The following is an 895,771-nucleotide window of genomic DNA, read 5'->3' as shown; positions in this document are numbered from 1 at the left end:
TCGACGCCCCTGGCGCGGATCGCGTCGGCCTTGTCGACATAGCCGGGCAGGTGCTTGGCCGAGCAGGTCGGCGTGAACGCCCCGGGCACCGAGAAGAGCGCGACCTTGCGGCCCGCGAACAGGTCGGCGCTCGCGACCGGCCTCGGGCCCTCGCTCGTCATCGTCATGAAGCCGGTCTCGGGCACCCGCTCTCCCACCGCGATCGTCATCGTCCTTCTCCCTTGCCGTCGATGCTCGACGGGCCCAGCGCCGCGTCGATGAAATTCCCGGTCACCCATGACCAGCCATGCGCGCGGGCATGGGCGAGCCCGCCCTCGGCCAGCCGCGTCCGATAGGCTTCGTCGCCCAGCAGCCGGCGGATCGCGCCGGCGATGTCCGCGACGTCGTAGCCGTCGACCAGCAGCCCGGTCTCGCCGTCGATCACCGCGTCGGTGACGCCGCCGGCCCGCCCGCCGATCACGGCCTTGCCGCAGGCATTGGCCTCGAGGAAGACCAGCCCGAAGCCCTCGGTGTCGCCATCGGCCAATGTCCGGTTCGGCATGATGAAGAAGGTGCAGCGCCGATAGAGGTCGGTCAGCGCGTCGTCGTCGACCCCGCCGAGGAAATCGATCCGGTCGGCCGCCCCGCTCGCCGCCGCACGCGCCTTGAGCGCGGCCTCGTCGCCGCCATGGCCGGCGATCTTGAGCCGATAGGCGGGGAATTCGGGAGCGACGACCGCGAAGGCGTCGATCAGCCGGTCGAAGCCCTTGCGCTCGACCAGCCGGCCGACGCTGAGGATGAACGGCTCGCTGACGGTGCCGGGGGTGAAGCGTTCGAGGTCGACGCCGTTGACGACGAGGCGGATGCGATCGGGCGAGACGCCGAAGTCGCTGATGAGCCTGTCGCGGGTGAAGCTCGACACCGTCACCACCACGTCGGCGGCGCGCAGCGCCAGCCCGCGCAGCCGCGCCAGCCGGTTGTAGCTCGCCTGCACCACCTCCTCGCCATGGGTGTAGATGACGACGCGCCACGGCGTCAGCAGCGACAGCAGGATGGCGAGCCAGCCGAGCCCGTGCAGCTCGCAGACGACGATCGCCTTCGCGCGGCACCGGATCGCCTCGACCACCACCGCCCAGAACACGAACAGCATCACCGGCAGGTCGATCGCGACCAGGTCGAGCAGGCCGATCCGCCGCCGGATATGCTCGATCCGCGGGGGGCGCAGCCAGGGGATGCGCCGGATCGGATAGGATCGGCCGGCGTCGCTCTCGCGCCAGCCCGGAATCGGCTTGGCGAGATCGGGGTCGCGCCAGGCGCTCAGCACCTGAATGCGCGGCGCGGCATAGCGGGCGAGGCGGTCGTAGAGCGTCGGCGTCCCGCCGACCAGCGGCGGCATGACGTTGGTGACCAGCAGGATGCGGCCGTCGCGGCCCGATGTCCCGGCGTCGTCCATGCCCGCCGTCCCGGATGACCCGGCCTGCTGACGGATATGGCTCACCAATTGCCCCACGGGTGTCCGACTAGCACCCCGCCACGGGGAATTCCATGCGCGCCGACCGGACCGGCCCCCATCGTCATTCCCGCGAAAGCGGGAATCCATGGACGGCGGCCCGCAAGAGGCTGAAAGTCCCGTGACCGTGGCTTCCCGCTTTCGCGGGAATGACGAAAAGATGGGCGGAATCGACATGCGCTAGACATGCTTGCGCAGCCTGAGCAGCAGCGGCGCGAGGAAGGGCGCGACCCGGATGACCCGCAGCGCCCGGCGCCAGCGCGGGCCGAGCAGGTCGGGGCCGGCCCGGTCGAAGCCCGCCAGCGCCGCCTTCACCCGCCCCTGCTCGAGGTCGGTGAAGGCGTCGTCGATCATGATCTGCCGCGCGATGCGGTCGCACATCTCCTCGGCGGCCTTCGCCTCGGGGCGGCCGGCGAGCCGCTCGCGCGCCCGGCCGGTGACAGTCAGCGCGGTGCGCAGCATCCCGCCCGAATTGCGCGACGCCTGGTTCGCCCGGCGGCGATAGCGCACGATCGGCCGGGGCACATAGGCCAGCTCCCAGCCCGCCTCGAGCAGCCGGAGCCAGCCGTCGAAATCCTCCGACGAGATGATGCTCGTGTCGAAGCCGCCGATCCCCATGATCGCCTCGCGGCGCATCACGGTCAGGCCGAAGATGTTGAACTCGCGCCGCAGCACCCGGTCGAGCGTCGCGGGAAGCTGCTGCGGGCAATAGGCGGAGAACAGCTCGCCCTCGCGGTCGGCGCCGAAGAAGGTCGCGTCGCTGGTGACGAAGCCGATCCGCGGCGACGCCTCGAGCGCGGCGATCATCGAGGAGAGGAAGTCGGGCTCATAGACGTCGTCGCCGTCGAGCAGCGCGACATAGGGCGTCGTCACCGTCGCCATCGCCCGGTTGCGCGCCGTCGAGGGACCGCCATTGTCGGTTTCGAGGAAGCGGATGCGCGGATCGGCCAGATAGGGCGCGACATGCGCCGCCGCGTCCCGGTCGCCGTCGTCGATGACGACGATCTCCCAGTCGGTGCGATCCTGCGCCAGCACCGAATCGATCGCGTCGTGCAGCATCGCGCCGACGCGATAGGCGGGAATCACCACGGTGACGGCCGCCGGGCGGCGCTCGCTGCTTTGCGTCGTCATGGCGTCAAGCTATATGCATAAGCGATGGATGCGCCAGCCTCTCTCCGCGGGCAGTTGCTGCTCGCCATGCCCGGCATCGGCGACCCGCGCTTCGAAAAGGCGGTGATCGCGATGTGCGCGCATGACGAGAATGGCGCGCTCGGCGTCGGGGTCGACCGGGTCATGCCCGGCATCACCCTGCACGGGCTGCTCGAACAGCTCGACGTCGATCCCGGCATCGCCCCCGACTGCGACATCCTGCTCGGCGGGCCGGTCGAGCAGCGGCGCGGCTTCGTCCTGCACAGCACCGACTGGCTGGGCGAGGACAGCCTGCTGGTCGAGGACCGCTGGTGCCTGACCTCGACGCTCGACGTGCTGCGCGCCATCGCCGAGGGCAAGGGCCCGGCGCGCTGGCTGGTCGCATTGGGCTATGCCGGCTGGGGCGAAGGCCAGCTCGACGGCGAGATGCGCCGCCACGGCTGGCTCGCGACTCGGGCCGAGGACGGGCTGATCTTCGACCATCGCCCGCCGCGCCGCTGGGAGGCGGCGATGCGCTCCGCCGGGATCGATCCCCGCCTGCTCGCGGCCACCAGCGGCCAGGCCTGAGCGCGGCTGCGCCCGAAGCGGCGGACATATAAAGAAACCTTTATATTTGCATCGGACGGCTCGCCGGGCTATTGCGCCGGGCATTGCCGCCGGCTCGGCCGGCTGCCCCATCCCCGAAGGAGAAGCCCGTGGCCACCGCCGTTGCGAGCGAAACGAAGGACTATGTTGTTGCCGATCTGGGCCTGGCGGATTTCGGCCGCGCCGAGATCAACATCGCCGAGACCGAGATGCCGGGCCTGATGGCGCTGCGCTCCGAGTTCGGCGCGTCGCAGCCGCTGAAGGGTGCGCGGATCACCGGATCGCTGCACATGACGATCCAGACCGCGGTGCTGATCGAGACGCTGACCGCGCTCGGCGCCCAGGTCCGCTGGGCGACCTGCAACATCTTCTCGACCCAGGATCACGCCGCCGCCGCGATCGCCGCGACCGGCGTGCCGGTGTTCGCGGTCAAGGGCGAGAGCCTGGCCGACTACTGGGATTATGTCGGCTCGATCTTCGACTGGGGCGACGAGACCGCCAACATCATCCTCGACGACGGCGGCGATGCCACCATGTTCGCGCTGTGGGGCGCGAAGCTGGAGGCCGGCGCGACGCTGGGCGAGCCGCAGAATGACGAGGAAGTCGAGTTCCAGCGCGCGCTCAAGGCGTTCATCGCCAAGCGCCCCGGCTATCTGACCGAGACCGTCCGCAACCTGAAGGGCGTGTCGGAAGAAACCACCACCGGCGTCCACCGCCTCTACGAGATCGCCAAGAAGGGCGAGCTTCCCTTCCCGGCGATCAACGTCAACGACAGCGTCACCAAGTCGAAGTTCGACAATCTCTACGGCTGCAAGGAATCGCTGGTCGACGCGATCCGCCGCGCCACCGACGTGATGCTGGCCGGCAAGATCGCCTGCGTCGCGGGCTTCGGCGACGTCGGCAAGGGATCGGCCCAGTCGCTGCGCAACGGCGGCGCCCGCGTGATGGTGACCGAGGTCGATCCGATCTGCGCGCTCCAGGCCGCGATGGAGGGCTTCGAGGTCGTGACGATGGAAGAGGCCGTCACCCGCGCCGACATCTTCGTCACCGCGACCGGCAATGCCGACGTCATCACCGCCGAGCATATGGCGGCGATGAAGCCGATGTCGATCGTCTGCAACATCGGCCATTTCGACAGCGAGATCCAGATCGCCGCGCTCAGCAACTATAGCTGGACCGAGGTCAAGCCGGGCACCGACCTGGTGAAGTTCCCCGACGGCAAGCAGATCATCGTCCTCGCCAAGGGGCGGCTGGTGAACCTCGGCTGCGCCACCGGCCATCCGAGCTTCGTGATGTCGGCGAGCTTCACCAACCAGACCCTCGCCCAGATCGAGCTGTGGACGCGCGGCGACCAGTATAAGAACGAGGTCTATGTCCTGCCCAAGCATCTCGACGAGAAGGTGGCCGCGCTCCACCTCGAGAAGCTCGGCGTCAAGCTGACGAAGCTCAGCCAGAAGCAGGCCGACTATATCGGCGTCTCCACCGAGGGCCCGTTCAAGCCCGACCATTACCGCTACTGATCGATCGGTCGAGGTGGGCGGACACCGCTCGCCTCCGCCGCCTCTCTTCCCGTCATCCCGGCGAAAGCCGGGATCTCCCTGCCTTTGCTCGCCGCCGAAAGGACGCGACGAAGAGAAGTGAGATCCCGGCTTTCGCCGGGATGACGTTGTGAGAGAGGCATTTCCCCGCTCGCGCCTTCCATGATCCCGCTCTAGAAGCGTGCCCATGTCGCAGATGATCCAGCTCGATCCGGTCGCCGCCCTCATGCTCGCGATCATCGTCGCGCTGTGGGTCGCCGCCGCGGTCGCGTCGATCATCATGGGGCTGCGGCGCGACGTGATCGCCAAGACCCGCGCGCGCGACATCGAGCGCCAGGGCGCGCTCCTCGCCAGCGCGCCAGCGGTTCCCTTCCGCGTCGGGCTCGACGGCCGGATCGGCGCCGATCCCCGGCTCGCCCACTGGCTCGGCCTGCCCGCGCCGCCCACGACGATCGACGAGATGGCGGGCCAGGGCATGGCAGGCCAGGACGGGGGCGGCATCTCGGTCGTCGACGCCGAGGGGCTGGCCGCCGACATCGCCGCCGCCAACCAGGCCGGCCGGGCGTTCGCGCGGGTGCTGCGCCTCGCCGGGACCGACCGGGTGCTGCTCGCGCGCGGCCGGCCGTCGCCGCCCGCGATCGGCGACGGCGTGATCGTCTGGCTGTTCGACAACAGCGAGGCCGAGCGCGCCATCACCCGCCTGTCGGCCGAGGGCCAGGCGGTCAGCGACGCGCTCGACAGCTGCCTCGCGCTGATCGAGGCGGCGCCCTTCCCGATGTGGCATCGCGGCCCCGACCTGAAGCTGGCGCTGGTCAACTCCGCCTATGTCGCCGCGGTCGAGGGCGAGAGCGCCGAGGAGGTCGTGACCGGCGGCGTCGAGCTGGTCGATTCGGCCGACGGCCGCACCCCGCGCGCGACCGCGCTGGCGGCGCGCGACAGCGGCCGGATCAAGACCCATGTCGTCCCCGTCACGCTGGGCGGCCAGCGGCGGACGATGCGGATCGTCGACGTGCCGATGGGCGAGCACGGCGTCGCCGGCTACGCCTTCGACATCCAGGACCTAGAGCAGACGCGCGGCGAGCTCGGCCGCTTCCAGGAGGCGCAGCGCGAGCTGTTCGACCGGCTGTCGGCCGGCGTCGCCCAGTTCGGGCCCGACCGCAGCCTGATCTTCTGCAACCAGCCCTTCCTGCAATTCTTCTCGCTGCTGCCCGAATGGATGTCCGACCATCCCGAGTTCGACCGCGTGCTCGAACGGATGCGCGAGACCCAGCGCCTGCCCGAGGCGCGCGACTTCCCCGGCTGGAAGGCCGATCGCCGCGCCTGGTTCAACGCGGTCGACGCGGTCGAGGAGAATTGGACGATCCCCGGCGGCCAGCATCTGCGCGTCGTCGCCCAGCCGCTGCCCAATGGCGGGCTGCTGCTGTTCTTCGAGGACCGCACCGAGCAGGTCCAGCTGTCCAGCGCGCGCGACACGCTGCTGCGCGTCCGCGCCGCGACCTTCGAGAATCTGTTCGAGGCGATCGGCGTGTTCGCGTCCGACGGCCGGCTCCACATCTGGAACCAGAGCTTCCGCGACATATGGGGCCTGTCCGACGCCGACCTCGCCCAGAACCTCCGCGTCGACGCGATGGTCGAGCTGGTCGCGGCCAAGCTCGCCGATCCGTCGCGCGCGCAGCTGCTGCGCGACCTGGTCCGCATCGCGACGGTCGACCGGCAGGCGCGCACCGGCCGCATGGCGCTGGCCGACGGCCGCTATTTCGACTTCGCGGTGGTGCCGCTGCCCGACGGCAACGCGCTGTTCACCCTGCTCGACATCACCGCCTCGCGCGGGATCGAGGAGGCGTTGCGCGGCCGCGCCGACGCGCTGGAGGAGGCCGACAAGCTCAAGACCGCCTTCGTCGCCAATATGAGCTATGAGCTGCGCGTGCCGCTGACCTCGATCGCCGGCTTCGCCGAGCTGCTCGACGGCGGCTATGCGGGCGAGATGCCGCCGATCGCGCAGGAATATGTCAAGGCGATCCTCGCCTCGGTCGGCCGGCTCGGCTCGCTGGTCGAGGACGTGCTCGACCTCACCCAGGGCGCCGCCGGCAACCTGCCGCTGTCCGAGGAGCAGGTCGACATGGGCGCGCTGCTCACCGGCGCGGTCGCCGCCGCCCGCTCCGCCGCCGAGGGCAAGCCGCTCCAGCTCCTCGTCGACGTCGAGCCGGGGCTGGGCGAGATTCGCGGCGATCCGCGCCGGCTGCGCCAGATCGCCGACCATCTGCTCAACAACGCGATCACCTACACCCCGCCGCAGGGGCGGGTGACGATCCGCGTCCATGGCGACGACGACATGATCGTCTGGGTGGTGTCCGACACCGGCCCCGGCATGGACGCCGCCCAGCGCGCCGGCATCTTCGACGCCTATCCGCGCATCGACGCGAGCAACGACGAGGGCAAGCAGCTGATCGGCATCGGCCTGCCGCTGACCCGCCAGCTCGTCGAGGCGCATGGCGGCTCGATCGCGCTGGAGAGCGAGCCCGGCCGCGGCACCACCGTGACGATCCACCTGCCCCGCCGCCACGGCGAGCATGGCCATGCGTGAGGACACCGTCACCGTCATGCTGAACTTGTTTCAGCATCCACCGGGAGCCTTGGTCGTGGCTTGCCGGCTCTGTTGCCCACATCCGTGTCATCGCCCGGCCAGCCTGAGCGGCGGGGTGGATGCTGAAACGAGTTCAGCATGACGGAGCATTCGCTGTACCTCGACGGCCCCGAGGCCACCGCCGCCGCCGGCGCCGCGCTCGCGGCGGTGCTGCGTCCCGGCGACGTGGTCGCGCTGGGCGGCGATCTCGGCGCGGGCAAGACCACCTTCGCGCGCGGGCTGCTCCACGCGCTCGGCTTCGCGGGGGAGGTGCCGAGCCCCAGCTTCCCGATCGTCATCCCCTATGCGCCGCCCGAGCTGCGCCTGCCGCTCTGGCATGTCGACCTCTACCGGATCGACGATCCCGAGGAGATCGAGGAGCTGGGGCTCGACGAGGCGCGCGCCGACAGCGCGCTGCTGATCGAATGGCCCGAGCGGATGGGCGCCCGGCTGTGGCCCGACGCGCTGCGCCTGGCCATCGAACCGGCCCAAAGGCCTGGGGGCCCCGATGCGCGCCGCTTGACTTGGGCGGCGCCCGCGCCATGGGAGGGCCGATGGCCGCCGCGAACATGACTCCCCCGCCCCACGCCCCCGCCTTCCTCGACCGTGCCGGCTGGGGCGGCGGCGAGATTCGGCCGCTGGCGGGCGACGCCAGCTTCCGCCGCTATTTCCGGGTCCATCGCGACGGCGCCAGCGCCGTGCTGATGGACGCCCCGCCCGAACATGAGGACAGCCGCCCCTTCCTGGCGGTCGCCGAGCATCTCGCCGCGATCGGCTTCCGCGCGCCGCGCGTGCTGGCGCGCGACCTGGAGGCGGGGCTGATCCTGCTCGAGGATTTCGGCGACGCCCGGATGAAGGAGGCGATCGAGGCCGATCCCGCCGCCGAGACGTCGATCTACGCGCAGGCGATCGACCTGCTCGCCGATCTCCACGGCCATGCCGCCGGACCGCTGCCGCCCTATGACATGGCGGTCTACCAGCGCGAGGCCGGGCTGTTTCCCGAGTGGTACATGCCGGCGGTCGGGCTCGACGCCGACGCGGATGGCTGTGCCGCGACTTGGGCGGCCGCCTGGGACGCGGCGCTGGCGCCGGTCGCCGGGGACCGCTCGGTCAGCGTGCTGCGCGACTATCATGCCGAGAACATCATGCTGCTCGGCGACGGCAGCCTCGGCCTGCTCGATTTCCAGGACGCGCTGGCCGGCCACCCCGCCTATGACCTCGTCTCGCTGCTGCAGGACGCGCGGCGCGACGTGCCCCCTGGCGTCGAAGCGGCGATGATCGCGCGCTACGCCGCCCGCCGCCCGTTCGACGAGGCCGCCTATGCGCTGCTCGGCGCGCAGCGCAACGCCAAGATCCTGGGCATCTTCACCCGCTTGTGGAAGCGCGACGGCAAGCCCCGCTACCTCGCCTTCCAGCCGCGCGTCTGGGGCTATCTCGAACGCGACCTCGCCCATCCGGCGCTGGCCCCGGTCAGGGCCTGGTTCGACGCGCATGTCCCCGCGGCCCAGCGCGCCGCCCATTGGACGGACCACATCGCATGAGCTTCGCCAAGCCCCTGTCGCTGCGCCCCAATCCGGCGCCCGCCCCGATCGGCACGGCGATGGTGCTCGCCGCCGGGCTCGGCAAGCGGATGCGCCCGCTGACCGCGACCCGGCCCAAGCCGCTGGTCGAGGTGGCGGGCAAGGCGCTGCTCGACCATGTGCTCGACCGGCTGCGCGACGCCGGCATCGGCCGCGTCGTCGTCAACGTCCATTATCTGGCCGACGCGCTGGAGGCGCATCTCCGGCGCAAGGCCGCCGATCTCGACGTCCGCATCTCCGACGAGCGCGGGCTGCTGCTGGAGACGGGCGGCGGGGTCGCCCGGGCGCTGCCGCTGATCCCCGACGATCCCTTCCTGATCGTCAACAGCGACAATCTGTGGGTCGACGGGCCGGTCGACGCGATCAGCCTGCTGGCCGACCGCTGGGACGACGCGGCGATGGACGCGCTGCTGCTGCTCGTCCCGCTCGCGCGCGCCAATTGCCACAGCGGGATGGGCGACTTCCACATGGACGGCGACGGCCACATCGCGCGCCGCCGCACCGCCAAGGTCGCGCCGTTCGTCTATACCGGGATACAGCTCGTGTCGAAGCGGCTGTTCGCCGACCTGCCCGAGGGCCCGTTCGGCTTCATGCTGCTCTGGGAAAGGGCGATCGCCGCCGGGCGCGCCTTCGGCCTGGTCCACCAGGGCCTCTGGTTCGACGTCGGCACGCCCCCCGCGATCGGCAAGACCGAGGCGCTGCTGGGGCGGAACTGATCCGCCCCCGGCGCCCGGTCCTCCCGGCCGACCTCAGCTATTGTCGACGGTCTCCGCGCCCGGGCCGTTCTTCTTGATCGAGTCGATCGCGTTCTGGGCGCTCGCCTTGCTGCTGTAGCCTTCGGTCGAGAAGATCGTCTCGCTGTTATATTTGAAGCGGACCCGGAATTCGCCGGCCTTGTCCTTATAGATCTCGAATTTGTGCGCCATGATACTCTCCCAACAAACCGGCGGCAGGTTAACATGGGTTAGCCCCGGATCAACAGCGCGGTGAGCCGCGGCTTCCGCTGACGCGACGAACCGTTACAGTGGCCGCGATGTCCCGCCCCGCCGTCTTCACCATCCCCGCCCACCGCGCCTTCGCCGACGCCCTCGCGGCCGGGCTGATCGCGCGCCACGGCCCCGATCCGCTGGGGCTCGCGCGGACGGTGGTGCTGGTGCCGAACAACCGCGCGGCGCGCGCGATCAGCGACGCCTTCGTCCGCCGCGCCGAGGGCGGGCTGCTGCTGCCCCGCCTCGTCGCGATCGGCGATCCCGAGCTCGACGAGCGGCTCGGCGGGCTGCTCGACCCGATCGACGCCGATGCGGAGGAGGAGCCGATCCCGCCGGCGATCGACCCGCTCGAACGGCAGATGATCCTCGCCCGGCTGACCGCCGAGGCGCGCCAGGCGGCGGGCGACCCGATCGACGGCGGCGAGGCGATCCGGCTGGCGGGCGAGCTCGGCCGCACGCTCGACCAGATGCTGATCGAGCAGATTCCGGCAGCGCGGCTGCGCGACCTCGTCGCGCTGCCCGAACTGTCCGAGCATTGGCAGCGATCGCTGGCGATGCTCGACACGATCCTGACGCGCTGGCCCGCCGAGCTGGCGGCGCGCGGGCGGATCGACCTGGCCGAACGGCGCAACCGGCTGCTCGACCGGGTGGCGCGGCGCTGGCGCCACCGGCCGCCGCCGGGCGCGGTGATCGCGGCCGGCATCAGCAGCACGACCCCGGCGGTCGCCCGCCTGCTCGGCGTCGTCGCCCGGCTGCCGGAGGGGATGGTCGTGCTGCCCGGCCTCGACACCGTCTCCGACGAGGCGGAGTGGCGGGCGCTCGGCCCGCACGAGACGGGCGAGGACGGCGCCCGCCCGCCGCGCCCGGTCGAAAGCCATCCGCAATATGCGCTCAAGCGGCTGCTCGACCGGATGGACGTCGGCCGCGGCGAGGTCGCGACCTGGCGCTGGGGCGGGGGCCGCGACGCCCGCTCGGTGCGCGCCCGGGCGATCGCCAATGCGATGGCGCCGGCCGCCTTCACCGACAAATGGCACCGCCTGCCCCCGGCCGAGCGGCGGCTGAGCGGCGTCCGCGCGATCGAGCTCGCCAACCCGGCCGAGGAGGCGCAGGTGATCGCGCTGGCGCTGCGCGAGGCGATCGAGACGCCGGGCCGCACCGCCGCGCTCGTCACCCCCGATCGCGTGCTCGCGCGCCGCGTCACCGCGCATCTCGCCCGCTGGGGGATCGTCGCCGACGATTCGGCGGGCACGCCGCTGTCGCTGACCCCCGCCGGCACGCTGCTGCTCGCCGTCGCCGAGGCCGCGGCCGAGGGCTTCGCGCCGGTGCCGCTGCTCGCCCTGCTCAAGCATCCGCTGGTGCGGCGGGGTGCTGCGCGCGGCGCCTGGCTCGATGGTGCGCGCAAGCTCGACATCGCGCTGCGCGGGCCGCGCCCGCCCGCCGGGCTCGACGGCATCGCCCGCTATCTGCGCGACGGCGACGGCCACGCCAGACGCGCCCGCGCGCCCGCGATCGACTGGTGGGACGAGGTCCGCCCGCTGCTGGAGCCGCTGGAGAAAGCCTTCTCCGCCCGCACATTGGCGGAACTGCTCGCCGCCCTCCGCGAAACCATAAGCACGCTCGCGGACGATGCCGGCTGGTCGGGGCCGGACGGCCGCGCCGCCGCCGACCTGGTCGCCGAGCTGGAGGCCTGGGCGCCGATCGGCCCGGCCGCCTTCGATCCGGCGGGGCTCGCGCCGACGCTGCGGCTGCTGATGGACGCGGTCGCGGTCCGCCCGCCGCAGGGCGGCCATCCGCGCCTGTCGATCTGGGGCCTGCTCGAGGCGCGGCTCCAGCATGCCGACCTGATGGTGCTGGGCGGGCTCAACGAGGGGGTGTGGCCGGCGCTGCCCAGCCCCGATCCCTGGCTGGCCCCGCGCATCCGCGCCGAGCTCGGCCTGCCCGGCCTCGAAACCCGCATCGGCCTGTCGGCGCACGACTTCGCGATGGCGCTGGGCGCGCCCGAGCTGATCGTCACCCGCGCCCGCCGCGACGCCCGCGCGCCGACCATCGCCTCGCGCTTCTGGCTGCGGCTGGAGGCGATGACCGGCGGCATCACCCGCGAGCATCGCCTGCCCAACTGGGCCGCCGCGATCGACCGGCCCGCCGACCGCCGCTTCATCGCCCGCCCCGAGCCGCGCCCCCCGTCGCCGACCGGCCGAACGTCATCGCCGTCACCCGGCTCGACCGGCTCCAGGCCGACCCCTTCGCCTTCTACGCCGACGCGATGCTCAGGCTGCGCCCGCTCGACGCGGTCGACGCCGATCCGACCCCGGCCTGGCGCGGCACAGCCGTCCATGCCGTGTTCGAGGCGTGGATGAAGCAGGACGATTGCGACCCCGACCGGCTGCTGCCGCGCGCCGAGGCGATGCTGCGCGATATGGCCGCGCACCCGGTGATGCAGGCGCTGTGGGAGCCGCGGCTGATCGAGGCGCTGCGCTGGGTCGCCGACCGGATGCGCGAGGAACGGGCGCAGGGCCGCCGGCCGATCGCCGCCGAGCTGGACGGCCGGGTCGAGGTCGCCGGCATCACCCTGACCGGCAAGGTCGACCGCATCGACCGGCTCGCCGACGGCACGCTCGCGATCGTCGACTACAAGACCGGCAAGCCGCCCAGCGCCGCGCAGGTCGAGGCGGGCTATGCGATGCAGCTCGGCCTGCTCGGCCTAATCGCGGACCGGGGCGGCTTCGACGGGATCGAGGGGACGCCGCTCGCCTTCGAATATTGGTCGCTGGCGAAGGATCGCGACGCCTTCGGCCAGGTCCGCTCGCCGGTCGGCGGCAAGAGCCATGTCGCGCCGCAGGACTTCGTCGCCCATGCCGCCGCGATCCTGGCCAGCGCGGTCGAGCGCTGGCTGACCGGGACCGAGCCCTTCACCGCCAAGCTCGCCCCCGAATATTCGCCCTATGCCGATTATGACCAGCTGATGCGGCTCGACGAATGGTATGGCCGGGGCAGCGGCGAGGCGGAGGGCGGGCGATGAGCGGGCGCCTCAAGCCGCTCGATCCGCTGCAGCCGCAGCAGCGCGCCGCCTCCGACCCGCGCGAGCTGGTCTGGCTGTCGGCCTCGGCCGGCACCGGCAAGACCCACGTCCTCACCGCGCGGGTGCTGCGCCTGCTGCTCGGCGGCGCCGCGCCCGAGGCGATCCTCTGCCTGACCTTCACCAAGGCGGGCGCGGCCGAGATGGCCGAGCGCATCCACCGCCGCCTCGCCCACTGGGCGGGCCAGAAGGACGATCTGAAGCTGACCCAGGACCTCACCCGGCTGGGCGAGGATGCCGGGCCCGAGGCTCTGAAGCGGGCGCGGCAATTGTTCGCGCGGGTGCTGGAGGCGCCGGGCGGCGGGCTGCGCATCCAGACGATCCACGCCTTCTGCCAGACACTGCTCGCCGGCTTCCCGGCCGAGGCGGGGCTGACCCCCGGCTTCCGCCCGATCGAGGGGCGCGAGGAGGCGGCGCTCGCCCGCCGTACCCTCGCCGACCTGCTCGACGGCGCGGCCCGCGGCGGCGACCATGGGCTGATCCGCGACGTCCAGACGCTCAGCCTGCGGCTCGGCGAGGGCGGGGCAGAAGCCTATCTGCTCGACTGCGCCCGCGCGCCCGACGCGCTGGCCGCGCTCGGCGCGCGCGGGGCGATCGAGCCCCGGCTGCGCCACGCCTTCGACGTGCCGCTCGGCGATGTCGAGGAGGCGATCGAGGCGGCCTGCGCCGGTCTCGACCTCGCCGCTTTCGAGGCCGTCGCCCGCGCCAACGCGACCTGGGGCACCGCGACCGGGCTGCGCGACGCCGACACCTTGGCCGCTTTCCTCGCCGCCGGTCCGGCCGCGCGCGCGGCGATGCTGGAGGAGGTGCTGTTCGTCGTCCTGACGAAGAGCTTCGAGCCGCGCAAATATGCCGCCGGGCTGCTCAAGGCCGATGCCGGCTATCCCGACCAGTGCGTCCGGCTCGCCGACCAGATCGGCCGGCTGCTCGGCTGGCGCCGCCGCGCCGCGCTCGCCGCCGCGATCGGCGCGGGCCTGCGCGCCGGCCAGGCCTATGCGCAGGCCTATGCCGAGGCGAAGCGCGCCGCCGGGCTGGTCGATTTCGACGACCTGATCCGCGCCACCGTCCGCCTGCTCGACGAGCCCGGCATGGGCGACTGGGTGCGCTACAAGCTCGACCAGCAGACCGACCATATCCTGGTCGACGAGGCGCAGGACACCAACGCCGCGCAATGGGCGATCGTCGGCCGGCTCGCCGAGGAATTCTTCGTCGGCGCCGGCGCGCGCGGCGGGGCGCCGCGCACCATCTTCACGGTCGGCGACTTCAAGCAGGCGATCTTCGGCTTCCAGGGCACCGACCCGGTCGAGTTCGAGCGCGCCCGGCTGGGCTTCGCGATCAAGGCGCTCCAGGTCGACCGCGAGTTCCTCGACCTGTCGCTCGACCGCAGCTTCCGCTCGGCGCCCGCCGTGCTCGAACTGGTCGACCGGCTGATCGCCGATCTCGGCCATGAGGAGATGGGCCTGTTCACGCCGGCCGAGCGCCACGCCGCGCACCATGCGATGCCGGGCCGGGTGACGCTGTGGAAGCCGCTGTCGATCGAGGAGGCGGTGGACGACGACGGCGAGGAGGGCTTCATCGACGACGCCACCCGCGCCTATGCTGGCCGGCTGGCGAAGCAGGTGCGACGCTGGATCGACGAGCGGCTGTGGCTGGCGAGCAAGAAGCGCCCGATCCGGCCCGAGGACATATTGATCCTCGTCCGCCGCCGCGCCGACCTCGCCTCGCTGATCGTCGCCCGGCTCCATGCCGAGAAGGTGCCGGTGGCGGGCGTCGACCGGCTGCGGCTGACCGCGCCGCTGGTCGTCAAGGACCTGCTCGCCGCCGTCCGCTTCGCCGTCCAGCGCGAGGACGACCTCAGCCTCGCCGCGCTGCTCGTCTCGCCGCTGTTCGGCTGGAGCCAGGAGGCGCTCTACCGGGTCGGCTTCGGCCGGCGCGGGCCGCTGGTCGACGCGGTGCGGGCCAAGGGCGACGCCGACACCAACGCCGCGCTCGACGCGATCCTCGCCCGCGCCGACTTCACCACCCCCTATCGCTTTCTCGAACATCTGCTGACCGGCCCGCTCGATGGGCGCCGCAAGCTGCTGCGCCGGCTCGGCGACGAGGCGCGCGACCCGATCGACGAGCTGCTCGGCGCCGCGCTCCAGTTCGAGGGGACGGCGACCGCGACCTTGCAGCGCTTCCTCGACTGGTTCGATCGCGGCGACGTCGAGATCACCCGCGACCCTTCCGCGCCGCTCGACGCGGTGCGGGTGATGACCGTCCACGGATCGAAGGGGCTGGAGGCGCCGCTCGTCATCCTCGCCGACGCGACCGCCGATCCCGACCTCAGCCCCGACCGGCGGCTCGACTGGGCGATCGAGGAAGGCGCCGAGCCGGTGCCGGTGCTGCGCCCGCGCAAGGCCGAGATGGTCGAGGCGCTGCGCAAGGACGCCGAGGCGCTCGCCAAGCGCGAGCGGCAGGAGCATTGGCGGCTGCTCTACGTCGCGCTGACCCGCGCGCAGGAGCATCTGGTGATCGGCGGCACGCTCGGCGTCCGCGCGCGCGGCGTTCCCCCGGCGTCGAGCTGGTACCAGGCGATCGACCAGGCGATGGCCGGCCTGGGCTGTCCGCCGGTCGAGGACCCGCTGTGGGTCGAGGCGCGGCATTATCACGGCTCGGTGGCGGCGACCGGGACGACCGCGCCCGCGCGGCCGAGGCGCGCCGCGCCGGTGCTGGCCGAACCCGGCTGGCTGCGCCGCCCCGCCCCGCCCGAGGCGCGCCCGCCGCGTCCGCTCGCGCCCTCGTCGCTCGGGCTCGACGACGTGCCCGATCCGCCGCCCTCGGCCGCGCTGCGCGCCGCCGCCCGGCGCGGCACCCTGCTCCATGCGCTGTTCGAGCGGCTCCCCGCCATCGATCCCGATCGCCGCCGCGACGCCGCGCTGCGCTGGCTGCTCGGCTCGGCCGGGGTCGAGGAGGCGGGCATCGCCGGCGCGTTGGCCGACGACGCCTGCCGCGTCATCGCCGACCCGCGCTTCGCCGCGATCTTCGGCGCCGACGCGCTCGCCGAGGCGCCGGTCGCGGCGGTGGTCGCGGGGGAGGTGGTGTCGGGCACGGTCGACCGGTTGCTGGTCGCCGCCGACCGCATCCTCGTCGTCGACTTCAAGACCGGCCGCCGCGCGCCCGCCGACCTCGCCACCGTGCCCGACCATCATCTGCGCCAGATGAGCGCCTATGCCGCCGCGCTCGGCGTGATCTTCCCCGGCCGGCCGGTCGCGGCGGCGCTGCTCTACACCGCCGGCCCGACCCTGATCGAGCTGCCCGCCGCCGTGCTGGACGCGCACAAGCCCGGCTTTAGGGGGCAGGAGCAAAAGCAGGGCCAAGGCCGTTGAGACTGCCGAAAGGCCCGCTTACATCTGATCCCGTAACCAAGGAGCGTATTCATGCCCACCAAAGCGATCACCGACTCGTCCTTCCATGACGACGTCATCAGTGCCGACAAGCCCGTCCTCGTCGATTTCTGGGCCGAGTGGTGCGGCCCGTGCAAGATGATCGGCCCGGCCCTGGAGGAGATCGCCGACGAGCTCGGCGAGAAGGTGACGATCGCCAAGATCAACATCGACGACAATCCCGACGCCCCCGGCAAATATGGCGTGCGCGGCATCCCGACGATGATCCTGTTCAAGAACGGCCAGCCGACCGCGACCAAGGTCGGCGCCGCGCCGAAGAGCCAGCTCAAGGGCTGGCTGGAAGGCGAGCTGTAAGAACACGCCTGAAACCCCCTCTCCCGCTCGCGGGAGAGGGTTAGGGGAGAGGGAGTGACGTGGAGGGCATCGAGTCCCTCCCGCTCTGCCCCTCTCCCAACCCTCTCCCCGGAGGGGAGAGGGCTTATCCTCAATCGAACAGCACCGCCTTGGCCAGCGCCCATGTCTCGGGCGAATTGGCGGCGATCGCGCCCTTGCCCGGCACGTCGAGCCGATAGGGCGCGCCGTCGTTGCGCGCGATCGTGCCGCCGGCTTCCTCCAGCATCAGCGCCCCCGCCGCATGATCCCAGACATGGGTGCGCTCGAACAGCGCGATGTCGTTGGCGCCGAGGATCAGCCGCGGATATTGCTCGCCCGCGCAGCGCGGGATGTCGACGATCTCCAGCCTGCCCTCGGCGCGGCGGCGGACGTCGGCCTGGCGGTCCGCCGGCATGAAATAGGTGGCGATCGCCGCCTTGGGCAGCCCGTCCGCCGACCGGCGCGCGCGCACCCGCTCGCCGTCGATGAAGCAGCCGCGTCCCCGCGCCGCATGGACGATGCGGTCGATCACCGGATCGTAGATCCAGCCCGCCTCGCGCGCGCCGTCGACCGCGAGGCCGATCATGATCGCGAAGGGGCTGTGCCCCTCGGTGAAATTGTTGGTGCCGTCGAGCGGATCGATGATCCAGGCGACGCCGTCGCCGACATGGTCGACGATCGCCGGGTCGGCGGCGGCGGCCTCCTCGCCGATGATCCGCGCGCCGGGCAGCAGCCGGCCGAGCGCCTCGCTCAGCCGCGCCTCCGATTCGCGATCGACGATGGTGACGAAGTCGCCGGGGCTCTTCTCGGCGAACTGGTCGGCGGCGAGCTTGCGGAAGCGCGGCATCATGATGTCGCGGGCGACGCCGCGCATCAGGTCGAGCACCGGCCGGTAAAGATCGTGCACCGGCATCAGCTCAGCGGGATCGCCACGCAGCCGGCATAGCCGGGCCGCTGCCGCAGCCGGGCGTACCAGTCGGCGACGTGCGGCCGATCGGGCCGATCGATGTCGAGCGCGTACCAGCTATGGACATAGACGCCCATCGGGATGTCGCCGATCCCGAAGCCGTCGCCCGACAGCCAGGGCCGTTCGGCCAGCGCCGCGTCGAGGATCGCCATCATCTCGCCCGCGCGCCGGGCCGAGGCCGCGACCTTCGCCGCGTCGCGATCGGCGGGCGCGGTGCGGACGAGCTGGATGAAGGCGTCGCGCTGCGCCTCGGCATAGCCGAACTGCCAGTCCATCCAACGATCGGCGAGCGCCCGCGCCCGCAGGTCGGCGGGCCACAGCGCGGGCGCATAGGCCGCCGCGAGGTAGCGCAGGATCGCGTTCGATTCCCACAGCACGAAGCCGTCGTCGTCGATCGTCGGAACCAGCCGGTTGGGGTTCATCGCCAGATAGGCGTCGGTGAAGCCGAAGCTCCCGCCGATGTCGCGCCGCTCATGCGCGATCCCCGCCTCGACCGCGAGCCAGGCGACCTTCTTGACGTTGTGCGAGTTGAGGCGGCCCCAGATGATCAGCGACATTGGTCTTCCCTCCCAGCGGCCGAGAAACCGCGCCGCTCTCTCCCTATCGTCATTCTCGCTTTCGCGGGAATGACGTGAGAAGAGGCACGATAGCCTCAGCTCCGATAATCGGCGTTGATCGAGATATAGCCATGGGTCAGGTCGCAGGTCCAAACCGTCGCGCGGCCGTTGCCAAGGCCGATGTCGACGCCGATCTCGATCTCGCGGCCCTGGAGGTGGGCGGCGACCGGCGCCTCGTCATAGCCCTCGACCGCGAGGCCGCCGGTCGCGACCTGGGTCGCGCCGAAGCGGATCGACAGCCTGTCCCGCTCGGCCGGCTCGCCCGCCTTGCCGACCGCCATCACCACCCGGCCCCAATTGGCGTCCTCGCCCGCGATCGCGGTCTTGACCAGCGGCGAGTTGGCGATCGACAGCGCGATGCGGTGCGCGCTGGCGTCGCTCTCGGCGCCCTCGACGGTGACGGCGATGAACTTCGACGCGCCCTCGCCGTCGCGGACGACGAGCTGGGCGAGCTCGAGGCAGACCGCGTTCAGCGCCGCCTCCAGCGCGTCGGCGCCGGGATCGTCCATCGTCTCCAGCCGCGCATGGCCGGCCTTGCCGGTGGCGAAGGCGAGCACGGTATCGCTGGTCGAGGTGTCGCCGTCGACGGTGATGCAGGAGAAGCTGCGGGCATTGGCGCGGTTGAGCATCGCCTGGAGCAGCTCCGGCGCGATCGCGGCGTCGGTGAAGACGAAGCCGAGCATCGTCGCCATGTCGGGGGCGATCATCCCCGATCCCTTGACGATTCCGACCAGCTCGACCCGGGCGCCGCCGACCATCGCCGAGGCGCGCGCCGCCTTGGCGAAGGTGTCGGTGGTCATGATCGTCGCGGCGGCCTCCTCCCAGCTCGCCTCCGGCGCGCGCAGCACCGCGTCGATCCCGGCCTCGGCCTTGTCGATCGGCAGCGGCACGCCGATCACCCCGGTCGAGGCGACGAAGACGTCCGACGGGCGGCAGCCGATCGCGCCCGCCACCCGCGCGGTGATCGCCTCGACCGCGGCGCGGCCACGATTGCCGGTGAAGGCGTTGCTGTTGCCGGCATTGACGACCAGCGCGCGCGCCTGGCCGAGCGGCAGCGCGGCGCGGCACCATTCGACCTCGGGCGAGGGGCATTTGCTGGTGGTCGTCACCCCGGCGACGACGGTGCCCTCGTCGAACGCGGCATAGGTCAGGTCGGCCCGGTCCCAGCGCTTGTAGCCCGCGCGCGCCACCGCGACGCGCGCGCCGGCGATCGGCGGCAGATCGGGAAAGGCGGCGGGGGCGAGCGGCGAACGGTCCATGGCACAACTCCGGAAAGGCTTGGCGGCGCTATAGAAGCTGGGGGAAGGGATGGAAATATCGCAGATGATCGTCCGATATTTCCTGCATTTCCATTCAGATCGGATGATGAAGCGGCTGGAAATGCCGCCATCGGCACGGCAGGCTGCGCGCTTCAAACGAGGGTTCACATGATCCGTCAATCTTTGTGCCTCCTGGCGCTACCCCTGCTGGTCTGCGCCGCCAAACCTCTTCCTACCAAGCTCAGAACCATCGGAAGTCCAGGCGACTGGATCCGGCCGGAAGATTATCCCAAGCGCGCCTTGCACGACCGGCGAGTCGGCATCGTGGCGTTCGAACTCGAGGTCGACGCACAAGGCCGGGCGGAGCACTGCATGGTGCTGGAATCGAGCGGCACGCCCGAATTGGACGAGGCCGCCTGCACGCTGGTGAAGGAACGGTCGCGCTTCGAGCCTGGCCGTGACGCACGCGGAAAGCCCATCGGCGGACGGTATCGCAACAGGGTTCGCTGGCAACTTCCCGATATCGGACCTTTCGCGCCGATCGACTTCATGATCGAGTTTGACGTCGACACGAACGGGACGGTGAGCAACTGTCATATCACGAGCAAGCCGACGGCACCGGACCTCGACTCCGGCTGCGCAATGGTGGCGGAGGACATGAAGACGAGAGCGCCCCCCAGCCAACCGTCCCATGTGAGGATGCGAACTTCGATCGAGGTGGAGGAACTCCCGTCCGATCCGAAGGCCCCGAATTGACGTAGTCGGCGGCGACACCTATCTGCACCGGGTTCATTTGCGCGGCGGCCGCGAGGCCGCCCGCGCGCCCTTGTCTCAAGGCCCATGTCTTAAGGAATGCCCATGCTCGGCGGCCTCGCCAAAGCCATCTTCGGATCGTCGAACGATCGTTATGTGAAGTCGCTGCGCCCGATCCTGCAGAAGATCGCAGGATTCGAGCCGACGCTCGAGGCGATGAACGACGAGGAGCTGGCCGCCCAGACGGTCAAATTCCGCCAGCGGCTCGACGCCGGCAAGACGCTCGATTCGCTGCTGCCCGAGGCGTTCGCGACGGTGCGCGAGGCGGCCCGCCGCGTGCTGGGCCAGCGCCATTACGACGTGCAGATGATCGGCGGCATCGTCCTCCATCGCGGCGAGATCGCCGAGATGCGGACCGGCGAGGGCAAGACGCTGGTCGCGACGCTGGCGGTCTACCTCAACGCCCTGCCGGGCGAGGGCGTCCACGTCGTCACCGTCAACGACTATCTCGCCACCCGCGACGCGGAGTGGATGGGCCGCGTCTACCGCTTCCTCGGCCTGACCGTCGGCGTGATCGTGCCCAACCTGTCCGACCAGGAACGGCGCGACGCCTATGGCGCCGACATCACCTACGGCACGAACAACGAGTTCGGCTTCGACTATCTGCGCGACAACATGAAATATGACCGCGCGCTGATGGTCCACCGGCCGTTCAACTTCGCGGTGGTCGACGAGGTCGATTCGGTGCTGATCGACGAGGCGCGCACCCCGCTGATCATCTCCGGCCCGACCGACGACAAGTCCGAACTGTACATGCAGGTCGACGCGATCGTGAAGCAGGTCACCAAGGACGATTACGAGTTCGACGAGAAGCAGCGGTCGGTGGTGCTGACCGAGGACGGCACCGAGCGGATCGAGCGGCTGCTGGAGGCGGCGGGCCTGCTCGAAGGCGGCAATCTCTACGCCTATGAGAACACCCAGGTCGTCCATCACCTGAACCAGGCGCTGCGCGCCAACGTCGCCTTCAAGCGCGATACCGACTATATCGTCAAGGACGAGAAGATCATCATCATCGACGAGTTCACCGGTCGCATGATGGACGGTCGGCGCTGGTCGGACGGCCTGCACCAGGCGGTCGAGGCCAAGGAAGGCGTCAAGATCGAGCCCGAGAACCAGACGCTCGCCTCGATCACCTTCCAGAATTATTTCCGCATGTACCCCAAGCTGGGCGGCATGACGGGCACGGCCGCGACCGAGGCCCATGAATTCTACCAGATCTACAAGATGAACGTCGTCACGATCCCGACGAACCTGCCGGTCAAGCGGATCGACCAGGACGACGAATTCTACAAGAACATGCTCGATAAATTCGCCGCGATCACCCAGGCGATCCGCGAGGCGAAGGAGCGCGGCCAGCCGGTGCTGGTCGGCACCGTGTCGATCGAGAAGTCGGAACTGCTGTCCGAGTTCCTGACCAAGGAGAAGGTCGAGCACAAGGTGCTCAACGCCCGCTACCACGAGCAGGAGGCGCACATCGTGGCGCAGGCCGGCCGGCTCGGCGCGGTGACGATCGCCACCAACATGGCGGGCCGCGGCACCGACATCCAGCTCGGCGGCAACCTCGAATTCCGCATGCTCGACGAGCATCCCGCGCTCGAGATCGGCACCCCCGAATTCGACGCGGCGGCCGAGCGCATCCGCGGCGAGATCATCGCCGAGAAGGAAGCGGTGCTCGCCGCCGGCGGCCTGTTCGTGCTCGGCACCGAGCGGCACGAGAGCCGCCGCATCGACAACCAGCTGCGCGGCCGGTCGGGCCGCCAGGGCGATCCGGGCCTCAGCCGCTTCTACCTGTCGCTCGACGACGACCTGCTGCGCATCTTCGGCCCGCAGACGATGTTCGCGCGGATGATGAACAAGAACCTCGCCGACGGCGAGGCGATCGTCAGCCCGTGGATATCCAAGGCGATCGAGACCGCGCAGAAGAAGGTCGAGGCGCGCAACTACGACATCCGCAAGCAGGTCGTCGAATATGACGACGTGATGAACGACCAGCGCAAGGTGATCTACGAGCAGCGCGCCGACATCATGGATGCCGAGACGGTCGACGACGTCGTCACCGACATGCGCGCCGACACCGCCAATGCGATCGTCGGCGGCTGCTGCCCGCCGCACAGCTATCCCGAGCAGTGGGACGTCGACACGCTCAAGCTGCGCTCGGCCGAGACGCTGGGCATCACGCCGCCGTTCGACGAGTGGATCGAGCAGGACGGCATCGATCCCGAGATCCTGGCCGAGAAGGTGCTGGCCGAGGCCGACGCGGTGATCGCCGCCAAGCGCGCGACGATCGACGACCAGAGCTGGCACGGCATCGAGAAGAGCGTGCTGCTCCAGACGCTCGACCATCACTGGAAGGAGCATCTGGCGACGCTCGACGCGCTGCGCCAGGTGATCCACCTGCGCGCCTATGCGCAGAAGACGCCGATCAACGAATATAAGCACGAGGCCTTCGCGCTGTTCGAGCGGATGCTCGTCGCGATCCGCGAGGAGGTGACCCGCGTCCTCGCCCATGTCCGCTTCGAGATGGCGCCGCAGGACTATGCCGAGCTGCCGCCGATGCCCGACTTCGTCACCGAGCATGTCAACGCGCTGACCGGCGAGGATAATTCGGGCGACCGCGACGGCGGCACGCTGGGGATCATCGGCAGCCGGGTGCCGCAGGCGATCGCCGCCCCGGCCGGCGACGGGTTCGAGATCACCCCGGAGATCGCGGCGACGCTCGGCCGCAACTCGCTCTGCCCCTGCGGCTCGGGCCGCAAGTACAAGCATTGCCACGGCGCGCTCTAAGGCCCTTCCGGATGCGAGGGAATCTCATCGCTTCCCTCGACCTTCCGTCATTCCCGCGAAAGCGGGAATCCACGGTCACGGACCATCCGGCCCCCTGCCCGCCGCCGTCCATGGATTCCCGCTTTCGCGGGAATGACGACGGAGGCTGGATCGGATCGTACGATCATCATCCCCTGAAAGAGGGGCATGACCAAGCTCGACCGGAACATCTCTAGCATGGCGCTGGCGCACGGCGGCCGCCATGCATAATCCCATCAAGCGCTGGGGCTGGTTCGCGCTGGGATGGGTGATGGTCGCGCTCGGCTTCATCGGGGCGCTGCTGCCGGTGATGCCGACGACGATCTTCCTGATCCTCGCCGCCGCCTGCTTCAGCCATTCGAGCCCGCGCTTCGAACGCTGGCTGCTCGACCATCGCTGGTTCGGCCCGCCGATCCGGCGCTGGCGCGAAAACGGCGCGATCCCGCGCAAGGCGAAGATCGTCGCGATCGTCAGCATGGCCGGCGGCTATGGCGTGCTGCTGGCGACCGCCGCGCCCGCCTTGTGGATTTGTCTGGCCATCGCGGCGGGGCTGATCGCCTGCGCCGCCTATGTCGCGACCCGGCCCGACGGCTGACGGCCGGGGCGGCGTATCGGCCGCCCGGCGGGCGGTTCCGCAATTAACGAAAGTTTACATCAATCGCTTTCCCTTAACCTCTTTCTGTAACTAAAAGGCCGCAGGGCAGGCGCCTGGGGCCAGATTCTTTCGGGCGGACCCGCCCGCAAGATCGCGTTCCAGCCGAGGGGAGCAGGTCGATTTCGCTTGAGAGGACAGCCGAGGCCAACCGCCTGCTGACGATTGCCGAATCGCTCGCGGGAATGGGCCATTGGCGTTCCGATCGCGGCCGGAACAGCTATGTCTGGTCGCCCGAGATGTACCGCATCCTCGGCTTCGCGCCCGACACGGCGCCGACCAGCGAGATGATCCGCGCCCATTACCATCCCGACGACGTCGACAAGGCCGACCTCGCGGTGGCCGAGACCTTCCGCACCGGATCGCTGCCGATGACGCGGCTGCGCTGGATGCGGCCCGACGGGCGGACGATCCACATCCAGATCGCCGGGCAGCTCGAAGGGCCCGAGACGATCATCGGCATCCTGCGCGACGTGACCGAGGAGGTCGAGACCGAACGCGCGCTGATCGCCGCGCGCGACCAGGCCCGCGCCGCCGAACGGACCCGCGCCGAGATGCTCGAGGTGGTGAGCCACGAGATCCGGACGCCGATGCACGGCCTGCTCGCCGCGATCGACGCGCTGCGCCGCGAGCCGCTCGACGGCGCGCGCCAGGCCCAGCTCGCCAGCCTGAACCAGGCGGCGACGACGGTGATGGGCGTGATCGACGACATGCTCGACTATAGCCGCATCGAATCGGGCCGGGTGGTCATCGAGAGCATCAATTTCGACCTGGTGTCGGTGGTCCGCACCACCATCGACCTGCACAACGGCGCGGCCGGAGCCAAGGGCCTCGGGCTCGACGCGTTCGGCCTCGACGGCGATCCCCGGCCGGTGCGCGGCGATCCGGCCCGGCTGCAGCAGCTTCTGTCGAACCTGATCAGCAACGCGATCAAGTTCACCGAGACGGGCAGCGTCTCGATCAGCCTGTCGCCGACCCGGTCCGACGGCGACACCGACTGGTGGATGATCATCGTCCGCGACAGCGGGCGCGGCATCGGGCAGGAGGCGCTCGGCCGCATCTTCTCGCGCGGGGAGCAGGTCGACGCGGCGCGGATGCGGCTCCAGGGCCGCACCGGCCTCGGCCTCGCGATCAGCCAGCAGCTCGCCGAGGCGATGGGCGGATCGATCGCCGCGTCGAGCGATCCGGGCAAGGGCACGACCTTCTCGGTCGAGCTGCCGTTCAAGCGCGCCGACGCCGCGGCGGCCGAGGCGATGGCCGGCAAGGCGACCGGGCCGATGCGCATCCTGCTGGCCGAGGACAACCCGATCAACCGCCGGCTGATGGCGGGCCTGCTCGCGCGCGAGGGGCACGACGTCGTCGCGGTCGAGGACGGCCGCAAGGCGCTGGGGGCGGTCGCCACCCAGCCGTTCGACCTGGTGCTGATGGACATGCAGATGCCCGAACTCGACGGGATCGAGGCGACCCGCGCGATCCGCGCGCTCGATCCGCCCGCGTCGGACACGCCGATCCTGGCGATCAGCGCCGATTCGATGCCCGAGCGGCGGCGCGTCTATTTCGAGGCGGGGATCGACAGCTTCCTGCCCAAGCCGATCGTCTCGGGCCAGCTGCTCGACATGATCGGCACGATGCGCCGCAACCGGCCGGCCACGAGCGCGGCGGGCGACAGCTTCGACCGGGAGCGGCTCAACCTGCTCGTCGAGACGGCGGGCTATGCCGATGCCGCGGTGCTGATGAAGATGCTGATGTTCGACGTCAGCGACCGGCCCCGCCGCATCGCCGCCGCGGTGCGCGCGCAGGCCTGGGACCTGGCGATGGCCGAGACCGAGGCGCTGCGCACCCTGCTCGACAGCTTCGGCACCTTCAGCCTGTCGCGCCTGCTCGCCGCGATCGCCCGGCAATGCGCCCGGCAGACCTGCCCCCCGGCGGTGCTCGACGAGCTGTTCGACCAGGCGAGCAAGCTCGGCATATTGCTCCAGCACGAGGTCGGATCGGTCCCCACCCAGATCGCCCAGGCGATCGATAATGTGGTGGAAACCGATTTCTCCCGAAATCGGTAGTTTGTTTGTTGGGCCCTCAAGCGCCGGGCGCCGGGCATCCGCCCGGCTTGGCTATCCTCGCATAAGCTCGGGCGGCCATTCGGCCTTGCGGGACGCTGCGCATCCCGTTCCACCGCAAGAGATCGGCATCGGAGCCCGACAGGGGCTCCGCAAGCGCGAACGCGCGCCCGAGCTTATGCGAGGATAGCCAAGTGCGCGGATGCGCACGCCGGCGCCTGAGGCCAAACAAACAAAAGCTCGGGCTTACAGCCCGAGCGCCGCGTCGCTCGCCAGCTTGTCGGCGCGTTCGTTGTCGGGGTGGCCGGCATGGCCCTTCACCCAGATCCATTCGATCCGGTGCGGCGCGGCGGCGTCGAGCAGGCGTTGCCACAGCTCGGCATTCTTGACCGGCTTCTTGTCGGCGGTCTTCCAGCCATTCTTGCGCCAGCCGTGGATCCACTTGGTGAGCCCGTCCATGACGTAGCGGCTGTCGGTCGACAGCTTGACCCGGCACGGCTTCTTGAGCGCCTCGAGCGCGCGGATCGCCGCCATCAGCTCCATGCGGTTGTTGGTGCTGGGGTTCTCGGCGCCCGACATCTCCTTCTCGGTCGCGCCGAAGCGGAGCAATGCGCCCCAGCCGCCGCGCCCGGGATTGCCCTTGCACGCGCCATCAGTCGCGATCTCGACGAGGGGAAGTTCGGTCATGGCGAAAGGGTCAGGCCGGGACGAGCGTTTCGGGATCGGCCTCGGCATAGAAGTCGAGCCGGCGCAGGAAGGCGATCGGGTCCTTGCGGGTGACCATCGCGTCGGCCGGCGTGTTGAGCCAGTCCCAGGCGCGGGTCAGCAGGAAGCGCAGGCAGGCGCCGCGCGCGAGGATCGGGAAGGCCAGCCGCTCGTCGGTCGACAGGCCGAACTGGCGGTCGTAGCCGGCGACCAGCGCGCGGCCGAGATCGGCATGATAGCCGGTGCCGTCATTCTCGAAGCACCAGGCGGCGTGGGTCACCGCGACGTCCCAGGCGCGGATGTCGGTGCAGGCGAAGTAGAAGTCGATGACGCCGCTCACCTCGTCGCCCAGCATCAGGACATTGTCGGGGAAGAGATCGGCGTGGATCACCGCGGTCGGCAGGTGGCGCGGCCAGTTCGCCTCCAGCCATTCGACCTCCGCCATCACCCGGCCGCGCAGGCCGGGCTGGATATGGTCGAGGTCGGCGCCGCACCGCGCCGCGAGCGCCCCCCAGCCGGCGAGGTCGAGGCTGTTGGGCCGGCCGAGCCGGAAGTCGCCCAGCGCCTTGTGCATGTCGCCGAGCGCCCCGCCCGCCGCACGCGCCTGCGCCGGAGTCGGGTGAGTCACCGACACGCCCGACAGGAACTCGATCAGGCAGGCGGGCCGCCCCGCCAGCGTCTGGAGCTGCTCGCCGCGCCGGTCGCGCAGCATGCGCGGAATGTTGAGGCCCTTGGCGGCGAGATGATCGGTCAGCGCGCAGAAGAAGGGCAGGTCGTCGACGTTCACCCGCTTCTCGTAGAGCGTCAGGATGAAGCGGCCGGCGGTCGTCTCGATCAGGTAGTTGCTGTTCTCGACGCCCTCGGCGATCCCCTTCGCCGACAGCAGCGTGCCGACGTCGTAGCGGTGGAGGAAGGCGGTCATCTCCTCCGTCGAGACCTGGGTGTAGACGGCCATCAGGCGACCAGCGCCCGCGGAAGCTTGAACAACATGTCCTCCGTCACCGATTCGACCTCGCATTCGCGCACGGCGAATCGGGTCGCGAGCGTGTCGACCAGCTCGCGCACCAATATCTCGGGCGCCGAGGCGCCGGCGGTGATGCCGAGCGTGCGGACGCCGTCGAGCCAGCCGAAGTCGATCTCCGCCGCGCGCTGGATCAGCCGCGCCTTGACGCCCTGCCGCTCGGCCACCTCGACGAGGCGCAGCGAGTTGGAGCTGTTGGGCGCGCCGATCACCAGCATCGCCTCGCATTTCGGCGCGATCGCCTTGACCGCCGCCTGGCGGTTCGAGGTGGCGTAGCAGATGTCCTCGCTGCGCGGCGCCTCGATCTGCGGGAAGCGGCGGCGCAGCACGCCGATGATCTCGACGGTGTCGTCGACCGACAGGGTGGTCTGGCTGAGGAAGGCGAGCGGGGCGCCGTCGGGCACCGCCACCGCCTCGGCGTCGGCGGCGGTCTCGACCAGCGTCATCACGCCCTCGGGCACCTGGCCGAAGGTGCCGATCACCTCGGGATGGCCCTTATGGCCGATGAACAGGATATGGTGGCCGTTCTTGACCAGCCGCTCGGCCTGGCGGTGGACCTTCGACACCAGCGGGCAGGTCGCGTCCAGATAGTTGAGCCCGCGCTCGGCCGCCTTGGCGGGCACCGCCTTCGGCACGCCGTGCGCCGAGAAGACGACGGGGACGTCGTCGGGCACCTCGTCGAGCTCCTCGACGAAGATCGCGCCCTTCGCCTTCAGGTCGTCGACGACATATTTGTTGTGGACGATCTCGTGCCGGACATAGACCGGCGGGCCGTATTTCTCGATCGTCAGCTCGACGATGCGGATCGCCCGGTCGACGCCCGCGCAGAAGCCGCGCGGCGCCGCGATCAGCAGGTCGAGCGGGGGAAGAGCGGTATCGGCCATGGCTGGGCCTTAGAGCCTGATCACCGAAGGGGAAAGCGCTTTGCGCTTCCACCTCAAACGATCACACACTATGCATTGCGCCGACCGACGGCCGGGCGGATGTGCATCGCCCGGTGATGAAGTGAAGGATGCCGACCCCGTGCAGTTTCCCAAGACCTCCGCGATCCTCCTTGCCATGCTCGTGCTCGCGGCCTGCAAGACGGATACCGAGTTCGACGAGCGCGGCGGCTTCCGGATCGCGCGCTCGGCCTGCCCGGCGGCGGCGATCCCGACCTATACGGGCGACATCACCCTGTTCAATCCGCCGGCCGAGCGCCGCGCCGAGGCGATCGACGTCACCGCCAGCATCGCCAACCTCCGCGCGACCTGCAACGAGGCCGGCAACGGCCCGCAGATCCAGGTGACCGCCGAGTTCGACGTGCAGGCGCGCCGCGCCACCGCCGGCCCGGCCCGCACCGTCACCCTGCCCTGGTTCGCGACGGTGCTGCGCGCCGGCACCAAGATCGAATCGAAGCAGCTCGGCCAGGTGTCGATCGTCTTCCCCGAGGGCCAGCTTCGCGGCGCGGTCCACACCTCCGCCACCGCGATGGTCTCGCGCGCGGCGGCGACCCTGCCCGAGGACGTCGTCAAGCGGATCAACCGCAAGCGCAAGGCCGGCGACGCCGACGCCGCGCTCGACCCGATGAACGAGCCGACCGTGCGCGATGCGGTCAACAACGCCAATTTCGAGCTGCTGATCGGCTTCCAGCTCACCGAGAGCCAGCTCGCCTACAACGCGGCGCGCTGATTTTTTAGACCCTCAAGCGCCGGGCGCCGGGCATCCGCCCGGCTTGGCTTTCCTCGCATAAGCTCGGGCGGCCGTTCGGCCTTGCGGGCCCTTTCGGGCCCGTGGCCTGCTTCGATCGCCCCTCCCTCGAATCTGTGGATCGTTTCGGGGCACCGCGACATCGGTCGTTGACTTGGCAGCGGCGCCACGCCAAGGCTGGCCGCGTCGTCGCCGGGACACCGGCGCTGGCCATGCGGGAGAGCGTCGGGGAGACCCGGCCGCCGAAGGAGCAACCGCCCCGGAATCTCTCAGGTCAAAGGACCGCGTGGTTAGGATCGACACTCTGGAAAGCGGATGGGCGGCCTATCGGCCGGTCATCCCACCGAAGGGGTAAGCCGGACCGTCTCAGGTGCGGCGAAAGCTCTCAGGTTCCGTGACAGAGGGGGCCATGACCGACGGGCGAACCGCGCCCGGCGTCACTGGCCGTCACGGAGAGCATTGTGAGCGACGAAAACCTGACCCCCGAAGAGCCGGGCGATATCATCCAGACCCTGCCGCTCGACCGGTGGCACCGCGACCAGGGCGCGCGCATGGTGCCCTTCGCCGGCTACTCCATGCCGATCCAATATGAGGGCATCCTCGCCGAGCATCTGTGGACCCGCGAATCGGCGGGGCTGTTCGACGTGTCGCACATGGGCCAGCTGCTGGTCAGCGGCGACGGCGTCGATACGGCGCTGGAGGCGCTGATGCCGGGCGACTTCGTCCAGCTCGGCGTCGACCGGATGCGCTATTCGCTGCTGCTCGACGACCAGGGCGGCATCCTCGACGACCTGATGGTGACGCGCCGCGCGGGCGACTTCTACCTGGTCGTCAACGGCGCGACCAAGGCCGACGACATCGCCCATCTCCACGAGCATCTGCCCGAGGAGCTGACCCTCAACCATCTCGACGAACATGCGCTGCTGGCGCTGCAGGGGCCCAAGGCGGTCGACGCGCTCGCCCGCATCTGCCCCGGGGTCGAGATGCTGACCTTCATGACCGCCGGCGCGTTCGAGCTGGCCGGGGCGCCGGTGTGGATCAGCCGCTCGGGCTATACCGGCGAGGACGGGTTCGAGATCTCGCTTCCCGCCGACGCGGCCGAGGCGGCGGCGACGCTGCTGCTCGCCCAGCCCGAGGTGAAGCCGATCGGTCTCGGCGCGCGCGATTCGCTGCGGCTCGAAGCCGGGCTGCCGCTCTACGGCCACGATCTCGACACCGATACCGACCCGGCGACCGCCGGCCTCGGCTTCGCGGTGCCCAAGCGCCGCCGCGCCGAGGGTGGCTTCCCGGGCGCGACCCGGATCGTCCGCGACCTGCGCGAGGGCGCCCCGCGCAAGCGGATCGGCCTGATCCTCGCCGGCCGCCTGCCGGCGCGCGAGGGCGCGGCGATCTTCGACGGCGACACGCCGGTCGGCGCCGTCAGCTCGGGCGGCTTCTCGCCCTCGCTGCAGGTGCCGATCGCGATGGGCTATGTCCTGGCGGCCAGCGCCGAGCTCAACCGCCCGCTCCAGATCGAGGTGCGGGGCAAGCGGCTCGATGCCGTCGTCGCCCCCATGCCTTTCGTCCCCCACCGTTATGTCCGCCAAGGGAACTGACCGATGACGACCTATTTCACCGAAGACCATGAGTGGATCACCGTCAACGGCGGCACCGCCACCGTCGGCATCACCGATTATGCGCAGGCCCAGCTCGGCGACATCGTGTTCGTCGAGCTGCCGGCCGCCGGCGCCAACGTCGCCAAGGGCGGCGAGGCCGCGGTGGTCGAATCGGTCAAGGCGGCGTCGGACGTGTTCGCCCCCGTCACCGGCACGGTGAGCGAGATCAACGCCGCGCTGGAGGAGGACCCCGCCCTGGTCAACAGCGCGCCCGAGGGCGACGGCTGGTTCTTCAAGCTCGCGCTCGCCGACCCGGCCGAGCTCGAGGGCCTGATGGACGCCGCCGCATACAAGGCGTTCTGCGAGAGTCTCTAATTCCTTCTTCCCCCTCCCTTTCAAGGGAGGGGTGAGGAGTGGGTGGCGAGCGACAGCGAGCCTCCAAGCTCACCTCCAAAGCTACGCCGAGGGCATCGAGCCCCGGCTCCGCCACCCACCCTTCCCCTCCCTTGAAAGGGAGGGGTGAAAGAGCTGGACGATGCGCTACCTGCCCCTCACCGATGCCGATCGTTCGGCGATGCTCGCCCGGATCGGCGCCGCCTCGATCGACGACCTGTTCGTCGACGTGCCCGAGGCCGCCCGCCTCGCCGGGCCGATCGCGGGCCTGCCCGCCCATGCCTCCGAACTGGCGGTCGAGCGGCATATGAGCCGGCTCGCCAGGCGCAACCTGTCGGCGGGGGAGGCGCCCTTCTTCCTCGGCTGCGGCGCCTATCGCCACCATGTCCCGGCCAGCGTCGATCACCTGATCCAGCGCGGCGAGTTCCTGACCAGCTACACCCCCTATCAGCCCGAGATCGCGCAGGGCACGCTGCAGGCGCTGTTCGAGTTCCAGACGCAGGTCGCGCGGCTGTTCGGCTGCGACGTCGCCAACGCCTCGATGTATGACGGGTCGACCGCCTGCTGGGAGGCGATCACCATGGCCCGCCGGGTGACGAAGCGCGACAAGGCGATCCTGTCGGCCGGCCTCCACCCGCATTATGTCTCGCTCGCGAAGACGATGGCGCGCTTCACCGGCGACCGGCTCGACGCCGCGATCCCCGATCTGACCCCCGGCGCGCCCGGCGACGACATGGCGCGCCTGCTCGCCGCGATCGACGGCGAGACGAGCTGCGTCGTCGTCCAGAATCCCAACATCCTCGGCCATGTCGCCGACCTCTCCGAACTGGCGGCGCGGTGCCATGAGAAGGGCGCGCTGCTGGTCGCCGTCGTCACCGAGCCGGTGGCGCTCGGCGCGATCCGCTCGCCCGGCGAGATGGGCGCCGACATCGTCGTCGGCGAGGGCCAGTCGATCGGCGTCGGCCTCAACTTCGGCGGCCCCTATGTCGGCCTGTTCGCCTGCGCCGAGAAGCATGTCCGCCAGATGCCCGGCCGTCTCGCCGGCGTCACCGCCGACGCCGACGGCCAGCGCGGCTTCGTGCTGACCCTGTCGACCCGTGAGCAGCATATCCGCCGCGAGAAGGCGACCTCGAACATCTGCACCAATGCCGGGCTCTGCGCGCTCGCCTTCTCGGTCCACCTCACCCTGCTCGGCGAGACCGGGCTGCGCCGCCTGGCCGAGCTCAACCATGCCGGCGCGGTCGCTGCGGCCGAGCGGCTCGCGCAAGTTCCCGGCGTCGAGCTGGTCAACGGCGCCTTCTTCAACGAGTTCACCCTGAAGCTGCCCCGCGAGGCGCGGCCGGTGGTCCGCTCGCTGGCCGACAAGGGCATCCTCGGCGGCGTCTCGCTCGGCCGGCTCTATCCGGGCGAGGCGGCCCTCGCGGGCGGCCTGGTCGTCGCGGTGACCGAGACGGCGAGCGCGGAGGACGTCGAAACCCTGGCCCAGGCCCTCGAAGCGGAGATCGCGGCATGAGCATGAACAGCGAAGGCCGGGTGACGCGCCCGGAAACCGCCGCCGCGGCGTCGCAGGCCCCGGCGACCTTCACCGGCAACCGCGCGCTGATGCTCGAGGAAGGGCTGATCTTCGAGCGCGACGACTATGCCCGCACCGGCGTCGACCTGCCCGAGCCGCCGCGTGTCGCGGGCCGCCTCGGCGGGCTCGAGCGCAGCCGCCCGATCGGCCTGCCCGGCCTGACCGAGCCCGAGGCGGTGCGCCATTACACCCGCCTCAGCCGACAGAATTACGCGATCGACCTGGGCCTGTTCCCGCTCGGTTCGTGCACGATGAAGCATAATCCGCGCCTCAACGAGAAGATGGCGCGCCTGCCCGGCTTCGCCGACATCCACCCGCTCGCGCCGGTCGACACGGTGCAGGGCGCGCTGGCGGTGATCGACGAACTCGCGCACTGGCTGGTCACCCTGACCGGCATGCACGCCGTCGCGATGAGCCCCAAGGCCGGCGCGCATGGCGAACTGTGCGGCCTGCTCGCGATCCGCGCCGCGCACGACGCGGCGGGCAGCGACCGGTCGGTGATCCTCGTCCCCGAATCGGCGCACGGCACCAACCCGGCGACCGCCGCCTTCTGCGGCTACAAGGTCGAGAACATCCCGGCGACCGCCGACGGCCGGGTCGACCTCGCCGCGCTGACCGCCCGGCTCGGCCCCGACGTCGCCGGGGTGATGATCACCAACCCCAACACCTGCGGCCTGTTCGAGCGCGACATGAAGCGCATCTCCGACGCGGTCCACGAAGCAGGCGGCTATGTCTATTGCGACGGCGCCAACTTCAACGCGATCGTCGGCCGGGTGCGCCCCGGCGACCTCGGCGTCGACGCGATGCACATCAACCTGCACAAGACCTTCTCCACCCCGCACGGCGGCGGCGGCCCCGGTTCGGGTCCGGTGGTGCTGTCGCAGGCGCTGGCGCCCTACGCGCCCCTGCCCTTCGTCGCCAGACAGGCCGACGGCGGCTTCAAGCTGGTCGAGGAGGAGACGGCGGGCGAGGATCATCCGGGCAGCTTCGGCCGCATGACCGCCTTCCACGGCCAGATGGGCATGTTCACCCGCGCGCTTACCTATATCCTCAGCCATGGCGCCGACGGCCTGCGCCAGGTGTCCGAGGATGCGGTGCTCAATGCCAACTATGTCCTGCGCAGCCTCGACGACCTGCTCGAAGCGCCGTTCGGCGACAGCGGCCCGTGCATGCACGAGGCGCTGTTCAGCGACGAGGGGCTGGCACAGGGCTTCACCACGCTCGACATCGCCAAGGGGCTGATCGACGAGGGCTTCCACCCGATGACGATGTACTTCCCGCTCGTCGTCCACGGCGCGATGCTGATCGAGCCGACCGAGACCGAGAGCAAGGCGGCGCTCGACCAGTTCATCGGCGCGCTGCGTTCGGTGGCGGGCCGCGCCAGGGCCGGCGACGAGGCGCTCAAGGCCGCTCCCGCCCTCGCCCCGCGCCGCCGCCTCGACGAGACCGCCGCCGCGCGCAAGCCGGTGCTGGTGTGGAAGGACGAGGCGCTTCCGCAAGCGGCGGAGTAGTCGGTAAATCCTCCCCGGAACGGGGAGGAGGACCGCGTAGCGGTGGAGGCGCGGCGCGCCAGCGCCGTTCCACGGCGCCCCCTCCACCACCCTGCGGGTGGTCCCCCTCCCCGTTCCGGGGAGGATCGCAGAAGGACATGGCCATGACCGACGCCCGCCGCTTTGCCCCCGCCACCGCGCGCAACCGCGAGCCGATCGCCGCGATCCTGCGCGACGTTCTCCCGCCCGAGGGCACCGTCCTCGAAGTCGCCAGCGGCACCGGCGAGCATGCGATCTTCCTCGCGCAGGCCTTCCCGGACCTCGCCTGGCAGCCGAGCGACCCCGACCCGTCGGCGATCGCCTCGATCCGCGCCTGGGCCGAGGCGGCGCGCCTGCCCAACCTGCGCCCGCCGCTGACGATCGACGCGGCCGCCGCCGACTGGCCGGTCGAGCGCGCCGACGCGATGCTGTGCGTCAACATGATCCATATCAGCCCGTGGGAGGCGACGGTCGGCCTGATGCGCGCGGCGGGCAGGCTGCTGCCGGCCGGCGCGCCGCTGGTGCTCTATGGTCCCTATGTCCAGCAGGGGGTCGAGACGGCGCCGAGCAACCTCGCCTTCGACGCCGACCTGCGCCGCCGCGACGAGCGCTGGGGCCTGCGCCGGCTGGAGGATGTCGTCGCGCTGGCCGAAGGCGAAGGGCTGCGGCTGGAGGCGATCCACGCGATGCCGGCCAACAACCTGACGGTCGTGCTCCGCCGCGAAGGCTGATCGATCAGGCCGCCGCCGCGCGCGGCGGGTGCAGCCAGGCGGCCATCGCCGCGACGGCCCGGGCGACCGGCATCGGATGGCCATGATCGTCGGCCAGGTCGAGCACCGCCTGGGCGATCGCCGCGAGTTCGAGCGGGCGGCCCGCGATCGCGTCCTGCGCCATCGAGGTGAGGAAAGGCCCGGCGCGGCGGGTGATCGCGACCAGATCGTCGACGCCCTCGCGCGGCGCCTGGCCGTCGAGCGCGGCGAGCGCCAGCGTCTCGGCCAGGATCGCGCGGACGATGCCGAGCAGGCGATCGTCGTCGCACATCTGCGCCAGCGTCGCGCGGCTGACCGCCGACAACGGGTTGGTCGCCAGGTTGAGCGCGATCTTGCTCCACAGCACCTGCCGGATCGACGGCGCCACCGGGCAGGCGATGCCCGCGCCTTCCAGCGCGGCGGCGATCCGCGTCGCGGCGTCGCCGCCGCCGGCCACCGCGCCGATCGCCATCCGCTCGCCGCCCTGCGATTCGACCATGCCGTCGGCGTCGAGCGCGGCGCGCAGGAACAGGACCGCGCCGACGACATGTGTGGGGTCGATCGCCGCCGCCAGCCGTCCGCCCGGATCGACCGCCTCGATCGCGCCGCCCGGCGCGTCGCCGGCCTGCCGATACCACCAGGGCAGGCCGTTGCAGAGCGGCACGATGCTGGTGCCGGCGTGGCTCGCGGCCGCGATCGCAGGGAGCAACGCGGGCAGCGCGTCGGCCTTGACCGCGAGGAACAGCGTGTCGCAGGCGATCGCCGCCCCGCTCTCCGCGACCAGCGGCCGCGCCGCCTGCACCGTGTCGCCGATGCGGACGCGCAGCCCGTCGCGCTCGACAGCCGTGCGGCGCGATCCCCGCGCGAACAGCACGACCTCCTCGCCCGCGGCGGCGAGGCGGCAGACGATGGTGCTGCCGATCGCGCCGGCGCCGATCACGCCGAACCGCGCCATGATCAGGCGGCCGAGCGCATCTGCGCCGCGCGCAGCGCCGCGACGAAGCCGTCGACCCGGTCAGCGGCGAGCCCGGCGACGTTGATCCGGCCCGAATCGGGAATGTAGACCGCATGGTCGCTGCGCAGCCGCGCGGCGAGCTCGGCGCCGAACGGCAGCAGGCTGAACATGCCCGACTGCCCCGCGACCGGGCCGAGGTCGATCGCGCCGACGACGCCATGGCCGGCAAGCGCCTGCCGCACCGCGCGGACGCGGGCGACCATCGCCGCCAGCTCCTGCCGCCAGTCGGCCGCGAGCGCCGCGTCGCCGAGGATGGTCGCGACCACCGCCGCGCCATGGTCGGGCGGCATCGACCAGCTCGTCCGCGCCAGCGCCTGGAGGTTGCCGGTGATCAGGTCGCGCAGCGCGCCGCCCCGGTTGACGCTGAACAGCGCGCCGGCCCGTTCGCGGTAGAGCCCGAAATTCTTGCTGCACGAATAGGTCAGCAGCGCATGGGGCAGCCGGTCGAGCAGCGCGGCCAGCCGTTCGCTGTCCTCCTCCAGCGAGCGGCCGAAGCCGTGATAGGCGACGTCGATCAGCGGCACGACGCCGCGCGCGGCCAGCGCGTCGGCGATCGCGGCGAGGGCCTCGGGCGTCAGGTCGACGCCGGTCGGATTGTGGCACAGCGGCTGGAGCAGGAAGGCATCGCCGGGCGCGGCGGCGGCGATGACGTCGAGCATGCGGTCGACCAGCGGCGCCTGCGCGGCGATGTCGAAGGCGGGGAAACAGCGCACATCGAGCCGCGCGCCGCCGAGCAGCGGCAGGTGGTTCGACCAGGTCGGGGTGCCGACCCAGATGGTGCGATCGGGCTTGCCCGCCGCCAGCAGCTCGGCGGCGAGCCGCAGCGCCGCGGTGCCGCCCGGCGTCTGGATCGCGGCGACGTCCCGCGCGTCCACCCCCGGCATCACCAGCGCGCGGACATGGTCGAGGAAAACGGCGTTGCCGAGGATGCCGAGATAGGCCTTGGTCGGCTGCGTTTCCGCGAGGAGGTGCTCGGCCGCCTTCACCGCGCGCATCACCGGGGTCTGCCCGGCCTCGTCGCGATAGACGCCGACGCTGAGGTCGAGGCGCGACGGCCGCCGGTCGGCGCCCGCGAGCTGCGCGAGCGACAGCAGGGGATCGGCGGGCTGGGGCTGGAGGCAGGGGAAGGGCACGGATCGTCTCGCTGCTGGCCCGCGACCTGTGCGAGCCCGGCGATCCTAGCGAAGGCGGCGCGAACGCGGCTTGCGTTGTTGCAGCCCTTTGCCCATGATTGCGACATCACGTGCACGAATTGGCTTTATGATGCACATCGCTTTCATCGGCTTTCAAAGAGGGGGAGACGCGTCATGTCGTCCAACGGCAAGCTCGACGGGTTCGACCGCAAGATCCTCGCCTGCGTGCAGGAGAATGGCGGCATCGGCCCCAGCGAGCTCAGCACCCTGATCCACCTGTCGCCGGCGCAATGCTCGCGCCGGCTGCAGCGGCTGAAGGACGAGGGCTATGTCGAGAAGATCGCCGGCATCCTCGCCCGGCCACGGCTCAACCTCAACGTCTCCTCCTACATCATCGTCAAGATCAAGGACCATGGCGCCGATACCGAGGCGCGCTTCAAGCAGCTCGTCGACGCGCTGCCCGAGGTCACCTCGTGCGAATATATCGCCGGCGACGCCGACTATATCCTGCGCGTCGTCACCCGCGACCTGGAAAGCTATTCGGAGTTCATCTCGAACAAGCTGATGGTCGGCGGCGACATCGTCTCGATCCGGTCGAACATCATCCTCAAGGGAATGAAGCAGACCACGGCGCTGCCGCTCGACTATTGCTGACCGGCCTGAGCCGATGCAACGGCTTTGCATTGTGCCGGGCGGAACCCAGATCGACAGATTGGATTTGCGCAATATTGTTCATGCATGGAGATATTTTGCGCATATCTCCATAATTCTCCGCCTTTATTGCGCAAAATCGGCTTATGGCGACGGGCTTCCTTGACACCCTGTGGCGGCGGCCGATAGCCTTTCCCGATCGGCAGCGCCGCCCCGGCGCGCGCGCCGGACAGCAGAGGAACATGCCATGGCCAGCACCCCGTCGGACGAAGCGCGGCTTCGCCAGCAGCTCACCGACTTCTACCATCTGGTCGATTATTTCGGCTGGTCCGAACTGATCTTCAACCATATCTCGGCCCGGCTGCCGGGGCCCGACCATCATTATCTCGTCAACCCGTTCGGGCTCGACTATCGCGAGGTCCGGCCCGACAACCTGCTGGTCGTCGACGTCGCCGGGAACAAGCTCTGCTCATCCAACCATGACGCCAACCCGGCCGGCTTCGCGCTGCACGGCGTGATCCACCAGAACCGGCCCGACGCGATGTGCGTCGCGCACACCCACAGCAACGCGCTGTCGGCGGTGGCGATGAAGCGCGACGGCTTCGACCACAATAATTTCTACGGCGCGCAGCTCTTCGGCCGGGTCGGCTATCATGATTTCGAGGGCATCACCCTCTATGACGACGAGCGGCCGCGCATGCTCGAAAGCCTCGGCGACCGGCATGTGCTCGTCCTGCGCAACCATGGCGTCGCGGTGTGCGAGCGCGACATCCCGACCACCTTCATGCTGCTCTGGACCGCCCAGCGCGCCGCCGAGATCCAGTGCATGGCGGGCCAGGCCGGCGGCCCCGACGTCCCCCTGCCCGACGAGGTCAAGCAGCGCTGCGCCGCCGACGCGCTGCGCCTCGTCGAGCATGCCCAGTTCGCCGAGCTGGTGTTCGACGCGCAGGTGCGCCGGATGAAGCAGCAGCGCGGCTGGTAGGGCGGTTTCGAGGCAGAGGGACTCATCTGCCCGCGCGGAAATCCGCGATTCCCGCCGTGCGTGTACCTGTCGCCTATGCTACATGGCGCCGGGAATCGGGGGATTCGCATTATGGGGAATACCAGTGCCCGGGGGGCCAGGCGCCTCCTGCTGACCGAGGCCTTGGCCGATATCGTCCTGCAGGAGGGGCTCGACGCGCTGTCGCTGCGCCCGGCGGCGGCGCGGCTCGGCACCAGCGACCGCATGCTGCTCTATTATTTCGGCGCCAAGGCCGCGTTGATGGACGACGTCCTCGGCTGCGTGTCGGATCGCTTCACCGACTATCTGGCGCGCAGCTCGCGCGGGATACGCATCGCGCCGCACAACATGGTCGGCCACACCACTGCGCTGATGGCGACGCCGGAGGCCAAGCCCTTCGTCGAGCTGTGGTTCGAGATCGCGGCGCGCGCGGCGCGCGGCGACACCGTCTACGCCGCTGCCGCGACGCGCATCGCCGAGACGTGGAACGACTGGATCGTCAGCACCGTGCGCTTCCCGGCCGGGGTTTCCTCGCGCAACGCGGCGGCGATGATGCTGGCGATCGTCAACGGCATCGCGCTGCTCGATTCGACCGCGCCGTCGGTGGCCGCCGCCGCCCGCTCTAGGGTGCAGACCGTAGCAGCGTGATCCGTGCCTTGCCGTGGACCCTCTCGGCCTCCACGGTGAAGCCGGGCACCGCCACCGCCTCGTCGCGCGCGGTCTCGATGCTCGCCCAGCCGCCCGGCGCCAGCCCGATCGCGGGCAGCACTTTCTGGCCGAGGCCGGTGCCGTAGGGCGGGTCGATCAGCACCAGGTCATAGGCGCCGCCCGCGAAGCTTTCCGCCGCGATCGCCCGGACCTCCGCCTCGGCGCCGAGCTTCGCGATGTTCGCCCGCAGCGCCTCGACCGCCGCCCGGTCGCGCTCGACGAAGGTGCAGCGCGCCGCGCCGCGCGACAGCGCCTCCAGCCCCAGCGCGCCGGTGCCGGCGCAGACATCGGCGACCGCCAGCCCCTCGAAGCTGCCGATCCGGCTGGCGAGCATCGAGAACAGCGCCTCGCGGGTGCGGTCGGAGGTCGGCCGGGTCGCCTGTCCCTGCGGCGCGATCAGCGGCCGGCCGCGCCACCGGCCGGCGATGATCCTCATTCGCGGCCGCCCTTGAGCGTCTTGCGGAAGGCGACGAGCTGGTGCTGGGCGATCTCGCCGACCTCGCCCGGCTGGAGATCGCCGAGCTCGAACGCGCCATAGGCGATGCGGATCAGCCGCGACACTTCGAGGCCGAGATGCTCGAGCACGCGGCGCACCTCGCGATTCTTGCCCTCGCGCAGCTTCATCTCGATCCAGACATTGGCGCCGGTGCGGCGCTCCATGTTCGCGTCGATCGATCCGTAGCGGACGCCGTCGATCTCGATCCCTTCGATCAGCGCCTCGAGCTGCTCCTGGTGGACGGTGCCATAGCAGCGCGCGCGATAGATCCGCTCGACCCCGGTCGAGGGCAGTTCGAGCTGGCGCTTGAACTCGCCGTCGGTGGTCAGCAGCAGCAGCCCCTCGGTGTTGAGGTCGAGCCGGCCGACCGGCATCACCCGCGGCAGCCCGGCGGGCAGCCGGTCATAGATGGTCGGCCGCCCCTTGGGGTCGCGCTCGGTGGTGAGCAGCCCCTTGGGCTTGTGGAACAGGAACAGGCGGGTCGCCTCCGGCGCGGCCACCGGCTTGCCGTCGACGGTCACGCCCTTGAGCGAGGTGAGCAGCGTCGCGGGGGTGTCGATCGCGGCGCCGTCGATCGCGACGCGGCCCTCGGCGATCATCCGCTCGATCTCGCGGCGCGAGGCGATGCCGGCGCGGGCGAGCAGCTTGGCGATGCGCTGCGGCTCGCGTCCGCCCTTGGCGGCGGCGCGGGCGGGATGCGGGTTGGCCGGGGCGGCGGGCGCGGTGCGCGCCTGGCGGCGGCCGCGCTTGGGCGGCGGCAGGGTCTTGCCCGGCGAAGTCTTCTGGGGGGGACGCATCGCCGCGATGTAGCGCCGCCGGGCGTCGCGTGCCAGTTCTACGTGAAATCGAGGCCCATCATCGTCATCCCGGCGAAGGCCGGGATCTCACTTCCTTTTTTTCCTGCCCTGCCGGCGACGGGAAAGGCAGGGAGATCCCGGCTTTCGCCGGGATGACGGGAGATGGTCCTACTCCGCCGCCTCGGCGATCTGGGTGAGGTAATCGGGATCGACGATCCGGATCTTGCCCTGGGTCAGCTCGATCACCCCCTCGCTCGCCCAGGCGGCGAGCTGGCGGTTGATGTTCTCGCGGCTGATGCCGACGAAGCTGCCGAGCTCCGACTGGCTGAGGTCGCGGGTCAGCTTGGCGCCGTGCATCTTCTGGTCGGTCAGCCGCTTGAGATAGCGGGCGAGGCGCGGCGCGGTGGTGAAGGCGCGGTCGCTCTCGATCGTGCTGTCGGTCTCGCGCAGCCGGCGCGCCATCTCCCGCAGCAGCCGTACCGCCACCTTGGGATGGCGTTCGAGGAAGGCGAAGAAGCTGGCGCGCGGGATGCGGAGCAGCCGCCCCGGCCACATCGCCGTCGCCGAGGCGGTGCGCGGCTGGCCGTCGAGCACCGCGATCTCGCCCAGCACCGCGCCCGCCTCGGCATAGTCGAGGATGATCTCGCGCCCGTTCGGCGTCACCAGCGAGATGCGCACCACACCGTCGAGGACCAGCAGCAGCGAGGTGCCCTCGTCGCCCTGGCGCAATATCTCCTCGTTCGAGCGGGTCGGCTGGAGCGAGCCGACCGACAGCAGGTCGGCAAGCTCGGCATCGTCGCAATCCGCGAAGACGCTGCCCTTGGGCAGGTGCGCTGCGAGTTCGGCTGGTGTCATCAGGGCCCCCGGCACATGGCGATGCCCGAATCGCCCGGACGGACGAGAGTGACGCCTGCCCGCCGATTCGGCAAGCAATCCCGCGCCCTGGAACGGTTTCAGCGAGTCGTGAAACGGGGTCCGGCCGGGCCGCCGGTCAGAACAGGCCGCCGCCGATGATCAGCCGGACGATGCCGACCACCAGCACGAAGCTGTTGAGCCGCCGCCCGCTGTCGCGGTGGGAGAGGATGCCGAACGCCGCGCCCATCAGCGCGAGCGGCACGATCGCCCAGTTCATCCAGCCCAGGAAAGGGAAGAAGCCGAGCATCGCGCCGAGCAGGGCGACGATGCCGATCGCGAGCGAGATGATGTTGAACATGGGCCGCAACTTCGTCCAAGCTGCGCGGGATTGCAACTGGTGTCATATGAATATAACACACTTGTCGGATCAGGACAGCTTCCCGGGAGATGGGTGATGCGCAAGGCCGTGCTGGGATTGTCGGTGCCGCTGCTGCTGCTCGGCGCCTGCGAGATGAAGGTCGGCAAGGACGAGGCGGCGAACGACACCGCTTCGGTCAGTATCAGCGCCGACGGCAATGTCGCGATCGCGGCGAAGGACGGGGCCGAGGGGGTCTCGGTCTCGGTGCCGGGCTTCGAGGGCAAGGTGAAGATCCCCGGCATGGAGCTGGGCGGCGATCACATGGATATCGACGGGATGAAGCTCTATCCCGGCACCAGGCTGTCGGGGATCGACGTCACCGACCAGAGCGGCAAGGGCGACGGCGTGGTCGAGATGCGCTTCACCAGCCCGGCCGATCCCGGCAAGGTCGCGACCTATTATGCCGCCGCCGCGCCCGGCGCGGATTTCCGCGACGTCGCAGTCAAGCAGGCCGGCGCCGCCTCGATCGTGACCGCGACCAAGGGCGACGGCGACCATCTGACCATCACGATCAACCCGGCCGCGGACGGATCGGCGGGGACCATCCTGATCCGCGACGCCGACGCGCGATAACCAAGGCGGCGGCCGCACTGGCGCCCGGTCGCGGCAGCGGCTAAAGGGCGGGCATGCCCCCGCTTCTCCTCGTCATGGTCGGCGGCGCCATCGGCGCCGGCTTCCGCTACCATATCGGCTCGGTCGCGCTCCGCCAGCTCGGCCCGTCCTTCCCGTTCGGCACCTGGATCGTCAACCTGCTCGGCGGGCTGCTGATGGGGGTGCTCGCCGCGGTGGTCGCCCGCGCGCCGATCGAGGGCGAGCCGCTGCGCCTGTTCCTCGGCGTCGGCGTGCTCGGCGGCTTCACCACCTTCTCCGCCTTCACGCTGGAGAGCTTCAACATGCTGACGCGCGGCGACTATGCGATGGCCTGCGCCTATGCGGTGTCGTCGGTCGCGGGGTCGCTGCTGATGCTGTTCGCGGGCCTCGCGCTCGGCCGGGTGCTGGCATGAGCGGCGCGGACGACAGCCGCCAGTTCACCGTCGGCGAGGACGACCACGGCATCCGGCTCGACCGCTGGTTCAAGCGGCACATGCCCGACACCAGCTTCAACATCGTCTCGCGCTGGGCGCGCACCGGCCAGCTCCGGGTCGACGGCAAGCGCGCCGCCCCCGGCGACCGGATCGAGGCGGGCCAGGTCATCCGCCTGCCCCCGGCCGAGATCGCGGCGGCGGCGACCGCCGCCAAGGCACAACGCCCCGCCCGGCCCCGCGCGCCGCTGACCGAGGAGGAGATCGCCTTCGCCCGCAGCCTGGTGATCCACCAGGACCGGCAGGCGATCGTGATCAACAAGCCCCCCGGCCTCGCCACCCAGGGCGGCACCAAGACCGACGTCCATGTCGACCGGCTGCTCGACGCGCTCCAGTTCGACGCGGAGAGCCGGCCCAAGCTGGTCCACCGCCTCGACAAGGACACGTCGGGGGTGCTGCTGCTCGCGCGCACCTCGCGCGCCGCCGCGCATTTCGCCAAGGCGTTCAGCAGCCGCACCGCGCGCAAGGTCTATTGGGCGATCGCGACCGGCGTGCCGTCGATCGACGACGGCATGATCGAGCTGCCGATCGCCAAGCAGCCGGGCACCGGCGGCGAGAAGATGCACGTCGACGAGAAGGAGGGCAGCCCGGCGCGGACCCGCTACCGCGTGATCGAGCGCGCCGGCAACCGCGCCTGCTGGATCGAGCTGCAGCCCCATACCGGCCGCACCCACCAGCTCCGCGTCCACCTCGCCGCGATCGGCCACCCGATCGTCGGCGACGGCAAATATGGCGGGGCCGAGGCGTTCCTGTCGGGCACGATCAGCCGCAAGATGCACCTCCACGCCCGCCGCCTGCGGGTCGACCATCCCGATGGCGGCACGCTCGACGTGATCGCCGAGCCGCCCGAGCATATCACCGATTCGCTGCGCAACCTGGGCTTCGACGAGGCCGAGGGCGACCTGCCGATCGACGAGGTGAAATTCTCCGAGACCGCCGAGGGCAAGCGCCGCGCGCTGGCCGCCCGGGCGAAGGACGCGCGCAAGGCGCGGCGCGGCGAACGGCGCGGACGCAGCCGGGGATGAGCGCCCTCGCCTCGGGGCCCAATCGCCTCGCCATCTTCGACTGCGACGGCACGCTGGTCGACAGCCAGGCCAATATCTGCCGCGCCATGGCCGAGGCGTTCGCGATCGAGAAGCTGCCGGAGCCGGCCGCCCCGGCGGTCCGTCGCGTCGTCGGCCTCAACCTGACCCAGGCGGTCGCGGTGCTGCTGCCCGACGCCGACCATGACCTGCACGTCCGGGTCGGCGAGACCTACAAGCGCGCCTTCCAGGCGATGCGCGGCGCGGGCGAGGTCGACGAGCCGCTGTTCCCCGGCGTCGCCGAGACGCTGCGCGCGCTGGACGCGGACGGCTGGCTGCTCGCGGTGGCGACCGGCAAGTCCGACCGCGGGCTCCACCATTGCCTGGAGGCGCACGGCATCCACGGCCTGTTCGTCTCGCTCCAGACCGCCGACCGCCACCCGTCCAAGCCGCATCCGTCGATGATCGTCCAGGCGATGGCCGACGCCGGCGCGATCCCGGCGACCAGTGTGATGATCGGCGACACGAGCTTCGACATCGGCATGGGGGTCAATGCCGGCTGCGCGACGATCGGCGTCGCCTGGGGCTATCATACCCCCCGCGAGCTGTTCGACGAGGGCGCCGATTTCGTCGCCGACCGGCCCGACCAGCTTCCCGATATCCTCCGACTCGCGCTATCGGCACGGCCATGAAGCGATTCTACAAGCAGGTGTCGGTCGAGCCCGTCGCGGGCGGCCATGCGATCCGGCTCGACGGGCGCCCGGTGAAGACCCCGGCGCGCGCCGACCTCACCCTCCCCACCTCGGCGCTGGCGCACGCCGTCGCCGCCGAATGGGACGCGCAGGCCGAGGAGATCGACCCGCGCCGCATGCCGCTGACCGGGCTCGCCAACGCCGCGATCGACCGGATCGCGCCCGATCCCGCCGCCTTCGCCCGGGGCCTCGCCGCCTATGCCGAGACCGACCTGCTCTGCTACCGCGCCGACAGCCCGGCCAAACTGGTCGACCGCCAGGCCGCGAGCTGGGACCCGCTGCTCGACTGGGCGCGGGACCGCTACGACGTCCATTTCGAGACGGTCGCCGGAATCATCCACCGCCCGCAGCCCGACGAGACGGTGCAGCGGCTGGCGGCGGCGGTCGCGGCGCACGACGCCTTCCACCTCGCCGCGCTCCAGCCGCTCGTCACCATCACCGGTTCGCTGGTGATCGCGCTGGCGCTGGCCGAGGGGCGGATCGACGCCGAGCAGGCCTTCGCCGCCGCGCATCTCGACGAGCTGTGGCAGGCCGAGCAATGGGGCGAGGACGCGCTCGCCACCGAGGCCCGCGAGAATCGCCGCGCCGATTTCAAGGCGGCGGCGCGGTTGTTGGGGTTGTTGGTTTAGATTGGTTTAGCCCTCAGGCGCCGGGCGGCGGACATCCGTCCGCCTTGGCTACCTCGCATAAGCTCGGGCGCGCGTTCGCGCTTGCGGAGCCCTTACGGGCTCCGATGCACGGCTTCGGCAGCAGGGCGCTTCAACTCAATATCCCGCCGCGGGGGAGGAACCAGCGGGCGATGATCAGGCCGGCGGCGGCGAGGCCGACGAAGTCGCTGACGAACAGGTAGATCCAGTAGCCGAAACCGAAATGGTTGAAGATCGGCTGGCCGATGTCGAGGTAGAGCGTCGCCGCCAGCGCGAACAGGACGGCGACCTGGGCGCGGCCGGCGAAGTCGGCGATCCGCGATCCGACCACGCCCATCGCCGCGGCGATGATCAGGCCGGTGATGATCGCGAGGATGAAGCCGCTGCCGAGCGACCCGCTGTCGACCACCGGGAAGCCGCCCGTGTTGAAATGGACCACCGCGACCGGCCCGCGCGCGAAGGCGATGTCGCCCACCGCCGTCCCCGTCGCCGGGATCGAGTAGGTGCCGGTGCCGCTCGCCGTCAGCGTCTCGGCGAGCGCCTGCTGGATCGCCGCCGACTGCGGCTGTTCGAGCCGGTTGAAGGCAAGCTGGCTGAGCGGCGTCCCCCAGAAGACGAAGCCGATCAGATAGAGCACGACACCGGCGGCGACGCCGCCGATCAAGGTCCTGGCCATGCGGGCCCTCCCGTCAATCCAAACCCGGGAGGCTAGGCCAAAGATCGTTCCGTGCAAGCAATACTGCGATGGGATGTGTCGTTTAGTCCTTGGACGCCGGAGATTTTCCTGGGATCGTCCCCGAAATCGTCATGCCGGCGGAGGCCGGCATCTCCGGAGATTCTGGGATGAGGTCGTCGCAAGAACCCGCTGAGATGCCGGCCTCCGCCGGCATGACGGGGAGACGGGATGACGGGACAACTACCCCGCAGGGGTGGTCAGCTTCCGGATGAACCCGATCAGGCCGGTCTGGCGGCTGCGCTTGAGGCGTTCGGCCTCGAGGATGTGCCGGACCTCGGCGAAGCAGCGGTCGACGTCGTCGTTGATCAGCACATAGTCGTAGCCGTCCCAGTGGCTCACCTCGGCGGCGGCGCGCTGCATCCGGCCGACGATCACCTCCTCGCTGTCGGTGGCGCGCTTGCGCAGCCGGTCCTCCAGCTCGACCATCGACGGCGGCAGGATGAAGACGCGCACCACGTCGCCGCCGCAGGTCTGGTAGAGCTGCTGCGCGCCCTGCCAGTCGATGTCGAACAGCACGTCGCTGCCGTCGCTCAGCATCGCGTCGATCGGCTGGGCGGGGGAGCCGTAGCGATGGTTGAAGACGTGCGCCCATTCGAGGAATTCGTGGTTCGACACCATCTCGCGGAATTTCTCGAGATCGACGAAATGATAGTCGACGCCGTCGACCTCGCCGGGGCGCATCGGCCGGGTGGTGGCCGACACCGACATCTTCAGATTGTCGTCGGAGGCGAGCAGGCGGCGCGCGATGGTGGACTTGCCGGCGCCCGAGGGCGAGGAGAGGACGAACAGGACGCCGCGGCGCTTGAGCGTGATATGGGCCATGGCGGCACTTGCCCCGGACAGGGGCGCCGCGTCAATCCTGCGCTGGCGGCAAAATCAGATGTCGGCGGCCCCTTTCGCCGCGCCGCGATCGGCCTTGCGCCGGTCGAGCGCCTTCTTGGCGACATAGGCGCCGCCGAGCAGCAGGCCGATCGGCCCGGCCCGGCGGACGACGCTCGCGGCGGCGGCGCCCAGCACCGCCCCCTTCACCCCGCCCTCGCCGTCGCGGCGGTCGATCCTGTGGCCGATGAAGGCGCCGATGAGCTTGCCGATCATGCAGATAAGTCCCTGATCACTGGTTCACCGGAAGAAGCGCGCGGGATGCGGGGAAGTTCCCCTCCCCAACCGTCATCCCGGCGAAAGCCGGGATCTCCCTGCCTTTCCATCGATCGCAGCAAGGAAGGCAATGAGATTCCAGCTTTCGCTGGAATGACGGGCGGAAACTTACCGCCCCACCATCGTCTCCGGGCGCACCACCCGGTCGAAGGTCGCCTCGTCGATCAGGCCGAGGGCGAGGCCCGCCTGCTTGAGGGTCAGGCCCTCATGATGGGCGTGCTTGGCGATCTTCGCGGCATTGTCGTAGCCGATCTCGGGCGCGAGCGCGGTGACGAGCATCAGCGAGCGGCCGACCAGGTCGGCGATGCGGGCGCGGTCGGGCTCCATGCCCGCGAGCGCGCGTTCGGTGAAGCTCTCCATGCCGGTGGCGAGCAGCGCGATCGAGCGCAGGACGCCCGCGCCGATCAGCGGCTTGAACACGTTGAGCTCGAGATGGCCCTGCAACCCGCCGATCGTCACCGCCTGGTGGTTGCCGATCACCTGCGCCGACACCATCGTCAGCATCTCGCACTGGGTCGGGTTGACCTTGCCCGGCATGATCGAGCTGCCGGGCTCGTTCTCGGGCAGGATCAGCTCGCCCAGCCCCGATCGCGGGCCCGAGCCGAGCAGGCGGATGTCGTTGGCGATCTTGGTGAGCGCGACCGCGAGCGTGCCGAGCGTGCCCGACAGGTGGACGAGCGGATCGTTCGAGGCCAGCGCCTCGAACTTGTTGGGCGCGGTGACGAAGGGCAGGCCGGCGAGCCCGGCGATCTCGGCCGCGACGTCCTCGGCGAAGCCGGGCGCGGCGTTGAGCCCGGTGCCGACCGCGGTGCCGCCCTGCGCCAGCTTCAGCATGCCCCCATTGACCGCGCCCTCCAGCCGCTTGCGGCAGGCGATGAGCTGCGCGGCATAGCCGGAGAATTCCTGGCCCAGCGTCAGCGGGGTCGCGTCCTGCAGATGGGTGCGGCCGATCTTGACGATGTCGTCCCACGCCAGCGCCTTGGCGACCAGCTCCTCCTTCATCGCCTCCAGCGCCGGATAGAGGCGGCGATGGACCGCGAGCGCGGCGGCGATGTGGAGCGCGGTCGGGAAGCTGTCGTTCGACGACTGGCCCATGTTGACATGGTCGTTGGGGTGGACCGGGCTCTTGCCGCCGCGCTCGCCCGTCAGCAGCTCGTTGGCGCGGCCGGCGATCACCTCGTTGACGTTCATGTTCGACTGGGTGCCCGACCCCGTCTGCCAGATGACCAGCGGAAACTGGTCGTCGAGCCGGCCCTCGATCACCTCGGCCGCCGCCGCCTCGATCGCGTCGGCGAGCCTGGGGTCGAGCCCATGCCTGCGATTCACCCGCGCCGCCGCCTGCTTCACCAGCGCGAGCGCATGGACGATGCCGATCGGCATCCGCTCCTCGGGCCCGAACGGGAAATTCTCGATCGAGCGCTGCGTCTGCGCGCCCCAATAGGCCGTAGCGGGGACCTCGATCGGGCCGAAGCTGTCGGTTTCGGTGCGGGTGTCGGTGGGCATGGCGTTTCCCTCGGCCATCCCGGCGAACGCCGGGATCTCCCCTTTTCTTCCCCGCCGGGCACCGAAGGCAATGGGATTCCAGCTTTCGCTGGAATGACGGCCAAAGGAGGCGCCGCCGCCCCTACTTCTTGCGCGTGAAGTCGACCGAGACGACGTTCGACCCGTCCTCGACCGGCGCGGGCGGGGGCGAGGGGGCGTCGTTGCCGGCGAAGCTGTGGCCGGTGTCCTCGATCGCGTCGTCGGCCTGCGCCTGGAACTGGAGCGCGAAGTTGACCGCCGGATCGACGAAGCCGGTGACCGCCGCGAACGGGATCACCAGCCGGGCCGGAACCTGGTTGAACGACAGGCCGACCTCGAAGCCGTCGGGGCGCACCTTCAGGTCCCAGAAGCGGTTCTGGATGACGATCGTCATCTCGTCGGGGAAGCGCTCCGCCAGATGCTTCGGGATGTCGACGCCCTGGCCCTGGGTCTTGAAGGTGATGTAGAAATGATGGTCGCCGGGCAGTCCGCCCGCCTTCTCGACCTCGCCGAGCACCCGGCCGACCACGGCGCGAAGCGCCTCCTGGACGATCTCGTCATAGGGAATCAGGCTGTCGGGCGCTTGGTCGCTCATGGCGCTTTGGTGAACGCTCGACCCCGCCGGGTCAAGTCGTGCGTTGCAGCGCGGCGCAACCTCGCTATAGCGGCGCCGACCCGTGTGTGGGTTTTGCCACAGGTGCACGGGACAGGCCATAGGGAATCAGGGGGCCGCCATGCGGACCGCATCGATCACGCGCAACACCAGCGAGACCGCGATCGCGGTCGAACTCAACCTCGACGGCACCGGCGCCTACAGCGTCGCGACCGGCATCGGCTTCCTCGACCATATGCTCGAGCAGCTGTCGCGCCATTCGCTGATCGACCTGACCGTGAAGATCGACGGCGATCTCCATATCGACCAGCACCACACCACCGAGGACAGCGGCATCGCGATCGGCGAGGCGCTGGCCAAGGCGCTCGGCGACAAGAAGGGGATCACCCGCTACGGCCATGCCTATGCGCCGATGGACGAGACGCTGACCCGCGTCGCGCTCGACATATCGGGGCGGCCCTGGACGGTGTGGAAGGTCGACCTGAAGGGCCCGCGCCTCGGCGAATGGGACACCGAGCTGATCGAGCACTGGTTCCAGAGCTTCGCGCAGGCGGCCGGGATCACCCTGCATGTCGAGAATCTCTACGGCACCAACCAGCATCACATCGTCGAGAGCTGCTACAAGGGCCTCGCCCGCGCGCTGCGCACGGCGGTGGAGATCGATCCGCGCAAGGCCGATTCGATCCCGTCGACCAAGGGGATGCTCTGAGGTGCCAGCGGAAGCGGCGGCGACCATCGCGCTGATCGACTATGGCGCGGGCAATCTGCGCTCGGTCGAGAATGCGCTGAAGGCGGCCGGCGGCGCGCCGACCGTCACCGCCGATCCCGATATCGTCGCCCGCGCCGACCGGATCGTGCTGCCCGGCGTCGGCGCCTTCGCCGCCTGCATGGGCGGGCTGACCGCGATCCCCGGCATGGTCGCGGCGATGGAGACGGCGGTGATGGAGCGCGGCGCGCCCTTCCTCGGCGTCTGCGTCGGCATGCAGCTCCTCGCCGATGCGGGGCACGAGCATGGCCGTACCCCCGGGCTCGGCTGGATCGGCGGCGACGTGCGGCTGATGACGCCCGCGCCCGGCTGCAAGGTGCCGCACATGGGCTGGAACGACGTGGTGCCGGCCGGCGATCACCCGCTGATCGTGCCCGGCGAGGCCTATTATCTGCACAGCTACGTCTTCGACGTCGCCGACCCGGCCGAGCGGCTCGCCACCACCGACCATGGCGGCCCGATCACCGCCGCCGTCGGCCGCGACAATATCGTCGGCGTCCAGTTCCATCCCGAGAAGAGCCAGGCCTATGGGCTGGCGCTGCTGGCACGGTTCCTGGAGTGGAAGCCGTGAGGGCTTTCCTCGTCATGCCGGCCCCTCGGCTGCCTGCAAGGCAGGCGCTCGGGATAAACTTCAGCCAAGGGCTGAAGGCCGGCATCTCGGGAGACTCCAGCCGCGACCTCGTCTCCCCATCTCCTGAGATCCCGGCCTCCGCCGGGATGACGCAATAGGGTTCCACGCGTGAGCATCATCGTCTTTCCCGCGATCGACCTGAAGGGCGGCCAGGTCGTCCGCCTCGCCGAGGGCGACATGGACCGCGCCACCGTCTATGGCGACGACCCCGCCGACCAGGCGCGCCGCTTCGCCGAGGCGGGGGCCGAATGGCTCCACGTCGTCGACCTCGACGGCGCCTTCGCCGGCCGCGCGGTCAATGCCGAGGCGGTCGAGGCGATCATCAGGGCCTTCCCCGGCAAGGTCGAGCTGGGCGGCGGCATCCGCGACCGCGCCGGGATCGACCGCTGGCTGGCGCTCGGCGTCGAGCGGGTGATCATCGGCACCGCCGCGCTGCAGAATCCCGATCTCGTCAGGGAAGCCGCGAAGGAGCTGCCGGGCCGGATCGTCGTCGGCGTCGACGCGCGCGACGGCTTTGTCGCGACGCATGGCTGGGCCGAGGTGTCGACCGTCGGCATCACCGACCTCGCCGACCGCTTCGCCGACGCCGGGGTCGCCTCGCTGCTGTTCACCGACGTCGGCCGCGACGGGCTGCTCAAGGGCTGCAACGTCGAGGCGACCGTCGCCCTCGCCCGCCACGCCAGCATCCCGGTGATCGCCAGCGGCGGCGTCGCGAGCATCGCCGACATCGCGGCGCTGGTCCCGCATGCCGGGGATGGCATCGAGGGCGTGATCACCGGCCGCGCGCTCTACGACGGCCGGCTCGACCTTGCCGAGGCGCTCCGGGTGGCGCGCGGATGACCGTCCGGGTCCGCGTCATCCCCTGCCTCGACGTCGCCGGCGGGCGGGTCGTCAAGGGCGTCAACTTCGTCGACCTCGCCGATGCCGGCGATCCGGTCGAGCAGGCGCGGGTCTATGACGCGGCGGGGGCGGACGAGCTCTGCTTCCTCGACATCACCGCCAGCCATGAGGGGCGCGGCACCATCCTCGACGTCGTCGCGCGGACGGCGGCGGTCTGCTTCATGCCGCTGACCGTCGGCGGCGGGGTGCGCAGCGCCGACGACGCTCGCGCGCTGTTGCTCGCCGGCGCGGACAAGGTCGCGGTCAACTCCGCGGCGGTGGCGCGGCCGGAGCTTTGCGCCGAAATGGCCGAGCGCTTCGGCGCGCAATGCGTCGTCGGCGCGGTCGACGCGCGCGCTGTCGGCCCCGGCAAATGGGAAATCTACACCCATGGCGGCCGCAAGCCGACCGGCATCGACGCGGTCGAGCATGCCAAGCGGCTCGCGTCGCTCGGCGCCGGGGAAATCCTGCTGACCTCGATGGACCGGGACGGCACCCGCGACGGCTACGACCTGGCGCTCACCCGCGCGATTTCCGACGCGGTGCCGGTGCCGGTGATCGCCAGCGGCGGAGTCGGCAATCTCGGCCATCTCGTCGAAGGGGTGACCAGGGGCGGCGCCAGCGCGGTGCTCGCCGCGTCGATCTTCCACTTCGGCCAGCACAGCGTCGCCGAGGCGCATGCCGCGCTCCGGGCGGCGGGGCTGCCGGTCCGAAACGGATAATTCCTCCCCGGCAAAGCCGGGGAGGGGGACCGCCGAAGGCGGTGGAGGGGTTTCTCACCTCTTAGCCGGCGCGATCCCCAAGGGCGGAAACCCCTCCACCAGCTTCGCTGGTCCCCCTCCCCATCGCGATGCGATGGGGAGGAATGAAAATCGCTCAGTCGACGAGCCCGCCCGGCGCCATCGCCCGCAATCGCTGCTGGAGGGTCGCGACCTCAAGGGTCAGCATCTCGCGCTCGACATGGCCTTTCCGGACGTGCCAGGCGAGCATCCGTTCCTGGGGGATGAACGCGGTCTCGATCAGGCGGCGGCGCTTCTCGGCATTGTCCACCAGCGGCGGATCGAGCAGCCGGTCGAGATAGGGCGGCTGGCGGAAGCGATCGAGCCAGGCCTGGCGCGGTTCTCGGGCGAAGGCGACGCCCTTGGCATAGGAACCGACGATCTCGGCCGCGATCTCCGCCCCCGACAGCCTGCGTCCGCAGCAGCGGCCGGAGAAATTGTAGCGGGCCGCCGCGTCGAGATTGTCCGCGTCGAGATAGCCGGGCCCGCCGAAATGGTCGTAGACATAGACGGGGACGTGGCTCGCCAGCGCATAGGGCACGGTCTTGCCGATCGACACGACGAGGTCGGCCCCGGCGATCATCGCGGGCGTGACCAGCGTGACCCGGCCGCCGCCTTCGCCGACATGGTCGACCGCGATGCCGGGCCGCAGCCGTGCGATCGCGTCGGCCAGCGCCGGATCGAGATGGTTGCTGACCACGAGTATGCGGCGCGGGGTCGCCGGCTTCGCGGCGAACGGCCGGAAGAAGCCGTCGGGCGCGGCATTGTGGAAGACGGTGGTCGGGGCATCATGGCCGATCCGGGCGAGATGCTCCGCGGTCAGCGCCGAATTGGCGAGGACATGATCGACCAGGATCCGGTCGTGCAGCCAGCCGCCGCTTTCCAGATAGGACCGGCGCGACAGCCGGCCGGCGACGATCCGGGTCGCCGCCCGTTCGTCGGCGGCATGACGATAATCGAACAGGCCCAGCACCTGATGCTGGACATAGGCCATGTCGTAGGCGAACGGCCGGACCCGGTTCGGATCGGTGACCACCGGGGCGCCGGTCGCCGCCATGATCAGCTCGGCCATCGGCGCCGCCGCCCAGTTGGCGAAGACGGTGATGGCGCATCCCCTGGCGGCGAAGTGCCGCGCGGTTTCGAGGACCACGACCTCGGACCCGGCGAGCTGCCGCAGATGGTTGGTCGCGATCAGCAGGCGACGCGGCTCGCCCGGCGAAAGTCCTTCGCTCATCCCGACAGTGCCCCCCCTTGTCGGCGTTTATTTCATCAGCACCAGTTCCTCGGCCATCGAGGGATGCAGCGCCACCGTCTGGTCGAACTGCGCCTTGGTCAGCCCGGCCTTCACCGCGATCGCGGCGGCCTGGAGAATCTCGGGCGCATCGGGGCTGATCATGTGGATGCCGAGCACCACGTCGGTCTCGGGATGGACCACCAGCTTGTAGAGCGAGCGTTCGGTGCGGCCGGCCAGCACGTTGCGCATCGCCCGGAAGTCCGAGGTGAAGACCTTGACCGTGCCGAACTGCTCGCGCGCCTGGCGCTCGGTCAGGCCGACGCCGGCCATCGGCGGGTTGCTGAACACCGCGCTCGGGATCGCGCCATAGTCGACACGGTGCGGCTTCTCGCCGAACACGGTGTCGGCGAAGGCCTGCCCCTCGCGGATCGCGACCGGCGTGAGCTGGACCCGGTCGGTGACGTCGCCGACCGCATAGATCGACGGCACCGACGACCGGTTGTCCTCGTCGACGACGATCGCGCCCTTGTCGTTCAGCTCGACGCCGACCGCCTCCAGGCCGAGGCCGCCGGCCTTCGGGCTGCGGCCGATCGCGAACAGCAGCAGGTCGGTGTCGCACCGCTCATGGTCCTTGAAATGGACGCAGAGCGAGCCGTCCTCACGCTTCTCGATCCTCTCGAAACTGGCGTTGAAGATGAACTCGATCCCCTTCTGGGTCGAGATCTGGAACAGCCGGTCGCGAATCTGCTCGTCATAGCCGCGCAATATCTGGTCCGAGCGGTTGACCACCGTCACCTTGCTGCCGAGCGCATGGAAGATGCCGGCGAACTCGTTGGCGATATAGCCCGCCCCGGCGATCACCACCCGCCTGGGCAGCTCGTCGATGTAGAAGACCTCGTTCGAGGTGATGCCATGCTCGGCGCCCGGCACGTCGGGCACCACCGGCCAGGCGCCGGTCGCGATCAGGATGAACCTGGCGCTGACCGTCCGGCCGCCCGCCAGCGTCACGGCGTTGGGGCCGGAGACCGTCGCGCGCTCGTGGAAGAGCTCGACCTTGTTGTTGTCGAGCGTGTTCGTATAGAGCCCCTCGAGCCGGTCGACGTCGGCATTGACGTTGTCGCGCAGCGTCTTCCAGTCGAACCTGATATCGCCCAGCTCCCAGCCGTAGCGCGCCGCGTCGTGCAGATCCTCGGCGAAGTGCGATCCATAGACGAGCATCTTCTTCGGCACGCAGCCGCGGATCACGCAGGTCCCGCCGACCCGATGCTCCTCCGCCACCGCCACCCGCGCGCCATAGGCGGCGGCGACGCGCGCCGCGCGCACCCCGCCCGAACCGGCGCCGATCACGAACAGGTCATAGTCGAACTCGGCCATCGGCCCGTATTCCTCCGCTTGAGATGCGGCCGATATGGCGGTTGCCGCGCGCGGGCGCAAACCGATCCTGCCGATGACAGTGATCGATCCGGCCCCCGTCATCCCAGCGAAAGCCGGGATCTCACTGTCTTTCCGCACGACGAAGGAAGAAGGAAGGGAGATCCGGGCTTTCGCCGGGATGACGAAGCTCGTCTCTGCTACCCCAGCGCGCGGGCGATCAGGGCGCGGGTCGAGGGGTCGAAGCGGTCGGTGCCCTCGCTCTCGATCGACCTGGCGATCTCCTTGCCCAGTTCGACGCCGAACTGGTCGAACGGGTTGATCCCCAGCAGCACCGCATTGGCGAAGGTGCGATGCTCGTAGAAGGCGATCAGCGCGCCGAGCCGGCCGGGGTCGAGCCGGTCGAGCAGGATCGTCGTCGACGGCCGGTCGCCGGGATAGGCGCGCGCCGGATCGCCATTGTCGCGGCCCGCCATCAGCGCCGCCCCCTGCGCGAAGCAGTTGACCAGCAGGGTGCGGTGGTGCGCGTCGTCGAGGACATGGTCGGGCTCGATCGCCGCGACGAACTCGACCGGCACCAGCCGCGTCCCCTGGTGGAGGAGCTGGAACACCGCATGCTGCGCATCGGTGCCGACCCCGCCCCAGGTGATCGCCGCGGTCGGGCCGTCGACCGGCGATCCGTCGGCCTTCACCCCCTTGCCGTTCGATTCCATCTCGAGCTGCTGGAGATAGGAAGGCAGCAGCCGCAGCCGTTCGTCATAGGCGAAGACGGCGCGCGTCTCGGCGCCGCGCAGCACCGAATAATATTGGTCGACGAAGGCGGCGAGCAGCGGGATGTTGGCGCTGGGCGGCGCCAGCCGGAAATGGCGGTCCATCGCCGCAGCCCCCTCCAGCAGCTCCTCGAACGCGTCCCAGCCGAGCGCGAGCGCAACCGGGAAGCCGATCGACGACCACAGCGAATAGCGCCCGCCGACGCTTTCGGAGAAGGGCAGGATACGGGTCTCGTCGATTCCCCATTCGACCGCCTTCTCGGGCGCGGCGGTCAGCGCGATCACGCGCGAATAGGGGTCCTCGACATTGTCCTCCTCCATCCAGGCGAGCACCGAGCGGGCGTTGAGCATCGTCTCGGTGGTGGTGAAGGTCTTCGACGCGACGACGAGCAGCGTCGCCTGCGGATCGAAGCGGCGGAACACCGCGTCGAGCGCGGCGCCGTCGACGTTCGAGACGACCGCGACCTCGTAGCGGCCGGCGTCGCGGCCGAGCGCGTCGACCAGCAGGTCCGGGCCGAGCGCCGATCCGCCGATGCCGACATGGAGGATGTGGCGGATCGGGCCGAACACCTCGGCCTCGATCGCGTCGATCATGCCGCGCATCCGGGCATGGAAGCCGCGCGCGCGGGCGACGCTGTCGGGCGCGCCCTGGCCGCGTTCGGCGGGATGCTCGGCGGCGCGGTCCTCGGTGACGTTGACGGCCGCCCCCGCGAACAGCGCGTCGCGCCGCGCCGCGAAGCCGCTCGCCTCGGCCAGCGCGGCGAAGCGGTCGATCAGCGCCGCCGACAGGTGCGTCTTGGAGAAGTCGAACAGGATGCCGGCCTCTTCCATCGACAGCCGCGACAGCCGGTCGGGCTCGTTGGTGAACAGCTCGGTCAGGCTGGTCGCCGGGGTGTCGCGAAGGGCGTTCCAGGCGGCTTTGGCCTCCGTCATCGATCGATTCTCCATATTGCAGCGCGGCGAACGGCGGATTCCAGCCGGAATCTCCGCTCCCACTTACCGATTATTCACCATTTCCACCCACATGTTCCACCGAAAGAGCAGCCAATTGCCATCAGCATGATGCGGAGGGTGCCGCAAACGAGGTCGAATCGGGGGGACCCCGCATGCAGGACGATATATTGCGCCTGGCCTATGAGGTCTCGCGCGTCACGGAAGAAAAGGTCGATCGCATCGACCGGGTGATGAAGCAGACCGGAATGCTGGCGATCAACGCCCGGCTGGAGGCCGCTCGCGCCGGCGAGGCGGGCCGCGCCTTCTCGGTGGTGGCGCAGGAGCTCGGCGCGCTCGCCAGCGCGATCTCGGGGATCGGCGGGGAGCTGCGCTCGGCGATCGCCTCCAACATCGCCTCGCTGCGCACCGCGGGCAGCCAGATGCTGATCGACTTCAAGGGCACCCGCCACACCGACCTCGCCCGCTCGGCGGTCGAGATCATCGACCGCAACCTCTACGAACGCTCGTGCGACGTGCGCTGGTGGGCGACCGACAGCTCGGTGACGCAGGTGCTGGAGGACCCGACCCGCGCCACCGTCGCCCACGCCACCGAGAGGCTGGCGACGATCCTGCGCTCCTACACCGTCTATCTCGACCTGTGGATCGCCGACCGGAGCGGCCGGGTGATCGCGACCGGACGCCCCGACCGCTATCCCGACGCGATCGGCCAGGACGTCTCGCACGAGGACTGGTTCCGCGCCGCGATGACCACCCGGACCGGCGACGAATTCCGGGTCTGCGACATCGCCACCAACCCGACCCTCGGCGACGCCCAGGTCGCGACCTATTCGACCGCGGTCCGCGCCGGCGGCCACAGCCGTGGCACCGCGATCGGCGCGCTCGGCATCTTCTTCGACTGGGCGCCGCAGGCGGCGGCGGTGCTCGACGGCATCGGCCTGTCGCCGGCCGAGCGCGCGACCGCGCGGCTGATGCTGCTCGACGCCGGCCATCGCATCATCGCCGCGTCGGACGGACAGGGCATCTGCACCGGCCATTATCCGCTCCAGACCGACCGGCGCGAGAGCGGCTATTACAGCCAGGGCGGCAAGCTGGTCGCCTTCGCGCTGACCCCCGGCTACGAGACCTATCGCGGCCTCGGCTGGCTCGGCTGCATCGAGAGCGACCTGGTCGAGGAGTGACCCCGCTCCCCGTCATCCCGACGATTCTGGGGACAGGCGCCGTCGACGAAGGTTGACGCGGCGCCCCGAGGGGCCGACATGCGCGCCATGCAGCGCGTGACCGCCAAGATCTGCGGGCTTTCGACACCGGACGCGGTGGATGCCGCCGTGCGCCACGGCGCCAGCCATGCCGGCTTCGTCTTCTTCCCGAAAAGCCCGCGCCACGTCACCTTCGAACAGGCGGCGTCGCTGACCATGCGGCTGCCGCGCCATGTCGGCCGGGTCGGCGTGTTCGTCGATCCCGAAGAGGCGGTGGTCGACCAGGCGATCCGCATCGGCGGGATCGACACGGTCCAGCTCCACGGCCACGAGCCGCCCGAGCGGCTCGCCGCGCTCGCCGCGCGCCATCCCGGCGTCGCGGTCTGGAAGGCCGTGCCGGTCCGCACCCGCGCCGATCTCGACGCCGCCGCGCGCTACCGCCCGGTCGCCGACCTGATCCTCTACGACGCCAAGACGCCCGAGGGCACCCTGCCCGGCGGCATGGGACTGCGCTTCGACTGGGCGCTGCTCGACGGCTTCCGCCACCCGCAGCGCTGGGCGCTGTCGGGCGGGATCGACGCCGACAACGTCGCCGACGCGGCGGGCCGCACCGGCGCCCGGCTGATCGACATCTCCTCGGGCGTCGAAAGCGCGCCGGGCATCAAGGCGGTGGACAAGATCGCCGCCTTCCTCCAACGGGTCGCGACATTATGAACGCCCCAAATACCAGCCCGCGTCCCAACACGCTGAGGAACGGTCCCGACGAGCAGGGCCAGTTCGGCCAGTTCGGCGGCCGCTACGTCAGCGAGACGCTGATGCCGCTGATCCTCGACCTCGAACGCGAATATCGCGCGGCGCAGGCCGACCCCGCCTTCCGGGCCGAGCTCGACGACCTGATGCGCCATTATGTCGGCCGGCCGAGCCCGCTCTATTATGCCGAGCGGCTGACCGAGCATCTCGGCGGCGCGAAGATCTACCTGAAGCGCGAGGAGCTGAACCACACCGGCGCGCACAAGATCAACAACTGCATCGGCCAGATCCTGCTCGCCCGCCGCATGGGCAAGACCCGGATCATCGCCGAGACCGGCGCCGGCCAGCACGGCGTCGCCACCGCCACCGTCGCGGCGCGCTTCGGCCTGCCCTGCACCATCTTCATGGGCGCGGTCGACGTCGCGCGGCAGCAGCCCAACGTGTTCCGCATGAAGCTGCTCGGCGCCGAGGTGAACGCCGTCACCTCGGGCGCGCAGACCCTCAAGGACGCGATGAACGAGGCGCTGCGCGACTGGGTCGCGAACGTCCACGACACCTTCTACATCATCGGCACCGCCGCCGGCCCCCATCCCTATCCCGAGCTGGTCCGCGACTTCCAGTCGGTGATCGGCCACGAGGCGCGCGCGCAGATCCTGGAGGCCGAGGGGCGCCTGCCCGACATGCTGATCGCGGCGGTCGGCGGCGGCTCCAACGCGATCGGCCTGTTCCACCCCTTCCTCGACGACGCCGGAGTGCGGATGATCGGGGTCGAGGCGGCGGGCGAAGGGCTCGACACCGACAAGCATGCCGCCAGCCTCGCCGGCGGGTCGCCCGGCGTGCTCCACGGCAACCGCACCTATCTGCTCCAGGACGATGACGGCCAGATCACCGAGGCGCACTCGATCTCGGCCGGGCTCGACTATCCGGGGATCGGCCCCGAGCATAGCTGGCTGCACGAGATCGGCCGCGCCGAATATCACCCCGTCACCGACGCCGAGGCGCTCGCCAGCTTCCAGCGGCTCGCCCGGCTGGAAGGGATCATCCCCGCGCTCGAATCGGCGCACGCGCTGGCGGCGGTCGAGAAGCTCGCGCCGACGATGGGCAAGGACCAGCTGATCGTCCTCAACCTGTCGGGCCGCGGCGACAAGGACATCTTCACCGTCGCCGCCGCGCTGGGGGTCGAGATATGAGGCATCTTCTTCTTTCCCCCCTCCCTTTCAAGGGAGGGCCGGGGTGGTCGCGAGCGAAGCGAGCGTCCTCGGCATTGACCGCACGACTCCCCCACTCCCGGCCCCTCCCTGAAGGGGAGTGGGAGCTGTGACCCGCCTCGCCGAGACCTTCGCCCGCACCCGCGCCGAGGGGCGGGCCGCGCTCGTCACCTTCGTCACCGGCGGCGATCCGACCCCCGGCGACATGGGACCGATCCTCGACGCGCTGGTCGCGGGCGGCGCCGACGTGATCGAGCTGGGCATGCCCTTCACCGATCCGATGGCCGACGGCCCGGCGATCCAGCGCGCCAACCTCCGCGCGCTCGGCGCGGGGACGACCACCGCCGATCTGCTGGCGATCGCCGCCGCCTTCCGCCAGCGCCACCCCTCGGTGCCGCTGGTGCTGATGGGCTATGCCAATCCGATGGTCCGGCGCGGCCCCGAATGGTTCGCCGCCGAGGCCGCCAGGGCCGGGGTCGACGGGGTGATCTGCGTCGACATCCCGCCCGAGCAGGACGGCGCGCTCGGCCCGGCGCTGCGCGCGGCCGGGGTCGCCCCGATCCGCCTCGCCACCCCGACCACCGACGCCGCGCGGCTGCCGGCGGTGCTGGAGGGCGCGTCGGGCTTCCTCTATTATGTCTCGGTGGCGGGGATCACCGGCATGCAGCAGGCCGGACAGGCCAGCATCGAGGCGGCGGTCGCGCGCTTCAAGGCGGCGACCGACCTGCCGGTCGCGGTCGGCTTCGGCGTGCGCGGGCCCGAGCAGGCCGAGGCGATCGGCCGCGTCGCCGACGGCGTCGTCGTCGGTTCGGCGATCGTCGACCTGATCGGCGAACATGCCGCCGCCGCCGCGGGCCCGGTCCGCGATTTCACCGCCACCCTCAGCGCGGCGCTGCGCCGCGCCGCCCAGGAGAAGGCCGCATGAGCTGGCTCGACAGCGTCCGCAAGAAGATCCCGTTCATCGCCAAGCGCGAGAGCCCGGACAATCTCTGGCACAAATGCCCGTCGTGCCAGCAGATGATCTTCGCCAAGGAATATGAGGAGAATCTGTCGGTCTGCCCGAAATGCGGCCATCACGGCCGGATCGGCCCCGACGCGCGCTTCGACCAGCTGTTCGACGGCGGCGTCTACACGCTGCTGCCCGCCCCGCAGGTGCGCGAGGACCCGCTCAAGTTCCGCGATTCGAAGCGCTACACCGACCGCATGAAGGAAGCGCGCGCCAAGACCGGCGAGCAGGACGCGCTGATCAACGCGCGCGGCACGATCGAGGGTTTCAAGGCGGTCGTCGGCGTGCAGGACTTCGCCTTCATGGGCGGGTCGATGGGCCTCGCGGTGGGCGCCGCCTTCGTCGCGGGCGTCCAGGCGGCGATCGCCGACCAGTGCCCTTACGTCATCTTCACCGCGGCGGGCGGCGCGCGCATGCAGGAGGGCATCCTCTCGCTGATGCAGATGCCCCGGACCACCGTCGCGATCGCCCAGCTCCGCGAGGCCGGCCTGCCCTATATCGTCGTGATGACCGATCCGACGACGGGCGGCGTCACCGCCTCCTACGCGATGCTCGGCGACATCCAGATCGCCGAGCCGGGCGCGCTGATCGGCTTCGCCGGCCAGCGCGTGATCGAGCAGACGATCCGCGAGAAGCTGCCCGAGGGCTTCCAGCGCGCCGAATATCTGCTCGAGCACGGCATGCTCGACATGGTCGTCAAGCGCCACGACCTGCGCGCCGAGCTGGCGCGGCTGATCGACTATCTCTGCCCGGGGAAGAAGGCGGCGTGAAGCTCCTTTCCCCCCTCCCTCTCAAGGGGAGGGGCAGGGGTGGTGCGAGCGACGAAGTCGCGAGCCTGCAGCCTCCCCACTCGGCCTCCCTGAAGGGGAGTGGGAGTAATGCCCGACCACGCCGTCTCCACCGATCCCGCCGTCCAGGCGCAGCTCGACCGGCTGTGGCGGCTGTCGCCGGGCGCCGACATCCTCGGGCTCGACCGGATCGCGCGGCTGTGCGATCGGCTCGGCAATCCCGAACGCGCGCTGCCGCCGGTGTTCCACGTCGCCGGCACCAACGGCAAGGGATCGACCTGCGCCTATCTGCGCGCCGCGATCGAGGCGGCGGGGATGAGCGCGCACGTCTTCACCAGCCCGCACCTGATCCGCTTCAACGAGCGCATCCGCATCGCGGGATCGCTGATCGAGGACGCCGCGCTCGCCGCGCTGCTCGCCGAGGTGCTCGACATCTCCGAAGGGATCGGCGCGAGCTTCTTCGAGGTGACGACCGCCGCCGCCTTCCTCGCCTTCAGCCGCACCCCCGCCGACGCCTGCATCGTCGAGGTCGGGCTGGGCGGCCGGCTCGACGCGACCAACGTCATCGCCGATCCGCTGGTCTGCGGCATCGCCCAGCTCGGCCTCGACCATCAGAGCTTCCTCGGCGACACGATCGAGGCGATCGCGGCGGAGAAGGCCGGCATCGCCAAGCCGGGCGTGCCGATCCTGACGCTCCATTATCCCGCCACCGTCGCCAACGAGATCGGCCGCGCGATCCGCGAGGCGGGCGCCGAGTGGCACGTCAAGGGCGGCTCGTGGGACGCCGCCGCCTATCAGGGCCGGCTCCATTATCGCGACGCGCAGGGCAAGCTCGACCTGCCGCTGCCCGGGCTCGCCGGCCAGCACCAGGCGATGAACGCCGCTCTGGCGGTGGCGATGCTGCGCCACCAGGACGCGATCGCGATCCCCGCCTCGGCGCTGCGCGCGGCGATGGGCTGGGCCGACTGGCCGGCGCGGCTCCAGCACCTGCGCGGCGGCGCGCTGCTCGACCGGCTGCCGCCCGGATCGGACCTGTGGATCGACGGCGGCCACAACCCCTCGGCGGGGCGGGTGATCGGCGATTTCCTGCGCGGCCATGTCGCGCCCGAGCGGCCGCTCCACATCGTCCTCGGCCTGCTCGCCAACAAGGACGCCGGCGGCTTCCTGGCCGCGATGGGCCGGGTGCCGGCGCATTTCCACATGGTGCCGGTGCCGGGCCACGAGCACCACGCCCCCGCGACCCTCGCCGACACCGCCCGCCTCGCCGGCTTCGCCGCCGACGCCGCGACCGGCTTCGAGGAAGCCCTCGCGACGATCACGGCCGACGCCGGCGACGTCCCGCCGATGGTGCTGATCGGCGGCTCGCTCTACCTCGCGGGCAAGGCGCTGGAAGCGAACGGGACGGTGATCGACTGAGGCCCCCCATCGTCATGCCGGCGGAGGCCGGCATCTCGGGCGGCTCCAGCCTCGATCTCGTCTCCTCTCCTCCCGTCAGTCGCAGCGCAGCATTTTATTGCGATTGACTCGCAATATCAGACATGCTCTTTTCCCCTTGCCGAGAGGGAGAGAAGTGCATGTCCGAAGGAACCGCCGCATCGACCGCCAGCCTGCTGCCCCATGGCGCGCCCGACGACAGCGGCGCGCTGCTGTTCCTGCAGACGGTGCGCCGGATGGGCGTGGGCGGGCTGGGCGACGCCTATGCGGTCAGCCTGCTGATCGGCGCGTTCGGCCTGTCCTTCCGCCGGCCGCTGGTGCTGTCGCGCGCGCTGATGGCGGAACTGGCGCGCGCCTCGCAGCGCTCGATCATGATCGCGCCGTCCTGCTGCTGCCGCATGACGCTGGCGGAATCGGTCCTGCTCGGCGCGGTCGCGACGGCGCGCGAGCAGCCGGTGGCGGCGCACCAGCGGCTCTGCCAGCTCTGCGGGGTCGACCGGGCGCTGGGCATATTGTCGAGCGCGCAGGCGGTGGCGCAGGCCTTCGCCGATCTCGGCCGGCCGATCGAGGCCGCCTGACCCTTCACCGACCCGGAAGCGGCTCGCCCGGACAGGGTCGCGGCCTCCCTTCGCCCCCATAGGGGGACGGCGATATCGGATGCGATAGCGCCGCCGGGACGGCGCGCGTGCGCATGACCGACCGCCGGGACACTTTTACTGCCAGCCCCCCGTCGCTATACCCCGGCTCGACTCTCGCAATCGCAGCATAGGGGCTCAGCCATGACGGCCGTCGGTCAGGACACTCTCAAGACTCGTTCCACCCTCAACGTCGACGGCAAGCATTATGCCTATTATTCGCTCGCCAAGGCGGCCGGGCAGCTCGGCGACATCTCCCGCCTGCCCTTCTCGATGAAGGTGCTGCTGGAGAACCTGCTCCGCTTCGAGGACGGCACCACCGTCACCACCGAGGACGTCCAGGCGATCGTCGACTGGCAGAAGGAGCGCACGTCCGAGCGGGAGATCCAGTATCGCCCGGCCCGCGTGCTGATGCAGGACTTCACCGGCGTTCCCTGCGTCGTCGACCTGGCGGCGATGCGCGACGCGATGAACACGCTCGGCGGCGACGCGCAGAAGATCAACCCGCTCGTCCCCGTCCACCTGGTCATCGACCATTCGGTGATGGTCGACAGCTTCGGCAGCCCCAAGGCGTTCGACGAGAATGTCGCGCTCGAATATGCCCGCAACGGCGAGCGCTACGAATTCCTCCGCTGGGGGTCGAAGGCGCTCAACAACTTCAAGGTCGTTCCCCCGGGCACCGGCATCTGCCACCAGGTCAACCTCGAGAATCTCGCCCAGGCGGTGTGGAGCTCGGCCGACGGCTCGGGCGTCGAGGTCGCCTATCCCGACACCTGCGTCGGCACCGACAGCCACACCACGATGATCAACGGCCTGGGCGTGCTCGGCTGGGGCGTCGGCGGCATCGAGGCCGAGGCGGCGATGCTCGGCCAGCCGGTGTCGATGCTGATCCCCGAGGTGGTCGGCTTCAAGCTGTCGGGCACCCTCACCGAGGGCATCACCGCGACCGACCTGGTGCTGACCGTCACCCAGATGCTGCGCGCCAAGGGCGTGGTCGGCCGCTTCGTCGAATTCTACGGCCCCGGCCTCGACGCGCTGTCGCTCGCCGACCGCGCGACCATCGCCAACATGGCGCCCGAATATGGCGCGACCTGCGGCTTCTTCCCGATCGACGACGCGACCCTCGTCTACATGCGCCTCACCGGCCGCTCGGCCGAGACCGTCGCGCTGGTCGAGGCCTATGCCAAGGAACAGGGCTTCTGGCGCGACGCGACCGCCGCCGATCCGGTGTTCACCGACACGCTGCACCTCGACATGTCGACCGTCCAGCCGTCGCTCGCCGGCCCGAAGCGCCCGCAGGACCGCGTCCTGCTCGCCTCGGTCGACGAAGGCTTCAACAGCGAGCTGGCGACCGGCTACAAGAAGGGCGACGAAGCCGACAAGCGCGTCGCCGTCGAGGGCACCGGCTTCGACATCGGCCATGGCGACGTCGTGATCGCCGCGATCACCAGCTGCACCAACACCTCCAACCCGTCGGTGCTGGTCGCCGCCGGCCTGGTCGCCCGCAAGGCGAACGCGCTCGGCCTCAAGGCGAAGCCCTGGGTCAAGACCTCGCTCGCCCCGGGGTCGCAGGTCGTCACCGACTATCTCGAAAAGGCCGGGCTCCAGAAGGACCTCGACGCGATCGGCTTCAACCTGGTCGGCTATGGCTGCACCACCTGCATCGGCAATTCGGGCCCGCTGCCCGATCCGATCTCGAAGGCGATCAACGGCAACGACCTCGTCGCCTCGGCCGTCCTCTCCGGCAACCGCAACTTCGAGGGCCGCGTCTCGCCCGACGTCCGCGCCAACTATCTGGCGTCGCCGCCGCTGGTCGTCGCCTATGCGCTGTTCGGCACCACCGCCAAGGACATCACGCAGGAGCCGATCGGCACCTCGTCCGACGACAAGCCGGTCTATCTGAAGGACATCTGGCCGACCACGGCGGAGGTCGCCAACACCGTCGCCGCCGCGATCGACAGCGAGATGTTCTCCAGCCGCTACGCCAACGTCTTCCAGGGCGACAGGAACTGGCAGGCGATCGACGTCGAGGGGTCGGACACCTACGCCTGGCGCGCGGGTTCGACCTATGTCGCCAACCCGCCCTATTTCGAGGGCATGTCGATGACCCCGGCCCCGGTGCGGGACATCGTCGAGGCGCGTCCGCTCGCCATCTTCGCCGACTCGATCACCACCGACCACATCAGCCCGGCCGGATCGATCAAGGTCGACAGCCCGGCGGGCCGCTACCTGACCGAGCACCAGGTCACCAAGGCCGACTTCAACAGCTACGGCGCGCGCCGCGGCAACCATGAGGTCATGATGCGCGGCACCTTCGCCAACATCCGCATCAAGAACCAGATGATCCCCGGCATCGAGGGCGGCCTGACCAAGCACATCCCCTCGGGCGAGGTGATGGCGATCTACGACGCGGCGATGAAGTACAAGGCCGAGGGCACCCCGCTGGTCGTCGTCGCGGGCAAGGAATATGGCACCGGATCGTCGCGCGACTGGGCGGCGAAGGGCACCAACCTGCTCGGCGTCCGCGCCGTCATCGCCGAGAGCTTCGAGCGCATCCACCGCTCGAACCTGGTCGGCATGGGCGTGCTGCCGCTGCAGTTCGCGGAAGGGATCGACCGCAACACGCTCAAGCTCGACGGCACCGAGACCTTCTCGATCGACGATGTCGCCGGCCTGCGCCCGCGCCAGACCGTCAGCGTCAAGCTCACCCGCGCCGACGGCTCGACCGAGAGCTTCGAGACCCGCTGCCGGATCGATACCGTCAACGAGCTCGAATATTTCCTCAACGGCGGCATCCTCCAGTACGTGCTGCGCAAGCTGACGGCGTAAGAAGGAATAATCCCCCTCCCGCTTGCGGGAGGGGTCAGGGGTGGGCGCGCGACCCGGAGGGTCGCGCTTCTACCTTTGGCTTCGGAGGCCCACCCCCGGCCCCTCCCGCAAGCGGGAGGGGAGAAGGAAGCAGGCCCGCTCTGCCTACGCCGCCTTGGGCGGAGCGAACTTGGTCAGGTCGATCCCGTCGACGGCCGCCTTATACTCGTCGGCGCTCGGCGTGCGGCCGAGGATCGTCGACAGCACCACGACCGGGGTCGACGCCAGCAGCGACTCACCCTTCTTGTTGGCGCTGTCCTCGACGACGCGGCCCTGGAACAGGCGGGTCGAGGTGGCGAGGACGGTGTCGCCCTTGGCGGCCTTCTCCTGGTTGCCCATGCACAGGTTGCAGCCCGGACGCTCGAGATAGAGGATATTCTCATATTCGGTCCGGCTGGCCGCCTTCGGATTCTCGTCGTCGAACTCGAAGCCCGAATATTTCTGCAGGATCTCCCAGTCGCCTTCGGCCTTGAGCTCGTCGACGATGTTGTAGGTCGGCGGAGCGACGACGAGCGGCGCCTTGAACTCGACCTTGCCTTCCGCCGCCTCGATGTTCTTCAGCATCTGCGCGAGGATCTTCATGTCGCCCTTGTGCACCATGCACGAGCCGATGAAGCCCAGGTCGACCTTCTTGGTGCCGCCATAATAGGACACCGGACGGATCGTGTCGTGGGTGTAGCGCTTCGAGACGTCGGGGTTGTTGACGTCCGGATCGGCGATCATCGGCTCGTCGATCACGTCGAGATCGACGACGATCTCGGCGAAATATTTCGCATTGTCGTCGGGCGACAGCGCGGGCTTCTCGCCCAGGCGGATCTCGGCGATGCGGGTGTCGGCCTTGGCGATCAGGTTCGCCAGCGTGCCGGCCGCATTGTCCATGCCCTTGTCGATCATGATCTGGATGCGCGCCTTGGCGATCTCCAGCGAGCCGATCAGCGTCTCGTCGTCCGAGATGCAGATCGAGGCCTTCGCCTTCATCTCGGCCGTCCAGTCGGTGAAGGTGAAGGCCTGGTCGGCCAGCAGCGTCCCGATATGGACTTCGATGATGCGGCCCTGGAAGACATTCTCGCCGCCGCACTGCTGGAGCATCTGCGCCTGGGTGGCATGCACCACGTCGCGGAAGTCCATATGCGGCTGCATCTTGCCCTTGAACGTCACCTTCACCGATTGCGGGATCGGCATGGTCGCCTCGCCGGTGGCGAGCGCCAGCGCGACGGTGCCCGAGTCCGCGCCGAAGGCCACGCCCTTGGACATGCGGGTGTGGCTGTCGCCGCCGATGATGATCGCCCAGTCGTCCACGGTGATGTCGTTCAGCACCTTGTGGATCACGTCCGTCATCGGATGATAGGCGCCCTTCGGGTCGCGCGCGGTGATCAGGCCGAAATTGTTCATGAAGGACATCAGCTTCGGGATGTTCGCCTGCGCCTTCTTGTCCCACACCGATGCCGTGTGGCAGCCCGACTGATAGGCGCCGTCGACGAGCGGCGAGATGACGGTCGCCGCCATCGCCTCCAGCTCCTGCGCGGTCATCAGCCCGGTGGTGTCCTGCGAACCGACGATGTTGACCTTGACGCGCACGTCCGAACCCGCGTGCAGCACCTTGCCCGGCGTCACGCCGACGGCGTTGCGGTTGAAGATCTTCTCGACCGCGGTCAGGCCCTGGCCCTCGACGGTGATCTCCTTGTTCGCCGCGAACACCGGAACCGGCTCGATCCCGAGGGTGCGGGCCGCGAAGGTCTGGAGCTTCTTGCCGAAGACGATGGCATAGGAGCTGCCGGCCTTCATGAACTCCATCTTCTGCGGCGTGAACGAAGAAGCGATGTCGACCAGCTCCGCGCCGTCCTCGCCGCGCAGCTTCTTGTTCCTGACGTCGATCTTGAGGACGGTGCCGGTCTCGACCGAGAATTTCTCCTCCAGGACCGGATTGCCGTCGTTGTTCAGGATCGGATTGCCGTCCGGGCCGGTCTGCTTGACCCAGTTCTTCAGGTTGATGCCGATGCCGCCGGTCACGTCGACGGTGGTCGCGAAGATCGGCGAGATGCCGTTGGTGCCCGCGACGACCGGCGCGTAATTGACGAAGGGCACATAGGGGCTCTGCTGCTTGCCGGTCCACAGCGCCACGTTGTTCACGCCCGACATGCGCGACGAGCCCACGCCCATCGTGCCCTTCTCGGCGATCAGCATCACGCGCTTGTCGGGGTGCTGCGCCTTCAGTGCGACGATCGCCCGCTGCGCCTCGGGCGAGATCATGCACTGGCCGTGCAGCTCGCGGTCCGAGCGCGAATGCGCCTGGTTGCCGGGGGACAGGAGATCGGTCGAGATATCGCCTTCGCCGGCGATGAAGGTGACGACCTCGATCTCGTCCTCGACCTCGGGCAGCTTGGTGAAGAACTCCGCCTTGGCGTAGCTCTCGAGGATGTCCCTGGCGATGGCGTTGCCGGCGCCGAAGGCTTCGCTCAGCCGGTGCATGTCGGCGTCGTAGAGGAAGACCTGGGTCTTCAGCACCTCGCCCGCCAGCGCGGCGATCGCGGGGGCATCGCCGAGGGCGATGTCGAGCAGCACTTCGACCGACGGACCGCCCTTCATGTGCGACAACAGCTCGAGCGCGAAGGCGGGCGTGATCTCTGGCACGACCGCGTCGCCCAGGATGATCTGCTTCAGGAAACCGGCCTTGACCGCCGCGGCGCTCGTCGTGCCGGGCAGCGTGTTGTAGATGAAGAATTTGAGCGCATCGGCCCGGTGCTCGCTGCCGGCATCCCTGATGATGGCGATGATCTCGAAGACGAGGCCGCCGTCGTCGATCGGCTTGGGCGCAAGCCCCTGAATTTTCCTGCTTTCGATTTCGGCGAGATAATCCAGGTAGATGCTCATAATGTTCCCAACCCCATGAAGTGCGCGGAGCATGGCGCAAACGGCGCCAACCGGCGGTAATTCGGCCTTGGACTGACGGGCGCTCCGGTACGCCAACCGGGCTGGACTGGCAAGGTATCGGAGGGCGTTTCCCAGGATGCCGGCGGGCCGGAGCGAAGACGCGATCGCTGCTCGGCCGATTCACATCGCGGCCGGCTTCGCGCCCCCGGCATAGCCGCTGCGTTCCAGCATCGTCGCGGCATCGTCGAAACCGAGCATGTCGCGGATCGCCTGCCGCTTGTCGGCGGCGGCGTCGTAATAGCTCTGCCAGATGCGCATGCCGACCCAGTAGCCCAACTCGTAGGGCCAGCCCGGCGGGGCGTTCTTGTAATTGCCGAGCCAGCGCCGGAAAGCGGCGATCGCCGCGGCCGGCGCGGGATCGGCGTCCAGGTCGACGCCGTGCGTCGCCGCCATGTCCTTGCGGAACTCGGCCCATAGCTCGGCCTCGCGCGGGGCGGCCCAGGCGGCGCGCTCGGGGTCGGGCACCTGGCCGGTGACGATCGCCGCGACGAAATCGGCGGCGCCCTCCTCCAGCGCGCCGGTCAGCAGCGGGTCGGGGCCCTGGCTCGCGCGGTCGCGCTGCAGGGTGTGGACCGTCTCATGCGCGAAGAAGCGGCGCAGCAGCGCGCGGAAGCCGTCGGCGTCCTGCTCCTGCGCGCACAGCACCTCGAGCCCCAGCACCTGCGCGCCGGGGCCCGCCGTGCCGCCCGAATTGCCCGCCCCGAAGACGAGGTAGATCTGCGGCAGGGCACGGTCGGGGAGCAGCCCGTGCAGCGCCAGGTAGATCGCCCGCAGGTCGCCCACCGCCGCCCTGGCGGCGGGCAGGCAGACGCGGATCGCCCGCTCATAGGCGGCGGGGTCGCGCGCGATCGCCCCGGCCAGCCGGTCGGCATCGACGATCCGCCCCGGCGTGAACACCGACACGCCGTAGCTGGCGCCGTCGAGATAGTCCTTGCGGAGCTGCGCGGCGGTCGGCTTGCCGCCGGTCGCCGCGAACAGCCGCGCGAAGCGATCGGCATCCTCGGTGTGGATCGCGACCGTCAGCGGATCGGCGGGCGGCGGGGGCGTCACCTCCAGAGGCGCCGCCGCCGCCCGCGCGGCAAGGAGAAGCCAGCCGGCCGCCCCGATCCACGCCCGGACCGCCGCCTTCGCCTTCCTCGCCCGCATCGGCCGCCTCCGCTCAATCCCGCGTCGCATCTGCTTAAAGCGATTTCCGGGGAGAGGGAAACATCCGCCGATTCGGAGATCGCGGGTAGACGACGATCCGGGCGCGAGGCGAGCGATCCTTCGCGAACGGGCGAACGGGCCGGCGGGCGCATGGGCGCAACGGAGGGCGGGGCGGGCGGCATGCGCTTGGCTCTTGCCCCGGCGCGGCGCTTGGCACAAAAAACGCCGATGGAGCTGGACGACCTCCTCAAGCGCCCCGAACGCTGGGCGAGCGTGCTCGGATGGGCGACGCTGGCCGGGCTCGAATTCGGCCTGATCGGGCCGTTCGGCAGCTATGCCTCGCACCTGTTCACCCGGATCGCCTATTGGACGCTGCTGTTCTGGTTCGGCAGCCTGCTGCTCTGGCCCTGCGTCGTCGCGGCGCTGGCGCTGGGGCCGCGCCGGGGACTTCCGCCGCTCTTCTCGGGCGTCGCGGTGATCCTGGTCGCCTGCGTGCCGCTGGCCATGCTCGGCGCGATCGGCACCCATTTGTTCTGGCCGGTGCGGGCGGCGGGGATGCGCACGCTCGAATGGTATGGGCTGACGATCGTCGTCGCGCTGCCGGCGATGGCCGGGCTGCTCTGGGTCGAGCTCGGCCGGACGCGCCTGCTCGCGGCGTGGCGCGGCCGGATGGTCCCCGGCGGAGCGCCGGCCGACGCGGCCGATCCGGTGGAGGCGCGCGGCCCCGCCCCGGAACTGCCCGATCACCTCCTCGCCAACGCGCTGTGCCTGCAGATGGAGGACCATCATGTCCGCATCCACCTGCACGGCCGGTCGGTCCTCCACCATGGGGTGCTGCGCGACATCGTCGAGGCGCTCGACGAGCGGCGCGGGCTGCAGGTCCACCGGTCCTGGTGGGTGGCGCGCGACGCGGTGCGCGGCTGGCAGCGCGACGGCCGCTCGGTCGGCCTGATCCTGGTCAACGGGCTGCGGGTGCCGGTGGCGCGCAACCGGGTGGCGCTGCTGCGCGAGCGCGGCTGGCTCGACGAGGCGTCGCAGGCCGCCTGACGCGGCGCTGGTCCAACGCGCATCGACGCCCTACAGATCGTTCGACGCGAGGGGAGAGCCGATCGAGATGCAGCACGAGCAAAGCGCCGACCTTCCCTATCTCCGCAAGATCGTCGGCGCGTCGATGGCCGGCACCGTCGTCGAATGGTACGAGTTCTTCCTCTACGGCACCGCCGCGACGCTGGTGTTCGGCAAGCTGTTCTTCCCGCCGACCGGCAACGAGCTGGACGGCATCATCGCCGCCTTCGGCACCTATGCGGTGGGCTTCATCGCCCGGCCGCTGGGCGGGATCGTGTTCGGCCATGTCGGCGACCGCATCGGCCGCAAGTCGCTGCTCCAGTTCAGCCTCGTCCTGATCGGCGCGTCGACCTTCCTGATGGGGTGCCTGCCGACCTTCGCGACGATCGGCTATTGGGCGCCGCTGCTGCTGGTGCTGCTGCGCTTCGTCCAGGGCTTCGCGCTGGGCGGCGAATGGGGCGGCGCGGTTCTGCTCGTCACCGAACACAGCCCCAATCGCAGCCGCGGCTTCTGGGGCAGCTTCCCGCAGGCAGGCATCCCGATGGGCAACCTGCTCGCGACGATCGTCCTGCTGCTGCTGTCCGCGACGCTCAGCGAGGGCGAATTCCTCGCCTGGGGCTGGCGGGTCGGCTTCTGGCTGTCGGTGATCATCGTCGGGGTCGGCTATTATATCCGCACCAAGGTCAGCGATTCGCCGATCTTCGAGGCGGCGAAGGCCGAGGCCGAGCAGCGCGCCGACGCCGGCTATGGCGTGGCCGAGGTGTTCCGCCACTATCCGCGCGGCGTGTTCACCGCGATGGGGCTGCGGGTGGCGGAGAACATCCTCTATTATATGGTGGTCACCTTCTCGATCACCTATCTCGCCCATATCGGCGTCGACACGACCGAGATCCTGGCGCTGCTGTTCTGCGCGCACCTGCTGCACATCGTGCTGATCCCGTCGATCGGCCGGCTCGCCGACCGGATCGGGCGCAAGCCGGTCTACATCGCCGGCGCGGGCCTTACCATTGCCTGGCCGTTCGTCGCCTTCCCGCTGTTCGACACCGGCCAGGCGCCGATCATCCTCGCCGGGATCATGATCGGCATGGCGGTCCACGCGCTGATGTACGCGCCGCAGCCCGCGATCCTGACCGAGATGTTCCCGACCCGGATGCGCTATTCGGGGGTGTCGCTCGGCTATCAGGTGACGGCGATCTTCGCCGGGTCCTGGGCGCCGCTGATCGGTACCGCGCTGCTGCGCGCCTATGACAGCTGGCACCCGATCGCGCTCTACGTCGCGGGCGCGGGAGTGATCAGCCTCGTGTCCGCGCTGGTCATGACCGAGACGCGCGGCGTCTCGCTGCTCGCGATCGACCGCGCCGACCGCGAGCGAACGGCCTGAACGCAGCCGGCTAGGCTTTCTCCGCCAGCCCGTCCCTCATCCAGCCGGACATCAGCGCCGGATCGAGGCCGTCGACCTGCCGCCGCTCGACCGTGCCGTCGGGCAGCATCACCAGCCGCCGGTTGACCTTGGCGCGCCAGTTCATCCGCGCGGTGTTCTCCTGCCCGACATAGCAGCCCTTGGCGAAGCTGACGCCGTTCAGCAGGTCGGCATTGCATTCGAGCCAGAGATTCCTGTCCGAGCCGATCTCGGCGACGCCCTCGGGCACGCCGAGCGCGCGGCGATGCGCGTGCCAGCCCTCGGCCGCGCCGTCGGCAGGCGCGATCCAGCGGCGGCCGAGCGCGGCCAGGCGCGGGTCGGGCGCGCCCCGTTCGCCATCGGGCGCCCAGTGGACGGCGAGACCCTCGTCGCGCGCGATCGCGATCGGCTTGCGCAGCCGGTAGAGCATCAGCCGCTTCGCCAGCGCGTCGGCCTGCTCCGCCTCGCAATCGATCAGGAGGTCGTCCCCGTCCGCCCAGACGATGAAGTCGAACAGCGCCTTGCCCTGCGGCGTCAGCAGCCCCGCCCAGACGGGCAGCGGGCCCGCCACGTCGCTGGTGACGAGGCCTTGCAGGAAGTCGCGCGCGCCCTGTCCCGAGAGACGGATCAGCGCGCGGTCGGAAAGGGTGGTGCCGGACATGGAGCGAAGGTAGGAAGCGGGCGACGAAAAGGAAAGCGCCATGCCCAGCTACGACATGATCCTCAGGAACGGCACCGTGTGGACCGTCGGCGGCCCCGTCCGGGCCGACGTCGGCGTCAAGGACGGCAAGATCGCCGGGATCGGCGTCGCGGGCGACGCCGGCGAGACGATCGACTGCACCGGGCTCGACGTGCTGCCGGGCGTGATCGACAGCCAGGTCCATTTCCGCGAGCCGGGGCTGGAGGCGAAGGAGGACCTCGAATCGGGCAGCCGGTCGGCGGTGCTCGGCGGCGTCACCGCCGTGTTCGAGATGCCGAACACCAAGCCCAACACCGATTCGGCCGAGGCGATCGCCGACAAGCTGGCCCGCGCCAGGAACCGGATGTGGTGCGACCATGCCTTCTATGTCGGCGCCACCGCCGACAATGCCGAGGCGCTGGCCGAGCTCGAGATGCTGCCCGGCACCGCCGGCGTGAAGATCTTCATGGGGTCGTCGACCGGCAGCCTGCTGGTCGCCGAGGACGAGCATCTCGCCCGCGTGCTGCGGTCGGGCCGCCGCCGCGTCGCGATCCATGCCGAGGACGAGGAACGGATGATCGCGCGCCAGGGCGAGCGGGTCGAGGGCGATCCGTCGAGCCATCCGGTGTGGCGCGACGACGAAAGCGCGCTGCTCGCCACCCGCCGCATCCTGCGTCTCGCGCGCGAGACGGGGCGCAAGATCCACATCCTCCACATCACCACCCCCGACGAGCTGGCGCTGATCGCCGCGAACAAGGACATCGCCACCTGCGAGGTGACGCCGCAGCACCTGACGCTGGCCGGCGAGGAGGCCTATCCCCGGCTCGGCACCCATGCGCAGATGAACCCGCCAATCCGGTCGGGCGCGCACCGCGACGGGCTGTGGCGCTATCTGCGCCAGGGCGTGCCCGACGTGCTCGGCTCCGACCATGCGCCGCACACGATCGAGGAGAAGGCCAGGACCTATCCGGCGTCGCCGAGCGGCATGCCCGGCGTCCAGACCCTGCTGCCGCTGATGCTCGACCATGTCGCCCGGGGGCGGCTGACGCTCCAGCACCTGATCGAGCTGACCTCGGCGGGACCGCAGCGCGTGTTCGGGCTGCGCACCAAGGGCCGGATCGCGCTCGGCTACGACGCCGACTTCACCGTCGTCGACCTCAAGGCGCGCTGGACGATCGAGCAGGACTGGCTCGCCTCGCGCTGCGGCTGGTCGCCGTTCACCGGTATGGACATCACCGGCAAGCCGGTCGGCACGATCATCCGCGGCCACCGCGTGATGTGGGAAGGCACCCTCGCCAACGCCGCGATCGGCGCGCCGGTGCAATATGACAGCGTGCCGCTGAGCTGAGCTGAGCCGAACCGCCCCTCCCCACGCCGTCATGCTGAACTCGTTTCAGTATCCACCGGGAGGCGGGGTTCGAACCATCGGCTTCTTGCGGGAGCCGCTCCTCTCCTGACCGCGATTCGCGGAAGAGTGGATGCTGAAACGAGTTCAGCATGACGGCCCGAAGATTCGGTCGATTCGCGAATCGCCTGTGCAAGGCACTGCACAACTGGCGCTCCACCAGCTCGGTCCTGCGACTTTCGCCGCAACCCACCTGTGGATAAGTCGCAGGTCACCGTGCGACGAAAACGACTCGCCGCTTGTTAGGATTTCATCAACCGTGCCGGGGTTCCCTGCGCGCGTCTGTGATGCCAGTCACAGGCTCACGGGACGGGTGGGGAACTACCAGATGACCAAAACGATGCGCGCGATTGTCGGTTCCATGCTGCTTGCATGCATGACTCTCGCGCCCACCGCGGCCAATGCGCAGATGCTCCAGTGCGCGCCCTTCGCCCGCATGTTCTCCGGCATCCAGCTGTTCGGCGCCGCCGCTTCCTGGTGGAATCAGTCGGTCGGCAAATATCTGCGCGGCGATACGCCGGCGGTCGGCGCGGTGCTGGTGTTCAAGGCGATCGGCTCGATGCGCTCGGGCCATGTCGCCACCGTCACCCAGGTCGTCAGCGACCGGGTCATCAAGATCACCCACGCCAACTGGTCGATCATCAACGGCCGCCGTGGCCAGGTCGAGCGCGACGTCACCGTCGTCGACGCCTCGCCGAACAACGACTGGAGCAAGGTGAAGGTCTGGTTCGCGCCGATCGGCAAGGTCGGCAACACCGCCTATCCGGTCAACGGCTTCATCTACAAGGACGGCTCCAAGTCGACCGCCGCCGCCGTCCAGGCCGTCCAGGGCTGAGTTTTTGAGTTTTTTCGTTCGGCCTCAGGCGCCGGCGGCGACATTCGTCACCTTGGCTATCCTCGCATAAGCTCGGGCGGCCGTTCGGCCTTGCGGAGCCTGACGGCTCCGTTCTCACCATCTCCCCCCGTCACTCCTGCGAAGGCAGGAGTCCATGTCTCTCGTCAGCCAGATGGCCATCGGGAAGAGAACAGGCATGGATGCCAGCCTTCGGCCTTTGGCCGAAGTTCATCCCGAGCGCCGGCCTTGCAGGCAGTCGAGGAACTGGCTTGGCAAGAATCAAGCGCCCAGCAACCGTTCTTCGAGCAGGATTCGAAAATCGCGCCGCGCATCGGCGACGATCATGACCGTGACGACCGGCCCCTCGCCATCCTCCTCGGGCAGGTAGATCAATCGGAATGGCGGCAGGGAAAGCTGCCGATAGGCATGAATCCCGAGGCTTTCCAGTTCCGGCGGAACGGGCCCGCACGCCGGCCATTCGGCCAGCCCCTCGATCGCAGCAACGATCCGGTCGAGCAACGCGTCGGCGCCGTCCTCGCCATCCGCACCGCGCTGCGCCAGCCGCCGGCGATAGAGGCCCGAAAGATCATGCTCCGCACCGACGGTCAGCCGGACCCTGACGCGTTTCCCGGCCATCGGTCAGCGCGAACGGATGCGCTCGGCCAGGCCCTCCGCCGGGACCATGTCGCCCCGCGCCATCTCCTCGCGGCCAAGTGCGAGCAGCTTGAGCAGCGCCAGCGCTTCCTGCGTCGCCTCCCACGACCCCACGTCCTGCAGCACCGCGCGGGCTTCACCATTTTGGGTTATGATCAGCGGCGGCGCTCCTTCCCCGAGCTCGCGGATCAGGTCGGCGCTGTGCGCCTTGAGATAGCTGATCGGCTTGATGCGGTCGTGGCGTCCCATCGGCGGCCTTTCGGTACGAATTTAGTCCGAATATAGTCCGAACCACGCCACCCCTCAATCCCAGTCGACGATCGTCCAGCCGCGCTTGCGGGCTTCCTCGCGCAGGCCGGCATGGGGGTTGGCGGCGATCGCCTCGTCGGCCCAGGCGAGCACCGGCACGTCGGAGATATGGTCGGAATAGAAGCGGATGCGGCACCGGGCGCGGTCGAGTCCCTCCAGCCCCATCCACGCCTCGATCATGCGCAGCTTGGCGGGGCCGTAGCAATTCTCGCCGTCGACCTTGTGGCTGACATAGTCGTCGATGCCGCGGATCGCGCCGGTCGCGACAACGTCGTCCATGCCCAGCCGGGCGGCGATCGGCTCGACCCAGATGCGCGACGAGGCGGTGGCGAGGACGAGGCGGCGGCCGGCGGCGCGATTCTCCGCCAGGCTCTCGATCGCCCCGGCGCGGACGTTGCGGCGCATCACCGCGTCGGCGAAGCTCTCGGCGATCGGTGCCAGCCGGTCGGCATGGATGCGCCGGCCGATCAGCATCGCCTGGTTGAGCTCCTTGACCCGCTTGCGCTCGATCAGCTTCGCCACATAGGCGAGCATCACCAGCGCCGCGAAGGGCACGAAGACCAGCCGCCACGGCGCCAGCCGCAACGCGGCGTGGATCATGAACGGGGTGAAGGTCCCGGTCCGCGTGATCGTGCGGTCCATGTCGTAGATGGCGAGTTCGGTCATCGCCGCGCTCTATAGGGAAGAATCGCGGCCAAGGAACTATCTGCCGAGGCGCTCATTCATTTCGGATGCTTGCCGATCCCGCGCTTTTCGATCACTTCTGGGCGCCATGACCGCCCCGGCCGACTTCCGCTACGATCAGCAGGTGCTGCATTTCACCGGCGCGCTCACGCTCGCCCGCATCGGCGACCTGTCGCGGCGGCTGGAAGCGCTGGACGAGGTGCCGCGCACGATCGACCTGGGCGAGGTCGACCGGATCGACACGGTGGGCGCCTGGCTGGTCCATCGCATCGCCCGCGAGCACGACGTCGAGATCGTCGGCGCCGATGCCGACGTCTGCCAGCTGATCGAGCAGATCGCCGAAGCCGACAAGCCGCTCAAGATCCGCCCCGATTCGAGCCCGCCCTTCTTCCGCGTGCTGCGCGAGATCGGCGATGCGACCTCGGCCGCCGCCCATTCGCTCGCCGGGCTGATCGGCTTCTTCGGCGCGACGCTGATCGGGCTGTGGGGGCTCGTCACCCATCCGCGCCGCTTCCGCTACAATGCGATGGCGCGCCAGTTCGAGGTGGTCGGCGTCAAGGCGCTGGCGATCATCGGGCTGATGAGCTTCCTGATCGGCATCGTCATCGCCCAGCAGGGCGCGGTCCAGCTCCGCCAGTTCGGCGCGGAGGTGTTCGCGGTCAACCTGATCGGCCGCATCACCCTGCGCGAGCTGGGCGTGCTGATGACCGCGATCATGGTCGCCGGCCGGTCGGGCAGCGCCTTCGCCGCCCAGCTCGGCTCGATGAAGCTGGCCGAGGAGGTCGACGCGATGCGCACGATCGGCGTGTCGCCGATGGAGGCGCTGATCCTGCCGCGCGTACTGTCGACGGTGGTGCTGATGCCGCTGCTCGGCTTCTACGCGGCGGTGATCGCGATCATCGGCGGCGGCATCTTCTGCTGGATCGACCTCGACATCCCGCCGATCACCTATGTCCAGCGCATCCGCGAGGTGGTGCCGATGACCGACCTGTGGGTCGGCCTGATCAAGGCGCCGGTGTTCGGCATGCTGATCGCGCTGTGCGGCTGCTACCAGGGGATGCAGGTCGAGGGGAATGCCGAGGAGGTCGGCCTGCGCACCACCGCCTCGGTCGTCCAGGCGATCTTCCTGGTCATCGTCCTCGACGCGGTGTTCGCGGTGTTCTTCAGCTCGATCGGGTGGATCTGATGGCCCGGCTCAACACCGCCGACGGCGAGACCGTCATCCATGTCGAGGGGCTGCGCAACGCCTTCGGCGAGCAGGTCGTCCATGACGGGCTCGACCTCGATGTCCGGCGCGGCGAGATATTGGGCGTGGTCGGCGGATCGGGCACCGGCAAGTCGGTGCTGATGCGCTCGATCATCGGGCTGCAGCCGCCCCAGGCGGGCATCGTCGAGGTGTTCGGCGAGCCGATGATCGGCCGCGACGACTATGAGGCGCAGCAGGTCCGCCGCCGCTGGGGCGTGCTGTTCCAGGGCGGCGCGCTGTTCTCGACCCTGACCGTGGCCGAGAACGTCCAGGTGCCGATCCGCGAATATTATCCGCAGCTCGACGACCAGCTGCTCGACGAGATCGCCGCCTACAAGGTCGCCATGTCGGGCCTGCCGGCGGAGGCGGGGCCCAAATATCCGTCCGAGCTGTCGGGCGGCATGCGCAAGCGCGCCGGCCTCGCCCGCGCGCTGGCGCTCGACCCGCAGCTCCTGTTCCTCGACGAGCCGACCGCCGGGCTCGACCCGATCAGCGCCGCCGCCTTCGACGCGCTGATCCGGTCGCTGCAACGCACCCTCGGCCTCACCGTCTTCCTGATCACCCACGACCTCGACACGCTGTACGCGATCTGCGACCGCGTCGCGGTGCTGGCGGACAGGCGCGTGATCGCGGTTGGAACGATCCCGGAACTATTGGCGTTGGACCATCCGTGGATTCAGGAATATTTCAACGGCCCGCGGGGCCGGGTGGCGGCGGAGGCCGCCGAGCGCGTGGCAGCGGGAGAAGCCGGGAAGTGAGATACTGATGGAAACCCGGTCGAACCATGTGCTGGTGGGCGGCGTCGTCCTCGCCCTGCTGGTCGCGCTGCTCGTCTTCATCGTCTGGCTGGCGGGGTTCAACACCGCGAGCAACCAGCGCTACGACATCTTCTTCAAGACCTCGGTCGACGGGCTCGCCAAGGGATCGCCGGTCAATTTCTCGGGCGTGCCGGTCGGCAAGATCGAGGAGATCAAGCTGCTGCCCGACAGCCCGGAGTTCGTCCGCGTCCGCATCGCGATTGACCAGGACACGCCGATCCTGCAGGGCACCACCGCGACGATCGCCGGCATCGGCTTCACCGGGGTCAGCCAGATCAACCTCGACGGCGCGGTCAAGGGCGCGCCGCCGATCACCGAGCCGGGGCCCTATGGCGAGCCGGTGATCCCGACCAAGCCCGGCGCGCTGGGCGAACTGCTCAACTCGGCGCCCGAGCTGCTCAATCGCATCTCGACCCTGACCGAGCGGCTGACCGAGCTGCTCAATGACAAGAACCAGAAGTCGATCAGCGGCATCCTCGCCCATGTCGACAAGCTGTCGGGCGACCTCGCCGATCGCGGGCCCGAGATCGCCGCCGCGGTCGTCCAGCTCAAGACGACGATGGAGCAGGCGGGCAACGCCGCCGAGCGGGTCGGCCAGCTCGCCGAGACGACCAACGGGGTGATGGCCGACGACGTCAAGCCGGCGATGGCGAACCTCAACAAGGCCACCGTCGCCGCCCAGCACACGCTGGAGACGCTCGACGCGACGATCACCGACGCGCGGCCCGGCATCAAGGCCTTCTCGACCCAGACGGTGCCGCAGATCAACCAGCTCGCGCGCAACCTGGCCGAGATGTCGGAGGCGCTCGGCGCCATCTCGAACAAGCTCGACCGGGGCGGGGCGGGCGCCGTGCTCGGCGGCTCCAAGCTGCCCGACTACAAGCCAAGGAACTGACCGCATGTTGCGCCGCACGATCCTCGCGCTCACCGCCGCCGGCCTGCTGGCGGGCTGCATCAGCTTCGGCGAGGACCCGCCCGAACGGCTGATGAGCCTGACCTCGACCGCCCGGGTCGCCGCCGACCAGGGCAAGGTCACCCGCGACGTCCAGGCGGTCGGCGTGTCCGCGCCCGCGCTGCCGGCGGCGCTGCGCAACCAGCGGATCGCGGTGCAGACCGGCGCCGCCTTCGCCTATCTGCCCAAGGCGGCCTGGGTCGACACGCCGTCGCAACTGTTCCGCTCGGTCCTCGCCGAGACGATCGAGGCCCGCACCGGCCGCTTCGTCCCCGACACCCGCAACGGCGCGATCACCCCCGACACCCGCCTGTCGGGCACGCTGCTGGCGTTCCAGCTATTGGGCGGCCAGGGCAAGGTGCTGGTGATCTACGACGCGACGCTGGCGAAGAGCGGCTCCGACGAGATCCGCGCCCGCCGCTTCGAGCGGTCCGTCCCCGTCGCCGGCGAGGACGCCCGCTCGGTGGCCGCCGCGCTCAACGAGGCGACGAACGCCATCGCCGCCGACGTCGCCGACTGGATCGGGGCGGGCTGACGCTCCCCCATCCACTCGCTCATCGTCATGCCTGCGGAGGCAGGCATCCATGTCTGTATTCTTCTCAGATGCCATCTGGCCGATGAGAGACATGGGCCCCTGCCTGCGCAGGGGCGACGCTGATATGGGCCCACCGCAGCCGGCGCTTGCCCCGCAGGCCCGTTCGCGGGCATAAGCCGCGCTCCGCGACCCTCAAGGATAGTCTTTCTCCCATGTCCGATCTTCTGACCATCACGCTTCCCGACGGCTCGGCGCGCGAGGTGAAGACCGGCACTACCCCCGCCGAGATCGCCGCCGCGATCGGCCCCGGCCTCGCCAAGGCGGCGCTCGCCGCGCGGGTCGACGGCGAGCTGCGCGACCTCGACCGGCCGCTGGAGAAGGATTCGGCGCTGGCGCTGGTGACGGCGCGCGACGAGGCCGACGCGCTCGACCTCACCCGCCACGACTATGCCCATGTCCTCGCCGAGGCGGTGCAGAGCCTGTTCCCCGGCACCCAGATCACCTTCGGCCCGTCGACCGACGACGGCTTCTACTATGATTTCGCGCCGGCCCCCGGCCGCGGGCCCTTCACCGACGAGGAGCTGCCCGCGATCGAGGCCGAGATGCGCCGCATCATCGCCGCGAACAAGCCGCTGCGCCGCGAGGTGTGGAGCCGCGAGCAGCTCATCTCGCGCTGGAAGCAGCAGGGCGAGACCTTCAAGGCCGAATGGGCCGCCGAACTGCCCGGCGACGAGCCGCTGACCGTCTACTGGTCGGGCGACGACTGGCTCGACATGTGCCGCGGGCCGCATCTGCCCTCGACCGGCAAGCTCGACCCGCAGGCGTTCAAGCTGACCCGCGTGTCGGGCGCCTATTGGCGCGGCGACCAGAAGAATGCGATGCTCAGCCGCATCTACGGCACCGGCTGGCTCAACAAGAAGCAGCTCGACGCGCACCTGACCCGGCTGGAAGAGGCCGCCAAGCGCGACCATCGCCGCATCGGCCAGGAGATGGATCTGTTCCACCTCCAGTCGGAGGCGCAGGGGTCGGTGTTCTGGCATCCCAAGGGCTTCCGCCTGTGGCGGGTGCTCGAGGCCTATATGCGCCGCAAGCTCGACGCCGCCGGCTATGTCGAGGTCAAGACCCCGCAGCTGATGGACGCGCGCCAGTGGGAGCAGTCGGGCCATTGGGGCAAATATCGCGAGAACATGTTCGTCGTCCCCGACGAGATCCCCAACGCCGAGGAGGAGGGGCCGGTCCTGTCGGGCGAGAGCGAGCTGATGGCGCTCAAGCCGATGAACTGCCCGGCGCATGTCCTGATCTTCCGCCAGGGGATCAAGAGCTATCGCGACCTGCCGATCCGCATGGCCGAGTTCGGCTGCTGCCACCGCAACGAGCCGCACGGCGCGCTGCACGGCATCATGCGCGTGCGCCAGTTCACCCAGGACGACGCCCATATCTTCGTCCGCGAGGACCAGCTGATCGCCGAGATCAAGGATTTCTGCGACCTGCTCGACGCGGTCTATCGCGACCTCGGCTTCGAGCAATATGCGATCAAGCTGGCGCTGCGCCCCGAGAAGCGCTTCGGCAGCGAAGAGATGTGGGACAAGGCCGAGCAGACGCTGCGCGACGCCGTCGCCGCCTCGGGCCGCGCGACCGAGGCGTTCGGCTGGGAGGAGCTGGAGGGCGAGGGCGCCTTCTACGCGCCGAAGCTGGAGTTCCACCTGACCGACGCGATCGGCCGCACCTGGCAGGTCGGCACGATCCAGGCCGACACCGTCCTGCCCGAGCGGCTCGACGCTTCCTATGTCGGCGAGGACGGCGAGCGGCACCGGCCGGTGATGCTCCACCGCGCCATCCTGGGCACCTTCGAGCGCTTCATCGGCATATTGATCGAGCATCATGCCGGCCGCTTCCCGCTCTGGCTCGCGCCGGTGCAGGCGGTGGTGGCGACGATCGTCTCCGACGCCGACGATTATGCGCGCGAGGTCGAGGCGAAGCTGGCGGCGGCCGGGCTGCGCGTCGAGAGCGACCTGCGCAACGAGAAGATCAACTACAAGGTGCGCGAGCACAGCCTCGCCAAGGTGCCGGCGCTGCTGGTGGTCGGCAAGCGCGAGGCGGAGGAGGGCACCGTCGCGATCCGCCGCCTGGGCGAGCAGGCGCAGACCGTGCTGCCGCTCGACGAGGCGATCGCCGCGCTGCTGGCGGAGGCGACCCCGCCCGACCTGCGCCACCCCTGACGCAAGCCGGACACAGGCCGCGACAAAGCGTCGCGGCCTCGCGCGCGGCCATCTTTCCAAGTGACGCGTTAAGGCTTATATCGCGCCCGTCAGACCGCCATAGGAGATATTGCTATACGTCCCCCGATGATGCGCCGCCCCCTGGGGCAGCCGCCGATGCCGCTCAATGGCCCGCGCTATAATGAGTTCATCCAGTCGCCCAAGGTCCGGGTGATCGATGAAGAGGGCGAGAATCTGGGCGTGATGTATACGCGCGAGGCGATCGAGCAGGCCCAGGAGGCCGGGCTCGACCTGGTCGAGGTGTCCCCGAACGCCGATCCGCCCGTGTGCAAGTTCCTCGATGTCGGCAAGTTCAAGTACGAGGCCCAGAAAAAGGCCAATCTTGCCCGGAAGTCGCAGAAGACGCAGGAGATCAAGGAGATCAAGATGCGTCCGAACATCGACGACCACGACTATGAAACCAAGATGAAGAAGATCCACGAGTTCATCGACGAGGGCGACAAGGTGAAGGTCACCCTGCGCTTCCGCGGTCGCGAGCTCGCGCACGGCCAGCTCGGCATGCAGGTCCTCCAGCGCGTCCAGGCCGACATGGCCGAAACCGCCAAGGTCGAGCAGTTCCCGCGCATGGAAGGCCGCCAGATGCTGATGGTGATCGCGCCGAAGTAAGCTGGCGCCATCTCCCGACCTTCTGCATTTGTTTCGTCACCCCAGCGCAGGCTGGGGTCCATGTCTCTCATCGGCCAGATGGCATCTGAGAAGACAACAGACATGGATGCCAGCCTTCGCTGGCATGACGTGGAGGGGTGTCAGCCGGTCCTCGACTCCAACCGCCCGTCGACCCAGCGCAGCCCATAGCCCAGGCCGAGGAACAGCGCCCCGATCCCCAGCATGTTGGCGAGCGCGGTCGGATAGCCAAGCCGGCCGGCGTCCATGAACGGATAGGGATACCAGCCGCCGACCGCGCCGTGGAGCAGCGTCCAGAGCGCGAAGCCGAGCGGGTAGAGCAGCCAGCGCCACGGCGCCGCCCGGTCGATCGCGCCGTGCGGCGGGAAGGCGAACCAGCAGGCCGTCCAGGCGGCGGGGACGAGCTGGTGGACCAGGGCGTTGGCGGTCCAGCCGATCGCGCCGGGCAGGGTCACGTCGCGCAGCAGCAGATGATAGACCAGCGCGACGACGAGGATGTCGAGCGTCACCCCCGTCCGCCAGGAGGGCCGCCCGGCCAGCGCCGCGAGCCGGCCCTGCCCCATGGCGATCCCGAAGGCGGTGACCGCGACCAGCATGTTGGTCAGGATGGTGAAATAGCTGAGGAAGCGGATCGATCGCACCGCCACCTCGCCGTCATGGCCGAGCACCACCAGATAGTGGAGCACGACCCCGGCCGTGGCGCACGCCGCCACCAGCGCATGCGCCGCGCGGCTGGCCCGGCCGGCGGTCATGCGGCCGCCGGGGGCTCCCACAGCTCGATCGCATGGCCTTCGGGATCATGGATGCGGGCGAATCGGCCGACCTCGGGCGTGTCCCATTCGGCGCGCGTCTCGACCGCGACGCCGGCATTCCGAAGCTTCGCGATCAGCGCGTCGAGCCCCGCCACGCGCAGGTTGAGCATGAACTGCTTGTCCGCCGGGAAATAGTCGCTCGCCGCCTGGAAGGGCTGGAACACCACCGGCCCCGCGGTGACCGACCAGGACCAGGGCTGCGGATCGCCGGCTCCCTCGGCCGCGCAGCCATTGCCGACGCCGAGATGGTCGCGATACCAGGCGGCGAGCCCGTCCGGGTCCGCCGCGCGGAAGAAGAAGCCGCCGAAGCCGAGCACGCCCATCATCCGTCCTCCTTGCCCCGCCAGCATGAACCTTTGGCGACGGCTTGGCGAGGTGGGGAATCGCCGGGGACCTGCCCCCAGAACGTCATGCCGGCGGAGGCCGGCATCTCAGGCGGCCCCTGCCTCGACCTCGTCTTCTCTCTCCCGAGATCCCGGCCTCCGCCGGGATGACGCTCCCTAGACCGGCGCCTTGCGGCGGATCAGGTAGCGGTAGACGCCGATCAGGTTGATCACGAGCAGGATGACGTTCTGGGTGCCGATCCCCGCGGCATCGGGCTTGAGGAAGCCCCAGCCGATCAGCGCGATCGAGGAGGTCACGAAGATGACGAAGCCGATGCCGGTCCAGCGGCGCCCGAGGTCGAGCGAGACGATCAACGCCGCGAGCGCCCCCGCCGCCGCGCCATACCATTGAAGCGCGGTAGTCAGCATATTGAAAGCTTCCTCTTGCCAGAGCCCGGGCCTTCGGGTTGAACCCTCCTGTTGCGGGTGCGTTCCGGAAATCTTCCCGCAACTTAGGGTGCACGGGTGCCGCATGGATAGCCGGCCGATCTTCTACGATGCCTCGGGCCGCCGCCGGCGCCGCTTCGCGCTGGCGATCGCGGCGTTCGCGCTGCTGCTGCTGCTGTCGGCCGTCGCCTTCTTCGGGTCGATCATCCGCGTCACGCCGCAGCCGCCGCTGCCGTTCGAGGTCGAGCGGCCCGCCATCGCCCCGCTCAAGGCCGCCGACCATTCGCTGGTCGGCGCCAGCGCGCGCAAGGTCCGCCACATGTGGCGCGATTTCCGCCGGCTGCTGGCGCACGGCACGGCCGGCGCCGGCATGCCGCCGACCGCCTATGCCTTCCACGCGCCATGGGACGACGCCTCGGCCGCGTCGCTGGCGCGCCATGTCGACGACATCGACTGGCTGATCCCGGGCTGGATCTCGATCACCGGCCCGGACCACAAGGTGACGAGCTTCCCCGACGCGCGCGGCAAGGCGATCATCAGCCATGCCCATCGCCGGCCGAAGCTGATGCCGATGATCCAGAACGCGCTCGGCGGGGCGTGGGACGGGCCCGGCATCGCCGCGCTGCTGCGCGATCCGAAGGCGCGGGCGGCGACGCTCGACCGGGTCGCGGCGCTGCTCGCCGCGAACCAGGCAAGCGGGGTCTTCTTCGATTTCGAGGAGCTGCCCGCCGACGCCCATCCCGCCTATCGCGCCTTCCTGACCGAGGCGCGCCGCCGCCTGCCCGGCATGCAGATCGCCATCGCGGTGCCCGTCGCCGACGCGACCTGGGACCTGAAGGCCTATGCGCGGGTCGCCGACAAGCTGTTCCTGATGGCCTATGACGAGCATTCGGAACCCGGCGACCCGGGGCCGATCGCCTCGCGCCCCTGGTTCGCCGATTCGGTCGCGCGCGCGGTGCGCGGCCTGCCGCCCGACCGGGTGGTGGTGGCGCTCGGTTCCTACGCCTATGACTGGGAGAAGGGCGGCGACACCATCGCCCATTCGGTCGAGGACGTCTGGCTCGCCGCGCATGACAGCGGCGTGGTGCCACGCTTCGACCCGGCCAGCGGCAACAGCAGCTTCGCCTATCTCGAGGGCGGCGTCCGCCACGACATCTGGCTGCTCGACGCCGCCGCGATGCACGGCCAGATCGCGACGCTGCGCACGCTCGGCCTCCACCAGGTCGCGCTGTGGCGGCTGGGGACCGAGGACCCGTCGGTCTGGACGATGTTCGGGCGCGGGGCGGGGGGCGGACGCCGCCTGCCCTCGGCGCAGGCGATCGAGGACATCCCCGCCGGCAACAACGTCGATATCGAGGGGTCGGGCGAGATATTGCGGATCGGCGCGGTGCCGGTGCCCGGCCATCGCAGCGTCACCACCGATCGCGCCGGGATGATCACCGCCGTCCGCTTCGACCGGTTGCCGACCCCCTATCAGATCGAGCGCACCGGCTATCGGCCGAAGCTCGTCGCGCTGACCTTCGACGACGGGCCCGATCCGGTCTGGACCCCGAAGATCCTCGACATCCTCAAGGCCGAGAAGGTCTCCGCCACCTTCTTCATCGTCGGCGAGAACGCGCTGACCCAGCGGTCGCTGCTCGAACGGCTGGTGGCCGAGGGGCACGAGGTCGGCAGCCACACCTATACCCATCCCAATCTCGCCCAGGCGACCGCCGCGCAGACCGCGCTCGAGCTCAACGCCAACCAGCGGCTGTTCCAGGCCTATACCGGCCGATCGCTGCGGCTGTTCCGCGCGCCCTATTTCGGCGACGCCGAGCCGACCACCGCCGACGAGATCGTGCCGGTCGAGGAGGCGCAGCGGCGCGGCTATCTGTCGGTCGGCCTGCACGTCGACCCCGACGACTGGAAGCGGCCCGGCGTCGCCGAGATCGTCCAGCGGACGATCGACGGGGTCGAGAGCGGCAGCCCCGACTTCTCCGCCAATGTCGTCCTGCTCCACGATTCGGGCGGGGACCGGGCGCAGACCGTCGCCGCGCTGCCGCTGGTGATCAACGCGTTGCGCGCGCGCGGCTACCAGCTCGTGCCCGTCTCGGTGCTCGCCGGGCTGTCGCCGGCCACGGTCAACCCGCCGATCTCGGAGGGCGACCGGCTGGCGGCGCAGACCGACCTGGCGCTGTTCAGCACGCTCGGCTGGATCACGATCGCGATCAAATGGCTGTTCATCGTCGCGATCAGCCTGGGCATCGCCCGCGCCGTGCTGCTCTCCGGCCTCGCGCTGGTCCAGGCGCGGCGCGAGGCGCGCACCGTCTTCCCGCCGGTCGATCCCGATCGCTTCGTCACCGTGCTGATCCCCGCCTATAACGAGGAGCGGGTGATCGAGCGGTCGGTGCGGCGCGTGCTCGACAGCCGCGACGTGCGGGTCGAGGTGATCGTCATCGACGACGGGTCGAAGGACCGGACCAGCGCGGTCGTCGCCGAGGCCTTCGCCGACGAGCCGCGCGTCCGGCTGCTGACCGTCGAGAATGGCGGCAAGGCGCGCGCGCTCAACCGCGGGCTCGAACTGGTCCAGGGCGAGATCGTCATCGCGCTCGACGCCGATACCCAGTTCGAGCCGGCGACGATCGCCCGGCTGGCGCGCTGGTTCGACGATCCGGCGCTCGGCGCGGTCGCCGGCAACGCCAAGGTCGGCAACCGCATCAACCTCGTCACCCGCTGGCAGGCGCTCGAATATATCACCGCGCAGAATCTGGAGCGGCGCGCGCTCGCCCGGCTGAACGCGATGACGGTGGTGCCCGGCGCGGTCGGCGCGTGGCGGCTCGCCGCGATCCGCGCGGTCGGCGGCTATCCGCCCGACACGCTGGCCGAGGACCAGGACCTGACGATCGCGATCCAGCGCGCCGGCTGGGGCGTCCATTACGACCAATATGCCGTCGCCTGGACCGAGGCGCCCGAAAGCGTGCGCGCGCTCGCCAAGCAGCGCTTCCGCTGGGCCTATGGCACGCTGCAATGCCTGTGGAAGCATCGCCGGGTGATGGCGAGCGGCGAGCCGCGCGGCCTCGCCCGCATCGGCCTGCCGCAGGCGGTGCTGTTCCAGATCCTGCTCGCCGCGATCTCGCCGGTGATCGACCTCGCGCTGATCGTCAGCCTGGTCGCGACCTGGTTCGAAGTGCAGGCGCATGGCTGGGCGCAGAGCAGCACCGACATCGACCGGATGCTCGCCTATTGGCTGATCTTCACGGCGATCGACCTGCTCGCCGCCTTCATCGCCTTCGCGCTCGAACGGCGGGAGAAGTGGCGGCTGCTGTGGCTGCTGATCCCGCAACGCATCGGCTATCGCCAGATCATGTACTATGTCGTTCTCAAGGCGCTGGCGCAGGCGCTGCGCGGGCCCCGGGTGGGCTGGGGCAAGCTCGAACGATCGGGCCGGGTGGCGACGGGCTGAACCGGTTCGCGGCGCCGGCGTTGGGGAAGTGGGAGAGGAGAAAGACCATGGATACGTCCGACACGCGCAAGCTCCGCGAAACGCTCGACCTGCTCGGCATCCGGGCGCAGGCGACCGCCGCCGGGATGGTGCAGATGATGCTCGAGCTGCATCGCGCCGGGGTGCTCGACGACGCAGCGGTCGACCGGGTCAAGGGCGCGATCTGCGGCGACCTGATGCTGTCCTGCCCGCAGGCGATCGATCGCCGCGAATATGAAGCCTCGCTGCGCCGCCGGCTCGATGCGCTGTTCGCCGGCCAGGAACCGATCGGCCGCCGGATGCCTGCCTTCGGAGAGAGGCCGGAATAAGCGACGGCCGAGGTCGATGATCGAGCGCCGCCCCGGATCGTTCATCGCGGCGCTGTGCTTCCTGCTCGCCGTCGTCCAGCTCGCGGCGTTCCGCTGGGGGGTGATCACCCCCGACAGCGTCGTCCAGTACGGCCAGGCGATCAGCGGCAGCTACGACGACTGGCACCCGCCGATCACCGCCTGGCTCTGGCGCCAGCTCCTCCACGTCGCGCCGGGCGGCGCAGCCTTCCTGCTGCTCGACGTCGCGCTCTACTGGGGCGCGGCCGGGCTGCTCGCCGAGCTGTTGCGGCGGCGGCACGGCTGGGGCGCGGCGGCGCTGCCGATCCTGTTCGCGCTGGCGCCGATCCCGTTCGGGCAGGTCGGCGCGGTGCTCAAGGACCCGCTGATGGCCTGCCTGCTGCTGATGGCGGCGGTGCTGCTCGCCTGGCGCGAGGAGGGCGCGGCGCGGCGGGCGGGATGGATCGCGCTGCCGCTGGTCCTGCTGGCCGGCGCGATCCGCATCAACGGGCTGTTCGCGGCGCTGCCGCTGCTGATGCTGGCCGCGCCGCGGCGCTGGCTGCGGCGGCCGATGATTTTTGTAGCGACCGCTACAGGCGCGCTGGCGCTGCTGCTGACCGCGAGCTGGACGCTCAACGAGGCGATGCTGCGCCCGCATCATTCGCAGCCGATCCTGTCGCTGGTCAATTTCGACCTCGCCGGGATCGTCGCGCAGGGCGGGCCGAGCGGCTACCCCGGCCTCGACCCCGGCCGCGTCCGCGCGCTGGTCCGTCATTGCTACGACCCGCGCCTCTACGGCGCGCATGACGAGCCCGTCTGCGCCGCCGCCGGCGACGCGCTGTCGGCGCATGTCGCGCGCACCGGCGACAGCCCGGTCGGCATCTGGCTCAACGCGGTCATCCCCGCGCCCGGCGCCTATCTCCGCCACCGTCTCGCCCATCTCGACTGGAACTGGCGGCTGGCGGTGCCCGTCGTCCCCGACGACGCGGTCTACATGATGAGCGCGCCGAACCGCTTCGGGCTCGAATTCATTCCCGACACCGGCACCCATATCGTCGTCGACGCGGCGCGGGCGATGGCCGCCTCGCCGCTCGGCCGCCCGGCGAGCTGGCTCGCGGTCGCGCTCGGCCTGCTCGTCGTCGCGCCCGGGCTGCAGCGGCGGCGGATCGTCGTCGCGCTCGCCGCCTCGGCGCTGCTCTACGGCGGCGCCTATGCCGCGATCAGCGTCGCGCCCGACCTGCGCTACAATCTCTGGACGATGCTGGCCGGGATGGCGGGGCTCTGCTTCCTGCTCGCCGAGCGTCCCGCCTTGCCCTGGTGGCGCTGGGCGCTGGCGGGGGCGTCGCTGGTCGTCGTGACGGCGATCGAGATCGCGGCGATGGCCTGATCAGTGCGTCGCCCCGGCGACGGCTATTTCTCACCCCAGCAACGCCCGCAACCCCGCGCGATAGTCGGGATGGCGCGGGGTCCAGCCGAGCAGCCGCTTCGCCTTGCCGTTCGCCACGCGCCGGTTCTCGGCATAGAAGGCGCGCGCGGCGGGAGAGAGCCCGGCCCGGTCGAGCGGCAGCAGCGGCGGCGGCGCCATGCCGAGCAGGTCGCACGCCGCCTCGATCACCGCGTTCTGGCTCGCCGGCCGGTCGTCGGCGAGGTTGAACACGCCCGCCGGGCCGCGATCGATGCTCGCCAGCACCCCGCCGACGATGTCGTCGACATGGACGCGGCTGAACACCTGTCCGGGCAGGTCGACGCGATGCGCCTGTCCGCCGCGCACCCGGTCGAGCGGCGAGCGGCCGGGGCCGTAGATGCCGGGCAGGCGGAAGACGCGGACCTGCGGATGGAGCGCCTGCCAGGCCAGGTCGGCGGCGGCGCGGGCGGTGCGGCGGCCGGCGCCGACCGGCGCGGCCTCGTCGACCCAGGCGCCGCCGGTGTCGCCATAGACCCCCGACGAGGACAGATAGCCGATCCAGCGCACGCCCGATCGCGCGATCGCCGGGCCATGGCGGGCGAGCACCGGGTCCGCATCGCCGTCCGGCGGCACCGACGACAATATGTGCGTCGCGCGGTCGATCGCGGCGGCGACGCGCGCCTCGTCGGCGATCGTTGCACGGTCGATCGTTTCGACCGCGAATTCCCGCTCTTGCACCGCGTTCACGATATGCGATGCTGTGTAGCCGGGACCGAAGACCAGAAGGTGCGCCATGCGGCCGGTTTAGCCGCGACGGTCGCGACCGCCAGCATTGTTTGTGCTCATAAAAGGACTAGATCGAGGCCATGCTCGACGCCCAATCCGCCGCCGCCGCTCCGCCCGTCATCCGCCGCGAGGACTATCGCAAGCCCGACTGGCTGATGCCCGACGTGCATCTCGAATTCCGGCTCGATCCGGCGCGGACGCAGGTCGCCGGCCGGCTGGAGGTCACCCGCAACGGCGCGCACAACCGGCCGCTGCGGCTCAACGGCGACGGGCTGACCCCGCTCGCGGTGCTGATCGACGGGGAGCCGCAGGCCGATGCCTGGCGGATGGACGGGCCGGACCTGCTGGTCGACCTGCCCGGCGACGCGCATGTCGTCGAGACCCGGGTGGAGATCTCGCCCGAGGCCAATTCGCAGCTCATGGGCCTCTATGCCTCGGGCGGCAACCTGTGCACCCAATGCGAGCCCGAGGGCTTCCGCCGGATGGTCTTCTTCATCGACCGGCCCGACGTGCTGAGCCGCTACACGGTTCGGATGGAGGCCGACAAGGCGCGCTTCCCGGTGCTGCTGTCGAACGGCGACAGGACCGCGAGCGGCGATCTCGACGGCGGCCGCCACTTCGCCGAGTGGACCGATCCCTTCCCCAAGCCGAGCTATCTGTTCGCGCTGGTCGCGGCCGATCTCGCCGCCAATGTCGACAGCTTCACCACCAAGAGCGGCCGGCCGGTCAAGCTGGCGATCTGGGTGGTCGAGAAGGACCTGCCCAAGACCGAGCATGCGATGGCCGCGCTCAAGGCGTCGATGGCGTGGGACGAGAAGGTCTATGGCCGCGAATATGACCTGGGCGAGTTCAACATCGTCGCGGTCGCCGACTTCAATTTCGGCGCGATGGAGAACAAGAGCCTCAACATCTTCAACTCGCGCTACATCCTCGCCGATCCCGAGACGGCGACCGACATCGACTATGACGGCGTGTCCGGGGTGGTGGCGCACGAATATTTCCACAACTGGTCGGGCAACCGCGTCACCTGCCGCGACTGGTTCCAGCTCTCGCTGAAGGAGGGCTTCACCGTCTTCCGCGACCAGAGCTTCACCGCCGACCAGGGATCGGCCGCGGTCAAGCGGATCGAGGACGTCCGCCTGCTCCGCGCCGCGCAATTCCCCGAGGACGCCGGCCCGCTCGCCCATCCGATCCGGCCCGAAAGCTACATGGAGGTGTCGAATTTCTACACCGCCACCGTCTACAACAAGGGCGCGGAGATCATCCGCATGCTCCACACCATGCTGGGGCCGCAGAAATTCCGGGCCGGCTGCGACCTCTATTTCGCGCGCCACGACGGCACCGCCGCGACCTGCGAGGACTTCGTCGTCGCGATGGAGGATGCCTCCGACGTCGACCTGACACGCTTCCGCCTGTGGTATGCGCAGGCGGGCACGCCGCGCATCCGTGCCGCGCTGAGCCACGAACCGGCCGGCGCCCGCGCGCTGCTGACGCTCGAGCAGACGGTGCCACCGACTCCGGGCCAGCCCGAGAAGCAGCCGATGCCGGTGCCGCTGCGCATCGCCCTGTTCGGCGAGCGGTCGGGCCGCGCCTTCGAGGAGGAACGGCTCGTCGTCCTCGACGGCGAGCGCTGCGAGATATTGTTCGAGGGCATCGCCGAGCGGCCGGTGCTGTCGATCAACCGCGGCTTCTCCGCCCCCGTCATCATCGACGCGGCCCGATCGGCGGCCGACCTCGCCTTCCTGTCGGCGCACGACGACGATCCCTTCGCCCGCTACGAGGCGATGCAGCAGCTGATGGTCGACACGCTGGTCGGCGCGGTGTCGACCGGCCAGGCCGACCATGGCCCGGTGATCGAAGCGGTGCGCACCACGCTGACCGATCCCGCGCTCGATTCGGCCTTCATCGGCGAGACGATGCTGCTCCCGTCCGAGGCGTTCATCGGCGACCAGATGGCGGTGGTCGATCCGGTCGCGATCCACCGCGCCCGCGAGGCGCTGCGCCGCGATCTCGGCGGCCAGCTCGAAGGCGAGTGGCGCGACGCCTATGAGCGCAGCCGCGCCAACCGCTTCGAGCTGTCGCCGCAGGCGAAGGGGGCGCGGCGGCTGCGCACGATCGCGCTCGGCTTCATCATGGCGAGCGGGGCCGAGGACGCCGCCGGCATCGCGCTGCGCCAGTTCCACGAGGCCGACAACATGACCGACCGGCAGGGCGCGTTCGGGGTGCTGGCGAACAGCCTGGCGCCCGAGCGCGACGTGGCGATCGCGGCCTTCTACGATCGCTTCCGCGACAATGGGCTGGTGCTCGACAAATGGTTCTCGACCCAGGCCTTCTCGATCCGCCCCGACACGCTCGACCGGGTCGAGGAGCTGTCGCGCCATCCCGACTTCACCCTGGCCAATCCGAACCGGCTGCGCTCGCTGGTCGGCGCGATGTCGGGCAACCAGCTCGTCTTCCACGAGGCGGGCGGGCGCGGCTACCGCTTCCTCACGGACATGCTGCTCGAGGTCGACGGCCTCAACCCGCAGACCGCCGCCAAGCTCGTCCCCCCGCTCGGCCGCTGGCGCCGCTTCGACGAGGGCCGCGCCGCGCTGATGAAGGCGGAGCTGCAGCGCATGCTCGACACGCCGGGCCTGTCGAAGGACGTGTTCGAGCAGGTGTCGAAGAGCCTGGCCTGAGGTCCAGGACCTCCTCGTCATTCCCGCGAAAGCGGGAATGACGCTGGGAAGGGAAGGAAGAGACGGCACTCCCCCGTCCGCATCGGACCAATAAGCGCTTGACGCGGGCGGCCCGCCATAGTCCGATCGGCCTGGGTTCATTGGGGGAACGGCATGTCGGACGATCAGGCGGGCAGCGCATTCCGGTTCAACGGCAACTGGCGCGAATTCGCGCCGATCGCCTTCACCAACCTGCTGCTGATGATCGTCACCCTCGGCATCTACCGCTTCTGGGCGAAGACGCGCGAGCGCCGCTATCTGTGGAGCCGCAGCGACTTCATAGGCGATCCGCTCGAATGGACCGGCACCGGGCTCGAGCTGTTCATCGGCTTCCTGCTCGTCGCGCTGCTGCTGTTCGTGCCGATCATCGTCCTCCAGTTCGTCGTGCAGGGCCTCGCGATGCGCGGCCAGGTCGGGCTCGCCGGGCTGCTGATGCTGATCGCCTATGCGGGCCTGATCTATCTCTACGGGCTCGCCCGCTACCGCGCGACGCGCTACCGGCTGAGCCGCACCTTCTGGCGCGGCATCCGCGGCGGCAGCGACGACCGGGGCTGGGGCTATGCGCTCACCGCGATGTGGAAGACGGCGGTCGGCGCCTTCGTCTTCGGCTTCATGATCCCCTGGTCGATGACCAGCCTGTGGAACGACCGCTGGAACCGGCTGAGCTTCGGCAACCAGGACTTCACCGCCACCGCCGACTGGCGCCCGATCATCGGCCGCTTCCTGCTGTTCTACCTGCTGCCGATCGCCGGCTGCATCGGCGGGGCCAGCCTGCTGCTCGGCAGCTTCGACCCGTCCAGGCCGCCCAACCCGGCGATCTTCGGCGCGGTCCTGATCGGCGCCTTCGCCGTCTATTTCGCGATCGGGATCGTCGCGATCGTCTATTACGCCGCCTTCCTGCGCGAGGCGATCGGCGCGCTCGCGCTCAACCGGCTCCAGTTCGCCTTCACCGCGCGGACGATGGACTGGATCAAGCTGATCCTCGGCCATATCGGCCTGGTCGTCGTCACCCTCGGCATCGGGTTGATCTTCATCGGCTATCGCAACTGGTCCTTCTTCATCCGCCATATGGAGGCGAGCGGCGAGATCGACCTCGCCGGGCTGACCCAGTCGACCACCGAGGAACCACGCCAGGGCGAGGGGCTGCTGGACGCGTTCGATGTCGGAGCCTTCTGAACCGCAATCGGATCGCGCTCCGGCCTGGCTCCATGACGGCCAGTCCGCCATCCGCCATGACGTGCTCGTCGCGCTGTCGGGCGACCGGCTGCTGATCGACGGCTTCGATCCGGTGCCGCTCGACGCGCTGCGGCGGATCGACGCGCGCGGGCTCCAGTTCGGCCGCAGCGACATGACCGGCTGGCGGCTCGGCTTCGACATCGCGCCGCCCGAAGCGCTGCTGCGCCGGCTTCCCGCCGCCGGCCGCTATGGCGGGCCGATCGACCGGATCGGCCTGTGGGGCGCGGCGGCGATCGCGCTGTGCCTGTCGGCGCTCGTCATCCTCGGCACGATCCAGGGGCTCGACCTGCTCGCGCGCATGATCCCCTATCGCTGGGAACAGCGGCTCGGCGACGCGATCAGCGGCGATTTCGGCGCCCGCGCCTGCCGCGCGCCCGCGGGACAGGCGGCGCTCGACGACCTGGCGCGGCGGCTGTCGTCCGCCGACCGGCCGGTCCGCGTCGGCGTGGTCGACATCCCCGTCGTCAACGCGGTCGCGTTGCCCGGCGGCCGCATCCTGATCTTCCGCGGGCTGATCGATGCGGCGCGGTCGCCCGACGAGGTGGCGGGGGTGCTGGCGCACGAGATCGGGCATGTCGAGCATCGCCACGTGCTGGTCGCACTGCTCCGCCGCTTCGGCATCGGCCTGCTGGTCGGATCGGGCGGGACCGCCGCCGACTATGGCCAGGCACTGCTCGAATCGCGCTACAGCCGGGCGGCCGAGAGCGAGGCCGACGCCAGCTCGATCGAGCATCTCGTCCATGCCGGGATCAGCCCGACGCCGACCGCCCGGCTGTTCGACCGGCTCGGCCGCGACGAGGCGGCGATGCCGAAGCTGTTCGTCTACATGGCCAGCCACCCGCCCTCGGCCGAGCGCCGCGCGCGGTTCGACGCGGCGGCGAAGCGGGTGCCGCACCCCCGGCCGTCGCTCGACCCGGCCAGCTGGGCGGCAGTGCGCGCGATGTGCGGCAAGACGAAGCCCGGCGGCGAGTTCGAGCTTCGATTCTGACGCCCGCCGGGCTAGACCTTGAAGAGAGCCTGATCCACGTCATCGGCGGAAGCGCAAAGCGCTTCCACCTCAAACGATCAGGCTCTAAGCCCGGGCCCATGACCGCCTATCTCACCCGGCCCGACCAGCCCGCGCTCGCCTATCGCTATCGCCCCGGACGCGGGCCGACGATCGTCTTCCTGCCCGGCTACCGTTCCGACATGGAGGGCGAGAAGGCGACCGCGCTCGACGCCTGGGCGGGGCGCGAGGGGCGGGCGATGCTGCGGCTCGACTATTCGGGCTGCGGCGCGAGCGAGGGCGCGTTCGAGGATTTCACCCTGGCCGACTGGCGCGACGACGTGCTGGCGATGATCGGCGCCTTCGCGCCCGCCGGGCCGCTGATCCTGGTCGGATCGTCGATGGGCGGCTGGCTGGCGCTGCTCGTCGCGCTGGCGCTGCCGGGGCGGGTGCAGGCGATCGTCGGCATCGCCGCCGCGCCCGACTTCACCGACTGGGGCTTCTCCGCCGACGTCGTCGAGCTGCTCCGCCGCGAGGGACGGATCGCAGAGCCGAACGACTATTCGGACGAGCCCTATGTCACCACGCTCGGCTTCTGGGAATCCGGGCAGGCGAACCTGCTGCTCGACGGCGCGATCGGCTTCGACGGGCCGGTGCGGCTGCTTCATGGCGAGCGCGACGACACGGTGCCAGTGTCGATCGCGCTGCGGCTGGGCAGGGCGCTCCGTTCAGGCGACGTGCAGACGATCCTGATCAAGGAAGGCGACCACCGCCTGTCGCGGCCGGGCGACATCGCCCTGCTGATCGCGACGGTGGCCCGCCTGATGGAGCCCTGATGCTGTCGCTGCTCATTGCCGCTGCCGTCGCCGCGGCGCCCCCCGCCGCCCCGCCGAACCAGGAAGCGCACAGCGTGCGCGGCCGCAAATGCACGGCGCTGGCCGACAGCAACCCGACCGCCGCGATCGACGAGGCGCAGGCCTGGGCCGCGGCCGGCGGCGGCATGGCCGCGCGCCAGTGCCTTGGCATCGCCCAGTCGACGCTGGAACAATGGCCGGCGGCGGCCGCGACCTTCGAAGGCGCCGCCAAGGACGCCCAGATCGCGACGGACCCGATGGCGGTGGTGCTGTGGATGCAGGCGGGCAACGCCGCGCTGGCCGGCGACGACCCGGCCCGCGCCCGCGCCGCCTTCGATCGCGCGCTGGCGCTGCCCGGCCTATCCGACGAGATGAAGGGCGAGGTCCATCTCGACCGCGCCCGCGCCGGCGTCGCCGTCAACGACCTGCCCGGCGCCAAGGGCGACCTGGCCGAGGCGACCCGGCTGGTGCCGCGCGACGCGCTCGGCTGGCTGCTCAGCGCCAACCTCGCGCGGCGGATGAAGGACCTGCCGCTCGCCTTCAGCGCGATCCGCCAGGCGGCGGCGCTGTCGCCCGACGATCCCTCGATCGCCTATGAGGCCGGCAACATCGCGGCCGCCTCGGGCAACATGGCCGATGCCAAGGCCGCCTGGACCCGCGCCGCGACCGCCGCGCCCGACAGCAATGCCGGCAAGGCGGCGGCGCTGGCGCTGAAGGGCGGGGAGGCGGCGTCTCCGCAATAGCTTCCGCCGCGCCCGATCAGGCTCTAAGCAGGGCGCAGGCAGACAGGGAGTGGCGGATGCGGCGGATAGTGGCAGCGGCGATCGGGACGGCGATGCTGTTCGGCGCGGGGGCGGCGCAGGCCGGGCTGCGCGCCGTCTATATCGACGTGCGCGAGGCCAAGCAGCTCCAGATCGACGTCCATGACAATGGCGACGCCCGCATCGCCGAGGTCGGCAGCGAGGATTACGGCCTGCTGATCGGCGGCGAATTCTACATCGTCGACATCGAGGGCAAGAAGGCGACGGTGGCCCGGCTCAAGGACGTCGCGACCGCGATCGACCGGGTGCTGCCGCCGATCTTCAAGGGCCTGTTCGACCAGGCCGCCGAGGCGCGGCCCAAGGTCGCGCTGACGATCGAGCCCGGCGAGCCGGGCAGCGCGGGCGGGCGCGAGGGGCGCGTCTATCATGTGAAGGGGTTGGACAGCAGCAAGCCCGACAAGCCCGCCGATTACCTGATCAGCAGCGATCCCGACCTCAAGCCGGTCGGCGCCGCGCTCGAGCAGTTCATGAACGCCGCGATCGTCCCCTCCGCGCCGCTGATCGGATCGATGGCGACCGAGATGATCGGCGAGACGCGGACGATCTTCGCGCTCGGCACGCCGATCGACGTCGACGGCCGCTTCCGCCTCAACCTCGCCAGCAAGGCCGCCTTCCCGTCCGCCTATTTCCGCCTCCCCGCCCAGCCGCAGAGCGTCGACGCGCTGGTGCTGTCGATGAAGGCGTCGATGGAGAAGGGGGAATAGCTCCCCCTCCCTTTCAAGGGAGGGGGCAGGGGGTGGGTGCGAGCGCAGCGAGCATCCTCGCCCGTCGCGCGGAACTCCGTAGAGGGGCATCGAGCCCCTCTACTCCGTACCCCACCCTTTAATCCCTCCCCTGGAGGGGAGGGAGAGTTCTACTTAATGCGCAATCCCCGCGGCGGCGAGGAGGGCGAGGGTCATGATCTCGGCGGCGTTCGAGGACATCGTCGCGATCTGGACCGGCTTCTCCATGCCGACCAGCATCGGCCCGATCATCGATCCGCGGCCCAGCTCGCGCAGCAGCTTGGCCGAGATGTTGGCCGACTGCAGCCCCGGCATGACCAGGACGTTGGCCGGCGCCGACAGCCGGTTGAACGGATAGAGCTTCATGATCGACGGATTGAGCGCCGCGTCGGGCGCCATCTCGCCCTCATATTCGAAGCTGACGCCGCGCGCGTCGAGCTCGCTCACCGCGCCGCGCACCGTCTCCAGCCAGTTGCCCGACGGGTTGCCGAAGGTCGAATAGCTGAGGAAGGCGACGCGCGGCTCATGGCCCATGCGGCGGGCGACCGCGGCGGTCGCCTCGGCGATGTCGGCCAGCTCGGTCGCCGAGGGGCGCTCGGTGACGGTCGTGTCGGCGATGAACGTGGTGTTGTTCTGGCCGACGAACAGGTGGATGCCGAGCGGCTTCTTGCCCTCGACCGGGTCGAGCACGCGGCGGATCGGGCGGAAGGTCTGGCTGTAGGTGCGGGTGGTGCCGGTCACCATCGCGTCGGCCTCGCCCAGCGCGAGCAGCAGCGCGCCGAAGATGTTGCGATCCTGGTTGACCATCGCCTGCACCTCGCGGCGCAGCGTGCCGCGGCGCTTGAGCCGGTCGTAGAGATAGTCGACCATCCGCTCGATCAGCGGCGAGTTGCGGCTGTTGTGCAGCTCATAGGTCTCGGGGTCCTCGACCCCCAGCTCGCGCAGCTTGTCGGGCACGTCGTCGCGGCCGACCAGCACCGGCGTGCCATAGCCGAGATTCTTGAACTGGATCGCGGCGCGCAGCACCACCTCCTCCTCGGCCTCGGCGAAGACGACGCGCTTGGGGTGGGCGCGCGCGGTCTCGGACGCGAGGGTCAGGACCGAGGTGGTCGGGTTGAGTCGCGCCTTCAGGCTGTCCTTGTAGGCGGCCATGTCGAGGATCGGCTTGCGGGCGACGCCGGTGTCCATCGCCGCCTGGGCGACGGCGGCGGGCACCACCTCCATCAGCCGCGGATCGAACGGCGCCGGGATGATATAGTCGCGGCCGAAGCGCGGCGCGGCGCCGCCATAGGCGGCGGCGACCTCCTCGGGCACCTGTTCGCGCGCCAGTTCGGCCAGCGCCTGGGCGGCGGCGATCTTCATCTCCTGGTTGATCCCCGTCGCGCGCACGTCGAGCGCGCCGCGGAAGATGAAGGGGAAGCCGAGCACGTTGTTGACCTGGTTCGGATAGTCCGACCGGCCGGTCGCGACGATCGCGTCGGCGCGCACCGCCTTGGCGTCGGGCGGCAGGATCTCCGGATCGGGATTGGCCATCGCGAAGATGATCGGGTGCGGCGCCATCGTCTTGACCATGTCGGGGGTCAGCGCGCCCTTGACCGACAGGCCCAGGAACACGTCGGCGCCCTCGACCGCCTCGGCCAGGGTGCGCTTGGTCGTGGGGGTGGCGTGGGCCGACTTCCACTGGTTCATGCCCTCGGTGCGGCCCTGGTAGACGACGCCCTTGGAATCGCACAGCAGCACCTTGTCGGGCGACACGCCGACCGACTTGATCAGCTCGGTGCAGGCGATCGCCGCCGCGCCGGCGCCGTTGACGACGACGGTCATGTCCTTGAGCGCGCGTTTCGTCAGGTGCGCGGCGTTGATCAGGCCGGCGGCGGCGATGATCGCGGTGCCGTGCTGGTCGTCATGCATCACCGGGATGTTCATGCGCTCCTTGAGCGCCTGTTCGATGATGAAGCACTCCGGGGCCTTGATGTCCTCGAGGTTGATGCCGCCGAACGAGGGTTCGAGCAGCGCCACCGCGTTGATGAACGCCTCCGGGTCCTCGGTGGCGAGCTCGAGGTCGATCGAGTCGACGTCGGCGAAGCGCTTGAACAGCACCGCCTTGCCCTCCATCACCGGCTTCGACGCGAGCGCGCCGAGATTGCCGAGCCCGAGGATGGCGGTGCCGTTCGAGATGACCGCGACGAGATTGCCCTTGGCGGTATAGTCGTAGGCGGTGTCGGGATCGGCGGCGATCGCCTTCACCGGAACCGCGACGCCGGGCGAATAGGCAAGGCTCAGGTCGCGCTGCGTCGCCATCGGCTTCGACGCGACGATCTCGATCTTCCCCGGCCGGCCGGTCGAATGGAAGAACAGCGCCTCCCGGTCGGAAAATTGCACCTTGCTGTCGCTCATGGAACGGCCCCCCTCGACGCCTTGTCAGATGTTTGCCCGCCTCGCTTTTGGGGCATGGCCCGGGAGTCCACAAGTCGCTATCAGCGTCCGGATGGCGCAAACCGCAAAAAAGGATATGGCCCCGCCGGCCTCGGCTCCCACCCCGATGATGGCGCAATATCTGGCGCTGAAGGCGGCGGCCGAGGACTGCCTGCTCTTCTATCGGATGGGCGACTTCTTCGAGCTGTTCTTCGACGATGCGAAGACGGCCTCCGCCTGCCTCGACATCGCCCTGACCGCGCGCGGCGAGCATGACGGGCAGCCGATCCCGATGTGCGGCGTCCCCGCCCATTCGGCGGAGGGCTATCTCGCCCGGCTGATCAAGGCCGGCCACCGCGTCGCGATCGCCGACCAGACCGAGAGCCCGGCCGAGGCGAAGAAGCGCGCCGGCTCCAAGGCGCTGGTCGGCCGCGCGATCGTCCGCGTCGTCACCGCGGGGACGCTGACCGAGGAGGCGCTGCTCGATTCGCGCGCCGCCAACTGGCTGGTCGCGGTGGCGGGCGCGGGGCAGGGCTCGGACCGCCGGATCGGCATCGCCGCCGCCGACATCTCGACCGGCCGGTTCGAGATCGCCGGGCTGATCCCCTCCGCGCTCGACGCCGAACTGGCCCGGCTCGACGCCGCCGAGATCGTCGTCCCCGAGGATTTCGAGGAGCCGCCCGCCGACGCGGTCGCCTGGCCGCGCGAGCATTTCGAGTCGGTGCGCGGCGAGGAGCGGCTCAAGCGGCTGCTCGGCGTCGCGACGCTCGACGGCTTCGGCGCCTTCACCCGCGCCGAGCTGGCCGCGGCGGGCGCGCTGATCGCCTATCTGGAGCGCGCCGGCCAGGGCAGCCTGCCCTTCCTGCAGCCGCCCCGCCGCCGCGTCGTCGCCGATCACATGATGATCGACGCGGCGACCCGCGAGAGCCTGGAGATCACGCTGAGCCAGGCCGGCGTCCGCAAGGGCAGCCTGCTCGACGCGGTCGACCGCACCGTGACCGGCGCGGGCGCGCGGTTGCTCGGCGCCGACCTGTCGGCCCCGCTGACCGACGTCGGCGCGATCGAGGCGCGGCTCGACCTCGTCGCGCTGTTCGAGGGCGACGGCGCGCTGCGCGAGCGGCTGCGCGGCGCGCTCCGGGCGCTGCCCGACGTCGGCCGCGCGCTCGGCCGGCTCGTCGCCCGGCGCGGCAGCCCGCGCGACCTCGGCCAGCTCCGCGACGGGCTCGACCAGGCGCGGCTGCTCCACGAACTGCTCGGCCGCGCCGCGCCGATGCCGGCGCTGCTCGCCGGGCTGCTGCCGCAGCTCGTCGGCCATGACGAGCTCGTCGACCTGCTCCGCCGCGCGCTGGTCGCCACGCCGCCGATCGACGCGGCGCAAGGCGGCTATATCGCCGAGGGCTACGACCCGGCGCTCGACGCGCTGCGCGGCCAGGGCGGCGAGGGGCGCAAGGCGATCGCCGCATTGGAGGCGCGCTACCGCGCCGAAACCAGCATCCCGTCGCTCAAGATCAAGCATAATGGCGTGCTCGGCTATCATATCGAGGTGCAGGCCAAGCATGCCGACCCGCTGATGACGGCGGATTCGGGCTTCACCCATCGCCAGACGCTGGCCGGGGTGGTGCGCTTCAACGCGCCCGACCTGCACGAGCAGGCGATGCGGGTCGGCCAGTCGGGCGAGCATGCGCTGGCCGCCGAGGCCGCGCACCTAGAGGAGCTGATGGCCGCCGCGCTCGGCCGCACCGCCGAGATCGCCGCGACCGCCGACGCGCTCGCCCGGCTCGACGTCGCGGCGGCGCTCGCCGAGCGCGCCGCCGAGGGTGGCTGGACCCGCCCGCATTTCGAGCCGCACAGCTGCTTCGACGTGATCGGCGGCCGCCATCCGGTGGTCGAGGCGGCGGTGGCAGCGCAGGGCGCGCGCTTCGTCGCCAATGACTGCCGGCTGTCGGATCAGGAGCGGCTGTGGCTCGTCACCGGTCCGAACATGGGCGGCAAGTCGACCTTCCTGCGCCAGAACGCGGCGATCGCGATCCTCGCCCAGGCGGGCAGCCCGGTGCCGGCGGCGAGCGCGCGGCTCGGCATCGTCGACCGGCTGTTCAGCCGGGTCGGCGCGTCGGACAACCTGGCGCGCGGGCGATCGACCTTCATGGTCGAGATGGTCGAGACCGCGGCGATCCTGGCGCAGGCGACCGAGCGCAGCTTCGTCATCCTCGACGAGGTCGGGCGCGGCACCTCGACCTATGACGGCCTCGCCATCGCCTGGGCGGTGGTCGAGGCGGTGCACGACATCAACCGCTGCCGCTGCCTGTTCGCGACCCATTATCACGAGCTGACCCGGCTGGCCGAGCGGCTCGACGCGCTATCGCTCCACCATGTCCGCGCGCGCGAGTGGAAGGGCGAACTGGTGCTGCTGCACGAGCTGGCCGACGGCCCGGCCGACCGCAGCTACGGCATCGCCGTCGCCAAGCTGGCGGGGTTGTCGCCGCCGGTGCTGGCCCGCGCCCGCGACGTGCTCAAGAAGCTCGAGGCCGGACGCGCCGCGACCGGCGGGCTCGCCGCCGGGCTCGACGACCTGCCGCTGTTCGCCGCCGCCGCGCAGGTCGAGGAGGCCGCGCCCGATCCGCTGCGCCACGAGATCGAGACGATCGACGTCGACTCGCTTTCCCCGCGCGAGGCGCTCGACATCCTCTACCGGCTCAAGACGCTGGCGCGGGAAGCGGCGGAATAGCCATCATGCCCTCATCGATTCGACGGGACGACGGAACGGGTAAGGCACGGCCATGACGGATGAGAAGCTGGCCAAAGCGGCCGAATTCTGGTCGAACGTCAAGCCGGCCGCACCTCGGACCCATTGGTGGCAACACCCGGAGATCGTCCGCCATATCAACCGGCTCGTCTGCGGACAGGCGCTCGATGGGCAGGCTGCAGGGTTCCAGCAGCTACTCAAGGACAGGATGCCGCAAGGCGGATTCCGACGCGCCGTTTCGGTCGGAAGCGGGGTCGCGGCGAAGGAGATCGCGTTGCTCGTCGACGGCGTCGTCCAGGCCTTCGACTTGTTCGAGATCAGCGAAGAGCGTCTGCGCGCCAGCAAGCGGCTGGCCCGCCGGAACGGCGTGTTCGAACGCATCCGTTTCCATTGCGCCAACGCCTTCGAGACTCCCTTGGCCGAAAGATACGACCTGGTCCATTGGAACAGCTCGCTGCACCACATGTTCGACGCGCACGAAGCGGTTTCCTGGAGCTATCGCAACCTGAAGCCCGGCGGCTGCTTCGCCATGGAAGATTTCGTCGGCCCGGCCCGTTTCCAGTGGACCGATGAGGAATTGGAAATCGCGACCAGGATCAGGAGCCTTCTTCCCGATCGCCTGATGCGGACACCCGGCGATCCCTCGCAATCGCTCGATCGCACGGCCCGGCGGCCGGATCGCGAGATGATGATCCAGGCGGATCCGTCCGAAGCCGCCGACAGCGCGAACATCCTCGGCGCGATCGAAGAGGTCTTCCCCAACGCCGGGATCATTCTGACCGGCGGGATCGTCTACAGCCTCGCGCTGGACGGCCTCCTCGCCAATTTCGACGACGGGGAGGATGCCGCGCTGATGCAGTCGTTGCTGCTGCTCGACGAGACCCTGGCGAAGCTCGGCCACACCCATCACGCCGTCGCGATCGCGGTGAAGGAGTCTTCGCGCCGGCCCTGCTCCCTGGCCTCGCTCTGGAAACGGCTGCGGGGCTGACGCCGGAAGGCCGCCCGCCGACCGTTCGTCAAACGGAGTCGCCGCTCCGTCGAAAGCCGATTGAGCCTCGCGCCGCCTCCGCCGAACCTCCCGCCCACGTCATAAGGAGGAAGAGATGGACCAGCGGATATCGGGGAAGAAAGGATTCATGCTGGGAGCGACGCTCGGCGCGCTTCTCGTCGGCGGCACCGTCGCGGCGATCGCGGCGGCGCCGACCGCGCCCTATACCGCCCCGGTTCCGGGAGCGCCCGAGGTTCCGCCGCCGCCGGCCGTCCCGCCGGTTCCGCCCGTGCCGCCGGCCCCGGCGATGGCGGCGATTCCGCCGGTGCCCCCGGTCCCGCCCGGCGAGAGCGTCGTCATCCGCCACGGCCGGCTGAGCGAGGCCGACCGCGCCGAGATCCGCGCCGCCGCCGAGGAGGCGCGCGCCGAGGCGCGCGAGGCCCGTCGCGAGGCGCTGGCCGAGGCCGAGGAAGCGCGGCGCGAAGCCGCCGAGGCCCGCCGCGAAGCGCTGGCCGACGCGGCCGAGGCCCGGCGCGCCGCGTTCGAGGCGACGGCGCCGATCCGCAGCGGCGAGGTCCGCGCCGCGCTGGTCAGCGCCCGTGCGTCGGTCGCCGGCGCGCGGGGCATGCACGAGGCCGACCGCCGGACGGCGCTCGACAGCATCGACCGGGCGCTGTCGAACCTCGACCGCGACGGCGGCCGGGGACCGACCCTGCAATAAGACCGAGGATCACCGCCGCCGGGCGACCAGCGTGTTCCCGGCGGCATAGGTTTCCCGGACGGCGGGTGGCGTCGCGGCGTTGACCCGCTTCCAGAAGGGCGATCGCGGCTCCAGCGCCAGCAGCTCGTCGACCGTCCTGCCGCGCAGCTCGTCACGTACCGCGTCGTCGGTGAGCCCGTCGACCCAGCCGCGCAGCATCCAGCGCAGCGTGCGCTCGGGTGTCTGATTGGGCCGCGTATCGAGATCGAGGATCTCGAACCCCTCGTCGAACATGCGGCGCACGCCTTCGCGGGTCGCGTTGTAATAATGGGACGGGTAGCCGTGGACCGGCTGAAGGAAAGGCCAGTCGACGAACAGCAACCCGCCGGGCTTGAGCATGCGCCGGAATTCGGCTGCGGCGATCCAGGGTTCGGTGACATGTTCGAGCACCGCGAAGCAGCCGATGCCGTCGACCGAAGCATCGGCGATCGGATAGGTGCAGGAGGGCGCCATCACCAGATCGGCCGAGCGCGACGGATAGACTTCGACATAGAGGCAGTTGCCGAACATGTCGGGGCGCAACCCGCAGCCGATGTCGAGATAGAGCCGGTCGGGATGCGCGGCGATCTCCGCGTCATAATCGCTCAAGCCGCCATGCGCCGATTCCCCGTCATAATCGGACAGGCTGTGCGCGGGCCCGCCATAGCCGATCGGGAAGGCATCCTCCCCATCCAGAAAGGAGAAACCGCCACCTGCGCCACGCGCGGCATCGAAGATCGTGGCGAAGCGCGCATATTTGGCGCGGCGGCGATCCCGCAGCGTCGCGTGGAAGCCGGCCGAGAGCTGGCGGCGGCCTTCACCCATTCCATGCGCTTCGAGGTGAAAGCGGGGATCGCCGCCCTGCCGCACCCAGGCGGCTATGTCGGGATTGGCGAGCAGGTAGCGGTCCGCATCGAAATTGGTGGTGGTCGCGATTTCCAGTTCGAGCGCGGGGTCGTCGAGCGGCGACAACGGATGGCGCATCGCCACGCTCACGGCAGCGTATAGCCCACGGTCGCCTGCGCGATCAGCCGCTCCTCGCTGTCCTGCCACAGCCGCACGTCGATCGTGGCCAGCCGCCGGCCGAGCTTGAGCAGCCGCGCATCGGCGATCACCTCCGCCACCGGACAGCCGCGCAGGAAGGAGATGGTCAGGTTGTGCGTCACCGCCATCGCGACCGGCCCGACATGGGCGAGCACCACCGCCCAGGCGGCGACATCGACCAGTCCCATCAATGTCGGGCCAGAAACGATATTGCCCGGCCGGACCATGTCCTCGTCGGGATCGAGCCGCAGCCGGGCATGGCCGGGCGCGATCGACACGAGATCACCCAGTGCGGGACGGGCCCTGGCCGGGAAGGAGCGGTCGATGAAGGCCGCGAGATCGTCGCGGTCGAACCGGAGCGGGGGGAAGGGGGAGGTCATGGTCCGCTCCTAGCGGGCCGGCGCCGCGCCGACCAGCGCGCGCAATCCCTCGAATGCCCGCGCCAGGCGTTCATGGCCGATCGCCCCGCCGATCGAGATGCGCACCGCGCGCTCGGCCGCCGCCGGATCGACCGCGAAGCGCTCGCCGGGGACGATCGACAGGCCGAGCGGGCTCAGCCGCGACGCCAGCTCGGCGGGCGCGGGGGCGGTCTCGGCCAGCCGCAGCCAGATATGATAGCCCTCGGGATGGGCGGCATGGTCGAGCCCGGCGAGCAGCGGGGCGACCAGCCGCTGGCGCACCACCCCCTCGGCGCGGACCCGCGCGACGAGATCGGCGAACACCCCTTCGCGCAGCCAATGGGTGACGAGCGCGGCGTTGAGCGGCGGCGCCATCACCGAGGTCTCGCTGATGTCGCCGACCAGCCGCCGCGCCGCCGCCGCCGAAGGCGCACGGACATGCGCGACGCGGAGCACCGGCGAGACGATCTTGGCGACGCTCGCGACATGCCAGCTCCGTTCCGGCGCGAAGGCGGCGAGCGGCGGCAGCGGCCGGGCGGGAAGCTGGCCATAGGCGTCGTCCTCGACCAGGGTCAGGCCGTGGCGGCGGATGATCGCCGCCAGCCACAGTCGCCGTTCGAGGTCGAGCGTCGCCGTGGTCGGATTGTCGTTGGTCGGCACGACATAGACCGCCTTGGCGCCCGCCAGCGCCGCCGCCTGGACCGCGTCGGGATCGAGCCCCTCGCCGTCGCCGGGGATCGCGCGCACCGTCAGGCCGAAGCGGCGGGCGAGCGCGAGCAACCCCGGATAGGTCGATCGACCGGCGCAGATCACATCGCCAGGCGCGAACATCGTGCCGATGATCGCGTGGAGCGCGTTCTGCCCGCCCGCGGTGACGATCGCCTGGTCCTCGGCGGTCGCCATGCCGCGCGCGGCGAGCGCCTGCGCCGCCTCCTGCCGGTCGCGCAGCGCGCCGCCGCTCGGCTGGTACTGGAGCAGCGGCGACTGCCCCCCGGCGCGGAGCAGCTTCGCCATGCCGTCGCGCATCGCCTGGCCGAGCAGCGCGAAGCCCGGCTGGGGCGGCATGATCATCCCCGAATCGGCGGTCAGGTCGGCGAGCGGCAGCCCGGCGGCGTTGCGGACATAGGAGCCGAGCCGCCCCGCGCCCTCGATCAGCCCGGCGTCGCGGGCGAGGCCATAGGCGCGGGTCACGGTGGTCAGGTCGACGCCCAGTTCGGCCGCCAGTTCGCGCTGCGGCGGCAACCGCTCGCCGGGGCGCAGCGCGCCGGTCCGCACCGCATGGTCGATCGCGTCGGCGATGGCGAGATATTTGGGACCGCTACGGTCGGCGAGATGGTCGAGCCAGCTTTGCATGGAGGGGGCCGGGCATTATGTATGGTTGTATCAGCCATACAAACTTCTATCTCGCAGACAAGACATTCGCAGGAGTTCGACATGGTCGATCAAGCCGCCGAAAAGGAATGGCCGAAGCTGGAGCCGATCCGCACCGGCCTGCGCGGCCGCTGCCCGCGCTGCGGCGAGGGGCGGCTGTTCCAGGGTTTCCTCAAGCTCGCCGACGGCTGCGACCAGTGCGGGCTCAGCTACGACTTCGCCGATCCCGCCGACGGCCCCGCCTTCTTCGTGATCTGCTTCGGCTGCGTCCCCGCCGTCACCTTCGCGCTGATGCTGGAGATCTGGACCAGCGCCTCGCTGCTGACCCAGCTCCTCGTCACCGGGCCGATGCTGATCGCCACCTGCGTGCTGCCGCTGCGCCCGCTCAAGGGCTGGCTGGTGTGCAGCCAGTTCTTCTTCAAGGCGGGCGAGGGCCGGATCAGCCGCCCATGGAGCCCCTATGGGGCGGGCGGGCCGCAGGTGCAGCCGCCCAAGCGGCGCTGGTAAGCGCGCTTCTCCACGCGGGGACGCTTCCACCCCGGCCCGTCACGCCTTATGTGGCGGATATGGCCACCAAGTTCGACCTGCTGCCGCAGCGGCGCGCGATCATCGACCGGCGCGAGGTCGCCGATACGCTGGCCGAGCTGCTGCCCGGCAGCAGCGACACCGCGGCACTGCGCGCGGGCGCGACCGCGACCCTCAAGGCGGTGCTCGACGCGGGCCGCTGCGAGATCGCCCGCCGCCTCGCCGAGCAGCCGACCCGCGGGTCCGAGACGGCGGCGGCCTATGCCTTCCTGACCGACCAGATATTGCGGCTGATCTTCGACTTCACGGTCGAGCGGCTCTACCCGATCAACAATCCGTCCGCCGCCGAGCGGCTGAGCCTGGTCGCGGTCGGCGGCTATGGACGCGGCGAGATGGCGCTCCATTCGGACGTCGACATCGCCTTCCTCACCCCGTGGAAGCAGACGAGCTGGTCCGAGCAGGTCATCGAATCGATGCTCTATTCGATGTGGGACCTGGGGCTGAAGGTCGGCCATTCGAGCCGCTCGCTCGACGACATGATCCGCATGGCGAAGGGCGACCTCACCATCCGCACCGCCCTGCTCGAGGGCCGCTTCGTGTGGGGCGACGCGGCGCTGTACGACGAGGCGAGCGCGCTGTTCCGCCGCGACGTGCTGACCGGCACCGCGCGCACCTTCGTCACCGAGAAGCTGGCCGAGCGCAACGAGCGCCACAAGCGGATGGGCGACAGCCGCTATGTCGTCGAGCCCAACCTGAAGGAGGGCAAGGGCGGCCTGCGCGACCTGCACACGCTGTTCTGGATCGGCAAATATGTCTACCAGGTGCTGTCGGTGCCCGAACTGGTCGACAAGGGGCTGCTGACCCGGGCCGAGCTGCGCCAGTTCCAGAAGGCCGAGAATTTCCTGTGGGCGGTGCGCTGCCACCTGCACATCGTCGCAGGCCGGCCCGAGGACCGGCTGACCTTCGACGTCCAGCCCGAGATCGCCCGGCGGATGCGCTATGCCGAGCGGCCCGGCAAGTCGGCGGTCGAGCGCTTCATGCAGCATTATTTCCTGATGGCGAAGCGGGTCGGCGACCTGACCGCGATCTTCCTGGCGCATATCGACGAGACCTTCGCCGCGCGCGGCCGCCGCTTCGGCCTGCCCAGCCTGCGCCGCCGGCCGTCGAAGCTCGACGGCTTCGTGCTCGATCGCGGCCGGCTCGCCATCCCGTCGGACGATTTCTTCGCGCAGGACCCGGTGCGGCTGGTCCAGATGTTCGCGATCGCCGACCGCCACGGGCTGGAGATCCATCCGCTGGCGATGCGCGCGGCCGGGCGCGACGCGAAGCTGATCGACAATGGCGTGCGCCGCGATCCGCGCGCCAACGCCTTGTTCATGGACGTGCTGACATCGCACAACACCCCCGACAAGGTGCTGCGCTGGATGAACGAGGCGGGGGTGTTCGGCCGCTTCGTTCCCGATTTCGGCCGGGTCGTCGCGCAGATGCAGTTCGACATGTACCATCACTATACAGTCGACGAGCATTCGATCCGGGCGATCGGCCTGCTCAGCCAGATCGAGAAGGGCGAGCTGCGCGAGGACCATCCGCTCGCCTCGAAGATCCTGCCCGGGCTGGTGCAGCGGCGCGTCCTCTATGTCGCAGTGCTGCTCCACGACATCGCCAAGGGGCGCGGCGGCGACCATAGCGTGCTGGGCGCCGAGGTGGCCGAGCGGCTGTGCCCGCGCTTCGGCCTGAGCCCGGCCGAGACCGAGACGGTCGCCTGGCTGGTCCGCTACCACCTCGTCATGTCGGACACCGCGTTCAAGCGCGACCTGTCCGACTTCAAGACGATCCTCGACTTCGCCGAGCGGGTGCAGAGCCCCGAGCGGCTCCGCCTGCTGCTGTGCCTGACGATCGTCGACATCCGCGCGGTCGGCCCCGCCGTGTGGAACGGCTGGAAGCGCCAGCTGCTCGGCGACATCTACGAGGCGGCGGAGGAGGTGCTGCGGCTCGGCCACAAGCAGACCGGCCGGCGCGAGCGGATCGGCGCCAAGCAGGCCCAGCTCCGCGACCGGCTCGGCTGGGACGAGGATCGCTTCGCCCGCTACGCCGCCCGCCTGCCCGAAGCCTATTGGGTCGCAGAGAGCGTCGCCATCCTCGAACGCAACGCCCAGCTGATCGAGGCGGCCGACGCCGACGGCAAGCCGCTGTCGATCTCCGCCTCGCCCGATCCCGATCGCGGCGCGACGCTGGTCAGCATCTATGCGGGCGACCATCCCGGCCTGTTCTATCGCATCGCCGGGGCGATCCACCTGGCCGGCGCCAGCGTGATCGACGCGCGCATCCACACCACGCGCGACGGCATGGCGATCGACAACCTGCTGGTGCAGGACCCGTTCGGCCAGCCGTTCGAGGGCGACGACCGGATGCGGCGGCTGAGCGTCGCGATCGAGGACGCGCTCGCCAACCGCAGCCGGATGGCCGACAAGCTGCTCGCCAAGCCGCTCGCCCGCCCTCGCGCCGACGCCTTCTCGATCGAGCCCGCCGCGCTGATCGATAACCGCGCGTCGAACCGCTACACGGTGATCGAGGTCAACGCCCGCGACCGGCCGGCGCTGCTCTACGCGCTGGCGCACGCGCTGTTCCAGGCGAAGGTGATGATCCATTCGGCGCATATCGCCACCTATGGCGAGCGCGCGGTCGACGTCTTCTACGTGGCCGACCTGACCGGCGACAAGATCACCAGCGCCGCCCGGCTCAAGACGCTCGAACGGCTGGTCCTCGACGCGGCGGCGGGCGCCCCGGCGCGCAAGGCGGCCTGACGCTCCGCGAAGAGGATCAGGCCCGCATCGCCGCGACGATCCGGTCGGCGGCCTCGCCGGCCGGGGTCGCGCCGCTGTCGATCCGCAGGTCGGGCGCCGGCATCGCCGCGAGGCAGGCGGCGAGGCCGGGGCGCAAGCCGCGCAGCAGCTCGACCGAGCGGAGCTTGCCGAAGGCGGCCCGGTCCGCGGCGACGAGACGCCGCTCCTGCTCCGCGTCGGACAGGGTCAGCGCGACCTGGAGCACCCGTCCGCCCGCCGCGGCGACGATCGCCGACAGCCGTTCGGGGAAGTCGGCGGCGACGCTGGGTTCGGGCGCGAAGGTGAAGATCAGCGAGCGGCCCTCGCGCGCCGCCGCGGCGATCGTCTCGATCCAGAAATGCTCGCGCAGCCGGACGAATTCGGGCGAGCCGAACGGGAAGACCGCCGCCACCGCATCGACCACCAGATGGTTGTGGAACAGCGCGATGCCGGTCCGCTCGGCGACCAGCCGGGCGATGGTGAGCTTGCCGGCGGCGACCGGGCCGTGGAGGAAGACGAGCTGCATCGCCCCGGTCTACCGGCCGCCGCCGCGCATTACCACATCGCCGCCGTCCGCCGCATGAGATGGGTGCCGGGACCATAGGGCGAGGCCCCGTCGCGATCGGCATAGACGAAGCCCTGCGCCGCCCAGAAGCCGTCGGCGCCGCCGACCGCCGTCAGGGTGATGTCGTCGAAGCCCGCCGCCATGGCCTGGCGCAGGACCAGCGCCAGCGCGGCGCGGCCCGCCCCGGCGCCGCGGGTCGACGGCAGCAGCGCGAGATCGTGGAGATAATAGCCGTCGGCATCGGCCGGAATCGCGCCGAGCGGCCGGTCGAGCGTCGGCGGATCGTCGCGCCGCCAGGGATGGCTGATCAGATAGCCCTCGACCGCGCCGCCGTCGTCGCGCGCGAACACATGGCACCCGGCAGGATAGAGCGCGAGCCGCTCGGCATAGATGGCGGGGCGCTCGGTATAGGCCATGCCATGGACGGCGTCGGAGATCGCCGCCACCGCCGCCAGGTCGTCCGCGCGCATCGGCCGCCAGCGGCCCGCCATCGCGTTGCCGGTCATAGGCCGAACCTCACCCGTCCCTCGTCGTCGATCGTGAAGCCGGGGTTCCAGGCAATTTCCCAGGCATGCTCGTCCGGATCGGCGACATAGCCGCGAAAGCCGCCATGCGACGGCGCATCGGCCGGACGCAGCAGCGCGCCGCCGGCCGCGACCAGCCGCTCCATCAGCGGCGCGACCATCGCGCGCGCGGCGACGTTGTGCGCCAGCGCGAAGGCGCCGCGCTGCTCGAGGCCGGCGCGGTTCATGTCCTGCTCCAGCGCGGCCTTGAGGAAGGTGCCGAGCACCAGCCCGTTCATCTGGTAGAAGATGATCTCCTCATTCTCGAACACCGGCGTCCAGCCGAAGCCGTCGCCGTAGAATCGCCGCGACCGGGCGAGGTCGGTCGTGCCGAGGGTGATCACCGAAACCTGCTGCATCATGTCCACAACCTTTCGTCGGCCGGCGCGGGATGCGCCGGCGTGCAAGGCCATGGGGCTCGCGGCCGGAACGCTGCTCCGGCGACGGCCAGGACCCGCGAGCGGCGGGGGCCGGGCCAACCGCACCGGCCTTTCCTTTTCTGACCGCTCCAGGATAGCGCCATCGGCGAAAGAAAAAAGGGCCCACCCGGATCGCTCCGGACGGGCCCAGTCGCTTCTGGATGAACGTCCTACATCGCGGCGTGGGCCAGCGCGGCCAGCAGCAGCAGCGCGACGATGTTGGTGATCTTGATCATCGGGTTCACGGCGGGGCCGGCGGTGTCCTTGTAGGGATCGCCGACGGTGTCGCCGGTCACGGCCGCCTTGTGCGCCTCCGATCCCTTGCCGCCATGGTTGCCGTCCTCGATATATTTCTTGGCATTGTCCCAGGCGCCGCCGCCCGAAGTCATCGAGATGGCGACGAACAGGCCCGACACGATCACGCCGAGCAGCAGCGCGCCGAGCGCGGCGAAGCCGTTGGCCCGGCCCGCGACCTGCGCGATGACGAAATAGACGACGATCGGCGCCAGCACCGGCAGCAGCGAGGGGACGATCATCTCCTTGATCGCCGCCTTGGTGACCAGGTCGACGGTGCGGGCATAGTTGGGACGGCTGGTGCCTTCCATGATCCCCGGATTGTCGCGGAACTGCGCGCGCACCTCCTCGACCACCGCACCCGCCGCGCGGCCCACCGCGGTCATCCCGAAGGCGCCGAAGATATAGGGCAGCAGCGCGCCGAGCAGCAGCCCGACGATGACATAGGGGTTGCTCAGCGAGAAATCGACGTGGAGATCGGGGAAGTAGATGCCCAGATCGGTGGTGTAGGCGCCGAACAGCACCAGCGCGGCGAGGCCGGCCGAGCCGATCGCATAGCCCTTGGTCACCGCCTTGGTGGTATTGCCGACCGCGTCGAGCGCGTCGGTCTTGACGCGGACGCTGTCGTCGAGGCCCGCCATTTCGGCGATGCCGCCGGCATTGTCGGTGACCGGGCCATAGGCGTCGAGCGCCACCACCATGCCGGCGAGCGCCAGCATCGCGGTCGCCGCGAAGGCGATGCCGATCAGGCCGGCGAGCTGATAGGCGACGACGATGCCGACGCAGATCACGATCGTCGGCAGCGCGGTCGATTCGAGGCTGATCGCGAGGCCCTGGATGACGTTGGTGCCATGGCCGGTCTCGGACGACTTGGCGATCGAGCGGACCGGGCGATAGCCGGTGCCGGTATAATATTCGGTGATCCAGACCAGCAGGCCGGTGACGGCCAGGCCGACGAGCGCCGAATAGAAGAGGTGCATCGCCGGGAAGCTGGCGGCGCCGACCGTGATCGGCGCGGAAAGATCGCCGAGCACCTGCTGCGTGGCGAAGTAGATCGCCGGGATCGACAGGATCGCGGTGGTCCAGAAGCCCTTGTACAGCGCGCCCATGATCGACTGGCTGGAGCCCAGGCGGACCATGTAGGTGCCGATGATCGAGGTGACGATGCAGACGCCGCCGATCAGCAGCGGCAGCGCCATCAGCTTGCCGATCCACGCCGCGTCGCCCGCGACGAGCAGCGCGGTCAGCACCATGGTGGCGCCGACGGTGACGACATAGGTCTCGAACAGGTCGGCCGCCATGCCGGCGCAGTCGCCGACATTGTCGCCGACATTGTCCGCGATGGTGGCGGGGTTGCGGGGATCGTCCTCGGGAATGCCGGCCTCGACCTTGCCGACCAGGTCGGCGCCGACGTCGGCGGCCTTGGTGAAGATGCCGCCGCCGAGACGCGCGAAGATCGAGATCAGCGAGGCGCCGAAGGCGAGCGCGACGAGCGCGTCGATGACGATCCGCTCATTGGGCGCATGGCCGCCCGGGCCGGTCAGATACCAGTAGAACACCGCGATCGCGAGCAGCGCGAGGCCGGCGACGAGCACGCCGGTCACCGCGCCCGCGCGGAAGGCGACGGTCAGGCCGCTCTGCAGGCTGGCGCGCGCGGCTTCGGCGGTGCGGACATTGGCGCGAACCGAGATGTTCATGCCGACATAGCCCGCGACGCCCGACAGCAGCGCGCCGATCACGAAGCCGACCGCCGAGGTCTTGCCCAGGAAATAGAGCACCAGCGCGGCGACGATGACGCCGACGATCGCAATGGTGCGATACTGGCGGCCCAGATAAGCTTGGGCGCCTTCCTGAATCGCCGCGGCGATGTCCTGCATCTTTTCATTGCCGGCCGATGCGGCCAGTACCTGGCGGCTGGTAAACAGCCCGTATAATATGGCGAGCAGCCCACAGCCGATCGCGACCTGTATGATGAGCATCCTGACTCCCTTCGCTCTGTAAGCGCGGGGATCGAGCTTTTCCGCCCTTTTTTGTCCCCCGACACGTGGCGGCCTTGTATGTCTGTGTTAATCGCCCGCCGCAAGGGTTCGAATTTCCGGCAGGCCGGAACCTGAGAAAGGGGCAGCAATACTTCCCGAACAGGGTGCTGGACTTGGCGGATTACCGCCGATGTTCATAGCCGAGCGTTCCCGGCAGCGGCACCGGCCCGTCGCGATCATGGAGATGGAGGCCCGAACCGGCTTCGAACCGTCCGATGACGGTGGCGTGGCGCGCTGCAGCGGCGGCCGCGTGGGGCGGCACCGCAGCGATGAGCTGGTAATCGTCGCCCGCCGTCGCCGCGGCGAGCCGCGCGGCGCGATCCTCCCCAAAGACGCGCGCCTCGTCCGACAGCGGCACCGCGTCGAGGTCGATCGCGACGGCGAGGCCCGAGGCGGCGGCGATCCGTGCGGCATCGATCAGCAGCCCGTCCGAGACGTCGGCCATCGCATCGGCGAGCGGGGCGAGCGCCCGGCCCTCGGCGAGGCGCGGCATCGGCAGGCGATAGGCCTTGAGCAGCCGGCGCGGCCCCTCGACCTCGCCCCGCGCGATGCGGAGGCCGAGCCCGGCGTCGCCGACCGGCCCGGTCAGCACCAGCAGGTCGCCCGCCTTCGCGCCGCGCCGGTCGGGCACGCCGCCGGCGGGCGCCTGGCCGATCGCGGTCAGGCCCAGCACCCGCGCCGCGCCGGCCGGCTGGGCGACCGTGTCGCCGCCGAGCAGCGGCACACCGAAATGGTCGAGCGCGCGGCCGAGCCCGTCGACGAACGCCGCGTCCCAGTCCGCCGCGTCGGTCAGCCCGAAGCCCATCAGCACGCCGAGCGGCTCTGCCCCCTTGGCGGCGAGATCGGACAGGTTGACCGCGAGCAGCTTCCACGCGACGTCGCCCGCCGGATCGCCGGGGAGATAATGGACGCCCTCGACCAGCATGTCGTGGGTGAGCACTAGGTCGCGGCCGACCGGCGCGGGCAGCACCGCCGCATCGTCGGCCAGCCCCCGCGCGCCCGGATGCCGGGCAAGGCCGCGCAGGCGGTCGATCAGGCGTTGCTCGTCGCTCATCGGGTCACCTTGGGATCAAATCGTTTCGAGAGGAACCGCCCCTCACCGTCATTCCCGCGAAAGCGGGAATCCATGGACGGCGGCACCTTGCGTCAAAAAACGTCCCGTGTCCGTGGATTCCCGCTTTCGCGGGAATGACGGAGAAAAGCACGGGCGTTCACCCCGCCAGCCGGCTCACCGCGTCCCAGCTCAGCTTGACCCCGACCAGCATGGTCAGCCCGTAGACCATCACGTAGAAGCGCTCGGGATCGATCCGCCGCACCAGCCGCACCCCCGCGAAGGTCGCCAGGGTCGCGATCGGCAGCAGCGCCGCCGAGGCGAGCAGGTTGACCGGGGTGAACTGGCCGAGAGCGACATAGGCGGGCACCTTGATCCAGTTCATCAGCGCGAAGAAGATCGCGGTGGTGCCGACCAGCACGTCGCGCGGCAGCTTCTGCGGAAAGACCCAGAGCTGGTAGGGCGGGGCGCCGGCATGGGCGATCTGGCTGGTCAGCCCGGAGGCGGTCGCGCACAGGAAACCCACCGAGTCGGGCAGCACCCGGGCGGGGGCGGGGGTGCCGCCGCGCTCGACCCACAGCCGCTGCCCGCCGAACAGGATCGAGATCAGCCCGAGCGCCAGCAATATCCAGGCCTCGGGCAGGCTGGCGGCGAAGACATAGCCGAGCAGGATGCCGAGCACCGCGCCGGGCAGCATCACCACCATGACGTGCCGGTCCCAGCTGCGGCGGAAGGCCCAGACGCCGACCGCGTCCTGCGCGATCATCAGCGGCAGCAGGATCGCCGCCGCCTGCACCGGCGGCACCGCCATCGCGACCAGCGGCATCGCCAGCGTGCTGAAGCCGATGAAGCCTCCCTTGCCGAGGCCGAGCAGGACGACCGCCGGGATGCCCAGCAGCCAGAACAGCGGATCGTGGAGGATCGTGGTGTCGACCGTCACCCGCGGCGGGCCTAGACGCGCACGGCCTTCGCGATGCCGTCGAGCACGCCGTTGACGAAGCCCTTTTCCTTCTTGTCGTAGAAGGCGTCGGCGACGTCGACATATTCGCTGATCACGGTCGCGGTCGGCACGTCGGGGCGGGCGATCAGCTCATAGGCGCCGACCCGCAGGATCTGCCGCATCGGCCGGTCGAGCCGCTCGAGCGTCCAGCCGCTCGCCAGCCGCGCGCCGATCGCGGCGTCGATCTCGGCCCGGCGGGCGTCGACGCCCTTCACCAGATCGTCGAAGAAGGCGACCTCGGCCGCCGCATATTCGACGTCCTCGATCGTCGCGCCCAGCCGATGCTGGTGGAATTCGTCGAGCAGCGCGGCGAGCGGGGTGCCCTCCATCTCCTGCTGGTAGAGCGCCTGCGCGGCGGCGAGGCGGGCGGCGCTGCGCGAGCGAGCGCGTTCATTGATCTTGGCCATTGTCCTAAGCTTCCAGTCTGGCGGCGACCGACGCCGCGTGCGCGGGCAGCCCTTCCGCCGTGGCGAGCGCGACCGCCGCCGGCCCGATCGCGGCGATCGCCGCCGCATCGAGCGCGATGAAGCTGGTCCGCTTCATGAAGTCGAGCACCGACAGGCCCGAGGCGAAACGCGCCCGGCGGCCGGTCGGCAGCACATGGTTGGGGCCCGCGACATAGTCGCCGACCGCCTCGGGCGCGTGACGGCCGAGGAAGACCGAGCCGGCATGGCGGACCCGGTCGAACAGCGCCTGCGGATCGGCGACCGCCAGCTCGAGATGCTCGGGCGCCAGCCGGTCGCTGAGCGCGGGCACCTCGTCGAGGCCGGCGACGGTGACGATCGCGCCGTTCGCGTCCCAGCTCGCCCGCGCGGTCGCCCCGGTCGCGAGCCGGCCGAGCTGCGCCTCGACCTCCGCCGCGACCGCGTCGGCGAAGCCGGCATCGTCGGTGAACAGGATCGACTGGCTGGTCGGATCGTGCTCGGCCTGGCTGAGCAGGTCGGCGGCGATCCAGGCGGGATCGTTGTCCTTGTCGGCGACGACGACGATCTCGGACGGGCCCGCCACCATGTCGATGCCGACCACGCCGTAGAGCTGGCGCTTCGCCTCGGCGACCCAGGCGTTGCCGGGGCCGACCACGACGTCGACCGGGCGAATCCGTTCGGTGCCATAGGCGAGCGCGGCGATCGCCTGCGCGCCGCCGATCCGCCACACCTCGTCCACGCCCGCGAGCGCGGCGGCAGCGAGCACCAGCGGGTTGACGACGCCGTCGGGGGTCGGCGTCACCATGACGATCCGGTCGACCCCGGCGACCTTCGCGGGAATCGCGTTCATCAGCACCGAGGAGGGATAGGCCGCGCGGCCGCCCGGCACATAGAGCCCGGCCGCCTCGACCGCGCCCCAGCGCGCGCCCATGCGGACGCCGGCCTCGTCGGTGCGGCTGCTGTCGGCGGGGCGCTGGGCGGCGTGATAGGCGGCGATGCGCGTCGCGGCCAGTTCGAGCGCCTGGCGCAGCGCGGGATCGAGCCCGGCCAGCGCCGTGTCGCAGGTGCTACGGTCGATCCGCCAGCCCGACGAATCGAGGTCGTGCCGGTCGAAGCGGCGCGTATGGTCGGCGAGCGCGGCGTCGCCCCGCTCGCGCACCGCCGCGACGATCGCCGCCACGTCGCGCGAGACGTCGGCATCGGCCTCGCGCCGGCCGTCGACCAGCGCGGTGAAGGCGGCGGCGAAGCCCGCGTCGCGGCTGTCCAGCCTAAGCGGCATTCTTGTCCTCCACCGCGCGGCGGAAACCCTCGACCAGCGGGCCGATCTCGCCCGCCCGCGTCTTGAAGGCGGCGCGGTTGACGATCAGCCGCGACGAGACCTCGGCGATCGTCTCGACCTCGGCGAGGCCGTTGTCCTTGAGCGTCCGGCCGGTCGAGACGAGGTCGACGATCCGGCTCGACAGGCCGAGCACCGGCGCGATCTCCATCGCGCCGTTGAGCTTGACGCATTCGGCCTGGACGCCGCGCGCCTCGAAATGGCGGCGGGTGATGTTGGGATATTTGGTCGCGACGCGGACATGGCTCCACTCGCGCGGATCGTCGCCGGCCGCCATCGCGACGGGCTCGGCGACCGAGATGCGGCAATGGCCGATGGCGAGGTCGACGGGCGCGTAGAGTTCCGAATAGTCGAACTCCATCAGCACGTCCGAACCGACGATGCCGAGCTGCGCCGCGCCATGCGCGACGAAGGTGGCGACGTCGAAGGCGCGAACGCGGATCAGGCCGATGTCGGGCCGGTTGGTGGCGAAGCGCAGCAACCGGCTGTCCTCGTCGCCGAAGGCCGGCTCGGGCACGATGCCGAGCGCGGCGAACAGCGGCAGCACCTCCTTGAGGATGCGGCCCTTGGGCACGGCGATGATGATCTGCGCGGTCATGACGCGCCGCGCCTTAAAGCAGCGCGGCGCGGCTGACAACGGACCCGGCCGATTCGGCTCCGCTTCCCCCCAATCGTCATGCCGGCGGAGACCGGCATCTCCGGGGAGGCGCGATGCGCTCAACCGCCCGAGACCCCGGCCTCCGCCGGGGCGACGGGCGAGAAGGGAATCACATCAGGTCGCGCAGCGCCAATATGCCGAGGATCGCGAAGATCGTCGCGGCGGCGATGCGCATCGCCTTGAGCGGCACGATCCGGGTGATCCGGTCGCCCAGGAAGACGGCGGGGACGTTGGCGATCATCATGCCGAGCGTGGTGCCGGCCGCGACCAGCCCGACCGCATGGTAGCGCGCGCCGAGCGCGACGGTGGCGATCTGGGTCTTGTCGCCCATCTCGGCCATGAAGAAGGCGACGACGGTGGTCAGGAAGACGCCGTAGCGGGCGGGCTTCACCGCTGCCTCGTCCTCGTCGAGCTTATCGGGGACCAGCGTCCACGCCGCCATGGCGAGGAAGCCGAGCGCGACCGCGAGGCGGAACCAGGTGCCGTCGAGCAGCCCCGACACCGCCGAGCCCGCCCAGGCGGCGAGCGCATGGTTGACGATGGTGGCGGCGAAGATGCCGAGGATGATCGGCACCGGCGCGCGGAAGCGGCAGGCGAGGATGATGGCGAGCAGCATCGTCTTGTCGCCGATTTCGGCGAAGGCGACGAGCAGGGTCGAGGCGAGGATCACATCCATGCGACAATTCCGGGCCGGGCGGACTATGGACGGACGACACCAGACCCCCCGCCCGGCAGGCGGAGGTCGGGTGTCATCGGTCTTGCCAAGCTCGAAAGCTCGACCGCGCCATGAGGTCTCCCCCAAGCATGTTGACGCGATCCCCGCCCGATGGGCGGCCGGCTACTCCCCGGATGACGCGGTCGCGGTAAGGGAATCGGGGGAGAAGGTCAATCCTGGCAGGGCGTCATCCCGGCGGAGGCCGGGATCTCAGGAGGTTCCAAGCGCACCGCGACTCTCCCGAGATCCCGGCCTCCGCCGGGATGACGTGGTCTGGAGATCAGGCGTTCCGCGCCGTCTCGAACAGGAACCAGGCGCGTTCCTCGGCCTGGTCGGTCCATTCGTCGAGGATGCCGCTGGTGGCGTTGTCCTTGGCGGCGTCGACGATGTCCTTGGCCTCGCGCAGCTTGGCGACGAGCGCGAGATTGTCGTCGCGCAGCTCCTTGAGCATGTCCTGCGCGCTGACGAAGTCGGCGTCATTGTCCTTGATCGACTGGCGACGGGCGATGTCGCCGACCGAGCGCAGCGTGGTGTTGCCGGTCTTGCGGACCCGTTCGGCGATGACGTCGGTGGTCGCCAGGATCTGCGCCGCCTGGTCGTCCATCAGCAGGTGATAGTCGCGGAAATGAGGGCCCGACACATGCCAGTGGAAATTCTTGGTCTTGAAATAGAGCGCGAAGCTGTCGGCCAGGATGCCGTTCAGCGCATCGGCGACGCTCATCGCGCTGTTGCTCGACAGGTCGGTGGGGGTCGCCAGGGCGGATTTCGCTTTCTTGGCCATGATCTCGGGTGCTCCCTTCTCGATTCGGCTCGTCAACGATCATCGTGGCAAAAGGTGTCGCCACCGTCGCCTGAAAATCATCGGTTGCAGAAATCGACCGATTCGATCAGCAGGTCGACCCGGGATATCCACAGCATCCTTGACTCCGGACCCGTTCCGCCATTAAGGGCCCCATCCGAACAGCGGCGCGCGACGCCGCTTTATTTTTTGCACAGCGATTAAGGGTTTCGGGTCATGGCCAAGCCGACCACCATCAAGATCAAGCTCGTCAGCACCGCCGACACCGGCTTCTTCTACGTCACCAAGAAGAATCCGCGCACCCAGACCGAGAAGCTGAGCTTCCGCAAGTACGACCCGGTCGTGCGCAAGCATGTCGACTTCAAGGAAGCCAAGATCAAGTAAGCGCCGCGCGGGCTTCGCGCCCGCGGCCTTCTGATCGAAAGACACCCGCCTCCGGGCGGGTGTTTTCGTTTGTCTGGGCCATTGTACCTCCCCTGATCGTCATTCCCGCGAAGGCGGGAATCCACCAGGCCGCCTGGTCGTGTCTCTGTTGGTTCGGGACTTGTTCGCCGGTGGATTCCCGCCTTCGCGGGAATGACGAGGAGAGAAGCGGTCGCACATGACCGCCCCTTCACCTATCCCGCGCGGACGAAGCCGTCGAGCGTACCGGCCAGTTCCTCGACCGCGAGCACGAAGCGCGACACCGAGATCGGCTTCGACACATAGGCGTCGGCGCCCGCCTCGCGCACCCGGCTCTCGTCGCCCTTGCCGGCATAGGCGGTCACCGCCATCACCGGGATCGCCTCGAGCTGACCGTCGGTCTTCATCATGCGAATCAGTTCGACCCCGCTGATGTGCGGGAGCTGGATGTCCATGATCACGAGCTGGGGCAGGAAGATGCGGATGGCGTCGAGGGCCTCGCGCGCGTCGCGAACCGTCCTGACCTCCGCGCCATGCGCTTCGAGCAGGTCGCGGAAGAGCCGGAGATTCAGCTCATTATCCTCGACAATCAGGATTTTTTTCGCCACGGCAGCCACATCTAACCGAGCGGCGAGCCTACGTCATGCCCTTCGCGGAATCAAATCCCGCAAATTCCCGTGGTTCCGGCGACGATGCGCCGCTGGTGACGGGGCTCAAGGCGCTGGCCTGGACGCTCGACGACCCGGCCCGCGCCCGCCGGCTGCTCGACCTGACCGGGCTGACCCCCGACGCGCTGCGCGCCGGCGCGACCGACCCCGCGATCCTCGGCGCGCTGCTCGATTTCCTGTCGGGGCACGAGCCCGACCTGGTCGCCTGCGCCGAGGCGATCGGCGCGACGCCCGCCGAGCTGAGCCGCGCGCGGGAGGCGCTGTCGTGACGAACGCGACAATGGGCCAGCCCGGCGGCCGGCCGCTGCTGATCACCGACTGCGACGAGGTGCTGCTCCACATGGTCACGCCGTTCGGCGCGTGGCTCGACGAGGCGCACGCGATCGACTTCGCGATGGAGCGGCCCGACTTCACCGGCGCGCTCACCCGCCGCGCCGACAGCAGCCCGGTCGAGGAGGAGCATATCGGCCCGCTGCTCGACGCCTTCTTCACCACCGAGATGCACCGCCAGACGCTGGTCCCCCACGCCGCCCGCGCGCTGGCGACGATCGCCGAGCTGGCCGACATCGTCGTCCTCACCAACCTGACCGACCAGTTCCACGCCGGCCGGGTCGCGCAGCTCGAAGCGGTCGGCATCCGCCACCGGGTCCAGTGCAACCAGGGCGGCAAGGGCCAGCCGGTCGCCGGCCTCGTCGCCGAATATCGGCCATCGGCGACGGTGTTCGTCGACGACCTGCCCCATCATCACGCCTCCGTCGCGCGCCACGCGCCCGACGTCTGGCGGCTGCACATGTCGGGCCGCCTCGCCGCCTGCAGACCCCGCCGCCGACGCCCATGCCCGGATCGACGTGAACTGGGCGAACTGCCTGGATCGTGTCGCGCTTCGCCTGAAAGCCTATCCGGAAATGCGCGGAAGGGCGCATTTCGAGGCCGCACCGGCGCATTCCCAAGCAGACATCGCGCCCTCCCCGTCAATAGCCCGCTTGACGCCCGGCGGGGACTACAGGAAAGAAACCCCATGACCATCGACAGCCGCCTCGCCGAACTGGGGATCGCGCTTCCGGCCCCCGCCGCGCCGGTCGCCGCCTATGTGCCGGCGGTCGAGGCGAACGGCCTGCTCCACATCTCGGGCCAGCTCCCCTTCCGCGCCGACGGCAGCCTGATCACCGGCCGGCTCGGCCAGGACGTCACGCTGGAGGACGGCGCCGAGGCGGCGAAGCGCTGCGGCATCATGCTGATCGCGCAGATCAAGGCGGCGCTGGGCGGCGACCTGTCGCGGGTCGAGCGGATCGTCAAGCTGGGCGCCTTCATCGCGTCGACCCCCGATTTCACCGACCAGCCCAAGGTCGCCAACGGCGCATCCGAGCTGATGCAGGCCGTGTTCGGCGACGCCGGCCGCCACGCGCGCAGCGCGGTCGGGGTTCCGGTGCTGCCGCTCGGCGCGGCCGTGGAGGTCGATGCCATTGTCGCCGTTCGGGCTCTTTGATCGCTGGCGATTTCCGGTCCCCGACGCCCGGCGCGTCGGCTTCCTGACGCGCACCCCCTTCGCCAACAAGGGCCTTCACGGCAGCCGCCATCCCGAGAACAGCCGCGCCGCGATCGAGGCGGCGGTGGCGATGGGCTATGGCGTCAAGGTCGACGTCCAGTTCAGCCTCGACGGGCTCGCCTATGTCATCGCCGATCCGACGATCGAGCGGATGACCGGAGAGACCGGCCAGGTCCGGCATTTGTCGAGCAAGCATCTCGGCGAGGTCCGCCTGCGCGACAGCGAGGAGACCATCCCCCAGCTCAAGGAGATATTGGGCCTGGTCGCGGGCCGCACCCCGGTGCTGGTCGAGCTCCGCACGATCGAGGGCCATGTCTCGCAGCTCTGCGTCGCCGTGCGCCACGCGATCGAGGGCTATCGCGGCGAGGCGGCGGTGATGTCGCTCCACCCCGAGGTGCCGCGCTGGTTCGCCTCGCACGGCAGCCGCATCACCCGCGGGCTGATGCTGTCCGACGACAGCGTCTACGCCAAGGAAGCGGGAACCGAGCAGATCAAGGCGATCTGGCGCTCGCAGCCCGAATTCCTGGCGATCGACATCCAGGACCTGCCGAGCCGCTTCGCCCAGCGCCAGCGCAAGCGCGGCATCCCGATCCTGGCCTGGACCGTGGGATCGGCCGAGCAGCAGGCGATCGCCGCCGACTGCGCCGACCAGATCATCTTCGAGGCGCCCGGATGGTAGAGCCCGTCACCGCCCGGACGGCGGAAGGGGTGACCAGCATCGACCGGGACGCCTGGGACGCCTGCGCCGGCAACGGCAATCCCTTCGTCTCGCACGACTTCCTGTCGATCCTCGAAGAGTCGGGCAGCGCCATCGCGCACACCGGCTGGCAGCCGATCCCGATCGTCGTCGACGGCGCCGACGGCCGCCCCGCCGCGATCCTGCCCGCCTATGCCAAGAGCCACAGCCAGGGCGAATATGTGTTCGACCACGCCTGGGCCGACGCCTGGCAGCGCGCGGGCGGCGACTATTATCCCAAGCTGCAGATCGCGGTGCCGTTCAGCCCGGTGCCGGGTCCCCGGCTGCTGCTGCGCGACCCCGGCCTCGCCCCCGCGCTGATCGCGGCGGCGGAGGCGCTGGTCGAGCAGCACGGCCTGTCGTCGGCGCATGCCACCTTCGTCGCGCCCGAGCAGGTGCCGCTGTTCGAGGCGGCGGGCTGGCTGATCCGCACCGACCGCCAGTTCCACTGGGCCAATCGCGGCTATGGCAGCTTCGACGACTTCCTCGACGCGCTCGCGTCCCGCAAGCGCAAGGCGATCCGCAAGGAGCGCGCCACGGCGGTCGCGGGACTGGAGATCGTCCACCTGACCGGCGCCGCGATCGAGGAACGGCATTGGGACGCCTTCTGGCGCTTCTACCAGGACACCGGATCGCGCAAATGGGGGCGGCCCTATCTGACCCGGCGCTTCTTCTCGCTGCTCGGACGGCGGATGGCGGACAGGGTGCTGCTGATGCTCGCGCTGCGCGATGGCGAGCCGATCGCGGGCGCGCTCAACCTGATCGGCGCCGACACGCTCTACGGCCGCTACTGGGGCTGTACCGAGGAGGTGCCCTTCCTCCATTTCGAGCTCTGCTATTATCAGGCGATCGACGCCGCGATCGCGCGCGGCCTCGCCCGGGTCGAGGCGGGCGCGCAGGGCGAGCACAAGCTGGCGCGCGGCTATGAGCCGGTACCGACCTTCTCGGCGCACTTCATCCCCCATGCCGGCTTCCGCAATGCCGTCGCCGACTATCTGGACCAGGAACGCCGCGCCGTCGCCGCGAACATCGAGGGGCTGGAAGAGTATACACCGTTCCGAAAGGGGGGAGTGAGTCTTTGATTGGCCTCAGGCGCCGGCGGTCGCATCCGCGACCTTGGCTATCCTCGCATAAGCTCGGGCGGCCGTTCGGCCTTGCGGGACGCTGGTGCGTCCCGACGCAGAGCTGATCGTCGGAGCCCGCCAGGGCTCCGCAAGCGCGAACGCGCGCCCGAGCTTATGCGAGGATAGCCAAGCGGGCGGATGCCCGCGCCGGCGCCTGAGGCCAAACAAACTACGCCGCCAGCCGATTCCCGAAGCCCAGCATCGCGCGCGCCTGGCGTTGCGCTTCGAGCACCTCGCGGGCGGTCATCTCCTCGGCGATCTCGGCGCGGCACTCGGCGGCGCGGAGGTTGCCGCCGATCGCGGCGATGTTGAACCATTTGTGCGCGGCGACGAGGTCGAGCGGACAGCCGTCGGCCCCCGCCGAGAAGGAGACGCCGAGCTGGAAGCAGGCGTCGATGTCGCCCGCCATCGCGTCGCGCAGGCGGGCTTCGGTCAGGAATTGATGCGACTTGAGACTGTGACCCATGTCTCGCTCCACTGTTCCCCCGGGAGCGACGGCAGTCTCTTGCTGGCCGACCGCGCCGTTCCCCGACAAGGTTAACGGCGCGGCGGGGGCGAACTTTAAATTTCTACCCCCCTCCCTTTCAAGGGAGGGGCCGGGGGTGGGTGGCGAGTGCAGCGAGCCTCCTCGCTCGTCCCGCAGGGCTTTCCGCCAAGAGTCCGCCCCCAGCAACCACATTCTTCCGCTTGAGGGGGAATATGGTCAGTCGGGCTCCACCGCCAGATTGTCGATCAGCCGGGTGCCGCCGAGCCTGGCCGCGGCGATCAGGCGGGCGGGGCCGTCGAGGCGATCGATCGGCTCCAGGCTGGCCGCGTCGACCAGCGCGACATAGTCGATCGGGTCGAAGCCCGCCTCGGCCAGCCGCGCGATCGCCGCCGCCAGCGCCGCCGCGACGTCGCCGCCCCGGCCAATCGCCGCCGCCGCCTCGCCGAGCGCGCGGGGCAGGGTGCGTGCGGTGACGCGCTCCTCGGGGCTCAGATAGGCGTTGCGCGAGGAAAGGGCGAGGCCGTCGTCGTCGCGCTGGGTGGGGACGCCGACGATCTCGATATCGATGTCGAGATCGGCGACGAAGCGGCGGATCACCGCGAGTTGCTGGAAATCCTTCTCGCCGAAGAAGGCGATGTCGGGCTTCACCTGCTGGAACAGCTTGGTGACGACGGTCGCGACCCCGGCGAAATGGCCGGGGCGGGCGGCGCCGTCCCAGCGCTCGCTGACCCCGCCGACCGAGATGCTGGTGGCGAAGCCCGGCGGGTACATCGTCGCCACGTCGGGCGCCCAGAGCAGCGTCGCGCCCGCGCCGTCGAGCATCGCCGCGTCGGCCGCCTCGCGGCGCGGATAGGCGTCGAGATCCTCGCTTGGCCCGAACTGGGTGGGGTTGACGAAGATCGACACCACCACCTGGCATCCGCGGCTGCGCGCAGCGTCGACCAGCGCGACATGGCCGCGATGGAGCGCCCCCATGGTCGGCACCAGCGCGACCGGCGCCCCACTTATCCTCAATTTTGCGACCTCCTGCCGGAGATCGTCTATGTTCCGAACGATTTGCACCGATTATAAACCCCGTTTAACGAGACGCTCCTTGGACAAGGCCGGCCGCCCGATCAAGCGCGGTGCGGCGAAGGGAAGATAGTTTGCCAAACGCCCATCTCATCACCTTCGCCAACGAAAAGGGCGGGTCGGGGAAATCGACGACCTCGGTCCATGTCGCGGTCGCGCTCGCCAGCGCCGGCCGCCGGGTCGCCGCGATCGACCTCGACACGCGCCAGCGGACGCTCGCCCGCTATCTGGAGAACCGGCAGGCGACCGCGCAGCGCACCGGCCAGCCGCTGCCGACGCCGAGCTTCGAGACCTTCGATCCGGCCAGGGGGCATCGGCTCGACGACCTGATCGACGGCTTCGCCGCCGACCATGAGGTCATCGTCATCGACACGCCGGGCCGCGACGACGAACATGCCCGCGCCGCGATCGTCCGCGCCGACACGCTGGTGACGCCGATCAACGACAGCTTCGTCGACCTCGACCTGATCGGCCAGGTCGATCCCGAGACCTTCAAGATCCGCCGGCCGAGCTTCTATTCGGAACTGGTCTGGGAAGCGCGCAAGGCACGCGGCCGGATCGACGGCGGCACGGTCGACTGGGTGCTGCTGCGCAACCGCCTCCAGCATCTCGAAGCGCGCAACATGCGCCGCGTCGCCGACGCGATGCAGGAGCTGGCGAAGCGGGTCGGCTTCCGCGTCATCCCCGGCCTGTCCGAACGCGTCATCTATCGCGAGCTCTTCCCCAAGGGCCTCACCCTGCTCGATCTCAAGGCGATCGGCAGCGAGGCCGGGATCGGCCACGTCGCCGCGCGGCAGGAGCTGCGCGAGATGGTCGCCGGCCTCGCGCTGTCGCAATGGCCCCAGCATCAGGCGCCCAGCCAGGCGGCGGCCGGATGATCCTGCTGCTGCTGGCGGCCGCCGCGGTCGCCTGGTGGCAATGGGGGCGGGGGCTCGACCGCCAGCAGCTCACCGCCGCCGCCTCGGCGCTGGGCGGCCTGCTGCTGCTGACCAAGGGCGCCTGGATGATCGCGCTGCCGATGTTCCTGCCCGGTATCTGGCTGCTGATGCGGCCGGCCGGCGCGCCCGGCGCCCGGCATCCGGCGATGGACGGCGACGAGGCCCGCCGCGTGCTCGGCGTCGCCCCGGGCGCCGACGCCGACGCGATCCGGGCGGCGCATCGCCGGCTGGTCGCGCGGGTCCATCCCGACCAGGGCGGCTCGACCGAACTGGCCGGGCGCGTCAATGCGGCGCGCGACATATTGCTGGCGGAACTGCGGAAGCGCTAATCAGGTTGAGCACTCGCCGTCCGGCGCGCCTGTACCCGTCCCTCAACGGAGGATGATTTGACCCATCGTTTCGACCCGACCTCGCTGCGCGAATATGACATCCGCGGAATCGTCGGAAAGACGCTGGGGCCCGCCGACGCCCATGCGATCGGCCGCGGCTTCGCGACCCATGTCCGCCGGGCAGGCGGCACCCGGGTCGCGGTCGGGTGGGACGGCCGGGTCTCGTCCGAATCGCTGCGCGACGAGCTGGTGCGCGGCCTGACCGAGAGCGGCGTCGACGTCGTCCGCACCGGCCTCGGCCCCACGCCGATGCTCTATTTCGCCGAGGCGACGCTGGAGGTCGACGGCGGCATCCAGATCACCGGCAGCCACAACCCGGCCGATTATAACGGCTTCAAGATGGTGCTGCAGCACAAGCCCTTCTTCGCCGACCAGATCCAGTCGATCGGCCGCATGGCCGCCGAGGGCGAGTGGGACGAGGGCGCCGGCACCGTCACCGACGCCGACGTCGAGGACCTCTATGTCGACCGGCTGCTCCAGGATTTCGCCGGGCCGGCCTTCCGGATCGGATGGGACAACGGCAACGGCGCGGGCGGCCGCATCCTCGAGAAGCTGGTGAAGCGCCTGCCCGGCGAGCACCATGTCCTCTATGCCGAGATCGACGGCCGTTTCCCCCACCATCATCCCGACCCGACCGAGGAGAAGAACCTCGCGGACCTCAAGGCGCTGGTCGCGGAGAAGGGGCTCGACTTCGGCATCGCCTTCGACGGCGACGCCGACCGGATCGGCGCGATCGACGGCGAGGGCCGGGTGGTGTGGGGCGACCAGATCCTCTCGATCCTCGCCGAGCCGGTGCTGGAGGAAGTGCCCGGCGGCACGATCATCGCCGACGTCAAGGCCAGCCAGGCGCTGTTCGACCGGATCGCCGAGCTGGGCGGGACGCCCTGCATGTGGAAGACCGGCCACAGCCTGATCAAGGTGAAGATGGCCGAGACCGACAGCCCGCTGGCCGGCGAGATGTCGGGCCATATCTTCTTCAAGCACCGCTGGTACGGCTTCGACGACGCGCTCTATGCGGCGGTCCGCCTGATCGAGGCGATCGGCCGGCTCGGCGGCTCGCTGACCGCGCTCAAGGACCGGATGCCGGCGCTGGTCAACACGCCCGAGATGCGCTTCCAGGTCGACGAGAGCCGCAAGTTCGAGGTGGTCGAGGAGGTGCTCGACCGGCTCGAAGCGGCCGGCGCCAACGTCAACCGCACCGACGGCGCGCGCGTCGACACGCCGGATGGCTGGTGGCTGCTGCGCGCGTCGAACACCCAGGACGTCCTCGTCGCCCGCGCCGAAGCGAAGGACCAGGCCGGGCTCGACCGCCTGCTCGCCCAGATCGACGAGCAGCTTGCGCTCTCCGGTTTGCAGCGCGGGGAACAGGTCGCGCATTGAAGCCGAGACCGCCCGTCATCCCAGCGAAAGCTGGGATCTCCCTTCTTTCGCCTCGTTCTCCCCGCGCGAAGGCAGTGAGATTCCAGCTTTCGCTGGAATGACGGGGGCGGGTGGGCGATGACCGGCCTCCCCCCACCCCTCGCCGGCTGGTTCGCGGCCAAGGGCTGGGCGCCGCGCCGTCACCAGATGGAGATGCTCGCCGCCGCCCGCGCTGGGCGGGACGCGTTGCTCGTCGCGCCGACCGGGTCGGGCAAGACGCTCGCCGGCTTCCTCCCCACGCTGGTCGAGCTGGTCGAGGAACCGCGCGAGGGGCTCCACACCCTCTATGTCTCGCCGCTCAAGGCGCTCGCGGTCGACGTCCGCCGCAACCTGCTGACCCCGATCGAGGAGATGGGGCTCGACATCCGGGTCGAGACGCGGACCGGCGACACCCCGTCCGACCGCAAGGCGCGGCAGCGGGCGAAGCCGCCGCAGATATTGCTCACCACCCCCGAATCGCTCAGCCTGCTGCTCTCCTATCCCGACAGCGCGGCGCTGTTCGCGGGACTGAGGACGGTGGTGATCGACGAGGTCCACGCCTTCGCCACCACCAAGCGCGGCGACCTGCTGGCGCTGTCGCTCGCCCGGCTCGGCAGCCTCGCCCCCGATCTGCGCCGGGTCGCGCTGTCGGCGACGATCGCCGACGTCGACGCCTATCGCGGCTGGCTGTCGGGCGACGGCGACTATGAAGCGGTGGCCTTGGTCGAGGGCGATCCCGGCGCGCCGCCCCGCATCGACATGCTGATCCCCGAGGGGCGCATCCCCTGGGCCGGCCATTCGGGGCGCTACGCCGCCGAGCAGGTGATGGCCGAGATCGAGACCCACGGCACGACGATCATCTTCTGCAACACCCGCAGCCTCGCCGAGCTGATCTTCCAGGACCTGTGGAAGGTCAACGCGATGAGCCTGCCGATCGGCATCCACCACGGATCGCTGTCGCGCGAGGCCCGGCGCAAGGTCGAGGAGGCGATGGCGGCCGGGCGGCTGCGCGCGCTGGTCGCGACCGCCAGCCTCGACCTCGGCGTCGACTGGGGCGACGTCGACCTCGTCATCCAGATGGGCGCGCCCAAGGGCGCCTCGCGCCTGCTCCAGCGGATCGGCCGCGCCAACCACCGGCTCGACGAGCCGAGCGAGGCGGTGATCGTCCCCGGCAACCGCTTCGAATATCTGGAAGGCCGCGCCGCGCTCGACGCGATCGCGGCGGGCGAGCTCGACAACGAGCCGTTCCGCCCCGGCAGCATCGACGTGCTCGCCCAGCATGTGCTGGCGATCGCCTGCGCCGGGCCGTTCCGCGCCGAGGAACTGCTCGCCGAGGTCAACCGCGCCGCGCCCTATGCGACGCTGACCGCCGCGCGGTTCGACCGGGTGCTCGGCTATATCGCCAATGGCGGCTACGCGCTGAAGGCCTATGACAAATTCCGCCGCCTCGCCCGCACCCCGGACGGGCAGTGGCGGCTCAGCCACCCCGATTTCGCCGCCCGGCACCGGCTCAACGCCGGGATCATCGTCGAGGCGCCGATGCTCGACGTGCGCTTCCGCAACGGCCGCAGCCTCGGCAAGGTCGAGGAGGGGTTCGGCACCACCTTGTCGCCGGGCGACTGCTTTTTCTTCATGGGCATGGCGCTCGAGGTGCAGAAGATCGACCTCACCGACCTGATCGTCCGCGCCACCTCCAAGCCCGCGCGCATCCCCACCTATGGCGGCGCGCGCATGCCGATCTCGACCCACCTCGCCGACCGGGTGCGCGCCTATCTCCACGATCCGTCGCAATGGCCGCGCTTCCCCGACGACGTCCGCGAATGGCTGGAGATGCAGGACCGCCGATCGCGCCTGCCCGCGCCCGACGAGCTGCTGGTCGAGACCTTCCCGCACGAGAAGCGCCATTATATGGTGATCTACAGCTTCGAGGGCTGGAACGCGCACCAGTCGCTCGGCATGCTGCTGACCCGGCGGATGGAGAGCCAGGGCATCTCCCCGCTCGGCTTCGTCTCCTCCGACTATGCGCTCGCCTGTTATTCGATCGAACCGGTGACCGACCCCGCCAGCCTGTTCTCGCCCGAGATATTGGAGGAGGAGTTCGTCGACTGGGTCGAGGGATCGGCGCTGCTCAAGCGCGCCTTCCGCGAGGTGGCGGTGATCGGCGGCCTCGTCGAGCGCCAGCATCCCGGCAAGAAGAAGTCGGGCCGGCAGGTCACCTTCTCGACCGACCTGATCTACGACGTGCTGCGCCGCTACGAGCCCGACCATCTGCTGCTCGACGCCGCCTGGGCCGATGCGCGCGCGAAGATGACCGACGTCGGCCGGCTCGGCGCGCTGATCGAGCGCGCCGCCGAGCGCATCGTCCATGTCGCACTCGACCGCGTCTCCCCGCTCGCGGTGCCGGTGCTGGTGCTGATCGGCCGCGAGACGGTGGCCCAGGGCCTTGCCGACGACGTGCTGCTGATCGAGGCCGACGCCCTCGCGGCGGAGGCGATGCGGGAGTGACTCCCAGGTCCCCCTCCCTGCAAGGGAGGGGAGAACTAGCGCCGCGCGCACCCCAGCGCCGCCGCGTCGATCGCGGTGGCGACGCCCTGGAGCAGATAGCCGTCGGAGCGGTTGCGGCCGTCGTTCGACACCCAGGCGATCCGCATCGAGGTCGCGCTGCGCATCGCCCCGATGATCGCGGCGTCGGCGCGGGGGTCGGGCGCCCAGGCGTCGACGCTCGCCGCGACCAGCGCGAAGCTGCGGTCGCCGAAGATCAGCCGGACCGGGCTGTTCGGCCGGCGCGGCTCGCGCAGGCGGAAATGGACCTGGCCGCCGATCTTCTGGCGCGGCCAGATCGCGACCGACGCGAAGCTGCGCCATTCGCCCGAACCGCGCCGTTCCGGGGTGGCGATCGCGTAGCAGCGGGGCGGCTGCGCATCCCGAAAGGCGCCCCATCCCGAAAAAATTCCGAGCGGCGTCCGTCCGGGCGGGGCCGCCGAAACGAGCATCGGCAGGGCGAACAACCAGCAAATCCGCGCCTTCACCTGTCAACCCCTTGCCTGTTCGACTGTAGCAAAAATGCCACAATTTCCGTTGTTTATCTGGCGTTCATGCAACAGGTCGCGCTTTGGTGCACTAGGCCACCCACGTCTCCCGCACCCCAGGGGACGAAGTTAGAAATGGAGTTATACTATGCGTAGCATCGTTGTCGCCGCCCTCCTCGCGGCCAGCGCAGCCACCCCGGCCCTCGCCCAGGACAACGCGCCGTTCACCGGCCCGCGCGTCGAAGGCATCGTCGGGTGGGATCGCGTTTCCAACAACGGGCATGACGACGCCGTGACCTACGGTCTTGGCGCCGGATACGATTTCCAGATGGGCGGTGCCGTCCTGGGCGTCGAGGCGGAAGCCTCGGATTCGAGCGCCAAGAGCTGCATCGGTTCCGCCACCGCCGCCGATCCGCGGCTCTGCGCCAAGGCCGGCCGCGACCTCTATGTCGGTGGCCGCGTCGGCACCGTCGTCGGCGGCAAGGCCCTTCTCTATGCCAAGGCGGGCTACACCAACGCGCGCGCCAAGGCGACGCTCGACGACGGCACCACGGTGCTGCGCGACAGCGGCAACTATGACGGCGTCCGCGTCGGCGCCGGCGTCGAATATGCGCTCGGCACCAACGCCTATGTGAAGGCCGAGTATCGCTATTCGAACTACGAGCAGGGCTTCTCGCGCAACCAGGTCGTCGGCGGCTTCGGTTTCCGCTTCTGATCACCCGTTGTTCGTTGCGTAGCATGGAAGGGCCTGGCGTCACCGCCGGGCCCTTTTCCTTTGCCTGGAAGCCGGGGAGCGAATACGCGACGAACGCCCGCGATTTATCCCCAGCTTTTGACGCTTTGGGCTGGCGGGGCCGCAAAGCCGCGCTATAACCATCCTCCATTTGACATCGGGGATACCGGGGCAGTCTATGAAGGCTACGATCGAACGCGCGACGCTTCTCAAGAGTCTGGGTCACGTCCAGTCGGTCGTCGAACGGCGCAACACAATCCCGATCCTGTCGAACGTGCTGATCGAGGCGACGGCCGAGGGCACGCTCCGGCTGATGGCGACCGACCTCGACCTGCAGATCGTCGAGGCCGTCCCCGCCGCGGTCGACCAGCCGGGCGCCACCACCGTGTCGGCGCACACGCTGTTCGACATCGCCCGCAAGCTGCCCGAAGGGTCGCAGGTCCAGCTCTCGGCCGCCGAGGGCAAGATGCAGGTCGTCGCCGGCCGCGCACGCTTCAACCTGCAGACGCTGCCCAAGGACGATTTCCCGATGATCGCCGAGGGCGAGCTGCCGACCCGGTTCGAGCTCCCCGCCGAGACGCTCAAGCAGCTGATCGACAAGACCCGCTTCGCGATCTCGACCGAAGAGACCCGCTATTATCTCAACGGCATCTTCTTCCATGTGCAGGACGAAGGCTCGCCGGTGCTGAAGGCCGCCGCGACCGACGGCCACCGCCTCGCCCGCGTCACCATCGCCCGCCCCGACGGCGCCGAGGGGATGCCCGACATCATCATCCCGCGCAAATGCGTGGGCGAGCTGCGCAAGCTGCTCGACGAGGTCGACGGTTCGGTCGACATCACCCTGTCGTCGACCAAGATCCGCTTCGGCCTGGGCACCGCGATCCTGACCTCGAAGCTGATCGACGGCACCTTCCCCGATTACAACCGGGTGATCCCGACCGCGAACGACAAGCTGCTCAAGATCGATCCGAAGAGCTTCATGGAGGGCGTCGACCGCGTCGCCACCATCGCCTCGGAAAAGACCCGCGCGGTCAAGATGGCGCTCGACCGCGACAAGATCACCCTGTCGGTGACGAGCCCCGAGAACGGCACCGCGGCCGAGGAAGTCCCCGGCGACTATGCCGCCACCGGCTTCGAGATCGGCTTCAACGCCCGCTATCTGCTCGACATCCTCGGCCAGATCGACGGCGACACGGTCGAGGTCCACCTGGCCGACGCCGCCGCGCCGACGCTGATCCGCGAGAACGACAAGGCGCCCGCGCTCTACGTCCTCATGCCGATGCGGGTCTGACCGCGACGCGGGGGCGATAGCCGGGGAGGAGGACGCTGATGCCGGTCACGGTCGCGCCCGATCTCCAGGCCATCGTCGACCGCATCGCCGCGGAAATGGCCGGCCGCGAGGAGCGTGGCAAGGTCGCCGACTATATCCCCGGCCTCGCCCGGGTCGATCCGAAGCATTTCGGCATCGCCGTCGCCACCCATGACGGCCGCATGTTCGCGGCCGGCGATGCCGACATGGCCTTCTCGATCCAGTCGGTGTCGAAGGTGTTCGCGCTGACCATCGCGCTCGGCAAGGTCGGCGACGCGCTGTGGAAGCGGGTGGGGCGCGAGCCGTCGGGCAATGCCTTCAACTCGATCGTCCAGCTCGAGGCCGAGCAGGGCATCCCGCGCAACCCCTTCATCAACGCCGGGGCGATCGTCGTGTCCGACGTGGTCCTCGCCGGCCATGCGCCGAAGGAGGCGATCGGCGAGATATTGCGCTTCGTCCGCGACCTCGCCGGCGACGACGGCATCGTCGTCGACGACGAGGTGGCGCAGGGCGAGGCCGACACCGGCTTCCGCAACGCCGCGCTCGCCAACTACATGCGCAGCTTCGGCAATATCCTTCATCCGGTCGATCAGGTGCTGGGGGTCTATTTCCACCAATGCGCGCTGGCGATGAGCTGCCGCCAGCTCGCCCGCGCCGGCCGCTTCCTGATGCACGAGGGGCAGCATCCCGACACCGGCTTCAACATCGTCTCGCCGATGCGCGCGCGGCGCATCAACGCGCTGATGATGCTGTGCGGCCATTATGACGGATCGGGCGAGTTCGCCTTCCGGGTCGGCATCCCCGGCAAGTCGGGGGTGGGCGGCGGCATCCTCTGCGTGGTGCCGGGCATCGCCTCGATCGCGGTCTGGTCCCCCGGCCTCAACGAGCGCGGCAACTCGACCCTCGGCTCGCTCGCCCTCGAACGCCTCGCCGCCGCGACCGGCTGGTCGGTGTTCAACCAGCGCGAGCCGGGGTGACCCAGCCTCCCGTCATCCCGGCGGAGGCCGGGATCTCGGGAGAGAGGAGAAGAGGTAGAGGCAGGAACCTCCCGAGATCCCAGCTTTCGCTGGGATGACGGCGTGTTTTCGGCCTGCGCCTATTTCGTGTAGGGCACGAATTCGCCCAGCCCGCAGGCACCGTAGGTGATCGGCGAGGTCGGCTCGGCGATCGTCACCAGGTCGTTGCCGCAGAGCTGGCTGGTGTTGCTGTGGGTGATCAGCACCCGGTTGGGGCGGAGCAGCGCGCAGCGGCCGCCGTCGGGCTGGTTGACGTACCAGCGGCGCGACGATTCCTTGTAGATGATCGCCGTCTCGTCGACGATCCGGGTCGCCTGGATGCGGCGGAGCTGGACGCAGGACACCGGCGCCCCGGCGGTGCGGCCCGCCAGTTCCTTCTGCGCCTTTGCGGACAGCGGCTGCGGCGCGTCCGACGCGGCGAGCAGCAGCGGCAATGCGAACAGCGGAAGGAGCGAACGGGCTCGGGGCATGGCGACTCTCCTCGATCTTCCGATCATAGACGGAATCACCCGCGGAAAACATCTTTCGCCGCGCGCCGCCGGGCCAGCTCCTCGACGCTGCCCGCGCGCATGAACGGGTTGGTCTCGCGTTCGAGGCCGATCGTCGTCGGCACCGTCGCCTCGCCCCGCGCGCGCGCCGCGTCGACCCGCTCCATCCGCGCGCGGATCGCGCCGTTGCCGGGTTCGGCGGCCAGCGCGTAGCGGCCGTTCGACTGGGTATATTCGTGCGCGCAATAGACGCGGGTCGCATCGGGCAGCGCCGCCAGCCGATCCATGTTCGCATGCATCTGCGCGGGCGAGCCCTCGAACAGCCGGCCGCAGCCCATCGCGAACAGCGTGTCGCCGACGAACACCGCCTGCTCGTCGGGCAGGTGGATGGCGATATGGCCGGCGGTGTGCGCGGGCACCTCCATCACCATTCCCTCGACCGCGCCGATCCGGACCGAATCGCCCTCGCGCAGCGGCACGTCGAGCGAGGGGATCTTCGCCGCCTCGGCCGCGGGCGCGCTCACCCGCGCGCCGGTCGCCGCCTTGATCGCGTCGTTGCCGCCGATATGATCGCCATGCCAGTGGGTGTTCCAGATCTGGCCGATCGTCCAGCCGCGCCGCTCCGCCTCCGCCAGCACCGGCTCGGCCACCGCCGGATCGACCACGACCGTCTCGCCCGACACCGGCTCGTGCAGCAGCCAGACATAATTGTCGTCGAGCACCGGGATGCGGACGATCTCGACGCTCATCTCACCAATGGCCCGTATTCGGCATCGATGCCCAGGGCTCGGCGGGCGCGAGCCGATCGCCGGCCTGGAGCAGCTCGATCGAGACATTGTCGGGGGTGCGGACGAAGGCCATGTGCCCGTCGCGCGGCGGCCGGTTGATCGTCACCCCGGCGTCCAGCAATCGCTGGCAGACCGCGTAGATGTCGTCGACCCGATAGGCGAGATGTCCGAAATTGCGGCCCTCGCCATAGCCCTTCTCGTCCCAGTTGTGGGTGAGTTCGACCTGGGCCTGCTCGTCGCCCGGGGCGGCGAGGAAGATCAGGCTGAAGCGTCCCGCCGCATTGTCCATGCGATCGATCTCGCGCAGGCCGAGCAGCTCGAAGAAGCGGATCGTCTCCTGGGGATCGGACACGCGGATCATGGTGTGGAGATATTTCATCCGCCCTATCTAGGACCCGGCACCGGCGATGCAAAGAGGGGCGCGGGCTATCTTCCGGTTAGCGTCGTTGAGCGCGACGGCTTCCCCTCCGCCCGCAAAATCGCCAATGAAGGGGCGATGACCGTCGCCCGCCTGATGCTGACCGACTTCCGCAGCTATGCGTCGGCGACGATCGCGGCGGGGCCGGGCTTCGTCGTGCTGACCGGCGAGAACGGCGCGGGCAAGACCAACATCCTCGAGGCCGTGTCGATGCTCGGGCCCGGCCGGGGCCTGCGCGGCGCGGCGCTGGCGGAGATGGCGCGCGAGGGCGGGGCGGGCGGCTTCGCGGTGGCAGCCGAGCTGTCGGACGAGGTACGGCTCGGCACCGGCACCACGCCCACCGCGCCCGAGCGGCGGCAGGTGCGGATCAACGGCGCGCCCGCCTCGGCCACCGCGCTCGGCGAATGGCTGTCGCTGCTGTGGCTGACCCCGGCGATGGACCGGCTGTTCACCGAGGGGGCCGAGGGCCGCCGCCGCTTCCTCGACCGGCTCGTCCTCGCGATCGAGCCCGGCCATGCCCGCCATGTCAGCCGCTACGACGCGGCGATGCGCGCGCGCAACAAGCTGCTCGCCGCCGAGGGGCCGCCCGACGCCGCCTGGCTCGACGCGCTGGAAGCGCAGCTCGGCCAGCACGGCCTGGCGATCGCCGAGGCGCGCGCGCGCACCGTCACCGCGCTGGCGCTGCGCATCGCCGCCGAGCCCGACGCCCCCTTCGCCCGCGCGGCGCTGGCGATCGAGGGCTGGGTCCCATCGCGCCGACCGCTCGCCGAGGAGCTGCGCCACGGCCGCGCTCGCGACGTCGCCGCCGGCCGCACCCTGTCGGGCCCGCACCGCCAGGACCTCGCCGTATCGCACGCCGCCAAGCAACAGCCCGCCGCCCGCGCCTCGACCGGCGAGCAGAAGGCGCTGCTGCTCGGCATCGTCCTCGCCCATGCCGACCTCGTCGCCGAGCGGCGCGGCCGGCGACCGATCCTGCTGATGGACGAGGTCGCCGCCCATCTCGACCCCCTCCGCCGCGCCGCGCTGTTCGAGCGCCTCGGCCGGAGCGGCGGCCAGATCTGGCTGACCGGCACCGAACGCGCGCTGTTCGACGGGATCGGAGAGGCGACCTGGCTGGCGGTGCGCGCGGGCCGGGTGGAGGCGGCCTGATGTCGTCCGGGACGACATTCGCCGCCGGTCAGACCCAGCGGCGGGCGAGCAGCAGCATCAGCGCGATCATCGCCAGCGACAGGACAAGGCTGGTCGCGACATAGCCGATCGCGGCGAGCGGCTGGCCGCGTTCCCACAGGGTGGTGATGTCGAGGGTGAAGGTCGACCAGGTGGTGAAGCCGCCGAGGATGCCGGTGGTGAGCAGCAGCCGCAGGTCGTGCCCCGCGAGCGTGCCGGCGGCGAACAGGCCGACGACGAGGCCCATCAGCGCCGACCCGGCGACGTTGATCGCCAGCGTCCCATAGGGGAAGGCTGGCCCCAGCAGCCGCAGCGCGACCAGCCCGACGAGGTGGCGGAGCGCCCCGCCCAGGCCCGAACCGATGAAGACGATGAAAGTCGCGCGCATGAATCCTCCTTCCGGCCACGGCGGCCGATCGGTAGGAATCATCGTCCCTTGCGAGGGCGGTTCGGCGCGAAGGCCCGGCAGGAATCCATTGCCGTGGGCCGGCCTATGCCGCGCCCGCGCCACCGCGTCAACGCGGGGCCGGCCCGGTCCGTCCGGTGCCTCTTTCTTTTGGCTTTTGCGGCAGCCGTCGCTATATAATCGGCATGACGAACGAAACCGAGAATTCCCCCAACGCGAACAGCTATGGCGCCGATTCGATCAAGGTCCTCAAGGGCCTCGACGCGGTGCGCAAACGGCCGGGCATGTATATCGGCGACACCGACGACGGGTCGGGCCTCCACCATATGGTGTTCGAGGTGTCGGACAATGCGATCGACGAGGCGCTGGCCGGGCATTGCGACCGGATCGTCATCACCCTGAACCCCGACGGATCGGTTTCGGTCGAGGACAATGGCCGCGGCATCCCGACCGGCATCCACGCCGAGGAGGGCGTCTCGGCGGCCGAGGTCATCATGACCCAGCTCCATGCCGGCGGCAAATTCGACAACACCAACGACGCCAACGCCTACAAGGTGTCGGGCGGCCTGCACGGCGTCGGCGTGTCGGTGGTCAACGCGCTGTCCGACGTGCTCGACCTGACGATCTGGCGCGACGGGGAGGAGCATTACATGCGCTTCCAGCGCGGCGACGCGGTCGCCCCGCTCAAGGTCGTCGGCCCGGCCAACGGCAAGAAGGGCACCAAGGTCACCTTCCTGCCCTCGCCCGAGACCTTCAAGATCACCGAGTTCGACTTCGACAAGCTCGAGCATCGCTATCGCGAGCTGGCCTTCCTCAACTCGGGCGTCCGCCTGTTCCTGGCCGACGAGCGCCATGCCGAGCGCAAGGAGATCGAGCTGTTCTACGAGGGCGGCATCGCGGCCTTCGTCAAATATCTCGACCGCACCAAGGTCGCGCTGATGCCCGATCCGGTCGCGATCATGGGCCAGCGCGACGATGTCGGCATCGACGTCGCGCTGGAGTGGAACGACAGCTATTATGAGCAGGTCCTCTGCTTCACCAACAACATCCCGCAGAGGGACGGCGGCACCCACCTCGCCGCCTTCCGCGCGGCGCTGACCCGCACGCTCAACAACTATGCGGAGAAGTCGGGGGCGCTGAAGAAGGAGAAGGTCAGCCTCACCGGCGACGACATGCGCGAGGGGCTGACCGCGATCGTCTCGGTCAAGCTGCCCGATCCCAAATTCTCGTCGCAGACCAAGGACAAGCTCGTCTCGTCCGAGGTGCGCCAGCCGCTGGAGAGCCTGATGGCCGACAAGCTGGCCGAGTGGCTGGAGGAGAATCCCGCCCATGCCCGCTCGATCATCCAGAAGGTGATCGACGCCGCCGCGGCGCGCGAGGCCGCCCGCAAGGCGCGCGAGCTGACCCGCCGCAAGGGGGTGATGGACATCGCCTCGCTGCCCGGCAAGCTCGCCGACTGCCAGGAGCGCGACCCGAGCAAGTGCGAGCTGTTCCTGGTCGAGGGCGACTCGGCCGGCGGATCGGCCAAGCAGGGCCGCGACCGCGTCTATCAGGCGATCCTGCCGCTGAAGGGCAAGATCCTCAACGTCGAGCGCGCCCGCTTCGACCGGATGCTGTCGTCCAAGGAGGTCGGCACGCTGATCCAGGCGATGGGCACCGGCATCGGCCGCGACGACTTCAACCTCGAGAAGCTGCGCTACCACAAGATCGTCATCATGACCGACGCGGACGTCGACGGCGCGCATATCCGGACGCTGCTGCTGACCTTCTTCTACCGGCACATGAAGCCGATCATCGAGAACGGCCACCTCTACATCGCCCAGCCGCCGCTCTATAAGGTCGCGAAGGGCCGGTCGGAGGTCTACCTGAAGGACGACGCCGCGCTCGACGAATATCTCGTCACCGGCGGCCTCGGCGCGATGATGCTCGAAACCCCGTCGGGCGCGCGCTCGGGCGACGACCTGCGCGTGCTGGTCGAGCATGCCCGCCGCATGCGCTCGCTGATGCGCTTCGTTCCCAAGCGCTACGACCCGGTGATCGTCGAGGCGCTGGCGCTGACCGGCGCGCTCGATCCCGAAAGCGGCGACGAGGGCCATCGCGCCTCCGCCCGCGCGGTCGCCGCCTGGATGGGCCGGATCGATCCCGAGGCCGCCTGGTCGGGCGACCTGGCGGAGGACGGCGGCTATCATCTCCAGCGGCTGTGGCGCGGGGTGACCGACCATCACCTGATCGACCCGGCCTTCCTGCGCTCCGCCGAGGCGCGCAAGCTCCACGCGCTCGCCGCCGAGCAGGCGGAGAGCTATGCCAGGAGCGCGCGGCTGGTGCCGCTGCGCAGCGCCGCCGCGCCGACCGGCGACGACGAGGACGAGCCGATCGTCGACACCCGCGGCACCGCGGTCCACCAGCCGTCGAACCTGCTCGACGCGGTGCTGGCGGCGGGCCGCAAGGGCATGTCGATCCAGCGCTACAAGGGGCTGGGCGAGATGAACGCCGAGCAGCTCTGGGAAACCACGCTCGACCCGGCCAACCGCGCGATGCTCAAGGTCGAGGTCGCCCAGGCCGACGTCGCCGACGAGATCTTCACCCGGCTGATGGGCGACGTGGTCGAGCCGCGCCGCGAATTCATCCAGGAGAATGCGCTCAGCGTCGCCAATCTCGACGTGTGACCTGCCCCCGCTCCATCGTCATCCCGGCGAAAGCCGGGATCTCCCTTCTATTGTCTCGATAAAGGCAGGGAGATTCCAGCTTTCGCCGGAATGACGGTCAAGACGGACTCGGCCTCCACAGCCGCCACACCATCGCCGCGAGCGCGACGACGCCGAGCAGTAGCAACCCCCACAGCACCGCCTTGCGCGGGCTGAACAGGCTGTCGTCGGGCTGGGCGAGGTCCAGCAGCGGCGCGGCCGAGGCGGCGACCGTCGCCCTGGGCAGCGCATCCTCCGCGCCCGGCCGGTAGCCGGGGACCAGCTCGCCGATCGCGAGGTAGCGGCCGTCCGCCCCCGCCGCTCCGGCCGCCAGCGTATAGGGCGGCTTGCCGTCGAACAGCACGGCGAGCCGGGCCGGCTCGAACAGCAGCGTCAGCCGGGGTGCCGCCGCGAAGCCCGGAGTGCGGCGGTCGGCCTCGATCCGGTAATCGCTGAACGCCGCGCCCGACAGCTCGACCGGCGCGGTCGATCCGGCGCGTAGGCTGCCCGATCCGATCGGCGTCCAGGGCTGGTCGGGGGCATTGCGGCCGGACAGCGCGACCGGCACCAGCATCTCGCCCGCCGCCGGCGCGATCGCCACCGCCGCGAGCACCGCCGGATGGGGCAGGGCGAAGCGGATGTCGTGCGCGTCGATCCGGCGCGGCGGGCTGGTGGCGATGGCGGGACGATCGTCGGCGTCGAGCCGCCGCGCGACGCCGATCGTCGCGCCGCGCAGTTCGACCGGAGCGAGCAGCCGCTGCGGGCTCGTCCAGGTCACGCGCAGATAGCGGCCCTTGAGATCGACGTCGTCGAGCGGGATCGCCTCGGGCCCCAGCGCGCCGGCGCGGTCGCCCTCGCGCCGGTAGAGGATCTTGTCGCCCACCGGAGTCCAGTCGGCGAGGTCGGCGCTCGTCTCGACCGCGAAGCGCACCGGCTGCTGCGGGGGCAGCACCGCGTCGAGCCGCAGGCTGCGCGCCCGCGCCGTGATCGCGCGGGTGTCGAACAGCGCGCCGAGCGTGACCGGCTTCGACGGCGCGGCGGGCCCGCGCACCACGGTGACGACGCGGTCGCCGTCGCGCTGCTCGACGCGGAGCTCGGCTCCCTCGGCGGCAAGCGCCCCGGCCGGGCCGACGATCGGGAAGGCGTCGAGCCGCACCGCATCGAGCGCGGCGCGGCCCGCCGCCGGGCCGGTGATCGCCATGGCGAGCGGGGTGCCCGCGCCGTCGAAGACGCGGATGTCGGCGCGGTTGGGGGACCGCAGCGCCGCCAGCGCCTCGGCCGGCAGGTCGATGCGCTGCACCGCGCCGCCCGCCGCCGGGGTCACCGCCAGCCGCACCGCATAGGCGGAGGGGTCGGCGGGGTTCGCCGCCTCCCGCCCCGAACAGCCGGCGAGCAGCGCCAGCGCCGCCGCCGTCATCGCCCGGATCATGCCGCGGCCTCCTTCGTCTCCGCGTCCTTCGACTCGTCTCCACGCGGCGGCAGCGGCGCGAAATAGCCGACCACCAGCATCAACGCGCCGACGACGATGAAGGTCACGATCCGCGCGCCGCCGCTGGCGTTCGACAGGTCGACGAAGAACAGCTTGAGCACCACGACGACGAGCAGCGCCGCCCCCGCGATCCACACGCCGCGCTGCGCCCGGCGATGCGCGAACAGCATCAGGCCGAGCGAGAGCAGCGTCCACAGGATGGTGAGCCCCGCCTGCACCAGCGCCGATCCGAGCAGCGCGTCGGCATCCCAGGCGACGCCCAGATAGTGGTGGGCGAAGCGCAGCCACAGCATGTTGACGTCGACGAAGCCGAGTCCGGCCAGCGCCATCCACGCGCCGCGTCCGCCCACCCAGCCGAAGCCGGCATAGGGCGGGACGACCGCGATCAGGCTGCGCCGCCACAGCACCAGCACCGCGAGCGCCAGCGCCAGGGTCAGCTCGACCGGATTGAGCAGCGGCACATAGGGCAGCGGCGCGGCATCGCCCTCGGCGAGCAGCGCGGCGGCGAGCGAGCCGCCATAGACCAGCGCCGCGACCGGCAGCGCCGCCTGCGCATGATAGCCGGCGAGGTGGCGGTCGAGCGGCCAGCGCCGCTCCCCGGCCGGCCGCCGTGCCGCGCCGCCCGCCCAGACCGCGAGCAGGGCGAGCACCGCCACCGCCGCGACGAGGAACACCACCCCCGCCCAGCTGCTGTCCCACAGCGCGGCGCGGTCGATCCCCAGCCACAGCGCGTCGGCGATCAGCGCCACCGCCAGCCACACCCCGCCGACATGGCCGAGCCGCTGGAGCAGGCGCTGACCGGCGCCCTCCGCGTCATGGTCGTTGGCGTGGAGCAGGTGGAGGTGCAGGCCGACCGCGACGATCCAGGCGATCCAGCCGGGATGGTAGAGGACATGGTGGTTGAGCGCGGCCTGCCCGATCCACGTCCCGGCGAGCACGACCAGCGTGACCCGGCCGGGCCAGGTCGCGACCTCCCAGCGCAGCCGCCGCCCGACCAGGGCCGCGACCCACGCGCTGGCGACGAGCGCGACCATCGTCAGCAGCTGCTGCGTCGCCGCCGCGAACACCGGCACCGCGCCGCCGCCGGCCACCGGGGAGGGCATAATGCGGCAGATCTCGGCGATCAGCGCCAGCGACCACAGCAGGAAGCCGGCCAGGAAGACGGGCTTGCCGAGCATCGCCTCCACCCCCGCATAGGCACGGGCGGGGCGCGATCCGCTGTGCGGCAGCGGCGGCAGGCGCAGCCACCAGGCGGTGAGCAGCGCCGGCAGCGCCGCGAGCAGCCCGGTCAGGAACACCGGATTGACGATCGGCAGCGCCTGCGGCCCGCTTTCGAGCAGGGCGAGGAACATCAGCGCGGCGACGCCCTGGAGCAGCAGGCCGAAGGCGCGCGGCATCCAGCGCGCCTGCCGCATGCCGACCCAGAAGGCGCCCGCGCCTTCGAGCGCCCAGGCCGATCCGGTCCAGCGCGCGCCGAGCGCGAGCGGAATGGCGAGGGTGACGAAGCCGACGCCGATCGCCAGCATCGTCTCGGCGAGCAGCCGGTAGCCGTCGCCGCCGCGCCGCCGCACCGCGACCGCGAGGCCGAGGTAGAGCGCCGCGAAGCCGAGCGCGGCGAAGGCCGCGCCATAGTCGAACGCCGCGACCAGCCCGGTCTCCAGCCCGAAGCCGGCGAGCGCGGTGCCGAACAGCAGGCTGCTGTCGACGAAGCGCCCGGCCCGGCTCTCGCTGTTGCGCGCATAGAGGATCGCGATGGCGAGATAGATCGGCACCGAGACGATCAGGAAGGGCTGCGCGACCGCATAATCCTGCGGCCGGTAGCTGGTCGCGCCCCACAGCATGGCGACGCCGAAGGTCGCGGCGAAGCCGATCAGGTTGATGCTGCGCCACGCCTTCTTCCACGCGAGCGCCAGCACGCCGAGGTTGAGCAGCAGATGATAGCCGAACATCACCGCCACCGGCCCGCCATCGCCGCCGAGCAGCAGCGGCACCGCATAGCCGCCCGCGAAGGCGGCGGCGGCGAGGCCCTGCGCGTCCTGGAGCAGCGCCAGCGCGACGGCGGCGGCGCAGACCAGCACCATCAGCACGAAGGCGGCGGGCAGCGGCAGGAGCGGATAGAGCGCCGCCGCCGCGAAGATCGTCAGATAGAGGATGGCGACGCCGCCGCCCTGCAACGCCAGCGCGAAGCCGGGGCGCGCGGTCCGCCGGTTGAAGCCGACCGCGAGCAGCGCGATCCCCGCCGCCGCGACCAGCGCCAGCCGCGCCTCGATCGGCAGCAGCCCGGCCCCGGCCGCCCAGCGCGCGAGGAAGGCGAGGCCGATGAACAGCACGACGAGGCCGGCGCGGACGATGGTGTTGCCGCCCAGCAGCCAGTCGCGCGCCGCCGCGAAGCCGCGCTCGACGATGCCGGGCTCGGCCGGTTCGGCGGGGGCGGCAGGAGCGGCGGGCCGCTCCGGCAGCCGGACGACCGTCGGCTGCTGCGGCCGTTCGGGCTCGGCCGGAGCGGGGGCCTCGACCGTCGGGCGCGGCGCCGCCGTCTCGTTGACGATCCGGACCCCGCCGCGTTCGGCCGGAACGGAAGCGGCCTCGCCGCCGCGATCGGCGAGCATCGCCCGGACCTCGGCCCGCACCGCCGCGCGCAGGCCCCAGCCGGCCCCGGCCCCGACGATCGCGCCGAGGATCATGCCATATTGCTCGAAATCGGCGGCGAACAGGCCGAACAAGGCTCCGACGACCAGTCCCCACAGGATCATGCACTTCCCTCCGTTGGCCCGCGCTCAGCCTAACCGAGAAGATCGATGCGGTCGACCGGGTGCGAAACGGGGGATAACGGTGTCAGGACAAGGGCTTGGCAGCAGGCGGGCGGGCGGCGTCCGGGCGGCAGTCCTCGCTTGCGAAGAGAGTCTCGAAGGCAATGCCGCCGCCGTCGAAGCCATAGACATAGCGCACCGGAATGCCGAGCCGGCGAAAGGCCTGGAAATCCGGTCCGCAATAATCGGACAGCAGCGTGGCGCGTCCCAGCGCGAGATCGTCTATCTCGCTACGGGTGACTGGCGATCCGTCGCGATGGATCAGCGTATGTTCGACGCTCAACATGTCCAGATCGCGCCGATAATCGACGCGATCGAACCGGGTGACGTCATCGAGAAAACGCGGCAGGCCCTGGTTTATCTCGGGCAGCGCGGCGACGAGCCCGGCTCGTTCCCATTCGGGCTCGCGGGTTTCGAGGAAGCGGGCGAAAAAGACCGATCCGATCTGCAACGCGATCGCCAGCACCGCCACCGCCACGGTGCGCAGTTCGTTGCTACCGCGATCGACGACGCGCGTCCCGAGCTCCTCGTCCCAGCTCGTCATATCCTCGTTGAGCAGGCGATCGCGCGCGCGCACCATGGCGAAGAAGCTGAGCAGCGGCAGGCCGAGGAACATGCCGTTGACGTAGACGCGCAGATTGCGCCGCAGCGCGAGGGCGCCGATCGGCCGGCCATCCAGCGTCTCGACCCGGATGCCGGCGAGCAGTTTGCCCGGCGTGGTGCCGAAGACGGCCAGGATGAGCGCATCGACGAACAGCGCGACCGGCAATATCACGAAACCGACGAGAAGATCGGTGCCGCTGCCGGACGGCAGGGGACTTTCGAGCAGCGTGGGAAAGAACAGCCCCGCCAGCCCCCCTATCAGCAACGACAGGACGGCAGCCAGCAGCCAGCTATCGAACAGCCGCGCCCAGAGCCGTGCGGCCGGTGTGGCCGGTTCGACCCATTCCTCCTCGGCCGGCCCGCCGCTCCCGGCTTCGATCGCTATCTCGGACATGCCATCTCCCCCCGTCCCCGGATCGATGCTAGCGAGATGGACGATGATGTTACAACCGCCTACCCGCATCGGGGCCCGTCGCTCGGTCCGTTTCGGATCGGATTCCCGCCGATGAGCGGGCCCATCCGCATCCTCGTCGACGCCGACGCCTGCCCGGTGAAGGACGAGATCTACAAGGTCGCCTGGCGGCACGGACTGCCCGTCACGCTGGTCAGCAACCAGCATCTGCGCGTGCCGCAGCATCCCTTGGTCGACAGGGTGGTGGTGGGCAGCGGCTTCGACGCCGCCGACGACTGGATCGCCGAGGCGAGCCGCCCCGGCGTGGTGGTGGTCACCGCCGACATATTGCTCGCCGACCGCTGCCTGAAGGCCGGCGCCGCCGCGATCTCGCCCGCCGGCAAGCCCTTCACCGCGGAGTCGATCGGATCGGCCGTCGCGACCCGCGCGATCATGGCCGACCTGCGCGCCGGGATGACGGGCGAGGGAATCGGCGGCCCGCCGCCCTTCTCCAAGGCCGACCGCTCGCGCTTCCTGTCGGCGCTCGACGAAGCGCTGGTGCGGCTGAAGCGGCTATTCCCTACCGCTTCTCCACCAGCGCCTTGAGCCGGGCCGCCTGGCCGCCCATGACCCCGTCGACCACCGGCGCCAGCGCCGCGCCGCCGCCGGGGATATGGCCGCCGACCGCATAGGTCTGGCGGAACTCGGTGCCGCCCGCGACCGGCTTCAGCTCCCAGCTCAGCGTCCCCGCCACCCCCATCGCCTGGAACGGGCCGAGCGCGCCGTCGAGCCGGATCATATGGTTCGGATCGATCGCGACCACGCGCATATGCGCCGATTCGCCGCCGGTCTTCGGCAGCTTCTCGCAGAAGCAGCCGCCGATCGCCGGTTCGAGCCGCATGTTCGCGGCATCGCCCGACCAGCTATGCGCCGGGTCCCACCAGCGGCCGGGGGCGAGCAGCGCCGCATAGACCGCCTCGGGCGGGGCGGCGATCGTCAGCTCGGCGCGCACCGCGAAGCCCGAGGCGTCGGCCGACACGACCTCGGCCCCGGCCGGCGCCGTTGCCGCCAGCAGCGCCGCGATCGCGACGACCCCCGCCCGCGCGGTCACGCCGCCACGCGCGGGCGGATGTCGAGCTCGCCGAGGAAATCGCGCTTGCCGATCGCCACGCCGCGGTTGCGCAGGATCGCATAGGCGGTCGTCACGTGGAACAGCAGGTTGGGCAGGGCGAAGTCGCGGACATAGTTGGCGCCGGTGAAATGGAGGGCGAGGTCGCCGATCTCGAGGATGATCGGCACCTCCTCGCGCCCGGCGATCGCATCGGCGGGGACGCTGTCGAGATAGGCGATCGTCCGGGCGATCCGGTCGCGCAGCTCGGCGACGCTCGTCTCCTCGTCGGGGAAGCTCGGCGGGGTCTGGCCCGACAGCCGCGCCGCCGCGCCCTTGGCGCCGTCGCTCGCGATCTGGACCTGGCGGAGCAGCGGGTGCATGTCGTCGGCGAGCCGGTAGCCGAGCCATTCGTCCTCGGCGACGCCCGCCGCGGCGAAATGCTCGGCCCCCTTGTCGAGCAGGGCCGAGAGATTGGCGAGGCTCCTGCGGATCACCGGAATCGAGGCCTCGTAGAGCGTGGTGGCGGTCATGGCATCCCCTTCGGACATGGTTCGCCTTCCCTATAGCCCGAAGCGAAGGCGGCCCAAAAGCAAACCGCCCGTTCCCCGCGAACGGGAAACGGGCGGCGCGGATGCTGCGGGAGGGGGGCATTGCCCGCAGCAACAGCTTGCCGGTCAGCGGGCGAGCATCGCCACCGCCGAAATCTGGCCGGGATGGAAGCCGAGCTCGATCAGCCGGGGCCCGAGATCGGACACGTCGGCCCGATCGCGCACCTGGCCGACGAAGCGCCGCAGCGTCTCGAGCCGCGGATCGGCGAGCGGCAGCTTGGGCCGCAGCCCCGCCGCCGAGCCGACCAGCCGGGCCAGCCAGCCGCGCCGACCGGCGCCGCCGTCTTCACCCGCCTCGCGAATCGCCAGGCTGACGACCTTCCATTCGAGCGGCGAGAGCGGCGGAAAATCCGCATCGGCCCGAGCCCTGATCGCAACGGCAGTCGTCATCTCTTCCTCCTCGTGAGTCTCTGTCTACGACTCAGCCGACCAGCTTGGCTGTGATCTCGGCCACATGCCGGCCCTGGAATCGCGCGCCATCCAGATCGGTCGCGCTCGGCTGGCGCGAGCCGTCGCCGTCGGCGATGGTGGTGGCGCCATAGGGCGCGCCGCCCTTGACCTCGTCGACGCCCATCTGGCCCTGATAGGCATAGGGCAGGCCGACGATCGTCATGCCGAAGTGCAGCAGGTTGGTGATGATCGAGAAGAGCGTCGTCTCCTGCCCGCCATGCTGGGTCGCGGTCGAGGCGAAGGCCGCGCCGACCTTGCCGTTGAGCGCGCCGCGCGCCCACAGGCCGCCGGCGCCGTCGAGGAACGCCGCCATCTGGCTCGACATCCGGCCGAAGCGGGTGCCGGTGCCGACGATGATCGCGTCGTAATCCTCCAGCTCGGCGACGGTCGCGACCGGGGCCTTCTGGTCGAGCTTGAAATGATTCTTCTCGGCGATGTCGAGCCGCACCGTCTCGGGCACGCGCTTGACGTCGACCTCGGCGCCGGCCGAGCGCGCGCCTTCGGCGATCGCTTCGGCCATGGTCTCGATATGGCCGTAGGTCGAATAATAGAGGACGAGGATCTTGGGCATGTCGGTGACTCCGATGGGGATGAATGGATTTCCTTTTCCGTCACCCCGGCGGAGGCCGGGGTCTCGGGAGGCTCACGCGCTGCGCTGCTCCCGAGGTGCCGGCCTCCGCCGGCACGACGGAGGATGGTTGCTACGCCACGTCGACCAGGACGATCTCGGCATCGTCGATCGCCCTGACCTCGATCGTGTCGAGATCGGCGATCGCCACGCCGTCGCGCGGGTCGGCGGCGACGCCGTTGACCTCGATCCGGCCTTCGGTCGCGACCAGATAGGCCTTGCGGTCGCGGCCGATCGTGTGGGTCGCGGTCTCGCCGGCCTTCAGCGTCGCGCCGATCACCCGGGCATTGGCCCGGATCGGCAGCGCGTCGCCGTCGCCGGCGATGCCGCTCGCCAGGGTGACGAACTGGCCGGCGCGGTCGCCCCTGGGGAAGGGGCGTGCGCCCCAGCCGGGCTTGTCGCCCTGCCGATCGGGGATGATCCAGATCTGGAAGAGGGTGGTGTCGACATCCTCCTCGTTCTTTTCCGAATGGACGATCCCGGTGCCCGCCGACATCACCTGGACGTCGCCCGCCTCGGTGCGGCCGGCATTGCCCAGGCTGTCGCGATGGGTGATCGCGCCGCGGCGGACATAGGTGATGATCTCCATGTCGTTGTGCGGGTGCGGGGCGAAGCCGGTGTGCGGGGCGATGGTATCGTCGTTCCAGACGCGCAGCGCGCCCCAATGGACCCGCTGCGGATCGCGATAGTCGGCAAAGGAGAAATGATGCTTGGCGTCGAGCCAGCCATGGTTGGCACCGCCGAGCGACGAAAAGGGCCGAACTTCGATCATTGCGCTTACTCCCTCGGCCGCCACCTCCGGGCGGCCGCTTCGAAGACCAATCTAGGCTTGCGCACCGGCAAATAAATGGAGATGATCGAAACCCATCGTTTCCATTTATGATCCTCGGAGACCCTATGGCGCGCCTTCCCGATTTCGAGGCCTGGGCGATCTTCGCCAAGGTGGCCGAGCTGGGCAGCTTCTCCGCCGCCGCCGACGATCTGGCGCTGTCGAAGGCGACCGTGTCCAAGGCGGTGTCGCGATTGGAGCAGCGGCTGGCGGCGCCGCTGTTCCACCGCAGCTCGCGCAAATTGTCGCTGACCGAGAGCGGGCAGATGGCGCAGGAGCGCGCAGCGCTGCTGCTCGCCGAGGGCGAGGCGATCGAGGAGGCGATCTCCGAGCGCGGCGCGGTGCCGCGCGGGCTGGTCCGGCTGGCGGCGCCGATGTCGTTCGGCATCGCGCATCTGCGGCCGATCCTGCCGCTGTTCCACCAGGCCTATCCCGAGGTGGTGATCGACCTGCACCTGTCCGACGAGCGGGTCGACCTGATCGAGCAGGGCTTCGACGTCGCGCTGCGCATCGGCCAGCTCGAGGATTCGGCGCTCAAGGCGCGACGGCTATTTCCGGTGCGGCTGCCGCTGGTCGGCGCGCCTGCCTTGTTCGACCGGCTCGGCCGGCCGGCGCATCCGCGCGACCTGGTCCGCTATCCGGCCTTCGCCTACACCCATGTCCGCCATCCCGGCCGCTGGCATTTCCGCCATCCGGCCGAGGGCGAGCTGTCGGTCGAGATCAAGGGGCCGATCCGCGCCAACAATGGCGACGTGCTGATCGACGCGCTGCTCGCCGGCACCGGCATCGCCACCGCGCCCGACTTCCTCGTCTGGCGGGCGCTGGCCGACGGCAGCCTCGAAGAGGTGCTGTCCGACTGGACCTCGGGCCCCAGCATCGCGCTCCACCTCGTCACCCCGCCGACCCCGCTGCGCCCGGCGCGGGTCAAGGTGCTGATCGACTTCCTCGCCGCCGCCTTCCTCAAGCCACCCTGGACCACGCGCTGAGCATCTTTCGTCATTCGGGCGGAGGCCGGACTCTCCGGAGATGAAGCGCCGCGCGACTCTCCCGAGGTTCCGGCCTCCGCCGGAACGACGCCTTGGCATGGGGATGGGAGCGGTTGAGCCCATGCCCAAAGCTGGCTAAAGCCGCCGCCACTCCATCCTGAACCGGACCGCAGCCATGACCGACACGATGCCCGACCGCCTCTCGATCAACCCGTCGAGCCCCCATTTCAACGCCGAGCTGCTCGAACGCGGCGTCGGCATCCGTTTCAAGGGGGTCGAGAAGACCAATGTCGAGGAATATTGCGTCAGCGAGGGCTGGGTGCGCGTCGCGGTCGGCAACACCCGCGACCGCAAGGGCAATCCGCTGACGATCAAGCTGAACGGCCCGGTCGAGCCCTACCTCAAGGACGCGGCCGACAACGGCGCGGACGGCGCCGAGGGCTGATCCGGCCGGCCGTTCCGCCCGGACGGGAATGGCGATAAGAAGACCCGATCGATCGCGACGACGGGGAACGACATGCCGAAACGGCGCGGCCAGGGCCCGGGCTGGAAGCAGGTGACCGCCTATGGCGGCCTGCTCGCCGCCGGCACGCTGGCGCTGCAATGGCTCGACTATCGCCGGCTCGCGCGGTCGTACATGGACGAGATCGCCATCGCATTGGTCGCGGGCGGCTTCCTGGTGCTCGGCATCGTCATCGGCATCCGCGCCTTCGCCCCCCGCGCCGCGCCGCCTTTCGACGGCAATCCGCAGGCGATCGAATCGCTCGGCATCACCCCCCGCGAACTTGCGGTGCTGCGCGAGCTCGCGGCGGGCCGGTCGAACAAGGAGATCGCGATCCGGCTCGCCGTCTCCCCCAACACGGTCAAGACGCACGTCGCCCGGCTGTTCGAGAAGCTCGGCGCCGCGCGGCGCACCGATGCGCTGGCCCGCGCCCGCGCGCTCGGAATCCTGCCCTGACGGCCCGATAATTCGGACGATCGCCGCGAAATCACCCTTTCGGGCGATTGCATCCGCCGCCCGGCTGCCCTTCGATGCGCGCGGGCCCCGACAGGGAGGACGTCATCATGATCCGCACCATCCTGACCTATGGAAGCATCGCCGGCCTGATCGTCGGCATCCCGCTGTTCGCGATGGCGGTCGCGCTCGCCGGGCAGCCGCCGCTGCCCTATGGCGTGGCGCTCGGCTATCTGACCATGCTCGTCGCGCTCGCCACCGTCTTCGTCGCGATCAAGCGGCGGCGCGACGGGGAACTGGGCGGGGCGATCCGCTTCTGGCCCGCCTTCGGCATGGGTCTCGCGATCAGCCTGGTCGCCAGCCTCTTCTACGTGATCGCCTGGGAAGCCGCGCTGTCGGTGACGGGGATGGGCTTCATCGACGATTATGCGAAGGCCGCGATCGCCGAACGGCGCGCCGCCGGTGCCGGGCCCGAGGCGCTGGCCCGGCTCTCCGCCGAGATGGAACGGTTCAAGGCCGACTATGCCGATCCGCTGTTCCGCCTGCCGATCACGCTGACCGAGATCCTGCCGATCGGCATCCTCGTCTCGCTGGTGTCGGCGGCGCTGCTGCGCAACCCGCGCTTCCTGCCGGCGCGACCGACAGGCTGACCTGGCCGGACAGGCAGCCCGGCCCAGCGGTAGAGCCAATCACCGCCGGGCCGGGCGCCACTCCAGAGAAGGTGGGGGCGATTCCCCTGCGCCCCCATACGCTTACGCAACCACTCGGACGCCATGCAACGCCGGACACCGGGCTACTATGGTTGACGGGGCGCGGCAGTGATGCGCGTCACAGTCGCGAAAAACCGTTGCGGACGATGGTTGACGCGGGTGCTTGACCCCGGGGCCGGCGCCACCCACATTCGGGTCATGGACAAGGTCGAACGCAGCGACGCCGAATGGCGCGAGAAGCTCAGCCCCGAGCAATATCACGTGCTCCGCCAGGCCGGGACCGAACGCGCCTTCACCGGCAAATATTGGAACAGCAAGGACGCCGGCGCCTATCGCTGCGCCGGCTGCGGCGAGCTGCTGTTCGAGAGCGACGCCAAATTCGACTCGGGCTGCGGCTGGCCCAGCTTCACCGCCCCGGCCGAGGGCGAGGCGGTGACCGAGCACCGCGACGCCAGCCATGGCATGATCCGGACCGAGGTCCGCTGCGCGCGGTGCGAGGGGCATCTCGGCCATGTCTTCCCCGACGGGCCCGGCCCGACCGGCCTGCGCTACTGCATCAATTCGGCGTCGATCGACTTCGAGAAGAAGTGAGGCGACGCTCCACGAATCGCAGCAACTCCGCGACCATTCATCGCCCCGTCATCGTTCCTGGTCGATAGGGCTTGCCGATCGGTCGAAATCGGGGGCGTTCCGCTTGGCAGAGTCGGGGATAAAGGCTAATCGGACGGTCGCGCATGTCGACCAAACCAAACCCCAGGAAAAAGCCTAGCCGCATGGGCTGGCTCCGCACCCTCTTCAAGATCGGCCTCTTCACCGCGCTCGCCGGCCTCGGCGCGCTGGTGATCGCGGTGCTGATCGCGATGGCCTCGCTGCCCGGCTTCGAGGAGCTGAAGTCGAGCCCGAACGGGCAGACGGTGCGCGTCCGCGCCGCCGACGGATCGGTGATCGTCGCGCTCGGGCCGAGCTATGGCGACTGGCTGCCGATCGCGCAGATCCCCGATCCGATGAAGAAGGCGATGGTCGCGGTCGAGGACCGGCGCTTCTACATGCACCCGGGCATCGACCCGATCGGCATGGCGCGCGCCGCCTGGGTCGGCATCCAGCGCAAGGGGGAGGGCCGCCGCCTGCAGGGCGCGTCGACGATCACCCAGCAGCTCGCCCGCAATATCTTCCTGACCAACGCCTACAGCTTCGGCCGCAAGTTCCGCGAGGTGATCCTGGCGCTGGCGATCGAGCGCAAATTCTCGAAGGAGCAGATCCTCGAGCTCTATCTCAACCGCGTCTATTTCGGCGGCGGCGCCTATGGCATCGACGCCGCGGCGCGCAAATTCTTCGACCATTCGGCGACCACGCTGAACCTGGGCGAAAGCGCGATCATCGCCGGGCTGGTCAAGGCGCCCTCGCATTATTCGCCGACCGCCGACCGCGAGGCCGCGATCGACCGCGCCAAGGTGGTGCTGGAGGTGATGCAGGACGCGGGCGCGATCACCCCGTCCGAGGCCGGGGCGATCGACCTCGACAAGGTCCGCCTCGCCCCCGAGCGAGACCAGAACGCGGTGCGCTACTTCACCGACTGGGCGCTCGCTCAGCTCGACGACCTGGTCGACGAGCAGGTCCAGCCGATCGACGTGTGGACGACGATCGACCCGGTGATGCAGAAGGCCGCCGACGCCGCGATCCGCGCCAACGCCCCGCCCGGCGCGCAGGGCGCGCTCGTCGCGCTCGACCGCGACGGCGCGGTCCGCGCGATGGTCGGCGGACGCGACTATGTCAGCTCGATCTACAACCGCGCGACCCAGGCGGAGCGGCAACCCGGCTCCGCCTTCAAATTGTTCGTCTACCTGGCGGCGATGGAGGCGGGGATGAAGCCCGACACCCCCGTCACCGACGAGCCGATCGACATCGGCGGCTGGAGCCCGCGCAACAGCAACCGCGAATATGCCGGCGCGATCGACATCCGCACCGCCTTCGCCTTCTCGGTCAACACCGTCGCCGCCAAGATCGGCCAGCAGGTCGGCTTCGACACCGTCGCCGACATGGCCCACCGCTTCGGCATCGGCACCAAACTCAACACCCATCCGTCGATGGTGCTCGGCACCTCCGACGTCCGGCTGATCGACATGACCCGCGCCTTCGCGGCGGTCGCGCGCAAGGGCGTCGCCGTCGTCCCCTACGGCATCGTCAAGGTGACGACCGCCAAGGGCGACCTGCTCTACGAGCACCGCGCCGACGACAATCGCGTGCTGGTCGCCCCCTGGGTCGCCGCCGAGGTGACCGATCTCCTCCAGACCGCGGTCAATACCGGCACCGCGCGCGCCGCGCAGATCGGCCGGCCGGTCGCGGGCAAGACCGGCACCACTTCCTCGAACAAGGACGGCTGGTTCCTCGGCTTCTCCTCCGGCATCACCGCCGGGGTGTGGATGGGCCGCGACGACGCCAAGACCGTCGGCGGCCTGCAGGGCGGCCGCGCGCCCGCGCGCGCCTTCGCCGATTTCATGCGGGTCGCGGTCGCCAAGCGCCCGGCCGAGCCGTTCGAGACGCAGGTGACCCTGCCCGAATTCCAGATCGAGCCCGACGACGAGGCCTTCTTTGGCGCCCCCGACGACAGCTTCACCAACCCGGAGGGCCTGCCCGCCGACCAGGGCATCGAACCGCAAGCCGACCCCGAGGACGGCTTCGAGCCCCAGGCCGCGGCACCCACGGGCCCGGCGGCGGCACCCCCACGCGTCCAGCCCGGCCCGCCGCCCGCAGCCCAGCCGCGTGCCCAGCCGGCGCAACAGCAGCAGCAACGCCCGTCGCTCGGCTCGGATTTCCTGAGCGGCATCGACCAGCCCCGCCGCAACGCCGACCGGCCGCGGCCCTGATCCTCCGTCAGGCCTCGCGCCCCAGCCAGTAGAGTTCGCGCCCATGGCGGCGCAACCAGCCGCGCTCGGGCATCGGGTCGCGGCCGAGCAGCCGTTCGACCGCGGCGTGGAAATCGGGGCTGTGGTCCATGTGCAGGCGGTGCGCGACCTCATGCGCGACGGTTGCCTCCAGCACCTCGGGCGGGGCGAGGATCAGCCGCCAGCTGTAGCGGATGTCGCCGCTCGCCGAGCAGCTTCCCCAACGCGCGCGCGGATCGCCGATCGAGACCCGGCCGATCGTCACCCCGGCGATCGCCCCGAAGCGCGCCGTCTCCGCCTCCAGCCGGGCGAGCGCCTGCGCGCGCAGCCAGCGGATCACGCGAGGGCCGAGCATGTCGACCGGCGGCGGCACGACCAGCCGCTCGCCGACCCGGCGGACGATCCGCCCGCCGTCGCCGAGCTCGATCGTCAGCCGCTCGCCCGCCACCTCGATCGCCAGGCCCGGCACGATCGGCCGGGCGACCGGCAGCGCGCCGAGCGCCTCCTCGATCCAGTCGCGCTTGCTCTCGACCCATTTGAGCGCCTGGCGCAGCGAGGCGCGCGCGGGCAGCACCAGCCGGACCCCGCCGTCGCGCGGATCGACGCTGAGCCGCATCCGCCGCGCCTGCGCCATGCGCCGCACCTCGAGCGGACGGCTGCGCCCGCCCGCTTCGAACAGCATCACCGGCTCGGGCTTGCGGCGGAAGATCATGCGCGGGAGTCTAGCGCCTTATCATGTCGGTTGGAATCGGCTCCCCGCACGTCATGCCGAGCGGCCGATTTGCAGGGACCCTCGATCCCTGCAAAACCCGCTACAGTTCGCGGTCGACCAGATGATGTTCGAGGTCGCCGGCCTCGTCCTCCGACACCGTCCAGCCGCGCACCGACACACCGGCCTTGTGGACCGATTCGGGATCGCCGCTGATCAGCGGGTGCCAGTCGGGCAAGGGCTGCCCCTCGTCGAGCAGCCGATAGGCGCAGGTCGAGGGCAGCCAGTCGATCTCGCGCAGGACGCGAGGCGTCAGCCGCACGCATTCGGGGACGAAGGTGCGGCGATGCTTGTAATCCTTGCACAGGCCGGTGCGGCGATCGAGCAGGCGGCAGGCGACGTTGGTCGCCATCAGCTCGCCCGTCTCCTCGTCCTCCAGCTTGTGGAGGCAGCATTTGCCGCAGCCGTCGCACAGCGACTCCCACTCGGCCCGCGTCATCTCGTCGAGCCGCTTGGTCTCCCAGAACGGCTTGTCGCCGGTCATGTCAGCGCGCCCAGCGCTCGATGTCGGCGGCGACCGTGTCGGCGTCCTTGTCCTGCGCGACCAGCGCCAGCGGCTTGCCCTGCGGATCGAACAGCATCGCCTGGCGGCTATGGTCGACCAGATAGCCGGGGGTGCCGGGCGAGCCCTGCTGCTTCTTGTAGTAGATCGCGAATTCCTTGGCGACGGCGGCGATCTCGGCCTCGCTGCCGGTCAGGCCGATCAGCTTGGGATGGAAGGCGCGGACGAACTGCTTCAGCACGGCCGGGGTGTCGCGCGCGGGATCGACGGTGATGAAGATCGGCTGGATCTTCGCCGCCAGCGCCGGGTTCGACGCCTCGACCTTCCGATATCCCTTCATCAGCGTCTGCACGTCGACCGGGCAGACGTCGGGGCAGAAGGTGTAGCCGAAATAGATCAGCCGGTACTTACCGGCGAAATCGCCGTCGCTGACCTTGCGGCCGTCCTGGTCGGTCAGGGTGAAGGGGCCGCCGATCTTCGCGTCGGCCAGCGGCGGCGTCTCGCGCGCGGGGCCGCAGCCCGACAGCAGGGGCGGAGCCGCCAGCAGCAACAGCGCGGCGAGCGCGCGCGACAGGATCGGATTGTTCATGGTGCGGCCAGCCATGCTTTGCTATTGGCCCAGGCGCAAGGGCGTTTCATAACAGGGACATGCCACATATGATGATCCGCCGCCACCTGCTGGCCGCTTGCGTCGCCGCCACGATAGGCCTCGCTGCCGCCCCCGCCGCCGCGCAATTCTCGGACAGCTATAATTTCCTCAACGCGGTCCGCCAGTCGGACGGGGCGAAGGCGACCAAGGCCCTCGAAGGCAATGGCGCGACCATGGTCAACACGCGCGACTATTCGACCGGCGAGACCGCGCTGATGATCACGATCAAGCGCCGCGACCTGACCTGGTCGAGCTTCCTGCTCGGCAAGGGCGCCAACCCCAATGTCCGCGACGCGCAGGGCAACGCCCCGCTCCACGCCGCGGCGCTGCTCGGCTTCACCGAGGGGGCCGAACTGCTGCTGGGCCGCAACGCCCAGGTCAACATGGCCAACAACAGCGGGGAGACGCCGCTGATCATCGCGGTGCAGCAGCGCAACGTGCCGATGGTCCGCCTGCTGCTGATGAACGGCGCCGACCCGAAGATCGCCGACCGCATCGCCGGCAAGTCCGCCCGCGACTATGCCTCGGAGGACCCGCGCGGCAGCGCGGTGCTCAAGGTGATCGACGAGACCAAATCGACCGTCGCGCCGAAGAAGAACATCGCGGGGCCGGGGCTTTAAGCCTGGGATAGCGGCCGATCGAGCAGCAGATGGACCAGCGGATAGGGGCGCCCCTGTCCGTCGCGGTCCGAGCGGCCGGTCGGCACGAAGCCGAGCCGCCGGTAGAAGCCCACCGCCTGCCCGTTCTGCTCGTTGACGTCGGTGGTGACCGCGCCGTGCAACGCCGCCGCATGATCGACCAGCGCGCGGCCGACGCCGGCGCCGCGATGCCGCGGATCGACGAACAGCGCCTCCATGTGCGAATCGTTCATCAGCAGGAAGCCGATCGCGCGATCGTCCTCGCCGACCGCCAGCCAGAGCGGCGCGCCCGGCAGGAATTCCGCGACCTCGCGGCCGATCGCGGCGCGATCCCCGGGCGTCAGGAAATCATGGGTGGCGTCGACCGCATCGCCCCAGATCTCCACCGCGCGGGCGCCTTCCCCGGGTCGCATCGGCCTGATCCTGATCATCGGCGCGGCTGATAGCGGCGCGGGCGGACGCCGGCAACGGGTCCGACGCCTCTCCTACACGCAGCTTTCCGGAAACGGGTCGAGGTCGCCCCACAGCCGGCGCGCGGCGCGGCGGGCGAAGCGGAGGGTTTCGGCCTTGCGACGCGCGCCGGGCAGCGGGCGGTGGAGCGGCTCGCGCAGGACCGCGGCCTCGTAGCGGTCGGCGACGATCAGCCCGCAGCAGTCGGGACGGAAGGCGTCGGTGCCGAACGGCGCCAGGTCGAACCCGCCGGGCACCGCCCAGAAGAAGCGGTCGCAATAATCGAGGTAGAAGGGCCATTTGGCGTCGCCGAGCAGGTCGGCGCGCGACACCTTGATCTCGACGATGGTGATGCAGCCCTTGGCGTCGATCGCCATGATGTCGGCGCGCCGGCCATTGCCGAGCGGCACCTCGGGCAGCGGGGTCAGCTCGGCCTGGAGGAACATCCGCGCCACCCCGCGCGCGACGTCGGTCGCGACCATCGGGGCGAGCGAATCGATCGAGTCGGGGGCGCCGGCCATGGGTCTGGGATAGAACATTGCGGGAACGATGGAAAGGCCCCCGCCGGGTTAGAGCAGCACCTCGCCCGCGATGCGCCCGGCCTCGGGATGGTCGATCTCGACCGCCCAGAGATCGGGATCGGAGCGCCGCCGCCGCGCGACATAGTCGCCGGCCGCGCCCGGCTCGTTCGGATCGGCGGGGCCGACCCGTTCGAGGCCGTGGCCGCCCTCGAACCGCCAGACCCGCTCGACGATCGCGCCGAGCACGCCGCGATCGGCGAGCAGCAGCAGGATCGCGCCGGCGATCGCGTCGCCACGGTGGATCACCATCGCCGACCCGCCCTCGGCCTCGATCCGGCGAATCAGCGCCGAGACGAGCAGCCCGGCCGCCGCCCGCGGCTCGGTCACGCCCGCTTGCTCACAACCGCGCGTAACCCGGCAGGGTGGCGAGCGGGATGCGCGATCGCATGAAGGTCCCGGTGCCGCGCGCGACCTCCTCCCCCTCCGCGTCGATCAGCCGCGCGTCGGCGACCAGCACCCGGCGGCGGCCGTTGACCCAGCGCCCTTCGGCGGTCACCGGCCCTTCCTTCATCGGCCGGGTGAGCAACAGGTTGAAGGCGGTGGTGAGCAGGAAGAAGTCGTTGACCAGGCTGTTCGCCGCATAGAAGGCGGCGTCGTCGAGCATCTTGAAATAGGTGGTGCCGTGCGCCGCGCCGGCGGCATGGAAATGGACCGGGTCGACGGTGAAGTGGATGCGCGACACCCCCTCGCCGTCGATCTCCAGCCGCGACTGGAACAGCCGGTTGATCGGCGCCGCCGCATAGAGCGATTCGAGCGCGCGATAATGCGCCTCGGCCCCGGTCTCCCCGCTCATCGCGCCAGGCCCATCGGCGGCGTCAGGCCGCGTGCCGGGCCTCGCCGGCCGCGAACAGCGCGTAGAGCGCATCGTCCGACCCGGCGCCGCGAAGCTTGGCGACGAACGCCTTGTCGCGCATCCGCCGGCTGACCCGGGCGAGCGCCTTGAGATGCTCGACCCCCGCGTCGACCGGCGAGAGCAGCAGGAAGACCAGGTCGACCGGCAGGTCGTCGATCGCGGCGAAGTCGATCGGGTTGGCGAGTCGCGCGAACAGGCCGACGACGCGATCGAGCCCCTCGATCTTGCCGTGCGGAATCGCGACGCCGCCGCCGAAGCCGGTCGACCCCAGCCGCTCGCGCTCCACCAGCCGGTCGACGATCACCCGCGCCTCGCCGTCGACGAGTTTCGCGGCCACGCCGGCCAGCTGCTGGAACAGGGCTTTCTTGTTGGGGACGATCAATGCGGCCTGCACCGCCTGAGGCGATAGCAGGTCGCTCAGGTCGTCCATCGATTTGTTGTCAGTCATTCGACGGGGTTCGCTATTCCTTATCCGGCCGCCCGGCTCGGCTCCACCCAGCCGATCGTGCCGTCGGTGCGCCGATACACCATATTGAAGGCGCCCGTACCAGAATTTCGGAAGAGAAGCGCGGTCGTATTTCGGAGGTCGAGCATCATCACCGCGTCGGACACGCTGGCGTCGGGCACGTCGACCCGCGTCTCGGCGATGATCACCGGGCTGTCGCCGGACACCTCCTCCTCGGCCGGCGCCTCGAACACGGTGTAGCCGGCATTCTCGTCGATCGCGTCGACGAGCTGCGGAGTCGCGGGCGTGCGCGACTTGAGCCGGTTCATATAGCGGCGGAGCTGGGTCTCGATCCGGTCGGCGGCCTGGTCGAAGCAGGGATGGGCTTCCATCGCCTGGCTCGATCCCTTCAGGATCACGCCGTGCATGACATGGGCGACGATGTCGCAGGAAAAGCCGTTGCCGTGCTGGCCGCGCCCGAAGGTCACATGCGCGGACAGGCTTCGCGAGAAGAATTTGTCGGCGATCGCGTGGAGCCGGGTCTCGACATGGGTGCGGAGGGCGTTGCCCGTATCAACCTGATGTCCCGAAACGCGAATTTCCATGGCAATTCTCCAACTCTGGTCTGCCGGTGGTGGACCGCCTCGGGGCTTTCCGCCATCCGGACATTATCGGATTGTCTTCTCAGCCCGTCGCACCCTCCAGCCAGAGCGGCGCGTCGAGCTTCTCAACGAAAGCCTTGTGTCGTTCCAGTTCCTCCTCGCTTGCGAAATGGGGGCGGATCGCCCTTATGGTCCTGCTCGCCGCCACCGTCGCGCGCGGGGTGGCGACGACGACGACCTCCTCGACCACGGCCTCGCCCATCGACAGGCCGATCTGGCGGCCGCCGGTCAGCTCGACATAGAGCTGGGCGAGGAGCTGCGCGTCGAGCAGCGCGCCATGCTTGACGCGGTGGCTGCGGTCGATCCCGTAGCGGCTGCACAGCGCATCGAGGCTGTGCTTGGCGCCGGGGTGCATCTTGCGGGCGATCTGCAGCGTGTCGACCATCCGGCCCATGTCGACGATCGACCGGCCGCAGGCGCCCAGTTCCCAGTTGAGGAAGCCGAAGTCGAAGCTGGCATTATGCGCGACCAGCGGCGCGTCGCCGATGAAGGCGAGCAGTTCCTCGACCTTGTCGGCGAACAGCGGCTTGTCGCTCAGGAAGCGTTCGGACAGGCCGTGGACCTGCTCCGCCTCGAACGGCATCGATCGCTGTGGGTTGAAATAGCAGTGGAAGCTGTTGCCGGTCTCGACCCGGTTGACCAGTTCGACGCAGCCTATCTCGACCAGCCGATCGCCCGTGGCGGGGTTCAGGCCGGTTGTTTCGGTGTCGAAGACGATTTCACGCATGCCGGCAATATCGGACTCCGCGCGCGGTGAGGCAAGAGACGAGATGACGGACGGCCCCACGGGTCCGGTCGATCGCGCCGCCGGTGTCGATCACCATGTCGGCGCGGGCGCGCTTCTGGTGGTCGGGCAGTTGCAGCGAACGGATATGCTTGAGTTTCAACGGATTCATCCCCGGCCGCGCGAGCACGCGGCGGGCCTGTTTCCAGGCCGGGGCCGACACCACCGCGATCGCGTCGACCTGCCGCCAGCCCTTCTTCTCGAACAGCAGCGGGATGTCGAGCACCACCAGCGGGCGCGATCGGTGCCGCCGGAGGAAGAGTCGGCGCGACTCGACGAGCGCGGGGTGGATGATCCGTTCGAGTCGGTGGAGCGCCGCCTTGTCGCCGAGCACCGCCTTGCCGAGCACCGCGCGGTCGATGCCGTGCGGCCCCGCCGTGCCGGGAAAGGCCGCCTCGATCGCCGCGACCAGCTTGCCGCCGCGCCCCTGGAGACGGTGGACCTCCGCGTCGGCGTCGTAGACGGGGACGCCGAGTCGGCGGAACATCGTCGCCACGGTCGACTTGCCCATGCCGATCGATCCGGTGAGGCCGAGGACGATCATCGCGATCCCGCGCTCAGGCGACCAGCAACGCGCGCAACGCATCGTCGGCGTCGCGCGGCGCGGGCCGGCCATAGAATCGCTCGAACGCCGCCGCCGCCTGGCCGATCAGCATGTGGAGTCCGTCGATCGTGCGCAGCCCGTGGCGTTTCGCCTCGGCGAGCAGCGGAGTCTCGAGCGGAGCGTAGACGATGTCGTAGATCACCGCATCGGGCGGGACATGGCTGAAGTCGAGCGCGAGCGGCGGCTGCCCGTTCATGCCGAGCGAGGTGGTGTTGACGACGAGGTCGAGAATGCCCTCGCGATCGTCGAACGGGAAATCGGTCGGGTCGGCGAAGATCTCGATCGGCGCGATCAGCCGCTCGTCGGGCTCGAACGCCTCGCGCAGCGCCCGCGCCTTGTCCAGGTCGCGGGCGGCGACGACGATGGTGAAGCCATGGTCGTGGAGCGCGAGCACCACCGCCTTGGCCGCGCCGCCGGTGCCGAACACCCGCGCCATGCGGAACAGGTGCTGCTGCGCGAGCAGCGGCCGGATCGGCTCCAGGAATCCGGCATAGTCGGTGTTGTAGCCGACCAGCTTGCCGTCCTCCGGCACCACCGTGTTGACCGCGCCGATCCGCTCGGCGGCGGGGTCGATCCGGTCGACGAGCTTCATCACCGCCTGCTTGTGCGGAATGGTGACGTTGCAGCCGCGCCAGGCGGGATCGCGGCGGCGTTCCTCGAAATAGATCCACAGGTCTTCGGGTTTCACATGCGCCGCGCGATAGTCCGCTGGGATTCCGGCCCGGTCGAGCCAGAATTTGTGGATCGTCGGCGACTTCGAATGGCCGATCGGATCGCCGATCACTTCCGCGAAAGCACCAGGCGCAAAAGGCAGTTCGCTCATGACGGCATCACCCCCCGAAGGCGCAGATAGTCGAGCAGCGGCAGCAGCGGCAGCCCCAATATGGTGAACTGGCTGCCCTCGATCCGCGAGAAGAGCTGGGCGCCGCGCCCCTCGATCCGATAGCCGCCGACGCAATGGCCGATCTCGGGCCATTCGGTGTCGAGATAGGCATCGACGAACGCCTCGCCGAGCGGCCGGACGTGGAGGGTCGCGCTGTCGACATGGCGCCAGACCGGCGCGCCGCCCTCGCAGATCACCGCGGCGCTGTGCAGCTTGTGGCGCTGGCCCGACAGCCGCAGCAGCAGATCGCGCTGCGCCTCGCGGCTCTCGGCCTTGTCGATCATCGTGCCGTCGTCGAACGCGACGGTCGAATCGCAGCCGAGCACCAGGTCGGTCGGATGGCGCCGCGACAGCTTGGTCGCCTTGAGCTCGGCCAGCGCGTCGGCGAGGTTGCGCGGCGACACACCCTCGGCGCGCAGGCCCGCCTTCATCGCATCCTCGTCGACCCCGGCCGCCATCGCCGTGAACGGCACCCCGGCCGCATCGAGCATCGCCCGGCGCGAGGCGGATTGCGAGGCGAGGATCAGCATGGGCGGGCTTCCCTGGTGAGGACATTCGAGAAGAGGGACGTACCTCTCCCATCGTCATTCCCGCGAAGGCGGGAATCCACCGGCGAGCGAGTCCCGAACCAACAGAGGCACGACCAGGCGGCCTGGTGGATTCCCGCCTTCGCGGGAATGACGGAGAGGAGGACGGCGAGAGACGCCCTCACTTCGCCTCCTCCTTCGCCGAGCGTTCGTTGACGAGGTTGATGATCGCCGCCGCCGTCTCCTCGATCGAGCGGCGGGTGACGTCGATCACCGGCCAGCCATGGTCGGAGAAGATGCGCCGCGCGAAGCTCAGCTCGGCGGCGACCCTCTCATGGTCGACATAGGCGGTCTCGGGCGACTGGTTGAGCGACAGCAGCCGGTTGCGGCGGATCTGCACCAGCCGCTCGGGGCTGGTGGTCAGCCCGACGATCAGCGGGTGGACCAGCGAATAGAAGGACGGCGGCGGCGGGGATTCGACCACCAGCGGGACATTGGCGACCTTGTAGCCCCGATTGGCGAGGTAGATCGAGGTCGGCGTCTTCGACGATCGCGACACGCCGGTCAGGACGATGTCGGCCTCTTCCCAATCCTCGGAGGCGATGCCGTCGTCATGCGCGATCGTGTACTGGATCGCCTCGACCCGCGCATAATAGGCCGCGTCGAGGATGTGCTGGCGGCCCGGCCGGGCGAGCGCCTGCTGGCCGAGCAGTTGCGACAGCGCGTCGATCACCGGATCGAGCGCCGAGACGCTCGGCAGGCCGAGCGCATGGCAGCGCGATTCGAGCCGCGTGCGGATGTCGTTGTTGACCAGCGTGAAGATGACCAGTCCCGGCCGCTGCGCGATTTCGAGGAGGATGCGGTCGAGATGGCCCTGGCTGCGCACCATCGGCCAGAAATGCTTGATCGTCTCGACCCCCTCGAACTGGGCGAGCCCGGCCTTGGCGATGTTCTCGAGCGTCTCGCCGGTCGAATCCGACAGGAGGTGGAGGTGAAGGCGGATCATGAGTTGTTTGATCCACTGACGTGGATCGCGGCACCGGCCCGCTCCCCCACCCGGCCTCTCACTAGGATACGCTGTTTGGGAGGTCGGGTGGGGGAGCGGGCCGGTGCCGCAGTTTCAGCAAAGCTGAAACTCTCGACAACGACACCCGGGGGGACGGATCTGTGGAAAACCATGCGGATGGAGCTAGCGGAAGGGCGGGGACGCTTTCAAGCGGCGGATTCATCCCCGCTGACCGCGCCGATCTCCGGCGATTCATCCACAGGGGACGGAATCGATCCACAGCCTGTGGATAATGGGAATGGCGCGAGGGACTCGGAAGGGTCCCGGGATTCCCCGTGAGTCAAGCTGTTGGCAATCGCGCCAACTGTGAATAAACCCCGGCTCGCGACGCCCTACAAACCCCTTCAATCTCTCTTTAAAGAATCAATAAGGAAGATAATGGCTGCCCTTCCCGCCGAGACGCGCCCCCTGCTCGCCGTGCTCCGGGGTGAGCGCCGCGATCCCCCGCCGGTCTGGCTGATGCGCCAGGCGGGCCGCTATCTTCCCGAATATCGCGCGCTGCGGGAGACCAAGGGCGGCTTCCTCGAACTGGCCTATGACAGCGACGCCGCGGCCGAGATCACCCTCCAGCCGATCCGCCGCTTCGGCTTCGACGGCGCGATCCTGTTCTCCGACATCCTGATCATCCCGCATGCGATGGGCCAGGACCTGCGCTTCGAGGCGGGCGAGGGGCCGCGCCTGTCGCCGACCCTGGTCGACCGGACGCTCGCCGATCTCGAACCGGTGCCGGCGCGGCTGGAGCCGATCTACGGCACCGTCCGCCGGGTGCGCGCGGCGCTGCCGGCCGAGACGACCTTCCTCGGCTTCGCGGGCAGCCCCTGGACCGTCGCCACCTACATGGTCGCGGGGCAGGGCAGCCGCGAGCAGGCCGAGACGCGGCGCAAGGCCTATCGCGACCCGGCCGGATTCCAGGCGATCATCGACGCGCTGGTCGATGCCACCGCCGATTATCTGTCGAAGCAGATCGAGGCGGGCGTCGACGCCGTGCAGCTGTTCGACAGCTGGGCGGGCAGCCTCGCCCCGCGCGAGTTCGAGCGCTGGGTGATCGCCCCCACCGCCGAGCTGGTGCGCCGGCTCCATGCGCGCCATCCGGGCGTGCCGGTGATCGGCTTCCCGAAGGGCGCGGGCGGCAAGCTCCCCGCTTATGCCCGCGAGACCGGGGTCGACGCGGTCGGGCTCGACGAGACCGTCGATCCGGCCTGGGCCCATGCCAACCTGCCCGAGGGGCTGACCGTGCAGGGCAATCTCGATCCGCTCGCGCTGGTATCGGGGGGCGAGGGGCTCGACACCGCGGTCGATGCGATCCTTGGGGCTTTCCCCGGACGCCCGCATGTGTTCAACCTGGGCCACGGAATCCTGCTCGATACGCCGATCGCCCATGTCGAGCGGCTGCTCGCGAGAGTCAGGGGATGAAGCCATGACGACGATGATGGGTTTCCTGGGCAATGCCTATCCGTGGGTGAAGGCCGCGCACGTCATCTTCGTCATCTTCTGGATGGCGGGGCTGTTCATGTTGCCGCGCTTCTTCATCTACCACCATGCCGCGGCGCCGGGATCGCCCGAGGATCGGGCGTGGATCGAGCGCGAGCGGCGGTTGCGGTCGATCATCATCACCCCGGCGATGATCCTGGTGTGGCTGTTCGGACTGATGCTGGCGTTCGACCAGGCGCTGTGGGGCGTCCACTGGTTCCAGGCGAAGTTCGCCACCGTCTTCCTGCTGTCGGGCTTCCATGGCTGGGCGGTCGGCTATGGCCGGCGGATGGCGGCCGGCTATCGCGCCCCGTCGGACAAGGCGCTGCGCTTCATGAACGAGATTCCCGGCATCGCCACCGCGGTGATCGTGATCCTGGTGATCGTCCGGCCGTTCTGACGCGATTCGATACGCTTCGAACGTCATCCCGGCGAGAGATTCCAGCTTCCGCTGGAATGACGGGAATGGGTGGGGACGGTTCGATCCGTCGCCGGACTCTTGACTTGGACCCGGGCCGCGCTTACCTCCCGGCCAAGAACAGGCCCGCCGTCCGAGCGGGGACCCTTTCTCCTGCCAGAAAACCGAAGCGGCTCCTTTCCCATCGCCGCCCGAGACTTCTCCCGACCGATCTGAAGACCCAGACCCAGGATTCTCCTCGATGCACTTGAAGGACCTCAAGAAGAAGAGCCCCGCCGACCTCGTCAGCATGGCCGAAGAACTCGGCGTCGAGGGCGCGTCGACGATGCGCAAGCAGGACCTGATGTTCGCGATCCTCAAGGTCGAGGCGGAAAATGGCGAGCAGATCATGGGCGAGGGCACGATCGAGGTGCTGCCCGACGGCTTCGGCTTCCTGCGCAGCCCCGAGGCGAACTATCTCGCCGGTCCCGACGACATCTACGTCTCGCCCAACCAGGTGCGGAAGTTCGGCCTGCGCACCGGCGACACCGTCGAGGGCGAGATTCGTGCGCCCAAGGACGGCGAGCGCTATTTCGCGCTGACCCGGCTCGCGTCGATCAACTTCGACGATCCCGACGTCGTCCGCCACCGCGTCAATTTCGACAATCTCACGCCGCTCTATCCGGAAGAGAAGCTGCGGCTCGACACGCTCGACCCGACCGTCAAGGACAAGTCGGCGCGCGTCATCGACATCGTCTCGCCGCAGGGCAAGGGCCAGCGCGCGCTGATCGTCGCGCCGCCGCGCGTCGGCAAGACGGTGCTGCTCCAGAACATCGCCAAGGCGATCACCGACAACCATCCCGAGGTGTTCCTGATCGTGCTGCTGATCGACGAGCGGCCCGAGGAAGTCACCGACATGCAGCGCTCGGTGAACGGCGAGGTGATCAGCTCGACCTTCGACGAGCCGGCGCAGCGCCACGTCCAGGTCGCCGAGATGGTGATCGAGAAGGCCAAGCGCCTCGTCGAGCACAAGAAGGACGTGGTGATCCTGCTCGACTCGATCACCCGCCTCGGCCGCGCCTACAACACCGTCGTCCCTTCGTCGGGCAAGGTGCTGACCGGCGGCGTCGACGCCAATGCGCTGCAGCGGCCGAAGCGCTTCTTCGGCGCCGCGCGCAACATCGAGGAGGGCGGCTCGCTCTCGATCATCGCCACCGCGCTGATCGACACCGGCAGCCGCATGGACGAGGTGATCTTCGAGGAGTTCAAGGGCACCGGCAACTCCGAGATCGTGCTCGACCGCAAGGTCGCCGACAAGCGCATCTTCCCGGCGATGGACGTCGGCAAGTCGGGCACCCGCAAGGAGGAGCTGCTGGTCGACAAGGGCAAGCTGTCGAAGATGTGGGTGCTTCGCCGCATCCTCATGCAGATGGGCACCGTCGACGCGATGGAGTTCCTGCTCGACAAGATGAAGGATTCGAAGACCAACGAGGATTTCTTCGACTCGATGAACCAGTAAGCGGGAAGGGAGCGGCGCTTGGGGGAGCTGACCGACTGGACCTACAGGCGCTTCTGGGCGCATGTCGAGCATCCCTATCGCCGCCTGCGCCGCCGCCTGCTCGAACTGGCCGTTCCCGGCCTGACCATCCTCGACGCGGGCTGTGGCCACACCGCTCCCAATCTCCAGGAGCTGCGCGACAGCGGCGCGACGCTGGTCGGGGTCGACCTCGTCCATCTCGAGCCGCAGCCGGGCATGGAGCTGATCGAGGCCGATCTCGGCCGGATTCCATTGCCCGACGCCTCGGTCGACCTGATCTATTCGCGCTCGGTGATGGAGCATGTCGTCGATCCCGACGCGGTCTATGGCGAGGCGGCGCGGCTGCTCAAGCCGGGCGGGCGCTGGATCTTCCTCACCGCCAACCGCTGGGACTATGTCTCGATCGTCTCGCGGCTGACCCCCAACCGCTTCCACGCCGGCATCGTCCGCCGCTTCGAGGGACGCGACGAGATCGACGTCTTCCCGACCGCCTACAAGACCAACGACCGCGGCCAGATCGCCCGTCATGCCGCCGCCCATGGCTTCCGCATCGATGCGTTCGAGCGGCACGGCCAATATCCGGCGATGTTCTATCGCGTGGGGCCGCTCTTCCTGCTCGCGACCTTCTTCGAGAAGGCGGTGATCAAGCTCCCCTTCCTCGCCGGCCTGCGCGGCTGGCTCTATGTCGAGCTGGTGAAGCGCTAGACACCTGTCCCGTCATTCCAGCGAATGCCAGGATGACGTCGGGAGCGCTCACGCCGCGCGCCGTCGCGCGTTGATCCGCAGGATCCGGCGGAATTTCGGGCATTGCAGCTGGTCGGGTTCGGGGCAGGCGGCGGCGTGGCGCAGGCCGTCGCGCAACATGCCGAGCCGGCGGATCATGCGGTCGAGCTCGTCCGCCTTGTCGAGCAGCCTCGACCGGTCGATCCGTGGCGCCGTGTCGGGGCGCACCATCGGCAGGATGTCGTCGAGCGAGAATCCGGCGGCGCGGCCGAGCGCGATCAGGTCGAGCCGCTCGAGCACGCCGGGATCGAACAGCCGCCGCAGCCCGCGCCGTCCGATCGCGGCGATCAGTCCGCGTTCCTCATAATAGCGCAGCGTCGAGGCGGGGACGCCCGATCGCTTCGCCACCTCCGATATGTCCAGGTCGCGCATGGTCTTGACCTCAAGCCGGCTTGAAGTGGCAAGCTAGGGCAAAGTCGATTCGCGGACAATGCAGGAGGAAGACATGACTGACGCCGAAACGGTGCGCGCCGAGCAGCAGGCGTTGTGGAACGGGATCGCCGGCGCGGCCTGGGTCGACGAGCAGGTGCTGCTCGACCGGCTGTTCGCGCCGTTCGCGGCGATGCTGGCCGAGGCGGCGCGCGAGGTTCGCGGCGGGCGGGTGCTCGACGTCGGCTGTGGGACCGGCGCGACGACGCTCGCCATTGCCGGGGCGCTCGGCCCCGGCGGGGAATGCGTCGGCGCCGATATCTCGGGCCCGATGATCGGGCTTGCCCGCGCCCGCGTCGAGCGGGAAGGGGCGGCGGCCCATTTCGTCCACGCCGACGTCGAAAGCCATGGCTTCGTCCCGGCGAGCTTCGACCTCGTCACTTCGCGCTTCGGGGTGATGTTCTTCGGCGATCCGGTGCGTGCCTTCGCCAATCTCCGGCGTGCGGTGCGCGACGGCGGCGGGCTCGTCCTGCTCGCATGGCGCGGGACCGACGAGAATGGCTTCATGACCGCGGCCGAGCGCGCCGCCGCGCCGCTGCTGCCGCCGCAGCCCGCGCGCGATCCCGATGCGCCGGGCCAGTTCGCCTTCGCCGATCCCGATCGGGTGCATGCGATCCTGACGGCGGCCGGCTGGACCGGTGTCGAAATCGCTCCGGTCGACGTCGACTGCACCATGTCCGATGCCGAGCTCGACGGCTATGTGGTCCGCCTCGGCGCGCTCGCCCGGGTCCTGCCGACCCTTGACGAGGCGCTGCGGGCCCGCGTCGTCGCGGCCGTGCGCGCGGGCTTCGAACCCTATCGCCGCGACGGCCTGGTCCGCTTCACAGCGGCCTGCTGGATGATCCGCGTCCGCCCGGCCCGTCCGACGGGCTGATCACGGTAACAGGCTCGACAGCGACCCGCTTTCGGCTAGGGAGGGGCCATGATCGATCTCTGGAATCACATCGTCGCGGATTTCTCCAACATCACCAGCCCGGCGGCGATGGCCGCCTTCGTGCAGGTGCTGATGATCGACATCATGCTGGCCGGCGACAATGCGATCGTGGTCGGCGCGCTGGCGGCCGGGTTGCCCGCCGACCAGCGGCGCAAGGTGATCCTGATCGGCATCATCGCCGCGCTCGTCCTGCGCATCGTCTTCGCGGTCAGCGTCAGCCTGTTGATGGGCATCGTCGGGCTCGTCCTCGCGGGCGGCCTGCTGCTGCTCTGGGTGTCGTGGAAGATGTTCCGCGAGCTGCGCCACGCCGGCGCCCCGGCCGGCGCCGACCCGACCGAGCATGACGGCATCCCGCAGAGCAAGACCTTCCTCGGTGCCGCCTGGGCGGTCGCCGTCGCCGACGTGTCGATGAGCCTCGACAACGTCCTCGCGGTCGCCGGCGCGGCGCGCGAGCATCCCGGCATCCTCGTCATCGGCCTGCTGCTCTCGGTCGCGCTGATGGGCATCGCCGCCAATCTGATCGCCCGCTATATCGAGCGCTATCGCTGGATCGCCTATGTCGGCCTCGCGGTGATTCTCTACGTCGCGGTCAAGATGATCTGGGAAGGCAGCCATCAGGTCTGGCCGCTGATCGCCTGAATCCTCTTCAGCACTGGTTTTTTCGACGCGGGAAGGTGTTTTCTCGCGGCGATTCATGTTGCAATGCTTTACGATTCTCGTCTTGGTTGTTCTTGTAGTATTTGTAGTAAGATTTAATTTTAACTATGTATTTACTGAAGTGTCGGATTTTTTTACAATCTCTCTCGAAGCTATCTGCGCGATATTGGCGCGGTAATGGCATTTATTACTGGAAAACGCTTCGTTCATCTGATAGGTGACGTCCAATGGCGCCGTTTGCGGCCCAATTGGTTGTAGGGATGAAGCGATGCGTGGGTTCCGTGCTTTTCCGATCATCGTCGCCGGCCTGATGGCCGTCGCCCATGCGGGGCAGGCGTCCGCCGCGCTGGTCGGCCAGTCGGTCTCGACCGGCATCGCCGCGCTGAAGGAATGGAACGTCGTCTCGTTCAACAACTTCACCTCGTACAACCATGTCGACGGGCGCGTGTTCGTGGGCGGCACCTTCAATGCCGGCGGCAACTTCACCATCCAGAACAACAATATCCCGTCGTCGAGCTATGGCACCCCGGCGCTGACCGTGGTCGGCAGCGCCGCGCTCAACGGCAGCGTCAACGCCGGCGGCGGCATCAGTGTCGGCGGCAGCGTCAGCGGGTCGTTCAACAACAATGGCCAGAACGTGGTCACCTATGGCGGCTCCAACAGCGCCTGGGCGAACAACACCACCTTCACCCAGGGCGCGCCCGACTTCACCAGCACGCTGCAGAGCCAGTCGAACGACATCAAGGCGTCGCTGATCAGCCTCAGCCAGAATCTCGCCGCGCTAGGCAACACCAGCGGCGTCAGCGTCGGCGGCGACAGCAACAACCAGCAGATCACCGTGACCGGCAGCGGCTTGCAGGTGCTCAACTGGTCGGAAGCGATGTTCGAGGGCAGCAGCAACCAGCAGCTCCTGGTCAGCCTGCCGAGCGACGCGACGCTGGTCATCAACGTCGCCGGCACCGACATCGACTTCGATCGCAACTTCAATCGCTTCAGCGGCGACAACCGGGTGCTGTTCAACTTCTACGAGGCGACCACGGTCGATATCGGCCGCCAGTTCAGCGGCTCGATCCTCGGCGTCTTCGCCGACATCACCGGCGGCAACAGCGGCAATATCGACGGCACGGTGATCGGCAACAACGTCCGCCAGAATTCGAACGGCGAGATCCACAACAATTATTTCCAGGGCGACCTGTCGAGCATCAACGGCCCTGTGTCGGTCGCGCCCGAGCCGTCGACCTGGGCGATGCTGATCCTCGGCTTCGGCCTGGTCGGCGCGATGATGCGCACCCGCAATCGCCGGACCCTGGTGGTCCAGGCCGCCTGAGTAGTTCCTGGACCCATCGAATCATAAGGGCTCGCCAGGGGGGCGGGCCCTTTTCTTTCCTCCACCTTCATCGTCATTCCCGCGAAAGCGGGAATCCATGGACGGCGGCACCTGCCATCAAAAAGCGTCTCGTGACCGTGGATTCCCGCTTTCGCGGGAATGACGGCGGGAGGGCGATGGCACTGGGGCTTACGGCAGCAGGACGATCGACCCCGTCGTGCGGCGGCCTTCGAGCGCGCGGTGCGCCTCGGCGGCCTGGTCGAGTGGGAGGCGCAGGCCGATCTCCACGGCGATCTTACCGGACGTGATCATCGCGAACAGGTCGGCGGCGGCGGCGTCCATCTCGGCGCGGGTGGCGACATAGTCGAAGGCGCGCGGGCGTGTGAGGAACAGCGATCCGCGCCGGGTCAGCTCGAGCGGGCTGGTCGGCGGGACCGGGCCCGACGCATTGCCGAAGCTGACCATCAGCCCGCGCGGGCGCAGGCTGTCGAGCGAGGCTTCCCAGCTTGCCGCGCCCACCCCGTCGAACGCCACGTCGACGCCCCGGCCATCGGTCGCCGCGCGGACGGCGGCGGCGAGCTCGCCATAGGGGCAATCCAGCGCGACGTCGGCGCCGAGGCCGCGCGCGATCGCGGCCTTGTCGGCGCTGCCGGCATGGGCGATCACCCGCACCCCGATCGCCGCCAGCCATGGCACCATCAGCCGCCCGACTCCGCCGGCCGCGGCATGGACCAGCGCGGTCTGTCCCGCCTCCATCCGGGCGCAGCCATGGACGAGCGTCTGGACGGTGATCCCCTTGAGCAGCACTGCCGCCGCCGTCTCGTCGTCGATCGTATCGGGCAGCGCCACCAGGATCGCCGGATCGACATCGGCCCAGGTGGCATAGGCGCCGGGCTGGGCGGCCATGTAGACCACCCGCTGTCCGACCATGGCCCCGGCGACTCCCGCGCCGATCGCCTCGACCACCCCCGCCGCCTCGACCCCGAGCGGGGCCGGCAGCGGCTGCGGATAGAGGCCGGTGCGATGATAGGTGTCGATGAAGTTGACCCCGATCGCGCGGTGCCGGACGCGGACCTTGCCCGCCGCGACGGGCGTATCCGCCAGCGGCTCGGCCTCGATCACTTCGGGCCCGCCGAACCGGCGGGCGACGAGTCTGTGGTCGGACATGCCGATCAGGCCAGGTTCTGGGCGAAGAAGGCCTCGGTCCGCTCGTCGGCGAGCTGCGCGGCGGCGTCGACGCGGCGCTTGCCCATCGTCGTCGCGAAGCCATGGTCGACGCCGGGATAGTCGAACAGCGTCACCTTGGCGTGGCTGTCGAGTCCTTCATGCATCTTGCGCTGGATGTCGGCCGGCACGAAACCGTCGTCGCCCGCGATATGGAGCGCCAGCGGGTGGGCGATCGCATGGGATTCGCCGAGCAGCCCGTCGAGGCCGACCGCATAATAGCCGACGCTCGCGTTGATGTCGGTGCGCGCCGCGGTCATGTAGGCGAGCCGCCCGCCCAGGCAGTAGCCGACCGCGCCGACCTTGCCGCCACGCACCATCGCGCGGGTGTCGCGGATCGTCGCCTCGATGTCGCGGATGCCCTGGTCCTGGTCGAACTGGCCGAACAGCTTGAGGCCCTCCTGCATCTCCTCGGGCACGTCGGGATCGAGCTCGATGCCCGGGCGGATCCGCCAGAACAGGTCGGGCGCCACCGCGAGATAGCCCTGCGCCGCCCATTGGTCGCACTTGATCCGGATGCCCTCGTTCACCCCGAAGATCTCCTGGATGACGATGATCGCCGCCTTGGGCTCGGAGACGGGCTGCGAGGTGTAGGCGAGGAACTCGTCGTCGCCGTGCAAGGTCTTGATCTCGGTATAGCTTTTCACAGAAGGCCTCCTCGTCTCTCAGGGCGTCTCTCATGGTCGAGCAACCATGTCTTGGTGATGATCCCGCGTCCGCCGGAATAATGACCGATCGTGCCGCCGCTGCCTACCACCCGGTGACAGGGGACGACGATCGGGAAGGGGTTGCGCGCGCAGGCCTGGCCGATCGCGCGCGGCGCCGATCCGGCGATCCGCGCGAGCGCGCCGTAGCTCAGCGTGTCGCCGGCCGGGATCGCGACGATCGCGTCGCGCAGTGCCGCCCCGCGCGGGGTCGCGGCGGGGAGCAGCGGCAGGTCGAAGGCCGTCGCGCCGTCGTCGAAATAGGCCTGGAGCTGGCGGATCGCCTCGGCCGCCGGGCCCTCCGCCGGTGCGTCGTCGATGTCGTCGGGCGCGGTGCGGTCGCCGAGGATGTGGATCGCGCGCAGCCATCGTGCGTCGGCCTCGATCAGGATCGGGCCGAGTGGGGAGGGGAGCAGGGTCGTCGTCATCGGGGCATCTTCGCGGAGATCATGGGGGCCGACAATATGGACAGAGGCTTCGCGAAACTCTAGCCATGGGGCGGGACGTTTCAATGACCCGGAGGGCGCGCATGAAGATCACCGTCGACGTCGACTGCACGCCCGAGGAGGCGCGCCGCTTCATGGGCCTGCCCGACCTGTCGAGCGTCCATGACGCCTATGTCGAGAAGATGAAGAAGACGATCGAGGAAGGGGTGACCCCGGACACGCTCGACACGATGATGCGCAACTGGATGCCGATGGGCGAGGCCGGCATGAACATGTGGCGCACGATGTTCGACCAGATCGGCCGTGCCGCCGGCACCCCTGGAAAATAGCCCCGGCGCTTCGGCGTCCGACACGATCTTCGCGCTGTCGAGCGGCGCTCCGCCGGCGGGGGTCGCGGTGGTGCGGATCAGCGGGCCGATGGCGGGCGTGGCGATCGACCGGCTGACCGGCGGCCGGCCGCGCCCCGCCGCGCGCCGCGCGAGCCTGCGCGCCCTGACCGATCCCGACGGTGGCGCGCTGCTCGACCGGGCGCTGCTGCTCTGGCTGCCCGGTCCCGGCACCGCGACCGGCGAGGACATGGCCGAGCTTCACCTCCATGGCGGTCGCGCGGTGACGGCGGCGGTGCTCGCCGCGCTCGGCCGGCTGCCGGGCCTGCGCCCCGCTACGGCCGGCGAGTTCACCCGCCGCGCCTTCGAGACCGGGCGGATCGACCTCAACGAGGCAGAGGCGCTCGCCGACTTGCTCGCCGCCGAGACCGAGGCGCAGCGCCGCAACGCGATGCTGCTCGCGGGCGGGGCGCTCAGCCGCGCTCTGGAGGACTGGCAGCATCGCGTGCTGTCGCTGGCCGCGCGGCTCGAGGCGCAGCTCGACTTTTCCGACGAGGAGGACGTCGCGCCGCTCGACCCCGGCTTTGCCGCCGAGCTGGCCGCGCTCGATGCCGAGGTTGTGCGGTGGCGTGGGCGGCTTCCCGTGGAACGACTCCGCGACGGCGTCCGGGTGGTGCTCGCGGGCCCGCCCAACGCGGGCAAGTCGACCCTGCTCAATGCCTTGGCCGGGCGCGAGGCGGCGATCGTCACGCCGATCGCCGGGACCACGCGCGACCTGATCGAGGCGCCGGTGGCCTTGGGCGGCATACCTTTCCTGCTCACCGACACCGCCGGACTCCATGAGGGGACGGGTGACGCGGTCGAGGCGATCGGCATCGATCGCGCCAGCCAGGCCATCGCCGCCGCCGACATCGTCCTCTGGCTCGGTGATCCCGGCTGCGCCCCGGCGGGTTCGGTCCGGATCGGTGCCCAGGCCGACCGCCGGACGTACGACCCCGCCGCGCACGACCTGCTCGTCTCGGCGCGGAGCGGCGCGGGGATGGACGATCTCGTCGCGCTGCTGCTCGATCGTGCCGCGGGGCTGTTGCCGGGCGAGGGGGAGGCGGCGCTGTCGGCGCGGCAGCGCGCGGCGCTCGACTGGCTCGGCGAGGCGCTGGCGCTGGCGCGGGGGGAGGGTGATCCGATCCTCGTCGCCGAGGGGTTGCGCCTCGCCCGCGCTGCGATCGACGCGTTGACCGGGCGCGCCGGGACCGAGGATATGCTCGACGGACTGTTCGGCCGCTTCTGCATCGGCAAATGAGCATGTTCCACGTGGAACATTTTTGACTCCGGGCGCGGGGTCGGATAGCGCGCTCGCCATGGCGGACAGCTTCGATGTGATCGTGGTCGGCGGCGGCCATGCCGGCTGCGAGGCGGCGGCGGCGGCGGCGCGGATGGGCGCGCGGACCGTGCTGGTCAGCATGCGTCGCGACATGATCGGGGCGATGTCGTGCAACCCCGCGATCGGCGGCCTCGGCAAAGGCCATCTCGTCCGCGAGGTCGACGCCTGCGACGGGCTGATCGCCCGCGCCGCCGATCGCGCCGCGATCCATTATCGCATGCTCAACAGCAGCAAGGGCGCGGCGGTGCAGGGACCGCGCGTCCAGGCCGATCGTAAGCTCTACAAGGCGGCGATCCACGATCTGCTCGCCGAGCTGCCCCTGCTCGACATCATCGAGGGCTCGGCGGAGCGGTTGTTGCTCGACGATGTTTCACGTGGAACAGCGGGACTTGTCCTCGCCGACGGGCGGAGGCTGAAAGCGGGCGCGGTGGTGCTCGCGACCGGGACCTTCCTCAATGCCCGGCTCCATTTCGGGATGGACTGCCGCACCGGCGGCCGGGTTGGGGAGGCGGCCGCGGTCGGACTTGCCGAGCAGCTTCGCGCGCTCGATCTGCCGATCGCCCGGCTCAAGACCGGCACCCCGCCGCGTCTCGATGGACGGACGATCGACTGGGCCCGACTCGATCGCCAGCCTTCGGATGTGGAGGGCTGGACCTTCTCGGCGCTCACGCCTCACCGACTTGTTCCACAGCTCGCCTGCGCGATCACCCGGACCAACCGGCGCACGCATGACGTGATCCGCGCCGGGCTCGATCGGTCGCCGCTGTTCTCGGGTGCGATCACCGGGGTCGGGCCGCGCTATTGCCCGTCGATCGAGGACAAGGTCCACCGCTTCGGCGATCGCGACGGTCATCAGATTTTCCTCGAACCCGAAGGTCTCGACGATCCCACCGTCTATCCCAACGGCGTCTCGACCTCGCTGCCCGAGGACGTCCAGCTTGCAATGCTGCGGACCGTGCCCGGACTCGAACGGGTTGAGATTCTCCAGCCCGGCTATGCGGTCGAATATGATTATATCGATCCACGGGCACTGACCGCCGGGCTGGCGTTGCGGGCGCTGCCGGGCCTGTTCTGCGCGGGGCAGATCAACGGCACGACCGGCTATGAGGAGGCCGCCGCGCAGGGGCTTGCCGCCGGGATGAACGCCGCCGCCTTCGCCGCTGGCCGCCCCGAAATCCATTTCGATCGCGCGACCAGCTATATCGGGGTGATGATCGACGACCTCACCCTGCAGGGCGTTTCCGAACCCTATCGGATGCTCACCGCCCGCGCGGAGTATCGGTTGCGGCTGCGCGCCGACAATGCCGGCACACGGCTGACCAGCTGGGCCGACGCGCACGGCGCGATCTCGGCCGCGCGGCGGATGTTCCATGTGGAACGCGAGGCGAGGCGGATAGCGATGGCCGATTGTCTCGATAGGCGCATCGCGGGATCGGCCGAGCTGGTCGCTGCCGGCGCGGCGGTCGCCGCCGACCACGTCCGACGCTCGCTCACCGAGTGGCTGCGTTTCCCCGAGGTCGGCGACGCCGAGCTGACCGTGCTGGCGCCTGAGCTTGCCGATGTCCCGGAGGACGTCCGCGCCGAGGTGATCCAGGACGGTCGCTACGCGCCCTATCTTGCCCGGCAGGATCAGGAGATCGCCAGGCTGCGCGCCGACGAGCGAATCGGTCTCGCCGTGATCGTCGATTATGGCGCGATTGCGGGCCTGTCGAACGAGATGGTCGAGCGGCTCAACGCGGCGCGTCCCGCCGACCTTGCGGCGGCGGGACGGGTGCGGGGCGTCACACCGGCCGCGCTCGCCGCGATCATGGTCCACGCCCGGCGGCTCGCGGCATGAGCATGACCGAGCAGGAGGCGCGCGCCTGGATCGAGGGGCGTGTTCCACGTGGAACAATGGCGGGGCTGGAGAAGCTCGTCGCGATGATCCTCGACGAGATGCCGCGCCAGAACCTCATCGCCGCATCGACCGCCGAGTCGATCTGGACGCGCCATATCGTCGACTCGGCGCAGCTCGTGCCGATGGTCGGGGAGGGCGGTCCGCTGCGCTGGATCGACCTCGGCTCGGGCGCGGGCTTTCCCGGCATGGTCGTCGCGCTGATGCTGCCCGAGCTCCGCATGACCCTGGTCGAGTCGCGCCGCAAGCGGATCGACTTCCTGCGCTTCATGGCCGAATCGCTCGGCATCGCCGATCGGGTGACGGTGGCGGGCCAGCGGCTGGAGATGCTCGAATCGAGCCCGCACGACGTGATCAGCGCGCGCGCCTTCGCGCCGCTCGACCGGCTGCTGCCGCTCGCGCACCGTTTTTCGCACGACGCGACGCTCTGGCTGCTGCCGAAAGGGCGCAGCGCAGCATCCGAACTGGAAGCCGTAACCACTTCGTGGCAGGGTGATTTCCGGGTCGTTCCGAGCATGACCGACCCGGAGGCGGCGATCATCGTCGCGTCGCAGGTTCAGCCCCGTGGAAAAGGTCAAAAGGGACGCCGATGATCCGCATCGCGATCGCCAACCAGAAGGGCGGGGTGGGCAAGACGACCACCGCGATCAACCTCGCCACCGCGCTGGCGGCGACGGGCTGGCGGGTGCTGCTCGTCGACTTCGATCCGCAGGGCAACGCCTCGACCGGGCTCGGCGTCGACCAGGCCTCGCGCGATCGGTCGAGCTACGAGCTGCTCCGCCGCGACTGCACGCTCGGCGAGGCGGTGGTCGCGACCAAGATCCCGCGGCTCGACATCGTCCCCGCGACGGTCGACCTGACCGGCGCCGAGATCGAGCTGATCGACGTTGAGAAGCGCACCCACCGGCTCCACGACGCGCTCGCCCAGGATGAGAATCGCTGGGACGTCTGCCTGATCGATTGTCCGCCCTCGCTCGGCCTGCTCACCGTCAACGCGCTGGTCGCGGCGAACATGATGCTGGTGCCGCTGCAATGCGAATTCTTCGCGCTCGAAGGATTGACCCAGCTGCTCCAGACGATCGAGCGGGTGCGCGCGCGCTTCAATCCGCAGCTCTCGATCCTGGGAGTCGCGCTGACCATGTACGACCGGCGCAACCGGCTGTCCGAACAGGTGGCCGCCGATGTGCGCGATGTTTTGGGGAATGTGGTGTTCGAAACGGTGATCCCGCGCAACGTCCGCCTGTCCGAGGCGCCGAGCCATGGCGTGCCGGCGCTGATCTACGACCATCGCTGCCCGGGGTCCGAGGCCTATATCGCCCTCGCGCGCGAGTGCATCGCCCGGCTGACCAACAAGGCGCAGGCGGCATGAGCGCCGACGGTCCGCGCCGCGGCCTCGGCCGGGGCCTGTCGTCGCTGCTCGGCGAGGTGGCGACCGAGCAGCCGATCGCCCCCGGCGCCGAGCGGCCCTCTGGCATCCGCATGATCCAGATCGCCGACATCAAGCCCAACCCGAGCCAGCCGCGTCGCCATTTCGACGACACGGCGCTGGATGAGCTCGCCGCCTCGATCGGTGCGCGCGGGCTGATCCAGCCGATCGTCGTCCGGCCCCATCCGTCGGCCGGCGGCTACCAGATCATCGCCGGCGAGCGGCGCTGGCGGGCGGCGCAGCGTGCCCGCATCCACGAGCTGCCGGCGATCGTCCGCGAACTGTCCGACGCGCAGACGCTCGAACTGGCGATCGTCGAGAACGTCCAGCGCCAGGACCTCAATGCGATCGAGGAGGCCGAGGCCTATCAGCGGCTGATCAGCGATTTCGGTCATACCCAGGAGGTGCTGGGCAAGCTGGTCGGCAAGTCGCGCAGCCATGTCGCCAATCTGATGCGGCTGCTGGACCTGCCCAAGCCGGTGCGCGACATGGTCGCCGACGGCCGGCTGTCGATGGGCCATGCCCGCGCGCTCGTCACCGCGCCCAATGCCGAGGAGCTGGCCGAGCAGGTCGTCACGCAGCAATTGTCGGTACGCGATGCCGAGAAGCTTGCCCAGGCCGGGCGGCCCGGCGGCACCGCGCCCAAGCTCGCCGCGCCGCGCCCGGCGCAACCCGCCGACGCCGACATCGCCGCGCTCGAACGCCATCTCGGCGACATCCTCGGGCTCAAGGTGACGATCGAGCATGGCGAGAAGGGCGGCCGGATCGGCATCGCCTATTCGACCCTCGATCAGCTCGACCTGGTCTGCCAGCGGCTGAGCGGCGAGCCGATCTGAGACCGCGTGCGAAGCGCCTCGGATGGGGTGGCGGTTTCTGTATTAAGCGATTGATCTACAATCCCTCTCCCTTGGGGAGAGGGAGGGGCTCGCCGCCGCAGGCGGTGGGAGGGTGAGGGCACATGCGCCTCTCTTCCCACGGCATCTCAACATCGCACAGACATGGGCTCCGGCCTTCGCTGGAGCGACGGGTCAGTTGAGACTTTGGTCGAGCTACTTCAGACCCGGTCTCAGCGCCGCGCCGAGGCGGCGACCCGCGCGATGGTGAGAAGTTCCTCGCCGATCAATATCATGCCGGGCGATCCTGAGCGCTTATAGGCGCGTTCGAGCGCGGCGAGGCGGGTGGTGGCGGTGGCGATGCGGTCCGGCGACCAGCGCTGAAGAAGCCCGGCCACCACCTTCTGATCCTTCCAGAAGATCGCCTTGCCGGCACCCGCCATCACCGCGTCGACGCTCTGGCCGGCGGCGACCTCGGCGCGCAGCGGAGCGATCTGGGCGAGGCGGCGGAGCACCGCGCGGACCGCGCCGATCGCCTCGGGCGCGCCGATCAGCGCCAGTTCGGCCGCCGCCTGTTCGGGCCGTCCGCCCATCACCGCGTCGACGATCGCGCTGAGGTCGCTCTCGTCGTTGACCGCGCCGATCGTCTCGAAGGCGGCCGCGTCGGCGGGCTTGGGATCGTCGGGGCTCGCATCGAGGAACAGCGCCAGCTTCTCCAGCTCGCGCGCGATCAGCGCGCGGTCGGCATTGGTCGCGGCGACGATCGCCTGCGCGGCGCGCGGATCGAGCCGCAGCCCCAGTTCGCGCGCGATCTCGACCGCGACCTGGTCGGCGGCGCGGCCCTCGGGCAGGTAGGAGGCGAAGGCGAGCGCCATCGGGGAGGCGAGGGCGAGCTTCACCAGCTTCGCGTCCTTGCGCAGGTTCCCGGCGATCACGACCACCGGATTGCCGCCCGAGGCCGCCTCCAGCAGCGCCTGCGCGGCATCGATGATCTCGTCGCCGGCCGGATCGACCCGGATGTGGCGGGCGCCCCCGAACAGGGAGATCGAGGCGGCCTCGTCGGCCAGCCGGGCGGGATCTTCCTTGAGCTGGGCGCCGGCGAGGTCGATCCGTTCGGCCTCGGCGCCCATCGCCTTGTCGATCCGCGCGGCCAGCGCGCGCGATCCCGATTCGTCGGGGCCGTAGAGCAGGATCAGCCGGACGGCGGGATCGGGTCGGTCGAGCGCCCGCTGGATCTGGCCGGCATCGGCTTTCATGACGGGCTCATCGGCATCGCGCGCTCACTGGCCCGCGCTGCGCCCCGCATAGGTGGCGAGGCGCGCGACGATCTGGTCGGCGAGATTCTCGGTCAGCCGTTCGAGCGCGGTCTGCTCGGCGGCGACGGTGGAATATTCGGAGCCGGTGACGTCGATGCCGGCATCGGCCGCGGCGGTCTGGTCGAGCAGAACGCCGCCGGTCGCTGCGTCGAGCAGGCGATAGCGCGCGCGCAGCGTCCGCCGCTCGCGGCTGACCGCATTGTCCTGGCGGATGCCGAAGCCGGTGATCTGGTCGTCGAGCTCGACTTCGAGCCGGAAGCGCGGCGTCGTCTCGCCCTGGCGGTGGAGCCGGTCGTTGAGCGCGTTGCGGATCAGCCAGCCGCTCTGCCCACCGACCGGCGCGACCTCGACCGCGCGCAGCGACGAGGCGACCGATCCGGCGCCGCCGTCGGCATAGAGTGGCCGGAGCGCGCAGCCGGGCAGCGCCGCGACCGCGCCGGCCAGGGCGATCAGGGCCGCCAGCCGCTTCATGCGACGATGTTCACCAGGCGGTCGGGAACGACGATCACCTTGCGCGGCGCGGCCCCTTCGAGCAGCCGGGTGATCTTCTCCGATTCGAGCGCCATCCGTTCGAGCGCGTCCTTGGGGGCGCCCTTGGGGGCGGTCAGCGTGTCGCGCAGCTTGCCGTTGACCTGCACCGCGATCGTCACCTCGTCGTCGACCAGCAGCGCGGGATCATGCGCCGGCCAGGCCGCATCGGCAACCAGCCCCTGCTCGCCGAGCCGGGCCCAGGCTTCTTCCGCCAGGTGCGGCACCATCGGCGCGACGAGGCGGACCAGCGCGCGCGCGGCGGCGGTGCGGCTGGCCGAGGGCGCGGCCTTCTCGATCGCGTTGGACAGCTCGTGGATCTTGGCGACGGCGCGGTTGAAGCCGAGCGCCTCGATGTCGGCGGCGATGCCGGCGATCGCCTTGTGGAGCTTACGGTCGAGATCCCGGTCCTCGCCGTCCCCGGCCTCGGAAACGTCGGTGATCCGCCACAGCCGGTTGACGAAGCGCCAGCAGCCCTCGATGCCGCTCTCGGTCCATTCGAGATCGCGCTCGGGCGGGCTGTCGGACAGCATGAACCAGCGTACCGCGTCCGCGCCGTACTGCTCGACGATCGGGGCCGGATCGACGACATTCTTCTTCGACTTGGACATCTTCTCGATGCGGCCGACCGTCGCCAGCGCGCCGGTCGCGACGACGATGCCGTCGGAGACCTCCTCGGGGCTCAGCCATTGGCCGGCCGGGTCCTTGTAGGTCTCGTGCGTCACCATGCCCTGGGTGAACAGGCCGGTGAACGGTTCCTTGACCCCGATCCTGCCGATCCGTTCGAGCGCGCGGGTCCAGAAGCGGGCGTAGAGCAGGTGGAGGATCGCATGCTCGACCCCGCCGATATACTGGCCGACCGGCATCCAGCTCTCCGCGACCGCGCGGTCGAACGGCTTGTCCGACGGCTGGCTGGCGAAGCGGATGAAATACCAGGAGGAATCGACGAAGGTGTCGAGCGTGTCGGTCTCGCGCCGCGCGGGCTTGCCGCAGCTTGGGCAGTCGACATGCTTCCAGGTCGGATGGCGGTCGAGCGGGTTGCCGGGGATGTCGAAGGCGACGTCCTCGGGCAGCACGACGGGCAGCTGGTCATGCGGCACGGGAACCGCGCCGCAGCCCTCGCAATGGATGATCGGGATCGGCGTGCCCCAATAGCGCTGGCGCGACACGCCCCAGTCGCGCAGCCGCCACACGGTGGTGCCCTGGCCCCAGCCCTCTGCCTCGGCGCGGGCGATCACCGCCGCCTTCGCCTCCTCGACCGACAGGCCGTCGAGGAAGGCCGAATTGACGATGCGGCCGGGCCCGACATAGGCCTCGTCGCCGATCGGCGCGGCGGCCTCCTCGGGGGAGGGAGCGACGACCCGCTTGACCGGCAGCGCATATTTGCGCGCGAAGTCGAGGTCGCGCTGGTCGTGCGCCGGGCAGCCGAACACCGCGCCGGTGCCATAGTCCATCAGCACGAAATTGGCGACGAACAGCGGCAGTTTCCAGTCGGGGTCGAGCGGGTGGACCACCGACAGGCCGGTGTCGTAGCCCTTCTTCTCGGCGGTCTCGATCTCGGCCGCGGCGGTGCCGGTGCGCTTGCAGTCGGCGATGAACGCCTGCAGCGCCGGGTTGCCCGCGCTCAACGCCTGCGCGATCGGGTGATCGGCGGCGATCGCGGCGAAGCTGGCGCCGAACATGGTGTCGGGCCGCGTCGTGAACACGTCGAAGCTGGTCAGGTCACCCGCAGGCGCATCCAATGCGAAGGTGAAGCGCATGCCCTGCGACTTGCCGATCCAGTTCTCCTGCATCGTCCGGACCTTTTCGGGCCACTGGTCGAGCGTCTCGAGGCCGTCGAGCAGGTCGTCGGCGAAATCGGTGATCTTGAGGAACCACTGGTTGAGCTTGCGCCGTTCGACCAGCGCGCCCGATCGCCAGCCGCGCCCGTCGATCACCTGCTCGTTGGCGAGCACGGTCATGTCGACCGGGTCCCAGTTGACCGCCGATTCCTTGCGGTAGACCAGGCCCGCCGCGTAGAGATCGAGGAACAGCGCCTGTTCCTGGCCGTAATAGTCGGGCTCGCAGGTCGCCAGCTCGCGGCTCCAGTCGAGTGCGAAGCCGATCCGCTTGAGCTGATCGCGCATCGCCGCGATGTTGGCGCGGGTCCAGTCGCCGGGATGGACCTTCTTCTCCATCGCCGCATTCTCGGCCGGCATGCCGAACGCGTCCCACCCCATCGGGTGGAGCACCTCGAAGCCCTTCATCCGCCGGTAGCGGGCGAGCACGTCGCCCATCGTATAGTTGCGGACATGGCCCATGTGGATGCGCCCCGACGGATAGGGGAACATCTCCAGCACATAGGATTTGGGCTTGGGACTGTCGTCGCGCGCCTGGAAGGTGCCCTGGCTTTCCCAGACCCCCTGCCAGTGCGCGTCCGCCTTGAGATGGTTGAAACGCGCGCTCACTCTGTATTCCGCTTCTATCCGACGCTGACGGTGGCGCGGCGCAGGTCGCGCGCCCTGGTCAGGATGATGTCTTCCAGCTTCTGCACCGTCGCCGCCTGGACCACGGCGTCGACCCAGTTGCCGTTCGACAGCACCTGGCGCTGCGCCGCGACGCGGACCGCGTCGGCGCGCAGGTCGGCGTCGAGGATGGTGACGGTCAGCTTCATGCGCTCGGCCGGCTGGTTGGGATTCACATACCAGTCGGTGACGATCACGCCGCCGTTCGAATCGGTCTGCAGCAGCGGCATGAAGCTCAGCGTCTCGAGCGACGCCTTCCACAGATAGGTGTTGATGCCAATCGTCGTGGTCTTGGCCGCCGCGACGTCGGAGGCGAACTGCGCCTTGTGGCGCCCGCCGCCGCAGCCGGCCAGCAGGGCGACGAAGGCGATGGCGGTCGCGGTGCGGAGGGTGCGGCTGGTCATGTCCGGGGCGTCCTTGGGGATCGATGTCTCGCGATGCCGGCCGTTATAGTCGGAACCCCCGGCCCCGCAAGCGATCTTGACAGGATATGGCGCCGCGCGCGGCCCCGGCTGTGGAGTCCGTGCAACAATGACTTTTTTTCTCGGCAAGCGGGGAAATTCGCCGAAACGCGGCTGGTATCGACTCGGCTGCGATGCTAGGGCGACTGAATATAGAATAAAATCGAGTTGCGCAGGATGATGGCAAAGGGGGTCCGAGGAGTGCTGATTGGCGCCGCTGCGGCTGCGTCCATGGCCTTCGTCGCGCCCGCCGACTCCGCCAAGCCCGCGCCCACCCCCAAGGTCAAGATCGACAAGAAGAAGGCCCGCGGAATCGGCTTCTTCACCCCGACCGCGTCGGACCCGCGCCAGGCCGCCTTGTTCGATCGCGTCGGCGGCAGCTTCAACGATCCCGGCTTCCGCTTCACGCCGTCGGGCGGCAGCAGCAAGCGCGCGGTGACCGTCGCGATCCGCGCCCGCTCCAGCAACAAGCCGAGCGCCGGCGCGCTCGCCGCCGCCAACAGCTCGAACATCGCCGCTGGCCTCGCCCCCAGCGCCTACAGCCTGGGCGCCTCGGTCGGCTGGAAGCATTTCGCGCTGTCGGGCGATTTCGCCAAGATCGATGGCGGCGCGGTGCCCGAGGGCCGCGAGATGGCCGATATCGGCCTGAGCTATTCGGGCCGCAAGTGGAGCACCCGCCTGCTGTTCGGCGCCGAGCGCGCCACCGGCAACGCCACGATCGGCGGCCCCGACGAGGCGATGTCGGTCGATCTGGGCGGCTCCTTCTCGCTGACCCGCAACCTCGAGCTGTCGGGCGGCGTCCGCTACAAGTCGCAGCGCGAGCGCCTCGACCTGAGCAGCGACCAGCGCCGCGACAGCCAGGCGATCTACATCGGAACCGCCTTCAAGTTCTGACGCCGGGCTGGCTTTTCGCTTTCTGATTTGATCGTCATGCCAGCGAAGGCTGGCATCCATGTCTGTACCCTTCTCAGATGCCGTCTGGCTGATGAGAGACATGGGCCCCAGCCTTCGCTGGGGCGACGTTCGTTAACTCACATCCAGGCATCGATCGCGGCCCAGCCATGGGCGCCGACCGCCATCGCCGCGCGGCCGCGCCGCCGGTCGACGCCGCCCAGCGCGATCACCGGCAGGCGGGTCGCCCGCGCCATCGCCGCGAAGCGCATCCGGCCGAGCGTCGGGGCGCCGGGGTGCGAGCGGGTGGGGTGGAGCGGCGACAGCAGCAGCGCCGCCGCGCCGGAGCGCTCGGCCGCGCGGATCTCGCGCAGGTTGTGGGCCGGGGCAGTGCCGGCGCGGGGCGGGCCCGGCCGGCGGTGATGCGCGCCGTCGGCGCCCCAGCGCCGTGCCTCCGCCTCATCGCCGGCCAGCAACAGGATCAGCCCGCGCCGGCGCGCGATCCGGCGGACCCGCTCGAACAGGCGGCGACGCTCCCGGTCCAGCAAGGATTTGTGGCGGAAGACGATCCCCGATCCCGGCGGCAGGCGGCGCAGCGCTGCCCACAGCGCCTCGCCCTGCCGCTCGTCGGTCATCATCCACAACGACGGAAGCTCGGGCTGGCGGGGCTGCATTCCGCCTCCTATAGCGTGGCCCATGTCCGATATCGACACCGCTTCCCGCCGCCTCGCCGACATCCGCGCGCGCATCGACCATGCTGCCGCGCTGGCCGACCGCGATCCTGCCGCGATCGAGCTGATCGCCATCTCCAAGACCAAGCCCGCCGAGGCCATCGCCCCGCTGATCGCGGCCGGCCAGATCGGCTTCGGCGAGAACCGGGTGCAGGAAGCCGAAACGAAATGGCCCGCACTCAGGGAAGGGCCATCGCTCCGCCTCCATCTGGTCGGGCAGCTCCAGTCGAACAAGGCCAAGGAAGCCGTCGCGCTGTTCGACGCGATCCATTCGGTCGACCGACCCTCGCTGATCGAGGCGCTGGCCAAGGCGATGGACGGCGCGGGGCGGCGGCCCGACTGCTTCGTCCAGGTCAATATCGGCGCCGAGGAGCAGAAGGGCGGCTGCGCGATCGACGAGCTGCCCGCGATCCTGGCGCGAGCGCGCGACGCAGGGCTGCCGGTCGCCGGACTGATGGCGGTACCCCCCGCCGATGTCGAGCCCGCGCCCTATTTCGCGCTGCTCGCCAAGCTGGCGAGGCGGCACGGGCTCGCCGGGCTCAGCATGGGCATGTCGGGCGACTTCGAGACCGCGGTGATGCTGGGCGCCACCCATGTCCGGGTCGGCACCGCACTGTTCGGCCCGCGCTGATCAAGGGGGCGCTGATCAGGTCGTGAAGCGCTCCAGCGGCCGGCGGCCGGCGATGGCGCGGCGCCGTTCGGGCAGGCGCGGCAGGCGGTGCGCCGCCCAGCGGAGCAGCCGCCATCCGGCAAAGGCGGGCAGGGCCGCATAGCGCCAGCGATAGCGGAACAGCGCGGCGCGATAGAAGGCGTTGCCCGGGGCGAGGCGGATCGCCTGGCGGGCGGGCTTCAGCGCCTCCTTGGTCCGGCCCGACAGCCAGAGCAGATGGCCGAGGACATGCTGGACATGGGCCTGCTCCGGATAGGTTGCCGCCAGCCGCTTCGCCAGCGCCAGCGCCGCCGGCCGGTCGCCTGCCTCGGCGAGCGCCAGGGCATAGGGCAGCGCATAGCCCCAGAAATCGCCTGACAGCTCACACGCGCTGGCGTGCGACGACAGGGCTTCGACGGCCTGTCCCGCCAGTGCGAGCCGCGATGCGAGGACATGGTGGACCAGATCGACGCCGGGCGCCGCCGCGACCGCGCGGCGCGCCAGCGCGATCCCCAGCCGGGCGCGCGAGGCGGGCTGGCGGCGGGCGAGCTCGCACAGATAGACCGGATCGGTCTTGCGCGCGGCCATCACCCGCCGGCGGAACGGCGTCGGCGCGAAGCTGCCGTCGAGCACCGACAGCACAAGCTCGGGCAGCAGGCCGGTCGATCCGAGGAAGGTCGTCGCCGGATGGGCGGCATGGCGGATCGGCACCGCCCGGCATCGCATGTCGCAGGCGATCCGGCGGACATGCTCGCCATCCTCGATCGTCGGATCATAGACGATGACGGGATCGGCGGCGCAGCGGATCGGGCGATCCGGCTCGCCGCGCCAGTCGATCCGCCGGGCGTCCTCGGGCCAGCGCCATTCGAACGGCACCTTGGCCGGATCGTTCGAATATTGCGGCGAGATCGCGACGCAGCCATGCGCGCCCAGCGCGTCGGCGAAGCGGATCGCGGCATAGCCGCCCATGCTGGACCCATAGGTGATCACCCGGTCGGCGCGGAGCAGCGCCGATCGCGCGGCGGTGAGGGCCGCGTCCATGTCGGGATATTGGTACCAGTCGTTGCCGCGGCCGAGGACGGTGATCAGCGATATGCCGCGCGCCGCCAGGAACTCCTCGCCGAAGCCGGGCCGGTCGAAGCTGCCGGTGATCCCATAATGGTCGAAGGTGACGACCCAGTGCTTCCGGCACCGGCCGCCGCGCTTGCGCACGAGCAACGTGTCGCTGCGATAGATCTCCATGCCCCGCCCGTGCCAAGCCGGAGCGGCGCGCGCGACAGGAGCTTCGTCGGCGGGCGAACGGGCGAATGGGCGAGCGGGATGGCCGCCCGGCCCGTCAGTTGCGGAACCATCGCGCCGCGGCGAACCACAGCGCCACGCCGGTGCCGACCAGCAGGCTGAACCCCGTCACCGCCCAGAAGGATAGCGGGTGATGGGCATAGGGGATGCCGTCGACGTTCATCCCGAACAGGCCGGTGACGAAGGTCAGTGGCAGGAAGATCATCGCGACGATCGCGATGATCAGCGATCGGCGGTCGATCTTCTCGGCGCGCAGGTCGGTGATCTGCTCGTGGAGCAACGCCGATCGCTCGCGCACCGCCTCCAGCTCCTCGGCCATGCGCGCGAAGCGGTCGGCGGCCTCGCGCAGGTGGATGCGGTCGTCGTCCTCGATCCAGTCGAGTTCGAGCAGCGCCATCGCCTCGAGCGCCTGGCGCTGCGGCACGATGAAACGGCGATAGCTGATCGCGGTCGAGCGCGCCTTGGCGATGTGGCGGCGCAGGTGGAAGGTCTCGGACGACAAGGCCAGCTCGCAATCGTCGACCTGGTCGCCCAGGTCGGCGACTACCGGATCGAGATGGCGGGCGATCTGCACCGCCAGCGCCGCGATCAGGTCGCCGGGGTCGAGGAACTCGCCCTTGTCCATCCGGTCGCGCAGGTCCTCCAGCCCCGCCATCCGGCGATAGCTGACCGACACCAGCCGCCCGCGCTCGGCCCAGATGCGGATCGAGACCAGCTCGTCGCCCTCGTCCTGCTCGTCGCCGTGGCGTGGCCCGCGCAGGTTGATGATCACCCCGTCATGGAGCGGCTGGCAGCGCGGCCGGGTCTCGGCGGTGGTCAGGTTGAACCGCGCCGTCGGCGGCAGCCCGTGCGATTCGTCGTCCAGCCAGCACATCGCCTGCGCGTCGCGCCCGTCGAGATGGATCCAGCGGAACTGCCCCGCGCCTTCCTGCCCGATGGTCCAGCCCGGCGTCATGCGAATCCCAGGTCGATCGAGAGCCCCGGCCCCGGCGCGGCCGGCGGCGCGGCGCAGGCGTGCCGCGCGGCGTCGGCGCGGGCGCGGGCGAGGATCGCGGGCGGCGCGTCGGGACGGTGGTAGAGCCGGTCGGCCTGGCCGAGCAGCCGCGCCTCGCCCAGCGTCAGGTCGTCGGGATCGGCCGATCGCAGCCGGATCGTCACGATCCGGTCCGCTGCCTCGGCATGACCGGCGGCGAGCCAGCCGCCGACCGCATCGGCCGCGCCGTTGCCGAGCGGATCGAGCGGTCCGCCCTCGGCCAGCCCGCCGTCGATCGCGCGGCGTCGGCCGTCGGCATCGGGCCAGCGGGTGCGAATATGCGCGCGCGCCGCGAACAGAGCCTCGGCCAGCGCGCCCAGCCCGGCGGGGAGCAGCGCCTCGATCCGCTGGCGCAGCGCCTTGGCAAGCCCCGCCGATCGCCCGCCGGTGCCGATCGCGACCAGCACCGGATCGCGGTCGACGATCGCGGGCAGGGTGAAGTCGCACAGTGCCGGCCGGTCGGCGACGTTGACGATCAGGCCGCGCGCCCTGAGCCGCGCTGCCGCCGCCTCGGCGTCCGCATCGTCGGCGCAGGCGACGAAGGCGAGGCGCGCCTCGCGGCCCTCGCCCTCCGCCTCGTCGATCGGCCGGCCGCCCGCACGCTCGATCAGCCGCCGCTTCGCCTCGGCGGCTTCGCCCTCGCCCAGCAGGACGACGGGCCGGCCGCGAAGATCGACGAAGATCGGCAGGCTGTGCATCGCACGCCTTGTCGCGCGCGGACCGGCTTTTGCCAAGCTGCTTCGCGTGGCAGAGGGGAGGGACGCAACCGGAAGGATGACCATGGCGAACAAACGCAGGCTCGGCCGCTTCTCGATCAACCCCATCGGCCTCGGCTGCATGAGCCTCAGCCAGGCCTATGGCCCGCAGCCCGACGAGGCGGCCTCCGAACGGCTGCTCCACCGCGCGCTCGATCTCGGCTGCGACTTCCTCGACACCGCCGCGATCTATGGCGACGGACATAACGAGACGCTGGTCGGCCGCACGCTCAAGGCGCGCCGCGCCGAATTCACGCTCGCATCGAAATGCGGCTTCCGCGTCACGGCCGAGAATCCGCGCGTCGTCGACGGATCGCCCGCCTCGGTCGCGGAGACGCTCGACGCCAGCCTGCGGCGGCTCGGGCTCGACCATATCGACCTCTATTATCTCCACCGGCCCGATCCCAGGACGCCGATCGAGGAGTCGGTCGGCGCGCTCGCCCGCGCGGTCGAGGCGGGCAAGATCGGCGCGATCGGCCTGTCGGAGGTGTCGGCCGACCAGCTCCGCCGCGCCCATGCCGCGCATCCGGTGACCGCGCTGCAGACCGAATATTCGCTGTGGACGCGCAATCCCGAGATCGCCGTGCTCGACGCCTGCCGCGAGCTCGGCGTGACCTTCGTCGCCTTCTCGCCGGTGGCGCGCGGCTTCCTCGCCGGGGCGTTCGAAACGCCCCGGATGCTGGGCCGCGACGACATCCGCGCCGGCATGCCGCGCTTCCAGGGCGACGACTTTGTACGGAACCAGGCGCTCTATAGTCCATACAAAGCGATCGCCGAGGCGGCCGGATGCACCCCGGCGCAGCTCGCGCTCGCCTGGCTGCTCCATCGCGATCCGGCGCTGGTGACGATCCCCGGCACCCACGACATCGCGCATCTCGAGGAGAATATGGCCGCGAACCAGATTCGCCTGTCGCCCGACCAGATGGCCGCGCTCGACGCGCTGGTGAATCAGGAGACGGTGTCCGGCGGGCGCTACAACGCCGCGCAGCAGGCGACCGTCATGACCGAGGAATTCGCGTAGTCGAGTACATCACGTCACTCCTGCGAAGGCAGGGGTGACGTCCAGTGATGGGATCAGACCAGCGTCCGGATGAACGCCCGCACCGAATCGGCGATCTCGGGCCGCTCCAGCGCCAGCGCGATGTTCGCCTGGATGAAGCCGGCATTGTCGCCGCAATCGTGGCGCTCGCCGTCGAAGGTCAGAGCGTGGAAGGGCTGGGTGCCGATCAGCTTGGCCATCGCGTCGGTGAGCTGGATCTCGCCGCCGGCGCCGCGCTCGCCCTTGTCGAGCAGCGCGAAGATCTCGGGCTGGAGGATGTAGCGGCCGACGATGGCGAGGCGCGAGGGGGCGGTGCCCGCCGCCGGTTTCTCGACCATCTTGCGCACCTCGGTCACCGCGCCCTCGGCGGCGCCGGGATCGACGATGCCATATTTGTGGGTCTGGTCCTCGGGCACCTCGAGCACCGCGACGACGTTGCCGCCGGTGCGCGCATAGGTGTCGGCCATCTGCTTCAGGCAGGGCGACGCCGGGTTCCACAGCAGCTCGTCGGGCAGCAGCACCGCGAACGGCTCGTCGCCGACCAGGTCGCGCGCGCAGGCGACGGCATGGCCGAGGCCCAGCATCTGCTGCTGGCGGACGAAGGCGGCCTTGCCGGGCGACAGCCGGGTCGCTTCGAGCTTGTCGAGGAAGCTCGTCTTGTTCTTGGCGGCGAGATCGCTCTCGATCTCATAGGCCGAGTCGAAATAGTCCTCGATCGCATATTTGTTGCGGCCGGTGACGAAGATCATCTGCTCGATCCCCGCCGCGCGCGCCTCGTCGACGGCGTACTGGATCAGCGGCCGGTCGACGACCGGCAGCATCTCCTTGGGGACGGCCTTGGTGGCGGGCAGGAAGCGGGTGCCGAAACCGGCGACGGGAAAGATGGCCTTGCGGACGGGCTTCATGCGGGCTCCCTCTATGGCGGCTCCGGGACGGTATGATGAACCGCCGGCCCGGATATCCCTAAATCTTCACACCCACGGCGGGAGCTTGTCCGCCGCGATCAGCGCCTCGATCGGCTGCCTCTCCCGGACGACCGCCCATTGGTCCCCGTTCACCAGCACCTCGGGCGTCAGCGCGCGCGAGTTATAGGTGTTGGCCATCGTCGCCCCATAGGCTCCCGCCGTCATGAAGGTGACGAGGTCGCCGGGACCGACGGCGTCCATCGCCCGCTTCTTGGCGAAACTGTCGCCGCTTTCACAGATGGGGCCGACGATGTTGGCCGTCATTGCCGCACCGTTCGGCGTAACCGCGCGGATATCGTGCCAGGCGTCGTAGAGGCTGGGCCGCATCAGGTCGTTCATCGCCGCGTCGACGATGACGAACGGATCGGTGACGCCGGGCTTGACCCGGATCACCCGCGACAGCAGCACCCCGGCATTGCCGACGATCACCCGGCCGGGCTCGAAGACCAGCCGCGTGTTCCAGCCCGCCGTCACCTCGCGCACCATCGCGCCATAGGCGTCGGGCAGCGGCGGCACCGGCTTGGCCGGGTCGTAGGGGACGCCGAGGCCGCCGCCCAGGTCGGCGGTGACGATGCGGTGCCCGGCGGCGCGCAGTTCGGCGATCAGCGCGCCGATCTTCTCGAAGGCGGCGCGCGACGGGCCGAGGTCGGTGAGCTGGCTGCCGATGTGGACCGCGACGCCGCGGACGTCGAGCCCGGGCAACTCGGCCGCGCGCGCATAGGCGGCGATCGCGCGGTCATAGGCGACGCCGAATTTGTCCTCCGACCCGCCGGTCGAGATCTTGGCGTGGGTGCCCGCGATCACGTTCGGGTTGATGCGGAAGGCGACCGGCGCGCGCCGGCCCGTCGCCGCCGCGACCTCGGAGAGCATCTCGGCCTCGGGCTCGGATTCGATGTTGAACTGGAAGATGCCCTGTTCGAGGCCGAGCCGCATCTCCGCCTCGGTCTTGCCGACGCCCGAGAAGACGATCTTGTCGGCGGGGATGCCGGCGGCGCGCGCGCGCAGCAGCTCGCCGCCCGACACCACGTCGGCGCCGAGCCCGGCCCTGGCGAGCGTCGCCAGCACCGCGCGGTTGGGATTGGCCTTCACCGCGAAGGCGATCAGCGGCCCCTCGGGCCCCGATTCGACTGCGGCGAGCGCGGCCTTGAACACCGCGACATGCCGCTCGATCGTCGCGGTCGAATAGACATAGACCGGCGTCCCCACCGCCTCGGCGATCGCGGGCAGCGCCACGTCCTCGGCGTGGAGGACGCCGTCCTTCAGGTTGAAATGGTCCATGTCGTTTCCGTTGTCCGTCGCGGTGTCGGCGTCATCCCGGCGGAGGCCGGGATCTCAGGAGATGGGGTGGCCGATCCTCTCCCGAGATCCCGGCCTCCGCCGGGATGACGCTGGTGGAGGGGGCTCTCCCGCCTCAGCCCGGCGGGGGCAGGTTGAAGCGGTCGTCGGGGCGCTCCTCCGACCGGCGCAGCACGTCGTCGCTGCGGCCGGGGCGCGTCTCGACCGGCGGGGTGAGCAGCGCCGGCACGTCGGGCTGGGTCGCGGCGGTCGCCGGCTTGGGCGGCAGGCTGTGCCCCTCGGCCGGGTGCAGCGCGTCGCGCTTGCCGCAGGCGGCGAGCGCCAGCAGCGCGGTCGCGGCGAGAAGGGTGCGCATGTTCATCCCTCGATCCCCAGGGCGGCCTTGGCTTCGGCGATGCGGGCGCGGACCTGGTCGGGGGCGGTGCCGCCATAGCTCGCCCGGCTGGCGACCGAGGCGTCGACCGACAGCGCCTGGTAGACGCGCTCGTCGATCCGTTCGTCGATCGCCTTCAGCGCCTCGATCGGCAGCTTGTCGAGCGCCACGCCCTCGCGCTCGGCCAGCTTCACCGCGGTGCCGGTGATGTGGTGCGCCTCGCGGAACGGGATGTCGGCGATCCGCACCAGCCAGTCGGCGAGGTCGGTCGCGGTCGAGAAGCCCTGTTCGGCGGCCTGGCGCAGGCGCGGGGCGACGAACTCGACCGTCTCGACCATCCCGGTCATCGCCGCGATCGACAGGGCGAGCAGGTCGTGCGCCTCGAACACCGGCGGCTTGTCGTCCTGCATGTCCTTCGAATAGGCGAGCGGCAGGCCCTTCATCGTCATCACCAGCGCGGTCATGCAGCCGGCGATCCGCCCCGAATGGCCGCGCACCAGCTCGGCCGCGTCGGGGTTGCGCTTCTGCGGCATGATCGACGAGCCGGTCGAATAGCTGTCGGGCAGCTTGACGAAGCCATAGGGCTGGCTCGCCCAGATGATGAACTCCTCGGCCAGCCGCGACAGGTGCAGGCTGAGCTGGGTCGCCGCCATCAGATAGTCGAGCGCGAAGTCCCGGTCGCTCACCGAATCGAGCGAGTTGCGGGTCGGCGCGTCGAAGCCGAGCGCCGCCGCCGTCATGTGCCGGTCGATCGGGAAGCCGGTGCCGGCGAGCGCCGCCGAGCCGAGCGGGCAGCGGTTGAGCCGGTCGCGGGCGTCGGCGAAGCGGCTGCGGTCGCGGGCGATCATCTCGTGATAGGCCATCAGGTGATGGCCGAGCGTCACCGGCTGGGCGACCTGGAGATGGGTGAAGCCCGGCATCACGCTGGCGGCATGCTCCGACGCGCGGGTGACGAGCGCGACCTGCAGCGCGACAAGGCCCGCCTCGACCGAATCGATCGCGTCGCGGACCCACAGGCGGAAGTCGGTCGCGACCTGGTCGTTGCGCGAGCGGGCGGTGTGGAGCCGGCCGGCGGGCGCGCCGATCAGCTCGGCGAGGCGCCCCTCGGTCGCCATGTGGATGTCCTCGAGCGCGAGGTCGACCGGCACGCCCTGCTCGGCATATTCGGCGGCGACCGCGTCGAGACCCCTGGAAATCTCGGCCGCATCGGCCTCGGTCACGATCTTCTGCTTCGCCAGCATGGCGACATGCGCCTTCGATCCGGCGATGTCTTGTTGCCAAAGCCGCTTGTCGAACGGGATGGACGCGTTAATTTCGCGCATCACCGCGGCGGGCCCTTCTGCGAAGCGCCCTCCCCACATCTTGTTGGAGTTGTCCGTGCGGCCGTTGATCGCCTGTCTCCTCGCTTTGGCGCTGGCCGCCTGCGATAGTAAACCGAACGACGCCCCGCAAGGCGGCGTGCCCGCCGAATCGGTCGGCCGGGTCGATATTTCGCAACGCGGGAAGGAGATGCCCGCCATCCCCTTCGCCGACGAGAAGGGCGGCCCGGCGACGCTGACCCAGTTCCGGGGCAAGCCGCTGATGGTCAACCTGTGGGCGACCTGGTGCGCGCCGTGCATCGCCGAGATGCCGACGCTCGACAGGATGGCGGCCGAGGACGACCGCTTCCGGCTGATCACCGTCAGCGAGGACCTGGAGGGCGCCAAGGCGGTCGAGCCCTTCTTCAAGGAGAAAGGCTTCAAGGCGCTGACCCGCCATAGCGACCAGCAGAACGTGCTGATGACCGCGCTCGGCACCGAGACGCTGCCGACCACCGTGTTCTACGACGCCAAGGGCAAGGAGCTGTGGCGCGTCTACGGGATGATGGACTGGAACGGCGCGCCGGCGAAGAAGCTGATCGGCGACGCTGTCGGGGGGTAGGACACCTTCCCCCGCCGTCACCCCGGCGGAGGCCGGGGTCTCAGGAGATGGGGTTCCGCGCTAACCTCCCGAGATGCCGGCCTCCGCCGGCATGACGGTGAGAGGGGGTTACGGCACCCGGTACATCGCGCAGAGCTTGTTGCCGTCGGGATCGCGCAGATAGGCGAGGTAGAGCTTGAACGCGCCCATGTCGCGCACGCCGGGCGCATCCTCGCAGCTCGTGCCGCCGTTGGCGACGCCGGCCGCATGCCAGCGGTCGGCCTGCTCGGGCGAGTCGGCGGCGAAACCGATCGTGCCGCCATTGGCGTGGCAGGCGGACTTGCCGTCGATCGGCTTGGTCACCCCGAACATGCCGTTGGGCGCCGCCCAGAAGATGCGGTTCTTGCCCGGATCGTCGCGGCCCGGCTTGACGCCGAGCGTGCCGAGCACGGCATCGTAGAATTTCTTGGAGGCCTCGAGGTCGTCGGTACCGACCATGATGTGGCTGAACACGCGTCTCTCCTTTTCGACAGGTGGTGCCGTGGCTGATTGCACCAGCCCCGGCGCGATGTCGATGCCGTGATGGGCCCTCGCGGCTGCCTGCACCGGCATCCGTTCTTGAAATGCAACGACCGGCTGCCGATCTCTCACCCATGACGATGCGCCAGCCCAGCTTCTACATCCCGCATGGCGGGGGACCCTGTTTCTTCATGGACGATCCCGCCGGCACCTGGACCGGGATGGAGGCGTTCCTGCGGAGCCTGCCCGAGCGGCTGCCCGAGCGGCCGCGCGCGATCCTGATCGTCTCGGGTCATTGGGAGACCGATGGCTTCCGCTTCTCGGCCTCGCCGCGCCCGCCGCTGATCTTCGACTATTACAACTTCCCGCCGCACACCTATGCGCTGACATGGCCCGCCCCCGGCGATCCGGCGCTGGCCGAGCGGGCCGCCGGGCTGCTCCGCGCCGCCGGCCATCCGGCCGCGACCGATCCCGATCGCGGCATCGACCATGGCGTGTTCGTGCCGCTCAAGGTCGCCTTTCCCGACGCCGACGTCCCCGTGGTCGAAATGTCGCTCGACCACGGGCTCGACCCGGTGATCGCTTATCGGGTCGGCCGCGCGTTGCGCCCGCTGCGCGACGAAGGCGTGCTGGTCATCGGCGCGGGGATGAGCTTCCACAACCTGCGCGCCTATCGCGACGACCGCGCGACCGAGCCGTCGCTGGCGTTCGACGACTGGCTGGCCGGCGCGGTCGAGGGCGACGCGGCGGGCCGCGAGGGACGGCTGGGCGGCTGGGCCGATGCCCCCGCCGCGCGCTTCGCCCATCCGCGCGAGGAACATCTGCTGCCGCTGATGGTCGCGGCCGGCGCCTCCGACGGCCCCGGATCGCGCATCTATGGCGAGCTGGTGATGGACACGATGATCTCCGGGTTCAGGTTCGATTGATGGGATGACGGCAAAAGGAACCAGCGCCGCGCCGGTTCATTTTCCTGTGGCAATCGTCCGCGCGCTGCGCGATCGATCGCCGGAATATCGAAGGGGAAGCACCGAGTGAGCGAATCCGAAGAACCGCGGCGTTTCCGTTTCGAGGACGGCAGCTTCCTCGCCCTCGTCCTGATCGTCACGGTTGCTTTCGCGATGGTGATCGCGCCCTTCTTCGGCGCGATCCTCTGGGGGCTCGTCCTCGCGCTGATGTTCAGCCCGGTCCACCGCCGCATCCTCGACCGGATGCCGGGCCGCTCGAACGTCGCGGCGCTGATCACCCTGCTGATCATCATCCTGATCGTGATCCTGCCCGCCGCCTTCCTCGGATCGGCGATGATCCAGGAATTCCTGCATGTCTACGCGATGGTCCAGTCGGGCCAGATCGACATCGCCCGGATGTTCGAGCAGATGACCGGCGCGCTGCCCGACTGGGCGTCCCATTGGCTGGCGGCGCGCGGCCTGACCGATTTCGCCGCCGCGCGGCAACAGATCAGTGAGACGCTCAGCGGCAGCTTCAGCGCGATCGCCGCCCACGCGTTGCAGGTCGGGCAGGGGGCGCTCAACCTCGTCCTGATGCTAGGCGTGATGCTCTACCTGACCTTCTTCCTGATCCGCGACGGCGAGGAACTGGCGCGCCGGGTGATCGAATCGATCCCGCTCGATCCCGACCGGCGGCGCGCGGTGATCCGCAACTTCACCGTCGTCACCCGCGCGACGATCAAGGGCAGCCTGATCGTCGCGATCGTCCAGGGCTTCACCGGCGGCGTCACCTTCGCGCTGCTCGGCATCGAAGGGGCGCTGCTGTGGGGGACGATGATGGCGATCTTCTCGCTGATCCCGGCGATCGGCTGCGGCATCGTCTGGGTGCCGGTCGCGCTCTACCTGTTCGCCACCGGCGCGGTGGTGAAGGGGATCATCCTGGTCGTCGCGGGTGCGCTGGTGATCGGGTCGATCGACAATGTGCTGCGTCCGCTGCTGGTCGGCCGCGACACCCGCATGCCCGACTATGTCGTGCTGATCTCGACGCTGGGCGGGCTCCAGCTGTTCGGTTTCCACGGCTTCATCGTCGGGCCGGTGGTCGCCGCGCTGTTCATCGGCACCTGGAACATCGTCACCGAGCAGCGCCGCGCCGCGAGCCGCTGACCGGGCGCGGTCAGCGCTCGGCGATCAGCTTTCGGCGATTTCGGGAGCGTGGAAGGGCGGGTTCATCCGCTCGCGCCGGCGCTGGCGGTGTCGCCGCCACAGCAGCCAGAGCAGCAGGCAGGTGCCGGGGATCGGGAAGGCGATCATCAGCTCGGTCTTGTAGGGCGCCAGCGCCGCGATGATGCGGTCGACGGTCGGCCCGAACAGATAGCCGATCGTGGTGAACACCGCCGACCAGAGCAGCGCCGCGACGATGTTGAGTATCGCGAAGCGGCGCAGCGGGATCGTCGACAGCCCGATCGCGATCGGACTGACCGTGCGGAAGCCGTAGACGAAGCGGAAGGCGAGGATGAAGCCGGTGGGATAGCGTTCGATGAAGCCGACCGCCTTGGCGAAGGCCGGCTTCTGCCGGACGTGGACGACGAACGGCCGGTCGCGGAAGCGGCGGCCGATCTGGAAGAAGATCTGGTCGGCGACGACCGCGCCGAAGGCGGTGGCGAGGAAGGCGGCCCAGAGCGGGAACAGCGCGCGATGCGCCATCACCCCGCCGGCGATCGCCGCGGTCTCGCCCTCGAAACCCGCGCCGAGCGCGATCGCCCAGGGGCCGATCGCCCCGACGAGCTGTCCGAAATCCATCCATCCACCTGCGCGGCCGCCCCGAGGCGGGGACCATAGCGGGGCGGGGCGGGCGCGTCATGGAAGATTGTCCCGTCGTTCGTCATGCCGGCCTCCGCCGGCATGACGAGATAGGATGTGTTGATACGGTCACCCGGTTGCCCCGGGCCGATGCGGTCATTACATCGGCGGCTTCACTGCAAAGGGCTCCAGATGCTTGCCGTCCTGTTAGAGATCGTCGCCTATCTGCTCGGCGCGCTGACCTGGGTGATCATCATCCAGGCGATCCTGTCCTGGCTGGTCGCGTTCAACGTGATCAACACCTATAATGATTTCGTCCGGCAGGTGCTCTACGCGCTCAACGTGATCACCGAGCCGATCTACCGGCCGATCCGCCGCATCCTTCCCGACTTCGGCGCGCTCGACCTGTCGCCGCTGGTCGCGCTGCTGATCATCAACATCCTCACCCGGATCGTCATACCGCACGCCCAGGCGCAGGCGATGATGGCCGGGGTCTGAAAATCGGGGACCCCTGGACGGCGGTTGCCGACGGGATTCACCTCGCGGTTCGCGCCAGCCCCAAGGCCGGGCGCGATTCGATCGAGGGGGTCGTCACCGCCGCCGACGGGCGGCATTGGCTTTCGGTCAAGCTCGCCGCCGCGCCCAGCGACGGGGCGGCGAACGAGGCGCTGGTGCGGCTGGTCGCCAAGGCGCTGGGCGTCGCCAAGCGCGACGTGACGCTGGCCAGCGGCGCGACCTCGCGGCTAAAGAGGCTCCATGTTTCGGGCGATCCCGCCGCGCTGGCGGCCGCCCTTCAACGCATGATCGAATAGGATGGAACGGGTGGGCATGAACGGGGCTGAGATCATCGACGGCAAGGCCTATGCGGCGGGCTTGCGCGCCCGGGTCGCCACGGCGGTTCCGGCCTTCCGCGTCGCCGCCGGCCGCGCGCCCGGCCTCGCCGTGGTGCTGGTCGGCGAGGACGCGGCGAGCCAAGTCTATGTCCGTTCGAAGCACAAGGCGACCGTCGAGGCGGGGATGGAGAGCTTCGAGCACCGCCTGCCGGCGACCGCGAGCGAGACGGAGCTGCTCGCCCTGGTCGAGCGGCTCAACGCCGACGACCGGGTCGACGGCATCCTCGTCCAGCTGCCGCTGCCGCCGCACATCGACGAGAAAAAGGTGATCGCGACGATCGATCCCGACAAGGACGTCGACGGCTTCCACGTCGTCAACGCCGGGCGGCTGGCGGTGGGCGAGGCGGGCTATGTGCCGTGCACCCCGCTCGGCTGCCTGATGCTGCTCAAGGACCGGCGCGGCGACCTGTCGGGGCTGGAGGCGGTGGTGATCGGCCGCTCGAACATCGTCGGCAAGCCGATGGCGGCGCTGCTGCTCGCCGAGAATTGCACGGTGACGATCGCGCACAGCCGCACCCGCGACCTGGCCGAGGTGGTGCGCCGCGCCGATATCGTCGTCGCGGCGGTCGGCCGGCCCGAGATGGTCAGGGGCGACTGGATTCGCCCCGGCGCGACGGTGATCGACGTCGGCATCAACCGCGTGCCGGGCGTCGAGCCGGGCAAGACCCGGCTGGTCGGCGATGTCGCCTTCGCCGAGGCGGCGGCGGTCGCTGGCGCGATCACCCCGGTCCCCGGCGGGGTCGGGCCGATGACCATCGCGGTGCTGCTGCGCAACACGCTGGTCGCCGCGCACCGCCGCGCCGGCGTCGCGCTGCCGGAGGGCGCGATCGGATGATCGCCCTGTTCCTGTCGGCGTTCGTCACCCTGTTCGTGGTGATCGATCCGCCCGGCTGCGCCCCGATCTTCGCCGGGCTGACCCGCGACGCCCCGGCCGGCCAGCGGCGGTCGATGGCGATCCGGTCGACCCTGATCGCGACGGTGCTGCTGTTCCTGTTCGCGCTGGTGGGGGAGAAGCTGCTCGACACGCTCGGCATCAGCCTCGACGCCTTCCGCATCGCCGGCGGCATCATGCTGTTCCTGATCGCGCTCGAGATGGTGTTCGAGAAGCGCACCGAGCGGCGCGAGGGCCGCGCCGACGAGATCAGCCGCAAGGCCGCCGAGGAACGCCGCCCGATCGAGGACATCTCGGTCTTCCCGATGGCGATCCCGATGATCGCCGGGCCGGGCTCGATCGCCACGGTCATGCTGCTGGTGTCGCGCAGTAACGGCATCGAGCAGACGATCCTGGTGCTGGGCGCGCTGCTCGCGGTGCTGGCGCTGACCATGGCCGCCTTGCTCGCCGCCGGGCCGATCATGCGGGTGCTGGGGCCCAAGCTGGAGGCGATGATCACCCGGGTGCTCGGCGTGCTGCTCGCTGCCCTTGCCGCGCAGTTCGTGATCGACGGGATCAGCGCGGCCTTCGGCCTGCGCTGATCCGCCGGTTCAGTCGATCCGCCGCCACAGGCGGAAGGGCGAATTGCCGGGCAGCTCGACCGGCTCCAGCCAGCCGGGAATCTTCCCGTCCATCAGCTGGGTGTAGAAGCCGTGCGGCGCACGCGCCTTGTAGATGGTCGATTCGGCCATGCCCGGGCAGAGCAGCAGCATCGTCGCGCCGCGGCGCTTCATCACCGCATGCGCCACCTCGGGCGATGTCGCGCGGAAGCTGTGCTGGACGTCGAGGATCGCGTCGCCGTTGCGGTGATAGGGGCCGGCGACCGCGCTGTGCCGGGTCATGGCGATCAGCCGCGGCCCCAGGTCGATGAAGGTCAGCATCGTCGCGGCAGGCAGCCGGTCGAGCTGGGCGAGCGCGGGCAGGGTGGTGCAGCGGCGCGGCTGGCGATCGGCTTCGGCGCGCGCCTTTTCCTTGCGGACCTCCTTGGCGGGCTTGGGGATCATCGCCACGAACTGGGCGACCTGCCCCGACAGCGCGAAGAAGACCACCAGCGTGCCGCCGACCCGGACCAGCGACGATGCCGAATCGAGCAGCCGGGGCAGCAGCCGCCAGCCGAGCGCGGCGGCGCCATAGACGCCCAGAAGCTGCGCCTGCGGGCCGAAGCGCGATTGCCAGGCGAGCCCCGCCGTCGCCAGCAGGCTGAGCAGCGCGATCGTCGCCCAGACCGGGGCCTGCTCGGTGCGCCGCGCCTGCCAGAAGGCGGCGATCGCCCCCGCCGTGCCGATCAGCGGCAGCCAGGCGGTCTGCAGCGCGTCGCGCCACGGCTTGGTGGTGAGCGGCTTCACCTCGCGGATATTGTCGAACCACAGCAGCTTGAGCTCGGGCGAGATGCTCTCGGGCGCGCCGAGGCATTGCGGGAAGCTGAGCGCGAAGAAGACGGCGATGGCCGCGCCCGCGGCGGCCAGCGCGGCGAGCCGCCACCACGGCCCCCGGATGGCGGCGAGCGACAGTCCCAGCATCAGCGCCGAGGTCAGCAGCAGCGTCGACAGATAGACCGGCGACAGCACGTCGCACATCATCCGCCGGTTGTCGTAGGAGGCGAAGCCGGCGAAGGCGAGCGCGCAGCCGCCGCCCAGCGCCACCGCATAGGCGCGCAGCCGGCCTGCCTGTTCGCGGTCCCAGGCCCAGCGCAGCGCGATCGACGCGCCCGCCACCGCCATCATCGGGATCAGTTCGAGGCCGATGCCGAGCGACACCGCCGTGGCGAGGCCCGCGACGGTGCCGCCGCGCTGCGGGTGGCGGTCGGCGATCCCGGCGACGACCAGCGCCAGCATCGCGAGCTGCCAGCCATGATGGTCGATGCGCAGCGGCATCCACATGAACAGCGTCGTCTGCGCGCACATCAGCACCGCGAAGGCGATCGGATAGGCGCGCGGGTGGATGGTCCGCCGCACCGTCAGCACGATCGCCCACAGCGCCGGCGCCAGCGCCAGCAGCGGCGCCACCGCGCAGGCGATCCGCTCGGCGGTGAACTCGCCGACCAGCGGGCGGAAGACCAGGATCATCGCCGCGATCGGCAGGTCGACGATCCGCGACCAATGGACGTTGAGGCCGCCCGGCGGGGCGAGCTTGTACTGGCGCAGGTCGAACCAGGCCTGCCCGCCGAGCCAGGCCTTGACCTCGGCGAGCCGGAGATTGTCGTCGGTGTCGCTCAGCGCCAGCCAGCGGACCTGGCCCCAGCGATAATAGAGGAGATAGGCGCAGGCCCCCAGGAACATCAGCCAGAAGACGGTGCGCCAGCGGCGCTCGATCCAGTCCATCAGCCGATCTTCGAACTGCGCGTCGTTCCGGTCCTGCATCGGGCCCCGATTACAGCATTTTCAGGAAAAGTGGATACCGGTTTTCCGTCTGGAAAGGCGTAAAGAAGCGCAGGTCTCCGGGCGCCTGGCCCGTTCGCCGCGATCGGCCGAAGGCCGGCGCCCGTCCCGTTCGTTCGGGCGAGGTTCAGCTTGGCCATGCTGTGTTCGGCCCATCCGGGAACGGATACGAAGGGAACGGACTGGCAATTTCCACCCTTCGGGAGGCGCTCCTTCGGGGTTCCCTTTCCCCGGGGAGCGTGTTCCCGCCGGGCGGCGTCTTTGCCGATGGCATTCCCTTGGCCCCCTTTTGGTCATCCCGGCGAAAGCCGGGATGTGGAGTCACGTTTGAAGTGCACCGGTTGAGATTTTGAGGAATGCCTCGGCGGGGGTTAGGAAGCCAAGGCATTTTCTGGGTGTGTTGTTGAGCTGGTCGACGTGCGCGCGCAGCTGTTTGGCGGTGAGCGTTTCGAGGTTGGTTTTGCGTGGCAGGGGGCGGCGGAGCCTGCCGATGGTGTTTTCGACGCCGCCCTTTTGCCAAGGGCTTCGGACATCGCAAAAGAAGGTGGTGACACCGAGTGATTGGTGCAGCCGATAATGCTCGGCGAACTCGGTGCCGTTGTCGAAGCTGATAGTTTTTCGCAGATGCTGGGGGATATGCCGGAGGTTTCCGGCGATCCGGCATGCGGTCAGCCTGGCCCGGCGATGGGGCAATTTTTCGACGATGGTGAAGCGGGTCTGCCGTTCATGAAGGACGAGCAGGTTGTGGCCATATTTGGCGAAGAGCATGTAGTCGGCTTCCCAATGGCCTGGCTGGGTCCGTGTGTCGGCTTCGGTCGGCCTCTCCTGGATCGGCCGGCGCTGCTTGATGAAGCTGGCGGAGCTGCCGCCGCGCTTGCCGAAATGTCCGCGCCGACTCTTTCGGCGAGGCAGGAGCCGGTGCCAATAATCCTTCTGCGCCGAGCGGTGGTAGATGAACCGATAGATTGACTCATGGCTGACGGTGGGACCATTTAAGAGGGTCAGTCGGCCTGCGATCTGTTCGGGAGAGCTTCCCATCGCAAGGCCGTTTTCCACGATCTTTCGCAGGTCCGGCTGGCGCTCCAGCTTGAAGCGGCAATCCCATTCCCGCCGCCTGGCGGCCAGTTCATGGGCGCGACGCGGGTTGTAGCCACCCAGCCAGATCTTGGTCTGCCGGCTATTACGCTTGAGTTCACGGCCAACCGTCGTGTGATGCCGGCCAATCGCGTCCCCGATCTCACGCGAAGATTTACCGTCTGCATGCAGACGGTAAATCTCGATACGCTCGTCAAGGCCGAGCTGCCTGTAGCTTCTTCCCATCGCGCTTCCACCTTACCAGGTGGTGCACTTCATCTGTGAGTCCGCCGAATCTCACTTCTCTACGTCCCTCATCTCCTGGAGACCGGAAAAGGCAGGGAGATCCCGGCTTTCGCCGGGATGACGGTGTGGGTGATGCCGCCGCCGCTACGCTCCAGCTTGAGCCGCCCCCGCTTTTGTGGAATGGCGCGCCGATGCCGGAGGCGCCCCTTCTTTCCCGCGAGCGGATCGTGCTGCTCGGCCAGCTCGTCCGCTATGCGGTCACCGGGGTGTTCGCCTCGCTCGTCAATATCGGCATCTATCACCTGCTGGTGAAGCTGGCCGGCTTCGATCCCAACCTCGCCTGGACTTTCGGCTTCGTCGGCGCGGCGACCACCGGCTATGTCATCCACGGGCAGTGGAGCTTTCGCGGCCATGGCGGGCGCGACCGGCAGGGGGTGCGGATCGCGCGCTTCGCGATCGTCTCGCTGATCAGCTTCGCGCTCAACAGCCTGTGGGTGTGGCTGCTCGTCCAGCATATGGACCTTCCGATCTGGTCGCCCTATCCGCTGGTGCTGGGCGTGACGCCGCTCCTGGTCTTCTGGCTGAACCGCCAATGGGTGTTCGAATGAGCGAGACGCTGCCGGTTCCCCTGCTCTCCGTCCCCCTGCTGTCCGTCATCGTCCCGGTGAAGGACGAGGAGGATGCGATCGTCCCCTTCGTCACGCGAATGACGCGGGTGCTCGACGCGCTGCGCGATCCGCAGGGCGCGCCGATCGGCTGGGAGATCGTCTTCATCGATGACGGCAGCACCGACCGGACGATGGCGGCGATCCTGGTCGCGCACGACGCCGACCGCCGCGTCGCGGCGCTGTCGCTGTCGCGCAACTTCGGCAAGGAAGCCGCGCTGTCGGCCGGGCTCGACCATGCCCGCGGCGCGGTGGTGGTGCCGATCGACGTCGACATGCAGGACCCGCCCGAGGTGATCGGCGCGATGATCGACAAGTGGCGCGACGGCTATGAGGTGGTCTACGGCGTCCGGCGCAACCGGCTGACCGACAGCCTGCCCAAGCGGCTGACCGCCGACCTCTATTATCGCGCGCACAACTGGCTCTCGATGGACAAGATCCCCGAGCATGCCGGCGATTTCCGCCTGCTCGACCGCAAGGTCGTCGAGGTGATCAAGCGGATGCCCGAGCGCAACCGCTTCATGAAGGGCCTGTTCGCCTGGTCGGGCTTTCGCCAGACCGCGGTCGAATATGACCGGGCCGAGCGCGCCGTCGGCACCACCAAGTTCAATTACTGGAAGCTGTGGCAGCTCGCGATCGACGGCATCACCTCGGCGTCGACCGCGCCCCTGCGGGTGTGGTCCTATGTCGGCGCGGTGATCGCGGTGGTGGCGCTGGTCTATGCGGTCTATATCGGCGTCCGCACGCTGATCTACGGCGCCGACGTGGCGGGCTATCCGTCGCTGATGGTCGCGACGCTGTTCCTCGGCGGGGTCCAGCTCCTCTCGCTCGGCATCCTCGGCGAATATGTCGGGCGCATCCTGGTCGAGACCAAGAAGCGGCCGATCTACATCGTCCGGCAACGCATAGGCTGTGCTGAGCCCGAGATCGAGGACGCCGACTGATGGACCGCGCCACCTATGACCGCATGGCGGAGATCGACCAGGACCATTGGTGGTTCGTCGCCCGCCGCCGGATCATCGCCAGCCTGATCGAGCGCCACCGGCCGAAGCCGGGGCCGATGCGCATCCTGGAAGTGGGGGCGGGGACCGGCTCGAACCTCGCGCTGCTCCAGCGCTACGGCGCGGTCGACGCGATCGAGCCCGACGACGGCGCCCGCGCCTTCGCCGAGCAGCGCAGCGGCCTGAAGATCAAGGGCGGCTATCTGCCGGACGTGCCGCTCGACGACGGCGCCTATGACCTGATCGTGCTGCTCGACGTGCTCGAGCATATCCCCGGCGACGTCGAGGCGCTGGCCTGCCTGAAGGACAAGCTGGCGCCGGGCGGGCGCATCCTCGTCACCGTGCCGGGCGCGCCGTGGATGTGGAGCGCCCACGACGTCGCCCACCACCACCAGCGCCGCTACACCGCCGGGCAGCTGCGCGGCGTGTTCGGCCGGGCGGGGCTGAAGGCCCGCTACCTGACCCATTTCAACAGCGTGCTGTTCCCGCTGATCGCGGCGGTGCGGCTGCTCGGCAAGCTCTCGGGCAAGGAAGGCGGCGACGATGCGATGCCGTCCAGGCCGGTCAACGCGGCGCTGACGACGCTGTTCGGGGCCGAGCGCCTCTGGGCGGCGCGGGTGCCGGTGCCGTTCGGCGTCTCGATCGCGATCGTCGCGGAGCCGTAAGGCCCGAACGGGTCAGCGCACCGGCTTGAAGCGGAAGGGCGCGACGTCTTCCTGGATGCTGTAGAGCGCGCCGCGCTCGCCGCCGTTCCAGATCAGCTTGAGCGACGGATCGTTGATCGGCCAGCGATCGCGCGGGGCGTTGATCAGCCACAGATAGTCGAACGCCTCGCGCGGGAAGAGCGCGATCGAGCTTTCGATGCTGCGCGATCGCGGCGCGCGGCAGCGGCGCGGGCGCATCACCTGGGTCGGGTCCTCGGCATAGCCCTTGGCGGGGGCGTAGGTGATCGACAGCAGCTGCGCGCCCGCCATCGTCCACTGGCCGTTGACGAACGCTTCCCGCCGGACGATCGCCATCGCGCCGAGATGTTCGAGCCGGGGCGATTCCCAGCGCGACAGGCAGGGCAGGTCGACCAGCGCGAAGACGCGGGCGTTGCGGTCGACATGGTCGAGCGCGGCGAGCTGCTGCTCCTGATAGGCGGAGATGCCGGCGAACTGGACGGTCGCCTGCCACACGCGCACCCCGAAGATCGCCAGCGCGATCGCGGCGATGCTGCCCAGCGCGACCCGGTTGGTGGTGCGCGGCACCAGCCCGAGCACCCCGATCGCGACGACATAGGGGGCGAGCCGCATGTCGGCATAGGCCGAACCGATGACGATGCGCGGCATCAAGACATAGGCGATGATCAGCACCAGCGTGGCGACGCCGAGGGTGCGGCGCATGTCGACGCCAACCTTGCGCCAGCCGATCGAGCCGATGCCGAACAGCACCAGCATGATCAGCAGCGACACCAGCCAGATGTCGAATTCCATCCACTGGGTGCGCAGCGAGGAGACCAGATAGACATATTTGGCCTTCCAGTTGAACCAGTCGGCGGTCTCCCCCTGTACGTCGCCCGAACGCCACAGCAGCATCAGCAGCATCGGCGGGGCGAGCGGCAGGCAGTGGAGCGCGCCGCGCCACAGCGCCTCGGCATAGCCGCGCCCCTCGACGTCGCGCATCCGCACGATCTCGGCCGAGAAGGCGAGCAGGCCGAGCACGCCCCAGGCGAAGCCGTGCGCCAGCCAGACCAGGCAGCCGATCGGCACGAACAGGATCGCGCGCAGCCGGATCCGCCCCATCCGCGCCAGATAGAGCCACAGCGCGAAGGCGTTGAGCGCGAACGCCATCGCCAGCACATAGTTGATGAAGCCCCACTGGAACGGCCAGCAATAGGCGAAGGGCGCGACCAGCCCGGCCGTCGCCGGCAGCCGGCCATGGACCTCGCGCGCGATCAGCAGGAAGCCGGTCAGCGTCAGTGGCGGCACCATCATGACGATCAGCTTCACGCCCAGCTCGAGCCCGAACAGCTTCGCCATGGGCACGATCAGCAGGTCGACGCCGAGATTGCCCATCAGCGCCCATTGGAAGCTGAAATAGTCGGTGAGCAGCGGCGAGGAAGGATCGGACAGCTCGACCCGGTAGCGCCCCATATGCCCCATCAGGTCGACCAGCGGAGGAACCTCGGGCCGGATCAGCGGGATGATCGATATGATCGCGAGGACGGCGATATACCAGGGTCGCGTCCACCAGCCGGACGGCGGCGTCAGAGGCGGTGTGGACCGGAACATCGGGACTCGCCCTTATGTCGGGCGCGGAAGGACGGCAAGGGGGTGGCGCGATTCCGGCGGGAATATCGGCTGCCCCGTCGCCGTATATCGCCGTTTCAGGACCGTCGCTGCCACAGCCGCAGCGTGCTGCCCTCCAGCGGCACCGGTTCCAGCCATTCCGGTGCTTCGCCATGGAGCAGCCGCGCCGCCAACCCGTTACGCGCGGCGCCGGCATAGAGGCTCGCCTCGGTGCCGTTGGGATCGATCAGCACATAGGTCATGCCGTGCGCCACCATGATGCGATGGGCGACCTCGGGCGGCTGGGTGAAGGCCAGGATCACCCGGCGGATTCCCTGCGGACCGCGATGATGGCCGCTGCCGGCATAGCTGTGTGGCGTGACGACCAGCAGGCGCGGGGTCAGGTCGAGCCCGGTCAGGATCGAGCTGCGTGGTAGCCGTGCTAGCGGATCGAGGCTGCTATTGAGAGCGATGCAGCAAGGCGCCAGCCCGCTCCTGTTCGCGACGGGCGCGACGCGGTGCATGATCAGCGTGCCCGCCGCGATCGTCCCGATCGGCGACAGCATCAGGAAGGTCGCGGCCGAGGCGAGGACGCGGACGGGTGGACGTTGCCAGCGATCGATCTTGCCCAGCAGCCGGGTGAGCAGCCAGGCGGTGCCGGGCAGGGCGCAGCCATGGGCGAAGCCGCCGGCGCGCTGGACGAGCAGTGCCACAGCGAAGGCAGCGGCGAGGATCGCGGCCATGGTCAGCCAGTTGCGCGCCTCGGCGCTGGTCCGCGCGGCGCGCCAGGCGGCCAGCGTCCCGGCGAGGCCGATCGGCGGGAAGCCGATCAGCATGATCACATTGTCGACGGGCTGCCGCCAGACCGGAAGCCCTTCGAGGACCTTGTCGTACCAGAAGTGGCGCGACACCGGATCGAGCGTGGCGAACGGCCCGGCGAGGCAGGCGGGCGCGGTCGCCGCGAGCAGCGCGACGCCGAGCGCCCCGGCCAGGACCAGCGCCGCGATCCGCGCGCCGACGCCGCGCCGCGTGGCGATGCGCAGCCCGATCGCGGCGGCGATCGGCGTGACGATCAGCGGCCCGAACCAGGCGGGGCTGACCGCGTCGCACCAATATTGGTCCCAGCCGGCGCGCCCGTGGAAGCCGGCGAACAGGAGCAGGCTGGCGCCGCCGAAGGCGGCCGCGAAGGCGCGGAGCCGCTCGGTCTCGCCCCAGCACAGGCAGCGCAGCGCCAGCAGCAGCGCGATCGCCGCCGCCGCCGGCAGCGCTTCGAGCGAAATGGCGAGCCACAGCGCGGTGACGATGCCGCCCATGGTCCCGCCGCGCAGCGGCCGGCGGTCGAAGCAGGCGGCGACCGCGAACAGGCCCAGCGCGGTCTGCCAGCCATGATGGTCGATCCGCATCGGCAGGACGTGGAACAGGATCATCGGCGCGGTCGCGGCGAGCGTCGCCGCGAGCAGCGCCGCGCGCCGGCCGGCGAGCCGCGCGGTGGCGAGCGCGACCGCGGACAGCGTCCCCGCGAAGGTGATCAGCGGCACCGCGCTGGCGGCGACGCGCTCGGCGATCGCCCCGCCGAGCAGCGGCTGGAGCAACAGGATCAACCCGGCGATCGGCAGGTCGACGATCCGCGACCAGTGCATCGGCACGCCGTGCGGCGGATCGATGCGATATTGGGTGACGTCGAAGAAGCTCTGCCCGCCCAGCCAGTCGCGGACCTGCTGGAGCCGCAGATAATCGTCGGGGTCCCACATTTCGAGCGGCGCGATGCGGCTGTACGCGACGGCCAGCAGCACCGTCGCCGCGAGCGCCCAGAGCGCGGCGATGCCGAGGATCAGGCGGCGGGGGGAGAGGTCAGCCATTCCGTCTTCCCCTCCCTTCCGAGGAGGGTCGGGGGATAATTGACGAATAAGGGTCGATCCCCTTGGCGGGTTTCGCGACGAAGCCGGGGACGCTCGCTGCGCTCGCGACCCACCCCCCGGCCCCTCCCTTGAAAGGGAGGGGGGACGGTGTGGTGTCGTCACGCCGCCTTCCTGTCGGCGATCCGGGTCGGCACCGCGCGTTCGGAGCGGAGCGCGGCGGCGACGCCGGCATCGTCGCCCTCGCGGCCGGCCTCGTGATATTCGGCGTCCTCGTTGACCGCCCAGACGTCGTGGCGGCGGGCGCCGGCGGCGATGTTGCGGGCGGTCAGCATCGCCGTCATCATCGCATGGTCCTGGTTGTTGTAGCGGTGCATGCCGTTGCGGCCGACGAAGTGGAGCGTCGGGTAGCGCGCCTCCAGCTCGCCGCGCACCGCCGCGACATGGGCGGCATAGTCGTCGTCATAGACCGGATAGGCCTTTTCCTGGCGGACGACCGCGCCGCCGGCCACGGCGGCCGGGTCGCACAGGCCGAGCTGCGCCAGCTCCCGCGTCGCCAGCGCGACGAGGTCCTCGTCCGACGACGACCACAGGCCGTCGCCCTCGAAGCAGAAATATTCGAGCCCGACGCAGGCGAGCGCCGGATCGGGCACCATCTCGGGCGACCAGCTCCGGAAATTCTGGATGCGGCCGACCTGCACCCGATCGTCATGGATGTAGATCCAGTTGTCGGGGAACAGGTCCTCCGACCGGATCATCAGCGCGACGGTCAGGAAGTCGCGATAGTGGAGCGCCATCGCGTCGGGCAGCGTCGCCGGCAGCGGGTGGATGCGGCTCGCCAGCTCGCGCATCGGCGCGGAGCTGATCACATGGTCGGCGGTCAGCATCGCCAGCCGGCCGTCACGCCCCATCGCCGCGACTCGCCACAGCCCGGCGGTCTCGTCCCACGACAGCTGGTGGAGCATGTGTCCCATCAGCAGGTTGTTGCCCTGCTCCAGGATGCGGTCGCGCGCGGCGTCCCACATCATGCCGGGGCCCTTGCGCGGATAGCGGAAGCTTTCGAGCAGGGTCTTGGCCTGCATCCCGTCATTGGGCCGCCTGTTGAGGCCCAGCGAGCGGCGGACGCCGTCCCACACCGCCTTGCCCAGGCTCAGCCCCTTGATCCGCTGCGCCGCCCAGTCGGCCGACATCTCGTCGCACGGCATGCCCCACACCTTCTCGGTATAGGTCTTGAAGAAGATGCCGAACAGGCGGGCGCCGAACTGGTTGACGACCCATTGCTCGAAGCTCTTCACCTCCTTGTGGGGGAACAGCTTCCAGCGGAAGAAGCTGGCCATGCACAAGGTCGACTGCCACAGGCCCAGGTTGCGCAGCGCCTCGAAGGCGCGCAGCGGGTAGCTGTAATATTTGCCGCGATAATAGATGCGGCTCATCCGCGGCCGCTCGATGAAGTCGTCGGGCAGCAGCTCGTTCCACAGGTCGACCACCTCGCGCGACTTGGAGAAGAAGCGGTGGCCGCCGATGTCGAATCGGAAACCCTCATGCTCGACGGTGCGGCTGATCCCGCCGACCTGGTCGGGGTCCTTCTCGATCAAGGTGACGGTGAAGCCCTGCTTGCCGAGCATGTAGCCGGCGGTCAGCCCCGCGGGCCCCGCCCCGATGATCGCGACGTCGACATGGTGGGAGGCGCGCGGCATCAAAGGTCCCTCATATCCGGATATCCGCCGAAGCCATGGCCGACGAGCCGCTAAGACATGGTTAACGGCGGGGGTTCTGCGCCGCGCCGCCGGCCGTCGCCTTTCTGTCATCGGACTGTCTTATCGAGGGGCGGGACCGACGATCCGGGGATGGACATGCTGAACAGGATGCAGGGCAAGGCGAAGCCGCGGGTCGTCGAGTTCGATCCGGTGCTGGCGGCGCTGGTCGCCGAGCGGCTGGCGCAGGGGCTGCATCCCTCGCTGATCGCGCTGCAGCTCGCCCAGCGCGCCGATCCCGAGCTGGTCGGCGCCTATGCGCGCGAGATCGAGGGCCATCCCTATTTCCAGGGCGCGATGGCCGTCGCCGACGCGCTCCGCAAGCGCGACTGGATTCTCGACTGCCAGGCCGCCTCCTGGCGCCGCTCGCCCGACGCGACCCGGATCGCGCGGCGCGAATCGCTCGATCCCGAGACTTTCCTGCGCGACCATTATGCCGGCCAGCGGCCGGTGGTGATCGGCGGCCTGGTCGATCATTGGCCGGCGCTGTCGCTGTGGACGGCCGATTATCTGGAGCAGCGGATCGGCCGGGAGACGCCGGTCGAGGCGCAGAAGGGGCGGGAGTCGCGCAAGGATTTCGAGCTGCGCAAGCTGGAGCTGCGGCGGACCGTGCCGTTCGGCGAGATCGCCGACGCGCTGCGCAGCGCGGAGCCGTCGAACGACCTCTACGTCACCGCCAACAACGGGGCGGGCAACCGCGCCGCCTTCGAACCGGTCTGGGGCGATTTCGGCCCGATCGAGGGCTATACCGTCCCGCGCGACGGGCAGGACGGCTATCTGTGGATCGGCCCGGCGGGCACGATCACCCCCTTCCACCACGACCTCACCAACAACCTGCTGGTCCAGGTCCGTGGCCGCAAGCGCGTCCATATGGTGCCGAACTGGGAAGAGGCGCGGATGAAGACGGCTCGCCGCATCTTCAGCGACTGGACGCTGGAGGCGCTGCAGGAGGCGGGCGACAAGGGGCCGGTGCTGCTGGAGACGGAGATCGGGCCGGGCGACGCGCTGTTCATCCCGGTCGGCTGGTGGCATCATGTCGTCAGCCTCGACGCGAGCTGCTCGGTGCTGTTCACCAACTTCGCCTGGCCGAACGATTTCGCGACCCCCTTCATGGAAGGGCGCTGACGCCGGGCGCCGGGACTGGTCAAAGCCGGTCCGCTGGCTTAGCCATCGCCATGTGACCCTATCTGTCAGGAACCGGCCTTTCCGGATCGCGCTGCTGTCGCTGGCCCTGTTGTCGCTGGCCGGTGCCGCGCCGCCCGCGAACCCCGACGAAGCGTTCAGCCTCTATGCCGACGCGACCGTCATCGACGGCACCGGCGCTCCGCCACGGGCGCATCAGGACATCCTGGTGCGCGGGCAGCGGATCGTCGCGGTCGCGCCGCGCGGCACGATCGCCGGCGCGGATGGGGCGAAGCGGATCGACCTGTCGGGGCGCTTCGTCATGCCGGGGCTGATCGACACCCATGTCCACCTCGCCACCCCGCCCGACGACGCCAGGGCGCGCGCGATCCTGCGGCGCAACCTCTATGGCGGGGTGACGGCGGTGCGCGACATGGCCGACGACGTGCGGCCGGTGGCCGAGCTCGGCCGCGCCGCGCTGGCCGGGGAGATCGCCGCGCCCGACATCCATTATGCCGCGCTGATGGCGGGCCCGCCCTTCTTCCAGGACCCTCGCGTGCTGGCGGTGACGCTGGGCGTCACGCCGGGCAAGGCGCCCTGGATGCAGGCGATCGACGATCGCACCGACCTCAGGACCGCGGTGACGCTGGCGCGCGGCACCTCGGCGACCGCGATCAAGATCTATGCCGATCTGCCGCCGCGCCTCGTCAAGGCGATCACGGCGGAGGCGCATCGCCAGCATTTCCGGGTCTGGGCGCACAGCGCGGTGTTCCCGACCCGCCCGGCCGACGTGATCGCGGCCGGCGCCGACACGGTCAGCCATGTCTGCTACCTCGCCTATCAGGTCGAGCCGGTGATGCTCGCCGCCTATGAGGACCGCACGCCGGTCAACGAGGCGTTGCTCGCGCCCCAGGGCGACGATCCGGTGATCGCCGGCCTCTACCGCGCGATGCTGAAGCACGGCACGATCCTCGATGCGACCGGCAGCCTGTTCGTCCGCACCGACAAGGCGCGGCAGCAGCATCCGGAGAAGCGGCGGCTGCGCTGCACCGGCGCCACGACGACCCGGCTGACCCGGCAGGCGTGGAAGGCCGGGGTGCCGATCTCGACCGGCACCGACTTCGTCCAGGGCTATCGCAGCGACTGGCCCGACGTGCATGAGGAGCTGTTCTTCCTCGCCCGCGACGTCGGCATGCCGCCGATCGAGGTGATCCGCTCGGCGACGCTGGTCGGCGCGCAGGCGGCGGGGCAGGCGGCCGACATGGGGTCGATCGAGCCCGGCAAGCTCGCCAATTTCCTGGTGCTGGCCGCCGATCCGGCCGCCGACATCGGCAATATCCGGACGATCGAGACGGTGGTGAAGCGCGGCCGCGCCTATCCGCGCGGCGACTATCGGCCGACGACCAGGGCGGAAATGGGGGACGGCGATGACGATTGAACGGCGCGAATTCCTGGCGCTCGCCACCGCGACGGCGGCGACGGCGGCCCTGCCGGGGCCGCTGCTGGCGGCGGCTGCGGCCGATCCGCTCACGGGCCGGATCGTCGTCAATGCGCTCGGCGGGCTGGGCGATCCCAACGACCGGGGCGACGGCCTCGTCCCGCGCTTCAGCCCGCGCGTGCTGGCGGAAGCGCATGCCTCGGGGCTGACCGCGGTCAACATCACGCTCGGCTATGTGGCGGGCCCCGCCGATCCGTTCGAGGCGAGCGTCCGCGACATCGCCGCGACCGATCGGCTGGTGCGCGAGCATGGCCGCGACCTGGTCAAGATCCTCACCGCCGCCGACATCCGCCGCGCCCGGACGGAGGGCAAGGTCGGGCTGATCTACGGTTTCCAGAACGGCGCGATGATGGGCAAGGACGTCGGCCGCGCCGACATCTTCGCGAATCTCGGCGTGCGCATCTTCCAGCTCACCTACAATCCCGCCAACCAGATCGGCGACGGATCGATGGCGCCCGAGAATCGCGGGATCACCCCGTTCGGGCACGAGCTGATCGCCCGGCTCAACGCGCTGCGGGTGATGGTCGACCTGTCGCACAGCGGCGAGCGGACCTGCCTGGAGGCGGCCCGCGCCTCGCGCGCGCCGATCTCGATCAACCACACCGGCTGCCGCGCGCTGGTCGACCTGCCGCGCAACAAGACCGACGCCGAGCTGCGGCTGGTGGCCGAGCGGGGCGGCTTCGTCGGCATCTATTTCATGCCCTTCCTCAACGCGACCGGCCATGCCCGCGCCGAGGACGTCGTCGCGCATATCGACCATGCGGTGAATGTCTGCGGCGAGGACCATGTCGGCATCGGCACCGACGGCGACGTCACCGCGATCGACGATCTCAAGGCCTATGAGGCCACGCTGGCCAAGGAGATCGCCGAGCGCCGCGCCGCCGGGATCAGCGCGGCGGGCGAGCGGCCCGACACCTATCCCTTCGTCGTCGACCTGCGCGGGCCCGACCAGTTCCGCAGGCTCGCCCGGCTGCTCCAGGCGAAGGGCTATGGCAGCGCCCGGATCGAGAAGATCCTGGGCGCCAATTTCCTGCGCTATGCCGAGACGATCTGGGGCGCCTGACCGGCGGGTTCAGGCGGGCACCGGCTCCGCCGCGAAGGAGGCGAGCTGGGCGGCATGCGCCGCCTGGAAGGCCGGCCGCGCGGTGCAGCGGTCGCGATAGGCGGCGAGGGTCGGGAATTCGGCCATCAGCGCATCGTCGGACACCTCGCGCAGCACCGTCGCCATGACGATGTCGGCGGCGGTGAAGTCGCCCTCCAGATAGTCCTTGTCGCCAAGCCAGCCGGCGAGCGCGGCGAGTCGTCCGCGCAGCGTCTCGATCACCTGCGGGCGGCGCAGGCGGCCCCATTCGGCGTCGGGGTTGAAGGTGTCGATATTGACGAGGTCGAAGACGAACGGTTCGACGCTGTTGAGCGCCGCCGTCACCCAGGTCAGCACCCGGGCGCGGCCCTGCGCGGTGCGCGGCATCAGCCGCTCGCAACGCTCGGCGATGCGCAGCACCATCGCGCCGCTCTCGAACATCTGCACCTCCTCGTCGCGATAGGCGGGGACCTGGCCGAACGGCTGCTCGCGGCGATAGTCCGCGCCCTTCGCCGTCTCGAAGCCGATCAGCCGCTCGCGATAGCCGAGCCCGGCCTCCTCGCAGGCCCAGCGCGGCCGCAGGTCGCGGACGAAGCCGCGCGCGAAATCGGGCACCCAGGCGAAGCCGGTGATCTCGATGGCGGCGTTCTGGTCGATCGGCATGACGGACTCTTCTCTCTCGCTCTGTTGGATGAGAAGGGTTGATATCAACATATTGGGGCGCTGTCAAAGCACGGGCCGGAATCGTCTAGCCCAGCGCGGCCTTGAGCTTCTCGCGGTCGAGCTGGCCTTCCCAGCGGGCGACGACGACGGTAGCGACGGCGTTGCCGACGAAGTTGGTGAGGCTGCGGCATTCGGACATGAAGCGGTCGATGCCGAGGATCAGCGCCATCCCCGCGACCGGCACCGACGGCACGATCGACAGGGTGGCCGCGAGGGTGACGAAGCCCGCGCCGGTCACCCCGGCGGCGCCCTTCGACGACAGCATCGCCACCAGCAGCAGGCTGATCTGCTCGCCCAGCGACAGGTCGACGTCGCAGGCCTGGGCGATGAACAGCGCCGCCAGCGTCATGTAGATGTTGGTGCCGTCGAGGTTGAACGAATAGCCGGTCGGCACGACCAGCCCGACGATCGGCTTGGCGCAGCCGGCCTGCTCCATCTTCGCCATCAGGTTGGGCAGCGCGCTTTCGGAGGAGGAGGTGCCGAGCACCAGCAGCAGCTCGTCCTTGAGATAGGCGATCAGCCGCAGGATCGAGAAGCCGGCGATCCGCGCGATGATGCCGAGGACGACGAGGACGAAGCCGATCGAGGTCAGGTAGAAGCACAGCACCAGCCCGCCGAGATTGGCGAGGCTGCCCAGCCCGAACTTGCCGATGGTGAAGGCCATCGCGCCGAACGCGCCGATCGGGGCCGCCTTCATCAATATCCCGACCAGCCGGAAGACGACGGCGACCAGCCGTTCGAGCAGGTCGGTCACCGGCTGGGCGCGCTCGCCGACCAGCGACAGCGCGATGCCGAACAGGATCGCGACGAACAGCACCTGGAGGATCTCGCCCTGCGCCAGCGCCGAGAGCAGCGTGTCGGGGATGATCGCCATCAGGAAGCCGACCAGCGACTGGTCGTGCGCGGCCTTGGCATAGTCGGCGATGTGGCTGCTATCGAGGTCGGCGACGGCGATGTGCATCCCCGCGCCCGGCTGGACGACATTGGCGACGAACAGGCCGACGATCAGCGCGAGCGTCGACACCGCGAGGAAATAGCCGAACGCCTTGAGCGCGACCCGGCCGAGATCGCCGAGATGGCTGAGCCCGGCGATGCCGGTCACCACGGTCAGGAAGATCACCGGCGCGATGATCATCTTGACCAGCTTGATGAACGCGTCGCCGAGCGGCTTGAGCTGCGCGCCGACATCGGGCGCCAGCCAGCCGAGCAGCACGCCCAGCACGATCGCCAGCAGCACCTGCGCATAGAGCGATCGCCAGAAGGGCGGACGAATGGCCGGCGCGGCGTCGCTGTCGATGATCATGGGATGATGGGGCCCCCTCCGAATGGAAGCGGACACTGCCCTTATCCCCCCTCCCTTTCAAGGGAGGGGAAGGGGGTGGGTGCGAGCGCAGCGAGCTTCCTCGCTCGTCCCGTAGAACTTCGCCAAGGGGGATCGACCCCCTTGGCTCCGTACCCCACCCTTTCATCCCTCCCCTGAAGGGGAGGGAGAATTTTTGGGAGCTACCGCCTGTACTTCAACGCCACCCACAGCGTCCGCGGCGTCGCGCGTTCGACGGTGCCGTCGGCGCCGACGGTCGCCTCGACGCGCTTGTTGGCGATGTTCTCGCCGCGCAGCTCGGCGGTGAAGCCCCGGCCGAGGTCGAGCGCGGCGACCGCGTCGAAGGTCAGCGCGTCGTCGAGGCGGCGGCTGTTCTGGTCGTCCTCATATTGGCTGGCGACATAGCGCGCGGTGACGCCGATCCGGGCGGTGTCGGGGCGGTTCCACTCGATCGAGGCGCTCGCCTGGTCGCGCGGCGTCTGGGCGGGGCGCAGGCCGGCGAGGCCGAGCGCCGCGCCGGACGCGCGGACGCGCGGGTCGATGTGCGAATAGCTGGCGATCGCGCGCCACTCGCCCAGCGTCGCCATGCCGTCGACCTCGATGCCGCGGCTGCGGATCGCGTCGACATTCTGGCGCTGGCGGGTGTTGGGCGCGATGGTGACGTTCGAGATCGCGTCGTCGAGCCGGTTCCAGAAGATCGTCGCCCCCAGCTTCCATCCGGGCAGCGGCGCATATTCGGCGCCGCCTTCGATCCCCTTGACCCGCTCGGGATCGAGCAGCGGGTTGGCGATGGTCGAATCATTGCCCGCGCGGAACGGGCGGTAGAGCTCGTTGAGGGTCGGCAGGCGCCAGCCGGTATAGGCCGCCGCGCGCAGGCTGACCGCCGCCGCGCCCGGCGGGCTCCAGGCGATGCCGGCGCGGCCGGTCGCCTCGGTCCCCGACCGGTCGGGATAGCGCGCGCTGTTGGCGGCGATCAGGGCGCCGGTCGCGCGGCTGATCTCGGTGCGCTGGCCGTCGCGGAGCTGCCAATGGTCGACCCGGCCGCTCGCGGTCAGCGTCAGCCCCGTGGCGGGCAGCAGCGCCAGTTCGGCGAAGCCGCCGAAGACATTCTGCTCGCCGCCCGCGACGCGGTTGGCGTTGGTCGAGACGACGCGTTCCTCGGTCCGCCCGCTGACATGGCGGGCGTCGCCGCCGATCCGCAGGCTGATCCCTTCGCCGAGCGGCGGGCGCAGCTCGATCCGCCCGCCGAAGCCGTTGGCGGGGACGTTATACTGGTCGAGCGACTGGCTGACGGTGGCGCGGCCGGCGCCGATGCTGGCGAAGCCGCTCGAGAATTCGCGGTGCTGGAGCCAGGCGGTCGCCTCCCACCCCCAGCGGCCGCGCCCGACCAGCCGGATCGAGCTGTCGACCGCGAGGTTGCTGTTGCCGGTGAAGGGGACGCCGCGGTCGCGCCGGTCGAGCAGGAAGGAGCCGTTGGCCTGCAGCTCGGTCTCCGCCCCGACCGGGATCACCGCGCGGGCGGCGGCGCGGCTCTGCTTGTAGCGCGCGGCGCGGTCGATCGGGCCGCGATCCTCCTCGACGACGGGGATGAAGCCGTCGCCCTGCGCATGGCCGCCCGACAGCATCAGGAAGCCGCCGCCGAGCCGCGCCGTCACCGTCGCGTCGGCGTCGATCGAGTCGCGGCTGCCATAGGCGACGCTCGCGTCGACGGCGTGCGCCTCGTCCGGGCTCATGCTCGACAGCTCGATCGTCCCGGCCAGCGCGCCGGGGCCATAGACGCCGCTGCCGCCGCCGCGCGTGACGCGGACATGGCCGATCCGCGCCGGATCGAGCGCGGCCCAGCTCACCCAGCCGCCGAACGGATCGACCATCGGCACGCCGTCGAGCAGGATCAGCGCGCGGGCCGAGGCGTTGCCGCCGAGGCCGCGCAGCGTCGCCCCCTGGCTGGTCGGATGCGCCGATCGCGCGTCGGAACGGCGGAACTGCTGGAAGCCGGCGGCGTCGCGCAGGATGTCCTCCATCCGCCCGCTCGCCGACGCCTCCAGCCGGGCGCGGTCGATGCTGATCACGTCGAACGCGGCGTCGCCGGGCGAGCGCGGCAGGCCCTGGCCGGTGACGACGATCTCCGCCGCATCGTCGGCCCAGGCCGGGCCGGCGATGAGCCCGACGCAGGCCGCGGTCAGCAGGAAACGAAGATGCCGCACGATGATCCTCCCGGAATTGCTTTGAGGGCGGATCACCACTCCGGGGCGGCGGCGTCAATGGGTATAAAGGCCAAGACGCCTCCGTCATGCCGGCGGAGGCCGGCATCTCCGGAGAGAGGAGAGAAGATCGACGCTGGAGCCGCCCGAGGTCCCGGCCTCCGCCGGGACGACGCGTGACGGGGTCTTACGCCGCGACCTCGAAGCGCTGGGCGTAGCGGGCGGCGATGCGGGCGACGGGCATCAGCACGAACACGTCGATCGTGTTGAAGGCGTGGTCGATATAGGCGCCGTCGCCGACCTCGGCGCCGACCCGCAGATAGGCCTTGATCAGCGGCGGCAGCCGGCGCGAGGCGATGCGCGGGTCATAGCCGCCAAGCGGCAGCGGGCCGAGCGGGATGGCATGCGCGCCGATCGCGCGGGCGCGCAGCTCGGGCACCGCCATGTGGTTGTGGGCGAGCAGCGACAGGCCCTCGGCATGCTCGGCCGGGTCGGTACCGGGAAAGCTCGCGCAACCGAACATATGGCCGATCCGGTGGCGCTGCAGATAGTCGGCGATGCCGCGCCACAGCAATTGGATGGTGCCGGCGTCGCGATAGGCCGGGTCGACGCAGGAACGGCCGAGTTCGAGCAGCTCGACGCCCTCGCGCCGGCCGTGCGCGATCACCGCCGACAGGTCGAACTCGTGCGCCGAATAGAAGCCGTCATGCGCCTCGGCGACGCTCTGGCGGAGCAGCCGATAGGTGCCCACCACCGGGCTGCCGGCGCGCGCATGGTCCTCGACCAGCAGATGGTCGCACAGCATGTCGTAAGGGTCGACGTCGCGGCCCTGGCCGGCGTCGGCCGCCTGCGGCTCGGGCGTCGCGCCCATGTCGCGGAAGAAGATGTCGTAGCGCAATCGCTGCGCCGCGACGACGTCGGCCGCGCCATCGGCGAGCCGGACGGCAAGGCGGCGTTCAACCCGATCGAGGGCCTGCGTCATCATGGCGTCCCCTTGCTGCAACGATGACCCGGCAATAATGGCGCAATGCGACACGGCGGCTACCGCATCGCGATCGATTTGCTACAACCATGTTCCACCGCCGTGACGATGGCGGCACGACCTTCCCGGCGACCGCCGGACCACAAGGAGAATCCGCAGTGACGGCACCGAGCGAGAAGCTGCTGTTGTTTGGTGCGACGGGAGACCTGTCGCAGCGGATGCTGCTGCCGTCGCTGTACGGGCTGGCGGCGGATGGGCTGCTACCGTCGGGTCTGGCGATCGTGGGGACGGCGCGCAGCGGGCATGACGACGCGGCGTTCCGGGGGTTCGTCGAGCAGGCGCTGCGCCGCTTCGTGCCGGCCGAGCGGCTCGACGAGGCGGCGCTGGGCGGCTTCCTCGCGCGGGTCGGCTATGTCCCGGTCGACGCCTCGAAGGAGGGCGACTTCGCCGCGCTGGCGGAGAAGGTTGGATCGACCGAGCGGGGGCTGTCGATCTTCCTGTCGACCGCGCCGTCGCTGTTCGGGGCGACGATCGAGGGTCTCGCCAAGGCGGGGCTGGCGGGCGACGGGGCGCGGATCGGGCTGGAGAAGCCGCTCGGCTACGACATGGCGTCGAGCCGCGAGATCAACGACGCGGTCGGATCGGTCTTCCCCGAGGAGCGGATCTTCCGGATCGACCATTATCTGGGCAAGGAGACGGTCCAGAACCTGCTGGCGCTGCGCTTCGCCAATGGCCTGTTCGAGCCGCTGTGGCGCGAGGGCGGGATCGACCATGTCCAGATCACCGTGTCGGAGACGGTCGGGCTGGAGGGCCGGGTCGGCTTCTACGACGGGGCGGGCGCGCTCAGGGACATGGTGCAGAACCACATGCTCCAGCTGCTGGCGCTGGTGGCGATGGAGCCGCCGGCGCGGTTCGACGCGGCCGCGGTGCGCGACGAGAAGGTGAAGGTGTTCCGCTCGCTGCGCCCGATCGACCGGGCGACGGCGGCGAGCCACAGCGTGATCGGGCAGTACGGCGCCGGCGCGGTCGCGGGCGGGCCGGTGCCGGGTTATGTCGACGAGCTGGGCAAGCCGTCGGACACCGAGACCTTCGTCGCGCTGAAGGCGAACATCGACAATTGGCGGTGGAAGGGGGTTCCCTTCTACCTGCGCACGGGCAAGCGGCTGCCGAGCCGTCAGTCGGAGATCTTCATCCAGTTCAAGGGGGTGCCGCACTCGATCTTCGACGGGCGGGGCGCGGTGCTGCAACCCAACAAGCTGATCATCCGTTTGCAGCCCGACGAGAATGTCCGGCTGCTGCTGATGGCGAAGGAGCCGGGGCTCGACCGCGACGGGATCCGGCTGAGGGAGGTGCCGCTCGACATATCGATGCCGAACGCCTTCGCCGACAGCCGGCGGCGGATCGCCTATGAGCGGCTGCTGCTCGACCTGGTCGAGGGCGACCAGACGCTGTTCGTGCGGCGCGACGAGGTCGAGGCGCAGTGGGAATGGGTCGACGCGATCCGCGACGGCTGGGCCGCCAATGCCATGAAGCCCAAGCCCTATATGGCCGGCACCTGGGGCCCCTCCGCCGCCATCGCCCTCACCGAACGCGACGGCGTCACGTGGCATGATTGACGTGGAATTATTCCTCCCCACGTGAAACGTGGGGAGGGGGACCACCCATAGGGTGGTGGAGGGGTTGGGGTCGCAGACCCCTCCACCGCGCTTTGCGCGGTCCCCCTCCCCGCGCTAACGCGCAGGGAGGATTTGGAAATAGAAGGACAAGGAAGACGATATGATCGAGGCCGAATGGTGGGATTATGAGGACCCGGCCGAGCTTGCCGAAGCGGTGGCGGGCGATGTCGGCTTCATCATCGAATCGGCGCTCGACGCGCGGGGCCAGTGCCTGCTCGCGCTGCCGGGCGGCCAGACGCCGCTGCCGATCTACGAGAAGCTGGCCAAGGCGAAGATCGACTGGAAGCGGGTGACGATCATCCCGACCGACGAGCGGATCGTGGCGATGACCGATCCGCTGTCGAACGCCGCGGCGCTCGCCAGGGTCTTCCTGCCGAAGGGCGCGCGGGTGGTGCCGGTGATCAGCGAGAAGGCGCCCGACTATCGCAGCGCCGGCATGGCCGCCGACGCCCGGCTGCAGGATTTCCCCTGGCCGCCGGACCTGGTGTGGCTCGGCGTCGGCACCGACGGCCACACCGCCTCGATCTTCGCCGGGCCCGACCTCGACGACGCGCTGGGCGCCCCCAAGGCGCGCCGCGCGGTCGGGGTGATGCCCGATCCGCTGCCCCCCGAGGCCCCGGTCGCGCGGGTGACGCTGACCAAGGCGGCGATCCTGTCGGCGCGCACGGTGATGCTGGTGCTGACCGGCAAGGAGAAGAAGAAACTGCTCGAAAGGGCCCTCAAGGAAGGGGCCAGCTCGAGCCTGCCGATCGGCCGGGTCCTCGCCGACGCCGAGCAGGCGATCGACATCCACTGGAGCGAGTGAGGACCTGCGACCAGCTGCCTTGACCCGTCATGCCGGCCTCCGCCGGCATGACGGGAGTGGGGAGGTCACTCGAATTCGAGGATCACCGCGTCGACGGCAAGGCTGTCGCCGGCCTTGGCGGCGACGGCCTTGACCGTGCCGGCCTTCTCGGCGCGCAGGATGTTCTCCATCTTCATCGCCTCGACCACCGCGAGCGGCTGGCCGGCCTCGACCTTCGCGCCCTCGGCGACGTGGATCGCGGTCACCAGGCCCGGCATCGGGCAGAGCAGGAAGCGCGACATGTCGGGCGGGATCTTCTCGATCATGTGGTGCGCCAGCGACGCGACGCGCGGGGTCAGCACGCGCAGCTCGTGGCTCGCGCCCCGCGTCGTGAAGCGCCAGCCGGTGCGCTTGCGCTCGACCCGGATCGACAGCGGCTCGCCGTCGATCACCGCCTCGACCAGCTTCTGCCCCGGCACATAGGGGGCGTCGACCACCACCGGGGTGCCGTCGACGCTGACCGCGTCGCCGAGGATCTCGATCTGGCGCTCGACCTTGTCGAGGGTGACGACCCAGCTCGTCGAGGGATCGGCAGGGCCGTTGAGCCGGCCGTCGATCTGCGCCGCGCGGGCGGTGTCGATGCTGGCCAGCACGCCCGCCACCGCGGCGAGGTGCAGGCCCAGCTTCGCATCGGCGGCGGCGCCGGTGAAGCCTTCGGGGAATTCCTCGGCGATGAAGCCGGTGGTGATGTTGCCCGAGCGGAAGCGCGGATGCTGCATCAGCGCCGACAGGAAATCGACATTATGGCCGATGCCGTCGATCTCGAACCGGTCGAGCGCGGTGATCTGCCGGTCGATCGCCGCCTCGCGGGTCTCGCCCCAGGTGATCAGCTTGGCGATCATCGGGTCGTAGAACATCGAGATCTCGGAGCCCTCATAGACGCCGTCGTCGACGCGGACATTGTCGACCTCGGCCGGCGGCCGGTAGCGGACGAGGCGGCCGGTCGACGGCAGGAAGCCGCGATAGGGGTCCTCGGCATAGACGCGGTTCTCGACCGCCCAGCCGTTGATCTTCACGTCGGCCTGGGTGAAGGCCAGCTTCTCGCCATAGGCGACGCGGATCATCTGCTCGACCAGGTCGAGCCCGGTGATGCATTCGGTGACGGGATGCTCGACCTGGAGCCGGGTGTTCATCTCGAGGAAGTAGAAGCCCTGGCCGGTCTTGTCGGCGCCCGAGACGATCAGCTCGACGGTGCCGGCGCTGAAATAGCCGACCGCGCGGGCGAGCGCGACGCACTGCTCGCCCATCGCCTTGCGCATCTCCGGGCTGACGAAGGGCGACGGCGCCTCCTCGACCACCTTCTGGTGGCGGCGCTGGATCGAGCATTCGCGCTCGTTGAGGTAGACGATGTTGCCATGCTTGTCGCCGAGCACCTGGATCTCGATGTGGCGCGGGCTCTCGATGAACTTCTCGATGAAGACGCGGTCGTCGCCGAAGCTGTTCAGCCCCTCGCGCTTGACGCTGTCGAAATTCTCGCGGACGTCCTTCTCCGAATAGGCAAGGCGCATGCCCTTGCCGCCGCCGCCGGCCGACGCCTTCATCATCACCGGATAGCCGATGTCGTTGGCGATGCGGACGGCATGGTCGGTGTCGTCGATCTCGCCGACATAGCCGGGGACGACGTTGACGCCGGCCTCCATCGCCAGCTTCTTCGATTCGATCTTGTCGCCCATCGCGGCGATCGCATTGGCCGGCGGGCCGATGAAGGCGATGTTGGCGGCGGCCAGCGCCTCGGCGAAGCTGGTCCGCTCCGACAGGAAGCCGTAGCCGGGATGGACCGCCTCGGCGCCGGTCGCCTGGCACGCCGCGATGATCCGGTCGGCGATCAGATAGCTTTCCGACGCGGGCGAGGCGCCGATATGGACGGCCTCGTCGGCCATCTCGACATGCGGCGCGCGCGCGTCGGCGTCCGAATAGACGGCGACGGTCTTGATGCCCATGCGGCGGGCGGTCTTGATCACGCGACAGGCGATCTCGCCGCGATTGGCGATCAGGATTTTCTTGAACATCGTCGTCGTCGCTTCCCTGTATGCTATCCTTTCCGCTCATTCTGAGGAGCCGGTGAGCTTGACGAACCGGCGTCTCGAAGGATCCTTCGAGACGGGACTTCGCCAGGCTCAGTCCCTCCTCAGGATGAGCGGATCATGTGATTACTCCGCCGCCAGCTCGACCTTGCACTCGGCCGCCATCGGCGTGATGCCGAGCCGGGCGAACAGCGCGGCGTCCCTGTCGTCGCCGGCATTGTCGGTGGTGAGCAGCTTGTCGCCGGTGAAGATCGAATTGGCTCCGGCCATGAAGCACAGCGCCTGCGCGGCGTCGGACATGCTCTCGCGGCCCGCCGACAGGCGGACCATCGAGGCCGGCATGGTGATCCGCGCGACCGCGACGGTGCGGACGAACTCGATCTCGTCGATCTTCGCCAGCGGCGTGTCGGCGAGCATGTCGCCCAGCACCGTGCCCTTGACCGGCACCAGCGCGTTGACCGGTACGCTCTCGGGATGGACCGGCAGTGTCGCCAGCGCATGGATGAAGCCGACCCGGTCGGCGCGCGTCTCGCCCATGCCGACGATGCCGCCGCAGCAGACGTTGATCCCCGCCTCGCGGACATGCTCGAGCGTCTCGATCCGGTCCTCGAAGGTCCGGGTGGTGATCACCTGGTCGTAACGCTCGGGCGCGGTGTCGATATTGTGGTTGTAATAGTCGAGCCCCGCATCGGCGAGCGTCCGGGCCTGGTCCCCGGTCAGCATGCCGAGGGTCATGCAGGTCTCCATCCCCATCTGGCGGACGCCCTTCACCATCTCGACGATGGCGGGCATGTCGCGGTCCTTGGGGTTGCGCCAGGCGGCGCCCATGCAGAAGCGGGTCGAGCCGGCGTCCCGGGCCTGCGCGGCGGACTGGAGCACCGCGCGCACGTCCATCAGCTTGGTCGCCTTGAGGCCCGTTTCCGCATGGACCGACTGGTTGCAATAGCCGCAATCCTCGGGACAGCCGCCGGTCTTGATCGACAGCAGGGTCGAGAGCTGGACCTCGTTCGCCGCATGGGCGGCGCGATGCGCGGCCTGCGCCTGCCACAGCAGGTCGTTGAACGGCAGGTCGAACAGGGCCGCGATCTCCTCGCGCGTCCAGTCGGACCGGACGGCGGGGCGGGGGTTGGCATGGGCATTCATTCAGCGGCCTCCTCGAAGCCTTCGGGCGGTTGGTTGTGACCCAACAGCCGTAGCACTTCGGTGGCCGCGTTGACGAGATTCGTGCCGGGGCCGAAAATCCCCTGCACCCCCGCGTCGCGGAGGAACTGATAATCCTGCGCCGGGATGACGCCGCCGGCGACCACCTTGATGTCGCCGCGCCCGGCATCCTTGAGGTGCTGGATCAGCTCGGGGATCAGCGTCTTGTGGCCGGCGGCGAGGCTGGACGCGCCGACCACGTCGACATCGGCCTTGAGCGCCAGCTCGGCGGCTTCCTTCGGGGTCTGGAACAGCGGCCCCGCCACCACCTCGAAGCCGAGGTCGCCGAACGCCGAGGAGACGAGGTTGGCGCCGCGGTCGTGCCCGTCCTGGCCCATCTTGGCGACCAGCATGCGGGGCTTGCGGCCCTTGCGCCGGGTGATCGTCTCGACCCCGTCGACCAGCCCAGCCCAGCGGCGGTCGTCGCCATAGGCGCCGCCATAGATGCCCTTGACCGGGGTCGGGTTGGTGCCGAAGCGGCCGAACACCGCCTCCATCGCCGCCGAGATCTCGCCCAGCGTCGCGCGGGCGCGGGCGCAATCGACGGCGAGGGCGAGCAGGTTCGCGCCGCCCCGCGCGCCATCGGTCAGCGCGGCGAGCGCGGCCTGGCACGTCGCCTCGTCGCGGCCGGCCTTGACCGCCTGGATGCGGCGGATCTGCGCCTCGCGCACCGCATGGTTGTCGACGTCGAGGATGTCGATCTCTTCCTCATTGGCGAGGCGGTATTTGTTGACGCCGACGATGATCTCCTCGCCGCGGTCGATCCGCGCCGCTTTGGCGGCCGATGCCTCCTCGATCATCGCCTTGGGCCAGCCGGCGGCCACGGCCTTCGCCATGCCGCCCTCGGCCTCGACCTTCTCGATGATCTCCCAGGCGCGGTCGACCAGCTCCTGGGTCAGGCTCTCGACATAATAGGAGCCGCCGAGCGGATCGACGACCCTGGTCATCCCGGTCTCTTCCTGGATGACGATCTGGGTGTTGCGCGCGATCCGGGCCGAGAAGTCGGTCGGCAGCGCGATCGCCTCGTCGAGCGCGTTGGTGTGGAGCGACTGGGTGCCGCCCAGCATCGCCGCCATCGCCTCGATCGTGGTGCGCATGACGTTGTTGTACGGGTCCTGCTCGGTCAGCGAGACGCCCGACGTCTGGCAATGGGTGCGCAGCATCTTCGAACGCTCGTCCCTGGCGCCCAGCTTGGTCATCACCCGGTGCCACAGCACCCGCGCGGCGCGCAGCTTGGCGATCTCCATGAAGAAGTTCATGCCGATCGCGAAGAAGAAGCTGAGGCGTCCGGCGAACTTGTCGATGTCGAGGCCCGAGGCGACGCCGTATTTCACATATTCCATGCCGTCGGCGATGGTGAAGGCCAATTCCTGGACCTGCGTCGCCCCGGCTTCCTGCATGTGATAGCCCGAGATCGAGATCGAGTTGAACTTGGGCATGTTTTGCGAGGTGAAGGCGAAGATGTCCGAGATGATCCGCATGCTCGGCTCGGGCGGGTAGATATAGGTGTTGCGGACCATGAACTCCTTGAGGATGTCGTTCTGGATGGTCCCGTCGAGCTGGGCCATCGGCACGCCCTGCTCCTCGCCCGCGACGATGAAGAAGGCGAGCACCGGGATCACCGCGCCGTTCATCGTCATCGACACCGACATCTGGTCGAGCGGGATGCCGTCGAACAGGATCTTCATGTCGTCGATCGTGTCGATCGCCACGCCCGCCTTGCCGACGTCGCCGGTGACGCGCGGGTGGTCGCTGTCATAGCCGCGATGGGTCGCCAGGTCGAAGGCGACCGACAGGCCCTTCTGCCCGGCCTTGAGGTTGCGATGGTAGAAGGCGTTCGATTCCTCGGCGGTCGAGAAGCCGGCATATTGGCGGATCGTCCAGGGACGGCCGGCATACATCGATGCGCGCACCCCGCGCGTGAACGGCGCGAAGCCGGGCAGGCCGGGGTCGATGCCGGCCACGTCCGCGGCGGTGTAGAGCGGCTTGACCGCGATCCCCTCGGGCGTGTTCCAGGTCAGGTCCTTGCCCTTGACCTCCTTGGCGGCGGCGGCCTCCCAGCGGGCCAGATCGGGCTTGTCGTCGCTCATCGCTGCTTCCTTCCGAACCTCAGGGGCGCCGTCAGTGGCTGACGCCGGGTCGCGGGGTTTCCATGATCTCGGTCAGCACCCCGCCCATGTCGCGCGGGTGGACGAAGAAGATCAGCGTGCCGTGCGCGCCGATGCGCGGCTCGCCCAGCACGCGCGCGCCCTTGCCCTCGAACCAGGCCTTGGCGGCGTGGATGTCGGGCACTTCATAGCAGATATGGTGCTGGCCGCCCTCGGGATTCTTGGCGATGAAGCCCGCGATCGGGGAGGATTCGCCGAGCGGCTCGATCAGCTCGATCTGGCTGTTCGGCGTGTCGACGAAGCAGACCTTCACGCCCTGCGCGGGCAGGTCGAACGGCTCGCGGATCACCTCGGCGCCCATCACGTCGCGGTAGAAGGCGATGCTCTTCTCGATCGACGGGGTGGCGACCCCGACATGGTTGAGCCGGCCGAGCTTCATGCGCAGCGCTCCACCACCATGGCGATGCCCTGGCCGCCGCCGATGCACATGGTGATCAGGCCGTAGCGGCCGCCGATGCGCTCCAGTTCGTAGACGGTCTTGACGGTCAGGATCGCGCCGGTCGCGCCGACCGGATGGCCGAGCGCGACGCCCGATCCGTTCGGGTTGACCTTGTCGGGATCGAAGCCCAGCTCCTGCGCCACCGCGCAGGCCTGCGCGGCGAACGCCTCGTTGGCCTCGATCACGTCGATGTCGGCCAGGGTCAGGCCGGCGCGCTCCAGCGCGATCGGCACCGCCTTGACCGGGCCGATGCCCATATAGAGCGGCTCGACCCCGGCATGGCCCCAGCTCAGGATCTTCGCGAGCGGCTTCAGGCCCTTGGCGTCGACCGCCTTCTTCGTCGCCAGCACGACCATCGCCGCGCCGTCGTTGATGCCGCTGGCATTGGCGGCGGTGACGGTGCCGTCCTTCTTGAAGACCGGACGCAGCTTGGCCAGCTCCTCGGCCGAGACGTCGCCGCGGACATGCTCGTCGGTGTCGAAGGCGACGACGCCCTTGCGGGTCTTCACCTCGACCGGGACGATCTGCGCCTTGAAGCGGCCCTCGGCGATCGCCCTGGCGGCGCGCTGGTGGCCCTGCAGCGCCAGCGCGTCCTGCGCCTCGCGGGTGATCTGGTAGCGTTCGGCGACATTCTCGGCGGTGATGCCCATATGGACCTTGTCGAACGGATCGCTCAGCGCCTCGATCAGACCGTCGGTCATCTCGACATTGCCCATCTTGGTGCCCCAGCGCGCGCCCTTCACGACATGGGGGACGCGGCTCATCACCTCGGCGCCGCCGGCGAGGACGATGTCCGACTCGCCCAGCACCATCGCCTTGGCGCCGGTGACGATCGCCTCGACGCCCGAACCGCACAGCCGGTTGAGGGTCAGCGCCGGCGTCTCGATCGGCACGCCCGCGGTCACGCCGACCATGCGCGCCAGATAGGCGTCGCGCGGTTCGGTCGGCATCACCTGGCCCATCACCACATTCTGCACGTCGCCGGGTTCGAGCCCGGCGCGCTCCAGCGCCGCCCTGGCGACGATCACGCCGAGGTCGGCCGGGGGAACGTCCTTCAGCGCGCCGCCGAAATCGGCGATCGCGGTCCGCGCGGCGCCGACGATGTAGATGTCTTCCATTCCACTCACTCCATGCCCCGCTGCCGGGAAAGATGCTTCATCGGAACCGTCTTCTCGTCATTCCCGCTTTCGCGGGAATGACGGGTGAAAAGACCTCACAAGGGAATGTTGTCGTGCTTCTTCCAGGGATTCTCGAGGCTCTTGTTGCGCAGCTTGCGCAGGCCGAGCGCGATCCGCCGGCGGGTCGAGTGCGGCATGATCACCTCGTCGATGAAGCCCTTCGACGCCGCCACGAACGGGTTGGCGAAGCGGTCCTCATATTCCCTGGTGCGCTCGGCGATCTTCGCGGCGTCGCCGATGTCCTTGCGGAAGATGATCTCGACCGCGCCCTTGGCGCCCATCACCGCGATCTCGGCGGTCGGCCAGGCATAGTTGAGGTCGCCGCGCAGATGCTTCGACGCCATCACGTCATAGGCGCCGCCATAGGCCTTGCGGGTGATGACGGTGATCTTCGGGACGGTCGCCTCGCCATAGGCGAACAGCAGCTTGGCGCCATGCTTGATGATGCCGTTATGCTCCTGCGCGGTGCCGGGCAGGAAGCCGGGCACGTCGACGAAGGTGACGATCGGGATGTCGAACGCGTCGCAGAAGCGGACGAAGCGCGCCGCCTTCTTCGACGAGTTGATGTCGAGACAGCCGGCCAGCACCATCGGCTGGTTGGCGACGATGCCGACCGGGCGGCCCTCGATCCGGCCGAAGCCGATCACGATATTGCCGGCATGGTTCGGCTGCACCTCGAAGAAGTCGCCCTCGTCGACGACCTTCGCGATCAGCTCCTTCATGTCGTAGGGCTTGGTCGCGCTGTCGGGGATCAGCGTGTCGAGGCTCGGCTCGGCGCGGTCCCAGGGGTCGTCGGTCGGCCGCTCGGGCAGGTCGTGCCGGTTCGACAGCGGCAGGAAGTCGACGAACTCGCGCACCGACAGCAGCGCCTCGATGTCGTTGTCGAAGGCGTTGTCCGCGACCGAGGTCTTGGTGGTGTGGGTGACGGCGCCGCCCAGCTCCTCCTGCGTCACCACCTCGTTGGTGACGGTCTTGACCACGTCGGGGCCGGTGACGAACATGAACGAGCTGTCCTTCACCATGAAGATGAAGTCGGTCATCGCCGGCGAATAGACCGCGCCGCCCGCGCAGGGGCCCATGATCACGCTGATCTGCGGGATCACGCCCGACGCCAGGATGTTGCGCTGGAACACCTCGGCATAGCCGCCCAGCGAGGCGACGCCCTCCTGGATGCGGGCGCCGCCCGAATCGTTGAGGCCGATCACCGGCGCGCCGACCTTCATCGCCATGTCCATGATCTTGCAGATCTTCTGCGCGTGCCGTTCCGACAGCGCGCCGCCATAGACGGTGAAGTCCTGGCTGAAGACGAAGACGAGGCGGCCGTTGACCGTGCCCGATCCGGTGACGACGCCGTCGCCGGGGATATGCTCGGCCTCCATGCCGAAATCGGTGCAGTTGTGCTCGACATACATGTCGAGCTCCTCGAAGCTGTCGGCGTCGAGCAGCACCTCGATGCGCTCGCGGGCGGTCAGCTTGCCCTTGCGGTGCTGCGCCTCGATGCGCTTCTCGCCGCCGCCCAGCCGCGCCGCCGCGCGCTTCTCCTCGAGCTTCTGCAGGATCGCCAGCATAGGACCATAGGCTCCTTGGGATTCTTGAATGCGGCCCCCTTTTCAAGCTTTGCGCGATAAGGCAAATGTGAACTTGCGGACTTGCGAAGTTCCTATTTGCAAAATTTGCGGGACTCTGTTTCACTCGGAGGCGACGAGGAGGCCCCGGCATGGCGCGACGCACCGGCACCAGATTGTTCGCGGGGCACGAGCTGCGCGCGCTGCGGCAGCGGGTCGGGCTCGGCCAGGCGGCGATGGCGGCGCGGGTCGGGCTGTCGGTCTCCTATCTGTCGCAGCTCGAGAATGACGACCGGCCGATCACCCCTGCGGTGGGGGAGGCGTTCGCCAAGGCCTTCCCGATCGACTGGAACCGCGACACCGCCGGCGACGCCGAGCGGCGGCTGGCGACGCTGCGCGAGGCGTTCGCCGACCCGCTGTTCGCCAATGCCGAGGTCGGGCCGCAGATGCTCCACCGCATGGTCGAGCAGCAGCCGGTCTTCGCCGACCAGTTCGTCCGCCTCCACGATGCCTGGCGCCGGGCCGAGGAACGGCTCCAGCTCGTCGACGACCGGATCGCCAGCGGCGTGCCCGGCGACGACCGGCTGCCGTGGGAGGAGGTGCGCGACTGGTTCCACGAGGAGGGCAATTATGTCGACGCGATCGACCGCGCCGCCGAGGCGCTGGCCGACGATCTCGACGCCGAGCCGCTGCCCGAGGCGCTGATCGCGCATGCGCTCAAGCGGCGCCACGGGGTCGACATCGTCACCGCGGCCGACGACGGCGGCGGCATGCTGCGCCGCTTCGATCCAGGGCGCGGGCTGCTGACGATCGGATCGGCGCAGCCGCCCGAGACGCGCCGCTTCATGATGGCGCACCAGCTCGTCCAGCTCGACCTGCGCAGCGAGATCGCCTCGGTCGCCGCCGAGGCGCGCTTTCGCGCGGCGGAGGCCTTCCCGCTGCTGTCGGTCGGCCTCGCCAACTATGCGGCGGGGGCGCTGCTGATGCCCTATCGCCGCTTCCGCGACACCGCGCGCGGGCTGCGCCACGACATCGACCGGCTGTGCCAGCGCTTCGGGGTCAGCTTCGAGCAGGCCTGCCATCGGCTGTCGACGCTCCAGCGCCCGGCCGAGCGCGGCATCCCCTTCTTCTTCTGCCGGGTCGACATGGCGGGCAACATCACCAAGCGCCATTCGGCGACGCGGCTGCAATTCGCCCGCTTCGGCGGCGCCTGCCCGCTGTGGATCGTCCACGAGGCGGTGGCGATCCCCGACCGCATCCTCGTCCAGCTCGCCGAGATGCCCGACGGGGTGCGCTACGTCCAGATGGCGAAGGGGCTGGTCAAGCCGTCGGGCAGCTTCACCCGCGCGCCGCGCCGCTTCGCCGTCGCCTTGGGCTGCGAGGTCGAGCATGCCCGCGACTTCATCTATGCCGACGCGCTCGATCTCGGCAATCCGGGGGCGGTCACGCCGATCGGCATCTCGTGCCGGCTGTGCCCGCGCGAGCATTGCGACCAGCGCGCCTTCCCGCCGGCCGGCCGGCCGATCGAGGTCGACGCCGACCGCCGCGACGTGGTGCCCTATCGGCTGAGCTAGGGAACGGCTATATCCTGTCGGCAGGACAGGGGGAGAGGACCAGACCATGCGACCCGTCACCCGTGCGATCGTAACCGCCACCGCCCTGTCGGGCTCGCTTGACCTGCTCAGCGCCTTCGCGTTCAGCGCGGTCAAGGGCGTCGGCCCGCTCCGCGTGCTGCAGGGCGTCGCCGCCGGGCCGTTCGGCGATCCGATGATCCAGGGATCGAGCGTGCCGGTCGCGCTCGCCGGGCTGATCGTCCATTATGCGCTGATGACGGTGATGGTGGCCGTCTTCATGATCGCCGCGCGCCTGCTGCCCTTCATCCTCCGGCGGCCGCTGCTATGGGGCACCGTCTACGGGCTCGGCCTCTATCTGGTGATGTACTGGATCGTCCTGCCGCTGCGCTGGCCCGAACTGTTCCCGCGCACCGGCGCCTGGGACGTCGGCAACGCGCTCTTCTCCCACCTGATCTGCGTCGGCCTGCCGATGGGGTGGGTGGCCGATCGGGTGCTGCGGAAAGAGGTGTAGGCGCTCCGACCCTTCTTGGTCATCCCGGCGGAGGCCGGGATCTCAGGAGAGAAGCGCTACCGAGTTCTCCCGAGATTCCGGCCTCCGCCGGAATGACGATCCTTTCTACCCCGCCACCGGCAGCTTCACCGCACCGTCCTCGTCGCGTTCCAGCGGGCCGTAGGCGACCAGGCTGTCGAGCGTCAGCACGTCATAGAGATGCGGGAACAGCGCGCCGCCGCGCGACGGCTCCCAGCGCAGCGCGTCGCCGAACGCCGAGAGGTCGACCGCGGCGACGAACAGCCCGTCCCGTCCCGCGAAATGCTTCGCGACGGTCGCGTCGAGCTGGGCCGCGGTCGACAGGTGGATATAGCCGTCGGCCAGGTCGACCGGCGCGCCGGCGAAACGGCCATCGGCTTCGAGCCGGGCCATCTCGTCGGCGAGCAGCACCTTGTAGGCGATCTGGTCGGCCATGGTGGGTCCTTCCTTGCTCAGAAGCTCGGGACCGGGGTCTCGCCCGAATAGTCGTAGAAGCCCTTGCCGGTCTTGCGGCCGAGCCAGCCGGCCTCGACCAGCTTCGACAGGATCGGGGCGGGGCGATATTTGGGATCGCCGAAATCGGACTGAAGCACGCGCAGCACCTCGATCAGCGTGTCGAGGCCGATCATGTCGGCCAGGGTCAGCGGGCCCATCGGATGGCCGAGGCCCAGCTTCACGCCCGCGTCGATGTCGGGGATCGAGGCGAGCCGCTCGCCCACCGCGAAGAAGGCCTCGTTGAGCAGCGGCAGCAGGATGCGGTTGACGACGAAGCCCGGGCTGTCGGCGGCGAGGATCGTCGTCTTGCCGGTGCGGCGGCCGAATTCCTCGGCGGCCTCGACCGCTTCGGGGCTGGTGGCGAGGCCCTTGATCAGCTCGAGCAGCGGCATCAGCGGCACCGGGTTGAAGAAGTGCATGCCGATGAAGCGCGCCGGATCGGTCGACGCCTGGGCCAGCCGGGTGATCGAGATCGACGAGGTGTTGGTGGCGAGGATCGCGTGGGGGGCGAGCACCTTGCCGATCGTCTCGAAGATGGTGCGCTTGACCGCCTCGCGCTCGGTCGCGGCCTCGATGATCAGGTCGGCGGCGCGCATCGCCGACAGGTCGCCGACCGGCTCGATCAGGTCGACGGCGGCATCGCGCTTGCCGGCGTCGAGCTTGCCGCGCTCGACCGCCTTGTCGAGCAGCTTGACGATCCCGGCCTTGCCCTTGGCGGCGACGTCGACCGACACGTCCGACAGCAGCACCTTCAACCCCGCCTGGGCCGCGATCTGCGCGATCCCCGCGCCCATCTGCCCCGCCCCGACGACTCCGATGATGTCCATGCTGTTCCCTCCGACGACTCTCTTCGGGGCCGCCTGTTATCGGGCGGCGGGCGCGGCCGCAATCTCCGCGTCCCATTCGGCGGCGACGGCCTCGTCCTTTTCACAGGCCAGGCGCGCCGCCCGCTCGGCGGCGAAACCGGCGGGATCGAGCCGGCCGAGCGCCCAGACGGCGGCGCCGCGCACCACCGGCGCGGGATCGTCGAGCAGCGCCACGACCGGCGGCAGCAGCGCCGCCATTCCGCTGTTGCCGGCGGCGACCAGCGCGTTGCGCAGCATCCGGTCGCGTCCGATCCGCTTGATCGGCGATCCCGCGAACACCGCGCGGAAGCCGGCATCGTCGAGGCCGAGCAGGTCCTCCAGCTCGGGCGCGGCGAGCTCGGCGCGCGCGGAGAAGGCGCGGTTGGCGGCGGCGGCCTCGGCGAACTTGTTCCACGGGCAGACCGCCAGGCAATCGTCGCAGCCATAGATGCGGTTGCCGATCGGCGCGCGGAACTCGGCCGGGATCGGCCCCTTATGCTCGATCGTCAGATAGGAGATACAGCGCCGCGCATCGACGACATAGGGGCGCGGGAAGGCGTCGGTCGGGCAGGCGGCCTGGCAGGCGGAGCAGCTGCCGCAGCGATCGTCGTGCGGATCGTCGGGGGGCAGGTCGAGGCTGGTCATGATCGCGCCGAGGAACAGCCAGCTGCCATGCTCGCGCGAGACGAGGTTGCTGTGCTTGCCCTGCCAGCCGATCCCGGCCGCCGCCGACAGCGGCTTCTCCATCACCGGCGCGGTGTCGACGAACACTTTCAGCGCGCCGCCCGCCCGGTCGACCAGCCAGCGGGCGAGATGCTTGAGCGCCTTCTTGACGACGTCGTGATAGTCGGTGCCCTGCGCATAGACCGAGATGCGGCCGATGCCGGGCGCGTCGGCCAGCCGCATCGGGTCCTCGCGCGGGGCGTAGCTCATGCCGAGCATGATCAGGCTGCGCGCCTCGGGCCACAACCCCTGCGGCCGCGCCCGCTCGCCCTTGCGCGCCTCCATCCACTCCATCGACCCATGCGCGCCCGTCGCCAGCCACTGGTCGAGCCGGGCCGCGCTCTCGGGCGCGGCGTCGGCGCGCGCGAAGCCGCAGGTCGCGAAGCCGAGCTTCAGCGCCTCGTCGCGGATCGCCTCGCGCAGGGAGATGGGGTCGTCGGTCATTCCCGGCGAATCTAGAGGGGTCGCGGGCAAAACCAAAGCTCCTCCCTTTTTCGTCATGCGGAACTTGTTTCAGCATGACGGTTTTCAGGATGGCGCGTCCCGGTCGTAACCATCGCCAAGGTTGCCGCGTATCTTCTCCGTCACCACATGACAGCGGAAGGAGCAGGGTGATGACGGTCGATCGACGCACATTGCTGGGCGCGGGCATGGCGGCCGCGGTGACGGCGATCATCGCCGGCCGGGCCTTCTCGGCGCCGAAGCGGGCCTATGCCTTCACGCTCAGCGACGCCGAATGGCGCAAGCGGCTGAGCCCGCTCGCCTATGCCGTGCTCCGCGAGGAGGCGACCGAGCGCGCCTTCACCAGCCCGCTGAACAAGGAGCACCGCGCCGGCACCTTCCTGTGCGCGGGCTGCGCGCTGCCGCTGTTCAGCTCGGCGACCAAGTTCGACAGCGGCACCGGCTGGCCCAGCTTCTGGCGGCCGCTGCCGCGCGCGGTCGACACCAGCACCGATTACAAGATCGGCGTGCCGCGCAGCGCGGTGAGCTGCCATCGCTGCGGCGGCCATCTCGGCCATGTCTTCGACGACGGCCCGCCGCCGACCGGCCAGCGCTACTGCATGAACGGCGCGGCGCTGACGTTCGTGGCGAAGGGCTGAGGCTCTCTCACCTCGTCTCGTCATTCCAGCGAAAGCTGGAATCTCCCTTCTTTATGTCCTCATCGCCGCAGCGGAAAAGGCAGGGAGATCCCGGCTTTCGCCGGGATGACGATCCAAATATCGGATGACGGGGAGACAAAGAAAAAGCCCGGCCTCCCCGTGGGGAGGCCGGGCCTTTCGTTTCGCCGAAGCGCCTCGCTCAGCCGAGCGGGGTGAGGTTCACCGCCGCGTACTTGCCGCGACGATCGACCTCCAGCTCGAACTCGAGCCGGTCGCCTTCGTTGAGGTTGGTCATGCCGGCGCGTTCGACCGCCGAGATGTGCACGAAGGCATCGGGCTGTCCGTCGTCGCGCTGGATGAAGCCGAAGCCCTTCATCGCGTTGAAGAACTTGACCGTGCCGCTCGCCTTCTCACCGGTGAGCTGACGGGCCGGGCCGCCGGCGCCGCCGGCAGCCGCCGGGCGCGGACCGCGATCCTCGACCGGGAGCGGCTCGCCCTCGATCTTGAGGTCGGTCGCCGAGACGCGGCCGCCGCGATCGACGAGCGTGAACTCGAGCGGCTGGCCTTCGGCGAGGCCGGTGAGGCCCGCCTGCTCGACCGCCGAGATGTGCACGAACACGTCCTCGCCGCCATCGTCACGGACGATGAAGCCGAAGCCCTTCTGGCCGTTGAAGAATTTGACGACGCCCTTGCCTTCGCCGATCACCTGGGCAGGCATGCCGCCGCGACCGCCGCCGCCGCCGAAGCCGCCACCACCGCCGCCGCCACGGAAACCGCCGCCGCCGCCACCGCCGAAGCGATCGCCGCCGCCGCCATAACCACCGCCGCCACCGCCGCCGAAGCGATCGCCGCCGCCGCCGTAACCGCCGCCGCCGCCGAAACGGTCACCGCCGAAACCGCCACCACTATAGCCGCCGTAACTTTCGTCACCGAAGCCGTCGCGCTTGTCCCTGCCGCCGCCGCGCGGACCGCGCTTACCTCTATCGAAACCCATGCCTTGCAGTTCTTCCCGAATCTCGCCCCATGCATCGAAAGGACGGGGCACCGGGCGTGGGTCCATCATCCTTCCGGCGCGCAAAAATCAGACGCGCCAAACAAAAGACATAAAGCAAATATTTCCGGTGGGCGAGCGCTTTCATGGTCCTGTACGGGCCCTGAACGCGTCGATCGGGTGGAATCGACCGCCGGAATGAGCATGTAACCGTATTTTCTCACGGCTCCGAAGCGCCGCGCCACCTTGATTCGCGCCGGGACCGGTCCCACTCCTTTCCGAGTCGCGGCCGATCGATTCAACCCGGCGATGCGGCCGCCCCTCCCTCCCGAAGGACGTCATGCCCGAGATCGCCGCCATCTTCGCCGACCCCGCCAACTGGGCCGCGCTCGCCGCGCTGGTCACGATGGAGGTGGTGCTGGGCATCGACAACCTCATCTTCATCTCGATCCTGACCAACCGCCTGCCCGAGGCGCAGCGGCCCCGCGCGCGGATGATCGGCATCGGCCTGGCGCTCGGCCTGCGGCTGGTGCTGCTCAGCCTGATCGCCTTCATCGTCACGCTGACCCGCCCGATCGCGGAGCTGTTCGGCCAGCCGCTGTCGTGGCGCGACATCATCCTGATCGCGGGCGGGCTGTTCCTCGTCTGGAAGGCGACCAAGGAGATCCACCACAGCGTCGACCAGGACGACGAGGGCGAGATGTTCGACGCCAGGCGCGCCGGGCTCGGCTTCGGCGCGGCGATCGTCCAGATCATCCTGCTCGACCTGGTCTTCTCGATCGACTCGATCATCACCGCGGTCGGCATGACCGACCATGTCCCGATCATGTTCGTCGCGGTGATCGCGGCGGTCGCGGCGATGATGACCGCCGCCGGCCCGCTGTCGCGCTTCATCGAGCGCAACCCGACGATCGTGATGCTGGCGCTCGCCTTCCTGTTCATGATCGGCATGACGCTGATCGCCGAGGGCTTCGGCGTGCATGTGCCGAAGGGCTATATCTACGCCGCCATGGCCTTCTCCGCCGCGGTCGAGGCGCTCAACATGATCCAGCGCAACGCCCGGCGGCGGAAGGCCGGGTGAGTCTCCGGGCTCCTTTCCCGGATCGGGCTTATGGATTGCCCTCGGCCCGGCCGGGCTTTATGGCGGCGCGATGACAGTCCATCTCCATCAGGAAGACCTGCCCGCCGACGCGCTCGGCCCCGGCCCGGTCGCGGTCGACACCGAGACGATGGGGCTGATCACCCCGCGCGACCGGCTCTGCCTCGTCCAGATCTCCGACGGGCGCGGCGACGAGCATCTCGTCCGCTTCGCCCCCGGCAGCGACTATGCCGCGCCGAACCTGCGCGCGGTGCTCGCCGATCCGGCCCGGCTCAAGCTCTACCATTTCGCGCGCTTCGACCTGGCGGCGATCAGGCATTATATCGGGGTGATGGCCGCGCCGGTCTATTGCACCAAGACGGCGTCGCGGCTGATCCGCACCTATACCGACCGCCACGGCCTCAAGGAGCTGGTGCGCGAGCTGCTCGGCCAGGAGGTGTCGAAGCAGCAGCAATCGTCCGACTGGGGCGCGCCCGACCTGTCCGAGGCGCAGAAGGACTATGCCGCGTCCGACGTCCGCTATCTCCACGCGATGCGGACGATCCTCGACGAGCGGCTGGCGCGCGAGGGACGGACCGCGCTGGCGCAGGCCTGCTTCGACTTCCTGCCCGCCCGCGCCGAGCTCGACCTCGCCGGCTGGCCGGAGATCGACATCTTCGCGCATGTTTGATGTCGTGCGACATGGTCCGCTATAGCGGACCCGGCACCGGCCCGCGCCCGCAGCCAGCGCCAGCTCTGGGCGGCCAGCGGCAGCAGCCACGACCGGGTGATCGCGATCCTGCGGATCGTGCTGCCGGTCGCGATCGGCGTGCTCGTCGTGCTGCTCGCGCTCGCGCCGCTGACGGTCGGGCGCGACATCAGCTTCGTCCTGTCGAAGGACCGGGTCGAGGTGGCGCGCGAACGGATGCGGGTGACCGCCGCCACCTATCGCGGCCAGGATTCGAAGGGCCAGCCCTTCCAGCTCACCGCCGGCTCGGCGGTGCAGGCCACCTCGCGCGATCCGGTGGTGCGGCTCCAGAAGCTCGCCGCCGAGATCCAGCTTCCCGAGGGGCCGGCGAAGATCGTCGCCGGGCACGGCCGCTACGACATGGACAGCGAGAAGGTCGCGGTCGACGGGCCGGTCCACCTGCGCTCGGCCGACGGCTACAACATCGAGACCCGCGATGTCGGCATCGACCTCAAGACCCGCCAGGTCGCGAGCCAGGGCCCGGTCGACGGCCGGATGAACATCGGCACCTTCTCCGGCGACCGCTTCACCGCCGATCTCAACAAGCGGATCGTCGTGCTCGAAGGCCGAGCCCGCTTGCATATCGATCAGCGACAGGCCAAGGCAGCGCCCAAGCCCCAGGCCGGGGCGAGAGTCGGCGCGAAGGTCGGAGGGCAGCGGTGATGGGGCGTGCGGTGCTGGCGAAATCGCTGCTGATCGCGGTGCTGGCCGGGACGGCCGGGCTGGCCGGCGCGCAGACCGTCAACGCGCTCAAGCAGCATGATTCGAGCGCGCCGGTCGACTTCGCCGCCGACCGGATCGAGCTGCAGGACCGCGTCGACCGCGCGGTGCTGACCGGCAATGTCGACGTCAAGCAGGGCGACATGCGGCTGCGCTCGGCCCGGCTGACGATCGCCTACACCTCCGCCGCCCAGACCGAGGTGACGCGGATGGATGCGTCGGGCGGGGTCGTGCTGACCACCTCGACCGAGAATGCCCGCTCGCAATATGCGATCTACGACCTGCGCACCCGGCTGGTGACGATGATCGGCGACGTCGTCATCGTCCGCGCCGGCAAGGGCGAGACGCGCGGCAACCGCCTCGTCCTCAACCTCAACAGCGGCGCCGCGTCGCTCGAGGGCGGCGGGGCCGGCGGGCGAGTGACCGGCCGCTTCACGCCCCCGCCGCGCAAGACGGGTAGCTGAGTCCGGGGCCTCCGTCCGGCCCGGCATCGGCGGATCGTCTCATTTCGGCAACTCGCCGCCCCCAAAAAGGCCATGCACGAAGCTTGCCAGTTTCCATGGGCGGCGGCTTTCGCTAACTAGCGCCGGATAATATCGACTGCGGGAAACGCCCAGCCATGAACGACACCGCCACGCTCGAACGCCCCGCCGGTCCCGACGGCACCGGTGCCGTGCGCGGCCTGTCGGTCGTGTCGATCGCCAAGACCTACGACAAGCGGCAGGTGCTGACCGACATCTCGCTCGACGTCGCGCGCGGGGAGGTGGTCGGCCTGCTCGGCCCCAACGGCGCGGGCAAGACGACCTGCTTCTATTCGGTGATGGGGCTGGTCAAGCCCGACGCGGGCCGCATCCTGCTCGACGGCGACGACATCACCACCCTGCCGATGTACCGCCGCGCGATCCTCGGCCTCGGCTATCTGCCGCAGGAGACCTCGATCTTCCGCGGCCTGACGGTCAGCCAGAACATCATGGCGGTGCTCGAGCTGGTCGAGCCCGACAAGGCGCAGCGCACCCAGCGGCTCGATTCGCTGCTCGGCGAATTCCACCTCGACCATCTCCGCGATTCGGCGGCGATGGCGCTGTCGGGCGGCGAGCGGCGGCGCTGCGAGATCGCCCGCGCGCTGGCCGCCGACCCGTCGATCATGCTGCTCGACGAGCCGTTCGCCGGGATCGACCCGATCTCGATCTCCGACATCCGCGAGCTGGTCCGCGACCTCAAGCGCCGCGACATCGGCGTGCTGATCACCGACCATAATGTTCGCGAGACGCTCGACATCGTCGACCGCGCCTGCATCATCTACGACGGCAAGGTGCTGTTCCAGGGCAGCCCCGCCGCGCTGGTCGCCGACCCGAATGTCCGCCGTCTCTATCTGGGCGAGGGCTTCTCGCTCTGAGCGCGATGCGGCGCTTCCCCATCCCGGCCGCGTAGCCATGGCGCTCGGTCCCCGCCTCGACCTTCGGCAGAGCCAGTCGCTGGTGATGACGCCGCAGCTCCAGCAGGCGATCAAGCTGCTGGCGCTGTCCAACCTCGAGGTCGAGGCGTTCATCGCCGAGGAGATCGAGAAGAACCCGCTGCTCGAAACCGGTGGCGGCGAGGGGGGCGATCGCGCCGATCCGCCCGGCGCCGACGAGGCCTTCGATGGAGACGGTCTTGACGGGGACGGCCTCCGCAGCGACGGCTTCGACGAGGATGGCCCGACCGCCGACCGGCTGGTCGAGGCCGGCGACGCGCTCGCCGACGCGCCGCTCGACGTCGACTATGCGGCCGAGACCTTCCACCATGACAGCGCTGCCGACAGCCCGCGCGGCATGGACGGCAGCCTGGGGATGGAGGGCGTCGCCGGCGGCGGTTCCGAGGAAGGGCGCGGGCTCGACGACTATGCGGCGGCGACGCTCTCGCTTCACGACCATCTGACCGCGCAGGCGGGCGAGCTGCTCGACGGGTTCGAGCTGGCGATCGCCGCGCGGATCATCGACCTGATCGACGAGGCCGGCTATTTCGAGGGCCAGACCTTCGAGATCGCCCAGGCGCTCGACGTGCCGCTGTTCCATGTCGAACGCGTGCTCGGGGTGATCCAGGCGCTCGACCCGACCGGGGTCGGCGCCCGCTCGCTCGCCGAATGCATCGCGCTCCAGGCGAAGGAGGCCGATCGCTACGACCCGGCGATGGCCAAGCTGATCGACAATCTCGATCTGCTCGCGCGCGGCGCGATCCCGCAGCTCCGCCGGCTGTGCGGGGTCGACGAGGAGGACATGGCGGACATGATCCGCGAGCTGCGCGACTATGATCCCAAGCCCGGCCTGCGCTTCGGCGGCGAGCCGCCCGCGCCGGTCACCCCCGACATCTTCGTCCGGCGCACCGCCGACGGCTGGGCGATCGAGCTCAACGCGGCGACGCTGCCGCGGCTGATCGTCAACCGGGCCTATTATGCCGAGCTGTCGAGCGGGCCGCAGGACAAGGGCAGCAAGGCGTGGCTCGGCGAATGCCTCGCCTCGGCCAACTGGCTGGTCAAGGCGCTCGACCAGCGCGCGCGGACGATCGTCCGGGTCGCGCGCGAGATCGTCAAGCAGCAGGAGGCCTTCTTCCTCCACGGCGTCGAGCATCTCCGCCCGCTGACGCTGAAGGCGGTGGCCGACGCGATCGGCATGCACGAATCGACGATCAGCCGGGTCACCTCGAACAAATATCTGATGGGCGAGCGCGGGCTGCACGAGCTCAAATATTTCTTCACCAGCGGGGTCGCGGCGGCCGACGGCGGCGACGCGGTCTCGGCCGAGGCCGTGAAGAGCCAGATCGCCAAGCTGATCGCCGCCGAGGGCGACGACATCTTGTCCGACGACAAGCTGGTCGAGCTGCTCAAGGACAAGGGCTTCGACCTCGCCCGCCGCACCGTCGCCAAATATCGCGAGGCGATCGGCCTGGGCTCGTCGGTCCAGCGCCGGCGGCAGCGGGCGATGAAGGCGGCGTAACCACATCCCCCTCCCTTTCAAGGGAGGGGATAGGGGTGGGTAACGGAGACGAGGGGCTCGACACCCCTCGTCGGAGTTCTACGGGATGATCGAGCAAGGCTCGCTACCGCTCGCACCCACCCCCAACCCCTCCCTTGAAAGGGAGGGGGGATCGGGAGCTCACCCCAGCAGCAATCCCGCCAGCGCCGCCGACATCAGGTTGGCGAGGCTGCCCGCGATCAGCGCCTTGATGCCGAGCCGGGCGATCACCGGGCGCTGGTTGGGGGCGAGGCTGCCGGCCGACGCCATCTGGATCGCGATCGAGGAGAAATTGGCGAAGCCGCACAGCGCGAAGGTGGTGACGGCCAGGCTGTGCGCGTCGAGCGTGGCCTTGATCTGGCCGAGATGGATATAGGCGACGAACTCGTTGAGGACGATCTTCTCGCCGAACAGCCCGCCTGCCACCTGCGCCTGTTCCCACGGGATGCCGAGCAGGTACATGACCGGCGCGAAGACGAAGCCGAGCAGCTGCTGGAAGCTGAGCGAAGGATGGCCGAACCAGCCGCCCGCGACGCCGAGCAGCCCGTTGGCGAGCGCGACCAGCGCGACGAAGGACAGCACCATCGCGCCGACCGCGACCGCGATCCGCACGCCGGTCTGCGCGCCCTGCGACGCCGCCATGATGATGTTGGCGGGGCGTTCCTCGGCCTCGTGCGCCTCGGCCAGGACGATCGCCTCCTCGGCCGGATCGTCGCCGAGCGGCAGCTCTCCCTCGGGCGCGCGCGGGTCGGGCATGATGATCTTGGCCATCAGCAGCCCGCCCGGCGCCGCCATGAAGCTGGCGGCGAGCAGCAGGTCGATGCTGATCCCCATCGCCGCATAGGCGGCGAGGATGGTGCCCGCGACCCCGGCCATGCCGGTGGTCATCACCGCGAACATCTGGTGCGGGGCGAGGCCGGCCAGATAGGGGCGGATGACCAGCGGCGATTCGCTCTGCCCGACGAAGATGTTGGCGGCGGCGCACAGCGATTCGACCTTGGAGACGCCGGTCACCTTCTCGATCGCGCCGCCGACCCAGCGGATCACCGCCTGCATGATGCCGAGATAATAGAGGATCGAGACGAGCGAGGCGAAGAAGATGATCACCGGCAGCGCCGCGAGCGCGAAGCTGGTGCCGCCGATCTCGGGCCTGACCAGCGATCCGAACAGGAAATCGGTGCCCGACTGGGCATAGCCGAGCAGGCTAGACACCCCCGCCGACAGCCCGGCGAGCACCGTCCGGCCCCACGGCACGTAGAGCACCAGCACCGCGATCGCCGCCTGCAGGCCGAACGCCGCGCCGACGACGCGCAGGCGGATCGCCCGGCGGTCCGACGACAGCGCCACCGCCACGAGCAGGATCAGCGCGATGCCGGCGATGCCGGTCAGCCATTTGGTCATGAAGGAGAGGTTCCCAGCCCGCCCGAAAGCGCCACCATGGCGCGGCGCCCGGCGCGGTCAAGCGCTCTTTCGCTCGCCTGGCAAAGCCGGTAGCAGGCGGTTCCATGGACGCCTCCCCGCCTTTGGCCCAGCCCTCGCCCCGCGCGTTCCCGCGCTCGCTCTTCATCCTCTCGCTCTTCTACGGCGGCATGGTCTGCATCGCCGGGGTGCTGGGGGTGAAGCAGGTGGCGATCGGCCCGCTCGCGGTGGAGGCGGGGATCTTCGGCTTCCTGCTGCTGGTGGTGATGGCGAGCGCGGTGGCCGAGCTGCACGGCCGCGCCGCCGCCGACGCGCTGGTGCGCTGGGGCTTCCTGCCGCTGATCGCCTCGGCGCTGCTGATCCGGCTGGTGCTCTGGCTGCCCGCCGACCCCGGCATGTACCCGCCCGCGGTCGAGGCCTTCCCGATCGTGGTGGGGCAGGGCGCCCGGATGATGATCGCCGGGCTGATCTCCTACGGCCTGTCGCAGACGCTCAACGTGCTGATCTTCGACAAGCTGAAGGGGCAGGGCGTCGGCCGCTTCGTCTGGCTGCGCGGCATGATCGCCAGCATCGTCAGCCAGGTCGCCGACACCGTCATGTTCATCACCATCAGCTTCTATGGCGAGCGCGACATCCTCGGCCTGATGGGCGGGCAGATGGTCGCCAAGGTCGCGCTGTCGGTGATCCTGGTGCCGCCGCTGATCACCCTGTTCGTCGCCTGGGGCCGGAGGGTCGACGCGCGGGGATAGTCGTCCCTTCCCCAAGGCATCGCCCCGGCGGAGGCCAAGGTCTCAGGACGCTCCTGCCTCGACCTCATCTCCCCTCTCCCGAGATCCCGGCCTCCGCCGGGATGACGAGTATGAACGCGCCACTTTATCCCGCGCCCCCGCTCCGCTAAGGGGCCGCCATGTCGACCGATCACAGCCCCGATCCGCTCCTCCTCACCAAGGCCGAGACGCTCGTCGAGGCGCTGCCCTATATGCAGCGCTATGCGGGCGAGACCTTCGTCGTCAAATATGGCGGCCACGCCATGGGCGACCCGGAGGCGGCGCGCGACTTCGCCGAGGATATCGTCCTGCTCAAGGCGGTCGGGATCAACCCGGTGGTCGTCCATGGCGGCGGGCCGCAGATCGGCAAGATGCTCAAGACGCTCGGCGTCGAGAGCCGCTTCGTCGACGGCCTGCGCGTCACCGACGCGGAGACCGCGCGGGTCGCCGAGATGGTGCTGTGCGGCTCGATCAACAAGGAGATCGTCTCCTGGATCGCCCAGGCGGGCGGCCGCGCGGTCGGCCTGTCGGGCAAGGACGGCCGGATGGTCGTCGCCGAGAAGGTCCGCCGCACCCAGCGCGATCCCGACAGCAATATCGAGAAGGCGGTCGACCTCGGCTTCGTCGGCGAGCCCGCCGACATCGACCGGCGGGTGATCGACACCATCTCCAAGGCGGGCATGATCCCGGTGGTCGCGCCGATCGCGATCGGCGAGGACGGCCACACCTACAACGTCAACGCCGACACCATGGCGGGCGCGATCGCGATCGCGCTGGGCGCGGCGCGGCTGTTCCTGCTGACCGACGTCGCCGGGGTGCTCGACAAGGAGAAGAAGCTGATCCGCGACCTGACCCCGCGCCAGATCAACGCGCTGCGCGAGGACGGGACGATCCAGGGCGGGATGATCCCGAAGCTGGAGACCTGCGTCCACGCGGTCGAGGGCGGGGTCGATGCCGCCGTCATCCTCGACGGTCGGGTGCCGCACGCGATGCTGATCGAAGCCTTCACCCGCCGCGGCGCGGGCACGCTGATCGGGATGGGCTAGTTCCCGAAAGCTCTCCCTCCCCTTCAGGGGAGGGATGTAAGTTCTGCGAGGTCGGGATTGCCCCCCGGGCAATCCCTGAAACATGCTGGGGGCATGTTTCACCTCGCTGAAGGGTACGCAGTGAAGGGGCTCGATGCCCCTTCACGGAGTTTTGCGGGAAGGCCGGGGAGGCTCGCTACGCTCGCCACCCACCCCCCGACCCCCTCCCTTGAAAGGGAGGGGGAGTTCGCTCAATCCCGCAGTAGCTCGTTGATCCCGGTCTTCGACCGGGTCTGCGCGTCGACGCGCTTGACGATCACGGCGCAGTAGAGGCCCGGGCCGCCGTCCTTGCCGGGCAGGGTGCCGGGGACGACCACCGCATAGCTCGGCACGCGGCCGACGAAGACCTCGCCGGTGGCGCGATCGACGATCTTGGTCGAGGCGCCGAGATAGACGCCCATCGACAGCACCGCGCCCTGCTCGACCACCACGCCCTCGGCGACCTCGGAGCGGGCGCCGATGAAGCAGTCGTCCTCGATCACCACCGGGCCGGCCTGGAGCGGCTCGAGCACGCCGCCGATGCCGACGCCGCCCGACAGGTGGACGTTGCTGCCGATCTGCGCGCAGCTGCCGACCGTCGCCCAGGTGTCGACCATCGTGTTCTCGCCGACATAGGCGCCGAGGTTGACGAAGCTCGGCATCAGCACCGCGCCCCTGGCGATGTGCGCGCCGCGGCGGACGATCGAGCCCGGCACCGCGCGGAAGCCGGCGGCGCGGAACTCGGCCTCGCCCCATGCGGCGAACTTCGACGGGACCTTGTCCCACCAACTCGCGCCGCCGGGGCCGCCGGGGATCAGTTCCATGTCGTTGAGGCGGAAGGAGAGCAGCACCGCCTTCTTGAGCCACTGGTTGACGGTCCAGCCTTCAGCGCCCTTCTCGGCGACGCGCCGCGCGCCCGAATCGAGCAGGCCGAGCGCGCTCTCGACCGCGTCGCGCACCTCGCCTTTGGTCGAGAAGGTGACGCCCTCGCGCTCGTCCCAGGCCTTCTCGATGATCGTCTGCAGATCGCCGCTCATTCCATTCCCCTTGTGAGTTCGTCGAGCCAGTGGCCGACGTCGTGTATCTCGATATCGATGAAGCTGGCGTCGGCCTCGTGGTTGCCGAACTCGGAACCGTTGTTGACCCACACCGTGGTCATGCCGATCGCCTTGGCGGGCTTGAGGTTGCGGGCCATGTCCTCGACGAACAGCGAGGTCGCCGGGTCGACGCCGAACGCCTCGACCATCGATGCGTAGCTCGCCGCCTGCGGCTTGGGCTGATAGGCGCAGGCGTGGATGTCGTGGATCGCCTCGAAGCTCCGCGACAGGCCGAGCCGCTCGAGCACCCGCCCGGCATAGTCGGCGTCGCCATTGGTGAAGATCAGCTTGCGCCCGGGCAGCTTCGCGATCGCGTTCACCAGCCGCCTGTCCTCGGCGAGCACGTCCATCTCGATGTCGTGGACGAAGGCGAGGAATTCGTGCGGGTCGATCGCGTGGCTGTGCATCAGCCCCGACAGGGTGGTGCCGTGCTCGCGGAACAGCTGCTTCTGGATGCGCCTGGCCTCGACCGGGTCGACGCCCAGCAGCCGCTCGACATAGAGGCCCATCCGCACGTCGATCCGCCCGAACAGGTCCGCCGACGCCGGGTAGAGCGTGTTGTCCAGATCGAAGATCCAGGCGTCGATATGGTCGAGCGCGGGCGGCATGGCCGGGCGAGTAGCCTTTGGGGGAGGTGGAGGCAACCGGGAGATCGCTCCCCTCCCTGCAGGAGGGGCTAGTGGTGGCGAAGCCGGAGGCTCGATGCCTCCGGCGCAGCCTGACGGGGGAACGGAGGAAGCTCCCCCTGAGTTCAGGTCGCTACCACTTTAACCCCTCCCTTGCGGGAGGGGGACAAATAGGAGCTAGACCGTGAAGCTCTCGCCGCAGCCGCAGCTGCCCTTGGCGTTGGGGTTGGCGAAGACGAATCCGGCGGTGAAGTCGTCCTCGACCCAGTCCATCGTCGAGCCGACCAGATAGAGCAGCGATCCGCCATCGACGTAGAAGGTGCCGCCGGGGGTCTCGATCCGCTCGTCGAACGGGTCGGCCTCGGTGACATAGTCGACCGAATAGGCGAGGCCCGAGCAGCCGCGGCGCGGGGTCGACAGCTTGACGCCGATCGCGCCCTCGGGCGCGGCCGCCATCAGCGCGGCGATGCGCGCCTCGGCCGACGGCGTCAGGATCAGCGCGGCGGGGCGCGGGCGGGTGGTCGTCGTCATCGGTTCAAACTCCAAACCCACTATGCCCCTGGATCGGTCGACGAGGAAAATGGGGGTGGCTCGCCACGCTTACAACATCCCCAGTTCGAGCTTGGCCTCGTCCGACATCTTCTGCGGGTCCCAGGGCGGGTCCCAGATCAGGTTGACCTCGGCCGATCCGACCCCCGGCACCGCGCCGACGCGCAGCTCGACCTCGCCCGGCATCGATTCGGCGACCGGGCAGTGCGGGGTGGTCAGCGTCATCGTCACCACGACATGGTTGTCGGCGGTGATGTCGACCCCGTAGATCAGCCCCAGCTCGTAGATGTTCACCGGGATCTCGGGGTCGTAGATCTCCTTGAGCGCGGCGATCACGCCCTCATAGACGTCGCCGCCGGGCTCGCCCGCGCCCGCCTCGGCGGGCCTTTGCGACAGGAAGCCTTCGAGATAGTCGGGCTTGCGCGCGCTCTCGTCCGCCCCCCCTTCGTCTGCGACCGTGTCGACGCGCGCCTTGGGCGGCGGCGGCACCGCATCGACCTCCTCGATCTCGATCTTGCCCGTCTCGTTCATCGCTTCGTCCGTCATCCGAAAATCCGCGTCACCCGTTCGATTCCCCGCGCCAGCGCGGCGACGTCGTCATCGTCATTGTAGATGCCGAAGCTCGCCCGCGCGGTGGCCGGAACGTCGAGAAGCTCCATCAGCGGCTGGGCGCAATGGTGCCCGGCCCGGATCGCCACGCCGTCCTCGTCCAATATGGTGCCGATGTCGTGCGGATGCACCCCCTCGATCGCGAAGGAGACGATGCCCGCCGCATCCTCGGGCCCGAACAGCCGCACGCTGTTGATCCCCGACAGCGCCGCGCGCGCCTTGCGCACCAGCGCCGCTTCATGCGCGTGGATGAAGGGCAGGCCGATCGATTCGACATAGTCGATCGCGGCGTGGAGGCCGAGCGCGCCGACGATGTTGGGCGTCCCCGCCTCGAACCGCTGCGGCGCCGGCGCCCAGGTCGTCTTCGCGAAGGTGACGCGGTCGATCATCGATCCGCCGCCCTGGTAAGGCGGCATCGCGTCGAGCAGCTCGGCTTTCGCCCAGAGCACGCCGATCCCGGTCGGCCCATAGAGCTTGTGGCCCGAGAAGACGTAGAAGTCGCAGCCGATCGCCGCGACGTCGGCGCCGATCCGCGGCACCGCCTGGCAGCCGTCGATCAATATCCTCGCGCCGACGCGGTGCGCCAGCTCGGTCGCGCGGCGGGCGTCGAGCACCGAGCCGAGCACGTTCGAGACATGGGCGAGCGCGACCAGCTTGTGCCGATCGGTCAGCATCGCCTCGGCCGCGTCGAGGTCGATGCGGCCGTCGGCGGTGAGCGGGCAGACGTCGATCGCGACGCCGGTCCGCTCCTGGATGAGCTGCCACGGCACGATGTTCGAATGATGCTCGAGCTGCGACAGCAGGATGCGGTCGCCGGGCTTGAGGTTGGCGACGCCCCATGTCTGCGCGACGAGGTTGATCGCCTCGGTCGCGCCGCGCACGAACACCACCTCGTCGGCGCTGCGGGCGCCCAGGAAACGGGCGACCCGCTGGCGCGCCGCCTCATAGGCGATCGTCATGTCGGCCGAGCGGCGATAGACGCCGCGATGGACGGTCGCATAGTCGCGGCCATAGGCCTGGGCGATCGCGTCGATCACCGCCTGCGGCTTCTGTGCGGTCGCGGCGGTGTCGAGATAGTGCCAGCCGTCCGGGATCGCCGGGAAATCGGCGCGGCGGCTCAGCTCGGCGATGTCGACGACGCTGCTCATATCCGCTCCTCCAGCCAGGCTTCCGCCGCGGCCTGGAAGGCGTCGCGGACCGGTTCGTCGCCGATCCGCGACAGCGCGTCGGCGATGAACGCCTGGGTCAGCAGCGCGCGGGCGCGATCGGGGGTGATCCCGCGCGAGCTCATGTAGAACAGCGCCTGCGCGTCGAGCTCGCCGACCGTCGCGCCATGGGCGCATTTCACGTCGTCGGCGAAGATCTCCAGCTCGGGCTTGAGGTTCACCGTCGCGGTGCGCTTGAGCATCAGCCCGCGCAGGCTCTGCTCGCCGTCGGTCTTCTGCGCGTCGCGGGCCACCTCGACCCGCGCCGCCATGCTCGCCGTCGCCTGGTCGTCGGCGACCGCGCGCCAGAGCTGGCGGCTGGTGCCCTCGGGCTCGGCGTGGCGGACGACCACGGCGGCGTCGTGGCGCTGGCTGTCGCGGGCGAGCAGCGCGCCGCCATGCTCGGCATAGGCGCCGGCGCCGTCGAGGGTGAGGAAGGCGTCGAGCCGGCTGCCGCCCGCGCCCGCGCCGAGGATGGTGGTGACGAGGCTCGCGCCCGCGCCCAACACCGCCTCGTCGCGCAGCGAGGTGAAGCCCGACCCCTGGACCAGCCGGATCGCCCGCATCAGCCGCGCCGAGCGGCCGAGCTCGATCCGGGTCAGCCGGTTGGCCCAGCCGTCGCCGACATAGGTCTCGACGATGCTCGCCTGCGCGTCCTCGGCCATCACGATCCGCGCCGGGACGTGGTTGGCGCCGCCGGTCGCGACATGGACGATCTCGATCGCGCCCGCCGGGGCGGCGCCGTCCTTGTGGAGCGCCAGCGTCCAGCCGTCGCCGGCGGCGAGCCGCGCCAGCGGATGGATCGATTCGGCGTCGACCGCGCCGACCGTCACCGGCCCCGGCCGGCTGCGGCCCGCGTCGAGCCGCCCGTCGACGAACAGCAGCCGGGGACCGTCGCCGATCCAGTGCGAATCGAGGTCGGCGGCGGCGCCTGTAGCGGCTGCTACGGAGAACGCTTCGAGGCCCGACAGGTCGGACCAGCGCCAGGCTTCCTCGCGGGTGGAGGGGAGGGTGAGGTCATGCGCAATCCTCCCTGCCGAGAAGGTGGGGAGGGGGACCACACGCAGTGCGGTGGAGAAACAGAGGCAGACCTTCGACGGCAGCGATGGACCGGAGGCCGGAAGACCCCTCCACCATCCTGCGGATGGTCCCCCTCCCCATGCTGCGCATGGGGAGGATTGGAGCGGAACCGCTCACGCCGCGATCGCCCCGTAGCCCTCGCGCTCGAGCTCGAGCGCGAGGTCCGCGCCGCCGGTGCGGACGATGCGGCCCGCCGCCAGGACGTGGACGAAGTCGGGTTTCACATAGTCGAGCAGCCGCTGGTAATGGGTGATCAGCAGCACCGCCTTGTCGGGCTTGCGCATGATCGTGTTGATGCCGTGGCCGACGGTGCGCAGCGCGTCGATGTCGAGGCCCGAATCGGTCTCGTCGAGGATCGCGAGCATGGGGTCGATGATCCCCATCTGCACCATCTCGTTGCGCTTCTTCTCGCCGCCCGAGAAGCCGACGTTCACCGGCCGCTTGAGCATGTCCATGCCGAGGTCGAGCGCGTCGGCCTGGACGCGGGCGCGCTTGAGGAAGTCGCCGCCCGACAGCGGCTCCTCGCCCCGCAGCCGGCGCTGCGCGTTGAGCGCCTCGCGCAGGAACTGGACGTTGGAGACGCCGGGAATCTCGACCGGGTACTGGAAGCCGAGGAAGATGCCGGCGGCGGCGCGCTCGTGCGGGGCCTTGTCGAGCAGGTCCTCGCCGTTGAACGTCACGCTGCCCGCGGTCACCTCATAGCCGGGGCGCCCCGCCAGCACATAGCTGAGCGTCGACTTGCCCGCGCCGTTCGGTCCCATGATCGCATGGATCTCGCCCGGGTTGATGGTCAGCGACAGCCCCTTGAGGATGGCCTTGCCGTCGACGTCGGCGTGGAGGTTCTCGATCTTGAGCATTCTTACTTTCCAGCGGGGTGACGGTTAGGGAGGAATGGATCAGCCAACGCTGCCCTCCAGCGAGATGCCGAGCAGCTTCTGCGCCTCGACCGCGAACTCCATCGGGAGCTGCTGGAGCACCTCCTTGGCGAAGCCGTTGACGATCAGCGCCACCGACGCCTCCTGGTCGAGCCCGCGCGACATGGCGTAGAAGAGCTGGTCGTCGCTGATCTTCGAGGTGGTCGCCTCGTGCTCGATCTGCGCCGACGGGTTCTTGACCTCGATATAGGGGACGGTGTGCGCGCCGCAGCGGTCGCCGAGCAGCAGGCTGTCGCACTGGGTGAAGTTGCGCGCGCCCTCGGCGGTCGGGGCGACGCGGACCAGGCCGCGATAGGTGTTGTCGCTGCGCCCGGCCGAGATGCCCTTCGACACGATCGTCGATCGCGACCCCTTGCCGAGGTGGATCATCTTGGTGCCGGTGTCGGCCTGCTGGCGGTTGTTGGTCACCGCGACCGAATAGAATTCGCCGACCGAATTCTCGCCCGCCAGCACGCAGCTCGGATATTTCCAGGTGATCGCCGATCCGGTCTCGACCTGGGTCCAGCTCACCTTGCTGTTGCGGCCCTGGCACAGCGCGCGCTTGGTGACGAAGTTGTAGATGCCGCCGCGCCCCTCGGCGTCGCCGGGATACCAGTTCTGCACGGTCGAATATTTGATCTCGGCATCGTCGAGCGCGACCAGCTCGACCACCGCGGCGTGGAGCTGGTTCTCGTCGCGCATCGGCGCGGTGCAGCCCTCCAGATAGGAGACGTGGCTGCCCTTGTCGGCGACGATCAGGGTGCGTTCGAACTGGCCGGTATTCTCGGCGTTGATGCGGAAATAGGTCGACAGCTCCATCGGGCAGCGGACCCCCTCCGGGATGTAGACGAAGGTGCCGTCGGAGAAGACCGCGCAGTTGAGCGCCGCGAAATAATTGTCGTGCATCGGCACGACCTTGCCGAGCCACTTCCTGACCAGCTCGGGATAGTCGCGGATCGCCTCGCTGATCGAGCGGAAGATGACGCCCGCCTTCTCCAGCTCGGCGCGGAAGGTGGTCGCGACCGAGACCGAGTCGAACACCGCGTCGACCGCGACCTTGCGCGCGCCCTCGACACCCGCGAGCACCTTCTGCTCCTCGATCGGGATGCCGAGCTTCTCATAGACCTTGAGGATCTCGGGATCGACCTCGTCGAGCGAGCCCAGCGCCTTCTTGGCCTTGGGCTCGGCGTAATAATAGGCGTCCTGATAGTCGATCGGTGGCACGTCGAGCTTCGCCCAGTCGGGCGGCGTCATCGTCAGCCAGTGGCGATAGGCCTTGAGCCGCCAGTCGAGCATCCATTCGGGCTCGCCCTTCTTGGCGGAGATGAAGCGGACCGTCTCCTCGCTCAGCCCCTTGGGCGCGAAGTCCTGCTCGATATCGGTGGTGAAGCCCCATTCGTAATTGGAGGCCCGGGCCGCGGCATCGAAGGCCGCCTTGTTGCGCACGTCGCTCATATCTCAGGCTCTCGACAGGGTTGCGAGGCTCACGCCACCCAGCGCGCCGCGGATCGTGTCGTTGACGACACCCCAGTGCGGCTTGACGCGGCAGGCGCTCTCCAGCCCGCAGTCGTGACGATGGTCGTCGACGCAGGCGGTCATGGCGATCGGCCCCTCGACCGCCTCGACGATGTCGGCGAGGCTGATCGCGCCGGGATCGCGCGCCAGGCGGAAGCCGCCGCCGGTGCCGCGCGCCGAGGCGAGCAGGCCGGCCTGGGCGAGCCGCCCCATCAGCTTCTGCGCGGTCGGCAGCGGCACGCCGGTCTCGTCGGACAGCAGCGTCGCGGTCAGCCGTTCGCCGGCGCCGTGGCGGGCGGCGGCGGAGAGCATGACGACCGCATAGTCGGCCAGGCTGGACAGGCGCATCGCGTTTCGATCCCAATCGGACTGATTCGATCCGATTGGGCAGATGGGCGTGGAAGCGGCCAAGGTCAAGGGTGGATGTGGCGGACTGTCTCGAAGATTTGGTTACGCCCACCCATCGTCACCCCAGCGAAGGCTGGGGTCCATGTCTGTCTCCTTCTCAGATGCCATCCCGGGTGAAGAGAGACATGGACTCCTGCCTCCGCAGGAGTGACGACGGGTGAAGCAACTTCCCCCATGACGGCGCGGGCCTGTCCCGCTAAGCGGGCGTCCATGTCGCTCTATGCCGCCCTCCGCCCGCTGATCTTCACCATCGAGGCCGAACGCGCCCATCGCGCCACGATCCGCGCGCTGCGGCTCCGGCCGCGCGGCGGCCTGCCCGGGTCGGACCCGCGCCTCGCGATCGAGGTCGCCGGGCTGCGCTTCCCCAATCCGGTCGGGCTCGCCGCCGGCTTCGACAAGGACGCGCAGGTGCCCGACGCGATCCTCGCGCTCGGCTTCGGCTTCGCCGAGGTGGGGACGCTCACCCCCTTTCCGCAGCCCGGCAATCCGCGCCCGCGCCTGTTCCGGCTGGTCGAGGACCGCGCGGTGATCAACCGCATGGGCTTCAACAATGGCGGCCAGGCGGCGGCGCTCGAACGGCTGCTTCGCCGCAACGACCGGCCCGGCATCGTCGGGGTCAACATCGGCGCCAACAAGGACGCCGCCGACCGCATCGCCGACTATGCCAATGGCGTGCGGGTGATGGCCGGGGTGGCGCGCTACCTGACGGTCAACATCTCCTCGCCCAACACGCCGGGGCTGCGCGCGCTGCAGGATCGCGGGGCGCTGACCGCGCTGCTCGACGCGGTGACGGCGGCGCGGCCGGCAGGCGGTCCGCCCGTCTTCCTGAAGGTCGCCCCCGACCTCGAGCCCGCCGACATCGACGACATCGCCGAGATCGCGGCCGCGCAGCGGCTCGACGGGCTGATCGTCTCGAACACCACCATCTCGCGCCCGCCGCTGCGCAGCCCCCATGCCGGCGAGGGCGGCGGCCTGTCGGGCGCGCCGCTGCGCGACCTGGCGCAGCAGCGGCTCGTCGACTTCCGCAAGGCGACCGGCGGCGCGATCCCGCTGATCGCGGCGGGCGGCATCGCCTCGGCCGCCGACGCCTATGCCCGCATCCGTGCCGGCGCCAGCCTGGTCCAGCTCTATTCGGCGCTGGTCTATGAAGGGCCGGGTCTCGCCAAGCGGATCAATGCGGGGCTGGTCGAGCTGCTCGACCGCGACGGCTTCGCGACGATCGGGGACGCGGTCGGCCGGGGCTGAGTCCCCGTCCTATCCGCCGGCCGCCCCGTCGCGGCCGGCGAGGACCGCGATCATCCGGTCGGCCAGCTCGCCGACCGGCCCCGCCGTCTCCCAGCCGTAGAGCGATACCGCCATCGGCTGCTCGCGCCCCAGCGGCGCGTGGATGCGCAGGTCGCGGCCCAGCGTCGAGCGGCAGGGGAGCAGCGATATCCCCATGCCCGTCTCGACCGCGACCAGCACGCTCGACAGGCTGCTCGACGTCAGCGCGACATACCAGCGGCGCCCCTCGCGCTCGATCCGCGCGAACATCTCGTCGCGGTAGAGGCCGCCGGCCGGGAAGGCGACCAGCGGGATCGGGTCGGGCCAGTCGGGCGCGGCGCTGCCTTCGTACCAGGCCATCGGCTCGGCGAAGCTGATGCGGTGGTCGGGTCCGGGCCTCGCCTCCTTGACCACGACGATGTCGAGTTCGCCGCCATGGTAGCGGCGGGTCAGCTCGCGGCTGAGGCCGATCGTCACGTCGAGCCGGATGTCGCGATGCTGCCCGGCGAAGGCGGCGAGCGCCCCGGTCATCGCGTGGCTGGCGATGTCGTCGGGCATGCCGATCCGCACCGGATGGGTGCCGGCCGGGTCGGTCAGCAGCCGCTCCGCCTCGTCGTGCAGCGCGAGGATGCGGCGGGCATGGCCGAGCAGCCGCTCGCCCGCCGGGGTCGGCAGCACCGGCCGCGCGGCGCGGTCGACCAGGGCGCCGCCGATGCCCTGTTCGAGCCGGGCGAGCTGCTGGCTGATCGTCGACTGGGTCATGTTGAGCGCCGTCGCCGCGCCGGTGAAGCTGCGATGGTCGGCGATCGCCACGAAGGCGCGGAGCAGGCGGGGATCGAGCATCGAATACCATTCATATCCTGAATGATGATCATCCTGATATCCCATTTGCGCATGATGGCAAGGCCGACCATAATCGCGCCAGGACATTTCCAGCCGGATGAGACGATGAAAGCTTTCCTGATCGCACTGACCGCGGCGGCGGCGTTCCAACCGATCCCGGCGGCCGCCGCGAGGCAGGCCGCCGACCTGCTGATCCGCCACGCGGTGGTGATCGACGTCGAGGGCGCCCGGCCGATCCCCGACCAGGCAGTGGCGATCAGGGGCGACCGCATCGTCGCGGTCGGCGGCGACGCGGCGGTGGCCAGGGCGTGGAGCGCGCCCCGGCGGATCGAGGCGAAGGGCCGCTACCTGATCCCCGGCCTGTGGGACATGCACGTCCATTTCGGCGGCGGCCCGGCGCTGGTCGACGAGAACAGGGCGCTGCTGCCGCTCTACGTCGCCTATGGCATCACCACCGTCCGCGACGCGTCGGGCGACCTGCCGAACGAGGTGCTGCACTGGCGCCGGGAGATCGCCGACGGCACGCTGTTCGGGCCGACCCTGCTCAGCTCGGGGCCCAAGATCGAGGGGATCAAGCCGGTCTGGAAGGGCACGCTCGAAACCGGCTCCGAAGCCGATGTCGACGCGGCGGTCGCCAAGCTGGTCGGACTCGGCGTCGACTTCGTCAAGATCACCGACAGCACCCTCGAGCCCGATCTGTTCCTCTACGCCGTCCGCCGGGTGCGCGCGGCGGGGCTGCGCGCCTCGGGTCATATCCCGATGGCGCTGACGGTCGGCCAGGCGGTCGATGCCGGGATCAGCTCGATCGAGCATCTCAGCTATGCCTACAAGGCCGGCGTGAAGGACGAGGCGGCGATCGCCGCAGATTTCGCCGCCGGCCGCATCACCCGCGCCGAGGCGCAGGCGCGGCTCGACGCCGGCTTCGACGAAGCGACCGCGATGGCCGCCTATCGGACGCTGCGCGACCGCCGGGTGTTCGTCACGCCGACCCTCAACATCGAACGGACGCTCGCCTTCCTCGACAGCGACGATCATTCGAAGGACCCGTTCCTCGCCTATGTCGGGCCGGGGCTGCGCAAGACCTATCAGTGGCGGATCGATCGCGCCGCCAGGGCGACCCCCGAACAGGTCGAGGCCCGCCACCGCGAATATCGCCAGACCGCCGCCGTGCTGCCGATGCTGGCGAAGGCCGGGGTGACGATCATGGCCGGCACCGACGCCGGCTTCCTCAATTCGTTCGACTATCCCGCGCTCGGCCTGCACCAGGAACTGGCGCTCTATGTCGAGAACGGGCTGACCCCGGCGCAGGCGCTGTCGGCCGCGACCCGCGCCGGCCCGGCCTGGTTCGGCAAGCTCGACCGCTACGGCTCGGTCGAGGCGGGCAAGCAGGCCGACCTGGTGCTGCTCGACCGCAACCCGCTCGAGGACATCCACGCGACCCAGTCTGTCGACACGGTGGTGCTGCGCGGGACGGTGCAGGATCGCGCCGCGCTCGACCGGCTGCTCGCCGAGGCGCGGGCGAAGGTCGCGCGCTGGGACGCCGAGGCCGGGCAGTGACGGGGCCGGCCGACGAGCAGCGCTTCCTGCGCGCCGCGATCGAGCTGGCGCGCGACAATGTCGCGCAGGGCGGGCGGCCGTTCGGCGCGGTGGTGGTGAAGGACGGCGCGATCGTGGCCGTCGGCGTCAACGAGATCCTCGCCACCAACGACCCGACCGCCCATGCCGAGCTCGGCGCGATCCGCGCGGCGGCGCGCCGGCTCGGCTCGCCCGATCTGAGCGGCTGCACCGTCTATGCCAGCGGCCACCCCTGCCCGATGTGCATGGCGGCGATGCGGATGGCCGGGATCGGCGCGGTCGCCTATGCCTATTCGAACGAGGACGGCGAACCGTTCGGCCTGTCGACCGCCGCCGTCCAGGCCGCGATCCTCGCCGATCTCGCCCGCCCGGCCGGCGAACGGGCGATGGCGGCCCGCCACCGGCCGGTCGACGGCGCGGAGCGACCCGACATCTATGCCGAATGGCGGCGGCGGCGCGACCGTGCGTGACGCGCGGCGATGGCCGCTGCTCGTCGCGGTGGTGCTGGTCGGGCTCAACCTCCGCCCGTTCCTGACGGCGGTCGGCCCGCTCGCCGGCGGCATCCGGCCCGATACGGGGATGACGCTCCAGGCGCTGGCGTCGCTCACCCTGGTGCCGATGCTGCTGATGGGGCTGCTCGCCTTTCTCGGGCCGGCGGTCGAGGCGGCGGTCGGCGCCCGCCGCGCGGTGGTCGCGTCGCTCGCGCTGCTCGCGCTCGGCTCGTTGCTCCGCCTGGCCGCGGGGAGCGCCGCCGGGCTGGTCGGCACCGCCGCGCTGATCGGGCTCGGCGTCGCCGTGATCCAGGCGGTGTTCCCCGGCATATTGAAGCGCCATTTCCCCGACCGGCTGCCGCTGGCGATGGGGCTCTATTCGGCGATGCTGATGGGTGGCGGCGCGGTCGGCGCGCAACTGTCGCCGCTGATCGCCGCCGCGACGGGAAGCTGGCGGGTCGGGCTCGGCTGGCTCGGCCTGCCCGCGCTCGCGGCGCTGGCCGTCGCGCTGGTGGCGATCCCGAAGGGCGAAACCTCGGCCCCTGGCGAGGCTCTTCCCGTCGGCCGGCTGTTGCGGCGCCCGCGCACCTGGTTGCTGATGGCCAGCTTCGGGCTGGTCAACGGCGGCTATTCGACGGTCGTCGCCTGGCTGTCGCCCTTCTACCAGGACCATGGCTGGGCCGCCGCGGCGAGCGGCCGGCTGCTCGCGGCGATGGCGGCGAGCCAGGCGGTCGCGGCCCTGCTGTGCCCGCTGCTCGCGCGCCGCCATCGCGACCGGCGCCCCTGGCTGTGGCTGACCATGGTGCTGCAGGCCGTCGGCTTCGCCGGGCTGGCCGCCGCGCCCGCTGCCGCGCCGCTGCTCTGGGCGTGCTGCGCCGGGGCGGGGCTCGGCGGCTGCTTCGCGCTCACCCTGGTCGTCGCGCTCGACCATCTCCCCCGGCCTGCCGACGCCGGCGCGCTCGCCGCGCTGATGCAGGGCGGCGGCTTCCTGATCGCCGGGACCGCGCCCTGGGTGGTGGTGGTGCTGCACGATCGCACCGGCGGGTTCGCGGCGGGTTGGATGCTCCACCTCGCCGAGATCGGGCTGGTCGCCGGGCTGACCCTGCGCCTGCGCCCCGATTCCTATCGCGCGGCGATGGCGTCGCCGCCCGATCGCGCGCGGGCCCGCCGGGCGGAGGCGCCGTCGCCCTGCACCTTGCGATCCTGATGGAAGGTGGCGAATTCGCTGGCGGGCAGCGCGTGTGAGTAGAGCCATCCCTGCGCGAGCCGGACCCCGGCGGCCCTGAGATAGGCCTCCTGCTCGCGCGTCTCGACGCCTTCGGCGATGATGCGCAGCTTCAGCCCGTGCGCCATGTCGATGATGTGCGGCGTCACCACGCTGGTCGCGGCGTCGGTGGCGATCGCCTCGACGAACGACTTGTCGATCTTGAGCGCGTCGAGCGGCAATCCCTGGAGCAGCGACAGGCTCGAATAGCCGGTGCCGAAATCGTCGATCGCGACCATATGCCCCGCCGCGCGCGCCGCCTCGACCGCGCCCGCCGCGATCTCGGCGCGGATGAAGCCCTGCTCGGTCGCCTCGATCCAGATCTGCGACGGCGCGACCCCGGACCGCGTCACCGCCTCGGTCAGCACCGGCAGGAAGCGTCCGCTCTCCAGGTCGCGCGCGGAGATGTTGATCGATATGTGGAGGTCGCGGTCGGCGCGCAGCAGCGCCGCCTGGTCCTCGATCACCCGCTCGATCAACAGGTCGGTGAGCGGCGAGATCAGCCCGGTCTCCTCGGCGAGCGGGATGAACAGGTCGGGCCCGATCCAGCGGCCGTCGGGCCGGCGCCAGCGCAGCAGCGCCTCGGCGGCGACGCAGCGGCCGTTCGAAAGGTCGATGATCGGCTGGTAATGCACGACGAATTCGCGCTTGCGGATCGCGATCGCCAACTCCTTCTCGGGCGACAGCCGCTGCCGCGACACCCAGATCACGAGCCCGACCAGGAGGGTCGAGACGAGCAGGCCCATCGGCAGCAGCAGCAGATAGTCGTTGCGCAGCCGGCCGAGCGCCTGGGCGCGGTCGCTGAAGGCGAAGGCGGTCAGCGGCGCCTCGCGCAGCGACGCGAAGACGTGGTGATCGTCGATGCCCGCCGTCGGGCCCGCGATCAGCGTGCGGAGCAACTGCGGATCGGTCCTGCCCGACAGGGCGATCAGCCGGCCGGGGCCGGCGGCGATGCCGAGCGTCATATGGCTGTCGGTCAGGACGTCGACCAGCCGTTCGGGCTTGATCAGCGCGGTGTAGCCGCCATGGCTCATCGCCAGCATCGGCTGGCTGCGGAAGGTGCGCGGCTGGAGGTGGAAGATGACGGCGAAGCCTCCGCCGAGCCGCAGGTCAGGCGGGGTCCGGGGAACGCGCTGGCCGACCGGGCCGAGGCTGGTGCAGGCGAGGCGGCCGTCGCGGAAATAACCGATATCCTCGACGCTCCGCGCGTCCATCGCGATCTGCCGCAGCCGTGCGACATGCTCGGGCGAGCATTCGGTCCCGGGCGGGACCTCGGCGGCGAGCAGCGTCCGCCGGGCGTCCGCGAACACCTGGTTGGCGCGGATCAGCGTCCAGCGGGCATATTCCTCCATGTGGCGCTGCTCGGCCGCGACCGCGCGGACCCGCAGCAGATGGGCGACGGCGACCATCGGCAGCAGCCCCGCCAGGATGGCGAGACAGGCCGCGATAGTCAGGATCGTCCGTCTTCGCATCGGTTGCCCCGTCCCGAGTCGGGATCATCCTGACGCCGATGGCAGGGATTAGGCAAAGATATTCATAACGAAGAAGGCCCGGAGCTTGCGCCCCGGGCCTTCCATCCTCTCCTGACCGAAGGCCGTTACGCCGCGAACTGGTTCATCGTGTTGTGCGCGCCGCCGGCCTTCAGCGCGGCCTCGCCGGCGAAATAGTCCTTGTGGTCGTCGCCGATGTCGGAGCCGGCCATGTTCTGGTGCCGGACACAGGCGATGCCCTGGCGGATCTCCTGGCGCTGCACGTTGAGCACGTAGCCGAGCATCCCCGCCTCGCCGAAATACTCCTTGGCGAGGTTGTCGGTCGACAGCGCCGCGGTGTGATAGGTCGGCAGGGTGATCAGGTGGTGGAAGATGCCCGCCCGCTTCGCCGCGTCGCGCTGGAAGGTGCGGATCTTCTCGTCGGCCTCGGCCGCCAGTTCCGACCCGTCATAATCGACGCTCATCAGCCTGGCGCGGTCATAGGCCGACACGTCCTTGCCCGCCTCGGCCCAGGCGTCGAACACCTGCTGGCGGAAGTTGAGCGTCCAGTTGAACGATGGCGAGTTGTTGTAGACCAGCTTGGCGTTCGGGATCACCTCGCGGATGCGGTCGACCATGCTGGCGATCTGCTCGATATGCGGCTTCTCGGTCTCGATCCACAGCAGGTCGGCGCCGTTCTGGAGCGAGGTGATGCAATCGAGCACGCAGCGGTCCGCGCCGGTGCCGGGCCGGAACTGGAACAGGTTCGAGCGCAGCCGCTTCGGGCGCATCAGCTTGCCGTCGCGGTTGATCACCACGTCGCCGTTGATGGTGCTGGTGTCGGTGATCTCCTCGCAGTCGAGGAAGCTGTTATACTGGTCGCCGATGTCGCCCGGCTGGGCCGAGAAGGCGATCTGCTTGGTCAGGCCGGCGCCGAGCGAGTCGGTGCGGGCGACGATGATGCCGTCGTTGATGCCGAGTTCGAGGAAGGCGTAGCGGCAGGCGCGGATCTTCGCGAGGAAGTCCTCGTGCGGCACCGTCACCTTGCCGTCCTGGTGACCGCACTGCTTCTCGTCGGACACCTGGTTCTCGATCTGCAGCGCGCAGGCGCCGGCCTGGATCATCTTCTTGGCGAGCAGATAGGTCGCCTCGGCGTTGCCGAAGCCCGCGTCGATGTCGGCGATGATCGGCACGACATGGGTCTGGTGGTTGTCGATCGCGTGGACCAGGCGCTGCTCCTCGACCTGGTTGCCGCTCTCGCGGGCCTTGTCGAGATCGCGGAACAACCCGCCCAGCTCGCGCGCGTCGGCCTGGCGCAGGAAGGTGTAGAGTTCCTCGATCAGCGCGGGCACGCTGGTCTTCTCGTGCATCGACTGGTCGGGCAGCGGCCCGAAGTCGGAGCGCAGCGCGGCGACCATCCAGCCCGACAGATAGAGGTAGCGGCGCTTGGTGGTGCCGAAATGCTTCTTGATCGAGATCAGCTTCTGCTGGCCGATGAAGCCGTGCCAGCAGCCCAGCGACTGGGTGTAGTTGGCAGGGTCGAGGTCATAGGCGGCCATGTCCTCGCGCATGATCTTCGCCGTGTAGCGGGCGATGTCGAGGCCGGTCTGGAAACGGTTCTGCAGCCGCATGCGGGCGACCGCCTCGGCGCCGATGCCGGCCCAGGGCGAACCCTGGCCGCGGATCAGCTGTTCGGCCTGCGCGATGTTGTCCTGGTAGGTCATGGTCACTTCCTCGGGCTGTACAAGCTATGCGCCCGAACAACCGCGAATCCGGCCCGGAGTCAGCCCGATATTGTCAGAAAATCGGGTCGGATGGTGAGATTCGCGGGCGTTTCGCAAGAAAAGTTGTAAGGAGTTTACAGGTCTCGGCCTGCTCGGCTTCCGTTACGGCAAGGCAACGAAAATCCCCGGCGTTAAATCCTTGGAAACCTGCCGCGCCTAGAATCGGCGCCTCGGACCAGACCCCGGAGTAGGCGATGCGCGGCAAGACGATCGAGGAGGGCCCGCCCGCGCGCCCGCCGCGCGATCGCGGCGACCGGCTCGCCGCCGGGGTGACGATCGCCGCGGTGCTGCTGGTCTGCGCCTCGGCCTTCACCATTGCCGGATCGGTGGCCCGCTCGGTCCACGGCGCGCTGTCGGTCACCGACAATCTGACGATCTCGGTGCTGCTGCTCAACGTCGCGTTGACCCTGCTCGGCTGGCGCCGCTATCGCGCGCTCAAGCAGGAGGTGGCGCTGCGCTGCGCCGCCGAGGCGCGGGCGAGCGAATTGGCGACCAGCGATCCGCTGACCGGCCTGCTCAACCGCCGCGCGCTCGGCGAGAGCGGGGCGCGGCTGGTCGACGCCTCGCTCGGCCAGCGCCGGCCGGTGGCGATGCTGATGATCGACCTCGACCATTTCAAGTCGGTCAACGACCTCCACGGCCATCTCGCCGGCGACCAGCTGCTCCGCGCCGCCTCCGCCGCGATCGTCGCGCCGCTGCCGCCGCACGCGCTTGCCGCGCGGCTCGGCGGCGACGAGTTCGCCTGCGCCTTCGCCTTCGATCCCGACCAGCCGGCGGCGGTCGACCATGTCGCCGACGCGATCCTCGCGCGGATCGCCGAGCCCTTCCTGATCGGCGGGGTCGAGGCGCGGATCGGCGCGTCGCTGGGCATCGCCCGGACCGAGGCGGGCTGCCGCACCATCGACACGCTGATGCGCCGGTCGGACATCGCGCTCTACGCCGCCAAGCGCGCGGGGCGGAACCAGCGCGCCTGGTTCGACGCGAGCATGGAGCGCGAGCTGGAGCTGCGCAACGAGATCGAACTGGGCCTGCGCGCCGGCATCCCGTCGGGCCGGATCGTCCCCTGGTTCGAACCGCAGGTCGACCTCGCCACCGGCGCGCTGACCGGCTTCGAGCTGCTGGCGCGCTGGGACCATCCCGACCATGGCATCATCGAGCCGGCGGCGTTCATCCCGGTCGCCGAGGAATCGGGGCTGATCGGCGAGCTGTCGATGTCGGTGATGCGCGCCGGGATCGAGGAGGCGCGCCACTGGGACCCGTCGCTGCTGCTCAGCGTCAACATCAGCCCGTCGCAGATGCGCGACCCGTGGCTCGCCCAGAAGATCGTCAAGCTGCTGACCGAGACGAGCTTCCCGGCCGAGCGGCTCGAGGTCGAGATCACCGAGGCGGCGCTGTTCGAGAATCTCGGCCTCGCCGCGTCGATCGTCGCCAGCCTGAAGAACCAGCGCATCCGCGTCGCGCTCGACGATTTCGGCACCGGCTATTCGAGCCTGACCCATTTGCGGACGCTGCCGCTCGACCGGATCAAGATCGACCGCAGCTTCGTCCTGCGCATGACCGAGGATGCCGAGGCGGCGGCGCTGGTCCGCCTGATCGTCTCGCTGGCCCAGGGGCTCGACGTGCCGGTGCTGGCGGAGGGCGTCGAGACCGGCGAGATCGCGGCGATGCTGACCGCGATCGGCTGCACCATGGCCCAGGGCTGGCATTTCGGCCGGCCCGCGCCGGCCCGCGCCACGCGCGGCCTGCTCGCCGGCCGGGGCCTGCTCTCCGCCGCCAGCCCGATCGCCCGCGACGGCGAGGTCGTCGCGATGCGCCAGCGCCGCCGCAAACGAGCGTGACTCCCATTCCTCCCCGCGCGCAGCGGGGGGAGGGGGACCGCGAAGCGGTGGAGGGGTCTCCGCCCCCATCGTCATGCCGGCGGAGGCCGGCATCTCACTTAACCTTGAATCGTCTCGAACAGGTCCTGCCAGTGCGGATTGGCATTCTCGATCAATGCAATCTTCCACGGACGTTGCCAGCTCTTGAGCGCTTTCTCCCGGACGATGGCTTCGCCGATCGTGGCATGTGGCTCGGCAAGGACGAGCCTGGTCAGCCGATAGCGCTGGCAGAAGTCTGATCCGGTGCCGTTTCGATGTTGCCAGATTCGCGCGGACAAGTTCGCGGTGACGCCTACGTAGAGAACGCCTCGCGGTCTGTTGGTCATGATGTAGGTCCAACCGCCCATCACGGTTGGAGCTTAGGATGAAGGCAGGGAGATTCCAGCTTTCGCTGGAATGACGGAGCTGTTTTTCTCTCCTCAACCGACGTCATCCCGGCGAAAGCCGGGATCTCACTGCCTTTGCGGCGCTTCCGGTCAGCGGTGGAAAAGAGAAGGGAGATCCCGGCTTTCGCCGGGATGACGTGATGGAGAGACGGTTTGCCAAGGTGGACTCACGCCCTTCAAATCCCTAAGTCGCGCGGCGATGCAGGTCCGCTTTCACAAGATGCACGGTCTCGGCAATGATTTCGTCGTGATCGATGCGCGCGCCACCGCGCCGGTCGAGATGACGGCGGCGCGCGCGCGGGCGCTCGCCGACCGCAAGACCGGGGTGGGCTGCGACCAGCTCATCCTGCTCGAACCGTCCGCCGTCGCCGACGCGCGGATGCGGATCTTCAACGCCGACGGCAGCGAGGTCGAGGCGTGCGGCAACGCCACACGCTGCGTCGTCAGCCTGCTCGGCGGCAGCGCGCGGATCGAGACGGTCGCCGGGCTGCTCGAAGGCCGCAGCGCCGACGGACAGGTGTCGGTCGAGCTCGGCGAGCCGCGCTTCGACTGGGACGCGATCCCGCTCGCCTATGCGATGGACACCCGCGCGATGCCGGTCGCCTGGGAGGAGCTCGAGGCGCCGATGGCCGCCAATGTCGGCAATCCGCACGTCGTCTTCTTCGTGCCCGAGACCGACGCGGTCGCGCTCGACCGGCTCGGGCCGCGGATCGAGACCGATCCGCTGTTCCCCGCGCGGATCAACGTCAACGTCGCGACGGTCGACGACCGGGCGAACATCCGCCTGCGCGTGTGGGAGCGCGGCGTCGGCCTGACCGACGCCTGCGGCACCGGCGCCTGCGCGACGGCGGTGTCGGCGATCCGCGCCGGGCTGGTCGACTCGCCGGTGCGGGTGACGCTGCCCGGCGGGCCGCTGATGATCGACTGGGCGCCCGGCCGGCCCATCGTCATGACCGGCCCCGCCACCCATGTCTTCACCGCCGAGACCGACCTGAGCGCCTTCGGGGCCGACAGCCGCGGATGAGCGGTCCCGAGCTGATCACATTGGGGTGCCGGCTCAACATCGCCGAGAGCGAGGCGATGCGCGCGGCGATGGCCGATGCCGACGACCTGGTGATCGTCAATAGCTGCGCGGTCACCGCCGAGGCGGTCAAGCAGGCGCGCAAGGCGATCCGCCAGGCGGCGAAGCGCCGGCCCGAGGCGCGGATCGTCGTCACCGGCTGCGCCGCCCAGACCGATCCGGCCGCCTTCGCGGCGATGCCCGAGGTCGCCCGCGTGATCGGCAATGCCGACAAGGGCCGAGCCGATCTGTTCGCCTTCGATCGCGGCGCGCGCGCCGATGTCCATGTCTCCGACGTCATGGCGGTCCGCGACACCGCGCCGCACATGGCCGCCGCCTTCGCCGCCCATGCCCGCGCCTTCGTCGAGGTGCAGAATGGCTGCGACCATCGCTGCACCTTCTGCGTGATCCCCTATGGCCGGGGCAACAGCCGCTCGGTCCCCGCCGGGATCGTGATCGACCGCATCAAGGCGCTGGTCGACGACGGCCATGCCGAGGTGGTGCTGACCGGGGTCGACCTGACCAGCTACGGCCCCGACCTGCCCGGCGCGCCGACGCTGGGGCAGCTCGTCGAGCGCATCCTCACCCATGTGCCGGGGCTGCGGCGACTGCGCCTCTCCTCGCTCGATTCGATCGAGATCGACGACCGGCTGTTCGCGCTGCTGACGCAGGAGGCGCGGATGATGCCGCACGTCCACCTGTCGCTGCAGGCCGGCGACGACCTGATCCTCAAGCGGATGAAGCGCCGCCACAGCCGCGCCCAGGCGGTGGCGATGGTCGAGCGGCTCCGGGCGGCCCGGCCCGAGATCGCGATCGGCGCCGACCTGATCGCCGGCTTCCCGACCGAGGACGAGACGATGGCCGCCAACAGCGCCGCGCTGATCGACGATTGCGACATCGTCTTCGGCCATGTCTTCCCTTTTTCGCCGCGCGCCGGCACCCCCGCCGCGCGGATGCCGCAGCTCGACCGCGCCACGATCCGCCGCCGCGCCGCCGATCTGCGCGCGCGGGCCGAGGCGCGCCGCGCCCGCTGGCTGGGGACGCTGGTCGGCACCCGCCAGGCGGTGCTCGCCGAACGCGGCGGCGGCGGCCATGCGCCCAATTTCGCGCGGGTGCGTTTCGAAGGGACCGCGCCCGCGCCGGGCGCGATCGCGAACATCATCATCACCGGCGTCGACGACGGCGCCCTGACCGGAAGAGTGGCGGACGAGACGGCATGAGCGAAGCGCGCTGGCACGAGAAGCTGTTCGGAGGCTTCCGCAAGACCTCCGACCGGCTCGGCGAGAACCTGACCGGGCTGTTCGGCAAGGCCGCGCTCGACGAGGCGACCCTCGACGAGATCGAGGAGGCGCTGATCGCCTCCGACCTGGGCCCCGCGACGGCGGGGCGCATCCGCGCCCGGCTGAAGGGCGAGATGTTCGAGAAGGGCCTCGACGAGCGCGCGCTGCGCGAGATCGTCGCGCAGGAGATCGAGAAGGTGCTGGCGCCGGTCGCCAAGCCGCTGGAGATCGAGGCCTTCCCGCGCCCGCAGGTGATCCTCGTCATCGGCGTCAACGGATCGGGCAAGACCACCACCATCGCCAAGCTCGCGCACATGCTGCAGGAGCAGGACTATGCGGTGATGCTGGTCGCCGGCGACACCTTCCGCGCCGCCGCGATCGGCCAGCTCAAGGTCTGGGCCGACCGGATCGGCGTGCCGATCATCAGCGGGAAGGAGGGCGGCGACGCCGCCGGCCTGGTGTTCGAAGGGGTCAAGCAGGGCACCGAGAAGGGCATCGACGTGCTGATCGTCGACACCGCCGGTCGTCTGCAGAACAAGGCTGGCCTGATGGACGAGCTGGCGAAGATCAGGAGGGTGCTCGGCCGGCTCAACCCGGCCGCGCCGCACGACGTCCTGCTCGTCCTAGACGCGACGACCGGGCAGAATGCGCTGAGCCAGATCGAGATCTTCAAGGAGACGGCGGGCGTGACCGGCCTGATCATGACCAAGCTGGACGGCACCGCGCGCGGCGGCGTGCTGGTCGCGGCGGCCGAGCGCACCGGCATGCCGGTCCATGCGATCGGCCTGGGCGAAGGGGTCGACGACCTCAAGCCGTTCGACCCGGCCGAGGTGGCGCGCGCCATCGCCGGCCTCGAAAGGATCGGCAAGTGACGGGCGATCGCGCGGCGCAGCCGTCCGCCGGGAAGCGCGAGCCCGCCGCCGGGCTGAAGCTGGCGATCGATCTCGGGCCGCTGCTCGTCTATCTCCTCGCCTATTGGGCGACCCGGAACATCGTGCTGTCGACCGGCATCTTCATGGCGGCGACGCTCGCCGCGATCGTCGGCTCGTGGATCACCGTCCGGCGGGTGTCGGCGATGCTGCTCTTCTCGGGCGCGATGGTGCTGGTGTTCGGCGGGCTCACCGTCTGGCTGCACGACGCGACCTTCATCAAGATGAAGCCGACCGTCTATTATCTGATGGTCGCCGCGATCCTCGGCTTCGGCCTGTTCACCGACCGGCCGACGCTGAAGCTGGTGCTGGGGCAGGCCTATCCCGGCCTGTCCGACCTCGGCTGGACCAAGCTGACCCGCAACTGGGCGCTGTTCTTCGTCGCCATGGCGATCGCCAACGAGGCGGTGTGGCGATCGACCAGCATGGAGTTCTGGCTCGGCTACAAGCTGTGGGGGGCGATGCCGGCGACGATCCTGTTCGCGCTCGCCAATGTGCCGATGCTGATGAAGCACGGCCTGACCACCGAGAAGGCCGAGGACGCGGCGCTGCCCCCGCAGGGGTGAGGGCGCGCGCTGATCGTCATTCCCGCTTTCGCGGGAATGACGGAGGACATCTCGAATCTCTTGTAAATTGTTGATTTTCATCAAAGTTTCATCATTCTGTCACACGATGCTTACCCGCTATTTACCAGGCGGGGGCTAGGCGTCGCCGGGCAAGGAGCCCGACGATGAGCCGCCAAGACGCGATTGCCCGACCGGCCCGGCCCGATCCGATCGAGGCCGCGATGACGACCGACACGATCGCCGTGACCGCGAACCTGCGCGAGGTGATCGCGCGCTTCCGCGACCAGCCCGAGATGGAGGTGCTGCCCGTCGTCGCCGAGGGCGGGCGCCCGGTCGGCGCGGTGCTCGAACGCGACATTCGCCGGCTGCTGCTCAACCCCTTCGGCCATGCGCTGCTGTGCAACCACAGCCTCTATCGCCGGCTCGACGGCTTCGTCAGCCGGGTGCCGGTCGCCGATATCGGCATGGGGCTCGGCCATCTCTTCGCGCTGATCTCGGGCGGGGAGGGGCATGACGCGGTGATCCTGACCGCCGAAGGCCGCTTCCGCGGCGTGGTGAGCGGACGCACCCTGCTGCGCATGGCGGCCGATCGCGAAGCGGCGGTCGCGGCGGGGCGCGCGGCGCGGCTGCGGCGGATTCGTCAGGCGTCGGAGGCGATGCGCGGCGAGGCCGCGTTGCTGTCGCGCGAGATGGCGGGCGCCTCGGAACAGTTGGAGGACGCCGCCCGGACGATGAACGACCGCGCCGGCGACGCGGGCGCCAAGGGGCTGTCGGTGATGGCGGCGGCGGCGCAGGCGGCCGACAATGTCGGCGCGATCGCCGAGCAGGGGCGCACCCTGGTCGAGCAATTGGAGACGCTCGGCCGCGAGGTGGGCCAGGCGCGCGCCTCGACCGCGCGGGTCGGCGGGCTGGTCGAGGAGGGCGGCATCAAGGCGCGCCAGCTCCAGGACGCGGCGCGCGAGATCGGCGCGGTGGTCGAGACGATCGACACGATCGCGCGGCGGATCAACCTGCTCGCGCTCAACGCGACGATCGAGGCGGCGCATGCCGGCGAGGCCGGGCGCGGCTTCGCGGTGGTCGCGGCGGAGGTCAAGGCGCTCGCCCAGCAGACGCGCGAGGCGGCGCGGCACATCGCCGGGCGGATCATGGGGGTGCGCAGCGGGGTGGGCGAGGTCGCGGCCGGCCAGGCCGGGATCGAGGCGGCGATCGTCGCGCTCGACGGCCTCGCCTCGACGATCGACGACACCGTCGTCCGCAACCATGCGGCGGGCGCGATGATCAGCGCCAATGTCCGCGACGCGGCGGGCGCCAACGCCCATATCCGCGAGCAGGCCGCCGAGATCAGCGCGACCGCGAGCGACGCCGCCGCCGGATCGGGCGCGGTGCTCGACATCGCCCGCTCGCTCGCCGTCGGCGCGGACCGGCTCCAGCAGCGGCTCGGCCGCTTCCTGGAGGAGATAGAGGGGGCCTGATTTCCCTCTCCCCCGGGGAGAGGGAGGGGCCCGCAGCCGAAGGCTGTGGGAGGGAGAGGGCACGCTGGAGCCTTGGCCTCGCCCTTGGGAAGAGTGCGGGACGCTCGGGCTATGCCCTCGCGCCCCTCACCCTGCCCTCTCCCCGGCGGGGAGAGGGTTCACGTCAGCTTAGGCGTCGACCAGCTGGTCGGCCTTGGCGATCGAGTCCTGCTCGATGTTCTGCGACACGAAGTCCCAGTTCACGACCTTGCCGAGCACGGTCTTGGCGAAGCGCGGGCGCTCGTTGCGATAGTCGATATAATAGGCATGCTCCCACACATCGAGCGTCAGCAGCGGCTTGACGGTGTCGAGCGCCAGCGGGGTCTCGCCGTCGTGGAGCGAGGTGACCTTGAGCGCGTCGCCGGCAAGCACCAGCCAGGCCCAGCCGCTGCCGAAATGGCCGACGGCGGCCTCGGCCATCTTCTCGACCAGCCCGTCCTGGCTGCCGAAGCTCGCCTCGATCAGCTTGGCGAGCTTGTCGGAGGGCCTGGTCGAGCCTTCGGGCGCGAGGCCCTGCCAGAAGAAGTCGTGGTTCCAGATCTGGCCGGCCTGGTTGGCGAGGCCCTTGTCGTCGCGGTCCTTGGCGAGGCGGATCACCTCGACCAGCGACTTGCCTTCGAGGCCCTTCTCCTCGATCCAGCCGTTGACCTTGTCGACATAGGCCTTGTGGTGCTTGCCATGATGATAGTCGAAGCTCTCGGCGGACAGCACCGGTTCGAGGGCGGCGCGATCGAACGGCAGCGGGGGAAGCGAAAAGGCCATGGGGGAATCTCCACGTGGTGAGGGGTGCCCCCTTAACGATTCACGAGGGGGTCAGGTCCAGCAAAAAATCGCTTTTGTGGCGGATTTCCGCCGTTACGCCCCCGGCATCATAATGTGTGACAATGGCGCGGCGAATTCATACACTGTCTCCTGGAAGCGATCCGCCGGGTGAAGGGGCGGACGCAACAAGCAGGGGAACGCCATGGATAAATTCTTCGCCAATCTGCATCTCGTGCTGATCGTCGGCCTGGCCGCCGCGATCGCCCTGATCGCCTATGTCCATCCGGACCAGTCGTTGCTGGTGAATTATGTGTTGCGCTGGTTGCACGTTTTCTTCGGCATCACCTGGATCGGCCTGCTCTATTATTTCAACTTCGTGCAGATCCCGACCATGCCGTCGGTCCCGGCCGAGCTGAAGCCGGGCGTCAGCAAATATATCGCTCCCAACGCGCTGTTCTTCTTCCGCTGGGGCGCGGCGTTCACGGTGCTGACCGGCCTCGCCGTCGCCTATGTCACCGGCTATGTCCACCAGGCGCTGATGCTGTCGGCCGACTATCGCCTGATCGGCATCGGCATGTGGCTGGCGCTGATCATGGCTTTCAACGTCTGGTTCCTGATCTGGCCGGCACAGAAGAAGGCGCTGGGCCTGGTCGAGGCGGACGCCGACACCAAGGCCAAGGCGGCGAAGACCGCGATGATCTTCTCGCGGCTCAACACGCTGCTGTCGATCCCGATGCTCTATGCGATGACCAACGCCAATCTCGGCTGATCGTCGCTGGAGACGGAAACAGGAAGGGCCGGGGGAGCGATCCCCCGGCCCTTTCCTTATGAGCGGGGCACATAAACGTCATCCCGGCGGAGGCTGGGATGACGGCTTGATGGGACGTCCGCGAGGCTGCGTCAGCCCCGCATCCAGCCGTTGAGCCGGCGGCGCATCCCGCGCGCGAGGCGGGTGATGGAGGCGGGCAGCCGGTCGAGCGCGCCGGGCGCCGATATGTCGGTCCGCGACGGCCGCTGGTGGGCGACCGGCGGCACCGCGAGCCAGGTGGCGAGAGCGGGGTTGGCGCGGCGGAACCAGTTATAGGCGCCGTCGACGTCCATCGGCCCGCCCTCGGCGCTCCCCGCCGGGCGGCCGAGCATCGCGTCGAGAAAGCCGGGCAGGCCGTCGATCGCCGCCGGCCCGAAGCCCAGGCAATGGGCGAGCCGGATCGTCAGCGCCGGATCGGCCCGGAGCAGCGGCCCGTCCGCCGGGCCGGGCGCCCCGGGCGCCTCGGGCAGGAAATGGCCGCCGTAGAACAGGCCGAAGCCCTCGGCATCGAGCCGATCGAGCAGCGGCGGCAGGCGGCGGCCGATCGCGCGGACGAAATCGCAATCGTCCTCGAGCATCAGGATGCGGCGATCGCCGCGTTCGCGCGCCTCGCGCAGCACGGCGAGCTGGCTGAGGAAGGCGCCGCGCGCGCCGATGCTGCGGAACGGCCCGGCCTCGGCGGGCCGTTCCGCCGCGAACAGCCGCACGCGCGGATCGTCGAAGCCGGCGCCGAGCCGCGCCAGCTCCCCCGCCATCTCGCGCCGCCGATCGGCGCGGTCGGGCAGGTTGACGACATAGAGGCGGTCGAAGCTGCGGAAGAGCCGCTCCGCCGTCGTCGTCGCGGCCCCGGTCATCCCTGCCGGTCGAGCAGGTCGTGCCGGCGCAGCGCGTGGCGGAGCTGGTCGTAGCTGAGCTTGAGCGCGACCGCGGTGGCGCGCTGGTTGAAGCGGCAGCGCCGGAGCGCATCCTCGAGCAGCGCCTTCTCGTAGAGCAGCACGGCGCCGCGGAAATCCTCGCAGCCGGCGGGCGGCGCGGCCGATGGCGCGGCGGCAGGACCGGCGGGCGTCGCCGGCGCTTCGCCGTCATCGATGCGCGGCGGCGCGACGGGCCGCGCGGCGGCGGGGCGCCAGGGGCTGTCGAACGGATCGAATTCGATCGCGTCGATCGGCCGCTCGGGGTCCTCCCAGCGATAGACCGCGCGCTCGACGACGTTGCGCAGCTCGCGGACATTGCCGGGCCAGTCGTGGCGGGCGAGTTCCCCGGCGGCGGCGGGGCCGAAGCCCGGCCAATAGGGCCAGCCGAGCTCGGCCGCCATGCGCCGCCCGAAATGGTCGGCGAGCACCGGCACGTCGCCCTCGCGGACGCGCAAGGGCGGCAGGGTGATCACCTCGAAGCTCAGCCGGTCGAGCAGGTCGGCGCGGAAGCGGCCCTGGTCGACCAGCCCCGGCAGATGCTCGTTGGTCGCGGCGACGATGCGGACGTCGACCCGCACCGGGCGCGACGCGCCGATCCGCGTCACCTCGCCATATTCGACCGCGCGCAGCAGCCGTTCCTGCGCGCCGGTCGACAGCGTCGCCAGCTCGTCGAGGAACAGGGTGCCGCCGTCGGCCTCCTCGAAGCGGCCGACGCGCGCCTTGGTGGCGCCGGTGAAGGCGCCCGCCTCATGCCCGAACAGCTCGGCCTCGATCAGCGTCTCGGGCAGCGCCGCGCAGTTCATCACGACGAGCGGCCCGTCCCAGCGCGACGACAGGCGGTGGAGCCGCTCGGCGACCAGCTCCTTGCCGGTGCCGCGCTCGCCGATCACCAGCACCGGCCGGTTGAGCGCCGCGGCGCGGCTGGCGCGCTCGACCGAATCGAGGAAGGCCAGCGACTGGCCGATGAACTGGGCTTCGCGTTCCATAACCGACAGTTGGTGCAATTTCCCAAGTCTTGGCAATAGGAAATCGTGCCAACCTGGGTGGCCGGTCCGGAAACGCCCGGATTTCCGCCGTTCCCGAAATTGGCACGGTCCCTGCAAAGATATCGGCAACACCGGCTCGGGCCGGGATCGAAACGCCAGACCAGGAATGAAGCCATGTTCAAGTTCGACAAGATCGACCTCCAGCGGATCACCGTCTCGACGATCGGTGCCGCGATCCTGTCCGTGATCTGCGTGACCGGCGCCGTCGCTCCGGCCCGCGCCGACATGGTCGCCGCCAAGGTGGTCCAGGTCGTCAACTAAGCCGTGGCGTCCGGCTCCGGCGGGTATAGGATGCCCACCGGACGCCTCCCTTCGAACCAGCAGTACAGAGCGTAGTCCAAGGAGCCTTGAGATGGGGATTTTCTCCCGAACCCGCGACATCATCGCTGCCAACGTCACCGACCTTCTCGACAAGGCGGAGGACCCGGCGAAGATGATCCGCATGATCATCCTCGAGATGGAGGAGACGCTGGTCGAGGTCCGCGCCTCGGCGGCGCGCACGATCGCCGACCAGAAGGAGCTGCGCCGCCAGATCGCCAAGCTCGACACCGTCCAGGCCAACTGGCTGGAGAAGGCGGAGCTGGCGCTGTCGAAGGACCGCGAGGACCTCGCCAAGGCGGCGCTGGTCGAGAAGCAGAAGGCGGCCGACCTGGCCGAGCAGCTCAACGACGAGATCGCGCTGCTCGACGAATCGCTCAAGGCGTCGGAGGCCGACATCGCCAAGCTGCAGGGCAAGCTGCGCGAGGCGCGCGCCCGCCAGAACAGCATCGTCACCCGCCTCGAATCGGCGAACAACCGCGCCCGCATGCGCGAGATGTACGCCGGCCCGAAGATCGACGAGGCCTTCTCGCGCTTCGAGCTGCTCGAACGCCGGGTCGACTATGCCGAGGGCCGCGCCGAGGCGGCGGGCATGGGCGGCGCGCCCAAGACGCTCGACGAGGAGATCGCCGAGCTGCGTTCCTCCGACAAGGTCGATGCCGAGCTGGCCGCGCTGAAGGCCAAGGCATCGGGCAAGGGAGCCTGATCCCATGGAAGACACCCTCGTCCCGATCGTCGTCGTCGGCATCCTCTTCCTGGGCCTGCCCTGGCTGATCTTCCACTATGTCACCCAGTGGAAGAAGAATGGCGGCCTGACGGTCGAGGACGAGAAGCTGCTCGACGACATGCATGAGATGGCCCGCCGGCTCGACGATCGGCTCGGCACGCTGGAACGGATCCTGGACAGCCAGGACCCCGCCTGGCGCCCCCGCCAGAGCGTCGACCGCGCCCGTGATGAGGAGTGGCGCCGCGACAATTGATCGCAGGCAGCCCCCCGCAACAGGAAGGAAGTTCGAAATGTCCGCTCGTCGCACCAAATTCTACCTCGACAAGCGCAACCGCAAATGGCTCGGCGTCTGCGCCGGACTGGCTGACTATACCGGCATCGACGTCACCCTGATCCGGGTCGGCGTGGTGATCCTGACCTTCGTCACCTTTCCCTGGGCGCTGGTCGCCTATCTGGTGGTGAACTGGCTGGCCAACGACAAGCCGGGCGAGTTCTACGGCACCAGCCGCGAGGACGAGAAATTCTGGCAGTCGGTCCGCGCCCGGCCCGGCGCCTCGGTCCGCGACGTCCGCGCCCGGTTCCGCGACATCGACCGCCGCATTGCCGACATCGAGGCGCACGTGACCAGCCACAACTCGGCTCTCGCCCGCGAAATCGACGCTCTGCGCTGAATCGCGACCGGATATTTCACCGGTCCGGCTCACCAGGAAACAGGATTACACGACCAGCGCCGTTCGTCGACGCGCCATGCCGTTTGTCGAAAAAAATTAGACAGACATTGATGTAAATAGGGATCGACTCAGGGTTTAGGGGTTCCGATGATGACTTTCCCATTCGAAGCCTTCGCACCCGTCGCCGCGCTGCTCGGTGTGCTTGGCCTTGGGGCCTGGGTGTTCACCACCTGGCTCCGTATCCGCCACGGCTATCCGCTCGAGAACAGCTGGGGCAAGGCGGTCTATCCGCGCACCAGCGACGAGACGACCGAGCGGGTCAGGCTGCTCTCGACCGAGAACGCCCAGCTCCGCGCCGAGCTGTCGGCGGTCAAGGACCGGCTCGCCACCGTCGAGCGGATCGTCACCGACGGCAGCTACCGCCTCGATCGCGAGATCGACGCGCTGCGCGGCCCGGCCAACTGATCGCGAAGGGCATCACCATGATCAACGTCTTCGCCTTCACCGTGCTCAGCATCCCGATCCTCGGCATCCTCGCCTGGGTCGTGACCGACTGGTTCCGCCTCAAGGAACGGCAGATCCAGGCGATCTCCGCCGAAGCCGCCGAGAAGGCCGCCCAATATGTGGCCAAGACCGAGCGTCTGGAACAGCGGGTCGCGGTGCTCGAACGCATCCTCACCGACCGCTCGACCGTGCTGGCCGACGAGATCGACCGGCTGCGCGATCAGCCGCTCAACTGACCATCCGACATTCGGAGAAAGACCATGAATCCGTTCGAAATGGTGGTGCTGATCGTCGCGATCACCGCGATCGCGAGCGTGATGCGAGCCAAATATGGCGTCGTCCGGCGCGGCAAGGGCGAGGAGTTCGTCCGCCCCGACACCGGCGAGAACGACCGGCTCCGCGAGGAACTGCGCGCGCTCAAGGAGCGGGTCGCGGTGCTCGAGCGGATCGCCACCGAGAATGACCGCGGGCTGTCGCTCGATCGCGAGATCGAGGCGCTGCGGCACCGCGACTGAGCAGGGAACAGGACAATGACCGATCCCATTATCTGGATGACCATCAGCGGCGCCGGGCTGTTCGGCCTGTGCGTCGTCGCCTGGGCCGGCCTGAGCGGCTGGCGCGGCTGGCTGGAGCTCGAGCGGATGAAGCTCGAACGCCGTCCCGTGCCCGCAGCCGAGCCCGCCAGCGGCCCGTCGCCCGCCGCCCGCATCGAGCTGGCCGACCTCAAGGAACGCATCCGCAAGCTGGAGGCGATCGCCGCCGGGGTGGACCTCTGATCCGATCCGCCGCCCCGGCCCCCGGCCGGGGTGACGGACGGGGGAAAATCCTCTAGTCCGCTCGCCATGACCGAGCCTGCCCGTCTTGCCGACATCCGTGAAGAATATGAATTCCTCGACGGCGACGACCGCTATCGCCTGCTGATCGACCTGGGCCGCGCGCTCGAACCGATGCCCGACGCGCTCAAGACCGATGCGACGCTGGTGCGCGGCTGCTCGGCGTCGGTGTGGGTCTATCCGACCGTCGCCGAAGGCGGCACGCTCCACTTCCTCGCCGACAGCAACGCCGCGATCACCAAGGGGATCATCGCGCTCGTCCTGGCGACCGTGCAGGACCGGCCCGCCGCCGCGATCCGCGACACCGACATCGCCGCGCTGCTCGAACCCTTCGACCTCAGGAACCAGCTCAGCTCGAACCGCACCCAGGGGATACCGAACATGATCGCGCTGATCCGCTCGACCGCCGAGCGCTACGCATGAGCCGCCGGCTCGCCTTGCTGCTGGTCGCGGCGCTGCCGGTGACGATGCCGGCCTGCGCCGCCGAGAAGCCCGCCGCCCCGGCCACCGCGTTCGAAACCGGCAAGCTCGCCATCGCCGGGGAGGCGTTCGCGCCGTCCGAGGTGCTCGACGCCCGCGCGCTGCCCGACGTCAACGGCAAGGTCGGCATCATGCTGACCCTGACCCCCGCCGCCGCCCGCCGGCTGGAGGCGATCACCGGATCGCTGGTCGGCAAGCCGATGCTGGTCGCGCTCGACGGCAGGACGCTCGCCGCCGAGCTGATCCGCAAGCCGGTCGCCGACGGGGTGATCGAGATTCCCGGCCGCTGGAACCTCACCGACGGCGAGGCGCTCGCCCGCCGCATCTCGGGCAAGGAACCGCTGCCCGACGACCTGGCGGGGGAATAGAGTCCCCTTTCCCGTCATCCCGGCGGAGGCCGGGATCTCGGGCGGCTCCTGCCTCGATCTCATCTCCTCTCTCTCCCGAGATCCCGGCCTCCGCCGGGATGACGAAGAAAGACGGCGGCACCCGATGCGGGTTGCCGCGTTCTCCCGCCATGCGGCACCGCCCGATCGACCCGACCGACACGATCGATTCCGCCCCCGGCATCACCCGCGTCCGGCGCGGCGGCGGGTGGCGCTTCGTCGCCCCCGACGGCTCGACCATCCGCGACCCCGACGAACGGATGCGGATCCTCGCGCTCGGCATCCCGCCGGCCTGGCGCCGGGTGTGGATCAACCCCGATCCGCGCGCGCCGGTCCAGGCGACCGGGATCGATGCCGCCGGGCGCAAGCAATATCGCTACGACAGCGCGTGGCGCGAGGCGCGCGACGAGGAGAAATTCGCCGCGCTTCCCGCGTTCGCCGTGCACCTGCCCCGGCTGCGCGCCGTCGTCCGCCGCGCGCTCGACAGCGACGATCCGTGGGAACGCGCGCGGGCGGCGGCGGTGCGGCTGCTCGACGGCTTCGCGATCCGGGTCGGCTCCGACGATTCGGCGGCGCGCGGCAGCTTCGGCGCGACGACGCTGCTCAACCGCCACGCGCGGATCGACGGCGACGCGATCCGGCTGTGCTTCTTCGGCAAGCACGGCATCCGCGCCGAGCTGTCGGGGCGCGACGCGGCGCTGGCGGCGGCGCTCGCCGAGCTCAAGCAGGCGGGGGCCGGCGAGCTGTTCGCGATGCGGTCGGGGGTGCGGGTGCGCGCCGCCGACATCAACCAGTGGATCGCCGAGCTGACCGACGGCAGCGGCACCGCCAAGACCTTCCGGACCTGGCGCGCCTGCGCGGTCGCGGCGGGGATGCTGGCGCGCGGGCGGCGGACCTCGGTCAAGGCCCTGCTGGAGGAGGTGGCGCGCCAGCTCGGCAACACGCCGGCGGTGTGCCGCACATCCTATGTCGCGCCGGCCTTCATCGAGATGGCCAAGGCGGGCCGCTGGATCGAGACGGTGCCCGCCATGCCGCGCGGCCTGCGCGCGAGCGAACGGGCGAGCCTGGCGGTGCTGACCGGCCGGACGTGAGCCCGGCGGTGCGGATCAGAGCGACGCCATCCGCGATCGCGGCGGGACGGCCATCGCGATCGCCTGCTGCAGCTCGCCGAGCGTGCAGGGCTTGCGCAGCACCTGGTCGCCGGGCTGGGCGGGGGTGAACTGGTCGACGCCGCTGAAGAAGATCACCGGCAGTTCGGGATGGGTGCGGCGCGCGAGCTGGGCGAGGTCCGGGCCGCCGGGGCCGCCGGGCATGTGGATGTCGGTGACGAGCAGGTCGAAATCGCCGTCCCCCTCGATCGTCCGCGTCGCCGGGGCGCCCCCGATCGCCTCGACCACATCATGGCCGAGCGCGCGCAGCAGATCCGAGGTGATGGAGAGGACGAGCCCATCGTCGTCGACGCACAGGATACGCAACATGTACCTCCCTCGGCGGAAAGATCGTTACGAGATCGTCATGGTCCGCCGTTACGTCATCGTATCGGCAAGCGCGCGTCGAGGCAATTCGGTTCCCAAAGGGGGATCGGCCCCGCGCTCAGCGCGGCCGGCGCTCCTCCGCGCGCCGCAGCACCTCGAACGCGGCCTGGACCGCCTGGAAGCGCACCGCCGCATCGGGGTCGCCGGGGCGGACGTCGGGGTGGTTGGCCTTGGCCAGCCGGCGCCACGCCGTCTTCACCGCCTCGAAATCGGCGTCGGATTCGAGTTCGAGCGTTTCGAAGGCGCGCAGCTCGTCGCGGGTCCAGCGGCCGTCGCCGGGGCCGCCCCAGCCATAATGCGCCTGCTCGGCATAGCCCGACGAGGCCTGGCGCTCGTCCTCGGCGCGCTTCGCCGCCTCCTCGGCCGACAGGCCGGCGAAATAGTCCCAGTTGCGGTTATACTCCTCGGCGTGGCGAGGGCAGAAATACCAGCGCTCGCGGCTGTTCGGCGCCTTGGGGGCCGGGCAGTCGCCGGGCTGGTCGCAGCCGTGCCGGTCGCACATGCGCACCTTGGTCGCGCCGCGCTCGCTGCCATAGCCGCGCCAGCGGGGAAAACCCCAGTCGTTCGAACGGGAGGAGGATCGGGCCATAAGCCTTCCCCTGTAGCGCCGAACGACTGAACGGACCATTGCGGAAATCGGAAGGGGGCGGGGCGTCGTCATCGGCCGGGAACATCGGCGGTACATTCCCCTGGTTTCTGGGGTATAGCCATGGGGGGAGAGCGGACGTGACCGCCGAAACAGGAGAGACGATGCGGACCTTCGAGCGATTTCCGAACCTCGTCACCATGTTCTTCACGCGCGCCCGCGAGAAGGGCGACGCGCCCTTCCTGTGGGCGAAGCGCGACGGCGCCTGGACGCCGCTGAGCTGGACCGAGGTCGCGCGCCGGGTCGCCTCGCTCGCCGCCGCGCTGCGCGCGCAGGGCCTGCGCGAGGGCGACCGCGTCGTGCTGGTGTCGGAGAACCGCCCCGAATTCTGCATCGCCGACCTCGCGATCATGACCGCGGGCTGCGTGACGGTGCCGACCTACACGACCAACACCGAACGCGACCACACCCATATCCTGGAGAATAGCGGCGCGCGCGCGGCGATCGTCTCGACCGCGAAGCTGGCGCAGGTGCTGCTGCCGGCGATCGTCCGCTCCTCGACCTGCGAATTCCTGATCGGCATGGAGCCGCTGCCGGCGACCGCGGTCCGCACCCTCGACTTCGCGGCGCTCGCCGGCGATCCGGCCGCCGACGTCGCCGCGGCCGAGGCCGCCGTCGCCGACCTGCGGCGCGAGGACCTCGCCTGCCTGATCTACACCAGCGGCACCGGCGGCGCGCCGCGCGGGGTGCGCCAGCATCATGGCGCGATCCTGTGCAACGTCGAGGGCTGCGTCGACATCATCGCCGAGGATTTCGGCTGGGACGAGGAGGTGTTCCTGTCCTTCCTGCCGCTGAGCCACGCCTATGAGCATTCGGGCGGGCAGTTCCTGCCGATCGCGCTGGGCGGGCAGATCTATTATGCCGAGGGGCTGGAGAAGCTCGCCGCCAATATCGAGGAGACGCGGCCGACGATCATGGTCGTCGTCCCGCGCCTGTTCGAGCTGCTGCGCGCCCGCCTCATCAAGGCGGTCGAGAAGCAGGGCGGGATCGGCCAGAAGCTGCTCGACAAGGCGCTGGAGCTGGGCGCGCGCGAGAAGCTGCGGCTGGCCGACTATCCGTACAAGCTGGCGATCGACCTGCTGCTCAAGCCCAAGGTGCAGAAACGCTTCGGCGGACGGATCAAGGCGCTCGTCTCGGGCGGCGCGCCGCTCAATCCCGAGGTCGGGCAGTTCTTCTCCTCGCTCGGCCTCACCCTGCTCCAGGGCTATGGCCAGACCGAGGCGGGGCCGGTCGTCTCGTGCAACCGGCCGAAGGCGGGGATCAAGCTCGACACGGTCGGCCCGCCGATGAAGGGGGTCGAGGTCAGGATCGCCGAGGACGGGGAGATACTGGTCCGCGGCGAGCTGGTGATGGCCGGCTACTGGCGCAACGAGGCGGAGACCGAACGGGTGCTGAAGGACGGCTGGCTCCATTCGGGCGACGTCGGCCATCTCGACGAGCGGGGCCGGCTCCGGATCACCGATCGCAAGAAGGACCTGATCGTCAACGACAAGGGCGACAATATCGCGCCGCAGAAGGTGGAGGGCATGCTGACCCTCCAGCCCGAGATCGCCCAGGCGATGGTGGCGGGCGACAAGCGGCCCTATATCGTCGGCCTCGTCGTCCCCGACCAGGAATGGCTGGCCGGCTGGGCCGGCGAGCGCGGCCTGCCGCCGGTGCTGGCGGAGCTGAAGGGCAATGCCGATTTCCACCGCGCGCTGATGGCGGCGGTCGACCGGGTCAACGCCGACCTGTCGGTGATCGAGAAGGTCCGCCGCATCGCCATCGCCGACGAGCCCTTCTCGATCGAGAACGAGCAGATGACCCCGTCGATGAAGAACCGCCGCCATGCGATCCGCGCGGTCTATGGCGACCGGATGGATGCGCTTTACGGGGGGTAGGCGCCTTCTCCGTCATCCCGGCGAAAGCCGGGATCTCCCTGCCTTTCCGCGCCTTTGGAGCATAAGGGACGAAGAGAAGAGAGATCCTGACTTGCGTCAGGATGACGAGAAACCGTGGGGATGGGGGACTGTAGCGTCGCCGCCATTGCTGCGACGCGGATTCTTCGCCGAACTGTAATATCGGCGGCCGGCGATGCCGCGCGGCGCCACGCTTCATCTTGGCTCCGTGTCGGACTATTCCGGCATCATGCCGGCTGATCTTCTTTAACTCGCGAATATTTTAAAGCGGTATATGAAATTGTTTCGTGGAGGCGATTGAACATATTCTGTGATGACGGCAGTGTATGACGCCTGACATCTATCAATATATTTGAAAATGAAGCGAAAATGAACTCATGATTTCATGAGTTTTACTATCACCGTAACATAAGTGTCGTGACGAAAACCTATAGGCCCCGACGAACCAGTTCAACAAAGGGGTTTATACGATGCGGTCCCGCACCCGGTTTCATCTCCGCCTGCTCTCGGCCTCGGCCGCGCTGGCGATCGCCGCGCCCGTCTTCGCGCAGGCGGCCGCTCCCGCCGCGTCGGCGGCCGAGGATCTCGCCGCCGACGATGCCGACGGCGGCCTCGGCGCCATCGTCGTCACCGCCACCCGGCGCGAGACCGACCTGCAGAAGACGCCGATCTCGATCTCGGTGATCGGCGCCCAGGGCATCCAGGACCGCCACATCCAGAGCCTGTACAACCTGACCGACGGCTCGATCCCGTCGCTGCGCGTCACCACCTTCGAGGCGCGCCAGTCGGCGCTGACGATCGGCATCCGCGGCATCGTTCCCTACGACCAGAACCAGACCGCCCGCGACGGCGGCGTCAGCGTCTATATCGACGGCGTGGCGCTTGGTAAGACCCAGGGCCTCAACGCCGCGCTGTTCGACATCGAGCGCATGGAAGTGCTGAAGGGGCCGCAGGGCACCCTGTTCGGCCGCAACACCGAGGGCGGCGCGCTGTCGATCGTCACCAAGGCGCCCACCGGCCAGTTCGGCGGCCATATGGACGCCGGGATCGGCAATTACGGCAGCCGCAGCGCCGACGCGCATGTCGACCTGCCGGCCTTCGCCAACCTCGCCCTGAAGTTCGAGGGCGTCTACCAGCACCAGGACCCGACGGTGAAGAACCCGCTCGCGGGCTCCACCGGCTGGAACTATTATGATCGCAAGGGCGGCCGCGTCGCGGCGCGCTGGACGCCGGTCAGCGGCCTGACCGCGGACTTCGCCTATGATTATGCGAAGGACGAGAACACCCCGAACTTCAGCCAGCTGATCAACTACAACCCGAACGGCTACACGGTCGGCTCGTATAACGGCGCCACCACGGGCACCGCGCTGTTCCTGCCGGGCACGACGACCCCCTGCGGCGGAACCATCGCCGCCGGCACCAGCCGCCCCGCCTGCATCGCTCCGCTGGCGCCGGCCGTCGTCCCGCACGCCGGGCGCCAGTCCTCGTCCGACATCGGCGTGCCGCAGCAGCCCAGCGTCGACATCACCCACGGCTTCTCGGCGAACGTCAAGTACGACGTGGCGCCCTGGCTGCAGCTCCGCTCGATCACCGCATGGCGCGGCGTCTCGACCGACCAGTGGGACAATAGCGGCGGCGCGGCGCGGCAGACCTTCTCGCCCTCGGCGAACTTCAGCCGCTACAGCCTCTCCTTCCTGCGCCAGAACCAGTTCAGCCAGGAATTCCAGGCGGTCGGCAGCGTCGACCAGTTCGACTATGTGGTCGGCGCCTATTATTACACCGAGCATGCCACCGAGCATGCGGCGACCCCGCTGAGCAACCTGTGGAACGCCGACGGCACCGGCTACACGGTCCGCAGCCCGATCGTGTCGGGCACGGTCACCAGCGCCAATTCGGGCTATCAGCCCTTCGATCCGTCGTGCGTCAACACGCTGGCCGCCATCGTCCCGGAATTCGCGAACAGCTGCCAGTTCATCGCCCGCGCCAGCGAGGCGCACGACCATAGCACCTCGCTGTTCGGCAACGTCACCTACACGCCGGCGGGCCTCGACATGGTCCACCTGACCGCCGGCGGCCGCTGGACGAAGGACCGGCGGCGCGGCCGGCTCTACGTCGTGAACAACACGGTGCAGCCCTTCACCTTCAAGAACCGCATCAGCCGCTTCGATCCGATGCTGAACCTCGCGGTCGACGTGTCGAACGACGTCCACGCCTATGCGAAATATGCCACCGGCTTCCGCGCCGGCGGCGCCAACGACCGGTCGCAGCAGTTCAACGCCTTCGGCCCGGAGACGGTGAAGTCGTACGAAGTCGGCGCGAAGATGGACTTCTGGCAGCACCGCGCGCGCCTGAACGTCGCGGGCTACATCATGGATCGTTCGAACACCCAGTTCGACTTCGACCTGTACGATACCGCGTCGGGCAGCCCGACGCTGGGCAGCCATATCGAGCAGACGCAGAATGCGGGCAAGACCAAGATCCGCGGCGTCGAGGTCGACCTCACCGTCATGCCGATCGACAAGCTGACCCTGACGGCGTCCTATGCCTATACCCACTGGAAGGCGCCCTCGGCGGTGAACCCGATCACCGGCGGCCTGCCGCAGCAGCTCTACATCGTCTACACGCCGAAGAGCGCGGCGTCGGGCGCGATCGACTATGTCCTGCCGGTCCCGGCCATCGCCAGCGACGCGAATATCCGCTTCCACCTCGACGGCAATTATTCGGGCCGCCAGTACAGCTTCCAGCTCGAACCGACCCAGACCGACTCGAGCTTCGTCGTCAACGGCCGCATCACCCTTGGCGACATCGCGGTCGGCGGCAACAGCAAGGTCTCCTTCTCGGTCTGGTCGCGCAACCTGTTCAACACGACCTATTATTACCGGCGCTCGGTGGCGAACTCCTCGCCGGTGCTGAACTATAACGGCAGCGCGCTGGTCTCGACCAACTATGGCGGCGTGCTGGGCGACTATGCCAACCTCAACCCGCCGCGCACCTTCGGCGGCGAGATCTCCGTCCACTTCTGATCGTTCCGATCCTACCCCGGACCGCCGGGCCCCTCTCCGCGACAGCGGGGATGGGTCCGGCGTTCTTTTTTGGGGAAGCGAGGGCTGTCATCAGTTGGCCGATAGGATTCGGCACAGGGAGACAAGCGTCATCCTGACGAAAGTCAGGATCCATTGCCGCTCCGTCGGGATGAAGCCGCAGCGTTGCGGTTCTGGATCCCGGATCAAGTCCGGGATGACGACAAGGGTGGCCGCTCCGATCGCACGAAAACGGCTTTTTTCCGCGAACTGTGCTGTCGGATACTGTGGTTGCGGCAGGGGAGGCTAAGGTCGGGTGCTCCGTCGGACCCGGCCGTGCCGGGTGGCTCGGCCCGGCGCCTATCCCCGGGACAACCGCGCGTTCACCTGACGATCGAGGAACAGGCGTTCGCGGCTGCCGCTGGACCCGCGATGAAGAAGACCATCGAGCGCGCGCCAGGCGAATCCGTCGCCGCCCCGGCCCGCGCCCCCGACATGCCCTCCGCCCGGCCGCGGATGGACTGGATCGATTCGCTGCGCGGGCTCGCCACCATGCTGGTGATCCTGTTCCACGCGTCGGTGGTGGTCGGCCGCCACGGGCTCGAGCCCTGGCCGCCGCTGCTGCACCTCAACCATCTCTTCACGCCGTTCCGCATGGCGATGCTGATGGTGTTGTCGGGGCTGCTGGTGCCCAGGGCGCTCGCCAAGCCGCCGCGCACCTATCTGCTGCGCAAGACCGGGACCCTGCTCTATCCCTATCTGCTGTGGACGCTCGCCTACGGCCTGCTGATCGAGCCGGCCGCGCTCTCCCACGTCAAGCTGTGGATGGGCGGCAGCTATCTCTGGTTCATCCTGTTCCTGTTCACCTATTATGCCTGGGCGCTGCTGCTGCGCCGGGTGCCGCCTGCCGCGATCGTCCTGGTCGCCGCGCTGCTGTCCTTCCTGTCGCCCGAGAACAGCAAATATGAGGAACGCTATTTCTTCCTCATGGCCTTCTTCTTCCTGGGCCACATGCTCGCGCGCGATCCGGGCCGGATCGCCGTCACCGACGACCGCCGGCTGGCCTGGCTGGCGATCCCGGTCGTCGCCATCCTCGCCGCCGGATCGGCGATCGCGGGCGGGATCAACTACAAGATCGAGCTGTGCGTGCCGGTTGGCATCGCCATCCTGCTGGTGATCGGGCTGGCGCGGCGCCATGCGGAGGGCGGCCTGTGGGCGCCGCTGCGCTTCGTCGGCCGCCACTCGATCGTCTTCTTCAGCCTCCATTATCCGCTGATCTACGGGCTGATCGCGCTGTGCCTGGCGCTGGGGCTCGGCTCGGTCCCGGCGATCAGCGCGATCTGCTTCGTCGTCCCCGCCGGGCTGTGCGTGGCGCTCGCCTGGATGCGCGAGCGCCACGCCGTGCTCGACTATCTCTACGTCCTGCCGTTGTGACGCCTGCTGGTCAGGGGACCGGTCATTGCGCGGGGCGGGTCCGGTAGCGGTCGAACCAGGCGATGATCGCCGAGGCCTTGGCCGCCGCCTGCGACGGCCGGGCGGCGATGCCGCCATGGCTGGCGCCCGGCACCTTGACCAGCGCGGTCGGCACGCCGCGAATCTGCAGCGCTGCATAATATTGCTCGGACTCGCTGACCGGGGTGCGATAATCCTCGCTGCCGACGACGACCAGCGTCGGCGTCTTGACGTTGCCGACCAGGCTGAGCGGCGACCGCGCCCAATAGCCGGTCGGGTCCTCCCAGGGCAGCTTGGCGAACCAGTAGCGCGAGGTGAACAGCGTCGCGTCCATGGTCAGCGCCTCGCTGATCCAGTTGATCACCGGCTTCTGCGCGGCGGCGCCCCTGAAGCGGTCGGTCTTGCCGACGATCCAGCTGGTCAGCACGCCGCCGCCCGATCCGCCGGTGACGAACAGATTGCCGGGATCGGCCACCCCGGCGGCGATCGCGGCGTCGACCGCCGCCATCAGGTCGCCATAGTCGTCGCCCGGATATTTGTGGTGGATCAGCTCGGCGAATTCCTGGCCATAGGAGGTCGAGCCGCGCGGGTTGGTGTAGAGCACCGCATAGCCGGCCGCCGCATAGAGCTGGTCGTCGGTCGAGAAATGCGGGCCATAGGCGCTGTGCGGCCCGCCATGGATTTCCAGCACCAGCGGCACCCGCTGCCCCTCGCGCCAGCCGGGCGGAGTCACCAGCCAGGCGGGGACGGCGCGGCCGTCGGGCGCCTTGACCGCCAACTCGCGGACCTGGCCCAGGCTCTTGGCGCCGAGGAAATCCTCGTTGAGCCGGGTGAGCTGCCGGACGCGGCCGCCGCTCGCCACCGACAGGTCGGCGGGGCGCAGCGCCGATCCGCTGGTGAAGGCGATCGCGCCGGTCCTGGCGACGCTGAAGTCGCCGCCGCTATACGGCCGGTCGAGATCGGTGCCGGTCATCCCGCCGACCAGCTCGGTCACCTTGCCGTCGAGGGTGACGCGCGCGATCCGGTTGACCCCGCGATCGTCATATTGGGCATAGAGCGAGCGGCCGTCGGCGGCCCATTCGGCCTTGTCGATGCTGCGGTCGAAGCCGGCGGTGATCGCCCGCGCGCCGCTGCCGTCGCGGTTCATCACGTAGAGCAAGGTGGTCTGCCAGGAGAGCCGCTTGTCGTCATAGCCGAGATAGGCGACCTTCGATCCGTCGGGCGAGACCACCGGGGCGACGTCCGGCCCTTCGCGGCTGGTGAGCGCGCGGATCGCGCCGGTCGCGACGTCGAGCGCGTAGATCTCCGGATCGAACACATTGTGCTGCCAGTCGGGCTTGCGCACCGCGCTGAACAGGATCGATCGCCCGTCGGGCGTCCAGCTCAGCGGCCCGTCGTCCTGATAGTCGCCGAAGCTGAGCTGCCGGGGCGGCCCGCCGTCCGCCGCGACGATGAAGATGTGGTCGTAGCCGGGCTCGACATAGCCGCCGCCGTCGGCGCGATAGTCGACCTTGTCGATCACCTCGAGCGGCTTGGCCCAGTCGGCGCCCTCGGGCTTGTCGGGCGCCTTGCCGAGCGTCACAGGATCGCCCGGCACGCGCATGGCATAGGCGATGCTGCGCCCGTCGGGGGACCAGGCGATCCCCTGCGGGCCGTCGGGAAGCTGGGTGACGCGCACCGTCGCGTCGTCGGCCAGCCAGCGGACGAAGAGCTGCGGCTTGCCCTTGGGATCGGCGGCGACATAGGCGAGCCGCTTGCCGTCGGGCGACCAGCGCGGCTGGCTCGCATCGGCGACCAGCGGGCGCTGCGCGCCGCTGGCGACGTCGACCAGCCAGATCGCGCCCTTGACCTTGTCGCTCATGACGTCGGCCTGGCGCCGGACATAGGCGACCGTCTTCCCGTCGGGGCTGATCTGCGGATCGCTCGCGACCTGCAGCGCGAAGATGTCGCGTCCCTCGAAGCAGCAGGTGGAGAGGGCGGGGCGCTTCTCGCGGTCGTGGTGATCGCGGCGGCGGGGAGGCGGGGCAGAGGTTGCCGTGTGTCCTGGGCGAAGGCGGGCATGGCAAGCAGCGCCGCGCCGAGCATCAGCGCGGAAAGAGTCGGTTTCGGCATGGAAGACCTCGATCTTGTGGATGCCGCACCGTCGCGCGTTTCGCTGCCGGGCTCAACCCCGGGACGATGCCGGGCCCGAAATCGTCAGGACGCGATCGGCAGGGCGATCACCGCCCGCAGGCCCGGCCCGGCATCGTCGAGCGACAGCGTCCCCCGGTGGAGCCGCGCGATCGATTCGACCAGCGGCAGGCCGAGGCCGTGGCCGCTGCTGGCCCGGCTGCCGTCGAGTCGGCCGAAGCGGCGCAGCGCGCGGGCGCGCTCGGCGGCGGGGATGCCGGGGCCGTCGTCCTCGATCGCCACCACCGCCCGGTCCCCGGTCCGGGTCGCGGCGATGCGGATGCGGCTGCCCTCGGGGGTGTGGCGGATCGCGTTCTCGACGAGGTTGATCAGCGCCTGGGCGAGCAGCCGGCGGTCGCCCGCCACCGGCAGGTGGACGGGATCGCCGTCGGCGAGGGAGCGGCCGGCATCGGCGGCGGCGGGCTGCATCGTCGTCGCGACATGATGGGCGATGGCGCCGAGGTCGACCCGCTCGAAGCCCGCCCGGCGCGCGCCGCCCTCGATCTCGGCGATGCGCAGGATCGCCGCGAACATCGCCAGCAGCGTGTCGCTCTCGGCGATCGCCGCCTCGATCTCCGCCGCGATCGCGCCCGGCGGGGCGCCGTCCTCCGCGCGCCGCGCCAGCGCCTGCAACCGGCCGCGCAGCCGGGCGAGCGGGGTGCGCAGGTCATGGGCGATGTCGTTGGAGACGTTGCTGATCTCGGCCATCAGCGCGGCGATCCGGTCGAGCATCGCGTTGAAGGCGCGCGCCTGCTGGTCGAACGCGCTGTCCGACCCGTCGACCGGCACGCGCCGCTGCATGTCGCCGTCGACGATCGCCTCGACGGTGCGCCGCATCGCGACGATCCGGCGGCCGATGACGAAGCCGAAGGTCGCGACCCCGGCGACCACGACCAGGATGATCGATCCGAAGCCGAACAGGTAGATGCGGGCCCGCGCGGCGTTGTAGTCGTCGAACGGCTCGGTCTCGGCGACCACCGTCAGGATCAGCCCGTCGCCGATCGGGCGGACCAGCGCGCGGCCGGTCGACAGCCCCTTGAGGCCGAGCGCGCGGCCGACCGTCGAGAAACCCTCGGGCAGCGCGCGCCGCAGCCGGATGTTGCCCGCCAGGAAGCGGCCGTTGGCGGTGGTCAGCAGCAGGCCGAGGTCGCCGGTGTCGCGTTCCCGGGCCAGCGCGTCGATCTGGCGGACCAGCTCGGGCGTGCCGCTGTGGGTGCCCATCGCCGCCAGTTCGCCGCTGACGCTGGCGATGCGCTGGTCGACCAGCGCGACGATCGTGCCGTGGGTCGCCCGATAGACGGCCAGGCCGGTCAGCCCCGTCGCGGTGATGAACGCGACGAGGAACGCCGCGGTCAGCGCGCGGAGCGAGCGCAGCCGCTTCATCCGGGCAGGAGATAGCCGACGCCGCGCACCGTGCTGATCGGGTCGCCGCCGCCATTGGCGGTCAGCTTGGCGCGCAGCCGGCGGATATGGACGTCGACGAGGTTGGTCGCGGGCTCGAAGTCGTAGCCCCACACCTTTTCGAGCAGCATCGCGCGGGTGACGATCGAATCGACGTTGCGGACCAGTTCGAGCAGCAGGTTGAACTCGATCTTGCTGAGGTCGACCGCCTTGCCGTCGCGCCAGGCGCGGAAGCGGGCCGGGCTGACGACGATGTCGCCGGCGCGCAGCGTGTCGCCGTCCTGCGCCGGCTGGCGGCGGCCGCGCAGGATCGCGTTGAGCCGGGCGTTGAGCTCGGCCGCCGTCACCGGCTTGACGACATAGTCGTCGGCGCCGGCGTCGAGCCCCTCGACCTTCTCGACCGGCCGGCCGAGCGCGCTGAGGATGATCACCGGCAGGCCCATGCCGTCCTGGCGGATGCGCTGCAGCACCGACAGGCCGTCGACCGTCGGCAGCATCAGGTCGAGGATCATCGCGTCGAACCGGTCGCGCGTCACCGCCTCGACCGCCGATCGGCCGTCCATCGCCACCGACACATGGTGGCCCATCTCGCGCAGGTCGCGCTCCAGCATCGCGACCAGCGCGGCATCGTCCTCGACCAGCAGCAGGTTCAGGCTCATCACATCCTCACTCGCCGGTCCGCTCCAGCAGAAGCCGGCGCCCGGCGAAAGCGCGATTGTCATCATAATGCAGCTTCGCCGCCATGTCCGGTTCAGAGACGGCCCGCGAACGGGCCGAAAAGGCCGTGCGGGCACCAACCGTATTACTGTTGCATATATGCCATACACCCGTTCGATTTCGATCGCCGCAGGGCCGCGGCCGCTTTTCGATTGTTACAGCCGTCGAAAATTGATCTCTAGGCCGCCATGCGGGGGAAAGACGAATCGGGCGCCGGGCGCTCCATCGGCGCGGCCGAGCGTATCCTACGGGCATTGGCGGCGGAATTTCCGCGCCTGCACGATCGCCAGTCCTTCCTGGACAGCGTCGGGTTGCGTGCCCAATATGACAAGGAGGACGGCGGCGGCCTGTCGGACAATGAGCGCCAGGCGGCCGCGCGCGCGCTGACCCGGCTGATCAGCGACGGCACCGTCGCCGAGACGCTCTGGCCCTCCGGCGACAGCGACAAGGTCCAGCTTCCCGAACAGGGGATGATCGCGGTGTCGGTCAACCTCGGCTCGCTGCGCGAGGAACGGCTCGCCTGGGAGGTGGAGCGCAAGGGGGCCGAGCCGAGCCAGGAGCGGATCGTCAGCGAGATCGTCGACCGCTCGCGCGTCTGGATCGAGCAGAACATGGACGGCGGCAAGCTGCCGCTGCTGCTGGTCAACGCCAGCATCATCCACGGATCGAACGCCTTCGACATCCTGATCAGCGCGCAGTACCGCAACCCCTACAACCTGCTGCGCTACACGCGCGAGGTGGTGCAGGTGGTGGCGCACATCGCCGGCACCCACACGATGCTCGTCGCGCAGAGCTACGGCTTCCCCGACTTCGCGGCGGGGCGGTAGGGGCCTCAGTCCCGCTCCTCGGCGCTGCGGCGCAGATTGTCGCCGAGCGCGACCAGGCGCTGCTGGAGCGCCGCGATCTCCCCGGCCGGCAGGCCGATCGAGTCGAACAATTCGGGCGGCAGGCAGGCGGCGTCGTCGCCGGCGGCGCGGCCCTTGTCGGTCAGGTGGACGCGCACCACCCGCTCGTCGGCGGCGTCGCGGCGGCGCTGGACGAAGCCGGCGGCTTCGAGCCGCTTGATCAGCGGGGTCAGCGTGTTCGATTCGAGGAACAGATGCTCGCCGAGCGCGCCGACCGTCTGCCCGTCGGCATGGCGCAGCGCCAGGATCACCAGATATTGGGGATAGGTGAGGCCGAGCCGGTCGAGCAGCGGCTTGTAGACGCGGTTGAACGCATGGCCCGCCGCATAGACCGCGAAGCACAGCAGATTGTCGAAGGGACCCGTCGTCCCGGAAGCGTCGTTCGTCATGTCGCGCATATAGATCGTGCACGATATGATCGCAAGCGGTTGACATCGGCGCGCGACTCGCCTAGATGAATCGTACACGATCTAATCGTGGAAGATTGAAATGGCTCTCCCCCCGAGCCCCCAATGAGGAACAGGACCATGGCTACGAAGATTCTCTATTCGACCAGCTCGACCGCCACCGGAGGCCGCGACGGGCGCGCCCGCACCGCCGACGGCAGCTTCGAGGTCACGCTCGGCACGCCGAAGGAACTCGGCGGCAACGGCCAGGGCAACAATCCCGAACAGCTCTTCGCCTCGGGCTATGCGGCCTGCTTCCTCGGCGCGATGAAGTTCGCCGCGTCGCAGGGCCAGCATGCCAAGGTGCCCGCCGACGCGACCGTCACCGCCACGGTCGGCATCGGCCCGCGCGCCGACAAGGGCTTCGGCCTCGCCGTCGCGCTCGAGATCAGCCTGCCCGGCGTCGACCGCGCCGCGGCCGAGGCGCTGGTCGCCGAAGCCGACACCATCTGCCCCTACAGCCACGCGGTGCGCGGCAATATCGAGGTCAAGCTCAGCGTCGCCTGAGGGGCGCTTACCTCGACTTCCCAGGCGTCATCCCGGCGGAGGCCGGGATCTCGGGCGGCTCCCGCTGCAACCTTTTCTCCTCTCTCCCGAGACCCCGGCCTCCGCCGGGGTGACGCCTGTGGAGGAGGGAAAACTTAAACACGGACTATCTCACTCCGCGTTTTATGCTTGACGCATCAAACGCGGAGTGTATGAGTCCGCGTTATGGCGCACATCACCACCAGTGTCGAATATGGCATTCATTGCCTGCTGTGGCTCGTCGGATCGGGCGACCGGGCGATGAGCAGCCGCGACCTTGCCGAGCTGCAGGGCATCTCGCCCAGCTTCCTCGCCAAGATCTTCCCCAAGCTCGAAAAGGCCGGGATCGTCGTGGCGAGCGAGGGGGTGCGCGGCGGCTATCGGCTGGCGCGCCCGGCCGACGCGATCAGCTTCCTCGACATCGTCGACGCGATCGAGGGCGAGAAGCCCCTGTTCGATTGCCAGGAGGTGCGCGAACGCTGCGCCCTCTTCGCCGGCGGCATGCCCGCCTGGGCGACCGACGGCGTCTGCGCGGTCCATGGCGTGATGCTCCAGGCCGAAAAGGCGATGCGCGACGCGCTCGCCGCCCAGTCGCTCCAGGACGTCGCGACCCGCTTCGGGCGCAAGGTGCCCGACGACTTCTTCGGCAGCGTCGAGGCGTGGGTCGGCGACCGCATGAGCGGGCGGACCGGCCGCGCCCGGCCGGCGCGCGAATCGCCGGGCTGAGCTGACCGCCCCGCAGCGGGCGTCACCACCCTTTCCCGACCTCTTTCTCGGCGCCCGCCGGACGGTCCGAGAAAGCCCCCCTGCGCGCCGCGACCGACGGCGGCGGGGACCGACCCCGCATGTCCGGCGACCATCGAAGGGAGACTATCATGAGCAGCAAGATCCTGATCGCCGGCTCCGGTTTCGCCGGCCTGTGGGCCGCCCTCTCCGCCGCGCGCGCCGTGTCGCTCGCCGGCCGCGAGGGCGATGTCGAGGTGACCATCGTCTCGCCCACCCCCAATGTCGCGATCCGGCCGCGCCTCTACGAGGCCGACCTCGCCGACATGCACCCCGACATCTCGGCGCTGCTCGACGCGGTCGGCGTCCGCCACCTCGCCGGGCTGGTCGATTCGGTCGACAGCGCCGCGCGCACCGCCACCGTCCGCACCCATGACGGCGGCTGGACCACGCTCGGCTACGACCGCTTCATCCTGGCCGCCGGCAGCCGGCTGTTCCGCCCCGACATCCCCGGCATCGGCCTGGTGTTCGACGCCGACCAGCATGATTCGGCGCACGCGCTCGACCGCCATCTCAAGGCGCTGGCCGAGGCGCCCGAGACGCCCGCGCGCAACACCGTGGTGGTCGCGGGCGGCGGCCTGACCGGGCTGGAGACCGCGACCGAGATGCCGGGGCGGCTGCGCGCCGCGCTCGGCCCCGACGCGGCGATCCGCACCGTCATCGTCGACACCGCCCCGACGATCGGCGCGGCGATGGGCGCCGAGGCGGTGCCGCACATCCGGGAGGCGCTGGGGCAGGCGGGCGTCGAATCGCGCGCCGGCCTCCGCGTCGCCGCGGTCGAGCCGGGCGCGGTGCTGCTGTCCTCGGGCGAGCGGATCGAGACCGACACGGTGGTGTGGAGCGCCGGCATGCGCGCCCATCCGCTGGCGGCGACGATCCCGGGCGAGCATGATCCGCTCGGCCGCGTGGTCGGCGACGCCTTCCTCCACGCGCCCGCCGCGCCGGGGGTGTTCGTCACCGGCGACACCGTCAAGGCGGCGACCGACGACCAGGGCAATTTCAACGTCATGTCGTGCCAGCATGCGATGAGCCTGGGCCGCGTCGCCGGGCACAATGCCGCGGCCGAACTGGTCGGCCTGCCGCTGCATCCCTACAGCCAGCCCAAATATGTCACCTGCCTCGACCTCGGCCCGTGGGGCGCGCTCTACACCGAGGGCTGGGAGCGCGCCGTCCGCTTCGTCGGCGACGAGGGCAAGGCGATCAAGCGCGAGATCAACGGCGTGTGGATCTACCCGCCCGCGCCCGATCGCGCCGCGGTGTTCGGGATCGCCAATCCCGACTATGTGATCGTCCCCTGACGGGGACGGTCAGGACCGGGGCGGCCGCTTGCCCGACGGCGGGCGGTCCGGCCTCGGCCGGCGCGGGTCGCGGGGGGCGCCGGGGCGTCCGCCGCCGCCCGGTCCGCGTCCCGGCCCACCCGTGGGCCGGGGCTGCGGCCGTGGAGCGACCCCGGCGACCTTGGGGTTGAGCACGGTATAGCCTTCCGACTGGAGTCGGGTGAAGGCGGCGCGGACGCTGGTCTGGATCGACGCCTGCAGCTCGGCCGGCAGGTCCTGGAAGGTGGTGTTGGGATGGATCGCGCCCAGGTCGCGCAGCAGCGCGTTGGGCACGCCCTTCGACGCGGCGCGCAACGCGCCGAGCCCGTCGATCACGGCCGCGACGAGCACGTCGTGCATGACCTCGGATGCGGACTTGGTCACTTCTTCCCTCCGGATTCGGCGCGGTTCCGACGATCGGGCCGCTATACAGCCTGCCGGGACGGGCGGAAGCGAAATGTTCTCGTCATCCCGGCGGAGGCCGGGATCTCAGAAGACGGGAGAAGAGGTAGCGGCAGGAGCCTCCCGAGATCCCGGCCTCCGCCGGGATGACGGAGCTTGAGTCGCCGATTGACGCCGTGCGCGCCTTGCTGGCAGGCAGGATGCGGACCGATGGAAAGGGAAGGCATGACCGAGCGGAAGAGGGCGATCCGGCCGATGCATCCCCGCGATCCGGCCGAGCCGCACCGCGCCGCGACCGCGCTCGAGCTGCTGTTCGACCTCGTCACCGTGATCGCGATCGCCGCCGCGGCCGAGGGGCTGCACCATGCGATCGCCGAGGCGCATGCGGCCCAGGGCGTGCTGCGCTTCGCGCTCGCCTTCTTCGCGATCTGGTGGGCGTGGATGAACTTCACCTGGTTCGCCTCGGCCTATGACAATGACGATGCCGTCTTCCGGCTGCTGACGATGGTGATCATGGCGGGCTCGCTGGCGCTGGCGGCCGGGGTCGACGGGCTGTTCCGCGCGCTCGACATCCATCTGGTGGTCGGCGGCTATGTCGTGATGCGGCTCGCCATGGTGCTGCTGTGGCTGCGCGCCGCCGGGGCCGATCGGGCACGGCGGACGACCAATCTGCGCTATGCCGGCGGGATCGCGATCGTCCAGCTCTACTGGGTGCTGCTGATGGTGCTCGGATCGCCGGGTTCCACCGCCTTCGTGCCGCTGATGCTGCTCGGCTTCCTGTTCGAGCTCGGCGTGCCCGCCTTCGCCGAGCGCGCCACGACCACGCCCTGGCACCGCCACCATATCGTCGAGCGCTACGGCCTGCTGACCCTGATCGTCCTCGGCGAGATATTGCTCGGCGCGTCGCTCGCGCTCCAGGCGGCGGCGCGCGAGGCGTTCGACGCGCGGCTCGTCCATGTCGCGCTGTCGGCGCTGGTGATCACCTTCGCGATGTGGTGGCTCTATTTCTGCGAGGAGGAGCAGCTCCACGGCTCGGGCCTGCGCCGCGCGCTGCTGTGGGGCTATGGCCATCTCCCGATCTTCGCGGCGGGGGCGGCGGTCGGCGCGGGCTTCGCGGTGCTGGTCGACATCGTCGCCGGCCACGCCCATGTCCCGCTGCGCGTCGGCGACATGGCGGTGGCGATTCCGCTCGCGCTCTACATGGCCGGGCTCTGGCTGGTCCGCGACCGCTTCGTCCTGGCCGGACCGGCGGGCCTCGTCCTGCCGCTGTTCGCGCTGGCGATCGTCGCGCTGCCCTTCGCCTTTCCCGCGCTCGAGGCGATCGCCGCGCTCGCGGCGCTGGCGGCGGCGGTCCGCGCGCGGCTGGGCCATCGCCACCCCGGCCACCATCGCTGAGCGGGCCGCGATCGGGCCACGGTGGAAAATCGGGCCGCGATCGACTATGGGACGGCGATGAATCATCCGCAGCCCATCACCATGCCGATTCCCGGCCACATCGATCCTGTGCCGGTTCCGCGCGACCTGAAGCCGCGCGTCGACGGCCGGATCGACCTGCTCGGCCTGTCGCGCGACGACCTGCGGATGGCGCTGGAGACCGCCCAGCTCGAACCCAGGCAGGCGAAGCTGCGCGCCAAGCAGCTCTGGCACTGGATCTACAATCGCGGCGCGACCGACTTCGCGGTGATGACCGACATCGCCAAGGACATGCGCGGCTGGCTCGACCAGCGCTTCGTCGTCTCGCGGCCCGAAGTGGTCGAGGCGCAGGTGTCGACCGACGGCACCCGCAAATGGCTGCTCCGCTCCGACGACGGCCAGGATTACGAGATGGTGTTCATCCCCGACGCCGACCGGGGCACCCTCTGCGTCTCCAGCCAGGTCGGCTGCACGCTCAACTGTCGCTTCTGCCACACCGGCACGATGAAGCTGGTGCGCAACCTGACCCCGGCCGAGATCGTCGGGCAGGTGATGCTGGCGCGCGACGCGCTCGGCGAATGGCCGTCCCAGCCGGAAGGGCGGATGCTCACCAACATCGTGATGATGGGGATGGGCGAGCCGCTCTACAATTTCGACAATGTCCGCGACGCGCTCAAGCTGGTCATGGACGGCGACGGCCTGGCGCTGTCGAAGCGGCGCATCACCCTGTCGACCGCCGGCGTCGTGCCGATGATGGCGCGCGCGGGCGAGGAGATCGGCGTCAACCTCGCCGTCTCGCTCCACGCGATCACCAAGGAGGTGCGCGACGAGATCGTGCCCCTCAACCGCAAATATGGGATCGAGGATCTGCTGCAGGCCTGCGCCGACTATCCCGGCGCCAACAATGCCCGGCGCATCACCTTCGAATATGTCATGCTCAAGGACAAGAACGACCGCGACGAGGACGCGCTCGAGCTGGTCCGCCTGATCCGCAAGTACCGGCTGCCGGCCAAGGTCAACCTGATCCCGTTCAACCCCTGGCCGGGCGCGCCCTATGAATGCTCCGATCCCGACCGGGTCGCGCGCTTCTCCGACCTGATCTTCAAGGCGGGCATCTCGGCGCCCGTCCGCACCCCGCGCGGGCGCGACATCATGGCCGCCTGCGGCCAGCTCAAGTCGGCGGCGGAGAAGAAGAGCCGCGCCGAGCTCGACCGCATGGCGGCCGAGAAGCAGGCGGCGCTCGGCTGATGTCGGGGGATCGCTTCGAACGGCATCGCCAGCCCTGGACCCCCGACGAGGTCCAGAAGCTCCACACGCTGGCGAAGAAGGGCATGGCGCTCAAGGCGATCGCCAAGGCGCTCAAGCGCAGCGAGGAATCGACCAAGGACCGCGCCAAGGCCGACGGCCTCAGCATCGCCAAGCTGCGCTGAAGGGCTGAAGGCCGGCGCCTTTCTCCTTCGTCATTCCCGCGAAAGCGGGAATCCACGGTCACGAAGCGCATCGGCTCTTGCGGGCCGCCGTCCATGGATTCCCGCTTTCGCGGGAATGACGGCTTGGGGGAGCCGGCCAGACTCGTCACGCACGCCGCTCCGAAATATTCCAGGCGTTTAACGGTTAAATTTTAGCGGTTTCCCCTCTTGCATCGTTTCGCGCGCGGCGGTCTTATGGGTCCCCGGAGACCTGACCATGTCGTTATTCGATCGCTTCGCCGGCCATCTCTTCAAACGCGGCGAAATGACCATCATCATGGCCGACGGCGACGTCCGCCGCTACGGCACGCCCGATCCGGCGATCAAGCCCGTCACCATCCGCTTCGCCGACAAGGGCGTCACCGGCTTCATCGCGCGCAACCCGCACCTCCACGCCGCCGAGGCGTTCATGGACGGCCGGCTGGTGATCGAGCAGGGCGACATCCGCGACCTGGTCGACCTGGTCCGCGCCAACGGCAAGTGGGAGGAAGGCCGCGTCACCCTGCGCGGCACCTTCGCCAACCTGGTCAGGGACCGGCTCCGCGCCGTGCTGGCCAGCGTCAACTGGGCGAGCCGGTCGAAGGCCAATGTCGCGCATCACTATGATCTCAACGACCGGCTCTACGACCTCTTCCTCGACGCCGACCGGCAATATAGCTGCGCCTATTTCACCGATCCCGACAACGGCCTCGAACAGGCGCAGGCCGACAAGAAGGCGCATATCGCCGCCAAGCTGCACCTCAGGCCGGGGCAGAGGGTGCTCGACATCGGCTGCGGCTGGGGCGGCATGGCGCTCTACCTGAACCGCGCCGCCGACGTCGACGTGCTCGGCATCACCCTGTCGGAGGAGCAGCTCAAGGTCGCGCGCGAGCGGGCGGCGGCGGCGGGCGTGTCCGATCGGGTCCGCTTCGAGCTGATCGACTATCGCGCGCTGGAGGGGAAGTTCGACCGGATCGTATCGGTCGGCATGTTCGAGCATGTCGGCGTGCCGCAGTACGAGACCTTCTTCATGAAGTGCCGCGACCTGCTGGCCGACGACGGGGTGATGCTGCTCCACACGATCGGGCGGCTCGGCGTGCCGGGCAAGACCGACGCCTTCACCCTCAAATATATCTTCCCCGGCGGCTACAACCCGGCGCTGTCGGAGATCGTTTCGGCCAGCGAGCCGGCGCGGATGATCGTCGCCGACGTCGAGCCGCTGCGGCTCCACTACGGGATGACGCTCGACCGCTGGTACGATCGCACCGTGGCGGCGAAGGACGCGATCGTCGCGCTCTATGACGAGCGCTTCTTCCGCATGTGGACCTTCTACCTGGCCGGCGCGCGGGCGGCCTTCTACCACGGCAATCTGTGCAATTATCAGATCCAGTATGTCCGCGATCGCCGCGCGGTGCCGATCACCCGTTCCTATATGGCGGAAAAGGAAGCGGAGCTGCCGCGCTGACCGGCCGCGTCGTGCTAGGCTCCCCGCAAAGAGGAGAGCGCGATGGCGGACGGTGCGTGGAAACGGGTGCTGGGGGAATGCTTCGTCGGGGACGAGCTGGCCGAATGGAAGGCGGCGAAGGAAAGGCTGGGGCCCGGCTTCGACCATGACGGCCATGCCGCCGCCTGGGTCGACTATAATGCCCGGGTGCAGGCCGCGCTGCCGCTCGACCCCGATTCGGACGAGACCCGCGCGATCGTCGCCGAATGGGACGCGCTCTGCGCCGACTATATGCGCGTCGCCGATCCGGCGATGAAGGCGGGCCCCAAGCCGCTCTGGGCCTTCCCGATGAACCTCGACGATCCGGAGCTGTTCCGGCAGGGGTGAGGGGCAGGATCCGCTTCCTTTTGCGTCATTCCCGCGAAAGCGGGAATCCACGGATACGGGGCGCTCTTGACCGGATGTGCCGCCGTCCATGGATTCCCGCTTTCGCGGGAATGACGGTCTTGGAATGGGATGGCCTTCAAGCCCCGAAGCCGCCGTCGATCGTCTGCATCGATCCGGTGATCATCGCCGCCGAGGGACTGGCGAGGAAGGCGGCATAGTCGGCGATCTCCGACGCGTGGACATGGCGCTTGATCGCCATGAAGCCGTGCATCGTCTCGGCCATCGGGCCGCTCGCGGGGTTCATGTCGGTGTCGGTCGGCCCCGGCTGGATCGCATTGACGGTGATGCCGCGACCGCCCAGGTCGCGGGCGAGGCCGCGCACCATGCCCTGGATCGCCGACTTGGTCATCGCATAGGCGGCGCCCCCGGCGAAGGGCATGCGGTCGCCGTTGGTCGACCCGATGACGAGGATGCGGCCGTCGCCGGGCATCGTCCGGGCGGCCTCGACCGCGGCGTGGTAGGGCGCGCGGACGTTGACGTCGATCATATGGTCGACCGCGTCGGCGTCGAGCGTCAGCGGATCGCCGAGCGCGAGCGTGCCGGCATTGACCAGCAGCACGTCGACCGGCCCCTCCGCCGCGACCGCGGCGACCAGCGCGTCGCGATCGGCGCTGTCGACCCGGACGGCGCGGGCGCCGGTCTCGGCGGCGAGCGCGGCGGCGGCGTCGGCCGATCCGGCATAGCTGAAGACGACATGGTCGCCGGCGCCGGCGAAGCGGCGGACCAGCGCGGCGCCGATCCCCCGGCTGCCGCCGAGGACGAGGATCTTGCGCGAAGCATTGTCGGACATCGGAAAGCTCCTTTTCATTTCTATAGTGATCGCTATATAAATAAGCACGGAGCCGGTGCAAGGGTTTTTATAATGACCGCTACAAAAAAATCGCAAGGGCGTGGCAGGCCGCGCGGATTCGATCCCGAGCAGGCGATCGCGACCGCGCAGGCGCTGTTCCAGGAGAAGGGCTATGACGGGGTCGGCGTCGCCGACATCGGCAAGGCGCTCGGCATCACCCCGCCCAGCTTCTACAACGCCTTCGGCAGCAAGGCGGCGCTGTTCGACAAGGTGCTCGACCGCTATGCGGGCAGCTTCGGCCGCTTCGTGCCCGACGCGCTCGACGGCGGCGGCGGGGTCGCCGAGGCGATCGAGCGGGTGCTGCGCGACGCGGCGCGGCTCTATGCGCGCAAGGACGGGATCGCCGGTTGCCTGGTGCTCGACGGCGCGCGCAGCAGCGGCGATGCCGAGGCGGTCGCGCTGACCCGGCGGAAGATGGAGGAGAGCCAGGCGCGGATCGCGGCGCGGATCGCCGCCGAGGCGCCCGACCGTGCCGACCGGCTCGCCTCGATCGTCGTGACGGCGCTCAAGGGCCTGTCGGCGGCGGCGCGCGACGGCGCGAGCCCCGACGAGCTGCGCGCCTTCGCCGATGTGGCGGCGGCGGGGTTCCGGGTGGCGCTGGGGGAGAAATAGCCTGCGAAAATGGCGTCATCCCGGCGGAGGCCGGGATGACGCCTACCGGGTAAGTTCAGCCCTGGGGCTTGGCCGCGTCGCGGCGCTCCTGCCACTTGGCGCGCATCGCATCGCGGGCGGCCTGGCGCTCCTCGGGGCTGATCGTGCCGTCATGGTTGGTGTCGACCCGATCGAACATCGCCAGCGGGCCGGCCTGCGCCTCGGCGAGGCTGACCTTGCCGTCCTTGTTCGCATCGGCGCGATCGAACCAATGGCCCATCATCGCCATGCCGCCGCGATGGTGCCCGCCACGCCAGCCGGGCCGGCCATGCTTGCCGTCGCGATCGGGCCGGCCGGCGTCCCTGGCGTCGCCGCGCGGCGGCGGGGGCGCGAGATATTCGTCCTTCGACAGCGCGCCGTTGCCGTCCTTGTCGAGCATCGCGAAGCGCTCGCCCTTCCGCTCCTGGCGCTTCTCGGCGAAGGCCGCGCGCATCTTCGCGCGGGCGGCGTCCGCCTCCGCCCTGGTGACGAAGCCGTCGCCATTGGTGTCGGCCTTCTTGAACTGCTCGGCGATCCTCGCCTGCAACTCGGCGCGGGTCTGCGGCGGGGGCGGGGGGCCGTCGCCGCGCGGACCGGGCTGGGCGACCGCGACGCCGGCCAGCAGGGCGGCGAGCGCGGCGCCGGCGATCAGGGAGGTCTTCTTCATGGGGCATCCTTCATAAGCGTTACACGATGGGGTGGACGGACCGGCAACAACAGGGAAGTGCCGGTCCGCCCTGTGATGCGGTCTAGGAGCCGAATCTTGCACCGATAGTTCGGCGCTGAAATCGTTGTGTCGCGGTTGAAATATATGGCCGTTTCCTGGGCCGGATGCCGAATGGGCGTTCAGCACGACGAGGCGCGGGGCAGGGCAGGGCGCCTACCCCCGCGACAGCGCCTTGCGGAACAGCGCCAGCCTGTCCATCGCCGCCTGCCGCTCGCGGTCGTCGAGGATGCCGTCGCGATCCTTGTCGGCGGCGTCGAAGGCGGCGGCGCCCGCGGCCTGCATCTCGGCGAGCGAGAGCAGCCCGTCGCCGTCGCGGTCGGCCAGCCGATAGGCGATGTCGATCATCCCGGCGGTGCTCAGCGGGCCGTTCTCGTTGAGCGACAGGCGCGGGGTGCCGTCGGGGGCGACGTCCATCAGGAAGGGCTCGACATCGCGCCGGTCGAGCAGCAGCGACGGGGAATAGCCGAGCGCCTCGGCCGCCTCCCGGCGGTCGATCCGCCGGTCGTGGTTGCGGTCGGCGCCCGCGAAATATTGGGCGAGCGCGCTGTCGAGTCCTGCGCGGGTCATCGGCAGCTCCTGCGCCGCCGCCGGCGCGGCGAAGAACAGGATCGCGATCATCGCGCCGGGGCGCATGGGCTTCTCCCTCGTTGCAACCGTTTCGTCCCCTTGTACCGCTATCGGCTTGAACGGCGGCCTAACGCATGGCAAGGCGCCGCCGCGCCCGGTCGACGGGGCAGACGGAGACAGAGATGAGCGATGTGAAGCGGGTGGTGCTGGCCTTCTCGGGGGGGCTCGACACGAGCGTGATCCTGAAATGGCTGCAGCAGACCTACCAGTGCGAGGTCGTCACCTTCACCGCCGACCTCGGCCAAGGCGAGGAGCTGGAGCCCGCGCGCGCCAAGGCGAAGCTGATGGGCGTGCCCGACGAGCACATCTTCATCGACGACCTCCGCGAGGAGTTCGTCAAGGACTATGTCTTCCCGATGATGCGCGGCAACGCGCTCTACGAGGGGCTCTACCTGCTCGGTACCTCGATCGCCCGGCCGCTGATCGCCAAGCGCCAGATCGAGATCGCGAGGGCGGTCGGCGCCGACGCGGTCAGCCATGGCGCGACCGGCAAGGGCAACGACCAGGTCCGCTTCGAGCTGGGCTATTACGGCCTCGCCCCCGATATCCGCGTGATCGCGCCGTGGCGCGAGTGGGACCTGACCAGCCGCACCGCGCTGATCGACTTCGCCGAAAAGCACCAGATCCCGGTCCCCAAGGACAAGCGCGGCGAATCGCCCTTCTCGACCGACGCGAACCTTCTCCACACCTCGTCCGAGGGCAAGGTGCTCGAGGACCCGTGGGAGGAGGTGCCCGACTATGTCTATTCGCGCACCGTCAACCCGGAGGACGCGCCCGACCAGCCCGAGATCATCACCATCGACTTCGAGCGCGGCGACGGCGTCGCGCTGAACGGCGAGGGGATGAGCCCGGCGACGCTGCTGACCGCGCTCAACGAGCTCGGCCGCAAGCACGGCATCGGCCGGCTCGACCTGGTCGAGAACCGCTTCGTCGGCATGAAGTCGCGCGGCATGTACGAGACGCCGGGCGGCGCCATCTACCACCTCGCCCATCGCGGCATCGAGCAGATCACCCTCGATCGCGGCGCCGCGCACCTCAAGGACGAGCTGGCGCCGCGCTATGCCGAGCTGATCTACAACGGCTTCTGGTTCTCGCCCGAGCGCGAGATGCTCCAGGCCGCGATCGACCACAGCCAGGAGAAGGTGACCGGCACCGTCCGGCTCAAGCTCTACAAGGGCGGGGTCCATGTGATCGGCCGCAAGTCGCCCTACACGCTCTATTCGGAGAAGGTCGTCACCTTCGAGGACGACGCGGGCGCCTATGACCAGCGCGACGCGGCGGGCTTCATCAAGCTCAACGCGCTGCGCCTCCGCCTGCTCGGCCGCCGCGACGGGCGCTGAGGACAAACATCGTCATTCCAGCGAAGTGATGCAGGATCTATATCCGTCTGACTCCATTGGATAAAATTGCATCGCTCTCGCCTGTGTAGGGACTGTGCAGAAAAATCTTCACAGCCTGTCAAAAAAGACGATTTCGACGGGTGCTGGGAAGGCCCCAAGGTTGCCTGATTCGCCGACTGAGATATCACGCTCGCGCTAAAATCCTAGCTTCATCGGCGATTGGAATGATAGCTATCAAATCTTGCCGTGATGGCGAGCGTATCGTTCAACGTCTCTGTCTACCTATCTGCAAGCGGCTTGCTCAGCCGGGAAAGCGAGCAGAAGACATCGCGACAGATTGCAAAAGACCGCGATTACACAGAATAGCCATGCCACGATGGCCACCGTTCTCAGCATCTTCAACGCGCGAACCCGCCTTGAGATTGTTTCGTCCGCAACCGTCTTGACACTGCCCCCATCTACGAATTTCCACACACCCGTGAACGTAAAAACTGACCCCTTCGGGATGGATGCCAGAAGGCGCGGATGTCGATCCCGCAAATCTCGGTACAGAAGATTGAGCAACCAAAATTGCAAGGCGCAGCAGGTGAGGAACACTCCAAAAGGTAAGATCACGTCATGGCCCATAAGCTATCCCCTTGAATCCGGCCGCACGGTGATGGTGCACCGCTGATCCTTCTTCGCCCTGTCGGCCGCTTCGCGGCATTTGCCGATCGTCTCGCGGTTGTTCCGGGCAAGATTGGCATCGGCGGCAAGCTGCGCCCAACCTGACGGATTGCCCGCCGCCATCAAGGCTTGTCCCGCTTCCCAGCGGTTCCGCATCATCACCAGCGCCGACACGCGGCTATTCAGCCCGAACGGCAACCAGCTTGCGATGAACGGCGACGCGACCAGCCCGATCGCCAGTGCCACTCCCGCCGTCCATCCTAGCTCACGCCACCGTTGCTGCTTCGATCGGACGGTGCCGATCAGATAACTAAGCTGGCTGCGCTCACTGTCCGCACTCTGTGCCGCGCGTTTCAGGCTGTCCGCCGCTTCCCGCATCATGTCCTGCCCGCCTCGTGCGAGGGCCGCGCCCTGCTCCTGTGGCGACAGGCGCAAGGCCGGCGACTTCATTATCTCCTCAAGCTGGCCCGCGATCTCGTCCAGCCCCTTCCCGATTACGCCTAAATCCTCGGCATAGCTGGGCGGCTTGTTCTTGCTGATCGCCTCCGGCATGGCCTCGACCGCCTTGCGCAGCACCGACACTTCGGCGCGCAAATCCTCGAACGCCCGCGCCGGATTGATCTCATCGTCCGCCATGCCTTACCCTCTCGATCCTTCCTATCGTGACAGCCCGCGCGCCCGATCAAGCACGATCTCGCGCGCCGCGTGGCTCATGCTCGGCGCGTCCATCACCCGGCCAAGCCGCGTGCCGCTGTCGATCCCCATGTCCTTGGCACGAGCGCGGACCAGCGACTCAAGCTGCGGGTCGCGCTTGAGCTTGCCCGCGATGCCCTGCATCTGCTTCTCGACCTTCTCCCTCGCGCCCTTGTCGGCAAATCCCCTGAGCTTGTCATGCCGCGCTTCGAGGCGCTGCCAGTCCTTGACCAGCCGCTCGGCCTGCAATGCCGGATCGCGGCGCACGCGCTCCTCATGCCGGATCGCACCCGCCAACTCGGCCCCGCGCTCGGGACCGCTCAACTGCTTCATCGCCCGGAACGTCGAAGGCTCGTACCGCATCGCGTCGTGCAGATCGCGCACGGCATCGGGCCGGGCCGCATCGAGCCCGCCCGCCGCCTCGCGCAGTTCGCGCTTCTGATATTCGAGCACGGGAAGCCGCTGCGCGCGCATCCGGTCGGCGTCGGTCCACGCGCGGGCATAGCGTTCCGCCGCCTGTTCCAGACCGGACGCGGGCGGCTGCCCCGCTCGCTCCGGGGCGGGGCGGGCCGCATCGAGCTTGAGCCCGTCGAACATGCTGCGCCTGGGCGCGTCGAACGCGCGGCCCAATCCCCAATCCTGCGGGGACCGTTCGCGCGTCGCGGTGTCCGGCGCGCTGATCGCGTTTTCGATCCCGCGCCGCCCGGCATAGTCGAGCGTGGTTTCCTTTAAACCGCCGCGTGACAGCCGCGACGACAGCGCCGCCGTATCGGCGAACTCGTCGCGACCGACATAGAGCGTCGTCCCGTCACGGTGCCGGGTCATGCCGACATAGCCTAGATGCCGGTCCATCGACCGCGACGCGAGCGAGAAGGTTTCATCGATCGACGCGCCCTGCGCCTTGTGGAACGTCGCCGCATAGCCATGATCGACCGCCGCATAATCCGCCGTCGATATCGACACGCTGCGTCCGGTGGCCGGCCCTCTGGCGCTATCGAGCCGGACGTGCAGCCGACCGGCTTCGGCGCGCTCGACGGTGCCGAACATGCCGTTCTTGACGCCAAGCTCGCGATTGTTCTCGCGGAACAGCAGCCGGTCGCCCTCGGCGAAGGCGCGCTTGCCCTCGGTCGTCTGGTAGACATGCTCGTCCGCAAGCTCGCCGCGCTCCTGCCGCGCGGCGCGGATGCCGTCGTTCAACTCGGCCACATCGATCCGGCGATGCGCCATCGCCAGACGCGATCCCTCGGGCCGCGCGTCCATGTCGGCGATATAGTCCTTCACGATCGCGGCGCGCGCGTCGGCGATGGTGTCGGTGAAGCGGACATGGCCGCGTTCGGCATAGGCGCGCAAACCCTCGGCCGTGCGGTTCTGTGCGAAGTCCCGCGACGCCGCGCGCTGCCAGCCCTCGCGCTGGCGGCGGATTTCGCCAAGCTCGGCAAAGCCGGTGCGCTCGGCGACGGCGCGGAACGCCGCGCCGGGACCGATCGGCTGCAACTGCTCGGGGTCGCCGACGAGCACGATCTTCGCGCCTGCGCGGTCGGCCTCCCCAATCACCCGCGACAACTGACGGCTTCCGACCATTCCGGCCTCATCGACCACGAGCACGTCGCCGGGGCCAAGCCGGTCATAGCCCTTTTCCCATCCGCGTTCCCAACTCGCCAAGGTGCGCGATGCGATCCCGCTCGATTCCTCCAGCCCCTCGGCCGCTTTGCCCGCCAGCGCCGCACCGTGGACGCGGTAGCCTTCGGCCTCCCACGCCTCGCGCGCCGCATCGAGCATCGTGCTCTTGCCGGCCCCCGCCAATCCCACGACGGCGCTGATCCGTTCGGGGCCGGTGACATGCCCGATCGCGTGGTGCTGTTCGTCGCTCAGGAAGGTGCGCGCGCCGATGGCCCGTTCGACAGTGTGCCGGCTGACGCGGAAGGTTGCGCTCTGCGCCATTCGGTCTGCGCTCTCGGCCATCTCGCGTTCGACCGCGATCATCTCCTTCGTCGAGTAGCGCGCCGGTTGCAGGGTGCGCCCGGACTCGTCCCGCCGCTCGGGGCAAAGCTCGACCAGCGCGGGCGACGCCATCGCCTTCGCGAACGCCGCCTGGAACTGGTCGGGGTCGTCGATATAGCGGTGCAGCGTGCGCGCCACGTCATAGCGGTCGAACACGCTCTTTTCGTTGGTGACGAGGACCAGCGCCTGTTCGGGCTTTTCGCGGATAAGCTCGGCGTTCCTGCGCGCCTGTCCTTCGTCCTGCCGCGCACGTACCACGCTCTTGCCGCGCCGGTCCATCTGGCTCGCATGGACGCCCATATGCTGGGTCGGCTCGATCTCCAGCCCGCAGTCGCGGAGTGAGCGGTGGTCGATGCGGATGTCGTGACCGGCCAATACCAGATGGCGGTTGGCGCGTTGCTCCCAATCGAGCCGGATGTCGCGAAGCTGGTCGTGCGTCGTCGGCAAGCCAAGTGCTGCGAGCTTCTTGTTCTCAAGCTCCCAATCGGACTTGTCGCCAAGCCCATCCGCTTCGACCTTGCGCGTCGTCATCAGGATATGGGCGTGATGGTTGCGGATGTCGGTGTCGCCGTCCGGCCGGTGGATCGCGACATCGACCGCGACGCCGTAGCGGTCGGCAAGCCCTTGCGCGAACTCCTGCGTCAATTCCAGCCGCTGCTCCGCTGTCAGTTCATGCGGCAAGGCGACTTCGACATCGCGCGCTACCCGCGAGTCCTTGCGCCTCTCCGCGAACTCCGCCGCATTCCATAAGGTCGATCGGTCCAGCGCCCAATCAGCGCGGACGCCTTCGGGCAATAGTATCTCGGTGTGCTCGATCCCGCCCTTGCGGGTGAAGTCATGGGTCAGCCCGTCGCGTTCGTTGGTGAGCTTCTCGCCCGAACGATAGGCGGCGGCCGCCACGGCGCTGCGCCCGCCGCTGCGCGCAATCGACTTCACCGACAGATGATAGATCGCCATGACGCTTCACCTACGGGCCAAGGGTACACACCCCCAAGCGGCCAAGGTCCGTCCCGAACAGCATATCAAGCACCTGAGTTGCGAAGCAACTCGAAAGTGCGCCCTTCACCTTATCTCGGCTTCGCTCGAACGGCTCGGTATGGTGGCTCGGCGTTCGCCGGATAGCAGGGCTGCGCTACTTGCGGAAGCGCAAGGCAAGACTGCCGCCATGCTTGGCGCATCCAGGATTCTACTGGGTGGCGTGGCGGATCGGTCCAACTGTAGGGCGGAACGAGTTTCCATATCCTGACGGCCGACGCCCGATCGACTATGGGGACAAGGCGGGGGCGCGGCATCGGAGGACACGATGGCAAGGCGTTCTATCGCGGATCGGCTGGCGCAACTGGAAGCCCAGCGCAAGACTCTCGTCTCCAAGCTCAGCAAGCAGGAGCGCGCCAGGGACACAAGGCGCAAGGTGCTGCTCGGCGCGTTCATCCTGCACCGGCTCGAAAAGGGGCAGGACGCCTTTTCCAAGGACGGGCTGCACGACTGGCTGCGGCGCGAACTGCCCGGCTTCTTCGCCCGCGACGACGACGCCGCGCTGTTCGACGATCTGTTGAAAAAGCCCGCGCCTGAGAAGTCCGAAGGCGGCGCGTGATGGCGGCGCTTCGCATGCGCTCTCGGCCGGGCCGCTGACATGGAGTGGCTGCGGCAACTGGCCTTGGCGCTGCGCAATGTCGCGCGGATCGCGCGCGCCAATCCGGTGTGGGCGCTGACCACGCTGGTTTTGAGTCCGGTCCCGCTGTTGCGCCATCTGTTCGGGGTGGCGGTCCTGTTCCTGATCTCCGGTCTGGTGTTGACGCTCGGTATGGGCTTTGCACTGGGGCAGATCGGTGTGGCGAAAGGGACGTTGCTCTACGACGCGATCTATTTCGTCATCGGCATCGCGATCATCCTCATCGTCCTGCGCGCGCTCCTGCAACCGCTGATCCTGCACTACGGCTATGAGGAAGGGCTATGACAGCGACTGGTTCCGGGCCGCAATCATGGCGCAAGGCACGACACCGTGCATTCCGCCGCGCAAAAACCGCAAGGTCCAATACCACTATGACAAGGAGCTCTACCGCCAGCGCCACAAAATCGAGAATGTCTTCGGCAGAATCAAGGACTAGCGACGCGTCGCCACCCGTTACGATAGATGCGCGCGCACCTTCATGTCCGCCATCTCAATCGCCGCAACCTGCTGCTACTGGTTGTGATCAATGAGTCATCGTGTAATTTGTGGCTGCTTCCCCGGGCCGGCTGAGCGGCGCACCTTCTGGTTGTCGGACCTGAAGGAAGGAAGCAGCTATGAAGCACTATGCCGGAATAGACCTGTCGATGGAAACGTCGCACGTCTGCATTGTCGATGCCGAAGGGCGCAAGGTCGCAGCGCAATGCGTGGACAGCACGCCGGAAGCGATCGCCGCGCTGCTGGAACGCCATGGTCCGATGGAACGCGTGGTGATCGAGACCGGCCGGATGACGCCATGGGTTGCGCGTGGCCTGCACGAGCTGGGCGTCGCGATCGTGTGCATCGATGCGCGCCAGGCCCACCAGAGCCTCAAGGCGATGAAGGCGAACAAGACTGATCCACATGACGCAGCGGGGCTCGCGCAGTTGGCCCGGACCGGCTTTTACAAGGAGGTGCACGTCAAGTCGCCGACGTCGCACGGTGTACGCTCGGTGATCACCGCCCGCGCGCACCTGGTCGAGGCGCGCGTCCGGCTCGACAACACCATCCGCGGCTTATGCGCTACCTTCGGGATCAGACCGGGAGCTGGCCAGGGCGAGCGGTTTCTCGCACGGGTGCAGGCCGCCATCGCTGTCCCGGGGCTCGGCGAGGCAGTGGCTTCGCTGCTTCGGGCGCGAACCGGGCTGGTCGACGAGGTCCGTCGGATGGATCGCGAGCTCAAGGCGATCAGCATCGCCTCTCCAGCCTGTCAGGCGCTGATGAGCATCCCGGGCGTCGGTGTGCAGACCTCGGCTGCGTTCGCCGCCGCCGTCGATGAAGCGGGTCGGTTCAAGCGGTCGCGGACAGCCGGCGCCTACTTTGGCCTCGTCCCACGTCGGCACCAGTCCGGCGAGCTCGACTGGACCGGCCGGATCACCAAGCAGGGCGACGGCACCGTCCGCAAGCTCCTCTACGAGGCGGCGAACTCGATCCTGACGCGCACGCGGCAGACCTTCGCGCTGAAGACCTGGGCGCTGAAGATCGCGAAGCGGCGCGGCCTCAAGAAAGCCCGGGTCGCGCTCGCCCGCCGCCTCGCCGTCATCATGCACGCCATGCTCCGCGACGGCACCTTGTTCGAGGCCTGAAATGCGATAAGTTCCCGTTCGCCAGCGGTGATGCTCTCCAGCTGACCCGATGGCGGTGTCCCGCGAGGGAACGCAGGGACGGACGATCTGCGAAGGTTATCAGATGGGCTCCCGAGCCCGCTTCGAGTCAATGCAACGTTCGGCCTTGTGAGACCCGATACAGCACGACCGATCCTCGGATCGGCGAGTGCGGACAGATCCTTGAGACCCTCAAGGGACAACCGCCGAGCGACTGCAAATTACAGATCCTGACCCTAGCTAGCTCATCAAGCCGATCGCGAAGAGCCCCGCCGTCGTGATCCACCGTCGAGCGACGCCAAGCTCGCCTCCTGCCGCCACGCTGTCCACTCAGACGGATGCGCCCGCCACGGGTGCGAAGCACGGCACCATCCGTTCGCCGATTTCCGCCAGCGTCCAGCGCATCGGCATGTCGCATTGCAAGCTGTCGGCATCGACGCCGACGATCCTGGTCAGCATCTGCGGCCCTTCAGCCAGGCGGACGATCGCCAGCGCATAGGGCAGCTGCGCCATGAAGTCGCTCGGCGCGTTCCGCAATATCTCGGTGAAGCTGTAGAGCGTCGCCTCGCCGCTGACCGGCTCGAAGCTCAGATCGGCGGAGGCGCAATTGTTGCACCGGCGTCGCGGATGAAGCTGCAGCGTGCCGCACTGTCCACATTTCTGCACGACCTTCTCGCCCGCGCGGACGCGGTCCCACCAGATGTCTACGAAACTGGCGCCCTTGTCTGCTTGCATGGTCATCGTGCTTCCTTGCCGAGAATGGTGATCTGGGCGTCGGCATAAGCGCCGCCCGCGGATGTCTTGAGGACGACGGAGGCGTTCGGCACCTGCCGCTCGCCCGCTTCGCCACGCAGCTGCCGGACGCTTTCGACGATCGCCGCCAGGCCGATGCCCGCGCCGATATGCCCATAGGACATCGCATCGCCGAAGGTGGAGACCGGGATCGATCCGCCGGGGCGCGTCGCGCCCGATCGGAACAGCTCGGCGGCCTTGCCGCGCTCGCAGAAGCCCATCTCCTCCATCAGCACCAGATGGAAGATCGGATAGGCCATGTAGATTTCGACGATGTCGACGTCCGACGCGCTGATGCGCGCCTCCTTATAGGCCTTGTCGGCCACCTTCGCCCAGTTCATCCGCGTCACGTCGCGATGCTGCGCGAAGGAATAGGTGTTCACGATACCCGCTTCGCTCCAGATATGGACCGGGGTGTCGCGGACGCCCTTGGCGCGTTCGGCGGTGGTCACGACGAAGGCCGAGCCGCCATCGCCCAGCATGTTGAGCATCAGCGCGCGCATCGGCGATGCGACCATCTTGGACGCCATCACCTCCTCGACGGTAAGCGGGGTGCGGAACATCGCGTTGGGATGCAGGGTCGCCCATTCGCGGCACGAGACGGTGACTTCGGCCAGATCTTCGGCGGTCGCCCCGGTTTCGTGCATGTAACGCTGCGCCACGAAGGCGGGCATCGCATTGTAGACCATGCCGACCGGCGCTTCGAAATCGCGGTCGATGCCGGCCTTTGCGAAGAAGTCGAAGCCCTGCTGTCCCGACATCGTCGTGAACTTCTCGGCGTGGAGGCACAGCACCGCTTCGGACTGGCCGGATTCGACCATCGACTTCGCGGTCTTCAGCAGCGCGGTGCCGCTCGATCCACCGGCGTTGACCTGGGCGTTGAGCTTCACCGTCTCGCGCATGCTCAGCTCGTCGACCATCCGGGCGAAGCCGAGGTCGGTGTTGAACCAGGGATCGGCGAAGCAGGGCGCGGCGAGGATCGTGTCGATATCCTTGCGATCCATCCCGCTGTCCGCGATCGCCTGTTCGGCGACGGTGATGGCGATGTCGAGCGGCGCGCGATCGGGGAACTTCCCGCACGGCACTTCGCCCACTCCTGTGATGACGGCACGTCTTGTCATGAAAACTCCGGGTTTCGGTGGGATCAGCGGCCGGCGCGGACGTCGGCCAGGGCGCTGGATTCTTCGGTGGTGGGCGGTGGCCGCTCGCGGCAATCGGCGTGGCGGACGATCGTGAATCCGGTGCGGCGCTGCACCTCGTCACTGTCGATGCCCGGCGCGGTCTCGATCAGCTCCAGACCGTCCCAGCCCTGTTCGAAACTTGCGATCGGCGTGATCACCTGCTGCAACGAACAGGGCGGAAGCCCATAGGATTCCCGCAGTTTCCGGTTTCCGGCGACCGAGATTCGATGGACCTTCTCGACGAGCGCGCGTTCGTCATGCCGGGGCAGCGCGATGAAGAAACGTTCGCTGTGCGAGGTCAGGGTCGGCAGCCCGCCGCTGCCCGGCCCGCGTATCACCCGGCCATTGGCCTCGATCGCGATCAGATTGGCATTGCCATGGACATCGACCTGCATCGCGCCGGGAAAGGACACGCGGGTGCGATGGAGGTCGTTGAACACCCGCGACTGGACGAAGCTCGCCTGACGCGCCGCGATCACGTCGCGCGAATAGGTGCGCGACGCCATCACGTCGGCGCCGCCGCGTATGCCGGGCGACAGGAAATAGGTGCCCGCCGCGACCATGCGGAGGTTGGGCGCATGGAGCCGCCGCGCGACTTCCGCCGCCTGCCAAAGATCGAATTGCGATGCACCGATATGGAGGACGTCGCTGTCCTGCATCTGACGCGCCATGGTGATGATGAACAGCTCGTCGGCCGCGCTCATGCCAGCAGCTCCAGAAGCCGCCGAACGCCGACCCGTTCGAGAAAGGCGCGGTCGTCGCCGTCGAGACAGAGCATCGCGTCGAGCGCCGGCCTGACCGTACCCCAGTCCCCCGCCTTGCGCAGCGCCGACATCGTCGAGACATAGGTTTCGAGCCAAGGCACATCGTCGCTCAGCGCCGTGCTGCAGAAGGGATAGGTGCCCAGCGGCGCCGCCACGACGATATCGGCCTGCCAGGGCGCGACCCGATCGGGCGACGCCTGCAGCACGTCGGTCGGCACGATGCGTTCGACCTGGACGATCCGGCGCGCCGCCGCATCGACGAAGCCGCCATCACCGAAATCGGGGCCCCAGCCCAGGACATTGCCGTCGGCATCGGCGGCCTCGGCCCAATAAAGGAACATGTCGATATCGAGCGGGCGGACGCGCAGATAAGGCAGACCCGTACGATCGTCGGTAGCCTCCTCGCACAGCGGATTACGCGCGGCATCGGTGCCGAGCCCGCAGCGCCATGTCGTGTAGGGAAGTTTCTGCGCCGCCGCGCGCAGCGCCGTCAGCAATATGCCTTCATCGATATCCCAGGCTTCGATGCGGCCTTCCTGTACGGCCCATGTCAGCAGCGGCGGCAGGCCGGGAACGCCTTCCGCGCCGACAAAGGCCGCGATCACGCGACGCGCGACACCGCTGCCGGCGAGAATGTCGATCTCCATGCCGCCGAAGCCGCTGACGATCGTGAGATCGCGGACGGGCCGCTGCATCAGCGCGCGGACCAACGCCATCGGATGACCCGCATTGAGCGCGCCGCCGATGCCGATCGTCATGCCGCTTTCGATACCGGCGAGCGCGGCAGACAGGCTTGTCGCGATCTGCGCGCGCGCCGGCATCAGCGGCGGGCCTTCTCGCGGGCGCTGTCCACCCAGGCGCGCACCCGGCTCGTCACCGCGGAGGTGCTGAACAGGCCGGCCGAGATCGATCCTTCGAGCGCCAGCATCTCATCGGTATCGCCATGCGCGGCGTTGAGGACCGTCTTCGCGCCCTGCACGGCAAGAAGCGGCTGACCGGCGATGAGCGTCGCGAGTTCGACGGCGCGGGCGACCGCCCCTCCGGCCGGCGTCACTTCGTTGACCAACCCCATGTCGCGGGCGCGTTCGGCGCTCAGCCGCTCGCAGGTCATCACGATCTGCCGCGCGAGCCGGATCGGCAGCGCACGGCCGATCCGCACCGTCCCGCCCCAGCCGGGGATCAGGCCCAGATTGACCTCGGCCAGCCCGAACTTGCCGGTCTCGTCGGCGATGATGAAGTCGCATGCCAGCGCGATCTCAAGCCCACCGGCCAGGCAATAGCCGGCCACGGCGGCGATGATCGGCTTGCGGCCGGTCTCCAGCGGACGCAGCAGATCATAGCCGCTGCGGGTATAGTCCCAGGCGGTGTCGGTGTTGATGCCCTGGAACATCTCGATATCGCCGCCAGCACAGAAGGCGTCGCCCGCACCGGTCAGCACCGCTGCGCGAACATCCTGTTCCTTCGCCAGCCATTCCAACGCCTCTCGCAGCGCGGTGATCTGCGCGCCATCGAGCGCGTTGCGCTTGTCGGGCCGGTTCATCCGGATGATCGCGACTGCGTCGCGCCGGTATATCTCGACCCGCCCTTCGCGGACGAGCGTATAGGCATCCAGGTCGGTCTGCGTCGTCATGCTCGGGGTACCTCGGACAGCTTTTGCGGCGGGGTATCTGGCTGCGCGGGCGATGCCGCCTTGCCGGTCGCGCTATCACCGGTCAGCGCGGCGATCTCCGCCTCGCCGAAACCGATCTCGCGCAATATCTCGACGCTGTGCTGGCCGAGCTGCGCGGCGAGCCTGGACGGCTGCGGCTGCGATCGCGACCAGCTGCTCGGCACCGCCATCGAGACGACGGGCCCTTCGGTCTCATGCTCGACGGCCTGGAAGAAATCGATCGCCTTGAGATGGGGATCGTGCAGCAGTTCCTCGATCGTGTGGACCGGCATCACGGGGACGTCGATCTCCTCGAGCGCCACGAGCCATTCGGCGGTGGTGCGGGTGGCGATGATGTCGGCGACCATCTGGTAAAGCTCGTCGACATGCTGGGTGCGCGTCTGGAGATCGACGAAGCGCGGATCGGTCCTGACCAGTTCACCCTGTCCGACCAGGGTGAAGAAATCGCGCCAGTGATTGTCGTTGTAGATGACCGCGCAGACATAGCCGTCGCGGGTGGCATAGGGCCTGCGTTCGGGCGACAGCAGCCGCTCATAGCCCGATCCGCCGAGCGGCGGTTCGAAGGTCAGCCCGCCCAGATGATCACCGGCGACGAACTGCACCATCGTTTCGAACATCGGCACGCCGATCGACTGGCCCTCGCCGGTCTTCTCGCGATGATAGAGCGCGGCGGTGACGGCGTTGACGAGGTTGAGGCCCACCGCGCGATCGGCGATGGTGACAGGGACATAGCGCGGCCAGTCCGATCCCGCGCGCATCGCCAGCATCGGCAGGCCGACCGCGCCCTGGATCAGATCGTCATAGGCGGGCTTCGACGCATAGGGGCCGTTCTGGCCGAAGCCATAGGCGCCGACATAGATGATGCGCGGATTGATAGCCGCGACATCCTCATAGGACAGCCGCAGCCGCGCCATCGCCTGCGGGCGCACATTATAAATAAGGACATCGGCGGTCTCGATCAGCCGCCGCAGCGCGGCATGGCCCAGCTCGGTCTTCAGGTCGAGAACGATGCTGCGCTTGCTGCGGTTGATGTGCATGAACAGCGCGCCCATGCCGGGATTGCGCATCGGGCCGATCTTGCGTGATCCGTCACCCTGCGGGGACTCGACCTTGATCACGTCGGCGCCCATGTCGCCGAGGATCTGGGTCGCATAAGGCCCCATCAGGACCGTCGTCATATCGACTATCCGTACGCCCGCGAGAGGGCCCGGATGCCCGTTACTCGTAACCATATCCTCGCCCTAATATGAGATCGGCTTGTTGCCCCAACCGGGCCGGAAGCGGCGCGATGCCGCCTCCGGCACGTTCAGCCTATCACGTTGTCGAGCCGCTCCTTGGTCTCGACCAGTTCGTTGAGCATATCCATAACGACGTTGCGCACGGAGGTTTCCTCCTTGAAGTCGCCAACGAGCTGGCCGACCGGATAGATCAGATAATCGTTGCGGCGCGCGCGCTCGAGACGGCCGCGGGCTTCGATCTCCCAGAGATAACGCTGGCGGAAGGGCGGCAGGGGCCTCGGCGCATCGGGTGCTTCCCAGGCATCGGTGTAACCGCTGCGCAGCATCCGCGCGGTCTTGCCGGTGAGCGCCTTGGTCCACACCGAGTCCTTCGCCTCGGCCTCGAACATCCGCGCCTTGATCTCGGGCGTCACTTCGCTCTGCACCGTTTTCAGCCAGATCGATCCGCACCACACCCCCTCGCAGCCGAGCGCCAGCGCGGCCGCCAGCTGGCGGCCGCGACCGACACCGCCGGCGCCGAGAACCGGCAAATCCGGGACCGCATCGACGATCTGCGGCCACAGGATCATCGAGGTGACGGCGCCGGTGTGCCCACCGGCTTCGTTGCCCGCCGCGATCACGAAGTCGCAGCCCGCATCGCGGTGGCGGATCGCATGCTTGGCGCTGCCGGCGAGCGCGGCGATCTTGATGCCCTGCGCATGAGCGCGATCGACCAGCGCGCGCGGCGGCGAGCCGAGCGCGTTGACGATGAGCTTGATCGGATGCTTGAACGCGATGTCGAGCATCACCGCGCTTTCCTCGGGCGTCAGGTTGACGCTGTCCATATTGCGCGCGGCGATCGCGTCGACCTCATCATCGGGCAGCCGGGGAATGCCGGCGTCGTCGAGCATCTTGCGCACGAACTGGACATGTTCGTCGGGCAGGCTCTGCTGGCTGGCTTCCAGGTCGACGCCCTTGGTTTCATAGGTCGTCGGCATCAGGATATCGACGCCATAGGGCTTGCCTTCGACATGTTCGTCGATCCAGCGAAGCTCTTCCTCGACCTGTTCGGGCGTCGAGCGCGCGACGCCCAGCACGCCCATGCCGCCGGCCTTCGACACCTCGGCCACCACGTCGCGGCAATGCGAAAACGCGAAAATGGGCAGATCAATGCCAAACATCTCACACAACTTGCTGTTCATTGACGCCCTCGATCGATTCGGTACTATATATGGAACACTATTCAAATATCGGTACATGGCGCGGATTTTGCTGTCAACGCGATTGTCGCGCTTGAACAGCCTGACGATCGGTGTTGGACATCGTGCCGATGGACACGGGGAATGCGCCATTTCGAGGCTGGCCGGCCCTTAGCGCCTGCCCCACAACAGCTTTATTGATCCACATCCACACCGGTGCTAGTCTGAATGAGTGGACCAATATTGGAATATAATTCCATAATTAGTCTACAAGATAGGCCTCGACATGGGCCAAGAAGGAGAGCGACGTGAAAGCCATCATCACAGGAGCCGCCAGCGGAATCGGGCGAGCGGTTGCCGGGAAACTTGCGGCTGGCTCCCCGGGATCAAAGCTGCTGGTCACCGACCGAAGCGGCAACGGGCTGGAAACCCTGATCCACGATCTGGCCGATCGGGATGTCGAGATCGAACCTTTCGTCGCGGACATCACCCGCCCCGAAGACTGCGTTGCGATCGTCGAGCGCATGGAAGCCAGGTTCGGCGGCGTCGATGCGATCGTCAGCAATGCGGGCGGCGTTCGGGGTGGGCTGCTCAAAGAACTGGCGATCGACGCCTTCGACTATTCCTTCGCACTCAACACGCGGCCGACCTGGCTGCTCGCCAAAGCGGCCTATCCCATGCTGTGCGCATCGCGCGGATCGATCGTCGCGACCGCGTCGACCGCGGCGGAATATCCCACCTCACCGCTCGGCACCTATGGCGCGAGCAAGGCTGCGCTCGTCATGCTCGTCAAGCAGATGGCGGCAGAATGGGGCCGGGATGGCATACGCTGCAACATCGTGTCGCCCGGCCCGACCGTCACCGGCATCACCCAGCCGGTCTATGCCGACCCCGAGGCGCGCCGCACGCGCGTGGCGCACATCCCGCTAGGCCGGCTGGGCGAGGCGGACGATATCGCGGAAGCGATCCTGTTCCTGATCGATCGCCGCGCTTCGCACATCACCGGGGTCAACCTGACGGTCGACGGCGGCATGATCGTGGATGTGATGCGGCCGATCGGCGCCGGGACGGGCAATCTGCGGAACGAATAATCGGCGCCGAGCGGCGGCTGACGATCCGATCAGCCGCCAAAGGCCCAGGAAGCGCGCTTCGCGGCGGACCGGACCATGGCGACCATGGACTCCTGATTGGCCTCCAGCCGCGAGACCGGCACCGCCACGCCCATCGCGTACCGAACCTGCCCCATCCGGTCGAAGATCGGCGCGGCGATGGCGCCAAGGCCCTCGAGGCTTTCGCCCGCGACGACGGAAATACCATCGGCCTTGATACTGTCCAGAATCTTGAGCAGTTCGGCCTTCGACGTCACCGTCTTCGGCGTGCGCCGTTCGAGCGGCGTGTTGTCGAGATAATTGTTGACCATTTCCGCAGACTGGAACGCCAGCAGCGCCCGCCCCATGCCGGACGAATAGAGCACCCGGCGCGTGCCGACCGGCGGCGAATAGCGGATATCCTGACGACCCTGCACCACCTGGATATAAACGACTTCGCTGGTCCGCTCATCGAGCAGGCCCAGGATCGTGGTTTCGCCACTCTCTTCGGCCAGTTGCTGCAGGATCGGCTCGATGATCGCCAGCGCATCCGAATTGGCGGTAATCATGATGCCCATGCGCAGCGCCGCAGGGCCCAGCACGTAAACCGATTTGCGCAGCGACACATAACCGGCATTGGCCAATACGCGCAGATGGTTGAGCACGCTCGTCTTCGGGATATCGAGATGCTGCGACAGACGGGCCAGGGTCGTCCCCTCGGCGTTCTCGGCCAGGGTCTCGACGATCTGCATCACGCGGAGCGGAGAGCGCGGTCCCGGATATTCAGTTCTGCCGCCGCCCTCTTTGCCACCCGGCACACCTTGTTCGTCATCGCTCATCACGGCCTTGTGGCCTTGGACGGAAGACCTGACAAGATGCCTTCTGTCAGCTCAGTCACGCGACGCCGGATGTGATTTTCCCTGCATCTCATGCCTCGCCCGCAAGCCGCGCCCGTTCGAATCTGGTCGCTTCCGCCTCCGTCGTCCGCCGGCTGAGAAACCACAAGGCCGTCAAGGTGATCGGCGTGATCAGCAGCATGCTCAACACGCCTGTCTGCAGCGAGCCGGTGATGGTGGCGATCTTGCCGGTGCCATAGGGTCCCAGCGCGAGCCCGATCATCGTCGTGCCGACCAGATAGACCGACCCCACCGTGCCGTACATTCGCGGCAGGACCAGATCCTGGCACGCGGCTACGCACACGCCCCCCGTCACCGCCGTGACGAAATAGACCGCCGGGCTGATGAGAAGATAAGCCTGCAGGTCGACGCGGGTGTACATCAGCGCGATCAACGGAATGGGCAGCGCCGCACCGATCATGCAGGTGAAGATCCGTCCGCGCGGATCCCGCGCCTTCCAGATGTCGGAGAGCCGCCCGCCGGCCAGGATGCCGAGCGCCGATGCGATCGCGCCGGGAACCCCGATCATCGATCCGGCAGCCGTCGCCGACATGCCGAAGGTGCGGATCGCATAGGGCGCCGCCCAGAACGCCGCCGAATAGGTCAGCAAGGCGATGCACCCGAACGACAGCAGGCAAAGCGGGAGCGCCCAGTCGGCGCAGATCAGGTGAAAGGCGGGACGATCGGAATAGCGCAGATCCTGAATCCACGAGATGATCGCGTAAACGCCGATCGCCAGCGCGATCCACTGCCCATAATCGCCGGTCAGCCAGATCATCGCTGCGCTTACCAGCGCAACGATGCCCAGCGCGGCGATATTCCTGCTCAGCTCTCCGGGATAGCGGGCGATGTTCCACAGCGTGAAGGGCGGGATCACCGAAGCGAGATCGCGTCCGAACATCCGGAACACCGATACCCCCGGGAGCCCCGCGCTCTGCGGCGTCTCCGTCCGTGCGGGTTCGCGAAGACTGAATACCCAGACCGCCAGCAGCAGCCCGGGCAGGCCCACGGCGATGAACGCCGCCTGCCAACCGGCAAGACCCAGCGGCGCGGCGCGGAGGGCGTAGCTGGCGTCCCAGCTGTCGGCGATCCACCCGCCCAGCGGCAGGCTGATGCCAAAGCCGATATAGGCGCCGGTCGCGTAGATCGAGAGCGCGAACCCGCGCTTCTCCTTCGGAAAATAGGCCGCGATCAGTGAGAAGGCGGCCGGCGCGGCGCTCGCCTCGCCGATGCCGACACCGATCCGCGCGAAGGCCAGTTCGCCGAACGATTCCGAAAAGCCCGACAGGACCGTCATCGCCGACCAGATCGCCAGGCCGAGTGCCAGCAGGGTCACGCGATTCCATCGATCGGCCAGACGACCGAGCGGGATGCCGAAGGTCGCGTAGAAGATCGCAAAGGCGGTGCCATAGAGAAAGCCGAGCTGGGCGTCGGTCAGATCGAGGTCGCGCTTCACATTCTGCGCAAGGATTGAGAGGATCTGACGGTCTATGAAGTTCAGCGCATAGACGAGAATGAGCACACCCAGCACATACCAGGCGTAACGGCCTACGGCCTTGTGCGGGGCTGTCGATCCGGTTTCAGTCGCCACGGCTCTCTCCACCGGATTCATCAGCAGACGCGTGCGGCCGGCCCGAGAGGCCGGCCGTTCCGCCTTATTTGAAGTTGAACGTTGCCTGGAGCGTGATCTCGCGACCACGTTCGACGACGCCGCGCTGTTCGCCGATCATGCCGGGCACGCCCGCCCCGCCCGTTCGGTCGACCGCATAGACCAGCACATATTTGTTGGTCAGGTTGCGTCCGACGAGCGCCAGCTTCCAGCTGTCATTCTCCGACGCGATGCTCGCGCTGGCATTGAAGCGCCAGAAGTTCTTCTGGCGCGACTGGCCGACCAGCGTGTCCGAGGCGTAATAGGCGCTCGAATAAAAGCTGTCCCCTGTCAGCTCGGCGACCTGTCCGCCGAGCGGCACCGACAGGACGACACCGGCATTGGCCGTGAACTTGGGCGAACGCGCCGGCGTCCGGCCATCGAACACCTGTTCCAGCGTCAGGGCGGTGGTGTTGACGAACCGGCAGTTCGGCGGCGGCACCGCCGTCGCGCGGGTCGTGCCCGTCGGGAAGGCGTAGGAGTAGCACTGGCCGGTGAAGTTCTTGAACTTGTTGTCGACATAAGCGAGCGCGCCATGGACGCGCACGGCATCGTTGACCTTGATGTTGCTCTCAAGCTCGAAACCGGTCTGCCGCACCTTGCCGGCATTGTTGATCACATAGGTGACCAGTGCCGGATCATAGACGTTCACCTGCAGGTTCGAGAAATTATAGTGGAACAGCGCCGCGCTGAAGAAGCCCTTGCCGTCGAGGAAGCGCCCGCGCGCGCCGACTTCGAAGCCCTTGGCGGTTTCAGAGTCATAATCGACATTCGCGATCCGCGTGGCCGGCGACAATGGGCTGCCGAGACCGAATCCGCCCGACTTGAAACCGGTGCGATAAGCGCCGAACAAGGTCAGATCATCGGTCGGCCGCCAGGTCAGCGTGACTTCGGGCGAGACGTTGGAGTCCGAGAAATGGCCCTTGAGGACGCCGACTTCGTCCGATCCCGGATAGACGGTGTTCGCGGTGAAGAATGAGCCGAAACTGTAGATATTCTGCTTGCGGTAGTTCTTGGTCTGCCGGGTCCAGCGCGCACCGCCGGCCAGATCGAGTTGATCGGTCAGCGCGTAACGAAGCTGGCCGAACGCCGAATAGGTGTTGCCATTCTGACGCGCGATGCCGATCCATGAGACATAGCGGTTGGCTGCAGCGTTGTAGAAGGTCGTATCGCTCAGCTTGGATTCATTGCCATAGGTCATCCGGCTGTTTTCGAAGAAGCCGCCAACCATGAAGTTGAGCCTGGAGCCGATATCGCCCTGCAGGCGGAATTCCTGCGAGATGTAGCGTTCGTGCGGGGTTTCCGCCGCCGCGAGCTGCGAAAAGGTCGTCTGATCGAAGCCGGAGAAGGCGTCATAATCGGTGACCGTATAGCCGGTCAGCGAGCTCAGGCTCATCTCGCCGAGCTTGGTTTCGATGCCGAGCGACGCGAGCGAAACATCGAGCCTGCCCAGCGGTGAGCCATCGGTCTTCACCAGCTGATAGGTCTCCCCGATCGCGCGCGGAGAATCGCCCACGGTGGTGCGATTGTCGATCCGGCAGTCACCCGCCGTATCGGCAATCCCGTTGACCCGCGGGAAAGGGCCGGTGCACGGGCCGATATTCTGCGTCGAAACGCCCGTGCCCCCATCCTTCGAATGCGCGCGGAACAGCTTCAGGGTCGCCTTGGTCGCATCGGTTGGCTGATAGACCAGGGTGACGCGGCCGAGGATCTCCTTCTCGCCGGGGCGGCTGTCGGAGGCTCCCGGCAGGTTGGCGATGCTGGCGGGCACGCCGGTCGCCGGATTGTAGAAGGGGTTGGCCATCGGCTGTGCGGTGTTGCGCAGCCAGCCTTTCATATGGCGATACTGGATCGCGAAGCGCGCGCCGAGCGTGTCGGTGAGCGGGCCGGAAACCGAAGCGCGCGTCGTGATCTCATCGCCGACGAACTCATAGCCCGACTGAAGCGAGGCTTCGAAATTGCGGGTCGGCCCCTTGGTCGTGATCGAGATGACGCCGGCGGTGCTGTTCTTGCCGTAGAACAGCGCCTGCGGACCCTTGAGCACTTCGACCTGCTCGAGATCGAAGAAGCCGAAGGTGGCGACGCGGCCGCTGCTTGCCTGGACGCCGTCGACCGCGACCGAAACCGCCTGTTCGAAACCGATCTGATTGGCGGGCGAGCTGATGCCGCGGATCGCGATCGATCCGCCGCCCTGATCGGGATAGGACGCCACGATGATGCTGGGGGTGAGCGCGCCGATCGTCGCCAGGCTATCGGCATTGTAGCGGGCCAGCGTCTCGGCATTCTGCACCGACACGACCACCGGCACCTGCATCAGGCTCTCGCTCTGGCGGCGTGCCGTCACCACGATGTCGCCTTCGTTCGACACGGCTTCCGATTGCGGTTCGGCGGAAGGAGCCCCCGACGCCTTCTGCGCGTGCGCCGGCAGTGCGGCAGCGCCGAACACCGTCGAAAGAAACACCAGCTTCAACAGCTTCACTCTCATCATGCTCTCCCGGTATTTTCTGGTTGAAATCGCTTATTCAGGTTCGGACTAATGGGGCCGCGTCGGATCTTGCGACGCCGGGCGAACGGCGCGCAGCCGGGCCCTCGCCTGTTCCGACATCATCTCGGGGTCCCAATCGGCCGCGAAATCGACTTCGGTGCTGACCTTGTGCGGGACGGCCTCCTGCACCTTCGCGACGATCTGCGCCGCGATCATATCGAGCTGGAAGCAGAACGGGCTGGTCGGCCGCAAGGTGATCGCGATCGCCCCGTCGCGGACGTCGACAGCCTTGATGATACCCATGTCGATCACGTCGATCGGTACACCCGCGGCGATGCTGCACGGATCGACGACCCGCCGCAGCGCATCCCGCACGAGACGCTCGACCTCGTCACGGCCGCCGGGCGCCGTTGCGGGCGACGATGGGTCCACCCCGGTCATCATGCCTTCACGACCGCCGGATCCTGCGGCGAGGACGCCGTCGGCGCAGTGGAAAAGGGCGGCAGCATCCCGCCCGCCTGCCGCCGCGCCTGGCTGAACTCGTCATTCTCGCAGGCGGCGAGCCTGGCCGCCATGTCGATACCCGTCATCCGCACGAAATTATTGGCCAGCATGTCGCGCCGGTCATCGTCGCTGATCTGGGCGATGCCTTCGCCTTCGATCGTCTCCTGACGAAAGCGGAAGCGCTGAAATGCTTCCAGCCCCGCGCGCGGATGGATCACCATCAGGCCGCCGGTGCCCCACAGTATCTTCTTGCGCATGCCGTCCGACTGCATGAACTGCGCCATCACGCGCTCCCACTGCGCCGGGCGGATCGTCAGCAGGCTGCTCGTCGACTCCAGATTGACGTAAACGTTCGGGAAGCGACGGATCTGGAACATCGTCTCTTCGACGAACGCCATGCCGCCATGGACGATCTCGAAATTCAGCTCGGGGAATTCGATCGCCGCGCGGTCGATATCGTCGACCCGATAATGGTCTAGCTCGACCTGGCCGAGCGGCAGCGCCTTGTGGATCGCCACCGCCTTGAGGCCCATCTTGCGGGCCTTTTCGAAGATCGGAAAGGCGATCTCCGGATTGTCCATCTTCCAGCCGGTTATCTCGTCGGCCAGCCAGCTGTTGGGATAGAGTTTGACGCCGACGGCATCGCCTTCGAGCATGTCGAACTGGCGATCCATCTCGTCGAGCGCCGCGGCGCCCGACATGGCGTCGACGCCGATATAGAAGGCGAAACGGTGCGGCCATTTCTGCTTGGCGCGTACCGCCTTCTCGATCGAGCAGGCGCCGTCCCTGAACGCCATGATCGGCAGAACATGATAGGCCGCCAAGTCGGTCTGGCTTTCGGCGAAGGCGACGCGGGCGGCATCGTCGATGCTCCAGTTGCGGCGATATTCGTCATGGCCGTCGAGCACGAACCCCTCAGGCCCGAGCATCGACGCGCGGGTGATCCGGTCGGCAAAGACGCTGCCATACTGATTGCGGAAATTGGCGCCGGTAAAATTGAATGCGTGAACCACCGCATCGATCACCGGCAAATCGTTCAACATAATTTGATCCTCTCAGTCTCCGGCCAGAATGGGCGGTTAGCCCATATACTCTACGTCCCTTTCACTGGCTGAGACGTGCAACCGTTCGAATGCAGCCGACGAAACCTCATCACTTCTATCGAATATACCGCGCTGGTATTTCGCATTACTGTTTATTATTTGGAATATCATTCCTATATCGGAACAGTAACCGTACTACATCCAAGCGGCCATGATGTCAACATTGGACCTTCGCGGCTGGCAAAAGTCGGATTTTCCAGCCCGTGCCGGTTGCCCACGCCACAAGGATCGAGGCGATGAAGACCACATCTCGGTCAACACCGCCTCGATCAGGCTGGGTGGGCCCGTCAGAATTTCATGCCCACCGTCACGCCATAGGTGGCTGGCATGCCGGCGGTGCGGACGATGGTGTCGCTGATCCGGTTGACGTTGTTCCAATAATATTTGTTGGTGATGTTCTTGCCCCACATCTGCACCCTCCAGCCGTCCTCGGTCTCGAGGCCGATCTGCGCGTCGACCAGCGTGTAGCCATCGATGTTATAGGCGTTGCTGGTCGCCCCGATCACGCCCTTGGTCTTGCTCCGGAAGGTGAGCGAGCTGCCGAGGAACGCCTTGACCTTCTCGGCCACAGGAAATTCGTAGACCGCGTCGAACGAGCCCGACCAGTCGGGCGCTAGGTTGAACTTCTCCCCGGCCAGATCGGTGAGCACGCCGTTCACATCGAAGCCGTTGAACGTCTTGATCTTGGTGTCGATGTAGGTGACCCCGCCCGAGAGCGTCAGGCCGCTTACCGGCACGACGGTGGCCGACAGCTCCGCACCGTAAACGCGCGATTTCGGAATGTTGACGATCGCGATCAGCGGACCGAACACGGCGTCTGGCACGAAGTTGCTGAGCTGCTTGTTCTTATAGTCATAATAGAAGCCCGCGCCTTCGATGTTGACCCGCCTGTCGGCCAGCGACGCCTTGAAGCCGGCCTCATAGGTCATCACCGATTCCTGCTTGGCGGGCAGGAACTGGACCGATGTGGATGCGCCGATCGTCGGGAAGCTGCCGGACTTATAGCCCTTGGCGACGCGCGCATAGAGCAGCGTGCGGGGTGTGGGTTTGAAGTTGGCCGTGAGGTTCCAGGAGACATTGTCCTCATTGAGAATCTGCCGGCTATCGGTCGGAAGGAAGGTGGGCGGATTGCCGTTCCGCGGGATATTGTCGAGGGTGATACAGCCGCCTTCCACAATGGGATTGGCGCCCGTATTCCCGCTCAGAAGCCCGTAGAGAATATTGAAGAAGCCCCGCAGGCTCGACGTGACCCCCGGATTGGGCTGGTTGGGCACCGGCGGTCCGGAATCGAGGTTACATCCGACGAAATCGATCTTCGTCTTCGTGTAACGGGCGCCGCCGACGATATTGAACTGGTCCGACAGCTTGACCTCGATATTGCCGAATGCGGCGAAGGCCTCGGTCTTCTGCTTGCTGAAGGTGGGCGAGAAGATGGCGCTGAAACCCGAACCGCCGATGTTCTGCGTGTTTGACAGCTCGTGGATCAGGATGTTCTGCACCTCATCGATCGTATTTTTCTGGTAGTTGCCACCGACCACCCAGTTCACCCGGCCGGCTTTGCCCGACAGGCGAAGCTCCTGGTTGAACTCCTTGATGTCGCCGACCTGATTGACTTCGCCGATCTCGTAGCTCGTCCCGTCGACATCGATCAGGGAGTCGGTGCTGAAACGCGAATAGGTGCTGAGCGACGTCAGCGTCATCGAATCGTTCATGTCGAAATCGAGCCGGAGAAACGGTTGCGCAAACCAGCTGTCATATTGCAGCTTCTTGTTGTTCCCGCTGAACGGCAGCTTCGGATCCCAGTCCGCGGCGCGCGGGCTACGCGGCGAGGTCGGATAGGCGACAAGCTGCGGAAGCCCGGGCGGCTGCAGAGGGGCATATTGGATTAGCTGATTGGCCTGCGAGTCCGAACGGTCCTTCCAGCCGTTGATCCCGGCATTGACCTTCAGCTGGTCGGTCGGTTCCCATTCCAGGAGCGCGCGTCCGACGAACTGATCGCGGTTGCCGAGCTTCTGGCCATGAGTGTAGCTCTTCTGCCAAGCGCCGCCGCCGTCCTGCCGGCCCGCGATGCGAACGCGCATGGTGTCGGAAACCGGACCGCTGACGAATCCCTCGACACTCCAGCGATTGAACCGGGCGAACGTCCCCGAGACACTGGCTTCGAACGTGTCGGTCGGCTTGTTGGCGATGTAGTTGATCGCCCCGCCGGTCGAGTTCTGGCCGAACAGCGTTCCCTGCGGGCCTTTATAGGCCTCCACCCGCTGCAGATCGAGGCCGATCCCCTGCGTCATCGCCGGATAGGCGAGCGGAACTTCGTCGACATAGACGGCGACGGCCGAGGTAGCGGCGAGGTTGGCCGAATTGAAGCCCACGCCGCGCAGCGTGTACACGATGGTCGCGCCATTGCCGGTACTGGCGACGGAAAGGCCCGGGACGATTTTCACCAGGTCCAATGCGGATGTGATGTCGCGGCGCTCGAGCGCCTCTTTTCCAACGGTGACGATCGACAAACCAACATCGCTTGCAGCCTGCACGCGCTTCTGAGCCGTAACTACAATCTCGCCTAGCTCGTTTTCATTGGACGACGCCGACGTCTGAGCAGATGCCACCGATGCGAGTACCAGTTGACTGGCCATAAGACCGCCGATCATCAACGAATATTTCTTTACCTTCGTCATCCCAATCTCCCCATTTAATCTTTAAAATATCTTATGAATTTATATTCAATCCAGATTTTATTCTAATTTATGTGTGAAATCATATATTTTGTCCGAATAACTACAATTATCACTTATAACCCAGCGCCATGGCTCTGCACTTGCAACTGATCCGAATCATTCCAATATATGAATATTATGCCATTATCGGTTTATTGGCTATCATCGCCCCCGCAGAGTGTCAACGCGGCGAAATTTTGCGGTTGCCTGAACGCCGAGCTGCAAATCTCGGCGACGCGCGGCGCCCCACCCCAAAATGCCCTTGACGGCTGCCGGTGCGATGCTACAAAGTCCGATATAGGAATAATAGACCGATATTAGAATACGTTCTGCGGGTGTCGTTCCCGCGTCATGGAAGTCGGATCACGGACGACCGGGAAGATTCTCTGTTGGAGAGGGAGAGTTCTGTGCAGCAGATCAACACTTCGTCGGCCCCGCCGGCCGCTGGTCAGGACTTCCTGTCGCTGACGGGATGCAATCCCTATCCCTTTTACGACAGGCTGCGCACGCAGGCTTCCTTGTTTTGGGACGATTCCGCCAATGGCTGGTTGGTGACGAGCTACGAAGCCTGCCGCTATGTCGAGCTGCGCGAGGATCTGTTCCGGCACCCTTATGCCGATCCCATTCCGAACCTGCGGGAAATCAAGGGCGGCGAAACGATCAGCGTCCTTCAGGGGCCGCGCCATCCATTGATGCACCGCTTTCTGCTCAGCATGTTTACGCCCAGGCAGGTCAAGGATTATTGCGAACATTATATCCGACCGATCGTACGGGATCTGCTGGCGCGTTTTTCGGCAAGCGGTACGGCCGAACTCTCATCCGCTTTCGGCGATCTCGTGCCACCACGGGTGATCCTCGCGCTGCTCGGCATGCCCTGGCAGGACGACGCTCTGGTTCACCGCGTCGTCGAGCTGCACAATGTCATCAACCAGTGGATCAGCGGACTCAACCTTCCAGGGATCGACGAGCAGGCGCTCGCGGCGTCGCGCGAACTCAACGACATGCTGCTGCCGTTCATTCGGGCGCGGCGGGAAACGCTGGGCATGGATCTGATCAGCCGGGTTTGGTCGGCATGGCCCGAATCGCTGGGCGAACCGGGCGACGACGACGTGATGGCCGTCGGCCGTGAGCTGTTCCTGGCTGGCGCCGAAGCCACGACCCACGCCATTTCCAACGCCTTCTACCTGCTGCTCTCGGACGCGGACCTCATGGCGCGGGTAAGGGCCAACAGGCAGCAGATGGTGCCCCAGGTCGTCGAGGAATCGCTGCGGCTGTTCGGGGCGGTTCACTATCGCTATCGCGTCGCTAATCAGGATTGCGAGATTGATGGCATTCCGGTCGCGGCCGATCAGAAGCTGGTGCTGATCAACGCCGCCGCCAACCGCGATCCCGCCCGATATGAATCCCCCGAGCGGGTCGACGTCAATCGCGGCATGCTGCGCGACCACCTCGCCTTCAATGTCGGCCCGCGCACGTGCATCGGGGCCGGGCTCGCTAGGGCGGAAATCGTCGAGGCGATCAACGGGCTGCTCAATGTGGCGCAGAATCTCAGGCTGGACGGCGATGCGCCGGAGCCGGTTTTCGTCGGCCATTTCGCACGGTCTTTCAGACCGCTGCACGTGACCTTCGATCCGATATCCTGATCCGCTTTCATTCGGTCACGACCGGCAAAACCCATCGACGGGGGACCATATGGTCAGCAAAGAATCTCAGAACATCATCGATCTGTACAAATCATGGAAAGCACGCAGCGGGCCGGACACGACCATCACCGACCTTCGCGAGCTGTTCGAGGAATGGAGCCATCTGACCCGGGAACCGGGCGGCGTCGATTATATCGAGGTCATGGCCGGCTCGGTGCCCGCCATGTGGATCGTTCCGAAGGATTGCTCGCGCAAGCACGTCCTCCTCTGCTCGCACGGCGGCGGCTATGTCGGCGGCTCGATGTACGCCCATCGCAAATTCTTCGCGCAGATGGCAAAGGCGGTCGGCTGCATCGCGCTCAACGTCGATTACCGCCTAGCGCCCGAACATATGCATCCGACGCCCGTCCAGGACATGACCGAAGCCTATCGCTGGCTAATCGAAAGCGAGGGCCATGCCCCGGAGAATATCGCCCTGATCGGCGATTCCGCAGGCGGAGCGCTGGCCCTAACCAACATCGAGAATATCCGTCGCGCCGGCCTGCCTACGCCCGGCGCAACCATGCCCATGTCGCCATGGTGCTGCGGAGACCATTCTGGCCAAAGTTATCAGACAAATCACGAGAACGACGTCCTCACCGATGAGGCATTTTCCGAGGAACTGGCCAATATCGTGCTAGGCGCTAACGCGGATCGTAAGGATCCGCTGAGCAACCCGCTCTACATCGATTATGGAGGGTTTCCGCCGATCTATATTCAGGTGGGTGGTTATGAGGCGATCGTGGACGATAGTCGACGGATCGCCGAAAAAGCGAAGCGGGACGGGGCGGACGTCAAGATCGACGTTTTCCCCGAGATGCAGCATTGCTTCCAGCTCATGGCGGGAAAGGCGCCCGAAGCCGATGACGCAATACATCGCTTTGCGGGCTGGGTTCGCCCGATTCTAGGCCTCAACTCAAAGCTGGGGTAGCCTGAATGAGCTTATCTCGGTGTCCTTGAAACCGGCAGCAGCTCAATCCTCACCCCCCTTCCCCGATTTGAGACGATCGCAATTTCGAATGCCACGATTAGATTGCTGAGGATCATATCGGGCGACGTCGTCGGCCAACCTGCCCGATTGGGCGGCGATGGTGCTGCGCTAACGACGCTTTGCTGCCGAAGATGATCGGCCATGCCGGGCCGCGGCCCGTCATTGAAGGCCGATGTCGCGTGAACGCCCAATGCCGGGCGTGACCGTCTGGCGGGGCCGCGCTGAACTCGGCGCGGCTTTGATCCCGCCAAAAAGCTGTCCGGCTAAAGAGCGCCCTCGGGCGCGCCGGACTAAGAAGCGGTCGAAGGAGCGGCATCGGAGCCCGATGCCGCGCGTTGCATGGCTTTTGTTAGTTAGAGCGGCGGCGGCGCAGCTTGCCGCTCGGCTCGGCCGTCCTGGTCCTCGCCCTTGGAGTCCGAGCGGCTTTGCTGGTGTCGGCCGCGACCTCGCCGACAGCCGCGCCCGGTTCCCATCCACCCATGCCTTGCAGCACGAGATCGGCGTGCTTGACCGTGTTGACGTGGCCGTAATGCTCCTCGATCATCTTGACCGAGGTTCCCATCTGTTCGGCAAGGAAATAGACATCGACACCTTCCGCGAGGCGGAAAGTGGCGTAGGTATGCCGGAAGCAATAGGTGGAGCGGGGAACGCCGGACGCGCCCTCCCGCAAGTCGGCCTTGTCGAGCAAGTCTCCGATCATCGCCTTGTAGAGCGAACTGGCCGGCTCGCCGGTCACTGTCGTGAACACCCGATCCTCGGGCCGGAACGTGACTTCCGGTGCTTCACTGTCCGTCGCCGCCGTCTTGCGATACAGCCTCGTCGCCTCCCGGATGCGCTCGAAATAGTCGCCGACGCTCTTGGGTGCGACGAGCTTGCGTGACTTGCCCTTGCCTTGGACGAACAGCACGACAAGCTCACGGCCCTCCCGATCGGTGCCGGTGGTGATATCGCGCCAGCGCAGGTTCTTCGCCTCGGACGGCCTCATGCCCGTGTTGCACATGATCAGGATGAAATTATAGGCGACCGTCCGATACCAGACGCTCGACGGCCGGTTCGCCGCCTTGACCCATGAGCGGCCCACCGTGTGGAGGTGCCGATATTCCTCAAGCGTGAACTCGTCGCGGCGCATTGTCTTGAGCTTGGGCCGCTCGTCGAACCGCTGGCTGGCCGGAACGTACCGCTTCTTGATCGCGTAGTTCATCACCGCGCCGAAAATCGACATCTCGAAGCGGATGGTGGAGTCACTGATGAAGGCCACCGTCCGGCCTTCGGCCGGAGCGGCGGGCGTCGTTTGTGGGCGAAGCTGGCGGATGCCGCGCGCCTCCATCGCCTTGGCGCGACTGACCGCTTCGCGGGCGTCCAGTTCGGCCGCCTTCTCGGCGGATACTTCGCGCACGCCGTTGCGCGTGTTGCGGCCTGCGCCATTCTCACGCCGCCATGCCGGATAGCCGGCCCATAGATTGTCGCCGATCAAATGGACCTGGGTCGATCCGGCATAAGCCTCAAGCGCACCCTCGATCACAGCCTTGAGCTTCTTGGGCCGTTCCTTGCTGATTTCGCCGCGCTTCGCGCGAGCCTCTTGTGTAGCGAGATATTCCTTCGCCACGGCTCGGAATGGATGGTTGAAAACCGGCACGTCGTGCTTGATGCGGAAGCGCACGTCGGAGTCCTGATCGTAGGCCAGTTCGCGCGCTGCGCCGATGTCACTGGTCTTGAGCGAGACCGTCTTGTAACGGTCGGTTTTGGGCAGCTTGACGCGGCAATACCAATTGCGGTGGTCCACGTCGGCGCGGCGAAAGATTATGAGGCCGGGCTTGAGCACTTCCTTGTCGGTGACGAACGCCATGTTCGGCTCCTTCCTGTGCAGATTATGTGCAGATCGCGGCGCTAAGTCCTTGATTTGCGGTGGCTGTGCAGGTGATGTGTGGGAAGTTTATATCAAAAATTATTTTGAAATACAATATGATAAGAAACAAGTGTCATTCCAGCGAAAGCTGGAATCTCATTGCCTTCTTTCCGCGATCGGAAAGAACAAGGGAGATCCCGGCTTTCGCCGGGATGACGGGCTCCGTTTCAACGGTGGGCGGTAAGTCCTGAAGTCCTCCCCGAGCTGCGCTCAGGGAGGATTTTTTCTTTCTGGCGCAGCCCCACGATATCGATCGCGCCGTCCCTGAAGCGGCCGACCTCGACGCGGTCCCGTGCCAGTTCCTCCAGGAAGACGTCGCCCTTGTCATAGGCCCAGGGGCCGAGGCGGAGCAGCCAGACGGTCGGGACCGCGCGGGTCGCCGGGTCCTGGGCGATCGCGCGCAGGTGCGTGCGGTCGAGCGAGGGGACGCCGCGCGAGCCGCTGACGTACCAGCTCCCCGGCGGCGGATCGAGGCTGGGGATCGCGGTCGGGATCGGGCGGCTCGGCATCGCCAGGCCGCGGTCGCGCACCGCCCGGTCGAACGGCAGCGCGCCCTCGTTGGGATAGGCGAGGACGACGTCGCCGGGCCGGAAGCGCGGGGCGAGCCAGGCGACCGCCTCATACCAGTCGCGCCGGACATGGCCGCGCGACTCGATGTCGATGCCGACCTGACCGACCAGCATCCAGGCGAGCGCGCCGGCCGGCAGCAGCCATCCGTATCGCCGCCACCCCCAGCCGATCCCCAGTCCCATCAGCAGCAGCGCGGGGACGGCGAGCGCGGTCATCGTCCGGATGATGAAGACCGGGGTGACCTGCGCCGAGACGAGCAGCGAGACGGCGACCGGGAGCAGCGCGAGGATCAGCAGCGCGGCGAGCGTCCCGCGCCAGCGCGCGCGCCACAGCAGCGCAGCCCCGCACAGCGCGAGGATCGCCGCCGCCGCGCGGATGTCGTCGCGCGGGCCGGTGAACATGTAGGTCGCGCGCCGCCACAGGTCGACGGTCGAGAATTTGAGCCAGGTCGCCTTGACCCATTCGGGCGCCTGGTCGAGCAGGATGAACAGCGCCGGCAGCCACAGCGCGATCGCCAGCGCGTGGCCGCCGGCGAACCACAGCCAGTCGGCGCGCGTCATCGTCCGCACCCGGACGACGCAGAGCAGCGCGAGGCCCATCGCCCCGGCATAGAGCGGCCCGAGATTGTGGAGCCACAGCATCAGCGCCCCGCAGCCGAGCCAGCCGGCGAAGGCGGCCCCCGCCAGCGGCCGGCCCGCCGCGCGCCGCTCGGCGATCGCGAGCAGCGCGAGGGTCGCGCCGGCATAGGCGAGGATCATCAGCGGATAGGGCCGGATCTCGCGCGTCATCCAGACCAGCACCGGCGAGGCCGCGACCAGCGCCGCGGCGGCGAGCGCCACCGGCGCGCGGTCGACCCCGGCGATTCGCGCCAGCCGCGCCGCCGCCAGCGCCGCGACCGGCAGCGTCGCCAGCCCGCACAGCAGGCCGAGCATGCGGTGCGCGAGCAGCCCGTCGCCCGCGACCAGCGTCCAGGCGCGCAGCAGCGAATAATAGAAGGGCGGATGCGTCTCGTAGCGGGGGACGGTGTTCCACAGGAAGTCCCAGCCCTGCGCGGCGGCATAGGCGCTGTAGCCCTCGTCCAGCCACATCGGCTCGGCCCCGAGGTTCCAGGCCCGCGCCCACAGCGCGAACCCCGCGATCAGCGCGGCGGCGAGGAACAGGGCGGGGCGGGGGAGCTTGGCGGCGGTCATCGGCGCCCGCTTATGCCAGACCGGGCCCGCCATGCCAGCGCCGTGAGCGGCCGATCGGGCGTCGGGTGTAGGCATCCTTCGATCGTCCCACCTGTTCGTCATTCCCGCGAAAGCGGGAATGTGGAGTCACGTTTGAAGTGCACCGGTTGAGATTTTGAGGAATGCCTCGGCGGGGGTTAGGAAGCCAAGGCATTTTCTGGGTGTGTTGTTGAGCTGGTCGACGTGCGCGCGCAGCTGTTTGGCGGTGAGCGTTTCGAGGTTGGTTTTGCGTGGCAGGGGGCGGCGGAGCCTGCCGATGGTGTTTTCGACGCCGCCCTTTTGCCAAGGGCTTCGGACATCGCAAAAGAAGGTGGTGACACCGAGTGATTGGTGCAGCCGATAATGCTCGGCGAACTCGGTGCCGTTGTCGAAGCTGATAGTTTTTCGCAGATGCTGGGGGATATGCCGGAGGTTTCCGGCGATCCGGCATGCGGTCAGCCTGGCCCGGCGATGGGGCAATTTTTCGACGATGGTGAAGCGGGTCTGCCGTTCATGAAGGACGAGCAGGTTGTGGCCATATTTGGCGAAGAGCATGTAGTCGGCTTCCCAATGGCCTGGCTGGGTCCGTGTGTCGGCTTCGGTCGGCCTCTCCTGGATCGGCCGGCGCTGCTTGATGAAGCTGGCGGAGCTGCCGCCGCGCTTGCCGAAATGTCCGCGCCGACTCTTTCGGCGAGGCAGGAGCCGGTGCCAATAATCCTTCTGCGCCGAGCGGTGGTAGATGAACCGATAGATTGACTCATGGCTGACGGTGGGACCATTTAAGAGGGTCAGTCGGCCTGCGATCTGTTCGGGAGAGCTTCCCATCGCAAGGCCGTTTTCCACGATCTTTCGCAGGTCCGGCTGGCGCTCCAGCTTGAAGCGGCAATCCCATTCCCGCCGCCTGGCGGCCAGTTCATGGGCGCGACGCGGGTTGTAGCCACCCAGCCAGATCTTGGTCTGCCGGCTATTACGCTTGAGTTCACGGCCAACCGTCGTGTGATGCCGGCCAATCGCGTCCCCGATCTCACGCGAAGATTTACCGTCTGCATGCAGACGGTAAATCTCGATACGCTCGTCAAGGCCGAGCTGCCTGTAGCTTCTTCCCATCGCGCTTCCACCTTACCAGGTGGTGCACTTCATCTGTGAGTCCGCCGAATCCACGGTCACGGAGCATTTCGTCTCCTGCGGGCCGCCGTCCATGGATTCCCGCTTTCGCGGGAATGACGATGGGGGTTGGAAGACGACCGGGACACGTCCCAGCGCCGACAGGCTTCATCCGGCGACGGCTTTCCAGTAAGAGCTTCGCCCGATGGTACTCTCCCTTATCGGCTCAAAGCCGTTCTTCGACGACAAGAACCATGCCTTCTGGGTGCTCCAGTCGGCCGGGTGGAGCGGCTATTTCGTGCTGCGCGCGCTCGGCGGGCTGGCCAACAACATGGGCCTGCTGTTCATCGTGCCGACGGCGCTGACCACCGCGACCGGCTATTCGCTGACCCTGCTGATGGCGTCGGCCTTCCGCCGGCTGATCAAGCTCAAGCCGATCGTCACCTGGACGGTGTCGATCCTGATCCTGGTGCTGGCGGCGGCGGTGTTCTCGTCGATCGAGACCTGGGCGCACGCCACCTTCTACCGGCCGCAGGAGATGCCCAAGGGCATCCAGTTCTTCGGCGCGATCCTGCTCGATCTCGCGCTGCTCGCGGCCTGGTCCTCGCTCTATTACGGGATCAACTTCTACCTGCTGCTCGAGGAGCAGTCCGACCGGGTCGAGCGGCTCGAGAGCCAGGCGAGCTCGGCGCAGCTCGCGATGCTGCGCTACCAGCTCAACCCGCATTTCCTGTTCAACACGCTCAACTCGATCTCGACGTTGGTGCTGCTCAAGGAGACCCAGCGCGCCAATGCGATGCTGTCGCGCCTGTCCTCCTTCCTGCGCTACACCCTCGCCAACGAGCCCGAGGGCACGGTCAGCCTCGCCCAGGAGATCGAGACGCTGAAGCTCTATCTCGACATCGAGAAGATGCGCTTCGAGGACCGGCTGCGCGCCGATTTCGAGATCGATCCGGCGGCGTCGGAGGCCCGGCTGCCCTCGCTGCTGCTCCAGCCGCTGGTCGAGAATGCGATCAAATATGCGGTCACCCCGCTCGAAGAGGGCGCCGACATCGTCGTCACCGCCCGGCTGGCCGGCATGGAACCGGATCGTCGCCTGATCATTACGGTTACCGACACCGGACCGGGGTTGAACGATGGATTGACGCGTCCCACCTACTCGACCGGCGTCGGTCTGGCGAATATTCGCGACAGGCTGGCGCAGGCTTATGGCACGGACCAACGATTTGAGGTCCAGACTGACCGGCAGGAAGGTTTCGGAGTCGTGATCGACATCCCCTTCCAGTCCGCGAAACAGCGCAAGGATAGTGCATGACGATCCGAACCATTCTCGTCGACGACGAGCCGCTCGCCATTCAGGGCTTGAGATTGAGGCTGGCGGCACACGAGGATGTCGAAATCATCGAAACCTGCCTGAACGGCCGCGAGGCGATCCGGGCGATCAAGACCCACAAGCCCGACCTCGTCTTCCTCGACATCCAGATGCCCGGATTCGACGGCTTCTCCGTGATCCAGGGGCTGATGGAGGTCGAGCCGCCGCTGTTCGTCTTCTGCACCGCCTATGAGGATCACGCGATCCGCGCCTTCCAGGCGCAGGCGCTCGACTATCTGCTCAAGCCCGTCGACGAGCAGCGGCTGGCCGACACGCTCGACCGCGTGCGCCAGCGCCTCGCCGAGAAGAAGGGCGTCGAGGAGGTCGGCCGGCTCAAGGAGGTGCTCGCCGAGGTCGCCCCCGACGCGGCCGACAGCTATGGCGAGAGCGACGACGCGCCCGCGTCGAACCGCTTCGAGAAGATGATCAACATCAAGGATCGCGGCCAGATCTTCCGCGTCGACGTCGACACGATCGAGCGGATCGACGCCGCCGGCGACTATATGTGCATCTACACCGGCGACAACACGCTGATCCTGCGCGAGACGATGAAGGACCTGGAGAAGCGGCTCGATCCGCGCCGCTTCCAGCGCGTCCACCGCTCGACGATCGTCAATCTCGACCTGGTCCGCCAGGTCAAGCCGCACACCAACGGCGAATGCTTCCTGGTGCTCGATTCGGGCGCGCAGGTGAAGGTCAGCCGCTCCTATCGCGAGGTCGTCGCGCGCTTCGTCCATTGATAATTCCTCCCCTGCGATGCAGGGGAGGGGGACCACCCGCAGGGTGGTGGAGGGGGCGACGGCGCAGCCGGCGCTGACGCGCCGCCCTTCCACCGCTTCGCGGTCCCCCTCCCCGTTCCGGGGAGGAATGAGAGGGGAGCCCATGACGATCCGCCCGCGCCGCAGCGCGCTCTACATGCCCGCCTCGAACCTGCGCGCGATCGACAAGGCGCGGTCGCTGCCCTGCGACGTGGTGATCTTCGACCTCGAGGACGCGGTCGCGCCCGAGGCCAAGGCCGAGGCGCGCGCCAATGCGGTGGCGGCGGTGCGCGACGGCGGGTTCGGGAAGCGCGAGCTGGTGATCCGGGTCAATGCGCTCGGCACCCCCTGGGCCGAGGACGACCTTGCCGCGGCGGCATCGTCGGGCGCCGACGCGATCCTCGCCCCCAAGGTCGGCGATGCGGACAGCGTGCGCCGCTATCATGCGGCGATCGCGGCAGCCCCGGCGGCGACGGGCTTCTGGGCGATGGTCGAGACCACCCGGGCGATCTTCCGGCTCGATGCGATCGCCGAGGCGATGAGCGCCCGCCCGGCGGCGTTCGTGCTCGGCACCAACGACCTCGCCAAGGAGATGGGCGCGCGCCTCACCGTCGAGCGGACGCCGTTCCTCGGCATGATGGCGATGGCGGTCGCGGCGGCGAAGGGCCATGGCCTCGCCATCCTCGACGGCGTCTACAACGCGTTCGACGACGAGGCCGGCCTCGACCGGCAATGCGCCGAGGCGAAGGCCTATGGCTTCGACGGCAAGACCCTGATCCATCCGCGCCAGATCGATCCGACCAACCGGGCGTTCAGCCCCGACGCGGCGGAGATCGCCTGGGCGCGCGCCGCGGTCGACGGCTTCGCCGCGCCCGAAAATGCCGGCAAGGGGGCGATCAGGGTCGGTGGAGAGATGGTCGAGCGGCTGCACCTCGACCAGGCGCACGCGATCCTGGCGATGGCCGGGGACGCGTAGCGGAATATTGGAAGGGGTCGCGGCATCTTTGCCCCGTCATCCCGGCGAAAGCCGGAATCTCCCTGCCTTCCCATGTCTCCGGCGAGCGAAGGGCGAAGAGAAGCGAGATCCCGGCTTTCGCCGGGATGACCGGAAGGGGGAGGCGAGGCGGTCTTTTCGCGAAAGCTCGCCCTGGACCGGGCGCCGGCGAAGGACAGCGGCCGGAAAGACCAGCGTCTAAGCGGCGGCGCGGCCGGCGTAAAGGCCGTAAATGTTCGTCTTTCCGCTGTTTTACGCGGATGATACTCTGCGTCGGACAAGGCTTACCCCAAGACAAAAGAGGGGATTACGCAGACGCGTTCCCAGGACCTGATGCCGCGTGGCTGGCCGCGCATGGCCACGGATCGCCGGACCATAGGTCTCACGGCGCTGTTCGCGGCCATCATCGTCGTGGCGATCCTCAAGGCCGCCCACCTGACCCCGCCGTCCGATCGCTCCGGCGCCGTCGAGGTCGCGCTGCTGGTCTTCGCCGGGCTGCTGTCGGCGGCGGCGATGGTCTGGTCGTGGCGCTCGCACCTGATCGAGCGCGACCGGGTCGAGCGGCGCGAGCTGGTCGACGCGGCCGAGCTGGCGGCGGTGATGGTGGTCGACGAGGAGGGGACGATCCGTCACTGGTCGCGCGGCTGCGAGGAACTGTACGGCTGGCCCGCGGCGGCGGCGGTCGGGCGCAGGCGGGTCGACCTGCTCGACACCCAGACGCCCGAGCCGGTCGAGGCGCTGTGGCACCGGCTCCGCGTCGCCGGGCGGGTCAGCATCGAGCTGGTCGAGCGCCATCGCGACGGCCATGAGCTGATCATCCACGACCATGCCAAGATCATCCGCCACGGCGCCGACCATCATTCGGCGGTGATCGCGGTCACCGACGTCACCGAATGGCGGCGCGCGGAGGAGGCGCTGCGGCTGAGCGAGGCGCGGCTCGCCACCTCGGTCGCGGTGCAGGGCATCTTCATCTACGAATATGACCTGATCGCCGGCCAGCCGATCTGGACGACCAGCGGCGAGACCTTCTTCGGCCTCGACGGCGAGGAGACCGGGACGGGCCCGCGCTACTGGAGCGAGGCGCTCGACGCGCAGGTCCGCGAGGTCGTCGCGACGACGACGGCCAGCGGCCAGGACCGCGCCCATTTCGATTTCGACTTCCGCCACCCCGACGGCGCCGCGCGGCGCGGCGAAGGCTGGGCGCGGATCATCCGCAACCGCGAGGGCCGGCCGGTGCGCCTGCTCGGCACCCATCTCGACGTCACCGAGCGGCGTGAGCGCGAGCAGGAGCTGCGCGCGGGCGAGGCCGAGCGGCGGGCGATCCTGGCGACCGTGCCCGACGCGATGTTCGTCTGCGACGAGCGCGGCCATGTCCGCGCGTGCAGCGCCACCGCGCGCCAGCTGCTCGGCTATGGCGAGGGCGAGCTGATCGGCCACCAACTCAGCGACCTGGTCGACGATCCGCGCGGCCCGGCGGCGGTCCGCCGCGACCTCGCCCGCGCGCGGCAGCTCGGCCCCGGCGGGCAGTGGCCGGTGCCGATCAGCGTGCGCCGCGCCGACGGCGAATCGGTGCCGATCTCGTTCGTGCTCGGCGACGCCTATGTCGACGGCGCGCGCATGTACGTCGTGTTCGGCCGGGACATGCGCCCGACCATCGCGACCGAGGAGCGCTTCCACCGGCTCACCAACGACCTCGCCCAGGTCTCGCGCCTCGGCATGATGGGGGAGATGGCCGGCGCGCTCGCGCATGAGCTGAGCCAGCCGCTGTCGGCGATCGTCAACTTCCTCGGCGCGGTCGACCTGATGCTCGACGGCGACGACGAGCGGGTCGACATCGCCCGGCTGCGCCAGGCGCTCCAGCGCGCCAGCGAGCAGGCGTCGCGCGCCGGGGAGATCATCCGCCGGCTGCGCGCCTTCATCCTGCGCGGCGAGGCCGACATGCGCGCCGAGCCGCTGACCAGCCTGGTGCGCGAGGCGGCGGCGCTGGCGCTGTTCAACAGCAGCAGCTTCGGCATCCGGCTGTCCTATGATTTCGAGAATGAGGGCCGGGTCGTGCTCGGCGACCGGATCCAGATCCAGCAGGTGCTGGTCAACCTGATCCGCAACGCCGCCGACGCGATGACCGCGCAGGGCGAGGGCCGGCGCGAACTGCTGATTGCGACGAAGATGGCGCGTGACAACTTGATCGAGGTAATTGTGAAGGATTCGGGGCCGGGTATTGCATCGGAGATGCTGGAGAGACTGTTCAGCCCCTTCGCCACCACCAAGCGCGAGGGACTCGGCTTCGGCCTGGCGATCTCGCGGCGGATCATCGAGGCGCATGGCGGCCAGATGTCGGCAACCTCGGCGCCGGACGGCGGCGCCGTCTTCCGCTTCACCCTGCCGGTGATGGAAGAGGAAGGGGCGCGATGAACAGCCGGCGCATCTACATCGTCGACGACGACGACGCGCTCCGCCAGTCGGTCGAGGTGCTGCTCGACGTCGCGGGCGGCTTCGTCACCCGCTCCTTCGCCTCGGGCGAGGCGTTCCTCGACGCGGTGCCGCAGATGGAGGCGGGCTGCGTCCTGCTCGACCTCAACATGCCCGGGCTCAACGGGCTCGAGGTGCTCCACCGGCTGCAGAAGCTCGACAACCGCTTCGAGACGATCCTGCTGACCGGGCAGGGCGACATCGGCGTCGCGGTCGAGGCGATGAAGTCGGGGGCGATCGACTTCATCGAGAAGCCCTATGACAACCGCATGCTGCTGGGCGCGCTCGACAACGGCTTCGCCCGGATCGAGGACCGCGAGAAGGAGGCGAGCGCGATCCAGTCGGCGCGCGACGGGATCGACCGGCTCACCCCGCGCGAGCGCGACGTGCTGCTCGGCCTGATCGACGGCAAGGCCAACAAGATCATCGCCTATGAGCTCGACATCAGCCCCCGCACGGTCGAGATCTACCGCGCCAACCTGATGGACAAGCTCGGCGTGCGCAGCGTCGCCGAGGCGGTCCGCATCGCCTTCGCGGCGGGGCTGGTGCCGGTCTTCCCGCGATAAGGTGCCCCAAGGCCCCGTCATCCCGGCTTTCGCCGGGATGACGGAGAAACACGGTAGGTCGGACGCCACGGTTTGACCCGTAACGAGCCGCGGGGATATGCAGGGGCATGAGCTCCAGCGCGTCCGGGCCCGAGGCCAGATCCTTCGCCGTCCTCGTCACCGGCGGCGCCGGCTATATCGGCAGCCACGCCGTCCTCGCCCTGCTCGACGCGGGCTGGCGTGTCTCGGTGATCGACAACCTCGTCACCGGCTTCCGCGACGCGGTCGACCGCCGCGCGCGCTTCCATGAGGGCGACATCGCCGACGAGGCGCTGGTCGCGCGCATCCTGGCCGAGGACGGGATCGGCGCGATCCTGCACTTCGCCGGATCGGTGGTCGTCCCCGAATCGGTCGCGGACCCGCTCAAATATTATCGCAACAACACCGCCAACAGCCGCTCGCTGATCGAGAGCGCGGTGAAGGGTGGGGTCCGCCACTTCATCTTCTCGTCGACCGCCGCGACCTACGGCATCCCCGACAGCATCCCGGTGCGCGAGGACATGCCGACCGTGCCGATCAACCCCTATGGCATGTCGAAGCTGATGACCGAGGCGATGCTGCGCGATGTCGCCGCGGCGCATCCGATGAATTACTGCGCGCTGCGCTATTTCAACGTCGCCGGCGCCGATCCGCAGGGCCGCGCCGGCCAGTCGACCGCGGGCGCGACCCACCTGATCAAGGTCGCGGTCGAGGCCGCGCTCGGCAAGCGCGCCGAGGTCGCGGTGTTCGGCACCGACTATGCGACCCCCGACGGCACCGGGGTGCGCGACTATATCCATGTCGGCGACCTCGCCGACGCGCACCTCCACGCGCTCGACGCGCTGATCGCCCGGCCCGGCGAGAGCCATGTGATGAACTGCGGCTATGGCCGGGGCTTCTCGGTGCTCGAGGTGCTCGATTCGGTCGACCGCGTCGCCGGCACCGCGGTCACCCGCCGGATGGAGCCGCGCCGCCCCGGCGACCCCGACGCGCTGGTCGCGGACAATGCCCGCATCCTCGCGACCACCCCCTGGCGCCCCAGGCTCGACGACCTCGACACGATCGTCGCCCATGCGCTGGCGTGGGAACGGAAGCTGGCGGGGAGGTAAGCGGGTGTCGAGCGCCGCGCATCTCTGCTGAGATGCCGGCCTCCGCCGGCATGACGGGGAGATGAGGAAACGGAGCCGCAGGCTCCGCAAGCGCGAACGCGCGCCCGAGCTATTGCGAGGATAGCCAAGGGCGCGGATGCGCACGCTGGCGCCTGAGGCCAAAACAAAAAAAGGGCCGATCCCGAGGGGACCGGCCTTGAAAGTTTTAGGAGAGGATGCCTGAAAGGCCCGTTCTTTGTGCAGGTGCGAAGATGAAAATGCAAGCGAAAAAATGCTGCGGCGCCAAATAAATTTTCAAGATATTGAAAAATATCAATTTATTATATTCACCATTGTAAGCTCGTTGCGGTTGCGGCGAATCATGCTCGCACATGCGAAACGATGAGGGGGCGGATTGTCAGGGGCCTCCGGCCGCGCCATGCTCGCGCCCGAACGGTGACGGGGAGCGGATATGGCGGGCGGATCGGGCGGGACGGCGACAGGGCGCGAGCTGACCGTCCGGGGATTGCTGCTCGGCGCGCTGATCACCTTCGTCTTCACCTCGGCCAACGTCTATCTCGGCCTGCGGGTCGGACTGACCTTCGCCACCTCGATCCCGGCGGCGGTGATCTCGATGGCGGTGCTGCGGCTGGTGCGCGGCGCGACGATCCATGAGAACAACATCGTCCAGACCGTCGCCTCGGCGGCGGGGTGCATCGCCTCGATCATCTTCGTCCTGCCCGGCCTGATCATGATCGGCTGGTGGCAGGGCTTCCCCTTCTGGCAGACCTTCCTGCTCTGCGCCTCGGGCGGGCTGATGGGGGTGGTGCTGTCGGTGCCGCTGCGCCGCGCGCTCGTCACCGGATCGGACCTGCCCTATCCCGAGGGCGTCGCCGCGGCGGAGGTGCTCAAGGTCGGCACCCAGACGCGCGAGGGCGCGGCCGAGGCGCAGGCGGGCCTGCGGACGATCCTCGTCGGCTCGATCGCGTCGATGGGCTTCGCGGTGATCGGGGCCACGAAACTGGTCGCGACCGAGGCGTCGACCTGGTTCCGGCTCGGCGCCAGCCACGCCGCGACCGGGGTCTCGGCCTCGCTGTCCTTCGCGCTGCTCGGCGCGGGGCATCTGGTCGGGCTGTCGGTCGGGCTGGCGATGGGGCTCGGCCTGGTCATCGCCTTCGGCGTCGCCACTCCGGTCCTGTCGGCGATCGCCGCGATGCCGGGGCCGGCCGAGGCGGCGGCGCTGGCGGCGTTCGGCGGGCAGGTGCGCTTCCTCGGCGCCGGCGTGATCGGCGCGGCGGCGATCTGGACGCTGGGCAAGCTCGCCCGGCCGCTGTGGCACGGCATGGCCGGCGCGATCGCCGCGTCGAAGGCGCGCAAGGCGTCGGGCGAGGCGCTGCCGATCGAGGAACAGGACATGCCGGTCGGCTGGCTCGGCCTGATCGTGGCGCTGGTGGCGCTGCCGATCGTGGCGCTGCTCTGGCACTTCGCGGAACAGGGGCCGCTCGCCGCCTTCGCGCTGCCGCTGTCGCTCGGCTTCTATGCCTATGTGCTGCTGATGGGCGCGTTCGTCGCGGCGGTGTGCGGCTATATGGCCGGGCTGATCGGGTCGTCGAACAGTCCGGTGTCGGGACTGGCGATCCTCGCCGTGCTCGGCTCGGCGCTGCTGCTCGCGGTCGCGGTGCAGCCGCTGGCGGGAAGCGGGGCGGGGCCGCAGCTCGTCGCCTTCGCGCTGTTCGTCACCGGCCTCGTCCTCGCTTGCGCGGTGATCGCCAACGACAATCTCCAGGACCTCAAGACCGGCCAGCTGATCGGCGCGACGCCGTGGAAGCAGCAGGTGGCGCTGATCGTCGGCGTGCTCGCCGGCTCGGCGGTGATCCCGCCGATCCTCGACCTGCTCAACGCCGCCTATGGCTTCGCGCCGCTGCCCGGCACCGGCCTGCCGGTCCCGAGCGATCCGCTCCCCGCGCCGCAGGCGACGCTGATCGCCGGCCTCGCGCGCGGCATTTTGGGCGAGGGGCTCGACTGGAACATGATCTTCATCGGCGCGGCGCTCGGCCTCGCGCTGGTCGCGCTCGACGGGCTGATGGGACGCAAAGGCTGGCTGCGCCTGCCGCCGCTCGCGGTCGGGATCGGCATCTACCTGCCGATGTCGGCGACCCTGCCGGTGGTGATCGGCGCGCTGATCGGCTGGCGCTACGACCGGCGCCGCGCCGATCCGGCGGCGCAGCGCATGGGCGTGCTGCTCGCCTCGGGCTTCATCGTCGGAGAGAGCCTGTTCGGCGTCCTCCTCGCCGGGCTGATCGTCGCGACCGGCAGCGGCGCCCCGCTCGCGCTGGTCGGCGCGGGCCATGAGGGCGCGGCGATGGCGGCGGGGACGCTGCTGGTGGCGGCGCTGCTCGTCGTCCTCTACCGCTGGACGGGGCGGACGGCGGGACGGTTGCAGGGGTGACGATAAGGGACTCGCCTTGCCCTTTTTGCCCTTGCCCTGTATGGCGCGCGCCGGCTCTTTCAAATCCTCACAGTCTCAGGTGAACCCATGAAGATCAGCGGCGTGGACATCCGTCCCGGCAACATCATCGAATATGAAGGCGGCATCTGGCGCGCCGTCAAGATCCAGCATACCCAGCCCGGCAAGGGCGGCGCCTATATGCAGGTCGAGATGAAGAACCTGATCGACGGGCGCAAGAACAACGTCCGTTTCCGGTCGGCCGAGACCGTCGAGCGCGTTCGCCTCGACACCAAGGATTTCCAGTTCCTGTTCGCCGAGGGCGAGGACCTGACCTTCATGGACAAGGACACGTACGAGCAGATCACCCTGCCGCGCGACCTGCTGGGCGACGCCGCCGCCTTCCTGCAGGACGGCATGGACGTGGTGATGGAGCTGTACGAGGAGCGCCCGATCTCGGTGCAGCTCCCCGACCAGGTCGAGGCGACGATCGTCGAGGCCGATGCCGTGGTGAAGGGGCAGACCGCCTCGTCCAGCTACAAGCCCGCGATGCTCGACAACGGCGTCCGCGTGATGGTGCCGCCGCACATCTCCAGCGGCACCCGCATCGTCGTCGACGTCTACGAGCAGACCTACGTCCGCCGCGCGGACTGATCAAAGCTATGCCGGGGGCATGAGCCCCCGGCTCGTCACCCACCCCTAGCCCCTCCCTTGAAAGGGAGGGGGAGAGAAGACATGGTAGCCCACTCCGGCCTCATCACCGTCATGGACCGCGCCGCGCGCAAGGCCGCGCCGCGGCTGCGGCGCGACTTCAACGAGGTGCAGCAGCTCCAGGTGAGCCGCAAGGGCCCCGCCGACTTCGTCTCGATGGCCGACAAGCGCGCCGAGCAGACGCTGGTCGAGGAGCTGAAGCGCGCCCGGCCCGACTGGGGCTTCATCCTCGAGGAAGGCGGCGAGATCGAGGGCGATCCGGCCAAGCCGCGCTGGATCATCGATCCGCTCGACGGCACCTCCAACTTCCTCCACGGCCTGCCGCACTTCGCCATCTCGATCGCGGTCGAGGAGCCGCGCCCGGGCCAGAAGCGCGGCGAGGTGACGCAGGGGCTGGTCTACCAGCCGCTCACCGACGAGAGCTTCTGGGCGGAGAAGGGGCGTGGCGCCTGGCTGCACGACCGCCGGCTGCGCGTCTCGGCGCGGCGCGAGCTGTCGGAATCGCTGATCGCGACCGGCATCCCCTTCCTCGGCCATGGCGACATCCGCGAATGGACCGCGATCTTCGCCGCGATCGCGCCCGAGGTGGCCGGCATCCGCCGCTACGGCTCGGCCGCACTCGACCTCGCCTGGGTCGCGGCAGGGCGGTTCGACGCCTTCTGGGAGGCCGACCTCAACATCTGGGACGTCGCGGCCGGCATCTTGCTGGTGCGCGAGGCCGGCGGCTTCGTCAGCGACTATCGCGGCGGCGACCGGATGCACGAGCGCAACGAATATCTCGCGACCAACGACGGCCTCGCGACTCGCCTCCACAAGCTGGTGGCGCAGGGCCTGAAGGGGCTCTGAGGCCCCGCAAAAGCCGTCATGCCTGCGGAGGCAGGCATCCATGTCTGTCCTCTCCCCGATGGTCACCTGGCGGATGAGAGACATGGGCTCCTGCCTTCGCAGGAGCGACGGAAGAAAACGGGCATGGCGGGGTAGGGTTCGGCTATCGAAAAACCCCAGCATTTCCGCCCGCTTGTTGCGAATCATTCTCACTTTTCCACGGCTTGCTTCGCCAATGCGGCGCGCCTAAACGTCCCCGCCAAAGGCCGGATTCCCGGTCCCCAGCTCGGAGCCTGTTCATGGCGTCAGTCGCCGCCGGATATCTGCCGATCCTGCTCTTCCTGGGCGTTGCCCTGGTGCTGTCGAGCGCCTTCGTCTTCCTGCCGATGCTGGTCGGCCGGCTGACCGGCACCCACCAGCCCAATCCCGAGAAGCTGGCCGAATATGAATGCGGCTTCCCGGCGTTCGAGGACAGTCGCGCCCAGTTCGACGTGCGCTTCTACCTGATCGCCATCCTGTTCATCATCTTCGACCTCGAAGCCGCCTTCCTCTATCCCTGGGCGGTGTCGCTCGGTGGGATCGGGTTCGTCGGCTGGCTGTCGATGATGATCTTCCTGGTCGAGCTAGCCGTCGGCTTCATCTATGCATGGAAGAAGGGAGCGCTCGAATGGGAGTGACCCTCGATAGCGCGCTCAACCCGCACAAGCCGGAAGGCTTCGGCGAGGTCGTCGCGCCCGATCCCGATTATTTCAAGGCGCTCCAGGCCGAGGTCAACGACAAGGGCTTCCTCGTCACCTCGGCCGAGGAGCTGTTCCAGTGGGCGCGCACCGGCTCGCTGTGGTGGATGACCTTCGGCCTCGCCTGCTGCGCGGTCGAGATGATCCACGTCAACATGCCGCGCTACGACCTGGAGCGGTTCGGCGCCGCGCCGCGCGCCTCGCCGCGCCAGTCGGACGTGATGATCGTCGCGGGCACGCTGTGCAACAAGATGGCTCCGGCGCTGCGCCGCGTCTACGACCAGATGTCCGAGCCCAAATACGTCATCTCGATGGGCAGCTGCGCCAATGGCGGCGGCTATTATCATTACAGCTATTCGGTGGTGCGCGGCTGCGACCGGATCGTGCCGGTCGACATCTACGTCCCCGGCTGCCCGCCGACCGCCGAGGCGCTGCTCTACGGGATCATGCAGCTCCAGCGTAAGATCCGCCGGATCGGGACGCTCGAGCGATGAGCGGGACCAGCTTCGCCTTTCCGCGCTTCGCGTCGAACGACGGCGTGGTCGAGGCCGCGACCGCGGCGCTCGGCGCCCGCCTGATCGAGGCGCGCAGCTGCGTCGGCGAGATCGCCCTGCACGTCGAGCGGGCGAGCCTGGTCGAGACGATGCGCATCCTGCGCGACGAGCTCGCCTATCAGCAGCTGATGGAGATCGCCGGGGTCGACTATCCCGACCGCGCCGAGCGGTTCGAGGTGGTCTACTGCCTGCTGAGCGTCACGAAGAACCACCGCATCCGCGTCCATGTCGGCACCGACGAGGTCCAGCCGGTGCCGTCGGTGACCGGGCTGTGGCCGGTCGCCGGCTGGCTCGAGCGCGAGGTGTTCGACATGTACGGCGTGCTGTTCGAAGGCAATGCCGACCTGCGCCGCATTCTCACCGACTACGGCTTCCGCGGGCATCCGCAGCGCAAGGACTTCCCGCTGACCGGCTATGTCGAGCTGCGCTATTCGGAAGCCCACAAGCGCGTCGTCTATGAGCCGGTCAAGCTGGCCCAGGACTTCCGCAGCTTCGAGTTCATGAGCCCGTGGGAAGGCGCCGACTATATCCTGCCCGGCGACGAGAAGGTCGAGGGCGAAGCGCCCACGGGCGACGGAGCGAAGAAGTGATGGTTGCCCTTCACACCGTCATTCCAGCGGAAGCTGGAATCTCCCTTTTCTTCATCGGAGGCAAAGGCAGTGAGATCCCAGCTTCCGCTGGGATGACGTCCGCTTGCGGAGGCGCGTTCTGATGGCTTCGACCTACGACACGCTGACTCCCGAAGCCCAGAAGGGCGAGGTCGAGATCCAGAACTACACGATCAACTTCGGCCCGCAGCACCCGGCCGCGCACGGCGTGCTGCGCATGGTGATGGAGCTCGACGGCGAGATCGTCGAGCGGGTCGACCCGCATGTCGGCCTGCTCCATCGCGGCACCGAGAAGCTGATCGAGTACAAGACCTATCTCCAGGCGCTGCCCTATTTCGACCGGCTCGACTATTGCTCGCCGCTCGGCATGGAGCACAGCTATGTGCTGGCGATCGAGAAGCTGCTCCAGCTCGAAGTGCCGCTGCGCGCGCAATATCTGCGCGTGCTGTTCGCCGAGCTGACCCGCATCTGCAACCACATGCTCAACATCGGCAGCCACGTCATGGACGTCGGCGCGATGACCCCGAACCTGTGGCTGTTCGAGATCCGCGAGGACTGCCTCAACTTCTTCGAGCGCGCGTCGGGCGCGCGGATGCACGCGGCCTGGTTCCGGCCGGGCGGCGTCCACCAGGACGTGCCGCTCAAGCTGCTGACCGACATCGGCGACTGGCTCGACACCCGCCTGCCGCGGCTGTTCGAGGACGCGGTCTCGCTGTTCGCCGACAACCGCATCTTCAAGCAGCGCAACGTCGACGTCGGCGTGGTGTCGAAGGAGGACGCGCTGGCCTGGGGCTTCTCCGGCCCGATGATCCGCGCCGCCGGCATCCCGTGGGACATCCGCAAGTCGCAGCCCTACGACGTCTACGACCGCATGGACTTCGAGATCCCAGTCGGCACCAGGGGCGACTGCTACGACCGCGTCATGGTCCGCATCGAGGAGGTGCGGCAGTCGGCGCGGATCATGAAGCAGTGCCTCAGCGAAATGCCCGAGGGGCCGATCGCCAGCCTCGACCGCAAGGTGGTGCCGCCCAAGCGCGGCGAGATGAAGCGCTCGATGGAAGCGCTGATCCACCACTTCAAGCTCTATACCGAAGGCTTCCACGTGCCGGCCGGCGACGTCTATGTCGCGACCGAGAGCCCGAAGGGCGAGTTCGGCGTCTATCTGGTCTCGGACGGCAGCAACAAGCCGTACCGCTGCAAGATCCGGCCGACCGCGTTCAGCCATCTCCAGGCGATGGACTTCATGATGAAGGGCCACATGCTGGCCGACACCACCGCCATCCTCTCGGCGATCGACGTCGTGTTCGGGGAGTGTGACCGTTAATGTCCGACGCAGCCCATATCCCCGACGAGGCCGAGACCCGCGCGCGCTGGGGCGGTTTCGCCTGGACGCCGGAAAATGCGGCGCAGGCCGAGAAGATCATCGCCCGCTACCCGCCGGGCCGCCAGCAGTCGGCGGTGATGCCGCTGCTCGACCTCGCCCAGCGCCAGGTCGGCGCCGAGACCGGCACCCAGGGCTGGCTGCCGGTGCCGGTGATGGAATATATCGGCGCGCAGCTCGGCATGGCCTATATCCGGGTCTACGAGGTCGCGACCTTCTACACCATGTACAACCTCGCGCCGGTCGGCCGCTACCATGTCCAGGTGTGCGGCACGACGCCGTGCATGCTGCGCGGCTCCGACGACGTGCTGGAGGCCTGTTACAAGAAGGGCCTGAAGAAGGGCGCGACGACCGCCGACGGCCTGTTCACGCTGACCGAGGTCGAGTGCCTCGGCGCCTGCGCCAACGCGCCGATGGTCCAGATCAACGACGATAATTACGAGGACCTGACCTTCGACAGCATGACGGCGGTGCTCGACACGCTCGCCGCCGGCGGCCAGCCGAAGATCGGCCCGCAGGTCGAGCGCCAGACGAGCTGCCCCGAGGGCGGCCCGACCACGCTCCAGGAAATGGTCTCCGAGAACCACGACTATCGCGGCCGGTGGGAGGCCATGGGCAATGCTCCGGCATGAGCGGGCTGATCGCCATCATCGTCACGATCGTGCTGGCGGTCATCCTGATCAAGGTGACCTTCAAGCTGCTCGGCATCGCCATCGCGATCGGACTGGGCGTGCTCGCCTATTTCGTGGCCGAGAAGCTGTTCGGGAAACGCGCATGATGGCTTTTCAAGATATTCTCGTCATCCCGGCGGAGGCCGGGATCTCAGGCGACATGAGCGCGCGCTTGCTGCACGAGACCCCGGCCTCCGCCGGGGCTCCGCTTCTCGGGGAGAAGCTCCGTGCTTGACGACAAGGACCGCATCTTCACCAACGTCTACGGGTTCCAGCCCTGGAACCTGGAGGCGGCGCGCAAGCGCGGCGACTGGGACGACACCAAGGCGCTGCTCGCGCGCGGGCCCGACCAGATCATCGAGGACATCAAGGCCTCGGGCCTGCGCGGCCGCGGCGGCGCGGGCTTCCCGACCGGCATGAAGTGGAGCTTCATGCCGAAGGAGCCGAAGCCGGGCCGTCCCAGCTTCCTGGTGATCAACGCCGACGAGTCCGAGCCGGGATCGTGCAAGGACCGCGAGATCATCCGCCACGATCCGCACAAGCTGATCGAGGGCGCGCTGGTCGCCGGTTTCGCGATGCGCGCGCGGGCGGCCTATATCTACATCCGCGGCGAGTTCATCTACGAGGCGAAGGTGCTGTTCGCCGCCGTCGAGGAGGCCTATGCGGCCGGCCTGCTCGGCAAGAACGCCGCCGGATCGGGCTATGACTTCGACGTCTTCGTCCATCGCGGCGCCGGCGCCTATATCTGCGGCGAGGAGACCGCCCAGATCGAGAGCCTCGAGGGCAAGAAGGGCCAGCCGCGCCTGAAGCCGCCCTTCCCGGCGGGCGCGGGCCTCTACGGCTGTCCGACCACGGTCAACAACGTCGAATCGATCGCGGTGGCGCCGACCATCCTGCGGCGCGGCGCGGCCTGGTTCGCCGGCATCGGCCGCGAGGGCAACAAGGGCACCAAGCTCTTCCAGATCTCGGGCCATGTGAACAAGCCGTGCGTCATCGAGGAGGCGATGGGCATCCCGTTCCGCGAGCTGATCGACCGCCACGCCGGCGGCATCCGCGGCGGCTGGGACAATCTGCTCGCGGTGATTCCGGGCGGCTCGTCGGTGCCGCTGGTCCCGGCGGCGCAGATCATGGACGCGCCGATGGACTTCGACGGGCTCAAGGCGCTCGGCTCGGGCCTCGGCACCGCCGCCGTGATCGTCATGGACAAGTCGACCGACATCGTCCGCGCGATCAGCCGGCTCAGCTATTTCTACAAGCATGAGAGCTGCGGCCAGTGCACGCCGTGCCGCGAGGGCACCGGCTGGATGTGGCGCGTGATGGAGCGGCTGCGCACCGGCGAGGCGCGCATCGACGAGATCGACACGCTGCTCGACGTCACCAAGCAGGTCGAGGGTCACACCATCTGCGCCCTGGGCGATGCGGCCGCCTGGCCGATCCAGGGCCTGTTGCGTCATTTCCGCCCCGAGGTGGAGCGCCGGATCCGGGAGCGCGGCAACGACGGCGCGATGATGGAGGCAGCCGAATGAGGACGCGCATCCTGACCGCCCTGCTCGCCGTCGCCGTGGCGGCGCCGGCAATCGCCAATGATCCGCCGCTCGGCTCGCGCCTCGGCGAACGCCTCAAGCGGGGCGAGTCCCGCGACAATTACGACGCGCTGCGCTCGGCCCACCGGTTGGCCGAGTGCCTCTATTTCAAGCGCGGTTCGGACGTGATCGGCGCGCTGACCGCGCTGTCCGAGGCGGACCAGAAGCGCTACCAGCGCAACCTGAGCCAGAGCGTCGAGTGCCGCAACGCGACGCTGGTCGACTCGCCGCGCCTCGAAGGCGTCTCGATCCAGGCGCCGGCCGACGTGCTGCGCGGCATGATGGCCGAGGCGGTGCTCGACAAGACCACCAAGGACGAGGTGCTGCAGCCGCTGCCCGCCGCGACCGGCGCCGCCTATCAGCGCGACTGGTTCGCGATCACCGGGCGCGACCGGACCGTCGACGAGATGGCGGTCTGCACCGCGGAGCAGAACCCGGCCGGCATCCGCGACCTGCTTGCGACCAGGCCCGAGAGCGCCGAGGAGCTGGCCGCCGTCAAGGCGGTGGGCGCGACGCTGGGCCCGTGCCTGCCGCAGGGCGCCACGCTCAAGGCCAACCGCCAGTCGCTCCGCGCGGCGCTGGCCGAAGCGCTTTTCCATCGGGCCACGGGGCCGGTGGTGGCCGCACAGTGAAGACCGTGGAGACATCCCGGGCGCTGCGTCTGGCGACGACGGCGATGGCGGTGGCCGCCGTCGTGCCGCCCGCCATCGGCGCGGCGCAGCGCGTCGGCATGTCCCAGGAGCAATCCCAGCGTTCGACGCGGGCCTTCGTGCAATGCATGGTGGCCAACCGGAAGCAGCTTTCGGAACAATATCTGGGCGCGACCGAGCCGGCCGACTTCGCCAAGTGGCGCGATCGGCTGTGGGACAATGTCCGTTGCAACCTGCCCGGCTTTCCCGGCACCGGAAGCGGTTTCCGGAGCTTCACGATGCCGATCGACGTGGAGCGGGGACTGGTCGCCGAGCAGCTCATCCTCACCGGCCGCGTGACGCCGCCGACCGAGCCGGCCAAGCCCGCCACGCCCGCGCCCTACCAGCCCCGCTGGGCGGCGGTGACGGGCCGGGCCCCGGCCGTCGACGAGATGGCGGATTGCGTCGCGGCAAACGATCCCGGCGGCGTGGTCGCCTTGTTGCGGAGCGACGCCGACAGCGACGCCGAGAAGGCCGCCTTCGCGGCGCTGGGCGAGAAATTCGGGCAATGCCTGGTGAGCGGCGCGACGCTCAAGGCCAATCGTCTTTCGATGCGCGCGGCGCTCGCCGAGGCGCTCTACCAACGGGCGGCGTCGCCCGCATTCAATAGTACCGCAGGAATTCAGTAATGCCGAAGCTCACCGTAGACGGGATCGAAGTCGAAGTCCCCGCCGGCGCCACGGTGCTCCAGGCCTGCGAAGCCGCGGGCAAGGAGATTCCGCGGTTCTGCTATCATGAGCGGCTGTCGATCGCCGGCAATTGCCGCATGTGCCTGGTCGAGGTGAAGCCCGGGCCGCCCAAGCCGCAGGCGTCGTGCGCGCTGCCCGCCGCCGACAAGCAGGAGGTGTTCACCCAGTCGCCGATGGTCAAGAAGGCGCGCGAGGGGGTGATGGAGTTCCTGCTCATCAACCATCCGCTCGATTGCCCGATCTGCGACCAGGGCGGCGAGTGCGACCTGCAGGACCAGTCGGTCGCCTATGGCAAGGGGCAGAGCCGCTTCATCGAGAACAAGCGCGCCGTCACCGACAAATATATGGGCCCGATCGTCAAGACGACGATGACCCGCTGCATCCAGTGCACCCGCTGCGTCCGCTTCGCCGAGGAGGTGTCGGGGATCGAGGAGATCGGCGCGATCCATCGCGGCGAGAACATGCAGATCACCTCCTATCTCGAACAGGCGGTGACCAGCGAGCTGTCGGGCAACGTCGTCGACCTGTGCCCGGTCGGCGCGCTGACGAGCAAGCCCTATGCGTTCGAGGCGCGGCCCTGGGAGCTCAAGAAGACCCCCGGCATCGACGTGATGGACGCGGTCGGCACCAATGTCCGCTTCGACAGCCGCGGCCGCCAGGTGCTGCGCGTGCTGCCGCGGATCAACGAGGACGTGAACGAGGAATGGGCGTCGGACAAGACGCGCCACGCCGTCGACGGCCTGGTCCGCCGCCGCCTCGACAAGCCGTTCGTCCGCCGCAAGGGCAAGCTGGTCGAGGCGAGCTGGCAGGAGGCCTTCGCCGCGATCAAGGCCGCCAAGGCGGGCAGCTCGGTCGCCGCGATCGCGGGCGACCAGCTCGACTGCGAGACGATGTACGCCGCCAAGGCGCTGCTCGCGGCGATGGGGTCGACCCTGCTCGAAGGCCGCCAGACCGGCATGGACTATGACGTGTCGAGCCTCGCCGCGGTCAATTTCAACAGCACGATCGCCGGCATCGAGACCGCCGACGTCATCCTGCTGGTCGGCAGCAACCTCCGCTGGGAGGCGCCGCTGATCAACACCCGCGTCCGCAAGGCGGTGAAGCGCGGCGCCAAGGTCTTCGCGATCGGCGAGGAGGTGAACCTCACCTATCCGGCGCAGTGGCTCGGCAACGACCTCGGCCTGCTCGGCAAGCTGCCCGAGGCGGTGACCGCGGCCTTCGCCGGGGCCGAGCGCCCGGCGCTGATCGTCGGCGGCGGCGCGCTCAAGGCGGGCGCGCAGGGCGCGACGCTGGCGCTGGTCAAGCCGCTCGGGCTGATCAGGGACGGCTGGAACGGCTACAACGTCGCCCATCTCGCCGCGGCGCGGATGGGCGGGCTGATGCTCGGCTATGCGCAGAAGGGCGGGATCGCCGACATCGTCGCGGCCGCGCCGAAGCTTCTCTTCCTGCTCGGCGCCGACGACGTCGACCTGACCGCGTTCGACAAGAGCCTGAAGGTCTATGTCGGCCATCATGGCGATGCCGGCGCGGCCGGAGCCGACGTGGTGCTGCCCGGCGCCGCCTATACCGAGAAGCCCGGCACCTATGTGAACACCGAGGGCCGCGTCCAGTTCGGCGACCGCGCCGTCTTCCCGCCGGGCGACGCCCGCGAGGACTGGGCGATCCTGCGCGCGCTGAGCGAGGTGCTCGGCCACAAGCTGCCGTTCGACAGCCTCGACCAGCTCCGCGCCGCGATGACGGCCGAGGTGCCCGCGCTCGGCACCGGCGGCCTCGCCGGCTATGCCTGGTCCGCGCCGAAGCTGCCGGCCAAGGCGTCGGGCCCGGTCGGCTATCCGGTCAAGGACTTCTACCTCACCAACCCGATCGCCCGCGCCAGCGACACGATGCAGCGCTGCTCGGCCGAACTCCTCCATGGGCAGAGCTTCGCGGAGGCCGCCGAATGACCGCGCTGTTCCAGAGCTGGGGCCTGCCCTACGACTGGGCCTGGTTCGTCTCGACCATCATCGGCATCCTCGTCATCGCGCTGCCGCTGATGCTCGCGGTGGCGATGATCATCTACGCCGATCGCAAGATCTGGGCGGCGATGGCGCTGCGCCGCGGCCCGAACGTCGTCGGGCCCTGGGGCCTGCTGCAGAGCTTCGCCGACGGCGCCAAGGTGTTCCTCCAGGAGACCATCATCCCGGCCGCCGCGAACAAGGGCCTGTTCCTGCTCGCGCCGATCATCACCTTCACGGTCGCGCTGATCGTCTGGGCGGTGATCCCGTTCGCGCCGGGCGTGGTGCTCGCCGACATCAACATCGGCCTGCTCTACGTGCTCGCCGCCTCGTCGATCGGCGTCTATGGCGTGATCATCGCGGGCTGGGCGTCCAACTCCAAATATCCCTTCTACTCGGCGCTCCGCGCGGCCGCGCAGATGGTCAGCTATGAGGTCTCGATCGGCTTCGTGCTGATCTCGGTCGTGCTGTGGACCGGCAGCTTCAACATGTCGGCGATCGTCGAGGGGCAGCGCGCCCACATCTTCGGCTTCATCAACGGCTACGGCTTCAACCCGCTGCTCTTCCCGATGGCGGTGGTGTTCCTGATCTCGGCGATGGCGGAGACCGCGCGCACCCCGTTCGACCTGACCGAGGCCGAATCGGAGCTCGTCGCCGGCTACCAGACCGAATATTCGTCGATGTCGTTCGCGCTCTACTGGCTCGGCGAATATGCCAACGTCATCCTGATGTGCGGCCTCAACGCGATCCTGTTCTGGGGCGGCTGGCTGCCCCCGGTCGACTGGGCGCCGCTCTACATGGTGCCGGGCATCATCTGGTTCTTCGCCAAGCTGCTGTTCTTCTTCTTCGTCTTCTCCTGGGTGAAGGCGACCGTCCCGCGCTACCGCTACGACCAGCTCATGCGGCTGGGGTGGAAGGTCTTCCTGCCGCTGTCGCTGTTCTGGGTGTTCCTCGTTTCGGGGTGGCTGATGCTCACCCGCTATGGAGTCTGAGATGAGCCTCGGGCACATCATCAAGTCGTTCACGCTCTGGGAGTTCGTGAAGGCGCACTGGCTGACCCTGAAATATTTCTTCAAGGCCAAGGCGACGATCAACTACCCGTTCGAGAAGAACCCGCTGTCGCCCCGCTTCCGCGGCGAGCATGCGCTGCGCCGCTATCCGAACGGCGAGGAGCGCTGCATCGCGTGCAAGCTGTGCGAGGCGGTGTGCCCGGCGCAGGCGATCACGATCGAGGCCGAGCCGCGTGACGACGGCTCGCGCCGCACCACCCGCTACGACATCGACATGACCAAGTGCATCTTCTGCGGCTTCTGCCAGGAAGCCTGCCCGGTCGACGCGATCGTCGAGGGACCCAATTTCGAATATTCGACCGAAACCCGCGAAGAGCTCATCTACGACAAGGCCAAGCTGCTCGCCAATGGCGACCGCTGGGAGCCGGCGATCGCCGCCAACCTTGCCGCCGATGCGCCCTACCGGTAAGCGCCAGCCGTTCGCGAAGGGGCACTGAGAAAGCCGTGATCCAGACCATAGCCTTCTATCTGTTCGCCGCGCTGGTGGTTGCCTCGGGCACGCTCACCATCCTGGCGCGCAATCCGGTGCACAGCGTGCTGTGGCTCATCCTCGCCTTCTTCAACGCGGCGGGCCTGATGATCCTGGTCGGTGCCGAGTTCATCGCGATGCTGCTCGTCATCGTCTATGTCGGCGCGGTCGCGGTGCTGTTCCTGTTCGTCGTGATGATGCTCGACATCGACTTCGCCGAGCTGCGCGCGGGCTTCGCGCAATATCTGCCGTTCGGCATATTGCTCGTGCTGGTGCTCGCCGCCGAGATGATCTTCGCGATCGGCGCGTGGAAGGCGGGCGGCATCGACATGGGCGCGCGCATCGCGCCGACCCCGTCGGAGGTGCCCAACATCGAGGCGATCGGCACGCTGATCTACACGCGCTACCTCTACATCTTCGAGGGCGCGGGCCTGATCCTGCTCGTCGCGCTGGTCGGCGCGATCGTCCTCACCCACCGCACGCGGGGCGGCGTCAAGACGCAGAACGTCACCGCGCAGAACATGCGGCGGCCCGAGGACGCGACCCGCAACGTCAAGCCGGCCGTCGGCCAGGGGGTGGAGCTGTGATGACGACCTTCCAAATCCTCCCTGCGCACAGCGCGGGGAGGGGGACCAGCCGCAGGCTGGTGGAGGGGCGCCGCGCCAGCGGCGTCTTCGTCGCCGCCGCCTCCACCGCACTACGTGCGGTCCCCCTCCCCATGCTGCGCATAGGGAGGATTTAAGAGATGATCGGCCTGCAACATTATCTGGTCGTCTCGGCGATCCTGTTCGTGATGGGGGTGTTCGGCATCTTCCTCAACCGGAAGAACGTCATCATCATCCTGATGGCGATCGAGCTGATCCTGCTGTCGGTGAACATCAACCTCGTAGCCTTCTCCGCCTATCTGGGCGACCTGGTCGGCCAGGTCTTCGCGATGTTCGTGCTGACGGTCGCCGCCGGCGAGGCCGCGATCGGCCTGGCCATCCTCGTCATCTATTTCCGTGGCCGCGGCACCATCGCGGTCGACGACATCAACCGGATGAAGGGGTGATCGTTCGGTGATTACCGCAATCGTCTTCCTGCCGCTGCTCGCGGCGATCGTCGCAGGGCTCGGCAACCGCATGATCGGCAACGTGGCGGCGAAGACCGTCACCACCGGCGCGCTGTTCATCTCCTGCGCGCTGAGCTGGCCGGTCTTCATCGACTTCATGACCGGCGGCGCGACCGCGCATGTCGTGCCGGTCCTCACCTTCATCCAGTCGGGCGACCTCGCCGTCGACTGGGCGCTGCGCGTCGACACGCTGACCGCGGTGATGCTGGTGGTGGTGACCTCGGTGTCGAGCCTCGTCCACCTCTACAGCTGGGGCTATATGGCGGAGGACCCGAGCCAGCCCCGCTTCTTCGCCTATCTGTCGCTGTTCACCTTCGCGATGCTGATGCTCGTGACCTCGAACAGCCTGGTGCAGATGTTCTTCGGTTGGGAAGGCGTCGGCCTCGCCTCCTACCTGCTGATCGGCTTCTGGTACCAGAAGCCTTCGGCCAACGCCGCCGCGATCAAGGCGTTCGTCGTCAACCGCGTCGGCGACTTCGGATTCTCGCTCGGCATCTTCGGCACCTTCCTGGTGTTCGGCACCGTCTCGATCCCCGAGATCCTGGCGGCGGCCCCCGGCTATGCCGGCGCCTCGATCGGCTTCCTCGGCCACCGCGTCGACCTGATGACGCTGCTCTGCCTGCTGCTGTTCGTCGGCGCGATGGGCAAGTCGGCGCAGCTCGGCCTCCACACCTGGCTTCCCGACGCGATGGAGGGCCCGACCCCGGTGTCGGCGCTGATCCACGCCGCGACGATGGTCACCGCCGGCGTGTTCATGGTCTGCCGCCTGTCGCCGATGTTCGAGGTCAGCCAGACCGCGATGCACGTCGTCACCTATGTCGGCGCGGCCACCGCCTTCTTCGCGGCGACGGTCGGCACGACCCAGACCGACATCAAGCGCGTCATCGCCTATTCGACCTGCTCGCAGCTCGGCTACATGTTCATGGCGGCCGGCGTCGGCGCCTATGGCGCGGCGATGTTCCACCTGTTCACCCACGCCTTCTTCAAGGCGCTGCTGTTCCTCGGCGCGGGCTCGGTGATCCACGCGATGCACCATGAGCAGGACATGCGCCACTATGGCGGGCTCCGGAAGCACATCCCGATCACCTATTGGGCGATGATGGCGGGCACGCTCGCGATCACCGGGGTCGGCATCGCCGGCATCTTCGGCTTCGCCGGCTTCTATTCGAAGGACGCGATCATCGAGGCGGCCTTCGCCAACGGGTCGACCTCGGGCGGCGTCGCCTTCGCGATCGCGGTTTTCGCGGCGCTGCTGACCAGCTTCTATTCGTGGCGGCTGGTCTTCCTGACCTTCTTCGGCAAGCCGCGCTGGGCCGGGTCGGAGCATATCCAGCATGCCGTCCACGACGCGCACGGCCACGGCCATGATCATGGCCACGACGCGCACGACCACGAGGCGCATGGCCACGATCATGAGGGCACGGCGGGCTATCATCCGCATGAAAGCCCGCTCACCATGCTGGTGCCGCTGATCGTCCTGTCGATCGGCGCGGTGCTCGCGGGCTGGTTCTTCGCGCCCCATTTCCTCGATCCCGAGCATGGTGCGGCCTTCTGGGCCGGCAGCATCGCCTTCGACGAGCATCTGATGCACGCGATGCACGGCATCCCCGAGCTCGCCAAGCTGTCGGCGACGATCGTGATGGTGATCGGCTTCCTGATCGCGCTGTGGGCCTATGTGCTCGACCGCACGATCCCGGCGCGCTTCACCGCGCAGTTCCGGGTGCTGTACGACTTCCTGCTGCACAAATGGTATTTCGACGAACTCTATCATTATCTGTTCGTCGTCCCGGCCTTCTGGCTCGGCCGCTTCTTCTGGAAGAAGGGCGACCAGGGCACGATCGACCGCTTCGGCCCGAACGGCATCGCCGCGGTGGCGGTGCGGGCCGGATCGGCCGCGCGCGCGGCGCAGTCGGGCTATCTTTATACATATGCGCTGGTGATGCTGCTCGGCCTTGCGGCCGCGGCGACCTGGGCGATGGTGGGCTGACGCGATGGGCTTTCCTATCCTTACCGTGATGATCGCGCTGCCGCTGGTGGCGGCGCTGGCCTGCCTGTTCGCGGGGGCGAAGGCGGCGCGCTGGATCGCGCTCGCCGCGACGCTCGCCAATCTCGGCCTCGGCATCCTGCTGTGGCATTGCTACGAGATCGGCGGCGCGCAGTGGCAGTTCACCGAGCATGTCGCGCTGTTCGGCCGCTTCGCCTGGGCGCTCGGCATCGACGGCATCGCGCTGCTGCTGATCGTCCTGTCGGTGTTCCTGATGCCGATCTGCATCGCCGCCTCGTGGGAGGCGATCGAGAAGCGCGTGCCCGAATATATGGCGGCCTTCCTGCTGATGGAGACGCTGATGGTCGGCGTCTTCGCGGCGCAGGACCTGTTCCTCTTCTACATCTTCTTCGAAGCCGGCCTGATCCCGATGTACCTGATCATCGGCATCTGGGGCGGCGCCGACCGCATCTACGCCAGCTACAAATTCTTCCTCTACACGCTGCTCGGATCGGTGCTGATGCTGATCGCGATGCTGTGGATGGTGAGCGAGGCGGGCACCACCTTCATCCCCGCGCTGATGGCCTATGACTTCCCGCCGGAAGCGCAGACCTGGCTGTTCCTCGCCTTCTTCGCCTCCTTCGCGGTGAAGATGCCGATGTGGCCGGTCCACACCTGGCTGCCCGACGCGCACGTCCAGGCGCCGACCGCCGGCTCGGTGATCCTGGCGGGCGTGCTGCTGAAGATGGGCGGCTACGGCTTCGTCCGCTTCTCGCTGCCGATGTTCCCGGTCGCCAGCGCCGAGCTGATGTGGCTGGTCATGGGCCTGTCGATGGTCGCGATCGTCGTCACCAGCCTGATCGCGCTGGTGCAGGAGGACATGAAGAAGCTGATCGCCTATTCGTCGGTCGCGCACATGGCCTTCGTCACGATCGGCCTGTTCGCCTTCAACCGGCAGGGGATCGAGGGCGCGCTGATGGTCATGCTCGGCCACGGCCTCGTCTCGGGCGCGCTGTTCCTGTGCGTCGGCGTGATCTACGACCGGATGCACACCCGCGAGATCGTCCGCTATGGCGGCCTGTCGAACAACATGCCCAAATATGCGATGCTGTTCCTGCTGTTCACCATGGCCTCGGTCGGCCTGCCGGGCACCAGCAACTTCGTCGGCGAGTTCCTCTCGCTGGTCGGCGCCTACCAGATCTCGTCCTGGGTGGCGTTCGTCGCGACCACCGGCATCATCACCGGCGCCGCCTATATGCTCTATCTCTACGCCCGCATCGCCTATGGCGCGGCGCGCACGCCCGAAGCGGCGGCGATGCCCGACCTCAGCGCGCGCGAACTCGCCATCCTGGCGCCGATCGCGCTCGCCGTGCTGTGGATGGGCGTCTATCCCGAAAGCTTCCTGGCGCCGATGCGCAACGATGTCGGCGCGGTGCTCGCCCGACTCGCGCCGACCGCGCCGGAAAGCGACGCCAAGGTCGTGATCGGCCATCCCAAACCTGCTGTCGAGGCGCATGTGGAGGCGCACCACTGATGTCGATGACCGCCTCCCTCGCCCTCACCGTTCCCGAGCTGATCCTCTCGGTCGGCGCGCTGCTGCTGCTGCTGGTCGCGGCGTTCGGCGGCGACGGCTTCGCCCGTGCGATCGGCTGGGGCGCCGTCGCGCTGTTCGCCGCCGCCGGCTTCTCGCTGACCGGCCCCGCCGGCAATGGCGGTCCCGGCTTCGACGGGCTCTACATCGCCGACAGCTTCGCGGCCTTCGCCAAGCTGCTGATCTACATCGCCGCCGCCGTCTCGGTGGCGGTGGCGCCCGGCTTCTTCTCCCGCACCGGCGGCGGCTACCGCGCCGAATATCCGGTCCTGATCCTGCTTTCGGGGGTGGGCATGGGGATGATGGTGTCGGCGGGCGACCTGCTGACCCTCTATGTCGGGCTCGAGCTGCAGTCGCTGTCGGCCTATGTGCTCGCCAGCTTCATGCGCCGCGACACCCGCTCGGCTGAGGCCGGTCTCAAATATTTCGTCCTCGGCGCGCTCGCCTCGGGCATCCTGCTCTATGGCATCTCGCTGCTCTACGGCTTCACCGGCACCACCCTGTTCGCCGGCATCTCCGACTCGCTCGCCAAGGGCATGGGCACCGGCCAGATGTTCGGCATGGTGTTCGTCTTCGCCGGCCTCGCCTTCAAGATCTCGGCGGTGCCGTTCCACATGTGGACGCCCGACGTCTATGAAGGCGCGCCGACCCCGGTCACCGCCTTCTTCGCCTCGGCGCCGAAGGTGGCGGGCATGGCGCTGCTGCTGCGCGTCGCGATCGAGGCGATGGGATCGGGCACCGACGCCTGGCGCCAGATCGTCGTCTTCGCCGCGCTCGCCTCGACCATCCTCGGTGCGGTCGCCGCGATCGGCCAGACCAGCATGAAGCGGCTGCTCGCCTATTCGTCGATCAACAATGTCGGCTTCGCGCTGTTCGGCCTCGCCGCCGGGTCGGCCGACGGCGTCGCCGCGACGATGACCTATATGGCGGTCTATGTGGCGATGACGCTGGGCAGCTTCATCTGCGTGCTGCAGATGCGCGGCCAGGACGGCCAGCCGGTCGAGACGATCGCCAGCCTGTCGGGCCTGTCGCGCAGCCGCCCCGGCCTCGCCGCCGCCTTCGCGATCTTCATGTTCAGCCTTGCCGGCATCCCGCCGCTGTTCGGCTTCTGGCCGAAATTCCTGGTGTTCGATGCGCTGGTCCGCGCCGGCTTCTGGCCGCTGGCGATGGTCGGCATCGCGACCTCGGTGATCGGCGCCTTCTATTATCTGAAGATCGTCAAGACGATCTACTTCGACGATCCGGCCCCGGCCGAGTTCGCGCCGGCGGCGTCGAAGCTCGAAGGCGGGCTGATCACCCTCGCGGCGCTCGCGGTCTCGCCGCTCGGCTATCTCGCCATCCCGCTGCTCGACGCGACGAGCATGGCGGCGGCGCGTTCGCTGTTCTGACATGACCATTCCTCCCTGCGCGAAGCGTGGGGAGGGGGACCGGCGAAGCCGGTGGAGGGGTCTTGCGACCCCTACCCCTCCACCATCCTGCGGATGGTCCCCCTCCCCATCTGCGATGGGGAGGATCTGGTGACGCTCATCCGCCACGTCGCCGTCACCGGCTCCACCAACGACGACATGACGGCGCTCGCCCGCGAGGGGGCCGGGGACGTGGCGCGCCGACCGGCGGGAGGGGCGGGCGCGGGCGGCAGGCCGGGTGTCGCCGCCCGGCAATCTCCATGCCAGCACATTGGTCCGCCGCCTCGGCGGCGACCCGCCGGCGCCCAGCCTGGCGATGGTCGCGGCGGTCGCGCTCGACGAGCTGTTGCAGGCGTGGCTTGGCCCCGACCGGCTGGCGATCAAATGGCCCAACGACCTGCTCGCCGACGGCGCCAAGATATCGGGCATATTGCTCGAGGGCGCGGGCGACGCGGTGGTGGTCGGGATCGGCGTCAACCTGGCGCACCGCCCCGAGGGGATCGACCGGCCGGCGACCAGCCTCGCCGCGCTCGGCCTGTCGCCGCCCGAGCCGGGCGACTTCGCCGCCGAGCTGGCGGCGGTGTTCGCCGCCTGGCTGGCGCGCTGGCGCACCGAGGGGCTCGGCGTCGTGCTCGCCCGCTGGCAGGCACGCGCGCATCCGGCCGGCACCGCGCTGCGCGTGCGCGCGCCGGAGGGCGAGATCGAAGGGCTGTACGAGGGCCTCGCCGCCGATGGCGCGCTGCGCCTGCGGACCAGCGACGGGCGCATCCATCTGGTGCACGCCGGCGACGTTTTCCTGCTATAGCGCCCCCGGAACGGAAGGACTCGGACGAAGCATGCTGCTTGCGATCGACGCTGGGAACACCAATATCGTCTTCGCGCTGGTCGACGGCGGCGCGATCGTCGCGCGCTGGCGGATCGCCACCGACGCGCGCCGCACGGCCGACGAATATGCGGTCTGGCTCCACCAGCTCCTCCAGCTCGAGGGCCATGACCGCTCGGTGATCGAGGCGGTGATCATCGCCACGGTGGTGCCGCGCGCGCTCCACAATCTGGAGGTGCTGGCGTCGAAATATTTCGGGGTCGAGGCGCTGGTCGCGGGACGGCCGCCGGTCGAATGGGGCATCACCCTCGACGTCGACGAGCCGCAGAATGTCGGCGCCGACCGCGCCGTCAACGTGATCGCGGCGCACAAGCGGCATCCGGGCGACCTGATCCTGATCGACTTCGGCACCGCGACGACCTTCGACGTGGTCGACTATAGCGGCGCCTATAAGGGCGGGATCATCGCGCCGGGCATCAACCTGTCGCTCGACGCGCTGGTCGCCGCCGCCGCGAAGCTGCCCCGCATCGCGATCGAGGCGCCCGAGACATCGACGGTGATCGGCCGGACGACGCAGGATCAGATGTTGATCGGCATCTATTTCGGCTATGTCGCGATGATCGAGGGGCTGGTCGCGCGGATGAAGGCGGAGATCGGCCGCCCCGCCACGGTGATCGCCACCGGCGGCCTCGCCACATTGTTCGAACGGCATGTGAAGCTGTTCGACAGCATCGAACCGGATCTCACGATCCAGGGCCTCGGCATCATGTATGATCGCCTCAAGACGGGCCCATAACAGATTGGACACAAGCTTACAGTGACGACTCCCGGTAATGAACTGCTCTTCCTGGCGCTTGGCGGCTCCGGGGAGATCGGCATGAACGTCAATCTCTACGGCACCCAGGGCAAATGGGTGATGGTCGACCTCGGCCTCACCTTCGCCGATCCCGGCTATCCGGGGGTCGAGCTGATCCTGCCCGACCTCGCCTTCATCGAGGAGCGCGCCGACGACCTGCTCGGCGTCGTGCTGACCCATGGGCATGAGGACCATATCGGCGCGATCCCCTATCTCGCCGCCGACCTCGGCGTGCCGCTCTACGCGACGCGCTTCACCGCCGAGCTGATCAAGGGCAAGCTCGACGAGGAAGGGCTGACCGGCAAGGTCGACCTCCATGTGATCGAGAATGAGGGCAGCTTCCAGCTCGGCCCGTTCGGCTTCACCTATGTCCCGCTCGCCCATTCGATTCCCGAGGGCAACGCGCTGCTGATCGACACGCCGCACGGCCGCATCTTCCACACCGGCGACTGGAAGATCGACGAGGCGCCGCTGCTCGGCCAGCCCTCGACCGCCGAGGAGCTGACCGCGATCGGCGACCAGGGCGTGCTCGCGCTGGTCTGCGATTCGACCAACGTCTTCAACGAGGAGGCGTCGGGCTCCGAGGCCGACGTCCGCAAGGGCCTCGACGAGGCGATCGGCGCCTGCAAGGCGCGCGTGCTGGTGACGACCTTCGCGTCGAACGCCGCGCGGCTCCAGACGCTGGGCGAGGTCGCGCAGGATACCGGGCGCAAGCTGTGCGTCGCCGGCCGCTCGCTCGACCGCATCATCCGGGTCGCCAAGGCGAGCGGCTATCTCCAGCATTTCCCGCCGGTGATCGACGTCGACGAGGCGATGCGCCTGCCCCCGCGGGAGGTGATGATCATCGCCACCGGTGGCCAGGGCGAGGCGCGCGCCGCGCTGTCGCGCATCGCCTTCGACAGCCACCCGATCAAGCTGTCGGCGGGCGACACGGTGGTGTTCTCGTCGAAGCAGATCCCCGGCAACGAGATCGCGATCGGCCGCATCCAGAACGCGCTCGCCGCCAAGGGGGTCGAGATGATCACCGACCGCCAGGCCGAGGTCCATGTCTCGGGCCATCCGGGGCGGCCCGAGCTCAAGGCGATGTACGGATGGATCCGGCCGGAGATCATCCTGCCGGTCCATGGCGAGCTGCGCCACATGGCCGAGCAGGCGCGCTTCGCCAAGAGCCTGGGGGTGCCGCACGGCATCGTCCAGTCGAACGGCACGCTGGTGCGGCTGGCGCCCGACGGTCCGAAGGCGATCGGCCATGAACGCACCGGCCGCCTCGTCCTCGACGGCGACGTGATCCTGCCCGCCGACGGCTCGACGATGAACGAGCGCCGCCGCGCCGGGCTCTACGGCTTCGTCGGCGTCACCGTCGTGATCGGCAAGGACGGGCGGCTGAAGGGCGAGCCCGCGCTCCACCTGCAGGGCCTGCCGGTCGAGGAGGACCGCGAGGACTTCGTCGCCGACGCCTGCGCGGCCGCGGCCGACGCGGTCGCCAAGGGCGGCAAGGACGAGGCCAAGCTCAGGGAAGCGATCCGCCTCGCGGTGCGCCGCCGCGCGACCTCGTGGACCGGCAAGAAGCCGGTGGTCGACGTCGCGATCATCCGGGTCTGAGAGAAGGGGCCAGCCGATGAAGCTCAGCTCGATCGTCGCGATCTACCTGCTTTTCTGGTGGGGCTGCCTGTTCCTGGTGCTGCCCTTCCGGCTGCGCAGCAGCGCCGAGCCCGAGGCGCTCGTCCCCGGCCAGGCCGAAAGCGCCCCGCCGCGCTTCTCGGTGTGGCGGACGGTGCTGTGGACGACGATCGTCTCGCTGGTCGTGTTCGGGCTGTTCTACGTCAACTATCTCAACGGCTGGATCACCGCCGACTTCTTCGACCTGACCCGGTTTCGCGACGCATAAGATCCTCCCCTGCGCGAGCAGGGGAGGGGGACCACCGAAGGTGGTGGAGGGGTGCGCCGTGCAACGGCGCTGACGCGCCGCCCCTCCACCATGCTGCGCATGGTCCCCCTCCCCATCTGCGATGGGGAGGATTTGAATCTTACGGCCGCTTCGCCTTCTTCGCGTCGGGGGCGAAGGTGTCGCCGAAGAAGTCCTTCGCATACCAGAGCGGCGGCGTGTCGGCGTCGGCCATGGCGCGCATGATCCGGTAATTGGCGTCGGCGAAGCGGGCGCCGGCCTCCCAGTCGATCTTCTGCGCCATGTCGTCGTCGGGGTGGTGATAGGCGCCGCCCAGGAATTTCTCCCAATGCTTCTCGCCGCCATTGGCGAAGCCGGTGGCCAGGAAGACGGCGGGCACGCCCTGCTTGACGAACATATAATGGTCGGAGCGGACGAAGATGGTCTGCGCGGGCATCGGGTCGGGCGACAGGGTGACGCCCATCGGCGCGACCGCCTTCGCCACGATCGGGCCCAGCGTCGAATGGTCGGCGCCGAACGCGGTGACGTCGGTGAAGCGGTAGAGCAGCAGCGGCATGTCGAGGTCGACATTGCCGACGATCGCCTTGATCGGCACGCTCGGGTGGCGCGCATAATAGTCGGCGCCGAGCAGCCCCTTTTCCTCCGCGGTCGAGGCGAGGAAGATCAGCGAGCGGCGCGGCGCCACCGGCGCCTCGGCGGCGGCGCGCGCCACCTCCAGCATCGTCGCGATGCCGGCGGCGTTGTCGAGCGCGCCGTTGTTGATCCGGTCGGTGTCCGGCTTGTCGCCGGGTTTGGGCGGGGTGATGCCGATATGGTCGAGATGCGCCGACAGCACGACATATTCGGCCTTCAGCGCCGGATCGCTGCCCGGCAGGATCGCGACGACATTGGGGCTGGTCACGCGCTTGGTGACGCTCTGGCTCTGGATGCGGATGCGGGTCTTGAGCGCGAAGCCCTTGGGCCGCCCGCGCGGCTGGTCGGCGATCGCGCGGATCGTGGCGAGGCCCTGCGACGCGCCCTCGAACAGCGCCTGCGCGGCGGGTTCGTTGAGCGAGGCGGTGATGCGGATGCCGGGCGCCTCGTCGAACGCCTTGCCGTCGGCGCCGACCCAGGCGAAGCTCGGCTCGTCGGCGAAATAGACGCTCTGCGCCCAGGGCCGCGTCTTCATCGACAGCAGCGTGCCGATGCTGACCATGCCGATCGCGCCGTGCCGGTCGGCCGCCTGCGCCTTGGTGGCGGAGGCGTGGGCCGCCTCCTCGCTCGGCAGCCCCTGGGGGAAGCCGCGCAACGTGACGACGATCTTCCCCTTCACGTCGAGCCCGGCATAGTTGTCGATGCCGAGCTTCGCATTCTCGATGCCGTAGCCGACGAACACCAGCGGCGCGGCGATGTCGAGCGCCGGCTCGTTGGGGTTGAGGCCGACCAGCACGTCGGTGCCGTGCGTCCAGCTCTGCGTCTTGCCGTTCGGCGCGGTGATCGCGACGCTGCCCGGGGTCGCGCCGGGATCGGTCTGCTGGAAGGTGATCCGCTGGAACCAGCCGCCGTCGTCGCCGCCGGGCTTGAGCCCCAGCGCCTCGAACCGGCTGGCGACGTAGCGCGCCGCGATCTCGTGCCCCCGGCTGCCGGTGTCGCGCCCCTCGAGCAGGTCGTCGGCGAGGAAGGAGACGGTGGCGCGGAAGCTCTCCGGCGCGAAGGCCGGGGCGGCCGGTGTCCCGGCGACGGTGGCGAGCGGCGATGCGAGCAGGGCGAAGGCGGCGAGCGCCCCGGCGACGGAGGTTGGTTTCACGGGCGGGAGTCCCTTTTGTCTATACAATTGCGGCGAGCCTATCAGCGGGCCGGTGCTTGTCCAGTGCCGCCACGCCTAGCGCCGCAACAGGAACACGGCATGTTCGGCGCGCAGGTTGGCGGCGGCGTCGCCGCGGCGGCGGCTGCCGGTCAGGAACCAGGCGTGCTCGACGGTGATGCCGCGCTCCTTCACGAAGGCGCGGAAGTCGTCGATGGTGAGCTGGTGGATGTTCTGGGTCGCGTACCAGCTCACCGGCAGCGCCGCCGTCACCGGCATCCGCCCGCCCCAGGCGAGGCTCAGCCGCACCCGCCAATAGGCGAAATTGGGGAAGGAGACGAAGGCGCGCCGGCCGATCCGCATCAGCTCCGCCAGCACCTTGTCGGGCGCGCGGGCGGTCTGGAGCGTCTGGCTGAGGATCGCATAGTCGAACGCGTTGTCGGGATAGTTGACCAGGTCGGTGTCGGCGTCGCCCTGCACCACCGACAGGCCGCGCCCGACCGCGAGGCTGACATTGGCGGGGTCGATCTCGATCCCGCGCGCGTCGCAGCCCCTGGCGCGCAGCACGTCCATCAGCTCGCCGTCGCCGCAGCCGACGTCGAGCACCCTTGAAGCGGGTGCTACATGGTCGGCGATGATCGCCAGATCGGGGCGCAGCGCGCTCACCGGTCCTCCCCCGCGCGGAGGAAGCCGTCGACCACGCGGTTGAGCTCGGGCACGTCGAGCAGGAAGGCGTCGTGGCCGAAGGGCGAGCTCAGCTCGACGAAGCTGACCGGCGCGCCGGCGGCGTTGAGCGCGTGGACGATCGCGCGCGATTCGGCGGTCGGGTAGAGCCAGTCGGTGTCGAAGCTGACCAGGCAGAAGCGGGTCCGCTTCGCCCCCTGGAAGGCGCCCGCGAGCAGCCCGCCATGCTCCTCGGCCAGGTCGAAATAGTCCATCGCCCGGGTGATGTAGAGATAGGAGTTGGCGTCGAACCGGTCGACGAAGCTGATCCCCTGGTGGCGCAGATAGGATTCGATCTGGAAATCGGCGTCGAAGCCGAAGCTCTTGGCGTCTCGCGCCTGGAGGCGGCGGCCGAATTTCTCGGTCAGCCCGGCCTCGGACAGATAGGTGATGTGCGCCGCCATCCGCGCGACGGCGAGGCCGGCGGCGGGCGGGTCGCCCGCGGCGTAATAGTCGCCGCCGGCCCATTTGGGATCGGCCATGATCGCCTGGCGGCCGACCTCGTGGAAGGCGATGTTCTGCGCCGAGTGGCGCGCGGTGCTGGCGATCGCCACGGCGGAGCGGAGCCGGTCGGGATAGGTCGCGGCCCATTGCAGCACCTGCATCCCGCCCATCGACCCGCCGACCGCCGCCGCCAGCGTGCCGACGCCGAGATGGTCGAGCAGCATCGCCTGCGCGCGGACCATGTCGCGGATGGTGATCACCGGGAAGCGCATCGCATAGGGGGCGCCGGTCGCCGGATCGATCGTGCCGGGGCCCGAACTGCCGAGGCAGCTGCCCAGCACGTTCGCGCAGATGATGAAGTGGCGCGCCGGGTCGATCGGCTTGCCGGCGCCGACCATCCGCGTCCACCAGCCCGGCTTGCCGGTGATCGGATGGGTCGAGGCGACATGCTGGTCGCCGGTCAGCGCGTGGCAGATCAGGATCGCGTTGCCGCCGTCGGCGTCGAGGCTGCCATAGGTCTCATAGGCGATCTCGACCGGCGCCAGCCTCGCCCCGCCGTCGAGCCGCAGCGGGCCGGCCAGGGTCACGGAACGGGCGAGGCCGAAGCGGCTGTCGTCGGTCATGGGCGCCATCCGGGCTAGGACGGGGGCGGAGGGCTGTCAATGCGGGGGGCTTCGCCGTCGCCTCCTCTTCCGTCATGCCAGCGGAGGCTGGCATCCATGTCTGTATTCTTCTCAGATGCCATCGCGGGTGAAGAGAGACATGGACCCCAGCCTTCGCTGGGGTGACGTGCTTGGCGAAAGCATTGCAGCCCTTCGCCTTCCCCCGTAAAGCGCGCGCATGACACAGACCCTCGCGCCCAAGCCCTGGATCGATGCGATAGCCCCCTATGTGCCGGGACGGTCGACCACCGACGACGGCCGCAAGGTCGCCAAGCTCTCGTCCAACGAGAATCCGCTCGGCACCAGCGCGGCGGCGCGCGCGGCGTTCATGGCCGGCGCGGCGTCGCTCGATCGCTATCCCGACGCCTCGGCGGCGGACCTGCGCGAGGCGATCGCCGCCGCGCATGGCGGGCTCGATCCGGCGCGGGTGATCTACGGCACCGGCTCTGACGAGATCCTCCACCTCGCCGCCGGCGCCTATGCCGGGCAGGGCGACGAGGTGCTGTTCGTCCGCTACGGCTTCTCGGTCTATCCGATCGCGGCGCGGCGGGTCGGCGCGACCCCGGTACAGGCGCCCGACGCCGACTATGCGACCGACATCGACGCGCTGATCGCGCACATCACGCCCAGGACGCGGGTGATCTTCCTCGCCAATCCGAACAACCCGACCGGCACCTATACGAGCGGGGCGGAGATCGCGCGCCTCCACGCCGCGACCCCGGCCGACTGCCTGCTGGTGATCGACCAGGCCTATGCCGAATATCTCGAGGCGGGCGAGGACGACGGCGCGTTCGCGCTGGCGCAGTCGGCGGCCAACGTGCTGGTGACGCGGACCTTCTCGAAGATCTACGGCCTCGCCGCCGAGCGGATCGGCTGGGGCTATGCCGGCGCGGCGGTGGTCGACGCGCTGCACCGCATCCGCGCGCCGTTCAACGTGACGACCGCCGGGCAGATGGCGGCGATCGCCGCGCTCGGCGACACCGGCTTCGTCGCGCGCAGCCGCGACCACAATGCCCGCTGGCGCGCCTGGTTCGAGGGCGAGATCGCCAGCCTCGGCAACCAGGGGCTGCGCGCGGTGCCGAGCAAGGCCAATTTCTCGCTGGTGCTGTTCGAGGGCAAGCTGACCGCCGAGCAGGCTTACAAGGGGCTGATGGAGGCGGGCTATATCGTCCGCTGGCTGCCGGGGCAGGGCCTGCCGCACGGCCTGCGCATCACCATCGGCACCGAGGAGGAGGTCCGCGGCCTCGCCGCCGTGATCCGCCGCATGGTCGAGGCGGCGGGCTGATGCTGCCCTTCGCCCGGGTCACGATCATCGGGCTGGGCCTGATCGGCTCCTCGGTCGCGCGCGCGGTGCAGGCGCAGATGCCGACCGTGCGGCTGACCGGCCACGACGCCAGCCCCGAGGTGCGCGAACGCGCGCGCAGCATCGGCTTCTGCGACGACGTCACCGACACGGCCGGCGCGGCGGTGGTCGACGCCGATTTCGTCATCTTCTGCGTGCCGGTCGGCGCGATGGCGGCGGCGGCGGCGGAGATCGCCGAGGACCTGCCCGCCGACGCGATCGTCAGCGACGTCGGATCGTCGAAGGAAAGCGTGCTCGCGGCGCTGCGCGGCGCGCTGCCCGACGCCACGATCATCCCCGCCCATCCGGTCGCGGGCACCGAGAATAGCGGCCCCGACGCGGGATTCGCGACGCTGTTCCAGGGGCGCTGGTGCATCGTCACCCCGCCCGAGGGCGCCGATCCCACCGCGACCGAGCGGGTCGCCGAGTTCTGGCGGCGGCTGGGCGCCGACGTCGAGACGATGGACCCGCGCCACCATGACCGGGTGCTCGCCGTCACCAGCCACCTGCCGCACCTGATCGCCTACACCATCGTCGGCACCGCGTCCGACATGGAGGAGGTGACGCAGAGCGAGGTGATCAAATTCTCGGCGGGCGGCTTCCGCGACTTCACCCGCATCGCCGCGTCCGACCCGACGATGTGGCGCGACGTGTTCCTCGCCAACAAGGAAGCGGTGCTGGAGATGCTCCAGCGCTTCAGCGAGGACCTGACCGCGCTCCAGCGCGCGATCCGCTGGGGCGACGGCGACACGCTGTTCGACCTGTTCACCCGCACCCGCGCGATCCGCCGATCGATCATCGAGCAGGGCCAGGACGACGCCGCGCCGGACTTCGGCCGCGCCCACTGACCGTCGCGGGGCGGCCGTCGCCGTCCCACTGTGGCAAATTTACCCGGCCGGCCGAATTGCGTCCGGAGCGGTTCATTCCCTGATTGTAACGATCGGCTCCCTTTACTAGGTGCGCCCGGCAACCGTCACGCTAGAAACGTGAAATTTCAACAGGTTGCTTAAACGAAGCCGCATCTCAAGCGGCGCGTGCATTATAAGGGGTACTTATCTTGAAGATGATCAAAATCGCGGCCGCCGCCGCTGCCCTCGCCGCGACTCCGGCGTTCGCCGCCGACTTCGCCGGGCCCTATGTGGGTGGCGGCGTCACGCTCGACAACGTCCAGGGTTCGGGCGCGCTCGAAGGCGTCGGCTTCTCGGGCGTCGGCGCGACCGCGTTCGCCGGCTACAACCTGCCGGTCGGCGCTTCCACCTTCGCCGGCGTCGAGGCGAACATCGACCTCAACACCGCCGATGCCGGCGGGATCGAGGCCAAGTGGGGCTGGGGCGTCGGCGCCCGTTTCGGCTACAAGCTGAACGACAGCACCGCGCTCTATGCGCGCGCCGGCTATGCCCGCGGCAAGATCGAGGTGCTCGGTTCGAGCGGCTGGGGCGACGGCGTGCGCTACGGCGCGGGCCTCGAGACCCGCGTGACCGACAGCGTGTCGCTGCGCGCCGAGTTCACCCAGACCAACTATGAATCGGACATCATCAACAACCAGGGCACCCTGGGCATCGTGTTCGGTTTCTGATCGAAACGGGGAGGGCGCCGGGCGGGACCGGCGTCCTCCTTCCTTCACGGCCCGGATGGCGACTATCCGAGGGAGCTTCCATTTCCGTCATTCCCGTGAAAACGGGAATCCTTGGACGGCGGCACATCCAGTCAAAAGCGTCCCGTATCCATGGATTCCCGCTTTCGCGGGAATGACGGGGGAGAGGCGGTTTCATCCTGTCTCCGGCAGTGGCCTGCTATCCTTTTCGGCATGACGTTCGTGCCACTAGGCTCCGACCGCCGACCACTCTAGGATGGGCGGATGGCCTATCTCTACCTCGCCATCGCGATCGTCGCCGAGGTGATCGGCACCACCGCGCTCAAGCTGTCCGACGGCTTCACCCGCCCGCTTGCCTCGGTCGTCACCGCGCTCGGCTATGGCATCGCCTTCTTCTGCCTGTCGCTCACCCTGCGGACGATGCCGACCGGGGTCGCCTATGCGATCTGGTCGGGCGTCGGGCTGGTGCTGATCACCACCGTCGCCTGGCTGTTCCAGGGCCAGAAGCTCGACATCGCCGCGCTGATCGGCATGGCGCTGATCGTCGCCGGGGTGGCGGTGCTCAACCTCTTCTCGACCTCGATATCGTCCTGAGAGGGCTGTCTTGGAAATGCGCGGAAGAGCGCATTTCGGGCCGGTGCGGCCATGCGCCGACAGGCGCACTCCCGAACGCTCAGCGATCGAGCACGTTCATCGCGGCGTGGACCTGCGCCTCGATCTCGGCGCGGGGCAGGCCGGCGGGGAGGGGATCGCCCAGCCGGATGGTGATGATGCCGGGGCGCTTGAGGAAGCTGTTGCGCGGCCACAGCAGGCCGCTGTCGAGCGCGATCGGCACCACCGGCAGGTCGAGCGCCTTGTAGAGGCCGGCGAAGCCCGGCTGGAGCGGCGGTTGCTCGCCCGGCGCGACGCGGGTGCCTTCGGGGAAGATCAGGATCGAGCGGCCGCTGTCGCGCGCGGCGATCGCGGCGCGCATCATCCGGCGCAGCGCCTTGGCCGATCCCGCGCGATCGACCGGGATGACCCCCTCGCGCCGGGCGATCTGCCCGAACAGCGGGATGTCGGCCAGCTCGCGCTTCAGCACGGCGGCCGGATCGCCGACGACCAGCAGCAGCTCGAGCGTCTCGAACATCGACTGGTGCTTGGCGGCGTAGAGGTGCGGCCCCGGCGGCACATGGCCCTCGACCGACGATCGGATGCCGAGGATCCAGCGCGCGCACCAGCGGTGGAAGCAGGCCCAGCGCAGCGCGTGCCGCCGCAGCGGCGCGTCGCCGAACGGGACGATCAGGAAGGCGCTCAGCACCGCGACCACGGTGCCGGCATAGAAGAGGATCGCGAACAGGGTCGAGCGCAGGACGGTCATCATATCCCGATCAGGGCGGCGACCCGCCGCAGCAGATATTTGTTGTACTCGCGGACCAGGTCGACCAGCCCGGGCTCGGTCGGCACCGCGTCGGCGACGATCTCCAGCTTGTCGCCGGTCGCGTTGCGCAGGTCGAAGCGCGCGCGCACCATGTGCCAGTCGGAGGTGACGAGGCGGATCGACCGGTAGCGCCGCCGCGCGATCCAGTCGGCCGCCTCCGCCGCGTTGGAGCGGGTGTCGACCGATTCATGGCCGAGGTCGACGCAGCATTCGACCAGCGCCATCGGCGCCTTGAACTGGGCGGCGAGCTCGTGCGGGCGGACCCGCCGGTCGGCGCCGGAGATCAGCAGCCGCTTCGCCCGCTTCGCTTCGAGCAGGCGGAGGCCGCGCTCGACCCGGCCGCGTCCGCCCGTCATCACGACGATGCCGTCGGTGGCGATCCCGTCGGGCGCGGGCTGCGGCAGGAACAGCGCGAAGGCCATGAAGCCCGCGATCCACAGCAGCAGGGCGGCCGCCGCCGCGCGGACGATCACAGCCGCCGCCGGAGCGCGAGGATGATCGTCGCGCGCGCCGCCAGCGTCGCGAGCAGCGTGCCGGCGAGCGGCAGCAGCGCGAGGATGGCCCAGGCGACGAGCGGCAGGTCGACCGATCCGATCAGGTCCGACCCCACCCGCGCGATGCGATCGCCGACCGCGAAGATCACCAGCGAGGCGAGCAGCAGCCCGACCATCCCGCCGAACAGCGCGTCGGTGGCGATGCGCCGCTGGAAGAGCTGGGCGATCTGCGCGTCGGTCGAGCCGAGATGGTGCATCACGTCGATCGTCGCCTGGTGGGTGTTGAGCGCCGACCGCGCGGCGAGCACGACGGTGAACGCCGCCGCCGCCGCCATCAGCAGGACCAGCACCGCCGCCAGCCAGCGCAGCGAGGCGATCAGCCCGGCGAGCGGCGCCAGCCATTGCGCATGGTCGTCGATCCGCGCGCGCGGGCCGAGCGCCAGCACCGCCGCCTCGGCCGCCTGCTGTGCGCCCGCGGCGCCGGGGACGAAGGCGACGTCGATCATCGCCGGCACCGGCAGGTCGTTGTCGGCGAGGCCCGCGCCCAGCCAGGGGCGCAGCAGATCGGTGATCTCGCCGTCGCTGATCCGGCGCACGGCGGCGACGCCCGGCTGGCTGGCCAGCGCCCCGACGATGCGGTCGGCGGTGGCGTCGCGCCGCGCCTGGTCGGCATCGACGACCTGGACAGTGATCTGCCCCGACAGGTGCGAATCGAGCCCGCGCGCCGCGAAGCCCAGCGCCAGCCCGGCGGCGGCGGCGAGCACCATCAGGAACATCATGATCGCGATCACCCAGGGCATCGGCCCCGACAGCCAGCCCTCGGGCAGCAGCCGTCGGCCCGCCGCGCTGGTCAGCCAGTTGCCCGATCCCGTCCCGAACAGCGCCATCAGCGCGCTCCCCCGGGAGCTTCGAGCTTCCCATTGTCGAGCCTGCCACTATCCAGCCGGATCGTCTGGGCGTGGTGGACGCGCGGGATCAGGTGGAGGTCGTGGGTCGCGACCAGGATCGTCGTGCCGAGCTTGTTGAGCGCCTCGAACAGATAGAGCAGCCGCCCCGCCATGTCGGGGTCGACATTGCCGGTCGGCTCGTCGGCGACGAGGATCTCGGGCCGGCCGATCACCGCGCGGGCGATCGCGACGCGCTGCTGCTCGCCGCCCGACAGGGTGGCGGGGCGGGCATAGGCGCGGCCCGACAGGCCGACCCATTCGAGCATCTCGCGCACCGGCGTGTCGATGTCGGCCTCGGCGACGCCGTTCACGCGCAGCGGCAGGGCGATATTCTCATAGGCCGACAGATGCGGGATCAGGCGGAAGTCCTGGAAGACGGTGCCGATGCGGCGGCGGAAGCCGGGCATGCGCGCGCGCGGCAGGGTGACGACGTCCTCCCCGAACATGCGGATCAGTCCCCGGCTCGGCCGCTGCGCCAGGTAGATCAGGCGGAGCAGCGAGCTCTTGCCGGCGCCCGACGGCCCGGTCAGGAAGTAGAAGGCGCCCGCCGCCAGCCCGAAGCTGAGGTCGCTCAGCGTCTCGGCGCCCGACCCGTAGCGCAGGCCGACATTCTCGAACTGGACGATGTTGGCGGCCCCCGGCCTCATCCGCCTAGCCTCACTCGATCGACGCCTCGCACATGCCGCGAGCCATGGCACAGCATCGCCCCTCCCGCAAATGCTTGCAGCCGGAGTCATGTCAGGGTTAGGGAGGTGGGCGTGATACTCATCTGCCCCGCCTGCCAGACCCGCTATCTCGTTCCCGACGCGTCGATCGGCGCGACCGGACGGCAGGTGCGCTGCGCCAGCTGCCGCCATAGCTGGTTCCAGGGCCCGCCCGAGCCCGCCGCTCCCGACGCCGTGCAGGCCGCGCCGCCGCCCGCGCCGCCGCCGCAGTCGACCATCGTCGAGCCGGTGCCGCCGCCCGCGACCGCCGACAGCGAGCAGCCCGAGGCCGAGGTCCAGGCGCGCTACGACGGCCCGCAGGAGGTTGCCCCGATCCACGACCGCCCGAGCTACGACCAGGTGCCCGCGCTCGCCGGCCGGCCGCGCCGCAACACCGCGAAGCTGCTGACCATCGTCGCAGCGATCGTCGCGCTGGTGCTGGTGGCGGCGATCGGCGCGGTCGTCGCGGTCGGGCCCGACAAGCTGGCCGAGCGGCTGGGCCTCGTCCCCGCGCCGGTGCCGCTGCTGATCGAGATGACCGGCAAGCCCGAGCGGCGCGAGACGGCGAGCGGCAACGAACTGTTGGCGGTGACCGGCAAGATCGTCAACCCGACCGACCAGCCCCAGCCGGTCCGCGACATCCGCGCCGAGCTGCGCGACACGCAGGGCCGCACCGTCTATAGCTGGACGATCACCCGCCCGGTGCCGATGCTGGTTCCCGGCGGATCGGCCGAGTTCGACAGCGCCGCCGTCGACATCCCGCGCGGCGCGAAGAACCTGCATCTGAGCTTCATCGGCCCGACCGGGAGCTAGACCGCGTCGGGGAGCGGGTGGGATCGATCTCCGCCCCCAAACATGCGCCCGTCATGCCTGCGGAGGCAGGCATCCATGTCTGTCGCCTTCTCAGATGCCATCTGGCTGATGAGAGACATGGGCCCCTGCCTGCGCAGGGGCGACGGTTGATGGTTATCGCCCTTCCTTTCTTTTCCCTGCCGGGGAACAAGGCAGCGAGATTCCAGCTTTCGCTGGAATGACGAAGCAAAACGGGAAGGAGACGACATGCGCATCGGCGTGCTGACCGGCGGCGGCGACGTTCCGGGGCTCAATCCCTGCATCCGGTCGATCGCGCTGTCGGCGCTCGATCGCGGCTGGGAGGTGATCGGCTTCAGGCGCGGCTGGCAGGGCTTCCTCGAGATCGACCCCGCCGAGCGGGAGAGCGTCGCCGCGCACAGCATCGTCCTCGACCGCGAGGCGGTGCGCGGGATCGACCGGGTCGGCGGGACGATGCTCCACACCTCGCGCACCGACCCGCGCACCGTGGCCGGCGGCGACCGCACCGGCCATGTGCTCAAGGTGCTCGACGCGCTCGGCGTCGACGCGCTGATCACGCTGGGCGGCGACGGGACGCTGCGCTTCTCGGCGCATCTGTCGGCGCAGGGCTTCCCAGTCGTCTCGATCCCCAAGACGATGGACAACGACGTGTTCGGGACCGACTATTGCATCGGCTTCTCGACCGCGATCACCCGATCGGTCGACGCGATCAACGCGCTGCGCACCACCGCCGAGAGCCATGAGCGGATCGCGATCGTCGAGCTGTTCGGGCGGCGCAGCGGCGAGACGGCGCTGCTCGCCGGCTTCCTGGCGCAGGTCGACCGCACCGTGATCGCCGAGGTGCCGGCCGATCCCGAGGTGTTGCTGCCGCTGCTCGCCGCCGATCGCCGCAGCCGGCCCGGCGCCTATGCAATGTGCGTGATCTCCGAGGGGGCGAAGCTGGCCGGCGACGAGGCCGGCGACGGCGACCGGCGGCTGTCGGCGACGCAGCGCAGCGAGACGGCGGTCAGCCGGCGGCTGGCACTGCTGATCGAGCAGCGGGCGAAGGAGGGGACGATCGTCCAGCAGCTCGCCTATCTGATGCGATCGGGCGATCCCGACGCGCTCGACCGGATGGTCGGCTTCGCCTTCGGCGGCCTCGCCGTCCAGAAGATCGAAGCGGGCGAGACGGGCCGGATGCTGGCGCTGCGCGACGGCAATTACTGTCATGTGCCGATCGACACGCTGCTCGGCGGCACCAAGACGGTCGACGTCGACAGGCTCTACGATCGCGCGCGCTACCGGCCGAAGCTCACCCATGTCGAGGGCATGCCGATGTTCCTCTATTGAGGGCGCGGGGCGGCGGACAAGATTTATCGCGATAGCCCATTGCGCCCCGCCGAACCCTTTGCTAGTGGCGCGGGCCTGCCAGCATCCCGGCCATCCGGGATTCTCCTCGGTGTGCGGTCGTGGCGGAACTGGTAGACGCGCAACGTTGAGGTCGTTGTGGCCGAAAGGCCGTGGAAGTTCGAGTCTTCTCGACCGCACCACCCAGTCTGAAATCGCTGAGTCAAAGAGTTTCCGCTTCGGCGGAGCTCTCCACTCGCGCGCAGTTCCGCGGGATTTTGGGGACGCGGTGGATAGCGTTGAGGTCGAGAGACGCGCTGAGCTGCGGCATCATGGCGAAAGAAAAGGGCCGCGTCTCAGGCGGCCTAAATTCTGACCTCAGCGGTGGTTCAGGCGATGCCGAGCAGACCGCGCTGGCTGTGCCAGGCGAGTGGAAGATCGGTCGCCAGCAGGGACTTTGCCGTGAGGCTGGATGGCTGGCGTCCCTCGACGATGGCGGTGACGATATCGGGGGCCAGGCAGCTGATCGCCAGCAATCGTCCCAGCCGCTTGCGGCAGCGGCCGGCTTCGGTTGCGATCTGAAGCAGCGATTTGGTTCCCGATGCGAGCAACAGTTCACGCGCCGCAATGGCCTCGCCCATCAATGCGAGCAGCTTCGGATCGCGTCTGCGCTCCTGCATTGTGGCTGTGGCGGGCGCGGGAATAATCAATCGGATCTGATGGCCGCGACGGACGCGCACTGCTTCAGTGGAAATGAGAATGGCTTCTCCATCAGCGAGGCTGGTGGCCAGCTGCGCTGCGAGGCCATTCCGATCCAGCTCGATCTCGATTCGATCCGGTTGCAATGTGATCCGCCGAACGAGGGCATCGATCAGTCTGCCCTTCTCCGAGGATGATGGGCCAAGCAGATAGGCGGCGGCTATGTCGGCCTTGCTCAAGCTTCGGTGAAGTGTGCTCGCGTCATGCTCTGGAGCCAGCAGGGCGCTCAGCCCGGAGCTGTCCTTCAGAAACTCGGCGAGACGGCGGCAAACCAATGCCTCGATGTCATGCGCGGACACGCGCCATGCCGGTCCGCCATCGAGAGCGTCTGCCCGCGTGATGTAATAGCGATAGCGCTGCGAGCCCTTGTTCGCATGGCTGGGACTCATTGGCCGGTCAGCCCCATCGTGAAGAAGACCGATCAGCAAACTCGAATGCTGGGCGCGGAGTCGGCGGGCGCCGCCATTGGCTCCTGCCGCGATCTTGTCCTGAACCTGCTGCCAGAGCTCGACCGGGACGATGGGGTTATGGTCGCCCGGATAGGCGACGCCCTTGTGAACGATCTCCCCGAGATAGATGCGGTTGGACAGAAGGTGGTAGAGCGTTCCTCGCCGGAAGACACAGCCCCCTCTATGGGGGCCGCTGGTTTGCCGCTGGACCTTGGTACGATAGCCGTCCCGATCCAGCTCTTCGACCAGTTCCCTGACCGAGCCGAGATCGAGATAGCGTCGCATGATGTGACGGACCGTCTCGGCCTCTTCCTCGTGAACGACGAGCTTGCGATCCTGGACGATATAGCCGAGCGGCACAGGGCCTCCCATCCAGAGGCCTTTCTTCTTCGAAGCGGCGATCTTGTCGCGGATGCGCTCGCCGGTGACCTCGCGTTCGAACTGGGCAAAGGACAGCAGCACGTTGAGCATGAGCCGGCCCATGCTCGTCGTGGTGTTGAACGCCTGGGTGACTGAAACGAAGCTGGCGCCTGCCGCATCGAGAATCTCGACGATCTTGGCGAAGTCGGCGAGACTGCGGGTCAGCCGGTCGATCTTGTAGAGAACGATGACATCGACCTTGCCGCCGGCGACATCGGCCAGCAGCCGCTTGAGACCTGGCCGCTCCATATTGCCGCCTGAAAAGCCGCCATCGTCATAGCGATCCGGCGCCAGCGTCCAGCCCTCATGGCGCTGGCTCAGGATATAAGCGGAGCAGGCGTCAAACTGGGCGTCGAGGCTGTTATATTCCTGTTCGAGGCCGTCCTCGGTCGATTTGCGGGTGTAGACCGCGCAGCGAAGCTTAGTGCCGCGTCGATCGTCAGCCACGGCTAGCTACTCCGAAGAAGCGAGGGCCGGACCAGTGCGCGCCTGTGACTTCTCGCGCGATGGCGGAGAGGGAGGGATAGTGCCGGTCGTTCCAGAGAAAGCCTTTCTCAAGGGCCTCGACCGAAATGATCTGGCTGTTCCACTCACGTACGAAGCGAGTGCCGGGCCGAACTTCCGCGGTTGGTTTGATGGTCTCGGCCTCCTTTGATGACGCGCGTTGTAGCTCGCGCAGAACCGCTGCCGGCAAGCCGCCATGGCGCCGTTCCTGCAGGCGATGGGCGAGCAGGCGTTTCAGCAGAGCATCGGACACCGAGGGCGGTTCGGCTGCGCCCGCCCTCAGCCATTCCTCGCGGAGCTGCGCCGACGACATGGTCGTCAGCGCAGTCAGCTGCTTGTCGGTTTTCGACATGGTCAGGCGACAGCCATGGTGGCGTAACAGGTCGCGCCGTCACGGGTCGCCTTTTCGAGGATATGGCCTTTCTTGCGCAGGCCGGTCAGAGCCGCGCGTGTCGTGTGCGGCAACCAACCCGTCGCATCGATGAGTTCAGCCAGCGTCGCTCCCTGCTCCCGGCGGAGCATGTCCAGCACCATATCGATTTTCTTCACCGGTTTTGCGGTCGGAGGCTGCACCTCGCCTGCGGCTGCTTTGCCTTTGTCGGTAATGATGAGACCGAAGGTCTTGCCTTCTCCGATTCGCCAGACCTGAGTCTGATCGCCGGTTTCGACCTCCATCGCGAACTTGTGTTGGAGCAACTCGCCATAGGAGGTGCGGAGCATCTCACTCAGCTCGCCAAGTCCTTCCGGTGGCGGCAGCAAATTACCGTCAGGTCGCGTTGCGGCGGCGGACAGGATGAGCTTGTGGATGTCAGTAAGCTTGAACTTGGCCATGGATGGTCTCCTTTAGGGAGCGACGTCATGTCGTTCCCACCACCCACAGCCCCGCCGGTCAGACCGATCAGGGCGGCGGCCAATATCCAGGGCCGCGATTCAGTGACGACACCAACGCTCTGCCGGCGACGGAAGTCGAGCGAATTGTGGCCGTGGCGAATGGCAATGCCCTTTGCTCCATTGTAGATTTAATGACTGGAACGGGGCCGGGTCCGGCCTGTCCGGTTCTAGGCGCGAAAATGGGTGAAGCTGCCGTTCGTTTGAACCGACACGCCGGTCAGCAGCCGCCGACATACCCGTCATTCTCCGCTTCGGAATAGGCCGTCGAAAGCTGTGCTCCGTTCAGGCACTCGCCAGGAACGGCAAATGGGTCGCTGGCGGACCTGCACCTCTTGGTAGATTGGTCGCGAAAGCAGATATCATCGAGGTTGCCCCCGACGGGAAATGTCACCATCTCGTTTCCTCTATGTTCTGAAATCCGCTTGGCGATTACGTATTTCACAAACCATCTTCTCGTTGCGGAGGCGTTCCGCTATGAGTGAGGGATGGGAAGAACGCAGATCGGGGGTGGTTTACTGGCGCTCGTATCGGGCTTCGCTGCGGCGTTGCTTCCGATGACGTGGCCACAGCCATCCGCTTTAGAGCTTGGGATCGCGTGGAGTATCCTCGCGATCCTTGCCGCGCTTGGCATCTTCCTTATGTTCAAAACGCCGAAGGAAGATGGGATGTCGAGTGGTAACGGAAGTGGGCCTACGCCGCCTAGTCGCCCCAAAGGGCCAGTAGGCATCTACATGGAGGGATGCACAAACTCTGTCACGGAGGGAAACATCATTGAGGGATTCGACAACCCCATTGTCGACATAGGGGGGGCTAACAACACTCACCAGCGTAATATCTTCCGCCGGAAGAAAAAGCCCTAATCCGGCTTTATCCCTAGCCGGGCACTTCTCGACCAGCCTCCTCATCCGCCCATTGAACCCTTCATCCTTCATAGCGGGCAATGAGCCGGTCCAACCGATCAAGCAATTGGCGTGCACCGGGCGTCCAACCATCGCGATCGAAGTAGGACACCATCTCCCGGCGCTGGGCGTGAAGCTGGGCGACAAGCTCTTCACAAGTCGGCATCACAAACTCAACCATGTTCAATCCTTTCGCTTCTCAGCGGGCTTCTGGCTTGCCAATGCCCTTAATCGCTTCTTGAAGCGGTCCTCGTCGTCGTCGCACTCTAGCTCGCGCGCGGCTTCCTTGAATTTGTCGAGCTGGGATTTGGGCTCGTCGGTCATGGAGAACCTTCCTTCGTGCTGACAGGCACCAATTTCTGAAGTTTGAGCGAGCGCGTTTCATTGCCCGTCGCCACGACCCGAGAAACCTTCTCATTGATAGTCGCCAGGTAGGGCGCACCGACCGTCGTTTTTTCCTTCACGAAATCATCAGCCAAGCCGCCTTGGAAACTCTCCCCGCCGGGCACGACCAAATGAAATTTTCCGATCTCAATATCGAGACCAACAAGAATACCTTTTGCATCGAACGTATTAGGTTCTTCGTCCTTTGCATTATGGAAGATCGTGCTTAGATCAAAGAAGCGGTTCTTTTCGATAAACTGGCCGCGCTGAACACCATCTGGCCGCTTGATCACCAGATCGACAGCCGTTTCCCATTTAGCATTAACATCGACCCACCGGCAGAGTTGAGTGACGAGAGCAGGACCCAAATGCCTAGAGGCATCGACAGCGGCGTCGCTATCGGAAACGTCGAGGAACTCCGAAAATACATCGATTACTTCGTCAAGCTCTCCCTTCAGGAGATCGCGCTCGTTTTCAACGGCGAGTACAATCCCCAAAGAGCCTGGGTACGTATAAGCAAAATTGAGCCGCGTCTTTGCTTCGATTTCGCGCGAGTATTTTGCTTTTGCCTTTGGTCCTGCCTTTAGAAAATCGGCCGCGCCCGTAAAGGATCGCTGAAAGGCATGCACGCTATCGGCAACCGCCTCGACGGCATAAATGTCAGAGCCACTGATCAAGCGGTATCGTATCAGGTCTATAGAACCGGTGGCCGCGAACCTCTCTAAAAGCTCTTGGCTCCGGGCCGCTCGGCGCTGGGCGGAGCCAAGGCCCAAGGCAAGTCGCTCATTAGCGGGGTCGGACCTGAGGGCAAACTCCATCCTCTGCACAATCGACGTGTGCTCTCGAACCTGAGATAGCGCCTCCGAAAAGTCCATACTTACCTGAAGGGGATCACGACAAAACCCTTTAACCAGCTTGAGTTACGCTCCCTCGACCACTGCCATGCCCAGCCATCTGGATCGTTATCCCCGCCATGCAGCGGGTGCGCCTTAGGATAAAGTTGGCAGAGAAAAAGATCAAGGCATTTGTCAAATCCGGGATTGTAGTCGTCGAACTTTTTTAAATAAGAAAATGCATCTTCATCTAGGTTGTCAATAACTTCACTTAAAACCATAAGAGAGCCGTCGATGTCATCAGGCTCAGGGCATTTGGTTATAAAGCTGCCATCTAACCACAGTTCGCACGGTATTTGATATTGTTTCAATGGTTGGAGGACTGACGTTTTAAATTCCTGCCAAATTGTTGAACGCGAGCTACCACCCAGCCCCACCACGAACTGAGTTTCAAAATCGCCGATCGTCATTTCGTGACGGCCAGCCGACAGCAGCGGTTCGTAGTCCTTCTTCAACGCCCCCGGTCTCTCTTGTTCCCTTCGGTTCGCAGACGTAACGGGGCCCACTACCGAGAGTCAAACGTCTCCCAGCCTCTGTGCGGTTTGGTACGCCACCGACTACGCCTTTTGGGAGAGGGGCCCTTTCTCTCCGCCTTCTTACCGGCCGAACCAGCTACCAGTAGCACGGTAGGTCAGCCGCTTGCCGACAATGCCCCTCACTGCGTTATCCGCGCGAGCCTTGTCGTCGATGCCCAGCTTCGCACGGTTGCAATACCGGAAGTCGAACTCAGCGAGGTAGCGGTGCAGATGCTGCTCGCCGCAATGCTGATAGACGCCCTTCATGCCGCGCTTGAAGATCGAGAACGAGCCTTCGACCGTGTTCGTGTAAACGTCGCCCCGGCCATACTCGCCGATCGAGTGATTGACGGTTTCGTGGCTCGCGAAGTCCTTACCGAGCATCTTGTAGAGCCGGGCCTGATCAGTGATCAGTCGGGCCTCCTTGGCGATGTTGGCCTTCACGATCGGCTCCACATAGCAGGAGATCATCTGGTCGAAGTTGAACGAGCGTATCTGGCCGCTGTCGCGATCGACGAGGCTGATGACCTTCATTTTGTGCGCGCCGGACTGGCGGACGGGCTGACCTTTGAGGACGCCGATATAGGTCTCGTCGACCTCGACCGCGCCACCGCCCGAACCGAACGGAACGGCAAGCTCGCCGGAGCGCAGAGCTTCGCGGATGCGATGCGAGAGGAACCACGCGCTGTTGTACTGGACCTCAAGGATGCGACTAAGCTGGTGCGAGCTGATGCCCTTCTTGCTCGACACGATCAGGTGAACAGCCTGGAGCATCTTGTGCAGGGGAAGCTTGGCATCCTCAAACACGGTGCCGACCTTGGCCGTAAATTGCTTCCGGCACTCACCGCACTTCTTGAGGCCATGGCGGACAACGCCCTCGGGGTTCTTCTTGCTGGGCTTCGAGCGGACGCCTTCCAGCTTGTAGACCCGGCCACCGACAACGCCGCAGTGCGGGCATACGATGCCGTCCGCCCAAATCACGCTTTCGAGATATTCGAAGGCAGCGGCTTCATCGTGAAAGCGGGGCTGAGAGAGAACGGACATTCGGTAGGCTCCTTATGCCTCTGTTCCTACCGTGTTCCGTTGGGTTTGTCAAATACGTAATCGCCATCCGCTTGATGGTAAAGCGCGACGTGAAGAAAGATGTGTGCTGACCGCAGGAGCAGGATTTGGCTACCCTATTTTTTTCGTACTCCCACCAAGACGAAGCGCTTCGCGACCAGCTCGAGACCCAGCTGGCAATGCTCAAGCGTCAGGGTGTTATCGAAACGTGGCACGATCGCCGCATCGGGGCCGGCCAAGAGTTGCACACCCAGATCAGCGATCATGTTGAAAATGACGACATCATCCTGCTGCTTGTCAGCCCGGACTTCCTCGCTTCCGATTACTGCTATGATCAGGAAATGCTGCGAGCCATGGAACGCCATGATGCGGGCGAGGCAATCGTCATCCCCGTGATCTTGCGCCCCTCGGAGGGCTGGACGGGAGCGCCCTTCGGAAAATTGAATGCGGTCCCGGCCGACGGCAAGCCGATCACGCTGGCCCCAGATCGCGATCAGGCCTTTGTCGAAGTGGCAGGGGCGATCCGCAAGGCAGCAGCGCGCCTCGCTCCCAAGCCGACTCCTTCCCCGCCGGCGGTCGCGCAGATGCGCGCCGCCGCGCCTCAGTCATTCGGCTCTACTCCAACGGAAAACTTCGCGCCACGGTCGAGCAATCTGAGGCTCGCCAAGACTTTCTCCGAGCGAGACCGGGATCGCTTCAAGGTCGAGAGCTTCGAGTATATTGCCCGCTTTTTCGAAACGTCGCTCGGTGAACTCGAGGCCCGTAACCCCGGGATCGAGGGCAGTTTCCGACGCGTCGATGCGAACCGCTTCACCGCATCGATTTATCGTGCGGGTCAGGCGGTCTCCCGCTGCACCATCTTCATCGGTAGTTCCATGCTCAGCGACGGCATCGCCTTCGCGCATGGTGAGACCAGCTCTAGCAATTCCTTGAACGAAAGCCTGTCTGTGGTGGCAGACTGTAGGACTGTACGGACTCGCGGGACATCTTTCATGCTGCTGACTGGCAGCCGGGAGGATGGATCCGATGACCAAGGAAGAACGCGACATTCAGCGCAAGCTCAAGGTGCTGCGCCATGCCGAGAAGAGCGGCCATGTGGCCAGGACCTGCCGGTATTTCGGCGTGGGACGGTCAAGCTTCTACCGTTGGAAGGCCGCCTACGCGCAACGTGGCGAAGCCGGACTGATCAACGCCAAGCCCATTCCGAAGAACCCCGCCAACCAGACGCCGCCCGAGGTCGTCGACAAGGTCCTCTACCTGCGCAGCAAATACCACCTCGGATCTATCAGAATCGTCTGGTACCTCGCGCGCTATCACGGCATCGCGATCTCCGATGCGGGCGTGACGCGCATCCTGCGGCGCAATGGTGTCGGCCGGCTGCCGCGCGGAACGCGCATGCGCAAAGTCCACACCAAACGCTACAACAAGCAGGTTCCCGGCCATCACATCCAGATGGACGTCAAGTTCCTCACCTTCACCGGAAAGCGCGGCGAGAAAATCCGGCGATTCCAATATACCGCCATCGATGACGCAACCCGCGTCCGGGCGCTCAAGGTCTACGACAAACACACACAAGCTAACGCGATCGACTTCGTCGATCACATCATCGAAAAGTTCCCGTTCCGCATCAAGGAAATCAGGACCGACAATGGGCATGAGTTCCAGGCCAAGTTCCATTGGCACGTCGAAGATCAGGGCATCCGTCATGCTTACATCAGGCGTGGAACCCCGCAGCTGAACGGCAAGGTCGAGCGCTCCCATCGATCAGATCAGCAGGAGTTTTACCAGCTCCTCTCCTACAAGGGCGACGTCGATCTCGAGGCCAAGCTCAGCGAGTGGGAAAACTTCTATAACTTCAATCGGCCGCACGGTGCCTTCAACGGTAAAACACCCTATGAAGCGCTCAGGGAGCGCCTATAGTCTCATGCAATCGATGTCCCGCTAGAGCATCAACCTTACACTCAGGCGCTTCGCCTTTTCGGGTGACGGGGATGTCGATCGCTATCTCGCCCTGGTGCGCCGCTATCCCGCCGTGTTGGCGACCGTCCAGACGCAGCTCGACGCTCAGGAAAAGGCCGGCGTCCGCCTGCCGCGCGAAGCGGCCGGGCGCGTGCGTACCGTATTGCTCGGCCAGGTGCAGAAGCCCGAGCAAAGCTTTGCATGGCCCGATGACATGCGCCTGGCGCCATTGTCGGCACCGGCCAGGATGCGGTTGCGCGATGCCTTGCGCGAGGCGATCGCCCACTCGGTCAATCCCGCGCTCGAGGCCCTCGCGGCCCGCTTCGGCCCACAGTATCAAGCCAATGCCCCGACGCGCTTTGGTCTCGCGCAATATCCCGGCGGCAAGGCCTATTATCGGGCCTTGATCCGGCGTGAGTTGACCCTCGAGGACTCCCCCGAGGAACTGTTCAAGGCCAGCCAGCATGCCCTCGACATGATCGAGTCCGAGCTCAAGGCGTTGCGCGGCGAAATGGGCTGGTCGGGCTCGCGTCGGGCCTTCGAGGATCGCCTTCGGCAGGATACGCGCTTCACCGCGAAGACGACCGCCGAGGTCGAGGCGACCTATCTCGATTATCTGCATCGGATGGATCCGTTTATGCCGATCCTGTTCTGCCGGCCGCCGCCCTATGGCTATGGCGTCGCCCGCGCGTCACCTGCACAGGAAGCGGCGCTCACCTTCGGATATGCCGATATCCAGATCCATCCCGAGCGGCGCGGCATGTATTATTATAACGGCTCGCAACTGGATCAGCGCTCGCTGCTGCCTGCCCAGGGGCTGATCTATCATGAGCTCGCGCCCGGCCATTATTGGCACGACGCGATGCGCTTCCTGAGCAAGTCGATGACGGACTATCCGCGGCGGAACATGGCCTTCGACGAATCCTGGGGCGATTTCGGGCAGCAGCTGGCCTATGAGCAGGGCGTGTTCCGCACGCCGCAGGAGAAATATGGTCGCCTGCTGTTCAAGGCGATGTTTCACGCGCGGGCGCTCGCCGATATCGGCGTCAACTATCATGGCAAGAGCTTCGACTGGGGCCTGGCCGTCCTGCGTCGCTACACCTTCGAATCCGATTTGCAGAACCGCGCTTCGCTGATCCGCGACACCACCGACTGGCAGGCGCAGATCCTGCCCTACAGCTTCGGATCGCAGACGATTCTGCGGCTGAGGGAACGGGTTCGGGGCGAACTGGACGATCGTTTCAGCGAGCCGCGCTTCTACGATGCGATCCTGATGACGGGCGGCGCTCCCTTCCCGGTGCTCGACCGGCATCTCGACTGGTTCATCGAGCAGGAGCGGAAGGGCGGGGCGCCCGGCATATGCGTGTGATCTGCCGCGTCTATCAGCCGGCTTGCGTGGCGCCCGCCAGCAACAGCGCCTGATCGGCGAAAAAGGGCGCCGATCTCGACCGGGGACATCCGCCCGGCCGGGTTCACCCAATTGGAGACATGTTCGCACATGCCGATGATGGCGAAGGCGGTCAGCATCGGGTCGACGATCTGGAACGCCCCTTGCGCCGCGCCGTCGCGCAGGATGGTCTTGAGCATGTCGAAATGCTTCTTCTCGAGTTCCCGAAGCGTCGCGCCCTGCTCGGCCGTCAATATGTCGTTGCGCCGACGCATCCCGTATACGAGCGCCATGTACATGAGCGCGATCGATTCATAATTGATCAGCTGGTGGACGATGTGCTGCGACGTGAACTGGCTCAGCCTGGTCACCGCATCCGCTTTGGGGTCGACCGAGGCCTCGGTCGCCTCGATCAGACCCGCGACCGCCAGCCTCAGCGTTTCGAAGACGATGTGCTGCTTGTTCTCGAAATGATAATATAGCGTGGCGGGCGTTATGTCGGCATCGCCCGCAATCGCCTTCATCGACGTATTTTCATAGCCCAGCTGGGAAAACAGGCGCGACGAGGATTTGTGTAGGGCGGTGACAAAGTCGGCCACGGGAGCGCCGGCATAGGAGCGGGTGCGGCGGAGAGAAAATCTGCCAGGTGGTAAGCTGCCCGCTTTGGGGCGGCGGGGATGTTTGGCTTGGAGAGCTACGCGGCCGTACGGCGTTTCGTGTTCGTGGAAGGTCATAGCCGGCGGGAGGCGGTGAAGGTGTTCGGTCTGAGCTGGGACACGGTGACGAAGATGTGCGCGTTTTCACCGCCGCCGGGCTACCGGCGCACGAAGCCGCCGGAGAAGCCGAAGCTGGGACCGCTGTTGCCGGTCATCGACGCCATCCTGCGCGAGGACCGGCTGTCGCCGACCAAGCAGCAGCATAGCGCCAAGCGGTCTTTGCCTTGTTGATCCGGTTGGTCACAAGGTTCTGGATCGAGTCGGCCGCCTCGTAGAGCAGCTTGCGGACCGTCCTGTTGCCCTGGTTGGTGATGCCTCCCGTCCAGTCGAGTTCGCCCGACTGGTGTCGACGCGGGACGAGGCCGAAGTAGGCCCCCGTCGTCCTGGATCACTTGAACTGGCTCGCATTGTCAAAGGCTTGGCAGGCCGGAGAAGCATCGGTGCTTTCCTTGAGCTGGCGATCCATCTGCCCAAGCGCCTCGTGGAAGGGAAACGGCCGTTTGCGTCGTTGCCGTTGACAGGTACAAAATATCAATTGCACTAGCATATGTGTGTGCATATAAATCGTGATGACCAACCGTAGAGGGAGGTCGTCCGACGGAAGCGGTGTGCGCCACCCGTTCGCTCGGATCGTCAAGCTGTTCGTCTGGGGAGATATAATGAGAACGTTTCTGCGCCGATCGGCCCTCTTGGTAACGTCCGTCCTGGCTTTTACGGCGCCGCTGCCGACGTTCGCGAAGTCGGCTGTGTCCGAGCTTGCCCCACCTGCGCGGACCAAAGCCAATGCTCGACCCAATGTCATCGTCATCCTGGCAGATGACATGGGCTATCGCGATATTTCCGCGAACGGCAATCCCTGGATCGAGACGCGGAATATTGATAGCATCGGACGTGATGGCGCGAAGTTCACGAGCGGCTATGTCAGCGCTCCGTTGTGCAGTCCGTCGCGCGCGGGTCTGGTGACCGGGCGTTATCAGCAGCGCTTTGGGTTCGAATATCAGGTCTCGACCGGCGCGTTCCCGGAACTGAGCGAAGCCCGTATGCCCGACGGCAGCCTAGCCGCATTGCAGGGTGAAGCGGAATTTGCGCGCCGTGGTGTCCCGACCACAGAACGGAATATTGGTGAACTATTCAAGGCTGCCGGTTACCAAACCGGCGTTATCGGTAAATGGCACCTTGGTCACGGGCAGCAGTTCCTGCCGCAGAACCGTGGGTTCGATTACTCGAACATTTTCTACGGGAACACCAGCATCCAATATGGAGATCTATCTAACCCTGACTATATCAGCCAGAAGGTCGATTTTCATGATGAATCGCCGTTGACCGCGTGGACGCGCGAGGGCCTCAACGGCGTCCGTGAGAATGGTCGCCTGATCCATGTCGAACAGTATCTACTCGAGTATTTCCGCGATCGTGCTGTCGATTTCATCGAGCGAAACAAGGATCGGCCGTTCATGCTGTACCTTCCGATGAATGCCCCGGTACCGCCGCTGCAGGTGCCGATCGGCTATTTCGAGGCGTTGCGGAAGACGGTCCCGAATATTAATGCTCGGGCGTACAATGCCCTGCTCCTGGCACAGGACCAGGCAGTAGGAGCGGTACTGGAGAAGCTTAAGGCAACCGGCCTCGACAAGAACACGATCGTCGTCTTCTTGAGCGACAATGGCGGTGCGATGAGCCGCCCCGCGAGCAATGCACCCTATGCGGGAGGCAAGAACTCTACTTATGAAGGCGGTATCCGGGTTCCCTTCATGATGCGCTGGCCGGGCCGCATTCCTGCTGGTTCGGTTTATGACAAGCCGGTAATCAGTCTCGATATTCTGCCCACCGTCGCTGCCGCTGCCGGCGTTTCCACGAAGACCGCGCAGCCGCTCGATGGTGTGAATCTCCTTCCCTATATCGAGACGCAGAATCCAGGCACGCCGCATGAGGTGCTGTTCTGGAAGCTGGTCGGCGAATCCGCAGTCCGGTTGGGCAAGTGGAAGCTGTGGCTTAACAATGCGACGGGCGAAAGTGCGCTGTATGACCTTGAAGCGGATGCATCGGAAACGCGGGATCTCAGCGACAGCTTCCCGCAGGTGAAAGCCGATTTGCATGCGCGTTACGTGAGTTGGAACAACACCCTGCCGCCGCCAGCTTGGGCCGACATGAATCAGTATCCCGCGCCCAAGGCGAAGGCTGCGCGCACCATGCGCTCGGGTGAATAGCACACATATCGGAAGGCGCGCCGCCACCCCACGTGGCGGCGCGCGATTTTTCACATGCTTTGCAATGTAGACTGGGGCTAAGAAGTCATCATGACGCGTGCATCCCCGGACCCGTCGCAGTTCAATCTCGAAATGTTTCTGCCGCATCGAATCGCGTGTCTGCACGATCTGACTCAGACTGTGCTCGCTGGGGCGTTAAGCGAACTGGGGCTGACCGTCGCCCATTGGCGGGTCCTGCACTGCTTGGCTCAGCTAGGGCCAAGCGACCTCAATTCCATTGCGGCGTTCACCGTGCTTCAACAGTCTACGCTCAGCCGGTCTGTGGCGAAACTCGGCCAGTTTGGCCTCGTCTCGATCGATCGTCTCGAGGGCGATCGGCGCCATCTCGATGTCCTGATCACGGAGAAGGGCCTGGCGAAGCTGTCGGAAGCGATTGATATCGTGACGACGCGATTGCGAGAGACCTTCTCGCTCTCGGACCGGGAAGAAGGCTCTCTGATCCGAGAGATCAATCGCATCGTCGATACGCTTGTCGTTCGGCAGGCGCGGCGGTGACGAGCCTGTCTGGGTCTTCTGCATTCCCCGGCACGGACCTGCGCGGCATGGTGCGGGTCGAGGGCGGTGTCTTTGTGATGGGCGACGACCGCTTCTATCCCGAAGAAGCGCCCGCCCGCCGGGTGCGCGTTGGGTCGTTCTGGATCGACGTCAACCCCGTCACCAATCGCGAGTTCGCCAGTTTCGTCGAGGCAACGGGCTATCGTACGACGGCTGAGCAGGTGTCGGATGTCCAGGATTACCCGGGCGTTGACCCGGCTCTGCTCCAGCCGGGATCGCTGGTCTTTCGCAAGGCGCGGGGGCCGGTGGATCTGAGCAACCCCGCGGAATGGTGGGAGCTTTGCTTTGGCGCCGACTGGCGACATCCGTTCGGTCCTGGAAGCGGCCTGACGGACATGTGGGATCATCCGGTCGTCCATGTCTCCTATCTGGATGCCGCTGCTTATGCCCGTTGGCGTTGTAAGGCGCTGCCGTCTGAGGCTGAATGGGAATTTGCCGCGCGTGGCGGACTGGACGGACGGGCTTATGCCTGGGGCGACAGTCCGCGACCTGACGGAGCGGTGCTCGCCAACTACTGGCAGGGCTTATTCCCTTTCGCGAATACATGTGAGGACGGCTGGGAGGGAACGTCTCCCGTGGGAATCTACCCGGCCAACGCCTATGGCTTGTTCGACATGATCGGTAATGTCTGGGAATGGACCGACGACTGGTGGTCACTTCCCAAGACCCGGTCGGGGCAGGGCAAGAAGAAGCGCGGCTCATGTTGCGCGCTGCCCGACCCGCGTGGTGGAACGCAGCGCGGCAGCTTGGATCCGGCGCTGCCGCTCGTTCGATTTGGACGAAAGGTCATCAAGGGTGGCTCGCACCTTTGTGCTGACAATTATTGCCAGCGATATCGACCCGCCGCTCGGCATCCGCAGATGATCGAGACGTCGACCTCGCACATCGGGTTTCGATGCATCATCCGAGACTGGGGGCGATAACGCCGACGGCGATCCGGCGGATACCGACCGTTGGACAGCGTGGGCAGACGAAAATAGACGCCTCGAAAAACTACTGGCACGTAAAGGCTTGAGCTGATTCGCTGTCTGGGTGTGGTAGCGGAGGCGGTGATGGGGACAGCCAAGTTTTCAGACCGGTACGAGGCGCTGAGCACGGCTCGTAATCCGCTTGAGCGACTGGCTGCTGTCGTCGACTTCGAGGTTTTCCGCAGACTTTGGAGGCAGCGTTGCGGCGCAACGCTCGCGGCAAAGGCGGGTGATCGCCGTTCGACCCGGTGTTCATGTTCAAGATCCTGGTTCTGCGGGCGCTCTACCCGCTGTCGGATGACGCGACCAAGTTCCAGATCAAGGATCGCCTCTCGTGCCAGCGGTTCCTCGGCCTTATCACAGCTTCGCTGCAATCAGTCGGTTCTTCAAGGCATTCAAGTATGGCCGATCTGATTGCGTCAGATCGGCCGTTTCCATGCCTCCGTCGTGTTTGATACGCGATCCGGCCGTCGTTCCCCCGCCTGCCGGTCAGGCAAGCGGGGTGCAGCGGCGCGGGATAGCTTCAGAGGTCGAAGCGGAAACCCACCCGGAAGGCGCGGCCCAGCACATCGTACAGCGAGCCATTGGTGCCGACGTTGATGTGAACCGGCCCTAGGATCAGCGGACTGACCCGCGGCGACTGATTGAAGACATTGTCGATCGCCAGGAACAGGGAAGGCTTGCCGGCGACGTCCTGGAACTCATGGGACAGCGTCACATCGGTGTAATAGGCCGCCTTCACATGGTTGTCCTTGACCGTGATTTCCTTCGTATATTTGCCGGCACCGATGAAGCGCTCGCGAAGGTTCAGGGTCGTTCCACCCTGGCGATAGCTGGCGTTGACTAAGCCGCGCCACTTCGGCACGGCCGTGTTTTCCGACATGGTTCCGGCATATTCGTAAACCCTGAAGCCGGTGTCGATCGTGCGGCGGCGCACATGGTTAGCGAGCGCGGAGATGTCGAAAGTGCCCGCGCCGAGGCTGGTCCGATAATTGACCTCGAAATCCAGCCCGGTCGTGCGTTCGCGGCTGAAGTTAATCCCCGGAGTCAGCACTTCGGTAATTAGGTTCGTGGTCGTCGAACGGCTGATGTACTGGCACAGCGACGGACTGGTGCCGTAGCAGCCATCGATCAGGTTCTGTGCTGCAAGGCTGACGATCGCCTGTTTGATCTTGATGTCGTAATAATCCGCCGAGAGGGCGAGGCCGGGTAGCCAGTCCGGCTTGTAGCCGATCCCGACCGACAGCGTGTCCGCGCGCTCGGGACGTAGGTTGCGGTTGCCCACCACCGTGACGAAGGTGGCGTAGGAGGAGTTGGCCACCGGATCGGCAACCGCGAGCGGGAAGGCCTGACCGCCCTGGAACAGGTCGTTCAGATTGGGCGCGCGAATATCACGCGACAGGACGCCACGCAGGCGCCACTCGCGGCTCGCCTCCCAGGTCAGGCCGGCCTTCCAAGTCGTGACGCTGCCGCTCATGCTGTAGTCGGTATAACGCAAGGCGCCATTGAAGCTGACGTCCTGGGCGAACGGCACATCCTTCAGCAATGGCACGACGACCTCGCCGAACATTTCCTTGACCGAGATCCTGCCCGATGACGGCTTGAAGTTGCCGGTGAAGAAGCCGTTTGCAATCGACACGGCGTCGGCTGTCGCCTTGAACGTCTCGCGCCGATACTCCGCGCCGATGACGATCGAGATCGGCCCTGCCCAGGTCGAAACGGGTTCACCCGCGACGGTCCCTGCGACGACATCCTGCTTGATGTCGATCGCCTGCCGCGCCGTTCCGAACACATAGGCGCGCGCCTGATCTGACGCCGGAACCGCGCCAAACGGGTTGAGCGGCGAACAGGCGGGGTCGTCGTTCGACGCGACGGCATCGGCGTTGACCGCGCAGACGATCGCGCCGTTCGCCAGTTTCACGCCATTGGCCGCCTTTTCGTAGCGTGCGGCAATCGGGTTATTGCCGACCTCGGAGACGATGCGCGACACCCCGTGCTGGTAGTAACCGTTGAAATTCCAGCCGCCGACATCTGCCTTGAAGCCCGCAAGATAGCGTTCCATTTCGCGGGTGTTGCGTGCGGCCAGCTGACCGAACTTGATATTGCTGCTTCCGTAGCGGAAGCCTGTTTCGCCTGCGGCGACCAACGCGTTGCGCACGGCCGGATCGAGATAGGCGTTGTCCGCGGAAAGAGCGAGGTTGCCGAAGCGATTGTAGGACACCGATAGATAGTCGGCTTCCGAGCGGCCATAACCGACTTCACCGAAAATCTCGACGGCATCGGTCAGCTCATAAGACACATGACCAAAGGCGCTGTAATTCTTTGTCGGGATCGAAATTTCGATGCGGCCGCCTTGATCCTCGCCCGATCCTCCCAGCGATTGTAAACCGGCGACATAACCGAAGTCGAACAATGTCGGCAGGGCTAGGCCATCGGGCCCGAACTGCGTGCCGCGGAGCGGCCCGGCGGTGATCAGGCCGTTGTCGGTCGCGCTGGCGAGGCCGACATTGCGTGCCACCATATATTGTGGCGCACCGTTGGCTGGAGTGTAGCCGGGGTTCAGGATGAGTTTCGACCCGCTGTACCAGCCGCGATCCTGCGCGCGAGCGCGGCCGGAATCGCTATACTGGCCCGAGACGACGATGTGGCCGCGGCCGTCGGCGAATGCCATGCCACCGCTCAGTTCGGCCTGGAAGGTCGATCCGTCGCCTTCTTGCGTGATACCCTTGGAAATCTTCCCCTTTAGCCCTTGATAGCGATCGTCGAGGACGAAGTTGACGACACCCGCGACAGCATCCGAACCCCAGGCGGCGGAAGCGCCGCCGGTGACGACGTCGACACGCTTGATCAGAGCGGTGGGCAGCAGGTTGACGTCGACCGCCCCCGTGAGCGTTGATGCGACGACGCGACGACCATCCAGCAAGGCGAGGGTGCGGTTGACGCCCAGATTACGAAGATTGAGCAGGTTGGCACCAGCGGTGCCGCCATTGGTGGTACCGTTGTTGTTGCGAGGGCTGACCGAACCTGACAGGGCCGGCAACTGGTTGACGAAATCTGCCAGGCTGGCCGGCTGCGCTTGGTTCATATGCTCGAGCGAAAGGATCGTCGTTGGTGTCGGCGCGGTATAGCCGGTGCGGTTCGTGCGCGTCGCCGTGACGACGATGGCGCTTTCCTCATCCGCTTCGGCTGTTTCGACGCTCTGCGGCGCGCGGGACGTATCATTGATTTGAGCGTTTGCAGGCGCCGTAATCCATATCGCAGCGAGAGCGGCGGACGATTTCAGGATGTTGAGATGGCTTGCCATTTTTCCCTCTTGTAGCAATTATTATTAGTAAGATATATTATCATATGTATTTTATCGTGATGATTACTATCAACCATCTAATTATTTCGAATAAGTCCGGTTAAATGATGACAATTTATATACTCTAGGAACTGCTGATCCGGCGCCAATACCGAGACTTCATGGTAAAGTCTTAAATCCATCTGAAAATTTAGTTTGCCGGCCATCTGAAGAAAAGCTTCGAAGATCGCGACATGCGTCTTGTGGCTTTCGGCCCAGGTTTCCATGTCGCGCAGGGACCGCCAGTAACTCAGGCCAAAGCTTTTCTGCTGATCGCGGTGCCGCATATAGCGGTTGCTCCAACAACCGATACTGCCCCCGTCGGTCGTCAGGAACCGCATGCCGGCATCGAGCACGGGTTCGATTTCGCTTAGATAGATCTCGCGCTCGGCATCGCGGGTCGCTTCCCAATCCTGTCCCGAGCGGATCACCGCAAGGTTGCGGAGCCCATCCACGCGGATGCGCCGGCCGACGGTTTCGGCGGGCGGCTCGGACCGCGTGGCGGCACCATCGAGCGGATCGACCTGGGCCGCCGGAATCCTGTCCCGCATCGAACCCCAGTAGGAATGCTCCTGAATCTCTTCCAGATCGAGCCCGCCCATGGCGATAGCCACCCCTTCTGGATGGCTCGGGTTCGAAAAAAGGGTCTCGAAGCGATCATTGGTCGGGAAGAAGATCTCGCGGAAATAACCGGGGCCATCGCCTAGGCGGTCGCCGCTCTCCCACCAGCCGGCGACATCATTGCGCGCGCGCCACAGGCCGAACGCTGCCGGATCGCTCCAATAGGCGACCGCCACGAGCGTTTCATAATCTGCGATGTCCTTGAAGCTCGCCTGATCGACATGGCCCGCAGCGTGATCCCCTTCCAGCATGGCACATATGCCGCTGAAGCCCGCTTCGGCGCGCGAACGCAGGTCGGCGTCGGCATATTGGACGCCGAAGTAGGCCATCACGACCTGTGGCCGGCCGGGCTGCCCCTGTACCATCCACGCGGGATAGGGGGGCTTGAACCCATCGGGGCAGCTGCGCGGGCAGGAGCGAGGCTTTTGCAGCTCAAAGGGAATCGCGGATTTCATCGCGCTATTCGCTCCCTTCCAGCGGTTCGGGCACGGGGAATTCCGATAGACTGGCGCGGCCGGCGTCGGTCATGCCGTTCGCATATCGCCCCGAGCGGTTCGGTGCTTCGGCCCATTCGACGCAGGATGTCTGAGCAGGGTTGAACAGCAGCCGCATGACATCGGGTCGTGCGTAATGCCCGACGGGATCTCCACCGGCCTTGGCGAACGGGATCATGCCGAGGTCGATTTCCGCCATCACCAGTCCTTCTTCGTCGGGCGCAAGCGGCTGCGCGAGCGGCCGGCCGTCTGGACCCCAGATCATGGCGTGTCCACCACCCGCGCTGAGCAGTTCGGCCTTGGCTGGCGTGTCGCAGAGCTGCTCGATCATCGCCGGCGAAATCACGGCGCAGGGGGCTACGACGAAGCATTGGCCCTCGACGGCATAAACCTGGCTGAGGGCGTTGTTGACCTCTGGGCCCAATGCATAGGCCTGGTTGGGATAGAGAGAGAAGCTGGGCCACGCGCCGACGTGAACCGCCTCGCTCTGCGCGAACATCGCATATTTGGTGAGGGGGTTTACATGTTCCCAGCAACACAGGGCGCCAAGCCTGCCGAGTGCGGTGTCATGGACCTTGATATCGCTGCCGTCGCCCTCGCCGAAGATGGTGCGCTCGATCAGAGTGGCTTTCAGTTTCCGGCGCGCCGCGACGATGGTGCCATCGTCTGCGATGATAAGCTGCGCGATGTAAAGCGACCCGCCGCTGCGCTCGCTGAAACCAAGCACGACCCAGATCTTGTTGGCCTTCGCCGCTGTTGCAATCCGCTGGACCTCCGGGCCGTCGATGGTCATGCAGTTCGCGGCATGAACGCCAACGTAGCGCATCGTCGCCGCTGGGGCATCGAGCCAGGCCCAGAAGGGATATCCGGGTATCCAGCATTCGGGAAAGCCGATGAGTTGCACCCCCTTGCGCGCAGCCTCCTCGATCAGGGCAATCGTCTTCTCGACGCCCCTTTCCAGATTGAGATATTCGGGCGCCGCCTGTACGGCCGCGGCGGTGAACACTTGCTTGATCGCTGGACTGGAATCACGCATCGGCTTCTCGCTGATCTCCTTGGGCATCCCCCGGCCGATCGTGATCAGCTGGGCAGATGCGAGTCCTGAAATTTTGCTGAATTTTTGCTGGAAACCCCGACACTATTCAGTTCATCATATTGGGTCGATGCTGCGGTGATCCGTGGCGCAAGCTTGGGATCCGTCGCAATGACCGTTGGGTATCCAGCATATAGGGAACAGGCGCTCGGCTCGTGGTTGCCAGTGCACGAATCCTGGACTCACAGTGCACCGGTCGTAGCGCCCCAGCATCCCGGAACGCTCCTGGCTCTTTCGCCCGCAGAGGCGGACCATCGTGTTGATGAGTGGGGCCGCGGCATCTCCGAGCTGTTCACCGACCTGAAGTTCGAAGCGGTAGAGCCCACAACCTTCGGGGGCAGGATCGAGACGATCCGCAGGGGTGATCTTTTGGTCTCACATATCGCGGCGGATGCTCAGCGCGTGCGTCATGATGAGGATGACGCCCGACCGCTGGAACGCTTCTTCCTCAACGTCCAACTGGAAGGCGCCGGCGCGGTCGACAGCGAACGGGGCGAGGTTCGCCTGGCGATTGGCGATTGTGTCCTGATTGATCCTAACCAGTCCTATGTCCTGGACTTCGAATCACGCTTTCGGCAGCTCTGCATTCAATTGCCCGACTGGTGGTTGCGCGAGCGGCTGCGGATGGCGCCCGAACGTGTCATGGGTGTACCGATCAGCCTGCAGCGCGAGGGCGGAACCGTGCTGCGCGCGGCGCTCGAAGCGATCATCAATCTGCCGTTGAACGACAACGGGTCCGCCCCGGAGCTGGTCGAATTGTTCGGTGATGCGATGGCCCGGATATTGCGGATCACGGCGCAAGCGGATCATTATCGGCCGCCGCCGCCGATGGAGCAGGCATTTTTCGCGCGACTGCGCCAATTCATCAGCGAGAATTTTCGAGACGAAGCTGTCTCTCCCGCTTCGGTTGCATCGGCCCTCGGTTGTTCGGTGCGTTACGTTCATAAGACGTGCAACAGCCACGGAACGACCTTCGGCCGGCTGTTGATAAACACGCGACTAAAGGCTGCGGCCCAAGCGCTGGTCATGGCTGCGAAGCGGGATCGCGTCAGCACCATTGGCTATGATTCGGGCTTTGCGGACAGCTCCCATTTCTCGCGTGTCTTCCGGCAAAAGTTTGGTGTTTCACCGAAGCGCTACAGGGAAATGACGGCGCGTCCTTCCGCAACGGAATGATCCGGCCGGCCGATTGGCGGCACCGCCGAAGAGCCCGATGCGAATGAATGACTTTGTGCAGCAAATGTGATGTCCTGCCGATGCGCGCCAGCGCGATGAGCTTCACCGCGTCGAAGCCGATGGCGCCGAGTTGCACCGCCTGCGTCACCGCGTCGGTGACGACGGCGAGCGGCAGGGCTTCCCGCTGGAGCTTGAGCAGGCGTCGCTCGTCGCGCGCTTCCATCAGCTGGTTGACCAGCGAGGCGGCGGTCGTGAAGGCGACGGTGAAACCCTTCAGCGCGAACACCTTCGCCGCCTCCCGTCGGCTGTGACCTTCCACGAACACGAAACGCCGTACGGCCGCGTAGCTCTCCAAGCCAAACATCCCCGCCGCCCCAAAGCGGGCAGCTTACCACCTGGCAAATTTTCTCTCCGCCGCACCCGCTCCTATGCCGGCGCTCCCGTGGCCGACTTTGTCACCGCCCTACACACTTGCCGATGCCGCCTGCACCGAACATGCGATCGAGATCATTCCCGCTGTCCATTGCGCTCCAGCGTGCTTCCTGCTCGTTCTGATCCAGCGTTACGGGATTGCGCCGGTAGTTGCGCGGCAGCACGCCAAAATAGCGCTGGAAGGCCACGGTGAAGCTCTGCTGATAATCATAGCCGACCGCTTCGGCCACGCGGGCGATCGACATGTCGTTGCGCCGAAGCAGATCCCGCGCATGACGCATCCTGATATCGTGCGAGAAGGCGAAGATGCTCTGGCCGAACAGTGCTTTGAAACCGTCCTTCAACTTGGTCGGGCCCAAACCGACGTCCCGCGCCAGCTCCTTCAGTGATGGTGGCGGTATCGTCCCGCGGATCAGCCGTTCACGCACCAAATGGATCTTGTCGAAGTCGCGGTCGGACAGCCGCGGCACGACCGCGCTGTCGTCTTGGGCTGCCTCGAGGATCGCAAGTATCTCCGCAACGAGGATCAGAACATACCCCTCCGCTTCGACCAACCGCCGGGTCGAGGTGAAGTGCGATCGCGCCAGATCATGCGCTAGTCGCGTTAATCGAGGATAGAGAGGCACACGGAGCAAAAACGGCTCGACGCCCCCCTCGTCGAGCGCTGCTGCTGTCCGTCGTCAGAACATTTGGCGCGGCTCGCGCCGTATTTTCCGAAGAGCCACGGCAGGCCGCGGGTGGATGATCGGCGGGTGCTGAGCGGGATCATCTTCATGAACCGCAACAGGCTGCGCTGGCGGGACGCGCCGAAGGATTACGGGCCACACAAGACGCTATACAACCGCTGGAAGCGGTGGGGTGAGATGGGCGTTTTCATGCGGATGATGGAGGGGCTGTCTTCTGCGGGCGCCGAGCGCCGAACGGTGATGATCGACGCGACTTATCTGAAGGCGCACCGCACGGCATCGAGCCTGGCGGTAAAAAGGGGGACCTCGGGCGTCTGATCGGCCGCACCAAAGGCGGCATGAACACCAAGCTCCATGCGATTACCGATGCAACGGCCGTCCCTTGAGCTTCTTGATGACCGCCGGCCAGGTCAGCGATTACATTAGTGCAGCGGCTCTGCTCGACGAGTTGCCGAAGGCGCAATGGCTGCTCGGCGACCGGGGCTACGACGCCGACTGGTTCAGGGACGCGCTGCAGGAGAAAGGCATAAAGCCCTGTATTCCTGGCCGTAAATCGCGCAACGAACCTATCAAATACGACAAGCGCCGGTATTCATCGTTACGGGTAGGGGCGGCGACGGTGTCGGCCTTGAACTGGAATAGGTGCCAAGTTTCAAAAGCTGGTGATGGACTGTTGGCGCCTTCTGGTTCTTGGTATGCCCATGGGAACCGAAGACGATAGCGAGTTGGTGCGACGCCTGTTCGCACTCCTGACGATGAAGCTCGAGGATGCGGCGACCGAGGCGGTTGAAGGGCAGGGGGCAAACCAGCAACTGACCTTCCACATTGCGCGAGCAGAGAACGTGGCTGCGCTGTGCCGCGAAGCCCAGGCCCTTGCTGAAACGATCGTGACGATCGCGAACGCTATAGGTGGGCTTAGTCGATGAGCCTTCCAGCAGGCACGCCGAAGGGCGCCGCCAGTTTCTCGACGACCTGTACCGTGGGATTACGCGCCCCACGTTCGATATCGCTGACATAGGTGCGATGGATGCCGGCCTCATCGGCATAGACCTCCTGGCTCCAGCCCTTCGCCTCGCGAAGGCGGCGCACATTATGTCCCAGGCGCTTGCGTATATCCACGCCGAGACACAGACACCCGTGTCGACGATCAATCTACAGACAATCAGTGACATTTCGGTTGACTGGCACGCCTTTCCGAGCATTGGTCATGTCACTCATCGGCGACGGCACATGTGGAACTCGTCGCCCAAAGGGTATTGGGGCGACAGGCGTTGAATCGAGACGTCGCCCGCGGACCGGGGGACGTGATCGTAATGGACAGCTGGCAAGCCGACACCGTCACTGTGAAGCGCATGACCTACCAGCAGGCGCTGTCCTGGGTGGAGCACCATGGCGGCCTGGTCGACGTTCAAAGCTGCTTGATGACTCTCCGGCATCTGGAAATCATTCGAGACGAGACGCGTGTTGAACGCTTTTCGCGCGAGACGGGCGTGGAAGTGACCGATCAGAACCGGGAGGCCGTCATCGCCGCCCTAACCTGGGTGGAAAAGAACGCCGTTTGACGCTCGCTGCGGTAGCTCAAGTGCCGCCTTCGGCGTCAGCCACCAGAAGCCCTTCGAAGGCGGGCGTGCGCCGTGTCGATAGACTGCCCGACAGCGTTACCAATTTTCCGACGTCTATTGCCGCCGGATGAGGCACTCCGCGCTCGATCTCCCCACATAAGGGAGATGGATACCGCTCCCTCTCATTCCACTTGCAGTTCAGCCGCAAGCTGAGCATGTCAGTCCCGCTCCCGCGACACTCGGGAGTGGGGCCTAGTAACCTCCAACGCAAAGCACCTCGGTCGAGATTTCGGCCGGGTGGCATACGCGCATTCTCTCGTTGCGGTGGTCAAGAGGGGATATCGCTCATCGCCACATAGTCAGACCCTCCTTTGCCTGATGGTGCGCGTTCGCTGACAGGATTCGCTATTCTCTTCGAGGTCGTTCCGGCCGTTGGTTAGGTCCTCTTCTGGAGGAGCGAGCCGGATGCCGTCAGTTTGGGGTTCTTCCACGAGTGGCGCCTTCATATGTCAACAACGTCATGATCGCCCATTGGACGGTCTGACAATACGCGTACATCAAGGTCGCCTCCCCGCCGTTCCTGCAGGTAACGCCTGAGCGGGTTCAGACCGCCCGCCCAGGTTCCGCTGGTGTCGGACGATTAGCTGGTCGCCGCGGCAGGAGCCGCAGGTTCCATGGTCGCCTTGCCCCAGCGAAAGACGCTCTGGTCACGCCAGATCCTGTACATGACGGTGGCGAGCTTGCGGGCCACGGCCACCTTCGCCTTGTTGAAGCCGATACGATTCACAAGCCTCACGCCCCAGGCTTTCAACGTCGACCAGCGCTTGACGCTGACGAGCAGGACCGTGGCGGCCTGTACCAGATGCAGGCGCATGCCGACATCGCCGCGCTTGCTGATGCGGCCGTGGCGATCCTTCTCGCCGGATTGCTGCCGACGCGGCGTCAAACCGAAATACACGCCCACATCGGCGGCGGTCTTGAAGCGCGATGGATCATCCACCGCGGCACGGAACGCCAGCGCTGTGATTGAGACTACCCGAATCGTCACGAGCTTCCGGCAGATTGGCTCAGTCGCCGCAATAGCCTCAAGCCGTGCATCGGCATCGGCGATATGCCGCGCGAGCACCCGATGCACATCAAGCAATGGTAGCAGCAGAGCCTTGATCTGGATCCCTATGTCCTGCGCATGCGTTAGGGCATCGACCACCCTGTCACGGAAGGTCTCTGCACCGACATTGCCGCGGGCCACCACAAAGCCAAACGGCTTCAGCAGGCCGCAAAGCTCGTTCTCGAGGTCGACACGCTGCTTGACCAGCCGACCTCGGGCGGCAAGCTGCACCCTCAATTCCTGGCTGGCCTGCTCCCTGACATGGACGATGTTCATCCAGTCGGAACCCATGCGGAGCAGTTCCGCCAGGCCACGCGCATCGTTGCGGTCGGTTTTGTGCCGCTTCAGCGACAAGGCCCGATGGGCATGCACCGCATCCATGCAGACCACATCGAAGCCCATTTTGCGCAAACCATGATAGAGCCATGCGGCCAGGCTCCCCGTTTCCATTCCCAGCTTCAGCGGACCGTCGAGCCGCTTCTGCAAATAGCGACCGATCTCGAACGGGTCGGTCTTCGCTTGGCCTTCCAGAACAACCTGGCCCTGCTCATCCACAACGCAGATGCTCGTGCTGCGCTGGCTGACATCAAGACCTACACTGAAAAGCGCTTCATGCTGGATCACATCCGCCGGCTCGACTTTCATCGCCATGGAGAGCCTCCGATTTCTGCGGTGACTTCGGCGAGTCGTGCATCGCACCCTCGCAACTGGCAGCCTCTTTCAGCCGCATCCCCACCCCAACGACCCTATTTGTCCAGCCGGCAACGGTAAAGGCGTATGCGCTCTGAGCTTTGCCAGGGTTTACTAGCATTCTCTAGCTGAGGTCCCCCGGTTGGGAGTGCGGGGCAACGCCGTCGCGATAATCAGATCATGCCTTGGCCTTTCGAGCAAGAGCTGGGGTGATCTTCCCGGAGTGCAACAGTCTCTTCGGGGTCGTGCGGTGGATCGAGAGCCATGTGGTTCGCACGCCTCAATATGGGCGCTCGTATCGAAGGGTGGGGCTCCATCAACCGTAGCTCAGGGTCGTTACCGCCCTAATGTTATAACCGAAGTCCCCGATCCCTCCGCCTCCCGGGAGGATCTGTCCAGCCGTTCTCACGGTGGAACTGGTCAGGCCCGCGCTGCTTGCATCATCTCCCGATGCGCAATGACGGTATCGGCCTTGAACTGGAAGTGGGTGCCATCACGCCATAGCCCGAACATGATGATGGCGAGTTTGCGGGCGACAGCGATGCGCGCCTTGTGGAAGCCGATCTTCTTCGACAGCCGCACACCCCAGTCCTTGAGCGAGCTGAAGGTCCTGGTCCCCGACATCATCACGGTCGCAGCGTTGACGAGATGGGTACGGGTGAGCCGGTTGCCCATCTTGCTGATCGAACCCCGAAACAGGCTCTCGCCCGACTGATAGATACGTGGCGTGAGGCCAAGGTATGCCGCGACGTCATCGGAACGCCGGAAGCGCGTCGGCTCCTCGATCGCGGTGAAGAAGGATAGCGCCGTGATCGCGCCCACGCCCGGGATCTCCATGAAACGCCGGCACACCGGGTTCTGCCTGGCCAGCATCTCGAGCTCGGCTTCGATCCGCTCGGCATCGGCGTGAAGACGGGCGCAAAGGTCGAGGATGGGAATGATGCGCGGACGCAGGTTGATATCGTCATTGTCCTGGATCTGCAGGAGCTGCTCGATGACCCGCTCCCGGAATGTCGCCGGCACCTTGGCGCCGGCTTCGACGCGACCGCCATAAACCCGCAGCAGACCGCGGATCATCGCTTCATTGGCAAGCCGCTGCTGGACAAGCCGCTGGCGCATGATCAACTGGGCACGGATCTCGAAGCAGGCCGCGCTCTTCACATAGACCTCGGTTAGATATTCGCGGCCGGTGCGGGTAATCTCGGCGATGCCGCGCGCATCGTTGGTGTCGGTCTTGTTGCGCTTGATCGACAGCACCCGGTGAACCTGCAACGCATCGAGTATAGCGACCTGAAATTTCTGCCGGCGAAGATGTGTCGCCAGATAACCAGATGTTCCTCCAGACTCCAATCCGATGCACACAACATTGGAAGTAAAATTCTTCCGCAGATAGCGACCAATCTCCGTTGGGTCGGATTTCATCGAACAGCAGTGGATAACTCGACTTTCTGCGTCGATCACGCAGACTGAAGTTGACTTCAGTCCGACGTCGAGCCCTACCTCACCGTCGTCGACCGCCCCGGCAGGTCATGATCATCGCGGCCGCGTTCTGCTCCGCCACCGATGATCATGCTGCCGGGCTTGGCGGCCGACGACCTACTCGGCCGCCTCGGCGTCGAGGACCTCTCTCGATCGCTCCCGTATGACCTCCTCGAAGCTCTTGCCGCTGTCGGCATGGATCGCTTGTCTGCCCGTCATCTGCTGCCAGCGTACGATCGCGACATCGACATAGCCGGGATCGAGATCGATGCCGCAGGCTATCCGCCCCGTCGCCTCGGCAGCGATCAGGGTCGTGCCCGATCCGATGAACGGATCGAAGACGAGATCACCGCGCTGGGTTACGTCCTGGAGAGCATCAGCGACCAGCTCGACAGGTTTCGGCGTTGGATGATCGCCAAGAGCCTTGCCGGCAGACGAGCCCTTCCGGTTCGCACCCGGATAGGTCCAGACATTCGTCCGATTACGGCCGTTCTTGCCCAGCAGGACATTGTTGGTCGCAGACGACGCCTCGGTGCAGAAAACGACCACCTCCTCATAGGCCGAGCGATACAGGCTTCCCATACCGCCGCTGCCCTTGTTCCAGATCGTCTTGTTGATCCGGTGTAGGCCGGCATCGCGCCCGGCGAACATCAGCAGGTCGATCTGTCTCCAGTCCATGCAGGCGAAGATCACGGCACCTGGCGACGCATGCTCCTTGCAGCGCTGGAGATAGCCGCCAAGGAAGGCGCGGAAATCCTCGTCGGACATTTCGCCGACGCCCATGGCGAAGTCCTTATGCTTCTTCTTGCCCAGGCCGCTGACCACGCCTTCGATCTTGATGTTGTAAGGCGGGTCGGAGAAAACGCAGTCGATCTGCCGGCCGGCCAGAAGCGCTTCGTAGCTTTTAGCGGCGAGAGCATCGCCGCACAGCAGACGGTGCTGATCGAGCGCCATATATCGCCGAACGCTGACACAGGGGCGGAGGGTTGGGCGGAATAGCTTTATCAAGGCCTGCCATCCCCAATTCCTGCCCCAGGATGAGATCGAGTTCTCCCGGCGCGAAGCCGGTTAGGTCGATATCCAGATCGCCGATCTTGAGCTCTTCGAGCTCGACCGACAGCTCGTCCAAATCCCATTCGCCGGTTTCCTGGATGCGGTTAAGGGCGATCCGCGCGAGGCGAAGCTCTTCGGTCGACAGGTGGTCGATGATTACGCACTCGATATCCGGCAGCCCCATGCCTCGCGCTACCTCGACGAGGATGTGGCCATCAATGATCTTACCATCGGGCGAGATGATGATTGGCTTCACCATGCCCAGCCGCGAGACGGAGCGGGTGACCCGCTCGAGCTGCTCGGGCGAGGTTCGCCGGGCGCGGCGATCGGCATCCTTCAGACGGTCTAACGGCCAGCGCTCGGAGCGGAGCTTCGGGGTTGGGTCATTCCGGGCGACAGCCGCATGGCTATCCGCCTTTACCCGTGCCGCATTGCCTTTCAGTCGCCGTCGGTTGCGCTCTTGAAGCTGAGTTTTCAGGCTGGTTGGTAGGTTAGCGGGGTCTCGATCAGCCATGAACTGACCTCCTATGAAACGGGAAATCAGCGCCCAGCTCCATTGAACGAAACTGGGCGCTAAGAGGTGTCAGCGACTAGACGGCCGTTTCCTCCGGATCGTCATCTTCCTTGCAACGTTTCTCGCCATCGGGCGCCTTGGAATCGTCGTCTGCCGGGTCGTATGAGATCCTCTCAATCTCCGGCAGACCACCTTCGACGATGATCCGAATTGGCTCTCCGGTGCGCCCTTCAAGGGTCGCCAAATTGGCTTTCTCGACCAGTTTCAGCAGAAGGTTGATAGCTTTCTCGTCGCCCGTCAGAGCCTTCTGGTAAAGCTGATTGACCAGAATCTCCAAAGCACTCATCTGCATCTTTCGCCCACCTATTGAGGTAGGGAGCTTCTTCCGCGAAGCGCGCAGGACGATTTCAAATAGGGTGATTAGATTTGGGTCATCCGTTGATTTTTTAGGCCTCCCCTTAGAGCCTGATTCAAAATTATCGGGCGTAATTTCCTAGCTTTGCGATTCTTCGTGTGAAGAGCTGGATTGAAGCGATGAAGAGCCATGCGGTTGCGGAAGCGATGGTTTGTTCGAAGTCCTTGGCGAGGCGCCGGTTTCGATTGAGCCAAGCCAGCGTTCGCTCGACGACCCAGCGCCTGGGCAGCACGACGAAGCCTTTTGCCGTATCCGATCGCTTGACGATCTCGACGGTCCATTTGCCGATGCGGCGCAGGGCATCCCTGAGCTTTTCGCCCGCATAGCCACCGTCGGCAAAGACATGGCGCAGCCACGGGAAGCGACGGACGATCTCGGCCAGCACCAACGGCGCGCCATCGCGATCCTGGATATCGGCAGTATGGATCACGGCATGGACCAGATTGCCGTCGGTGTCGGTCAGGATGTGGCGCTTGCGCCCCTTGATCCTCTTCCCCGCGTCATAGCCGCGAGGCCCGCCGCTTTCCGAGGTCTTCACACTCTGGCTGTCGATCACCCCGGCGCTCGGCGAAGCCTCGCGGCCTACAGCTTCCCGCCCGATCAACAGCAGGGCATGATTGAGCGACAGCCACAGGCCGTTGTCGCGCCACAGATAAAACCAGCGCCGCACCGTCGAGACGGGCGGAAAGCACGGCGGCAGCATCCGCCACGGCAGCCCGCCGCGCAGCAAATACAAAATCGCCTCGATAATGCGCCTGAGCGGCCACTTGCGCGGACGTCCCACCGACGAGGGCGGCGGAAAGAAGGGCTCCAGCACCGCCCATTCGGCATCGGTCAAATCGCTTGGCAAAGCCAGTTCTGTACGGGCATATTGCGCCCGAGTGGTATCGGTCCACATCGTCGATCTCCGGAAGTTTGTTGCAAAACCCCTGAATCAACGACTGGCGCTAGCGTCAAGCTAACTTGCTGATACCACTCAACTTAATTTCGGATCAGGCTCTTAGGGTTGCCAGACATACCCTTACGAAACCGATTTTTCTTGGGTGGCTTGCCATACCCGACTTCATATTTCTTCGCTGTTCGATCGACCATGATGGGGTTCCCCCTAATATGTGTCCCGCTCAAGCGTTAGCGGACTGTCTTCCGGTCGACCCAGAAGTGTCTGCCGAGCGTGGCGGTCGAGGGGGCCCTAAACTGATTCGAACGCTATTCAGCGGGGGGCAAAAGGCTGGTTTTTGCCCCCATCCCTTTCGGGATCAACCGGACTCGCTTCCTATTATGACGTCTGCGCAAATGGTCGCTGATGGTGTCCAAATTGTCGCTATGCGGCATACCCATGCCTTCCAGCGCCAGTTGCACGAAGTATGTCAGAGGGCTGTCGGGCTGATGTCCAAAACCCTTCGTCTTGCCCCATCGCCCCTGTTCGAGGTCTAGAATCTCTTTCCAGGCGACTTCCACTCCATCTGCGATCCATCCCACCGGGTCCATATGGTCCTTTTTACTCGGTGATGGAAATAGGAGCTCGTAGTCATCGATCGCCCGTTCGATGGCTTTAAGTGAGGACATTCGCTCTGTTAACGCCGGATGAAACGGAAAGCCGATCTCACCGTCGGTCAATAGCTCATGCTGAAGCTGCAGGTCCCGTTTGATGGCCTCGAGATCTGCTTTCAGCAATTTAGCCCTGTTCGCCGCAGTTCGATAAATCGCAATACGTCTCTTGAGGTCGTCCTGCGAAGCACGTCGCTGTTTACGAACATTGTGATGAGCAACGATGATATTCAAATGAGCGGCTAACGCTTGATACTGAGCCGCAGATGGAAACACGGACCTCTTCGACCAGGCGCACTCGACCCATTCCTTGATCTGAGCGGTTGTTACCGGCGTAAGCGTCTCGATGTCTTCAAGGGCCCGCATATCGATCAATCCCAATCATGGACACTGCCGAGGCGGGGGCAACCCAACCCCTCGAGGCGCAGATGAGTAATGCGATATGGGTGGTCATTTCGGTTCAGCAACCTGTTGAAGTGCGGCAGGTCGTGGCGGGTAATGGGATACTTCCACGCGCGTCGTCGAAAATTCCCGCTCACTTTGGTCTGCCTAGGTCAGGGCCGATTGATGTGAGGGCTGCGATCTGATTCAGGCTCCGTGAGGAGACTGGGTTTGAGTGATCTATATTGGCTGACGGATGAGCAGATGGCGCGGCTCGCGCCGTATTTCCCGAAGAGCCTCGGCAGGCCGCGGGTGGATGATCGGCGGGTGCTGCGGGATCATCTTCGTGAACCGCAACGGGCTGCGCTGGCGTGATGCGCCCAGGGAATACCGACCGCACAAGACATTGTATAACCGCTGGAAGCGGTGGGGCGCGATGGGCGTGTTCAGCCGGATGATGGAGGGTCTGCTCAGAAGGCTGATCCTCAGACCATCATGATCGATGCAACCTATCTCAAAGCCCAACGCACGGCATCCAGCCTTGGGGTAAAAAGGGAGATCTCGGCCGCCTGATCGGGCGCACCAACGGCGGCATGAACACCAAGCTTCACGCCGTCACGGATGCCAACGGCCGTCCTTTGAGCTTCTTCATCACCGCCGGCTAGGTCAGCGATTACACCGGCGCAGCGGCCCTGCTCGACGATTTGCCCAAGGCGCGGTGGATGCTTGCCGACCGGGGCTATGATGCCGAGTGGTTCAGGGACGCGCTTGAGCAAAAGGGTATAAAACCCTGCATTCCGGGCCGGAAATCCCCCTCTTTGCCCGTCAAATACGACAAACGTCGATACAAGCGGCGCAACCGCATCGAGATCATGTTCGGCCGTCTCAAAGACTGGCGGCGCGTAGCAACCCGCTACGACCGCTGCCCAGCCGTCTTCTTCTCCGCCCTCGCGCAGGCCGCCACCGTGCTATTCTGGCTATGATCAGTGAGTCCCCACCCTAACACGAAAAAGGCGGACGATCCGTTATCAGCCACGGTATCCGCAAAACTGATCTTCCAGTCGGAAATCCGGCTGTCCACCTTCTCGATCGCCGCGCCGGCGTGCAAGGCTGCGGCGGTGACATTTGCGGCAGTGGCATCGGACGCAAAGATATCCTTGGCGAGGACCAGCGCAATCTCGGCCTCGGCTTTCGGTTGCAGGACACGCGCGGGATCGAGCATGCCTCCATCTTCGATAAGCATATCGTCGAAGAGGGCCCCGAAGTCAGGCTGGTCGACGCCGAGTCGGACCTGCACGGCCTTGGCGGTCAAGCCCACTTTGCGACCGATGGCGCGCCCCCCATTGGTTTGCCGATGGCGAGTATTGATCGCCTGGATCTGACAGGCGGCTGTGGCATCGGTGGGTTGAAGGATATCGCGCAGCGGCGCAACCTGTCCCCCGACATACGCATTGCAGTGGTCATGCGCCTTCCTCCACCTTGGCTGGTCGCGGCGGGCGTTGATAGATATGCCCCCAGGCGGAATTGCTGTCGTGCGTCAGCACGTGCCAGCTCTCGTCGTCTACCTCCAGACCGCCCCAGCCATATTCGAAGTCGAAACCTGACGGTGTGAGCGGATAGAAGCTCAGCATGTTGTCGTTCGAATGGCGACCGAGAGTGAAGCTGAAATGCGTACCAGCGTCCGCACAACGGTGCATGGCGCGCCCGACATCATCGATCGACATCGTTTCCACCATCAGATGCACGATCTTCTTCGGGACAGGCACCGGCGCCAGGGCGAGCGAATGGTGACGACCATTGCAGCGAAGGAAGCTGATCTCCATTGGCCGGCCGGGCACCACCTCGGTCCGGATATGGTCGGACAGGCGAAAGCCCAACATATCCTGGAAGAAATCCATCATCGCCGGCTTGTCGCGGCAGTTCAGCACGATATGGCCAAGCCCCTGGCGTCCGGTCTTGAACGCCGTGCCCAGCGGGCTGACGAAGGGTATGTTGGTCTTCTGCAGCGGGCCGTAAAAGGCCTCATGCACCGATCCTTCGGGATCGCGGAAGCGGATGAGCCCATGGACGCGTCGATCATGTGCGTCTGGCTGTGCATTCTCAACGGCGACGCCCAGCGTGCGCAGGCGATCGGCGAGATGCACGAGGGTCGCCGCATCGCGGACCTCCCATCCTGCGTAGGCCAGATCGTCGCGCGGGCCTTCGATCAGGCGAATGCGCGTCGCATAATCATCGATCCTCAGGTCTGCTGTGCCGTCGGCCCGATCCGCCCATTGCAGCCCAAGCTGGTCGCAGGCGAAGCTTCGCCAGGCGGCGAGGTCGGAGACTTCGAGGCCGACATAGCCGAGCGCCTGGATCTCGCCGCTCATGCCGCAGCCCCCAGATGGCGTCGGGTCAGCGCCAGGAAGGCCTCCAGCCGTTCCGCCTGCACCCAATGGCCGCATCGGCCGAACATGTGGAGTTCGGCATTGGGCATGGCGCGGGCGAGCCGGATGCCCATGTCGACCGGAATCACCCGGTCTTCCCGGCCATGGAGGACGAGTGCGGGATGCCCAATGCCGGCAACGACCTGCTCGGGCATACCGGACAGGGGCGTGTCGCCAACCTCCACGGGCGCAACCAGCAGCTTGCGCAGTCCCTCCTGCGCGCCGGGAATGAGGCTCGCCTGGTAGCGCTCCTCTACTAGTTCGTCGGTGATGAAGGCGGGATCATAAGGGAAATGCGCCATAGTCTCGCGCATGCATTCGCGGCTCGGCGTGTAGAACCAGCCCGCGCGAAGGCCCGGCGTCATCATGAAGGCGTCGCAGGGTGTACCCATCAGCACGAGCCGGTCGAAGCGGTCGGGAAAGCGGGCGGCCGCGGCCAGGGCCAGCGAACCGCCGAAGCTATTACCGACCAGGCTTGCCTTCTCGATGCCCAGCGCATCGAGGATGGCGATCAGATGCTTCACCCAGGTCTTGATGTCATAGGCGAGATCCGGATTGCGCTCGGTATAGCCGAAACCGGCCATGTCGGGGGCGATCACGCGGAAATCCCCGGAGAGCAGCGGCATGACGCGCCGCCAGTTGGTCCAGGCGGAAACGCCGGGTCCCGAGCCGTGGAGCAGCATCAGGGGCGGGCCTTCGCCGCGCTCATGATAATTGGTGTCGAGGTCGAACGCGCGGAGGCTATTGCCTCTACCGGTTGCGGCGGAATCACCCATGGAGCCCTCCTTTCATGATCCTGTTTGCGTGAAGATCCTGCGTGGATTTTTGGATACGGTTCCGTATTTGAAATGGCCTGGCGTCTGGTGTCGGGCTATGGTTGGGAGGCCAGATCACCCGACAGAGCGGAATTGCCTCAGGTGGATATGGTAAGCCCGCCGTCGGAGAGCAGCATCGCGCCGGTCACGTAGGAACTCTCTTCACGTGAGGCGAGCAGGACATAAAGCGATGCATGCTCCTCGGGGGCAGACACCCTGCCCAGCAGCATATGATCGGCCATGACGGCCATGCGTGCGGGATCGGCGTTCATGGCGTGGCCCCGCTGCCCCAGCGCCGCCGGGCCGGAAATGCCGGTATCGGTCGCCCCCGGCGCGACCCCGTTGACGCGGACATCGGGCGCGAGCTCCCGGGCCAACTGCAGGACGAGACCGCGCAGAGCGAATTTCGATGCGGTATAGAGCGCACCGCCCCCACCCGCCCGGAAGCAGGCGTTCGATCCCGATACGATGACCGAGCCCCGGCTTTGGCGCAGCGCGCCCAGGGCGGCGCGGGCGCCATAGAGCGCGCCCAGCAGATTCACCCCGAAAACCTCCCGATAAGCGGCATGAAGCTGCGCAGGGGACTGCTTCTCGATGCGCTTGTGGAAATCCCAGAGGCCGGCATTGGCGACATAGGCGTCGAGGCCGCCCCATTGCTCGACCGCCGTTGCCACCGCGCTCTCGGCCGTCTCGTAAAGCGATACATCGCCCAGGACGGTCAAGGCGCCTTCGGCATTCAGCGCGGCGACGTCGTCCTGGCTGCGGACGACGGCGGCCACATGCGCGCCCTCGGCCAGGTAGCGCCGGACGATCGCCCGTCCGATCCCGGAACCGGCGCCCGTGACCACGGTGCGATAGCCGGCCAGCCTGCCCATCAAAAGAAGGCCGAGAGATTTTTGGTCAGCACGACCGACTGTGGCAGCAGCACCAGACGCCGAACGAGGTGGAAGCCGCCCTCCACTGCGCGGATCAGGTCGCGCCGCCGTCCGTGCAGCGTGGCCGTGTCATGTTCGGACCGATTGCGATACTGGGTGAAGGTCGAATGCACCTCATATTCCCCGCTTCGCCCGGTCACGAACGCTTCCACGTTCGAGATGATATAGACGTGGCGGGTCGGGGGATCTTCGGTCCAGACCAGCCCGGACGACAGCCGGCCCAGGCGAATGGCGATGTCCGCCTTGGATTCGTCGAACAGCGCCATGTTGTCCGCCGCGATCTCCGGCCGGCTGTCGCGGCGGAAGCGGTTCTCCCGCAACGGCATCCAGTAGAAGAGATCGTCGGCGAGCAGAGCGTACCACTCGTCGAACCGCTCCTCATCCAGCAGCCGCGCCTCTCTGTTGTAAAAGCGCTCGATGCGGGAAAGCGTGTCGTCGTCCACCTCGGCGCCATCGCCGTGCATCGCCAGAAGATGCTGCGCGGCGGCGCGTGCCTCGGCCATCGAGAGGCGCGGATAGGTCGAATAGTCCGGCCTGGTTTCGGCGGCGATGCTCATTCCGCCGCCTCCGCCCTGGCCGAAGGCGGATCGAACGATATGTCCGCCCAGCGGTCGGCATCCATCATCTCAGCCCAGCGCTTGTAGAACAGACGCTGATTGGCGTCGGAAAGCTGGCCGGCGGTCACATGGCCGGGGAGGCCTTCCTCCACCACCTCGCCCTCCGCGCTCATCGCATAGCAAAGGCGCTGGTGGCGGGTGATCCAACCGGCATTGGACTGCGTCGAGAATTCCCAATTTTCGCCATCGTCCATTTCAAGCAGGCCTGACGGCGAGAAGGTTCGCATCGAGCCGCGCCGGAAGCGATCCTTCATCTCCTCCGGCATGCTGCGAGGAACCAGCGTCCAGGCGTGAATCTCGGTCTTCAGCGGCCCCTTCGGCTGAAAGGTGCGGAAGGTGAAGTAACCGGGCAGGAAAGAGAAATTGGGAAAGATGGTCGCCGAGGCGACGGAGCCCCACATCCCGGCACGAAATGTACCGAGGCGCGCGGCGATCGCTTCCTGGCGCGATCGCATATAGCGCAGCAGTTCCCGGTCGCCCATTGTCGCGGCATTGCCCAAGAAGCTGTCGTTGAACTCCCAGCCATGGCCGTTGACCGACACCTGATAGCTGCCGCTGTTCTCCACCTTCACCCCGCCGTGGCGACCGAGCGTGGGATCGGCTCCCCCCAGGTGGGTCCACAGCGCATGGTAGATGTCCCCGACGAAATTATCGGCAGGAAACTTCCAGTTGCAGTTCATCACCGAGCGGGTTGCCCCTCCGGGCAGGAACTCCGTGCCGCCATCCTCGGCGTCGAGCACGGCATCCAGATACCAGCGGAAATCACCCAGCCAGTCCGCCAGCGAAGGTGCCTCATCGTCAAAAGTCGCGAAGACGAGACCCTTGTAGCTCTCGGCCCGGGCCTGCTTCAGTCCCCAATCCTCCATGCGGAAGCCCGGCGTGGCCTTGTACAGCCCGATCTTCGGCATTTTTTTCAACGCACCGTCCAGGCCGAAGGCCCAGCCATGATAGTTACAGGTGAACTGCCGCCCCTGGCCGCTGTCGGCAAAGCAGACGCGGTTGCCGCGATGCGGACATGAGTTGAGGAAGACGTTGATCCGGCCATCGCCCGCGCGCGCGACGATCACCGAATCCTCCCCCATATAGGTCGTTATGAAGCTAGCCGGCGTATCGATCTGGCTCTCATGCGCGACGAACAGCCAGGAGCGTGCGAAGACGCGTTCCAACTCGCGTTCGTAAATGGCCGGATCCCAGAATATGCGGCGGTCGACTGTGCCGAATTCCCAATCGACAAGGTCGCTGGCGTTGCAGGTCTTTAATGTCATACTTGGCATACGGAACCGTATTCTGTAGTTCGCGGGATGTCCAGCGCCGACCGATTGGGCGGCGTGGTCGATCGGATCGGCGCCGTTGCCGGTGCCGGATGGCGAAGGGTCAATCCTTGGGGGAGAGAAGGGCCGACAGGGTGTTTTCCAACGCCCGTTCCTTGTTGTCGCCGACGAAGGTGGCGGCGACCCGCATGAAGGAATAGGTGAGACCGGCTCTCGCTTCGGCCTGAGCCCCGTCGAAGCCGACCTCGGAGAAGAGGCTGCGAATATAGCGCAGCCGCAATTCGTCTACCTCTGTCAGGGCCTGACGGGGCCGTTCATCGGTACGGCTCCAGAGCCGGATGGCCAGCTCCACATTGTTGGCCCCCTTGGCGAACCGCTCCTCGATGATCGCCATATGGAGCAATTTCCGCAGCCGGGCCCTGGGGGCTTCGTTGCCCTGTTCGATCTGCTCGATGACATCGAGGGTCGATCGGCGGCGCCAATGGGCCAGCATTTCGATGAGCAGTGCGTCGCGGTCCTTGAAATGCCAGTAGAAGCTGCCCTTGGTCAGCCCCAGGCGCTTGGCCAGCGGTTCAATTCGGACGCCCTCTATCCCCACTTCTCCCAGCGTCTTCAAGGCACCCCGCAGCCAGGTGTGGGCGCTGATCTCCTCGGCACCTTCTTCCTTGCGCAACCTTCCCAACCAACCTTCTCCGATCTGCCGTCGACCCGACGATTATCATGATGGCCGGCGCATATCCACCGGCCCCCGATGGCCGCGCTGTGATGGCGCGGCGGAACGGTCAAGCCTCGAGTTTCAGATGCGCGACATGCGCCGCGAAGGACTGCCCGGCCGACGAATAGCTTCTGTCCAGGGGCTGCGTCATCAACTCGTCAAGCGCGACGGCAATTGCGCCCTGATCGATATCGTCGCCGAATAGGATCCCCTCGCTGCGCATCAGCTTCGCGCGCGAAACGCGACCCGCCCCGAGTTCGAGCAGCTCGCCGCTGATCGCGCATTCGGTCGAACAAAGGTGGGTCACGATCCGGGCCACGTCCTGGACGCTCATATGGCGAGCCAGGGCCGGATCGAAGATGCCGTCGCCAAGGCGGGTCATCGCATAGGGAGCGATGGTGTTGACGCGGATTCCCGAGCGCAGTCCCTCCTCCACGATCGACAGCATCAGGCCCACCACGCCCGCCTTGGCGGCGCCATAATTCGCCTGTCCGAAATTACCCCAAAGCGATGCGGAGGAGGTCGTGAAGATCAGCCGTCCGGATGTGCTGGCGGCGAGGTGCGGCCAGGCGGCGCGAGCGAGATGGGCGGTACCCAGCAGATGGACCCGGATCATCGCATCGAACTCCTCAGCCGTCATCTTGGCGAAGCTTCGATCGTTCAGATAGCCGGCATTGGCGATCACGGCATCGATGCGGCCGGTGCGGGCGATCGCATGGGCCACGATTTCCCCGCAGGCGCCGCTGTCCTCGACATTGTGCACGCTCACGAAAGCGGATCCGCCGGCGGCGCGGATCTTCTCCACAGTCTCCGCAGCAGCCTCCCCGTCGCGGTCGTTGACGATCACGGCGTAGCCCTGTGCCGCCAGAAGCGTCGCATAGGCCTCCCCAAGCCCGCGCGCGCCGCCGGTGACGATTGCTGATCGCGATGAAGACTGCATCGTGCTGGATTACCTTCTCTTTGGCCCATGATGCCCGAGACATCCGCCCGATGCAATATTCAAAATACGGTAGAGTATTGACATTCGCATTCTATCGTATAATTCTATGTTGCGGAGAAAATAAATTCGCTGAAAAACTGGCAATGCCGAGGGAGTTTGGGGGTATGAGGCAGATTCGCAATCGTCTTAAGACTACAGTTGTAACCGTATTTTTATGCACGGTTGCAATGCCCGCCACCGCGCAGATCGCAGCGACGCCAGCCAATGGCTATGACGACGACGCCGGTTTTGGTTCCGACATCGTGGTCACCGCACGGAAGCGCGAAGAGACGCTGCAGACCGTCGGTGTGAGCGTGACCGCGATCAGCGGCAAGCAGCTGGAAGAGTTCAACATCACCAGCTTCGAAGATTATGCGACGGCCGTTCCCGGCCTTTCCACCAATTTCCTCGGCCCGGTGAACAGCCTCGGCGTCCGTCCGGTCGGCCTGCGCGGCGTGCAGACGGTCAACGGCACCCAGGCGAGCGGCCAGAATACGGTCGGCTTCTACATCAACAACACGCCGATCCCGATCAGCAATCCGCGCCTTGTCGATATCGAGCGAATCGAGGTGCTGCGCGGGCCGCAGGGCACGCTGTACGGCTCCAGCTCGCTGGCCGGCACGATCAAGATCATCACGAAGGCGCCCGACACCGCCCGGTTCGAAGGTCGCGGCATGGCGTCGATCTCGTCCACGCGCTACTCATCGGATGCGAACTATGAGGCCGAGGGCAGCGTCAACATTCCAATCAGCGCGACCTTGGCGGTCCGGGCCTCGGGCTATTATGAGCGCACCGCCGGCTACATTGACTGGACCCCGGTGACCGCGACCGGCGTGATCGCCGGTGCCGTCCAAAAGGACGTCAACAAGGGGCGGGCCTATGGTGGCCGCATCGACGCGCTGTGGAAGATGACGCCCGATCTCTCGCTGCGCGCCGCGTACAGCTACAATCGCCGCGAGGCGGATGCGTCGGAACGCTACACCGTCGACCAACGGAAATATTCCGCGCTTCTGCCGGTTATCCAGCCCGGCTCGGACAAAGGGAAGCTTGCCGAGGCGGAAATCGCCTGGTCACCCGAGAAGGTCGATGTGGCCTCGACGGTCGCCTATTACCGGGCGAACAGCTTCCAGATCACGGACTCGTCGAACAATGCCCGGCTCGTCCGTCTTGGCAATGCCACCACGCCGCTGTCGATCAGCGTGCCGAATACCGGGTCGCAGCGTGAGTTCACCACCGAAACCCGCGCGGTTTCGAAATGGGATGGTCCGCTCGATCTGGTAACTGGCATATTCTACACCGATCGCCGCGAGGTCACGACGTCGAACATCACCGTGCCGGGCGCGGTTACGGTGGGCGGACAGCCCGTCACCAACGGCCTGATCGTATCCAACTACTCGGCACGCTACCGCAAGGAGTTCGCGCTGTTCGGCGAGGCCGGCCTCAAGCTTTGGGATATCGGCCGCGCCACCGCCGGCCTGCGCTATTTCGATTTCAAATATCGCACCTTCGACGATTTCCGCGGATCGCCGCTGTTCGTTCGGAACGGCGCCTTCGTGACACGGGGCAAGGCCCGCCAGGACGGCTTCGTGCCGCGCTTCGGCATGGAGGTCGAGCCTGCCAAGAACCGGCTGATCTATGCGACGGTGGCCAAGGGCTTCCGCATGGGCGGCGCAAACTTCCCGTTGCCGTCGCTGGATTCGGCGACGGGCGCCTGCGACGCTTCGCTTCGTAGCTTCTTCGGTCAGGCGGCGCTGCCGTCGAGCTACAAGTCGGACTCGCTCTGGTCCTATGAGCTGGGCGCGAAAGGCACCTTCCTCAATGGCGGTCTGAAGGTGAATGCGGCGGGTTTCCATATCGACTGGAAGAACACCCAGGTCGCCGTGCAGGTCAGCGGTACCGGCTGTTCGTTCGGCGGACTTTCCACCAATGTCGGTTCGGTTCGCAGCCGCGGCTTCGAGCTGGAGATGACGGCGAACCCATCGCCGCACCTCAGCTTCACCATTGCTGCATCGCGCATCGACAGCAAGGTCGCCGAGGACCTCATCTTCCCCAATGCGACGGTCTTCATCGCGCGCAAGGGCGACAAGGTGCCGGACATCCCCAACTGGACGGTGGCTCTGTTCGGTCAATATCGCGCCCCGATCAGCGACAAGGTGCATGTGTTCGTGCGCGGCGACACCCGCCTCGAAGGCGAGCGCTTCGCCGCCTTCGCCCCGGGCAACCCCTCGCGGCCGCTCAAGCCCTCCTTCGTGACGACCAACTTCCGGGTCGGGGCGGACATCGGCAACATCCAGCTTTCGCTGTATATCGAGAACGCCTTCGATGAAGATCCGCGCCTCCTGGGGCTGCCTGCGCCGGCCGGGCAGACGATCGGCACCCGCTTCTTCGATCAGACGATCCGTCCGCGCACGATCGGTACCCAATTGAACTTCAAGTTCTGATATCGAAAGGCGATGGCCATCGGACGATCCTTTCGCGCTTCGATCGCTCTGGCGATCGCGGCCGTTCCCTTCGCCGTCGCCCCCCGGGCGGCGGCGCAGAACGCCGCGTCGGCGACGATCGGGGCGAGATCGCATTATGTGACGATGCGCGACGGGGTGCGGCTCGCCGTCACCGTCTTTTCCATGCCGAGCGATACGGCGCGCCGCCCGGCGATCCTGCTTTTCACCCCCTATCATCGAGCGGCGCTAGCCCGAAAGCCGGGAGACCCTTCGGCCGGCGGGCCGAGCCCCGATATCGGCTCAATGGTGCGGGCCGGCTTCGTCTACGTCACGGTCGACGTGCGTGGCACCGGCGCTTCGTTCGGTGTGCAACGGTCGCTATTCTCATCCGACGAATTGAAGGATGGCGACGAGATCATTCGCTGGGTGGTGGCGCAGCCATGGTCGAACGGCAAGGTGGGCCTGCAGGGCATCTCCTATAACGGCACCGCCGCCGAACTGATCCTGGCCGGCGGCAATCCCGCGATCAAGGCGGTGATGGCGGAGTTCACCCTGTACGATGCCTATGCGCAGATCATCCGGCCGGGCGGATTGCTTTCGGAACGCTTTCTGCGGACCTGGGGCGGTTACACCCGTGATCTGAACCGCAACACGCCGGAACGGTCGATGGGCGCGCGCTATTCCGAAAGATTCGCCGGTGTGCTGCCCGTGGAAGGCGACACCGTGGCACTGGCTCAGGCCGTCGCCGGCCATGACGGCAATGTCGATGTCTACGAGGCGGCGATCGCCGCGCCCTACAAGGATGACGAGGCGCCGGTCTTTTCGGCCGCGCGGATGAGCCCCTATTCGCATCGGCGCGCGATCCGCGCCACGAATGTGCCGATCTACGGCATCAGCGGCTGGTTCGACGGCGCCTATGCCTATGGCGCGATCCTGCGGTTCCTGAACACGCCCAATCCCGGAAGCAAGCTTGTTCTGGGGCCGTGGGATCATGGCGGGGCGCAGAACATCAGCCCCTGCGCCGGCGATCGCCGGGCCGGGCGCTTCGATCTGCGCGCCGAAAGCCTGCGGTTCTTCGATCATGAGCTGAACGACAAGCCCAACGGTTTCGAGAAGCAGGCGCCGGTCCGCTACTATGTGATGTGCGCGGAGCAGTGGCGCGAGGCGCGGAGCTGGCCTCCCAGATCGACCACGCTCAGCCTGTATCTCGCGCCGTCAAACGGCTTGTCCGGGCGACGCCCCGTCGAAAAGCAGGGGGGCGACGACTTCACCGTCGCGCTCGACGCCAGCAGCGGCACGGCGTCGCGCTGGGTTTCATATGTCAACACCGGCGGGGTGGCGATCGGCTATGGCGACCGCCGTTCACAGGAGGGCAAGGTGATCGCCTATCAATCGCCGCCGCTCACGGCAGGCGTCGAGGTGACCGGCCATCCCCTCGTCACCCTCCATATGGCGTCGGATCGGCCGGCAGGGCAGCTGTTCGTCTATCTCGAGGATGTCGCACCTGACGGATCTGTGACCTATGTGACCGAAGGCGGGCTCGATCTGGCCCACCGTCGCCTGTCCCGAAAGCCGGCGCCCTATCGAAGCCTGACGCCATATCGTTCTTTCGCACGGGGCGATGCGCGGCCGATGACGCCAGGTTTGCCGGAAGAGATCCGGCTGGACCTGTGGCCCACCGCCTATCTGTTTCGATCGGGCCATCGCATCCGTGTTTCGATCGCGGGGGCCGATGCTGACAATTTCACTCCCATTCCTGCTCCGGCCCCTACCTACAGACTGATGCGGCAGCGCCACGCGGCGTCGCGGATCGATCTGCCGGTCGTGGGCGATTTCTCGGCAGCGGCGACGTTACAGGACCATAAGTGACCGAAGCCTATATCATCGGTGCCCATTCCACCAAGTTCGCCAAGCGCCCCAACGACAGCCTGAAAGCCCTCACGCGTGAGGCTTATCTCGGCGTGCTGGCCGATGCCGGCATGGCCGACGGACGCGATATCGAAAGCGCCTGGTTCGGCAATTGCGCGCTCCACCTGCACAACCAGTCCAGCATCCGCGGCCAGGTATGCTTGTCTCCTCTGGTGCAGGAGGGGCTGTTTCCAGAACGTGTGCCCGTGGCGAATGTCGACAATGCCTGTGCGACCGCCTCGACGGCGGCGGCGGGCGCCTCGAAGGATGTGCGATCAGGCGATGCGCATCTTTCGCTCGTGATCGGAGCCGAAAAGCTGTTCGACGCTTCGAACCGCAGCTTTGCCCTGTTCGAGGGAGGCTATGATCAGCTCGATCCGCAGCAGTGGAAGGACTATTATCGCGCGGCCGGTGAGAGCGTCGGCATACCCTTCGCGCCGCAGGCCGCCCATGCGGTGACCATGGATACCTACGCGATGCAGGCTGCCTGGCACATGCAGCGTTACGGAACCACGCAAAGGCAGATCGCGGCGGCGGCGGCCCAGTGCCACAATTATGGCGCACGCAATGAACTGGCCCAATATCGGTTCGAGATGAGCGTCGATCAGGTGCTCGAGGACCGGCCGGTGAGTTATCCGTTCACGCGGGCGATGTGTGCGCCGATCGGCGATGGCGCTGCGGCGCTTCTGATCTGTTCGGGCGAATATCTGTCGGGACTGGCACCGGCGGTTCGCGACCGGGCCATACGAATCCTCGCGATGGAAGCCGCCGGCGGAAAATATCGTCGGCTGGACGAGCCGGGGCTGAGCCGGGTCGCCGCAGCCAAGGCCTATGAGCGGGCCGGACTGACCGCCGCCGACATCGATGTGGCGGAGGTTCACGATGCGAGTGCCTTCTCGGTAATCTACCAGGCGGAGATGCTGGGCTTCTGCGCGGAAGGAAATGGCGGCCGCTTTGTCGAGAGCGGTGAAACCGGACCGGGAGGACGCATTCCCATCAATACGTCGGGCGGCCTTATCTCCAAGGGCCATCCCGTCGGCGCGACCGGGGCTTCTATGATGTTCGAACTGGTGCGCCAATTGCGTGGAGAAGCCGGCGACCGGCAGGCGCCCCGTGCGCGTCTGGCGCTCGCCGAAAATGGCGGCGGCGTGATGGGGTTCGACGAGGCGGTGGCGGTCGTCTCGATCCTGGAGCGTCCCGGCGCATGAGCGAAACGGCATCGACCATAGCGGAGATGGTGACACGGAACGGGCGGAGCCGTCCGGATTATCCCGCCATCATCGCTTCGGATCTGGCGATGTCATGGTCTGCGCTGGCGGACGATGCCGAGAGAATCGCTGCGTTGCTTGCGACCCGGGGCATGCAGGGCAAAGCGATTGCGTTGCTTGGCGGCAACGGCCTGTGGACCTACCGTGCCCAGTTCGGCGTGCTGCGGGCCGGAGCCACGCTCGTTCCGCTTTCGCCGATGTTGCGAGCGGATGCGCTGGCGACGATGCTCGCGGATTGCGGCGCCGCACTGCTGCTGGCATCCACGGCCCATCTCGAACTAGCGATCGAGGCGGGGCGGCGGGCCGGCATCGAGGTGATCGGCGAAGGTCCCGATTTCGAAGTTGCGATTGCACGGGAATGTGCAACGGCGCCGTGGCCGGACGCTGGAAGCCGGTTCGGCATCATCTATTCCTCCGGTACGACGGGAAAGCCCAAAGGCATCGTCCACAGCCATGCGGCGCGGATGGCGATGGCGCAGGCCACGGCGAAGGATTTGCGCTTTCCTGACAACGGCCGCGCGCTGATCCTGACTCCGCCGCACAGCAACGGCACGCTGATCTGCCTGCTTCCGGCCGTTCTGGTAGGCGGCGCACTGGTGCTGGCCGAACGTTTCGACCCACGGCAGATCATCACGCTCATCGGCCGCCAGCGCGTCACCCATGCCTTTATGGTACCGACGATGCTGCAGCAGATCGTCGACGTCTTGCCGGCCGGATCGAACGAACTCGACAGCATCCAGACGCTGGTATCCGCCGGCGCGCCGCTGGCGCCGCCGCTTAAGGCGCGGCTGGTGGCAATGTTCGGCGATCGCTTTGCTGAACTATGGGGCCTGACGGAAGGTGTGGCGAGCCTCATTCGCGGTTCGGAAATGGTCGTGCGTCCCGACTCGGTCGGGCGTCCCCTGTCGGGCACCGCGTTGCGCATCGCGGGCGATGAACCCACCGGCGAGATCATCGGCCGTTCGCCTTATCTCATGACAGGTTATCAGGGCCGTGCGGATGAAGGGTGGGCCGACGAGGCCGGGGAGAGATGGCTGCGCACCGGCGATATCGGGGAGATCGACGAAGCCGGCTATCTGCGGCTACGCGGCCGCATGAAGGACATGATCATATCCGGAGGGCTGAACATCTACCCCCAGGATATCGAGGCCGAACTGTGCCGTCATCCGGCGGTGCGCGATGCCGCGGTGGTCGGCGTGCCCGATCCCCATTGGGGAGAGACGCCGATCGGCTTCGTCGAAACGTCGCAGGCGGTCGAAATGGAGGTCCTGCTCCAATGGGCCAATGAGCGGCTGGCGCGCCATCAGAAGCTGCGCCGAATCCTGGCGGTGGATCGGTTTCCACGCAATGCGCTGGGAAAGCCGCTCAAGGATGAATTGAAGGCAAGTCATGTCGATCGGTGATGTAGGCGGGGAGCGTTTTCCGGCTGCCCGCGCGCTGCTGGCGCGAAACCTCGTCTGGGACAATCACGGCTGCATGCCGCTGCGCACCGACATGGCCTTCCTGCCGCAGCTGGCCCGCTATCGGGAGGCCGGCGTCGACGTGGCGATGCTCAACATCGGCTTCGACCTCGCCAGCGTCGAGGAGCATGTCCGCGTCCTTGCCGCCTTCCGCGCATGGCTGCTGGCCCGGCCGGACGACTATGTGCTGGTCGATGGAGTGGGCAGCATCGATCGGGCGCGTCGGACGGGCAGGCTGGCCGTCGGCTTCGATATCGAGGGCACCAATGGCTTCGGCGACCAGCCGTCGATGGTCGGGCTCTACTATGATCTCGGCGTGCGTTGGGCCGCCATCGCCTATAATCGCAACAATTCGGTGGGCGGCGGCTGCCAGGATGACGATGGCGGCCTGACCGAACTGGGCCGGGAGATCGTCGCGGAGATGAACTGCATCGGCATGATGGTCTGCTGTTCGCACACCGGCGTGCGCACCGCTTTCGACGTGATCCGCCGTTCGACGGCGCCGGTGATCCTTTCGCATTCCAATCCGCGGGCCTTGCACGATCATCCCCGAAATGTCCCTGACGAGTTGATGGTGGCGATTGCGCGGAGCGGGGGCGTGATCGGTATCAACGGCGTCGGCCTGTTCCTGGGCGATCCGAAGGCCGGGGCCCGCGCTTACGCCGATCATATCGAATATGCGATGCGCCTTGTAGGCGAGGACCATGTCGCGATCGGTATGGATCACGTCTTCGATCGGGCAGAGCTGATCTCCTGGGTGAAGGATCACCCCGAGCTTTTCCCGCCGGAAGAGGGCTATGACGAGGGGCTGAAGATAGCCGGGCCGGAAATCTTGCCGGGCCTCGTCGCCGAACTGCTGAATCGAGGATTCGGGGAAGATGTGATCGCCAGGATATTGGGCGGCAATCTTCGTCGCGTTGCGGCCGTCGTCTGGAAGAAGGATCGTGTCGCATGACCGCCGGATTGCCCGCAAAGGCCAATGTCGTGGTGATAGGCGGCGGCCTGCTGGGTCTTTCGACCGCCCACGCCCTGGCCGAACGGGGACGCGACATTCTCCTTCTCGAAGCGCGCGACGGCGTCGGGCAGGAAGCGAGCTTCGCCAATGGCGCGATGCTGACGCCGTCCATGGCCGATCCCTGGAATGCACCAGGTATCTGGCGTCATGCGGTCCGTTCGCTATTCGGCGGACGCAGTGCGATCGACGTGCGGTGGGCGGCGCTGCCCGGCGCGGCGCGCTGGGGGCTAGATTTCCTGCGAGCGGCGACCAGCGATGGCTATGCCCGGGCGATCGCGGCGAACTTCGCGCTGGCCCGATACAGCACGGGCCTGACACTGGAGTTCGCCCGGGCGCGGGGCTTCGATCTTTCCGCCAGCGGGACGATGAAGGTCTTCTCTGACGGAGAGGCGCTCGCGGCCGCCAGAAGCGTGACGACGGGGCTGGCGGACAAGGGACTGGCTTGCAGGGTTCTCGATCGCGATGGGGTGATAGCGGTCGAGTCGCGGCTGGCCGATGCCGCGGTGTCCATCGCTGGCGGACTGTATTTTCCGGACGATGCCATCGGCGATGCGCACAGCTTTTGCAGGGTGCTGCAAGGCGTGCTCGAAGCTTCTTCCGTCGCCCGGATCTTTACCGGCGTCGGGGTGAAGCGGATCATTGCCGATGGCGGCAGGGCCTATGCGGTCGAAACTACGCAAGGACGAATCGAAGCGCGCGATATCGTGGTGGCCGCGGGCCTCGCGTCTCCTGGGCTGACCAATCCGCTGGGCCTCCGGCTGTCGATCGGTCCCGTGAAGGGCTATTCGGAAACAATCGATCTGCCCGAAGATGTGGCGCCGCTAAGGGTCGGGATCATCGACGAGGTTCGCCACACGGGTATCGTGCCTTTGGGGCGGCGGATCAGGCTTGTCGGCACGGCCGAGATCGCGGGACATGATCCGCGCATTCGCCCGGTCGGTATCGCCCGCCTGAGGGCGAGTCTCGCCGCGCTGCTGCCGGCGCTTGCCAGGCAACTGGATCATGCGCCCGCCCAGCCCTGGGCGGGGTTACGGCCGGTGAGTTCGGACGGCGTTCCGCGTATCGGGCCGTCCCGTTTGGCTGGTCTCTGGGTCAACACGGGGCATAGTCATCTCGGCTGGACGGAGGCGATGGGGTCCGGCGCATTGCTGGCCGATATGATGACGGGCGCCCGCCCAGCAATCGACCCGTCTCCCTACCGCCCCTAGCCGGCAACGACTACTCCGTGTCCAGTTAAAATCCGGTAACGTATTTTATTTGTGGACCTTGAGCGCGATGTCGGCGAAGGGCGAAGGAGCGCCTCCCGGCAATGGAACGTCGAAACCCACGATCGTCATCGAGATTAGCGTGTAATAGCCGAGCATAGCTGTCAGCTCGATCGCGCCGCGCCGGCCCAACAGGCCGACGACGCGGTCATGGCTCGCGTCCGACACCCGTCGATAGCGCAGCAGCTCGAATGTAAAGCCATGAACGGCCGCTTCGTCCTCCCGTTCGAAATCCGGCGGTCGGCCGGTTCGGATGGCCTCGATCACCTCATCGGAAATCCCGGCGGATCGCGCGATCGGCGCATGGACATACCATTCGAAATCGGCTTGCCACCACGCTCCCACGACGAGGATCGCCAGTTCCGACAAACGCGGCGGCAGGCTGGTGCCGAAGCGGCAAAACGCTCCCAGCTCCTGGGCCTTCTCGGCGAGCTGAGGGGATTCCAGCCAGGTTTCCAGTGGCCCTTCGACACGCCCGCGCGGTCCCGCGACGATCATGTCGTAAATGCGCTGCTGCTCATCATCGAGCATCGCTCGGTTCAGTTCCCGATGCCGCGTCGCAGCTCCGCCGGCTTGTACATTTTTGCTTGCCATAATATACGATACCGTATTTAATATTGAACATGCTAGCGAAAATGAAAGCTGGATATCGATGAACGCTGCTGACCATGCGCCATCCAACGGCTCTAAAAAGCCCGTACGCCTCCGGATACTTCATGCGATCCTTGCGACGAGCGTCGCGCTGCTGCCGATAGCGTCGATGGTCACGGTCGCGCAGCCAGCCGGCGCCGCGGTTCCAGCCCCGGCTTTCATCGATCGACACGTTCGGGCCGCCATGGACCAATGGGGCATTCCAGGCGTCGCGATAGCGGTGGTCAAGGATGGCAAGGTCGTTCTGCTGAAGGGCTATGGCGTCCGGCAGGTCGGCAGGCCCGAGACGGTGGGGCCGGACACGATCTTTGGCATCGGTTCGATCACCAAGACCTTCACTGCGCTCGATCTGGCCCTGCTAGCCGACCGCGGCAAGCTGGATTGGGATCGGCGGGCCAATGACTATCTGCCGGGCCTTGCCTTCGCAGATCCCTGGATCGCCGAGCATGCGACGGTGCGGACGCTGGCGTCGCATCGTCAAGGGGTCGACGCCGATTTCAGCTGGATGGTCCATGACGATTCGCAGGAGGCCACCTATCAGCGGTCCCGGCACGTGCCCGCGAGCGGACAGTTCGGCGAACTCCTCTATTCCAACACCGGCTTCAACACGCTCGGCCAGATCGTGAAATCCGCATCGGGCCGGACATGGGAAGCTTATACGCAAGACGAGGTGCTGGCGCCGCTCGGCATGACTCGATCGGGCACCGGCACGGCGCTGTTCGTCGATCGCAGGATCATGGCGCCATGCTGGCTCTGTTCGGCGCCCGAAGGTGCTCCCATCGGTCTCGATGCACTTGGGAGGGAGCGGAACATCGCGGTGCCGCACGGCCTGGCGGAAGAGGGCCAAGATCAGACACCCAATGGCAGGCGGACGGTGCGCGCCTGGCCCTGGCGTCATCTCGAAGCGGTCGCACCGGCGGGTGCGCTGAATTCCACCGCGCGCGACATGGCCCGCTTCGTCGCGTTCCAGATGGGAGACGGCACCGTCGACGGCCGCCGGATCATCGGCCAGGAGCGCCTCGAGGAGTTGCATCGCATCAACGTCGCCCGCCCGCCGGGCGCGGTGAAAGGGCGAAAGCCCACGGCATTCGACAGGCGGGTCGCCACTACCGGCTATGGCCTCGGGACGTTGGCCCTGCGTTATCGGGGGCATGATGTCTTCGGCCATGCCGGCGGCATGCCCGGTTTCGCCGCACAGATGTGGATCGCTCCCGAGGACCGGCTTGGTGTGGTCGTGCTGACCAACCTCGATTATCGTTACAACACGGGTTACCGGGCGATCGTCGAGTTGGTGATGGGGGCCTATCTGGGCCTGCCGATGCTCAACGAATCCGATGCGCTCGCCGCTCTGTGGCGCCCGAGGATCGAAGGGCATATGGTTTCGTCGCCCGATCCGGCTCAAGCGCCGATCCCGGCCGCGATCCGTGACCGCATGCTCGGCCGTTACGACAATGACGCGATCGGCGACTTCACCATCGCCCTCGAAAATGGCCGTCCGGTGGTCCGGTTCGGCGAACATTGCGCCGCCGATATCCTGCCCACAGGAGCGCCGCAGAATTTCATTCTGGTATTCCGCGATGCGTTCCGCTGGCGCACCACCCTGGCGATCGATCTCGATCCGGCCGGCAAGGGCGCGCGGGCAACGCTTGGAGGATGGGGTGGCGACCAGCAGACCTTCTCCTTCAGCCGGAGTGCGTCATGATGTTCAAAAGCAGAAAATCAGGGATGCGCCTTTCTTCCGGGTCTCGCAGAGAATTCCTCGCTGCCCTGGCAGGCGTGCTGCTCGCGGTCTCCGTCCCTGTCGTAGCTGCGGACAATGTGACGTCGTTGGCGCCGCTGCAATTGCCGGCTCCGACAGGCGCCATGCCGATCGGCACCCGCGATTTCGAAATCGTCGACCCGCACCGCGCCGAGCCGTCGCGCCCCGATGTCGGCGGCAAGCGACGGATCATGGTGCGCATATGGTATCCGGCCGCGACGGCCGCTGGCACGCGCCGACCTTATCGGACCGGGCTGGAAGCCGCGGTGTTGGGGCCGTCGCTCGCGGCTTCGCTGAACGCTCCGGCCGGCACCTTCGCGCATATCGGCGATGGTCCCACCCATGCCGTCGAGAATGCCCCACCGGCATCCGGCCGGGCGGGGCCAATCATTCTCTTCTCGCACGGATATCTTGGCTCGGTCGATACCAACACGGCGATGATGGAGGAGCTTGCCAGCCACGGCTATGTGGCGGTCAGCATCACGCATCCATCGGAAAGCGGCGCCGTCGTCTACCCGGACGGCGATGTCGCGGCGCTCGATCCGGCCGTCATCGCCTATATGCGTGGTCGCGCGCTCGATGCCGATACCCGCATCCTGATGACGAGCAAGGATGTGGGCGAGCGACTGGCGGCGACGCGACGCATTCTCGCCGCGCCCGACCGGCTGCACGACAGCGCCCTGGTATGGCGCGACGATTTTCGCACCGTTTTTTCCGCCCTGCGCGGCAAGCGGGTCGACGCTCCGGTGACGGCGATCCTGCGGCAAGCGGACTTCACCCGCACCGCCTTCATCGGCATGTCCTTCGGCGGGCCTGCGGCCATCGCCGCCTGCCACGCGGAGCGGACGTGCCGTGCCGCCGTCAATCTGGATGGCCGCGAGGTGATGGACTGGTTTCTCGACCAGCCGGTCCGCATGCCGGTTCTGATGGCCTATAACCAGCGGGCGACCGACCTCACCGGCTTCGGCTATAATGATTTCTTCTATGAGCCGCTGGCCCAGGTTGGAAAGACCGGGCGGGTTACGCGCGTATTGTTCGCGGGCACGGGCCATTGGGATTTCACCGATTTCACGCTGCTGCCCAAGGGCAAGGTCGCCGGCATTCCGACGAGCGTGCTGGGTTCGGTCGACGGACGGGAGATGATCCGCAATCTGAATGACCTCATATTGTCCTATGTCGATAGCCACCTGCGCGACGGCAAGGCTCCCGCGCCGAGCGGCAAGGGGTACGAACCGCAGGATGTGAGCGCGGTTGCGGCCTGGACCGGTGGCAAGACCCGATGAAGCACGCGGCGTGGGGGATGGCAGCGGCGCTGCTCGCGCTGGCGTCGGGCGGCCATGCGGCGCCGGTTGCTGGCGCGGGAGATGCCTATGCCCGATTGCGTCTGTTTCCGGATCTCGTCCGTGGCGGTGCGATCGAGCCGCGCTGGCTGGGAAAGGGAGGCGATTTCCTTTATGTGACGGGCGAAGGCGAACACCGCACACTCTGGCGTTTCGACAGCCGGCGCGGATCGGCGCTTCGGTTGCTCGACAAGGGAAATATCTGCGGCCGGCTGAGTCTTGCCGAGTCCTGCGACGCGTCGGCATTGCTCGCCACCATCGCCTGGCGACAGGGCATCGCGACCCTGCGGTCCGGCAACGCAAGTTATCGGATTGACGCCGAGGGTCGGATAACCCCGATCAGCGCTGCCGATCGGACCGCCCTGGACCGGCGCGAACCCCGCAGGGTGAAGGTCGCCTATCCTTCTACGACACCCGATCTTTTCGAGGTGCCGGCTCCTGACGGCGATCGCTTGCTGACGCTTTCGGGAGGCGATCTCGCCATACGCGATGCATCGACCGACCAGCTCTCGATCGTGGCGCGAGCCGCTTCTCCGGCGGAAGAATGGACGCTCGACGGCGCGCGCTGGTCGCCGGACGCGCGGTGGGCTGCGATATTGCGCACCGACAGCCGCGAATTGAGCCGCCTCCCGGTGGTCGACTGGCTCAGCGACGTCAATGATGTCGCCTATCAGCCATTCCCGATAGCATCGGGATCGCCGCTGGTGCGATCGCTGCACCTGCTCGATACGACCACCGGCCGGATCACGCAGATCTGGGTTCCGGGTGACGGCGAAACGATACAGATCGCTCCGTTCACGGCAGGCGGCAAGCTGCGCTACGCGATCCTGAGCCGCGATCTCCGCCGCGCCGATCTGTTCGAAGCCGATCCCGTCAGCGGGAAATCCCGGCATCTTCTGACCGAAAGCGACGATGTCTTCCTCTATTGGTGGGAAGACGTATTTCAGACGCTGCGCTTCTACACGCCGTTGGCCGACGGGTGCTTCATCTGGGCTTCCGAGCGCAGTGGAAGCAACCAGCTCTACCTGCATTCGGCCGACGGCAGGCTGATCCGCCAACTCACCTTCGGATCGTCACCGGTCGTGCGCGTGATCGGCGTGGACGAGCGGCGCGGGTGGGTCATCTACAAGGTTCATGACGATCCCCGGCGGCCTTATGACACGCAGCTTGCGACGGTGGGCCTGAATGGAAAGGGCGCGCGGCGTCTGACGCGGGAGACGGGGCAGCATCATGCGATCGTTGCACCGGATGGTTCGCTGATCGTCGACGTCCAGGGCGCGGTGGACCGGCCGGTTGCGACCGATGTGCTGGCCACGGACGGCCGCAGGCTGGCGCGGCTGGAGACGGCGGATGCGTCCGCGCTCTACGCGCTGGGGTGGCAACCGCCCGAGGAAGTGCTGGTCAAGGCGGACGACGGCGTCACCGATATCGCGGCGACGGTCTACAAGCCGATCGGCTTCGATCCGTCCCGGAAATATCCGGTGGTCGAGGCGATCTATGGCGGCGGCTTCAAGACCGTCGCTCAGCATGGCTGGGGACCGACCGATTCGCGCGGCGCTTATCTGCAGGCACTGGCGCAGCGCGGCTTCATCGGCGTGGTAATCGATGCCCGGGGCACACCCGGCCGTTCGCGCGCCTTTCAGGAAGTAGCGGCGCGCAGCTTCGGTCAACATGAGATCGCGGATCATGCGGCGGCGCTCCGTAATCTGGCGGCGACGCGGCCATGGATGGATCTCGAGCGCGTGGGGATCTTCGGCATCTCCTTCGGTGGCTATTACACGGTGCGCGCACTGCTGCAGCGGCCGGACCTGTACAAGGTCGGCGTCGCGCTATCGACCGCCGAGATCGGGTCGATGACTTGGGATATCGCGACGGTGCCGTATCTCGGCCCCTACAAGGGCCGTGAGAAAGCCTATCTCGATGCGGGGAATATCCCGCTCGCGAACCGCCTCGACGGCAAATTGCTGATGGTCATCGGCAGCGATGACGTGAACACGCCCATCTCGCAGACGCTGCGTCTGGCCGACGCCTTCATTCGGGCGGACAAGCGCTTCGACATGCTCGTCGTGCCCGGCGCCAATCACGCTCTGCGCCGCAGGGACGGGAGTTCGGCGCTGCCCTATGTGTACGACCGGATTACCGATTACATGACCCGGAATCTGCGCCCGTGAGCGCGAGCCAGCTTCGCAGCAGCCTCGGCCCCTTCAAGCTCTTCGCTATCGCGTTCGGGTCGATCATCGGCATCGGCTGGATAACGCTGGTCGGCATCTGGCTGGCGGCGGCGGGACCATTCGGATCGGTGCTCGCCTTCGGCCTGGGGTGCCTCTCCGTCTGTCTCATCGGCCTCGCTTACGCCGAACTCGCCCTGCTCCTTCCGCAGGCGGGCGGTGAGGTGGCCTATGCCCATGCGGCCTTCGGGCGGCCGCTCGCCTTCGTGGCCGGCTGGGCGCTGCTGATGGTCTATGTCGCGGTGATCGCCTTCGAATCTATCTCGGTCGGCTGGGTGCTTGGCGCGATCTGGCCTGACCTGTCGGCGGCATGGCCCGTTGACACTCCGATGGGGCCAGAGCTTCTGGCGGGATTGGTCGTCGGGATAACGGTGATCTGGGCGAACATAGGCGGGGCTCACGCGGCAGCGGCCGTGCAGACCGTGCTGACGATGGTCAAGATCGCCGCCTGTGCGATCTTCATTGTCGCGGCGATGGCTTTCGGAGAGGCATCGAACCTTGCGCCCCATTTCGGTGCCGCCGCCGCCGGGGGCGACCTGTCCGGCATCGCGACGGTCTTCGCGACCTCCTTTCTCTTCTACGCGGGCTTCAATTTCCTGACCCAGGGCATCGAGGAACGCGCGCCCGGTGTCAGCGTCGGCCAGGTCGTAATGGCGATCATCGGGTCGATCGTCTGCGCCTTCCTCTTCTATGCCCTGATCATCGTCGCGGTCGGGATGTTGTTGCCTGTGGATCGTCTGGCAGGTCTCAATCTGCCCGCGGCGGATGCGTTCGAAATCGCGCTCGGTTCGGCCGCGCTCAAGAATCTGGTGCTCGGGGCCGGGCTCGTCGGGCTCGTCACCGCGTGGAACGGGACCTTGTTCGGCGCCTCGCGGATGCTGTTGTCGCTCGCGCGTGCGGGACTGGTGCCGACGCTGTTTGCCGGCGTGAGCCGGCGAACCGGAACTCCGGTTGCAGCCATACTGGTGATTTCGGTTCTGGCGATGGGCGTGGCGACGCTAGGCAAGGGCGCGATCGGCGCCATCGTCGGGGTCGCCGTCACGGGCGTGCCCTTGACCTGGGTGGTCGTCACGGCCGCGGCCTTGAAGCTGCGCAAGTCGCCAGCGGAGCGCGCCTTCACTGTCCCGTTCGGTCGAGCGATCTTCGTGGCGGCGCTGCTGGTATCGCTCGCCGGCACTGCGATCGCGCTTCACGATGTGACGATCAGCGCAAACCACCTTGGACTGACCGCGCTGGGCCTTTGGGCGGGCGCCGGCGTACTTCTGTGGCTCTTCATCGGATCGCGCGCAGCGGCGAAGGAAAATCTATGAAAATCCTTGACGACGCCGTGGTTCGCGCGACGCCGGTCGGTGGGATGATCGATTGTCTGGCGGAAACTTTCGGCCGGGGCGGCGTCACCACGCCGCTGCGATCGGTGCACAAACTCGATGGCGGCGGCCTCTACCTGATGCCCTCCTGGTCGGACGGGGCGATCGTGGTCAAGCTCGCGACCTTCGTGGCCGAGAATCCCGCGCGGGGCATCCCCGCCGTGCAGGGGATCGTGTTGCTTATCGATCGCGATACCGGATCGCCGATCGCTGCCGCCGAGGCCGGCATCGTAACCAATCTGCGGACGGCGGCGGTATCCGCGCTTGCGTCTCGCCATCTATCTCGCACGGATTCACGGCATCTGCTGCTGTTCGGCGCAGGATCGCTCGCGCCCTATCTGGTGCAGGCCCATTGCCATGCCCGGCCGATCGAGCGGGTCTCGATCTGGTCGCGAAATTCGGCAAAGGCGTCAGAACTCGCAAAAACGCTTTCCGAAGAACTGCACGATGTCGAGTTTCGCGGCGTGGAAGATGTCGACGCCGTCGTGCCGATGGCCGATATAATCAGCTGCGCGACAAATGCCCCACAGCCGTTGTTGCGCGGTGATTTGCTTACCCCCGGGACGCATGTCGATCTCGTCGGCGCGCACAGCCCGGCCACGCGGGAAGCGGATAGCGCCGTGATCGCCCGCGCATCGATCTGGATCGACACCGACGCAGCTCGCGCGGAGGCGGGAGACCTCATCATCCCGCTGGCCGAAGGCGCCATTCAGCCCGATCGCATCGTCGGCGATCTGGAGATGTTGTGCCGGGAGACGGCGCGTGGCCGTATCGACGACGCGGAGATCACGGTCTTCAAATCGGTGGGCGCTGCGATCGAGGATCTCGCGGCCATGCAGCATATAGCCCGACTGACCGGCTGACGATCAGTCGGCTGTCCTTCTGGTGATGCGCCCTGACTGCATGACCAGCTCGATATGGCTGCCGGACTGGTTGAATACCGACAGATCGTTCAGCGGGTCGCCGTCCACCAGCAACAGATCGGCTTCGTAGCCCGGCGCGATCCGGCCGATCCTGTCGCCCATGCCAACGATGCCGGCATTGGTGCTGGTGGCGGAGATGAGCACATCGGCCGGGCTCTGGACGCTGCCGCGCAACTGAAACTCGAGATGCTGCTGATCGTGAAGCGGGCCGATCAGATCGGTGCCGAAGCCCACTCGCGCGCCGCTGGCCGCCATGATCTCGACCGATCGAAGAGCGACGGGCTCGATCTCGGCGAGTTTCGCCAGCGCTTCGGGCGGATAGCCGAGCGCCTGCCCATGATCGGCGAGTGCGCGCACGACGGCCAGGGTGGGAACGAGCGCGGTGCCGCGCTCCGCAGCCAGGCGCGCGGTGTCCTCCTCGATCAATATGGCATGTTCGATCCCGTGCACGCCGAGTTCGACGCAGCGCCGGATCGCTGCGTCGGGGTGGCAATGCGCGGTCACATAGGTGCCGTGCCGTTCGACCTCATCGACCACCGCGCGGATTTCCTCATCTGAATATTGCGCGTTCTCCAGCTTGTCGCCGACGGTCGAGACACCGCCCGAACCCATGATCTTAATGAAGGAAGCGCCGCCATGAAGCTGGCTGCGGACCTTCTGTCGAAGGGCGTCCGCGCCATCCACAGTACAGGTGAGATGGCCGTCATAGCCGCCTCCGCAGCCGCAGAGTTCGCGATGATTAGGGCGACGAAGATCGCCATGGCCGCCGGTCTGGCTCAGCGCCTTGCCACAGGTGACGACGCGGGGACCGGCAAGCCAGCCCTTGGCCAAGGCCAACTGGACCCCCCGCTCGGCGCCGCCGGTGTCGCGCAGCGTGGTGAAGCCGCGCGCCAGACAGCCTTCGAGCATGCGTGCCGCGTGATGGGCGACCGCGCTGATCGGCAGCCGATCCCCCTCCTCGATATCGAGATCGGGGCAGTAGAGATGGACATGGGCGTCGATCATGCCGGGCATCAGCACGCGGCCCCGCGCGTCGATACGGTCTGGCTTTTTAAAGGTGCTGCCCGGGGCGCATATCTCGCGGATAATCCCGTCTTCGACGAGCACGTCTCCTTCGACGTAGTTCGTCGATAAACCATCGAATATCTTGCAGTTCTGGATCGCGATCATGGATGGGAAGCTCCCGGTCGTTCGGACGCGTCGGCAAAGCCTCTTGCGCCGGATATTTTAAATACGTTATCGTATTTTGATGCAGGGGAATCATCAAGAGCATATCGGGCGTTGCTGGGTCGGGGATGTGAGGAGCTGATGCCACTCTTCCCGGCCATCGATCCCTATGACAGCGGCTATCTGCCCGTCGGCGGCGGGCACAGCCTCTACGTCGAACAGTCGGGCAATCCACGCGGAGCGCCGGTCGTGTGCGTTCATGGTGGACCGGGCGGCGGCAGCCAGCCGTCGACCCGCCGCTTCTTCGACCCCCGAAAGTTCCGCATCATCCTTTATGATCAGCGGGGCGCGGGACGGAGTCGCTGGAGCGATCTGCTGGCGGGCAACCAGACATCCGAACTGGTGGGCGATCTGCGCCGGTTGAGGAACGCGTTGGGTCTCGATCGCTGGATGGTCTTCGCGGGTTCGTGGGGGACGGCGCTGGCCATGGCCTATGCGCAGCGCTGGCCTGCCGAAGTGACCGGAATGGTGTTGCGCGGCGTCTTCCTCGCGCGTCGCCGCGACATAGACTGGCTGTACAAATCCGATGGGGCCAGCCGTTACTATCCGGCGCTCTGGCGCGAGCTTGTGCAGGTTCTGGGCGGTGAGGATGGGGGACGAAACCTGGCTTCACGGTTCGAGCGGCATCTGTCGGCAAGCGACCGGCGTGTTCGGCTGGCGGCGGCCGGGGTGGCCGATCGCTGGGCGGCCACGCTCGGCCAGCCCTGCACGATGTGGCGGAAGCCAGCGCTTCACCGGCCGGCGCCCACCGATGCGCTCGTTGAGCAGATGCGTCTCAAATTCCACTATTTCGCGCGAGACTGTTTCATCGGCCCGCTGTCGCTGGCTGGTGGCCTTTACCGGCTAGCCGGCATTCCCGCCTTCATCGTGAACGGCGAAGTGGATGCGGTCTGCCCGGTGCAGAGCGCGCGGCTCGTTCATCGCGAATGGCGCGGTTCGGAATTGGAGATCGTCTCCGGCGGGGGGCATTCGCCCGATCTGCCCGTCATGGCCGATGCTTTGGTGAGAGCGGTCGCGCGTTGCGCGGCCGCAGGGGAGGCGCGATGACGATTCGGACCATCGATACGAGGGACAGCCGTGTCGTCCATCGCACGGCGCAGGGCGAATATCCCGTCGCGGTCGGGGGCAGCGGGATGACCGTGATCGACGCCGCCGGGCAAGCCTATCTGGATGGCGCGAGCGGCGCCGCCGTGTCTTGCCTGGGCTATGGCGATGGCAAGGTGATCTCGGCGATCGAGCAGCAGCTACGTGGTCTCGCCTATGTCCACAGCTCCAGCTTCACCACGCCGGTTTATGAGCAACTCGCCGATCGGCTGACCTCGCTGGTGCCGGGCGCTTTCTCCCGCGCCTATATGGTTTCCGGCGGGTCGGAGGCGATGGAGACGGCGCTGAAGATGGCCCGCCAATATGCGGTCCTGGCCGGGCGCGGCGATGCCTGCCTCTTCGCATCGCGGGAGAGCAGCTATCATGGCGCCACCATAGGCACCCTCGCCATCGGTGGAGGGGGCGGCCGCCGGGCGGTTTATGAGCCGTTGCTGCCCGCCGGGGTGAAGCTCGACCGCTGCTATGCCTATCGCGACAAAGCCGACGGCGAGAGCGATGTCGACTATGGGCAGCGGCTTCTCGATAACGCGCGAACCGCGATCGAGGCCGTCGGCCCCGATCGGATCGCCGCAGTCGTCGTTGAAACCGTAGGTGGTACCGCCACCGGCGCTGCCGTCCCGCCACCCGGCTATCTCAGGGGCCTTCGCGCCCTCTGCGACATGCACGGCCTGCTGCTGATCTTCGACGAGGTGATGTGCGGCATGGGCCGCACCGGCAGCATCTTCGCCTTCGAACAGGAGGGCGTGCTCCCAGATCTGGTCGCGGTCGCCAAGGGTCTGGGCGCCGGCTATCAGCCGATCGGCGCGGTCCTGGTTGCGCCGCATGTCTTTGCCGCATTCGAACGCAGCGGAGCCGCCTTCCAGCATGGCCAGACCTATATCGGCCATGCCACGGCCTGCGCCGCCGCTCTGGCCGTGGTCGGGCGGCTGGTCGATGACGGTATCGCCGCGCGCGTGCCGGCGCTTGGCGATCGGCTGTTCGTGCAGTTACAGGCCAGGCTGGCGGATCATCCGCATGTCGGCGATATCCGGGGGCGAGGGCTGTTCGCCGCCGTCGAGTTCGTTGCCGATCGTGCGAGCAAAGCGCCGTTCGATCCGTCCAGGGGCATAGCCCGCGCGCTCAAGCGCGAGACGATGTGCGAACGGCTGATCTGCTATCCGATGTCGGGCTTCGTCGATGGCACGGCCGGTGATCATGTGATGCTCGCTCCGGCCTTCATCGCGAGCGAGGACGATATCGATGCGATCGTCGATCGGCTGGCGCGGGCGGTCGATCGGGCGATGCCGGGGCGGGCGGCATGACGACCATGGTCGGGACGGACCCGCTTGACCCTATGCCTGTGGACGCCAGTCACGCTCCGACCTCTTCGATGTGGAAGGCCGTTCTGTGGGCGCTAGTGGCCGGCATAGGAAGCGGCGCTATCTTGCGGGAACTGCTGCCTGCGCCTGACCATGCCGCAGTAGTTAGTGGGTTGAGCTTGGTGACCGAGGTTTTTCTGCGCCTGATCAAGATGATCATCGCGCCGCTGGTCTTCTCCTCGCTCGTCACCGGCATCGCACATATGGGCGACACCGGGGCGTTGGGCCGCATCGGCCTCAGGACGCTCGGCTGGTTTCTGATGGCGTCTGCGGCTTCGCTCATGCTCGGGATATTATTGGTCAATCTGTTGCAACCGGGGGTCGGCCTCGACATCGCATTGCCCGATCCCGCGACGGCTCCGGGAGGAGCGGCTGCCATGGCGTCGGCACATGCGCCAACGCCGCCGGGGTTGCGCGATTTCGTCGCCAATCTTGTCCCGAAATCGGCCTTCGAGGCGCTGGCGATGAACAATATGCTGCAGATCGTCATCTTCTCGGCCTTCTTCGGAGCAGGGCTGGCTGCGGCGGGGCGTAGCGCCGAGGCGCTCGTGAGCGGGATCGAAGCCTGCATGACCGCGATGATCAAGGTGACCGGCTTCGTGATGCGCGGGGCGCCGATCGCGGTGTTCGCGGCCGTGGCGAACACGGTTCTCGTCAACGGAGTCGCCATATTGACGACACTCGGGCTGTTCGTCGGCGGCTTCTATTTCGCGCTGATCGTCTTGTGGCTTCTTCTTATGGCGGCCGGCTTCGCGCTGGTCGGCAGGCGGATCGTGACGCTGGTGCGCATGCTCCGCAACCCGGTGGCAATCGCTTTCTCAGCCGCCTCATCCGAGGCCGCCTTCCCGCAGACCCTATCGGGCCTGACCCGCTTCGGCGTGCCGAGGCGCATTGCCAGCTTCGTGCTCCCGCTCGGCTACTCGTTCAACCTCGACGGCTCGATGATGTACTGCAGCTTCGCGGTCCTCTTCGTGGCGCAGGCCTATGGCATCGAGATGTCGGCCATGGATCAGGTCACGATGCTGCTGCTGATGCTCGTCACATCCAAGGGCATGGCTGCGGTGCCGCGCGCCAGCCTGGTGATCGTCGCGGCGACCCTCGCGCATTTCCACATTCCGGAGGCCGGGTTGCTGCTGATCATGGCGGTCGACCAGTTCCTCGACATGGGTCGCTCGGCGACGAACGTCATCGGCAATGCAGTGGCTACGGTCGCTGTCGCGCGATGGGAGGGGGAATTGCCGGCCGAAGCAGAAGGGGTGAAGGCGAAATGATCGCAACGGCACTATCGCGTGAGGTCCCATTACCGGGCAAGGCCGGTCTCGATCACCACGCGTTCCAGCGGCCCATGGCGTTCAAGCATCGCGGCGATCGCTTCCGGCGTGCTGTCCACGCCTTGTGCCGCGACCTTGCGCCCTTCGGCGTCGACAACGCAGACGTGCGACGTTTCCATCGACAAGTCTATCCCGGCATAGTGCTTCATGGCTGCTGCATTCCTTCCAGCGGTTGTATAGCGCCTTGTGCGGCCGGCAATCCTTCGGCGCGTCCCGCCAGCGCAGCCCGTTGCGGTTCACGAAGATGATCCCGCAGCACCCGCCGATCATCCACCCGCGGCCTGCCGAGGCTCTTCGGGAAATACGGCGCGAGCCGCGCCATCTGCTCATCCGTCAGCCAATATAGATCACTCAAATCCAGTCCTCACGGAGTCTGAATCAGATCGCAGCCCTCACATCAATGGGTCCTGACCCTAGATTACTCCCTGATCCGGCCGTCACTTTCCGTGATCCAAAGGCCACCGTTTCCCTATTTCGAGTTACGGTCAATTGTCGAGCTTGAGGAAAACACGGTGGATTTCCGAGGGTTTCTGCGTAATCATGGGAACGGAAGGGCGGATTTATCTAAAATTTCATTGGTAACAGGGAAGTCTCGGCCCAGACCAGTTCGTTAGGGACTGCGTGGCGCACCACTCACATTCCAGTCGAGTGATTTCGAGAGACCCTTCGGGGCCTCTCGGCGAAAACCCCGCAATTCCGCGGCATTCTCGCGCGCCAGCCTAAAAAGTCAGGACAGAGACCGTTCGGATTTCGGCGAATTCTCTGATTTTCGGGCCTCCGTCTCAGGTGGCGGAAAAACTGTCCTGAGATTGTCTGGGGGCTGGAACGAAAAGAGGCGCGCTTGCGGCGCGCCTCGATCACTTTTATGTCGCCGTCAGAGCCTGATCCGAAATTAAGTTGAGTGGTATCAGCAAGTTAGCTTGACGCTAGCGCCAGTCGTTGATTCAGGGGTTTTGCAACAAACTTCCGGAGATCGACGATGTGGACCGATACCACTCGGGCGCAATATGCCCGTACAGAACTGGCTTTGCCAAGCGATTTGACCGATGCCGAATGGGCGGTGCTGGAGCCCTTCTTTCCGCCGCCCTCGTCGGTGGGACGTCCGCGCAAGTGGCCGCTCAGGCGCATTATCGAGGCGATTTTGTATTTGCTGCGCGGCGGGCTGCCGTGGCGGATGCTGCCGCCGTGCTTTCCGCCCGTCTCGACGGTGCGGCGCTGGTTTTATCTGTGGCGCGACAACGGCCTGTGGCTGTCGCTCAATCATGCCCTGCTGTTGATCGGGCGGGAAGCTGTAGGCCGCGAGGCTTCGCCGAGCGCCGGGGTGATCGACAGCCAGAGTGTGAAGACCTCGGAAAGCGGCGGGCCTCGCGGCTATGACGCGGGGAAGAGGATCAAGGGGCGCAAGCGCCACATCCTGACCGACACCGACGGCAATCTGGTCCATGCCGTGATCCATACTGCCGATATCCAGGATCGCGATGGCGCGCCGTTGGTGCTGGCCGAGATCGTCCGTCGCTTCCCGTGGCTGCGCCATGTCTTTGCCGACGGTGGCTATGCGGGCGAAAAGCTCAGGGATGCCCTGCGCCGCATCGGCAAATGGACCGTCGAGATCGTCAAGCGATCGGATACGGCAAAAGGCTTCGTCGTGCTGCCCAGGCGCTGGGTCGTCGAGCGAACGCTGGCTTGGCTCAATCGAAACCGGCGCCTCGCCAAGGACTTCGAACAAACCATCGCTTCCGCAACCGCATGGCTCTTCATCGCTTCAATCCAGCTCTTCACACGAAGAATCGCAAAGCTAGGAAATTACGCCCGATAATTTTGAATCAGGCTCTCAGAGGAAGCCGAGCATCCGACGTTGCCCAGTCCAATCCATCGGTAAGTCGCTGGCCCGGAGCAGCGCGCGGGTAGTGAGTTCCACGGGCTGCCGACCTTCCAAGATCGCTGTCACGATGTCTGGCGCCAGGAAATTGAGCCGGGCCATTCTGACGGCATGCGACTTTGCTGTGCCCTTCATAGGCCCAGAGAGAAGTTGCTGATGGGCGATACGCGCCTGACCAAGAAGCTGGATCAGGCGGTCGTCGCGCATCGCAGGTCGAGCTTCGGGTGCGGCATAAATGAGCTTGAGCTCATGCCCGCGCCGCCGCATCTGAACTTCGACATCGATCGAAATTGGTCCCTCCGGTGCGACGTCACCTGTGCAGGCCAGCTGCTTGAGAAGTTTGCTCGCCTCGATCCGGATCGAGATTATATCCTGTCGCACGACGAGGCGTGCCCCGAGACCATCGAGCAGTCGGCTAAAGGATGCGGCGTTAGTCACCTGGTCAGCCAGCTTGCTGCAGACCGCTTTCAGCCCTTCATTCGCTTTCAGGGCTTCACCCAGCTCAGCGGACAATCGGAGCTGGTCATTAAGGAACCCAGCTAGCTCCCTCTGGATGATCGTTTCCAGATCGAGGGCGGGTAATCGCCAAGCAGCTTCTGCATGGTGGGCGCTGGTCTGTGATACATAATATCGATAGCGGCGGTTGCCGCGATTCCCATGAGAAGGCCGCATCGACCGTCCAAGGCCATCTTCAAGAAAACCATTGAGCGGGCTGGGCAGGCTCTTGCGGGGCCGCGGAGCGTTTGTTGCCTTATCGAAGAGCCTTTGGTTAGCTTCCCACAGATCCGGCGAGATTATTGCCTCATGCTCCCCCTCATAAACCTGTTCCCCGTGGCGAACCTGACCGATGTAGATCATATTCTGCAGCAGGTATCGAAGAGCACTGTCGCCATAGGCGATTCCACCCCGGATGCGCCCGTCCTGCATTCTCTGCAGCTTAGATCGTATCCCTTCGGCTTCTGTCCGCCGTCAGCGCCAATGGCACAGATTTGAGGTTGTGATGTAAGGAGGATTTGGGCTTCGTCGTAGTGACGAAGGAACGAAGATGAAGCCCAAATCCTCAAGCGTAAAATCGGCCCGCAAACCCAAGGCGTCGGCCGAACAGGTGGTGAAGGATATCCGGCGCGCGACACGCCGGCATTTCTCGGCGGAGGACAAGATCCGCGTGGTTCTGGAGGGCTTGCGCGGCGATGACAGCATCGCGGAGCTGTGCCGCAAGGAGGGCATTGCCCAGGGCTTGTATTATACTTGGTCAAAGGAGTTCATGGAGGCCGGGAAGCGTCGGCTGGCGGGCGACACCGCCCGTGCCGCGACGAGCGGCGAGGTACAGGATCTGCGCCGTGAGGCGCGTGCCCTGAAGGAGGCCGTCGCCGACCTCACGCTCGAAAACCGGCTGCTGAAAAAAAGCATGATCGCGGATGGGGGAGACCCCGAATGAGGTATCCGGGATCCGAGAAGCTGGAGATCATCCGCATCGTCGAGCAGTCGCACCTGCCGGCGAAGCGGACCCTCGACCAGTTGGGCGTCGCGCGGCGGACCTTCTACCGATGGTATGATCGCTATCTCGAAGGCGGCCCCGAGGCGCTGGAGGATCGTCCTTCCGCGCCGAGCCGGGTCTGGAACCGCCTCCCCGGCGCCATTCAGGACCAGATCGTCGAGATGGCACTGGAGCAGTCCGATCTGTCGCCCCGCGAACTGGCGGTGCGCTTCACCGATGAGAAGGACTATTTCGTCTCGGAATCAACGGTCTACCGCCTGCTCAAGGCGCATGACCTGATCACCAGCCCGGCCTTCGTCGTGGTCAAGGCGGCCGACGAGTTCCATCGCAAGACCAGCCGCCCGAACGAGATGTGGCAGACCGATTTCACCTACTTCAAGATCATCGGCTGGGGATGGATGTACCTCTCCACCGTGCTCGACGATTTCTCGCGCTACATCATCGCCTGGAAGCTGTGCACCACGATGCGGGCCGAGGACGTGACCGACACGCTGCAACTCGCGCTCGAAGCCTCAGGCTGCGACCACGCCACCGTCAGGCACAAACCAAAGCTGCTCAGCGACAACGGACCGAGCTACATCGCCGGCGAACTCGCCGACTGGATCAAAGCCCATGACATGAGCCATGTTCGCGGCGCTCCGCTACATCCCCAGACCCAGGGCAAGATCGAGCGCTGGCACCAGACCCTGAAAAACCGCATCCTGCTGGAGCACTACTTCCTGCCTGGCGATCTCGAACGGCAGGTCGAGGCCTTCGTCGAGCATTATAACCATCGCCGCTATCACGAGAGCCTCGACAACGTGACACCGGCCGACGCCTATTTCGGCAGGGCCGCCGCCATTATCGAACGGAGGAAACGCATCAAGCGAAAGACCATCGAACAGCGACGCTTGCTTCACCGCAAGCTCGCCGCCTAAACATCAACCCCAGACGAGGCCCGATCTCCTCTTCTCTGCGCAACCATCTGCGCCAAATGTCCCGACGACGGACAGTATCCCTTCGGCTTCGAGCTCATCGGCCAGTTCTCGAACTGATTTCAGCTCAGCATGTCGGGTGAAAATATGCCGGACAATCTCTGCTTCCTCCTCATTGATGAGGAGCTTTCGTTCATGGACGTCATAGCCGAGGGGCACGGTGCCGCCCATGAACATGCCTTTCTTCTTCGATGCGGCAATCTTGTCGCGGATGCGCTCGCCGGTTACCTCGCGCTCGAACTGGGCAAAGGAGAGAAGGACGTTGAGCGTAAGCCTGCCCATGCTGGTGGTGGTGTTGAAGGCTTGGGTGACAGAAACGAAGCTGGCGCCGTGGCGATCCATGACCTCGACGATGCGGGCGAAATCAGGCAAAGCGCGGGTAAGTCGGTCGATCTTGTAGATCACGATGACCTGGATCCGACCGCTCTCGACGTCGGCCAACAGGCGCTTGAGGGCAGGGCGCTCCATCGTCCCACCGGAATAGCCGCCGTCGTCATAGAGGGTGGGGTCGAGCTGCCACCCCTCATGGATCTGACTGGCGACATAAGCGGCGCAAGCCTCGCGCTGGGCGTTGAGGCTGTTGAAAGCCTGATCGAGCCCTTCGTCGGTCGACTTCCGGGTATAGACGGCACAACGAACCTGTCGGATGCTGGTAGAGTTTGCTGAGAGAGTCTTTGGTCCACGCTTAGCCACGAGCCGATGCTCCTCTCGATGGGGGAGCGGGTCGTCGCTTCAGGCCGAAGAAGCGAGGCCCCGACCAATGAGCGCCCGTGATTTCGCGCGCTATGTGGGACAGCGACGCGAAACGCTGGCCATTGAAGCTGAAGCCGTCCGCATCGACCATGACAGTGTGGAGTTTGCCGTTCCACTCACGCAGAAGGCGCGATCCCGGCTTCAGCCGGATTTCGGGCTCAGGGAGCGGCGTGACCCCCTCGGTGACAATGTCGAGCATACGCTGGGCCTGCGCCGGTAGACCGCCCAACTGCTGCTCCTGCAGCCGATATGCTAAGACCCGGCAGAGTAATGATGGCGGTATGTCGGGTGCCTCCTCTTTGAAGGTGGAGAACCACTCCTCGCGGAGCTGCGCCGGCGACATCGTCGCCAGCGCAGCCAGACCCTGGTCGAGCTTGCTGTTCATCAGTCCGCCTTCGTGATGCGGTAGACGCTACCCTTCGGGGTCGTCGTCCGGTCGATCGCATAGCCCTTCTTACGCAGGCCGCTCAGCATCGCGCGTGCCGAGTGCGCAAGCCAGCCGGTCGCTTCCATGATCTGGTCGAGCGATGCCCCCGACTTTCGGTTCAGCATCTGGACCACTTTGGCCTGCTTGCCGCCCGACCTCGTTGCGACTGGGGCGGCAGCGGGTGGCGGTACCATCTTTGTCGTCGGCTTCTTTATCGTCTTACGACCGCTCCGGATCGGCTTCATCTCGGGATGGTCGGGTGCGGGGTCGTTGATATCGACCGTCTCGCGGCCGGCGTCATTGATGACGGCGCCGAACATATGCTCGTCATCAGCACGCCAGCTCATCTTCGGATCGCTGACTTCGAACTCGTCCGCCTGGCCCCGGCCGATGATAATACCGACCGCGTCGCGGATATGGATGTCGTACTGAGCGATATGGGCCGGTGCCGGCAGGATGAACCCGCCTTCGGTTTTCGCAGCAGAGGTCAGGAGGATGAGCTGCAGGTCTTCGAGATCGGGCTTGAGAGCCATGAGGTGGTTCCTTTTTCAAGGAGCGGCACCAGCGCCGCTTCCACCACCTGAAGCCCGGCGGATCAGCCTGCCGGGTTAACGTTGCGGGCTATCGGCGCCCGCGATTCACAAGATGACCAATGCTCCGTTCCGACCAACAGTCGAGCGAATAGTGCATTGGCAAAGCTGGATTTCTCATTCTTTCAGGGCGGCAGCGATCATCGCAGCCAAGGTCTCTTCGGCCCGACTGCGAACTGCTGGGTCTTTCGAGACAAGGTCCTGTCGAAGCCATTCTGGGGCGTGTTGAACTGCGCGGGCGATCTTGGCGCCGGGGTCATCTCTTGTCATCGCCTTGCATGTGAGGTGTCGGGTGAGCGTCCGCAACCGCTATGTCAGCTTTGCGCCCTTATTCCGTTGAAAAACTCGGCTGCGGGAGCGTTTGGGGTGTGCTCGGCGACGGATGCGAGCGACGTTCCGCGCCGTTCAGGCCAGTGCCGGCCTCGCCATGGGGATGATCTTGGCCATTTTCCGCAGGTTTTGGGCTGCGGCGGCTAGGTGGAACTCGTCCCTTGCGCTATTTGGACCGCGCAGGCGCAGGCGATCGAGCTTCAGGATGCGCTTGAGATGGGCGAACAGCATCTCGACCTTCTTCCGCTGGCGGCGTGACACAAGATAGGCGTCGGTGGTGGCGATATCACGGGCCAGGTCGCGCGCACCTTCGTGGATCGATCGGGTGACCTTGCGAGCGGGCATGTTCGGCGTACATTGTTGCCGGAGGGCGCAGCTCTGGCAGTCCTGCTGACGCGCGCGATAGCGGATCGACCCGTCCTTATCGACGCCTTTGCGCGGCGTGCTGAAGTTGCGATTGGAGCGTCGCAGACGGTTGCCGCCCGGGCAGGTATAGCTGTCGTCTTCATGGTCATAGACGAAGTCGGCGCGCTCGAAGCTGCCGTCGTTCCGGGCGGACTTGTCGAAGACCGGTATGTGCGGCTCGATGCTCATCTCCTCGACCAGCCAGGCCAGGTTGGGCGCCGAGCCATAGGCGGTATCGGCCACGAGGCGCTCTGGCCAGATGCCGAAGCGCTCCTGCGTCCGCTCGATCATCCGGCGCTGGGCGGTCACTTCGGCCTGCCGCACCGACGTCGTGGCCTCGACGTCGACGATGACCGCGTGGTCGAGGTCGATCAGATAGTTGGTGCTGTAGGCGTAGAAGGCGGCCTCGCGCGTCGCCGCTGTCCAGCGTGATGCGGGATCAGTAAGGTTGATGCGCTTGGGCGTGACCGGTGTCGCACCCCCGAACGCTGCATCGTCGAGCACGTCCAGATACTCAGCGACAGCGCGGCCGACCGCTTCAGGCGGCAGGCCTTGTCCACCCGGCACCGACCGCTGGCGCTGCACATCAGCCCGGATGAGGCTGGCATCGACCGCGAAGCCCTCGCCGCCAACCAGTCCGTGGGCGATGCAGCGCGCGACCGTCATTTCGAACAATTGCCGCAGCAGGTCGCTATCGCGGAAGCGGCCATGCTGGTTCTTCGAGAAGGTCGAGTGATCGGGCACATCGCCTTCCAGACCCAGGCGGCAGAACCAGCGATAGGCGAGATTGAGATGGACCTCGTCGCACAGCCGCCGCTCGGAGCGGATGCCCATGCAGTATCCGATGATCAGCATCCGGATCATCAACTCCGGATCGATCGAGGGCCGCCCTGTCTCGCTGTAGAAAGGCCGCAGGTGCTCCCGGATATCCGACAGGTCCACGAACCGGTCGATCGAGCGTAGCAGATGATCCGGCGGCACATGCCGCTCCAGGCTGAAACTGTAGAATAGCCCGTCCTGCGCTACCGTCCGCTCGCCCATCATCGGCTCGTCTCCGCTAACCCAAGACGATTGAATCAGGACACCAACGCTACTTCAAGATCGAGTTTTTCAACGGAATACGCCCAACGTCAGACGTTGAGGACCGTGAGCGGTGATTCCGAAAGCCGCCGTTCGTTTCTGGCGTTCTCCGCGCTGGCGCGAATGACCGAGGCTGGAGGGCAGAGCCGTCATTTCCGCCGACGTCGCCAAATGCCGGCTTGTGCCAACAGCCGAAATTTACCGTTTGGCCGCATCGGCTTTGTTTAGACGAGCGAGGCTCCGCTTCGAACCCGCTCACCTGAAGCGATTGGGAGAGGGCGACGTGACGACCGATCTTTCCCGGCACGTAAGTCAAGCGTCTGATTCCTCAGCCTCCACCCATCCCGCGATCGAGAAGGGCTGGTCCCACGGCTCCAGCATTCTTGGGAACCTGACGCATCGGCCGGTCTCGCCCGACTCCATCGCATAGGCCGAAGAACTGAAGCGTTCGGGCACCTCGTCTCGGTCCCGCGCGGCAAAAAGGTGGAAGGCGGCGATGGCCCGCTGGCTAGCTTGCGGGACACATTGCCACCGTTCAGCTGCTCGATCGGTCACGCCGAAGTCCGGCAGCATCGGCCGTTATTTTTGCTTACTTTAATTTGTGAGCCTGTCCGAAGATAAATTTGTATACAAATAATGGTGGCCAGTTTAAGGATCGAATCCGAGAGGGAGGGGAGTGGTTTGGCGAAGATCGAGATCGTAGAAGTTGGTCCCCGCGATGGACTCCAGAACGAGTGTGAAGCCGTTTCTACGGCAAATAAGCTCGAATTGATTCAGCGCTCCATTGCGGCGGGCGTGCGCAGGATCGAGGTCACGAGTTTCGTCAATCCGCGTAAGGTGCCCCAAATGGCGGATGCCGAGATGCTTATTGCGCAACTGCCGGATCATGCCGATCTTGTGTACATTGGTTTGGTTTTGAATGACCGGGGTGCCGATCGCGCGCTTAACACCAAGGTGCACGAACTGGGTGCGGTGTGCGTTTCGTCGAACAGCTTCGCCATGCGCAATCAGGGGCAGACGAGCGCAGAATCGCTGCAGGTCGCCCGGGGCATTGTTCGCAGGGCCATAGGAGCGGGGCGGCGGGCTCAGATCACGATCGGCGCTGCTTTTGGTTGTCCGTTCGAGGGGGAGATTCGTCCGGACCATGTGCTGGACATGGCGAAGCGCGCCGCCGACGCCTATCCGAGCGAGATCGTGCTTGCGGATACGATTGGCGTCGCGGTGCCGGGTCAGGTGACCGAGGTGATCGGGATGGTACGCGAGGCAGTCCCGGGCATGCCGGTGCGTTGCCACTTTCACAACACCCGCAACACCGGGCTTGCCAATGTCTGGGCGGCGGTCGAGGCGGGTGCGTCGACAATCGACGCCTCACTGGGCGGGCTTGGGGGGTGTCCCTTCGCGCCGGGCGCAGCAGGCAATGTCCCCACCGAAGACGTACAATATCTGCTTGAGCGCTCAGGTGTGGCGACGGGGCTTCACCTCGGCGGGCTGATCGACGCGAGCCGCTGGTTCTCCGGCGTGATGGGCAAGCAGCTTCCCTCCATGGTCGCCCAGGCTGGCGACTTTCCCCGTGCAGTGTAGCATTCGGAGCATCTGAACATGACTTATCGTCTTGGCGTCGACGTTGGCGGCACCTTCACCGATCTTTTGCTGCTGGAGGAAAAGTCCGGCGCCTTCTGGCGTCACAAGACTCCGTCGACCCCTGCAGACAGCTCGGTCGGCATTCTCAACGGCGTGACGGCGATCTGCGAGAAGGCCGGGATCACCCCCGCCGATGTGGAAGTACTCCTGCACGGTACGACGGTCGCGACCAACGCGGTGTTGGAAGGCAAGGGCGCGCGCGTCGGCCTGATCGCTACCACGGGCTATCGCCAGATCATGCAGATTGCTCGCAGCTATGTGCCGGGCGGGCTGGCCGGCTGGATCATCTGGCCCAAGCCCGAACCGCTGGCGGCGCTGATCGACACGTTTGAGATTGCCGGACGGCTCGACGCGCGCGGGGGGGAGATTGCCCCGACCGATGATGCCGAAATCCGCGCCCAGCTCGAAAAGCTCAAGGCCAACGGCGTCGAGGCGCTGACGGTCAGCCTGATGAACGCTTATCTCAATGGTGCTCATGAGCGGCGGGTCGCCGAACTGGCGGCGGAGATCATGCCCGACATCCCGGTGTCGCTGAGCCACGAAGTCCTTCCCGAAATGCAGGAATATGAGCGGACGCTGACGACCGTCGCCAATGCGGCGGTGCGCCCGGTGGTAGGACGCTACCTCCGCAGCCTGCGGGCCAAGCTGTGCGAGAGTGGCATGGCGGGGCGGCTGTCGCTGCTCCGTTCGGACGGAGGACTGATGTCGTCAGAAATGTCGGAGCAGCATCCGGTATCGCTGCTGATGTCGGGCCCAGCGGGGGGCGTGACGGGCGCGCTCTGGGTCGGCAAGAATGCTGGCATCAGAAACATCCTGACGCTCGACGTCGGCGGCACCTCCACCGACGTCGCGCTGATCGAGAATCTGGAGGCTCGCCGCGTGCGCACGACCGATGTCGGCCATCTTTCAGTCCGCGCCTCCGCGCTCGACGTGAAGACGGTCGGCGCGGGGGGCGGTTCGATCGCCTATGTGCCCGAACTGACCGGTGCGTTGCGCGTCGGCCCGCAATCGGCGGGCGCGGTGCCGGGACCGGTGGCCTATGGCAAGGGCGGCACAGTGCCGACCGTGACCGACGCCAATGTCGTGCTCGGTTATCTGCCTGAGGCGCTGCTCGGCGGCACCTTCAAGCTTGATCGGGAAGGCGCCAAGGCGGCGGTCCAGACGATCGCCGACGCGCTCGGCATAGGGCTGTTCGAAGCGGCGCGCGGCATCATCGACATCGTCAACGAGAATATGTTCGGCGCGCTGCGGATGATCTCGGTCCAGCAGGGCTATGATCCGCGCGACTTCGCGCTGATGGGCTTTGGCGGCGCCGGACCGCTCCACGTCAACGCGGTCGCGCGTCTGATGGGCAGCTGGCCGGCGGTGTCGCCGGTCTCGCCCGGCGTGCTGTGTGCGCTCGGCGATGCCACCACCCGCACCCGCACCGAAACCGCGCGTTCCTTCTCGAAGCGCTTCGCCGATACCGGCGAGGCGGAGGTGATCGCGATCCTGGAGGAGATGCGCGAGCAGGTCGAAGCGCAACTCGTTGCCGACGGCGTTCCCGCCGCAGAGATCAGCAGCCTGTTCGAGATCGACGTGCGCTATGAAGGCCAAGCATTCGAAGTGCCGCTGGCGATCGACCCAGAGACGCTGCGCCGCGACGGGCTGGCCGGGGTGATTGCGCGCTTCGACGAAGAGCATAAGCGCCTCTTCACCTTCAACATGGAAAGCCCGCACGAACTGGTGAACCTACGGGCCGTGGCGATGGGCGAGCCGCTTGATCTGCCCGCCGCCGAACTGCCGCGGGGCGATGGCGACCCCGTAAAAGCGAAGCTGCGCGATCACGAGATGTGGCTTGATGGCGAAGTGCGCCAGGCGGTGATCTACGACCGCGCCAAGCTGGAGCAGGGCGACGTCATCGTGGGCCCCGCCATCGTCATCGAGATGGATTCGACCACGCTGATCGAGAACGGCTGCATCGCCACGGTCGACCGGGTCGGTAACATCCTCATCAACCTTGCCTGAAGGGAGCAGCGAGATGCCCGCACAGATCATTGAAACTAACGCGCTGCCCTTCGCCGCGCGGACCATCGACCCCGTCACGTTGGAAGTCATCGAGAATGCGCTGCGCAATGCGCGTATCGAGATGGACGCGACGCTGGTGCGAACCGCGATGTCGCCCGGCATCCGCGAGCAGGGCGACGCATTTCCGCTGATTGCCGACCATAAGGGCCGGATGATCGTCGGCCAGTTCGGTTCGTTCATCGACGGCTTCCTGCGCGGTTATGACGGCACCGTCGAGGAAGACGACATGTTCCTGATGTCCGATCCTTATTCGGTCGAAGGGGCGATTAGCCATTCTAACGACTGGATGGTGCTGTTGCCGGTGTACCGGGACGGCCGCCTGCTCGCCTATACCGCCATGTTCGGCCACCAGTCCGACATTGGCGGCAAGGTACCCGGATCGATGCCGATCGACGCGCAGTCGATCTTCGAGGAAGGCGTGCGCATCCCGCCGGTCAAGATTTACGCCAAGGGTATCTACAACGCCGACTTGATCCGTCTCGTGCTGCATCAGTCACGCACCGCCGATTGGTGCGCGGCCGATCTCAATGCGCTGATCGCGTCCTGTCGTGTCGCCGCGCGGCGTGTACAGGAAATGGCCGATCGCTTCGGCGAGGATCTTTATGTCGCCGCGACCGGCGAGCTACTCCAGCGCAATTATCGCGCCATGAAACATTTGATCGCGACGTCGATCGGCGAGGCGCCGGTCAGCTTCGAGGATTTCATCTGCGACGACGGCATGGGCTTCGGTCCCTATCGCATCCGCTGCACGATGCACCGCGAAGGCGAGAAGGTGATCCTGGATTTCGACGGCACCGATCCGCAGAGCCCGGCGGCGATCAACTTCTATCTCAACGAGAACATGTTCAAGATGTTCTTCGGCATCTATATGATCATGGTCTTCGACCCGCAAATCCTGTTCAACGACGGCTTTTACGACCTGATCGAGGTGCGCATCCCGCAAGGATCGCTGCTCAAGCCGAACTATCCCGCCGCGCTGTCGGGACGGACCCACGCGCTGGGCCGTATTTTCGATATCCTCGGCGGCTTGCTCGGCCAGAAGACTCCCCAGTTTCTCAACGCCGCCGGCTTCTCGTCGAGCCCGCACCTCTTCTATTCGGGGCGCGACGGCGAAGGGAAATGGTTCCAGCTCTTCCAGATCGGCTTCGGCGGCATTCCGGGCCGGCCGATGGGTGACGGCCCCGACGGCCATTCGCTGTGGCCAGGCTTCACCAACGTTCCGAACGAGTTTCTCGAACGCTATTTCCCGTTGATTATCGAGCGCTACGAAACCGCGCCAGATTCGGGCGGGCGGCTCCATCGGGGCGCAATGGCATCCATATAAGCTACCGCTTTACTGCCCCCGGCGTCATCGCCATCCATGACGACCGCTGGTTTACCAAGCCCTGGGGGGTCAATGGCGGCAAGCCGGGCGCACGGGCGCGCAAGATCCTCGAAAAAGCCGATGGCACCCAGACCATCATCGGCAACAAGCTTGAAAACATGCCCGTCGAGGCAGGCGATTTACTCCATTTCATCACCTGGGGCGGCGGCGGCTGGGGTGATCCGCTCCAGCGTGACCCGGCGCTGGTGGCCAAGGAGGTCGCACAAGGACTCGTCTCCGTCGAAGGCGCGCGCGCTTATGGCGTGATCCTCGATGACGGCGCGGTCGACGAAGCCGCCACGGCAAGGCTGCGCGCCGAAATGACCTCAGAAGGGCCAGCGCCTTTGTTCGACTATGGCGGCGTGATCGAGGATCTGCGCGCGTCCTGCGAAAGCGAGACCGGGCTGCCAGCCCCCAGCCAGCCCGTCTGGGCCCATCTCGCGACCGCGGCGGAGTAATGTCGATGAATCACGCAGCGAACCGCGGCGCGCTCAGCGACATCCGTGTCGTCGAACTGGGTCAGCTCATCGCCGGCCCCTTCTGCGGCCAGTTGCTCGGCGACATGGGCGCCGAGATCATCAAGGTCGAGCCGCCTAGTCAGGGCGACCCGATGCGCAGTTGGGGCCATGGTGATGCCAAGCTTTGGTGGGAGGTCGTCGCCCGCAACAAGAAATCGGTGTCGGCCAATCTGCGCGTGCCAGACGGCCAGGAGATCGTCCGCCGGCTCATCGAGCATGCAGACATCCTGATCGAGAATTTCAAGCCCGGGACGCTGGAGAAATGGGGCCTCGCGCCAGATGTGCTCCATGCCATCAATCCACGCCTGATTATCGTGCGCGTATCGGGCTATGGTCAGACCGGCCCCTATTCTGGCCGCGCGGGCTTCGGTGGGATCGGCGAGGCGATGGGCGGCTGGCGCGCGATCGTCGGCGATCCGGATCGTGCTCCGAGCCGCATGGGCGTGTCGATCGGCGACAGCCTCGCCGCGACCTATGGCTGCCTTGGCGCGCTTGCGGCGCTTCACGCTCGCGAACGCACCGGCAAGGGGCAGGTTGTCGATAGCGCGCTCTATGAAGCTGTCCTCCAGGTGATGGAGAGCCTGGTGCCCGAATATATGGTGTCGAACCACGTGCGCAAACGCACCGGATCGGTGCTCGAAGCGGTGGCGCCATCCAATGTCTATCCCTGTTCGGATGGCGAATATCTGATCGGTGCCAATCAGGACGCGGTCTTCGCACGGCTCTGCACGGCGATGGGGCGTCCAGAACTCGCTACCGACGAACGCTATGCGACGCATGTCGCGCGCGGGCGCAACCAGCGCGAACTCGATGATCTGATCGCGGCGTGGACCTTTACCAAGACAGTCGAAGAGGTCGAGGCGCTGATGGTCGAATATTCGGTGCCGGCGGGAAAGATTTTCACCGCTTCCGAAATGCTGGCCGATCCGCACTTCGCTGCCCGCGAGGCGCTGGTCGAGGTTGACAGTCCGCGCTGGGGCAAGTTCAAGATGCAGAATAGCTTCCCGAAGCTGTCCGATACGCCGGGCTCGATCCGAAGCCTCGCGCCTGCCGAGATCGGTCAGGACAACCAGACCGTCTACGGGGCCATTCTCGGCATGGACGATGCCGAGATCGCGCGTCTGAAAGCCGCCGGCGCAATCTAGAGGGGACGCGCGATGCAGGATGATCTCGACAGCAACTATCGGGGCGCTTTCGACGGACATCTGTCATTCGGGCGGGCGCCGGCCCTGCTGATCGTCGATCTTGCGGTCGCCTATGTCGAGGAGGGCTCGCCCTTATTCATCGGCACCGACGCCCCGCTGGAATCCAATCGGCGGCTTATCGCCGGCGCGCGCGCCACCGGCACGCCGGTGATCTTCACGAGAGTGGAGTACCAACGCGGCGGGGCCGATGGCGGGCATTTCTTTCGGAAGGTGCCGGCGCTGCGCTGCTTCGAGACTGGATCGCCGCTGGGCGAATTCCCGGCCTCGGCGTCACCCGAACCGGGCGATATCGTCGTCACGAAGCAATATGCGTCGGCCTTCTTCGGCACGTCGCTTGCCTCCAGCCTGAACGTGATGGGAATCGATACGTTGCTCATTACCGGTTTCTCGACTTCCGGATGCGTGCGCGCCACCGCGCTCGATGCGCTCCAGCACGGCCTCGTGCCTTTCGTGGTCAGCGATGCATGCGGCGACCGGCACCCCGCGCCGCATCAGGCCAATCTGTTCGATCTGCAGGCCAAATATGCCGAAGTCGTCGATGAAGCCGAGGCGCTTCGTCTGCTTCGCAACGACGTGAATTGGCCCGAGCGTGTGAGCAACGTACCGTTATGACCGGTCCGCGCACGCTTTATCAGAAGATCTGGGACGACCATCTGGTCACGCGCCGGGACGACGGAACCGATCTGATCTGGATCGACCGCCATCTGGTGCATGAGGTGACGAGCCCGCAGGCGTTCGAGAGTATGCGTCTCGCGGGGCGCATGTTGCGGCGTCCGGACCTGACTCTCGCAGTGCCCGATCATAATGTGCCGACTATCGATCGTGACCGGCCTAATCCCGATGCGGAATCGGCGGCCCAGATCGACCTGCTCGTCCGCAACTGCGCGGAATTTGGCGTCGAACTGATCGCAATGGATGACGGGCGCCAGGGCATCGTTCACGTGGTTGGCCCCGAGCAGGGCTTCACCCTGCCCGGTGCAACGCTGGTCTGCGGTGACAGCCACACCGCCACGCACGGCGCGTTCGGCGCGCTGGCCTTCGGGATCGGCACCTCGGAGATCGAGCATGTTTTCGCCACGCAGACCCTGTTGCTGCGGCGGTCGGAGAACATGGAGGTCCATATCTCCGGATCGCTTGGCTTCTCGATCAGCCCGAAGGACGTCGCACTGGCCGTAATCGGCCAGATCGGTACCACCGGGGGCACCGGCCATGTCATCGAATATACCGGTCCGGTCATCGACGCGATGTCGATGGAAGGCCGAATGACCCTGTGCAACATGGCGATCGAAGCCGGCGCCAGGGCAGGGCTGATCGCCCCCGACGAGACCACCTATGCTTATCTGAAGGGCCGGCCTCGCGCGCCCAACGGCGAAGAGGCGGTGCTGGCAGAGGCGCATTGGCGCACGTTGTACAGCGACGCTGGAGCGGCCTTTGCACGGCGCGTCGAGATCGACGGGAGCGCAATCGCCCCGCTGGTGTCCTGGGGGACATCCCCCGAGGATGTGGTTGCGATCACTGCTGCCGTGCCCGATCCCGACGGCTTCGCAGATCCGGCTAAGCGCGAAGCGGCGGCGCGGTCGCTGGACTATATGGGGCTCGTGTCAGGCCAGCGGCTTGAAGATATCGAGGTCCAGAATGTCTTCATCGGTTCGTGCACGAACAGCCGGATCGAGGATCTGCGCGCCGCCGCGCAAGTCGTTCGGGGTCGCCAGGTCGCCGCCAATGTCCGCCAGGCGCTCGTCGTCCCCGGGTCGGGGCTGGTGCGACGTGAGGCTGAAGCCGAGGGGCTCGACCGGATATTCGTCGATGCGGGTTTCGAGTGGCGCGAGCCGGGATGTTCGATGTGCCTCGGCATGAACGCCGACCGGGTCGGCGCGGGCGAACGCTGCGCGTCGACGTCCAATCGCAATTTCGTCGGCCGGCAGGGAGCGGGCGCGCGCACGCATCTCCTGTCCCCGGCGATGGCCGCTGCCGCGGCGATATTCGGCCGTCTTACCGATGTCCGCCAGATAATCGCCTAGCGGCGTTGCATAATACGGAGTCAGGACGCGATGGATAGCATTTCGATATTGCGCGGCCCGGCGATCCCGCTGGGTTTGAAGAATGTCGATACCGATCTGATCATTCCCAGCCGCTATCTGAAAACGGTGACGCGGCATGGGCTTGGCAAAGGCGCCTTTTCGGCGCTGCGCGAGGACCCCGACAATCTTTTCAACCAGCCGCGCTATAATAATGCTCCGATCCTTATCACGGGCGATAATTTCGGCTGCGGGTCCAGCCGCGAACATGCCCCGTGGGCGCTCGTCGATCTGGGCATCCGGGTCGTCATCGCGCCGAGTTTCGCCGATATCTTCGCGGGCAATGCCTTTAAGAACGGCATATTGCTCGTGGAATTGTCGCAGCGCTACATCGATCGGCTGCTCGCCGCGGCGGATGCTGATATCCTAGTCGATCTCGAACGTCAGATCGTCGCGACCAGCTATTGTGACGAGTTCGCCTTTGAAATCGATCCGTTCCGGAAGCGCTGTCTTCTGGAAGGCCTGGACGAGATCGATCTGACGCTTTCCCTCGGGAATGCGGTCGATTCCTATGAACTCTGGCTGGCCGCAAACCGGTCCTGGCTCGGGGCCCGGCGTCACTGACACCACTGCGGCTTCGTTTCCTGCCACATCATATCGAAAGCCTCTTGCGGAGCTGGCGGATCATGGGCAGGCCTGACGGTAACCCGATGGATGCTCGCAAGAGTGCGCAAGGGTAATATCTGCTGTCGAGCTTTGGCCGATGGGCCGGATCGTGGATGGAATAGGGCGGCTATGTCTCGAGCGAGCGATCGGGCTTATGATATCATCAAGAAGCACATAGTTGGCGGGGAACTGGCCCCGGGGACTCAGCTGAAGGAGGAGGAGCTGGCGCAGATGTGCGGTGTATCCCGCACTCCTGTGCGGGACGCGATGCATCGGCTGGAAGCCGAAATGTTCATCCAGCGCACCGACAGCCAGCGATCCTTCGTGAGCAAATGGTCGACCGACGATATCAACGAACTGTTCACGCTGCGGCAGATGCTGGAAAGCCACGCCGTGAGCCGCGCTGCCGATCTTGTCACCCCCGAGGTGTTGCTAAAGTTGCACGCGAACAATGATGCGATCAGCGCGGCCATCGGCCAACGCGATCCCGATGTCGACGCGTTCCTGTACTACAATGCCGAGTTCCACGGGCTTATCATCGAGGCCGCTGCGTCCGACCGGCTGGCGACGATGATAAACCGGCTGGTGCTGCAGCCGATCGTGCACCGCACGGCAATGCGTTACGGTCGCGAACAGCTCGAACGCAGCCTTGCCGAACATGTCGAGATCGTCGCAGCGCTCGATCGCCGCGACCGTGATTGGGCGTCATCGGTGATGACGTCCCACATCCGGCGCGCCTTCCACGTCTATCTCGACGACTATAAAATGCTGCTTGGCTGATGACCGCCGGCCTAGGTCACGGCGCACCGTGGCCCAGGCTGCGTCGTCTTATGCCTTGCGAAGCTTTTCTACGCTTGCCGCCAGCGGGATGGGATAGCTCGGATTGGGATAGGTGATGCACAGATGGCGGAACGGCTCGTCCGAGAGCACTCGCCAGACGACCCGGCACCCGCGCGGCAGCAGATAGACCGAGCCCGGTCCCGCCACGACCTTGCCCGTCTCGATCATCAGAGGCGGCAGATGATATTCGATTTCGGCGGTGCCCGAGACGACATATTGCACCTCGTCATGCGCCAGCGTCCATGTGATGTCGCTGCCGCGAACGAAGTCCTCGTAATTGACCTGGCAGGCTGGCTCGTCGATGCCCGTATTGACCGCGCGGAATTTCGATCCGGGATGGAAAGGGAATTCCAGGTCGGGTGCATCGTCCAGGTCGGCGTCGACGCAGTTGTAATGCGCGAATTTACTCCAGCTTATCCGGTCCACGATATTCTCCGCTTTAAGGATGAAGACGCGTTCAGCGCAGGCCGAGCGCGCCGGGGTTTATGCGCCGTTCGGGATCGACGACCGTCTTGACGCCCTCCAGCAGACGGGGCAGCGCCTCGTTATTCATGATGTCCATGAACGGATAATATTTGCCGATCTGGAGATGGAGCCCGCCCAGGCCGTCGAACAGGTCGCGCAACTCGTCGCGTAGCCCCAGGGCTACGGCGCGACGAGCCTCGTCGGCGGAAATGTCCTTCCACTTTTCGGCAAACTCCGGCTCAATCAGCGACAGGCGGAAGGCGCCCAGTTCGTCGCGCCAGTAGAAGCTGGGCTCGATGACGAATTCGGGGCCGGAGAAGCATGTGAGATAGGAGGTCTTGATGCCACATTTCTCCATTAGTGGCTTGCGCTCCGCGAGGAATTTCTCGGTGGCCTCGGCAGCGGCTATGGCGCGGCTGAGCGGGAAATAGCCATGGACGGGAATCCAGACCTCGCCTTCCGAACCGAGCAGGATCGTCCGCACTCCGCCGAACGGCGCATTGCGGAAGACGGTGGGTATGGTGTTGACCATTTCCGCGCCGCCCTCTTCCGCGCAGATCTCGGCCGCGAGGTCGGTATGTTCGGCGGCGACCGTGGCGGTTAGCCCGTCCAGGGTCATGTGCAGTGAATAGGGGACGTCCTTAAGAATCTTGCGGCCGCCGAGCGCGACCTGCGCAGCGCGCTTGAGCCCTTTCAGGCCGCCTTTGCGCGCAATCTTGCCGACCAGCGACAGGCCTTCCTCGAAGGTGATGCCCTGCTTCTCGAAGCCGGCGTTGTAATAAGGATCGAAGCCATAACATTCGGAAGCGATGCCGAGCCGGGCGATCCGTACCTGCGCGGCGAGCATCGCGGCGAGGCTGTCGAACTTATAGGAGAGATAGCCGGTATGCTGCGGGGTGGTGACCAGGCGGAGCGAGGCAACCGCCTTCACGCCCATCGCCCCAGTGTCGGCAGTGAACAGCCCGGTTACGTCGGGGCCGAAATGACGCCAGAAGGGTTTCGAATTCTTGTGCGCCCACGAACCTGTCGTCAGCAACGAGCCGTCTGCCATGACGACCTTCAGGCCGACGACGCTTTCGGCGGCCGTGCCCATCGTGCCTGATCCGTGGAACAGGCTGTTCTGCGAAAGCGCTCCGCCGACGGTAGCGTACATGCCCGACAGCGGACCCCAATAAGGGGTGCGGACTCCGTGCGGCGCAAGCGCCTCGTACAGGTCCTTCCAGGTGCACCCGCACTCGACAACGACATACATGTCATCGGTGTTGATCTCGAGGATGCGGTTCATGCGGCGCATGTCGACGAGCAGCGTTGCGTCTTTTTCAGGGGTGTAGCCGCTGGTGTAGGACATGCCGCCGCCGCGCGCGACGACGTTCAGCCCGGCGCGCGTGGCGGCCCCGACGGCCGCGGCAAGCTCCTCGACGTTGGCTGGCTGGATGACCGCCTCGGCGGTCTTGGTGGGACGGAAGCTGAGATCGGCCGAAAAAAAGGCGCGGTCGGCGGGATCGGTAAGAAGGTGAGTCGCGCCAACGATATCCTCGAGTTCACCGAGAATAGTGGCGTCACTGCCCGTTCCACCCGTGCCAGTTGCCATCGTCGCCATTTCCATCTCCCAATTTTGTCTGTGATATATGTATACAAAAAAGATCGACTGGCAAGCTGCCTGATGCAAGATGCGAGATCGTGACGTGTGGCTTGGCGGTCGGCTGTTGCTGCGCTAGACCGTTGATATGTCCGATATGCCTGCAAATGCTGCGCCTCTCGCCGAAGAATCGGCCGCCTCATTGGTCAGCTTCGTTGTGGATTCGATCGTCGATGGGGTGATGAAAGGGCGCTATGCGCCGGGGCAGCGCCTGATCGCCGCCGATCTGGCAGAGGAATATCAGGTTAGTCGCGCTCCTGTTCGCGAGGCTTTGCATGTATTGGCTGGCGAGGGAGTCGTGGAACTCATCGCCAACCGGGGCGCGCGTATCCGGCGTCTGAGTGTCAAGGAACTGGTTGATTTCCTGGAATTTACCGAAGCTATCCTGGTGCTCGGCGTGCGGCTCGTTACGGCGCGGATGAACGAGCCCGATTGCCGTGCGGTAATTGCCGCCGCCCAGCTGGAACTGGAGGGCAGTCGTGATCGCGGCGCGCGTGACTTCGTCTTTGCCCTTTATCAATATCATGTCGGTATCAACATGATCGCGGGCAATGAATTCCTCGAGTTTTTCTATAGGCGCCCGTATATCCGATTCTATACGCTGCTCCTGGCGGATCTGGTGCCGGGTGATCATGCGGATCAATTCGTTATCAACTATCGCATGATTACCGAAAGTATCTTGTCCGGTGATGCACATACTTCGGTCACGATGTTCGTCAGTCATATTCGATGGGTATTGCGCAACATGCGGGCCGAAGGTCGCAGCTGAGGGCTTGGCAGTTCTGACGGAATTGCATACGATCTCTGGCACGATCGGAGATGGCGTATGATCCTTAGAGGCTTTGCAGATAGCCGGGACGGGCAGATACATTACCGGACCGGCGGGGCGCCGGATGCGCCGGTGGTCGCTTTCTTCCACCAGACCGCATCATCGAGTGCGATGTGGGAGCGGGTGATAGAGCGGCTGGCCGGCGATTTCCGCTGCATCGCCTTCGATACGCCGGGCTTCGGCGCCTCGTTCCAGCCGGAATCGATCCCAGATCTCGTCTATTGCGCCGATCGCATCGTTGAGGCGCTCGACGATCTGTCGATCCCGAGCGTGCACGCTTGCGGCCATCATACCGGCGGCTGTGTCGCGCTCGAAGTTGCGGCGCGCTATTCTGGCCGGTTCGACTCCCTGACGCTGATTGGGCCGGTGGTCGCGAACGAGGCGGAAAAGGCAGAGTATCGCAAGACCTTCGTGCGGCCCTTCACGGTGGATGCGGAAGGAGCCTTTCTGCGGACGGCCTGGGATTATCTGCGGATGATCGGCGCGGGCGCCGATTTGGATCTGCACCTGCGCGAGATGGTTGACCACCTCATCGCACACCGGACGATGCCGATGGCATTCGGCGCAGTATGGGAGCAGGATGTCGAAGCCCTGCTCAAGGCCGTGAACGTGCCGCTGATGCTGATGTGTTCCGAGACCGATGTCCTCTGGCCGTTGTTCGAGCGGGCCTGCGCGGTACGGCCCGATGCAACGCGATCTATCGTCGGGGGCTGGGATTTTCAGCCAGATCGCGACCCCGATGGGGTGGCCGACGCGCTTCGCAGATTCCTGACCGGCAAATAGGCCCGGTCAGCCGGGGGATGCATCGAGAATCTGGGCGGTCAGCGGGCTCATGTGCAGCGCTACGGCGCGCCAGCCCGATGCCGTCCGTGCGCACATCGCGGTGCAGAAGCCGGCACGCTGCCGGAAGCCCGCATTCCGCGGCTTGCCCCGCTCGTTGTAGAAGCAACTGACCACTGCGGCGGCATCGCCATGGTCGGCTACGCGCAGATCGTGGATCGAGAATTCCAGCTTGTCCCAATGCGCCGCGAGGAAGCGGAGATGATCGCCATAGGTGGCGCGATCCATCGGATAGGGGACGTCGTGATCGATGACGCTCGCTTCGTCCGCGAGAAAGGCCAGCCGTGCATCGACATCTGCCGTGCCGGCGGTGGTCGTCGCGAAGGCGCGGCGGAAGGCGGTTTCGGCGCCGCTGTCGCGCGCAGCCGCCGATGACGCGGGACTGGCCGCCAGAACACTCGTGGCGATGACCGCGCCTGCTGTCAGGCGGACCAGGAGGTCGCGGCGGCCGCTGTCGTCGGGCGTTTCGGGTTTATCGTCATGGTTCATAGCGGGCACTCATGCGGGAGAGGGGCGATTGACATGTCCGACGATCGGGCTCTGGTGCCAGCTGGCAATCCGCCAGCCGGCCGAGCTCCCGATCCAGCCTTGCGTGAACATCATCGGGCGCAGCCGGTAGCCGGCATCGCGGGGCTTGCCGCGAAACATCGCAAAGCCGGTGACGCTGCCGACGTCGCCAAGTGCGCGGAACCGGACCTCGCCGGGTTTCCACGTGAAATTCTCCCACGTCCCGGACGCATGAAAAGCGATATGCGTTTCAAACCCGGCGCGGTCGACCCGGAAGGGAAGATCCTCGTCCATGATGACGGCGTCGGCGAGGATCGTTCCAAAGAACCGCTCAAGGTCTCCGCGGTCGAGGGCGTCCACCAGTCCGGCAAAAGCACTTTCCAGCGTGTTTTTATTGGCCATGCGGTTGCTCCCCTTGACGCTTGGCAAATTGTCGACGTAATTGTATGCAAAGTCAAGTCATGGAGATGAGGATGCGACCGATCGTCAAGGGCTACGCCGATACCGCCGAGGGGGAGCAGATTCATTATCGCCGCCGCAAAGGCGCGGGCAATCCAGTGCTGTTCTTCCACCAGACGGCCAGTTCTGGGCAGATGTATTTGAAGACGTTCGACCGGCTGGACCTACAATGGGACTGCTTTGCGTTCGATACGCCGGGTTTCGGTGGCTCGTTCGATCCGCCGCGCGACGCCAAGCCGCCCATGAGTCGTTATGCCGACTGGCTACGCGAGGCGATCCTCGACCTTGGCATCGGTCCTGCGCATATCGTTGGCCACCATACCGGCGCGTGCATCGGCGTTGAAATGGCAGCGCGCTATCCGGAGATGGCGCTCAGTTTGACGATGTGCGGGCCCGTCCCGCTGACGGCCGAAGAACGCCTGGAATTTTCCCGGCATTTTGGGACGCCGTTCACGCCCGCGATCAGCGGCGGCTATCTGATGGACAATTGGGAATATCTGCGCGCGCTGGGCGCGGCGGCCGATCCGGCCCTGTTCAACCGTGAAATGGCGGATATGCTGCGCGCCTGGTGGGGCAGGGTGCAGTCGTATAATGCAGTGTGGGGGCAGGATTTCCCGGCCTTCTATCGCGACGTGCGCTGTCCGATGATGATTATGGCGGCGCCGGACGACGTGCTGCGGCCCTATCTGGCCCGGGCGGCGGAAATGCGCCCCGATGCGCGCGTCCACGACATAGGCGGCGCCAATTTCGAGCCCGATCTGGACCCCGACGGCTTTGCCGCCGGGCTGAACGACTTTCTGGCGGGGGTGGCGAAGTGAAGTTCGGGGTCTTCCTGCCCAATGGCAGCAATGGCTATATACCTTCGGCCGCCGCGCCGGTTTATCTGCCGACCTTCGAGCATAACCGCGCGATCAGCGTCGAAGCGGAGCGCTTCGGCCTCGATTTCGTTCTATCGATGATGAAGTTCCGCGGGTTCGGCGGCGAGACCGGCTATTGGGATGCGTGCCTGGAGAGCTTCACGCTGATGGCTGGGCTGGCCGCGGCGACTTCGAAGATCGAACTTTTCCCGAGTGCGGCCTTGCTGGCGCATCACCCCACCATGGTCGCCCGGATGGTCGCGTCGATCGACGACATCAGCAACGGGCGATGCGGGCTGAACATCGTCACCGGCTGGAACAAGCCTGAATATACCCCGATGGGGCTGTGGCCTGGCGACGATTATTATCAGCGCCGCTACGCCTATGCCGCTGACTATGTCGATATCGTCAAGGCGTTATGGGAAGAGGGACGCGCGACCCACAGCAGCGAGTTCTTCACCATCGAAGATTGTACCGTGCTGCCGAAACCGGGCCGCAGGATTCCAATCGTCTGCGCCGGGCAATCCCATGCGGGCGTGCGCTTCACCGCTGAACATGGCGATCATAATTTCGTCATGGCGGAACCCGCCCTGCTCGCTGATATCGTCCAGCGGGTGAAGGCCGAGGCGACGGGTTTTGGTCGCGTGGTCGGCACCTATGCGCTGTTCGGGCTGATCGTCGCACCGAGCGACGCCGAGGCGAAGGCGATGGGCGATGCCATTGTCGCCGGGGCCGATCATGGCGCGATGGCGAATATCCTCGCCAGCGCGGGGCTCGACCCGAGCGCTGGCGGCACATCCGAGCGGATGAAAACCGGCCTGTCGCGCGATCTGGAGACTGGCAACCTCGCCTTCATGGGCTTTCCTGTGCTGCACGGATCGCCCGAGACGGTGGCGCGCAAGATCGATGAGATCGCTGCGACCACCGGCATCGATGGCATGTTGTTCAGTTGGACTGATTTCGTAGGCGGCATCCGCGATTTCGGTGATCGCGTGATGCCGCTGCTACGATGCAGATAGGGCCTGGCCGCTATGCTTGGGACGGCGCGGCGATCAGCTCGCCACGGATCAAGCCGTCGCCAGTGGCTTCGTCGCCGAAGCGGCAGCTGAAGCCGGGCCAAGGCTGCGTCCCAACCACCGAGCCGGTAAAGGTCCAGCTTTCGCCGATTGACGACGAGGGGTCGATCACGATTTGTGACGCGAAATCGCCGGCGTCCCCGCCGCTGCGTTCGGCGATGTGGCAATGATAGTTCAGAGCGGGATCGCCTGCTGGCTCCACCCCCCACAGCCGCACCCAGTCCGCCGCGAAAGCGGCCAGTGGTTCATCGGCCCAGATATCGTCTGGGCCGAAGCCTGGCGCGATCAGCAGGATATCGAAATGGGTGAACCCGGGGTCGCCCGACGCCACCTTCCAATTGCTGTAGTGGCCGATGCCGGGCCGGCTGTTGAAGAAGGGATTGTCGGTTGAACGGAGCCACTCTTCATAGCCGCGCGCGTCCGAATCGGCGCGTGGCGTATAGGGCAGAAAACACATCTGAACAGTGCTCATTTCGAAACCTCCTCACGGGTCCAGCCGGCGCGGAAGCGCGAAGCGGTCCCCTGACCGCCCGGCATGTAGGGAACGGTTGTGCCGGGATCCTGATCGCCCCAAAGATTTGCGCCTGCGCTCTTGCGCCACGCCTGATATTCGCGCGATTCCTCCTGCATGGCGGCAATCGGGTGGTCGGCCCAGGCAATATGTTCGGCGGGAACGTCCCACTCGGCGCCGTTCATATAGGCGGCGGCCAGCTTCTCGGCTTCGGGGTAGGGGCGCGGCGGCCACGGGAAGCCCATCGGCGCATCGGTGTGAACGAGAATCAGCGCGCCGCTGCGCGACGCGAAGGGCGCGTGATAGAATTCCTGCGGGTGAACGACCACGCTGCCGATGCCCATCTGCCCTTCATTGACGAGGAAGCAGTCGCCCTGCAGCAGGATGATCTCTTCGAAACATTCATGATGAACATGCTCGTCGGCGGCCACGATGCCTGGTTCCAGATATTGGAAGCGCAGATATCCGCCCGGGCCGCCGTCGAAACCTTCGTCGGTTGGATGTGGCACGGGATCGGGCTTGCGGAGCGACTTGTGCATGGCGCCATGGCCGCCGGGAATGCTGTTGACCCAGCTTTCCTCCCACGGGCGAACCGTGCGGTTGCGCGTGTAGGGATAAGGATAAGCGGGCATGTTGGGGTTCCAGAAGGCCAGCGCGAGCGCGCCGCGCTCCGAGCGCAGCTCACCGCCGCCGCACAGCTGCGGAACATGAACATAGCCAGATGCGCCGACCGATTCGCCGTTGAGCGAAAGATCGCCGCGCAGCAGGAAGAATTCCAGACTTGCCAACTTTGCGTCGGTGCGCCCGCGCCAGCCAGGAGGCACTTCGAGGACGAAGGTCTGCGAGCCCGATCGGCGGTCTGCGCTCATCAGCGAGCCGTTCATGCCGCCCAGGACATCCGGCGCATCCAGCTTGGCGCGGCCCAGCCCGAGCAGATTGTAGAACCCAGGTATGTCGCGTCGTGTCTGATCCATGCCGTATCTCCTATCTTGTATACAAATTATCGTATCAGACAATTTGGCGTCGTCTAGCCCTCTTGGCCGTCGGCGGCGAAAGTTCTGTGTGTCGGCATGCCCGCCATCCAGTCTGCGTGTTTCGTTGCTTTCGGCGATCTCATTGGCGCGAATCTGCCATTTTCGGCCTCCTATCGATGCGGATTTCGCCGGGCCGTTCGATCGGGCAGTCGTGGTAGCGTCGACATTTTCAGGCGCGGGGCGCGTCGGGAAAGCTGGCGCGCCCAATGGGGCGCCATCGCACTGTCTCGAATCTACGGAGCCGATGGGGTGGCGGATCGGCGGGGGGCAAAAAGCTAGGATTTCAGGAGCTGTTGGATGGCGTGAGCCGCCGAAATCGGCGCGGGTTATTCGGAAGCCGGAATTTGGGTTGCGTTGCCGTGCGCCGAAAAGTCAGTGAAGGATTATATGGCGCTGCCTGGCGGTACGCCGCCGATTCCCTTGGTCAGGGCCGAGGTTTTGGCCGAATTATATGTGGCGCATCGCTTGCGTGAATCGCTGGACATCAGTGCGACCGCTTCTGTCCGCCGCGGTAAGGTCGGGATTTATCAGCAAAATCACGGACGGATGATAGGCGCGCCATGGCGCCGATGCCGCTCTCCTATTTCATGTTGACAACATCACGATCAGCGAATTATTGTATACATAACTCGCTGACAAGATGGCGAGGCGGGTGGCGCGAAGGTTCCGGCGCGCAAATGTTTCAAATCACAGATTCTAAAAAAAAGGGGGGGTTTCATGCGGAATATCACGCTGCGCCAGCGGAACGCCAAAATCGGCAGTTCGGTTGCGGCTCTGGCCATGGCGCTCACGGTGGCAAGCCAGGCGCGCGCCCAGGAAAGCGTTGTTGCGCAATCGGCGGTGGACAGTGAATCCGGTGCGCAGGAAATTATCGTGACCGGCACCAAGCGCGACCAGAAGTTCGTGGACGTTCCCGTTGCCGTGCAGGTTTTCAATTCCAAGGCGATCGAGCGCGCCGGCATCACCCGTCCGCAGGATTTTCTGGCGCTCACCCCCAATGTGACATTTGAGACCTCCAACCATGCTGGCGAGTTCTTCGTGAACATCCGCGGTCAGACCTCGGTCCGCCAGTCCGAGGGCGCGGTTGCCGTTGTCATCGACGGCGTGCAGCTCGCCACGCAGAACGAGTTCAACGGCGAACTGTTCGACATCGAGCAGATCGAGGTTCTCAAGGGCCCTCAGGGCGCGCTTTACGGCCGTAACGCCAGCGCCGGCGCGATCGTCATCACCACCAAGGCGCCAACGGACACATTCGAGGGCCAGGTCACGGCAAGCTATGGCAACTGGAACTCCAGCAAGGTCAACGCCAGCGTCGGCGGTCCGATCGTCGAGGGCGTGCTGCGCTTCCGCGCATCGGTCGGCTTCAACGACACCGACGGTCCTTATTCGAACATCAACACCGGCGAGAAGGTGATGCGTTCGAACGAGAAGCTCGGCCGGCTGCGGCTGGACTGGCAGGCCGGCGACGACACCACGGTCGACCTTCGCTTCAACGGCAGCCGCTTGCTCGGCGGCGCGATCAGCTTCAACGCCCAGGTGGTTGGTTCGACGATCGGCGGCGTGCCGGTCACGAGGATCGACACCAACGACACCAGCCTCCCGTTCACCAATGACGTCGCGGGCAAGAACCGCCAGGACAAGTTCAGCACGTCGCTGAAGATCGATCATGATTTCGGGTTCGCGAAGCTGACGTCGGTCAGCTCGTTCAACAAGATCACCGATAATTATCAGGGCAAGAACTACCCGTACGCGGCGTGGAACTTCCAGGGCAACGAGTTCGTGACCGACGCACTGTCGCCCGGGACGGACCTCGACACGCTTGCCGTGTTCGGCGACAGTACGCAGAAGTTCCGCATCTCCAACCGCGCCTTCATTCAAGAGCTGCGGCTGACCTCGAGTGGCGACCAGCGCCTGCGCTGGCAGACCGGCATATATTTCCTCACCTCGCGCCGCAATTTCATCACCGAGCAGGGCCTCAACGGCCGGCTTGCCCGTGATGCCGCCGGCGCACTGCTGCCGCCGTTCGTTATCCGGGGGACGACGATCGGTGCGCCGGTGGCTCCGGTCGACCGGCTCCTGATCGGCGGCGGATCGATCCTGCCGACGCGCGGCATCGACGGCGTCGACAGCAACAACGGCACGCTCAACTATGATCGCAACGCTTATACGGCGCGCAATATCGCGCCGTTCGGCAACGTGCAGTTCGACGTGACGGACGATATCGAACTGCAGGGTGCGATTCGCTACGATATCGAACGGCGCACGGTGCGCACCCAGACACCCGATATCGCCAATCCGTTCTTCGGGGTTGCTCCCGGCGCACCGCAGGCCACCTATAATCTTTGCGTCGCGACCACCGGCCGCACGGCGGCGAACTGCCGTGACAGCCGGACCTTCAAGCAGGTCCAGCCGAAGTTCACGGCAACCTACAAGTTCCCGGGCCGGAACGGGTCGATCTATGCCGGTGCTGGCCGCAGCTTCAAATCGGGCGGCTTCAACCCGATCGGAACCCGCGCCACCCTGCTGGTTGGACTGCCCGATATCCTGGTGCAGGACAGCTATGGCAAGGAAGTCGCGGACTCCTACGAAGTCGGCTTCAAGGCGCTCCTCTTCGATCGGCGCGTGAGCTTCAACGGCGCGGTCTTCCACACCACGGTCAAGAATGCCCAGCAGTTCGAGTTCTTCCCGACTGGCGGCATCCAGGCGGTCTCGCAGATCAAGAAATCGAAGATCAAGGGTCTCGAATTCGACATCAACGCCCGCGTCAACGATGTCCTGACCCTGTTCGGCGGCTACGGCCTGGCGGACACCAAGATCACCGACATCGACAGCCTGAATCCAGCCGATCGCGCAGCGATCATCGGTAATCGCACGCCGTTCTCGGCGAACTACAATGCGAGCGCCGGCTTCCAGCTGGTGCAGCCGCTGACCGACTCGCTCGATTTCCTGATGCGCGGCGATTACACGCGTACTGGCTCGATCTGGTACGACCAGCGCAACCTGGCGGGCACCAAGCGGGATCCGCTGGACCTGGTCAACCTGCGCATGGGCATCACCAACGAGCGCTGGGAACTGGCTCTGTGGTCGAAGAACCTCTTCGACGTGAGCTATAACAGCGATGCGGTCGTCATCCTTCCGGTGGCCCACGCAGTCTATCGCGCACCGGACCGCAGCTTTGGCCTGGAAGCGAAAGTGAAGTTCTGATGCCGATCGGGCTCGCCCCGACAGCCCGCTCCGTCTTCGCGTCGCATGACATTGATCATGCGGCGCTGGACGGGGCGCCCCTGTTCGACCTGCCGTTCAATCCCGGCGTCAAAATCAGGGGCTACAGCGCGATCAACCAGCCCAATTGCCAGGTCATCATCGAGGATTTCATGCCCGGCGACGAGTTCTGGTGGACCTTCGCCCATGACGAAATCCAATATGCGCTGGCCGGGGAGATGGAGGTCGAGGTCTATATGCCCCCGCTCTACAGCGAGGTGGAGCGCGCCACGATCCGGGCAGGCACGGTGTACAGCTACCCGGTCGGCGCGCGCAAATATGTGAAGGTCACCAGCGACGTACCGTTTCGCCATATCTGCTTCTGTCCACCGAGCCCGGACTATCCGTTTCCGACGCTGGATCAGTTGAACAGCGCCACAAAGCAGGAGTAACAGATGCCCGATCCTGTCATCCCGGCCCTATCGCGCGAGTCACTGCCCGACGATATCAAGGTCATGTTCGACACCGGGATGGCGCGCTCGGGTGATGCGACGATAATTGCCGTCATGGCGCACCAGCCTGATCTGTTGCGATGGTATTTCGACGACTTCTACCAGGGGCTGTTCTATAACAATAATGGGATTTCCCGGGTCGACGTACGTACGAAAGAGCTGCTGCGGATCAAGCTGTCGAAGCAGCACGGTTGCCAGTTCTGCAATCTGTCAAATACGGTCGATGCGCTTGCCGCGGGGATCACGCAGGAGCAGATAGACGCGATCTTCGAACTGCAATCTCCGGTGTGGAACGACAAGGACCGCGCGGTCATCGCTCTTGCCGAGGAAATGATGCTGCAGAACATGGCAGGCCATTTTTCTCCGGAACTATATGCCCGTCTCGGCCAATATTATGATGATGGCGAGATCATCGAGATCGGCTTTGTCGCCGCCATACTTACCGGCGTAGCCAAGTGGATATTCACTTTCGACATGGTGAATCGCGAAGAAATCTGCCCGATCAAGAAGCCGGCGCTCGTCGCCTGACATTGTTTTCGAGGAGTAAATACCATGGAAGCGACCATCGACCTGAAAAGCCAGTTTGCGCATGCGGTGCTGCCGGTCACATCATCCGACGAAGAGGCGAGGCAGGAGTTCGTTAAAAGCCTGAAATTCCACCTTGCGAGCAAGGTGGCCCCCGGCAACCGGCTGGCCTATGCGGCCCGCGCGGTAGGTCGCTTCGCCGAAGTCGAAGGCAAGACGCCGAAAAATTATCACGAAATCCGGGCCGCAATGAATGACGACCCCTATTTCCGCTTCTGGTCCGCGATGCAGCGCAACAGCCAGGAAATGATGTGGAAGTCGGTGCAGATTCCGGTCGAACGCAGCCTACCTGAACTGATTGAAGCTAGTCTGGGCGAAACCGGCGCCGGTGGTACGCTGACGCTCGATCCCGCGCTCGAGATTCCGCGCTATCACCGCCATGTCGACATCCACTGCATGCCAGGTGGATATCATGGCGAGTTCGCCGAGAACGACGTCGCCAATGGTGCGGTCTACGATCGCGCGGTATATCTCTATGCGATGGGCCGGATGGGGCCGTTCAACTCCGACATCGGCGATACGACGATCGCCTATGTGAAGGCTAATTATCCGGACCTGAAGCCGCGGCGGATACTCGACATGGGGTGCACGGTCGGCCATTCGACGCTGCCTTATGCAGATATCTGGCCGGACGCCGAGATTTACGGCATTGACGTCGGTGCGCCTGTGCTGCGCTATGCACATGCGCGGGCCGAGAGCCTGGGCAAGGCGGTGCATTTCAGCCAGCAGAATGCCGAGCACACCAATTTTCCCGACGGCCATTTCGACCTGATCGTCAGCCATATCCTAGTACACGAGACGAGCCATGTTGCGATGCGCAACATAATGAAGGAAGCTAACCGGCTCCTGTCACCGGGCGGCGTCGTGATTCACGCCGAAACCCCGCCCTATCGCGATCTCGATCCGTTTGACGCCTTCATGCTCGACTGGGATACGCGCAACAACAACGAGCCCTATTGGGGCGCATCGCACGAGATCGATCCCAAGCAGATCGCCGGCGAAACCGGCTTCGACGCTGACCGGGCTTTCGAGGGGATGCAGCCAAGCGCATTCGATGCTGAAGAAGCGAAGCGCACCAAGCTGTTTCAAGGTGGCGATTTTGCCGGCGGCGGCATGTGGTATGTGTGGGGTGCGCAGAAGTGACGACGTTGCAGAAAAAAGCGAAGGGCGCACGACCGAGCTATTTCCAGGATCCGGCAGTTGACAAGATATTGGCGATCACGCTCGCGTTGGCGGGGGAGGTCGCAGTGTTGCGCGACCGCCTCGACACCGTCGAGCGCCTCGCTGCCGACGGTAAGCCGATCAGCCCCACCGCGGTCGATGCTTTCCAGGCCACGCCGGACATCCGCGCGACCCGCGATCAGTGGCGCGACGGCTTTCTCGATGTCGTGCTGCGGGCGGTCCATCAGGAGATGGAGGAGCTCGAGCGCAAGGCTGAGCAAAGCCCCTATGAGGAAGCTATCAGCGCAGTCGAGGCCGCCTAACCAACGCCGCGCGGCGCCGCCCCTAACGAGCAGGGCGGCGCCCCGCGTGCACTTCCGACCCAGCATCTCATGGACAGGCGTGCTCCTCCGCATGTGCTGACGGGGCGACCGGGCGTGTGTCATCGCCTGGCGGGTGCTTGAAACGGTGACGCCGCCGCGTCGGCGGAAGTTTAGCGCAGGGGATCCACAAGTGAGCATATCGGTACATGACTACGATCCGCTAGACATTGCGGTGATCGAAAATCCCTATCCTTATTATGCGCAGCTGCGCACGACTACGCCGGTCCACTGGATCGAGTCGGTGAAGGGTTATGCGGTATCCCGATGGGACGACGTGCAGACCGTGTTGCGCGATGTCGGCACCTATTCGTCGATGGGGTTCTGGCCTGAGCTTCTCGGCCCCTTCGATCCGGTTCCCGAAGTCTTGCCCATGATTTCGCTCGATCCGCCGCGGCACACGGTCATCCGGAAGCTCGCGAACAAGGCCTTCACGCCCAAATTGGTGAATGCACTGGAAGCGCGCTTCCGGCAGATCGCGAACAGCCTGATCGATGACCTGGTGAGTTCGCATGGGCCGAGCGGCCGCTTCGATTTTGTCGAGCGGTATAGCGGCCTGTTTCCGGTGAGCGTAATCTCTGAACTGCTTGGCGTCGATGTAGACCGGCGGCAGGAATTCAAGACTTGGGCTGACGACATATTGTCCGCCAGCAACCGTGCGGGGTTCAGCGCGGCCCGCGCTGCGGAGGTACAGGCCAGCAAAAGCGCAATACGGTCCTATTTCGAGGAGCTCCACGACAGGCGCAGCGCTGCGCCCGGCGACGATATGTTCAGCAGTTTTATCCATGCCGAGATCGACGGCCAGAAGCTGAGCCCTGAGGAGGCCATTAACCTCGGCGTGCTGCTGCTGATCGGTGGCATCGAGACCACCACCAACCTGATCGGAAACACAGTCGCGCATTTCGGCGGCTTCGGTCGCTCGAACGCGCTCGACCTTCTTCCCGACCTGCTGCCGCTAATCGACGAGATGTTGCGCCTCGAAGCGCCGACGCAGCTCCTGTTTCGGCACACCACGCGCGACACCCACTTGGCGAGCTTCCACATTCCCAAGGGTAGCCTGGTGATGCCGTTGCTCGGATCGGCCAACCGCGACGATCGCAAGTTCGAGGATCCCGACCGGTTCATCCTGAAGCGCGCGCCGCGTGACAATCTTACCTTCGGTCAGGGGCCGCACGCCTGCGTCGGGTCCTATCTGAGCCGGATCGAGGCCAAGGTCGCGCTGGAGGTTCTGGTAAACCGGTTCGAGCGGCTGGAGGTTGTAGAAAAGTCGCGGTCCTGGATCCATTCTTTCTTCGCCCGGGGGCCGCGCGCGCTTGCGACATCCTATCTGGCGGCTGCGGATGGCGACCTCGTCCGCGCGGCGCACTGACAGGGCGCCGATGCGCGGCATCGCGACCGATTGGCCGCGATGCCGCCTGGTTCGCATCACGCTTTTATCGCGATCATCATCATGGGAGACGGACTGTGGACGCCTATCAGATCAAGACAACGCCGGACCCGTTGGAGCCCTATCTGATTGCGCAGGGCTATCGCGTCGGAGGTCTGATATTCCTGTCAGGGCAGGCGGCGATTGACGACGACGGCAATCTGGTCGGCGTGAATGATTTCCAGAAGCAGGTCGCCCAGACTTTCGCCAATATCGCCAAGCTGCTGGAAAGCTCCGGATCAGGCCTGTCGAAGATCATCAAGGTCACGATCTATGTTACCGACATGGGCCGCTTTCCAGATATCATCGAAATGCGCAGGCAATATTTCACGCCGCCTTATCCTGCCGACACGGTCGTCGAGGTACGTTCGCTCGCCCTACCGGAGCTGCTGATCGAGGTCGACGTGACCGCGCTGGCGGACGGAAAGATCGTTGCCGCTGCAGGCGGCCTGGCCTGATCCAGATGGCAATGTCGAGATCGATGGTTCCAGCACCGGCAATAGGTCGCTTCTCGCACATCGTCGCGGTAGCCCAAAAATGGCCGACGCTGTTCGCAGTAGGTTGAATTGAGGGAGAAAGCCTGAATGACCGTTAAAATGAGCAGCCTCATGGCTATGCTGCCCTATACGCCCCGCGCGGACTCCGGAAATCGCGGCTATGACCAGTGGCTTCGGGATGTGGACACCCCCTTTTTCAACAACGTAGGGTCAGCCTCCGTCGGTCCCACCGTCTTTCGTTTACCCTTGCGATCTGACCAGAAGCCTGTAATCCGGCGCTCCCGGAAATCGGGCGATTAGCTCAGTTGGTAGAGCGCTTCGTTTACACCGAAGATGTCGGCGGTTCGAGCCCGTCATCGCCCACCATTCCTAGAGAGAGCTCATGGCGGCGGGCGTGCGGGCCGATCAGTTGCTGGTGGATCGCGGGCTTGTGGAAAGCCGGTCGCGGGCGCAGGCGTTGATCCTGGCTGGGCTCGTCTTTTCCGGCGAGCGCAAGATCGAGAAGGCAGGCCAGCCGATCAAGCCGAATGCCGCGATCGAGGTGCGCGGGCGCGATCATCCCTGGGTCTCGCGCGGCGGAATCAAGCTGGCCCACGGTCTCGAGCATTTCGGCTGGAGCGTCGAAGGAGCGGTCGCGATCGACGTCGGCAGTTCGACCGGCGGCTTCACCGACGTCCTGCTGAACGGTGGCGCCCGGCGGGTCTATGCAGTGGATTCGGGCACCAACCAACTCGCCTGGAAGCTGCGCAACGATCCTCGCGTGGTCGTCCACGAGCAGACCAATGCGCGCTTCCTGACGAGCGAGCATATTCCCGAACCGGTCGATGTCATCGTGTGCGACGCGAGCTTCATCTCGCTGGCGAAGGTGCTGGCTGCGCCCCTGGGTTTCGCGGGGCCGAACGCGCATCTGGTCGCGTTGATCAAGCCGCAGTTCGAGGCGGGGCGGGAGGAGGTCGGCAAGGGCGGCGTGGTGCGTGATCCGGCTGTGCATGAGCGCGTCTGCGCTGAGGTCGCCGCCTGGATCGAGGGGCAGGGCTGGCAGGTTGCCGGCGTGACGGCCAGCCCGATCACGGGACCGGAGGGCAATGTCGAATTCCTGATCGGAGCGGTCCGGCAGGATACCAGACCGGGAGAGTAGGAATGGCCGAGCTTGCGTCGCCAAAGCAGCTACGCACCGCCTATCTGCGCTGGGCGCTGATTGCCGTCCCCGCGACGGTGCTGCTCGGTACCTTGTCGGGCACAGTCGCCAATCCTGGCCAAGGCAATCCGTGGTTCGACGCGCTGAACAAGCCGGCGCTGATGCCGCCCGGCTGGGTGTTCGGGGCAACTTGGTCGGTTCTCTACATCCTGATGGGCTTGTCGGTCGCGCTGATCCTCAATGCCCGAGGTGCCAAGGGGAGGGGCGTCGCCCTGACCTTGTTCCTGATCCAGCTCGCCTTCAATCTGGCCTGGTCGCCGGTCTTCTTCGCGATGCATCAGATCATGACAGCCTTTGCCCTGATCGTGGCGATCTTCCTCTGGGCCTCGGCGACGACGATCGCCTTCCGGAAGATCCGGCCATTGGCGGCGTGGCTGATGCTGCCCTATCTCGCATGGCTGATGTTTGCGGCAGTGCTGAACTGGCAGGTCCACGAACTCAACCCGCGCGGCGTGACCGTCATCCAGTCCGTGGGTGACACCCGGATCATCATCGAATAGGGCTCCACGGCCCGTAGAGCAGGAAGATATATGCAGTCCGAAAACCGCTTGTTCGATGACTTCGTGAAGGTACTGAATGGCGCCGCCGGAACCCTGGCTGGCGCTGGCCGCGAAGCACAAGCGACGTTCAAGGAGCGGTCTAGGGAATGGATCGGCGGTCTCGATTTCGTCAGCCGCGAGGAGTTCGAAGCGGTCAAAGCGATGGCGGCGGCGGCTCGGGACGAGGTCGAGGCGCTAAAGGCGCGGATCGCCGAACTCGAACGCGCGGCGAAGTAGCGCCTGATCGACGCTCGCGCAGGGCATCGGCGAGCGTCGTCAAATCTTCCAGGCGATAGCGCTCGAGACGATGACCGCCTTCGAGGATACGGATCGCGCCGCATCGCGGAAAGCGTGAGGCGGGGATGAGATAATATCCCAGCGCCGTCCGATCGTCCCCGGACAACAGGCAGGCGATCAGGAAATCCACCTCTCCGCACCGATCGGTCCGGATTTCCCAGAAGCGCTCCCGAGCGCTCGACCATAAGCGAGAGGTCGCGACGGCGATGTAGCAAGCCCGATCGACGACGAGCACCCCACGCTCCCTATCGCCGCCGATCTTGCAGCCGGCGCGCATCAGGCTGCCAGCGACCTGGACCGTGAAGGCTGCCGCTCGGTCGACGGTGGCCGCAGGCACGGGGCACGCTTTCCGTGCCGGACGGACATAGCCAACCTCCGCATAGGCGGCGTCCAGGCTGCCATATCGCCGCCGATAGCTGGCATGGTTCGGCATGTCGGGTTCCGCGGCGATGAGGGGAAGCGACAGCCGTCCTTTCTCCTCGAGGAGACGGCGAAGCGGCGTCAGCAAGGCCGCCTCGCTGAGCCGCAGGATCCGTCGATGGCCCCGAACGCGCTGAGCTTCAGCGAAGCGCCGGGCGCTGACGATCGGCGGGAGGGCGTTTGGCAGGCGTACCCATTCTTCCCGCGGATTGCGGCGTTGCGAGCGGCCGAGCCTCTGCGAGGTGCGGTTGAACAGGGCCGTTCCCATATAGATTTCTGAGGTCAATACCTGACGGATCAGGAACTTCGTCCATTTCCTTCCTCTGACCGCCAGATGCCCTTCGCGATTGAGCAGATCCGCAATCTGGGCATCGGAGAGGGCATCGCGGACAGAGAGGCGATAGATGCGACCGATCAGCGCCAGTTCCTCCGGCGGCCCCTGCACCAGGACGACCTTCTCCCAGCGCAGGTTCTTCGCCTCGCCGGGCTGGAGTATCGCCTTGGGTCGCCCCCGCTCGTCGAGGAGCAGTCGTCGGAGCCCATAAGGCGTGCGCCCGCCCATCCGATATCCGAGCTCGAATTGCCGTATCTGGGCGGACCAGACTTTGCGGGACAGTTCGCGGCTATATTCGCCGGCCATCACCCGCTTGAGGTTCTTCATGATCGCCGAGGTCAGGCTCCCGTCATTCTCGAAAGCCTCGGCGCAATAGTGGATCGGAATGCCGGCATTGCGGACGAGCCATTCATAATGGGCGCTCTCATCAGTATCCTGGAAACGGCCCCAGCGACTGATGTCATAGACCAGCACCGCCTCGAAGCCGGGGGCGCCGCCGAGTACGTCAGACAGGAGCTGTTGCAATTCCTTGCGCCTGGCGAAGGTCAGCCCGCTCCGGCCGGGATCGGCATAGGTCCTGACGATCTCGAAGCCATGGGAGGCCGCATAAGTCTCGATCGCCGCCGCCTGGTTCGACAGCGAATAGCGCTGCTGGTCGGTCGACATACGGATATATTGTGCCGCGCGAACCGGCTTTGATGCAGCAACCATGGTCTCCCCCGGCAGCACGTCAGGCGGCCAGACCCATCGCCTCCACCTTTGCGAGGATCATAGCCTTGGCGAGAGCCGCGAGGGTCTCGATCGACCAACTCCCGACCTTGCGCGCCGCACGTTTCACCGATCTCCAGACGGCGGGGTCGCGGATGTGGTCGAGGAAATCATAGCCTTCCCAGGTCAGCCGCAGGCACATCCACGGCTGCCGAACCGAACGATCCGGGAGCGCGGTCTGAAGAAGGCCCTTTTCAATGAGGAGATGTACATGGAAATGTACCGCTTCAGGGGAAAACCCCTCGATCCGAGGGAGGCGAAGAACTTCGCAGCGATCGTCTGCTTCAACGGCTAGAAGGATCGCGCGGATAAGGTCCGAGTCGCGTCGCATCCAGTCTAGATTTCACATGAAATCCTACTTTTACAGAGATTTTTTCCATGATCGAGGATCGAGAGATTTGGGCCTGCGCCAACTTGATCCTGTATCGGTACGGCGATGCCGCCGGTTTGCATGCCGCACAACGAGCCGACGAGCTACTTGAGGCTGGTGATCACGAGGGATGCCGAACCTGGATCCGCATAGGCAAGCGGATCGCCGAGCTCGAAAATATCGAGCCCGGCGATATCACGCACTGACGGTTTTAGACGGGCTTGGCGCCGGGCGTTCCGCATTTGGCGAACTTGCCCTTGGCGTCCTTGCAGCGCTTCGGCTGGGCTTTCTTCTCCGGGCACTTCACGAACTTGCCCTTGGCATCCTTGCACGGGGCAGCGACCGACGGAGCCGCGGCCGTGAACATCAACGCGGTAGCAACAGCAATACAAAGAGCCTTCATCGTCCTTCTCCTGATGGATCGGCCGACGCAGGTTGCGCCTTTTGCGACCGCAAGAGAAGTGAAGGATTGTTAATTGGCACGAGCATGACGGAAGCCTTTATCTAAAGGACTCGCATCGGTGTTCCGGCGGGCCTCAGTCGTCGGGCCAGACCGGATCCACATGATAATGATCGTCCTCCGAGGCTGCGGAGGAGTCCGGTTCCCGGACATCGGGCAGGATCGGCGCGCTGCCATCGAGCGACACGCGGATGACGGCGCCTATTCGCGTGGCTTGCTGGAAGATGGCGATGACCTCGTCGCCCTGCCTGATATGGCGACCGATGAAAGGGGCGCGCTCGGCCGAGACATAGCCGATCGGCACGCCGCGGGCCGACAGGATCAGGATGGCCTGCGGATCGTGCGGATTGTCGGGCTCAAGGACGAGTTCGACCGGCTCACCGGGACGGCACGTTGCGATCTCGAAGCGCCGCGGGACATTCCCTTGGGCCTTCGGTTTATTGTTAGCGAAATCGGCGCCTCTGACGGCAAGGGAAAGTTGGCGGGGCATAGCGACGTGTTCATCATGTATTCTAGGAACGTATGGTGCAATCACCGCGTAACAGGTGATCGGCTCTGGCCGACCGTGGAAAGTTCCTCGCCATGGTCTGCGGCCGATCACATATTCGACTTGCTTCGCACGCAGAAGCGAGCAATCTGCCCGGGCTCCCGCGACACTCGGGAGTGGGGCGTGGAAACCCCAATCAGCGAACCTCGGTCGAGATTATCGGCCGGGTGGCATGCGCGTATTCTCTCGTTGCGGTGGTCAAGAGGGGATATCGCTCATCGCCACATAGTCAGACCCTCCTTTGCCTGATGGTGCGCGTTCGCTGACAGGATTCGCTATTCTCTTCGAGGTCGTTCCGGCCGTTGGTTAGGTCCTCTTCTGGAGGAGCGAGCCGGATGCCGTCAGTTTGGGGTTCTTCCACGAGTGGCGCCTTCATATGTCAACAACGTCATGATCGCCCATTGGACGGTCTGACAATACGCGTACATCAAGGTCGCCTCCCCGCCGTTCCTGCAGGTAACGCCCGAGCGGGTTCAGACCGCCCGCCCAGGTTCCGCTGGTGTCGGACGATTAGCTGGTCGCCGCGGCAGGAGCCGCAGGTTCCATGGTCGCCTTGCCCCAGCGAAAGACGCTCTGGTCACGCCAGATCCTGTACATGACGGTGGCGAGCTTGCGGGCCACGGCCACCTTCGCCTTGTTGAAGCCGATACGATTCACAAGCCTCACGCCCCAGGCTTTCAACGTCGACCAGCGCTTGACGCTGACGAGCAGGACCGTGGCGGCCTGCACCAGATGCAGGCGCATGCCGACATCGCCGCGCTTGCTGATGCGGCCGTGGCGATCCTTCTCGCCGGATTGCTGCCGACGCGGCGTCAAACCGAAATACACGCCCACATCGGCGGCGGTCTTGAAGCGCGATGGATCATCCACCGCGGCACGGAACGCCAGCGCTGTGACGGGGCCTACGCCCGGAATCGTCATGAGCTTCCGGCAGATTGGCTCAGTCGCCGCAATAGCCTCAAGCCGTGCATCGGCATCGGTGATATGCCGCGCGAGCACCCGATGCACGTCAAGCAATGGTAGCAGCAGAGCCTTGATCTGGATCCCTATGTCCTGCGCATGCGTCAGGGCATCGACCACCCTGTCACGGAAGGTCTCTGCACCGACATTGCCGCGGGCCACCACAAAGCCAAACGGCTTCAGCAGGCCGCAAAGCTCGTTCTCGAGGTCGACACGCTGCTTGACCAGCCGACCTCGGGCGGCAAGCTGCACCCTCAATTCCTGGCTGGCCTGCTCCCTGACATGGACGATGTTCATCCAGTCGGAACCCATGCGGAGCAGTTCCGCCAGGCCACGCGCATCGTTGCGGTCGGTTTTGTGCCGCTTCAGCGACAAGGCCCGATGGGCATGCACCGCATCCATGCAGACCACATCGAAGCCCATTTTGCGCAAACCATGATAGAGCCATGCGGCCAGGCTCCCCGTTTCCATTCCCAGCTTCAGCGGACCGTCGAGCCGCTTCTGCAAATAGCGACCGATCTCGAACGGGTCGGTCTTCGCTTGGCCTTCCAGAACAACCTGGCCCTGCTCATCCACAACGCAGATGCTCGTGCTGCGCTGGCTGACATCAAGACCTACACTGAAAAGCGCTTCATGCCGGATCACATCCGCCGGCTCGACTTTCATCGCCATGGAGAGCCTCCGATTTCTGCGGTGACTTCGGCGAGTCGTGCATCGCACCCTCGCAACTGGCAGCCTCTTTCAGCCGCATCCCCACCGCAACGACCCTATTTGTCCAGCCGGTTCGCCGGTAAAGTCTCTAGCTGCTGCCCTCCTGAAGAGGATATCCTGGCTTTATTAGGCTATGTCATGATCTTCTTCTCCGTCGATCATTGCAAGTCCACATCATCCATCCCGGAGTGCAACAGTCTCTTCGCGGTCCGGCGCTTGCCATGGCCGTTGGGCCGATCGCCTGCCGCAGTATGGGCATTCACGTGCAAAGGGTGGAGCTTCAACAAGCGTAACGAGGTTGTCGCCACCTCACCTTTAGTCCCGAAGTCTCCGATCCCTCCGCCTCCCGGGAGGACTGTTTCGCCGCTATTGTGCGGGCGAACCTGGTGTGGCCTGCGCGGTTAAGCCGGTAGCCGGCCCTGCATCAGCGCACGGTGCGCCGACACGTCGGCCGCCTTGGCCATGAAGTGGGTGCCGTCGCGCCACAGGCTGAACATGATAATCGCCAGCTTACGCGCGAGCGCGACCTTCGCTTTGTTGAAGCCGATCCGCTTGCTGAGCTTGAGGCCCCAGTCCTTGAGCGTGCTGAACGATTTGGTATTCGACAGCATGACGGTCGCAGCGCCGACCAGATGCGTGCGGGTCAGCTGATTGCCCATCTTGCTGATGCCGCCATGTGTCAGGCTCTCGCCCGATTGATAGACGCGCGGGGTCAGGCCCAGATAGGCGGCCACGTCATCAACATGCCGGAAGCGCGTCGGGTCCTCGATTGCGCTGTAAAACGACATGGCGGTGATCGTACCCACGCCGGGGATCTCCATGAACCGCCTGCAGATCGGGTTCGATGCGGCCAGCAGTTCCAGTTCGCGCTCGATACGGTTGGCCTCGACGTAAAAGCCTTCGCATAGATCGAGCAGTGGCAGGACCCGTGGACGCAGATCGACGCCTTCGGTGTCGGCGATCAGGCACAACTGGTCGATGGCGCGGCTACGGTAGCCGGCGGCGGTTTCCGTCCCGCTCTCGATCCGCCCGCCGTAGACCCGAACCAGGCCGCGGATCATCGCTTCGGTTTCCCGCCGCTGTTTGACGAGACGGTCGCGCATGGTGAGATAGGCCCTGATCTCGAAGCACAGGTTCGATTTGACGTAGACCTCGGTCAGATATTCCCGACCCGTCCGTGTAATCTCGGCGATGCCGCGCGCATCGTTCGTGTCGGTCTTGTTCCGTTTGACCGACAACACGCGATGCACCTGCCGCGCATCGAGCACCACGACCTGGAAGCCCTGCGCGCGCAGCTTGGTCGTCAGATGCGGCGTGAGGCCGCCGCTCTCGATGCCAATAAGGGTGACATGCGATTTGAAGTTTTTACGCAGATAGCGTCCGATCTCGGTCGCGCTGCTTTTCATCGAGACCTGGTGAACAATCGCTCCGTCGCAATCGACGACGCAAACCGCGCTGCTCTTATAGCCGACGTCCAGACCAACCCAGAACCGCGCCGCGGACGGATCAGCCTCCGCCCGCTCGATCGCCGCTACGTAAGCCGGTGCCACAATCTTCTTCGACATGACCGATTCCTTCCCTGCCAAAATTTGGCCAAAAAAGGATATCCTCGCGTCGAGCGCCGGGCAGCAGCTAACCCACAAGCGCATGCGCCTGCGGTTTCCACAGGTTTCGAACATCCGGCTTTGGCCGTCGCCCCGAGAGGACATAGGCGCGACGATATAGGCCAAGGCTGAAGGCGTCGCCGATAACAGGGGACGTAATGATGAAGCTTCATGGATTGATGATCGTCGCCACCGCTATTGCGTTGGCGGGGGAAAGCCGCGCCGCGGAAACGGCTGAGCCCAAAACCGTCTCAACCCCGCTGCCCTGGCAAGAAGCCACAGCGACAGTTGGTTCACCGATCTTCGTGACCTCGGCCTATTATCCCTTACAGGCGATAATATCGCTGGCGCCGCTTCGAGCCGGTAACGATGAGCTGCCCCCCGAATATCCATTGACGCGGATCTCTTCCTCAAAGGGAGTAAAGGCCTGCCTTGTCTACGAGGGGGGCTTTGGTCGATGCGTCAATGACGATGATGGCGATGGGAAATTTGATCGGCTGGGATCCAGGAAGCTCGATGCACCCACCGCATATGTAGAGCGCGAAGTGCCTGATCCGCGACATGCAATCTCTGAGAGCCAATATATCTATTCGGGCGCGACATCTGATACGCTGCACATCACATATCGAGTGATTACCAAAGGTGGACGCACTCAAGCTTTCGAAGAAAAGCTGTCGGTCCCCCTGGGAAAAAGCTTTCCGCAGGGCGTAGCGATCCGGCATGTCAAGATGACCATCCTGTCGATCGACGGCATGGGCATGCGCTATCGGATCGAACAGTGAGGGCGGGCGTTGGCACTCCGTTGCCTATCCGCAGGATGGGCGTGATCGCGGCGGCCACATGCAGCCTCTCGCTCAACGCCTGCAGTCTGCAGCCGCAGGTGACGGCCTGTGAAACCTTCGTGCGGGAAAAGATCGATACTCCAGCGACGTTCAAAGTGGTTTCAACGTCATCGGTTTCGGGATCTGCAAAAGACGTCGCGAGGCTTGATCCTGCCGGTCAGGTGATGCTGGTTTCCATCGAATATGATGCGGCAAACCAATATGGTGCACCTATCCGATCCAAGGCTTTCTGCGCTTTTCCGATGAAGAACGGAAGGCTGCCTTCTCTCGAGGATATGAAACGGCACGCGTCGGCTTCTGCTTGGGCGGTCAAGTTAGGCCTCTATCGTCCGCTTCATACGGAACCGGACCCCGTCGATATACTGAGAATCGACAAGACTTATGAGAGCAAGGTGAACTACGAGTGCTGCATTCCGTAGCTTCGGTGCCCATGCCGATCGCTGATCATTGAGCCGGTGCTTGGTCCGGATAATATGCATATCGATCGGAAGGCACACCATCTGATCTGAGCTTCCTTGCGGGGCGTGACGACTGGGCAAGCCCGCCGAGGACCGTTTTCTGCGCCAATGGCGGACCAACGAGGCAGCAAAATGCCGCCTCGTTGGTCCGCGGTCGGGTCTTCGATCATCGCTGACCTACTATGCTAGAAGCGGCGTCGGCCGGGGAGGGGCGGGCCGGCGCTCCAATTTCGGCCGCCGAATTGGAAACCGGGGAGATTGGTCGAGACGCGAGGGCCGGCGCTCGCAAAGTCATAATTGCTTTGTATGGCCTTGCGAGCTCCCTCCAACGCATAGCGCAGTGAGTCGATGACATGATTGTGGCTGTCGGCGAGCTTAGGCAGGATGTCGCCGGTCAGGCGGTCAGTCTTCCAGCTATACATCAACAGCTCGTCAGCCAAATATCGGCAGCGCGGATGGACGACGATCTCGTAACTGCGCAGGAAATCAATGCCATCTTCTACCGATCCGGGTCCTTTGATCGCAGGGCGTATCCGGAAGCCGCGCTGGGCCATATATTCGATAGTATCGGATCGGGCGCTGTCAGCTGTGATCAGATGGCGAATGGCACCAGGAATACCCGGATGGCGGCGAGGGTTTTCCCAGCGCTCGGGGTCACGATTGTCGAAGCCGGCGAACAGCGACGGTAGCTCGTCGATCGGACAGCCAATCATATAGGCTTCCCAGTCGACGAAGAGGTATTTCCCATCCTGATCAGCAATGATCTCGCTGGCAAAAGGCTCGCCCGCCCACCGACCGATAAAGCAACGGACCAACACGGTTGGATCGGCAGCGTGCCCCCAATCGGCCCCAAAGCGGAGAACCGCATCGCTCGGCGCTTCGAAAGGAGACACCCTCCAGCGATCGAATACGCGGGTCGCGCTTCGATCGAGATAGTCGCCATTCCAGATATGCGCATATTTTTCCGGATCGCGCTCCCGGTCATATTCCATGTCGCGGCGGAGAACCTCGGGAAAATTGGGATTATCACGCCAACCAACATTCAGGATGACCGTCCCCGGAGGCGGCCCGCCTTCGCCGCGGAACCGCTGGTCGACCGGATCGCTGCGATAGCGCGGATTGTAGCTCCACCAGATCTCCGACTTATCGCGGCGGATCGTCGGGACGAGTGCTTCGATCGAGGCCTGGCTGATGCTGGCCGCCTCTTCGACCCAGACCAGGGTGTAGCCCTCCAGCGACCTGATGGCATTGTCCTTGCCGTGCAGCCCCATGAAGGTGAAGACCGATCCGTTCTGACCGCGGATCTCCCGTTCGGTGATGGTGAAGAAGTATCCAAGGCCCAGCCTGTGAATCCAGTCCTCGATCAGCTTCTTGGAGCTGTCACGGATCGAGTTTTGAAACTCGCGGGTGCACAGGATTCGCTCGGCCCTGCGCAGGGCACGTTCGAGGAGCTTATATGCGATCGTCCAGGACTTGCCCCCGGCCCGGCCGCCGTAAAGCACGCGATGACGAACGGACGAGCGATCGGGAGCGAGAGGGACGTCGAGCCACTGCGCCCATTCGGGCAAATCGACTTCGATCATTTCTCAGTCCCCCACAGATCGTCCGGCGGCGGCGCGATCCTCGATCCGTCGGCCTTTTGGTAGGTGATCATCATCTGCATCGCCTGCTGCTCGAGGAGCCGCGGCGCATGTTTTTCGATCATGCCAAGTATCGAGGTGAGATCCCGCGACGAACCGGTCACCATCATCTGGACGAGGCGCTCGATCATGATCTCGCCCGCTTTCATCGAAACGATCTGATCACCTCGCTTGATCTTGCGGCGGCGGTTGAGAGCTTCGTGCAGGATTTCGGGAATGGAGAGCGTCTGGGAACGTTCCTTTTTCTTTCCCCTGGCGGCCTGATTGCCGGGCTTGAACTGATGCTTGCGCGGCGGCTTGCCATAGCCGACCTCATAGTCCTTGCTCATTGAGCGTCTCCGCTGTTCGACCGGCGCTTGACGATACGGCCCGTCCAGGCGTTGACGGGTTCGATGCCCGTCACGTCACAGAAGCGGCGGAGCGTCACGTCCGCATATTTCGGATCGAGTTCCATGACGGCCGCGGTGCGACCGGTGCGCTCGGCGGCAATGATCGTGGTGCCGCTTCCCGAGAAGACGTCGAGCACGAGGCCGCCCCGGGTCGAGCAGTCGAGGATCGCCTCGGCGACGAGCGCGACCGGTTTGACCGTAGGGTGCATGGCGAGCTTCTCGGCCCGGCCCTTCCCGAAGCTGTTCATGCCGGCCATCGTCCAGACATTGGTCCGGTTACGACCATGTTTGCCGAGTTCGATATTATTGATGTGGGGGGCAGTCCCGGACTTGAAGACCACGACCAGCTCGTGCTGCGAGCGATACAGTGAGCCCATCCCACCCTGGGCCTTCACCCAACAGATGATATTTTTTACCTCGGTGTAGACTTCGCCGGCATTGAGCATGATGCCGACGCCGCGCCAGTCGATGCACTGGAAGTGGATCGAACCATCGGTGCTAAAGGCGACCAGATTCTCGAAGACCGTCCGCAGGAAGTTACGGAACTCGTCGTCACTCATCTCGCCCGAGCCCATGACGAACTCGTCATGTTTCGCTTTGCCGAGGCCGGAGACGTTGCCCTTGATGCGAACATTGAACGGCGCGTCCGCAAAAATCATCTGGGCGCGTTCGCTGCCGAGGAGCACCTGATAGCTGAGCGGATCCAGCGCGCTACCGACGAAGAGCCGGTGACGGCCGAGCAGCCAGAGATCGCCAAGGCGGGAGACCCGCTCGACCGTGGCGGGATCGACGGGAGTGTCGGCAATATCGACCTCGGGCTTCGGCTTATGCTTTTCCTCGATGAGGACATCGATCCGGGCCAGCTCGAAGCCGGTGTCGGTGATCTCGAACGCCTCGTCGGCGGCCGCCAGTTCCTCCAGCTCGTCGGCCAGGAGCACGCTGTCCCACGTGGACAGATCCCCGAGCTGATTGTCAGCCAGCATGAAAGCGCGCGCCTGCATCGGGGTCATATGGCTGACGGTGACGGTCGGGATCTGCGACAGCTTGAGCTCGGTAGCGGCCTGCACCCGGCCATGGCCGGCGAGAATTTCACTCTCCGGATTGATGATGACCGGCACGTTGAAGCCGAAGGATTTGATCGATGCCTTGAGCTGGCTGATCTGGCGAGCGCTATGCCGGCGGGCATTGCGACTATGGGCCGATAGCGACGTCGGCGGGCGGTAGATGATCTCGAGGGCGGTCAAAGGATACTCCCATGTCAAAAAGGGAGTCCCATTTACTGTAGCAGAAAATGAGCGTTAAGCCTGAAAGGTCAAATCCTGTGGCGGGCGGACCCATGGGACGTGATTTCAAAGACTTAGGCGGAATCGCCTCTTCCAGCATCTCGAAACGTGCGAAATAGGGGCCTTTTCCTCATTTCGCACGTTGCGAAATAAATAGCCTGAATGTCCGCCTTCGACGCGAATCGCTACTCGGTCTGCTGACCGATATTCACCGGCAAACTGGCAACGCTATGGCCGCTTACCCGGTACGGTGCGGACGATATCGCGTCATTGCCAACACGCTTCCCGTTCCTGGCTTCTATTTTCCCGTTCGATTTGAAACGGGAATTCTGTGTTGAAGGCCCGCATTTTCGGGCGTCCGGGTGCCGAGGGAACCCCGGATTGCTCACACTCAGCGAGCTTTCCCGTAAAAATTCCCGTTCATACGGGAACAGGACGGCAGAGAGCGGTTCTCACGGGACTGTAAGGCGCACCACCCAGTCTGAAATCGCTGAGTCAAAGAGTTTCCGCTTCGGCGGAGCTCTCCATTCGCGCGCAGTTCCGCGGGGTTCTAGGGACGTGGCGAACAGCGTTGAGGTCGAGAGACGCGCTGAGCTGCGGCATCATGGCGAAAGAAAAGGGCCGCGTCTCAGGCGGCCTAAATTCTGACCTCAGCGGTGGTTCAGGCGATGCCGAGCAGACCGCGCTGGCTGTGCCAGGCGAGTGGAAGATCGGTCGCCAGCAGGGACTTTGCCGTGAGGCTGGATGGCTGGCGTCCCTCGACGATGGCGGTGACGATATCGGGGGCCAGGCAGCTGATCGCCAGCAATCGTCCCAGCCGCTTGCGGCAGCGGCCGGCTTCGGTTGCGATCTGAAGCAGCGATTTGGTTCCCGATGCGAGCAACAGTTCACGCGCCGCAATGGCCTCGCCCATCAATGCGAGCAGCTTCGGATCGCGTCTGCGCTCCTGCATTGTGGCTGTGGCGGGCGCGGGAATAATCAATCGGATCTGATGGCCGCGACGGACGCGCACTGCTTCAGTGGAAATGAGAATGGCTTCTCCATCAGCGAGGCTGGTGGCCAGCTGCGCTGCGAGGCCATTCCGATCCAGCTCGATCTCGATTCGATCCGGTTGCAATGTGATCCGCCGAACGAGGGCATCGATCAGTCTGCCCTTCTCCGAGGATGATGGGCCAAGCAGATAGGCGGCGGCTATGTCGGCCTTGCTCAAGCTTCGGTGAAGTGTGCTCGCGTCATGCTCTGGAGCCAGCAGGGCGCTCAGCCCGGAGCTGTCCTTCAGAAACTCGGCGAGACGGCGGCAAACCAATGCCTCGATGTCATGCGCGGACACGCGCCATGCCGGTCCGCCATCGAGAGCGTCTGCCCGCGTGATGTAATAGCGATAGCGCTGCGAGCCCTTGTTCGCATGGCTGGGACTCATTGGCCGGTCAGCCCCATCGTGAAGAAGACCGATCAGCAAACTCGAATGCTGGGCGCGGAGTCGGCGGGCGCCGCCATTGGCTCCTGCCGCGATCTTGTCCTGAACCTGCTGCCAGAGCTCGACCGGGACGATGGGGTTATGGTCGCCCGGATAGGCGACGCCCTTGTGAACGATCTCCCCGAGATAGATGCGGTTGGACAGAAGGTGGTAGAGCGTTCCTCGCCGGAAGACACAGCCCCCTCTATGGGGGCCGCTGGTTTGCCGCTGGACCTTGGTACGATAGCCGTCCCGATCCAGCTCTTCGACCAGTTCCCTGACCGAGCCGAGATCGAGATAGCGTCGCATGATGTGACGGACCGTCTCGGCCTCTTCCTCGTGAACGACGAGCTTGCGATCCTGGACGATATAGCCGAGCGGCACAGGGCCTCCCATCCAGAGGCCTTTCTTCTTCGAAGCGGCGATCTTGTCGCGGATGCGCTCGCCGGTGACCTCGCGTTCGAACTGGGCAAAGGACAGCAGCACGTTGAGCATGAGCCGGCCCATGCTCGTCGTGGTGTTGAACGCCTGGGTGACTGAAACGAAGCTGGCGCCTGCCGCATCGAGAATCTCGACGATCTTGGCGAAGTCGGCGAGACTGCGGGTCAGCCGGTCGATCTTGTAGAGAACGATGACATCGACCTTGCCGCCGGCGACATCGGCCAGCAGCCGCTTGAGACCTGGCCGCTCCATATTGCCGCCTGAAAAGCCGCCATCGTCATAGCGATCCGGCGCCAGCGTCCAGCCCTCATGGCGCTGGCTCAGGATATAAGCGGAGCAGGCGTCAAACTGGGCGTCGAGGCTGTTATATTCCTGTTCGAGGCCGTCCTCGGTCGATTTGCGGGTGTAGACCGCGCAGCGAAGCTTAGTGCCGCGTCGATCGTCAGCCACGGCTAGCTACTCCGAAGAAGCGAGGGCCGGACCAGTGCGCGCCTGTGACTTCTCGCGCGATGGCGGAGAGGGAGGGATAGTGCCGGTCGTTCCAGAGAAAGCCTTTCTCAAGGGCCTCGACCGAAATGATCTGGCTGTTCCACTCACGTACGAAGCGAGTGCCGGGCCGAACTTCCGCGGTTGGTTTGATGGTCTCGGCCTCCTTTGATGACGCGCGTTGTAGCTCGCGCAGAACCGCTGCCGGCAAGCCGCCATGGCGCCGTTCCTGCAGGCGATGGGCGAGCAGGCGTTTCAGCAGAGCATCGGACACCGAGGGCGGTTCGGCTGCGCCCGCCCTCAGCCATTCCTCGCGGAGCTGCGCCGACGACATGGTCGTCAGCGCAGTCAGCTGCTTGTCGGTTTTCGACATGGTCAGGCGACAGCCATGGTGGCGTAACAGGTCGCGCCGTCACGGGTCGCCTTTTCGAGGATATGGCCTTTCTTGCGCAGGCCGGTCAGAGCCGCGCGTGTCGTGTGCGGCAACCAACCCGTCGCATCGATGAGTTCAGCCAGCGTCGCTCCCTGCTCCCGGCGGAGCATGTCCAGCACCATATCGATTTTCTTCACCGGTTTTGCGGTCGGAGGCTGCACCTCGCCTGCGGCTGCTTTGCCTTTGTCGGTAATGATGAGACCGAAGGTCTTGCCTTCTCCGATTCGCCAGACCTGAGTCTGATCGCCGGTTTCGACCTCCATCGCGAACTTGTGTTGGAGCAACTCGCCATAGGAGGTGCGGAGCATCTCACTCAGCTCGCCAAGTCCTTCCGGTGGCGGCAGCAAATTACCGTCAGGTCGCGTTGCGGCGGCGGACAGGATGAGCTTGTGGATGTCAGTAAGCTTGAACTTGGCCATGGATGGTCTCCTTTAGGGAGCGACGTCATGTCGTTCCCACCACCCACAGCCCCGCCGGTCAGACCGATCAGGGCGGCGGCCAATATCCAGGGCCGCGATTCAGTGACGACACCAACGCTCTGCCGGCGACGGAAGTCGAGCAAATTGTGGCGGTGGCGAACGACCTTTTCCTCCATTTTGAACTTAATGGCTGGAATTGGGCCGGTTAGAGACTGTCTGCTCCTAGGCTGAAATCTTGAGAAGCAGACATTTGGAGGCTCTTGTCCGCCGTCAGCGCCAATGGCACAGATTTGAGGTTGTGATGTAAGGAGGATTTGGGCTTCGTCGTAGTGACGAAGGAACGAAGATGAAGCCCAAATCCTCAAGCGTAAAATCGGCCCGCAAACCCAAGGCGTCGGCCGAACAGGTGGTGAAGGATATCCGGCGCGCGACACGCCGGCATTTCTCGGCGGAGGACAAGATCCGCGTGGTTCTGGAGGGCTTGCGCGGCGATGACAGCATCGCGGAGCTGTGCCGCAAGGAGGGCATTGCCCAGGGCTTGTATTATACTTGGTCAAAGGAGTTCATGGAGGCCGGGAAGCGTCGGCTGGCGGGCGACACCGCCCGTGCCGCGACGAGCGGCGAGGTACAGGATCTGCGCCGTGAGGCGCGTGCCCTGAAGGAGGCCGTCGCCGACCTCACGCTCGAAAACCGGCTGCTGAAAAAAAGCATGATCGCGGATGGGGGAGACCCCGAATGAGGTATCCGGGATCCGAGAAGCTGGAGATCATCCGCATCGTCGAGCAGTCGCACCTGCCGGCGAAGCGGACCCTCGACCAGTTGGGCGTCGCGCGGCGGACCTTCTACCGATGGTATGATCGCTATCTCGAAGGCGGCCCCGAGGCGCTGGAGGATCGTCCTTCCGCGCCGAGCCGGGTCTGGAACCGCCTCCCCGGCGCCATTCAGGACCAGATCGTCGAGATGGCACTGGAGCAGTCCGATCTGTCGCCCCGCGAACTGGCGGTGCGCTTCACCGATGAGAAGGACTATTTCGTCTCGGAATCAACGGTCTACCGCCTGCTCAAGGCGCATGACCTGATCACCAGCCCGGCCTTCGTCGTGGTCAAGGCGGCCGACGAGTTCCATCGCAAGACCAGCCGCCCGAACGAGATGTGGCAGACCGATTTCACCTACTTCAAGATCATCGGCTGGGGATGGATGTACCTCTCCACCGTGCTCGACGATTTCTCGCGCTACATCATCGCCTGGAAGCTGTGCACCACGATGCGGGCCGAGGACGTGACCGACACGCTGCAACTCGCGCTCGAAGCCTCAGGCTGCGACCACGCCACCGTCAGGCACAAACCAAAGCTGCTCAGCGACAACGGACCGAGCTACATCGCCGGCGAACTCGCCGACTGGATCAAAGCCCATGACATGAGCCATGTTCGCGGCGCTCCGCTACATCCCCAGACCCAGGGCAAGATCGAGCGCTGGCACCAGACCCTGAAAAACCGCATCCTGCTGGAGCACTACTTCCTGCCTGGCGATCTCGAACGGCAGGTCGAGGCCTTCGTCGAGCATTATAACCATCGCCGCTATCACGAGAGCCTCGACAACGTGACACCGGCCGACGCCTATTTCGGCAGGGCCGCCGCCATTATCGAACGGAGGAAACGCATCAAGCGAAAGACCATCGAACAGCGACGCTTGCTTCACCGCAAGCTCGCCGCCTAAACATCAACCCCAGACGAGGCCCGATCTCCTCTTCTCTGCGCAACCATCTGCGCCAAATGTCCCGACGACGGACACTCTGAGGCCAGCATCGTGCGAACGCTAATCGAGCCAATTTGAACTATAGAGGTGGATATCGTCTTCCATCAGCCGAAGCCGCGCGATCTTCTCGGCGATCACCGCTGGCTCGAGATCCTCGCGATAATCTCGAACCCCCGCCAGATAAGCTTCAAGTTCGGTCGTAACGCCTTGCCGTTTCCAATACGTCAGCAGGCGATCGATCCTCTCCAATTCCACGAGACGCTCCCCCTGACGATTGAGAAACTGCGCCCGATAACCATCCACTCTTGCCTGCGCCTCGGCCAGTCGCCGATGACGTGCCTGCTCTTCCCATTCAGCCTTCTGTTGAGCGCGGCGAATGACCTCAAGCTGCGCCTACGATGTCATATTGTGGATGGGTTGCTCCCATCCACTGTCACTGTGTTTTCAATGAAACCAAGTGTTTCAATCTCAACGCGCACTATATCGCCTATATTCAAATAACCGGCCGGTATCATGTATTTTCCGACGCCGGACGGTGTGCCGGTAGCCAAGATGTCGCCCGGCTCCAACGTAAAGGCGGACGAAAGCTCCTCGATCATTTCGCCGACGCTGAAGATCATGTCCGAGGTGCGAGCTTTCTGTCTGAGCGATCCGTTCACGAAAGTGCGCAAGCTCAGGTCGCCTATGTCGACCTCGTCGGCCGTCGTGATCCAAGGACCGATGGGCCCGTGGGTATCGAAGGACTTGCCCAGCGTGTGGGTAGGCGACCGGGCCTGCCAGTCGCGAACTGATATGTCGTTGCAGACCAGGAAGCCGAAGATGAATTCCGCGGCATCGGCAGCCTTCACATTTCGGCACCGCTTGCCGATCACCACTCCCAGCTCGCCTTCATAATCGAGCTCGTCGGAGCCCGCGGGCTTCAGGATGGGATGATTGGGGCCGGTCACGCAGCTCGTCTGCTTGTTGAACCAGATCTGGTGATCGCCGGTTGACCGTGCCGCTTCGCTCTCGACGCGATGTTCGCGGTAATTGCCGCCGAGTCCGAGGAATTTGGACGGTCGCAGGATGGGCGCCAGCAGTTCGACGTCGGCTAGAGCTATCGGCGCGTCCGCCCTTACGTCGCGTATTGCGAGATATCGCGCCACATCTCCCTCCGCCTTCTCGATCAGATCCCGAAGATCGCGCACATCGGGCAGGGCACATGAAAGGCCGCAGACACAATTTCCGGTGACGAGGCCGAAGACTGTGTTTCCGGCATGGCGGTAGGTCGCGAATTTCACTGTCTTCTTCCACTAGCTATCGACACGAGCAGAGCAGTCGCGCTCCATCGCCACCGGGCAGGGCTGCGACGGCCGCACGCAGGTGCCGGAACCGCGTTGTCCGATCAGGCCAGGGCCAAGCCCGAACGACAGGAGCTATCAGGGCGGTCGCGCGGTCGAAGCTCAACCCACGAAACTCATCGGGCTTTGTCGCGCCGTGGAGCAGGCGACCATCCTTCAGCTCGAGACTCAACGTCGCGCTATAGGGTTCGACCGACGAAGAGCCGTGGATCCGGATCGACGCGCTCAGATCATGGAGAGCACCCACGTTATATTCCTCGCGAAAATGGCGCACCTCAGGTTGGCCATCGCGAAGCGTGCCGGCCAACATGAACGGCGCACTCATGACCGCCGCTCCCTCGCTCGCGAACGGACCATGATCGCTCACGCCCGGATAGGTGCTATCATGCATATTCATCGTTACGGTTAGCCGCTCGACATCGGCTGCGGTGGCACTTGCCTCGGCCATGAGCGCGGCAAGCGCCGCTACCGGCAGCTGGTTGATGAAGCAGCCAGGGAAAGGCTTGAGCTCGGTTTCGGTGATGAGCCAAGCGGGGCGGGTATCGAACGGCCGGGGCTTCGCGTCGAAAGCCTTGTAAAGACCCTTTGCCCCATCGAGAATGGAGGCAGAGCCCGTGGAGCCAGCGGCGGCCAGATCCGCCGCGACGATCCCTGCCGCGGCGCTGCGGCCCGCCTGCCAGCGCCAGTCGTCGCTACCTTCCACCCAGCATTGTATGGAACCGGAGCCGGCATCAAACCCGAGTGCGATCGCATGTGCGATCGTTTCCACGGGCTGGCCACGGAGCACGGCGATACCGGCGGCCGAAGCCGCCGGTCCAAACCATGACGTCGTCCTCAGACCCTTGCCGCGAAGAGTATCGGCAAAGCCCTCGGCCGCCGTCGCCGCGATCTCATATGCAGCAATGATCCCCCGGACCAGCGCTGCACCGGTCCGGCTCTCCGCCTCGGCGACAGCCAGAAGGGCCGGCAGCGCGACACATCCGACATGGCCGGACAAACCGCGATGAGAATCGTTCTGCCCGCGCGATGCGAACAGCACGGCATTGGCAGCGGCGACCTCGGCGACGGAACGCCCACTGCCGGTTGCCAGCAAACCGTGCTCCGCCCCTGCCGGCAATGTCTGCCATACAGGCTCGTCGCTATTCCCCGCACACGCCATGGTCAGGCCGAAGATGAGACATGCCTTAGCCTGGTCCAGCGCGCGCGGAGGAAGGTCGGCGGATCCGACGGCAGCGGCGCGAGCAGCCAGCGTCTGTATGACGGTCGTCACCGATCAGAACCTGTATCGAAGCTCCACGCCATAGGTCCGCGGAGCGCCGGGATAATATTCGTCGCCCAAGGTCGACGACGCGACCGAGGCGTAATAGCGCTTGTCGAATATGTTCTTGCCATAGATGCGCAGGTCGAGTCCGTCGCGAAGCTCGTAGGTCACGCCGGCATTGACCAGATTGTAGCTACCGGACGACACGCGGTTCTGGGGATCGAAGAAAACGCCGCTATTGTAGACATCCGTGACAAAGAGATTCACCAGACCGATCTTGTAATCCGCGCTCAGCGTCGCGACCCATTTGGGACTGAGGATGCCGCGGTTGCCCGAGGCATCCTGGAAGGTCTGCGTCAGTCCGGTTGCGGCCACCGCGAAATAGGGCACACCAGCGAAGCTGCCATATCTGCTGTCCAGATAAGCCAGCGCCGCATTCAGCCGAAGGCCGGCGAACGGCGCGACGGACAGGTCCGCGTCAACCCCCTTGATCCTAGCGCTCGCGGCGTTGATCAGCACTACGGCCCCCAAATTGTTCAAAGCGCGGATTTGGATTCCCTTGAACTGTCCGTCGTCGGGACATTTGGCGCAGATGGTTGCGCAGAGAAGAGGAGATCGGGCCTCGTCTGGGGTTGATGTTTAGGCGGCGAGCTTGCGGTGAAGCAAGCGTCGCTGTTCGATGGTCTTTCGCTTGATGCGTTTCCTCCGTTCGATAATGGCGGCGGCCCTGCCGAAATAGGCGTCGGCCGGTGTCACGTTGTCGAGGCTCTCGTGATAGCGGCGATGGTTATAATGCTCGACGAAGGCCTCGACCTGCCGTTCGAGATCGCCAGGCAGGAAGTAGTGCTCCAGCAGGATGCGGTTTTTCAGGGTCTGGTGCCAGCGCTCGATCTTGCCCTGGGTCTGGGGATGTAGCGGAGCGCCGCGAACATGGCTCATGTCATGGGCTTTGATCCAGTCGGCGAGTTCGCCGGCGATGTAGCTCGGTCCGTTGTCGCTGAGCAGCTTTGGTTTGTGCCTGACGGTGGCGTGGTCGCAGCCTGAGGCTTCGAGCGCGAGTTGCAGCGTGTCGGTCACGTCCTCGGCCCGCATCGTGGTGCACAGCTTCCAGGCGATGATGTAGCGCGAGAAATCGTCGAGCACGGTGGAGAGGTACATCCATCCCCAGCCGATGATCTTGAAGTAGGTGAAATCGGTCTGCCACATCTCGTTCGGGCGGCTGGTCTTGCGATGGAACTCGTCGGCCGCCTTGACCACGACGAAGGCCGGGCTGGTGATCAGGTCATGCGCCTTGAGCAGGCGGTAGACCGTTGATTCCGAGACGAAATAGTCCTTCTCATCGGTGAAGCGCACCGCCAGTTCGCGGGGCGACAGATCGGACTGCTCCAGTGCCATCTCGACGATCTGGTCCTGAATGGCGCCGGGGAGGCGGTTCCAGACCCGGCTCGGCGCGGAAGGACGATCCTCCAGCGCCTCGGGGCCGCCTTCGAGATAGCGATCATACCATCGGTAGAAGGTCCGCCGCGCGACGCCCAACTGGTCGAGGGTCCGCTTCGCCGGCAGGTGCGACTGCTCGACGATGCGGATGATCTCCAGCTTCTCGGATCCCGGATACCTCATTCGGGGTCTCCCCCATCCGCGATCATGCTTTTTTTCAGCAGCCGGTTTTCGAGCGTGAGGTCGGCGACGGCCTCCTTCAGGGCACGCGCCTCACGGCGCAGATCCTGTACCTCGCCGCTCGTCGCGGCACGGGCGGTGTCGCCCGCCAGCCGACGCTTCCCGGCCTCCATGAACTCCTTTGACCAAGTATAATACAAGCCCTGGGCAATGCCCTCCTTGCGGCACAGCTCCGCGATGCTGTCATCGCCGCGCAAGCCCTCCAGAACCACGCGGATCTTGTCCTCCGCCGAGAAATGCCGGCGTGTCGCGCGCCGGATATCCTTCACCACCTGTTCGGCCGACGCCTTGGGTTTGCGGGCCGATTTTACGCTTGAGGATTTGGGCTTCATCTTCGTTCCTTCGTCACTACGACGAAGCCCAAATCCTCCTTACATCACAACCTCAAATCTGTGCCATTGGCGCTGACGGCGGACAGGCCCCCAAATTGTTCAAAGCGCGGATTTGGATTCCCTTGAACCTGTAACGGAAGGCCGAAACGTTGAGGCGCACCTTCTTGTCGAAAAGGTCCGATTTGAAGCCGCCTTCGAAGGAGGTGACGTTTTCCGGGTCGACCGGCGATTGCGATGGCGAGGCGATGTTGAACAGGCCGCTGTGGAAACCGGTCGTGTAGGAACCGTAGATCAGCAGATTGGGATCGACCTGATAATCGAGCGCGAAGCGCTTGGTGAGCTTGCGATAGACCTCGTCGCCCGCATAGGGCGTCGTCACGTTCGCCGAGCTCGTCGACAGAGCGGAGAAGGAGCTGTCGTCTATCGTGTAGCGCAACCCGAGCGTGGCGCGCAGTTGATCGGTCAGCGGCACCGTGGCCTGCCCATAGGCCGAATAGGAATTGGTGATCGCCGAAGCGACGATGCGCTGGGTGGGGAAGGCGCGCGACGTCACGCTGGGGCCCGAATAGACGAGCGGGTCGAGCGCGGTCCTGATCCGGAAATAAAAAAGTCCTGCCGCCCAGCTTATCGGAGAACTGGCCGGTGACAGAAGTTGCAGCTCCTCCGAAAAGGTCTTCACGGGATAGTGGATGTCCACCTGCACTGTCGAAGCCGGGCCGATATCGCGATCCTGCGCGAGATCGAGCACGGTTTGGGAATAGGCGGCGATGTTCACCAGCCGCGCCCAGCCGAGATCGCGCCGCGCCGTCAGCGAAAGCTGCTTCTGCTCGATCTCCTTGTTGAAGCGGCCGTCATAGTTGATGTTATAGAAGCCGGTGTTGCCCGTGCCGGGCGTGCCGGTGGTGCGCTCGCCGGGCAGGATCGAGCCGCCCTGTCCGGCGGCGGGATAAGTCTTCGAGTACATGCCCGACGCGACGATGTCGGTATCCTCGTCGGGAGTGAACTTCAGCTTGCTGCGAATAGCCAGCGAGCGGCCCCGATAGGCGTCCGCCCCGTTGAGGACATTCTTGCCCCAGCCATCAGCCTGATGCTCGCGATAGACCGCGATGTCGCCGGCAAGATCCTTCGCCAGCCCTCCGGTGAGATAGAGCTTCTCCGTGTCGGTCCCATAATTGCCATAGCCAACCGCCACGTCACCGTGGAAGGCCTGGGTCGGATCCTTGGTGACGACCTGGATCACGCCGCCCGTCGAATTGCGGCCGAACAGAGTGCCCTGCGGACCCTTGGCGACCTCGATCCGCTCGATGTTGTTGAAGTTGAACAGCAGGCCGGGTGAAGCGGCCTGGTAGACGCCGTCGATATACAGAGCGTTGGCCGACTCGTCGACCGTCGAGCCGCTGGCGCCGACGCCGCGGATGTTGATGTTCGCCCCCGATCCCGTCTCCGAAAAAGTGACGGCAGGCGCGGCGATCGTGATGTCCTGCGAGGCCCGGACACCCATGTTCTCGGCCATCGCCGACGTGATGGCCGAGATCGCGATCGGAACCTTCTGCAGGTTCTGCCCGGTCCGTTGCGCGGTGACGATGATCTCCTCGATACCGCCCGCCTGCTCCGGCGTTGGATCCTGCGCTCGAGCGCCGGTGGGAACGACGCCGCACAGGGCCACGCCTGCCGCCAGCAGCAATTTCTTCCGGTTGCCGATGTCGATCATAAATCCTCCCTCTCTTCTTGTTGAATGCTGCCCCTGATCAGATCGACCGCGCGTTCCGCCATCATGATCACGGGGATGTGCGGATTACCGCTGACGATGCTCGGCATGATCGACGCATCGACCACGCGCAGCCCGTCCACACCGACGACCCGGCATCGGGGGTCGACGACCACGCCCGGATCGGCCGGATCGCCCATGCGACATGTGCCGCTGGCGTGATGGACGGGTGCGGCATGCCGCAGGATGATGTCGCGCAAGGCTTGATCATTGCCGAGCAGTTCGGCCGGATTGACGAGATGCTTGCGCAGCAGGGCCCGCCGCAGGGTTCCCGACAGGCCGAACAGTCCCGTGATGGCCGCGCTTCTGACCGCATTGCCGATCGTCGGCCGGTTGAGCCGGTTGGCCTGGCCGCCTGCAGGTAGGAATATCTCGCGCCGCATGTTCCGCACGTCTTCATCGAGCAGTAGCTCGCAGCCGAGGCGCACCGCCATGGAGAGGCGCCGCATATCCCGATCGTCGTCCAAGATGTTGAATCGGACCTTCGGCGGATCGAGGGGCTGCTCCCCCAGCGTGACGCTCCCGGTCGAGAAGGGTTTGCGAAGCCCGATGCCCAGCGCGCCGACATGGCGGCCCAGTGGATGCCAGGAGGTCCTGTTGTTGGGAAAAATGTGAAGGTCGTTGGCCGGGCATCCCGCCACGTTCGATGAGAACCGCAGAATATTGCTCGGCCAGGCCCTCATGTGTGCCGACTGACGCGCGGCAGCTGGAAGATAGACCGCCAAAGGCATCATGATGTGATTGGACAGGTTCGCGCCCACGCCGTCATTCGCGTGGACGACGTCGATACCCGCATCCCGAAGTTGCCGCATCGGGCCGATTCCCGATCGCATCAGCAACACCGGCGAATGAATGGCGCCGGCGCAGACGATGGTCTCCCATGCGTCGATCCTCTCGCCGCGGCGGAGCTCGATACCGCGAACACGGCCTTGCTCGATCACTAATCGCTCGATCGTCGTCTCCGCAAGGATCGTCAAATTGCTCCGCTGGCGCACGGAGGGGGTCAGATAGGCGGTAGCCGCGGACACCCGACGATCGGGAAGGTTGTTCATCGGGAGTGGCCCGAACCCCTCGCCATATTCGCCATTATAATCGGCAACATAGCGGAACCCCTTCCGCTCCAAGGCCCTGGCGACCGCAAGCGAGAAGCCCGGCCATTGATCGCGCATGTGCCGCCGGATCGGGATAGGGCCCGAATCGCCGTGCATTGGACCATCGAAGTCGAGATCTTGTTCGAGTTTCCGGAAATATGGCAGGACGTCGTCCCAGCCCCAGCCGACCGCCCCTCTTGCGCGCCAGTCATCATAATCCTCGGGCCCGCCTCGCGTGGCCATCATCCCCATGATGCTGGAACTGCCGCCGATCAGCCTTCCCTGCACGAAGCCGCGCGATGCACGCGGCGTGCCGTCGCCGCGGTCTGCGCCAATCTCCGCCACCAACCCCGGCCAGGAGAAGCGCGGATCACCATAGGAGGAAGGATAGGGGTCGACGATCGAGCGTGGCTCCCGACCCGGCGCATGGTCCCGACCCGCTTCCACCAGCAGGACGCGGCAATTCGGGTCTTCGGAAAGTCGGCTTGCCAAGACCGAGCCCGCCGTGCCGCCGCCGACGATCAGATAGTCCCAGTCGGACATGTCAGGCCTGCAGGTCCCGCTGTCGGCAGGCATGGTAGCGGTAGAGCCGCCATGGGCCGCCATCGCCCCGCCACACCTGGGTCACGAGCGAACGCATCGTCATCCAGTCGATGTCGCCCCGGCGGCGAACACGGTTGGTCAGCGCACCATTCAGGACCGCCATATCGCCCCACAGGACGAGCTCCGCGTCCTTCCATTCGACGGAAGCGACCTCCAGCCGCAGCCTTATGCCTTCGACATAGCTTTCACGGTCATCGACAAAGCCGGTGGCGTGGACGTGCCGAAGATCGGGATGAAGAATGTCGAGCAGCGCCGCGAGATCTCCGGCGACGAGGGCCGCGCAACGTCTCGCCTCGATATCGAACAGGGATTGCTCCACGGCCGACATTGTTTTCCCCCTCGACAAGGCCCCTCCGGTCGACGTTCGTCGTCCCGGGGAGAGCAATGGCCATTGCGAACGAAGAAGAGAAAATCTTTATACGGCTCGCTTCAAGACGCTGGACGTCTTGATATGTTCAACCTTCCGTCGGCCACGAGGGCCGATACGGCGTCCACGAACTGGTGCGCCGCTGCCGAAAGTCCCCTGGCGGCGAAGGCCATCACCATGCCGATCCTGGGCGCGGACACTGCAATCGGTCTCGTCTCGAGTCCATCGAGCAAGATATGATTGGCGAAGGTCGGTAGCAGGCCAACTCCGATGCCGAGCCGGGCCATCGACATATATTCGATCACATTGTCGGCATGCTCTACGATTTGCGGTTTCATGTCATGCCGGGCAAACCATTGGGTCACCGCATGATCGAGGCCGGGAACATTATCGGTGACGCCGATGATCTTTTCCGTACGCAGATCCTCGATGCTGATGAACGTCTTGCCGATCAGAGGATGGTCGCGGCTCAGGATGACGTTGATCTCTTCCTCGAATATCGAGACCGTCGTTATCCGGGGGTCATTGATCGGGGGGCGCATGAAGGCGACATCGATCGTATGGGCCCGCAAGGCCGCCAGTTGCTGACGCGAGCTCATGCTGGACAGGGAAAGGTCGATCCGCGGCACCCGTGCCCTGACCTGCGGAAGCAACGTCGGGAAGAGCGCGATCTCCGCGGCAATGAGGAAGCCGATGCGCACGACGTTCGCTTCGTCGCCGCCGGCGCGAGCGGCGACCACCCCCTCATCGATGATTTCCAGAGTTCGCCGCGCATACTCGGCGAAGGTCACACCCGCGGGCGTCAGTTTTACCGAGCGGCTGTTGCGGACGAACAGCTTGCGGCCGATCTCGCTCTCCAGCGCCCGAATCTGCTGGCTCAGCGAGGGTTGCGACGTATGCTGCCTCTCTGCCGCCCGGGTGAAATTCAGCGCATCGGCCACCGCCAGGAAATATCGCAGATGCCTCAATTCCATAGCATGCGGCATGACATAGCTGGCTAGACCGGTCGAGGGACAAGTGCGCCGGCCGCATCCGCCCGTCCGACGAGACGCGCGACGATCCCGTAGGCGCCGCCGGCCGGCAGCATCAAAGCCACGACCAGCAGGATGGAAAAGCGTACGGCATTTTCATGCAGGCTTGGCGACAGCAGATCATTCAGAACGCCGATCAGCAGCGGCCCCAGCCCGAGGCCGGCCAGAATGATGCAGGAGGTCAGCGTCGCCGAGATCGTGGCGCGCATCCTTGCCGGCAGCAGCCGATAGGCGATCGAATAGGTGGGCGCCAGCCACATGCTCTTGAACATCTGGAAGAGGACGAAGGCGCCTATCGCGACCCTGACGTCACCGCTCAACACGAACAGGGCGCCTGCGGGAGCGGAGAGCGCGGTGCCGATCCCGGCGAACCAAGCATACCACCGGACGTCGCGTCGCGCCAGGTGATCAGCCAGCAGCCCCGCCATCACATGTCCGCCGCCCTGGCCGATCACCGACGCGAGTCCCACCCAGAGGCCAACTTCCTCGGTTCCCATGCCGTGGACACGCATGAAGAAGGCCGGAACCCAGCCGAGCACCCCATAGGTCACGAGGCCGGTGATCGTGCATATCCCAGCAAGCCAGCGGAAACAGATATCGTCCCATAATATCCGGGCAACTCTGTGCGAAGTGCTTGCGGCCGCAACGGTGATGAGGTCCTGCCCGCGCGGGGGTTCGGCCACCGTGAAACGAATGAACAACGCCAGCACCAGACCGGGCAAGCCGACGACGAAGAATGCGGTCCGCCAATCGAAATGCGCGCTGATCCAGCCGCCGATGAAGAGGCCGGCGCCGGCGCCGACCGCACTGGCCGCCGTCAATATGCCGAAAACCGTCGCCCGCCGCTCGCTGGGATAGATATCCGACAACAGCGACTGCGACGCCGGTACCGCGCCCGCCTCGCCGATCGCGACACCGGCCCGCGCCAGGGCCAGTTGCAGGGTGCTTTGGGCCAGCCCGCTCAGCGCCGTCATGCTGCTCCACAACGCCAGACAGGCCGCGAGCACCGTTCGCCGAGCGCCCTTGTCCGCCAAACGTGCGATAGGAAAGCTGGCCAGCACATAGCAGATCGAGAAGGCGGTGCCGGTCAGCATGCCCATCACGGTGTCACTGACTGCAAGGTCCTTTTTGATCGGCTCAAGCAGGATCGTGAGGATCTGCCGGTCGATATAATTCACGACACTGACCAGGCAGAGCACCACCAGAACATAGTGCCGCATCCGGCTTTTCTTTTCGATCATATTGAAAATCCCCGTGCGGCCTTTCGCGCGCGTCGGCCGCGATCGAGCGTAAAATCGCCCTTCCTTGCACGTGCCACGCCATCGTCATCGATCTTAGGCGATCCTGTTCACCACCAGCTTATGGCGGCTGCCAGAACAGGACAAAGTCGTTCTGCTACTTCCAACGAGACGTAGTACGTCTGGATGCCGTGACATGGCCGGCAGCACAACCGCGCATATCTTCCATTAGACGATATATAAATTATATCAAATATGACCTTTACAATATATTGGGAAAACATCTCTCCGCCTGCCATCTGGCCGCTGAGTTCCATTCGAACCGGTCGAGAGGATTGCTGCCGCCATGTTCAACCCGCCTCAGCTCATCGAAACGCGTGTCGTCGCCCGGCTGCCGGAGAGCTTCCACGTCCATGGCCGCACGTCGGAACGCTATGGCAACCGGAAATATTATCTCGAGGGGCCGGTCCTCGGCCGCGACGGGTTGCTCTATTTCACCGACGTTCCCTGGGGACGCATCTTCCGGATGACGCCCGACGGCGAGATTTCGCTCTTCGTCGAGTATGACGGTGAGCCGAACGGATTGAAATTCCATCGCGACGGCCGGCTGTTCGTCGCCGACAACCGCAACGGCATCGTCGTGATCGATCCGATCTCCCGAAAGGTCGAGGTCCTCGTCAAACGCGTGGCCAACGAGGGCTTGCGTGGGCCGAACGACCTGACCTTCTCCAAGTCGGGCGATCTCTATTTCACCGATCAGGGCAACAGCGATCTGCAACGCCCGCATGGCCGCGTCATCCATGTCGCCGACAATGGCGATGCCCGCATCCTCGTCACCGACATACCCAGCCCCAACGGCCTGGTCCTGAGTCCGAAGGAGGACTGGCTATACCTGGCCGTCACCCGCACGCTGACGGTTTGGCGGATCGCGATGGAGCCGTCGCCTGGCCTCGCTCCCAGCAGCCCGGTGGGGACGGTCGGCGTGTTCCTGCAACTGTCCGGCGGCGGCGGCCCAGACGGCATGGCGGTGGACAGCGCGGGCAATGTGGTCGTGGCGCATTCGAATCTGGGCAGCGTCTGGATATTCTCGCCGATCGGCGAGCCGCTGTACCGGATCAAGAGCGAAGTCGGCCATGCCACCTCGAACATCGCTTATGGCGGTCCCGACAACAAGACGCTGTACATCACCGAATCCTCGTCCGGCAGCATCCTCGCCGCCGACCTGCCGGTGGCCGGCGAAAAATTGTTCGGCCAGCTTTGATGCCGTCCCTCAACAAGGCGGTCGCGTGCCTGGCCGAAGGCGGCGCGGCGATCGGCATCGGCATCACCCATTTGCGGTCGGTCGCTGCGGTCCAGCTCGCCCAGGCGAGCGGATATGACTGGTTCTTCGTCGACATGGAACATGGCGCCTGTTCGCTCGATGCCGCGGCGCAGATGTTTACGGCCGGCCTTCTGGCCGGGCTGACGCCGTTCGCCAGGGTCGGCCGGGGCGCCCTGCAGGATGCTGCCCGCGCGCTCGACACTGGCGCGCAGGGCGTCATCCTGCCGCAGATCGAAAGCCGGGAGGAGGCGGAAGCGGCGGTCGCGGCGCTCCGCTATCCGCCGGTCGGCCGGCGCGGGTGGGGCGGCACCTCGCCCCATTTCGGCTTCCGGCCGCCCGCCGTCGGCGACGCCATGGCGATCCAGAACGGCCAGATCGCGATAGTCGCGATCATAGAGACGCCGTCAGGTGTCGAGCAGGTCGACGCGATCGCCGCGACCGAAGGGATCGACATCCTCTTGATCGGCGCCACGGATCTCTCGATCCAGATGGGCATCCCCGGGCAATATTCGGCTCCTGCCATGCAGGATGTGTTCGCGCGCGCCGCCGCCGCGTGCCGGCAACATGGCAAGCATTTGGGTATGGGCGGCATCTACGACCAGCAATGGGCCGCCCGTTACCACGACCTGGGCGCGCGGTTCCTGGCGGGCGGGTCCGACCATGCCTTCATGCTAAGCGCGGCACGGTCCCGCGCCGATTTCCTGCGGGGCCTGTCACGCGACCTGTAGCCGCTCAGCGCGATCAGCCCTGACGTCCCATCGCGACGAGCAAATCGCGCAGCTCCAGGACCAGCCGGCCCGTCTTCCCTTCGGCCACGCCCACATAGAGCGTGGAATCCGCCTGCGGGTCGCGGATCGGCAGGAAAGCGAGATGATCGACGCCCATCCTGCGCGCCAGCGACGGCACGACCGCGATGCCGATCCCGGCCGCCGCTAGGCCCAGGATGGTCGGCACCTCCCGCGCCTCCTGGACAATGCGCGGAAGGTAACCCGCGTTTCGGCATAGCTTCATCAGTACGTCGCGCAGCCCGCTGGCGGCGCTGGTCGGCGTGCTGATGAACATCTCCGCCTCCAGGTCCCGCATCGCGATATCGCGCCGCGCGGCGAGCGGGGAACCCTCGCGCACCGCCAGCACCGGCGGATCCTCATAGAAGGGTATCAGCTCCACATCGCCGCCATGATCGCCCTCGGGCAGCCGGAAGATGCCGATGTCGATGCGCTGCTCGGCGATCGCCGCCAGTTGCTCGGCGGATCGCATCTGCTCCAGCGTGAAGCTGGTCTTCGGATAGCGCTTCCGGAACTCGTTGATCGCGGCTGGCAAGACATGCAGGAATTCCGACGACTGCGTATAACCGATGCGGATCTCGCCTACCTCGCCGTCCGCCACCAACCGGACGTCACGCGCCGCGTCCTTGACATGGGCTAGGATGTCGCGGGCGTGGCCGAGGAAAATCCGTCCAGCCATCGTCAGATTGACGCGTTGGCTGGAGCGATCAAACAGCCGGGCTCCCAGTTCCTGTTCGAGCTGGGCGATCTGCATGCTCAGCGGTGGCTGGGAGATGTTGAGTCGTTCCGCGGCGCGGCGGAAATTCAATTCCTCGGCGACGGCTACGAAATAGCGCAGGTGCCTCAGTTCCATCCATGCCTCGATATATATATCATATCAAACTAGCGTTATGCATTATATTGGATAATCTCACCAGTCCCTTCTATTTCGATATCGCCGACACGCTCGGCGTGCTCATGGCCAGGTCAGACAGGCCGGCTCGAGCAGCTCATGATGAAGGGGAGGACGGATCTTGATCAGCTCATCTCGCCGCAAGGCGCTCGAATGCCTTCTCGGCCTGTCGCTGTCGCATCTCGTGGCGGCGGCCGCGCCTGCCCTGGCGCAGGCCACGCCCGCGGGGGCCGCCAATCCAGAATTGGACGCTTCGCAGATCGGCGACATCGTCGTCACCGCGGAGCGCCGTTCGGCCAAGCTCCAGGACGTGCCGCTCGCGGTCACGGCGTTCGATAGCGCCGCTCTCGAAAAGCGCGGGATCGTTCGGATGGGCGACGTCGGCGCGCTCGCCCCCAGCCTCGAAATCCATTCCACCAGCCGCCCCGGCGGCGGCGGATCCTCGATCGCGGCCTATATTCGCGGCGTCGGCACCGGCGACTACAACATCCCCACGGATCCCGCGATCGGCATCTATGTCGACGGCGTCTACATGGCGCGCAGCGTCGGTGGCCTCCTGTCGCTGACCGACGTCGAGCAGATCCAGGTGCTCAATGGGCCGCAAGGCACCTTGTACGGGCGCAACACGCTGGGCGGCGCCATCCTCGTCACGACCCGCAAGCCGAGCCTGAGCGGTGACATGGAGGGGCAGGTCGGCGCCCGCCTCGGCAATTATCGGCGTCGGGACGCCTGGGCGTCGGTCAACGGACCGCTTGTCGAGGACAAGGTCGGCTTCAAGCTGTCGGTCTCCTCGCTCAATTCCGACGGATGGGCACGGCAGGCGCTGACCGGACGCCATCTTAGCGATGAGCATCGCCTGATCATCCAGGGCGGGCTGCAGTTCGGCCTGACCGAGGACCTGAGCCTGATCCTGAGCGGCGATTATACCCGCCAGCGGCAGAACCCGCCGATCGTGCCGTCGGTGGCGCTCACCAATCCCAGCGCGCGCCTGGCCCAGTTCAACACGCTGGTCGCGCCCGCGCTCAACGCCGGCCTTGGCCTGCCGGCCGGCTCGATCGCCGACAGCCGCTGGCTCTCGCCGGACTACAAGACCGGCTATTCGACGCTGCCGGTGCGCGACGACAGCGATATCGGCGGCGGATCGCTCCGCCTGGCCTATACGCCGAGCGACAGTTTCAACGTCAATGCGACCCTGGCCTATCGCAGGCTCACTGCCGACATCCTCGTGTCGAGCGACGGAACGCCCTACAACCTCTTCGTCGGCGGCAGCGATTTCCACGATCGGCAATTCAGCGCCGAGCTGACCGTAGGGGGAAAGGTGGCCGATGACCGGCTGACCTATTTGGTCGGCGGTTATTATTTCCGGGAAAAGGCCCGTACCGTCGATACCTCGCAGACCTTCCACGGCTTGTACGAAGCGACGAACATCGCGGCCAATGCGCTCGATACGCTCACCCGCCAGAGGATGACGGCCGAGAGCTATGCTTTCTTCACCCAGGAGACGTTCGCCCTGTTGCCCAATCTGAACATAACGGGCGGTGCGCGCATCAACCATGACAGCAAATATTACGCGGCGTCGGTGTTCCGCCCACAGCTCAACGCGATCGGTGTCCCCGAACAGGCGAGCAAGCCGGGCTGGACCTCGTTCACGCCCAAATTGGGGATCGATTGGAAACCCGTCCGCGACATCCTGCTGTACGCGAGCTACGCCAAAGGTTTCAAAAGCGGAGGCGTCGCCATGCCGCTGCTCGGTGTGCCCCCGACGAGCTACGATCCCGAGAAGCTGACCACCTACGAGGCCGGCTGGAAATCTACCCTGTTTGATCGCCATGTGACGTTCAATGCCTCTGGCTATATCAGCCGCTATCGCGACGTCCAGCTAACCTCGATCGTCGCCCTGCCGGGGGGCGGCAGCGGCCGGCCGACGCAGAATGCGGGCGATGCGCATATCTCCGGCGTGGAGGGCCAGGTCACCGTTCGCCCGGTCCGGCGGCTAAGCTTCAATCTGGGCGGCGGTTACGTCCATGCCCGCTTCTCACGGCTGACTCCGGGGGCGATCTCGGCGCTGGGCGCCAAGGTCGGCGACCGGCTGCCGCAAATCCCCGACTATAATATTTTCGCCGGCGCCGAATATGGCTTCGACGCGATGTCGGGCGTCTTCACGCTGCGCGGCGACGTGAAGAGGACCGGCAAGACCCAGCTCACCCCTGGGGACCTAGTGTCGATGCGTCCAGCCTATACGTTGGTCAACGCATCGATTAGCTATGCGCCCGACTGGGCGGCCGGCCTGGAACTGGCGGTGCGTGGCACGAACATCACGAACCGGAAATACATCGTCTTCAGCTCGAGCTCTCCCTCCACCGGCTACCGCGGCGTGATACCGGGCAACCCGGCGGAGTGGTACGCCAGCGCGGTCTTCCGCTTCTGAGGTTCGTGGAAAGGACGCCCGGGCGATGAATAATCTTACCGCCATTACCGCGTTCCTCGCGGTGATCGCGCTCTCGGCAGGGGTCATCGCCTGGGCCGCGCGGCGAAATCGCTCGGTCAGCAGTTACTATACCGCCGGCGGATCGCTCAGCCCCTGGCAGAACGGCCTCGCCCTGGCCGGCGACTTCATCAGCGCCGGCGGTTTCCTGGGATTGACCGGGCTGGTCGCGGCCAGGGGCCTCGACGCGGCCGTCTATGCGATCGGCGTGCTGGCATCCTGGCCGCTGATGCTGTTGCTCTTCGCCGGGCCGCTGCAACGGCTCGGCAAATATACGCTGGCCGACGTGTTGACCGGTGTGCTTGGCTCCTCTCGCCTGCGCATCGTCACCGCCGGCAATCAGATCGTCATCCTGTTGCTGGGCCTGACCGCCAACCTCGTCGGATCGTTGCTCATCCTGCAACTGCTCTTCTCGCTGAGCGCCGTGCCGGCGCTGCTGCTCATCGGGGCGCTGATGCTGGCCTATGTGGTGTTGGGGGGCATGTCGGCGGCGACCTGGCTGCAGATCATCAAGGCCAGCCTGTTAATGGCGGCCATGATCGCGATCCTGCTATTGACCCTGAGCCATTTCGATTTCAGCCTCGACGCATTGCTGGCCGCCGTTGCGGGACAGGGGAAGGGCGACGCGCTGGTCCCCTCCGGCATGTATGCAGGTGGGTTCGACACCGTCTCGCTCCTGACCGGACTTGCCCTCGGCGGCGCCAGCATGCCGCATGTGCTGATGCGTATGAACACCGTTGCCAGTCCGGCGGCGGCACGGAAGTCGGCGTTTCTCGCCACCGTCGTCGTCGCCCTGTTCCACGTCATCCTCGTGGTGGTCGGTCTGGGCGCCTCGGTGCTCCTCTCCCCGGCGGAAACCGGGGCGTCCGGAGGAAACATGACGCTGCCGCTGCTGGGTGGAATGCTCGGCGGGCAGGCCATGCTCGGTTTCGTCGCCGCGATCGCCATCATGACCATGCTCGCCGTCATGGCCGGGCAATGTATCGCCGGCTCGGCGGCGATCGCTCACGATATCTGGGCGAACGCGCTGGGGCGCGAAGCCGGGGGCAGGGGACGAGGCAGCCTCGTGGCCAATCGTGTGGCAAGCGTAATGCTGCTCGGCGTGGCCTTGCTGCTCGCTTACGGGCTGAAAGGCCAGAATATCAGCTTTATCGCCGCCACGGCGATGGCGATCGCCGCGAGCGCCAATTTCCCCGTGCTCTTCCTCGCGATATTCTGGAAGAAGCTGACCGCTCGTGGCGCCGTGTCGGGTATCGTCACGGGGCTGATCAGCAGTGCTATCCTGATCTTCCTGGGGCCTTTGGTGCAGACCGGCTTGCTCGGCCGCGCCGAGTCCATTCTGGAACTCCGTCACCCCGCGATCTTCTCGATGCCCTTAGCGCTGATCGCCGCTCTCACGGGGTCGCTGATCCCTGGGCCCTCCATTGGGCGGCCCTCGCCAGATGACGGGTCCAGACTGCTATCGACATCGGCGATCATGGCAGCGGGTAGTTATATCCTCCTCGTCGTTTTTGGATTGATTGTTGGCGCCCCGCCCTTCTGGTTGACGGAGTCGGTGATTTTCCATGTAACCGGCTATGCCGTGCTTCTTGCCGGGGCCGCATTGATCGTGCCCTTGATAGCTGCTGGATATATCCTCACTGCGTCACGGTCAGGTGGGATTTCTAGGGATCTAGATGGTGGCGCGCCAGATATTTGCCGTCCTAGTGGGTGGCGTCAGTACAATTGATTCTACATCTAGAAATTATCGGGGAGTATGAAGAGCGACTGCGCAAGCTGGCTTCGAAATGCTCATCGTTATGGCATCGCGTTACATCGTTGCGATCGACCAGCTTGAAATGAACAGTGGTGGTAAGGTCATCATAAACATAGAGACGGATCGCCGGAATCGTTCTATTCAAGATAAGCTGCCATGGCGGCGGAGCTGTTAGCTCTAGCCCTAGTCGTATTCGTGGCAAGTTCTGAATGGCACAGTTAAAAACGCTGTGCTCTGTTGAGCAGTTATCAGCCGTTGATCCTGTCATAGAGGGTGACGACGCAAGCCCCCCCCAGGCCCAGATTATGTTGGAGGGCGTGGCGGAGATCGTCGACCTGCCGTGGGCCTGCGGTGCCTCGCAACTGGTGGGTGAGCTCATAGCATTGCGCAAGCCCTGTCGCGCCCAGAGGATGCCCTTTTGAGAGCAGACCGCCTGATGGATTGGTGACGACGCGTCCGCCATAGCTGTGGTCGCCATCGGCTATGAATCCGGCCGCGCCGCCCTCGGGACAGAAGCCGAGCGCCTCGTAGCTGATCAGCTCGTTGTGCGCGAAGCAGTCGTGCAGCTCGGCGGCGCGGATGTCCTCGGGGCCGACGCTGGCGGCCTCGTAAACCGCCTCGGCGGCGCGCCTCGTCATGTCGCTGCCGACGAGATGGATCATGTCTTGGGCCTCGAAGGTGGCGGGCGTGTCGGTCGTCATCGCCTGCGCGGCGATCCTCACCCGCGCATCGATCCCGTGGCGCCGCGCGAAGTCGGTCGAGACGACGATCGCCGCCGCCGCTCCGCAGGTCGGGGGACAGGCCATGGGCCGCGTCATCACCCCCGGCCAGAGCATCGGCGCGGCGAGGACGTCGTCCTCGCTCATGATCGTCCTGAACAGCGACATGGGATTGTTGGCCGCATGGCGGCTCGCCTTGGCGCGCACCCTGGCGAAGTCCCGCAGGGTGGTGCCGTACCGTTCCATATGGTCGCGTCCGGCGCCGCCGAAATAGCGCAGCGCCAGCGGCAGGTCGACATCGACCCGCGCGTCGCAGGCCGCGTCGAAATCGGCGAACGGATCGACGCGATCGGGGAAGCTGGAGCGGATCGCGCCGGGCCGCATCTCCTCGAAACCCACGGCCAGCACGCATTCTGCGGCGCCGCTCGCCACGGCCTGGCGGGCGAGGAACAAGGCGGTCGAGCCGGTCGCGCAATTATTGTTGACGTTGACGATCGGGATGCCCGTCATCCCGGCCGCGTAGATCGCCTTCTGGCCGCAGCAACTGTCGCCATAGACATAGCCGGCATAGGCCTGGTCGATCTGGTCATAGGCCAGTGCGCCATCGGCCAGCGCCCGGCGGATCGCTTCGGCACCCATGTCGTCATAGGCGGGGCCGACACCGGGCTTGGTGAAGGGGATCATCCCCACGCCGGCCACCAGGACATCCCTTTGTCCACGCATTCCCGTACCCCCGCCTGTCATGTCCCGCGCAGCGCTTCGCGTCACCGGACGGCGTCCGCTATCCGGTCGAGCGAGCCTTCGATCGTCAGCACCCTCGCCACCGCGGGCCGCTCGATCATCCGCGCGGCATGGCGCCGCAGGGCGGGCAGCGGCGACAGGTCCAGCCCGGCGAAGCTGGCCCAGTTGAAGAAGACCATCGCATAGCCGTCGCACAGCGTGAATTGGTCGCCCATCAGCCATGGCCCGTCCTCCAGCATCACCTCGATCCGCCGGAGGTTGTCGAGGAAATCCTCCTTCCCGCGCGCGGCGATGCCGGCATGGGCCGCTTCCTCGGACGTCAGGACCATCGGCCGCATCATGTGGCGGAACGAGATGTGGACGCTGTTGGAGAACCAGGCGAGGCGCGACAGCGCGACCGCCGCGGACAGCGGATCGTCGGGCATCAGCCGGGCCGAGGGCGCCGCGGCCGCGACATAGGCCTGGATAGCGACGTTCTCGGTCAGCACATGGCCGTCGATCTCCAGCGCCGGCACCTTTCCGGTCGGCACCCTGGCGAGATAGGCGGGGCTCTTCTGCTCGCCGTCGAAAATCGAGATCGCCGTCCGCTCAAAGGCCAGGCCGCTCTCCTCGATCGCGATGTGCGAGGCGAGCGAGCAGGCGTTCGGCCCATAATATAGTCTCAGCACGTCGCTCTCCCTGCATCGTGATGACGGATCGCCGGACGCCGGCGGATCAGACCTGGCGCGTCTCGCGCGCCCAATAATGGTTGCGTATCTCGCGCTTCAGGACCTTGCCGACCGGGCTGCGCGGCAGTTCGGGCCAGAAGTCGATCCGCTTCGGGGTGCGGATGCTGCCGAGGCGTTGCCTGCACAGCGCGATCAGCTCCTCCGCGCCGCACGCGCGGCCCGGCTTGAGCTCCACCACCCCCAGCACCGCCTCGCCCCATTTCTCGTCGGGGCAGCCGATGACGGCGCAGTCCTGAACGGCGTCATGGCTCCAGAGCACCTGCTCTATCTCCGATGGAAAGACGTTGAAGCCGCCGGTGATGATCATGTCCCGCTTCCGGTCGGTGATCGAGACGAAGCCGGCGTCGTCGACGAAGCCGACATCGCCCGTCCTCTGCCATCCGTCGCCGATGCGGCAGGCGGCTGTCGCCTCGGGATTCTCGAAATAGCCGGCCATGAGCAGGTCGCCCTTCACCGCGATCTCGCCGGTCTCGCCGGCCGGAAGGGGGCGGCCGGCGTCGTCGACGATCATGACCTGCGTCAGCAGCGCCGGCCGGCCGCAGCTCGCGAGCCTCGCCTCGTCCCCGCGCGCGATCGCATCGACATGGTCCTCCCGGGTCAGGATCGTGCACAGCATCGGCGCCTCGGCCTGGCCGAAGGTCTGCACCATGACGGGGCCGAACAGCTCCATCGCCTCGCGCAGCTTCCCGACCGACATCGGCGCTGCCGCGTAGATCAGGTTCTGGAGCGACGAGAAATCGTGTCGGCGGGCCTCCGGATGCGCGAGCATCGTATAGATCGCGGTCGGCGGCAGGAACAGCGTCGTCACCCGATGCCGCTCGATCGACGCCATGACCAGCGACGGTTCGGCGCGGTCGATGATGACGGTCGTCGCCCCGATCGCGAACATGCAGATGGCGACGACCCCCGCCGCATGGGTGATCGGCGCCGCGGCCAGATGCACGGCATGGCCTTCATGCCTGATGCCGGCGTGGAAATTGGCGAAGAGCGAGGCCCAGGTCCGGTGGGACCACATGGCGGCCTTGGGCGATCCGGTCGTGCCGCCGGTCGCGAACAGGGTGCAGATGTCGTCCATGCGCCATTCCCCCGGCGGTGCGGGAGAGGGTCGCAGGTTTCCGGGATCGGGCAGGATCGCGACCGCGCATCCCGCGATGCCGGCCGCCCGTTCCGCGGCCTCCCCTAGGTCGGGATGGGCCAGCAGGAGATCGCAGCGCGTCGTCGCCAGGAAGGCGCCGATATCGTCGGCTGGCATCTTTGCATTGGCGGGTATCCAGAGCGCCCCCAGCCGGAAGATCGCCAGGATGGCGACGATCGCGTCCGCGCCATTGGGCGCCAGCACGGCGATGCGGCTTCCCGGCCGGTCGAGGTGGGGAGCGATCCAGGCGGCCAGCGCGCAGCTGTCCGCCCGCACCTCCGCATAGCTGCGGCTCGACTCTCCCTCGATCAGGCAGGCGCGGTCGGCGAACTGCCCGGCAGCCCGGTCGAAGATATCGATGATCCGCATCAGAATATGTCCATGTTCATGCGAGCCGCGCGTCCATCGCGCTCCTGATCGCGACGCGCCAGTCGGCGATGGGGGAGAAGGAGCTACCCTCGCGCGCCAGCCGCTCGGTGCGCGCGAGGATCTCATCGTCGTCGAGGCCCAGGTCGAGCGGTTCGAACACCGGCTGGGCGCAATACCATGGGGTATCGACGAAGAATTCCAGGAAGTTCCTCTCGGGATCGTGGAGATAGATGCTCCATGCCGTTCCGTGATTGGCGTAGAGCGGTGCGACAGCGGGACAACGCCGCCGGAGATGGGCGTCGAACGCCTTGAGCGCGGGCAGGTCGGCCAGTGCGAAGGATATCTGGTTGATGCAGGGGCCGAACATCGGATTGGCGGTGTTCGCGGGCAGGTCGGCGGGCCGGCCGGTCCCCAGCACGATCTGGTGATGGTCCATCGGATCGCGGCTCAGGAACACCAGGTCGCAGCCCAGCGCGTTGCCGCGATCCGTCACCGTGAAGCCCAGCATGTCGACGTAGAAGCGCTCCATCCGGCCGATGTCGGACGTGCACAACCCCATATGGCTGAAGCGGAAATGGGGGACTCTGGCGATCACTTCGTTCATGGCGCTCTCCTGAAGCAAGATTGGTAATATCGTATTACTATATAGTCAACACATCTTCCCATATTGTATTGGCGGCGGGGCTGTGGGAGCTTGCCGCCCACAAGGAAAGCCGTTCAGGGCAATGGAGGCGTCGATTACGGATCGTGATGTCAAGCGTGGCCGGAAAGCCCGGCCGCCGGAGGTGCGGGGGGCGAGCCTGGAAAACCTCCGCCAGGAGCATATCGGCCGGTTGTTCCTGCTCGGGTCGCGGGTCTTCGAGCGCCTTGCGCTGGCCGAGCTGCGCGCCAATGGGTTCGACGACCTGCGTCTCGTCCATCTCGCGCTGATCCGCGCCCTGCCGGTCGAGGGGCTGAGGACCACGGAGATCGGGGAGATCGCCGGCATGACCAAGCAGGCAGTGGGGCAGCTCGCGATCGAACTCGAAAAGGCCGGCTATGTCGTCCGCCTGCCCGACCCGACCGACGGCCGCGCCAAGCTGGTGCGCTATGCGGCGCGGGGGCAGAGCCTCGTCGCCGTCATTCCCCAGGTGCTGCTCCGCGCCGAGGCGAGGATCGAGCAGATGGTCGGCGGCGAGGATTTCATCGTGATGCGCCGGGCGCTGCGACGCCTTCTCGCCCTTTCCGGGGAGGCGCAGGACGGCCATGGCTGAAAGCTGTTGCTATAAAGTAATATGATGTTACTAAATCTCCGGCGACAGTGAGTCGGGGAGAGATGCATGTCGAATGTCGAGGCCGTTGCCGGACGCCTGCCGTCGCGGACGGAGGTCCTGATCGTCGGGGCCGGGCCGGTCGGTCTCACCCTGTCGCTGGAACTGTCCCGCTACGGCATCGACCATGTGCTGGTCAGCGACGGCGACGGGCCGTCGACGCATCCCAAGTGCAACACCACCAATGCGCGATCGATGGAGCATTTCCGGCGCCTTGGGCTTTCCCGGGCGTTGCGGTTCGGGGGGCTGGCGGAGAATTATCCCACCGACATCGTCTATCTGACGCGGCTGGGCGGCGAGGAGATCGGCCGCATCCGTTTCCCCACCGCCCGGCAGGCGGCGGAGCATGACGGCCGCAAGAGTGGGCCCTGGCTGACGCCGGAGCTGCAGCATCGGATTTCGCAGATCTTCCTCGAGCGCATCCTGCTCGACGAAGCGCGGGGGCGGCCGCGCGCGGGCATCTTCCTGCAACGGCGGCTGCTCGATTATCGCGACGACGGGACCGGCGTCGACGCCGTCATCGAGCCGGTCGAAGGCGGCGAGCCCCAGGTCGTTCGCAGCCGGTGGATCATTGGCTGCGACGGGGCGCGAAGCGCGGTGCGCAGGGTGGCCGGCATCGCCTATGAAGGCGAGAGCGGCGCCGACCGGCCGATGTTCGGCGGCACCATGGTCGCCACCTATTACCGGTCCCGCCGACTCGCCGAGCTCTTCGCCGGGCGCGAAGGCTTCATGTACTGGACGGTCAATCCCGATATCCGGTCGGTCACGGTGGCGATCGACGGGAAGGACAGTTTCCTGACGCACATACAGGTCCCCGCCGAGGCGTCCCCGGAAGCGATGGACCCCCGCGATTTCCTGCGCCGCGTCGCGGGCGAGGACATCGACGTGGAGATAATGTCCAGCGCCGTCTGGAACGCCGGCCTGCGTCTCGTCGCCCGCGAGCTGGTCAAGGGCCGCGCGGTCCTCGCCGGCGATGCGGCCCATCTGTTCACGCCGACGGGCGGTTTCGGGATGAACACCGGGATCGACGACGTCGCCAATCTCGCCTGGAAGCTTGCCGCCGACGTCCAGGGCTGGGGCGGGCCGGCGCTGGTCGCCAGCTACGACGCCGAGAGGCGGCCGATCGCCCACCGCAACACTCTGGCGGCCAGCGAAGTGGCCGACATATTGGGGGCGTTTCCGGTCCCCGACGCGATCGAGGGGGCCGGCGTGGCGGGCGAGCAGGCGCGCGAGCTGGTCAGGGACGCCATCGCGCATGTCGCGGTCGAGGAGTTCGGCACCGTCGGCGTCCAGCTCGGCGCGCGCTACGAAGGGTCGCCGATCGTCGTCCCCGACGGCACGCCGCCCCCCGCCGACAGCCGCACGCGCTATGTTCCGACCGCCCGGCCCGGTTCGCGGCTGCCGCATTTCCTGCTGGACGGCGGGGTGCCGATATTCGACCGGCTGGGCATCGGGCTCACGCTGCTCGATTTCTCGGACGGCGGCGCCGACCCCCGGCCCTTGCTGGAAACCGCCCGGGCGCGCGGGATAGACGTCGCCTATGTGGCGATAGCGTCGGCGGAACGGCCCGCGTCGATCGGGGCGGACATCGTCATGGTCAGGCCCGACGGACATGTCGCGTGGCGCGGCGATCGGCTGCCGGACGATGGCGACGCCTTCTTCGACAGGATTCTCGGATGGCTTTGCTGAGCGGCATCCGGCCCATATCGGGCCGACGCGGCTCTATATGGTAATATAGTGCTACTATGTGGTAATGTGTCTTTACAAAATAATGGGGAGAGGATGATGACCAAAGGAAAGATACTGCTCTGGGCGTTGGCGAGCACCGCCTTCACGGCTCCCGCGTCGGCGCAGGACGGCGATGCCGGTCGCGCCGCCGACGAGATCGTCGTCACCGCGCGCCAGCGCGCCGAGGCCCTTCAGGACGTGCCGGTCGCGGTCTCGGCGATATCGGGCGTCGCCCTGGAGAAGGCCGGGGTGACGCAGACCCGCGAATTGTTCGCCTCGACGCCCGGGCTGTATTTCAGCCAGACCGGGCAGCGCCAGAATGACGAGCAATTCTATCTCACCATCCGAGGCGTCGGCAGCTCGCCGGTCGTCGAGCCCTCGGTCGGCGTGTTCGTCGACGGCGTCTATATGCCGAGCCTGGGATGGACGGCCGATTTCCTCGACCTCGAACGGGTCGAGATTCTTCGGGGCCCGCAGGGCGCGCTGTTCGGCCGGAACACGGAAGGCGGCGCGGTCAGCATCGTCACGCGCAAGCCGTCGGCGGAGTTGCGCGGGCGCGTTTCCACCGAGGTCGCGGAGTTCGGCAGCTGGCGGGGGAGCGCCTCGGTCTCGGGGCCGCTCGCGGAGAATCTCTATGCCAGCATCAGCGGCTTCGCGTCGACGACCAACGGATATATGCGCAACGTCACGCGCAACGAGCACCAGGACAACCGGGATCGGCACGGCGGCCGCCTGATGCTGCGCGCGGTCGACCTCGGCGGCTTCGAGGTGCTTCTCTCGGGCGACTATATGAAGTCGAAGGGGCGGTTCGACGCGTTCGGCGACGCGGTGGCCGGCCAGGCGATCACCGTGGTCGATCCGCAGGCGCCCGCCGCGGCGCGCGGCACGACGCTGGTGAGCAATCCCCTGGCGGGCCGGCGCTACACCACCTACGGCAATGACGAGAACCGCGTCTCCTCCGAGAATTACGGCGCGGCGCTGCAGATCATGCGCGACATCGGCCCGGCGGTGCTGACCTCGATCACCGGCTATCGGCGCGTGCGTTCCCGCGACATATATGACAACGACGCCATCGCCACCGCCTCCTCGGTCAACGGCGCGCTCACCAAGCAGCGCATCCTTTCGCAGGAGCTGCGCCTCGTCTCCGACACGCAGGGGCCGCTGTCGTGGATCGCCGGGGCCTATGGCTTCAAGGAGCGGCTCAGTCAGGATCGTCTCTCGCAATTCTTCAGCGGGACGACCGCCGGGCCGATCGCCGGCAGCGGCAACGGCTTCGGCTATGTCAGCGACGAGGCGACGATCCGGCGCGACGGCCTCGCGATCTTCGGCGAGGTGAACTACGACGTCACCGAACAGCTCGAACTCTCGCTCGGCGCGCGCTATTCCTACGAGAAGGTCAGGCAGGACCCCAACCTCAACGTCGCCGTCCAGATCGGCGCGGTGGTGGTCAACGTCGCGAACGCCACGCCGCGGCGCAAGGCGTTCGACGGCTTCTCGCCCTCGGCGTCGCTGTCCTACAAGCTGCAGCCCGGCATCCTCGTCTATGCGTCGGCCGCGACCGGCTTCAAGGGCGGCGGCTTCACCAAGGAGGTGCCGAACACGCCGCTCCAGAACGCGGCGCTCGATAACGAGACGTCGCTCAACTACGAGCTGGGCCTGAAGGCGGACCTGCTCGATCGCGCCGTCCGGCTGAACATGGCGCTGTTCTACACCAAGCTGAAGGACCAGCAGCTCGCGACCCGGATAGAATTGGCCCCGGGGACGGGCGTCTATATTCCGTCCACCCTCAACGTCGGCCGAGGCCATTCGCAGGGCATCGAGGTCGAGACGGTCATCCGGCCCGTCCGTCCGCTCCGCATCACCGGCAACCTTTCCTACACCGACACGCGCTTCGACGACTATGTCGCCTCGCCCGCGACCGCCACGGCACCGGCCTATGACAGGGCGGGGCAGGCCTTCCCCGAAGTGCCGAAATGGCTGGCCTCGGCGAGCGTCGAATATGCCTTCGAGCTGGGCAACGACCTGATGCTCGTCCCCAATGTCAGCTGGCGGCACATCGGCAGCAAATATGTGGGGCAGGGCAATGCCTCGATCCCCTTCATCACGATCGACTCCTACGACCTGTTCGACGCCCAGCTTGCCCTGTCCAGGGGGCCCTGGTCGGTCGTCGCCTTCGTGAAGAACATCGGCGACAAATATTATCTGGCCAACCGTTTCCAGAACCAGCCGGCCACCTCGGCGCCCGGCTTCCTGAGCTGGGGCAAGCCGGGGGCGCCGCGCCAGTTCGGTGCGAGGTTCTCCTATGACTTCTGATGCGCTGGTGGATCGCCGCACCCTGATGAACGGGGCGGCGGCGCTGCTGCTGAGCGCGGCCGGCCGCCCGCGCGCAGGGGCTCGGGGCGCTTCCCGCCCGGCGGGCGGGGGCCCGCCACCCCGCCGCCGGGCTTCGCGGAGAAGCGGTTCGTCTCGCCCAACGGGACGCTGCGCTATACCGAGGGGCCGGCCAATGGGCAGACCTTGCTGTTCCTGCCCGGCATGGGTGTTCCCCGGCAAAGCTATCACCCCGCGGCGGCGCTCCTCTCCGACCATTTCCACGTCGTCCTGCTCGACCAGCGCGGGCAGGGGGAGTCGGACTGGGCGGCCGACGGGCGCTATCGCGTCGTCGACTATGGCGCGGACCTGGTCGCGTTCATCGCGGGGCCGCTGCGCGGCCGCAAGGTCATCGTCTCGGGCCATTCGCTCGGCGGTCTCGTCGCCTTGTGGCTGGCCTCGCGCCATCCCGAGCTGACGGCGGGGCTCAATGCCGAGGACAATCCCTTCCTGATGTCCGAGCGCGGCTATTGGGAAGGCCATTGGGTGAAGCCGCTGTTCGAGGCGCAGGAGGCGCGGCTGCGCGCCTTCCAGGCCTCGGGGCGCGATCCGGCGATGCTGGGCCGCCACTTCGCCGACGAGCGGGCGGTGATGCCGCGACAGGACGTCCCCTATCTCCAGCGGGTGCGCGCGCTGGGCAAGCAGCTCTCGATCCTGACGCGGCGGGGCGTCCTGCCGGCGGACGCCGCGGAGCAGGCGCGCCTCGACGGCGCCTATGCGCGGTGGCTGGCCGGCGAGCCGCTCCGCAACCGCGACATGTTGCCGGCCGGCGTCCTGGCGGCCGCCCCGGCCATGTCCGCGACGATGGACCCGCTGGTGCCGCATTTCGCGGTGACGGCAGAGCTGAACGACGGCTTCCCCCACCGCGCGGCGATGGCCGCGGTTCGCGCGCCGACCCTATATTGGAACTCCGACCAGGACCTCGTCGGGGTGCTCAGCCAGCGCGAGCATGACGACAATGTCGCGGTGATCGGTGCCCATGCCCGGGTGCGGCATGTCGTCGCCGACGGCGTGGGGCACCTCATCCATGCCGAGCAGCCCGAATTCTATGCCCGCGAGCTGGCGGGCTTCTTCGCTGGCGTCTGCATCCCGCCGCGATGACGGGCCGGCCGGTCCGAACGGCCGGCCGTCCACCCGCTCCGTGCGGCGGGCTTCACAGCTTGATGCCGGCGACCTTCGAGGATCTGCGCAGCTTGGCGGCGTAGAGGGGTTGCAGATGCTCCGCGAGCGCCCCGGCTTCTTCCCGGAGCCAGCGGATGAGCTGGGCGCGGCGGGGCTCCTCCATCCGCTCGCGGATCGCGGTTATGCTGAGCGCCGCGAGCGGCTTTCCGTTGGATGCGACCGCGGCGCAGCCGAGCGTGCACATGCCGGGGATGAAGACGCCGTCGTTGAACACATATCCGTTTTCCCTGGCGGCGGGGATCAGGCTTCGGACCGTCGCCTGGTCGATATTGGGGAAGCGGGCATAGCCTTCGCGGTTGGCGCGCAACGTCTCGTCGACCGCCGCGTCGACCATGGCGGCCAGGATCGCCAGGCTTCCCGCGCCGATGCCCAGCGGCCGGCGCTCGCCCAGCCATGGCGTATTGATCTGGACCGGGAAGTCGCCTTCCGCCCTGTCGATCACCACGCAGTCGGTGCCGGCCGCGATCGACAGGATGACGGTATCGCCGACCCGTTCCGCCAGCCGCTCGAGATGCGGCCGCGCCACGTCGACGACGCCATAGCGATTGGCGGCCGCGGCGCCGAGCTGGAGAAGGTCGAAGCTCAGGAAGAAGGCGCTGCCTTCGTCGCCCTGCTCGACCAGCCCCTGGGCCGCGAGGCTGCTGAGCAGCCGATGGACCGTCGACTTGCTGAGGCCGGTCGCGATCTCGACGTCGACGAGCCTCGCGCCGGTGGAATTATGGGCGGCCACGGCCCGCAGGATCGCGGCTACGCGCTCTATGCCTTGGCCGGCGCCGGACGATTTGGTTGCCATTCTATCCAATGCTCTCGGGGGAATCGGTTACAGCTCGGGTCAGTCGCGCACGAAGACGGGACTAATCGTCCTTCGTTCGATGCGCCAGCGTCCAGCATCGCGGACGAAGCTCTCCTCCACGTCCGCGACGGTATGCGGAACGGGATTGCGCGACGGCTCCTCCGAGCGGAAGACCGTCAGCAGCAGCGCCGAGTCGACCCGGTCCTCGCCACGCCGCGTGAGCATGAGATTGGAGACGACGTGGCGCGTGACGAGACCCGTCATCTCCTGCCGCCGGCGCATCGCGAGGCGAACCGCCTCGCCCCGCAGATCGCCGGGGGTCGGCGCGCCGGCGCCATAGGTCAGCAGGGCGTCTTCGCTGAACATCTCGGCCGTTTCCGCGGCGCGGCCATGGTCGACCAGCCAGTAGAAGCGATGGATGAGGTTGCCGATTTCCCGCTCGGTTTCGGTGCCGACGTCCATTCTTCGCCCTTTCGCGCATAAAATTCCATTGACCGAGATAATATCCCATTATATGGAACTTATATCGCGATCATCCCGCGATATGATCAGATTAATGCCGTTATATCCATAAAAATATCAGATAGACGGAACTTTTGATGGAGGGGGTTATGCGAAGCAGGCAAGATCACATCGGCATATCGGGCTTGGCGTTGATGGCCGCGCTCATCTGTCCGGCGGCCGCCCATGCGGCCGAGGACGGCGTGGGCGACGCGGCGGAGATCGTCGTGACAGCGCAGAAGCGCGAGCAGCGTGTCAACGAGGTCCCGATGTCGATCAGCGCGCTGAGCGGCAAGGAGCTGGCCGACAAGGGCATCGTCAAGCCGGGCGATCTGGAAAAGAGCGTGCCGGGCTTCAGCTACACCGTCAGCGGCTATCAGACGCCGGTCTATATCCTGCGTGGCGTCGGCTATTTCGAATCCTCGCTCGCGGCCGATCCGGCCGTGTCGGTCTATGTCGACGAGGTCAGCCTCCCCTATTCGGCGATGACGATCGGCGCCGGGCTCGACCTCGAGCGCGTCGAGGTCCTCAAGGGTCCGCAGGGCATCCTGTTCGGACGCAATTCGACCGGCGGCGCGATCAACTATGTCGCGGCCAGGCCCACGGCCGACTTCGGCGCGGGCATGCGGGCGAGCTACCGCCGCTTCGGCGAGGTGGAGCTGGAGGGCCATGTCACCGGGCCGATCAGCGACACGCTCCGGGTCCGCGTCGCCGCCCGCACCGATCAGGGCGGGGACTGGCAGCGCAGCTATACCCGGCGCGACAGCTTGGGCGCCAAGGACCTCCTCGTCGGCCGCGCGATCGTCGAGTGGACGCCGTCCGCGGCCTTCACGGCGCAGCTGAACGTCAACGGCTGGCGCGACCGGTCGGACAACCAGGCGCCGCAACTCGTCGCGCTGATCCCCAAGACGCCGGCCAACATTCCCGACGTCCCCGGGACCTTCCTCTATCCGCTCGCGCCCGCGAACGATCGCGCGGCGGACTGGAATGCCGGGCGCAGCCTCAGGAACGACAACTCGCTCTGGCAGACCTCGCTGCGGCTGGGCTACGACCTGTCGTCCGACATATCGCTCACCTCGATCACCAGCTACGCCGACTATTCGCGCTATGCGCCGATCGACCAGGACGGCTCGACGCTCAACATCATCGACAGCCTCGACGTCGGCGGCATCAAGTCCTTCTTCCAGGAGCTCCGCCTGTCGGGAAAGACCGACGCGCTCACCTGGGTGTTCGGCGGCAATTACGAGCGCGACCGCATCTCGGAGCGGTTGACCTCCTTCCTCGGGGATTCGACCGGCGGGAGGATCGCGGGCGTCCGGTACAACGGCGCCCAGGCGAACAACGTCCAGATCGCCAAGACCTACGCGCTGTTCGGCAACGCCGAATATGAGATACTGCCCGGCCTCAGCATCCAGGGCGGCGCCCGCTACACCAAGGCGGACCGGAGCTTCGACGGCTGCAGCGGCGATGTCGGCGATGGCCGGTTCGCGGCGGCGTTCGTGGCCCTGCAAACCGCGCTGAAAGGGGGGCGGTCGCCCATCATCCCGATCGCGCCCGGCGAATGCACCAGCCTCGACGCCAATCTCGATCCGGCGCGGCTCGTGACCGATTTCAACCAGGACAATATCTCCTGGCGCGCGGGCCTGAGCTGGAAGGGGGAGGGCGGCCTGCTGCTCTACGCCAATGTCAGCCAGGGCTACAAAGCCGGCGGCTTCCCCACGACCACGGCCGCGACGCTGACCCAGTTCACCCCGGTGTCGCAGGAGAAGGTCGTCGCCTATGAGGCGGGCTTCAAGGTGCCGCTCTGGGATCGGAAGATCCAGTGGAACGGCGCGGTCTTCCGCATGGACTATACCGACAAGCAGGTGCGCGGGATCATCCCCGATCCGGTCCTGCGAACGGTGCAGGCGCTGGTCAACGTGCCGAAGTCGAAGATCGAAGGGGCCGAGGGCCAGGTGCATGTGCGCCCGGTGCGCGGGCTCGACCTCGACTTCTCGGGCACCTATCTGCACACGCGGGTCGACGACTTCATCGGTCTCGACGTGTTCGGGCTCCAGCGCAATTTCGACGGCTCTCGCCTGCCATATACGCCGAAATGGCAAGCGGTGGCGGACGCGCGCTACGCATGGCCGGTCGGCGACCGCCTGTCGGCCTTCGTCGGCGGACACCTGACCTATCACAGCGGCACCAATGCCCAGCTCGGCGGCGTGCCGGTGGTGGCCATCCGCGCCTATACGCTGGTCGATCTCAACGCCGGCATCGAGAGTGCCGACGGCCGCTGGAAGGCGATGCTGTTCGGCGAGAACGTGACCAACAAATATTACTGGAACTCCGCCAACAGCATCAGTGACGTGGTGGTCCGCTATGCGGGCATGCCGGCGCGCTACGGCGTCAGCTTCAGCTTCCAATATTGATCAGCCAACGCCGGGCCCACGGGCCCGGCGCCAGAGGTCTTTCGATGAAAAGATTCGTCTCGGTGGCCGCGATGGCCGGTGCGCTTGCAGTGGCGTCGGCATCGTTCGTGCTGACGACCGGTGCCGCTCCGCCGCCGGCCATGCTTCCCGCGACCGCACCGGATGCGATCGTGGGTGCCGTGGCAGGGCCCAAGGGGCCGGAAGCGGGGATATGGGTGATCGCGGAGACACGCGATCTGCCGACCCGCTTCATAAAGATCGTGGTGACCGACGATCAGGGCCGGTTCGTGCTGCCGGAGCTGCCGAAGGCGCGGTATCGCGTCTGGGCCCGGGGCTATGGGCTGGCGGATACCGACCGACAGCCCGCATCGCCCGGCGCACGCGTGACGCTGCGGGCCCACGCTGCCGCCGACGCGGCGGATGCCGCGAAGGCCTATCCCGCGAATTACTGGTACGCGATGCTGAAACCACCGCTCGCGTCGGCATTCGGAGGCGAGGCGGGACGCCGGCAGAGCTTCATCGCGACGGCCAAATTCTGCCTGGTCTGCCATCAGATCGGCAACGAGGTGATGCGCGATCCCGCCGACAACAGCCTCGAAGGCTGGCATCAGCGCATCCGACAGGCGCGCGACAAGGATGATCCCGCGATGGGCGACCTCGCGCAGGGCTACGCCAATGCGATGCAGGTCACGATGGCATCGCTCGGGCCGGCGGGGCCGCGCATGTACGCCGACTGGACCGCGCGGATCGGCAAGGGGGCGTTGCCCGCCGATCTGCCGCGGCGACCGGCCGGGATCGAGCGCAACGTCGTCATCTCGATCTGGGACTGGGGCGGTCCGACCTTCAACCATGATCTGATCGCAACCGATCCACGCCACCCCGATCTCAATGCCGGAGGACCCGTGTTCGGGGTCGAGCCGCATATCGGCCGGCTGACCATGGTCGATCCGAACACCAGCGAAGCGCGGCTGCTCGATATTCCCGACGGCCGGCGGCACCCGATGCTGGTGACGCTCGATCGCCGCGGGCGGGTCTGGTTCCCCAGCTATGGGCCGCAATTCCTCAAGGAGCATGTGGCCGACACGCCGCCGCCCAAGGCGGAATGTGGGACGGAATGGATCGACCCGGCCGGGAAAAATTTCATCGTCGCGCCGCGCGTCGAATATCTGCGGATGTACGATCCCGCCCGGAACCGCTTTACCTCGGTGCCGATGTGCCTCGACCAGCGGGCCAAGGCGGCGCCGGACACGCGCAAGGTGCTGTTCTTCACCAGCGACACGGTGATCAGCTGGATCGATCCGGACATATGGGATCGCACCGGCGATGCCAGCCGGGCGACGGGCTGGTGCCCGGTCGTGCTGCCGACCGCGGGGCGTCGTCGTCCTGTGACCGATCTCGATCCGGGGCAGTGGACCCTGCTCGGCGAGGCGTCCGATCCGAAGCGCGACACGCGGATCGCGGGACATTTCGTCTTCCGCGCGCGTCCGCATCCGACCGACGGCAGCATCTGGTTCACAGCGACTCGCGACTTCCCGGGCGGTATCGTCCGGCTCGTTCCCGGGGACCGGCCGCCCTATAGCTGCCGCAGCGAATATTATGAGCCGCCGCGCAAGCCGGACGGCAGCTTTGCCGGCTATTCGCCGATGAATGTCGATTTCGACAGCCAGGGGCGCGTGTGGGTCGCGCTGATCAGTGGCGGCGTAGCGCAGTTCGACCGATCAAAATGCCGGACGCGCTCGGGGCCCCGCGCGACCGGGCAGCAATGTGCCGGAGCCTGGAGCTTCCGCCGGCTTCCCGGCCCCCGCCTTTCCGGTAGCGAGGAGACGGCGGACTTCAACTATGGCCTCGTCGTCGACCATGCCGACGTCAGTGGGCTCGGCCGCGACAGCGTGATCGTCAGCGGCGGCAATTCGGACTCGCTCGTGGCGCTTTCCAGGAAAGCGCCGGCGCCGGTCGTGATGCGCGTTCCCTATCCGCGCGGCTTCTATGCCCGCGAGATCAGCGCGCGGCGCGATCGGCCCGGCGCCGGCTGGAAAGGCGGCGGCCTCTGGGCAAGCTACAACAGCATCACGGTCTGGCACGGCGAAGACGCCGACAGCGGCAACCCCGGCCTCGTCAAGTTCCAGATCAGGCCCAGCCCGCTCGCGAGATGACGAGCTTTTCCGCCTACACTCCCGCCTCGAGGATCGGTTTCGACATGGACCTTTCACGTCACGTCCCGAAGATCATTGCCTGTATTCTTCTCGCCGCGGCGGGCCCTGCCTGTGCCTCCGGCGACGCGAAGCTGGGGCAGGCGCAGTTCGCCCGCTGCACGTCGTGCCACGGCATTTCCGCATCGTCCCCGCCCAAGATCGGTCCCAGGCTGGACGGCATCTATGGCCGTGCAGCGGCATCGGCAGACCCCGCCTATGACTATTCCGAGGTTCTGCGGCTGGCGAAGATCCGCTGGGATGATACGTCGCTTGATCGGTTCCTGGCAGCGCCGCGCAGCTTCCTGCCGGGCAACAAGATGACCTTCACCGGCGTGGCCGACGCGGGCGTGCGATCCAACATCATCGCCTATCTCAAGACCCGTGAGCAGGAGCGCTGACCATGGCGACGGTACGCGAGGTCATCGAGCGCGGGCGGTCCGCGAAGCTGAAGGGCGATCGCCGGATCGCGATCATCGGCGCCGGCATCGGCGGGATCGCCATGGCCTATGCGCTGGAGCAGGCCGGCATCTCCGACTTCACCATCTATGAGAAGGCGTCGTCGGTCGGCGGGACGTGGCGGGAGAATGTCTATCCAGGCGTCGCCTGCGACATTCCATCCTATGCCTATTCCTTCACCTTCGCGCTGAATCCCGAGTGGAGCCAGTCCTTCGCGCCGGGGGAGGAGATCCGGCAATATCTGGAGAACACCTGCCGGCAACTGGATCTCAACTGGCGGATCAAGTTCGGCAAGGAAGTGGTCTCGGCGCGCTATCGCGATGACGGCTGGCATCTGGAGATGGCCGACGGCGACAGCACCGTGGTCGACGCGGTGATCGCCTGCACCGGCTTCCTGCACGTCGCCAACGAGGTCCGCCTGCCCGGAATCGAGCGGTTTGAAGGCGACGTGCTGCACAGCGCCAAATGGCGGCACGATGCGGACCTGCGCGGCAAAAGGGTCGCGCTGGTCGGTTCGGGCTCGACCGCCGCCCAGATCATCCCGGCGATCGTGGACCAGGTCGGCGGCCTGACGATATTCCAGCGGACCGCGCAATGGGTCTATCCCATCACGCGGGAGCGGCATTCGGACGAGCAGAAGCGCCTGCTGCGCGGCGACGCCGGGCAGCTCTACGCGATATATGACCGTATCATCGCCGAGAGCCAGCGCGATCTGGGGGCGCTCTCGGCCGGCGATCCCGAGATTACGCGGCGCTACTTCGAGGAGTGCAGCAACAATCTGGCGCAGGTCGAGGATGCCGGTCTGCGGGCGAAGCTGACCCCCGACTACACGATGATGTGCAAGCGGCTCGTCATGACCGAGGGTTTCTATGAGGCTGTCCAGCGGCCCCATTGCAACGTCGTCACCAGCCCGATCGAGCGGATCGAACCCCAAGCCGTCCGCACCGCCGACGGCGCGGAGCATGCCGCCGATGCCATCATCCTGGCGACGGGGTTCAAGACCAAGGAATATTTCCGCTCGATCAATCCGGTCGGCATCGACGGGATCACCCTCGACGATGCCTGGGCCGGAGGCGTCTCGTCCTTCGCAACGGTTTCCTTCGCGGGTTTTCCCAACCTCTTCGCGATCGGCGGTCCCTTCTCGGCGCTCGGCAATCAGTCCTACGTGACCGGTGCCGAGCTGCAGACCGGATACATCATCCGCCTGCTTAAGATGCTCGAGGACAGCGGCGCGCGAGCACTGGCACCGCGGCCGGAGGCGGAGCAGCGGTTCAAGGCGGACAATGCCGCCGCTGCACAGGGCACCGTCTGGCTTTCCGGCTGCAGGAGCTGGTTCCTGGACGAGAACAACAACTTCCAATTCTGGACCCGCAGCCCCGATGCCTATGTCGAAATGATGGATGAAGGGCCCCGACAGGCCGATTTCCAACTGTTTTTCTGAGGCGATTGCATCGGCGACCGGCAGGTCGGCGAGGACGGAGACCGTAATGACCGAATTGTTCGACTATCGTGATGGGGACGTAGCGTGCCGAGGCAGGATCGCGCTGCCGCAGGGACAAGACAGGCGCCCCGCGATCGCGGTCTTCGCCGACCTTAGCGGGGTGGGGGAGCAGACGATCGGGCGCGCCGAGCGCCTGGCAGCCGAGTTCGGCTACATCGCCCTTGCCGCCGATCTCTACGGCGAGGGCCGATCGGTCCGGTCGATCGACGAAGGCGTGCCGCTGGTGCAGTCATGGCTTGCCGAGCCGGACCGTATCGTCCGCCGCGCTGGCGCGGCGCTCGACGCACTGGCGCGCCATCCATGCTGCGACGGCCGGCTGGCGGCGATCGGCTTCTGCTTCGGCGGCGCCGTGGTCCTCGAACTCGCGCGTGCCAATTACCCCGGCTGTCGGGCCGGGGTCAGCTTCCACGGCAATCTGGCGACCGTCCGTCCGGCCCGGGCGACGATCGAGGCCTCGCTGCTGGTCTGTCACGGCGCCGAGGACCCGTTCGTTGGGCAGGCCGAATTGATGGCCTTCCTCGACGAGATGGCGGCCTGCGGAGCCGACTGCCAGACGATCGCCTACACAGGGGCGGCGCACAGCTTCACCAACCCCGCGATCGACGCCCTCGGGATGGCGGGTGCCTTCTACCATGGTCGCACCGACGAGCGATCCTGGCGGGCGATGGCCACGCACCTCCACGAAGCCTTCGGAAACTGATCCGGCAGGGAGGGAAGGCATGCGGCTGGTGACTTATGAACGGGGCGGGGTCGAACGCATCGGTGCGCTGCTCGATGGCGATCGCATCGTCGATCTCGCAGGCGCGGCCGGCGAGGCGCCCGATTATTTCGGATCGATGCAGGCGCTGATCGAGGCCGGGGAGCCGGCCTTGCGCCATGCCCGCGCGATCGTCGAGGCCGCTCCCGTGGGCGCCGTGGTCGACCTGCGCGACGCGACGCTGCTGGCGCCGCTGCCGCGTCCCGTCAAAATGCGGGACTGCCAGCTTTTCCTGGAGCATCTCCAGGCGGTCGGCGAGATGATGATGCGGCAGAAGGCGGGCGCGGCCGGGCTCGGGGTCGACGGCAGCTATCACCTGGCACCGATCGTAAGCGAACGGATCATCTATTATAATTGCGACACGACTGCCGTGTGTGGCACCGGCCAGGAGGCCGTCTGGCCGGGCGAGACCGACTGGATGGATTTCGAGCTGGAATGGGCCTGCATCGTAGGAAAGGGCGGCCGGAACATATCGCTCGCGCAGGCCCGCGAACATATCTTCGGCTATACGATCTTCAACGACCTGTCCGCGCGGGATGTCCAGCTTGCGGTGATGGCCGGACAGATCGGGCCTGGCGCGGGCAAGGATTTCGACAACAGCAATCCGATCGGCCCCTGCATCGTCACCGCGGATGCTATTCCCGATCCCTATGCCCTCACCATGACCGCCTCGGTTAACGGCGAGCAATGGTCGCACGGCAGCACGGCGTCGATGCACCACAGCTTCGAGGATGCCATCGTGATGCTCAGCCGCGATCGGCGCCTTCATGCCGGCGAAATCATCGCGTCGGGCACGGTGTTGTCCGGCTGCGGCTTCGAGCTGCAACGCCGCCTTTCGCCCGGCGACGTGGTGGAGCTGCACGTCGAGGAGATCGGCACGCTGACGACGACTGTTCGCCAAGCCGAACGGCGGACGTGAAGGCGCTAAGGCCATGCGCCAGGAGATCGACCTCCACGGTGTCCATATCGTCCTCCTCAGTTCGATCACCGAGGTGCGCGCGTGCGATCGGGATGCCGTCGTCGTCTCGGGATCGCATGGAGGGGCCAGCGTCGTCGACTATGCGCTGCGCTATCCGCTGCGCGGGGTCTTCTTCAACGATGCGGGCGTGGGCAAGGACCTGGCCGGCATCGTCTCGCTCGCCGAGCTCGAACGGCACGGGCTGGCGGCGGGGGCGGTCGCCCACATATCGGCTCGCATCGGGGATGCCGAGGACGGCTTCCTGTGCGGCTGGCTGTCCCACCTGAACGGGCCGGCCCGCGCCTCGGGCCTGCGCGAGAAGGATTTGCTGCGTGATGCCATTCCGCGCTGCTTTGGAAGGACCGGGTGACCGGCGAAAGGGAACCGATGCACATCATCGACAGTCCGATGACCGGACTCATGCAGGATCATCCGTTGCAGGTCAGCGCGTTGCTCCGCTACGCCGCGACCGCCCATCCCGGGCGCGAGATCGTCTCGCGCCAGGTGGATGGATCGATCTTCCGCTACGACAATCGCGGGCTCGCCCGGCGGGCGGCCCAGGCCGCGAACATGCTGCGATCGCTCGGCATCGTCCCCGGCGACGTGGTGAGCTCGCTGGCCTGGAACACGCATCGCCACCTCGAGCTGTTCTACGCCGTGCCCGGCATCGGCGCGGTGCTGCACACGGCCAACCCCCGGCTGAGCGACGACCATGTCGCCTATACGATCGACCATGCCGGCAGCCGCGTCCTGCTGATCGACGAGAGTTTCGTCGATCTCGCGGTGCGGCTCCTGCCGCGCCTGGGCAAGATCGAGACGGTCATCCTGCTCGGCGATGGCACCGCCGACGCCGTCGGCGCGCGGAGCTATGAGGCGTTGCTGCGCGACCAGCCGGACGTCGTCGACTGGCCGTGGCTGACCGAGCGGTCCGGCGCCTTCCTGTGCTACACGTCGGGAACGACGGGCGATCCCAAGGGCGTGCTCTACAGCCATCGCTCGATCGTGCTCCATGCCTATGCCGCCGGCCTGTCGGGCGCGCTGGGCTTCTCGGCCTTCGATTGTGTGATGCCGTGCCAGTCGATGTACCACGCCACCGCATGGGGCCTGCCCTTCGCCGCCGCGATCAACGGCTGCAAGATCGTCCTGCCGTGCGACCGGATGGACGGCGCCAGCCTGCAGGCGCTGATCCAGGCCGAAGGCGTGACCTTCTCGGGCGGCGTGCCGACGATCTGGACTATGTACCTCGAACATCTGCGGCGATCGGGGCAGGGTGTCGGATCGCTCCGACGGATCGTGATCGGCGGTTCGGCCGTGCCCCGGGCGATGGCGACGACCTTCCGGAGCCATGGTGTCGAGGTGCGTCAGCTCTGGGGCATGACCGAGACCAGCCCGGTGGGCGTGATCGCCTCCGCCACGCCGGCGATCGAAGCCCATGGCGCCGACGCCCGCGACGAGATCATCTGGACCAGGCAGGGGCGGCTCCAGTTCGGCATCGAACTGCGCATCGTCGACGAGGAGGAGCGCGAGCTTCCGCACGATGGCCGCGGCGCCGGCGCGCTGCACGTCCGCGGCCCCTGGACGGTGGAGCGCTATTTCCGGAGCGAGGCGAGCGCCGTCGACGCCGACGGCTGGTTCGACACCGGCGATGTCGCGACGATCGATGCCGACGGCTTCATGCGGATCACCGATCGCAGCAAGGACGTGATCAAGTCCGGCGGCGAGTGGGTCAGCTCGATCGACCTGGAAAATGCCGCGATGGCCTGTCCCGGCGTTAAGATTGCCGCTGTCATCGGAGCGTTTCACCCCAAATGGGAGGAGCGGCCGGTAATGATCGTGGAGCTCCATGCCCGGGATAGCGTTACCGAAGAAGCGATCCGCGGACACCTGGCCGGAGCCGTTGTCAAATGGTGGATGCCCGACAGGATCATATTCGACACGGTTCCCCTCACGGCGACCGGCAAAATTTCAAAGAGGGAGCTGCGCGAGCGCTATGCGAATTGTTTGTCGGATTGACCCTGCAATTGCGTGGAAGATGGCGCCCCGTTGGGGGCGTCGGGCAGCTTCACATCAGGCCACCCGCACCAGATCGAAATTAGTTACGTTTTAAACATCTCTAGCAGCGCCCAGATGGTCTCGCGCCCTGATCGTCAAAATAAGAAGGCTTCGGGAGAGCCGTCACCTGGAGCTAGTTAGTCAGCTTACCCTGAGCGGAAACCGCTCTAAATCTGACTTGAAATCTGCCGCAACAGAGAAGCTGCATATGGACTGCTGTCGGCTTCTGGTCCTTGGTGTGCCCATGGAAACGGAAGACGATAGCGAACTACTGCGACGCCTGTTTGCGCTCATGACGATGAAGCTCGAAGATGCGGCTACCGAGGCGGTCGATGGGCAGGGCGCACAACGACCGCCATCAGCTCAAATTGCACGAGCGACGCGTGTGGCCGTGCTAAGTAGTGAGATCCACATCCTTGCCGAGGCGGTCATGGCGATAGGGAAGCTCGAAGACGAGGGGCAGGACTAGTCGAGAAGCCGACCGGCGGGTACATCGAACGGTACCGCCAATTTCTCGACAATCTTTACCGTCGGGTTTCGCGCCCCGCGTTCGATATCGCTGACATAGGTACGGTGGATGCCGGCTTCGTCGGCATAGGCTTCCTGGCTCCAGCCCTTCGCCTCGCGAAGGCGGCGCACATTCTGTCCCAGGCGCTTGCATATATCCACGCCCGGACAAAGACACTCGCGTCGACGATCGATCTACAGACGATCAGTGACAAATCGGTTGACTGGCACACCCTTCCGAGCATTGGTCATGTCACTCATCGGCGATAGGGCATGCCCGTCGTCGCTGCGGGGGACATGGGTGACGAGGCGTCACCTGAGCAAGGGGGACCGTCATATGACCGGATCGAAACCACCGTCGCGATGCGATATTCGAGGGGGCGTTGTCGCCGAGGCGGTAGGACGCCCATGACCTTCATCCTTTTGGACGAGAGCAGACCAGGTCAGGTCATCGACCGTCAGCCGCAGGGTACCGCAACCCAGGAGCATCCCTTGCGGGATTTGATCTTCGAGCATCCCGAACTGCTGCCGGTCCGCGAGCTGGAACCCGAGATCGGTCGCGTCGTCGCGGTCACCCGCGAGCTGCATTTGCCCGGGGCCGGCTTCGTCGACGTCTTCCTGATCAGCGAGCATGGTCGGCTGATCCTCGTGGAATGTAAGCTATGGCGCAATCCACAAGCGCGGCGCGAGGTGGTGGGACAGATCCTCGACTATGCCCGCGAACTGGCGCGCTACTCCTATGACGATCTCCAGCGGGTGGTGTCGTCGCGCCTGGAGCGGCCCGGCAATGCCCTCTACGAACTGGCCAAGGCAGCAGGCTCGTCCTTGAGCGAAGCGGACTTCGTTGACCGGGTCTCGCGCGATCTACGCCATGGCCGCTTCCTGCTGCTCATCGCCGGCGACGGTATCACCGAAGGCACCCAACGCATCGGAGAGTATCTCCAGGCGCAGGCGGGCCTCGCCTTCGACTTCGGCCTCGTCGAGATGGCCGAATATCGCTTCGTCGATCCTGTGACCGGCAGCGAGCGTCGGATCATGCAGCCGAGGCTTCTGGCCAGGACGGCAGTCATCGAGCGCCATGTCATTCGCCAGGAGGTGCCGGGCGTGGTCATCGAGCCGGTCGAGCAGGCCGCGCCCACGCCATCCGGCACGACAGCCTCGGCGCCCTCGGAGAGCTTTGCGGCCTGGCGCGGCTTCGTCGACCGGTTCGTGGCCCAGGTCCGTTTCGATGATCCCGGACAGCTGCCACCGCGCTCGGGCGGCAATGGCTGGATCCGGGTGCCGCTTCCCGATGGTCTCTACGTCAATCTCTATCGCAGTGCCTCCGAGCAGAAGATCGGCGCCCAGGTCCGCTTCGCAGGATCCGAGGGTATTGCCCGCTGGTCCGAGCTCTTGGCCGAGCGCGAAGCGATTGACGCGGAGTTCATGGCAACCATCGGTGAGGCGCCCACCTGGGCCGATGGTGATGTCCCGGTCTTGAAGATCACCCGTTCCTCGCCATTGCCATGGAATGACGCGGCAACCGAGGAAGAGCAGCGCCGCTGGTTTGCCGCCACGGCCAACCAGTTCGTCAATAGCCTGCGGCCGCGGCTGCTGGGCAGCGGCGCTGCATGACGATTGGATGGTATAATGGTTGGAGCCCTGAGGAGCGGCTGGCCACGCTGCCGATCCAGCGCGAGGCGGTGAAGTCAGGCCAGCTCCAGCGCCCGACGCATTGCTCGATCTGCGGTTGCATGGGCAATCGCGACCGGCGGGCCGACGACGCCGTCTGGTTCCATGATGAGCGTTATGACCGGCCGCTCGAACCCTATCCCGTTTGCCGGCGTTGTCATCGGCTACTCCATCAACGGTTCGAGCAGCCACAACCTTGGCTCGATCTCATCGCGCAGCACGGCCAAGGCGGCCCCTGGTTCGAGCTGTTGTCGCTCGATCCCAGGTGCCAGTTCCGGCCTTTTGCGGAAAGCTATCCGCAGGGCCTGCCCTTCCCTTTGGATGGCCTCCCTCAATAGCCGCGCTGAATGCGCGACTTGCGAATGATCGGATCGTTCCGACGTCCATCCGGCCCATAGGTCGCTCGGACCCAACTGGGTCTGTCAAAGACGAACTCCAGGAATTGGGTGAGTGCATCGACCTGGTCGTCGTGCCGGCCTTCCGGAAAAGCCATCAGTTCATGGCGCAAATCGGCAAGCCAAGGGGCTGAGACTGGCAGATGATATTTCCCGCTCGCCAGCCGTGCCGTGCATCCCGCTAGACGCTCGAATTTCGAGCCCTTGGGCGTGGGGCAGAGGATCAGCCCCGGCAATTCCGCACGCTTCATCTCTGCCCATAGCGCATGCCCGATCGATACCCCTTCGATGATCAGAGCATCGGCTCTCCATTGGCGGTGCCAAGCGATGACCAGCTCGCGCAATGCCGGGAAGTTCACCTTCACGCGGAAGAGGTCGAGGAGATACCAATTGCCCTCTCGATACCCCCAGGTCATCCCGACCGAATAATCAGAATTGGCGCCGTCGGTGATCGCCGGATCCACACTTTGCACCACCTTGTGATAATAGGTGCGGTTCCGGACCTTCTCATATTGGCCGAACCAGTCGAGGTTGATGAGACAGCTCTCGGAAACCGTCGGATTCTGTTGATATTGCGCAGCAAAGTAGCGGGGGCCGAACTCCAGCAATTTCTCGTCCAGCACCCAACGGGGCATATGCTCGGGGTGGAGCAGATCGCCTTTCCTGCGCGTCCATATCCTGCCGCGGCCCAAGGGGATGATCTCGTCCTGCTCCGCGATCGCCGGCAGGTTGATGTGGTCCCAGCGGACACCGAGGCCCTTTACATGGCCGACAATGTCATTCTCATGCAGCCGCTGGCCGACCAGGACGATCCGGGCCGAGGCCGGATCGTTGAAACGGGACAACAGGCTGTTCTTGTAGAAACGGATCGCGGCCTCGCGTCCTGCAGCCGTCAGCGCCTCATCGGCTTTCAACAGGTCGTCGATAATGAGAAAGTGCGTGCCGAACCCGGTGACCACACCCCCCGTCGAGATCGCTCGGACCTCGCCGCCGGCCGTCGTCTCGAAATGATGGCGCCTGTTCTTGCCCGGCTTGATCTTCGCATTGGGAAAGATCGCCTGGTAGCGCCGATCTCGCATGATGGTGCGCACCTTGTCGAGGTTCGCCGCGGAGAGCTCCAGGCCATAGCTTACCAGCATGAACTTGAGTGTCGGATCATGACCCAGGGCAAAGGCCACCAATGACGCCGTCAACTCCGATTTGCCCATGCGGGGCGGCATGGTGTTGATCAGCCTGCTCGTCTCGCCGCGCAGCAGGCGCTCATAGCGGAAGCAGATTGCTTCGATATAGGGCGCCGGCTTGAGGGTAAAGCCGTTCAGAATCTCGAAGAACAGCAGGTGGGCGTGATAGAGCGAGCGGCGGCACGACTCCTGGAGCAAGGCCGCTGCAAGGACGGGGCTAAGATTATTCATGGTCAGTCCTCCCACTCGTCGCAATCGTCATCGTCATCATAATCGTCCTCGGCATCGTCGATGCCGTCCTGCAGCTCTGCGCCCTCGGCCGCCTCGGCTTTCGCTTCGGCGACATCGGATTCGACGAACTGGGGTTTGCCGATGACCATGGGCGTCAGTCCCTGGCTTTCGAGCAGGCTGGCCAGGATTTGTTGCTCAGCGGGGCTAAGCTGGGCTGCCACATCGGTGGCTGCCGCGGCGATGGGCGGGGAAGGCATCAACCGGCGGCTCTCGTCGAGCGTGCGGTCGATCGCCTTCATGTCGCCCTTGCCCACCTTCTCGCGCAGCTTGTTCAGCGCGAGCTGGACGGTGTCCATCATCTCCTCGCCGGTCGGCGTCCTGATCGGCACCTTTTCCTCGAAGAAGGCGAGCGCCCTGGTGTCGTAATTGCGCGAGCCTTTCGGGCGGCCCTTGGGATTGCCGGACTGGCCTTTCTTCCAGCGCGTGTGGAGGGGCGGCTTGTTCTTGCCGACGGCATAATCCTTCGACGCCGGTTCGGACATGGCGGCGGGGACGGGATCGGGTGGGATCGGAGCAGCCGCCTGCGGCGGTTCTGCAGTTACAGCCCTTTGCCGCGGCGGCGGTATGACGATGACCGGCGGGCGGGCATCGTTTGCGGCAGACGGCGCGGCGGGTTGCTGGGGCGAAGTGATACGGCGAAAACCCATAGCGAAAATCCTTGGAATGGTGGCGTGTCAGATGGCGCGAGGGCGCGGCGGTGGCAGGATGATGCGGGGAGCGGCTGGTTCAGCCGGTGTCGCGAGACGCTGTCGCTCGACCTCGGCGAAGCCAAGGCCGCTGCCTTCGAGCACGGCTTCACGGCCGGTCTGCTCCTGGTATCGCCGAATAGCGACGTCGACATAAGCGGGGTCCAGCTCGATGCCATAGGCGATGCGCCGGACCCGCTCGGCGGCGAGGATCGTCGTACCCGAGCCCATGAACGCATCGGTGACGATCTCGCCGGGGATGCTCACATCGCAAATGGCATCGGCCACCATCGCCACCGGCTTGACGGTCGGATGAGCAGCGAGATCATCCATGCGCGTGCGCCCGAAGCTATTGGGACTGGGGTAATCCCAGACATTGCAGCGATGTCTTCCGTGCCTCCCTAATTCCACACAATTTCGATGTTGAGCTTTACCTTTCTTAAATATTCCTATAATTTCATATTTAGATCTATAAAGACTTCCCATTCCACCGTTTGACTTGTTCCAAATACATTGATTGAGCTGGGACAGTCCGATATTGCGCGTTGCCGACAGGAGCTCCCATTGATGCTTCCAGTCCATGCAGATCTGGAGGATGGCGCCATCTTTTAGATGCGCCGTGGCGGCTCTCAGAAATTGCTCGAGAAAATGTATGAAGCCCTGGGTGTCGAGCTCCCCGCTGGCCATCTGGAAATTGTCATGCCTGACCTTCCCCAGACCTGATACGTGCCCCGGAATGGGGACATTATACGGCGGATCGCTGAACATCATTGCAGCGATGGCGCCGGCCATCAGGCGGTACCAGGAGGCCGCTTCGAGCGAGGATCCGCACAACAGGCGGTGCGGTCCCAGCAGCCAGACATCGCCAAGCCGGGAAATCGGCATCTTCCTTTCCGGCACGATATCGGCGGGGTCGGGCTTATCCGTCGCCATCCCGGCAACCTCGACGCGCAACGCATCGACCTCTCCGATGGTGAAACCCAGATTTTCGACGGACAAATGCGGCTGCTCGAGCAGAATCTGGTCGATATTGGCGAACAACTGCTCTTTGTCCCAACCGGCCCGCGCCTGGATCTTGTTGACCGCGATGCTGAACGCAGTGCCCAGCGCCCCGGTCAGATGCTTCACACGGAAGACGGGGTGCTTCTGGAAACCCAATCGTTTGGCCGCCTGGATGCGGGCAACACCATCGAGGATATATCCCTCGTCGTTCACGATGGCGGGAACCAGGACCTCATAGGCTTCGATGGCGCCCTCGATCATCGCATCGGTCCGAGCATCACGCTTGCGGGCATAGGTCTGTGGGATCTTGAGCTGGTCGATCTCCGCCCAGTGGAGGTCTCCCAGCATCTCGCGTGCCGAATTATCACGATAGGGCGCCGGTACGGCCGGGGCCTGTTTCCTGCGGTTCTTCGTACTCATCACTCACGTTCCTTCATTCGGTCCGTGAGAGCAGAGGCAGGTGCACGACATCGCAGCCACGCACCGACACCTCCGCTCTCGCGGATGGTTGTCGATTCGTGCTGCGTCGGGTGACCCGGACGGTCACCGTCGTGCTGCTCAGTTTAATAGGGCGATTGCTCGCCCCACGGATCGTTCCGAAGAACGCCGTCGGACGAACTCTTATCACAGGCGACCTTAACGGACGATAAACTCGTTACGTTGCCGGCGCCGACGGGTTGCACGGCAAATGTCACGCGAGGGCAGGGATCGCGGCTTGCCTGTAAAAGCCCGCCGGAAGCGGCGAATTCCCTTGATCTAGCGGAAGCGCTTCCCTGTTCCGCCTTCCAGGGAAAACTTCTGCGAGCGCCCAGTTTTCAGCCTTTCGGAGACCTAGAAAATTGCTTCTTCCGTGTTTTTTCAAGCTGTCTTCCGTGTAAATCGGTCAATAACAGGGAAAGAAAGCCTGAGACCGGATCGCTCCGGACTGCGTCGCGCACCACCCAGTCTGAAATCGCTGAGTCAAAGAGTTTCCGCTTCGGCGGGACTCTTCATTCTCGCGCAGTTCCGCGGGGTTTTGGGGACGCGGCGGACAGCGTTGGGTCGAGAGACGCTGAGCTGCTTATCTCGCGCGGCTGGTCTGGGTGATGGGCGGCCCGGTGATCTCGCTGGTTCGGCTGGGCTATCTCTTCATCTTTGATCGCCCCGACCGATCGTGGGATCATGTCGGTTGTGCACCTGGCGTGGTGGCTGGTGGACTATTCTGCCGCTTCAACGTCTGGGGCTTTGCTCGATTGCTCGATGCCGGGCTCCTCGAAGGTCCTGTTCGAGCTTTCATTCTCGGCCGAGCGTCTTCACTGCCGACCAGGCAAACAGACGCGGATCGCCGTCGCGGTAGATCGCGGTGTAGTCGAGCCGGTTGAGCAGCAGGCCGGTGGTGCGCATGACCTCGACGTCGATCTGGCCGAATATGGCGGTGAAGCCGGGCTGCGACGATATCGTCCGGCCGATCAGGCCGACGGCGCGATAATCCCGTTCGCCGCTGGTGATCTTGCGGAGGAACTCCGCCTTGTCCTCCACCATGCCATTGGCATGGGTGTAGTGGAGGTCGTCGGCCAGCACCGCGTCCAGCTCGGCCATATCGCTGGCCGCCATCGCCCGGAAGCGGCGATCCTCCATGGCCAGCGCCTGCGCCGCGAAATCCTGTGCCATCGGGTCGTTCCTCATGCCTTGAAGGGGATCGCGAAGACGCCGCTCACGCGTTCACGTAGGCCGTCTTGGTCCGGGTGTAGAAGTCCTGGGCGGCGAAGCCCTGCTCGCGCGGTCCCATGCTGCTCGCCTTGGTGCCGCCGAAGGGCACATGATAATCGACGCCGGCGGTGGGCGCGTTGACCATCACCATCCCCGCCTGCGCCCTTGCCCTGAACGCGCCGGCATGAGCAAGCGAGGTGGTGACGATGCCGGCCGAGAGCCCGAACGCGCTGCCGTTCGCCACCGCAAGCGCCTCGTCGAAATCGGCCACCCGCACGACGCTGGCGACGGGGCCGAAAATCTCCTCCCGGTTCACCCGCATCTCGGCCGTGGTGCCGGTGATCAGTGCCGGCGCGAGGAAATAGCCCTCGGTCGGTCGGCGCAGCCGCTCCCCGCCGCAGGCGATGCGGCCGCCCTGCTTGACGGCGATCGACAGATAGGCCTCGATCGTGTCGCGCTGCTCCTCGCTCGCCACCGGGCCGATCTGCGTATCGGGGTCGAGCGCATGGCCGACGCGCAGCTTCGCCGCCGCTTCGGTCAGCGCCGCCACGAAGCGGTCGTGGATTCCGTCGGTGACGATCAGGCGGCTCGACGCCGTGCAGCGCTGGCCGCTGCCGAAGAAGGCGCCGTCGAGGGCGATGGCGACGGCGCGATCGAGATCGGCGTCGTCGAGCACCACCAGCGGATTCTTGCCGCCCATTTCGAGCTGGACGCGCTTGCCATGCTCGGCGGCGGCGACCGCCAGCCGCCGTCCCACCCCGGTCGAGCCAGTGAAGGACAACGCCGCCACGCGCGAATCCTCGATCAGCCGGCCGGCGACGTTGCCCGGCGCGAAGACCAGGTTGAACAGGCCCGGCGGCAGGCCGGCATCCTCGAGCGCGTCGGCCATGGCGGAAATGATGGCCGGCGTGATGCCGGCTGGCTTCAGGACGACGGCATTGCCGAACGCCAGCGCGGGCGCCGTCTTCCAGGCCGGAATGGCGATCGGGAAGTTCCACGGCGTGATCAGCCCGACCACGCCCAGCGGCTCCTGCCGGGTCGACACCTCCAGCCCCGGGCGCACCGACGCCAGGCTGCGGCCGTGCAGCCGCAGCGCCTCGCCGCCGAAATAGCGGAAGATCCGCGCGGCGCGCACCACCTCCGCCCGGCCCTCGGCACAGGTCTTGCCTTCCTCGCGCGCGAGCAGGACGCCCAGGTCGTCGGCTCGCTCGATCAGCAACGCGGCGGCCCGGTCGAGGATGTCGCCCCGCGCCTCGGGCGAGCGCGCGGCCCAGCCCGGCTGGGCGGCCGCCGCGGCCGCGATCGCCCGGTCGATCAGCGCGGCGTCGCCCTCCGGCGTCGTCGCGACCAGATCGGACAGGTCGGACGGGTTGCGACGCTCGGCCGCCGCCGGGCCCGCGATCCGCTCGCCGCCGATGCGATGGGGCAGCAGCCTGCTCATTCGGGATTGGGGACGACGGTGAAGTTGGAGAAGCCGCCATGGCGATTCTCGATCCCGGCCAGCACGTCGTTGATCCGGTCGAGCGGATAGGCCTGCTGGTCGAAGATGCCCATGTCGAGTGTGCCGGCGCGGATCATCTCCGCCATATCCTGCCCTTCGGGGGTGGTGAACCAGACCGATCCCTGGAAGCCCTGGTTCCAGTCCATCATCTTGTGGACGTTCATCGCCACCGGTTCCGCCACCGCGCCGACATTGACGAGGAGCCCGGTCCGGCCGAGCGAGCGGAGCAGGTCCCGCATCTGATCGGCGGTGCCGCCCGGCCCGACGCAGTCGATCGCCAGATCGACGCCCTCGCCCTCGGTCATCGCGATCGCCCAGTCGCGGACGGGGCCGTCGAGGGTCGAATGGGTGAAGATGCGCCGCGGCGCCAGGCTACGCACCTCCTCCAGCAGGTCGCGATTGCGCGCCACCGCCAGGATGCGCGTGACGCCCATCGCCAGCGCACACATCACGGTGGGCAGGCCCAGCGTGCCCGTCGCGCCATGGATCAGCGTCGTGACGTTCGGCCCGGCCTTGCCCTTGCGCAGCGCCGAATAGCCGGTTCCGGTATAGCCGAGCCGTGCCGCCTGCTGGAAGGTGACGTTGTCGGGCAGGAGCACGCAGCCATTGGCCGGCGCCAGCATATATTCGCAGAAACCGCCGAACGGATAGCGGTCGAACATGTCCTGCGCGGTCGGCGAATAGCCGAAATAGCCCTGCAGGATCATCGAGTTGCAGCCGGTGGGATTGTTGGCCCGGCACGAACGGCACGTTCCGCACGAGCGGCCAGGATTGACGTACACCCGATCGCCGACCTTCAAGCCGGTGACATGGCGGCCGACCTCGACGATCACCCCCGCCGGATCGAGGCCGAAGGTCGCGGGCAGCCGGGGAAGCGGAAGCTGCGGGAACCAGGTCGACCAGTTCTTGAGGACATTGCCCAGATTGGGCACGATCCCGCAGGCATGCACCTTGACGACGACGTCGAGCGCCTCGGGCTTGGGCGTGTCGACCTCCTCGATGACCATCGGCGCGCCGACGTCATACATGCGGGCCGCGCGCATCTTCGACGGGACCATAAAGCTTCCTCTCCTTTTTCGCGTCAGTTCCGGGCGAGCACGCCCTGCATCGCCTCGACATATTTCCGGCGATCCATGCCGCCGGGCCGCGCCTCGACCAGCGCCCTGGTCTCCGCCACTATCTCCTCGTCGCTCTTCGCGAGGTCCAGCGGATCGGCGCAGGGCTGGGGCGTATGGAAATCGGTATCCAGGTAGATCTCGATGCGGTTCATCTCGGGATCATAGAAATAGATCGACCAGGCATTGCCATGGTTCAGGCCGATCATCTCGGTCGCCCCATGCGCCGCCGCCCGTGCCTGGACGTCGCGCAGCTCGGCGAGCGACGCCACCTTGAAGGAGAGCTGCATGATCGTGCTGGGCGCGTCCGCCTGTCGCCCGGTCGACAGCACCACCTGGTGATGCTGGTCCGCCGAGCCGCTCATGAAGACGAGCCGGTTCTTGAAGACGGCGCCCACGCCGCGATCGGTGACGACCAGTCCGAACACGTCCGCATAGAAGCGCTCCATCCGGTCGAGGTCGGAAACGAATATGCCCAGATGGGCGAGGGAAGGTCTGATCGCCGGCATGTGATAGCGTCTCCCGAATCCTGTCGTGGCCGATCTTTGGACCGGCCGGCATTGGTCATTGAAAAGCGGCGGGCACGGACACGCCCAGTCTGGCGGCCAGTTCGCCGAGGCGCTTGACGGTGCCGGCAGCGACCGGGATGCCTCCCGCCCCGCGCGCCTCCTTGGTCTCATGTCCGCGCTCGCCGGGGAGCAGCACCCGCGAGACGCCCGGCACCGGCTCCAGCCGATGGATCGCGTCGACCAGCACCCCGACCTGTGCGAGGAAGCCGTCGCGGTCGCCGAACGCCGCCGGATCGATCGCCAGGACCACACCGTTGAACCCGCCCGGGTCGCCGCCGGCCAGCGCCGGCGCAATGCTCGGGTTACCGGGGAGCAGGCTGCACAATATCTCGATCATCAGCGACAGGCCGCTTCCCTTCGCCCCGGCCATCGGCAGCACCGCTGCGACCGCGTGCGGATCGGTGGTGTCGGCGCCTTGCGCATCCACGCCCCAGCCGATCGGAATCGGACGCCCGGCGTCCTTCGCCGCCATGATCTTGCCCAGTGCCACGGCGGCCATCGACATGTCGAGGATCACCGGCCGGCCGCCATCGGGCACCGGCACGCCGATCGCCAGCGGATTGGTGGACAGCGCCTCCCCCTTCGCGCCGAAATAGCTCATCAGCGGCTTCGACGCCGTCATCGCCAGCCCGACCAGCCCGCGTTCCGCCAATTGCTGCACGAAATAGCCGATCGCCCCGGCGTGCGAGGTATCGCGCACCGCGCACCAGCCGATGCCGAAGCGCGCGGCGAGCGTCGCCGCTTCCCCGACGGCGCGGTTCATCGCCGTCGCGCCCGGCGCCTTGCCCGCGTCGAGCACGCAGACCGCGCCGGTCCGGCTGACGTCACGAAAGGCGAAGTCGGCGCGGACGAGACCGGTCTCGAGCATCTCGACATAGCGGGGGATGCGAAGGACGCCGTGGGAGTCGACGCCGCGCTGGTTCGCCCATACCAGAAGGTCCGCCATCTCCCGCGCCTCGGCTTCCCCGAAGCCAGCCTTGTCCAGCAGGTCCGCCGAATAGCGCCTCAGTTCGTCCGCCGCGATGGTCGCGATATCGGCCATGGATCACCCCGCCAACGGAGAGGGGAAGAATTTGTCGAGCCAGCCCTTCATCATCATCCTGGTGCGCGGCGCGTCGGCCGGCGCCAGCGGAAAATGCGCCGTGGTGTCGATCAGCATCAGCTCGGTCGGCTGGCCGGCCTTCTCGAACATGCGGACCGACTCGATCGTCGGGGTGATGATGTCGTTGGCGGTGTGGAACAGCAGCAACGGGCGCGGCGCGATGTTCGCGACGACGTCGTCGGCCCGGAAGTTCATCATCGACCAGGCGGTTTCGGTCGGGATCTCCATGATCGCCTTGGGCGACAGGTTCTTCCGCAACGCCTCCGGGATCGGCACCGCATCGAAGCGCGACATCCAGAGGCTCTCCCCCGTCGCCTGCTTGTGCGCCCGCCCTTCCTCGAGGATGCCGATGAACCTGTCCCAGGATTCGCGGGTCGGGTGCTGGCCGCGGAACTTGCGCTCGCCGTCGCCCCAGCCGCACGACGACAGGCAGCAGGCGATGCGATCGTCGACGCCCGCAGTATAGACCGAGACCGCCGCGCCGAAGCTGTGGCCGGTAATCCCGATCCGCTTCGGATCGACCTCGGGCCGCTTCGCCAGCCAGGTCACCGCGTTCTTGGCGTCCGCGACCTGGTCGAAGCAGCGCACCTGGGCGCGCTCGCCTTCGCTTTCGCCGCAGCTCCGGAAATCGAAGCGCAGGGCGACATAGCCGAACTGCTCCATCATCTCGGCCTGGATCTGCGCGTGGCTCTCGTCCTTGGAACCGACGAAACCGTGGCAGACGATGAACGCCGGCAACGGCTCGCCCTTATGGCCGTCCGGCACATGGATGACGCCCGACAGCTTCAGCCCGTCGGATTCGAACGTGATATTCTCCTGCAAGGCCACCCTCCGCTTGGATATGGACCGGGGATCGATCGGCCCGGCCGTTCAGCCGGCCGCGGTCTCTCCCCCGACGATGTTGCGCAAAATGCCGATGCCGCCGATCTCGACCTCGATCGCGTCGCCGATCGAGAGATATTCGGGCGGCGTCCGCGACGAGCCGAAGCCCGAAGGCGTGCCGGTGGCGATGACGTCGCCGGGCACCAGCGGCGTGAAGGTCGAGAAATAGGCGATCAGCCAGGGGATGTCGAAGATCATCCGATCGATGCCGATGCGTTGCTTGACCACGCCGTTGACGCGGGTCTGCAGCGCCAGCACCGTCGGATCGGGTATCTCGTCCGCCGTGACGATCCAGGGGCCGAAGCTGCCGCTCCGGTGGAAATTCTTCCCCGGCGTGAACTGGGTCGAATGCTTCTGCCAGTCGCGGACGCTGCCGTCGTTGAGGCAGCAATAGCCGCCCACATGCGCCATCGCCTCGCTGGCGGGAATCCGATGACCGCCCTTGCCGATCACCACCGCCAGCTCGCCTTCGAAATCATAGGCCTCGCTGCGATCCGGCTTGACCAGTGGCTGCCCATGGCCGGTGAAGGAATTGGCGAAGCGCGTGAAGACCAGCGGATATTCGGGCTCGGGCTTCCCTTCGCGCGCCGGCTCGCGAAAATTCGTCGCGACGCAGAGCACCTTGTCGGGATTGGGGATGGGCGGCAGCAGCCGCACCTGATCGAGCGGGATATCGGCCTCCGCCGCCATCGGCGGCCAGCCCGCCGCATGAGCCGCCGCGATGAAGGATTTCAGGTCGGGCGCGGCGCCGGGCGATGCGTCGAGCCGGGCGATGCGGTCGCCGACCAGCAGGCCATAAGCGGGCTCGCCATCGATTTCGCAACTCACCAGGCGCATGCCGGCCCACCCCCGTCGACGATCGAAACGGCATCCTCTCCGTTCCGATAATCGGTCGTAGCCATTTTTTTCGAAAATACAATATTGATTTCGAAAATTTTAGGCCAGTATGATCATGAAAATCTCGGAATATCTTACATTCCAAGCGAAGCTTCGGGTTTTTCGAAAATCATAGGGCTGGCGAAATCATGCAGGCCAAAGCCATGACATGACCGGCGCGCCCCGTCTGACGATGGGAACGGCATCGCACGGCGAAGCCGCGCGTCATGCCGTGGGCGTCATTCCCCGTCGGTCCGCCGGAAAACGTTGCGGAGGAGATTCTGGGCGACCTCGCGGATGTGGCGCTCGGTGAGTTCCATCGCCAGTTCCTTGTCGCCGCCGAGCACGGCCTCCATCATCACGCGATGCTCGTTCGATTTCTGCCGCGGCTGCTTGCGGACGAGCGCCGACATGCGCCGGTAACGGCGCGCGCGTTCGAACAGCAGGTGCCGCAGTTCGGCGAGGGTCGGCGATCCGGCCGCGGCGACGAGCGCGTCGTGGAACTGCATGTGCAGCAGGTCCCAATCCGGCGTGGTGCGCAATTCCTCGCCCATCGACTGTTCGAGGCGATCGAGCCTGTGGAAGGCGGCGATGATCCCCGCCTCCCAATCCGCATTGCCGTTTTCGAGCGAGCGGCGGATGCATTCGCGTTCGAGCACCACGCGCGCATCGGTGATGTCGAGCAGGTCTTCCTCTGTGACCGGCGCGACGAAGAAGCCGCGTTGCCCCTCGGACATCACCAGGCCTTCCGCCGACAGGCGCGACAGCGCCTCGCGCAGCGTCGAATAGCTGACGCCGTAGAGCGAACGCAACGTTTCGAAGCGCAGCTTCTCGCCGGGTTTCAGCACACAGCTGATGATATCCTCGCGCAATCGGCGCAGCACGTCGGTGCCCAGGGTCCCGCCCCAGAGCGTATGGGATCGCAGCACTGTCGGATGATCAACGGGCATGCGAACCTCATTCTCCGTCGCGCGGGGCGACCAGTTCAGGCCGCTTTAGCAGCTTCTTCCCCCCGCACCATACGGCTAACCATGCGACGCGCCAGAACGATCGCCTTGTCGGCCTTGAGGATCAGCGAGACATCGTCGGCGAGCGCGCTGGCGCCGAACCGTTCCAGATTGGCCTGCTGTCGCTGCAGCGTATGTTCGTCCTCGGCGAAGGCGGCCTTGGTCATGATCTCCCACAGGTCGCGCACCTTGCCGTCCCCGCGATTGCGATAGACCGACTGCGCCCAGAAATAGTGGCAGCTCCTCTCGGTCGCCGGGGTCAGGATATTGGTGTTGAGCACGATCGCCCCGTCCCGTTCGCGGTCGCCGCCTTCGGGCACCGCGCCATGGACAAGGATCATGACGCCCGGCGCCTGCCAGTAGGTTTCGAGATAATTGTCGAACAGCGGCACGCCCTCGTCGAGGATATAGCCGTTGCGCAGCGGCGCCGACATGCTGTTCTTGAACGCGAAGAAGTCGATCAGTTGCTGATCGCCGGTCGCCTTCACCGTCCGTGTGGAGTCCAGCACGCCGGCATTGTCGAACGTCTTGGCGTGGACGAAGGCGGTGTGGGTCAGGTCGAGCAGATTGTCGACGGCGAGCATGTAGTTCGCGTCGAGATGAATGACGTGCGGCCCGGCCACCCCCCAGAGGTTCGACGGATCGAGGCAGCTGAAATCGAGGCCCGCGAGATAGCCCTCCCCCGTTTCGAACGCCGGCAACGGCGTCGAGGCCGCCAGCGCCGCGTCGCCCGGCCAGACCCAGATCAGGCCGTGGCTCTCGCGCGCCGGATAGGCGGTCACACAGGCGTTGGCCGGAATTTCGGATTGGCTCGGAATCTCGCGGCAGCCGCCGTCGCCGGCGAACACCAGGCCATGATAGGCGCAGCGCAGGCCATGCGCTTCGACGGTTCCTTCCGACAGCGGGTAGAGGCGGTGCGGGCAGCGGTCGAGCAGGATGCTCGCTGCCCCGCCGAGCGAGCGGAAGATCGCCATCGGCACGTCGCAGATCATGCGCGAGATCACCGCGCCCGGCGCGATCTCGTGGCTCATCGCAGCGACATACCAGCAATTCCTGGGAAACATGATCTCTCTCCGCCGTTCGGCCCTGTTCAATGCAGACTGATTTCAAGATGGTCGAAGCCGCGCAGCACGGCATTGTCCGCGCGCCGGCCATCGCCCGGTTCGATATGATCGACGAGTTCGACCAGCGCCTCCAGCACCGCGCCGATCTCGAGCATCGCCAGGCTGCCGCCGATGCAGCGATGGACCCCGCCGCCGAAAGCGAGATGGTCGCTCGCATCGCGCTGGATGTCGAAGCGCTCGGGATCGGCATAATGGCGCTCGTCGCGGTTGGCCGCGGGCAGCACCGTCATGATCCGCGCGCCGGCCGGGACCGCGACGCCGTCGATCACCAGGTCGCGCTTCGCCAGCCGCGAGAAGCCCAGCGCCGGGCTTTCATGGCGCAGGCTCTCGTTGATGCACCGCGCCTGCAGCGCCGGCGTCGCCTTCAGCGCGCGCCATTGATCGGGGTGCGTCGCGAGCAGCCACAGCAGATTGCCGACCGCGAAGATCGTCGTGTCGAGCGACGGCGAGACATAGCCCTGGATGATCGAGCGATATTCCTCCTCGGTCAGGGTCCCGTCCGCGACACTGGACCAGAGCTGCGCGGCCCATCCGTCGGGGCGGAGCTTGCCGATCAGGTCGGGGTCGGTGATATAGTCGACCATCTCCTTCATCACCGGGAAGGCGCCGTCGCTGAGCGGGACGCCGGCGGGCGCCATGCCGTTGAACGCCGCCGCCGCCCAGTCGAGCATGCGTTCGCGCCCTTCCTCGGGCAGGCCGACGAGGTCGGAAACGACGCTGAGCGGCAGAAGCATGGCGAGCCGGCGCATCGCGTCGAACCGACCCCCGCCCTTGAGTTCGCGGACCCGCTCCATCGCCAGGCCGCGCATGTGCGGCCGGAGCTTGCCCAGCCTGGCGGGGCCGATCGGCATGCCGAGGATCTGGCGGAGGCGCTTATGCTGGGGGGGATCGCTGGCGAGCACCGTGCCGGCCATCAGCCGGTTCATCAGGTCGTTCATCGCGACGCCGCTGCCCGAGCTGAAATCGGTCCAGTTGGTCAGCGCGTCGCGCAGGTCCCGATAGCGGCCCATCGCGTAGAGGCCGTGCCGCTCGATATGGCAGACCGGCCCCGCGTCGCGCAGGCGGCGATAGGCGGCATAGGGATCGTCGCGGGTCTCCGCGTCGAACAGGTCGATGTCGATCGAGGCCGCCTGCGCCGCCATGTCAGGCGCCTCCCGCGCCGACCAGGACGAACAGCATCACCGCGTCGCGATCGCTGCGGTTGCGCCAGGCGTGGCGCGTCCCCCCCTGGACGACGATGTCGCCCTGGCCCAGCCGGGTCTCGGCGCCGTCATCGAGCTCGAGCCAGATCTCACCGTCGAGCACGACGTCATAATCGATCGAGCGCGTGGTGTGGAAACCGCTGCCGTCGGGTTCGAACGCGTCGATCAGGCCGGGCAGGTGCCTGGCCGCTTCCGCGCCATAGCCGGGCCCGTCGAAGCGCGGATCGGCGAAGATCGTGTCGGGCGGGAAACGGACGACCATCAGCCGGGTCTCGCCGGGCCCGGGCGTCACGCGGATTCCAGGCTGCGGCTCCGCGTCGCGGGTGACGGGCAGCGCGGCGGGCGCGGCGGTGGCCCAGACGACCGACGTCAGGTGGCCCGGCCATCCCGCATATTCGTGCGCGTTGGCCGGCTCGCCATCGGCCAGGAAAACCGACTTGCCGTCCACCACGCCAGTGATCACGCGACGCATATCAGCCCCTCCCGCGATCGGGAGAGGCGATGTCCTCCCCCGATCCTGTCGTTTAGAATTCCACGCCCAGCCGGGCGTACCATTCGCGCGGACGATTTGGCGAACCATAGACCAGACCGCCGGCCTTCTGGGCAACGCCGTTCACGACATAGCGCTCGTTGCTCAAATTGGTCCCGCCGAGCGTCACCGACCAGTTGCCGCCGCTCCGGAAAGTCAGGCTGGCGTTGAAGACGTCGGTGGTCGGACGCTTGAGCAGGAAGGTCCGCTGGGCATCGTTCCACATCGAGGAGGTGTGGGTATAGTCGCCTTGGAAGACCAGCTTCGCGTCGCCCGCGCCGACCGGCAAGGTGACGCGCGGCGAGAGGTTGAAGGTGAACTTCGGCACCTTCGGCAGCCGCGCGCCGACGCTCGTGCCGAGCTGGACGCTGTCGGGGCCGGTCGGGCCGATCACCTCGGTCAGCTTGGCGTCGAGATAGCCGGCCGACATCGTCAGGCTCAGATAGTCGTTGATCGATGCGGTCAGGTCGGCCTCGGCGCCCTTGATCGTGGCCTTGCCGGCATTCTCGATCAGCGGGTTGGTGCCGCGCTGGAAGAGGAGCTGGATATTGTCGTAGATCGTCCTGAACACTGCGGCGTTGAACCGCAGCCGCCGGTCGAGCAGCGTCGACTTCAAGCCGAGCTCGAGCGTCTTCGCCTTCTCGTCGTCGAAGGTCGGCGCGGTCGCGGTGGGATTCTGCAACCGGGTGCTCCAGCCGCCGACCTTATAGCCCATGGTGTAGGAACCATAGACCATCACATCGTCGTCGGGATGGAGCTGCACGCCGAATTTCGGGGAGAAATTGTGGAATTTGCGGTCCGGCGTGTTGGGCGGATAGACCCGCAGCGGATCGTTCGGATCGGGGAAACCGAGGATGCCGGGGCAGATCGCCACCGTCACCGGACAGTTGAACAGGTCATAGCTGAACCCGGCATAGTCGGTCTGCCGCGCGTCGAACGCCTTCTTCTCCGACGTATAGCGCCCGCCCAGCGTGAACCCCAGCAGGTCGCTCACCCGCCAGTCGAGCTGGCCGAAGAAGGAGACGTTCCGGTTCTTGACGTCGATCGGCCCTTCGATCTGGAGGAGCCCGGTCCCGATCGTGACGAAGCCGTCCTCGCTCCCCTTCTCGCTGAAATAATAGGCGCCGAGCACATAGTTGAGCTTGCCGCCCAGCTTGTCGGTGTCGCCTACGAGCTGGAATTCCTGGCTGAACTGATGCTGCTTGGCCGAGTTCGAGACATGGAGGAAGTTGATCGGCGAATTGTCGCCGTCGAAGCCCGACGCCCATTCCATCTCGCGATAGCCGGTGATCGACCGCAGCGTGATGTCGGGCGACAGGCTCCAGTCCAGCGCGCCGGAGAAGCCCCAGGTCTTGGACCGCGCGAAGCTGTTGCCGGTGGCGTAGCTGCGGTTCCAGTTCGTGCTGACCCAGCGATCGTCATAGGGCAGCCGGTTGTTGCTCGGATCGGCATCAACATTTGCGCTGCCCAGCGCCGGCAGGATCGTCGAGGGATTGAGCTCGTTGCCGCGCGGGCCGCAGATCGACTGCGCGTTGCGCCCCATGATCTGGGCCGGAGTCGAATTGATGCAGAAATTATAGAGGCCGGCGAAGTTGTAGCCCGTGCCCGGGGTCAGCGCCGAACCCGGCACCAACGGCGCGCCCGGCCCCGCGAAGTCGCCCGGATAATCGTCGAGCACGTCGAGGACGATGTTCGGCAGGCCGGAGGTGTTCTGCTTGTAATAGTCGCCGGTGACGGTGACCTTGAGGCTGGAGGACGCCTCCCATTTCAGCTTGCCGCGTAGCGACCAGTCGCCGACGCCACCTTCGCGGCTGGAGCTGTCGTAGCCGACCTCGCGGTACAGCGTGTTCGGTTCCTGCACATAGGGACCCGCCTGGGTGTAGGGCACGCGCTTGACGAAGCCGTCGCGATGGTTGCTGGCGAAGGTGATCGACGACTTCAGCGTCTCCGACAGCGGAATGTCCGCCGTGCCGGCGACGTCGAGACGCTCGAAGCGGCCGGTCGTCACCGAGCCCTTGAAGCGGAACTCATCGCCCGGCTCATGGGTGACGATGTTGATCGCGCCGCCGATCGTGTTGCGGCCGAACAGGGTGCCTTGCGGCCCCTTCAGCACCTCGACCCGCTCGACGTCGGGCAGGGCGACGTTGGCGCCGACCGTCCGGGCGAGATAGATGCCGTCGAGATAGACGCCCACGCCCGGATCGACATTGACCGCGAAATCGTTCTGGCCAATGCCGCGGATCGTCGCGCCCAGCGCCGCGCCCGAGCCGGCGAAGGGCGTGCCGGCGTCGAGCACCACGCTCGGCGTGATCGAGCTGAGCTGGGACACGTCGGAGATGCCGCGCTGCTGGATGGCCTCGCCGCCGAACGCGGCGATAGCGATCGGCACATCCTGAACATTTTCCGCGCGCTTCTGCGCGGTGACGACGATTTCGTCCAGGCCGGAGCCGCCACCCACCGCATCGGCTTCGGCGTTCTGCGCAGCCACGCCGGGCGCAAAAATGGCCGCTGCGGAACAGGCCAGCAGCAAACGGATCTTCCGGTTGATCATATCCTCTCCCCGTCCTTTTGTTGCACTCCTTCTACACATATTTTCGTTGATTCAAAATTATTTCGTAAATCCTCTCAAGAGGAAGTGGCTAGAGGAAATATCATTATATTTCAATTCATTAAATGAATATAAGAAGGATGGGGTATGTCTATCCAAACGATATGGACAAACATTTCGAAAATGAATTGATGTCCGCCGTGGGCTGACGCTTCGTAGATTTCGCGTTCCGGCATCGAGTCGTGGTCACCCCCATCCGGATTTCGGCGGGCTCGTTTCGGCCATCATGGCCGCGGTCGGCCTCCTGCGGCTGGTCTGGGCGATCGTCGGCCTGGCGGTCTCGCTGATGCGTCTGGGCTACCTCACCATCTTCGATCGCCCCTGCCGATCATGACCAAGGCGGCGGCGCTCCCATGCTCCGCCGCCGCTAATGATCACGATGCTGAAGGGCGGTTACAGCCGACTCGACGGCCGGCGGGCTACTCGGTGGCCTCAAGGGTGCTGTCGGGGTTCGACCGCTCCAGGCCGACCTCCTCGAAGATCTTGTCACTCTCGGCACGGACCGCCTGCTTGCCCGTCATTTGCTGCCAGCGGACGATCGCGACGTCGGCATAGCCGAGGGTGGTACCCAAGCCGATCCGGCCGAACACCTTGGTGACCGGGTGTGGGACTTGGCTTCGGCCGAATGTCGAACGGGAGAATCTACGGCGGCGATCCCTGTTTGTGATCGTGGCATTCCCTGTTCATGGTCCTGATATTCCCTGTTAATAGCTCAATAAGTTCCCTGTTAAATGCAAGGGAGGTGTCCCAGGGAAAAATAAGAAATCGCGGAAATCTGCTCCAAATTGGGGTTGAGAGAGCTTCTTATGCGGCAATCCGCCTCCAGTTTTTTTCATAACAGGGAATTGTCGCGGCAGACCAGTTCGCTCCAGACTGCGTCGCGCACCACCAAGTCAAAAATAATTGTGATTGTTTGACTTTCCCTTCGGGGATGGGCCGAAAATGGCGCTGTTCCGTTTGGTTTGCGGCCGCGTGTCGAGGACCCTGAGGTCAGTCCAGTCTCTGATCCTCTCCTGATCCTGGCCTTATCCCGCGGCCGTCTTCGGCTGACAAAAAACCGACCGCAGGATGGTCTTATTACGGATGGAGATTTCTCAGCAGACTCCATGGTAATCCCGCAATGGCCCAAGCGGTCCTTCGTTCATGTTCGACCTATTGCCGACTCCTCCGTCACGGACCGGGGAAAGTCCGGACTGTTCGGAAATACGGGTCTTCATCAAACGTCGCCATTGCAGGTCCGAAGGGCGGCGGCATTGGCGGGAGCGACAAGTCCCGAGGCCGGGAAATCTATCAACCCGGTGATTGCAGGCCTATGGAGTGGAGGACATTCTCCAATCGCCCGCGCGCTCTTGCGCTGGGCGCCGGCACATTTTCCTCGAAGGCGACCACCGCCGCCTTGAAGCTGTCCCGCGCCTCGATCTCGAAATACCAGTCGCTGGTGCGCGGATGCGCCGCCAGCGGCCAGTCCATCAGCCGCAAGCGATGAATATTCGTCGCCCATGAAAAGTCGTCGAGAGCGATGTCGTCGCCGGCAAGGAAGCGCGTCTCGCGCAACTGCCGTTCGATCTGGTCGAGCGCGGACGACAGGACCCTGGCACAGCCGGTCAGCGCCTCGTCGTCGAACCCCGTCGTGGCGAAGCGATGGAGGAATTCGTGGAAGTCGCGGTTGCGATGCTTCCGGCCGAAGTCCTCGAGCCTGGCCGCATCCAATATGCGAACCTCCTTCAGCAGAATCTCGTGCGAGATGGTTCGCAGGGCGGACTGGCAGCCGTCGGCCAGGTCGAGCCACCTGCGGTCGCGGCTTCTCGACAGGCGGATCGCGGGGAATGCCCTGTCGAGATGCTCGATGATGTCGTTCGAATCGATGATCGTCCGGCCGTCATGGACCAGGGCCGGGACCAGCCCCTTGGGATGGATCGCCTGATATTCGGGCGTGGCATGCTCGAAGTTGAGGAGGTCGACCAGATGGCTGGTCCAGGCCAGCCCCTTCTCCTCCAGGACGAGCCTGACGCGCTGCGAACAGTTGGACAGGCCGGCATGCCAGAGATGGAGACCGGCAAGGTCACGGATGTCGTCGCGGGTCGTGGCGATTTCCGGCATATATAGTCCCACCTCTTTCGGAACAGGTCGACGTCCTGGGGTAGCAGTGCGGCGCGACCCTATGCTGGGGGCGCCAGTCCGAAGAGCTGGCCGACACGAGCGGCGATCGCCGGCGGGACCGGCCGGGCCCTGCGCGCGCGCAGGTCGAAACAGACCGTGCGCGCCTCGAGTTCGGCGCAGAGCCGATCGCCGGCCCGGTCGATCAGCGCGAACCGCGCGGCGATCGAGCTGCGGCCAAGCGCCGAGATCCGCCCGGTGATGCGCAACACCGCCCCCGGGCGCACCTCATGCCGATAATCGATCTCGTGCCGCACATCGGCCCAGCCCCAGCCCTCGGCGGCGGCGGCCACCGGATCGTAGCCGAGCGTCGCGAACACCTGGTAGCTGGCATCGTCGAACATGCCGAGATAGTGGCGCGTGCTGAGATGGCCCATCGCGTCGCACAGCCAGGGATGGGCAACGGCGAAGCCGCAATCGATGACGGCATGATCCGTCATCGGCTCACCCCTCCCATTCGGCGTTGCCATCGACACCGATGATCTGGCCGGTGATGTGGCGGGCCGCATCGGATGCAAGGAAGAACGCCATTTCGCCGATCTCCGCCGGCTGGATCTTGGTGCGCATCGAGATGAAGCCGAGCGCCTCCGCCTCCACCGTCTCGACCGATCGGCCGCTGGCCTCGGCCGCCCGAGCGATCAGGCCGCGCATCCGTTCGGTGTCCATGAAGCCGGGTCGGATCGCGTTGACGCGGATATTGGCCGGCCCCAGCTCGCGCGCCACATTCCTGGTCAGCCCTTCGAGCGCCCATTTCGAAGCCACATAGGCCGAACGCCCCGGCAGGCCGGTGACGGTCGAAGCGGTCGAGATGTTGACGATGCACCCGCCGCCGGCCACGCGCATCGCCGGGACCACCGCCCGGATCATGTGGAAGGCGCCGTGGACGTTGACCGCGAAGCAGCGTGCCCAATCGTCGGGGTCATTGTCCTCGACGCCGCCGATCGGGCCCGCCACGCCCGCATTGTTGACGAGTATGTCGACCGGCCCCGATTGCGCGACCAGCCGTTCGACGGCGGCCGGATCGGCGACGTCGGCGCGGATCGCGGCGAGGCCCGGCAGCGCCTCCGACGCGCGTTGGAGCGCCGCGTCGTCGACGTCGCAGACCGTCACGCGATCGCCGCGCTGCAGGAACAGCCCGGCGATCGCATGGCCGATGCCGGACGCGCCGGCGGTGACGAGGACGTGACGGGCGCTCATGCCGCCACCTGCCGGGCGGCCAGCGTCGCCGCCTCGTCGAGCAGGCCGTCGGCGCCGACGACGACGCCATAGACGGCGCGCGCGCGCGCCGTGGTGATGAGGCCGGCGGCGACGTCGTTCGCCACCAGCTCGGGCGGGCGACTGGCCGGCGGTCCATAACCGCCGCCGCCGCAGGAAATGGCGAGGATCCGCTGCCCGTCCTCGAGGCGGACCTGCGCGCAGGCGTCGAGCTTCTCGCGGCTGCCGTCGATCCGGATGAGATATTGGTCGGCGCCGCCGCCCGCGCCGCCGCCGCGCACGCCGATCGGCGCGTTGACATGCCCGTCGGACAGATAGCCGATGTCGATCGCGCCGCCGACCGGCCCGAACTCGACGATCGTCGACGGGGCGCCGGTGGTGCGGCCCGCGCCCTCGCTGTCGGCCACGAAGGCGCGGCCATGGACCATGATCGGCTGGTAGAGTTCGGCGAGCTCGACGCCGTCGACACAGCACAGTCCAGCATTGCCGACATGGCCGATCGTCCACCAGGCGTCGCTCGACGGGCTCGCCGCGCCGCCGCTCATCGCCAGGAACACCTGGTTGACGAACGCCTTGCCGTTGCGCGGATCGATGCCGGAGATGACGCCGGCCGACGGGGCGATGACCGATCCCACCTCCGCCATGCCGATCCCTTCGCCCAGGCCGGCGAGCGCGGTCTGCACGCTGTTGGCCACCCGGTCGGCGATGTTGGTGGTGGCGGCCGAGCAGGAGAAGGGATGCACCGGGATGCCGGCGATGCAGCCCTCGCGCAGCTGCACCTCGATCCGGCGAAACGAGCCGGCGTTCTTCGGGACGCTGTGATCGATGCTGTTGAAGACGCCGATCATCGCCGCGGTGCGCGCGCAGGCCTCGGAGAGGTTCATGCCGCAGGGCAGGCAATCCGGATTGTCGCGCAGGTCGACCGCGACGCGGCCCGCCTCGGGATCGACGGTCACCTCCGCCTGGATGCGCAGGCCCTCGGCGGGGAGGCCGGGAAAGGGATCGTGCGTGCTGAAGCCCGTCACCACGCCCCTGGGCAGCGCGGCCAGCACCTCGGCCATCCGCGCCTCCGAATAGTCGAACCATTGGTCGGCGAACTGGTCGAGCCGGTCCCAGCCGATCTCGCGGGCCAGTTCGGTCAGCGCCTTCTCGCCGATGCGGACGGCGCCGACGGTGGAGAGATAGTCGCCCCGCCACTGGTGCGGAACGCGGATGCGGGTCTCGCACATGCGGATGATGTCGGCGATGTCGCGCCCGTCGCGCTGCACCTGCACGGCCGGGAAGATCAGCGCGCCCTCATGATAGACGTCGCGCGCGTCGGCCATGTAGGTGGTGGGCTGCGAGTTGCCGATATCGGCCTGGTGCGCCTTGGCGAGCACGGTGAAGCGGTGGACGCCCTGCTCATCCATCACCGGCGCGATGATGCTCAGGTCGGCGGGGTGCGAGCAGCCATGATAGGGCGAATTGTGCAGGAAGGCGTCGCCCGCGCGCATGTCGGGATGGAAGTGCGCGACGGATCGCGCCATCAGGTCCGGCCCCGACAGGACGTGGATGGGCAGGCTGTCGGCGGCGGTCAGCAGCTCGCCGTCGCGGGTCAGCAGGCAGCAGGAGAAGTCGCGCGCGCGGTTCAGCACGCCGGACCGGCCGGTGCGGAGCAGCGTGTTCGACATCTTGCGCACGATGCCGTCGAGCCGGCTGCGCAGGACCGCCATCGCCGCGCCGTTGAAGGGGATATTGCCGGTCATCGTCAGGCCTCGATCAGAAGCGCGCCATCGGACGACCGGCGGAAACGGGCCGGCGGATCGATGACGACGGTGGTGAAGGGGGATTCGATCAGCGCCGGCCCCGCGAAATCGCGATCCGCGGGGATCGCGTCCCAGCGCAGCACCGGCGTGTCGAGACAGCCGAAGCCGTCGAAATAGACCGGCCGCGACGCCGCCGCCTGGCCGGCCCCGGCTTCGGCCCGCAGGCGAAAGGCGCCGTCGCCCCGCGCGCGGCAGCGGACCCGCGCGCGCAGGCCGACCAGCTCGACCGCCGAAGCGTCGTCGCGGATGGTGAAGATCTGCTCGTGCATCGCGTCGAAGGCGGCGCGGAAGGCGTCGACGTCGCTGGCCTCGACGAAGCGGCTGCCCGGCAGCGGCACGTCGATGTCCCATGCCTGGCCTTCATAGCGCGCCTCGGCGATATATTCGACGGTGGCGGGGAGCCCGGCGCGGTCGGCGAAGGCGCGGCACTGCTCGCCCAGCCGGTCGAGCGCGGCGTTGACCCGCGCCGCGTCGAACGCCGCGGTCGAGCTGTAGGCGGTGGCCGCGAACTCGGTCGCGATATCCGACATCATCGCGCCGGCCGCGCTCATCGCCGCGCCCGTCTCGGGGATCAGCAGCCGCTTGCAGCCGAGGCGCCGGGCGATGAACACCGAGTTGAGGCCGGCTGCCCCGCCGCCGCCGATCAGCACCGCCTCGGCCGGGTCGATGCCCTGGTTGACGGTCAGTTCCTGGATGGCCTGGACCATGTTCTCGGTGGCGAGATCGAGGATGCTCCACGCCGCCGCCTCGATGCCGACGCCCAGCGGGCCGGCGACGCCTTCCGCGATCGCCCGGCACGCCGCCAGCCCGTCCAGCTTCATCTTGCCGCCCAGGAAGAAGTCCGGATCGACATAGCCCAGCGCCACGCAGGCATCGGTCACGGTCGGCCGCGCGCCGCCGCGCGCATAGCAGGCCGGGCCGGGCGTCGATCCGGCGCTCTCGGGGCCGACATGGAGCAGGCCGGCGCTGTCGACGCGCGCGATGCTGCCGCCCCCCGCGCCGACGCTCTTGACGTCGACCGAGGGATAGCCGGCGAGGTGGCCGCGATAGGGCTGGCCGATCCACAGGTCGCGCGTCATCGGGATGCGGCCGTTGCTGACCAGGCTGATGTCGTAGGTGGTGCCGCCGGTATCGGCGACGATGGCGGTGCGCCAGCCGCCCTCGCGCTCGGCATAATGGCTGCCGGCGACCGGCGCCATCGACGGGCCGCTGTTGATCACCCGGATCGGCGCCGCCGCCACCTCGGACGCCTCGACCATGCCGCCGGCGCTGGTCAGCACCATCACCTTGCCCGAGAAGCCGGCGTCGGCCAGCCGTCGGGTCAGCCCGCCCAGGTAGCGCGTCATCAGCGGCTTCAGCGACGCGTCGATCGCGGCGGACGACGCCCGGCGGAATTCGCGCAGCGTCGCGTTCACCGAATGCGACAGCGTATAGGGCATACCGGGCAGATGCTGCTCGATCAGCGCGCCGATCCGCAGCTCGTGCGCCGGGTGCAGGGTCGACCACAGCAGGGCGACCGCGACCGCCTCCACCCCGGCGGCGCGAATCCGGTGGAGCGTGTCGACCAGCGCGGCCTCGTCGAGCGGCGTGACGACCCGGCCGTCGGCCAGCACCCGTTCCCGCGCCTCGAAGGTCAGCGCGCGCGGCACATAGGGCTTGGGATAGGGGATGGTGTGGTTGAACGGCTCGGTGCGGCCGCCTTCCCGGAACAGCAATATGTCGCGATGGCCCGCCGTGACGATCAGTGCCGTCTTCGCGGCATTGCCGGTGATGATCGCGTTGATCGCATGGGTGGTGCCATGGATGAAGCTGTCCGACCGGCCGAGCAGCTCGGCCAGCGAAAGGCCGCGCGCCTCGGCCGCGACGCCCAGCGCGTCGAGCACGCCGGACACGGGATCGGACGGGACGGTCGGCGCCTTGTGCAGCGTGATCGACCCGTCGTCGTCCTCGACGACGAGATCGGTGAAAGTGCCGCCGGTATCAGTCGCAAAACGCATGAAGGCTCCTCAGGGTGATCGGGGCAGGCGGCTGCGTCCGCCGGGCCGCGATCACGGCCGACAAAAGGAAAAACGGGTTCGTTCCGGCCCGGCCCGAACCGGATCGGATCAGGTCTAGAAGGCGACCGCGTCGTCGCCCTTGAGGCCGAGGATCGCGCGCGCTTCGGCGGGCGTCGCGACCTCCACCTCGAGGACGTCCAGAATGTCGCGGATCTTGCGAACCTGCTCGGCATTGCTGGCCGCGAGCCGGCCCTTGGCGATGTAGAGGCTGTCCTCCAGCCCGACGCGGACATTGCCGCCGGCGAGCGCGCACTGCGCCAGGAACTTCATCTGCGGCCGGCCGACCGCGAAGCAGGACAGCAGATAATCGTCGCCGAACAGACGGTCGGCGGTCTGCTTCATCAGCATGAAATTCTCGAGGTCGGCGCCGATGCCGCCCAGGATCCCGAAGATGCCCTGGATCAGATAGGGCGGCTTGATCAGCCCCGCGTCGGCGAAATGCTTGACGGTGTAGAGGTGGCCGATGTCGTAGCATTCATATTCGAAGCGGGTGCCGTGGCCCTGGCCCAGCTCGATCATGATCCGCTCGATCAGCGCGAAATTATGGTTGGCGGGAAAGCGCTTGCTGCCGAGCATGAGCTCGCGTTCCCAGTCGTGCTTCCAGTCGAACTTGTCGGCCAGGCCGAAGAAGCCGAAATTCATCGACCCCATGTTGAGCGACGTCATCTCCGGGCTGGCGCGCAGCGGGCCGACGAGGCGGTCCTCCTCGGAGAAGCCCGGCGCGCCGCCGGTGGTGATGTTGATCACCGCGTCGGTCGCCTGTTTGATGCGCGGCAGGAACTGCATGTAGAGATCGGGATCGGGAGACGGGCGCCCGTCGCGGGGATCGCGCGCGTGCAGGTGCAGGATGGCGGCGCCGGCCTCGGCCGCCTCGATCGACTGGCGGGCGATCTCGTCGGGCGTGATCGGCAGGTGCGGCGACATGGAGGGCGTGTGGATCGATCCCGTCACCGCGCAGGTGATGATCGCTTTTCCGGTTTTCTGCATGGGAACTCCTAGTGCGCCGCGATGGCCGCGGCGGCGGTGCGTCCGAAGGGGGGGCGGCTGGCCAGCGCCAGCGCCGCGCCCGACAAGGCCAGGATCGGCACGGCGATGAGCAGCGACTGGCCGAGCCGGTCGGGCCCGCCGAGCGTATCGGTGAGCAGGCCGATCATCGCCGGCCCGCAGCCGATGCCGATCAGGGTCACGGTGGCGAGGAACATCGACGTGACGACGCCGCGCAGGCGATCCGGCGTCAGCATCTGCACCCCCGCCAGGGTCGCCGGCGACGCCAGCGTCAGGAAGAAGTTGAGCAGCCCCGCCGCGACGACCGAGGTCGCCAGATCGCGGCTGGTCGCGAACAGCAGCACGCACGGGATCGCGCCGAGCAGACCGACGACGATCACCGGCGCGGCCGGCGACCGGGCCTGCCGCGACTGGAAGAGATCGGTCAGCATCCCCCCGCTGATATGGCCGAGCGGCGCGGCGAGGAGGACGATGCCGCCCACCACCAGCCCGGCCTGCGGCGGCGTCATCGCGAAGAAGCGCACATAGAAGCTCGGCATCCAGGCGGCGATGGTCTGGACCAGCAGGACGACGATCGTGGCGGCGACGGTGTGCGTCGCATAGGCGGCGCGGTGCTGGCGGAGATAGGAGAAGGTGGCGGCGAAATCGGGCGCCGCGCCGGCGGCCGTTCCCGTCCGGGCGGGCTCGCGCACGCTCAGCATCAGCAACGCCAGCACGAAGCCGGGCGCGGCCATGATCACGAAGGTCGCCTGCCAGGGAAGGAGATGGCCGATGCCGGCCAGCGTCATCCCGCCGGTGGCGGTGACCGCCGCGAGGACGGCGCCGCCGCCGATCAGCGCGGCGCTCTTGCCCAGCGACGCGCCGGTGGTGAACAGCGAGACCGCCCGGCCGAGCTGCCGGCGGGGGAAATAGGCCGCCAGCAGCGACATCGCGGCCGGCACCAGCGCCGCCTCCCCGAAGCCGACGCCGACCCGCGCGAGGAACAGCGAGCCGAAGCTGCCGGCGAGCCCGCAGGCGGCGGTGGCCAGGCTCCACAGCACCATGCCGGCGATGATCAGGTTGCGCCGGTTCATCCGGTCCGCCATCCGGCCGAGCGGCACCGCGACGACGGTGTAGAGGATCACGAAGCCCGTGCCCTGCAACAGCCCGAGCTGCGCGTCGCTGACGCCGAGATCGGCCTTCAGCGGCTCCATCAGCAGGCTCATCAGGAAGCGGTCGATGAAGGACACGAGATGGCCCGTCGCGAGCAGCGCGGCCACATACCAGGCATAGCCCCCGGCGCGGGAAGGTTCCGTCACGGGGCCGGCCGTCGCCATCAGCCGATCGCCGCCGAGATGCCCTCGTCCGCCAGCCAGACGCTGCCATGGACCGGGCGCGCCGCGTCGGAGAGCAGGTAGAGGACGATGCCGGCGATGTCGGCCGCGTCGCTGAATGCGGTGCCGCTCGGCGTGATCTGCCGCATGCCGTCGGCCATCGCCGGGTCGGCGCGGACGTCGGCGTTCATCGGCGTGGCGGTGTTGCCCGGCGCCACCGCGTTGATCGCGATGCCCTGCGGGGCGAGTTCGGCGGCGAGCGCGCGGGTCAGCATCGCGACCGCCGCCTTGCTGGCGCAATAGAGCGCGAAGCCCTTGACCCCGACCACCGCCGCGACCGATGCGAGGTTGACGATCCGCCCGCCACCGCGCTGCCGCAGCGCGGGCACGGTCGCGGAGATCATGTTCCACACGCCCGCGACGTTGATGTCGAGCAGCCGCGCCGCATCGGCCGGCGGGGTGTCGCCGGCCGGCGTCGGAAAGAACACACCGGCGGCGTTGACCAGCAGGTCCACCCCGCCGAACGCCTCGACCACCTGCCCGATGAGCCGGGCGACGGCGTCGGCGTCGCGCACGTCGACCGCGAAGGCCCGCGCGACACCGCCCGCCGCGACGATGCCGTTCGCCACGTCGCTCGCCTTGTCGAGGCTGCTGCTGGCGACGACCGCGACCTGCGCGCCTTCGCGCGCCAGCGCCTCCGCCACCACCCGGCCGATGCCCGAGCTGCCGCCGGTGACGATCGCCACCTTGCCCGCGAACCGCCCGCTCATGCGTACACCGCCGCCGACAGCGCCGCGCAGCGATCGCCGAGGCCGCCGCCCTCGCACATCAGCGCGGGGCTGTAGGAGAAGGCGATGCGGTTCTCGGGATCGGCGAAGCCGAGTGCGCCGCCCGCGCCCGGATGGCCGAACGCGCCGGGATTGGAGCCCATGGGGGACATGTTCGCCTCGTTCAGGAAGAAGCCCTGGCCATAGCGGAAGACGCGGTCGGTCATCGCGCACTGCCCGAACCAGCTTTCCTCCCGCATGCGGTCGATGGTCGCCGCGGAGAGCAGGCGCACGCCGTCCAGCGCGCCGCCGCAGGCCAGCGCCGCGAAGATCCGCGCGACGCCGCGCGCATTGCCGTGGCCGTTGGTCGACGGCATCAGCCCGCTGCGCATCCGCGCATCGTTGTAGTGATCGGGGGACTGCGGGCGCATCCGCCAGGCGCGTCCCAGCTTGGTGGTGACGTCGCGCGATTGCACGAAGGTGTGGCTCGCCTCGTTGGGCACGATGTCGGCGACCCGGCCGGGATCGGTCCAGGCGGCGCCATAGCCATAGTCGGCGCCGAGCGGCAGGCAGACCTCCTCGCGCAGGAAGCGGTCGAGCGGCCGGCCGTCGACCCGGCGGACCAGTTCGCCCAGCAGATAGCCCGCCGTGGCGGAATGATAGCCGTGGTCCATGCCCGGTTCCCAGACCGGCTCCTGCACCTCCAGCGCGCGGATCATCACGTCCCAGTCGAACCCCGCGCCGTCGGGCGCATGATCGGCGTAGAGCAATCCCGCCTTGCCCGTGACCAGGGTTCGCACGGTGATCGCCCCCTTGCCGGCCTGCGCGAATTCCGGCCAGTAGCGCGCCACCGGCGCGTCCATGTCGACCAGGCCGCGGTCGACGAGCATCCACAGGCATAGCGCGGCCATGCCCTTGCCCACCGACATCATGCAGACGATCATGTCCTCGCGCCAGGGCCGGGTGCGCCCGGCATTCGCCCATCCGCCCCACAGATCGACGCGGCGCGCGCCATCCTCATAGACACAGACCGCGCCGCCGAGCTCGCCGCGCTCGCGGAAGTTGGCGGCGAAGGCCTCGCCCACTTTCGCGAAGCGCGGATCACAGAAGCCGCCGATCATGATGTCCACCTGTCCCGTCATGGCCATGCTCAATATTTGAACACGGCCCGGATGCCGTAGGTGCGCGGTTCGCCGACGCGGCCGACGATGCCGGACGCGAAGCTCGCCGTGCTGGTGACATATTCCTTGTCGGCGAGGTTGCGGCCGAACAGCAGGAACTGGATGTGGTCGCCCGGCAGCGTGTAGCCGATGCTGGCGTTGATCAGCCCGTAGCCGGCCTGCTGGTCGAGTCCGCCGTTGATCGCCGTGAAATATTGCCGGGTGCGGTGGCTATATTCGCCGCGCGCGAAGAAGGCGCCGTCGCCCACCGGCACGTTGGCCTGGGCATAGAGGGTGTACGACCATTTGGGCGACAGGTTCAGCCGGTTGCCCGACGCATCGAACACGATGTTCCCCGGTTTGAGCGCCGAGGTGTAGTTCTTGTAGACCGCATCCAGATAAGCGAGGTTCGCGCCGAGCTGCAGCCAGTCGGTCGGATGCGCCTCCGCCTCGATCTCGACGCCGTCGACCGTGGCGTCGGACGCGTTGGTGATGTCGATCACGCCCGGCGTCAGGAAGGACTGCACCTGCAGGCCCTTGTAGTCATAGTGGAAATAGGTGCCGTTCAGGCGCAGCTTGCGGTCGAACAGGTCGAGCTTGGCGCCCGCTTCATAGCTCCACAGCGTCTCCGGCGCGAAGCCCTGCGCGGGGTTGGCGCTGGCGAAGTTGAACCCGCCCGACTTGAAGCCCCGGGTCGCCGACGCGAACAGCAGCACGCCGTCGGTCGGCCGGAACTCGATACCGAATTTCGGCGTCCACGCCTTGTAGGTGCCCGCCGTCGAATAGGTCCGCGGATAGGTGGCGAGCGGCAGCCCGGTGGCGAAGTCGAAATTGGTCGCCACCTGATCGAAGCGCTTCCGTTCGCGGGTATAGCGGATGCCCGCGGTCAGGCTGAGCTGGTCGGTCAGCGCGTAATTGCCCTGCGCGAAGCCCGCCCACGCCTTGGTGTTGATCGTCGGCGAGAAGTTCGCCCGCACCGTCGGGAAGGTGGTGACGGTGGAATCGACGTCGATATGCTCGTCGAAATAATAGGCGCCGAGGATATAGGTCAGCCCGCCGAGCTTGCCCGTCAGGTTCAGCTCCTCCGAGAACTGATGCTGCTTCTCATATTGGTCGGTGCGGCGGATGTTCAGCGCCGTGCCGTCGGTGTCGCCGGCCTGGACGAGCCGGTTGGCGCGGTAGGCGGTGAGCGACTTGAGCTTGGCGGCGTCGCCGAAGTCGTAATTGATCTCGGCCGCCGCGCCCGATTGCTTGCGGTTGGCCTTCGGGCGGATGTTGAGCGCGACCTTGCGATAATCGCCCAGCACGCTGTTGGCCAGCGGATCGGCGGTCGTCTGGAGCAGCTTCACATAGCCCGCGAGCGCGTCGTTCGAATGGAGATAGTCGCCGCGCAGGATGATCTCCAGCGGCTCCGACGGGGTGAAGCGGAGCTGGCCGCGCGCGCCGAACGTGCGTTCGTTGTCCGCATCGCCGATGCCCGGGACGACGTTCTTCAGATAGCCGTCGCGGCGGCTGCCGATGAGCGAGATCGACCCGTCGACCTTGCCCTTGACCAGCGGCCCGCTGACATAGCCCTCGGCCCGCGCGAAATTATAGTTGCCGTAGGTCAGCTGGGCCTTGGCGGCGAGCTCGTCGGTCGGCTTGCGGCTGATGACGTTGATCGTGCCGCCCACCGAGTTGCGGCCGTAGAGCGTGCCCTGCGGCCCGCGCAGCACCTCGATCCGCTCGACGTCGAGGAAGTTGGAGAGGTAGCTGGCGGGGCGCGCCAGATAGACGCCGTCGAGATGGATCGTCGACGATGGGTCCGAACCGCCGAACACGTTGTTCGAGCCGATGCCGCGGATATAGACCTGCGAGAAGGACGCATTCTGCGTCACCTGCAGGTTCGGCGAGAGCGAGGCCAGGTCGCGCACGTCCTTGATCCCGGTCGCCTCCAGCGCCGGGGCGCTGAACGCGGTGATCGCGAGGGGCGTGTCCTGCAGGCGGGTCGCGCCCGTCTTGTTGGCCGTGACGAGGATGTCGCCATAGGCGTCCGAACCGTCCGCTCCCGCGGTTGCCTGTGCCTGGACGCTCCCAGCCGAAAGTGCGGTGCCGAGCAGTAGCGCGCTTGCGATAATCTTCATCCTGTCCCCTTTCCCGATGCAGGCCGGGGCTGGCCATGATTTGGCTCAGCACGAATCGGAATTAATCACGGATCAGAACGAAAGGCAAGTATCGTCGACGATTTTTGAATTTAAGGCGGATTTTATCCCATTTAAATGGATAATCGTCGACGATTTATCGCTCCAGCAAGCGGGCGCACCAATGCGCGTGATAGTGCATGACGGCCGCCGCCGACCCGGCGTCGCCGGCCAGCAGGGCATCGGTCAGCCGTTGGTAGTTGGTGACATATTGGTCGATGTGGCTGGCGAGATGGATCGAGGAGACGACCAGGCGATTCCAATATTCGATGTTGATCGCCCGCATGACGAAATCGACATAGGGTTTCTCCGCGATGGCGTTCACCAGATAGTGGAAGTCGTTGAGCACCAGGAAGAAATGGAAATCGGGGGCGGTCGAGGCGGCCCGGATCGCGGCCATCGCGCTGGTGACGCGGGCGGCGTTGTCGCCCTCCGCCATGCGCAGCGCGGCGCTCCTGAGCGCGACGGAGATCACCGGCGCCATGACCTCGTAGATCTCGGCCATGTCGTGCCGCGTCATCGGCCGCAGGATCGCGCCGCGGTCCGGCAGCAGCTCGACCAGCCCCTGGCCCGCGAGCACGGCCAGCGCCTCGCGCACCGGGGCGCGGCTCAGCCCCAGGCGCTGCGCCACTTCCGCCGCGACGATGCGGCTTCCGGGCTTGAGTTCGCCCGCGTCGAGCGACTCCATGATCGCGCCATAGACCTGCTGGACGAGCGGCGTCTTTATGCCGCCATCGGACAACTGCTTGGGTGAACCGAAGGGAAGCCCGAGGGAAGACGACGCCTCCGGCTCATCCCTTTGCTTCCTTTGACGCCCCATAATCCTCCTCCATTGCCCCTGATGCGAAAGCGTGAAAACTATCCTGCGCCCGTAACTAGCGACAATCCGATCGAAATGCGCGTGCATCAGTCCGCGCGGCCTTCCTCGATGATTTCCTTGGTGAAATCGCGGACATAGCCGATCGTGTGCGCGCCGGTCGCGAACCGTTCTTCGGAATAGGCCCAGCACATTCCCTCCATCCCCGCGGCATCGCGCAGAGGAACCGAAGGCACGCGGTCGACGATATGGTGCCGCCCCCGCGCGACGAAGACGCCCCGGTGGAGCATATGGGCCGCCATCAGCGCATCGCCGTCGAACGATGCCCGGGCCCATTGCAGAAATCCCTTCAGCAGAGGCTTCCCCTGCCATGCCGGCGGGGCCGTGATGGCGAAGTCGGCGATCTGCCAGCGATGAACCGGGCGCTGGTTTCGCGATATGCCGATCCACACGGGTCGGTCCGTCTGGTCGGGTATTTCGATGTCCCATTGGATGGAACGTTCGAGGTGCCGCATCGACCACAGGGCGAGATCGACGAGATGCGTGCAGTTGGAGGTCGGCGGCAGTCGCCTGATCAGGTCCGACGCGTCGGTTGGAATCTGCGAACCGATCATGGCCGACAGGCCCGCCACGGCGCCTTTGCACACGGTCGTCGGCGATCGGATGAAATCCCCGGCCAGGCCCGTGATCACCTGGTCCCGATGGTCGAGCGTGAGCCAGAAGGAATGATGGGTGTCGTCGACCTGAGCCGAGATGCGCCCGGGCCGCGCGCGGAAACGGATCCGCCGGCGAAAGATGCCGACCCCGTAATGGGGATTGGGTTCGAAATGGCTAAGCGTCGAGATCATGTCGTCCGTCGCCCCTTGCGTGATGGCATCGCCGGCTGATCAACTAAATCGTTGACTTGTGGATCGCTTTGGGTGGTTAGCTTCGTCCGATAGCGAAGGGACGTCAGAGGGGCAGAATGAGCAAGGTCAGCAATATCTCGCGCCGTCGTTCTTCCGCGCGAGCGGAAGGAGGTGCGGATTATGTCGCCAAACGTCGTGAACTTCTGCGCATAGCGGCCAAGCTGTTCAAGGAGCAGGGTTATCAATCGACGCGCCTGGCGGATATCGGTCGCGAGGCCGGGCTGGATCGCGCCACCGTCTATTATTATGTCGGCAGCAAGGAAGAGCTGTTTCGCGAAACCGTCGAGGGGGTGCTGGACGCCAACATGGCGGAGGCGGCGCGGTTGCTGGCGGATTCGTCGCTCAGCTGGGTCGAACGGCTGCACGCCATCTATGTCGGGCTGATGGTATCCTATGAGGAAAACTACCCGGCGACCTTCGTCTATATCCAGGAACAGATGCATCAGATGGGCGCGGAGGAGACCGCTTGGGCCCGTGACATCATGAAGAAGACCCGGTCGTTCGACAGCACCCTGATCCATTTCATCCAGGAAGCCGTCGCCGCAGGGGATTTGCGCAGCGATGTGTCGCCCCGCCTGATCGAAAACGCGTTGTTCGGCATGCTCAACTGGACGCATCGCTGGTTCGTCCCGGGCAAGGGCATGACGGGGAGGGAGATCGCCGAGACCTTCTGGTCGATCTTCATCGACGGCATGCGCAAGGATGGGCACGGGGCGTCCTAGGCGAGACGCGCGCGGAGCGCGCGCTTGTCGATCTTCGTGGCGGACATGGGCCATTCCGCGTCGGTCATGAAGACGATCGCGCGCGGCACCTTGTAGCCGGCGGCGCGGGCGCGGCAATGGGCTATCAGTGCGTCTTCGCCGATGGTCCGGCCGGCCCGGAGCTCGACGAAGGCGACGGGAACCTCGTCCAACCGGATGTCGGGTCTTCCGACCACCTCGGCGATCTTCACTGCCGGATGCTCCGCGAGCACGGCCTCGACCTCGGTCGCCGCGACATTCTCGCCGCCTACCTTCAGCATGTCCTTGCAGCGACCCGCGAAAACGAGACTGCCGCCAGGGAGCCGGGTGTAGAGATCGCCGGTTCGCAGCCAGCCGTCGGCATCGATGCCCTGGTCGGTCCTGGCCCGATCGGCCCAATAGCCGTCCATCACATTATAGCCGCGGACCAGTATCTCCCCCATGTGACCGTCGGGGAGGTCAACGCCGCTGTCGGCGTCGACGATTCTCACCTCCACGCCGGGATAGGCTTTGCCCTGGGTGGTCGAGCGCGATAGCCGGTCCTCGCTCCGGTCGCTGAGGGCGAAGATGCCGGCGGTTTCGGTCATCCCGCAGGCCTGCAGGATCTCGGTTTCCGGCAACAGGTCCTGCACCCGGTCGACCAGGGCCGGAGGGGCGATCAGGAACAGGTGCCGCAAGGTCGCGAACCGTTCGGGGGCGAACCCCGGATGATCGATGATGGCCTGGGCGATGGCCGAGAACCAGGGCCAGGCCAGCGTCGCGCCATGCTCGGTCATCAGCCGGATGGCCCGCCCGGCATCGAACCAGCTATCCGTCAGGAACGTCCCGGCCACGCCGACGCTTCCGATGAACGGGGCCAGGCTGCCGATATGGAACAGCGGTCCCGCCGCCCAGGTCACGTCATGATCGCCGACGGACAGCCGGTGGCGAGCCCGTTCCACCGGGCCTCGGGTCACCGCCTCGTGCGGCAGGACGCAACCCTTGGGATGGGCGGTCGTGCCCGATGTGTAGATGATGAGCGCGGGGTCCCGAACGCGGACGCAGCGGCGGACGCTTTCGACCTGCGCCTCGGTGACGGCCTCGCCGAGACGCAGGAATGCCCGGCGTCCCAGCGCGATGCCGGGCGCCTCTCCACGCACGAGCGCGATTCGCCGCCGTCCGCCGTCGGACCCCGCGCCGCGCAAGGCCTCTTCCAGCACGGCGTGAAGATCGGCGGGATCCTCGTCATGCCGACTCGTCAGGATCGCGAAAATATCGGCGTGGTCGATGATATAGCCCAGTTCGGCGGCTCTGTGGCGGGTGTTGAGCGGAACGGCCACGCAACCGGCGAGCATCACGCCGAAAAGCGCTTGGGCATATTCGACGCTGTTGGGGATCAGCAGGGCGATATGCGCGCCCCGCCTCGCTCCCATCGCCAGCAGCGAACGGGCGATCGACAGGGCGCCTGCCCGTAGTTCCGCGTAGCTGGCCCTGGCCGAGGGCAGGATCAGCGCGGCGCGATCGGGATGGCTATGCGCGGCGCGCAGCAGCAGATCGGCCAAGGGGCAGACCTCGGTTGTGACGACAGGCGACATGACATTCTCCCGAGCGGCAAAGCGCAGTGTCTCAAGCGCTTATCAAAAAAGCGGACCGCTCAGTCAACACAAGAGTTGACAGGATGCGGCGGCTGGGCCGATATGCAGTCAACACTGGTATTGACTGAGCGGTCCCGGCCAGGCCGGGCCCGCCAAAGCATGGGGAATGGGATGCGCTTTCATTTGATGCAGACCGGCGTGGTTGGCCGGCGCCACGAGATCGAGGCGGGAATGGCCGGGCAGCGTCCCGAGCTGTACCAGCGCTTCCTCGAAGAGGTTCGCGGCTATGTCCAGCTTGCCGACGAACTGGGCTTCTACGGCTATTGCCAGCCCGAACATCATCTCCAGATCGAGGGGTTCGAGGCGAATAATCATCCCGGCATGTTCAGCCTGTTCGTCGGGCAGCACGCCAAGCGGATGCATGCGGGCATCATGGGTTACACCATGACCACGCATAACCCGGTGCGGGTCGCCGAGGAGATCGCCACGCTCGACCATATGCTGCAGGGCAGGCTCTATTGCGGCTTCACCCGAGGCTATCATGCCCGCTGGGTCGACAGCTACGCCGCGAAGGAAGGCATTAGCGCGACCACGCCCGACAACGTCAAGGCGCGGGACGAGCAGGATGCGAAGAACCGGTCGCTGTTCGAGGAGAGCGTCCGCGTCATCAAGAAGGCGTGGACCAGCGACGTGTTCAGCCACAAGGGCGAGCATTGGGAGTTCCCCCCCAATGGTGGATCGACCGGCCATCCCGCCTACGCCAAATATGGCAAGGGACAGGATGCGGACGGCATCGTCCGCGAGATCGGCATCGCGCCGCTTCCCTATCAGCGCCCGCATCCGCCCATCTATGGCGGCTTCGCGGCTTCGATGCGGACGGTCGATTTCTGGGCCCGGGAAGAGGGCAAGATGATCGTGCTGTCCGACAATCTCGATTTCTGCGAGACGCTGAACAACCGGTATATCGAAAGCGCGGCCAAGGCCGGCCGCACCGCCACCGGCGCCGATGCGTCGGCCTGGGGCGGCTTCCTGATGCTGACCGACGACAAGGATCGCGCGGCCAGGCTCCTCGAAGAGCATATGTGGTTTTGGGACGAATGGTTCATCCCGCTGGGGCAGCGTCCGCCGAACGTGCTGATCGGAACCGCGGACGAGATCGCCGACAAGATCGGGCGGGCGCATGACCGGCTCGGCTTCGACGAGCTGTTCCTCATGTTCGGCCAGGGGCATCTCGAGCCGGAGGCCAATCAGGAGGAGCTGGAGCAGTTCGTCAGCAAGGTCGCTCCGCGCTTTTCGGTCAAGGCCGCCGACGGCACCCTCGTTTAGGCGACGGGCCGCGCCGGACGGCGGGCCTCGCCTCAGCGGGTCCCGCTGTGCGGCGGCGCGGCGGCGGCCAGCTCCAGCGTCCGCTCGATCGCCAGCCGCCCGGCGCCCAGCGCGATGGCGTTGGCCAGGTGCAGGCGGAAACCCGGAAGGAAGCGGTGCGTCGGCGTGGCGTCGCTCGCCATGGCGGCCAGTTCCTTGATCCGCGCCCTGACCCGCCCGCCGCGCCACGGCACCGCGCAATAGTCGAAGAAGGCGGTGAATTGCGCCGGCGACAGCCTGAGCATGGATCGCAGGAAGCCCGGCAGCTCGCGCTCGAACCCGATCCAGAAGGGGTCGTTGCCGACATGACGGTCCCACAGGGCCTGCTGCTCGCTCGACAGCGCATCGCTCGGCGCGCTTTCCCGCGTGCCGGCTTCCTCCATGAGGATGGTGGCGCTGATCATCAACGAATGCACGCCAAGGCCGGAGATCAACGAAACGATCTCCTGTGCCTCGTCGACCGTCACGCCGGCATCGAGCGCCGCCGCGATGGTTTCGCGAACGGCGGCGGCGTCCAGCGATGTGACCGACACGGCGACGGCGAGCCTGATCATCGCTTCCTCCGCGAAGGAGAGCGGGGTCCCCATGTCGGTGGCCGCGGCTTGGGCCAGTCCGCGCATTTCATCCAGATCGAGCATGGCTTCGAAAGTCCCTATCGACAGGCGGGTTGTCAACTTATTCGTTGACTGGTTGGATGTGGCCTGTCAACGTGTGTGTTGAAATCGGACGGTCGCCCGTCGGAGAGGGATATGAAGCAGCAACCGGCTGATTTTCCGGGGCGATATGGCGCATCGGCCTGGGCACCTCCGCCGTTATCCGGGGGCATCTCGCGCCCCATCCTCCAACATAGGGATTGATATGAACGACCTCACGAGACTGATCGAAGAGCGGGCCATCGAGCGGATGATGTACGAATACAGCCATGCGCTCGACATGAACCAGCCGGACCGGCTTGCGGACTTGTTCGTCGACGATTGCGAGGTGAGCTACGCGCCCAATTTCGGCGCGACCGGCATGGAGGCCTATAAGCAGACGCTCGAGGGCATCGGCACCTTCTTTCGGGCCACCAGCCATCATAATTCCAACATCGTGATCGATTTCACCGGCGACGGCGAGGCCGAGGTGCGCTCCACCGTTCTCGCCATCCACCGCTACACCAAGGAACGCCCGGACGGCATCCTGTACGGCCAGTATTTCGATACGGTCGTCAAGCGTGACGGCGAATGGAAGTTCCAGCGGCGCGAATTGCGGACCACGATGACGACCGACTATCACGTCCGCAGTTCCCATCCGATCGGCCGCCGGGCGTAGGGCATGGCCGCCGCTTATGAAACGATCCGCGTCGAGCATGACGGGCCGATCAGTTGGATCGTGCTCGACCGCCCCGAGGCGGCCAACGCTCTTTCGCCCCGCTTGCTGGACGAATTCTCCGCGGCGCTGGAGGCGCTGAAGGGGGAGGGCGGTCCGGTCATCGGCATAAGGGGCGAAGGGCGGGGCTTTTGCGCGGGCATGGATCTCGGCGCCTATGGCAGCGGGGATTCGGGACCTGCCGATCCGATGGCCGACCGGTCGAGGCTGCATCGGAATGTCGAGCGCTGGCTCGCCATATGGGATCATCCCAAGCCGGTCATCGCCGCCGTCCATGGCTTCTGTCTCGCGGCGGCCGCCCAGATGTGCGTCTTCGCGGATATCACCGTCGTCGCCGACGACGTCAGGATCGGGGAGCCCACCGTCCCGATCGGTGGCGGCTACATCGCGCCGGCCTGGGTGTCCCTGGTGGGACATAAGCGCGCCAAGGAATTCGCCTTCGTGCCGGGCAACTGGATCGATGGCCCCACCGCCGTCGAGTGGGGCTGGGCGAATCATTGCGTGCCGGCGGCGGACCTGCTGGCCGCCGTTCGCGGCCTGGCGGATCGCATCGCCCTGACTCCGCCCGATGTGCTGCGACTGAAAAAGCTGTCGATCAACCGGGCCGCGGAGGCCGGCGGCTTCCGCCAGGCGCTTTCGGGCATCGCCGAGATCGACGCGCTGCTTCACCTCGCGCCCGCGGTGATCGCGGTCCGGGAACGGATGGCCGAGCAAGGCCTCAAGGCCGTCATCCAACAATTCAGGGTTCCGCCGACGACACCGCTCGTCGCGCCGAAGGAGTAGACATGGCTGATCTGGAATTCCACCGCGAGGGGCATATCGCGCATGTCCGCCTCAATCGTCCCCAGGGCCTGAACGCCATCACGCCCGAGATGGACCAGGCGATGTACGACGCCTGGCGGGAGATCAACGCCGATCCCGATATCTGGGCGGTGATATTGTCCGCCGAAGGCGAAAAGGCCTTCTGCATCGGCGCCGACGTGTCCGGCGGGACCGACCGTGATGGTCGAATGGCGCTGGCGGGCGGGCTGACCGGCATCGGCGGGCCGCTGGTCACCTGTCGCAAGCCGATGATCGCCGCGGTGCAGGGCTTCTGCGTCGGCGGCGGTTTCGAACTGGCGATGTGCGCCGATATCATCGTCGCCGCCGACACCACCCAGTTCGGCCTGCCCGAGACCAAGGTCGGCATCATCGGCGAGTGCGGCGTCGTGCATCGCGCCGTTCGGCAATTGCCCTACCATATCGCGATGGCGCTCATCCTGACCGGCGAGCGCATCAAGGTGGCCGAGGCGGCTCGATACGGCTTGGTCAACGAGGTCGTGCCATATAGCGATCTTGCCGAAGCGGCGCGGAAATGGGCCGACAAGCTGCTCGCGGCGTCGCCGCTCGCCGTGCAGGCGGCAAAGGATGCCGCTCTGGGGCGGCTCGGTTATCCGCTGGATGTGGCGCTCGCGACCAGATTCGAAGCGATCGAGGCTTATGAGGCCGCCGCCGACCGGCTCGAAGGACTGGCGGCCGCATCCCAGCGGCGCAAGCCGGTGTGGACCGGCAGATAAGGTAGCGACTGATGAAGGAGTGGGTGCTCCGCAACCGTATTGTCAACACATATGTTGGCAAGGCCGGCGTCCGAGCCCTAACGGGATCATGTGGAGAGGAGGCGCGTCGCGATGGACGTCAAGGATAGCATGGTGGTGGTGACCGGCGGCGGCGCGGGCATCGGCGCCGCGCTCGTCGACCTGCTCGTCGCGGGAGGCGCGGCGGCTATCCTGGTCAGCGATCGGGACCTTTCCGCCGCCGAGCAGGTCGCGGCCCGCCATGCCGGCGGCGCGGCGCGCGTCATCGCCCGCCAGGCCGATATGACGTCCGGCGAGGACATCGATCGGCTGGTGGCCTTCGCGGAGCGGACGTTCGGCCATATCGACATTCTATGTTCCAACGCCGGGATCATGACCACGGGCGGCGTCGAGCTTCCCGCCGGGGACTGGGACCGCGCCTGGCGGATCAACCTGATGGCGCACGTCCACGCCGCGCGGGCGGCCCTGCCGCTGATGGTGCGGCGCGGGCGCGGTCATTTCGTCAATATCGTATCGGCTGCGGGAATGCTGACCGCGCCTGGCGCGGGACCCTATAGCGTGACCAAGCACGCCGCGGTTGGGCTCGCGGAGTGGATGGCGATCACCTATGGGGACCAGGGGATCGGCGTGAGCCTCGTTTGTCCGGGCGCCGTCCAGACGGGCATGCTGGCGGCCTCCCTGGCCGACGGCAATGAAGGCGTCCGCCGCGTTGCGGCAACGAGCGCGGTGCTCGACGCGGTTTCGGTCGCACGAGCCATCGTCGAGGGCGTGATCGCGGATCGTTTCCTGATCACGCCGCACGAGGACACGCTGCCCAACACCCAACGCAAGTGGAACGACCCAGACCGCTGGATACGCGGTATGCGCGCCTTTCTGCGCACGGCCGCCTGAAGGAGCGCATGATGGAACTGACGCTGCAGCGTAAACTCTACGAAGAGATCGTCGATTATCTCAACCGCAACGGCACCAGCCTCGCGGCGACCGCGCAACCCCATTCCGGCGCCACTTATTTCGATCCCGCCTATATGGCGCGGGAGAAGGCGCTGATGGCGACCCTGCCGGTGATCGTCGGCCATGGATCGTCGATCCCAGAACCCTATCAGTATATCGCGCATGACGACACGGGCGTCCCGGTGATCGTCGTCCGCCAGCCTGACGGAAGGCTGAAGGCGTTCCTCAATATCTGCCGCCATCGCGCGGCCAGGCTGTGCCCTTCCGGGCAAGGACAGGCCAAGCTTTTCGCCTGCCCCTATCATGGCTGGACCTATCGTTCCGATGGGCGGCTGCATGCTTTGCTGAAGGAGGGTTTCCCCGACATCGACGATGCGCAGAGCCACCTGGTCGAATTGCCGGTCGAGGAGCGTCACGGGCTGATCTGGCTGATCACGACGCCGGGCCTGGATATCGACGTCGCGGCGTTCCTGGGCGATCTCGATGTCGAACTGGCTTCATTCCCGATGCGGGATTTCCAGCTCGAGCGCGCCGAGGTGCTCGAATATGACATCAACTGGAAGTTCGTGCTCGACGGTTTCCTCGAAGTCTATCACATCCCCAAGCTGCACTCGAACACGATCGCGCCCTATTTCTTCGGCCGCCATTCGCCGTTTCAGCCGATGGGGCGGCATGGACGCCTGCTGGGCGTCCGCAAGGTCTTCGACGACATCAAGGACGAACCTTTCGACAGCGATCGGTTCCTGAGGAGCGTGGCGATCAACTACCAGGTGTTCCCCAACAGCTTCTTCATCTGGCAGGGCGATCATTTCGAGATCTGGACGCCCTATCCCACCGACGTGCCCGGCCGTTGCAAGGTGCGCATCCAGTCGCTGTGCACGCCCGACATGATCGGCGGCGAATGGACCCGGCGCTGGGATCGCAACTGGAAGATCCTTATCGACACGGTCAAGGCCGAGGACTGGGCGATGAGCCAGGAGGTTCAGGCCGACCTGCCGCATCTTCCCGACCATCAGGTGCTGTTCGGCCGCAACGAACCCGCGCTTCAGCATTTCCATACCGAACTCGACCGCGCCCTTGCGCCGGCATGAGCCTCGCCGGGCGCCGCCACCGCGTGGCGGCGCCCGGGCCGTTCAGTTCACCCGGCGGCTGTAGCTCTCCCAATAGGGCTCGCGGATGACATTCTTCATGGGTTTTCCCGAGGGCGTGCGGGGGAAGCCTTCGACGAACTCGACCGATCGCGGACATTTGAACGGAGCCAGATGGCCGCGCGCATAGGAGATCACCTCGGCGGGCTCGGCCGACCGTCCCTCGCGGAGGATGATGAGCGCCTTCACGCTTTCCCCCCAGATGTCGTCGGGAACGCCGATCACCACCGCTTCCTGGACCGCCGGATGCTCGCCCAGCACGCGTTCCACCTCGGCGGGATAGACATTCTCGCCGCCCGAACGGATCATGTCCTTCAGCCGATCGCTGATATAGAGATAGCCGTCGCGCAGATGGCCCATGTCGCCGGTGCGGAACCAGCCGTCGGGCCGGAACGCCTTGGCCGTCTCCTCCGGCCGGTTCCAATAGCCCTGGCCGCGCTGTCCGCCCCTGACCCAGAGTTCGCCGATGACGCCGTCGGGCAAGGCCTCTTCACTCTCGGGGTCGAAGATTCCGAGCGTTATGTCGGGAAAGGGGCGGCCGCAGGAATCGAGCAGTTCGGGCGTTTCGAGGAGGGCCTCGTCGATCCAGAGCAGGGTGCAGCCATAGGTCAGTTCGGTCGATCCATACATGCCGTAGATGGGGCAGCCGAAGGTCTCCATCATCTCGCGCGCGCTGCGTTCGCTGAGCATGCCGCCGCCGACGCAGATCCCTTCCAGGCTCGAATAATCGAGATCGCGTGGCGCGTGGCGCTGCAACATGTAGAGCACCGTGGTCACCGTCGCGAAGTCGTTCACCCGATAGCGGGGAATCAACGACAGCATCGCGTCGGGATCGAATTCCCGCATGCCGATGCAATGTCCGCCATGGACGAAGACGCGCATCGACCAGATGAGCGCCGCGACATGGAACAGCGGCAGGACGATCAGGTGGTTGCCGAAGGCGCGCATGGGCAGGACCCGCGCCGCATTGTCGAAAAAGGACCAGAGATTGCCGTTGGACAGCATCGCGCCCTTCGGCCGGCCGGTGGTGCCCGACGTATAGAGCTGGATGGCGGTCTCGTCGAACGCGGAGGTGCGGCCCGGATCGGTATCGGAGAAGCGCGCGATCCATTCGTCGACGCTCGCCAGGCCGGCCATGCCGGCGTCGCCGGCCACCAACATCTCGATCGGACGATCCAACATCGCCGCGATCTCGGCCGCCTTGTCCGCCAGGTCGGCGTCGAGGATCAATATCCTCGATCGGCAATCATTGACGATCCACGCGATCTCGGAAGGGGCGAGGCGCCAGTTGATGGCCACCTGGACCGCCCCGATCTTGCGCGCGGCGATCAGGCTTTCATAGGAGCATGGCCCGTTCTTCAGCACGACCGCCAGCCGGTCCTGCGCGCCATAGCCCGCCGACAGCAAGGCGTTGGCGAGCCGGTTCGTCCGCTTGTCGAACGATCCATAGCTGATCGTCCGATCGTGGAAGGTGATGGCCGGCCGATCGGGATCGAGCCGGGCATGGACCCGGATCGCGTCTTCGAGCGAGCCTATGCCGCGCATCGCCGAGGGCACGCCGTCCTCTTTGAACAAACCGTTGTCCTGCATGATCGTCGCCATTCCTCCCCGATCCTGGTCGTCACGCGCTTCCCCGCGCTCTCGAACGGAAGCTAGGGTCTCCTCGAATCTAAGTCAACATATGTGTTGACAATGCTTCGAGCGACCTTCTAGCTTGAAGGAAAGGCGCTGATGGGCGCCATCAGGTGGGAGGGAGCCGTTGATGATCGTGCCGCAGCGCAATGCCGATGCTCATCCATGAAGACGGCGCTCGTCATAGGCGGCACGGCGGCGTCCGGCGTCGCGATCGTCGCGGGACTGCGCGCCCGGGGCTATCAGGTGACCATCTATCATCGCGGCACGCACGAGCTGGCGGAACTCGACGATCTCGAGCATATCCATGGCGATCCCCATCATCCCGATACGATCGACCGCGATCTCGGCCGGCGGAGCTGGGACGTCACGATAGCCACCTACGGGCGCATCCGTTTCCTGGCGGACGCGCTTGCCGGCCGGACCGGGCATTTCGTGTCGATCAGCGGCACGCCGGTGCTGGGGGCGGTCGACGGCGTGCCCACCACCGAGGACGCTCCCTATGAGCGGCAGGGTAACGAACCTTCCGGCATGGGCCGGCTCCTGCACCGTATCGCGGAAACCGAGCAGGCGGTTCTCGCCTCGGGGCGGGGCGGGGCGTTCGCGGCGACGGTGGTCCGCTATCCCTATGTCTACGGGCCATATGCGGTGGCGCCGCTGGAATGGCATGTCATCCAGCGCGTCCTCGATCGCCGCCGCCGCTGGATCGTGCAGGGCGCCGGACTGGTGCTGAACGGGCGCTGCGCCTCTCCCAATGCCGCCGAGTTCGCGCTCCGGGCGCTCGACCATCGCGAGGCGTCGGCGGGCCAGATCTACAATGCGGCGGATACGCGCCAATATGCGCTGGTCGAGTGGATTCAGGCGATCGCCGCCCGGATGGACTGGTCGTTCGAGTTCGTCGACATTCCGGCGGCGATCGCCCCGCTCGGCAACACGGCCGTCCCTCTCGCAGGGGAATATAGCTGGATGCGCCGCGGCGATGTCGAGCAGGGACTGCTGCGTCACCAGTTGATCGACAATCGCAAGGCCAGGCGGGAAATCGGCTATCGCGATGTGGTCGATCCGATCGAATGGCTCGGGCATACCGTCGATCATTGGCTCGCCCATCCGCCGACTATCGACGGCGTCGACGGACGGCTGAGCCCGGCCGAATTCGACTATGCGGCCGAGGACGCGTTGCTGGCGTTCTGGGACGGCGTCGTCCGGGGTCGTCCGGCGGTCGGGCGGCAACTCGTGCGCGCGCATCCCTATGCGCATCCGAAGCCGGCCGCATGAGCATGTCGGCCCAGGTCTTTGCGGATGGCGGGCCTTTTCCGGTCGGGCATTTCGAACTCCTGCCGCACCATGTCTGGCTCTGGACCGATGCGGTGGAAGGGCGGCACGAACTGGGGATATTGCCGTCGGTCGCCTGCTTCGTGGCGCTGAGCGGCGCCGGGATCAGCATCCAGGGCCTGATGGACCTGCTGGGCACCGAACCCCGGCATGTGTTGTTCGGCGAGATCGAGATCGACCTGGCTTCGCCGCTGAGGCCGGGCGCGGGCTATGACGTCACGACCTCGATCGTCGGGATCGAGCGCAAGACCGGCGGGCGCATCCCGGTGTTCGATCGGGTCTCGATCGTCTACCGCTTGCTGGAAAGCGGCGATCAGCTCGTCGCCACCGTCCGGCAGGGATGGATCGTCACCCGCCAAGGGGAGGCGCGGCCATGAAATGGGTCGTCGGCGCCGCCATTCCCGCCCTCCATATCGCCTCGGTGCCGACGGCCGGCATGAAGCTGGTCGCCGCGCTGATGAACGATCCCAATCCCATCCACCTCGATCCGGCCGCCGTCCGCGCCCTGGGGCTGGGCGATCGGCTGGTGAATCAGGGGCCGATCACGATCAGCTATCTGCAGACGATGCTCGCCCGGGCGGTGGGGGATGCCGGTCGCATCGTCTCTTTCAAGGCGCGGTTCGTGGCGAACGTCTTCGCGGGGGACCGGGTGGATTGCGTCGGCACGGTCGACGCCGTCGATGGCGGCGCGGGGCTCGCCTCGATCCTCTGCCAGGCGACGGTGGATGGACGCCCCGTGGTGCTGGCCACCGCGACGATCAGGCTACCCCGCGACGACGAAGCATAAGCGCTTCATCAACATATCTGTTGACAATAAAAAAATAGACAATAATTTAATTATGGCGATCGGATGCACGATTCCCTGTGAGAACGGGGAGTGAAGAGGCTCGCCCATAAATATCCAAAATCGGGGAGAGGGATGATTCTCATGAAATCGAAGAAATACGGCGTGCTCGTTTCCACTTGCGCCGCGGCTCTTTCGGCGACCTGCGCGTCCGCGCAGGATGTTTCGACGTCTCCGCAGGGCGCCAACACCATGGGGGGCGAAGAGATCGTCGTGACCGCGCGTTTGCGCGGGGAGAAACTGATGGACGTGCCGGTCGCGGTCAGCGCGCTGTCGGCCGCCGACATCCAGAAGAACAACGCCGCCGACCTGACCAAGATCGGCGAGCTGACGCCCACGGTCATCGTCAGCAACTACAAGGTCAACGGCGGTGGCTCGATCGCCATTCGCGGCATCAGCTCGTCACCGGGGCAGATCGGGTTCGAGCAGGCGGTCTCCGTTTCGATCGACGGCGTGCAGACCTCGACCGGCCGTGTCGCGATGCTGGGCTTTTTCGATCTCCAGCAGGTCGAAGTGATGAAAGGTCCCCAGGCCCTGTTCTTCGGCAAGAACAGCCCGGCGGGCGTGATCGCGCTGACATCGGCCGGGCCGACGCGTTCGCTCGAAGCCGGCGGCCGGCTGACCTATGAGACGATCGCCGACGAGAAGGTCGCCGAAGCTTATGTTTCCGGCCCGATCTCGGACACGCTGGGCTTCCGCGTCGCCGGCAAGTATCGCGATATGGGCGGCTGGCTGCACAACAATGCGCAGCCCATCGCCAATCCCTTCTACACCGCCGCCCAGCCCGCCTCGTCCGCGGTCGTTCCGGGGCGTGCCAAGAAGAAGGTCGGCGACAGCGACCTGCTCGGCAGGATCACGCTGCGCTTCGAGCCCGATCCGGCCTTCAGCGCCGAGGCGAAGCTTTTCGCCTTCCGTGGCAAGGATCAGGGCGCGGGCGCCTATTCCCAGAATATCGGTCCATGCAGCGGCGGCCTGCCGCGATCCTTCGGTGTCGCGGACCCCTACGGCGATTGCCGGCTCGATGATCAGACCAGCTATGGCGGCATCGCGCCGGGCGTCGCGGCGGGTCTCCCGCGCGCGGGCGGCGACGGCACGCCCCGCGGCCTGGTCCACGCCTATGTCGGGTCGCTGACCCTGCACCGCGATTTCGACAAGGTGAAGCTGACGTCGATCACCGGCTATATCCACTATGATTATTTCAATCTCTCCGCCCTCGACCAGACGGTTTACGGCGGCCTGATCGTGCTGGACGATTCCTCGCTCGGCAGCTTCTCTCAGGAAGTGCGGGCGATCACGGATCTCGATGGGCCCATCAACTTCCTGTTCGGGGGATATTATCAATCGTCCAAGGACAAGCTCTATAACGATACCGCGATCCGAAACGACATATCCTATAATCCGGCCAACGGCCGCTATGACAGCTATGAAAAGGTCGCTTCGTTGAACGGACGGACCTATTCGCTGTTCGGCCAGGCGACCTGGAATCTCGCCGAAGCGGTCGAACTGGCGGCTGGGGCGCGCTGGACCCACGAGCGCAAGACGACGCGCAACCAGAATATCTACGGCCGCACGACGGGGGTGGGCGCGTTCAACACCGCTAACACCGTCTTCCCGGGATCGACCGACCCGACACCCGGCATTCTGGCCGGCAAGTTCAAGGATTCCAATGTCTCGCCGGAAGTGACGCTGTCCTGGCACCCCGATCGGCAGTCCACCATCTATGCCGCCTACAAGACCGGCTACAAGTCGGGCGGCTTCGGCCTGACGAGCCCGATGGCCGCGAACACGACGATTGGCGACATCGATTTTGATTCGGAAAAGGTGGCCGGCGTCGAACTCGGCGCGAAAGGAGAGCTCTTCGACCGTCGCCTGCGGCTGACCTCCGCCCTGTTCCTGTACGACTACAAGAATTTGCAGGTCACGACCTATGACGCGACGCTGATCCGCTACATCATCAACAATGCGGGCAAGGTGAAGCAGCGGGGGTTCGAGATCGAGGGCGACTTCAAGGTGTCCTCGCAGCTCAAGCTGCATGGCGCCCTCGCCTATGTGCACAATCGGCTGAAGAACTATACCGGACAGTGCTACGCCTACACCATTCCCGCCGCGTCCGCCCAGACGGCGGCGGCGCCATCCGGTTGTTCGTTCGTGCTCAATGCGAATGGCGGGCGCCTGCTGACCGCGGCCGGAACGCCGGTGCTGCAGCAGGTCAACGACGGTCGTCCGCCGGCGCGTTCACCGGATTGGGCCGGTAATGGCGGCTTCGATTTCACCGCCCCGATCGGAAGTGATCTCGAACTTGGCGTGACCGGCGACGCCTTCTACAGCAGCAGCTATTACGCCTCGGAAAACTACTCGCCGGCATCAATCCAGAAGGCATTCTGGCGGTTCAATGCAAGCCTGCGCATCGGAGAACCGAGCGGGCGCTGGCAAATTTCGCTGATCGGCCGAAATCTGACCAATAAATTCTACAAGCTCTATGCGGCAGACCGGACTGGCGGGGCATCGCTTCCGCTCATTCCCGGCGAGCAACGCGCGGTATCCGCTCGCCCCCGCGAAATCGCGATCCAGACCTCCGTTCGGTTTTAGACGCGGATTTCTGGTAGATGATCAAAGTGCGGCGGGGCTTCCCGTGAATCTGGGAGCACCCGCCGTACCGCATCGCTGACATGGATGCGGTGGATGCCGGCCTCATCGGCATAGGCCTTCTGGCTCCAGTCCTTCGCCTCGCTGGGCCGTGACCGTCTGTGGATCAGCTTCGCCCGTGGGCACCTGTGGTGGGGCTCCGCCGAGGAAGAGATCCACGCCTTCCCCGGACGCCCGCACGACGGCCTGAATCATTATCGCTCGATCATCGGCGGTTGGCGACGCACACCGCCGGATAGCTTCATCCTCGAGTCACCCGGTTAGCCGACCATCGTCTGCGGTTGTTGCTCGAAGGCCGTCCAACGCGGCGCGGCGCGTGTTCCGACCGGCAGGGGCGTTCCCAACCCCGCGCCCGTAGCGCGCTCATAGACCAGCGCGGCGACGGCCAGGTCGCTCAATCCCATGCCCATCGGCTTGAACAAGGTGACGTCGGAGCCCTCGGCCCGCCTGATGCCCGCATCCAATATCTCGCCCAGCGTATGCACGCCCTCCCATCGGGCCGCATCGGCTCCATAGCGCTCGCCGAATTCGCGCGAAGCCTTGGCCGCATTGCGCTTGTTGTCGACCACGACGAGGCCGGCGCGGTCGAACAGGTCCTGGTGGAACTCGGCATTGCCCGGCAGGATGGCGCCCGGCGCGTTGACATGGGCGCCCCGGTCCACCATCGCCGCGGTCAGGAAAGGCTCCCTGGCGCGCGTGGCCAGGGTGATGATCGGCGCGCCCGCGACCGCCTCGGCGACGCTCCCGGCCTCGACGATCTCGCATCCCATCATCGCCTCGGCGCGGGCGAGGAAGGCCTTTCGCTTTTCCGGCGTGGGGCTGAATACCCGGATGCGCTTGAGGGGCCGCACGGCGGCGATCGCCGCCATCTGCATCGGCGATTGCATCCCCGTCCCGATCAGCGCCATCTCGTCGGCGTCGTCCGAAGCCAGTTGCCGCGTCGCCAGCCCGGATATGGCGGCCGTGCGCAGCGTCCCGATCGCCGAAGCCTCCATCAGCGCCAGCAGGGCGCCGTCGGTGGCGCTATACAGGGACAGGACCGCCGCGGCGCCGCGCGGCGTGTTCGCCCAGGTCTTGAAGGCCACATAGCCGCGCAGCGGCATCATCGCCCCCAGCGCATGCATCGAGCTGGCGTTCCACTGGCCCAGCGCCTTGTCGACATTGCCCGCCTCGCCGCGGGCTTCGAGGACCAGCCCGGCGGCAAGCGCATCGATGGCGTCGTTCAGGGAAACGAGCTGGCGGACGTCTTCTTCTACGATCCACAGCGGCGGCTGCGGCCTGTTGTCATGGCTCATGGTCTGGTCTCTTCGTTGATCTCGGGGAAAATGGCGTCTTCGGCGACGACGCGGTTGCGCAGCAGGCCGACGCCGGGGATGTCGATTTCGAGAAGGTCGCCGGGCTTCATCCACACCGGCGGCGTCCGCAATGCTCCCACCCCCGCGGGCGTTCCCGTGGCGATCACGTCGCCGGGCAGGAGCTGCGTGAACTGCGAAATATAGGCGATCAGCGCATCGACCGGGAAAATCATCGAGGACAGCGCCGCCGACTGCATGACCGCGCCGTTCAAGCGGGTGACGAGCGTCAGGCGGGACGGGTCCCCGACCTCGTCGGCGGTGGTGAGCCATGGGCCGAAGGCGCCGCTGGACCGGAAGTTCTTGCCGGCGGTGATCTGCGTCGCGTGCTTCTGGAAGTCGCGCACGCTGTTCTCGGCGAAGCAGCAATAGCCGGCGACGTGCGACAAGGCGTCCGACCGCGAAATCCGCCAGGCCGGCTTGCCGATGATCACCCCCAGCTCCCCTTCGAAATCGAACTGTTCGGAGATGGCGGGGGCGACGATCGGCTGCTCATGGCCGCTATGCGACCCCGGGAAACGCACGAAGATCGAGGGATTCGCGGGCTCCTTGGCCGCTGCCGATGCCTCGGCGGCGTGGTCGCGATAGTTGATGCCGATGCACAATATCTTGTCGGGACGCTCGACGGGCAGGCCGAAGGCGATCGCCTCGATCGAAACGCCGCGCCGGTCGATGGCGGCCTCGACGCCGGCCGGATCGGCCGCCAGCGCCAGGATGTCGGTCGCCCGCTCATGCAGCAGATCGACCGTTTCCCCGCGCGAGATCGCAATGCGCCTGCGGCCTTCAAATCGACAATTGGCAAGCCTCACGCTGACCTCCCTGGTGCGTCGGTGGGGAGCATCGCCGCCGGGACGGCGTTTGAAAAGTGCACAGCAAGGCACTATGCTCATTCCAAATCAGAATAGAGGCCAAATCAGAATAGAGGGGTGAGATGAGCATCGACCCTATGATTCCGCCCCGCAGCAACCGCAAGCTGCGCTCGGTCATCGACAATCTGGCGCTTCTGCGGGTGTTCGTCGCGGTGGTCGAGACGGGCAATTTCTCTCATACGGGCCAGCGGCTGCGGGTCGTGCCGTCCACCGTTTCCAAGCATATCTCGGCGCTCGAAAAGCGTCTCGGCGGTCAGTTGTTCGTGCGCTCGACCCAGAAGCTCGGCGTCACCGAACTCGGCCTTCGCCTCTACGACCATGCGCTCGCGATCCTGCAGGACGTCGAAGCGGCCGAGATCGACATCAGCGAGTATAATTCCGAGCCGCAGGGTATCTTGAAGATCGCGGCCGGCACCGTGTTCGCCCAGCGCCATCTGGCGCCGATCCTGATCCGCTTCCTGGAAGCGAACCCCAAGGTCAGCCTGGACGTCTCGCTGTCGACCACCTCCAACCACCTGATCTCCGATGGCATCGACGTGGCGATCCGCATCAGCGACGCGCTGGACCCGGGCCTCATCGCCGTGAAGCTCGCGCCCAACATCCGGCTATATTGCGCGGCGCCGGCCTATCTGGCGCGCGAGGGCACGCCCGCGCGGGCCAGCGACCTCGCCCGGCATAATTGCCTGGTCGTCCGTGGCGTCGCGCAGTCGGCGCAATGGCCGATCAAGGGCGAGACCGGCGCGACCGAATTCATCGCGGTCTCCGGTAATTTCGTGGCCGACAATGTCGACCTGCTGCTCCAGGCGGTCGTCGCCGGCGTCGGCATCGGTCATCTGCCCCTGTTCATGGTTTACGACCTTCTGGCATCCGGCGATCTGGTCGAGATCTTTCCCGACAGCCGCGCGGTCGCCAGCCATATCTATGCGGTCTTTCCCGAACGCCGGAACATGCCGCTGAAGACGAGGGCGTTCATCGATCATCTCAAGGCCGAATTCCGTCCGCCGCCGCCCTGGGCGGTGCTGTGAGCCCGAGGGCGCCCGCGCCGCTGTTCCAAATTGGACAGAAGCTTTGGCCCATTTGGGCTCTGGTCGCCGCCTCGCCCCGCTCCTAGCCTCTCCGCAAAGGGAGTGGATGCGCGATGAACGAACCCGCCGCGAATTACAGCTTTGTTCCCGCACAGGCCGGCCATGCGGTCCCGGACCGCTGGCAGCCGATCAAGGTTCCGCGCGCCGAGATCGCGGCCGAGATCGATCGGCTCGCCGAGCGCGCCGTCGAGCCCGGCGCGCGCCGGAGCTCCGAGATCGTCCATGCCAATGCGCTCGATCTGGGCAGGGGCATCACGCCCGGCCTGTCCATCGCGATCCAGGTGCTGCGGCCCGGCGAGACGATCATGATCGATCGCGACAATGCCAACCGGGTCGAGTTCTGCCTCGGCGGGGAAGGCGAAGCGCTGCTGGGGCAGCGAAGCTTCCGGCTCGAGAAATGGTCGGCATGGATGGTGCCGTCGATGACGCCGCGCCTCTATCGCAACAGCGGCCAGCAGCTCCTTATCTGGCTGAGCTATTCCAACCAGCCCCTGCTCGAACGGGCCGGCGTCTATTATGCGGACGCGGTGCATGACCATCCGCAGGCCGCCCCGCGCAGGCCGGGTATCAACCAATATGCGCGCGACACCGCCCCGGACATCGCCATATCGGACGATGGCGCGCGCTTGCGCGGCTACGAATTCCTCACCGATATCGAGGTGGTGGACAATCCGCCGCTGCTCTGGCCCTGGCGGGAGATGCTGCCGCATCTGTCGCGCCGGCAGGGTGACGACAAGCGCACGATCATGCTGATGTACAACCCCGCCACCGGCCGCAGGAACGGGACGACCCACAGCTTCTTCGCGACGATCACGTCCTTTCCGGCCGGTCCGCTGCGCCCGCCGCCGCCGCGCGGCCATCGCCACAGCAGCTTCGCGACCAACTATCATTTCGAAGGCGCCGGCGAGAGCGTGGTCGACGGACAGAGATTCGAGTGGGAAGCGGGCGATCTGATGCTTTCGGCGCCGAGCTGGGCGGAGCATTCGCACGGCATTTCCGAACGTGGCGCCAGCGTGCTGACCGTCCAGGACCACCCCTTTCAGATCGGCATGGGAGCGCTGATCTGGCAGGAGGACATGGCCGGTCCGGTCCTGACGCTGGGCTCCGAACCCGGCCAGACCGGCTATGTCGGCCCGCGCCTCGCCGGCGAATAGGCTCAATAGATGGTTGCTCCGCGAGGTTCCTCGTCGCGGCCGCCCTTGAAGCGGCGGGCGAGGGCCTCCGCGCCGCGGGCCAGCAGGGTCACGTCGGTGCCCACCGCCACGAAGGTCGCGCCCAGCTCGATATAGCGGCGGGCCAGTCCTTCGTCCGCGGCGAGAATGCCGACGGCCTTGGCCGAAGTCCGGACGGTAGCGATCGCCCGTTCGATTGCCCGTTGGACCGCGGCATGCCCGGGATCGCCGAGATGGCCCAGCGAGGCGGCGAGGTCGGACGGGCCGATGAAGATGCCGTCGACCCCCGGAAGCTCGGCGATCGACGGCAGGGCGGCCAGAGCGGCGGCGCTCTCGATCTGCACCATGAGGCAGATCTCGTCCTCTGCCTCGTTCAGGTAGTTGCGCGTCCGGTTCCATCGGCTGGCCCTGCCGATCGCCGATCCCACGCCCCTCGTCCCCTGCGGCGGATAGCGCGTGGCCCGCACCATCGCCTCCGCCTGCGCGGCGCTCTCGACCATCGGGACGAGGAGGCTGCGGGCGCCGATGTCGAGCATCTGCTTGACGAGGACCGCGTCGCCGACCGGGAGGCGGACCACCGGCTCGACCGGATAGGCCGCGACCGCCTGGAGCTGGGCGAGCAGCAGCGGCAGGTCGTTGGGCGCATGTTCGCCGTCGAGCAGCAGCCAGTCGAAGCCGGCGCCGGCGCAGATCTCCGCCGTGTAGGGATTGGCCAGGGCCTGCCAGAGGCCGATCTGGACGCGGTCTTGCAGCAAGGCGGTCTTGAAGTCGTTCATGGTCCGGTTCCGATGGCCGCGGGAAAATGGTCGCCGCCGCCCGTCAGGCGAAGTGCATCGAGATCGTCCCCAAGGGGCCGTAATCGACATGGAAGCTGTTGCCGGCGGCGGCATGCACCGGCGCCGTGAAGGAGCCGCCGAGGATGATCTCCCCGGCCGCCAGCCCTTCGCCATAGGGGGCAAGCCGGCGGGCGAGCCAGGCCGGGCCGTTGGCCGGATGATTGAGGACGGCGGCCGCGACCCCGCTCTCCTCGATCGTGCCGTTGCGATACATGATCGCGCTCACCCAGCGCAGGTCCACCGCATCGGGCTTGACCGGGCGTCCACCGAGGACGATCGCGGCGTTGGCGGCATTGTCGCAGATCGTGTCGATGACCGTGCGGGTCCGCTTGCTGTCGGGGTCCACCCGGATGATGCGGGCATCGATGATCTCGAGGGCGGGCACGATATAGTCGGTGGCGGCGAGCACGTCGAACATCGTCACCCCTTCGCCGGCCAGAGGCTTGCCCAGGATGAAGGCCAACTCGACCTCGACCCGCGGTTCGATGAACCGGTTGGTCGGGATGTCCTGCCCGCTTTCGTACAGCATGTCGTCAAGCAGCAGCCCGTAGTCCGGTTCGGAGATGTTGACCGACCTCTGCATCGCGCGGCTCGTCAATCCGATCTTGCGGCCGATCGGCGTCCGCCCCGCCGCGATCTTCTTCCTCATCCAGGCGCGTTGCACCTGATAGGCGTCGGCTATTTCAAGGCCGGAGAATTCAGCGCTGACCTGCCCGATCTGGGTACGGTTCCGTTCCGCGATATCGAGTCGATCGGCGATCTGTTCGGCGATATGTTCGTCCATGGATACTATCTCCCTCGCTTTTTTCTTCATCAGCGCGGAGGAGCGTTCAAGGTGCGCCCGCCGGATATTGGCGCACAACTTGTTTTCCAAATGCGAATATCGACTTTGCCCGGCGATCGGGTTCACCCTGATGCCATGAACGAAAACCAGCAGGTCGCCGATCTCGTCATCGGCTTTTTCCGGGCGCTCGACGAGCGCGACGACCGGGCGGCGGGCGATGCCTTCGCCCCGGACGGCATATGGCACCGCCAGGGCGCCGCGCTGACCGGTCCCGAAGGGATCGCCGAAGTCCTCGCGGCCCGCCCCGCCGATCGGCGCAGCGTCCATGTCGTAACCAATATGGCCATCAGCCCCACGTCGTCGGGCTTCGTCGCCCGCTATTATCTGACCGGCTACGTCGCCTCGGGCGACGCCCCTCTGGCGCCTTCCGCAATCCTCGACTGCCGCGACGAGATCGAGGCGCGCGACGGCCGGCTTCGCATCCGGTTGAAGACGAGCAAGCTGCTCGGCCATTTCCACTGAGCGAAGATCGGCACGTCCTGCCATTCCATTTCGGCACGACCGTGATGCTGTGCCGATGCCTTCCCAAAGTCACATCGGAGGGTCATCCTGAGTTCCATCATGGCGCTCGATCCTCCGGGAACGCGGGCTGCCTGGCCGGCCAACCGCGCCAATAGCGAGAGGATGATATGCGGGCAGATCTGAGCGCTCCGACGAACGACGAGACCCAGGGCGCGGCGGAGGTGCTGGCCCGCGTGCGGGCGCTGGTCCCCGCGTTGAAGGATCTGGCCGAGATAACGGAACGCGAACGACGCGTCTCGGCCGAAACGACCGGTCTCCTTCGCGAAACCGGCGTGCACCGGCTGTTGCAGCCCCGGCGCTTCGGGGGGCTGGAAGCGAACTTCTCCGATCTGGTGAAGGCCAATATGGAATTGGGCCGCGGCTGCGCGAGCACGGCCTGGTGCACCTCGATCGCCGCCATCCACAACTGGATCGTCGCGCTCTATCCCCTGGAAGCGCAGGAGGAGGTCTGGGCCGATCCCCGCAACATCGTCGCGGGCTCCTATATGCCGGCCGGCACGTGCGAGCGCGTCGCGGGCGGCTACCGGATCGGCGGTGCCTGGAGCTTCGCCAGCAATTGCGACAACAGCCAATGGTTCATCGTCGGCGCGATGTTGCCTCCGGAAGGCGAGGGCGGTCCGCCCCAGGTCGGATGGTTCCTGTTGCCCCGCCAAGACGCGGAGGTCGTCGACACCTGGTATTCGATGGGCATGAGCGGGACGGGCAGCAAGACCATCTCGATCGAGCGGCCGGTCTTCGTCCCCTCGCATCGCGTGATGAGCATCGCTCAGGTCAATTCGACGGCGGCCCCCGGCACCGCGGTGCACGGCAATCCTCTCTATCGGCTGACCTTCGCGGCCGCGGCGCCCAGCATGCTGATCTCGCCGGCGCTCGGCGCCGCCCAGGGCGCGGTCGAGGATTTCGACACGCTCGCCCAGTCGAAGATGTCCGCGCAGGCGGGTGGTCCGCCGGCGCCGATGAAAAGCCTGGCGAACAACCAGATCGCGATCGCGACGGCCGCCGCATCGGTCGACGCCGCGCGGCTGATGATCCTCACGGACCTGGCCGAAATGGAACGGACGCTGGCCGCGGGCGGCCTGCCGGACATGGATCAGCGGCTGCGTCATCGCCGCAATCATGGCTTTGCGGGCCAGCTCGCCTCGACCGCGGTCAATGGCCTGTTCGAAGCGCTGGGCGCCAATGGCGGCGCGCTATCCAATCCGGTGCAGCGGGCCTGGCGGGACATCAACGTGGCCGTCCGGCATATCAGCCTCCATTGGCCGGCCACGGCGGCCATGTATGGCCAACACCGCTTCGGCCTGCCGCCAAAGGGCCAATTCTAGCGCGGTTTCCAGGCAGGTGGAGACATCTGCCGCCTCGGAAATGGCGGGAAGGAACTCGGAAGCCTTCCCTGACGCCGTGCTGCAACACGGTGCGGCGATCAGACGTGCATGAGCAAGCAACGTTCACCCGCGCCGCCATGCCGTACGGGCGGGATGGCGGACGACTCGATTGCTATGCGGGCAGCGCAACAGCCTGACGAGCTTCATTCCAATCCATCACAACTTTGCTGCCGTTTTGCTGCCTTGCGAGGCCCCGCCCCGACAGCAAGGATATGGGGACGAAGACTATCGGGGCGAGGCCGTGCAGCGCCATCGGCCCAGGAAAGGGGAGGAAAATGACCAAGTTCAAAGCGCTCGGTTCGACGGCCATCATTGGATGCATGGCCCTCGCTCTCATAAGCCCGGCCCATGCGCAGGACGCCGCCGCTCCAGCCGCCGACGGCGACGAGATCATCGTCACCGCCCAGGGGCGCGAGCAGAATCTTCAGGACGTGCCGGTCTCCGTATCGGCCGCCACCGGCATCAGCCTTCAGAAGCAGGCGATCACGACGCTCGAGGCGCTCTCGGTGCGCCAGCCGAACTTCCGCATCTCGCAATCGCCGGCGTCGGACTATGTCGTGATCCGCGGCATCGGCTCCTCGGCCAATATCGGCTTCGAGCAGTCGGTCGGCACCTTCGTCGACGGCGTCTATCGTGGCCGCTCCCGTTCGACCCGCGCCGCCCTGTTCGACCTGGAGCGCGTCGAGATCCTCAAGGGTCCGCAGACGACCTATTTCGGCAACAACTCCATCGCCGGCGCGCTCAACATCACCACCCGCAAGCCCGGTCGCGATCTCGCGGTGAACGGCACCGCCTCCTATTTCCCGAACACCGGCGAATATCTCGTCGAGGGCGGGATCACCCTGCCGGTCACCGACCGCCTTTCCCTGCGCCTCGCCGCCCGCCAGTCGGGCATGGACGGCTATATCAAGAACATCCAGACCGGGAAGGACGGGCCCCATCTCAACGACAGGATCGGTCGCGTCTCGATGGCCTGGGCGCCGACGGACGGGATCGAGATCGACGCCCGCCTCGACGTCGGGCGGATGCGCGATACCTCGGTGTTCAACGTCGAACTGCTCGACTGCCCGACGTCCGCGCCCTTCGCCGGCCCGGCGGGGCCGTGCGCCCGCTATCTGAACGCGAGCGGAGGCTCGGTCGACAGCAAGCTCGATCGCGTGAGCGGCGCCAATCCCTCCTACTTCGACTATGACATGGTCGAAGGCGTGTGGGGGATGAAGATCGCGGCGGGCGACAACACGCTCACCCTGACGACCGGATATTTCCACCATAAATACCACCTGCTCAACGACCCGGTCCCCGTGCCCGGATCGCGGGGCGGCAGCGCCGTCGGCACGACCACCGCGCTTCCGATCGCGCTGTTCGAGAAATATGACCAGGTGAGCCAGGAGCTTCGCTTCGCCTCGCCCGAGGACCGGACGATCAGCTACATGTTCGGCGCCTATTACCAATATGGCAAGCTGACGACCAACCTCATCCAGGGCTTCTATTTCGCTCCGGTCGCCGCGGCCACGGGCGGCCTCATCCCGCTGACCACGCCGGTGGCCGGCAGCATCACCACCACCGAGCGCAGCGACGTCTTCTCGGGCTTCGCCGCCGCCACCTGGCGCGCGACCGACGCCCTGCGCGTCAATGTGGGGGGCCGCTTCTCGCTGGTCGACAAGCATGATGCGCGCTCCACCCAGATGGGGACGGCGGCCTCGATCCCGTCGCTCGCCAATTTCGTGCCGTTCACCGTCGCGCTTACCCAGCTCTACGCGGCGAGCGGCATCAATCCCGGCAATTACGCGGTGCCGAACCGCTCCGACCATGCGTTCCTGCCGAGCGCGAGCATCCAATATGATCTGTCGCGAAACGCCATGGCCTACGTCTCCTATGTCGAAGGCTTCAAGGCTGGCGGCTACTCGATCGGGACGACCAATTCGAGCTTCGATCCCGAACGGGTGAAATCCTACGAGCTCGGGATCAAGGCCGACCTTCTCGATCGCCTGCTGACGGTCAACCTGGCCGGCTTCTACAGCCGTTACCGCAATCTCCAGGAGACCGCGACCGTCACCTCGGGCACGGTGGTGCGCCAGTTCGTGACGAACGCCGCCAAGTCCAAGGTCAAGGGCGTCGAGCTCGGGCTGACCGTGCGGCCGAGCTCGAACGTCACCCTGACCTCGAACGTCGCCTATCTGTCGTCGCGCTACGCCGATTATCCCAATGCGCCCTGCACGACGACGCAGCAGGCGCTGGCGCCGGTGTGCGTGCAGGACCTGTCGGGAGCGCGGCGGGCCTTCGCGCCGAAGCTGAGCGGAAATGTCGGCATGAACGTCACCCAGCCGCTCGGCCGCTACCAGCTCAGCTTCGACGCCAATGGCTACTTCACCACCCGCTTCCTCCAGATCGCGACCGGCGACTATCGCATCTCGCAGGAGGGCAACGTCAAGATCGACGCGCGGATCGGCTTCGGTCCGGCCGACGGCCCATGGGAACTGGCCGTCGTCGGCAAGAACCTCACCAACAAGCTGACCGCGGGCTATCGTCAGGTGGTGCCGGGCGCGACAGGCAGCCTCGCCGCCATGGCCGATGCCCCGCGCTCGATCGGCCTGCAGGGTTCGTTCCATTTCTAACGGCGCCGGCCCGCGACCGTCATCGGGTCGCGGGCCATGTCTGCTAGACGGGTTCCAGATGCCGATATCCACATGAAACCGTCGGAGCATGCGATGCTGAAATTCTTCCGCCGCGCCGGGGCCATGGTCCTCGCCCTGCTGCTCGCCCTGCCAGCGCCGGCTGTCTCGGCCGGCCGGAACTTCACCATCGCCGTCATTCCCGACACGCAGACCTACGCCAATTTCCGCCATCAGAAGGCCGAGGGCTTTCCCTTCGACGCGGCCGACCTGATGAAGCAGCAGTTCGACTATATCGCCGCCCACAGCGCGCCGCGCGGCGGCGATATCCGCTTCGTCGCCCATGTCGGCGATGTCTGGGAACATGCCACGATCGCGATCGATCCCGCGCATGTCGCGCGCGGTTTCAAGGCCGCACCCAATCCGTTCCTCGCCAAATATTTCGCGCCGACCACCAAGGTCGGGACCGTCGAGATCCCATTGGCCGAGGAAGCCTTCGACAAGATCGCCGGTCTCGTGCCTTTCGGCATCGCGCCGGGCAATCACGACTATGACGCGATGTGGACCGACATCCGCTACCCGCCCTTTCCGGTCGTGGACCCCGCCAACAAACGGTCATTGGGCGTCCAGCATGTCGGCGGCCTGCGATCCTTCCGGTCGACCTTCGGCGACCGAAGCCGCTTCTTCGCCGGCAAGCCCTGGTATGTGGCCTCGCACGATGGCGGCGCCGACAGCGCGCAGATATTCGAGGCGGGCGGGTACCGCTTCCTGCATATCGCGCTTCAGTTCAACGCCCCCCGCAGCTCGTTGCGCTGGGCCGCGGCGGTATTGAGGCGCTATCGCGGATGGCCCACGATCCTGTCGACCCACGACTATCTGACTCCGCTGGGCGAACGGGGATCGGACCCTGCGATGGACGCGCACGGCATCGACCCGAAGGATGGGTCGCCCCAGATCCTGTGGGACGAGCTGATCAGCCGCCACGACCAGATATTCCTCGTCCTCTGCGGCCATCAGAGCGGCGAGGCCCGGCGGCGCGACAAAAATGCCTTCGGCCATGACGTCGACCAGTTGCTGGCCGACTATCAGGATCGCCATCAGGCATCGATCGATGCCGGCCTGACGCCGCCGCCGCCGCTGGGCGACGGTTGGATGCGGCTGCTCGGCTTCGACATGGATGCCGCCGTGCCGACCATCAGGGTGCGCACCTATTCGCCGCACTATGGCAAGGACAGCCGCGCGCTCGCAACCTATGCCGCCTGGTACAAGGCGGCGGAACGCCCGGACCTCACCGACGCGCAGTTCCTCGATCAGAGCGACTTCGTCCTTTCACTCGACGACTTCCGCCAACGCTTCGGACCGGGGCGATCCGCGCCCTGAGGGGCATGCCTGCGCTTCACGACCAAGGAGGGATCGCATGTCCCAAACCCGTAAAGTCATCATCACCTGCGCCGTCACGGGCTCGATCCATACGCCGTCCATGTCGGCGCATCTGCCGGTCTCCGCCGTCGAGATCGCCGATGCCGCCGTCGAGGCCGCCGACGCGGGCGCGGCGATTGTCCATCTCCATGCGCGGAATCCCCTGGACGGCCGGCCCGACCAAAGCGCCGAGGCCTTCGCCCCGATCATCGACCGGATCGAAAAGCGCAGCGACGTCGTCATGAACATCACCACCGGCGGCTCGCCGTTCATGACGGTCGAACAGCGCCTGCGCCCCGCCGCCCATTTCAAGCCCGAGCTCGCCAGCCTGAACATGGGCAGCATGAATTTCGGCCTCTTCCCGATGCTCGAGCGCTACCGGCATTTCCGCCACCCATGGGAAGCACGGATGTTGGCCGACAGCCGCGACGTGGTGTTCAAGAACACCTATCAGGACATCGCCCATGTCATCGAAACCCTCGGCGGCCACGGCACCCGGTTCGAGTTCGAATGCTACGATACCGCCCACCTCCACAACCTTCACTATTTCTGGCGCGAAGGCCTGGTGAAGGGGCCCTTGTTCATCCAGACGGTCTTCGGACTTCTCGGCGGGATCGGGTCCCATCCCGATGAGGTCCTGCACCTGAAGCGCACCGCCGACCGGCTGTTCGGAACCGACTATGTCTGGTCGGTGCTGGGCGCCGGGGCGGCCCAGTTGCGGATAGCGGCGATGGCGGCGGCCATGGGGGGCCATGTCCGGGTCGGGCTGGAGGATTCGCTCTGGGCGGGTCCCGGCCGCCTGGCGAAATCCAACGCGGAACAGGTCGTCCAGGTCCGTCGCATCATCGAAGGCCTCGGGCTGGAGGTCGCAACCCCCGACGAAGCGCGCGCGCTGCTGGCGTTGCGGGGCGATGGGAGCGCCGCCGGGTGAACCGGCGACCGGCGGCGGCATCGTGCCACGACTGCAAAGCGGCCGTGCCAAGTTAGAATATCGACATGGGCCATGAAACATGGCCACCATCCACGCACTCATCTTGGGAGATTATCGATGCCGATCGCCAACGGGGTCAATCATCTGGCGCTGTCCACGCGGGACATGAAGGGGCAGATCCAGTTCTTCAGCGAAGTCTGCGGAATGGAGCTGATGGGCCTGTTCTGGATGCATGGCACAAACGGCGCGTTCCATTGCTTCCTCAAGCTCAACGACCAAAGCTATATGAGCTTCGTGCAGACCCCCGACATGGGGGAGAAGGAAGCCGTCAAGGGCGTCAGCTACGCCTCCCACCTCGTCGCCGGCGCGGCGCCCGGCGCTTTCCAGCATGTCGCCTTCAACGTCGGTACCCAGGCCGAGCTCCTCGCGCTGCGCGATCGCATTCGCCGCGCCGGCTATCAGGTGATCGGCACGATGGATCACGGCATCTGCAAATCGATCTATCTCAACGCGCCCGAGAACATCATCATGGAGTTCACCTCCAACGAGGGCGGCGCGGAACTGACCGCCGACATGTGGGTCGATCCCGAATGCGCGCGGCTGTGCGGCTTCTCGCAGGAAGAACTCGATCGCTGCCTTCGCCCTGCTCCGCTGGAACTGACCGGCGGCGTGGTTCCGAACCCGGCCACGCCCCGCCTGCCCCTCGAACTGGTGCCCGAGGAGGTTCGCGCGACGACGCTGGCCCTGTCGGACGAGGAGTTCAGCAAGAAGATGGATTACACCATCCCGCCGAACGCCGCCAAAGTCGCCTGAAGCGCGAAGGGAGAGGCCCGATGCCTGGCGAGCAACCGGCGATGCCCGGGATCGCGGATCAACTGGCGATCCGCGATCTCTCCTGGCGGTTTTCGGACGCGGTCAATCGAAACGATCCCACGGCGTTCCTCGCGCTCTGGCACATCGATGGCCACTGGCGTTCGGACCCGCCCGCCAATCTCGATGCGCGGGGACACCAGGCGCTGAGCACGCTCTTCGCGAACCTCATGGATCTCTGGACCATGTTTCACCAGAGCGCGACCCCGGGCCCGGCGGCCATCGAGGGGGACCGCGCCACCGCATCGGCTTATGTCCAGGAGACCGGCCTGGCGAAGACGGGCGGCTCCCTGCGTAATCTCGGGCGGTACGACGACGTTTTCATCCGAACGCACGACGGATGGCGCTTCCTGGAGCGCTCCTTCAACACGATCCATGTCGAATAGAGCACGACAACCCTTTAAATATTTCTGTCCCGGAGCCTGATCGTCTGAGGCGGAAGCGCTTCGCGCTTCCGCCGATACCTGCCGGGCGTCCATCCACGGCGCCCGATCCGGGGTGCCATATTTCGCGGTCTGTATCAGCCCCGCATCGCGCGATATTGGTATAGGGATATTTTCTCACGTCGTGACGCCGAGGGTCGACCGTAATGAGCCAGATCGAAAGCGCATCGCCATCGGCGAGGTGCCCCTTCCACGCCGCCACCGACCCGGAGATCGCCCGCGCCGTGGCGGATTTCGACGTGTTCGAGGGGCCGTTCACGGTCGATCCGGCGGCCGCGATGCGCCTGTTTCGCGAACGCCGGCCGATCTTCTTCAGCCCGAAGCTCGGCTATTGGGTGGTCAGCCGCTACGAGGACGTGAAGGACGTGTTCCGCGACACCGGCGCCTTCTCGCCCGCCAATGCGCTGGAGAAGGTCACGCCGAGCTCGGCGGAGGCGAGCGCGATCCTGGCCTCGCACGATTATGCGATGAACCGGACGCTGGTGAACGAGGACGAGCCCGCGCACATGGAGCGGCGCCGGGCCCTGCTCCACAGCTTCCTGCCCGCCGAGCTGGAGAAGCACGCGCCGATGGTGCGCCGGCTGGTCGCGCGGTTCGTCGACCGCTTCGTCGACCGTGGCGAGGCCGATCTCGTCGACGAGCTGCTCTGGGAGGTTCCGCTGACGGTGGCGCTCCATTTCCTCGGCGTTCCCGAGGACGACATGGACGTGCTGCGCCGCTATTCGATCGCGCACACCGTCAACACCTGGGGCCGTCCCTCGCCCGACCAGCAGGTCGCGGTGGCCGAGGCGGTCGGCAATTTCTGGACCTATTCGGGCCAGGTGCTCGATCGGATGCGGCTCGATCCGTCGGGCGACGGGTGGATGGAATATGCCCTGCGCCGACAGCGGGAGCTGCCCGACGTCGTCACCGATTCCTACCTGCATTCGATGATGATGGCCGGCATCGTCGCCGCCCACGAGACGACCGCGCATGCCACCGCCAACGCGCTGCGGCTGCTGCTCGAAGATCGCAAGGCCTGGGACGAGGTCTGCCGGGACGGCGCGCTGATCCCCAATGCGGTGGAAGAATGCCTGCGCCTGTCGGGCTCGATCATCGCCTGGCGCCGCGTCGCCCTCAAGGATGTCGAGATCGCGGGCCAGCCGATCGCCGCGGGCGACAGGATCCTCGTCGTGATGACCTCGGCGAACCATGACGGGCGGCATTTCGAGAACCCCGACATGCTCGATATCCGGCGCGACAACACCACCGATCATCTGTCGTTCGGCTATGGCGCGCACCAATGCCTGGGCAAGAATCTCGCCCGGATGGAAATGCGCATCCTGCTGGAGGAACTGTCGCGCCGGCTGCCGCACATGCGGCTGGCCGAACAGCGGTTCGACTATCTGCCGACGATCTCGTTCCGCGGCCCGGACCATCTGCGCGTCGTCTGGGACCCGGCCCGCAATCCGGAGCGCGCCGACGATCGGGCGAAGACGCCCCGTCCGCTGCAGCTGCTCGGCTCGCCGCCCCGCAGCAGCCTCGCCCGCCCCGTTCGGGTCGCGGCGATCGACGCCCTGACCGACGACGTCGTCCAGATCACCCTGGCCGATCCGGAGGGGCGCGACCTGCCGCCGTGGAGCGCGGGCGCGCATGTCGACCTGCTCGTGGGCGGCTTCCAGCGCAAATATTCGCTGTGCGGCGATCCCGGGGACCGCAAGCGCTACGTCGTCGCGGTCAAGCGCGACGCGGCCGGCCGGGGCGGCTCGCTCCACATCCATGCCGAGCTGCGAGTCGGCGACACCATCGGCATCCTCGGCCCGAAGAACCTGTTCCGCCTGCCCGACGGATCGGAGCGGATCATATTGGTGGCCGGCGGCATCGGCATCACGCCGATCATCGCGATGGCCGACCGGCTGAAAAGCCAGGGCCGCCGCTATGAGGTCCATTATTGCGGGCGGACCCGCGCGGCGATGGCCTATGCCGATCGCCTCGAACGCGATCATGGCGCCGCCGCGCATGTCCATGTCGGCGAGGAAGGCCGCCGTCTCGACCTGGCGGCGCTGGTCGGCGCGGGGAGGGAGGCGATTGTCGCCTGCGGGCCGGACCGGATGATCGACGCCTTGCAGGCGCTCTGCGCCGACGCGCCCGACCGGCTGCGCTTCGAGCATTTCGCGGCGGTCGAAACGCTGCTCGATCCCTCGGTCGAAGCGCCCTTCGAAGCCGAGCTGCGCGACTCCGGCCTGACCCTCACCGTGCCGGCCGACAGGACCTTGCTCCAGGTGCTGCGCGAGGCCGGCATCGACCTGCCCTCGGATTGCCAGGAGGGCCTGTGCGGCTCGTGCGAGGTCGGCGTGGTCGACGGGGAGGTCGACCACAGGGACATGGTGCTGACCGCGAAGGAGCGCGCGGAGAACAAGCGGATGATGGCCTGCTGCTCGCGGAGCCGGAACGGACGGATCGGCCTGAGCCTGTAGCCTGACGCCCATGGTCGCGGGCGGTTTCCCCGGAAATCGTGACAAAACAATAAGCTGGAGCGGCCGGGCTGATGCAAGCAGGGGTAAACCGCTCCAAGCTCCGATCCGCCGGACCGGTCTGTCCGATCGTATCAGGCGGCGATGAAGTCGCTGGGACCGAAGCCCGTGGGGAAGGTGCCGCCCAGCTCCACGACCGAATCGACGATGTTGCCGCCGTCCGATGCCCAGAACATCCGCAGGAATTCGCTGCCGCCGACTACCACCACCTCATGATCGCCGGGATGTGCGTCCATCTGTGCCTGCGCCTTGGCAAAGGCCTTGGCGATGGTGTGATCCGAGGGGGCGGGGCCGCTGGTATTGTCGGAAAGCATGGTGGCGGGGATGAAGCCGATCGCGATATGATCGACACCGCCCACGAAGTCCTTGATCGAGTCGATCCGGCTGCCGATCGGGCTGGTGTCGGTGCCGAATATGAAGATGTCCCTGCCCGCTCCGCCATAGAGCACGTCCACGCCGCGATCGCCCATCAGCACGTCGTTGCCGGTGCCGCCCAAGAGCGTGTCGTCACCCTGGCCGCCGCGTAGCACATCGTTGCCCTCATCGCCGGATACCGCGTCGGCACCGCGATTGCCGTTGAGCGTGTCGTTGTCGGCGCCGCCGATGATGATGTCGTTATCGGCGCCGCCGTTGATCCGATCCGATCCGCCGCGGCCGAGCAACTGGTCGTTGCCGGCATTGCCCTGGATATAGTCGCCGCCATTGCCGCCATCGATGATGTCGGCGCCATCGGGGCCGCCGTCGGGTGAGGCGCCATAGAGATGATCATTGCCGTCGCCGGCTGTGATCGTATCCCTGCCGTCATTGCCATAGAAGACGTTATGGCCCGCGAGATCGGTGATCAGATCGTCCAAATCGCTGCCGTGGAGCGTGTCGTTTCCGGGCAGGAGAAGATGAGTCACGTCGCCCGGTTTCTCGGCGAGGCCGTGGAGCATCGCGGCGTCCAGGGTAAAGGGTGGCGAACTCTGGCTGTACAGGACCGAGTTGCCCAGTCTGTATTCGAAACTATGGATCGTGCCGGCGATCGGCCATCCCGACGGGCCGTAGACCAGATCCTCGCCCCCGAAATCGAAGCGATTGCTGTCGGGGCCCGCCACGAGGAACCGGGTGCCGGTTTGGACCAGAATGCCGGCCCCCGACGCGAGCATCCGGGTGAGATCGAGCTCCATGTAGAGCGGGTCCGAGCCAGTCGGAAAAATCTGCATTGTGAAACCTTTTGCTCAACCCGGCATGGGTGGCGACTTCTCCGCTGTCAATATGGCTATCGCGTAAACATCAGAAATGGATGAATTTTTTCGGCGGTGTCGATGCGGCGGAAATGCTCTTCGCTAGCCCGTCGGCTCCACGGTCAGCGTCCCCGCCGGGGTCGGCCGCATCAGGTCGGGGGCGGGGACCGATCCGTCGAGCCAGCCCGCCCAGTCGCGCCGGTCGAGCAGGACGACCTGGCGGTGGTGATAGGGGGCGATGTCGTGGCCGGCATCGCAGGTCAGCAGGGTGAAGGCCTCGCCGACCGTCTCGTCGGCCTTCCACAGCCCGGCGATCGCGAACCAGTCCTCGGCCTTCCAGCGGAACAGCCATTTGTCCTTGCGCTTCGCCCCGGCATCGGCGGGCGCGGTGAACTCGTAGAAGCCGTCGACGGGCACCAGGCAACGGCCCTGCTTCGCCGAATTGCGGAAGTCGCGCCCCTCGCCGCGATAATTGTAGACCGGCTTGCCGCTCTGCCCTGGCCAGCTCCATCGGCGGGTGATCAGCTCTGTCTGGCCTTGCCGCGCGCGGACGATGACGCTGGGATCGGTGATCCGCACGCTCGCGGTCGGCTCGATGTTGGGCAGGCCCTCGGGCGCGCCGACGATGATCCTATATTCCTTCAGGCCGGTGATCAGCAGGTCGAGATCGAGCTTGCGGGAGAATTCGTTGCACATGGCCGCAAAGGTGGCGGGTCGAAAGACGCGGCGCAAGCGCTCCCCACTGTCGTCGCTCCTGCGAAGGCAGGCGCCTATGTCTCTCCTTGGCCAGATGCTCATCGGGGAGAGGACAGACATGGATGCCTGCCTCCGCAGGCATGACGGTAATGGGTAGGCGGCTAGGCGCCCTCCGCGCACCGCGCTATGCCGGTGGCCGCATGGGGAGTGAGTACGACCAGGGCCGCCCGGCCGGCGCGACGCGCTTCGCGGGGGTGCGGGCGCGGCTGGAGGCGGCGGCGCCGGAGCGCGGCTTTTCGGCCTTCCTCTACGAATTCCTGCTGTTCGGCTTCAAGCAGGGCTGGGCCTGCCTGTTCGGCGGGCTGATGCTGGCGCTGCTGCTCGCGACGCATCTCTGGTGGCCGGCGGATGCGCCGGTCGCGCGCTATGATTTCCTCACCGTCGCGGCGCTGCTGATCCAGATCGCCATGCTCGCCTTCCGGCTGGAGACGCTGGAGGAGGCGAAGGTGATCCTCGCCTTCCACATCGTCGGCACGGTGATGGAGCTGTTCAAGACCGCGCATGGCAGCTGGGAATACCGCGAGGCGGGGCTGCTGCGGATCGGCGACGTGCCGCTCTTCTCGGGCTTCATGTATGCGGCGGTGGGCAGCTACCTCGCCCGCGTCTGGCGCATCTTCGACTTCCGCTTTACCCACTATCCGCCGCGCTGGGCGACGGTCGTGCTGGCGGCGGCGATCTACGTCAATTTCTTCGCGCACCACTGGCTGCCCGACATCCGCCTTGCCCTGTTCGCGGCGACCGGCCTGCTCTACTGGCGGACCTGGGTCCACTACCGCCCATTCCGCGCGCATCGGCGGATGCCGCTGCTGCTCGGCTTCCTGCTGGTCGCGCTGTTCATCTGGTTCGCCGAGAATATCGGCACCTACGCCCACGCCTGGAGCTACCCCCACCAGCGCCACGCCTGGACTGTCGTGCCGATCGCCAAGCTGGGCGCCTGGTATCTGCTGATGATCATCAGCTTCGTGCTGGTGGAGCGGGTGCATGGGAGAACGCGCCATGCACCCGGTTAAAGATTAATCCGCCTTGCCACCTTCCAATTCTAGAATGCGATCGATGATGTGCTTCTCGATCTTGTATATGTCGGTCAGCGTGCCGATCGGATGACGCGTTTCCTCTTTTTCGGTGAAAGTTCCGACATAGCGTGTCGTGGGGCTGTTGAAGTGGAGTCGGGCGAGTGATTTGCGGTTGTTGTCGTCGAGCAGAATTGCGCAGTAGGATTTGGAATCGCGGATAACGACGCGGCTCGGATCAACATGGCGACTGGCGATAGCCTGCACTATGCGGAAGCCGGAAATCTCATCATCGGTTGTGATGATGCCGCTGCCTTCCGACATGTCGTCGGACGCATTCTCCTCGATGATCCCTGTTGACGGGTTGGCAACATTGAGTGCTGAATTGAGACGATCATTGACCTTATCGCGGATGAACTCTCCAATGGTGCTGGTGAGCAGCCCGTGAAATTGCTCTTTGGCGGCAGCGGTGGCGCGGCCAGCTTGGACCCGGCTGAGCATCAGGCGGACAAGATCGTCCGATGGATTGGCGAATTCCTTCTCCAACTCGATACGAAGCTGCGACTGGAGCTTTAGCCGCCCGGCGGCCTCGACGATGTGATCGATATTGAAGCCATGCTTTGAAAAGCGTTCGAGGATGGTCGGATCAGATCGTTTGATGGCCTCCATCGAGAAGACGTAGAACGGCTTCTCATCCATCTTGTTGGGTTGTTCGGTGTCTGAATAGAATTGGTAGACCACGCCATTGGTCAGAATGGCGACCCGTGCATCCGTGACGGTAAAATAACGAAAAAGCTGTGAGGCGTGTTTGAGATCAAGCTCGACCGTCGAGGGCTTGCATTCGATCAGAATGTTGAGCTTACCGCCCGAGCAGATCGCATAATCGACTTTCTCGCCCTTCTTGATCCCAACGTCGGCGGTATATTCAGGAATGACCTCACCAGGATTGAAGACGTCGTATCCCAACGCCTGGAGAAACGGTAGAACGAGTGCTGTCTTGGCCGCTTCCTCCGTCAACAGCAGTTCGCGATGCTCGGTGGTGCGCTTCTCAAGCGCCATCAGCTTGGTAACCAGTTCCATGCGAAGTGCCCCCTTCGATGACTGAAAGGAGACTATCCTTGTAACTCGATTTCCGCCGATAGAAGTTTAGTCCATTATGGAGGTTCTAGCTGCTCCCCGCACCACTTCTAAGATTGTCCAAGAGGGCCACAAATAGGCTCACGTCAAAAGCTGCCTCGTTGGCACTTTTCGCGGATTATTATCACTCCGCCGCCTGAGCACTCCTCGCCCCTGCCTCCAGCAGCGGCTTGAGATAGGCGCCCGTATAGCTGCGCGGCTCCTTCGCCACCTGCTCCGGCGTCCCTTCCGCCACGATCTCGCCGCCGCGCACGCCGCCTTCGGGGCCGAGGTCGATCACCCAGTCGGCGGTCTTGATGACCTCCAGGTTGTGCTCGATCACCACCACGGTGTTGCCCTGCTCGACCAGCGCGTGGAGCACCTCGAGCAGCTTGCGGACGTCCTCGAAGTGGAGGCCGGTGGTCGGTTCGTCGAGGATGTAGAGGGTGTTGCCGGTCGACCGGCGCGACAGTTCCTTGGCGAGCTTGACGCGCTGCGCCTCGCCGCCCGACAGCGTCGTCGCCTGCTGGCCGACCTTGATGTAGCCGAGGCCGACCTCGGCCAGCATCGCCATCTTGTCGCGGATCGGCGGGACCGCCTTGAAGAACTCGACCGCGTCCTCGACGGTCATGTCGAGCACGTCGGCGATGCTCTTGTCCTTGAACTTCACCTCCAGCGTCTCGCGGTTGTAGCGCGCGCCGTGGCAGACGTCGCAGGTGACGTAGACGTCGGGCAGGAAGTGCATCTCGATCTTGAGCAGGCCGTCGCCGGTGCACGCCTCGCAGCGGCCGCCCTTGACGTTGAAGCTGAACCGGCCCGGCTTGTAGCCGCGCGCCTCGCTCTCCGGGAGCCCCGCGAACCAGTCGCGGATGTTGGTGAAGGCGCCGGTATAGGTCGCCGGGTTCGAGCGCGGGGTGCGGCCGATCGGCGACTGGTCGATGTCGATGACCTTGTCGCAATATTGCAGACCGGTGATCTTGTCGTGCGCGCCCGCCACCACGCGCGCGCCGTTGAGCTGGCGCGCGGCCGAGGCGTAGAGCGTGTCGATCGTGAAGCTCGACTTGCCCGATCCCGAGACGCCGGTGATGCAGGTGAAGGTGCCGAGCGGGATCGCCGCGGTGACATTCTTCAGGTTGTTCGCCCGCGCATTGTGGACGGTGACCTTCTTGCCGTTGCCCTTGCGCCGCTTCGCCGGCACCTCGACCATGCGGCGGCCCGACAGATAGTCGCCGGTGAGGCTCGCCTCGTTGGCGAGGATGTCGTCGAGCGTGCCCGACGCCACCACCTCGCCGCCATGGACGCCGGCGCCCGGCCCCATGTCGAGGATATAGTCGGCGGTGCGGATCGCATCCTCGTCATGCTCGACGACGATCACCGTGTTGCCGAGGTCGCGCAGCCGCCGCAGCGTCACCAGCAGCCGGTCGTTGTCGCGCTGGTGCAGGCCGATCGACGGCTCGTCGAGCACGTAGAGGACACCGGAAAGTCCCGACCCGATCTGGCTGGCGAGGCGGATGCGCTGGCTCTCGCCGCCCGACAGCGTGCCCGAGGTGCGGTCGAGGTTGAGATAGTCGAGCCCGACATTGTCGAGGAAGCCCAATCGCTCGACGATCTCCTTGAGGATGCGCTCGGCGATCGCCTTCTGCTGCTCGTTGAGATGATCGGGCATCTCGCGGAAGAATTTGAGCGCGGGGCCGACCGCGCGGCGGGTCGACATCGAGATGTCCTCGCCCGCGATCTTGACCGCCAGCGCCTCGGGCTTGAGGCGCGCGCCGCCGCACACCTCGCAATGCGCGGCGCTCTGATACTTGGCGAGCTCCTCGCGCATCCAGGCGCTCTCGGTCGACAGCATGCGGCGCTCGAGATTGTGGATCACCCCCTCGAACGGCTTCTGCACGTCGTAGCTCTTGCGGCCGTCGATGAAGGTGAGGGTGATCACCCGCCCCTTGGTGCCGTAGAGGACGGTGTCGCGGATCTCCTCGGGCAGCTCATTCCACGGCGTCTCCAGCTTGAAGCCGTAGGCGCGCGCGACCGAGCTCAGTACCTGCATGTAATAGGGGCTGGGCGGGTTGGACTTGGCCCAGGGCACCACCGCGCCCTGCTTGATCGACAGCGCCTCGTTGGGGACGACGAGCTGCGGGTCGAAGTAGAGCTTCTCGCCGAGGCCGTCGCAGGCAGGGCAGGCGCCCTGCGGCGCGTTGAACGAGAAGAGCCGCGGCTCGATCTCGGCGATGGTGAAGCCCGAGACGGGGCAGGCGAATTTCTCCGAGAAGGTGATGCGGTTGGCGGGGACGCCGGCGCCCTTCATCGCGCCGCCCGTCTCCATCGTCTCGGCATATTGGAAGCTGGCCGGCATCTCGCGGACGCCGCTCGGCGCCATCGCCTCCGCCACCGTCGTGTCGACCAGGTCGGCATAGGCGAGGCCGTCGGCCAGGCGCAGCGCGGTCTCCAGGCTCTGGGCGAGGCGGGTCTCCATCCCCTCGCGGACGACGAGGCGGTCGACCACCACCTCGATGTCGTGCTTGTACTTCTTGTCGAGCGCGGGCGCCGCCTCGATCTCGTGCATCTCGCCGTCGATGCGGACGCGGGTGAAGCCGGCCTTCTGCCATTCGGCCAGCTCCTTGCGATACTCGCCCTTGCGGCCGCGCACGACCGGGGCGAGCAGCAGGAAGCGGGTGCCCTCCTTCAATTGCAGGATGCGGTCGACCATCTGGCTGACCGTCTGCGCCGAGATCGGCAGGCCCGTCGCGGGCGAATAGGGCACGCCGACCCGCGCCCAGAGCAGGCGCATATAGTCGTAGATCTCGGTCACCGTCGCGACGGTCGAGCGCGGGTTGCGGCTGGTCGTCTTCTGCTCGATCGAGATGGCGGGGGAGAGGCCCTCGATATGGTCGACGTCGGGCTTCTGCATCAGCTCGAGGAACTGGCGCGCATAGGCCGACAGCGACTCGACGTAGCGGCGTTGCCCCTCGGCATAGATGGTGTCGAAGGCGAGACTCGACTTGCCCGATCCGGACAGGCCGGTGATCACGATCAGCCGGTCGCGGGGCAGCTCGACATCGACGCCCTTGAGGTTGTGCTCGCGCGCGCCGCGCACCGAAATATGAGTCAGCATGTCAGCAAATGTTCCAGATTTGTTCGCGGCGCGCAAGGTGGCATGTCGGCGCACGCACCATCTGGGCGCTGGTTAATCGATTCTCAACCCTGTCGGGCGATTGTCCGCGCTGGACCGATCATGTGCCGGAGGATGCGATGTTCACGATCAACCGCAGGGAACTGGCGCACACGTTGCTGATCGCGTCGCTGTTCATGGCGATCGGGCTGGGCTGCGTCGACCGGATGATCGGCAACCCGGCGGATTTCCCCGTCGCCGAACAGGGCTGAATCCCGCCCGTCATCCTGGCGAAAGCCAGGATCTCCCTTCTTCATGGTCGGTCGGAAGGCAGTGAGATTCCGGCTTTCGCCGGAATGACGAACCCGAAGCGCGTCAGCGCGTCGCGCCCGGCTTCCACAATATGTCCCCCGCGCCGGCCCGGTTGAGCCAGCGGGCGAGCACGAACAGATGGTCGGACAGCCGGTTGATATAGGCGAGCCCGGTCGGGTTGAGCCCGACATCGGCGTCGGCCGTCACCGCCGACCGCTCGGCCCGGCGGCAGATCGCGCGGGCGAGGTGGATCGCCGCCGCGCCCGGATCGCCGCCCGGCAGGATGAAGCTGCGCAGCGATTCGAGATCGGCGTTCATCGCGTCGATCTCCGCCTCCAGCCGCTCGACCTGCGAGGGGACGATGCGCAGGCTCATCTCCGACGGCGCATAGTCGGGGCCCGGGGTCGCGAAGTCGGCGCCCAGGTCGAACAGCTCGTTCTGGATGCGGCCGAGCTGCGCGCGCGTCGCCTCCGGCAGGTCATGGGTCAGCGCGACGCCGATCGCCGAGTTGAGCTCGTCGACATCGCCGATCGCGGCCATGCGCGGCGCGCTCTTGGGCAGGCGCGACCCGTCGACCAGCCCGGTCTCGCCCCGGTCGCCGGTGCGCGTGTAGATCTTCGTCAGCCGGACCATCGATGACGCTCGCTTATTGGCGGCTCATGATCAGCAGCAGGATGACGAGGATCACCGCCAGCGCCTGGAAGGCGATGCGCATCCGCATCATCCGGTTCTGCTTGAGTCCCGACTGGTTCATGCTGCCCGCCTTCAGGTCGGCCTCGGTCGTCCTGAGGAAGGCGATGATCCCGCGCACCAGCGCCACGACGGTCGCGACCATCGCGGCGAGGATCAGGATGAAGAAGAAGGTGTTTCCGCTCATGCGAGGGGTTTAGCGCGCGACGGCCTTCATGTCTCCCTCCCTTGCAAGGGAGGGGCTTATTGTTTTGCTCTTGCCCGCAACCGCTCCGCCAACGCTCCTGCATCCACCCCCGCCTCCCGCATCGACGCCAGCGTCGGCGATCCGGCGCGCTTGGCGAGACGCTCGCCCTTCTCGTCGGTCAGCAGCGGGTGGTGGTGGTAGCGCGGCGCCGGCAGGCCGAGCAGCGCCTGGAGGAGCCGGTGGACATGGGTCGCGGCGAACAGGTCCTGGCCGCGCACCACGTCGGTCACGCCCTGCGCCGCGTCGTCGACGGTGACGGCGAGGTGGTAGCTGGTCGGCGCATCCTTGCGGGCGAGGACGACGTCGCCATGCACCTCGGGCGTCGCGGCGATCTCGCCCGCGCCGCTGTCGTGCCAGGCCAGCGGACCGGCGCGCGCGGCGGCCCGGGCAATGTCGAGCCGCCAGGCATGGGCCTCGCCCGCCGCGATCCGGGCGGCGCGTTCGTCCTCGCCCAGCTCGCGGCAGAGGCCCGGATAGAGCGGGCCGTCGGGACCGTGCGGGGCGGCGGCGCTCGCGGCGATCTCGGCGGCTATGCGGGCGCGGGTGCAGAAGCAGGGATAGACGAGCCCCATCGCCTTCAGCCGGTCGAGCGCTTCGGCATAGAGCGGCAGCCGTTCCGACTGGAAGACGACCTCCCCGTCCCAGCCGAGGCCGAGCCAGCGCAGGTCCTCCAGGATTCCCGCGACATGCTCGGGCCGACAGCGGGTCGGGTCGATGTCCTCGATCCGCAGCAGGAAGCGTCCGCCCTTCGCCCGCGCCAGGTCGTGCGCGCACAGCGCGGAGAAGGCGTGGCCGAGATGGAGGCCCCCGGTGGGGCTCGGTGCGAATCGGGAAATCGACAGGGCGTTCATTCGGACTCTTGACGGGGAGTCAACGGAAATGCTGTCATGCCCATGTCACGCTTTCCGGCGAAAGGGTGGCCACAGAGGGCGCGGCCGGTTCGGCCATAGGCGTTCCGGTGTGCGAACGGAAGGTCGAGGGCGAAGCCGGATGGGTCCTCCATCCTGCGGGAGGCCTTGGTTCGACCATGTACCACTCCGATCTCATGCGGCATCCGGACAGTTGCCCGGCGCTGGTGCTCAACGCGGACTATACGCCGTTGAGCTATTACCCCCTTTCGTTGTGGAACTGGCAAACCGCCATCAAGGCGGTTTTTTTGGAACGTGTCGACATCGTCTCGCACTATGAGCGCGAGGTGCGCAGCCCGACCTTCGCGATGAAGCTGCCTTCGGTCATCGCGCTGCGCCAATATGTGAAGCAGTCGGAGAACCCGGCCTTCACCCGCTTCAACCTGTTCCTGCGCGACCGCTTCTCCTGCCAATATTGCGGGTCGCTGTCCGATCTCACCTTCGACCATGTCATCCCGCGCGCGCAGGGCGGCCGGACGACGTGGGAGAATGTCTCCACCGCCTGCGCGCCGTGCAACCTGCGCAAGGGCGGCCGTACCCCGCGCGAGGCGGGGATGCGCCTGTTCGAGACGCCGCGCCGCCCGACCAGCTGGGAATTGCAGGAGAACGGCCGCAGCTTCCCGCCGCATTATCTGCACCAGAGCTGGCGCGACTGGCTCTACTGGGATGTCGAGCTGGAGGCCTGACCGGCCGCTCGTCACGAATCCGGAATAATCGCGCTATCCCGTTGCTCCTGGCGCCGGTGCCGCGTAATCGGGCCTTGGGGTTGGGTGCTTTGCGGGGGAAAAGGCCAATGTATTCGTCCGAGGTGCAGGTCCGCGACGGCAACAACCGCCGCGCCATGCCGCGCGGGGCGGCGGCCTTCGACACCCGCTACGGCGTGCCGGCGGCGGCGACCCGCTCGCCCTGCCGGATCATCGACATCTCGACCAGCGGCGCCCGCCTTCGCCTCTACCAGCAGCTCCCGCCGGAAACCTCGATCCGCCTGTCGCTGCCCGGCAAGGGGCTGGTCGACGCGCATATCGTCTGGGCCGACGGGCGCGAGGCCGGCTGCCGCTTCGACCGGCCGCTCGACGACGACACGGTGACGGTGCTGCGCGCCAGCGCGACCGAGCGCGGCGCGGCGCGCTCCGAGCAGCCCGATGCCCCGTCCTGGCGAAAGCCGGGGTCGCTCTTCTCCTGGTTCTTCGTGCTCGACGCCTGGCCGGTCGGGAAGCCCCGACTCTCGGCGGGATAAGCTCAGCGCTTCGCCGGCAGCGCGTCCAATATCTCGTGCAGCGCGCCGAGGCATTCGGCGCCGAGCCGCTTCGACCGTTCGGGCGACCAGCCATGTTCGGCGTCGGGCAGGTCGGCATTGTCCTTGAACGGCATCTCCAGCGTCGTCGCGACGCAGCCGAAGCGGTTGGCGAGCTGGTTGGTCGACATCGACAGGTTCGCCTTGCCCTTCGCCGCCACCGGATAGCCGCGCCGCGTCTGGAAATCGGGGCAGCGCCGCGCCAGCGTGTCGCGGAACAGGTGGTAGAGCCGGCCCTGCTCCTCGGTCCAGGCGGGGATGCCCTCGAACCCGGCGATGAAGACGTGCGGGATCGCCTCGTCGCCATGGACGTCCATCGCGAAGTCGACCCCGGTCCGGTCCATCCGGGCGAGGACGTGCAGCACCTCGGGGCTCCGCTCCGCCGTCGGCTCGTGCCATTCGCGGTTCAGGTTCACCCCTGCGGCGTTGGTGCGGAGATGGCCGCGCCGGGACCCGTCCGGGTTCATGTTCGGCACGATGTGGAAGGTCGCCCGCCGGCGCAGGCTGCGCGCCACCGCATCGTGCGGATCGGTCAGCCGCTCGAGCGCGCCTTCCATCCACCATTCGGCCATGCTCTCGCCGGGATGCTGGCGGGCATAGAGCCAGACCGTCTTCGGCCCCTCGCCGATCGTCAGCAGGTCGATGTCCTGCCCGTCGAGCGTCGCGCCCAGTCGTTCATGGACGACGCCCGGCGCGCCGGCGATGCGGGCGACCAGGTCATGGTGCCGCTCCATCGAATAGGGCGCGAAATAGGCGAGCCAGACGCTGTCGGCGTCGGGGGTCACGCGGATCGTCAGCGCGCCGTCGGCATAGTCGGTCGGCACCCGCCGCCAGACCTGCCGGTCGGCGGAGCAGCAGGCCTGATACTCCTTCCACCCGTCGGGATAGGCGGCGGCGCCGGCATTGCCGATGCGCAGCGTGACCGGCACCCCCTTCGCGCCGCTCAGGCGGAAATGGAACCATTGGTAGAAGTCCGACTGGTGGTCCTTGACGATGGCGAGGTCGAAGGTCGTGCCGTCGCGGCCGGTGACGGCGATGTTGCCGCTGTCGAAGCCGCTGGAGATGCTGATGCTGTCGGGATGGCTCATTTCACCGTGATAGTCTCGCCCGACCGGCCGGGGAAGTCCCTGAACAGCGCCGCCGCGAGCCGCGCGACGGTCGCTTCGGCATTGGCCTGGGGGGTGCCATCGCGCGCCACCGATTCGGCGCGGCCTTCCCAGATCACGGTGCCCTCGGACCGGCGCTTGAGCTGGATCGAGAGCTGGGTCTGCACGTCCATCCGCTCCTTGGGCTTGCCGATCGGGAAGCTCACCGCCCCGCCGACCCCGACGCTGGTGCCGCCGTGCCAGCCGCCGCCGCTGCCGCCGCCGAGGCCGATCGACAGCGACGATCCGCGCGCCTGCCCGGTCGGGCGCCAGCTCCGCCGCACCTCGGTGACGGCGACCAGCTCGGACTTGGTCAGGTCGGGCGCGATGCGGAAGCCGAGCCGGTCGAGCTCGGTGCGGACGATGCGGGCATAGGCCTGGAACTCCAGGTCCTTCGACAGGGTCGGGTCGCGCGGCTCGACCGTCACCTCGCCCTTGGCGATCGGCTGGCCCAGGTGGAAGCGGGTGACCCGCGTCTCCGGCATCTGCGCCGCGCACCCCGCCAGCGCCAGCGCGGTACCGATCAACAGGGCCTTGGACAGCAGGGCGTGCGGCATGTTCATATCATCCTCCCGGGCGATGCTCCGCATCGAAACGCGGGAGCAACGATATGGCTGCAATGATTTTGATGGATAGTAAATGAATGAAGTAGGGAGAAACCCGTCGCCCCTGCGCAGGCAGGGGCCCATGTCTGTCTTCCCTCGGGATGCCATCTGGCTGGTGAGAGACATGGACCCCTGCCTGCGCAGGGGCGACGGGAAGGTTTGAATCGCTTGACTCCTTGGGCTCCAGCCCATAGGGGAGCGCCTCGTTTTTCCACATATCAGCTTAGAAAGCAGGCGCAGACGCCATGAAGATCCGCAACTCTCTCAAGTCGCTCAAGGACCGGCATCGGGACAACCGCGTGATCCGTCGTCGTGGCCGCACCTATGTGATCAACAAGACCAACCGCCGCTTCAAGGCGCGCCAGGGCTGATCACGCCGCTTTCGGGCGGGCGCCGCACACGCGCCGTCATCTTCGATGTCGGCAATGTGCTCTACGACTGGAATCTCCGGCAGTTCTTCGAAAAGCTCGTGCCCGCGCACGAGCTCGAACTGTTTCTGCGCGACGTCGTCAATCTCGACTGGCACGGCCAGCACGACGCCGGCCGCCCCTTTGCCGAGACGAGCGCCGAGCTGATCGCGGACTGGCCGTGCTTCGCCGACGCCATCGCCGCCTTCGGCCCGCGCTTCGCCGAGACCGTCACCGGCCTGCTGTCGGGCATGGAGGCGATCGTCCGCGACCTGCACGCGCAGGACGTGCCGCTGTTCGCGATCACCAATTTCAGCCATGAATTCTGGCCGCCCTTCCGCGCGCGCGAAGCGGCGATCTTCGACCTGTTCGCCGATATCCTCGTCTCGGGCGAGGTGCGGCTGGTGAAGCCCGATCCGGCGATCTACGCGATGGCGCTCGATCGCTTCGGGATCGATCCGGCGGAAGCGATCTTCATCGACGACCGCGCCGACAATGTCGCGGCGGCCGAGGCGCTGGGCATCGCCGGCCATCTGTTCGCCGGGGCCGGGCCGCTGCGCGCCGAGCTCGAAGGACTGGATTTGCTCGCGCCGGCGGCGTGAATCCGCCTTTGACCGGAATCAAAGCCGATTCGCGCGGCCCTCGGCACAGTGGCTCCGACAGACACGGAGATCACATCATGCTCGGTTTCATCGGCGACTATTATCCGATCCTGGCCATCGCGGCGGCGGCGCTGTTCATCGGGGTGGTCGGTTTCGTGAGCATCGAGGACATGCTGCGCCGCGGCTGACGGGTTTCGGCTGAGCCGAAAGCGGCGGCGTTCCGATCCCCTCCTCCTGGGCGCTGCCGTAGTTTCACCGCTCCTCCGCCCGATCCCCGTGCCGACATGCGGGGACCGGGTGGGGGAGCGGGTTTTTCGTCCGTTTCCATCGCATCGCGGCTTGGTTAACCTCGGGGCTCGGCCGCGGCCGAATCGGGATGTCCACGCGAACGCGCGCCTCCCGATCGCCGCGCCGGGCGCGGACGGCTTCGTCGCGCGAACCTTGTAGGAGTGTTCGTGATGGGTATGCTCGAAGAATTGGCGGAACAGGCCGGCGGCCTCGATTTCGGCGCGATCGGCGAAAAGCTGGGCCTCTCGGCCGATCAGGTCCAGGCGGCGGCGAGCCAGCTCCTGCCCCATATCGCCGACCCGAACACCGACAATGACCAGGCGACCCAGGCGGTCGCCGCGCAGACCGGGATCGACTTCTCGCAGCTCAGCGCGCTGCTGCCCGCCCTGCTCGCGGCGGCGGGCTCGAAGGGCGGCGATGCCGGCGGGCTGCTGGGCAACCTGATGAGCAGCCTCGGCGGCGGAACCGCGGCCGGCAATGGCGGCGACGGCGGCGGCCTGCTCGGCGCGCTCGGCGGTCTCCTCAACAGCAAGAGCTGAACGCTTTCCCGCGTCCCGGGCGGCGTCGCCGTCCGGGCGCGGCTTCGTTCCGTTACTTCGCGGCGCTAGAGCCTGATCGTCTGAGATGGAAGCGCTTCGCGCTTCCATCGATGGCGTGAATCAGGCTCTATTCAAGGTCTATTGTCGGTCCGGCGGATGAAGTCGGCGACATTGTCGTGCAGCGCCTTCAGCGACGGCCGGTGCAGATAGACCATGTGGCCGGACGGATAATAGCGATACTCGATATTGCCGGTCAGCGCGGCCGGGACCGGCAGGTGCCGCAGCTCGTAGCGTCCCGCGAAATAGGGCGTCGACACGTCGAAATAGCCGCCGTTGACCATCACCTTCATCGTCGGGTTGCGCTTCATCGCCACCGCCAGGTCGGGCAGGACGTTGGGCAGCGCGATCAGCGGCTTGTCGGCGCCCGGCGGCTGGTGCCGGTAGTCCCAGCTGCCATAGACGTCGAGGCTGGTCTGGTAGTGTCGCCCCTCGCCATAGCGCAGCGTGCCGCGCACATAGTCGTTGAACGCGCCGGCATAGGCCGCGCCGATCGCCGACCCTTGCGGGTCATAGCCGGCGACCTTGCTCAGCGGGTCGATCGTCCAGCCGGTGAAGCGGGTGTCGAGCGTGCCGGTGGTCAGGTCGCGGTCCAGCAGCAGCTCCTTCTGCAGCGCGCCATATTCGATCCGCAGGTTGCTCCGCAGCAGATAGGCGACCGGCAGTCCGGTATAGCCCGACAGCTTCTCCGCGATCGCCTGCCGCTCGGCCGCCGGCAGCGCGTTGCCCTGCATCAGCGCCAATGCATAGTCGGTGGTGGCGAAGCGCTCGACCTCGGCCAGGAAGCTTTCGAGGTCGTCGGGCCGGTTGGCGACGCGACGGTGATACCAGGCGGTCGCCGCATAGGTCGGCAGCGAGACGACATAGGGCAGGTCGACCCCCGGATTGAGCTGCGGATCGTCGGGGATCAGGTCCCAGTTCAATATGTCCGACAGCAGGATCACGCCGTTCAGGTCGACATCCTCGTCCTGCAGCGCCCTGGCGAGGCCGGCGGCGCGCATCGTGCCATAGCTTTCGCCGAACAGATATTTGGGCGACGCCCAGCGGCCGTGCTTCGACAGGAACTGGACGATGAAGCGGGCGAAGGCGTGGATGTCCTGGTCGACGCCGTAGAAGGCCTTGTCCTTGTCCTTCCCCGCGACCCGGCTGAAGCCGGTGCCGGGGGCGTCGATGAAGACGAGGTCCGACGCGTCGAGCAGCGCCATGTCGTTGGCGACGACGCGATAAGGCGCCGCCGACGCCTGGCCCGCGTCGCCGGTCTCGACCCGCACCGGGCCGAACGCGCCCATGTGCAGCCAGATGCTCGACGATCCCGGCCCGCCGTTGAACAGGAAGGTGATCGGCCGTCCGGCTGCGGGGGCGCCGGTCCTGAAATAGGCGACGTAGAACATCGACGCCTCGGCCTGCTCCTTCGCGGCCTTGCGGCCGTCCTCGTCGCGCGGGGGGACGTCGTCCCAGCCCTTGGGATGGACGACCAGCGTCCCCGCCACCGCCTGATAGGGGATGCGCACGCCGCCGACGGCGACCGATCCGGTCGATCGCACCTCGTCGGGCTGGAAGCGCGCGGGCGCGGCGGACGCCGCCGCGTCCTTCTCCTCGGGCGTCTCGGCGGAAAGGGCGGCGGGCAGGGCGGTCGTCGCCAGCGCGGCGAGGGCGGCGATCAGGGCAAGGCGCATGGATACCTCATGGGCGCGGAAAACCAGTCCCGATCCATCCGGGATCGATCGCCGGCCGTCAATTCCCCTCCGGTCGCCGTCGCCGGAACGGCTGGACAGCGCCGCGCATCTGATCGAAGACGGCCGGGTTTCGACCATGATCCCAGGACCCTGCCGATGACCCGCGATTCGAGCGCGACGACCGACTTCTCCCGGCGCGATGCGCTGCTCGCCGGGGTCGCGTCGGCGACGATGCTGGCGGGGGCCGGGGCGGCCGAGGCGCGCGTCGCCGGCCGCCGCGCCGCGCCGCCGCCCGAGATCGTCACCTGGACGGCGGCCGACCTCGCCGCGCGCATCCGCAGCCGCGCGGTGTCGTGCCGGGAGGTGATGGCGGCGCATCTCGACTGGATCGACCGCGCCAATCCGGCGCTGAACGCGATCGTCTCGCGGGTCGAGCGGCCCGCGCTGCTCGCCGCCGCCGACGAAGCGGACCGCGAGATCGCCGCCGGGCGCCATCGCGGCTGGATGCACGGCCTGCCCCACGCGGTGAAGGACCTTGCCGCGACGCGCGGCATCCGCACCACCATGGGATCGCCGATCTTCGCCGACAATGTGCCCAAGGCCGACGAGATCTTCGTCGAGCGGCTGCGCGCGGCGGGCGCGATCCTGATCGGCAAGACCAACGTCCCCGAGTTCGGCCTCGGCTCGCAGAGCTACAACCCCGTCTTCGGCGTCACCCGCAACGCCTATGACCCGTCGCGCACCGCCGGCGGCAGCAGCGGCGGCGCGGCGGCGGCGCTGGCGGCGCGCATGGTGCCGGTCGCCGACGGCAGCGACTTCGCCGGATCGCTGCGCAACCCGGCCGGCTGGAACAATATCTTCGGCTTCCGCCCCTCGGCCGGCCGCGTCCCCCACGGCCCGACCAACGAACTGTTCGTCCAGAATATCGGCTATGAGGGGCCGATGGCGCGCACGGTCGGCGATCTCGCGCTGCTGCTCTCGGTGATGGCCGGCTACGACGCGCGCACGCCGCTGTCGCTCGACGGCGACCCGGCGGTCTTCGCGGGCCCGCTCGACCGCGACATGAAGGGCGTCCGCATCGGCTGGCTCGGCGATCTCGGCGGCGTGCCGATGGCGCCCGGCATGCTCGACCTCTGCCTGTCGGGGCTGCGGCGGCTGGAGGCGGCGGGCTGCGTGATCGAACCGGTCTCGCTCGGCATCGACCATGACACGCTGTGGAAGGCCTTCGTCCAGCTCCGCCAGGGCTTCCTCGCCGGCGGCCTCGGCCCGCTCTACGCCGATCCCGCCAGGCGCAAGCTGCTCAAGCCCGAGGCGGTGTGGGAGATCGAGAATGGCATGAAGCTGTCGGCGGTCGATCTCTACAACGCCTCGGTCGTCCGCTCGCGCGTCTACGAGGCCTATCGCAAGGCCTTCGAGCGCCACGACTTCCTCGCCCTGCCGAGCGCGCAGCTCTTCCCCTTCGACGCGGACCTCCACTGGCCGAAGGAGATCGCGGGGGTGGCGATGGACAGCTACCACCGCTGGATGGAGATCGTCGCCGGGCCGAGCCTGACCGGCTGCCCGGCGCTGTGCGTCCCCGCCGGCTTCGGCCCCGAGGGGCTGCCGAGCGGTATCCAGCTCGTCGGCCCGAACCGCCAGGACCTCGCCGTCCTCCAGCTCGGCCGCGCCTATGAGCAGGTCGCGGGGGATATATTGGCAAGGAAGCCAGCGCTGCTGGGCTGAGACTGCTCCAGTTCCGCGAAGAGCTGCCAACTTCTACATAGTCATCCCGGCGAAAGCCGGGATCTCACTTCTCTTCGCTCCCCGTCCTGCAAGCATGGAAAGGCAGGAAGATCCCGGCTTTCGCCGGGATGACGGTGGTTAAGGCGATGCCCTACCCGCCATAGCCCTTCAGCTCCTCGCCGGTCAGCCGGACGACGTGGAGCATGTTGGTCGACCCCGGCGTGCCGAACGGGACGCCCGCGACCACGACGATGCGGTCGCCGGCATTGGCCAGCTTGTGGCGCAGCGCCATGCGCTTGGCCTTGGCGACCATCTCCTCGAAGCTGGCGACGTCGCGGGTGCGGACCGAATGGCTGCCCCACAGCAGGCCCATGCGCCGCGCGGTGGCGAGCTTCGGCGTCAGCACCAGCAGCGGCACCGAGGGGCGCTCGCGGGCGATGCGCCGCGCGGTCGATCCCGACAGGGTGAAGCAGATGATCAGGCTCGCCGAGACGGTCGCGGCGATCTGCGCGGCGGCCTCGGCCAGCGCGTCGGCGGTGGTCGCGTCGGGATGCGTCTGGGTGAAGTGCAGCCGCGCGGCATAGCCGGGGTCGCTTTCGACCGAGCGGGCGATCGCGTCCATCATCGCGACCGCCTCCTCGGGCCATTGGCCGCTCGCCGATTCGGCCGACAGCATCACCGCGTCGGCGCCGTCGTAGATCGCGGTCGCGACGTCGGACACCTCGGCGCGGGTCGGGGTCGGCGCCTGGATCATCGATTCGAGCATCTGGGTCGCGACCACCACCGGCCGGCCCATCCGCCGCGCGGTCTCGACGATGCGCTTCTGCATCGGCGGCACCCGCTCGGGCGGCAGCTCGACGCCCAGGTCGCCGCGCGCGACCATCACCGCGTCGGCGATCTCCAATATCTCGTCGAGCCGCTCGACCGCCGCCGGCTTCTCGATCTTGGCGAGCAGCGCCGCCTTGCCGCCGATCAGCCGCCGCGCCTCGGCGACGTCCTCGGGCCGCTGGACGAAGCTCAGCGCGATCCAGTCGGCGCCATGGTCGCAGGCGAAGGTCAGGTCGCGGCGGTCCTTCTCGGTCAGCGCCGCCATCGGCACGATCACGTCGGGGACGTTGAGCCCCTTGCTGTTCGACAGCGCGCCGCCGACCTCGACCATCGTCTCGATCCGGTCGGGGTGGACGGCGCGGACGCGCAGCACCAGCTTGCCGTCGTCGAGCAGCAGCCGGGTGCCCGGCTCGAGCGCCTCGAAGATCTCGCGATGGGGAAGCTGGACGCGGTGCAGGTCGCCCGGCGCCGGGTCGCGGTCGAGGGTGAAGGCCTGGCCGGTCGCGAGCTGGACCGAGCCGTCGGCGAACTTGCCGACGCGGAGCTTCGGGCCCTGCAGGTCGAACAGGATCGTCGTCGCGCGGCCGAACTCCTTCTCCATGGCGCGGATCGCCTGGATCAGCGGGACTTTGTCCTCGTGGGCGCCGTGGCTCATGTTGATGCGGAAGGCGTCGGCGCCGGCGCGGAACAGCTTCGCGATCATCTCGGGCGAACTGCTCGCGGGGCCGAGCGTGGCGAGCACGCGCACCTTGCGCTGGCGGGGGGGAATCTGGATGTCCACGGGCGCTCCTCTGTGCGGAGCGCTTCGGGATAGAATCTGCCGCCGATATGGCAACCCCCTCCGTCGCCGTCCCGTCATGGTTCGTCGCATCGGAGCGCTTCGCCGATTCCCCGTTGCCGATTCCCCGTTGAGCGCCCGCACGGCTCGCTCTACAGCCTGCGCCTTTCACGCATATCGAGGGACTCGCGAATCATGGCCGAAGCCGACACGACCGAAGACAAGGGCAGCATCGCGGCGCAGGAGCTGCGCCTGTTCGTCGAACGGGTCGAACGGCTCGAGGAAGAGAAGAAGGGCATCGCCGACGACATCAAGGACGTCATGTCGGAGATGAAGGGCCGCGGCTACGACACCAAGATCGTCCGCAAGCTGATCTCGATCCGCAAGAAGAAGAAGGGCGAGCATGAGGAAGAGGCGATGATCCTCGAAACCTACATGGCTGCTCTTGGTATGATTTAGCCCTCAGACGCCGGGCGCCGGGCATCCGCCCGGCTTGGCTTCCTCGCATAAGCTCGGGCGCGCGTTCGCGCTTGCGGGACATATACATGTCCCGACGCAGAGCTTATCGTCGGAGCCTGTGAGGGCTCCGCAAGCGCGAACGCGCGCCCGAGCTTATGCGAGGATAGCCAAGGTCACGGATGTGACCGCCGGCGCTTGAGGGCCAATCAACAATGTCCACCTTCCAGATCGACACCGCCACCAGCCGCGCCAATCCGACGCCGGCGCCGATGAAGCGGCTCACCGTCCCCGCGATCCGCGCCGCCAAGGGCAAGACGCCGGTGGTGGTGCTCACCGCCTACACGATCCGGATGGCGCAGATCCTCGATCCGCATTGCGACATGCTGCTGGTCGGCGACAGCCTGGGCCAGGTGCTCTACGGCCTGCCGTCGAGCGTGCCGGTCAGCCTCGACATGATGATCGCGCACGGCGCGGCGGTGGTGCGCGGCAGCTATCACAGCCTGGTCGTCGTCGACATGCCGTTCGGCTCCTATGAAGAAAGCCCCGAACAGGCGTTCCGCTCGGCCGCGCGGGTGCTCAAGGAGACTGGCGCCGCGGCGGTCAAGCTCGAGGGCGGGGCGGCGATGGCGGAGACGATCGCCTTCCTGACGGCGCGGGGCATACCGGTGGTCGGCCATGTCGGCCTCACCCCGCAGGCGGTGAACGTGCTCGGCGGCTATGGCGCGCGCGGGCGCGGGCAGGAGGAATATGCCCGGCTGATCGACGACGCCAAGGCGGTCTCCCAGGCCGGGGCCTTCTCGCTGGTGGTCGAGGGCGTGGTCGAGCCGCTGGCGATCGAGATGACCCGCGCGATCGACGTCCCGACGATCGGCATCGGCGGCTCGGTCGAATGCGACGGCCAGGTGCTCGTGATCGACGACATGCTGGGCATGTTCGACCGGGTGCCGCGCTTCGTGAAGAAATATGAGCAGCTCTCCGAGAAGATCGACGCGGCGGTCGCGACCTATGCCGCCGACGTCCGCGAGCGCCGCTTCCCGACCGTCGACCAGACCTATCAGCCGAAGAAGTGAAGGGACGACCGTTCATCCGGCATATCTATTGACTATGGCACCGCGCGCTCACGCTCGCTAAGAGACCCGTTCCTAGTTCCGGAGAAGATGCTTGGCCTCCACGCCGCCCACCGAAGAAGCCTTCCTGCGCGAGGTCGACGACGAGCTGCGCCGCGACCAGCTCCAGAAGATGGTCCGGCATTACGGACGGATCGCGCTGGTCGCGCTCCTCCTTCTCCTGGTCGCCTTCGCCGGCTTCCTCTACTGGCGCCAGGCGTCGGAGAAGAAGGCCGAGGCGCAGGGCGAGCAGATGAGCGCGCTGATCGCCGACGTGCAGGCGAGCCGCAAGACCGAGGCCGCGAAGAAGATCGACACGCTCGTCGCCGAGGGCGGCGACGGCTATCGCATCGCGGCGCTGCTGACCAAGGCGACGCTCGCCGCCGACCGCGGCGACACCAAGAGCGCGATCGGCATCTATGCCGGCATCGCCGCCGACGAGAAGGCCGCGCAGCCCTATCGCGACGTCTCGCTGATCCGGCAGACCCTGCTCGAATATGACGGTCTGACGCCGCAGCAGGTGATCGACCGGCTCAAGCCGCTGGCGGTCGAGGGCAACGCCTTCTTCGGTACCGCGGGGGAGATGACCGCGGTCGCGATGATCCAGGCCAATCGTGGCGCCGAGGCGGGCCGGCTGCTCGCCGCCGTCGCCCGCGACAAGACCGTGCCCGATACGCTGCGGACCCGCGCCGCGCGCCTCGCGACCAGCCTCGGCGTCAATGTCGACGTCGCGCCCGCCGCCGCCCCCGCTGACAAGGATTGATCGGATGACCCGGAAGTTTTTCGCGCTCACGGCGGCGCTGGCGATGACGACGATGCTCGCCGGCTGCGGCATCTTCGGCGGCGGCGAGGGCAAGAAGCCCAAGACCCCGGTGCTGGGCCAGCGCATCCCGATCCTGACCGCCGAGACCGGCGCGGAGGTCGATCCGACGCTGGAGGTGGTGCCGGTCACCGTGCCCGCCGAGCAGGTCAATCCCGAATGGGCCCAGCCGGGCGGCAACGCCACCAAGTCGATGGGCCATGTCGCGCTCGGCCAGCAGCTCGGCGTCGCCTGGGACCGCAAGATCGCCGGATCGACCAAGAAGGCCCGGCTCGCGGCCGGCCCGGTGGTCGGCGGCGGCCGCGTCTATGTGATCGACGTCGATGCCGAGATCCACGCCTATGACCTCAAGACCGGCGCGCCGGCCTGGACCGCCGTGCTGTCCGACAAGGGCGGCAACAAGGCGTCGCTGTTCGGCGGCGGCGTCAGCTACAGCAACGGCAAGGTGTTCGCGACCAACGGCGTCGGCGATGCCGCCGCGTTCGACGCCGGCAACGGCAGCCAGCTCTGGAAGGTGCGCCCGGGCGGCCCGCTGCGCGGCGCCCCGTCGGTCGGGAGCGACGCCGTCTATGTGATGAGCCAGGACAACCAGCTCTTCGCGCTCAAGGAAACCAATGGCGAGCTGATCTGGACCGCGAGCGGCAGCCTCGAGAACGCCGCCGTGTTCGGCGTCGGCGCGCCCGCCATCGGCCAGGGCACCGTCGTCGCCGGCTTCTCGTCGGGCGAGCTGACCGCCTATCGCTACGAGAATGGCCGCGCGGTGTGGCAGGATTCGCTGTCGCGCACCAGCATCACCACCTCGGTCGCCAGCCTCGTCGACATCGACGCCTCGCCGGTGATCGACCAGGGCCGCGTCTATGCCGTCGGCCAGGGCGGCCGCATGGTCGCGATGGACATCCTCACCGGCCAGCGCCTGTGGGAGCTCAACATCGCCGGCATCGAGACGCCGTGGGTCGCGGGCGAATGGCTGTTCCTCGTCACCGACGACGCCAAGCTGCTCTGCATCGCCCGCAACAGCGGCCGCATCCGCTGGCAGACCCAGCTCACCCGCTGGAAGAACGTCAAGAAGAAGAGCAAGCCGATCGGCTGGTCGGGCCCGATCCTCGCCGGCGGCCGCCTGATCCTCACCAACACCGAGGGCCAGGTCGTCAACGTCGCGGTCGACACCGGCAAGGTCGGCTCGATCACCAAGCTCGGCGACACCATCTACGCCGCGCCGGTGGTGGCGGACAACACGCTGCTCGTGCTGACCGACAAGGGAAAGCTGGTAGCGTATAGGTAGGCCCTCAGGCGCCGGGCGCGAGGCATCCGCCTCGCTTGGCTTTCCTCGCATAAGCTCGGGCGGCCGGTCGGCCTTACGGAGCCCTGCGGGCTCCGGTCCCCGCTTCTCCGTCATGCCGGCGGAGGCCGGCATCTCAGGCGGCTCCTGTCCCGACCTCGTCTCTTCGTGCCGGCGTATGAGGGCTAACAAAAACCTCATAATCCCGCTATGGGCCCCCTCCCATGGCACAGCTCCCCACCGTCGCGATCGTCGGCCGGCCCAATGTCGGCAAGTCGACGCTGTTCAACCGTCTCGTCGGCAAGAAGCTGGCGCTGGTCGACGACCGGCCCGGCGTCACGCGCGATCGGCGCGAGGGCGACGCGACCCTGATCGGTCTCGACTTCCGCGTGATCGACACCGCCGGCTTCGAGACCGATGATCCGCAGACGCTGCCCGGCCGGATGCGCGCGCAGACCCAGGCGGCGGTACGCGAGGCCGATGTCGCGCTGTTCATGGTCGACGCGCGGGCGGGCGTGACCCCGCTCGACGAGGAGGTCGCCCTGTGGCTGCGCGGCGAGGACACGCCGGTGGTGCTCGTCGCCAACAAGGCGGAAGGCAAGGCGACCGAAGCCGGCGTGCATGAGGCTTACGGCCTGGGCCTCGGCGATCCGATCCCCTTTTCGGCCGAACATGGCGAGGGCCTGGTCGACCTGTTCGAAGCATTGCGGCCGCATATCGAGCGCGACGAGGATCAGGACGGCGAAGAGGGCGAGGACGAGGATGCGGCCGGCCCGCTCAAGCTGGCGATCGTCGGCCGTCCCAATGCCGGCAAGTCGACCCTGATCAACAAGATCCTCGGCGAGCAGCGAATGATCACCGGTCCCGAAGCGGGGATCACCCGCGATTCGATCGCGATCGACTGGGACTGGCATGCCCCCGACGGCACGGTGCGGCCGATCCGGCTGATCGACACGGCCGGGATGCGCAAGCGCGCCAAGGTGCAGGACAAGCTGGAGAAGCTGTCGGTCGCCGATGGCCTGCGCGCGGTCGACTTCGCCGAGGTCGTGGTGCTGCTGCTCGACGCGACGCTGGGGCTGGAGGCGCAGGACCTGCGCATCGCCGACAAGGTGCTGCAGGAAGGCCGCGCGCTGATCATCGCGCTGAGCAAATGGGACGTCGCCGCCGACCCGCCCGCGCTGTTCCAGGGCGTCCGCACCGCGCTCGACGAGGGGCTGGCGCAGGTCAAGGGCCTGCCGCTGCTCACCGTCTCGGGGGTCAGCGGCCGCGGCGTCGACCAGCTCCTCCAGGCCGCGCACGAGACGCGCGAGGCCTGGTCGCAGCGCGTGTCGACCGCGAAGCTCAACCGCTGGTTCGAGCGCGCGATCGAGGCCAATCCGCCGCCCGCGCCCGGCGGCAAGCGGATCAAGCTGCGCTACCTGACCCAGGCGCGGACCCGGCCGCCCAGCTTCGTGCTGTTCGGCACCCGCGTCGACCAGTTGCCCGAAAGCTATCGCCGCTACCTCGTCAACGGCATCCGCCGCGATCTCGGCTTCGGCTCGGTGCCGGTGCGGCTGACCCTGCGCGCGCCGAAGAATCCGTTCGACTGATGCCGCCGCTCCGGCTCGACGCGCGCGGGATGCGTTGCCCCTGGCCGGTGGTGCGGCTGGCGCGCGCGATCCGCGACGGCGCGGAGGCGGTGCTGATCCTCGCCGACGACCCGATCGCGCCGGGCGAGATCGCGGCGCTGGCGGCGCAGCGGGGATGGTCGGTCGCGCCCGCCGCCGAACCCGCCGCCTGGATCGTCAGCGCGCCGGTCGGCTCCTGAACGCTTCGACCATCGTCTAACGATGGTAGGCGATAAAGCGGCGAATGGTCTTCGCGACTACGGAAAATCGGCTGAAAACAATGCCCTTGCGGTAACCTGACGTTTACGAGCCTGCGCTTATGGTCCCGATATCGGGCAGAGGTGCGAACGGGAACGGAAGATGGGGCAGGGCGGCAACAGCGTGGTGAACTGGACGACGTTCGGCCAGACGCGCTCGCTGATCGGCAATGATTTCGTCAAGATCCTCGGCCATTATCGCGACGATGCCGCCCGATATGTGGTCGCGGTCGAGCAGGCCTACAAGCTGCGCGACGCCGTCTCGATGGTGCGGCCCGCCCATACGCTGAAGGGTGATTCGCTGCAGTTCGGCGGCGAGGCGCTCGGCCGGCTCGCCGAGCATATCGAGCATAGCGCCCGCCGCTGCGTCGAGACGCAGAGCGCCCCCGACAAGCTCGACGCCGAGATCATCCGCCTGCGCCCGTTGCTGATCGAGACGCTCGCCGAATTCGAGCGCGAGCTGACGCGCAGCCAGCCCGTCCCGCTCCGCCGCCCCGCCGCCGCCGGCTTCGGCCGCAAGCAGGGCTGATCGTTCACGCTCCTTGCCGTCATCCCGGCGAAAGCCGGGATCTCACTGCCTTTGCGACATGCCCGTCCTAGAGCGGTTCACGATCTGATTGCATCAGATCGGCCGCTCTAGATTGTTGTTTTGCCGCGATTTCCGAGTCGGCAGATGTTTCCATCTGCCTGGAAATCGCTCTAGGCACGAAGAAAAGGGAGATCCCGACTTCCGTCGGGATGACGAAGGGAGCGCTCACCCCAGCTTCAGCTCCAGCTTCCCGTCGCCCTCGTCGATGCGCAGGGCCGATCCGTCGGGCACCTCGCCCTTGAGCAGCGCCTCGGCGAGCGGGTCCTGCAGATATTTCTGCACCGCGCGCTTGAGCGGACGGGCGCCGTAGACCGGATCATAGCCGACCCGGCCGAGCCAGGCGCGGGCGCCGTCGGTCAGCTCCAGCTTGATCTTGCGGTCCTTGAGCAGCTTGCCGACCCGGCCGACCTGGATGTCGACGATCGGGCCCATATGCTCCTGGCCGAGCCGGTGGAACAGGATGATCTCGTCGAGCCGGTTGAGGAATTCCGGCCGGAAATGGGCGCGGACCACCTCCATCACCTGGTCCTCGACGGTCTCGACCGCCTGGCCCTCGCCGAGATTGGCGAGGAACTGGCTGCCCAGGTTCGAGGTCAGGATGATCAGCGTGTTCGAGAAGTCGACCGTGCGGCCCTGGCCGTCGGTCAGCCGCCCGTCGTCGAGCACCTGGAGGAGCACGTTGAACACGTCGCCATGCGCCTTCTCGACCTCGTCGAACAGCACGACCTGATAGGGCCGCCGCCGCACCGCCTCGGTCAGCACGCCGCCCTCCTCATAGCCGACATAGCCGGGAGGAGCGCCGATCAGCCGGGCGACGCTGTGCTTCTCCATGAACTCCGACATGTCGATGCGGACCATCGCCGAGTCGTCGTCGAACAGGAAGCCGGCGAGCGCCTTGGTCAGCTCGGTCTTGCCGACGCCGGTCGGGCCGAGGAACAGGAAGCTGCCGAGCGGCCGGTTCGGGTCCTGGAGCCCCGCGCGGCTGCGGCGGACGGCGCGCGACACCGCCTCGATCGCATCCTTCTGGCCGATCACGCGCTTGCCGAGCTCGTCCTCCATGGCGAGCAGCTTCTCGCGCTCGCCTTCGAGCATCTTGTCGACGGGGATGCCGGTCCAGCGGCTGACGACCGAGGCGATGTCCTCGCTCGTCACCTCCTCGCGCAGCATCGCGCCCGCCGACGCCGACTGCGCCCCGGCCAGCGCCTTCTCCAGATTGGGGATGACGCCGTAGCTCAGCTCGCCGGCACGGGCGAGATCGCCGCGCCGCTGCGCCTGGTCGAGCTCCATCCGGGCGGCGTCGAGCTGCTCCTTGAGCTTGGCCTCGGCGTTGATCTTGTCCTTCTCGCCCTGCCAGCGCTGGGTCAGCTCGGCCGACTGCTCCTCCAGTTCGACCAGGTCGGCCTCGAGCGCGTCGAGCCGGTCCTTGGAGGCCGCGTCGGTCTCCTTCTTCAGCGCCTCGCGCTCGATCTTGAGCTGGATGATCCGCCGGTCGAGATTCTCGATCTCCTCGGGCTTCGACTCGACCTCCATGCGCAGCCGCGACGCGGCCTCGTCCATCAGGTCGATCGCCTTGTCGGGCAGGAAGCGGTCGGTGATATAGCGGTTGCTCAAGGTCGCCGCCGAGACGATCGCCCCGTCGGTGATCCGCACGCCATGGTGCAGCTCGTACTTCTCCTTGAGCCCGCGCAGGATCGAGATGGTGTCCTCGACCGTCGGCTCGCCGACGAAGACCGGCTGGAAGCGCCGCTGCAACGCCGGGTCCTTCTCGACATATTTGCGATACTCGTCGAGCGTGGTCGCGCCGATGCAGTGCAGCTCGCCGCGCGCCAGCGCGGGCTTGAGCAGGTTGCCGGCGTCCATCGCGCCCTCGGACTTGCCCGCGCCGATCAGCGTGTGCATCTCGTCGATGAACAGGATGATCTGGCCCTCGGCGCCCTTCACCTCGTCGAGCACGCCCTTCAGCCGCTCCTCGAACTCGCCGCGATATTTGGCGCCGGCGATCAGGCTGCCCATGTCGAGCGCCATCACCTTGCGGTCCTTGAGGCCGTCGGGCACGTCGCCATTGGCGATGCGCAGCGCCAGCCCTTCCGCGATCGCGGTCTTGCCGACGCCGGGCTCGCCGATCAGCACCGGGTTGTTCTTGGTGCGCCGCGCCAGCACCTGGATGGTGCGCCGGATCTCCTCGTCGCGGCCGATCACCGGGTCGAGCTTGCCGTCGCGCGCCGCCTGGGTCAGGTCGCGGGCGAATTTCTTGAGCGCGTCATAGCGGTCCTCGGCGCTCGCCGTGTCGGCGGAGCGGCCGCCGCGCAGCTCGTTGATCGCGGCGTTGAGCGCCTCGGCGCGCACGCCGGCCTCGGCCAGCGCCTTGCCGGCCGGGCTGGTGGTGGCGAGGGTCAGCGCCAGCAGCATCCGCTCGACGGTGACGTAGCTGTCGCCCGCCTTCTGGGCGATCTGCTCGGCCTGGTCGAGGACGCGGGCGAGGTCGTTGTCGAGCCCGGGCGTCGCTTGCGCCCCGCTGCCCGACACCGCCGGGATCTTCGCCAGCGCCGCGTCGGTCGCGCGCATCGCGACCGCCGGATCGCCGCCGGCCGCCTTGATCAGCCCGGACGCCATGCCCTGCTCGTCCTCGAGCAGCGCCTTCAGGAGATGTTCCGGGGCGATGCGCTGATGGCTGTTGCGGATCGCCACGGTCTGCGCCGACTGGAGGAAACCCTTGGCGCGGTCGGTGAATTTCTCGAGGTTCATGCCTGATCCCTGTCTTCTCTGTCCGGCGATATGGTGTGACTTTTCTGCAACACAAGTGGTCGAACTCCCCCTCCCTTTCAAGGGATGGGGCCGGGGGGCGAGCGCAGCGAGCATCCTCCTTCGTCCCGTAGAACTCCGCCGAGGGGCATCGAGCCCCCCGGCTCCGTCACCCACCCCTAGCCCCTCCCTTGAAAGGGAGGGGGAAACCACAAAGCCACAAAGCGTATTACGGACATATTGCACCTTGTGCGGCACAGGCTAGACTGCGCCGCAATCCTTCCCCATCCGGAAAGTTCCTCAATGCGCCGCAGCCTGTTCCGTCCCGCCGCCGTCCTGCTGTTCGCAACCGCGCTCTCCGTCCCTTCGATCGCTCCCCTGACCGCCGCCGCCGTCGCCGCCGAGCCGGCCTCGGTCGCGACGCTCGTGAAGGCGGTCGACATCCCCTATCAGGCGTTCACGCTCGACAACGGCCTGCGCGTGATCGTCCATACCGACCGCAAGGCGCCCGTCGTCGCGGTCTCGGTCTGGTATCATATCGGGTCGAAGGACGAGCCCGCGGGCAAGACCGGCTTCGCCCATCTGTTCGAGCATCTGATGTTCAACGGGTCGGAGAACGCCAATGAGGATTTCTTCAAGCCGCTCGAATCGATCGGCGCGACCGACCTCAACGGCACCACCTGGTTCGACCGCACCAATTATTTCGAGACGGTGCCGACCGGCGCGCTCGATCTCGCGCTGTTCCTCGAATCCGACCGGATGGGCCATCTGCTCGGCGCGATCGACAAGGCCAAGCTCGATAACCAGCGCGGCGTCGTCCAGAACGAGAAGCGCCAGGGCGACAACGAGCCCTATGGCCTGGTCGAATATGCCCAGCTCGCCGCGCTGTTTCCCGAGGGGCACCCCTATCGCCACTCGACGATCGGCTCGATGGCCGACCTCGACGCCGCCAGCCTCGACGACGTGAAGAACTGGTTCCGCGCCCATTACGGCCCGAACAACGCGGTGCTGGTGCTGGCGGGCGACATCGACGCCGCGACCGCGAAGGCCAAGGTCCAGAAATGGTTCGGCGACATCCCGCGCGGGCCGGAGACGGCGCGCCCCGACGTGCCGGTGCCGACGCTGGGGGCGCCGGTCGACCAGGTGATGAAGGACCGGGTCGCGCAGACCCGCATCTACCGCAACTGGGTGGTGCCGGGGGTCAACGATCCCGACCTGATCCCGCTCGACCTCGGCATGGACGTGCTCGGCGGGCTCGCCTCGTCGCGGCTCGACAATGCGATGGTGCGCAAGGCCAAGACCGCGGTCTCGGTGACCGCCAGCGTCCAGCCGTTCGAGAAGATCTCGATCGTCGAGGTGACCGCCGACGTGAAGCCCGGCGTCGATCCCAAGCTGGTCGCCAGGCAGCTCGACGACCTCATCGCCGAATTCGTCCGCAACGGCCCGACCGCCGACGAGGTGAAGCGCGCCGCGACCAAGCAGGCGGCGGGCGAGATCGCTGGGCTGGAGACGGTCGGCGGCTTCGCCGGCAAGGCGGTGACGCTGGCCGAGGGCGCAGTCTATTCGAACGATCCCGACAAGTACAAGAAGGACCTCGCCGCCACCGCGGCCGCGACCCCGGCGAGCATCAGGGCCGCGTTGCAGAAATGGCTCGGCCGGCCCGCCTATCGGCTGATGGTCGAGCCGGGCGAGCGGACCGCGTCCGACATGGCGGCGGCCGGCGGCAGCGCGGTCGGCGCGCCGGGCGGCGGCATGGCCCCGCGCTACTATCGCGATCCGAAGTTCGAGGGCGGGGCCGCGGCGCCCGCCATCTCGCAGACGCTGAAGCCGACCGCCGCGGTCGACCGCTCCTCGCCGCCGCCGGTCGAGGAGATCAAGGACCTGACCTTCCCCGACGTCGAGCGGACCACCCTGTCGAACGGCATCAAGGTGGTGTTCGCGCGGCGCACGACGGTGCCGACGGTGCGCGTCTCGGTCGCGTTCGACGCGGGCAATGCCGCCGATCCCAAGGCCAAGCTCGGCACCCAGGGGCTGATGCTGTCGCTGCTCGACGAGGGCGCCGGCAAGCTCGATTCGATCGGCATCGCCGAGGCGCAGGAGCGGCTGGGCGCGCAGATCGCCTCGTCGGCGACGATGGACCGCACCAGCGTCTCGATGTTCGCGCTCAAGGCCAATCTTGCGCCGTCGCTCGACCTGCTCGCCGACATCGTCGAGCGGCCGACCTTCGCGCCGGCCGAGATCGAGCGGCTGCGCGGCCAGATCCTCGCCGGCATCGCCGCGGAGAATTCGCAGCCGCGCGGCATCGCCCGCCGGGTGCTGCCGACGCTGCTCTACGGCAATCTCCACCCCTATGGCGTGCCGCTGTCCGGCAGCGGCACCGCCGAGGGCGTGAAGGCGGTCACCCGCGCCGACCTGGTCGCCTTCCACCAGGCGTGGATCCGGCCCGACAACGCCAGGATCTTCGTCACCGGCGACACCACGCTCGACGAATTGAAGCCGCTGCTCGAGGCGCGCTTCGGCACCTGGGCCAAGCCGGCCGTGGCGAAAGGCGAGAAGCTGTTCCGCATGGACCGCATGGCGCGCCCGGCGCGCATCGTCCTGATCGACCGGCCGCAGAGCCCGCAGAGCTACATCATGGCCGGGCAGCTCCTGCCGACCAAGGGCGTCGACGATCCGCTGGCGCTGATCGCGGCGAACGAGGTGATCGGCGGCAGCTTCCTGTCGCGGCTCAACATGGACCTGCGCGAGAGCAAGGGCTGGGCCTATGGCGCGTTCAGCCAGGCGGCGACCCTGCGCGAGACCATGCCGCTCTACGTCATCGCCCCGGTCCAGACCGACCGGACCGGCGATTCGATCAAGGCGGCGCTGGCCGACATGAAGGAGTTCCTGACCACCAAGGGCGTCGACGCCGAAGAGCGCGAGCGCACCATCAACGGCCAGATCCGCTCGCTGCCGGGATCGTTCGAGACGTCGAGCGACCTGCTCGGCGCGCTCGTCCAGATGGACACGCTGCAGCGGCCCGACGATTATTACGAGAAGCTGCCCGGCCGCTTCCGCGCGCTGACCGCCGCCCAGATGGACGAGGCCGCCCGCGCCGCGATCCGCCCCGACAGCCTGATCTGGGTCGTCGTCGGCGACGCCGCCAAGGTCGAGCCGCAGCTCAAGGAGATCGGCCTGCCGGTCGAGCGCATGGTCGTCGGCCAGTGAGCGCGCCGGTGGGCGCCGAGGTCTGGGACTGCGTGACCCGCGCGCCGTTCGGCGAGCAGGCGTCGGTCTTCACCATCGTCCGCGACGGCGACCGCTTCACCGGCAGCAACGTCGCCGAGATCGGCGAGCTGCCGGTGGTCGACGGCCGGATCGAGGGCGACCGGCTGGTCTGGAAGATGCCGACCCGGAAGCCGATGCCGATGACCCTGGTCGGCAAGGCGGTGATCGACGGCGACCGGCTGACCGGCACCGTCACCATGGGCGCCTTCGGCAAGGCCGAGATGACGGGGACGCGGCGGGGCTGAAGGGCTTCCCTCCTTCTCCTCCTCCTTCGTCATTCCCGCGAAGGAGGGAATCCACCAGGCCGCCTGGTCGTGTCCTTCGTTGGTGCGGGACTCGTTCGCTGGCGGATTCCCGCCTTCGCGGGAATGACGAAGAAAAAGGGGCGACGGGAGCTCAGTCGAAGAACAGCTTGGTCACATGGCCCATCTTGCGGCCGGGGCGCGCCTGGCCCTTGCCGTAGAGGTGGAGGTGCGCGGCGGGATCGGACAGGATCAGGTCCCAGTCGCCCGCCTGGCTGCCGATCAGGTTGCGCATCTCGACGCGCGGCGCCGCCAGCGCGGTCGATCCGAGCGGCAGGCCGCAGATCGCGCGGACATGGTTCTCGAACTGCGAGGTGACGGCGCCCTCGATCGTCCAGTGGCCGCTGTTGTGGACGCGCGGCGCCATCTCGTTGAACACCGGGCCTTCGGCCGTGTCGAAATATTCGATCGCCAGCACCCCGACATAGTCGAGCTCGGCGACGATCTTCGCGGCGAGCGCCTTTGCCGCCGCGACGGTCGCCTCGGGCAGCGCGACGGGGACCGTCGACAGCGCGAGGATGCCGTCCTCATGGACGTTGAGCACCGGGTCCCAGGTCAGCGTCGTCCCGTCCGCGCCGCGCACGATCAGGATCGAGAATTCGCGTTCGAAGCGGACGAAGCCTTCGAGCACCGCCGGCTCCCAGGCGATCGAGGCCCAGGCCTCGTCGGCATCGGCAGCGTCCTTCAACCGGGCCTGGCCCTTGCCGTCATAGCCGAAGCGGCGCGTCTTGAGGATCGCCGGCGCGCCGATCAGCGCGACCGCGGCGTCGAGGTCCTCGCGGCCGTTGACCACGGCCCAGGGGGCGGGGCGCCCGCCGATCGCCTGGACGAAGGCCTTCTCGGTGGCGCGGTCCTGCGCGGTCGCCAGCGCGCGGGGGTGGGGGGCGAGCGGCGTCCGCAGCGCCTCCAGCGGGGCGACCGGGATATTCTCGAACTCATAGGTGACGACGTCGACGCTCTGGGCGAAGGCGTGGAGCGCGTCGAGATCGTCATAGTCGCCGCGCACCCAGCGCGACGACACGTCGGCGGCCGGGCCGCTCGGCTCGGGCGCGTAGATCGCGGTGCGATAGCCGAGCTGCGCCGCCGCGATGGCGAGCATCCGGCCGAGCTGGCCGCCGCCGATGATGCCGATCGTCGAGCCGGGCTGGATCATCGCCGCCATGGTCAGTCGAACGGCTCGACCGCGACGTCGGCGGTCTGCCGCGTGCGCCAGGCGTCGAGCCGTTCGGCCAGCGCCTCGTCATGGGTGGCGAGGATCGCGGCGCCGAGCAGCGCGGCGTTGATCGCGCCGGGCTTGCCGATGGCGAGGGTGCCTACGGGCACGCCGCCGGGCATCTGGACGATCGACAACAGGCTGTCCATGCCCTTGAGCGCCTTGGATTCGACCGGCACGCCGAGCACCGGCAGCCGGGTCATCGATGCGGTCATGCCGGGCAGGTGCGCCGCGCCGCCCGCGCCGGCGATGATCACCTTCAGTCCCCGGTCGACGGCAGAGCGCGCATAGTCGTAGAGCCGCTCGGGGGTGCGGTGCGCGGAGACGACCCGCGTCTCGTGCGGCACGCAGAGCGCGTCGAGCGTCGCGGCGGCGTGGGACATCGTCTCCCAGTCCGAGCGGCTGCCCATGATGATCCCGATCAGCGGTGCTTCAGTCATGCGATACCTCCGGGTTCCTCCCCAAGCTTGCTTGGGGAGGGGGACCGCCGCAGGCGGTGGAGGGGTCTGCGACCCCACCCCTCCACCATGCTTCGCATGGTCCCCCTCCCCTGCAAAGACAGGGGAGGATTTTACTCAGCGCTCCGACAGATAATAGCGGTCCCGCGCCGTCAGGTCGTCGGCCAGCTCGTAGACGATCGGCTGGCCGGTCGGAATCTCCAGCTCGGTGATCTCGTCGTCGGGAATGTGCGACAGATGCTTGACCAGCGCGCGCAGCGAATTGCCGTGCGCGGAGATCACCACCCGCTTGCCCGCCTTCAGGTCGGGCGCGATCCGCTCCTCCCAATAGGGCAGGACGCGCGCGATCGTGTCCTTCAGGCTCTCGGTGCTGGGGATCGCGATGCCGGCGTAGCGGCGGTCCTTCGACAGGTCGAACTCGCCGCCCGGTTCGAGCACCGGCGGCGGGATGTCGAAGCTGCGGCGCCACACCTTGACCTGCGCGTCGCCATGCCTGGCCGCGGTCTCGGCCTTGTTGAGCCCGGTCAGCCCGCCATAGTGCCGCTCGTTGAGGCGCCAGTCCTTCTCGACCGGCAGCCACAGCCGGCCCATCGCCTCCAGCGCGATGTTGAGCGTCTTGATCGCGCGGGTCTGGAAGCTGGTGTAGCACTGGTCGAAGTCGAGGCCCTTGGCGGCCATCAGCTCGCCGGCCGCCTTCGCCTCGGCGATGCCCTGGTCGGTCAGGTTGACATCCCACCAGCCGGTGAAGCGGTTTTCCAGATTCCAGGCGGACTGGCCATGGCGGATCAGGACGAGCGTCGGCATTATTCCCCTTTCAGAGCGACCAAAAGCGGCGGAGCGCGCCTCTTAATCGGCGGTCGTCCTTCTGTCACGCTTGCAATGGCGGGGAACGAGGGCGAAACGCCGAAAAAACGCTGTCGGAGGCAATCTGCATGTCGATCATCACCAAGCCCGTCCGTTACGGCCATGGCGGCGTCACCTTCGAGGCCTATGCGGCCTGGGACGACGCCTCGGCCGCGCCGCGCCCGATCGTGCTGGTCGCCGGCACCTTCATGGGCCGCACCGCCTTCGAGGAGGCCAAGGCGCGCAGCCTCGCCGAGCTCGGCTATGTCGCGGTGGCGATCGACCTCTACGGCCTCGGCCACTGGCCGGCCGATTTCGACGGCGCGCGGGCGGCGATGGGAGCGCTCGACGCCGATCGCGGCCTGCTGAAGGAGCGGCTGCTGGTCGCGCTCGACGCGGCGCAGGGGATCGGCGCGCCGGCCGATCCGGCGCGGGTCGCGGCGATCGGCTTCTGCTTCGGCGGCAAGTGCGTGCTCGACCTCGCCCGCTCGGGCGCCGAGGTCGCCGGGGTGGCGAGCTTCCATGGCCTCTACGACGCGCCGCCCTTCCCGAACGCCGCGATCACGGCGAAGGTGCTGGTCCTGCACGGCTGGGACGACCCTCTCGACCCGCCCGAGACGGTGCTCGGCCTGGCCAAGGAGATGAGCAAGGCCAAGGTCGACTGGCAGGTCCACGCCTATGGCCACACCGTCCACGGCTTCACCAATCCGGCGCGCGAGGGGATGTACAGCCCCGCCGCCGACCGGCGCAGCTGGCGGGCGATGCAGGATTTCCTGGGGGAGCTCTTCACCAACTAGCCGTCACCCCAGCGGAGGCTGGGGTCCATGTCTCTCCTCACCCGCGATGGCATCTGAGAAGAAGACAGACATGGATGCCAGCCTTCGCTGGCATGACGGTTGAGAGGTTGAGCGGCCAAACTCCGGCCGCCGCGACCTCATTTTCCGTTGACCGGGCTTTTATTGCGTCGCAGCATCGCGCGATGTCCAGCACGCCGCCCATCACCCAGAACCCCGACATCCGCTTCCTCGGCCGCCTGCTCGGCGACGTGATCCGCGTCTATGGCGGCGAGGCGCTGTTCCGGCGGATCGAATATATCCGTTCGGCGTCGGTCGATCGGGCGCGCGGCATCGTCGGCTCGCACGAGATCGATTCGGGGCTCGGCGCGCTGACCCTCGACGACACGCTCGCCTTCGTGCGCGGCTTCATGCTCTTCTCGATGCTCGCCAACCTCGCCGAGGACCGGCAGGGCATCGCCGCCGAGCCCGGCGCCGACGTCGCCGCCGCGCTCGACCGGCTGGAGAAGGAAGGCATCTCGCGCGCCAAGGTGGTCGAGATGCTCGACCGGGCGCTGATCGTGCCGGTGCTCACCGCCCACCCGACCGAGGTGCGGCGCAAGAGCATGATCGACCATCGCAACAAGATCGCCGAGCTGATGACGCTCAAGGACATCGGCCGGACCGAGACCGTCGACGGCGACCTGATCGACCAGGCGATCTACCGGCAGATCGCGCTGCTCTGGCAGACCCGGCCGCTGCGCCGCGAGCGGCTCTATGTCGCCGACGAGGTGGAGACCGCGCTCGCCTATCTGCGCGACATCTTCCTGCCGACGCTCCCCGCGCTCTATTCGCGCTGGCAGCGCGCGCTCGGCCACCGTCCGGCGAGCTTCCTGAAGCCGGGAAGCTGGATCGGCGGCGATCGCGACGGCAACCCCTTCGTCACCGCCGATTCGCTGCGCCTGGCTTTGTCGCGCTCGGCCGAGACGGTGATCGGCTATTATCTGCGCGAGCTGCACGAATTGGGCGCCGAGCTGTCGATCTCGACCGAGCTGGCCGAGGTGACCTGGGAGGTCGAGAAGCTCGCCGAGGCGTCGGGCGACAAGAGCTCGACCCGCAGCGACGAGCCCTATCGCCGCGCGATCACCGGCATCTATTCGCGCCTGTCCAAGACCTATGAGAAGCTGACCGGCCGCCTGCCGGCGCGGCTGCCGGCGACCGATGCCGAGGGCGGCGCCTATGAGGACCCCGCCGCGCTGCGCGCCGACCTGGTCGAGATCGCCCATGCGCTCAACCGCACCGGCGCCGACTCGCTCGCCGGCAACGGCGCGCTCGGCCGGCTGATCCGCGCCGTCGAGACCTTCGGCTTCCATCTCGCGACGCTCGACATGCGCCAGAATGCCGACGTCCACGAGCGCGTCGTCGCCGACCTGCTCAGGGTCGCCGGGGTCGAGGCTGACTATGGCGCGCTCGACGAGCCCGCGCGCGTCGCGCTGCTGCGGAGCGAGCTGGCGTCGAAGCGGCTGCTGCGCACCCCGTTCGGCGCCTATGCCGACGAGACGCTGTCCGAGCTCGCGATCGTCGAAGCCGCCGCCGAGGCGCATCGCCGCTACGGGCCCGCGGCGATCACCACCTATCTGATCTCGAAGGCCGAGAGCGTGTCGGACATGCTCGAGGTCAACATCCTGCTCAAGGAGGCCGGGCTGTTCGTCCCCGGCGATCCGCCCACCGCCGCGATCATGGCGGTGCCGCTGTTCGAGACGATCGGCGACCTCGACCGCGCGCCCGAGGTGATGACGCAGTGGTTCGCGCTGCCCGAGGTGGCGGCGATCACCGCCGCGCGCGGCCATCAGGAGGTGATGGTCGGCTATTCGGATTCGAACAAGGACGGCGGCTATCTCACCTCGGTGTGGAGCCTGCACGAGGCGTCGAGCGCGCTGAAGCCGGTGTTCGCCAAGGCGAACAGCGCGATCCAGCTCTTCCACGGGCGGGGCGGCGCGGTCGGGCGCGGCGGCGGGTCGAGCTTCGCGGCGATCCTCGCCCAGCCGCACGGCACGGTGCAGGGCCGCATCCGCATCACCGAGCAGGGCGAGGTGATCGCCGCCAAATATGGCACGCGCGAGAGCGCCGCCGCCAATCTGGAGGCGATGGCCTCGGCCACGCTGCTCGCCACGCTGGAGGAGGACGCGCTCCAGCCCAAGGACGCCAAGCGCTTCTTCGCCGCGATGGACGAGATCTCGGCCAATGCGTTCAAGGCCTATCGCGGCCTGGTCTATGACACCGAGGGCTTCCGCACCTTCTTCCGCCAGATGACGCCGATCGCCGAGATCGCCGACCTCAAGATCGGGTCGCGCCCGGCGAGCCGGACCAAGAGCGACCGGATCGAGGACCTGCGCGCCATCCCCTGGGTGTTCAGCTGGGCGCAGGCACGGGTGATGCTGCCCGGCTGGTACGGCGTCGGCCATGGCCTCAAGGGCTTCAAGGACATCGGCCTGCTGCGCGAGATGCTGGAGGCCTGGCCCTTCTTCCAGTCGACCCTCGCCAATCTGGAGATGGTGCTCGCCAAGTCGGACATGGACATCGCCGAGCGCTATGTCGCGCTGGTCGAGGACGAGGCGATGGGCCGCGACATCTTCGGCCGCATCCGCGACGGCTGGCAACGGACGCAGGAGGCGCTGCTGTCGGTCACGCGGCAGACCCGCCTGCTCCAGAAGAATCCGTCGCTCGACCAGTCGATCCGGCTGCGCCTGCCCTATATCGAGCCGCTGAACCTGCTCCAGATCGAGCTGCTCAAGCGCCACCGCGCGGGCGAGGACGACCCCCGCGTCCGCGAGGGCATCCAGCTCTCGATCAACGCGATCGCGACCGCGCTGCGCAACAGCGGGTGACGCGGAGGGGCGTCATCCCGGCGAAAGCCGGGATCTCCCTTTCTTCGCACGCCGGAAGGAGGCAGTGAGATTCCGGCTTTCGCCGGAATGACGTTGGAGACCATGATGACCCCGCTCGCCGATCGCCTGGGCCTGACGCTGCCGATCATCCAGGCTCCGATGGCCGGCACCTCGACGCCCGCCATGGCGGCGGCGGTGTCCAATGCCGGCGGGCTCGGCTCGATGGGGCTGGGCGCGGTCGACGCCGAGGCCGCGCGGTCGATGATCGCGGCGGCGCGCGGCGCCACCAACCGCGCGTTCAACGTCAACCTCTTCTGCCATCGTCCCGCCGTCCGCGACGCGGCGCGCGAGGCCGGCTGGATCGACCGGCTGCGGCCCCATTTCGCCGCCTATGGCGCCGAGCCGCCCGCGACGCTGGCCGAGATCTATCGCAGCTTCGTCGACGACGACGCGATGCTGGCGATGCTGCTCGACACCCGGCCGGCGATCGTCAGCTTCCATTTCGGCCTGCCGGGCGCCGACCGCATCGCCGCGCTGCGCGACGCGGGCATCATCCTGTTCGCCAGCGCGACCAGCCTTGCCGAGGGCCGCGCGATCGCCGCCGCCGGGATCGATGCGGTGGTGGCGCAGGGCTATGAGGCGGGCGGCCATCGCGGCATCTTCGATCCCGACGGGCCGGACGAGCGGCTCGGCACGATGGCGCTGACCCGGCTGCTGGTCCGCTCGCTCGACCGGCCGGTGATCGCCGCGGGCGGGATCATGGACGGCGCCGGGATCGCGGCGGCGCTGACCCTCGGCGCCGAGGCGGCGCAGCTCGGCACCGCCTTCGTCGGCTGCCCCGAATCCGCGGCCGACCAGGGCTATCGCGCGGCGCTGGCGACGGCCGAGCGGACGGTGATGACGCGCGCCATCTCGGGCCGGCCGGCACGATCGATCGTCAACCGCTTCACCGCGATCGATCCCGATCCGGCCGAGGTGGCGCCCTATCCGGTCGCCTATGACGCGGGCAAGACGCTCAACGCCGCCGCCAAGGCGAAGGGCGAGGCCGGCTATGGCGCGCAATGGGCGGGGCAGGCGGCCCCGCTCGCGCGCAGCATGCCGGCGGCCGAACTGGTCGAGCTGCTCGGCGAGGAGATGCGCGCCGCCCTTGCCGCAGGGTGATGCGGAGCCTTTGCCGGTCTCGCGGGTTGGACCCCCCACATGGTGGAGGACCCGTTGCGATGCGTTCTATCCTGCTCTGGCTGATCGGGGTTCCGATTCCCCTCATCCTCCTGCTGGCCTTCTGCACCCATCATCTCTGAGCGCGCGCCGGTTAGAGCGGTTCACGATCCGATTGCATCGGATCGGCCGCTCTAGATTGCTGTTTTACCGCGATTTCCGAGTCGGCAGATGTTTCCATCTGCCTAGAAATCGCTCTAGCGGGCGCGCAGCAGGCAGAAGCCGATCCGGTAGGTGACGCGGCGCGGCCCGGCGTCGAAGCGCGCCATCGCCCGGCGCAGCGCGGCGGGCGGCAGCGGACGATGGCCGGGCGCGGCGGTGCCCGCGCCGATCGTCTTGAGGCCGTGCAGGAAGGCGCGGGCGTCGGCCTGCGGCTCGGGCAGGTCGGCGATCGAGACCTCGGCCGCGAGTCCCGCCGGGGCCATCGCCGCCAGCGCGGCCGCGCCCGGATAGGCGGGGATGCCCGACGGCAGCCCCTCGGCCGCCAGCGCTTCCGTCCATTCGGCGAGGCTTCGCTCGGCCATGGTCGAGAAGGCGATCGCGCCGCCGGGCGTCAGCAGCGCGGCGAGCCGGTCGAGCGCGCCGGGCAGGTCGGCGAACCATTGGAAGGCCATGCCCGAGGCGATCAGGTCGAACCGGCCGATCGCCGGGTCGACCGCCTCGCCGTCGATCACCCGATAGTCGGCGTCGAGGCCGAGCCCGGCGCGGGCGCGCTCGACCATCGCCGGCGCGACGTCGCTGATCGTCCAGCGCGCCGGCCCGATCGCGCGGTCGATCGCGCGGGTCAGGAAGCCGGTGCCGCAGCCCAGCTCCAGGATGCGCGGCTTCGAAGGGAGCGGCAGCGCCGCGATCCGTTCGGCCAGCCGTTCGGCCGCCGTCCGCTGGACCAGCGCCGCCGCTTCATAGCCGTCGGCTCCGCCGAAAGCGGTGGCGATTCGCGCCCTGCGCCGGGGATGGGAGTCGGCCATCGGCGCGGGGCCTAGGGCTTGTGCGCCGACAAGGGAAGCCCGTCTGCAAAATCGACGGGCCGTGGGGTCTCCGTTCGCGATCTCTATTGATAGTCAGTTGCAATAGCGCTATCTGACGATTCGAAGAGGTGCCGCATGGTTGTGTGTGTCTGCAACGCGATCAAGGAAAACCAGGTGCGCGACGCCGTCCGCAAGGGCGCGAGCTGTCCGCGCAGCGCCTATGAGGCGCTCGGGCGCCGCCCCCGCTGCGGCCAGTGCCTTCCCTTCGCCCGTTCGATCATCGACGAGGAAAGCGTCGGCGCCTGATCGCAGCGAGCGACGATGTTCGAAAAGGCCGCCTCCGGGCGGCCTTTTTCGTTCTTGCGAATGAAGAGCCATAGTTGGATTGCGAATGACTATTGCTCTCAAGTAATTCTTTTATTTAGATTTTTTCGGAACAATATTCATCCACCCTCTTTTCATCGCCGTCAAGCTCGCCTAGTAGCGGCGATGATATTCCACGGAGGCCGACATGAAGGGTGATCCCAAGGTCATCGACATTCTCAACGAGACGCTCAAGAACGAGCTGACCGCGATCAACCAGTACTTCCTGCACTATCGCATGCTCAACCATTGGGGCGTCGCGAAGCTGGCGAAGTTCGAATATGAGGAATCGATCGACGAGATGAAGCATGCCGACCGGCTTGCCGAACGCATCCTGTTCCTCGACGGCCTGCCCAATTTCCAGATGCTCGGCCGGCTGCGGATCGGCGAGACGGTCGAGGAGATCCTCAAGGCCGACCTCGCGCTGGAGAACGACGCGCTCCCGCAGCTTCGCGACGGCATCGCCTATTGCGAGCAGGTCCGCGACTATGTGACCCGCGACCTGCTCCAGTCGATCCTCGAATCCGAGGAAGAGCATGTCGATACGCTGGAGACCCAGTTCGAGATGATCGAGCGGATGGGCATCCAGAACTACATCCAGCTCCAGTCGAAGGCCGCCGAGGAATAAGCCGAACGATCGGGGCGAAACGCGCGCGATTTCCCCGCGATGGATGCAAAAGCGGATGACCGGCCATGGGCTCCGTGTTATTCCGGTGCTACACGTCTATTTGGGAATCACGCCTGATGAAGTCGCTTGCTTATCTTGCTTTGATCGCCACGGCCGGCCTGTCGTTCGCGGCCCATGCCGAAGAGCCGAACCAGAAGGCCGACAAGAGCAATCCCGACCGCATGATCTGCCGTTCCGAGCCGGTGATCGGCAGCCGCCTGGCCAAGACCAAGCGCTGCATGACCAAGGCGCAGTGGGACGAGGACCGCCGCCTCACCCGCATGCAGCTCGAACAGAACCAGGGCGGCCGCTACAAGAACAACTGATCCGCGCGAAAAGGGCCGGGACGTCGATGATGTCCCGGCCCTTTTCCGTTCGCGGTCGCCGACCGGCGAGGTTCAGACCCGATAGCCCATCCTCTCGGCCCACGGGGCGAGGGTCGGCAGGATGTCGGCCATCCGCGACCGATAGCGTTCCCAGCGGCCGATCGCGCGGTTGTAGATCGGCTCTGTGACCTGCGCGTAGCTGGCGGTGCGGATATGCTCGCGCCGGGCCGCGCTGCCGCGATTGTCGAGCACGGCGTCGTCCCAGGCGATGCCGAGGAAGTCGAGCAGCCGGCGCATCTCCCCTTCCAGATCCTCGATCATCGTCTCGTAGCGAATCCGGCAGACGTCGATCGGCAACAGCGCCTCGGCCCGCGTCCAGGCGGTCGCGGCCGCGTCGTAGAGCCTCGCGGCGCCCTCCAGCGAGGTGAAGCTCAGCATCGCGGGGTTGAGCTCGAAGCTCGACATGAACCCGCTCAGCACGCAATCGCACGGATGCCGTTCGACGAAGATCACCTTGGCGTCGGGGAACAGCCGGTGGATCATGGCCATCCGCGCCATGTGCAGCGGGAATTTGTCGACGATCCGCTGCCCCGGCGCGGGCGGCGCGAGGCCGTCGAGCGTCTCGAAATAGGTGCGGCGTAGCGCATTGGCCTCGGCGTCGGTCAGGCTGTCCAACCGATCGGGATCGCCCATCGCGCGCTGCACCGTGCGGACGACCGGCAGTTCCTCGAGCACATGGAGCGAGGGGATGTTCATCAGCAGCGTGTCGAGCAGCGTCGTCCCCGAGCGCGGGAAGCCGACCAGGAAGATCGGCGCGGGTGGGGCGGGATCGATCTCCACCTTGCTCCACGCGGCGATCCGAGCCGGCGTCAGCCGCTCGCCATTGCCGACGATCTCGTCGATGAAGGCGGGGCCGAGAGCCTCGGGATGTGCCTGGGCGCGGGCGGCGGCGTTCATCGCCGAGAAGGCCTCGAAGGCGAGGTCGGTGTCGCCGGTCCGGTCGGCGAGCTCGCCGATCAGCTGGTTGCGGCGGACCGGATTGATCGTCGCGGGAACCTGGCGGGCGACGGCGAGCGCCTCGGCATGGGCGCCCTGGCGGCGCAGCGCGGCGGCCTCGATGAAGCCGGCTCCCTCGGCCGCGCCGATGCCCTTCGTCCGAGCCGCGTCGGACAGCGCCGCCAGCGCGTCGACCTTGTTGAGGCTGTCGAGCTGCATGGCGAGGTCGAGCCAGGCGGGGGTGAAGCCCGGGGAGAGGTCGATCGCGGCGCGATAGGCCCGCTCGGCCGCGTCGAAAGCGCCGAGCGCGGCCTCGGCCAGGCCCAGTTCGGCGCGGATCTCGGCATTGTCGGGGATCGCGGCGGCGGCGGCGCGCAGCAGTTCGGCGCCGTCCTCGGGCCGCTGCAGCCCGGCGAGCAGCTTGGCGAGGTTGAGATAGGGCAGCGCGATGTCGGGGCGGAGCGCGATCGCCGTGCGCAGCGGCGCCTCGGCCCGCTCGCCATGGCCGGTCGCGGCGTAGAGGTTGCCGAGATTGTTCCAGCTCTCGAAATCGTCGGGCAGCGCCGCGACCACCGCCTCATAATCGGCGACCGCGCGGTCGAGATGGCCGCGCTGATGCTCGATATAGGCGGACAGGCGCAGCATCTTCGGATCGCGCTCGCCCCCTGCGCAGGCCTCGGCCGCCTCGTCGAGCGCGCCGGTCTCGATCAGGGCGCGGACCAGGTTGTTGCGGGTCGACTGGTCGCCGGGGGCGAGCTTCAGCGCCTCGCGCAGCCGGGCGATGCCGCCGGGCAGGTCGCCGGTCCGGCAGGCGAGCATGCCGGCGAGCGCCAGCAGCGGCTGATCGGCGGGCAGCGAGCGCAATATCTGCTCGGCCGCGGCGCGGGCGCCGGGCAGGTCGCCGATCTTGATGCGGGCGAAGATCGGTGAAAGATGCGGCGGCGGCAGGGTCATGGGCTCTCTCAGCGAAGGGGAAGGGCGATGTCGAAGGCGACGGTCAGGCGCTCGCCGTCGCGGAACGGCCGGGTGCCGTGCCACATCGTCGACGGGAAGAGGACGAGGCGGCCGGGGCGCGGCTCGATCGTCCGGGTGGGTTCGATCGAAAGGCCGAGCTCGGCCTGGGGGCTGCCGAGGGTCAGCCAGCCGTCGGTCCCGCCGTCACGCACCGCGTCGGGCACGGTCAGGTAGAAGGCCGAGCTGATCAGCCCGGCGGGGTGGACGTGGTTGGCATGATGCCCCTCGCCGGTCAGCCGCACCGACCAGGAGCCCGCGAAGCGCGGTCGCGCCGGGCGGCCATAGGCGCGCAGCGGGTGGCGCGGATCGGGATCGGGGAGCTGGGCGATGTGGCTCGCCACCGCGTCGAGGATCGCGGCGCGCAGCGCGCGGATCTCGGGCTCGATCCGGCTGAACAGCGGCCCGTCGGTCTGGGTACCGCCGCGCACCGACTGGTCGAGATGCTCGCCCCTGGCGCGGTGGAGCCCGCGCAGGACATGGGCGAGGCGGTCGAGATCGGGGAGATGATCGGCGAGGTCGATCACCCGGACGAAGGCGGGATCGTCCTCCAGCCAGGCGGCGCGCGGGTCGCCCGCCAGCCGCCAGGCGATCGCGGCATAGGGCCACATTCCGCGCCGGTCGCCCTGCGGGCTCGCCCAGCGGTCGATGATCGGCAGCGCCGCGTCGATCCGCCGGGTGCGCAGCAGGTGGCGGACGTGGCGGACCGCGACCGACAGGTCGTCGGCGCGGGTCAGCAGCGCGAACAGCCGGTCGGCCTCGGCGACGGCGCCGGTCTCCGATAGGGCGATCGCCTCGTTCGCGGTGAAGGTGAGCTGCTCGCCGAGCGCCGCGCGGCCGCGCCGGACGGCGTCGAGCACCGCGTCATGGCGCCCGGCGTTGACCAGCGCCGTGAGCAGGATGCGCCACAGGGTGAGGTCGCCCGGATGGGCGGCGATGGTGCGCTCGACCAGCTCGGTCGCGCGGTCGCGGTCGCCCATCATCCAGCGGAGCTGGATCAGCCGGTCATGGCCGGGATACCAGCCGGGATGCTGCGCGAGCAGCGCCTCGATCTCGGCCATCGCGCGGGGCGGGTCGCCGGCGGCGACCCGCGCGGCGGCGCGGCCCAGCAGCAGGTCGCCATTGGCCGGCGCCAGCGTGATCGCGGCATCGAACAGGCCGACCGCGTCGAGCCCGGCCTCCAGCGCGACCTGGGCGCGGCCCTGGGCGATGCTGGCGTCGGAGGGGGCCGCCTTCGCCGCCGCGTTGAACGCCGGCAGCGCCTTGTCATGCTCGCCGAGCGCGCGGTGGAGCAGGCCGGTCCATTGCCACAGCCGGCCGTTGTCGCGGTGCCGCTCGGCGGCGGCGGTGACGAGCGGCAGCGCCGCCTCCTCGGCCTCGGCGTCGAGCGCGGCGGAGGCGAGCTCCCCGGCCGCCGCCGCGTCGGACGGGCGCAGCGTCAACCGCGCCACCAGGTCGTCGATCATCGTCACAATCCCTGCGCCACCACGCCGCTTTCGGCTTCGAGCAGCGCGGTCACCGCCGCGCGTTCGGTCATGCTCAATCCCGGATGCCAGACGTCGATGATCAGGATGACGCGCAACGCATCGCTGGGGTTGGTCGCCGCATGCTCGATCGTGTCGTCGAATATCCAGGCTTCGCCGCGTTTCCACGGCCGCGTCTCCGCGCCGACCCGGAAGCGGCAGCCGTCGGGAACGATCAGCGGCAGGTGGCAGACGAGCCGGGTGTTGGCGACGCCGTGGTGCGGCGGGATGCTGGTGCCGGGCGCGAGCAGCGAGAACATCGCATTGGGCGAGCAGCCGCCGATGTCGGGCTGGGGGAAGCCGGCGATCAGCGCCATCGTGCGCGGGCAATGGCGCGCGTTCGCCTCGATCCGGCGGCCATATTGCCACAGATGGATCGCGGTCCAGTCGCGGCTGTGGTTGAGCGCCTTCCATTGGGCGAGCGGGGCGCCGTCGGGATACTGGATATAGGGGACCAGCTCGGCCCGCTCGGCGGCGGCGACCGCCTCGAACTCGGCCTGGATGACGTCGGTCGCGGCTTCCAGCTCGGCGAGCCAGGGGAACAGGCTGCGATCGTGGAACTCGCGTTCGACGAGGCCGGGGAAATGGAAATGGGTCGGCTCGGCATGCCAGACGCGGGTGCGGCGCAGCGCGTTGCTGCGGAAGCGCGCGATGCGGGCTGCCTCCTCGCTATCTGCCCGCGCTTCGGCGGCGCCCATCGCGGCGGCGAGCCTCGCCTCCTTCGCGGCGAGCCACTGGTCGCGGACCTCCTCGCCGCGCTGCACGGCAGCGGCGAGCTGGGGATTGGCGATCGACGCCGGCTTGCGGGCGAGCGCCTGGGCATAGGCCTCGCCGGCATCGTCCTGGCCGAGCTGCTCCTTGAGCCCGGCGCGCAGCATCAGCGCCATGAAGTCGAGCGGCGAGACGGCGAGCGCCGCGCCGACCGCGTCGAGCGCGGCGGCGGGATTGCGCGCCGCGCGGTGGAGCGCCGCGCGCTTGAGGTGGAGGTCGAAGCTGTCCGGCTCGATCGCGGCCGCCCGGTCGAGCAGCGCCAGCGCCTCGCCCAGCGCGCCGCGCGCGGCGGCCGCGTCGGCGGACCGCTGCAGCTCGGCGGACGGGGAGGAGGAAGCCATGCAATACCTCAGAATATTTTCGGCTTCGATGGAAGCTCGTCGATCGCTCCCTCTTCGTCATTCCCGCGAAAGCGGGAATCCACGGTCACGGAGCATTCCATCTCTTGCGGGCCGCCGTCCATGGATTCCCGCTTTCGCGGGAATGACGGGATTGGAGATGGACGAAAGGAGGGATCGATGTCCACCAAAAGAAAGAGGCGGCGGGGTTGCCCCCACCGCCTCCTCTGGCGTCAGCCCAACGATCAGAAGTTGAGCGTGATGCCGGCGTAGATGTAGCGACCCATCGAGTCGTACACGTTCGGGAAGGTGTTGCCCGAACAGAACACCGCGGTGCAGGCGTTGATGACCGACGACGTGCCGTTCGCGCCGATGATCGGCGGATCGTTGTCGAGCAGGTTCTGGACGCCCAGACGGAAGGTGTAGGAGTCGTTCAGGTTGAAGGTCGCGGCGAGATCGAAATAGCTCTCGGCCTTGATCTTCTGGTTGAACGGCGACGAGGCGCCGGCCAGCGTGGTGTTCGAGCTGGTCCGGTCGAGCTTGACGTTGCCGAAGTAACGCCATGCGAGCGACAGGCCGAAGCCGTTCTCCATGTTGTAGGTCACGCGGGCCTTGTGGCGCCACTTGGGAGCCGGCGTGCCGCAGACCAGGCCGTAGTAACCGGCGCAGTCATAGGCCGCGACGCCCGGGATGCCGGTATCGGTCTTGAACTTGTCAAGATAGGTACCCTGCAGGTTGAACGACAGCGAGTTCGCGCCGAGGCGGGTCGAGTAGTTGACGCCGACGTCGACACCGCGCGTCTTGACGCTGCCGATGTTCCGGTTGAGGTCCTCGATATAGCCGTTGGCCGAACGCCACAGCGAGCCGGTGGCATCGCGATGGATCAGCGAGCAGAAGGTCGGATCCCCGGTGTTGATGCACTGCTGGATCGACACGTCCTGGCCATAGGTGCCGATGTTGTTGGTCACCTTGATGTCGTAGCCGTCGATCGTCGCGCTGAAGCCGCGGAGGAAGCTCGGCTGGAAGACCAGGCCGATCGTCTTCGTGGTCGACTTCTCCGGCTTCAGGTTCGGGTTGCCGCCGATCAGGCCGTTGAACTGGCCCGCCGGGTTGCCCGCGACCGGATAGTTGCCCACCGGCAGGCCGGTGAGGGCGCACTCGGCCGCCGTGGCCGAACCGTCGGCGCAGGGATCGCTGTTGCCGTTGAGGGCGACGCGAACCGGTGCGAACAGGTCCTGGACGTTCGGCGCGCGGACCGCGCGGTTATAGCTGGCGCGGAACTTCAGGTCCGAAACCGGAGCGAAGGTCAGGGCGAGCTTGTAGGTGTCGGTGTTCACGCCGGTGTTGTAGTGCGAATAGCGGTAGCCGCCTTCGACCGACAATTCCTTGATGAAGCCGTCCTGGACGATCGGCAGCTGGAACTCGCCGAACACTTCCTTGACGTCGAACGAACCCTTGACCGGGAGCGTCGCCGCGCCCTGGCCGGTGAGATCGCCGGTCTGGAACGCCACGTCGGTCTTCAGCTCGAGCGATTCCTTGCGGTACTCGACGCCGACGTTGATGCCGAGGCCCTGGTCCGCCCACGGGGTCTTCAGGCCATATTCGCCGAGCGTGCCGGTGATGTTGGCGTTGAACACCCGCTCCTGCGTGTTGCCACGCTGGAAGCCCGGGGTCTGGACATAGCCCAGCGCGTCCTGGGTCACGCCGCCGAGCGAGAACATGTCGTACGGACGGCAGTTGGTGTCGGCGCCGGTCACGAACACGCGGCAGGCCGGCAGGCCGGTGCGCGGATCGATGATGACGTCGATCGCGTTGTTCAGGCGCGACGCCGAGAACTCGTTCAGATAGGTCTCGGAGAAGTTGGTGCGACCGAACACATAGGAGGTGTCGTACGACCAGGCCGGGCTGATCTCGCCGCGCATGCCGCCGACGATGCGGAAGCTGGTGTGCTGGAGATCGTCCTGGCGCGGACCGCCTTCGACGTTGCGGCGCAGCGCCTGGAGGAAGCCGCGGTTGTACGGGTTGCCGGTGACCGGATCATAGAAGGTCAGCGGGGTGTTCGGATACATCGGATCGCTGCCGTCGTCGACCAGCGGGAAGCCGGTCTCGGTCAGGCGGGTCACCAGATTGTCGCGGGCGCAGGCGATCGCGAGCTGCTGCGGCGAGAGCAGCGGGTTGTCGCAGTTGACGCTCAGCGTGTTGCCGAAGTTGCCCGATTCCGCGATCTGGGCGACCGTGCGGTCGTCCATGAACATCGCTTCCATGTACGGATGGAAGGCCGGGCTGATCTCATAGTCGGCGAAGACGCCGGCGGTGTAGCGCTCGTCCGGACGCTGGAAATAGTTCAGCGGCGCGAAGTTGTACGGCGTGAAGCCCGGCTGGAAGGTGCGGTTCGCACCGATCTGGTAGGTGTTCGACGCCCAGTCGAAGAAGGTGCCGTTCGGCGAGGTGGCCGAACCGCCGCAGCTCACGGCGCCCGCGGCGTTGACCTGCGAGGCGCACGACGAATAGTCGTACTTGTTCTGCGTGACGGCCTTCAGCTTGCGGTAGCCGGCATAGGCCATGAAGTGGCCCTGGTCGTCGTCGCCGAACTTGCCGCCGAAGGCGACCGTGACGTCGACGGTGCCGCCGTTGACGGTGTTGCCCTTAGGGAAGGGGAAGCCGCGCGCGGCGTGGGCAGCCTCGAGGGTGCTGTTGCTGTTGCTGTGCTGATAGAGGCTGTACTGGCCGTCGATCTTGAACCCTTCGAAGTCGGTGTCCATGATGAAGTTGACGACGCCGGCGACCGCGTCCGAACCATAGGTCGACGAGGCGCCGCCGGTCAGCACTTCGACGTTCTTGACGAGCGCGGCCGGGATGAAGTTGAGGTCGGCGGCCGACGAGGTCGGGTCGCCCGGCATCAGGCGGCGGCCGTTGATCAGGACGAGCGTGCGCTCCGGCCCGAGGTTGCGCAGGTTGACGGTGGCGGTACCGGTCGCGCCATTGGCGAGGTTGCCGCCCTGGTCGCCGAACACCTGCGGCAGGCTGTTGAGGAGATCCTCGGTGCGGGTCGTGCCCTGCAGCTTGATCTCCTGGCTGCCGACGACGGTGACGGGCGCGGCGCTGGTCAGGTTCGGCTGCGGAATGCGCGAGCCGGTGACGATGATGACCTGGCCCTCTTCCTCGGCGGCGGGGGCTCCCTGCGCGAACGCGGGCGCGCTCGCGAAGGCAGCGATGCTGAGCGCGACGGCGCTACAGCCCAGCCCGAAGCGGCTGACCTTGTTGAAATTATTGATCACTTTCCAGTCCCTTTTCTGGAGTGAGCGGGGCCGATGTCGCGTCCCACGCTCAACCTTCCTGGAGGGATGAGGGCGCTGGCACACCGTCATCCGCCCATGAAGGCATGGTGCAGATGTGCAAGAAATGCGATCAGGCTGTAAAGCGCAGGTTCATCGGCGGGACACGTTGCGGCGGTGTTGTCGTATTTATGCAACAGTCGCGAAATCTCGTTGCTTTGTTACCGCTGGCGATGGTTATAATGTTTCAAGATCAGGAGAATAGCGATGGTTGGGGCGCTCAGGCACATGGTCATTCTCGCGGCGGCCCTGGCCGTCGCGGCGCCCGCGTCGGCGGAAAAGACGCATGAGCGGCCCGAACTGTTCCGCAACCTCCTGAACTGCCGCGCCATCGCCGACAATGCGGCCCGGCTCGCCTGCTACGACCAGTCGGCCGGCGCGCTGGAGCAGGCGGAGGCGAAGAAGGACCTGGTGGTCGTCGATCGCAAGGAGATCCGCGAGACCAGGAAGTCGCTGTTCGGCTTCACCCTGCCCAAGATCGGCCTGTTCGGCGGCGGCGACAAGGATGACGGCGACGACAAGGACGCGGTCACCGAGCTGCAGAGCAGCGTCCAGGCCGCGCGCATGATCAGCGGCGGCAACTGGTCGCTCAGCCTGGCCGACGGCGGCACCTGGGAGACGATGAGCGCGCTCGGCGACGCGCCGCGCTCCGGCGACAAGGTGCGGATCAAGAAGGCGAGCCTCGGCAGCTATCTGGGCCAGGTCGGGATCAATCGCGGCGTGCGCTTCCGGCGGGTGGAGTAGAGGTTGGTTTTTGTTTGGCGCCCTCAGGCGCCGGCGGTCGCATCCGCGACCTTGGCTATCCTCGCATAAGCTCGGGCGCGCGTTCGCGCTTGCGGAGCCCTGTCGGGCTCCGACGCTCAGCTCTGCGTCGGGATGCGCGAGCATCCCGCAAGGCCGAACGGCCGCCCGAGCTTATGCGAGGAAAGCCAAGCCGGGCGGAGGCCCGGCGCCCGGCGCTTGAGGGCCGCCCGCGAAAGCGGGCCAAACAAACTACCGTTCCATTGGCCCCGCCAATGGAACCGGATCGATCCGCGCGTCGCGCCATTTGATCGCCCAGTGCATGTGCGGCCCGGTGGCGCGGCCGGTCATGCCGATCGCGCCGAGCACCTCGCCCTGCCTGACCGCCTGGCCGACCTTCACGTCGATCCGGGAGAGGTGGAGGAAGGCGGAGTTGAGGCCCATGCCATGGTCGATCATCAGCAGGTTGCCCTCCAGCGTGAAGGGCGCGGCGGCGGCGAGGATGACGACGCCGTCGGCGGGGGCGACGATCGGCGTTCCGGCCGGCCGGGCGACGTCGACCCCCGAATGATAGGCGCCCGGCTCGCCCGCATAGATGCGCTGCGATCCGAACACCCCGCTGATCCGCCCGGCGACGGGCCAGATGAAGCGCTGGCGCCAGCCCGCGCTGCCGCTGTCGATCGCGCGCGCGGCGACGATCTGGTCGAGCTCGATCTTGCGGCGGGCGAGGAATTCCGGGGTCGGCGTGGTGCCGCGCGGCAGGGTCGGCAGCGACTCGATCTTCCAGCCGTGCGGCGTGACGGCGAGCGACCGGCGCAGGATCGTGCCGTCGGTCAGCCGCGCCTCGATCCGCGCGACCGGCGGGGCGTCGCGGTCGAAGGCGACGATGAAGCGGCCGTCGGCGGCATGGCCGATCGGCGCGCCGTCGAGCAGCAGCGCGGCGGTGCCGGCCGGGGCGATGCCCATGGCGAGCCCGCCCTGCTCGATCGCGCCCGACAGGTGGAAATCGGCATCGTCGACGATGCGCGGCGCCGGGCGGGGGCGGGACCGGCGTGGCCGGCGGGACCAGGGCAGGGTGCAGCCGCCAGCGGCAGCGCCAGCAGCGCGGCGCGCCAGGCCATGCGGCCGCCCTCGGCCGATCTCAAGCCTGCTGCTCCGCCTTCGTCGCCTCGACCGCGCTGAGATAGGCTTCCTGCCGCGCGACGCTCCAGTAGCGCAGCTCGTCGAGCGGGATCGCCGCTCCGGACACCGCGCAGACGACATGGTCGCCCGCCACCAGCACCCGGAAGCCGTTGGCAAGATAGTTGAGCCGGGCCCGGCGGCCCGCATTCATCAGCATGATGATCTCCTCCGTCGCGAATATGGGCCTTCGCGGAGCCGACTAAAAGAGATTTTGCTGGCGGGGCGCGTCCTCGCCGTCGCTGCGGGGCTTCGCGGGCGGCGCCTTTCCGCCATTCTCGACCCGCGCGTCGACCGCGCCGTCGGCGAAGTGCAGCGTTAGCAGCCCCGCCGCGCGGGCCGCCGCCGCTTCGGTCAGCACCCCGCCGCCGCGCTTCTCGACGCGGACATAGCCGCGTTGCAGCGGCTTGTCGGGATGGAGCTGCTCGGCGATCCGCCACAGCCGTTCGAGCGCGATCTCGCCATCGGCGATCCGCGCGCGGATCGGGCGATCGGTCAGCCGGACCGCCTCGAGCCGGTCGCGGGCGCGGTCGAGCTTGCGGTCGAGCAGCGAGGGCCGCAGCGCGCCCGCCGCATGAGCGAGGTCGCCGCGCGCCACCGCGATGCGCTGGCCGAGCGCGCGGGGCAGTCGGTCGGCGACGTCGTCGAGCCGCTGCTGCTGGCCCGCGAACAGGCTGTCGAGCGCGGGGAAGCGCTCGGCCACCGCCTCGAACCGCTCGCCCGCCCGCTCGCGATAGCGGCGCGCCAGCCGCTCGGCGCGGGCGCCCAGCTCGCGGACATGATGGGCGAGGTCGGCGCGCACCGGCACCGCCATCTCGGCCGCCGCGGTCGGGGTCGGCGCGCGCCGGTCGGCGGCGAAGTCGGCCAGCGTCGTGTCGGTCTCGTGGCCCACGGCGGAGATCACCGGGATCGGCGATTCGGCGATCGCGCGGACGACCTCCTCCTCGTTGAATGCCCAGAGGTCCTCGATCGATCCGCCGCCGCGCCCGACGATCAGGAGATCGGGCAGCAGGTCGGGACGGGGCGCCGACCCGCCCGGCGCCATCGCGCCGAAGCCGCGCACGGCGCGCGCCACCTGGGCGGCGGCGCCCTCGCCCTGCACCGCGACCGGCCACAGCACGACATGGGTCGGGCAGCGGTCCTCGAGCCGGTGGAGGATGTCGCGGATCACCGCGCCGGTCGGCGAGGTGACGACGCCGATGATGCGCGGCATGAACGGCAGCGGCCGCTTGCGATCCTCGTCGAACAGCCCTTCGGCGGCGAGCATGCGGCGGCGCTGGTCGAGCAGCGCCATCAGCGCGCCCTGCCCGGCCAGCTCCATGCGCTCGATCACGATCTGATATTTGGAGCGGCCGGGATAGGTGGTGAGCCTGCCGGTCGCGATCACCTCGATCCCGTCCTCGGGCCGGAAGCGCATCGCCGCCGCCTGGCCCTTCCAGATCACCCCGTCGATCGCCGCGCGGTCGTCCTTGAGGGTCAGGTAGCAATGGCCCGAGCTGTGCCGCTTGAACCCCGAAATCTCGCCGCGCACCCGGACATGGCCGAACGCTTCCTCGACCTGGCGCTTCAGCGCGCCCGACAATTCGGACACGGAGAGCGCGGGCGCGTTGTCGCCCGGCTGCTCCTCGGCTAACAGGCGGGGCCTGTCACCTTGGGTCCCATCGGGGAGAAACTCGTCCATGATCATCCTGCTGCTCGGTTCGGGGGGGCGTGAACATGCGCTGGCCTGGAAGCTGTCGCAATCTGAACGGCTTACCAAGCTCTTCGCCGCGCCCGGCAATCCCGGCATAGCGCAGCATGCCGAATGCGTCGATCTCGATCCGACCCATGTCGAGTCGGTCGTCGCCTTCGCACGCGAGGAGAATGTCGGGCTGGTCGTGATCGGGCCCGAGGCGCCGCTGGTCGCCGGCCTCGCCGATCGGCTGCGCGAAAACGGCGTCCTCACCTTCGGGCCCAACCAGGCCGCCGCCCAGCTCGAAGGATCGAAGGGCTTCACCAAGGATCTCTGCCAGCGCGAGAATATCCCGACCGCGGCCTATGGCCGGTTCGGCGACGCCGGCTCGGCCAAGGCCGCGCTCGACAGCTTCGGCGTGCCGGTGGTGATCAAGGCCGACGGCCTCGCCGCGGGCAAGGGCGTGGTGATCGCCGAAAGCCGCGCCCAGGCCGAGAATGCGATCGACGACATGTTCGGCGGCACCTTCGGCACCGCCGGCGCCGAGGTGGTGATCGAGGAATTCCTGACCGGCGAGGAGGCGAGCTTCTTCGCGCTGACCGACGGCACGACCGTCGTCCCGTTCGGATCGGCGCAGGATCACAAGCGGGTCGGCGACGGCGACACCGGGCCGAACACCGGCGGCATGGGGGCCTACAGCCCCGCGCCGGTGCTGACCCCCGAGCTCGAGGCGCGGACGATGCGCGAGATCGTCGAGCCGACCGTGCGGGCGATGGCGGCGGCGGGCATCCCCTATTCGGGCGTGCTCTATGCCGGGCTGATGCTGACCGCCGAGGGGCCCAAGCTGATCGAGTATAATGCCCGCTTCGGCGATCCCGAATGCCAGGTGCTGATGCTGCGGCTCGAGGACGACCTCGTCACGCTGATGCTCGCGGTCGCCGAGGGGCGGCTGGCCGAGCTGGCGCGGCCGAGCCTGTCGCCCAACACCGCGCTGACCGTGGTGATGGCGGCGAAGGGCTATCCGGGCACGCCCGCCAAGGGCGGCGCGATCCGCAACATCGTCGAGGCCGAGGCGAAGGGCGCCAAGGTCTTCCACGCCGGCACCGCGGAGGGGCCGGGGGGCCTCGTCGCCAATGGCGGGCGGGTGCTCAACGTCACCGCGATCGGCCAGGATATCGGCGAGGCGCGCGACAGCGCCTATGCCGCGGTCGACGCGCTCGATTTCGCGAGCGGTTTCTGCCGCCGTGACATAGGGTGGCGCGAATTGGCACGGCAGCGGAACGTAGCCGCTGCTGCTGCATTGGACTAAGATAAGGTAGAGCAAAGACAAAAGGACGGGGCATGTCGAACACCACCCTCATCATCGCCGCCATCATCGCGATCCTCGCGGTCGTCGGCCTGTTCCTGCTGCTGCGCAAGCCGACCCAGCGGGTCTCGCTGAGCGAGGCCGCGCCGCCCGTGCCGGCGGCGAAGCCAGCGCCGGCCCCGGCGCCCGCGCCGAAACCGGTCGCCAAGGAAGGCCATGGCATCACCGACAGCGCCGCCGCCGCCGTCCTCGACGTGTCGGGATCGGTGCTCGGCGTCGATGCCCATCCCGACCTGCCGTCCGACGACCTGACGCGGATCAAGGGGCTCGGCCCCAAGGCGCGGACGGTGCTTGCCGGACTCGGCGTCCATCGCTTCGACCAGCTCGCCGCGCTCGATCCCGCCCAGGCGGCCGAGCTCGACGCCCGGCTGGGCGCCTTCAAGGGCCGCATCTTCCGCGATCGCTGGATCGAGCAGGCCCGCTATCTCGAGCAGGACGACGTCGCCGGCTTCGAGAAGGAATTCGGCAAGCTGGGGTGATCTTCAGCTTTCCCCTCCCTGCAGGGAGGGGAGCCCGATCTCACCCCATTCCCTTGAGCGCGGCGAAGGCGCGTACCGCCGCCGCCGGCCCCTCGGGGGCGTTCCACACCGCGCCCGACACCGCCAGGAAGTCGGCGCCCGCCGCGATCAGCGGGGCGGCGTTGGCGGGGGTGATGCCGCCGATCGCGACCGAAGGAAGCTCGAACAGCGTCGACCACCAGCCGAGGATCGACGGCTCCGGCCGGTGCTTGGTCGGCTTGGTCCCGGTTTCGTAGAAGGCGCCGAACGCGACATAGTCGGCGCCGGCCTCGCCCGCCTCCATCGCGAGGTGGCGGCTGTCGTGGCAGGTGACGCCGATCTGCGCCGTGGGCCCCAGCGCCTGGCGCGCCTCGCGCGGGTCGCCGTCCTCCTGGCCGAGATGGACGCCGTCGGCGTCGAGCCGCTTGGCGAGGCCGATCGAATCATTGACGATGAAGGCCACCTCGCGCGAGGCGCAGACCGCCTGGAGCGGCCGGGCCAGCTCGGCGATGCGGTGCTCGTCGATCCCCTTGAGGCGGAGCTGGAAGGCGGCGACCACCGGGGCCGCGTCGATCGCGGCGGCCAGTGTCTCGGCGAAGCCGGCGTCGATCGCTGGCGGCGAGATCAGGTAGAGCTTGCAGGGCGGACGCCCCTCGTCGCGCTCGAAGCGGTCGGCGAAGCCGGGGTCGAGCGAGAGGGCGTCGTCGAAATCGTCGATGTCGTTCATGCCCCTTTCTAGAGCGTGATCATGCGAGGTGGAAGCGCTTCGCGCGGCTGTCGCCGCCATCACCGCCGCACGGCATAGCCCCGATCGCCGAGATAGCCGGCCAGCACTACCGCATGATTGGCCTGCTCGTCGTGCGCGGCGTAGAGCAGGGTGACGTCGCCCTGGTCGATCAGGCCGCACAGCTCGGCGACCGCGTCGGGGTTGGCGTCGAGCTCCCGGCGGTAGCGATCCCGGAAGGTGGCGAAGCGCGCCGGGTCATGACCGAACCATGTGCGCAGCGCCGGGGTCGGCGCGATCGCCTTCAGCCACAGGTCGAGCGCCGCCGCTTCGCGCGAGACGCCGCGCGGCCAGAGGCGGTCGACCAGCACCCGCCGCCCGTCCGCCGTGGCGGGCGGCTCGTAGATACGCTTGATGCCGACGCTGCCGGTCATGTTGCCGGGCCTCCTATGTCATGTGGAACAGGGTCATCATGCCGCCGAGCACGATCCCGAAGATCATCACCATCACCCCCGCGATGCGCAGGACGTAGGTCAGCGGGTCGTCCTCGTCGTGCACGGCCGAGGGCGGGGCGGCCGGCCGGCCGAACAGGCGCCGGACGGCGGCCTGGCGGAACGCCATGTTGAAGCCGATGACGGCCAGGACGATCCCGAACAGGTCGATGACGATCACATAGCCCGGCATGGGGCCTTCTCCTCTTCCTGGTTGGTCAGGCGCGGCATGCGGCCAGCCCCCTGTCGAGCCCGGCGATCAGGTCGCGCTCGGCCTCGAGGCCGACCGACAGCCGCAGCAGGCTGTCGCTGATGCCCGCCGCCGCGCGCGCCTCCTCGCCCATGTCGGCGTGGGTCATCGTCGCCGGGTGCGCCACCAGGCTCTCGACCCCGCCCAGCGATTCGGCGAGGGTGAAGAAGCGCACGGCGTCGATGAAGCGGCGCACCGCCGCGACCCCGCCGGCCAGCTCGAAGCTCAGCATCGCCCCGAAGCCGCGCTGCTGGCGCGAGGCGATCGCGTGGCCGGGGTGCGAGGCGAGCCCCGGATAATGGACCCGCGCGACGGCGGGATGGCGTTCGAGATGGTTGGCGACCGCCATCGCGTTGATCTGCTGCTGCTCCATCCGCGGGAACAGGGTGCGCAGCCCGCGCAGCGTCAGCCAGGAATCGAACGGCGCGCCGGCGCTGCCGACGACGTTGGCCCAGTGGCGCAGCGCCTCGACCTGCGCGGGATCGGCGGCCACCACCGCGCCGCCGATCACGTCGGAATGGCCGTTGAGATATTTGGTGGTCGAATGGATCGCATAATCGGCGCCCAGCGCGATCGGCCGCTGGATCGCCGGCGACAGGAAGGTGTTGTCGACCGCGACCTCGGCCCCCGCCGCGCGCGCCAGGGCGCTGAGCGCGGCGATGTCGACGACCCGCATCAGCGGGTTGCTCGGCGTCTCGATCAGGACCAGCGCCGGCACCTCGTCGAGCGCGCCGGCGAAGGCGCGCATGTCGGTCTGGTCGACGAAGCGCACCGAGCAATGGCCGCGCCCGGCGCGCGCCTTGAGCAGGCGCATCGTCCCGCCATAGCAATCGTGCGGGGCGAGGATGAGGTCGTCGGGGCGCAGCCGGCCGACGAGCAGGTCGAGCGCGGCCATGCCGCTCGACGTGACGATCGCGCCCGCGCCGCCTTCCAGCTTCGCCAGCGCCTCGGCGAGCAGGTCGCGCGTCGGGTTGCCGGCGCGGCCGTAATCATAGTGGCGCGGCTGGTCGTAGCCGGCGAACGCATAGGTGCTCGACAGATAGAGCGGCGGCGCGACGGCGCCGAAGCCGGCGTCGGTCGCGACGCCATGCGCGGCCGAGATCGTCTGCGGACGGGGCGCGCCTTCGTCGCGGTCAGTCATTGATGAAACGTCCTTCGGTCACGGCGCGGACGATGCCGGCGCGGATGGTGAAATCGCCGAACCGCTCGCCCGGCGCGCGCTCGCGGGCAAGGCGGCAGATCGCGTCGGCCTCGGCAGCGATTGTGCGCACCGGGCTTCCATAAGGCAAATGACTATTATTGGTTGTTCAGCGCAATGATTTTGCTGGAAGACGGTCGCGATCCTCAGGCGAGCTGGTCGAAGATCTCCGAGAAAAGCGGCCTCAGCCGCTGGATTTCCTCCCGGTGGATCGCCGACAGCGCGTCGAGCAGGCCATAGGCCTTGGGCGTCAGCCGCAGCAGCGCGCGGCGACGGTCGTCGTCGGCGGTCTCGCGGCTGATCAGGCCGAGCGCCTCGAGCCGGTTGACCAGCCCGGTGGCGCTGTGCGGCTTGAGGATCAGCCGCTCGGCGACATGGCCGACGGTCGCCTCGCCGGGGGCGGCGCCCCGGATCGCGAGCAGCGCCTGATGCTGTTGCGGGGTCAGCCCGATCTCGGTCGCGCGCGCCTCGCTGAACGCCTGGAAGCGGCGGATCGCATGGCGAAAGGCGGCCAGCGCCGCATAGTCGGCGTCGCCGAGTTGCTTGTCCCCGTTCCCCGCGCCGTCCTTCACGCCCCGTTCCTCACGTGGATGTCTCCGATTGAACTATATCGCATTGCGATATAGTGCGCCCCTGCCCCGTCAGCAGGATGATCTCGCTTCATGTCCCTTACACCCCAGCGCGCCGTCGAAGGCCACCAGCTTGCCGATCATAGCGTCGATCGCCGGATGATCATGCTCGCGCTGATGGCGGTCGTGGTCGGCAGCGGCGGCGCGTTCGGGGCCTGGGTGCTGGTCAAGCTGATCGCGATCGCCACCAACCTGTTCTGGTTCGGCCGGCTGTCGGCCGACCCTTCGGTGATCACCGACGCCTCGGTCGGCTGGCTGGTGGTGGTGATCCCCGTGGTCGGCAGCCTGATCGTCGGGCTGATGGCGCGGTTCGGATCGGACAAGATTCGCGGGCACGGCATCCCCGAGGCGATCGAGACGATCCTGTTCGGCGAAAGCCGGCTGTCGCTCAAGGTCGCGCTGCTCAAGCCGCTGTCGTCGGCGGTCTCGATCGGCAGCGGCGGTCCGTTCGGCGCGGAAGGGCCGATCATCATGACCGGCGGCGCGATCGGATCGCTGTTCGCGCAATGCTTCCACCTCAGCGCGGCGGAGCGCAAGACGCTGCTGGTGGCCGGCGCGGCGGCGGGCATGACCGCGATCTTCGGCACGCCGCTCGCCGCGATCCTGCTCGCGGTCGAGGTGCTGCTGTTCGAATGGAAGCCGCGCAGCTTCGTCCCCGTCGTCGTCGGCGCGCTGGTCGCCTTCGCCTGGCGGCCGTGGCTGATCGGGGTGGGGCCGATGTTCCCGATGGCGGCGGCGACCCCCGGCGGGGCGTGGATATTGCCGATGGCGGCCGGCATCGGCCTGGTCGCGGGGCTCGAGGCGACGTTGCTGTCGACCGCGCTCTACCGGATCGAGGATATGTTCCACCGGCTGCCGGTCCACTGGATGTGGTGGCCGGCGATCGGCGCGGTCGGGGTCGGGATCGGCGGCCTGATCGACGCCCATGTGCTCGGCGCCGGCTATGCCAGCATCGACGCGCTGCTCAACGGCGCGCTGCCGCTCCGCGTCGTCGCCGCGCTGCTCGTCGTCAAGGGCGCGGTGTGGCTGATCGCGCTCGGATCGGGGACCTCGGGCGGCGTCCTCGCGCCGATCCTGATCCTCGGCGGCGCGGCGGGCTTCCTGCTCGGCGGCTTCCTGCCCGGCGATCCCGGCTTCTGGGCGATGATCGGCATGGCGGGGATCATGAGCGGGGCGATGCGCGCGCCGATGACCGGCGCGCTGTTCGCGGTCGAGCTGACCGGCCATTTCGACGCGATCCCCTGCACCATCGCGGCGGCGGGCGGCGCCTATGCGATCAGCGTGCTGCTGATGCGGCGCTCGATCCTGACCGAGAAGATCGCCCGGCGCGGCCGGCACATCCTGCAGGAATATACCGTCGATCCGCTCGACCTGCTCCAGGCCAGCCAGATCATGACCCGCGACCCGGCGACCCTGCCGGGGACGATGACGATCGCGGCGGCGGTGGGCTTCTTCGCGACCGAGGCGGTCCATCGCAGCTATCCCGTCGTCGACGCGCAGGGCCGGCTGCTCGGCCTCGTCTCGCGCACCGACGCGCTGCGCTGGCAGGTCGACCGGGTCGACGACCGCACCCCGCTCGCCGACGCGGTGTCGGACGCGGCCCAGCCGGTCGCCCATCCCGACACGCCGAGCGGGGTGGTCGCCGACCTGATCGTCGATTCGGGGATCGGCCGCATCCCGATCATCGATCCCGATACGCGCCAGGTGCTCGGCATCCTGTCGCGGCAAGACCTGCTCAAGACCCGCAACGCCAGCCGCCAGGCGGAGGTGCGGCGCGAACGCTATGTCGGCCCGGCGCGCCCGGCTGACATGTAAATGCCGGGCAATCCGGGTCCATTTCCATCGTCATTCCCGCGAAAGCGGGAATCCATGGATGGCGGCCCGCAAGAGACGAAATGCTCCGTATCCGTCATTCCCGCTTTCACGGGAATGACGGAAGGAGGGGGATTCCAGCGGGGCCGGATATCCTACGGCGCGTAGCCCGAGGCGGCCAGCAGGTCCTCCGCCTCGGCGATGTTGGCGCGGTGGCTGTGGAGCATCGCCTTGAGGTCGCGGTGGAGCGTCTCGTCGCGCACGCGGGGGAGCAGCGCCTCGAGCTTGCGCACCACCCAGGCCTGCCCCCGGTTGAGGAAGGCGAGGCGTTCGAGCGGGCGGGCGATCGCCATCGCCTTGCCGTGGAAGGCGCCGGTCCGCCGCGACGGCGTCGCGCCGAGCCGCTTGAGCTGGCGCGACAGCATCGCGCACCAGCGCGCCTCGTCGGCGCGGATCATCGTCATCAGCGCGCCCTGGCGAGCGTCGTCGGCCGCCCTGGCGCTGGCCAGCGCGACCCGCGCCCCGGCGCGCTCGGCCTCCAGCAGCTCGTTCAGCGCGGCGACGATCTCGTCGCGCGCGGCATAGCCCATATAGGCGTCGCCGCCGTCGGCGGCGTAGCAGACGGGGGAGGCGGGCTCGTCGCTCATGCCGCGATCGCCGCCGCGGCGCGCAGCCCGGCGCGGATGCGGTCCATCACCCCGGGATCGGCCTTGGTCGAATGGACGACATAGGCCGAATAGGAGAATTCCGGGCTGCCGGGGACGAGCGCGAGCCGCCCCTCCTCCAGATAGGAGCGGACGAAGCCCTTGCGGAAATAGCCGCTGCCGCCGGTCGCCAGGATATAGTCGAGCGCGAGCGGGCCGTAGCCGATCGACACCACTGCATTGGGCTGGTCGGGAAAGGCCGCCTGGTAGCTGGCGGCGAACTCCTCGCCCCAGTCGATCTGGACATGGTCCTCGGGGGCCAGGGGCGCGCTGGTCGGCGTGGTGCGGACCAGCACCAGCTTCTCCTCGAACAGCAGCTCGGCGATCACGCCCGGCCGGCTCGGCGCGGCATAGAGCACCGCGACGTCGAGCGAGCCTTCCTGGACCTGCTCCATCAGCCGTTCGGACGCGTCGATCTGCGTGCTCACCGCGATCTCGGGGCATTCGCGCCGCATCCACAGCAGCCAGTGGCGCAGCAGCGGGCTCCACAGGCTCAGCTCGGCGCCGACCGTCACCACCGTCTCGCGCCCCGGCGGCAGCGCGACGGCGCGCTGCGCCCGCGCCCAGACCTGCACCAGCGTCGTCGCGAAGCGCAGGAACTGCTCGCCGGCCGGGGTCAGCTTCGCCCCCGCCTTGTTGCGGATGAACACCGGCCGGTCGAGCTGGTCCTCGAGCACGCGGATGCGCGCGCTGACCGCCGTCTGGGTGAGGTTGAGGTTGGCGGCGGCGCTGACGAAACTGCCGGTCTTCACGACCTCCAGGAAGGTCCGGGCGACGCTGATGTCCATCCTGCAAAATCCTTATGCTCAACGCACAATAATATTCATTTGCTTGATGGATGTTAGCGGGTCGATGATGGCTTCACAAGGAGAGACCGCCATGGTCGAGCCATCGTCCGGGACGCGGCCAGCGCGCTGGCCCGCCGTGCCATGAAACATCCAGGACCCTTCCGCCCGGAACCCCGTCCGCCGGAATTCGACCTGCTGTCGATCATCGTCCCGCTGGTGACGATGGCGTTCGGCGTCGGGATCGGCCTCTACTGCCTGCACGACGGCGGCCGGCTCGGCGACGAGCTCTACGTCGCGGCGATGGCGTTCGTCGTCGCCGTGCCCGCCGGCATCATCGTCGCGATCGACATCGAGCGGCAGGCGCGCCGCGACGCCCGCGCGCGGAGCAACGAGGTTCCGCCGCCCTTCGACATCAACCTCGTCTGGCCGCCCGAACCGACGCCGCGCCTGGACGACGAGGACGGCGCCGCCCCGTCCGGCAAGCCGCAATGGTTCGGCGGGAGGAAGCCGTGAGCGCCGGCCGCGACGGGCGCGGGCGCCACCTTCCGGCGGGGCTCTGCTGGCTGATCGCGATGGCGATCACCATCGCGTCGCTCCGGCTGTTCCTGTGGCTGCTCGACAGCGCGGGGGTGATCGGCGCCGAGGAGAGCAGCCGGATGATGCTGGTCGCGCTGCCGGTGACGCTGCTGACGCTCGGCTGCCTCGCTCCCACCGACATGGAGGAGAAATAGGCGCAAGATTATCGCTGATAATCATCAATATCATTCGTTTGTTTGCACTGATTGCCCGTTCCACAGTGGGGCGCAGCAGAAGGAGCCCCCATGACCATCCAGCTCGGGCAGATCGCCCCTGATTTCGAACAGGACAGCACCCACGGCCGCCTGCGTTTCCACGACTGGCTCGGGCCGAGCTGGGGGGTGCTGTTCAGCCACCCCCGCAACTTCACCCCGGTCTGCACCACCGAGCTCGGCGAGGTGGCGAAGCTGCGGCCCGAATGGGACCGGCGCAACGTCAAGCCGATCGGGCTATCGGTCGACCCGGTCGACGCGCACCACATATGGGAGGTCGACATCGCCGAGACCCAGGGCGCCAAGCTCGACTTCCCGATGATCGCCGATCCCGACGCGCGGGTCTCGTCGCTCTATGGCATGATCCATCCGGAGAGCGACCCGACCGTGACGGTGCGGTCGGTGTTCGTGATCGATCCGGCCCGCAAGGTCCGCCTGATCCTGACCTATCCGCCGTCGACCGGGCGCAACTTCGCCGAGATATTGCGCGCGATCGACAGCCTTCAGCTCACCGACGCGCGCAGCATCGCCACCCCGGTCAACTGGGCGCCGGGCGAGCCGGTCGTGATCTCCCCCAAATTGTCGGACGAGGAGGCCTCGCGCCAGTTCCCGCAGGGCTACAAGACGCTCAAGCCCTATCTGCGGATCGTCGACCTGCCCGTGTCGGGGCAATGAGACCGGCGCGGACGAGTGGGTGGTGGACGGGCGGGCGGCGGACGGACGCGCGATGACCGCGCCGGCCGCCCCCTCGATCCGCGACCGCCGGGACGATCTTGCCGAAACGGCGGCGGCGATCGCGGCCTGCCGCGCCGCCGACGCGCCCAGCCGCGACCTCGACGCGCGGATCGCGCAGGCGGTGTTCCCGGCCCTCGCCGCGCTGCCGCCGGTCGAGCCGGGCGTCTGGCAGGGGGAGGATGGCGGCCGCGTCCGCGCGCTGCGCTACACCGGCTCGCGGTCCGCCGCCGCCACGCTCGTCCCGCCGGGCTGCTGGATCGACGCGGGCGGATCGGCGGTCACCGTCGCGGGCGCCGAGGGTGAATGGACCGGCACGCATCCGGTCGAGGCGATCGCCTTGTGCATCGCCGCGCTGCGGGCGCGACTGGCGGGACCTCCCTGACCGCGCGCCCGTCCGCGCCATCGAATTCCGACCTTCCTTCCCTCTTTTCCAGGAGACCCGCCATGGCCGACCAGAGCCTGAGCGCCACGCTTGCCCCCCTCGACGCCGCCGGACCCGTGTTCGGCCTGCCGCCGCTGCCCTATGGAGCCGGCGACCTGAAGCCCGTCCTGTCCGCCGAGACGCTGCAGATCCACCACGGCAAGCACCATGCGCGCTATGTCGAGACGCTCAACCGCCTGCTGTCGGACCGGCCCGATGCGCCGCGCACGCTGGAGGCGGTCGTCCGGGCCGCGCAGGCGGACGGCGAGCGCGGGCTGTTCAACAACGCCGCCCAGGCGTGGAACCACGCCTTCTTCTGGGAAAGCATGCGGGCGAAGACGTCGCGGCCGGGCGGCCTGCTCGCCGGCGCGATCGCCTCGGCCTTCGGCGACGTCGAGGCGCTGGGCCAACGCTTCATCGCCGAAGGGACCGGCCATTTCGGCTCGGGCTGGGTCTGGCTGGTCGCGCGCGGCGACGCGCTCGACGTGATCTCGACCCATGACGCCGGCTGCCCGATCGTCGAGGAGGGCGTGACGCCGCTGCTCACCTGCGACGTCTGGGAACATGCCTATTATATCGACCACCGCCAGGACCGCGCCGGCTGGCTCACCATCTGGTGGAGCATGCTGGCCAACTGGCATTTCGCCGACCGCCAATATGGCGCGGCGCTCGGCCATGGCGAGCCCTGGCGCTACCCGGCCCCCAAGGCCGCCTGAGGGAGGACGCCATGCTCATCGACGTCTTCGCCGGCCGCGACCGCCGTTCCGCCACCGCGCGGGGGAGCTTCCATTTCGCCCGGTCCCCACGGCCCGGCGAGCAGATCGAGATCGACGGGGTGTTCCTCGTCGTGACGCGCGCCTGGCACCGGCCGGACGTCCATTATCCCGGCCCGAAATTCGCGATCCTCGTCGACGACCGGGCGAGCCGGACCGAGGAGAGCGGCCCGGTGCACGACGCGGTGGGGACGCCGGCCTGACAAAAGGGAAACAGGCCGTCATCCCGGCGAAAGCCGGGATCTCACTGCCTTTCCATGCCTCTGACGGAGCAAGGTGAAGAGAAGGGAGATCCTGGCTTCCGCCAGGATGACGGATTTGGGCGCCCGTCCGGACAGGGGGTGGCGCGAGCGTCTCACATGGTTAAGGAGGGGCATCCGCAAGCCGACAGAGGACGCCCTTGGAAACCATCACGCTCGTCCTGACTCTGCTCGTCGCCGTGGTGGCGAGCGGCCTGATCGCCCGGATGCTGCCCTTTCCCGTGCCCCGACCGCTCGTCCAGATCGCGCTCGGGGCCGCGGTCGGGCTGGTCGCGGACTGGCGCGTGACGCTCGATCCCGACATCTTCTTCCTGCTCTTCCTGCCGCCGCTGCTGTTCCTCGACGGCTGGCGCATCCCGCGCGAGGACCTGTTCAAGGACGGATCGACGATCCTCGAGCTCGCGCTCGGGCTGGTCGTGTTCACCGTGCTCGGCATGGGCTTCTTCATCCACTGGATGATCCCCGCCATGCCGCTCGCGGTCGCCTTCGCGCTGGCGGCGGTGGTCTCCCCGACCGACCCGATCGCGGTCTCGGCGATCGCGCAGCGCACGCCGATCCCGAAGCGGATGATGCACATATTGGAGGGCGAATCGCTGCTCAACGACGCGTCGGGCCTGGTCTGCCTGCGCTTCGCGGTCGCGGCGGCGCTGACCGGGGCCTTCTCGCTGGGCGACGCCGCGCTCAACTTCCTGTGGGTGGCGATCGGCGGGATCGCGGTCGGCGCGGGGCTGACCTGGCTGGTCGGATGGAGCAAGACCGCGATCACGCGGCGGCTGGGCGAGGAGAGCGGGTCGCAGATCCTGATCAGCCTGCTCATCCCGTTCGGCGCCTATCTCGTCGCCGAGCATCTCCACTGCTCGGGCATCCTCGCGGCGGTCGCAGCGGGCCTGACCATGGGGTTCGTCGAGGCGCGCGGCAACGCGCTCGCGGCGACGCGGATTAGGCGGACGACGGTGTGGGACATGATCCAGTTCACCGCCAACGGCACGATCTTCGTCCTGCTCGGCGAGCAGCTTCCGACGATCCTCGCCGGCGCCGCCGACACGGTCCGCTTCACCGGCCATCACGAACCCTGGTGGCTGGCGATCTACGTCGTCGCGATCAATGTCGGCCTCGCCGGGCTCCGCTTCGCCTGGGTGTGGCTGTCGTTCCGCCTGACCCTGCTGCGGCGTCCGGAGAGCCGGGCCCGGCCCAACTGGCGGATCATCGGCGCGATGTCCTTCGCCGGGGTGCGCGGCGCGATCACCCTGGCGGGCGTGCTCACCCTGCCGCTGGCGATGAAGGACGGCGCGCCCTTCCCGGCGCGCGACCTCGCCATCTTCCTGGCGATGGGGGTGATCATCCTGTCGCTGATCGCGGCCTCGATCGGCCTGCCGCTGATGATGCGCGGGCTGGAGATGCCGGCCGAGCCGTCGGGCGAGGCCGAGATCGACGCGGCGCGGATCGCCGCCGCCGAAGCCGCGATCGCCGAGATCGAGAGCACTCAGCACCGGCTGGCGGAAGGCCGCAAGGACGCCGACGCCTATGTCAACGTCGCCTCGCGGCTGATGGACATCTATCGCGAGCGGATCGACCAGCAGGCGACCGAGCCCGAGCAGATGGTGCTGCTGCGGCGCGACCAGGGGATCGAACGCGAGTTGCGGCTCGCCGCGCTCAAGGCCGAGCGCGCCGAGATATTCCGCCGCGTCCGCGATCGCCAGCTGGGCAGCGAGGCGGCGCGCAAGCTCGTCCGCGAGCTCGACCTGTCCGAGACCCGTCTGGCGGTCTAGAAACTCCTTTCGTCATCCCGGCGAAAGGGACGCTTCAGTGCGGGCTGGCCCCATCCTTCGCGGCCGCCTCCACCGTCCACCCGCCGCCCAGCGCGAGGAACAGCGCGATCTGCTCCTCGTTGAGCGCGGCGCGGCCCTCGGCGGCGGCCTGTTCGGTGGCGACGAGGTCGCGTTCGGCTTCGAGCGCGGGCAGCTCGGCGATCCGGCCGCCGCGCCGGAGCTGCGCGGTCTGCGCGGCGACGCGCGCGGCGTCGTCGCGGGCGCGGTCGAGGCTCGCCTGCCGGTCGAGCCCGGCGGCATAGCCGACCAGCGCGGTCTCGACCTCGCGCAGCGCGGCGAGGACGACGCCGTCGAACGCGGCGAGGTCGGCGCGGCCCTGCGCCTCGGTCGCGGCGATCCGGGCGCGGGCGGCGTGGCGGTTGAGCGTCCAGTCGATCAGCGGGCCGATGCCGAAGCGGTTGGTGAGCGGCGAGAAGGCGTCGGCGGCGGCGCCGGTCGATCCGATCGACGCGCCGATGCGGATCGACGGATAGAGGTCCGCCGTCGCGACGCCGATCCGCGCGGTGGCGGCCGCCAGCCGCCGCTCGGCCATGCGGATGTCGGGCCGGCGCCGGAGCAGCGCCTCGCCGTCGCCGGCCGGAACCGCGCGCGCCAGTTCGAGCGGCCGGCGGCATTGCAGCAGCCCGGCATCGGCCTGCGCCGGCATCGCCCCCGCCAGCGCGGTGACGCGCAGCAGCGCGTTGCGTTGCCGCGCCGCGAGCCGGGGCAGGCGGGCGCGGCTGGTCTCCAGCAGGCCCTGCCGCCGGTCGAGCTCATAGGGCGCGGCGCGGCCATGGGCGATCAGCGTCCGCGTCAGCCCGACGCCGCGCTCCTGGAGCGCGATCGCGCGGCCGAGCACGTCGATCTGATGGCCGGCGTTGCAGATGTCGGCATAGGCGCGCGCGGTCTCGGCCGCGACGTTGACCCGCGCCAGGTCGCGCGCCGCGACCGCCGCCTCGGCGTCGGCGCTCGCCGCCTCGATCCCGCGCCGCAGGCCGCCGAACAGGTCGAGGTCGTAGCTCACCCCCAGGCCGGCATTGTAGATTTGTCGGGTCGGCGGCTTGACGTGCTGCAGCTCGGCCTCGGCCGATCGCTGCGCCCAGCTCGTCTCGACATTGGTGCCGCCCTGGATCTCGCGCCCGGCCTCGCGCTGGTCGAGCAGGGCGAGGCTGCGGTCGAGATTGGCCTCGGCGACGCGCAGGTCCGTATTGGCGGCCAGCGCCCGTTCGACCAGCCCGTCGAGCAGCGGATCGTCGTAGAGCGTCCACCAATGGTCGGGGAGCGGCTCGGCCGTCGCCGCCGTGCCGCCCGACAGGAAGGCGCCCTGCGCCTCGGGCGCGCGCACCGCGGCGGCCTCGGGCAGATGATAGTTCGGGCCGACCGCCGCGCACCCCGCGAGCAGCGCGGTGGCGAACGATGTCGCGGCGCGCCTCACCATGGCAGGCTCCGGTGGACGCTGCGCCCGTCGTCGCGCGGGTGGACGACGACGGTGGCGGTCTGGCCGGGGATCATCCGGACATTGGCGGGGACGCGGTCGATCGCGATCCGCACCGGGATGCGCTGGGCCAGCCGGACCCAGGTGAAGGTCGGGTTGACGTTGGCGAGCTGGCCGTCGCTGCCCGCCCGCTCGCGATCCTCGACGCCGCCGGCGATGCTCTGGACATGGCCCCTGATCTCGTCGGCGACGCCCATCAGATAGATGCTCGCCGGGTCGCCGACCCGGATCGCCGGCAATTTGGTCTCCTCGAAATAGCCCTCCACCCGCATCGACCGGTTGTAGACCAGCGCGAGCGCGGGCCGCCCCGCCATCAGATAGACGCCGGGCTGGAGCGAGACGTTCGAGATGACGCCGTCGACCGGCGCGCGGACCAGCGTCCGGCCGAGGTTGAAGCGGGCGAGGTCGCGCGCCGCCGCCGCCTGGCCCGCCGCCGATCGCAGCTCCTCGACCCGCGCGCGGCCCTGCTCGATCGTCTCGGCGGCGATCACCTCGGGCATCGTGCGGTTGCGCCGGTCCTCGCGGATCGCCTGCGCCAGCGCGACCCGCCGGCTGGCAAGGTCGGCCTCGGCCTGTTCGAGCGCGAGGCGGTAGCGCGGCCGGTCGATGACGAACAGCACGTCGCCCTTGCGCACCGGCTGGTTGTCGGCGACCCGGACCTCGGTGACGAGGCCGGCGACGTCGGCGGCGACCGGCACCATGTCGGCGCGCACCTTGCCGTCGCGGGTGACCGGCTCGACCTGGTAGCGCAGCCACAGCGCGTAGATCCCCGCCAGGATGACGAGGATCACCAGCAGCGTGACGAGCGAGCGGGCGAGATTATGTCGATGCAGCATGTCAGGTCGTGAACCACCGATAGAGGAAGGTGTCGGCCAGCACGCTCAGCCCCCACCACAGCAGGACGAAGAGCGCGAGTTCGAGCAGGCTCGGATGCCAGAGCAGCCGCCAGGCGGGCAGCCGCTGCAGCCAGCCGCGCAGCAGGTAGACGAGCACCGCCGCGAGCACGCCCCAGGCGAGCGCGGCCGGCAGGTAGATGCCGAGCAGGTTGATCTCCTCGATCATCGCACGGCGTCCGGCGGCGGTGGCGGGGCCGCCGGGAAGAGGTTGCAGCGCATGCCGACCAGCGCGCGCAGCGCGCGGCGGCGCGGCTCGTCGAGCGGCAGGGCGAGCAGCGAGCGCAGCGCCCGGTCGATCGGTTCGAGCAACGCGGCCGGGGGCGGATGGGCATGGCCGCGCCGCCAGCGCGCGTCGTAGAAGACGGTCAGCCCGGCCAGCACCGCGCCCAGCCGGTGGCGCACGTCATGGGGGACGTAGGGCAGCGAGCGGCGGATCGGGATGATGTTGCGCCCGATCCGGAGGTCGGCCAGCCCGTCGGCGGCGTGCAGCGCCGCGCCGGGGGCCGCCACCGCCATGCGCGCGGCGACCTGCCCGAGCCGGTCGATCGCCCGTGCGGTCCAGCGGTCGGCGAGGAAGGGGCGGCGGATGTCGGCGAGCTGGGCGAGCTCGGCCCAGTTCGAGCGCAGGATGCGCCGCGCGGTCCACAGCACGTTCGCCGACCGGAACAGCTTGGTGACGGTCAGCGTCGCGACGATCCCGCCGAGCTGGGCGAGCCCGGTGTTGATGAACAGCGCGAAGTCGGCCTGGAAGCGGGCGAGGAAGCCCATCGCGACGATGAAGCAGGAGAACATCGGCAGCGCCTGCGGCGACCGCGCCGGATCGGCCTGGACATAGCCCATCCACAGCAGGGTCGGCGCGAGGGTGATGACGAGCATCTCATAGCCGTCGACGCGCGGCAGGATGACGAACAGGTAGAGCGCGGCGAGCGGGAAGGTCTTGAGCGTCGCGACCAGATAGCGGCCGATCACCGGCGCCGGATCGTCCTGCGCCGCGAAGGAGCAGGTGATCAGCGCGGCGAAGGCGGCGGTCGCCGATCCGTTGGGCCAGGCGAGCAGGATCCAGACCGCGCAGTAGAGCGCGATCGCCGTCGCCGTCGCCAGTCCAGCCAGCGCGGCGACGCCATGGTCGCGCGCCAGCGCGAACGGCTCGGCCGAGGAGGGCTTGAGGTTGGGGCGGCCGGGCGACCCGATCCGTGTCGCCAGCCGCCGGCTCGCGGCGAGCGCGGCGAGGAACTCGGCGATGCGGACGCAGGCGCTGGCGGTCAGCAGCGACGTCCAGTCGGCGCGCGCCTCGGCGGCCTCGGCCATCGCCTCGCAGCGCCGGACGAGCGCGCCGGCCTGGTGGAGCGGGCTGTCCTCCTCGACCAGCCAGTCGGAGACGTCGTCGAGCAGCGCCTCCAGCTCGGCGGGCAGCCCGCCGCCGTCGCGCAGCCGGTCGAGCCGGTTGGCGGCGGCCGACGCCAGCGGCAGGATGCTGGCGAGCTGCTGCTGGAGCGCGGTCACCCGCCGCTTGGTCGCGGGCGCCCAGCGCTGGTCGAACGGCAGGTGGATCGCGATCATCCCCAGCTCGGTGACGTCGGCGGCGAGCATGCGGCGATGCTCGTTCTCCAGCCGGGTGTGGTGGCTGCCGAGCGCCTCGGCGGTCCAGCGGCGCGCATGGGCGAGGAAGGAGCGGACCCGCGCGCGGATCACCGGCGTGGCGCTCCATGGCTGGAGCAGCGCGTGGACCGCGGTGACGCACAGGATCGCGACCGTCATCTCCTGGACGCGCGCGATGGTGGTCTCGAAGATGTTGGTCGGATCGTCGAGATAGGGGAAGCTGATCACCGCCGTGCTGAACGCCGCCATCTGGAACAGGAAGGCACGCGGGGTGCGGTCGAGCACCGCGAGGTAGATGCAGAAGCCGGTCCAGGCGGCTAGGCACAGCACCAGCAGCTCGGGCGAATTCTGCAAATTGGGGACGAGCAGCAGGGTGACCGCCGCGCCGGTCGCGATCCCGCCGAGCCGGTAGAGCGCCTTCGGGCGGAAGGCGCCGGCCATCGGCTGGGCGGTGACGTAGACGGTCAGCAGCGCCCACCAGGGGCGGGGCAGGCTGGCCGAAAAGGCGATGGCGAGGGTGATCGCCGCGGCGATGAAGCTGCTCAGCGAGAAGAGCAGCTTCTGGGAATCGATCTGCAGGTCCGGAAGCGGCAGCGAGGGAAAGCGTGGGCGTGTCCGGCCCACAGGCATCGACGTCATATCCGGCAACCGTGACGAGGGAGGGACCGTCACGACCGGCGGTGGCCGTGCCCTTGCCTCCCTCGGCTGGGGGGCGCTCATAGGCGAGGGCGGCCGCCGAACCGAAGATCAAAATATTGATGGTGAAGCGCAAGAATTTTGCGCTGAAATAATTCGCTGGCCCGTTGCAGAGCCGAAGTCGTTCAGCAGCGCTCCATCGTCATTCCCGCGAAAGCGGGAATCCATGGACGGCGGCCCGCAGGAGGCCTGATGCCCCGTTTCCGTGGATTCCCGCTTTCGCGGGAATGACGGAAGGTGGAGCAATGGCGGGCTTCAAGCATCAAGCGAATCGGAGCCGTCCTGCCCCATGCCCGACAGCGCGAAGGCGCCGACCGGAAGCGCGATGAACAGCAGGAGGATGAGCTGCTCCTCGCTGAGGATGCGATGCTCGCTGAGGCCGTAGAAAGCGAGGGCCGCCGCGGCGAACAGCACCGTGCTCAACGCGCGGTGCCACGCGAACAGGACGTGCGGCGACGATGCCTGCGGCGACGGCCTCCCCATGAGGCATCCTCTCCCAACTCGACCTTATGGAGGGGCGGTCCCGTGCATCGGCGGAAGCACGGTGCCCCTCCGCCCCGGGCGAGAAGGTCCCCGGGGGCAGGCCGCGGTCGTCTGGCCTGCGGGAAGCAGGCTGTGCTATTTGCGGCGGAGCGGCAAACGAATGTTTTTGGTCGTTGATAGCAAAAGTTTTGCCGTCGACCGGGACGGCGGATCGTCAGTAGAATCCATGGCTCCCCGCCACCGCGCCGGCCACGGTCACGACCGCCGCCGCCAGCAGCAGCCGATGCATCCGCTCCATCCGGGCGAAGTCGCGCGCCGGATCGGTCGACGCCGCCAGCCGCCGCCGGAGGACCAGCGGCTCGATGACGAACAGCATCGCCGCGAACAGCGCCCACAGCGCGACCATCGCATGCATCCACCAGAAATGCGGATCGCGGAACCGGTCCCACATCGCGCCGCGCCAGACCATCCACAGCCCGCTCGCCCCGGCGAGGAGGACCCAGAGGCGGGCCTGCGCGGCGAAGCGGTCCTCCAGCGCGTGGAAGGCCGCCAGCCGCTCGGCCGGATCGTGGCGGGCGCGGACCGACGGCATCGCCACCAGCGTCACGAACGCGACCCCGCCGATCCAGAACAGGACCGCGAGGACATGGATCATGCGGGCGACGATGCCGTCCATCGTCCGCGCCTCAGGCGGCCAGGAGTTCGTCGGCGGGGCCGAAGAACTCGTAATGGATGCGGTCCGACGCGACGCCCGCGAGCGACAGCGCCGACACCGCCGCGCGCAGGAACGGGCGCGGGCCGCAGATATAATAATCGGCCTCGCCCGCCGGGGTGTTGGCGATCAGCCAGTCGTCGGTGATGATCCCGGCATGGTCGTAGTCGGCGCCCGCCGTCTCGCCGGGCAGCGGCGTCTGGTGGAAGTCGACGACGCGGATCGCGCTCGCCTGCGCCGCCAGCGCGCGGACATGGTCGCGCATCGCATGGGTCTCGCGGTTGTGGGTGCCGTGGATGTAATGGGTCGGCAGCGCCGGGTGGCGCGCCGCGATCGTCTCCAGCATCGCGACCATCGGGGTCAGCCCGACCCCGCCCGACAGCAGCACCACCGGGCGTTCCGGATGGTCGGCGAGGAAGAACTCGCCGGCCGGCGGCGCGACCTTGAGGATGGTGCCGGCCTGCGCCGCGTCGTGCAGCCAGCCCGAGGCGAGCCCCTGCGGCTCGCGCTTGACCGAGATGCGATAGGTCTCGTCATTGGCCGCGCCCGAGATCGAATAGTTGCGCTTGACCGGCGGATGGCCGGGAATCTCCAGCCAGAAGGTCAGGTACTGGCCGGGCTTGTGCGCCATCACCGCCTGGCCGTCGACCGGCCGGAGGACGAAGGAGCGGATCACGCTGCTCTCGCGCACGACCTGCTCGACCCGGAATTCGCGCCAGCCGTTCCAGCCGCCGTCCGCCGCCTTCTGCTCGCCATAGACGCGATGCTCGCGGGCGATCAGGATGTCGGCGAGGAACCAATAGGCCTCGCCCCAGGCGGCGAGGATCTCGTCGGTCGCGGCATCGCCGAGCACCGCCTTGATCGCGCCGAGCAGCGCGTCGGCGACGTGCGGATAATGGTCGGGCAGGATCTGCAGGCCGACGTGCTTCTGGGCGATGCGCTCGACCGCGGGGGCGAGCGCGCCGAGATTGTCGATGTTGCCGGCATAAGCGAGGATCGCGCCGGTCAGCGCGCGCGGCTGCGACCCGCCGTCGCCATGGTGCGACTGGTTGAACAGGTCGCGGATCTCGGGGTTCTGGAACATGCGCGCATACATTTCGCGCACGATGTCCAGCCCATGGGCCTCGAGCGCGGGAACGGTCGCCTTGACGAGCGCGATGGTGCGCTCGCTGAGTGTCTTCGACATCAACGTCTCCTTGTGGTTCAACGAAAGGGGGGGCGGGCCCTAGCCGGGCGGTTGGTCGTAGAAGTCGACCTGCATCCTCATGGGGCCCTGCGGCGTGACGAAATGGGGTTGCTCGGGCAGCAGCAGGCCGGCTTGCCCGCTGTCCAGGACGACCTCCGATTCGGGGTCGAGATAGGTCAGGAGCAGCCGGCCCTCGATCACCCGGACGACGCCCCAGACACCCGCCTTGGTCGCGTGGCGGCGTTGCAGCGCCATCGGCAGCGTGGCGTTGTCGAACAGCGGGGTCGAGCGATAGGGCGCGGGCGCGGTCATTGCGCGGCACCCCCGGCGGCGCCGGCCTCTTGCCGTTGCGGCTGTTGCGGTGGCGGGCCGAGGCGGAAGAACAGGGCGAGTTGCAGGCTCTCGGCGATGCGCCGGGCCTTGTCCTGGAGCGCGGCGGCGGCGCCCGGCTCCATCAGCTCGTCGGTGGTCTGCGCCCAGATCGCCAGCCAGCGGTCGAACAGCGCCGGCGTGATCCGGCTGCGATGGCGGGCATGGGCAGGGACGGGCTGCCCCTTGTAGCGGCCGCTGGTCAGCATCACCGACGACCAGAAGTCGGTCAGCTTGGCGAGATGCTCGGGCCAGTCCTCGACCGCGTCGTTGAAGATCGGGCCGAGCTCGTCATCGGCGCGGATGCGGGCATAGAAGGTATCGACCAAGCGGCCGAGCCCCTGATCGTCGATCCGCAACCCTGACATCACGCGACTCCGAAAACATGTATCTTCTATGCATCTATCCTTGCGCGGACAAAGATGCAACCGAAATACATATTTGAGAGTCGGCCGCGAAACGATGCGGGTCGCCTGGGAACCGCGCCGCCGGGCCTGGCAAACCCGGCGGCGCTCCCCTGTTATTTCAGGTCTTCGACCGAGACCCAGCCCTTGGTGCCATAGGCGTCGCTGACTTCGACGAAGAGGCCTTCGCGGACGCCGGTGGGGGTGAGCGCGGTGCCAGCGCGCAGCGCGCGGACCGCTTCGCCGGCCGCCGGCTGGGCGAACAGCTTGGTGTCGACCGCGGTGGTGAAGCCGGGCTTGGCGGCGGCCGGGGTCGCGGCTGCCGCGGCGGTGGCGGGCCTCACCGCGGCCAGCGCCGCCTGCTGCGCGACGACGTTGTTGAACGCGATGACGAAGGCGCTGGTCAGCATCTGGCCGTCCTTCGACGTCGAATAGCCGCCGCCGGCATAGTCGCCATAGCCCATCGACGTCATCTGCGCGCGCGCCGCGTCGGCCCAGGGATTGCCGCCGATGCCGCCCAGCCCGCCGATCGACACCTGGGTCTTGGTCTGGGTGCCGCTGCCGGTGACGATGGTCTGGCCGTTGGCCGGGCTGATGATGCGCAGGCCCGCCGCGATGGTCTTCTTCTTGCCGCCGAAGCCGCCGAACATGCTGAGCGCCTGGCCGCCGAACGGGATGCTGCCCGCCATCCTGCCGGCCATGCCCGAGCGCACCAGCCCCTCGGTCAGCGCGGTCTGCGCCAGGCTGGTGCCCTGGTCGACCTCCTCCTTGTCGCCGGCGATCGCGTTGACGAGGAAGTCGACCGGCTGGCCACCCGCGACGTTCTGGAGGGTGAAGCAGTTGCTCTGCACCGCCATCGCGGCGATCAGGTCGCGCGGGCTGCTGAGGCCGTATTTGGTCCAGCCCTGCGTCTCGCCGTCGACGACGGCGATGCTGCCGATCGGCTTGTCGCATTTGGACAGGGTGACCGGCGCGTCGGCCGCGAAGGCCGGCTGCGCCGAAAGCGCGACAGCAAGAAGCGCCGCCGGAATGACGTATTTCATGACGATGAACCCCCGTTCTCTCTCCGGGCCGAAACCTCGTCACCCCCATTACGCGACTCAAGGGTCCGGCCCGCCCTTACGATTCCTGAATTCGGGTGCGATGGCCATGGCCAGGGAAAGATAATCGATCGCGCTTTTGCTTCCGGACGCGCGCATTGCTATGGCCCGCCATCCGCTCCGCTCTCATGCGAGAATTTCGTGACCGTTCCGCTCGACCGCATCCGCAATTTTTCGATCATCGCCCATATCGACCATGGCAAGTCGACCCTGGCCGATCGCCTGATCCAGCGCACCGGCGGCCTGACCGACCGCGAGATGTCGGCGCAGGTGCTCGACAACATGGATATCGAGAAGGAGCGCGGCATCACCATCAAGGCGCAGACCGTGCGCCTCGACTACAAGGCCAAGGACGGGCAGGACTATGTCCTCAACCTGATGGACACGCCGGGCCATGTCGACTTCGCCTATGAGGTGTCGCGCAGCCTGGCGGCGTGCGAGGGCGCGCTGCTCGTCGTCGACGCGGCGCAGGGGGTCGAGGCGCAGACCCTCGCCAATGTCTATCAGTCGATCGAGCACGACCATGAGATCGTGCCCGTCATCAACAAGATCGACCTGCCCGCCGCCGAGCCCGACAAGGTCAAGGCGGAGATCGAGGACATCATCGGCCTGCCCGCCGACGATGCCGTCCTCGCCAGCGCCAAGTCCGGCATCGGCATCGACGAGATATTGGAGGCGATCGTCGCCCGCATCCCGGCGCCCAAGGGCGATCCGGCCGCGCCGCTCAAGGCGATGCTCGTCGACAGCTGGTACGATCCCTATCTGGGCGTCGTCATCCTGATCCGGGTCGTCGAAGGCACGATCCGCAAGGGCCAGCAGATCAAGTTCATGCAGGCCGACACGGTCCACCTGGTCGACCGGGTCGGATGCTTCCGGCCGAAGATCGAGCAGCTCGGCGAGATGGGGCCCGGCGAGATCGGCTTCATCACCGCGCAGATCAAGGAGGTCAGCCAGACCGCCGTCGGCGACACGATCACCGACGCCAGGAAGCCGACCGCCGAGCCGCTGCCGGGCTTCAAGGAGGTCCAGCCGGTGGTGTTCTGCGGCCTGTTCCCGGTCGACGCCGCCGATTTCGAGAAGCTGCGCGAGAGCCTCTACAAGCTGCGCCTCAACGATGCCTCGTTCAGCTTCGAGGCCGAGTCCTCGGCGGCGCTGGGCTTCGGCTTCCGCTGCGGCTTCCTCGGCCTCCTCCACCTCGAGATCATCCAGGAGCGGCTGACCCGCGAATATGACCTCGACCTGATCACCACCGCGCCGTCGGTGGTCTATCGCCTCCACCTCAGCCATTCGAAGACCGAGGACGCCAAGGTCATCGAGCTGCACAACCCCGCCGACATGCCCGATCCCAACCGGATCGACATGATCGAGGAGCCGTGGATCGAGGCGACCATCTACGTCCCCGACGAATATCTCGGCTCGCTGCTCAAGCTGTGCCAGGACCGGCGCGGCATCCAGAAGAACCTGACCTATGTCGGCGGCCGCGCGCAGATCACCTATGAGCTGCCGCTCAACGAGGTGGTGTTCGACTTCTACGACCGGCTCAAGTCGATCAGCCGGGGCTATGCCAGCTTCGACTATCACCAGATCGGCTATCGTGAGGGCGACCTCGTCAAGATGAGCATCATGGTCAACGGCGAGCCGGTCGACGCGCTCAGCATGATCGTCCATCGCGCCGCCGCCGAAGCGCGCGGCCGGCACATGTGCGAGCGGCTCAAGGACCTGATCCCCCGCCACCTGTTCAAGATCCCGGTGCAGGCCGCGATCGGCGGCAAGGTAATCGCGCGCGAGACGATCGCGGCGATGCGCAAGGACGTGACCGCCAAATGCTATGGCGGCGACGCCACCCGCAAGCGCAAGCTCCTCGAGAAGCAGAAGGAGGGCAAGAAGCGGATGCGCGAGTACGGCAACGTCAACATCCCGCAGGAAGCCTTCATCGCCGCGCTGCGGATGGGCGACGAGGGGTAGGTTCCCGCCCGATGGAGACGATCGACCATTGGGCTGCGCTTGAGACCGCACCCTGGCGTGGCGTGGCGATGGAAGGGATTGATCGGCGGCTGCGCGCGCTGGTCGCGGAATCGCCGTCGATCTTCCTGTTCCACGCCGAGGGCGGGCGGATCGGTTTCGAGTCCAAGCCCGGAGCCGACCCCATCCATCTCCAGCGCGCTGGGCTGTATCGCGCTTTCATCGAACGGGCGCTGCGTGATTTCGATGTGCCGGCTCGCGGCAGCTTCGCCATCGGCGTCCACGATCGCAGCCATTCGCGCTACGATGTGCCCGTCTTCGAATATCAGAAGCAGCGGGGCGCGAGCACCATGCTGCTGCCCGACGTCGATCTGCTCGCGATGGATTTTCTCGGCGGCGCGGATTTCGTGGACCCGGTGTCGTTCGCCGACAAGCGCGACGAGGCGATCTTCGTCGGATCGACCACGGGAGGGATCATCACCGCCGACACGGTCCGGACGCTTGGCCATGCGCGGCTGCGCGCGGCGATGTATTTCAAGGACAAGCCGGGGATATGCTTCGAGCTGCCGGCGATCGTCCAGTGCGATTCGCCTGAGACCGAGGCGATGGTCGCGGCACTGGGGCTGGGCGACCGGCGGCGCGAATGGGCCGAACAACTCTCGTGCAAATATCTCCTGTCGATCGACGGCAATGGCGCCAATTGCTCGCGAGTGGCGCTGGCGCTGCACAGCAACGGCGTGCTGGTCAAATATAATTCGCCCTGGCAGCTATTCTATTTCCATGGGCTGGAGGCGTGGCGCCACTATCTGCCGGTGCGGCAGGATGCCGACGTCGTTGCGATCGTCGCCCAGGCTCGCGATGCGGTGGAGCGCGACGCGGCGATCTCCATGGAGGCGGGACGGTTCGCGCGGGATCATCTGTCCGAAGCCGCCTGTGGCCGATACGTTGCCGCGGTGATGCGCCATTACTTCGCTTGGTTCGGATCCGCCTGAAGACCGGCGCGCCGGCCCCGGCCCGGAGACGATATCAACGGGCGATATCAATCGTTGATAAAAGTCGGGCGGCGGACCGCAAGCCCCTTGCCGGTCCGCCGCCCTGTGGGGGCTGGAAGTCCTCCCTGTGTGTCCCCGGCCGGCCGGATCGGGGGGAGGACAGCCGGCCGGGCACCTGTGCTCGGCTTGCGCCGAATTCGTCGGTCCTCAGTGGCGGCTGCGCGGCACGTTCGGCTCGGGCAGCCGGATTCGTTCGATCTCGGTGGCGACCGCCTTCCACAGCCCGACGCCATAGCTGTCCCCGTCGCGGATCAGCACGCCGATGCGGCTGGCGACATAGCTGTCGGTCTGATCGCCGAAATCGTCGATCACCCTTCGCGCGAAGTCCCGGATCATACTGGTCTCCATGACGCTACTACTCTTCTGCTCCAACGGCTGGGACATGCCCTAGATCAACCCCTCGGCCCGGAGGCTGCGCCAGCCGGTGCGCGCCACGATCAGGTGATCGTGCACCGCGATGTCGAGCGTGCGGGCCGCCGCGACGAGATGCGCGGTCGCCTTCACGTCGGCCTGGCAAGGGGTCGGATCGCCCGACGGATGATTGTGGACCACGATCAGCGCCGTCGCGCCGACCTCCAGCGCCCGCTTCAATATCTCGCGCGGATAGAGCGGCGCCTGGTTCACCGTGCCGCGCGCCATCACCTCGTCGCGCAGCAGCCGGTTGGTCGAATTGAGGAACAGCACCCGGAGATGCTCGACCGTGTTGTACGCCATCGCGGCGAACAGATAGTTGGTCAGCGCATCGGAGGTGGACAGGATCGGGCTCTGGCCGAGCCGGGTGCGCAGCGAATGGAGCATCGCCACCCGCATCGCGACCAGGAAGTCGACGACCTGGCCGTCCTCGGGCAGGCAGTCGTGGAGCAGGGCGGGCTCGGCCGCGAGGATCGCGGGCAGGCTACCGAATTCGTCGAGCAGCTCGTCGACGACCGCGCCGCTATGGGCGAGGCCGAGCGGCTGGAGCAGCGCCTCTAGTATCTCGCGACATTCGCCCTGGGGATCGAGGCCTGCCTCCGGCGGAAGTTCCACGTTCCGACCGCTATGCCCACCAGCATGGGATAGGCCCAGAATTCCTGCGCGTTCGCGTAGGCCAAGGCCGCCACCGAGCGATCGGCGAGGCTGGCCAGGTGAATGGTCACCGCGATCAAATGGAAGGATGTTACCCATATCGGCCAATATCGATCACTGGAGAGGGCAAGATTGCCGAAGGCCGCGAGCACGAGCAGGTCGACGATGATGATCCCCGCCTCGGGCGAGCGCCACCCCGGATAGAAGGAGTTGGCGGCCACGACGGTGAGGATCGAGCCGACGACCATGATCGCCGCTCCGACCCTTTCGGGCCAGCCGCCGCGCCATCCCGCATAGGAGGCGACGGCAACCAGCGCGAACAGGTAGAAGAGCTGGAAGAACAGGGCGAGCAGCATGCGGCGACCGAATCATAAGGACATTCCCCGGTCAAGCATGGTTGCGACGCCCCGGTTCCCCCCGGGGCGAGCCTCAGGCGGCCGCGACCTCGGTGAGGTGGCGGACTTCCGAGTTGAACGGCTTGCCGACCAGGCCGCCCAGGCCATAGGTCTTGAGGCCGATCTCGTCCTTGGTGGCGGCCAGCTCGCGGTGGCTGGCGATGATCTTGGCGCGCGCCTTGACCAGCGTGGAGAAGCTCTCCGCCGCATATTCGAGCGCTTCCTGGGCGACTTCGCAGGCCAGGTCGGCCTCGGCGCGGGCGGCCGGGATGAAGCCGGTCAGCTCGGCGGTCTTGGCGATGGCGAGGTCGATCGCGTGCTCGGCGGCCATCAGCCGGTCGGCGACGCCCTGGGCAACTTCGCGGCGCTTGAGAATGGTCTGGCGATTGAACATGTGCTGCTCCCTTCGCGCAACCTGTCCGCAGGCCGCGCGTCCCTGTTTCGACGATGAACGGTGTTCGGGTGCGCTTAGGCCTGGAAAAGGCGCTTCAGCGCGTCGAGGCCGGCGAGAAGTCCGCCGAATGCGAGCGCCGAGGCAATAGCGATCGAAACGATCCACCCCAGACGCTGCACGATGCTTAGGTCATTACGCTCCCTCCCCGGCGTGGGGATGGGCAGGTTGACGAAGCCGCCGGTGGCGAATGCGGGAGTACGGAAAGCGATCTGCTCTTCCCGAACCGCACTGCCGTGATAGCCGTTGTCGTCCTGCCGAACCCCATGAATGTCGGACAACCCGACAGTGGCATGGACGGGCTGTGGAGCAACATGCGACGATTGATATACGGCTGATTGATATGCGTTCGGGGTCTCGTATTTCGCCAGGATTCGCGCCGCTTCGAAGCGGTTCGCGACGCCCAGCGCCTGGATCGCCATGCGCAGCCGCTGGTCGACGGTGTGGGGGGAAATCCCCAGTTCGCGGGCGATGTCCTTGGAGGAAAGATGCATGAGCACCATGCGCAGGCAGACGCGCTGCGCTTCGGTGAGCTTCTCTATGCGATCCGATTCCATGGCGCCGATCATATCGACAATCCTCGACTGTGTAAAATCCGACACGAGCGCGAGCATGATCGCGGCCGGTGAAGCAACGGTGACACCCTCCGTGACATGGTTTCGGCATTGATAGGGCGTTGATAGGGCATTGATATGCGCGCGGGCGTCGATACCGCGCCGCTGAGCGTTGCGATGACGGATTTTGGCCCCTAGGCTCCCGCCATGGCGGCGGGGGACCATCGGCGGGCAGGCCGAATCGCGATCGTGGGGACGGGCTATGTCGCCGATCTCTACATGCCCTCGCTGCGCAGCTTCCCCGGACTGGAGGTCGTCGGCGCCTGGGACGTCGACCCGGACCGCCTCGCCGCCTTCGCGCGCCACTGGTCGGTCGACCCCGCGACCGGCTTCGCCGACCTGGTCGCGCGGCGGCCGGCGATCGTCCTGAACCTCACCAACCCGCACGCCCATGCCGAGGTCACCCGCGCGGCGCTCGAGGCCGGCTGCCATGTCTGGAGCGAGAAGCCGCTCGCGCTCGACCTCGACGAGGCGGAGGCGCTCGCCGCGCTGGCGCGCGAGAAGGGGCTCCACCTCGCCTCGGCGCCGTGCAGCCTGCTCGGCCGCGCGGCGCAGACCGTCTGGGCGGCGCTGCGCGACGGGCGGATCGGCACGCCCCGGCTCGTCTATGCCGAGCTCGACGACGATTTCCTGCCGGCCGCGCCCCATCCGCGCTGGCGATCGGCGAGCGGCGCGCCCTGGCCGGCGGCCGACGAGTTCCGCACCGGCTGCACGCTCGAACATGCCGGCTATTATCTTTCCTGGCTGATGGCGATGTTCGGGCCGGTGCGGCGGATCGTCGGCGGGTCGGCCCGGCTGCTCGACCCCGGCCAGACCGGCGCCGGCCATGCCACGCCCGACTATGCGTCGGCGACGCTGACCTTCGACGCGATGACGGCGCGGCTCACCTGCTCGATCGTCGCGCGCCACGACCACCGGCTGCGCATCTTCGGCGACGACGGCGTGATCGAGATCGACGAGGCCTGGGCGAACGGCGCCCGCGTCCGCGTCCGCCGCCGGCACGTCGTCCGCCGACGCCTCGTCAACAGCCCGTTCGCGACGACGGTCAGGCCGGCCGGGGGACGGCATCCGATGGTCGGGCGGCGCGGCGCGGCGGCGATGAACTTCGCGCTCGGCGTCGCCGAGATGGCGCAGGCGATCGCCGAGGGCCGCGAGCCGCGCCTCGCCGGGGACTTCGCGCTCCACCTGACCGAGGTCGCGCTGGCGATGCAGGCGGGTGGCGACCATCGCCCGCGCACCGCCTTCGCTCCGATCGCGCCGATGGACTGGAACGAGTGACCCCGCCGCTGCGCTTCGCCGTGGTCGGGCGCGGCCGGATGGCGGCGACGATGCGCGCGCTGGTCGGCGACGTCGACGAAGCCGAGGCCGACGCCGTCTATATCGCCGGGCGCAATCGCGACCATGCCGCTCGCTCGCTCGCCGCGCTCGCCGCCGGCAAGGCGGTGCTGTGCGAGAAGCCCGCGACGATGAGTGCCGCCGAGGCCGAGGCCGTCGTTGCGCAGGCGCAACGGGTCGGACGTCTCTATATGGAGGCGGTCGCCACGCCCTTCCTGCCTGCCGTGGCGATGGCGCTGGCGGCGGCGCGATCGGGCCGGATCGGCGCGCTGACCCATGTCGAGGCGAGCTTCGGCTATCGCGTCCGCCGCGCCGACCATCCCCGGCTGTTCGAGGCGGACGGCGGAGTGCTTGCCGACCGCGCGGTCTATCCGCTGATGCTGGCGCTGATCGCGCTCGGCCCGGTGCGGGCGATGCGCTGCACGGTCGATCGCGATGCCGCCGGCCTCGACGTCGCCGCGCGCCTCGAGCTCGATCATGCGGGCGGCGGCGTCTCGGACCTCGCCGTCTCCTTCACCCGGCGGCTCGACAACAGCCTGCGCATTGCCGGCGACGCCGGCGCGGTCGAGGTGCAGCCGCCGCTGCTGACCGCGCAGCGGCTGCGCTTCACCGGGCCTGGCCGGGCGGGGCCGCCACCATTGTGGCGCCATGCCCGGCAAAATCCGCTGGTGCGGCGGCTGGGCGATCTCGGCAGCCGGGGCTCGGCGCGCTGGCATCCGTTCGGCGCCAGCCCCTATCTCCACGAGATCGAGCATTTCGCCGCGCTCCACCGCGCCGGGGCGATCGAGAGCCCGGTGGTCAGCCATGCGCGGACGATCGAGGTCGCCCGCCTCGTCGAACAGGCGCGCCGGGCATGAAGCTCGCCTATCTGCTCAACAGCTATCCGATGACGAGCACGACCTTCATCCGGCGCGAGATCGCCGCGATCGAGCGGGCGGGGGTGCCGGTCAAGCGCTTCGCGGTGCGGCACTGGGCCGAGCGGCTGGTCGATCCGCAGGACATGGCCGAACAGGCGCGGACCGAATATCTGCTGACGGGCCGGGGCGGCCGGCTGGCGGCCGGGCTCGCGGCGCAGGCGCTCCGCCATCCGCGCCGCTTCGGCGAGGCGCTGGAGATGACGGCGGCGCTGCGCCGCGCGGCGGGCGGGGGCGTGATCCGCCACGCCGCCTATCTGGCCCAGGCGATCCGGCTGAAGCGGCGCTGCGACGCGCTCGGCATCACCCATGTCCATGCCCATTTCTCGACCAATGCGGCGGCGGTGGCGATGCTGTGCCGGCGGCTGGGCGGGCCGCGCTACAGCTTCACCGTCCACGGGCCCGACGAGCTGGAGCTGTTCGCCGCGAGCAGCCTGACCGAAAAGGCGCTCCACGCGCGGGCGGTGATCGCGATCAGCGGCTATTGCCGCGACCGGCTGCGCGCACACCTGCCCGAAAGCCTGTGGGACAGGGTCCGTGTGATCCCGTGCGGCCTCGACCTGCGCGCTTATCCGGCCGCGCCGCCACCGCCGTCGATGAGCGCGCGGCTGCTGTCGGTCGGTCGGCTCTGCCCGCAAAAGGCGCAGGTCGAGATCCCGGCGGCGATCGCGGCTGCGGCGGCGGCGGGCCATCCCGAGTTGTCGGTGGCGCTGGTCGGCGACGGCGAGAGCCGGACCGCGATCGAGCAGGCGATCCGGGCGACCGGCACCGGCGGACGGGTCAAGCTGCTCGGCTGGCGCAGCAATGCCGAGGTCCGCCGCCGGATCGGCGAGACCCGCGCGCTGTTGCTGCCCAGCCATGCGGAGGGGCTGCCGATCGTGATCATGGAGGCGTTCGCGCTCGGCCGGCCGGTGATCGCCACCCGCATCGCCGGCATCCCCGAACTGGTCGACGAGCGCTGCGGCTGGCTGGTCGAGCCCGGCGACGGCGCCGGCCTCGCGGCGACGATCGGCGCCGCGATGGACGCCGGCGAGGCCGATCTGGCGGCGATGGGGGCCGAGGCCCGCCGGCGCGTCGCCGCCCGCCACGACCTCGACCGGATCGCGCCGGAACTGATCGGGCTGTTCGCGGCGGAGGACTAGCGCCCGAGCCGGGCGGCGATGCTTTCGAGCGGGGCGTCAAGCGTTGCGGCATGGGAATCGTCGGCGCGCAGGATGACGGCGATCGCGGCGCAGCGCTGGCCGGCATGGTCGAGCGCCTGAAGTTCGATGAGGTGGCGGCGGGCGAGTTCGGCGTCGTCGGCCAGGGCCAGGCCCAACGCGTCGAGCTGCGCGCGCGCCGCGTCGAGTTCGTCGGCGAGCAGCGCCAGCAGGCCGGATCGGCTGACCGAGACCATCGGCGCGCGCCGGGTCAGGCCGCCGCGTCGACGGCGGCGCGGCAGCCGTCGAGGATCGCGGCGGCGATCGCCTCGATCGGCAGGTCGCGCGCGATCGCCCCCGCCGCGCGGGCGGCGGCCGGCGCCTGGTCGACCAGGCAGGTCGCCGAATCCTGCGCGATGGTGATCGCCCCGGCGGCGTGCAGCGCCTTGATGCCGGCGACGCCGTCGGTGCCGATCCCGGTCAGGATCGCGCCGACCGCGTTGGCGCCCGCGGTCCGGGCCGCCGTCGCGAACAGCAGGCTGGCCGACGGGCGCGCGCCGTTGACTGGGTCGGTCCGCAGCAGCTTGACCGCGGGATCGGGCCAGCGGTCGATCACCGCATGGGTGGCGGGGTCGCAGGCGATCTGGATTTCGCCGCGCCGGAGGGGGCGGCCGTCCTCGGCGAGCATCACCCTGGCCGGGCAACGCGTCTTGAGCCGCTGCATCAGCGGCGCGACGAATTCGGGTTCGATCCGCAGCGAGACGACGATCGGCGGGCCGTCGACCGGCAGGCCGGGCAACAATTGGAGCAGCGCATCGACGCCGCCGGTCGAGGCGCTCGCCACCGCGATCCTGCCGTTCCAGTCGAACGCCGGGGAATGGTGATGATGGTGCGCGCTCCCCGTGCGGGCGGGGACCTCCCTGGCGTAGCGCGCCGATCGCGCCGAGCCGTTGGCCGCGGCGACGACGAGCGCGCTCAGCCGCTGCGCGAACTCCTCGCGGTTTTCCGAGGTCGGCTTGGGGAAGCAGTCGATCGCGCCGCGTTCGAGCGCCTGGAACGAGGCCTCGGCTCCCTTCTGGGTGAGCGAGGACAGCATGATCACCGGCATCGGCCGGTCGCGCATGACCTCCTCCAGATAGTCGAGGCCGTTCATCCCCGGCATCTCGATGTCGAGGGTCATGACATTGGGGCGGAGCTGGACGATCATCCGCCGCGCCTCCTCGGCGCTGGCGGCGGTGCCGACCACCTCGATGCCGCGCGCGCGGTCGAAGATCGAGCCGAAGAAGGCGCGCATGGTGACGGAATCGTCGACGACGAGGACGCGCGCCTTGGTACGGGTGGGAATCATGCCGATGGCGTCCTCATGGCGAGACGCTCTCGATCGCCCGGGCGAGTTGCGCGGGGTCGAAGGGCTTGACCAGCCAGCCGTCGGCACCGGCGGTGCGGGCGCGGTCCTGCTTGTCGTCGGAGCTTTCGGTCGACAGGACGAGGATCGGCATGCCGTCGTGGCGGTCCTGGGCCCGCACCGCTGCGACCAGCCCGAAGCCGTCGAGGCGCGGCATGTTGATGTCGGTGATCATCACGTCGGGCCGGTCATGGACGTCGAGCCATTCGAGCGCGGCGACGCCGTCCTCGGCCTCGGCCACGAGGAAGCCCTGCCCCGACAGGGCCATGCGGAGCAGTTTGCGGATGAACGCTGAATCATCCACGGTGAGGATCGTCTTGGGCACGCCCGTCTTCCCGTCGTCCGGGACGTCGCGCCCCGCCGCCATCTGGTAGCGGAAAGCCGTTAACAGCGCGTTTCGCCGCGCTTCCGCGGGCCGAAGGCTTGCCGCTACGGCAGGGCCGCGTCCCTGCGGAGCCTAGAGCGATTTCTAGGCAGATGGATACATCTGCCGACTCGGAAATCGCGGTAAAACAACAATCTAGAGCGGCCGATCCGATGCAATCGGATCGTGAATCGCTCTAGGTAAAAATCCGGGGAAGCGGCCCCTGGTCGTGGATTATAGCGATGGCCCCGCCGCTGCCTTCCGCGATTCCGAGCGCGTCGTTCGCCGCCATGGGGCCGTGCATGGCATCGATCGACAGTAATGGCTGCGATTCTGGAATGGGGATCGGCCCCACCATCTGTTGATATATGTTAACTTTTGTAAATTAATTTCAAAAAATGATCCAAGATTTATCGTTTATAACAAAAATTGGGTAAAGACCCTCGGGATGCCCGCTAAGTATGTCCGAAATATGGGCTCTCGCGACGGTCATATTCGATATCATGATGCTCCGGGACTTCGACATATCTGTTGAAGCGGTGCTTTGTTGCGACGAAAGTCGTAGAAAATTTCGGAGACGAAACGATTTTATGTGGATTTTTTGTTGATCGCGGGCTCTCTTAGGATAAGTATCTATAAACGCAGGGCTTTTGGGAAAGATGCTATGAAGCGCGGGGGCGCGGGCATGCGATGACCGCACGGCGGATCATCCATATCGTCGATGACGAGGCGATCGTGCGCGCCTCGATCGTCAGCCTCGTGCAGGCGCACGGCCCGTTCGAATGCCGCGAATATGCCGATGGAGAGGCGTGCCTCGCCGTGATCGACGCCATCGAGCCGGGATGCGTGGTGCTCGACCTTCAGCTCGACGAGGTCGGCGGGTCGAAGCTGATCCGCGCCCTCGCCGAGCGGCAGGACCGGTTCCGGATGGTCGTCGTCACCGGCCTCAGCGATCTCGCCACCGCGATCGAGGCATTCCGCCTCGGCGCGGTCGACTTCCTCCACAAGCCCTATGAGATGCGCGCGCTGCTCGACGCGATCGACCGGGGCTTCCACCTGCTCGAACAAGGCGGCGAGCCGCCTGCGCTGGTGGCCGAGGCGAGGGCGAGGCTCGCGCGCCTCACGCCGGACGAAGCCAGGGTGCTGGCGCTGTTGATCCAGGGCGGGACCAACCAGGACATCGCCCGGATGCTGGGCGTCGATTCGCGCAAGGTGCAGATCGATCGCGCCCGCGCGCTGGCCGCGATCGACGCGCCGTCGATCCTGGCCGCGATCCGCACCGCCGCGATCGCCGGCTGGCCGCCCGCCGCCGGCTGAGGCACCCAACCCCGCCTCCTCGTCATCCCGGCGAAAGCCGGGATCTCCCTTGCCCTTTCCATCCTTCCCGCATGAACGACGAAGAGAAGGGAGATCCTGGCTTCCGCCAGGATGACGGAGAGGATCGGGCCGAATGCCGATCCTCTCCAGGCTATTGTCTTAGAGCGATTTCTAGGCAGATGGAAACATCTGCCGACTCGGAAATCGCGGTAAAACAACAATCTAGAGCGGCCGATCCGATGCAATCGGATCGTGAACCGCTCTAGTAGCGGAAGCGGACCCCGGCTGTCGCCGCCCGGCCGAGCTGGCCATAGCCGGCGGCGGTCTGGTAGCGCTCGTCGAACAGATTCTCGATCCGGCCGTAGAGCTCGATCGCCTCGGTCAGCGGCAGCGCCGCGCGCAGGTCGACGAGCACATAGTCGCCGAGCCGGTTGCGGTTGGCGGCATCGTCGAAGCTGCGCGAGACATGGGTGATCGTGGCGCCCGTGGTCAGGCCGAACGGCCAGCGATAGTCGCCGGTCACGTTCACCGTCTGGCGCGGCCGCCGGGCGAGCTGGCGGCCGAAATTGGGATCGGTCCGCTCGCGGTTGCGGGCGTTGGTGAAGCTGTAGTTCGCGGTGAACAGCAGCTCGCTGGTCGGCGCGATGCGCAGCTCGGCCTCGACGCCGCGCGCCCGCGCCCGCGCGATATTGGCGTAGGTGAAGGTGCCCAGGTCGAAGTCGATCAGGTTGGTCGTGTTGCGCTGGAACCAGGTCGCGCGCAGCTCGACCGCCTCGCCGATCAGCTTCTGGGCGATGCCGGCGTCCCAGCCCTTGGCCTTTTCGGGCCGCAGGTCGCGGAAGCCGTAATCGCCGTAGAGCTGGTAGAGCGACGGCGCCTTGAAGCCCTCGCCATAGCTGGCGCGGAGGGTGGTCGATCCCCCGTTCGGCGAATAAGCGAGGTCGGCGCTGGCCGTCGTCGCGTCGCCGAACTGGCTGTGGTCGTCGTAGCGGACCCCGGCGCCGAGGTTCAGGCCCTCGATCGGCCGGGCGTGGAGGTCGAGATAGGCGCTGTCGATGTTCGCCTTGGCGCGCGCCGTCACCGGCGGGCCGAAATAGGCGCTGATCGTGCGGAGCTTCTCCTCCTGATGCTCGGCGCCGAAGGTGGCCCGGACGAGCCCCAACTCGGCGATGCCCTGATATTCGAAGCGCAGGTTGCGCCCGCGCGCGTCGAAATTCTTCACCGGAGCCGCCGCCGGGTCGTAGCTGTCGCGGTCGATCCGGGTGAAGGCGGCGGCGAAGCGGTTGCGGAAGCGGCCGTCGAACAGGTTGGCGTTGAGCCCGGCATAGCCGACGATCTGCTGCTGGCGCTGATATTCGTCGGTGTCGGCGAGGGTGTAGTTCGGCGCCGGGAAGCCGTCGAGGTCGACCTTGCTCTTCGTATAGAAGCCGCGCAGGTCGAGCGAGAGCTGCTCGGTCAGCTCGGTCGTCGTCTTGAGATGCGCGCCGAACAGGTGATAGCCGTCCTTCTCCGTGCCGCTGTCGGCCACCGAGATGCCGTCGGTGGTCAGGTAGCCCGCGCCGGCGCTGATCGCGGTCGGGCCGACCTTGCCGCTGACCGCGCCCGACAGGCGGCCGGTCTCGTAGCGGCCATATTCGCCGGTCGCCCGCACCTCGAACCGGTCGGTCGGCTCGCGGGTGATCAGGTTGATCACGCCGCCGATCGCCTGGCTGCCCCACAGCACCGACTGCGGCCCGCGCAGCACCTCGATCCGTTCGAGATTGTCGGTCAGCAGGTCGGCGAAGTTGAAGCCGCCGCCCGGCGCCGACGGATCATTGAGCTTGATCCCGTCGATCAGCGCCACCGTCTGGTCCGACTGGGCGCCGCGGATGAAGACGCTGGTGATGGTGCCGAGGCCGCCGTTGCGCTGGATCGTCACGCCCGGCAGCGTCCGCAGCAGATCGGCGAGCGGCACGGTCTGGCGCTGCTCGATCGTGGCGGCGTCGATCACCGAGATCGACTTGCCGACCTCGGACAGCTTCGTCTCGGTGCGGGTGGCGGTGACGACGATGCTGTCGGCGTCGGCCTCCTCGGCGTGGGCCGTGCCCGGCAATATCGCCAGGGCCGCGATCAGCGATGTGGTGAAAGTCCGCATTATGTCCTCCCATGGATCAATCCATCGGGGCCGGACGCACGGCTTCGGAAACGCCCCGCGCGCACGACCCCTGTCGGCGTCGTCACGCGAGGTTTTCGCCTCGATCATGTGGTGCACCCCGCCCGCATGATGGAACGACCGCGACGGGCAGGTCTCCTGGCTCTCGGGTCGTCGCGTCTCGTCCGGCCTTCCCGGATGCCGGAGCATCCAGTGACGCGGGATGGACGATCGCTCGCCGATCACAGTTGCGGGGGCAGCTTCGGCTTGCGGGACGATCCCGCTTCCGAATTCCCTTTGATCCCGTTTCCGGGAACCTGTCGCGCCGTGCGCTTTAGGGTCCAAACCCACTGATCGCAAGGGCCGTGACGGAGCGCACATGCCCGGCGGGGCAGGCCAAGCTATTGAGGCGCCTCCACATAGGGCGATGACATGGATGTCAAAGCCGGATATGAGGATGCCGAGACGATGGGGATCGTCGCTAAGGGGTACAGGGGGCATTTTTGCGTAGCTCGCTCTTCTCGACGGCCGTCGCCACGGCCTTGCTCGCCGCATCGTCTTCGCAGATCGCCCTGGCGCAGATCGTCGCGCCCGGCACCGGGCAGCAGATCGCGCCCGGCCGCGACGAGCTCCAGGACAGGACCCGCCAGCAGCCGGCGGCCCCGTCGCGCCTCAAGATCGAAGGCGACATCGAGCGCGCGCCCTGCGCGCTCGACTCGCCCGCTTATGCGAACCTCAGGGTCACGATCAACGAGGTCCAGTTCAACAACCTCCAGGGCGTCAGCCCGGAGGAGCTTCGCGAGTCCTACGCCTCGCTGCTCGGCGCCGACCGGCCGGTCAGCACGATCTGCACGATCCGCGACGCCGCCGCGACCGCGCTGCGCCGCAAGGGCTATCTCGCCGCGGTGCTGGTGCCGGTGCAGAAGATCGAGGACGGCGTCGTCCGGTTCGAGGTGCTGTTCGCCAAGGTCGTCCAGGTCCGGGTGCGCGGCGAGGCCGGCAATGCCGAGACGGTGCTGGCGTCCTACCTGTCGCACCTGACCGAGGAGAAGGTGTTCAACCGCTATGTCGCCGAGCGCTACCTGCTGCTCGCGCGCGACATGCCGGGCTATGAGGTCCGCCTCGTGCTCAAGCCCGCCGGCACCGCGCCGGGCGAGCTGATCGGCGAGGTCAGCGTCATCCACACCCCGATCGAGGTCAATGCGAGCCTCCAGAATTTCTCGGCGCGCAGCTCGGGCCGCTGGACCGGCGCGGTGCAGGCGCAGGTCTATGGCCTGCTCGGCGCCGACCGGCTGACCGCCTCGGTGTCGAGCACCGCCGACTTCAAGGAGCAGCAGGTCGTCCAGCTCGGCTATGAGACGAAGCTGGGTGGCGAGGGGCTGACGGTCGCGGGCAACTTCACCTATGCCTGGTCGAAGCCCGACGTGCGGATACCGGGCTTCCCCGGCCTCGACCTGACCGCGCGGACGCTGTTCGCGACCGGGGAGCTGCGCTATCCGCTGATCCGGACGCAGCGCTTCAGCCTGGTCGGCGCGGCCGGCATGGACTTCGTCAACCAGACGGTGCGGTTCGCCGGCCAGGACCTGACCCGCGACCGGCTGCGCGTCGGCTTCCTCCGCCTCGACATGGACATGGGCGACGTGCCCGAGGGACGCGCGCCGACCTGGCGCGCCTCGGGCACGCTCGAATTCCGCCAGGGGCTCGACCTGTTCGACGCCTCGCCGCGCCCGCGCTTCCCGCTGCCGGTGGTCCGCCCGGCGCGGACCGACGGCGATCCGACCTCTAGCCTGATCCGCGGATCGGCCGCGATCGAATATAATCTCGGCAAGGGCTTCTGGTTCGCGGCGCTGCCGCGCTTCCAATATGCCTTCGATCCGTTGTTCAGCTTCGAGGAATTCTCGGCCGGCAACTATTCGATCGGCCGCGGCTACGACCCTGGCACGATCATCGGCGACAGCGGCCTGGGCAGCGGCTTCGAGCTGCGCCTGCCGCGCTTCCAGCCGCTCGAGAAGACCCATCTGGCGGTGCAGCCCTTCGTCTTCACCGACCTCGCCTGGGTCTGGAACAGGCGCAACGCCTTCACCACGCCGCCGCCGGCCAACCCCAATTTCCTCGCTTCGGCGGGCGGCGGCTTCCGCGCGGCGCTCGACAACCGCTTCCGGATCGAGGGCACGGTCGCGGTGCCGCTCAAGGCGGCGGGTCTGCAGACCCACAACCATGATCCGCGTTTCCTCGTATCTCTGGTGACCAAGCTCTGGCCGTGGGGCAATTGACCATGCGTAGCAGCGTTTCCGACATCTTCGCCGCCGAGCGGCGCCGCCAGCGGTCGATGCCGCGCACGATGACCTCGATGGCGGTGCTCGCCACCGTCCTCGCCATGCCGGTCAAGGAAAGCCTCGCGGCGAACAGCTACGGCTTCCTGGGCGTTCCCGACAATTGTTTCGCCGCGACCTGCTCCGGCACCGGCTACACGATCGACCGGACCTTCGCGACGAGCACCGACACGGTGACGGTCAACGCGCCTTCCGCGCTCATCACCTGGGTCCCCAACGACACCAACGGCGGCACCGCCTCCGTCCAGGACGCGATCAACTTCCTGCCCTCCGGCAACACCGTCAACTATGTCGCCAATGGCGCTTTGCCCAACGGCGAATATACGATCCTCAACCGGATCGTTCCCCAGCCCAACGCCGACGGGCGGTCGATCGCGTTCAACGGCACGATCACCACCGACACCGCGAAGGGCAATGTCTGGTTCTACAGCCCCAACGGCATCGTCGTCGGTTCCACCGCCTCGTTCGACGTCGGCGGCCTTCTCCTGACGACGTCGAACATCACCGCCGGCAACGTGACTCTCGATGGCGACGGCTACGTCACCGCGGTCAACACCCAGACCAGCATCGCCGGCGCGGCGGTCACGATCCAGTCGGGGGCCGACATCACGGCCGGCAATTATTTCGGCATCCTCGCGCCGAAGATCGATCAGGGCGGCTCCGTCGAATCGGATGGCGGCATCGCCTATATCTCGGCGGAGCAGGCGAAGCTGTCGATCGACGACGCGAGCGGCCTGTTCGACATCGAGGTCGGGGTCGGTGCCGACTCGATGGGCGGCATCCTCCACAGCGGCACCAGCCGGGGCGTGATCGCCACCGCCGACGGCCTCGTCCACCCGATCTATTTCGTCGCGGTGCCGAAGAACGACGCGATTTCGATGCTGCTCGGCGGCAATATCGGCTTCCAGGTGGCGCAGGGCGCCGAAGCCACCGAGCACGGCATCGTCCTGTCGGCCGGTCGCGACATCGCCTTCGGGTCGCTCAATGCGGGCGGCGGCCTCTCCCAGGGGGCTGGCACCGGATCGGTCAGCATTTCCGGCCTGCCGACGCTCAACGCCGGCACCCTCATCCAGGCGGGCGTTCCGCTGACCGTCTCCGGCAACGTGCAGATCGCGGCCAATGGTGCGCCCGTCACCATCGACGCGGCGAGCGACATCAACTTCACCGGCACCGTTTCGATCGATACCTCCGTCCTCGGCAATCCCGTCGCCCCCGTGCAGGGCGGCGCGATCTCGCTCCTCGCGCAGGGCGGCACGATCGACTTCGGCAGCGACGTCACGCTGCTGGCGAACGCCCAGGCTTTCGACGAGCAGAACGGCACCGGCGGCGCGATCCTGATCTCCGCGCTGGGACCGAACAGCGGGATCGCCTTCCATGGCGGCCTCACCGGGGCGGCGGACGGCAATGGCGGCCTGCCCAGTTCGGTCGGTGATGGCGGCGACGGCTTCGGCGGCACCATCCTGGTCACCGCCGGCGGCGGCGGATCGATCACCGCCGACACCGGCATGAGCCTGACGGCGGTCGGCCGGGGCGGCGAGACCTTCGAGGGCACGGGCGGCAACGGCCAGGGCGGCTCCGTCGCGCTGGTCGCCAATCCCGGCGGCACCATCACCGTGCCGCAGGGCTCGATCACCCTCGACGCGAGCTCGGTCGGCGGCAATGTGTATCAGACGGGCACCGGCGGCAACGCCCTGTCGGTGCTACCCGGCAGCGGTTCGCCGAAGGCCTATGTCGCGTTGCAGGCCAATGGCGGCGTGATCGACCTCGGCAGCGACCAGGTTCCGGTCGATCTCTATCTGCGCGCCAACGGCACGGCCGGAGACGGTCCGACCGGCGGCACCGCCCATGGCGGCGCCATCGAGATATTGGCGTCGGGCGCGGGCGGCGGCATCAACGCCAACAGCGCGGTGAGCGCCCAGGCCTATGCCCGGGTCGGCAGCGACGGCAGCTTCGGCGGCGGCAACGCCACCGGCGGCCTGTTCAACATGGTGTCGAGCGGTGGCTTGATCACCCTCAATTCGCTCGATGCCCAGGTCTATGGCCAGGGCGGCGACAACAACAATGGCGGCGCGGGCGGCATCGGCACCGGCGGCAAGGCCTATATCGAGGCGCAGGGCGGCACGGCCCTCGCGATCGAGGGCAGCACCTTTCTCGATGCGAGCGGCACCGGCGGGCAGGGCATAACGGCGGGCGGCGCCGGCACCGGCGGCGCCGCGCAGATCTTCGCCAATGGCGGGGACATCACCCTGGGCGGCGGGCAGACCATCATCAACCTCGATGCGAGCGGCACCGGCGGCAGCAGCGAGGTCGACGGCCTTGGTTCCGGCGTCGGCGGCACCGGCACCGGCGGGGTCGCCGGCTTCGAAGCCAATGGCGCCACGCTTACCCTGGACGGCTCGGCGGTCGCCAATGCCAGCGGCACCGGCGGCAACGGCCGAACCGGCGGCAACGGTGTGGGCGGTCGTCCGCCGGGCCTGGAAACGCAGGATTATGATCCCTTCTACGGCGTCTATGCGCAGGCGAGCGACGGCGCGATCAACGCGACGGTCAGCCTGACCCTGGTGGCGGACGGCTATGGCGGCAGTACTGCCTCCGACGGCTCCAATGTGGGGCATGCGGGCAACGGTACCGGCGGCTATGCCGAAATGCTCGCCACCAACATCGGTGGCCCCACCTCCTTGGCGACGATCAGCGCCCCTTCGGTGCAGATGTCGGCGGCGGGCGCGGGCGGTCACGGCGGCGATCCCGGCGCGGACGGGGTCGGCAGCTCCGGCGGCGTCGGCCAGGGCGGCGTCGTCGTCATGGGCGCCTATGCCGGCCGGGGCCAGCTTTCGCTGGGTACCGTTTCGCTCTTTGCCACGGGTGTTGGCGGCGACGGCGCCGACGGCGAATCGCAGAGCACGGGTAACGGCGGCACCGGCGGCTCCGGCGGCGCCGGTATCGGCGGCAATATCCAGGCCGGCGTCTTCAGCGGCCCGCAGACCGCCGAGACCAACGGCTCGGCCGACATCCAGAGCCTCCAAATGGATGCGTCGGGCCTGGGCGGCGCGGGCGGCAGCGGCGGGTCGTCGGGCGAGGGCACGGGCGGCAATGGCGGCGCGGGCGGCGCGGGAATCGGCGGCGGTGGTACCGACGCCGGCAGCCTTGCCATCCTGGCGCGCGGCGCGCCGGTGACGATCGGTTCGGCCACGCTCAATGCCTTCGCCCAGGGCGGGGTGGGCGGCAGCGGCGGCAGCGGCTTGAGCACCTCGGGCACCAACGGTGCCGATGGTGCCGGCAAGGGCGGCCATTTCGCGCTCCTCTCGACCTATCGCTATCAGACCACGACCGTGCCGGGATCGCTCTCGATCGACGTGCTCAATGCCGATGTTTCCGGTGCCGGAAACACCGAAGCGCCGAGCGGGCCGACCACAGCCGGTAACTTCGTGATCGCGACGAACGGCGGCGACCTGACGATCTCCAGCGGGGACGTGTATGCCAATGGCCAGCTCGCCCCGACCAACCAGTTCCAGAACGTATTCCTCGACGTGACGACGGTGAGCGAGGTCTCGGCGGGCAACGGCACCGTCACGCTCGGCACGTCTCCCAACACTTTCAGGATTCACACCGAGGCGGCGCAGGGCTTCCATCCGGTCAACTTCTACACCGATCCGGGCGGCCAGTTCGCGGCCAATCTGGCCAATTGCACGCTCAATGGCGTGGTCTGCCAGTCGGTTGCGCGGGCGGTGTCTCCGCCGCCGCCCCCGCCGCCGCCGGTGTCGCCGCCCCGCCGCCACCCCGCCGCCGGTGTCTCCCGCCGCCGCCACCGCCGCCTCCGCCGGTGTCGCCGCCGCCGCCGCCGCCGCCGCCGGTGTCGCCACCTCCCCGCCGCCGCCACCGCCGCCGGTGATCGAGGATCCAGCGGTGAACGAGACGGTCACGACCGAGACGACGAACATCACGTCGAGCATCCAGTCGACGCTGACCGGCTCGCGCACCGCGGGCGGCAGCATCAAGAGCACCGAGACGACGGGAACCACCGCGCCCGGTTCGGACTCGGCCGGCGGCTCGGCCGCGTCGGCGGGCGATGAAGAGGGCGGCGATGGCGACGGCAGCGACGATGCCGGCGGCTCGACCTCGAGCGGCGGCAGCGTCGGCGGCCCGAACCTGCTGATCGACACGAGCAACATCGGGTCGGACGCGACGCAGATCGACACGCCGGTGCTCAGCTCGGGCAATAGCAGCCTGTGGCCGGGGGCCGACGGCCTCACCGACACGGGCGGCGCGGGCGATGGTCCGTCGCCCGCCGGTGCCGGCGGTGCGTCCCCGGGCGGATTGCCGGTCGGTGCGCCGGGCGCGGTCCCGGGCGGCAGCGATGCGACGCCGTCTTTCGGCAGTATCGGCAACCAGATCTTCGACGAGGGCGCCGCGGGCGCCTCCGGCGACGGCAGCGGTGGCCAGTCCTCGGGCGGGGGCGGCCAGGCGCCGGCGCCGGGCGGCTCGTCGCCATCGTCCGACAAAGACCGATCCTCGGATGGAGGGAAGCAGCAGTGACGCGGATCAACCGTCTCTCCATGGGGCTCGGCCTGCTCGCGGCAGCGGCGCTCGCGCTTCCCTCGGCGGCGCCGGCGGCGGGCCAGCCCGGCAGCCTGTCGTTGCGCAACAGCTTCCGGATCGGGTCGACCGGCGTGCTCTGCACCGCGCAGATCCGCTCGGCGAGCCCGGTGCTGTCGACGATGTTCGACCGCGGCTATCGGGTGGTGTGCCGCGACGCCGCGGCTCCGGTCGGCCGGCTGTTCGCGCTGCGCAAGGGCGGCGACGACGCGGTCGCGCGGGCGATCGCCCATGCCGAAACCCCGCTGACCTGCCAGGCGCCGGCCAATGCCTCTATCCAGGGCCTCGGCAACGTCCAGGTCCGCGACTGCGTCGACGCGAGCCAGCTCGCCTACAAGGTCTATGCCTATTCCAGGGGGCGGACGGTCTATGTCGCCGACGGCCTGGGCGGTTATGACAGCGCCCTCCAGCTCGGCCTGCGGACGATCGTCGCCGATGCGATCGTCAAGGGCGAGGTGCAGGTCGCGACGACCTCGGCCGGCGATCCCGCCGCCTTCGCGCGCGTCCAGGCGGGCGCGCTCGACAGCGACAGCGCGCTGAGCGAGGCCTATGCCCGCAACAATGAAGGCTCCTACGCCGAGGCGGCCGAGTTCTTCGAGGCGCTGGCCGAGCGCGACGCGTCGGGCACGAGTACGGATTCGCACCTGCCCGAATATCTCGCCAACCAGGCGTTGCAGGAATCGAACCAGCGCAGCTTCAGCACCGCCGACGCGCTGTTCGCGCGCGCCGCGACCCCATCCGCGCTCGCCGATCCGGTGGTCGGGCGGATATTGCGCAACTCGCATGCGCTCCACTATCTCAACCAGAGCAAGGTGCAGCAGGCGATCGCCGAGCTGAACAAGCCGGTCGTCGAGATCGAGAGCAGCGCGGTCGCCGACGCCAGGCTGAGCCGGGGCGAGATCAGCGACGAGATCGCCGCCGACCTCAACCGCGAAGGCAGCGCGATGCGCCAGCTCGGCGCGCTCGACGGCCAGCTCCAGCCGTTCGAGAAGGCGCAGATCCTCGATGCGCAGGCGTTGCAGCTTCGCGGCGTCGCCTATCGGATCGACGGCAATTTCCCGAAGGCGAAGGCGGCCTTCGCCGACGCGATCAACGCGATGCAGGCGATCCGCGAGGGCCGGATGAACAGCACCGGCTGGCTGCGGGCGAGCATCCAGTCCGAACTGGGGCTGATCGCCGAGGCCGAGGGCAATGTCGGCGAGGCCGAGCGCCTCTATGCCGACGCGCTCCAGGTCGTCGAGATCCAGCATCCGAACTCGGCGGTGTCGCTGGGCGCCAAGGCGCGCTTCGCGGGCTTCCTCAGCCGCCACGGCCAGACCGACCGGGCGGCGACGATGTACGGCCAGGTCGTGTCCGAGGCGGAGAGCCTGCCCGGCGCGATGGCGTCGATCCGGACCCTGCTGCGGCCCTATTTCCGCCTGCTGGCGGCGCGCGCGGCGACCGATCCGACCGCGGTGACGCGGATGTTCGGCGCGAGCCAGGTGATGCTGCGCCCCGGCATCGCCCAGACCCAGGCGCTGCTCGCCCGCGAGCTGTCGGGCGGCGACGATGAGGCGGCCAGCCTGTTCCGCCAGTCGGTGACGCTGTCGCGCTACATCGCCCGCGCCACCGGCGAGATCGCGCGGATGACGGCCACCCCGAACCCGGCCGAGCGCCCCGCCCTGGCCGAGGCGCAGGCCCGTCTCGCCCGCTATTCGCGCGACCAGACCGCGTTGCAGGCGAAGCTGGCCCAGTTCCCGCGCTACCGCGTCCTGTCGCCGCAGACCATGTCGGTCGAGGAGCTGCAGAAGGCGCTCCGGCCCGGCGACGGCTATTACAAGGTCACGCTGGTCGGCGACGACATCTATGCGATGTTCGTCGCCCAGGGCGTCGCGCGCGCCTGGAAGCTCGACATGACGGCCAAGCAGCTCGCCGACGTCGTCGCGCAGATCCGCGATTCGGTGGTGAAGATCGAGAATGGGCAGGTCGCGACCTATCCGTTCGACGTCGTCCTCGCCCGCAAGCTCTACCTGACCCTGATGGGCCCGGTCGACGCGGAGATGCACAAGGTCACCAACCTCATCTTCGAGCCCGACGGCCCGCTGCTCCAGCTTCCGGCCAACCTGCTGCCGATCGACCAGGCGGGCGTCGACGCCTATCTGGGCCGGCTGAAGAAGCCGAACGCCGACGACTTCGACTTCCGCGGGGTCAACTGGCTGGGCCGCGACCGCGACATCTCGACCGTGGTCAGCCCGCGCTCGTTCGTCGACGGCCGCGACGTCGCCAGCTCGAAGGCGATCAAGGCCTATCTCGGCCTGGGCGAGAATGCCCGGCCGGCGCTCAACCCGCTGTTCGTCCCGCCGCCGGCGATGGCCGATCCCTGCGCCTGGCCGCTCGGCAACTGGAACAATCCGATTTCCGCGTCCGAGCTTTATCTGGCGAGCGGGATCATCGGGGCGGACAAGTCGCGGCTGGTGATCGACGCGGCCTTCTCCGACTCGACGATCATGGGGATGAGCGACCTCAACGAATATCGCATCATCCACTTCGCGACCCACGGCCTCGTCACCGCGCCGCGCCCCGAATGCCCGGCGCGCCCGGCGCTACTGACCAGCTTCGGCGGCGGCACCTCGGACGGGCTGCTGTCGTTCAAGGAGATCTTCGACCTCAAGCTCGACGCCGACGTGGTGATCCTGTCGGCCTGCGACACGGCTGGCATGGCGACCGTCTCGGCGACCCGCGAGGCGGGCATCACGACCGGCGGCAACTTCGCGCTCGACGGCCTCGTCCGCGCCTTCGTCGGCGCCGGCGCCCGCACCGTGATCGCCAGCCACTGGCCGGTGCCCGACGACTATAACGCGACCAAGCGGCTGATCAGCGGGCTGTTCACGGCGCCGCCGGGAACGCCGATGGCGACCGCGATGCGGCAGGCGCAGCTCGGCCTGATGGACGACGCCAACACCTCGCATCCCTATTACTGGTCGGCCTTCGCGATCGTCGGCGACGGCGAGCGGCCGTTGCTGCCGACCGGCGCCGCGCCGGGCGCCGCCGTCCAGGCGACCCGCTGATCCCCTATGGCGGAGGCGCTCCGCGCTTCCGCCGGGTCTCGACGGTGCGACCGTCCATCCGTCACCCGAGCGAAGGCTGGGGTGACGGTAGAATGCGGAACGATTCCCCGAGGCTCTCTCCGGGAAAGGGGAAGGCCGGAGAGAGCGCCGGGGAATGGGGTCAGAGCGATTTCCAGGCAGATGGAGACATCTGCCGGTTCGGAAATCGCGGTACGGCTCTAGATGCCGACACCGCTGAGCAGGCCCAGGGCCTGGAGCAGCCACAGGATCACGACGATCACCACGACCACGTTGAGGATGCTTTTGATCTTCCCGTCCATCGGGATGTAGTTGTTGATCAGCCACAGCAGAACGCCGACGATGATCAGAACGATAATGATATGGATCAGCATGGGGTTCTCCCCGGTCTATATTTGAGATCACTGCTGTCCTTACGAACCCGGAACAGCGATATTTGTTCCGGCGGGTCTTGCCCGTGCCGCGCGACTATGCTCGATCCGGGAGAGGGGGCGTCCTTCAACCAGCTTGATGATCGGGATCGCCATGGACAGACGTCATTTCCTCCTGCGGGGCGCGCTCGGGCTCGGGGGCGCGGGCCTGGTCGGGCCCGGCCGGCTGATGGCGCAGGCGGCGCAGTCGCTGTTCGACCCGATCGGGCCGGTGACGCCGATCCGCGCCAACCCGGACCGCATCTTCCGCATCACCGTCTGCCTGCGGCCGTTCCGCGCGGCGGGCCCCCGGATCGAGGCGGAGCAGGTCGGCCGCAAGCGGGTCGTCCATAATTACGGCCATGGCGGCAGCGGCTGGTCGCTGAGCTGGGGATCGGCGCAGCTCGCCGTCGCCCAGGCGATGGCGGACGGCCCGCGCGAGATCGCCGTGATCGGCGCCGGCGCGCTCGGCCTCACCGCCGCGATCACCGCGCAGCGCGCCGGGGCGAAGGTGGCGATCTACGCCAAAGAGCGTTTCCCCGATGTCCGCTCGGCCCGCGCGACGGGAAGCTGGACGCCCGATTCACGGGTGGCGATGGCGAACGCCGCCGGCCCCGGCTTCGCCGCGCTGTGGAGCGGCATGGCCCATGCCAGCTATGCGACCTGGCAGAGCTATGTCGGCCTGCCCGGCGACCCGGTGCTGTGGAGCGATCGCTATACCCTGTCGGACCTCGCGCCCGAGGCGATGCGGGCGGCGGGGCGCGCGACCGAGGTGGCGGGCTTCGCCCATTATGGCGATCTGATCGCCGACATCTCGCCGCGCTCGCAGGTCTTCGGTCCCGGCACCCACCCCTTCGCCACCGGCTATGCGCTGCGCAACAGCCAGATGACGTTCAACGTCGCCGGGCTCGCCCATCTGCTCACCAGCGATTTCCTGGCGGCGGGCGGCCGGATCGAGACCGCCGAGTTCCACGAGCCGTCCGATCTCGGCCGGCTGCGGGAGAAGGTGATCATCAACTGCACGGGCTATGGCGCCCGCGCGCTGTTCCGCGACGAGAGCCTGGTGCCGGTGCGCGGCCAGATCGCCTGGCTGCTGCCCCAGGCCGGGGTCGACTATGGCCTGTTCTACGACAATGTCAGCGTCCTCGGCCGCCGCGACGGCATCGTCGTGCAGGACATGGGGCCCGACGACCGCTTCGGTTTCAACGACGACAACGAGACCCCCGACCGGGCCGCCGCCGAGGCATCGGTGCGGACGATCGCGCGATTGTGGCCGAGGATGATCTGACCCCGCTTCCCGTCATGCCGGCCCTATCTCGTCATCCCGGCGAAAGCCGGGATCTCCCTGCCTTTCCACGCTACGGCAGGAGCGATGAAGAGAAGGGAGATCCTGGCTTTCGCCAGGATGACGTGAGGGGAGGAAGGGGCGCCAAAAGAAAAGGGCGGGTCGCCCGTTCGGCGCCCGCCCTTTCGCTTGTTCCGGTCGATCGGATCAGAGCTTCGAGGTCAGCTCCGGCACGACCTTGAAGAGGTCGCCGACCAGGCCGATGTCGGCGACCTGGAAGATCGGGGCTTCCTCGTCCTTGTTGATCGCGATGATCGTCTTGGAGTCCTTCATGCCGGCGAGGTGCTGGATCGCGCCCGAGATGCCGACCGCGACATAGACTTCCGGGGCGACGATCTTGCCGGTCTGGCCGACCTGATAGTCGTTGGGGACATAGCCCGCGTCGACCGCCGCGCGGCTGGCGCCGACCGCCGCGCCGAGCTTGTCGGCGAGCGGCTCGATGATCGTGTGGAAGTTCTCGCTGTTCTGCAGCGCGCGGCCGCCCGAGACGATCACCTTGGCCGAGGTCAGCTCGGGACGCTCGGACTTGCTGATCTCGGCGCCGACGAAGCTCGACAGGCCGGCGTCGCCCGCGCCCGACACCGCCTCGACCGTGCCCGACCCGCCCTCGCGTGCCGCCTTCTCGAAGGCGGTGGCGCGGACGGTGATCACCTTCTTGGCGTCCGACGACTGCACGGTCGCGATCGCGTTGCCGGCATAGGTCGGGCGGGTGAAGGTGTCGTCGCTCTCGACCGAGAGAATCTCGGAGACCTGCATCACGTCGAGCAGGGCCGCGACGCGCGGCGCGATGTTCTTGCCGTTGGCGGTGGCCGGCGCGACGAAGGCGTCGTGATGGCCCATCAGCTCGACGACCAGCGGCGCGACATTCTCCGGCAGCGCATGGCCATAGGCGGCGCCGTCGGCGACATGGACCTTGCCGACGCCCGCGATCTTCGCGGCGGCATCGGCGACGCCGCCGACCCCTTCGCCCGCGACCAGCAGGTGGACTTCGCCCAGCTTCGAGGCGGCGGTGACCGCCGAGAGGGTGGCGTCCTTGACGGCGCCGGCCTCATGCTCGACCCAAACCAGCGTCTTCATGCCGCAACTCCCAGAGCCTTGAGCTTGGCCGCCAGTTCATCGACGTCGGCGACCTTGATGCCGGCCTGCCGCTTCGGCGGCTCGGACACCTTGAGGGTCTTGAGGCGCGGGGTGACGTCCACGCCGTAGTCGGCGGGGGTCTTCTGCGCGAGCGGCTTCGACTTCGCCTTCATGATGTTGGGCAGCGAGGCGTAGCGCGGCTCGTTGAGGCGCAGGTCGGTGGTGATGATCGCCGGCGCCTTGAGGCTGACCGTCTCGAGGCCGCCGTCGACCTCGCGCGTCACCTTGACCGTGTCGCCCTCGACCTCGACCTTGGAGGCGAAGGTGCCCTGCGGCCGGCCGGTGAGGGCCGCCAGCATCTGGCCGGTCTGGTTCGAATCGTCGTCGATCGCCTGCTTGCCGAGGATGACGAGGCCCGGGGCCTCCTCCTCGACGACCTTCGCCAGCAGCTTGGCGACGCCGAGCGGCTCGACCTCGGTCTCGCTGACGATCAGGATCGCGCGGTCGGCGCCCATCGCCAGCGCGGTGCGCAGCGTTTCCTGGGCCTTGGCCTCGCCGATCGAGACGGCGATGATCTCGGTCGCGACGCCCTTTTCCTTCAGGCGGATCGCTTCTTCGACCGCGATCTCGTCGAACGGGTTCATCGACATCTTGACGTTGGCGAGATCGACGCCCGAACCGTCCATCTTGACGCGCGGCTTGACGTTGTAATCGATCACCCGCTTCACGGGCACGAGGACCTTCATAGCTTCACTCCTTGGCCTTTGGCACCTGCCCTGGGGAGGCCGTATCCATATCCATGAGTGGCCGATCCGGTCAGGGAAACGGCCAGTGCCCGATCGCCATTGCCGCTCCGGCCGGCCAAATCAAATGCGAAATTGCGAAATTGCGAATTACTATTTTGCAAAACACGCTTGTGATCCGGCCGGCCCGCGACGGTCCGATCAGGCCGCCTTCTTCACCTCGGCGACGATCTTGCGGGCGGCGTCGCCCAGGTCGTCGGCGGCGACGATCGGCAGGCCCGAACCGGCGAGCAGGTCCTTGCCCTGCTGGACGTTGGTGCCTTCGAGGCGGACGACCAGCGGAACCGACAGGTTCACTTCCTTCGCCGCGGCGATGATGCCCTCGGCGATGATGTCGCAGCGCATGATCCCGCCGAAGATGTTGACGAGAATGCCCTTCACCGCCGGGTCGCTCAGGATGATCTTGAACGCCGCGGTCACCTTCTCCTTCGTGGCGCCGCCGCCGACGTCGAGGAAGTTGGCCGGGAACATGCCGTTGAGCTTGATGATGTCCATCGTCGCCATGGCGAGGCCGGCGCCGTTGACCATGCAGCCGATGTCGCCGTCTAGCTTGATATAGGCGAGATCATATTGAGACGCCTCGATCTCGGCTGGGTCCTCCTCGGTCTCGTCGCGCAGCGCGAGGATGTCGGGATGGCGATAGAGTGCGTTCGAGTCGAAGCTGACCTTCGCATCGAGAACAAGCAGCTTGCCGTCTGTCGTCTCGACCAGCGGGTTGACCTCGAGCATCGACATGTCGGTGGCGATGAAGGCGTTGTAGAGCTGCTCGGCGAGCTTGACCGCCTGCTTGTTGAGATCGCCCTTCAGCTTCAGCGCGAAGGCGACGGCGCGGCCATGGTGCGGCTGGAAGCCCTCGGCCGGGTCGATCACGATGGTGCGGATCTTCTCGGGCGTGTCATGGGCGACCTGCTCGATGTCCATGCCGCCCTCGGTCGACACGATCATCGCGATGCGGCCGGTCTTCCGGTCGACCAGCATCGACAGATAATATTCGGATTTGATGTCGGCGCCGTCGGTCACATAGAGGCGGTTGACCTGCTTGCCGGCCTCGCCCGTCTGGATGGTGACGAGGGTGTTGCCGAGCATGTCGGCGGCGTTGGCCTTGACCTCGTCGATCGACTTGGACAGGCGGACGCCGCCCTTGGCGTCGGCCGGCAGTTCCTTGAACTTGCCCTTGCCGCGGCCGCCCGCGTGGATCTGCGCCTTGACCACCCAGATCGGCCCGGGGAGCTTCTTGGCGGCCTCGACGGCCTCGTCGACGGTCAGGGCGGCGTGGCCCGCGGGGACCGCGACGCCGAACTTCGCCAGCAGTTCCTTGGCCTGATATTCGTGGATGTTCATGCGTGAGCGTCCCTTGGAAAGCCGATCGGATCGGCAGGCGCTTAAGCATGAAAGCGCGGCGTTGAAAACCCCAACAAGGCGAATCGGGCGCCGCGCCGCGATAGAGAATCTTTCGCGCGCGCAATCAGCTCGCGATCGAGCAGCCGATTCCCGCCTTGAGCACGACCGAGACGATTTCCGGATCCTGCAGCGCGCGCAGGCGGTGGACCAGCTCGTCGATGCTCATGCCGCGCACGTCGTGGTTGCCGAGCCCGCCGAGCGACTGGAGCCGCTTGAGCTGGACCAGCGACAGCCGGTCGACCATCCGCTCGGCCATGCAGCCGGCGACCGGGGGGCGGATGCCCGCCTCGATCAGCTTGCTGCGCACCCGCGCCTCGGGCGAGACGGTGGCGCAGCCGGCGACGACGGCGAGGAGCGGCAGCAGGATCAGGCGGGACGGGCGGGGCATCTCATGGCGCTCCTGGAACGAAACCGGCCGGCTTGTGCGCCGCCGCGCCTTGATGCGCAATGAATGAGTGGGAGACGGCTTTCGTCCTCATCCTCGAACGTGCGATCTTGCGGTGGAACGGGGTGCGTCAGCGTCCCGCAAGGCCGAACGGCCGCCCGAGCTTATGCGAGGATCGGAGCCGGTCCGCGGACTGCCGGGGGCAGTCCGTAGGCGGAGATCGGCTCGCCGTGCGAGCCGTGGGGTCGCGGATGCGACCGCCGGCGCTTGAGGCCAAACAAACTACCGCTCCGCGCGATCGATCCACTTCGCCACCAGCGGCGCCCGATGGTCGCGCATCCGCCGCACCAGCGCGGCCGGATCGTCGTCGACCATCAGCATCGCGCGGTGCGCCGGGCGCAGGAAGCCGGCGGTGACGACGTCGTCGAGGAAGCCCGCCAGCTTGTCGTAGAAGCCGGCGACGTTGAGCAGCGCGACCGGCTTGGCATGGTCGCCGAGCTGGCCCCAGGTCCAGATCTCGAACAGCTCCTCGAAGGTGCCGATCCCGCCCGACAGCGCGATGAAGCCGTCCGAGCGGTCGGCCATCATCGCCTTGCGCTCGTGCATCGATCCGACGACGTGCAGCTCGGTCAGCCCGAGATGCGCGACCTCGAGGTCGGCGAGCGCCTTGGGGATCACCCCGGTCACCCGGCCGCCCGCGGCCAGCACTGAATCGGCGACCATGCCCATCAGGCCGACCCGGCCGCCGCCATAGACGAGGTCGATCCCCGCCTCCGCCAGCGCGGCGCCCAGCGCGCGGGCGGCGACGCCGTGGACGGGATCGACGCCGGGGCTCGACCCGCAGAAGACGCAGAGCGCGCGGAGCGGGGTCATCGCCGGAACATCGCCCCGACCGGCATCGGCCCCTCGCCGAGGCTGAGCGCCATGCGGTCGGCGAAGCCGAGGCGCATCGCGTGGAAGCGCGCGATCAGGTCGGCGTCCATCGCATAGAGGCTTTCGAGCATCCTGTAGCCTTCCGCCGGCGGGGTGTCGCGCAGCATCCGCGTGGCGAAGCGGCGATAATAGGCCCGCTTCGCCCAGGCGCGCGCGGCATGGTCGTGGAGCATGGCGTGGAGCGCCGCGCCCGACCAGTCGTCGGCTTCGGCGACCAGCCGCGCGACCCGCGCGGCATCGGCCAGCGAATTGCCGGTGACCGGGTGGAACAGCCCGGCGCGCAGGCCCGCCTTGGCGACGCCCTCGCCGCCCGATCGCCAATAGTCGGCGAAGTCGCCGCCCAGCGCGATCGGCAGGACGCCCGCCTGGCCGCGCGCCGAGCTGCGGATGCGCCAGCCGAAGCGCGCCGCATGGTTGACGATGCGGTTGCCATGGTCGGCCATGTCCATCTCCGGCCAGCTTTCGTAGCGGACATCCTCGATGAACAGCCGGTCGTTCTCGATCGGCAGCATCTCCATATATTGGAAGCCCTCGGCCGGATCGGCGGCGGCGTCGATCAGCGTCGCGCGGCGTACGCTGTGCGGGCCGTCGAGGGTCAGCTCATAGCCGACGAACTTGCGGTAATGGAGGTCTAGCAGCGACAGGTCGCCCGGCCCGCGCGCGTCGATCACGCCGCCCGCCCCGATCAGCGTCCCGTCCTCCAGCACCACCCCGTCGGGGGCGACGCCCAGCGCGCGCCGCCCGGTCAGGATGCTTTCGGCCGGCATCGCCTCGCGCAGCGCCGCGTCGAACCGGTCGGAACGGATGCTGTAGAAGGGGAAGGGCAGCGCCCGCTTGTAGAGCGGGAAGACCACCGCGAACTCGCGCCAGCCATAGTTGACCAGCGGTTCGAGCAGCGGCCGGTCCTCCGCTTCCACGTCGCTGTCGAGGAAGGACCAGAGGTGCGCGCCGCCCAGCGTCGGCGCCGCCTCGATCAGCAGGACGCGGCGATCGGGCCGCGCCCGGCGCGCGGCCAATGCGATCAGTCCGCCCGAAAGGCCGCCGCCGATGATGGCGAGATCGCACATGACGCCGCTCATGACGTCCAGCCTATAGAGCAGCCGCCCGACGATGCCAGCCTTGCAGACGCCTCTTTCGTTCAGGCCGATCTTTCGTTACCATGGTTTACATCCCCGGGGAGCCCCCACCCGGCCGCTTGTCGGCCGGGACCGGACATAAGGGCTGAGAGGTGGCGCTGCGATGCCCACGACCCGCTGAACCTGATCCGGCTCGCACCGGCGTAGGGAGGGAACGCCGCCAGCGGTCTCTCCTCCCTCGTTCACGAGCCCTAATGGAGAGACGTGACATGGCCGATATTCCCGCGCGCACCGAGATGAAGGTGACGACCGGTCCGATCCGGGGATCGCGCAAGATCCATGTCGAGGGGCCTCAGGGCGTCCGCGTCGCGATGCGCGAGATCGCGCTCGAGCCGTCGTCGGGCGAGCCGCCGGTCCGCGTCTATGACTGCTCCGGCCCCTATACCGATCCCAACGCCCATATCGACATCATGGCCGGCCTGCCCGTGCTGCGCCGCGACTGGATTCTCGGGCGCGGCGACGTCGAGGACTATGAGGGCCGCGCGATCAAGCCCGAGGACAACGGCCTGAAGGGGCCGGACCGGTCGGGCGGCGTCACCCCCTTCCCGAACGTGGTGCGGCGCCCGCTGCGCGCGAAGGCAGGGCAGAATGTCAGCCAGATGCACTATGCCCGGCGCGGCATCATCACGCCCGAGATGGAATATGTCGCGATCCGCGAGAATGTCGGCCGCGCCGCGCTCAAGGAGAAGCTGCTGCGCGACGGCGAGGATTTCGGCGCGGCGATCCCCGACTTCGTCACCCCCGAATTCGTCCGCGACGAGGTGGCGCGCGGCCGGGCGATCATCCCCAGCAACATCAACCATCCCGAATCGGAGCCGATGGCGATCGGCCGCAACTTCCTGGTGAAGATCAACGCCAATATCGGCAATTCGGCGGTCGCCTCCGACGTCGCGGCCGAGGTCGACAAGATGGTCTGGTCGATCCGCTGGGGCGCCGACACGGTGATGGACCTGTCGACCGGCCGCAACATCCACGACACGCGCGAATGGATCCTGCGCAACTCGCCGGTCCCGATCGGCACGGTGCCGATCTACCAGGCGCTGGAGAAGGTCGGCGGCATCGCCGAGGACCTGACCTGGGAAATCTTCCGCGACACGCTGATCGAGCAGGCCGAGCAGGGCGTCGACTATTTCACCATCCATGCCGGCGTCCGCCTGCCCTTCATCCCGATGACGGCCAAGCGCGTCACCGGCATCGTCAGCCGGGGCGGATCGATCATGGCGAAATGGTGCCTGGCGCACCACCGCGAGAGCTTCCTCTACGAGCGGTTCGACGAGATCTGCGAGATCATGAAGGCCTATGACGTCGCCTTCTCGCTGGGCGACGGCCTGCGCCCCGGATCGATCGCCGACGCCAATGACGAGGCGCAGTTCAGCGAGCTCAAGACGCTGGGCGAGCTGACCCAGATCGCCTGGCAGCACGACGTGCAGGTGATGATCGAGGGCCCCGGCCATGTGCCGATGCACAAGATCAAGGCGAACATGGACAAGCAGCTCGAAGCCTGCGGCGAGGCGCCCTTCTACACGCTCGGGCCGCTGACCACCGACATCGCGCCGGGCTACGACCACATCACCTCGGCGATCGGCGCGGCGATGATCGGCTGGTTCGGCACGGCGATGCTCTGCTACGTCACGCCGAAGGAGCATCTGGGCCTGCCCGACCGCGACGACGTGAAGGTCGGCGTGGTCACCTACAAGCTCGCCGCCCACGCCGCCGACCTGGCGAAGGGCCACCCGGCCGCCAAGCTGCGCGACGACGCGCTCAGCCGCGCCCGCTTCGAGTTCCGCTGGCGCGACCAGTTCAACCTGTCGCTCGATCCCGACACGGCCGAGCAGTATCACGACCAGACGCTGCCGGCCGAAGGCGCCAAGACCGCGCATTTCTGCTCGATGTGCGGGCCGAAATTCTGCTCGATGAAGATCACCCAGGAGGTCCGCGACTTCGCCGCCACCAGGAACGCCCCGGCCGACCAGTTCATCGCGGCCGGCGACGCCGAGGCGGGCATGCGCGCGATGAGCGACGTGTTCCGCGAGAAGGGCGGGGAGATCTATCTGCCGGCGGCGGAGTAGGCGGGTCGCGATGGAAGGAGGCTCATCGGCCGGCGTCGACGGGCCTCCTTGAAGTTCTTCTTTCGTTCCGATCGATTTTCCTGTAGATGATCGGAACAAAGGAGAAACATCATGAGTCTTCTGCGGTCCTTCGACGATAGCGACGAGATCATTCTCCACCGCCTGTTCTTCGCGCTGAAGCCCAGCGCGGAAGCGGTTGCCGAGATCGCGGGGGTGCGCGGCGGGATCGGGGTGGCGAAGAGTCATGTGTTCGATCACCGGCTGCACCTGACCCTCTGGTCGCTCGACCTGCCGATGACGCCGACCCAGGGGATCGTCGACGCGCTGCGCGGCGCGGCGGCGAAGGTCGGCGGGCCGGCGCTCCGGGTGGCGCTGGCCGAGGTGGTCGGCAACGGCCATGTCACCTGCCTCAAGCCGGGCGAGCCGATGCCCGTGCTCAAGACCTTCCAGCAGAAGCTCCAGCTCGCCATCGCCGATGCCGGCATCTGGCCCAATCGCGGCTTCCGCTTCGAGCCGCACGTCACCCTCGCTTATGGCCAGGCCGAGGGGCAGCGCCGCCCGATCCTGCCGATCAGCTGGCGCGCGCACGACTTCGTGCTGATCCACAGCCTCGTCGGACTGACCGAGCATGTCGAGCTCGGCCGCTGGGCGCTGGAGGGGTAGGGCTCGCCCTCCCTTTTCCTCTTCGTCATTCCCGCCTTCGCGGGAATGACGAAGAGGGGGGCCTGGGGATGCTGTTCACCGAGCCCGGCGAGCGCTACATGGGGCGGGTTGCTTCGCGATCACAGGTCGGGGGACCTTTCATGTTGAACAGGCGCAGCCTGCTGGCCGCCGTGCCGGGATTGTTGCTCGCGGGTCGTGCTGCCGTGGCGGGAACGCCGGGCATCGTGGCGCAGGCCGGCTTCCAGAAGGAGCTGGCCCCCTTCTGGGATCAGCTCGCCATGCTGCCCAGCATCCATGAGCCCGCGCGCGAGGCGGCGTCCGACGGCGTCTGCTACATGTTCACCAACAAGGACTGCGCGGTCTGCCAGGTCGTCCACCGGCAATTCCCGAAGGGCTTCCGCAAGCTCGAGATGCGCTACGTCATCTATCCATGGCCGGGCGAACCCTATCGCGAGCTCAATTATATGTACCGCCCGGAGACGACGCTCGCCGACTACCGGACCTATATGGACCATCATCTGACCGCGACCGTGCCGTCGGACAGCGGCGCGCAGGCCGATCTCGTCATGGCGGTCGCCGCCGACATGGCCGCGCAGCTCGTCGAGGGCGACAGCTTCGGGACGCCCTTCTTCTTCCACGCGGTCGAGGGCGCGACGCCGGGCGAGATGATCTTCAGCGCCGGCGACATCGTCGCGATGGGGCCGCTGCTCGACCGCGCGGCGTGAAGCGTTTCCGATAGATATCTGGTCGTCATGCCGGCGGAGCGGGCGAGCGCCTATTCCGGGATCGCTGCCGTGCTCCACGGGCAATGCACCTGCCAGCCGAGCGAGGCGTAGAGCGCGCGTCCGTCGGCGGTGGCGGTCAGCACCTGGCGCGCGGCGGGCGAGCGGCGGGTGCGTTGGAGGGCGAGCATCAGCGCCCGGCCGAGCCCGCGCCGGCGGTGCGCGGCCTCGGTCACGATCCGGTCGTAGATGAAGACGCCGTCGCGTTCGGCGGCATGGCCGCTTGCCGCGAGCGCACCGTCGGGGGCGGCGATCCGGGCGAAGGCGCGGTCGCCGTCGCGCGCGACCGACAACCGGTAACCGCCGGACAGGTCGGGCGCGCCGCCGGCGCCGAAGCCGTCGGCGCAGGTCATGACATGAGCGAGCGGCTCGAGCCGCCAGCGCGGCGGCAGCAGCGCCGCCAGTTCGGCATGGGGCGCGGCGAGCTTGAGCAGCACCCGCGGCTCGGCGACGGTCGCGCCGAGCTCGACCAGGCCGGGGCAGGCGGCGGCGAAGACATGGCGGCGCGTCTCTGCCGGCAGGCCGGTGTCGACCCGCCAGCCGCCGCGATCGGGCACCGGCGCCGGCAGGTCCCGCGCCATCGACCGCGCCGCGAGCCAGGCTGCGATCAGCCCGGCGTCGACGCTGCTCACCGGACGGGGCTCAGGCCGCCGCTTCGACCGGCGGCAGCGCCCAGTCGATCGGGGCCATGCCGTGCTCGGCGAGGAAGGCGTTGGCCTTGGAGAAATGTCGGCAGCCGAAGAAGCCGTTGTGCGCCGACAGCGGCGAGGGGTGCGGCGCCTTCAGGACGAGGTGGCGGCCGCCCCGGTCGGTCGAATCGACGAACGCCGCCTTCTTCTGGGCATAGCTGCCCCACAGCATGAACACGACCGGATCGGGCTTGGCGTTGACCAGCCGGATGATCGCGTCGGTGAACTTCTCCCACCCCCGGTCGCGGTGCGAGGCGGCGATCCCCATCTCGACCGTCAGCACCGAATTGAGCAGCAGCACCCCCTGCCGCGCCCAATGTTCGAGGAAGCCGTGCGCGGGCCGGGCGATGCCGAGATCGCTGTCGAGTTCCTTGTAGATGTTGACCAGGCTGGGCGGCGGCGCGACGCCGGGCCGGACGCTGAAGCACAGGCCGTGCGCCTGGCCGAGGCCGTGATAGGGGTCCTGTCCCAGGATCACGACGCGAACCTTGTCGAGCGGAGTGAGGTCGAGCGCGCGGAACCAGTCGCTGGCGACCGGGAAGATGCGCTTGCCCTTCGCCCGCTCCCCCATCAGGAATTCGCGCAGCGCGGCCATATAGGGGGAGGAGAATTCCTCCGCCAGGGGATCGCGCCAGCTGTCGTGGAGTTTGATGTCGCCCGCCATGGCCGGGTTTGTGGCGCAGCTTGGCCGGGGGTTCAATCTCATTCTCCCGTCATGCCTGCGGAGGCAGGCATCCATGTCTGCCCGCTCCCCGATGGCCATCGGGTTGATGAGAGACATGGGGCCACTGCCTCCGCAGGGGCGACGGTGAGAGAAATCAGATCAGCAGGCGCTCAATCGCCTGGGCGAGCGCGACGTAGAGCTTGCCCATGTCGGACGACAGCACCGTCATCGCCAGCGCGCCGCCGTCGCGGCTGGCGAGCACGCGGCGCAGCAGCGCCTCGAAGTCGTGGATGTAGCGGTTCACATGCTCGCGGAACTCGCCGTCGCCGTCGTAGAGCTGGGCGATGCCGGCCGCCTCGTCGCGGCGGAGCAGGCGGACGGCGGCGCGCGTGAAGGCGCCATGGTCGCCGTGGAGATAGGCCTTCCAGGCGCCGTCGGGCACGTCGTGCGACAGCAGCTTGGCGACGTCGATCGCCGCCGAGTTGAGATGCTCGATCAGGATCGCGACCTCGCGGCTGACCGCCTCCTGCGAGACATGCTCCTGTTGGATCTCGGCATCGGCGACGCGCTTCTCCATCGAGGCGGCGGCCTCGGTGATCGACAGCATCTGCGTCAGCAGCCGCTCGCTCGCCAGGTTGGCGGCGGCGACGGCGGCCTCGGCGGTGTCGGAGATCAGGTGGATGCGCTGGGTGATCTGGTCGCCGAAGGCGCGCTCGATCGCCTCGGCGCCGCTGCGCGCCAGCTTCTCGCTGGCGTCGGGGATGATCGATTCGAGCGCCTCGCGGGCGCCGCGCGCCGCCTCCGACGCGGTCTCGCGCACCTTGAGGATCGCGTCGATCAGCCGGCTGCCCGACAGCTCCGACAGCGACCGCATGTTCGCCTCGCTCTCGCCGATCAGGCGGCCGAGCTCGTTCGAATGGTCGCGCAGGGCCTCCAGCCGGGCATTGGCCTCCTCGGCGAAGGCGTCGGACAGCGCCCGCTGCCGTTCGAGCAGCGCGTCGCCCTCGGCGGCGATCCCGGCCATGCGGCGGGCGGCGAGGTCGCCCAGCCCGGCGATCGCCTCGCGCTGCCGGTCGATCATCGTGTCGGCCGAGCCGAGCCGGTCGGTCGCGCGCTCGACGGTCTGGTTGAGCTGCTCGGCCTGGGCGGTGACGGCGCGCATCGTCGCGTCGCCGCGCGCGGCCTCGCTCTCCACCTTGCTCATCACCTGCGGCAGGTCGCGCTCGACATTGCCGATGATCGCGTCGAAGGCGATGCGCAGCGCGTTGGCGCGGTCGGTCAGGGTGCGCGCGCCGGCCAGGCTGTTGGTCACCGCCTGGCCGAGGCCGTCGGCATGCTCGCTCAGCGTGACGATCAGTTCGGCGAGGTCGGCGGTCTGCTCGGTGCCGGTCGCGCCGAGCGCCTCGAACCGGCTCTCGATCGCGCCCAGCGCATGTTCGAGATTGGCGAACAGCCGGCGGGCGTCCTCGTCCTGCTGGGCGAGCTGCTGCGACAGCGTCTGGGACAGCCCGCTCATGTCGGTCAGCCGCTGCGCGATCGAGGCGGCGGCGGCGGTGCCGGCCTCGTCGAGCGCGGCGCGGCCATGGTCGATCATCGCCGCCATCGCCGCGCGCTGCGCGTCGAGCCCGGTGCGGGTCTGCTCGATCGCCAGCGCGGTCTTGTCGAGCGTCGCGTCGATCACATGGCCGAGCGCGGAAGCGGTCTCCTCGATCGTGCGGGTGGTGCGTTCGGTGCGGGTCTCGATCCGGCCGATCTGGGTGGCGAGCCGGCCCGATGCGGCGCCGATCATCTCGTCCGCCTCATGGCTGCGCGCGATGATCGCCGACAGCGCGTCGGACAGGCCCTGGGCATGGTCGCGCGCCGATCCGCCGATCGAGCCGATCAGGTCGGACACTTCCTTGACCATGTCGAGCGAGCGCGGCAGGTCGAGCATCAGCCCGCTCATGTCCGACCGGGCGATCCCGGCGGCGTTGTGGAGCAGCTCGGTCTGGCGCGCGAGCAGGTCGGTCTCGTCGCGCATGTCCATGCTGATCTGCTGCAGCTTCTCGGCCGCGCGCTGGCCTTCGTCGAGCAGGCCGGCGGTGTGGCTGCCCAGCGCGTCGCGCCGTTCGTCGAGCGCGGCGGTGACCCGGGCGACCGCTTCCTCGAGCCGGCGGGCCTCGACCCGCATCGACAGCGCCGTCCCGCCGAAACGGGCCGCCTCGCGCCGCGCGCCGCGCTGGAACAATATGTAGAGGATGCCGAGCAGCGCGAGCGGGCCGCAGGCCAGCGCGATGCTGTTGGCGATGGCGGGCAGGTCGGGCGTGGTCGGCACCACGCCGCCGACCAGGAAACCGATCCAGCCCGCGCCGATCAGGCCGAGGGCCGCGCCGATCGCGATGTCCCCGCCACGCCGGGCCGGCAGCACCGGCGCTCCGTCGTCGGGCGCGCCGAGCAGCAGTTCGCCCGCGTCGGCACCATCTTCGGCGCCCTCTGGCGCGGATGTCTCTTCGGTGGGCGCATCGGTCGCGGCGGCGGCGCGAACGGCATCCGCCTCGGCCGCGTTCGCGGCCCGCCAGCGATCCAGCGGATGCGGTGCCTTCCCCATGCCCTACCCGTCTACAGGAATCGCGAGTCGCGCGATAGCCTCGACTAACCGAATCTTCACTCTTCTCGTCTCCTTATGCGACGATGAGCATGTTTCCCGGAGCCCTCGACCGCATGCTGGCCGAAACGGTCGGCGGGGACGCCGCCGTCGTCGCCGAGCTGCGTGCGCTGTTCCTCGCTTCGGCGACCCGGCACGTCGCCGCGCTGTCGCGGGCCGACGGGGTCGCGGCATGGCGCGACGAGGCGCTGAAGCTGCAGGGCCTCGCCGCCAGCTTCGGGATGGTCGAGCTGATGGCCGCCGCCGCCCGCGCGGCCGATGCCGGGCCCGATCCGCTGCTGCTCGATGCGGTCGCCGATGCGCTGGCGGCCTGCCGCTGACGCGAATCCGCGACGGATCGCTCCAAAACCGAACAGTCCGGACGCCATTCCGCTTTGCAGAATCGCCCGACTGACTCTATCCCCGTCGGCTTGCCGAGGGGGACCGAACTTTGCCGCTCGCCGCGCTGATCGCCGCGCAGGACCAGACCGATATTGGCGACGGGCTCCGCGCCACCCTGCCGCTCGCCGGCCGCACCCTGATCGAGCATCAGGCCGGCCTGGCGATCGCGGCCGGGGCGGCGCACATCGTCGTGCTGGTCGAACGGGTGCCGGCGGTGCTCGCCCAGGCGGTCGACCGGCTGCGGCGGCAGGGCGCGCGGATCGAGATCGCGCGCAGCGTCGCCGATGCGATCGACCGCTTCCACCCGTCCGAGAAGATCCTGCTGGTCGCCGACGGCGCGGTCGCGGCGCAGGGCGCGGTCGACGCGCTGGCCGGCACCGAGGAGGGGTCCGCGCTGCTCGCGCTGCCCGACGACCAGGACCATGCCGCGTTCGAGCGGATCGACGCGGCCGAGCGCTGGGCGGGCTATGCGCTGCTCGACAAGGCGCTGCTCGAGGCGACCGCGCGGATGCTCGGCGACTGGGACCTGACCTCGACGCTGCTGCGCCGGCTGGTGCAGGACGATGCGGCGCGCATCTCCGCGCTCGATCCCAGCGGCGAGCGACCCTTGCCGCCGCCGGTGCTGGCGATCGGCCCGGCCGCGATCGGGACGATCGAGGCGGGATTGCTGCGCCGCGCCGATCCGGGCGAGGGCAACTGGGTCGAGCTCTACCTCCACCGGCTGGTCGCGGGGCCGCTGATCGGCCCGCTGATCGCGCGGCAGATCGACCAGCGATTGGTCGCCGGCGTCGCGGTGGGGATTGCCTGGTTCGCGGCGCTGCTCGCCGGCTTCAAGCTGTTCTGGGGGGCGGCGCTGCTGCTCCCGCTCGCGGCGGCGACCGCTTCGGCGGCGCGGCGCATGGCGCGGATCTGGGGCGGCGTCGCCGAACCGACCGCGCTGGTCGCGCTCGCCCGCCATGCCGCGGCGCTGGCGGCGCTGCTGCTGCTCGCCCGGCTGCTCGTGGACGAGGGGGGCTGGGGCTGGTGGCTGGTCGCCGCGCTGCTGCCCGCCGCGCTGGCCGGTGCGGGCGCGCTGGAGACGATCGTCGCCGCGATCCGGCCGTCGCCGTCGCCGCGCTGGCTGGCGAGCGCCGACGCGCTGGTCTGGCTGGCCCCCGCGGTCGCGGTGCTGGGCGGCTGGCGCTGGATGCTCGCCGCGCTCACCGCCTATGCCGTCTTGTCCTTCGTCGAAAGATTCGCGACGGCGTGGAAGGGCGCGCGTATTTGTGACAGTTGAGGGTTTAGCTTCGATTTAACGACATTTCGATATGAACGAAGCATGATGGGGCTCGAGGACGAACGGCAGGAGATGGGGAGGCCCGCGTCCGCGCGCTGGCTCACCGATGCCGCGCGCGCCCTCGACAGCGTCGAAAGCCGGGTCGGCCGCGCCGCCGGCGACCTGTTCCGGTCCGACGGCCCCGATCTTTCCGACCAGCATCGCGCCCAGATCGCGCAACTCATGCGCGCGCTGATCGGCGCGATCGAGGACGACCTGCGCATCCGCCTGATCGATTCGCTGGCCGACGAGCCCCATCCCGAGCTGCTCGCCGCGCTCGGATCGGCGACGATGCCGATCGCGCAGCCGCTGCTCGAACGGACGCGGCTGCTGCGCGAGGCCGATCTGGTCGCGGCGATGCTGCGCCGGGTCGACGAGCATCGCCTCGCGCTGATGCTGGGCCGCGATTCGCCCTATCATGTCGCCGATCTGGCGCAGCGGCTGCTCGACCTCGGCGACGCCGCGATCGCCGAGGCGACGATGGCGCTGCTGGTCGCCGAGAGCCGCCGCTACGATCCGTTCGGCGATCCCGCGCTGGCGCGGACCGACCTGCCGCCCGGGCCGCACCGCAAGCTGCTCTGGGCGGTGGCGGCGGCGCTGCGCCACTATCTGATCCGCCACCACGGCCTGCCCGACAGCCAGGCCGACCTGCTGCTCGCCGCCGCGGTGCGCGCGCTGCTCGCCGAGCATGACGACGCCGATACGCTGGAGGGCCGCGCCGACGCGCTCGCCGCGCTGCTCGATGCGGCCGGGCTGATCGACGACGCGCTGCTCGTCGACGCGCTGGAGGAAGGCTGGCTGGCGCTGTTCACCGCGGCGGTCGCGCGGCGGGCGGGGATCGATTCGGCGGGCGTCTGGTCGATGATCACCGATCCGTCGGGGATGATGCTGGGCACGGTGCTGCGCGCGATCGACTGCGGGCGCGAGGCGGCGGTGACGATGCTGTGGCGGATCGGATCGGCCGAGGGCGCCGACGAGGAGGCGATCGTCGCCCGCGCCGACGCGTTCGACGCGCTCGGCCGGCGCGAGGCGGCCGAGGCGGTGCTGATCTGGCGGCTCGATCCCAATTACCGCCGCGCCGTGATCGAGATCGGCGAAGGCGGCCGGCGGCGATGAACGCCCCCCACGGCCTGCGCCCGGTCGTCGGCCGGGTCGACGACCGGGGCCGGCTGGTCGAGGCCGATCCGCCGCTGTTCCGGCTGCACGAGCGCGCCGGCGGGGTGCCGGGCGGGATGCTCGCGGTGCCGCAGCTCTCCTCGGTCGCGCGGCTGGCGCGGCGGCTCGGCATCGCCCTGTCGCGCCGGGTGATCGCGGCGCAGGGCGACCAGGACGTCGAGCTGTGGGTGCGCGTGCGCCCCGACGGCGGCGGCACCGAACTGGCCATCACCGGCTGGCAGGAGATGCCCGCGATCCAGCCGCCGCCCGCGCTGGAGGCGTTGCGCTGGCGCGACTTCAGCCGGGCGACCGCCGACTGGATCGTCGAGACCGACGCGATGCTGCGCGTCACCCATCCGCCGTCCAACCTGCCCGGCGCGGTCGGCCAGCCGATCGAGGCGCTGTTCGCGCTGAGCGAGGCGGGGGAGGGCGTGTCGACCATCGTCGCCGCGGCGGCGAGCGCGGCCCGCTTCGAGGACGAGGACGCGGTCTTCCGCCTCGGCGCCGGCATCCCGGTGCGGATCGCGGGCGTCCCGCTGCTCGGCGAGGCCGAGGGGTTCGGCGGCTACCAGTTGCTCGTCAGCCGCCGCCCGACGCGCGAGGCCGCCCGGGGCCGCCTGCCCGATCCGGCCCCGCTCGACGAGGCGTTCGGCAACCAGCTCGGCCAGGCGATGCGCGGGCCGCTCGACCGGATCATCGCCCATGCCGACAGCATTTCGGGGCGCGGCGACGGGCCGGTGCGGCGCGACTATGCCAGCTATGCCGAGGACATCGCCGGGGCGGGCCGCCATCTGCTCGCGCTGGTCGACGACCTGATCGACCTGCAGACGATCGAGCGCGCCGATTTCCGGCCCGAGGCCGACCGCGTCGACCTGGTCGAGGCGGCCCAGCGCGCCGCCGCGCTGCTCGGCATGCGCGCGGCCGGGGAAGAGGTGACGATCGATGGCCCCGCCGGCGCGCCGGTGACCGCGCTGGGCGACGTCCGCCGCGTCCTGCAGGTGCTGATCAACCTGCTGAGCAACGCGATCCGCCATTCGCCGCCCGGCGGCCGCATCTGGATACGCTGCGAGCGCGAGGGCGACATCGCCGCGGTGATCGTCGCCGACGCGGGCGACGGCATCGGCGAGGACGACCAGGAACGCATCTTCGAGCGGTTCGAGCGGCTCGGCCTGCGCGACGGCACCGGCAGTGGCCTCGGCCTCTACATCTCGCGCCGGCTCGCCCGCGCGATGGGCGGCGACCTCGGCGTCGACAGCGCCCGGGGGCAGGGGGCGCGCTTCGTGTTCACGCTGCCGGCGGGGGAGGAGCTTCCACCGTCACCCCGGCGGAGGCCGGGGTCTCGGGAGAGGGGCGATGAGGTCGAGGCAGGAGCCGCCTGAGACCCCGGCCTCCGCCGGGGTGACGTTTTCTTGAAAGAGTGAAGGGCAAAGAAAAAGGCCGGAGCTTTCGCCCCGGCCTCGTCCTTTCCGCTCAAATCAAAATCACCGCTGGCTGACGGGCACATAGTCGCGCTGCGCCGGGCCGGTGTAGAGCTGGCGCGGGCGGCCGATCTTCTGCTCGGGGTCCGAGATCATCTCGTTCCACTGCGCGACCCAGCCGACGGTGCGGGCGAGCGCGAACAGGACGGTGAACATCGTGGTCGGGAAGCCGATCGCCGACAGGATCACGCCCGAGTAGAAATCGACGTTCGGATAGAGCTTCTTGTCGATGAAATACTGGTCCTTGAGCGCGATCTGCTCGAGCTCGCGGGCGGTGTCGAGGACCGGGTCGTTGATGCCGAGCTTGTCGAGCACCTCGGTCGCCGCCTTGCCGAGCACCTTCGCGCGCGGATCGAAATTCTTGTAGACGCGGTGGCCGAAGCCCATCAGGCGGAAGGGATCGTCCTTGTTCTTGGCGCGGGCGATATATTCCGGGATGCGATCGGGCGTGCCGATCTCGCGGAGCATGTTGAGCGCGGCCTCGTTCGCGCCGCCATGCGCCGGGCCCCACAGGCAGGCGATGCCCGCTGCGATGCAGGCGAACGGGTTGGCGCCCGACGAACCGGCGAGGCGCACGGTCGAGGTCGAGGCGTTCTGCTCATGGTCGGCGTGGAGGATGAAGATCTTGTCCATCGCCGAGACGATGACGGGATCGGGCTCATATTCCTCGGCGGGCACGCCGAAAGTCATGCGCAGGAAGTTGGCGGTGTAGCTGAGGTCGTTCTTCGGATAGAGGAAGGGCTGGCCCACCGAATATTTATACGCCATCGCCGCGATCGTCGGCATCTTGGCGATCAGCCGGTGGCTGGCGATCATCCGCTGCTTCGGGTCGTTGATGTCGGTCGAGTCGTGGTAGAAGGCCGACAGCGCGCCGACCACGCCGCACATGATCGCCATCGGGTGCGCGTCGCGGCGGAAGCCGCGATAGAAGGTGGCGAGCTGCTCGTGCAGCATGGTGTGGCGGCTGATCGTGTAGGTGAAGTCCTCCAGCTCCTTCTTGCTCGGCAGCTCGCCGTTGATCAGCAGGTAGGAGACTTCCATGAAGCTCGACTGCTCGGCGAGCTGGTCGATCGGATAGCCGCGGTGGAGCAGGATGCCCTGGTCGCCGTCGATATAGGTCAGCGCCGACTGGCACGACGCGGTGGAGGTGAAGCCCGGATCATAGGTGAAGGCGCCGGTCGCGCCGTAGAGCTTGCGGATGTCGACGACATCGGGGCCGACCGTGCCCGACAGGACCGGATATTCGGACGTCTTGCCGCCGATCTCCAGTTTCACAGTATCCGCCATGTTCAATCTCCTGTCGTTCGCCCCTTTGCCGCGAGGCGGCAATCCCGGTTATTTCAGTCCTGCCCGATCACCCCAACTGATCGTCGAGCCGCCCCAGGCTCTCCTCGCGGCCGAGGAGGGCCAGGACATCGAAAATGCCGGGGGATGTGGTGCGGCCGGTGAGCGCCGCGCGGAGCGGTTGCGCCACCTTGCCGAGGCCGATCCCCCCGCGTTCCGCCACCGACCGGACCCCCGCCTCCAGCGCAAGCGCCGACCAGTCGTCCGTGGCGGCAAGCGCCTCGCGAGCCTGGGCCAGCAACGCCTTGCCGGGATCGTCTAGCAGCGATGCGGCCTTCTCGTCCATATCGAGCGGGCGAGTGCGAAACAGAAAGCTCGCGCCCTCGGCCAACTCATTGATATCCTTCGCCCTTACCTTGAGGAAAGGGATGCTGCGGAGCAGAAGGTCGTGGTCCGCCGAATCGAATTCCCGGCCGGCCCGCGCCGCGACTCCGGGGGCGATCAGATCGGCCAGCCGGGCGTCGTCGGCCTCGCGCATATAATGGCCGTTGAGATTCTCCAGCTTCTTGAAATCGAAGCGCGACGGCGAGCGGCCGACGCCGGCCAGGTCGAACCACTCGATCGCCTGCTCGCGGCTGATGATCTCGTCGTCGCCATGGCCCCAGCCGAGCCGCAGCAGATAGTTGTTCACCGCCTCCGACAGCAGGCCCAGCTCGTCGCGATAGGCGTCGACGCCGAGCGCGCCGTGCCGCTTCGACAGCTTGGCGCCGTCGGCGCCGTGGATCAGCGGGATATGCGCGTAGACCGGCTCCTCCCACCCCATGGCGCGGATCAGCGCGAGCTGGCGGAAGGCGTTGTTGAGATGGTCGTCGCCGCGGATGACATGGGTGACGCCCATGTCGTGATCGTCGACCACCACCGCGAGCATATAGGTCGGCGTGCCGTCCGAGCGGAGCAGGATCATGTCGTCCAGCTCGGCATTCTGGACGGTGACCGGGCCCTGGACCTGGTCGTCGATCGTCACCTCGCCGGTGCGCGGCGCCTTCAGCCGGATGACGAAGGGCGCGCCTTCGGGCGCCTCGGACGGGTCGCGGTCGCGCCAGCGACCGTCATAGCGCAGCGGCTGCTTGGCGGCGCGCTGCTGCTCGCGCAGCTCGGCCAGTTCCTCCGGGGTCGCGTAGCAGCGATAGGCATGGCCGTTGGCGAGCAGTTCGCGGGCGACCTCGGCATGGCGTTCGGCGCGGGCGAACTGGTAGACGACGTCGCCGTCCCAGCCGAGGTCGAGCCAGCGCATCCCGTCGAGGATCGCGTCGATCGCCTCCTGGGTCGATCGCGCCCGGTCGGTATCCTCGATGCGGAGCAGGAACTTGCCGCCATGGTGGCGGGCGAACAGCCAGTTGAACAGGGCGGTGCGGGCGCCGCCGATGTGCAGGAAGCCCGTCGGCGACGGGGCGAAACGGGTGACGACGGTCTGCTTTTCCATGCTTGCGCCCACGCGCGCTTTCTCCAAGATCGGGCCCGATGGCCTGCGATGTCGATGCGCCCCGTAAAGCATTTTCCCGCCGGGTCAAACCGGCGGACGGGCCAACCGCTGCGAATCGGCGGTGGCGTCCGGCGACATGCTGAAAGCCGGGCTTTTCCGGGCGCCGCCGCCGATCGGGTCCGCCGTCCGCCCGGCGATCGGCCATAGGATCGCCGCGCGACTCGAAGCCTGGCTGGAGGCGGAGCGGGACCAGGTCGCGCTGTGGCTGCCGGTCGCGCTCGGCGGCGGCATCGCCTTGTGGCTGGTGCTGCCCGACCGGAACGGCTGGTTCGCGGCGCTGGCGCTTCTCGCCGGGATCGCGCTGTGCGGGGTCGCCCTCGGTGTCGGGCGGCGGGCCGGACGGATGCTGCTGGTCGGGGCGCTGGCGGCGATCGCCGGGCTGCTGCTGGTCTGGGCACGCGCCGACTGGGTCGCCGCGCCGCGCATCGACCGGCCGGTGGTGACCGAGGTCGCGGGCCGGATCGAGGCGGTCGAGCGGATGCCCGCGCGCGAGCTGACCCGGCTGACGATCGCGCCCGATGCCGGCCTGCTGCTGCCGCACCGCATCCGGCTCAACGTCGACCAGGCCGATCTGGAGCGGCCGGTCGCGGCCGGCGGGCGCATCCGGGTGCGCGCCCGGCTGATGCCGCCCGCGCCGCCGGCGGTGCCCGGCGCCTATGATTTCGCGCGCGCCGCCTGGTTCCAGGGGATCGGCGCGACCGGCAAGGCGCTCGACCCGCCCGGGATCGTGCCGGCCGGCGACGGGCGCGGCCCGCTCGACTGGCTCGCTGATCGCCGCGCCCGCCTGTCGGAGCATATCGAGGCGCGGGTGACGGGGATGAGTGCCGGGGGCATCGCCGCCTCGCTCGCGACCGGCGACCAGGGCGCGATCGCCGAGGAGGATGCCGAGGCGCTGCGCCGGTCGGGGCTCGCGCACCTGCTGTCGGTGTCGGGGCTGCACGTCTCGGCGGTGGTCGGCGGCGTGCTGCTGCTCGCCCTGCGGCTGCTCGCGCTCAGCCCGGCGCTGGCGCTGCGCGCGCCGCTGCTGCTGATCGCGGCGGGCGCCGGGGCGCTGGCAGGTATCGCCTATACATTATTGTCGGGCGCGCAGGTGCCGACGATCCGGTCGTGCGTCGCCGCGCTGCTGGTGCTGGCCGGGATCGCGATGGGGCGCGAGGCGCTGACCCTGCGGCTGGTCGCGACGGGCGCGCTGGTCGTGCTGCTGTTCTGGCCCGAGGCGCTGGCGGGGCCGAGCTTCCAGCTCAGCTTCGCGGCGGTGACCGCGCTGGTCGCGACGCTCGACCATCCGCGCGTCGCCGCCTTCGCCGCGCGTCGCGACGAGGGGGCGGCGGCGCGGTTCGGCCGGGGCCTGGCGGTGCTGCTGCTGTCGGGGCTGGTGATCGAGGTCGCGCTCGCGCCGATCGCGCTGTTCCATTTCCACAAGTCGGGCTTCTACGGCGCGCTCGCCAACATGGTCGCGATCCCGCTCACCACCTTCGTGATCATGCCGCTGGAGGCGCTGGCGCTGCTGCTCGACATCGCCGGGATCGGCGCGCCGGCCTGGTGGCTGGTGTCGCAGGCGCTCGCGCTGCTGCTGTGGATCGCGCGGACCGTCGCGGCGGCGCCCGGCGCGGTGGCGATGCTGCCGACCATGGCGTGGGGTGCCTTCACGCTGATGGCGGCGGGCGGATTGTGGCTGGCGCTGTGGCGGACGCGGGCGCGGCGCTGGGGGCTGCTGCCCGTCGCGGCGGGCGCGCTATGGGCGCTGCTGTCGCCGACGCCCGACCTGCTGGTGACGGGTGACGGCCGCCACGTCGCCTTCGTCCTCGGCGATGGCCGGGTCGCGCTGCTGCGCGATCGCGCGGGCGACTATATCCGCGGCGTGCTCGGCGAGGCGGCGGGCGTCGATGCCGAAGCGCTGCCGGTCGATGCGCTGATGCAGGCGCGCTGCTCGGCCGATCTCTGCATCACCGATATCCAACGCGGTGGGCGGCGCTGGCGCATCCTCGCGACGCGCAGCCCCTATCGGCTCGACTGGACCCGGCTGTCGCGAGCCTGCGCCGCCGCCGACATCGCGATCAGCGAACGCCGCCTGCCGCGCGGCTGCACGCCGCGCTGGCTCAAGATCGACCGCCCGCTGCTGGCGCGGACCGGCGGCCTCGCCATTGACCTCGATCGCGGTGCGGTCGACAGCGTGGCGGCGGCGGTCGGCCGCCACCCCTGGTCGACCTTCCGGATGTAAGGGAGCAACAATGGTCGAGATCCGCACCGCGCGCCTGCTGCTTCGAGCCGTTCGTCCGAGCGACCTGGACGATCTGCACGCGGTGCTGAGCGACCGGACGGCAATGCGTTATTGGTCGAGCCTGCCCCATGCATCGATCGACGACACCCGTGCCTGGCTGGATGACATGATCGCGATTCCGCCCGCGGAGGGCGAGGATTTCGTGATCGAACATGCGGGAAGGGTGATCGGCAAGGCCGGGCTCTACCGCTTTCCCGAGATCGGTTTCATCCTGCGGCCCGACCATTGGGGTTTGGGGCTCGCCGCCGAGGCGCTGACGCCGCTGATCGGGCGGGCGTTCGACGTCCATGGGTTGGAGCGGATCGTCGCCGACGTCGATCCGCGCAATGTCGGATCGCTGAACTTGCTCAGGCGGCTGAATTTCGCGGAAAACGGCTTCGCCGAGCGAACCTGGCTGGTCGGCGAGGAGTGGTGCGACAGCATCTACCTGTCGCTGGAGCGGCCAAACCCCACCTAACCGTCATGCCAGCCTGTACTGGCATGACGAGGAGAGGGTGGATGACGTCGACAATCAGTAGCGCCGCAACAGGCCGGCGAGCTTGCCCTGGATGCGGACCTGGTCGGGCTTGTAGCGCTGCGGGTCATAGGCGCGGTTGGCCGGGTCGAGCCGGATCATCGCGCCCTCGCGGCGGAAATATTTGAGCGTCGCCTCGGCATCGGCGATCAGCGCGACGACGATCTCGCCGTCGCGGGCCGTCTCGGCGCGGCGGATCAGCGCATAGTCGCCGTCGAGGATGCCGGCCTCGACCATCGAATCCCCGGCCACCTCGAGCGCATAATGCTCGCCCGGGCCGAGCAGCGCGGCGGGCACCGACAGGCTGCTCTGCCCTTCCAGCGCCTCGATCGGCAGGCCGGCGGCGATGCGGCCGTGCAGCGGAATCTCCAGCACATTCTCGTTGGCAGCCTGCGGGACGGCCGGCGCGGCGGCCTTCGCCTTGCCCGACGCGGCGGCGGTCGGCTTGGCGGTTGCCGTCTCGGGCATGCGCAGCACCTCCAGCGCGCGGGCGCGGTTGGGCAGGCGGCGGATGAAATTGCGTTCCTCGAGCGCGCTGATCAGGCGGTGGACGCCCGACTTCGACTTGAGGTCGAGCGCCTCCTTCATCTCCTCGAACGAGGGGGACACGCCGGTCTGCAACAGCCGGTCGTTGATGAAGCACAGCAGTTCATGTTGCTTGCGGGTCAGCATGGCAAATGCCCTCGTCGGGAACGGACGGAGAACATTTAGGCAACTGGCCGGAATCTGTCAAGCGATCGGTAAAACCGGCACCTCGGCGCCTTCGTCGAGGCCGGGCGAGTCCGGCGGGCGGACGATCAGCAGCGCCGCGTCGACCAGCGCCGACAGCCCCGCGCTGTCCTGTCCCGACAACGGCACCGCGCGGCCGCCGGCCCAGCGTCCGCGGAAATATTCGGCCCGGTCCCGCGTCGCCGCCAGCGGCGCGCCGAGCCGCGCGACGACCGGCTCCGGCACCGGGTTCGCCGCGCCGAGCAGGTGCGCGATCAGCGGCTTGAGGAACAGGGTCGCGGTGACGAAGGCCGACACCGGATTGCCGGGCAGGCCGAGTATGATCGTGTCGCCGAGCGTGCCGATCATCACCGGCTTGCCCGGCTTCATCCGCACCTTCCAGACATCGATCCGCGCGCCCGCCTTCTCCAGCGCCGGCAGCACCAGGTCATGGTCGCCGACCGAGGCGCCCCCGGTCGTGACGATGATGTCGGCGCCCGCCGCCATCGCCGTGAAGGCGGCGGCGATCGCGTCGAGATCGTCGCGGACGATGCCATGGTCCTGCACCGCGCAGGCCTCTCCCCGCAGCAGCGCCGCCAGCATCGGGCCGTTGGAGGCGGGGAGCAGCGCCCCCGGCGTCGGCGCGCCCGGCGCGACCAGCTCGTTGCCGGTCGACAGCAGCGCAATGCGCGGCCGACGGTGGACGGCGACCGCGCCATGGCCGCCGCTCGCCGCCAGCGCGATCGCCGCCGCGCCGATCGGCGCGCCCTCGGGGATCAGCAGGCCGCCCTCGGCGAAGTCGCCGCCGCGCCGGCGGATGTGCGCGCCGATCCGGGGCGGCCCCTCGCCCGTCATGGCCAGCCGGTCGCCGTCGCGCGCGGCCTCCTCCTGGACCAGGATCACGTCGGCGCCCTCGGGCACCGGCGCGCCGGTGAAGATGCGCGCGGCTTCGCCCGGCGCCAGCGCGCGGCCGAGCCCGCCGCCCGCCGCGCTCTCGCCGACCACGGTCCACGGGCCCGGCCGTTCGGCGAAGCGGATCGCATAGCCGTCCATCGCCGACAGGTCGGCGGCGGGCTGGGTGCGGCGGGCGCGGATGTCGGCGGCGGCGAAGCGGCCGGCGGCATCGAACAGCGGCACCGTCTCGATCGCCAGCGGCGCCTTCAGCGCGAGCATGCGGGCCTGCGCCTCGGCGACCGCGATCAGGGCCATCAGGCGTCCCCGACCTTCCAGTCGCCCGACTTGCCGCCGGTCTTGGACAGCAGGCGGACGCCCTCGATCCGCATTCCCCGGTCGAGCGCCTTGGCCATGTCGTAGACGGTCAGCAGCGCGGCGGTGACGGCGGTCAGCGCCTCCATCTCGATGCCGGTGGTGTAGGTGGTGGCGACGGTCGCGGTGGCGCGGATGCCGTCGGCCTCGATCGCGAGGTCGAGGGTGACGCCCGAGATCGGCAGCGGATGGCAGAGCGGGATCAGATCGGCGGTCTTCTTCGCCGCCATGATCCCGGCGACGCGCGCGACCGCGAGCACGTCGCCCTTCTTGACCGATCCGGCGCGGATCGCGTCGAGCGCCGCCGCGCCGATCAGGATGCGGCCCTCGGCCACCGCCTCGCGCTTCGTCTCCGCCTTGGCCGACACGTCGACCATGCGGGCGGCGCCCTCGGCGTCGATATGGGTGAGCTTCGGGCTCATGCCCCGGTCAGCAGCCTGCGCGTCGCCGCGGCGAGGTCGTCCTGCCGCATCAGCGATTCCCCGACCAGGAAGCAGCCCACGCCATGCTCGGCCATGGCGTCGAGGTCGGCCTTGGAGCCGAGCCCGCTCTCGGCGACGAAGGTGCAGCCCGCGGGCGCGTGGCCGACCAGCTCGTAGGTGCGGGCGAAGTCGATGGTGAAGTCGCGCAGGTCGCGGTTGTTGACGCCGATCAGCCGCGAGTGCAGTCGCAACGCCCGGTCGAACTCGTCGGCGTCGTGGACCTCGACCAGCGCGTCCATGCCATGCTCGATCGCTGCGGCCTCGATCTCGGCCATCTGGCCGTCGTCGAGCGCGGCGACGATGATCAGGATCGCGTCGGCGCCCAGCGCGCGGGCCTCGGTCACCTGCCAGGGATCGACGATGAAGTCCTTGCGCAGCGCCGGCAGCGCGCAGGCGGCGCGCGCCTGCACCAGATAGTCGTCATGGCCCTGGAAATAGGGCATGTCGGTGAGCACCGACAGGCAGGCCGCCCCCGCTGCCTGATAGGCGCGGGCATGGGCGGGCGGATCGAAATCGGGACGGATCAGCCCCTTGGACGGCGACGCCTTCTTGATCTCGGCGATCAGGCCGTAGCCGCCCTCGGCCACCTTGCGGTCGAGCGCGGCGCGGAAGCCGCGCGGCGCGTCGGCGGCCTTGGCCCGCGCCGTCAGCTCGGCGAAGGAGGTCTCCGCCTTGCGGCGGGCGACATGATCGCGCTTGGCGTCGCAGATCTCGGTCAGCTTGTTGCTCATCGCCCGGCGGCATAGCGGCAGGCGCCACATAGGTAAACGGGAGAGGCCATGACCACCGACCATCTGTTCGTCGTCACCGGCGGCCCCGGATCGGGCAAGAGCAGCCTGATCGCGGCGCTGGCGGCGGCCGGCCATGCGACCATGCCGGAGGCGGGCCGCGCGATCATCCAGGACCAGGTCGCGATCGGCGGCGACGCGCTGCCCTGGGCCGACCGGGCGGCATTCGCCGATCTGATGCTGGGCTGGGAGCTGCGCTCGCACCGCGAGGCGCGGGCGATGGCGGGGCCGGTGATCCTCGATCGCGGAATTCCCGACGTGATCGGCTATCGCGCGCTGTGCGGCCTGCCGGTGCCCGATCCGCTCCGCCGCGCGGCCGGGCTCCATCGCTACAACCGCCAGGTCTTCATCGCCCCGCACTGGCCCGCCATCTTCGCGCAGGACGCCGAGCGCAGGCAGTCGCCCGAGGAAGCGGCGGCGACGGCGCGGGCGATGGAGCGCGCCTATGCGGATTGCGGCTATGAACTGGTCGCGCTGCCGCTGGCGCCGGTGGCGGAGCGGGCGGCCTTCGTCGCGGCGAGGATCGCCGCCGCCGGGATCGCCCGCCGGACGTAGAGCTCGGCGAGGATCAGGTTGGGCACCCAGCTCAGGATCGACACCGCGCGATAGCCGTCGACGAAATCGACGCCGAGCAGCGGGAAGAGCGGCAGGTAGAGCCGCAGCGTCACCGCCGCGAAGGTCAGCGCGAAGGAGCGGATCATCCAGGCGCGATGATCGGCGAAGCGGCGCTGGAGCGCGGCGCGCCACCCCTCGACATTGACGACGATCCACAGGATCGAGAGGGTGCCGAAGCCGACGGTCGCGACCGGCCCGGCGGTCGATCCGAAGGCGAGCACCAGCCCGGCGACCGCGCCGAGCAGGCAGCCGAGCACATAGCTCCGCCCGACCCAGCGATGGACCCGGGGCGCGGCCGCCCGCAGCCCCGCGACGAACTGCGCGGGGCCGAGCAGCAGCGCCGTCGCCGCGCCCGCGACATGGAGCGCGAGCCAGGGCCGGGCGAACAGGTTGGCGAGGATCTGCGGCGCCCGTGGCCCGACCCCGGCCAGATAGCGGTAGGAGACCAGCGCCACCCCCACGCTCAGCAGCGCGGCGGTCGCCCGCAGCGCCGTCGCCGTTCGTGTCCGCATCGTCGCGCCGGTCATCATATGTCCTCGTTTCCCGTTGATGATGCGGGCGAGATTGCGGGCTTCCGGCGGCGCGGCTAGGCTGGTTTTCGCGAATGGTGCCGGCCCTGCGCGAACGGTGCCCCACGGCTCCGGAGGACGGGTTGGACGGCATGGCGACAGGGATGAGGCGCGGGCGCCGGATCGCCGCCGAGGCCGCGCTGCTCGCCGCGGTCGGCGCCTTCATGGGCGCGATCGGCCCCTATGACACCGACGGCCTGCCGACCGGGCCGCGCTTCCTCTACTGGCTGATCTGCATCATCGGCGGCGGCGTGATCGGCATCGCGATCGACGAGCTGGCCGGCCACCGGCTGGCGCCCTTGTGGTGGCGGCTGCTCGCCGTCTCGATCCTGATGACGCCGGGGGTGACCCTGCTGGTCGACGCGACCGGCCATTGGCTGGGCGGCCATCCGCTGAGCCTCGCCCACTGGCTCCACAATCTCGGCCATGTCTTCGTCATATCGCTGCCGGTGATGACGGTGCGCGCGCTCGCCTGGCGCCGGCCGCGCCGCGAGGTCGAGACGGTGACGCTGGTCGCGCCGCCGCTGCCCGAGGCGGAGGCCGCCTTCCGCCGCCACCTGTCGGCGAAGCGCCGCACCGCGCGGCTGATCGCGATCGAGGCGCACGACCATTATCTGCGGGTCCACACCGGCGAGGGCGTCGAGCTGCTGACGATGCGCTTCGCCGACGCGATGGCCGAACTGGCGCAGGCGCACGGCCATCGGCTGCACAGGAGTTGGTGGGCCGCCGCCGACGCGATCGAGGCGATACGCTGGCGGCGCGGCGGCGCCGGCGAGGCCCGGCTGGCGGGCGGCCTGACCGCGCCGGTCAGCCGGGCGCAGGCGCCGGCGCTCAAGGCGGCGGGGTGGTTCTAGGTCCCCACCTCGTCACGCTGAACTTGTTTCAGCATGACGGCTGGATGAGCGGGCGGGTGGAAATCCCGCGCGCCATACCTATCTCCGCTCCATGGCGGTGGAGCTCAACCACAGCATCATCTGGTGCAGCGACAAGGCGCGATCGGCCGGGTTCCTGGCGGAGATGCTGGGGCGTCCCGCGCCGGTGCCCTTCCACCATTTCCTCGTCGTCGACCTCGACAACGGCGTGTCGCTCGACTTCATGGAGAAGGACGGGCGGGTCGCGCCGCAGCATTATGCCTTCCTGGTCGACGAGGCGAGCTTCGACGCCGTGCTCGGCCGCATCCGCGCCAGGGGGCTCGACCATTGGGCCGATCCGGCGCGGACCCGGCCCGGCGCGATCAACCATCTGGGCGGCGGCCGGGGCGTCTACTTCACCGATCCCGACGGCCATATGCTCGAAGCGATCACCCGGCCCTATCCGCGGGACTGACAGCAGCCGTAACGAATTAGCTTGCGGCGACCACCAAGCTGAACAATCATGACGGCGGGGCGGGCGACACCTTGAAAGGAAGGTTGTCGATGGCTTCCACACGTGCCGGCCTCGTCGAACGGGCCAAGAACATCCTCGTCGCGCCGAAGACCGAATGGCCCGTCATCGACGGCGAGCCGTCGACGATCGGCGACATCTACAAGAATTACGTGATCGTCCTCGCGGCGATCCCGGCGATCTGCACCTTCATCGGCAGCGCGCTGTTCGGCTATTCGGTGCTGGGGGTCGCGTTCCGCGTGCCGATCGTCACCGCGCTGTCGTCGGCGATCGTCAGCTATGTGCTGTCGCTGATCAGCACCTATGTGCTCGGCATGATCATCGACGCGCTGGCGCCCAGCTTCGGCGGCACGCGCAATCCGGTGCAGGCGTTCAAGGTCGCGGCCTATTCGAACACCGCCGGCTGGGTGGCGGGCCTGCTGATGATCCTTCCGCAGCTCACGGTGATCGCCGGGCTGATCAGCCTCTACGGCTTCTACCTGCTCTATCTGGGGCTGCCGGTGCTGATGAAGGCGCCGAAGGAGAAGGCGCTCGCCTATACGATCGTCACGGTGATCGCCGCGATCATCCTGTTCGTCGTGGTCGGCGCGGTCGTCGGCGCGGTGGGCAGCATCTTCACGCCGGTCATGCCGATCGGCGCCCATGTCCTGTAGGACGGGATCGGCATCGCATTGAGGAAAGAAGGGCCCGGCCGAGGAAGCCGGGCCCCCTGCATCAGAACTGATAGTTCAGGCTGAACACCGCCGAGCGGGTCGGGGCGGGCTGTGCCCAGCTGCCGCCGACGGAGTTGCGCACGGTCGTCACATATTTCTCGTTGGTGAAGTTCTGGACGTTCACCTGCGCCTTGAGCTGCGGCGTGATCGGATAGGCCGCCATGAAGCGGTGGATCGTGTAGCTCGGCACCCGATAGCCGACATAATTGCCGGCGGTGAGCTGCGCGAGCGTCGGCTGGTTGAGCAGGAAGCTGCCCTGGTGGGTCAGGCCGTAGCCCAGCTCCAGCCCGAAGTCGAAGCGGTAGGTGGTGAACAGGCTGCCCGAATGCTTCGGCGTGTTGGTCAGCGAATAGCCGCGCGTCGGATCGGGGAAGGCGGCGCTGTTGCCGCAGCCCGTCGCCCCCGGATTGGCGACGCAGAAGTTCGACACGCCCTGCAGGATCTTCGACTTCAGGTACATGTAGTTGGCCGAGATCGTCCAGTTGCTGGTGATGTTGCCCGACGCGCCGAGCGACAGGCCCTCCACCCGCTGGCCGCCGTCCAGCGTCTGGTCGGGCAGGGTCGGATCGTTCGAGTTGACCTTGATCGAGTTGCGCTCGTTGCGGAAGATGGCGGCGGTCAGCAGCAGCCGGGCGTCGAACAGGTCGGCCTTGGCGCCGATCTCGTAATTCTCGGTCGTCTCCGGCTTCAGGCGGCAATTGGCGGCGGTGCAGGCGCCGTCGACCGAGGCCTTGGACGGCAGCTTCGAATTGCCATAGGCGACGTAGAGGCTGGTGTTCGGCGTCGGCTTCACCACCGCGCCGACGCGGTAGGAGAAGAGCTTGTCGCCGAAGTTGAACGGGCCGGTCGCCGCGCTGAGGTCGCCGAGATTGGCGGCCCCCGCCGTGGTGACGTAGCTGAGCGTCCGGCTCGATCCCTTGACGTCCTCGTAGCGGACGCCGCCGTTGATCTCGAACCAGTCGGCGAACTTCACCGTGTCGAACAGATAGGCGGCATAGCTCCGCTGCGTGCCGACGTTGCGGCTCGACAGGATGAAGTTGATCGGGCCGTTATAGGTGTTGTTGCCATAGGCGAAGCCGGCCGGGCCCTGGACGGTCGCTTCCGGGTTGGAGATGCTGACCAGCGGGAAGGCCGGGGTCGATCCGTCGGCGTTGCGCGGCAGCGTGCCCTGCTTCTGATGATAATCCTCCCATAGCGCCGAGACGCCGATCACCAGCGAATGCTCGATGCCGCCGGTGTCGAAATTGGCGCTGAGGTCGGTCTGGCTATAGTGGGTCTCGTTGGTGATGAAGCGCTGCACGCCGCGGCCGCCGGTGGGCAGGTAATAGCCCGCGGGCACGGTGGCCGGGCAGGCGGCGGCGACGCCGTTGATGTCCAGCGGCTGCAGCCCGGTCGACGCCAGGCAGAAGGTGCCGTTCGGCTGGCTGGTGATCGTGTTCTGGCGGATCTTCTCGTAGCGGGTGAGGTTGCGGATGCTCACCTTGTCGCTGAACGCGTGGCTGAAGATCGCCTGCAGCGCGTTGGTCTTGCTGTTCTGCTGGTCGAGATTGGCGAAGCCATAATAGCCGCTACGGTCGAAATCGTCGAGGAAGCCGCCATTATTGGCATAATAGCGCAGGCCATATTGCGGCATCGCCTTGTCGTCGAGATGCTCGGCCTGGAGGGTCAGGCTGGTCGGCCCGTCGATGCCGATGGTGATCGCCGGGGCGATGCCCCAGCGCTTGTAATCCTCGACGTCGCGGCCGGGCACGTCGTTCTCGTGATAGACCGCATTGATCCGCACCGCGATCAGGTCGCTGAGCCGCCGGTTGGCGTCGACGGTCGCGCGGTAATAATTGTCGGTGCCGACGCCGGCGCTCAGCACGGTCTGGTCGTCGGCCAGCGGGCGCTTGGTCACCAGGTTGATCGTGCCCGCGACCGAGCCGCCGCCGTTCATCACCGAATTGGCGCCGTTGGTCACCTCGACCTGCTCGATATTGTAGACCTCGTTGCGGTTGAGGAAGGCGCCCGAGCGGACGCCGTCGACGGTGACGTCGTTCTTGGCGTCCTGGCCGCGCAGGATGATGCGGTCGCCATAGCCGAAGCCGCCTTCGCCGGCGCCGAAGGTGATGCCCGGCACGGTGCTGAGCACGTCGCGCAGCGTCAGCAGGTTCTGCTGCTGGATCGTCGCCTTGTTGATGACGGTGATGGTCTGCGGCGTGTCGAGCAGCGGCCGGGTATATTTGGGCGATTCCGGCCGCTCGACCTTCGGCGTCGCCTCGTCGATCGCGGTCGCGCTGACGGTCATGCCGCCGAGCCGCTTTTCGCCGTCCGGGGCTTTCTCCGCGGTCTGTGCCGCCGCCGGCGCGCTGGTGATGAAACCGATGCAGGCCAGCGCCAGAAAGCTGCTGCCCGTCCTATCCCTGTCGATCATTGCGGTCCTTCCCTGTTGGTACGCGTCAGGGCGACTATCGCTATTGAAAATGAATCGCAAATTTATTCTGAGAATGATTCTCATTTATAGAGAGTCGACAATAGACGACTGGGCGCACCGTCGCTGTGCGACGGGCGCGGATCATGCTGCTGAAGAGGGAGGGGGTGGGGTCCGGGTAGGGCCGGACCCCGCGGCGAACTGCGGTCGAGGGACGTGGAAACCCCGACCGCCATTCACCGTCTTGGTAGTTCGATATCGCTAATAATAATGATTCGCAATAAATAAATTGCGCAAGCCGGATATCTCCGGTTCGTCGTGATTTCCCGCGAAAGCGGAAAGCCATGGACGGCGGGCGGCAATAGGCCGAATGTCCGCAATGGGGGAAGGTCGACGGCTTCGATCGAAGCCCGAAACGTCCTAGAAGCCGATCCAGCGGGCGAGCAGCGCGCGGGCGCGTCCGCTGTCGATCGCCTCGGCGGCGACGGCGATGCCCCCGGCCCAGTCGGCGGCGCGGCCGGCGACGATCAGCGCGGCGGCGGCGTTGAGCAGCACCGCGTCGCGATAGGCGCCGGCCTCCCCGTCGAGCAGCCGGCCGAGCGCCGCGCCGTTATAGGCGGCGTCGCCGCCGCGGATCGCGTCGAGCGGATGGCGCGGCAGGCCCGCCGCCTCGGGCTCGAACCGTTCGAGCCCGGCGCCGATCGCGCCCAGCCGGATGATGCTGCTCGGCCCGCCGATCGACAGCTCGTCGAGCGGCTCGTCGCCCGACACCATCATCGCCGCGTCGCAGCCGAGCCGGTCGAGCGCGCCGGCATAGGTCGACAGATAGTCGGGCCGGGCGACGCCGATCAGCTGGCGGCGCACCCCGGCCGGATTGCAGATCGGCCCGGTCAGGTTGAAGATCGTCCGCCGGCCGATCCGCTTGCGCACCGGGCCGAGCGGCTTGAGCGCCGGATGGTGCTTCTGCGCGAACAGGAAGCAGATGCCGATCTCGTTCAGGCTCGCCTCGGCGCGGTCGGAGGCGCGGTCGAGGTCGAGGCCGAGCGCCTCCAGCGTGTCGGCCGCCCCCGCCTTGGACGAGGCCGCCCGGTTGCCGTGCTTGGCGACCGGCACCCCGGCCGCCGCGACGACGATCGCCACCGCGGTCGAGACGTTGAGGCTGTGGGCGCCGTCGCCGCCGGTGCCGCAGACGTCGATCGCGTCGGCCGGCGCCGCCACCGGGATCATCCGCTCACGCATCGCCGCCGCCGCGCCGGCGATCTCGGCGCTGGTCTCGTCGCGCGCGCTGATCCCGTCGAGAAAGGCGACCAGGCTCTCCTCGTCATGGACGCCGTCGAGGATCGCCGCGAACACCTCATGGGCGTCATGCTGGTCGAGCGGGACGCGCGGATCGGGCAGGGGCGTCCGGGCCAAGGTCAGGCGCGCTCCTTCACCGCGATGCCGGCGCCGCGCATGAAATTGGCGAGCATCGCATGGCCATGCTCGGTGGCGATGCTTTCGGGATGGAACTGGACGCCGTGGATCGGCAGCGTCGCGTGGCGCACGCCCATCACCTGCCCGTCGGGGGTGCGCGCGTTGACCAGCAGCTCGGCGGGCATGTCCTCCTCGGGCACGATCAGCGAATGGTAGCGGGTCGCGGTGAAGGGCGAAGGCAGGCCCTCGAACAGGCCGGTGCCGTCGTGGAGGATCGAGCTGGTCTTGCCGTGCATCAGCTCGGGCGCGCGGATCACCCGGCCGCCGAAATATTGCCCGATCGACTGGTGGCCGAGGCACACGCCGAGCAGCGGCCGCCCCGCCGCCGCGCAGGCGCCGACCAGCTCGAGCGAGATGCCCGCCTCGTTCGGGGTGCAGGGGCCGGGCGAGATCAGGAACGCCTCCGCCCCGCTCGACATCGCCTGGCCGACGCCGATCGCGTCGTTGCGGACGACCTCGACCTCGGCGCCCAGCTCCATCAGATAATGGACCAGGTTCCAGGTGAAGCTGTCATAATTGTCGATGACGAGGATCATGCGCCCGGCCTGTAGCGCCTCCGCCATGCGGGCGGAACAACTTTATCTTCCTTATCGTCATCCTGGCGAAAGCCAGGATCTCTCTTCCCGTCTGTCCCGTCAGCCACGGGAAGGCAGGGAGATCCCGGCTTTCGCCGGGATGACGATCGAGATAGCGTCGCATCACATCCCCTTCGGAGTGCTTCCATGACCAAGCGACATATTCTCGGCGCGGTGACGCTTGTCGCATTTGCCGCCGTCGCGGCCGCCCAGACCCCGCCGATGACCCCCGACATCCCGCCCAAGGGGTTCGACGCGGTGACGCCGCAGGCCGACTATGTCCGGCGCGAGGTGATGATCCCGATGCGCGACGGCAAGAAGCTGTTCACCGTGATCGTCATGCGCAAGGGCACCAACAACGCGCCGATCCTGCTGACCCGCACCCCCTATAACGCCGCCAAGACGACCAGCCGCAACCCGAGCCAGAGGATCGAGGAGATATTGCCGGTCGCCGATGCCGAGTTCGTCGACGACGGTTATATCCGCGTCTACCAGGACGTGCGCGGGCGCAACGGGTCCGAGGGCGACTATGTGATGAACCGGCCGCTGCGCGGGCCGCTCAACCACACGAAGGTCGACCATGCGACCGACGCCTGGGACACGATCGACTGGCTGGTGAAGAACCTGCCCGAGAGCAACGGGCGGGTCGGGATGACCGGCTCCTCCTATCCGGGCTTCACCACGCTGATGGCGACGATCGACCCGCATCCGGCGCTGCGCGCGGTGGTGCCGATGAGCCCGATGGTCGACGGCTGGATGGGCGACGATTGGTTCCACAACGGCGCCTTCCGCCAGAACAGCTATGATTATCTGACCGGGCAGATGGCGTCGAAGGACGACGGCGATCCGGTCGCGTCGGGCACCGGCGATCGCTATGCGCTGTGGCTGAAGGCGGGGTCGGCGGGCGACTATGCCCGCGCCTATGGGCTCGACGCCTTCCCGGTCGCGCGCAAGATGGCCGAGCATCCCGCCTATGACGATTATTGGCGCGAGCAGGCGGTCGACAGGCTGCTCGCCGCGCGGCCCTTCACCGTGCCGATGATGCTCGTGGTCGGGCAGTGGGACCAGGAGGACAGCTATGGCGCGCCGGCGGTCTATCGCGCGCTGAAGCCGAAGGACAAGGACGGGCGGCTCCACCTCGTCGTCGGGCCCTGGCGGCACAGCGGGGTCAATTATGACGGCTCCGCGCTCGGCCCGCTGCGCTTCACCGGCGACACCGCGCTGCAGTTCCGCCGCGACGTGATGAAGCCGTTCCTCGACCAGTATCTCAAGGGCGGCGCGCCGCGCGTCTCGATCGCGCCGGTGCTGACCTATGACAGCGGGCGCAACCGCTGGCAGGCGAGCGCGGCGATCTTCGACACCAAGCTGAAGCCGCTCTACCTCCAGGCCGGGGCGGCGCTCGACTGGAACCGCGCCGATGCGGCCGGCAAGGACGACTATGTCTCCGACCCCGCCAAGCCGGTGCCCTTCCTGCCGCGTCCGATCGACTGGGACAGCGCCGACGTCTGGAAGCCCTGGCTGGTCGCCGACCAGCGCTTCGCCGACGGCCGGCCCGACGTGCTGACCTATGTCACCGAGCCGCTCGCCGCGCCGGTCCACATCCTCGGCCGGCCGATGGTCGACCTGTTCGCCGCGACCAGCGGCACCGACAGCGACTGGGTGGTCAAGCTGATCGACGTCTATCCCGACGAGATGAGCGCCGAGCCCAGGCTGGCCGGCTACCAGCTCGGCATCGGCATGGAGATCTTCCGGGGCCGCTATGTCGACGGCTTCGACAAGCCGCGCGCGCTCGAGCCCGGCAAGGCGGAGCATTACCGGTTCGAACTGCCGACCGTGAACCACAGCTTCATGCCCGGCCACCGCATCATGGTGCAGGTCCAGTCGAGCTGGTTCCCGCTCTACGATCGCAACCCGCAAAGCTATGTCGCGAACATCTTCGACGCGAAGCCGGGCGATTATCGCAAGGCGACCCAGAGCATCCTGACCGGCGGCGCCACCGCCAGCGCGATCCTGCTGCCGGTGGTCGACTGAACCAGGCCGCGCTTCAGTCTGCCGCCACCGGGCCGGTCAGCGGCGCGGGCTTCCGGACGATCCAGACGATCGCGATCATCGCCATCATCGCCCAGGCGCTGGCCCGGAAGATGTCGTTCGACGAGAGCAGATAGGCCTGGCCCACCATCTCGCGGGTCAGCACGCCATAGCCCTGCTGCGCGGTCAGGCCGAGCTGGCCGAGCGCGTCGGCGGCGTGGCGGAACACCGGATCGAAGGGTGAGCTGGCGTCGGCCAGCCGGCTCTGGTGCAGCGCCTCGCGCCGGTCCCACATCGTCGTCACCAGCGAGGCGGCGAAGCTGCTGCCGGTGATGCGGGCGAAGTTGGACAGGCCCGTCGCCGACGGGGTCCGCTCGGCCGACACGCCGTCGAGCGAGATGCTGAGCATCGCCACGAAGAAGGTGCTCATCCCCAGCCCCTGCACCAGCATCGGCAGCATGAAATGAAAATAGTCGGTCTGCGTCGTGTAGCCGCTGCGCATCAGATAGGAGGCGGCGAAGGCGACGAAGGCGAAGCTCGCCAGCCAGCGCGCGTCGACCTTGCCCGACAGGCGGGCGACGAACGGCGTCGCGATCACCGAGACGATGCCGCTGGGCGCCGAGACCAGGCCCGCCCAGGTCGCGGTGTAGCCGAGCTGCTGCTGGAGCCAGAGCGGCAGCAGCAGCGTGTTGCCGAAGAACACCGCATAGCCGAGCGTCAGCGCCGCCGTGCCGAGCGCGAAGTTGCGGTTGGCGAACAGCGACAGGTCGACCGCCGGCCGCTCCTCGGTCAGCTCCCAGATCAGCCAGGCGACGAAGCCGATCGCCGCGAGCAGCGCCATCGTCGTGATGAACGGCGAGTGGAACCAGTCCTCGTTCTTGCCGAGGTCGAGGAAGACCTGGAGGCAGCCGACCCAGAAGGCGAGCAGGCCGAGCCCGACCGCGTCGATCGGCAGCTTCGCGGTCGCCGTCTCGCGGCTCTTCATGAAGCGCCAGGAGATGAAGGCCGAGGCGAGGCCGACGGGGACGTTGATCAGGAAGATCCAGCCCCAATGGTAATTGTCGGAGATGTAGCCGCCCAGGATCGGCCCCGCGACCGGGCCGACCAGCGTCGTCATCGACCAGATGCCGAGCGCGGTCGATCGCCGCTCGGGCGGGAAGATCGAGATCAGCAGCGCCTGGCTGCCCGGGATCATCGGCCCCGACACCGCGCCCTGCAGGACGCGGAACAGGATCAGCGAGGGCAGGCTCCAGGCGATGCCGCACAGCAGCGAGGCGAGGGTGAACAGGATCACCGAGACGACGAAGGTGCGCACCACGCCGAAGCGGCGCATCAGCCAGCCGGTCAGCGGCACGGTGACGCCGTTGGCGACCGCGAAGGCGGTGATCACCCAGGTCGAGCTGTCCGAGCTGACGCCGAGATTGCCGGCAATGGTGGTCAGCGAGACGTTGGCGATGGTCGTGTCGAGCACCTGCATGAAGGTGCCGAGCGCGAGCGCCACCGCCGCGGCGCCGAGCGCGACGCCGCCCAGCGGCGCCGGCTCCGCCGACGCGGCGGCGCTCACCGGATCGATGCCCGGCCACCGCTGTTGGCGGCGATGATCGAGGCGATCCGCGCCTCGACCCGGGGGCCGCCGTCCTGGCTCGTCTGGCGCGGCACCGGCGGGGCGGCGACGCGGGCGACGGGGACGCCGCGATGGTCGCTGGTGTCGACCGTCACCTTGGCCGACACGCCGATCCTGAGCGGGTTGGCGCGCAGCTCGGCGGGGTCGAGCGCGATGCGGACCGGCACGCGCTGGGCGATCTTGATCCAGTTGCCGCTGGCGTTCTGCGGCGGCAGCAGCGCGAAGGCGTTGCCGCTGCCCGCGCCGAGGCCGAGCAGCTTGCCATGATAGGTGACCGCGCCGCCATAGATGTCGGTCCTGATCTCGACCGGCTGCCCGACCCGCAGTTCGGCGATCTGGGTCTCGCGGAAATTGGCGTCGATCCACAGCCGGTCGAGCGGCACCACCGCCATCAGCGGCGTGCCGGCATTGACCTGCTGGCCGAGCTGGACGGTGCGCTGCGCGACGACGCCGTCGAGCGGAGCGATCAGGTGCATATGCCCCTGGACGATCGCGGCGCGGCGGACGGCGGCGACGGCGGCGAGCACGTCGGGATTGGTCTCGACCCGGGTGCCCTCGACCGTCGAGCGCGCCTGCGCCTGCCGGCTGCGGGCGAGGGTGAGCGCGGCGGCGGCGGTGCGGACGCTGTCGGCGGCGTGCGCCACCTCCTCGCCCGACACCGCGCCCTCGGCGGCGGCGGCGCGGCGGCGCGCCAGGTCGTTGCGGGCGCGGGCCAGCTCGGCCTCGGCCTGGAGGATCTCGGCGCCGGTCTCGTCGACCTTGGAGAAGTCGGAGCGGACCGAGCGCACCGCACGGGCGAGGCTGGCCTCGGCCGAGGCCATCTGCGCGTCGGCGGTGGCGGGGTCGAACTCGATCAGCGTCTGGCCGCGCCTGACGCTCTCGGTGTTGTCGGCGTTGATCGCCAGCACCGTGCCCGGCTCGCGCGCGGTGATCGCCACCACGTCGCCCGCGACATAGGCGTCGTCGGTCGTCTCGCTGCTCGGCGCGAGCAGCTCGTAGCCGCCATAGGCCGCGCCGGCGATCAGCACCGCCGCGCCGAGCATCAGGAAGCCGCGCTTGCGGGTGCGGAGCGCCTGCTGCCGCTCGACGGTCTCGTCCTTCTGGATCTGGGTGTGGGCGTTCATGGCTTATCTCCCTGCGGCGTCGGCACCGGCGGCCGATGCGAGATTCTGGCGGCTGTGCGGATCGAAGCTGCCGCCGACCGCGACGAGCAGGCGGATGCGGGCGGCGGCGCCGTCGGCGGCGAGGTCGACCTCGCGCTGGTTGGCGGCGAGCAGCCGGTCGCCCGCGTCGAGCACGTCGAGCCGCGCGCCGAGCCCGGTGCGCAGCCGCACCTCGTCGAGCCGGACGGTCTCGCCCAGCCCGGCGACGACCTTGTGCTGCTCGGCGGCGTCGGCGGCGTTGGTGGCGATCGCGGAGAGCGCGTCGGCGGTCTCGCGGACCGCGCCGACGACGGCGCCGTTATAGCTGGCGACCGCCTCGTCGATCCCGGCGACCGCGCCCTTGTAATTGGCCTTGAGCCGGCCGCCCTCGAAGATCGGCAGGTGCAGCGCCGGGCCGGCGCCATAGGCCGCCGCGCCGCCGGTGAACAGCGCGCCGAGGCCGATCGCCTGCAGGCCGATGAAGCCCTTCAGGTCGATGTCGGGGTAGAAATCGGCGCGGGCGACCTTGCGGCCCGCCTCGGCCGCCTCGATCCGGGCGCGGGCGGCGAGGATGTCGGGGCGGCGGCCGAGCAGGTCGGCGGGCAGCGCGTCCGGGACCGGCAGCGCAGCGTCGAGCCGGATCGTCGGGTCGGTGATCGCGGCATGATAGTCGGCGCCGCGCCCGGCGAGCGCGGCGAGCGCGTGGACCATGAGCTGGCGGGTGCCCTCGGCGCGGATCTCGGCCTGGCGCGCCTCGGCGAGCAGCGTCTCGGCGGCGCGCAGGTCGAAGTCGCTGCCCAGGTCGGTGCGCTTGCGGGTGCCGGCGAGCCGGAGCTGCTCCTCGCGCGAGGCGACGAAGCGCCGGGCGATGCGCGCCTGCTCGGTGGCGCGGGCGAGGTCGACATAGCTTTGCGCGACCGCGCCCGACAGCGTCACCCGCGCCGCCTCGACGTCGAGCGCGGCGGCGTCGGCCGAGGCGCCCGCCTGCGCGACCAACGCCTTCTGCCGGCCGGCGAGGTCGAGCGACCAGTCGAGCTTCGCCTGGGCGTCGCCGATCCAACGGTTGGAGCCGCCATAGGGCGGCGGGATGATGTATTTCTCGCTGAGCCGCTGGCGGATCGCCGAGGCGTCGACGCCGACCTGCGGCAGCAGCCCGGCCTTGTTCGCGGCGATCCCGGCCTGCGCCCGCGCCAGCCGCGCCATCGCGACGTCGAGCGAGGGATTGCCGGCCAGCGCCTCGGCCATGATCCGGTCGAGCTGCGGATCGCCGAAGCCGTGCCACCAGTCGCCGACCGGCGCCAGCGCCGCGCCGCCGTCGAGGCCGGCCGTCGCGGTGGAAGCGGCCTGCACCTGCGGCCGGACCTGCGGCACCGCCGCGCAACCCGACAGCAGGGTCGCGACGAGGCCGGCGAGCAGCGCCGGGCGACGGAGCGGGATCGAACGGGGCATGGCATCTTCCCTGGATCGGTGGACCTGGGGGGAGATAAGCGGCGGGCCGGTCGAGGATTATCCACCAAATGTGCACAATAGAGGTGGCAATTAGGCTCTAATCGTTACGGATGCAGGGAAGCGCCCGACCGGGCGCCGGGCCGGGATTAGGGAAGGATTATTGTCTTTTCGTCACCAGTGAAGTGACCATCGCCCGGCTAATCGTTTCGCGGCCGATCGTTGGATGGCCTTCCGCGCCGCCCGGCATTCTCGAACCCCTGGCCGGGCGGCGTACCCCCCCTTTCGAAGGCGGCCGATCGATGCGATCGAAGACCTCCCTCTACCGGGCCCGCGCCACCGCCATCGGCGGCCGGGTCGGCGGCGCGGCGAGCGCCGACGGACGGCTTCGGGTCCGGCTCGACGATCCCGCCGATCCGGTCGGCCGGGGCACCACTCCCGAACAGCTCTTCGCGGCCGCCTATGCCGCCTGCTTCCTCTCCGCGCTGCGCCGCGCCGCCGCGGAGGAGGGCGTCGCCATCGCCCCCGACGGCAACGTCACCGCCGAGGTTTCCCTGTCCGACGACGCGGACGCGGCGCTGTCGGTCGATCTGTCGATCGACCTCGCCGGCCTCGACGATGCCGTCGCCGCGCGGCTCGTTGCGGCGGCGCACGCCCGCTGCCCCTATTCGAAGGCGATGCGCGGCGACGCGCGGGTGGACGTCCGGATCGTCTAGGTCCCCGACCCTCGGGAGAGAGGACTACCGCTCGATGCCCTGGGCCCAGGGCAGCGAGGAGAATTGCTCGCGCAGGAATTCGAGCAGCGCGCGCACCCGCGCCGGTCGGGCGCGGCCGGGCGGGGTGACGATGCAGATCGGCGAGGACGGTATCGTCCAGTCGGGGAACAGGTCGACCAGCAGGCCGTCGCGGGTCGCTTCCCAGGTGAAATATTCGGGCACCGCCGAAGCGCCGACCCCGGCGAGCAGCGCGTGCATCAGCCCGAGCGTGCTGTTCATGTGCAGCGCGCCCGACACCGGCACGTGGAAATGCTCGTCGACGGGGCCGGTGAAGTCGACCTCGCGCCCCCAGGGGACGTGCGAGGGGATCAGCATCGGATAATGGGCGAGGTCGGAGGGGTGGCGCGGCCGGCCGTGGCGCTCGATCAGCGACGGCGCGGCGGTCACCCGGCGGCGCAGCGTCAGCAGCCGGCTGATCCGCAGCGAGCTGTCCTCGGCATTGTCGCCGATCTGGATGGCGAGGTCATAGCCCTCGGCGACGAGGTCGACGCGCTGTTCGCTGAAGGTGATGTCGAGCCGGATGTCGGGATAGGCCGCCATGAAGGCGGGGAGCATCGGGGCGAGCGCGGTCTCGCCGAAGCCGGTCGAGCAGGCGACCCGGATCAGCCCGCGCGGGATCGCCGCCTCCTCGAGGATGTCGGCCTCGATCGCGACGCCGTCGGCCATGATCCTGAGCGCGCGGTCGAGCGACAGCCGGCCGCTCTCGGTCAGCGACAGCTTGCGCGTGGTGCGGTGGAGCAGGGTGGTCCGCATCCGCTCCTCGAGCCGGCTGATCGCCTTGGACACGGTCGTCTTGGCGAGGCCGAGATCCTCGGCGGCCTGGCTGAACGAGCCTTTCTCGGCGACCTTGGCGAAGATCGCCCAGGCTTCGAAATCCGGCAGGTGCGGCATGTCCGTTCCCCCACGTCTCCCTTCTAGCACCCGGGGACTGCCGCGTACATGTTCGCATGCACGTCATGCCGGCGGAGGCCGGCATCTCAGCGGGCTCCTGCGGCGACCTCGCCGCGACCCTCCCGAGATCCCGGCCTCCGCCGGGATGACGGATGTTTCACAGGGCTCCCTCGCGATGCGCGCCGAGCGCGCGGCGTTCCTCGGCGAGGATCGCGTCGCAGATCGCCTCGGCCGGGCGACCGGCGCGGGCGGCGGTGTCGATCAGCAGCACGAACTCGGCGTTGAGCGGCTTGGGCGAGAAGCGCTGGGCGCTGACCCGGTAGCGCTTGTAGGGCTGGATGAAGGGGGTGACCGCGCCCCGGTCGCAGCAGGCGCGCGCCATCTCGATCAGCGGGATGTTGCCGTCGGTGCTGTAGCTGATCGCGATCCAGCGCGCCGGCAGCCCGTCGATCAGCTCGCGGAACGCCTGCTCCGCGTGGCGCGCGCTGTTGTAGGGACTGCGCCGCTCGGTCCGCCAGTCGAGCCGGATCGCCGACTTGTCGCCCCGGCCGCTGATCTTCGGGCTGAGCGCCGGCTTGTCCCACAGCGCGACGCTGTTGAGGACATGATAGTTCGATCCATAAGGATGCTGGTTGTAGGGCGGATCGACATAGACGAAGTCGTAGCTCCGGCCATGCTCGCGCCCGAAGCGCTGCGCGTCGATCCGGGTGACCTCGTTCGGCTGGCCGTTGTCGTGGAAGATGGCGGGTTCGAGCGCCAGGTCGGCGCCGATCCGGTAGAGCGCGGTGCCGTTGCTGCCGCCCCAGCCGGCGTGGAAGCCCTTGAACACGCCCGACGTGTTGCTGGTGTAGCAGCATTGGTAGAGCAGCGGCGCGAGCAGGCAGGCGGCCTGCGCCGTGTCGAGCCGCTCCTCGACGGTCAGCCGCTCGATCTCGGCGCGGATCGCGTCGATCCGCATCCCGTTCTTGCGCATGTAGAACAGCCGGTCGCGGCCGATCTCGTAGCGCTCGTCGTCGTCGGGGCAGAGATGGCCGGTCACCCAGCCCTCGATCGGCGGCAGCGCGTTCAGCCGCGCGATCGCCTCCGCATAGGATTGGCCGCGATAGGCGGGCGCGGCGTTGCAGCCGACATGGCAGCGGTTGATCTGCTCGGCATAGGGTTCCCAGTCGTTGGCGATCACCCGGAAGCCGCGCGCCTTGGCGTAGCGGGCGACCACCCCGCTGCCCGCGAACAGGTCGACGAAGCCGTCGCCGGGCGCGATCCCGCTCGCCTCGATCGCCCGGCCGATCAGCGGCAGCAGCTTCCGCTTGTTGCCGATATACGGAATCAACTGGTGGAAGACGTAGCTGTCGGTGCTGCGGGCGGCATGGTGCCGGCGGTCGTATCTCACGGCGACAGCGATAGAACGCGGTCCTGCCCCTGTCGATGCCCGTGCCCATTGCCGACGCGCGCGAACCGAAAGGGCGGAAGTCACATAATTTTCATGATCCGGGCTTGGCGAGCGCGGTTCGGGCGCGGTAAGACCGGGCGTTGCTCCTGTGCGGCCACAGGACGAACTCCCCGCATGACAGAGGGAGCGTCCTTCCCGCCGGCGCGCGGGAGCGCGTGGAGAGGAGTTGAGCCCGTTGGAGCCTACCAACATCGAGGCGCCGGAATATTTCCATAAGGTCGTCGATTGCCAATGGGCCTGCCCGGCCCACACACCCGTCCCGGAATATATCCGCCTGATCGCGCAGGGGCGTCATGCCGACGCCTATATGGTCAACTGGAAATCGAACGTCTTCCCGGGAATCCTCGGCCGGACCTGCGACCGCCCGTGCGAGCCGGCGTGCCGGCGCGGCCGGGTCGACGAGGAGCCGGTGGCGATCTGCCGATTGAAGCGGGTCGCCGCCGACAACAAGGGCGACGTCGCCGCGCGCATGCCGCAGCCGCCGAAGAAGCGGATCGGCAAGAAGGTCGCCTGCATCGGCGCCGGGCCCGCCTCGATGACGGTGGCGCGCGATCTCGCCCCGCTCGGCTACGACGTCACCGTCTACGACGCCGACGCCAAGGCGGGCGGCATGATCCGCAGCCAGATCCCGCGCTTCCGCCTGCCGGAAAGCGTGATCGACGAGGAGATGGGCTTCATCACCGCGCTGGGCCCGAGGATGCGGCTCAACCGGCGGGTCGACAGCCTCGCGGCGCTGCTGCGCCGGGACTATGACGCGATCTTCGTCGGCACCGGCGCGCCGCGCGGCCGCGACCTCGACATCCCCGGCCGCGCCGAGGCCGCCGCCAACGTCCATATCGGCATCGACTGGCTCGCCAACGTCTCGTTCGGCCATGTCGACACGATCGGCAAGCGCGTGATCGTGCTCGGCGGCGGCAACACCGCGATGGACTGCTGCCGCACCTCGCGCCGCCTCGGCGGCGGCGAGGTCAAGGTCATCGTCCGGTCGGGCTATGACGAGATGAAGGCGTCGCCCTGGGAGAAGGAGGACGCCCAGCACGAGGGCATCCCGATCCTCAACTATCTGGTCCCCAAGGCCTTCACCCATGCGGACGGCCGGCTGACCGGCGTCACCTTCGAGAAGGTCGCGCCGGTGGTCGACGAGCAGGGCCGCCGCCGGCTCGAACCGACCGGCGAGCCCGACGAGCATCACGAGTGCGACGACGTGCTGGTCGCGATCGGGCAGGAGAACAGCTTCCCCTGGATCGAGCGCGACATCGGCCTCGACTTCGACAAATGGGGCATGCCCGTCGTCGACGAGACGACCTTCCAGTCGACCCACCCCAGGGTGTTCTTCGGGGGCGACGCCGCCTTCGGGCCGAAGAACATCATCTGGGCGGTCGCGCACGGCCATGAGGCGGCGATCTCGATCGACCATCATTGCCGGGGCGCCGACCTGCGGCTGCGGCCGCCGCCCGGCGTGCGGGTGTCGTCGCAGAAGATGGGCATCCACGAGTGGAGCTACGACAACGACGTCTCGCCCGAGGACCGGCAGAAGGTGCCGCTGCTGCCGCTGGCCGAGGCGCTGGGCGACGTCAAGGCCGAGGTCGAACTGGGCTTCGACGATCCGCGCAGCTGGGCGGAGACGCAGCGCTGCCTCAACTGCGACGTGCAGACCGTGTTCACCCGGACGCTGTGCATCGAATGCGACGCCTGCGTCGACATCTGCCCGACCGACTGCATCACCTTCACCGTCAATGGCGACGAGGCCGAGCTGCGGCCCCGGCTCAACGCGCCGGCGACCAATCCCGACCAGGCGCTCTACGTCTCCTCGACCCTGCCGACCGGCCGGGTGCTGGTGAAGGACGAGGACGTCTGCCTGCACTGCGGCCTGTGCGCCGAGCGCTGCCCGACCGGAGCCTGGGACATGCAGAAGACGCTGGTCGAGATGAGCCATGCGGGAGGGTGCGCGCGATGACCCGCCCGATCACTGCGGTCAACGACTTCGTCGTCAAATTCGCCAACGTCAACGGATCGGGATCGGCCTCCGCCAACGGCCTGTTCGTCAAGGCGATCCTGCGGATGGGCGTGCCGGTCGGCGCGCGCAACATCTTCCCGTCGAACATCCAGGGCCTGCCGACCTGGTACGAGATCCGGGTGAGCGGCCATGGCTGGCTCGGTCGGCGCGGCGGGGTCGACCTGATGGTCGCGATGAACCCGCAGACCTGGGACCGCGACGTCGCCGAGATCGAGCCGGGCGGCTATCTCTTCTACGACAGCACCAAGCCGATGCCGTCGTCGAAGTTCCGCGACGACATCACCGTCGTCGGCCTGCCGCTGACCGCCCTGTGCAACGCCGCCTATGCCGAGCCGTCGAAGCGCAAGATCCTCAAGAACATCATCTATCTGGGCGCGCTGACCTTCCTGCTCGGCATCGAGCGCGCGGTGGTGGAGGCGCTGCTCGCCGAGGAATATGCCGCCAAGCCGGCGCTGATCCCCGCCAATATCGAGGCGCTGCAGATCGGCTTCGACCATGCTCGCGACCATCTCAAGCCGCTCGGCCTCAAGCTGCGCCGCGCCGACGCGGTGGGCGACCGCATCTTCGTCGACGGCAACACGGCGGCGGGGCTCGGCGCGGTCTATGGCGGCGCCACCGTCTGCGCCTGGTATCCGATCACCCCGTCGACCTCGCTGGCCGAGGCGTTCACCGCCTATTGCCGCAAGCTCCGCCATGATCCCGAGACCGGCCCAGAAGGCGGTGGGGCGCGCTACGCGATCGTCCAGGCGGAGGACGAGATCGCCTCGATCGGCATGGTCACCGGCGCGGGCTGGAACGGCGCGCGCGCCTTCACCTGCACCTCCGGGCCCGGCGTCTCGCTGATGCAGGAGTTCATCGGCCTCAGCTATTTCGCCGAGATTCCCGGCGTGATCTTCGACGTCCAGCGCGGCGGCCCGTCGACCGGCATGCCGACCCGCACCCAGCAATCGGACATATTGTCGGCCGCCTATGCCAGCCATGGCGACACCAAGCATGTCCTGCTGCTGCCCGAGGGGCCGAACGAGTGTTTCGAGTTCGGCGCGCTCGCCTTCGACCTCGCCGACCGGCTGCAGACGATGATCTTCGTCATGCTCGATCTCGACATGGGCATGAACGAATGGCTGATCGAGCCCTTCCGCTGGGACGAGGATCGCGTCCTCGACCGTGGCAAGATCATGACCGCCGAGATGCTGGAGGCCGGGGCCGACTTCGGCCGCTACAAGGATGTCGACGGGGACGGCATCCCCTGGCGCACCCTGCCGGCGACGCACCCGTCCAAGGGCAGCTACTTCACCCGCGGCACCTCGCGCGATCCCTATGCCCGCTACAGCGAGGAGGGGGCGGTCTATGTCGACAACATGGAGCGGCTGCTGCGCAAGTTCGAGACCGCCAAGTCGCTCGTCCCGCCGCCGATCGTGCGGCGCGCGACGCGCAAGACCAGCTATGGCGTGATCTATTACGGGTCGACCAGCCCGGCGATGGACGAGGCGCTGGCCGGGCTGGAGGCGGACGGGGTCGCGGTCGACGCGCTGCGCGTCCGCGCCTTCCCGTTCGAGGGCGAGATATTCGAGTTCATCGCCGCGCACGACCTGGTGTTCGTCGTCGAGCAGAACCGCGACGCGCAGCTTCGCACCCTGCTGATCAACGAGGGCGGGGTCGATCCGGCCCGGCTCGTGAAAGTGCTCAACTATGACGGCTCGCCGATCACGGCGCGCTTCATCCAGGCCGAGCTGGCCAAGGGCATGGGCGTGCCCAAGGCCCGTGCCGGGGAGATGGTGAGATGACCTATATCGCCAAGCCGCAATTCCACCATCCGTCGCTCAAGCACAATGCGCTGGGCTTCACCCGGCGCGACTATGAGGGGAAGGTGTCGACGCTCTGCGCCGGCTGCGGGCACGACTCGATCAGCGCCGCGATCGTCCAGGCCTGCTTCGAGATCGACCTGGAGCCGCACCGCCTCGCCAAGCTGTCGGGGATCGGCTGCTCGTCGAAGACGCCCGACTATTTCCTCGGCGCCAGCCACGGCTTCAACACCGTCCACGGCCGCATGCCGTCGGTGCTGACCGGCGCCAACCTCGCCAATCGCTCGCTGATCTACCTGGGGGTATCGGGCGACGGCGACAGCGCCTCGATCGGCCTCGGTCAGTTCGCCCATGCGATGCGGCGCGGGGTCAACATGACCTACATCGTCGAGAATAACGGCGTCTATGGCCTCACCAAGGGGCAGTTCTCGGCGACCGCCGACAAGGGCAGCAAGTCGAAGAAGGGCGTCGTCAACTCGGACAGCGGGATCGACATGGTCGGCCTCGCGCTCCAGCTCGGCGCGACCTTCGTCGCGCGCAGCTTCTCGGGCGACAAGGACCAGCTCGTGCCGCTGATCAAGGCGGCGCTGACCCACAAGGGCGCGGCGTTCATCGACGTGCTCAGCCCCTGCATCGCCTTCAACAACCACAAGGGATCGACCAAGAGCTTCGACTGGGTGCGCGAGCATAACGAGGCGGTGAACCGGCTCGACGTGCTGATGGCGCGGATGGCGGTGACCGCCAGCTACGAGCCCGGATCGCTGACCGAGGTGACCCAGCATGACGGATCGGTGCTGCTGCTCCGCAAGGTCGCCGAGGATTACGACCCGACCGACCATGCCGGCGCGATCTCCTATCTCCAGCATGCCCATGCGGCGGGGGAGATCGTCACCGGCCTGCTCTATGTCGACCCCGAGGCGGAGGAGCTGCACGACGCGCTCGGCACGGTGAAGCAGCCGCTCAACGCGCTGTCGGACGAGGAACTGGTGCCGCCGGTGGCGGCGCTCGACAAGATCAACGCGGGGCTGCGCTAGAGCCTGATCGTCTGAGGAGCCGGCGCCTTGAATAGCCGTACCGAGCCGCTTGCCAAGCGCGCGCGGGCGTAGCAAGGCGGCCGCATGACGATCCGATCCCTGCTCTTCGTGCCGGGCGACAGGCCCGAGCGTTTCCCCAAGGCGGCGGCGAGCGGCGCCGACGCGCTGATCCTCGACCTCGAGGATTCGGTGGCGCCGGAGAACAAGCCGGTGGCGCGCGCGGCGATCGCCGAATGGCTGGGCGGCACGCGGCCGGTGCCCAGCTTCGTGCGGATCAATCCGCTCGATTCCGAGCATGTCCGCGCCGATCTCGCGGCGGTGATCGGCGCCCGGCCCGACGGGCTGGTCCTGCCCAAGGCGCAGGGCGCGGCCTCGGTCTGGCAGCTGGTCGAGATCGCCGGTCGCGACTGCCCGCCGATCCTGCCGATCGCCAGCGAGACCCCCGCCGCGGTGTTCGGGCTCGGCAGCTATGGCGAAGCCGCCGAGCGTCTCGCCGGGCTCACCTGGGGCGCCGAGGACCTGCCCGCCGCGATCGGCGCGGCGACCTCGCGCAATCCCGACGGCAGCTATACCCAGCCCTATGAGGTGGTCCGCGCGCTCACCCTGTTCGGCGCGCACGCCGCCGGGGTCGCGGCGATCGAGACGGTCTATCCCGACATTGCCGACACCGCCGGGCTGGAGGCCTATGTGGCGCGCGGCCGGCGCGATGGCTTCACCGGCATGATGGCGATCCATCCGGCGCAGGTGGCGATCATCAACGCCGGCTTCAGCCCCAGCGAGGCGGAGGTCGCCCATGCCCGCGCGGTGATCGCGGCCTTCGCGGCCAACCCCGGCGCGGGCGCGCTCAAGCTCGACGGCAAGATGATCGATCGCCCCCACCTGAAGCAGGCGCAGGCGCTGCTGGAGCGGGCGGGCGTGGTGGCGGGCTGATCCCCGCCGGCTTTCGGATGGATCAGGCCTGTTCGGCCGGCGCCAGGGCGCCCCAGGCCTCGGTCGCGGGCACCGGCGGAATCTCGCCGCCTTCCTCGATCCGGGCGAGGCGGGTCGGCAGATAGGCGCGCAGATAGGCGATCGTCGCCAGCTTCGCCTCGGCCAGCGCCTCGTCGCTCACCCGGTCCTGCTCGGCCACCGACAGCGAGAAGAACAGGTCGGCGATCAGCAGCGCCTTGAAGAACAGCTCGCGCGAGTCGGCGAGGCCGGGCAGCAGGAACTGCCGCCGCATCGCCTGCCACAGCGCGGTGCCGAAACGGAAATTCTCCTTGCAGCCCGCATGCTTGATCTCGGGCGGCGTGTGCGGGCCGAGCATCAGCTGCCGCGCCGCGCGGTCGGCGTTGAACGCGCGCTGATGGCATTCGAGCGAGCGTTCGACGACCGACTCCCACTCGTCGCTCTGCGGGATGCGCTGGTCGAGCTCGGCCTGCGCGGTGGCGATGGTGCGGGCCAATTCCTTCCACAGGTCGCTGATCTCGGGGAAGAAATGATAGGCCGACGAGGCGGGGATGCCGGCGGTCTCGGCGACCGCGATCATGCCGATCTGGTGCAGGTTCTGTGTGCCGAGCATCGCCCGGGCCGCTTCCAGCAATTCCACCCGCCGGGCGCGGCCTCGGGCCTGGGTCGCCTTGCGCGCCGGCGGCCTGCTTTTCGCGGTTGTGATCATGACCCCGTTTCCATGCTTTTCGCCCTGTTGACAAGCCCCCCTGTTTTGCGGATAGTCGAAGAAATTCGATTTTATACACAAAGAGAGGATGAGGCGGGATCGGCGCGGGGAATGATCGCAGCATAGAGCCAAGCCCTGCCGGATATATGTACGTTCCTGAGCCCGGCAGACCGCGTTACGCCCGTCGAGGCGAGTCGAAGCATAATTTTAAGTCGAAGATTTACGGGTTAGTTTTCGAATTCTCCCATGGGCCGCACGCTGTCCGGCGTGTTTTCGGTGGTGGGAGGCGCGCGTCCGGACGATCCGGGCGCGATGGGTGCAGCTTTTGAAAAGACGGTGGACATGACGCAGGCCTATCCTCTCATCATTGACGGCAAAACGGTCCCCACGGACAAGCATCTCGACGTGATCAACCCGGCCGACGGCCGCGTCTTCGCGCTCTGTCCGGCCGGCACCTCCGCCGATCTCGACCGCGCGGTCGAGGCGGCGCGACGCGCCTTCCCCGGCTGGGCGGCGACCCCGGACGCCGATCGCAAGGCCGCGGTCAACCGGCTCGCCGACATCATCGAGGCGAATATCGGCGAGCTGGCCGAGCTGATCACCCGCGAGCAAGGCAAGCCGATGGCCGGCCTCGGCTCGCAATGGGAGGTCGGCGGCGCCGCCGCCTGGACCCGCTTCACCGCGGCGCTCGACCTGCCGGTCGAGATCATCCAGGACGACGACAAGGGTCGGGTCGCGCTCTACCGCAAGCCGATCGGCGTGGTCGCGTCGATCACCCCGTGGAACTTCCCGGTGATGATCGCGATCTGGCACATCATGCCCGCGCTGCGCGCCGGCAACACGGTGGTGCTCAAGCCGTCGCCCTATACGCCGATCGCGACGCTCAGGATGGTCGAGCTGCTGCAGGAGGCGCTGCCGCCGGGCGTGCTCAACGCGGTCGCCGGGTCCGACGAGATCGGCCGGGCGATCTCCGCCCACCCCGGCATCGACAAGATCGTCTTCACCGGATCGACCCGCACCGGCAAGCATGTGATGGCGAGCGCGGCGGACTCGCTCAAGCGGCTGACGCTGGAGCTGGGCGGCAACGACGCGGCGATCGTCCTGCCCGACGTCGCGCTCGACGATGCGACGATCGAGAAGATCTTCTGGGGCGCGTTCATCAACAACGGCCAGACCTGCGCCGCGATCAAGCGCCTCTACGTCCATGACTCGATCTATGACGAACTGTGCGACAAGCTGCTCGCCTATGCCTCGGCGGTGAAGACCGGCGACGGCATGGCCGCCGACAGCCAGCTCGGCACCGTCCAGAACAAGATGCAGTTCGAGCGCGTGAAGATGCTGGTCGACGCCGCCAAGGCGAGCGGCGCGCGCGTCCTGTGCGGCGGCGCGCCGATCGAGGGCGACGGCCTGTTCTACCCGGTCACGCTGCTCGCCGACGTCAAGGAAGGCATGGCGATCGTCGACGAGGAGCAGTTCGGCCCGGCGCTGCCGATCATCCGCTACAGCGACGTCGAGGACGCGGTCGCCCGCGCCAACGACAATCCGAACGGCCTGGGCGGTTCGGTCTGGTCGAGCGATGCCGACAAGGCGGTCGCGATCGCCAGCCGGCTCGAATGCGGCAGCGCCTGGATCAACAGCCACGCGATGGTCCGCCCCGACGCGCCGTTCGGCGGCGTCAAGCAGTCGGGCATCGGCATCGAATTCGGCACGCTCGGCCTGGCCGAGTTCACCACCGTCCAGGTCATCCACCAGTGACCGGACATTGAGGTTCCGGGCGGGGCCGCCACCCCGCCCGCGACCGGCAGACCGCCAACAGCGGCGCCATCAACGAGCAGGGACGAACGTCAATACCCACCGCAGACGATCGAGGCAGACAGAAGGGGGTTCTTATGAAGAAGCATTCGTATCTTGGTTGGACCAAGTCGTCGGTTGCCGTCGCAGCGCTGATGCTGCCGGCGATCGCCCTCGCCCAGGCCGAGCAGCCGGCCGAGGAGCAGTATAGCGGCGACATCGTCGTCACCGCGACCCGCCAGTCCGAATCGCTGAGCAAGGTGCCGCTGAGCGTCAGCGCCTTCTCGCAGGAGAAGCTCGACAGCCGCGGCGTCCGCGACTTCGCCGACGTCATCCGCCAGACGCCGGGCGTCGTGTTCGAAGCGACCAACACCACCACCAACATCTCGATCCGCGGCATCAATTCGACCGCCGGCGCCGCCACCACCGGCGTCTATATCGACGACACGCCGATCCAGATCCGCGCGCTCGGCTATAGCGGCGGCAACACCTATCCGGTGATCTTCGACCTCGAGCGCGTCGAGGTTCTGCGCGGTCCGCAGGGCACGCTGTTCGGCGCGGGATCGGAAGGCGGCACGATCCGCTTCATCTCGCCGCAGCCGAGCACGACCAAGTCGTCGGGCTATGCGCGCACCGAATTCTCGATGACCGAGGATGGCGGGCCGAGCTACGAGGCCGGCCTCGCGCTCGGCGTGCCGCTGATCCAGGACAAGCTGGGCGTTCGCGTCAGCGGCTATTATCGCCGCGACGGCGGCTGGATCGACCGCGTCCGCTTCGAGAACAAGGGCGTCGTCGCCGACGACAGCAACTACCAGAACAGCTATGTCGGCCGCATCGCCTTCACCTGGGAGCCGACGCCCGAGCTGAAGATCACGCCGTCGATCGCCTATCAGAAGGTCTACACCAACGACAGCCCGGAGACCTGGGACAATGTCCGCGCCGACCCGAGCGTGCCGGACGCGCAGTTCTCCAACTATGACAAGGGCGAGTTCCTCAACGGCAACCGCGTCCAGGAAAATGGCCGCGACCGTTTCTACCTGCCGACGCTCAACGTCCAATATGCGTTCGGCCCGGTCGACCTGACCGCGATCGCCTCCTATTTCGATCGCAAGCAGACCTTCCGGTCCGATTACACGCTGTTCGACCAGAGCCTGTTCACCGGCATCACCCTGCCGATCTTCCCGAACCAGCAGGGCTTCAGCGACTTCGTCAACACGCAGAAGATCACCACCGGCGAAATCCGGCTGGCCTCGTCGGACCGCGACGCGATGCTCACCTGGCAGGTCGGCGGCTTCTACCAGAAGGCGAAACAGGTCTCGATCCAGCAGGTCGACGATCCGTTCCTGTTCCAGTACGCGCCGTTCCTGGTCGGCATCTTCCCGCCGCTGGTCAACGGCCGGCTGATCTACGACCAGGCGACCAGCTCGAAGGACGAGCAGATCGCCGCCTTCGGCCAGGTCAACTTCAAGCCGGTCGACCGGCTGACGCTGACCGTCGGCCTGCGCTACGGCCAGACCAAGTTCAACATCAATTCCTTCGCGCAAGGGCCGGTCGTCGGCCCGGCGGTGACCGACGTCGGCCGCCAGAAGGAGAAGCCCTTCACGCCGAAGTTCGGCGCCGAGTTCCAGGTGACGCCGAGCACGCTGGTCTACGCCTCGGCCTCGAAGGGCTTCCGTCCGGGCGGCTACAACCCGCAGGTCGGCGTCCCCTGCCAGGCCAGCGATCTCGATCCGCTCGGCTATCCGAACGGCCGCCCGACGACCTATGACTCGGACTCGGTGTGGAGCTACGAGCTCGGCCTCAAGACCCGCACCAGCCGCTTCAGCGCGCAGGGCAGCGTCTACCAGATCGACTGGAAGAACATCCAGCAGGTCGTCGGCCTCGGCGGCTGCGGCTTCCAGTTCACCGCCAATCTGGGCTCGGCGCGGAGCCGCGGCTTCGACCTCCAGCTCGACTATCGCCTGACCGACGATTTCACCGTCCAGGCCGAGGTCGGCTACACCAACGCCAAGTTCCTCGACACCTTCTTCGGCGGCCCGCTCGCCACGGTGCCGCTGGTGACCAAGGGCAACCATGTGGTGTCGCCGCCGTGGACGGTGTCGGTGCACGGTCAGTATGACCTGTCGTTGCGCGACCACCACGACTCCTACGTCCGCGCCGACTTCGACTATCGTTCGCGGCAGTCGAGCCTGACCCCGGGGATCGATCCGCGCAACGGCGGCACGGATCCGACGCTGAGCAACGCGCCGGCGCTCAAGGCGCTGTCGATGCGCGCGGGCTACCGCATCAACGGCATCGACCTGTCGCTGTTCGTCAACAACCTGCTCGACCAGGCCGTCTGGCAGGGCCGTCGCGCCCGCGACAACAACAATGCCACGGTCTACAAATCATATGTCGTGCGGCCGCGCACCTTCGGCGCGACCATCGCCTACCGCTTCTAGGCGGACGCAGGCAGGGGGAGCCGCGGCCGGCCGAGGCCGCCGCGGCTCCCTCCATCCACAGGGACAGGGGAGACGATCATGGTTTCAGGCTCGGCCGGGATTCGGAAGGGAATCCGGCGAATGATGGTGGCGGGGCCGATCCTGATCGCGTCGATGGCCTCCGGCACCGCGCAGGCGGCCGATTTCATCCTGAGCGGCGGGGAAATCTACACCCCCTCGGGATGGGTCGATGCGATCGCGGTGCAGGGCGACCGCATCGCCGCCGTCGGCGATGGGGCCGCGCTGAAAAAACGCTATCCGGCGATCACCACCATCGTCGATCTTGCCGGCAAGACCGTGATGCCCGGTCTCCACGACATGCATGTCCATCCGCTCGGGGCCGGGCTTTCGCTCCAGCAATGCAAGTTCGAGCAGGGGTCGACGCCGCAGCAGATCCTCGACGCCGTCACGGCCTGCGTGAAGAAGGCCAAGCCGGGCGCATGGATCGTCGGCGGACAATGGGCGGCGAGCTCGTTCGGCGACACCCCTCCCAACCGGCAGATGCTGGACGCGATCGCTCCGAACAATCCGGTCTCGCTGACCGATATCAGCGGCCACAGCAGCTGGGCCAACAGCCTGGCGCTGAAGGCCGCGGGCATCGCGCGCGGCACGCCCGATCCCAAGGGCGGGATCATCGAACGCGACGCATCGGGCGAACCGAACGGCCTGTTGCGCGAAAGCGCGGCCCATCTCGTCCGCCAGAAGATTCCGGCGCCGAGCGCGGAGGACAATGTCCGGGCCTTGAAGACCGGCATCGACATGCTCGTCTCCTACGGCGTCACCGCGCTCGTCGACGCGGTGGTCACCCCCGATGGGCTGTCGGCCTATCAGACGCTGACGGCGCGCAACCAGCTCAAGGCGCATGTCCGCGGCTGTCTCGTCTACGGGCGCACATGGGGCGACAACAGCGCCTTCGACCGGACGATCGCCGATCGCGAGCGCTACGGCTCGGCCCGCTTCAAGCTCGATTGCGTCAAGGTCTTCGAAGACGGCGTTCCGACCGAAAGCCACACCGCGGCCCTCATCGATCCCTATGCCCCCGACGAGCATGGCGAGGTCAAGGAGCCGAAGCGCGGCCTGCTGCTCGTCCAGCCTGCGGAACTCGATCCGCTGGTCACCCGGCTCGACAAGATGGGCGTCACGGTCAAGTTCCACGCGGCCGGCGACCAGGCCTCGCGCACCGCGCTCGACGCCATCGCCGCGGCGCGCAAGGCCAATGGCCCCGACGGACCCACCCATGACGTCGGCCACCTGACCTTCATCCAGCCCGAGGACATGAAGCGCGCCAAGGCGATCCGGGCGACGCTCGAATTCTCGCCCTATCTGTGGTTCCCGTCGCCGATCAACGACGACATCATCAAGGCTTCCGGCGCCGAGCGCATCAAGCGCGTCTGGCCGGTGCGCGAGGGGCTGGATTCGGGGGCGCTGGTCGTCGCCGGCTCCGACTGGTCGGTGATTCCGTCGGCCAATCCCTGGATCGGCATCGAGACGCTGGTGACGCGCAAGGCGCCCGACAACCAGCGCCCCGGCGAGGTCTATGGCCCGGACGAAGCGATCACCCTCAAGGAAGCGATCGACATCTTCACGATCAACGCCGCCAGGCAGTTCGGCTATGCCGACAGCCACGGCACGATCGAGGCCGGCAAGGTCGCCGACTTCATCGTCCTCGATCGCAATCCGTTCAAGATCGCCGCTACCGATCTTCACAACGTCGTCGTCACGCAGAGCTATGTCGGCGGCGAACTGATCTACGCGAAATAGGCCGTGCCGGCGGCGGGGCGGGCGGCTGGTCGCCTCGCGCATCCGCCGTCGCGCAGGCCGGCCGCATCGGCTTTCGATCAAGGGAGATGATCATGATTTCAGGATCGGCGGGAATTCGGAACGGAATCCGGCGGATGATGGCGGCCGCCGCGGTGGCCGGGCTCGTGTCGGCGGCGCAGGCGGCTTCGCCGACCACCGTCTACACCAACGGACAGGTCTATACGCCGGGCGGCTGGCAGACCGCCTTCGCGGTGCGCGACGGCCGCATCGTCGCGGTCGGCAGCGACGCCGAGGTGCGCAAGGCCGCGCCGGGCGCCGCGCAGGTCGACCTCGCCAGCCGCACCGTGCTGCCGGGCCTGTACGACATGCACGTCCACCCGGTGCTGCAGGCGAAGGGCGGGGAGGGCAGCTGCCGTATCTCGCCCGACCTCGCCCCGCAGCCGTTCCTCGCCGCCGTCGCCGACTGCGCGAACGAGCAGCCTCAGGGCGGTTGGGTGACCGGCGGCCAGTGGCAGTCGTCGGTGCTGACCGGCACCCCGATCACCGCCGCGACGCTCGACGCCGCGACCCCGGGCAGGCCCGCCTTGCTGTTCGACATCAGCGGCCACAGCCTGTGGGTCAACAGCCGCGCGATGGCGATCGCGGGGATCACCCGCGACACGCCCAACCCCGAGGGCGGCATCATCGAGCGCGACGCCGCCGGCAACCCGACCGGCATCCTGCGCGAGACGGCGCGCGACCTGGTGCTCCGGCACGTCCCGCCCCAGTCGCAGGAGCTGACCCAGGCGGCGCTGCGCAAGAATCTCGACCTGCTGCTGTCCTACGGCATCACCGGCTATGTCGAGGCGATGGCCTTCCGCGACGACCTCGAGGTCTATGACGCGCTCTACGACAAAGGCCAGCTCAAGCAGCATGTCCAGGCCTGCATCGCCTATAGCCATGCCGGCCATGTGAACCCCGATCTCGAAGCGACGATCGCGGCGATCCCGACCTATACGCGCGACCGGTTCAAGCCGACCTGCGTCAAGGTGTTCGCCGACGGCGTGCCGACCGAAAGCCACACCGGCGCGATGCTGGCGCCCTATGAGGCGGGCCAGCCCAACGCGCCGGCCAAGGGGCTGCTGCTGTTCGATCCGGCGACCTTCCAGCCGCGCATGGCCGAATGGGACCGCAAGGGCCTGAACGTGCTGTTCCACGCCGCCGGCGACGCGGCGGTGCGCGCCTCGCTCGACGCGATCGCCTATGTCCGCAAGGTCAACGGCCCGAACGGCCCGATGCACCAGGTCGGCCACGAGACCTTCGTCGACCCGGCCGACATGTCGCGCGGCAAGGCGCTCAACGCCGCGCTCGAATTCTCGCCCTATCTGTGGGACCCGCAGCCGATCAACGACGACATCACCATGGCGGTCGGCGCCAAGCGGATCGAGCGCGTCTGGCCGATCAAGGAAGGCTTCGCCTCGGGCGCGCTGGTCGTCGCCGGGTCCGACTGGGCGGTGATCCCGGCGCCCGATCCCTGGCTGGGCATCGAGACCGCGGTGACCCGCCAGAATGTCGGCGGCAGCGCGAAGAGCTTCGGCCCGAACGAGGCGATCACCGTCGAGCAGGCGATCCGCATGTTCACGATCAACGCGGTGACCCGCATGGGCCTCGACAAGGAGCTTGGGTCGATCGAGGCCGGCAAGCGCGCCGACTTCATCGTCGTCGACAAGAATCCGTTCAAGATTCCGCCGACCCAGATCCACAGCATCAAGGTGCAGCAGACCTATATCGACGGCGCGGTGGTGTTCGACCGCTCGGGGACCGCCGGCAAATGAGCCCCGGCGGGATCGCGCGCGCCGTTCTGCGCAGCGGCGCGCTGGTCCTGCTGACGAGCGTGGCGGCGGCGCCTTCCGCGTCGTCCGCCGCGCCGCCGGTCGCGGCGGCCCGGCATCCGATGACGGTCACGGTCTACAAGGGTGACTTCGCCACCGTGAACTCGTTCATCTTCTCCAACGGCCGCTCGCTGGTAGTGATGGACGTGCAGCGCAAGGCCGCCGAGGCGCGCAAGCTCGCCGCCGCGATCAAGGCGATGAAGCTGCCGCTGACGCACATCCTGATCAGCCACGGCCACACCGATCATTTCACCGGCATGGCGGTGTTCCGCGAGGCCTTCCCCGACGCGCGGATCGTCGTCGCGAACCGGGACATCAAGACCGATATCGAGCGCTACGCCGTCTATATGGACACGGGCGGCGAGACCGGGGCCGAGCCGCCGCTCGATCCCGCGCTCAAGCCGAAGACCGCCGACCATCCCGACGGCTTCGACTATGAGCGCAATATCGAGGTGCTGGCCTCGCCGAGGCTGGAGATGGTCGGCGGCGGCACGCTCGAACTCGACACCGATCACGCGCGCGCGGAGGCGCCGCATATCACCACCGTCTACAGCCCCGATCTCAACGCGCTGTTCCTGTCCGACCTCGGCTACAACGGCGTCCATTTCTGGATGGGCGACGACATCAGCCGTGAGGACCTGCTCGACTGGCGCGCCGAACTGCTGCGGATGAAGGCGCGCTACGCCCGGCTCGACCCGATCGTCTATCCGGGCCATGGCGACCCGGGCGACATGCGGATCTTCGATCCCTCGGTCCGCTATATCGACGATTTCCTGCGGGTGACGGCGGCGGCGAAGACGCCCGAAGAGGCGATGGCCCGGATGGTCGCGCTCTATCCCGGCTACAAGCAGGCCGACTTCTTCCTGAAGTACAGCGCGATGGAGCATGTGCCGGTGCGGCCGACGACGGTCGGCCATCGCGCCGAGGCGGGCTGGCGCGCCACGGTCCGCGCGCTCGCGGCGGCCGAGTTCCGCAACCCCGCCTGGGGCTATTCGCACAGCGCGCGCGACTATGCGCTGGCGCGGCAGCTCGCTCGCGCCGACGGCGTGCGGCTCGACGACGACGTGCTGTTCGCGGCGGCCTGGCTGCACGACATGGCGGCCTTTCCGAAATGGGAAGCGGCGGGCGTCGACCATGCCGATCGCGCCGCCGACACGGTCGACACCATATTGAAGGGCAGCGGCTTTCCCGAGGGCAAGATCGACGCGGTCCGCGCCGCGATCCGCACCCATATGTTCGATCGCGATCCCAAGACGCCCGAGGCGCTCTACCTGCACGACGCCGATGCGCTCGACTGGCTCGGCGCGGTCGGCGTCGCGCGGGTGATGGCGCTCGCCGACGCCCAGGGCGGCAAGCCCGACGGGCCGGACGTGGTGAAGATGCTCGAGGACAATCTGGCCAAGGTGCCGGCGCGGGTGCTGTCGCCGGCGGGCAAGGCGCTGATGCCGGGCCGCAAGGCCGAGCTGGAGGCTTTCCTGCGGCAGCTCGGGGCCGAGACCGAAGGTCTGGCGACATTGTGACGATGGGAGGGGGAGCGACGATGCGGATGATGGCGAAGCTGCTGGCGGGCGGGGCGCTCGCGCTGGTCGCGGCGGGGGCGTTCGCGGCGGAGAAGCCGGCGGACATGATCCTGCTCAACGGACAGGTCCGCACCCCCGGCGGCTGGGCGGAGGCGCTGGCGATCCGCGACGGCGTGATCGTCGCGGTCGGCGACGCCAAGGCGGCCGAGGCCTGGCGCGGCGAGGGATCGAAGGTCGTCGACCTGCAGGGCGCGGCGGTGCTGCCCGGCCTCCACGACATGCACGTCCACGTCCAGTCGGCCGGCCTCGAACAATATAGCTGCGGCTTCGCCTATGGCGCCAAGCCCGCCGCCATCGCCGCGCGGGTGAAGGAATGCGCCGCCAAGGCCGCGCCGGGCGCGTGGATCATCGGCGGCAACTGGGTGGCGGCGGTGTTCGCCAAGGGGCAGCAGAACCGCGCCTTCCTCGACAAGGTCGCGCCGAACAACCCGGTCTTCCTGTCCGACGAATCGCACCATAGCGGCTGGGTCAATTCGAAGGCGCTCGAACTGGCGGGCATCACCCGCGACACGAAGGACCCCGAAGGCGGCGTCATCGACCGCGACGCCAAGGGCAACCCCACCGGCGTGCTGCGCGAGGCGGGAACCTTCGCCGTCCAGAAGGTCATCCCCGCGCCGACCGAGGCGCTCAACCGCAAGGCGCTCGCCCTCGCGACACGGCAGATGCTGTCCTATGGCATCACCTCCTTCACCGACGCCTGGCTCGACCCCCAGAACCTCAGGACGCTGTCCGACCTGTCGGGCGAGGGCATCGTCAAGCAGCGGGTGCGCGGCTGCATCTTCTGGGCGCCGGACGACAAGGATTCGGAGCGGCTGATCGCGGCGCGCGCCTTCTACGCCAAGCCGCGCTTCAAGCCCGACTGCGTCAAGTTCATGCTCGACGGGGTCCCGACCGAGAGCCACACCGCCGCGATGCTCCATCCCTATCAGGGGATCGCGGCCGACGATCCCAAGGCCAAGGGCATATTGATGGTCCCGCAGCCCGCGCTCGACGAGGCGGTGGCGCGCTTCGACCGGATGGGGCTGCACATGAAGTTCCACGCCGCCGGCGACGGCGCGGTGCGCGCGGCGATCGACGCGGTCGAGCATGCCCGCAAGGTCAATGGCTGGGGCGGATCGTCGCACGAGCTGGCGCATGACAGCTTCGTCGACCGCGCCGACATCCCGCGCGCCCGCGCGCTCAACCTGACCTGGGAATTCTCGCCCTATATCTGGTATCCGACGCCGATCGCCGACGTCGATGTCCGCAAGGCGGTCGGCGACGAGCGGATGAAGCGCTTCACCCCGATCGCCGACGCGATGGCGACGGGCGCCAACATCATCGCCGGCTCCGACTGGTCGGTGGTCCCCTCGGTCAATCCCTGGCTGGCGATCGAGACGATGGTGACGCGCCAGTCGCCCGGCGGCAGCGCGAACAGCGTCGGCCCCGACGAGAAGGTCACGCTCGACCAGGCGCTGCGGATGTTCACCGAGAACGCCGCCGCCGCGATGGGCGACCGCGACCTGGTCGGCTCGATCGAGCCCGGCATGCATGCCGACATCGTCGTGACCGAGAAGAACCCGTTCAAGGTTCCGGTCACCGAGATCCATGACACCAAGGTCCGCATGACCTTCATCGACGGCGAGCTGGTCTACGATGCCGCCAACCCGCCGCCGCTGACCGCCGAATGACGAAGAGGAGACGATGATGATGGGTGTGGCAGCCAGGGCGACGGCGCTCGGGGCGATGCTCCTGGCCGGCGCGGCGATGGCCGAGGCGCCGGCCGACACGATCCTGCTCAACGGGCAGGTCTACACCCCCGGCGGCTGGGCCGAGGCGCTGGCGATCCGCGACGGCGTGATCGTCGCGGTCGGCGACGCCAAGGCGGCGGAGGCCTGGCGCGGCGCGGCGTCGAAGGTCGTCGACCTGAAGGGCGCGGCGGTGTTCCCCGGCCTCCACGACATGCACGTCCACACCCAGTTCGCCGGGCTCGAACAGTTCGCCTGCGGCTTCCCCAACGCCGCCAAGCCGGCGGTGATCGCGGCCCGGATCAAGCAATGCGCGGCGAAGGCCGAGCCGGGCGCCTGGATCGTCGGCGGCAACTGGTCGGCCGGCTCCTTCGCCAAGGGCCAGCAGAACCGCGGCTTCCTCGACAAGGTCGCGCCGAACAACCCGGTGCTGCTGTCGGACGAGGCGCACCACAGCCTGTGGGCGAACAGCAAGGCGATCGCCGCGGCGGGCGTCACCCGCGACACCAGGGACCCGGCCGGCGGCATCATCGAGCGCGACGCGAAGGGCGAGCCCAACGGCCTGTTCCGCGAGAATGCGGCGGGCCTGCTCGACAAGGCGATGCCCGAGCCGTCCGACGCGCTGAAGCGCAAGGCGATGACGCTGTCGACGCGGCAGATGCTGTCCTACGGCATCACCTCCTTCACCGACGCCTCGGTCCGCACCGGCAATGTCCGCACCCTGTCCGGGCTGGCGCGCGACGGCATCATCAAGCAACGCGCGCGCGGCTGCATCGTCTGGTCGCCCGGCGACGCCAATGGCGAGATGCTGATCCGCACCCGCGCCGACTATACGGTCGGCCGCTTCAAGGCCGACTGCGTCAAGGTCTTCATGGACGGCGTGCCGACCGAGAGCCAGACGGCGGCGATGCTGCATCCCTATCATGGCGATCCGCACGGGACCGGCATCCTGATGATCCCGCAGGCGGCGCTCAACGACGGCATCGCGCGGTTCGACCGCATGGGCCTCCACGTCAAGTTCCATGCCGTCGGCGACGCGGCGGTGCGGTCGGCGCTCGACGCGGTCGAACATGCCCGCAAGGTCAACGGCTGGGGCGGGTCGGCGCACGAGGTCGGCCACAACACGTTCGTCGACCGCGCCGACATCCCGCGCGTGCGGGCGCTGCACATGACCTGGGAGTTCTCGCCCTATATCTGGTATCCGACGCCGATCACCGACGTCGACGTCCGCAACGCGGTCGGCGACGAGATGATGAAGCGCTTCATCCCGATCAAGGAGGCGCTCGACACCGGCGCCAACGTCATCGCCGGCTCCGACTGGTCGGTGGTTCCGTCGGTCAATCCCTGGATCGCGATCGAGACGATGGTGACGCGCCAGAAGCCGGGCGGCGGCGACAAGACGATCGCCCCCGACGAGCGCGTCACGCTCGACCAGGCGCTGCGCATCTTCACGTCGGACGCGGCGGCGGCGATGGGCGATCGTGATCAGGTCGGCTCGATCGAGCCCGGCATGCATGCCGACATCGTCGTGACCGAGACCAACCCGTTCAAGGTTCCGGCCACCCAGATCCACGACACCAAGGTCCGCATGACCTTCATCGACGGCGAGCTGGTCTATGACGCGGCCAATCCGCCGCCGCTGACCGCCGACTGAGGCCGGGGGAAACGCGTGTCCCGGGACATCCGACATCCCTCGACGATGGAGACCGGCCTCGCCGAGCTGCGGCGCGCGCTCGACGAGCGCCGCCTCACCAGCGTCGAGCTGCTGACCCTCTACCTCAACCGCATCGCGCATTATGACCGGCACGGGATCGCGCTCAACGCCGTCCCGCTGTTCAACCCCGCGATGTTCGAGGAGGCGCGGCGCTCCGACGAGCGGCGCGCGCGGGGCGAGACGCTGGGGCCGCTCGACGGCATCCCCTATCTCGCCAAGGACAGCTATGCGGTCGAGGGGCTGGCCGTGGCCAGCGGATCGCCGGCGTTCGAGCATCTGATCGCCGGCCGGGACGCCTATGCGATCGCGCGGCTGCGCGCGGCGGGGGCGATCCTGATCGGGCTGACCAACATGCCGCCGATGGCGGCGGGCGGCATGCAGCGCGGCGTCTATGGCCGCGCCGAAAGCCCCTATAACGAGCATTTCCTGACCGCCGCCTTCGCCTCGGGATCGTCGAACGGGTCGGGCACCGGCACCGCCGCCGGCTTCGCCGCCTTCGGCCTGGCGGAGGAGACCTGGTCGTCGGGCCGCGCGCCGGCCTCGAACAACGGTCTCGCCGCCTATACGCCGTCGCGCGGGGTGATCTCGATCCGGGGCAACTGGCCGCTGATCGCGACGATGGACGTCGTCGTCCCCTATGCGCGGTCGATGGACGACCTGCTCGAACTGCTCGACGTCCTCGTCGCCGACGATGCCGAGACGCGCGGCGATTTCTGGCGCCAGCAGGGCGCGGTCGCGATCCCCAAGGCGTCCGAGGTGCGGCCGGCCGACTATCGGAGCCTCCGTGATCCCGATGCGCTGGCGGGCAAGCGGATCGGCATCCCGCGCATGTACATCAACAAGGACCCCGGCGGCCCGCGCCCGATCGCGACGCGGCCGAGCATCGTCGAGTTGTGGGGCCTCGCCGAACGCGACCTGAAGGCGCTCGGCGCCGAGGTGGTCGAGGTCGATTTCCCGCTGATCTCCAACTATGAGGCCGATCCGCTGCCGGCCAACCGGCTGGTCGAGCGCGGCCTCGTCCCCGAAGGCTTCCCCAAGGCCGAGGGCTGGGACCTGACGATCTTCGCCTGGGACGACTATCTCCGCGCCAATGGCGATCCCAAGCTGAACCGGCTGGCCGACGTCGACGGCGAGAAGATCCTGCCCGCGATCCCCGGTTTCCTGCCCGACCGCTATGAGGGCATCCCGCCCTTCTCCGCCTTCGCCGAGGCGGCGGCGCGCGACGGGGTGACCCCGCGCGAGGAGATCGCCTTCCTCGAAGAGGGGCTAGCCGGGCTCGAACGGGCGCGGCGGATCGACCTCGAGGACTGGATGACCGGCCTCGGCCTCGACGCGGTGGTGTTCCCGGCGGTCGCTGATATCGGTCCGGCCGACAGCGACATCAACCCGCTGTCGCAGGACGCGGCGTGGCGCAACGGCGTCTGGGTCGCCAACGGCAACCAGGCGATCCGCCATCTCGGCGTCCCGACCGTCACCGTGCCGATGGGGATGATGGCCGACATCGCGATGCCGGTCGGCCTCACCTTCGCCGGCCGCGCCTATGACGACAATGCGCTGCTCGCCTATGCCTATGCGTTCGAGGCGAGCCGGCGGCGCGTCCTGCCGCCGCGCCGGACCCCGCCGCTGCCCGAGGAGGGCATGCTGGCGGGCGCGGCGCGGGCGGTGCTCTCGGGCGATGCCGGCCGGCTCGACTGGCGGGCGACGCTGCTCCCGGTCGACGACAGCGGCCATTGCGGCATCGCGGTGGAGGGCGAGATCGTCGGCGGCGATGCCGGCGACGTCCGCCTGTTCGTCAACGGCCGGCCGCTCTCGGTCCGGCGCGACGGCCGCCGCTTCTCCGGCGAGGCGCGCCTGCCGATGGAGACGCATAGCCGGCTGCACAGCCGCTGGCGCGGGCCTTACGGCTCGATCGTCGTCGCGCTGCACACGGCGCCCGGCGGCCGCAGCACCGGCGATTACCAGGTGGTGGGGGGGATCGCCTGATGGCCTCGCTTTCCGCCGCGCCCATCATTCACCGATAGACCAAGGAGAAGGCCATGGCCCGCACCGGCTTCTACACCGACGAACGCACCTTCTGGCACGCGACCGGCATGCAGGCGCTGTTCCTGCCGGTCGGCGACTGGGTGCAGCCGCCCAACGGCACGGCGGGCGCCGACACGCCCGATTCGAAGCGCCGCCTGCTCAACCTCGCCCATGCGTCGGGGCTGATCCGCAAGCTGACGCTGCCCGAGGCGATCCCGGCGACGGTCGAGGACGTCTGCCGCGTCCACCCGCGCGACTATATCGACCGCTTCAAGGCGACGAGCGACGCGGGCGGCGGCGACCTCGGTCATCTCGCGCCGTTCAGCAAGGGCGGCTATGAGATCGCGATGCTGTCGTGCGGGCTCGCCATCGCGGCGGTCGACGACGTGCTGAGCGGCAAGGTCGACAACGCCTATGCGCTGTGCCGCCCGGCCGGGCACCACTGCCTCGCCGACACGCCGATGGGCTTCTGCCTGCTCGCCAACATCCCGATCGCGATCGAGGCGGCGAAGGCGCGCCACGGCATCTCGCGGGTTGCGGTGGTCGACTGGGACGTCCATCACGGCAACGGCACCCAGTCGATCTTCTACGATCGCGCCGACGTGCTCACCATCTCGATCCACCAGGACCGCTGCTTCCCGCCGGGCTATAGCGGCGCGGAGGATCGCGGCGAGGGCGCGGGGCTCGGCTACAACCTCAACGTGCCGCTGCCCGCCGGGGCCGGACACGACGCCTATGTCCAAGCGTTCGACGACATCGTCGTCCCGGCGCTCGACGACTTCAAGCCCGAGCTGATCATCGTCGCCAGCGGCCTCGACGCGAACAGCGTCGATCCGCTCGCCCGCATGCTGCTGCACAGCGAGAGCTATCGCCTGCTGACGCAGAAGATGCTCGACGCCGCGGCGCGGCTGTGCGGCGGCAAGCTCGTCGTCGTCCATGAAGGCGGCTATGCCGAGGCCTATGTCCCCTTCTGCGGCCATGCCCTGCTCGAGGCGCTGAGCGGCGAACGCACGGCGGTGGTCGATCCGGTGCTGGAGATGGCCGAGGCGTGGCAGCCGGGGCCCGAGGCCGCCGCCTTCCACCGCCAGTGGATCGATCGCCTCGTCGCGGACCTCAGGAAGTGAGGTGGCGCCCGGCGGTCCTGCGCAGCGCGGCCGCCGGGCTGCTGCTGCTGGCGTCGGCGGCCTCCGCCGCCGAGCCGCGCGAATGGCTGATGATGGTCAAGTCGCGCAACCTCGATCCGGCGCGCAGCGCCGAGTTCGATCATTGGTACAACGATATCGACATCCCCGACGTGCTCGAGGTGCCCGGTTATGGCCGGGCGCGGCGCGGCCATGCGGTGACGGGCGACAAGCCCTATGTCGCGCTCTACACGATCAGCTCGCCGGACATCGACAAGACGATCATCGCGATGCTGATGGCGAGCTGGCGGATGGACCAGGTCGGCCGCGGCACGCCGCTGATCAAGGTCACCGAGCGCCTCTATTATCGGCGCGCCGGCAAGGGCGCCCGCGACGCCAGCGCGGCGAAGCCGACCTATCTCTATCTCCACCGCTCGGCGGGCGTGTCGGCGGGGGCGATGCGCGGCGTGGTCGACGCCGGCCTCGCGGGTAGCGCGGTGCCCTACGATATCTACCAGGTGCTGATGCACGATCCGGTGACGGTGCCGAAGCAGCTCGTCCTGTTCGAGCTGTCGGCCGATTCCGACGCGGCGGCGGCGGAGACGGTCCGCCGCATCCAGCAGCGGCTCGGCGGCACCGGCGGCTGCGGCGCCGATTGCGAGACTCTCTACCGGCTCGTGCGCGACGTCGAGGGGTGAGAAGCAGCCGTCATGCTGAACTTGTTTCAGCATCCACCAAGCCTCTCGGGCTGGTCATGAGGCAATGTGACGAAGGTTCGGGCAAGCACCTTGAGGATCGCGCCTGCCTCCCGGTGGATGCTGAAACGAGTTCAGCATGACGGGGAGGAGGCTCAGTTCGTCCCGGACGTCTCGGCCGGGAAGCGGGCGATCAGGTTGGCGCGGGTGCCGACGACGTCGACCATCCGCTTGCCGCGATAGGCGGCGACTTCCTGCGGCGTATAGGGGGTGAAGCCGCCCTTGGCCGGGCCGCCCATTGCCGGGATCAGCCAGTTGAGCAGCGCCGACAGGTCGGCGTCGCTGAGCTTCGAATTGGCCGAACCGGGCACCTGGACCAGGAAGGCGCGCCCGCCGTCGACGTCGAGGAAGCGGTACAGCTCCCCCTTCATCGCCGGCACCCGGCCGGCGATGCCGCGGCCGTCGGGCATGTGGCAGCCCTGGCATTCGGTCATGTAGTTGACGTGGGGCTGGCGGCCGTTGCTCGCCATGTTCGGCGCCTTGCCGCCCGGCGCCGACGCGCCGGCATGCGCCACGGCGAGGACCGTGGCGCACGTCAGGGATGCGGCGAGGAGGAGACGCGGACGCATCGGCGATCCTCAGTCGGCGGCGCCGAGCACGACCGCGGTCGAGCAGTTGTAGATCATGCCGACCTGGGTGCCGAGGCACCAGTTGATGTCGTTCGATCCCGACGGCTGGTGGATCGGCTTGTCGCCCTCGTTGCGGTTGCACATGCAGCGGCCGCAGCCCGACTTGCCGCAGCAGTCGTTGTAGCTGATCACATAATCCTTGCCGTCGGCCGGGTTGCGGCAGGTGCCGACCCAGGTGATCGGCGACGGCTCGGTGCCCGGCGGGCAGGACGAGGTGCTGCCGCCGCAGCAGGAGCAGAGGAAGCCGTCGATCGCGCAGTAGCGCCAATAGTCGCACGACTGCGGATCGCCCGTCTCGCCCGGCTGCTGCGCCGCATTGGCGCGCGACACGGGCAGGAGGGGCATCGCCGCCGCGAAGCCGAAGGCGGTCGCGCGTCCGAAGAAGCTCCGGCGCGAGATGCCGCGCGCGGTGGAGCGGCTCATCCGCTCCATGATCCTGTCCAGCCTGGTCATTTGGCAGCTCCCGTATGTACCCGCTGCGCGTCACGGCGCGCCGCATATTCCTGAATCGACGCGATGCCCGTGCGTTGAGCCTCGAACAGGCTCTCGACATGCTCGCGATTGTTGACAAGCCCCTTCGACGCGACCGTCCCGTCCGCGCCGAGCAGCACGGCATAGGGCAGCTTGCCGACGCCATGGGCGCGGCCGAGGTCGGTCGAAAGGACGAAGGGGTGATCGGCCAGCTTCTGCTGCACGATCATCTTCATCTGCGCCGGCTCGTCGCCGTCGCTGGCGAAGACCAGCCGGGTGGTGTCGGCGTTCTCGCGCGCGATCGACAGCAGCACCGGCAGCATCGACTTGCACATCGGGCAGGTCGGCGAGACGAAGAACAGCAGGGTCGACCGGCCGTCCGCCGTCGCGCCGCCGACGCGGACCTCGCCGCCGGTCAGGCTCGGCAGGTCGAAGGAGGGCGCGACCTCGCCGACCTTGGAGCCGCCCGACAGGGTCAGCGCGCCGACCGGGCCGAGCCGCTCGTGCAGCATGCCGACCTGGCGGAACAGGCCGAGCATCAGCAGGCCCATGGCGACGATGACCACCCATTGCAGCGCGAACGCCGCCAGAAACATCCCATTCATTTGAGCACCGCCTTTTCCTGCAAGCGCACTGCCGTGAACTGTCCGAAACCGAAATAGAGGAGCGCGAACGCGACGATCGCGCCGATCCCCGAGATCGCGTCGATGGCGCCGAGCGCGCGGGGCGCGACCGGCAGCGCGGCCGCCGCCAGCGCGACGGCGGCGAGCAGCATGTTGCGCGCCACCAACTCCCAGCCGAGCGACGCGCGGCTGGTGCCGAAGCCGAGGCAGCCGCAGTCGATATGGGTGCGGCCGCGCACGATGTTGACCGCCATCGCCGCCGCATAGACCAGCAGCAGCGCCGCGATCGCGCCCATCGCCGCCTGGCTGCCGATCGCGACTGCGGCGATCGCCGCGGCGCCGGCCGCCAGCTCGACGGCGACGATCGCCGCTGCCGCCGGGACGAGCAGCGCCTCGGGCACCAGCATATAGGCCGCCAGCGTGCCGGTGAAGCCGGCGAAGTCCCTCGCCTTGGCCAGCCCGCCGAGCAGGAACAGCCCGCCCAGCAGGACATCCGCCACCAGCACGGGGAGGATGTCGATACCCGTCACTTGCCCGGCACCGGCGCGGGCTGGATGATCGTCATCGTCGGGCCGAAGCCGTCGATCTTGCGGATCAGCTTGCCGGTCAGCGCGTCGCGCACCTTGAGGTCGGTCTCGCCCATCATGGTGGTGTAGAGCAGCGGCTTGTCGTCCTGGCTGACCGCCACCGACAGGGCCGGCGTCTCGAGCGCGATCCGCTCGATGCGGGTCTGCTTGGCGACGTCGTAGACCCAGATCTCGGTGCCCGGGTCCTTGTGGGTGTTCGGCCCGCCCTGGTGCATCAGCACATAGAGCCGCCCGGTGCCGCGATGATAGGCGGCGGCCTGCAGCGCGCCGGGGCGCCAGTCCTTCTCGGCCGGGGTGGTCAGCGACCAGCTCCTGGCGATCGCCGGAACATCCTTGCTGTGGTCGATGACGTGGACCTTGCCCGAATAGGTGAAGAACAGCCACTGGCTGCCGGTCCACACGCCCTTCTCGGTCACGGGATCGTCGTCGGCGAACAGCTTCTTCGACGTCTTGCCGAGCGTCACCTTGCCCTCGGCGTCGAGCGTCGCGGACTGGAGCGCGCCGTCGCCGCAGATCAGGAAGAATTTGGACGGCCCGGTCGGGTAGATCAGGCTGCAGCCCGAGGTCGCATATTCGCCGACCATCTTCTGCGCCTGCATGTCGATCACGGTGACCGACTGTTCGGGCGTGAAGTTGTAGACGAGGCCGAAGCGGCCGCCCGGCATCACCGGCGACACCGACTGGAAGGGCATGCCGTTGTAGCGTTTGGCCGGGATCACCGGCTCGGCGCCCGGGGTCAGGTCCGACGTCTTGTAGAAGGTGACGACGTCGGTGCGCTCGCCGCGGGTGCCGCGCGCGAGGAAGGTCGAGGGCACGGCGAAGGTCTTGCCGTCCTCGGCCAGCATCAGGATGCCGTGGCCGTAGCCGCTGCTGATCATGCCGAGCATCTGGCCGCTGTCGGCGTCGACCAGATAGGCGCGGCCGTCGAGCATCCGGTCGAACGAGATGTCGTTCAGCCAGACCCAGTGCGGCTGCATCGTCTCGGCCAGGCTCTCCTTCGTCAGCTCCTCGGGCTGGAGCTGGGCGAGGGCCGGTGCCGCCGTGGCGAGGCACAGCGCGGCAAAGCGCAGCACGGCAGGGGCGGTGAAAGTCTTCATGTCATTCCTCCGGCGGTCGGGGCTATTTCCGGGTGGCAAGGTAAGCGATCACGTCCGCCCGGTCCTGCGCGTTCGGCAGGCCCGCGAAGGCCATGCGCGATCCCTTGATCATGGCGGCGGGGCGGGTCAGGAAAGTGTCGAGCTTGTCGGGCGTCCAGCTGATCGCGGCGGCCTTCATCGCGGGCGAGTAGGGGAAGCTGGTCGCCCCCGCCTTGCGCCCGACGACCCCGGCCAGGTTGGGCCCCATGCCGGCCTTCTTGCCGGGATCGACCGTGTGGCAGGCGACGCAGCGCTTGAACAGGGTCGCGCCCTTCGCGGCGTCGCCCGCCGCGACGGCGGGGGCCGGCAGCGCGGCCAGCCCGATCAGCAACATCCCCATGACGGCGATGGAACGCATCGACATTCTCTCCCAGAAACCAGATATCAGAAATTATAGCCGACGCTGCCGCCGAACCAGCGCGGACGCGCATAGGCCTGGTTGGCGAAACCGAACGACGCGCTCAGGTCGAGATTGTAGATCCGGTATTTCTTGTCGGTCAGGTTGTTCGCGAACGCCGCCAGCGTCCAGTGGTCGTCGTCCGACGACCAGGAGATGCGGGCATTGCCGACGATGCGCGACGGCTCGCGGTCGATCGGCGCGTTGAACGTCGAGAAATAGAGCGAGGAGTCGTATTTCCAGTCGGTCTGCAGCGCGAGCTGGCCCGGGCCGACCGGGAAGGCGTAGCGCGCCATGCCGCCGATGCTCCATTTCGGCGCCTGCGGCATGTCGCGGTCGGCGACGCGGCCGCTCGGCAGGGTGATGCCCTTCACCTTGGTGTCGAGCCAGGTCAGGAAGCCCGATAGCATCAGGCCGCGCGCCGGGCGCAGCACCAGCTCGGTCTCGACGCCGGTCACCCGCGCGGGGACGTTGGCGACGATCTGCGACAGGCCCTGCAGGGTGAAGGCCTGATAGTCCTTATAGTCGTAGTGGAAGACCGCGCCGTTGAAGGTGACCTTGCGGTCGAGCAGGGTCAGCTTGAACCCGGCTTCGTAGTTGGTCAGCACTTCCTGGTCGTAGGGCAGGGTGGTCGGGTCGATCGGCGTGAACGCCTGCACGCCGAAGCCGCCGCTCTTGGTGCCGCGGTTGACGCCGGCATAGAGCAGCACGTCGTCGGTCGGGCGATAGTCGACCTGGACCTTGCCCGACCAGTTCTTGAAGGTCTGCTTGGCGAGGCCGGGGTTGGTCGTCCGATTGAAGACGAAGTCCTGCACGCCGTTCTCGGCATGGGCGAAGTCGTAGGTCTTGCGGTCCCAGCTGTAGCGGCCGCCGACGGTCAGGCTGATCTGGTCGGTGGCCTTGTACTCGACCTGCCCGAACAGCGCGACCGAATCGGTCTTCTGCCGCCCGCCATAATTCTCCAGCAGGCCGAGCACCGGCGCGGCGTCGATCTGATAGTCGTTGTCGGTGCGGATCTTGAGGCCGTAGATGCCGGCCAGCCAGGTGAAGCGATCGGTGTCGCCCGACAGGCGCAGCTCCTGCGAGAGCTGGTAGAGGTCCTGCGCGGTGTCATAGTGGAAGATGTGGACCGGCGACATGTCCGAATCCTCGCCGAAGCGCTTCCGCAGGTCCTGGTAATCGGTGATCGAGGTCAGCTTGGCGCCGCCGAAGTCCTGCTCGTAGCGGACCGTGGCGCTCCAATATTTGCGGTCGAAGAAGCCGATCCGGTCGAACGAGCCGGTGAAGGGGTCGTTGTCGGGTTCCTTGTAGCCGAACGCGTCGCAGCCGCCGCAGGTGCCCCAGAAGTCGTCGTTCGGGCCGAGCTTGAAGCCCAGGCCGTCGGCGTCGAAGCCGGCGGCGACATGGCTGTAGAGGCCGCCGCTCGTCTCATGGTCGTTGCGCAGGCCTTGCAGCTTGACGAGCAGGGTGCCGCTGTCGCCGACGTCGGCCTCGATCTGCAGGCGGCCGCCATAGAAGCGGGCATTGCCGATGTCGCGGCCGATCCGGTTCTCGATATAGCCGCCATGATGGTCGCTGGTGAACGACAGGCGGGCGCGGACCCGCTCGCTCAGCGGGCCGCTGAGCGCGCCCTCGGTCGCGATCTGGCCGTAGCTACCGACGGTGAGCTGCGCATAGCCTTCGAGCTCGCGGGTCGGGCGCTTGGTGATCACCTGGACGAGGCCGCCGGTGGCGTTGCGCCCGAACAGCGTGCCCTGCGGCCCGCGCAGGATCTCGACGCGCTCGAGGTCGAACATCTGGCCGCTGATCGCGCCGAGCGCGCTGACATAGACCTCGTCATTGTAGAAGGCGATCGGCGCCTCCTGCGAATCGGCGAAGTCGTTCTGCGACACGCCGCGGATGTTGAAGACGGTGATCGTCGGGCTGTACTGGGCGACCTGGAGGCCGGGGACCTGCGCGGCGAGCGCGGTCATGTCCTGGCGGCCGACCGAATCGAGCATGGCGCCGCCGATCGCGGTGACCGACAGGCCGATGTCCTGCAGCTTCTGCTCGCGCTTCTGGGCGGTGACGACGATTTCGTCGTCGGCGCCCTGGGCCATGGCGGCGGCCGGCGCGAGCATGGTTCCGGCGAGCAGCGCCAGCTTCACCCAGCCCTGCATCGGATTGCGTGCTGTCTTCATGTGTCCCTTTTCCCTCCCCGGGATTTATTCGAATTGTTTCGAGTAAACTATGTCGAATTTTTTCGATTTGTAAAGGCGAATTAGCCCCGTACCGGTGCAAATCCGATCCGTAATAACCGAATTTAGTTCGGTCCAGATTCGACTTGACTTGGTCGAACCGATCTCTCAGTGCAGCCGGAAGCGGGCGGAATTCGGGCCCCGCGGGGAGTGATGATCGGCTTGGCCAGACGGACGCAGGAGCGAGGACGGACGCGCAGGGCCGCATTGGTCGAAGCGAGTCGGAAGCTGTTGCGGGCCCGTGAGATCGACGAGATCTCGCTGACCGACATCGCCGAGGAAGCCGGCATCCCGAAAAGCTCGGCCTATCATTTCTTCTCGCACGTGCTCGAAGTGTTCGAGGCCGCGGCCGGCGACATAGAGGCCGAGCTCCAGGCCTGGCTGGAGGAGCTGTCGACCGAGGGCTGCAGCGACTGGCGGCAGGTCGTCACCCGTTTCACCGGCCGGGGCGCGGCCTATTTCAACGGCAATCGCGACGCGATGCAGCTTCTGATCGGCCCGAAGAGCCCGGCGGCGATCAAGCTGAAGGACCGGCAGAACGACTTCGCGATCGCGGCCCAGCTCAAGGACGACATCTCCGCCCATTTCCAGCTTCCCGAGCTGGCCGACACGCCCGAGATCTTCTTTCGCGGAATCGAGATCGCCGACCTGTTCTTCGGCCTGTCGGTGATCCGGCACGGCCACATCACCGACGATTTCGACCGCGAGGCGGCGCGCGCCACCTGCGCCTACCTGTCGCTCTACCTGCCTGTCGTCCTGCCGCGCGCGGCGGCTTGAAAGATTGAAGCGCGCGTCATCCTGACGAAAGTCAGGATCCATTGCCGCTCCGTCGGAATGGAGTCGCGGCGTTGCGGCTCTGGATGCTGAATCACGTTCAGCATGACGAAGGCGCAGGGGCGGCGTGGCCCTGCCTCAGACCGGAACCTCGGTGGTGTACTTGATCTGCTCCATCGCGAAGGACGAGCTGACGTCGCTGATCGTCACGCCGCCGATCAGCGTCTTGTAGATCCGGTCATAGTCGGCGATGTCGGCGGCGACGATCTTGAGCAGATAGTCGGTCTCGCCGCTCATCCGGTAGAATTCGGCCACTTCCGGAATGGCGCGGACATGGTCGGCGAAGGCGGACAGCCAGTCGCTGGCATGGTGGTTGGTCTTGATCGCGACGAACACGGTGACGCCCAGCCCGATCGCCTCGCGGTTGACCAGCGCGACGGTGCCGGTGATGACGCCGGCCTCCTGCATCCGCTTGACCCGGTTCCAGCACGGCGTCGCCGACAGGCCGACCCGGCGCGCCAGCTCGGCATTGGAGAGGGTCGCGTCGCGTTGCAGCTCGCGCAGGATGCCGCGGTCGAATCGGTCGAGGGAAATTTCCTCACGATGGGGCATAGGGAGGATAATCTTCCTGGGTTTATCGCGAAATGACCGGAAATTGAGAAGCTATTTCCGGCCTTATAGCGATATTCCTACTCCCATATCAATCGTGGGAGACGGCCCTGTGCGACATCTGCTGACCGATCATCCGGCCTCGGTGGGGGAAAGCTATTTCGAGCATATGGCGCATGCCGGAGGTTTCGGCCTGTCGATGATCGCGGCGGGCGTCGCCTGCATGGTCCATGCGATCCTGCCGGCCTGCTTCGTCTCGACCGGCAGCAACACGATCCGCCGGCTCCACGACCGGATGGTGACCCACCGCCGCAAGCAATAGCCCGCGCGCCTGTCGCGGTTCAGGCGGCCTGCGCTCGGTGCCGGACCGCCGCGATCACCGTGTCCGCCTCGGTGCGGCGCAGCCAGTCGGGGCTGACGTCGACGAACCGCACGACGTGATCGGCATCGATCAGGATCACCGCGGGCTGGGGCAGCTCCCAGCTTCCCGTGCCGGTCAGCGCGCCGATCCAATGGCTGTCGCCCTGCGGGACGGGCGGATCGTCGTGCGGGGTGAAGGCGATGCCCAGGCGGCGGGCGAGGGCGTTGCCCCGGTCGGCCGCGACCGGGAAGCCGAGGCCGTGGCGCGCCTCGATCTCGCTCAGCCCCGTTTCGGGCAGATGCGGGCTGACCCCGACCAGCGCGATGCCCGCCGCGTCGAGGAAGGGGCGCAGCGTCCGGTCGTAATGCGGCAGGGCGATGTTGCAGGCGGGGCAGCCGGCGAAGCGGAAGAAGACCAGCGCGACCGGGCCGCGGCTGGTCAGCCGGTCGAGCGTCACGGTCTCGCCCGTCGACAGTTCGAGGCTGAACGGCTCCAGCCGGTCGCCGACCGCGACGATCCGCGCCGGATCGAAGGCCGCGACCAGCGCCGCGCGCTGCTCGACATTCCTGCGCAGCTTGTCGGGGTCCCAACTCCGCAACCGTTCCGCATGGAGGGCGTCGAATTGGGCGGTCAGCGTTTCCGGCATGATGGGAATCCTCTTCTCGATCACCGAACGAGTATCGCGGCCGGGCTGCGGCGACCAATGAGAGTTGGCAAAGATTCGATTGAGCAAAGCTCATGATTTGGTCGGATGGGCGTTGGTGAAATTCTGTCGCCGATCTATTTGCAATTACAATCGATCGACGGCTTCTTTTCATAATAAGAGGCGCCGTCGGCGCGGTAAGCCGATCTCCTCTGTCCCTGACGAAGAGGAAATCGCCATGTCCGTTGCCGCTTCCGCCGCCCTGCCCGACGATGATTCGATCCGCATCCGCCCGCTTCAGCCGACCATCGGCGCCGAGATCGAGGGCGTCGACCTGAGCCGCCCGCTGGCCCCCGCCCAGCGCGACGCGATCCGCGCCGCCGTGCTGCGCCACAAGGTCGTCTTCTTCCGGGACCAGGCGCTCGACAATGAAAGCCAGGCCGCTTTCGCCGCCCAGTTCGGCGCGCTCTACACCCATCCGAGCACGACCCGCGATCCGCGGGTGGCGCCGATCCACCGCATCGCCGCCGTCGATGCCGCCAAATATGAGAAGCGCCTCCATCGCGACGTGCCGCCCGGCGACGGCTATCATAGCGACACGAGCTGGCGGCTGGTGCCGACCTGGGGCGCGGTGCTGCGCGCGGTCACCCTGCCGGAGGTCGGCGGCGACACGATCTGGGTCGACGCCAACCTCGCCTATGAGGGGCTGTCCGCCGAGCTGAAGGAGCGCCTCGAAGGGCTCCACGTCACCCATGACTTCCGCGAGGCGCTGGCCGCGTCGGGCCACGACTATCCGATCGTCGCCCATCCGGTGGTGCGCGCCCATCGCGAGACCGGGCAGAAGATCCTCTGGGTCAACCTCACCCAGAAGCCGCAGATATTGGGCGTCGAGCTGGCCGAGAGCCGCGCGCTGCTCGACGAGGTGCTGCGCCAGTACAAGCGCCCCGAATTCCAGGTGCGCTTCTCGTGGCGGCCCGGCTCGGTGGCGTTCTGGGACAATCGCGCCGCCGTCCATTACGCGGTCAGGAACTACGGCGATTTCCCCCGCCATCTCGAACGGGTGCTGATCGCCGACGAGCCGCTCTACGCCGGCCTCTGACCTTTGGGGCTCGGCCGGCGCCTCAGCGCAGGCCGAGCTTCTTCACCCGATAGGCGATCTGGTTGCGGCTCATGCCGATCAGCCGGCCCGCCTCGACCTGGTTGCCGCCGCACTGGTCGAGCGCGCTGCGCACCATATGGTCGATCACCTCGTCGTGGGAGAGGCCGCTTTCGAGCAGCGCGGCGCCGATCGGCGGGCGCTGCGGCCGCTTGGCGGTCTCGATGATGAAGTCGGCGAGCGGATCGTGCGACATGCCGTCCTCGGGCTGGAGCGCGTCGCCCGACATCATCAGGTGATGGACCCCGATCATCTCTCCGTCCGAGGCCAGGATGACGCCGCGCTCGATGGTGTTCTCCATCTCGCGGATGTTGCCGGGCCAATGATAGTCGTGGAACAGGCGGATGACGCGATCGTCGAAGCTGATGTCGCGCTTGTGGTGGCGCGCGGTGAATTTGCGCAGGAAGAAATTGGCGAGCAGCGGGATGTCGGCGCGCCGGTCGCGCAGCGGCGGAATCCAGATCGGGAAGGTGTTGAGGCGGTAGAACAGGTCGGCGCGGAAGCGGCCGGCCTCGACGTCGGCGCGCATCTTCGCGTTGGTCGCCGCGATCAGCCGCACGTCGCACCTGATCGACCGGGTGCCGCCGACCCGCTCATATTCGCCCTCCTGCAGCACGCGCAGCAGCTTGCCCTGGGCGGCGAGCGACAGCGTGCCGATCTCGTCGAGGAACAGCGAGCCGCCGTCGGCGCGCTCGAACCGGCCGGCGCGCGAGGCGTCGGCGCCGGTATAGGCGCCCTTCTCGACCCCGAACAATTCCGCCTCGATCAGCGTGTCGGGGATGGCGGCGCAGTTGACCGCGACCAGGTCGCGGTCGGCACGGCGGCTGCGGCGGTGCAGCTCGCGGGCGAACACCTCCTTGCCGACCCCGCTTTCGCCGAGGAACAGCACCGGCGCTTCCGATCGCGCGACCTTGTCGACCAGGTGCAGCGTGACGTTGAAGCCGGGCGAGGCGCCGACCATCGGCCGTGCGCCGAGCGGTCCGTCGTCGCGATCGGGCGCGCCGACCGCGACCGCCGCCGGCTTCCGGCGGCTGGCCGGGCGGTCGGGATAGCCCTCGGCGCGGAACCAGCGCAGCTCGCCGTCGGGGTCGTCCCAGTCCTCGGCCGGCTTGCCGACCAGGAAGCAATGCTTGTGCCCCATCGCGACGCAGCTCAGCTCGCGGAAGATGATCGGCCGGCCGAAGAAGGCGGAGGAATAGCCCGAGGCATAGCCGACCTGCTGCCAGCCGCCGGGGTGCGGGCCGATCCCGATCTCCTTGAGATGGGCGTGGCATTCGGCCGAATTGTGCCATTCATATTCGCTGTAGAAATAGCCGGTCTTGCGATCGGCCTCGAAGACCTTCGGCACGACCTTGACCGACCCTTTGAGCGAATGGAGCTGGGGACCGACGGTGAAGCCTTCGAACAGGGTGCCGTCCTTGCGCAGCTCCAGCGCCAGCGCGGCGTCGCCCGATCCGATGCTGTAGCCGATCCGCGACATCACCCCGCGCGCCCGATCATAGCCGAGCGCCGAGATCAGCTCGCGCCGCATGATCGCCAGGCCGGCATTGTCGGTCAGCACCATGCGCTGCCCGTTGAGGAATATCTCCGCCTTGTCGGGATCGAAATGGAAGGTTTCGAGCAGGTCGGCGAGCGACGGATCGCTGGCCTGCCGGAAGCGATCGGCCAGCGACGGCCTGTCCGGGCCCTGGTTCTTCGCGGCGCGCACCATCCTCTCCCTCGCTGTTTCTGAATTTTCAGCTTCTATCGCGCGGAGGGTGCTGATTTTTCCGCGATATGCAAGGCCCTCGACGGTCGGCGTGGAACGCGACTTCCAGGAAATGGCGGATTCGCGTGGGTCGGCCGGGTTGGCACGCTTTCTGCTTTTACGGTCGGCAAAACCAAGGAGGGGAAAATATGCCGTACCGTCAGCTTCTCATCGTCTCCAGCTCGCTGCTCGCGCTGGTGCCGGCAGCGGCCTGGGCGCAGGCCGCCGAAACCACGTCCGAAGCGGCGGGCGGCATCGAGGAGATCGTCGTCACCGCCCAGAAGCGCGCCCAGAACGTGCAGGACGTGCCGATCGCGATCTCGGCCTTCACCGCCAACGCGCTCAAGGAGCGCGCGGTGGCCGACGTCGCCAGCCTGTCGAACATCGCGCCGAACGTGACGCTCGACGCCGGCACGCCCTTCTCGGGATCGAGCTCGGTGCTGTCGGCCTATATCCGCGGCATCGGCCAGAACGACTTCGCGGCGAACCTCGATCCGGGCGTCGGCGTCTATCTCGACGGCATCTACCTGGCGCGCACGGTCGGCGCCAATCTCGACCTGCCCGACGTCGAGCGGATCGAGGTGCTGAAGGGGCCGCAGGGGACGCTGTTCGGCCGCAACACGATCGGCGGCGCGATCTCGGTCGTCACCCGCGATCCGGGCCGCGAATTCTCGTTCCGCGGCGACATCACCACCGGCCGCTTCAACCGGCTCGACATCAATGCCAGCGTCGACCTGCCGATCACCGACACGGTCGGGCTGTCGCTGACCGGATCGTCGCGCAAGCGCGACGGCTATCTGAAGCGCATCCCCTTCCCCAACGCCGGCAATTTCGCGACCGATCCCAATGCGGCGTTCCGCTCGAACGGCTATGACAGTTCCTCGAAGGAGGGCGGCCAGAGCGAATGGTCGCTGCGCGGCAAGCTCAAATGGGAGGCGTCCGAGCGGCTGACCGTCCGCATCTCGGGCGACTATCTCCGCCAGGACCAGCAGGGCACCGCCAACAAGCTGCTCGCGACCACCGAGGACCAGCCCTATGTCTTCGCGCCGACCGCCGATCGCGCGCTGGTCATCCCCGGGCTCGGCGCGACGGCGCTCTATGACGGCGCGTCGGGGCTCGCGCCCAACGGCTTCAACTTCGCCGGCCTCTACAATTTCTGCATCGGATCGACCCCGGGGGAGATCGCCGCGCGCAACGCGACCGCGCTGTGCGGCGCGCGCGGCACCCCGCTCAATCCGGGGCAGGTGATCGGCGGGCTCGCCGGCGTCAACGTCGACGCCGATCCGTCGAACGACCGGCTGCCCTTCGACGGACGCTACCTGCTCGCCGACAAGGACAAGAGCTATGCGACCGGGCTGAACTTCTCGCGGATGCGGGTCTGGGGCCTGTCGATGACGCTCGACTATGAGCTGTCCGACGCGATGAGCATCAAGTCGATCACCGGCTATCGCCGGCTGCGCTGGGAGACCGGGCTCGACGCCGACGGCTCGCCGGTGCGGGCGCTCGAATTCTCCTTCTCGCTCCGGAACTGGCAGTTCAGCCAGGAGCTTCAGCTCACCGGCCACGCCTTCGACGAGAAGCTGAAATATGTCGTCGGCGGCTATTACTTCAAGGAACGCAGCTTCCTGAGCGACTATGTGACCTTCGACCAGGGGTTGTTGCAGATCTACGGCCCGAACCTGCTCCACACCAAGAACTACGCCTTCTTCGGGCAGGTCGACTATGAGCTGTCGCCGCTGATCTCCTTCACGCTCGGCGGCCGCTACACGAAGGAGAGCAAGGACTTCAACGGCGGCCAGAGCGACCTGAACGGCTTCAACTACAAGCTGTTCAACTGCCCGGTCTATGGCGATCCCTGCACCACCGCGCTGGGCTTCCCATCGCCGTCCGAGCCGCTGCGCTACTATGTGCCGCAGACCCAGTATCGCAAGTTCAACAATTTCGCGCCGAAGCTGGGCGTGCAGCTCCACCCGACCGACGACATCATGGTCTACGGCTCCTGGTCGCGCGGCTACAAGACCGGCGGCTGGACGACGCGCCTGTCCAACCCGCTGCCCACCGCCGCCAGCTTCTCGCCCGAAAAGGCGGAGAGCTTCGAGCTGGGCGTGAAGTCGGAATTCTTCGCCCGAAGGCTCCAGCTCAACGCGGCGGTGTTCACCACCAGATATGACGGCATCCAGCTCAACTTCCAGCAGGGCGTCTCGCCGACCATCCAGAATGCCGGCGACGCGCGGATCAAGGGGTTCGAGGTCGAGCTGGTCGCCGCTCCTGCCGCCGGCCTGACGATCAACGCCTCGGTCGGCTACAGCGACGCCTATTACACCAGCGTGCTGCCGCAGGCGCAGGTCGCGCCCAATCCGCTGCAGGCGGGCGTCTTCCCCGGGGCGCCCCTGCCCAAGACGCCCAAGTGGAAGTTCAACGTCAGCCCGCGCTACGAATATCTGCTGCCCAACGACGGTGCCCTGATCGCGCTGGTCGACTATACCCGCACCAGCAAGGTGTGGAACGACAGCGAGCGCGCCTATGCGCTGCTGCGGCCGTCGACCGACCAGCTCAACGCCAGCCTGTCCTACCGCGCGCCGGGCAATCGCTGGACCTTCACCGTCGGCGGCGTGAACCTGACCAACGACCGCTATCTGGTCAGCGGCGGCAACCAGACCGCGGCGGGCCTGCTGTTCGGCACCTACAACCGGCCGACCGAATGGTACGCCCGGGTCGGCGTCAAGTTCTGAGCCGGGGGGATCGGGCGATGTACGTCAGGAACGCCTGGTATTGCGCCGGCTGGGACGAGGCTGTCGGGATCGGCGCCCATGACCTGGTGGTGCGCCAGATCGCGGGGCGCTCGATCCTCCTCTACCGGACCGGCGAGGGGCGGCTGGTGGCGATGGAGGACCGCTGCCCCCACCGCTCCGCGCCGCTGTCGCTCGGCCGCAAGGAGGGGGACGCGATCCGCTGCATGTATCATGGCATGTTGTTCGGCCCCGACGGCGCCTGCCGCCAGGTGCCGGGCATGGACCGCATCCCCGAAGGCGCGGTCGCGGCGACGCTGCCGGTGATCGAGAAGGACAATTGGATCTGGGTGTGGCTGGGCGACCCGGCCCGCGCCGATCCCGATCTGATCTGCTTCGCGATCGGCCCGTCCGATCCCGACTGGGTGCTCAGGACGTCGCACCTGCGGGTCGACACCGGCTATCGCGAGGAGATCGCCAACCTCGCCGATCTCAGCCATGTCTCCTGGGTCCATGGCCTGACCTTCGCGGGCAGCGACGACTGGGGTTATATCAAGCCCCGCCACCGGCTCAACCCGCGCGGGATCGAGACGCGCTACTGCGTGCGTGGCGTGCCGGCGCCCGCCTTCGCGCGGCACCTCTTCGCCGACGATGCGCGGTTCGACATCAACGTCCATGTCCGGATGACGGTGCCGTGCAACTTCATCCTGAGCTTCGCCGTGCACGAGGCGGAGGAAGGCGGCGCGCCCAGCGAGCCGTCGCGGGGCAAGCTGCTGCTCGACACCTTCTCCAGCCAGGCGGTCACCCCGCGCGACGCCGGGTCGGTCGACTATTATTTCTCCTGGGGGGCGAGCCGCGCGACCGATTTCCCCGGCATCGTCGACCTGATGCACCGGACCAACATGGACGCCTTCCTGGAGGACAAGCGCATCCTGGAGGGGCAGCGCGCGCGGCTGCTGCAATATCCCGGCGCGCCGCAGGTCGACATCGTCCACGATGCCGGGCCGGGGCGGATGCTCTGGGTGCTCGACCAGCTCCTCGCCGAGGAAGCCGCGGAGGCGGGCGCGGCGTGAGCGGCGACTGGATCAGCGTCCGGCTCGCCGGCAAGCGGCTGGTGGCCGAGGACATCGCCGCGCTGCTGCTGGAGCCGGCCGACGGGACGGCGCTGCCGCCCTTCGCCGCCGGCGCGCATGTCGACGTTGAGCTGCCGGGCGGGCTGGTGCGCCAATATTCGCTGTGCAACGCGCCGGGCGATCCGGGCCGCTACGAGCTCGGCGTCCTGCTCGACCGGCAGGGGCGGGGCGGATCGCGCGCCGTCCACGAACGACTGGCGGCGGGGCAGGCGATCCGGATCAGCCGCCCCCGCAACCTCTTCCCGCTCGTCCCCGCCGCGCATAGCGTGCTGATGGCGGGCGGGATCGGGATCACCCCGATCCTCGCCATGGCCGAGCAGCTCGCCGCCGATCGCGCCAGCTTCGAGCTGCATTATTTCGTCCGGTCTCCCGAACGGGCGGCGTTCGTCGACCGCCTCGCCGCGCCGCGCTTCGCCGATCGCTGCCGGCTCCATGTCGGCGACCGCATCCCGCCGAGCTTCGACGCCCCCGCATTGTTCGACGCGCCGCGCGCGGGCCATCATCTCTATGTCTGCGGACCCAACGCCTTCATGGACGCGGTGCTCGACGGCGCCCGCGCGGGCGGCTGGCCCGACGATCGCCTCCATTCGGAACGCTTCGCGGCGGCGGCGCTGCCGGCCGGCGGCGACCGCCCGTTCGAGATCGAGGTGGAGGGCCATGGCGCGATCGTCGCGGTTGCCGCCGGGCAGAGCGCGGCGGAGGCGCTCGCCGCCGCCGGCATCCGCATCCCCCTGTCCTGCGAGCAGGGCATTTGCGGCACCTGCCTCACCACCGTCGTCGGCGGCGTCCCCGACCATCGCGACTCCTACCTGTCCGATGCGGAACGCGCCGCCAACGACTGCTTCACACCCTGTTGTTCGCGCGCGGCCACGCCGCGCCTCGTCATTCAGCTCTAGGATCGGGAGAAGAAGGGCCATGGGCTCCACGTTCGAATGTCTCAAGCGGGCCTGGTACGTCGCCGCCATGTCGTCCGAAGTGGAGGGCGAGGCGCTGTTCCACCGCCGCATCCTCGGCACCTCGGTGATGATCTACCGGCTGGCCGACGGGACGCCGGTGGCGTTGCACGACCGCTGCCCCCACCGCTTCGCGCCGCTGCACCTGGGCCAGCGGGAAGGCGACGAGATCGCCTGCCGCTATCATGCGCTGCGCTTCGACGCCGATGGCCGCTGCACCCACAATCCGCACGGCAACGGCCGTATCCCGGACGCCGCGCGGGTCCGCCGCTTCCCGCTGCTCGAACGCTATGGCTTCCTGTGGATCTGGATGGACGACTCCGATCCCGATCCCGCGCTGCTGCCCGATTTCTCGCCGCTGGAGGAGGGGCACCCCAATGCCGTCGCGCAGACCTACATGCACATGGACGTCAACTATGAGCTGATCATCGATAATGTGATGGACCTCAGCCATATCGACCATGTCCATGGCGAGATCATCACCACACGGGGGCAATTGTCGCCGGTCGTCCCCAAGGTGCGCGAGCGGGACACGCATATCTCGGCCCGCTGGGAATGGTCGCAGACGCCGGCGATGATGATCTTCGCCCCCTTCCTGCCGCGCCCCGAGGACGCGGCGCGCCATTATTTCGACATCAGCTGGACGGCGCCCGCCAATATCCAGCTATCGGTGGGGGCGGTGCAGGACAGCGACGATTTCGGCGACGCGACCAGCCAGTACGACCTCCACACCTGCACGCCCGAGGACGCGTTCAAGACCCATTATTTCTTCGCGACCCGCCGCAACCACATCGTCGACGACGCCGACTATAACCGCAAGAAGATCGAGGCGATGCACGCGGCGTTCGAGACCGAGGACGGACCGATCATCACCGCCGTGCAGGAGGAGATGGGCGAGGCGGAATTCTTCTCGCTCGACCCGGTGCTGATGTCGAACGACGTGGCGCCGGTGAAGGTGCGCCGCCGGCTGCGCAGGATGATCGTCGAGGAGCAGGCGGCGAAGGCGGCGGCGGCGGATGCCGCCTGAACCGCGATGTTGACAGATCGCCGCCGGTCGAGAACCACGCCCCTGCTGTTTCAGGGAGGATCGCATGCGCGGCTTCGCGGCCAATCTGGGGATGTTGTGGACCGGCCTGCCGCTGCTCGATCGGGTCGCGGCCGCCGCCGCGGCGGGGTTCGACGCGGTCGAATTCCATTGGCCCTATGACGTCGACCCGGACGCGCTGTGCGCCGCCGCCGCCGATCACGGCGTCGCGCTGCTCGGGGTGAACAGCCCGCCGGGGCGGCTCGATCGCGGCGAGCTCGGCTTCGCGGCGGTCGAGGGGGCCGGGGAGGCCTTCCGCGCGGGGATCGACCAGGCGCTCGACTATTGCCGCGCGGCCGGCGCGCGCGCGATCCATGTCATGGCGGGCAATGTCGGGGCGGCGCGGCGGGCGGCGGCGCGGCCGACCTTCGTCGCCAATCTGCGCTGGGCGGCCGATCGGGCGGCGGACGCCGGCGTCGCCCTGCTGATCGAACCGCTCAACGGCACCGACCATCCCGACTATTTCCTGCGCGACGTCGACCAGGCGGCCGGGCTGCTGGCCGAGATCGACCGGCCGTCGGTGTCGATCCAGTTCGACAGCTATCATGTCGCCCGGCAGGGGCAGGACGCGACGGCGGTGTTCGCCCGCTTCCGCGACGCCATCGGCCATGTCCAGATCGCCGCCTGCCCCGACCGGGCCGAGCCCGATCACGGCGCCGTCGACCATCGCGCCTTCGTCCGCGCGATCGCCGGGCTCGGCTATGCGGGCTGGATCGCCGGGGAATATCGCCCGTGCGCCGCTGTCGAGGCGGGGCTGGGCTGGCTGGCCGAATTGCGGGGCGTGCTTCGGCCCGATGCTCAGGGCTGATCGATCAGGTCGCGCAGCCCGTCGACCTGCGCCAGCATCCGCCGCAGCATCGCGATCAGCATCGTCCGTTCCTCGTCGCTGAAGCCGGCGAGCAGGATCGCGTCGCGCTCCATCGAGATCGGCACCGCCGCGTCCTGGAGGCGGGCGCCCTCGGCGGTGAGCGACCACAGCTTGTAGGCCGGGTTGCGCCGGTCGGGCCGGCTGGCGACGAGGCCGCGCGCCTCCATCCCGCGCAACGCCCGGCTGACCGCGCCGCCGTCGAGCCCCATCACCTCGCAGATGCGCGAAGGCGGGATGTCGGGCTCGGCGGCGAGCATGACGAGCAGCCGGAATTCGAGGATGCCGAGCCCGAAGCGGCTGCGATAGGTCGCCGATCCGCTCGCGGTCAGCCGGGTCGACAGGAAGTTGAGCAGCACGCCCACCGAATTCTGCAGATCGAGCGTGCGGGTGGTGCGGGCTGTCATCCTGGCGTCGCGTCCTTTCTCGTCGGGCGATTCCCGGTCCTTAGACGCGATCCGGTTCAACCTGAACCGGATCGCGTCTGCGTCCTCTTTGTTTGCCGTGATTTCCGAGCCAGCGGATGTTTCCATCCGCCTCGAAATCACTCCAACGGTTATCATTGACGCGATCATTTTGACATGTCAAAGTGATCGTCATGGAGAGGGAGGATGCCATGGCCAGCCACGCCGAACGGTCGCCCTACGCGATCTATGATTCCGATCCGCCGGCCGGCGTCCCGGTCCTCGACGTCGATCCCTTCTCGGTCGATTTCTTCGCCGATCCCTATCCGGTGCACGAGCAGCTCCGCGAGGCGGGGCCGTTCGTCTGGCTGTCGCGCTACAATATCGGCGCGGTCGCGCGGCACGAGCATGTCCGCGACGCGCTGACCGACTGGAAGACCTTCTCGTCGGCGCGCGGGGTGGGGATGGAGGATTTCGTCCGCCACGGCCGCTTCCGCCTGCCCAGCCTGATCCTCGAAGCCGATCCGCCGCAGCACAGCCGGTCGCGCGGGGTGCTGAGCCGGGTGCTGTCGCCGCCGGTGCTCAAGGGGCTGCGCGACCGGTTCGAGGCCGAGGCCGAGGCGATGGTCGACGAGGTGGTGCGGCGCAAGCGCTTCGACGGCGTCGCCGACCTGGCCGAGGCCTTTCCGCTCAGGGTTTTTCCCGACGCGATCGGCATGGGGCGCGAGGGGCGCGAGAAGCTGCTGCCGCACGCCGACCTGCTGTTCAACTCCTTCGGCCCGCGCAACGCGCTGTTCCAGGCCGCGAAGGAGAAGGTCAGCTTCGACTGGATCGAGGAACAGGGAAAGCGCGGCAATCTGGCGCCGGGCGGGCTCGGGCTGATGATCCACGACGCCGTCGACCGGGGCGAGATCAGCGAGGCCGAGGCGCCGGTGCTGGTGCGCGCGCTGCTCCAGGCGGGGCTCGACACGACGATCAACGCGCTCGGCGCGACGCTCTACTGCCTCGCGCGCTTCCCGTCGGAGTTCGACAGGCTGCGCGCCGACCACAAGCTCGCCAAGGCCGCGTTCGAGGAGGCGATCCGCTTCGAGGCGCCGGTGCAGACCTTCTTCCGCACCGCCACCCGCGCGACCACGCTGGGCGGCACCCCGCTCAACGAAGGCGACAAGGTGCTGATGTTCCTCGCCGCCGCCAATCGCGACCCGCGCCAGTGGGACCGGCCCGACGTCTACGACATCGGCCGCAGGACGATCGGCCATGTCGGCTTCGGCGCCGGCATCCACGCCTGCGTCGGGCAGTTGCTGGCGCGGATGGAGGGCGAACTGGTGCTGACCGCGCTCGCCCGACGGGTGAAGACGTTGCGCATCGCGGGTACGGTGGAGCGGCGCTACAACAACACGCTGCGCGGGCTGGCGAGCCTGCCGCTCGAAATCGAGCTGGCCTGAGGGCCGGCAGGGAGAAACCGATGAAGCAACGCATGGCCTTTCTCGGCATCGGGCTGATGGGGCGGCCGATGGCGGCGCGGCTGCTCGACGGCGGCCATGACCTCGCCTTGTGGAACCGCTCGGCCGACAAGCTCGCGCCGCTGGTCGCGGCGGGCGGGCGGCCTGCGCGACCCGGCCGAGGCGGTGGAGGGCGCGGCGGTGGTCTGCCTCTGCCTGACCGACGCCGACGCGGTCGAGCGGGTGATGCTCGGCGATGGCGGGGCCGCGCGGGCGCTTGCGCCCGGCGCGCTGGTCGTCGACTTCTCGACGATCGGGCCGGAGGCGACACGCGGCTTCGCGCGGCGCCTGGCCGAGACCGGCGACGCGCAATGGCTCGACTGCCCGGTGTCCGGCGGCGTGGCGGGGGCCGAGGCGGGGACGCTCGCGATCCTGGCGGGCGGCGACGCGGCGGCGATCGACCGGGTGCGGCCGCTGCTCGCCCTACTTTCGGCGCGGGTCACGCGGATGGGCGGGGTCGGCGCGGGGCAGGCGGCGAAGCTGTGCAACCAGCTCATCGTCGCCACCAACATGCTGGCGATCGCCGAGGCGATGCACGTCGGCGAGGCGCTCGGCATCGATCTCGCCCAGCTTCCGGTCGCGTTCCAGGGCGGCTTCGCCGACTCGCGGCCGTTGCAGCTGTTCGGGCCGCGCATGGCGCCGCCGGCCGATCCGGGGCCGCCGGTCAGCGAGCTGCGCACCATGTACAAGGACATCCGCTCGATTCGCGCGGCCGCCGCCGCCGCAGAGGCGGGGACGCCGCTGCTGGCCAGCGTCGAGGCGATGTGGACCCGGCTGATCGACGCCGGCCATGGCGGCGAGGACGTGCCCGGCCTGATGCGCCTCTATCGACATCCGACCGATCTGGGAGAGCAATGACATGGCGTTGAAGGACGGGAAGGGCGAGACGCTGCCCTCGCGGACGATCACCGATGGGCTCGACCGCGCCCCGCACCGCGCCTTCCTGCGGGCGATGGGCCATGACGACGTCGCGATCGGCCAGCCCTTCGCGGGCATCGTCTCGACCGGGGCGTCGGTGACGCCCTGCTCGATGTCGCTGGCGCCGCAGGCCGAGGCGGCGAAGGCCGGGCTCCAGGCGGCGGGGGTGACGCCGTTCGAATTCTCGACGATCACCGTCGCCGACAGCATGTCGATGAACCATGCCGGGATGCGCTTCAGCCTGGTCTCGCGGGAGATCATCGCCGATTCGATCGAGGCGGTGACGCGGGCGCACGGCTATGACGGGCTGGTCGGCTTCGCGGCCTGCGACAAGACGCTGCCCGGCACGATGATGGGGATGATCCGGGTCAACCGCCCCTCGGTGTTCGTCTATGGCGGCGCGGCGCTGCCCGGCCGCTGGCAGGGGCGCGATATCGGCATCGTCGACGTCTATGAGGGCGTCGGCCGGGTCTATGCCGGCGAGATGGACGAGGCCGAGCTGGCCCGCCTCGAAAAGGCGGGGGTGCCGACGGTCGGCTCCTGCGCCGGGCAGTTCACCGCCAACACCATGGCGATGGTCGCCGAGACGCTGGGGCTGGCGCTGCCGCGCAGCGCGATGATGCCGGCGGTGGCGAGCGAGCGCCGCGCGCTGGCCGAGGAATCGGGCCGCGTGCTCGGCCGGCTGATCCGCGAGGGCGGCCCGCGCCCGCGCGACCTCGTCACCCGTCGCAGCCTCGAAAACGCCGCCGCCACCGTCGCCGCCACCGGCGGCTCGACCAACGCCGCGCTGCACCTGCCGGCGATCGCGCATGAGGCCGGCATATCCTTCACCATGGAGGACATCGCCGCGATCTTCGACCGCACCCCGCTGCTCGCCGACCTCAAGCCCGGCGGCCGCTTCTGGGCGCGCGACCTGCACGAGGTCGGCGGCGTGCCGACCGTGCTGCGCGCGATGCTGGAGGCGGGCGTGCTGCACGGCGACTGCCCGACCATCACCGGCCGGACGATCGGCGAGATCGCTGCCGCCGCGCCCGCGCCGGACGGGGAGGTGGTGCGCCCGGCCGACCGGCCGATCGCGCCGACCGGCGGGGTGATCGTGCTGCGCGGCAGCCTCGCCCCCGACGGCGCGATGCTCAAGGTCGCCGGGCTCAAGCGCCTGTCGCACGAAGGGCCGGCGCGGGTGTTCGACGGCGAGGAGGCGGCGGTCGACGCGGTCCGCCGGCAGGATTACCAGCCGGGCGACGTCATCGTCATCCGCGGCGAGGGGCCGAAGGGCGGCCCCGGCATGCGCGAGATGCTGGGCGTCACCGCGCTGATCTACGGCCAGGGCATGGGCGAGCAGGTCGCGCTGCTCACCGACGGCCGCTTCTCGGGCGCGACGCGCGGCATGTGCATCGGTCATGTCGGGCCCGAGGCCTCGGCCGGCGGCCCGCTCGCGCTGGTCCGGGACGGCGATCGCATCCGCATCGACGCGGGCCAGCGCACGCTCGACCTGCTCGTCGATGCCGCCGAGCTGGAGCGCCGCCGCGCGGCCTGGACCGCGCCGGAGGCTACCGTCACCTCGCCGACCTTGCGCAAATATGCGCGGCTCGTCGGGCCCGCGCATCTCGGCGCGGTCACGCATTGAAGGGGATCGGGCCTAACGGTCGGTGAAGGCCGCCGGGCGTTTTTCGAGGAAGGCGGCGACGGCTTCCTCATGGTCCGCCGTGTGGTGGGCGAGCGCCTGATAGGCGGCCGAGAGTTCGAGCAGCGGGCCGAGCTTCATGTCCTGTCCCTCGCGCAGCAGGCGCTTGGCGAGGCGGGTCGCGTGGCCGGGGTTGGCGGCGATGCGGGCGGCGATCTCGCGCGCCCGGGCCAGGAGGCGATCGGCCGGCGTCACCTCGCTCACCAGACCATAGTCGAGCGCGCGGGCGGCATCGATCGCGTCGCCGGTCAGCGTCATCAGCGATGCACGCGCCATGCCGATCACGCGCGGCAGCAGCCAGGCGCCGCCATCGCCCGGAACGATGCCGAGCTTCACGAAGCTCTCGGCGAAGATCGCCCCCTCCGCCGCGATGCGGATGTCGCACATGCAGGCGAGATCGAGGCCGGCGCCGATCGCCGGGCCGTTGATCGCCGCGATCACCGGCACCTCCAGTTCGTAGAGCGCCATCGGGATGCGCTGGATGCCGGCGCGATACTGGTTGCGCAGGTCGAGCGGGGAGCCTGCGAACATGCCCGCGCGATCGCGCATGCTCTTCACGTTGCCGCCCGCGCAGAAGGCGGTGCCGGCGCCGGTCAGCACCACCGCCTTGACGCCGCGATCGGCGGTCATCGCCGCGCAGAAGCGCTCGATCGCCTCGATATGCGCCTGTTCGGAGATGGCGTTGCGCTCGTCGGGACGGTTGAGCGTGGCGGTGACCACCGCGCCGTCGCGTTCGACCAGAAGGAAATCGTCCAAGAGGGCTTCTCCATCGCCGCAGGGAATCATGTGGTGGCGGGCTAGGCGGACATGTCTCGCATATCTAATATCGATTTCAACAATGGTGATATGGATATGCTATCATGGACCTGCGCCAGCTCCTCTATTTCACGACGCTCGCCGACACGCTCAACTTCCACCGCGCGGCGGAGCGGCTCAACATCTCGCAGCCGCCGCTCACCGTGGCGATCCGCAAGCTCGAGGCGGAGCTGGACGCGCAACTGTTCGTGCGCGGGCCGCGCGGCGTGATCCTGACCGCGGCGGGGGAGGCGGCGCTCGAACCCGCCCGCGCCGCGCTGGCGCGGGCGCAGGAGGTGCGGACCGCGGTCCGCCAGGGCCGGCTGGGCGAGCGCGGCCGGCTCCGCATCGGCTTCGTCGGCTCGGCGATCTATTCGCTGCTGCCGCGCCTGATCCCCGCCTATCGCCGCCGCTATCCGCTGGTCGAACTGGAGATCGAGGATTCGACGAGCGTCGAGATCGCCCGGCGGCTCCGCGCCGGCGAGCTCGACGTCGGCCTCGTCCGCCTGCCGCTGCTCGACGGCCATGACCTCGACGTCCTGCCGGTCGAGACCGACGAGCTGATCGCGGCGGTGCCGGCGACGAGCGTCCATGCCGGCGCGGCGCGCCTGCCGCTGGCCACGCTCGCCGCCGAGCCCTTCATCCTCCACACCCGGATCAGCGTGCTGCACATGGTCGCGCTGCTGGCCTGCCAGGAGGCCGGCTTCCTGCCGCGCGTCGCGCAGGAGGCGACGCAGGTCCACACCATATTGAGCCTGGTCCAGAGCGGGCTCGGCGTCGCGCTGGTGCCGGCCCGGACCACCCGCCAGGTGCCCGACGGCGTGCGGCTGGTGCGGCTTGCCGCGCCGCCGCGCATCGCCTCGGGCATCGCCGTCCGGGAGCAGGAGGCCGGGCCGCTGGCGGCGAACTTCCTCGCGCTTGCCCGGACCGAAACCGATAGCGAATAGATATCGATAGAGCCCCGAATAATATTGGACCCGATGGCGGGGCGTTCGGCACAGGCGGCGCATAACCGCAAGGGGCCGAGCGTGTTCGAAAGCCTGTCGCCATCCTCGCTACCGGCCGCCGACGAGGCGCTCCGGGAGCCGATCCGTCGCCTGATCGCCGATGCCATGGGGCCGACGCCGCTCGATCGCCGGGCGCGGTCCTGGCAGGGTTTCGACGCGGCGTTCAGCCGCGCGCTCGGGCAGGCCGGTTTCCTCGGCCTGACTTTGCCGGAGCGTTATGGCGGTGGCGGGCGCGGGCCGTTCGCGCGCTTCGTGATCGTCGAGGAACTGCTGTCGGCGGGCGCTCCCGTCGCCGCGCACTGGATCGCCGACCGGCAGAGCGCGCCGCTGATCCTCGGCTATGGCAGCGAGGCGCAGCGCCGCTTCTACCTGCCGCGCATCTGCCGGGGCGAGGCCTTCTTCTGCATCGGCATGAGCGAGCCGGGATCGGGATCGGACCTCGCCAGCGTCCGCACCCGCGCCGAGCGGACCGGAAAGGGCTGGCGGCTCGGCGGCCAGAAGATCTGGACCACCAACGCCCAGCACAGCGATTACATGATCGCGCTGGTGCGGACCTCGGGCGCGGCGGCCGACCGCCAGGCGGGCCTGTCGCAGCTCATCGTCGATCTCCGCGCGCCGGGCGTCACCGTCCGGCCGATCGTCGACCTGACCGGCGACGCCCATTTCGCCGAGGTGTTCTTCGACGATGTCGAGCTGGCCGACGATGCGCTGATCGGGACCGAAGGCGAGGGCTGGAAGCAGGTGACCGCCGAACTGGCCTTCGAGCGGTCGGGGCCCGAGCGAATCTATTCGAGCATCGTGCTGGTCGACGCCTGGATCGCCCATGTCGCCCGTGCCGGCCGCCGCGACGCCGCGACCCTCGCATTGGCCGGCCGGATGACCGCCGAGATCGCGACGCTGCGGGCGATGTCGCTGGCGGTGACCGCGCTGCTGGCGCAGGGGCTGAGCCCGGTGGTGGAGGCGTCGCTGGTCAAGGACCTCGGCACCGGCTTCGAACAGGCGGTGCCGCGATGGATCGGCGACGATCTCGCCGCCCATCCCGACGAGGCGGTCGCGCCCGAGCTTCACCGCACCGTCGCCTATCTCAGCCAGATCGCGCCGAGCTTCTCGCTGCGCGGCGGCACCCGCGAAATCCTGCGCGGCATCATCGCGCGCGGCCTGGGACTACGCTGATGACCCGCGAGGAACTGCTCGATCCGTTCGTCCGCCTGCTTGGCGACATCTGTCCCCCTTCGCTGGTCCGCGCGATCGAGGCCGGCGCTTCGCCCGAACCGCTCTGGGCCGCGATCGAGGCGTCGGGCTATCTCGACGCGCTGGTGCCCGAGGCGGCGGGCGGGGCGGGGCTGACCCTCGGCCAGGTCGCGCCGCTGCTGATGGCGCTCGGCCGCCATGCCTTCCCGCTGCCCGCCGCCGAGACGATGGCGGCGCGCGCCCTCCTCGCCCGGGCGGGGGTGGAGCGTCCGCAAGGGCCGATCCTGCTGCTGGCGGGGCGCGGCTCCGCGCCGGTTCCGTTCGCCCGCGTCGCCGACCGCGCGATCGTCGCGCTCGACGGCCGGCTGGTCCTCGCCCCACTCGACCAGGCGAGACTCGTCCCGACCGGCGAGCCCCATTCGCTCGCCGCCGCGCTCGCCTGGCCGGCGGCGGTCGCGGGCGTCGAGCTGGCGGCGGGGTCCGTCGACCTGGCGGCGCTCGCGGCGGTGCTGTCGGCGGCGGCGATCGCGGGCGCGGCCGATCGCCTGCTCGAAATGACGGTCGCCTATGCCGATGAACGGAGCCAGTTCGGCAAGCCGATCGGCCGGCAGCAGGCGATCCAGCAGCAGATGGCGGTGATGGCCGAACAGGTGGTGGCGGCGCGCATCGCCGCCGAGATCGGCTGTGCCGCCGGGCTCGACGGCGACGGCGTCGCAGCGGCGGTGGCCAAGCGGACGGCGGGCGCAGCGGCGGCGATCGTCGCCGACATCGCCCATGCCGTCCACGGCGCGATCGGCATCAGCGAGGAATGCGACGTCCAGCTCCATACGCGTCGCCTGCGCGAATGGCGGCTGGCCGGCGGCGGCGAGGGCCATTGGGCGATGCGGCTCGGCGCGGCCCGCCTCGCCGAGGCCGGGTTGTCGAGCGTCGATTTCGTGCGGATGCATGTCGATGGCGGCGATCGATTCCGGGCCGAAACCGTCGCCTGAACGCCGCCGATGCTCTACGCTCCCGAAAAAGGAGATGCTATGAGCCAGTCCCGTTTCGGCGCCTTCGATCAGATCGGCTTCCTCGTCGACGATCTCGACGCCGCGGTCGCGCGCTGGATGGCGCATTCGGGCGTCGGCCCGTGGACCGTCTTCCGCAACGTCACGCTCGACGGCGCCTATCGCGGCGCGCCGACGACGGTCGGGATCGACGTGGCGCTCGGCTATCAGGGCGATGTCCAGATCGAACTGATCGAGGCGACCGACGCCGCCGCCTCGCCCTATCGCGCGGCGGACGGCAGCCGCCTGCTCGGCCTCCACCACCTCGCCCGCATCGTCGACGATCTCGACGCGGCGGTGGCGGCGGCGCAGGCCGGGGGCATGGCGCTGGTCTTCGCGGCGCGGAATCCCTCGACCCGGGTCGCCTATCTCGACGTGCCCGGCGATCCCGGCACGCTGTTCGAGTTCATCGAGGGGCCCGGCCTGCGCGAGATGTGCGATGCCGGGATCGCGGCGGCGCGCGCCTGGGACGGCAGCGCGGCGGTGACGGTGATCGACCTGGCCTGATGTGAGGAAGCGGCGCCCACCCCCCTTGGTGGACGCCGCCCTGTTCGTCGCCGCGCAGCGCGCTACTCGGCGGCGGTCGCCATCGCCTGGTCGTCATTGGCGATGCGCGGATCCTCGCTGACGGCGGTCGTCCAGGCCCACTCGCCGGGCGGCGGCGGGTTGGTGATGCCATATTCCTCGCGGATGTCGCTGACCTTCCAGTCGAGATAGTCGCGATAGGGGATCAGGAAGAGCGGGTGCTTCCACGCCCGGCCCTGCGCCGCGCCGATATCCTCGGCGTCGAGCTCGACCTTGAACGCCTCCGGGTAGAACAGGCCGCTCTTCATCGTCGTCTTCGCCTTCAGATAGGCGCTGACCCGGTTGAAGAAGGCCGCCAGCTCGGGCCGGAAATATTGGTAGAGCGCGCGCGCATTGGCGGCGAGCAGCGCGACCTCCCCGGCATGGTTGGTCTCGAAGCCGGTGATCATGTGCTCGATGTCGTGGGTATGGGTCCGCTCCTTCATGTAGAAGTCGAAGTCGGTCTTGATCTCCATCCCCTGGTAGAAATGGTCCATGTTGTAGCCGCTGTGGACGACGAAGTCGTAGATCACCGCGCGCAGCGTGCCGGGCTCGGCGCCCTTCAGCTCCTCGGTGGTGAACAGCGAGACCTTGCGGCCTTCGAGCCAGGCCTTGAACGCGGGCAGGCGCGCCTTCTCCTCCTCGAACAGCTGGAAGATGCGCGGCCAGTCCTCGAGCTCCATCAGGATCTTGACGACATTGGGGATGAAGGCGGTGTTGGGCAGGTCGGGCCCGTTCCGGCGCAGCATCTCCTGCGCGATCAGCACGCGCAGCTCGCCATGGTTGAGATAGGGCGAGGAGCTGATCAGCGTCGAGCTCCGCGTCGTATATTGGATGTCGCTGGCGTTGTAATAGGCGAAGTCGGCGTCGCTGACCTTCGAGGCGATGTCGTTGTCCATGTCCGCTCTCCTGCAAGCTGTCCGCCAGCCTCTCCATGCCGGCGTCGCGCTATTTCGGAACCTATTTCACTTATTCCCGGCGGGCAAGGAAAATGCGCCGGGCGGATGGCGAAACGCGCCAATATTTCCTAGGGTTTGCTACGCAAAACGGGAAAATGGAGAGAAATATGGAATGCGACCGGCTGGCCATCACCAACCAGCTTGCGCGATTCGCGCGCACCGTCGACTCGCGCGACTGGGGCGCGGTGGGGGAGGTCTTCGCCGACGATGTCAGCTTCGACTATGGCGACGGGCGCGAGCAGAGCGGGATCGCCGCGATGCGCGCGCAGTTCCGCGTCTTCCTGGGCGGCTGCGGGCCGTCGCAGCACCTGATCGGCAGCATCGCGATCGAGCTGGACGGCGATGCGGCGATCAGCCGGGCCTATGTCCAGGCGCGTCACCAGGGGCGCGGCGACAAGGCCGACCGGATCTTCGACACCCATGGCGACTATGTCGACCGTTGGGCCCGCACCCCCGCCGGCTGGCGCATCGTCCGGCGCGACGCGCGCTGGTCGATGCATGTCGGCGATCCGAGCGTGCTCGCGCCGGGCTGAGGCGCGGCGCGGGGCGGGCGCGGTACGGCGATCAGGGTCGGATCGACGCGCCGCCGTCGACCGCCAGCACCTGGCCGTTGATCCACTCGCCGTCGGCCGAGAACAGCATCGCCACCATCGCGGCGATGTCCTCGCTCTCGCCCAGCCGCCAGTGGCGGTGCGCGGCGAGGACCTGTTCCTGGAAGGCGAGCGGCATCGATCGCTTGATCTGGTCGGTCAGCACCATGCCGGGGGCGATGGCGTTGGCGCGCACCCCCTCCTTGCCCCAGCGGCTGGCGATGTGGCGGACCAGCGCGTTCACCGCCGCCTTGGTCATCGCATAGGCGACCCGCTCGGGCTCGCCCATATGCGCGGCGGAGGAGGAGGTGACGACGAAGGCGCCGCGGTTGGCGACGAGGTGCGGCAGCGCGTGGCGGGCGCAGGACAGCACCCCGCGCATGTTGACCGCGACGGTCGCGTCGAAGACGTCGAGCGGGATGGTGAGCGCGTCGCCGTCCTCGCGGATCGCCACCATGTTGGCGGCGTTGGCGTGGATGAAGTCGAGCCGGCCATGGGTCTCGACGGCGGCGGCGACCAGCCGGGCGACCGAGGCGTCGTCGGCCTGGTCGTAGCCGAAGCCGGTGACACGGCCGCCCTCGGCCGCGATCGCCCGCGCGGCGGCGACGGCCGCATCGCCGTCGAGATCGCCGAGCAGCACCGATCCGCCCTCCTGCGCCAGCCGGCGCGCGGTGGCGGTGCCGATGCCGCCGGCCCCGGCGACGACGGCGACCTTGCCTTCGAGCCGGCGCATCAGGCCCATTCCGCCATGCCGACGATCGCGGGATGCGACCAGGCCGGCGGATCGGCCGGCGGCAGCGGATCGCGCCCGTCGAGCGTTCGCACCGCGAGCCCCATATCGTGCGGCCACTGCATCGAATAGGCGATCCGCCCGGTCCGCTCGGCGGCGGGGAGATGGCACATGTCGAGCACCGTCGCGGCGAGATAGGCGACGTCCTCGGTCGGATAGTCGGCAGGGATGAGCTGGTCGGCGCCGGGCGTGCGGATCGCGGTCGACGGCGCGACGACGTTGACCGCGACATTGGCGTCGATCAGTTCGGCGGCGAGGCCCTGGCTGAAGCGGTTGAGCGCCGCCTTGACCGAGGCATAGACGGTGTCGCCGCCGGCGCGCGCATAATCGGGATAGGGGCGGGTGGGCGGCAGCGCGGTGACCGACCCGATGTTGACGATCCATCCGCCGCCGTTCGCCCGCATCCGGGGCGCCGCCGCGCGGCACAGCGCGAAGGGGACTTCGAGATAGTGGAGCAGGGTGCGGCGGAAGCTGTCGTCGCTCATCGCCTCGACCCGCGCATAATCGGCGAAGCCGGCATTGTTGACGAGGATGTCGAGCCGGCCCGCCGCCGCGACGGCCCGCTCGACCAGGGTGGCGCGGTTGCCTTCGTCCTCCAGGTCGGCGGGAAGCGCGATCGCTCGGCCGCCGGCCGCCTCGATCAGCGCGACCGTCTCGTCGAGCGTCCCGGCGATCACCTGCTCGGCGCCGAAGCGCTTCTGCACGGCGGGGGCGCCGGCCGAGCGCGCGGTGACCACCACCGTCGCGCCGGCCGACGCCAGCCTCTGTGCGATCGCCCGGCCGATGCCGCGGCTGGCCCCGGTGACCAGCGCGGCCCGGCCGTTCAACTGCGGCTGCACCATCAGAAGGCGAAACCCAGTTCGACGCCGTAGGTGCGGCCGCGCTCATAGCTGCCGACCAGCGACAGCACCGGCGCGCCGAACGAGATATACCGCTTGTCGAACAGGTTCTGGCCGAAGGCCGAGAGCGACGCCCTGGTCCCGCCGATCGGGATGTCGACCAGCCCGAAGCGCCCGTCGACCAGCCAGTAGCCGGGCTGGCGGTTCTCGTTCTCCAGCACGACCTGGCCCGTCAGGTTCACGAACGGCGTCGAGGTGAGATAGTAGCTGCTGCGATAGCGGCCCTCGATCCGGCCTTGCAGATGGCTGCCGTTCGCGAATTCCGGCGCGTCATATTGCGCCGCGACCCGCGCCGTCCATTTCGAGTTGTAGGTGGTGCGCGCCACGTCGGCGACGTCGATCCCGTTCAGGATGAACGTCTTGTAGTTGAGATCGGCGTAGCCGACATTGCCGCTGAGCACGAGGCCGCGCACCGGGATGACGTCGGCCTCGACCTCGAAGCCCTTGATCGACGCCTTGCCGGCATTGTCGAAGAACTGGCGGCCGTTGATGAAGTTCTGCGTCTGCAGGTCCTTGTAGTCGCTGTAGAAGGCCGCGACGTTCAGGCGGACGCGGTTGTCGAACATCTGCGTCTTGGCGCCCAGCTCGTAGGAGACCAGCGTCTCCGGCTTGTAGGGGATGCCGCTGAGGATGCCGCCCGCCACATAGCCGCTCGATATCTTGGCATAGGCGGTGGCCTGGTCGGTCGGCCGCCAGGTCAGGATGCCGGTATAGTTGAGCTTCTTGAAGCTGACATTGTACTTGCCGACGCCGAGCTGGCCGCCCTGGCCGCCCGATATGGCGTTGATCGCGAGGTCGCGGTCGTCGATCGTGTAGCGAAGCCCGCCGGTGACGTCGACGCGATCGCCGAGATGGACGGTGAGCTGGCCGTAGCCCGCCCAGGAATCGTTGATCGACACCGTGTCGGTGACGCCGCTGCCGAACGCTGCGTCGAGCGGGCTCGGCACCACCAGGCCGCCGGGGATCGGTTCGAGGATGCCGAGGATGTCGGTCGCGGGCGAGCGCTCGTGGAAATAGAAGGCGCCGGCGGTCAGCTCATAATGCTCGCTGTCGAGCTGGATCTGGAACTCCTGGCTGAACTGCTTCTGGCTGGTTTTGCGCGCGGTGAGCAGCGAGAAGAAATAGTCGTTCGGCCCGGGGATGTTGGCCGGGTTGAACAGCGCCGCCTGGATCTGCGCCGGGGTGAGGCCCGGGGTGATCAGCGCGCCGAGCTGCCCGAAGGTGAAGCGCAGCCCGCCCGAGGCGGCGAGGTCGTAGATGTTCGGGTCCTGCCTGAACTTGCGATAGGCGGTGATGCTCTTCACCGTCACCAGGTCGTTCGGCTTCACCGCCAGGGTCAGGCTGTGGCCCTGCGTCACGACATGCTCCTCGCTCGTCGCATTGGCGACCGCGGACAGCCGGGCGTTGGGGGCGATGTTGGTGACGCCGCCGAAGAAGGGCTGCAGGTCGACGATCGGCTGGAGCAGCGCGCCCGACGAATCGGGGATCACGCCCAGGCTCTGGATCGCGCGGCCGGTGGTGCGGGCGTCGGTATAGTCGAAGCGATAATCGGCGGTGAGGTTGCCGAACTCGCCCCGGATGGCGAGCTGTCCGCCGTCGATGTTGCGGCGGCCGAGCTTGCGCGCGAAGGTCTCGGTGCCGAAGCGCGGGTCGCGCAGCGCCAGGTTGATCGTCTTGCCGCCGATCAGGTTGGTGTAGTCGCCGTCGATCTGGTCGTGCAGATAGGCCAGCTTGACCGAGAAGGGGCCGAAGGCGGGCAGGTTGATCACCGCCTTGCCGCGGATCGCCTCGCCATTGCCGTAGGAGCCGGTGGCGCGGACGCCGAACTCGCCGGTCGGCTCGGCGCTGACCAGGCTGATCGCGCCGCTGGTCGCGTTGCGGCCGAACAGCGTGCCCTGCGGACCGCGCAGCACCTCGACCCGCTGGATGTCGGCGAGGTCGAAGATCGAGCCGACGGTGCGGCCGATATAGACGCCGTCGAGATAGATGCCGACCTTGGGATCGACCGCGTTGTTCGACACGCCCGAGGCGACGCCGCGGATCGCGATCGACGGGTTGCTCTGGAGGCCCTGGTTCTGGATCTGGAGGCTCGGCGCGAGGCCGGCGAGGTTCTTCACATTGGTGACGCGCAGGTCGTCGATCTGTTCGGCGCTGATCGCGGTGACCGCGACGGGGACCTTCTGCAGGCTTTCCGCGCGGCGCTGCGCGGTCACGACGATCTCCTGCAGGCCGTTGACCCCTTCGGAGTCGGCGGCTGCGGGTGCGGTCTGGGCGGCAGCGGTGGTGGCGAACAGGGACACGCCGGCCAGCGCCAGCGCGGTTATGGTGAAGCGCATGTAATCCTCTCCCGGATCGACGCTGTTATGGTCGGCCGTGCCACGCCCGTATCGGGTTCGCGACGGCGGCTTCGAGCAGTGGAACGGCCGCGCGACGATGGTCGCCACGGCGTCGCGATGGGCTCAGCCCGTTTCGTCGCGATGCGTCGACATTCTTCCCTCTCCCTTTCGACTTGCGCTGAATAATGATCTATCGTTTACGCAAGTGAGGAATGTATCGTCACTGGAACAGCCAATCCAGTCAAATTTGGACCGCTATCGACGAATTTCGACATTGATCGGCAGGAGAGGGCACGGAATGGCGCAGGCAATGGCGGGCAAGGTGGTGATCGTGACCGGCGGCAGCGACGGTATCGGCCGGGCGACGGCGGTCGAACTGGCGCGCGAAGGCGCGCATGTCGTGATCTGCGCGCGGCGGCGGGAGGTGCTGGCGGAGGCGCACCAGGCGGTCGCCGCGGCCGGATCGGTCGAATCGCACATCCTCGACGTCGGCGACGCGTCCGGCTTCGCGGTCTTCATCGCCGGTATCGCGACTCGCCACGGCCGGCTCGACGGGCTGGTCAACAATGCGATGGCGGTCAGCTACAAGATGATCGCCGACCTCACCCTCGACGACTGGCGGCACGATTTCCGCGTCAATGCGGAGGCCGTGTTCATCGGCACCCAGGCGGCGATGCGGGTGATGATCCCGCAGGGGTCGGGGGCGATCGTCAACATCTCCTCGCTCAACGGGCTGCGCGCGATGCCGGCGATGGCCAGCTATTCGGCGTCGAAGGCGGCGCTGGTCCATTTCAGCGCGGTCGCCGCGGCGGAGGCGGCGCCGCACGGCGTCCGCGTCAACGTCGTCGCGCCGGGCCAGATCATGACCCCGGCGACCGAAGCCTTCGCCGCCGCCGATCCCGAGCGCAACGCGCGCGTCTCGGGCGCCATCCCGATGGGGCGCGGCGGCCGGCCGGAGGAGATTGCGCATGCGGTGCGCTTCCTGCTGTCGGACGACGCCTCCTTCATCACCGGGGTCTGCCTGCCCGTCGACGGCGGCAAGTTGCAGCAGCTCTACGTCCCGGCCTGACGCGGGGCGAAGGCGGCGCCGGTCAGGGACCGATCAGCGGGCGCATCGAGCGCGCGACGGCGAGGATGGCGTGCCATTCGCCGGGCAGCGCGGCGGTCCGCCGGTCCTCCAGCTCGATCGCGCGCAGGTCGCCGCGGAAGCGCTCGATCAGCTCGCGGACCCGGGCGACGCCGAGCGGCGACAGCTTGCAGGTCTCTGCGCCGAAGATCGTCGCCGGGTCGCCATAGTCGATGGTGACGAACAGTTGCTTCAGGTGGCGTTCGAAATGGCGGCGCATCGGCGCGCGCTGCCAGGCGTGGGACGGGCTCAGCCGCGCGCGCAGCCGCCCGCCGGGCAGCCGGTCGACCAGCGCCAGCCGTTCGAGCCGCGCGACATGCTGCTCGACCACCTCGGGCGGGATGCGGAAGCCCTCGGTCGCCTCGCTCGGCGGCCAGCCGTTGACGATCAGGAAGAACACCGTCGACAGGCTCGAATCCTGGGTCAGCGCCTCTTCCTGGGCCAGCGTCAGATGGTCCTCCGCCTGCGCGGACAGGCGGCTGTCGTCGGCCAGTTCGGTCAGGCTGGTGTCCGCCAGCCGGCACAGATGGGCGAGCGTGTTGAAGCTGAGGCCGCGGCCGTGGAGCCAGCGCTTGACCGTCGCCGACCCGACGCCGAGCTCCTCGGCGAGCCGCGCCTGGGTCCAGCCCGCGCCGCGCAGCGCGCGCCGCAGCGCCGCCAGAAGCGAGGCCGCCTCGCCGTCGACGGGATCATTCAATGAGGCATCTGGCATCGTCCGATGATCCATGGGGGGAGAGTGCGAGCGACGGCCCGGGGAGGCAAGCCTAATCTCGACCCTGCGATATCCACCCGTCTCTCGACGCGGACGGTGGGATTTCCACCCCTTACTGGTCCGGTCATCGGCGACGATGGCCGGATCTTTGTATCCGGCTCAGCGGCCGCCGTTGACCGGGATGTCGATGCCGTTGACGAAGCCCGCGCGCGGATCGGCGAGGAAGGCGACGGCATGGGCGATGTCGGCGGGATCGCCGATCCGGCCGGCATGGTTCGCGATCATCCCGTCCTGGACGTGGCGAGTGATCGAATCCCAGTCCTCTTCCCAGCCGTTCGCCTGGGCCATCTGCTTGAGCCAGCGATCGGGGCCGGTCGAATGGGTGAGGCCGGGGCTGATGCTGTTGGCGGTGATGCCGGTCCGCGCCAGCGCCATGGCGAGGCTGCGGGTCAGCGATCGGATCGCGAGCTTCGACGCCTGATAGTCGGGGATGATCGCCATCGGGAAATCGGCCGATTCGCTCGACAGCTGGATCAGCCGGCCCCAGCCGGCCTCGCGCATCCCCGGCACCGCCAGCCGGACCAGCCGGACGATCGAGCCGACATTGGAGTTGTAGGTCGCGTTCCAGGTGTCGGCGTCGGCGTCGAGCCAGGGGGTGGTGCCGCCGCCCGCCGATTCGCCGCCGGCATTGTTGACGAGGATGTCGATCCCGCCGAGCGCCGCGACCGCGCCGTCGAACACCGCCCGGGCGCCGGCATCGTCGGACAGGGTGCCGGCCACCGCATGGACGGCGCCGCCGGCCTCGGCGACCCGATCCCGCGCCGCCGCGAGCCGCGCTTCGTTGCGGCCGTGCAGGCAGACGGCGGCGCCGTCCTGGGCGAGGCGGAGCGCGATGCCCTCGCCCAGCCCCGCGCTCGACCCGGTGACCAGCGCGCGCTTGCCGGCGAGCGGACGGCTCACCCCTCATGCTCCAGCTTGATGCGGGTCAGCCGCGTCGCCGACATCAGCCAGCGGTCGCCCACCTTCGTGTAGCGATCGGCATAATGGCCCCAGCCGTGCATCCGGCCGGCGGGCAGGACGGGGTGGCCCTCGGGTATCCACAGCCAGTCCTCCATCGACCAGATCGCCGTCGCCTCGGTGGGGGAAAGCACGTCGATCCGCGGCATGTAGCCGAAATGGGCGGTCTTCACCTGCGCCAGCACATAGGCGTTGTTCGCGGCGAAGGCCCTGGGGTCGTGCGACAGCAGGTCGGGATTATGCGGCTCGACCGCCTCGCGCATGTCGGTTTCGGCGTCGGGCGTGAAATTGGCGACCAGCGCGTCCCAGTCCTGTTCGTCGATGCAGCGGAAATATTCGGCCTTGCAGCGCTTCACCCCCTCGATGGCGAGCAATGTGTCGATCGGGTTCATGCCGCCGCCCTTTCGCTGAGATAGGTCGCGCGATAGTCGGCGAAGTCCTGCTCGACCTGCTCGCGGGTCAGCCCGAAATCCTCGAGCGCATAGCGGTGCGGCGCGCGGTCCTCGCGCTTGTTGGCCTCGACCCACTCGGCCATGCCGGCGACGATCTCGGGGGTGACCGCGATCCCCGCCTCGCCCAGCACGCGGCGGCCTTCCTCGACCGGCCGGGTCGTCGTGTCGGTGTAGCGGACGTCGATGAAGCTGGCCGAGCCGGCCCGCGCGCGCACCGCCATGAACAGGTCGAGCAGCTCGGCGAGCCGCTTCTCCCAGAAGGCGCCGATCTTCCGCCGGTCGACGGTCGAGGCCATGTGGTAGAGCGTCGTCATCATCGAGCAGTAGGACGGCACGGTCTGCACCGGGTCGCGGTGCGTCATCACCACCTTCGCCTCGGGGAAGGTCTCCAGCACCCCGTCGAGCGCCATCAGGTGGCCCGGCGTCTTGAGCACCCACTTCGCCCCGCGCCGCGCCGGGTCCTGCCATTGCAGCGACTGGAGGATCTGCTTGAGGTCGGCATAGCAGCGGGTGCGGCTGTTCTCGACCAGCCAGCGGGCATAGCTCGGCACATGGTACATCCCCTCGATCATCGTCGAGGAGAAGAGCAGGCCGAGGATGATCAGCTCCTCGTCCGACTGGTCGATGCTCATCGGGTGGATCGACATCAGCTCGGGCGCATGGTCGAGCATATAGGCCATGTAATGGCTCGCCGCCTCGCGCCGCGCGTCGGGCTTGCCGCGCTCCTCGCCGGGGAAGGGGGCGTAGTTCTGCGCCTCCCACCATTTCACCCCGGTCATGCCGGGGGCCGAGGACAGCATGCGGTGGAGCATCGTGCTGCCGGTGCGGGGCAGGCCGACGACGACCGCCGCGACGTCGACCGTCTCGTCGAGGATCTCGGGGTGGCGTATGATCAGGTCGACATGGCGCAGCCGGTTGGCGAGCGCGGTGACGATCATCGTCTCGGCGCCGGCGACGCCGACCTCGGTCAGCTCGGCCTCGTCGTTCAGCACCGGGATCAGCGCGTCGAGATTCTCGAAGATCCAGGGATCGCCGAAATCGTGGAGCCCGGTGGCCTGCTCGGCGCGGGCGGCCAGCGTCGCCCGATCGCTCACTCTGCTCATCGCATATCTCTCCTGATCGTCAGACGCCGTAGCCGCCGGCCACCGCGAGCTGCTGCCCCGTGGTGTAGCCCGCGCGCTTCGAGGCGAGGAACGAGACGGCGTGGCCGATCTCCTCCGCCGTGCCCCAGCGCTTGAGCGGCAGTTGCGCCTGCACCTCCTTGACCCATGCGTCGTCGAACTGGCCCTGCGCCAGCAACTCGTGGAACATGCCCGCGTCGATCACGCCGACCAGCACGCTGTTGGCGCGGATGCCGTGGCGGCCCTCCTCCTTGGCGATGCCGCGCACCAGCGACTCGTTGGCGGCCTTGGGCGCCACCGACAGGCCGTCGCGCGGCGGCCAGTAGAGGTCGCCCGCCGATCCGAGATGGACGAAGGCGCCGCCGCCCTCGGCGCGGAAATGCGGGATCAGCGACTGGGCCGCGGCGAAGAAGCCGTTCACCTCCACCGCGATCGCGCGCTTCCATTTCTCCAGCGGCGTCTCGGACAGGTGGAGCTGGTCGACCAGCGGGCCTGCCGCCCAGACCAGCGCATGGACCCGGCCATGCGCGGCGATCGCGGCGTCGCGCGCGGCGTCGATCGTCGCGGGATCGGTGGCGTCGACCGGATGGAGCGTCACCGTCCGGCCATGGCCGCGCAGTTCCTCGGCCAGCGCCTCGGCGGCGTCGCGCTTGCTGCGGAAGCAGAGCGCGAGATCGCTGCCGTCGCGGGCGAGCGCGCGCGCCGACGCGGCGCCGAGTCCGCCCGTGGCGCCCAGCACCATGGTCGCGCCGCTCGGAAATGTCTGCTCGCTCAAATTCGCCTCTCCTTCGGTCGTCTCGGTCCGCAATGTGCGGTTCTGTATCGGTTGTCTGCATGAATTGCAGATTCATATGGCTAAATCAACACGCATAGCTTGACATATTGGCGTGAAATGTCGAGGCTTGCGTAGCAGAGCCGGGGAACAGCCGGCCGTCGACGGAGGGACCGAATGGCAAGACTCGCAGGCAAGGTAGCGATCATCAGCGGCGCGGCACAGGGCATGGGCGCGGCGACCGCACGCCTGTTCGCGGCCGAAGGGGCGAAGGTCGTCATCGGCGACGTGCTCGACGAGAAGGGCCGCGCGGTCGCGGCCGAGCTCGGCGCCGACGTCGCGCTCTACCAGCATCTCGACGTGCGCGAGGAGGAGCAGTGGGCGGCGATCGTCAAGGCCGCCGTCGATCGGTTCGGCAAGCTCGACATCCTCGTCAACAACGCCGCCGTCACCCATTTCGGCGCGTCGGAGGAGCTGCGCAAGGAGGATGCGGAGCGCGTGCTCGGCATCAACCTGATCGGCACGATGATGGGCGTGAAGCATGCGGTGCCCGCGCTCAAGGCCAATGGCAGGGGGGTGATCGTCAACATCTCCTCGGTCGACGGCTTGCGCGGCTGCAACGGCCTGGTCGCCTATACCGCCAGCAAATGGGCGGTGCGCGGCATCACCAAATCCTATGCCTATGAATTCGGCCCGCTCGGCATCCGCGTCGTCTCGATCCATCCGGGCGGCGTCAACACCGAGATGGGCAATCCGGGGCACGAGTCGGTCGAGACCGTCAATGCCCGCTCGTTCGGCCGGGTGCCGCTGCAGCGGATCGGCGAGCCCGAGGAGATCGCCCGCGCGACCCTGTTCGTGTGCAGCGACGAGGCGAGCTACATCTCGGGCGCCGAGATCGCCGTCGACGGCGGCTGGACCGCGGGCCATTACGAGCCGGCGCTGCCCGGCTGCCCCGACCATCTGAGGGGCTGACCGTGGCGGCGCTCGACGGCAGGACCGCGATCGTCACCGGCGCGGGGCAGGGCGTCGGGCGCGGCATCGCCCTGGCGCTGGCGGCGGCCGGCGCGCGGGTCGCGGTGGTCGGTCGCACCCTCGACAAGGTGGAGGGCGTCGCGGCCGAGATCGGCGACGCCGCCCGCGCCTTCCGCTGCGACGTCAAGGACGCCGCGTCGATCGACGCGCTGGTCGCGGCGGTGGTGGGCGCGTTCGGCGGCATCGACATCCTCGTCAACAATGCGCAGGAGGTGCCGCTCGGCCCGCTCGCCGAGGTCAGCGACGAAGCCTTCGCCGCCGGCTTCGAGTCGGGCCCGCTCGCCAGCTTCCGGCTGATGAAGGCGTGCCACCCGCATCTGAAGGCGTCGGGCCAGGGCGTGATCGTCAACCTCGCCACCTCGGCCGCGGTCCGCTGGGACATGAGCGGCTATGGCGCCTATGCCGCGGTGAAGGAGGCGACGCGGATCCTCACCCGGGCGGCGGCGGCCGAATGGGGCGTCGACGGGATACGGGCGCTGACGATCGCGCCGCATGCCGATTCGCCGGGGCTCAAGGCCTGGATCGAGGGCCGGCCCGAGGAGGCGGAGGCCTTCTTCCGCACCATCCCGCTGCGCCGCATCGGCCGCTGCGAGGAGGATATCGGCCGGGCGGTGGCGGCGCTGTGCGGCCCCGAATTCGGCTATTTCACCGGCGCCACCGTCCCGCTCGACGGCGGGCAGGCCAATTTCGACTGAGGGGACCGGGATCATGAGCATCGCCTTCACCCCCGTGACGGTCGGCCCCGTCACCCTGCCCAACCGCTTCATCCGCTCGGGCGCGAACGAGATGATGACGCTGCGCTCGATCCCGACCCGGTCGCTGCTCGAATTCCACCGCCGGCTGGCGGCGGGCGGCGTCGGCATGACCACGCTCGCCTATATCGCGGTGTCGCCCGACGGGCGGACCTTCGCCGGGCAGGGCGTGCTCGACGCCGCGAGCGTGCCGCATTATCGCGCGATCGCCGACGCGGTGCATGCCGAAGGCGCGCTGATCTCCGCGCAGATCACCCATGGCGGCAGCTTCGTCCAGCACAAGGAGCTGTCGACCCCGCGCGCCATGTCCTCGTCGGGCGGCATCGACAAGATGGGCGTGCTGATGGGCCGCTTCTTCCAGCGGCGGATGACCCGCACCGACATGGACATGGTCCGCGACGAGTTCGTCGCCGCGGCGCGGCTGGCGGTCGAGGCCGGGTTCGACGCGGTCGAACTGCACATGGGCCACGGCTATCTGCTCAACCAGTTCATCTCGCCGCTCTCGAACAAGCGGCGCGACGCCTATGGCGGCAATGCCGGGAAGCGGGTGCGCTTCCCGGCCGAGGTGCTGGCGGCGGTCAAGCGCGCGGTCGGTGACCGGATCGCGGTGCTCGCCAAGATCAACCTCTATGACGGCGCCAAGGGCGGCGCCACGGTCGAGGACGGCATCGTCACGGCGCGCGCGCTGGAGGCGGCCGGGGCCGACATGCTGGTGCTGTCGGGCGGGCGCAACATCGAATCGAGCTACGTCATGTTCTCGAGCCCGCTGCCCTATGACGACCTCGCGAAGATGCAGGGCGGCTGGCTCGCCAAGCTTCAGTTCAAGCTGCTCAAGATGGCGACGCCGAAGACGGTCCGCTTCTCCGAACTCTATTTCCTCGATGCCGCGCGGCGGGTGCGCGCGGCGGTCGGGTGCCGGCTCGGCTATCTCGGCGGGGTGCTGTCGCTGCCGGCGGCCGAGCAGGCGCTGAACGAGGGCTTCGACGCGGTCGTCATGGCGCGCGCGCTGGTCCATGATCCGGCGCTGGTCGCGAAGTGGCGCGCCGATCCCGCCCATCGCTCGGCCTGCAACGCCTGCAACCGCTGCGTCGCGGCGATGTACGGCGGCGCGGGCACCTATTGCACCGAGACGGGCAACGCCATCGATATCAGGCTCAACGGCCTCCATGCAGGAGAGGAATGGACGGATGCTGCTTAAGGACAAGGTGATCGTGATCAGCGGCGTCGGGCCCGGCATGGGCCAGTCGCTCGCCAGGATCGCGGCCGCGGAGGGCGCCAAGGTCGGCCTCGGCGCGCGCAACAAGGCCTTCCTCGACGAGGTGGCGGCCGACATCCGGGCGAAGGGCGGGGAGGCGATCGCGCTGCCCACCGACGTCACCAGCGCCGAGCAGTGCCAGGCGCTGACGAAGGCCACGCTCGACGCGTTCGGCCGCATCGACGGGCTGATCAACTCGGCCTACGCCCATGGCGAATGGAAGCCGACCGACATCGCCAATGTCGAGGAATATGCCGACGTCTTCAACGTCAACTGCGCCGGCGCGCTGCGCATGGCGCAGGCCTGCCTGCCCGGGCTGAAGGCGTCGAAGGGGGCGATCGTCAACGTCTCGACCATGTCGACGGTCAATCCCTTCCCGGGCGAGGGCGCCTATTCGGCGGGCAAGGGCGGCATGAACGCGCTGACCCGCCACATGGCGAAGGATTTCGGCCAGCACGGCATCCGCGTGAACGTCACCCGCATGGGCTGGATCGGCGGCGCGCCGGTGTGGGGCCATATCGACCGCGAGGTCGCCGCCGGCCGCGATCGCGACGAGGTGATCGGCGAGATCACCCAGCGCATCCCGATCGGCATCATCCCGCCCGAGGAGGATTGCGCCAAGGCGGTGCTGTTCATGGTCTCGGATTATTCGAAGGTGGTCTCCGGCGCGTCGCTCGACGTCAACGGCGGCCAGTATATGGCGCCATGAGCGGCGCCGACCGGCAGGCGCCGGGCGAGGCCTGGCGCCAATTCTGTCGCCGGCTCGAAAAGGCCGGCGACCTCGTCTTCAACGCCGAGGTGGCCGGAACGCCGATCGACCAGGTCGAGGGCTATCGCTATCTCTCGCGCCTGCTGCGCATCGCGCTCGACATGCACATGGAGAATGCCGACCCCGATTTCCCCGGCTTCTACCAGGCGTCGCACCCGACCGCGAAGATCGGCGCCGACAATCCCGACAATCTCTACCTCAACGCCTCGATCAGCGGCGCGCGGCGCTACCGCATCACCGGCCGGCGCGGCAGCGTGCCGATCCTGAGCTTCGGGTCGAAGGCGAACCGCTATGCGGTCGACGGGACGATGGCGTCGACCGGCGAGCTCGACGCCGCCGACATCCGGTTCGAGCCGGACGGCAGCTTCGAGATCATCGCGTCGAAGGAGAGGGCGAACGGCAACTGGCTGCCGCTGGCCGACGACAGCTCGATGCTGCTGGTCCGGCAGACCTTCCTCGACCGCGACAGCGAAGTGCCGGCGACGGTGAGGATCGAGGCGATCGATGCCCCCCGCGCGACGCCCGAGCCGCTGACGCTCGGCAAGCTCGAACAGGGTTTCGACAGGGCGGTCGCCTTCGTCGAGGGGACCGCGAAGACCTTCCTCCACTGGGCGGACCTGTTCAAGGCCGAGCAGCTCAACCGGCTCGCCACCACCGACCAGACGATGTTCTTCAAGGCCGGCGGCGATCCGACGATCCACTATCTGCACGGCTATTGGAAGCTGGCCCCCGGCGAGGCGCTGGTGATCGAGACGCCGGTGCCCGACTGCACCTTCTGGAACTTCCAGCTCGACAATATCTGGATGGAGTCGCTCGATTACCGTTTCCACCGGATCCATGTGAACAAACATGGCGCGCGGACCAATGCCGACGGATCGGTGACGATCGTCGTCGCCGCGCGCGACCCCGGCTACGGCAACTGGATCGACACGGCGGGACATGACCATGGCACGATGCTGCTGCGCTGGACCGGCGCGACCGAGCATCCCGTGCCGCAGACGAAGGTGGTGAAGATCGATGGCTAGTCTGGAGGAACGCATCGCGCGGCTGGAGGCGGAGAGCGAGATCCGCAAGCTCAAGGCGCGCTATCTCAACGCCTGCGACGCCAAGGACGTCGAGGCGATCCGCGCCTGCTTCACCCCCGATGCCGATCTCGACTATCGGCCGGTGGGCAAATTCGGCCCCGACGGGCTGATCGAGGCCTTCACCCGGATCGCGGTCGAGAGCCCGATCGTCGACGTCCACCAGATCCACAACGGCGAGATCGAGATCGTCGACGCCGACCGCGCCACCGCGCGCTGGAGCCTGGGCTTCTCGACCTATGATCCGCGCACCGGCGGCTTCCGGCTGATCGGCAGCTTCTATTACGACGAATATGTCCGCACGGCCGATGGCTGGCGGGTGTCGAAGTCGCGCCACGAACCGCGCACGATCGTCGACGGGACGATCGGCGAAGGCGGTGTCACCGCCCGGTCGATACTGGGGTGAGGGTTCCGACTGCATTTTTCCGTCATTCCCGCGAAAGCGGGAATCCACGGTAACGGCACATCAGGTCTCTTGCGGGCCGCCGTCCATGGATTCCCGCTTTCGCGGGAATGACGGAAAGAATGGGTCCGAAACTCGCTCAGCGCGCCAGGAAGCCGCCGTCGATCGCGAGCGGGTGGCCGGTGATGAAGCTGGCCTTGTCCGACGCCAGGAAGACGACGCCGTCGGCGATCTCCTCGGCGCGGCCGATGCGGTTCATCGGGTGCATCTGCGCCATGAAGGCGCGCGCATCGTCGCTCATCGCCTCATTCTCGGTCATCGGCGTGGCGATCGCGCCGGGGCAGACGCAGTTCACGCGGATGCCTTCGGCCGCGTAGCGCATCGCCGCCGATCGGGTGATGCCGACCACGGCGTGCTTGCTGCCGCAATAGCCCGCGCCCGACAGGCCGACCATGCCGGCGACCGAGGCGGTGTTGATGATCGATCCCGACTTCTGCGGCGCCATGTGGCGCAGCTCGGCCGCCATGCACAGCATCACGCCGCGCTGGTTCACGGCGACGACCCTGTCGTACAGGTCGACCGATTCCCAGGGGGTCGTGTAGTCCTCCAGCGACACGCCGGCATTGTTGAAGGCGATGTCGAGCCGGCCCCATTTCGCGACGACGCCGTCGACCGCGGCGTCGACCGCCGCCTGGTCGGTCACGTCGAGCGACAGCGCATAGGCCTCGCCGCCCGCGTCGCGGATCGCGCGGACGGTGTCCTCGGGGTCCTTGAGATCGGCGACCGCCACCTTCGCGCCCTCGGCGGCGAAGGCGATCGCGGTCGCCGCGCCGATGCCGCCGGCGCCGCCGGTGACGAAGGCGATCCGGTTCTCGAGCAGCCGCGCCATGGTCAGAATCCCTTCATGTTGGTGGGGCCGAAAAAGGCCTGCATCGATACGACCTTGCCGTCGGCGCCGAACCGGAACAGGTCGATCACGTCGACCTGCATGCCGGGCTTGGCGAAGCCGACATGGAAGGCGAAGGCGGCGGTGTCGCCGGCGACGCGCACCGGCCCGTCGAGGTGGAGCCTGGCCCCGGTCTGCATCGACCTCGTGTAGAAGGCGCGGATCGCGTCATGGCCGACATGCGGCGGGGTGCCGATCGGGTCCTCGACCGTCGCGTCGGCCGCGAACAGGGCTACCACCATCTCGGGGTCGCCCTTGTCGAACGCCTCGACATAGCTCTGTACGGCGCGAACCATCTGGTCTGGGCTGGTCATGTCGGCTCTCCCGAAAAGTGCGATCATTCTCGTTCTGGATGTGGCGCGCGGAGCTCAGCTCCGCTTGCCGGGCGGATTCCCCTTGAGCACCGTCGCGCGGATATTGTGCGGATCGAGCCGCGCGATGATGGCGAGCTGCTCCTCGGTCGGCGCCGGGGTGACGGGCGGCGTACCGTCGACCAGCAGGTCGAAGCCGGTCGCCTCGCGCACCTGGTCGAGCGTCACGCCGTCGTGCAGCGACACCAGCCGGATCGCATGGTCGGGCCCGCCGAAGTCCATCACGCACAGGTCGGTGACGATGAAGCGCAGGTCGACGCCGCTGAAGTCCGCGCCCTTGAGGCGCCGGGCCGGGTTGTAGCCGACGCTCGACACCGACTGGACCTCGCCGGGGACGAAGATGCGCGTCGAATGGGCCGGCACGAACATCGAGTTGATGTGGTGGATCGTGTTGCCGGGGAAGCCGCGCGCGCCCAGCATCTGGACCTTGGGCTTGTCGAAGGTGCCGCCGACATAGGACAGGTTCATCTGCCCGAAGCGGTCGATCTGGATCGGCGAGACCAGCGCGTGGCGCCGCCCCGTCCACACCGCGCTGTCGAAATAGCGCGAGAAGGGCAGGTAGCCCGACGGCTTGCGGTCGTCATAGCCGCGCGGGCCGATCGGCACCGGCTCCTCGACCAGATAGGCCTCGCCGTCGGTCATCAGCAGCTCGGGGCTGTGGGTCGTCTTGGCGAGCCCCGCGGCGACGCGCGGGATCGGGCCGATGCCGGTGGCGACGATCTCGCCATTGTTCCGGAACACCTCGGAACAGGCGACGATCAGCAGTTCGGACAACATATGGTCGGGCGCGGTCATCGCCTGGTCCTCAGAAAATCGGGAGCGGCAGCTCGGCGATGGCGTCGCCGTCCGCCTGCGCCAGATAATGCGCCTCGTCGGGGCCGATCATGTCGGTCCGGTAGCGCGCCCAGCCGTCTTCCTCGCCGGCGCTGGCGACATAGGCCTTGAGCGCGGGCATGTCCCAGCCATAGGCGGGCGGCATCGACGTGGGGTGGGCGCCGTGCCGCGCCTCGACGACATGCTGCACGAAGCAGCGCTCGACGATGTTGGCCCTGGCGTCCTCGGGATGGCTGAGGTCGAGCCGGTCGACCACCTCCTCGGCCGACACGACGACCTCCTTCGCCGCCTTGGCGAACCATTCGTCATAATAGGTGTCGGGGCCGAGCGCCTGGATGTTGCCCATCCGGTCGGCGCGGTGGACGTGGATCAGCGTGAGGTCGAGCGGCACCGCCGGCATCGCCAGCAGCACCTCGCCGTCGTCATAGGGCGAGGTCACGGTGCGGAAGCCGCCCTGGTCGAACACGTCGGTGCCCAGGCCGACGCGGGTCGGCAGGAAGGGCAGGCGCAGCGCGGCGGCCTTCAGCCCCCATTGCAGCATGCCCTCGTCGAGCTCCAGCACCTCGAGGCCGCCGGCCTCGCGCGCCTTGCGGAAATAGGGTTCCAGCGGGATCGCGTCGAGCGAGACGAAGCCGTAGATCAGCTTGCGCACCTTGCCCGCCGCCAGCAGCATGCCGACCTCGGGCCCGCCATAGGCGACGACGGTCAGGTCCTTGACGTCGCTGCGCAGCAGCGCGCGGACCAGCGCCATCGGCTTGCGCCGCGGGCCCCAGCCGCCGATGCCGATCGTCATCCCGTCGCGCAGACGGCCGACCACCGCCTCGGCGGTGGTGCGCTTGTCCAATGTCGTCACGTTCCGAAATCCCATTTGTGGCCCCACAGGTCCTCCTTGATCGTGAAGGTCGGAGTCACCGTCGTCCAGTCGGCGGTCTGCTCGCCGCCGCAGCCGAACTCGATGTCGAAGCCCGATGGGGTCCGCATGTAGAAGCTGATCATCTTGTCGTTGGTGTGCCGGCCGAGCGTCGACGAGATGTGGACGCCCGCCGCCAGCGCGCGATCGAGCGCCAGCCCGACATCGTCGACCGAGGGCACCTCGACCATGGTGTGGATCAGGCCCGACGGCGCCGGGAACTCGCCCACCGCGACGCTGTGGTGGCGCGGGCCGGTGGCGTGCATGAAGCTCATGCCCAGCCCCTGCTCGGGCCCGCCGGGGAAGAAGACGCGCATCTCGTCGCTGTCGCCGAAGCCGAGCAGCTCCTTGTAGAAGCGGCGCGTCTCCTCATAGCAGTTGGTCGGCACCACGACATGGCCGAAGCCCATCTCGCCGGTGATGAAGGCGGGGACGCCGGCGGGCGACACGAACGGCGTGCCGGCGACGACATTGCCCCATATCAGCTCGATGCGGTTGCCGGCGGGATCGGCCAGCGACACCATGCCGCGCACGTGGCGCTGCGCGATCGTCGCGGCGTCGGCCCGTTCCAGCGCGACGCCGGCCTTGGCCAGCCGGTCGACGGTGGCCTGCCACTGCGCCTCGTCCGGGCATTCGAGCCCGGCGCACAGATAGCGATCCTGCTCGCCCTTCTCGATGCAGAAGCGCCACGGCCGCCCGTCGAGGCGGAGCAGCAGCCGCTCGTCGTTCGAATCGGGCGTCGCCGCGGCGCCGACGACGCCCTCGGCGAAGCTGCGCCAGGCCGCCAGGTCGCGCGTCTCGACGCGAATATAGGCCAGCGATCGGACCGCCATCGTTCCTGCCTCCCCAAGGGTCTTGCTCTACTGCCGCCCGGCCTATCAACAGCGGGAGGGGGTTTCAAGCGCTTTACGTTAAAAAATAGGCAAATCAGTACGCACATCGTTATCATATGGGTGATTATTTGCAATCTCGCGGAGAAAATACGTGGGATTGCGCTTGTGTCGCGGCTGGCGCATGGTGGCGGGACGATGGGCAGGACCGCGACGGACATGGATCGGGCCGGGGATCGGGCCAGGCGGCCGGGGCCGCGATCGGGCGTGCGCTCGATCCGGCAGGAGGCGCAGGTCGCGTCCAGCCGGCGCGAGATCGTCGATGCGCTGCGCGACCTGTTGCGCTCGCGCCGGTTCGACGATCTGTCGGTCGAGGACATATTGGCCGTGTCCGGCGTCAGCCGCGCGACCTTCTATCGCCACTTCAAGTCGCGGCGCGACGTCGTCGTCTCGATGTACGAGGCGACGATGGAGCGGGCGATCCCGCACTTCCGCCTGCTCGCCAGGGTCGCGGCGGGCCGGCTGCCGGCGCTCCGCTGGGCGCGCGGGGCGGTCGAGTTCTACCGCGCCGAGGGGCAGATATCGGTGCTGATCCACGGCCTCGCCGCGACCGACGAGGCTTTCCACGAGAAGCTCCGCCAGGATCGCCAGATGCTGATCCGGCTGCTGGCGCCCGATGTCCCCGCCTTCGCGGCGGCGCTGGGCGAGGACGCCGCCGCGCGCCGGCAAAGGGCGCGCGCCGACATCTTCTTCATGATGCTCGACCGGATCAGCGCCGAGATCACCCTGTTCGCCGCGCTGGCCGACATGTCGGAATATGAGGCGGTGCTGGCCGAGCGGATCGACGCCTTCCTCCACGGACCGGCCTGAACGCCGCGGAAATGCGCAGCGTCGCCGGTGGCGACGATCGTCAATTGACAATACAAATTGTATCGTTGATGATTTGCGTAGAAGATTCGTTGAAGAAAAACGCATACCTCATTAGGAGAGGGGTCGATGAAGGCAGTTCGCATTCATGGCGTGAACGATGTACGCATCGATGAGATCGCGGACCCGATGGTCGGGCCGCGCGACGTGCTGGTGCGCGTCCGCCGCTGCGGGCTGTGCGGGTCGGACCTCGGCTATATCAAGGCGGGCGGCGTCGCGATGCCTGCGACCGAGCCGTTCGGCATCGGCCACGAGCTGTCGGGAACGGTCGAGGCGGTCGGCGCCGAGGTGCGCGGCATCGCCCCCGGCCTGCGCGTCGTGGTCAATCCGATGGGCGACGGCAATGGCATCGGCGCTGGGCTGCCCGAAGGCGCTTTCGCGCCGCTGCTGCGTGTCTCGAACGCGACGCTGGGCGGCGCGATCCACGCGATTCCCGACCCTGTCGGCTGGGACGCCGCCGCGCTGGCCGAGCCGCTGGCCGTGGCGCTCCACGCCGTCCGCCGCTCGGGCGCGGCGCGCGAGGACCGGGTGGCGCTGTTCGGGGTCGGGCCGATCGGGCTCGGCATCGTCTTCTTCCTCAAGCGGCTGGGCGTCCGCCATGTCGTCGCGATCGACCGCTCGGCGGCGCGGCTCGAACGGGCGCGGCGGCTGGGCGCCGACCTCTGCGTCGACGCAGGGACCGCCGACGTCGCGGCGGCGCTCGGCGACGCGCATGGCCGGGGCGACCTGTTCGGCTGGCCGACGGTCGGCACCAACCTCTTCTTCGAGGCGTCGGGCGCGCCCTCGGTGCTGCCGTCGATCGTCGGCATGGCGCCGTTCCACGCCCGCGCGGTGATGGTCGCCGTCCACCACCAGCCGATCGCGATCGACTGGAAGATGGCGCTGGGCAAGGAGATGAGCTTCGTCACCTCGATGGCCTATCCCGACGAGTTCCCCGAGGTGATCGCCGCGCTGTCGGAGCCCGGCTTCGACGCCGACGCCTTCATCAGCCACCGCCTGCCGCTGAGCCGCTTCGACGAGGCGCTGGCGGCGGCGCGCGACACCGCCGTCTCGGCCAAGGTGATGGTGGCCTGCGATGCCTGACATCCGCATCGACGACCTCGCCGAGCCCCGGTTGACCGAACGGCAGCGCGCCGCGATCGACGCCGCGCCGCCGGTGACGATGACGGTCGAGGCGGTGCTCGACGCCGCCCGCGCGGCGACCGGCCTGTCCGACTTCGGCGCCGACGATTTCCGCGAACGGCTGGCGATCTGGCTGGCGAGCTATGACGAGGACCGCGACCTCGGCGCGCTCGGCCGCGCCACGCTGTTCGGCGAATGCGTGCGCTATGCCTCGGCGCGGCTGCGGATCGAGGACCTCTGGCGCCGCCATCCCGAGATCGCGGCGGTCGCGATCGACCGTCCGATCATGGTCGCGGGTCTGCCGCGATCGGGCACCACCCATCTCGTCAACATCCTCGCCGCCGATCCGCGCCTCCGCTCGACCCCGCTGTGGGAGACGATGGAGCCGATCCCCGGCCGCGACGACGTCGGCGACCCCGATCCGCGCCGCGCGCGCACCGCCGCGATGTGGGGCGCGTTCGAGGAGATGCTGCCGCTGATGCCGGCGATGCACGAGATGGCGCCCGACCATGTCCATGAGGACATCGAGCTGCAAGGCCCCGACTTCTCCTCCTACCTGCCCGAATGGCTGAGCCGGCCGGCGCGCTGGCGCGATCATTATCTGGCGAGCGACCAGACCCCGCACTACGCCTATGCCAGGCGGGTGATGCAGGCGCTGTCCTGGCTCAAGGGGCCGGCGCGCTGGGTGGTGAAGTCGCCGCCGCACATGGAGAACCTGCCCGCGCTGGTCGCGGTCCACCCGACCGCGATCGTGCCGGTCACGCATCGCGATCCGGTCGCGGTGCTGCAATCGGCGATCACCATGATCGCCTATGGCGACCGCATCCGCCGCGTTCGGCAGGACCTGCCCGCGCTCGCCGCCTGGTGGATCGACCGCATCGAGGTGCTGTTGCGCCGCTGCGTGCGCGATCGCGACGCGGTGCCCGCCGCCCGCTCGATCGACATATTGTTCCACGACTATATGGCCGACCAGAAGGCGACCGTCGCGAAGGTCTATGCGCTCGCCGAGCTGGAGATGACGCCTGAGGCCGAGGCGCGGATCGACCATTTCCTCGCCGCCAACCCGCGCAACAAGCATGGCCGCGTCGCCTATGACCTGGCCGGCGATTTCGGCGTCGACGTCGGCGCGGTGCGCGAGCGTTTCGCTTTCTACTACGATCGCTTCCCCGTCCGGAAGGAAGCCGTGCCGGGAGAAAGACTGTGACCGCATCCGAACGGCTCCTGTCGGGCCGCGCCTTCGACGATTATCTCGACGTCGTCCGCATCGCCGCGCGCACCGTCGAGACGTTCGGCGACGAGGTCGACGATCTCGACCGCGCCGAATGGTATCGTTTCGTCACCCGGCTGATGCGCAACGGCTTCGAGCGATTCGTCGAGAATTGCGAGCCCGATCGGCCGCGGTTGCGCGACGCGCCGTGGCGGCAGGCGATCAACTTCCAGTCGCCCGACCAGGACCATCTGCTCGCCGAGTTCGTCGACGGGCGGCATGACTATCTGATCAGCGGCAATCGCGGCACCATCCCCTATTTCGTGATGGCGAGCTGGACCGCGCCGCAGCCCGCCCATCCGGGCGACCGCGACTGGGCGCCGCAGGGCGTCAAGGGGCTCGCCGGTTTCGACCCGGCGACCCTCACCACCACCGGTTTCCTCCAGAGCGACGCGATCCCGTTCGACGCCAATGGCGACTTCGAGGTGGTCGTCAGCCGTAACCGCCCCGCCGACGGCTGCGCCTGGCTGCCGATCACGGAAGGATGCGTCGGCCTGCTCGTCCGCACCGTCTATCATCGCCGCGAGGAGACGGTGGCGCCGACGATGCGGATCGCGCGGATCGACGGCGCGGTGCCGCGCGCGGTGACGCCGGCCGACATGGCCGACGCGCTCGCCAAGGCGGGACAGGTGGTGCTCGCCTATGCCGAGCTGGTCCGCCGCTGGTGGCAGGACAATCTGGCCCAGCGCCCCAACCGCATCCGCTTCAGCCGCGCCGTCTATCTGTCGAACGGCGGCGTGCCCGACCGGCACCACGGCTTCGGCACCTGGGTCTGCGAGCCCGGCGAGGCGCTGGTGCTGCGCTTCACGCCGACGCCCTGCGATTATTGGATCTTCCAGCTCTGCACCATCTGGCAGGAGAATCTCGACAATTACGAGGACGGCGGCGGCCATGTGCAGAAATATCGCGCCGTCCATGAGCCCGACGGATCGGTGATCGTGGTGGTCGCGGCGGAGGACCCCGGCATCGGCGGCAACCATGTCGATCCGTTCGGCCATCGCCATGGCGGGATGAGCCTGCGCCTGATCAAGACCGAGGGCGAGCCGCCGCCCGTCACGCTGTGGCGGCTGCCGGCGGCGCGGCTGAAGGCCGAAGGGCGCGCCGCGCTCGACGGCGTCGCGCCGATCGTCAGCGGCGAGATCACCGATTGAGAGGGAGAGGGGATATGGGCTGGAGCGACATCGACTTCGACTATGCCGGCGCGCGGGTGCTGGTCACCGGCGGGACCAGCGGGATCGGCGCGGCGATCGCCGGCGCCTATGCCGATGCGGGCGCGCAGGTGATGATCACCGGCACGCGCGGCTCGCCCGCCGATTATGACGAGAACCTGTCGCGCTTCGACTATCGCCAGCTCGACGTCGAGCGGGGCGAGCAGGTCGACGCGGTGGCGGCGGGCATCGACCGGCTCGACATATTGGTGAACAATGCCGGGCTCGCGCTCGGCTCGCTCGGCTTCGACGAATGGGACCCGGCGGTGTTCGAGCGGTCGGTGGCGATGCACCTGACCTCGGCCTTCCGCATGGCCCATGGCTGCCGCGCCGCGCTGGCGCGGAGCGAGCGGCCGGCGGGCGCCTCGATCATCGGCATCGCCTCGATGACCTCCTATTTCGGCATCGGCATGATCCCGGGCTACGGCTCCGCCAAGACCGGCATCCTCGGCCTGACCCGGGTGCTGGCCGCCGAATGGGCGTCGCAGCGCATCCGCGTCAACGCGGTCGCGGCGGGGCTGACCCGCAGCCGGATGACGGCGGGCGCGTTCGAGGCGCCCGAATGGACCGCGCCGACTCTCCAGCGCACCCCGCTCGGCCGGCTCGGCGAGCCGAAGGACATCGCCGGCGCGGCGCTGTTCCTGTCGAGCTCGGCGGCTTCATGGATCACCGGGCAGATATTGCCGGTCGACGGCGGCTTCACGATCGCCGGATGAGCATGCCGCAACTCATCCTCGCGGCGGGCACCGTCCAGGCGGTGCCGCTGCTCGACCGGCTCGCGCCCGCGCGGGCGGCGGGGTTCGACGGCATCTCGATCTTCGCCGCCGACCTGGAGGCGCTGGCGGCCGACGGCGTCGGCCTGCCCGAGGTCCGTGCCCGCATCGCCGACGCCGGGCTGTTCGTCTCGGAGGTCGAGATCGTCGGCAACTGGCTGCCCGGCGCCCCGGCCAAGGCCAATCCCGCCTGGCTCGCGGCGCTGCTCGATCGCTCGACCGGCGAGCGGCTGACCGGCCTCGCCGATGCTGTCGGCGCGCGCGGGATCACCGTCGCCGAATTGCAGGGCGTCGCCTGCGACCCCGCGACCGCGGCCGACGCCTTCGCGCGGCTCTGCGAGACGGCGGACGGCGCCGGGCTGCACGTCGCGCTGGAGTTCGTGCCGACCGGCGGTATCCCCGATCTCGCGACCGCCTGGGCGATCGTCCGCGCGGCGGGCCGGGCGAACGGCGGCCTGCTGGTCGATAGCTGGCATTTCTTCCGCAGCGGATCGGACCTCGCGCTGCTCGCCAGCCTGCCCGGCGACGCGATCAGGAGCATCCAGATTTGCGACGCGCCGGCGATGCCCGAGGCCGACCTCGACCGCGAGATGGTGCGCGGGCGGCTGCTGCCGGGCGAGGGCGAGCTCGGCCTCGCCGGCTTCGCCGCGGCGCTGCGCGCCACCGGAACCACGGCGCCCTGGTCGGTCGAGGTCTTCTCCGACCGGCTCGCGGGCGAACCGATCGACATCGTCGCGCGGCGCTGCGCCGACGCGGCGCGGACATTGCTGCAAGGAGAGACCGATGGCTGAGGGACGACCCGGTGCGGTGGTGGTGGGAACGGGCTTCGGCCTGTTCACCCATGTCCGCGCGCTGCGCGAGGCGGGGTTCGAGGTGCGCGCGATCGTCGGGCGCGATCGGGCGCGGACGGCGGAGCGCGCCGCGCCGCTCGGCATCCCGCTGGCGACCGACAGCCTGGCCGAGGCGCTGGCCGATCCGGCGACGCTGCTCGTCACCGTCGCGACGCCGCCGCACGCCCATTATCCGGTGGTGATGGAGGCGATCGCCGCCGGCCGGCACATCGTCTGCGAGAAGCCCTTCGCCCGCGATCTGGCGCAGGCGCGCGAGATGCGCGACGCCGCCGAGCGGGCGGGCGTGATCCACATGCTCGGCGCCGAGTTCCGCTTCGACGCGGCGCAGGCGCTGCTGCGGCGGATCGTCGCCGACGGCGCGATCGGCGCGCCGCGCCAGTTCCTGCGCATCCATCACCAGCCGGGCTTGCAGGACCCGGCCGAGAAGCTGAGCGACTGGTGGGAGGATGCCGACCGGGGCGGCGGTTTCCTCGGCGCCTTCGGCACCCACATGATCGACCAGGTGCTGACCACGATCGGGCCGATCCGCCGCGTGTCCTGCGTGTTGCAGACGCTCGCGCCCGGCCGTCCCCATATGACCGCCGACGACAGCTATGCGCTGCAGTTCGAATGCGAGGGCGGCGCGAAGGGCACGCTGATGGCGGCGATGGCCGCGCCCGGCTCGCTGGTCATGGCGACCAAGGTCGTCGGCACCGCGGGCGGCGCCTGGATCCAGTCGGGCGCGACCTTCGGCGATCCCGAGGAGGTGTGGGTGATGGACGCGGCCGGATCGCGCCGCATCGCCATGCCCGACGACCTCGCCCTGCCGCCGCCCGAACCCTTCCCGGTCGCCGCGCTGATCCAGACCGAGCAGGACCGCTGGCACACCATGGGGTTCGACGTGATCCCCTATGCCCGGCTGTTCGGGGAGATGCGCCGCCGTATCGCCGGCCAGGCGATCGACGCCCGCGAGCAGGCGGGAAGCTTCGACGACGCGGTGCGCAACCAGGCCGTGCTCGACGCGGCGCGGCGATCGGCCCGGCAGGGCGGCTGGACCGACGTGGAAAGCGACTGAGCGCGGCGCGCGAACGGATGGGACCGGAACGAAGGATCGGACGAGGATGGTATTGCCGACGACATTGACGATGGGTGTTCTTCTCGACGAGGCGGCGGGGCGCTGGGGCGACCGGCCGTTCGTGCGCGAGGAGGACGGCGGCGTCCTGTCCTTCGCCGGTTTCCGCCGGGCGGCGCGCGCCGTGTCGGGCGCCCTGCTGGCGCGCGGCGCGCGCAAGGGCGATCGGATCGCGATCTGGGCGCCCAACAGCGGGGCCTGGGCGGTCGCTGCCGCCGGCGCGACCCAGATCGGGCTCGAATTGATCCCGCTCAACACCCGCTTCAAGGGCGCCGAGGCCGAGGACATATTGCGGCGGGGCGAGGTGCGCTGGCTGTTCACCGTTCGCGGCTTCCTGGGCCTCGACTATGCGGCGATGCTCGAAGGGCGCGACCTGCCCCGGCTGGAGGAGACCGTCTTCCTCGACGGTCTCGACGCCTGGCTGGCGGCGAAGGACGGCGCAGGCGAGGCCGAGGTCTCGGCCGCCATCGCGGCGGTCGGCGGCGACGACACGGTCGACATCCTGTTCACCTCGGGCACCACCGGCCGGCCCAAGGGGGTGATGAGCGGCCACCAGCAGAATCTGCGCACCTTCCAGGCGTGGAGCGACGCGGTCGGGCTGCGCGAGGGCGACCATTATCTGATCGTCAATCCCTTCTTCCACACCTTCGGCTACAAGGCGGGCTGGGTCGCGGCGCTGTTGCAGGGGGCGACGATCTTCCCCGTCGCGCAGTTCAACGCCGCCCATGTGCTGGCGACGGTCGCGGCCGAGCGGATCACGGTGCTGCCGGGGCCGCCGACCATCTTCCAGTCGCTGCTCGACGAACCGGCGCGCGGCGCGGCGGACACGGCCAGCCTGCGGCTCGCGGTGACGGGCGCCGCCAGCGTGCCGCCGGTGCTGATCCGCCGCATGCACGACGAGCTCGGCATCGACGAGGTGCTGACCGCCTATGGCCTGACCGAGGGCAGCGGCTGCGTCAGCGCCACCCAAGCGGGCGACCCGGTCGAGCTGGTCGCGGCGACCTGCGGGCGGCCGATCCCCGGGGTCGAGGTGCGGCTGGTCGACGGCGCGGGCCGCGACGTGCCGGCCGGCGAGCCGGGCGAATTGCTGGTGCGCGGCTTCAACGTGATGAAGGGCTATCTCGACGATCCCCGGGCGACCGCCGAGACGATCGACGGCGAGGGCTGGCTGCGCACCGGCGACATCGCGACGCAGGACGCGCGCGGCTATCTGCGCATCACCGACCGGGCGAAGGACCTGTTCATCTGCGGCGGTTTCAACTGCTACCCGGCCGAGATCGAGGCGCGGCTGCTCGAGCATCCCGACGTCGCGCGGGTCGCGGTGGTGGGGCGCCCCGACGAGCGGATGGGCGAGGTCGGCCATGCGGTGGTGGTGCCCCGGCCGGGCGCGGCGCGCGACGGCAAGGCGCTGCTCGCCTGGTGCCGCGAGCAGATGGCCAATTACAAGGTGCCGCGCAGCGTCGAATGGGTCGACGAGTTGCCCGTCAACGCGGCGGGCAAGGTCCAGCGCTTCCTGCTCAAATGACCGGCGCGGCGGCCATCCCCATCGTCATTCCCGCGAAAGCGGGAATCCATGGACGGCGGTCCGCAAGAGACGAAATGCGCCGTGACCGTGGATTCCCGCTTTCGCGGGAATGACGGCAGGATGACCGCGACCGTGTCGCGATCAGGCGACCCGCTTCGCCGGATCGCGCTTGTCGACGACCGTGTGGCGGCCGTTGACGCGCTTCTGGAAATCGGGCGCCTGGGCGATCGGGTTGTAGAACTGCTTGTACCACAGGCGGCACTTGTCGGTCGGCCCGTCGCCGCGCACCATCATCGGCGACAGGCAGGCGCGCTTGTGCGTCCAGATCTCGAAGTCCTGCGCGAAGGCGAGGCGGCTCGCCTCCTGATAGGCGCGCGCCATCGGCACGTCCGCGTCGGTGGCGGCGCGGCCCATGTCGACCATCAGCGCGTGCCAGACGTGGATCTTGCCGTCCTCGACCGGGGTGTGCGCGATCAGCATGTGGGTCGGGAAGGTGCCGCGCATCGACGACTGGAGGATCGCCGGCCCGGTATACCAGGTGTCGAGCTCGAGCATCCCCTCGCCCTCCTGCACCAGGGTGCGGTGGCCGGCGCCGAACATCTGCCACTGCACATGGTCGTCGAACTCGTTGTAGAAATACTGGATGTCGCGCGATCCGTGGATCGGCACGAAATGGGCGAAGTCGGTCATGTTGTCGACGACCTCGATCGGATGCTGGGGCAGCTCGCCCAGGTCGTCGATCGCCCAGCGGACCCAGTTGGGATCGTCCCACTGCGCGAACGGCGGCAGCTCATGGTCGGGTTCGTTGCCCTCCATGTCGTGCCACATCCAGATGATGCCGGCGCGCTCGACCACCGGCCAGGTCTGGATCTTCGCCGCCGCGGGCGGCTTCTGGTCCGAATAGGGGATCTGGTTGCAGCGGCCGTCGGGCCCGAAGCGCCAGCCGTGGAAGGGGCAGCGGATCGACTCGCCCTCGATCCGCTCATTGTCGCGGACGATGTAGCTGGTCTCGTTCCGGCCGAGATGCGCGCCCATGTGCGGGCAATAGGCGTCGACGAGGTGCGGCGCGCCGCTCTCGCCACGGTAGAGCACCATGTCGCGCGCGAAGAAGCGGACCGGCATCGGCGTGCTGCCCAGCGTCGACGCGTCGGCGACCATGTGCCAGCCGCGCGCGAAGCTATTGGGGCCGAGGCGGTAGTCGGCGGTGGTGGCCATCCAAAACTCTCCTGTGTCCTGTCGGGAGCCATCCCGTTCCCACAGAGAATATCACGGTCCGGGGGGCTGGAAGCCGCACTCCGCCTGTGCAAGGATGCACGGCATGGCGATCGAATGGGACGATGTGCGGGTGTTCCAGTCGGCGGTCCGCGCCGGCGACTACAGCACCGCGGCGCGCAAGCTGGACATGGACCGAACCACGGTGGGCCGGCGCTTCGCGCGGCTCGAACGGGCGACGGGCCGATCCTTGTGGGAACAGGCCAGCGCCGGCTACCGGCCGACCGAGGCGGGCCGGGCGGTGCTGCGCGCGGCGGCGGCGATGGAGCGCGCGATGGCGCGGCTCGACCGGGATCTGGCGCCGGCCGGGGACCGGATCGGCGGACCGATTCGGGTGGCCGGCACGGCCGGGCTCGCCGCGCTGCTGCTGCCGGCCTTCGGCGCCTTCCTCGACCGGCATCCGGCGGTGTCGCTGGAGGTGGTCGGCGCGCGCGACGCGATCGCGGCGATCCAGCAGCGGCAGGCCGATGTCGGCCTCGCCATCGCGCGGACCAAGCCGCGTGACCTGGCGGGGGAGCGGATCGGCGGCTTCGGCCAGGCCCTGTTCGCGCGGCGCGGCGCCGATCCGGCGCGCGCGGTGGTCTGGGGCCATGCGATGATGCTCGCCAATCCGCAGCCCTGGGCGCGGCTCAACGCCAAGGACGATGCCGGCCGCTGCGTCGAGGTCGACGGCATCGCCGCGCTCCACGACGCGGTCCGCGCCGGGCTCGGCCGCGCCTGGCTGTGGGAGCGGCTGGCGGCGCGCGACCCCGCGCTCGAACGGCTGCCGGGCATGGCGCCGGCGGCGGCGGCGGCCGACATCTGGGTCGTCCACCGCGCCGACCTCCAGGTCGAGCCGGCGGTGGCGGCGCTGATCGAGGCGATGCCCGGCATCCTCGCCGGCAGTTTCGAGGGAGAAGGCTGAGCATGGCCGACTGGACGCATCGCCACGCCCGCATCAACGGCATCGCCATGCACTGGGTGGAGCAGGGCGAGGGCCCCGCGATCGTCCTGTGCCACGGCTTCCCGCACATCTGGCTGAGCTGGCGCCATCAGATCCCGGTGCTGGCCGCCGCCGGCTGGCGGGTGATCGTCCCCGACATGCGCGGCATGGGCCAGACCGAGGCGCCGGCCGACCACCGGCTCTACGACGTGCCGCACGTCACCGGCGACCTGGTCGGCCTGCTCGACCATCTCGGGCTCGATCAGGCGGTGTTCGCCGGGCTCGATTTCGGCATCTTCGCGATCTACGACCTCGCCTATCTCCACCCCGATCGGGTGCGGGCGGTGATCGCGCTGGAGAATCCGGCCTATCCCGACTCGCCCGACAAGGCGCCGCTCGCCGAGGCGGCCGAATGGGCGAAGGAGCATTTCGTCCATATCGACTATTTCCGGCCGGTCGGCCCGGCCGACGCCGCGCTCGACGCGGCCCCGCGCGAGTTCCTGCGCCGGGTGCTCTACGCGCTGTCGGGCGACTTCCATTATCTCGACGTGTGGAAGCATCCGCCGGGCACCGCCTATCTCGACGCGCTGCCGGAAGCGCCGCCGCTGCCCTGGCCCTGGCTCTCCGAATGGGAGCTGGAATGGTATGTCGCCGACTATGCGCGCAGCGGCTTCACCGGCGGGCTCAACTGGTATCGCGCGATGGACCTGCGCTGGGCGCAGCGCGCGGCGTGGCGGCATGCGCCGACCACCCGTCCCTTCTTCTTCATCGGCAGCGAGAACGACGTCGACCTGGAGGCGTGGCACGGCGACGACCCGCTGGGCGCGATCCCGCGCCACCATGCCGACGTGCGGCGGATCGAGATGCTGCCGCGCGCCGGCCATCTCATCCAGCTCGAACGCGCGGACGAGGTCGGCCGGTTGATGGTGGAGTTCCTGGGGGAGCTTTAGGCTCGTTTCGGATCAGCTTGGGTTGGGCCTGCCTCCACCCCCTATCGTCATCAAGTCAGTTGAGGCTGGAGATTGGCAGCGTCGCGGATGCGAGCATTGGCGATGCAGATGATTTTGCGCATGAGGGCGGCGAGAGCGAGGCGTTTGGGTTTTCCAGCGCGGACGAGTGCGTTGTAGAAGTCTGCGAGAGGATTTTTGCCGCGAGCGGCGGCGAGGGCGGCGATGAAGAGGGCGGGCCTGATCTGCCTTCGTCCGCCTGAGCTGTGTCGGCGGGCCTGGAGTTTTCCGCTGTCTCTGGGATGAGGGGCGCAACCAGCGAGGCTTGCGGCCTGCCGGCGGTTGAGAGAGCCGAGTTCGGGCATGGTTGCGATCAGGAGAGGAGCGAGGACGGCGGCGACGCCTGGGATGGATCGCAAGGCGCGAGCGCGGGAGCTGAGGTCGCGGTGTTGGTTGATGAGCTCCTCGATCTGAACCTCGATGGTGCGGATACGGTGTTCGAGATCGGCGATATGGTCGCGGATGTCGTCGGCGACGAGATGCCCACGAGGGGCCTTGAGGCGATTGGTTTCCTGGCGCTTCATGGCGACGAGATCGAGGCGTCGTGAGACGAGGAGGCTGATCTGGGCCTGGCAAGGCTCGGGAGGTTGCCAGCGCATCAGGCCGGGACTGCGGTCGATGGCGTAGCGGCTGAGCCAGCGGGCATCGATGGGGTCGGTCTTGGCGCGTTTGCCGAAGGAGCGGATATAGGCCTTGATCTTGGCGGCATCACCGCGGTGAACGGGGATGGCGAGGCCGCAGAGGACGGCGAGGAGCTTGTCCTCATGGCCTCCGGTCGCTTCGCATACGGCCAGATCGCGGTTGCGCAGCGGATCGAGCGCGGCCGTGAGGGCCTGGGTCTCGTTGGCTATGGTGAGGGTCTGGCCGGTTACGCTGTCGAACAGGGTCACGCTGTCCTGGGATACGTCGAGGCCAAGAGCTGTCTGGATTTCGTCGGCATATCGTATCATCTTGGGGTCCCATGCTTCGAATTGTCTGCGGGCGTGCCGAAAGGCGGCCCATTCAAGTCAGCAAGCGATGCGAAGCTGGGGCGACAAGAGCCCTGGATGACGTCGGTCGTTTCGACCTATTCCCGCACGGGCGCCTTGCCGCCACGAGCTGCGGGGTGGCCACCCCGCAGCTCGTCTCGCCAGCCACCCACTCTTAAATCATTTTCCCGAGAGACAATTCCCGCGAAAGCGGGAATCCATGGACGGCGGTCCGCAGGAGACGGAATGCGCCGTGACCGTGGATTCCCGCTTTCGCGGGAATGACGGAAACGGTGCTTTGGAATGACCGTGAGGATTATTCCGCCGCCTCGGCGGTGAAGGGCAGGCAGACCTCGTCGAAGCCGAGCACATGCGCGACCCGGCCGAGGCCGACCCAACTGGCGACCGAATTGGCGAGGTCGGCGATCTCGGCGTCGGAGAAGGCGGCTCGCGCCCTGGCCCAGAATGTCTCGTCGCGCGCCAGCGCCTTGGGCTCGACGGCGAAGCGCTCGGCGAACTCGATCGCCAGCCGTTCGCGGTCGCTGAACAGCGACGAGGTCCGCCACTCGGGCACCGCCGCGTAGAAGGCTTCGTCGGGGGGCGGGCCGTTGTCGACCACGGTCCCGCGCGTGCCGGTGCCCGAGAACATCCCGCCCAGGTCGCGGGCGGCGCGGAAGCGTTGGCAGATCACGCAGCCGTTGATCTCCGCCGTGCGGGCGCGGGCGCCCTCGAACTCGCGCAGCGACAGCTTCGAATGGCGATAGACGGCGTGGCTGAAGGCGCCCCCGGCGCGCATGATCTCGGGCGCCAGCGTCTCGGTGGCATAGCCATAAGGGTCATGGGCCTGGGCGGCCGGAACGTCGATGCGCATGCGTCCTCTCCTCGTCTTCCCTATCGCAGGCAGGCTATAGCATCTTGCGATTCTGTCCATCTTTTCTGTTACGAAAGATGGAGGATTATATCGGGAGATGTCGCTCTATGCGTGAAATGAAACCGATCATGGGGCGCAAAATTCCGGTCGGCGACGGCCTGCATCTCCATGCGGTCGAGGCGGGCGAGGGGCCGCTGTTGCTGATGATCCACGGCTTTCCCGGCCTCGCCTGGTCGTGGCGGCACCAGATGCTGCCCTTCGCCGCGGCGGGCTTCCGCGCGGTGGCGATCGACAGCCTCGGCTATGGCGGCAGCGATCGTCCGCTCGATCCCGCGCTCTATGCATCGGACCGGATGCAGGCCTATCTGCTCGCGCTGCTCGACCATTACGGCGCCGACCGGGCGGTGGTGATCGGCCAGGATTTCGGCGCGCAATATGCCTGGAACCTCGCGGTGCGCGCGCCCGGTCGGGTGCGGGCGCTGGTGGCGACCATCCCCTATGACTATGACCTCGCCGGCCGGGCGCTGCTCGGCGCGGCGGAGCGGCTGCCGCCGGGCGCGCCGGTGCGGCCCGACATGGCCTCGCCCGACCATCGGCCGAGCGAACGCTTCGCGGCGATGGCGCAGGCGCATTTCGTCCATTTCCATTATTTCCAGACGGTCGGGCCCGCCGACCGCGAGCTGGGCGGCGCTCTCGCCGACTATCTGCAGCGCAGCTTCCACGCGCTGAGCGCGGCGGGCGACCTGTGGGCGTGGAAGGCGCTGCCCTCCGAAGGCACCGGCTATCTCGACGCGCTGCCGCCCGCGCCGCCGCTGCCCTGGCCGTGGCTGAGCGAGGCCGAGTTCGCCGCCTTCGTCGCCCGCTACGATCATGCGGACCCGGCGCGGCGGATGATCGGCGGGCTGAATTCCTACCGCACCGCCGACCGCAACTGGGAGATCGGCCGCGCCTGGGCCGACGCCGACGTGACCGTGCCGACGCTGATGCTGCTGGGCGCCGCCGATCCTTCCTTCGCCTTCTTCCCGGACTGGGAGGATAGGTTGCGGCGGCGGGTGCCGGGGCTCGCCGGCATCGTCGCGATCGAGGGGGCGGGCCACCTCGTCCAGCAGGAGAAGCCCGAGGCGTTCAACGCGGCCGTGCTCGATTTCCTCGGTGGGCTCCAGAGCGATTTCTAGGCAGATGGAAACATCTGCCTACTCGGAAATCGCGGTAAAACAATAAGCTGGGCCGGCCATGCCGGAAAAGGACGGGGCCGGCGAACGCGATGTCGTCGCGGTTCGCCGGCCCCGAGGGGGCACTGGAGGCTGGAAGGCGGCTAGAAGGAGAAGCCGACGTCGATCCCGTAGGTCGCCGGATCGCCGTAGGAGATCGCCTGGTTCGGGTAGCCGGCGATGATCGAGCCCGAGCCGATCACGAAGCCGGGATAGCGCTTGTCGAACACGTTCTTGCCCCACAGCCCGATCGAGATGTTGCGGCCGCCGCCGCGATCGATCGTGTAGCTCAGGCGGGCGTCGACCAGGCCATAGGCCTTGTTGATCGGCGCGTCGCGGCCGAGCGGGACGCTGGGGCCGTCGCCGGCGGTGGTGTAGACCTTGTCCTTCCACGTGTAGTCGACATGCGCGGCGAGGTCGCCGCTGCCGAACGTCCCGATCACCCAGTCGCCCGACAGGCGGACGCTGTTCTTCGGGGTGAAGGGCAGCACGAAATAGCCGGTGATGTTGTCGCCGACCTGCACCGGCGAGCCGGGGTTGACGGCGGGATCGAAGATCGAGCCGGCCGGGGCCAGCACGTTGCGGATCTTCGAGGTGGTGTAGGCATAGCTGGCGCTGAGCGTCAGGCCGGGGATCGGCACCGCCGTCAGGTCGGCCTCCAGCCCCTTCACCGTCGCGCGGCCGACGTTGAACGTGTCGGCCAGCGACGCGTCGGCGGGGTCGGCCGAGATGTCGAGCTGCAGGTCCTTGTACTTGGCGATGAAGCCGGCAAGGTTCACGCGCAGCCGCCGGTCGAGCAGGTCGGACTTGATGCCCGCCTCATAGCTGGTGACCGTCTCCGGCCCGAAGGTGCGGGTGAAGGTCGGCGACGCCTCGTTCGATCCGCCCGCCTTGTAGCCGGTCACGACCTTCGCATAGAGCGAGACGTTCTCGACCGGGCGGTAGGACAGGGTCAGCGCCGGGTTGAACTTGCTGTTCTTCACGTCGGTCGCGCCGACCACCGATCCCAGCGGGATGGTCGCGCCCGGGCCGTTGAAGCGGCGGGCGACCAGCGGCGAGGTCTGGCCGATGAAGAAGTTCGAGGTGCGGATGCGGTCGGCGGTCCGCTTGTCGCGGGTGTAGCGGCCGCCCACGGTCACGTCGAACTTGCCGTCGGCGAACTCCGGGGTCCAGGTCAGCTGGCCGAAGATCGCCTTGGAGGTCGACTTGGCGTTGGTGTCGCGATCGACCAGCACCTGCTGGCCGGGCGTGCCGGTGCCGACGTCGACCGTCTCGAAATGATTGGCCTTCTCGCGGAAATAATAGATGCCGACGACATATTTGAACTGGTCGGCGACGGTGCCGACCGCCTGGAATTCCTGGGTGTAGGTCTTCGAGCCGACCTGGTCGAACGCGAAGAAGGGCGCCAGGAAGGCCTCGGTATAGTCCTGGTAGGTCCGCACCTTGATGTGCCGGTAGCTGCTCAGCGAACGCAGCGTCAGCGCGTCGCTCGCCCGCCATTCGCCGATCAGCGTGTGGCCGTCCGACTTCACATGGCTGTAGGGCAGGTAGACCGGGCGATAGGCGGTCTCCGGGTCGGCGGTGTAGCCGGGGAAGAGGAAGGGCGCGAAGGCGTTCTCGGTGACGTAGCGGACCGGCGTGGTGCGCTGGTCGCTATAGTCGCCCGAATAGTCGACGGTGATGCCGTCGGTCGGTTCCCAGCGGACCGCGCCGCGCACCGCATATTTGCGGTCGGACTGGAAATCGTGCGCGTCGGGCGTGCCCGCGGTGTTGGCGGCGTTGTTCGCCCAGCCGTCCCGGTTCGAATAGAGGCCGGTCAGCTTGACCTTGAAGGTGCCGAACTGCGGCAGGTCGAGGTTCACCAGCGCGCGGCGATAGTCGTAGTTGCCGAGCGACAGCAGGCCATGCGCGCCGAGCTCGCCGGTCGGCTTCTTGCTGATGATGTTGACTGCGCCGCCGGTGGTGTTGCGGCCGTAGAGCGTGCCCTGCGGACCGCGCAGCACCTCGACCCGCTCGACGTCGGCGAGGTCGAAGGCCGACGCCTGCGGGCGCGACTGGTAGATGCCGTCGACATAGAGGCCGACGCCGCCGTCCTTGGTGATGATGTTCGGATCGCCGATGCCCTGGCCGCGCATGAACAGGACCAGCGTGGTGGTCGAGCTGGGATAGGGCGCGAAATAGAGGCTGGGCGCCGCCTGCACCACGCCGCGCAGGTCGGTGATGCCCGACGACTGGAGGCTGTTGGCGGTCAGCGCGGTGATCGCGATCGGGGTGCGCTGCAGGTTTTCGGCCCGGCGCTCCGCGGTGACGACGATCTCCTCGACCCCGGCGACGCTATTGTCCTCGGCCGCGGCCGGGACGGCCGCCTGCGACGGCGTCGCCTGCGCGAAGGATGGGGCGGTGGTGGCGATCGCGAGCGCGATGGTGGAGGCGCGCGCGAGCTGGAATGCGACGGTCATTTCCTCTCCCTCATATGGTTATATGTTATCCGCATATAATGACACAAAACAGAATCAACGCAAGTCATGCGTAATAGAATGCCGATTGGTTTTACGCAGAATGGTGATGGGCGTCGGCATCAGGACAGGAAGTCGAAGCTCGGCTGCGCGCGCGCGGCGATCATCGCCTGGCGTCGCTCGAGCATCGGGTCGAGCGCCTCGGGCTGCGGGACGATCCAATAGTCGCCCCGCGCGATCGCGTCGAACACCGCCGCCGCGAAGGGCTCCGGGTCCATGCCATATTGGTCGATCATGCCGCGCAGCCCCGCGACGAAGCGCTCGGTCGCGGGATGGACGGTGCCGCCGAACGGATCGTCGAAGATCGCCGAGCGGACCGGGCCGGGGGCGAGCAGGCTCACCGCGACCGGCGCGCCGAGCATGTCGAGCTCGCCCTTCAGTGCCTCGGTCAGCGCGACGACCGCGAATTTGGTGGCGCTGTAGGGGGCCATGAGCGGGCTGGGATTGAAGCCGCCGACCGAGGCGGTGTTGATGATCCGCGCCGGTCGGGCGGCCCGCAGCATCCTCGGCACGAAGGCGCGGATGCCGTTGAGGACGCCGCCGACATTGACCTTCAGCGAGGCGTCCCAGCGCGCCGGATCGATCTCCCAGCTGAAGCCGGTCGCCATGATCCCGGCATTGTTGAACAGCAGGTCGACCTGGCCGAACCGGTCATAGGCCGCCGCGGCGAGCCGCTCGACCGCGGCCGGATCGGTCACGTCGGTCGGCACCGCCAGCGCGTCGGGCAGCGTGTCCGCCGCCGCCGCGAGCGCATCGGCGTCGCGGTCGGCGAGGACGAGGCGCATCCCGCGGCGGGCGGCCTCGCGGGCGAGGCCCAGGCCGATGCCGCTGGCGGCGCCGGTGATGACGGCGTTGGTCGGGGCCTCGCTCATCGATCGGCTCAGAAGCTGATCTTGAACTCGACCGACACGCGGCGCGGCTCGGCGTAGAATTTGCCGCCGAAGCCGAGCGAGCCGAAGTCGATGCCGTAGAGCACCTGGTTCTCGTTGAGCAGATTCTCGCCGACCAGCGCGATCTCGCCCTTGGCGCGGGCGCCGAGCGCGATGTCGCTGAGGGCGATGCGCGCGTCGACCGTGTTGGTCGCGGGCGAGTCGACCTGATGCTGATAGGGGTTCACCGCGTCGTTCGGGTAGAAATAGACATGGCTGCGATAGGCGTAGGAGACCCGCGCCGACAGCGTGCCGACGTCCATCGGTTCGAAGGTGTAGTCGACCGCCAGGTTCGAATTGAACTTGGCGACGTTCGGGAAGCGCGCCGTGGCGGCGATGTCGCTGATCGTGTTGGTGTTCGGGTTCAGGAACAGGAAGCGCTTGTACTTCGGATCGGTATAGCCGAGCGATCCCGACAGGGTCAGGCCGCGCGCCGGGATGGCGGTGACCTCCAGCTCGAAGCCCTTGAACTCGGCCTTGCCGGCGTTGACCAGCAGGGTCGACGCGCCGCCGCTGCCGGCCGCGAACTGCGGCACCTGCAGGTCGTCATATTTGCTCAGGAACGCCGCCGCGTTGATGCGCAGATGGCGGTCGAGCAGGTCGAGCTTGGCGCCGGCTTCGTAGGACACCAGCTTCTCCGGGGCGAAGCTGTTCAGCGTGTCGGCGCGCGGGTTGAAGCCGCCCGACTTGTAGCCGGTCGAGACCTTGGCATAGACCAGCGCGTCCGGGTCGATCTGGTAGCTGACCGAGCCGAGGAAGGACGTGTTGGTGTTCTTGGTGCTGCCGCGCGCCGGGCCGACGATCGTCGACACGCCGCCATTGCTGTTCTGCAGGAAGATGTTCTTGCGGTCCTCGGTGTAGCGGATGCCGCCGGTCACTTCGAGCTTCTCGTCGAGCGCCTGCGGCTTCCAGCTCACCTGGCCGAAGGCGGCATAGGACTTCGAGGTCTGCGAATAGGCCGCGACCGGGCTGGTGTTGAAGCCGATCAGGTCGATCCCCTGCGCGGTCAGCGCATCGGCGACCGCGCCGGGGAAGCCGAGGAAGGGCAGGGCGGCGGGCGCGAGGACCAGGGTCAGGTTCTGGTTGTTCCGCTCCGACACCTTCTCGCGGAAATAATAGCCGCCGAGGACGTAGCTGAAGTCGCCGGCCTTGCCGAGGAGCTGGAGTTCCTGCGACCACTGCTTCTGCTTCTGCGGGCTGTTGTAGCCGTTGTACGGCGTCACCGACTGGACCGAGGTCAGGGTCGGCGAGGTGAAGTCGAGGACGAGGCCCTTGAGGTCGCCCTGGCCGCTGAGGCCGAGGACGTTCTCGAGCAGCAGCTTGCGGTAGCCGGTGATCGACTTGAGCGTGAGGGCCGGCGAAACCTCGTAGGACAGGGTCAGGTTGTGGCCCTGGCTGCGGCTGTGCGAGGTGTAGGTGTTGCCGGGGCCGCCGGGCTGTTGCAGGCCGCTCTTGAGGCGCGTGTCGGCGCCGACGAACTGCAGCGCCGGGCCGCCATATTGCGGCGAGCGGCTGTAATAGGCCTGGGCGGCGGGGCTGAGCGCGACCGTCTGGAAGAAGCCGGGCGCGCCGACGCGGTCGTCATAGTCGAAGCCGTAGCTCGCCTTGAACGGCCCGAAATCGCCGTCCAGCGCGACCGAGAAGGCGTCGACGTTGAGCGAGCCGGGGTCCTTGCTGCTGGGGGTCAGCAGGTTGTTGAAATAGCCGTCGCGCTGCCGGTGATAATAGCTGCCCGACGCCGAGATGCCCGAATCGCCGAACTCGCCGGTGTCGACGCGCAGGCGCCCGAACATGTTGTCGCGGCTGCCATAGCCGCCCTTGGCGGTGACGCCGAAGCTGTCGGCCGGCTTCTTCGAGACGATCTGGATCGCGCCGCCCGTCGTGTTGCGGCCGAACAGCGTGCCCTGCGGGCCGCGCAGCACCTCGATCCGCTCGATGTCGACCAGGTCGAAGATCGAGCCCGCGCTGCGCGCCACATAGACGCCGTCGAGATAGATGCCGACCGCGGTGTCGAGGCCGAGCGAGGGATCGGTCTGGCCGATGCCGCGGATGTTGATCGATGCCGCCGACAGCGCCGAGGATTGCTGGCTGATGACCAGGTTCGGCGCGATCTGGCCGATCTTGTCGACTGCCTGGATGTTGTTCCGCTCGAGCGCGCGGCTGTCGAGCGCGGTGATCGAGATCGGCGTCTTCTGCAGCGATTCGGACTGGCGGCGGGCGGTGACGACGATGTCCTCGATGCCGCCGCCGGCCGAGGCCTGGGGGGCTTCGTCGGCGGGCGCCGTCTGGGCCTGCGCGGTGCAGCCGCCGATGGCCAGGGCGATCACCGCGGCGCGCGTGGAAAACCGAGCTTTTTGATGCGACATCTTCTACCCCTACCGATCCCCGATTCGTCGTCGGGCGTTTGTCCATTATGAAAACGCATAGGGCGGATGTGTGCCGACAGTCAATAATTAACGCGTAATTTTTGTTAGAAAATGATGCGCATAATGAGAGGTATTGTTGTTCTGGGGCGCTGGCGGGGCCGCCTTTCGACGCTTTCCTCTCTTAACAGATTGCGTAGAGATATGGTCGTTATGTCTACGCATTGCTTCGAATGTGCTGGTCTTGGCGGCGCGGGCCGACTAGGGTGGACGGGTTCGCAGCAGGCGGGCGAAGGAGGGTGATGTGCCGCGCGCTAGGACCGATGGCGAGCTTTGCACCGACAGGACCCGGGTCCATGTCTACACCTATCGTTACGAGCGGCCCTCGCTCGACACCCGCGCGCCGGGCAAGGACCTGATGGTGCTGTGCGGCAATCCCGGCCGCGGCGCGGCGGGGGTCTACCAGTCCGCGGACATGCGCAGCGCGGTCCTGCCGCTCGGCCGGATGATGGTCATCCCCGCCTCGGCGGCGATCAGCGCGACGGGGCCCGGCGGCGACCGACAGTTGTCGGTGTGCAGCACCGCCGCCGGCCTGCTGCCGCCCGACTTCGATCCCACCGACAGCCGGCAGATCGCCCTGTGCGGGGACGTGCGCGACGTGCGCGTGCGCGCGACGATGGAGCGGCTGGCGGCCGAGGCGATCGCGCCGGGCTTCGCCGCCGACCTGCTGGTCGATGCGCTCGCGGCGTCGCTCTCGATCGACCTCGCCCGCTATTTCCGCCGCTCGCGCGCTGTCGCCACGATCGCCAGCCGGGGGCGGCTGGCGGCCTGGCAGCTCCGCCGGGTCGAGGACCTCGTCGCGGGAGCGGTGGGCCAGCGGCTGACCGTCGCCGAGCTCGCCGCCGCCGCCGAGGTGAGCCCGAGCCATTTCGCGCGCAGCTTCCGCGCCAGCACCGGCCGCACCGTCCACCGCTTCGTCGAGGAGGCGCGGCTGGCGCGCGCGCAGGCGATGCTGCGCGAGACCGACCTGCCGCTGAAGCGGGTCGCGGCGGCGCTGGGCTTCAGCGGGCCGAGCAGCTTCACGCTCGCCTTCCGCCGCGCCACCGGCACCACGCCGGCGCGCTACCGGGCGGAGGTGCTGCCCTGCTGATCCGATCGGATCGGAACATCGGCGGCGGGATTCGAACAGAGGCGATGCTCGCCCGTCGCCCCGGCCCCTTCTAGCCTGCGCGGCGGAATGAGGATGCGCACCGCATGAAACCCTTCGTCCTGCCGTCCCGCGAGGAATCGATGCAGCGGCTGATGCGCGGCTATGCCCGCGTCGCCGGCTTCACCCGCGACCTCGCTTATTCGGTCGCCGACCGGATCGAGGAGCGCGCCGCCGACGCCGCCGACACGCCGTTCATCCTGTTCGAGGACCAGTCGATCAGCTTCGCGGCGATGAACCGGCGCGCCAACCGGGTGGCGCACGCCGCGCGGGCGGCGGGGCTGGGGAAGGGCGACGTCGTCGCGCTGCTGATGCTCAACCGGCCCGAATTCGTGACGATCTGGCTGGGCCTCGCCAAGATCGGCGTCGTCACCGCGCTGCTCAACACCGGCGCGACGGGCGAGGTGCTGGGCCATGCGCTGCGCCAGGTCGACGCCCGCGCGCTGATCGTCGGATCGGAGCTGGCGACGACGGTCGAACGGATGGTCCCCGACGCGCTGCCGCCGCTGCTGTTCGAGCAGTCGGAGACGGGCGCGGACCGATCGGCCCATGGCTGGCGCGACCTCGACGCGGCGATGGCCGGGGCGCGGGACGACGATCCGCCGCGTGACGCGCGGGAGGGCGTGGTGCTCGCCGATCCGCTCTACCTGATCTTCACCTCGGGGACGACTGGCCTGCCCAAGGCGGCGCGGATGAGCCACATGCGCTTCCTCAACGCCGGCGAGATGATGGCCGGGCTGATGGCGTTCGGCGCGGACGACGTCCTCTACTGCGTCCTGCCGCTCTACCATGGCGCGGGCGGCATGGTGGTGCCGTCGGTGGCGCTGGCGACCGGCCGGCCCTTCGTGCTGCGCCGCAAGTTCAGCCGCTCGGGCTTCTGGCCCGACGTGCGCCGGCACCGGATCACGGCGGTCTATTATATCGGCGAGATCGTCCGCTACCTGCTCGCGGCCCCGCCGGCGCCCGGCGACCGCGGCCACAGCCTGCGGGTGATGACCGGGGCGGGGCTGAAGCCCGACCTGTGGGAGGCGTTCGCCGACCGCTTCGGCGTCGACGCCATCATCGAGGGGCTCGGATCGACCGAGGCCAATTACGGGATCACCAATGTCGACGGGCGGCCCGGCTCGGTCGGGCGCCTGCCCTATCCCCGGGCGACCAACATCCGCATCCTCAAATGGGACGTCGCGGCGGGCGAGCATGTCCGCGACGCCGCCGGCAACCCTGTCGAGGCGGGGCCGCACGAGGTGGGCGAGCTGGTCGCCGAGATCCTCGACGGCAACGGCGTCGCCGGCTTCTTCGAGGGCTATACCTCGGCCGAGGCGACCGAGGCGAAGCTGCTGCGCGACCTGTTCCGGCCGGGCGACCGCTGGTTCCGCTCGGGCGACCTCGTCCGCTTCGACGAGGAGGATTATTTCTTCTTCGTCGACCGGGTCGGCGACACCTTCCGCTGGAAGAGCGAGAATGTCTCGACCGCCGAGGTGGAGACGGTGCTGTCGGGCTTTCCGGGGCCGTCGGTCGTCAACGTCTACGGCGTCCGCGTGCCCGGCACCGAGGGTCGCGCCGGCATGGTCGCGCTGACCTATGGCGACGGCGCGGCGTTCGATCCGCAGGGCTTCCACGCCTTCGCCGTCGAGCATCTCGCCGCCTATGCGGTGCCGCTGTTCGTGCGGCTGTCGGCGACCGCCGAGATGACCACCACCTTCAAGCTGCGCAAGGTCGACCTCCAGCGTGAAGGCTATGACCCGGCGGCGGCCAAAGGCGACCGGCTCTACGTCGCCGACCCCGCGGCCGGCCGCTACGTCCCGCTGACCGGCGAGGCGCTCGCCCGGCTCGGCATCCCGCCCTTCGAAGGAGCATCCGGCGATGCACGTTGACTTCACCCCCGGGCAGAAGGCGCTCCGCTCCGAGTTCCGCGCCTATCTCGACGGCATCATGACCCCCGAGGTGCGCGCCGCGACGGTCGATGCCGAAAGCGGCCCGGTCTATCGCGACGTGATCCGCCGGATGGGCCGCGACGGCTGGCTCACGCCGGGCTGGCCGGTCGACTATGGCGGCCGGGGGCTCGATCCGCTGACCCAGAAGATCCTGCTCGAGGAACTGGTGCTGGCGGAGGCGCCCTTCCCCTTCGTCACCGTCAACACCGTCGGGCCGGCGCTGATGCGGCTCGGCACCGAGAAGCAGAAGCGCGAGATATTGCCGCGCATCGCGACCGGCGAGCTGATCTTCGCGATCGGCTATTCGGAGCCGGGAGCGGGCACCGACCTCGCCAGCCTGGCGACCCGCGCGGTGCGCGACGGCGACGACTATGTCGTCAACGGGCAGAAGATCTTCACCAGCGGCGCGGAGGGCGCCGACTATGTCTTCCTCGCGGTCCGCACCGACCCGCAGGCGCCGCCGCACAAGGGCATCACCATCCTGATGATGGACACGCGGCTGCCCGGCTTCTCGGTCTCGCCGATCTGGACGGTCGGCGGCTTCCGCACCAACGTCACTTATTATGAGGATGTCCGCGTCCCCGCCGACATGGTGATCGGCGAGGTCAACGCCGGATGGCGGCTGATCGCCGAGCAGCTCAACCATGAGCGGATCGGCCTCGCCGCGCTCAGCTACAGCGGCAATGGCTGCTTCGACCAGGTCGTCCAATGGGCGCGCGAGACGCCGGCGGGCGCGGGGCGGCTGATCGACGTGCCGTGGGTGCGATCGACGCTGGGCGAGGCCTATGCCCTGCTCCGCGCGATCGGGGTGATGGGCAACCGGGTCGCGGCGCAGGTGGCGCAGGGGGCGACCAGCGCCGACCTCGCCTCGGGCCTCAAGGTGTTCGGGACCGAGGGGATGATCCGGGTGATGCGGTTGCTGCTCGATGTGCTGGGGCCCGCCGGGCTGATCCGCGAGGGATCGCCGGGCGCGGTGCTGCGCGGACGGATCGAGCGCGAATATCGCAAGTGCCAGATCAACACCTTCGGCGGTGGCACCGCCGAGGTGCTGCGCGACATGGTGGCGCAGGTCGGGCTCGGCATGCCGCGGGGAGGACGCTGATGGGCGATCTGCTCGAACAGGCGCGCGCCTGGGTCGGACGGCCGGCCAGCATGCCGGCGACGGCGCGCGACCCGGTCAACCTGCCGATGATCCGCCGCTGGTGCGAGGCGATGGGGGAGACCAACCCCGTCTATCTCGACGAGGCTGCCGCGCGCGCCGCCGGCCATCCCGGCATCGTCGCGCCGCCGGCGATGCTCGACGTCTGGGCGATGGCGCCCTACCGCCCCGGCGGCCGCACCGCCGAGGAGGGGATGGCGGTGCTGAGTCTGTTCGACGATGCGGGCTATACCGGCGTCGTCGCGACCAACGTCCGCCAGGACTATGGCCGCTACCTGACCTTGGGCGAGGTCGTCACCTCGACGCCGATCGTCGCCGACGTGTCGGACGAGAAGCGGACCGCGCTCGGCATCGGCCATTTCGTCACGCTCGCGTACGACTTCACCGTCGCCGGCGAGCCGGTCGGGCGGATGACCTTCCGGGTGCTGAAGTTCAAGCCGAACCTGGCCCAGCCCCAGTCCCGGCCGGCCGAACCGGCGGCGGAGGCGAAGGCCTGGCCGCATCCGCGCCCGGCGATCACCCATGACAACGCCTTCTTCTGGGAAGGGGTGAACCGGCGCAAGCTGCTGTTCCAGTCCTGCGAGGGGCGGCTGCGCCATCCGCCCGGGCCGATGGACCCGCTGACCGGATCGCTCGATTTCGAGATCGTCGAGGCGAGCGGGCGGGGGACGATCCACAGCTTCGTCGTCATGCACCAGCCGCGCCTGCCCGGCTTCGACTATCCGCTGCCGGTCGTGCTGGTCGAGCTGGAGGAAGGCGTCCGCATCGTCGCCAACATGATCGACGCCGCCGCCGAGGCGATCGAGATCGGCCGCGCCGTCGTCGCCGACTTCGTCGAGGTCGAGCCCGGCTATCTCCTCCCCGCCTTCCGCTTCGCCTGAGGACATCATGGACTTCACCCTGACCGACGACCAGCAGGCGCTGCGCGACCTGGCGGCCCGCATCCTCGACGATGCGACCGGCGACGAGGCGATCCGGGCCTTCGCCGACAGCGGCCGTCCCTATGACGACGCGCTGTGGAGGACCCTTGCCGAGGCGGGCATGCTCGGGCTGGCGCTGTCCGCCGAGGCGGGCGGGCTGGGGCTCGGCATGGTCGAGTTGGGGCTGCTGCTGGAGGAGCAGGGCCGCACCCTCGCGCCGCTGCCGCTGACCCCGGTCGCGCTCGCCGGCTGGGCGATCGACGCGCATGGAAATGCTGCGCACAAAAAATGGCTCGGCGCGATGCTGTCGGGCGCGGCGATCCTCGCCGTCGCGATCGAGGAGGTCGGCGGGGTGGACCCCTGCGATCCGGCCATGACCGCCGCGCCGGACGGCGACGGCTGGCGACTGGGCGGCGCCAAGGTCGCGGTGCCCTATGGCGCCGAGGCGCAGGCGCTGCTCGTCACCGCGCGCACCGCCGCTGGGCCGGCGCTGTTCCTGGTCGAGGCCGGGGCCGCAGGCCTGACGGTCGAGCCGCAGCGCTCGACGAGCGGCGAGCCGCAGGCGATGCTGCGCTTCGACGGCGTGCGGCTGGCCGGCGACGCGGTGCTCGGGCCGGCGGGCGGGCGGGCGGCGATCGTCGCCGACCTCGTCCGGCGCGCGCAGGTGGCGCTGGCGCTGCGCCAGGTCGGCGTCGCCGCCGAGGCGCTGCGGCGCACCGCCGACTATGCGAGCGGGCGCATCCAGTTCGGCAAGCCGCTCGGATCGATGCAGGCGGTGCAGCAGCGCGCCGCCGACGCCTTCATCGACGTCGAGGCGATGCGCTCGACCGCTTTGCTTGCCGCCTGGCAGATCGACGCCGGCCGCGTCCAGCCGGCCGACGTCGCCACCGCCAAATATTGGGCGGCGATCGGCGGCCACCGCGTCGTCCATGCTGCGCAGCATCTGCACGGCGGGATCGGCGCCGACGTCACCTATCCCATCCATCGCTATTTCCTGACCGCCACCGCGATCGGCGAGGCTCTGGGCGGCGGCGCCCCGATGCTCGCCGCGATCGGCGATGCGGTCGCCTCGGGCCGGACGGAGCCGCTCGCATGAAGACCGTGACCGTGGGGCAGGCCTTGCCCGAACTGATCGTGCCGATCACCGCCTCCGCCATCGTCGCGGCCGCGATCGCCACCAACGACTATGAGGACGTCCATCACGACAAGGCCGCCGCGCAGGCGACCGGGGTGCCCGACATCTTCATGAACATCCTGACCAGCAACGGCTTCGTCCAGCGCTACGTGTCCGACTGGTGCGGGCCCGAGGCGCGGATCGCCGCCGTCGACATCCGGCTCGGCGCGCCCAACTTCGTCGGCGACACGATGCGGATCACCGGGGCGGTGAGCCGGGTCGAGGGCGACGAGGTCGACGTGCGGGTCAGCGGCCGCAACGCGATCGGCGAGCATGTCGCCGCCACCGTCACGCTGCATTGGAGGGCGAGGGCATGAGCGGACTGTCCGGCAAGGCCGCGATCGTCGGCATCGGCGCGACCGAATTCTCGAAGAACAGCGGCCGGTCCGAGCTGCGCCTCGCGGTCGAGGCGATCGCCGCCGCGCTCGACGATGCCGGGATCGACCGGGCCGAGGTCGACGGGCTCAGCACCTATACGATGGACAATAATCCCGAGATCGAGGTGTTCCGCAACATCGGCGGGCGGCAGCTCAAATTCTTCAGCCGCATCCATTATGGCGGCGGCGCCGCCTGCGCACCGGTGATGCAGGCGGCGATGGCGGTCGCGACCGGCGTGGCCGAGGTGGTCGTCTGCTACCGCGCGATGAACGAGCGGTCGCAATATCGCTTCGGCACCGGCCACACCCCGCCGCCGGTGCCCAACGCCGAGTCCGCGCATTACGGCTATTATGTCCCCTTCGGCCTGATCTCCCCGGCGTCCTGGGTGGCGATGGCGGCGCGGCGCTACATGCACGAGACCGGCGCCACCTCGGAGGATTTCGGCCGGGTCTCGGTCGCCTGCCGCGCCCATGCCGCGACCAATCCGGCGGCCTGGTTCTACCAGCAGCCCATCACCCTCGACGATCATCAGGCGTCGCGCTGGATCGTCGAGCCGCTCCACCTGCTCGACTGCTGCCAGGAATCGGACGGCGCGGTGGCGATCGTCGTCACCAGCGCGGCGCGCGCGGCGAAGCTCAGGCAGCCCCCGGCGATCATCCGCGCGGCGGCCCAGGGCGCGGCCGACGACCAGCAGATGATGACGAGCTATTACCGGCCCGACATCGCCCGCCTGTCGGAGATGGATCTCGTCGCCGCGCAGCTCTACGCGCAGGCGCAGATGCGGCCGGACGACATCCGCACCGCGATCCTCTACGATCATTTCTCGCCCTTCGTGCTGCCGCAGCTCGAGGCGTTCGGCTTCGCCGGGCACGGCCAGGCGCGGCACTTCATCGCGCAGGAAGGGATCGGGCCGGGCGGGCGGCTGCCGGTCAACACCAATGGCGGCCAGCTCGGCGAGGCCTATATCCACGGCATGAACGGCATCGCCGAGGCGGTGCGGCAGGTGCGCGGGACGTCGGTCAACCAGGTGCCGGGGCCGGGCCATGTCCTCGTCACGGCGGGGACGGGGGTTCCGACCAGCGGGCTGATATTGGCGGCGGCCTGACCCCCTTTCAGGTCGTCAGGCCGCCTTGTCGAACCAGGTGATCAGGTGGCTGACGTCGCCGCAATCCTCGGGCCTGCGGCCGACCTTGCCGAGATGGTGGACGGTGATCGCCATCGCGTCGGTCAGCGGCTGCACCACCTCCATGATCCGGTCATATTCGGTGCGCGCGATCTTCCATGTCCCGTCGATCCGGCGATAGCGGTCGCGGTAGATGGCGGTGCCCGTGGTCACGTCGCGGCGATCGAGCGAGATGAAGATGTCCTCGAGATACCAGAGGCCCTCGGCCTCGTCGTCGCCGGTCAGGCGGATGTCGGGCATATGGCCGTGGTGCATCGCCACCGCCGACGCGTTGAAGCTGTTCATCAGGAAGTCGAGCATCTCCGCCTTGCCGGTGAGCGCGACCTTGTAGCCGCCGCCGCGATATTCGACCGAGACGTCGTCGGCGAACAGCGTCTCCAGCAGCGTTTCGTCGGCGGTGTCGATGCCGCGGAAATAGCGGTGCTTCACCGTGCGGATATCCTCCAGGTCCGATAGCTGCTGCAGCGTGTAGGCCATCATCCTCTCCTTATCTGTGTAGTGTTCTCTGCTATTGTGAGTGCGATATGTATCCGCATATGGTGGTATATATCACATAATATTATGTATATGCGTAAAGTTATGAGGGGATGGCGGATGGTCGGGGTGTGGGCGTGAAGCGACTCCATGGACGGCGCGCAGCCGGATCGCGCGCGGCGCTGTTCGCGCCCTTCGTCTCGCGCGCGCTGACGCTGCCCAACCGCATCGTCATGTCGCCGATGGGGCGCGCCCATGCCGAAGCGGGCCGGCCGCACGCCGATTACGGCGCCTATTTCCGGCGGCGGATCGAGGGCGGCGTCGGACTGGCGATCACCGGCGCAGCGGCGGTCGCGCACGACCTGGCCGACTATGACGGCACCGGCCCGCATTTCCACGGCGAGGACGCGCTGGCCGGCTGGCGCGCCGTGCTGGAGGAGGTCCACGTGGCCGGCGGCCGGCTGATCCCGCAGCTCTGGCACACCGGCATGGCGCGCCATGTCGCGGCGTTCGGGGGCGGGGCGGCGATCGGCCCGTCGGGCTATGCGATCGCCGATCTCGACGCCGGCCGGGGCCCGAGCGGGCGGGCGATGAGCGCGGCGGACATGGACGCGGTCGTCGCGGCCTTTGCCGGATCGGCGGCGGCGGCGCGGGCGCAGGGCTTCGACGGGATCGAGGTCCATGCCGGCCATGGCTTCCTGCTCGACCAGTTCCTCTGGCCGGCGACCAACCGGCGCACCGACGACCATGGCGGATCGCCGGCCAACCGGGCGCGCTTTCCGGCCCGCGTGGTCGCGGCGTGCCGCGCGGCGGTCGGCCCCGATTTCCCGATCCTGCTGCGCCTGTCGCAGTTCAAGATCGACGCCTATGGCGCGCGCATCGCCGATACGCCGGACGAGCTCGGCGCGCTGCTGGCGCCGCTGGTCGAGGCGGGCGTCGACATCCTCCACTGCTCGCAGCGCGAGGCGTGGGAGCCGGCTTTCGCCGGCAGCGACCGCAACCTCGCCGCCTGGGCGAAGGCGCTGACCGGCCTGCCGACGATCGCGGTGGGCTCGATCGGCCTGGCCGGCCTGTTCACCGAGGAGGAGGCGGCGACGCCCGGCGCGGGCCTGCCCGGCGTGTCGCTGGCGCGGCTCGACCAGGTGGCGGAGCAATTGGCGCGCGGTGACTTCGACCTGCTGGCGGTCGGCCGCTCGCTGCTCGCCGATCCGGCCTGGCCGAACAAGGTGCGCGAAGGCCGGGAGGCGAGCCTGCGGCCGCTCGACTTCGCGGCGCTGACCCAATTGCGGTGAAGGAGAAGGCGATGCGGAGATTCGAGGGGCGGGTCGTGCTGGTGACCGGGGCGGCGTCGGGGATCGGCCGCGCCACCGCGCTGCGGCTGGCCGAGGAAGGCGCGCGCCTGCTGTGCGTCGACGTCAACGGCGACGGCGCCGAGGCGACCGCGAAGGCGGTGCCGGACGGCGCGGCGATGCGGGTCGACGTCGCCGACGCGGCGGCGTGCGACGCGGCGGTGGCGGAGGCGGGCCGGCGCTTCGGCCGGCTCGACGGGCTTGCCAACGTCGCCGGGGTCGGCAGCTTCGGCCATGCCGCCGCGACCAGCGACGCCGAATGGCAGCGCGTGATCGGCATCAACCTGACCGGCGTGTTCCAGATGACCCGCGCGGCGCTGCCCGCGCTCGAGGCGGCGAACGGCGCGATCGTCAACATCGCCAGCGCGGCGGGGCTGGTCGCGACCCCCTATGCCGCGGCCTATTCGGCGTCGAAGAGCGGCGTCGTCGGCCTCACCCGGTCGGTCGCGGCCGAATATGCACGGCGCGGGGTGCGGGTGAACGCGATCTGCCCCGGCGCGGTCGACACCCCGCTGATCGCCGGCGGCTTCGATGCGATCGACGGGGTCGACATGGACCTGTTCGGCCGGATGACCCCGCTGATCGGCCCGACCGCCCGGCCCGAGGATGTCGCGGCGGCGGTGGCCTTCCTGCTGTCGGACGACGCGCGCTTCATCACCGGCGCCACCCTGGCGGTGGACGGCGGCCAGACCGCGATCTGATCCGATCGTCCCATCTCCGCTCATCCTGAGGAGCCATTGAGCGAAGGCGAAATGGCGTCTCGAAGGAGTGGTCCTTCGAGACGGGCCTTCGCCAAGGCTCAGTCCCTCCTCAGGACGAGCGGTTCAGATGAAAGATTCGATGTTCTAGCCGCGCAGGGTCGCCGGGTCGGTCTCGTGCGCCTCGACCGTCACGGTGAGGGCGGCCGTCCAGCCGGCTGGCAGGGGCGGTGGCTCGCCCTCGCAACGCAGGATGGCGTCGAACGGCGCGGGGCGCGCGCCGAGCGGGGCGAGCAGGTCGAGCCCGGCGCCGGCCTGCCGCGCCGTCCGGGCCAGCGTGTCGGGATCGCCGCCGTCGCGGCGGAGCAGCGCCATCGTCCGCCCCGTGTCGCTGCCCGTCGCCACCGGGTCCGCCCGGACCGGGAAGATGCGCGGCTGGTCCATGAAATTGGGCTCGTCGGCGCGCATCGTGTCGCCCGCCTCGCCCGCCATCACCGAGCCGAGCTCGTCCAGCGATCCGATCCAGAATTCGGCGATGCAGTCGAAGCCGGGCTCGATCGCCGCGTCGGTCAGGTGGTTGCGCCGATAGCGGCGGAACGGGAAGAGCGGGGCGGCGAGCGGCGCGTGCCGGGTCTCGTAATAGGTCCTGAAGGCGGCGCGGTCGATGTCGGGCCGGCGCGGCATGAAGCCGATCGTCTTGACCGCCTCCCCGCTCATGGCAGCATCCCCTCCGGCGCGTTGAACGACCAGCATTTCTGCTCGCGCCGATGGGTGATCCGCCAGCCCTCCGGGGTGCGGGCCAGCTCGTCGCAATACCACAGGCCGATGAAGAAGACCTGCTGCTTGCCGTCGTGCGGCATCACCATCGGGTTGAACAATATCGTGCGCGCCTTCGCCCTGTCGCCGTCGATGTCGAGCCGGGTGGTGGCCGAGAGATGCTGGAAGGCGGAGAAGTTGGGCATCGCCTGCGCCAGATAGGCCTTGGTCTCGGCCCGGTTGCCTTTGGCGCCGCCCAGCTCGCTATAGTCGATCACCGCGTCGGGGGTGAACACCTGGTCGAGCGCGTCCCAGTCCTGGTCGTCGATCGCATGCGCATAGCGCGCGATCAGGTCCTGGATCTCCAGCCGGTCCGACATCTCCTGCAGCGACAGCATCCCTCGTCCTTTCCTGGTGCGCTCTGTGGCGGTATCGGCCGCAACGATGCGCGAAGCGCGAATGTCTTGCAATTGAAATTGCTCGATGCGTAGAATGTTGGCGATAATGGTTCCGCAAAAGCATAGGGTGATATCGTCAGTCGACGCCCTGCGCACGCCTGACGGGCTGGAGGACTGGATGGAGAAGCTGATCTACGCGCTGTGGCGGGACGAGGGGCGGCCGCGCGACGCGTTCAACGCCGCTTTGCTGGGCGAGGTGGCCGATGCGATCGTGCCGCATGTCCGCGCGCTGCGCATCAACGTCCGCGACGATCGGCTGCCCCAGGGCAGCAACCCGGTCTTCGTCGTCACCGAGCCGCAGATGGAGGCGGCGGTCCAGCTCTGGGTCGACACCGCCTATCCGCCCGCCCGCGCGCCGATCGAGGCGGCGCTCGCCACCGTCGCGTCGCGGATCGAGGGATGGTTGGTCGCCGAATCGACCCCGCTCCCCAACCGGCTGCATCCGCCGGGACGGCCGACCGAGGGCTTCTCCCAGGTGGTGTTCATCGAGAAGCCCGACGCGCTCGATCACGAGACGTGGCGCCGCAACTGGCAGGACGGCCACACCGAGGTCGCGATCGTGACCCAGAGCAACTTCGAATATGTCCAGAACCTGGTGGTGCGGCCGGTGACCGATCCGGCCGGGCCCTATGCGGCGATCGTCGAGGAATGCTTCCCGATCGCCGCGATCACCGACAAGCAGCTCTATTACGACGCGGCCGGCGACCCGGCGAAGCTGGCGGCGAACGAGGCGGCGATGCTGGAGAGCTGCGCCCGCTTCATCGGCGCCCAGGGCTGCGACTGCATCCCGATGCGCCAATATGAGATCAAGACGTTCGGCTGAGACCGAAGGAGAGAGTGATGACCGACGCGCTGAACCTGCCCGACTATCCGGCCGACACCACCGTCCGGTCGGAAGTGGTGACGATCGACGCCCCCGCCGCTCTGGTGTGGGAGGTGCTGACCGACCTGCCCAACTACGGCAAGTGGAACCCCTTCTGCATCGGCGCGGAATCGACGCTGGAGATCGGCGATCCGATCCACATGACGCTGGCCAACTACACGATGCCGGGCGAGACCGCGCCCAATGTCGAATATATCTGCGCCAAGATCCCCGAGCGGCTGATCTCCTGGGAACTGCTCGACAACCCCGTCTGGCCCTATCCGGCGCGGCGCGACCAGATCATCGAGGCGACCGGCTCCGAAAGCTGCCGCTACTGGTCGACCGACGCCTTTTTCGGGCCGAACGGCATCCACGTCATGCGCTTCTGTGGCCCCTGGGTGAAGCGCGCCTTCGACGACACCGCGCGCGGCCTGAAGGCGCGGGCCGAGGCGATCCACGCGGCCCGGAAGGCGGCGGCGTGAGCCTGCGGCTCGAGGATATCGAGCTGATCCGCCGGCTCAAATACAGCTATTCGCGCGCGATCGACACCGGCGACATGGCGACCGTCGCCGGCCTGTTCGCCGAAGATGCGACGGTCGACTATCGCGGCGGCAGCTACCATGTCCGGCTGGCCGGCCGCGATGCGATCGTCGCGGCGCTCGCCGGCATGTTCAACCCGCAATTCGTCGGATCGCACACCGTCCACATGCCGGTGATCGACATCGTCGGCGAGGACGAGGCGACCGGCACCTGGACCCTGCTCGACTATGCGCTGAACCTGGCCGAGGGCAACAAGACCACGGTCGGCGCGGCGATCTACCGCGATCGCTACGTCCGGCAGGATGGCCACTGGCTGATCGCGCACAGCGAATATGACCGGGTCTACGAGCGGGTCTATGTCGATCCCGCGCCGGGCCTGACCGCGCATTTCCTGGCGCAGCGGGGTGCGGCATGACGCCCGATCCCGCCCGGTTGCAGGAGCTGCTCGACCGCGAGGAGATACGGTCGCTCGTCCACGCCTATTGCAACGCCGCCGACCGGCACGACCATGCGAAGATGCGCAGCCTCTACCATGAGGATGCGATCGACGAGCACGGCCATATGTCGAAGGGGCCCGCGATGGACTTCATCGACAAGCTGCCCGAGATCCAGGCGCCGATGGAGATCCTCCACCACAATGTCACCACCATCAACCTGGCGCTCGACGGCGACCGGGCGGAGGGCGAGGTCTATCTGATCGCGCTCCACCGGGTGAAGGGGGCCGACGGCCCGTTCGACGTGCTGGTGGGCGGCCGCTATTTCGACCGCTACGAGCGGCGCGACGGCCGCTGGAAGTTCGCGCACCGCGCGATCGTCGCCGACTGGGCGAACGTCCACAGTCCGTCGATCGTCGATCTCGACCATCCCTTCCTCGAAGGGGCGCATATCGGCAAGCCGGGTCCCGCCGACCCGTCCTATGCCTTCTTCAACCTGCTGAAGCGAGGAGCGGACGCATGAGCCGGGTCAAGTCGATCGCCTTGCTGCGCCGCCGGGCGGACCTGAGCCGCGAGGCGTTCGTCGACTATTACGAGACGCGGCACGTGCCGCTGATCCGGTCGCTGCTGCCCGGCATCGTCGACTATCGCCGCAACTTCGCCGACTTCGACGGCGCCTATGTCAATGCCGGCGCGGCGCCGTTCGACTTCGACGTGGTGACCGAGCTGTGGTTCGCCGACCGCGTGGCCTATGACCGCGCGATGGCCCGCGCCGCCGATCCCGCGATCGCCGCGCGGATCGCCGCCGACGAGGAGAATTTCCTCGACCGGTCGGGCACGCGGATGTTCCTGGTCGAGGAGCGCGTCAGCCCGGCGGGCTGAGCCGTCCGCCGCTCAATCGACCAATGCGCAATAGCGGAAGTCGTGCTTGATGAAGTTCTGGCCCAGGCTGTAGCGGACCCGCCGCACGCCGGGGATCTTGTCGATCGTCTGGTGGAGGAAGTCGGTGAGTTGGCTGCCATTCTCCACCAGCGTCATCGCCAGCACGTCGGCGCGGCCGAGCATCGTCGAGACGAAGGTGATCTCGGGCAGCGAGGCGAGCCGTTCGGCCAGCGCCTGGATGTCGCCGGCGGTGTCGGCCTCGATCCACAGATAGGCGAGGAACGGGTTCTTCAGCCGGTTGGCGTTGGTGACGGCGGCGACGCGGATCACCTTGTTGTCGAGCAGCCGCTTCAGCCGCGATCGGATCGTGCCCTCGGTCAGGCCGAACTCGCGGCCGATCTCCCGGTTGCTGACCCGCGCGTCGCGGCTCAGCCGGTCGATGATCTTCTGGTCGAGCTCGTCGAGCGGGATGCGGGTCATAGCGGGGCCCATTCGGGGTTGTATTTGAGGATCTTCATCGACAGGCCCGGGAACAGTCGCTCGACGCCGTCGATATGGGCGATGACGTCGGTCAGCAGCCGGTCCAGCTCCTCGATGTCGGTGGCCACCACCTGCGCCTCGATGTCGTACATGCCGATCGTCACGTTGACGGTGATGACGTTCTCGAGCTTGGCGAGGTCGGCGCCGACCTCGCTGGCGGAGCGGCCCTTCACCTGCACACCGACCGCGGCCATGGCGTTGAAGCCCATCGCGCTGATGTCGCGCATCGCGACGACGCGGACCGCGTTGGTCGCCTCCAGCTTGCGCAGCCGGGTGCGCACCGTCGCCTCGTTGACGTCGATCAGGCGGGCGAGGTCGCGGTTGGCGATGCGGCCCGACTGGCGCAGCGCGGCGATGATCTTTTCGTCGATCGGTTCGAGCACGGCGGGGGGCGGAACGGACTGCCGCGCCGTCGCGGCCTCATCGTCCTTGGTCTTCTTCGGTTTTTTCGCTGCCACAAGCCAATCCCTCTTGGGCGGCCGGTCGTCCCGCGCGGGGAAACCGGCCTGCCTGACCTAACTCCTTAGCGAACGATAGCCGGGTGGGGAAGGCGCGGCTCGCCCAGCATCGCCCGGAAGGACGGGGGCTGCTTGCCGCCCGCGTCCTGGATCGCGAAGCGCTCGCCGAGCTCGGCGCCGATGAAGGTCTGCCCCGACATCGCCATGCGGTCGGGCGAGGCGTGGATCGCGGCGATCAGCTTGCCGGTGAACTCGGGGGTCTCGGCATTGGCCATGATCGCCTCATATTGGTCGGGCCGCTCGGCGATCGCCTTGTCGGTCCGCTCGGTGCGCAGCGGGCCCATCCAGATCGAGACGGCGGCGGCGTCATGGTCGCGCAGGTCGACGCCCATGTCGGCGGCGAATTTGTCGACGCCGGCCTTCTGCGCGCCATAAGCGGGCCCATGCATGTAGCAGGCCGATCCGAAGGAGGAGGTGAAGGCGATCAGGCCGCCGCCGGTGCGGATCAGCAGCGGCGCGGCGTGGAAGCTCGCGACATAGCCCGAGCGCAGCCCGACATCGAGGATGTCGACCAGGGCGAGCGGCCGTTCCCAGAAGCCGCCCGGCTGGATCAGCGCGTCGTCGATGATCGCCGCGTTGTTGACGAGGATGTCGAGCCGGCCCTCGTCGCGCGCGACCCGGTCGAACAGCGCCGCGACCTGGGCGTCGTCGCGATGGTCGACCGCGACCGCCACGCCGCGCCCGCCGAGCCGGTCGACCGCCTGCGCGGTCGCGCCGATCGTGCCGGGCAGCGGCGCCTTGCCTTCCTCGACCGTGCGGCCGGTGACGTAGACGGCATAGCCTGCCTCGCCCAGCGCGCGGGCGATGCCGGCGCCCGCGCCGCGGCTGGCGCCGGTGACGACGGCGACCTTGCGATTGTCGTTGCTCATCGATTTCGCTCCTCTCAAAGATCGGTAAGGCGTTGGGATCGGTCAGGCATTGGCCCGGGCGGCATGCCGCGCGGCGCGGCGGCCCGAGAAGAAACAGTCGGCGAAGGACAGCCCGCTGACATAGGTCTGCGAGGCGATGCCCACCGCGCAGCGCCCGGCGGCGTAGAGCCCGGCGATCGGCCGGCCCGCGCCGTCGAGCACCTGCCCGCTCTCCTCCTCGACGCGCAGGCCGCCGAAGGTGATCACCGGCAGCGGCAGGAAGCGGCTGTCGATCGAAATGTCCATCGCATAGAAGGGGCCGGTCTCGATCGGCCGCATGTCGGCCGGCTCCTTGCCGAACGGATCGGCGCCGGCGCCGCGCGCGGCGGCGTTATAGGCGGCGACGGTGCGGGCGAGGCCGTCGGGATCGACGCCGATCCGGTCCGCCAGCGCCGCGAGGCTCGGCGCCTTGCGCGCGTTGAACATCAGGTTGAGCAGGGTCACGTCGCGCTGGAACGGGACGAGGCGCGGGTCGCGCGCCTGGGCGAAGGCGGCGGCGCGCGCCGCCCGGTCGTAGATCAGCCAGGCGACGCCGCCATGATGGTCGACGATATGCTCGCCCAGCGTCGCGCCATAGACGGTCTCGTCGACGAAGCGCTCGCCGGCGCGGTCGACGGCGATCGCCTGCGCCCAGGCCTTGGGCGGATTGATGAAGCGCCAGGCGCTGACCTTGTCCATCAGCGCGGTGGCCCCGCCCGCGCTCATGCCGAGCAAGATGCCCGATCCCTGGTCGCCGAGCGTGCCGTTGGGCATGCCCTTGGCATAGGCCGGGGCGAAGCGGGCGACCATCCTGGGGTTCATGATGAAGCCGCCGGCGCTGAGCACCACGCCTTCGCGGGCGCGGATGGTGCGGGTGAAGCGCGCCTTCGCCTCGATCGCGCCGGCCTTGCGCAGATAATGGTTGCCGAGCGCGATGGTGATCGAGGCGAGCGGGATGCTGGGCGGCAGCGCGGCGAGCAGCGCGTTGGCGCGGGCGATGTAGCGCGCGAAGCGCCGCGCCTCGGGCGAGCCGTCGCGGATCGACCGGATGCGGACGCCGATCACCCGGCCGTCGCGGTCCTGCACCAATTGGTGCGCCTCGCTGTAGCGGTGGAAGACGAGGCCGAGGCGGAGCGCGGACTCGGTCATCGGCCCCGTGATGAATTTGCCGAGGCCCCAGGCCTTCTTGCCGTCGCGGCCGAAGGCGCGGTGGCCGCGCGCCGCCGGCCGGGCGCGGGCCCGGTAGCTCGCCACCAGCGAATTGTCGGGATGGTAGAGGAAGCGGTCGAGCGGCGGATAGGAGCATTTCTCCCGCCACACGCTCGCCGCCAGCCGGCCGCCATGCTTCAGTATCCAGTCGATCGTCGCCGGGCTGTCCTCGACGAAGCGGCGCAGGGTCGCGTCCGACACGACCCTGCCCGCCTCGATGCGGAGATAGGCGAGCATCGCCTCGGGGCTGTCCTCCTCGCCCGCCTCGCGCTGGATCGCGGTGCCGCCGCCGGCGTAGAACACCCCGCCATTGGCCGCGGTCGATCCGCCGCAGGCATAGCGGTCGACCGCGATCACCGACAGGCCGCGCTCCAGCCCTTCGATCGCGGCCGCGACCCCCGCGCCGCCCAGTCCGACGACGACGAGGTCGGCGGTCTCGTCCCAGGCGAAGCCGTCCGGATCGTCGACGACGAGCGGCCGGTCGACCGCGACGCCCAGGTCGGCGGCGAGGGGGAAGGGCGCGTTCACCGGAAGGCGTAGCCGATCTGGACCAGCACCTCGCGCGGGCGGCCCTGCCGGGCGGCGATCGCGGCGGTGTAGTTGGCGGTGCCGACGATATAGTCCTTGTCGAACAGGTTGCTGGCGATCAGCTGCGCCTTCCAGCGGTCGTCGGGGCTGGTCCAGCCGATCCGCGCGTTGACGATGCCATAGCCCTTCTGCTGCTCGGCATAGCCGGAGACCGCGCCCACCCCGTCATTGGCGGCGGTGAAGTAGATGCTACTCTGGACATGCGCGTCGGCGCCCAGCGTCAGCTTGCCCGACCCGGCCAGGTCGAAGCTGTAGGCCGCGCCGAAGGTGGCCGACCAGCGCGGCGCGTTGTTCAGCCGCTTGCCCGATGCGTCGAACGCGCCGAAGGAGCTGACGAAGGCGTTGGGGTAGCGGCGATATTCGGCGTCGAGCCAGGCGACGTTCGCCGACAGTTCGAGCGCGCGGACCGGGCGGGCGACGATCTCCGCCTCGAGGCCCTTCACCCGCGCGGTCGCCGCATTCTGGGTCCGCGCGCCGAACGAGGCGCCGATCTGGACGTAGCTCTGCACCTGCAGGTCGGTATAGTCGTAGTAGAAGCCGGTCAGGTTGACCCGCAGCCGCCGGTCGAGCCAGTCGCTCTTCAGCCCGAGCTCGTAGGACCAGAGCTTTTCGGGGCCGTAGCCCGCAGCGGCGTCGGCCGCGTTGCTGCTGCCATAGTCGAAGCCGCCGCTCTTGAAGCCGCGCGTCGCCGATGCGTAGAGCAGGACCTGCTCGGTGGGCTTGAAGGTGATCCCGAATTTCGGCGTGAAGGCGTCGTCGTGGCGGCGCGCGTCGACCGTGAACGGATCGGGCAGGCCGGGGATGCCGGCCAGCACGAAGCCCTTCTCCGCCACCGCCGGGTCGAGATCGGTCGAGGCGGTGAAATAGTCGCTGATCGCATAGGCCTTGCGCTCGCGCGTGTAGCGCAGGCCGGCGATGAAGGAGAGCTGGTCGGACAGCTTGTACTCGCCCTGCGCGAAGCCCGCGATCGAGCGCGCCTTGAGCAGCGGCCGCTGGATGTGCGACGCGCCGAACGGGAACAGCGCGAGGGTCAGCGGCTCGCGGTTGCGCTCGTTGAAATAATAGGCGCCGAGCACCCATTCGAGCGGGCCGGTGTCGCCCAGCAGGGTGAACTCCTGGCTGAACTGGTGCTGCCGGATCGGCGAGATCAGGTTGCGCAATATGTCGATCGAGCTGGCGTCGGCGTCGGTCTCGATCGAGCCGCGGAAGACGCGGTAGCCGGTCAGCGAGCGCAGCTTGATCGAGTCGGTCAGCGGCAGCACCAGGTCGCTCGCCGCGCCGTAATTCTTGAGCACGGTGAAATTGTCGCGGTTCATCGACACCTTGTCGAAATCGCCGAGGATCGCGTCGTCGAACGGGTTGCCGGTCGGCCGGATCAGCTTGGGATAGGCGCCGAACGCGCCCGACTGGCGCGACCAGTCGGCGCGGATCGTCCATTCGCCGTCGCCGACCGGGATCAGCACCTGGCCGCGCACGCCGCGCGACTTCAGGTCCTCGGCGTCGTTGCCGGTCGAGATGTTCTTGCGGAAGGCGTCGTGGCCGGAGACGTCGACCGCGAGGCTCGCCCGCACCCCGCCCGCGATCGGGCCGGAGACATAGCCCTGCGCGGCATAGCGGTCATAGCTGCCATAGCCGAACTGCGCCTGCGCCTGCAGCGTGTCGGACGGCTTGCGCGAGACGACGTTGATCGTGCCGCCCACCGAGTTGCGGCCGTAGAGCGTGCCCTGCGGCCCGCGCAGCACCTCGACCCGCTCGACGTCGAGGAAGTCGGTGAGATAGCTGAGCGGCCGGGCGAGATAGATGCCGTCGCTGTGGATCGTCGTGCTGGGGTCGGAGCCGATGAAGACGATGTTCGATCCGATGCCGCGGATGAAGAGCTGGGTGTAGCCCGACAGGTCCGACACCTGGAGCGAGGGGACATAGGCCTTCAGGTCCTGCACGTCGCGCACCCCGCGCGCGTCGAGCTGGTCGCCGCCCAGCGCGGTCACCGCGATCGGCGTCGACTGGAGCTGGGTCTCGCCCATGCGGGTCGCGGTGACGACGATGTCGGGCACGCCGTCGGTATCCTGGGCGTCGACGACATTCTGCGCGAATGCGGTGCCCGTTCCGGCGGTGGCGATGGTTGCGATTGAGGCTGCTGCGGACAGAAGCACGCGTTTCATTTTGACCCCTTCTATTACGTAAGTCGCCGATCTTTGACCGATCGATCGGGTATATGCGTAACATGGGCCGGGGAAGGATGCTAGATCGGCAATCGGAAAACTTCGCAGCGATAGTTGACGCTTTGCGTAGAAATCGATAGCTAAGATTACGAATCTGGTCGACGATCGGATCGGGAGAGAGTGACAGGAAGGCGATAGATGGCGACGGTGTTGAAGGGTGATGTCGCGATCCCCAGCGCGGAAGAACTGATCGAGCGCGCGCGGGCGATGATCCCGGTGCTGCGGGAGCGCGCGCGCCGCGCGACGGCGGAGCACAAGGTTCCCGACGAGTCGATCGCGGAGATGCAGGCGGCGGGCTTCTTCCGCATCCTCCAGCCCAAGCGCTGGGGCGGCTACGAAATGCATCCGAACGTCTTCTTCGAGGTGCTCAAGACCATCGCCGAAGGCTGCATGTCGACCGGCTGGGTCTATGGCGTCGTCGGCTGCCATCCCTATGAGCTGGCGCTGTTCCACGATCAGGCGCAGGTCGACGTGTGGGGCGAGGACAACGGCGTGCTGATCTCCTCCTCCTACCAGCCGGTCGGGAAGGTCGAGCATGTCGACGGCGGCTTCCGCCTGTCGGGCCGCTGGGGCTTCTCCTCGGGCTCGCAGCATTGCGACTGGGTGCTGCTCGGCGCGATGGTTCCGCCCAAGGCCGAGGGCGACGCCCCCGACATGCGCACCTTCCTGGTGCCGCGCGCCGATTATCGCATCGAGGAGACCTGGGACACGTTCGGGCTCCAGGGCACCGGCAGCCACGACATCGTCGTCGAGGGCGCCTTCGTCCCCGACCACCGCACCCACCGCGCCGTCGACGGCTTCATGGGCACCAATCCGGGGATCAGGGAGAATGACGCGCCGCTGTTCACCCTGCCCTGGGCGCAGGTCTTCGTCCGCTCGGTCTCCTCGGCGGCGCTCGGCGGCACCCGGGCGGCGATCCAGGCCGCGGTCCAGATCGCGAAGGAGCGCGTCTCGACCAACACCGGCAAGGCGTCGAAGAACGATCCGGTCCTGATGGGGGCGATCGCCAAGGCGCAGGCCCAGCTGCTCGAAATGGAGGCGACGCTCGCCGCCAGCTTCGACGCGATGATGGCGAAGGCCGAGCGCGGCGAGCCGCTCGACATGGCCGATCGCGCGCTCAACCGCTACCAGTCTTCCTCGGTCGTGCGCCGCTGCGCCGGGCTGGTCGACGACCTGATGCCGCTGCTCGGCGGGCGGGCGATCTACATGTCGAGCCCGATCGTCCAGCCCTGGCTCGACATCAGCGCCGCGCGGGCGCACGTCGCCAACGATCCGAATAACATGGCCGCCGACCTGGTCGGCACGCTCAACGGAGAGCCGCCGTCCTTCCTGTTCCTCTGAGGACGGCCGGACGCGAAGGAGAGGATATGACCCAGGATTATGCGCGCACGACCTATGCGGTGTCGGGCGGCTATGAGATCGCCATGGCCGAGGCGGGCGAGGGCCCGGCGGTCGTGTTCCTCCACGGCAGCGGGCCGGGTGCGTCGGGCACCTCGAACTTTCGGTCGAACGCGTCGGCCTTCGTCGCGGCGGGCTATCGCGTGCTGCTGCCGGACCTGATCGGCTACGGCGCCTCGTCGAAGCCCGAGGGCATCGACTATACGCTCCAGCTGTTCGCCGACACGGTCTACGAGGCGCTGGCCCAGGCCGGGGTGGCCTCGGCGGTGCTGGTCGGCAATTCGCTGGGCGGCGGCATCGCGATGCAGCTCGCCTTCGACCATCCGGGCTTCGCCGAGAAGCTGGTGATGATGGCGCCGGGTTGCATCGAGGAGCTGCCCGTCTATTTCGCCATGCCCGGCATCGCCAAGATGAAGTCGAGCTTCGGCAGCCCCGAATTCTCGGTGGCCGACCAGAAGGCGCTGATCACCAACCTCGTCTACGACCCGTCGTCGATCGACGACGCGCTGGTCGCCGAGCGCTTCGCGGTGGCGCGGACCCAGTCGAAGGACGTGCTGGCGCGGATGCGCACCCCGAACCTCGCGCCCCGGCTCGGCGAACTGGCCATGCCGATCCTCGGCTTCTGGGGCTTGCAGGACGATTTCTGCCCCGCCTCGGGCGCGCAGCGCTTCCTCGACGCCTGCCCCGACGCCCGCTTCATGACCTTCAACAAGGTCGGCCACTGGGTGCAGGTCGAGCGTTCGGAGGAGTTCAACCGCTACGCGCTCGCCTTCCTTCGCGACTGAGGGGAAGGCATGGCCGGTTATTCGCTTCATCGTCCGCTGCCCGTCGGGGAGGTCCCCGGCTGGGACATCGAGACCGGCGTGGCGGTGATCGGCTTCGGCGCGGCCGGCGCCTGCGCGGCGCTGGAGGCGGCGCGCGGCGGCGCCCGCACCACCCTGTTCGAGATGGGATCGGGCAGCGGCGGCGCCTCCGCGCTGTCGGGCGGCGAGATCTATATCGGCGGCGGCAGCGATGCGCAGCGGGCGGCAGGCTTCGCCGACACGCCCGAGGCGCTGGCCGCCTATCTGAAGCTGGCCGGCGGGCCCGACGCGGACGCCGCCAAATGCGATCTCTACGCGGCGCAGAGCCTCGCCCATTATGCATGGCTGAAGGCGCAGGGCGTCCCCTACAAGGGCAGCTTCGTGCCCGGCAAGATCATCGAGCCGGCGACCGACGACACGCTGATCTGGTCGGGCAGCGAGGAGGCCTGGCCCTTCTGCGAGACCGCGGCCCCCGCGCCGCGCGGCCATGTCATCCAGTTCGAGGGCTGGGGCGGCGGGCGCCTGCTGGTCGACATCCTCGAGCGCAACGTGCGCGCGGCCGGCGTCGACGTGCGGACCGACGCGCGCGTCGTCGCGCTGATCGCGGACGGCCCGGCGATCGTCGGGCTGGTCGTCCGCATCGACAATCGCGACCATTTCGTCCGCGCGGGCGCGACGGTGATCTGCACCGGCGGCTTCTGCATGAACCAGGACATGATCCGCCGCTACGCGCCCGAGGCGCTCAAGCTCAGTGATCCGATCGGCGAGAACGACAACGGATCGGGCATATTGATGGGGATGGGCGCCGGCGGCGACGCGATCCACATGGACGAGTTCTTCACGACCTGCCCGTGGATCATGCCCGAAAGCCTGGTGAAGGGCATCTTCGTCAACCGCAACGGGCAGCGCTTCATCAACGAGGATTGCTATCACGGCCGGGTCAGCCGGACGATGATCGACCAGCCCGGCGACCGGGTCTGGCTGCTCGTCGACACGGCGATCTTCGCGCGGCCGATCGACCTGGCGCGGATCGACATCGCCGCGGTGGGCGAGAGCTGGGAGGAGGTGGAGCGCGAGCTCGGCCTGCCCGAGGACACGCTGAGCGCCACCGTCCGCACCTTCAACCGCTACGCCGCCGAGGGCGAGGACCCGCTGTGGCACAAGGCGGCCAAATGGCTGAAGGTGCTCGACGAGCCGCCCTTCGCCGCGCTCGAACTCAATTTCGCCGGCAGCTATTTCTCCTTCTTCACCCTCGGCGGGCTCGCGACCCTGCCGACCGGCGAGGTGCTCGATCGCGCGGGAGCGCCGGTGCCGGGCCTGTTCGCGGCCGGGCGGGCGACCGCCGGCCTGCCGCGCTGGGGCCATGGCTACAGCTCGGGCATGAGCCTTGCCGACTGCACCTTCTTCGGGCGCCAGGCGGGGATGGCGGCGGCGCGGGCGCTCACGCCAGCAGCGTGACGCTGTCGAGGACGACGCGGACCAGGTCGGCCTGGCCGCGCGTGCCGGTCTTGGCGTAGATTTTCTTCGAATAGTTGCGCGCCGTCTCCAGCGAGAGGCGAAGCGTCGCCGCCGCCTCGGCGATCGACCGGCCGCGCGCGAGCGCCAGCGCCAATCCCGCCTCGCTGGCGGACAGGCCGTGGCGCGCGGCGAGCAGCCGGGCGTGGCGGTTGTCGAGCGTACGCGGCAGCCGCGCCACCGCCGCATAGGCCGGCATGGCCGGCGCGGTCAGCGGCTTCTCGGCGATCGGCAGGGCGATCAGCGCGCCGTCCTCGTCGTCGTCGAGCGGCGCGATCTGCGGCGGCGCGTCGGGCTGCTCGGTGAACAGCTCGGCGATCCGCGCCAGCCGCCGTTCGGCCTCGACCGACCCCGCGCTGATCCGCGCGCCCGTCGCGGTCAGCAGCGGTCCGGCGGCCGAGGACGCGAGCTGCACCGCCCCGTCGCCGCCGATCACCGCCCAGGCGAGCCCGGCGCGGCGCAGCACGTCCTCGCTGACGCGGGCACGCAGCCGTTCGCGCTCCAGCACCGCGAAGTTGCGCAGGGCGATCGACAGATGCGGTTGCAGCGCCGCCAGCACGGCGCCGTCCGACGCGGTGAAATTCTCCTTGTCGCGCAGCAGCACCGCCCAGGCGCTCGTCCCGCCCGGCTCGGTCACGCGCATGAAGCGTCCATGGCCGATCCCGATCCGGTGGAGATATTCCCGGCGGAAGCGGTCGTGGCGCGGATCGGTGGGATCGATCAGCTCCTCGGGCGCATAGACCCGGCCGGGGCGGAGCCGCTCATAGGGAATCGGATCGAGGCGGGCGAGCTCCTCCAACTCGTGCGCCCGCGCGCGGACGTCGCGGCCGGCATGGACCTGGGTCGCGCGGTGGATCGGCGCCTGCCCCTGCGAGAAGATCAGCGAGGCGTAATCGGCCCGCGTCCGGCGGCGGAGCCGTTCGAGAAAGCTGCTCCAGCGCGGCGTCTCGTGCAGCCCGTCGTGCAGGGCCGTGAGCAGTTCCATCTCGTCGGTGCGGGTCAGCGCCATATTACCTCCCATATGGGAGGTTCGGCGCGATGTCAGCCCTCTAGATAGGGCGGCGAACGACAATCAGAGGATTCGCCGATGGTCGCCGACCCCAAGACCCTGACCCATCTCGAACGGCTCGAGGCCGAGAGCATCCACATCCTGCGCGAGGTGGTCGCCGAGTGCGAGAAGCCGGTGATGCTCTATTCGGTGGGCAAGGATTCGGCGGTGATGCTGCACCTCGCCCGCAAGGCCTTCTATCCCTCGCCGCCGCCCTTCCCGCTGCTCCATGTCGACACGACCTGGAAGTTCCGGGCGATGTACGAGCTGCGCGACCGGATGGCGCGCGAGAGCGGGATGGAGCTGCTCGTCTACCACAACCCGGAGGCGCAGGAGCGGGGGATCAACCCGTTCGACCATGGCGCGCTCCACACCGACCTGTGGAAGACCGAGGGGCTGAAGCAGGCGCTCGACAAATATGGCTTCGACGCGGCGTTCGGCGGCGCGCGGCGCGACGAGGAGAAGAGCCGCGCCAAGGAGCGCGTGTTCAGCTTCCGCTCGGCCAATCACCGCTGGGACCCGAAGAACCAGCGGCCCGAGCTGTGGAACCTCTACAACGCCCGCAAGAACAAGGGCGAGAGCATCCGGGTGTTCCCGATCTCGAATTGGACCGAGCTCGACATCTGGCAATATATCCAGCTCAACGACGTGCCGATCGTGCCGCTCTACTTCGCCGACAAGCGCCCGACGGTGGAGCGCGACGGCATGCTGCTGATGGTCGACGACGACCGCTTCCCGCTCAAGCCGGGCGAGGTCCCGGTCGAGCGGTCGATCCGCTTCCGCACGCTCGGCTGCTACCCGCTGACCGGCGCGGTCGAGAGCGAGGCGAAGACGCTCAGCGAGGTGATCCAGGAGACGCTGCTGACCACCACGTCCGAACGGCAGGGCCGCGCGATCGACAAGGATGCCGGCGGCGCCGGCATGGAGAAGAAGAAGCAGGAGGGCTATTTCTGATGACGACGGTCAACGCGGCCTCCGACGCCAGCGTCTACAAGGTCGAGGCGCTCATCGCCGAGGACATCGACGCCTATCTGGAGCTTCACCAGCACAAGACGCTGCTGCGCTTCATCACCTGCGGCTCGGTCGACGACGGCAAGTCGACCCTGATCGGCCGCCTGCTCTACGATTCGAAGATGATCTTCGAGGACCAGCTCGCCGCGCTCGAGGCGGACAGCAAGCGGGTCGGCACCCAGGGGCAGGAGATCGACTTCGCCCTCCTCGTCGACGGCCTCGCCGCCGAGCGCGAGCAGGGCATCACCATCGACGTCGCCTATCGCTTCTTCGGGACCGAGAAGCGCAAGTTCATCGTCGCCGATACGCCGGGGCACGAGCAGTACACCCGCAACATGGTGACCGGCGCCTCGACCGCCGACCTCGCGGTGATCCTGATCGACGCGCGCAAGGGCGTGCTGACCCAGACGCGGCGGCACAGCTATCTCGCGCATCTGATCGGCATCCGCCACATCGTGCTGGCGGTGAACAAGATGGATCTGGTCGACTATGACCGGAAGGTGTTCGACGACATCGTCGCCGACTATCGCGCCTTCGCCGAATCGATCGGCATCCGCGATTTCGTCGCCATGCCGATCTCGGGCTTCAAGGGCGACAACATTACCGGGCTCTCGCCCAACACGCCCTGGTATCAGGGGCCGGCGCTGATGGAGCATCTGGAGACGGTCGAGGTCGACCAGGTCTCCGACCAGGCCCGGCCGTTCCGCATGCCGGTGCAGTGGGTCAACCGCCCCAATCTCGACTTCCGCGGCTTCTCCGGCCTCATCGCCGCCGGCACGGTGAAGCCGGGCGACACGGTGCGGGTGCTGCCGTCGGGCAAGACCTCGACCGTGACCCGCGTGGTGACGATGGACGCGGACCTCGACGCCGGCGTCGCCGGCCAGTCGGTGACGATCACCCTGGCCGACGAGATCGACTGCTCGCGCGGCGACGTGATCGCGGCCGCCGACAATCCGCCCCAGGCCGCCGACCAGTTCGAGGCGACGATCGTCTGGATGTCGGACGAGGAGATGCTGCCCGGCCGCCCCTATTGGCTCAAGCTCGGCGCGCAGACCGTGTCGGCGAGCATCCAGGCGCCCAAATATCAGGTCAACGTCAACACGATGGAGCATCTGGCGGCGAAGACGCTGGAGCTCAACGCGATCGGCGTCGCCAACCTGTCGACCGACCGCAACCTGGTGTTCGAATCCTATGAGGACAGCCGCTCGCTCGGCGGCTTCATCCTGATCGACAAGATCACCAACGCCACCGTCGCGGCGGGCATGCTGCACTTCTCGCTGCGGCGGGCGCAGAACGTCCATTGGCAGGCGACCGACATCTCGCGCGAATATCATGCCGCGCTGAAGCACCAGAAGCCGGCGGTGCTGTGGTTCACCGGCCTGTCGGGCGCGGGCAAGTCGACCATCGCCAATCTGGTCGAGAAGAAGCTGGCGCGGATGAACCGCCACACCTTCCTGCTCGACGGCGACAATGTCCGCCACGGCCTCAACAAGGATCTCGGCTTCACCGATGCCGACCGGGTGGAGAATATCCGCCGCGTCGGCGAGGTCGCGAAGCTGATGACCGACGCCGGCCTGATCGTCATCACCGCCTTCATCTCGCCCTTCCGGGCAGAGCGCGACATGGTGCGATCGATGATGGCGCCGGGCGAGTTCGTCGAGGTGCATATCGACACGCCGCTGGCGGCGGCCGAGGCGCGCGACGTGAAGGGCCTCTACGCCAAGGCGCGGTCGGGCCAGCTCAAGAACTTCACCGGCATCGACAGCCCCTATGAGGCGCCCGAGGATCCCGAGATCCACATCGACACCACCGCCATGACCGCCGAGGAAGCGGCCGAGGCGATCGTCGCAAGGCTGATCCCGTGAGCGGCGCCGCGATGACCGACGGCGAACTCGCCGCCCATCTCGCCGATTTCGCCGGGCGCCTGCTGCTCGACGTGCGCGCGAGCGGGGTGTTCCCGGCCAAGGCGCTGGGCAAGGCGGGCGACCAGACCGCCAACCAGTTCCTGTGCCACGCGCTCCGCGCGCAGCGCCCCGACGACGGGTTGCTGTCCGAGGAGGAGAAGGACGATGCCGAGCGGCTGTCCAAGGGTCGCGTCTGGATCGTCGATCCGGTCGACGGCACCCGCGAATATGGCGAGGAGCGGGCCGACTGGGCGGTCCATGTCGGGCTTGCGATCGACGGCGTAGCGACGGTCGGCGCGGTGGCGCTGCCGGGGCTGGGCGTGGTCCTGCGGTCGGATCGGCCGCAGCCCTTGCCGCCCGCCAACCAGCCGCTCCGCATGCTCGTCAGCCGCACCCGGCCGGCGGCGGAGGCGGTCGCGGTCGCCGGACGGCTGGGCGCCGAGCTGCTGCCGATGGGATCGGCCGGCGCCAAGGCGATGGCGGTGGTGCGCGGCGAGGCCGACATCTACCTCCACACCGGCGGCCAATATGAATGGGACAGCTGCGCCCCCGTCGCGGTCGCGGCGGCGCACGGCCTGTTCTGCTCGCGGGTCGACGGATCGCCGCTGCGCTACAACCAGCCCGACGTGTACCTGCCCGACCTGATCATCTGCCGGCCCGAGCTGGCCGACGCGGTGCTGGCGGCGGCGCGCGCCGAAGCCGCCTGACGGATCGGGCCGGAGCGGCCCCCGGCGCGCTCCGGCCCGAGATCGCCGTTGACGTTCGGCGCGGGCTCGGCCAGCAGGGCGGGGATGCCGATCGAACGCTATCTCCGCCCCATCGTCGATGCCTATGCCGACCTCGTCGAGCGGATCGCCGCGGCGACCGGCTTCCCGGATGCGCTGCTCCACGTCCATGCGGGGCTGCTGATCCTGGTCCTCGCCCGGCTGGTCACCCGGCGCTCCTTCGCCTCGCCGGTGCCGCTCGCCGTCGTCGCGGCGGCCGAGCTGATCAACGAGATCCTCGACCGGCTCCACCATGGCCGCTGGATGCCGGACACCGCCAGCGACGTGATCAACACGCTGTTCTGGCCGCTGGTCATCTTCGCGATCGAGCGGTGGCGCTCCGGCGGATCGGGCGGCCGATCGCGGCGGCGCTGACCGGTCAGGCCGGCGTCTCGACCAGCTCGACGATCTCGAACGCGAAGCTGGCCCAGCCCCGCATCCGCGCGGCCTCCTCGGTGGCGATCCGCTTCCTGCGCGCTTCGGACAGCGAGCGTGTGTGCCCCCAGAACACCTCGGTCCTGCCGTTGGAAAGCTCGGCGACGATCCGCCAATAATGGGTGAAATCGTCGGTGGTGGGACCGATCGTCTTCACATAGCCGTCGGCCATGGTGGCGGTGAGATAGCGTCGCGTCTTCTTCGCCATGGGCCGTTTCCAAGCTGCTCCGTTGAAAGAATAGGCGGCCGCACTGATATTTCCACCGACGGCTCAGCAAGTGGCGGATCAGCGTTTATCCCATAGCGTCCATCCCTTCCGGATGCCAAACATAGTGGGTTGCCACCAGCCGCGTTCCTCGCCGCAGCGCCAGCCCTCGCCACAGTAGTTGGCGTCCATCAGTGCTCTTATCTTTTGGACCTGATCACATGGCGCATCGGGCGCCGGCGACAGGATCACAAATGGCTGTGGAAACAAGGTGCGTGCAATACCGAGATAGTGGCTGATCCTCGCTTCATCGACCTTTGCTCGGTTCCAAGTAAGCGTTCCTTGGGCATCGACAGCGATTTTGACGGCGATAGCATGGTGATCGATGCCTTCTGATTTCGGCCGCCAATGTTTCAAAGGCGTGGGGCATGCATAATCATAAGTGACGTTGGAACGGCACGCCGCCAGCAGAGCAAAACAGGCGATTACGGTCCAGCGGCAGATCATGAAGCCTTTCATATAGCCTGCTAATTTAGGATTGGAGGGGGCGGGGCTGGCTGATGACCAGTGGAGCCAAGGGCAGACACCGGGACTATGTTACTGAACGAGTGATCCGCGCTCGCGAGTAAGCGGGGGTGAGTTCCTCGTAACGCTCTTGCCAATCACCGAACCCGTGCAGTGCCTCAAATGCCATTTGGAACGCGATGGGAGCCCGGCTGAACTTATAGTCGAGCAGCTCAAGCTCCGCCGGCGTAGCCTCACCAACCAACTCGCCTTCGACATCGGTTACATAGAATTTGCCTTCCATCTCGACCTTGAAGTTTGGAAATGGGATGTTTGGGAGAGGCAAGCTGTGCGCAATCACATTCCATCGGCCGTGGTAAACCAATGCGTCCATGGTCCAGCCTGCAAGGGCCACCTCTTCGCGGATTAGTTCTGTTAGCTCGGGTCGTTCACGATGGATCGATTTGAATATGGCGACATAAGGTGTTCCGCCGCTCTTCAGGCCGCCATGCTTAACTATGACACCATATCCATGTCGCCCATCGGGCACATCTAACTCGAATAGATCGCCTTCGGCGAGCTTGACGCGTTTTCGGCTGATCGATTTGTTACCCATATTATTTCACAGCCTAGCTGCCCGAATGACGGCTTTCCATCCGTTCCAGACATCCTGCACCAGAACGGATCGAACGGTAGCCGGCGATCCGATAGCGGACATGCTCCGCCGTGCTAGAAGAAGACATGTTAGACCAGTTACGCACTGTCATTGATGGCATTCCACTGGCTATTGTGGCGTTCAGCGCGCCGCCTGCCATCTGGGCAAAGGCCGCTTGGGCGTCGCCCTTTCTGAAGACATATAGGCACGGTATCTCAGGCCTGCTGTCGCTCCTAACTGGTTTGCTTATGGCCGCCTCAATCGTCAGCGACGACGCAACTTTCCCTATCTTTCTTGTCGGGGCAGCAACCGTGATGGTTGCTATGTTGGCGGCCTTGCTCTGGCCACCCGAGCGGAAGGTCCCCTGACCACCCTATTCCCACCAGATCGGACCAAACGGCAGGACGCGACGCCATTGCGGGCATTATTGGAGCGGTCCAAACTACCTCGATGGCAAACGACGAAACACCGAAACACACGGATGCCGAGTATTACGGCTTCTTCATGACCGGGCTGTTCGGCCTAATCGATGATGGCTCGCTCTCCGGCTATTCCGGCGAAGGTGTGGTCCTTCTATGCAAGGCACGTGATCTGTTCTGGGAGGAGTTCCAATCTCGCCACCCCGACGCCTGGAGGCGAGAATGACGCTGGCTATGGGAGGCGCTTGTGCTCCCGACAATAAAGCAAAGCGGCCAAGACGAATAAGGTCGTGGAGCAAGCGCCAGCGATCACCTTGGCAACCAAATCTTCTCGGAAGATTGCGCTTAACGAGCCGATGAAGGCAAGCGTCAGCAGCGTGCCATAGAACAGGTGCTTTTGGACGGCGCTCATGGTCCATGTGTGCCCCTGCCTAGAAAATAGCGCAATGTCCGCTATCCTCCTGTCCCAGACATCCTGCATCAGAATGGATCGGAAAGCGGATTAACCCTACTTTCTATGTTCGCAATCGCGTCGCCATCCCTATGGCGCCCCGTAAATTCCGGTTCAGCGTCTACATGAACCGATATATGATCTGGCCGGCCCCGATTTGACGTAATTATTTGGAGAATGGTCGGGGAGACAGGATTCGAACCTGCGACCCTCTGGTCCCAAACCAGATGCGCTACCAGCCTGCGCCACTCCCCGACCCATGGATTTCCTGGGGTTTTTGCCTGTCCAGGCGCCTTCCCTCGGAACCTCGCAAGCGCACCTAGGCACCCTTAGCGAGCTGCAATCCCCCACAAAGCCCCCACACCCGAGTCATGATCTGTTCCGCTCGGGCCGGACGCCTGAAGGCGGACAGCCGGGCCCCTATAGGGGAGACCGGTCGGGTCTGCAATCGCGCCCCCGCTTGGGTCTGCGGTTTGGAGGTGCGGCATGAGCGCGCTCCGCCCCCACATTGCCGCAGCTCGGGCCTATGAGGCGGCCTGTAACGAAATGGCCAATTCACTCCGGGCCTTGGGCAACAATTCCGGTTTCGTCGATTGGCGACGCAAGGCGCATATGCACAAACGCGCCGCCGAGATCATGGAGGCCGAGGAGGCGGCAGAATACCAGCCGCCGAAGCCGCCCGCGCGGCTGGAACACGACGCCGCTTGCCCGATCCATGTCGGCAAGAAGTGCTGCTGCACGATCGGCTATCCGGTCCAGCAGGAAGGTTGCTGATGTCCGTCACCATCTTCGCCGCGCTCGCCGCATTCTGGCTGACGGGCATGATCCCGATCGCCGCCTTCGACGCCTGCGAGCCCGATTGGGACCGGGTGACCTGGGCCGAACGCATGTTCGTCTATTGGAGCTGGCCGCTCCACATCTATTTCTATTGGGAGGACCTCGGCGAGCTGCCGCCCTACTACGCGCCGTGGGGTGACCGCTGATGGCCCACCGCGAAATCTGGTCGCGCTCGCGCCTCGGCACGAAGCTCAGCGTCACCGTCTCGCCCGATGGCGAGGTGATCGGCTTCGGGCTGACCAACCTCATCTCGCGCACCGGCGTCGGCGACTTCATCAGCCGCAACGACGCGCGCGACCTGCATGCCGCCCTCGGCGAACTGCTCGAGGAGCTCAAATGACATGGCTCTACGTCCCGACAGCCTCAACGCCATCAGCATCTGCGCGGGCGCGGGCGGGCTCGACCTCGCCCTGCAGCTTGCCGAACCCCGAGCGCGCACTGTCGCTTACGTGGAGAGGGAAGCCTATGCCGCCGCGACACTGGTCGCGCGCATGGAAACGGGAGAGCTGGCTCCGGCGCTTGTCTGGTCTGACCTTGGAACCTTCGACGCTCGACCGTTCCGTGGCCGCGTTCATCTCGTCACTTCGGGCGATCCCTGCCAGCCCAACAGCGTCGCCGGACGCGGGCTCGGCGCCGACGACGAGCGGTTCCTCATCGACCAGGTCGTGCGCGTCTTCGACGAAAGCGGGGCTCATCGTCTCTTCCGCGAGAACGTCACGGGGAATGCGGACGGACAGCTCGCGGCGATCGTCCCGCTTCTGGAAGGACTGGGTTGCCGCGTTGCGGCAGGAATATTCAGCGCGGAAGGCGTCGGGGCAAGCCATCGCCGCGAGCGGCTCGTCATCATGGCCGACCGCGACGGCGCACGATGGGCGGCGGCCGGGCGCGGACGTGCATTCGACGCAGGGCGGCAATCTCAGCCGGGAAGCTTCCACCTGGTCTACGCCACGGGCGAGCGACGGGGAGAAGGGCGGCCCGAACCAGAGCTTCGGCGCGGGCGGGATGCCGCTGCCGGCGCCGTCGACGGCATGGGCGACGCCCACGGCCCGCATGTACCGTGGGGGGGGCAGGCCGTGACGAGGAAGGACGGCAAGAGCCGGCTCGACATGCTGGACTGGCAGGCGGAGGCGTGGCCGACGCCTGGGGCTGGGGACGATCGCGGGATGAGTGCGGGCTGGGAATCGGCGGCGGCTCGGCATGCATCAGATGGGACGAACAAGCAGATGGGGCTGCGGGATGCAGCGCCCCGATGGTCCCAGCCCTCTGCCCTGGGCCATCAGACCCACGATGGCACGACATCCTTGACGCCGATCCCCTTCTGCGACCCGCCCTCGGACGGATCGATCTCTGGGCCGTTGCTCGCCGAAATCTCGGTCTACCGCCGGTGGTCGCAGCGGTCGGGCGGCGCGGCGGGATGGCGTGGGACCTGGACGCGCCGACCACGGCGGCAGTTGAACGTGAGGTTCGCCGAATATCTGATGTCTTCGCCCCTCGGGTGGACCGACTGCGGCTCTGCGGTAACGGGGTTCACCACCTGGCTCTCGGCCATGCGTGGATTGCTCTCGACGCTCTGCTCGCAGACGCCCGATCAGCCGACGTTGCTGTGAGGGCCGCATGAGCCGCCGTCGCCCCGGCTGGGAAGACGAGGTTCCCATGGAGGACATGGAGGTAGGTGCGCTGCGCTTCCATTATTGGGCGGGCAAGTTCGCTGAACCGGCACCGGACATCACCGACGTGCTCACCGCGCGGCTGCCGGATGCCCGTCACCTGATCGCAATCTGGGAACCTCTGGCAACCAAGGCGCCGAGCCCGTCGCGCTGCCTGCCGTTCTGCTGCCTCCGCCGGACGGTGGTCTTCTATCACCGGCCCTACGTGGTCGGCTGGCCTCGCGGTGGCCGAGACATGGACGGCGTGTTCCATCCCGACTGGAACAAGGGCTTCATCGAATACGACCAGATCGAAACCCGGCTGGGCAGCGATGACATCGTCGAGTTCGACGGCGATCGCTTCGAGGTCGGCGGTGGTCACGTCTGCTGGTCGAAGTCGCGGCCGGGTGCGCACAAGCGCTGGTGGATGCGGTTCTGGGCGCGGCGGCAGGCCGAGGTGGCGCGGATCGGGGAGCGCGCGGCATGAGCGGCTCCATCCCCCTCCTATGCCCATCGCCATCCGGCCGCGAGGAGAAGAAGATCCGCGCCGGGGCCGCCAACGTCGCCCATCGCGTCGTCCAGGCGATCGCGGCTGACCTCCGCCATCGCGACCTGATCGAGGAGGTCTATCTCGCCGGTCTCTGGCACGGCGCGAACACGATCCTGCGGTCGGCTGAGCGGCTGGGGATCGACCCGGATACGCTGATGAATCTGCCGGAGCCCAAGCGCGAGGTGGATCGAATCGACGTCACCGCTCCGGCGGTCCGTCGGCGCGGTCGGCCGAGGAAGGCGGGGGCATGACCTGCAGCCTCGACATGACCGAGATCAACAAGATGTTCGGGTGGGAAGGGTGAGCGGGTTGCTTCATCTCGCCGAGCCCGACAGCCGCCGCTTCGTCATGTTCAGCGGCGGGGAGGGCTCTTACCGCGCGGCGAAGATCGTCCGCGCGCGGCATCCGGAGGCTCCGCTCGGCCTCGTCTTCACCGACACGCTCTATGAGGACGCCGACACCTACCGCTTTCTGATCGAGGCCGCTGCCGATGTGTTCGATCGCCGGCTCAACTGGACCGTCCGTGCCGAAGATTTCCCCGATTATCGGGTCGCCGAGGACGTGCCGATCGAGGAATATCGGGGTAATCCGGAATGGCGCGCTTTCCTCGCGGATCTGCGGGCGCGGACGATGGAGGCCATCCCCGAGCTCGTCTGGCTCGTCGAGGGCCGCGACGTCTGGGAGGTGTTCCGCGACGAACGGTTCCTGGGCAATAGCTCTGTCGATCCGTGCTCGAAAATCCTCAAGCGCCAGATGGCCGATGCATGGCGATCGGGAAATTGTCGCCGGATCGGTGAATTGTTCGGTCCGCCTGATGTGTTCTCGGTCGGCATCGGTGATCATGAGGCCCATCGGTACGACGATGGAAAGGGCAGGGGTATCGGCCCTCGGACGGCTGAAGACGGCTGGATCTACGACGCGCCGCTGCTGACTGACCCGTCCGACTTCCCCAGCTTCTTCATGGCGCCGATCGAGACGTTCGGCCTTCGCCGCTGCCGGCTCTACGGCATGGGCTACGGTCACGGGAACTGCGGCGGATTCTGCTGCAAGGCAGGCCAGGCCCACTATGCCAACCGTTTCAAGGTGCAGCCTGAGCGTTTCGCCTACGACGCGATGATGGAGCGGAAGGTGGGCGCTTTCCTCGGCGCCGAGGTCTCGATGCTCACCGATCGCCGCGGCGGTGATGGCAAGAAGGTTCTGACCCTGGACGCCTTCGCCCAGAGGTTAATCGCCGAGCCGGGCACGGTTTACGAGTACGAGCCGGGCGATGCCGGCTGCGCATGCTTCGGGGTGGCGGGATGACCACCCCCGCCGGCCAGGTCGGGCTCAACTGCCCGCATTGCGGCGACAACCTCACCCGTACCTATGTCGCGCGCAGCTATCCGTGCCCGGGCGGCCATCGCCGGACGCGCTATTGCAATCGGTGCCACGAGCAGAACGCGACGATCGAGCACGTCGTCAACGTCCGGCGCAAGTCGCTCATCATCGACCTGGAATCGCTCGAGCCCTCAACCGGCCGCCTGATCCGCGCCATGCTGCGCGAGTTGAAGGTGCCGTTCACGAACCTGGTGGACTGATGGCACCCAAAGCTACCATCGCCAGTGCCATCGTCATCCAGGCCGACCGATTCGACCTCCTCCGCTGCCGGTGCCCGGTCTGCCTGCTGCTGGACGCGCGCTATCCGGCCGAGGGCTTCCAGCTCGCGCTGTTCCCGTATCGGCCGGCGCAGGTGGCAAGGCGGAGGCCATGAAGATCGTCCCGTTGACCCTGCGCGAGGCTAACGACTTCGTCGAACAGCACCATCGACACAGCGCCAGGACGTCGAACGACGGCGGGAAGTTCGCGATCGGGCTGGAGGTCGGCGGCGAGCTCGTCGGTGCTGCGATCGTCGGGCGCCCGGTGGCGCGCATGCTGCAACGGCCCGGCGCTGCCGAACTCCTCCGATGCTGCGTTTCGCCGATGGCGCCGCGCAATGCCTGCTCCCGCCTTGAGGCGCGGTGCAAGCGCATCTGGCAGCAGATGGGCGGTACGCGGTTGCTGACCTACACGCTGGCGCGGGAAAGCGGCGCGAGCCTGCGCGCGACTGGTGCCGTCCGCGAGGCGACCGTCGACGCCGAATCATGGAACCGGCCGAGCCGGCGGCGTGCTGCGCGGTCGATCGAGGCCGAGGACAAGGTTCGTTGGTCGTGGACGCTCCCGGAGATCCCGGCCTGATGACCACCGCCCGCAACCGCCTCTCGACCCGCGGCATCGGCGCGGATAATAGGCTCGCCATGAGCTACCCCTACACCCCGGCCTACGTCGAGACGATCCTGCGCAAGCTGAGCGACGAGCGGCTCGCGACGATCACGCCGGCCGATTTTCAGCGATATTGGGCGGTCAAGATCCTGCCGACGAAGATCGGGCAGGAGCTGATCGATGCGGAGAGGGCGGCGCGGCGGGCGAAGGGGTGATGACCCGTTATTGACTCCGTTGTTCGTTTAATGTTCTCATAATCACACCCCAACACGAGTCGGGCGACGGCGCCCGCATATGGACACGATCATGAGCACAGCAACGCTGGTGCGCACGCACCACGGCGCGAAGACGCGCGCCCGCGAAACCTATGAGACCGATCCGCAGGTCGAGACCCTGTACCGTGGCGACCTGGCCGGCGCGATCGCCGCGGCCAGATCCCTTCCGGCGCCGCAGCGCGCCAGCGCCCGAATCGAGACGGACGAGCATTTCTATGGCCCCGACCTGTTCGACACGATGACGGCCGAGAGCGTGCCGCTTGCCGATTACGACCTGATCGACGGCTCCAACATCGTCCGTCTGGAGAAGGGCGCGCTCGAGCTCCTGCGCGGCCACCGCCAAATGATGCCGCCGGCGTCGATCCTCAACGACCAGATCGAGAACATCACCGTCGTCCTGCGCCACAAGAAGACGATCCAGGATGTGGAGGAGCTCGGCGGCAAGCGCCTGATCCGGATCACCGCGGCCGACATCGAGGCGGCTTGATGGCGTATGGGCAGTCGACGCGGGCCGGCGTTCTTCCCGGCCTGGACCCAGACCGTGGGCTCGATGAAGGCGACGCGCGATGCGAAGCCTGATCACTTTGGCGTCCGGGTCTCCTGCGATACCTGCCGGCAAGGTCGTGACGTGGATCTCGACGCGATCATCGCGCGCAAGGGACCTGACTTCTCGCTGGTGAACAGGCGGTCTCGGTGCCGCTTCACGCCGGGTTGTCGCGGATCTAATCGCTTCTTCTTCCAGCACGGCGTGATGCGCCCGCTGTGGACCCAGGAGCAGGTCGAGATCTGGATGCGGGCCGACGCGGCGCGCCGATCGGCGGAGAAGCTTGGCCGGGAGAAGGTGGTTGCGCTGCTGCGCGGTCGCGACTTCCGGCTCGACCCGCCGCCGCGCGGGATCGACCAGTTGCTCTGGGCGGTCTGCACCGATGAGGAGCGGTGGGAGCTGATCAGGAGGGCGAGGGGATGAACCTCGCCGGTGGCTTAGCGCTTGCTGGCCTCGCCCGCCGCCTTGTCGAGCCGATCCGACAGCGACAGGATGCGGGTGTGGACCTGGTCGAGCAGCGGGTTGAGTTGGTCGAGCTGATCAGCCGAGAGCGCCACCTTGCCCTCGTCGACGTTCCGGCGGACGACCGCGACGATGTCGCCCACCGCGTCGATGATCGGCGCGGCGCCGGGGATCAGGCCCGAGGCGGTGACGATCTTGGCGGCGCTCTGCGCCAGGCTCAGGAGGTCATCGAAGGTCATTTCCCGGCTCCTATCGTCAGCGCTTGCAGCTTGAAGGTCTGGTCGAAGGCCTGCGCGACGAGCGCCGCGCGCTGGGCGGCATCCGTGGTGGCCTTCGCCTTGACCAGCAGGTTGGTGATCGTCGCGTTCAGGTCGCGGACCTTGGCGGCCGTCTCGCCCTTGATGATGCCAGCATTGATCAGGTCGAGCGCGAAGGTGGCGGCGCTCTCATAGCCGAGCTCGGCGAGGATCAGCCCGCGCGTGCCCTTGATCACGACCTTGTCGGCCACCTGCTGGACCGGGGCGCCGCCCGGCGAGGTGGGATGCGGCGTGCAGGCGGCGAGCGCGGCGCAGAGGATCAGGCGTTTCATGGATTATCTCCCTCGGATTTCGGTGTGGCCTTCCCGCCCGAGCTCGAGCCGATCCAGAAGGTGAAGGCGGCGACGGCGAAGCTTTTCCATGTGCCGATCACGTCGCCGCGCATGGCAGCGTCGGTCGACCAGCCCACCACCCATATGCTGAACCCGGCGTAACCGAGGATCGCGAGCGCAGAGGCCGCGACGACGATGCGCAGGTGCGGGATGGTGGGCTTCATGCCGCCCACCGTTTCCACCAGCCTTCGGCATGGCCGGGCGTGAAATAGTCGGAGCGGTTGTCCCAGCCCTTCAGGTACATGGCGTCCGACGGCCGGCGGAGAACGAGATCCTCATAATATTCCTCGCGCATCGCCCACCAGGCGCCGGCGACGAACTCGACACCCTTGCTGGCACAGATCGCGGCGTAAGCCTTGGCCGTGCCGCCGTTCGGGTCCACGCGGCCATCAACGACAGGCCGGTCGAGCAAATCCTGCAGCATCTTGACCGAGGTGGCGGGCCCGGCACCCCATCCGAAATCGAGGATGGACGCCGTTGCCTGATTCCAGACCAGGTTGTTGAGACCAACCGCCGTGAAGAACAGGGCCTTCGCGATCGCGCATGCCTCGGTGAAGGGCAGGCGCTCGATGTCCGCCATGGTCAGCGATGCAACCGGGACCTTCCGATAGGCCGCGAGGGTCCGGCCGGTGACGCCGAAATTGGAGCCCAATAGTACCCCGACGCCCTTCGTGCCGCTGCTCCAATTGCCGGCGTCGTTCGGATGGCGGGACATGCCGCCTTCCCAGCGCCGGATGTAATCGGCGATGAAGCTGTCGACGTTCACGGCTTGCCCTTCCCAAGATCGACCGGCGCCCGCTTGAGCGCCTGATATTCGGAGGGGGCCCTGCCGGTTATCTGGTCGACGATGACCTCTTTCGCGGAAATCTCGGTCTGCACCTCGTTGCGGATCTCGGCCCGCTGCCGGTCGACGACGGCGCGCAGCTCGCTATCGACGCGGTCGAGGAAGCGTTCGGTGTAGAGCTTGACCAGGCGATCGGCGCCGACGGTAGCGAGCGCGCTCAACAGCGCGGCGGCCTCCCCGTTGGCGCCGAGTCGCGACGTGATCGAGTAGGCGATCAGCGCGACCATCGGCAGGAGAAGCAGGTCGGCGAGAACCAGCGCGCCTCGGATGCGGATGCCGCGCTTGATCAGCAGCGCATATTTCGCCGCCAGTCCGAACGACAGGCCGATCCAGATCCACCCGTATTTCAGGAAGGCGGCTTCGAACCAGGGCGTCACCGCAGGTCGCCCGAGTGAAACAGCGACGCCATTCATGCTTCCCCCTCGGCCAGGGCCAGGTCGGCGTTGGACTGCTGGTGAACCGCCCGCAGATCATCCAGCCATGCCGCCATCAGCGCGAAATTGGCGCGATGCGTGGCGAGGAAGGTCTCGTTCGCGTCGAGGTCGTAGCGATATTGAAAGTTGCTCATCTCGACGGGGCCGAGCGGCTCGGTCGTCAGCACCGGCTCCGCATCGCCGAAATCCGGATGCGCCGGGATCTCGGCGATATGCACGAAGTCGAGCGAGGGGATCGGCGCGACGAGATCGGGCACCTGCACATTGTAGGTCCGGGGAAAAACAGCCGCTTCGGCAAACCTGCGTTCAAAGTTCGCCTGCTGCTCGGCCACCGCTTCGGCGAGCTGGACGATCTTGCCGTCGAAGGCATCCAGTTCTTCCTGCCAGAGGTTCAGGTCGTCGCTCATGTCAAAGCCCCCCTGGGCCGACCGCTCGCCATGAGAAGTCGGTCGCCGATGTCACATTGGCGTTGGTGTGGATCGTGAAGGTGTTGGAGCCGAAGGTATCGGCCCACCAATAGGTAGCCGGGGTGATGTCGCCCTTCGGCGTGATCTGGACGTTGGCCGGGGTGTAGCCGAGGCCATGCGTCACCACCTTCGACGACGTGCCAGCGCCGATCGTGTCGGTTCCTCGCCCCGGCGTCGTGAAGCCGGTGAAGCTATTTGCCGTCCCCGAGAAATAGTTATCGTCGAGAACCTTGGCCGTGTTGCCGGATACCCCCACCATCGTGGACGCGTTGGGATCGGACTGGGATGCCTGATCGAGGAAGCGGTTACGGCTTAGGACGATCGATGACCCCGAAACGAAGGCAGGCAACGCCCCCCGAAGCCCGCGCGAGGTCCCGTTGCCCTTATTGCCGCAGACAAACATTTTCGACTTCTCTGGCGTGTAGCCATAGTCGGTCGGACTGGTGAAGGAGCCGAAATAGATGCCTTGGGTAAGCTGTCCGGTCTGGTTGTCCTCAAGCTCGATCGTCCCTTCCAGCCAGACATTCGTGAATTGGATGGCCGACACCGCGTTGACCGACGCATCGCGCGCATGGTTGCGGATGTTGCGCACGGTCAGGTCGCGGAAGACGGCGGTCTGGAACTGGATGATGTGGCCGCCCAGCTTCTTGTCGCTGTAGACGTCGATGTCTTCGATCGTGACGCCTTCGTAGATGCGCACGGCCTGGGAGAGGCTGAGCGACGGATTGGTCCACCCCGCGCTGATGTTGATCAGCACGTCGCTGTCGTGGGCCCCGGTCGAGCCGGTCAGGTCGAACACGCAATCGTGGATATGGATGTGCCGCACCGTCTGCAGGGCGACATTGGCCGCCGAGCCGATGCTGAGCTTCGCGCTGCCCTTGAATGTGCAGTGGTGGATCCGGACGTAGCCGAAGGTCGACCACGGCTCGAAGTCGATGCCGGCCAGCGCGACGGCTCCGTCCTGGTTGAAGCCGTTGTCGACCACGCAGTAGGAAATCTCGTCGCGGCTCGAACGCGTCGTGCTGTCGTCCGTGCTCGTGTTCGGCCGCGGGCGCTCCATCGTGACCGCCATGCGACCCATGGTGTAGAAGTTGCACCGCGTGATCAGGCGATCCTTGGTGCCCGACGACATGTAGATGCCGTCGCCGCTCTTATCGGCGTTGGTGTGGAGCGTGCCGGTGTTGTAGAAGTCGCAGAACGCGACCGTCGGCTTCTGGCAGTCGCCCCAGAAGAACAGGCCATGGTTGGCGTCGGTGAAGGTGCCGAGGCCGCTCGTGTGAAGCTGACCCAGGCGATTACCGTCGAAGTTGATGCCGAGCACCTTCACGTTGGTGCACGACTTGAAATTGAAGATGCCCCACGACAGCCAGCTCGGCGTGTTGATCGAGCAGCCGTTGTCGGCGCGCTTGACCATTGGCGCGCCTTCGCCGACGAGCGTCAGGCCGTCGATGCCGATGAACGCGATGCCGCAGTTCGTGCCGGAGAAGCCCGACATCGAGGTCATCTCGGTCTTGGCAGCACCCGTCGGATACCAGGCGAGCTGGCCGTCCTTGACCTCGATATCCTCGCCCGGGTTCGGGAATATGAGGTGGTGGCAATAGCCGGAGGAGCACCACGCAGCCGCGGCGAAGACCGTCCTCGTCGTGGCGGTCGCGTCGCTGCTGACCTCGCCGAAGTTCAGCACGTTCGCCGACCCGGGCGGTATCATCCAGAGATTGCCGCCGGCATCCGCGAACCAGGCGTAGTCTTCCAGCGTGTCGGGCAGGGTGACCATTGGCGCCTGCCAGCGCTGGAACGAGCACTTCCGCTCGGCGATGTGGATGAACTGCGCGTTGGGGTTGGCGACGAGGACGTTGCTCGCCTTGGCGTCGGCGAGCGTTCCCATGACGGCGGTGCGGGCGAGGCTGTCGAGACCGCCGACGAGCTGCATGCCGTCGGGCTTCGCTAGGTCGGCGCGCGTCAGATCCTTGATGTTGAACGGGCGCCAGGTCTGATCGGTCGTGCCGACGGTGATCGGGTCGGGAGTGACGAGGACCCAGGAGCCGCGCTTCGTCTCACCGTTCAAGACTGAGACGAACGCCCCCTTCACGACCTCCGAGGTTTCATCGAAGTCAGCCGCGCGCGTCCATGCGCCGGCGCCGGTGTCATAAATTCCATTCTCGGCCGCATCGGTCTGGTCCTTGACCAGCACGCGCGACGCCGAGGTTGTGAAACCGTCAATCTCCTGCTCGCCGGAGAGTGTGATGTTCTCCGTCGTGGCGACGTCGGCCTCGTCGATCACGGTATAGCCGGCGGCGGCCACAAGCTCCGCGAACCCGCTGTACATGAGGTTGAGCACGAGCTCGTCGGTGGCATTGGACGGCACGTCGATTCCGGCGATCGTGCCGACACGGCGCGCGACATCGGCGAAGCTCGGGCCGCGAGCGCCGGTCACCTTCACGGCCGCGCTTCGCAGCGTGTTGACGGTGGACATCAGGAGATACCTCGCGAGACGGTGACGTACCCGGCGAGGAGCGCGGTCGGCACGCCCTCCGGGTCCGTCGCGATCAGATCGAACGGGAGCTCATAGGAGAGCAGCGGGTCGCCATATTCGCCAAGCGGAGCGCCCGGGCCCTGGATCTGGATGTTGATCCATCCGGTGGCCGCATCTAGGATTTCGATCTCAGCCGATTGCAGGACGATCGTCGTTTCCAGACGCTCCTTGACGGAGAGGGCCAGGCTCCAGCCCGTCAGGTCGATCGGCGCCCCCACATTGTCGGTGACTTCCAGCGCGCAGCCGAAATCCTCGTTGCGTTGCATGGCGATGTCGAGGCGAGCCGGCATGGCTCAGACGCTATGGTGATGAAGGGACGGGGATTACCGCCGTCAAAAGGTAGTATCGACGACCTCGACATCGGACCAAGGCGAGCTGCGCCCATCGCCGATCGAATAGGATACCTGGACGTTGATGTTGGTAGCGATGGGAACGAACTCGGTCAGGATCGTCACGCCGAGCATCGGATCGAGGTCGTTATACTCGCGCTCGCTCCAGCTTCCCGTCGTGCCGACCCGCCAGCGAGCATACCAGGTCATGTCCTCGCGGACCGGGCCGGTCGCCTCGATGAGGATGCGGGCGCCGCTTGCTGCCTCGCCGGGTGTGATCTCGCCGCCTTCGGTCTCGCCGATGCCGGTGTGATCCACCGTCGCGCTGGTGATGACGGGCGGAAAGAGAGCGGACGGAGTGACGCTTTCGCCGACTGGTGCAGGATCGCCTTCTTCGGTCGCGGGATCCCAATCGTCGACGGACGGGTCTGCGAGTACCCAATCGAAGGTCACGCCGAACAGCAGGTTGCGGGTCAGCCTGACAATCTCGACCGGTCCTGAATAGAAAACCGTTCCCGCCTCCTCGAGATGGACATTGACGAAGCGCTCACCCCGAACAGCCATGCCGGCGTTGTTGGTCGTGAGGGTGCCGCGCTTCGGCGCCCGGGCCCGCATCATCGTGCGCTTTGCGAGCCGGCGAGCCTGTCCATGGCTCGGCACTTGGTTGGCGAGTCCGGTCGATTTGATCGCGCCTGCTGCTTCGATCGCTGCGGTGTCCTGCCATGGGGTCGTATCGACAGTGCTGAACTGATGATCGGCCGAGACGTAGGAGACCGCGTATTCGTTGAATTCGGCCTCGTCGTCGATGCCGTCGGTGACGGTGAACGACAGGATTTCGTCGGGCCCGATCGAAACGGTCGGGTCGTAATAGCGCCCGGAATAGACGATCAGAGCCCCGTCAGCGCGAGCCGCAAGCCAGCCATCGAAGCAGGCGGTCAGCGCTGAAATGACCTCCTTGTGGGGCGATGTCAGTTCATGAGCGACGCATGACCGATAGCGCGGTTCGGTACCCCCGGCCTTCAAGGCCACATCAGAATCGGCATCATCGGCAGCAGCGGTCCAATAGGTCACCGTGGGGGCGAAATACCGGCCCCAGGTAGCCTGCAGGTTGGGGCCGCTTGGAAAGACCTCGCCCGGCTCGCGCTTCGCCTTCTCCCGCACCAGCTTGTAATGCGCCGTCTGAAGAACCGCGTTCTCGGTCCACGTCCATGTCGAGGGATCATCGACCGATTGCGCCTCGTCACGCCAGTCGAAGCATTTCTGCCAGCGCGCGGCGATCCCAACGGCGGGGGGAAGGCCGGTTGGGTAGACGTCCTGGAAGTCCTTGGCCTTCACGGCTTCGAAGGTCGCACCGACGATCACGACGCCATCGCCGCGATGACTGTCGTCCCAGGCCGGGATCAAGCTTCCGATCGCCGACAGCCACGTGCCCGGCGTTTCGCCGAGCGTGGCGTAGATCTTGACCTTTCCGTCCTTGTAGCGGCCATCCGTGCCTTCCTGGACGGTGTTTCCGACCAGCGTGACGAGGTCGTCGCCGAGATAATATTGCTCGATCGCGTCGATCGGTCCGTCGTGGATAGCATAGACGTCGACCGCTGTTCCCGCACCGATCGTCGAGAAGCCCGCGTCATAACCTTCCGAGGTCTCGAAGAGGATGTAGGTGCCGAACAGCTTGGAGCGGCCGTAGCCGGCTACGCGTGGCGGGATCGGGATCTTGCGGGCGATATCGGTCGTATCAGGTTTCGGCGCCTTGGGACCCAATCCAAGCAGGCCAGAAGTGGTCTGCAAAGCATAGCTCGCAGATAGAAGTCCCGCGCCGGTGAGAGCTACGCCGGCAATCGCACCCGCCGTCCCAATGTCCACGCCGGCGGCGGCAAGAGTCGACAACGCGCTCGATGCGCCAAGAGTGAGGTAGGCCAGTCCCGCCGCTGCGGCGATCGACACGATCGTTCCCAGCGTCTTGCCCATCAGGGCCTCCACAGGCGCAGGACGGCGCCGGGATCGAGCGAGACGAAGCCGAGACCGCGCGTCGCCGGCACGAAGGCCCAGCGGCGGCCGGTGAAGATCGCACCGGCCTGGTGGCCGCGCAGTTCGACCACACCGATGTCGCCGCATTCCGGCTCGCTGACCTCGCGGATGCCGGCGTCGTCCATGCCAACCTCGAACAGCAAGGCCAGGTCGCCCGCGTCGCCGATCATGCGCTCGGCCTCTTCGTCGGTCAGATAGGTCCCGCGCCAACGCTGCATCGGATCCGGACGACCGCAGGCTATCGCCCAATTCGCCGGCAGCGTGCAGCAGTCGTGGATTCCCGCCTGCCGCCGAGCGCCGAGCAGCTCCTCGAGATAAGGCCCCAGCATCATTTCGGACCGAACCGGCGGGATTTGCCCGCCACCATGCCGGCGACGTGCGAGAAGATGTTGTCGGTCGCCGAGCGACGCTTCTGGTCGGCGTCGGTGAAAAAGGCGATCGGTGCGCGCGAGCGTCCGGTGTCGTCCGAGCCGACCGAAAGCGTGATTGAGCGGACGCGCCCGGTCTGGCTACCCTGGCTGGATACGGTGAGCGTGTCGCAGCGGAACTCGGCCTCCCAGGCGACATCGATCACCTGCCAGGCGTCGTCGAAGGTCACGATACCGACATGGAGGGATGCGCCGCGGACGGACGCGGCCTCCTCCACCGCCATCGCGATCGTCTCGGCCGACACGCCGCTCAGCGTGAACTCGATACGCTCGGCGGTCCCGTTGATGAGCTGCTGGAAGTCGGGAACGCTGATCAGTTCGCCAGCGCCGAGGTAGATGGCCTCCTCTGGCTCGATATCGTCGGCGGGGATGAGGATATCACCCACGCCCTGCCAGAAGCGCGCCGGCACGTCGCTATCGATGCGGACGATGATCGATTGCCTCATGCCGGCTTCCGCATGTCTTCGACGAAGCTGATCGATGGCGCACCGAAGCGGCCCAGGCTGATCGCGTTCGAGGTCGGCTGCGCACGGCGCATGACGCAGCGGGGATCGTCGAACTCCAATGTCGTGCCGCTCGTCACCGCTTCCCGGAGCGGTGGGCGGAAGGTGATCTCGGTGCCACTGACCTCGACGATGTTATAGGCGCGCCAACCCCATGTCGGGTGCTCGATCGAGAACCATTCGCCTCCGACGAGGGGCATTTCCGAACGGATCGAAATCATCATAGCCGTCGCACGCAGGGCCACGTCCTCTACGGCCGTCGCTTCCACACCGGGTGTCGCGTACGAGCGAGAGGCAACGAACCCCGCCACTTGACTGGCGCTGCCCATGCTGCCGCCCTTGGGCTGGTGCAGCGGATCGCCGAAGTGAACCAGCACTTGGGCGGCGCCACCGTCCATCGCGGCCGTGAAGGCGCGCCAGGCGAGGGTGTCCTCCCGCTCCGAGGTGTCGCCATTGGTGAACTCGGCGACGACCACGCCGCCACCGTCGGTGGCGATCGGCTCCTCAATGCCCGACAACGAAGGCCCCGAGGACACGACCTGCCCCTCAACCCGGATGTCCTGGTCGTCGAAAGCAAAGACCGAAGGATCGAACTCGCGCATCAGCTACCGAGCAGGTTCTGTTGCTGTAGGCGCTGCGGAGTGGCGTTGTAGACAGCCTTGCCGCTGACCGCGTCGAGCTGGACTGCGCGCTGCTCGGCCTGCGCGAGGATCATCGCCGCGAACTCGCGGTTCATGACCGCCCCGCGGGCGTCGACGGCGATCGTCTGGAGGACCGTCGTGCCGCCGCCGCGCGGAGACGCCTGCGATTGGCCGAGCGGGATCACCTGGCCGCCCGTCGGGCCCATGCGGAGCAGTTCGACGCCGCCGGCGGTTTCGTTCACCCGGTGGAGGCTTCGGGGGGCTGCATATCCGCCGGAGGCGCGGCCGAAGATTGAGCCCGCGATCGAGCCGATCAAGCCGCCGCCGGTGCTACCCCCGAAGAGGAAGTTCCCGAGTGGTTTGATCAAGGCCTGCTTGATGGCCATATCGATGAGGTCGCCGACGATGTCGCCGAATATGCCGTGCAGATGCAGGGCGCTTTTCACCGTCTGGTCCAATTCGGAGTTGAAGCGCTGCAGGTAACCGACGGCGTTCTCGTCAAATGTGTCGGCGATCTGATCGGTGCCCAGTGACCGAAGATAGACCTGGCTGGCCGAGGAGTTATTGCGCTCGATGTTGCGGCGTCCGAGATCCTGAAGCTCGGGGAGCGCGTCGAGAACGGCCTGGGCGCGGCGGGCCTCCTCCGCAGATGCCTTTCCTGCCGCCGCCAGATCGACGATCGACTGCGCGCGCAGACGCTGCTCCTCAATCTGCAGGTCGAAAAGCTTCAGCTCCAGATCGCGGCGCTGGTCGATGGTGGTCGCAAGCCCCTGTTGCGCTCGCGTGACATCCTGCTGGTTCTTGTTCGCGTCGAGGGCCGTCGTCAGTTGCTCTTGGGCGAGTCTGATCTCATCCTTGCGGTTGATGAGGTCGAGCTTATTCGCGGTGATCGCCTCGACGAGCGCCGTTCGCGCCTGGAACTCGGCCTCGCCGATCTCCTTGCGGCGCATCTGTTCCTTGAGCTCAGCCACCTGACCATCACGGCCCAGTTTCACCAGATCGCGCTGAAACTGATCCTGCTCCTGCACATCGGCGGTCAGATCGGCTTTCGACGCAATGAGTTGCTCGGTGATGGATCGAAGCCGCTGGGCCGCTTCGAAACGGGCGCGCGCCTCCTTCTCGGCGGCCCGGGCGTCGGCCTTGCTCGTATCCTTGTAGGGCTTGAGATCGCTGGCGATGCCTTTGCCATCGAGGGCGTCGAGCACCTGCTGTGCGGCCTTTTGATCGTTCACCAACCTACCGAGATTGACGAACTGCTCGAGCACGCCGGCCATCGCCGTTTCGCTCAGCCTGCCCGCCTTGGTGAGCTTGTCGAGTTCCTTGCGCGCGGCCTCGATGCCGATTTTCCCGTCGGCAAAGCGTGAGGCTATGTCCTGGATGGCCTGGTTGCCCTGAGGAAGGCCGATGCCGGTGTACAACGAGCTGAAGCTTTGCAGTAGGGACGGCTTACCCTGCTGCTGGACCGCCTTTCGCGCGTCGCTTTCCTGCGCTGCGGCGGCCGCCTTGGACGCGAGAGCCTGCAGCCGAATCGCTTCGAGGAGAACCTCGTTCTGCGTTTTCAGCTTGCCGGTGGTGAGGTCGATCGCCTTGCCGAGCAGGGATTGCGCCTCGCCGAAGCTGTCGGCGCTCTGCGCGAGCTTCTTGACCCGCTTCTCCGTCTCCTCGGCCTCATGACCCGCTTCGAGGAGCTTCGGGATGAGCGTGGTGCCGAGGATTGATCCGGCAGCTAGGATGGCCGCACCCCACGGACCGGCGAAGAAGGCTGCCACCTTCGCCGCCTTGCCGCCCGTATCCGCCAACGCATCGGCCACCTGCGGCGCCTGCTGGGCGAAGATTAGGAAGGGGCTCTGGCCGCCTGCAAGTTGCGTCCCGATGTCCGAAATCTGGCGGCCTATGTTGCGCTGCGCATTCGCCATGCGGGCGGTCGAGCGCTCGACGTCGTTTGCAGCCTTCATTGAACGCGCCGCTGCGCGCTCGAAATTGTCGGCCGATTTGTTGACGTTGGCGTCGTGCGAACCTGTGTTCGCGATCAGATCGACGATGACGCTATCGGCTGTGACGGACATGGGGGCGACCCTATGGCCGCCGCGCTGCCCCGATTACCGCCGTCAATGGCGCGTCTGGGCCGCCATCGCCTTGCGCATCCGGTCATGCCCGCCGGGTGACGCGACAGGATCCGACTTGCCGTCGCCGTGCCGACGGTTCCATTCTGCCTTCAGGGACATGAACGTCGCGAAGCTGTGCTTCTCCCAATCGACGCCGATGATAGCAGCGTCGGCCATGATCTCGTCTAGCCTGAGGGACTGGGAGCCTTTCCCGAGGTTCGCTTTGCCGGCGCCTTGGCCGGCAGGGCTTTTTTTGGCGGGTCGAACCCTTCCACAGCGGCGCGTAGTATCGCGGCGGCCAGCGTCCACCGCTCGACAAGGGGGCGGGTATCTACATAGCTCTCGACGAGCTTGAGCGCGCGTGCCGGGCTAACCTGAATGTCCGCACCATCGACCAAGCCATAATTGCCGCCAATCAGCCCGAGACGAACGACCTCGCGACATTCATAGGCCGACGCACGGCCTGCCATCGGATTCGCTACCACTTCACCATCGACGACGAGCAGGCCGGCGATGACATCGGCATAAATCTCGATGATACCCTTGCGACGTCGGACTCCGTTGGGATCCGGCGCTCCACATTTGTCTTCGAGCTCGATCTGCTGGGGAAGAAGCAGCGCGAACTTATAAACGCCGTCGGCGAAGTCGATCGTGATGTCGGTAGGAAGCGAGGTCACGCGGCGTCGGTCCAGGTCCACGGCCCATCGTTGTTGAGGGTGATCTCGCCGGTGCTGTCGCCATTCGGGTCGGCCGTCATGTTATCGGACATGAGCATGAACGCGCCTGCGTAGGTGCCGAGCAGGACGCCAGCGTCGCTGCCGTCGGACTGGCGAAGCTCGATCTGGTAGTTGCGTTTGATGCCGAGCACCGATTCGAACGAGGCGATATTGTCGACGTTCGCGGCACCCGAGGCGGTGACCGTCAGCGACTTGCCGGTGGCGCGGTTCTTCCGCGCGCCGGGAATGCCCGGCTTAGCGCAGTCGCGGCGGTACCGGTCGTTTGAGTTAACTGCCTTGTTGATCGAGACGTTCTCGATGCCGCAAATGGCCGTGAACACCTCGGGGCTTTCGCCATCGCCGAGCTTCACGATCATGAAATCGGCTTCGGTGGGCTCGGACATTCTCTTCCTCCGGTAAGATCGGAAGGAAGCTATGGCCCGTCAGGGGTCGCCGTTACCGCCGTCAATTCCTTGGATGACGCGGAACCGGCTGCGCGCCTGATCGGCCTTCATGTCGGCCGAGGCCGGCAGCGACGCCCGCAGGATCGCGCAATTTACCAGATGGCCGGCCTCCTGGGCGTCACCACCCAACTCGGCGACAACTTCCGCAGCATCGATGAGCTGATCGTCGGTGAGCACGCCAGCCTGCAACAGGGCGACCATCAAGGTTTCGAGGAGCAGTTCGGCTGTCGAGGGCTGGGGTTGGTCCACAGCGCGGGTATGCCACGGCGCGAGCGGCGAGGCTACGAGAGAAAGCGCCAGGTGAAGTTCTGGACGGTATGGAAGGCACCGGCCTCTTCCGGATCCTGGAGAAGCTGGTCGCCGGTCCATGTCAGCTTTACCTTGCCACCTCCATCGAGCGGTATGCGGGCGCCGTCGAGCGCTGCCGCGATCGCGTCGCCGATTCGGCCCGCATGATCCTCGGCGGTTTCGACCAGTTTCTCGCCCTGACGCCTGCCGATGCTGAACCCATGGATGGAGACAATGCCCTCGGCACCGTTCATGCAGGTCCCGCGCACGGCGCCAATAGCGGACGGCGATCCCATTCTGATGTAGGGCCACGACGTATTCGCCGGCACGATCTGCCCGAAAATGCTCGCCGCGGGTACGAGCGCCACCAGCGGAGCGTCCCCTTTCATGTGAATGAGCATGGCACGACGGACCGGGAGAGCGCGCGACTGGGCCATCAGCGCACCCGCACAATGCGAGCCACGGCGTCGCGGATCATTTGCGTCACCGCCTTCCGGTTCTTTGCCGTCGCTGGTCGCATATAGGGACGCTCCGCCATTTTCGACGTGCCGAACTCAAGCTCTACCGCATAGGGCGCATTCGCCGAGACCTGGGCATGGAGCGGCGCGACCATGTTCGTCTCGATTGAGCGGTCGAGGACGTGAGTATCGGCGTTCGGCGGCTCGCCCGGCGCGCTTGGCACATGGTTCTTGCCCGAGACGGCCCCGGTCGTGATGGAGATCGCGGCGTCGGTCTCGATTTGCGACCCGGCGGCGAACAAGGCCGCACCGATCTGGCGCTGGGCCTCGGGGCTGGTGAGCCGCCGAAGCCGCGCCGCATGTTCCTTCGCGCCGCGAATCCGCGCCATCAGGCCGCGACCGTGCGCCCGATGACGAGGATGTCATAGGTCACGCCTGTGGTCCCGCCGCTGTTTGCGATCTTGAGATCGTCCGTCGTGCCGGCGCCGACAGCCCAGCCCGAGCGGGACACCGCGAGATAATATTCGCCGGGCTTGATCGTGTACGTGCCGGTCGCGCCGAGCGGGCCGGGAAAGGCGGCGGTGGCGGCGCCGACGATGACGTTGTTCGTGTTGCCGTCATGCGCCTTGATGAAGATCGCCACGACCTCGGCCGCGGTTATCGTCGCCCCGAACGCGTTGGCGAGCTCGCCAGCGAGGTCAAGATCCTCGGAAGACGAGGCGCCGATCGTGCGCGTATCCGCGAACAGGATATCGGCCTTGTTCACCACATCGGTGCCGGGCACGAGCTGCAGCAATTCCGAGATCGGGTCGATCTTGAGTTTCGGATTGCCCAGGTCGCCGGTGCCAACGAGCGTCGCGGCGATGGAAAGGGCGATTTCAGCGTTCACGCCAGCCATGATGGTTCTCCTTCACGCCGGGCGGGCCCGGCATTCCCAATAGACGGCCATGGGGTCGGTCCCCACGGACTGGATAGAAAAAAGGCCGGCGCCGGGACCGGCGAGCATCTCCACCATCGCGTCGGTGTCGAGATCGCCCTCGATCGTCGCGCGCAGGATCAGCAGGCGGACATCCTTGTCCGAATATCCCTGCTCCGACCTCATCGCCTCGGTGCATGCGTCGATCTGGGCCGAGCAGGCGCGATCGATCGGCTCGCCCGGGTCGACGATCGAACCACCGTCGTCATGCTCGGCCTCGCCCTGGTCGATCACCTTGGCGTCGAAGAACGGACCGCCGAAGTTTGCGGACAGCCCGAGCGCGATCCCTGCGAAGGCTTCGGCGATGCTCATGGCAGCGGCCAGCAGGGGCGAGCAGGGCAGCCGACCAGGCGCGCACCGCCCTTCGACCGGCGTTGCAGCAACGCGAACTCCTGCCCATAGCGCGTCGCGCCATAACCGCCGGCCGCTGACCGCGCCGCTGCGGCATCGGAAAAGGCGACGTCCATCGCACCGGAGCGGAAGCGGGTGAGGCCTGCGGGGAGGTCGCCGGCGATGCCGCCTCCGAGACCGTTCATTGCCATCTGGTGAGCGGCATAGGCCATCATCGCGGCGGCCCGATCGTCCTCGATCCAGCAATCGGTCACGAAGCGCAGCGCGTCGTCGAGCCAGTACTGGATAACGGCGTCGCCGACCGCGGCGAATGCCGGGTAGCGCATCTTGAGGTCGGCGGGCGTCGGCGCGGTGTAGGCCATGGCGCCTTTTCGCAAGGGACGGCAGACGGGATTACCGCCGTCAACGAAAAAGGGCCGCGCTCCCCCCATTCAGGAACGCGGCCCCGATCAGCCCGATATGGGCGGGCGATCAACCCTTGGCGAGCGCCGCCTTCGCAGCTTCGCGGGTGAGGTCGGGTGCGAGCGCCTTGATCTGGTCGCGGGTAACTTTGCCCCCGGCGAGAGTGGCGACGGCATCGACCGCCGGGAGTCCGGCTGCAGTCCAATCCTCGTCCTTGGTCGGGTCGAGGAGTTCGAGCGCCGTATTCACGCTCTCATCGCTGGCCGGCTCGGTCTGCGCGGTACCGCCGGGGTGGCCGTCGCCGTCATGGTCGAACGCGGCGAGCTTGGCCTTAAGTTCCTCGTTCTCCACCAGCAGCGCGTCGACGCGGGCCTCAGCGGATTCGGCGCGTGCGAGCGCCGCCGCGAGCGCCTCGGTCGACATGCCTTCCTCATCAGGGGCAGGCTCCGACGCCGCTTCGCTGTGGGCCTGCGCGTCCTTGCCGAACAGGAACGACGCCTTGTCCGCTGCCGCAATCTCGTCCTTGGCGATCTCAACATCGTCGCTGGTCTGGCCGGGCTCGAGCATCAGCATGGCGCCGCTGAGGAGGGCGATGCCGCGCGGGCCGGCGGCGATGTTCTTCACGATGGTCATGTCAGGTCTCCGAAAAAAGAGGCGACCCGCAACCGCGAGCCGCCCCGTGCTTGTTCAGTTCCGCGACGGCATCAGAAGCTGTCGCGATAGACGATCGCCTTGGGCAGCCGGATCTCCACGCCGCCGACGTTCATGATGCCGCCGACCTCGTAGACCATGCTCCCCTTTTGGAAGGGCGGCAGGAACTGGTGCGGCCCCGGCAGGTGGAAGCGGATCACCTCGCGGCTGTTGTCGTAGGCGATCAGCCGCTTGCTGTTGCCGGTGCCGGCCGTTTCCAGCGCGCGGGTGGCGCGGATGGTGAGCGGCTGCCCGGTGAGCGCGGTATAGGCGTTCTTCTGCCGAATGAAGTCGAGCAGCGTGTCGGCGGTGTCGCCCAGGCGGCGGCTCGCCAACTCCTGATAGGTGCTGGTCGGCAGCAGCAGCGTATTCGCGACATGCGTTTCGCCAGTGGCGGTGTGGACCGCGATCAGCGCTTCGTTGATGTCGCGAAGAACCTGCGCATCGGTCTTCGATGCAAAGGTACGGGCGGGGCCGGTGCCGTCGTTCGGTACCTGGGCCGAGGGGACCGACGCGTTGTTGACCAGACCGGTCCAACCCTTCTCCGACGTCGCGGCGCCGGGCGTGCGCCCCGTCATCGCGATCGACCAGAGGAACGCCTGTGCGGCCTGGTCGGCGGCCATAGCCTTGTCGCTCGACAGCGAGCGGCCGAGCCGGGCGGCGCGCTCCATCTCCTGGACCGACCATTCGTACCCGATGCCCGCCAGATGGAAGGCATGGGTATGCTGGTTCATCAGGGTCGAGGCGTAGGGCATGTCGAACGCCTTGCCCGCCAGGAACTCGGCCTTGCCGACCTGATCCATCGAGTAGAAGACCGTGCCGACGTCCCAATGATCGCCATCGGTGATGACGGTCATAAGCTGACCGAAGTCGAAGCTCGGATACTTCCGCATATAGACCTCAGTCTCGATGCGGTAGAGTTGCGGGGTCAGGAAGGCGCGGCCGACCTGGGCGTCGACGAGGAACTCCGCGGTCTTGTCGGCGAAGCTGGCGGCGAGCCGCGCGTCGTGCGCCTTCCAGGCCGTGAGGGCGCGCTGGCGGGTCGACTCGTCGGCACCGTGCCAGGCGTTGGCATCGGTGATGATGCCGCCAGTCGCGTCTGCGAAATTGATGAACATGTGCCCGTGCTCCTTAGCGCTTGACGATCTTGGCGAGGCCGCCAGACGCCACGGTGTTGTCGAACTCCCAGCCTAGAAGTGGGATGCCGCCGGACGGCTCGAAGTCGCCATCGGCGGCGACATAGACGTTGGCCCCATCGGTCACGTCGGCGCCCACCGTCACCCAGATGGGCGTGCCACCGGTGAGGATCGGGACGTTCTCGTACTGCGGATATTCGTCCGCATCGGCGCCGGGCAGCACCGCAAGCGCCTCATGGGCGATCGTGATGCCGAGGAACTCGTTGCCGGTGACGTCGACATAAGCCTTGTCGCCGATCGTCATCGTGCCGCCATTGGCCCAGGTGAAGGCAAGCCCGCCGCCGCTGAACGCGCTGGCGATATTGCCGCTCCCGACGAGCACGCCGTCCGGGTCGTGGACCGAATATTCGCCGGTTGCCGAGGTCTGGAGCAGGAGAAGCGTATAGCGACCGATCTTGGCGCCAGCGCTGACGGTGGGCGCGTCGGTGACGGTGCCGGTACCGGTGTTGCCCGCATCCTCGGAACCAGCGGCGACGAGGGTCTGGGTGGCCGTGCACCCGTGGTCGCCGGCGCCACGGTACACGGCCTTGCCGAACCCGATGCCGGCCGCATCCTCGCAGGTGCGGGTGATGCGGTTGCCGACTTCGCCATTGGCGATCATGCCGGGATAGGCCGGCGCCAGATTGTCGGTGTAGGTGGTCTGAACTTCTGCCATGACCCTGATCCCTTAGGAGGCGTAGCGCGAGAAGCGCGCCTGGTTGCGGACATCGGCGGCGTCGCCGAGCGAGGACGGGGCGCCGATCGGCTGCACCTGCGGCTTGGCGTCACCGAGCGGGGCGTAGGCGGCGAAGGCACCGGCGATCGCGTCATCGGACATGGCCTTGGCAGCGTCGCCGAGCTTGGCCTCGACCGCGGCGCGACGGATCTCGGCGTCGCTCTTGCCGTCGATGACGAGCTTGTCGCCAGCGATCTTCTTGGCGGCATCGACGACCTTGGCCCGGGCTTCGTCGCGCGCCTTCACCTTCGCCGGGTCGGTGGCATCGGCGAGCTGGCTCTTGAGCGCAGCGATCTCGCCGTCCTTCGCCTCGATCGAGGTCTTGAAGTTTGCGTTTTCGGCGGTGAGGGTACCGACCTTGCCCTCGGCGTCCGTGAGCTTGCTCTGCAGCGCACCGACGGCGACCGCGACGGCCGCGCCGTCCGACAGGTCGACCTCGGAGTCGCCAATCTTAATCTTGGACATCTTCATTTCTCCGTTGGGACTCGTGCGCTCGTCGACGATGCGCAGCTCGGCACCACCGCGAGCGTGGCGGCAGAGGGCGAGGTGGTTGATCCGGATGTTGCGCATGACCCCGTCGTAGGATTGGTCCCCGAAGGTGCCGGGCGTCATGTCGAGGTCGGCCTTGTAGCCGAGGCTGAATTCCTGATGGGTCGTGGTCGCGGCCTGCACGCCGTCGGCGTCCATCACCATGATCGGGAGGC

At 67.8% G+C, this 895,771-nt stretch carries 861 protein-coding genes, 3 tRNA genes, 14 pseudogenes, 6 riboswitches and 1 other annotated feature (2 of these 885 cut by a window edge); of the genes and pseudogenes, 447 read left to right on the top strand and 431 right to left on the bottom strand.

What is annotated here, in order from left to right; translation table 11 throughout:
- From HRJ34_RS19920 to HRJ34_RS19910, 3 genes are all read right to left on the bottom strand, one after another.
- Window positions 1-209: the beginning of a peroxiredoxin gene (locus HRJ34_RS19920; protein WP_012048878.1), read on the bottom strand. It extends 274 nt beyond the left edge of the window; only the first 209 of its 483 coding nucleotides appear in the window; the start codon lies at window positions 207-209; its stop codon lies beyond the left edge, outside the window.
- Window positions 206-1,432: a glycosyltransferase family 4 protein gene (locus tag HRJ34_RS19915; protein WP_208632189.1), complete on the bottom strand. Its 1,227-nt coding sequence runs from the start codon at window positions 1,430-1,432 to the stop codon at window positions 206-208. The genes HRJ34_RS19920 and HRJ34_RS19915 overlap by 4 nt, the downstream gene beginning before the upstream one ends.
- 237 nt (window positions 1,433-1,669) lie before the next feature.
- Window positions 1,670-2,620, bottom strand: a complete 951-nt coding sequence (locus tag HRJ34_RS19910; RefSeq protein WP_208632188.1) for a glycosyltransferase family 2 protein — start codon at window positions 2,618-2,620, stop codon at window positions 1,670-1,672.
- Between the two features lie 24 nt (window positions 2,621-2,644).
- Between HRJ34_RS19910 and HRJ34_RS19905 the strand changes: the two genes are divergently transcribed.
- The 6 genes from HRJ34_RS19905 (at window position 2,645) to HRJ34_RS19880 (ending at window position 9,680) form a co-directional block, all read left to right on the top strand.
- Window positions 2,645-3,205 carry a YqgE/AlgH family protein gene (locus HRJ34_RS19905; RefSeq protein ID WP_012048881.1) on the top strand — a complete coding sequence of 187 codons (561 nt, stop codon included), beginning with the start codon at window positions 2,645-2,647 and terminating at the stop codon, window positions 3,203-3,205.
- Window positions 3,206-3,333: 128 nt separating this feature from the next.
- Window positions 3,334-4,743, top strand: a complete 1,410-nt coding sequence (gene ahcY / locus HRJ34_RS19900) for an adenosylhomocysteinase (protein ID WP_012048882.1) — start codon at window positions 3,334-3,336, stop codon at window positions 4,741-4,743.
- 205 nt (window positions 4,744-4,948) lie between these two features.
- Window positions 4,949-7,345 carry a PAS domain-containing sensor histidine kinase gene (locus HRJ34_RS19895; RefSeq protein ID WP_208632187.1) on the top strand — a complete coding sequence of 799 codons (2,397 nt, stop codon included), beginning with the start codon at window positions 4,949-4,951 and terminating at the stop codon, window positions 7,343-7,345.
- A 138-nt stretch (window positions 7,346-7,483) separates the two neighbouring features.
- The gene (gene tsaE, locus HRJ34_RS19890) at window positions 7,484-7,957 is read left to right on the top strand and encodes a tRNA (adenosine(37)-N6)-threonylcarbamoyltransferase complex ATPase subunit type 1 TsaE (RefSeq protein WP_030093021.1); all 474 of its coding nucleotides are present in this window, start codon (window positions 7,484-7,486) and stop codon (window positions 7,955-7,957) included.
- Complete coding sequence (locus HRJ34_RS19885) at window positions 7,954-8,925, top strand: aminoglycoside phosphotransferase family protein (protein ID WP_208634400.1); 972 nt, start codon at window positions 7,954-7,956, stop codon at window positions 8,923-8,925. Before tsaE ends, HRJ34_RS19885 begins: the two co-directional genes overlap by 4 nt.
- Window positions 8,922-9,680: a nucleotidyltransferase family protein gene (locus HRJ34_RS19880; RefSeq protein WP_012048886.1), complete on the top strand. Its 759-nt coding sequence runs from the start codon at window positions 8,922-8,924 to the stop codon at window positions 9,678-9,680. The genes HRJ34_RS19885 and HRJ34_RS19880 overlap by 4 nt, the downstream gene beginning before the upstream one ends.
- Window positions 9,681-9,713: 33 nt before the next feature.
- Here HRJ34_RS19880 and HRJ34_RS19875 read toward each other — a convergent pair whose 3' ends face one another.
- A complete protein-coding gene (locus HRJ34_RS19875) occupies window positions 9,714-9,890 on the bottom strand; it encodes a YegP family protein (RefSeq protein ID WP_012048887.1) in 177 nt (58 codons plus the stop codon).
- Window positions 9,891-9,997: 107 nt separating this feature from the next.
- On the opposite strand from HRJ34_RS19875, the pseudogene addB reads away from it, so the two are divergent.
- The 3 genes and pseudogenes from addB (at window position 9,998) to trxA (ending at window position 16,769) form a co-directional block, all read left to right on the top strand.
- A pseudogene (addB, locus tag HRJ34_RS19870) lies at window positions 9,998-12,972 on the top strand (double-strand break repair protein AddB).
- Window positions 12,969-16,397, top strand: coding sequence for a double-strand break repair helicase AddA (addA, locus tag HRJ34_RS19865; RefSeq protein WP_208632186.1), 3,429 nt, complete (start codon window positions 12,969-12,971; stop codon window positions 16,395-16,397). The pseudogene addB and the gene addA overlap by 4 nt, the downstream one beginning before the upstream one ends.
- Window positions 16,398-16,448: 51 nt before the next feature.
- Window positions 16,449-16,769, top strand: coding sequence for a thioredoxin TrxA (gene trxA / locus HRJ34_RS19860; protein ID WP_012048890.1), 321 nt, complete (start codon window positions 16,449-16,451; stop codon window positions 16,767-16,769).
- 130 nt (window positions 16,770-16,899) lie between these two features.
- On the opposite strand, the gene HRJ34_RS19855 is transcribed toward trxA, so the two are convergent.
- The 3 genes from HRJ34_RS19855 to argJ all read right to left on the bottom strand — a co-directional run bounded on the left by HRJ34_RS19855 (window position 16,900) and on the right by argJ (window position 19,630).
- Complete coding sequence (locus HRJ34_RS19855; protein WP_016744325.1) at window positions 16,900-17,700, bottom strand: inositol monophosphatase family protein; 801 nt, start codon at window positions 17,698-17,700, stop codon at window positions 16,900-16,902.
- Entirely contained in the window at window positions 17,700-18,311 is a 612-nt protein-coding gene (locus tag HRJ34_RS19850; protein WP_208632185.1) for a glutathione S-transferase, read from the bottom strand. The genes HRJ34_RS19855 and HRJ34_RS19850 overlap by 1 nt, the downstream gene beginning before the upstream one ends.
- Before the next feature lie 95 nt (window positions 18,312-18,406).
- Entirely contained in the window at window positions 18,407-19,630 is a 1,224-nt protein-coding gene (gene argJ / locus HRJ34_RS19845) for a bifunctional glutamate N-acetyltransferase/amino-acid acetyltransferase ArgJ (protein WP_208632184.1), read from the bottom strand.
- 168 nt (window positions 19,631-19,798) lie between these two features.
- Between argJ and HRJ34_RS19840 the strand changes: the two genes are divergently transcribed.
- The 4 genes from HRJ34_RS19840 to HRJ34_RS19825 all read left to right on the top strand — a co-directional run bounded on the left by HRJ34_RS19840 (window position 19,799) and on the right by HRJ34_RS19825 (window position 25,957).
- Complete coding sequence (locus HRJ34_RS19840) at window positions 19,799-20,386, top strand: energy transducer TonB (RefSeq protein ID WP_208632183.1); 588 nt, start codon at window positions 19,799-19,801, stop codon at window positions 20,384-20,386.
- A 102-nt stretch (window positions 20,387-20,488) separates the two neighbouring features.
- Window positions 20,489-23,227: a preprotein translocase subunit SecA gene (gene secA / locus HRJ34_RS19835; protein ID WP_208632182.1), complete on the top strand. Its 2,739-nt coding sequence runs from the start codon at window positions 20,489-20,491 to the stop codon at window positions 23,225-23,227.
- Window positions 23,228-23,468: 241 nt separating this feature from the next.
- Entirely contained in the window at window positions 23,469-23,840 is a 372-nt protein-coding gene (locus tag HRJ34_RS19830; RefSeq protein WP_208632181.1) for a YbaN family protein, read from the top strand.
- Between the two features lie 242 nt (window positions 23,841-24,082).
- A complete protein-coding gene (locus HRJ34_RS19825) occupies window positions 24,083-25,957 on the top strand; it encodes a PAS domain-containing hybrid sensor histidine kinase/response regulator (RefSeq protein WP_030092016.1) in 1,875 nt (624 codons plus the stop codon).
- Between the two features lie 243 nt (window positions 25,958-26,200).
- Here HRJ34_RS19825 and rnhA read toward each other — a convergent pair whose 3' ends face one another.
- The 3 genes from rnhA to ispH are packed head-to-tail and all read right to left on the bottom strand — an operon-like array spanning window position 26,201 to window position 28,564.
- Window positions 26,201-26,641 (bottom strand): ribonuclease HI, encoded by a 441-nt coding sequence (rnhA, locus tag HRJ34_RS19820; RefSeq protein ID WP_208632180.1) that lies wholly within the window; start codon window positions 26,639-26,641, stop codon window positions 26,201-26,203.
- 10 nt (window positions 26,642-26,651) lie between these two features.
- On the bottom strand, window positions 26,652-27,614 hold the full coding sequence (gene thrB / locus HRJ34_RS19815) for a homoserine kinase (RefSeq protein ID WP_208632179.1): 963 nt from the start codon (window positions 27,612-27,614) through the stop codon (window positions 26,652-26,654).
- Entirely contained in the window at window positions 27,614-28,564 is a 951-nt protein-coding gene (gene ispH, locus HRJ34_RS19810) for a 4-hydroxy-3-methylbut-2-enyl diphosphate reductase (protein WP_012048900.1), read from the bottom strand. Before ispH ends, thrB begins: the two co-directional genes overlap by 1 nt.
- Before the next feature lie 40 nt (window positions 28,565-28,604).
- On the opposite strand from ispH, the gene HRJ34_RS19805 reads away from it, so the two are divergent.
- The 6 genes from HRJ34_RS19805 (at window position 28,605) to HRJ34_RS19780 (ending at window position 35,190) form a co-directional block, all read left to right on the top strand.
- Window positions 28,605-29,351 (top strand): hypothetical protein, encoded by a 747-nt coding sequence (locus HRJ34_RS19805; RefSeq protein WP_016747422.1) that lies wholly within the window; start codon window positions 28,605-28,607, stop codon window positions 29,349-29,351.
- A gap of 223 nt (window positions 29,352-29,574) precedes the next feature.
- Window positions 29,575-29,664, top strand: a riboswitch (glycine riboswitch).
- A 1-nt stretch (window position 29,665) separates the two neighbouring features.
- Window positions 29,666-29,780, top strand: a riboswitch (glycine riboswitch).
- A 50-nt stretch (window positions 29,781-29,830) separates the two neighbouring features.
- Complete coding sequence (gene gcvT / locus HRJ34_RS19800; RefSeq protein WP_016747423.1) at window positions 29,831-30,964, top strand: glycine cleavage system aminomethyltransferase GcvT; 1,134 nt, start codon at window positions 29,831-29,833, stop codon at window positions 30,962-30,964.
- A 3-nt stretch (window positions 30,965-30,967) separates the two neighbouring features.
- A complete protein-coding gene (gene gcvH / locus HRJ34_RS19795) occupies window positions 30,968-31,339 on the top strand; it encodes a glycine cleavage system protein GcvH (protein WP_208632178.1) in 372 nt (123 codons plus the stop codon).
- A gap of 160 nt (window positions 31,340-31,499) precedes the next feature.
- Window positions 31,500-32,870, top strand: a complete 1,371-nt coding sequence (gene gcvPA / locus HRJ34_RS19790; RefSeq protein ID WP_012048904.1) for an aminomethyl-transferring glycine dehydrogenase subunit GcvPA — start codon at window positions 31,500-31,502, stop codon at window positions 32,868-32,870.
- Window positions 32,867-34,441 carry an aminomethyl-transferring glycine dehydrogenase subunit GcvPB gene (gcvPB, locus tag HRJ34_RS19785; RefSeq protein ID WP_208632177.1) on the top strand — a complete coding sequence of 525 codons (1,575 nt, stop codon included), beginning with the start codon at window positions 32,867-32,869 and terminating at the stop codon, window positions 34,439-34,441. The genes gcvPA and gcvPB overlap by 4 nt, the downstream gene beginning before the upstream one ends.
- Window positions 34,442-34,578: 137 nt before the next feature.
- Window positions 34,579-35,190, top strand: coding sequence for a DUF938 domain-containing protein (locus tag HRJ34_RS19780; RefSeq protein WP_208632176.1), 612 nt, complete (start codon window positions 34,579-34,581; stop codon window positions 35,188-35,190).
- Between the two features lie 4 nt (window positions 35,191-35,194).
- On the opposite strand, the gene HRJ34_RS19775 is transcribed toward HRJ34_RS19780, so the two are convergent.
- Window positions 35,195-36,163: a ketopantoate reductase family protein gene (locus HRJ34_RS19775; RefSeq protein WP_208632175.1), complete on the bottom strand. Its 969-nt coding sequence runs from the start codon at window positions 36,161-36,163 to the stop codon at window positions 35,195-35,197.
- Between the two features lie 2 nt (window positions 36,164-36,165).
- On the bottom strand, window positions 36,166-37,356 hold the full coding sequence (locus HRJ34_RS19770; RefSeq protein WP_208632174.1) for an aromatic amino acid transaminase: 1,191 nt from the start codon (window positions 37,354-37,356) through the stop codon (window positions 36,166-36,168).
- A gap of 174 nt (window positions 37,357-37,530) precedes the next feature.
- Between HRJ34_RS19770 and HRJ34_RS19765 the strand changes: the two genes are divergently transcribed.
- The 3 genes from HRJ34_RS19765 (at window position 37,531) to HRJ34_RS19755 (ending at window position 39,655) form a co-directional block, all read left to right on the top strand.
- Complete coding sequence (locus HRJ34_RS19765; RefSeq protein ID WP_012048909.1) at window positions 37,531-38,010, top strand: Lrp/AsnC family transcriptional regulator; 480 nt, start codon at window positions 37,531-37,533, stop codon at window positions 38,008-38,010.
- Between the two features lie 169 nt (window positions 38,011-38,179).
- Entirely contained in the window at window positions 38,180-38,989 is an 810-nt protein-coding gene (locus HRJ34_RS19760) for a class II aldolase/adducin family protein (RefSeq protein ID WP_264319403.1), read from the top strand.
- A 162-nt stretch (window positions 38,990-39,151) separates the two neighbouring features.
- Window positions 39,152-39,655 (top strand): TetR family transcriptional regulator, encoded by a 504-nt coding sequence (locus HRJ34_RS19755; RefSeq protein WP_226948861.1) that lies wholly within the window; start codon window positions 39,152-39,154, stop codon window positions 39,653-39,655.
- Here HRJ34_RS19755 and rsmD read toward each other — a convergent pair.
- The 4 genes from rsmD to HRJ34_RS19735 all read right to left on the bottom strand — a co-directional run bounded on the left by rsmD (window position 39,630) and on the right by HRJ34_RS19735 (window position 42,221).
- Window positions 39,630-40,151, bottom strand: a complete 522-nt coding sequence (gene rsmD / locus HRJ34_RS19750; protein WP_016747431.1) for a 16S rRNA (guanine(966)-N(2))-methyltransferase RsmD — start codon at window positions 40,149-40,151, stop codon at window positions 39,630-39,632. The genes HRJ34_RS19755 and rsmD overlap by 26 nt on opposite strands.
- Window positions 40,148-41,008 (bottom strand): pseudouridine synthase, encoded by an 861-nt coding sequence (locus HRJ34_RS19745; RefSeq protein WP_208632172.1) that lies wholly within the window; start codon window positions 41,006-41,008, stop codon window positions 40,148-40,150. The genes rsmD and HRJ34_RS19745 overlap by 4 nt, the downstream gene beginning before the upstream one ends.
- Window positions 41,009-41,176: 168 nt before the next feature.
- Entirely contained in the window at window positions 41,177-41,863 is a 687-nt protein-coding gene (locus HRJ34_RS19740) for a Crp/Fnr family transcriptional regulator (protein WP_012048914.1), read from the bottom strand.
- Window positions 41,864-41,999: 136 nt separating this feature from the next.
- On the bottom strand, window positions 42,000-42,221 hold the full coding sequence (locus HRJ34_RS19735; protein ID WP_012048915.1) for a hypothetical protein: 222 nt from the start codon (window positions 42,219-42,221) through the stop codon (window positions 42,000-42,002).
- Window positions 42,222-42,317: 96 nt separating this feature from the next.
- Here HRJ34_RS19735 and HRJ34_RS19730 point away from each other — a divergent pair, with 96 nt between their 5' ends.
- Genes HRJ34_RS19730 through HRJ34_RS19710 form a run of 5 tightly spaced genes read left to right on the top strand, consistent with a single transcriptional unit; the run spans window position 42,318 to window position 45,766 of the window.
- Window positions 42,318-42,854 carry a hypothetical protein gene (locus HRJ34_RS19730; RefSeq protein WP_016745073.1) on the top strand — a complete coding sequence of 179 codons (537 nt, stop codon included), beginning with the start codon at window positions 42,318-42,320 and terminating at the stop codon, window positions 42,852-42,854.
- A 53-nt stretch (window positions 42,855-42,907) separates the two neighbouring features.
- Window positions 42,908-43,285: a fluoride efflux transporter CrcB gene (gene crcB, locus HRJ34_RS19725; RefSeq protein ID WP_012048917.1), complete on the top strand. Its 378-nt coding sequence runs from the start codon at window positions 42,908-42,910 to the stop codon at window positions 43,283-43,285.
- The gene (locus HRJ34_RS19720) at window positions 43,282-44,388 is read left to right on the top strand and encodes an RluA family pseudouridine synthase (protein WP_016745078.1); all 1,107 of its coding nucleotides are present in this window, start codon (window positions 43,282-43,284) and stop codon (window positions 44,386-44,388) included. Before crcB (HRJ34_RS19725) ends, HRJ34_RS19720 begins: the two co-directional genes overlap by 4 nt.
- Window positions 44,385-45,077: an HAD hydrolase-like protein gene (locus HRJ34_RS19715; protein WP_030090153.1), complete on the top strand. Its 693-nt coding sequence runs from the start codon at window positions 44,385-44,387 to the stop codon at window positions 45,075-45,077. The genes HRJ34_RS19720 and HRJ34_RS19715 overlap by 4 nt, the downstream gene beginning before the upstream one ends.
- Entirely contained in the window at window positions 45,074-45,766 is a 693-nt protein-coding gene (locus HRJ34_RS19710) for an ATP12 family chaperone protein (RefSeq protein ID WP_029995482.1), read from the top strand. Before HRJ34_RS19715 ends, HRJ34_RS19710 begins: the two co-directional genes overlap by 4 nt.
- Window positions 45,767-45,896: 130 nt before the next feature.
- On the opposite strand, the gene HRJ34_RS19705 is transcribed toward HRJ34_RS19710, so the two are convergent.
- The 5 genes from HRJ34_RS19705 to HRJ34_RS19685 all read right to left on the bottom strand — a co-directional run bounded on the left by HRJ34_RS19705 (window position 45,897) and on the right by HRJ34_RS19685 (window position 49,791).
- Complete coding sequence (locus HRJ34_RS19705; RefSeq protein WP_012048921.1) at window positions 45,897-46,460, bottom strand: hypothetical protein; 564 nt, start codon at window positions 46,458-46,460, stop codon at window positions 45,897-45,899.
- 240 nt (window positions 46,461-46,700) lie between these two features.
- Window positions 46,701-47,342, bottom strand: coding sequence for a guanylate kinase (gene gmk, locus HRJ34_RS19700; RefSeq protein WP_012048922.1), 642 nt, complete (start codon window positions 47,340-47,342; stop codon window positions 46,701-46,703).
- Between the two features lie 54 nt (window positions 47,343-47,396).
- Window positions 47,397-47,615 (bottom strand): hypothetical protein, encoded by a 219-nt coding sequence (locus HRJ34_RS19695; RefSeq protein ID WP_016747231.1) that lies wholly within the window; start codon window positions 47,613-47,615, stop codon window positions 47,397-47,399.
- A 168-nt stretch (window positions 47,616-47,783) separates the two neighbouring features.
- Entirely contained in the window at window positions 47,784-49,178 is a 1,395-nt protein-coding gene (gene fumC, locus HRJ34_RS19690) for a class II fumarate hydratase (protein ID WP_208632171.1), read from the bottom strand.
- Window positions 49,179-49,299: 121 nt separating this feature from the next.
- Window positions 49,300-49,791, bottom strand: a complete 492-nt coding sequence (locus HRJ34_RS19685) for an SspB family protein (protein ID WP_012048924.1) — start codon at window positions 49,789-49,791, stop codon at window positions 49,300-49,302.
- A gap of 139 nt (window positions 49,792-49,930) precedes the next feature.
- Between HRJ34_RS19685 and hisB the strand changes: the two genes are divergently transcribed.
- The 4 genes from hisB (at window position 49,931) to hisF (ending at window position 52,807) form a co-directional block, all read left to right on the top strand.
- Window positions 49,931-50,518: an imidazoleglycerol-phosphate dehydratase HisB gene (gene hisB / locus HRJ34_RS19680; protein ID WP_012048925.1), complete on the top strand. Its 588-nt coding sequence runs from the start codon at window positions 49,931-49,933 to the stop codon at window positions 50,516-50,518.
- 1 nt (window position 50,519) lies between these two features.
- Window positions 50,520-51,146: an imidazole glycerol phosphate synthase subunit HisH gene (gene hisH, locus HRJ34_RS19675; RefSeq protein ID WP_012048926.1), complete on the top strand. Its 627-nt coding sequence runs from the start codon at window positions 50,520-50,522 to the stop codon at window positions 51,144-51,146.
- Window positions 51,147-51,314: 168 nt separating this feature from the next.
- Window positions 51,315-52,046: a 1-(5-phosphoribosyl)-5-[(5-phosphoribosylamino)methylideneamino]imidazole-4-carboxamide isomerase gene (gene hisA / locus HRJ34_RS19670; protein WP_029995486.1), complete on the top strand. Its 732-nt coding sequence runs from the start codon at window positions 51,315-51,317 to the stop codon at window positions 52,044-52,046.
- On the top strand, window positions 52,043-52,807 hold the full coding sequence (gene hisF, locus HRJ34_RS19665) for an imidazole glycerol phosphate synthase subunit HisF (protein WP_012048928.1): 765 nt from the start codon (window positions 52,043-52,045) through the stop codon (window positions 52,805-52,807). The genes hisA and hisF overlap by 4 nt, the downstream gene beginning before the upstream one ends.
- A 154-nt stretch (window positions 52,808-52,961) precedes the next feature.
- On the opposite strand, the gene HRJ34_RS19660 is transcribed toward hisF, so the two are convergent.
- From HRJ34_RS19660 to pgi, 3 genes are all read right to left on the bottom strand, one after another.
- The gene (locus HRJ34_RS19660) at window positions 52,962-54,098 is read right to left on the bottom strand and encodes a glycosyltransferase family protein (protein WP_208632170.1); all 1,137 of its coding nucleotides are present in this window, start codon (window positions 54,096-54,098) and stop codon (window positions 52,962-52,964) included.
- A 27-nt stretch (window positions 54,099-54,125) separates the two neighbouring features.
- Window positions 54,126-55,472: a glutathione-disulfide reductase gene (gorA, locus tag HRJ34_RS19655; RefSeq protein WP_208632169.1), complete on the bottom strand. Its 1,347-nt coding sequence runs from the start codon at window positions 55,470-55,472 to the stop codon at window positions 54,126-54,128.
- 197 nt (window positions 55,473-55,669) lie between these two features.
- The gene (gene pgi, locus HRJ34_RS19650) at window positions 55,670-57,172 is read right to left on the bottom strand and encodes a glucose-6-phosphate isomerase (protein ID WP_012048931.1); all 1,503 of its coding nucleotides are present in this window, start codon (window positions 57,170-57,172) and stop codon (window positions 55,670-55,672) included.
- A 173-nt stretch (window positions 57,173-57,345) separates the two neighbouring features.
- On the opposite strand from pgi, the gene HRJ34_RS29500 reads away from it, so the two are divergent.
- From HRJ34_RS29500 to acnA, 8 genes are all read left to right on the top strand, one after another.
- Window positions 57,346-58,371, top strand: a complete 1,026-nt coding sequence (locus tag HRJ34_RS29500) for a cache domain-containing protein (RefSeq protein WP_030090160.1) — start codon at window positions 57,346-57,348, stop codon at window positions 58,369-58,371.
- 78 nt (window positions 58,372-58,449) lie between these two features.
- Window positions 58,450-59,103 carry a phosphoribosylanthranilate isomerase gene (locus tag HRJ34_RS19640; protein WP_012048933.1) on the top strand — a complete coding sequence of 218 codons (654 nt, stop codon included), beginning with the start codon at window positions 58,450-58,452 and terminating at the stop codon, window positions 59,101-59,103.
- Window positions 59,100-60,329, top strand: coding sequence for a tryptophan synthase subunit beta (gene trpB, locus HRJ34_RS19635; protein WP_030090162.1), 1,230 nt, complete (start codon window positions 59,100-59,102; stop codon window positions 60,327-60,329). Before HRJ34_RS19640 ends, trpB begins: the two co-directional genes overlap by 4 nt.
- A 127-nt stretch (window positions 60,330-60,456) precedes the next feature.
- The gene (gene trpA / locus HRJ34_RS19630) at window positions 60,457-61,272 is read left to right on the top strand and encodes a tryptophan synthase subunit alpha (protein ID WP_208632168.1); all 816 of its coding nucleotides are present in this window, start codon (window positions 60,457-60,459) and stop codon (window positions 61,270-61,272) included.
- Window positions 61,269-62,123: an acetyl-CoA carboxylase, carboxyltransferase subunit beta gene (gene accD / locus HRJ34_RS19625; RefSeq protein ID WP_012048936.1), complete on the top strand. Its 855-nt coding sequence runs from the start codon at window positions 61,269-61,271 to the stop codon at window positions 62,121-62,123. The genes trpA and accD overlap by 4 nt, the downstream gene beginning before the upstream one ends.
- A gap of 108 nt (window positions 62,124-62,231) precedes the next feature.
- Entirely contained in the window at window positions 62,232-63,557 is a 1,326-nt protein-coding gene (locus HRJ34_RS19620; RefSeq protein ID WP_208632167.1) for a bifunctional folylpolyglutamate synthase/dihydrofolate synthase, read from the top strand.
- A 158-nt stretch (window positions 63,558-63,715) separates the two neighbouring features.
- Window positions 63,716-64,153 carry a DUF6628 family protein gene (locus tag HRJ34_RS19615; protein WP_012048938.1) on the top strand — a complete coding sequence of 146 codons (438 nt, stop codon included), beginning with the start codon at window positions 63,716-63,718 and terminating at the stop codon, window positions 64,151-64,153.
- 201 nt (window positions 64,154-64,354) lie between these two features.
- Window positions 64,355-67,039 carry an aconitate hydratase AcnA gene (acnA, locus tag HRJ34_RS19610; protein WP_208632166.1) on the top strand — a complete coding sequence of 895 codons (2,685 nt, stop codon included), beginning with the start codon at window positions 64,355-64,357 and terminating at the stop codon, window positions 67,037-67,039.
- A gap of 144 nt (window positions 67,040-67,183) precedes the next feature.
- Here acnA and HRJ34_RS19605 read toward each other — a convergent pair whose 3' ends face one another.
- Together HRJ34_RS19605 and HRJ34_RS19600 are read right to left on the bottom strand one after the other, a co-directional pair.
- A complete protein-coding gene (locus tag HRJ34_RS19605; protein WP_208632165.1) occupies window positions 67,184-69,949 on the bottom strand; it encodes a bifunctional aconitate hydratase 2/2-methylisocitrate dehydratase in 2,766 nt (921 codons plus the stop codon).
- Window positions 69,950-70,129: 180 nt separating this feature from the next.
- Window positions 70,130-71,155 (bottom strand): hypothetical protein, encoded by a 1,026-nt coding sequence (locus tag HRJ34_RS19600; protein WP_208632164.1) that lies wholly within the window; start codon window positions 71,153-71,155, stop codon window positions 70,130-70,132.
- A 228-nt stretch (window positions 71,156-71,383) separates the two neighbouring features.
- On the opposite strand from HRJ34_RS19600, the gene HRJ34_RS19595 reads away from it, so the two are divergent.
- Window positions 71,384-72,202, top strand: coding sequence for a LytTR family DNA-binding domain-containing protein (locus tag HRJ34_RS19595; RefSeq protein ID WP_208632163.1), 819 nt, complete (start codon window positions 71,384-71,386; stop codon window positions 72,200-72,202).
- A 67-nt stretch (window positions 72,203-72,269) separates the two neighbouring features.
- Complete coding sequence (locus HRJ34_RS19590) at window positions 72,270-73,601, top strand: MFS transporter (protein WP_030090167.1); 1,332 nt, start codon at window positions 72,270-72,272, stop codon at window positions 73,599-73,601.
- Window positions 73,602-73,611: 10 nt separating this feature from the next.
- Here the strand turns inward: HRJ34_RS19590 and ygfZ are convergent, their stop codons facing one another.
- The gene (ygfZ, locus tag HRJ34_RS19585) at window positions 73,612-74,280 is read right to left on the bottom strand and encodes a CAF17-like 4Fe-4S cluster assembly/insertion protein YgfZ (protein WP_030090168.1); all 669 of its coding nucleotides are present in this window, start codon (window positions 74,278-74,280) and stop codon (window positions 73,612-73,614) included.
- Window positions 74,281-74,320: 40 nt separating this feature from the next.
- On the opposite strand from ygfZ, the gene HRJ34_RS19580 reads away from it, so the two are divergent.
- Together HRJ34_RS19580 and HRJ34_RS19575 are read left to right on the top strand one after the other, a co-directional pair.
- Entirely contained in the window at window positions 74,321-75,646 is a 1,326-nt protein-coding gene (locus HRJ34_RS19580; protein WP_208632162.1) for a dihydroorotase, read from the top strand.
- A gap of 433 nt (window positions 75,647-76,079) precedes the next feature.
- Window positions 76,080-76,538: a CHAP domain-containing protein gene (locus HRJ34_RS19575; protein ID WP_226948623.1), complete on the top strand. Its 459-nt coding sequence runs from the start codon at window positions 76,080-76,082 to the stop codon at window positions 76,536-76,538.
- Between the two features lie 279 nt (window positions 76,539-76,817).
- On the opposite strand, the gene HRJ34_RS19570 is transcribed toward HRJ34_RS19575, so the two are convergent.
- The 3 genes from HRJ34_RS19570 to HRJ34_RS19560 are packed head-to-tail and all read right to left on the bottom strand — an operon-like array spanning window position 76,818 to window position 78,167.
- Complete coding sequence (locus tag HRJ34_RS19570) at window positions 76,818-77,174, bottom strand: type II toxin-antitoxin system RelE/ParE family toxin (protein ID WP_208632161.1); 357 nt, start codon at window positions 77,172-77,174, stop codon at window positions 76,818-76,820.
- Window positions 77,175-77,177: 3 nt separating this feature from the next.
- Entirely contained in the window at window positions 77,178-77,441 is a 264-nt protein-coding gene (locus HRJ34_RS19565; RefSeq protein WP_012048947.1) for a type II toxin-antitoxin system Phd/YefM family antitoxin, read from the bottom strand.
- Between the two features lie 54 nt (window positions 77,442-77,495).
- Window positions 77,496-78,167, bottom strand: a complete 672-nt coding sequence (locus tag HRJ34_RS19560; RefSeq protein WP_012048948.1) for an HAD family hydrolase — start codon at window positions 78,165-78,167, stop codon at window positions 77,496-77,498.
- A gap of 106 nt (window positions 78,168-78,273) precedes the next feature.
- Between HRJ34_RS19560 and HRJ34_RS19555 the strand changes: the two genes are divergently transcribed.
- The 6 genes from HRJ34_RS19555 (at window position 78,274) to infC (ending at window position 84,621) form a co-directional block, all read left to right on the top strand.
- Complete coding sequence (locus HRJ34_RS19555; protein ID WP_012048949.1) at window positions 78,274-79,371, top strand: ABC transporter permease; 1,098 nt, start codon at window positions 78,274-78,276, stop codon at window positions 79,369-79,371.
- On the top strand, window positions 79,371-80,189 hold the full coding sequence (locus HRJ34_RS19550) for an ABC transporter ATP-binding protein (protein ID WP_012048950.1): 819 nt from the start codon (window positions 79,371-79,373) through the stop codon (window positions 80,187-80,189). Before HRJ34_RS19555 ends, HRJ34_RS19550 begins: the two co-directional genes overlap by 1 nt.
- 7 nt (window positions 80,190-80,196) lie before the next feature.
- Window positions 80,197-81,144 (top strand): MlaD family protein, encoded by a 948-nt coding sequence (locus HRJ34_RS19545; RefSeq protein ID WP_012048951.1) that lies wholly within the window; start codon window positions 80,197-80,199, stop codon window positions 81,142-81,144.
- Window positions 81,145-81,148: 4 nt separating this feature from the next.
- Window positions 81,149-81,736, top strand: coding sequence for an ABC-type transport auxiliary lipoprotein family protein (locus tag HRJ34_RS19540; protein ID WP_029995027.1), 588 nt, complete (start codon window positions 81,149-81,151; stop codon window positions 81,734-81,736).
- 212 nt (window positions 81,737-81,948) lie between these two features.
- The gene (gene thrS, locus HRJ34_RS19535; protein ID WP_208632160.1) at window positions 81,949-83,955 is read left to right on the top strand and encodes a threonine--tRNA ligase; all 2,007 of its coding nucleotides are present in this window, start codon (window positions 81,949-81,951) and stop codon (window positions 83,953-83,955) included.
- 126 nt (window positions 83,956-84,081) lie between these two features.
- Window positions 84,082-84,621 (top strand): translation initiation factor IF-3, encoded by a 540-nt coding sequence (infC, locus tag HRJ34_RS19530; protein ID WP_016745460.1) that lies wholly within the window; start codon window positions 84,082-84,084, stop codon window positions 84,619-84,621.
- Between the two features lie 140 nt (window positions 84,622-84,761).
- Here the strand turns inward: infC and HRJ34_RS19525 are convergent, their stop codons facing one another.
- The 3 genes from HRJ34_RS19525 to HRJ34_RS19515 all read right to left on the bottom strand — a co-directional run bounded on the left by HRJ34_RS19525 (window position 84,762) and on the right by HRJ34_RS19515 (window position 86,203).
- Entirely contained in the window at window positions 84,762-85,391 is a 630-nt protein-coding gene (locus tag HRJ34_RS19525; protein ID WP_208632159.1) for a Pr6Pr family membrane protein, read from the bottom strand.
- Window positions 85,388-85,777, bottom strand: coding sequence for a VOC family protein (locus HRJ34_RS19520; RefSeq protein ID WP_012048956.1), 390 nt, complete (start codon window positions 85,775-85,777; stop codon window positions 85,388-85,390). The genes HRJ34_RS19525 and HRJ34_RS19520 overlap by 4 nt, the downstream gene beginning before the upstream one ends.
- 174 nt (window positions 85,778-85,951) lie before the next feature.
- Window positions 85,952-86,203: a hypothetical protein gene (locus HRJ34_RS19515; protein WP_012048957.1), complete on the bottom strand. Its 252-nt coding sequence runs from the start codon at window positions 86,201-86,203 to the stop codon at window positions 85,952-85,954.
- Between the two features lie 103 nt (window positions 86,204-86,306).
- Between HRJ34_RS19515 and HRJ34_RS19510 the strand changes: the two genes are divergently transcribed.
- Genes HRJ34_RS19510 through HRJ34_RS19500 form a run of 3 tightly spaced genes read left to right on the top strand, consistent with a single transcriptional unit; the run spans window position 86,307 to window position 91,394 of the window.
- A complete protein-coding gene (locus HRJ34_RS19510) occupies window positions 86,307-89,663 on the top strand; it encodes a glycosyltransferase (protein ID WP_030090176.1) in 3,357 nt (1,118 codons plus the stop codon).
- 47 nt (window positions 89,664-89,710) lie between these two features.
- The gene (locus tag HRJ34_RS19505) at window positions 89,711-90,010 is read left to right on the top strand and encodes a hypothetical protein (RefSeq protein ID WP_016746655.1); all 300 of its coding nucleotides are present in this window, start codon (window positions 89,711-89,713) and stop codon (window positions 90,008-90,010) included.
- 16 nt (window positions 90,011-90,026) lie between these two features.
- Window positions 90,027-91,394: a hypothetical protein gene (locus HRJ34_RS19500; RefSeq protein WP_208632158.1), complete on the top strand. Its 1,368-nt coding sequence runs from the start codon at window positions 90,027-90,029 to the stop codon at window positions 91,392-91,394.
- Between the two features lie 30 nt (window positions 91,395-91,424).
- Here the strand turns inward: HRJ34_RS19500 and HRJ34_RS19495 are convergent, their stop codons facing one another.
- Entirely contained in the window at window positions 91,425-92,207 is a 783-nt protein-coding gene (locus HRJ34_RS19495; RefSeq protein ID WP_029995022.1) for a Rossmann-fold NAD(P)-binding domain-containing protein, read from the bottom strand.
- Window positions 92,208-92,278: 71 nt separating this feature from the next.
- Here HRJ34_RS19495 and pepN point away from each other — a divergent pair, with 71 nt between their 5' ends.
- The 6 genes from pepN to HRJ34_RS19465 all read left to right on the top strand — a co-directional run bounded on the left by pepN (window position 92,279) and on the right by HRJ34_RS19465 (window position 99,515).
- Window positions 92,279-94,876, top strand: coding sequence for an aminopeptidase N (gene pepN / locus HRJ34_RS19490; RefSeq protein WP_208632157.1), 2,598 nt, complete (start codon window positions 92,279-92,281; stop codon window positions 94,874-94,876).
- 153 nt (window positions 94,877-95,029) lie between these two features.
- Window positions 95,030-96,091 carry a YjgN family protein gene (locus HRJ34_RS19485; protein ID WP_012048962.1) on the top strand — a complete coding sequence of 354 codons (1,062 nt, stop codon included), beginning with the start codon at window positions 95,030-95,032 and terminating at the stop codon, window positions 96,089-96,091.
- The gene (locus HRJ34_RS19480; RefSeq protein ID WP_226948860.1) at window positions 96,075-97,139 is read left to right on the top strand and encodes a M48 family metallopeptidase; all 1,065 of its coding nucleotides are present in this window, start codon (window positions 96,075-96,077) and stop codon (window positions 97,137-97,139) included. Before HRJ34_RS19485 ends, HRJ34_RS19480 begins: the two co-directional genes overlap by 17 nt.
- 98 nt (window positions 97,140-97,237) lie before the next feature.
- The gene (locus HRJ34_RS19475) at window positions 97,238-97,972 is read left to right on the top strand and encodes an alpha/beta hydrolase (RefSeq protein ID WP_208632156.1); all 735 of its coding nucleotides are present in this window, start codon (window positions 97,238-97,240) and stop codon (window positions 97,970-97,972) included.
- Window positions 97,972-98,733, top strand: a complete 762-nt coding sequence (locus HRJ34_RS19470) for a hypothetical protein (protein ID WP_208632155.1) — start codon at window positions 97,972-97,974, stop codon at window positions 98,731-98,733. The genes HRJ34_RS19475 and HRJ34_RS19470 overlap by 1 nt, the downstream gene beginning before the upstream one ends.
- A 56-nt stretch (window positions 98,734-98,789) precedes the next feature.
- On the top strand, window positions 98,790-99,515 hold the full coding sequence (locus HRJ34_RS19465) for a hypothetical protein (RefSeq protein WP_012048966.1): 726 nt from the start codon (window positions 98,790-98,792) through the stop codon (window positions 99,513-99,515).
- 153 nt (window positions 99,516-99,668) lie between these two features.
- On the opposite strand, the gene HRJ34_RS19460 is transcribed toward HRJ34_RS19465, so the two are convergent.
- On the bottom strand, window positions 99,669-101,930 hold the full coding sequence (locus tag HRJ34_RS19460) for an NADP-dependent malic enzyme (RefSeq protein WP_016746661.1): 2,262 nt from the start codon (window positions 101,928-101,930) through the stop codon (window positions 99,669-99,671).
- 145 nt (window positions 101,931-102,075) lie between these two features.
- Here HRJ34_RS19460 and mutS point away from each other — a divergent pair, with 145 nt between their 5' ends.
- From mutS to HRJ34_RS19445, 3 genes are all read left to right on the top strand, one after another.
- Window positions 102,076-104,673: a DNA mismatch repair protein MutS gene (gene mutS, locus HRJ34_RS19455; RefSeq protein WP_208632154.1), complete on the top strand. Its 2,598-nt coding sequence runs from the start codon at window positions 102,076-102,078 to the stop codon at window positions 104,671-104,673.
- A gap of 52 nt (window positions 104,674-104,725) precedes the next feature.
- Window positions 104,726-105,679, top strand: coding sequence for a class I SAM-dependent methyltransferase (locus HRJ34_RS19450; protein WP_208632153.1), 954 nt, complete (start codon window positions 104,726-104,728; stop codon window positions 105,677-105,679).
- Window positions 105,680-105,794: 115 nt separating this feature from the next.
- Window positions 105,795-106,400: a hypothetical protein gene (locus tag HRJ34_RS19445; RefSeq protein WP_208632152.1), complete on the top strand. Its 606-nt coding sequence runs from the start codon at window positions 105,795-105,797 to the stop codon at window positions 106,398-106,400.
- Window positions 106,401-106,409: 9 nt separating this feature from the next.
- Here the strand turns inward: HRJ34_RS19445 and HRJ34_RS19440 are convergent, their stop codons facing one another.
- Genes HRJ34_RS19440 through HRJ34_RS19430 form a run of 3 tightly spaced genes read right to left on the bottom strand, consistent with a single transcriptional unit; the run spans window position 106,410 to window position 109,213 of the window.
- Window positions 106,410-107,402, bottom strand: coding sequence for a methyltransferase domain-containing protein (locus tag HRJ34_RS19440; RefSeq protein ID WP_208632151.1), 993 nt, complete (start codon window positions 107,400-107,402; stop codon window positions 106,410-106,412).
- Window positions 107,403-107,410: 8 nt separating this feature from the next.
- A complete protein-coding gene (locus HRJ34_RS19435) occupies window positions 107,411-107,842 on the bottom strand; it encodes a PaaI family thioesterase (RefSeq protein WP_208632150.1) in 432 nt (143 codons plus the stop codon).
- A gap of 9 nt (window positions 107,843-107,851) precedes the next feature.
- Window positions 107,852-109,213, bottom strand: a complete 1,362-nt coding sequence (locus tag HRJ34_RS19430) for an aminotransferase-like domain-containing protein (protein ID WP_012048971.1) — start codon at window positions 109,211-109,213, stop codon at window positions 107,852-107,854.
- Between the two features lie 81 nt (window positions 109,214-109,294).
- Here HRJ34_RS19430 and HRJ34_RS19425 point away from each other — a divergent pair, with 81 nt between their 5' ends.
- The gene (locus tag HRJ34_RS19425; protein ID WP_016747417.1) at window positions 109,295-109,738 is read left to right on the top strand and encodes a DUF983 domain-containing protein; all 444 of its coding nucleotides are present in this window, start codon (window positions 109,295-109,297) and stop codon (window positions 109,736-109,738) included.
- Between the two features lie 59 nt (window positions 109,739-109,797).
- Window positions 109,798-112,560, top strand: coding sequence for a [protein-PII] uridylyltransferase (locus HRJ34_RS19420; protein ID WP_029994455.1), 2,763 nt, complete (start codon window positions 109,798-109,800; stop codon window positions 112,558-112,560).
- Window positions 112,561-112,576: 16 nt separating this feature from the next.
- Here the strand turns inward: HRJ34_RS19420 and HRJ34_RS19415 are convergent, their stop codons facing one another.
- The 11 genes from HRJ34_RS19415 to HRJ34_RS19365 form a co-directional block, all read right to left on the bottom strand.
- Complete coding sequence (locus tag HRJ34_RS19415) at window positions 112,577-113,104, bottom strand: P-loop NTPase family protein (protein WP_012048975.1); 528 nt, start codon at window positions 113,102-113,104, stop codon at window positions 112,577-112,579.
- 29 nt (window positions 113,105-113,133) lie between these two features.
- Window positions 113,134-113,649, bottom strand: coding sequence for a GNAT family N-acetyltransferase (locus tag HRJ34_RS19410; protein WP_208632149.1), 516 nt, complete (start codon window positions 113,647-113,649; stop codon window positions 113,134-113,136).
- Window positions 113,646-114,068, bottom strand: coding sequence for a VOC family protein (locus HRJ34_RS19405; protein WP_016747413.1), 423 nt, complete (start codon window positions 114,066-114,068; stop codon window positions 113,646-113,648). The genes HRJ34_RS19410 and HRJ34_RS19405 overlap by 4 nt, the downstream gene beginning before the upstream one ends.
- Before the next feature lie 227 nt (window positions 114,069-114,295).
- Window positions 114,296-116,398, bottom strand: coding sequence for a sodium-translocating pyrophosphatase (locus HRJ34_RS19400; RefSeq protein WP_016747412.1), 2,103 nt, complete (start codon window positions 116,396-116,398; stop codon window positions 114,296-114,298).
- A gap of 181 nt (window positions 116,399-116,579) precedes the next feature.
- The gene (thiL, locus tag HRJ34_RS19395; protein ID WP_208632148.1) at window positions 116,580-117,512 is read right to left on the bottom strand and encodes a thiamine-phosphate kinase; all 933 of its coding nucleotides are present in this window, start codon (window positions 117,510-117,512) and stop codon (window positions 116,580-116,582) included.
- A gap of 157 nt (window positions 117,513-117,669) precedes the next feature.
- The gene (locus tag HRJ34_RS19390; protein ID WP_016747698.1) at window positions 117,670-118,449 is read right to left on the bottom strand and encodes a sulfite exporter TauE/SafE family protein; all 780 of its coding nucleotides are present in this window, start codon (window positions 118,447-118,449) and stop codon (window positions 117,670-117,672) included.
- 11 nt (window positions 118,450-118,460) lie between these two features.
- Window positions 118,461-118,916, bottom strand: coding sequence for a transcription antitermination factor NusB (nusB, locus tag HRJ34_RS19385; protein ID WP_012048981.1), 456 nt, complete (start codon window positions 118,914-118,916; stop codon window positions 118,461-118,463).
- Between the two features lie 4 nt (window positions 118,917-118,920).
- Window positions 118,921-120,213 carry a histidinol dehydrogenase gene (gene hisD / locus HRJ34_RS19380; protein WP_208632147.1) on the bottom strand — a complete coding sequence of 431 codons (1,293 nt, stop codon included), beginning with the start codon at window positions 120,211-120,213 and terminating at the stop codon, window positions 118,921-118,923.
- Window positions 120,203-120,868, bottom strand: coding sequence for an ATP phosphoribosyltransferase (gene hisG / locus HRJ34_RS19375; RefSeq protein ID WP_016747700.1), 666 nt, complete (start codon window positions 120,866-120,868; stop codon window positions 120,203-120,205). Before hisG ends, hisD begins: the two co-directional genes overlap by 11 nt.
- Window positions 120,869-121,037: 169 nt before the next feature.
- Window positions 121,038-121,604: a TMEM165/GDT1 family protein gene (locus HRJ34_RS19370; protein WP_016747701.1), complete on the bottom strand. Its 567-nt coding sequence runs from the start codon at window positions 121,602-121,604 to the stop codon at window positions 121,038-121,040.
- 13 nt (window positions 121,605-121,617) lie between these two features.
- Window positions 121,618-121,788: riboswitch (yybP-ykoY riboswitch) on the bottom strand.
- A gap of 135 nt (window positions 121,789-121,923) precedes the next feature.
- Complete coding sequence (locus HRJ34_RS19365; protein WP_012048985.1) at window positions 121,924-122,424, bottom strand: Dps family protein; 501 nt, start codon at window positions 122,422-122,424, stop codon at window positions 121,924-121,926.
- 234 nt (window positions 122,425-122,658) lie between these two features.
- On the opposite strand from HRJ34_RS19365, the gene rpmG reads away from it, so the two are divergent.
- Window positions 122,659-122,826 carry a 50S ribosomal protein L33 gene (gene rpmG / locus HRJ34_RS19360; protein WP_208632146.1) on the top strand — a complete coding sequence of 56 codons (168 nt, stop codon included), beginning with the start codon at window positions 122,659-122,661 and terminating at the stop codon, window positions 122,824-122,826.
- A 233-nt stretch (window positions 122,827-123,059) separates the two neighbouring features.
- Here rpmG and HRJ34_RS19355 read toward each other — a convergent pair whose 3' ends face one another.
- The gene (locus HRJ34_RS19355; RefSeq protein ID WP_037506439.1) at window positions 123,060-123,452 is read right to left on the bottom strand and encodes a response regulator; all 393 of its coding nucleotides are present in this window, start codon (window positions 123,450-123,452) and stop codon (window positions 123,060-123,062) included.
- 35 nt (window positions 123,453-123,487) lie between these two features.
- Here HRJ34_RS19355 and HRJ34_RS19350 point away from each other — a divergent pair, with 35 nt between their 5' ends.
- The 4 genes from HRJ34_RS19350 to HRJ34_RS19330 all read left to right on the top strand — a co-directional run bounded on the left by HRJ34_RS19350 (window position 123,488) and on the right by HRJ34_RS19330 (window position 126,876).
- Entirely contained in the window at window positions 123,488-123,781 is a 294-nt protein-coding gene (locus HRJ34_RS19350; protein ID WP_404947151.1) for a DUF3572 domain-containing protein, read from the top strand.
- Window positions 123,782-124,530: 749 nt separating this feature from the next.
- Entirely contained in the window at window positions 124,531-124,998 is a 468-nt protein-coding gene (locus HRJ34_RS19340) for a RidA family protein (RefSeq protein ID WP_012048988.1), read from the top strand.
- Window positions 124,970-125,737, top strand: a complete 768-nt coding sequence (locus HRJ34_RS19335) for a glycerophosphodiester phosphodiesterase family protein (protein WP_226948758.1) — start codon at window positions 124,970-124,972, stop codon at window positions 125,735-125,737. Before HRJ34_RS19340 ends, HRJ34_RS19335 begins: the two co-directional genes overlap by 29 nt.
- Window positions 125,731-126,876: a GNAT family N-acetyltransferase gene (locus HRJ34_RS19330; RefSeq protein ID WP_208632144.1), complete on the top strand. Its 1,146-nt coding sequence runs from the start codon at window positions 125,731-125,733 to the stop codon at window positions 126,874-126,876. The genes HRJ34_RS19335 and HRJ34_RS19330 overlap by 7 nt, the downstream gene beginning before the upstream one ends.
- A gap of 211 nt (window positions 126,877-127,087) precedes the next feature.
- Here HRJ34_RS19330 and HRJ34_RS19325 read toward each other — a convergent pair whose 3' ends face one another.
- Both HRJ34_RS19325 and panC read right to left on the bottom strand, forming a co-directional pair.
- Complete coding sequence (locus tag HRJ34_RS19325) at window positions 127,088-127,384, bottom strand: hypothetical protein (RefSeq protein WP_012048991.1); 297 nt, start codon at window positions 127,382-127,384, stop codon at window positions 127,088-127,090.
- Between the two features lie 237 nt (window positions 127,385-127,621).
- A complete protein-coding gene (panC, locus tag HRJ34_RS19320) occupies window positions 127,622-128,467 on the bottom strand; it encodes a pantoate--beta-alanine ligase (protein WP_208632143.1) in 846 nt (281 codons plus the stop codon).
- Between the two features lie 83 nt (window positions 128,468-128,550).
- On the opposite strand from panC, the gene HRJ34_RS19315 reads away from it, so the two are divergent.
- From HRJ34_RS19315 to HRJ34_RS19300, 4 genes are all read left to right on the top strand, one after another.
- Window positions 128,551-129,354, top strand: coding sequence for a division plane positioning ATPase MipZ (locus HRJ34_RS19315; RefSeq protein WP_012048993.1), 804 nt, complete (start codon window positions 128,551-128,553; stop codon window positions 129,352-129,354).
- Entirely contained in the window at window positions 129,351-129,743 is a 393-nt protein-coding gene (locus HRJ34_RS19310; RefSeq protein WP_029994442.1) for a J domain-containing protein, read from the top strand. Before HRJ34_RS19315 ends, HRJ34_RS19310 begins: the two co-directional genes overlap by 4 nt.
- A 57-nt stretch (window positions 129,744-129,800) precedes the next feature.
- Window positions 129,801-131,183, top strand: a complete 1,383-nt coding sequence (pgmG, locus tag HRJ34_RS19305; protein WP_208632142.1) for a phosphoglucomutase/phosphomannomutase PgmG — start codon at window positions 129,801-129,803, stop codon at window positions 131,181-131,183.
- A gap of 117 nt (window positions 131,184-131,300) precedes the next feature.
- The gene (locus HRJ34_RS19300) at window positions 131,301-133,706 is read left to right on the top strand and encodes a ligase-associated DNA damage response DEXH box helicase (RefSeq protein WP_208632141.1); all 2,406 of its coding nucleotides are present in this window, start codon (window positions 131,301-131,303) and stop codon (window positions 133,704-133,706) included.
- A 35-nt stretch (window positions 133,707-133,741) separates the two neighbouring features.
- Here HRJ34_RS19300 and HRJ34_RS19295 read toward each other — a convergent pair whose 3' ends face one another.
- Entirely contained in the window at window positions 133,742-134,230 is a 489-nt protein-coding gene (locus tag HRJ34_RS19295; protein WP_012048997.1) for a hypothetical protein, read from the bottom strand.
- A gap of 148 nt (window positions 134,231-134,378) precedes the next feature.
- On the opposite strand from HRJ34_RS19295, the gene HRJ34_RS19290 reads away from it, so the two are divergent.
- The 3 genes from HRJ34_RS19290 to HRJ34_RS19280 all read left to right on the top strand — a co-directional run bounded on the left by HRJ34_RS19290 (window position 134,379) and on the right by HRJ34_RS19280 (window position 137,249).
- On the top strand, window positions 134,379-134,945 hold the full coding sequence (locus HRJ34_RS19290) for an outer membrane protein (protein WP_012048998.1): 567 nt from the start codon (window positions 134,379-134,381) through the stop codon (window positions 134,943-134,945).
- Window positions 134,946-135,141: 196 nt separating this feature from the next.
- A complete protein-coding gene (gene dnaN / locus HRJ34_RS19285; RefSeq protein ID WP_012048999.1) occupies window positions 135,142-136,254 on the top strand; it encodes a DNA polymerase III subunit beta in 1,113 nt (370 codons plus the stop codon).
- A gap of 38 nt (window positions 136,255-136,292) precedes the next feature.
- The gene (locus tag HRJ34_RS19280) at window positions 136,293-137,249 is read left to right on the top strand and encodes a glutaminase (protein WP_012049000.1); all 957 of its coding nucleotides are present in this window, start codon (window positions 136,293-136,295) and stop codon (window positions 137,247-137,249) included.
- A gap of 119 nt (window positions 137,250-137,368) precedes the next feature.
- Here the strand turns inward: HRJ34_RS19280 and HRJ34_RS19275 are convergent, their stop codons facing one another.
- From HRJ34_RS19275 to HRJ34_RS19265, 3 genes are read right to left on the bottom strand one after another with little or no spacing between them, the layout of a single operon-like run.
- The gene (locus tag HRJ34_RS19275; protein WP_226948859.1) at window positions 137,369-137,758 is read right to left on the bottom strand and encodes a hypothetical protein; all 390 of its coding nucleotides are present in this window, start codon (window positions 137,756-137,758) and stop codon (window positions 137,369-137,371) included.
- A 35-nt stretch (window positions 137,759-137,793) separates the two neighbouring features.
- Window positions 137,794-138,525, bottom strand: a complete 732-nt coding sequence (gloB, locus tag HRJ34_RS19270) for a hydroxyacylglutathione hydrolase (RefSeq protein WP_208632139.1) — start codon at window positions 138,523-138,525, stop codon at window positions 137,794-137,796.
- 1 nt (window position 138,526) lies between these two features.
- Window positions 138,527-138,943, bottom strand: a complete 417-nt coding sequence (locus tag HRJ34_RS19265) for a VOC family protein (protein ID WP_016746993.1) — start codon at window positions 138,941-138,943, stop codon at window positions 138,527-138,529.
- A gap of 117 nt (window positions 138,944-139,060) precedes the next feature.
- Between HRJ34_RS19265 and recF the strand changes: the two genes are divergently transcribed.
- Window positions 139,061-140,131 carry a DNA replication/repair protein RecF gene (recF, locus tag HRJ34_RS19260; RefSeq protein WP_208632138.1) on the top strand — a complete coding sequence of 357 codons (1,071 nt, stop codon included), beginning with the start codon at window positions 139,061-139,063 and terminating at the stop codon, window positions 140,129-140,131.
- A gap of 28 nt (window positions 140,132-140,159) precedes the next feature.
- On the opposite strand, the gene crcB (HRJ34_RS19255) is transcribed toward recF, so the two are convergent.
- Entirely contained in the window at window positions 140,160-140,537 is a 378-nt protein-coding gene (crcB, locus tag HRJ34_RS19255; protein ID WP_016746995.1) for a fluoride efflux transporter CrcB, read from the bottom strand.
- A 25-nt stretch (window positions 140,538-140,562) separates the two neighbouring features.
- Window positions 140,563-140,639: riboswitch (Fluoride riboswitch) on the bottom strand.
- A 101-nt stretch (window positions 140,640-140,740) separates the two neighbouring features.
- Here crcB (HRJ34_RS19255) and gyrB point away from each other — a divergent pair.
- Window positions 140,741-143,221: a DNA topoisomerase (ATP-hydrolyzing) subunit B gene (gyrB, locus tag HRJ34_RS19250; protein ID WP_012049005.1), complete on the top strand. Its 2,481-nt coding sequence runs from the start codon at window positions 140,741-140,743 to the stop codon at window positions 143,219-143,221.
- Between the two features lie 97 nt (window positions 143,222-143,318).
- On the opposite strand, the gene HRJ34_RS19245 is transcribed toward gyrB, so the two are convergent.
- The 3 genes from HRJ34_RS19245 to HRJ34_RS19235 all read right to left on the bottom strand — a co-directional run bounded on the left by HRJ34_RS19245 (window position 143,319) and on the right by HRJ34_RS19235 (window position 148,535).
- On the bottom strand, window positions 143,319-144,668 hold the full coding sequence (locus HRJ34_RS19245; RefSeq protein ID WP_208632137.1) for a DUF3999 family protein: 1,350 nt from the start codon (window positions 144,666-144,668) through the stop codon (window positions 143,319-143,321).
- A complete protein-coding gene (locus HRJ34_RS19240) occupies window positions 144,665-147,481 on the bottom strand; it encodes a DUF2339 domain-containing protein (RefSeq protein WP_208632136.1) in 2,817 nt (938 codons plus the stop codon). Before HRJ34_RS19240 ends, HRJ34_RS19245 begins: the two co-directional genes overlap by 4 nt.
- Before the next feature lie 82 nt (window positions 147,482-147,563).
- Window positions 147,564-148,535, bottom strand: a complete 972-nt coding sequence (locus HRJ34_RS19235; protein ID WP_208632135.1) for an RDD family protein — start codon at window positions 148,533-148,535, stop codon at window positions 147,564-147,566.
- Window positions 148,536-148,646: 111 nt separating this feature from the next.
- On the opposite strand from HRJ34_RS19235, the gene HRJ34_RS19230 reads away from it, so the two are divergent.
- Complete coding sequence (locus HRJ34_RS19230; protein ID WP_030092673.1) at window positions 148,647-149,138, top strand: YaiI/YqxD family protein; 492 nt, start codon at window positions 148,647-148,649, stop codon at window positions 149,136-149,138.
- On the opposite strand, the gene HRJ34_RS19225 is transcribed toward HRJ34_RS19230, so the two are convergent.
- The 5 genes from HRJ34_RS19225 to HRJ34_RS19205 form a co-directional block, all read right to left on the bottom strand.
- Entirely contained in the window at window positions 149,113-149,643 is a 531-nt protein-coding gene (locus tag HRJ34_RS19225; RefSeq protein ID WP_208632134.1) for an SRPBCC family protein, read from the bottom strand. The genes HRJ34_RS19230 and HRJ34_RS19225 overlap by 26 nt on opposite strands.
- A complete protein-coding gene (locus HRJ34_RS19220) occupies window positions 149,640-150,173 on the bottom strand; it encodes a DUF1993 domain-containing protein (RefSeq protein ID WP_029994432.1) in 534 nt (177 codons plus the stop codon). The genes HRJ34_RS19225 and HRJ34_RS19220 overlap by 4 nt, the downstream gene beginning before the upstream one ends.
- A gap of 144 nt (window positions 150,174-150,317) precedes the next feature.
- The gene (locus tag HRJ34_RS19215) at window positions 150,318-150,641 is read right to left on the bottom strand and encodes a hypothetical protein (RefSeq protein ID WP_012049012.1); all 324 of its coding nucleotides are present in this window, start codon (window positions 150,639-150,641) and stop codon (window positions 150,318-150,320) included.
- 31 nt (window positions 150,642-150,672) lie between these two features.
- Window positions 150,673-151,272, bottom strand: a complete 600-nt coding sequence (gene wrbA, locus HRJ34_RS19210; RefSeq protein WP_208632133.1) for an NAD(P)H:quinone oxidoreductase — start codon at window positions 151,270-151,272, stop codon at window positions 150,673-150,675.
- A gap of 130 nt (window positions 151,273-151,402) precedes the next feature.
- On the bottom strand, window positions 151,403-152,101 hold the full coding sequence (locus HRJ34_RS19205) for a pirin family protein (protein ID WP_208632132.1): 699 nt from the start codon (window positions 152,099-152,101) through the stop codon (window positions 151,403-151,405).
- 125 nt (window positions 152,102-152,226) lie between these two features.
- Between HRJ34_RS19205 and HRJ34_RS19200 the strand changes: the two genes are divergently transcribed.
- The 6 genes from HRJ34_RS19200 to HRJ34_RS19175 all read left to right on the top strand — a co-directional run bounded on the left by HRJ34_RS19200 (window position 152,227) and on the right by HRJ34_RS19175 (window position 157,673).
- Window positions 152,227-153,144 (top strand): LysR family transcriptional regulator, encoded by a 918-nt coding sequence (locus tag HRJ34_RS19200; RefSeq protein ID WP_012049015.1) that lies wholly within the window; start codon window positions 152,227-152,229, stop codon window positions 153,142-153,144.
- A 175-nt stretch (window positions 153,145-153,319) separates the two neighbouring features.
- Window positions 153,320-153,589: a DUF3297 family protein gene (locus tag HRJ34_RS19195; RefSeq protein ID WP_012049016.1), complete on the top strand. Its 270-nt coding sequence runs from the start codon at window positions 153,320-153,322 to the stop codon at window positions 153,587-153,589.
- Window positions 153,590-153,661: 72 nt separating this feature from the next.
- Window positions 153,662-154,102: a response regulator transcription factor gene (locus tag HRJ34_RS19190; RefSeq protein WP_208632131.1), complete on the top strand. Its 441-nt coding sequence runs from the start codon at window positions 153,662-153,664 to the stop codon at window positions 154,100-154,102.
- 107 nt (window positions 154,103-154,209) lie between these two features.
- The gene (locus HRJ34_RS19185) at window positions 154,210-154,749 is read left to right on the top strand and encodes a DUF4199 domain-containing protein (protein ID WP_012049018.1); all 540 of its coding nucleotides are present in this window, start codon (window positions 154,210-154,212) and stop codon (window positions 154,747-154,749) included.
- Window positions 154,750-155,007: 258 nt separating this feature from the next.
- Window positions 155,008-155,400 carry a peptide-methionine (R)-S-oxide reductase MsrB gene (gene msrB / locus HRJ34_RS19180; protein ID WP_029548767.1) on the top strand — a complete coding sequence of 131 codons (393 nt, stop codon included), beginning with the start codon at window positions 155,008-155,010 and terminating at the stop codon, window positions 155,398-155,400.
- A 143-nt stretch (window positions 155,401-155,543) separates the two neighbouring features.
- Complete coding sequence (locus tag HRJ34_RS19175; RefSeq protein ID WP_012049020.1) at window positions 155,544-157,673, top strand: transglycosylase domain-containing protein; 2,130 nt, start codon at window positions 155,544-155,546, stop codon at window positions 157,671-157,673.
- 7 nt (window positions 157,674-157,680) lie between these two features.
- Here HRJ34_RS19175 and HRJ34_RS19170 read toward each other — a convergent pair whose 3' ends face one another.
- The 3 genes from HRJ34_RS19170 to HRJ34_RS19160 all read right to left on the bottom strand — a co-directional run bounded on the left by HRJ34_RS19170 (window position 157,681) and on the right by HRJ34_RS19160 (window position 159,566).
- Window positions 157,681-158,403 carry a M48 family metallopeptidase gene (locus HRJ34_RS19170; RefSeq protein WP_012049021.1) on the bottom strand — a complete coding sequence of 241 codons (723 nt, stop codon included), beginning with the start codon at window positions 158,401-158,403 and terminating at the stop codon, window positions 157,681-157,683.
- 100 nt (window positions 158,404-158,503) lie between these two features.
- Window positions 158,504-158,944, bottom strand: coding sequence for a YcgN family cysteine cluster protein (locus HRJ34_RS19165; RefSeq protein ID WP_029994429.1), 441 nt, complete (start codon window positions 158,942-158,944; stop codon window positions 158,504-158,506).
- Window position 158,945: 1 nt separating this feature from the next.
- Entirely contained in the window at window positions 158,946-159,566 is a 621-nt protein-coding gene (locus tag HRJ34_RS19160) for an SCO family protein (RefSeq protein WP_012049023.1), read from the bottom strand.
- A gap of 53 nt (window positions 159,567-159,619) precedes the next feature.
- On the opposite strand from HRJ34_RS19160, the gene HRJ34_RS19155 reads away from it, so the two are divergent.
- Window positions 159,620-160,231 carry an ankyrin repeat domain-containing protein gene (locus HRJ34_RS19155; protein ID WP_016744572.1) on the top strand — a complete coding sequence of 204 codons (612 nt, stop codon included), beginning with the start codon at window positions 159,620-159,622 and terminating at the stop codon, window positions 160,229-160,231.
- Here HRJ34_RS19155 and HRJ34_RS19150 read toward each other — a convergent pair.
- The 11 genes from HRJ34_RS19150 to HRJ34_RS19100 all read right to left on the bottom strand — a co-directional run bounded on the left by HRJ34_RS19150 (window position 160,228) and on the right by HRJ34_RS19100 (window position 167,044).
- Window positions 160,228-160,680 (bottom strand): acetyltransferase, encoded by a 453-nt coding sequence (locus tag HRJ34_RS19150; RefSeq protein ID WP_016744571.1) that lies wholly within the window; start codon window positions 160,678-160,680, stop codon window positions 160,228-160,230. The genes HRJ34_RS19155 and HRJ34_RS19150 overlap by 4 nt on opposite strands.
- 54 nt (window positions 160,681-160,734) lie before the next feature.
- Entirely contained in the window at window positions 160,735-161,238 is a 504-nt protein-coding gene (locus HRJ34_RS19145; protein ID WP_012049026.1) for an MmcB family DNA repair protein, read from the bottom strand.
- A 30-nt stretch (window positions 161,239-161,268) separates the two neighbouring features.
- Window positions 161,269-161,607 carry a DUF1491 family protein gene (locus tag HRJ34_RS19140; protein ID WP_012049027.1) on the bottom strand — a complete coding sequence of 113 codons (339 nt, stop codon included), beginning with the start codon at window positions 161,605-161,607 and terminating at the stop codon, window positions 161,269-161,271.
- A gap of 10 nt (window positions 161,608-161,617) precedes the next feature.
- Window positions 161,618-162,073 carry a PaaI family thioesterase gene (locus tag HRJ34_RS19135; RefSeq protein WP_012049028.1) on the bottom strand — a complete coding sequence of 152 codons (456 nt, stop codon included), beginning with the start codon at window positions 162,071-162,073 and terminating at the stop codon, window positions 161,618-161,620.
- Between the two features lie 22 nt (window positions 162,074-162,095).
- Window positions 162,096-162,581, bottom strand: a complete 486-nt coding sequence (locus HRJ34_RS19130) for a PTS sugar transporter subunit IIA (RefSeq protein WP_012049029.1) — start codon at window positions 162,579-162,581, stop codon at window positions 162,096-162,098.
- A 20-nt stretch (window positions 162,582-162,601) separates the two neighbouring features.
- Window positions 162,602-163,183 carry a ribosome hibernation-promoting factor, HPF/YfiA family gene (hpf, locus tag HRJ34_RS19125; RefSeq protein ID WP_012049030.1) on the bottom strand — a complete coding sequence of 194 codons (582 nt, stop codon included), beginning with the start codon at window positions 163,181-163,183 and terminating at the stop codon, window positions 162,602-162,604.
- 79 nt (window positions 163,184-163,262) lie between these two features.
- Window positions 163,263-163,967: a DNA polymerase III subunit epsilon gene (dnaQ, locus tag HRJ34_RS19120; RefSeq protein ID WP_012049031.1), complete on the bottom strand. Its 705-nt coding sequence runs from the start codon at window positions 163,965-163,967 to the stop codon at window positions 163,263-163,265.
- On the bottom strand, window positions 163,960-164,568 hold the full coding sequence (coaE, locus tag HRJ34_RS19115) for a dephospho-CoA kinase (protein WP_012049032.1): 609 nt from the start codon (window positions 164,566-164,568) through the stop codon (window positions 163,960-163,962). The genes dnaQ and coaE overlap by 8 nt, the downstream gene beginning before the upstream one ends.
- Window positions 164,569-164,581: 13 nt before the next feature.
- On the bottom strand, window positions 164,582-165,451 hold the full coding sequence (gene aroE / locus HRJ34_RS19110; RefSeq protein WP_030091984.1) for a shikimate dehydrogenase: 870 nt from the start codon (window positions 165,449-165,451) through the stop codon (window positions 164,582-164,584).
- Window positions 165,448-166,041 carry a Maf family protein gene (locus tag HRJ34_RS19105; protein WP_012049034.1) on the bottom strand — a complete coding sequence of 198 codons (594 nt, stop codon included), beginning with the start codon at window positions 166,039-166,041 and terminating at the stop codon, window positions 165,448-165,450. The genes aroE and HRJ34_RS19105 overlap by 4 nt, the downstream gene beginning before the upstream one ends.
- A 178-nt stretch (window positions 166,042-166,219) precedes the next feature.
- A complete protein-coding gene (locus tag HRJ34_RS19100) occupies window positions 166,220-167,044 on the bottom strand; it encodes a pyruvate, water dikinase regulatory protein (protein ID WP_012049035.1) in 825 nt (274 codons plus the stop codon).
- 438 nt (window positions 167,045-167,482) lie between these two features.
- On the opposite strand from HRJ34_RS19100, the gene hemE reads away from it, so the two are divergent.
- The 4 genes from hemE (at window position 167,483) to HRJ34_RS19080 (ending at window position 171,213) form a co-directional block, all read left to right on the top strand.
- Window positions 167,483-168,517 carry a uroporphyrinogen decarboxylase gene (gene hemE, locus HRJ34_RS19095; RefSeq protein ID WP_208632130.1) on the top strand — a complete coding sequence of 345 codons (1,035 nt, stop codon included), beginning with the start codon at window positions 167,483-167,485 and terminating at the stop codon, window positions 168,515-168,517.
- 4 nt (window positions 168,518-168,521) lie between these two features.
- The gene (locus tag HRJ34_RS19090; RefSeq protein ID WP_226948858.1) at window positions 168,522-168,974 is read left to right on the top strand and encodes a CopD family protein; all 453 of its coding nucleotides are present in this window, start codon (window positions 168,522-168,524) and stop codon (window positions 168,972-168,974) included.
- A 259-nt stretch (window positions 168,975-169,233) separates the two neighbouring features.
- Window positions 169,234-170,490 carry a transcription termination factor Rho gene (gene rho / locus HRJ34_RS19085; RefSeq protein WP_012049038.1) on the top strand — a complete coding sequence of 419 codons (1,257 nt, stop codon included), beginning with the start codon at window positions 169,234-169,236 and terminating at the stop codon, window positions 170,488-170,490.
- An 18-nt stretch (window positions 170,491-170,508) separates the two neighbouring features.
- Window positions 170,509-171,213, top strand: a complete 705-nt coding sequence (locus HRJ34_RS19080; protein ID WP_208632129.1) for a class I SAM-dependent methyltransferase — start codon at window positions 170,509-170,511, stop codon at window positions 171,211-171,213.
- A 48-nt stretch (window positions 171,214-171,261) separates the two neighbouring features.
- Here HRJ34_RS19080 and HRJ34_RS19075 read toward each other — a convergent pair whose 3' ends face one another.
- On the bottom strand, window positions 171,262-171,663 hold the full coding sequence (locus tag HRJ34_RS19075; RefSeq protein WP_012049040.1) for a helix-turn-helix domain-containing protein: 402 nt from the start codon (window positions 171,661-171,663) through the stop codon (window positions 171,262-171,264).
- Between the two features lie 73 nt (window positions 171,664-171,736).
- On the opposite strand from HRJ34_RS19075, the gene HRJ34_RS19070 reads away from it, so the two are divergent.
- The 3 genes from HRJ34_RS19070 to HRJ34_RS19060 all read left to right on the top strand — a co-directional run bounded on the left by HRJ34_RS19070 (window position 171,737) and on the right by HRJ34_RS19060 (window position 174,638).
- Window positions 171,737-172,594 carry a class I SAM-dependent methyltransferase gene (locus tag HRJ34_RS19070; protein WP_226948857.1) on the top strand — a complete coding sequence of 286 codons (858 nt, stop codon included), beginning with the start codon at window positions 171,737-171,739 and terminating at the stop codon, window positions 172,592-172,594.
- A 48-nt stretch (window positions 172,595-172,642) separates the two neighbouring features.
- Window positions 172,643-173,293 carry a YjbE family putative metal transport protein gene (locus HRJ34_RS19065; protein ID WP_012049042.1) on the top strand — a complete coding sequence of 217 codons (651 nt, stop codon included), beginning with the start codon at window positions 172,643-172,645 and terminating at the stop codon, window positions 173,291-173,293.
- Window positions 173,294-173,579: 286 nt separating this feature from the next.
- A complete protein-coding gene (locus HRJ34_RS19060; protein WP_012049043.1) occupies window positions 173,580-174,638 on the top strand; it encodes a choice-of-anchor A family protein in 1,059 nt (352 codons plus the stop codon).
- Window positions 174,639-174,827: 189 nt separating this feature from the next.
- Here the strand turns inward: HRJ34_RS19060 and HRJ34_RS19055 are convergent, their stop codons facing one another.
- Genes HRJ34_RS19055 through HRJ34_RS19045 form a run of 3 tightly spaced genes read right to left on the bottom strand, consistent with a single transcriptional unit; the run spans window position 174,828 to window position 176,994 of the window.
- Window positions 174,828-175,805: a quinone oxidoreductase family protein gene (locus tag HRJ34_RS19055; protein ID WP_208632127.1), complete on the bottom strand. Its 978-nt coding sequence runs from the start codon at window positions 175,803-175,805 to the stop codon at window positions 174,828-174,830.
- Between the two features lie 5 nt (window positions 175,806-175,810).
- Window positions 175,811-176,509, bottom strand: coding sequence for a dienelactone hydrolase family protein (locus tag HRJ34_RS19050; protein ID WP_012049045.1), 699 nt, complete (start codon window positions 176,507-176,509; stop codon window positions 175,811-175,813).
- A complete protein-coding gene (locus tag HRJ34_RS19045; RefSeq protein ID WP_012049046.1) occupies window positions 176,506-176,994 on the bottom strand; it encodes a methylated-DNA--[protein]-cysteine S-methyltransferase in 489 nt (162 codons plus the stop codon). The genes HRJ34_RS19050 and HRJ34_RS19045 overlap by 4 nt, the downstream gene beginning before the upstream one ends.
- Window positions 176,995-177,095: 101 nt before the next feature.
- Here HRJ34_RS19045 and HRJ34_RS19040 point away from each other — a divergent pair, with 101 nt between their 5' ends.
- Genes HRJ34_RS19040 through HRJ34_RS19015 form a run of 6 tightly spaced genes read left to right on the top strand, consistent with a single transcriptional unit; the run spans window position 177,096 to window position 182,875 of the window.
- The gene (locus tag HRJ34_RS19040; RefSeq protein ID WP_029548395.1) at window positions 177,096-177,341 is read left to right on the top strand and encodes a DUF6489 family protein; all 246 of its coding nucleotides are present in this window, start codon (window positions 177,096-177,098) and stop codon (window positions 177,339-177,341) included.
- Entirely contained in the window at window positions 177,316-178,638 is a 1,323-nt protein-coding gene (mnmE, locus tag HRJ34_RS19035) for a tRNA uridine-5-carboxymethylaminomethyl(34) synthesis GTPase MnmE (RefSeq protein WP_208632126.1), read from the top strand. Before HRJ34_RS19040 ends, mnmE begins: the two co-directional genes overlap by 26 nt.
- A 58-nt stretch (window positions 178,639-178,696) precedes the next feature.
- Window positions 178,697-180,556 carry a tRNA uridine-5-carboxymethylaminomethyl(34) synthesis enzyme MnmG gene (mnmG, locus tag HRJ34_RS19030; protein ID WP_208632125.1) on the top strand — a complete coding sequence of 620 codons (1,860 nt, stop codon included), beginning with the start codon at window positions 178,697-178,699 and terminating at the stop codon, window positions 180,554-180,556.
- 2 nt (window positions 180,557-180,558) lie between these two features.
- Window positions 180,559-181,206 carry a 16S rRNA (guanine(527)-N(7))-methyltransferase RsmG gene (gene rsmG / locus HRJ34_RS19025; RefSeq protein WP_208634397.1) on the top strand — a complete coding sequence of 216 codons (648 nt, stop codon included), beginning with the start codon at window positions 180,559-180,561 and terminating at the stop codon, window positions 181,204-181,206.
- Window positions 181,203-181,982, top strand: coding sequence for a ParA family protein (locus HRJ34_RS19020; protein WP_029995605.1), 780 nt, complete (start codon window positions 181,203-181,205; stop codon window positions 181,980-181,982). Before rsmG ends, HRJ34_RS19020 begins: the two co-directional genes overlap by 4 nt.
- A complete protein-coding gene (locus tag HRJ34_RS19015; protein WP_016745392.1) occupies window positions 181,979-182,875 on the top strand; it encodes a ParB/RepB/Spo0J family partition protein in 897 nt (298 codons plus the stop codon). Before HRJ34_RS19020 ends, HRJ34_RS19015 begins: the two co-directional genes overlap by 4 nt.
- A gap of 230 nt (window positions 182,876-183,105) precedes the next feature.
- Here HRJ34_RS19015 and holA read toward each other — a convergent pair whose 3' ends face one another.
- From holA to HRJ34_RS18995, 4 genes are read right to left on the bottom strand one after another with little or no spacing between them, the layout of a single operon-like run.
- Window positions 183,106-184,128 (bottom strand): DNA polymerase III subunit delta, encoded by a 1,023-nt coding sequence (gene holA, locus HRJ34_RS19010; RefSeq protein ID WP_208632124.1) that lies wholly within the window; start codon window positions 184,126-184,128, stop codon window positions 183,106-183,108.
- A 24-nt stretch (window positions 184,129-184,152) separates the two neighbouring features.
- Window positions 184,153-184,659: an LPS assembly lipoprotein LptE gene (gene lptE / locus HRJ34_RS19005; RefSeq protein ID WP_012049054.1), complete on the bottom strand. Its 507-nt coding sequence runs from the start codon at window positions 184,657-184,659 to the stop codon at window positions 184,153-184,155.
- The gene (leuS, locus tag HRJ34_RS19000; protein ID WP_208632123.1) at window positions 184,656-187,163 is read right to left on the bottom strand and encodes a leucine--tRNA ligase; all 2,508 of its coding nucleotides are present in this window, start codon (window positions 187,161-187,163) and stop codon (window positions 184,656-184,658) included. The genes lptE and leuS overlap by 4 nt, the downstream gene beginning before the upstream one ends.
- Before the next feature lie 14 nt (window positions 187,164-187,177).
- The gene (locus HRJ34_RS18995) at window positions 187,178-187,624 is read right to left on the bottom strand and encodes a DUF3576 domain-containing protein (protein WP_016745389.1); all 447 of its coding nucleotides are present in this window, start codon (window positions 187,622-187,624) and stop codon (window positions 187,178-187,180) included.
- 288 nt (window positions 187,625-187,912) lie between these two features.
- On the opposite strand from HRJ34_RS18995, the gene HRJ34_RS18990 reads away from it, so the two are divergent.
- Complete coding sequence (locus HRJ34_RS18990) at window positions 187,913-188,575, top strand: porin (protein ID WP_016745388.1); 663 nt, start codon at window positions 187,913-187,915, stop codon at window positions 188,573-188,575.
- 137 nt (window positions 188,576-188,712) lie between these two features.
- On the opposite strand, the gene HRJ34_RS18985 is transcribed toward HRJ34_RS18990, so the two are convergent.
- Window positions 188,713-189,246, bottom strand: coding sequence for a thiamine phosphate synthase (locus HRJ34_RS18985; RefSeq protein ID WP_208632122.1), 534 nt, complete (start codon window positions 189,244-189,246; stop codon window positions 188,713-188,715).
- A gap of 22 nt (window positions 189,247-189,268) precedes the next feature.
- Here HRJ34_RS18985 and HRJ34_RS18980 point away from each other — a divergent pair, with 22 nt between their 5' ends.
- Window positions 189,269-189,934: a YggS family pyridoxal phosphate-dependent enzyme gene (locus HRJ34_RS18980; RefSeq protein ID WP_208632121.1), complete on the top strand. Its 666-nt coding sequence runs from the start codon at window positions 189,269-189,271 to the stop codon at window positions 189,932-189,934.
- Window positions 189,935-189,949: 15 nt separating this feature from the next.
- Here the strand turns inward: HRJ34_RS18980 and HRJ34_RS18975 are convergent, their stop codons facing one another.
- The 3 genes from HRJ34_RS18975 to HRJ34_RS18965 form a co-directional block, all read right to left on the bottom strand.
- The gene (locus HRJ34_RS18975; protein ID WP_208632120.1) at window positions 189,950-191,194 is read right to left on the bottom strand and encodes an alpha/beta fold hydrolase; all 1,245 of its coding nucleotides are present in this window, start codon (window positions 191,192-191,194) and stop codon (window positions 189,950-189,952) included.
- Window positions 191,195-191,288: 94 nt separating this feature from the next.
- Window positions 191,289-192,206, bottom strand: coding sequence for a zinc transporter ZntB (locus HRJ34_RS18970; RefSeq protein WP_012049061.1), 918 nt, complete (start codon window positions 192,204-192,206; stop codon window positions 191,289-191,291).
- Window positions 192,203-192,982, bottom strand: coding sequence for a precorrin-2 dehydrogenase/sirohydrochlorin ferrochelatase family protein (locus tag HRJ34_RS18965; RefSeq protein WP_041379285.1), 780 nt, complete (start codon window positions 192,980-192,982; stop codon window positions 192,203-192,205). The genes HRJ34_RS18970 and HRJ34_RS18965 overlap by 4 nt, the downstream gene beginning before the upstream one ends.
- Before the next feature lie 82 nt (window positions 192,983-193,064).
- Here HRJ34_RS18965 and HRJ34_RS18960 point away from each other — a divergent pair, with 82 nt between their 5' ends.
- The gene (locus HRJ34_RS18960) at window positions 193,065-194,060 is read left to right on the top strand and encodes an aldo/keto reductase (protein ID WP_016745629.1); all 996 of its coding nucleotides are present in this window, start codon (window positions 193,065-193,067) and stop codon (window positions 194,058-194,060) included.
- Window positions 194,061-194,113: 53 nt separating this feature from the next.
- Here HRJ34_RS18960 and galU read toward each other — a convergent pair whose 3' ends face one another.
- The 4 genes from galU to argH all read right to left on the bottom strand — a co-directional run bounded on the left by galU (window position 194,114) and on the right by argH (window position 198,073).
- Entirely contained in the window at window positions 194,114-194,983 is an 870-nt protein-coding gene (gene galU / locus HRJ34_RS18955; RefSeq protein WP_012049063.1) for a UTP--glucose-1-phosphate uridylyltransferase GalU, read from the bottom strand.
- A gap of 66 nt (window positions 194,984-195,049) precedes the next feature.
- On the bottom strand, window positions 195,050-196,321 hold the full coding sequence (gene lysA, locus HRJ34_RS18950) for a diaminopimelate decarboxylase (RefSeq protein ID WP_012049064.1): 1,272 nt from the start codon (window positions 196,319-196,321) through the stop codon (window positions 195,050-195,052).
- Window positions 196,322-196,454: 133 nt separating this feature from the next.
- Complete coding sequence (locus tag HRJ34_RS18945; protein WP_012049065.1) at window positions 196,455-196,700, bottom strand: hypothetical protein; 246 nt, start codon at window positions 196,698-196,700, stop codon at window positions 196,455-196,457.
- On the bottom strand, window positions 196,697-198,073 hold the full coding sequence (gene argH / locus HRJ34_RS18940) for an argininosuccinate lyase (RefSeq protein WP_012049066.1): 1,377 nt from the start codon (window positions 198,071-198,073) through the stop codon (window positions 196,697-196,699). The genes HRJ34_RS18945 and argH overlap by 4 nt, the downstream gene beginning before the upstream one ends.
- A 16-nt stretch (window positions 198,074-198,089) precedes the next feature.
- Here argH and HRJ34_RS18935 point away from each other — a divergent pair, with 16 nt between their 5' ends.
- Entirely contained in the window at window positions 198,090-198,632 is a 543-nt protein-coding gene (locus tag HRJ34_RS18935) for a TlpA family protein disulfide reductase (protein ID WP_226948635.1), read from the top strand.
- 108 nt (window positions 198,633-198,740) lie between these two features.
- Here the strand turns inward: HRJ34_RS18935 and HRJ34_RS18930 are convergent, their stop codons facing one another.
- On the bottom strand, window positions 198,741-199,124 hold the full coding sequence (locus HRJ34_RS18930) for a VOC family protein (protein ID WP_012049068.1): 384 nt from the start codon (window positions 199,122-199,124) through the stop codon (window positions 198,741-198,743).
- A 110-nt stretch (window positions 199,125-199,234) separates the two neighbouring features.
- Between HRJ34_RS18930 and HRJ34_RS18925 the strand changes: the two genes are divergently transcribed.
- Window positions 199,235-200,056 carry a DODA-type extradiol aromatic ring-opening family dioxygenase gene (locus HRJ34_RS18925; protein WP_208632119.1) on the top strand — a complete coding sequence of 274 codons (822 nt, stop codon included), beginning with the start codon at window positions 199,235-199,237 and terminating at the stop codon, window positions 200,054-200,056.
- Between the two features lie 105 nt (window positions 200,057-200,161).
- Window positions 200,162-201,238, top strand: a complete 1,077-nt coding sequence (locus tag HRJ34_RS18920; protein ID WP_012049070.1) for an AI-2E family transporter — start codon at window positions 200,162-200,164, stop codon at window positions 201,236-201,238.
- Between the two features lie 24 nt (window positions 201,239-201,262).
- Here the strand turns inward: HRJ34_RS18920 and HRJ34_RS18915 are convergent, their stop codons facing one another.
- Window positions 201,263-201,874, bottom strand: coding sequence for a DedA family protein (locus HRJ34_RS18915; RefSeq protein WP_012049071.1), 612 nt, complete (start codon window positions 201,872-201,874; stop codon window positions 201,263-201,265).
- A 192-nt stretch (window positions 201,875-202,066) separates the two neighbouring features.
- On the opposite strand from HRJ34_RS18915, the gene HRJ34_RS18910 reads away from it, so the two are divergent.
- Genes HRJ34_RS18910 through HRJ34_RS18895 form a run of 4 tightly spaced genes read left to right on the top strand, consistent with a single transcriptional unit; the run spans window position 202,067 to window position 204,240 of the window.
- Window positions 202,067-202,372 carry a YggT family protein gene (locus HRJ34_RS18910; RefSeq protein WP_012049072.1) on the top strand — a complete coding sequence of 102 codons (306 nt, stop codon included), beginning with the start codon at window positions 202,067-202,069 and terminating at the stop codon, window positions 202,370-202,372.
- On the top strand, window positions 202,369-202,686 hold the full coding sequence (locus tag HRJ34_RS18905) for a DUF167 family protein (protein ID WP_319025642.1): 318 nt from the start codon (window positions 202,369-202,371) through the stop codon (window positions 202,684-202,686). The genes HRJ34_RS18910 and HRJ34_RS18905 overlap by 4 nt, the downstream gene beginning before the upstream one ends.
- Window position 202,687: 1 nt before the next feature.
- The gene (gene folD, locus HRJ34_RS18900; protein ID WP_208632118.1) at window positions 202,688-203,602 is read left to right on the top strand and encodes a bifunctional methylenetetrahydrofolate dehydrogenase/methenyltetrahydrofolate cyclohydrolase FolD; all 915 of its coding nucleotides are present in this window, start codon (window positions 202,688-202,690) and stop codon (window positions 203,600-203,602) included.
- Window positions 203,599-204,240, top strand: a complete 642-nt coding sequence (locus HRJ34_RS18895; protein ID WP_016745632.1) for a MarC family protein — start codon at window positions 203,599-203,601, stop codon at window positions 204,238-204,240. Before folD ends, HRJ34_RS18895 begins: the two co-directional genes overlap by 4 nt.
- 9 nt (window positions 204,241-204,249) lie before the next feature.
- On the opposite strand, the gene HRJ34_RS18890 is transcribed toward HRJ34_RS18895, so the two are convergent.
- Entirely contained in the window at window positions 204,250-206,058 is a 1,809-nt protein-coding gene (locus HRJ34_RS18890; protein WP_208632117.1) for an AcrB/AcrD/AcrF family protein, read from the bottom strand.
- A 339-nt stretch (window positions 206,059-206,397) separates the two neighbouring features.
- Window positions 206,398-207,396, bottom strand: coding sequence for an IS30 family transposase (locus tag HRJ34_RS18885; protein WP_208632066.1), 999 nt, complete (start codon window positions 207,394-207,396; stop codon window positions 206,398-206,400).
- Between the two features lie 191 nt (window positions 207,397-207,587).
- On the opposite strand from HRJ34_RS18885, the gene HRJ34_RS18880 reads away from it, so the two are divergent.
- From HRJ34_RS18880 to HRJ34_RS18870, 3 genes are read left to right on the top strand one after another with little or no spacing between them, the layout of a single operon-like run.
- Entirely contained in the window at window positions 207,588-208,004 is a 417-nt protein-coding gene (locus HRJ34_RS18880) for a GtrA family protein (protein WP_208632116.1), read from the top strand.
- Window positions 208,001-209,005, top strand: a complete 1,005-nt coding sequence (locus tag HRJ34_RS18875) for a glycosyltransferase family 2 protein (RefSeq protein ID WP_012049078.1) — start codon at window positions 208,001-208,003, stop codon at window positions 209,003-209,005. The genes HRJ34_RS18880 and HRJ34_RS18875 overlap by 4 nt, the downstream gene beginning before the upstream one ends.
- Window positions 209,005-209,727: a class I SAM-dependent methyltransferase gene (locus tag HRJ34_RS18870; protein ID WP_029995271.1), complete on the top strand. Its 723-nt coding sequence runs from the start codon at window positions 209,005-209,007 to the stop codon at window positions 209,725-209,727. The genes HRJ34_RS18875 and HRJ34_RS18870 overlap by 1 nt, the downstream gene beginning before the upstream one ends.
- A 12-nt stretch (window positions 209,728-209,739) precedes the next feature.
- On the opposite strand, the gene HRJ34_RS18865 is transcribed toward HRJ34_RS18870, so the two are convergent.
- From HRJ34_RS18865 to HRJ34_RS18855, 3 genes are all read right to left on the bottom strand, one after another.
- Window positions 209,740-211,335 (bottom strand): hypothetical protein, encoded by a 1,596-nt coding sequence (locus tag HRJ34_RS18865; RefSeq protein ID WP_012049080.1) that lies wholly within the window; start codon window positions 211,333-211,335, stop codon window positions 209,740-209,742.
- A 95-nt stretch (window positions 211,336-211,430) separates the two neighbouring features.
- Window positions 211,431-213,191 (bottom strand): hypothetical protein, encoded by a 1,761-nt coding sequence (locus HRJ34_RS18860; protein ID WP_226948856.1) that lies wholly within the window; start codon window positions 213,189-213,191, stop codon window positions 211,431-211,433.
- Window positions 213,192-213,349: 158 nt separating this feature from the next.
- On the bottom strand, window positions 213,350-214,885 hold the full coding sequence (locus tag HRJ34_RS18855) for an NAD(P)/FAD-dependent oxidoreductase (protein ID WP_030092553.1): 1,536 nt from the start codon (window positions 214,883-214,885) through the stop codon (window positions 213,350-213,352).
- Window positions 214,886-215,041: 156 nt separating this feature from the next.
- Here HRJ34_RS18855 and HRJ34_RS18850 point away from each other — a divergent pair, with 156 nt between their 5' ends.
- The 3 genes from HRJ34_RS18850 to HRJ34_RS18840 are packed head-to-tail and all read left to right on the top strand — an operon-like array spanning window position 215,042 to window position 218,625.
- Entirely contained in the window at window positions 215,042-216,067 is a 1,026-nt protein-coding gene (locus tag HRJ34_RS18850; RefSeq protein ID WP_208632115.1) for a cupin-like domain-containing protein, read from the top strand.
- A 52-nt stretch (window positions 216,068-216,119) separates the two neighbouring features.
- Window positions 216,120-217,502 (top strand): amidohydrolase family protein, encoded by a 1,383-nt coding sequence (locus HRJ34_RS18845; protein WP_208632114.1) that lies wholly within the window; start codon window positions 216,120-216,122, stop codon window positions 217,500-217,502.
- The gene (locus HRJ34_RS18840; protein ID WP_029995277.1) at window positions 217,492-218,625 is read left to right on the top strand and encodes a dipeptidase; all 1,134 of its coding nucleotides are present in this window, start codon (window positions 217,492-217,494) and stop codon (window positions 218,623-218,625) included. Before HRJ34_RS18845 ends, HRJ34_RS18840 begins: the two co-directional genes overlap by 11 nt.
- Window positions 218,626-218,634: 9 nt before the next feature.
- On the opposite strand, the gene HRJ34_RS18835 is transcribed toward HRJ34_RS18840, so the two are convergent.
- The 4 genes from HRJ34_RS18835 to HRJ34_RS18820 form a co-directional block, all read right to left on the bottom strand.
- Window positions 218,635-219,306: a glutathione S-transferase family protein gene (locus tag HRJ34_RS18835; RefSeq protein ID WP_012049085.1), complete on the bottom strand. Its 672-nt coding sequence runs from the start codon at window positions 219,304-219,306 to the stop codon at window positions 218,635-218,637.
- 85 nt (window positions 219,307-219,391) lie between these two features.
- The gene (locus HRJ34_RS18830) at window positions 219,392-220,669 is read right to left on the bottom strand and encodes a dicarboxylate/amino acid:cation symporter (RefSeq protein ID WP_012049086.1); all 1,278 of its coding nucleotides are present in this window, start codon (window positions 220,667-220,669) and stop codon (window positions 219,392-219,394) included.
- A 200-nt stretch (window positions 220,670-220,869) separates the two neighbouring features.
- Window positions 220,870-222,891 (bottom strand): TonB-dependent receptor, encoded by a 2,022-nt coding sequence (locus HRJ34_RS18825; protein ID WP_208632113.1) that lies wholly within the window; start codon window positions 222,889-222,891, stop codon window positions 220,870-220,872.
- Window positions 222,892-223,075: 184 nt separating this feature from the next.
- Window positions 223,076-223,873, bottom strand: coding sequence for a GNAT family N-acetyltransferase (locus HRJ34_RS18820; protein ID WP_012049088.1), 798 nt, complete (start codon window positions 223,871-223,873; stop codon window positions 223,076-223,078).
- A 155-nt stretch (window positions 223,874-224,028) separates the two neighbouring features.
- On the opposite strand from HRJ34_RS18820, the gene zwf reads away from it, so the two are divergent.
- Both zwf and pgl read left to right on the top strand, forming a co-directional pair.
- Window positions 224,029-225,486 carry a glucose-6-phosphate dehydrogenase gene (zwf, locus tag HRJ34_RS18815; protein WP_208632112.1) on the top strand — a complete coding sequence of 486 codons (1,458 nt, stop codon included), beginning with the start codon at window positions 224,029-224,031 and terminating at the stop codon, window positions 225,484-225,486.
- A 160-nt stretch (window positions 225,487-225,646) separates the two neighbouring features.
- Window positions 225,647-226,351, top strand: coding sequence for a 6-phosphogluconolactonase (pgl, locus tag HRJ34_RS18810; RefSeq protein ID WP_012049090.1), 705 nt, complete (start codon window positions 225,647-225,649; stop codon window positions 226,349-226,351).
- A 65-nt stretch (window positions 226,352-226,416) separates the two neighbouring features.
- Here pgl and HRJ34_RS18805 read toward each other — a convergent pair whose 3' ends face one another.
- From HRJ34_RS18805 to HRJ34_RS18780, 6 genes are all read right to left on the bottom strand, one after another.
- The gene (locus tag HRJ34_RS18805; protein ID WP_208632111.1) at window positions 226,417-228,399 is read right to left on the bottom strand and encodes an acetyl-CoA carboxylase biotin carboxylase subunit; all 1,983 of its coding nucleotides are present in this window, start codon (window positions 228,397-228,399) and stop codon (window positions 226,417-226,419) included.
- A gap of 141 nt (window positions 228,400-228,540) precedes the next feature.
- Window positions 228,541-229,557: a biotin synthase BioB gene (bioB, locus tag HRJ34_RS18800; RefSeq protein WP_029995094.1), complete on the bottom strand. Its 1,017-nt coding sequence runs from the start codon at window positions 229,555-229,557 to the stop codon at window positions 228,541-228,543.
- Complete coding sequence (scpA, locus tag HRJ34_RS18795) at window positions 229,554-231,704, bottom strand: methylmalonyl-CoA mutase (protein ID WP_208632110.1); 2,151 nt, start codon at window positions 231,702-231,704, stop codon at window positions 229,554-229,556. Before scpA ends, bioB begins: the two co-directional genes overlap by 4 nt.
- Window positions 231,705-231,735: 31 nt before the next feature.
- Window positions 231,736-232,161: a methylmalonyl-CoA epimerase gene (gene mce / locus HRJ34_RS18790; protein ID WP_016744996.1), complete on the bottom strand. Its 426-nt coding sequence runs from the start codon at window positions 232,159-232,161 to the stop codon at window positions 231,736-231,738.
- Window positions 232,158-233,339, bottom strand: a complete 1,182-nt coding sequence (gene bktB, locus HRJ34_RS18785) for a beta-ketothiolase BktB (RefSeq protein ID WP_208632109.1) — start codon at window positions 233,337-233,339, stop codon at window positions 232,158-232,160. Before bktB ends, mce begins: the two co-directional genes overlap by 4 nt.
- Before the next feature lie 95 nt (window positions 233,340-233,434).
- Window positions 233,435-234,967, bottom strand: coding sequence for an acyl-CoA carboxylase subunit beta (locus tag HRJ34_RS18780; RefSeq protein WP_012049096.1), 1,533 nt, complete (start codon window positions 234,965-234,967; stop codon window positions 233,435-233,437).
- Between the two features lie 149 nt (window positions 234,968-235,116).
- On the opposite strand from HRJ34_RS18780, the gene HRJ34_RS18775 reads away from it, so the two are divergent.
- Both HRJ34_RS18775 and HRJ34_RS18770 read left to right on the top strand, forming a co-directional pair.
- Window positions 235,117-236,538 carry a helix-turn-helix domain-containing protein gene (locus HRJ34_RS18775; RefSeq protein ID WP_012049097.1) on the top strand — a complete coding sequence of 474 codons (1,422 nt, stop codon included), beginning with the start codon at window positions 235,117-235,119 and terminating at the stop codon, window positions 236,536-236,538.
- A gap of 46 nt (window positions 236,539-236,584) precedes the next feature.
- Complete coding sequence (locus tag HRJ34_RS18770; RefSeq protein WP_012049098.1) at window positions 236,585-237,049, top strand: hypothetical protein; 465 nt, start codon at window positions 236,585-236,587, stop codon at window positions 237,047-237,049.
- A 105-nt stretch (window positions 237,050-237,154) separates the two neighbouring features.
- Here the strand turns inward: HRJ34_RS18770 and HRJ34_RS18765 are convergent, their stop codons facing one another.
- From HRJ34_RS18765 to queG, 3 genes are read right to left on the bottom strand one after another with little or no spacing between them, the layout of a single operon-like run.
- Window positions 237,155-237,502, bottom strand: a complete 348-nt coding sequence (locus HRJ34_RS18765; RefSeq protein WP_012049099.1) for a DUF952 domain-containing protein — start codon at window positions 237,500-237,502, stop codon at window positions 237,155-237,157.
- A 17-nt stretch (window positions 237,503-237,519) separates the two neighbouring features.
- Window positions 237,520-238,389, bottom strand: coding sequence for a 3-hydroxyacyl-CoA dehydrogenase family protein (locus HRJ34_RS18760; protein ID WP_012049100.1), 870 nt, complete (start codon window positions 238,387-238,389; stop codon window positions 237,520-237,522).
- A gap of 36 nt (window positions 238,390-238,425) precedes the next feature.
- On the bottom strand, window positions 238,426-239,574 hold the full coding sequence (queG, locus tag HRJ34_RS18755) for a tRNA epoxyqueuosine(34) reductase QueG (protein WP_208632108.1): 1,149 nt from the start codon (window positions 239,572-239,574) through the stop codon (window positions 238,426-238,428).
- Window positions 239,575-239,744: 170 nt separating this feature from the next.
- Between queG and msrB (HRJ34_RS18750) the strand changes: the two genes are divergently transcribed.
- Window positions 239,745-240,230, top strand: coding sequence for a peptide-methionine (R)-S-oxide reductase MsrB (gene msrB, locus HRJ34_RS18750; RefSeq protein WP_012049102.1), 486 nt, complete (start codon window positions 239,745-239,747; stop codon window positions 240,228-240,230).
- A 199-nt stretch (window positions 240,231-240,429) separates the two neighbouring features.
- Here the strand turns inward: msrB (HRJ34_RS18750) and HRJ34_RS29570 are convergent, their stop codons facing one another.
- Complete coding sequence (locus HRJ34_RS29570; protein ID WP_030092122.1) at window positions 240,430-241,224, bottom strand: cold-shock protein; 795 nt, start codon at window positions 241,222-241,224, stop codon at window positions 240,430-240,432.
- A gap of 337 nt (window positions 241,225-241,561) precedes the next feature.
- Here HRJ34_RS29570 and HRJ34_RS18740 point away from each other — a divergent pair, with 337 nt between their 5' ends.
- The 6 genes from HRJ34_RS18740 (at window position 241,562) to rpoN (ending at window position 246,739) form a co-directional block, all read left to right on the top strand.
- A complete protein-coding gene (locus HRJ34_RS18740) occupies window positions 241,562-242,302 on the top strand; it encodes a TerC family protein (RefSeq protein WP_012049104.1) in 741 nt (246 codons plus the stop codon).
- Between the two features lie 70 nt (window positions 242,303-242,372).
- Complete coding sequence (locus tag HRJ34_RS18735; protein WP_012049105.1) at window positions 242,373-242,990, top strand: ribonuclease D; 618 nt, start codon at window positions 242,373-242,375, stop codon at window positions 242,988-242,990.
- Window positions 242,991-243,086: 96 nt separating this feature from the next.
- Window positions 243,087-243,710 carry an LPS export ABC transporter periplasmic protein LptC gene (gene lptC / locus HRJ34_RS18730; RefSeq protein WP_226948855.1) on the top strand — a complete coding sequence of 208 codons (624 nt, stop codon included), beginning with the start codon at window positions 243,087-243,089 and terminating at the stop codon, window positions 243,708-243,710.
- Entirely contained in the window at window positions 243,710-244,231 is a 522-nt protein-coding gene (locus tag HRJ34_RS18725) for an LptA/OstA family protein (RefSeq protein ID WP_012049107.1), read from the top strand. Before lptC ends, HRJ34_RS18725 begins: the two co-directional genes overlap by 1 nt.
- A gap of 155 nt (window positions 244,232-244,386) precedes the next feature.
- Window positions 244,387-245,163 (top strand): LPS export ABC transporter ATP-binding protein, encoded by a 777-nt coding sequence (lptB, locus tag HRJ34_RS18720; protein WP_012049108.1) that lies wholly within the window; start codon window positions 244,387-244,389, stop codon window positions 245,161-245,163.
- A gap of 37 nt (window positions 245,164-245,200) precedes the next feature.
- A complete protein-coding gene (gene rpoN / locus HRJ34_RS18715) occupies window positions 245,201-246,739 on the top strand; it encodes an RNA polymerase factor sigma-54 (RefSeq protein WP_208632107.1) in 1,539 nt (512 codons plus the stop codon).
- Between the two features lie 159 nt (window positions 246,740-246,898).
- On the opposite strand, the gene HRJ34_RS18710 is transcribed toward rpoN, so the two are convergent.
- Window positions 246,899-248,158 carry a NupC/NupG family nucleoside CNT transporter gene (locus HRJ34_RS18710; protein ID WP_012049110.1) on the bottom strand — a complete coding sequence of 420 codons (1,260 nt, stop codon included), beginning with the start codon at window positions 248,156-248,158 and terminating at the stop codon, window positions 246,899-246,901.
- A gap of 104 nt (window positions 248,159-248,262) precedes the next feature.
- Between HRJ34_RS18710 and HRJ34_RS18705 the strand changes: the two genes are divergently transcribed.
- Entirely contained in the window at window positions 248,263-248,925 is a 663-nt protein-coding gene (locus HRJ34_RS18705; RefSeq protein WP_012049111.1) for a queuosine precursor transporter, read from the top strand.
- A gap of 158 nt (window positions 248,926-249,083) precedes the next feature.
- Window positions 249,084-249,989: an acetylglutamate kinase gene (argB, locus tag HRJ34_RS18700; RefSeq protein WP_012049112.1), complete on the top strand. Its 906-nt coding sequence runs from the start codon at window positions 249,084-249,086 to the stop codon at window positions 249,987-249,989.
- Between the two features lie 230 nt (window positions 249,990-250,219).
- On the opposite strand, the gene dapD is transcribed toward argB, so the two are convergent.
- From dapD to HRJ34_RS18655, 9 genes are all read right to left on the bottom strand, one after another.
- A complete protein-coding gene (dapD, locus tag HRJ34_RS18695; RefSeq protein ID WP_016746303.1) occupies window positions 250,220-251,044 on the bottom strand; it encodes a 2,3,4,5-tetrahydropyridine-2,6-dicarboxylate N-succinyltransferase in 825 nt (274 codons plus the stop codon).
- On the bottom strand, window positions 251,041-251,712 hold the full coding sequence (locus HRJ34_RS18690; RefSeq protein WP_029548851.1) for a pyrimidine 5'-nucleotidase: 672 nt from the start codon (window positions 251,710-251,712) through the stop codon (window positions 251,041-251,043). Before HRJ34_RS18690 ends, dapD begins: the two co-directional genes overlap by 4 nt.
- 195 nt (window positions 251,713-251,907) lie before the next feature.
- Entirely contained in the window at window positions 251,908-252,261 is a 354-nt protein-coding gene (locus HRJ34_RS18685; protein WP_029548850.1) for a HesB/IscA family protein, read from the bottom strand.
- Between the two features lie 69 nt (window positions 252,262-252,330).
- Window positions 252,331-252,810, bottom strand: coding sequence for an SUF system Fe-S cluster assembly protein (locus HRJ34_RS18680; RefSeq protein ID WP_208634394.1), 480 nt, complete (start codon window positions 252,808-252,810; stop codon window positions 252,331-252,333).
- A gap of 11 nt (window positions 252,811-252,821) precedes the next feature.
- Entirely contained in the window at window positions 252,822-254,036 is a 1,215-nt protein-coding gene (locus HRJ34_RS18675) for a cysteine desulfurase (protein WP_016746300.1), read from the bottom strand.
- A complete protein-coding gene (locus tag HRJ34_RS18670) occupies window positions 254,033-255,154 on the bottom strand; it encodes a SufB/SufD family protein (protein WP_226948854.1) in 1,122 nt (373 codons plus the stop codon). The genes HRJ34_RS18675 and HRJ34_RS18670 overlap by 4 nt, the downstream gene beginning before the upstream one ends.
- A 132-nt stretch (window positions 255,155-255,286) precedes the next feature.
- Window positions 255,287-256,030: a Fe-S cluster assembly ATPase SufC gene (sufC, locus tag HRJ34_RS18665; protein ID WP_012049119.1), complete on the bottom strand. Its 744-nt coding sequence runs from the start codon at window positions 256,028-256,030 to the stop codon at window positions 255,287-255,289.
- A 39-nt stretch (window positions 256,031-256,069) separates the two neighbouring features.
- Complete coding sequence (gene sufB, locus HRJ34_RS18660) at window positions 256,070-257,542, bottom strand: Fe-S cluster assembly protein SufB (RefSeq protein WP_012049120.1); 1,473 nt, start codon at window positions 257,540-257,542, stop codon at window positions 256,070-256,072.
- 3 nt (window positions 257,543-257,545) lie between these two features.
- Window positions 257,546-257,950 carry an SUF system Fe-S cluster assembly regulator gene (locus HRJ34_RS18655; protein ID WP_012049121.1) on the bottom strand — a complete coding sequence of 135 codons (405 nt, stop codon included), beginning with the start codon at window positions 257,948-257,950 and terminating at the stop codon, window positions 257,546-257,548.
- 270 nt (window positions 257,951-258,220) lie between these two features.
- Between HRJ34_RS18655 and HRJ34_RS18650 the strand changes: the two genes are divergently transcribed.
- Window positions 258,221-259,255, top strand: coding sequence for a quinone-dependent dihydroorotate dehydrogenase (locus HRJ34_RS18650; protein ID WP_030091975.1), 1,035 nt, complete (start codon window positions 258,221-258,223; stop codon window positions 259,253-259,255).
- Between the two features lie 9 nt (window positions 259,256-259,264).
- Here the strand turns inward: HRJ34_RS18650 and HRJ34_RS18645 are convergent, their stop codons facing one another.
- On the bottom strand, window positions 259,265-260,116 hold the full coding sequence (locus tag HRJ34_RS18645) for a LysR family transcriptional regulator (protein ID WP_029995111.1): 852 nt from the start codon (window positions 260,114-260,116) through the stop codon (window positions 259,265-259,267).
- 105 nt (window positions 260,117-260,221) lie between these two features.
- On the opposite strand from HRJ34_RS18645, the gene HRJ34_RS18640 reads away from it, so the two are divergent.
- The 3 genes from HRJ34_RS18640 to HRJ34_RS18630 are packed head-to-tail and all read left to right on the top strand — an operon-like array spanning window position 260,222 to window position 263,389.
- A complete protein-coding gene (locus tag HRJ34_RS18640) occupies window positions 260,222-261,673 on the top strand; it encodes an amidohydrolase family protein (protein WP_208632106.1) in 1,452 nt (483 codons plus the stop codon).
- Entirely contained in the window at window positions 261,670-262,161 is a 492-nt protein-coding gene (locus HRJ34_RS18635; RefSeq protein WP_208632105.1) for a nucleoside deaminase, read from the top strand. The genes HRJ34_RS18640 and HRJ34_RS18635 overlap by 4 nt, the downstream gene beginning before the upstream one ends.
- Complete coding sequence (locus HRJ34_RS18630; RefSeq protein WP_226948853.1) at window positions 262,154-263,389, top strand: cyanate transporter; 1,236 nt, start codon at window positions 262,154-262,156, stop codon at window positions 263,387-263,389. Before HRJ34_RS18635 ends, HRJ34_RS18630 begins: the two co-directional genes overlap by 8 nt.
- Here the strand turns inward: HRJ34_RS18630 and HRJ34_RS18625 are convergent.
- Both HRJ34_RS18625 and HRJ34_RS18620 read right to left on the bottom strand, forming a co-directional pair.
- The gene (locus HRJ34_RS18625; RefSeq protein ID WP_208632103.1) at window positions 263,305-264,918 is read right to left on the bottom strand and encodes an EAL domain-containing protein; all 1,614 of its coding nucleotides are present in this window, start codon (window positions 264,916-264,918) and stop codon (window positions 263,305-263,307) included. The two genes, HRJ34_RS18630 and HRJ34_RS18625, sit on opposite strands and share 85 nt — an antisense overlap.
- Before the next feature lie 125 nt (window positions 264,919-265,043).
- Window positions 265,044-266,639, bottom strand: coding sequence for an isocitrate lyase (locus tag HRJ34_RS18620; RefSeq protein WP_016743866.1), 1,596 nt, complete (start codon window positions 266,637-266,639; stop codon window positions 265,044-265,046).
- Between the two features lie 254 nt (window positions 266,640-266,893).
- Here HRJ34_RS18620 and HRJ34_RS18615 point away from each other — a divergent pair, with 254 nt between their 5' ends.
- The gene (locus HRJ34_RS18615) at window positions 266,894-268,537 is read left to right on the top strand and encodes a putative bifunctional diguanylate cyclase/phosphodiesterase (RefSeq protein WP_208632102.1); all 1,644 of its coding nucleotides are present in this window, start codon (window positions 266,894-266,896) and stop codon (window positions 268,535-268,537) included.
- 98 nt (window positions 268,538-268,635) lie between these two features.
- On the opposite strand, the gene HRJ34_RS18610 is transcribed toward HRJ34_RS18615, so the two are convergent.
- Complete coding sequence (locus HRJ34_RS18610) at window positions 268,636-268,923, bottom strand: GIY-YIG nuclease family protein (RefSeq protein ID WP_030092848.1); 288 nt, start codon at window positions 268,921-268,923, stop codon at window positions 268,636-268,638.
- A 238-nt stretch (window positions 268,924-269,161) separates the two neighbouring features.
- Here HRJ34_RS18610 and dapF point away from each other — a divergent pair, with 238 nt between their 5' ends.
- From dapF to HRJ34_RS29565, 5 genes are all read left to right on the top strand, one after another.
- Window positions 269,162-269,986 (top strand): diaminopimelate epimerase, encoded by an 825-nt coding sequence (gene dapF, locus HRJ34_RS18605; protein ID WP_208632101.1) that lies wholly within the window; start codon window positions 269,162-269,164, stop codon window positions 269,984-269,986.
- Window positions 269,983-271,242 carry a tRNA (N(6)-L-threonylcarbamoyladenosine(37)-C(2))-methylthiotransferase MtaB gene (gene mtaB / locus HRJ34_RS18600; RefSeq protein ID WP_012049131.1) on the top strand — a complete coding sequence of 420 codons (1,260 nt, stop codon included), beginning with the start codon at window positions 269,983-269,985 and terminating at the stop codon, window positions 271,240-271,242. Before dapF ends, mtaB begins: the two co-directional genes overlap by 4 nt.
- Window positions 271,239-272,174, top strand: a complete 936-nt coding sequence (gene ftsY, locus HRJ34_RS18595; RefSeq protein WP_016744974.1) for a signal recognition particle-docking protein FtsY — start codon at window positions 271,239-271,241, stop codon at window positions 272,172-272,174. Before mtaB ends, ftsY begins: the two co-directional genes overlap by 4 nt.
- Window positions 272,171-272,797 carry a septation protein A gene (locus HRJ34_RS18590; RefSeq protein WP_012049133.1) on the top strand — a complete coding sequence of 209 codons (627 nt, stop codon included), beginning with the start codon at window positions 272,171-272,173 and terminating at the stop codon, window positions 272,795-272,797. The genes ftsY and HRJ34_RS18590 overlap by 4 nt, the downstream gene beginning before the upstream one ends.
- Before the next feature lie 164 nt (window positions 272,798-272,961).
- A complete protein-coding gene (locus HRJ34_RS29565; protein ID WP_208632100.1) occupies window positions 272,962-274,269 on the top strand; it encodes a methyl-accepting chemotaxis protein in 1,308 nt (435 codons plus the stop codon).
- 168 nt (window positions 274,270-274,437) lie between these two features.
- Here HRJ34_RS29565 and HRJ34_RS18580 read toward each other — a convergent pair whose 3' ends face one another.
- Window positions 274,438-275,070, bottom strand: a complete 633-nt coding sequence (locus tag HRJ34_RS18580) for a superoxide dismutase (protein ID WP_208632099.1) — start codon at window positions 275,068-275,070, stop codon at window positions 274,438-274,440.
- A gap of 202 nt (window positions 275,071-275,272) precedes the next feature.
- On the opposite strand from HRJ34_RS18580, the gene HRJ34_RS18575 reads away from it, so the two are divergent.
- Window positions 275,273-275,839: a urate hydroxylase PuuD gene (locus HRJ34_RS18575; RefSeq protein WP_012049136.1), complete on the top strand. Its 567-nt coding sequence runs from the start codon at window positions 275,273-275,275 to the stop codon at window positions 275,837-275,839.
- Between the two features lie 131 nt (window positions 275,840-275,970).
- Here the strand turns inward: HRJ34_RS18575 and HRJ34_RS18570 are convergent, their stop codons facing one another.
- Together HRJ34_RS18570 and pspF are read right to left on the bottom strand one after the other, a co-directional pair.
- Entirely contained in the window at window positions 275,971-276,732 is a 762-nt protein-coding gene (locus HRJ34_RS18570) for a glycosyltransferase family 25 protein (RefSeq protein ID WP_012049137.1), read from the bottom strand.
- Window positions 276,729-277,778: a phage shock protein operon transcriptional activator gene (pspF, locus tag HRJ34_RS18565; RefSeq protein ID WP_012049138.1), complete on the bottom strand. Its 1,050-nt coding sequence runs from the start codon at window positions 277,776-277,778 to the stop codon at window positions 276,729-276,731. The genes HRJ34_RS18570 and pspF overlap by 4 nt, the downstream gene beginning before the upstream one ends.
- Window positions 277,779-277,952: 174 nt before the next feature.
- On the opposite strand from pspF, the gene HRJ34_RS18560 reads away from it, so the two are divergent.
- From HRJ34_RS18560 to HRJ34_RS18510, 11 genes are all read left to right on the top strand, one after another.
- Window positions 277,953-278,099: a hypothetical protein gene (locus tag HRJ34_RS18560; RefSeq protein ID WP_016744978.1), complete on the top strand. Its 147-nt coding sequence runs from the start codon at window positions 277,953-277,955 to the stop codon at window positions 278,097-278,099.
- Window positions 278,100-278,190: 91 nt separating this feature from the next.
- Complete coding sequence (gene pspA, locus HRJ34_RS18555; RefSeq protein ID WP_012049139.1) at window positions 278,191-278,862, top strand: phage shock protein PspA; 672 nt, start codon at window positions 278,191-278,193, stop codon at window positions 278,860-278,862.
- Between the two features lie 4 nt (window positions 278,863-278,866).
- Entirely contained in the window at window positions 278,867-279,136 is a 270-nt protein-coding gene (gene pspB, locus HRJ34_RS18550) for an envelope stress response membrane protein PspB (RefSeq protein WP_012049140.1), read from the top strand.
- A gap of 37 nt (window positions 279,137-279,173) precedes the next feature.
- Window positions 279,174-279,554, top strand: coding sequence for an envelope stress response membrane protein PspC (gene pspC / locus HRJ34_RS18545; protein ID WP_012049141.1), 381 nt, complete (start codon window positions 279,174-279,176; stop codon window positions 279,552-279,554).
- A 147-nt stretch (window positions 279,555-279,701) separates the two neighbouring features.
- Window positions 279,702-280,019 carry a hypothetical protein gene (locus tag HRJ34_RS18540; RefSeq protein ID WP_012049142.1) on the top strand — a complete coding sequence of 106 codons (318 nt, stop codon included), beginning with the start codon at window positions 279,702-279,704 and terminating at the stop codon, window positions 280,017-280,019.
- A gap of 17 nt (window positions 280,020-280,036) precedes the next feature.
- Window positions 280,037-280,294 carry a hypothetical protein gene (locus HRJ34_RS18535; RefSeq protein WP_012049143.1) on the top strand — a complete coding sequence of 86 codons (258 nt, stop codon included), beginning with the start codon at window positions 280,037-280,039 and terminating at the stop codon, window positions 280,292-280,294.
- Between the two features lie 24 nt (window positions 280,295-280,318).
- Window positions 280,319-280,573 carry a hypothetical protein gene (locus HRJ34_RS18530; protein WP_012049144.1) on the top strand — a complete coding sequence of 85 codons (255 nt, stop codon included), beginning with the start codon at window positions 280,319-280,321 and terminating at the stop codon, window positions 280,571-280,573.
- A 15-nt stretch (window positions 280,574-280,588) separates the two neighbouring features.
- Entirely contained in the window at window positions 280,589-280,834 is a 246-nt protein-coding gene (locus HRJ34_RS18525; RefSeq protein ID WP_208632098.1) for a hypothetical protein, read from the top strand.
- A gap of 66 nt (window positions 280,835-280,900) precedes the next feature.
- Entirely contained in the window at window positions 280,901-281,314 is a 414-nt protein-coding gene (locus HRJ34_RS18520) for a SufE family protein (RefSeq protein ID WP_029548623.1), read from the top strand.
- Window positions 281,311-281,739, top strand: coding sequence for a SecDF P1 head subdomain-containing protein (locus tag HRJ34_RS18515; RefSeq protein WP_208632097.1), 429 nt, complete (start codon window positions 281,311-281,313; stop codon window positions 281,737-281,739). The genes HRJ34_RS18520 and HRJ34_RS18515 overlap by 4 nt, the downstream gene beginning before the upstream one ends.
- A 98-nt stretch (window positions 281,740-281,837) precedes the next feature.
- The gene (locus HRJ34_RS18510) at window positions 281,838-282,848 is read left to right on the top strand and encodes a DNA topoisomerase IB (RefSeq protein WP_226948852.1); all 1,011 of its coding nucleotides are present in this window, start codon (window positions 281,838-281,840) and stop codon (window positions 282,846-282,848) included.
- Between the two features lie 15 nt (window positions 282,849-282,863).
- Here HRJ34_RS18510 and HRJ34_RS18505 read toward each other — a convergent pair whose 3' ends face one another.
- Both HRJ34_RS18505 and HRJ34_RS18500 read right to left on the bottom strand, forming a co-directional pair.
- Window positions 282,864-283,235: a response regulator gene (locus HRJ34_RS18505; RefSeq protein ID WP_012049149.1), complete on the bottom strand. Its 372-nt coding sequence runs from the start codon at window positions 283,233-283,235 to the stop codon at window positions 282,864-282,866.
- A 115-nt stretch (window positions 283,236-283,350) separates the two neighbouring features.
- Entirely contained in the window at window positions 283,351-283,881 is a 531-nt protein-coding gene (locus HRJ34_RS18500; protein ID WP_208632096.1) for a J domain-containing protein, read from the bottom strand.
- A 161-nt stretch (window positions 283,882-284,042) separates the two neighbouring features.
- Between HRJ34_RS18500 and HRJ34_RS18495 the strand changes: the two genes are divergently transcribed.
- From HRJ34_RS18495 to HRJ34_RS18485, 3 genes are all read left to right on the top strand, one after another.
- Window positions 284,043-285,818 carry an AMP-dependent synthetase/ligase gene (locus HRJ34_RS18495; protein WP_208634391.1) on the top strand — a complete coding sequence of 592 codons (1,776 nt, stop codon included), beginning with the start codon at window positions 284,043-284,045 and terminating at the stop codon, window positions 285,816-285,818.
- Window positions 285,819-286,306: 488 nt separating this feature from the next.
- Window positions 286,307-288,859 carry a TonB-dependent receptor gene (locus tag HRJ34_RS18490; RefSeq protein ID WP_208632095.1) on the top strand — a complete coding sequence of 851 codons (2,553 nt, stop codon included), beginning with the start codon at window positions 286,307-286,309 and terminating at the stop codon, window positions 288,857-288,859.
- Between the two features lie 320 nt (window positions 288,860-289,179).
- Window positions 289,180-289,233: a sequence feature (sul1 is cis-regulatory element that is thought to sense ions involved in sulfur or methionine metabolism; They are found in Alphaproteobacteria), on the top strand.
- A 55-nt stretch (window positions 289,234-289,288) separates the two neighbouring features.
- Complete coding sequence (locus tag HRJ34_RS18485; protein WP_016744344.1) at window positions 289,289-290,290, top strand: acyltransferase family protein; 1,002 nt, start codon at window positions 289,289-289,291, stop codon at window positions 290,288-290,290.
- 22 nt (window positions 290,291-290,312) lie between these two features.
- Here HRJ34_RS18485 and HRJ34_RS18480 read toward each other — a convergent pair whose 3' ends face one another.
- The 3 genes from HRJ34_RS18480 to HRJ34_RS18470 form a co-directional block, all read right to left on the bottom strand.
- Window positions 290,313-292,169 carry a S9 family peptidase gene (locus tag HRJ34_RS18480; RefSeq protein WP_226948851.1) on the bottom strand — a complete coding sequence of 619 codons (1,857 nt, stop codon included), beginning with the start codon at window positions 292,167-292,169 and terminating at the stop codon, window positions 290,313-290,315.
- 335 nt (window positions 292,170-292,504) lie between these two features.
- Complete coding sequence (locus HRJ34_RS18475) at window positions 292,505-293,860, bottom strand: HAMP domain-containing sensor histidine kinase (RefSeq protein WP_029995154.1); 1,356 nt, start codon at window positions 293,858-293,860, stop codon at window positions 292,505-292,507.
- Window positions 293,857-294,537 (bottom strand): response regulator transcription factor, encoded by a 681-nt coding sequence (locus tag HRJ34_RS18470; RefSeq protein WP_012049156.1) that lies wholly within the window; start codon window positions 294,535-294,537, stop codon window positions 293,857-293,859. The genes HRJ34_RS18475 and HRJ34_RS18470 overlap by 4 nt, the downstream gene beginning before the upstream one ends.
- A gap of 246 nt (window positions 294,538-294,783) precedes the next feature.
- Between HRJ34_RS18470 and HRJ34_RS18465 the strand changes: the two genes are divergently transcribed.
- On the top strand, window positions 294,784-295,422 hold the full coding sequence (locus HRJ34_RS18465) for a hypothetical protein (protein ID WP_029548498.1): 639 nt from the start codon (window positions 294,784-294,786) through the stop codon (window positions 295,420-295,422).
- A gap of 5 nt (window positions 295,423-295,427) precedes the next feature.
- On the opposite strand, the gene HRJ34_RS18460 is transcribed toward HRJ34_RS18465, so the two are convergent.
- Window positions 295,428-295,889 carry a MarR family winged helix-turn-helix transcriptional regulator gene (locus HRJ34_RS18460; protein ID WP_319025628.1) on the bottom strand — a complete coding sequence of 154 codons (462 nt, stop codon included), beginning with the start codon at window positions 295,887-295,889 and terminating at the stop codon, window positions 295,428-295,430.
- Between the two features lie 138 nt (window positions 295,890-296,027).
- Here HRJ34_RS18460 and HRJ34_RS18455 point away from each other — a divergent pair, with 138 nt between their 5' ends.
- The 3 genes from HRJ34_RS18455 (at window position 296,028) to HRJ34_RS18445 (ending at window position 298,552) form a co-directional block, all read left to right on the top strand.
- Window positions 296,028-296,453, top strand: coding sequence for an organic hydroperoxide resistance protein (locus HRJ34_RS18455; RefSeq protein ID WP_012049159.1), 426 nt, complete (start codon window positions 296,028-296,030; stop codon window positions 296,451-296,453).
- Window positions 296,454-296,657: 204 nt separating this feature from the next.
- Window positions 296,658-297,197: an RrF2 family transcriptional regulator gene (locus HRJ34_RS18450; protein WP_012049160.1), complete on the top strand. Its 540-nt coding sequence runs from the start codon at window positions 296,658-296,660 to the stop codon at window positions 297,195-297,197.
- A gap of 149 nt (window positions 297,198-297,346) precedes the next feature.
- Window positions 297,347-298,552, top strand: a complete 1,206-nt coding sequence (locus HRJ34_RS18445) for an NAD(P)/FAD-dependent oxidoreductase (RefSeq protein WP_208632093.1) — start codon at window positions 297,347-297,349, stop codon at window positions 298,550-298,552.
- 9 nt (window positions 298,553-298,561) lie between these two features.
- Here HRJ34_RS18445 and HRJ34_RS18440 read toward each other — a convergent pair whose 3' ends face one another.
- Entirely contained in the window at window positions 298,562-298,954 is a 393-nt protein-coding gene (locus HRJ34_RS18440) for a hypothetical protein (RefSeq protein WP_016744336.1), read from the bottom strand.
- Window positions 298,955-299,197: 243 nt separating this feature from the next.
- Between HRJ34_RS18440 and HRJ34_RS18435 the strand changes: the two genes are divergently transcribed.
- From HRJ34_RS18435 to HRJ34_RS18415, 5 genes are all read left to right on the top strand, one after another.
- Window positions 299,198-300,367: a low temperature requirement protein A gene (locus tag HRJ34_RS18435; protein ID WP_208632092.1), complete on the top strand. Its 1,170-nt coding sequence runs from the start codon at window positions 299,198-299,200 to the stop codon at window positions 300,365-300,367.
- Window positions 300,368-300,424: 57 nt separating this feature from the next.
- Window positions 300,425-301,633, top strand: a complete 1,209-nt coding sequence (gene rlmN, locus HRJ34_RS18430) for a 23S rRNA (adenine(2503)-C(2))-methyltransferase RlmN (RefSeq protein ID WP_012049164.1) — start codon at window positions 300,425-300,427, stop codon at window positions 301,631-301,633.
- A complete protein-coding gene (locus tag HRJ34_RS18425) occupies window positions 301,633-301,815 on the top strand; it encodes a hypothetical protein (RefSeq protein WP_016744333.1) in 183 nt (60 codons plus the stop codon). Before rlmN ends, HRJ34_RS18425 begins: the two co-directional genes overlap by 1 nt.
- A gap of 256 nt (window positions 301,816-302,071) precedes the next feature.
- Window positions 302,072-303,298, top strand: coding sequence for an SAM-dependent methyltransferase (locus tag HRJ34_RS18420; RefSeq protein ID WP_029995151.1), 1,227 nt, complete (start codon window positions 302,072-302,074; stop codon window positions 303,296-303,298).
- Between the two features lie 42 nt (window positions 303,299-303,340).
- Window positions 303,341-303,664 carry a hypothetical protein gene (locus HRJ34_RS18415; RefSeq protein WP_012049166.1) on the top strand — a complete coding sequence of 108 codons (324 nt, stop codon included), beginning with the start codon at window positions 303,341-303,343 and terminating at the stop codon, window positions 303,662-303,664.
- Between the two features lie 136 nt (window positions 303,665-303,800).
- On the opposite strand, the gene bdcA is transcribed toward HRJ34_RS18415, so the two are convergent.
- Complete coding sequence (gene bdcA / locus HRJ34_RS18410; RefSeq protein WP_012049167.1) at window positions 303,801-304,514, bottom strand: SDR family oxidoreductase; 714 nt, start codon at window positions 304,512-304,514, stop codon at window positions 303,801-303,803.
- Window positions 304,515-304,586: 72 nt separating this feature from the next.
- Here bdcA and HRJ34_RS18405 point away from each other — a divergent pair, with 72 nt between their 5' ends.
- Window positions 304,587-305,186 carry a TetR/AcrR family transcriptional regulator gene (locus HRJ34_RS18405; RefSeq protein ID WP_208632091.1) on the top strand — a complete coding sequence of 200 codons (600 nt, stop codon included), beginning with the start codon at window positions 304,587-304,589 and terminating at the stop codon, window positions 305,184-305,186.
- 55 nt (window positions 305,187-305,241) lie between these two features.
- Here the strand turns inward: HRJ34_RS18405 and HRJ34_RS18400 are convergent, their stop codons facing one another.
- Window positions 305,242-305,871 (bottom strand): hypothetical protein, encoded by a 630-nt coding sequence (locus tag HRJ34_RS18400; protein ID WP_029995148.1) that lies wholly within the window; start codon window positions 305,869-305,871, stop codon window positions 305,242-305,244.
- A gap of 213 nt (window positions 305,872-306,084) precedes the next feature.
- A complete protein-coding gene (locus HRJ34_RS18395; protein ID WP_208632090.1) occupies window positions 306,085-306,564 on the bottom strand; it encodes an EF-hand domain-containing protein in 480 nt (159 codons plus the stop codon).
- 116 nt (window positions 306,565-306,680) lie between these two features.
- On the opposite strand from HRJ34_RS18395, the gene HRJ34_RS18390 reads away from it, so the two are divergent.
- Window positions 306,681-307,898 (top strand): argininosuccinate synthase, encoded by a 1,218-nt coding sequence (locus tag HRJ34_RS18390; protein WP_012049171.1) that lies wholly within the window; start codon window positions 306,681-306,683, stop codon window positions 307,896-307,898.
- A 630-nt stretch (window positions 307,899-308,528) separates the two neighbouring features.
- On the opposite strand, the gene HRJ34_RS18385 is transcribed toward HRJ34_RS18390, so the two are convergent.
- Both HRJ34_RS18385 and traA read right to left on the bottom strand, forming a co-directional pair.
- Entirely contained in the window at window positions 308,529-309,200 is a 672-nt protein-coding gene (locus HRJ34_RS18385; protein ID WP_208632089.1) for a DUF6118 family protein, read from the bottom strand.
- A 21-nt stretch (window positions 309,201-309,221) separates the two neighbouring features.
- Window positions 309,222-312,215 carry a Ti-type conjugative transfer relaxase TraA gene (gene traA, locus HRJ34_RS18380; protein WP_208632088.1) on the bottom strand — a complete coding sequence of 998 codons (2,994 nt, stop codon included), beginning with the start codon at window positions 312,213-312,215 and terminating at the stop codon, window positions 309,222-309,224.
- 346 nt (window positions 312,216-312,561) lie between these two features.
- Between traA and HRJ34_RS18375 the strand changes: the two genes are divergently transcribed.
- The 4 genes from HRJ34_RS18375 to HRJ34_RS18360 all read left to right on the top strand — a co-directional run bounded on the left by HRJ34_RS18375 (window position 312,562) and on the right by HRJ34_RS18360 (window position 314,552).
- Window positions 312,562-312,852: a mobilization protein gene (locus tag HRJ34_RS18375; RefSeq protein ID WP_208632087.1), complete on the top strand. Its 291-nt coding sequence runs from the start codon at window positions 312,562-312,564 to the stop codon at window positions 312,850-312,852.
- Between the two features lie 39 nt (window positions 312,853-312,891).
- Window positions 312,892-313,215 (top strand): hypothetical protein, encoded by a 324-nt coding sequence (locus tag HRJ34_RS18370; RefSeq protein WP_208632086.1) that lies wholly within the window; start codon window positions 312,892-312,894, stop codon window positions 313,213-313,215.
- Window positions 313,199-313,366: a transposase gene (locus HRJ34_RS18365; protein ID WP_208632085.1), complete on the top strand. Its 168-nt coding sequence runs from the start codon at window positions 313,199-313,201 to the stop codon at window positions 313,364-313,366. Before HRJ34_RS18370 ends, HRJ34_RS18365 begins: the two co-directional genes overlap by 17 nt.
- Window positions 313,367-313,544: 178 nt before the next feature.
- Window positions 313,545-314,552 (top strand): IS110 family RNA-guided transposase, encoded by a 1,008-nt coding sequence (locus tag HRJ34_RS18360; protein WP_208632084.1) that lies wholly within the window; start codon window positions 313,545-313,547, stop codon window positions 314,550-314,552.
- A 348-nt stretch (window positions 314,553-314,900) separates the two neighbouring features.
- Here the strand turns inward: HRJ34_RS18360 and HRJ34_RS18355 are convergent, their stop codons facing one another.
- The 7 genes from HRJ34_RS18355 to HRJ34_RS18325 form a co-directional block, all read right to left on the bottom strand.
- The gene (locus HRJ34_RS18355; RefSeq protein WP_208632083.1) at window positions 314,901-315,311 is read right to left on the bottom strand and encodes a Zn-ribbon domain-containing OB-fold protein; all 411 of its coding nucleotides are present in this window, start codon (window positions 315,309-315,311) and stop codon (window positions 314,901-314,903) included.
- A complete protein-coding gene (locus tag HRJ34_RS18350) occupies window positions 315,308-316,483 on the bottom strand; it encodes a thiolase family protein (protein WP_208632082.1) in 1,176 nt (391 codons plus the stop codon). The genes HRJ34_RS18355 and HRJ34_RS18350 overlap by 4 nt, the downstream gene beginning before the upstream one ends.
- Window positions 316,484-316,506: 23 nt before the next feature.
- Window positions 316,507-317,247 (bottom strand): hypothetical protein, encoded by a 741-nt coding sequence (locus tag HRJ34_RS18345; protein ID WP_208632081.1) that lies wholly within the window; start codon window positions 317,245-317,247, stop codon window positions 316,507-316,509.
- Entirely contained in the window at window positions 317,244-318,128 is an 885-nt protein-coding gene (locus tag HRJ34_RS18340) for a CoA transferase subunit A (RefSeq protein ID WP_208632080.1), read from the bottom strand. Before HRJ34_RS18340 ends, HRJ34_RS18345 begins: the two co-directional genes overlap by 4 nt.
- Window positions 318,128-318,937 carry an enoyl-CoA hydratase/isomerase family protein gene (locus HRJ34_RS18335; RefSeq protein ID WP_208632079.1) on the bottom strand — a complete coding sequence of 270 codons (810 nt, stop codon included), beginning with the start codon at window positions 318,935-318,937 and terminating at the stop codon, window positions 318,128-318,130. The genes HRJ34_RS18340 and HRJ34_RS18335 overlap by 1 nt, the downstream gene beginning before the upstream one ends.
- A complete protein-coding gene (locus tag HRJ34_RS18330) occupies window positions 318,934-320,208 on the bottom strand; it encodes a CaiB/BaiF CoA transferase family protein (RefSeq protein WP_226948850.1) in 1,275 nt (424 codons plus the stop codon). Before HRJ34_RS18330 ends, HRJ34_RS18335 begins: the two co-directional genes overlap by 4 nt.
- 74 nt (window positions 320,209-320,282) lie before the next feature.
- The gene (locus HRJ34_RS18325) at window positions 320,283-321,545 is read right to left on the bottom strand and encodes a nitronate monooxygenase (RefSeq protein WP_208632077.1); all 1,263 of its coding nucleotides are present in this window, start codon (window positions 321,543-321,545) and stop codon (window positions 320,283-320,285) included.
- Window positions 321,546-321,700: 155 nt separating this feature from the next.
- Here HRJ34_RS18325 and HRJ34_RS18320 point away from each other — a divergent pair, with 155 nt between their 5' ends.
- Complete coding sequence (locus HRJ34_RS18320; protein ID WP_208632076.1) at window positions 321,701-322,483, top strand: SDR family NAD(P)-dependent oxidoreductase; 783 nt, start codon at window positions 321,701-321,703, stop codon at window positions 322,481-322,483.
- A 29-nt stretch (window positions 322,484-322,512) separates the two neighbouring features.
- Here HRJ34_RS18320 and HRJ34_RS18315 read toward each other — a convergent pair whose 3' ends face one another.
- The 6 genes from HRJ34_RS18315 to HRJ34_RS18290 all read right to left on the bottom strand — a co-directional run bounded on the left by HRJ34_RS18315 (window position 322,513) and on the right by HRJ34_RS18290 (window position 331,794).
- A complete protein-coding gene (locus HRJ34_RS18315) occupies window positions 322,513-323,319 on the bottom strand; it encodes an IclR family transcriptional regulator (protein WP_208632075.1) in 807 nt (268 codons plus the stop codon).
- Between the two features lie 88 nt (window positions 323,320-323,407).
- Entirely contained in the window at window positions 323,408-324,988 is a 1,581-nt protein-coding gene (locus HRJ34_RS18310) for a spinster family MFS transporter (protein WP_208632074.1), read from the bottom strand.
- Between the two features lie 43 nt (window positions 324,989-325,031).
- Entirely contained in the window at window positions 325,032-327,509 is a 2,478-nt protein-coding gene (locus HRJ34_RS18305; protein ID WP_404947150.1) for a TonB-dependent receptor, read from the bottom strand.
- A 48-nt stretch (window positions 327,510-327,557) separates the two neighbouring features.
- On the bottom strand, window positions 327,558-327,950 hold the full coding sequence (locus HRJ34_RS18300) for a metal-sulfur cluster assembly factor (protein WP_208632072.1): 393 nt from the start codon (window positions 327,948-327,950) through the stop codon (window positions 327,558-327,560).
- Complete coding sequence (locus HRJ34_RS18295) at window positions 327,950-329,056, bottom strand: amidohydrolase family protein (protein WP_208632071.1); 1,107 nt, start codon at window positions 329,054-329,056, stop codon at window positions 327,950-327,952. Before HRJ34_RS18295 ends, HRJ34_RS18300 begins: the two co-directional genes overlap by 1 nt.
- Window positions 329,057-329,403: 347 nt before the next feature.
- The gene (locus HRJ34_RS18290; RefSeq protein WP_208632070.1) at window positions 329,404-331,794 is read right to left on the bottom strand and encodes a TonB-dependent receptor; all 2,391 of its coding nucleotides are present in this window, start codon (window positions 331,792-331,794) and stop codon (window positions 329,404-329,406) included.
- A 446-nt stretch (window positions 331,795-332,240) separates the two neighbouring features.
- On the opposite strand from HRJ34_RS18290, the gene HRJ34_RS18285 reads away from it, so the two are divergent.
- Both HRJ34_RS18285 and HRJ34_RS18280 read left to right on the top strand, forming a co-directional pair.
- Entirely contained in the window at window positions 332,241-333,476 is a 1,236-nt protein-coding gene (locus tag HRJ34_RS18285; RefSeq protein ID WP_208632069.1) for a cytochrome P450, read from the top strand.
- 49 nt (window positions 333,477-333,525) lie between these two features.
- On the top strand, window positions 333,526-334,446 hold the full coding sequence (locus HRJ34_RS18280) for an alpha/beta hydrolase (protein ID WP_208632068.1): 921 nt from the start codon (window positions 333,526-333,528) through the stop codon (window positions 334,444-334,446).
- A 409-nt stretch (window positions 334,447-334,855) separates the two neighbouring features.
- Here the strand turns inward: HRJ34_RS18280 and HRJ34_RS18275 are convergent, their stop codons facing one another.
- The 3 genes from HRJ34_RS18275 to HRJ34_RS18265 form a co-directional block, all read right to left on the bottom strand.
- Window positions 334,856-336,352, bottom strand: a complete 1,497-nt coding sequence (locus HRJ34_RS18275) for a tyrosine-type recombinase/integrase (RefSeq protein ID WP_226948849.1) — start codon at window positions 336,350-336,352, stop codon at window positions 334,856-334,858.
- Window positions 336,353-336,579: 227 nt separating this feature from the next.
- Window positions 336,580-338,205 carry a glycosyltransferase family 39 protein gene (locus tag HRJ34_RS18270; protein ID WP_208632067.1) on the bottom strand — a complete coding sequence of 542 codons (1,626 nt, stop codon included), beginning with the start codon at window positions 338,203-338,205 and terminating at the stop codon, window positions 336,580-336,582.
- Between the two features lie 93 nt (window positions 338,206-338,298).
- A complete protein-coding gene (locus HRJ34_RS18265) occupies window positions 338,299-339,297 on the bottom strand; it encodes an IS30 family transposase (protein WP_208632066.1) in 999 nt (332 codons plus the stop codon).
- Window positions 339,298-339,499: 202 nt separating this feature from the next.
- Between HRJ34_RS18265 and HRJ34_RS18260 the strand changes: the two genes are divergently transcribed.
- The 30 genes and pseudogenes from HRJ34_RS18260 to HRJ34_RS18115 all read left to right on the top strand — a co-directional run bounded on the left by HRJ34_RS18260 (window position 339,500) and on the right by HRJ34_RS18115 (window position 370,645).
- Complete coding sequence (locus HRJ34_RS18260) at window positions 339,500-340,609, top strand: sensor histidine kinase (RefSeq protein WP_012049173.1); 1,110 nt, start codon at window positions 339,500-339,502, stop codon at window positions 340,607-340,609.
- Window positions 340,606-341,406, top strand: a complete 801-nt coding sequence (locus HRJ34_RS18255; protein ID WP_012049174.1) for a LytR/AlgR family response regulator transcription factor — start codon at window positions 340,606-340,608, stop codon at window positions 341,404-341,406. Before HRJ34_RS18260 ends, HRJ34_RS18255 begins: the two co-directional genes overlap by 4 nt.
- Before the next feature lie 16 nt (window positions 341,407-341,422).
- Entirely contained in the window at window positions 341,423-342,400 is a 978-nt protein-coding gene (locus HRJ34_RS18250; protein ID WP_208632065.1) for an HpcH/HpaI aldolase/citrate lyase family protein, read from the top strand.
- A 372-nt stretch (window positions 342,401-342,772) separates the two neighbouring features.
- Window positions 342,773-344,830 carry a PAS domain-containing sensor histidine kinase gene (locus HRJ34_RS18245; protein WP_226948848.1) on the top strand — a complete coding sequence of 686 codons (2,058 nt, stop codon included), beginning with the start codon at window positions 342,773-342,775 and terminating at the stop codon, window positions 344,828-344,830.
- Window positions 344,827-345,453, top strand: a complete 627-nt coding sequence (locus tag HRJ34_RS18240; protein ID WP_012049177.1) for a response regulator transcription factor — start codon at window positions 344,827-344,829, stop codon at window positions 345,451-345,453. Before HRJ34_RS18245 ends, HRJ34_RS18240 begins: the two co-directional genes overlap by 4 nt.
- A 107-nt stretch (window positions 345,454-345,560) precedes the next feature.
- On the top strand, window positions 345,561-346,580 hold the full coding sequence (gene galE, locus HRJ34_RS18235) for a UDP-glucose 4-epimerase GalE (protein ID WP_012049178.1): 1,020 nt from the start codon (window positions 345,561-345,563) through the stop codon (window positions 346,578-346,580).
- Between the two features lie 451 nt (window positions 346,581-347,031).
- Window positions 347,032-349,008, top strand: coding sequence for an OPT family oligopeptide transporter (locus tag HRJ34_RS18230; RefSeq protein ID WP_208632064.1), 1,977 nt, complete (start codon window positions 347,032-347,034; stop codon window positions 349,006-349,008).
- A gap of 87 nt (window positions 349,009-349,095) precedes the next feature.
- Window positions 349,096-349,659, top strand: coding sequence for an elongation factor P (gene efp / locus HRJ34_RS18225; protein ID WP_012049180.1), 564 nt, complete (start codon window positions 349,096-349,098; stop codon window positions 349,657-349,659).
- An 81-nt stretch (window positions 349,660-349,740) separates the two neighbouring features.
- Window positions 349,741-350,562, top strand: coding sequence for an inositol monophosphatase family protein (locus tag HRJ34_RS18220; protein WP_208632063.1), 822 nt, complete (start codon window positions 349,741-349,743; stop codon window positions 350,560-350,562).
- A 278-nt stretch (window positions 350,563-350,840) separates the two neighbouring features.
- Entirely contained in the window at window positions 350,841-351,218 is a 378-nt protein-coding gene (ndhC, locus tag HRJ34_RS18215; RefSeq protein ID WP_012049182.1) for an NADH-quinone oxidoreductase subunit A, read from the top strand.
- Window positions 351,209-351,772 (top strand): NuoB/complex I 20 kDa subunit family protein, encoded by a 564-nt coding sequence (locus HRJ34_RS18210; protein ID WP_012049183.1) that lies wholly within the window; start codon window positions 351,209-351,211, stop codon window positions 351,770-351,772. The genes ndhC and HRJ34_RS18210 overlap by 10 nt, the downstream gene beginning before the upstream one ends.
- Window positions 351,769-352,401: pseudogene (locus HRJ34_RS18205) on the top strand (NADH-quinone oxidoreductase subunit C); the annotation flags it as partial. The gene HRJ34_RS18210 and the pseudogene HRJ34_RS18205, both read left to right, overlap by 4 nt.
- A gap of 142 nt (window positions 352,402-352,543) precedes the next feature.
- Window positions 352,544-353,764: an NADH-quinone oxidoreductase subunit D gene (locus HRJ34_RS18200; protein WP_016747798.1), complete on the top strand. Its 1,221-nt coding sequence runs from the start codon at window positions 352,544-352,546 to the stop codon at window positions 353,762-353,764.
- Window positions 353,764-354,453 carry a complex I 24 kDa subunit family protein gene (locus tag HRJ34_RS18195; protein ID WP_012049186.1) on the top strand — a complete coding sequence of 230 codons (690 nt, stop codon included), beginning with the start codon at window positions 353,764-353,766 and terminating at the stop codon, window positions 354,451-354,453. Before HRJ34_RS18200 ends, HRJ34_RS18195 begins: the two co-directional genes overlap by 1 nt.
- A complete protein-coding gene (locus HRJ34_RS18190) occupies window positions 354,450-354,599 on the top strand; it encodes a hypothetical protein (protein ID WP_012049187.1) in 150 nt (49 codons plus the stop codon). The genes HRJ34_RS18195 and HRJ34_RS18190 overlap by 4 nt, the downstream gene beginning before the upstream one ends.
- Window positions 354,600-354,719: 120 nt before the next feature.
- Window positions 354,720-356,018, top strand: a complete 1,299-nt coding sequence (nuoF, locus tag HRJ34_RS18185) for an NADH-quinone oxidoreductase subunit NuoF (RefSeq protein WP_208632061.1) — start codon at window positions 354,720-354,722, stop codon at window positions 356,016-356,018.
- Entirely contained in the window at window positions 356,015-356,707 is a 693-nt protein-coding gene (locus HRJ34_RS18180; RefSeq protein WP_208632060.1) for a hypothetical protein, read from the top strand. Before nuoF ends, HRJ34_RS18180 begins: the two co-directional genes overlap by 4 nt.
- A gap of 5 nt (window positions 356,708-356,712) precedes the next feature.
- Window positions 356,713-357,393, top strand: coding sequence for a hypothetical protein (locus HRJ34_RS18175; RefSeq protein ID WP_012049190.1), 681 nt, complete (start codon window positions 356,713-356,715; stop codon window positions 357,391-357,393).
- Entirely contained in the window at window positions 357,393-359,396 is a 2,004-nt protein-coding gene (nuoG, locus tag HRJ34_RS18170; protein WP_208632059.1) for an NADH-quinone oxidoreductase subunit NuoG, read from the top strand. The genes HRJ34_RS18175 and nuoG overlap by 1 nt, the downstream gene beginning before the upstream one ends.
- Entirely contained in the window at window positions 359,393-360,439 is a 1,047-nt protein-coding gene (gene nuoH, locus HRJ34_RS18165) for an NADH-quinone oxidoreductase subunit NuoH (RefSeq protein ID WP_012049192.1), read from the top strand. The genes nuoG and nuoH overlap by 4 nt, the downstream gene beginning before the upstream one ends.
- A 1-nt stretch (window position 360,440) precedes the next feature.
- Entirely contained in the window at window positions 360,441-360,926 is a 486-nt protein-coding gene (nuoI, locus tag HRJ34_RS18160; RefSeq protein ID WP_029992705.1) for an NADH-quinone oxidoreductase subunit NuoI, read from the top strand.
- Window positions 360,927-360,961: 35 nt separating this feature from the next.
- Window positions 360,962-361,573, top strand: a complete 612-nt coding sequence (locus HRJ34_RS18155; protein WP_012049194.1) for an NADH-quinone oxidoreductase subunit J — start codon at window positions 360,962-360,964, stop codon at window positions 361,571-361,573.
- Window positions 361,574-361,731: 158 nt separating this feature from the next.
- Window positions 361,732-362,037, top strand: coding sequence for an NADH-quinone oxidoreductase subunit NuoK (gene nuoK, locus HRJ34_RS18150; RefSeq protein ID WP_012049195.1), 306 nt, complete (start codon window positions 361,732-361,734; stop codon window positions 362,035-362,037).
- Window positions 362,038-362,044: 7 nt separating this feature from the next.
- Window positions 362,045-364,084: an NADH-quinone oxidoreductase subunit L gene (gene nuoL / locus HRJ34_RS18145; protein WP_208632058.1), complete on the top strand. Its 2,040-nt coding sequence runs from the start codon at window positions 362,045-362,047 to the stop codon at window positions 364,082-364,084.
- 4 nt (window positions 364,085-364,088) lie between these two features.
- The gene (locus HRJ34_RS18140) at window positions 364,089-365,615 is read left to right on the top strand and encodes an NADH-quinone oxidoreductase subunit M (protein ID WP_012049197.1); all 1,527 of its coding nucleotides are present in this window, start codon (window positions 364,089-364,091) and stop codon (window positions 365,613-365,615) included.
- Window positions 365,615-367,060 (top strand): NADH-quinone oxidoreductase subunit NuoN, encoded by a 1,446-nt coding sequence (gene nuoN, locus HRJ34_RS18135; RefSeq protein WP_016747807.1) that lies wholly within the window; start codon window positions 365,615-365,617, stop codon window positions 367,058-367,060. The genes HRJ34_RS18140 and nuoN overlap by 1 nt, the downstream gene beginning before the upstream one ends.
- Window positions 367,061-367,316: 256 nt before the next feature.
- Window positions 367,317-367,883 carry a biotin--[acetyl-CoA-carboxylase] ligase gene (locus HRJ34_RS18130; protein WP_226948847.1) on the top strand — a complete coding sequence of 189 codons (567 nt, stop codon included), beginning with the start codon at window positions 367,317-367,319 and terminating at the stop codon, window positions 367,881-367,883.
- Between the two features lie 31 nt (window positions 367,884-367,914).
- Window positions 367,915-368,697 (top strand): type III pantothenate kinase, encoded by a 783-nt coding sequence (locus tag HRJ34_RS18125; protein WP_012049200.1) that lies wholly within the window; start codon window positions 367,915-367,917, stop codon window positions 368,695-368,697.
- Between the two features lie 81 nt (window positions 368,698-368,778).
- Window positions 368,779-370,359, top strand: coding sequence for a ribonuclease J (locus HRJ34_RS18120; RefSeq protein ID WP_049771245.1), 1,581 nt, complete (start codon window positions 368,779-368,781; stop codon window positions 370,357-370,359).
- A 16-nt stretch (window positions 370,360-370,375) separates the two neighbouring features.
- Complete coding sequence (locus tag HRJ34_RS18115) at window positions 370,376-370,645, top strand: DUF1467 family protein (protein ID WP_012049202.1); 270 nt, start codon at window positions 370,376-370,378, stop codon at window positions 370,643-370,645.
- 139 nt (window positions 370,646-370,784) lie between these two features.
- Here HRJ34_RS18115 and HRJ34_RS18110 read toward each other — a convergent pair whose 3' ends face one another.
- From HRJ34_RS18110 to metX, 3 genes are all read right to left on the bottom strand, one after another.
- Window positions 370,785-372,449, bottom strand: a complete 1,665-nt coding sequence (locus tag HRJ34_RS18110) for a M28 family metallopeptidase (protein WP_208632057.1) — start codon at window positions 372,447-372,449, stop codon at window positions 370,785-370,787.
- 75 nt (window positions 372,450-372,524) lie between these two features.
- A complete protein-coding gene (metW, locus tag HRJ34_RS18105) occupies window positions 372,525-373,112 on the bottom strand; it encodes a methionine biosynthesis protein MetW (protein WP_029992702.1) in 588 nt (195 codons plus the stop codon).
- On the bottom strand, window positions 373,109-374,236 hold the full coding sequence (metX, locus tag HRJ34_RS18100) for a homoserine O-acetyltransferase MetX (RefSeq protein WP_208632056.1): 1,128 nt from the start codon (window positions 374,234-374,236) through the stop codon (window positions 373,109-373,111). Before metX ends, metW begins: the two co-directional genes overlap by 4 nt.
- A 217-nt stretch (window positions 374,237-374,453) precedes the next feature.
- On the opposite strand from metX, the gene hisC reads away from it, so the two are divergent.
- The 4 genes from hisC (at window position 374,454) to HRJ34_RS18080 (ending at window position 377,805) form a co-directional block, all read left to right on the top strand.
- A complete protein-coding gene (hisC, locus tag HRJ34_RS18095; RefSeq protein ID WP_208632055.1) occupies window positions 374,454-375,560 on the top strand; it encodes a histidinol-phosphate transaminase in 1,107 nt (368 codons plus the stop codon).
- Window positions 375,560-376,465: a prephenate/arogenate dehydrogenase family protein gene (locus tag HRJ34_RS18090; RefSeq protein ID WP_208632054.1), complete on the top strand. Its 906-nt coding sequence runs from the start codon at window positions 375,560-375,562 to the stop codon at window positions 376,463-376,465. The genes hisC and HRJ34_RS18090 overlap by 1 nt, the downstream gene beginning before the upstream one ends.
- A gap of 215 nt (window positions 376,466-376,680) precedes the next feature.
- Window positions 376,681-377,193: an outer membrane protein gene (locus HRJ34_RS18085; RefSeq protein ID WP_226948682.1), complete on the top strand. Its 513-nt coding sequence runs from the start codon at window positions 376,681-376,683 to the stop codon at window positions 377,191-377,193.
- A 282-nt stretch (window positions 377,194-377,475) separates the two neighbouring features.
- Entirely contained in the window at window positions 377,476-377,805 is a 330-nt protein-coding gene (locus tag HRJ34_RS18080; protein WP_012049209.1) for a DMT family transporter, read from the top strand.
- A gap of 79 nt (window positions 377,806-377,884) precedes the next feature.
- Here HRJ34_RS18080 and HRJ34_RS18075 read toward each other — a convergent pair whose 3' ends face one another.
- The 4 genes from HRJ34_RS18075 to ftsE are packed head-to-tail and all read right to left on the bottom strand — an operon-like array spanning window position 377,885 to window position 380,719.
- Window positions 377,885-378,571: a lysophospholipid acyltransferase family protein gene (locus tag HRJ34_RS18075; protein WP_012049210.1), complete on the bottom strand. Its 687-nt coding sequence runs from the start codon at window positions 378,569-378,571 to the stop codon at window positions 377,885-377,887.
- Window positions 378,571-379,104: a YdcF family protein gene (locus HRJ34_RS18070; protein WP_012049211.1), complete on the bottom strand. Its 534-nt coding sequence runs from the start codon at window positions 379,102-379,104 to the stop codon at window positions 378,571-378,573. Before HRJ34_RS18070 ends, HRJ34_RS18075 begins: the two co-directional genes overlap by 1 nt.
- Complete coding sequence (locus HRJ34_RS18065; protein ID WP_208632053.1) at window positions 379,101-380,012, bottom strand: cell division protein FtsX; 912 nt, start codon at window positions 380,010-380,012, stop codon at window positions 379,101-379,103. Before HRJ34_RS18065 ends, HRJ34_RS18070 begins: the two co-directional genes overlap by 4 nt.
- Window positions 380,012-380,719: a cell division ATP-binding protein FtsE gene (ftsE, locus tag HRJ34_RS18060; protein ID WP_012049213.1), complete on the bottom strand. Its 708-nt coding sequence runs from the start codon at window positions 380,717-380,719 to the stop codon at window positions 380,012-380,014. The genes HRJ34_RS18065 and ftsE overlap by 1 nt, the downstream gene beginning before the upstream one ends.
- Before the next feature lie 111 nt (window positions 380,720-380,830).
- Here ftsE and HRJ34_RS18055 point away from each other — a divergent pair, with 111 nt between their 5' ends.
- From HRJ34_RS18055 to HRJ34_RS18045, 3 genes are all read left to right on the top strand, one after another.
- Entirely contained in the window at window positions 380,831-381,589 is a 759-nt protein-coding gene (locus HRJ34_RS18055) for a zinc-ribbon domain-containing protein (RefSeq protein ID WP_208632052.1), read from the top strand.
- Window positions 381,590-381,835: 246 nt separating this feature from the next.
- Window positions 381,836-382,936 carry a 6-phosphofructokinase gene (locus tag HRJ34_RS18050; protein ID WP_208632051.1) on the top strand — a complete coding sequence of 367 codons (1,101 nt, stop codon included), beginning with the start codon at window positions 381,836-381,838 and terminating at the stop codon, window positions 382,934-382,936.
- 113 nt (window positions 382,937-383,049) lie between these two features.
- Window positions 383,050-383,136: transfer RNA gene (locus HRJ34_RS18045), tRNA-Leu, on the top strand.
- A 186-nt stretch (window positions 383,137-383,322) separates the two neighbouring features.
- On the opposite strand, the gene HRJ34_RS18040 is transcribed toward HRJ34_RS18045, so the two are convergent.
- The 8 genes from HRJ34_RS18040 to HRJ34_RS18005 all read right to left on the bottom strand — a co-directional run bounded on the left by HRJ34_RS18040 (window position 383,323) and on the right by HRJ34_RS18005 (window position 389,691).
- Window positions 383,323-385,008 carry a recombinase family protein gene (locus HRJ34_RS18040; RefSeq protein ID WP_047169674.1) on the bottom strand — a complete coding sequence of 562 codons (1,686 nt, stop codon included), beginning with the start codon at window positions 385,006-385,008 and terminating at the stop codon, window positions 383,323-383,325.
- Complete coding sequence (locus tag HRJ34_RS18035; protein WP_208631976.1) at window positions 385,001-385,417, bottom strand: DUF2924 domain-containing protein; 417 nt, start codon at window positions 385,415-385,417, stop codon at window positions 385,001-385,003. Before HRJ34_RS18035 ends, HRJ34_RS18040 begins: the two co-directional genes overlap by 8 nt.
- Before the next feature lie 2 nt (window positions 385,418-385,419).
- Window positions 385,420-385,896: a DUF3489 domain-containing protein gene (locus HRJ34_RS18030; protein WP_047169676.1), complete on the bottom strand. Its 477-nt coding sequence runs from the start codon at window positions 385,894-385,896 to the stop codon at window positions 385,420-385,422.
- A gap of 981 nt (window positions 385,897-386,877) precedes the next feature.
- The gene (locus tag HRJ34_RS18025) at window positions 386,878-387,036 is read right to left on the bottom strand and encodes a hypothetical protein (RefSeq protein ID WP_157034316.1); all 159 of its coding nucleotides are present in this window, start codon (window positions 387,034-387,036) and stop codon (window positions 386,878-386,880) included.
- 2 nt (window positions 387,037-387,038) lie between these two features.
- Window positions 387,039-387,179 carry a hypothetical protein gene (locus tag HRJ34_RS18020; protein ID WP_198148676.1) on the bottom strand — a complete coding sequence of 47 codons (141 nt, stop codon included), beginning with the start codon at window positions 387,177-387,179 and terminating at the stop codon, window positions 387,039-387,041.
- Window positions 387,176-388,057 carry a hypothetical protein gene (locus tag HRJ34_RS18015; protein ID WP_157034317.1) on the bottom strand — a complete coding sequence of 294 codons (882 nt, stop codon included), beginning with the start codon at window positions 388,055-388,057 and terminating at the stop codon, window positions 387,176-387,178. The genes HRJ34_RS18020 and HRJ34_RS18015 overlap by 4 nt, the downstream gene beginning before the upstream one ends.
- A gap of 59 nt (window positions 388,058-388,116) precedes the next feature.
- Window positions 388,117-388,587, bottom strand: coding sequence for a DUF6932 family protein (locus HRJ34_RS18010; protein ID WP_208632050.1), 471 nt, complete (start codon window positions 388,585-388,587; stop codon window positions 388,117-388,119).
- A gap of 141 nt (window positions 388,588-388,728) precedes the next feature.
- Window positions 388,729-389,691, bottom strand: coding sequence for an IS1595 family transposase (locus tag HRJ34_RS18005; protein ID WP_047169679.1), 963 nt, complete (start codon window positions 389,689-389,691; stop codon window positions 388,729-388,731).
- Between the two features lie 197 nt (window positions 389,692-389,888).
- On the opposite strand from HRJ34_RS18005, the pseudogene HRJ34_RS29495 reads away from it, so the two are divergent.
- Window positions 389,889-390,059: pseudogene (locus HRJ34_RS29495) on the top strand (TIR domain-containing protein); the annotation flags it as partial.
- 255 nt (window positions 390,060-390,314) lie between these two features.
- Here the strand turns inward: HRJ34_RS29495 and HRJ34_RS29250 are convergent.
- Window positions 390,315-390,614: a hypothetical protein gene (locus tag HRJ34_RS29250; protein ID WP_226948846.1), complete on the bottom strand. Its 300-nt coding sequence runs from the start codon at window positions 390,612-390,614 to the stop codon at window positions 390,315-390,317.
- A gap of 121 nt (window positions 390,615-390,735) precedes the next feature.
- On the opposite strand from HRJ34_RS29250, the gene HRJ34_RS17995 reads away from it, so the two are divergent.
- Together HRJ34_RS17995 and HRJ34_RS17990 are read left to right on the top strand one after the other, a co-directional pair.
- Window positions 390,736-391,629 (top strand): IS481 family transposase, encoded by an 894-nt coding sequence (locus tag HRJ34_RS17995; RefSeq protein ID WP_083434634.1) that lies wholly within the window; start codon window positions 390,736-390,738, stop codon window positions 391,627-391,629.
- 94 nt (window positions 391,630-391,723) lie between these two features.
- On the top strand, window positions 391,724-393,037 hold the full coding sequence (locus tag HRJ34_RS17990; RefSeq protein ID WP_208632049.1) for a DUF885 domain-containing protein: 1,314 nt from the start codon (window positions 391,724-391,726) through the stop codon (window positions 393,035-393,037).
- Here the strand turns inward: HRJ34_RS17990 and HRJ34_RS17985 are convergent.
- On the bottom strand, window positions 392,926-393,789 hold the full coding sequence (locus tag HRJ34_RS17985) for a TetR/AcrR family transcriptional regulator (protein ID WP_083434629.1): 864 nt from the start codon (window positions 393,787-393,789) through the stop codon (window positions 392,926-392,928). The genes HRJ34_RS17990 and HRJ34_RS17985 overlap by 112 nt on opposite strands.
- On the opposite strand from HRJ34_RS17985, the pseudogene HRJ34_RS17980 reads away from it, so the two are divergent.
- Window positions 393,733-393,987 (top strand): annotated as a pseudogene (locus HRJ34_RS17980) (IS21 family transposase); the annotation flags it as partial. The gene HRJ34_RS17985 and the pseudogene HRJ34_RS17980 sit on opposite strands and share 57 nt — an antisense overlap.
- Window positions 393,988-394,030: 43 nt before the next feature.
- Here HRJ34_RS17980 and HRJ34_RS29650 read toward each other — a convergent pair.
- Window positions 394,031-394,159: pseudogene (locus HRJ34_RS29650) on the bottom strand (transposase); the annotation flags it as partial.
- 271 nt (window positions 394,160-394,430) lie between these two features.
- Between HRJ34_RS29650 and HRJ34_RS17970 the strand changes: the two are divergent.
- The 4 genes and pseudogenes from HRJ34_RS17970 to HRJ34_RS17955 all read left to right on the top strand — a co-directional run.
- Window positions 394,431-395,978 (top strand): sulfatase-like hydrolase/transferase, encoded by a 1,548-nt coding sequence (locus tag HRJ34_RS17970; RefSeq protein WP_198148679.1) that lies wholly within the window; start codon window positions 394,431-394,433, stop codon window positions 395,976-395,978.
- A 90-nt stretch (window positions 395,979-396,068) separates the two neighbouring features.
- Window positions 396,069-396,533: a MarR family winged helix-turn-helix transcriptional regulator gene (locus HRJ34_RS17965; protein WP_083434631.1), complete on the top strand. Its 465-nt coding sequence runs from the start codon at window positions 396,069-396,071 to the stop codon at window positions 396,531-396,533.
- Between the two features lie 47 nt (window positions 396,534-396,580).
- Complete coding sequence (locus HRJ34_RS17960; RefSeq protein WP_047169686.1) at window positions 396,581-397,516, top strand: formylglycine-generating enzyme family protein; 936 nt, start codon at window positions 396,581-396,583, stop codon at window positions 397,514-397,516.
- A gap of 129 nt (window positions 397,517-397,645) precedes the next feature.
- Window positions 397,646-397,917, top strand: a pseudogene (locus tag HRJ34_RS17955) (transposase); the annotation flags it as partial.
- A 167-nt stretch (window positions 397,918-398,084) separates the two neighbouring features.
- Here HRJ34_RS17955 and HRJ34_RS17950 read toward each other — a convergent pair.
- From HRJ34_RS17950 to HRJ34_RS17940, 3 genes are all read right to left on the bottom strand, one after another.
- Window positions 398,085-400,865, bottom strand: a complete 2,781-nt coding sequence (locus HRJ34_RS17950; protein WP_053000394.1) for a TonB-dependent receptor plug domain-containing protein — start codon at window positions 400,863-400,865, stop codon at window positions 398,085-398,087.
- Between the two features lie 77 nt (window positions 400,866-400,942).
- The gene (locus HRJ34_RS17945) at window positions 400,943-401,980 is read right to left on the bottom strand and encodes a phenylacetaldoxime dehydratase family protein (protein ID WP_047169687.1); all 1,038 of its coding nucleotides are present in this window, start codon (window positions 401,978-401,980) and stop codon (window positions 400,943-400,945) included.
- Between the two features lie 4 nt (window positions 401,981-401,984).
- A complete protein-coding gene (locus tag HRJ34_RS17940) occupies window positions 401,985-403,082 on the bottom strand; it encodes a carbon-nitrogen hydrolase family protein (RefSeq protein WP_226948845.1) in 1,098 nt (365 codons plus the stop codon).
- A 141-nt stretch (window positions 403,083-403,223) separates the two neighbouring features.
- On the opposite strand from HRJ34_RS17940, the gene HRJ34_RS17935 reads away from it, so the two are divergent.
- On the top strand, window positions 403,224-404,288 hold the full coding sequence (locus HRJ34_RS17935) for a helix-turn-helix domain-containing protein (RefSeq protein WP_083434632.1): 1,065 nt from the start codon (window positions 403,224-403,226) through the stop codon (window positions 404,286-404,288).
- Window positions 404,289-404,462: 174 nt separating this feature from the next.
- Here the strand turns inward: HRJ34_RS17935 and HRJ34_RS17930 are convergent.
- Together HRJ34_RS17930 and HRJ34_RS17925 are read right to left on the bottom strand one after the other, a co-directional pair.
- Window positions 404,463-404,562, bottom strand: a pseudogene (locus tag HRJ34_RS17930) (ATP-binding protein); the annotation flags it as partial.
- 181 nt (window positions 404,563-404,743) lie between these two features.
- On the bottom strand, window positions 404,744-405,274 hold the full coding sequence (locus HRJ34_RS17925) for a helix-turn-helix transcriptional regulator (protein WP_053000395.1): 531 nt from the start codon (window positions 405,272-405,274) through the stop codon (window positions 404,744-404,746).
- A 135-nt stretch (window positions 405,275-405,409) separates the two neighbouring features.
- Here HRJ34_RS17925 and HRJ34_RS17920 point away from each other — a divergent pair.
- Both HRJ34_RS17920 and HRJ34_RS17915 read left to right on the top strand, forming a co-directional pair.
- Window positions 405,410-406,127, top strand: a pseudogene (locus HRJ34_RS17920) (IS5 family transposase).
- Window positions 406,108-406,332 carry a hypothetical protein gene (locus HRJ34_RS17915; protein ID WP_208632048.1) on the top strand — a complete coding sequence of 75 codons (225 nt, stop codon included), beginning with the start codon at window positions 406,108-406,110 and terminating at the stop codon, window positions 406,330-406,332. Before HRJ34_RS17920 ends, HRJ34_RS17915 begins: the two are co-directional and overlap by 20 nt.
- Here the strand turns inward: HRJ34_RS17915 and HRJ34_RS17910 are convergent.
- Complete coding sequence (locus HRJ34_RS17910) at window positions 406,322-406,525, bottom strand: helix-turn-helix domain-containing protein (RefSeq protein WP_208632047.1); 204 nt, start codon at window positions 406,523-406,525, stop codon at window positions 406,322-406,324. The genes HRJ34_RS17915 and HRJ34_RS17910 overlap by 11 nt on opposite strands.
- Before the next feature lie 113 nt (window positions 406,526-406,638).
- Between HRJ34_RS17910 and HRJ34_RS17905 the strand changes: the two genes are divergently transcribed.
- Window positions 406,639-406,968, top strand: coding sequence for a hypothetical protein (locus tag HRJ34_RS17905; RefSeq protein ID WP_208632046.1), 330 nt, complete (start codon window positions 406,639-406,641; stop codon window positions 406,966-406,968).
- A 640-nt stretch (window positions 406,969-407,608) separates the two neighbouring features.
- On the opposite strand, the gene HRJ34_RS17900 is transcribed toward HRJ34_RS17905, so the two are convergent.
- The 7 genes and pseudogenes from HRJ34_RS17900 to HRJ34_RS17875 all read right to left on the bottom strand — a co-directional run bounded on the left by HRJ34_RS17900 (window position 407,609) and on the right by HRJ34_RS17875 (window position 414,141).
- Window positions 407,609-408,727 carry an IS110 family RNA-guided transposase gene (locus tag HRJ34_RS17900; RefSeq protein WP_208632045.1) on the bottom strand — a complete coding sequence of 373 codons (1,119 nt, stop codon included), beginning with the start codon at window positions 408,725-408,727 and terminating at the stop codon, window positions 407,609-407,611.
- 459 nt (window positions 408,728-409,186) lie between these two features.
- A pseudogene (locus HRJ34_RS17895) lies at window positions 409,187-410,254 on the bottom strand (IS110 family transposase); the annotation flags it as partial.
- Window positions 410,255-410,362: 108 nt separating this feature from the next.
- Window positions 410,363-411,199 carry a DNA-methyltransferase gene (locus HRJ34_RS29245; RefSeq protein ID WP_226948844.1) on the bottom strand — a complete coding sequence of 279 codons (837 nt, stop codon included), beginning with the start codon at window positions 411,197-411,199 and terminating at the stop codon, window positions 410,363-410,365.
- Window positions 411,150-411,812: a ParB N-terminal domain-containing protein gene (locus HRJ34_RS29240; protein ID WP_226948843.1), complete on the bottom strand. Its 663-nt coding sequence runs from the start codon at window positions 411,810-411,812 to the stop codon at window positions 411,150-411,152. The genes HRJ34_RS29245 and HRJ34_RS29240 overlap by 50 nt, the downstream gene beginning before the upstream one ends.
- A 76-nt stretch (window positions 411,813-411,888) precedes the next feature.
- Window positions 411,889-412,302, bottom strand: a complete 414-nt coding sequence (locus HRJ34_RS17885) for a DUF5681 domain-containing protein (protein ID WP_226949210.1) — start codon at window positions 412,300-412,302, stop codon at window positions 411,889-411,891.
- Window positions 412,289-413,125, bottom strand: a complete 837-nt coding sequence (locus tag HRJ34_RS17880; protein ID WP_208631555.1) for an IS5 family transposase — start codon at window positions 413,123-413,125, stop codon at window positions 412,289-412,291. Before HRJ34_RS17880 ends, HRJ34_RS17885 begins: the two co-directional genes overlap by 14 nt.
- Before the next feature lie 308 nt (window positions 413,126-413,433).
- A complete protein-coding gene (locus tag HRJ34_RS17875; protein ID WP_208632043.1) occupies window positions 413,434-414,141 on the bottom strand; it encodes a hypothetical protein in 708 nt (235 codons plus the stop codon).
- A 246-nt stretch (window positions 414,142-414,387) separates the two neighbouring features.
- Between HRJ34_RS17875 and HRJ34_RS17870 the strand changes: the two are divergent.
- Window positions 414,388-415,139 (top strand): annotated as a pseudogene (locus tag HRJ34_RS17870) (IS5 family transposase).
- Here the strand turns inward: HRJ34_RS17870 and HRJ34_RS29560 are convergent.
- The 8 genes from HRJ34_RS29560 to HRJ34_RS17830 form a co-directional block, all read right to left on the bottom strand.
- The gene (locus HRJ34_RS29560) at window positions 415,070-415,468 is read right to left on the bottom strand and encodes a hypothetical protein (protein WP_208632042.1); all 399 of its coding nucleotides are present in this window, start codon (window positions 415,466-415,468) and stop codon (window positions 415,070-415,072) included. The pseudogene HRJ34_RS17870 and the gene HRJ34_RS29560 sit on opposite strands and share 70 nt — an antisense overlap.
- A 148-nt stretch (window positions 415,469-415,616) precedes the next feature.
- A complete protein-coding gene (locus HRJ34_RS17860) occupies window positions 415,617-416,525 on the bottom strand; it encodes a VOC family protein (RefSeq protein WP_208632041.1) in 909 nt (302 codons plus the stop codon).
- A complete protein-coding gene (locus tag HRJ34_RS17855; protein ID WP_208632040.1) occupies window positions 416,522-417,358 on the bottom strand; it encodes an alpha/beta fold hydrolase in 837 nt (278 codons plus the stop codon). Before HRJ34_RS17855 ends, HRJ34_RS17860 begins: the two co-directional genes overlap by 4 nt.
- 137 nt (window positions 417,359-417,495) lie before the next feature.
- On the bottom strand, window positions 417,496-418,272 hold the full coding sequence (locus HRJ34_RS17850) for an SDR family NAD(P)-dependent oxidoreductase (protein WP_208632039.1): 777 nt from the start codon (window positions 418,270-418,272) through the stop codon (window positions 417,496-417,498).
- Window positions 418,272-418,889 carry a 3-phenylpropionate/cinnamic acid dioxygenase subunit beta gene (locus tag HRJ34_RS17845; RefSeq protein ID WP_208632038.1) on the bottom strand — a complete coding sequence of 206 codons (618 nt, stop codon included), beginning with the start codon at window positions 418,887-418,889 and terminating at the stop codon, window positions 418,272-418,274. The genes HRJ34_RS17850 and HRJ34_RS17845 overlap by 1 nt, the downstream gene beginning before the upstream one ends.
- Window positions 418,886-420,115 carry an SRPBCC family protein gene (locus tag HRJ34_RS17840; RefSeq protein ID WP_226948842.1) on the bottom strand — a complete coding sequence of 410 codons (1,230 nt, stop codon included), beginning with the start codon at window positions 420,113-420,115 and terminating at the stop codon, window positions 418,886-418,888. The genes HRJ34_RS17845 and HRJ34_RS17840 overlap by 4 nt, the downstream gene beginning before the upstream one ends.
- 208 nt (window positions 420,116-420,323) lie before the next feature.
- A complete protein-coding gene (locus tag HRJ34_RS17835) occupies window positions 420,324-420,893 on the bottom strand; it encodes a TetR/AcrR family transcriptional regulator (protein ID WP_208632036.1) in 570 nt (189 codons plus the stop codon).
- A gap of 109 nt (window positions 420,894-421,002) precedes the next feature.
- A complete protein-coding gene (locus tag HRJ34_RS17830) occupies window positions 421,003-421,875 on the bottom strand; it encodes an SDR family NAD(P)-dependent oxidoreductase (protein WP_208632035.1) in 873 nt (290 codons plus the stop codon).
- On the opposite strand from HRJ34_RS17830, the gene HRJ34_RS17825 reads away from it, so the two are divergent.
- From HRJ34_RS17825 to HRJ34_RS17800, 6 genes are all read left to right on the top strand, one after another.
- Window positions 421,863-424,355, top strand: a complete 2,493-nt coding sequence (locus tag HRJ34_RS17825) for a TonB-dependent receptor (RefSeq protein ID WP_208632034.1) — start codon at window positions 421,863-421,865, stop codon at window positions 424,353-424,355. The genes HRJ34_RS17830 and HRJ34_RS17825 overlap by 13 nt on opposite strands.
- 144 nt (window positions 424,356-424,499) lie before the next feature.
- Entirely contained in the window at window positions 424,500-426,224 is a 1,725-nt protein-coding gene (locus tag HRJ34_RS17820) for a CocE/NonD family hydrolase (protein WP_208632033.1), read from the top strand.
- Window positions 426,221-427,471, top strand: a complete 1,251-nt coding sequence (locus tag HRJ34_RS17815; RefSeq protein ID WP_208632032.1) for a thiolase family protein — start codon at window positions 426,221-426,223, stop codon at window positions 427,469-427,471. Before HRJ34_RS17820 ends, HRJ34_RS17815 begins: the two co-directional genes overlap by 4 nt.
- Window positions 427,468-428,934 (top strand): class I adenylate-forming enzyme family protein, encoded by a 1,467-nt coding sequence (locus tag HRJ34_RS17810; RefSeq protein WP_208632031.1) that lies wholly within the window; start codon window positions 427,468-427,470, stop codon window positions 428,932-428,934. Before HRJ34_RS17815 ends, HRJ34_RS17810 begins: the two co-directional genes overlap by 4 nt.
- Window positions 428,921-429,946, top strand: coding sequence for a dipeptidase (locus HRJ34_RS17805; RefSeq protein ID WP_208632030.1), 1,026 nt, complete (start codon window positions 428,921-428,923; stop codon window positions 429,944-429,946). Before HRJ34_RS17810 ends, HRJ34_RS17805 begins: the two co-directional genes overlap by 14 nt.
- Window positions 429,943-431,214: an FAD-dependent oxidoreductase gene (locus HRJ34_RS17800; protein WP_208632029.1), complete on the top strand. Its 1,272-nt coding sequence runs from the start codon at window positions 429,943-429,945 to the stop codon at window positions 431,212-431,214. Before HRJ34_RS17805 ends, HRJ34_RS17800 begins: the two co-directional genes overlap by 4 nt.
- 45 nt (window positions 431,215-431,259) lie before the next feature.
- Here the strand turns inward: HRJ34_RS17800 and HRJ34_RS17795 are convergent, their stop codons facing one another.
- The gene (locus HRJ34_RS17795; protein WP_208632028.1) at window positions 431,260-431,865 is read right to left on the bottom strand and encodes a carboxymuconolactone decarboxylase family protein; all 606 of its coding nucleotides are present in this window, start codon (window positions 431,863-431,865) and stop codon (window positions 431,260-431,262) included.
- 58 nt (window positions 431,866-431,923) lie between these two features.
- Here HRJ34_RS17795 and HRJ34_RS17790 point away from each other — a divergent pair, with 58 nt between their 5' ends.
- The 5 genes from HRJ34_RS17790 to HRJ34_RS17770 are packed head-to-tail and all read left to right on the top strand — an operon-like array spanning window position 431,924 to window position 439,479.
- The gene (locus HRJ34_RS17790; protein ID WP_208632027.1) at window positions 431,924-433,624 is read left to right on the top strand and encodes a serine hydrolase domain-containing protein; all 1,701 of its coding nucleotides are present in this window, start codon (window positions 431,924-431,926) and stop codon (window positions 433,622-433,624) included.
- Window positions 433,621-434,964: an alpha/beta hydrolase gene (locus HRJ34_RS17785; RefSeq protein ID WP_208632026.1), complete on the top strand. Its 1,344-nt coding sequence runs from the start codon at window positions 433,621-433,623 to the stop codon at window positions 434,962-434,964. The genes HRJ34_RS17790 and HRJ34_RS17785 overlap by 4 nt, the downstream gene beginning before the upstream one ends.
- Window positions 434,961-437,192 carry a S9 family peptidase gene (locus HRJ34_RS17780; protein WP_208632025.1) on the top strand — a complete coding sequence of 744 codons (2,232 nt, stop codon included), beginning with the start codon at window positions 434,961-434,963 and terminating at the stop codon, window positions 437,190-437,192. The genes HRJ34_RS17785 and HRJ34_RS17780 overlap by 4 nt, the downstream gene beginning before the upstream one ends.
- Window positions 437,189-438,559: an APC family permease gene (locus HRJ34_RS17775; protein WP_208632024.1), complete on the top strand. Its 1,371-nt coding sequence runs from the start codon at window positions 437,189-437,191 to the stop codon at window positions 438,557-438,559. Before HRJ34_RS17780 ends, HRJ34_RS17775 begins: the two co-directional genes overlap by 4 nt.
- Entirely contained in the window at window positions 438,556-439,479 is a 924-nt protein-coding gene (locus HRJ34_RS17770) for an ornithine cyclodeaminase family protein (protein ID WP_208632023.1), read from the top strand. The genes HRJ34_RS17775 and HRJ34_RS17770 overlap by 4 nt, the downstream gene beginning before the upstream one ends.
- Window positions 439,480-439,482: 3 nt before the next feature.
- Here the strand turns inward: HRJ34_RS17770 and HRJ34_RS17765 are convergent, their stop codons facing one another.
- Window positions 439,483-440,709: a metal-dependent hydrolase family protein gene (locus HRJ34_RS17765; RefSeq protein WP_208632022.1), complete on the bottom strand. Its 1,227-nt coding sequence runs from the start codon at window positions 440,707-440,709 to the stop codon at window positions 439,483-439,485.
- A 138-nt stretch (window positions 440,710-440,847) separates the two neighbouring features.
- Here HRJ34_RS17765 and pip point away from each other — a divergent pair, with 138 nt between their 5' ends.
- From pip to HRJ34_RS17750, 3 genes are all read left to right on the top strand, one after another.
- On the top strand, window positions 440,848-441,813 hold the full coding sequence (pip, locus tag HRJ34_RS17760; protein WP_208632021.1) for a prolyl aminopeptidase: 966 nt from the start codon (window positions 440,848-440,850) through the stop codon (window positions 441,811-441,813).
- Window positions 441,810-443,171, top strand: a complete 1,362-nt coding sequence (locus HRJ34_RS17755) for an aspartate aminotransferase family protein (RefSeq protein ID WP_208632020.1) — start codon at window positions 441,810-441,812, stop codon at window positions 443,169-443,171. Before pip ends, HRJ34_RS17755 begins: the two co-directional genes overlap by 4 nt.
- Before the next feature lie 68 nt (window positions 443,172-443,239).
- Window positions 443,240-444,499 (top strand): dicarboxylate/amino acid:cation symporter, encoded by a 1,260-nt coding sequence (locus HRJ34_RS17750; protein WP_208632019.1) that lies wholly within the window; start codon window positions 443,240-443,242, stop codon window positions 444,497-444,499.
- Window positions 444,500-444,528: 29 nt separating this feature from the next.
- Here the strand turns inward: HRJ34_RS17750 and HRJ34_RS17745 are convergent, their stop codons facing one another.
- A complete protein-coding gene (locus HRJ34_RS17745; protein WP_208634435.1) occupies window positions 444,529-444,708 on the bottom strand; it encodes a hypothetical protein in 180 nt (59 codons plus the stop codon).
- 13 nt (window positions 444,709-444,721) lie between these two features.
- Window positions 444,722-444,914 (bottom strand): annotated as a pseudogene (locus tag HRJ34_RS17740) (transposase); the annotation flags it as partial.
- A gap of 624 nt (window positions 444,915-445,538) precedes the next feature.
- Between HRJ34_RS17740 and HRJ34_RS17735 the strand changes: the two are divergent.
- On the top strand, window positions 445,539-446,375 hold the full coding sequence (locus tag HRJ34_RS17735; protein WP_208631555.1) for an IS5 family transposase: 837 nt from the start codon (window positions 445,539-445,541) through the stop codon (window positions 446,373-446,375).
- A gap of 15 nt (window positions 446,376-446,390) precedes the next feature.
- Here HRJ34_RS17735 and HRJ34_RS17730 read toward each other — a convergent pair whose 3' ends face one another.
- Window positions 446,391-447,386: a recombinase family protein gene (locus HRJ34_RS17730; RefSeq protein WP_264319431.1), complete on the bottom strand. Its 996-nt coding sequence runs from the start codon at window positions 447,384-447,386 to the stop codon at window positions 446,391-446,393.
- 97 nt (window positions 447,387-447,483) lie between these two features.
- On the opposite strand from HRJ34_RS17730, the gene HRJ34_RS17725 reads away from it, so the two are divergent.
- Window positions 447,484-448,853, top strand: a protein-coding gene (locus HRJ34_RS17725) for an IS3 family transposase (RefSeq protein WP_150289884.1) whose coding sequence is annotated in 2 segments (ribosomal slippage) — window positions 447,484-447,838 and window positions 447,838-448,853 — 1,371 coding nt in all. Because the reading frame shifts where the segments join, the coding sequence is not laid out codon by codon here.
- Window positions 448,854-448,856: 3 nt separating this feature from the next.
- Here the strand turns inward: HRJ34_RS17725 and HRJ34_RS17720 are convergent.
- The 5 genes from HRJ34_RS17720 to HRJ34_RS17705 all read right to left on the bottom strand — a co-directional run bounded on the left by HRJ34_RS17720 (window position 448,857) and on the right by HRJ34_RS17705 (window position 452,459).
- Window positions 448,857-449,603, bottom strand: coding sequence for a recombinase family protein (locus HRJ34_RS17720; RefSeq protein ID WP_226948840.1), 747 nt, complete (start codon window positions 449,601-449,603; stop codon window positions 448,857-448,859).
- On the bottom strand, window positions 449,596-450,048 hold the full coding sequence (locus HRJ34_RS17715; protein ID WP_208632017.1) for a DUF2924 domain-containing protein: 453 nt from the start codon (window positions 450,046-450,048) through the stop codon (window positions 449,596-449,598). The genes HRJ34_RS17720 and HRJ34_RS17715 overlap by 8 nt, the downstream gene beginning before the upstream one ends.
- Complete coding sequence (locus HRJ34_RS29230; RefSeq protein ID WP_226948839.1) at window positions 450,048-450,623, bottom strand: DUF3489 domain-containing protein; 576 nt, start codon at window positions 450,621-450,623, stop codon at window positions 450,048-450,050. The genes HRJ34_RS17715 and HRJ34_RS29230 overlap by 1 nt, the downstream gene beginning before the upstream one ends.
- A gap of 174 nt (window positions 450,624-450,797) precedes the next feature.
- Complete coding sequence (locus HRJ34_RS29555; protein WP_319025627.1) at window positions 450,798-450,950, bottom strand: DUF6771 family protein; 153 nt, start codon at window positions 450,948-450,950, stop codon at window positions 450,798-450,800.
- Window positions 450,951-451,085: 135 nt separating this feature from the next.
- Window positions 451,086-452,459: a transposase gene (locus HRJ34_RS17705; protein WP_208632016.1), complete on the bottom strand. Its 1,374-nt coding sequence runs from the start codon at window positions 452,457-452,459 to the stop codon at window positions 451,086-451,088.
- Window positions 452,460-453,131: 672 nt separating this feature from the next.
- On the opposite strand from HRJ34_RS17705, the gene HRJ34_RS17700 reads away from it, so the two are divergent.
- From HRJ34_RS17700 to HRJ34_RS17665, 9 genes and pseudogenes are all read left to right on the top strand, one after another.
- The gene (locus HRJ34_RS17700) at window positions 453,132-454,076 is read left to right on the top strand and encodes a hydroxymethylglutaryl-CoA lyase (RefSeq protein WP_208632015.1); all 945 of its coding nucleotides are present in this window, start codon (window positions 453,132-453,134) and stop codon (window positions 454,074-454,076) included.
- A gap of 18 nt (window positions 454,077-454,094) precedes the next feature.
- Window positions 454,095-456,143, top strand: coding sequence for a hydantoinase/oxoprolinase family protein (locus tag HRJ34_RS17695; protein ID WP_208632014.1), 2,049 nt, complete (start codon window positions 454,095-454,097; stop codon window positions 456,141-456,143).
- A 13-nt stretch (window positions 456,144-456,156) separates the two neighbouring features.
- Window positions 456,157-458,024 (top strand): annotated as a pseudogene (locus HRJ34_RS17690) (hydantoinase B/oxoprolinase family protein).
- A gap of 5 nt (window positions 458,025-458,029) precedes the next feature.
- Window positions 458,030-459,229: a CaiB/BaiF CoA transferase family protein gene (locus tag HRJ34_RS17685; RefSeq protein ID WP_208632013.1), complete on the top strand. Its 1,200-nt coding sequence runs from the start codon at window positions 458,030-458,032 to the stop codon at window positions 459,227-459,229.
- Window positions 459,230-459,241: 12 nt separating this feature from the next.
- On the top strand, window positions 459,242-459,901 hold the full coding sequence (locus HRJ34_RS17680; protein ID WP_208632012.1) for an isochorismatase family protein: 660 nt from the start codon (window positions 459,242-459,244) through the stop codon (window positions 459,899-459,901).
- Complete coding sequence (gene leuC, locus HRJ34_RS17675; RefSeq protein WP_208632011.1) at window positions 459,898-461,310, top strand: 3-isopropylmalate dehydratase large subunit; 1,413 nt, start codon at window positions 459,898-459,900, stop codon at window positions 461,308-461,310. The genes HRJ34_RS17680 and leuC overlap by 4 nt, the downstream gene beginning before the upstream one ends.
- Before the next feature lie 30 nt (window positions 461,311-461,340).
- Window positions 461,341-461,931, top strand: a complete 591-nt coding sequence (gene leuD / locus HRJ34_RS17670) for a 3-isopropylmalate dehydratase small subunit (protein WP_208632010.1) — start codon at window positions 461,341-461,343, stop codon at window positions 461,929-461,931.
- Window positions 461,932-462,021: 90 nt separating this feature from the next.
- Window positions 462,022-462,240 (top strand): annotated as a pseudogene (locus tag HRJ34_RS29645) (GntR family transcriptional regulator); the annotation flags it as partial.
- A 21-nt stretch (window positions 462,241-462,261) separates the two neighbouring features.
- On the top strand, window positions 462,262-462,753 hold the full coding sequence (locus tag HRJ34_RS17665; protein WP_404947175.1) for a GntR family transcriptional regulator: 492 nt from the start codon (window positions 462,262-462,264) through the stop codon (window positions 462,751-462,753).
- A 48-nt stretch (window positions 462,754-462,801) separates the two neighbouring features.
- On the opposite strand, the gene HRJ34_RS17660 is transcribed toward HRJ34_RS17665, so the two are convergent.
- The gene (locus tag HRJ34_RS17660) at window positions 462,802-463,239 is read right to left on the bottom strand and encodes a cupin domain-containing protein (protein WP_208632008.1); all 438 of its coding nucleotides are present in this window, start codon (window positions 463,237-463,239) and stop codon (window positions 462,802-462,804) included.
- A 31-nt stretch (window positions 463,240-463,270) separates the two neighbouring features.
- Complete coding sequence (locus HRJ34_RS17655; RefSeq protein ID WP_208632007.1) at window positions 463,271-464,878, bottom strand: FAD-binding oxidoreductase; 1,608 nt, start codon at window positions 464,876-464,878, stop codon at window positions 463,271-463,273.
- 127 nt (window positions 464,879-465,005) lie between these two features.
- On the opposite strand from HRJ34_RS17655, the gene HRJ34_RS17650 reads away from it, so the two are divergent.
- The gene (locus HRJ34_RS17650; RefSeq protein WP_208632006.1) at window positions 465,006-465,686 is read left to right on the top strand and encodes a GntR family transcriptional regulator; all 681 of its coding nucleotides are present in this window, start codon (window positions 465,006-465,008) and stop codon (window positions 465,684-465,686) included.
- Window positions 465,687-465,743: 57 nt separating this feature from the next.
- Complete coding sequence (locus HRJ34_RS17645) at window positions 465,744-466,529, top strand: alpha/beta fold hydrolase (RefSeq protein ID WP_208632005.1); 786 nt, start codon at window positions 465,744-465,746, stop codon at window positions 466,527-466,529.
- 6 nt (window positions 466,530-466,535) lie between these two features.
- On the opposite strand, the gene HRJ34_RS17640 is transcribed toward HRJ34_RS17645, so the two are convergent.
- Both HRJ34_RS17640 and HRJ34_RS17635 read right to left on the bottom strand, forming a co-directional pair.
- Window positions 466,536-467,075, bottom strand: coding sequence for a nuclear transport factor 2 family protein (locus HRJ34_RS17640; protein WP_208632004.1), 540 nt, complete (start codon window positions 467,073-467,075; stop codon window positions 466,536-466,538).
- A gap of 9 nt (window positions 467,076-467,084) precedes the next feature.
- Window positions 467,085-467,495: a YybH family protein gene (locus HRJ34_RS17635; protein WP_208632003.1), complete on the bottom strand. Its 411-nt coding sequence runs from the start codon at window positions 467,493-467,495 to the stop codon at window positions 467,085-467,087.
- A 71-nt stretch (window positions 467,496-467,566) separates the two neighbouring features.
- Here HRJ34_RS17635 and HRJ34_RS17630 point away from each other — a divergent pair, with 71 nt between their 5' ends.
- Both HRJ34_RS17630 and HRJ34_RS17625 read left to right on the top strand, forming a co-directional pair.
- Window positions 467,567-468,370 carry an alpha/beta fold hydrolase gene (locus HRJ34_RS17630; protein WP_208632002.1) on the top strand — a complete coding sequence of 268 codons (804 nt, stop codon included), beginning with the start codon at window positions 467,567-467,569 and terminating at the stop codon, window positions 468,368-468,370.
- Window positions 468,367-469,428 carry an LLM class flavin-dependent oxidoreductase gene (locus HRJ34_RS17625; protein ID WP_208632001.1) on the top strand — a complete coding sequence of 354 codons (1,062 nt, stop codon included), beginning with the start codon at window positions 468,367-468,369 and terminating at the stop codon, window positions 469,426-469,428. The genes HRJ34_RS17630 and HRJ34_RS17625 overlap by 4 nt, the downstream gene beginning before the upstream one ends.
- Before the next feature lie 10 nt (window positions 469,429-469,438).
- On the opposite strand, the gene HRJ34_RS17620 is transcribed toward HRJ34_RS17625, so the two are convergent.
- Window positions 469,439-469,957, bottom strand: a complete 519-nt coding sequence (locus HRJ34_RS17620; RefSeq protein WP_208632000.1) for a hypothetical protein — start codon at window positions 469,955-469,957, stop codon at window positions 469,439-469,441.
- Window positions 469,954-470,970 carry a cupin domain-containing protein gene (locus HRJ34_RS17615; RefSeq protein WP_208631999.1) on the bottom strand — a complete coding sequence of 339 codons (1,017 nt, stop codon included), beginning with the start codon at window positions 470,968-470,970 and terminating at the stop codon, window positions 469,954-469,956. Before HRJ34_RS17615 ends, HRJ34_RS17620 begins: the two co-directional genes overlap by 4 nt.
- A 777-nt stretch (window positions 470,971-471,747) precedes the next feature.
- Between HRJ34_RS17615 and HRJ34_RS17610 the strand changes: the two genes are divergently transcribed.
- The 11 genes from HRJ34_RS17610 to HRJ34_RS17560 all read left to right on the top strand — a co-directional run bounded on the left by HRJ34_RS17610 (window position 471,748) and on the right by HRJ34_RS17560 (window position 480,766).
- Window positions 471,748-474,234 carry a TonB-dependent receptor gene (locus tag HRJ34_RS17610; RefSeq protein WP_208631998.1) on the top strand — a complete coding sequence of 829 codons (2,487 nt, stop codon included), beginning with the start codon at window positions 471,748-471,750 and terminating at the stop codon, window positions 474,232-474,234.
- Window positions 474,234-474,683 (top strand): cupin domain-containing protein, encoded by a 450-nt coding sequence (locus HRJ34_RS17605; RefSeq protein WP_208631997.1) that lies wholly within the window; start codon window positions 474,234-474,236, stop codon window positions 474,681-474,683. Before HRJ34_RS17610 ends, HRJ34_RS17605 begins: the two co-directional genes overlap by 1 nt.
- 3 nt (window positions 474,684-474,686) lie before the next feature.
- Window positions 474,687-475,271, top strand: coding sequence for a carboxymuconolactone decarboxylase family protein (locus HRJ34_RS17600; RefSeq protein ID WP_208631996.1), 585 nt, complete (start codon window positions 474,687-474,689; stop codon window positions 475,269-475,271).
- 24 nt (window positions 475,272-475,295) lie between these two features.
- Complete coding sequence (locus HRJ34_RS17595; RefSeq protein WP_208631995.1) at window positions 475,296-476,471, top strand: class I SAM-dependent methyltransferase; 1,176 nt, start codon at window positions 475,296-475,298, stop codon at window positions 476,469-476,471.
- Window positions 476,468-476,812 carry a hypothetical protein gene (locus HRJ34_RS17590; protein WP_208631994.1) on the top strand — a complete coding sequence of 115 codons (345 nt, stop codon included), beginning with the start codon at window positions 476,468-476,470 and terminating at the stop codon, window positions 476,810-476,812. The genes HRJ34_RS17595 and HRJ34_RS17590 overlap by 4 nt, the downstream gene beginning before the upstream one ends.
- A gap of 190 nt (window positions 476,813-477,002) precedes the next feature.
- Window positions 477,003-478,238, top strand: a complete 1,236-nt coding sequence (locus tag HRJ34_RS17585) for a cytochrome P450 (RefSeq protein WP_208631993.1) — start codon at window positions 477,003-477,005, stop codon at window positions 478,236-478,238.
- A gap of 95 nt (window positions 478,239-478,333) precedes the next feature.
- Entirely contained in the window at window positions 478,334-478,753 is a 420-nt protein-coding gene (locus tag HRJ34_RS17580) for a RidA family protein (RefSeq protein WP_208631992.1), read from the top strand.
- 329 nt (window positions 478,754-479,082) lie between these two features.
- Window positions 479,083-479,158, top strand: a tRNA-Val gene (locus HRJ34_RS17575).
- A gap of 16 nt (window positions 479,159-479,174) precedes the next feature.
- Window positions 479,175-479,930, top strand: coding sequence for a TlyA family RNA methyltransferase (locus tag HRJ34_RS17570; RefSeq protein ID WP_208631991.1), 756 nt, complete (start codon window positions 479,175-479,177; stop codon window positions 479,928-479,930).
- Between the two features lie 2 nt (window positions 479,931-479,932).
- Window positions 479,933-480,490: a TspO/MBR family protein gene (locus HRJ34_RS17565; RefSeq protein WP_208631990.1), complete on the top strand. Its 558-nt coding sequence runs from the start codon at window positions 479,933-479,935 to the stop codon at window positions 480,488-480,490.
- Window positions 480,491-480,520: 30 nt separating this feature from the next.
- On the top strand, window positions 480,521-480,766 hold the full coding sequence (locus HRJ34_RS17560) for an accessory factor UbiK family protein (protein WP_208631989.1): 246 nt from the start codon (window positions 480,521-480,523) through the stop codon (window positions 480,764-480,766).
- Here the strand turns inward: HRJ34_RS17560 and HRJ34_RS17555 are convergent.
- Both HRJ34_RS17555 and HRJ34_RS17550 read right to left on the bottom strand, forming a co-directional pair.
- Window positions 480,684-482,309: a recombinase family protein gene (locus tag HRJ34_RS17555; RefSeq protein ID WP_208631988.1), complete on the bottom strand. Its 1,626-nt coding sequence runs from the start codon at window positions 482,307-482,309 to the stop codon at window positions 480,684-480,686. The two genes, HRJ34_RS17560 and HRJ34_RS17555, sit on opposite strands and share 83 nt — an antisense overlap.
- A 1-nt stretch (window position 482,310) precedes the next feature.
- Window positions 482,311-482,679, bottom strand: coding sequence for a DUF2513 domain-containing protein (locus HRJ34_RS17550; protein WP_208631987.1), 369 nt, complete (start codon window positions 482,677-482,679; stop codon window positions 482,311-482,313).
- Window positions 482,680-482,726: 47 nt separating this feature from the next.
- Between HRJ34_RS17550 and HRJ34_RS17545 the strand changes: the two genes are divergently transcribed.
- Window positions 482,727-482,924 (top strand): DUF6961 family protein, encoded by a 198-nt coding sequence (locus tag HRJ34_RS17545; RefSeq protein ID WP_208631986.1) that lies wholly within the window; start codon window positions 482,727-482,729, stop codon window positions 482,922-482,924.
- 5 nt (window positions 482,925-482,929) lie between these two features.
- On the opposite strand, the gene HRJ34_RS17540 is transcribed toward HRJ34_RS17545, so the two are convergent.
- The 4 genes from HRJ34_RS17540 to HRJ34_RS17525 form a co-directional block, all read right to left on the bottom strand.
- The gene (locus HRJ34_RS17540) at window positions 482,930-483,121 is read right to left on the bottom strand and encodes a hypothetical protein (protein ID WP_208631985.1); all 192 of its coding nucleotides are present in this window, start codon (window positions 483,119-483,121) and stop codon (window positions 482,930-482,932) included.
- A gap of 133 nt (window positions 483,122-483,254) precedes the next feature.
- On the bottom strand, window positions 483,255-483,668 hold the full coding sequence (locus HRJ34_RS17535; RefSeq protein ID WP_208631984.1) for an HIRAN domain-containing protein: 414 nt from the start codon (window positions 483,666-483,668) through the stop codon (window positions 483,255-483,257).
- 567 nt (window positions 483,669-484,235) lie between these two features.
- The gene (locus HRJ34_RS17530; RefSeq protein ID WP_208631983.1) at window positions 484,236-485,357 is read right to left on the bottom strand and encodes an IS110 family RNA-guided transposase; all 1,122 of its coding nucleotides are present in this window, start codon (window positions 485,355-485,357) and stop codon (window positions 484,236-484,238) included.
- Window positions 485,358-485,797: 440 nt separating this feature from the next.
- Window positions 485,798-486,961, bottom strand: a complete 1,164-nt coding sequence (locus HRJ34_RS17525) for an IS110 family RNA-guided transposase (RefSeq protein WP_208631982.1) — start codon at window positions 486,959-486,961, stop codon at window positions 485,798-485,800.
- A gap of 197 nt (window positions 486,962-487,158) precedes the next feature.
- Between HRJ34_RS17525 and HRJ34_RS17520 the strand changes: the two genes are divergently transcribed.
- Both HRJ34_RS17520 and HRJ34_RS17515 read left to right on the top strand, forming a co-directional pair.
- Window positions 487,159-487,782, top strand: coding sequence for a hypothetical protein (locus HRJ34_RS17520; protein WP_208631981.1), 624 nt, complete (start codon window positions 487,159-487,161; stop codon window positions 487,780-487,782).
- 35 nt (window positions 487,783-487,817) lie between these two features.
- Window positions 487,818-488,261 carry a hypothetical protein gene (locus HRJ34_RS17515; RefSeq protein WP_208631980.1) on the top strand — a complete coding sequence of 148 codons (444 nt, stop codon included), beginning with the start codon at window positions 487,818-487,820 and terminating at the stop codon, window positions 488,259-488,261.
- Window positions 488,262-488,485: 224 nt separating this feature from the next.
- Here HRJ34_RS17515 and HRJ34_RS17510 read toward each other — a convergent pair whose 3' ends face one another.
- The 6 genes from HRJ34_RS17510 to HRJ34_RS17485 form a co-directional block, all read right to left on the bottom strand.
- On the bottom strand, window positions 488,486-489,883 hold the full coding sequence (locus tag HRJ34_RS17510; protein WP_208631979.1) for a PBSX family phage terminase large subunit: 1,398 nt from the start codon (window positions 489,881-489,883) through the stop codon (window positions 488,486-488,488).
- Window positions 489,880-490,269: a DUF5681 domain-containing protein gene (locus HRJ34_RS17505; protein ID WP_208631978.1), complete on the bottom strand. Its 390-nt coding sequence runs from the start codon at window positions 490,267-490,269 to the stop codon at window positions 489,880-489,882. The genes HRJ34_RS17510 and HRJ34_RS17505 overlap by 4 nt, the downstream gene beginning before the upstream one ends.
- Window positions 490,266-491,573 carry a site-specific DNA-methyltransferase gene (locus tag HRJ34_RS17500; protein WP_208631977.1) on the bottom strand — a complete coding sequence of 436 codons (1,308 nt, stop codon included), beginning with the start codon at window positions 491,571-491,573 and terminating at the stop codon, window positions 490,266-490,268. Before HRJ34_RS17500 ends, HRJ34_RS17505 begins: the two co-directional genes overlap by 4 nt.
- Window positions 491,574-492,273: 700 nt before the next feature.
- On the bottom strand, window positions 492,274-493,959 hold the full coding sequence (locus tag HRJ34_RS17495; RefSeq protein WP_047169674.1) for a recombinase family protein: 1,686 nt from the start codon (window positions 493,957-493,959) through the stop codon (window positions 492,274-492,276).
- Window positions 493,952-494,368, bottom strand: a complete 417-nt coding sequence (locus tag HRJ34_RS17490) for a DUF2924 domain-containing protein (RefSeq protein ID WP_208631976.1) — start codon at window positions 494,366-494,368, stop codon at window positions 493,952-493,954. Before HRJ34_RS17490 ends, HRJ34_RS17495 begins: the two co-directional genes overlap by 8 nt.
- 2 nt (window positions 494,369-494,370) lie before the next feature.
- Window positions 494,371-494,847: a DUF3489 domain-containing protein gene (locus HRJ34_RS17485; RefSeq protein ID WP_047169676.1), complete on the bottom strand. Its 477-nt coding sequence runs from the start codon at window positions 494,845-494,847 to the stop codon at window positions 494,371-494,373.
- 346 nt (window positions 494,848-495,193) lie between these two features.
- On the opposite strand from HRJ34_RS17485, the gene HRJ34_RS17480 reads away from it, so the two are divergent.
- A protein-coding gene (locus HRJ34_RS17480; protein ID WP_150289884.1) for an IS3 family transposase occupies window positions 495,194-496,563 on the top strand; the annotation gives its coding sequence in 2 pieces (ribosomal slippage) (window positions 495,194-495,548 and window positions 495,548-496,563; 1,371 coding nt in all).
- 99 nt (window positions 496,564-496,662) lie between these two features.
- Here the strand turns inward: HRJ34_RS17480 and HRJ34_RS17475 are convergent.
- The 10 genes from HRJ34_RS17475 to HRJ34_RS17430 all read right to left on the bottom strand — a co-directional run bounded on the left by HRJ34_RS17475 (window position 496,663) and on the right by HRJ34_RS17430 (window position 507,313).
- A complete protein-coding gene (locus HRJ34_RS17475) occupies window positions 496,663-496,905 on the bottom strand; it encodes a hypothetical protein (RefSeq protein ID WP_208631975.1) in 243 nt (80 codons plus the stop codon).
- Window positions 496,906-497,003: 98 nt separating this feature from the next.
- Window positions 497,004-497,882, bottom strand: a complete 879-nt coding sequence (locus tag HRJ34_RS17470) for a fumarylacetoacetate hydrolase family protein (RefSeq protein WP_208631974.1) — start codon at window positions 497,880-497,882, stop codon at window positions 497,004-497,006.
- 16 nt (window positions 497,883-497,898) lie between these two features.
- Window positions 497,899-499,212, bottom strand: coding sequence for an MmgE/PrpD family protein (locus HRJ34_RS17465; protein ID WP_208631973.1), 1,314 nt, complete (start codon window positions 499,210-499,212; stop codon window positions 497,899-497,901).
- A gap of 3 nt (window positions 499,213-499,215) precedes the next feature.
- A complete protein-coding gene (locus tag HRJ34_RS17460; RefSeq protein WP_208631972.1) occupies window positions 499,216-499,722 on the bottom strand; it encodes a TonB-dependent receptor domain-containing protein in 507 nt (168 codons plus the stop codon).
- A 120-nt stretch (window positions 499,723-499,842) separates the two neighbouring features.
- A protein-coding gene (locus HRJ34_RS17455) for an IS3 family transposase (RefSeq protein WP_150289884.1) occupies window positions 499,843-501,212 on the bottom strand; the annotation gives its coding sequence in 2 pieces (ribosomal slippage) (window positions 499,843-500,858 and window positions 500,858-501,212; 1,371 coding nt in all).
- Window positions 501,213-501,264: 52 nt separating this feature from the next.
- Complete coding sequence (locus HRJ34_RS17450; RefSeq protein ID WP_208631971.1) at window positions 501,265-502,923, bottom strand: TonB-dependent receptor; 1,659 nt, start codon at window positions 502,921-502,923, stop codon at window positions 501,265-501,267.
- Window positions 502,920-504,614 (bottom strand): GMC family oxidoreductase, encoded by a 1,695-nt coding sequence (locus HRJ34_RS17445; protein ID WP_208631970.1) that lies wholly within the window; start codon window positions 504,612-504,614, stop codon window positions 502,920-502,922. The genes HRJ34_RS17450 and HRJ34_RS17445 overlap by 4 nt, the downstream gene beginning before the upstream one ends.
- A 1-nt stretch (window position 504,615) precedes the next feature.
- Window positions 504,616-505,002, bottom strand: a complete 387-nt coding sequence (locus HRJ34_RS17440) for a nuclear transport factor 2 family protein (RefSeq protein WP_208631969.1) — start codon at window positions 505,000-505,002, stop codon at window positions 504,616-504,618.
- A 101-nt stretch (window positions 505,003-505,103) separates the two neighbouring features.
- Window positions 505,104-506,015, bottom strand: coding sequence for a LysR substrate-binding domain-containing protein (locus HRJ34_RS17435; protein ID WP_208631968.1), 912 nt, complete (start codon window positions 506,013-506,015; stop codon window positions 505,104-505,106).
- 23 nt (window positions 506,016-506,038) lie between these two features.
- Window positions 506,039-507,313 carry a spinster family MFS transporter gene (locus HRJ34_RS17430; RefSeq protein WP_208631967.1) on the bottom strand — a complete coding sequence of 425 codons (1,275 nt, stop codon included), beginning with the start codon at window positions 507,311-507,313 and terminating at the stop codon, window positions 506,039-506,041.
- A 343-nt stretch (window positions 507,314-507,656) separates the two neighbouring features.
- On the opposite strand from HRJ34_RS17430, the gene HRJ34_RS17425 reads away from it, so the two are divergent.
- Complete coding sequence (locus HRJ34_RS17425; RefSeq protein WP_208631966.1) at window positions 507,657-508,571, top strand: SMP-30/gluconolactonase/LRE family protein; 915 nt, start codon at window positions 507,657-507,659, stop codon at window positions 508,569-508,571.
- Window positions 508,571-509,359 carry an HpcH/HpaI aldolase family protein gene (locus HRJ34_RS17420; protein ID WP_208631965.1) on the top strand — a complete coding sequence of 263 codons (789 nt, stop codon included), beginning with the start codon at window positions 508,571-508,573 and terminating at the stop codon, window positions 509,357-509,359. Before HRJ34_RS17425 ends, HRJ34_RS17420 begins: the two co-directional genes overlap by 1 nt.
- 13 nt (window positions 509,360-509,372) lie before the next feature.
- On the opposite strand, the gene HRJ34_RS17415 is transcribed toward HRJ34_RS17420, so the two are convergent.
- Window positions 509,373-510,269 carry a LysR family transcriptional regulator gene (locus HRJ34_RS17415; RefSeq protein ID WP_208631964.1) on the bottom strand — a complete coding sequence of 299 codons (897 nt, stop codon included), beginning with the start codon at window positions 510,267-510,269 and terminating at the stop codon, window positions 509,373-509,375.
- Between the two features lie 160 nt (window positions 510,270-510,429).
- On the opposite strand from HRJ34_RS17415, the gene HRJ34_RS17410 reads away from it, so the two are divergent.
- Together HRJ34_RS17410 and HRJ34_RS17405 are read left to right on the top strand one after the other, a co-directional pair.
- Window positions 510,430-512,736, top strand: a complete 2,307-nt coding sequence (locus HRJ34_RS17410) for a TonB-dependent receptor (protein WP_208631963.1) — start codon at window positions 510,430-510,432, stop codon at window positions 512,734-512,736.
- A 25-nt stretch (window positions 512,737-512,761) separates the two neighbouring features.
- Window positions 512,762-514,522 carry a solute symporter family protein gene (locus HRJ34_RS17405; RefSeq protein WP_208631962.1) on the top strand — a complete coding sequence of 587 codons (1,761 nt, stop codon included), beginning with the start codon at window positions 512,762-512,764 and terminating at the stop codon, window positions 514,520-514,522.
- 275 nt (window positions 514,523-514,797) lie between these two features.
- Here HRJ34_RS17405 and HRJ34_RS17400 read toward each other — a convergent pair whose 3' ends face one another.
- Genes HRJ34_RS17400 through HRJ34_RS17385 form a run of 4 tightly spaced genes read right to left on the bottom strand, consistent with a single transcriptional unit; the run spans window position 514,798 to window position 518,845 of the window.
- Window positions 514,798-515,991: a lipid-transfer protein gene (locus HRJ34_RS17400; protein ID WP_208631961.1), complete on the bottom strand. Its 1,194-nt coding sequence runs from the start codon at window positions 515,989-515,991 to the stop codon at window positions 514,798-514,800.
- A 41-nt stretch (window positions 515,992-516,032) separates the two neighbouring features.
- Complete coding sequence (locus HRJ34_RS17395) at window positions 516,033-516,677, bottom strand: glutathione S-transferase family protein (RefSeq protein WP_208631960.1); 645 nt, start codon at window positions 516,675-516,677, stop codon at window positions 516,033-516,035.
- Between the two features lie 46 nt (window positions 516,678-516,723).
- Entirely contained in the window at window positions 516,724-518,241 is a 1,518-nt protein-coding gene (locus HRJ34_RS17390; RefSeq protein WP_208631959.1) for a class I adenylate-forming enzyme family protein, read from the bottom strand.
- Window positions 518,242-518,257: 16 nt separating this feature from the next.
- A complete protein-coding gene (locus tag HRJ34_RS17385) occupies window positions 518,258-518,845 on the bottom strand; it encodes a VOC family protein (RefSeq protein ID WP_012050301.1) in 588 nt (195 codons plus the stop codon).
- Between the two features lie 181 nt (window positions 518,846-519,026).
- Between HRJ34_RS17385 and HRJ34_RS17380 the strand changes: the two genes are divergently transcribed.
- From HRJ34_RS17380 to HRJ34_RS17365, 4 genes are all read left to right on the top strand, one after another.
- Complete coding sequence (locus tag HRJ34_RS17380; RefSeq protein WP_226948838.1) at window positions 519,027-519,494, top strand: MarR family winged helix-turn-helix transcriptional regulator; 468 nt, start codon at window positions 519,027-519,029, stop codon at window positions 519,492-519,494.
- Window positions 519,495-519,560: 66 nt separating this feature from the next.
- Complete coding sequence (locus HRJ34_RS17375; RefSeq protein WP_208631957.1) at window positions 519,561-521,240, top strand: FAD-dependent oxidoreductase; 1,680 nt, start codon at window positions 519,561-519,563, stop codon at window positions 521,238-521,240.
- A 96-nt stretch (window positions 521,241-521,336) separates the two neighbouring features.
- Complete coding sequence (locus HRJ34_RS17370; RefSeq protein ID WP_226948837.1) at window positions 521,337-523,592, top strand: TonB-dependent receptor; 2,256 nt, start codon at window positions 521,337-521,339, stop codon at window positions 523,590-523,592.
- A 204-nt stretch (window positions 523,593-523,796) separates the two neighbouring features.
- Complete coding sequence (locus HRJ34_RS17365; RefSeq protein WP_226948836.1) at window positions 523,797-524,750, top strand: alpha/beta hydrolase; 954 nt, start codon at window positions 523,797-523,799, stop codon at window positions 524,748-524,750.
- A gap of 52 nt (window positions 524,751-524,802) precedes the next feature.
- Here HRJ34_RS17365 and HRJ34_RS17360 read toward each other — a convergent pair whose 3' ends face one another.
- Window positions 524,803-525,624 carry an IclR family transcriptional regulator gene (locus HRJ34_RS17360; RefSeq protein ID WP_208631954.1) on the bottom strand — a complete coding sequence of 274 codons (822 nt, stop codon included), beginning with the start codon at window positions 525,622-525,624 and terminating at the stop codon, window positions 524,803-524,805.
- 39 nt (window positions 525,625-525,663) lie between these two features.
- On the bottom strand, window positions 525,664-526,086 hold the full coding sequence (locus HRJ34_RS17355) for a nuclear transport factor 2 family protein (RefSeq protein WP_208631953.1): 423 nt from the start codon (window positions 526,084-526,086) through the stop codon (window positions 525,664-525,666).
- Between the two features lie 194 nt (window positions 526,087-526,280).
- Here HRJ34_RS17355 and HRJ34_RS17350 point away from each other — a divergent pair, with 194 nt between their 5' ends.
- From HRJ34_RS17350 to HRJ34_RS17310, 9 genes are all read left to right on the top strand, one after another.
- On the top strand, window positions 526,281-528,539 hold the full coding sequence (locus HRJ34_RS17350; protein ID WP_226948835.1) for a TonB-dependent receptor: 2,259 nt from the start codon (window positions 526,281-526,283) through the stop codon (window positions 528,537-528,539).
- Between the two features lie 44 nt (window positions 528,540-528,583).
- The gene (locus HRJ34_RS17345; protein ID WP_208631951.1) at window positions 528,584-530,692 is read left to right on the top strand and encodes a carboxypeptidase-like regulatory domain-containing protein; all 2,109 of its coding nucleotides are present in this window, start codon (window positions 528,584-528,586) and stop codon (window positions 530,690-530,692) included.
- Window positions 530,689-531,129: a c-type cytochrome gene (locus HRJ34_RS17340; RefSeq protein ID WP_053000340.1), complete on the top strand. Its 441-nt coding sequence runs from the start codon at window positions 530,689-530,691 to the stop codon at window positions 531,127-531,129. Before HRJ34_RS17345 ends, HRJ34_RS17340 begins: the two co-directional genes overlap by 4 nt.
- Window positions 531,130-531,131: 2 nt before the next feature.
- A complete protein-coding gene (locus tag HRJ34_RS17335; protein ID WP_208631950.1) occupies window positions 531,132-532,628 on the top strand; it encodes a flavin-containing monooxygenase in 1,497 nt (498 codons plus the stop codon).
- A gap of 46 nt (window positions 532,629-532,674) precedes the next feature.
- The gene (locus HRJ34_RS17330; protein WP_208631949.1) at window positions 532,675-533,388 is read left to right on the top strand and encodes a dienelactone hydrolase family protein; all 714 of its coding nucleotides are present in this window, start codon (window positions 532,675-532,677) and stop codon (window positions 533,386-533,388) included.
- A 19-nt stretch (window positions 533,389-533,407) separates the two neighbouring features.
- Window positions 533,408-534,364 carry a fumarylacetoacetate hydrolase family protein gene (locus HRJ34_RS17325; protein ID WP_208631948.1) on the top strand — a complete coding sequence of 319 codons (957 nt, stop codon included), beginning with the start codon at window positions 533,408-533,410 and terminating at the stop codon, window positions 534,362-534,364.
- 13 nt (window positions 534,365-534,377) lie between these two features.
- Window positions 534,378-534,773, top strand: a complete 396-nt coding sequence (locus tag HRJ34_RS17320; protein WP_047169178.1) for a hypothetical protein — start codon at window positions 534,378-534,380, stop codon at window positions 534,771-534,773.
- 38 nt (window positions 534,774-534,811) lie between these two features.
- On the top strand, window positions 534,812-536,416 hold the full coding sequence (locus HRJ34_RS17315; protein ID WP_226948834.1) for a long-chain fatty acid--CoA ligase: 1,605 nt from the start codon (window positions 534,812-534,814) through the stop codon (window positions 536,414-536,416).
- Between the two features lie 283 nt (window positions 536,417-536,699).
- Complete coding sequence (locus HRJ34_RS17310) at window positions 536,700-536,924, top strand: hypothetical protein (RefSeq protein ID WP_208631947.1); 225 nt, start codon at window positions 536,700-536,702, stop codon at window positions 536,922-536,924.
- On the opposite strand, the gene HRJ34_RS17305 is transcribed toward HRJ34_RS17310, so the two are convergent.
- A complete protein-coding gene (locus HRJ34_RS17305) occupies window positions 536,921-537,094 on the bottom strand; it encodes a helix-turn-helix domain-containing protein (RefSeq protein WP_226948833.1) in 174 nt (57 codons plus the stop codon). The two genes, HRJ34_RS17310 and HRJ34_RS17305, sit on opposite strands and share 4 nt — an antisense overlap.
- A gap of 276 nt (window positions 537,095-537,370) precedes the next feature.
- Between HRJ34_RS17305 and HRJ34_RS17300 the strand changes: the two genes are divergently transcribed.
- Both HRJ34_RS17300 and HRJ34_RS17295 read left to right on the top strand, forming a co-directional pair.
- Entirely contained in the window at window positions 537,371-538,576 is a 1,206-nt protein-coding gene (locus HRJ34_RS17300) for a PDDEXK family nuclease (RefSeq protein WP_208631945.1), read from the top strand.
- A complete protein-coding gene (locus HRJ34_RS17295) occupies window positions 538,573-538,971 on the top strand; it encodes a hypothetical protein (RefSeq protein WP_208631944.1) in 399 nt (132 codons plus the stop codon). Before HRJ34_RS17300 ends, HRJ34_RS17295 begins: the two co-directional genes overlap by 4 nt.
- Here the strand turns inward: HRJ34_RS17295 and terL are convergent.
- From terL to HRJ34_RS17155, 28 genes are all read right to left on the bottom strand, one after another.
- Entirely contained in the window at window positions 538,965-540,440 is a 1,476-nt protein-coding gene (terL, locus tag HRJ34_RS17290; protein WP_208631943.1) for a phage terminase large subunit, read from the bottom strand. The genes HRJ34_RS17295 and terL overlap by 7 nt on opposite strands.
- Window positions 540,441-540,442: 2 nt before the next feature.
- Window positions 540,443-541,147 (bottom strand): DUF5681 domain-containing protein, encoded by a 705-nt coding sequence (locus HRJ34_RS17285; protein ID WP_208631942.1) that lies wholly within the window; start codon window positions 541,145-541,147, stop codon window positions 540,443-540,445.
- Window positions 541,148-541,174: 27 nt separating this feature from the next.
- On the bottom strand, window positions 541,175-542,608 hold the full coding sequence (locus HRJ34_RS17280; protein ID WP_208631941.1) for a DNA modification methylase: 1,434 nt from the start codon (window positions 542,606-542,608) through the stop codon (window positions 541,175-541,177).
- 852 nt (window positions 542,609-543,460) lie between these two features.
- Window positions 543,461-543,838 (bottom strand): nuclear transport factor 2 family protein, encoded by a 378-nt coding sequence (locus HRJ34_RS17275; protein ID WP_016746922.1) that lies wholly within the window; start codon window positions 543,836-543,838, stop codon window positions 543,461-543,463.
- Window positions 543,839-543,881: 43 nt separating this feature from the next.
- The gene (locus HRJ34_RS17270; protein WP_208631940.1) at window positions 543,882-545,318 is read right to left on the bottom strand and encodes an aldehyde dehydrogenase family protein; all 1,437 of its coding nucleotides are present in this window, start codon (window positions 545,316-545,318) and stop codon (window positions 543,882-543,884) included.
- Window positions 545,315-546,436 (bottom strand): alcohol dehydrogenase catalytic domain-containing protein, encoded by a 1,122-nt coding sequence (locus tag HRJ34_RS17265; protein ID WP_208631939.1) that lies wholly within the window; start codon window positions 546,434-546,436, stop codon window positions 545,315-545,317. The genes HRJ34_RS17270 and HRJ34_RS17265 overlap by 4 nt, the downstream gene beginning before the upstream one ends.
- A 23-nt stretch (window positions 546,437-546,459) precedes the next feature.
- A complete protein-coding gene (locus HRJ34_RS17260; protein ID WP_012049218.1) occupies window positions 546,460-547,002 on the bottom strand; it encodes a VOC family protein in 543 nt (180 codons plus the stop codon).
- 55 nt (window positions 547,003-547,057) lie between these two features.
- Complete coding sequence (locus tag HRJ34_RS17255; protein ID WP_208631938.1) at window positions 547,058-548,104, bottom strand: Ldh family oxidoreductase; 1,047 nt, start codon at window positions 548,102-548,104, stop codon at window positions 547,058-547,060.
- 3 nt (window positions 548,105-548,107) lie between these two features.
- Window positions 548,108-548,992 (bottom strand): alpha/beta hydrolase, encoded by an 885-nt coding sequence (locus HRJ34_RS17250; RefSeq protein WP_226948832.1) that lies wholly within the window; start codon window positions 548,990-548,992, stop codon window positions 548,108-548,110.
- 42 nt (window positions 548,993-549,034) lie between these two features.
- Entirely contained in the window at window positions 549,035-549,883 is an 849-nt protein-coding gene (locus tag HRJ34_RS17245; protein ID WP_208631937.1) for a fumarylacetoacetate hydrolase family protein, read from the bottom strand.
- Window positions 549,884-550,161: 278 nt separating this feature from the next.
- Window positions 550,162-550,851, bottom strand: coding sequence for a GntR family transcriptional regulator (locus HRJ34_RS17240; RefSeq protein ID WP_016746916.1), 690 nt, complete (start codon window positions 550,849-550,851; stop codon window positions 550,162-550,164).
- 56 nt (window positions 550,852-550,907) lie between these two features.
- Window positions 550,908-551,993, bottom strand: a complete 1,086-nt coding sequence (locus tag HRJ34_RS17235; RefSeq protein ID WP_208631936.1) for an aromatic ring-hydroxylating dioxygenase subunit alpha — start codon at window positions 551,991-551,993, stop codon at window positions 550,908-550,910.
- 26 nt (window positions 551,994-552,019) lie between these two features.
- On the bottom strand, window positions 552,020-553,195 hold the full coding sequence (locus HRJ34_RS17230; RefSeq protein ID WP_012049224.1) for a cytochrome P450: 1,176 nt from the start codon (window positions 553,193-553,195) through the stop codon (window positions 552,020-552,022).
- 1 nt (window position 553,196) lies between these two features.
- Window positions 553,197-553,727, bottom strand: coding sequence for a cupin domain-containing protein (locus HRJ34_RS17225; protein ID WP_208631935.1), 531 nt, complete (start codon window positions 553,725-553,727; stop codon window positions 553,197-553,199).
- 52 nt (window positions 553,728-553,779) lie between these two features.
- On the bottom strand, window positions 553,780-556,335 hold the full coding sequence (locus HRJ34_RS17220; RefSeq protein ID WP_208631934.1) for a TonB-dependent receptor: 2,556 nt from the start codon (window positions 556,333-556,335) through the stop codon (window positions 553,780-553,782).
- Window positions 556,336-556,811: 476 nt separating this feature from the next.
- Window positions 556,812-556,964, bottom strand: coding sequence for a hypothetical protein (locus tag HRJ34_RS17215; protein ID WP_162470408.1), 153 nt, complete (start codon window positions 556,962-556,964; stop codon window positions 556,812-556,814).
- Window positions 556,965-557,682: 718 nt separating this feature from the next.
- Window positions 557,683-558,492, bottom strand: coding sequence for a glutathione S-transferase family protein (locus HRJ34_RS17210; RefSeq protein WP_208631933.1), 810 nt, complete (start codon window positions 558,490-558,492; stop codon window positions 557,683-557,685).
- Between the two features lie 59 nt (window positions 558,493-558,551).
- Entirely contained in the window at window positions 558,552-558,989 is a 438-nt protein-coding gene (locus tag HRJ34_RS17205) for an acyl-CoA thioesterase (RefSeq protein ID WP_208631932.1), read from the bottom strand.
- Between the two features lie 4 nt (window positions 558,990-558,993).
- Window positions 558,994-559,746, bottom strand: a complete 753-nt coding sequence (locus tag HRJ34_RS17200) for an SDR family oxidoreductase (protein ID WP_208631931.1) — start codon at window positions 559,744-559,746, stop codon at window positions 558,994-558,996.
- Entirely contained in the window at window positions 559,743-561,509 is a 1,767-nt protein-coding gene (locus HRJ34_RS17195; RefSeq protein ID WP_208631930.1) for a hydantoinase B/oxoprolinase family protein, read from the bottom strand. Before HRJ34_RS17195 ends, HRJ34_RS17200 begins: the two co-directional genes overlap by 4 nt.
- 2 nt (window positions 561,510-561,511) lie before the next feature.
- The gene (locus tag HRJ34_RS17190) at window positions 561,512-563,566 is read right to left on the bottom strand and encodes a hydantoinase/oxoprolinase family protein (protein WP_208631929.1); all 2,055 of its coding nucleotides are present in this window, start codon (window positions 563,564-563,566) and stop codon (window positions 561,512-561,514) included.
- Window positions 563,567-563,680: 114 nt separating this feature from the next.
- Window positions 563,681-564,613, bottom strand: coding sequence for a BKACE family enzyme (locus HRJ34_RS17185; protein WP_208631928.1), 933 nt, complete (start codon window positions 564,611-564,613; stop codon window positions 563,681-563,683).
- A gap of 8 nt (window positions 564,614-564,621) precedes the next feature.
- Window positions 564,622-565,929 carry an MFS transporter gene (locus tag HRJ34_RS17180; RefSeq protein WP_226948831.1) on the bottom strand — a complete coding sequence of 436 codons (1,308 nt, stop codon included), beginning with the start codon at window positions 565,927-565,929 and terminating at the stop codon, window positions 564,622-564,624.
- Between the two features lie 17 nt (window positions 565,930-565,946).
- Window positions 565,947-566,714 carry an SDR family NAD(P)-dependent oxidoreductase gene (locus HRJ34_RS17175; protein WP_208631926.1) on the bottom strand — a complete coding sequence of 256 codons (768 nt, stop codon included), beginning with the start codon at window positions 566,712-566,714 and terminating at the stop codon, window positions 565,947-565,949.
- Entirely contained in the window at window positions 566,711-567,853 is a 1,143-nt protein-coding gene (locus tag HRJ34_RS17170; RefSeq protein WP_226948830.1) for a serine hydrolase domain-containing protein, read from the bottom strand. Before HRJ34_RS17170 ends, HRJ34_RS17175 begins: the two co-directional genes overlap by 4 nt.
- 8 nt (window positions 567,854-567,861) lie before the next feature.
- Window positions 567,862-569,994 carry a TonB-dependent receptor gene (locus HRJ34_RS17165; RefSeq protein WP_208631925.1) on the bottom strand — a complete coding sequence of 711 codons (2,133 nt, stop codon included), beginning with the start codon at window positions 569,992-569,994 and terminating at the stop codon, window positions 567,862-567,864.
- A gap of 154 nt (window positions 569,995-570,148) precedes the next feature.
- The gene (locus HRJ34_RS17160; protein WP_037505148.1) at window positions 570,149-570,793 is read right to left on the bottom strand and encodes a GntR family transcriptional regulator; all 645 of its coding nucleotides are present in this window, start codon (window positions 570,791-570,793) and stop codon (window positions 570,149-570,151) included.
- Window positions 570,794-570,957: 164 nt separating this feature from the next.
- Window positions 570,958-571,716, bottom strand: a complete 759-nt coding sequence (locus HRJ34_RS17155) for a DUF2889 domain-containing protein (RefSeq protein WP_208631924.1) — start codon at window positions 571,714-571,716, stop codon at window positions 570,958-570,960.
- 116 nt (window positions 571,717-571,832) lie between these two features.
- On the opposite strand from HRJ34_RS17155, the gene HRJ34_RS17150 reads away from it, so the two are divergent.
- Window positions 571,833-572,498: a TetR/AcrR family transcriptional regulator gene (locus HRJ34_RS17150; protein ID WP_208631923.1), complete on the top strand. Its 666-nt coding sequence runs from the start codon at window positions 571,833-571,835 to the stop codon at window positions 572,496-572,498.
- Here HRJ34_RS17150 and HRJ34_RS17145 read toward each other — a convergent pair.
- The gene (locus tag HRJ34_RS17145) at window positions 572,495-574,090 is read right to left on the bottom strand and encodes a class I adenylate-forming enzyme family protein (RefSeq protein ID WP_208631922.1); all 1,596 of its coding nucleotides are present in this window, start codon (window positions 574,088-574,090) and stop codon (window positions 572,495-572,497) included. The genes HRJ34_RS17150 and HRJ34_RS17145 overlap by 4 nt on opposite strands.
- A 171-nt stretch (window positions 574,091-574,261) precedes the next feature.
- On the opposite strand from HRJ34_RS17145, the gene HRJ34_RS17140 reads away from it, so the two are divergent.
- On the top strand, window positions 574,262-575,416 hold the full coding sequence (locus HRJ34_RS17140; protein WP_029992619.1) for an LLM class flavin-dependent oxidoreductase: 1,155 nt from the start codon (window positions 574,262-574,264) through the stop codon (window positions 575,414-575,416).
- A gap of 32 nt (window positions 575,417-575,448) precedes the next feature.
- On the opposite strand, the gene HRJ34_RS17135 is transcribed toward HRJ34_RS17140, so the two are convergent.
- A complete protein-coding gene (locus HRJ34_RS17135; RefSeq protein ID WP_208631921.1) occupies window positions 575,449-576,093 on the bottom strand; it encodes a carboxymuconolactone decarboxylase family protein in 645 nt (214 codons plus the stop codon).
- A 220-nt stretch (window positions 576,094-576,313) separates the two neighbouring features.
- Between HRJ34_RS17135 and HRJ34_RS17130 the strand changes: the two genes are divergently transcribed.
- From HRJ34_RS17130 to HRJ34_RS17110, 5 genes are all read left to right on the top strand, one after another.
- Window positions 576,314-576,766, top strand: coding sequence for a nuclear transport factor 2 family protein (locus HRJ34_RS17130; protein WP_208631920.1), 453 nt, complete (start codon window positions 576,314-576,316; stop codon window positions 576,764-576,766).
- Window positions 576,767-576,769: 3 nt separating this feature from the next.
- Window positions 576,770-577,606: an enoyl-CoA hydratase-related protein gene (locus tag HRJ34_RS17125; RefSeq protein ID WP_208631919.1), complete on the top strand. Its 837-nt coding sequence runs from the start codon at window positions 576,770-576,772 to the stop codon at window positions 577,604-577,606.
- Window positions 577,607-577,608: 2 nt separating this feature from the next.
- A complete protein-coding gene (locus tag HRJ34_RS17120) occupies window positions 577,609-578,379 on the top strand; it encodes an enoyl-CoA hydratase-related protein (protein ID WP_208631918.1) in 771 nt (256 codons plus the stop codon).
- Between the two features lie 111 nt (window positions 578,380-578,490).
- Window positions 578,491-579,288, top strand: a complete 798-nt coding sequence (locus HRJ34_RS17115; protein ID WP_208631917.1) for an SDR family oxidoreductase — start codon at window positions 578,491-578,493, stop codon at window positions 579,286-579,288.
- A gap of 11 nt (window positions 579,289-579,299) precedes the next feature.
- Window positions 579,300-580,439: an aromatic ring-hydroxylating oxygenase subunit alpha gene (locus tag HRJ34_RS17110; RefSeq protein ID WP_208631916.1), complete on the top strand. Its 1,140-nt coding sequence runs from the start codon at window positions 579,300-579,302 to the stop codon at window positions 580,437-580,439.
- A gap of 42 nt (window positions 580,440-580,481) precedes the next feature.
- Here HRJ34_RS17110 and HRJ34_RS17105 read toward each other — a convergent pair whose 3' ends face one another.
- The gene (locus HRJ34_RS17105; RefSeq protein WP_208631915.1) at window positions 580,482-582,098 is read right to left on the bottom strand and encodes an AMP-binding protein; all 1,617 of its coding nucleotides are present in this window, start codon (window positions 582,096-582,098) and stop codon (window positions 580,482-580,484) included.
- Between the two features lie 195 nt (window positions 582,099-582,293).
- On the opposite strand from HRJ34_RS17105, the gene HRJ34_RS17100 reads away from it, so the two are divergent.
- From HRJ34_RS17100 to HRJ34_RS17085, 4 genes are all read left to right on the top strand, one after another.
- Window positions 582,294-583,403: an NAD-dependent epimerase/dehydratase family protein gene (locus HRJ34_RS17100; RefSeq protein ID WP_208631914.1), complete on the top strand. Its 1,110-nt coding sequence runs from the start codon at window positions 582,294-582,296 to the stop codon at window positions 583,401-583,403.
- On the top strand, window positions 583,400-583,837 hold the full coding sequence (locus HRJ34_RS17095; RefSeq protein ID WP_208631913.1) for a hypothetical protein: 438 nt from the start codon (window positions 583,400-583,402) through the stop codon (window positions 583,835-583,837). Before HRJ34_RS17100 ends, HRJ34_RS17095 begins: the two co-directional genes overlap by 4 nt.
- Window positions 583,834-584,247 (top strand): MaoC family dehydratase, encoded by a 414-nt coding sequence (locus HRJ34_RS17090; RefSeq protein ID WP_208631912.1) that lies wholly within the window; start codon window positions 583,834-583,836, stop codon window positions 584,245-584,247. The genes HRJ34_RS17095 and HRJ34_RS17090 overlap by 4 nt, the downstream gene beginning before the upstream one ends.
- A 270-nt stretch (window positions 584,248-584,517) precedes the next feature.
- Entirely contained in the window at window positions 584,518-586,893 is a 2,376-nt protein-coding gene (locus HRJ34_RS17085) for a TonB-dependent receptor (RefSeq protein ID WP_208631911.1), read from the top strand.
- 317 nt (window positions 586,894-587,210) lie between these two features.
- Here HRJ34_RS17085 and HRJ34_RS17080 read toward each other — a convergent pair whose 3' ends face one another.
- Together HRJ34_RS17080 and HRJ34_RS17075 are read right to left on the bottom strand one after the other, a co-directional pair.
- Entirely contained in the window at window positions 587,211-588,245 is a 1,035-nt protein-coding gene (locus HRJ34_RS17080) for an ornithine cyclodeaminase family protein (protein WP_208631910.1), read from the bottom strand.
- Window positions 588,242-589,111, bottom strand: a complete 870-nt coding sequence (locus HRJ34_RS17075) for a fumarylacetoacetate hydrolase family protein (RefSeq protein ID WP_208631909.1) — start codon at window positions 589,109-589,111, stop codon at window positions 588,242-588,244. The genes HRJ34_RS17080 and HRJ34_RS17075 overlap by 4 nt, the downstream gene beginning before the upstream one ends.
- A gap of 122 nt (window positions 589,112-589,233) precedes the next feature.
- On the opposite strand from HRJ34_RS17075, the gene HRJ34_RS17070 reads away from it, so the two are divergent.
- Together HRJ34_RS17070 and HRJ34_RS17065 are read left to right on the top strand one after the other, a co-directional pair.
- Window positions 589,234-590,196 carry a LysR family transcriptional regulator gene (locus HRJ34_RS17070; RefSeq protein WP_012049281.1) on the top strand — a complete coding sequence of 321 codons (963 nt, stop codon included), beginning with the start codon at window positions 589,234-589,236 and terminating at the stop codon, window positions 590,194-590,196.
- 113 nt (window positions 590,197-590,309) lie between these two features.
- Window positions 590,310-591,410 carry a cupin domain-containing protein gene (locus HRJ34_RS17065; protein WP_208631908.1) on the top strand — a complete coding sequence of 367 codons (1,101 nt, stop codon included), beginning with the start codon at window positions 590,310-590,312 and terminating at the stop codon, window positions 591,408-591,410.
- A 2-nt stretch (window positions 591,411-591,412) separates the two neighbouring features.
- Here the strand turns inward: HRJ34_RS17065 and hpaI are convergent, their stop codons facing one another.
- Complete coding sequence (gene hpaI / locus HRJ34_RS17060) at window positions 591,413-592,204, bottom strand: 4-hydroxy-2-oxoheptanedioate aldolase (RefSeq protein WP_208631907.1); 792 nt, start codon at window positions 592,202-592,204, stop codon at window positions 591,413-591,415.
- 43 nt (window positions 592,205-592,247) lie between these two features.
- On the bottom strand, window positions 592,248-593,048 hold the full coding sequence (gene hpaH / locus HRJ34_RS17055) for a 2-oxo-hept-4-ene-1,7-dioate hydratase (RefSeq protein ID WP_208631906.1): 801 nt from the start codon (window positions 593,046-593,048) through the stop codon (window positions 592,248-592,250).
- Window positions 593,049-593,183: 135 nt separating this feature from the next.
- Here hpaH and HRJ34_RS17050 point away from each other — a divergent pair, with 135 nt between their 5' ends.
- From HRJ34_RS17050 to HRJ34_RS17015, 8 genes are all read left to right on the top strand, one after another.
- The gene (locus HRJ34_RS17050) at window positions 593,184-593,570 is read left to right on the top strand and encodes a nuclear transport factor 2 family protein (RefSeq protein WP_049771251.1); all 387 of its coding nucleotides are present in this window, start codon (window positions 593,184-593,186) and stop codon (window positions 593,568-593,570) included.
- A gap of 221 nt (window positions 593,571-593,791) precedes the next feature.
- Window positions 593,792-594,952 carry an acyl-CoA dehydrogenase family protein gene (locus tag HRJ34_RS17045; protein ID WP_226948829.1) on the top strand — a complete coding sequence of 387 codons (1,161 nt, stop codon included), beginning with the start codon at window positions 593,792-593,794 and terminating at the stop codon, window positions 594,950-594,952.
- Window positions 594,953-595,332: 380 nt separating this feature from the next.
- Window positions 595,333-597,627, top strand: a complete 2,295-nt coding sequence (locus HRJ34_RS17040) for a TonB-dependent receptor (RefSeq protein ID WP_226948828.1) — start codon at window positions 595,333-595,335, stop codon at window positions 597,625-597,627.
- 93 nt (window positions 597,628-597,720) lie between these two features.
- On the top strand, window positions 597,721-599,004 hold the full coding sequence (locus HRJ34_RS17035; RefSeq protein WP_226948827.1) for a metallophosphoesterase family protein: 1,284 nt from the start codon (window positions 597,721-597,723) through the stop codon (window positions 599,002-599,004).
- Between the two features lie 37 nt (window positions 599,005-599,041).
- Window positions 599,042-599,974, top strand: coding sequence for a BKACE family enzyme (locus tag HRJ34_RS17030; protein WP_208631903.1), 933 nt, complete (start codon window positions 599,042-599,044; stop codon window positions 599,972-599,974).
- Window positions 599,975-600,091: 117 nt separating this feature from the next.
- Window positions 600,092-600,787: a VOC family protein gene (locus HRJ34_RS17025; RefSeq protein WP_012049289.1), complete on the top strand. Its 696-nt coding sequence runs from the start codon at window positions 600,092-600,094 to the stop codon at window positions 600,785-600,787.
- 20 nt (window positions 600,788-600,807) lie between these two features.
- Window positions 600,808-601,230, top strand: a complete 423-nt coding sequence (locus HRJ34_RS17020) for a nuclear transport factor 2 family protein (RefSeq protein WP_012049290.1) — start codon at window positions 600,808-600,810, stop codon at window positions 601,228-601,230.
- 203 nt (window positions 601,231-601,433) lie between these two features.
- A complete protein-coding gene (locus tag HRJ34_RS17015) occupies window positions 601,434-603,743 on the top strand; it encodes a cytochrome P450/oxidoreductase (RefSeq protein WP_208631902.1) in 2,310 nt (769 codons plus the stop codon).
- Window positions 603,744-603,874: 131 nt separating this feature from the next.
- Here the strand turns inward: HRJ34_RS17015 and HRJ34_RS17010 are convergent, their stop codons facing one another.
- Both HRJ34_RS17010 and HRJ34_RS17005 read right to left on the bottom strand, forming a co-directional pair.
- On the bottom strand, window positions 603,875-605,005 hold the full coding sequence (locus HRJ34_RS17010; RefSeq protein ID WP_208631901.1) for a calcium-binding protein: 1,131 nt from the start codon (window positions 605,003-605,005) through the stop codon (window positions 603,875-603,877).
- 123 nt (window positions 605,006-605,128) lie between these two features.
- Window positions 605,129-605,722, bottom strand: coding sequence for an SOS response-associated peptidase (locus HRJ34_RS17005; RefSeq protein ID WP_208631900.1), 594 nt, complete (start codon window positions 605,720-605,722; stop codon window positions 605,129-605,131).
- Window positions 605,723-605,844: 122 nt separating this feature from the next.
- Here HRJ34_RS17005 and HRJ34_RS17000 point away from each other — a divergent pair, with 122 nt between their 5' ends.
- Window positions 605,845-606,792: a DUF817 domain-containing protein gene (locus tag HRJ34_RS17000; protein WP_404947149.1), complete on the top strand. Its 948-nt coding sequence runs from the start codon at window positions 605,845-605,847 to the stop codon at window positions 606,790-606,792.
- 3 nt (window positions 606,793-606,795) lie between these two features.
- On the opposite strand, the gene HRJ34_RS16995 is transcribed toward HRJ34_RS17000, so the two are convergent.
- Together HRJ34_RS16995 and uvrA are read right to left on the bottom strand one after the other, a co-directional pair.
- The gene (locus HRJ34_RS16995) at window positions 606,796-607,872 is read right to left on the bottom strand and encodes a type I restriction endonuclease (protein WP_208631899.1); all 1,077 of its coding nucleotides are present in this window, start codon (window positions 607,870-607,872) and stop codon (window positions 606,796-606,798) included.
- A gap of 181 nt (window positions 607,873-608,053) precedes the next feature.
- Window positions 608,054-611,020, bottom strand: coding sequence for an excinuclease ABC subunit UvrA (gene uvrA / locus HRJ34_RS16990; protein ID WP_208631898.1), 2,967 nt, complete (start codon window positions 611,018-611,020; stop codon window positions 608,054-608,056).
- Window positions 611,021-611,157: 137 nt separating this feature from the next.
- Between uvrA and HRJ34_RS29490 the strand changes: the two genes are divergently transcribed.
- Entirely contained in the window at window positions 611,158-611,289 is a 132-nt protein-coding gene (locus HRJ34_RS29490) for a hypothetical protein (protein ID WP_264319402.1), read from the top strand.
- A 103-nt stretch (window positions 611,290-611,392) separates the two neighbouring features.
- On the opposite strand, the gene HRJ34_RS16985 is transcribed toward HRJ34_RS29490, so the two are convergent.
- Genes HRJ34_RS16985 through gluQRS form a run of 3 tightly spaced genes read right to left on the bottom strand, consistent with a single transcriptional unit; the run spans window position 611,393 to window position 613,117 of the window.
- Window positions 611,393-611,962, bottom strand: coding sequence for a cob(I)yrinic acid a,c-diamide adenosyltransferase (locus HRJ34_RS16985; protein ID WP_016744150.1), 570 nt, complete (start codon window positions 611,960-611,962; stop codon window positions 611,393-611,395).
- A gap of 13 nt (window positions 611,963-611,975) precedes the next feature.
- Window positions 611,976-612,206, bottom strand: a complete 231-nt coding sequence (locus tag HRJ34_RS16980; RefSeq protein WP_012049304.1) for a twin transmembrane helix small protein — start codon at window positions 612,204-612,206, stop codon at window positions 611,976-611,978.
- Window positions 612,207-612,262: 56 nt separating this feature from the next.
- Window positions 612,263-613,117, bottom strand: a complete 855-nt coding sequence (gene gluQRS, locus HRJ34_RS16975) for a tRNA glutamyl-Q(34) synthetase GluQRS (RefSeq protein ID WP_208631897.1) — start codon at window positions 613,115-613,117, stop codon at window positions 612,263-612,265.
- 176 nt (window positions 613,118-613,293) lie between these two features.
- On the opposite strand from gluQRS, the gene HRJ34_RS16970 reads away from it, so the two are divergent.
- Together HRJ34_RS16970 and HRJ34_RS16965 are read left to right on the top strand one after the other, a co-directional pair.
- On the top strand, window positions 613,294-613,860 hold the full coding sequence (locus tag HRJ34_RS16970) for an HNH endonuclease (RefSeq protein ID WP_012049306.1): 567 nt from the start codon (window positions 613,294-613,296) through the stop codon (window positions 613,858-613,860).
- Between the two features lie 107 nt (window positions 613,861-613,967).
- Window positions 613,968-614,411 carry a PilZ domain-containing protein gene (locus HRJ34_RS16965; RefSeq protein ID WP_012049307.1) on the top strand — a complete coding sequence of 148 codons (444 nt, stop codon included), beginning with the start codon at window positions 613,968-613,970 and terminating at the stop codon, window positions 614,409-614,411.
- A gap of 2 nt (window positions 614,412-614,413) precedes the next feature.
- Here HRJ34_RS16965 and HRJ34_RS16960 read toward each other — a convergent pair whose 3' ends face one another.
- Entirely contained in the window at window positions 614,414-615,556 is a 1,143-nt protein-coding gene (locus HRJ34_RS16960) for a M14 family metallopeptidase (protein ID WP_012049308.1), read from the bottom strand.
- Window positions 615,553-616,176, bottom strand: a complete 624-nt coding sequence (locus HRJ34_RS16955) for a DUF4136 domain-containing protein (RefSeq protein ID WP_226948826.1) — start codon at window positions 616,174-616,176, stop codon at window positions 615,553-615,555. The genes HRJ34_RS16960 and HRJ34_RS16955 overlap by 4 nt, the downstream gene beginning before the upstream one ends.
- Window positions 616,177-616,463: 287 nt before the next feature.
- Here HRJ34_RS16955 and ykgO point away from each other — a divergent pair, with 287 nt between their 5' ends.
- The 3 genes from ykgO (at window position 616,464) to HRJ34_RS16940 (ending at window position 618,054) form a co-directional block, all read left to right on the top strand.
- The gene (gene ykgO, locus HRJ34_RS16950; RefSeq protein ID WP_003046794.1) at window positions 616,464-616,589 is read left to right on the top strand and encodes a type B 50S ribosomal protein L36; all 126 of its coding nucleotides are present in this window, start codon (window positions 616,464-616,466) and stop codon (window positions 616,587-616,589) included.
- Entirely contained in the window at window positions 616,589-617,227 is a 639-nt protein-coding gene (locus HRJ34_RS16945; RefSeq protein ID WP_404947174.1) for an HAD family hydrolase, read from the top strand. Before ykgO ends, HRJ34_RS16945 begins: the two co-directional genes overlap by 1 nt.
- 458 nt (window positions 617,228-617,685) lie before the next feature.
- A complete protein-coding gene (locus HRJ34_RS16940; RefSeq protein ID WP_012049312.1) occupies window positions 617,686-618,054 on the top strand; it encodes a hypothetical protein in 369 nt (122 codons plus the stop codon).
- 131 nt (window positions 618,055-618,185) lie between these two features.
- Here the strand turns inward: HRJ34_RS16940 and HRJ34_RS16935 are convergent, their stop codons facing one another.
- A complete protein-coding gene (locus tag HRJ34_RS16935; RefSeq protein ID WP_226948825.1) occupies window positions 618,186-619,787 on the bottom strand; it encodes a S10 family peptidase in 1,602 nt (533 codons plus the stop codon).
- A 156-nt stretch (window positions 619,788-619,943) separates the two neighbouring features.
- On the opposite strand from HRJ34_RS16935, the gene HRJ34_RS16930 reads away from it, so the two are divergent.
- Window positions 619,944-621,509: an amidase gene (locus tag HRJ34_RS16930; RefSeq protein ID WP_208631893.1), complete on the top strand. Its 1,566-nt coding sequence runs from the start codon at window positions 619,944-619,946 to the stop codon at window positions 621,507-621,509.
- Between the two features lie 151 nt (window positions 621,510-621,660).
- Here the strand turns inward: HRJ34_RS16930 and pyk are convergent, their stop codons facing one another.
- Window positions 621,661-623,118, bottom strand: coding sequence for a pyruvate kinase (gene pyk / locus HRJ34_RS16925; RefSeq protein ID WP_012049315.1), 1,458 nt, complete (start codon window positions 623,116-623,118; stop codon window positions 621,661-621,663).
- Window positions 623,119-623,310: 192 nt separating this feature from the next.
- Here pyk and HRJ34_RS16920 point away from each other — a divergent pair, with 192 nt between their 5' ends.
- The 7 genes from HRJ34_RS16920 to HRJ34_RS16890 all read left to right on the top strand — a co-directional run bounded on the left by HRJ34_RS16920 (window position 623,311) and on the right by HRJ34_RS16890 (window position 629,172).
- Window positions 623,311-623,574, top strand: coding sequence for a DUF2312 domain-containing protein (locus HRJ34_RS16920; RefSeq protein WP_012049316.1), 264 nt, complete (start codon window positions 623,311-623,313; stop codon window positions 623,572-623,574).
- A gap of 212 nt (window positions 623,575-623,786) precedes the next feature.
- Window positions 623,787-624,644, top strand: a complete 858-nt coding sequence (gene panB / locus HRJ34_RS16915) for a 3-methyl-2-oxobutanoate hydroxymethyltransferase (protein WP_012049317.1) — start codon at window positions 623,787-623,789, stop codon at window positions 624,642-624,644.
- A gap of 91 nt (window positions 624,645-624,735) precedes the next feature.
- A complete protein-coding gene (locus HRJ34_RS16910; RefSeq protein ID WP_016744142.1) occupies window positions 624,736-625,443 on the top strand; it encodes a tetratricopeptide repeat protein in 708 nt (235 codons plus the stop codon).
- A gap of 4 nt (window positions 625,444-625,447) precedes the next feature.
- Window positions 625,448-626,782, top strand: a complete 1,335-nt coding sequence (locus HRJ34_RS16905) for a PQQ-like beta-propeller repeat protein (RefSeq protein ID WP_012049319.1) — start codon at window positions 625,448-625,450, stop codon at window positions 626,780-626,782.
- Between the two features lie 221 nt (window positions 626,783-627,003).
- Window positions 627,004-628,368 (top strand): ribosome biogenesis GTPase Der, encoded by a 1,365-nt coding sequence (gene der / locus HRJ34_RS16900; RefSeq protein ID WP_012049320.1) that lies wholly within the window; start codon window positions 627,004-627,006, stop codon window positions 628,366-628,368.
- Entirely contained in the window at window positions 628,368-628,586 is a 219-nt protein-coding gene (locus HRJ34_RS16895; RefSeq protein ID WP_016744140.1) for a sulfurtransferase TusA family protein, read from the top strand. The genes der and HRJ34_RS16895 overlap by 1 nt, the downstream gene beginning before the upstream one ends.
- Window positions 628,587-628,746: 160 nt before the next feature.
- Window positions 628,747-629,172, top strand: coding sequence for an Hpt domain-containing protein (locus tag HRJ34_RS16890; protein ID WP_012049321.1), 426 nt, complete (start codon window positions 628,747-628,749; stop codon window positions 629,170-629,172).
- Window positions 629,173-629,397: 225 nt separating this feature from the next.
- On the opposite strand, the gene clpB is transcribed toward HRJ34_RS16890, so the two are convergent.
- Window positions 629,398-631,977 carry an ATP-dependent chaperone ClpB gene (gene clpB / locus HRJ34_RS16885; RefSeq protein WP_208631892.1) on the bottom strand — a complete coding sequence of 860 codons (2,580 nt, stop codon included), beginning with the start codon at window positions 631,975-631,977 and terminating at the stop codon, window positions 629,398-629,400.
- A 300-nt stretch (window positions 631,978-632,277) separates the two neighbouring features.
- Between clpB and HRJ34_RS16880 the strand changes: the two genes are divergently transcribed.
- Together HRJ34_RS16880 and HRJ34_RS16875 are read left to right on the top strand one after the other, a co-directional pair.
- Window positions 632,278-635,181 (top strand): M16 family metallopeptidase, encoded by a 2,904-nt coding sequence (locus HRJ34_RS16880; RefSeq protein ID WP_208631891.1) that lies wholly within the window; start codon window positions 632,278-632,280, stop codon window positions 635,179-635,181.
- Window positions 635,178-635,486, top strand: coding sequence for a hypothetical protein (locus HRJ34_RS16875; protein ID WP_029992577.1), 309 nt, complete (start codon window positions 635,178-635,180; stop codon window positions 635,484-635,486). The genes HRJ34_RS16880 and HRJ34_RS16875 overlap by 4 nt, the downstream gene beginning before the upstream one ends.
- A 151-nt stretch (window positions 635,487-635,637) precedes the next feature.
- Here HRJ34_RS16875 and HRJ34_RS16870 read toward each other — a convergent pair whose 3' ends face one another.
- The 3 genes from HRJ34_RS16870 to gpmA all read right to left on the bottom strand — a co-directional run bounded on the left by HRJ34_RS16870 (window position 635,638) and on the right by gpmA (window position 638,018).
- Entirely contained in the window at window positions 635,638-636,705 is a 1,068-nt protein-coding gene (locus HRJ34_RS16870) for a 5-(carboxyamino)imidazole ribonucleotide synthase (RefSeq protein ID WP_012049324.1), read from the bottom strand.
- 2 nt (window positions 636,706-636,707) lie between these two features.
- Window positions 636,708-637,196 carry a 5-(carboxyamino)imidazole ribonucleotide mutase gene (gene purE / locus HRJ34_RS16865; protein ID WP_016744134.1) on the bottom strand — a complete coding sequence of 163 codons (489 nt, stop codon included), beginning with the start codon at window positions 637,194-637,196 and terminating at the stop codon, window positions 636,708-636,710.
- A 135-nt stretch (window positions 637,197-637,331) separates the two neighbouring features.
- Window positions 637,332-638,018, bottom strand: coding sequence for a 2,3-diphosphoglycerate-dependent phosphoglycerate mutase (gene gpmA / locus HRJ34_RS16860; protein WP_012049326.1), 687 nt, complete (start codon window positions 638,016-638,018; stop codon window positions 637,332-637,334).
- Between the two features lie 128 nt (window positions 638,019-638,146).
- On the opposite strand from gpmA, the gene HRJ34_RS16855 reads away from it, so the two are divergent.
- The 3 genes from HRJ34_RS16855 to HRJ34_RS16845 all read left to right on the top strand — a co-directional run bounded on the left by HRJ34_RS16855 (window position 638,147) and on the right by HRJ34_RS16845 (window position 642,879).
- Window positions 638,147-638,854, top strand: a complete 708-nt coding sequence (locus tag HRJ34_RS16855) for a dienelactone hydrolase family protein (RefSeq protein ID WP_208631890.1) — start codon at window positions 638,147-638,149, stop codon at window positions 638,852-638,854.
- 182 nt (window positions 638,855-639,036) lie between these two features.
- Window positions 639,037-641,718: a phosphoenolpyruvate carboxylase gene (ppc, locus tag HRJ34_RS16850; protein WP_041379298.1), complete on the top strand. Its 2,682-nt coding sequence runs from the start codon at window positions 639,037-639,039 to the stop codon at window positions 641,716-641,718.
- Between the two features lie 105 nt (window positions 641,719-641,823).
- Window positions 641,824-642,879: an NAD(P)H-dependent flavin oxidoreductase gene (locus tag HRJ34_RS16845; RefSeq protein ID WP_208631889.1), complete on the top strand. Its 1,056-nt coding sequence runs from the start codon at window positions 641,824-641,826 to the stop codon at window positions 642,877-642,879.
- A gap of 254 nt (window positions 642,880-643,133) precedes the next feature.
- On the opposite strand, the gene HRJ34_RS16840 is transcribed toward HRJ34_RS16845, so the two are convergent.
- Window positions 643,134-643,904, bottom strand: a complete 771-nt coding sequence (locus tag HRJ34_RS16840; protein ID WP_208631888.1) for a methyltransferase domain-containing protein — start codon at window positions 643,902-643,904, stop codon at window positions 643,134-643,136.
- 135 nt (window positions 643,905-644,039) lie between these two features.
- Here HRJ34_RS16840 and HRJ34_RS16835 point away from each other — a divergent pair, with 135 nt between their 5' ends.
- From HRJ34_RS16835 to HRJ34_RS16825, 3 genes are all read left to right on the top strand, one after another.
- Complete coding sequence (locus HRJ34_RS16835) at window positions 644,040-644,210, top strand: (2Fe-2S)-binding protein (RefSeq protein WP_012049331.1); 171 nt, start codon at window positions 644,040-644,042, stop codon at window positions 644,208-644,210.
- Between the two features lie 205 nt (window positions 644,211-644,415).
- On the top strand, window positions 644,416-644,895 hold the full coding sequence (gene bfr / locus HRJ34_RS16830) for a bacterioferritin (protein WP_012049332.1): 480 nt from the start codon (window positions 644,416-644,418) through the stop codon (window positions 644,893-644,895).
- 116 nt (window positions 644,896-645,011) lie between these two features.
- Complete coding sequence (locus HRJ34_RS16825; RefSeq protein WP_012049333.1) at window positions 645,012-645,260, top strand: hypothetical protein; 249 nt, start codon at window positions 645,012-645,014, stop codon at window positions 645,258-645,260.
- Window positions 645,261-645,332: 72 nt separating this feature from the next.
- Here the strand turns inward: HRJ34_RS16825 and HRJ34_RS16820 are convergent, their stop codons facing one another.
- The 4 genes from HRJ34_RS16820 to HRJ34_RS16805 all read right to left on the bottom strand — a co-directional run bounded on the left by HRJ34_RS16820 (window position 645,333) and on the right by HRJ34_RS16805 (window position 653,177).
- Window positions 645,333-647,210, bottom strand: a complete 1,878-nt coding sequence (locus HRJ34_RS16820; protein WP_208631887.1) for a tetratricopeptide repeat-containing sulfotransferase family protein — start codon at window positions 647,208-647,210, stop codon at window positions 645,333-645,335.
- An 8-nt stretch (window positions 647,211-647,218) separates the two neighbouring features.
- Entirely contained in the window at window positions 647,219-648,733 is a 1,515-nt protein-coding gene (locus HRJ34_RS16815) for a putative 2OG-Fe(II) oxygenase (RefSeq protein ID WP_208631886.1), read from the bottom strand.
- A gap of 2 nt (window positions 648,734-648,735) precedes the next feature.
- Entirely contained in the window at window positions 648,736-649,902 is a 1,167-nt protein-coding gene (locus HRJ34_RS16810; protein ID WP_208631885.1) for an aspartyl/asparaginyl beta-hydroxylase domain-containing protein, read from the bottom strand.
- A 242-nt stretch (window positions 649,903-650,144) separates the two neighbouring features.
- The gene (locus HRJ34_RS16805) at window positions 650,145-653,177 is read right to left on the bottom strand and encodes a TonB-dependent receptor domain-containing protein (RefSeq protein ID WP_226948824.1); all 3,033 of its coding nucleotides are present in this window, start codon (window positions 653,175-653,177) and stop codon (window positions 650,145-650,147) included.
- A gap of 264 nt (window positions 653,178-653,441) precedes the next feature.
- On the opposite strand from HRJ34_RS16805, the gene HRJ34_RS16800 reads away from it, so the two are divergent.
- Complete coding sequence (locus HRJ34_RS16800) at window positions 653,442-653,978, top strand: hypothetical protein (RefSeq protein ID WP_012049338.1); 537 nt, start codon at window positions 653,442-653,444, stop codon at window positions 653,976-653,978.
- A gap of 249 nt (window positions 653,979-654,227) precedes the next feature.
- Here the strand turns inward: HRJ34_RS16800 and HRJ34_RS16795 are convergent, their stop codons facing one another.
- The 3 genes from HRJ34_RS16795 to xseA all read right to left on the bottom strand — a co-directional run bounded on the left by HRJ34_RS16795 (window position 654,228) and on the right by xseA (window position 656,835).
- The gene (locus HRJ34_RS16795; RefSeq protein WP_404947148.1) at window positions 654,228-654,941 is read right to left on the bottom strand and encodes a M23 family metallopeptidase; all 714 of its coding nucleotides are present in this window, start codon (window positions 654,939-654,941) and stop codon (window positions 654,228-654,230) included.
- Window positions 654,942-655,116: 175 nt separating this feature from the next.
- Window positions 655,117-655,314 carry a DUF2093 domain-containing protein gene (locus HRJ34_RS16790; RefSeq protein WP_012049340.1) on the bottom strand — a complete coding sequence of 66 codons (198 nt, stop codon included), beginning with the start codon at window positions 655,312-655,314 and terminating at the stop codon, window positions 655,117-655,119.
- Between the two features lie 42 nt (window positions 655,315-655,356).
- On the bottom strand, window positions 655,357-656,835 hold the full coding sequence (xseA, locus tag HRJ34_RS16785; protein ID WP_012049341.1) for an exodeoxyribonuclease VII large subunit: 1,479 nt from the start codon (window positions 656,833-656,835) through the stop codon (window positions 655,357-655,359).
- On the opposite strand from xseA, the gene purD reads away from it, so the two are divergent.
- Complete coding sequence (gene purD, locus HRJ34_RS16780; RefSeq protein WP_208631883.1) at window positions 656,834-658,135, top strand: phosphoribosylamine--glycine ligase; 1,302 nt, start codon at window positions 656,834-656,836, stop codon at window positions 658,133-658,135. The two genes, xseA and purD, sit on opposite strands and share 2 nt — an antisense overlap.
- A gap of 32 nt (window positions 658,136-658,167) precedes the next feature.
- Window positions 658,168-658,671 (top strand): hypothetical protein, encoded by a 504-nt coding sequence (locus HRJ34_RS16775; protein WP_012049343.1) that lies wholly within the window; start codon window positions 658,168-658,170, stop codon window positions 658,669-658,671.
- Between the two features lie 40 nt (window positions 658,672-658,711).
- Here HRJ34_RS16775 and thiE read toward each other — a convergent pair whose 3' ends face one another.
- The 6 genes from thiE to HRJ34_RS16745 form a co-directional block, all read right to left on the bottom strand.
- Window positions 658,712-659,416: a thiamine phosphate synthase gene (gene thiE, locus HRJ34_RS16770; protein ID WP_200859883.1), complete on the bottom strand. Its 705-nt coding sequence runs from the start codon at window positions 659,414-659,416 to the stop codon at window positions 658,712-658,714.
- 59 nt (window positions 659,417-659,475) lie between these two features.
- Entirely contained in the window at window positions 659,476-659,847 is a 372-nt protein-coding gene (locus HRJ34_RS16765) for a DUF488 domain-containing protein (protein ID WP_012049345.1), read from the bottom strand.
- Window positions 659,848-659,860: 13 nt separating this feature from the next.
- Window positions 659,861-660,097, bottom strand: coding sequence for a hypothetical protein (locus HRJ34_RS16760; RefSeq protein WP_208631882.1), 237 nt, complete (start codon window positions 660,095-660,097; stop codon window positions 659,861-659,863).
- 25 nt (window positions 660,098-660,122) lie between these two features.
- Window positions 660,123-661,295 carry a cystathionine gamma-synthase gene (metB, locus tag HRJ34_RS16755; protein ID WP_208631881.1) on the bottom strand — a complete coding sequence of 391 codons (1,173 nt, stop codon included), beginning with the start codon at window positions 661,293-661,295 and terminating at the stop codon, window positions 660,123-660,125.
- Window positions 661,288-661,425, bottom strand: a complete 138-nt coding sequence (locus HRJ34_RS16750) for a hypothetical protein (protein ID WP_016743806.1) — start codon at window positions 661,423-661,425, stop codon at window positions 661,288-661,290. The genes metB and HRJ34_RS16750 overlap by 8 nt, the downstream gene beginning before the upstream one ends.
- Before the next feature lie 73 nt (window positions 661,426-661,498).
- A complete protein-coding gene (locus HRJ34_RS16745) occupies window positions 661,499-661,924 on the bottom strand; it encodes a MarR family winged helix-turn-helix transcriptional regulator (RefSeq protein ID WP_208631880.1) in 426 nt (141 codons plus the stop codon).
- Window positions 661,925-662,014: 90 nt separating this feature from the next.
- Between HRJ34_RS16745 and HRJ34_RS16740 the strand changes: the two genes are divergently transcribed.
- On the top strand, window positions 662,015-663,796 hold the full coding sequence (locus HRJ34_RS16740) for a chloride channel protein (protein WP_208631879.1): 1,782 nt from the start codon (window positions 662,015-662,017) through the stop codon (window positions 663,794-663,796).
- Between the two features lie 152 nt (window positions 663,797-663,948).
- Here HRJ34_RS16740 and HRJ34_RS16735 read toward each other — a convergent pair whose 3' ends face one another.
- On the bottom strand, window positions 663,949-664,440 hold the full coding sequence (locus HRJ34_RS16735) for a DUF6306 domain-containing protein (protein WP_208631878.1): 492 nt from the start codon (window positions 664,438-664,440) through the stop codon (window positions 663,949-663,951).
- Window positions 664,437-665,285: a LysR family transcriptional regulator gene (locus HRJ34_RS16730; RefSeq protein WP_012049352.1), complete on the bottom strand. Its 849-nt coding sequence runs from the start codon at window positions 665,283-665,285 to the stop codon at window positions 664,437-664,439. Before HRJ34_RS16730 ends, HRJ34_RS16735 begins: the two co-directional genes overlap by 4 nt.
- Before the next feature lie 141 nt (window positions 665,286-665,426).
- Between HRJ34_RS16730 and HRJ34_RS16725 the strand changes: the two genes are divergently transcribed.
- The 7 genes from HRJ34_RS16725 (at window position 665,427) to HRJ34_RS16695 (ending at window position 670,031) form a co-directional block, all read left to right on the top strand.
- A complete protein-coding gene (locus tag HRJ34_RS16725) occupies window positions 665,427-665,798 on the top strand; it encodes a hypothetical protein (protein WP_030093193.1) in 372 nt (123 codons plus the stop codon).
- The gene (locus tag HRJ34_RS16720) at window positions 665,795-666,016 is read left to right on the top strand and encodes a hypothetical protein (RefSeq protein ID WP_030093192.1); all 222 of its coding nucleotides are present in this window, start codon (window positions 665,795-665,797) and stop codon (window positions 666,014-666,016) included. The genes HRJ34_RS16725 and HRJ34_RS16720 overlap by 4 nt, the downstream gene beginning before the upstream one ends.
- A 90-nt stretch (window positions 666,017-666,106) precedes the next feature.
- Window positions 666,107-666,748 carry a peroxiredoxin gene (locus HRJ34_RS16715; protein ID WP_016743811.1) on the top strand — a complete coding sequence of 214 codons (642 nt, stop codon included), beginning with the start codon at window positions 666,107-666,109 and terminating at the stop codon, window positions 666,746-666,748.
- Between the two features lie 52 nt (window positions 666,749-666,800).
- Window positions 666,801-667,190 (top strand): hypothetical protein, encoded by a 390-nt coding sequence (locus tag HRJ34_RS16710; RefSeq protein ID WP_086400741.1) that lies wholly within the window; start codon window positions 666,801-666,803, stop codon window positions 667,188-667,190.
- A gap of 62 nt (window positions 667,191-667,252) precedes the next feature.
- Window positions 667,253-667,945: a superoxide dismutase gene (locus HRJ34_RS16705; RefSeq protein ID WP_012049357.1), complete on the top strand. Its 693-nt coding sequence runs from the start codon at window positions 667,253-667,255 to the stop codon at window positions 667,943-667,945.
- Between the two features lie 11 nt (window positions 667,946-667,956).
- Complete coding sequence (locus tag HRJ34_RS16700) at window positions 667,957-668,205, top strand: hypothetical protein (protein ID WP_016746157.1); 249 nt, start codon at window positions 667,957-667,959, stop codon at window positions 668,203-668,205.
- Window positions 668,206-668,402: 197 nt separating this feature from the next.
- Entirely contained in the window at window positions 668,403-670,031 is a 1,629-nt protein-coding gene (locus HRJ34_RS16695; protein WP_012049359.1) for a Na+/H+ antiporter, read from the top strand.
- 34 nt (window positions 670,032-670,065) lie between these two features.
- Here HRJ34_RS16695 and HRJ34_RS16690 read toward each other — a convergent pair whose 3' ends face one another.
- The 10 genes from HRJ34_RS16690 to HRJ34_RS16645 form a co-directional block, all read right to left on the bottom strand.
- Window positions 670,066-671,508, bottom strand: a complete 1,443-nt coding sequence (locus HRJ34_RS16690; RefSeq protein ID WP_208631877.1) for an efflux transporter outer membrane subunit — start codon at window positions 671,506-671,508, stop codon at window positions 670,066-670,068.
- Window positions 671,502-672,401 carry an efflux RND transporter periplasmic adaptor subunit gene (locus HRJ34_RS16685; protein WP_208631876.1) on the bottom strand — a complete coding sequence of 300 codons (900 nt, stop codon included), beginning with the start codon at window positions 672,399-672,401 and terminating at the stop codon, window positions 671,502-671,504. Before HRJ34_RS16685 ends, HRJ34_RS16690 begins: the two co-directional genes overlap by 7 nt.
- A 1-nt stretch (window position 672,402) precedes the next feature.
- Entirely contained in the window at window positions 672,403-672,627 is a 225-nt protein-coding gene (locus tag HRJ34_RS16680; protein WP_012049362.1) for a DUF1656 domain-containing protein, read from the bottom strand.
- On the bottom strand, window positions 672,624-674,690 hold the full coding sequence (locus tag HRJ34_RS16675) for an FUSC family protein (protein WP_226948823.1): 2,067 nt from the start codon (window positions 674,688-674,690) through the stop codon (window positions 672,624-672,626). Before HRJ34_RS16675 ends, HRJ34_RS16680 begins: the two co-directional genes overlap by 4 nt.
- A gap of 321 nt (window positions 674,691-675,011) precedes the next feature.
- Window positions 675,012-675,239 carry a hypothetical protein gene (locus HRJ34_RS16670; protein WP_208631874.1) on the bottom strand — a complete coding sequence of 76 codons (228 nt, stop codon included), beginning with the start codon at window positions 675,237-675,239 and terminating at the stop codon, window positions 675,012-675,014.
- A gap of 214 nt (window positions 675,240-675,453) precedes the next feature.
- A complete protein-coding gene (locus HRJ34_RS16665; RefSeq protein WP_012049365.1) occupies window positions 675,454-675,915 on the bottom strand; it encodes a hypothetical protein in 462 nt (153 codons plus the stop codon).
- 10 nt (window positions 675,916-675,925) lie between these two features.
- Window positions 675,926-677,137, bottom strand: a complete 1,212-nt coding sequence (gene hmpA / locus HRJ34_RS16660) for an NO-inducible flavohemoprotein (protein ID WP_208631873.1) — start codon at window positions 677,135-677,137, stop codon at window positions 675,926-675,928.
- Between the two features lie 39 nt (window positions 677,138-677,176).
- Window positions 677,177-677,449, bottom strand: coding sequence for a DUF1971 domain-containing protein (locus HRJ34_RS16655; RefSeq protein WP_012049367.1), 273 nt, complete (start codon window positions 677,447-677,449; stop codon window positions 677,177-677,179).
- Window positions 677,446-677,874 carry a group III truncated hemoglobin gene (locus tag HRJ34_RS16650; RefSeq protein WP_012049368.1) on the bottom strand — a complete coding sequence of 143 codons (429 nt, stop codon included), beginning with the start codon at window positions 677,872-677,874 and terminating at the stop codon, window positions 677,446-677,448. Before HRJ34_RS16650 ends, HRJ34_RS16655 begins: the two co-directional genes overlap by 4 nt.
- A 152-nt stretch (window positions 677,875-678,026) precedes the next feature.
- Window positions 678,027-678,953, bottom strand: a complete 927-nt coding sequence (locus HRJ34_RS16645) for an SH3 domain-containing protein (RefSeq protein WP_208631872.1) — start codon at window positions 678,951-678,953, stop codon at window positions 678,027-678,029.
- Between the two features lie 198 nt (window positions 678,954-679,151).
- Here HRJ34_RS16645 and lepA point away from each other — a divergent pair, with 198 nt between their 5' ends.
- Window positions 679,152-680,975: a translation elongation factor 4 gene (gene lepA / locus HRJ34_RS16640; RefSeq protein WP_012049370.1), complete on the top strand. Its 1,824-nt coding sequence runs from the start codon at window positions 679,152-679,154 to the stop codon at window positions 680,973-680,975.
- Window positions 680,976-681,043: 68 nt separating this feature from the next.
- The gene (locus tag HRJ34_RS16635) at window positions 681,044-681,964 is read left to right on the top strand and encodes a glycosyl transferase family 90 (protein WP_161629004.1); all 921 of its coding nucleotides are present in this window, start codon (window positions 681,044-681,046) and stop codon (window positions 681,962-681,964) included.
- Between the two features lie 207 nt (window positions 681,965-682,171).
- On the opposite strand, the gene HRJ34_RS16630 is transcribed toward HRJ34_RS16635, so the two are convergent.
- The 5 genes from HRJ34_RS16630 to HRJ34_RS16610 form a co-directional block, all read right to left on the bottom strand.
- Entirely contained in the window at window positions 682,172-682,360 is a 189-nt protein-coding gene (locus HRJ34_RS16630; RefSeq protein ID WP_020372086.1) for a DUF6961 family protein, read from the bottom strand.
- Between the two features lie 51 nt (window positions 682,361-682,411).
- Window positions 682,412-683,050: a JAB domain-containing protein gene (locus HRJ34_RS16625; RefSeq protein WP_016744693.1), complete on the bottom strand. Its 639-nt coding sequence runs from the start codon at window positions 683,048-683,050 to the stop codon at window positions 682,412-682,414.
- A complete protein-coding gene (locus HRJ34_RS16620) occupies window positions 682,993-683,445 on the bottom strand; it encodes a hypothetical protein (protein ID WP_012049371.1) in 453 nt (150 codons plus the stop codon). Before HRJ34_RS16620 ends, HRJ34_RS16625 begins: the two co-directional genes overlap by 58 nt.
- Window positions 683,446-683,518: 73 nt before the next feature.
- Complete coding sequence (locus HRJ34_RS16615; protein WP_012049372.1) at window positions 683,519-683,878, bottom strand: hypothetical protein; 360 nt, start codon at window positions 683,876-683,878, stop codon at window positions 683,519-683,521.
- A 74-nt stretch (window positions 683,879-683,952) separates the two neighbouring features.
- Complete coding sequence (locus tag HRJ34_RS16610; protein ID WP_012049373.1) at window positions 683,953-684,549, bottom strand: helix-turn-helix domain-containing protein; 597 nt, start codon at window positions 684,547-684,549, stop codon at window positions 683,953-683,955.
- Between the two features lie 147 nt (window positions 684,550-684,696).
- On the opposite strand from HRJ34_RS16610, the gene HRJ34_RS16605 reads away from it, so the two are divergent.
- From HRJ34_RS16605 to HRJ34_RS16595, 3 genes are read left to right on the top strand one after another with little or no spacing between them, the layout of a single operon-like run.
- Window positions 684,697-685,827 (top strand): Gfo/Idh/MocA family protein, encoded by a 1,131-nt coding sequence (locus HRJ34_RS16605; RefSeq protein ID WP_030092310.1) that lies wholly within the window; start codon window positions 684,697-684,699, stop codon window positions 685,825-685,827.
- The gene (locus HRJ34_RS16600; protein WP_016744695.1) at window positions 685,824-686,741 is read left to right on the top strand and encodes a Gfo/Idh/MocA family protein; all 918 of its coding nucleotides are present in this window, start codon (window positions 685,824-685,826) and stop codon (window positions 686,739-686,741) included. The genes HRJ34_RS16605 and HRJ34_RS16600 overlap by 4 nt, the downstream gene beginning before the upstream one ends.
- Entirely contained in the window at window positions 686,738-687,940 is a 1,203-nt protein-coding gene (locus HRJ34_RS16595; protein WP_208631871.1) for a glycosyltransferase family 4 protein, read from the top strand. The genes HRJ34_RS16600 and HRJ34_RS16595 overlap by 4 nt, the downstream gene beginning before the upstream one ends.
- Here the strand turns inward: HRJ34_RS16595 and HRJ34_RS16590 are convergent.
- From HRJ34_RS16590 to HRJ34_RS16575, 4 genes are all read right to left on the bottom strand, one after another.
- Entirely contained in the window at window positions 687,937-688,194 is a 258-nt protein-coding gene (locus HRJ34_RS16590; RefSeq protein WP_208631870.1) for a hypothetical protein, read from the bottom strand. The genes HRJ34_RS16595 and HRJ34_RS16590 overlap by 4 nt on opposite strands.
- A 14-nt stretch (window positions 688,195-688,208) precedes the next feature.
- Window positions 688,209-689,285 (bottom strand): chemotaxis-specific protein-glutamate methyltransferase CheB, encoded by a 1,077-nt coding sequence (cheB, locus tag HRJ34_RS16585; protein WP_208631869.1) that lies wholly within the window; start codon window positions 689,283-689,285, stop codon window positions 688,209-688,211.
- Between the two features lie 13 nt (window positions 689,286-689,298).
- Window positions 689,299-689,709, bottom strand: coding sequence for a response regulator (locus HRJ34_RS16580; RefSeq protein WP_012049379.1), 411 nt, complete (start codon window positions 689,707-689,709; stop codon window positions 689,299-689,301).
- Between the two features lie 193 nt (window positions 689,710-689,902).
- The gene (locus HRJ34_RS16575) at window positions 689,903-690,064 is read right to left on the bottom strand and encodes a hypothetical protein (protein WP_208631868.1); all 162 of its coding nucleotides are present in this window, start codon (window positions 690,062-690,064) and stop codon (window positions 689,903-689,905) included.
- A gap of 332 nt (window positions 690,065-690,396) precedes the next feature.
- On the opposite strand from HRJ34_RS16575, the gene HRJ34_RS16570 reads away from it, so the two are divergent.
- The gene (locus HRJ34_RS16570; RefSeq protein ID WP_012049380.1) at window positions 690,397-691,023 is read left to right on the top strand and encodes a response regulator transcription factor; all 627 of its coding nucleotides are present in this window, start codon (window positions 690,397-690,399) and stop codon (window positions 691,021-691,023) included.
- A gap of 262 nt (window positions 691,024-691,285) precedes the next feature.
- Here the strand turns inward: HRJ34_RS16570 and HRJ34_RS16565 are convergent, their stop codons facing one another.
- Window positions 691,286-693,157, bottom strand: coding sequence for a TonB-dependent receptor plug domain-containing protein (locus tag HRJ34_RS16565; RefSeq protein WP_208631867.1), 1,872 nt, complete (start codon window positions 693,155-693,157; stop codon window positions 691,286-691,288).
- 129 nt (window positions 693,158-693,286) lie between these two features.
- A riboswitch (cobalamin riboswitch) is annotated at window positions 693,287-693,490 on the bottom strand.
- 167 nt (window positions 693,491-693,657) lie between these two features.
- On the opposite strand from HRJ34_RS16565, the gene HRJ34_RS16560 reads away from it, so the two are divergent.
- From HRJ34_RS16560 to HRJ34_RS16550, 3 genes are all read left to right on the top strand, one after another.
- The gene (locus HRJ34_RS16560; protein WP_208631866.1) at window positions 693,658-695,427 is read left to right on the top strand and encodes a ShlB/FhaC/HecB family hemolysin secretion/activation protein; all 1,770 of its coding nucleotides are present in this window, start codon (window positions 693,658-693,660) and stop codon (window positions 695,425-695,427) included.
- Between the two features lie 2 nt (window positions 695,428-695,429).
- Window positions 695,430-699,557: a beta strand repeat-containing protein gene (locus HRJ34_RS16555; protein ID WP_208631865.1), complete on the top strand. Its 4,128-nt coding sequence runs from the start codon at window positions 695,430-695,432 to the stop codon at window positions 699,555-699,557.
- Window positions 699,558-700,016: 459 nt separating this feature from the next.
- Complete coding sequence (locus HRJ34_RS16550; protein WP_226948822.1) at window positions 700,017-703,127, top strand: CHAT domain-containing protein; 3,111 nt, start codon at window positions 700,017-700,019, stop codon at window positions 703,125-703,127.
- 218 nt (window positions 703,128-703,345) lie between these two features.
- Here HRJ34_RS16550 and HRJ34_RS16545 read toward each other — a convergent pair whose 3' ends face one another.
- Entirely contained in the window at window positions 703,346-703,519 is a 174-nt protein-coding gene (locus HRJ34_RS16545; protein WP_012049385.1) for a Thivi_2564 family membrane protein, read from the bottom strand.
- Window positions 703,520-703,655: 136 nt separating this feature from the next.
- Here HRJ34_RS16545 and HRJ34_RS16540 point away from each other — a divergent pair, with 136 nt between their 5' ends.
- A complete protein-coding gene (locus HRJ34_RS16540; RefSeq protein ID WP_226948821.1) occupies window positions 703,656-704,843 on the top strand; it encodes an FAD-dependent oxidoreductase in 1,188 nt (395 codons plus the stop codon).
- Window positions 704,844-705,047: 204 nt separating this feature from the next.
- On the opposite strand, the gene HRJ34_RS16535 is transcribed toward HRJ34_RS16540, so the two are convergent.
- The 6 genes from HRJ34_RS16535 to crtY form a co-directional block, all read right to left on the bottom strand.
- Complete coding sequence (locus HRJ34_RS16535) at window positions 705,048-705,977, bottom strand: electron transfer flavoprotein subunit alpha/FixB family protein (protein ID WP_012049387.1); 930 nt, start codon at window positions 705,975-705,977, stop codon at window positions 705,048-705,050.
- Window positions 705,974-706,723 carry an electron transfer flavoprotein subunit beta/FixA family protein gene (locus HRJ34_RS16530; protein WP_012049388.1) on the bottom strand — a complete coding sequence of 250 codons (750 nt, stop codon included), beginning with the start codon at window positions 706,721-706,723 and terminating at the stop codon, window positions 705,974-705,976. The genes HRJ34_RS16535 and HRJ34_RS16530 overlap by 4 nt, the downstream gene beginning before the upstream one ends.
- 198 nt (window positions 706,724-706,921) lie before the next feature.
- Window positions 706,922-708,121 carry an ADP-forming succinate--CoA ligase subunit beta gene (gene sucC / locus HRJ34_RS16525; protein ID WP_012049389.1) on the bottom strand — a complete coding sequence of 400 codons (1,200 nt, stop codon included), beginning with the start codon at window positions 708,119-708,121 and terminating at the stop codon, window positions 706,922-706,924.
- Window positions 708,122-708,245: 124 nt separating this feature from the next.
- Entirely contained in the window at window positions 708,246-708,569 is a 324-nt protein-coding gene (locus tag HRJ34_RS16520) for a hypothetical protein (RefSeq protein ID WP_012049390.1), read from the bottom strand.
- Between the two features lie 279 nt (window positions 708,570-708,848).
- Entirely contained in the window at window positions 708,849-709,439 is a 591-nt protein-coding gene (locus HRJ34_RS16515; RefSeq protein WP_012049391.1) for an LOG family protein, read from the bottom strand.
- Window positions 709,436-710,578 (bottom strand): lycopene beta-cyclase CrtY, encoded by a 1,143-nt coding sequence (gene crtY, locus HRJ34_RS16510; protein ID WP_012049392.1) that lies wholly within the window; start codon window positions 710,576-710,578, stop codon window positions 709,436-709,438. Before crtY ends, HRJ34_RS16515 begins: the two co-directional genes overlap by 4 nt.
- An 84-nt stretch (window positions 710,579-710,662) precedes the next feature.
- Window positions 710,663-710,802: riboswitch (TPP riboswitch) on the top strand.
- Window positions 710,803-710,844: 42 nt separating this feature from the next.
- On the opposite strand from crtY, the gene thiC reads away from it, so the two are divergent.
- The 3 genes from thiC (at window position 710,845) to HRJ34_RS16495 (ending at window position 714,092) form a co-directional block, all read left to right on the top strand.
- Complete coding sequence (gene thiC, locus HRJ34_RS16505; protein WP_208631864.1) at window positions 710,845-712,704, top strand: phosphomethylpyrimidine synthase ThiC; 1,860 nt, start codon at window positions 710,845-710,847, stop codon at window positions 712,702-712,704.
- A 111-nt stretch (window positions 712,705-712,815) separates the two neighbouring features.
- Window positions 712,816-713,367, top strand: coding sequence for a 2'-5' RNA ligase family protein (locus HRJ34_RS16500; protein ID WP_012049394.1), 552 nt, complete (start codon window positions 712,816-712,818; stop codon window positions 713,365-713,367).
- 140 nt (window positions 713,368-713,507) lie between these two features.
- Window positions 713,508-714,092, top strand: coding sequence for a permease (locus HRJ34_RS16495; protein ID WP_226948820.1), 585 nt, complete (start codon window positions 713,508-713,510; stop codon window positions 714,090-714,092).
- A gap of 50 nt (window positions 714,093-714,142) precedes the next feature.
- Here the strand turns inward: HRJ34_RS16495 and HRJ34_RS16490 are convergent, their stop codons facing one another.
- From HRJ34_RS16490 to HRJ34_RS16480, 3 genes are all read right to left on the bottom strand, one after another.
- Window positions 714,143-714,781, bottom strand: a complete 639-nt coding sequence (locus tag HRJ34_RS16490) for a GNAT family N-acetyltransferase (protein ID WP_226948819.1) — start codon at window positions 714,779-714,781, stop codon at window positions 714,143-714,145.
- 10 nt (window positions 714,782-714,791) lie between these two features.
- Entirely contained in the window at window positions 714,792-715,502 is a 711-nt protein-coding gene (ung, locus tag HRJ34_RS16485) for a uracil-DNA glycosylase (protein WP_208631862.1), read from the bottom strand.
- A 154-nt stretch (window positions 715,503-715,656) separates the two neighbouring features.
- Entirely contained in the window at window positions 715,657-718,089 is a 2,433-nt protein-coding gene (locus HRJ34_RS16480) for a hypothetical protein (protein WP_208631861.1), read from the bottom strand.
- A gap of 83 nt (window positions 718,090-718,172) precedes the next feature.
- Between HRJ34_RS16480 and HRJ34_RS16475 the strand changes: the two genes are divergently transcribed.
- The 4 genes from HRJ34_RS16475 (at window position 718,173) to HRJ34_RS16460 (ending at window position 722,376) form a co-directional block, all read left to right on the top strand.
- Window positions 718,173-718,466, top strand: coding sequence for a hypothetical protein (locus HRJ34_RS16475; protein WP_208631860.1), 294 nt, complete (start codon window positions 718,173-718,175; stop codon window positions 718,464-718,466).
- Window positions 718,467-718,576: 110 nt separating this feature from the next.
- On the top strand, window positions 718,577-719,803 hold the full coding sequence (locus HRJ34_RS16470; protein WP_012049400.1) for a hypothetical protein: 1,227 nt from the start codon (window positions 718,577-718,579) through the stop codon (window positions 719,801-719,803).
- A 42-nt stretch (window positions 719,804-719,845) separates the two neighbouring features.
- Window positions 719,846-720,958 carry a DUF2336 domain-containing protein gene (locus tag HRJ34_RS16465; RefSeq protein WP_029994605.1) on the top strand — a complete coding sequence of 371 codons (1,113 nt, stop codon included), beginning with the start codon at window positions 719,846-719,848 and terminating at the stop codon, window positions 720,956-720,958.
- Window positions 720,955-722,376, top strand: coding sequence for a sensor histidine kinase (locus HRJ34_RS16460; RefSeq protein ID WP_208631859.1), 1,422 nt, complete (start codon window positions 720,955-720,957; stop codon window positions 722,374-722,376). Before HRJ34_RS16465 ends, HRJ34_RS16460 begins: the two co-directional genes overlap by 4 nt.
- Window positions 722,377-722,478: 102 nt before the next feature.
- Here the strand turns inward: HRJ34_RS16460 and HRJ34_RS16455 are convergent, their stop codons facing one another.
- Together HRJ34_RS16455 and gltX are read right to left on the bottom strand one after the other, a co-directional pair.
- Window positions 722,479-723,762, bottom strand: a complete 1,284-nt coding sequence (locus HRJ34_RS16455) for a citrate synthase (RefSeq protein ID WP_012049403.1) — start codon at window positions 723,760-723,762, stop codon at window positions 722,479-722,481.
- A 67-nt stretch (window positions 723,763-723,829) separates the two neighbouring features.
- Window positions 723,830-725,242 carry a glutamate--tRNA ligase gene (gltX, locus tag HRJ34_RS16450; protein ID WP_208631858.1) on the bottom strand — a complete coding sequence of 471 codons (1,413 nt, stop codon included), beginning with the start codon at window positions 725,240-725,242 and terminating at the stop codon, window positions 723,830-723,832.
- A 136-nt stretch (window positions 725,243-725,378) separates the two neighbouring features.
- Between gltX and HRJ34_RS16445 the strand changes: the two genes are divergently transcribed.
- Window positions 725,379-727,523: a ComEC/Rec2 family competence protein gene (locus HRJ34_RS16445; protein ID WP_208631857.1), complete on the top strand. Its 2,145-nt coding sequence runs from the start codon at window positions 725,379-725,381 to the stop codon at window positions 727,521-727,523.
- A gap of 10 nt (window positions 727,524-727,533) precedes the next feature.
- Window positions 727,534-728,040, top strand: a complete 507-nt coding sequence (locus tag HRJ34_RS16440; protein ID WP_208631856.1) for a GNAT family N-acetyltransferase — start codon at window positions 727,534-727,536, stop codon at window positions 728,038-728,040.
- A 54-nt stretch (window positions 728,041-728,094) separates the two neighbouring features.
- Here HRJ34_RS16440 and lexA read toward each other — a convergent pair whose 3' ends face one another.
- Genes lexA through trpC form a run of 4 tightly spaced genes read right to left on the bottom strand, consistent with a single transcriptional unit; the run spans window position 728,095 to window position 731,284 of the window.
- Window positions 728,095-728,769: a transcriptional repressor LexA gene (gene lexA / locus HRJ34_RS16435; RefSeq protein ID WP_012049407.1), complete on the bottom strand. Its 675-nt coding sequence runs from the start codon at window positions 728,767-728,769 to the stop codon at window positions 728,095-728,097.
- 57 nt (window positions 728,770-728,826) lie between these two features.
- Window positions 728,827-730,014 (bottom strand): molybdopterin molybdotransferase MoeA, encoded by a 1,188-nt coding sequence (locus HRJ34_RS16430; protein ID WP_208631855.1) that lies wholly within the window; start codon window positions 730,012-730,014, stop codon window positions 728,827-728,829.
- A complete protein-coding gene (gene moaC / locus HRJ34_RS16425) occupies window positions 730,014-730,493 on the bottom strand; it encodes a cyclic pyranopterin monophosphate synthase MoaC (protein ID WP_208631854.1) in 480 nt (159 codons plus the stop codon). Before moaC ends, HRJ34_RS16430 begins: the two co-directional genes overlap by 1 nt.
- A complete protein-coding gene (trpC, locus tag HRJ34_RS16420) occupies window positions 730,490-731,284 on the bottom strand; it encodes an indole-3-glycerol phosphate synthase TrpC (protein WP_208631853.1) in 795 nt (264 codons plus the stop codon). Before trpC ends, moaC begins: the two co-directional genes overlap by 4 nt.
- 48 nt (window positions 731,285-731,332) lie before the next feature.
- On the opposite strand from trpC, the gene HRJ34_RS16415 reads away from it, so the two are divergent.
- The gene (locus HRJ34_RS16415; RefSeq protein WP_030092472.1) at window positions 731,333-731,896 is read left to right on the top strand and encodes an AAA family ATPase; all 564 of its coding nucleotides are present in this window, start codon (window positions 731,333-731,335) and stop codon (window positions 731,894-731,896) included.
- Here the strand turns inward: HRJ34_RS16415 and HRJ34_RS16410 are convergent.
- A complete protein-coding gene (locus HRJ34_RS16410) occupies window positions 731,800-732,483 on the bottom strand; it encodes a DUF2306 domain-containing protein (RefSeq protein WP_226948818.1) in 684 nt (227 codons plus the stop codon). The two genes, HRJ34_RS16415 and HRJ34_RS16410, sit on opposite strands and share 97 nt — an antisense overlap.
- Window positions 732,484-732,629: 146 nt before the next feature.
- Between HRJ34_RS16410 and HRJ34_RS16405 the strand changes: the two genes are divergently transcribed.
- The 3 genes from HRJ34_RS16405 (at window position 732,630) to HRJ34_RS16395 (ending at window position 734,561) form a co-directional block, all read left to right on the top strand.
- A complete protein-coding gene (locus tag HRJ34_RS16405; RefSeq protein WP_226948817.1) occupies window positions 732,630-733,379 on the top strand; it encodes a LytTR family DNA-binding domain-containing protein in 750 nt (249 codons plus the stop codon).
- 91 nt (window positions 733,380-733,470) lie between these two features.
- Window positions 733,471-733,851 carry a VOC family protein gene (locus tag HRJ34_RS16400; protein WP_012049413.1) on the top strand — a complete coding sequence of 127 codons (381 nt, stop codon included), beginning with the start codon at window positions 733,471-733,473 and terminating at the stop codon, window positions 733,849-733,851.
- Between the two features lie 89 nt (window positions 733,852-733,940).
- Window positions 733,941-734,561: a Yip1 family protein gene (locus HRJ34_RS16395; RefSeq protein WP_012049414.1), complete on the top strand. Its 621-nt coding sequence runs from the start codon at window positions 733,941-733,943 to the stop codon at window positions 734,559-734,561.
- 61 nt (window positions 734,562-734,622) lie between these two features.
- Here HRJ34_RS16395 and HRJ34_RS16390 read toward each other — a convergent pair whose 3' ends face one another.
- The 3 genes from HRJ34_RS16390 to HRJ34_RS16380 all read right to left on the bottom strand — a co-directional run bounded on the left by HRJ34_RS16390 (window position 734,623) and on the right by HRJ34_RS16380 (window position 739,040).
- Window positions 734,623-737,034: a TonB-dependent receptor gene (locus HRJ34_RS16390; protein WP_208631851.1), complete on the bottom strand. Its 2,412-nt coding sequence runs from the start codon at window positions 737,032-737,034 to the stop codon at window positions 734,623-734,625.
- Window positions 737,035-737,451: 417 nt separating this feature from the next.
- Window positions 737,452-738,444 (bottom strand): anthranilate phosphoribosyltransferase, encoded by a 993-nt coding sequence (gene trpD, locus HRJ34_RS16385; RefSeq protein WP_012049416.1) that lies wholly within the window; start codon window positions 738,442-738,444, stop codon window positions 737,452-737,454.
- A 2-nt stretch (window positions 738,445-738,446) separates the two neighbouring features.
- On the bottom strand, window positions 738,447-739,040 hold the full coding sequence (locus HRJ34_RS16380) for an anthranilate synthase component II (RefSeq protein ID WP_029548558.1): 594 nt from the start codon (window positions 739,038-739,040) through the stop codon (window positions 738,447-738,449).
- 186 nt (window positions 739,041-739,226) lie between these two features.
- On the opposite strand from HRJ34_RS16380, the gene HRJ34_RS16375 reads away from it, so the two are divergent.
- The gene (locus HRJ34_RS16375; protein ID WP_029995360.1) at window positions 739,227-741,110 is read left to right on the top strand and encodes a CocE/NonD family hydrolase; all 1,884 of its coding nucleotides are present in this window, start codon (window positions 739,227-739,229) and stop codon (window positions 741,108-741,110) included.
- A 13-nt stretch (window positions 741,111-741,123) separates the two neighbouring features.
- Here the strand turns inward: HRJ34_RS16375 and HRJ34_RS16370 are convergent, their stop codons facing one another.
- Genes HRJ34_RS16370 through HRJ34_RS16360 form a run of 3 tightly spaced genes read right to left on the bottom strand, consistent with a single transcriptional unit; the run spans window position 741,124 to window position 745,322 of the window.
- Window positions 741,124-742,671 (bottom strand): DHA2 family efflux MFS transporter permease subunit, encoded by a 1,548-nt coding sequence (locus HRJ34_RS16370; protein ID WP_208631850.1) that lies wholly within the window; start codon window positions 742,669-742,671, stop codon window positions 741,124-741,126.
- Window positions 742,668-743,855 (bottom strand): HlyD family secretion protein, encoded by a 1,188-nt coding sequence (locus HRJ34_RS16365; RefSeq protein ID WP_208631849.1) that lies wholly within the window; start codon window positions 743,853-743,855, stop codon window positions 742,668-742,670. The genes HRJ34_RS16370 and HRJ34_RS16365 overlap by 4 nt, the downstream gene beginning before the upstream one ends.
- 3 nt (window positions 743,856-743,858) lie before the next feature.
- Window positions 743,859-745,322, bottom strand: coding sequence for an efflux transporter outer membrane subunit (locus HRJ34_RS16360; protein WP_208631848.1), 1,464 nt, complete (start codon window positions 745,320-745,322; stop codon window positions 743,859-743,861).
- A gap of 299 nt (window positions 745,323-745,621) precedes the next feature.
- On the opposite strand from HRJ34_RS16360, the gene HRJ34_RS16355 reads away from it, so the two are divergent.
- Window positions 745,622-746,035 carry an Ohr family peroxiredoxin gene (locus tag HRJ34_RS16355; RefSeq protein WP_208631847.1) on the top strand — a complete coding sequence of 138 codons (414 nt, stop codon included), beginning with the start codon at window positions 745,622-745,624 and terminating at the stop codon, window positions 746,033-746,035.
- Window positions 746,036-746,059: 24 nt separating this feature from the next.
- Here HRJ34_RS16355 and HRJ34_RS16350 read toward each other — a convergent pair whose 3' ends face one another.
- Together HRJ34_RS16350 and HRJ34_RS16345 are read right to left on the bottom strand one after the other, a co-directional pair.
- Window positions 746,060-746,986 carry a LysR family transcriptional regulator gene (locus tag HRJ34_RS16350; RefSeq protein ID WP_208631846.1) on the bottom strand — a complete coding sequence of 309 codons (927 nt, stop codon included), beginning with the start codon at window positions 746,984-746,986 and terminating at the stop codon, window positions 746,060-746,062.
- A gap of 157 nt (window positions 746,987-747,143) precedes the next feature.
- Complete coding sequence (locus tag HRJ34_RS16345; protein WP_041379301.1) at window positions 747,144-748,376, bottom strand: DNA adenine methylase; 1,233 nt, start codon at window positions 748,374-748,376, stop codon at window positions 747,144-747,146.
- Between the two features lie 235 nt (window positions 748,377-748,611).
- On the opposite strand from HRJ34_RS16345, the gene HRJ34_RS16340 reads away from it, so the two are divergent.
- From HRJ34_RS16340 to HRJ34_RS16325, 4 genes are all read left to right on the top strand, one after another.
- Entirely contained in the window at window positions 748,612-750,393 is a 1,782-nt protein-coding gene (locus tag HRJ34_RS16340) for an FAD-dependent oxidoreductase (RefSeq protein WP_226948816.1), read from the top strand.
- Window positions 750,390-752,237 (top strand): 2-oxoacid:acceptor oxidoreductase subunit alpha, encoded by a 1,848-nt coding sequence (locus HRJ34_RS16335; protein ID WP_208631843.1) that lies wholly within the window; start codon window positions 750,390-750,392, stop codon window positions 752,235-752,237. Before HRJ34_RS16340 ends, HRJ34_RS16335 begins: the two co-directional genes overlap by 4 nt.
- Window positions 752,234-753,289, top strand: coding sequence for a 2-oxoacid:ferredoxin oxidoreductase subunit beta (locus tag HRJ34_RS16330; RefSeq protein ID WP_208631842.1), 1,056 nt, complete (start codon window positions 752,234-752,236; stop codon window positions 753,287-753,289). The genes HRJ34_RS16335 and HRJ34_RS16330 overlap by 4 nt, the downstream gene beginning before the upstream one ends.
- An 84-nt stretch (window positions 753,290-753,373) precedes the next feature.
- On the top strand, window positions 753,374-754,219 hold the full coding sequence (locus HRJ34_RS16325) for an HpcH/HpaI aldolase/citrate lyase family protein (protein ID WP_208631841.1): 846 nt from the start codon (window positions 753,374-753,376) through the stop codon (window positions 754,217-754,219).
- 22 nt (window positions 754,220-754,241) lie between these two features.
- Here the strand turns inward: HRJ34_RS16325 and HRJ34_RS16320 are convergent, their stop codons facing one another.
- Entirely contained in the window at window positions 754,242-754,946 is a 705-nt protein-coding gene (locus tag HRJ34_RS16320; RefSeq protein WP_012049429.1) for a TetR/AcrR family transcriptional regulator, read from the bottom strand.
- A gap of 246 nt (window positions 754,947-755,192) precedes the next feature.
- Between HRJ34_RS16320 and HRJ34_RS16315 the strand changes: the two genes are divergently transcribed.
- From HRJ34_RS16315 to HRJ34_RS16270, 10 genes are all read left to right on the top strand, one after another.
- A complete protein-coding gene (locus tag HRJ34_RS16315) occupies window positions 755,193-756,701 on the top strand; it encodes an aldehyde dehydrogenase family protein (protein ID WP_200859931.1) in 1,509 nt (502 codons plus the stop codon).
- Between the two features lie 134 nt (window positions 756,702-756,835).
- Window positions 756,836-759,178, top strand: a complete 2,343-nt coding sequence (locus HRJ34_RS16310; protein WP_208631840.1) for a TonB-dependent receptor — start codon at window positions 756,836-756,838, stop codon at window positions 759,176-759,178.
- Window positions 759,179-759,301: 123 nt separating this feature from the next.
- On the top strand, window positions 759,302-760,978 hold the full coding sequence (locus HRJ34_RS16305; RefSeq protein WP_226949206.1) for an amidohydrolase: 1,677 nt from the start codon (window positions 759,302-759,304) through the stop codon (window positions 760,976-760,978).
- A gap of 134 nt (window positions 760,979-761,112) precedes the next feature.
- Complete coding sequence (locus HRJ34_RS16300; protein WP_226948815.1) at window positions 761,113-762,792, top strand: amidohydrolase; 1,680 nt, start codon at window positions 761,113-761,115, stop codon at window positions 762,790-762,792.
- Window positions 762,789-764,369, top strand: coding sequence for an MBL fold metallo-hydrolase (locus HRJ34_RS16295; RefSeq protein ID WP_208631838.1), 1,581 nt, complete (start codon window positions 762,789-762,791; stop codon window positions 764,367-764,369). Before HRJ34_RS16300 ends, HRJ34_RS16295 begins: the two co-directional genes overlap by 4 nt.
- A 20-nt stretch (window positions 764,370-764,389) precedes the next feature.
- Window positions 764,390-766,099 (top strand): amidohydrolase, encoded by a 1,710-nt coding sequence (locus HRJ34_RS16290; RefSeq protein WP_208631837.1) that lies wholly within the window; start codon window positions 764,390-764,392, stop codon window positions 766,097-766,099.
- Between the two features lie 16 nt (window positions 766,100-766,115).
- Window positions 766,116-767,810, top strand: a complete 1,695-nt coding sequence (locus HRJ34_RS16285) for an amidohydrolase (RefSeq protein WP_208631836.1) — start codon at window positions 766,116-766,118, stop codon at window positions 767,808-767,810.
- A 15-nt stretch (window positions 767,811-767,825) separates the two neighbouring features.
- Window positions 767,826-769,853 (top strand): amidase, encoded by a 2,028-nt coding sequence (locus HRJ34_RS16280; RefSeq protein WP_208631835.1) that lies wholly within the window; start codon window positions 767,826-767,828, stop codon window positions 769,851-769,853.
- Window positions 769,854-769,906: 53 nt separating this feature from the next.
- On the top strand, window positions 769,907-771,016 hold the full coding sequence (locus HRJ34_RS16275; protein WP_029995058.1) for a class II histone deacetylase: 1,110 nt from the start codon (window positions 769,907-769,909) through the stop codon (window positions 771,014-771,016).
- Window positions 771,013-771,711, top strand: a complete 699-nt coding sequence (locus HRJ34_RS16270; protein WP_208631834.1) for a hypothetical protein — start codon at window positions 771,013-771,015, stop codon at window positions 771,709-771,711. The genes HRJ34_RS16275 and HRJ34_RS16270 overlap by 4 nt, the downstream gene beginning before the upstream one ends.
- A 152-nt stretch (window positions 771,712-771,863) precedes the next feature.
- On the opposite strand, the gene HRJ34_RS16265 is transcribed toward HRJ34_RS16270, so the two are convergent.
- The 7 genes from HRJ34_RS16265 to HRJ34_RS16235 are packed head-to-tail and all read right to left on the bottom strand — an operon-like array spanning window position 771,864 to window position 777,791.
- Window positions 771,864-772,337, bottom strand: coding sequence for a c-type cytochrome (locus tag HRJ34_RS16265; RefSeq protein ID WP_012049440.1), 474 nt, complete (start codon window positions 772,335-772,337; stop codon window positions 771,864-771,866).
- 9 nt (window positions 772,338-772,346) lie between these two features.
- Window positions 772,347-772,850: a methylamine dehydrogenase light chain gene (locus tag HRJ34_RS16260; RefSeq protein ID WP_012049441.1), complete on the bottom strand. Its 504-nt coding sequence runs from the start codon at window positions 772,848-772,850 to the stop codon at window positions 772,347-772,349.
- Window positions 772,847-773,473, bottom strand: coding sequence for a methylamine dehydrogenase accessory protein MauD (gene mauD / locus HRJ34_RS16255; RefSeq protein ID WP_016747668.1), 627 nt, complete (start codon window positions 773,471-773,473; stop codon window positions 772,847-772,849). Before mauD ends, HRJ34_RS16260 begins: the two co-directional genes overlap by 4 nt.
- Entirely contained in the window at window positions 773,470-774,021 is a 552-nt protein-coding gene (locus HRJ34_RS16250; RefSeq protein ID WP_016747667.1) for a MauE/DoxX family redox-associated membrane protein, read from the bottom strand. The genes mauD and HRJ34_RS16250 overlap by 4 nt, the downstream gene beginning before the upstream one ends.
- The gene (locus HRJ34_RS16245) at window positions 774,018-775,175 is read right to left on the bottom strand and encodes an amine dehydrogenase large subunit (RefSeq protein ID WP_012049444.1); all 1,158 of its coding nucleotides are present in this window, start codon (window positions 775,173-775,175) and stop codon (window positions 774,018-774,020) included. Before HRJ34_RS16245 ends, HRJ34_RS16250 begins: the two co-directional genes overlap by 4 nt.
- A gap of 22 nt (window positions 775,176-775,197) precedes the next feature.
- On the bottom strand, window positions 775,198-775,572 hold the full coding sequence (locus HRJ34_RS16240; protein ID WP_012049445.1) for a c-type cytochrome: 375 nt from the start codon (window positions 775,570-775,572) through the stop codon (window positions 775,198-775,200).
- A 26-nt stretch (window positions 775,573-775,598) separates the two neighbouring features.
- A complete protein-coding gene (locus HRJ34_RS16235) occupies window positions 775,599-777,791 on the bottom strand; it encodes a TonB-dependent receptor (protein ID WP_208631833.1) in 2,193 nt (730 codons plus the stop codon).
- 210 nt (window positions 777,792-778,001) lie between these two features.
- On the opposite strand from HRJ34_RS16235, the gene HRJ34_RS16230 reads away from it, so the two are divergent.
- Window positions 778,002-778,625, top strand: a complete 624-nt coding sequence (locus tag HRJ34_RS16230) for a TetR/AcrR family transcriptional regulator (protein ID WP_012049447.1) — start codon at window positions 778,002-778,004, stop codon at window positions 778,623-778,625.
- A 135-nt stretch (window positions 778,626-778,760) separates the two neighbouring features.
- Here the strand turns inward: HRJ34_RS16230 and HRJ34_RS16225 are convergent, their stop codons facing one another.
- On the bottom strand, window positions 778,761-779,234 hold the full coding sequence (locus HRJ34_RS16225) for an Lrp/AsnC family transcriptional regulator (RefSeq protein ID WP_012049448.1): 474 nt from the start codon (window positions 779,232-779,234) through the stop codon (window positions 778,761-778,763).
- 109 nt (window positions 779,235-779,343) lie between these two features.
- Between HRJ34_RS16225 and HRJ34_RS16220 the strand changes: the two genes are divergently transcribed.
- Window positions 779,344-779,553, top strand: a complete 210-nt coding sequence (locus tag HRJ34_RS16220) for a DUF6356 family protein (protein ID WP_029549114.1) — start codon at window positions 779,344-779,346, stop codon at window positions 779,551-779,553.
- 19 nt (window positions 779,554-779,572) lie between these two features.
- Here HRJ34_RS16220 and HRJ34_RS16215 read toward each other — a convergent pair whose 3' ends face one another.
- Window positions 779,573-780,238: a peroxiredoxin-like family protein gene (locus HRJ34_RS16215; RefSeq protein ID WP_208631832.1), complete on the bottom strand. Its 666-nt coding sequence runs from the start codon at window positions 780,236-780,238 to the stop codon at window positions 779,573-779,575.
- A 235-nt stretch (window positions 780,239-780,473) separates the two neighbouring features.
- On the opposite strand from HRJ34_RS16215, the gene HRJ34_RS16210 reads away from it, so the two are divergent.
- Window positions 780,474-781,334 (top strand): TauD/TfdA dioxygenase family protein, encoded by an 861-nt coding sequence (locus HRJ34_RS16210; protein ID WP_016747662.1) that lies wholly within the window; start codon window positions 780,474-780,476, stop codon window positions 781,332-781,334.
- Between the two features lie 22 nt (window positions 781,335-781,356).
- On the opposite strand, the gene HRJ34_RS16205 is transcribed toward HRJ34_RS16210, so the two are convergent.
- Window positions 781,357-783,102 (bottom strand): sigma-54-dependent Fis family transcriptional regulator, encoded by a 1,746-nt coding sequence (locus HRJ34_RS16205; protein WP_208631831.1) that lies wholly within the window; start codon window positions 783,100-783,102, stop codon window positions 781,357-781,359.
- Window positions 783,103-783,287: 185 nt separating this feature from the next.
- Here HRJ34_RS16205 and HRJ34_RS16200 point away from each other — a divergent pair, with 185 nt between their 5' ends.
- The 5 genes from HRJ34_RS16200 to HRJ34_RS16180 all read left to right on the top strand — a co-directional run bounded on the left by HRJ34_RS16200 (window position 783,288) and on the right by HRJ34_RS16180 (window position 789,845).
- The gene (locus tag HRJ34_RS16200) at window positions 783,288-785,870 is read left to right on the top strand and encodes a TonB-dependent receptor (RefSeq protein ID WP_012049453.1); all 2,583 of its coding nucleotides are present in this window, start codon (window positions 783,288-783,290) and stop codon (window positions 785,868-785,870) included.
- 17 nt (window positions 785,871-785,887) lie between these two features.
- Window positions 785,888-786,940 (top strand): aromatic ring-hydroxylating dioxygenase subunit alpha, encoded by a 1,053-nt coding sequence (locus HRJ34_RS16195; RefSeq protein ID WP_208631830.1) that lies wholly within the window; start codon window positions 785,888-785,890, stop codon window positions 786,938-786,940.
- Complete coding sequence (locus HRJ34_RS16190) at window positions 786,937-787,896, top strand: PDR/VanB family oxidoreductase (RefSeq protein ID WP_208631829.1); 960 nt, start codon at window positions 786,937-786,939, stop codon at window positions 787,894-787,896. The genes HRJ34_RS16195 and HRJ34_RS16190 overlap by 4 nt, the downstream gene beginning before the upstream one ends.
- A 19-nt stretch (window positions 787,897-787,915) precedes the next feature.
- Window positions 787,916-788,980, top strand: a complete 1,065-nt coding sequence (locus tag HRJ34_RS16185; protein WP_030091172.1) for an aromatic ring-hydroxylating dioxygenase subunit alpha — start codon at window positions 787,916-787,918, stop codon at window positions 788,978-788,980.
- A 64-nt stretch (window positions 788,981-789,044) separates the two neighbouring features.
- Complete coding sequence (locus tag HRJ34_RS16180) at window positions 789,045-789,845, top strand: hydroxypyruvate isomerase family protein (RefSeq protein WP_208631828.1); 801 nt, start codon at window positions 789,045-789,047, stop codon at window positions 789,843-789,845.
- Here HRJ34_RS16180 and HRJ34_RS16175 read toward each other — a convergent pair.
- Together HRJ34_RS16175 and HRJ34_RS29225 are read right to left on the bottom strand one after the other, a co-directional pair.
- Complete coding sequence (locus HRJ34_RS16175; RefSeq protein WP_226948753.1) at window positions 789,836-790,309, bottom strand: MarR family winged helix-turn-helix transcriptional regulator; 474 nt, start codon at window positions 790,307-790,309, stop codon at window positions 789,836-789,838. The two genes, HRJ34_RS16180 and HRJ34_RS16175, sit on opposite strands and share 10 nt — an antisense overlap.
- A 40-nt stretch (window positions 790,310-790,349) precedes the next feature.
- Window positions 790,350-790,520, bottom strand: coding sequence for a hypothetical protein (locus HRJ34_RS29225; RefSeq protein WP_226948814.1), 171 nt, complete (start codon window positions 790,518-790,520; stop codon window positions 790,350-790,352).
- Between HRJ34_RS29225 and HRJ34_RS16170 the strand changes: the two genes are divergently transcribed.
- The 4 genes and pseudogenes from HRJ34_RS16170 to ilvD all read left to right on the top strand — a co-directional run bounded on the left by HRJ34_RS16170 (window position 790,519) and on the right by ilvD (window position 794,353).
- Window positions 790,519-791,751: a cytochrome P450 gene (locus HRJ34_RS16170; protein WP_208631826.1), complete on the top strand. Its 1,233-nt coding sequence runs from the start codon at window positions 790,519-790,521 to the stop codon at window positions 791,749-791,751. The genes HRJ34_RS29225 and HRJ34_RS16170 overlap by 2 nt on opposite strands.
- A gap of 20 nt (window positions 791,752-791,771) precedes the next feature.
- Window positions 791,772-792,201: pseudogene (locus HRJ34_RS29640) on the top strand (NAD(P)-dependent oxidoreductase); the annotation flags it as partial.
- 54 nt (window positions 792,202-792,255) lie between these two features.
- Window positions 792,256-792,666 carry an NAD-binding protein gene (locus tag HRJ34_RS29635; RefSeq protein WP_226949205.1) on the top strand — a complete coding sequence of 137 codons (411 nt, stop codon included), beginning with the start codon at window positions 792,256-792,258 and terminating at the stop codon, window positions 792,664-792,666.
- 1 nt (window position 792,667) lies between these two features.
- Window positions 792,668-794,353, top strand: coding sequence for a dihydroxy-acid dehydratase (gene ilvD, locus HRJ34_RS16160; RefSeq protein WP_208631824.1), 1,686 nt, complete (start codon window positions 792,668-792,670; stop codon window positions 794,351-794,353).
- 12 nt (window positions 794,354-794,365) lie between these two features.
- On the opposite strand, the gene HRJ34_RS16155 is transcribed toward ilvD, so the two are convergent.
- Window positions 794,366-795,166 (bottom strand): crotonase/enoyl-CoA hydratase family protein, encoded by an 801-nt coding sequence (locus tag HRJ34_RS16155; protein WP_208631823.1) that lies wholly within the window; start codon window positions 795,164-795,166, stop codon window positions 794,366-794,368.
- A 104-nt stretch (window positions 795,167-795,270) separates the two neighbouring features.
- Here HRJ34_RS16155 and HRJ34_RS16150 point away from each other — a divergent pair, with 104 nt between their 5' ends.
- From HRJ34_RS16150 to HRJ34_RS16135, 4 genes are read left to right on the top strand one after another with little or no spacing between them, the layout of a single operon-like run.
- Window positions 795,271-796,152, top strand: a complete 882-nt coding sequence (locus HRJ34_RS16150) for a LysR family transcriptional regulator (RefSeq protein ID WP_012049463.1) — start codon at window positions 795,271-795,273, stop codon at window positions 796,150-796,152.
- Between the two features lie 33 nt (window positions 796,153-796,185).
- Window positions 796,186-797,385: an acyl-CoA dehydrogenase family protein gene (locus tag HRJ34_RS16145; RefSeq protein WP_016747650.1), complete on the top strand. Its 1,200-nt coding sequence runs from the start codon at window positions 796,186-796,188 to the stop codon at window positions 797,383-797,385.
- On the top strand, window positions 797,385-798,392 hold the full coding sequence (locus tag HRJ34_RS16140; RefSeq protein WP_208631822.1) for an acyl-CoA dehydrogenase family protein: 1,008 nt from the start codon (window positions 797,385-797,387) through the stop codon (window positions 798,390-798,392). The genes HRJ34_RS16145 and HRJ34_RS16140 overlap by 1 nt, the downstream gene beginning before the upstream one ends.
- A 39-nt stretch (window positions 798,393-798,431) precedes the next feature.
- Window positions 798,432-798,956, top strand: coding sequence for a VOC family protein (locus HRJ34_RS16135; RefSeq protein WP_029992932.1), 525 nt, complete (start codon window positions 798,432-798,434; stop codon window positions 798,954-798,956).
- A 62-nt stretch (window positions 798,957-799,018) separates the two neighbouring features.
- Here the strand turns inward: HRJ34_RS16135 and HRJ34_RS16130 are convergent, their stop codons facing one another.
- Window positions 799,019-799,912 carry a hypothetical protein gene (locus HRJ34_RS16130; RefSeq protein ID WP_012049467.1) on the bottom strand — a complete coding sequence of 298 codons (894 nt, stop codon included), beginning with the start codon at window positions 799,910-799,912 and terminating at the stop codon, window positions 799,019-799,021.
- A gap of 167 nt (window positions 799,913-800,079) precedes the next feature.
- Between HRJ34_RS16130 and HRJ34_RS16125 the strand changes: the two genes are divergently transcribed.
- Window positions 800,080-800,505 (top strand): nuclear transport factor 2 family protein, encoded by a 426-nt coding sequence (locus HRJ34_RS16125; RefSeq protein WP_030092459.1) that lies wholly within the window; start codon window positions 800,080-800,082, stop codon window positions 800,503-800,505.
- A 31-nt stretch (window positions 800,506-800,536) separates the two neighbouring features.
- Here the strand turns inward: HRJ34_RS16125 and HRJ34_RS16120 are convergent, their stop codons facing one another.
- Genes HRJ34_RS16120 through HRJ34_RS16110 form a run of 3 tightly spaced genes read right to left on the bottom strand, consistent with a single transcriptional unit; the run spans window position 800,537 to window position 804,587 of the window.
- Entirely contained in the window at window positions 800,537-801,304 is a 768-nt protein-coding gene (locus HRJ34_RS16120; RefSeq protein WP_029992934.1) for an SDR family NAD(P)-dependent oxidoreductase, read from the bottom strand.
- Window positions 801,295-802,194 (bottom strand): SDR family NAD(P)-dependent oxidoreductase, encoded by a 900-nt coding sequence (locus HRJ34_RS16115; RefSeq protein WP_208631821.1) that lies wholly within the window; start codon window positions 802,192-802,194, stop codon window positions 801,295-801,297. Before HRJ34_RS16115 ends, HRJ34_RS16120 begins: the two co-directional genes overlap by 10 nt.
- Window positions 802,194-804,587, bottom strand: coding sequence for a TonB-dependent receptor (locus HRJ34_RS16110; RefSeq protein WP_208634379.1), 2,394 nt, complete (start codon window positions 804,585-804,587; stop codon window positions 802,194-802,196). The genes HRJ34_RS16115 and HRJ34_RS16110 overlap by 1 nt, the downstream gene beginning before the upstream one ends.
- A gap of 310 nt (window positions 804,588-804,897) precedes the next feature.
- On the opposite strand from HRJ34_RS16110, the gene HRJ34_RS16105 reads away from it, so the two are divergent.
- On the top strand, window positions 804,898-805,656 hold the full coding sequence (locus HRJ34_RS16105; RefSeq protein ID WP_226948813.1) for an SDR family NAD(P)-dependent oxidoreductase: 759 nt from the start codon (window positions 804,898-804,900) through the stop codon (window positions 805,654-805,656).
- A gap of 22 nt (window positions 805,657-805,678) precedes the next feature.
- On the opposite strand, the gene HRJ34_RS16100 is transcribed toward HRJ34_RS16105, so the two are convergent.
- From HRJ34_RS16100 to HRJ34_RS16080, 5 genes are all read right to left on the bottom strand, one after another.
- Window positions 805,679-806,410 carry a helix-turn-helix domain-containing protein gene (locus HRJ34_RS16100; RefSeq protein ID WP_226948715.1) on the bottom strand — a complete coding sequence of 244 codons (732 nt, stop codon included), beginning with the start codon at window positions 806,408-806,410 and terminating at the stop codon, window positions 805,679-805,681.
- Window positions 806,411-806,584: 174 nt separating this feature from the next.
- The gene (locus tag HRJ34_RS16095; protein WP_208631819.1) at window positions 806,585-807,385 is read right to left on the bottom strand and encodes an SDR family NAD(P)-dependent oxidoreductase; all 801 of its coding nucleotides are present in this window, start codon (window positions 807,383-807,385) and stop codon (window positions 806,585-806,587) included.
- Window positions 807,382-807,834 (bottom strand): nuclear transport factor 2 family protein, encoded by a 453-nt coding sequence (locus tag HRJ34_RS16090; protein WP_012049475.1) that lies wholly within the window; start codon window positions 807,832-807,834, stop codon window positions 807,382-807,384. Before HRJ34_RS16090 ends, HRJ34_RS16095 begins: the two co-directional genes overlap by 4 nt.
- Complete coding sequence (locus HRJ34_RS16085) at window positions 807,831-808,997, bottom strand: sulfotransferase family protein (RefSeq protein WP_208631818.1); 1,167 nt, start codon at window positions 808,995-808,997, stop codon at window positions 807,831-807,833. The genes HRJ34_RS16090 and HRJ34_RS16085 overlap by 4 nt, the downstream gene beginning before the upstream one ends.
- Window positions 808,998-809,016: 19 nt before the next feature.
- Window positions 809,017-809,757, bottom strand: coding sequence for an SDR family NAD(P)-dependent oxidoreductase (locus tag HRJ34_RS16080; RefSeq protein WP_012049477.1), 741 nt, complete (start codon window positions 809,755-809,757; stop codon window positions 809,017-809,019).
- Between the two features lie 207 nt (window positions 809,758-809,964).
- Here HRJ34_RS16080 and HRJ34_RS16075 point away from each other — a divergent pair, with 207 nt between their 5' ends.
- From HRJ34_RS16075 to HRJ34_RS16050, 6 genes are read left to right on the top strand one after another with little or no spacing between them, the layout of a single operon-like run.
- The gene (locus HRJ34_RS16075; protein ID WP_012049478.1) at window positions 809,965-810,759 is read left to right on the top strand and encodes an SDR family NAD(P)-dependent oxidoreductase; all 795 of its coding nucleotides are present in this window, start codon (window positions 809,965-809,967) and stop codon (window positions 810,757-810,759) included.
- A 2-nt stretch (window positions 810,760-810,761) separates the two neighbouring features.
- Window positions 810,762-811,514, top strand: coding sequence for an SDR family NAD(P)-dependent oxidoreductase (locus HRJ34_RS16070; protein WP_208631817.1), 753 nt, complete (start codon window positions 810,762-810,764; stop codon window positions 811,512-811,514).
- Between the two features lie 13 nt (window positions 811,515-811,527).
- The gene (locus HRJ34_RS16065; protein ID WP_208631816.1) at window positions 811,528-812,769 is read left to right on the top strand and encodes an NADH:flavin oxidoreductase; all 1,242 of its coding nucleotides are present in this window, start codon (window positions 811,528-811,530) and stop codon (window positions 812,767-812,769) included.
- On the top strand, window positions 812,759-813,535 hold the full coding sequence (locus HRJ34_RS16060; RefSeq protein WP_208631815.1) for an SDR family oxidoreductase: 777 nt from the start codon (window positions 812,759-812,761) through the stop codon (window positions 813,533-813,535). The genes HRJ34_RS16065 and HRJ34_RS16060 overlap by 11 nt, the downstream gene beginning before the upstream one ends.
- The gene (locus HRJ34_RS16055; RefSeq protein WP_208631814.1) at window positions 813,532-814,620 is read left to right on the top strand and encodes a DUF1214 domain-containing protein; all 1,089 of its coding nucleotides are present in this window, start codon (window positions 813,532-813,534) and stop codon (window positions 814,618-814,620) included. The genes HRJ34_RS16060 and HRJ34_RS16055 overlap by 4 nt, the downstream gene beginning before the upstream one ends.
- Window positions 814,613-815,083: a nuclear transport factor 2 family protein gene (locus HRJ34_RS16050; protein ID WP_012049483.1), complete on the top strand. Its 471-nt coding sequence runs from the start codon at window positions 814,613-814,615 to the stop codon at window positions 815,081-815,083. Before HRJ34_RS16055 ends, HRJ34_RS16050 begins: the two co-directional genes overlap by 8 nt.
- A 136-nt stretch (window positions 815,084-815,219) precedes the next feature.
- Here HRJ34_RS16050 and HRJ34_RS16045 read toward each other — a convergent pair whose 3' ends face one another.
- Genes HRJ34_RS16045 through HRJ34_RS16025 form a run of 5 tightly spaced genes read right to left on the bottom strand, consistent with a single transcriptional unit; the run spans window position 815,220 to window position 818,974 of the window.
- Complete coding sequence (locus HRJ34_RS16045; protein ID WP_030092307.1) at window positions 815,220-815,969, bottom strand: SDR family oxidoreductase; 750 nt, start codon at window positions 815,967-815,969, stop codon at window positions 815,220-815,222.
- Between the two features lie 2 nt (window positions 815,970-815,971).
- Entirely contained in the window at window positions 815,972-816,340 is a 369-nt protein-coding gene (locus tag HRJ34_RS16040) for a nuclear transport factor 2 family protein (RefSeq protein WP_208631813.1), read from the bottom strand.
- Between the two features lie 54 nt (window positions 816,341-816,394).
- Complete coding sequence (locus HRJ34_RS16035; RefSeq protein ID WP_012049486.1) at window positions 816,395-817,192, bottom strand: acyl CoA--acetate/3-ketoacid CoA transferase subunit beta; 798 nt, start codon at window positions 817,190-817,192, stop codon at window positions 816,395-816,397.
- Window positions 817,193-817,202: 10 nt separating this feature from the next.
- Window positions 817,203-818,084, bottom strand: coding sequence for a CoA transferase subunit A (locus HRJ34_RS16030; RefSeq protein ID WP_226948812.1), 882 nt, complete (start codon window positions 818,082-818,084; stop codon window positions 817,203-817,205).
- Window positions 818,081-818,974 (bottom strand): VOC family protein, encoded by an 894-nt coding sequence (locus HRJ34_RS16025; protein WP_012049488.1) that lies wholly within the window; start codon window positions 818,972-818,974, stop codon window positions 818,081-818,083. Before HRJ34_RS16025 ends, HRJ34_RS16030 begins: the two co-directional genes overlap by 4 nt.
- Before the next feature lie 216 nt (window positions 818,975-819,190).
- Between HRJ34_RS16025 and HRJ34_RS16020 the strand changes: the two genes are divergently transcribed.
- The 8 genes from HRJ34_RS16020 (at window position 819,191) to HRJ34_RS15985 (ending at window position 827,755) form a co-directional block, all read left to right on the top strand.
- Window positions 819,191-819,841, top strand: coding sequence for a TetR/AcrR family transcriptional regulator (locus HRJ34_RS16020; protein ID WP_050986511.1), 651 nt, complete (start codon window positions 819,191-819,193; stop codon window positions 819,839-819,841).
- 126 nt (window positions 819,842-819,967) lie between these two features.
- On the top strand, window positions 819,968-820,981 hold the full coding sequence (locus HRJ34_RS16015) for a zinc-dependent alcohol dehydrogenase (RefSeq protein ID WP_208631811.1): 1,014 nt from the start codon (window positions 819,968-819,970) through the stop codon (window positions 820,979-820,981).
- A complete protein-coding gene (locus HRJ34_RS16010) occupies window positions 820,974-822,224 on the top strand; it encodes a sulfotransferase family protein (RefSeq protein WP_208631810.1) in 1,251 nt (416 codons plus the stop codon). Before HRJ34_RS16015 ends, HRJ34_RS16010 begins: the two co-directional genes overlap by 8 nt.
- Window positions 822,221-823,438, top strand: coding sequence for a hypothetical protein (locus HRJ34_RS16005; RefSeq protein ID WP_208631809.1), 1,218 nt, complete (start codon window positions 822,221-822,223; stop codon window positions 823,436-823,438). The genes HRJ34_RS16010 and HRJ34_RS16005 overlap by 4 nt, the downstream gene beginning before the upstream one ends.
- Window positions 823,439-823,452: 14 nt before the next feature.
- A complete protein-coding gene (locus tag HRJ34_RS16000) occupies window positions 823,453-824,211 on the top strand; it encodes an SDR family NAD(P)-dependent oxidoreductase (protein ID WP_208631808.1) in 759 nt (252 codons plus the stop codon).
- Window positions 824,208-825,059, top strand: a complete 852-nt coding sequence (locus tag HRJ34_RS15995; RefSeq protein ID WP_208631807.1) for a sugar phosphate isomerase/epimerase family protein — start codon at window positions 824,208-824,210, stop codon at window positions 825,057-825,059. The genes HRJ34_RS16000 and HRJ34_RS15995 overlap by 4 nt, the downstream gene beginning before the upstream one ends.
- On the top strand, window positions 825,052-826,173 hold the full coding sequence (locus HRJ34_RS15990) for a Gfo/Idh/MocA family protein (RefSeq protein ID WP_208631806.1): 1,122 nt from the start codon (window positions 825,052-825,054) through the stop codon (window positions 826,171-826,173). Before HRJ34_RS15995 ends, HRJ34_RS15990 begins: the two co-directional genes overlap by 8 nt.
- 70 nt (window positions 826,174-826,243) lie before the next feature.
- A complete protein-coding gene (locus HRJ34_RS15985; protein WP_226948811.1) occupies window positions 826,244-827,755 on the top strand; it encodes a FadD3 family acyl-CoA ligase in 1,512 nt (503 codons plus the stop codon).
- 141 nt (window positions 827,756-827,896) lie between these two features.
- On the opposite strand, the gene HRJ34_RS15980 is transcribed toward HRJ34_RS15985, so the two are convergent.
- Complete coding sequence (locus HRJ34_RS15980; protein WP_208631804.1) at window positions 827,897-828,970, bottom strand: Rieske 2Fe-2S domain-containing protein; 1,074 nt, start codon at window positions 828,968-828,970, stop codon at window positions 827,897-827,899.
- A 103-nt stretch (window positions 828,971-829,073) separates the two neighbouring features.
- On the opposite strand from HRJ34_RS15980, the gene HRJ34_RS15975 reads away from it, so the two are divergent.
- Window positions 829,074-829,931 (top strand): LysR family transcriptional regulator, encoded by an 858-nt coding sequence (locus HRJ34_RS15975; protein ID WP_208631803.1) that lies wholly within the window; start codon window positions 829,074-829,076, stop codon window positions 829,929-829,931.
- Between the two features lie 2 nt (window positions 829,932-829,933).
- Window positions 829,934-830,899: an alpha/beta fold hydrolase gene (locus HRJ34_RS15970; RefSeq protein WP_016746638.1), complete on the top strand. Its 966-nt coding sequence runs from the start codon at window positions 829,934-829,936 to the stop codon at window positions 830,897-830,899.
- Between the two features lie 50 nt (window positions 830,900-830,949).
- On the opposite strand, the gene HRJ34_RS15965 is transcribed toward HRJ34_RS15970, so the two are convergent.
- Window positions 830,950-831,906 carry an IS110 family transposase gene (locus HRJ34_RS15965; RefSeq protein ID WP_030093295.1) on the bottom strand — a complete coding sequence of 319 codons (957 nt, stop codon included), beginning with the start codon at window positions 831,904-831,906 and terminating at the stop codon, window positions 830,950-830,952.
- 334 nt (window positions 831,907-832,240) lie between these two features.
- A complete protein-coding gene (locus HRJ34_RS15960; protein WP_208631802.1) occupies window positions 832,241-832,795 on the bottom strand; it encodes a carboxymuconolactone decarboxylase family protein in 555 nt (184 codons plus the stop codon).
- A 128-nt stretch (window positions 832,796-832,923) separates the two neighbouring features.
- Here HRJ34_RS15960 and HRJ34_RS15955 point away from each other — a divergent pair, with 128 nt between their 5' ends.
- Window positions 832,924-833,970: an alpha/beta fold hydrolase gene (locus tag HRJ34_RS15955; protein ID WP_226948810.1), complete on the top strand. Its 1,047-nt coding sequence runs from the start codon at window positions 832,924-832,926 to the stop codon at window positions 833,968-833,970.
- A 140-nt stretch (window positions 833,971-834,110) separates the two neighbouring features.
- Here HRJ34_RS15955 and HRJ34_RS15950 read toward each other — a convergent pair whose 3' ends face one another.
- From HRJ34_RS15950 to HRJ34_RS15940, 3 genes are all read right to left on the bottom strand, one after another.
- Window positions 834,111-836,465 (bottom strand): TonB-dependent receptor, encoded by a 2,355-nt coding sequence (locus tag HRJ34_RS15950; RefSeq protein ID WP_208631800.1) that lies wholly within the window; start codon window positions 836,463-836,465, stop codon window positions 834,111-834,113.
- A 119-nt stretch (window positions 836,466-836,584) separates the two neighbouring features.
- Window positions 836,585-837,394 carry an SDR family NAD(P)-dependent oxidoreductase gene (locus HRJ34_RS15945; RefSeq protein WP_208631799.1) on the bottom strand — a complete coding sequence of 270 codons (810 nt, stop codon included), beginning with the start codon at window positions 837,392-837,394 and terminating at the stop codon, window positions 836,585-836,587.
- A gap of 8 nt (window positions 837,395-837,402) precedes the next feature.
- Window positions 837,403-839,778 carry a TonB-dependent receptor gene (locus HRJ34_RS15940; protein ID WP_226948809.1) on the bottom strand — a complete coding sequence of 792 codons (2,376 nt, stop codon included), beginning with the start codon at window positions 839,776-839,778 and terminating at the stop codon, window positions 837,403-837,405.
- Between the two features lie 340 nt (window positions 839,779-840,118).
- Here HRJ34_RS15940 and HRJ34_RS15935 point away from each other — a divergent pair, with 340 nt between their 5' ends.
- The 7 genes from HRJ34_RS15935 (at window position 840,119) to HRJ34_RS15905 (ending at window position 847,691) form a co-directional block, all read left to right on the top strand.
- Complete coding sequence (locus HRJ34_RS15935; protein WP_012049505.1) at window positions 840,119-840,964, top strand: helix-turn-helix domain-containing protein; 846 nt, start codon at window positions 840,119-840,121, stop codon at window positions 840,962-840,964.
- A 104-nt stretch (window positions 840,965-841,068) separates the two neighbouring features.
- Complete coding sequence (locus HRJ34_RS15930) at window positions 841,069-842,895, top strand: long-chain-acyl-CoA synthetase (RefSeq protein ID WP_208631797.1); 1,827 nt, start codon at window positions 841,069-841,071, stop codon at window positions 842,893-842,895.
- Window positions 842,885-844,057 (top strand): acyl-CoA dehydrogenase family protein, encoded by a 1,173-nt coding sequence (locus HRJ34_RS15925; RefSeq protein ID WP_208631796.1) that lies wholly within the window; start codon window positions 842,885-842,887, stop codon window positions 844,055-844,057. Before HRJ34_RS15930 ends, HRJ34_RS15925 begins: the two co-directional genes overlap by 11 nt.
- Window positions 844,057-844,995 carry a bifunctional MaoC family dehydratase N-terminal/OB-fold nucleic acid binding domain-containing protein gene (locus HRJ34_RS15920; RefSeq protein ID WP_208631795.1) on the top strand — a complete coding sequence of 313 codons (939 nt, stop codon included), beginning with the start codon at window positions 844,057-844,059 and terminating at the stop codon, window positions 844,993-844,995. Before HRJ34_RS15925 ends, HRJ34_RS15920 begins: the two co-directional genes overlap by 1 nt.
- A 7-nt stretch (window positions 844,996-845,002) precedes the next feature.
- Complete coding sequence (locus tag HRJ34_RS15915) at window positions 845,003-846,130, top strand: acyl-CoA dehydrogenase family protein (protein ID WP_208631794.1); 1,128 nt, start codon at window positions 845,003-845,005, stop codon at window positions 846,128-846,130.
- Window positions 846,127-846,525 carry a MaoC/PaaZ C-terminal domain-containing protein gene (locus HRJ34_RS15910; RefSeq protein ID WP_012049510.1) on the top strand — a complete coding sequence of 133 codons (399 nt, stop codon included), beginning with the start codon at window positions 846,127-846,129 and terminating at the stop codon, window positions 846,523-846,525. The genes HRJ34_RS15915 and HRJ34_RS15910 overlap by 4 nt, the downstream gene beginning before the upstream one ends.
- A complete protein-coding gene (locus HRJ34_RS15905) occupies window positions 846,522-847,691 on the top strand; it encodes a lipid-transfer protein (RefSeq protein WP_208631793.1) in 1,170 nt (389 codons plus the stop codon). Before HRJ34_RS15910 ends, HRJ34_RS15905 begins: the two co-directional genes overlap by 4 nt.
- Window positions 847,692-847,706: 15 nt before the next feature.
- On the opposite strand, the gene HRJ34_RS15900 is transcribed toward HRJ34_RS15905, so the two are convergent.
- Window positions 847,707-848,246 (bottom strand): nuclear transport factor 2 family protein, encoded by a 540-nt coding sequence (locus tag HRJ34_RS15900; RefSeq protein WP_208631792.1) that lies wholly within the window; start codon window positions 848,244-848,246, stop codon window positions 847,707-847,709.
- Window positions 848,247-848,380: 134 nt separating this feature from the next.
- Here HRJ34_RS15900 and HRJ34_RS15895 point away from each other — a divergent pair, with 134 nt between their 5' ends.
- Together HRJ34_RS15895 and HRJ34_RS15890 are read left to right on the top strand one after the other, a co-directional pair.
- Entirely contained in the window at window positions 848,381-849,535 is a 1,155-nt protein-coding gene (locus tag HRJ34_RS15895; RefSeq protein ID WP_226948808.1) for an oxidoreductase, read from the top strand.
- A gap of 11 nt (window positions 849,536-849,546) precedes the next feature.
- Window positions 849,547-850,293 (top strand): SDR family NAD(P)-dependent oxidoreductase, encoded by a 747-nt coding sequence (locus HRJ34_RS15890; RefSeq protein ID WP_012049514.1) that lies wholly within the window; start codon window positions 849,547-849,549, stop codon window positions 850,291-850,293.
- 144 nt (window positions 850,294-850,437) lie between these two features.
- Here the strand turns inward: HRJ34_RS15890 and HRJ34_RS15885 are convergent, their stop codons facing one another.
- Complete coding sequence (locus HRJ34_RS15885) at window positions 850,438-851,007, bottom strand: EthD domain-containing protein (RefSeq protein ID WP_208631790.1); 570 nt, start codon at window positions 851,005-851,007, stop codon at window positions 850,438-850,440.
- Complete coding sequence (locus tag HRJ34_RS15880) at window positions 851,004-851,444, bottom strand: nuclear transport factor 2 family protein (protein ID WP_029992977.1); 441 nt, start codon at window positions 851,442-851,444, stop codon at window positions 851,004-851,006. The genes HRJ34_RS15885 and HRJ34_RS15880 overlap by 4 nt, the downstream gene beginning before the upstream one ends.
- Window positions 851,445-851,550: 106 nt before the next feature.
- On the opposite strand from HRJ34_RS15880, the gene HRJ34_RS15875 reads away from it, so the two are divergent.
- Genes HRJ34_RS15875 through HRJ34_RS15855 form a run of 5 tightly spaced genes read left to right on the top strand, consistent with a single transcriptional unit; the run spans window position 851,551 to window position 854,222 of the window.
- Window positions 851,551-852,327: an EthD domain-containing protein gene (locus HRJ34_RS15875; protein ID WP_208631789.1), complete on the top strand. Its 777-nt coding sequence runs from the start codon at window positions 851,551-851,553 to the stop codon at window positions 852,325-852,327.
- A gap of 17 nt (window positions 852,328-852,344) precedes the next feature.
- Complete coding sequence (locus HRJ34_RS15870; RefSeq protein WP_016745595.1) at window positions 852,345-852,848, top strand: SRPBCC domain-containing protein; 504 nt, start codon at window positions 852,345-852,347, stop codon at window positions 852,846-852,848.
- A complete protein-coding gene (locus tag HRJ34_RS15865) occupies window positions 852,845-853,321 on the top strand; it encodes a nuclear transport factor 2 family protein (protein ID WP_208631788.1) in 477 nt (158 codons plus the stop codon). The genes HRJ34_RS15870 and HRJ34_RS15865 overlap by 4 nt, the downstream gene beginning before the upstream one ends.
- Window positions 853,318-853,863 (top strand): nuclear transport factor 2 family protein, encoded by a 546-nt coding sequence (locus HRJ34_RS15860; RefSeq protein ID WP_208631787.1) that lies wholly within the window; start codon window positions 853,318-853,320, stop codon window positions 853,861-853,863. The genes HRJ34_RS15865 and HRJ34_RS15860 overlap by 4 nt, the downstream gene beginning before the upstream one ends.
- Window positions 853,860-854,222, top strand: a complete 363-nt coding sequence (locus HRJ34_RS15855; RefSeq protein WP_208631786.1) for an EthD domain-containing protein — start codon at window positions 853,860-853,862, stop codon at window positions 854,220-854,222. Before HRJ34_RS15860 ends, HRJ34_RS15855 begins: the two co-directional genes overlap by 4 nt.
- Window positions 854,223-854,234: 12 nt before the next feature.
- On the opposite strand, the gene HRJ34_RS15850 is transcribed toward HRJ34_RS15855, so the two are convergent.
- The 5 genes from HRJ34_RS15850 to HRJ34_RS15830 all read right to left on the bottom strand — a co-directional run bounded on the left by HRJ34_RS15850 (window position 854,235) and on the right by HRJ34_RS15830 (window position 860,126).
- The gene (locus HRJ34_RS15850; protein ID WP_012049522.1) at window positions 854,235-854,702 is read right to left on the bottom strand and encodes an Lrp/AsnC family transcriptional regulator; all 468 of its coding nucleotides are present in this window, start codon (window positions 854,700-854,702) and stop codon (window positions 854,235-854,237) included.
- On the bottom strand, window positions 854,699-855,220 hold the full coding sequence (locus HRJ34_RS15845) for an Lrp/AsnC family transcriptional regulator (protein WP_012049523.1): 522 nt from the start codon (window positions 855,218-855,220) through the stop codon (window positions 854,699-854,701). Before HRJ34_RS15845 ends, HRJ34_RS15850 begins: the two co-directional genes overlap by 4 nt.
- Window positions 855,221-855,285: 65 nt before the next feature.
- Window positions 855,286-856,149, bottom strand: a complete 864-nt coding sequence (locus tag HRJ34_RS15840; RefSeq protein WP_208631785.1) for an SDR family NAD(P)-dependent oxidoreductase — start codon at window positions 856,147-856,149, stop codon at window positions 855,286-855,288.
- Between the two features lie 42 nt (window positions 856,150-856,191).
- Window positions 856,192-857,904, bottom strand: a complete 1,713-nt coding sequence (locus HRJ34_RS15835; RefSeq protein ID WP_208631784.1) for an FAD-binding protein — start codon at window positions 857,902-857,904, stop codon at window positions 856,192-856,194.
- Window positions 857,901-860,126, bottom strand: coding sequence for a TonB-dependent receptor (locus HRJ34_RS15830; RefSeq protein ID WP_208631783.1), 2,226 nt, complete (start codon window positions 860,124-860,126; stop codon window positions 857,901-857,903). Before HRJ34_RS15830 ends, HRJ34_RS15835 begins: the two co-directional genes overlap by 4 nt.
- A 198-nt stretch (window positions 860,127-860,324) precedes the next feature.
- Here HRJ34_RS15830 and HRJ34_RS15825 point away from each other — a divergent pair, with 198 nt between their 5' ends.
- Genes HRJ34_RS15825 through HRJ34_RS15815 form a run of 3 tightly spaced genes read left to right on the top strand, consistent with a single transcriptional unit; the run spans window position 860,325 to window position 863,845 of the window.
- Window positions 860,325-861,527: an acyl-CoA dehydrogenase family protein gene (locus HRJ34_RS15825; RefSeq protein WP_012049527.1), complete on the top strand. Its 1,203-nt coding sequence runs from the start codon at window positions 860,325-860,327 to the stop codon at window positions 861,525-861,527.
- Window positions 861,528-861,553: 26 nt separating this feature from the next.
- Window positions 861,554-862,369 (top strand): alpha/beta fold hydrolase, encoded by an 816-nt coding sequence (locus HRJ34_RS15820; protein WP_208631782.1) that lies wholly within the window; start codon window positions 861,554-861,556, stop codon window positions 862,367-862,369.
- A gap of 9 nt (window positions 862,370-862,378) precedes the next feature.
- Complete coding sequence (locus HRJ34_RS15815) at window positions 862,379-863,845, top strand: FAD-dependent oxidoreductase (protein WP_016745587.1); 1,467 nt, start codon at window positions 862,379-862,381, stop codon at window positions 863,843-863,845.
- Here HRJ34_RS15815 and HRJ34_RS15810 read toward each other — a convergent pair.
- Complete coding sequence (locus HRJ34_RS15810) at window positions 863,829-864,911, bottom strand: helix-turn-helix transcriptional regulator (RefSeq protein ID WP_226948807.1); 1,083 nt, start codon at window positions 864,909-864,911, stop codon at window positions 863,829-863,831. The genes HRJ34_RS15815 and HRJ34_RS15810 overlap by 17 nt on opposite strands.
- Window positions 864,912-864,989: 78 nt before the next feature.
- Between HRJ34_RS15810 and cysD the strand changes: the two genes are divergently transcribed.
- From cysD to HRJ34_RS15790, 4 genes are all read left to right on the top strand, one after another.
- Entirely contained in the window at window positions 864,990-865,904 is a 915-nt protein-coding gene (cysD, locus tag HRJ34_RS15805) for a sulfate adenylyltransferase subunit CysD (RefSeq protein ID WP_012049531.1), read from the top strand.
- Window positions 865,904-867,826 (top strand): sulfate adenylyltransferase subunit CysN, encoded by a 1,923-nt coding sequence (cysN, locus tag HRJ34_RS15800; protein WP_012049532.1) that lies wholly within the window; start codon window positions 865,904-865,906, stop codon window positions 867,824-867,826. Before cysD ends, cysN begins: the two co-directional genes overlap by 1 nt.
- An 11-nt stretch (window positions 867,827-867,837) precedes the next feature.
- Window positions 867,838-868,572 (top strand): 3'(2'),5'-bisphosphate nucleotidase CysQ, encoded by a 735-nt coding sequence (locus tag HRJ34_RS15795; protein ID WP_208634378.1) that lies wholly within the window; start codon window positions 867,838-867,840, stop codon window positions 868,570-868,572.
- A gap of 84 nt (window positions 868,573-868,656) precedes the next feature.
- Window positions 868,657-869,004, top strand: coding sequence for a hypothetical protein (locus HRJ34_RS15790; protein ID WP_208631780.1), 348 nt, complete (start codon window positions 868,657-868,659; stop codon window positions 869,002-869,004).
- Window positions 869,005-869,008: 4 nt separating this feature from the next.
- Here the strand turns inward: HRJ34_RS15790 and HRJ34_RS15785 are convergent, their stop codons facing one another.
- The 3 genes from HRJ34_RS15785 to HRJ34_RS15775 form a co-directional block, all read right to left on the bottom strand.
- The gene (locus HRJ34_RS15785) at window positions 869,009-869,272 is read right to left on the bottom strand and encodes a hypothetical protein (RefSeq protein ID WP_208631779.1); all 264 of its coding nucleotides are present in this window, start codon (window positions 869,270-869,272) and stop codon (window positions 869,009-869,011) included.
- A gap of 78 nt (window positions 869,273-869,350) precedes the next feature.
- Entirely contained in the window at window positions 869,351-869,788 is a 438-nt protein-coding gene (locus HRJ34_RS15780) for an ExbD/TolR family protein (protein ID WP_208631778.1), read from the bottom strand.
- A gap of 73 nt (window positions 869,789-869,861) precedes the next feature.
- Complete coding sequence (locus tag HRJ34_RS15775; RefSeq protein ID WP_208631777.1) at window positions 869,862-870,389, bottom strand: Imm26 family immunity protein; 528 nt, start codon at window positions 870,387-870,389, stop codon at window positions 869,862-869,864.
- A 489-nt stretch (window positions 870,390-870,878) separates the two neighbouring features.
- Here HRJ34_RS15775 and HRJ34_RS15770 point away from each other — a divergent pair, with 489 nt between their 5' ends.
- A complete protein-coding gene (locus HRJ34_RS15770; RefSeq protein WP_208631776.1) occupies window positions 870,879-871,073 on the top strand; it encodes a hypothetical protein in 195 nt (64 codons plus the stop codon).
- A 6-nt stretch (window positions 871,074-871,079) separates the two neighbouring features.
- On the opposite strand, the gene HRJ34_RS15765 is transcribed toward HRJ34_RS15770, so the two are convergent.
- Complete coding sequence (locus tag HRJ34_RS15765; RefSeq protein ID WP_208631775.1) at window positions 871,080-871,328, bottom strand: hypothetical protein; 249 nt, start codon at window positions 871,326-871,328, stop codon at window positions 871,080-871,082.
- Window positions 871,329-871,476: 148 nt separating this feature from the next.
- Window positions 871,477-871,553 (bottom strand) — tRNA-Pro (locus HRJ34_RS15760).
- A 231-nt stretch (window positions 871,554-871,784) separates the two neighbouring features.
- On the opposite strand from HRJ34_RS15760, the gene HRJ34_RS15755 reads away from it, so the two are divergent.
- The 13 genes from HRJ34_RS15755 to HRJ34_RS15695 all read left to right on the top strand — a co-directional run bounded on the left by HRJ34_RS15755 (window position 871,785) and on the right by HRJ34_RS15695 (window position 877,811).
- Window positions 871,785-872,072 (top strand): hypothetical protein, encoded by a 288-nt coding sequence (locus HRJ34_RS15755; protein WP_208631774.1) that lies wholly within the window; start codon window positions 871,785-871,787, stop codon window positions 872,070-872,072.
- Window positions 872,072-872,281 (top strand): hypothetical protein, encoded by a 210-nt coding sequence (locus HRJ34_RS15750; protein WP_208631773.1) that lies wholly within the window; start codon window positions 872,072-872,074, stop codon window positions 872,279-872,281. The genes HRJ34_RS15755 and HRJ34_RS15750 overlap by 1 nt, the downstream gene beginning before the upstream one ends.
- A complete protein-coding gene (locus tag HRJ34_RS15745) occupies window positions 872,281-872,475 on the top strand; it encodes a hypothetical protein (RefSeq protein WP_208631772.1) in 195 nt (64 codons plus the stop codon). Before HRJ34_RS15750 ends, HRJ34_RS15745 begins: the two co-directional genes overlap by 1 nt.
- Before the next feature lies 1 nt (window position 872,476).
- Window positions 872,477-873,742, top strand: coding sequence for a DNA cytosine methyltransferase (locus HRJ34_RS15740; protein ID WP_208631771.1), 1,266 nt, complete (start codon window positions 872,477-872,479; stop codon window positions 873,740-873,742).
- 7 nt (window positions 873,743-873,749) lie between these two features.
- Complete coding sequence (locus HRJ34_RS15735) at window positions 873,750-874,268, top strand: hypothetical protein (RefSeq protein ID WP_208631770.1); 519 nt, start codon at window positions 873,750-873,752, stop codon at window positions 874,266-874,268.
- Window positions 874,265-874,582: a hypothetical protein gene (locus HRJ34_RS15730; protein ID WP_208631769.1), complete on the top strand. Its 318-nt coding sequence runs from the start codon at window positions 874,265-874,267 to the stop codon at window positions 874,580-874,582. The genes HRJ34_RS15735 and HRJ34_RS15730 overlap by 4 nt, the downstream gene beginning before the upstream one ends.
- A 49-nt stretch (window positions 874,583-874,631) precedes the next feature.
- Window positions 874,632-875,633, top strand: a complete 1,002-nt coding sequence (locus HRJ34_RS15725) for a hypothetical protein (RefSeq protein WP_208631674.1) — start codon at window positions 874,632-874,634, stop codon at window positions 875,631-875,633.
- A complete protein-coding gene (locus HRJ34_RS15720) occupies window positions 875,630-875,908 on the top strand; it encodes a hypothetical protein (RefSeq protein ID WP_208631673.1) in 279 nt (92 codons plus the stop codon). Before HRJ34_RS15725 ends, HRJ34_RS15720 begins: the two co-directional genes overlap by 4 nt.
- The gene (locus tag HRJ34_RS15715; RefSeq protein WP_208631672.1) at window positions 875,908-876,081 is read left to right on the top strand and encodes a hypothetical protein; all 174 of its coding nucleotides are present in this window, start codon (window positions 875,908-875,910) and stop codon (window positions 876,079-876,081) included. Before HRJ34_RS15720 ends, HRJ34_RS15715 begins: the two co-directional genes overlap by 1 nt.
- On the top strand, window positions 876,078-876,545 hold the full coding sequence (locus HRJ34_RS15710; RefSeq protein ID WP_208631671.1) for an XF1762 family protein: 468 nt from the start codon (window positions 876,078-876,080) through the stop codon (window positions 876,543-876,545). The genes HRJ34_RS15715 and HRJ34_RS15710 overlap by 4 nt, the downstream gene beginning before the upstream one ends.
- Window positions 876,545-876,784, top strand: a complete 240-nt coding sequence (locus HRJ34_RS15705) for a hypothetical protein (RefSeq protein ID WP_208631670.1) — start codon at window positions 876,545-876,547, stop codon at window positions 876,782-876,784. Before HRJ34_RS15710 ends, HRJ34_RS15705 begins: the two co-directional genes overlap by 1 nt.
- Before the next feature lie 91 nt (window positions 876,785-876,875).
- A complete protein-coding gene (locus HRJ34_RS15700; RefSeq protein ID WP_208631768.1) occupies window positions 876,876-877,331 on the top strand; it encodes a hypothetical protein in 456 nt (151 codons plus the stop codon).
- A gap of 6 nt (window positions 877,332-877,337) precedes the next feature.
- Entirely contained in the window at window positions 877,338-877,811 is a 474-nt protein-coding gene (locus HRJ34_RS15695; protein ID WP_208631767.1) for a hypothetical protein, read from the top strand.
- A 14-nt stretch (window positions 877,812-877,825) separates the two neighbouring features.
- Here HRJ34_RS15695 and HRJ34_RS15690 read toward each other — a convergent pair whose 3' ends face one another.
- From HRJ34_RS15690 to HRJ34_RS15565, 26 genes are all read right to left on the bottom strand, one after another.
- Window positions 877,826-878,089 (bottom strand): hypothetical protein, encoded by a 264-nt coding sequence (locus HRJ34_RS15690; protein ID WP_208631766.1) that lies wholly within the window; start codon window positions 878,087-878,089, stop codon window positions 877,826-877,828.
- Entirely contained in the window at window positions 878,086-878,439 is a 354-nt protein-coding gene (locus HRJ34_RS15685; protein WP_208631765.1) for a hypothetical protein, read from the bottom strand. Before HRJ34_RS15685 ends, HRJ34_RS15690 begins: the two co-directional genes overlap by 4 nt.
- Window positions 878,436-878,663: a hypothetical protein gene (locus HRJ34_RS15680; RefSeq protein ID WP_125725382.1), complete on the bottom strand. Its 228-nt coding sequence runs from the start codon at window positions 878,661-878,663 to the stop codon at window positions 878,436-878,438. Before HRJ34_RS15680 ends, HRJ34_RS15685 begins: the two co-directional genes overlap by 4 nt.
- Window positions 878,660-879,265, bottom strand: coding sequence for a glycosyl hydrolase 108 family protein (locus tag HRJ34_RS15675; protein ID WP_208631764.1), 606 nt, complete (start codon window positions 879,263-879,265; stop codon window positions 878,660-878,662). The genes HRJ34_RS15680 and HRJ34_RS15675 overlap by 4 nt, the downstream gene beginning before the upstream one ends.
- Complete coding sequence (locus tag HRJ34_RS15670; protein ID WP_226948806.1) at window positions 879,262-879,720, bottom strand: hypothetical protein; 459 nt, start codon at window positions 879,718-879,720, stop codon at window positions 879,262-879,264. The genes HRJ34_RS15675 and HRJ34_RS15670 overlap by 4 nt, the downstream gene beginning before the upstream one ends.
- 32 nt (window positions 879,721-879,752) lie before the next feature.
- Window positions 879,753-880,184 carry a hypothetical protein gene (locus HRJ34_RS15665; protein ID WP_208631762.1) on the bottom strand — a complete coding sequence of 144 codons (432 nt, stop codon included), beginning with the start codon at window positions 880,182-880,184 and terminating at the stop codon, window positions 879,753-879,755.
- A gap of 1 nt (window position 880,185) precedes the next feature.
- Window positions 880,186-882,717: a glycoside hydrolase family protein gene (locus tag HRJ34_RS15660; RefSeq protein ID WP_226948805.1), complete on the bottom strand. Its 2,532-nt coding sequence runs from the start codon at window positions 882,715-882,717 to the stop codon at window positions 880,186-880,188.
- A complete protein-coding gene (locus tag HRJ34_RS15655; protein WP_208631761.1) occupies window positions 882,717-883,043 on the bottom strand; it encodes a hypothetical protein in 327 nt (108 codons plus the stop codon). Before HRJ34_RS15655 ends, HRJ34_RS15660 begins: the two co-directional genes overlap by 1 nt.
- Window positions 883,044-883,109: 66 nt before the next feature.
- Window positions 883,110-885,074, bottom strand: coding sequence for a hypothetical protein (locus tag HRJ34_RS15650; protein ID WP_208631760.1), 1,965 nt, complete (start codon window positions 885,072-885,074; stop codon window positions 883,110-883,112).
- A complete protein-coding gene (locus HRJ34_RS15645) occupies window positions 885,074-885,466 on the bottom strand; it encodes a DUF6950 family protein (RefSeq protein WP_208631759.1) in 393 nt (130 codons plus the stop codon). Before HRJ34_RS15645 ends, HRJ34_RS15650 begins: the two co-directional genes overlap by 1 nt.
- The gene (locus HRJ34_RS15640; RefSeq protein WP_226948804.1) at window positions 885,463-885,972 is read right to left on the bottom strand and encodes a hypothetical protein; all 510 of its coding nucleotides are present in this window, start codon (window positions 885,970-885,972) and stop codon (window positions 885,463-885,465) included. Before HRJ34_RS15640 ends, HRJ34_RS15645 begins: the two co-directional genes overlap by 4 nt.
- A 32-nt stretch (window positions 885,973-886,004) precedes the next feature.
- Window positions 886,005-886,667 (bottom strand): hypothetical protein, encoded by a 663-nt coding sequence (locus tag HRJ34_RS15635; RefSeq protein WP_208631757.1) that lies wholly within the window; start codon window positions 886,665-886,667, stop codon window positions 886,005-886,007.
- The gene (locus tag HRJ34_RS15630) at window positions 886,667-888,772 is read right to left on the bottom strand and encodes a phage tail length tape measure family protein (RefSeq protein ID WP_208631756.1); all 2,106 of its coding nucleotides are present in this window, start codon (window positions 888,770-888,772) and stop codon (window positions 886,667-886,669) included. Before HRJ34_RS15630 ends, HRJ34_RS15635 begins: the two co-directional genes overlap by 1 nt.
- Before the next feature lie 42 nt (window positions 888,773-888,814).
- Window positions 888,815-888,988, bottom strand: coding sequence for a hypothetical protein (locus tag HRJ34_RS15625; protein WP_176152501.1), 174 nt, complete (start codon window positions 888,986-888,988; stop codon window positions 888,815-888,817).
- Between the two features lie 8 nt (window positions 888,989-888,996).
- Window positions 888,997-889,509: a GTA-gp10 family protein gene (locus HRJ34_RS15620; protein WP_208631755.1), complete on the bottom strand. Its 513-nt coding sequence runs from the start codon at window positions 889,507-889,509 to the stop codon at window positions 888,997-888,999.
- The gene (locus HRJ34_RS15615; protein ID WP_208631754.1) at window positions 889,485-889,931 is read right to left on the bottom strand and encodes a phage tail protein; all 447 of its coding nucleotides are present in this window, start codon (window positions 889,929-889,931) and stop codon (window positions 889,485-889,487) included. The genes HRJ34_RS15620 and HRJ34_RS15615 overlap by 25 nt, the downstream gene beginning before the upstream one ends.
- Window positions 889,932-889,970: 39 nt before the next feature.
- A complete protein-coding gene (locus tag HRJ34_RS15610) occupies window positions 889,971-890,192 on the bottom strand; it encodes a hypothetical protein (RefSeq protein WP_208631753.1) in 222 nt (73 codons plus the stop codon).
- Window positions 890,193-890,272: 80 nt separating this feature from the next.
- Entirely contained in the window at window positions 890,273-890,716 is a 444-nt protein-coding gene (locus HRJ34_RS15605) for a DUF3168 domain-containing protein (protein WP_208631752.1), read from the bottom strand.
- Entirely contained in the window at window positions 890,716-891,126 is a 411-nt protein-coding gene (locus HRJ34_RS15600; RefSeq protein ID WP_208631751.1) for an HK97-gp10 family putative phage morphogenesis protein, read from the bottom strand. The genes HRJ34_RS15605 and HRJ34_RS15600 overlap by 1 nt, the downstream gene beginning before the upstream one ends.
- Window positions 891,126-891,635 carry a hypothetical protein gene (locus tag HRJ34_RS15595; RefSeq protein WP_208631750.1) on the bottom strand — a complete coding sequence of 170 codons (510 nt, stop codon included), beginning with the start codon at window positions 891,633-891,635 and terminating at the stop codon, window positions 891,126-891,128. The genes HRJ34_RS15600 and HRJ34_RS15595 overlap by 1 nt, the downstream gene beginning before the upstream one ends.
- Window positions 891,636-891,647: 12 nt before the next feature.
- A complete protein-coding gene (locus HRJ34_RS15590; RefSeq protein ID WP_208631749.1) occupies window positions 891,648-892,025 on the bottom strand; it encodes a hypothetical protein in 378 nt (125 codons plus the stop codon).
- On the bottom strand, window positions 892,022-892,426 hold the full coding sequence (locus HRJ34_RS15585; RefSeq protein ID WP_208631748.1) for a DUF4054 domain-containing protein: 405 nt from the start codon (window positions 892,424-892,426) through the stop codon (window positions 892,022-892,024). The genes HRJ34_RS15590 and HRJ34_RS15585 overlap by 4 nt, the downstream gene beginning before the upstream one ends.
- A 109-nt stretch (window positions 892,427-892,535) precedes the next feature.
- Window positions 892,536-893,099, bottom strand: coding sequence for a hypothetical protein (locus HRJ34_RS15580; RefSeq protein ID WP_208631747.1), 564 nt, complete (start codon window positions 893,097-893,099; stop codon window positions 892,536-892,538).
- A 71-nt stretch (window positions 893,100-893,170) separates the two neighbouring features.
- Window positions 893,171-894,274 (bottom strand): DUF2184 domain-containing protein, encoded by a 1,104-nt coding sequence (locus HRJ34_RS15575; RefSeq protein WP_030089783.1) that lies wholly within the window; start codon window positions 894,272-894,274, stop codon window positions 893,171-893,173.
- A gap of 13 nt (window positions 894,275-894,287) precedes the next feature.
- Window positions 894,288-895,007, bottom strand: coding sequence for a structural cement protein Gp24 (locus HRJ34_RS15570; RefSeq protein WP_208631746.1), 720 nt, complete (start codon window positions 895,005-895,007; stop codon window positions 894,288-894,290).
- Between the two features lie 12 nt (window positions 895,008-895,019).
- Window positions 895,020-895,771, bottom strand: the 3' portion of a protein-coding gene (locus HRJ34_RS15565) for a DUF2213 domain-containing protein (protein WP_208631745.1). Its footprint extends 325 nt past the window's final position; 752 of the gene's 1,077 nt are visible here — the last part of the coding sequence; its start codon lies beyond the right edge, outside the window — the gene reads right to left on this strand; it ends in the stop codon at window positions 895,020-895,022.

Source organism: Rhizorhabdus wittichii (assembly GCF_017607425.1).
GTDB lineage: Bacteria > Pseudomonadota > Alphaproteobacteria > Sphingomonadales > Sphingomonadaceae > Rhizorhabdus > Rhizorhabdus wittichii.
Note: the sequence above shows the minus strand (reverse complement) of the source record. Positions and strands in the feature narration are given on the sequence as shown.

Bases quoted from the DNA above. Each gene is read 5' to 3' on its own strand.
- HRJ34_RS19915 (WP_208632189.1), bottom strand. From the start codon at position 1,432: ATGGACGACGCCGGGACATCGGGCCGCGACGGCCGCATCCTGCTGGTC.
- HRJ34_RS19910 (WP_208632188.1), bottom strand. From the start codon at position 2,620: ATGACGACGCAAAGCAGCGAGCGCCGCCCGGCGGCCGTCACCGTGGTG.
- HRJ34_RS19905 (WP_012048881.1), top strand. From the start codon at position 2,645: ATGGATGCGCCAGCCTCTCTCCGCGGGCAGTTGCTGCTCGCCATGCCC.
- HRJ34_RS19895 (WP_208632187.1), top strand. From the start codon at position 4,949: ATGTCGCAGATGATCCAGCTCGATCCGGTCGCCGCCCTCATGCTCGCG.
- tsaE (WP_030093021.1), top strand. From the start codon at position 7,484: ATGACGGAGCATTCGCTGTACCTCGACGGCCCCGAGGCCACCGCCGCC.
- HRJ34_RS19885 (WP_208634400.1), top strand. From the start codon at position 7,954: ATGACTCCCCCGCCCCACGCCCCCGCCTTCCTCGACCGTGCCGGCTGG.
- HRJ34_RS19880 (WP_012048886.1), top strand. From the start codon at position 8,922: ATGAGCTTCGCCAAGCCCCTGTCGCTGCGCCCCAATCCGGCGCCCGCC.
- HRJ34_RS19875 (WP_012048887.1), bottom strand. From the start codon at position 9,890: ATGGCGCACAAATTCGAGATCTATAAGGACAAGGCCGGCGAATTCCGG.
- addA (WP_208632186.1), top strand. From the start codon at position 12,969: ATGAGCGGGCGCCTCAAGCCGCTCGATCCGCTGCAGCCGCAGCAGCGC.
- trxA (WP_012048890.1), top strand. From the start codon at position 16,449: ATGCCCACCAAAGCGATCACCGACTCGTCCTTCCATGACGACGTCATC.
- HRJ34_RS19855 (WP_016744325.1), bottom strand. From the start codon at position 17,700: ATGCCGGTGCACGATCTTTACCGGCCGGTGCTCGACCTGATGCGCGGC.
- HRJ34_RS19850 (WP_208632185.1), bottom strand. From the start codon at position 18,311: ATGTCGCTGATCATCTGGGGCCGCCTCAACTCGCACAACGTCAAGAAG.
- argJ (WP_208632184.1), bottom strand. From the start codon at position 19,630: ATGGACCGTTCGCCGCTCGCCCCCGCCGCCTTTCCCGATCTGCCGCCG.
- HRJ34_RS19840 (WP_208632183.1), top strand. From the start codon at position 19,799: ATGATCCGTCAATCTTTGTGCCTCCTGGCGCTACCCCTGCTGGTCTGC.
- secA (WP_208632182.1), top strand. From the start codon at position 20,489: ATGCTCGGCGGCCTCGCCAAAGCCATCTTCGGATCGTCGAACGATCGT.
- HRJ34_RS19830 (WP_208632181.1), top strand. From the start codon at position 23,469: ATGCATAATCCCATCAAGCGCTGGGGCTGGTTCGCGCTGGGATGGGTG.
- HRJ34_RS19825 (WP_030092016.1), top strand. From the start codon at position 24,083: ATGGGCCATTGGCGTTCCGATCGCGGCCGGAACAGCTATGTCTGGTCG.
- rnhA (WP_208632180.1), bottom strand. From the start codon at position 26,641: ATGACCGAACTTCCCCTCGTCGAGATCGCGACTGATGGCGCGTGCAAG.
- thrB (WP_208632179.1), bottom strand. From the start codon at position 27,614: ATGGCCGTCTACACCCAGGTCTCGACGGAGGAGATGACCGCCTTCCTC.
- ispH (WP_012048900.1), bottom strand. From the start codon at position 28,564: ATGGCCGATACCGCTCTTCCCCCGCTCGACCTGCTGATCGCGGCGCCG.
- gcvH (WP_208632178.1), top strand. From the start codon at position 30,968: ATGACGACCTATTTCACCGAAGACCATGAGTGGATCACCGTCAACGGC.
- gcvPA (WP_012048904.1), top strand. From the start codon at position 31,500: ATGCGCTACCTGCCCCTCACCGATGCCGATCGTTCGGCGATGCTCGCC.
- gcvPB (WP_208632177.1), top strand. From the start codon at position 32,867: ATGAGCATGAACAGCGAAGGCCGGGTGACGCGCCCGGAAACCGCCGCC.
- HRJ34_RS19780 (WP_208632176.1), top strand. From the start codon at position 34,579: ATGGCCATGACCGACGCCCGCCGCTTTGCCCCCGCCACCGCGCGCAAC.
- HRJ34_RS19775 (WP_208632175.1), bottom strand. From the start codon at position 36,163: ATGGCGCGGTTCGGCGTGATCGGCGCCGGCGCGATCGGCAGCACCATC.
- HRJ34_RS19765 (WP_012048909.1), top strand. From the start codon at position 37,531: ATGTCGTCCAACGGCAAGCTCGACGGGTTCGACCGCAAGATCCTCGCC.
- rsmD (WP_016747431.1), bottom strand. From the start codon at position 40,151: ATGAGGATCATCGCCGGCCGGTGGCGCGGCCGGCCGCTGATCGCGCCG.
- HRJ34_RS19745 (WP_208632172.1), bottom strand. From the start codon at position 41,008: ATGCGTCCCCCCCAGAAGACTTCGCCGGGCAAGACCCTGCCGCCGCCC.
- HRJ34_RS19740 (WP_012048914.1), bottom strand. From the start codon at position 41,863: ATGACACCAGCCGAACTCGCAGCGCACCTGCCCAAGGGCAGCGTCTTC.
- HRJ34_RS19735 (WP_012048915.1), bottom strand. From the start codon at position 42,221: ATGTTCAACATCATCTCGCTCGCGATCGGCATCGTCGCCCTGCTCGGC.
- HRJ34_RS19730 (WP_016745073.1), top strand. From the start codon at position 42,318: ATGCGCAAGGCCGTGCTGGGATTGTCGGTGCCGCTGCTGCTGCTCGGC.
- crcB (WP_012048917.1), top strand. From the start codon at position 42,908: ATGCCCCCGCTTCTCCTCGTCATGGTCGGCGGCGCCATCGGCGCCGGC.
- HRJ34_RS19720 (WP_016745078.1), top strand. From the start codon at position 43,282: ATGAGCGGCGCGGACGACAGCCGCCAGTTCACCGTCGGCGAGGACGAC.
- HRJ34_RS19715 (WP_030090153.1), top strand. From the start codon at position 44,385: ATGAGCGCCCTCGCCTCGGGGCCCAATCGCCTCGCCATCTTCGACTGC.
- HRJ34_RS19710 (WP_029995482.1), top strand. From the start codon at position 45,074: ATGAAGCGATTCTACAAGCAGGTGTCGGTCGAGCCCGTCGCGGGCGGC.
- HRJ34_RS19705 (WP_012048921.1), bottom strand. From the start codon at position 46,460: ATGGCCAGGACCTTGATCGGCGGCGTCGCCGCCGGTGTCGTGCTCTAT.
- gmk (WP_012048922.1), bottom strand. From the start codon at position 47,342: ATGGCCCATATCACGCTCAAGCGCCGCGGCGTCCTGTTCGTCCTCTCC.
- HRJ34_RS19695 (WP_016747231.1), bottom strand. From the start codon at position 47,615: ATGATCGGCAAGCTCATCGGCGCCTTCATCGGCCACAGGATCGACCGC.
- fumC (WP_208632171.1), bottom strand. From the start codon at position 49,178: ATGCCCACCGACACCCGCACCGAAACCGACAGCTTCGGCCCGATCGAG.
- HRJ34_RS19685 (WP_012048924.1), bottom strand. From the start codon at position 49,791: ATGAGCGACCAAGCGCCCGACAGCCTGATTCCCTATGACGAGATCGTC.
- hisB (WP_012048925.1), top strand. From the start codon at position 49,931: ATGCGGACCGCATCGATCACGCGCAACACCAGCGAGACCGCGATCGCG.
- hisF (WP_012048928.1), top strand. From the start codon at position 52,043: ATGACCGTCCGGGTCCGCGTCATCCCCTGCCTCGACGTCGCCGGCGGG.
- HRJ34_RS19660 (WP_208632170.1), bottom strand. From the start codon at position 54,098: ATGAGCGAAGGACTTTCGCCGGGCGAGCCGCGTCGCCTGCTGATCGCG.
- gorA (WP_208632169.1), bottom strand. From the start codon at position 55,472: ATGGCCGAGTTCGACTATGACCTGTTCGTGATCGGCGCCGGTTCGGGC.
- pgi (WP_012048931.1), bottom strand. From the start codon at position 57,172: ATGACGGAGGCCAAAGCCGCCTGGAACGCCCTTCGCGACACCCCGGCG.
- HRJ34_RS29500 (WP_030090160.1), top strand. From the start codon at position 57,346: ATGCAGGACGATATATTGCGCCTGGCCTATGAGGTCTCGCGCGTCACG.
- HRJ34_RS19640 (WP_012048933.1), top strand. From the start codon at position 58,450: ATGCGCGCCATGCAGCGCGTGACCGCCAAGATCTGCGGGCTTTCGACA.
- trpB (WP_030090162.1), top strand. From the start codon at position 59,100: ATGAACGCCCCAAATACCAGCCCGCGTCCCAACACGCTGAGGAACGGT.
- accD (WP_012048936.1), top strand. From the start codon at position 61,269: ATGAGCTGGCTCGACAGCGTCCGCAAGAAGATCCCGTTCATCGCCAAG.
- HRJ34_RS19620 (WP_208632167.1), top strand. From the start codon at position 62,232: ATGCCCGACCACGCCGTCTCCACCGATCCCGCCGTCCAGGCGCAGCTC.
- HRJ34_RS19615 (WP_012048938.1), top strand. From the start codon at position 63,716: ATGTCCGAAGGAACCGCCGCATCGACCGCCAGCCTGCTGCCCCATGGC.
- acnA (WP_208632166.1), top strand. From the start codon at position 64,355: ATGACGGCCGTCGGTCAGGACACTCTCAAGACTCGTTCCACCCTCAAC.
- HRJ34_RS19605 (WP_208632165.1), bottom strand. From the start codon at position 69,949: ATGAGCATCTACCTGGATTATCTCGCCGAAATCGAAAGCAGGAAAATT.
- HRJ34_RS19600 (WP_208632164.1), bottom strand. From the start codon at position 71,155: ATGCGGGCGAGGAAGGCGAAGGCGGCGGTCCGGGCGTGGATCGGGGCG.
- HRJ34_RS19595 (WP_208632163.1), top strand. From the start codon at position 71,384: ATGGAGCTGGACGACCTCCTCAAGCGCCCCGAACGCTGGGCGAGCGTG.
- HRJ34_RS19590 (WP_030090167.1), top strand. From the start codon at position 72,270: ATGCAGCACGAGCAAAGCGCCGACCTTCCCTATCTCCGCAAGATCGTC.
- ygfZ (WP_030090168.1), bottom strand. From the start codon at position 74,280: ATGTCCGGCACCACCCTTTCCGACCGCGCGCTGATCCGTCTCTCGGGA.
- HRJ34_RS19580 (WP_208632162.1), top strand. From the start codon at position 74,321: ATGCCCAGCTACGACATGATCCTCAGGAACGGCACCGTGTGGACCGTC.
- HRJ34_RS19575 (WP_226948623.1), top strand. From the start codon at position 76,080: ATGACTCTCGCGCCCACCGCGGCCAATGCGCAGATGCTCCAGTGCGCG.
- HRJ34_RS19570 (WP_208632161.1), bottom strand. From the start codon at position 77,174: ATGGCCGGGAAACGCGTCAGGGTCCGGCTGACCGTCGGTGCGGAGCAT.
- HRJ34_RS19565 (WP_012048947.1), bottom strand. From the start codon at position 77,441: ATGGGACGCCACGACCGCATCAAGCCGATCAGCTATCTCAAGGCGCAC.
- HRJ34_RS19560 (WP_012048948.1), bottom strand. From the start codon at position 78,167: ATGACCGAACTCGCCATCTACGACATGGACCGCACGATCACGCGGACC.
- HRJ34_RS19555 (WP_012048949.1), top strand. From the start codon at position 78,274: ATGACCGCCCCGGCCGACTTCCGCTACGATCAGCAGGTGCTGCATTTC.
- HRJ34_RS19550 (WP_012048950.1), top strand. From the start codon at position 79,371: ATGGCCCGGCTCAACACCGCCGACGGCGAGACCGTCATCCATGTCGAG.
- HRJ34_RS19545 (WP_012048951.1), top strand. From the start codon at position 80,197: ATGGAAACCCGGTCGAACCATGTGCTGGTGGGCGGCGTCGTCCTCGCC.
- HRJ34_RS19540 (WP_029995027.1), top strand. From the start codon at position 81,149: ATGTTGCGCCGCACGATCCTCGCGCTCACCGCCGCCGGCCTGCTGGCG.
- thrS (WP_208632160.1), top strand. From the start codon at position 81,949: ATGTCCGATCTTCTGACCATCACGCTTCCCGACGGCTCGGCGCGCGAG.
- infC (WP_016745460.1), top strand. From the start codon at position 84,082: ATGATGCGCCGCCCCCTGGGGCAGCCGCCGATGCCGCTCAATGGCCCG.
- HRJ34_RS19525 (WP_208632159.1), bottom strand. From the start codon at position 85,391: ATGACCGCCGGCCGGGCCAGCCGCGCGGCGCATGCGCTGGTGGCGGCG.
- HRJ34_RS19520 (WP_012048956.1), bottom strand. From the start codon at position 85,777: ATGATGGGCGTGCTCGGCTTCGGCGGCTTCTTCTTCCGCGCGGCGGAC.
- HRJ34_RS19515 (WP_012048957.1), bottom strand. From the start codon at position 86,203: ATGCTGACTACCGCGCTTCAATGGTATGGCGCGGCGGCGGGGGCGCTC.
- HRJ34_RS19510 (WP_030090176.1), top strand. From the start codon at position 86,307: ATGGATAGCCGGCCGATCTTCTACGATGCCTCGGGCCGCCGCCGGCGC.
- HRJ34_RS19505 (WP_016746655.1), top strand. From the start codon at position 89,711: ATGGATACGTCCGACACGCGCAAGCTCCGCGAAACGCTCGACCTGCTC.
- HRJ34_RS19500 (WP_208632158.1), top strand. From the start codon at position 90,027: ATGATCGAGCGCCGCCCCGGATCGTTCATCGCGGCGCTGTGCTTCCTG.
- HRJ34_RS19495 (WP_029995022.1), bottom strand. From the start codon at position 92,207: ATGGCGCACCTTCTGGTCTTCGGTCCCGGCTACACAGCATCGCATATC.
- pepN (WP_208632157.1), top strand. From the start codon at position 92,279: ATGCTCGACGCCCAATCCGCCGCCGCCGCTCCGCCCGTCATCCGCCGC.
- HRJ34_RS19485 (WP_012048962.1), top strand. From the start codon at position 95,030: ATGTCGGACGATCAGGCGGGCAGCGCATTCCGGTTCAACGGCAACTGG.
- HRJ34_RS19480 (WP_226948860.1), top strand. From the start codon at position 96,075: ATGTCGGAGCCTTCTGAACCGCAATCGGATCGCGCTCCGGCCTGGCTC.
- HRJ34_RS19475 (WP_208632156.1), top strand. From the start codon at position 97,238: ATGACCGCCTATCTCACCCGGCCCGACCAGCCCGCGCTCGCCTATCGC.
- HRJ34_RS19470 (WP_208632155.1), top strand. From the start codon at position 97,972: ATGCTGTCGCTGCTCATTGCCGCTGCCGTCGCCGCGGCGCCCCCCGCC.
- HRJ34_RS19465 (WP_012048966.1), top strand. From the start codon at position 98,790: ATGCGGCGGATAGTGGCAGCGGCGATCGGGACGGCGATGCTGTTCGGC.
- HRJ34_RS19460 (WP_016746661.1), bottom strand. From the start codon at position 101,930: ATGAGCGACAGCAAGGTGCAATTTTCCGACCGGGAGGCGCTGTTCTTC.
- mutS (WP_208632154.1), top strand. From the start codon at position 102,076: ATGATGGCGCAATATCTGGCGCTGAAGGCGGCGGCCGAGGACTGCCTG.
- HRJ34_RS19450 (WP_208632153.1), top strand. From the start codon at position 104,726: ATGACGGATGAGAAGCTGGCCAAAGCGGCCGAATTCTGGTCGAACGTC.
- HRJ34_RS19445 (WP_208632152.1), top strand. From the start codon at position 105,795: ATGGACCAGCGGATATCGGGGAAGAAAGGATTCATGCTGGGAGCGACG.
- HRJ34_RS19440 (WP_208632151.1), bottom strand. From the start codon at position 107,402: ATGCGCCATCCGTTGTCGCCGCTCGACGACCCCGCGCTCGAACTGGAA.
- HRJ34_RS19435 (WP_208632150.1), bottom strand. From the start codon at position 107,842: ATGACCTCCCCCTTCCCCCCGCTCCGGTTCGACCGCGACGATCTCGCG.
- HRJ34_RS19430 (WP_012048971.1), bottom strand. From the start codon at position 109,213: ATGCAAAGCTGGCTCGACCATCTCGCCGACCGTAGCGGTCCCAAATAT.
- HRJ34_RS19425 (WP_016747417.1), top strand. From the start codon at position 109,295: ATGGTCGATCAAGCCGCCGAAAAGGAATGGCCGAAGCTGGAGCCGATC.
- HRJ34_RS19420 (WP_029994455.1), top strand. From the start codon at position 109,798: ATGGCCACCAAGTTCGACCTGCTGCCGCAGCGGCGCGCGATCATCGAC.
- HRJ34_RS19415 (WP_012048975.1), bottom strand. From the start codon at position 113,104: ATGCAGCTCGTCTTCCTCCACGGCCCGGTCGCCGCCGGCAAGCTCACC.
- HRJ34_RS19410 (WP_208632149.1), bottom strand. From the start codon at position 113,649: ATGACCGGCAACGCGATGGCGGGCCGCTGGCGGCCGATGCGCGCGGAC.
- HRJ34_RS19405 (WP_016747413.1), bottom strand. From the start codon at position 114,068: ATGATGCAGCAGGTTTCGGTGATCACCCTCGGCACGACCGACCTCGCC.
- HRJ34_RS19400 (WP_016747412.1), bottom strand. From the start codon at position 116,398: ATGCTCATCATACAGGTCGCGATCGGCTGTGGGCTGCTCGCCATATTA.
- thiL (WP_208632148.1), bottom strand. From the start codon at position 117,512: ATGAGCGACGAGCAACGCCTGATCGACCGCCTGCGCGGCCTTGCCCGG.
- nusB (WP_012048981.1), bottom strand. From the start codon at position 118,916: ATGGCCAAGATCAATGAACGCGCTCGCTCGCGCAGCGCCGCCCGCCTC.
- hisD (WP_208632147.1), bottom strand. From the start codon at position 120,213: ATGCCGCTTAGGCTGGACAGCCGCGACGCGGGCTTCGCCGCCGCCTTC.
- hisG (WP_016747700.1), bottom strand. From the start codon at position 120,868: ATGACCGCGCAGATCATCATCGCCGTGCCCAAGGGCCGCATCCTCAAG.
- HRJ34_RS19370 (WP_016747701.1), bottom strand. From the start codon at position 121,604: ATGGATGTGATCCTCGCCTCGACCCTGCTCGTCGCCTTCGCCGAAATC.
- HRJ34_RS19365 (WP_012048985.1), bottom strand. From the start codon at position 122,424: ATGGCCAAGAAAGCGAAATCCGCCCTGGCGACCCCCACCGACCTGTCG.
- rpmG (WP_208632146.1), top strand. From the start codon at position 122,659: ATGGCCAAGCCGACCACCATCAAGATCAAGCTCGTCAGCACCGCCGAC.
- HRJ34_RS19350 (WP_404947151.1), top strand. From the start codon at position 123,488: ATGCCCTTCGCGGAATCAAATCCCGCAAATTCCCGTGGTTCCGGCGAC.
- HRJ34_RS19340 (WP_012048988.1), top strand. From the start codon at position 124,531: ATGACCATCGACAGCCGCCTCGCCGAACTGGGGATCGCGCTTCCGGCC.
- HRJ34_RS19335 (WP_226948758.1), top strand. From the start codon at position 124,970: ATGCCATTGTCGCCGTTCGGGCTCTTTGATCGCTGGCGATTTCCGGTC.
- HRJ34_RS19330 (WP_208632144.1), top strand. From the start codon at position 125,731: ATGGTAGAGCCCGTCACCGCCCGGACGGCGGAAGGGGTGACCAGCATC.
- HRJ34_RS19325 (WP_012048991.1), bottom strand. From the start codon at position 127,384: ATGGGTCACAGTCTCAAGTCGCATCAATTCCTGACCGAAGCCCGCCTG.
- HRJ34_RS19310 (WP_029994442.1), top strand. From the start codon at position 129,351: ATGATCCTGCTGCTGCTGGCGGCCGCCGCGGTCGCCTGGTGGCAATGG.
- HRJ34_RS19300 (WP_208632141.1), top strand. From the start codon at position 131,301: ATGACCGGCCTCCCCCCACCCCTCGCCGGCTGGTTCGCGGCCAAGGGC.
- HRJ34_RS19290 (WP_012048998.1), top strand. From the start codon at position 134,379: ATGCGTAGCATCGTTGTCGCCGCCCTCCTCGCGGCCAGCGCAGCCACC.
- dnaN (WP_012048999.1), top strand. From the start codon at position 135,142: ATGAAGGCTACGATCGAACGCGCGACGCTTCTCAAGAGTCTGGGTCAC.
- HRJ34_RS19280 (WP_012049000.1), top strand. From the start codon at position 136,293: ATGCCGGTCACGGTCGCGCCCGATCTCCAGGCCATCGTCGACCGCATC.
- HRJ34_RS19275 (WP_226948859.1), bottom strand. From the start codon at position 137,758: ATGCCCCGAGCCCGTTCGCTCCTTCCGCTGTTCGCATTGCCGCTGCTG.
- gloB (WP_208632139.1), bottom strand. From the start codon at position 138,525: ATGAGCGTCGAGATCGTCCGCATCCCGGTGCTCGACGACAATTATGTC.
- HRJ34_RS19265 (WP_016746993.1), bottom strand. From the start codon at position 138,943: ATGAAATATCTCCACACCATGATCCGCGTGTCCGATCCCCAGGAGACG.
- recF (WP_208632138.1), top strand. From the start codon at position 139,061: ATGACCGTCGCCCGCCTGATGCTGACCGACTTCCGCAGCTATGCGTCG.
- crcB (WP_016746995.1), bottom strand. From the start codon at position 140,537: ATGCGCGCGACTTTCATCGTCTTCATCGGTTCGGGCCTGGGCGGGGCG.
- gyrB (WP_012049005.1), top strand. From the start codon at position 140,741: ATGACGAACGAAACCGAGAATTCCCCCAACGCGAACAGCTATGGCGCC.
- HRJ34_RS19245 (WP_208632137.1), bottom strand. From the start codon at position 144,668: ATGATCCGGGCGATGACGGCGGCGGCGCTGGCGCTGCTCGCCGGCTGT.
- HRJ34_RS19240 (WP_208632136.1), bottom strand. From the start codon at position 147,481: ATGATCCTGTGGGGACTGGTCGTCGGAGCCTTGTTCGGCCTGTTCGCC.
- HRJ34_RS19235 (WP_208632135.1), bottom strand. From the start codon at position 148,535: ATGTCCGAGATAGCGATCGAAGCCGGGAGCGGCGGGCCGGCCGAGGAG.
- HRJ34_RS19230 (WP_030092673.1), top strand. From the start codon at position 148,647: ATGAGCGGGCCCATCCGCATCCTCGTCGACGCCGACGCCTGCCCGGTG.
- HRJ34_RS19220 (WP_029994432.1), bottom strand. From the start codon at position 150,173: ATGACCGCCACCACGCTCTACGAGGCCTCGATTCCGGTGATCCGCAGG.
- HRJ34_RS19215 (WP_012049012.1), bottom strand. From the start codon at position 150,641: ATGACGACTGCCGTTGCGATCAGGGCTCGGGCCGATGCGGATTTTCCG.
- wrbA (WP_208632133.1), bottom strand. From the start codon at position 151,272: ATGCCCAAGATCCTCGTCCTCTATTATTCGACCTACGGCCATATCGAG.
- HRJ34_RS19205 (WP_208632132.1), bottom strand. From the start codon at position 152,101: ATGATCGAAGTTCGGCCCTTTTCGTCGCTCGGCGGTGCCAACCATGGC.
- HRJ34_RS19200 (WP_012049015.1), top strand. From the start codon at position 152,227: ATGGCGCGCCTTCCCGATTTCGAGGCCTGGGCGATCTTCGCCAAGGTG.
- HRJ34_RS19195 (WP_012049016.1), top strand. From the start codon at position 153,320: ATGACCGACACGATGCCCGACCGCCTCTCGATCAACCCGTCGAGCCCC.
- HRJ34_RS19190 (WP_208632131.1), top strand. From the start codon at position 153,662: ATGCCGAAACGGCGCGGCCAGGGCCCGGGCTGGAAGCAGGTGACCGCC.
- HRJ34_RS19185 (WP_012049018.1), top strand. From the start codon at position 154,210: ATGATCCGCACCATCCTGACCTATGGAAGCATCGCCGGCCTGATCGTC.
- msrB (WP_029548767.1), top strand. From the start codon at position 155,008: ATGGACAAGGTCGAACGCAGCGACGCCGAATGGCGCGAGAAGCTCAGC.
- HRJ34_RS19175 (WP_012049020.1), top strand. From the start codon at position 155,544: ATGTCGACCAAACCAAACCCCAGGAAAAAGCCTAGCCGCATGGGCTGG.
- HRJ34_RS19170 (WP_012049021.1), bottom strand. From the start codon at position 158,403: ATGATCTTCCGCCGCAAGCCCGAGCCGGTGATGCTGTTCGAAGCGGGC.
- HRJ34_RS19165 (WP_029994429.1), bottom strand. From the start codon at position 158,944: ATGACCGGCGACAAGCCGTTCTGGGAGACCAAGCGGCTCGACGAGATG.
- HRJ34_RS19160 (WP_012049023.1), bottom strand. From the start codon at position 159,566: ATGGCTGGCCGCACCATGAACAATCCGATCCTGTCGCGCGCGCTCGCC.
- HRJ34_RS19155 (WP_016744572.1), top strand. From the start codon at position 159,620: ATGATGATCCGCCGCCACCTGCTGGCCGCTTGCGTCGCCGCCACGATA.
- HRJ34_RS19150 (WP_016744571.1), bottom strand. From the start codon at position 160,680: ATGATCAGGATCAGGCCGATGCGACCCGGGGAAGGCGCCCGCGCGGTG.
- HRJ34_RS19145 (WP_012049026.1), bottom strand. From the start codon at position 161,238: ATGTTCTATCCCAGACCCATGGCCGGCGCCCCCGACTCGATCGATTCG.
- HRJ34_RS19135 (WP_012049028.1), bottom strand. From the start codon at position 162,073: ATGAGCGGGGAGACCGGGGCCGAGGCGCATTATCGCGCGCTCGAATCG.
- HRJ34_RS19130 (WP_012049029.1), bottom strand. From the start codon at position 162,581: ATGACTGACAACAAATCGATGGACGACCTGAGCGACCTGCTATCGCCT.
- hpf (WP_012049030.1), bottom strand. From the start codon at position 163,183: ATGGAAATTCGCGTTTCGGGACATCAGGTTGATACGGGCAACGCCCTC.
- dnaQ (WP_012049031.1), bottom strand. From the start codon at position 163,967: ATGCGTGAAATCGTCTTCGACACCGAAACAACCGGCCTGAACCCCGCC.
- coaE (WP_012049032.1), bottom strand. From the start codon at position 164,568: ATGATCGTCCTCGGCCTCACCGGATCGATCGGCATGGGCAAGTCGACC.
- aroE (WP_030091984.1), bottom strand. From the start codon at position 165,451: ATGAGCGAACTGCCTTTTGCGCCTGGTGCTTTCGCGGAAGTGATCGGC.
- HRJ34_RS19105 (WP_012049034.1), bottom strand. From the start codon at position 166,041: ATGCTGATCCTCGCCTCGCAATCCGCCTCGCGCCGGGCGATGCTCGAT.
- HRJ34_RS19100 (WP_012049035.1), bottom strand. From the start codon at position 167,044: ATGATCCGCCTTCACCTCCACCTCCTGTCGGATTCGACCGGCGAGACG.
- hemE (WP_208632130.1), top strand. From the start codon at position 167,483: ATGGCTGCCCTTCCCGCCGAGACGCGCCCCCTGCTCGCCGTGCTCCGG.
- HRJ34_RS19090 (WP_226948858.1), top strand. From the start codon at position 168,522: ATGACGACGATGATGGGTTTCCTGGGCAATGCCTATCCGTGGGTGAAG.
- rho (WP_012049038.1), top strand. From the start codon at position 169,234: ATGCACTTGAAGGACCTCAAGAAGAAGAGCCCCGCCGACCTCGTCAGC.
- HRJ34_RS19075 (WP_012049040.1), bottom strand. From the start codon at position 171,663: ATGCGCGACCTGGACATATCGGAGGTGGCGAAGCGATCGGGCGTCCCC.
- HRJ34_RS19070 (WP_226948857.1), top strand. From the start codon at position 171,737: ATGACTGACGCCGAAACGGTGCGCGCCGAGCAGCAGGCGTTGTGGAAC.
- HRJ34_RS19065 (WP_012049042.1), top strand. From the start codon at position 172,643: ATGATCGATCTCTGGAATCACATCGTCGCGGATTTCTCCAACATCACC.
- HRJ34_RS19060 (WP_012049043.1), top strand. From the start codon at position 173,580: ATGCGTGGGTTCCGTGCTTTTCCGATCATCGTCGCCGGCCTGATGGCC.
- HRJ34_RS19055 (WP_208632127.1), bottom strand. From the start codon at position 175,805: ATGTCCGACCACAGACTCGTCGCCCGCCGGTTCGGCGGGCCCGAAGTG.
- HRJ34_RS19045 (WP_012049046.1), bottom strand. From the start codon at position 176,994: ATGACGACGACCCTGCTCCCCTCCCCACTCGGCCCGATCCTGATCGAG.
- HRJ34_RS19040 (WP_029548395.1), top strand. From the start codon at position 177,096: ATGAAGATCACCGTCGACGTCGACTGCACGCCCGAGGAGGCGCGCCGC.
- mnmG (WP_208632125.1), top strand. From the start codon at position 178,697: ATGGCGGACAGCTTCGATGTGATCGTGGTCGGCGGCGGCCATGCCGGC.
- rsmG (WP_208634397.1), top strand. From the start codon at position 180,559: ATGACCGAGCAGGAGGCGCGCGCCTGGATCGAGGGGCGTGTTCCACGT.
- HRJ34_RS19020 (WP_029995605.1), top strand. From the start codon at position 181,203: ATGATCCGCATCGCGATCGCCAACCAGAAGGGCGGGGTGGGCAAGACG.
- HRJ34_RS19015 (WP_016745392.1), top strand. From the start codon at position 181,979: ATGAGCGCCGACGGTCCGCGCCGCGGCCTCGGCCGGGGCCTGTCGTCG.
- holA (WP_208632124.1), bottom strand. From the start codon at position 184,128: ATGAAAGCCGATGCCGGCCAGATCCAGCGGGCGCTCGACCGACCCGAT.
- lptE (WP_012049054.1), bottom strand. From the start codon at position 184,659: ATGAAGCGGCTGGCGGCCCTGATCGCCCTGGCCGGCGCGGTCGCGGCG.
- HRJ34_RS18995 (WP_016745389.1), bottom strand. From the start codon at position 187,624: ATGACCAGCCGCACCCTCCGCACCGCGACCGCCATCGCCTTCGTCGCC.
- HRJ34_RS18990 (WP_016745388.1), top strand. From the start codon at position 187,913: ATGGCCTTCGTCGCGCCCGCCGACTCCGCCAAGCCCGCGCCCACCCCC.
- HRJ34_RS18985 (WP_208632122.1), bottom strand. From the start codon at position 189,246: ATGCAGCCCCGCCAGCCCGAGCTTCCGTCGTTGTGGATGATGACCGAC.
- HRJ34_RS18980 (WP_208632121.1), top strand. From the start codon at position 189,269: ATGTCCGATATCGACACCGCTTCCCGCCGCCTCGCCGACATCCGCGCG.
- HRJ34_RS18975 (WP_208632120.1), bottom strand. From the start codon at position 191,194: ATGGAGATCTATCGCAGCGACACGTTGCTCGTGCGCAAGCGCGGCGGC.
- HRJ34_RS18970 (WP_012049061.1), bottom strand. From the start codon at position 192,206: ATGACGCCGGGCTGGACCATCGGGCAGGAAGGCGCGGGGCAGTTCCGC.
- HRJ34_RS18965 (WP_041379285.1), bottom strand. From the start codon at position 192,982: ATGCACAGCCTGCCGATCTTCGTCGATCTTCGCGGCCGGCCCGTCGTC.
- HRJ34_RS18960 (WP_016745629.1), top strand. From the start codon at position 193,065: ATGGCGAACAAACGCAGGCTCGGCCGCTTCTCGATCAACCCCATCGGC.
- galU (WP_012049063.1), bottom strand. From the start codon at position 194,983: ATGAAGCCCGTCCGCAAGGCCATCTTTCCCGTCGCCGGTTTCGGCACC.
- lysA (WP_012049064.1), bottom strand. From the start codon at position 196,321: ATGGACCATTTCAACCTGAAGGACGGCGTCCTCCACGCCGAGGACGTG.
- HRJ34_RS18945 (WP_012049065.1), bottom strand. From the start codon at position 196,700: ATGAACATGCGCACCCTTCTCGCCGCGACCGCGCTGCTGGCGCTCGCC.
- argH (WP_012049066.1), bottom strand. From the start codon at position 198,073: ATGTGGGGAGGGCGCTTCGCAGAAGGGCCCGCCGCGGTGATGCGCGAA.
- HRJ34_RS18925 (WP_208632119.1), top strand. From the start codon at position 199,235: ATGCAACGACCGGCTGCCGATCTCTCACCCATGACGATGCGCCAGCCC.
- HRJ34_RS18915 (WP_012049071.1), bottom strand. From the start codon at position 201,874: ATGGATTTCGGACAGCTCGTCGGGGCGATCGGCCCCTGGGCGATCGCG.
- HRJ34_RS18910 (WP_012049072.1), top strand. From the start codon at position 202,067: ATGCTTGCCGTCCTGTTAGAGATCGTCGCCTATCTGCTCGGCGCGCTG.
- folD (WP_208632118.1), top strand. From the start codon at position 202,688: ATGGAACGGGTGGGCATGAACGGGGCTGAGATCATCGACGGCAAGGCC.
- HRJ34_RS18895 (WP_016745632.1), top strand. From the start codon at position 203,599: ATGATCGCCCTGTTCCTGTCGGCGTTCGTCACCCTGTTCGTGGTGATC.
- HRJ34_RS18890 (WP_208632117.1), bottom strand. From the start codon at position 206,058: ATGCAGGACCGGAACGACGCGCAGTTCGAAGATCGGCTGATGGACTGG.
- HRJ34_RS18885 (WP_208632066.1), bottom strand. From the start codon at position 207,396: ATGGGAAGAAGCTACAGGCAGCTCGGCCTTGACGAGCGTATCGAGATT.
- HRJ34_RS18880 (WP_208632116.1), top strand. From the start codon at position 207,588: ATGCCGGAGGCGCCCCTTCTTTCCCGCGAGCGGATCGTGCTGCTCGGC.
- HRJ34_RS18875 (WP_012049078.1), top strand. From the start codon at position 208,001: ATGAGCGAGACGCTGCCGGTTCCCCTGCTCTCCGTCCCCCTGCTGTCC.
- HRJ34_RS18870 (WP_029995271.1), top strand. From the start codon at position 209,005: ATGGACCGCGCCACCTATGACCGCATGGCGGAGATCGACCAGGACCAT.
- HRJ34_RS18865 (WP_012049080.1), bottom strand. From the start codon at position 211,335: ATGTTCCGGTCCACACCGCCTCTGACGCCGCCGTCCGGCTGGTGGACG.
- HRJ34_RS18860 (WP_226948856.1), bottom strand. From the start codon at position 213,191: ATGGCTGACCTCTCCCCCCGCCGCCTGATCCTCGGCATCGCCGCGCTC.
- HRJ34_RS18855 (WP_030092553.1), bottom strand. From the start codon at position 214,885: ATGCCGCGCGCCTCCCACCATGTCGACGTCGCGATCATCGGGGCGGGG.
- HRJ34_RS18850 (WP_208632115.1), top strand. From the start codon at position 215,042: ATGCTGAACAGGATGCAGGGCAAGGCGAAGCCGCGGGTCGTCGAGTTC.
- HRJ34_RS18840 (WP_029995277.1), top strand. From the start codon at position 217,492: ATGACGATTGAACGGCGCGAATTCCTGGCGCTCGCCACCGCGACGGCG.
- HRJ34_RS18835 (WP_012049085.1), bottom strand. From the start codon at position 219,306: ATGCCGATCGACCAGAACGCCGCCATCGAGATCACCGGCTTCGCCTGG.
- HRJ34_RS18830 (WP_012049086.1), bottom strand. From the start codon at position 220,669: ATGATCATCGACAGCGACGCCGCGCCGGCCATTCGTCCGCCCTTCTGG.
- HRJ34_RS18820 (WP_012049088.1), bottom strand. From the start codon at position 223,873: ATGATGACGCAGGCCCTCGATCGGGTTGAACGCCGCCTTGCCGTCCGG.
- pgl (WP_012049090.1), top strand. From the start codon at position 225,647: ATGATCGAGGCCGAATGGTGGGATTATGAGGACCCGGCCGAGCTTGCC.
- HRJ34_RS18805 (WP_208632111.1), bottom strand. From the start codon at position 228,399: ATGTTCAAGAAAATCCTGATCGCCAATCGCGGCGAGATCGCCTGTCGC.
- bioB (WP_029995094.1), bottom strand. From the start codon at position 229,557: ATGAATGCCCATGCCAACCCCCGCCCCGCCGTCCGGTCCGACTGGACG.
- scpA (WP_208632110.1), bottom strand. From the start codon at position 231,704: ATGAGCGACGACAAGCCCGATCTGGCCCGCTGGGAGGCCGCCGCCGCC.
- mce (WP_016744996.1), bottom strand. From the start codon at position 232,161: ATGAAGCTCGGCCGGCTCAACCATGTCGGGGTCGCCACCCCGTCGATC.
- bktB (WP_208632109.1), bottom strand. From the start codon at position 233,339: ATGGAAGACATCTACATCGTCGGCGCCGCGCGGACCGCGATCGCCGAT.
- HRJ34_RS18780 (WP_012049096.1), bottom strand. From the start codon at position 234,967: ATGCTGGCGATCCTGCAGAAGCTCGAGGAGAAGCGCGCGGCGGCGCGG.
- HRJ34_RS18775 (WP_012049097.1), top strand. From the start codon at position 235,117: ATGGCGCGACGCACCGGCACCAGATTGTTCGCGGGGCACGAGCTGCGC.
- HRJ34_RS18770 (WP_012049098.1), top strand. From the start codon at position 236,585: ATGCGACCCGTCACCCGTGCGATCGTAACCGCCACCGCCCTGTCGGGC.
- HRJ34_RS18765 (WP_012049099.1), bottom strand. From the start codon at position 237,502: ATGGCCGACCAGATCGCCTACAAGGTGCTGCTCGCCGACGAGATGGCC.
- HRJ34_RS18760 (WP_012049100.1), bottom strand. From the start codon at position 238,389: ATGGACATCATCGGAGTCGTCGGGGCGGGGCAGATGGGCGCGGGGATC.
- queG (WP_208632108.1), bottom strand. From the start codon at position 239,574: ATGACCGACGACCCCATCTCCCTGCGCGAGGCGATCCGCGACGAGGCG.
- msrB (WP_012049102.1), top strand. From the start codon at position 239,745: ATGACGGTCGATCGACGCACATTGCTGGGCGCGGGCATGGCGGCCGCG.
- HRJ34_RS29570 (WP_030092122.1), bottom strand. From the start codon at position 241,224: ATGGGTTTCGATAGAGGTAAGCGCGGTCCGCGCGGCGGCGGCAGGGAC.
- HRJ34_RS18740 (WP_012049104.1), top strand. From the start codon at position 241,562: ATGCCCGAGATCGCCGCCATCTTCGCCGACCCCGCCAACTGGGCCGCG.
- HRJ34_RS18735 (WP_012049105.1), top strand. From the start codon at position 242,373: ATGACAGTCCATCTCCATCAGGAAGACCTGCCCGCCGACGCGCTCGGC.
- HRJ34_RS18725 (WP_012049107.1), top strand. From the start codon at position 243,710: ATGGGGCGTGCGGTGCTGGCGAAATCGCTGCTGATCGCGGTGCTGGCC.
- lptB (WP_012049108.1), top strand. From the start codon at position 244,387: ATGAACGACACCGCCACGCTCGAACGCCCCGCCGGTCCCGACGGCACC.
- rpoN (WP_208632107.1), top strand. From the start codon at position 245,201: ATGGCGCTCGGTCCCCGCCTCGACCTTCGGCAGAGCCAGTCGCTGGTG.
- HRJ34_RS18710 (WP_012049110.1), bottom strand. From the start codon at position 248,158: ATGACCAAATGGCTGACCGGCATCGCCGGCATCGCGCTGATCCTGCTC.
- HRJ34_RS18705 (WP_012049111.1), top strand. From the start codon at position 248,263: ATGGACGCCTCCCCGCCTTTGGCCCAGCCCTCGCCCCGCGCGTTCCCG.
- argB (WP_012049112.1), top strand. From the start codon at position 249,084: ATGTCGACCGATCACAGCCCCGATCCGCTCCTCCTCACCAAGGCCGAG.
- dapD (WP_016746303.1), bottom strand. From the start codon at position 251,044: ATGAGCGGCGATCTGCAGACGATCATCGAGAAGGCCTGGGACGAGCGC.
- HRJ34_RS18690 (WP_029548851.1), bottom strand. From the start codon at position 251,712: ATGCCGCCCGCGCTCGACCATATCGACGCCTGGATCTTCGATCTGGAC.
- HRJ34_RS18685 (WP_029548850.1), bottom strand. From the start codon at position 252,261: ATGACGACGACCACCCGCCCGCGCCCCGCCGCGCTGATCCTGACGCCG.
- HRJ34_RS18680 (WP_208634394.1), bottom strand. From the start codon at position 252,810: ATGAACGAGACGGGCAAGATCGAGATCGAGGAGGTCGATGCGGTGCCG.
- HRJ34_RS18675 (WP_016746300.1), bottom strand. From the start codon at position 254,036: ATGAGCAGCGTCGTCGACATCGCCGAGCTGAGCCGCCGCGCCGATTTC.
- sufC (WP_012049119.1), bottom strand. From the start codon at position 256,030: ATGCTCAAGATCGAGAACCTCCACGCCGACGTCGACGGCAAGGCCATC.
- sufB (WP_012049120.1), bottom strand. From the start codon at position 257,542: ATGAGCGACGTGCGCAACAAGGCGGCCTTCGATGCCGCGGCCCGGGCC.
- HRJ34_RS18655 (WP_012049121.1), bottom strand. From the start codon at position 257,950: ATGCGCCTGTCCAGCCTGGCCGACTATGCGGTCGTCATGCTCTCCGCC.
- HRJ34_RS18650 (WP_030091975.1), top strand. From the start codon at position 258,221: ATGTCGCTCTATGCCGCCCTCCGCCCGCTGATCTTCACCATCGAGGCC.
- HRJ34_RS18645 (WP_029995111.1), bottom strand. From the start codon at position 260,116: ATGCTCGATCCCCGCCTGCTCCGCGCCTTCGTGGCGATCGCCGACCAT.
- HRJ34_RS18640 (WP_208632106.1), top strand. From the start codon at position 260,222: ATGAAAGCTTTCCTGATCGCACTGACCGCGGCGGCGGCGTTCCAACCG.
- HRJ34_RS18625 (WP_208632103.1), bottom strand. From the start codon at position 264,918: ATGCGAAGACGGACGATCCTGACTATCGCGGCCTGTCTCGCCATCCTG.
- HRJ34_RS18620 (WP_016743866.1), bottom strand. From the start codon at position 266,639: ATGACCTACCAGGACAACATCGCGCAGGCCGAACAGCTGATCCGCGGC.
- HRJ34_RS18615 (WP_208632102.1), top strand. From the start codon at position 266,894: ATGCGCGGCAAGACGATCGAGGAGGGCCCGCCCGCGCGCCCGCCGCGC.
- HRJ34_RS18610 (WP_030092848.1), bottom strand. From the start codon at position 268,923: ATGGGCGGTTGGACCTACATCATGACCAACAGACCGCGAGGCGTTCTC.
- dapF (WP_208632101.1), top strand. From the start codon at position 269,162: ATGCAGGTCCGCTTTCACAAGATGCACGGTCTCGGCAATGATTTCGTC.
- mtaB (WP_012049131.1), top strand. From the start codon at position 269,983: ATGAGCGGTCCCGAGCTGATCACATTGGGGTGCCGGCTCAACATCGCC.
- ftsY (WP_016744974.1), top strand. From the start codon at position 271,239: ATGAGCGAAGCGCGCTGGCACGAGAAGCTGTTCGGAGGCTTCCGCAAG.
- HRJ34_RS29565 (WP_208632100.1), top strand. From the start codon at position 272,962: ATGAGCCGCCAAGACGCGATTGCCCGACCGGCCCGGCCCGATCCGATC.
- HRJ34_RS18580 (WP_208632099.1), bottom strand. From the start codon at position 275,070: ATGGCCTTTTCGCTTCCCCCGCTGCCGTTCGATCGCGCCGCCCTCGAA.
- HRJ34_RS18575 (WP_012049136.1), top strand. From the start codon at position 275,273: ATGGATAAATTCTTCGCCAATCTGCATCTCGTGCTGATCGTCGGCCTG.
- HRJ34_RS18570 (WP_012049137.1), bottom strand. From the start codon at position 276,732: ATGACCGGGGCCGCGACGACGACGGCGGAGCGGCTCTTCCGCAGCTTC.
- pspF (WP_012049138.1), bottom strand. From the start codon at position 277,778: ATGGAACGCGAAGCCCAGTTCATCGGCCAGTCGCTGGCCTTCCTCGAT.
- HRJ34_RS18560 (WP_016744978.1), top strand. From the start codon at position 277,953: ATGTTCAAGTTCGACAAGATCGACCTCCAGCGGATCACCGTCTCGACG.
- pspA (WP_012049139.1), top strand. From the start codon at position 278,191: ATGGGGATTTTCTCCCGAACCCGCGACATCATCGCTGCCAACGTCACC.
- pspB (WP_012049140.1), top strand. From the start codon at position 278,867: ATGGAAGACACCCTCGTCCCGATCGTCGTCGTCGGCATCCTCTTCCTG.
- pspC (WP_012049141.1), top strand. From the start codon at position 279,174: ATGTCCGCTCGTCGCACCAAATTCTACCTCGACAAGCGCAACCGCAAA.
- HRJ34_RS18540 (WP_012049142.1), top strand. From the start codon at position 279,702: ATGATGACTTTCCCATTCGAAGCCTTCGCACCCGTCGCCGCGCTGCTC.
- HRJ34_RS18535 (WP_012049143.1), top strand. From the start codon at position 280,037: ATGATCAACGTCTTCGCCTTCACCGTGCTCAGCATCCCGATCCTCGGC.
- HRJ34_RS18530 (WP_012049144.1), top strand. From the start codon at position 280,319: ATGAATCCGTTCGAAATGGTGGTGCTGATCGTCGCGATCACCGCGATC.
- HRJ34_RS18525 (WP_208632098.1), top strand. From the start codon at position 280,589: ATGACCGATCCCATTATCTGGATGACCATCAGCGGCGCCGGGCTGTTC.
- HRJ34_RS18520 (WP_029548623.1), top strand. From the start codon at position 280,901: ATGACCGAGCCTGCCCGTCTTGCCGACATCCGTGAAGAATATGAATTC.
- HRJ34_RS18515 (WP_208632097.1), top strand. From the start codon at position 281,311: ATGAGCCGCCGGCTCGCCTTGCTGCTGGTCGCGGCGCTGCCGGTGACG.
- HRJ34_RS18510 (WP_226948852.1), top strand. From the start codon at position 281,838: ATGACGAAGAAAGACGGCGGCACCCGATGCGGGTTGCCGCGTTCTCCC.
- HRJ34_RS18505 (WP_012049149.1), bottom strand. From the start codon at position 283,235: ATGTTGCGTATCCTGTGCGTCGACGACGATGGGCTCGTCCTCTCCATC.
- HRJ34_RS18500 (WP_208632096.1), bottom strand. From the start codon at position 283,881: ATGGCCCGATCCTCCTCCCGTTCGAACGACTGGGGTTTTCCCCGCTGG.
- HRJ34_RS18495 (WP_208634391.1), top strand. From the start codon at position 284,043: ATGCGGACCTTCGAGCGATTTCCGAACCTCGTCACCATGTTCTTCACG.
- HRJ34_RS18490 (WP_208632095.1), top strand. From the start codon at position 286,307: ATGCGGTCCCGCACCCGGTTTCATCTCCGCCTGCTCTCGGCCTCGGCC.
- HRJ34_RS18485 (WP_016744344.1), top strand. From the start codon at position 289,289: ATGAAGAAGACCATCGAGCGCGCGCCAGGCGAATCCGTCGCCGCCCCG.
- HRJ34_RS18480 (WP_226948851.1), bottom strand. From the start codon at position 292,169: ATGAGCGACAAGGTCAAGGGCGCGATCTGGCTGGTCGACGTCGCCAGC.
- HRJ34_RS18475 (WP_029995154.1), bottom strand. From the start codon at position 293,860: ATGAAGCGGCTGCGCTCGCTCCGCGCGCTGACCGCGGCGTTCCTCGTC.
- HRJ34_RS18470 (WP_012049156.1), bottom strand. From the start codon at position 294,537: ATGAGCCTGAACCTGCTGCTGGTCGAGGACGATGCCGCGCTGGTCGCG.
- HRJ34_RS18465 (WP_029548498.1), top strand. From the start codon at position 294,784: ATGCGGGGGAAAGACGAATCGGGCGCCGGGCGCTCCATCGGCGCGGCC.
- HRJ34_RS18460 (WP_319025628.1), bottom strand. From the start codon at position 295,889: ATGACGAACGACGCTTCCGGGACGACGGGTCCCTTCGACAATCTGCTG.
- HRJ34_RS18455 (WP_012049159.1), top strand. From the start codon at position 296,028: ATGGCTACGAAGATTCTCTATTCGACCAGCTCGACCGCCACCGGAGGC.
- HRJ34_RS18450 (WP_012049160.1), top strand. From the start codon at position 296,658: ATGGCGCACATCACCACCAGTGTCGAATATGGCATTCATTGCCTGCTG.
- HRJ34_RS18445 (WP_208632093.1), top strand. From the start codon at position 297,347: ATGAGCAGCAAGATCCTGATCGCCGGCTCCGGTTTCGCCGGCCTGTGG.
- HRJ34_RS18435 (WP_208632092.1), top strand. From the start codon at position 299,198: ATGACCGAGCGGAAGAGGGCGATCCGGCCGATGCATCCCCGCGATCCG.
- rlmN (WP_012049164.1), top strand. From the start codon at position 300,425: ATGAATCATCCGCAGCCCATCACCATGCCGATTCCCGGCCACATCGAT.
- HRJ34_RS18425 (WP_016744333.1), top strand. From the start codon at position 301,633: ATGTCGGGGGATCGCTTCGAACGGCATCGCCAGCCCTGGACCCCCGAC.
- HRJ34_RS18420 (WP_029995151.1), top strand. From the start codon at position 302,072: ATGTCGTTATTCGATCGCTTCGCCGGCCATCTCTTCAAACGCGGCGAA.
- HRJ34_RS18415 (WP_012049166.1), top strand. From the start codon at position 303,341: ATGGCGGACGGTGCGTGGAAACGGGTGCTGGGGGAATGCTTCGTCGGG.
- bdcA (WP_012049167.1), bottom strand. From the start codon at position 304,514: ATGTCCGACAATGCTTCGCGCAAGATCCTCGTCCTCGGCGGCAGCCGG.
- HRJ34_RS18405 (WP_208632091.1), top strand. From the start codon at position 304,587: ATGACCGCTACAAAAAAATCGCAAGGGCGTGGCAGGCCGCGCGGATTC.
- HRJ34_RS18400 (WP_029995148.1), bottom strand. From the start codon at position 305,871: ATGAAGAAGACCTCCCTGATCGCCGGCGCCGCGCTCGCCGCCCTGCTG.
- HRJ34_RS18395 (WP_208632090.1), bottom strand. From the start codon at position 306,564: ATGCGCCCCGGCGCGATGATCGCGATCCTGTTCTTCGCCGCGCCGGCG.
- HRJ34_RS18390 (WP_012049171.1), top strand. From the start codon at position 306,681: ATGAGCGATGTGAAGCGGGTGGTGCTGGCCTTCTCGGGGGGGCTCGAC.
- HRJ34_RS18385 (WP_208632089.1), bottom strand. From the start codon at position 309,200: ATGGCGGACGATGAGATCAATCCGGCGCGGGCGTTCGAGGATTTGCGC.
- traA (WP_208632088.1), bottom strand. From the start codon at position 312,215: ATGGCGATCTATCATCTGTCGGTGAAGTCGATTGCGCGCAGCGGCGGG.
- HRJ34_RS18375 (WP_208632087.1), top strand. From the start codon at position 312,562: ATGGCAAGGCGTTCTATCGCGGATCGGCTGGCGCAACTGGAAGCCCAG.
- HRJ34_RS18370 (WP_208632086.1), top strand. From the start codon at position 312,892: ATGGAGTGGCTGCGGCAACTGGCCTTGGCGCTGCGCAATGTCGCGCGG.
- HRJ34_RS18365 (WP_208632085.1), top strand. From the start codon at position 313,199: ATGAGGAAGGGCTATGACAGCGACTGGTTCCGGGCCGCAATCATGGCG.
- HRJ34_RS18360 (WP_208632084.1), top strand. From the start codon at position 313,545: ATGAAGCACTATGCCGGAATAGACCTGTCGATGGAAACGTCGCACGTC.
- HRJ34_RS18355 (WP_208632083.1), bottom strand. From the start codon at position 315,311: ATGACCATGCAAGCAGACAAGGGCGCCAGTTTCGTAGACATCTGGTGG.
- HRJ34_RS18350 (WP_208632082.1), bottom strand. From the start codon at position 316,483: ATGACAAGACGTGCCGTCATCACAGGAGTGGGCGAAGTGCCGTGCGGG.
- HRJ34_RS18345 (WP_208632081.1), bottom strand. From the start codon at position 317,247: ATGAGCGCGGCCGACGAGCTGTTCATCATCACCATGGCGCGTCAGATG.
- HRJ34_RS18340 (WP_208632080.1), bottom strand. From the start codon at position 318,128: ATGCCGGCGCGCGCGCAGATCGCGACAAGCCTGTCTGCCGCGCTCGCC.
- HRJ34_RS18335 (WP_208632079.1), bottom strand. From the start codon at position 318,937: ATGACGACGCAGACCGACCTGGATGCCTATACGCTCGTCCGCGAAGGG.
- HRJ34_RS18330 (WP_226948850.1), bottom strand. From the start codon at position 320,208: ATGGTTACGAGTAACGGGCATCCGGGCCCTCTCGCGGGCGTACGGATA.
- HRJ34_RS18325 (WP_208632077.1), bottom strand. From the start codon at position 321,545: ATGGCGCATTCCCCGTGTCCATCGGCACGATGTCCAACACCGATCGTC.
- HRJ34_RS18315 (WP_208632075.1), bottom strand. From the start codon at position 323,319: ATGAGCGATGACGAACAAGGTGTGCCGGGTGGCAAAGAGGGCGGCGGC.
- HRJ34_RS18310 (WP_208632074.1), bottom strand. From the start codon at position 324,988: ATGAATCCGGTGGAGAGAGCCGTGGCGACTGAAACCGGATCGACAGCC.
- HRJ34_RS18305 (WP_404947150.1), bottom strand. From the start codon at position 327,509: ATGAGAGTGAAGCTGTTGAAGCTGGTGTTTCTTTCGACGGTGTTCGGC.
- HRJ34_RS18300 (WP_208632072.1), bottom strand. From the start codon at position 327,950: ATGACCGGGGTGGACCCATCGTCGCCCGCAACGGCGCCCGGCGGCCGT.
- HRJ34_RS18295 (WP_208632071.1), bottom strand. From the start codon at position 329,056: ATGTTGAACGATTTGCCGGTGATCGATGCGGTGGTTCACGCATTCAAT.
- HRJ34_RS18290 (WP_208632070.1), bottom strand. From the start codon at position 331,794: ATGACGAAGGTAAAGAAATATTCGTTGATGATCGGCGGTCTTATGGCC.
- HRJ34_RS18280 (WP_208632068.1), top strand. From the start codon at position 333,526: ATGGTCAGCAAAGAATCTCAGAACATCATCGATCTGTACAAATCATGG.
- HRJ34_RS18275 (WP_226948849.1), bottom strand. From the start codon at position 336,352: ATGGCGTTCGTCACCGACAAGGAAGTGCTCAAGCCCGGCCTCATAATC.
- HRJ34_RS18270 (WP_208632067.1), bottom strand. From the start codon at position 338,205: ATGGCGGGCCCGGTCTGGCATAAGCGGGCGCCGATGACCGCCGCCAAG.
- HRJ34_RS18265 (WP_208632066.1), bottom strand. From the start codon at position 339,297: ATGGGAAGAAGCTACAGGCAGCTCGGCCTTGACGAGCGTATCGAGATT.
- HRJ34_RS18260 (WP_012049173.1), top strand. From the start codon at position 339,500: ATGGTACTCTCCCTTATCGGCTCAAAGCCGTTCTTCGACGACAAGAAC.
- HRJ34_RS18255 (WP_012049174.1), top strand. From the start codon at position 340,606: ATGACGATCCGAACCATTCTCGTCGACGACGAGCCGCTCGCCATTCAG.
- HRJ34_RS18250 (WP_208632065.1), top strand. From the start codon at position 341,423: ATGCAGGGGAGGGGGACCACCCGCAGGGTGGTGGAGGGGGCGACGGCG.
- HRJ34_RS18245 (WP_226948848.1), top strand. From the start codon at position 342,773: ATGGCCACGGATCGCCGGACCATAGGTCTCACGGCGCTGTTCGCGGCC.
- HRJ34_RS18240 (WP_012049177.1), top strand. From the start codon at position 344,827: ATGAACAGCCGGCGCATCTACATCGTCGACGACGACGACGCGCTCCGC.
- galE (WP_012049178.1), top strand. From the start codon at position 345,561: ATGAGCTCCAGCGCGTCCGGGCCCGAGGCCAGATCCTTCGCCGTCCTC.
- HRJ34_RS18230 (WP_208632064.1), top strand. From the start codon at position 347,032: ATGGCGGGCGGATCGGGCGGGACGGCGACAGGGCGCGAGCTGACCGTC.
- efp (WP_012049180.1), top strand. From the start codon at position 349,096: ATGAAGATCAGCGGCGTGGACATCCGTCCCGGCAACATCATCGAATAT.
- HRJ34_RS18220 (WP_208632063.1), top strand. From the start codon at position 349,741: ATGGTAGCCCACTCCGGCCTCATCACCGTCATGGACCGCGCCGCGCGC.
- ndhC (WP_012049182.1), top strand. From the start codon at position 350,841: ATGGCGTCAGTCGCCGCCGGATATCTGCCGATCCTGCTCTTCCTGGGC.
- HRJ34_RS18210 (WP_012049183.1), top strand. From the start codon at position 351,209: ATGGGAGTGACCCTCGATAGCGCGCTCAACCCGCACAAGCCGGAAGGC.
- HRJ34_RS18200 (WP_016747798.1), top strand. From the start codon at position 352,544: ATGGCTTCGACCTACGACACGCTGACTCCCGAAGCCCAGAAGGGCGAG.
- HRJ34_RS18195 (WP_012049186.1), top strand. From the start codon at position 353,764: ATGTCCGACGCAGCCCATATCCCCGACGAGGCCGAGACCCGCGCGCGC.
- HRJ34_RS18190 (WP_012049187.1), top strand. From the start codon at position 354,450: ATGAGCGGGCTGATCGCCATCATCGTCACGATCGTGCTGGCGGTCATC.
- HRJ34_RS18180 (WP_208632060.1), top strand. From the start codon at position 356,015: ATGAGGACGCGCATCCTGACCGCCCTGCTCGCCGTCGCCGTGGCGGCG.
- nuoG (WP_208632059.1), top strand. From the start codon at position 357,393: ATGCCGAAGCTCACCGTAGACGGGATCGAAGTCGAAGTCCCCGCCGGC.
- nuoH (WP_012049192.1), top strand. From the start codon at position 359,393: ATGACCGCGCTGTTCCAGAGCTGGGGCCTGCCCTACGACTGGGCCTGG.
- nuoI (WP_029992705.1), top strand. From the start codon at position 360,441: ATGAGCCTCGGGCACATCATCAAGTCGTTCACGCTCTGGGAGTTCGTG.
- nuoK (WP_012049195.1), top strand. From the start codon at position 361,732: ATGATCGGCCTGCAACATTATCTGGTCGTCTCGGCGATCCTGTTCGTG.
- HRJ34_RS18140 (WP_012049197.1), top strand. From the start codon at position 364,089: ATGGGCTTTCCTATCCTTACCGTGATGATCGCGCTGCCGCTGGTGGCG.
- nuoN (WP_016747807.1), top strand. From the start codon at position 365,615: ATGTCGATGACCGCCTCCCTCGCCCTCACCGTTCCCGAGCTGATCCTC.
- HRJ34_RS18125 (WP_012049200.1), top strand. From the start codon at position 367,915: ATGCTGCTTGCGATCGACGCTGGGAACACCAATATCGTCTTCGCGCTG.
- HRJ34_RS18120 (WP_049771245.1), top strand. From the start codon at position 368,779: ATGAACGTCAATCTCTACGGCACCCAGGGCAAATGGGTGATGGTCGAC.
- HRJ34_RS18115 (WP_012049202.1), top strand. From the start codon at position 370,376: ATGAAGCTCAGCTCGATCGTCGCGATCTACCTGCTTTTCTGGTGGGGC.
- metX (WP_208632056.1), bottom strand. From the start codon at position 374,236: ATGACCGACGACAGCCGCTTCGGCCTCGCCCGTTCCGTGACCCTGGCC.
- hisC (WP_208632055.1), top strand. From the start codon at position 374,454: ATGACACAGACCCTCGCGCCCAAGCCCTGGATCGATGCGATAGCCCCC.
- HRJ34_RS18090 (WP_208632054.1), top strand. From the start codon at position 375,560: ATGCTGCCCTTCGCCCGGGTCACGATCATCGGGCTGGGCCTGATCGGC.
- HRJ34_RS18085 (WP_226948682.1), top strand. From the start codon at position 376,681: ATGATCAAAATCGCGGCCGCCGCCGCTGCCCTCGCCGCGACTCCGGCG.
- HRJ34_RS18080 (WP_012049209.1), top strand. From the start codon at position 377,476: ATGGCCTATCTCTACCTCGCCATCGCGATCGTCGCCGAGGTGATCGGC.
- HRJ34_RS18075 (WP_012049210.1), bottom strand. From the start codon at position 378,571: ATGACCGTCCTGCGCTCGACCCTGTTCGCGATCCTCTTCTATGCCGGC.
- HRJ34_RS18065 (WP_208632053.1), bottom strand. From the start codon at position 380,012: ATGGCGCTGTTCGGGACGGGATCGGGCAACTGGCTGACCAGCGCGGCG.
- ftsE (WP_012049213.1), bottom strand. From the start codon at position 380,719: ATGAGGCCGGGGGCCGCCAACATCGTCCAGTTCGAGAATGTCGGCCTG.
- HRJ34_RS18050 (WP_208632051.1), top strand. From the start codon at position 381,836: ATGCGCATCGGCGTGCTGACCGGCGGCGGCGACGTTCCGGGGCTCAAT.
- HRJ34_RS18035 (WP_208631976.1), bottom strand. From the start codon at position 385,417: ATGTCGAAAACCGACAAGCAGCTGACTGCGCTGACGACCATGTCGTCG.
- HRJ34_RS18030 (WP_047169676.1), bottom strand. From the start codon at position 385,896: ATGGCCAAGTTCAAGCTTACTGACATCCACAAGCTCATCCTGTCCGCC.
- HRJ34_RS18025 (WP_157034316.1), bottom strand. From the start codon at position 387,036: ATGGTTGAGTTTGTGATGCCGACTTGTGAAGAGCTTGTCGCCCAGCTT.
- HRJ34_RS18020 (WP_198148676.1), bottom strand. From the start codon at position 387,179: ATGACCGACGAGCCCAAATCCCAGCTCGACAAATTCAAGGAAGCCGCG.
- HRJ34_RS18015 (WP_157034317.1), bottom strand. From the start codon at position 388,057: ATGGAGTTTGCCCTCAGGTCCGACCCCGCTAATGAGCGACTTGCCTTG.
- HRJ34_RS18005 (WP_047169679.1), bottom strand. From the start codon at position 389,691: ATGTCCGTTCTCTCTCAGCCCCGCTTTCACGATGAAGCCGCTGCCTTC.
- HRJ34_RS29250 (WP_226948846.1), bottom strand. From the start codon at position 390,614: ATGCGCGAAGGCGATGCCGTCGCTGAGCATGGAACTACCGATGAAGAT.
- HRJ34_RS17995 (WP_083434634.1), top strand. From the start codon at position 390,736: ATGACCAAGGAAGAACGCGACATTCAGCGCAAGCTCAAGGTGCTGCGC.
- HRJ34_RS17985 (WP_083434629.1), bottom strand. From the start codon at position 393,789: ATGACCTTCCACGAACACGAAACGCCGTACGGCCGCGTAGCTCTCCAA.
- HRJ34_RS17970 (WP_198148679.1), top strand. From the start codon at position 394,431: ATGAGAACGTTTCTGCGCCGATCGGCCCTCTTGGTAACGTCCGTCCTG.
- HRJ34_RS17965 (WP_083434631.1), top strand. From the start codon at position 396,069: ATGACGCGTGCATCCCCGGACCCGTCGCAGTTCAATCTCGAAATGTTT.
- HRJ34_RS17960 (WP_047169686.1), top strand. From the start codon at position 396,581: ATGGTGCGGGTCGAGGGCGGTGTCTTTGTGATGGGCGACGACCGCTTC.
- HRJ34_RS17950 (WP_053000394.1), bottom strand. From the start codon at position 400,865: ATGGCAAGCCATCTCAACATCCTGAAATCGTCCGCCGCTCTCGCTGCG.
- HRJ34_RS17945 (WP_047169687.1), bottom strand. From the start codon at position 401,980: ATGAAATCCGCGATTCCCTTTGAGCTGCAAAAGCCTCGCTCCTGCCCG.
- HRJ34_RS17940 (WP_226948845.1), bottom strand. From the start codon at position 403,082: ATGCCCAAGGAGATCAGCGAGAAGCCGATGCGTGATTCCAGTCCAGCG.
- HRJ34_RS17935 (WP_083434632.1), top strand. From the start codon at position 403,224: ATGACCGTTGGGTATCCAGCATATAGGGAACAGGCGCTCGGCTCGTGG.
- HRJ34_RS17915 (WP_208632048.1), top strand. From the start codon at position 406,108: ATGGGAACCGAAGACGATAGCGAGTTGGTGCGACGCCTGTTCGCACTC.
- HRJ34_RS17900 (WP_208632045.1), bottom strand. From the start codon at position 408,727: ATGGCGATGAAAGTCGAGCCGGCGGATGTGATCCAGCATGAAGCGCTT.
- HRJ34_RS29245 (WP_226948844.1), bottom strand. From the start codon at position 411,199: ATGGCGCTCGATCAGCACCGTCTGCTGTGCGGCGATGCTCTCGCCGCT.
- HRJ34_RS29240 (WP_226948843.1), bottom strand. From the start codon at position 411,812: ATGGCTGATCGAGACCCCGCTAACCTACCAACCAGCCTGAAAACTCAG.
- HRJ34_RS17880 (WP_208631555.1), bottom strand. From the start codon at position 413,125: ATGTGGACCGATACCACTCGGGCGCAATATGCCCGTACAGAACTGGCT.
- HRJ34_RS17875 (WP_208632043.1), bottom strand. From the start codon at position 414,141: ATGCGGGCCCTTGAAGACATCGAGACGCTTACGCCGGTAACAACCGCT.
- HRJ34_RS17860 (WP_208632041.1), bottom strand. From the start codon at position 416,525: ATGAGCGGCGAGATCCAGGCGCTCGGCTATGTCGGCCTCGAAGTCTCC.
- HRJ34_RS17855 (WP_208632040.1), bottom strand. From the start codon at position 417,358: ATGGGTGATTCCGCCGCAACCGGTAGAGGCAATAGCCTCCGCGCGTTC.
- HRJ34_RS17850 (WP_208632039.1), bottom strand. From the start codon at position 418,272: ATGGGCAGGCTGGCCGGCTATCGCACCGTGGTCACGGGCGCCGGTTCC.
- HRJ34_RS17845 (WP_208632038.1), bottom strand. From the start codon at position 418,889: ATGAGCATCGCCGCCGAAACCAGGCCGGACTATTCGACCTATCCGCGC.
- HRJ34_RS17825 (WP_208632034.1), top strand. From the start codon at position 421,863: ATGAAGACTGCATCGTGCTGGATTACCTTCTCTTTGGCCCATGATGCC.
- HRJ34_RS17830 (WP_208632035.1), bottom strand. From the start codon at position 421,875: ATGCAGTCTTCATCGCGATCAGCAATCGTCACCGGCGGCGCGCGCGGG.
- HRJ34_RS17820 (WP_208632033.1), top strand. From the start codon at position 424,500: ATGCGCGACGGGGTGCGGCTCGCCGTCACCGTCTTTTCCATGCCGAGC.
- HRJ34_RS17810 (WP_208632031.1), top strand. From the start codon at position 427,468: ATGAGCGAAACGGCATCGACCATAGCGGAGATGGTGACACGGAACGGG.
- HRJ34_RS17805 (WP_208632030.1), top strand. From the start codon at position 428,921: ATGTCGATCGGTGATGTAGGCGGGGAGCGTTTTCCGGCTGCCCGCGCG.
- HRJ34_RS17800 (WP_208632029.1), top strand. From the start codon at position 429,943: ATGACCGCCGGATTGCCCGCAAAGGCCAATGTCGTGGTGATAGGCGGC.
- HRJ34_RS17795 (WP_208632028.1), bottom strand. From the start codon at position 431,865: ATGGCAAGCAAAAATGTACAAGCCGGCGGAGCTGCGACGCGGCATCGG.
- HRJ34_RS17790 (WP_208632027.1), top strand. From the start codon at position 431,924: ATGAACGCTGCTGACCATGCGCCATCCAACGGCTCTAAAAAGCCCGTA.
- HRJ34_RS17785 (WP_208632026.1), top strand. From the start codon at position 433,621: ATGATGTTCAAAAGCAGAAAATCAGGGATGCGCCTTTCTTCCGGGTCT.
- HRJ34_RS17780 (WP_208632025.1), top strand. From the start codon at position 434,961: ATGAAGCACGCGGCGTGGGGGATGGCAGCGGCGCTGCTCGCGCTGGCG.
- HRJ34_RS17770 (WP_208632023.1), top strand. From the start codon at position 438,556: ATGAAAATCCTTGACGACGCCGTGGTTCGCGCGACGCCGGTCGGTGGG.
- HRJ34_RS17765 (WP_208632022.1), bottom strand. From the start codon at position 440,709: ATGATCGCGATCCAGAACTGCAAGATATTCGATGGTTTATCGACGAAC.
- pip (WP_208632021.1), top strand. From the start codon at position 440,848: ATGCCACTCTTCCCGGCCATCGATCCCTATGACAGCGGCTATCTGCCC.
- HRJ34_RS17755 (WP_208632020.1), top strand. From the start codon at position 441,810: ATGACGATTCGGACCATCGATACGAGGGACAGCCGTGTCGTCCATCGC.
- HRJ34_RS17750 (WP_208632019.1), top strand. From the start codon at position 443,240: ATGTGGAAGGCCGTTCTGTGGGCGCTAGTGGCCGGCATAGGAAGCGGC.
- HRJ34_RS17745 (WP_208634435.1), bottom strand. From the start codon at position 444,708: ATGAAGCACTATGCCGGGATAGACTTGTCGATGGAAACGTCGCACGTC.
- HRJ34_RS17735 (WP_208631555.1), top strand. From the start codon at position 445,539: ATGTGGACCGATACCACTCGGGCGCAATATGCCCGTACAGAACTGGCT.
- HRJ34_RS17715 (WP_208632017.1), bottom strand. From the start codon at position 450,048: ATGAACAGCAAGCTCGACCAGGGTCTGGCTGCGCTGGCGACGATGTCG.
- HRJ34_RS29230 (WP_226948839.1), bottom strand. From the start codon at position 450,623: ATGGCTCTCAAGCCCGATCTCGAAGACCTGCAGCTCATCCTCCTGACC.
- HRJ34_RS29555 (WP_319025627.1), bottom strand. From the start codon at position 450,950: ATGACAAGAGATGACCCCGGCGCCAAGATCGCCCGCGCAGTTCAACAC.
- HRJ34_RS17705 (WP_208632016.1), bottom strand. From the start codon at position 452,459: ATGATGGGCGAGCGGACGGTAGCGCAGGACGGGCTATTCTACAGTTTC.
- HRJ34_RS17700 (WP_208632015.1), top strand. From the start codon at position 453,132: ATGGTGGCCAGTTTAAGGATCGAATCCGAGAGGGAGGGGAGTGGTTTG.
- HRJ34_RS17695 (WP_208632014.1), top strand. From the start codon at position 454,095: ATGACTTATCGTCTTGGCGTCGACGTTGGCGGCACCTTCACCGATCTT.
- HRJ34_RS17685 (WP_208632013.1), top strand. From the start codon at position 458,030: ATGAATCACGCAGCGAACCGCGGCGCGCTCAGCGACATCCGTGTCGTC.
- HRJ34_RS17680 (WP_208632012.1), top strand. From the start codon at position 459,242: ATGCAGGATGATCTCGACAGCAACTATCGGGGCGCTTTCGACGGACAT.
- leuC (WP_208632011.1), top strand. From the start codon at position 459,898: ATGACCGGTCCGCGCACGCTTTATCAGAAGATCTGGGACGACCATCTG.
- leuD (WP_208632010.1), top strand. From the start codon at position 461,341: ATGGATAGCATTTCGATATTGCGCGGCCCGGCGATCCCGCTGGGTTTG.
- HRJ34_RS17665 (WP_404947175.1), top strand. From the start codon at position 462,262: ATGTTCATCCAGCGCACCGACAGCCAGCGATCCTTCGTGAGCAAATGG.
- HRJ34_RS17655 (WP_208632007.1), bottom strand. From the start codon at position 464,878: ATGGCGACGATGGCAACTGGCACGGGTGGAACGGGCAGTGACGCCACT.
- HRJ34_RS17650 (WP_208632006.1), top strand. From the start codon at position 465,006: ATGTCCGATATGCCTGCAAATGCTGCGCCTCTCGCCGAAGAATCGGCC.
- HRJ34_RS17645 (WP_208632005.1), top strand. From the start codon at position 465,744: ATGATCCTTAGAGGCTTTGCAGATAGCCGGGACGGGCAGATACATTAC.
- HRJ34_RS17640 (WP_208632004.1), bottom strand. From the start codon at position 467,075: ATGAACCATGACGATAAACCCGAAACGCCCGACGACAGCGGCCGCCGC.
- HRJ34_RS17635 (WP_208632003.1), bottom strand. From the start codon at position 467,495: ATGGCCAATAAAAACACGCTGGAAAGTGCTTTTGCCGGACTGGTGGAC.
- HRJ34_RS17630 (WP_208632002.1), top strand. From the start codon at position 467,567: ATGCGACCGATCGTCAAGGGCTACGCCGATACCGCCGAGGGGGAGCAG.
- HRJ34_RS17620 (WP_208632000.1), bottom strand. From the start codon at position 469,957: ATGAGCACTGTTCAGATGTGTTTTCTGCCCTATACGCCACGCGCCGAT.
- HRJ34_RS17615 (WP_208631999.1), bottom strand. From the start codon at position 470,970: ATGGATCAGACACGACGCGACATACCTGGGTTCTACAATCTGCTCGGG.
- HRJ34_RS17610 (WP_208631998.1), top strand. From the start codon at position 471,748: ATGCGGAATATCACGCTGCGCCAGCGGAACGCCAAAATCGGCAGTTCG.
- HRJ34_RS17605 (WP_208631997.1), top strand. From the start codon at position 474,234: ATGCCGATCGGGCTCGCCCCGACAGCCCGCTCCGTCTTCGCGTCGCAT.
- HRJ34_RS17600 (WP_208631996.1), top strand. From the start codon at position 474,687: ATGCCCGATCCTGTCATCCCGGCCCTATCGCGCGAGTCACTGCCCGAC.
- HRJ34_RS17595 (WP_208631995.1), top strand. From the start codon at position 475,296: ATGGAAGCGACCATCGACCTGAAAAGCCAGTTTGCGCATGCGGTGCTG.
- HRJ34_RS17570 (WP_208631991.1), top strand. From the start codon at position 479,175: ATGGCGGCGGGCGTGCGGGCCGATCAGTTGCTGGTGGATCGCGGGCTT.
- HRJ34_RS17565 (WP_208631990.1), top strand. From the start codon at position 479,933: ATGGCCGAGCTTGCGTCGCCAAAGCAGCTACGCACCGCCTATCTGCGC.
- HRJ34_RS17560 (WP_208631989.1), top strand. From the start codon at position 480,521: ATGCAGTCCGAAAACCGCTTGTTCGATGACTTCGTGAAGGTACTGAAT.
- HRJ34_RS17550 (WP_208631987.1), bottom strand. From the start codon at position 482,679: ATGCGACGCGACTCGGACCTTATCCGCGCGATCCTTCTAGCCGTTGAA.
- HRJ34_RS17545 (WP_208631986.1), top strand. From the start codon at position 482,727: ATGATCGAGGATCGAGAGATTTGGGCCTGCGCCAACTTGATCCTGTAT.
- HRJ34_RS17540 (WP_208631985.1), bottom strand. From the start codon at position 483,121: ATGAAGGCTCTTTGTATTGCTGTTGCTACCGCGTTGATGTTCACGGCC.
- HRJ34_RS17535 (WP_208631984.1), bottom strand. From the start codon at position 483,668: ATGCCCCGCCAACTTTCCCTTGCCGTCAGAGGCGCCGATTTCGCTAAC.
- HRJ34_RS17530 (WP_208631983.1), bottom strand. From the start codon at position 485,357: ATGGCGATGAAAGTCGAGCCGGCGGATGTGATCCGGCATGAAGCGCTT.
- HRJ34_RS17525 (WP_208631982.1), bottom strand. From the start codon at position 486,961: ATGTCGAAGAAGATTGTGGCACCGGCTTACGTAGCGGCGATCGAGCGG.
- HRJ34_RS17520 (WP_208631981.1), top strand. From the start codon at position 487,159: ATGATGAAGCTTCATGGATTGATGATCGTCGCCACCGCTATTGCGTTG.
- HRJ34_RS17515 (WP_208631980.1), top strand. From the start codon at position 487,818: ATGGGCGTGATCGCGGCGGCCACATGCAGCCTCTCGCTCAACGCCTGC.
- HRJ34_RS17510 (WP_208631979.1), bottom strand. From the start codon at position 489,883: ATGATCGAAGTCGATTTGCCCGAATGGGCGCAGTGGCTCGACGTCCCT.
- HRJ34_RS17505 (WP_208631978.1), bottom strand. From the start codon at position 490,269: ATGAGCAAGGACTATGAGGTCGGCTATGGCAAGCCGCCGCGCAAGCAT.
- HRJ34_RS17490 (WP_208631976.1), bottom strand. From the start codon at position 494,368: ATGTCGAAAACCGACAAGCAGCTGACTGCGCTGACGACCATGTCGTCG.
- HRJ34_RS17485 (WP_047169676.1), bottom strand. From the start codon at position 494,847: ATGGCCAAGTTCAAGCTTACTGACATCCACAAGCTCATCCTGTCCGCC.
- HRJ34_RS17450 (WP_208631971.1), bottom strand. From the start codon at position 502,923: ATGATCGACATCGGCAACCGGAAGAAATTGCTGCTGGCGGCAGGCGTG.
- HRJ34_RS17445 (WP_208631970.1), bottom strand. From the start codon at position 504,614: ATGTCCGACTGGGACTATCTGATCGTCGGCGGCGGCACGGCGGGCTCG.
- HRJ34_RS17440 (WP_208631969.1), bottom strand. From the start codon at position 505,002: ATGTCGGCCGTGGAGCAATCCCTGTTCGATATCGAGGCGAGACGTTGC.
- HRJ34_RS17435 (WP_208631968.1), bottom strand. From the start codon at position 506,015: ATGGAATTGAGGCATCTGCGATATTTCCTGGCGGTGGCCGATGCGCTG.
- HRJ34_RS17430 (WP_208631967.1), bottom strand. From the start codon at position 507,313: ATGATCGAAAAGAAAAGCCGGATGCGGCACTATGTTCTGGTGGTGCTC.
- HRJ34_RS17425 (WP_208631966.1), top strand. From the start codon at position 507,657: ATGTTCAACCCGCCTCAGCTCATCGAAACGCGTGTCGTCGCCCGGCTG.
- HRJ34_RS17420 (WP_208631965.1), top strand. From the start codon at position 508,571: ATGCCGTCCCTCAACAAGGCGGTCGCGTGCCTGGCCGAAGGCGGCGCG.
- HRJ34_RS17415 (WP_208631964.1), bottom strand. From the start codon at position 510,269: ATGGAACTGAGGCACCTGCGCTATTTCGTAGCCGTCGCCGAGGAATTG.
- HRJ34_RS17405 (WP_208631962.1), top strand. From the start codon at position 512,762: ATGAATAATCTTACCGCCATTACCGCGTTCCTCGCGGTGATCGCGCTC.
- HRJ34_RS17400 (WP_208631961.1), bottom strand. From the start codon at position 515,991: ATGCGTGGACAAAGGGATGTCCTGGTGGCCGGCGTGGGGATGATCCCC.
- HRJ34_RS17390 (WP_208631959.1), bottom strand. From the start codon at position 518,241: ATGCGGATCATCGATATCTTCGACCGGGCTGCCGGGCAGTTCGCCGAC.
- HRJ34_RS17385 (WP_012050301.1), bottom strand. From the start codon at position 518,845: ATGAACGAAGTGATCGCCAGAGTCCCCCATTTCCGCTTCAGCCATATG.
- HRJ34_RS17375 (WP_208631957.1), top strand. From the start codon at position 519,561: ATGTCGAATGTCGAGGCCGTTGCCGGACGCCTGCCGTCGCGGACGGAG.
- HRJ34_RS17370 (WP_226948837.1), top strand. From the start codon at position 521,337: ATGACCAAAGGAAAGATACTGCTCTGGGCGTTGGCGAGCACCGCCTTC.
- HRJ34_RS17360 (WP_208631954.1), bottom strand. From the start codon at position 525,624: ATGGCAACCAAATCGTCCGGCGCCGGCCAAGGCATAGAGCGCGTAGCC.
- HRJ34_RS17355 (WP_208631953.1), bottom strand. From the start codon at position 526,086: ATGGACGTCGGCACCGAAACCGAGCGGGAAATCGGCAACCTCATCCAT.
- HRJ34_RS17350 (WP_226948835.1), top strand. From the start codon at position 526,281: ATGGCCGCGCTCATCTGTCCGGCGGCCGCCCATGCGGCCGAGGACGGC.
- HRJ34_RS17345 (WP_208631951.1), top strand. From the start codon at position 528,584: ATGAAAAGATTCGTCTCGGTGGCCGCGATGGCCGGTGCGCTTGCAGTG.
- HRJ34_RS17340 (WP_053000340.1), top strand. From the start codon at position 530,689: ATGACGAGCTTTTCCGCCTACACTCCCGCCTCGAGGATCGGTTTCGAC.
- HRJ34_RS17335 (WP_208631950.1), top strand. From the start codon at position 531,132: ATGGCGACGGTACGCGAGGTCATCGAGCGCGGGCGGTCCGCGAAGCTG.
- HRJ34_RS17330 (WP_208631949.1), top strand. From the start codon at position 532,675: ATGACCGAATTGTTCGACTATCGTGATGGGGACGTAGCGTGCCGAGGC.
- HRJ34_RS17325 (WP_208631948.1), top strand. From the start codon at position 533,408: ATGCGGCTGGTGACTTATGAACGGGGCGGGGTCGAACGCATCGGTGCG.
- HRJ34_RS17320 (WP_047169178.1), top strand. From the start codon at position 534,378: ATGCGCCAGGAGATCGACCTCCACGGTGTCCATATCGTCCTCCTCAGT.
- HRJ34_RS17315 (WP_226948834.1), top strand. From the start codon at position 534,812: ATGACCGGACTCATGCAGGATCATCCGTTGCAGGTCAGCGCGTTGCTC.
- HRJ34_RS17310 (WP_208631947.1), top strand. From the start codon at position 536,700: ATGGAAACGGAAGACGATAGCGAACTACTGCGACGCCTGTTTGCGCTC.
- HRJ34_RS17300 (WP_208631945.1), top strand. From the start codon at position 537,371: ATGACCTTCATCCTTTTGGACGAGAGCAGACCAGGTCAGGTCATCGAC.
- HRJ34_RS17295 (WP_208631944.1), top strand. From the start codon at position 538,573: ATGACGATTGGATGGTATAATGGTTGGAGCCCTGAGGAGCGGCTGGCC.
- terL (WP_208631943.1), bottom strand. From the start codon at position 540,440: ATGAATAATCTTAGCCCCGTCCTTGCAGCGGCCTTGCTCCAGGAGTCG.
- HRJ34_RS17285 (WP_208631942.1), bottom strand. From the start codon at position 541,147: ATGGGTTTTCGCCGTATCACTTCGCCCCAGCAACCCGCCGCGCCGTCT.
- HRJ34_RS17280 (WP_208631941.1), bottom strand. From the start codon at position 542,608: ATGAGTACGAAGAACCGCAGGAAACAGGCCCCGGCCGTACCGGCGCCC.
- HRJ34_RS17275 (WP_016746922.1), bottom strand. From the start codon at position 543,838: ATGGCACAGGATTTCGCGGCGCAGGCGCTGGCCATGGAGGATCGCCGC.
- HRJ34_RS17270 (WP_208631940.1), bottom strand. From the start codon at position 545,318: ATGAGCAGGCTGCTGCCCCATCGCATCGGCGGCGAGCGGATCGCGGGC.
- HRJ34_RS17265 (WP_208631939.1), bottom strand. From the start codon at position 546,436: ATGGTCCCGTCGAAGATGCGCGCGGCCCGCATGTATGACGTCGGCGCG.
- HRJ34_RS17260 (WP_012049218.1), bottom strand. From the start codon at position 547,002: ATGCCGGCGATCAGACCTTCCCTCGCCCATCTGGGCATATTCGTTTCC.
- HRJ34_RS17255 (WP_208631938.1), bottom strand. From the start codon at position 548,104: ATGGCCGATATCGCGACCATCGCGGCGGACGAACTGAGGCGCTATTCG.
- HRJ34_RS17245 (WP_208631937.1), bottom strand. From the start codon at position 549,883: ATGCGCCTGGTGAGTTGCGAAATCGATGGCGAGCCCGCTTATGGCCTG.
- HRJ34_RS17235 (WP_208631936.1), bottom strand. From the start codon at position 551,993: ATGTTTCCCAGGAATTGCTGGTATGTCGCTGCGATGAGCCACGAGATC.
- HRJ34_RS17230 (WP_012049224.1), bottom strand. From the start codon at position 553,195: ATGGCGGCGCAGGCGGCCTCGATCGACATCGACCTGTTCGACGCGGAG.
- HRJ34_RS17225 (WP_208631935.1), bottom strand. From the start codon at position 553,727: ATGCGTCGCGTGATCACTGGCGTGGTGGACGGCAAGTCGGTTTTCCTG.
- HRJ34_RS17220 (WP_208631934.1), bottom strand. From the start codon at position 556,335: ATGATCAACCGGAAGATCCGTTTGCTGCTGGCCTGTTCCGCAGCGGCC.
- HRJ34_RS17210 (WP_208631933.1), bottom strand. From the start codon at position 558,492: ATGCCGGAAATCGCCACGACCCGCGACGACATCCGTGACCTTGCCGGT.
- HRJ34_RS17205 (WP_208631932.1), bottom strand. From the start codon at position 558,989: ATGACGGATCATGCCGTCATCGATTGCGGCTTCGCCGTTGCCCATCCC.
- HRJ34_RS17200 (WP_208631931.1), bottom strand. From the start codon at position 559,746: ATGAGCGCCCGTCACGTCCTCGTCACCGCCGGCGCGTCCGGCATCGGC.
- HRJ34_RS17195 (WP_208631930.1), bottom strand. From the start codon at position 561,509: ATGACCGGCAATATCCCCTTCAACGGCGCGGCGATGGCGGTCCTGCGC.
- HRJ34_RS17190 (WP_208631929.1), bottom strand. From the start codon at position 563,566: ATGCGTTTTGCGACTGATACCGGCGGCACTTTCACCGATCTCGTCGTC.
- HRJ34_RS17185 (WP_208631928.1), bottom strand. From the start codon at position 564,613: ATGCAGAAAACCGGAAAAGCGATCATCACCTGCGCGGTGACGGGATCG.
- HRJ34_RS17175 (WP_208631926.1), bottom strand. From the start codon at position 566,714: ATGAGCGGGCGGTTCGCGGGCAAGGTGGCGATCGTCACCGGCGGCAGC.
- HRJ34_RS17170 (WP_226948830.1), bottom strand. From the start codon at position 567,853: ATGACGGGACAGGTGGACATCATGATCGGCGGCTTCTGTGATCCGCGC.
- HRJ34_RS17165 (WP_208631925.1), bottom strand. From the start codon at position 569,994: ATGAAGATTATCGCAAGCGCGCTACTGCTCGGCACCGCACTTTCGGCT.
- HRJ34_RS17155 (WP_208631924.1), bottom strand. From the start codon at position 571,716: ATGATCTCGACGCTTAGCCATTTCGAACCCAATCCCCATTACGGGGTC.
- HRJ34_RS17150 (WP_208631923.1), top strand. From the start codon at position 571,833: ATGAGCAAGGTCAGCAATATCTCGCGCCGTCGTTCTTCCGCGCGAGCG.
- HRJ34_RS17145 (WP_208631922.1), bottom strand. From the start codon at position 574,090: ATGTCGCCTGTCGTCACAACCGAGGTCTGCCCCTTGGCCGATCTGCTG.
- HRJ34_RS17140 (WP_029992619.1), top strand. From the start codon at position 574,262: ATGCGCTTTCATTTGATGCAGACCGGCGTGGTTGGCCGGCGCCACGAG.
- HRJ34_RS17135 (WP_208631921.1), bottom strand. From the start codon at position 576,093: ATGCTCGATCTGGATGAAATGCGCGGACTGGCCCAAGCCGCGGCCACC.
- HRJ34_RS17130 (WP_208631920.1), top strand. From the start codon at position 576,314: ATGAACGACCTCACGAGACTGATCGAAGAGCGGGCCATCGAGCGGATG.
- HRJ34_RS17125 (WP_208631919.1), top strand. From the start codon at position 576,770: ATGGCCGCCGCTTATGAAACGATCCGCGTCGAGCATGACGGGCCGATC.
- HRJ34_RS17120 (WP_208631918.1), top strand. From the start codon at position 577,609: ATGGCTGATCTGGAATTCCACCGCGAGGGGCATATCGCGCATGTCCGC.
- HRJ34_RS17115 (WP_208631917.1), top strand. From the start codon at position 578,491: ATGGACGTCAAGGATAGCATGGTGGTGGTGACCGGCGGCGGCGCGGGC.
- HRJ34_RS17110 (WP_208631916.1), top strand. From the start codon at position 579,300: ATGGAACTGACGCTGCAGCGTAAACTCTACGAAGAGATCGTCGATTAT.
- HRJ34_RS17105 (WP_208631915.1), bottom strand. From the start codon at position 582,098: ATGGCGACGATCATGCAGGACAACGGTTTGTTCAAAGAGGACGGCGTG.
- HRJ34_RS17100 (WP_208631914.1), top strand. From the start codon at position 582,294: ATGAAGACGGCGCTCGTCATAGGCGGCACGGCGGCGTCCGGCGTCGCG.
- HRJ34_RS17095 (WP_208631913.1), top strand. From the start codon at position 583,400: ATGAGCATGTCGGCCCAGGTCTTTGCGGATGGCGGGCCTTTTCCGGTC.
- HRJ34_RS17090 (WP_208631912.1), top strand. From the start codon at position 583,834: ATGAAATGGGTCGTCGGCGCCGCCATTCCCGCCCTCCATATCGCCTCG.
- HRJ34_RS17080 (WP_208631910.1), bottom strand. From the start codon at position 588,245: ATGAGCCATGACAACAGGCCGCAGCCGCCGCTGTGGATCGTAGAAGAA.
- HRJ34_RS17070 (WP_012049281.1), top strand. From the start codon at position 589,234: ATGAGCATCGACCCTATGATTCCGCCCCGCAGCAACCGCAAGCTGCGC.
- HRJ34_RS17065 (WP_208631908.1), top strand. From the start codon at position 590,310: ATGAACGAACCCGCCGCGAATTACAGCTTTGTTCCCGCACAGGCCGGC.
- hpaI (WP_208631907.1), bottom strand. From the start codon at position 592,204: ATGAACGACTTCAAGACCGCCTTGCTGCAAGACCGCGTCCAGATCGGC.
- hpaH (WP_208631906.1), bottom strand. From the start codon at position 593,048: ATGGACGAACATATCGCCGAACAGATCGCCGATCGACTCGATATCGCG.
- HRJ34_RS17050 (WP_049771251.1), top strand. From the start codon at position 593,184: ATGAACGAAAACCAGCAGGTCGCCGATCTCGTCATCGGCTTTTTCCGG.
- HRJ34_RS17040 (WP_226948828.1), top strand. From the start codon at position 595,333: ATGGCCCTCGCTCTCATAAGCCCGGCCCATGCGCAGGACGCCGCCGCT.
- HRJ34_RS17035 (WP_226948827.1), top strand. From the start codon at position 597,721: ATGCTGAAATTCTTCCGCCGCGCCGGGGCCATGGTCCTCGCCCTGCTG.
- HRJ34_RS17030 (WP_208631903.1), top strand. From the start codon at position 599,042: ATGTCCCAAACCCGTAAAGTCATCATCACCTGCGCCGTCACGGGCTCG.
- HRJ34_RS17025 (WP_012049289.1), top strand. From the start codon at position 600,092: ATGCCGATCGCCAACGGGGTCAATCATCTGGCGCTGTCCACGCGGGAC.
- HRJ34_RS17020 (WP_012049290.1), top strand. From the start codon at position 600,808: ATGCCTGGCGAGCAACCGGCGATGCCCGGGATCGCGGATCAACTGGCG.
- HRJ34_RS17015 (WP_208631902.1), top strand. From the start codon at position 601,434: ATGAGCCAGATCGAAAGCGCATCGCCATCGGCGAGGTGCCCCTTCCAC.
- HRJ34_RS17010 (WP_208631901.1), bottom strand. From the start codon at position 605,005: ATGCAGATTTTTCCGACTGGCTCGGACCCGCTCTACATGGAGCTCGAT.
- HRJ34_RS17005 (WP_208631900.1), bottom strand. From the start codon at position 605,722: ATGTGCAACGAATTCTCCCGCAAGCTCGATCTCGACCTGCTGATCACC.
- HRJ34_RS17000 (WP_404947149.1), top strand. From the start codon at position 605,845: ATGCCTGCCTCCGCAGGCATGACGGTAATGGGTAGGCGGCTAGGCGCC.
- HRJ34_RS16995 (WP_208631899.1), bottom strand. From the start codon at position 607,872: ATGGAACTGGTTACCAAGCTGATGGCGCTTGAGAAGCGCACCACCGAG.
- uvrA (WP_208631898.1), bottom strand. From the start codon at position 611,020: ATGCTGACTCATATTTCGGTGCGCGGCGCGCGCGAGCACAACCTCAAG.
- HRJ34_RS29490 (WP_264319402.1), top strand. From the start codon at position 611,158: ATGTTCACGATCAACCGCAGGGAACTGGCGCACACGTTGCTGATCGCG.
- HRJ34_RS16985 (WP_016744150.1), bottom strand. From the start codon at position 611,962: ATGGTCCGGCTGACGAAGATCTACACGCGCACCGGCGACCGGGGCGAG.
- HRJ34_RS16980 (WP_012049304.1), bottom strand. From the start codon at position 612,206: ATGAGCGGAAACACCTTCTTCTTCATCCTGATCCTCGCCGCGATGGTC.
- gluQRS (WP_208631897.1), bottom strand. From the start codon at position 613,117: ATGAACGCCCTGTCGATTTCCCGATTCGCACCGAGCCCCACCGGGGGC.
- HRJ34_RS16970 (WP_012049306.1), top strand. From the start codon at position 613,294: ATGTACCACTCCGATCTCATGCGGCATCCGGACAGTTGCCCGGCGCTG.
- HRJ34_RS16965 (WP_012049307.1), top strand. From the start codon at position 613,968: ATGTATTCGTCCGAGGTGCAGGTCCGCGACGGCAACAACCGCCGCGCC.
- HRJ34_RS16960 (WP_012049308.1), bottom strand. From the start codon at position 615,556: ATGAGCCATCCCGACAGCATCAGCATCTCCAGCGGCTTCGACAGCGGC.
- HRJ34_RS16955 (WP_226948826.1), bottom strand. From the start codon at position 616,176: ATGAACATGCCGCACGCCCTGCTGTCCAAGGCCCTGTTGATCGGTACC.
- ykgO (WP_003046794.1), top strand. From the start codon at position 616,464: ATGAAGATCCGCAACTCTCTCAAGTCGCTCAAGGACCGGCATCGGGAC.
- HRJ34_RS16940 (WP_012049312.1), top strand. From the start codon at position 617,686: ATGGGTATGCTCGAAGAATTGGCGGAACAGGCCGGCGGCCTCGATTTC.
- HRJ34_RS16935 (WP_226948825.1), bottom strand. From the start codon at position 619,787: ATGCGCCTTGCCCTGATCGCCGCCCTCGCCGCGCTGGCGACGACCGCC.
- HRJ34_RS16930 (WP_208631893.1), top strand. From the start codon at position 619,944: ATGACCCGCGATTCGAGCGCGACGACCGACTTCTCCCGGCGCGATGCG.
- HRJ34_RS16920 (WP_012049316.1), top strand. From the start codon at position 623,311: ATGGCCGAAGCCGACACGACCGAAGACAAGGGCAGCATCGCGGCGCAG.
- panB (WP_012049317.1), top strand. From the start codon at position 623,787: ATGTCCACCTTCCAGATCGACACCGCCACCAGCCGCGCCAATCCGACG.
- HRJ34_RS16905 (WP_012049319.1), top strand. From the start codon at position 625,448: ATGACCCGGAAGTTTTTCGCGCTCACGGCGGCGCTGGCGATGACGACG.
- der (WP_012049320.1), top strand. From the start codon at position 627,004: ATGGCACAGCTCCCCACCGTCGCGATCGTCGGCCGGCCCAATGTCGGC.
- HRJ34_RS16895 (WP_016744140.1), top strand. From the start codon at position 628,368: ATGCCGCCGCTCCGGCTCGACGCGCGCGGGATGCGTTGCCCCTGGCCG.
- HRJ34_RS16890 (WP_012049321.1), top strand. From the start codon at position 628,747: ATGGGGCAGGGCGGCAACAGCGTGGTGAACTGGACGACGTTCGGCCAG.
- clpB (WP_208631892.1), bottom strand. From the start codon at position 631,977: ATGAACCTCGAGAAATTCACCGACCGCGCCAAGGGTTTCCTCCAGTCG.
- HRJ34_RS16880 (WP_208631891.1), top strand. From the start codon at position 632,278: ATGCGCCGCAGCCTGTTCCGTCCCGCCGCCGTCCTGCTGTTCGCAACC.
- HRJ34_RS16870 (WP_012049324.1), bottom strand. From the start codon at position 636,705: ATGGCGGCGATGATCCAGCCCGGCTCGACGATCGGCATCATCGGCGGC.
- purE (WP_016744134.1), bottom strand. From the start codon at position 637,196: ATGACTGAAGCACCGCTGATCGGGATCATCATGGGCAGCCGCTCGGAC.
- gpmA (WP_012049326.1), bottom strand. From the start codon at position 638,018: ATGCCGACGCTCGTCCTGATCCGCCATGGCCAGTCCGCCTGGAATCTG.
- HRJ34_RS16855 (WP_208631890.1), top strand. From the start codon at position 638,147: ATGTCGATCATCACCAAGCCCGTCCGTTACGGCCATGGCGGCGTCACC.
- ppc (WP_041379298.1), top strand. From the start codon at position 639,037: ATGTCCAGCACGCCGCCCATCACCCAGAACCCCGACATCCGCTTCCTC.
- HRJ34_RS16845 (WP_208631889.1), top strand. From the start codon at position 641,824: ATGACCCCGCTCGCCGATCGCCTGGGCCTGACGCTGCCGATCATCCAG.
- HRJ34_RS16840 (WP_208631888.1), bottom strand. From the start codon at position 643,904: ATGGCCGACTCCCATCCCCGGCGCAGGGCGCGAATCGCCACCGCTTTC.
- HRJ34_RS16835 (WP_012049331.1), top strand. From the start codon at position 644,040: ATGGTTGTGTGTGTCTGCAACGCGATCAAGGAAAACCAGGTGCGCGAC.
- bfr (WP_012049332.1), top strand. From the start codon at position 644,416: ATGAAGGGTGATCCCAAGGTCATCGACATTCTCAACGAGACGCTCAAG.
- HRJ34_RS16825 (WP_012049333.1), top strand. From the start codon at position 645,012: ATGAAGTCGCTTGCTTATCTTGCTTTGATCGCCACGGCCGGCCTGTCG.
- HRJ34_RS16820 (WP_208631887.1), bottom strand. From the start codon at position 647,210: ATGACCCTGCCGCCGCCGCATCTTTCACCGATCTTCGCCCGCATCAAG.
- HRJ34_RS16815 (WP_208631886.1), bottom strand. From the start codon at position 648,733: ATGATCGACGACCTGGTGGCGCGGTTGACGCTGCGCCCGTCCGACGCG.
- HRJ34_RS16810 (WP_208631885.1), bottom strand. From the start codon at position 649,902: ATGGCTTCCTCCTCCCCGTCCGCCGAGCTGCAGCGGTCCGCCGACGCG.
- HRJ34_RS16800 (WP_012049338.1), top strand. From the start codon at position 653,442: ATGGTTGGGGCGCTCAGGCACATGGTCATTCTCGCGGCGGCCCTGGCC.
- HRJ34_RS16795 (WP_404947148.1), bottom strand. From the start codon at position 654,941: ATGGGCATCGCCCCGGCCGGCACCGCCGCGCTGCTGCTCGACGGCGCG.
- HRJ34_RS16790 (WP_012049340.1), bottom strand. From the start codon at position 655,314: ATGCTGATGAATGCGGGCCGCCGGGCCCGGCTCAACTATCTTGCCAAC.
- purD (WP_208631883.1), top strand. From the start codon at position 656,834: ATGATCATCCTGCTGCTCGGTTCGGGGGGGCGTGAACATGCGCTGGCC.
- xseA (WP_012049341.1), bottom strand. From the start codon at position 656,835: ATGGACGAGTTTCTCCCCGATGGGACCCAAGGTGACAGGCCCCGCCTG.
- HRJ34_RS16775 (WP_012049343.1), top strand. From the start codon at position 658,168: ATGTCGAACACCACCCTCATCATCGCCGCCATCATCGCGATCCTCGCG.
- thiE (WP_200859883.1), bottom strand. From the start codon at position 659,416: ATGAACGACATCGACGATTTCGACGACGCCCTCTCGCTCGACCCCGGC.
- HRJ34_RS16765 (WP_012049345.1), bottom strand. From the start codon at position 659,847: ATGACCGGCAGCGTCGGCATCAAGCGTATCTACGAGCCGCCCGCCACG.
- HRJ34_RS16760 (WP_208631882.1), bottom strand. From the start codon at position 660,097: ATGCCGGGCTATGTGATCGTCATCGACCTGTTCGGGATCGTCCTGGCC.
- metB (WP_208631881.1), bottom strand. From the start codon at position 661,295: ATGACTGACCGCGACGAAGGCGCGCCCCGTCCGCAGACGATCTCGGCC.
- HRJ34_RS16740 (WP_208631879.1), top strand. From the start codon at position 662,015: ATGTCCCTTACACCCCAGCGCGCCGTCGAAGGCCACCAGCTTGCCGAT.
- HRJ34_RS16735 (WP_208631878.1), bottom strand. From the start codon at position 664,440: ATGAGCGACGAGCCCGCCTCCCCCGTCTGCTACGCCGCCGACGGCGGC.
- HRJ34_RS16730 (WP_012049352.1), bottom strand. From the start codon at position 665,285: ATGGACATCAGCGTCGCCCGGACCTTCCTGGAGGTCGTGAAGACCGGC.
- HRJ34_RS16725 (WP_030093193.1), top strand. From the start codon at position 665,427: ATGAAACATCCAGGACCCTTCCGCCCGGAACCCCGTCCGCCGGAATTC.
- HRJ34_RS16715 (WP_016743811.1), top strand. From the start codon at position 666,107: ATGACCATCCAGCTCGGGCAGATCGCCCCTGATTTCGAACAGGACAGC.
- HRJ34_RS16710 (WP_086400741.1), top strand. From the start codon at position 666,801: ATGACCGCGCCGGCCGCCCCCTCGATCCGCGACCGCCGGGACGATCTT.
- HRJ34_RS16705 (WP_012049357.1), top strand. From the start codon at position 667,253: ATGGCCGACCAGAGCCTGAGCGCCACGCTTGCCCCCCTCGACGCCGCC.
- HRJ34_RS16700 (WP_016746157.1), top strand. From the start codon at position 667,957: ATGCTCATCGACGTCTTCGCCGGCCGCGACCGCCGTTCCGCCACCGCG.
- HRJ34_RS16690 (WP_208631877.1), bottom strand. From the start codon at position 671,508: ATGGTGAGGCGCGCCGCGACATCGTTCGCCACCGCGCTGCTCGCGGGG.
- HRJ34_RS16685 (WP_208631876.1), bottom strand. From the start codon at position 672,401: ATGCTGCATCGACATAATCTCGCCCGCTCGCTCGTCACGCTGCTGGTG.
- HRJ34_RS16680 (WP_012049362.1), bottom strand. From the start codon at position 672,627: ATGATCGAGGAGATCAACCTGCTCGGCATCTACCTGCCGGCCGCGCTC.
- HRJ34_RS16675 (WP_226948823.1), bottom strand. From the start codon at position 674,690: ATGCCTGTGGGCCGGACACGCCCACGCTTTCCCTCGCTGCCGCTTCCG.
- HRJ34_RS16670 (WP_208631874.1), bottom strand. From the start codon at position 675,239: ATGGGGAGGCCGTCGCCGCAGGCATCGTCGCCGCACGTCCTGTTCGCG.
- HRJ34_RS16665 (WP_012049365.1), bottom strand. From the start codon at position 675,915: ATGGACGGCATCGTCGCCCGCATGATCCATGTCCTCGCGGTCCTGTTC.
- hmpA (WP_208631873.1), bottom strand. From the start codon at position 677,137: ATGTCGAAGACACTCAGCGAGCGCACCATCGCGCTCGTCAAGGCGACC.
- HRJ34_RS16655 (WP_012049367.1), bottom strand. From the start codon at position 677,449: ATGACCGCGCCCGCGCCCTATCGCTCGACCCCGCTGTTCGACAACGCC.
- HRJ34_RS16650 (WP_012049368.1), bottom strand. From the start codon at position 677,874: ATGTCAGGGTTGCGGATCGACGATCAGGGGCTCGGCCGCTTGGTCGAT.
- HRJ34_RS16645 (WP_208631872.1), bottom strand. From the start codon at position 678,953: ATGAAATACGTCATTCCGGCGGCGCTTCTTGCTGTCGCGCTTTCGGCG.
- HRJ34_RS16635 (WP_161629004.1), top strand. From the start codon at position 681,044: ATGGAAGGGATTGATCGGCGGCTGCGCGCGCTGGTCGCGGAATCGCCG.
- HRJ34_RS16630 (WP_020372086.1), bottom strand. From the start codon at position 682,360: ATGATCCGGGACTTCGCGCGAAGGGTGATCGACGATTTCGGCGATCAG.
- HRJ34_RS16620 (WP_012049371.1), bottom strand. From the start codon at position 683,445: ATGCTGCTCGCCCTGTTCTTCCAGCTCTTCTACCTGTTCGCGCTGGTT.
- HRJ34_RS16615 (WP_012049372.1), bottom strand. From the start codon at position 683,878: ATGTTCAATCGCCAGACCATTCTCAAGCGCCGCGAAGTTGCCCAGGGC.
- HRJ34_RS16610 (WP_012049373.1), bottom strand. From the start codon at position 684,549: ATGCTCGCGCTCGTGTCGGATTTTACACAGTCGAGGATTGTCGATATG.
- HRJ34_RS16605 (WP_030092310.1), top strand. From the start codon at position 684,697: ATGGCGGCGGGGGACCATCGGCGGGCAGGCCGAATCGCGATCGTGGGG.
- HRJ34_RS16595 (WP_208631871.1), top strand. From the start codon at position 686,738: ATGAAGCTCGCCTATCTGCTCAACAGCTATCCGATGACGAGCACGACC.
- HRJ34_RS16590 (WP_208631870.1), bottom strand. From the start codon at position 688,194: ATGGTCTCGGTCAGCCGATCCGGCCTGCTGGCGCTGCTCGCCGACGAA.
- cheB (WP_208631869.1), bottom strand. From the start codon at position 689,285: ATGATTCCCACCCGTACCAAGGCGCGCGTCCTCGTCGTCGACGATTCC.
- HRJ34_RS16580 (WP_012049379.1), bottom strand. From the start codon at position 689,709: ATGGCGGCGGGGCGCGACGTCCCGGACGACGGGAAGACGGGCGTGCCC.
- HRJ34_RS16575 (WP_208631868.1), bottom strand. From the start codon at position 690,064: ATGGTGGGGCCGATCCCCATTCCAGAATCGCAGCCATTACTGTCGATC.
- HRJ34_RS16570 (WP_012049380.1), top strand. From the start codon at position 690,397: ATGACCGCACGGCGGATCATCCATATCGTCGATGACGAGGCGATCGTG.
- HRJ34_RS16565 (WP_208631867.1), bottom strand. From the start codon at position 693,157: ATGCGGACTTTCACCACATCGCTGATCGCGGCCCTGGCGATATTGCCG.
- HRJ34_RS16555 (WP_208631865.1), top strand. From the start codon at position 695,430: ATGCGTAGCAGCGTTTCCGACATCTTCGCCGCCGAGCGGCGCCGCCAG.
- HRJ34_RS16545 (WP_012049385.1), bottom strand. From the start codon at position 703,519: ATGCTGATCCATATCATTATCGTTCTGATCATCGTCGGCGTTCTGCTG.
- HRJ34_RS16540 (WP_226948821.1), top strand. From the start codon at position 703,656: ATGATCGGGATCGCCATGGACAGACGTCATTTCCTCCTGCGGGGCGCG.
- HRJ34_RS16535 (WP_012049387.1), bottom strand. From the start codon at position 705,977: ATGAAGACGCTGGTTTGGGTCGAGCATGAGGCCGGCGCCGTCAAGGAC.
- HRJ34_RS16530 (WP_012049388.1), bottom strand. From the start codon at position 706,723: ATGAAGGTCCTCGTGCCCGTGAAGCGGGTGATCGATTACAACGTCAAG.
- sucC (WP_012049389.1), bottom strand. From the start codon at position 708,121: ATGAACATCCACGAATATCAGGCCAAGGAACTGCTGGCGAAGTTCGGC.
- HRJ34_RS16520 (WP_012049390.1), bottom strand. From the start codon at position 708,569: ATGCCCCGCCCGTCCCGCCTGATCCTGCTGCCGCTCCTCGCCGTCGTC.
- HRJ34_RS16515 (WP_012049391.1), bottom strand. From the start codon at position 709,439: ATGACCCCGCTCCGCGCGCTCTGCGTCTTCTGCGGGTCGAGCCCCGGC.
- crtY (WP_012049392.1), bottom strand. From the start codon at position 710,578: ATGAGCGGCGTCATGTGCGATCTCGCCATCATCGGCGGCGGCCTTTCG.
- thiC (WP_208631864.1), top strand. From the start codon at position 710,845: ATGGCCGATATTCCCGCGCGCACCGAGATGAAGGTGACGACCGGTCCG.
- HRJ34_RS16500 (WP_012049394.1), top strand. From the start codon at position 712,816: ATGAGTCTTCTGCGGTCCTTCGACGATAGCGACGAGATCATTCTCCAC.
- HRJ34_RS16495 (WP_226948820.1), top strand. From the start codon at position 713,508: ATGTTGAACAGGCGCAGCCTGCTGGCCGCCGTGCCGGGATTGTTGCTC.
- ung (WP_208631862.1), bottom strand. From the start codon at position 715,502: ATGGCGGGCGACATCAAACTCCACGACAGCTGGCGCGATCCCCTGGCG.
- HRJ34_RS16480 (WP_208631861.1), bottom strand. From the start codon at position 718,089: ATGGGGAAGGCACCGCATCCGCTGGATCGCTGGCGGGCCGCGAACGCG.
- HRJ34_RS16475 (WP_208631860.1), top strand. From the start codon at position 718,173: ATGAGCATGTTTCCCGGAGCCCTCGACCGCATGCTGGCCGAAACGGTC.
- HRJ34_RS16465 (WP_029994605.1), top strand. From the start codon at position 719,846: ATGATGGGGCTCGAGGACGAACGGCAGGAGATGGGGAGGCCCGCGTCC.
- HRJ34_RS16460 (WP_208631859.1), top strand. From the start codon at position 720,955: ATGAACGCCCCCCACGGCCTGCGCCCGGTCGTCGGCCGGGTCGACGAC.
- HRJ34_RS16455 (WP_012049403.1), bottom strand. From the start codon at position 723,762: ATGGCGGATACTGTGAAACTGGAGATCGGCGGCAAGACGTCCGAATAT.
- gltX (WP_208631858.1), bottom strand. From the start codon at position 725,242: ATGGAAAAGCAGACCGTCGTCACCCGTTTCGCCCCGTCGCCGACGGGC.
- HRJ34_RS16445 (WP_208631857.1), top strand. From the start codon at position 725,379: ATGCTGAAAGCCGGGCTTTTCCGGGCGCCGCCGCCGATCGGGTCCGCC.
- HRJ34_RS16440 (WP_208631856.1), top strand. From the start codon at position 727,534: ATGGTCGAGATCCGCACCGCGCGCCTGCTGCTTCGAGCCGTTCGTCCG.
- lexA (WP_012049407.1), bottom strand. From the start codon at position 728,769: ATGCTGACCCGCAAGCAACATGAACTGCTGTGCTTCATCAACGACCGG.
- HRJ34_RS16430 (WP_208631855.1), bottom strand. From the start codon at position 730,014: ATGGCCCTGATCGCGGTCGCCGAGGCGCAGGCCCGCATGCTCGCGCTG.
- moaC (WP_208631854.1), bottom strand. From the start codon at position 730,493: ATGAGCCCGAAGCTCACCCATATCGACGCCGAGGGCGCCGCCCGCATG.
- trpC (WP_208631853.1), bottom strand. From the start codon at position 731,284: ATGAGCAACAAGCTGACCGAGATCTGCGACGCCAAGCGCGATCATGTC.
- HRJ34_RS16415 (WP_030092472.1), top strand. From the start codon at position 731,333: ATGACCACCGACCATCTGTTCGTCGTCACCGGCGGCCCCGGATCGGGC.
- HRJ34_RS16410 (WP_226948818.1), bottom strand. From the start codon at position 732,483: ATGACCGGCGCGACGATGCGGACACGAACGGCGACGGCGCTGCGGGCG.
- HRJ34_RS16405 (WP_226948817.1), top strand. From the start codon at position 732,630: ATGAGGCGCGGGCGCCGGATCGCCGCCGAGGCCGCGCTGCTCGCCGCG.
- HRJ34_RS16400 (WP_012049413.1), top strand. From the start codon at position 733,471: ATGGCGGTGGAGCTCAACCACAGCATCATCTGGTGCAGCGACAAGGCG.
- HRJ34_RS16395 (WP_012049414.1), top strand. From the start codon at position 733,941: ATGGCTTCCACACGTGCCGGCCTCGTCGAACGGGCCAAGAACATCCTC.
- HRJ34_RS16390 (WP_208631851.1), bottom strand. From the start codon at position 737,034: ATGATCGACAGGGATAGGACGGGCAGCAGCTTTCTGGCGCTGGCCTGC.
- HRJ34_RS16380 (WP_029548558.1), bottom strand. From the start codon at position 739,040: ATGATCCTCGTCATCGACAATTATGACAGCTTCACCTGGAACCTGGTC.
- HRJ34_RS16375 (WP_029995360.1), top strand. From the start codon at position 739,227: ATGACCAAGCGACATATTCTCGGCGCGGTGACGCTTGTCGCATTTGCC.
- HRJ34_RS16365 (WP_208631849.1), bottom strand. From the start codon at position 743,855: ATGAACGCCCACACCCAGATCCAGAAGGACGAGACCGTCGAGCGGCAG.
- HRJ34_RS16360 (WP_208631848.1), bottom strand. From the start codon at position 745,322: ATGCCCCGTTCGATCCCGCTCCGTCGCCCGGCGCTGCTCGCCGGCCTC.
- HRJ34_RS16355 (WP_208631847.1), top strand. From the start codon at position 745,622: ATGCGATCGAAGACCTCCCTCTACCGGGCCCGCGCCACCGCCATCGGC.
- HRJ34_RS16350 (WP_208631846.1), bottom strand. From the start codon at position 746,986: ATGCCGCACCTGCCGGATTTCGAAGCCTGGGCGATCTTCGCCAAGGTC.
- HRJ34_RS16335 (WP_208631843.1), top strand. From the start codon at position 750,390: ATGACCCGCCCGATCACTGCGGTCAACGACTTCGTCGTCAAATTCGCC.
- HRJ34_RS16330 (WP_208631842.1), top strand. From the start codon at position 752,234: ATGACCTATATCGCCAAGCCGCAATTCCACCATCCGTCGCTCAAGCAC.
- HRJ34_RS16325 (WP_208631841.1), top strand. From the start codon at position 753,374: ATGACGATCCGATCCCTGCTCTTCGTGCCGGGCGACAGGCCCGAGCGT.
- HRJ34_RS16320 (WP_012049429.1), bottom strand. From the start codon at position 754,946: ATGATCACAACCGCGAAAAGCAGGCCGCCGGCGCGCAAGGCGACCCAG.
- HRJ34_RS16315 (WP_200859931.1), top strand. From the start codon at position 755,193: ATGGGCCGCACGCTGTCCGGCGTGTTTTCGGTGGTGGGAGGCGCGCGT.
- HRJ34_RS16310 (WP_208631840.1), top strand. From the start codon at position 756,836: ATGAAGAAGCATTCGTATCTTGGTTGGACCAAGTCGTCGGTTGCCGTC.
- HRJ34_RS16305 (WP_226949206.1), top strand. From the start codon at position 759,302: ATGGTGGCGGGGCCGATCCTGATCGCGTCGATGGCCTCCGGCACCGCG.
- HRJ34_RS16300 (WP_226948815.1), top strand. From the start codon at position 761,113: ATGATGGCGGCCGCCGCGGTGGCCGGGCTCGTGTCGGCGGCGCAGGCG.
- HRJ34_RS16295 (WP_208631838.1), top strand. From the start codon at position 762,789: ATGAGCCCCGGCGGGATCGCGCGCGCCGTTCTGCGCAGCGGCGCGCTG.
- HRJ34_RS16290 (WP_208631837.1), top strand. From the start codon at position 764,390: ATGCGGATGATGGCGAAGCTGCTGGCGGGCGGGGCGCTCGCGCTGGTC.
- HRJ34_RS16285 (WP_208631836.1), top strand. From the start codon at position 766,116: ATGATGGGTGTGGCAGCCAGGGCGACGGCGCTCGGGGCGATGCTCCTG.
- HRJ34_RS16275 (WP_029995058.1), top strand. From the start codon at position 769,907: ATGGCCCGCACCGGCTTCTACACCGACGAACGCACCTTCTGGCACGCG.
- HRJ34_RS16265 (WP_012049440.1), bottom strand. From the start codon at position 772,337: ATGCGTCCGCGTCTCCTCCTCGCCGCATCCCTGACGTGCGCCACGGTC.
- HRJ34_RS16260 (WP_012049441.1), bottom strand. From the start codon at position 772,850: ATGACCAGGCTGGACAGGATCATGGAGCGGATGAGCCGCTCCACCGCG.
- mauD (WP_016747668.1), bottom strand. From the start codon at position 773,473: ATGAATGGGATGTTTCTGGCGGCGTTCGCGCTGCAATGGGTGGTCATC.
- HRJ34_RS16245 (WP_012049444.1), bottom strand. From the start codon at position 775,175: ATGAAGACTTTCACCGCCCCTGCCGTGCTGCGCTTTGCCGCGCTGTGC.
- HRJ34_RS16240 (WP_012049445.1), bottom strand. From the start codon at position 775,572: ATGCGTTCCATCGCCGTCATGGGGATGTTGCTGATCGGGCTGGCCGCG.
- HRJ34_RS16235 (WP_208631833.1), bottom strand. From the start codon at position 777,791: ATGAAGACAGCACGCAATCCGATGCAGGGCTGGGTGAAGCTGGCGCTG.
- HRJ34_RS16230 (WP_012049447.1), top strand. From the start codon at position 778,002: ATGATCGGCTTGGCCAGACGGACGCAGGAGCGAGGACGGACGCGCAGG.
- HRJ34_RS16225 (WP_012049448.1), bottom strand. From the start codon at position 779,234: ATGCCCCATCGTGAGGAAATTTCCCTCGACCGATTCGACCGCGGCATC.
- HRJ34_RS16215 (WP_208631832.1), bottom strand. From the start codon at position 780,238: ATGCCGGAAACGCTGACCGCCCAATTCGACGCCCTCCATGCGGAACGG.
- HRJ34_RS16210 (WP_016747662.1), top strand. From the start codon at position 780,474: ATGTCCGTTGCCGCTTCCGCCGCCCTGCCCGACGATGATTCGATCCGC.
- HRJ34_RS16205 (WP_208631831.1), bottom strand. From the start codon at position 783,102: ATGGTGCGCGCCGCGAAGAACCAGGGCCCGGACAGGCCGTCGCTGGCC.
- HRJ34_RS16200 (WP_012049453.1), top strand. From the start codon at position 783,288: ATGCCGTACCGTCAGCTTCTCATCGTCTCCAGCTCGCTGCTCGCGCTG.
- HRJ34_RS16195 (WP_208631830.1), top strand. From the start codon at position 785,888: ATGTACGTCAGGAACGCCTGGTATTGCGCCGGCTGGGACGAGGCTGTC.
- HRJ34_RS16185 (WP_030091172.1), top strand. From the start codon at position 787,916: ATGGGCTCCACGTTCGAATGTCTCAAGCGGGCCTGGTACGTCGCCGCC.
- HRJ34_RS16180 (WP_208631828.1), top strand. From the start codon at position 789,045: ATGCGCGGCTTCGCGGCCAATCTGGGGATGTTGTGGACCGGCCTGCCG.
- HRJ34_RS16175 (WP_226948753.1), bottom strand. From the start codon at position 790,309: ATGACAGCCCGCACCACCCGCACGCTCGATCTGCAGAATTCGGTGGGC.
- HRJ34_RS16170 (WP_208631826.1), top strand. From the start codon at position 790,519: ATGGCCAGCCACGCCGAACGGTCGCCCTACGCGATCTATGATTCCGAT.
- HRJ34_RS29225 (WP_226948814.1), bottom strand. From the start codon at position 790,520: ATGGCATCCTCCCTCTCCATGACGATCACTTTGACATGTCAAAATGAT.
- HRJ34_RS29635 (WP_226949205.1), top strand. From the start codon at position 792,256: ATGGGCGGGGTCGGCGCGGGGCAGGCGGCGAAGCTGTGCAACCAGCTC.
- ilvD (WP_208631824.1), top strand. From the start codon at position 792,668: ATGGCGTTGAAGGACGGGAAGGGCGAGACGCTGCCCTCGCGGACGATC.
- HRJ34_RS16150 (WP_012049463.1), top strand. From the start codon at position 795,271: ATGGACCTGCGCCAGCTCCTCTATTTCACGACGCTCGCCGACACGCTC.
- HRJ34_RS16145 (WP_016747650.1), top strand. From the start codon at position 796,186: ATGGCGGGGCGTTCGGCACAGGCGGCGCATAACCGCAAGGGGCCGAGC.
- HRJ34_RS16140 (WP_208631822.1), top strand. From the start codon at position 797,385: ATGACCCGCGAGGAACTGCTCGATCCGTTCGTCCGCCTGCTTGGCGAC.
- HRJ34_RS16135 (WP_029992932.1), top strand. From the start codon at position 798,432: ATGAGCCAGTCCCGTTTCGGCGCCTTCGATCAGATCGGCTTCCTCGTC.
- HRJ34_RS16130 (WP_012049467.1), bottom strand. From the start codon at position 799,912: ATGGACAACGACATCGCCTCGAAGGTCAGCGACGCCGACTTCGCCTAT.
- HRJ34_RS16125 (WP_030092459.1), top strand. From the start codon at position 800,080: ATGGAATGCGACCGGCTGGCCATCACCAACCAGCTTGCGCGATTCGCG.
- HRJ34_RS16120 (WP_029992934.1), bottom strand. From the start codon at position 801,304: ATGGGCCTGATGCGCCGGCTCGAAGGCAAGGTCGCCGTCGTCGCCGGG.
- HRJ34_RS16115 (WP_208631821.1), bottom strand. From the start codon at position 802,194: ATGGTGCAGCCGCAGTTGAACGGCCGGGCCGCGCTGGTCACCGGGGCC.
- HRJ34_RS16110 (WP_208634379.1), bottom strand. From the start codon at position 804,587: ATGCGCTTCACCATAACCGCGCTGGCGCTGGCCGGCGTGTCCCTGTTC.
- HRJ34_RS16105 (WP_226948813.1), top strand. From the start codon at position 804,898: ATGGCGGGCAAGGTGGTGATCGTGACCGGCGGCAGCGACGGTATCGGC.
- HRJ34_RS16090 (WP_012049475.1), bottom strand. From the start codon at position 807,834: ATGAACCCGATCGACACATTGCTCGCCATCGAGGGGGTGAAGCGCTGC.
- HRJ34_RS16085 (WP_208631818.1), bottom strand. From the start codon at position 808,997: ATGAGCAGAGTGAGCGATCGGGCGACGCTGGCCGCCCGCGCCGAGCAG.
- HRJ34_RS16080 (WP_012049477.1), bottom strand. From the start codon at position 809,757: ATGGTGCTGGGCGCCACGGGCGGACTCGGCGCCGCGTCGGCGCGCGCG.
- HRJ34_RS16075 (WP_012049478.1), top strand. From the start codon at position 809,965: ATGGCAAGACTCGCAGGCAAGGTAGCGATCATCAGCGGCGCGGCACAG.
- HRJ34_RS16065 (WP_208631816.1), top strand. From the start codon at position 811,528: ATGAGCATCGCCTTCACCCCCGTGACGGTCGGCCCCGTCACCCTGCCC.
- HRJ34_RS16060 (WP_208631815.1), top strand. From the start codon at position 812,759: ATGCTGCTTAAGGACAAGGTGATCGTGATCAGCGGCGTCGGGCCCGGC.
- HRJ34_RS16055 (WP_208631814.1), top strand. From the start codon at position 813,532: ATGAGCGGCGCCGACCGGCAGGCGCCGGGCGAGGCCTGGCGCCAATTC.
- HRJ34_RS16050 (WP_012049483.1), top strand. From the start codon at position 814,613: ATGGCTAGTCTGGAGGAACGCATCGCGCGGCTGGAGGCGGAGAGCGAG.
- HRJ34_RS16045 (WP_030092307.1), bottom strand. From the start codon at position 815,969: ATGGCGCGGCTGCTCGAGAACCGGATCGCCTTCGTCACCGGCGGCGCC.
- HRJ34_RS16040 (WP_208631813.1), bottom strand. From the start codon at position 816,340: ATGACCAGCCCAGACCAGATGGTTCGCGCCGTACAGAGCTATGTCGAG.
- HRJ34_RS16035 (WP_012049486.1), bottom strand. From the start codon at position 817,192: ATGACCGCGCCCGACCATATGTTGTCCGAACTGCTGATCGTCGCCTGT.
- HRJ34_RS16025 (WP_012049488.1), bottom strand. From the start codon at position 818,974: ATGGCGGTCCGATCGCTGGCCTATATTCGCGTCGAGACGCGCGACCTG.
- HRJ34_RS16020 (WP_050986511.1), top strand. From the start codon at position 819,191: ATGGATCGGGCCGGGGATCGGGCCAGGCGGCCGGGGCCGCGATCGGGC.
- HRJ34_RS16015 (WP_208631811.1), top strand. From the start codon at position 819,968: ATGAAGGCAGTTCGCATTCATGGCGTGAACGATGTACGCATCGATGAG.
- HRJ34_RS16010 (WP_208631810.1), top strand. From the start codon at position 820,974: ATGCCTGACATCCGCATCGACGACCTCGCCGAGCCCCGGTTGACCGAA.
- HRJ34_RS16000 (WP_208631808.1), top strand. From the start codon at position 823,453: ATGGGCTGGAGCGACATCGACTTCGACTATGCCGGCGCGCGGGTGCTG.
- HRJ34_RS15995 (WP_208631807.1), top strand. From the start codon at position 824,208: ATGAGCATGCCGCAACTCATCCTCGCGGCGGGCACCGTCCAGGCGGTG.
- HRJ34_RS15990 (WP_208631806.1), top strand. From the start codon at position 825,052: ATGGCTGAGGGACGACCCGGTGCGGTGGTGGTGGGAACGGGCTTCGGC.
- HRJ34_RS15985 (WP_226948811.1), top strand. From the start codon at position 826,244: ATGGGTGTTCTTCTCGACGAGGCGGCGGGGCGCTGGGGCGACCGGCCG.
- HRJ34_RS15980 (WP_208631804.1), bottom strand. From the start codon at position 828,970: ATGGCCACCACCGCCGACTACCGCCTCGGCCCCAATAGCTTCGCGCGC.
- HRJ34_RS15975 (WP_208631803.1), top strand. From the start codon at position 829,074: ATGGCGATCGAATGGGACGATGTGCGGGTGTTCCAGTCGGCGGTCCGC.
- HRJ34_RS15970 (WP_016746638.1), top strand. From the start codon at position 829,934: ATGGCCGACTGGACGCATCGCCACGCCCGCATCAACGGCATCGCCATG.
- HRJ34_RS15965 (WP_030093295.1), bottom strand. From the start codon at position 831,906: ATGATACGATATGCCGACGAAATCCAGACAGCTCTTGGCCTCGACGTA.
- HRJ34_RS15960 (WP_208631802.1), bottom strand. From the start codon at position 832,795: ATGCGCATCGACGTTCCGGCCGCCCAGGCCCATGACCCTTATGGCTAT.
- HRJ34_RS15955 (WP_226948810.1), top strand. From the start codon at position 832,924: ATGGGGCGCAAAATTCCGGTCGGCGACGGCCTGCATCTCCATGCGGTC.
- HRJ34_RS15950 (WP_208631800.1), bottom strand. From the start codon at position 836,465: ATGACCGTCGCATTCCAGCTCGCGCGCGCCTCCACCATCGCGCTCGCG.
- HRJ34_RS15945 (WP_208631799.1), bottom strand. From the start codon at position 837,394: ATGAGCGAGGCCCCGACCAACGCCGTCATCACCGGCGCCGCCAGCGGC.
- HRJ34_RS15930 (WP_208631797.1), top strand. From the start codon at position 841,069: ATGAAACCCTTCGTCCTGCCGTCCCGCGAGGAATCGATGCAGCGGCTG.
- HRJ34_RS15925 (WP_208631796.1), top strand. From the start codon at position 842,885: ATGCACGTTGACTTCACCCCCGGGCAGAAGGCGCTCCGCTCCGAGTTC.
- HRJ34_RS15920 (WP_208631795.1), top strand. From the start codon at position 844,057: ATGGGCGATCTGCTCGAACAGGCGCGCGCCTGGGTCGGACGGCCGGCC.
- HRJ34_RS15915 (WP_208631794.1), top strand. From the start codon at position 845,003: ATGGACTTCACCCTGACCGACGACCAGCAGGCGCTGCGCGACCTGGCG.
- HRJ34_RS15910 (WP_012049510.1), top strand. From the start codon at position 846,127: ATGAAGACCGTGACCGTGGGGCAGGCCTTGCCCGAACTGATCGTGCCG.
- HRJ34_RS15905 (WP_208631793.1), top strand. From the start codon at position 846,522: ATGAGCGGACTGTCCGGCAAGGCCGCGATCGTCGGCATCGGCGCGACC.
- HRJ34_RS15900 (WP_208631792.1), bottom strand. From the start codon at position 848,246: ATGGCCTACACGCTGCAGCAGCTATCGGACCTGGAGGATATCCGCACG.
- HRJ34_RS15890 (WP_012049514.1), top strand. From the start codon at position 849,547: ATGCGGAGATTCGAGGGGCGGGTCGTGCTGGTGACCGGGGCGGCGTCG.
- HRJ34_RS15885 (WP_208631790.1), bottom strand. From the start codon at position 851,007: ATGAGCGGGGAGGCGGTCAAGACGATCGGCTTCATGCCGCGCCGGCCC.
- HRJ34_RS15880 (WP_029992977.1), bottom strand. From the start codon at position 851,444: ATGCTGTCGCTGCAGGAGATGTCGGACCGGCTGGAGATCCAGGACCTG.
- HRJ34_RS15875 (WP_208631789.1), top strand. From the start codon at position 851,551: ATGGTTCCGCAAAAGCATAGGGTGATATCGTCAGTCGACGCCCTGCGC.
- HRJ34_RS15870 (WP_016745595.1), top strand. From the start codon at position 852,345: ATGACCGACGCGCTGAACCTGCCCGACTATCCGGCCGACACCACCGTC.
- HRJ34_RS15860 (WP_208631787.1), top strand. From the start codon at position 853,318: ATGACGCCCGATCCCGCCCGGTTGCAGGAGCTGCTCGACCGCGAGGAG.
- HRJ34_RS15855 (WP_208631786.1), top strand. From the start codon at position 853,860: ATGAGCCGGGTCAAGTCGATCGCCTTGCTGCGCCGCCGGGCGGACCTG.
- HRJ34_RS15850 (WP_012049522.1), bottom strand. From the start codon at position 854,702: ATGACCCGCATCCCGCTCGACGAGCTCGACCAGAAGATCATCGACCGG.
- HRJ34_RS15840 (WP_208631785.1), bottom strand. From the start codon at position 856,149: ATGAGCAACGACAATCGCAAGGTCGCCGTCGTCACCGGCGCCAGCCGC.
- HRJ34_RS15830 (WP_208631783.1), bottom strand. From the start codon at position 860,126: ATGAAACGCGTGCTTCTGTCCGCAGCAGCCTCAATCGCAACCATCGCC.
- HRJ34_RS15825 (WP_012049527.1), top strand. From the start codon at position 860,325: ATGGCGACGGTGTTGAAGGGTGATGTCGCGATCCCCAGCGCGGAAGAA.
- HRJ34_RS15820 (WP_208631782.1), top strand. From the start codon at position 861,554: ATGACCCAGGATTATGCGCGCACGACCTATGCGGTGTCGGGCGGCTAT.
- HRJ34_RS15815 (WP_016745587.1), top strand. From the start codon at position 862,379: ATGGCCGGTTATTCGCTTCATCGTCCGCTGCCCGTCGGGGAGGTCCCC.
- HRJ34_RS15810 (WP_226948807.1), bottom strand. From the start codon at position 864,911: ATGGCGCTGACCCGCACCGACGAGATGGAACTGCTCACGGCCCTGCAC.
- cysD (WP_012049531.1), top strand. From the start codon at position 864,990: ATGGTCGCCGACCCCAAGACCCTGACCCATCTCGAACGGCTCGAGGCC.
- cysN (WP_012049532.1), top strand. From the start codon at position 865,904: ATGACGACGGTCAACGCGGCCTCCGACGCCAGCGTCTACAAGGTCGAG.
- HRJ34_RS15795 (WP_208634378.1), top strand. From the start codon at position 867,838: ATGACCGACGGCGAACTCGCCGCCCATCTCGCCGATTTCGCCGGGCGC.
- HRJ34_RS15790 (WP_208631780.1), top strand. From the start codon at position 868,657: ATGCCGATCGAACGCTATCTCCGCCCCATCGTCGATGCCTATGCCGAC.
- HRJ34_RS15785 (WP_208631779.1), bottom strand. From the start codon at position 869,272: ATGGCGAAGAAGACGCGACGCTATCTCACCGCCACCATGGCCGACGGC.
- HRJ34_RS15780 (WP_208631778.1), bottom strand. From the start codon at position 869,788: ATGAAAGGCTTCATGATCTGCCGCTGGACCGTAATCGCCTGTTTTGCT.
- HRJ34_RS15775 (WP_208631777.1), bottom strand. From the start codon at position 870,389: ATGGGTAACAAATCGATCAGCCGAAAACGCGTCAAGCTCGCCGAAGGC.
- HRJ34_RS15770 (WP_208631776.1), top strand. From the start codon at position 870,879: ATGGCAAACGACGAAACACCGAAACACACGGATGCCGAGTATTACGGC.
- HRJ34_RS15765 (WP_208631775.1), bottom strand. From the start codon at position 871,328: ATGCAGGATGTCTGGGACAGGAGGATAGCGGACATTGCGCTATTTTCT.
- HRJ34_RS15755 (WP_208631774.1), top strand. From the start codon at position 871,785: ATGAGCGCGCTCCGCCCCCACATTGCCGCAGCTCGGGCCTATGAGGCG.
- HRJ34_RS15750 (WP_208631773.1), top strand. From the start codon at position 872,072: ATGTCCGTCACCATCTTCGCCGCGCTCGCCGCATTCTGGCTGACGGGC.
- HRJ34_RS15745 (WP_208631772.1), top strand. From the start codon at position 872,281: ATGGCCCACCGCGAAATCTGGTCGCGCTCGCGCCTCGGCACGAAGCTC.
- HRJ34_RS15740 (WP_208631771.1), top strand. From the start codon at position 872,477: ATGGCTCTACGTCCCGACAGCCTCAACGCCATCAGCATCTGCGCGGGC.
- HRJ34_RS15735 (WP_208631770.1), top strand. From the start codon at position 873,750: ATGAGCCGCCGTCGCCCCGGCTGGGAAGACGAGGTTCCCATGGAGGAC.
- HRJ34_RS15730 (WP_208631769.1), top strand. From the start codon at position 874,265: ATGAGCGGCTCCATCCCCCTCCTATGCCCATCGCCATCCGGCCGCGAG.
- HRJ34_RS15720 (WP_208631673.1), top strand. From the start codon at position 875,630: ATGACCACCCCCGCCGGCCAGGTCGGGCTCAACTGCCCGCATTGCGGC.
- HRJ34_RS15715 (WP_208631672.1), top strand. From the start codon at position 875,908: ATGGCACCCAAAGCTACCATCGCCAGTGCCATCGTCATCCAGGCCGAC.
- HRJ34_RS15710 (WP_208631671.1), top strand. From the start codon at position 876,078: ATGAAGATCGTCCCGTTGACCCTGCGCGAGGCTAACGACTTCGTCGAA.
- HRJ34_RS15705 (WP_208631670.1), top strand. From the start codon at position 876,545: ATGACCACCGCCCGCAACCGCCTCTCGACCCGCGGCATCGGCGCGGAT.
- HRJ34_RS15700 (WP_208631768.1), top strand. From the start codon at position 876,876: ATGAGCACAGCAACGCTGGTGCGCACGCACCACGGCGCGAAGACGCGC.
- HRJ34_RS15695 (WP_208631767.1), top strand. From the start codon at position 877,338: ATGGGCAGTCGACGCGGGCCGGCGTTCTTCCCGGCCTGGACCCAGACC.
- HRJ34_RS15690 (WP_208631766.1), bottom strand. From the start codon at position 878,089: ATGACCTTCGATGACCTCCTGAGCCTGGCGCAGAGCGCCGCCAAGATC.
- HRJ34_RS15685 (WP_208631765.1), bottom strand. From the start codon at position 878,439: ATGAAACGCCTGATCCTCTGCGCCGCGCTCGCCGCCTGCACGCCGCAT.
- HRJ34_RS15680 (WP_125725382.1), bottom strand. From the start codon at position 878,663: ATGAAGCCCACCATCCCGCACCTGCGCATCGTCGTCGCGGCCTCTGCG.
- HRJ34_RS15665 (WP_208631762.1), bottom strand. From the start codon at position 880,184: ATGAGCGACGACCTGAACCTCTGGCAGGAAGAACTGGATGCCTTCGAC.
- HRJ34_RS15660 (WP_226948805.1), bottom strand. From the start codon at position 882,717: ATGTCCACCGTCAACACGCTGCGAAGCGCGGCCGTGAAGGTGACCGGC.
- HRJ34_RS15655 (WP_208631761.1), bottom strand. From the start codon at position 883,043: ATGCAACGCAACGAGGATTTCGGCTGCGCGCTGGAAGTCACCGACAAT.
- HRJ34_RS15650 (WP_208631760.1), bottom strand. From the start codon at position 885,074: ATGGGCAAGACGCTGGGAACGATCGTGTCGATCGCCGCAGCGGCGGGA.
- HRJ34_RS15645 (WP_208631759.1), bottom strand. From the start codon at position 885,466: ATGATGCTGGGGCCTTATCTCGAGGAGCTGCTCGGCGCTCGGCGGCAG.
- HRJ34_RS15635 (WP_208631757.1), bottom strand. From the start codon at position 886,667: ATGCGCGAGTTCGATCCTTCGGTCTTTGCTTTCGACGACCAGGACATC.
- HRJ34_RS15630 (WP_208631756.1), bottom strand. From the start codon at position 888,772: ATGTCCGTCACAGCCGATAGCGTCATCGTCGATCTGATCGCGAACACA.
- HRJ34_RS15625 (WP_176152501.1), bottom strand. From the start codon at position 888,988: ATGGCCGACGCTGCTATCATCGGCGTCGATTGGGAGAAGCACAGCTTC.
- HRJ34_RS15615 (WP_208631754.1), bottom strand. From the start codon at position 889,931: ATGTCCGAGCCCACCGAAGCCGATTTCATGATCGTGAAGCTCGGCGAT.
- HRJ34_RS15610 (WP_208631753.1), bottom strand. From the start codon at position 890,192: ATGGTCGCCCTGTTGCAGGCTGGCGTGCTCACCGACGATCAGCTCATC.
- HRJ34_RS15605 (WP_208631752.1), bottom strand. From the start codon at position 890,716: ATGGCCCAGTCGCGCGCTCTCCCGGTCCGTCGTGCCATGCTCATTCAC.
- HRJ34_RS15600 (WP_208631751.1), bottom strand. From the start codon at position 891,126: ATGGCGCGGATTCGCGGCGCGAAGGAACATGCGGCGCGGCTTCGGCGG.
- HRJ34_RS15595 (WP_208631750.1), bottom strand. From the start codon at position 891,635: ATGGCTGGCGTGAACGCTGAAATCGCCCTTTCCATCGCCGCGACGCTC.
- HRJ34_RS15590 (WP_208631749.1), bottom strand. From the start codon at position 892,025: ATGAGCATCGCCGAAGCCTTCGCAGGGATCGCGCTCGGGCTGTCCGCA.
- HRJ34_RS15585 (WP_208631748.1), bottom strand. From the start codon at position 892,426: ATGGCCTACACCGCGCCGACGCCCGCCGACCTCAAGATGCGCTACCCG.
- HRJ34_RS15580 (WP_208631747.1), bottom strand. From the start codon at position 893,099: ATGACCATCGTGAAGAACATCGCCGCCGGCCCGCGCGGCATCGCCCTC.
- HRJ34_RS15575 (WP_030089783.1), bottom strand. From the start codon at position 894,274: ATGTTCATCAATTTCGCAGACGCGACTGGCGGCATCATCACCGATGCC.
- HRJ34_RS15570 (WP_208631746.1), bottom strand. From the start codon at position 895,007: ATGGCAGAAGTTCAGACCACCTACACCGACAATCTGGCGCCGGCCTAT.